This window comes from Tenacibaculum sp. XPcli2-G (assembly GCF_024124505.1).
Lineage (GTDB): Bacteria > Bacteroidota > Bacteroidia > Flavobacteriales > Flavobacteriaceae > Polaribacter > Polaribacter mesophilus.
In genome coordinates this window covers 1-677,678 of sequence record NZ_JAMXSH010000003.1, presented here as the reverse complement: position 1 = coordinate 677,678, position 677,678 = coordinate 1, and the positions used below count along the sequence as shown (strand labels likewise).

Annotated in this window: 613 protein-coding genes, 2 tRNA genes, 1 rRNA gene, 2 other RNA genes, 1 pseudogene and 3 riboswitches; of the genes and pseudogenes, 315 read left to right on the top strand and 304 right to left on the bottom strand. The window is 31.4% G+C overall.

Annotated elements, in window-relative coordinates; all coding sequences use genetic code 11:
• A 5S ribosomal RNA gene (rrf, locus tag NH341_RS10890) occupies positions 1 to 87 on the top strand; the annotation flags it as partial.
• Between the two features lie 309 nt (positions 88 to 396).
• Positions 397 to 1,680: an acetyl-CoA hydrolase/transferase family protein gene (locus NH341_RS10885; protein WP_253056850.1), complete on the top strand. Its 1,284-nt coding sequence runs from the start codon at positions 397 to 399 to the stop codon at positions 1,678 to 1,680.
• Positions 1,681 to 1,692: 12 nt separating this feature from the next.
• Here NH341_RS10885 and NH341_RS10880 read toward each other — a convergent pair whose 3' ends face one another.
• The gene (locus tag NH341_RS10880; RefSeq protein ID WP_159616678.1) at positions 1,693 to 2,436 is read right to left on the bottom strand and encodes a DUF542 domain-containing protein; all 744 of its coding nucleotides are present in this window, start codon (positions 2,434 to 2,436) and stop codon (positions 1,693 to 1,695) included.
• Positions 2,437 to 2,708: 272 nt separating this feature from the next.
• Here NH341_RS10880 and msrB (NH341_RS10875) point away from each other — a divergent pair, with 272 nt between their 5' ends.
• The 19 genes from msrB (NH341_RS10875) (at position 2,709) to cysM (ending at position 23,001) form a co-directional block, all read left to right on the top strand.
• Positions 2,709 to 3,155 carry a peptide-methionine (R)-S-oxide reductase MsrB gene (gene msrB, locus NH341_RS10875; protein WP_047789587.1) on the top strand — a complete coding sequence of 149 codons (447 nt, stop codon included), beginning with the start codon at positions 2,709 to 2,711 and terminating at the stop codon, positions 3,153 to 3,155.
• A 14-nt stretch (positions 3,156 to 3,169) separates the two neighbouring features.
• Positions 3,170 to 3,715 (top strand): peptide-methionine (S)-S-oxide reductase MsrA, encoded by a 546-nt coding sequence (gene msrA / locus NH341_RS10870; RefSeq protein WP_167713940.1) that lies wholly within the window; start codon positions 3,170 to 3,172, stop codon positions 3,713 to 3,715.
• A gap of 6 nt (positions 3,716 to 3,721) precedes the next feature.
• Positions 3,722 to 5,287: a YdiU family protein gene (locus NH341_RS10865; RefSeq protein WP_253056848.1), complete on the top strand. Its 1,566-nt coding sequence runs from the start codon at positions 3,722 to 3,724 to the stop codon at positions 5,285 to 5,287.
• Positions 5,288 to 5,471: 184 nt separating this feature from the next.
• A riboswitch (SAM riboswitch) is annotated at positions 5,472 to 5,585 on the top strand.
• A gap of 131 nt (positions 5,586 to 5,716) precedes the next feature.
• On the top strand, positions 5,717 to 7,009 hold the full coding sequence (locus tag NH341_RS10860; RefSeq protein ID WP_253056846.1) for an O-acetylhomoserine aminocarboxypropyltransferase/cysteine synthase family protein: 1,293 nt from the start codon (positions 5,717 to 5,719) through the stop codon (positions 7,007 to 7,009).
• 183 nt (positions 7,010 to 7,192) lie between these two features.
• On the top strand, positions 7,193 to 10,591 hold the full coding sequence (gene thrA / locus NH341_RS10855) for a bifunctional aspartate kinase/homoserine dehydrogenase I (RefSeq protein WP_253056844.1): 3,399 nt from the start codon (positions 7,193 to 7,195) through the stop codon (positions 10,589 to 10,591).
• Positions 10,592 to 10,936: 345 nt separating this feature from the next.
• The gene (locus NH341_RS10850; protein ID WP_239179377.1) at positions 10,937 to 12,103 is read left to right on the top strand and encodes an O-succinylhomoserine sulfhydrylase; all 1,167 of its coding nucleotides are present in this window, start codon (positions 10,937 to 10,939) and stop codon (positions 12,101 to 12,103) included.
• 23 nt (positions 12,104 to 12,126) lie between these two features.
• Positions 12,127 to 12,534, top strand: a complete 408-nt coding sequence (locus tag NH341_RS10845; RefSeq protein WP_047789518.1) for an Rrf2 family transcriptional regulator — start codon at positions 12,127 to 12,129, stop codon at positions 12,532 to 12,534.
• 117 nt (positions 12,535 to 12,651) lie between these two features.
• On the top strand, positions 12,652 to 12,906 hold the full coding sequence (locus NH341_RS10840) for a DUF2061 domain-containing protein (RefSeq protein ID WP_073182924.1): 255 nt from the start codon (positions 12,652 to 12,654) through the stop codon (positions 12,904 to 12,906).
• Between the two features lie 11 nt (positions 12,907 to 12,917).
• On the top strand, positions 12,918 to 13,526 hold the full coding sequence (locus tag NH341_RS10835; protein ID WP_159495372.1) for a phosphoadenosine phosphosulfate reductase family protein: 609 nt from the start codon (positions 12,918 to 12,920) through the stop codon (positions 13,524 to 13,526).
• A gap of 11 nt (positions 13,527 to 13,537) precedes the next feature.
• Positions 13,538 to 14,443, top strand: coding sequence for a sulfate adenylyltransferase subunit CysD (gene cysD, locus NH341_RS10830; protein ID WP_253056840.1), 906 nt, complete (start codon positions 13,538 to 13,540; stop codon positions 14,441 to 14,443).
• A gap of 123 nt (positions 14,444 to 14,566) precedes the next feature.
• On the top strand, positions 14,567 to 15,814 hold the full coding sequence (locus NH341_RS10825; RefSeq protein WP_253056838.1) for a sulfate adenylyltransferase subunit 1: 1,248 nt from the start codon (positions 14,567 to 14,569) through the stop codon (positions 15,812 to 15,814).
• A 12-nt stretch (positions 15,815 to 15,826) separates the two neighbouring features.
• Entirely contained in the window at positions 15,827 to 16,174 is a 348-nt protein-coding gene (locus NH341_RS10820; protein ID WP_253056836.1) for a 4Fe-4S dicluster domain-containing protein, read from the top strand.
• Between the two features lie 40 nt (positions 16,175 to 16,214).
• A complete protein-coding gene (locus NH341_RS10815; protein WP_253056834.1) occupies positions 16,215 to 18,317 on the top strand; it encodes a HEPN domain-containing protein in 2,103 nt (700 codons plus the stop codon).
• Between the two features lie 15 nt (positions 18,318 to 18,332).
• Positions 18,333 to 19,100, top strand: coding sequence for a uroporphyrinogen-III C-methyltransferase (gene cobA / locus NH341_RS10810; RefSeq protein ID WP_253056832.1), 768 nt, complete (start codon positions 18,333 to 18,335; stop codon positions 19,098 to 19,100).
• Positions 19,100 to 19,675, top strand: coding sequence for a bifunctional precorrin-2 dehydrogenase/sirohydrochlorin ferrochelatase (locus tag NH341_RS10805; RefSeq protein ID WP_239179381.1), 576 nt, complete (start codon positions 19,100 to 19,102; stop codon positions 19,673 to 19,675). The genes cobA and NH341_RS10805 overlap by 1 nt, the downstream gene beginning before the upstream one ends.
• A 126-nt stretch (positions 19,676 to 19,801) precedes the next feature.
• The gene (locus NH341_RS10800) at positions 19,802 to 20,857 is read left to right on the top strand and encodes an NAD(P)/FAD-dependent oxidoreductase (protein ID WP_253056830.1); all 1,056 of its coding nucleotides are present in this window, start codon (positions 19,802 to 19,804) and stop codon (positions 20,855 to 20,857) included.
• A 134-nt stretch (positions 20,858 to 20,991) separates the two neighbouring features.
• A complete protein-coding gene (locus NH341_RS10795) occupies positions 20,992 to 21,327 on the top strand; it encodes a 2Fe-2S iron-sulfur cluster-binding protein (RefSeq protein WP_073182911.1) in 336 nt (111 codons plus the stop codon).
• Positions 21,328 to 21,350: 23 nt separating this feature from the next.
• Positions 21,351 to 22,094, top strand: a complete 744-nt coding sequence (gene epsC, locus NH341_RS10790) for a serine O-acetyltransferase EpsC (protein WP_047789529.1) — start codon at positions 21,351 to 21,353, stop codon at positions 22,092 to 22,094.
• A 19-nt stretch (positions 22,095 to 22,113) separates the two neighbouring features.
• Positions 22,114 to 23,001 carry a cysteine synthase CysM gene (cysM, locus tag NH341_RS10785; RefSeq protein ID WP_159495371.1) on the top strand — a complete coding sequence of 296 codons (888 nt, stop codon included), beginning with the start codon at positions 22,114 to 22,116 and terminating at the stop codon, positions 22,999 to 23,001.
• A 532-nt stretch (positions 23,002 to 23,533) separates the two neighbouring features.
• Here the strand turns inward: cysM and NH341_RS10780 are convergent.
• The 6 genes from NH341_RS10780 to NH341_RS10755 all read right to left on the bottom strand — a co-directional run bounded on the left by NH341_RS10780 (position 23,534) and on the right by NH341_RS10755 (position 30,271).
• Complete coding sequence (locus tag NH341_RS10780; RefSeq protein ID WP_253056828.1) at positions 23,534 to 24,577, bottom strand: DKNYY domain-containing protein; 1,044 nt, start codon at positions 24,575 to 24,577, stop codon at positions 23,534 to 23,536.
• Between the two features lie 163 nt (positions 24,578 to 24,740).
• Positions 24,741 to 25,718, bottom strand: coding sequence for a hypothetical protein (locus NH341_RS10775; RefSeq protein WP_253056826.1), 978 nt, complete (start codon positions 25,716 to 25,718; stop codon positions 24,741 to 24,743).
• A 32-nt stretch (positions 25,719 to 25,750) separates the two neighbouring features.
• Positions 25,751 to 26,341, bottom strand: coding sequence for a hypothetical protein (locus tag NH341_RS10770; RefSeq protein WP_253056824.1), 591 nt, complete (start codon positions 26,339 to 26,341; stop codon positions 25,751 to 25,753).
• Positions 26,342 to 26,694: 353 nt separating this feature from the next.
• A complete protein-coding gene (locus tag NH341_RS10765) occupies positions 26,695 to 27,861 on the bottom strand; it encodes a hypothetical protein (protein ID WP_253056822.1) in 1,167 nt (388 codons plus the stop codon).
• 162 nt (positions 27,862 to 28,023) lie between these two features.
• The gene (locus NH341_RS10760; protein WP_253056820.1) at positions 28,024 to 28,716 is read right to left on the bottom strand and encodes an NAD(P)H-dependent oxidoreductase; all 693 of its coding nucleotides are present in this window, start codon (positions 28,714 to 28,716) and stop codon (positions 28,024 to 28,026) included.
• 709 nt (positions 28,717 to 29,425) lie between these two features.
• Complete coding sequence (locus tag NH341_RS10755; RefSeq protein WP_253056818.1) at positions 29,426 to 30,271, bottom strand: hypothetical protein; 846 nt, start codon at positions 30,269 to 30,271, stop codon at positions 29,426 to 29,428.
• Between the two features lie 250 nt (positions 30,272 to 30,521).
• A riboswitch (SAM riboswitch) is annotated at positions 30,522 to 30,626 on the top strand.
• 50 nt (positions 30,627 to 30,676) lie between these two features.
• Here NH341_RS10755 and NH341_RS10750 point away from each other — a divergent pair.
• The 21 genes from NH341_RS10750 to NH341_RS10650 all read left to right on the top strand — a co-directional run bounded on the left by NH341_RS10750 (position 30,677) and on the right by NH341_RS10650 (position 50,100).
• Positions 30,677 to 31,693 (top strand): homocysteine S-methyltransferase family protein, encoded by a 1,017-nt coding sequence (locus NH341_RS10750; RefSeq protein ID WP_253056816.1) that lies wholly within the window; start codon positions 30,677 to 30,679, stop codon positions 31,691 to 31,693.
• Between the two features lie 3 nt (positions 31,694 to 31,696).
• Positions 31,697 to 34,372, top strand: coding sequence for a methionine synthase (metH, locus tag NH341_RS10745; RefSeq protein ID WP_253056813.1), 2,676 nt, complete (start codon positions 31,697 to 31,699; stop codon positions 34,370 to 34,372).
• Positions 34,373 to 34,610: 238 nt separating this feature from the next.
• Positions 34,611 to 35,567, top strand: a complete 957-nt coding sequence (gene metF, locus NH341_RS10740) for a methylenetetrahydrofolate reductase [NAD(P)H] (RefSeq protein WP_159615788.1) — start codon at positions 34,611 to 34,613, stop codon at positions 35,565 to 35,567.
• A 522-nt stretch (positions 35,568 to 36,089) separates the two neighbouring features.
• Positions 36,090 to 36,296, top strand: coding sequence for a hypothetical protein (locus tag NH341_RS10735; RefSeq protein WP_159615786.1), 207 nt, complete (start codon positions 36,090 to 36,092; stop codon positions 36,294 to 36,296).
• Between the two features lie 10 nt (positions 36,297 to 36,306).
• Positions 36,307 to 36,540 (top strand): hypothetical protein, encoded by a 234-nt coding sequence (locus NH341_RS10730; RefSeq protein ID WP_099216602.1) that lies wholly within the window; start codon positions 36,307 to 36,309, stop codon positions 36,538 to 36,540.
• Complete coding sequence (yidD, locus tag NH341_RS10725) at positions 36,540 to 36,821, top strand: membrane protein insertion efficiency factor YidD (protein WP_125067307.1); 282 nt, start codon at positions 36,540 to 36,542, stop codon at positions 36,819 to 36,821. Before NH341_RS10730 ends, yidD begins: the two co-directional genes overlap by 1 nt.
• Positions 36,822 to 36,901: 80 nt before the next feature.
• Positions 36,902 to 37,459, top strand: coding sequence for an SH3 domain-containing protein (locus NH341_RS10720; protein WP_159615784.1), 558 nt, complete (start codon positions 36,902 to 36,904; stop codon positions 37,457 to 37,459).
• Positions 37,460 to 37,544: 85 nt separating this feature from the next.
• Positions 37,545 to 37,874 (top strand): YegP family protein, encoded by a 330-nt coding sequence (locus tag NH341_RS10715; protein WP_159615782.1) that lies wholly within the window; start codon positions 37,545 to 37,547, stop codon positions 37,872 to 37,874.
• Positions 37,875 to 37,977: 103 nt separating this feature from the next.
• Entirely contained in the window at positions 37,978 to 39,051 is a 1,074-nt protein-coding gene (locus tag NH341_RS10710; RefSeq protein WP_159615780.1) for a type I restriction endonuclease, read from the top strand.
• Positions 39,052 to 39,184: 133 nt separating this feature from the next.
• Complete coding sequence (locus NH341_RS10705; RefSeq protein ID WP_253056811.1) at positions 39,185 to 39,406, top strand: hypothetical protein; 222 nt, start codon at positions 39,185 to 39,187, stop codon at positions 39,404 to 39,406.
• Positions 39,407 to 39,413: 7 nt separating this feature from the next.
• Positions 39,414 to 40,172 (top strand): ion transporter, encoded by a 759-nt coding sequence (locus tag NH341_RS10700; protein ID WP_159615778.1) that lies wholly within the window; start codon positions 39,414 to 39,416, stop codon positions 40,170 to 40,172.
• On the top strand, positions 40,172 to 40,420 hold the full coding sequence (locus NH341_RS10695) for a DUF4236 domain-containing protein (RefSeq protein WP_253056809.1): 249 nt from the start codon (positions 40,172 to 40,174) through the stop codon (positions 40,418 to 40,420). Before NH341_RS10700 ends, NH341_RS10695 begins: the two co-directional genes overlap by 1 nt.
• A gap of 27 nt (positions 40,421 to 40,447) precedes the next feature.
• Complete coding sequence (locus NH341_RS10690) at positions 40,448 to 40,816, top strand: DUF6804 family protein (RefSeq protein ID WP_173361027.1); 369 nt, start codon at positions 40,448 to 40,450, stop codon at positions 40,814 to 40,816.
• A gap of 4 nt (positions 40,817 to 40,820) precedes the next feature.
• Entirely contained in the window at positions 40,821 to 41,216 is a 396-nt protein-coding gene (locus tag NH341_RS10685; RefSeq protein ID WP_159615772.1) for a hypothetical protein, read from the top strand.
• Positions 41,217 to 41,229: 13 nt separating this feature from the next.
• Positions 41,230 to 42,492: an ABC transporter permease gene (locus NH341_RS10680; RefSeq protein ID WP_253056807.1), complete on the top strand. Its 1,263-nt coding sequence runs from the start codon at positions 41,230 to 41,232 to the stop codon at positions 42,490 to 42,492.
• 6 nt (positions 42,493 to 42,498) lie between these two features.
• The gene (locus tag NH341_RS10675; RefSeq protein WP_159615768.1) at positions 42,499 to 43,413 is read left to right on the top strand and encodes a hypothetical protein; all 915 of its coding nucleotides are present in this window, start codon (positions 42,499 to 42,501) and stop codon (positions 43,411 to 43,413) included.
• Between the two features lie 3 nt (positions 43,414 to 43,416).
• A complete protein-coding gene (locus tag NH341_RS10670) occupies positions 43,417 to 43,887 on the top strand; it encodes a thermonuclease family protein (RefSeq protein ID WP_159615766.1) in 471 nt (156 codons plus the stop codon).
• 7 nt (positions 43,888 to 43,894) lie between these two features.
• On the top strand, positions 43,895 to 44,131 hold the full coding sequence (locus tag NH341_RS10665; protein ID WP_159615764.1) for a hypothetical protein: 237 nt from the start codon (positions 43,895 to 43,897) through the stop codon (positions 44,129 to 44,131).
• A gap of 93 nt (positions 44,132 to 44,224) precedes the next feature.
• Positions 44,225 to 46,081, top strand: coding sequence for a DNA topoisomerase IV subunit B (locus tag NH341_RS10660; RefSeq protein WP_047789051.1), 1,857 nt, complete (start codon positions 44,225 to 44,227; stop codon positions 46,079 to 46,081).
• 438 nt (positions 46,082 to 46,519) lie between these two features.
• Positions 46,520 to 49,234, top strand: coding sequence for a DNA gyrase/topoisomerase IV subunit A (locus NH341_RS10655; protein WP_073183683.1), 2,715 nt, complete (start codon positions 46,520 to 46,522; stop codon positions 49,232 to 49,234).
• Positions 49,234 to 50,100: a mechanosensitive ion channel family protein gene (locus NH341_RS10650; protein ID WP_073183681.1), complete on the top strand. Its 867-nt coding sequence runs from the start codon at positions 49,234 to 49,236 to the stop codon at positions 50,098 to 50,100. The genes NH341_RS10655 and NH341_RS10650 overlap by 1 nt, the downstream gene beginning before the upstream one ends.
• Positions 50,101 to 50,166: 66 nt before the next feature.
• Here NH341_RS10650 and NH341_RS10645 read toward each other — a convergent pair whose 3' ends face one another.
• Both NH341_RS10645 and NH341_RS10640 read right to left on the bottom strand, forming a co-directional pair.
• Entirely contained in the window at positions 50,167 to 50,472 is a 306-nt protein-coding gene (locus NH341_RS10645; protein ID WP_073183678.1) for a DUF6787 family protein, read from the bottom strand.
• An 85-nt stretch (positions 50,473 to 50,557) separates the two neighbouring features.
• The gene (locus NH341_RS10640) at positions 50,558 to 51,208 is read right to left on the bottom strand and encodes a DUF937 domain-containing protein (RefSeq protein ID WP_047789046.1); all 651 of its coding nucleotides are present in this window, start codon (positions 51,206 to 51,208) and stop codon (positions 50,558 to 50,560) included.
• 129 nt (positions 51,209 to 51,337) lie between these two features.
• Here NH341_RS10640 and NH341_RS10635 point away from each other — a divergent pair, with 129 nt between their 5' ends.
• Entirely contained in the window at positions 51,338 to 52,663 is a 1,326-nt protein-coding gene (locus NH341_RS10635; RefSeq protein WP_047789045.1) for a dicarboxylate/amino acid:cation symporter, read from the top strand.
• Between the two features lie 6 nt (positions 52,664 to 52,669).
• Positions 52,670 to 53,506: a sulfurtransferase gene (locus NH341_RS10630; RefSeq protein ID WP_253056805.1), complete on the top strand. Its 837-nt coding sequence runs from the start codon at positions 52,670 to 52,672 to the stop codon at positions 53,504 to 53,506.
• Between the two features lie 37 nt (positions 53,507 to 53,543).
• On the opposite strand, the gene NH341_RS10625 is transcribed toward NH341_RS10630, so the two are convergent.
• Genes NH341_RS10625 through NH341_RS10615 form a run of 3 tightly spaced genes read right to left on the bottom strand, consistent with a single transcriptional unit; the run spans position 53,544 to position 55,373 of the window.
• A complete protein-coding gene (locus NH341_RS10625) occupies positions 53,544 to 54,056 on the bottom strand; it encodes a hypothetical protein (protein WP_073183674.1) in 513 nt (170 codons plus the stop codon).
• Complete coding sequence (locus NH341_RS10620) at positions 54,046 to 54,759, bottom strand: DUF3307 domain-containing protein (RefSeq protein WP_253056803.1); 714 nt, start codon at positions 54,757 to 54,759, stop codon at positions 54,046 to 54,048. The genes NH341_RS10625 and NH341_RS10620 overlap by 11 nt, the downstream gene beginning before the upstream one ends.
• A complete protein-coding gene (locus NH341_RS10615) occupies positions 54,756 to 55,373 on the bottom strand; it encodes a SatD family protein (protein WP_253056802.1) in 618 nt (205 codons plus the stop codon). The genes NH341_RS10620 and NH341_RS10615 overlap by 4 nt, the downstream gene beginning before the upstream one ends.
• Positions 55,374 to 55,602: 229 nt before the next feature.
• Between NH341_RS10615 and NH341_RS10610 the strand changes: the two genes are divergently transcribed.
• The 4 genes from NH341_RS10610 (at position 55,603) to NH341_RS10595 (ending at position 60,814) form a co-directional block, all read left to right on the top strand.
• On the top strand, positions 55,603 to 57,933 hold the full coding sequence (locus NH341_RS10610) for an ATP-dependent helicase (RefSeq protein WP_253056800.1): 2,331 nt from the start codon (positions 55,603 to 55,605) through the stop codon (positions 57,931 to 57,933).
• A gap of 46 nt (positions 57,934 to 57,979) precedes the next feature.
• Entirely contained in the window at positions 57,980 to 58,612 is a 633-nt protein-coding gene (locus NH341_RS10605; protein WP_047789038.1) for a DUF4290 domain-containing protein, read from the top strand.
• The gene (gene murA / locus NH341_RS10600) at positions 58,613 to 59,926 is read left to right on the top strand and encodes a UDP-N-acetylglucosamine 1-carboxyvinyltransferase (RefSeq protein WP_047789037.1); all 1,314 of its coding nucleotides are present in this window, start codon (positions 58,613 to 58,615) and stop codon (positions 59,924 to 59,926) included.
• Between the two features lie 135 nt (positions 59,927 to 60,061).
• Positions 60,062 to 60,814 (top strand): DUF6503 family protein, encoded by a 753-nt coding sequence (locus NH341_RS10595; RefSeq protein ID WP_073183513.1) that lies wholly within the window; start codon positions 60,062 to 60,064, stop codon positions 60,812 to 60,814.
• A 62-nt stretch (positions 60,815 to 60,876) separates the two neighbouring features.
• On the opposite strand, the gene NH341_RS10590 is transcribed toward NH341_RS10595, so the two are convergent.
• Complete coding sequence (locus tag NH341_RS10590; RefSeq protein WP_239179435.1) at positions 60,877 to 61,068, bottom strand: hypothetical protein; 192 nt, start codon at positions 61,066 to 61,068, stop codon at positions 60,877 to 60,879.
• A gap of 194 nt (positions 61,069 to 61,262) precedes the next feature.
• Here NH341_RS10590 and NH341_RS10585 point away from each other — a divergent pair, with 194 nt between their 5' ends.
• From NH341_RS10585 to NH341_RS10545, 9 genes are all read left to right on the top strand, one after another.
• Entirely contained in the window at positions 61,263 to 61,838 is a 576-nt protein-coding gene (locus tag NH341_RS10585; protein WP_231128407.1) for a nucleotide exchange factor GrpE, read from the top strand.
• Positions 61,839 to 61,908: 70 nt separating this feature from the next.
• Positions 61,909 to 63,033 carry a molecular chaperone DnaJ gene (gene dnaJ / locus NH341_RS10580; RefSeq protein WP_073183511.1) on the top strand — a complete coding sequence of 375 codons (1,125 nt, stop codon included), beginning with the start codon at positions 61,909 to 61,911 and terminating at the stop codon, positions 63,031 to 63,033.
• A 187-nt stretch (positions 63,034 to 63,220) separates the two neighbouring features.
• Positions 63,221 to 63,530: RNase P RNA component class A (gene rnpB / locus NH341_RS10575), an RNA gene on the top strand.
• A gap of 289 nt (positions 63,531 to 63,819) precedes the next feature.
• Positions 63,820 to 66,597: a bifunctional aconitate hydratase 2/2-methylisocitrate dehydratase gene (locus NH341_RS10570; protein WP_253056798.1), complete on the top strand. Its 2,778-nt coding sequence runs from the start codon at positions 63,820 to 63,822 to the stop codon at positions 66,595 to 66,597.
• A 190-nt stretch (positions 66,598 to 66,787) separates the two neighbouring features.
• Positions 66,788 to 69,055 carry an aconitate hydratase gene (locus tag NH341_RS10565; RefSeq protein WP_159494872.1) on the top strand — a complete coding sequence of 756 codons (2,268 nt, stop codon included), beginning with the start codon at positions 66,788 to 66,790 and terminating at the stop codon, positions 69,053 to 69,055.
• A 104-nt stretch (positions 69,056 to 69,159) separates the two neighbouring features.
• A complete protein-coding gene (locus NH341_RS10560) occupies positions 69,160 to 69,831 on the top strand; it encodes a Crp/Fnr family transcriptional regulator (protein WP_047790590.1) in 672 nt (223 codons plus the stop codon).
• A 76-nt stretch (positions 69,832 to 69,907) separates the two neighbouring features.
• Positions 69,908 to 70,792 (top strand): anti-sigma factor, encoded by an 885-nt coding sequence (locus tag NH341_RS10555; protein ID WP_159615737.1) that lies wholly within the window; start codon positions 69,908 to 69,910, stop codon positions 70,790 to 70,792.
• A 75-nt stretch (positions 70,793 to 70,867) separates the two neighbouring features.
• Complete coding sequence (locus tag NH341_RS10550; protein WP_159615735.1) at positions 70,868 to 71,578, top strand: peptidoglycan DD-metalloendopeptidase family protein; 711 nt, start codon at positions 70,868 to 70,870, stop codon at positions 71,576 to 71,578.
• 61 nt (positions 71,579 to 71,639) lie between these two features.
• Positions 71,640 to 72,113 carry a DUF6495 family protein gene (locus NH341_RS10545; RefSeq protein WP_253056796.1) on the top strand — a complete coding sequence of 158 codons (474 nt, stop codon included), beginning with the start codon at positions 71,640 to 71,642 and terminating at the stop codon, positions 72,111 to 72,113.
• On the opposite strand, the gene NH341_RS10540 is transcribed toward NH341_RS10545, so the two are convergent.
• Positions 72,108 to 72,800 carry an NAD-dependent deacylase gene (locus NH341_RS10540; protein ID WP_173361019.1) on the bottom strand — a complete coding sequence of 231 codons (693 nt, stop codon included), beginning with the start codon at positions 72,798 to 72,800 and terminating at the stop codon, positions 72,108 to 72,110. The genes NH341_RS10545 and NH341_RS10540 overlap by 6 nt on opposite strands.
• 88 nt (positions 72,801 to 72,888) lie before the next feature.
• Between NH341_RS10540 and NH341_RS10535 the strand changes: the two genes are divergently transcribed.
• Positions 72,889 to 73,560 carry an RNA methyltransferase gene (locus tag NH341_RS10535; protein ID WP_253056794.1) on the top strand — a complete coding sequence of 224 codons (672 nt, stop codon included), beginning with the start codon at positions 72,889 to 72,891 and terminating at the stop codon, positions 73,558 to 73,560.
• Here the strand turns inward: NH341_RS10535 and NH341_RS10530 are convergent.
• Positions 73,553 to 75,880 carry a type IA DNA topoisomerase gene (locus NH341_RS10530; protein ID WP_253056792.1) on the bottom strand — a complete coding sequence of 776 codons (2,328 nt, stop codon included), beginning with the start codon at positions 75,878 to 75,880 and terminating at the stop codon, positions 73,553 to 73,555. The two genes, NH341_RS10535 and NH341_RS10530, sit on opposite strands and share 8 nt — an antisense overlap.
• A 146-nt stretch (positions 75,881 to 76,026) precedes the next feature.
• Here NH341_RS10530 and NH341_RS10525 point away from each other — a divergent pair, with 146 nt between their 5' ends.
• Positions 76,027 to 77,460, top strand: a complete 1,434-nt coding sequence (locus NH341_RS10525) for a hypothetical protein (RefSeq protein WP_159494866.1) — start codon at positions 76,027 to 76,029, stop codon at positions 77,458 to 77,460.
• A gap of 10 nt (positions 77,461 to 77,470) precedes the next feature.
• The gene (locus NH341_RS10520) at positions 77,471 to 78,433 is read left to right on the top strand and encodes a succinylglutamate desuccinylase/aspartoacylase family protein (RefSeq protein ID WP_159615727.1); all 963 of its coding nucleotides are present in this window, start codon (positions 77,471 to 77,473) and stop codon (positions 78,431 to 78,433) included.
• 167 nt (positions 78,434 to 78,600) lie between these two features.
• On the opposite strand, the gene NH341_RS10515 is transcribed toward NH341_RS10520, so the two are convergent.
• From NH341_RS10515 to NH341_RS10470, 10 genes are all read right to left on the bottom strand, one after another.
• Positions 78,601 to 79,416, bottom strand: coding sequence for a DUF4238 domain-containing protein (locus NH341_RS10515; RefSeq protein ID WP_253056790.1), 816 nt, complete (start codon positions 79,414 to 79,416; stop codon positions 78,601 to 78,603).
• Positions 79,417 to 79,591: 175 nt separating this feature from the next.
• A complete protein-coding gene (locus tag NH341_RS10510) occupies positions 79,592 to 80,146 on the bottom strand; it encodes a hypothetical protein (RefSeq protein ID WP_253056788.1) in 555 nt (184 codons plus the stop codon).
• A gap of 186 nt (positions 80,147 to 80,332) precedes the next feature.
• A complete protein-coding gene (locus tag NH341_RS10505) occupies positions 80,333 to 80,683 on the bottom strand; it encodes a hypothetical protein (protein WP_159616036.1) in 351 nt (116 codons plus the stop codon).
• 135 nt (positions 80,684 to 80,818) lie between these two features.
• Positions 80,819 to 81,310, bottom strand: coding sequence for a hypothetical protein (locus NH341_RS10500; RefSeq protein WP_253056786.1), 492 nt, complete (start codon positions 81,308 to 81,310; stop codon positions 80,819 to 80,821).
• On the bottom strand, positions 81,295 to 81,906 hold the full coding sequence (locus tag NH341_RS10495; RefSeq protein ID WP_253056784.1) for a hypothetical protein: 612 nt from the start codon (positions 81,904 to 81,906) through the stop codon (positions 81,295 to 81,297). Before NH341_RS10495 ends, NH341_RS10500 begins: the two co-directional genes overlap by 16 nt.
• Before the next feature lie 222 nt (positions 81,907 to 82,128).
• On the bottom strand, positions 82,129 to 82,770 hold the full coding sequence (locus tag NH341_RS10490; protein ID WP_253056782.1) for a hypothetical protein: 642 nt from the start codon (positions 82,768 to 82,770) through the stop codon (positions 82,129 to 82,131).
• Positions 82,771 to 83,200: 430 nt separating this feature from the next.
• On the bottom strand, positions 83,201 to 83,755 hold the full coding sequence (locus NH341_RS10485) for an NAD(P)H-dependent oxidoreductase (RefSeq protein WP_239179461.1): 555 nt from the start codon (positions 83,753 to 83,755) through the stop codon (positions 83,201 to 83,203).
• A gap of 3 nt (positions 83,756 to 83,758) precedes the next feature.
• Entirely contained in the window at positions 83,759 to 84,178 is a 420-nt protein-coding gene (locus tag NH341_RS10480; protein ID WP_253056780.1) for a MarR family winged helix-turn-helix transcriptional regulator, read from the bottom strand.
• Positions 84,179 to 84,266: 88 nt separating this feature from the next.
• Complete coding sequence (locus tag NH341_RS10475) at positions 84,267 to 84,917, bottom strand: class I SAM-dependent methyltransferase (protein ID WP_159616028.1); 651 nt, start codon at positions 84,915 to 84,917, stop codon at positions 84,267 to 84,269.
• A 124-nt stretch (positions 84,918 to 85,041) separates the two neighbouring features.
• Complete coding sequence (locus tag NH341_RS10470; protein WP_253056778.1) at positions 85,042 to 85,515, bottom strand: nucleoside deaminase; 474 nt, start codon at positions 85,513 to 85,515, stop codon at positions 85,042 to 85,044.
• 215 nt (positions 85,516 to 85,730) lie between these two features.
• Here NH341_RS10470 and NH341_RS10465 point away from each other — a divergent pair, with 215 nt between their 5' ends.
• A complete protein-coding gene (locus NH341_RS10465) occupies positions 85,731 to 87,236 on the top strand; it encodes a hypothetical protein (protein WP_253056776.1) in 1,506 nt (501 codons plus the stop codon).
• A gap of 289 nt (positions 87,237 to 87,525) precedes the next feature.
• On the opposite strand, the gene NH341_RS10460 is transcribed toward NH341_RS10465, so the two are convergent.
• Positions 87,526 to 88,662, bottom strand: a complete 1,137-nt coding sequence (locus NH341_RS10460) for an NAD(P)/FAD-dependent oxidoreductase (protein ID WP_253056774.1) — start codon at positions 88,660 to 88,662, stop codon at positions 87,526 to 87,528.
• Positions 88,663 to 88,670: 8 nt separating this feature from the next.
• The gene (locus NH341_RS10455) at positions 88,671 to 91,859 is read right to left on the bottom strand and encodes a LodA/GoxA family CTQ-dependent oxidase (protein WP_253056772.1); all 3,189 of its coding nucleotides are present in this window, start codon (positions 91,857 to 91,859) and stop codon (positions 88,671 to 88,673) included.
• Between the two features lie 407 nt (positions 91,860 to 92,266).
• On the opposite strand from NH341_RS10455, the gene NH341_RS10450 reads away from it, so the two are divergent.
• The gene (locus tag NH341_RS10450) at positions 92,267 to 92,515 is read left to right on the top strand and encodes a hypothetical protein (RefSeq protein WP_159616018.1); all 249 of its coding nucleotides are present in this window, start codon (positions 92,267 to 92,269) and stop codon (positions 92,513 to 92,515) included.
• Between the two features lie 225 nt (positions 92,516 to 92,740).
• Here NH341_RS10450 and NH341_RS10445 read toward each other — a convergent pair whose 3' ends face one another.
• Positions 92,741 to 93,622: a LysR family transcriptional regulator gene (locus NH341_RS10445; RefSeq protein WP_073183662.1), complete on the bottom strand. Its 882-nt coding sequence runs from the start codon at positions 93,620 to 93,622 to the stop codon at positions 92,741 to 92,743.
• Between the two features lie 150 nt (positions 93,623 to 93,772).
• Here NH341_RS10445 and NH341_RS10440 point away from each other — a divergent pair, with 150 nt between their 5' ends.
• Complete coding sequence (locus tag NH341_RS10440) at positions 93,773 to 94,501, top strand: SDR family oxidoreductase (protein WP_167713673.1); 729 nt, start codon at positions 93,773 to 93,775, stop codon at positions 94,499 to 94,501.
• Positions 94,502 to 94,613: 112 nt separating this feature from the next.
• Here NH341_RS10440 and fumC read toward each other — a convergent pair whose 3' ends face one another.
• Entirely contained in the window at positions 94,614 to 96,017 is a 1,404-nt protein-coding gene (fumC, locus tag NH341_RS10435) for a class II fumarate hydratase (RefSeq protein ID WP_047789033.1), read from the bottom strand.
• 145 nt (positions 96,018 to 96,162) lie between these two features.
• Between fumC and NH341_RS10430 the strand changes: the two genes are divergently transcribed.
• On the top strand, positions 96,163 to 96,339 hold the full coding sequence (locus tag NH341_RS10430) for a hypothetical protein (protein ID WP_164505156.1): 177 nt from the start codon (positions 96,163 to 96,165) through the stop codon (positions 96,337 to 96,339).
• 184 nt (positions 96,340 to 96,523) lie between these two features.
• Here NH341_RS10430 and NH341_RS10425 read toward each other — a convergent pair whose 3' ends face one another.
• From NH341_RS10425 to NH341_RS10400, 6 genes are all read right to left on the bottom strand, one after another.
• Positions 96,524 to 98,995, bottom strand: coding sequence for a TonB-dependent receptor domain-containing protein (locus NH341_RS10425; RefSeq protein ID WP_253056770.1), 2,472 nt, complete (start codon positions 98,993 to 98,995; stop codon positions 96,524 to 96,526).
• A gap of 78 nt (positions 98,996 to 99,073) precedes the next feature.
• Entirely contained in the window at positions 99,074 to 100,486 is a 1,413-nt protein-coding gene (locus NH341_RS10420; RefSeq protein ID WP_253056768.1) for a glycosyltransferase family 39 protein, read from the bottom strand.
• The gene (locus NH341_RS10415) at positions 100,467 to 101,249 is read right to left on the bottom strand and encodes a glycosyltransferase (RefSeq protein WP_159616002.1); all 783 of its coding nucleotides are present in this window, start codon (positions 101,247 to 101,249) and stop codon (positions 100,467 to 100,469) included. Before NH341_RS10415 ends, NH341_RS10420 begins: the two co-directional genes overlap by 20 nt.
• Positions 101,250 to 101,657: 408 nt before the next feature.
• Positions 101,658 to 102,686, bottom strand: coding sequence for an AraC family transcriptional regulator (locus NH341_RS10410; protein WP_159616000.1), 1,029 nt, complete (start codon positions 102,684 to 102,686; stop codon positions 101,658 to 101,660).
• A 120-nt stretch (positions 102,687 to 102,806) separates the two neighbouring features.
• Complete coding sequence (yidC, locus tag NH341_RS10405) at positions 102,807 to 104,678, bottom strand: membrane protein insertase YidC (RefSeq protein WP_159615998.1); 1,872 nt, start codon at positions 104,676 to 104,678, stop codon at positions 102,807 to 102,809.
• A gap of 195 nt (positions 104,679 to 104,873) precedes the next feature.
• On the bottom strand, positions 104,874 to 106,493 hold the full coding sequence (locus NH341_RS10400) for a CTP synthase (RefSeq protein WP_047789004.1): 1,620 nt from the start codon (positions 106,491 to 106,493) through the stop codon (positions 104,874 to 104,876).
• Positions 106,494 to 106,722: 229 nt separating this feature from the next.
• Between NH341_RS10400 and rpmH the strand changes: the two genes are divergently transcribed.
• The 3 genes from rpmH to NH341_RS10385 all read left to right on the top strand — a co-directional run bounded on the left by rpmH (position 106,723) and on the right by NH341_RS10385 (position 110,506).
• The gene (gene rpmH / locus NH341_RS10395) at positions 106,723 to 106,884 is read left to right on the top strand and encodes a 50S ribosomal protein L34 (RefSeq protein WP_028891113.1); all 162 of its coding nucleotides are present in this window, start codon (positions 106,723 to 106,725) and stop codon (positions 106,882 to 106,884) included.
• A gap of 103 nt (positions 106,885 to 106,987) precedes the next feature.
• Positions 106,988 to 109,840, top strand: a complete 2,853-nt coding sequence (gene carB, locus NH341_RS10390; RefSeq protein ID WP_159615996.1) for a carbamoyl-phosphate synthase large subunit — start codon at positions 106,988 to 106,990, stop codon at positions 109,838 to 109,840.
• Between the two features lie 144 nt (positions 109,841 to 109,984).
• Positions 109,985 to 110,506, top strand: a complete 522-nt coding sequence (locus tag NH341_RS10385) for a flavodoxin (protein ID WP_253056766.1) — start codon at positions 109,985 to 109,987, stop codon at positions 110,504 to 110,506.
• A gap of 22 nt (positions 110,507 to 110,528) precedes the next feature.
• On the opposite strand, the gene NH341_RS10380 is transcribed toward NH341_RS10385, so the two are convergent.
• Entirely contained in the window at positions 110,529 to 111,080 is a 552-nt protein-coding gene (locus NH341_RS10380; RefSeq protein ID WP_159615986.1) for an acyl-CoA thioesterase, read from the bottom strand.
• Positions 111,070 to 111,456: a 6-phosphogluconate dehydrogenase gene (locus NH341_RS10375; protein WP_159615984.1), complete on the bottom strand. Its 387-nt coding sequence runs from the start codon at positions 111,454 to 111,456 to the stop codon at positions 111,070 to 111,072. Before NH341_RS10375 ends, NH341_RS10380 begins: the two co-directional genes overlap by 11 nt.
• Positions 111,457 to 111,560: 104 nt before the next feature.
• On the opposite strand from NH341_RS10375, the gene NH341_RS10370 reads away from it, so the two are divergent.
• Positions 111,561 to 112,736, top strand: coding sequence for a GlmU family protein (locus NH341_RS10370; RefSeq protein WP_047788999.1), 1,176 nt, complete (start codon positions 111,561 to 111,563; stop codon positions 112,734 to 112,736).
• A 41-nt stretch (positions 112,737 to 112,777) separates the two neighbouring features.
• On the opposite strand, the gene NH341_RS10365 is transcribed toward NH341_RS10370, so the two are convergent.
• From NH341_RS10365 to NH341_RS10340, 6 genes are all read right to left on the bottom strand, one after another.
• Complete coding sequence (locus NH341_RS10365; protein ID WP_253056764.1) at positions 112,778 to 115,108, bottom strand: TonB-dependent siderophore receptor; 2,331 nt, start codon at positions 115,106 to 115,108, stop codon at positions 112,778 to 112,780.
• Positions 115,109 to 115,150: 42 nt separating this feature from the next.
• Positions 115,151 to 116,065 (bottom strand): FecR family protein, encoded by a 915-nt coding sequence (locus NH341_RS10360; RefSeq protein ID WP_239179484.1) that lies wholly within the window; start codon positions 116,063 to 116,065, stop codon positions 115,151 to 115,153.
• Positions 116,066 to 116,147: 82 nt separating this feature from the next.
• Positions 116,148 to 116,666 carry an RNA polymerase sigma factor gene (locus tag NH341_RS10355; RefSeq protein WP_073183625.1) on the bottom strand — a complete coding sequence of 173 codons (519 nt, stop codon included), beginning with the start codon at positions 116,664 to 116,666 and terminating at the stop codon, positions 116,148 to 116,150.
• A gap of 62 nt (positions 116,667 to 116,728) precedes the next feature.
• Positions 116,729 to 118,477 (bottom strand): M14 family metallopeptidase, encoded by a 1,749-nt coding sequence (locus NH341_RS10350; protein WP_370641940.1) that lies wholly within the window; start codon positions 118,475 to 118,477, stop codon positions 116,729 to 116,731.
• Positions 118,478 to 118,496: 19 nt separating this feature from the next.
• The gene (gene coaD / locus NH341_RS10345; RefSeq protein ID WP_047788995.1) at positions 118,497 to 118,949 is read right to left on the bottom strand and encodes a pantetheine-phosphate adenylyltransferase; all 453 of its coding nucleotides are present in this window, start codon (positions 118,947 to 118,949) and stop codon (positions 118,497 to 118,499) included.
• Complete coding sequence (locus NH341_RS10340; RefSeq protein ID WP_073183623.1) at positions 118,949 to 119,932, bottom strand: D-alanine--D-alanine ligase; 984 nt, start codon at positions 119,930 to 119,932, stop codon at positions 118,949 to 118,951. The genes coaD and NH341_RS10340 overlap by 1 nt, the downstream gene beginning before the upstream one ends.
• A gap of 154 nt (positions 119,933 to 120,086) precedes the next feature.
• Here NH341_RS10340 and NH341_RS10335 point away from each other — a divergent pair, with 154 nt between their 5' ends.
• Together NH341_RS10335 and NH341_RS10330 are read left to right on the top strand one after the other, a co-directional pair.
• Positions 120,087 to 120,668, top strand: a complete 582-nt coding sequence (locus NH341_RS10335) for a PASTA domain-containing protein (RefSeq protein WP_239179488.1) — start codon at positions 120,087 to 120,089, stop codon at positions 120,666 to 120,668.
• A gap of 17 nt (positions 120,669 to 120,685) precedes the next feature.
• Entirely contained in the window at positions 120,686 to 121,720 is a 1,035-nt protein-coding gene (locus tag NH341_RS10330) for an RluA family pseudouridine synthase (protein WP_239179490.1), read from the top strand.
• Positions 121,721 to 121,985: 265 nt separating this feature from the next.
• Here NH341_RS10330 and NH341_RS10325 read toward each other — a convergent pair whose 3' ends face one another.
• From NH341_RS10325 to NH341_RS10315, 3 genes are all read right to left on the bottom strand, one after another.
• Entirely contained in the window at positions 121,986 to 122,993 is a 1,008-nt protein-coding gene (locus tag NH341_RS10325; RefSeq protein ID WP_253056762.1) for a formimidoylglutamase, read from the bottom strand.
• Between the two features lie 124 nt (positions 122,994 to 123,117).
• Positions 123,118 to 124,350 carry an imidazolonepropionase gene (hutI, locus tag NH341_RS10320; RefSeq protein WP_253056760.1) on the bottom strand — a complete coding sequence of 411 codons (1,233 nt, stop codon included), beginning with the start codon at positions 124,348 to 124,350 and terminating at the stop codon, positions 123,118 to 123,120.
• A gap of 192 nt (positions 124,351 to 124,542) precedes the next feature.
• Positions 124,543 to 125,073: a ClbS/DfsB family four-helix bundle protein gene (locus tag NH341_RS10315; protein WP_239179496.1), complete on the bottom strand. Its 531-nt coding sequence runs from the start codon at positions 125,071 to 125,073 to the stop codon at positions 124,543 to 124,545.
• An 859-nt stretch (positions 125,074 to 125,932) separates the two neighbouring features.
• Here NH341_RS10315 and NH341_RS10310 point away from each other — a divergent pair.
• Entirely contained in the window at positions 125,933 to 126,112 is a 180-nt protein-coding gene (locus NH341_RS10310; protein WP_253056758.1) for a hypothetical protein, read from the top strand.
• An 87-nt stretch (positions 126,113 to 126,199) separates the two neighbouring features.
• On the opposite strand, the gene NH341_RS10305 is transcribed toward NH341_RS10310, so the two are convergent.
• From NH341_RS10305 to NH341_RS10295, 3 genes are all read right to left on the bottom strand, one after another.
• Positions 126,200 to 126,847, bottom strand: a complete 648-nt coding sequence (locus NH341_RS10305) for an HNH endonuclease signature motif containing protein (RefSeq protein ID WP_253056756.1) — start codon at positions 126,845 to 126,847, stop codon at positions 126,200 to 126,202.
• The gene (locus NH341_RS10300; RefSeq protein ID WP_253056754.1) at positions 126,840 to 128,066 is read right to left on the bottom strand and encodes an AAA family ATPase; all 1,227 of its coding nucleotides are present in this window, start codon (positions 128,064 to 128,066) and stop codon (positions 126,840 to 126,842) included. Before NH341_RS10300 ends, NH341_RS10305 begins: the two co-directional genes overlap by 8 nt.
• 301 nt (positions 128,067 to 128,367) lie before the next feature.
• On the bottom strand, positions 128,368 to 128,964 hold the full coding sequence (locus tag NH341_RS10295) for a Crp/Fnr family transcriptional regulator (RefSeq protein WP_253056752.1): 597 nt from the start codon (positions 128,962 to 128,964) through the stop codon (positions 128,368 to 128,370).
• A 71-nt stretch (positions 128,965 to 129,035) separates the two neighbouring features.
• Here NH341_RS10295 and NH341_RS10290 point away from each other — a divergent pair, with 71 nt between their 5' ends.
• Complete coding sequence (locus NH341_RS10290) at positions 129,036 to 129,446, top strand: group III truncated hemoglobin (RefSeq protein WP_159616760.1); 411 nt, start codon at positions 129,036 to 129,038, stop codon at positions 129,444 to 129,446.
• On the opposite strand, the gene NH341_RS10285 is transcribed toward NH341_RS10290, so the two are convergent.
• Positions 129,439 to 129,789: a hypothetical protein gene (locus tag NH341_RS10285; RefSeq protein WP_159616762.1), complete on the bottom strand. Its 351-nt coding sequence runs from the start codon at positions 129,787 to 129,789 to the stop codon at positions 129,439 to 129,441. The two genes, NH341_RS10290 and NH341_RS10285, sit on opposite strands and share 8 nt — an antisense overlap.
• A gap of 129 nt (positions 129,790 to 129,918) precedes the next feature.
• Here NH341_RS10285 and NH341_RS10280 point away from each other — a divergent pair, with 129 nt between their 5' ends.
• The 8 genes from NH341_RS10280 (at position 129,919) to NH341_RS10245 (ending at position 140,383) form a co-directional block, all read left to right on the top strand.
• Positions 129,919 to 131,937, top strand: a complete 2,019-nt coding sequence (locus NH341_RS10280) for a VWA domain-containing protein (protein WP_253056750.1) — start codon at positions 129,919 to 129,921, stop codon at positions 131,935 to 131,937.
• Positions 131,937 to 132,116, top strand: a complete 180-nt coding sequence (locus NH341_RS10275; protein WP_167714310.1) for a CPXCG motif-containing cysteine-rich protein — start codon at positions 131,937 to 131,939, stop codon at positions 132,114 to 132,116. Before NH341_RS10280 ends, NH341_RS10275 begins: the two co-directional genes overlap by 1 nt.
• 5 nt (positions 132,117 to 132,121) lie before the next feature.
• On the top strand, positions 132,122 to 132,520 hold the full coding sequence (locus NH341_RS10270) for an acyl-CoA thioesterase (protein WP_047790498.1): 399 nt from the start codon (positions 132,122 to 132,124) through the stop codon (positions 132,518 to 132,520).
• A gap of 33 nt (positions 132,521 to 132,553) precedes the next feature.
• Positions 132,554 to 132,892 (top strand): hypothetical protein, encoded by a 339-nt coding sequence (locus NH341_RS10265; protein ID WP_047790497.1) that lies wholly within the window; start codon positions 132,554 to 132,556, stop codon positions 132,890 to 132,892.
• 121 nt (positions 132,893 to 133,013) lie between these two features.
• Entirely contained in the window at positions 133,014 to 137,324 is a 4,311-nt protein-coding gene (locus tag NH341_RS10260) for a CusA/CzcA family heavy metal efflux RND transporter (protein WP_253056748.1), read from the top strand.
• A 10-nt stretch (positions 137,325 to 137,334) separates the two neighbouring features.
• A complete protein-coding gene (locus NH341_RS10255) occupies positions 137,335 to 138,528 on the top strand; it encodes an efflux RND transporter periplasmic adaptor subunit (RefSeq protein ID WP_253056746.1) in 1,194 nt (397 codons plus the stop codon).
• An 87-nt stretch (positions 138,529 to 138,615) separates the two neighbouring features.
• The gene (locus NH341_RS10250) at positions 138,616 to 139,518 is read left to right on the top strand and encodes a cation diffusion facilitator family transporter (RefSeq protein WP_253056744.1); all 903 of its coding nucleotides are present in this window, start codon (positions 138,616 to 138,618) and stop codon (positions 139,516 to 139,518) included.
• Positions 139,519 to 139,552: 34 nt separating this feature from the next.
• Positions 139,553 to 140,383 carry a prohibitin family protein gene (locus tag NH341_RS10245; protein WP_159616770.1) on the top strand — a complete coding sequence of 277 codons (831 nt, stop codon included), beginning with the start codon at positions 139,553 to 139,555 and terminating at the stop codon, positions 140,381 to 140,383.
• Between the two features lie 74 nt (positions 140,384 to 140,457).
• On the opposite strand, the gene NH341_RS10240 is transcribed toward NH341_RS10245, so the two are convergent.
• Together NH341_RS10240 and NH341_RS10235 are read right to left on the bottom strand one after the other, a co-directional pair.
• The gene (locus NH341_RS10240) at positions 140,458 to 142,248 is read right to left on the bottom strand and encodes a DEAD/DEAH box helicase (protein ID WP_073182902.1); all 1,791 of its coding nucleotides are present in this window, start codon (positions 142,246 to 142,248) and stop codon (positions 140,458 to 140,460) included.
• Between the two features lie 126 nt (positions 142,249 to 142,374).
• Entirely contained in the window at positions 142,375 to 143,727 is a 1,353-nt protein-coding gene (locus NH341_RS10235; RefSeq protein WP_073182900.1) for a hypothetical protein, read from the bottom strand.
• Between the two features lie 178 nt (positions 143,728 to 143,905).
• Here NH341_RS10235 and NH341_RS10230 point away from each other — a divergent pair, with 178 nt between their 5' ends.
• The gene (locus NH341_RS10230; RefSeq protein ID WP_047789534.1) at positions 143,906 to 145,528 is read left to right on the top strand and encodes an ABC-F family ATP-binding cassette domain-containing protein; all 1,623 of its coding nucleotides are present in this window, start codon (positions 143,906 to 143,908) and stop codon (positions 145,526 to 145,528) included.
• A 53-nt stretch (positions 145,529 to 145,581) separates the two neighbouring features.
• On the opposite strand, the gene NH341_RS10225 is transcribed toward NH341_RS10230, so the two are convergent.
• From NH341_RS10225 to NH341_RS10210, 4 genes are all read right to left on the bottom strand, one after another.
• Positions 145,582 to 145,860, bottom strand: coding sequence for an STAS domain-containing protein (locus NH341_RS10225; protein ID WP_047789535.1), 279 nt, complete (start codon positions 145,858 to 145,860; stop codon positions 145,582 to 145,584).
• 125 nt (positions 145,861 to 145,985) lie between these two features.
• Positions 145,986 to 146,540, bottom strand: a complete 555-nt coding sequence (locus NH341_RS10220; RefSeq protein WP_073182896.1) for an RsmD family RNA methyltransferase — start codon at positions 146,538 to 146,540, stop codon at positions 145,986 to 145,988.
• Complete coding sequence (locus NH341_RS10215; RefSeq protein WP_239179516.1) at positions 146,540 to 147,370, bottom strand: DUF3822 family protein; 831 nt, start codon at positions 147,368 to 147,370, stop codon at positions 146,540 to 146,542. Before NH341_RS10215 ends, NH341_RS10220 begins: the two co-directional genes overlap by 1 nt.
• The gene (locus NH341_RS10210) at positions 147,345 to 148,079 is read right to left on the bottom strand and encodes a hypothetical protein (protein WP_073182894.1); all 735 of its coding nucleotides are present in this window, start codon (positions 148,077 to 148,079) and stop codon (positions 147,345 to 147,347) included. The genes NH341_RS10215 and NH341_RS10210 overlap by 26 nt, the downstream gene beginning before the upstream one ends.
• A 102-nt stretch (positions 148,080 to 148,181) precedes the next feature.
• On the opposite strand from NH341_RS10210, the gene NH341_RS10205 reads away from it, so the two are divergent.
• Both NH341_RS10205 and NH341_RS10200 read left to right on the top strand, forming a co-directional pair.
• Positions 148,182 to 149,609, top strand: coding sequence for an ATP-dependent RecD-like DNA helicase (locus tag NH341_RS10205; RefSeq protein WP_167713926.1), 1,428 nt, complete (start codon positions 148,182 to 148,184; stop codon positions 149,607 to 149,609).
• 127 nt (positions 149,610 to 149,736) lie between these two features.
• Positions 149,737 to 152,238: a PIG-L family deacetylase gene (locus NH341_RS10200; protein WP_253056742.1), complete on the top strand. Its 2,502-nt coding sequence runs from the start codon at positions 149,737 to 149,739 to the stop codon at positions 152,236 to 152,238.
• Between the two features lie 56 nt (positions 152,239 to 152,294).
• Here NH341_RS10200 and NH341_RS10195 read toward each other — a convergent pair whose 3' ends face one another.
• From NH341_RS10195 to NH341_RS10175, 5 genes are all read right to left on the bottom strand, one after another.
• Positions 152,295 to 153,905: a class I SAM-dependent methyltransferase gene (locus NH341_RS10195; RefSeq protein ID WP_253056738.1), complete on the bottom strand. Its 1,611-nt coding sequence runs from the start codon at positions 153,903 to 153,905 to the stop codon at positions 152,295 to 152,297.
• A gap of 72 nt (positions 153,906 to 153,977) precedes the next feature.
• A complete protein-coding gene (locus NH341_RS10190; RefSeq protein ID WP_073182877.1) occupies positions 153,978 to 154,520 on the bottom strand; it encodes an NUDIX domain-containing protein in 543 nt (180 codons plus the stop codon).
• 57 nt (positions 154,521 to 154,577) lie between these two features.
• Positions 154,578 to 155,666 carry a M42 family metallopeptidase gene (locus NH341_RS10185; RefSeq protein ID WP_253056736.1) on the bottom strand — a complete coding sequence of 363 codons (1,089 nt, stop codon included), beginning with the start codon at positions 155,664 to 155,666 and terminating at the stop codon, positions 154,578 to 154,580.
• A 25-nt stretch (positions 155,667 to 155,691) separates the two neighbouring features.
• Entirely contained in the window at positions 155,692 to 156,528 is an 837-nt protein-coding gene (locus NH341_RS10180) for a 1-acyl-sn-glycerol-3-phosphate acyltransferase (RefSeq protein WP_047789545.1), read from the bottom strand.
• Between the two features lie 60 nt (positions 156,529 to 156,588).
• Complete coding sequence (locus tag NH341_RS10175; RefSeq protein WP_167713922.1) at positions 156,589 to 157,215, bottom strand: CoA pyrophosphatase; 627 nt, start codon at positions 157,213 to 157,215, stop codon at positions 156,589 to 156,591.
• Positions 157,216 to 157,318: 103 nt separating this feature from the next.
• Here NH341_RS10175 and NH341_RS10170 point away from each other — a divergent pair, with 103 nt between their 5' ends.
• Positions 157,319 to 157,612: a hypothetical protein gene (locus NH341_RS10170; RefSeq protein WP_073182871.1), complete on the top strand. Its 294-nt coding sequence runs from the start codon at positions 157,319 to 157,321 to the stop codon at positions 157,610 to 157,612.
• Positions 157,613 to 157,684: 72 nt separating this feature from the next.
• Here NH341_RS10170 and NH341_RS10165 read toward each other — a convergent pair whose 3' ends face one another.
• Positions 157,685 to 160,255: an endonuclease gene (locus NH341_RS10165; RefSeq protein WP_253056734.1), complete on the bottom strand. Its 2,571-nt coding sequence runs from the start codon at positions 160,253 to 160,255 to the stop codon at positions 157,685 to 157,687.
• Between the two features lie 174 nt (positions 160,256 to 160,429).
• Here NH341_RS10165 and pheT point away from each other — a divergent pair, with 174 nt between their 5' ends.
• From pheT to NH341_RS10150, 3 genes are all read left to right on the top strand, one after another.
• Positions 160,430 to 162,856, top strand: a complete 2,427-nt coding sequence (pheT, locus tag NH341_RS10160; protein WP_253056732.1) for a phenylalanine--tRNA ligase subunit beta — start codon at positions 160,430 to 160,432, stop codon at positions 162,854 to 162,856.
• A gap of 64 nt (positions 162,857 to 162,920) precedes the next feature.
• Positions 162,921 to 163,958: a quinone-dependent dihydroorotate dehydrogenase gene (locus NH341_RS10155; RefSeq protein WP_253056730.1), complete on the top strand. Its 1,038-nt coding sequence runs from the start codon at positions 162,921 to 162,923 to the stop codon at positions 163,956 to 163,958.
• 344 nt (positions 163,959 to 164,302) lie between these two features.
• A complete protein-coding gene (locus NH341_RS10150; RefSeq protein WP_073182862.1) occupies positions 164,303 to 164,917 on the top strand; it encodes a LysE family translocator in 615 nt (204 codons plus the stop codon).
• 17 nt (positions 164,918 to 164,934) lie between these two features.
• Here NH341_RS10150 and NH341_RS10145 read toward each other — a convergent pair whose 3' ends face one another.
• Positions 164,935 to 165,621: a M48 family metallopeptidase gene (locus NH341_RS10145; RefSeq protein WP_047789553.1), complete on the bottom strand. Its 687-nt coding sequence runs from the start codon at positions 165,619 to 165,621 to the stop codon at positions 164,935 to 164,937.
• A gap of 230 nt (positions 165,622 to 165,851) precedes the next feature.
• On the opposite strand from NH341_RS10145, the gene lon reads away from it, so the two are divergent.
• Positions 165,852 to 168,308: an endopeptidase La gene (gene lon / locus NH341_RS10140; RefSeq protein WP_159616710.1), complete on the top strand. Its 2,457-nt coding sequence runs from the start codon at positions 165,852 to 165,854 to the stop codon at positions 168,306 to 168,308.
• A gap of 99 nt (positions 168,309 to 168,407) precedes the next feature.
• Here the strand turns inward: lon and NH341_RS10135 are convergent, their stop codons facing one another.
• The 4 genes from NH341_RS10135 to NH341_RS10120 form a co-directional block, all read right to left on the bottom strand.
• Positions 168,408 to 168,587, bottom strand: a complete 180-nt coding sequence (locus tag NH341_RS10135) for a hypothetical protein (RefSeq protein WP_047789555.1) — start codon at positions 168,585 to 168,587, stop codon at positions 168,408 to 168,410.
• A gap of 21 nt (positions 168,588 to 168,608) precedes the next feature.
• Positions 168,609 to 168,788, bottom strand: a complete 180-nt coding sequence (locus NH341_RS10130; RefSeq protein WP_047789556.1) for a hypothetical protein — start codon at positions 168,786 to 168,788, stop codon at positions 168,609 to 168,611.
• 97 nt (positions 168,789 to 168,885) lie between these two features.
• Positions 168,886 to 169,068, bottom strand: a complete 183-nt coding sequence (locus tag NH341_RS10125; RefSeq protein WP_047789557.1) for a hypothetical protein — start codon at positions 169,066 to 169,068, stop codon at positions 168,886 to 168,888.
• A gap of 29 nt (positions 169,069 to 169,097) precedes the next feature.
• Positions 169,098 to 169,268 (bottom strand): hypothetical protein, encoded by a 171-nt coding sequence (locus NH341_RS10120; protein WP_159495251.1) that lies wholly within the window; start codon positions 169,266 to 169,268, stop codon positions 169,098 to 169,100.
• A 286-nt stretch (positions 169,269 to 169,554) separates the two neighbouring features.
• On the opposite strand from NH341_RS10120, the gene NH341_RS10115 reads away from it, so the two are divergent.
• Entirely contained in the window at positions 169,555 to 169,764 is a 210-nt protein-coding gene (locus tag NH341_RS10115) for a hypothetical protein (protein ID WP_073182855.1), read from the top strand.
• Positions 169,765 to 169,786: 22 nt separating this feature from the next.
• Here the strand turns inward: NH341_RS10115 and NH341_RS10110 are convergent, their stop codons facing one another.
• Entirely contained in the window at positions 169,787 to 171,490 is a 1,704-nt protein-coding gene (locus tag NH341_RS10110) for a helix-turn-helix domain-containing protein (protein ID WP_253056728.1), read from the bottom strand.
• 254 nt (positions 171,491 to 171,744) lie between these two features.
• Here NH341_RS10110 and NH341_RS10105 point away from each other — a divergent pair, with 254 nt between their 5' ends.
• A complete protein-coding gene (locus NH341_RS10105; protein ID WP_047789560.1) occupies positions 171,745 to 172,179 on the top strand; it encodes a hypothetical protein in 435 nt (144 codons plus the stop codon).
• A 66-nt stretch (positions 172,180 to 172,245) separates the two neighbouring features.
• Here NH341_RS10105 and NH341_RS10100 read toward each other — a convergent pair whose 3' ends face one another.
• From NH341_RS10100 to NH341_RS10075, 6 genes are all read right to left on the bottom strand, one after another.
• A complete protein-coding gene (locus NH341_RS10100) occupies positions 172,246 to 174,474 on the bottom strand; it encodes a M1 family metallopeptidase (RefSeq protein ID WP_253056726.1) in 2,229 nt (742 codons plus the stop codon).
• Between the two features lie 71 nt (positions 174,475 to 174,545).
• On the bottom strand, positions 174,546 to 175,037 hold the full coding sequence (locus NH341_RS10095; RefSeq protein WP_167713913.1) for a DUF6702 family protein: 492 nt from the start codon (positions 175,035 to 175,037) through the stop codon (positions 174,546 to 174,548).
• Positions 175,038 to 175,066: 29 nt separating this feature from the next.
• Entirely contained in the window at positions 175,067 to 175,864 is a 798-nt protein-coding gene (locus NH341_RS10090; RefSeq protein WP_239179551.1) for a carboxypeptidase-like regulatory domain-containing protein, read from the bottom strand.
• Positions 175,865 to 175,954: 90 nt separating this feature from the next.
• Positions 175,955 to 176,734: a carboxypeptidase-like regulatory domain-containing protein gene (locus NH341_RS10085; protein ID WP_253056724.1), complete on the bottom strand. Its 780-nt coding sequence runs from the start codon at positions 176,732 to 176,734 to the stop codon at positions 175,955 to 175,957.
• Positions 176,735 to 176,738: 4 nt separating this feature from the next.
• Positions 176,739 to 177,551: a carboxypeptidase-like regulatory domain-containing protein gene (locus tag NH341_RS10080; RefSeq protein ID WP_073182841.1), complete on the bottom strand. Its 813-nt coding sequence runs from the start codon at positions 177,549 to 177,551 to the stop codon at positions 176,739 to 176,741.
• A 4-nt stretch (positions 177,552 to 177,555) separates the two neighbouring features.
• Positions 177,556 to 178,332 carry a carboxypeptidase-like regulatory domain-containing protein gene (locus tag NH341_RS10075; protein WP_239179557.1) on the bottom strand — a complete coding sequence of 259 codons (777 nt, stop codon included), beginning with the start codon at positions 178,330 to 178,332 and terminating at the stop codon, positions 177,556 to 177,558.
• Positions 178,333 to 178,477: 145 nt separating this feature from the next.
• Here NH341_RS10075 and pepE point away from each other — a divergent pair, with 145 nt between their 5' ends.
• The 5 genes from pepE to NH341_RS10050 all read left to right on the top strand — a co-directional run bounded on the left by pepE (position 178,478) and on the right by NH341_RS10050 (position 183,664).
• Positions 178,478 to 179,185, top strand: a complete 708-nt coding sequence (pepE, locus tag NH341_RS10070) for a dipeptidase PepE (RefSeq protein WP_253056722.1) — start codon at positions 178,478 to 178,480, stop codon at positions 179,183 to 179,185.
• A gap of 423 nt (positions 179,186 to 179,608) precedes the next feature.
• Complete coding sequence (locus tag NH341_RS10065; protein ID WP_253056720.1) at positions 179,609 to 180,232, top strand: JAB domain-containing protein; 624 nt, start codon at positions 179,609 to 179,611, stop codon at positions 180,230 to 180,232.
• A gap of 301 nt (positions 180,233 to 180,533) precedes the next feature.
• Positions 180,534 to 182,543, top strand: coding sequence for a type VI secretion system tube protein TssD (gene tssD / locus NH341_RS10060; RefSeq protein WP_253056718.1), 2,010 nt, complete (start codon positions 180,534 to 180,536; stop codon positions 182,541 to 182,543).
• A 70-nt stretch (positions 182,544 to 182,613) separates the two neighbouring features.
• A complete protein-coding gene (locus NH341_RS10055) occupies positions 182,614 to 183,102 on the top strand; it encodes a hypothetical protein (protein WP_253056716.1) in 489 nt (162 codons plus the stop codon).
• 70 nt (positions 183,103 to 183,172) lie between these two features.
• Positions 183,173 to 183,664: a hypothetical protein gene (locus NH341_RS10050; protein ID WP_253056714.1), complete on the top strand. Its 492-nt coding sequence runs from the start codon at positions 183,173 to 183,175 to the stop codon at positions 183,662 to 183,664.
• Between the two features lie 194 nt (positions 183,665 to 183,858).
• On the opposite strand, the gene NH341_RS10045 is transcribed toward NH341_RS10050, so the two are convergent.
• From NH341_RS10045 to NH341_RS10020, 6 genes are all read right to left on the bottom strand, one after another.
• Positions 183,859 to 184,287 carry a hypothetical protein gene (locus NH341_RS10045; RefSeq protein ID WP_253056712.1) on the bottom strand — a complete coding sequence of 143 codons (429 nt, stop codon included), beginning with the start codon at positions 184,285 to 184,287 and terminating at the stop codon, positions 183,859 to 183,861.
• 235 nt (positions 184,288 to 184,522) lie between these two features.
• Complete coding sequence (folD, locus tag NH341_RS10040) at positions 184,523 to 185,407, bottom strand: bifunctional methylenetetrahydrofolate dehydrogenase/methenyltetrahydrofolate cyclohydrolase FolD (RefSeq protein ID WP_253056710.1); 885 nt, start codon at positions 185,405 to 185,407, stop codon at positions 184,523 to 184,525.
• 424 nt (positions 185,408 to 185,831) lie between these two features.
• Positions 185,832 to 187,160: a signal recognition particle protein gene (gene ffh / locus NH341_RS10035; RefSeq protein WP_073182820.1), complete on the bottom strand. Its 1,329-nt coding sequence runs from the start codon at positions 187,158 to 187,160 to the stop codon at positions 185,832 to 185,834.
• A gap of 171 nt (positions 187,161 to 187,331) precedes the next feature.
• The gene (locus NH341_RS10030) at positions 187,332 to 187,886 is read right to left on the bottom strand and encodes a DUF1572 family protein (protein ID WP_253056708.1); all 555 of its coding nucleotides are present in this window, start codon (positions 187,884 to 187,886) and stop codon (positions 187,332 to 187,334) included.
• Positions 187,887 to 188,000: 114 nt separating this feature from the next.
• On the bottom strand, positions 188,001 to 188,468 hold the full coding sequence (msrB, locus tag NH341_RS10025) for a peptide-methionine (R)-S-oxide reductase MsrB (RefSeq protein ID WP_047787846.1): 468 nt from the start codon (positions 188,466 to 188,468) through the stop codon (positions 188,001 to 188,003).
• Positions 188,465 to 189,337 carry an alpha/beta hydrolase gene (locus NH341_RS10020; protein ID WP_167713899.1) on the bottom strand — a complete coding sequence of 291 codons (873 nt, stop codon included), beginning with the start codon at positions 189,335 to 189,337 and terminating at the stop codon, positions 188,465 to 188,467. The genes msrB (NH341_RS10025) and NH341_RS10020 overlap by 4 nt, the downstream gene beginning before the upstream one ends.
• A gap of 132 nt (positions 189,338 to 189,469) precedes the next feature.
• Here NH341_RS10020 and NH341_RS10015 point away from each other — a divergent pair, with 132 nt between their 5' ends.
• Together NH341_RS10015 and NH341_RS10010 are read left to right on the top strand one after the other, a co-directional pair.
• A complete protein-coding gene (locus NH341_RS10015) occupies positions 189,470 to 190,279 on the top strand; it encodes a M48 family metallopeptidase (protein WP_167713898.1) in 810 nt (269 codons plus the stop codon).
• 67 nt (positions 190,280 to 190,346) lie between these two features.
• Positions 190,347 to 191,642 carry an MFS transporter gene (locus tag NH341_RS10010; protein WP_159495138.1) on the top strand — a complete coding sequence of 432 codons (1,296 nt, stop codon included), beginning with the start codon at positions 190,347 to 190,349 and terminating at the stop codon, positions 191,640 to 191,642.
• On the opposite strand, the gene NH341_RS10005 is transcribed toward NH341_RS10010, so the two are convergent.
• The 5 genes from NH341_RS10005 to NH341_RS09985 form a co-directional block, all read right to left on the bottom strand.
• Positions 191,643 to 193,265: an RluA family pseudouridine synthase gene (locus NH341_RS10005; protein ID WP_253056706.1), complete on the bottom strand. Its 1,623-nt coding sequence runs from the start codon at positions 193,263 to 193,265 to the stop codon at positions 191,643 to 191,645.
• Positions 193,266 to 193,306: 41 nt separating this feature from the next.
• Positions 193,307 to 195,079 (bottom strand): long-chain fatty acid--CoA ligase, encoded by a 1,773-nt coding sequence (locus NH341_RS10000; protein WP_047787841.1) that lies wholly within the window; start codon positions 195,077 to 195,079, stop codon positions 193,307 to 193,309.
• 72 nt (positions 195,080 to 195,151) lie between these two features.
• A complete protein-coding gene (locus tag NH341_RS09995; protein ID WP_253056704.1) occupies positions 195,152 to 196,924 on the bottom strand; it encodes a long-chain fatty acid--CoA ligase in 1,773 nt (590 codons plus the stop codon).
• Between the two features lie 66 nt (positions 196,925 to 196,990).
• Positions 196,991 to 197,692 (bottom strand): LytTR family DNA-binding domain-containing protein, encoded by a 702-nt coding sequence (locus NH341_RS09990; protein ID WP_159616698.1) that lies wholly within the window; start codon positions 197,690 to 197,692, stop codon positions 196,991 to 196,993.
• Positions 197,685 to 198,815 carry a sensor histidine kinase gene (locus tag NH341_RS09985; RefSeq protein WP_253056702.1) on the bottom strand — a complete coding sequence of 377 codons (1,131 nt, stop codon included), beginning with the start codon at positions 198,813 to 198,815 and terminating at the stop codon, positions 197,685 to 197,687. The genes NH341_RS09990 and NH341_RS09985 overlap by 8 nt, the downstream gene beginning before the upstream one ends.
• A gap of 207 nt (positions 198,816 to 199,022) precedes the next feature.
• Between NH341_RS09985 and NH341_RS09980 the strand changes: the two genes are divergently transcribed.
• The 3 genes from NH341_RS09980 to NH341_RS09970 all read left to right on the top strand — a co-directional run bounded on the left by NH341_RS09980 (position 199,023) and on the right by NH341_RS09970 (position 204,675).
• Positions 199,023 to 199,904, top strand: a complete 882-nt coding sequence (locus NH341_RS09980) for an ABC transporter ATP-binding protein (RefSeq protein WP_253056700.1) — start codon at positions 199,023 to 199,025, stop codon at positions 199,902 to 199,904.
• A 3-nt stretch (positions 199,905 to 199,907) separates the two neighbouring features.
• The gene (locus NH341_RS09975; protein WP_253056698.1) at positions 199,908 to 203,465 is read left to right on the top strand and encodes a M1 family aminopeptidase; all 3,558 of its coding nucleotides are present in this window, start codon (positions 199,908 to 199,910) and stop codon (positions 203,463 to 203,465) included.
• An 85-nt stretch (positions 203,466 to 203,550) separates the two neighbouring features.
• Positions 203,551 to 204,675: an alpha/beta hydrolase-fold protein gene (locus NH341_RS09970; RefSeq protein WP_167713891.1), complete on the top strand. Its 1,125-nt coding sequence runs from the start codon at positions 203,551 to 203,553 to the stop codon at positions 204,673 to 204,675.
• Between the two features lie 48 nt (positions 204,676 to 204,723).
• Here the strand turns inward: NH341_RS09970 and thrC are convergent, their stop codons facing one another.
• The 3 genes from thrC to thrA (NH341_RS09955) are packed head-to-tail and all read right to left on the bottom strand — an operon-like array spanning position 204,724 to position 209,430.
• The gene (gene thrC / locus NH341_RS09965) at positions 204,724 to 206,004 is read right to left on the bottom strand and encodes a threonine synthase (RefSeq protein ID WP_167714292.1); all 1,281 of its coding nucleotides are present in this window, start codon (positions 206,002 to 206,004) and stop codon (positions 204,724 to 204,726) included.
• 49 nt (positions 206,005 to 206,053) lie between these two features.
• Positions 206,054 to 206,983, bottom strand: a complete 930-nt coding sequence (locus NH341_RS09960) for a homoserine kinase (protein ID WP_253056696.1) — start codon at positions 206,981 to 206,983, stop codon at positions 206,054 to 206,056.
• Between the two features lie 2 nt (positions 206,984 to 206,985).
• The gene (gene thrA / locus NH341_RS09955; protein ID WP_253056694.1) at positions 206,986 to 209,430 is read right to left on the bottom strand and encodes a bifunctional aspartate kinase/homoserine dehydrogenase I; all 2,445 of its coding nucleotides are present in this window, start codon (positions 209,428 to 209,430) and stop codon (positions 206,986 to 206,988) included.
• A gap of 826 nt (positions 209,431 to 210,256) precedes the next feature.
• Here thrA (NH341_RS09955) and NH341_RS09950 point away from each other — a divergent pair.
• From NH341_RS09950 to NH341_RS09940, 3 genes are all read left to right on the top strand, one after another.
• Complete coding sequence (locus NH341_RS09950) at positions 210,257 to 210,742, top strand: hypothetical protein (RefSeq protein ID WP_159616227.1); 486 nt, start codon at positions 210,257 to 210,259, stop codon at positions 210,740 to 210,742.
• 194 nt (positions 210,743 to 210,936) lie between these two features.
• Entirely contained in the window at positions 210,937 to 211,587 is a 651-nt protein-coding gene (locus NH341_RS09945) for a hypothetical protein (RefSeq protein WP_159616225.1), read from the top strand.
• 209 nt (positions 211,588 to 211,796) lie between these two features.
• The gene (locus NH341_RS09940) at positions 211,797 to 212,135 is read left to right on the top strand and encodes a hypothetical protein (protein ID WP_253056692.1); all 339 of its coding nucleotides are present in this window, start codon (positions 211,797 to 211,799) and stop codon (positions 212,133 to 212,135) included.
• A gap of 77 nt (positions 212,136 to 212,212) precedes the next feature.
• Here NH341_RS09940 and NH341_RS09935 read toward each other — a convergent pair whose 3' ends face one another.
• Together NH341_RS09935 and NH341_RS09930 are read right to left on the bottom strand one after the other, a co-directional pair.
• Positions 212,213 to 213,391, bottom strand: a complete 1,179-nt coding sequence (locus tag NH341_RS09935; RefSeq protein WP_253056690.1) for an aminotransferase class III-fold pyridoxal phosphate-dependent enzyme — start codon at positions 213,389 to 213,391, stop codon at positions 212,213 to 212,215.
• Between the two features lie 5 nt (positions 213,392 to 213,396).
• Positions 213,397 to 215,037, bottom strand: a complete 1,641-nt coding sequence (locus NH341_RS09930; protein WP_159491214.1) for an OstA-like protein — start codon at positions 215,035 to 215,037, stop codon at positions 213,397 to 213,399.
• A 138-nt stretch (positions 215,038 to 215,175) separates the two neighbouring features.
• Here NH341_RS09930 and NH341_RS09925 point away from each other — a divergent pair, with 138 nt between their 5' ends.
• From NH341_RS09925 to NH341_RS09910, 4 genes are all read left to right on the top strand, one after another.
• Positions 215,176 to 216,606, top strand: coding sequence for an aspartate aminotransferase family protein (locus NH341_RS09925; RefSeq protein ID WP_159491212.1), 1,431 nt, complete (start codon positions 215,176 to 215,178; stop codon positions 216,604 to 216,606).
• Between the two features lie 139 nt (positions 216,607 to 216,745).
• Positions 216,746 to 218,200, top strand: coding sequence for a copper-containing nitrite reductase (gene nirK, locus NH341_RS09920; protein WP_159491209.1), 1,455 nt, complete (start codon positions 216,746 to 216,748; stop codon positions 218,198 to 218,200).
• Between the two features lie 29 nt (positions 218,201 to 218,229).
• On the top strand, positions 218,230 to 219,006 hold the full coding sequence (locus tag NH341_RS09915) for a formylglycine-generating enzyme family protein (RefSeq protein ID WP_159616216.1): 777 nt from the start codon (positions 218,230 to 218,232) through the stop codon (positions 219,004 to 219,006).
• Positions 219,003 to 219,722 carry an SCO family protein gene (locus NH341_RS09910; protein ID WP_253056688.1) on the top strand — a complete coding sequence of 240 codons (720 nt, stop codon included), beginning with the start codon at positions 219,003 to 219,005 and terminating at the stop codon, positions 219,720 to 219,722. Before NH341_RS09915 ends, NH341_RS09910 begins: the two co-directional genes overlap by 4 nt.
• A gap of 57 nt (positions 219,723 to 219,779) precedes the next feature.
• On the opposite strand, the gene NH341_RS09905 is transcribed toward NH341_RS09910, so the two are convergent.
• From NH341_RS09905 to NH341_RS09890, 4 genes are all read right to left on the bottom strand, one after another.
• Positions 219,780 to 220,313, bottom strand: coding sequence for a DUF1572 family protein (locus tag NH341_RS09905; RefSeq protein WP_253056687.1), 534 nt, complete (start codon positions 220,311 to 220,313; stop codon positions 219,780 to 219,782).
• Between the two features lie 33 nt (positions 220,314 to 220,346).
• Complete coding sequence (locus tag NH341_RS09900) at positions 220,347 to 221,618, bottom strand: adenylosuccinate synthase (protein WP_047788907.1); 1,272 nt, start codon at positions 221,616 to 221,618, stop codon at positions 220,347 to 220,349.
• Positions 221,619 to 221,643: 25 nt separating this feature from the next.
• The gene (locus NH341_RS09895) at positions 221,644 to 222,093 is read right to left on the bottom strand and encodes a Fur family transcriptional regulator (RefSeq protein WP_047788906.1); all 450 of its coding nucleotides are present in this window, start codon (positions 222,091 to 222,093) and stop codon (positions 221,644 to 221,646) included.
• 75 nt (positions 222,094 to 222,168) lie between these two features.
• Positions 222,169 to 224,385: a bifunctional (p)ppGpp synthetase/guanosine-3',5'-bis(diphosphate) 3'-pyrophosphohydrolase gene (locus tag NH341_RS09890; protein ID WP_047788905.1), complete on the bottom strand. Its 2,217-nt coding sequence runs from the start codon at positions 224,383 to 224,385 to the stop codon at positions 222,169 to 222,171.
• Between the two features lie 507 nt (positions 224,386 to 224,892).
• On the opposite strand from NH341_RS09890, the gene NH341_RS09885 reads away from it, so the two are divergent.
• From NH341_RS09885 to NH341_RS09875, 3 genes are all read left to right on the top strand, one after another.
• Complete coding sequence (locus NH341_RS09885) at positions 224,893 to 225,453, top strand: RNA polymerase sigma factor (RefSeq protein ID WP_253056684.1); 561 nt, start codon at positions 224,893 to 224,895, stop codon at positions 225,451 to 225,453.
• Positions 225,440 to 226,219: a hypothetical protein gene (locus tag NH341_RS09880; protein ID WP_253056682.1), complete on the top strand. Its 780-nt coding sequence runs from the start codon at positions 225,440 to 225,442 to the stop codon at positions 226,217 to 226,219. The genes NH341_RS09885 and NH341_RS09880 overlap by 14 nt, the downstream gene beginning before the upstream one ends.
• A 66-nt stretch (positions 226,220 to 226,285) precedes the next feature.
• Entirely contained in the window at positions 226,286 to 227,347 is a 1,062-nt protein-coding gene (locus NH341_RS09875; RefSeq protein ID WP_253056680.1) for a hypothetical protein, read from the top strand.
• A 25-nt stretch (positions 227,348 to 227,372) separates the two neighbouring features.
• Here the strand turns inward: NH341_RS09875 and NH341_RS09870 are convergent, their stop codons facing one another.
• Positions 227,373 to 228,269 carry a sterol desaturase family protein gene (locus tag NH341_RS09870; RefSeq protein WP_253056678.1) on the bottom strand — a complete coding sequence of 299 codons (897 nt, stop codon included), beginning with the start codon at positions 228,267 to 228,269 and terminating at the stop codon, positions 227,373 to 227,375.
• Positions 228,270 to 228,391: 122 nt separating this feature from the next.
• Here NH341_RS09870 and rpsF point away from each other — a divergent pair, with 122 nt between their 5' ends.
• From rpsF to NH341_RS09850, 4 genes are all read left to right on the top strand, one after another.
• Positions 228,392 to 228,733 carry a 30S ribosomal protein S6 gene (rpsF, locus tag NH341_RS09865; RefSeq protein WP_047788888.1) on the top strand — a complete coding sequence of 114 codons (342 nt, stop codon included), beginning with the start codon at positions 228,392 to 228,394 and terminating at the stop codon, positions 228,731 to 228,733.
• Between the two features lie 3 nt (positions 228,734 to 228,736).
• Entirely contained in the window at positions 228,737 to 229,033 is a 297-nt protein-coding gene (gene rpsR / locus NH341_RS09860; RefSeq protein WP_028892048.1) for a 30S ribosomal protein S18, read from the top strand.
• 15 nt (positions 229,034 to 229,048) lie between these two features.
• Positions 229,049 to 229,495 carry a 50S ribosomal protein L9 gene (rplI, locus tag NH341_RS09855; protein ID WP_047788887.1) on the top strand — a complete coding sequence of 149 codons (447 nt, stop codon included), beginning with the start codon at positions 229,049 to 229,051 and terminating at the stop codon, positions 229,493 to 229,495.
• Positions 229,496 to 229,601: 106 nt separating this feature from the next.
• Complete coding sequence (locus NH341_RS09850) at positions 229,602 to 232,799, top strand: carboxypeptidase regulatory-like domain-containing protein (protein WP_201285128.1); 3,198 nt, start codon at positions 229,602 to 229,604, stop codon at positions 232,797 to 232,799.
• A gap of 244 nt (positions 232,800 to 233,043) precedes the next feature.
• Here the strand turns inward: NH341_RS09850 and lysA are convergent, their stop codons facing one another.
• From lysA to NH341_RS09835, 3 genes are all read right to left on the bottom strand, one after another.
• On the bottom strand, positions 233,044 to 234,249 hold the full coding sequence (gene lysA / locus NH341_RS09845) for a diaminopimelate decarboxylase (RefSeq protein ID WP_253056676.1): 1,206 nt from the start codon (positions 234,247 to 234,249) through the stop codon (positions 233,044 to 233,046).
• Between the two features lie 281 nt (positions 234,250 to 234,530).
• On the bottom strand, positions 234,531 to 235,769 hold the full coding sequence (pepT, locus tag NH341_RS09840) for a peptidase T (RefSeq protein WP_253056674.1): 1,239 nt from the start codon (positions 235,767 to 235,769) through the stop codon (positions 234,531 to 234,533).
• 70 nt (positions 235,770 to 235,839) lie between these two features.
• Positions 235,840 to 236,913, bottom strand: coding sequence for a DUF3810 domain-containing protein (locus NH341_RS09835; protein WP_253056672.1), 1,074 nt, complete (start codon positions 236,911 to 236,913; stop codon positions 235,840 to 235,842).
• 127 nt (positions 236,914 to 237,040) lie between these two features.
• Here NH341_RS09835 and dnaB point away from each other — a divergent pair, with 127 nt between their 5' ends.
• The 6 genes from dnaB to bshA all read left to right on the top strand — a co-directional run bounded on the left by dnaB (position 237,041) and on the right by bshA (position 244,651).
• Positions 237,041 to 238,555 (top strand): replicative DNA helicase, encoded by a 1,515-nt coding sequence (dnaB, locus tag NH341_RS09830; RefSeq protein WP_159616194.1) that lies wholly within the window; start codon positions 237,041 to 237,043, stop codon positions 238,553 to 238,555.
• A 147-nt stretch (positions 238,556 to 238,702) separates the two neighbouring features.
• Positions 238,703 to 239,887, top strand: a complete 1,185-nt coding sequence (locus NH341_RS09825) for an asparagine synthetase B (RefSeq protein WP_159616198.1) — start codon at positions 238,703 to 238,705, stop codon at positions 239,885 to 239,887.
• 322 nt (positions 239,888 to 240,209) lie between these two features.
• Positions 240,210 to 241,253 carry a hypothetical protein gene (locus tag NH341_RS09820; protein WP_073184125.1) on the top strand — a complete coding sequence of 348 codons (1,044 nt, stop codon included), beginning with the start codon at positions 240,210 to 240,212 and terminating at the stop codon, positions 241,251 to 241,253.
• Positions 241,254 to 241,340: 87 nt separating this feature from the next.
• On the top strand, positions 241,341 to 242,252 hold the full coding sequence (locus NH341_RS09815) for a hypothetical protein (protein WP_253056670.1): 912 nt from the start codon (positions 241,341 to 241,343) through the stop codon (positions 242,250 to 242,252).
• A gap of 283 nt (positions 242,253 to 242,535) precedes the next feature.
• Positions 242,536 to 243,381, top strand: a complete 846-nt coding sequence (locus NH341_RS09810) for a transketolase (protein ID WP_253056668.1) — start codon at positions 242,536 to 242,538, stop codon at positions 243,379 to 243,381.
• A gap of 139 nt (positions 243,382 to 243,520) precedes the next feature.
• Positions 243,521 to 244,651 (top strand): N-acetyl-alpha-D-glucosaminyl L-malate synthase BshA, encoded by a 1,131-nt coding sequence (bshA, locus tag NH341_RS09805; protein ID WP_073184117.1) that lies wholly within the window; start codon positions 243,521 to 243,523, stop codon positions 244,649 to 244,651.
• 46 nt (positions 244,652 to 244,697) lie between these two features.
• On the opposite strand, the gene NH341_RS09800 is transcribed toward bshA, so the two are convergent.
• Positions 244,698 to 245,150, bottom strand: coding sequence for a PA2169 family four-helix-bundle protein (locus NH341_RS09800; RefSeq protein WP_047788877.1), 453 nt, complete (start codon positions 245,148 to 245,150; stop codon positions 244,698 to 244,700).
• 685 nt (positions 245,151 to 245,835) lie between these two features.
• Between NH341_RS09800 and NH341_RS09795 the strand changes: the two genes are divergently transcribed.
• Positions 245,836 to 246,642 (top strand): patatin-like phospholipase family protein, encoded by an 807-nt coding sequence (locus tag NH341_RS09795; RefSeq protein WP_053056662.1) that lies wholly within the window; start codon positions 245,836 to 245,838, stop codon positions 246,640 to 246,642.
• A 2-nt stretch (positions 246,643 to 246,644) separates the two neighbouring features.
• Here NH341_RS09795 and NH341_RS09790 read toward each other — a convergent pair whose 3' ends face one another.
• The gene (locus tag NH341_RS09790; RefSeq protein WP_047788876.1) at positions 246,645 to 247,289 is read right to left on the bottom strand and encodes an SOS response-associated peptidase family protein; all 645 of its coding nucleotides are present in this window, start codon (positions 247,287 to 247,289) and stop codon (positions 246,645 to 246,647) included.
• Between the two features lie 473 nt (positions 247,290 to 247,762).
• Here NH341_RS09790 and NH341_RS09785 point away from each other — a divergent pair, with 473 nt between their 5' ends.
• The 4 genes from NH341_RS09785 (at position 247,763) to NH341_RS09770 (ending at position 250,328) form a co-directional block, all read left to right on the top strand.
• The gene (locus tag NH341_RS09785; RefSeq protein WP_047788875.1) at positions 247,763 to 247,924 is read left to right on the top strand and encodes a DUF1328 family protein; all 162 of its coding nucleotides are present in this window, start codon (positions 247,763 to 247,765) and stop codon (positions 247,922 to 247,924) included.
• 254 nt (positions 247,925 to 248,178) lie between these two features.
• Complete coding sequence (locus NH341_RS09780) at positions 248,179 to 248,727, top strand: hypothetical protein (RefSeq protein WP_125064368.1); 549 nt, start codon at positions 248,179 to 248,181, stop codon at positions 248,725 to 248,727.
• Positions 248,728 to 248,884: 157 nt separating this feature from the next.
• Positions 248,885 to 249,388, top strand: coding sequence for a Dps family protein (locus tag NH341_RS09775; protein WP_047788873.1), 504 nt, complete (start codon positions 248,885 to 248,887; stop codon positions 249,386 to 249,388).
• A 52-nt stretch (positions 249,389 to 249,440) separates the two neighbouring features.
• Positions 249,441 to 250,328 carry a mechanosensitive ion channel family protein gene (locus NH341_RS09770; RefSeq protein ID WP_047788872.1) on the top strand — a complete coding sequence of 296 codons (888 nt, stop codon included), beginning with the start codon at positions 249,441 to 249,443 and terminating at the stop codon, positions 250,326 to 250,328.
• 29 nt (positions 250,329 to 250,357) lie between these two features.
• Here NH341_RS09770 and aroB read toward each other — a convergent pair whose 3' ends face one another.
• Positions 250,358 to 251,416, bottom strand: a complete 1,059-nt coding sequence (aroB, locus tag NH341_RS09765; RefSeq protein WP_253056666.1) for a 3-dehydroquinate synthase — start codon at positions 251,414 to 251,416, stop codon at positions 250,358 to 250,360.
• Positions 251,417 to 251,518: 102 nt separating this feature from the next.
• On the opposite strand from aroB, the gene NH341_RS09760 reads away from it, so the two are divergent.
• The 15 genes from NH341_RS09760 to NH341_RS09690 all read left to right on the top strand — a co-directional run bounded on the left by NH341_RS09760 (position 251,519) and on the right by NH341_RS09690 (position 266,260).
• A complete protein-coding gene (locus NH341_RS09760; RefSeq protein ID WP_047788870.1) occupies positions 251,519 to 252,685 on the top strand; it encodes a proline dehydrogenase family protein in 1,167 nt (388 codons plus the stop codon).
• Positions 252,685 to 252,993: an LETM1 domain-containing protein gene (locus NH341_RS09755; RefSeq protein ID WP_047788869.1), complete on the top strand. Its 309-nt coding sequence runs from the start codon at positions 252,685 to 252,687 to the stop codon at positions 252,991 to 252,993. Before NH341_RS09760 ends, NH341_RS09755 begins: the two co-directional genes overlap by 1 nt.
• A 200-nt stretch (positions 252,994 to 253,193) precedes the next feature.
• The gene (gene typA, locus NH341_RS09750) at positions 253,194 to 254,966 is read left to right on the top strand and encodes a translational GTPase TypA (RefSeq protein ID WP_073184109.1); all 1,773 of its coding nucleotides are present in this window, start codon (positions 253,194 to 253,196) and stop codon (positions 254,964 to 254,966) included.
• A 303-nt stretch (positions 254,967 to 255,269) separates the two neighbouring features.
• A complete protein-coding gene (gene hisG, locus NH341_RS09745) occupies positions 255,270 to 256,127 on the top strand; it encodes an ATP phosphoribosyltransferase (RefSeq protein ID WP_159491203.1) in 858 nt (285 codons plus the stop codon).
• Positions 256,128 to 256,177: 50 nt separating this feature from the next.
• Entirely contained in the window at positions 256,178 to 257,464 is a 1,287-nt protein-coding gene (gene hisD, locus NH341_RS09740; RefSeq protein ID WP_253056664.1) for a histidinol dehydrogenase, read from the top strand.
• Between the two features lie 64 nt (positions 257,465 to 257,528).
• Positions 257,529 to 258,593, top strand: a complete 1,065-nt coding sequence (gene hisC, locus NH341_RS09735; RefSeq protein WP_253056662.1) for a histidinol-phosphate transaminase — start codon at positions 257,529 to 257,531, stop codon at positions 258,591 to 258,593.
• Between the two features lie 14 nt (positions 258,594 to 258,607).
• The gene (hisB, locus tag NH341_RS09730; protein WP_253056660.1) at positions 258,608 to 259,741 is read left to right on the top strand and encodes a bifunctional histidinol-phosphatase/imidazoleglycerol-phosphate dehydratase HisB; all 1,134 of its coding nucleotides are present in this window, start codon (positions 258,608 to 258,610) and stop codon (positions 259,739 to 259,741) included.
• A gap of 84 nt (positions 259,742 to 259,825) precedes the next feature.
• Complete coding sequence (gene hisH / locus NH341_RS09725; protein ID WP_253056658.1) at positions 259,826 to 260,407, top strand: imidazole glycerol phosphate synthase subunit HisH; 582 nt, start codon at positions 259,826 to 259,828, stop codon at positions 260,405 to 260,407.
• A gap of 12 nt (positions 260,408 to 260,419) precedes the next feature.
• The gene (gene hisA, locus NH341_RS09720) at positions 260,420 to 261,136 is read left to right on the top strand and encodes a 1-(5-phosphoribosyl)-5-[(5-phosphoribosylamino)methylideneamino]imidazole-4-carboxamide isomerase (RefSeq protein WP_047788896.1); all 717 of its coding nucleotides are present in this window, start codon (positions 260,420 to 260,422) and stop codon (positions 261,134 to 261,136) included.
• A gap of 3 nt (positions 261,137 to 261,139) precedes the next feature.
• A complete protein-coding gene (gene hisF, locus NH341_RS09715; RefSeq protein WP_253056656.1) occupies positions 261,140 to 261,892 on the top strand; it encodes an imidazole glycerol phosphate synthase subunit HisF in 753 nt (250 codons plus the stop codon).
• Positions 261,889 to 262,473 carry a bifunctional phosphoribosyl-AMP cyclohydrolase/phosphoribosyl-ATP diphosphatase HisIE gene (gene hisIE / locus NH341_RS09710; RefSeq protein WP_253056654.1) on the top strand — a complete coding sequence of 195 codons (585 nt, stop codon included), beginning with the start codon at positions 261,889 to 261,891 and terminating at the stop codon, positions 262,471 to 262,473. The genes hisF and hisIE overlap by 4 nt, the downstream gene beginning before the upstream one ends.
• 260 nt (positions 262,474 to 262,733) lie before the next feature.
• Positions 262,734 to 263,888: an SAM-dependent methyltransferase gene (locus NH341_RS09705; RefSeq protein WP_047788893.1), complete on the top strand. Its 1,155-nt coding sequence runs from the start codon at positions 262,734 to 262,736 to the stop codon at positions 263,886 to 263,888.
• A 9-nt stretch (positions 263,889 to 263,897) separates the two neighbouring features.
• Positions 263,898 to 264,467: a Crp/Fnr family transcriptional regulator gene (locus NH341_RS09700; protein ID WP_159491189.1), complete on the top strand. Its 570-nt coding sequence runs from the start codon at positions 263,898 to 263,900 to the stop codon at positions 264,465 to 264,467.
• A gap of 77 nt (positions 264,468 to 264,544) precedes the next feature.
• Positions 264,545 to 265,219 (top strand): type 1 glutamine amidotransferase domain-containing protein, encoded by a 675-nt coding sequence (locus tag NH341_RS09695; protein WP_159491187.1) that lies wholly within the window; start codon positions 264,545 to 264,547, stop codon positions 265,217 to 265,219.
• A gap of 117 nt (positions 265,220 to 265,336) precedes the next feature.
• Positions 265,337 to 266,260 (top strand): EamA family transporter, encoded by a 924-nt coding sequence (locus tag NH341_RS09690; RefSeq protein WP_173360940.1) that lies wholly within the window; start codon positions 265,337 to 265,339, stop codon positions 266,258 to 266,260.
• 45 nt (positions 266,261 to 266,305) lie between these two features.
• On the opposite strand, the gene NH341_RS09685 is transcribed toward NH341_RS09690, so the two are convergent.
• From NH341_RS09685 to NH341_RS09635, 11 genes are read right to left on the bottom strand one after another with little or no spacing between them, the layout of a single operon-like run.
• Positions 266,306 to 266,701 (bottom strand): hypothetical protein, encoded by a 396-nt coding sequence (locus NH341_RS09685; RefSeq protein ID WP_173360939.1) that lies wholly within the window; start codon positions 266,699 to 266,701, stop codon positions 266,306 to 266,308.
• Between the two features lie 40 nt (positions 266,702 to 266,741).
• The gene (locus NH341_RS09680; RefSeq protein WP_239179626.1) at positions 266,742 to 267,563 is read right to left on the bottom strand and encodes a DUF1853 family protein; all 822 of its coding nucleotides are present in this window, start codon (positions 267,561 to 267,563) and stop codon (positions 266,742 to 266,744) included.
• Positions 267,564 to 267,570: 7 nt separating this feature from the next.
• On the bottom strand, positions 267,571 to 268,074 hold the full coding sequence (locus NH341_RS09675) for an OmpH family outer membrane protein (RefSeq protein WP_253056652.1): 504 nt from the start codon (positions 268,072 to 268,074) through the stop codon (positions 267,571 to 267,573).
• 58 nt (positions 268,075 to 268,132) lie between these two features.
• Positions 268,133 to 269,041 (bottom strand): tRNA (adenosine(37)-N6)-dimethylallyltransferase MiaA, encoded by a 909-nt coding sequence (gene miaA / locus NH341_RS09670; protein ID WP_253056650.1) that lies wholly within the window; start codon positions 269,039 to 269,041, stop codon positions 268,133 to 268,135.
• Complete coding sequence (locus tag NH341_RS09665; protein ID WP_082118625.1) at positions 269,042 to 269,857, bottom strand: ion transporter; 816 nt, start codon at positions 269,855 to 269,857, stop codon at positions 269,042 to 269,044.
• A 31-nt stretch (positions 269,858 to 269,888) separates the two neighbouring features.
• Positions 269,889 to 270,986, bottom strand: coding sequence for an exonuclease domain-containing protein (locus NH341_RS09660; RefSeq protein WP_073184103.1), 1,098 nt, complete (start codon positions 270,984 to 270,986; stop codon positions 269,889 to 269,891).
• Positions 270,987 to 271,019: 33 nt separating this feature from the next.
• Entirely contained in the window at positions 271,020 to 271,688 is a 669-nt protein-coding gene (locus NH341_RS09655) for a YggS family pyridoxal phosphate-dependent enzyme (protein WP_073184101.1), read from the bottom strand.
• Between the two features lie 24 nt (positions 271,689 to 271,712).
• On the bottom strand, positions 271,713 to 272,951 hold the full coding sequence (locus NH341_RS09650; protein ID WP_253056648.1) for a DUF1015 domain-containing protein: 1,239 nt from the start codon (positions 272,949 to 272,951) through the stop codon (positions 271,713 to 271,715).
• A 3-nt stretch (positions 272,952 to 272,954) separates the two neighbouring features.
• Positions 272,955 to 273,908 (bottom strand): D-2-hydroxyacid dehydrogenase, encoded by a 954-nt coding sequence (locus NH341_RS09645; RefSeq protein WP_159615578.1) that lies wholly within the window; start codon positions 273,906 to 273,908, stop codon positions 272,955 to 272,957.
• Positions 273,909 to 273,951: 43 nt separating this feature from the next.
• The gene (gene serC, locus NH341_RS09640; RefSeq protein WP_253056646.1) at positions 273,952 to 275,016 is read right to left on the bottom strand and encodes a 3-phosphoserine/phosphohydroxythreonine transaminase; all 1,065 of its coding nucleotides are present in this window, start codon (positions 275,014 to 275,016) and stop codon (positions 273,952 to 273,954) included.
• Between the two features lie 52 nt (positions 275,017 to 275,068).
• The gene (locus NH341_RS09635) at positions 275,069 to 276,130 is read right to left on the bottom strand and encodes an acyl-CoA reductase (protein ID WP_253056644.1); all 1,062 of its coding nucleotides are present in this window, start codon (positions 276,128 to 276,130) and stop codon (positions 275,069 to 275,071) included.
• Positions 276,131 to 276,201: 71 nt separating this feature from the next.
• Here NH341_RS09635 and NH341_RS09630 point away from each other — a divergent pair, with 71 nt between their 5' ends.
• Positions 276,202 to 276,552: a 4Fe-4S dicluster domain-containing protein gene (locus tag NH341_RS09630; protein WP_047788857.1), complete on the top strand. Its 351-nt coding sequence runs from the start codon at positions 276,202 to 276,204 to the stop codon at positions 276,550 to 276,552.
• A gap of 79 nt (positions 276,553 to 276,631) precedes the next feature.
• Here the strand turns inward: NH341_RS09630 and NH341_RS09625 are convergent, their stop codons facing one another.
• A complete protein-coding gene (locus tag NH341_RS09625) occupies positions 276,632 to 279,319 on the bottom strand; it encodes a TonB-dependent receptor (RefSeq protein ID WP_253056642.1) in 2,688 nt (895 codons plus the stop codon).
• 180 nt (positions 279,320 to 279,499) lie between these two features.
• On the opposite strand from NH341_RS09625, the gene ychF reads away from it, so the two are divergent.
• Together ychF and NH341_RS09615 are read left to right on the top strand one after the other, a co-directional pair.
• The gene (ychF, locus tag NH341_RS09620) at positions 279,500 to 280,591 is read left to right on the top strand and encodes a redox-regulated ATPase YchF (protein WP_073184091.1); all 1,092 of its coding nucleotides are present in this window, start codon (positions 279,500 to 279,502) and stop codon (positions 280,589 to 280,591) included.
• 84 nt (positions 280,592 to 280,675) lie between these two features.
• The gene (locus tag NH341_RS09615) at positions 280,676 to 281,350 is read left to right on the top strand and encodes a DUF2461 domain-containing protein (RefSeq protein ID WP_047788854.1); all 675 of its coding nucleotides are present in this window, start codon (positions 280,676 to 280,678) and stop codon (positions 281,348 to 281,350) included.
• Here the strand turns inward: NH341_RS09615 and NH341_RS09610 are convergent.
• Positions 281,347 to 282,684, bottom strand: coding sequence for an MATE family efflux transporter (locus tag NH341_RS09610; protein ID WP_073184089.1), 1,338 nt, complete (start codon positions 282,682 to 282,684; stop codon positions 281,347 to 281,349). The two genes, NH341_RS09615 and NH341_RS09610, sit on opposite strands and share 4 nt — an antisense overlap.
• 89 nt (positions 282,685 to 282,773) lie before the next feature.
• Between NH341_RS09610 and NH341_RS09605 the strand changes: the two genes are divergently transcribed.
• Genes NH341_RS09605 through NH341_RS09590 form a run of 4 tightly spaced genes read left to right on the top strand, consistent with a single transcriptional unit; the run spans position 282,774 to position 285,402 of the window.
• Positions 282,774 to 283,160 (top strand): thioesterase family protein, encoded by a 387-nt coding sequence (locus NH341_RS09605; protein WP_047788852.1) that lies wholly within the window; start codon positions 282,774 to 282,776, stop codon positions 283,158 to 283,160.
• A 35-nt stretch (positions 283,161 to 283,195) separates the two neighbouring features.
• Positions 283,196 to 284,314: a DEAD/DEAH box helicase gene (locus tag NH341_RS09600; RefSeq protein WP_253056640.1), complete on the top strand. Its 1,119-nt coding sequence runs from the start codon at positions 283,196 to 283,198 to the stop codon at positions 284,312 to 284,314.
• Complete coding sequence (locus NH341_RS09595) at positions 284,315 to 284,935, top strand: trimeric intracellular cation channel family protein (protein ID WP_047788850.1); 621 nt, start codon at positions 284,315 to 284,317, stop codon at positions 284,933 to 284,935.
• 5 nt (positions 284,936 to 284,940) lie between these two features.
• Positions 284,941 to 285,402, top strand: a complete 462-nt coding sequence (locus tag NH341_RS09590; protein WP_253056638.1) for a MaoC family dehydratase — start codon at positions 284,941 to 284,943, stop codon at positions 285,400 to 285,402.
• 53 nt (positions 285,403 to 285,455) lie between these two features.
• Here the strand turns inward: NH341_RS09590 and NH341_RS09585 are convergent, their stop codons facing one another.
• Both NH341_RS09585 and NH341_RS09580 read right to left on the bottom strand, forming a co-directional pair.
• Positions 285,456 to 285,887 (bottom strand): hypothetical protein, encoded by a 432-nt coding sequence (locus NH341_RS09585; protein WP_253056636.1) that lies wholly within the window; start codon positions 285,885 to 285,887, stop codon positions 285,456 to 285,458.
• Positions 285,888 to 286,195: 308 nt separating this feature from the next.
• Positions 286,196 to 287,407: an RsmB/NOP family class I SAM-dependent RNA methyltransferase gene (locus NH341_RS09580; protein WP_253056634.1), complete on the bottom strand. Its 1,212-nt coding sequence runs from the start codon at positions 287,405 to 287,407 to the stop codon at positions 286,196 to 286,198.
• 61 nt (positions 287,408 to 287,468) lie between these two features.
• On the opposite strand from NH341_RS09580, the gene recG reads away from it, so the two are divergent.
• On the top strand, positions 287,469 to 289,580 hold the full coding sequence (gene recG, locus NH341_RS09575; protein WP_253056632.1) for an ATP-dependent DNA helicase RecG: 2,112 nt from the start codon (positions 287,469 to 287,471) through the stop codon (positions 289,578 to 289,580).
• 12 nt (positions 289,581 to 289,592) lie between these two features.
• On the opposite strand, the gene nhaA is transcribed toward recG, so the two are convergent.
• From nhaA to NH341_RS09550, 5 genes are all read right to left on the bottom strand, one after another.
• Positions 289,593 to 290,900 (bottom strand): Na+/H+ antiporter NhaA, encoded by a 1,308-nt coding sequence (gene nhaA / locus NH341_RS09570; protein ID WP_231128414.1) that lies wholly within the window; start codon positions 290,898 to 290,900, stop codon positions 289,593 to 289,595.
• Positions 290,901 to 291,048: 148 nt separating this feature from the next.
• Entirely contained in the window at positions 291,049 to 292,572 is a 1,524-nt protein-coding gene (locus NH341_RS09565) for a hypothetical protein (RefSeq protein WP_253056630.1), read from the bottom strand.
• Positions 292,573 to 292,582: 10 nt separating this feature from the next.
• The gene (locus tag NH341_RS09560) at positions 292,583 to 293,221 is read right to left on the bottom strand and encodes a hypothetical protein (protein WP_253056628.1); all 639 of its coding nucleotides are present in this window, start codon (positions 293,219 to 293,221) and stop codon (positions 292,583 to 292,585) included.
• A 98-nt stretch (positions 293,222 to 293,319) separates the two neighbouring features.
• A complete protein-coding gene (gene fdhD / locus NH341_RS09555; protein ID WP_253056626.1) occupies positions 293,320 to 294,123 on the bottom strand; it encodes a formate dehydrogenase accessory sulfurtransferase FdhD in 804 nt (267 codons plus the stop codon).
• A 165-nt stretch (positions 294,124 to 294,288) separates the two neighbouring features.
• Positions 294,289 to 295,470: an RsmD family RNA methyltransferase gene (locus NH341_RS09550; protein ID WP_253056624.1), complete on the bottom strand. Its 1,182-nt coding sequence runs from the start codon at positions 295,468 to 295,470 to the stop codon at positions 294,289 to 294,291.
• Positions 295,471 to 295,604: 134 nt separating this feature from the next.
• On the opposite strand from NH341_RS09550, the gene NH341_RS09545 reads away from it, so the two are divergent.
• Entirely contained in the window at positions 295,605 to 296,453 is an 849-nt protein-coding gene (locus tag NH341_RS09545) for an outer membrane beta-barrel protein (RefSeq protein WP_047788841.1), read from the top strand.
• Positions 296,454 to 296,525: 72 nt separating this feature from the next.
• Here NH341_RS09545 and NH341_RS09540 read toward each other — a convergent pair whose 3' ends face one another.
• From NH341_RS09540 to NH341_RS09520, 5 genes are all read right to left on the bottom strand, one after another.
• On the bottom strand, positions 296,526 to 297,212 hold the full coding sequence (locus tag NH341_RS09540) for a hypothetical protein (protein WP_253056622.1): 687 nt from the start codon (positions 297,210 to 297,212) through the stop codon (positions 296,526 to 296,528).
• On the bottom strand, positions 297,196 to 298,119 hold the full coding sequence (locus NH341_RS09535; protein WP_253056620.1) for a RimK family alpha-L-glutamate ligase: 924 nt from the start codon (positions 298,117 to 298,119) through the stop codon (positions 297,196 to 297,198). The genes NH341_RS09540 and NH341_RS09535 overlap by 17 nt, the downstream gene beginning before the upstream one ends.
• Positions 298,120 to 298,417: 298 nt before the next feature.
• Complete coding sequence (locus NH341_RS09530) at positions 298,418 to 298,609, bottom strand: hypothetical protein (RefSeq protein WP_047788838.1); 192 nt, start codon at positions 298,607 to 298,609, stop codon at positions 298,418 to 298,420.
• 6 nt (positions 298,610 to 298,615) lie between these two features.
• A complete protein-coding gene (locus tag NH341_RS09525) occupies positions 298,616 to 298,990 on the bottom strand; it encodes a hypothetical protein (RefSeq protein ID WP_047788837.1) in 375 nt (124 codons plus the stop codon).
• A 38-nt stretch (positions 298,991 to 299,028) separates the two neighbouring features.
• Complete coding sequence (locus NH341_RS09520) at positions 299,029 to 299,355, bottom strand: roadblock/LC7 domain-containing protein (RefSeq protein ID WP_253056618.1); 327 nt, start codon at positions 299,353 to 299,355, stop codon at positions 299,029 to 299,031.
• A gap of 451 nt (positions 299,356 to 299,806) precedes the next feature.
• On the opposite strand from NH341_RS09520, the gene NH341_RS09515 reads away from it, so the two are divergent.
• Positions 299,807 to 300,463, top strand: a complete 657-nt coding sequence (locus tag NH341_RS09515; RefSeq protein ID WP_073184064.1) for a PAS domain-containing protein — start codon at positions 299,807 to 299,809, stop codon at positions 300,461 to 300,463.
• Positions 300,464 to 300,482: 19 nt separating this feature from the next.
• Here NH341_RS09515 and prmC read toward each other — a convergent pair whose 3' ends face one another.
• On the bottom strand, positions 300,483 to 301,331 hold the full coding sequence (gene prmC, locus NH341_RS09510) for a peptide chain release factor N(5)-glutamine methyltransferase (protein ID WP_073184062.1): 849 nt from the start codon (positions 301,329 to 301,331) through the stop codon (positions 300,483 to 300,485).
• Between the two features lies 1 nt (position 301,332).
• On the bottom strand, positions 301,333 to 301,824 hold the full coding sequence (locus NH341_RS09505) for a GNAT family N-acetyltransferase (protein WP_253056858.1): 492 nt from the start codon (positions 301,822 to 301,824) through the stop codon (positions 301,333 to 301,335).
• Between the two features lie 52 nt (positions 301,825 to 301,876).
• Here NH341_RS09505 and NH341_RS09500 point away from each other — a divergent pair, with 52 nt between their 5' ends.
• The 12 genes from NH341_RS09500 to NH341_RS09445 all read left to right on the top strand — a co-directional run bounded on the left by NH341_RS09500 (position 301,877) and on the right by NH341_RS09445 (position 314,383).
• On the top strand, positions 301,877 to 302,341 hold the full coding sequence (locus NH341_RS09500; RefSeq protein WP_159615544.1) for an LEA type 2 family protein: 465 nt from the start codon (positions 301,877 to 301,879) through the stop codon (positions 302,339 to 302,341).
• 1 nt (position 302,342) lies between these two features.
• Entirely contained in the window at positions 302,343 to 303,380 is a 1,038-nt protein-coding gene (gene ribD, locus NH341_RS09495) for a bifunctional diaminohydroxyphosphoribosylaminopyrimidine deaminase/5-amino-6-(5-phosphoribosylamino)uracil reductase RibD (RefSeq protein WP_239179928.1), read from the top strand.
• Positions 303,373 to 303,984 (top strand): HAD-IA family hydrolase, encoded by a 612-nt coding sequence (locus NH341_RS09490; RefSeq protein WP_253056616.1) that lies wholly within the window; start codon positions 303,373 to 303,375, stop codon positions 303,982 to 303,984. The genes ribD and NH341_RS09490 overlap by 8 nt, the downstream gene beginning before the upstream one ends.
• Positions 303,981 to 304,844: an EamA family transporter gene (locus NH341_RS09485; protein WP_253056614.1), complete on the top strand. Its 864-nt coding sequence runs from the start codon at positions 303,981 to 303,983 to the stop codon at positions 304,842 to 304,844. Before NH341_RS09490 ends, NH341_RS09485 begins: the two co-directional genes overlap by 4 nt.
• Complete coding sequence (locus tag NH341_RS09480; protein ID WP_156167005.1) at positions 304,844 to 305,461, top strand: YigZ family protein; 618 nt, start codon at positions 304,844 to 304,846, stop codon at positions 305,459 to 305,461. The genes NH341_RS09485 and NH341_RS09480 overlap by 1 nt, the downstream gene beginning before the upstream one ends.
• 33 nt (positions 305,462 to 305,494) lie before the next feature.
• The gene (locus NH341_RS09475; protein ID WP_253056612.1) at positions 305,495 to 306,835 is read left to right on the top strand and encodes a hypothetical protein; all 1,341 of its coding nucleotides are present in this window, start codon (positions 305,495 to 305,497) and stop codon (positions 306,833 to 306,835) included.
• Positions 306,836 to 307,022: 187 nt separating this feature from the next.
• The gene (gene rpsA / locus NH341_RS09470) at positions 307,023 to 308,792 is read left to right on the top strand and encodes a 30S ribosomal protein S1 (protein WP_047788829.1); all 1,770 of its coding nucleotides are present in this window, start codon (positions 307,023 to 307,025) and stop codon (positions 308,790 to 308,792) included.
• A 152-nt stretch (positions 308,793 to 308,944) separates the two neighbouring features.
• Positions 308,945 to 310,339: a phosphoglucosamine mutase gene (glmM, locus tag NH341_RS09465; protein WP_253056610.1), complete on the top strand. Its 1,395-nt coding sequence runs from the start codon at positions 308,945 to 308,947 to the stop codon at positions 310,337 to 310,339.
• Positions 310,340 to 310,370: 31 nt separating this feature from the next.
• Positions 310,371 to 311,189: a hypothetical protein gene (locus NH341_RS09460; protein ID WP_371875262.1), complete on the top strand. Its 819-nt coding sequence runs from the start codon at positions 310,371 to 310,373 to the stop codon at positions 311,187 to 311,189.
• A gap of 102 nt (positions 311,190 to 311,291) precedes the next feature.
• Complete coding sequence (locus NH341_RS09455) at positions 311,292 to 312,758, top strand: aminotransferase class V-fold PLP-dependent enzyme (protein WP_253056608.1); 1,467 nt, start codon at positions 311,292 to 311,294, stop codon at positions 312,756 to 312,758.
• A 7-nt stretch (positions 312,759 to 312,765) separates the two neighbouring features.
• Positions 312,766 to 313,821: a M14 family zinc carboxypeptidase gene (locus NH341_RS09450; protein ID WP_253056606.1), complete on the top strand. Its 1,056-nt coding sequence runs from the start codon at positions 312,766 to 312,768 to the stop codon at positions 313,819 to 313,821.
• 82 nt (positions 313,822 to 313,903) lie between these two features.
• Positions 313,904 to 314,383: an Lrp/AsnC family transcriptional regulator gene (locus NH341_RS09445; RefSeq protein WP_047788824.1), complete on the top strand. Its 480-nt coding sequence runs from the start codon at positions 313,904 to 313,906 to the stop codon at positions 314,381 to 314,383.
• A gap of 139 nt (positions 314,384 to 314,522) precedes the next feature.
• Here NH341_RS09445 and NH341_RS09440 read toward each other — a convergent pair whose 3' ends face one another.
• From NH341_RS09440 to NH341_RS09375, 14 genes are all read right to left on the bottom strand, one after another.
• Positions 314,523 to 315,218 (bottom strand): pseudouridine synthase, encoded by a 696-nt coding sequence (locus tag NH341_RS09440; protein WP_253056604.1) that lies wholly within the window; start codon positions 315,216 to 315,218, stop codon positions 314,523 to 314,525.
• Positions 315,219 to 315,222: 4 nt separating this feature from the next.
• Entirely contained in the window at positions 315,223 to 316,425 is a 1,203-nt protein-coding gene (locus NH341_RS09435; protein WP_167713837.1) for a multidrug effflux MFS transporter, read from the bottom strand.
• A gap of 549 nt (positions 316,426 to 316,974) precedes the next feature.
• Positions 316,975 to 317,907, bottom strand: a complete 933-nt coding sequence (locus NH341_RS09430; protein WP_239179672.1) for an AraC family transcriptional regulator — start codon at positions 317,905 to 317,907, stop codon at positions 316,975 to 316,977.
• Positions 317,908 to 317,946: 39 nt separating this feature from the next.
• A complete protein-coding gene (locus tag NH341_RS09425) occupies positions 317,947 to 319,059 on the bottom strand; it encodes an MBL fold metallo-hydrolase (RefSeq protein WP_073184181.1) in 1,113 nt (370 codons plus the stop codon).
• Between the two features lie 29 nt (positions 319,060 to 319,088).
• Positions 319,089 to 319,454, bottom strand: a complete 366-nt coding sequence (locus tag NH341_RS09420; RefSeq protein ID WP_159491053.1) for a hypothetical protein — start codon at positions 319,452 to 319,454, stop codon at positions 319,089 to 319,091.
• Positions 319,455 to 319,518: 64 nt separating this feature from the next.
• On the bottom strand, positions 319,519 to 320,460 hold the full coding sequence (locus NH341_RS09415; protein WP_159491055.1) for an alpha/beta hydrolase: 942 nt from the start codon (positions 320,458 to 320,460) through the stop codon (positions 319,519 to 319,521).
• 683 nt (positions 320,461 to 321,143) lie between these two features.
• On the bottom strand, positions 321,144 to 322,244 hold the full coding sequence (locus tag NH341_RS09410) for a slipin family protein (RefSeq protein WP_253056602.1): 1,101 nt from the start codon (positions 322,242 to 322,244) through the stop codon (positions 321,144 to 321,146).
• A gap of 798 nt (positions 322,245 to 323,042) precedes the next feature.
• Positions 323,043 to 323,558 (bottom strand): hypothetical protein, encoded by a 516-nt coding sequence (locus tag NH341_RS09405; protein WP_253056600.1) that lies wholly within the window; start codon positions 323,556 to 323,558, stop codon positions 323,043 to 323,045.
• A 1-nt stretch (position 323,559) separates the two neighbouring features.
• A complete protein-coding gene (gene prfH, locus NH341_RS09400) occupies positions 323,560 to 324,252 on the bottom strand; it encodes a peptide chain release factor H (RefSeq protein ID WP_253056598.1) in 693 nt (230 codons plus the stop codon).
• Positions 324,253 to 324,352: 100 nt separating this feature from the next.
• The gene (locus tag NH341_RS09395; RefSeq protein ID WP_253056596.1) at positions 324,353 to 325,744 is read right to left on the bottom strand and encodes an RtcB family protein; all 1,392 of its coding nucleotides are present in this window, start codon (positions 325,742 to 325,744) and stop codon (positions 324,353 to 324,355) included.
• A 709-nt stretch (positions 325,745 to 326,453) separates the two neighbouring features.
• Positions 326,454 to 326,750: a S26 family signal peptidase gene (locus NH341_RS09390; RefSeq protein WP_231128412.1), complete on the bottom strand. Its 297-nt coding sequence runs from the start codon at positions 326,748 to 326,750 to the stop codon at positions 326,454 to 326,456.
• Positions 326,751 to 326,895: 145 nt separating this feature from the next.
• Positions 326,896 to 327,180 carry a hypothetical protein gene (locus NH341_RS09385; RefSeq protein ID WP_253056594.1) on the bottom strand — a complete coding sequence of 95 codons (285 nt, stop codon included), beginning with the start codon at positions 327,178 to 327,180 and terminating at the stop codon, positions 326,896 to 326,898.
• A gap of 71 nt (positions 327,181 to 327,251) precedes the next feature.
• The gene (locus NH341_RS09380) at positions 327,252 to 327,542 is read right to left on the bottom strand and encodes a hypothetical protein (protein WP_253056592.1); all 291 of its coding nucleotides are present in this window, start codon (positions 327,540 to 327,542) and stop codon (positions 327,252 to 327,254) included.
• A gap of 28 nt (positions 327,543 to 327,570) precedes the next feature.
• Positions 327,571 to 328,026 carry an HAD family acid phosphatase gene (locus NH341_RS09375; protein WP_196781625.1) on the bottom strand — a complete coding sequence of 152 codons (456 nt, stop codon included), beginning with the start codon at positions 328,024 to 328,026 and terminating at the stop codon, positions 327,571 to 327,573.
• Positions 328,027 to 328,177: 151 nt separating this feature from the next.
• Here NH341_RS09375 and NH341_RS09370 point away from each other — a divergent pair, with 151 nt between their 5' ends.
• The 4 genes from NH341_RS09370 (at position 328,178) to NH341_RS09355 (ending at position 332,484) form a co-directional block, all read left to right on the top strand.
• Positions 328,178 to 329,197: a YafY family protein gene (locus NH341_RS09370; RefSeq protein WP_253056590.1), complete on the top strand. Its 1,020-nt coding sequence runs from the start codon at positions 328,178 to 328,180 to the stop codon at positions 329,195 to 329,197.
• A gap of 381 nt (positions 329,198 to 329,578) precedes the next feature.
• Positions 329,579 to 330,598 carry an AraC family transcriptional regulator gene (locus tag NH341_RS09365; protein ID WP_239179688.1) on the top strand — a complete coding sequence of 340 codons (1,020 nt, stop codon included), beginning with the start codon at positions 329,579 to 329,581 and terminating at the stop codon, positions 330,596 to 330,598.
• 126 nt (positions 330,599 to 330,724) lie between these two features.
• Positions 330,725 to 331,510, top strand: a complete 786-nt coding sequence (locus NH341_RS09360; RefSeq protein WP_159617113.1) for an SDR family oxidoreductase — start codon at positions 330,725 to 330,727, stop codon at positions 331,508 to 331,510.
• Positions 331,511 to 331,512: 2 nt separating this feature from the next.
• A complete protein-coding gene (locus NH341_RS09355) occupies positions 331,513 to 332,484 on the top strand; it encodes an NAD-dependent epimerase/dehydratase family protein (RefSeq protein WP_239179690.1) in 972 nt (323 codons plus the stop codon).
• Between the two features lie 60 nt (positions 332,485 to 332,544).
• Here the strand turns inward: NH341_RS09355 and NH341_RS09350 are convergent, their stop codons facing one another.
• From NH341_RS09350 to NH341_RS09315, 8 genes are all read right to left on the bottom strand, one after another.
• Positions 332,545 to 332,733 (bottom strand): hypothetical protein, encoded by a 189-nt coding sequence (locus NH341_RS09350; protein ID WP_047788794.1) that lies wholly within the window; start codon positions 332,731 to 332,733, stop codon positions 332,545 to 332,547.
• A 142-nt stretch (positions 332,734 to 332,875) separates the two neighbouring features.
• Entirely contained in the window at positions 332,876 to 332,944 is a 69-nt protein-coding gene (locus tag NH341_RS09345) for a hypothetical protein (RefSeq protein ID WP_253056854.1), read from the bottom strand.
• An 83-nt stretch (positions 332,945 to 333,027) separates the two neighbouring features.
• A complete protein-coding gene (locus NH341_RS09340; RefSeq protein WP_253056588.1) occupies positions 333,028 to 333,918 on the bottom strand; it encodes a pirin family protein in 891 nt (296 codons plus the stop codon).
• Between the two features lie 67 nt (positions 333,919 to 333,985).
• Positions 333,986 to 334,858, bottom strand: a complete 873-nt coding sequence (locus tag NH341_RS09335; RefSeq protein ID WP_047788796.1) for a pirin family protein — start codon at positions 334,856 to 334,858, stop codon at positions 333,986 to 333,988.
• Between the two features lie 19 nt (positions 334,859 to 334,877).
• The gene (locus tag NH341_RS09330; RefSeq protein WP_253056586.1) at positions 334,878 to 335,222 is read right to left on the bottom strand and encodes a hypothetical protein; all 345 of its coding nucleotides are present in this window, start codon (positions 335,220 to 335,222) and stop codon (positions 334,878 to 334,880) included.
• A gap of 212 nt (positions 335,223 to 335,434) precedes the next feature.
• Positions 335,435 to 336,034: a Crp/Fnr family transcriptional regulator gene (locus NH341_RS09325; protein WP_159491083.1), complete on the bottom strand. Its 600-nt coding sequence runs from the start codon at positions 336,032 to 336,034 to the stop codon at positions 335,435 to 335,437.
• Positions 336,035 to 336,081: 47 nt separating this feature from the next.
• Positions 336,082 to 336,636 (bottom strand): DUF4251 domain-containing protein, encoded by a 555-nt coding sequence (locus NH341_RS09320; RefSeq protein WP_253056584.1) that lies wholly within the window; start codon positions 336,634 to 336,636, stop codon positions 336,082 to 336,084.
• Between the two features lie 80 nt (positions 336,637 to 336,716).
• Complete coding sequence (locus NH341_RS09315) at positions 336,717 to 337,268, bottom strand: 1-acyl-sn-glycerol-3-phosphate acyltransferase (RefSeq protein WP_073184021.1); 552 nt, start codon at positions 337,266 to 337,268, stop codon at positions 336,717 to 336,719.
• Positions 337,269 to 337,373: 105 nt separating this feature from the next.
• Here NH341_RS09315 and rmuC point away from each other — a divergent pair, with 105 nt between their 5' ends.
• Positions 337,374 to 338,753: a DNA recombination protein RmuC gene (gene rmuC, locus NH341_RS09310; RefSeq protein ID WP_073184023.1), complete on the top strand. Its 1,380-nt coding sequence runs from the start codon at positions 337,374 to 337,376 to the stop codon at positions 338,751 to 338,753.
• Between the two features lie 55 nt (positions 338,754 to 338,808).
• Here the strand turns inward: rmuC and NH341_RS09305 are convergent, their stop codons facing one another.
• Positions 338,809 to 339,582: a LamG domain-containing protein gene (locus NH341_RS09305; protein WP_073184025.1), complete on the bottom strand. Its 774-nt coding sequence runs from the start codon at positions 339,580 to 339,582 to the stop codon at positions 338,809 to 338,811.
• Between the two features lie 176 nt (positions 339,583 to 339,758).
• Positions 339,759 to 341,033, bottom strand: a complete 1,275-nt coding sequence (glyA, locus tag NH341_RS09300) for a serine hydroxymethyltransferase (protein ID WP_047788803.1) — start codon at positions 341,031 to 341,033, stop codon at positions 339,759 to 339,761.
• Positions 341,034 to 341,204: 171 nt separating this feature from the next.
• Between glyA and fahA the strand changes: the two genes are divergently transcribed.
• Positions 341,205 to 342,482 carry a fumarylacetoacetase gene (gene fahA, locus NH341_RS09295; RefSeq protein WP_253056582.1) on the top strand — a complete coding sequence of 426 codons (1,278 nt, stop codon included), beginning with the start codon at positions 341,205 to 341,207 and terminating at the stop codon, positions 342,480 to 342,482.
• A 66-nt stretch (positions 342,483 to 342,548) separates the two neighbouring features.
• Here fahA and NH341_RS09290 read toward each other — a convergent pair whose 3' ends face one another.
• Positions 342,549 to 344,105, bottom strand: a complete 1,557-nt coding sequence (locus NH341_RS09290) for a DEAD/DEAH box helicase (protein WP_253056580.1) — start codon at positions 344,103 to 344,105, stop codon at positions 342,549 to 342,551.
• Between the two features lie 71 nt (positions 344,106 to 344,176).
• Positions 344,177 to 344,569 carry a bacillithiol system redox-active protein YtxJ gene (ytxJ, locus tag NH341_RS09285; protein WP_047788806.1) on the bottom strand — a complete coding sequence of 131 codons (393 nt, stop codon included), beginning with the start codon at positions 344,567 to 344,569 and terminating at the stop codon, positions 344,177 to 344,179.
• A 154-nt stretch (positions 344,570 to 344,723) separates the two neighbouring features.
• Here ytxJ and clpB point away from each other — a divergent pair, with 154 nt between their 5' ends.
• Entirely contained in the window at positions 344,724 to 347,327 is a 2,604-nt protein-coding gene (clpB, locus tag NH341_RS09280; protein ID WP_047788925.1) for an ATP-dependent chaperone ClpB, read from the top strand.
• A gap of 37 nt (positions 347,328 to 347,364) precedes the next feature.
• Here clpB and NH341_RS09275 read toward each other — a convergent pair whose 3' ends face one another.
• Together NH341_RS09275 and NH341_RS09270 are read right to left on the bottom strand one after the other, a co-directional pair.
• Positions 347,365 to 348,087: a DUF6503 family protein gene (locus tag NH341_RS09275; protein ID WP_167713831.1), complete on the bottom strand. Its 723-nt coding sequence runs from the start codon at positions 348,085 to 348,087 to the stop codon at positions 347,365 to 347,367.
• A gap of 133 nt (positions 348,088 to 348,220) precedes the next feature.
• Positions 348,221 to 348,856 carry an OmpW family protein gene (locus NH341_RS09270; protein ID WP_253056578.1) on the bottom strand — a complete coding sequence of 212 codons (636 nt, stop codon included), beginning with the start codon at positions 348,854 to 348,856 and terminating at the stop codon, positions 348,221 to 348,223.
• 122 nt (positions 348,857 to 348,978) lie between these two features.
• On the opposite strand from NH341_RS09270, the gene smpB reads away from it, so the two are divergent.
• From smpB to NH341_RS09245, 5 genes are all read left to right on the top strand, one after another.
• Positions 348,979 to 349,437, top strand: coding sequence for an SsrA-binding protein SmpB (gene smpB / locus NH341_RS09265; RefSeq protein ID WP_047788809.1), 459 nt, complete (start codon positions 348,979 to 348,981; stop codon positions 349,435 to 349,437).
• Positions 349,438 to 350,334 carry a UbiA family prenyltransferase gene (locus tag NH341_RS09260; protein WP_073184031.1) on the top strand — a complete coding sequence of 299 codons (897 nt, stop codon included), beginning with the start codon at positions 349,438 to 349,440 and terminating at the stop codon, positions 350,332 to 350,334.
• The gene (locus NH341_RS09255) at positions 350,321 to 350,902 is read left to right on the top strand and encodes a Maf-like protein (RefSeq protein WP_159614969.1); all 582 of its coding nucleotides are present in this window, start codon (positions 350,321 to 350,323) and stop codon (positions 350,900 to 350,902) included. The genes NH341_RS09260 and NH341_RS09255 overlap by 14 nt, the downstream gene beginning before the upstream one ends.
• Positions 350,903 to 350,956: 54 nt before the next feature.
• Positions 350,957 to 351,907, top strand: a complete 951-nt coding sequence (locus NH341_RS09250) for a transketolase family protein (protein WP_047788812.1) — start codon at positions 350,957 to 350,959, stop codon at positions 351,905 to 351,907.
• Positions 351,908 to 352,019: 112 nt separating this feature from the next.
• Entirely contained in the window at positions 352,020 to 352,649 is a 630-nt protein-coding gene (locus tag NH341_RS09245) for a porin family protein (protein ID WP_159614970.1), read from the top strand.
• A gap of 69 nt (positions 352,650 to 352,718) precedes the next feature.
• Here the strand turns inward: NH341_RS09245 and NH341_RS09240 are convergent, their stop codons facing one another.
• The gene (locus NH341_RS09240) at positions 352,719 to 353,615 is read right to left on the bottom strand and encodes an FKBP-type peptidyl-prolyl cis-trans isomerase (protein WP_253056576.1); all 897 of its coding nucleotides are present in this window, start codon (positions 353,613 to 353,615) and stop codon (positions 352,719 to 352,721) included.
• A 79-nt stretch (positions 353,616 to 353,694) separates the two neighbouring features.
• Between NH341_RS09240 and NH341_RS09235 the strand changes: the two genes are divergently transcribed.
• Together NH341_RS09235 and NH341_RS09230 are read left to right on the top strand one after the other, a co-directional pair.
• Positions 353,695 to 354,084, top strand: coding sequence for an RNA-binding S4 domain-containing protein (locus tag NH341_RS09235; protein ID WP_047788815.1), 390 nt, complete (start codon positions 353,695 to 353,697; stop codon positions 354,082 to 354,084).
• A 28-nt stretch (positions 354,085 to 354,112) separates the two neighbouring features.
• Positions 354,113 to 354,616 (top strand): phosphoribosyltransferase domain-containing protein, encoded by a 504-nt coding sequence (locus tag NH341_RS09230; protein WP_047788816.1) that lies wholly within the window; start codon positions 354,113 to 354,115, stop codon positions 354,614 to 354,616.
• Here NH341_RS09230 and NH341_RS09225 read toward each other — a convergent pair.
• Complete coding sequence (locus tag NH341_RS09225; protein WP_047788817.1) at positions 354,608 to 355,126, bottom strand: shikimate kinase; 519 nt, start codon at positions 355,124 to 355,126, stop codon at positions 354,608 to 354,610. The genes NH341_RS09230 and NH341_RS09225 overlap by 9 nt on opposite strands.
• Positions 355,127 to 355,233: 107 nt before the next feature.
• On the opposite strand from NH341_RS09225, the gene NH341_RS09220 reads away from it, so the two are divergent.
• Positions 355,234 to 355,306: transfer RNA gene (locus tag NH341_RS09220), tRNA-Lys, on the top strand.
• A gap of 37 nt (positions 355,307 to 355,343) precedes the next feature.
• Positions 355,344 to 355,426, top strand: a tRNA-Leu gene (locus tag NH341_RS09215).
• Positions 355,427 to 355,564: 138 nt separating this feature from the next.
• Here NH341_RS09215 and NH341_RS09210 read toward each other — a convergent pair.
• Positions 355,565 to 357,283, bottom strand: coding sequence for a thiol-activated cytolysin family protein (locus NH341_RS09210; RefSeq protein WP_159614973.1), 1,719 nt, complete (start codon positions 357,281 to 357,283; stop codon positions 355,565 to 355,567).
• 223 nt (positions 357,284 to 357,506) lie between these two features.
• Here NH341_RS09210 and NH341_RS09205 point away from each other — a divergent pair, with 223 nt between their 5' ends.
• The 4 genes from NH341_RS09205 (at position 357,507) to NH341_RS09190 (ending at position 364,691) form a co-directional block, all read left to right on the top strand.
• Positions 357,507 to 358,292, top strand: coding sequence for a carboxypeptidase-like regulatory domain-containing protein (locus NH341_RS09205; protein WP_159614974.1), 786 nt, complete (start codon positions 357,507 to 357,509; stop codon positions 358,290 to 358,292).
• A gap of 78 nt (positions 358,293 to 358,370) precedes the next feature.
• Entirely contained in the window at positions 358,371 to 359,852 is a 1,482-nt protein-coding gene (locus NH341_RS09200; protein WP_159614975.1) for a S41 family peptidase, read from the top strand.
• Positions 359,853 to 359,953: 101 nt separating this feature from the next.
• Positions 359,954 to 363,622 carry a phosphoribosylformylglycinamidine synthase gene (gene purL, locus NH341_RS09195; protein WP_159614976.1) on the top strand — a complete coding sequence of 1,223 codons (3,669 nt, stop codon included), beginning with the start codon at positions 359,954 to 359,956 and terminating at the stop codon, positions 363,620 to 363,622.
• A 643-nt stretch (positions 363,623 to 364,265) separates the two neighbouring features.
• Positions 364,266 to 364,691 (top strand): helix-turn-helix transcriptional regulator, encoded by a 426-nt coding sequence (locus NH341_RS09190; protein ID WP_159614977.1) that lies wholly within the window; start codon positions 364,266 to 364,268, stop codon positions 364,689 to 364,691.
• A 250-nt stretch (positions 364,692 to 364,941) separates the two neighbouring features.
• Here NH341_RS09190 and fabG read toward each other — a convergent pair whose 3' ends face one another.
• The 9 genes from fabG to NH341_RS09145 all read right to left on the bottom strand — a co-directional run bounded on the left by fabG (position 364,942) and on the right by NH341_RS09145 (position 375,905).
• Positions 364,942 to 365,688, bottom strand: coding sequence for a 3-oxoacyl-[acyl-carrier-protein] reductase (gene fabG / locus NH341_RS09185; protein ID WP_159614978.1), 747 nt, complete (start codon positions 365,686 to 365,688; stop codon positions 364,942 to 364,944).
• A 94-nt stretch (positions 365,689 to 365,782) separates the two neighbouring features.
• Positions 365,783 to 368,752 (bottom strand): pitrilysin family protein, encoded by a 2,970-nt coding sequence (locus tag NH341_RS09180; protein ID WP_253056574.1) that lies wholly within the window; start codon positions 368,750 to 368,752, stop codon positions 365,783 to 365,785.
• 116 nt (positions 368,753 to 368,868) lie between these two features.
• Positions 368,869 to 369,741, bottom strand: a complete 873-nt coding sequence (gene sucD, locus NH341_RS09175; protein ID WP_099214339.1) for a succinate--CoA ligase subunit alpha — start codon at positions 369,739 to 369,741, stop codon at positions 368,869 to 368,871.
• Positions 369,742 to 369,816: 75 nt separating this feature from the next.
• On the bottom strand, positions 369,817 to 370,737 hold the full coding sequence (locus NH341_RS09170) for a UDP-3-O-(3-hydroxymyristoyl)glucosamine N-acyltransferase (protein ID WP_159614980.1): 921 nt from the start codon (positions 370,735 to 370,737) through the stop codon (positions 369,817 to 369,819).
• Positions 370,738 to 370,782: 45 nt separating this feature from the next.
• Positions 370,783 to 371,349: an elongation factor P gene (efp, locus tag NH341_RS09165; RefSeq protein ID WP_047788759.1), complete on the bottom strand. Its 567-nt coding sequence runs from the start codon at positions 371,347 to 371,349 to the stop codon at positions 370,783 to 370,785.
• Positions 371,350 to 371,395: 46 nt separating this feature from the next.
• Positions 371,396 to 372,181 carry an acyl-ACP--UDP-N-acetylglucosamine O-acyltransferase gene (gene lpxA, locus NH341_RS09160; RefSeq protein ID WP_047788758.1) on the bottom strand — a complete coding sequence of 262 codons (786 nt, stop codon included), beginning with the start codon at positions 372,179 to 372,181 and terminating at the stop codon, positions 371,396 to 371,398.
• 1 nt (position 372,182) lies between these two features.
• Positions 372,183 to 373,574, bottom strand: a complete 1,392-nt coding sequence (locus NH341_RS09155) for a bifunctional UDP-3-O-[3-hydroxymyristoyl] N-acetylglucosamine deacetylase/3-hydroxyacyl-ACP dehydratase (RefSeq protein WP_253056572.1) — start codon at positions 373,572 to 373,574, stop codon at positions 372,183 to 372,185.
• Positions 373,567 to 374,607 (bottom strand): UDP-3-O-(3-hydroxymyristoyl)glucosamine N-acyltransferase, encoded by a 1,041-nt coding sequence (gene lpxD, locus NH341_RS09150; RefSeq protein ID WP_159614981.1) that lies wholly within the window; start codon positions 374,605 to 374,607, stop codon positions 373,567 to 373,569. Before lpxD ends, NH341_RS09155 begins: the two co-directional genes overlap by 8 nt.
• A gap of 65 nt (positions 374,608 to 374,672) precedes the next feature.
• Positions 374,673 to 375,905, bottom strand: coding sequence for an HD domain-containing protein (locus NH341_RS09145; RefSeq protein WP_253056570.1), 1,233 nt, complete (start codon positions 375,903 to 375,905; stop codon positions 374,673 to 374,675).
• 152 nt (positions 375,906 to 376,057) lie between these two features.
• Here NH341_RS09145 and NH341_RS09140 point away from each other — a divergent pair, with 152 nt between their 5' ends.
• Genes NH341_RS09140 through NH341_RS09125 form a run of 4 tightly spaced genes read left to right on the top strand, consistent with a single transcriptional unit; the run spans position 376,058 to position 379,682 of the window.
• Positions 376,058 to 377,605: a bifunctional response regulator/alkaline phosphatase family protein gene (locus NH341_RS09140; RefSeq protein ID WP_239179933.1), complete on the top strand. Its 1,548-nt coding sequence runs from the start codon at positions 376,058 to 376,060 to the stop codon at positions 377,603 to 377,605.
• A gap of 50 nt (positions 377,606 to 377,655) precedes the next feature.
• The gene (tsaE, locus tag NH341_RS09135; protein WP_047788754.1) at positions 377,656 to 378,069 is read left to right on the top strand and encodes a tRNA (adenosine(37)-N6)-threonylcarbamoyltransferase complex ATPase subunit type 1 TsaE; all 414 of its coding nucleotides are present in this window, start codon (positions 377,656 to 377,658) and stop codon (positions 378,067 to 378,069) included.
• A gap of 6 nt (positions 378,070 to 378,075) precedes the next feature.
• Complete coding sequence (locus NH341_RS09130) at positions 378,076 to 379,272, top strand: alanine dehydrogenase (RefSeq protein WP_047788753.1); 1,197 nt, start codon at positions 378,076 to 378,078, stop codon at positions 379,270 to 379,272.
• A 38-nt stretch (positions 379,273 to 379,310) separates the two neighbouring features.
• Positions 379,311 to 379,682: a DUF4258 domain-containing protein gene (locus tag NH341_RS09125; protein WP_167713798.1), complete on the top strand. Its 372-nt coding sequence runs from the start codon at positions 379,311 to 379,313 to the stop codon at positions 379,680 to 379,682.
• On the opposite strand, the gene NH341_RS09120 is transcribed toward NH341_RS09125, so the two are convergent.
• Genes NH341_RS09120 through NH341_RS09110 form a run of 3 tightly spaced genes read right to left on the bottom strand, consistent with a single transcriptional unit; the run spans position 379,679 to position 382,909 of the window.
• Positions 379,679 to 380,272 carry a YdeI family protein gene (locus NH341_RS09120; RefSeq protein ID WP_253056568.1) on the bottom strand — a complete coding sequence of 198 codons (594 nt, stop codon included), beginning with the start codon at positions 380,270 to 380,272 and terminating at the stop codon, positions 379,679 to 379,681. The two genes, NH341_RS09125 and NH341_RS09120, sit on opposite strands and share 4 nt — an antisense overlap.
• Positions 380,272 to 380,700 carry a VOC family protein gene (locus tag NH341_RS09115; protein WP_047788750.1) on the bottom strand — a complete coding sequence of 143 codons (429 nt, stop codon included), beginning with the start codon at positions 380,698 to 380,700 and terminating at the stop codon, positions 380,272 to 380,274. Before NH341_RS09115 ends, NH341_RS09120 begins: the two co-directional genes overlap by 1 nt.
• A 13-nt stretch (positions 380,701 to 380,713) precedes the next feature.
• The gene (locus tag NH341_RS09110) at positions 380,714 to 382,909 is read right to left on the bottom strand and encodes an ATP-dependent DNA helicase RecQ (RefSeq protein WP_253056566.1); all 2,196 of its coding nucleotides are present in this window, start codon (positions 382,907 to 382,909) and stop codon (positions 380,714 to 380,716) included.
• A gap of 146 nt (positions 382,910 to 383,055) precedes the next feature.
• Here NH341_RS09110 and NH341_RS09105 point away from each other — a divergent pair, with 146 nt between their 5' ends.
• The 4 genes and pseudogenes from NH341_RS09105 to lptB all read left to right on the top strand — a co-directional run.
• Positions 383,056 to 384,027 (top strand): SIS domain-containing protein, encoded by a 972-nt coding sequence (locus NH341_RS09105; protein WP_047788748.1) that lies wholly within the window; start codon positions 383,056 to 383,058, stop codon positions 384,025 to 384,027.
• A 1-nt stretch (position 384,028) separates the two neighbouring features.
• Positions 384,029 to 384,850 (top strand): twin-arginine translocase subunit TatC, encoded by an 822-nt coding sequence (gene tatC / locus NH341_RS09100; protein ID WP_047788747.1) that lies wholly within the window; start codon positions 384,029 to 384,031, stop codon positions 384,848 to 384,850.
• A complete protein-coding gene (locus NH341_RS09095) occupies positions 384,825 to 385,172 on the top strand; it encodes a carboxymuconolactone decarboxylase family protein (protein ID WP_239179827.1) in 348 nt (115 codons plus the stop codon). Before tatC ends, NH341_RS09095 begins: the two co-directional genes overlap by 26 nt.
• An 86-nt stretch (positions 385,173 to 385,258) precedes the next feature.
• Positions 385,259 to 385,993 (top strand): annotated as a pseudogene (gene lptB / locus NH341_RS09090) (LPS export ABC transporter ATP-binding protein); the annotation flags it as partial.
• A gap of 539 nt (positions 385,994 to 386,532) precedes the next feature.
• Here the strand turns inward: lptB and NH341_RS09085 are convergent.
• Positions 386,533 to 387,279 (bottom strand): CDP-alcohol phosphatidyltransferase family protein, encoded by a 747-nt coding sequence (locus tag NH341_RS09085; RefSeq protein WP_159614989.1) that lies wholly within the window; start codon positions 387,277 to 387,279, stop codon positions 386,533 to 386,535.
• 105 nt (positions 387,280 to 387,384) lie between these two features.
• On the opposite strand from NH341_RS09085, the gene NH341_RS09080 reads away from it, so the two are divergent.
• Both NH341_RS09080 and NH341_RS09075 read left to right on the top strand, forming a co-directional pair.
• Positions 387,385 to 388,362 carry a YheT family hydrolase gene (locus NH341_RS09080; RefSeq protein WP_253056564.1) on the top strand — a complete coding sequence of 326 codons (978 nt, stop codon included), beginning with the start codon at positions 387,385 to 387,387 and terminating at the stop codon, positions 388,360 to 388,362.
• 83 nt (positions 388,363 to 388,445) lie between these two features.
• On the top strand, positions 388,446 to 389,633 hold the full coding sequence (locus NH341_RS09075; RefSeq protein ID WP_253056562.1) for a DUF4105 domain-containing protein: 1,188 nt from the start codon (positions 388,446 to 388,448) through the stop codon (positions 389,631 to 389,633).
• Here the strand turns inward: NH341_RS09075 and aroQ are convergent.
• From aroQ to NH341_RS09060, 3 genes are all read right to left on the bottom strand, one after another.
• A complete protein-coding gene (gene aroQ, locus NH341_RS09070) occupies positions 389,610 to 390,026 on the bottom strand; it encodes a type II 3-dehydroquinate dehydratase (protein WP_159614985.1) in 417 nt (138 codons plus the stop codon). The genes NH341_RS09075 and aroQ overlap by 24 nt on opposite strands.
• 97 nt (positions 390,027 to 390,123) lie before the next feature.
• Positions 390,124 to 390,597, bottom strand: coding sequence for an outer membrane beta-barrel protein (locus tag NH341_RS09065; RefSeq protein WP_159614986.1), 474 nt, complete (start codon positions 390,595 to 390,597; stop codon positions 390,124 to 390,126).
• Positions 390,598 to 390,808: 211 nt separating this feature from the next.
• On the bottom strand, positions 390,809 to 391,330 hold the full coding sequence (locus tag NH341_RS09060; RefSeq protein ID WP_159614987.1) for a hypothetical protein: 522 nt from the start codon (positions 391,328 to 391,330) through the stop codon (positions 390,809 to 390,811).
• Positions 391,331 to 391,426: 96 nt separating this feature from the next.
• On the opposite strand from NH341_RS09060, the gene NH341_RS09055 reads away from it, so the two are divergent.
• The gene (locus NH341_RS09055) at positions 391,427 to 392,356 is read left to right on the top strand and encodes a site-specific tyrosine recombinase (protein ID WP_253056560.1); all 930 of its coding nucleotides are present in this window, start codon (positions 391,427 to 391,429) and stop codon (positions 392,354 to 392,356) included.
• A gap of 20 nt (positions 392,357 to 392,376) precedes the next feature.
• Here the strand turns inward: NH341_RS09055 and ffs are convergent.
• Positions 392,377 to 392,475, bottom strand: an RNA gene (gene ffs, locus NH341_RS09050) — signal recognition particle sRNA small type.
• Between the two features lie 176 nt (positions 392,476 to 392,651).
• On the opposite strand from ffs, the gene NH341_RS09045 reads away from it, so the two are divergent.
• The 4 genes from NH341_RS09045 to NH341_RS09030 all read left to right on the top strand — a co-directional run bounded on the left by NH341_RS09045 (position 392,652) and on the right by NH341_RS09030 (position 397,784).
• On the top strand, positions 392,652 to 393,179 hold the full coding sequence (locus NH341_RS09045) for a DUF4199 domain-containing protein (RefSeq protein ID WP_159614992.1): 528 nt from the start codon (positions 392,652 to 392,654) through the stop codon (positions 393,177 to 393,179).
• A gap of 79 nt (positions 393,180 to 393,258) precedes the next feature.
• Positions 393,259 to 394,215, top strand: coding sequence for a glycosyltransferase family 2 protein (locus NH341_RS09040; RefSeq protein ID WP_047788740.1), 957 nt, complete (start codon positions 393,259 to 393,261; stop codon positions 394,213 to 394,215).
• Between the two features lie 33 nt (positions 394,216 to 394,248).
• Entirely contained in the window at positions 394,249 to 395,958 is a 1,710-nt protein-coding gene (locus tag NH341_RS09035; protein WP_253056558.1) for a phospho-sugar mutase, read from the top strand.
• A complete protein-coding gene (locus NH341_RS09030; protein WP_253056556.1) occupies positions 395,958 to 397,784 on the top strand; it encodes an ABC transporter ATP-binding protein in 1,827 nt (608 codons plus the stop codon). Before NH341_RS09035 ends, NH341_RS09030 begins: the two co-directional genes overlap by 1 nt.
• Positions 397,785 to 397,815: 31 nt before the next feature.
• On the opposite strand, the gene NH341_RS09025 is transcribed toward NH341_RS09030, so the two are convergent.
• From NH341_RS09025 to NH341_RS09005, 5 genes are read right to left on the bottom strand one after another with little or no spacing between them, the layout of a single operon-like run.
• Positions 397,816 to 399,240: a CCA tRNA nucleotidyltransferase gene (locus tag NH341_RS09025; RefSeq protein WP_253056554.1), complete on the bottom strand. Its 1,425-nt coding sequence runs from the start codon at positions 399,238 to 399,240 to the stop codon at positions 397,816 to 397,818.
• A 5-nt stretch (positions 399,241 to 399,245) separates the two neighbouring features.
• Entirely contained in the window at positions 399,246 to 399,803 is a 558-nt protein-coding gene (locus NH341_RS09020) for an L-threonylcarbamoyladenylate synthase (RefSeq protein WP_253056552.1), read from the bottom strand.
• Between the two features lie 2 nt (positions 399,804 to 399,805).
• A complete protein-coding gene (gene glf, locus NH341_RS09015; RefSeq protein ID WP_253056550.1) occupies positions 399,806 to 400,912 on the bottom strand; it encodes a UDP-galactopyranose mutase in 1,107 nt (368 codons plus the stop codon).
• Positions 400,913 to 400,920: 8 nt separating this feature from the next.
• A complete protein-coding gene (locus tag NH341_RS09010; RefSeq protein ID WP_253056548.1) occupies positions 400,921 to 402,120 on the bottom strand; it encodes a glycosyltransferase family 4 protein in 1,200 nt (399 codons plus the stop codon).
• Between the two features lie 15 nt (positions 402,121 to 402,135).
• Positions 402,136 to 402,897 carry a glycosyltransferase family 32 protein gene (locus NH341_RS09005; protein WP_239179845.1) on the bottom strand — a complete coding sequence of 254 codons (762 nt, stop codon included), beginning with the start codon at positions 402,895 to 402,897 and terminating at the stop codon, positions 402,136 to 402,138.
• Positions 402,898 to 402,944: 47 nt separating this feature from the next.
• Between NH341_RS09005 and NH341_RS09000 the strand changes: the two genes are divergently transcribed.
• A complete protein-coding gene (locus NH341_RS09000) occupies positions 402,945 to 403,706 on the top strand; it encodes a glycosyltransferase family 2 protein (protein ID WP_125344924.1) in 762 nt (253 codons plus the stop codon).
• Between the two features lie 32 nt (positions 403,707 to 403,738).
• On the opposite strand, the gene NH341_RS08995 is transcribed toward NH341_RS09000, so the two are convergent.
• Positions 403,739 to 404,554, bottom strand: a complete 816-nt coding sequence (locus tag NH341_RS08995) for a 2,3,4,5-tetrahydropyridine-2,6-dicarboxylate N-succinyltransferase (protein WP_159614998.1) — start codon at positions 404,552 to 404,554, stop codon at positions 403,739 to 403,741.
• 119 nt (positions 404,555 to 404,673) lie between these two features.
• Between NH341_RS08995 and ruvX the strand changes: the two genes are divergently transcribed.
• The 9 genes from ruvX to NH341_RS08950 all read left to right on the top strand — a co-directional run bounded on the left by ruvX (position 404,674) and on the right by NH341_RS08950 (position 411,548).
• Entirely contained in the window at positions 404,674 to 405,084 is a 411-nt protein-coding gene (ruvX, locus tag NH341_RS08990) for a Holliday junction resolvase RuvX (RefSeq protein ID WP_159615000.1), read from the top strand.
• 54 nt (positions 405,085 to 405,138) lie between these two features.
• Positions 405,139 to 405,723 (top strand): peptide deformylase, encoded by a 585-nt coding sequence (def, locus tag NH341_RS08985; RefSeq protein WP_073183938.1) that lies wholly within the window; start codon positions 405,139 to 405,141, stop codon positions 405,721 to 405,723.
• A gap of 26 nt (positions 405,724 to 405,749) precedes the next feature.
• Complete coding sequence (locus NH341_RS08980; RefSeq protein WP_047788730.1) at positions 405,750 to 406,172, top strand: DUF5606 domain-containing protein; 423 nt, start codon at positions 405,750 to 405,752, stop codon at positions 406,170 to 406,172.
• Between the two features lie 3 nt (positions 406,173 to 406,175).
• Positions 406,176 to 406,955: a nucleoside triphosphate pyrophosphohydrolase gene (gene mazG, locus NH341_RS08975; protein ID WP_253056546.1), complete on the top strand. Its 780-nt coding sequence runs from the start codon at positions 406,176 to 406,178 to the stop codon at positions 406,953 to 406,955.
• Between the two features lie 493 nt (positions 406,956 to 407,448).
• Positions 407,449 to 408,183 carry a (S)-benzoin forming benzil reductase gene (locus NH341_RS08970; RefSeq protein WP_073183934.1) on the top strand — a complete coding sequence of 245 codons (735 nt, stop codon included), beginning with the start codon at positions 407,449 to 407,451 and terminating at the stop codon, positions 408,181 to 408,183.
• A 23-nt stretch (positions 408,184 to 408,206) separates the two neighbouring features.
• Positions 408,207 to 408,839: a hypothetical protein gene (locus tag NH341_RS08965; RefSeq protein ID WP_253056544.1), complete on the top strand. Its 633-nt coding sequence runs from the start codon at positions 408,207 to 408,209 to the stop codon at positions 408,837 to 408,839.
• 9 nt (positions 408,840 to 408,848) lie between these two features.
• Positions 408,849 to 409,442, top strand: coding sequence for a hypothetical protein (locus tag NH341_RS08960; RefSeq protein WP_073183930.1), 594 nt, complete (start codon positions 408,849 to 408,851; stop codon positions 409,440 to 409,442).
• Between the two features lie 137 nt (positions 409,443 to 409,579).
• Positions 409,580 to 410,005: a hypothetical protein gene (locus NH341_RS08955; RefSeq protein WP_253056542.1), complete on the top strand. Its 426-nt coding sequence runs from the start codon at positions 409,580 to 409,582 to the stop codon at positions 410,003 to 410,005.
• A gap of 145 nt (positions 410,006 to 410,150) precedes the next feature.
• Positions 410,151 to 411,548: a hypothetical protein gene (locus NH341_RS08950; protein ID WP_073183926.1), complete on the top strand. Its 1,398-nt coding sequence runs from the start codon at positions 410,151 to 410,153 to the stop codon at positions 411,546 to 411,548.
• Between the two features lie 100 nt (positions 411,549 to 411,648).
• On the opposite strand, the gene priA is transcribed toward NH341_RS08950, so the two are convergent.
• The 4 genes from priA to NH341_RS08930 all read right to left on the bottom strand — a co-directional run bounded on the left by priA (position 411,649) and on the right by NH341_RS08930 (position 415,696).
• Positions 411,649 to 414,093 (bottom strand): primosomal protein N', encoded by a 2,445-nt coding sequence (gene priA / locus NH341_RS08945; protein WP_253056540.1) that lies wholly within the window; start codon positions 414,091 to 414,093, stop codon positions 411,649 to 411,651.
• Positions 414,093 to 414,803 (bottom strand): hypothetical protein, encoded by a 711-nt coding sequence (locus NH341_RS08940; protein ID WP_253056538.1) that lies wholly within the window; start codon positions 414,801 to 414,803, stop codon positions 414,093 to 414,095. Before NH341_RS08940 ends, priA begins: the two co-directional genes overlap by 1 nt.
• Before the next feature lie 107 nt (positions 414,804 to 414,910).
• Positions 414,911 to 415,132 carry a VF530 family DNA-binding protein gene (locus NH341_RS08935; protein ID WP_173360259.1) on the bottom strand — a complete coding sequence of 74 codons (222 nt, stop codon included), beginning with the start codon at positions 415,130 to 415,132 and terminating at the stop codon, positions 414,911 to 414,913.
• An 18-nt stretch (positions 415,133 to 415,150) separates the two neighbouring features.
• Complete coding sequence (locus NH341_RS08930; RefSeq protein ID WP_047788723.1) at positions 415,151 to 415,696, bottom strand: TlpA disulfide reductase family protein; 546 nt, start codon at positions 415,694 to 415,696, stop codon at positions 415,151 to 415,153.
• 300 nt (positions 415,697 to 415,996) lie between these two features.
• Between NH341_RS08930 and gcvT the strand changes: the two genes are divergently transcribed.
• Entirely contained in the window at positions 415,997 to 417,079 is a 1,083-nt protein-coding gene (gene gcvT / locus NH341_RS08925; protein ID WP_253056536.1) for a glycine cleavage system aminomethyltransferase GcvT, read from the top strand.
• 260 nt (positions 417,080 to 417,339) lie between these two features.
• Here the strand turns inward: gcvT and NH341_RS08920 are convergent, their stop codons facing one another.
• The 4 genes from NH341_RS08920 to NH341_RS08905 are packed head-to-tail and all read right to left on the bottom strand — an operon-like array spanning position 417,340 to position 421,651.
• The gene (locus tag NH341_RS08920) at positions 417,340 to 418,446 is read right to left on the bottom strand and encodes an efflux RND transporter periplasmic adaptor subunit (protein WP_047788721.1); all 1,107 of its coding nucleotides are present in this window, start codon (positions 418,444 to 418,446) and stop codon (positions 417,340 to 417,342) included.
• A 21-nt stretch (positions 418,447 to 418,467) separates the two neighbouring features.
• Positions 418,468 to 419,712, bottom strand: coding sequence for an ABC transporter permease (locus NH341_RS08915; protein ID WP_253056534.1), 1,245 nt, complete (start codon positions 419,710 to 419,712; stop codon positions 418,468 to 418,470).
• Positions 419,713 to 419,714: 2 nt separating this feature from the next.
• Positions 419,715 to 420,944 carry an ABC transporter permease gene (locus NH341_RS08910; protein ID WP_167713780.1) on the bottom strand — a complete coding sequence of 410 codons (1,230 nt, stop codon included), beginning with the start codon at positions 420,942 to 420,944 and terminating at the stop codon, positions 419,715 to 419,717.
• Positions 420,945 to 420,946: 2 nt separating this feature from the next.
• Entirely contained in the window at positions 420,947 to 421,651 is a 705-nt protein-coding gene (locus tag NH341_RS08905; protein ID WP_073183911.1) for an ABC transporter ATP-binding protein, read from the bottom strand.
• 149 nt (positions 421,652 to 421,800) lie between these two features.
• Here NH341_RS08905 and NH341_RS08900 point away from each other — a divergent pair, with 149 nt between their 5' ends.
• Positions 421,801 to 422,214 (top strand): thiol-disulfide oxidoreductase DCC family protein, encoded by a 414-nt coding sequence (locus NH341_RS08900; RefSeq protein WP_073183909.1) that lies wholly within the window; start codon positions 421,801 to 421,803, stop codon positions 422,212 to 422,214.
• Positions 422,215 to 422,277: 63 nt separating this feature from the next.
• Here NH341_RS08900 and NH341_RS08895 read toward each other — a convergent pair whose 3' ends face one another.
• The 3 genes from NH341_RS08895 to NH341_RS08885 all read right to left on the bottom strand — a co-directional run bounded on the left by NH341_RS08895 (position 422,278) and on the right by NH341_RS08885 (position 426,423).
• Positions 422,278 to 423,363, bottom strand: coding sequence for a YncE family protein (locus tag NH341_RS08895; RefSeq protein ID WP_073183907.1), 1,086 nt, complete (start codon positions 423,361 to 423,363; stop codon positions 422,278 to 422,280).
• A gap of 4 nt (positions 423,364 to 423,367) precedes the next feature.
• Positions 423,368 to 425,248, bottom strand: a complete 1,881-nt coding sequence (locus NH341_RS08890) for a TonB-dependent siderophore receptor (RefSeq protein WP_073183904.1) — start codon at positions 425,246 to 425,248, stop codon at positions 423,368 to 423,370.
• A gap of 30 nt (positions 425,249 to 425,278) precedes the next feature.
• Positions 425,279 to 425,475, bottom strand: a riboswitch (cobalamin riboswitch).
• 9 nt (positions 425,476 to 425,484) lie between these two features.
• Positions 425,485 to 426,423: an ABC transporter substrate-binding protein gene (locus NH341_RS08885; protein WP_073183903.1), complete on the bottom strand. Its 939-nt coding sequence runs from the start codon at positions 426,421 to 426,423 to the stop codon at positions 425,485 to 425,487.
• Between the two features lie 101 nt (positions 426,424 to 426,524).
• Between NH341_RS08885 and NH341_RS08880 the strand changes: the two genes are divergently transcribed.
• The 5 genes from NH341_RS08880 to NH341_RS08860 are packed head-to-tail and all read left to right on the top strand — an operon-like array spanning position 426,525 to position 430,479.
• Positions 426,525 to 427,028 carry a bifunctional adenosylcobinamide kinase/adenosylcobinamide-phosphate guanylyltransferase gene (locus NH341_RS08880; RefSeq protein ID WP_047788714.1) on the top strand — a complete coding sequence of 168 codons (504 nt, stop codon included), beginning with the start codon at positions 426,525 to 426,527 and terminating at the stop codon, positions 427,026 to 427,028.
• Positions 427,029 to 427,031: 3 nt separating this feature from the next.
• The gene (gene cobT, locus NH341_RS08875; RefSeq protein WP_253056532.1) at positions 427,032 to 428,069 is read left to right on the top strand and encodes a nicotinate-nucleotide--dimethylbenzimidazole phosphoribosyltransferase; all 1,038 of its coding nucleotides are present in this window, start codon (positions 427,032 to 427,034) and stop codon (positions 428,067 to 428,069) included.
• A gap of 2 nt (positions 428,070 to 428,071) precedes the next feature.
• Positions 428,072 to 428,842 (top strand): adenosylcobinamide-GDP ribazoletransferase, encoded by a 771-nt coding sequence (locus tag NH341_RS08870; RefSeq protein ID WP_253056530.1) that lies wholly within the window; start codon positions 428,072 to 428,074, stop codon positions 428,840 to 428,842.
• Complete coding sequence (gene cobC / locus NH341_RS08865) at positions 428,827 to 429,354, top strand: alpha-ribazole phosphatase (RefSeq protein WP_253056528.1); 528 nt, start codon at positions 428,827 to 428,829, stop codon at positions 429,352 to 429,354. The genes NH341_RS08870 and cobC overlap by 16 nt, the downstream gene beginning before the upstream one ends.
• A gap of 12 nt (positions 429,355 to 429,366) precedes the next feature.
• The gene (locus NH341_RS08860) at positions 429,367 to 430,479 is read left to right on the top strand and encodes an ABC transporter substrate-binding protein (protein WP_253056526.1); all 1,113 of its coding nucleotides are present in this window, start codon (positions 429,367 to 429,369) and stop codon (positions 430,477 to 430,479) included.
• Between the two features lie 305 nt (positions 430,480 to 430,784).
• Here the strand turns inward: NH341_RS08860 and NH341_RS08855 are convergent, their stop codons facing one another.
• The 8 genes from NH341_RS08855 to NH341_RS08820 form a co-directional block, all read right to left on the bottom strand.
• Entirely contained in the window at positions 430,785 to 431,402 is a 618-nt protein-coding gene (locus NH341_RS08855) for an alpha-ketoglutarate-dependent dioxygenase AlkB (protein WP_253056524.1), read from the bottom strand.
• A 176-nt stretch (positions 431,403 to 431,578) separates the two neighbouring features.
• A complete protein-coding gene (locus NH341_RS08850; protein ID WP_159615017.1) occupies positions 431,579 to 432,775 on the bottom strand; it encodes a hypothetical protein in 1,197 nt (398 codons plus the stop codon).
• A gap of 84 nt (positions 432,776 to 432,859) precedes the next feature.
• Positions 432,860 to 435,307, bottom strand: a complete 2,448-nt coding sequence (locus NH341_RS08845; RefSeq protein ID WP_253056522.1) for a M1 family metallopeptidase — start codon at positions 435,305 to 435,307, stop codon at positions 432,860 to 432,862.
• A gap of 103 nt (positions 435,308 to 435,410) precedes the next feature.
• Complete coding sequence (locus NH341_RS08840) at positions 435,411 to 438,143, bottom strand: IPT/TIG domain-containing protein (protein WP_253056520.1); 2,733 nt, start codon at positions 438,141 to 438,143, stop codon at positions 435,411 to 435,413.
• 81 nt (positions 438,144 to 438,224) lie between these two features.
• Positions 438,225 to 438,776, bottom strand: coding sequence for a DUF4252 domain-containing protein (locus tag NH341_RS08835; RefSeq protein ID WP_253056518.1), 552 nt, complete (start codon positions 438,774 to 438,776; stop codon positions 438,225 to 438,227).
• A 57-nt stretch (positions 438,777 to 438,833) separates the two neighbouring features.
• Positions 438,834 to 439,349: a DUF4252 domain-containing protein gene (locus NH341_RS08830; RefSeq protein WP_047788704.1), complete on the bottom strand. Its 516-nt coding sequence runs from the start codon at positions 439,347 to 439,349 to the stop codon at positions 438,834 to 438,836.
• A gap of 40 nt (positions 439,350 to 439,389) precedes the next feature.
• Complete coding sequence (locus tag NH341_RS08825; RefSeq protein WP_253056516.1) at positions 439,390 to 439,860, bottom strand: hypothetical protein; 471 nt, start codon at positions 439,858 to 439,860, stop codon at positions 439,390 to 439,392.
• Positions 439,847 to 440,356 (bottom strand): RNA polymerase sigma factor, encoded by a 510-nt coding sequence (locus tag NH341_RS08820; protein ID WP_253056514.1) that lies wholly within the window; start codon positions 440,354 to 440,356, stop codon positions 439,847 to 439,849. Before NH341_RS08820 ends, NH341_RS08825 begins: the two co-directional genes overlap by 14 nt.
• Before the next feature lie 158 nt (positions 440,357 to 440,514).
• Here NH341_RS08820 and NH341_RS08815 point away from each other — a divergent pair, with 158 nt between their 5' ends.
• Positions 440,515 to 441,963 (top strand): S41 family peptidase, encoded by a 1,449-nt coding sequence (locus tag NH341_RS08815; RefSeq protein WP_253056512.1) that lies wholly within the window; start codon positions 440,515 to 440,517, stop codon positions 441,961 to 441,963.
• 162 nt (positions 441,964 to 442,125) lie between these two features.
• On the opposite strand, the gene NH341_RS08810 is transcribed toward NH341_RS08815, so the two are convergent.
• A complete protein-coding gene (locus NH341_RS08810; protein WP_253056510.1) occupies positions 442,126 to 443,019 on the bottom strand; it encodes a DUF72 domain-containing protein in 894 nt (297 codons plus the stop codon).
• Positions 443,016 to 443,975, bottom strand: coding sequence for a patatin family protein (locus NH341_RS08805; RefSeq protein ID WP_125344893.1), 960 nt, complete (start codon positions 443,973 to 443,975; stop codon positions 443,016 to 443,018). Before NH341_RS08805 ends, NH341_RS08810 begins: the two co-directional genes overlap by 4 nt.
• Before the next feature lie 150 nt (positions 443,976 to 444,125).
• Between NH341_RS08805 and NH341_RS08800 the strand changes: the two genes are divergently transcribed.
• From NH341_RS08800 to NH341_RS08715, 18 genes are all read left to right on the top strand, one after another.
• On the top strand, positions 444,126 to 445,172 hold the full coding sequence (locus tag NH341_RS08800) for an oxidoreductase (protein WP_253056508.1): 1,047 nt from the start codon (positions 444,126 to 444,128) through the stop codon (positions 445,170 to 445,172).
• 178 nt (positions 445,173 to 445,350) lie between these two features.
• Positions 445,351 to 448,296, top strand: a complete 2,946-nt coding sequence (locus tag NH341_RS08795) for an amidohydrolase family protein (RefSeq protein WP_253056506.1) — start codon at positions 445,351 to 445,353, stop codon at positions 448,294 to 448,296.
• Between the two features lie 66 nt (positions 448,297 to 448,362).
• Positions 448,363 to 449,661, top strand: a complete 1,299-nt coding sequence (locus tag NH341_RS08790) for an amidohydrolase family protein (protein ID WP_253056504.1) — start codon at positions 448,363 to 448,365, stop codon at positions 449,659 to 449,661.
• Positions 449,662 to 450,120: 459 nt separating this feature from the next.
• Positions 450,121 to 450,918 (top strand): RNA methyltransferase, encoded by a 798-nt coding sequence (locus NH341_RS08785; protein ID WP_253056502.1) that lies wholly within the window; start codon positions 450,121 to 450,123, stop codon positions 450,916 to 450,918.
• Positions 450,919 to 451,120: 202 nt separating this feature from the next.
• Entirely contained in the window at positions 451,121 to 452,542 is a 1,422-nt protein-coding gene (locus tag NH341_RS08780) for a hypothetical protein (protein ID WP_253056500.1), read from the top strand.
• Between the two features lie 773 nt (positions 452,543 to 453,315).
• Positions 453,316 to 454,332: a hypothetical protein gene (locus tag NH341_RS08775; protein WP_253056498.1), complete on the top strand. Its 1,017-nt coding sequence runs from the start codon at positions 453,316 to 453,318 to the stop codon at positions 454,330 to 454,332.
• Between the two features lie 81 nt (positions 454,333 to 454,413).
• The gene (locus NH341_RS08770; RefSeq protein WP_159616612.1) at positions 454,414 to 455,742 is read left to right on the top strand and encodes a hypothetical protein; all 1,329 of its coding nucleotides are present in this window, start codon (positions 454,414 to 454,416) and stop codon (positions 455,740 to 455,742) included.
• Positions 455,743 to 456,067: 325 nt separating this feature from the next.
• A complete protein-coding gene (locus NH341_RS08765) occupies positions 456,068 to 456,865 on the top strand; it encodes a hypothetical protein (protein ID WP_159616614.1) in 798 nt (265 codons plus the stop codon).
• Positions 456,866 to 456,959: 94 nt separating this feature from the next.
• Positions 456,960 to 457,820: a DUF3238 domain-containing protein gene (locus tag NH341_RS08760; protein ID WP_253056496.1), complete on the top strand. Its 861-nt coding sequence runs from the start codon at positions 456,960 to 456,962 to the stop codon at positions 457,818 to 457,820.
• A gap of 151 nt (positions 457,821 to 457,971) precedes the next feature.
• Positions 457,972 to 458,259 (top strand): YciI family protein, encoded by a 288-nt coding sequence (locus NH341_RS08755; RefSeq protein ID WP_253056494.1) that lies wholly within the window; start codon positions 457,972 to 457,974, stop codon positions 458,257 to 458,259.
• A gap of 359 nt (positions 458,260 to 458,618) precedes the next feature.
• Complete coding sequence (locus tag NH341_RS08750) at positions 458,619 to 459,857, top strand: erythromycin esterase family protein (protein ID WP_253056492.1); 1,239 nt, start codon at positions 458,619 to 458,621, stop codon at positions 459,855 to 459,857.
• A gap of 321 nt (positions 459,858 to 460,178) precedes the next feature.
• Positions 460,179 to 461,522, top strand: a complete 1,344-nt coding sequence (gene purB / locus NH341_RS08745) for an adenylosuccinate lyase (protein ID WP_253056490.1) — start codon at positions 460,179 to 460,181, stop codon at positions 461,520 to 461,522.
• A gap of 3 nt (positions 461,523 to 461,525) precedes the next feature.
• Complete coding sequence (locus NH341_RS08740) at positions 461,526 to 462,113, top strand: nucleoside monophosphate kinase (protein ID WP_047790580.1); 588 nt, start codon at positions 461,526 to 461,528, stop codon at positions 462,111 to 462,113.
• A complete protein-coding gene (locus tag NH341_RS08735; RefSeq protein ID WP_253056488.1) occupies positions 462,100 to 462,540 on the top strand; it encodes a hypothetical protein in 441 nt (146 codons plus the stop codon). The genes NH341_RS08740 and NH341_RS08735 overlap by 14 nt, the downstream gene beginning before the upstream one ends.
• Positions 462,541 to 462,543: 3 nt before the next feature.
• Positions 462,544 to 463,320, top strand: a complete 777-nt coding sequence (locus tag NH341_RS08730) for a TerC family protein (RefSeq protein ID WP_047790579.1) — start codon at positions 462,544 to 462,546, stop codon at positions 463,318 to 463,320.
• Between the two features lie 60 nt (positions 463,321 to 463,380).
• Positions 463,381 to 463,689, top strand: coding sequence for a hypothetical protein (locus tag NH341_RS08725; protein WP_073183522.1), 309 nt, complete (start codon positions 463,381 to 463,383; stop codon positions 463,687 to 463,689).
• Between the two features lie 44 nt (positions 463,690 to 463,733).
• Positions 463,734 to 466,136: a TonB-dependent receptor domain-containing protein gene (locus NH341_RS08720; RefSeq protein WP_253056486.1), complete on the top strand. Its 2,403-nt coding sequence runs from the start codon at positions 463,734 to 463,736 to the stop codon at positions 466,134 to 466,136.
• A 13-nt stretch (positions 466,137 to 466,149) separates the two neighbouring features.
• On the top strand, positions 466,150 to 466,719 hold the full coding sequence (locus NH341_RS08715; RefSeq protein WP_167713731.1) for a type 1 periplasmic binding fold superfamily protein: 570 nt from the start codon (positions 466,150 to 466,152) through the stop codon (positions 466,717 to 466,719).
• A 343-nt stretch (positions 466,720 to 467,062) separates the two neighbouring features.
• Here the strand turns inward: NH341_RS08715 and msrA (NH341_RS08710) are convergent, their stop codons facing one another.
• Entirely contained in the window at positions 467,063 to 467,719 is a 657-nt protein-coding gene (msrA, locus tag NH341_RS08710; RefSeq protein ID WP_253056484.1) for a peptide-methionine (S)-S-oxide reductase MsrA, read from the bottom strand.
• 144 nt (positions 467,720 to 467,863) lie between these two features.
• Between msrA (NH341_RS08710) and dnaX the strand changes: the two genes are divergently transcribed.
• A complete protein-coding gene (dnaX, locus tag NH341_RS08705; RefSeq protein WP_253056482.1) occupies positions 467,864 to 469,567 on the top strand; it encodes a DNA polymerase III subunit gamma/tau in 1,704 nt (567 codons plus the stop codon).
• On the opposite strand, the gene NH341_RS08700 is transcribed toward dnaX, so the two are convergent.
• The 3 genes from NH341_RS08700 to NH341_RS08690 all read right to left on the bottom strand — a co-directional run bounded on the left by NH341_RS08700 (position 469,556) and on the right by NH341_RS08690 (position 479,401).
• Positions 469,556 to 471,379 (bottom strand): sodium:proton antiporter, encoded by a 1,824-nt coding sequence (locus NH341_RS08700; protein ID WP_047790574.1) that lies wholly within the window; start codon positions 471,377 to 471,379, stop codon positions 469,556 to 469,558. The two genes, dnaX and NH341_RS08700, sit on opposite strands and share 12 nt — an antisense overlap.
• A gap of 58 nt (positions 471,380 to 471,437) precedes the next feature.
• Positions 471,438 to 473,792: a penicillin-binding protein 1C gene (gene pbpC, locus NH341_RS08695; RefSeq protein WP_253056480.1), complete on the bottom strand. Its 2,355-nt coding sequence runs from the start codon at positions 473,790 to 473,792 to the stop codon at positions 471,438 to 471,440.
• Positions 473,793 to 473,905: 113 nt separating this feature from the next.
• A complete protein-coding gene (locus NH341_RS08690; protein ID WP_253056478.1) occupies positions 473,906 to 479,401 on the bottom strand; it encodes an alpha-2-macroglobulin in 5,496 nt (1,831 codons plus the stop codon).
• A 258-nt stretch (positions 479,402 to 479,659) separates the two neighbouring features.
• Here NH341_RS08690 and NH341_RS08685 point away from each other — a divergent pair, with 258 nt between their 5' ends.
• The 3 genes from NH341_RS08685 (at position 479,660) to NH341_RS08675 (ending at position 481,273) form a co-directional block, all read left to right on the top strand.
• Positions 479,660 to 480,241 (top strand): tRNA-(ms[2]io[6]A)-hydroxylase, encoded by a 582-nt coding sequence (locus NH341_RS08685; RefSeq protein WP_073183535.1) that lies wholly within the window; start codon positions 479,660 to 479,662, stop codon positions 480,239 to 480,241.
• Entirely contained in the window at positions 480,241 to 480,678 is a 438-nt protein-coding gene (locus NH341_RS08680) for a DUF4268 domain-containing protein (protein ID WP_159616744.1), read from the top strand. The genes NH341_RS08685 and NH341_RS08680 overlap by 1 nt, the downstream gene beginning before the upstream one ends.
• Before the next feature lie 103 nt (positions 480,679 to 480,781).
• Entirely contained in the window at positions 480,782 to 481,273 is a 492-nt protein-coding gene (locus NH341_RS08675; RefSeq protein ID WP_253056476.1) for a CAP domain-containing protein, read from the top strand.
• A 55-nt stretch (positions 481,274 to 481,328) separates the two neighbouring features.
• Here NH341_RS08675 and NH341_RS08670 read toward each other — a convergent pair whose 3' ends face one another.
• The 4 genes from NH341_RS08670 to NH341_RS08655 are packed head-to-tail and all read right to left on the bottom strand — an operon-like array spanning position 481,329 to position 492,195.
• The gene (locus NH341_RS08670; protein WP_253056474.1) at positions 481,329 to 483,218 is read right to left on the bottom strand and encodes an OmpA family protein; all 1,890 of its coding nucleotides are present in this window, start codon (positions 483,216 to 483,218) and stop codon (positions 481,329 to 481,331) included.
• A gap of 11 nt (positions 483,219 to 483,229) precedes the next feature.
• The gene (locus tag NH341_RS08665; RefSeq protein WP_159616748.1) at positions 483,230 to 484,171 is read right to left on the bottom strand and encodes a type IX secretion system membrane protein PorP/SprF; all 942 of its coding nucleotides are present in this window, start codon (positions 484,169 to 484,171) and stop codon (positions 483,230 to 483,232) included.
• Between the two features lie 10 nt (positions 484,172 to 484,181).
• Positions 484,182 to 491,675 carry a gliding motility-associated C-terminal domain-containing protein gene (locus NH341_RS08660; protein WP_253056472.1) on the bottom strand — a complete coding sequence of 2,498 codons (7,494 nt, stop codon included), beginning with the start codon at positions 491,673 to 491,675 and terminating at the stop codon, positions 484,182 to 484,184.
• 43 nt (positions 491,676 to 491,718) lie between these two features.
• Positions 491,719 to 492,195, bottom strand: a complete 477-nt coding sequence (locus NH341_RS08655; protein WP_047788936.1) for a hypothetical protein — start codon at positions 492,193 to 492,195, stop codon at positions 491,719 to 491,721.
• A 372-nt stretch (positions 492,196 to 492,567) separates the two neighbouring features.
• On the opposite strand from NH341_RS08655, the gene mnmE reads away from it, so the two are divergent.
• A complete protein-coding gene (gene mnmE / locus NH341_RS08650) occupies positions 492,568 to 493,962 on the top strand; it encodes a tRNA uridine-5-carboxymethylaminomethyl(34) synthesis GTPase MnmE (RefSeq protein ID WP_159617020.1) in 1,395 nt (464 codons plus the stop codon).
• A gap of 30 nt (positions 493,963 to 493,992) precedes the next feature.
• On the opposite strand, the gene NH341_RS08645 is transcribed toward mnmE, so the two are convergent.
• Positions 493,993 to 494,832 (bottom strand): AraC family transcriptional regulator, encoded by an 840-nt coding sequence (locus tag NH341_RS08645; RefSeq protein WP_047788938.1) that lies wholly within the window; start codon positions 494,830 to 494,832, stop codon positions 493,993 to 493,995.
• A 99-nt stretch (positions 494,833 to 494,931) separates the two neighbouring features.
• Here NH341_RS08645 and NH341_RS08640 point away from each other — a divergent pair, with 99 nt between their 5' ends.
• The 4 genes from NH341_RS08640 to NH341_RS08625 all read left to right on the top strand — a co-directional run bounded on the left by NH341_RS08640 (position 494,932) and on the right by NH341_RS08625 (position 498,247).
• On the top strand, positions 494,932 to 495,915 hold the full coding sequence (locus NH341_RS08640; protein WP_253056470.1) for a polysaccharide deacetylase family protein: 984 nt from the start codon (positions 494,932 to 494,934) through the stop codon (positions 495,913 to 495,915).
• 183 nt (positions 495,916 to 496,098) lie between these two features.
• Complete coding sequence (locus tag NH341_RS08635) at positions 496,099 to 496,611, top strand: GNAT family N-acetyltransferase (protein WP_047788939.1); 513 nt, start codon at positions 496,099 to 496,101, stop codon at positions 496,609 to 496,611.
• 13 nt (positions 496,612 to 496,624) lie between these two features.
• Positions 496,625 to 497,011 (top strand): hypothetical protein, encoded by a 387-nt coding sequence (locus NH341_RS08630; protein ID WP_239180396.1) that lies wholly within the window; start codon positions 496,625 to 496,627, stop codon positions 497,009 to 497,011.
• 99 nt (positions 497,012 to 497,110) lie between these two features.
• Positions 497,111 to 498,247 (top strand): alkene reductase, encoded by a 1,137-nt coding sequence (locus tag NH341_RS08625; protein ID WP_253056468.1) that lies wholly within the window; start codon positions 497,111 to 497,113, stop codon positions 498,245 to 498,247.
• A 111-nt stretch (positions 498,248 to 498,358) separates the two neighbouring features.
• Here NH341_RS08625 and NH341_RS08620 read toward each other — a convergent pair whose 3' ends face one another.
• The gene (locus tag NH341_RS08620; protein WP_239180400.1) at positions 498,359 to 498,826 is read right to left on the bottom strand and encodes an iron-sulfur cluster-binding domain-containing protein; all 468 of its coding nucleotides are present in this window, start codon (positions 498,824 to 498,826) and stop codon (positions 498,359 to 498,361) included.
• Between the two features lie 100 nt (positions 498,827 to 498,926).
• Between NH341_RS08620 and NH341_RS08615 the strand changes: the two genes are divergently transcribed.
• The 5 genes from NH341_RS08615 to NH341_RS08595 all read left to right on the top strand — a co-directional run bounded on the left by NH341_RS08615 (position 498,927) and on the right by NH341_RS08595 (position 502,453).
• On the top strand, positions 498,927 to 499,559 hold the full coding sequence (locus tag NH341_RS08615) for a hypothetical protein (RefSeq protein WP_253056466.1): 633 nt from the start codon (positions 498,927 to 498,929) through the stop codon (positions 499,557 to 499,559).
• 33 nt (positions 499,560 to 499,592) lie between these two features.
• A complete protein-coding gene (locus NH341_RS08610) occupies positions 499,593 to 500,390 on the top strand; it encodes a hypothetical protein (protein ID WP_253056464.1) in 798 nt (265 codons plus the stop codon).
• 24 nt (positions 500,391 to 500,414) lie between these two features.
• Positions 500,415 to 501,410 carry a metal-dependent hydrolase gene (locus NH341_RS08605; RefSeq protein ID WP_253056462.1) on the top strand — a complete coding sequence of 332 codons (996 nt, stop codon included), beginning with the start codon at positions 500,415 to 500,417 and terminating at the stop codon, positions 501,408 to 501,410.
• Between the two features lie 63 nt (positions 501,411 to 501,473).
• Complete coding sequence (locus tag NH341_RS08600) at positions 501,474 to 502,025, top strand: hypothetical protein (RefSeq protein WP_253056460.1); 552 nt, start codon at positions 501,474 to 501,476, stop codon at positions 502,023 to 502,025.
• A complete protein-coding gene (locus NH341_RS08595; protein ID WP_253056458.1) occupies positions 502,025 to 502,453 on the top strand; it encodes a hypothetical protein in 429 nt (142 codons plus the stop codon). Before NH341_RS08600 ends, NH341_RS08595 begins: the two co-directional genes overlap by 1 nt.
• Before the next feature lie 2 nt (positions 502,454 to 502,455).
• Here NH341_RS08595 and manA read toward each other — a convergent pair whose 3' ends face one another.
• Positions 502,456 to 503,682: a mannose-6-phosphate isomerase, class I gene (gene manA / locus NH341_RS08590; RefSeq protein WP_159491294.1), complete on the bottom strand. Its 1,227-nt coding sequence runs from the start codon at positions 503,680 to 503,682 to the stop codon at positions 502,456 to 502,458.
• A gap of 49 nt (positions 503,683 to 503,731) precedes the next feature.
• Complete coding sequence (locus NH341_RS08585) at positions 503,732 to 504,940, bottom strand: response regulator (protein WP_073183557.1); 1,209 nt, start codon at positions 504,938 to 504,940, stop codon at positions 503,732 to 503,734.
• Between the two features lie 180 nt (positions 504,941 to 505,120).
• Here NH341_RS08585 and NH341_RS08580 point away from each other — a divergent pair, with 180 nt between their 5' ends.
• Genes NH341_RS08580 through NH341_RS08570 form a run of 3 tightly spaced genes read left to right on the top strand, consistent with a single transcriptional unit; the run spans position 505,121 to position 510,935 of the window.
• Positions 505,121 to 508,210 (top strand): hypothetical protein, encoded by a 3,090-nt coding sequence (locus NH341_RS08580; RefSeq protein WP_253056456.1) that lies wholly within the window; start codon positions 505,121 to 505,123, stop codon positions 508,208 to 508,210.
• A gap of 2 nt (positions 508,211 to 508,212) precedes the next feature.
• The gene (locus NH341_RS08575; protein WP_047788958.1) at positions 508,213 to 509,424 is read left to right on the top strand and encodes an Ig-like domain-containing protein; all 1,212 of its coding nucleotides are present in this window, start codon (positions 508,213 to 508,215) and stop codon (positions 509,422 to 509,424) included.
• Complete coding sequence (locus NH341_RS08570; RefSeq protein WP_159616540.1) at positions 509,418 to 510,935, top strand: cellulase family glycosylhydrolase; 1,518 nt, start codon at positions 509,418 to 509,420, stop codon at positions 510,933 to 510,935. The genes NH341_RS08575 and NH341_RS08570 overlap by 7 nt, the downstream gene beginning before the upstream one ends.
• Here the strand turns inward: NH341_RS08570 and NH341_RS08565 are convergent.
• The 3 genes from NH341_RS08565 to NH341_RS08555 form a co-directional block, all read right to left on the bottom strand.
• Complete coding sequence (locus tag NH341_RS08565; protein WP_047788960.1) at positions 510,925 to 512,142, bottom strand: glycosyltransferase; 1,218 nt, start codon at positions 512,140 to 512,142, stop codon at positions 510,925 to 510,927. The genes NH341_RS08570 and NH341_RS08565 overlap by 11 nt on opposite strands.
• Positions 512,143 to 512,245: 103 nt before the next feature.
• On the bottom strand, positions 512,246 to 513,496 hold the full coding sequence (locus NH341_RS08560) for an oligosaccharide flippase family protein (protein ID WP_159491302.1): 1,251 nt from the start codon (positions 513,494 to 513,496) through the stop codon (positions 512,246 to 512,248).
• A gap of 19 nt (positions 513,497 to 513,515) precedes the next feature.
• Positions 513,516 to 513,794, bottom strand: a complete 279-nt coding sequence (locus NH341_RS08555) for an STAS domain-containing protein (RefSeq protein ID WP_159491304.1) — start codon at positions 513,792 to 513,794, stop codon at positions 513,516 to 513,518.
• A 140-nt stretch (positions 513,795 to 513,934) separates the two neighbouring features.
• Between NH341_RS08555 and NH341_RS08550 the strand changes: the two genes are divergently transcribed.
• Positions 513,935 to 516,007, top strand: coding sequence for a tetratricopeptide repeat protein (locus tag NH341_RS08550; RefSeq protein WP_159491306.1), 2,073 nt, complete (start codon positions 513,935 to 513,937; stop codon positions 516,005 to 516,007).
• Positions 516,008 to 516,011: 4 nt separating this feature from the next.
• On the opposite strand, the gene NH341_RS08545 is transcribed toward NH341_RS08550, so the two are convergent.
• The 6 genes from NH341_RS08545 to NH341_RS08520 form a co-directional block, all read right to left on the bottom strand.
• A complete protein-coding gene (locus NH341_RS08545; protein ID WP_253056454.1) occupies positions 516,012 to 518,606 on the bottom strand; it encodes a T9SS type A sorting domain-containing protein in 2,595 nt (864 codons plus the stop codon).
• Between the two features lie 114 nt (positions 518,607 to 518,720).
• A complete protein-coding gene (locus NH341_RS08540) occupies positions 518,721 to 519,428 on the bottom strand; it encodes a LytTR family DNA-binding domain-containing protein (RefSeq protein WP_073183565.1) in 708 nt (235 codons plus the stop codon).
• Between the two features lie 5 nt (positions 519,429 to 519,433).
• A complete protein-coding gene (locus NH341_RS08535) occupies positions 519,434 to 519,751 on the bottom strand; it encodes an Hpt domain-containing protein (RefSeq protein ID WP_047788966.1) in 318 nt (105 codons plus the stop codon).
• 231 nt (positions 519,752 to 519,982) lie between these two features.
• Positions 519,983 to 522,073, bottom strand: a complete 2,091-nt coding sequence (locus tag NH341_RS08530; protein ID WP_253056452.1) for a PAS domain S-box protein — start codon at positions 522,071 to 522,073, stop codon at positions 519,983 to 519,985.
• The gene (locus tag NH341_RS08525) at positions 522,073 to 522,612 is read right to left on the bottom strand and encodes a heme NO-binding domain-containing protein (protein WP_047788968.1); all 540 of its coding nucleotides are present in this window, start codon (positions 522,610 to 522,612) and stop codon (positions 522,073 to 522,075) included. The genes NH341_RS08530 and NH341_RS08525 overlap by 1 nt, the downstream gene beginning before the upstream one ends.
• Complete coding sequence (locus NH341_RS08520) at positions 522,612 to 523,022, bottom strand: response regulator (RefSeq protein WP_047788969.1); 411 nt, start codon at positions 523,020 to 523,022, stop codon at positions 522,612 to 522,614. Before NH341_RS08520 ends, NH341_RS08525 begins: the two co-directional genes overlap by 1 nt.
• Positions 523,023 to 523,280: 258 nt before the next feature.
• On the opposite strand from NH341_RS08520, the gene NH341_RS08515 reads away from it, so the two are divergent.
• Genes NH341_RS08515 through NH341_RS08505 form a run of 3 tightly spaced genes read left to right on the top strand, consistent with a single transcriptional unit; the run spans position 523,281 to position 526,408 of the window.
• Positions 523,281 to 525,629 (top strand): FdhF/YdeP family oxidoreductase, encoded by a 2,349-nt coding sequence (locus NH341_RS08515; RefSeq protein WP_253056450.1) that lies wholly within the window; start codon positions 523,281 to 523,283, stop codon positions 525,627 to 525,629.
• Positions 525,630 to 525,676: 47 nt separating this feature from the next.
• Positions 525,677 to 526,036: a hypothetical protein gene (locus tag NH341_RS08510; RefSeq protein WP_159616430.1), complete on the top strand. Its 360-nt coding sequence runs from the start codon at positions 525,677 to 525,679 to the stop codon at positions 526,034 to 526,036.
• Positions 526,037 to 526,042: 6 nt separating this feature from the next.
• Positions 526,043 to 526,408 (top strand): YchJ family protein, encoded by a 366-nt coding sequence (locus tag NH341_RS08505; protein ID WP_159491314.1) that lies wholly within the window; start codon positions 526,043 to 526,045, stop codon positions 526,406 to 526,408.
• A gap of 115 nt (positions 526,409 to 526,523) precedes the next feature.
• Here the strand turns inward: NH341_RS08505 and ilvA are convergent, their stop codons facing one another.
• The 6 genes from ilvA to NH341_RS08475 all read right to left on the bottom strand — a co-directional run bounded on the left by ilvA (position 526,524) and on the right by NH341_RS08475 (position 534,322).
• Positions 526,524 to 527,789, bottom strand: a complete 1,266-nt coding sequence (gene ilvA / locus NH341_RS08500) for a threonine ammonia-lyase IlvA (protein ID WP_253056448.1) — start codon at positions 527,787 to 527,789, stop codon at positions 526,524 to 526,526.
• A 4-nt stretch (positions 527,790 to 527,793) separates the two neighbouring features.
• Entirely contained in the window at positions 527,794 to 529,296 is a 1,503-nt protein-coding gene (gene ilvC, locus NH341_RS08495) for a ketol-acid reductoisomerase (protein WP_253056446.1), read from the bottom strand.
• Between the two features lie 25 nt (positions 529,297 to 529,321).
• Entirely contained in the window at positions 529,322 to 529,849 is a 528-nt protein-coding gene (ilvN, locus tag NH341_RS08490) for an acetolactate synthase small subunit (RefSeq protein ID WP_253056444.1), read from the bottom strand.
• 6 nt (positions 529,850 to 529,855) lie between these two features.
• A complete protein-coding gene (ilvB, locus tag NH341_RS08485) occupies positions 529,856 to 531,589 on the bottom strand; it encodes a biosynthetic-type acetolactate synthase large subunit (RefSeq protein ID WP_253056442.1) in 1,734 nt (577 codons plus the stop codon).
• A gap of 167 nt (positions 531,590 to 531,756) precedes the next feature.
• The gene (gene ilvD, locus NH341_RS08480) at positions 531,757 to 533,433 is read right to left on the bottom strand and encodes a dihydroxy-acid dehydratase (protein WP_253056440.1); all 1,677 of its coding nucleotides are present in this window, start codon (positions 533,431 to 533,433) and stop codon (positions 531,757 to 531,759) included.
• Position 533,434: 1 nt separating this feature from the next.
• Entirely contained in the window at positions 533,435 to 534,322 is an 888-nt protein-coding gene (locus NH341_RS08475) for a branched-chain amino acid transaminase (RefSeq protein ID WP_253056438.1), read from the bottom strand.
• Positions 534,323 to 535,224: 902 nt separating this feature from the next.
• On the opposite strand from NH341_RS08475, the gene NH341_RS08470 reads away from it, so the two are divergent.
• From NH341_RS08470 to argH, 9 genes are all read left to right on the top strand, one after another.
• Positions 535,225 to 535,836: a GNAT family N-acetyltransferase gene (locus NH341_RS08470; protein WP_253056436.1), complete on the top strand. Its 612-nt coding sequence runs from the start codon at positions 535,225 to 535,227 to the stop codon at positions 535,834 to 535,836.
• Positions 535,833 to 537,011 carry an argininosuccinate synthase gene (gene argG / locus NH341_RS08465; RefSeq protein ID WP_253056434.1) on the top strand — a complete coding sequence of 393 codons (1,179 nt, stop codon included), beginning with the start codon at positions 535,833 to 535,835 and terminating at the stop codon, positions 537,009 to 537,011. Before NH341_RS08470 ends, argG begins: the two co-directional genes overlap by 4 nt.
• Positions 537,012 to 537,150: 139 nt before the next feature.
• Entirely contained in the window at positions 537,151 to 538,128 is a 978-nt protein-coding gene (gene argC / locus NH341_RS08460) for an N-acetyl-gamma-glutamyl-phosphate reductase (RefSeq protein ID WP_253056432.1), read from the top strand.
• A gap of 91 nt (positions 538,129 to 538,219) precedes the next feature.
• Positions 538,220 to 539,017 carry a pyrroline-5-carboxylate reductase gene (proC, locus tag NH341_RS08455; protein WP_253056430.1) on the top strand — a complete coding sequence of 266 codons (798 nt, stop codon included), beginning with the start codon at positions 538,220 to 538,222 and terminating at the stop codon, positions 539,015 to 539,017.
• On the top strand, positions 539,017 to 540,144 hold the full coding sequence (locus NH341_RS08450; protein WP_253056428.1) for an aspartate aminotransferase family protein: 1,128 nt from the start codon (positions 539,017 to 539,019) through the stop codon (positions 540,142 to 540,144). The genes proC and NH341_RS08450 overlap by 1 nt, the downstream gene beginning before the upstream one ends.
• The gene (locus NH341_RS08445; protein ID WP_253056426.1) at positions 540,141 to 541,079 is read left to right on the top strand and encodes an acetylornithine carbamoyltransferase; all 939 of its coding nucleotides are present in this window, start codon (positions 540,141 to 540,143) and stop codon (positions 541,077 to 541,079) included. The genes NH341_RS08450 and NH341_RS08445 overlap by 4 nt, the downstream gene beginning before the upstream one ends.
• Before the next feature lie 318 nt (positions 541,080 to 541,397).
• On the top strand, positions 541,398 to 542,177 hold the full coding sequence (gene argB / locus NH341_RS08440) for an acetylglutamate kinase (protein ID WP_253056424.1): 780 nt from the start codon (positions 541,398 to 541,400) through the stop codon (positions 542,175 to 542,177).
• Positions 542,174 to 543,247, top strand: a complete 1,074-nt coding sequence (locus tag NH341_RS08435) for a M20 family metallo-hydrolase (RefSeq protein ID WP_173360345.1) — start codon at positions 542,174 to 542,176, stop codon at positions 543,245 to 543,247. The genes argB and NH341_RS08435 overlap by 4 nt, the downstream gene beginning before the upstream one ends.
• Before the next feature lie 364 nt (positions 543,248 to 543,611).
• A complete protein-coding gene (gene argH, locus NH341_RS08430; RefSeq protein ID WP_173360346.1) occupies positions 543,612 to 544,883 on the top strand; it encodes an argininosuccinate lyase in 1,272 nt (423 codons plus the stop codon).
• Positions 544,884 to 545,494: 611 nt separating this feature from the next.
• Here argH and NH341_RS08425 read toward each other — a convergent pair.
• Complete coding sequence (locus NH341_RS08425; RefSeq protein ID WP_173360347.1) at positions 545,495 to 547,510, bottom strand: hypothetical protein; 2,016 nt, start codon at positions 547,508 to 547,510, stop codon at positions 545,495 to 545,497.
• Positions 547,511 to 547,739: 229 nt separating this feature from the next.
• On the opposite strand from NH341_RS08425, the gene NH341_RS08420 reads away from it, so the two are divergent.
• Both NH341_RS08420 and NH341_RS08415 read left to right on the top strand, forming a co-directional pair.
• Complete coding sequence (locus tag NH341_RS08420) at positions 547,740 to 549,131, top strand: hypothetical protein (protein WP_173360348.1); 1,392 nt, start codon at positions 547,740 to 547,742, stop codon at positions 549,129 to 549,131.
• A 237-nt stretch (positions 549,132 to 549,368) separates the two neighbouring features.
• Positions 549,369 to 550,190, top strand: coding sequence for a DNA-binding domain-containing protein (locus NH341_RS08415; protein ID WP_253056422.1), 822 nt, complete (start codon positions 549,369 to 549,371; stop codon positions 550,188 to 550,190).
• A 699-nt stretch (positions 550,191 to 550,889) separates the two neighbouring features.
• Here NH341_RS08415 and NH341_RS08410 read toward each other — a convergent pair.
• The 9 genes from NH341_RS08410 to tssD (NH341_RS08370) form a co-directional block, all read right to left on the bottom strand.
• Positions 550,890 to 551,318: a hypothetical protein gene (locus tag NH341_RS08410; RefSeq protein ID WP_159491420.1), complete on the bottom strand. Its 429-nt coding sequence runs from the start codon at positions 551,316 to 551,318 to the stop codon at positions 550,890 to 550,892.
• Between the two features lie 106 nt (positions 551,319 to 551,424).
• Positions 551,425 to 551,757 carry a carboxypeptidase-like regulatory domain-containing protein gene (locus NH341_RS08405; protein WP_253056420.1) on the bottom strand — a complete coding sequence of 111 codons (333 nt, stop codon included), beginning with the start codon at positions 551,755 to 551,757 and terminating at the stop codon, positions 551,425 to 551,427.
• A gap of 29 nt (positions 551,758 to 551,786) precedes the next feature.
• Positions 551,787 to 552,170 carry a hypothetical protein gene (locus NH341_RS08400; RefSeq protein ID WP_159491424.1) on the bottom strand — a complete coding sequence of 128 codons (384 nt, stop codon included), beginning with the start codon at positions 552,168 to 552,170 and terminating at the stop codon, positions 551,787 to 551,789.
• Position 552,171: 1 nt separating this feature from the next.
• A complete protein-coding gene (locus tag NH341_RS08395) occupies positions 552,172 to 552,504 on the bottom strand; it encodes a hypothetical protein (RefSeq protein ID WP_173360357.1) in 333 nt (110 codons plus the stop codon).
• A 29-nt stretch (positions 552,505 to 552,533) separates the two neighbouring features.
• Positions 552,534 to 552,893, bottom strand: a complete 360-nt coding sequence (locus NH341_RS08390) for a hypothetical protein (protein WP_253056418.1) — start codon at positions 552,891 to 552,893, stop codon at positions 552,534 to 552,536.
• A gap of 3 nt (positions 552,894 to 552,896) precedes the next feature.
• Positions 552,897 to 553,253 carry a hypothetical protein gene (locus tag NH341_RS08385; protein ID WP_047789062.1) on the bottom strand — a complete coding sequence of 119 codons (357 nt, stop codon included), beginning with the start codon at positions 553,251 to 553,253 and terminating at the stop codon, positions 552,897 to 552,899.
• Between the two features lie 61 nt (positions 553,254 to 553,314).
• Entirely contained in the window at positions 553,315 to 553,701 is a 387-nt protein-coding gene (locus NH341_RS08380; RefSeq protein WP_253056416.1) for a hypothetical protein, read from the bottom strand.
• Positions 553,701 to 554,840 (bottom strand): hypothetical protein, encoded by a 1,140-nt coding sequence (locus NH341_RS08375; RefSeq protein ID WP_253056414.1) that lies wholly within the window; start codon positions 554,838 to 554,840, stop codon positions 553,701 to 553,703. Before NH341_RS08375 ends, NH341_RS08380 begins: the two co-directional genes overlap by 1 nt.
• Before the next feature lies 1 nt (position 554,841).
• A complete protein-coding gene (gene tssD, locus NH341_RS08370; RefSeq protein WP_253056412.1) occupies positions 554,842 to 555,327 on the bottom strand; it encodes a type VI secretion system tube protein TssD in 486 nt (161 codons plus the stop codon).
• A 637-nt stretch (positions 555,328 to 555,964) separates the two neighbouring features.
• Here tssD (NH341_RS08370) and NH341_RS08365 point away from each other — a divergent pair.
• The 4 genes from NH341_RS08365 to NH341_RS08350 all read left to right on the top strand — a co-directional run bounded on the left by NH341_RS08365 (position 555,965) and on the right by NH341_RS08350 (position 557,970).
• A complete protein-coding gene (locus NH341_RS08365) occupies positions 555,965 to 556,528 on the top strand; it encodes a Crp/Fnr family transcriptional regulator (RefSeq protein ID WP_253056410.1) in 564 nt (187 codons plus the stop codon).
• A gap of 118 nt (positions 556,529 to 556,646) precedes the next feature.
• Positions 556,647 to 556,841, top strand: a complete 195-nt coding sequence (locus tag NH341_RS08360) for a 4-oxalocrotonate tautomerase family protein (RefSeq protein WP_073183706.1) — start codon at positions 556,647 to 556,649, stop codon at positions 556,839 to 556,841.
• 5 nt (positions 556,842 to 556,846) lie between these two features.
• The gene (locus tag NH341_RS08355; protein WP_253056408.1) at positions 556,847 to 557,590 is read left to right on the top strand and encodes an SDR family NAD(P)-dependent oxidoreductase; all 744 of its coding nucleotides are present in this window, start codon (positions 556,847 to 556,849) and stop codon (positions 557,588 to 557,590) included.
• Between the two features lie 11 nt (positions 557,591 to 557,601).
• Complete coding sequence (locus NH341_RS08350) at positions 557,602 to 557,970, top strand: nuclear transport factor 2 family protein (protein WP_159611574.1); 369 nt, start codon at positions 557,602 to 557,604, stop codon at positions 557,968 to 557,970.
• Positions 557,971 to 558,090: 120 nt separating this feature from the next.
• Here NH341_RS08350 and NH341_RS08345 read toward each other — a convergent pair whose 3' ends face one another.
• The 3 genes from NH341_RS08345 to NH341_RS08335 are packed head-to-tail and all read right to left on the bottom strand — an operon-like array spanning position 558,091 to position 560,714.
• Complete coding sequence (locus NH341_RS08345; protein WP_173360364.1) at positions 558,091 to 558,756, bottom strand: response regulator transcription factor; 666 nt, start codon at positions 558,754 to 558,756, stop codon at positions 558,091 to 558,093.
• Between the two features lie 2 nt (positions 558,757 to 558,758).
• The gene (locus NH341_RS08340) at positions 558,759 to 560,501 is read right to left on the bottom strand and encodes a hypothetical protein (RefSeq protein WP_253056406.1); all 1,743 of its coding nucleotides are present in this window, start codon (positions 560,499 to 560,501) and stop codon (positions 558,759 to 558,761) included.
• Between the two features lie 36 nt (positions 560,502 to 560,537).
• Positions 560,538 to 560,714 (bottom strand): hypothetical protein, encoded by a 177-nt coding sequence (locus NH341_RS08335; protein ID WP_159611578.1) that lies wholly within the window; start codon positions 560,712 to 560,714, stop codon positions 560,538 to 560,540.
• Between the two features lie 371 nt (positions 560,715 to 561,085).
• On the opposite strand from NH341_RS08335, the gene NH341_RS08330 reads away from it, so the two are divergent.
• Complete coding sequence (locus tag NH341_RS08330; RefSeq protein WP_159611580.1) at positions 561,086 to 561,865, top strand: hypothetical protein; 780 nt, start codon at positions 561,086 to 561,088, stop codon at positions 561,863 to 561,865.
• Positions 561,866 to 561,932: 67 nt separating this feature from the next.
• Here the strand turns inward: NH341_RS08330 and guaB are convergent, their stop codons facing one another.
• A complete protein-coding gene (gene guaB, locus NH341_RS08325) occupies positions 561,933 to 563,408 on the bottom strand; it encodes an IMP dehydrogenase (RefSeq protein ID WP_073182936.1) in 1,476 nt (491 codons plus the stop codon).
• 247 nt (positions 563,409 to 563,655) lie between these two features.
• Between guaB and NH341_RS08320 the strand changes: the two genes are divergently transcribed.
• The 3 genes from NH341_RS08320 (at position 563,656) to NH341_RS08310 (ending at position 565,394) form a co-directional block, all read left to right on the top strand.
• Positions 563,656 to 564,411: a hypothetical protein gene (locus NH341_RS08320; protein WP_073182939.1), complete on the top strand. Its 756-nt coding sequence runs from the start codon at positions 563,656 to 563,658 to the stop codon at positions 564,409 to 564,411.
• 120 nt (positions 564,412 to 564,531) lie between these two features.
• Positions 564,532 to 565,119, top strand: a complete 588-nt coding sequence (locus NH341_RS08315) for a hypothetical protein (protein WP_253056404.1) — start codon at positions 564,532 to 564,534, stop codon at positions 565,117 to 565,119.
• A 5-nt stretch (positions 565,120 to 565,124) separates the two neighbouring features.
• Positions 565,125 to 565,394: a hypothetical protein gene (locus NH341_RS08310; RefSeq protein WP_047789511.1), complete on the top strand. Its 270-nt coding sequence runs from the start codon at positions 565,125 to 565,127 to the stop codon at positions 565,392 to 565,394.
• Here the strand turns inward: NH341_RS08310 and NH341_RS08305 are convergent, their stop codons facing one another.
• From NH341_RS08305 to NH341_RS08260, 10 genes are all read right to left on the bottom strand, one after another.
• Positions 565,395 to 566,138, bottom strand: coding sequence for a LytTR family DNA-binding domain-containing protein (locus NH341_RS08305; RefSeq protein ID WP_253056402.1), 744 nt, complete (start codon positions 566,136 to 566,138; stop codon positions 565,395 to 565,397).
• Between the two features lie 3 nt (positions 566,139 to 566,141).
• Complete coding sequence (locus NH341_RS08300; RefSeq protein WP_253056400.1) at positions 566,142 to 567,863, bottom strand: HAMP domain-containing sensor histidine kinase; 1,722 nt, start codon at positions 567,861 to 567,863, stop codon at positions 566,142 to 566,144.
• Positions 567,850 to 568,341, bottom strand: coding sequence for a hypothetical protein (locus NH341_RS08295; protein WP_253056398.1), 492 nt, complete (start codon positions 568,339 to 568,341; stop codon positions 567,850 to 567,852). Before NH341_RS08295 ends, NH341_RS08300 begins: the two co-directional genes overlap by 14 nt.
• Before the next feature lie 243 nt (positions 568,342 to 568,584).
• Complete coding sequence (locus NH341_RS08290; protein WP_253056396.1) at positions 568,585 to 571,077, bottom strand: TonB-dependent receptor domain-containing protein; 2,493 nt, start codon at positions 571,075 to 571,077, stop codon at positions 568,585 to 568,587.
• A complete protein-coding gene (locus NH341_RS08285; RefSeq protein ID WP_253056394.1) occupies positions 571,052 to 572,419 on the bottom strand; it encodes an HTTM domain-containing protein in 1,368 nt (455 codons plus the stop codon). The genes NH341_RS08290 and NH341_RS08285 overlap by 26 nt, the downstream gene beginning before the upstream one ends.
• Positions 572,412 to 573,512, bottom strand: coding sequence for an imelysin family protein (locus NH341_RS08280; RefSeq protein WP_159611595.1), 1,101 nt, complete (start codon positions 573,510 to 573,512; stop codon positions 572,412 to 572,414). Before NH341_RS08280 ends, NH341_RS08285 begins: the two co-directional genes overlap by 8 nt.
• Positions 573,513 to 573,617: 105 nt before the next feature.
• Entirely contained in the window at positions 573,618 to 574,799 is a 1,182-nt protein-coding gene (locus tag NH341_RS08275; RefSeq protein ID WP_253056392.1) for a DUF4856 domain-containing protein, read from the bottom strand.
• A 133-nt stretch (positions 574,800 to 574,932) separates the two neighbouring features.
• Positions 574,933 to 576,492, bottom strand: a complete 1,560-nt coding sequence (locus NH341_RS08270) for a bifunctional UDP-sugar hydrolase/5'-nucleotidase (protein WP_253056390.1) — start codon at positions 576,490 to 576,492, stop codon at positions 574,933 to 574,935.
• A gap of 37 nt (positions 576,493 to 576,529) precedes the next feature.
• Positions 576,530 to 577,336 (bottom strand): hypothetical protein, encoded by an 807-nt coding sequence (locus tag NH341_RS08265; protein WP_047789503.1) that lies wholly within the window; start codon positions 577,334 to 577,336, stop codon positions 576,530 to 576,532.
• Between the two features lie 4 nt (positions 577,337 to 577,340).
• Positions 577,341 to 578,198, bottom strand: coding sequence for a hydroxymethylglutaryl-CoA lyase (locus tag NH341_RS08260; RefSeq protein WP_047789502.1), 858 nt, complete (start codon positions 578,196 to 578,198; stop codon positions 577,341 to 577,343).
• Positions 578,199 to 578,397: 199 nt separating this feature from the next.
• Between NH341_RS08260 and NH341_RS08255 the strand changes: the two genes are divergently transcribed.
• The 4 genes from NH341_RS08255 to NH341_RS08240 are packed head-to-tail and all read left to right on the top strand — an operon-like array spanning position 578,398 to position 581,292.
• Positions 578,398 to 578,964 (top strand): RNA polymerase sigma factor, encoded by a 567-nt coding sequence (locus tag NH341_RS08255; RefSeq protein WP_231128417.1) that lies wholly within the window; start codon positions 578,398 to 578,400, stop codon positions 578,962 to 578,964.
• A complete protein-coding gene (locus NH341_RS08250) occupies positions 578,954 to 579,484 on the top strand; it encodes a hypothetical protein (RefSeq protein ID WP_239180496.1) in 531 nt (176 codons plus the stop codon). Before NH341_RS08255 ends, NH341_RS08250 begins: the two co-directional genes overlap by 11 nt.
• Positions 579,471 to 580,541, top strand: coding sequence for a hypothetical protein (locus NH341_RS08245; protein ID WP_253056388.1), 1,071 nt, complete (start codon positions 579,471 to 579,473; stop codon positions 580,539 to 580,541). Before NH341_RS08250 ends, NH341_RS08245 begins: the two co-directional genes overlap by 14 nt.
• Before the next feature lie 22 nt (positions 580,542 to 580,563).
• On the top strand, positions 580,564 to 581,292 hold the full coding sequence (locus NH341_RS08240) for a head GIN domain-containing protein (RefSeq protein WP_253056386.1): 729 nt from the start codon (positions 580,564 to 580,566) through the stop codon (positions 581,290 to 581,292).
• A gap of 70 nt (positions 581,293 to 581,362) precedes the next feature.
• On the opposite strand, the gene NH341_RS08235 is transcribed toward NH341_RS08240, so the two are convergent.
• Positions 581,363 to 584,002, bottom strand: coding sequence for a valine--tRNA ligase (locus NH341_RS08235; RefSeq protein WP_253056384.1), 2,640 nt, complete (start codon positions 584,000 to 584,002; stop codon positions 581,363 to 581,365).
• A gap of 187 nt (positions 584,003 to 584,189) precedes the next feature.
• On the opposite strand from NH341_RS08235, the gene NH341_RS08230 reads away from it, so the two are divergent.
• Positions 584,190 to 584,594, top strand: a complete 405-nt coding sequence (locus NH341_RS08230; RefSeq protein WP_047789497.1) for a DUF1573 domain-containing protein — start codon at positions 584,190 to 584,192, stop codon at positions 584,592 to 584,594.
• Positions 584,595 to 584,639: 45 nt separating this feature from the next.
• On the opposite strand, the gene NH341_RS08225 is transcribed toward NH341_RS08230, so the two are convergent.
• The gene (locus tag NH341_RS08225) at positions 584,640 to 585,980 is read right to left on the bottom strand and encodes an aspartyl protease family protein (RefSeq protein WP_047789496.1); all 1,341 of its coding nucleotides are present in this window, start codon (positions 585,978 to 585,980) and stop codon (positions 584,640 to 584,642) included.
• Positions 585,981 to 586,138: 158 nt separating this feature from the next.
• Between NH341_RS08225 and NH341_RS08220 the strand changes: the two genes are divergently transcribed.
• The 6 genes from NH341_RS08220 to lipA all read left to right on the top strand — a co-directional run bounded on the left by NH341_RS08220 (position 586,139) and on the right by lipA (position 591,768).
• On the top strand, positions 586,139 to 587,329 hold the full coding sequence (locus NH341_RS08220) for a pyridoxal phosphate-dependent aminotransferase (RefSeq protein ID WP_253056382.1): 1,191 nt from the start codon (positions 586,139 to 586,141) through the stop codon (positions 587,327 to 587,329).
• Positions 587,330 to 588,340, top strand: a complete 1,011-nt coding sequence (gene murB, locus NH341_RS08215; RefSeq protein ID WP_253056380.1) for a UDP-N-acetylmuramate dehydrogenase — start codon at positions 587,330 to 587,332, stop codon at positions 588,338 to 588,340.
• A 114-nt stretch (positions 588,341 to 588,454) separates the two neighbouring features.
• Entirely contained in the window at positions 588,455 to 588,661 is a 207-nt protein-coding gene (locus NH341_RS08210) for a hypothetical protein (protein ID WP_047789493.1), read from the top strand.
• A 236-nt stretch (positions 588,662 to 588,897) separates the two neighbouring features.
• Entirely contained in the window at positions 588,898 to 589,461 is a 564-nt protein-coding gene (locus tag NH341_RS08205; RefSeq protein WP_082118657.1) for an RNA polymerase sigma factor, read from the top strand.
• Positions 589,462 to 589,630: 169 nt separating this feature from the next.
• Entirely contained in the window at positions 589,631 to 590,860 is a 1,230-nt protein-coding gene (locus NH341_RS08200; RefSeq protein ID WP_073182973.1) for an Nramp family divalent metal transporter, read from the top strand.
• Between the two features lie 38 nt (positions 590,861 to 590,898).
• Positions 590,899 to 591,768 (top strand): lipoyl synthase, encoded by an 870-nt coding sequence (gene lipA, locus NH341_RS08195; protein ID WP_253056378.1) that lies wholly within the window; start codon positions 590,899 to 590,901, stop codon positions 591,766 to 591,768.
• A gap of 240 nt (positions 591,769 to 592,008) precedes the next feature.
• On the opposite strand, the gene NH341_RS08190 is transcribed toward lipA, so the two are convergent.
• On the bottom strand, positions 592,009 to 593,367 hold the full coding sequence (locus NH341_RS08190; protein ID WP_073182975.1) for a pyridoxal-phosphate dependent enzyme: 1,359 nt from the start codon (positions 593,365 to 593,367) through the stop codon (positions 592,009 to 592,011).
• Positions 593,368 to 593,389: 22 nt separating this feature from the next.
• The gene (locus NH341_RS08185; RefSeq protein ID WP_159490911.1) at positions 593,390 to 594,625 is read right to left on the bottom strand and encodes an FtsX-like permease family protein; all 1,236 of its coding nucleotides are present in this window, start codon (positions 594,623 to 594,625) and stop codon (positions 593,390 to 593,392) included.
• A 135-nt stretch (positions 594,626 to 594,760) separates the two neighbouring features.
• Here NH341_RS08185 and NH341_RS08180 point away from each other — a divergent pair, with 135 nt between their 5' ends.
• The 3 genes from NH341_RS08180 (at position 594,761) to NH341_RS08170 (ending at position 597,939) form a co-directional block, all read left to right on the top strand.
• Entirely contained in the window at positions 594,761 to 596,017 is a 1,257-nt protein-coding gene (locus tag NH341_RS08180) for an exo-beta-N-acetylmuramidase NamZ domain-containing protein (protein ID WP_253056376.1), read from the top strand.
• 100 nt (positions 596,018 to 596,117) lie between these two features.
• Positions 596,118 to 596,783 carry a hypothetical protein gene (locus NH341_RS08175; protein ID WP_253056374.1) on the top strand — a complete coding sequence of 222 codons (666 nt, stop codon included), beginning with the start codon at positions 596,118 to 596,120 and terminating at the stop codon, positions 596,781 to 596,783.
• A gap of 406 nt (positions 596,784 to 597,189) precedes the next feature.
• Positions 597,190 to 597,939 carry a VCBS repeat-containing protein gene (locus NH341_RS08170; RefSeq protein ID WP_047789485.1) on the top strand — a complete coding sequence of 250 codons (750 nt, stop codon included), beginning with the start codon at positions 597,190 to 597,192 and terminating at the stop codon, positions 597,937 to 597,939.
• A 7-nt stretch (positions 597,940 to 597,946) separates the two neighbouring features.
• Here NH341_RS08170 and NH341_RS08165 read toward each other — a convergent pair whose 3' ends face one another.
• Both NH341_RS08165 and NH341_RS08160 read right to left on the bottom strand, forming a co-directional pair.
• Entirely contained in the window at positions 597,947 to 598,942 is a 996-nt protein-coding gene (locus NH341_RS08165) for a PLP-dependent cysteine synthase family protein (RefSeq protein WP_047789484.1), read from the bottom strand.
• 114 nt (positions 598,943 to 599,056) lie between these two features.
• Positions 599,057 to 601,153 carry a S9 family peptidase gene (locus NH341_RS08160; protein WP_253056372.1) on the bottom strand — a complete coding sequence of 699 codons (2,097 nt, stop codon included), beginning with the start codon at positions 601,151 to 601,153 and terminating at the stop codon, positions 599,057 to 599,059.
• A 138-nt stretch (positions 601,154 to 601,291) separates the two neighbouring features.
• Here NH341_RS08160 and NH341_RS08155 point away from each other — a divergent pair, with 138 nt between their 5' ends.
• The 3 genes from NH341_RS08155 to NH341_RS08145 are packed head-to-tail and all read left to right on the top strand — an operon-like array spanning position 601,292 to position 602,255.
• Positions 601,292 to 601,615: a YbaB/EbfC family nucleoid-associated protein gene (locus tag NH341_RS08155; RefSeq protein WP_047789483.1), complete on the top strand. Its 324-nt coding sequence runs from the start codon at positions 601,292 to 601,294 to the stop codon at positions 601,613 to 601,615.
• Positions 601,616 to 601,621: 6 nt separating this feature from the next.
• Complete coding sequence (locus NH341_RS08150; protein WP_231128418.1) at positions 601,622 to 601,915, top strand: DUF2752 domain-containing protein; 294 nt, start codon at positions 601,622 to 601,624, stop codon at positions 601,913 to 601,915.
• 13 nt (positions 601,916 to 601,928) lie between these two features.
• Positions 601,929 to 602,255, top strand: coding sequence for a CCC motif membrane protein (locus NH341_RS08145; protein ID WP_253056370.1), 327 nt, complete (start codon positions 601,929 to 601,931; stop codon positions 602,253 to 602,255).
• Positions 602,256 to 602,304: 49 nt separating this feature from the next.
• Here NH341_RS08145 and NH341_RS08140 read toward each other — a convergent pair whose 3' ends face one another.
• Genes NH341_RS08140 through NH341_RS08110 form a run of 7 tightly spaced genes read right to left on the bottom strand, consistent with a single transcriptional unit; the run spans position 602,305 to position 608,946 of the window.
• Positions 602,305 to 603,636, bottom strand: coding sequence for a DUF58 domain-containing protein (locus NH341_RS08140; RefSeq protein ID WP_253056852.1), 1,332 nt, complete (start codon positions 603,634 to 603,636; stop codon positions 602,305 to 602,307).
• 2 nt (positions 603,637 to 603,638) lie between these two features.
• A complete protein-coding gene (locus tag NH341_RS08135) occupies positions 603,639 to 604,643 on the bottom strand; it encodes a MoxR family ATPase (RefSeq protein WP_253056368.1) in 1,005 nt (334 codons plus the stop codon).
• A 1-nt stretch (position 604,644) separates the two neighbouring features.
• Positions 604,645 to 605,163: a hypothetical protein gene (locus NH341_RS08130; RefSeq protein ID WP_253056366.1), complete on the bottom strand. Its 519-nt coding sequence runs from the start codon at positions 605,161 to 605,163 to the stop codon at positions 604,645 to 604,647.
• Positions 605,164 to 605,172: 9 nt separating this feature from the next.
• The gene (locus NH341_RS08125; RefSeq protein WP_253056364.1) at positions 605,173 to 606,396 is read right to left on the bottom strand and encodes a DUF4350 domain-containing protein; all 1,224 of its coding nucleotides are present in this window, start codon (positions 606,394 to 606,396) and stop codon (positions 605,173 to 605,175) included.
• Between the two features lies 1 nt (position 606,397).
• Positions 606,398 to 607,132 (bottom strand): DUF4129 domain-containing protein, encoded by a 735-nt coding sequence (locus NH341_RS08120; RefSeq protein ID WP_253056362.1) that lies wholly within the window; start codon positions 607,130 to 607,132, stop codon positions 606,398 to 606,400.
• 4 nt (positions 607,133 to 607,136) lie between these two features.
• A complete protein-coding gene (locus tag NH341_RS08115) occupies positions 607,137 to 607,988 on the bottom strand; it encodes a hypothetical protein (protein ID WP_253056360.1) in 852 nt (283 codons plus the stop codon).
• Positions 607,981 to 608,946 carry a stage II sporulation protein M gene (locus NH341_RS08110; protein WP_253056358.1) on the bottom strand — a complete coding sequence of 322 codons (966 nt, stop codon included), beginning with the start codon at positions 608,944 to 608,946 and terminating at the stop codon, positions 607,981 to 607,983. The genes NH341_RS08115 and NH341_RS08110 overlap by 8 nt, the downstream gene beginning before the upstream one ends.
• Before the next feature lie 119 nt (positions 608,947 to 609,065).
• Between NH341_RS08110 and NH341_RS08105 the strand changes: the two genes are divergently transcribed.
• The gene (locus NH341_RS08105) at positions 609,066 to 609,782 is read left to right on the top strand and encodes an RDD family protein (protein ID WP_047789476.1); all 717 of its coding nucleotides are present in this window, start codon (positions 609,066 to 609,068) and stop codon (positions 609,780 to 609,782) included.
• 291 nt (positions 609,783 to 610,073) lie between these two features.
• On the opposite strand, the gene NH341_RS08100 is transcribed toward NH341_RS08105, so the two are convergent.
• Together NH341_RS08100 and NH341_RS08095 are read right to left on the bottom strand one after the other, a co-directional pair.
• Entirely contained in the window at positions 610,074 to 612,440 is a 2,367-nt protein-coding gene (locus NH341_RS08100) for an outer membrane beta-barrel protein (RefSeq protein WP_253056356.1), read from the bottom strand.
• A gap of 376 nt (positions 612,441 to 612,816) precedes the next feature.
• Positions 612,817 to 613,128: a hypothetical protein gene (locus tag NH341_RS08095; RefSeq protein WP_073183005.1), complete on the bottom strand. Its 312-nt coding sequence runs from the start codon at positions 613,126 to 613,128 to the stop codon at positions 612,817 to 612,819.
• A gap of 205 nt (positions 613,129 to 613,333) precedes the next feature.
• Here NH341_RS08095 and NH341_RS08090 point away from each other — a divergent pair, with 205 nt between their 5' ends.
• On the top strand, positions 613,334 to 613,942 hold the full coding sequence (locus NH341_RS08090; RefSeq protein WP_253056354.1) for a methyltransferase domain-containing protein: 609 nt from the start codon (positions 613,334 to 613,336) through the stop codon (positions 613,940 to 613,942).
• A 24-nt stretch (positions 613,943 to 613,966) separates the two neighbouring features.
• On the opposite strand, the gene NH341_RS08085 is transcribed toward NH341_RS08090, so the two are convergent.
• The 9 genes from NH341_RS08085 to NH341_RS08045 form a co-directional block, all read right to left on the bottom strand.
• The gene (locus NH341_RS08085; RefSeq protein ID WP_253056352.1) at positions 613,967 to 615,334 is read right to left on the bottom strand and encodes an MATE family efflux transporter; all 1,368 of its coding nucleotides are present in this window, start codon (positions 615,332 to 615,334) and stop codon (positions 613,967 to 613,969) included.
• Between the two features lie 15 nt (positions 615,335 to 615,349).
• Positions 615,350 to 616,771, bottom strand: coding sequence for a DUF3526 domain-containing protein (locus NH341_RS08080; RefSeq protein WP_253056350.1), 1,422 nt, complete (start codon positions 616,769 to 616,771; stop codon positions 615,350 to 615,352).
• A complete protein-coding gene (locus tag NH341_RS08075) occupies positions 616,768 to 618,198 on the bottom strand; it encodes a DUF3526 domain-containing protein (protein WP_253056348.1) in 1,431 nt (476 codons plus the stop codon). The genes NH341_RS08080 and NH341_RS08075 overlap by 4 nt, the downstream gene beginning before the upstream one ends.
• A gap of 43 nt (positions 618,199 to 618,241) precedes the next feature.
• Positions 618,242 to 618,943, bottom strand: coding sequence for an ABC transporter ATP-binding protein (locus tag NH341_RS08070; protein WP_253056346.1), 702 nt, complete (start codon positions 618,941 to 618,943; stop codon positions 618,242 to 618,244).
• An 8-nt stretch (positions 618,944 to 618,951) separates the two neighbouring features.
• Positions 618,952 to 620,169, bottom strand: a complete 1,218-nt coding sequence (locus tag NH341_RS08065) for a DUF4374 domain-containing protein (RefSeq protein ID WP_253056344.1) — start codon at positions 620,167 to 620,169, stop codon at positions 618,952 to 618,954.
• Positions 620,170 to 620,191: 22 nt separating this feature from the next.
• Positions 620,192 to 622,480, bottom strand: a complete 2,289-nt coding sequence (locus tag NH341_RS08060) for a TonB-dependent receptor (RefSeq protein WP_253056342.1) — start codon at positions 622,478 to 622,480, stop codon at positions 620,192 to 620,194.
• Between the two features lie 101 nt (positions 622,481 to 622,581).
• Complete coding sequence (locus NH341_RS08055; protein WP_253056340.1) at positions 622,582 to 623,496, bottom strand: hypothetical protein; 915 nt, start codon at positions 623,494 to 623,496, stop codon at positions 622,582 to 622,584.
• A 2-nt stretch (positions 623,497 to 623,498) separates the two neighbouring features.
• Entirely contained in the window at positions 623,499 to 623,981 is a 483-nt protein-coding gene (locus NH341_RS08050; RefSeq protein ID WP_173359700.1) for a hypothetical protein, read from the bottom strand.
• A gap of 731 nt (positions 623,982 to 624,712) precedes the next feature.
• Positions 624,713 to 625,060 (bottom strand): hypothetical protein, encoded by a 348-nt coding sequence (locus NH341_RS08045; RefSeq protein WP_156167047.1) that lies wholly within the window; start codon positions 625,058 to 625,060, stop codon positions 624,713 to 624,715.
• 248 nt (positions 625,061 to 625,308) lie between these two features.
• Here NH341_RS08045 and NH341_RS08040 point away from each other — a divergent pair, with 248 nt between their 5' ends.
• Complete coding sequence (locus NH341_RS08040; protein WP_253056338.1) at positions 625,309 to 628,284, top strand: ATP-binding protein; 2,976 nt, start codon at positions 625,309 to 625,311, stop codon at positions 628,282 to 628,284.
• 275 nt (positions 628,285 to 628,559) lie between these two features.
• Here NH341_RS08040 and rocD read toward each other — a convergent pair whose 3' ends face one another.
• Positions 628,560 to 629,804: an ornithine--oxo-acid transaminase gene (rocD, locus tag NH341_RS08035; RefSeq protein ID WP_173360039.1), complete on the bottom strand. Its 1,245-nt coding sequence runs from the start codon at positions 629,802 to 629,804 to the stop codon at positions 628,560 to 628,562.
• Positions 629,805 to 630,052: 248 nt separating this feature from the next.
• Between rocD and NH341_RS08030 the strand changes: the two genes are divergently transcribed.
• From NH341_RS08030 to NH341_RS07980, 11 genes are all read left to right on the top strand, one after another.
• Complete coding sequence (locus NH341_RS08030) at positions 630,053 to 630,529, top strand: lipocalin family protein (RefSeq protein WP_047789007.1); 477 nt, start codon at positions 630,053 to 630,055, stop codon at positions 630,527 to 630,529.
• A gap of 13 nt (positions 630,530 to 630,542) precedes the next feature.
• Positions 630,543 to 631,238, top strand: a complete 696-nt coding sequence (locus tag NH341_RS08025; RefSeq protein ID WP_047789008.1) for an OmpA family protein — start codon at positions 630,543 to 630,545, stop codon at positions 631,236 to 631,238.
• Positions 631,239 to 631,352: 114 nt separating this feature from the next.
• Positions 631,353 to 632,804, top strand: a complete 1,452-nt coding sequence (rlmD, locus tag NH341_RS08020; RefSeq protein ID WP_253056336.1) for a 23S rRNA (uracil(1939)-C(5))-methyltransferase RlmD — start codon at positions 631,353 to 631,355, stop codon at positions 632,802 to 632,804.
• Between the two features lie 7 nt (positions 632,805 to 632,811).
• Positions 632,812 to 633,288 carry a DUF6452 family protein gene (locus NH341_RS08015; protein WP_253056334.1) on the top strand — a complete coding sequence of 159 codons (477 nt, stop codon included), beginning with the start codon at positions 632,812 to 632,814 and terminating at the stop codon, positions 633,286 to 633,288.
• A complete protein-coding gene (locus tag NH341_RS08010) occupies positions 633,269 to 633,994 on the top strand; it encodes a DUF6048 family protein (RefSeq protein WP_253056332.1) in 726 nt (241 codons plus the stop codon). Before NH341_RS08015 ends, NH341_RS08010 begins: the two co-directional genes overlap by 20 nt.
• Positions 633,995 to 634,054: 60 nt before the next feature.
• Positions 634,055 to 635,002 carry an isopenicillin N synthase family oxygenase gene (locus NH341_RS08005; RefSeq protein ID WP_073183641.1) on the top strand — a complete coding sequence of 316 codons (948 nt, stop codon included), beginning with the start codon at positions 634,055 to 634,057 and terminating at the stop codon, positions 635,000 to 635,002.
• A gap of 5 nt (positions 635,003 to 635,007) precedes the next feature.
• Positions 635,008 to 635,331 (top strand): translation initiation factor, encoded by a 324-nt coding sequence (locus NH341_RS08000; RefSeq protein ID WP_159611658.1) that lies wholly within the window; start codon positions 635,008 to 635,010, stop codon positions 635,329 to 635,331.
• A 147-nt stretch (positions 635,332 to 635,478) separates the two neighbouring features.
• The gene (locus NH341_RS07995) at positions 635,479 to 636,423 is read left to right on the top strand and encodes a DUF1835 domain-containing protein (protein ID WP_253056330.1); all 945 of its coding nucleotides are present in this window, start codon (positions 635,479 to 635,481) and stop codon (positions 636,421 to 636,423) included.
• Complete coding sequence (locus NH341_RS07990; RefSeq protein ID WP_239180551.1) at positions 636,424 to 637,293, top strand: nucleoside phosphorylase; 870 nt, start codon at positions 636,424 to 636,426, stop codon at positions 637,291 to 637,293.
• Positions 637,294 to 638,154 (top strand): substrate-binding domain-containing protein, encoded by an 861-nt coding sequence (locus NH341_RS07985; protein ID WP_167713678.1) that lies wholly within the window; start codon positions 637,294 to 637,296, stop codon positions 638,152 to 638,154.
• Between the two features lie 18 nt (positions 638,155 to 638,172).
• Positions 638,173 to 638,346 (top strand): hypothetical protein, encoded by a 174-nt coding sequence (locus tag NH341_RS07980; protein WP_156167015.1) that lies wholly within the window; start codon positions 638,173 to 638,175, stop codon positions 638,344 to 638,346.
• A 274-nt stretch (positions 638,347 to 638,620) separates the two neighbouring features.
• Here NH341_RS07980 and NH341_RS07975 read toward each other — a convergent pair whose 3' ends face one another.
• Positions 638,621 to 639,262: a protein-L-isoaspartate(D-aspartate) O-methyltransferase gene (locus tag NH341_RS07975; RefSeq protein ID WP_253056328.1), complete on the bottom strand. Its 642-nt coding sequence runs from the start codon at positions 639,260 to 639,262 to the stop codon at positions 638,621 to 638,623.
• Between the two features lie 131 nt (positions 639,263 to 639,393).
• Between NH341_RS07975 and NH341_RS07970 the strand changes: the two genes are divergently transcribed.
• Positions 639,394 to 640,353 carry a Gfo/Idh/MocA family protein gene (locus NH341_RS07970; protein ID WP_159611666.1) on the top strand — a complete coding sequence of 320 codons (960 nt, stop codon included), beginning with the start codon at positions 639,394 to 639,396 and terminating at the stop codon, positions 640,351 to 640,353.
• Between the two features lie 150 nt (positions 640,354 to 640,503).
• Entirely contained in the window at positions 640,504 to 641,391 is an 888-nt protein-coding gene (locus tag NH341_RS07965) for a 3-hydroxybutyryl-CoA dehydrogenase (protein WP_047789019.1), read from the top strand.
• Between the two features lie 51 nt (positions 641,392 to 641,442).
• On the opposite strand, the gene NH341_RS07960 is transcribed toward NH341_RS07965, so the two are convergent.
• Positions 641,443 to 642,309, bottom strand: a complete 867-nt coding sequence (locus NH341_RS07960) for an MBL fold metallo-hydrolase (protein WP_159611668.1) — start codon at positions 642,307 to 642,309, stop codon at positions 641,443 to 641,445.
• 132 nt (positions 642,310 to 642,441) lie between these two features.
• Between NH341_RS07960 and NH341_RS07955 the strand changes: the two genes are divergently transcribed.
• On the top strand, positions 642,442 to 642,786 hold the full coding sequence (locus NH341_RS07955) for a helix-turn-helix domain-containing protein (protein ID WP_159611670.1): 345 nt from the start codon (positions 642,442 to 642,444) through the stop codon (positions 642,784 to 642,786).
• 143 nt (positions 642,787 to 642,929) lie between these two features.
• Here the strand turns inward: NH341_RS07955 and NH341_RS07950 are convergent, their stop codons facing one another.
• From NH341_RS07950 to NH341_RS07925, 6 genes are all read right to left on the bottom strand, one after another.
• Positions 642,930 to 643,457 carry a YgcG family protein gene (locus NH341_RS07950; RefSeq protein WP_159611672.1) on the bottom strand — a complete coding sequence of 176 codons (528 nt, stop codon included), beginning with the start codon at positions 643,455 to 643,457 and terminating at the stop codon, positions 642,930 to 642,932.
• A 10-nt stretch (positions 643,458 to 643,467) separates the two neighbouring features.
• On the bottom strand, positions 643,468 to 643,914 hold the full coding sequence (locus tag NH341_RS07945) for a DUF4440 domain-containing protein (protein WP_253056326.1): 447 nt from the start codon (positions 643,912 to 643,914) through the stop codon (positions 643,468 to 643,470).
• 1 nt (position 643,915) lies between these two features.
• Entirely contained in the window at positions 643,916 to 644,869 is a 954-nt protein-coding gene (locus tag NH341_RS07940; RefSeq protein WP_073183653.1) for a MoxR family ATPase, read from the bottom strand.
• Positions 644,870 to 644,969: 100 nt separating this feature from the next.
• Positions 644,970 to 646,346, bottom strand: coding sequence for a peptidylprolyl isomerase (locus tag NH341_RS07935; RefSeq protein ID WP_239180557.1), 1,377 nt, complete (start codon positions 646,344 to 646,346; stop codon positions 644,970 to 644,972).
• Positions 646,309 to 647,166, bottom strand: a complete 858-nt coding sequence (locus NH341_RS07930) for a hypothetical protein (RefSeq protein WP_047789025.1) — start codon at positions 647,164 to 647,166, stop codon at positions 646,309 to 646,311. The genes NH341_RS07935 and NH341_RS07930 overlap by 38 nt, the downstream gene beginning before the upstream one ends.
• A gap of 246 nt (positions 647,167 to 647,412) precedes the next feature.
• Positions 647,413 to 647,694, bottom strand: coding sequence for a DUF493 family protein (locus NH341_RS07925; protein WP_047789026.1), 282 nt, complete (start codon positions 647,692 to 647,694; stop codon positions 647,413 to 647,415).
• Between the two features lie 114 nt (positions 647,695 to 647,808).
• Here NH341_RS07925 and NH341_RS07920 point away from each other — a divergent pair, with 114 nt between their 5' ends.
• The 5 genes from NH341_RS07920 (at position 647,809) to NH341_RS07900 (ending at position 652,524) form a co-directional block, all read left to right on the top strand.
• Positions 647,809 to 648,351 carry an AAA family ATPase gene (locus tag NH341_RS07920; RefSeq protein WP_047789027.1) on the top strand — a complete coding sequence of 181 codons (543 nt, stop codon included), beginning with the start codon at positions 647,809 to 647,811 and terminating at the stop codon, positions 648,349 to 648,351.
• Positions 648,344 to 650,230 (top strand): ATP-dependent DNA helicase RecQ, encoded by a 1,887-nt coding sequence (locus NH341_RS07915; RefSeq protein WP_253056324.1) that lies wholly within the window; start codon positions 648,344 to 648,346, stop codon positions 650,228 to 650,230. The genes NH341_RS07920 and NH341_RS07915 overlap by 8 nt, the downstream gene beginning before the upstream one ends.
• Entirely contained in the window at positions 650,231 to 651,175 is a 945-nt protein-coding gene (gene fmt / locus NH341_RS07910) for a methionyl-tRNA formyltransferase (RefSeq protein ID WP_201284799.1), read from the top strand.
• Positions 651,176 to 651,361: 186 nt separating this feature from the next.
• Positions 651,362 to 651,634, top strand: coding sequence for an HU family DNA-binding protein (locus NH341_RS07905; RefSeq protein WP_047789030.1), 273 nt, complete (start codon positions 651,362 to 651,364; stop codon positions 651,632 to 651,634).
• A gap of 119 nt (positions 651,635 to 651,753) precedes the next feature.
• On the top strand, positions 651,754 to 652,524 hold the full coding sequence (locus NH341_RS07900) for a pentapeptide repeat-containing protein (protein WP_047789031.1): 771 nt from the start codon (positions 651,754 to 651,756) through the stop codon (positions 652,522 to 652,524).
• 87 nt (positions 652,525 to 652,611) lie between these two features.
• Here the strand turns inward: NH341_RS07900 and NH341_RS07895 are convergent, their stop codons facing one another.
• A complete protein-coding gene (locus NH341_RS07895) occupies positions 652,612 to 653,793 on the bottom strand; it encodes a class I SAM-dependent RNA methyltransferase (protein WP_047790156.1) in 1,182 nt (393 codons plus the stop codon).
• A gap of 113 nt (positions 653,794 to 653,906) precedes the next feature.
• Between NH341_RS07895 and NH341_RS07890 the strand changes: the two genes are divergently transcribed.
• Together NH341_RS07890 and NH341_RS07885 are read left to right on the top strand one after the other, a co-directional pair.
• Positions 653,907 to 654,632, top strand: a complete 726-nt coding sequence (locus NH341_RS07890; protein WP_239180565.1) for a bifunctional 2-polyprenyl-6-hydroxyphenol methylase/3-demethylubiquinol 3-O-methyltransferase UbiG — start codon at positions 653,907 to 653,909, stop codon at positions 654,630 to 654,632.
• Positions 654,629 to 655,318 carry a ZIP family metal transporter gene (locus tag NH341_RS07885; protein ID WP_173360054.1) on the top strand — a complete coding sequence of 230 codons (690 nt, stop codon included), beginning with the start codon at positions 654,629 to 654,631 and terminating at the stop codon, positions 655,316 to 655,318. The genes NH341_RS07890 and NH341_RS07885 overlap by 4 nt, the downstream gene beginning before the upstream one ends.
• Here NH341_RS07885 and NH341_RS07880 read toward each other — a convergent pair.
• The 4 genes from NH341_RS07880 to NH341_RS07865 form a co-directional block, all read right to left on the bottom strand.
• A complete protein-coding gene (locus tag NH341_RS07880; protein ID WP_159611680.1) occupies positions 655,286 to 655,654 on the bottom strand; it encodes a cupin domain-containing protein in 369 nt (122 codons plus the stop codon). The genes NH341_RS07885 and NH341_RS07880 overlap by 33 nt on opposite strands.
• 14 nt (positions 655,655 to 655,668) lie before the next feature.
• On the bottom strand, positions 655,669 to 656,208 hold the full coding sequence (locus NH341_RS07875) for a hypothetical protein (protein ID WP_253056322.1): 540 nt from the start codon (positions 656,206 to 656,208) through the stop codon (positions 655,669 to 655,671).
• 65 nt (positions 656,209 to 656,273) lie between these two features.
• Positions 656,274 to 656,834 (bottom strand): hypothetical protein, encoded by a 561-nt coding sequence (locus NH341_RS07870; RefSeq protein WP_047789409.1) that lies wholly within the window; start codon positions 656,832 to 656,834, stop codon positions 656,274 to 656,276.
• 41 nt (positions 656,835 to 656,875) lie between these two features.
• Complete coding sequence (locus NH341_RS07865) at positions 656,876 to 658,396, bottom strand: helicase HerA-like domain-containing protein (RefSeq protein ID WP_253056320.1); 1,521 nt, start codon at positions 658,394 to 658,396, stop codon at positions 656,876 to 656,878.
• Positions 658,397 to 658,482: 86 nt separating this feature from the next.
• On the opposite strand from NH341_RS07865, the gene NH341_RS07860 reads away from it, so the two are divergent.
• Positions 658,483 to 659,115, top strand: coding sequence for a 7-carboxy-7-deazaguanine synthase QueE (locus tag NH341_RS07860; RefSeq protein WP_167713981.1), 633 nt, complete (start codon positions 658,483 to 658,485; stop codon positions 659,113 to 659,115).
• 50 nt (positions 659,116 to 659,165) lie between these two features.
• On the opposite strand, the gene NH341_RS07855 is transcribed toward NH341_RS07860, so the two are convergent.
• The 12 genes from NH341_RS07855 to NH341_RS07800 form a co-directional block, all read right to left on the bottom strand.
• A complete protein-coding gene (locus NH341_RS07855) occupies positions 659,166 to 660,038 on the bottom strand; it encodes a cation diffusion facilitator family transporter (RefSeq protein WP_253056318.1) in 873 nt (290 codons plus the stop codon).
• A 151-nt stretch (positions 660,039 to 660,189) separates the two neighbouring features.
• Positions 660,190 to 661,641 (bottom strand): TolC family protein, encoded by a 1,452-nt coding sequence (locus tag NH341_RS07850; protein ID WP_167713983.1) that lies wholly within the window; start codon positions 661,639 to 661,641, stop codon positions 660,190 to 660,192.
• The gene (locus NH341_RS07845) at positions 661,631 to 664,879 is read right to left on the bottom strand and encodes an efflux RND transporter permease subunit (protein WP_159490827.1); all 3,249 of its coding nucleotides are present in this window, start codon (positions 664,877 to 664,879) and stop codon (positions 661,631 to 661,633) included. Before NH341_RS07845 ends, NH341_RS07850 begins: the two co-directional genes overlap by 11 nt.
• Before the next feature lie 24 nt (positions 664,880 to 664,903).
• Positions 664,904 to 665,986, bottom strand: a complete 1,083-nt coding sequence (locus NH341_RS07840) for an efflux RND transporter periplasmic adaptor subunit (RefSeq protein WP_159490825.1) — start codon at positions 665,984 to 665,986, stop codon at positions 664,904 to 664,906.
• Between the two features lie 142 nt (positions 665,987 to 666,128).
• Positions 666,129 to 666,554 carry a hypothetical protein gene (locus tag NH341_RS07835; protein WP_073183066.1) on the bottom strand — a complete coding sequence of 142 codons (426 nt, stop codon included), beginning with the start codon at positions 666,552 to 666,554 and terminating at the stop codon, positions 666,129 to 666,131.
• Positions 666,555 to 666,676: 122 nt separating this feature from the next.
• Positions 666,677 to 667,630, bottom strand: a complete 954-nt coding sequence (locus NH341_RS07830) for an acetyl-CoA carboxylase carboxyltransferase subunit alpha (protein WP_047789401.1) — start codon at positions 667,628 to 667,630, stop codon at positions 666,677 to 666,679.
• Between the two features lie 106 nt (positions 667,631 to 667,736).
• The gene (locus NH341_RS07825) at positions 667,737 to 668,636 is read right to left on the bottom strand and encodes a DMT family transporter (RefSeq protein ID WP_253056316.1); all 900 of its coding nucleotides are present in this window, start codon (positions 668,634 to 668,636) and stop codon (positions 667,737 to 667,739) included.
• Positions 668,623 to 669,708: an LptF/LptG family permease gene (locus tag NH341_RS07820; protein ID WP_047789399.1), complete on the bottom strand. Its 1,086-nt coding sequence runs from the start codon at positions 669,706 to 669,708 to the stop codon at positions 668,623 to 668,625. The genes NH341_RS07825 and NH341_RS07820 overlap by 14 nt, the downstream gene beginning before the upstream one ends.
• A 1-nt stretch (position 669,709) precedes the next feature.
• Positions 669,710 to 670,840, bottom strand: coding sequence for a tRNA guanosine(34) transglycosylase Tgt (gene tgt / locus NH341_RS07815; RefSeq protein WP_253056314.1), 1,131 nt, complete (start codon positions 670,838 to 670,840; stop codon positions 669,710 to 669,712).
• A 70-nt stretch (positions 670,841 to 670,910) separates the two neighbouring features.
• On the bottom strand, positions 670,911 to 671,747 hold the full coding sequence (rluF, locus tag NH341_RS07810; RefSeq protein ID WP_159611692.1) for a 23S rRNA pseudouridine(2604) synthase RluF: 837 nt from the start codon (positions 671,745 to 671,747) through the stop codon (positions 670,911 to 670,913).
• A 129-nt stretch (positions 671,748 to 671,876) separates the two neighbouring features.
• Positions 671,877 to 672,824 carry a type IX secretion system membrane protein PorP/SprF gene (locus tag NH341_RS07805; protein ID WP_073183073.1) on the bottom strand — a complete coding sequence of 316 codons (948 nt, stop codon included), beginning with the start codon at positions 672,822 to 672,824 and terminating at the stop codon, positions 671,877 to 671,879.
• 6 nt (positions 672,825 to 672,830) lie between these two features.
• On the bottom strand, positions 672,831 to 677,678 hold a 4,848-nt coding region (locus NH341_RS07800), incomplete at its 5' end, for a T9SS type B sorting domain-containing protein (RefSeq protein WP_253056311.1).

Here is a 677,678-nt window from a genome sequence, read left to right as displayed (position 1 = left end):
CTCACCTCTTACCATTCCGAACAGAGAAGTTAAGCCCATTAGCGCCGATGGTACTGCCAATGGTGGGAGAGTAGGTCGTTGCCTTTCTTTATCAAACCTCAATCTTTTAAAGATTGAGGTTTTTTTTGATCTTATTTTTAGGATTGCTGTATCTCGTAGTTTTTAATCCTTTCCTTGTTACTTTCAATCTTGATACAGATCCTCAAAAACAACCGTATTTTAATGTTTAATATTCAACAGGAAATAGTTATACAGATGGGCTTTAGAATAACTATGAAATTAAGCCCTAGAAAAACTATAAAATATACTTTTGTCTAAAAATAAGTCTATGTATGATTTTTATCATTTATTTAAATAAGGTTTATGGGGAAATTTGCAGAGTAAAACTTTAGAATAATGAGAAAAGAGATTTGTATTGTTACGGCTGCAGAAGCTGTAAGTATTGTAAAATCAAATGATAAAATTTTCTTCCAAGGAGCAGCAATGACTCCTAATTTATTAATTGATAGCTTGTGTAATAGATATCATGAGTTAGATGATATAGAGATTATTCAAATCCACACACATGGTAAGGCAAAGTATTTAGAAGAACCATATTGTAAATCCTTTAAACTAGTTAGCTGTTTTGTAGGTGATAATGTAAGAAAAGGAGTAAATACTAATAATGGAGATTATATTCCTATTTTTTTAAGCGAAATTCATTGGTTATTCCGCCGAAATATTTACTCATTGGATGTAGCTTTTATTCAAGTTTCTCCACCAGATAAACATGGCTATTGTTCGTTGGGGACTTCAGTTGATATTACATTACCAGCTATTCAAACAGCAAAAACAGTTATAGCTCAAATTAACCCTAATGTACCTAGAACTCATGGGGATGGAATTATTCATATGAGTAATATAGATTATGCTGTAGAGGTTGATGTTCCAATACATACTTCTGAAATAGGAATACCTTCAGAAATAGAAAAAAAAATTGGACAAAATATAGCTGAACTAATAGAGGATGGTGCAACATTACAAATGGGAATAGGTAATATACCAAATGCTGTATTACATAACTTAAAAAATCATCAACGATTAGGAATTCATACAGAAATGTTTTCTGATGGAGTACTACCATTAATAGAAAGAGGTGTAATTACTGGTGAAGAAAAAGAGATTAAAACAGGAAAGATAGTTACTTGTTTTGCCGTAGGTTCACAAAAGTTATACGATTTTATAGATGATAATCCTCTAGTACATTTTAAAGAGGCCGGTTATACAAATGATACTTTTATCATAAAGAAAAATCCTAAAGTAACAGCTATAAACAGTGCTATTGAAATAGATTTAACAGGACAAGTTTGTGCTGATACTATTGGGCAATACCAATATTCTGGAGTTGGTGGTCAAATGGATTTTATTAGAGGAGCTTCATTATCAAAAGGAGGAAAAGCCATTATAGCAATGCCTTCTGTTACCACAAAAGGAATTTCAAAAATTACTCCATTTTTAAAAGAAGGAGCAAGTGTAACTACGACCAGAGCTCATGTACATTATGTTGCTACGGAATATGGAGTGGTTAATTTGTTTGGAAAAAGTTTAAAAGAAAGGGCAAAAGCACTAATTTCTATAGCGCATCCTAATTTTATAGAAGAGTTAGAAAAAGAAGCTTTTAATCGATTTAAAAAGCTATAAAAAAGGGAGTGTTTAAACACTCCTCCTTTTTTTATAATAATTTGTTTTTTTTTCTAATTCTAGTGCTTTTCTATGCAGTATGTTGTGTTCTAAATGTATATGATGATATAAATCTTGTTCAAACTCTTCAAGTTTAATGTAAAGATCTTTATACGTATTAGAGACACTTTCTGGAATAGAGTAGTTATCTGTTAGTTTAGCTATTTCTCTAAAAAGATTATTAATTTCTTCATGTTCATATTCTAACATTTTTATAGGAGTATGTATCGTGATGAATGAAGGAATACTTATTTTTTTGTGTCTTTTGTCAGCTGCTATTAACTGTTTTATATAAGGGAAAAGTATTTGCTCTTCTTTTTGAAGGTGAGATAGAACTTCAGAAGAAGCTTTTCTAAATAGTTTATTAATTTTTAATAGTTCAGGATGTGTATTACCATAGGTTTTTATAACTTCATTTATATATTGAGAAATTATAGGTAAACTTTCTTTTACATAAGAATGATGTACATTTTCAATATAAAGGGTTAAAAAGTTTAAACTCCAAGTTTTATAATCTTGAAGTACATCACTAACGCTTTCAACATTTTCCAATTCACTTTTTAATGTATTTAAGTTTATTTTATTCTTTTGGCAGACTTTGTTTATTGTTATATTTCCTTTGCAGCAAAAATCAATTCCATATTTCTTAAAAATAGGAGCTGTTTTTATATTCTCTATTACATAATCAGCGACTGTTCTATTATCTAAGACATTCATTATTTTTTTATTTTAGTAAATACTGATAAAAGCTTGTAATTTGTAATTATTTTAACTTAAATTATGTTATAAGTAATAGGTATAGTGGTTTTTATTACAAATTAATAGGTAAAAGATGATTTAAAACATGATATAAATCATCCTTGAAAAAATTATTTAATTATCTTTTAAATTATGATTAAAGTTTTAGAGAGAATCATAGCTTTGTAAGTAACAAAGAAAAGAAACTACTAATAAGTTAAATAAAACGAAAGAGCAGGATGAGCGACAAAATTTTAACTTGGAAAGACGTAATTAATTTTGCAGTTAATGGTAATCCAACACCTGATAAAAGAGTGGAAAAAACAGCAACAGAATGGCAAGAACTTTTAACTACTGAACAGTTTAGAGTTACCAGACAAAAAGGAACAGAAAGACCAAATTCAGGAGCATTGTGTAGTGTTTATGATGCTGGTAAGTATAAATGTGTATGTTGTGGTACACCTTTGTTCGATTCAACGATTAAATTTAGTTCAGGTACCGGTTGGCCCAGTTTTACACAACCTATCAAAGAGAATGCTATTCAATATGAAAAAGATACTACCTTTGGTATGGTTCGCGTAGAAGTGATGTGTAATACTTGTGATGCGCATTTGGGGCATGTATTCCCTGACGGACCAGAACCTAGCGGATTACGTTATTGCATTAACTCAGCATCAATGATTTTAGATACTGAATAAAAGAAAGTATATAAATGACAAATAATAAATTAGAACTAATTACCGTTGGTGGCGGTTGCTTTTGGTGCGTAGAAGCTATTTTAAATCAAATAAAAGGAGTAGAAGAAGTAGTATCTGGTTACATGGGCGGTACTGTACCAGGAACACCAACCTATAGAGAAATTTGTTCAGGTTTAACAGGACACGCAGAAGTAGTACAAGCAACATTTAATCCTGAAATTATAAGTTATGAAGAGTTGTTGGTAATGTTTATGACAAGTCATGACCCAACAACTTTAAATAGGCAAGGAGCTGATGTAGGAACACAATACCGTTCAGTAATTTTTTATCAGAATGAAGAGCAACAACAAACTGCTGAAAAAGTAGTAGAAAAATTATCTCCGCATTATGAAGATGAAATTGTAACAGAAATAACTCCATTAACTACATTTCATGCTGCGGAAGAGTATCATCAAAATTATTATGAAAACAACAAAGAACAAATGTATTGTGCTGCAGTAATTTCACCCAAGCTATCTAAACTTAGAAAAATGTACGCAAACAAACTAAAAGAACAATAGAACGTGTTGAAATTCAATATACAAAATACCTTTACTAAAGAATTACCAGCAGACCCAATTCAAGAAAATACTCGAAGACAGGTTACAGAAGCTTGTTTTTCGTATGTAACACCTAAAAAAACATCCAATCCAAAAATGATTCATGTTTCGGATGAAATGGCAAATGAGTTAGGACTTTCAGAAATAGCAATAGCTTCAGAAGAATTTAAGAATGTTTTTACAGGGAATGATGTATATAAAAACACACAACCGTATGCGATGTGCTACGGAGGTCATCAATTTGGACATTGGGCAGGACAATTAGGAGACGGTAGAGCAATTAATTTATTTGAAGTTTTTCATGATAACAAAAGATGGGCTTTACAGCTAAAAGGAGCAGGAGAGACACAATATTCGAGAAATGCAGATGGATTAGCAGTGTTACGTTCCTCTATTCGTGAGTATTTGTGTAGTGAAGCTATGTATCATTTGGGTGTGCCTACAACAAGAGCTCTGTCTTTAGCTTTGTCGGGAGATGAAGTATTAAGAGATGTAATGTACGACGGAAACGCTGCGTATGAAAAAGGAGCCATTGTATGTAGAATATCCGAGTCTTTTTTACGTTTTGGTAGTTACCAAATATTTCCTGCCAGAGGAGATGTAAAAACATTAAAAACATTAGTTGATTATACCATTAAACATCATTATTCTCATTTAGGTGAACCTTCAAAAGAAACGTATGTTTCCTTTTTTAAAGAGGTAGCAGAGCGTAGTTTAGAAATGGTTATTCACTGGCAACGTGTAGGTTTTGTACATGGAGTAATGAATACCGATAATATGTCGATTTTAGGTTTAACTATTGATTATGGACCTTATGGATGGTTAGAAGGTTATGACCACGGATGGACACCAAATACAACGGATAATACACATAAACGTTACCGATATGGTTCGCAACCAGAGGTGGTTTTATGGAATTTATATCAGTTGGCAAATGCTCTATATCCTTTAATTGAAGAAGCAGAACCTTTAGAAGCAGTTTTGGAAAATTACCAAGAGCGATTTCCTGAAAAGTACATGCAAATGATGCGAGAAAAATTAGGACTTTTTTCTTCGCAAGAATCAGATGGAACGTTAGTTTCAAACCTTGAAGAAGTACTTCAAAAAATAGAAACAGACATGACTATTTTTTTTCGATTGTTGTCAAGCATTTCAAAAGATGATAGCATAGAGGAGGCAATCAAAAAAATAGAAAAAGCATTTTATACGCCTTCAGAAGTTGTAGACGAAATAAAAAAATCTTGGGAGAACTGGTTCGAAAGTTATATAGATAGATTACAAAACGAAACTGTTTCAGATGAAGACAGAAAAGAAAAAATGAATGCTATAAACCCGAAATATGTACTCAGAAATTATATGGCACAATTAGCCATTGATGATGCAAATAAAAATGACTTTGTATTGTTAAATGAGTTATATTTACTGCTCAAAAATCCTTACGATGAGCAACCAAAATATGAAAAATGGTTCGCAAAACGACCAGAATGGGCTCGAAATAAAGTAGGATGTTCTATGTTATCTTGTAGTTCTTAAGATAAAAATTTATATAAATTTTTTATTTAAATAAAACATTATAAAACACAGGTTTTGAATTGTTTAGGTTTTTGTTTTAAAAATAATTCAAAACACTTTTTAAAATAAAAATCAAAATAAATTTGGAAAATCCATTTTTATAATTGAATATTTGTGCTCGTAAAAGTTCAAACACTTATTGACGATGTTATCAAGAAAGGTGGAGGGATTAGACCCTATGAAACCTTAGCAACCCTTTGTGCAAACAAAGAAGGTGCTAAATTCTACCAGAGTGTAAAAACTCGTGGATAGATAACCCAAAGAAGTTTCTTTAATATCTACAAGAATCTTCTTATAATTTCTTAATAACATTTTTCTAGTAAGCAACATCTAAAAGTAGATGTGTTTTGGCTTTTGGTTTAATTTTTTATTAACTCAAAAACAAGAAAAATGAGTACACAAAAATTCGCAACAAACGCGTTGCACGCAGGTCACGATGTAACACAAAACGGAGGAACAAGAGCAGTTCCTATTTATCAAACTACTTCGTATGTTTTTAATGATGCAGAACATGCAGCAAATCTATTTTCGTTAAAAGAATTGGGATTTATTTACACCCGATTAAACAATCCCACCAATCAAATTTTGCAGGATCGTTTAGCTGCTTTAGAAGGTGGTATAGGAGCTGTAGTTTTTGCTTCGGGAACAGCAGCTATTTCGACTGGATTGTTAACTTTATTAAAAGCAGGAGACCATATCGTAGCTTCGAGTAGTTTGTACGGAGGAACCTACAATTTATTAAATATCACTTTACCAAGATTGGGTATTACTACTACGTTTGTAGATGCTTCAAACCCTGATAATTTTTCGGCAGCAGTACAAGAGAATACTAGAGCCTTTTTTGTAGAATCTCTAGGGAATCCGAAGTTAGATGTATTGGATTTAAAAGCTATATCAGCGCATGCGAAAGAAGCAGAAGTTCCTTTCATTGTGGATAATACCGTAGCAACACCTGCTTTATTAAATCCGATAGAACACGGAGCTAACATTGTAATTCACTCCTTAACAAAATACATTGGAGGACAAGGAAACTCGTTAGGAGGAGCCATTATTGATGCAGGAACTTTTAATTGGGCAAATGGGAAATTCCCTGAATTTACAGAACCTTCAGCAGGATATCACGGATTGGTATATCACGAAACTTTAGGTGCAGCATCGTACACGTTTAAACTAATTTTAGAAGGATTACGTGATTTTGGAGGAGCTTTGAGTCCTACCAATGCTTTTAATATCATTCAAGGATTGGAAACCTTAGAAGTACGAATTCAAAAGCATAGTGAAAATGCATTGAAACTAGCAAAGTGGTTGCAAGAGCAAGATGAAGTTGCTTGGGTAAATTATCCAGGGTTGGAAGACAACAAGTACAAAAACTTAGCAGATGAATACTTACCAAAAGGTCAAAGTGGATTGGTAACTTTTGGAGTAAAAGGAGGTTACGAAGCTGCTAAAACCATTGCTGACAATACCAAACTCTTTTCATTACTAGCCAATATTGGAGATACCAAATCTTTAATTATTCATCCAGCAAGTACCACACACCAACAATTGAGTGATGAAGCTCAAGAAAGTACAGGAGTTACTAAAGACTTAATCCGTTTATCAGTTGGTTTGGAAAATATTGAAGATTTAAAAACCGATTTACAAGAAGCATTTGCTCAAATTCCTAAAGAAGTATTGGTTTAAAACAACTTGCGTTAGGGATTAACTCATAATAGGTTATTTACTTATTGGTTTCGTTGAATGCTTCGCATTTGCGGTGGCATCCTTTTGTTGTCAGTTCGAGTTTGCGAAGCAAGTATCGAGAACTAACAAAAGATATAACGGAAAGCCCGACCCTTTAAGGGAACGCCCATAAAGACATCAATAATGAAAAGTGATTTGCAGCATATTAATATTCTTAGTTATACTACATTAAGCGGTACACAATTCGATACAATTCCGTTAAGCTATCAAGTTTTTGGAAAAGCATTGAGTACCGCTCCTGTGGTACTTATTAACCACGCACTCACAGGAAATAGCAATGTTGCAGGAAGCCAAGGTTGGTGGCAAGATTTAATAGGAGAAGCCAAGGTTATAGATACTAATGAATATACCATTTTGTGCTTTAACATTCCAGGAAATGGTTATGATAATTTCTTAATAGATGATTACAAAAGTTTCGTAGCACGTGATATTGCAAACATTTTTCTACAAGGGCTAGAACAACTCAACATAACACAATTATTTGCGTTGATAGGAGGATCTTTAGGAGGTGGAATAGCATGGGAAATGGCTGTGTTGAATCCGAAAATTACCGAGCATTTAATTCCTGTAGCAACCGATTGGAAATCGACCGATTGGTTGATAGCGAATTGTCAAATACAAGAGCAATTTTTAATCAATTCTAGTAATCCTGTGCACGATGCACGTATGCATGCAATGTTATGTTACAGAACGCCAGAGTCGTTTAAAAAACGTTTTCAACGCTCAAAAAATGAAGAGTTACAGATTTTTAATGTAGAAAGCTGGCTGCTACATCACGGAAAAAAATTACAAGAACGCTATCAGTTAGCATCCTATAAATTGATGAATCAGTTATTAAAAACCATCGATGTAACAAAAGGAAGAGAAGAGCTAGATGTATTAGAGAGAATCGAGGCAGACATCCATATTGTAGGCGTAGATTCCGATTTGTTTTTTACTGCGGAAGAAAACAGAGAAACACATAAACAACTGGCATCTGCCCATGCGAATGTAACCTATAATGAAATTAATTCAGATCATGGGCATGACGCTTTCTTAATAGAATACAAGCAATTAGAAAAAATTATTGAACCTATATTCAATCAAAAATCAACAAATAAAAGAATGAAAATTTTAAAGTTTGGCGGAAAATCTTTGTCGAATGAAGGGATACAAAATGTAGTGTCTATCATAGAACAGAAAATTAATAATGGAGAGAAGATAGCAGTGGTAGTATCTGCAAGAGGAAATGCTACAGATGAACTGGAAGAACTCTTAGAAAGAGCTGCTAAAAATGAAGCTTTTAAAGAACAATTAGAAGCGTTTCGATATGAGCAAACAAAATTAACTCCGTTGGTAGATTTTTCTACGGAATTTAATCGCTTAGAAAAGTTGTTTGAGGGAGTTAGTTTGTTAGGAGATTATAGCCAAAAGATAAAAGATGAAGTGTTAGCTCAAGGTGAGTTATTATCGATAAAAACGGTAACCGACTTGTTGCAACAAAAAGGAATCAATGCACTAGCTACGGATTCAAGAGCGTTGTTAAAAACGGATGAAACAGTAGGAAAAGGACAATCAATAATTGAGGTGTCTAAAGAAAATGTGTTAAATCATTTTAAGCAGTACAACGGAACAACTGTGAATGTGGTAGCGGGGTTTATAGCTTCAAACTTAAAAAACGAAACTACTACGTTGGGTAGAAACGGAAGTAATTACACAGCCTCGTTGTTAGCGAACTATCTAGATGCTGAAGAGTTGCAAAACTATACGCATGTTGATGGAATCTTCACGGCAAATCCTGATTTGGTGGCAGATGCTAAGAAGATAGAAGTATTGTCATTTTCCGAAGCAAATGAATTGGCAAACTTCGGAGCGAATATTTTACATGCCAAAACAATTATTCCGTTGTTAGAGAAGAACATCAATCTTCGAATTTTAAACACCTTCAATCCTAATGATAATGGTACATTGATTACAGCAAAATCAACTTTAAAAGGCATTAAATCCTTATCGGTTTTAGACAAGGTTGCTTTAATCAATTTTGAAGGAAGAGGTTTGTTAGGTAAAGTAGGCGTGGATGCACGTATTTTTAAAGCATTGAGCAATCACGGAATTAGTGTGAGTATCATTTCACAAGGTTCATCAGAAAGAGGTATTGGTTTGGTGGTTGATAAAAACAATGCAGCTGCAGCTGTAAAAGCCTTAGAACAAGAGTTTGAAAACGATATACAAACAAAAGATGTCAACCAGATTTCGATTCAAGATGAAGTATCAGTAATTTCAATTATTGGTCAGGATTTAAGCGAGTTTCATCAGCCATACAACGCTTTAATTAAGAACCAAATAGTTCCCTTGTTATTCAACAATACCATTACAGGTAAAAATGTAAGCTTGGTAGTGAAGAAAGAGCAATTACACAAGGCGTTGAATGTGATTCACGGTCAAGTATTTGGAGTTGCTAAAAAGATAAACATAGCTGTTTTTGGTAAAGGATTAGTTGGAGGAACCTTGATTGAACAAATTCTAGAGAACTCAAAATCAATTTTAGAAAGACGTAAAATTCACCTGAACATTTTTGCGATTGCTAATTCTAAAAAAGTATTATTAGAGAAAAATGGAGTTGGAGCTAATTGGTCGAATGAGCTTGAAAAAGCAATAGAAGATAAGCATACAGTTGATACTGTTATCGATTATGCTAAAGAACACCACTTAGAAAATCTAATTGCGGTAGATAATACAGCAAGCGTAGACTTTATAGAAAATTACATTCCGTTAGTCGATGCTGGGTTTGACTTAGTCTCTTCTAACAAAATAGCGAATACTGTTTCGTACGATTTTTATAAAGAGTTACGAAAAACTTTAGATAAAAATAAGAAGAGTTACCTGTATGAAACCAATGTTGGCGCAGGTTTACCATTGATTGATACGATTAAATTATTGCACGATTCAGGAGAGAATATAACCAGAATTCGAGGAGTGTTCTCAGGATCATTAAGTTATTTATTCAATAAATTTTCTTCGGAAGAAGTAACATTTTCAACGGTGTTACAAGAAGCCATTGATAAAGGGTTTACAGAACCGGATCCGCGTGAAGATTTATGTGGAAATGATGTTGCTAGAAAACTATTGATTTTGGCACGTGAATTAGATTTAGAAAACGAATTTGAGGATATTCAGATAGAAAACTTGATTCCAGAGGAGTTTAGAGAAATATCTTCTGATGAGTTTTTAGGAAACTTAGAAAAACTAGATGCTACATTTCAACAGCAAAAAGAAGCACAAGAAGAGAAACACGTACTGAGATATATCGGAGATTTACATGGAGACTTACAACAAACAAAAGGAGAGTTAGATGTAAAATTAGTATCTGTACCAGAAAATTCACCTTTAGGAAGTCTAAAAGGTTCAGATGCCATATTTGAAATCTACACAGAATCGTATGGAGAACAACCCATAGTAATACAAGGAGCAGGAGCAGGATCAAAAGTTACTGCAAGAGGCGTATTTGGAGACATTTTACGATTAGCAAAGAATAATAATTAGATAGACTGGAGAATAAAGTAATGAGAATAGAGAGAAGAGAAAAAAGAATCAAGAACAAATAAAATAGAGATAAGATTTACTAAATCCTTTGTCAGTTCGAGTGATTTTTATGGAGTGTTAACGAAGTAAAAATTGTATCGAGAACTATTAGAATACTTCTCGATACAAAATTATTTTTATTTCATTTCAATAATTTTACTCGAAGTGACATCAGAAAAAAGGAATAGAAAACTTAAAAACAAGAACCAAGAAAATAGAGCAGAGAGAAAAGATATAAGAGCTAAGCCCCATAAATCTTGATTCTTTTACCTAGAAGCAAAGCGGTCAAACATCTAAAAAAATAACATGAGCAAAAATTTTGAAACACAAGCCATACGAACACAAACAGAACGTACACAATTTTCTGAGCATTCTACACCCTTATACCTAACCTCAAGTTTTGTATTTGACGATGCTGAAGATATGAGAGCGTCGTTTGCTGAAGAAAAGCAACGAAACTTATATAGCCGATTTTCAAACCCGAATACTACAGAGTTTGTCGACAAAATAGTGGCTATGGAAGGTGCCGAGGCAGGATATGCGTTTGCAACCGGTATGGCAGCCGTGTTTTCAACTTTTGGCACCCTGTTAAATGCGGGGGATCATATAGTATCGTGTCGCTCTGTTTTTGGGTCAACTCATAGTTTGTTTACAAAGTATTTACCTAAATGGAATATAGAAACGAGTTATTTTAAAATTAATGAGGTAGATAGGATTGAAAGTTTAATTCAGCCGAATACAAAAATATTGTATGCTGAAACTCCAACAAATCCAGCAGTTGATATTTTAGATTTAGAGTTGTTAGGAAGTATTGCAAAGAAGCACAATTTATTGTTAGTGATAGATAATTGTTTTGCAACTCCGTACTTACAGAATCCTATCAAATTTGGAGCAGATTTGGTAATTCATTCAGCAACAAAATTAATAGATGGTCAAGGACGTGTTTTAGGAGGTGTTGTGGTGGGAAAAGAGGAACTGATAAGAGAAATTTATTTGTTTTCAAGAAACACTGGACCTGCAATGTCGCCATTCAATGCTTGGGTGCTGTCTAAGAGTTTAGAAACTTTATCGATACGAGTGGAAAAACATTGCGAGAATGCGTTGAAGGTGGCGCAGTTTTTAGAAGAGCACCCGAAGGTGAACTTGGTAAAGTATCCATTTTTAAAGTCGCATCCACAGCATGAAATTGCAAAAAAGCAAATGCGATTGGGAGGGAACATTGTCGCTTTTGAAGTAAAAGGAGGTATTGAAGCTGGACGCAACTTTTTAAATAGTATAAAAGTATGCTCATTATCAGCAAATTTAGGAGACACACGAACGATTGTAACACATCCAGCATCAACCACTCACAGTAAGTTAAGTGAAGAGGATCGATTAGAAGTAGGAATAACAGATGGATTGGTACGATGCTCGGTAGGACTAGAAAATGTAGAGGATATAATTAACGATTTAAATCAAGCATTAAATAATTAAGAAGTAAAGCATATATTTGTGATATGCTTTCTAAGAAAACAAAATACGGAATTAAGGCGCTTACTTTTATTGCAAAACAAGAAAAGGGCACTATGGTACAAATAGCTACCATTTCAGAAAACGAAAATATTTCACACAAGTTTTTAGAAAGCATATTACTTACCTTACGAAAATCAGGGATTTTAGGAGCAAAAAAAGGAAAGGGTGGAGGCTATTATTTGCTAAAGCCTGCGAGCGAAATTAAAATGACTGATGTTATTAGAACACTAGAAGGACCTATTGCTATGGTACCCTGTGTTAGTTTGAATTATTATGAAAAATGTGATGACTGTCCAGATGAAGAAGCATGCTCAGTACACAAATTAATGATTCAAGTAAGAGATAATACGCTACAAGTACTTCGTAATAACACACTTGCAGATTTAGTGTAGTATTAACAAATTGTAAAATTCAAATATTTTTTTGATTTCCCCTTGGAAAATTAAAAAGCATCTGTATATTTGTCGACTTAAAACCTAGTATTCCGATAGGGTAATGGTATTTTAAAAATGATTGTAGAACAAGTAGTAGAAAATAAAGCTAATTATAAAGAAGATAAGCTTTCTGAAAAGCCACTAAGAAGCATTATAAAATCAATAAGTTGGAGAGTTGTTGGTACCATAGATACAATATTAATATCATGGGTAATTACAGGACAAGTAAAAACAGCTTTTTCAATTGGAGCTGTAGAATTAGTAACAAAAATGCTATTGTATTTTTTTCACGAAAGAGTTTGGAACAGTATTAAATGGGGCAAAAAATGAGTATAGAAACAATGAATTTAGAAGCAGTAAACGCAGAGTTAAAAAACAAATCTCCAAAAGAGATTATTGTTTGGGCATTACTACAAGCAAATAAAGCCGTAGTAACTACAAACTTTCGTCCCTATGAAGGAGCCATTTTACACGCAGTAGCATCAGTAAAAAACAGTATAGATGTTATTTGGTGTGATACAGGATATAATACTCCACAAACCTATAAACATGCTGAAGAGTTAATTGAAAAATTACAATTAAACATTCAGTTGTATGTACCTAAACAAACGGTAGCACACAGAAACATCACTTTAGGATTACCAACAGTTGATGACCCAAAACATGCGGTATTTACTGAGCAAGTGAAGTTAGAGCCTTTTAAAAGAGCGATGGAAGAACATAAGCCAGATGTTTGGTTTACGAACTTAAGAAAAGGACAAACAGCTTTTAGAGATAGTATTGATATTGTTTCAAGAAGTAAAGATGGAATATTAAAAGTGAGTCCGTTTTACCATTGGTCAGATGAGAAGTTAGATGCTTATTTAGAAGAGCATCAATTACCTAACGAGTTTAAGTACTTCGATCCCACAAAAGTAGAAAGTAACAGAGAATGTGGTTTACATATTTAAAGAACATGATTATGAATACAGAAACGATACAAGTAGGAGCTTTAGAAAGTGAAGCCATATATATATTAAGAGAAGTAGTCGCGCAATTTGAAAAACCGGTGTTATTGTTTTCGGGGGGCAAAGATAGCATAACACTGGTGCGACTTGCTCAAAAAGCATTTTATCCAGCAAAAATTCCATTCCCTTTATTGCATATCGATACAGGACATAATTTTCCTGAAACGATTGAATTTAGAGATCGTTTGGTAGAAGAATTAGGTGTTGAGTTAATCGTAAGAGAAGTACAAGACAACATTGATGCTGGTAAAGTAAAAGAAGAAACAGGAAAGTACGCTAGCCGAAACATGTTACAGACCGAAACGTTATTAGATGCCATTGAAGAATTTGGTTTCGACGCATGTATCGGTGGAGCGCGTAGAGATGAAGAAAAAGCGAGAGCTAAAGAGCGTATTTTTTCAGTACGAGATGATTTTGGACAATGGGATGAAAAGAATCAACGTCCAGAATTATTCGACATGCTAAATGGAAGAATTGATTTAGGTCAAAATGTACGTGTTTTTCCAATTTCTAACTGGACAGAGTTAGATGTATGGTCGTATATACAACAAGAACAAATTGAAATTCCATCCATCTATTTCGCTCATAAAAGAGCCACTTTTATTAGAGATGGGTTAATTTGGTCTGCAAACGATGAAGTTGTGTATAGAGAAGAGGAAGAAGAAGTAAAAGAGCGTATGGTTCGTTTTAGAACAGTAGGAGATATGAGTTGTACGGCAGCAGTTTTATCAGATGCAATAGACATTGATACAGTAGTAGACGAAATTAGAGAATCAACTATATCAGAAAGAGGAGCAAGAATAGACGATAAACGCTCAGAAGCAGCAATGGAGAAACGTAAACAACAAGGATATTTTTAAAAAAAGTTTTTTGCTATTAGCTCTTGGCTGTTAGCAATATGAAAATTAATAACAATATAAAACTAGGCAAGTGCTAAAGGCTAAAAGCTAATGGCCAATTGCCAATCGCCAACAACATAAAATATGAACGTAGTAAAAATAGCAACAGCAGGAAGTGTAGATGACGGAAAGAGTACACTAATCGGGCGAATTTTATACGATACAAAATCATTAACCCAAGATAAATTAGAAGCGATAGAAGAAAAAAGTAAACAACGTGGGTTTGATTACTTAGATTTTTCTTTAGCCACTGACGGATTAGTAGCAGAACGTGAACAAGGAATTACTATTGATGTAGCTCACATATATTTCTCAACACCAAAAACAAGCTTTATCATAGCCGACACTCCAGGTCATATTGAGTATACCAGAAACATGGTTACTGGAGCATCAAATTCTCAAGCCTCTATCATTTTGGTAGATGCCAGAAATGGAGTGGTAGAACAAACCTATCGTCACTTTTTTATCAATAATTTATTGAGAGTAAAAGATGTGATAGTAGCTGTAAACAAAATGGATTTGGTTGACTTTTCAGAAGAAAAATTTAACCAGATTAAAGGTGAGATAGAATATTTAGCAAAGAAGAGTGACTATCAAAATCAAAATATCACATTCATACCTCTTTCAGCTTTGAAAGGAGATAATGTTGTGAAGTCTTCAGAAAACACCCCTTGGTATAAAGGAGAAACATTACTGAATTACCTTGAAAACTTGGGGTCTGAAGATACGCAAGAAGTATCAAAAGCACGTTTCCCAGTGCAAACAGTTATTCGACCTAAAACGGATGAGTATCATGATTTTAGAGGATATGCTGGGAAATTGTATGGAGATGATTTAGCAGTAGGAGATAGTATAACGGTATTACCATCAGCAACAAAATCTACTATAAAAAGCATTCGATTTTTTGATAAAGAATATGCAAGAGCAAAAAGAGGAAGCTCTGTAAACATCACTTTAGAAGATGATGTAAATGTAAGTAGAGGTGATATGTTGGTTAAAACAGGAGAAGAACCTTCTGTGGTAAAACAATTAGAAGCTACTATTTGTTGGATGGATAAAGCACCATTACAAGCTTCTCAAAAATATTACATCAAGCATGGTGTAAATGATGCGCAAGCAAAAATAACGGAGTTAAAAACAATTGTTCGTACTGATTTTTCTGGAGTAGAAGAAGCGCCTGCCAAATTATCATTAAACGAAATTGGAGAAGTGAGTTTAAAAGTAAGTAAACCATTGTTTGTTGATTCATATGAGGAAAACAAAGCTAACGGAGCCTTTATAATCATCAATCCAAAAACCAATACCACATCAGGAGTTGGTTTTATCAAGTAAATAATAAAAGTTATGGCAATAATCATTACAGATGAGTGCATTAACTGTGGGGCTTGTGAACCAGAATGCCCAAATACAGCCATTTATGAAGGAGCGAGTGACTGGAAATATAGCGAAGGAACGTCATTACAAGGAAATGTAACCTTATTAGATGGAGCTTCTGTAAATGCAGACGAGGAGAATGAGTCAGTATCAGACGAGTACTATTTTATAGTGCCTGATAAATGTACTGAGTGTAAAGGATTTCATGAAGAACCACAATGTGCAGCAGTATGTCCAGTAGATTGTTGTGTGCCAGATGATGCACATGTAGAAACAGAAGAACAATTGTTAGCAAAGCAAAAGTTCTTACATAACTAATAACAACGCTTTTATAAGCAAACAACTATTAAAAAAACACATGCAAAGTTTTAGATCAGAAATAGAAAACCCTTTAGTAGAAAAGGATATCCTAGAGTTAGAACGTAAAATACGTTTGTTTAACGAAGGAAAAATAGATGAAGAACGTTTTAGAAGCTTACGTCTAGCCAGAGGAATTTACGGGCAACGTCAGTTTGGGGTACAAATGATTCGTATAAAATTACCGTATGGTAAAGTTACGAGTGAACAGTTGCATAGAATAGCGGATGTTTCTGACGAATATTCTCGTGGTCGTTTACACATTACGACACGTCAAGATATTCAAATTCACCACGTAAGTTTAGACAGAACCCCTGAATTATGGGCACAGTTAGAGAAAGACGATATTACGTTACGTGAAGCATGTGGTAATGCAGTACGTAATGTTACAGCTTCAGAAACTGCGGGAATCGATCCGAAAGAACCGTTTGATGTAACACCGTATGCACATGCAACCTTTCAATTTTTCTTGCGTAATCCAATCTGTCAAGAAATGGGAAGAAAATTCAAAATGTCTTTCTCTGCAACAGAAGAAGATACCGCGTTGAGTTTTATTCACGATTTAGGATTCATTGCAAAAACGAAAACAGTTGACGGTAAAGAAGTAAAAGGATTCAAGGTATTATTGGCAGGAGGATTAGGGTCACAACCACGTCATGCCGATGTAATTTATGAGTTTTTAGAAGCAGATTTATTGATACCAACTATTGAAGGAGTGTTACGTGTGTTCGACCGTTACGGAGAACGTGCTAAAAGAGCCAAAGCTCGTTTAAAATTCTTAGTGAAAGATTTAGGTGTTGATGCTTTCTTAGAACTGGTTGCAGCTGAAAGAAATGCATTAGCATATAAAACGTACCCGATAAATACTACCGACTTTGAACAAGACATTGTTTTTGAAACCAACGAAGTTCCATCTGTAGTAATTGAAGATAAAGAAGCGTATCAAAACTGGAAAACAACGAATGTTTTCAAGCAAAAGCAAGAGGGGTTATACGCGATAGGTATTAAAGTACATTTAGGAGATTTTTATACCGATAAAGCACGTTTGTTAGCTGATTTAATCAAGAAATATGGGGCAAATGAGTTGCGTTTTACGTTACGTCAAAATATTTTGATTCGTCACGTAAGAGAGGAGTTTTTACCATTTTTCTATGCGGAACTACAAAAGTTAGGTTTTGCAGACGAAGGATATAATAGTTTGAATGATATTACTGCATGTCCGGGAACCGACACATGTAATTTAGGTATTGCAAGTAGTACAGGAATTGCAGCAGAGTTAGAACGTGTGTTAAAAGCTGAATATCCACAGTATGTAAATAACAAAGATATTACCATTAAAATTAGTGGGTGTATGAATGCTTGTGGACAACACAACATGGCGCACATTGGTTTTCAAGGAATGTCTATAAAAGTAGGAAAGTTATTAGCACCAGCTTTACAAGTATTAGTTGGAGGAGGAGTTTTAGGAGAAGGAAATGGTCGTTTTGCTGATAAGTTGATAAAAATACCAAGTAAAAGAGGACCAGAATCTTTACGAATCTTATTAAACAACTTTGAAAGCCATAAACAACCCAATGAAGACTTCTTAAGCTATTACGATAGACAAGGAAAAACATATTTCTATGAGCTTTTAAAAGAGTTATCAGACACCACCAATTTAACGGAAGATGATTTTATTGATTGGGGTCACGATAAAAATTATGTAAAAGCCATAGGGGTAGGGGAATGTGCAGGAGTTGTAATTGATTTAGTAGCAACCTTACTTTTTGAAAGTGAAGAAAAGATAGAAAATGCTTCACAAGCCTTGAATAATCAACAATGGTCAGATAGTATTTACCACGCTTATGCAGCTATGGTAAACACTGCTAAAGCCTTGTTAACTGCAGAAGGAGCAAAAACCAATACACAAGCAGGAATCATTACCAATTTTGATGAATTGTTTGTAGCAACAAATAAAATAGAATTATCAAGTTCATTCTCAGAATTGATTTATCAAATTAATAAGAATGAACCTACGGAAGCTTTTGCAAAAGGATATTTAGAAAGTGCAACAGCATTTTATAAAACAGTAGATGTTTATAGAAAGGCAGCCGTAGAAAGTTAAAAAAAGGAGAGTCCAATGAAAAATCAACCGAAATTAACCGTAGTAGGTGCAGGACCAGGAGATGCTGATTTAATTACCTTAAAAGCCATCAAAGCATTAGAACAAGCAGATGTAGTATTGTACGATGCATTGGTGAATAATGAACTGTTAGGATATGTGAATCCGAATACAGAATTAATTTTTGTGGGAAAACGAAGAGGGTGCTACCGTTATCAACAAGAACAAATCAATGAGTTGATTGTCGCGAGCGGATTCTCTCACGGACATGTAGTACGTTTAAAAGGAGGTGATCCTTTCATTTTTGGTAGAGGGGCAGAAGAAATGGAGTATGCTGCAAAACACGGATTAGAGGTTGCTGTAGTGCCAGGTATTTCTTCATCCTTAGCAGTACCAGCGTATCAGAATATTCCGTTGACAAAAAGAGGAAATTCAGAAAGCTTTTGGGTAATTACAGGGACCACTAAACAGCACCAATTGTCAAACGATGTTGCTTTAGCTGCAAAATCAAATGCAACGGTTGTTATTTTAATGGGAATGGGGAAACTCTCAGAAATCATTCAGCTTTTTAAGCAAGAAGGAAAGAACGAGTTACCAGTAGCCATTATTCAAAACGGAACAACTCCTGAAGAAAAAATAGGAATCGGTACTGTAGATACGATAGAAGAAGTAGTGGCTAAAAACAACTTGAGTAATCCTGCTATTATTCTGTTAGGAGATGTGGTAAATCACAGACAGCAATTACTACAAATACAACAAGAAGTAGCTTTAAAAGAGGTGGTATAATGGAAGAAAGAAATAATCTATATCCAATCTTTTTAAAGACTAAAGAATTGGAAGTGCTAATTATAGGTGGAGGGTTCGTAGCAGAGGAAAAACTACGATTTTTATTAAAATCGAGTCCAGATGCTAAGGTAACTATGGTAGCTTCTTTTTTTAGAGAAGAAACTGTTGAAGTAGCTCAAAAAGGTGAGGTGAATATGATAATAGATAGCTATAACGACACGTATTTACAAGGAAAACATTTGGTGATTGCAACCACTGATGTTCCTGAAGTAAATATACAAGTGTATAAAGATTGTAGGAGCCAAAATAAATTGGTGAATGTAGCAGACAATCCACCATGTTGTGATTTTTATATGGGCGGAATTGTTACCAAAGGAAACGTAAAAGTAGCTATTTCAACCAATGGAAAATCGCCAACAACTGCTAAAAGATTGCGTCAGTTTTTTGAAGAAGTAATTCCAGAAGACATCAATCAATTAGTACAAAACTTAAATAGTTATAGAAAAACCATCAAAGGAAACTTTGAACAAAAAGTAGAAACATTAAATAAGCTAACTGAGAGTTTGGTAAAGTAATCTTTCGCCCAAGTTTATCTTGAGGGAAGTCGAAAAGCTCAAGACAGGCTAAAATGAAGAAATCTATAAATTTATAAAATAGAGAGAGGTCACTGAGCGTAGTCGAAGTGACAAAATAAAGAGAACATGATACAAACAGATATATTAATTATTGGAGCGGGTCCAACAGGACTATTCACTGTTTTTGAAGCAGGGTTATTAAAATTACGTTGTCATTTAATTGACGCCTTACCACAACCAGGAGGGCAGTGTTCAGAAATTTATCCAAAGAAACCTATTTACGATATTCCAGCATATCCAGAGATCTTAGCAGGAGATTTAACTAAGAACTTGATGGAACAAATCAAGCAATTTGAACCAGGGTTTACCTTAGGTGAGCGTGCTGATACTATTGAAAAGCAAGATGACGGAACGTTTATCGTAACTACCAATAAAGGAACAAAACACCAAGCACCTGTGGTAGCTATTGCAGGAGGACTGGGAAGTTTTGAACCTCGTAAACCACCGATTCCTAACATTGCTGATTTTGAAGAAAAGGGAGTGGAGTATATGATTAAAGAACCAGAACTGTATCGTGATAAAGATGTGGTAATCGCTGGAGGAGGAGACTCTGCTTTAGATTGGTCTATTTTCTTAACAGATGTAGCAAAATCGGTAACCTTAATTCACCGAAGAAATGAGTTTAGAGGAGCGTTAGACTCTGTAGAAAAAGTTCAAGAGTTAAAGAATTTAGGAAAGATAAACTTAATTACACCTGCAGAGGTAAAAGTAGTATTAGGAGAAAATCATGTAACAGGTGTTGTAGTAGAAGAAAAAGGGAAAGAACCTTATATGATAGATACCGATCATTTTATCCCATTATTTGGATTGGCGCCAAAGTTAGGTCCTATTGCCAACTGGGGATTAGAAATTGAGAAGAACGCTATTAAAGTAAACAATGCGCTAGATTACCAAACCAATGTAGAAGGTATCTATGCCATTGGAGATGTGAATACCTATCCAGGAAAGCTAAAATTGATTTTGTGTGGATTCCACGAAGCAACACTCATGTGTCAAAGTGCTTATAAACGTATATATCCAGATAAAAAATATGTGATGAAATATACCACTGTTGGTGGTGTAGACGGTTTTGATGGAACAAGAAAAGAAGCGCCAAAAGCGGTAGTAAAAGCAATTGAATAATTGGGGATTAGGATGAAAGTAGTTAGGAGTTTAGCGAATAAGTTTGTTGTAATTACAAATTTTTAGTAAGCCCCTTCACCAGCAAAACTAAAATAGCCTACCTAACTACTGATTCCTATAATAAATTGTTACTGATGGATAATCAAGATATTAATATAAAAATAACAGATCGAGAAGGTGTAATGCACGAGGTAGTTGCTCCGACAGATATGGCAATGAATTTAATGGAGGTGGTTCGTTCTTATGAACTTGCTCCAGAAGGAACTATTGGAATCTGTGGAGGAATGGCGATGTGTGCCTCGTGTCAATGTTATGTAAAATCAAATCATGAATTGCCAGAAATGAATGATGATGAAGATGCAATGTTAGCAGAAGCATTTCATGTAGAAGAAAATAGCCGATTAGGATGCCAGATTCAAATAACACTTGAATTAGAAGGATTAGAGGTTGAGTTAGCTCCTGAAAGTTAGTTATTTTTGTAAAAAAAGAATAAATGCAATTTAAACAATACGATTTATCATTAAAAGATGATGTAGCAAATTTTACAAAACAATTATTTTACGCATTGTTTAATGATGTATGTCAAGAAAAAGCAAATCATTTAAAAGAAAAGTTTAAAAAAATTTTAAACGGGTTGGCTATTAAAAATGCTTCGGAAACATGGGCTGCATACCAACAAACATTTTGTGGAATACGAGAAAAGTTAGATTTAGATGCCAAGGCATTTGAAAAGACTGACCCAGCCTGTAAAAGCTTAGGTGAAGTGTATCTAGCCTATCCAGGGTTTCATGCGATTGCTGTATATCGTTTGAGTCATGAATTGTACAAAATGAAAATACCGATTTTACCAAGAATGATGAGTGAATATGCGCATGGATTAACAGGAACAGATATCCATCCAGGAGCAACCATTGGCGATTCGTTTTTTATAGATCATGCAACAGGAATTGTAATTGGAGAAACTACCATTATTAAAGAAAACGTAAAAATATATCAAGGAGTTACCCTAGGAGGAATTCAAGTTAAAAAAGAATTAGCTTCTACAAAAAGGCACCCAACCATTGAAAATAATGTAACCATTTATGCCAACGCAACTATCTTAGGAGGCGATGTAGTGATAGGAAGAGATAGTATAATTGGTGCTAATGTTTGCGTAACCACCTCTGTACCCGAAGGATCTATTGTAACCTATGAGTCAGAAAATAAAATAACCACTAGAAAATCCTACGTTAAATGATGTAGGTACCAAATTAACCATGAAAACTAAAACAATTATAGATAGTATAGGAAATACGCCACTCATAGAAGTTTCAAACATTCTTCAAAAAGAAGGCGTAAAACTATTATTAAAACTAGAGGGAAATAACCCTGGCGGAAGCGTAAAAGATAGAGCAGCTTTTAATATGATTGCTGAAGCTATTAAAAGGAAAAATATCCGTCCAGGAGATTATTTAGTAGAAGCAACTAGTGGAAATACAGGAATAGCGTTAGCGCTCATGGCAAAAGTGTTAGGAGTAAACATGGTATTGGTGATGCCTGAGAACTCTACAGAAGAACGTGTGAAGACTATGCGTGCATACGGAGCTGAGGTTATTTTAACGGATGCAGAAAGAGGTATTGAAGGTTCTAGAGATGTCGCCTTAGAGTTACGCTATAAAAAAGGCTATTTTATGCTGAATCAGTTTGAAAACACCGATAACTGGAAAGCACACTATAAAACTACAGGTCCAGAAATTTGGAACGACACCGAAGGAGAAGTAACTCATTTTGTTTCAGCGATGGGAACTACAGGAACCATTATGGGAGTTTCTACCTATTTAAAAGAACAAAATCCAGAGGTGCAAATTGTAGGAGCACAACCTAAAGACGGAGCTAGAATACCAGGAATTCGTAAGTGGTCGCCAGAATACCAACCAAAATTCTTTAATAAAAGTAAGGTAGATCAAGTGGTAGAGTTAGATGAAAATGATGCTAAAAACATGACTAGAAAGTTAGCACAAGAAGAAGGTGTTTTTGCAGGAATGAGTAGTGGAGGAGCAGTACATGCAGCTTTAGAAATAGCTAAAACGATTGATAAGGGTGTGATCGTTGCAGTTATTTGCGACAGAGGAGACCGCTATTTATCTTCTGATTTGTTTCAATAGACTGTCTTTACTTATTTTATAATACAAAAATTCCCGTCTAAGCGGGGATTTTTAAATTTAAGCAGCTGTTAATTTAATATATAAACTCTTGTTTTTTACTTTCTAAATTACTTTTAATTCATTGTTAGCAACAGGTATTTTTATTCGCACATTTATATTGTCTAACTAATTTAAATAAGGAATAAAACTGTTGAGGGTACTTTATTGTATTGATATAAGCATAATTTTAGCAATTTTTTATTCTTTTTAAGTAAGCGCTGTACAATACAAAATAAAAAACCGTACAAAAAATGTATGCTTTTACTACACAATAATATCCCAATTCTATTACATATAATAGGTGAACGACGTATAATAATTAATTAGTATTAAGCTTCATACAGTAGTGTATGAAATCATCCGATACTACTGTATGATGTTATGATACAGTGGCATATATTTATAGTACCACTAAAAAAAATTAACACCTCAAAGCTTGCCTTAGTAATTAAGAGCTTTTACTTATAAATACTTTGTGAGCTTATTAGTAGGTTTAATTGTTTTCTACAATTTGGTCTCCTCGATAAGTATGATTTTTATCCTTATACAGTAAAGAATGTTTTTTATTTACTGGTCCAAAAGTAGCCACATCAGCACCTTTTAATAGTTTTCCATAAACAAATACATGGTTTTTATCTTTTGAATAAAAAGAGGTTTTAAATATACTGAACGTATTTGGGTCAGCTTTTTCAATTATATCTCCGTGATAGAATACGTAGTTTTTATCTTTAGAATACGGGAATTGAATTATTTCAAAAGAAGAAGCATCAGCATTCTCAATTTTTACTCCATCATAAACGACCTTATTGTCAAATAATAGAAACTTATCTTTTAAAACAGTTAAATTGTTGATGTTTTGGTAAGGTATCGATATTAGAGAGTCTACCATTTTACCATTTTGATACTCTTGGAAATCATAAATATTGTTTTTATCAGCAATATATCTATTGTTGACTTTTTTAGTTGTGGCTGGATCTATTGTAGAAGTTAGTAACTTATAGCTTTTTAATGAGTATACGTTATTTTTATCTTTAACAAAGTTACTATTTATAATTGTAAATGAATTATAATCTAAATTTACAGGCTGATAGTTGTAAAAATAAAATTTGTCGTCTTTAGACCAATCATTATCAATTTTTTGGAATGTGTTTGGATTAGCTTTAGCTATTTTCCACAAGTGCTTTTTTCCTTGACTTTCCTCTTGAATATCTTGGGGTAAATAGTTTACAGCTAAATATACATGGTCTTTATCAAAACAGATGTAATTGTCTTTGTGGACATAAAAGGTAGAAACATCTACTTCATTATCTATAATATGAGTTTTAAAATAGAGGTGATTTTTGTCTTTTCCAAAATCTCTTCCTAAGACCTTGAAGCTCTCAACATCTGCATTTATTTTAGTGTTACCCAATTCAAACCAATTTCCCATAGGAGAATAACAGATGTTACTTTTTGATTTTGAATAGTAATAGGAATCTGAAATAGATTTATCTACAGGATCTGCAAAAGGACTACAAGCTTGAGAGATAATTGCCATTATAAATAAGAATGCCTTTAGAAGAGGAGAATGTTTAGCTCGTGTAATTTTTTTAATTATAAAATTCAAAATAAGTATAATTATGATTGTTGGTATATAAGGGTAGTTTGTAATTAAGTTCATTAAATAACTATATAATTAGTGTTTGTAACTTAAATAACTTTTATTTTTCGTAATAGTTGTATCCAATAAGTTTAATAAGTTTTTGTATTCTTTTTTTATCTGTAATTTTATGTAAAATAAAAACATATTCGTCTGATTGAGTATCTATAAACCCTAATTGAAGATTATTTTGTCTTAAAGGTTTATCGAAATCCTCAAAAACGTTATCAAAAGAAACAGATGCATTTTTTTTGTAATTATTAGGACTGGGTAAGTCAATAGATAAGTTAAAATTATCTTTTAATGTTGATTTTAAAAACCATTCTAAATCTTTAATATCAGCTTTCCAGTCTAATCTTATAATAAACGAAATATCATCCTCTTCTAAAAGGTCTATTAAATAGTTAAGTGTTGTAAAATATTCACTGTCATTATCATAGTTTTTAAGGTTTTTTATATGATTTAAAACGCATTCTTTTTTGTTTAAAACACATATTTCAGTCAGTTCTTTGTATGCTTCTCGCTGAATACTATTTATAGATGGACGCTCTTTTTTTGTGTTTACTTTTTTGTTTGAGTTTTTTTCTCTTTTTAAATTTTCTTCTAGGAGTTTAATGAGTTCTGAGAAAGTAGCTTCTATTTTAGTTATAAATCTTAAATCAGACACAGGTTTATGCATATCTGGAATATGAAACCATTTTATATCTTCACCACCATTGCATTTTCTTATTTCAATTTGGTTTTCAATTCTAAGAATAAAATAAAACTCTGTAGGGAAGTTATAATCTTCATAGTCATAAAATATAATTGAATTTGGAATATAAACTTTACGTTTACTTGAATCATATTCAATATCGTCTGTATATAAAAGTAACGTTTTAAAAATCTCTTTCTTTGAATTAGTAAACTCAATTTTTTTTGGAAAGTTTTTTTCAATAATTGTATTTTCAAATATGTATTTGAAAGAATTAATATTAAGAGTAGCTGATTTAAACGGTTTTCCGTATAGTTTTTTCTTATCGTAATATATTCTTGCCATATTTTTTATTTTGTAAAACAAAAAAGGGTTGTTTAGTTTTCCAAACTAATAGTTTGTTCTATTGCGTACGTATATGAAATTTTACTATTTGTTATTAATTTGGGGTTTATCAATCCACCTTCTTCACTACTAATTCTAATTTTTAAATAATCTGCAATTGTTAAAGAATCTTCATAAAACAATTTTGGTACTTTATAGTTTCCTTTTTTAGTATTTATAGTATGATGAATTGTTGATTTTGCATATCTTCCACCTGAATGCATGTTTGTTTTATCTTTTTGATGTACTAGTTTCCATAACTCTACGTTTGCTAATGTATTATTAGTTTTCCAGTTTAGTACGAAGTCTTCATCTAGAGATATATTTTTAGGGAAATTGAATTTTGATGTTATTTTACTTGGCTTTATATAAGCTATTGGATATTTAGCACTGTCAGGTAAAATTATTTCAAAGTAATAAGATTCTCTTCGTACCAAATCATCTGTTAGATAAACAGGATATTTATCATAATAATTTCCAGTTCTAATAAACAATTTTAAAGGTTGTCCGTTTAATAGAACCTTTATGTTTTCATTAATAATTCTCTTCTCACCGTTAGATATATAAACATTAATTTTATTCAATGATGTTTTTTTAATACCATCCTCAATCAATATTTTAACTTGTATATTTGAAATGTTATTAGCTTCTATTTCTGAAAGTGTAATTGTATTGCAGCCTTGAAAAAGTAATAAAAGAAATATTATGTTGTAGTATCTCATTATAATTAAAAGAAGCTTGTTTTTAAAATAAGAAAAAGAAGTTAATAATAACAATTTTATCCTCTTTTATTATTAGCTAAGGTAAAATAAAAAAGGGTGCTAAATACATATATTAAATATATGCTTAAGAGTTTTATTTATTAATCAAATTAAAGATAGGAGAGGCTTACTAAAAACTTGTAAAAAGGTGGTATAGGTAACAATCATTTCTAATTTTAATATTTTTCAATGAGTTTTTTCACTCTTACATTAAAGTTTTCTTTATTAATTCCAATCAGCTGATTAATAGTTTTTAAGTAGTTTTCCAACTTGTTTTTCCGCCCTGCATTAATTAATTTTAAAATAGCTTTATTTCCTTTTTTTATTTCAATTTCTTTAGCTATAACTCCAGAAATTGTTGAGCGTACAGAACTTTCAGGAGCTATATTTGTAAAAATCTTTTTATTGCTTTTAAAAAGCTTATAAAGGCTTATGCTTGGGTTTTTAGAAAGATATTTTTTTAATTCAACTACCAATCGTTTATGCGTAATCATTTCTCCTTTTTTGTCAGTGTAATATGCATTGCCCCATAAATATGCAAAACCTTCTTCGGTTATCCAATTTCGATTGCTACGCTTGTTTATTTTACCTGAATAATAATGGAATATATCGTGTGAAAAGTCTTCATTATTCATTATTGCAAAAATTGTTTTTGAATCTACGCCATAACCGTCTCTGTATTTTCCGTTAGAGAAAAGGGAATAACCATAACCTAAGAGTTCTGAAATTTCTTGAAAATTTTCAGTCATATAAAAATCAAACTTCTCTGGTAGTACCCCTAATTTATTTGCAATTTCAGAGTTTTTTTTATTAAATATCTTAGCTCTATCTGTATTAATAAAATTTCTGAAGTGATAAGTAATATTACCAAAAGTTTGTGTTTTCCAGTATCGAGTTAAATAATCAAGTGGAATTGAAAAAGTAAATTTATCATTATCTTTTGTTGCAATTAAATTAACAATATATAAGAGAATTGTTTCAGAATTAGGCTTCTGATAGTTATATGAAATTGAGATGAAATATTTATTTTTATCGGATAAGGGATAAATATTTATTAGTTTTTTGTCTTTATACTTCAAAGCCAAACTATCTTTTCGTATTTCATAATCTACTAGTTTTTGGAGTTGTGAAGAGGTTAGTTTTTTTCTTTTGGGTGTTAATAAATTTTCGTTTACTTTACCTTTTGTTAACTCAAAAAAAAAGGATTCTAAACTTTTATTAAAACTTTGCTTTGTAATGGAGTCCATAGGATTAAATAAAAACTTAGGAATTATTACAGTTTCTTGTGCAAAAACCAAAGTATAACAGAAAAAGAAAATTAAGTTTAGAATTTTTTTCAGCATTTTGTCTAATTTATTTGAAGTATAAAAACATTTATAGGTAGATTTTTAGCAATTTTATTTTATCTAGCTAATATAAACAAAATAAAAAACCGTGGAACGTGCACGGTTATAATATTTTATGAAATATAAAAAAAGATAAATGAATTTATCCTCCTCTTAGTTTTAATAAAAGCTAAATAAAAGAGCAGATTTAAGAAAATGTTTTGCAGATTGTGCTTTATGCTGTTTATATTCTATAAAAAGACTTTCTATAGGTTTTCTGACTTTATATGTATTTTGAGAATAATCCTCGTCAGAACGATAACCAACAGGAGCAACTACAGCAGCATTTAAACCTAACTTATCCAAGTCTAATATTTTGTTATAAGCTTCGGCGTCAAAACCCTCCATAGGACAAGCATCTATTTTAAGTTCAGAGCAAGCATTTAGCAAATTCCCCAAAGCAATGTAAACTTGGTTAGAAGTCCACTTATTCTTTTCAACCAAAGTTCTGCTCGTAACGTCAGACTTAATAAAATCTGCATACTCTTTAAAATTAGAAATGTCTACTTGTTCTATTTCAGATTTTAAAGAAAAATAAGCATCTATATGGTCATTGGTAACCTTTGTATAATTGCAAAAAACAAATAAATGCGAAGCATCAGTAATTTGACTCTGTCCGTAAGAAACAGCTTTTAACTGTTCTTTTATTGCACTGTCTTCTATAATCAAAACGGTATACAATTGCAGACCATAAGAAGAAGGAGCTAATTGAATCGCTCTTTTTAAAAGTTCTATATGCTGTGCTGAAACCTTTTTAGAAGCATCAAATTTTTTAGTGGCATATCTCCACTCAAGATTGTCTATTAAAGTCATACTATAATTGTTTAAGAATATGACAAAAATAGAAGAGGAGTAGCTACAACACCTTTACATATGTTGATTAAACAATTTTTAACGTATTTTTTCCTTCCCAAGGGAGTTGGATTGAAAATACAAGTAAACGGAACCGTCAGCGCGTCACGCTGAACCTTCCAAAGAACAAATAAACTAAGTTTTGAATGTAAACAAACAATTTTCTATTAAAAAGGTGAAAAAAAATTAATTTTTTAGTAAGAGACTTTTTATTAGGTATTTAGTAGCTTTAATGTAAGTTGCTAAAAATGATTACATGAAAACTCTCTATACCTTAATTGGAGTAGCATATCTTCTGTTCGTAGTGGTGACGTCGTACATGATTTTAGTCGAGCCACTCATAAAGGCATGTAAAAAAGTGAGAAATAAAAATAATATGTTATTACAAGTGTTTTTTCTTTGATAGGAATTACATTAAAAGGGTAACCATAGCAACAAATAAGACAAAAGAGCTATTATTTAAGTATTTAGCATAAGGTTTTAAACGAGCAGAGAATGTGTTTGTATTCTAACATCACTTTTCATAGTTGTTAAAAGAATGGTAAATGATTTAACAATGAATACAAAAGTCTTAGTTAGATGAATCTTTGGCATACATATTGAAAAACTCTAAGAAAATTATTTTATTAAGAGAACAATTTCAGGGCAAATTAGGTTTTGTTGTGTATAGTTATTTTTCAGTTCCTTCTAATTTCTTTTGTAATTCAGAATTTATTTTCTCGTCAACTATTGCTACAAGTTTTTCTTTCTCAAAATTGTACTTTTTCAGAATTATTGGTTCATTGTAGCTTTCAAAAGCTCCATTTTTGTTTTTATCTATTCCAAATTCAATAATTAAGTTTTTACTCTTATTTATGAATTTATAGTTATAAACATCCATTCCTTCAATTCCAATTTTTCGAATCTTATTTTCTTTAATTGAATAAATATAAAGAGAGGTTAAGTCTCTCAAATTTATCACACCATCTTTGAAAGTGTCCTTATCAGAAGCTTTAAGTAGAATAAGTATTTCTTTGTTAAAATATTCAGATTTGATCTCGTTAAAATTAATTCGTTTTTTAAATAATTTCTTATTTATTGAATTAGGCTCGTCAAAAACGATTATGTTATTGTATTCTCCATAATATTCTCTAGAATATCTTTCATCTCTCTTTTCTTTTACACTAAAATCGGAACCTGAATCTGAATAAGCATTTAAAAGTCCATTTAATCCAATATCTTCTTTTTCGTTTAAAGTTTTGTGAGAAACTGGAATTATATATTGTGAATTTAAAGTGTCAATTAAAATTGGAGTTTCGTATGAGATAACTTGTTCTCTTTTATTTTCTTTTTGAAGTTTTTCAATTTTTTCCTTTGATAAAATTCCAGTTTCAGGTTCTTCATAATTATATCTCCTATGTTCCTGAATAACTATAGATATAAATGAAACTAATGCAATAATTAAAAATATTCCCGCAATTATTCCTAAAATGGCTAGTAACTTTTGATTATAATTCTTTATCTTTTCAATTTTCATAGAGTTGATTTATAATTTTACACACAACTTGTTAAGAGAACAAAAACTACTTTTATCAGGAGTATTGAAGGTGATAAACGGAAGTTTCAGCAATTTTATTCTTCTTGTTTCAAGTATCCAAGATAAAACAAAATTATGTTGCACCCTAGTAGTGAAAGCAGTCTTTTTCATTTAGTTATTTAATTATGAAAATAAAAATTGGGTAAATAAAAAATAATACTATAACTTTGCCCCGTTCATTAACGTATTGATGTTATCAAGAAAGGTGGAGGGAATAGACCCTTTGAAACCTTAGCAACCCTTTGTGCAAACAAAGAAGGTGCTACATTCTACTGCTTCGGCAGAGAGATAACGAAAAGAATTTTACTTCCTCTTTTCCTGATAACATTACACTAAATATCAGGAATGTCAAACATTTATCAAGAAATACAAAAACGAATCCTCGTGCTCGATGGCGCTATGGGAACCATGCTTCAAGAATATAAATTTACTGAAGAAGATTTTCGTGGAGAACGTTTTAAAGACTACCCAACACCGTTGCAAGGAAACAACGATTTATTGTCCATTACACAACCTGAAGCTGTAAAAGAAGTACATAGAAAATACTTTGCGGCAGGAGCAGACATTGTAGAAACCAACACCTTTTCAGGTACTACCATTGCCATGGCAGATTACCAAATGGAAGATTTGGTATACGAGTTAAATTATGAGTCTGCTAAAATAGCCAAAGAAGTAGCCGATGAATTCACAGCGAAAGAACCACACAAACCTCGTTTTGTAGCGGGATCTATCGGACCTACAAATCGTACGGCAAGTATGTCTCCTGATGTAAACGATCCGGGATACAGAGCAGTGACTTTCGACGAATTGCGTATTGCTTACAAACAACAAGTAGAAGCCTTGTTAGATGGTGGTTCCGATATTTTATTGGTAGAAACCGTATTCGATACCCTAAATGCGAAAGCCGCTTTATTTGCCATTGAAGAGGTAAAAGCAGAACGTAATATAGAAGTACCTATCATGGTTTCCGGGACCATTACCGATGCTTCAGGAAGAACGTTGTCGGGACAAACAGCCGAGGCGTTTTTAATTTCCATCTCTCATATTCCGTTACTATCTGTAGGATTCAACTGTGCTTTAGGTGCTAATTTATTACAACCACACTTAGAAGCAATTGCGTCTAAAACGGAATTTGCGATTTCTGCACATCCAAATGCAGGATTACCCAATGCCTTTGGAGAATATGATGAAACTCCAGAAGAAACAGCGGAGCAAATAGAAGAATATTTAAAGAAAAATTTAATCAACATTATAGGAGGATGCTGTGGTACCACGCCAAAACATATTTCAGCTATCGCAGCAATAGCAGCGAAATACAAACCACGAAAAGCTGAATTTGTTGCAGCAGGACAAAATAGTTAGTAGATGAGTGAGGAAAGAAGATACATGAAATTATCGGGGTTAGAACCGTTAATTATAACACCCGAAAGTAATTTTATCAATGTAGGGGAGCGCACAAACGTAGCAGGATCACGTAAATTTCTTCGATTGATAAAAGAAGAAAAGTTTGATGAAGCGTTGGCAATTGCTCGTCATCAGGTAGATGGAGGAGCACAAATCATCGACATTAATATGGATGATGGTTTAATTGAAGGGAAAGAAGCGATGGTACGTTTCTTAAACTTAATAGCTTCTGAACCTGATATTGCCAGAGTTCCTATTATGATTGACAGTTCTAAATGGGAAATCATTGAAGCTGGATTGCAGGTTGTGCAAGGAAAATCGGTTGTAAATTCCATTTCTTTAAAAGAAGGAGAAGAAAAGTTTATTTGGGAAGCTACGCAAATTAAACGATATGGAGCCGCAGTAATTATCATGGCTTTTGATGAAGTAGGACAAGCAGATACTTACGAACGAAGAATTGAAATTGCAGAGCGTTCGTATAATATATTAACCGAGATTGTCGGTTTTCCGCCAGAAGATATCATTTTCGATTTAAATATTTTTCCAGTGGCAACTGGAATGGAAGAACATCGAAAAAATGCGTTGGATTTTATTGAAGCTACCCGATGGGTACGTGAAAATTTACCGCATGTAAGTGTGAGTGGTGGAGTAAGTAACGTATCATTTTCTTTTAGAGGAAACAATGTGGTACGTGAAGCTATGCATTCGGTATTCTTATACTATGCTATCAAAGCAGGGATGAATATGGGAATTGTGAATCCGACCATGTTAGAAGTCTACGATGATATTCCGAAGGATTTATTAGAACATATTGAAGATGTTGTTTTAGATAGAAGAGACGATGCTACAGAACGTTTATTAGAATTTGCTGAAACGGTAAAAGGAACTAAAAAAGAAAGCAGTGAGCAAGTTTTAGAATGGAGAAGTTTACCACTACAAGACCGTATTACACATTCTTTAGTAAAAGGAATAGATGCTTTTATAGAAGAAGATGCTGAAGAAGCACGTTTGAGTGTAGCAAAACCACTACATGTAATTGAGGGACATTTAATGACGGGAATGAATGTAGTAGGAGACTTGTTTGGTGCTGGAAAAATGTTTTTACCACAAGTAGTAAAATCTGCCCGAGTAATGAAGAAAGCCGTAGCCTATTTGAATCCGTTTATTGAAGCAGAGAAAAGCGAGGAACAACAAGCTATCGGAAAGATATTGATGGCAACGGTAAAAGGAGATGTGCATGATATTGGTAAGAACATTGTATCCGTAGTATTAGGTTGTAACAATTACGAGATTGTCGATTTAGGGGTGATGGTTCCACCAGAAAAAATCATAGAAACTGCTAAAAAGGAGAAGGTGGACGCTATTGGTTTAAGCGGATTGATAACACCTTCGTTGGATGAAATGGTGTATTTAGCCAAAGAAATGGAACGTCAAAATTTGGAAATTCCTTTATTGATTGGTGGAGCAACAACCTCGAAAGCACATACCGCTGTAAAAATCGATACGCAGTATAAAAATGCAGTGGTACACGTAAACGATGCGTCAAGAGCAGTAACGGTAGTAGGAGATTTATTGAATAAAGAAACCTCAAACGAGTATGTTGCCAAGTTGAAGAAAGATTACGAAGAGTTTCGAGATAAATTCTTAAAACGAGGAAAACAGAAGCACTACATACCAATTGAGGAAGCTAGAGAGCGAAAATTCAGAATAGATTGGGAGACTACTAACATTACTAAACCAAAAGAATTAGGAGTACAAAAGCTAGAGCAAGTAAGTTTAAAAGATTTGGTACCATATTTTGATTGGAGTCCGTTTTTCCGCTCATGGGATTTACATGGAAAGTTTCCTGATATTTTAGAAGATGAAGTAGTAGGAGTAGAGGCAACCAATTTGTTTGCAGACGCTCAAAAGATGCTGCAACAAATCATAGAAAAACAAGCATTAAAGCCCAAAGCTATTTTTGGTTTGTTTGAGGCAAACTCTATTAACGACGACGATATTTCAGTTCAAAAGAAAGGAAAAGAAGTCGCAGTATTTAGAACCTTACGTCAGCAATTAAAAAAACGTGAAGGAAAACCAAGTTTTGCTTTAGCAGATTTTATTGGGCCCAAAGAAACAGATAAAACGGATTATATAGGAGCTTTCTGTACCGCCATTTTTGGCGCTGATGAATTGGCATTACAATACAAAGACAATCACGACGATTACAATGCAATTATGGCACAAGCCATTGCTGATCGTTTTGCAGAAGCTTTTGCAGAATATTTGCATCATAGAGTAAGAACGAAACACTGGGGCTATGCATCCGAAGAAAACTTAACGAATGATGAGTTGATAAAAGAAGCGTACAAAGGAATTCGTCCTGCACCTGGATATCCTGCATGCCCAGATCATTTAGAAAAAGAAACAATTTGGCAGCTTTTACAGGTAGAAGAGAACATAGGAGTAAGTTTAACAGAAAGTTTAGCCATGTGGCCAGCAGCAGCAGTTTCAGGATATTATTTTGCCAATGAAGAAGCTAGGTACTTCGGGTTAGGTAAAATAACAGACGATCAAGTAAGAGATTTTGCAGAACGAAAAAACATCGCCTTAGAAAAAGCTAGAAAATGGTTACATCCAAACATATCAGACAATTAATAATAACTTTAAAATAAACAAACAAAAGAGCGTATTTAATTAACAATAAGTTTTAAGTTAGGTAAACTAAAAACTATAAAACAGTAGTAATATTGCCATATAAAAAATCAATAAAATTAGACAAATGAAAAAGTATAATTTAGAGATTCGATTTGCAATACAGCTACTGGTAATGGCAGTCGTATCGTTGTTGGCAGCTTCATTGGTATAGTTAAATACGCCTTTATAAGATATACTTATGAAGGTAATAGAACACTTAGAAAAAGCAAATGGTACCTCGTTGTTTTCGTTTGAAATACTTCCACCGTTAAAGGGAGATACAATCGAGTCAATATTCAAAAATATTAATCCGTTAATGGAGTTCAATCCGCCATTTATAGACGTAACCTATCATCGTGAGGAATACGTATATAAAGAGTTAGGAGACGGACTCTTAAAAAAGCAAGTAGTAAAAAAACGTCCAGGTACAGTAGGTATTTGTGCGGCGATTCAAAATAAATACCAAGTAGATGCTATTCCGCATATTTTATGTGGAGGATTTACCAAAGAAGACACTGAAAACTTCTTAATTGATCTCGATTTTTTAGGAATTGATAACGTAGTTGCATTACGTGGTGATGCAGTAAAAAGCGAAACTTATTTTAAACCTGAAAAAGACGGACATGCATACGCAAGTGAGTTAGTTACACAAATAGAGAACTTAAATAAAGGAAGATACTTGGATGATGATTTGCAAAACTCATCAAAAACCGATTTCTGTATTGGAGTAGCTGGATATCCTGAAAAACATATGGAAGCACCAAGTTTAGATTCTGATATTCACTTTTTAAAGAAGAAAATTAAAAACGGAGCAAATTATGTGATAACACAAATGTTTTTTGATAATCAAAAGTATTTTGAGTTTGTAAAAAAATGTAGAGAAGAGGGAATTATGGTTCCTATTATTCCGGGATTAAAACCAATCTCAACCAAAAAGCAATTGAATTTAATTCCGCATCGTTTTAAAGTTGACTTACCAGATGCTTTGGTAAAAGAAGTTGTGAATTGTAAGAGTAACGCAGAGGTACGACAAGTAGGAGTAGAGTGGTGCATTGCTCAAAGTAAGGAATTACAACAAAAAGGAGTGCCTATTTTACATTATTATTCAATGGGAAAATCAACCAACATTCAAGAAATAGCAAAAGCTGTTTTTTAAAACAGAAAATAATCAATAAAAAAATGTTAGTCATATCATTGAACATCCTATACCCATTAAAAACCATAATAAAAAGAGTTTATAACATAGAAAGTACGAGCTATATGCTCGTACTTTCTATGTTATAAAATTTTGTTTGAAACATCAAACACTATTGTTGCCAGTCACATAACAGTAGTGTTTGGTGTTAAATAACAGTACTGTTATTACTTAAGAAACAGTAAGACTAAATGTAGAATCACCTACCATAATATCCTTTAAAAAGTGTTTAGAGTTTTCTGTAACCTGCGTTTTAACCCTAACACGATAATTACCAGCAGTAAGGGTAGGAGCTTGACCAATAATCTTCTTATTACCCTTTTAAAAAGTTAAGAAAATCAATATAACCTCTAACAAAGTTCTAATTATGAAAGCTATTTTTATATAGCTCTAACATAATAGTAAACCCTACGGATTTCCGTAGGGTTTTGTGTTTTTATCAAGGTAGGTTTGCAATGATATTAACCAAAAAAAATATAGAAAATGCCAAAATATTATGTAAATAATACAGCACAACCAAATGGAGATCATGAAGTACATAAAGAAGGATGTAATTGTTTGCCTTTTGTTCTTTCCAAAAAAGACTTAGGCTATCATTCTTCTTGCCATTCAGCAGTTTTAAAAGCAAAAGAATATTATGCAAAAGCTGATGGCTGTAAACATTGTAGTGAAGAGTGTCACAAAAGCTAATTTATAAATTATGGAATATAAAGTAATACCCTTTACACCGTCTATTGATAGAAATAAAGGAAACTCAGCAAAAGTAGCACAACAATTAGAAGCTATTATTAGTAATTACAACGATCAAGGTTGGCGATATGTTCGATTAGAAAGTGTAGAAACTCATGTTCTCCCTGATTCAGGTTGTTTTGGAATAGGTTCTCAACCAGGATATACAGCATACAGGCAAATGATTGTTTTTAGTAAAGAATAATGAAACATTTGTTACTTCTTTCTATAAAGGCGTATTGGAAGTTTAAACCAAAGAATAAGCCAGCACGCTGTATATTTAGAAAATCCTGTTCACATTACGTATATGAAGAAACAAAAAGAAAAGGACTGTTAGCAGGAGCAAAAGCATTAAAATATCGGTTTAAAAACTGTACTTATGGTTATGAACTGTATTTAAACCCGATTAGTAAGAAAAAACAGATGCTGCTAAAGAATGGAGAAGTGTTAGAAGAAGAGGAAATAGCAAAACGATTATTATATTGATTAAACCCTACGGATTTCCGTAGGGTTTTCTGTTTTATAGAAATTAGATTTGATATAATAAACTTAATCCCTTCAATATTATGAATCAGAAATATGAAAAAGTATTACTAATTACATCATTATTAATAGTAATAGTTGCTACGGTAGTTGTAACGAAGAAAAACAATTCTAAAGAAAATTTATATAACAAAGCTTTAGTAGGCTGTTATGTTCCACCTAAAGCTAGGTGTACAGGTTCTGTTAACTGTAGAGCATGTAAAAACTGTAAGTATTGTAAATATTGTAACAGTGGAGGTTCTTGCGGTGTTTGCGGAAAGAGAAGTAGCACAAAAAGTTATACCAACTCTTATAAAAGCTACTCAAAGAAGCCACAAACCAAACAAACTATTTTTGACGGACGTAAAAACAATAGTACATTGTTAAAAGAAGAACCATATTATTTAAAAACATTATTGGTAAACAAAAACCTTTTAAATTTAAGAAGTGGCCCAAGTACTTCTTATTATGTAATTCAACAATTAAACTTTGGAGAAAAACTAACCATATTAGCCACTCAAGCAAAATGGATTAAAGTAAAAGTACAAAGAACAAAAGTAACAGGGTTTGTTCATGTGAGTGGTGTACTATTGATGGAATAAAAGAAAGCTTAGCTGTGGGTTTCCGTAAAGTTTTCTGTATTAGAAAGTATAGTTTTGATGTAATACTAATTAAAAAACATATAAAATGGGAAACCCAAAATTTGAAATCAAAAAGAGAAAGGATAATGAATTCATGTTTAACCTGAAAGCAGGAAATGGAGAAATTATTTTAACCAGTGAAGGCTACGCTAGTAAACAAGGATGTAAAAGCGGTATAAGTTCTGTAAAAACGAATGCACCTGATGATGATAACTATGAAAGAAAAGTAGCTTCAAATGAGCAATACTACTTTACACTAAAAGCGCAAAATGGAGAAGTTATAGGTAAAAGCGAAATGTACACGACCACTTCAGCAAAAGATAAAGGAATTGAATCAGTTAAAAAAAATGCACCAATAGTCTCTGTAGAAGAGTAACTATAAACAAAACAAAAAAGAGTATTTAGAAACCTTACGAAAATCCGTAAGGTTTTGTTTTTGAGCATGTTTAGCTTTGGGGTATATAACCAAAACTTAAAGAATGGAACTAGCCAGCAAACTAAAAGAACTCTCACAGAAGATTACAACATTAAAGGAGCAAATAGAAACAGAAGAAGCTACAAAAACAGCATTTGTATTACCTTTTATAGATTTATTAGGATATGATATTTTTAATCCAACAGAGGTAATACCCGAGTTTACAGCTGATATAGGGTTGAAAAAAGGAGAAAAAGTAGATTATGCTATAATTGAAAATAAAGTTCCTATTTTAATAATAGAGTGTAAACATTGGAAAGAAGATTTAAACACGCACAATTCACAGTTATTTAGATATTTTCATGCATCAAAATCACGATTTGCACTTCTAACTAATGGTATAGAATATAAGTTTTTTACTGATTTAGAAGAAACAAACAAAATGGATGAAAAACCATTTTTAGAGTTTGATATAACCAAACTAAAAGAGCCTGTAATTAATGAAGTTGTTAAATTTCATAAAACAAAGTTTGATGTGAATCAAATAGTTAATAATGCAAGCTCTTTAAAGTATTCAAAAGAAATAAAGAAGATATTTAATAGTCAATTAATTGAACCAGAAAACGATTTTGTTCGGTTCTTTTCTTCAAGAGTTTATTCAGGAAGACAAACAGAAAGAGTGTTAGAGCAGTTTAAAGAATTAGTGTCAAAATCTATTAATCAATTAATAAGTGAAAAAGTAAATGAAAGACTGCATAATGCTTTAAATAAAGAAGAAGAAAAGTTGGTAGAAGAAAGTATAGAGCACGAAGAAAAAAATGAAAAAATAGTAACTACAGAAGAAGAAATGGAAGCCTATAGGATTGTGGTGGCAATACTAAGAAAAAAAATACCTATAGAAAGAATTGCTATTAGAGACACACAGTCTTATTTCGGCGTTTTATTAGATGATAACAATCGTAAACCATTATGTAGGTTTCATTTTAATGGAAAAACCAAATATTTGGGGGTATTTGATGCTAATAAAAAAGAGATAAGGGAAAAAATAGCAACAATTGATGATATCTATAAGTTTGATTCTAAGCTTTTAGAAACGATTAATTACTATGAAGAGTTTTTGAAAGAAAAAATTAGCTAAAAAATACTCCAATAACCTTTGTAGAAGAGTAGCTATAAACAAAACAAAAAGAGTATTTAGAAGCCTTACGGAAATCCGTAAGGTTTTGTTTTTGAGTAGGTTTAGCTTTGGGGTATAACTAAACTAAAACATAATGATAAAAAGATTACAAATTGTAGGTCTCTTTTTTATTTCAGTACTATTAACAGAATGTTCTACTGATGCGGATGGAATAGAAGAGCTAGAAACAAAAACAGAATGGAAGTGTGGGGTTCATAATGGAAAGCAATTATGGACAGGACCCAAAGGAGGATGCTATTATAAGAATAGCAATGGAAATAAAACATATGTAGACAGATCAGAATGTAATTGTTAAATGAGCTATGAGTACGAGAGCATTAAAAGTATTCAATTACAACCTGTTTTTATCAAGGTTTATTTATGGTTTAATCATTATAAATATAATCTGTTTAGTACTAGAGTCTTTTAAAACTTTAAGAGTTAACTATACACAGTTTTTTCAGTTTATAGAAGGATTCTCTATTCTGGTTTTTTCAATAGAATTTATAACAAGAATTGTAATTGCAGAAAAGCAAGATAATAAAGGGTGGAGTTCTTACGTTTTTTCTGGTTACGGGATTTTAGACTTACTGTCAATATTACCCTTTTACTTACCACTAATTTTTCCGTTTGATTTACGAGTATTAAGAGTATTGAGGCTGTTAAGGTTAGTGCGAATATTTAAACTAGGTAGGTATTCAAAATCCTTTAAAACGATTAATTTAATACTAAAAGAAACCAAGCCAGAACTTTTAATAACAGCCTTTATAGCATTAATATTAGTAATGCTCTCATCTACTTTAATCTTTTACGCAGAAAACGAAGCACAGCCCGATAAGTTTTCAAGTATTATAGAAGCCTTTTGGTGGTCGTTAGGAACGCTTACCACTGTAGGAGTAACTGATATGTATCCTGTAACTCCCTTAGGAAAATTCTTTAGCGCTTTAATAGGAGTTATAGGAATTGGCTTTGTGGCATTGCCTACAGGAATTATAAGTTCAGCTTTAATAGATAAAGTAAAAGAAGAAAAGAGTAATTGTAGTAACTGCCCTAATTGTGGGGTAAGAATAGATAAGAACTAATGGGATTTCAATTTTACAGACGAATAAAATTAGGAAAAGGTTTTGGACTGAATATTAGTAAATCGGGCATTTCTCCAAGCTTACGAACTAAAATAGGAGCAGTAAGTTCCAAAGGATATTCTATAAGAACGGGTATAAAAGGGTTGCAGTATAGAAAAAGACACTCTAAAAAAGAAGGAATAGGCTGCCTAGGAATTGTCTTTGCTATAGTTAGTGTTTTTGTAGTACTGTTAATAAAAAGAAAGTAAATATACTCGTAGTTAAACTATAATCAAATGAAAGTAGGAATACAAAAAACAGTAAATATTATTTGTGCCATAGCATTGTTTTTAGCAGTAACAGCACTACCAATAGAATATTACAATGTTTTAAGAATAATTGTTTTTATAGGAGGCTTATTGGTAGTTTTTAATCAGAGAATAAAGAAGCATTGGAGGTTATTATTTATACCAATAGCATTATTATTTAACCCCATATTTCCCATCTATTTTTATGTAAAATCATATTGGGTTTTTTTAGATGTTCTCTGCGGAATCTTATTTCTACTGCTCATATTTTATGGGTATAGCTCAAGCATAAAAAAACAACGAACAATAAAAAAACAAGTGTCTAAAAATAAAGACATGTATAACGTTAAACATTAAAAAAATGAATGAAATAACTACCGAACTTAAAAGTCACTTTTTAAGATTATATGAAATGGCTTTTGTTGACAATGATTTTGATGTGTTAGAAACACAAATGCTATACAAATTTGCAGAAGAGAGAAATATATCTAAACAAGAGTTAGATAATATTTTACTATCAAGCCAACAAGAAAGCTTAGTACCCGAAAGCTTAGAGCTTAAAGTTGAGTACTTATATGATTTAGCAGTAATGATTTGGGCAGATGGAAAAGTAACAGAAGATGAAATGATAACTCTAAAAAAGTATTGTTTAAAGTTCGGGTTTTTAGAAGAAAACCTAGAAGAATTGACTAGTTTTTTGATAGAAAATGCAAAAAAGCATATACCTAAAACAACATTGTTAAAACAATTAACCTAATCAACTAACACATATGGAAGCTTTAAAAACAATATTTACTATTAGGGAGAAAGACCCTGTAGAAGAAATAGTAGTAAAGGAAGAAACAAAAGAGATAAAACTAACTTTTTTCGAAAGTGGTTACGGATCATCTAAACAAGCCTCAGGAAATCACAAAGTGTTCAGAGCTTGTCTGAATAATGTGTACATGGACTATAAAAGAAAATGTGCAGAAGATAGAGAGTTACAAGAAAAATTAAAAGAGCCTCATACGCAAGAAAAAGGAAGAGAAGGTATAGAACTTAAAAAAAGGCAAACAGCCAAAGCAATCTTAGAAGAAAGTATAAAAACTGATGAAGAAAAAATAGAAGAATGCAAACATCAAATAGTTGAAGTTAGAGAGAATCCAGAGAAGTATGTAGAAGAAGTAGATAAAAAAACAAAAGCCCAATTTTATTTGGGGCTAATAGTGCTTATTCCAATAACATTCTACCTATTAGTTTTTTACATATCAGTCTCATATTCAGCTTTTTTTAAAGACTTTGAAAATAGCGAGTTATCAGCAGCTATTTTTGACGGGAAATCATTTTCTAAAGCCTTAGAACATGGAGTTTTAGAAGCGGTTTTTGTAGCTACCATACCATTTGCTTTTATGGGTTTAGGGTATTTAATACATATGTTTCAAAAACATAAAAACTGGCTATCTTATGTAAAAATAGGAGCACTATTTATCATCACTTTTATCTTCGATGCTATACTAGCGTATCAGATAGAAATGAAGATTTATGATTATAATAAAACACCAGATTCACCAGAGTTCGATTTGTCAATAGCCTTTAGTAAAGTAGAGTTTTGGGGAATCATCTTTGCAGGATTTGTAGTATATATAATTTGGGGGTTGGTGTTTGATTTTATTATGAAAGAATATGAAAACATTGATAAAATCAAAGCCTTTATAAGAAGTAAAAGAGAAACGATTGTTAACCTACAAAAATCAATAGCTGAAGCCATAGAAAAATTAAACGGTGTAAAAGAAGAAATATCAGGAATAGAAGCAAGAATAGCCAATTTACAGAGAACAATTGATGGCTTTGTATTCCCTAATAAACGTTACTTAACCTACCACGCAGAATATGTAAAAGGATGGTATTTAGCAATTACAGACAATTTTTTAGATTTAAAACGAAGAGATGAATTGCTTTCTAAATGTGATGAAGTAGAAAAAGAACATCTAACGAAATATGATTTAACAGATGAAAACACGGAAGGAATAATTTATAAATCTCAACTAAAATAACGAAAAATGAAAGCATATAAACTTATAATAGTAATTCTATGTATTATACTTACATACTCTTGTTCAAATAAAAAAGAAAAAGACCCAGTAGCAGAAGTATCAAAAGAAATAAGTAGTACAAGTAAAAAAAAGAGCAAAGAAAATTTAAATATTAGTATCGTATTAGATTTATCAGATAGAATAAATCCAAAGAAGTATCCAGAACCTTCAATGGAGTTTTATCAAAGAGATTTAGGTTACATCGAATCCGTCGCGAAGACTTTTGAAAATCATATTAGAGGGAAGAGAACAAATAAAATTAATGATAAAATACAGTTGTTTGTTGAACCAGCACCATTAGATAGCGAGTTAAACGATAAGATAGCTACACTCAAAACACGGTTTGATAAAAACAATGCAACCAAAGACGAAATTCTGAAAACCTCAAAGAAGTATACAGAAATATGTAATAATATTTATGAAACTGCAATTACAGACGATACCTATGTGGGGTCAGATATACGAGGCTTCTTTAAAAATAAGATCCAAGATTATTGTGTAGAAGAGGGGTATAAGAATGTGGTGGTAGTTTTAACAGATGGGTATGTGTACCATAAAGATAACATAACAAAAGAGCAAAACAGAACATCGTATTTAACCCCAAAAACAATAAAGAATTTCAAATTAAATACAAGTAACTGGAAAGAAAAACTCCAAACAAAAGATTATGGCTTTTTACCATTAAATCAAAATTTAGAAAATGTTGAAGTATTAGTTTTAGGAGTAAATCCGAACAAAAAAAATCCCTATGAAGAAGACGTTATAAAAGAGTATTGGAAAAAATGGTTAACAGAAATGAAAGTAAAGAAGTTTCAAATAAAAAGAGCAGATTTACCCATCCATATAAATGATGTTGTTAGTGATTTTATTCTTACCAAGTAAACTATGTACCTAAAAACAATACTATTATTTTTATTAATAACATTAATAGGAGCAAAAGTACCGAAAGAATTTAGTGCAAGAGTAATTGGGGTAGTAGACGGAGATACCGTAAAGGTGTTATATCAAAACAAACCAATACATATAAGGCTAGAACATATTGATTGTCCAGAAAAAGGACAGCCATACAGTACCAAAGCAAAACAATTCGTGTCCAACAAAATATTTGGAAAAACAGTTAAAGTAGTGAACAAAGGGAAGTGGCATTGGAATCGTTTAATCGCCGAAATATATTTTGACAACCATCAAAACATTAATAAGAGCCTAGTTAAAAAAGGGTTGGCAATGCACTTTAAAAAATATTCAAAAAGTAAAGAATATGACCTGTTAGAAAACAAAGCAAAACAACTTAAAATAGGTATGTGGTCATTACCCAATGTAACTACACCTTGGCAATATAGAAAACAACCAAACTAAATAACAAATGAAAAAAGTCATAATAATGCTACTATCAGTAGGTGTGTTAGTGGCATTTCAAAAAGTAGAAGACAAAAAAGTGTATATCTGTAGTAGTGTAGCAAGCACAAAGTATCACTTTAAAAAAAATTGTAGAGGATTATCTCAATGTAAAACAACGATAAAAGAAAGCACAGAGAAAAAAGTGAGGAGATATGGGAGAATGCTCTGTAAATGGGAGAAGAAAGCATTAAAAAAGAAATAAAAACAAACTCTGTTAATAACTATATTAACAGAGTTTTTTATTTTTTCTGGCGAAATACTATTTTAGCACAGACTTCAATTCACACAATTTTTTATGACGCAAGAAACACAATATACCGAAGACAATATACGCTCGCTCGATTGGAAGGAACATATTCGTATGCGACCAGGGATGTATATTGGTAAACTGGGAGACGGATCATCTCCAGACGACGGAATTTACATTTTGGTTAAAGAGGTTTTAGACAACTCTATTGACGAATTTGTCATGGGAGGAGGTAAAACCATAGAAGTTTCTGTACAAGGGAATAAAGTAATTGTGCGAGATTACGGACGTGGTATTCCGCTAGGAAAAGTAGTGGACGTGGTTTCGAAGATGAACACAGGAGGAAAGTACGACTCCAAAGCCTTTAAAAAATCAGTTGGATTAAATGGAGTTGGTACGAAAGCAGTAAATGCGTTATCAACCTATTTTAGGGTAGAGTCTAACCGTGACGGTAAATCAGCTTCAGCAGAGTTTGAGAAAGGAAACTTAACCAATCAAGAATTATTAGATGAAACATCACGCCGTAGAGGTACTAAAGTAACCTTTATAGCTGATGAAACCATCTTTAAAAATTACAAGTATCGTCCTGAATATATTTCTAAACTATTAAAAAACTATGTGTACCTAAACCCAGGGTTAACCATTGTTTTTAACGGAGAAAAGTTTTATTCAGAAAACGGGTTAAAAGATTTATTGGAAGACAACAACAATAAAGAAGATATGTTGTATCCTATAATTCATTTACGAGGCAGTGATATTGAAGTAGCAATTACACACAGTAGAACACAATATTCGGAAGAATACCATTCGTTTGTAAACGGACAAAATACTACACAAGGAGGAACGCACTTAAACGCATTTAGAGAAGCAGTAGTAAAAACAGTTCGAGAGTTTTTTGGAAAGAATTTTGATGCTTCTGATGTACGTAAATCAATTATCGGTGCTATTTCTATTAAGGTAATGGAACCAGTTTTTGAAAGTCAAACAAAAACAAAATTAGGTTCTACAGAAATGGGAGGAGACTTGCCAACCGTTAGAACGTATATTAATGATTTTATAAAAACACAGTTAGATAATTACTTACATAAGAATACGGAAGTAGCCGACAAACTTCAAAAGAAGATATTACAGGCAGAAAAAGAACGTAAAGAACTATCAGGAATACGAAAATTAGCTCGTGAACGCGCCAAAAAAGCAAGTTTACACAACAAGAAGCTACGTGATTGCCGTATACATTTTGGAGACACTAAAAAAGATGGATATTTAGATACTACCTTGTTTATTACGGAGGGAGATTCGGCAAGTGGTTCGATTACCAAATCGCGTAATGTAAACACACAAGCGGTATTCAGTTTAAAAGGAAAACCCCTAAACTCGTATGGATTGTCTAAAAAGATAGTGTACGAGAATGAGGAATTTAACCTATTACAAGCAGCCTTAAATATAGAAGACGGACTGGAAGACTTACGTTATAACAATATTGTAATTGCTACCGATGCCGATGTTGATGGTATGCACATTCGCTTGTTATTAATAACCTTTTTCTTACAATTCTTTCCAGAAGTAATTAAAGAAGGACATTTGTATATTTTAGAAACACCGTTATTTAGAGTACGAAACAAAAAAGAAACCATTTATTGTTATTCAGAAGAAGAAAAGCAAGATGCGATAAACAAACTAAGAGGAAAACCAGAAATAACTCGATTTAAGGGGTTAGGGGAGATTTCTCCTAACGAATTTGTCCATTTTATTGGAGATGATATTCGTTTAGACCCAGTAATGTTAGACAAAGAAATGTCGATAGAACAAATGTTAGAATTCTATATGGGTAAAAATACTCCAGACAGACAAAAGTTTATTATTAACAACTTAAAGGTTGAGTTAGATTTAGTAGAAGAAAATTAATATGAAAGAATTAAAGAAAGTAATTATAATAGTATCATTGATAATGATTATTGCGTGTGCTTTAATGATTTATTTTGGTAGATCATCAAGTCAAAATTCATATATAGAAACATTATTAATGTTAATTATGACTTTAATATTGGGTGTATCTATTAAAACGACAAAGAATAAAAACATCAGATAAATAAATTAGCTTGTAGTAATTAAAGTACAAGAAAAATAATGGATAGAAATAGAAGAGCTAGAATATATTTATTAATAGCATTTTCAATTTTTGTTGTCAATACATTTAACGTTGACTTTAGCAATTTAAACTGGGAAGCAAATAAGTCGTCTTATGTTAATATGATAGCAGCAGTCTTAGTTTGTATCGCTATTTTTTTACTAATTAAGAAGAGATAAAATTACCCCTAAACATAAACGTTTAAACATTCATACATGAGTGAAGAAAACAATAAGTACGAACATGACGAAGAACTAAATAAACCTGTTGAAAGTACAGAAACCATTACCAAGGTAACAGGTATGTACAAAGAATGGTTTTTAGACTATGCTTCATATGTAATTTTAGAACGTGCAGTGCCATCAATGGAAGATGGGTTTAAACCCGTGCAACGTCGTATTATGCATTCAATGAAAGACTTAGATGATGGACGCTATAATAAAGTAGCAAACATTGTAGGTCACACAATGCAGTATCACCCTCACGGAGATGCATCAATTGCCGATGCCATGGTACAAATGGGGCAAAAGGAGTTGCTAATCGATATGCAAGGTAACTGGGGTAACATTTTAACAGGAGACCGTGCAGCGGCTTCTCGTTATATTGAAGCACGTTTGTCTAAATTTGCACTAGATGTTGTTTTCAATGCCAAAACTACTGAATGGCAAGCCTCGTATGACGGACGTAAAAAAGAACCTGTAAACTTACCTGTAAAGTTTCCGTTACTATTAGCTCAAGGAGCAGAAGGTATTGCTGTAGGATTATCAACCAAAATATTACCGCATAACTTTAACGAGTTAATAGATGCCTCTGTAAAATACTTGAAAGGAAGAAGTTTTACGATTGTACCCGACTTTTTAACAGGTGGAATAGCAGATGTTACCAATTATAACGATGGTAAAAGAGGAGGAAAGGTAAGAGTGCGCGCAAAAATATCGGCACTTGATAAAAAAACGTTAGTAATTACTGAAGTACCTTTTGGCACTACCACATCATCATTAATTGATAGCATTTTAAAAGCGAACGATAAAGGTAAAATTAAGATCAAACGTATTGAAGATAATACCGCGGCTAATGTTGAAATTTTAGTGCATTTACCAGCTAATGTATCGCCAGATAAAACAATTGATGCCTTATACGCTTTTACCAGTTGTGAAAATTCAATTTCTCCACTGTGTTGTATTATTGAGGATAATAAGCCTGTGTTTATTGGAGTAACAGAAGTTCTAAAAAAATCAACAGACTTTACAGTAGAGTTACTTAAACGTGAATTAGAAATTCAATTACATGAATTAGAAGAGCAATGGCATTTTGCTTCTTTAGAACGTATTTTTATTGAGAATAGAATTTACCGTGATATTGAAGAAGTAGAAACTTGGGAAGGAGTAATTGAAGCAATTGACCTAGGGTTAAAACCGCATACTAAGCATTTAAAAAGAGAAGTAACCGAAGAAGATATTGTTCGTTTAACAGAAATAAGAATTAAGAAAATCTCTAAATTCGATATTGACAAAGCAAAACAATTTATTGAAAGTTTAGAAGAGAAAATAGCTGAGGTTAAACATCATTTAGATAATTTAATTGATTTTGCAATAGACTATTTTAAAGAGTTAAAAGCAAAATACGGAAAAGGAAAAGAGCGTAAAACAGAAATCCGCATTTTTGATGATATCGTAGCTACCAAAGTAGTTATGCGTAACTCAAAACTTTATGTAAATAGAGAAGAAGGATTTATAGGAACATCGCTACGAAAAGACGAGTACGTTACCGATTGTGCAGATATTGATGATGTTATAGTGTTTAGAGAAGATGGTTCAATGGTAGTGACGAAAGTAGATTCTAAAACCTTTGTAGGAAAAGGAATTATTCATGTTGCAATATTCAAGAAAAAAGATAAACGTACAGTTTACAACATGATATATCGTGATGGAGCGAAAGGACCTTCATATATGAAGCGTTTTAACGTTACATCAGTTACTCGTGATAAAGAGTACAACTTAGCCAACGGAGATTCAAAATCAAAAGTATTATACTTTACAGCTAACTCTAATGGAGAAGCTGAGGTAGTAACTATTTTACTTAGAGCAGTAGGAAGTGTTAAAAAATTAAAATGGGATATTGATTTTGCAGATTTAGCCATAAAAGGACGTAGTGTTAGAGGAAACTTAGTAACCAAGTACTCAATTAAAAAAGTAGAGTTTAAAGAAGCAGGAGTTTCAACTTTAAAACCTAGAAAAATTTGGTTTGACGATACAGTACAACGTTTAAATGTTGATGGGAGAGGAGAGTTGTTAGGTGAGTTTAAAGCAGAAGATAAAATATTAATAGCAACTCAATCAGGAAAAATCAAAGCAGTATCACCAGATTTAGCGATGCATTTTGAAAATGATATGATTGTATTAGAAAAATGGAAGCCTAATAAGCCAATTTCAGCAATTTATTTTGACGGGGTTAAAGAACGTTATTTTGTAAAACGATTCTTAGTTGAAACACCAGATAAAGAAGAACTTTTTATATCAGAAGATGAAAAATCGAAGTTAGAAATCATAGCTACAGATTATCGTCCTATGGCAGAGGTAATTTTCTCAAAAAGGAGCCTAGAAAAAATAGAAGTGAACTTTGAAGACTTTATAGCAATTAAAGGAATTAAAGCTCAAGGAAATCAATTAACAACAGATAAAATAAGAACAGTAAACTTATTAGAGTCATTACCTTACGAAGAACCAGAAGAGGAAAAAGTAGAGGATATTGAGGTAACTGATGAAGAAGAAATTAAAGAAGAAGCATTACCTTTGAATGTAGAAGATACTACGCCTAAAGATAAAACGTTTGTAGAGTCTAAAGAAGATAAAGCAAAAAAAGCATTAGAAAGAGCACTTCAAAAGAAGAAAAAAGATAAAGACGACGAAAGTCAAACAGCATTATTTTAATGGATAAGTTTTTACCATATCGTTTTAACCTAGATACCTTTTTTGGAGCATTAGGGTATATTATAGTCGTATTCTTAGTGTCTTGGGGTATTTCTAGGTTGGTAAGAGCGATTATTTGGCAACTTATTAAAAGCAAGAAAGAAGATCGTTTTGGTAGAACAAGTATTCAATTTTTACGTAATTCAGTATCGTTTGTAATTGGACTTTTAAGTGTCATTTATGTAATTATGGCGGTGCCTGCTTTTAGAAGTAAAGCGACTTTAATTTTTTCTGGAGCTGGTATTTTAGCCGCTATTATAGGTTTTGCTGCACAAGCAGCACTATCTAACTTAATAGCAGGAGCTTTCATAGTTATATTCCGCCCCTTTAGAGTGGGAGACTATATTAAACTGGATGAAACTAGAGTTGGTATTGTTGAAGACATAACGTTGAGACATACTGTAATAAATAACTTTGAGAATAAGCGGTTAATTATACCCAATTCGGTAATTAGTACAGATTCTATTTTAAATCATACCATAGAAGACTCTCATGTATTAAGTTTTAACAATTTTAAAATAGGATTAAAAGCAGATATTGATTTAGCAAGAAAAATTATACAAGAAGAAGCTGTTAAGTTACCAACTGTTATTGATTATCGTACACCAGACCAGGTGATTAGTGATGTGCATCAGGTAGATGTTCGTGTTATTGATATATATCCAGACCATATTCATATGCGTGCTTATGTATGGTTAAACGAACCGTTTCAAGAATTTAAAACTAAATGTGCTTTAAAAGAAGCTGTTCATAAACGCTTTCTATTAGAAGGTGTACATTTACCAATACCAATCAATATAAATGAGATAATTAAAAGAGTAAACTAAAAAAATATTCTTTATGGGAGGAGGTGAGTAGTTTGTATATTTTTATAGGTAGTATAAAAAGAATTTTTACCCCTTAAAAATAAATCCTAGTCCTAACCTACTTAAAAACTTCTTTTCAAATTCCCAAAAAAACTTAAATTGTCCAAATAACCAACCAATTAAGGGTAATGTTGTTTGGTAAATAGGAAAAACTAGTAGAATTCTTAAAGGATAATATAACCAAGGATTTAAGGTTTCAGGAGATAACCCTAGCAAATTTGTAATAGGTTTAGCAACCCAAGCTGCAAATGATCCATTTATAGCAAAAACTATAAAAATAGCAGTTAAAGCCCAATTGCTTTTTATACCCCAACGATGTTTAAGTTTTTCCATAAGTACTAATATGCTGCAAAAATAACCAAAAGAAAAGGGGGAAACAAATGTTTCCCCGTTCATTATAAATTATAGCAAAATAAAATTATTTTTTTCCAAACACACCACCTAAAAGTCCTCCTAAAAGTCCTCCTGATTTTTGTTGATTATTACCAGCGTTACCTAAAATCATTCCAGCTACATCATCAACAATACTACCATCTCCATCAGCATCAAGTATCTGTTCTAAGAAGCTTTGTTCTTTTTGAGTAGAGTTACCGCCTAGTAAACCACCTAGAAGTCCACTTAAATCACTTGAATTATTTACATTTTCTTGACGAGACTGCTTACCAAGTAACCCCATTAAAATAGGAGCAGCAGTTTTCAAAATATCAGCAACAGCACCAGTATCCATTCCTGCTTTTTGACCAATAACTTGTTCAACTCCTTGCTGTTTATTTCCTAAAACATGACCTAAAATTTTACCACCGTCTTGTAAAACATCAGAATTTACACCACCATTAAATAAATCACCTAAATTATCTAAGATTCCACCATCATGCTTATTTAATGCGTTCTTTAAACTTTCAGCACCTTGAGGAGTGGCAGCATTTCGTTGCATTGCTTTCATTAAAACAGGTAATGCCATTGTTAGTACACTACTAGTTTTATTAGTGTCTTGCCCAGTTGATCCGGCAACACCAGATATAATTGTTTTTCCTATATCGCTATTTAATAAATCTAAAATTCCCGTCATTTTGTTATTTTAATAAAATTAGTACTCAGTTTATAATAATTGGACACAAGATACGAACTGAAGGTCACTTTTTTTAAATATTTCTTTATACCTTACGGCCAGTTAAAAAATAATAGATTTATAGATTATATGAAGAGACTTGCACTACACTGGCAAATTTTAATAGGAATGATTTTAGGTGTCTTATTTGGGTTAGTGATGACCTTTACAGACAATGGAGCATCATTTGTATCGGACTGGATAAAGCCTTTTGGAACAATTTTCGTAAAATTATTAAAACTAATAGCAGTACCGTTAATTATTGCTTCTCTAGTAAAAGGAATTTCTGATTTAAAAGATATTTCAAAATTTAAAAACATTGGTATACGTACCATATTAATTTATATAGGTACTACGGTAATAGCAATAACAGTAGGGTTAGTATTGGTAAATGTTGTACAGCCTGGAGAAGGAATTTCAGAAGATACAATAGCTAAATTAACAGCAGATTACGCAAACAGTGAAGGGGTACAAGCTAAAATAGTAGAAGCGAGTAAACAAAAAGAAAGTGGTCCACTTAAGTTTTTGGAAGATATGGTTCCAGATAATGCTATACAAGCAATGAGTAATAATAAAGCAATGTTACAAGTAATTTTCTTTACTATTATTTTAGGAATATCAATGTTATTAATAGGAGAAAAAAAGGCTACACCATTAAAAAACTTTTTTGATTCGTTAAATGAAGTTGTGTTAAAAATGGTTGATTTAATCATGTTAACAGCACCTTTTGCGGTATTTGCATTATTAGCAAATGTTGTGGTTACTTCTAATGATCCTGATTTATTGTTGGCATTATTAAAATATGGAGCGACAGTTATTGGAGGTTTATTATTAATGGTAGCACTTTATATGGTTTTAATAAGTGTATTTACCAAAAAGAATCCATTATGGTTTTTAAAACAAATAAGCCCAGCACAATTATTAGCGTTTTCAACAAGTTCTAGTGCAGCAACATTACCAGTTACGATGGAACGAGTAGAAGAACATATTGGAGTAGATAAAGAAGTATCAAGTTTTGTATTGCCAGTAGGAGCTACTATTAATATGGACGGTACTAGTTTATATCAAGCAGTAGCAGCAGTATTTATATCACAAGCTTTAGGTTTCGATTTAACATTTGTTGATCAACTCACAATTATTTTAACGGCTTTATTAGCCTCAATAGGTTCAGCAGCTGTGCCAGGAGCAGGAATGGTAATGTTAGTAATCGTATTAGAATCAGTTGGTTTTCCAGCAGATAAATTAGCCATAGGTTTGGCATTAATTTTTGCAGTTGATAGACCTTTAGATATGTGTAGAACAGTTATTAATGTAACGGGTGACGCCACAGTATCAACTTTAGTAGCGAAGTCTGTAGGGAAGTTAGGAAAGCCACACCCACATGAATGGGATGAGCATTATGATGAAGTAAAATAAAGTAATATGCTTACAGTAAAATCACCTATAGTTTCTGTTGATTGGTTGCACGATAATTTAAGTGCAGATAACTTAATAGTTCTAGATGCAACTATTCAGAAAGTAGGAGTCAAAACAGATGATAAAAAAGAAAAACAGCAGATTAAAGATGCTGTTTTCTTTGATTTAAAGAGTGTCTTTTTAGATGTTGAAGCAGAATATCCTAACACAATTCCGTCAGAAAAATATTTTGAAACTGAGGCTCAAAAATTAGGGATATATAATGATAGCTGTGTTGTTGTTTATGATGATTTAGGCGTATACTCATCTCCTAGAGTTTGGTGGTTGTTTAAAGTGTTTGGTTTTGAAAATGTCGCAGTTTTAAACGGAGGTTTACCTGCTTGGAAAGACGCTGGTTATACAGTTGAGTCTAAAAAAGAAAGAGAATTCTTAAGAGGGAACTTCAAAGCTAATCTTAATAAGGGTAAAATAAGTGTTACAGAGGAAATATTAAAAGCTTCTCTTGATAATAAAGTTATATTAGACGCTCGTTCAAAAGGAAGGTTTTATGCTACAGAGCCAGAACCAAGAAAAGATTTAAGAGGAGGTCATATTCCAAATTCTAAAAGCTTACCTTATGCAGAATTGCAATTAAATGGTAAGATGAAATCGAAAGAAGAGCTTCAGAAAATATTTTCAGATATGAATCCGAATAAAGAAGAAATGATTTTTTCTTGTGGATCAGGAATTACAGCATGTATACTTGCTTTAGGAGCTGAAGAGGCAGGAAAAACTAATTATAGTGTATACGACGGTTCTTGGACAGAATGGGCAAGTAGGTTAGATTTGCCTGTTGAAAAATAATAGAAATAAAAAAACCTCTAATTAGAGGCTTTTTTTATTATATCAACTTCTTTACTTCTTGTTTTAAAAAGGAGATTGCAGTATTAGCGGGACTTTCCTGTTGCGAGTAGTCAATTAATACATTTTCACGTAAATCTTTAGCAGTTTCAGAACTTTCTGCTGTGTTTCGAAGTTTAGCTATAATAGCTAATTTAGCTGCTAAAACAGCTTTCCAACTATCATCAGAAATGTATAATTGCTGTACTAAATTATGTTCAAACTCTTGTTCTATATTACCAATTAAAAGTTGGAGGTAGTTATCAGTATCATCTCCTATAGGATTTACTCTTAACAGTAATTTTGATGGGTTGATACGCTCACAAAATAACAACATACGTTCATAAGCTTGTAGCTTTGTGGGTAAACTTTCACGCTTTTTTTCAACTAAAGCATTGAATGTTTTTTCTTTATTGTCTTGTTCAATAAAGCGGCCTAAAATTAAGTAAGCTACGCCGCCAGTTACTAGTGCTGGTAGGGCATAAGCAAGCCCTTCAATAATTTTATCTTCCATAATGCGAATATACGAGTCCTGTTAAAATTGCCAATCCAAAACTTAGTAAAGTTCCAATCAGTACATATTCAGTAAGTTTTCTGTCTTTTGATGCTGTTAAATCTCCAAATCTAAATATAGATTTTGCCGCGAGTAAAAATCCAACACCTGCCCATTGGTTAATCGCGATAAAAACAAAAATTAATATACGTTCTAAAAAACCAATATACTTACCTGCATTGGCTAACGATTGTTCTGTTGATTTATTACCTTTTTCTGGATTCCATTTAGAAATTAATGTATTTATGATAATTGATGAAGTATAAGTGACAAAAATTAAACAAGTAAAAAGTAATAAATTTTGTTGAGTTAAAATAGCATTTATGCTAATTTTAAAAGGAGCATATATATATGTGGCTAAAACCAAAAAGAATATATGTAAAACCTGATCTAAAAAGAAGAATAAACGTTTGTTCTTCTTTCTTTGAAAATATAGTTTTCCAAGATCTACTAAATAATGAGAAATAATTACCAGTAAAAATACATTCCAATACATAGGGTTAAACTGCAGGAATAAAAGTAATAATAAAGCATGAACACCTATATGAGCATAAAGTTTGCTAGATTTTATTTTCTTTTTCTCCTTATCTTTTACCCAATTTTTAGGTTGAAATACAAAATCCCCCAATAAGTGAGCAACGAGTAGTTTTAAAAACAGTATCATAGTTTAGTTAGTTTCTGATTCATAAGTTTTCTATAACGTTTTTCTAGTTTCATAATTTCATCAAACCCAGAACGTTTTCTTCGTTCACTAGCGCTACTTTCTGAAATAGCTAGTTTTTTAGCGATAATTTTTTGAGTAGACTCAGGGTTTTGTAGAGACATATTCACAAAAGCAGCTGAGTTGGTTGTCCAATTATCCATTATTAACAAACTTAAGCTTATAGAAACTTCAAACTCGTCGTTAATATCTTCCCAAGGAGTTTTCAAAGCTAAATTTTGCTTTTTAAGTAAATAATCAAAAGCATACCCAGAATTTATAAAAGCTTCACCGTTGGCTTCGGTAATTTTTTCTGTATCAAAATTTTTATTACCGATACCAATGGCTAAACGAATGTCTAAATCTTTTATTTTTTTAATAGTAGATTTTAGCTTAAAAGTAAAAAGAAGAGCTTCTGCAATATTTTCAATTTCAATTTGAAAACTATCTCCTCGAAAAAGCTCCCATGTTTTTGGTGTTTTCCCGATAGTATTGAAGGATTCTTTCAGTACAGGAAGCCATGTTTCAGCAGAAACACCTCTAGAGTTTATAATATCACCAGTAATTACACTTGTCATGTATTCAATTTTTAGTAAAAATAGCTTTTCAAATTGAAAACCCCAAATAATTCGGGTTTTAAAACGAATATTTTAAAATAAGGGTTATAAGACGAATTTCTGTTAATTCGGATTTTAGCTTGAATTTATAGGGTTAAAAATTAGTGAATAAAAAAAAGGATAGAATCTTTAAAAAACCTAAAAGATTGGTTAATTTTCCATTTTTAAAATACTTTCAATTTAATTTCCATTGAATACTTATTTAGAGCAACTTAACGAACCACAGAGAGCAGCTGTTTTACAAAAAGACGGCCCAATGATAATTATAGCAGGAGCAGGATCGGGTAAAACGAGAGTGCTGACTTATAAAATTGCTTATTTAATGGAGCAAGGTGTAGATGCTTTTAACATTTTGTCGTTAACATTTACCAACAAGGCTGCTCGTGAAATGAAAGATCGTATTGGTAAAGTAGTGGGGTATAGTGAAGCTAAAAACCTTTGGATGGGAACATTTCACTCAGTTTTTGCACGTATCTTACGTTCAGAGGCTGATCGATTAGGTTATCCGTCAAACTTCACCATTTACGATACACAAGATTCAGTTCGATTGATAACGACGATTATCAAAGAAATGAATTTAGATAAAGATCGATACAAACCAAAACAAATTTTAAGCAGAATATCGTCTTTTAAAAACAGCTTAATTACGGTTAGAGCGTATTTTAATAACTCTGATTTACAACAAGCCGATTTAGAAGCGAGTAGACCGAGAACAGGTGATATCTATAAAGAATATGTAGATAGATGTTTTAAGTCAGGAGCGATGGATTTTGACGATTTATTATTGCGTACCAATGAATTATTAGCACGTTTTCCAGATGTGTTGGCAAAGTATCAAGATCGTTTCCGATATATTTTGGTAGATGAGTACCAAGATACCAACCATTCGCAATATTTAATTGTACGTGCGTTGGCTGATCGTTTTCAGAATATTTGTGTGGTAGGAGATGATTCGCAAAGTATTTATGGATTCCGTGGAGCGAATATTCAAAATATCTTGAACTTCCAGAAGGATTACCCAGATGTAAAAACATTCAAGTTAGAACAAAATTACCGTTCAACAAGTAACATCGTACGCGCTGCGAATAGTGTAATTGATAAGAATAAAACGAAGCTAGATAAAGAAATTTGGACAGCTAACGATGCAGGAGATAGTGTGAAGGTAATGCGTACAATTTCTGATGGAGAAGAAGGGCGTTTTGTGGCGCAATCTATTTGGGAAAACCAAATGAATCATCAGTTAACAAGTGATCAATTTGCAATTTTATATCGTACCAACGCACAATCAAGAGCTATAGAAGATGCATTGCGTAAAAAAGATATTAAATATAAAATTTACGGAGGTATTTCATTCTACCAACGTAAAGAAATTAAAGATTTACTATCGTATTTACGAATTTTAATCAATCCGAATGATGAGGAAGCATTAAAACGTATTATTAACTACCCAGCAAGGGGGATTGGAGCTACAACGTTAGATAAATTAACAATTGCAGCGAATCATTACAAAAAATCGATGTTTGATATTTTAAAAAATATCAGTACAGTAGATATTAATATAAACTCTGGAACCAAAACAAAGTTGCAGAATTTTGTAAACATGATTCAGCGTTTTCAAATTGAAGCGCAAACAAAAAATGCTTTTGAAATTGCTGATTTGGTGGTAAAGCAAACTCAGCTAGTAAAAGATTTACAAAAAGATGGAACTCCAGAAGGCGTTAATAAGGTTGAAAACGTTCAAGAACTTTTAAACGGAATAAAAGACTTTATTACCGATAAAATAGAAACAGGAGAAGACGCATCATTAACTTCATTTTTAGAAGACGTCGCACTAGCCACTGATTTTGATTCCGATAAACAAGATGAAGAACCTAGAGTTTCGTTAATGACAATTCACTTATCCAAAGGGTTAGAGTTTCCTTACGTGTACATTGTAGGTTTAGAAGAAAGTTTATTCCCTTCAGCAATGAGTATGAATACTCGCAGTGAGTTAGAAGAAGAACGTCGTTTGTTTTACGTAGCGTTAACAAGAGCTGAAAAAGGAGCTTATTTAACTTATGCACAAACACGTTATCGTTGGGGTAAATTAACTGATGGTGAGCCAAGTAGGTTTTTAGAAGAAATAGATGAGCAATATTTAGAGTATTTAACGCCAAAAGTACCTGAACCATCAGTAAATAGGTTTATTGATGCTAGTTTATTTGAAGACGATTCACCAAAGAAAATACGTTTTCAAAAACCAATTCAAAAGAAAAGAAAAGAGTTCTTAGCGAAGAAGGAAAAAACAAATATGGTTCCTCCAAAAAGTAAAATGAAGAAGGTTTCAGAAATGAGCCCAAAAATGAATTTGTTTGATGGAGAAATCACAGTAGGAAACGTAGTAGAACATAACCGTTTTGGTACTGGAAAAGTAGTAGCTTTAGAAGGGAAAGGACCCAATAAAAAAGCAGAAATAGAGTTTAGTACCGTAGGTAAAAAGAAATTATTGTTACAATTTGCAAAATTGAAAGTAATCGGGTAGTTAATTCATAATAATTACCTATTTTGCATAGATAAAATATAGAGAAATGACGTTTGATTTAGAATACAATTCGAAAAGATCCAAATTAATTATCCCAGAATATGGGAGGCATATACAAAAGCTAGTGAATCATTGTATCGCTTTAGAAGATAAAGAAGAACGAAATACAATGGCTAAAGCTATTATTGATGTAATGGGTAATTTACAGCCTCACTTACGCGATGTGCCTGATTTTAAGCATAAACTTTGGGATCAGTTACATATAATGGCAGATTTTCAGTTAGATGTTGATTCTCCTTACGAAACACCTTCAAAGGAAGAGTTACAAGAATCTCCTGAGCGATTGCCATATCCAAAATCAGCATCAAAGTATCGTTTTTATGGTACAAATATTCAAACCATGATTGATGTAGCATTAACATGGGAAGAAGGAGAAATGAAAGAAGCTTTGGTATTCACCATTGCTAATCATATGAAAAAATGCTATTTAAACTGGAACAAAGACACAGTTGAAGATAGTGTTATTTTCGATCATTTATATGAGCTGTCTGAAGGAAAAATAGATATTCGAGATATTGATGAGGACTTAACAGATAGCAAAAGCCTGTTAAGAAAACGTAGCGGACAAGGACAGCACAAATCAAAAGGAAAAACAAATACTAAATACAGAAAAAAGTAAATGGCATCATTTAAAATAGAAGGAGGTCACAAATTAAAAGGAACAATAACACCACAAGGAGCAAAAAATGAAGCATTACAGGTAATATGTGCGGTGTTGTTAACGTCAGAAAAAGTAATTATAAACAATGTTCCTGATATTATTGATGTTAATAAACTGATTTTTATTTTAGGAGAATTAGGAGTTAAAATAGAAAAATTATCTAAAAACTCATATAGTTTTCAAGCAGACGATATCAATTTAAAATATCTAGAGTCACCAGAATTTAAAAGAGATGGAAGCTCTTTAAGAGGGTCTATTATGATTGTTGGTCCGTTATTGGCTCGTTTTGGAAAAGGATATATTCCTCGACCAGGAGGTGATAAAATAGGACGTCGTCGTCTAGATACTCACTTTGAAGGATTCATCAATTTAGGAGCAAAATTCCGATATAATCGTGAAGAATATTTCTACGGTGTAGAAACAGAAACAGGATTAGTAGGAGCAGAGATGTTGCTAGATGAAGCTTCGGTAACTGGTACAGCAAATATTATTATGGCAGCAGTATTAGCCAAAGGAACCACAACAATATATAACGCAGCTTGTGAGCCTTACATTCAGCAATTATCAAAAATGCTGAACTCAATGGGAGCAAAAATTACTGGAGTAGGATCTAATTTACTCACTATTGAAGGAGTGGAAACTCTAAAAGGCTGTGAACATACTATATTGCCAGATATGATTGAGATTGGTAGTTGGATAGGTATGGCTGCTATGACACGTTCGGAATTGACAATTAAGGATGTAAGTTGGGATGATTTAGGACAAATTCCTAATGTATTTAGAAAACTTGGAATTCAATTAGAAAGAAAGGGAGACGATATTTACATACCAGAGCAAGAAAGCTACGAAATTCAAAGTTATATTGACGGGTCAGTATTAACTGTAGCAGATGCACCATGGCCTGGGTTTACACCAGATTTATTGAGTATTGTATTGGTAGTTGCCACACAAGCAAAAGGAACCGTACTAATTCACCAAAAAATGTTTGAAAGTCGTTTGTTCTTTGTAGATAAGCTGATTGATATGGGAGCAAAAGTAATTTTATGTGATCCTCATAGAGCTACAGTAATAGGTCATGACTTTAAATCGCAGTTGAAGGCAACAAAAATGACCTCTCCAGATATCCGTGCAGGTATCTCATTATTAATAGCAGCACTTTCAGCAAAAGGGACAAGTATTATTAATAATATTGAACAGATAGATAGAGGTTACGAAGATATCGAAGCACGTTTAAAATCTATCGGAGCAAAGATTGAACGAATTGATAGCTAGTAAAAAAGTAACAAGAAATAAATATAAATCCCAAATCAATTAACTTGGGATTTTTTTATGACGAAAAAAATTAAAGCACAGTGTAATTAAAAGAAACTTGTTTCGACTAAGCCGCTTTAACTTAAATGAATCATTATGAAAAAAAGAATAACACTTGTTATTTTACTATTACAAACAATAATTTTTGTAGCTCAAGAGAAAGACTTTACGTCTTCAATAGAAAAAGCGCATCATAAAAAAGCTTTTATGAATCAAAAGTATTTAAAGTATGATATAGACATAACTTTTGGTGGAAAAAATCGCTTAACAGGAACAATAACACAAGAACCAGGTGGAGGTAAAATAAAGATAGAGAAAAATAATGGAGAAATAATACTTTTTGACGGAAAAGAAGTGTATTCAGTTGGAATAAAAGAGAAAGATTTAGCAGCAGCAAGGTTTGATATTTTTACATGGTCTTATTTTTTAGGGTTACCTTATAAACTAAACGACGATGGAACTATTTGGTCTAATTTTGAAGAAAATAAATGGGGAACTAAAAACTTTGATACAGGTAAACTAACCTTTGCTTCTGGAACAGGTGATGCACCAGACGACTGGTATGTAATTTATAAAAATCCTAGTACAAACTTTTTAGAAGGAGCGGCGTATATTGTTACTTTTGGTAAAGGAAAGGAAAAAGCAGAAAAAGAACCGCATGCTATTAAGTATAACAATATCGAATTAGTTAATTCAATTCCTTTTGCAACTAATTGGACTTTTCATATGTGGTCATTAAAAAACGGATATGAAGAAGAGATAGGAGAGGTTAAGTTATCAAACATAAAGTTTATTGAAGAAGCAGAATTTGTTATACCTACAAAGGCTAAATTAGTTAAACCTTTATAAAGTTATAAACTTATAATGAAGTAAAAAGCTGTTATTTTTAAAATAACAGCTTTTTTATTTCTCTACATTTCTTCATTACAAGTGTACTCTTGTGTACAAGCAAAATATTGATGACAATAAATAGGACCTGTAACGCTTCCTGAGCAGTCACATCCACATTTATTAAGATCAATAGCAGCACCACCTGTTAAGTTCTTTTGTTGGTTCTTTGAAAGAACGGTAACTCCTGAAATGTTTAAAAAATTCTGTTTCATAATGAGGGACTTTTTATGTTATAAATTAATTAATAAAAATTTTTTAAATATATAGTTTTGAAATCTTTGAACAAAATATAAATATGTTTTTTGAACTTTATACTGTGATTTTCTTTGAGAAGTTATGTTGCAATGTCATTATGACACATTTCTTTTATTGGCAATATTATTGTTAATCAAAAAGTGTTAAATACATGAAACGATTTACAATGAGTAAAGATCAATATACAAAAGAAGACGAAATTAACGACGCTATTAAAAATGGCGACTTAGGAGAGAATCAAGAAGAAACTCAAGAAAATAAAGAGGTTGAAGCTAAAGAAGAGCCAACGGCAGAAGAATTAATTCAAGCAGAGAAAGATAAATATCTGCGATTATTTGCAGAGTTTGAAAACTATAAAAAACGTACTTCAAAAGAACGTATTGAACTTTTTAAAACTGCAAGTCAAGAATTAATGACAGCTTTACTGCCAATTATGGATGATTTTGATAGAGGTTTGGCAGAAATTAAAAAAACAGAAGACTCTGAGTTATTAAAAGGTATGGAACTTATTAATAATAAGTTTAAAAACACCTTAACTCAAAAAGGGTTAACTGAAATAGAAGTAAAACCAGGAGATGATTTTGATGCAGAAGTTCATGATGCAATAACACAAATACCAGCACCTTCAGATGAATTAAAAGGAAAAATTATAGATTGTGTGGAGAAAGGATATAAGCTAGGAGATAAAATTATTCGTCACCCTAAAGTAGTAATGGGGCAAGCGTAAAACAATCATCATTAATACAACTATTGGTCACTAACGATACTTACTTACTAATAGTTGAACATTGAAAGTTATGGCAAAACAAGATTATTACGAAATATTAGGATTATCAAAATCAGCATCAAAAGCTGAAATTAAAAAGGCATATCGTAAGATGGCTATTAAATACCATCCAGATAAAAACCCTGATGATAAAGAAGCTGAAGAAAAATTCAAACTAGCCGCAGAAGCTTATGAGGTGTTAAGTGACGACAACAAAAAAGCTCGTTACGATCAGTACGGTCATGCTGCTTTTGAAGGAGGTCATGGAGGCTTCGGTGGTGGAGGTATGAATATGGATGATATATTTAGCCAATTTGGAGATATTTTCGGAGGAGCATTCGGAGGAGGTTTCGGTGGTTTTGGTGGTGGAGGTCACCGTCAAGCACGAGTTAAAGGTAGTAACTTACGTATCCGTGTAAAGTTAACACTAGAAGAAATTGCCAAAGGTGTAGAAAAGAAGGTAAAAGTTCGTAGAAAAGTTCAAGCAGACGGAGTAACCTATAAAACATGTTCAACATGTAATGGTAGCGGACAACAAATGCGTGTTACCAATACTATTTTAGGTAGAATGCAAACAGCTACTACTTGTAGTACCTGTCATGGAGCAGGAGAGATGCTAGATAAAAAACCAAGTGGAGCAGATGCACAAGGAATGGTAGTAAAAGAAGAAACCGTTTCTATCAATATTCCAGAGGGTGTTACAGAAGGTGTACAATTAAAAGTAGGAGGTAAAGGAAATGAAGCTCCAGGTAAAAACTCAATTCCAGGAGATTTATTAGTGTTAATTGAAGAAGTACCACACGAAAATTTAAAGCGTGAAGGTAGTAATATTCACTACGATTTATATATTAATTTTTCAGAAGCAGTTTTAGGAGTATCAAAAGAAATAGAAACTGTTACAGGAAAAGTAAAGATTAAGATAGAACCAGGAACGCAATCAGGTAAGATTTTACGTTTAAAAGGAAAAGGATTACCAAGTATTGAGCGTTATGGTAATGGAGATTTCTTAATTCATATAAATGTATGGACTCCGCAAGAACTAACGAAAGATCAACGTAAGTTTTTTGAGGAAATGCAAGAAGATGAGAACTTTAGCCCAAACCCTCAGAAATCAGACAAATCTTTCTTTGAAAAGGTTAAAGACATGTTTTCTTAAAAAAATCATAAAAAAGATAATTTTTTTAAATAAAATTTTTTTTAAACGAAAAACAGTTATATATTTGCAGTGTCTAGGAGACGTTCTAGACACTTTTTCTTTTTCATAGCAATTTTCCCACTCAATTCTTTTGAGTGGGTTTTTTTATGAATAGAGGTGTGAACTTTTATTTGATAATAACAATATAATAGCAGACCTATCTTATCGACTTATATGAATATAAGTAGGAAAGTCTGGACACCATAGAGTAGCATAGCGGATAACATCCGTCCGGTGTAAACCGAGGACAAGTGCAACAGAAAGAATGTACAGGTAATGCTGTAGTGAAACCAGGTAAACTCTATGCGGTGCAATGCCATGTACATTAGAGCTTGAGCGCTACTCGCGCGATTCTAAGGGGTAGGCAGATTGATTCTGAGAGTAATTTCAGAACTAGATAAATGATAAGAACCTTATTTTTTAAGGGACAGAATCCAGCTTATGGGTCTGCTTTTTTCCTATTTAGAATCATTATAGCATTTTTTTTAATACACTTAAAAATAGTGAATTATCAATTTGATAATTATTAGGTGTTTTTACATTTGTTTTTTTGATATATTTTTAAAAATAGGTCTTTCTAATTAAATTAATTTGCTTTTTTGACTGTTTTGTTGTTTATTTTTAAAATTGAGGTTAAAATATTACTTTTGCTAAGCAAAAATTAACAGGATAAAGCTGTAAAAGAACGGTTTTAATACGTAATAACTTTTACTATTTCCTTCTAAATATTTAAAAACAAAACTTTTTATGAACACATACTCAGATTACCTAAAGGAGATTGAAGTAAGAAAAGGTCAAGGTCTTCACCCTAAACCTATCGATGGAAGTGAATTGTTAACTGAAATCATCTCACAAATTAAAGATGTAAACAATCCTCACAGAAAAGACTCTCTTAATTTCTTTATCTATAATGTTTTACCAGGTACAACAAGTGCTGCAGGTGTAAAAGCAAACTTTTTAAAAGAAATTATTCTAGGTGAATCTGTAGTAGAAGAGATAACTCCTGCTTTTGCTTTTGAACAATTAGGACACATGAAAGGTGGTCCATCTGTTGAAGTGTTATTAGATTTAGCACTTGGAAATAATGCTGATATTGCCGTTGAAGCAGCGAAAGTATTAAAAACTCAAGTTTTCTTATATGAAGCAGATACAGAAAGATTAGAAAAAGCATATAAAGATGGCAATGTAATAGCTAAAGAATTAATAGAAAGCTATGCTAAGGCAGAATTCTTTACTAAGTTACCAGAAGTAGAAGAAGAAATAAAAGTAGTAACTTTTGTTGCAGGTGTAGGTGATATTTCTACCGATTTATTATCTCCTGGAGCAGACGCTCACTCTAGATCTGATCGTGAGTTACACGGACAATCTATTTTTGAGCATGATAAAGAAATGCAACAGCAATTATTAGTATTAAAAGAACAACACCCAGATAAGCGTGTAATGTTGATTGCTGAGAAAGGAACTATGGGAGTTGGATCTTCTCGTATGTCTGGAGTAAATAATGTGGCATTATGGACAGGTGTTCCTTCTTCTCCATACGTACCATTTATCAATATTGCGCCAGTAATTGCCGGTACTAATGGTATAGCACCTATTTTCTTAACCACAGTTGGAGTAACCGGAGGAATTGGAATCGATTTAAAAAACTGGGTAAAACAAAAAGATGAAAACGGTAATACAGTTGTAGATAAAGATGGAGAACCAATTTTAAAAGAGATGTATTCTGTTAAAACTGGAACTGTTTTAACAATCAATACAAAAGAGAAAAAATTATATAACGGAGATCAAGAGTTAAAAGATATTTCTACAGCTTTAACTCCTCAAAAGATGGAGTTTATTAAGGCTGGAGGATCTTATGCTGTAGTTTTCGGTAAAAAATTACAAACTTTTGCCTGTAAAGCTTTAGGTATTGATATTCCTCAAGTATATGCAGCATCAAAAGAAATCTCTATTGAAAACCAAGGTTTAACAGCTGTTGAGAAAATTTTCAATAAAAATGCTGTTGGAACTACACCAGGTAAGACATTACATGCAGGTTCTAACGTTCGTGTAGAAGTAAACATTGTAGGGTCTCAAGATACTACAGGTTTAATGACGTCTCAAGAATTAGAGATGATGGCAGCTACGGTAATTTCACCAATTGTAGATGCTGGTTACCAATCGGGGTGTCACACAGCTTCTGTTTGGGATGATAAGTCAAAAGCGAATATTCCTCGTTTAATGAAATTTATGAACGACTTCGGTTTAATTACTGGGCGTGATCCAAAAGGTCAATATCATGCAATGACAGATGTAATTCATAAAGTATTAAATGATATTACTGTTGATGATTGGGATATTATTATTGGTGGAGATTCTCACACTCGTATGTCTAAAGGAGTTGCTTTTGGTGCCGATTCAGGTACAGTAGCATTGGCTTTAGCAACAGGAGAGGCAACTATGCCAATTCCAGAGTCAGTTAAAGTAACCTTTAAAGGAAATATGAGAAGCTTCATGGATTTCCGTGACGTGGTACACGCTACGCAACAACAAATGTTAAAGCAATTTGATGGCGAAAACGTATTCCAAGGGCGTGTTATTGAGGTACACATTGGTACCTTAACTTCAGATCAAGCCTTTACATTTACAGACTGGACTGCTGAGATGAAGGCAAAAGCTTCTATCTGTATTTCAGAAGAAGAAACGTTAATTGAATCTTTAGAAATTGCAAGAGATCGTATCCAAATCATGATTGATAAAGGTATGGATAACGAAAAGCAAATGTTACAAGGTTTAGTTGATAAAGCCAATAACAGAATTCAAGAGCTTAAAACTGGTACAAAACCAGCTTTAAAACCAGATGCTGATGCGAATTATTACGCAGAAGTAGTTATTGATTTAGATGAAATTGCTGAACCAATGATTGCAGACCCTGATGTAAATAATGAAGATGTTTCTAAACGTTACACACATGATACTATTCGTCCATTATCTTTTTATGGAGGAACTAAAAAAGTAGATTTAGGTTTCGTAGGATCTTGTATGGTACACAAAGGAGATATGAAAATTTTAGCTCAAATGTTAAAAAATATTGAATCTCAACAAGGAGAAGTAAAATTTAACGCTCCGTTAGTAGTAGCACCTCCAACCTATAACATTGTTGATGAATTAAAAGCAGAGGGCGATTGGGAAGTGTTACAGAAGTACTCAGGTTTTGAATTTGATGATAATGCTCCAAAAGGCTTAGCACGTACAAAGTATGAAAACATGCTATATTTAGAGCGCCCAGGTTGTAACTTATGTATGGGTAACCAAGAAAAAGCAGAACCAGGAGATACGGTAATGGCAACATCTACACGTTTATTCCAAGGAAGAGTTGTAAAAGATTCAGGAGAGAAAAAAGGAGAATCACTATTATCTTCAACACCAGTTGTTGTTTTGTCTACTATCTTAGGAAGAACTCCAACTATGGAAGAGTACGAAAAAGCAGTTGATGGTATTGTTTTAACTAAGTTTAAGCCATCTCAAAAGCAGTTAGTAGTATAATTTATTTATTAAATAAAGTAACTAAAAGCTCAAGTATAATACTTGAGCTTTTTTTATACTGTTAACTACATATAAAATTAGAAAATCTATTATAGATAATAACTATTTAAACTCATTATAATTATATAGTAGCTTCATTTCTATACTATTTTTTTTTGGTAAATTCGTAGGATAACAAAAATTAATAAATATGGCTTTTGATATAGAAATGATAAAAGAGGTATACAGTAAAGTAGTAGAACGAGTAGATACTGCAAGAAAAATTACTGGAAAACCCTTAACATTAGCAGAGAAAATTTTATACACACATCTTTGGGATGGAACACCAACGAAAGCTTTCGAAAGAGGAAAGGATTATGTTGATTTTGCTCCAGATCGTATCGCTTGTCAAGATGCAACAGCACAAATGGCATTGTTACAGTTTATGCAAGCAGGAAAAGATAAAGTAGCTGTACCAACAACGGTGCATTGCGATCATTTAATTCAGGCAAAAGTAGGTGCTTCAACAGATTTGCAAACAGCATTAAATAACTCAAATGAAGTTTTTAATTTTTTAGAGTCAGTTTCTAATAAATATGGAATTGGTTTTTGGAAGCCAGGAGCGGGTATTATTCACCAAGTAGTCTTGGAAAACTATGCTTTTCCGGGAGGAATGATGATTGGTACAGATTCTCATACGGTAAATGCAGGAGGTTTAGGAATGGTAGCTATTGGTGTTGGAGGTGCAGATGCTGTAGATGTTATGGCAGGAATGCCTTGGGAATTAAAGTTTCCTAAGTTGATAGGTGTGAAGTTAACAGGTAAATTATCTGGATGGACAGCACCAAAAGATGTTATTTTAAAAGTTGCAGAAATTTTAACAGTTAAAGGAGGAACAGGTGCTATTGTAGAGTATTTTGGACCTGGTGCAACAGCAATGTCGTGTACAGGAAAAGGAACTATTTGTAATATGGGGGCAGAAATTGGAGCAACAACCTCTACTTTTGGTTACGATGAATCTATGGAGCGTTATTTACGAGCAACAGATAGAAGTGATGTAGCAGATGCAGCAAATGAAATAAAAGAATACTTAACGGCAGATGCTGAAGTATATGCAAACCCTGAACAATATTTTGACCAGGTAATTGAAATTAATCTATCAGAATTAGGCCCATTATTAAACGGACCTTTTACGCCAGATTTATCTACTCCAGTAGGAAAGGAAATGACAGAGAAAGCTCAAGCAAACGATTGGCCATTGCAGGTAGAATGGGGATTGATAGGTTCTTGTACAAACTCTTCTTATGAAGATCTATCGCGTGCGGCTTCTATTGCACAACAAGCAATAGATAAAGGATTGAAAACAAAAGCAGAGTTTGGTATAAACCCAGGGTCTGAGCAAGTACGTTATACTGCTGAAAGAGATGGTATCTTACAAGTTTTTGAAAACTTAGATGCAAAAATATTTACTAACGCGTGCGGACCATGTATTGGTCAGTGGGGACGTTATGAAGATCCTAAGAATGCTCCTAAAAATTCTATTGTGCATTCATTTAATAGAAACTTTGCAAAACGTGCCGATGGTAATCCAAATACACATGCCTTTGTTGCTTCTCCAGAATTAACTGCAGCCATTGCTATTGCAGGTCGTTTAGATTTTAATCCATTAACAGATAAGTTAATTAATGAAGATGGAGAAGAAGTGATGTTAGACGAACCTACAGGTTGGGAATTACCACCAAAAGGATTTGAAGTTGACGATAATGGATATTTAGCTCCAGAAGAAGATGGTAGTGATGTTGAAGTTGTAGTAGATCCAAATTCTGAACGATTAGAATTGTTAACTCCATTTACACCAATTGGAGATGAAATAAAAGGAGCTAAATTATTAATTAAAGCTCACGGTAAATGTACTACAGATCATATTTCTATGGCAGGACCATGGTTACGTTATCGTGGTCATTTAGATAACATTTCTAATAACTGTTTAATAGGGGCTGTAAATGCCTTTAATAAGCAAACTAACTTTGTAAAAAGTCAGTTAACAGGTGAATATGATGCAGTACCAAAAACACAAAGAGCGTATAAAGCGAAAGGAATTCCAACTATAGTTGTAGGTGATCATAATTATGGAGAAGGATCTTCTCGTGAGCATGCAGCTATGGAGCCTCGTCATTTAGGTGTAGTAGCAGTTTTAGTAAAGTCTTTTGCTCGTATTCATGAAACAAATCTAAAAAAACAAGGAATGTTAGGGTTAACATTTGACAACGAAAATGACTATGATTTAATTCAGGAAGATGACACGTTCAACTTTTTAGATTTAAACGAGTTTGCTCCAGACAAACCATTAACAATAGAAGTTGTTCATGCAGACGGTTCAAAAGATATTATTATTACAAACCATACATATAATAAAGGGCAAATAGAGTGGTTTAAAGAAGGTTCAGCTTTAAACTTAATAAAAAAGCAAAACGCTTAAAAGGCTACTCGCAAAATAAAGGTAAAAAAAGCTCTGGAAAACTCCAGAGCTTTTTTGTAATGTATTTTTAGCTTTTTCGACTTAAAATTTAAAAAGTAAAAACTATGAGTGCACTTTGGTATTTTGAAGATGTTAACTTATTTAAAATATTATGCCCACATAAATATCCTGCCTATAAAGAAACACATACTTTAAGTCTTTATAAAAAGAAAGACTATATCTATTTTGAAGAAGATGTCGCAAATAAAATTTATTTAATAGATAAAGGAAAGGTTAAACTAGGTTATTATACAGAAGAAGGAGAAGAAGTAATTAAGGCTATTTTAACCAAAGGAGAAATATTTGGAGAAAAAGCTATTTTGGGTATTGAAAAACGAAATGAATTTGCTCAATCTATAGATAATACAACAGAAATTTGTCCAGTATCACGAGAAACTATGTATTCTTTGATGAGAGATAATATACCTGTAAGTTTTAAGATTTATAAATTTATTGGTTTGAGAATAAAAAAGTTAGAAAGAAGGCTTCAGTTATTATTATTTAAAGACACACGTACTCGCTTATTAGAGTTTTTTAAAGAGTTGTGTGAAGAATATGGACATGAATGTGAAAAAACTGGAGATCAAGTAATAGAACACCCATATACACAAAAAGATATAGCAACACTTATAGGTACTTCAAGGCCAACTTTAAACACCTTAATGAACGAGTTAAAAGAAGAAAAAATTATTAATTTTAATAGAAAGGAGATACGACTACTAAAAAAAATAGCGTAAGTGTAAGCTAGCTAACATTTTATTAGAAAAACTGCAAGTAACTTTGTTTTTGTATAAACTCAAAATTACAAAAACAATGAAAAAAATACTTTTAACAATAGCAGCAGTAAGTACGTTAACTTTTGTTGCCTGTAATGATGATGACGATAATACACCAAAAACATCAAACTTAAGTTTAAATGTTAATGGTCTAGAGAATTTAGGAACTGATTATGTGTATGAAGGTTGGATAATTGTAGGAGGAGCTCCTGTATCAACAGGAACTTTTAATGTAAATGATTCAGGAGAGTTGTCTGAAAGCTCTTTTGTAGTTGATTCTGACATGCTATCAGCAGCAACTACATTTGTTTTAACCATTGAACCAGCAAACGACCCAGATCCAGCACCAGCAAATACTAAAGTGCTAGCAGGAGATTTTTCAGGAAATTCAGCAGGAATATCATCTACAGGAATTGTAGGAGACTTTTCAACTTCAACAGGTAAATACATTTTAGCTACCCCAACTGATGGAATGATGAATAATGAAAGAAGTGGTATTTGGTTTTTAGACTTAACAGGAGGGAGTCCTGCAACAGGACTTTCTTTACCAACTTTACCTGAGGGCTGGAAATATGAAGGTTGGGTAGTTATTAATGGTACGCCAATTAGTACAGGAACTTTTACAGATGTAGCAATGGCAGATGATAATGCAACAACAACACCATTTAAAGGTAATGAAAATAATGGACCAGGATACCCGGGAGAAGATTTTATACAAAATGCTCCAGATGGATTTATTTTTCCAACAGATTTAAGAGGAACAACAGCTGTTATTTCTGTTGAACCCTATCCAGATAACAGTCCAGCTCCATTTACATTAAAACCTTTAGCACATGGAGTACCAGCAGATGCAGAAGATCATGTAACATTTGATATGGAAGCAGGGCCTGTTAGAGAAATTAGCGGAACTGTAACACGATAGAATAATTTGTGTAATTTACATATGTAAGAGTAATCAATTATCTTTGATTACTCTTTTTTATATATAAAACTATTTATGACAGATTTTTTTAAGAATATATCTCAAAAACCATTGCATGTAATTAATGCTAACATATCTTTTAATGAGTACATTCCAATTTCAATAGCTGCATCTAACAAAGAGTTAACTTTTGACGTTTCTTCATCAAAAGAATGGGAAGCATATTTAGAAAACTACTTTTTTAAACATAAAAAAACAGTTGCTTTTGGAGGATATTTAGAAGTAAGAGATATTTATAATAGAAGTGAACATTTTAATAAATTATCAGAAGAAAATCAACGAAATATTCATTTGGGAATTGATTTGTGGTGTGATGCAGGTACAGATATTTTAGCAGTATTAGATGGAGAAATTCATAGTTTTAAAAACAATGTAAACTATGGAGATTATGGACCAACAATTATAATCAAACATTCAATAGAAGGAAATGAATTTTATTCATTGTATGGTCATTTATCCTTAGAATCTTTAAAAGACATATCAGTAGGTAAAAAAGTTAAACAAGGAGAGAAAATTGGAACTTTAGGAGATAGTTCTGTAAATGGAGATTATGCTCCGCATTTACACTTTCAGTTAATAATAGATATTGAAGATTATTATGGAGATTACCCAGGAGTGTCTTCAAAAAAAACGTTGGATTTTTACAAGCAAAATTGCCCTAATCCTAATTTATTATTAAAATTGCCCCATGAAACCCTCATAGATAGATTAAGCAAAACAATATAATCGCCCTAAGTAAAGAGAATGAATAAAAGTTAGGGTCAGTTAATTATTAAAATTTGAATTTTTGAAATATAGACAACTTACAAAGGAGCAGTTTGAAGGACTACACGAAGAGTTCGCACGTTTTTTAGCATCACAAAACATTGATAAAAAAGAATGGGATGAATTAAAAAAAGAGAAACCACATGTGGCAGAAGATGAAATGAATGTATTTAGCGATGTTGTTTGGGATGATGTATTAACCAAAACAGAGTACTTAGAACATTTTTCTCCAAATTTAGTAAACCTATTTAAATGCGAAGAAAAAGAAATGCATCGCATTGTGATAAAAACTGATAAAGAGATTAATGTTTTAGAACAAGAAGGGTTTGAGTGGTTACTAAAAAATCCAAATGATGAAGCAATTGAGTTTTTAAGAGGCTCAAAAGCATATCAAGAAGAAAGAAATGCTGAAATTTTTGACTTAATTGAGAAAGGAAGTACTATTTCTAAAGGAGAACTGTACGAGTATTTTGATCGATTAACATCAAATTCATAAAGCCTTATTAAGTATTGTAATTAACTTATCAGTACCAGAACTAGCAACGTCTTCAATAATAGTTAAGTTATTGAAGGCGTTTTTATTTACAGCAGGTTTAGGATCTATAAAATAAATTGGTGTGTTATGCTGTACATAATTAACCAAACTAGCAGCAGGATATACTTGCATAGAAGTCCCTATAATTACTAAAATATCAGCTTGTAAAGTAATTTCAGCAGCTTTTTCCAATAATGGAACATCTTCACCAAACCAAACAATATGTGGGCGTAATTGAGCTTCTTCTTCACAAACATCTCCTAAAGCAATATCCTTTTTCCAAGGATATACTAAGTTTTCATTTTGGGTACTACGTACTTTTAATAGTTCACCGTGTAAGTGAATCACATTAGAACTACCTGCCCGTTCGTGTAAATCATCTACGTTTTGCGTAATAATATCAACTTCAAAATTATTTTCTAAAGAAACTAGATTATGATGTGCTTTATTAGGAGAAACTTCTAAAAGTTGCCTTCTACGCTGGTTATAAAAATCTAACACTAACTCAGGGTTAGCACGAAACCCTTCAGGTGAAGCCACCTCATAAATATCATGTCCTTCCCATAAACCATCAGCATCCCTGAAAGTTTTAATACCGCTTTCAGCACTAATACCAGCACCTGTTAATACAACCAATCGTTTTTTCATAAATATAAATTTTGTTGCAAGTTTAAGAAAATAAATACTGGGCTATCGCTCTGCGCTTAAAAATAGGAAAAATTACTATGTTTGTTGTATGATTGATGAAGGATTATTAGCCTATTTAGAAGGCTACATTACTGAGAAAAGAAAAGAAACCTTTTATAAGGTTTTAAATGAACGCACACGTCATTTCGCGGTAGTGTTAGAAGATATTTACCAACCACACAATGCCAGTGCGGTGGTGAGAAGTTGCGATATTTTTGGAGTACAAGATGTGTATGCAATTGAAAATAAGTTTACGAACAAGGTTTCAAGACATGTAGCAAAAGGAAGCCAGAAATGGTTAGATATTCATCGGTATAAAGAAGATGGAGACAATACCAAAGCCTGTTTAGAAGATTTACGAGCAAAAGGATACCAAATTATAGGAACCACTCCACATACTGATTCGTGTATTTTACCCGATTTTGATGTGACAAAAAAATCTGCATTTGTTTTTGGTGCTGAAAAAGATGGAATTTCAGATTATATCAAACAAGAAGCGGATGGGTTTTTAAAAATACCAATGGTAGGTTTTACCGAGAGTTTAAATATATCGGTAGCAGCAGCTATTACTTTACAAGATGTAACTACACGTTTGAAAAGAACAGACATACATTGGCAACTTTCAGAAGAAGAAAAGAAGGTACTGTACTTTAAATGGATAAAAAACACGATTAAAAATCCAGAGAAACTGATAGAGTACTACTATAAAGAACTTACTTAGAAGTCAAAAATTTATATACTAATTCTTTGGTTAACGGTTGTCCGTTAGCCATTTTTTTGATGTTTTCAAAAGTAAACACAAAGTCACAACCATTTTTATACTCAGAACATCCATAGGCAGACTTACCTTTTAAAACAGTTCCTTTATTACATTTAGGGCAGGTTATTTTTTCACTGTCATTACGAGGAGTTTGTGACGAAGTAATCTCTTCTTTTGTAGTAATTCCTTTTTTTGGTTCAAATTTTAAATTGAAGTTATCATCAAAACGAACCAAACCTTCAACTTTTTTATCTTCTTGTTTGAAGCCTTTTAAATTGGTAGTACAACCTTTGTCAAGCAAACGAATTAGTTGGTTTTCGGATATTTTTTTATCCATAAATTCAAAAGCCAGTGTAAAATCACAACCATTTTTATAAGCAGAACAGCCATAAGCAGCACTTCCTTTTAATAATTGACCTTTTTTACATTTTGGACATTCTTTACCAACAACGGTTTTCTTTTTTGAAGTCGTTTTTTTAGGAGGTTGCTTTGTTTTTTGAGCTTCGTAAGAAATTCGTTTGGTTTTAGAACTCGAACGAACTTCATAGACCAAATCGTCTACCATTTTTTTCATTTGATTGATAAACGTAGCAGCATGGTATTCACCACGTTCAATTTCTTTCAGACGTTTTTCCCATAGTCCTGTTAATTCGGCAGATTTTAAAAGTTCGTTATCAATTAAATCAATCAAATCGATACCAGTTTGGGTAGGAATAATTAACTTTTTTTGGCGTTCAATATATTTTCTTCTAAATAACGTTTCAATAATACTCGCACGTGTAGATGGTCGTCCAATACCATTTTCTTTCATCAATTCACGCATTTCATCATCATCTACTTGCTTACCAGCAGTTTCCATGGCACGTAACAAGCTCGCTTCGGTATAATTACGAGGTGGTTTGGTTTCTTTTTCTAAAAAAGAAGGTTCGTGCGGACCTTTTTCTCCTTTTTCAAAAGTTGGAAGCACATCTTTCTCTTCTGTTTTTTTAGAATCGTTTCCATATTCAAAAACAGCTCGCCAACCTTTGGTAAGTATTTCTTTTCCTGAAGTTCTAAAAGGCACTTTATCAGCTTCACCTTTAACTTCGGTTTTTGAAATATCGCTATCAGGATAAAACACGGCAATAAATCGTTTTACAATAATATCATATACCTGTTGTTGGTTGTATTGCAGATTGATTTCTACTCCTGTAGGAATAATGGCATGGTGATCGGTAACTTTCTTATCGTTAAAAACTTTACTCGATTTACGTATTTTTTTTCCTAATAAAGGTTGTGTTAACGAAGCATATTGTTTTAGTCCTTTTAAAATATTTGGAACCTTAGGATAAATATCATTCGGTAAAAAAGTAGTATCCACTCTAGGGTATGTAACTACTTTCATTTCGTATAATTTCTGAACAATTTTTAAGGTTTCATCTGCTGAAAACCCAAATTTGTTGTTGCAGTATACCTGTAAACCTGTTAAGTCAAAAAGTTTAGGTGCGTATTCTTTTCCTTTTTTCTTAGTAACCGAGGTTATTTCAAAATCACTTTCTTTTACTTTATCAGCGAAAGCTTGCCCTTCTTCTTTTTTAAGAAAACGACCTTCTTCACAACTAAATAAGGTTTCACGATATTGCGTTTGTAACTCCCAATAAGGTTCAGGTTTAAAGTTTTGAATTTCTTTATAACGATCTACTAACATAGCTAGGGTAGGAGTTTGTACCCTACCAATAGATAACACTTGTTTGTAACCGCCAAATTTTACAGTGTACAACCGGGTAGCATTTAAGCCTAATAGCCAATCACCAATAGCACGAGAAAATCCCGCATAATATAAATTATTATAATCGTCGTTGTCTTTTAGGTTTTCAAACCCTTCTTTAATTGCTTCTTCCGTTAGAGAAGAAATCCATAACCGTTGAATTTTACCTTTGTAATTTGCTTGATTGATAACCCATCGTTGAATGAGTTCTCCTTCTTGCCCAGCATCCCCGCAGTTGATAACCACATCGGCTTTTTCAAATAAAGACTTAACAATTTTGAACTGTTTCTGAATACCACTATCATTAGTAACTTTCGTTTCAAAATGCTCAGGAAGCATCGGTAGGTTATTTAAATCCCAGCTTTTCCAGTGCGGTTTGTAGTCTTTAGGCTCTAAAAGTGTGCATAAATGACCAAATGTATACGTAACTGCATAGCCGTTCCCTTCGAAATATCCATCTCGTTTGGTACTGGCTCCTAAGATATTAGCAATCTCACGGGCTACACTAGGTTTTTCGGCGATACAAACTTTCATGAAAGTAATTTAGAGGGTCGAAATTACTAAATTATTTATGAATGTAGAATCTTATTTTTTATAATACTTAATATTTAAAATAGTTGGTATATTTAAAAAATAAAAAAATTGTTTTTAGCTATTTTTAAAAACAAAAATAAAAAAGAATGAAAATAACAGAACTTATAAAACCTAATACATTTAATAACGAGAACCATTGGTATCCTAAGGTGCTGAATGCTACAATTCATCCAATGGTAAACTTTTTTTTAAACCTTGATAAAGAACGAATTATTGCTAGGTATTGTCACTTACATCCAAAAGTAAATGCAGAAAAACTTAGAGAAATTTTATCGTATGAATGTAAGTACTTTTTATGGGGAGGAGCAGATTTGATTAACTCAACATCGGCAGATGGAGATAAAAATATGGTTATTATAGAGAATAACTCATGCCCATCAGGTCAAAAATCAATGCCTTTGTTAGATGATAATAAAGAAGACGGAGTATATCGCTTGTTAATTGAAAGAACGTTTAAACCTATCTTAGAGAAAAAGCGAAAACTTGTTAAAGATGGTAGATTAGCGGTATTTTATGATAAAAATTATATGGAAACATCAGGTTATGCAGCTGTTATAGCTGATGTTTTTAAAGAAGATGTTTTTCTTGTACCTTATTATTCAAATAAAGATAACGATCATATAAAAATAGAAAATGAAATTTTTTATCTAAAACAAGAAGAAGAATGGATTCCGTTACGAGGTATTTTTAGATATGTAACTCAAAAACCATGGAATAGATTCCCAATTAATAGTAAAACAAAGATTTTAAACCCTATTATTACTTGTTTGGCTGGAGGAAGAAATAAAATGGTAGCTGCCAAAGCATATGATATTTACAACACAGAATTAGAAGAATATGGAATGAAAATAAATATTCCAGATACTATTTGGGATGTTAGCAAGAATGAAATTCCGCTGTGGGTAAAAAAAATGGGAGGGCAAGCAGTTATAAAAATACCTTATAGTAATGCAGGACAAGGAGTTTTTACGATTGTTAACGAACAAGAACTAGAAGAGTTTATGAAGTTAGAAATCGAATATGAACGTTTTATTGTACAAAGTTTAATAGGGAATTACAATTGGAGCTCAGTAAGCACAAAAGGCAAATATTATCATGTTGGTACAATGCCAAATGCTAAAGGAGAAACGTTTGTGTCAGACATTCGTATGATGATTAGTAGTACAAAAGATGGAATAAAACCATTGTGTATGTACTCGAGAAGGGCATTGCTACCGTTGGAAAACGACTTAGAAAGTAGTAAAGATTCTTGGCAAATGTTAGGAACTAACTTATCAGTTAAGTTAGGTGAAAATGAATGGACTTCAGACACTAATCGTTTGTTAATTATGGACAGAAGAGATTATAATAAACTAGGTTTAGGTATAGACGATTTAATAGAAACTTTTATACAAACTGTACTTTCTACCATTGCTATCGACAAAATGTGTATTAGTTTAATAAACTCGAATAAAAAGTTTAAAAAGAAACTATTTACTTCATTAAACAACGATAGTACGCTGTTAAACGAATTATATTAAAAGTATGAGTATGGGACACCAGATTGAATATATTACCGAGTTTGATGTGAATCAAACATCTAAAAATTCTATTAAAAATTATTGGTTAAAGGTTACTTCTAACGCAATGGGAATTCCCACGTGTATTCCTGTCATGGTAGCTAGAGGAAAAGAAGATGGTATTGTATTAGGGCTTACAGCAGCAGTTCATGGAAATGAATTAAACGGAATATCAGTTATCCAGCGATTGTTTAAAGATTTAGATACAGAAAATTTAAAAGGAACAATTGTAGGAATTCCAGTGGTTAATGTGCCTTCATTTGTTCGAGGGACAAGAGTTTTTAGCGATGGAGTTGATATTAACAGAATTATGCCAGGAAAAGATAATGGAAATACAAGTGAAGTATATGCCAATCGTTTTTTGAATTTGGTAATAAAGAAGTTTGATTATTTGTTAGACCTCCATACAGCTAGTTTTGGTAGAGTGAATTCATTTTATATTAGAAGTGATATGAACAATAAAGTCACCAAAAAATTAGCCTTATTACAAGATGCTGAAATTATAGTACATACACCACCATCAGACGGTACTTTACGAGGAGCTGCAGAAGAGTTAGGAATCCCATCTATTACTATTGAAGTGGGTAACCCAAATAGTTTTCAAAAGAAAATAATTAAAAGTGGAGTAGCAGGAGTGCACAATGTATTGGCATATTTAGGAATTACGGATGATGAATATGAAACCTCTAAGAGAAATACAGTAGTTTGTAAAAAATCGTATTGGTTATATACCCAAGAAGGAGGGCTACTTACAGTACATGTTGATTTACGAGATATTGTAGAAGAAGGAGACCATATTGCTACACTACGAGATGTGTTTGGTAATAGAATTAAGAAATATTATGCTCCAGAAAGAGGTGTTGTAGTAGGAAAGAGTGTAAACCCCGTAAATCAATCAGGGGGACGTATTATTCATTTAGGGATTATAAAATAACTATCAAAAAGGCTGTTTCTTAACTAAAATATATTTTTTGATAAGAAGCTGAATAAGTTTTTATATTTAATCAAATCAATTTTTTTATTCAAGTTAATATTTGGTATTAACCTGTTCTTTTGTTTTTAATGGTGAAATTTTTTAATAAACTATAATCTAATTAATATTTAAAAGATAATATTATTACCAGCATTTTTCATAATTATTTGTTGTAACTTCCAACTAAGTTGATCATTTACTAAATGAATACTGTTTGTCTTCAAGTTTTGTAATTTATTTCTTTTAAGGTTAGAATTTTCAAAATATAAGTAAGCGAGGTATGTGCGGTTTATAGGAAAGTAGATTTCACTTTTTTCTGTAATAATTTCATTTTTTATAACAACAGGACTATCGCTAGTAAACCAAGGTGCGTCATCTGTAGATTTAAGAAATATAATTTTACAACTTTCAATCTTTCTTACTAGATATTCAGCAGAAAAAAGTAACGTGTAACTTATTATATCATCAACTGGAAGGTTAGCTACATCTCTGTAAAACTTTGTAGCTTCTATATCTTTTAAGCTATTTGTATGATGAGCACAAATTTGTTTTAAAAAGTTTGTTTTGTTATTGGAATTTAAATTAAAATGCATCATTGAATGCCAGTTATTACTTTTTATAGTGAAGTAGGAAATTATTTGAACTAATTTAGTAAAGGAGTTGTTACGTAAGGTTTGGTAATTATCTAAATCTGAAATTATGTTCAAATATATTGGTTCAATATTATAAATTAATTGTTTAAATAGTTGCTCAACTCTAGAAGTATTATTTTCAAAAAAGTAAATACTATTCTCACTTAAAAAATTATCAATACTTTTTTTTAGAATAAATTTTTCTCCAACTTTTAGAACTGAAATGTTAGGTTTATTATTGAACAAGTATTCAAACTGTTTTAGATATATTTTTAATACATTGAATTGGTTTTGATCTTTTTGAGGCGTCATAAATACTTAATTATTGCTTTTATATGTAATTTTTTATCAATTTTAGTTTTTATAATGTTGTTTTAACAAAGTCTTTTCGTCAATAATCATTCACATTACAAGGTTTGTAGTCTAAGTAATATATCTTTTGAAATATTTTATTAATTGCGCTCTTTTTCTTACAATTATTTATAAGTTACTTGTATGATTGGGGAGAATTGCTAATTAAATTATAAATTACCTTACTTAAGTTTTTATTTTGAGTAGTAATTGTATAAAAACTATTTACATTTATGATGGCTGTATTAATAAGTTCATTAGTTTTCTTCTCTTTAAATTTTAGATTTAAATTATAATTTTGTTTGCTTTTTTTTATTAAATGCTCGTCAAAACTTTTAAAATTTAATAAAGAGATTGAACAAATAAGATCGTAATTATTTTTAGAAGATGTTTGTTTAGGAATTAAACTTAAATCAGATTTAAATGGTTTCTTAGAAAATAACTCATAATTAAAGTCAACCTTTACTTTTGAATTTTTAAACCTTTTCACTAAATTTTCTTTTAAATCAAGGTAAAAATTAATTAGATGGGTATCGCCTTCAAAAATAAAAAGAATAGAATTTTGAGAAGTTAAATCTGACATTATTTTATATTCAATTAAAGAAACACCAGGCTTAAAGTTTTCTTTTTTTTGGCTAAAAATATTTAGGTTTACAAGAAAAAAAAGAAATAATAAGGCAATTTTTTTCATACAATATTTATTAAACTTGTTATTAATTTGATAAAAAAACAGTTAGCTATGAGGTAAATATACATTTAATTGATTGGATTTATACAATAATAATAGACGACATAAAACTAACGCAATAGAATAAGATATTTTTAAGTAACATAGTCTATATACGTCATTAAAATTAGCAGATAGCATTACTATTATTTATTCTCTAAAAAATAAATAAATATTATTTTGGTTTATAGGCTTCCAGTTTTTTGCATGGAAACTATTTTCTTTCCAGTAAATTATAAGATTTATATGGTCTATTTTTATAGAATCCTTTGTTTGTGTTAATAGGTTTAAAGTGTCTTTATTTTGAGTAATTCCATTCATTTTAAAATGCCCATTTATTTTAGAAATAAAATCACTTAATTCTTCTATCCTTTTAATTTCAACCTGTTCACTATCAGCTTTAGTAAGTTTATCCCACTTGTTTTCTAATTGCTTTTTTGAATTACAACTTAATAAACTTAAAGAGAAGAATGCAATTAGTAATGTATTTGTTATTCTCATTTTATACCTTTTCTTTTATCTTCTCGCTAATTTTTTTAGTCTTAAATATAACGGCCTCGGTTATGAATAGTGTCTAACTTTTTGGGTGCAGTTCAAAATCCGCGAGGATTTTCAGAAGTAGGCGAGAACAAACAATTACTTATAACCATTGTTAGCAGCAGTTTTTTTGTTTATAATTATATCATCTTCAATCTTTAACAAAGTAAGAATAATTATTTTGAGTATTAAATAATAATCACTTTTATGTTTGTCCTCAGATTGAGTGTTTGTTCCGTGCGAATACTTATTTCTTAAATCGTAACCATTTGTATATATCTTTTGGTTTAGATAGAAATTAAGATATTTTACTTCTTCTTTAGAAAATAAAGTGGTTTCGTTGAACAACATTTTTTTCTCAATTAACAGGTCAATTTCGTCTCTTACAAATTTTGGATAATGCCAATAACTTAGTAATTCGTTTCTATGAATTTCTCTAATGATGTATATAAAAGTGATTTTATCTATTTCTACATTTTTTTCATTATTGATTTTTAGATAACCATCTTCAACTAAAGTTTGAATTGTATCTTTTTGGTAGTTTGCAAAATCTTCAATGTTTACTGTTTCCTGTGTTAGTAAATCAAACAAATTAGTGTGTTTTGTTCCAAAAGTTTCTGTGTAATACATATGACTTTGATCTGAAAAAATATGTGTTTGAGTTTTAAAATTAATTTGTCATTAGAATAAAGATACTTTTGGGTATTTTGACTGGTAATTTGACTAAACCCTATTGGTTTTGAGCTTACTTGAAGAAGCTCTATATTGATAGTGCCATCATCAGCTAAATTTTTATACTGTTTTAATAAAAAGTCAAAATCAGGTAAAAGGGTACGAATTTTGTCTAATTCAGGTGAGTCTGAAACTCTAATTTGAAATATTAAATTATTAGGCTCAAGTAGTTCGTTTATGTGTGCGATAAATGAATTAATTACTTGTTCAATTCCACTATTTTTTCTTTTCAGATAATTTTCAATTAGATGTAATTGTATAATAGAGAGCATTTCTTTTCTAGTAAAAACTTCTCCGACTTCATACTCGTTTTTGGATTTTAAGCCTATTACACGCTCCATAACGTCTAATTCACTTGTCTTACTGACTAAATAGATTAATGAGGTTTCATCTGTGTAATTAAACAGGTAGCTAAACACTTTAAATAAATTTACTTGGTTTTCAATTCCATCCAAATATTTTTCGCTGTAAGTGGCTTCTATTAATCCATTTTCATTTTTGAATATTACAGGTTCGTTTTGGTCTTTACTAAGTTCACCTTGTACTTTTATATTCCAAGTATGTCCTTTATCTATTATTTCATTGTTTTGTTCTTCAGCCTTTTTTTTTGCTTTGTATTTGGTTTTGTCTGAAAGCTTTAATTCATTTGAATCTTTTGACTTCTGTGCTAGTCTTACTTAATTCAAGTTGGAATCTTCACGGTCTAAGTAAGTACTTATAATTTCTTCTTTATCTGATAAACTTAGGCTTTTTGGGAAATAGAATCTTGGTGAATTTCTGTCACTTTTCTTTTCTTCAAATTGAGACAATAAAACTTCAGCGGAATTTTTATAATTCATCAAAAAATCTCGTATTACTTTATTGAATTTCTGAACTATATTCTTTTGTGGTAGAATGTAATTTATTTGAGATGAAAAATTTTTAAGAATATCACTAAATGTTGAATGAGATACATTTTTATAAATACTTAGCTTATTAACTAACTCCCAAAAGTTACTTTTATATTGATATTCTAATTCGTTTATTATTTCCTCAATGTTTAGGTCGTTAATTTTTTGGAATCTTTTTTTTAGTGAGGACCAATTTTCCTCTACGATTTGATTATACTTTTCTCGGTCAGATTTACTCCATTTAGGCAAAAATAGGTCGTTGTCAAAATGTAATTTAACATTGTAGAACTCAAGTAAGTCATTCAATGTCAAATTTTTCTCAGAATTGAAATTGTTTAATAATTTTTCTGCTTTAACAAGGTTATGACTTGTTGCCATATTCTCTTTTGAGTAAAATACTATTCTATTTATTTCGTTTCTTGAACTCAATTTTTTTGTCAAATTGCTGCTAACTTATTCATATCCATAATAAAATCACTAATACAGCCTTAAATAGTAGAATAATTAGAGGGTATAGCAATTTTTACTTCTCCAAATATAAAAAAAGGAAGATAAAAAAGTGTAACTTTTTATTGGGACGACACCCCAAGCCTAATCCGAACGACACCCGAAGCCTAAGAGGAGTGCTACTCCCTCGGTAAGGGGAACGATGCTCCCCGCCTAAGGGGAGTAACTTAAAACAACAAAAAAGATAAAAATAGGTGCGTGTGTAGAAAAATGTTTGTTAGGTGTTGTGAGATATAAAGAGACTATAAAAAAATGAATGCTGTTTAGATAAATGTAAACAGCATTTTGGAGGTGGATTAAATATACATTTAATTCTTTGATTTCATACAAAAAACAATTTTTTTCAAAGTAGTTATAAAACAATTTTTTCAAGAATCTTTTCAGTATTAATATTACTCTTATCAAGTCCACCATAAATATTAAAAGAAATAAGTTTCATACCACAAAAATTAATAATTTGTTGTTTAAAAGTTTTTTTAATCCTACTATTTGCGCCAGTAATTTTATAAATAAAAGAAGGAGCACCGGTTGTAGTATAAACACTTACTTCTTTATTAGATAGTAATCCAACAGGTTTTGAGTTTACATATTTAAAAGCAAATCCTTTAGATAAATTCCATTCAATAAAGTTTTTAAGAATTGAAGGCATACCTCCCCACCAATAAGGAAAAATAAAAATAAGTCGATCAGAATTTTTAATTTTATCTTGATAATATTTCATTTCCTTAGTAATAGGAACATTGTTGGCATTATTAAATGAAAAAAAAGGTTGTTGATTCTTATCCCTATATAAATCAATTATATCAATATTATGTTTTTTTTCATAAGCTTGCTTTAATATTCTTTCAGCCATAGCAAAAGAGAAGCTCTCTTTTTTAGGATGTGCAACGATAAGTAAAATATTCATATTTTAAATTAGGTTTTTTATTATTCTTAATAAGTAATTGTTTAATTCATTTATTTCTTCCTCAGTAAAGTCATTTAGAGCTTTATCTAAAATACTTGAAGCTATATTGTTAGATTTTTCTTTTATATTGATTCCTTCATTTGATATAGAAATTATAGAGTTTCTTTTATCTTCTAAAGAAGTAGTTTTTGTAATTAATTTTAATTTTAATAAACCTTTAATAAGGCTATTAATACTAGATTTATTTTTTAAAGTAATGTCACACAATTCTTTTTGATTTTTTGAATCTGTACTTAAAATTTGTAGTATAATCCATTGTTCAGATGTAATAAACAAGTCTTCTTCAGATAAAGAATTTGTAAGGCTTTTATTTAATAAACGTGATGTATTACCTATAAGTTTTCCTGTTGTAAATTTTTGCATGATGCAAATCTATAAATAAATGGTTTGAATTCAAACTATTTATTCATAGATAATAAATAGCCATTACTTTACTTAGTATGTAATAGTGTTATTCTTTCTTTAATTTGGTTAAGGTATAGGTTCGTTCTACAGAATCACCTGTTTTACTTGTAACTTGTTCAATTTTATGGATAAGCTCGTCAATTTTTAAGTAAGAAGCACTAACAAGTGTTTCCATTTCTTTTGTACCAAAAAGCTGAAACTTATCACCCACAAAAGGTAAGCTTTTCATAAACTCTTTATTAGCATAGGTTAAAATACAAATACCACTGGGTTTTAAAACGCGTTCAATTTCAGTTATTAGTTTTTGGGGATTAGACCAAAAGTAAACTGTATTTACACTCATAACACGATTAAAAGAATTGTTTTTAAACGGAATTGTTTCTCCGTCATATAAAGAAAATTCAGCTTGTGTAGCTGTATTAATAGCTTTAGCCTCTTTGTGCATTGTCTTAGAAATCTCTAACCCAAAGTAATTTATATTGTTAGCTGTGGCTAATAACTTTTGTAAATGTCCGCAATTGCCATGACCAAGCTCTAAAACTGAGTTATTGTCTTCTAACTCTAAAGAATCAATAGTATTTAAAGTCATGTTAATATTAGTCTCGTTCATGTTTTTTCCAACTTCAACGCCTAATTTTCCTTCAGGACAACTTAATTGTATTTCTAATTCCTTAATTTCTTCTTGTGTTAATTGCATAGCTTTTTTTAGTTGAGTTTAATACTGGTGTGAAATTATCAAAAATAAACTATACGCCAAAGAAGTAGAAGTATATTAAGATACTAAAAAAATCCCTTTGTAGCTTTTACAAAGGGATTTTATTCTAATATTCAATCTTATCTTCTTTCTCAGACCATTTCTGAAAAGGTTCTAAAGCAATATCGCGTCCTATTTGCTCAAACGGAATACTTCTCTTTTCGTATGGTAACGGAATTTCTTTATAAATAAACTCATCATCAAAACCAATGTTAGCAGCATCTTGTTGATTACTACCGTAAAAAACTTTATCAGGACGAGCCCAGTAAATAGCACCTAAGCACATAGGGCAAGGTTCACAAGAGGTATACACCACGCAACCATCTAACTGAAAAGAACCTATATTTTTACAAGCATCACGAATAGCAATTACTTCTGCGTGAGCTGTTGGGTCATTGGTAGAGGTAACTTTATTGTTTCCACGGCCTATAATTTCTCCATCTTTTACTACAATGCACCCAAAAGGACCTCCTTCATTGTTCTGCATTCCTTTTAAAGCTGCTTTTACAGCTTCACTCATATATTCTTCGTGTGTATTCATTGTTTAATTTTTTTAAAAAAAGGATTACAAAACTAAGTCTTTTCTTTGGCTCAATTTAATAAATAAAATATTTTTTTAAGTATAAGGTATAAATATTACTTACACTTGGTATCAAAAAAAAGCTCTTTATAACTGTAATTTAATAGTTTATGGCATCTTTTTAACAAACAAGAATAAAACTACCTAATTTGTAATTATTATTAAAAAATTAAACAATGAAATTAACAGCCAAACTTATTTTAAATGCAATGCTTGTAATGGGTGTTGTGTTTTTGAATTCTTGTAAAAAGAAGAAAAAAGAAAATGATGTTTTAGAACCAATAGCCAAAATGGCTTATAACCAAACAGCCAAAGATAGTTTATGTGAAAGTAATTGGTTTCCTCATACACAAACTCCACCTCCTGCAGAAGGAAAAGGAAGTCCGTTTGATGTATCGAGTACAACCAATGCAATTTTTCACCAATGGTCTTGGCAAAAGTTTTTATGGCTTACAAAACCAACTGAAGAAGTTGTGTTATTGCCTATTATAACACGAGGTGAACCTACACCAATAAAATTAAAGGTAAAAATACCTCTATTTTTAAACCCAAAAGAAATGCATCAAGTAACGGCTCATATGCAAGATGTAAAGCAAAAAGAAGGAGCTGCTTTGGTTTTAGTAGATACTGCTCAGGCAGGATCGGAGGGAACGTTAAAAACAAACCCTGCGTATAACAAAGAAGGGGTTTCAGAAACAGTATTTTACTCAATTCACGTAAGCCCTACCATGAAAGAATCATCAAGAAAGTATAGAGATTCTATAGTTAGCGGAACTTTAAGTGGAAATAACCAAGCATCTTTTCCAGTAGGCTCTTTAGAGTTAAAAGTATCATGGACGCCAGTAACTGCTATTGCTGAAGAAGAAATAGGTAATTATTATACTACAGTAGCGGCTTTAAGTAGAGATGGAGAAACATATACGAATACTGAGGTAGCTTTATTAGGAATGCATGTTGTAGGTATTGTAGAGAATCATCCAGAATTTATTTGGGCTACGTTTGAACATGACGATTTAGCGCCAAACTATAACTGGAAAGATAATAAGGCATCTTCATCTACCAATAAATTATTATTTGCTGAAGGAACTACTACAGGAATTGACGGTATTGTGTGGAGTAATGGTAGTGCAAAGTTACCGTATAAGGCGTACGATTTATTTAAGTATGGAGTTCCAAGAGATAGCGTAGGAAACTTTATGAAGACAAGTCAAGAAGAACCTGTAAACTTTGATAATATAGACAACCTTAATACTTGTGTAAAAGAAAACTTAACTGATGTATGGAAAAACTATTTTTATAATGGTTCTCTATGGATTGATACTGATGGAATGACGCCTGAACAGCAAACCGCTAAAATAAATAGTTTAGGAGGAAATATAGGAAACGCAACACCAGATAGTACTTCGGTAGCAAGAGGATCAGTAAACTGTGCTAATGTTACCATGGAAACATACACACAAACTTTTAAAAGTAGTTTAAAAGATATTGAAGCAGACAATTTAGCAAACTGCTTTAGTTGTCATAACGCGGTAAACTTTTCAACTAATAATAAATCACCATTGTATATAAGTCACGTGTTTAACGCCTACTTATTAAGAGGAGAAGGAAAAACATTTAATGAAGTTGAAGCTATTAAAGCGAAGCAAGAAGTAGAAGACTTTATGAAAAACAGCTTAAAGTAAAGTTTTTAAGATTGACTTTACAGAAGCCTCTCTAGTTTGTTTCATTACTAGGGAGGTTTTATTTTTGTTAGTTGTTAGTTGTTAGTTGTTAGTTGTTAGTTGTTAGTTGTTAGTTGTTAGTTGTTAGTTGTTAGTTGTTAGTTGTTAGTTGTTAGTTGTTAGTATGTTTTACCTAGAAAATAACGATTGGAAACCAAAAGGTGTAGGGGAGCTAAAAACAAACAGTTAAATCTTTGTTCTAACAGCGAAGTGGGCTTTTTTCTTAGTTCTAAAATTAGAAAATTAACAGTTAATAACTACTGCGTCTTTTCCAAAAAGTAGCCTCTTTCCACCTTGTTTCAGTACTGTAGAAAAAGTTTTTATGCTTTAGATAATGATTCCAAACTTGTTGTAGTTGATTTTCATACAATCTATTGAAGTGTTCCTCTTTAGTGGAGTTCAAGTCCTTAATAAAATCATGGTTAATAAGTAGCTTTTGAAGCTGCATAGCATTCGCCATAGCATTAAACATACCTTGAGAAGAAAGTGGGTCAAAACTCATAGCAGCGTCGCCTAAAGCAATCCATTGTTTACCTATTACTTGTTCTAAACGAGTAGAATTGGCACTTACCGTACCATGGAAGTTAACAGTAGTTTCGTTACCGTCAATTAAAGGCTGAATGAGTTTGTGTTGTTTGGCAAAGGATAAAAATGTATTTACATGCTTAAAGGTGTTTCTATCTACTAAATCAGCATCCGTTTGAAAGGCGATGACCCTTTTGTTATCGGGAACTACAGCACTATACCACCAACCTAATTCATCAGCAGCAATGGTGCTCATGACATTTTCTTGAGTATTGGGTAAGCTTATCCAGCAAGATATTAACTTATCATACGATGTACGTTGAATACCTAAGCTTTTGGTGAAATGCGATTGCCTACCAGTGGCGTCAATTACGAATTTTGCCTGAATAGTATGTGTGGTTCTGTTTTTTAAATCATCAGACTTTGTGGTAACTTCCCAGTAATTATTTTCATAAGAGCTATTAGAAAGACGTGTTCCCCAAATACAGTCAACACCTCTTTCAATAGCAACCTTTCTTAGGTAAATTTCAAACTCTTTTCTATCCAAGCTTCTAGAGAAGCCATCGGGGTTTCTTAAATGATCGACAATTTGAAGTTGATTGCTTCCCCAATAGGATTGCATTCCTAAATTATTACGAAATATGGTTTGTTTTACAGCATCCGATTCATTTTCTAGTAAATCTAACTCTTTTAAAATTCGTTGTGCAGCAGGCGCTAGCGATTCTCCAATTCTATCAACAGGTTCAAGTTGTTTATCTACTATGGTAACATTATAATAATTAACTAAAGAAATGGCGGCAATGCAACCTGCAATGCCACCACCTATAATTAGTATGTCAGTAGTACTAGTATATTCTTTCAATTCGTATATTATTTAGGAATATATCTTGAAAAACGTGTCATCTTCTCAGGAATACCAACTTCCACTCTTTTAGGAGCTGCTTCTTGATGTGAATCAGACTGTTTCATATGATGTAACTTAGCAGCAATTAAATGTATGGTTTTAATAACATTGGGTGTTGCTTTAAAGTCTTTTGCTAGTTCATCTTCCGTTAAGCTTAATAAACTACGCTGAGCATCTTCCAATACAAATTGCTCGTTTAATAAATTATCGTGTGATAGTTTTTCTACGGCTGTATCTATTGTATTTTGAAGTCCTTTCTTTAACGCATGTTTAGCAGTTAAAACACTTTGTAATTCTTTTATGGTAGCTTTTAATAATGTTGCCTCTTGTTCTGGAGTAGGAGTAATCCCCACCTGCATTTCTTCAGGGAAATTAGGATCATGCTGAACTCCTGGACGCTTTTGAACCACGGCTAATTTATCAAAATACTTAATCATGCAATTAATTTGATTCGTATAGGTTGGTGCTTGACCATCTAAGGGAAGATTATCTAGCCAATCGGAACGGAAATTAAAGGCTTGAATACGGGTTTCTTCAGATAAATTCGAATCCATTGTTTCTTTATAACGTTCTTCATTCAAAACATTGTTAGGTACTCTAGCAGGCCAAAATGTAGGTAAATATGGGTCGTATTCACTTGTATATCCGTCTCTACAACTTGCCGTATCTGTTTGCCAAGGAATTGCCATCCAACGCGTAATTCCCCCAGCTACTTGTCCGCCTAAAATAGGCCCTTTTGCCAATGGTAATATATCGTTATTCATCATCGGACCATAATACGTGGTATTAACAGGTGGCGTTTTAGGTGCATGTTTAATTCTAAAAGGAGCCATATACATTCCAGACGAACGCATAGGCCACGTCATTTCACAACCAGGATGAAAAGCATCAGCTAAACAAAACTCCATAGCTGCTTTAGTTAACATATCTGGTTGTTCTGAAACAGGAAGCTCGTCTATCGTAGGTGGTTTAGGTACGTGCGGACATCCAGTCATATCAACATAATCAGCATCAAAATCACCTTGTACCCATTGGTCTAAAAATTCTAATTGTAAGTCTGATAAGGTAGCATGTTGTCGAACTGAACCCGTAGAAGGAATACTGATTGCATCACCATACAACCAAGGCCATAACTGTGGAGCTTCAGCTCCCGACACATCAAAACGACGGAAGTTGTTAGAAATCGTTCTTCGCATTTCCATATAGGCAGGCGACGGATTTCCTAATCGTTTAATCCATTCGTTTGTGGTGTAATCAAACTGACCTCCAAAACCAAAAGCTCCTGCAAAACCAGCATTTACCCATTGTAAATCGGTCATACGCTGGAAGATTGGTAAAATATCCTTGGTAAACGAAGGTTTTACAGGACGTACCAACATTTTAGATTTTACAGCAACGTCGCGCATTAAATCCCACATCGTACGTACCGATTTTTGCATTGGTGCATAATCTGGCGGAGCACAAATAACCCACGCAGGGTCTACTTTTAATTTTGTTCCTTCGTATTCTACTTCCGCAGTAACAGGACCGTCCGAAATATCATCGTGCCAACCTTCGTTATTGGCAAAAGTAATAGCGATATCTCCGTTGATGTTTTCCGATTTTCCATGTCCTCCTAACATGATTAGACGTCCTTTTTCATCCGTACGCATTTCACCTAAGTATACTTTTTTTGAAAGAAATTCCCCTTCAAAGAAAGGACCTTCGGTAACATTGGTTCCAGTAATAGATTTTGCGCCACCATCAATTAATAAAGAGTTACGGTCTTTTACATCAATATTACGTAACATAGAAGGAGGCATATCAGCAGCTTCAGGAATATCTAAGGCAATGTTAAATTGATACCAAGATGATTTTTGATTGGCTAAATGACTATGCCAGGTAATTTTTGCATTTTCAGCCGTTAATTCCTTTACCGCTTTTCCTGCAGCATTGAATCCGTAGATTCTAAATTGTGCTGCTTGTCTTTTTAAGGCGCCAGTTTTATCTCTGTATGCATAGGGATCGGTTTGTGGTTCAGGATTGTCAACCAACGGACCGATAAAGTATTCGTTTTCACTATTTCCTACACGCATCACGCCAATAGGAGGGTAGATACCTGCTTTTACGATACAGTCACTATTTTCATCGGTGTTACCTTCAAACTGTGGATTGATTTCTTTGGGTTCTTGTAATTGCTGTCCGTTGGCTTGATGACGTGCTTCGGCACTTGCCGCATATACTACTTTTCTTGCTTGCGCAATAGAACCTAAAGGCTCATGTTGAGGTAAAGTTCTCCAAATATTGAAGGCTAAATTGCTTCCAAATTCGGCTTGTCCAATACTAGCTACATCTTGTTGAGGCAAGTGTAATTTAGCAATGCAGATATACGGACTTTCTTCTGTACTCCAAACTACCTGAGCATCATCTAATGGCATGGTAGCATCGTTGGTACGCAATTGTATTTCGAAACGGAAGGTCGCTTCTTTGGTTAACAACCGTTGTTGTAAATCGATACCTAAGTAATTGTTATCGTTAAAAGGAGTTCCTTTATAAGTGTCTTCAGGAACTAAACGATATTTTACAATTTGTGAATCACCTAATTTAAAAGGAAGAATTGCCCAATAGCTAGCACTTAGTACACTAGCTTCTTCTTTGGTCATTGCTTTTAAAATACTAGCTAATTCAGGATGTTTTGCTATGTATGAATCGTAATCACGGTCAATAACACCAGCAGTGGTAAAGCTACACATTTGTTGTGCATCACGTGCAAAAAAACGGTCGATGTTTTGAAAGATAAAATCGGAATTGGTACCGTCTCCTAATAGTTTAGGACCTTCCACACCAAAGAGTTTTAAACCGACTCCTAAGGTAGAATGTAAATCGGGAGAAGTTGGTCCAGTATCACTTGAAAAGCGAACAGTACATTCGTAAGTATCACCAGCAAAAATTCCGATTTTGAATTGTTCTTCGATGTCTTTGTTTACCACAAAACGACCGTAAGCGATACCGTGTTGTTTTCTAAATACAGCTCTCTCGGCAGGTTGTTGTCCGTTTTCAATACGGGTTTTTTGCCCCATTTCTACAAACATTTCTTTTAAACGTTGTGTAACTTGGGTAATGTCTCCATCGCAGTTCCAGCATGATGAAGATTGATTTTGTGAGGGGTTTGTCATTTTTTGGTTAGTTTTAGTTTGACATTATATACCTTTAAAAATAAGGAATATAAGTTAGAGTTGGTTTTAAGAAACTCTTAAGCGTTAGGTTTTCGAGTATTAGTTGTTGATATTTAGATTTGAGAGGATACTCGTAAAACTCACTGATGTTAGTGACAATAGTAGTTGAATACTTTTTATAGATATAAATAGTAGAAATTCTCTATAGAATTAACGTATATCTTTTGTAGTACTATTTGTTATTCGTATCTTCAACCTTTGAAAAAGCAAAAGTAATCCTTACTACATTCCTTTTATTTTTTTAATTGAGCTAAGAGTACATAACGCATAGGTATAAAAGTGTATTATAGTGGTTTATGTGTTTGAAAATAAAAAAAGTAACTACTAAAAATCTAAAATAAATAATTATGATAAAGACAGAGAAGAACAGTAAAGGGGTAATAGGTATTACCCAACAAGCAAGTTTAATAGATAAGAATATTGGTTCGTATAAAGAGCATTTTATAAATGAACATTTTGGGTACACCGTAAAATTATCTAACGGAGTAATTTGTATACCAAGAAAAATCGCTGAAGATTATGAGGTACAAAAAGGAATTGTTACTAATGAAAGAATAAAAGAAATAGCTAAAACCTATACATATCAAGAGATATAATTTATTTTAAAAGTTCGTTAAATAGAAAACCATAACATTTTGTTGTGGTTTTCTATTTTTTAAGCTTATTTTAATGATTATTTTGTTAGTTAATCATCGCTCAAAATTAAAAACTAAAGTATCATTTAAAAAGTAAAGTATTCTATGTATGCTTTTACTTTATAATGTAGAAAATTGTTAGTTTATAAATAAAACTTATAGAGTAATGGTTTGAGAGAAAAAGAATCACGGTTTAAAATAATACCCGAAATTGTTAAATTTATTTGCCTTAAGTTTGTTTTTTGAAAAATAATTAATGGTTTTTGCTATAGCAGGGTTTTGTAAGCTGTGCCTAGAGTAAGCTAAACCTACTTCTCTATAATAACGAGGGCCTTTATACGGCCTAGTTTCAAAACCATACCAACCATCAATAAAATACTCAGGTAAAAAAGTTAAACCTAAACCCGCCATTAATAAAGTTAAAGTTTCAGTTTTTGTACTACAATTACCTACAGTATTAATAGTTTTATTAGCAAAATTTAGGATAGAAATACATTGTTTATGAGCTTCACAAGGAGGACAATGAATGAAGTTTTCATCTTTTAAATCTGCTACCAAATCAATTTCGTTTTTAGCTAATAATTTGTGTCCATTGGGAATACATAATAAATAATCTTCTTGCCATAGTGGTAAAAACAAATCTTCTTCTTTCTTCCATTCTTTAACTAATAAATTAATCTCATTATTTTCATTACAATGATTTACTGTCCAAAATACATTACTATTTAATTCATTAACCTTTTTTATAAATTGTAGTTTGTATTCTTGTGGTAAACTATCTGCAATACCAATTTTAACCTCATTTTTAAACGCACTTTTTGTAAATATGTTAGGTAAATCATTTAATTCATTTAAAATTCTTTTAGCTATGGGGTATAGGTAGTGTGCTTCGTTTGTAGGCTCGACACCTCGTTGATGTCTTTTAAATAAAGTACAATTCATTTTACTCTCAAATAATTTTATTCCGTTAGAAATATTAGGTTGAGAAACAAAACATTTATTGGCCGCACGTGTAAGGTTTTTTTCTTCATATACAGCAATAAAAAACTTTAATAAACGCTCTTCCATTATAATTATAAATTATGATTAAGATACAAAAATAGTATTTTGAGTAGTTTTTTTTGAAATGTACCTTTGTAAAAGCTAATAAAATAGTTAACTAGTAGTAAAGTTGAATTTAAATTAGTATAAAAAATAATTATAACAAAGGAATGATTTATGGAAGATAAAAAATTAGTAGTTATTACTGGAGCTAGTTCTGGTTTTGGGTTAGAAATGGCTAAAATGTTTGCAGAAGACGGATACCCTCTTTTATTATTAGCAAGAAGGGTAGAAAAGATGGAGGCTTTAAATTTACCTCATACCTTGTGTAAAAAAGTTGATGTAACTGATAAAACGGGATTAGAAAAAGCAATAAGAGCGGCTGAAGCTGTTTATGGAGAAACTGATTTATTGATAAATAATGCAGGGGTTATGTTATTAGGATCCATTGAAACACAAAATGCCAATGAATGGCAAAAAATGTTAGATGTTAATGTAATGGGAGTGATGCATGGTATGCAAACGGTAATACCAAGTATGAAGGCTCGTAAAGGTGGAACTATAATAAATTTGTCATCTATGGCAGGCTATCAAGCTTTTGAAAATCATGCAGCATATTGTGCTAGTAAGTTTGGTGTTCGTGGGTTAACACAAACAGCGAGATTAGAGTTATCTCCCTTTAACGTGCGAGTAATAACAATTGAACCTGGTGCGGTTAAAACAGAATTGCTCGAGCATACTACGGATGATACAATAATTAAAGGATATAATGAGTGGAAAGAGAGTGTAGGAGCTGTTAATATTACTGCTAAAGATGTTGCTAAGACTATAAAGTTTGCATATGAGTTACCACAATCTGTGTTGTTAAGAGAAATTGTTATTTGTGATACTATGCAAGATGCTTAGTCTTTTCTTTTAGGGTAACATTATTTTAGAATGAGATAATACAATATAATATGCAATAAAAAAACCACAACATTTTGTTGTGGTTTTTTTATATCTATGGTAAGTAAAGCTTTTATGATTTTAAGCTACCTGTCATATCTTCTGGTTTTACCCATTCGTCATACTGTTCTGGAGTTACGTATCCTAAACGTACTGCTTCTTCTTTTAAAGTAGTTCCGTTTGCGTGTGCTGTATTTGCAATCTCAGCAGCTTTGTAATATCCAATTTTAGTATTTAATGCCGTAACTAACATTAATGAGTTATTTAATAACTCAGTGATTCTTGTTTGGTTTGGTTCAATACCAGCAGCACAGTTTACATCAAACGATACACAAGCATCCCCAATTAATTGAGCCGATTGTAATACGTTAGCTGCCATCATAGGTTTAAAAACGTTTAATTCGTAGTGACCTTGAGTACCACCAACAGTTACCGCAACATCGTTACCCATTACTTGTGCACAAACCATAGTCATAGCTTCTGCCTGAGTTGGGTTTACTTTTCCTGGCATAATAGAAGATCCTGGTTCATTTGCAGGAATAATGATTTCTCCAATTCCTGAACGAGGTCCGGAAGCCATTAAACGAATATCATTTGCTATTTTATTTAATGAAACGGCTAATTGTTTTAGCGCTCCGTGAGTTTCAACTAATGCGTCATGAGCAGCTAAAGCTTCAAATTTATTTTCAGCAGTTATAAATGGTAATCCTGTAAACTCAGCAATGTATTTAGCAACTAACACATCGTAACCAGCAGGTGTATTTAATCCAGTTCCTACCGCTGTTCCACCCAACGCTAATTGTGCTAAATGTGCTAAGGTGTTTTTTAAAGCGTTTAACCCGAAGTTTAATTGAGCAACATATCCAGAAAACTCTTGACCTAAGGTTAGGGGAGTAGCATCCATTAAATGTGTACGCCCAATTTTCACCACATCTTTAAAAGCTTCAGCTTTTGTTTGTAAAGTATCACGCAATTGTTCAACACCAGGAATGGTTACTTCTACAATTTTTTTGTAGGCAGCAATGTGCATTCCAGTAGGAAAGGTATCGTTAGAAGATTGCGATTTGTTTACATCGTCGTTTGGTTGGATGGTTTTTTCACCTTCACCAATTACATTCCCAGCGATTTCGTGAGCACGGTTAGCAATAACTTCGTTTACATTCATGTTAGATTGTGTACCAGAACCTGTTTGCCAGATTACTAATGGGAATTGGTCGTCGTGCTTTCCAGCTAATATTTCATCACATACTTGTGCAATCAAATCACGTTTTTCAGTAGCTAATACACCTAACTCAGCGTTAGTGAAAGCAGCTGCTTTTTTTAAGTATGCAAATCCATATACAACTTCTAATGGCATAGAGGCAGCAGGACCAATTTTAAAATTGTTACGAGAACGCTCGGTTTGTGCTCCCCAATATTTATCAGCAGGAACTTCTACTTGTCCCATTGTATCTTTCTCAATTCTATATTTTGTCATTTGGAATGATTTAAAATGCTTAAAATTAATGATGTTCAAAATTACAAATTCTAATAGTTTTTAATAGTGATTTTTATCAGATTTTATTGGAGGAAAAGAAAAATAGTTATAATTTTGTGGCATAACAATTATTAATAAGAAACAAATGTTAGATTTTTCAGAATTTTCAGGATTGGTATTATTCATGTTTATTTTTACAGCTGGGTTTTGGTTGTTAATTTTCTTATTAACATTTGTAGTTCCTTATTGGATTGGTGGAACTATCTGGGAAAACATGAAGTTGAAAAGAGAAGCTAAAAAAGCTGCTGAAGAGGGTAAGTAAGCTTTTAATATGATATAATAAAAATGCTCGCAATTTTGCGAGCATTTTTTATTTATAAAGTTTTTACGATTTTAACTAAGTTGTTATAAAATCCAACTTAGTTAAAAATAACATAGAGAGTTAAAAATTTATAATAAAAAAATAGGAAGTGTTTTTAACTTCCTATTCTTCGTCTTGATTTAGTTTAGCCCCCAAAATCTTCGCCACCACCGTCAAATTCACGTTCTGGACGCTCTCTTTTTTTCTTTTGGTTAAAGCGATAGGTAAAGCTTAATGTTATTTGACGCTCACGCCATTGGAAAGAACCGTCGTTAATAGTGTTAAGTAATCCCTCATCATCATATAGAAAAGTAGTGCTTTCTCGCTTACGAGTGTTAAATAAATCGCTCACATTTAATACCAATGAAGCTTTTTCTTTAAACAAGTCTTTACTCAGGGCAAGGTTAGCAGAAAACATTCCTTTTCTATTATCTTGAGCTGTTGCTTGTGCTCCACGATACATTAAGCGTGTTTGCCATTGTAGTTTCCAAGGTAAGGTAATCCTTGAGTTAAAACGTGCAAACCAGCTACTTTCATTTACCTCGTCTAAAGGGGTTGTTACTTGGTCTCCATTAGCAGCGGTATATACGTATGTAAAAGCATCTGTATTAAATTTAAAGTAATTAAATGAAGCTGATAATCGTACCTTTTTAGTAGGATTATAGTTAGTTGTAAATTCAAACCCATAACGACTTTCATTGTTAAGGTTCACTGGTTGTCTAACTGTTACGTTAGTTGTTTCTCCTTCTATAACTCTTTGTTCTAAAATAGATACACCTTGCATAATATCGGTAGAGTATTGATAATATAAAGAAGCTCCTAAGTTTAGCTTACTTATACGTGTGTTATAGCCAAAGTCTACAGAATTAGTAAAGGTAGGATCTAAGTCAGGGTTTCCTCTAAATACATTGGTTGCAGAACTTCTGGTTTCAAATGGGTTTAGAAACCAATGACGTGGTCTACGTAACCTTCTACTATACCCTAATGAAATGTTATCACTATCATTGATTTCATACCCTAGGTTTACTGTTGGAAACCACTCTGTATAATTCTTTTCTTTAAACTGGTCGGTTGTAAACACTGTTAAATCAATATCAGTAACTTCTGCTCTTAAACCTAACAGGTATGAAAACTTATCAATTTTACTTCCAAACTGAGTATAGAACGCATAAATATTTTGTTTGAATTCAATTGCATTTGAAGGATCGTTCGGTAATGGATTTCCAAGGGCATCACGTACTCTAAAATCTGAATTTAAATCTTGTAAGGTGACTTTGTGTCCAGTTTCAAACTGACTTTTTTCTCCAATAGGTAGTACATAATCTATTTGAAAAAGGCGATCTTTAGAGGTTGTTGTTTGTCTATTTCGTTCAGAAAGGTTTCTGTCAACAAAAATATCGGCAGGCTCAAATTCATCACTTTCACCGTATTGTAAATCTATAATTAGTTTTTGTCCTTTATCATCAATATTATTTGTATAGTTTAAAGAGTATTGTATATCTGTATTTTCTTCTTTCTCGTTTTCTATTCTTACCTGTTCTTTCGTTATAACTCTATTACTATCAAAAAAAGTGGTGTTGTTGGTAGCCACATCATCGTCTTTAGAATCTCTATAAAAGAAAGTTCCGGTAATAGAACTTTTATCATTAATGTAGTATTCTAACCCTAAGGATCCGTTATAGTTATTACTCTTTCTATCAAAAACTCTATCTTCATCTCTATAACTAGTAATATCACCATCTTTGTTGAAGTTTGTGAAAAAACTATTAGAGTTACCAGGTCCGTTTCTGTAGGAATAAGCTAGGTTTGAAAAGAGATTAAACTTTTTTGTTCTATAATTGAGATTTGGAGAAATACTTACCATATCAGGATTTCCTAAAGTTAGGTTTACAGAGCCATTAAAACCTGTGATTTTTCCTTTCCTAAGAATAATATTTAAAATACCAGCTGTACCTTCAGCGTCGTAACGAGCAGAAGGAGAAGTGATAACTTCTACTTTTTCAATAGCGTCTGCAGGTAAATTTCTAAGAGCGTCTGTTCCTGTTAAGCCTACTAAAGCAGAAGGTTTACCGTCTATTAAAATACGAACATTTTCGTTACCGCGTAGACTAATGGCTCCTTCTGCGTCTACATTAACAGAAGGGACGTTATCTAAAACATCAGATGCATTTCCTCCTTTTACAGTCATATCTTTACCAACGTTGTATATTTTTTTATCTAAACGTATTTCTACTGTCGATTTTTCTGCTATTATTTCAATTTCATCTAATGTCTCGGCGTCTTCGGATAGTAATATATTTCCTAAGTTTTTATTTTGATTTAAATCATGATTTCCTAAACTTTTAGTTTTGAACCCTATAAATTCAACTTTTATATTGTACGTGCCAGATGAAGCATCGATTGAGAAGTTTCCGTTAACGTCTGTAACACCTCCAATAACTTGGTTTGTGTTGGTGTTTGTTAATACTAAAGTTGCATATTCTAAAGGTTGCTTAGAGTTTGTTTCTAAGACCTTACCCGTTAAAGTAATTTTAGAAGCAATACCTTTTGTAGTACGCTGAGCAACAGCTGTAAAACTAATAAGTAAAATAAAAAGTAGTGTAAGTTTTTTCATCATGTTAATTTATAAAGCTTGTTTGACAACAAATCTGCCTAAAAGTTTAATGGAGGTTAGTTAAAAGAATGTTAAATAGAATTATCTTATTTTCCTAAAGTATCCATAAATGCTTTTTTTATGATTTTTATCAAGTAGTTGTAGTTTTTTTTGTGTAGATAGAGATAGTTTTTTAAACTCTTTGTTGCTTATTATGAGTCTAAAAGAATTGGTATTAAAGGTTGTTTTCTCAAGTAACTTTTCGGTTGAAATACTTTTTATTTTTCCTTCTGAATAAAATTGACTAGAGTAGCTTTTTTCTTTAAAATGAAAGGTTTTATTGCCTACTAGTACATTGTTTTCTATTAAATATTTATCTGTAGGAGCAAAGTACCTTGTGTATTTTAAAATGCTAGCAGGAATGATTAAGATTAGTGATGTAATGGGAATAATTAATGCTAATTTTAAAAGTAGCTTTTTTTTCTTAAAGGTATGAAACCAATGAGTAATTAAAAGAGCTATTGGAACCATTGTAGGTAGAATATAAGGATGTATAAGACTTTTAGAAAAAGTAAAAAAGAGGGGAGTCCAAAATAACCAAAGAGTTAAAAAACAGACCCACTTATTTTGAAAGAGTATTTTGCGATTTTTCCATAGTTTGTACAATGTTATTTGAATCCATTTAAGAGCAAAGAATAATAAGAAAACCCATATAACTCCTATAGGTTGTGATTTTGGAAATCCATATTTATCTCCTGACCAACTTGAATCAAAAAAACGTTTAAAGTGCTCGCCGATAATAAAGTAATTTATAAAACCAGGAGAATTTATTTCAGCTAATATATACCAAGGTAGTGCAATAGCTAAAATAAGTAGTACCCCAGTTGTCAAATGAACTCTCTGTAGAAAGATTCTTGTTTTTTTATAAATAAGAATCCAAATAAAAATTGGAGGAATCGTAAGAATTAAAACGATAGGTCCTTTAGCTAATAAACCAAAGCCAAGACCAATAAATAAAAGGTATTTCCAATACCATTGTGCTTTATTTTGCATCGCTTCCCAAAAACTAAGCATAGTTAAAGTTATACAAAAAGCCAAAGCTGTATCAGTAGAAACAACACCAGCATGTAGTAAAAATTCTGGTGTAGTGAGTAATATAAATCCTGGAAGAAAAAAAGGATGTTGTACTCTTTTCGCATATTTACCTACTAAAAAAATCATAGCTATAGTTAATAGTAAATAAGGAAATCTGGCTGTAAATTCATTTACACCAAAAATATTAAAACTCAGAGCTGATAACCATGTAGATAGGGGAGGTTTTGCCCAAAAAGGGATTCCATAATCTATTTGGGGAGTAATCCAATTACCTGTTTCTGCCATAATACGGGCAATTTCAGCATAGCGTGCTTCCGTTTTATCCATTAATGGAAGTACAGAGTTAAGGTATCCTCTTAAAATTAATACCCCTATAACGGCATACCTAAAAAAAATGTGTTTATTTAAGTATTGTTTCATGTTGTATAACAAGTTGTTTGCGATTATTTTTATAAGTTTTACCAATGTTTCGTAAATCAATCCAGAGTTTAAAGAAGTAGCTTAATGGAATTTTTGAACTATCAGTATCATGCCAAGATTGTAAAGGAATTTCTTTAGCAAGAAGCTTTAATTGATTTCTTTCATAAATAGTTATTAATCGATGGAATAATTCGACGTCGAATAACCAACGAGAAATAAATTTATCTTGGAAAAGAAGAAAGCTTAGTGATTGTTTAAAGACTTTGCAACCGCACTGTGTATCGTATACTTTTAATTGGAGTTGTTTAGAGATAAGGGTAGCAATAGTTCTACCAATTAAAAAACGATATAATTTTCTTTGAATGGTGCTGTCTAATTTTGCAATACGAGATCCAAAAGCAAAATAAGTTGTTTCAGAAATGTTTTTACTAATATGAACACACTCTTCTAATGAGGTTGATAAATCAGCATCTAAATAAGCAATCTTTTCAGTATGAAATTTATTTACACATTGTAAAACACCAGTTCTAATAGCTTCTGCCTTTCCTAAGTTTTTAGGTTGATTCATTAAAAATACTTGAGAAGGAGTATAACTTTTGATTTTTTCTAAAACTTGATTTGTAGTGTCTGTAGAACCGTCGTTGACAAAGTATATAAGAACATTCTTGTGGTTTTGTAGGAAATTTGTATAAGAATTGACCTTAAGTCGTTTGGCTTCATTGTAACAGGGAATTACAATAACTAAATTAAAATTTGTATTCATGTTTAATAATTTAAGTAATAATGTTACATAGATTTAGATTTTTAGAAATATGATTTTTATCCTCAAAAATTTATATAGTAGCTATTACTTTATTGACACCTTTAAAGGATTTAATATCCCGAAGTATGCTTAGAAAATTAAGAGCTTTTTATCATGAGAGATTTGTAAACTCGCTTGTAGGTAGTTTACTAAAAATGAATTTTGGTTCAAAAGTATATAGAGAAACTATTGTTTGAAAATAGTATAAGTACAGAATACGTTTTATAGACGTATTTCGTGTTTTTTTAGACGTTAAGCTGTTTGTTTTTATTGTCTTATGTTCTTATTCTTAAAAAGAAAAAATCGTTCAAAATAAGCTTTATGAACGATTGTAAACTTTGTTTGTTCTTTTAAAGTAGGAGAATTATCTTAGTTAGAAGTTTGTATGTTTAATAGTTTTTTGTATTGACTGGGAGTTATACCTTTTAGTTTTTTGAAAATAGTATTAAAAGATGATTTTGAACTAAACCCAACTTCATAAGCAATTGCTAAAAGTGTATAGTTTTTATATGAATCTTTTTTTAGACAAGTTATAAATTCTTCTACACGATTTTTATTCAAAAAATCTTGAAATCCAGTTTTCATATGAATGTTTAAAACTTCAGAAATTTGCTGTCTTGGAACTCCTAATTCTTTAGCTACTTCATCAACTGTTATTTTTTGATATTTAAACCATTTTTCTTCTACAATTAAACGGTGTAAAGCAGCTTTTAAATGTGTTATAGAAGTATTATTTAGATTAGTAGACTTATAACTATTACTTTGATGTTTTGGCAGTATTGATTTTGGAGTAATAATTAACTTGTATAGTACAAAATAAAACAAAAATATAATAATGAGTATTGTACCATAACTATCTAAGAAGTAAGGAGCGTCATGAGATTTGGTAAGTAGAAAGTTAAATTCACTTATTATAAAGATAAAACTAAAGGGGATAATAAAAAAAAGGAGCCATTTTTCTTTATTATTTTTTATAATGTCATATATAGTATAAATAAGGATCCCTATAAAAATAAATTCTATAACCTCTTCAAGAATTATGAAGATTAAGTTGTTAGAAAGAGCAGAAAATTCTTCAGAAAAATGAATAAGAATGTTTAATAAATATGGGGTAAAAAATAAAAAAACTTTTTTGTCAACTTTCTTTTTGTCTGATTTATGATAATGAACAAATAAGAAGAAAGTTGTAATAATAAGAGGCTCATGAAAGAAAAACCAATTAGAGTTTTCAGTAAACAAATTATAATTATCATCACCAATTGTAAATAGAAGTGCCGAAACAACAAAACTAAATAACAACCAAAAATTAACTTTGTTGTATTCTTTTTTTCTTTGAAATAAAATAAAAAGTAAAAACATTCCTTGTAATAAAGCTGCTATCTGAATGGTTTTAAGCATTTGTATTCTTTAGTATTTGTAATATTTATAAAAGCCAAATTAGTAATAATATTTTTTGTTCTATACATAAAAAATCCCAAAACAATATGTTTTGGGATTTTTTTATAAGGTTAAGTGTCTCTATTTTTTATTTTTAGCCCGTTGCTGTGCAGCTTGTTGTTCTTGAGCTTGTTTCATGGCGGCATCTAAACGCTCACGGAATTTACTCTTTTTAACAGGTTTCTTTTTGTTCTCTTCAATTTTAGCATGAATCTTAGCTTCATCAATAACATAGTTCTTAATAACAAACATGATTATGATGGTTAATAAGTTTGAGATAAAGTAGTATAAACTTAATCCACTAGCATAGTTATTAAAGAAGAATAACATCATAATAGGAGAGAAGTAAATCATCCATTTCATCATCTTACTCATGTCAGGCATTCCTTCTTGAGTAGGAGCTTGCATATTAGCTTGCTGGCTTTGATTCATTTTCATGTAAAAGAAAATGGCTACAGAAGCTAAAATTGGAAATAAACTTACGTGGTCTCCATAGAAAGGAATTTTAAATGGTAATTTAAAAATAGTATCATATGAAGATAAGTCATTAGCCCATAAGAAACCTTCTTGTCTAAAATCAATATTGGTAGGGAAAAACTTGAATAAAGCAAAGAACACAGGCATTTGCATTAATGCGGGTATACAACCAGACATCATGCTCACTCCTGCTTTTCGCTGTACAGCCATAATTTCTTGCTGACGCTTCATAGCGTTTTCTTTCCCAGGATACTTTTTGTTGATTTCTTCCATTTCTGGACGAATCACTTTCATTTTAGCACTTGATAGGTACGATTTGTATAATACAGGAGACATTATAATACGTACTACGATTGTCATTAAAATGATAATTAATCCGTAGTTACCAATAAATCCTTTTAACATATTAAATACAGGGTAGAATATAGTACGGTTTAAGAAACCAAAAATTCCCCAACCTAAATCAGCAATTTCGTCTAAGCTAGTCCCTTTATAAGATTTTAATAAATTATAATCTGTAGGCCCGTAAAACCATTGCATATTATAATTTAATTCTCCATTTGTTAAAGCTAATGGAGTTTTTAATCCGTAAGTTTTAGTGTACACACTATCTTTATCTTCACCTGCAAAATCAACAGATTTCAAAGTGGCATTACTAAACGGTGTATCAGATGTTAAAATAGAAGAAAAGAAGTGTTGTTTATAAGCAACCCAATCAATATCACTCACAACATCATCATCGTTCATTTGTAAGTAATCTACTTCATCGTCGGCTTTATAATAGTAGTAAGAGTACATGTTTTCGGTTTTCAAACTCTTTTCGTGTCTAAAACCTTTTAAACTCCAATCTAAATTTATTTCTTGAGAACTATTAATTGTATTACTCAACCCTTGTGAACGAACGGCAAAACCTACACGGTAATCACCTTTTTTCATTTCGTAGCGGTATTCTAAAAACTTAGATTCAGAAACCTTTAACTTCATAGAAAGTACTTGCGTATCTCCATTTTTGGTTAGAGTAGGAGTAAATAGTAAATCTTTAGTATTTAAAATTCGGTTATCAGTAGTTCCGAAGTTGATATTGAAAGAAGCATTATTATCTTTAACCAAGTATAGAGGTAAAGAATCGTATGTTTTGTAGTTTTTAACTAAAGCTTCGATGATTTGCCCCCCTTTGTTATCAATAGTTAACTTAACAACGTCATTTTCTAATGTTGTGTTTCCTTTTTGGCTTTTTGAAGCTCCGTATGCAAAAGCACCAAACTTATTTCGTAAAGCAATTTGCTGTAACGAGTCGTTTACAATTACATTATCAGTTAAATTGTTTTCAGTGTTAGTAGCATTAGTAGTTTGCTCTGTCTGGGTAGTAGCTTCAGGAGTTTCTTCTGGCTTTTGAGTATTCATCCACCAAAGCATAATTCCTCCTAATAAAAGCATTCCTATGAAGGAATTTAAATCAAATTTTTTTTGTTCCATTGATATATGTTAAAATGTCAACTTGTCATTTAAAGTTTTTCTTAAAAGCTGAAAAACCCGACAAAGGTAGTAAAACCCTATAGTTTTTTTGAGGTTTTACGGTGAATAATTTTGTTAGTAATGGTAGTTCAAACAGTATTCCAATTTTTATAAACAATAAAAAATCCTGTAAACTTAATTACAGGATTTTAAAATTTATTTCTTTGATTGTTTTAAAGCCGCTTTAATAAAGCTAACAAACAATGGATGCGGATTCAACACCGTACTCTTGTATTCTGGGTGATATTGAACTCCAACAAACCAAGGGTGAGAGTCAATCTCAACAATTTCTACTAACCCTGTTTTAGGGTTAACACCTGCTGTTTTCATACCAGCATTTTCTAATCGTTCTTTGTAGTCGTTATTGTATTCGTATCTATGACGATGGCGCTCACTAATTAATTCTTCTTTGTAAGCTTGAAAAACCTTAGAATCTTGTGTTAATTGACAGTCCCAAGCTCCTAAACGCATAGTACCACCTTTTTCAGTAACATCTTTTTGCTCTTCCATTAAATTAATTACTGGGTGTGCTACATCAGGATTCATTTCTGTGGAGTTAGCGTCTTTTAAATTTAACACGTTACGAGCAAACTCAATAACAGCCATTTGCATACCTAAACAAATCCCTAAGAAAGGTATATTGTTTTCACGTACATATTGTACTGCTGCTATTTTACCTTCAATTCCTCTATCACCAAATCCAGGAGCAACTAGTACACCGTTTAAACCTTCTAGTTGTTTAGCAGCGTTTTCAGGTGTTAACTCTTCAGAATGAATCCAACGAACGTTAACCTTTGTTTTATTAGTAGTTGCAGCTCCTGCATGAATAAACGCTTCTGTAATTGATTTATACGAATCGTGTAATTCAACATATTTTCCAACCAAACCAATTTCAATACTAGAGGTAGGGTTTTTATGACGCTCTAAAAACTTATTCCAAGTTTTTAAGTTAGGCTGTTTACGTGTAGATAGGTTTAATTTATCTAAAACAACATAATCTAACCCTTCTTTAAACATAAGGTTAGGAACATCGTAGATAGTTTCAGCATCTAATGACTGTATTACATTTTGTTTTTTAACATTACAAAATAATGCTAATTTGCGTTTAATATCATCAGAAATTTCGTGTTCCGAACGGCATACTAATATGTCAGGACTCACACCACTTTGCATTAATGTTTTTACAGAATGTTGTGTAGGTTTTGTTTTTAATTCACCAGCGGCTGCTAAGTAAGGTACTAGGGTTAGGTGTATAACAATTGCATTATCTTCTCCTAAATCCCATTGTAATTGACGAACAGCTTCTATATATGGTAAAGATTCAATATCACCAACCGTTCCTCCAATTTCAGTTATAACAATATCATAATCGCCAGTATTTCCTAAAATTTGAACTCTGCTTTTAATTTCATCAGTAATATGAGGAATAACCTGAACGGTTTTTCCTAAAAACTCTCCCTTACGCTCTTTGTCTATTACAGATTGATATATTCTACCTGTAGTTACATTGTTAGCTTGTGAAGTAGGAATGTTTAAGTAACGTTCGTAGTGTCCTAAATCTAAGTCGGTTTCAGCTCCATCATCAGTTACATAACATTCTCCATGTTCGTATGGGTTTAATGTTCCTGGATCTATATTAATATATGGATCTAACTTCTGAATGGTTACAGAGTATCCTCTTTCTTGTAATAATTTGGCTAGAGAAGCGGCAATAATTCCTTTCCCTAGTGATGAAGTTACGCCTCCGGTTACAAAAACGTATTTTGTGTTGTTCATGGTACTGTTAGGTTTGCGCAAAAGTAAGAAGTCTGGCAATTAGAACAAATAAAAAAGATAAAAAACGTGCAGAAAAATTATGTATGTTTGTCAAACAAACTTTTTTTGAAAAAAAATAAAATAAGGGTTTGTCAGACTGAAAAACTGTTGTATATTTGCCCACGCTTTTAGCAGACGGAATTTCACAAAAGCAAAACATTTTTAAAGAAGATATTTAAGATATACTGTAATGAGTAAAAGAACGTACCAACCATCGAAAAGAAAAAGAAGAAACAAACACGGTTTCCGCGAAAGAATGGCTTCTGCTAATGGACGTAAAGTATTAGCTAGAAGAAGAGCAAAAGGAAGAAAAAAGTTGTCTGTTTCATCTGAATCTAGACCAAAGAAATAATGATTAACTATTGTTAATATTTTAAAGGCGTTACTATTAAGTATCGCCTTTTTTTATAACCAAACAATTTTTATTTTTACAACACAACACAACACAGACTAAAATGCCTAAAAGACAAGACCTTAAATCGATTTTAATTATTGGATCAGGACCAATTGTTATTGGTCAAGCATGTGAATTTGATTATTCAGGATCTCAAGCGTTAAGATCTTTGAGAGAAGATGGAATTGAAACCATCTTAATTAATTCTAACCCTGCAACAATTATGACAGATCCTTCGATGGCTGACCATGTATACTTGTTGCCACTTAACACAAAGTCTATTGTTCAAATTTTAAAAGAACACCCACAAATTGATGCTGTTCTACCAACAATGGGAGGGCAAACAGCACTAAACCTTTGTATTGAAGCTGATGAAAAAGGAATTTGGGAAGATTTTGATGTTGAAATTATAGGAGTAGATATTGACGCTATTAATATTACAGAGGATAGAGATAAGTTTCGCTTATTAATGGAAGAAATAGGTGTGCCTATGGCTCCTCAAGCTACTGCAACATCATTCTTAAAAGGAAAAGAAATAGCACAAGAATTCGGATTTCCATTATGTATTAGAGCGTCGTTTACTCTAGGAGGAGCGGGAGCATCTATCGTATATGATGAGAAAGAGTTTGAAGAATCATTATCTAGAGGATTAGAAATTTCTCCGATTCACGAAGTAATGATTGATAAAGCAATGATGGGATGGAAAGAATACGAGTTAGAATTATTACGTGATGATAATGATAATGTTGTAATTATCTGTTCTATTGAAAACATGGATCCAATGGGAATCCACACAGGAGATTCTATTACAGTAGCTCCAGCCATGACGTTATCGGACAAAACGTTCCAAAAAATGCGTGACATGGCAATTAAAATGATGCGCTCTATTGGTGAGTTTGCAGGAGGATGTAACGTTCAGTTTGCGGTTTCACCAGATGAGAAAGAAGATATTATTGCAATTGAGATTAATCCACGTGTATCTCGTTCATCAGCATTAGCATCAAAAGCAACTGGATACCCAATTGCAAAGATTGCTGCTAAATTAGCAACAGGTTATACATTAGATGAGTTAGATAACCAAATTACTAAGTCTACTTCAGCTTTATTTGAACCAACATTAGACTATGTAATTGTAAAAATACCTCGTTGGAACTTTGATAAGTTTGAAGGTTCTGATAGAACTTTAGGTTTACAAATGAAAGCGGTTGGTGAAGTAATGGGGATCGGACGTTCGTTCCAAGAAGCATTACACAAAGCAACGCAATCGTTAGAAATTAAACGTAACGGAATTGGAGCTGATGGTAAAAGTTATACAGATTATAACCAAATTAAAGACAAGTTAAAATATGCTTCTTGGGATCGTGTATTTGCTATCTATGACGCTATTCAAATAGGAATGCCGCTGAGTAAAATCCATGAAATCACTAAGATTGATATGTGGTATTTACGTCAATATGAAGAGTTGTATATGTTAGAAAAAGAAATTTCTACCTATACTATTGATACCCTTGACAGAGAGCTTTTACTAGAAGCTAAACAAAAAGGATATGGAGATCGTCAAATCGCTCACATGTTAGGATGTTTAGAAAGTGAAGTGTATAAAAAGCGTGAAGAATTAAAAATAAAGCGTGTATACAAGTTGGTAGATACTTGTGCTGCAGAGTTTAAAGCACAAACTCCTTACTATTATTCAACATTTGAAAGTGAAATTGAAACTGCTAAAGGTGAAGTTTCTGTGTCAAATGAAAGTGTGGTGTCCGATAAGAAAAAAGTAATAGTATTAGGTTCTGGACCAAACAGAATAGGTCAGGGAATCGAGTTTGATTACTGTTGTGTTCATGGGGTTTATGCTGCAAAAGAATGTGGTTACGAAACCATAATGATTAACTGTAATCCTGAAACTGTTTCTACTGATTTTGATACGGCAGATAAATTATACTTTGAGCCAGTTTTTTGGGAACATATCTACGATATAATCAAGCATGAAAAGCCAGAAGGAGTTATTGTTCAATTAGGTGGACAAACAGCTTTAAAGTTAGCAGAGAAACTAGAGCGTTACGGGATTCCAATTTTAGGAACAAGCTATAAAGCATTAGATTTAGCTGAAGATAGAGGAAGTTTTTCAACTTTATTAAAAGAAAATAACATTCCTTATCCAGAATTTGGAGTTGCAGAAAATGCAGATGAAGCTTTAGCTTTAGCTGACGAGTTAGACTTTCCAATTTTAGTACGTCCATCATATGTACTTGGAGGGCAAGGAATGAAGATAGTGATTAATAAAGAAGAGTTATTAGAGCATGTAGTAGATTTATTACGAAAAATTCCTAATAACAAATTATTATTAGATCATTACTTAGAAGGAGCAATTGAAGCAGAAGCAGATGCGATTTGTGATGGTGAAAATGTATATATCATAGGAATTATGGAGCATATTGAGCCTTGTGGAATTCACTCAGGAGATTCAAATGCAACTTTACCAGCGTTCAACTTAGGGGAATTAGTATTAGAGCAAATTAGAGAGTACACTAAAACAATTGCTTTAGCACTTGATACTGTTGGGTTGATTAACATTCAGTTTGCGATTAAAGATGATAAAGTATATATTATTGAAGCAAATCCACGTGCTTCTCGTACAGTTCCATTTATAGCAAAAGCTTATAAAGAACCTTATGTAAACTATGCTACAAAGGTAATGTTAGGAGAGAAGAAAGTAACTGATTTTGAATTCAATCCTCAGTTAGAAGGTTTTGCAATTAAACAACCAGTATTCTCTTTTAACAAGTTCCCAAATGTAAATAAGAACTTAGGACCTGAGATGAAATCAACAGGAGAAAGTATTTTATTTATAGATTCGCTTAGAGATGATGCCTTTTACGATTTATATGCAAGACGTAAAATGTATTTAAGTAAATAAAAGCATTTTAGAATAATAATATAGAAAATCCGAAGTAAATATGCTTCGGATTTTTATATTTTATATAGGACAATATTAAACTTATTTACTTTCTAAGTATAATTTCTTACTGTATATTTGTTATTTAAAACAAATCTAAATAAAATGAACAGAATAGGATTAATTTATGGTTCTGATACAGGAATGACTGAAGAAATTGTAAGTTCAATAGTTGATGATTGGCAGGCATCTGAAATAGAAGTTATTGAAGTTTCTAACATGAAGAAGGAAGATTATAATCGGTTTGATAAATTTATTTTAGGTTTATCAACTTGGTACGATGGCGATTTACAAAGCGATTGGGAGACCTATTATGAAAATGAGTTTCAAACTATTGATTTTACAGGAAAGAAAGTGGCTATTTTTGGATTAGGAGATCAATATGGTTATGGTGAATATTTTATTGATGGTGTAGGAATTTTAGCTAAAAATGTGGTTAAAAATGGAGGCGAACTTATTGGAAAATGGTCGTGCAAGGAGTATGATTTTGAAGAGTCAAAAGCTCAAATAGAAGAAGATAAAGACTGTTTTTATGGTTTAGCTCTTGACGAGGATAATGAACCTGAAAAAACACCAGATAGATTAGCGAATTGGCTTAATCAAATAGAAAAAGAGTTTGACTTGTAAGCTTTCTTTTTGTGTTTAAATTTTATTTTAAATCAATCTTAACATTATAATTTTTTAATTCTTCAATGTAGTTTTGAGCAGTAAAATTATTATTATCAAATTTTTCTTGTCTATTTTTTTTCATTTTAATTCTATGGATGGCTTCTAAAAATCGACGCATTTCATTGTCATCATTAATAATAATTCCTGGTACTTCAGCATTATCACCATTGTCTTTTTTTGCTACCATTGTAAAATAAGAAGAATTACAATGTTTGGTCTTTCCAGTTTGTATATTTTGTGCTTCTACGCGTATACCAACTACCATCGAAGTTTTACCTACATAGTTAATAGACGCTTTCATGGTAACTAATTCGCCTACTTCAATAGGGTTTATAAAGTTAACGGTATCTACAGATGCTGTTACGCAATAGGTACCTGAATGTTTAGAGGCGCATGCAAAAGCAATCTGATCCATTAGCTTTAAAATATATCCACCGTGAATTTTGCCACTAAAATTGGCGTGAGAAGGAAGCATTAATTCAGAAATAGTAATGCGAGTATCTTCTATGTTTCTGTAAATATTATTGATCATTATCTTTTTTTATTCCTCTAAAGTGAGGAGATTGTTCTTCTTCAACATGGGTTATAAAATACTTTGTGTCACCTAACCAAAAGAAAGTTCCAAAACGTTCTTTGTAAGTAACTTTTACATAACGACCTTGATATTCTTGAAGTTTTTTTATGACTTCCTTTTGATTGTCCTCTACAGAAAAGGCAAAAATTTGCGCTCCAGAAATACCTTGGCTAATTTCACCCTCCCATGTTTTTACTACCACACCTTTGTAGCTAATTTTAATAAGTTCACCAGAGCGAACCCCTTCACTATAAGGAACAAAATAAATAAAAGCATAGTATAGTGCTGCTATAAGAGCAATACCAATTAAAATTAATCCTAAAATTTTTTTCATAGTAAGATATTGAAGAATGTATAATAACAAAAGTAAGGTTTATATTTTGACTTGTAAAATGAATTGAAAGTGGTAAGTTTGTGTTGCTTCAAAAAATGATTAATATGAACTATATTTTATTTGATGGTGATGTACGTACAGCTCTACTACCATTTACATATACACGACCAGTAGCTGATATTAGAGTAGGTATTTTAACTATTAGAGAAAAGTGGGAAAAATATTTAGGCTTAACAACAACTACCGTAACAGAGGAGTATTTAGAGGAAAAATATCCTATGGTTGAAATGGAAGAAAATGTATTATTAAATGCCTCTTTCTTGCCAACTAAACCTTTGGTTGAAATGGTTAAAAACCTACAAAACAATCAAGCTATTTTTAAAGGTGAAGATGTTATTGCTTTTTATACGACAGATACTCAGGAAGAAGTAGATTTTTCTTCTTATGAACATATAGAGTTTGAAGATGATATAATTCAAATAAAAAATACTTGGGATATTTTTTCGTTAAATGACAAAGCAATTAGAGCTGACTTTGATTTAATAACTGAAGGTAGAAAATCGGAACCAATTCCAGAAACTGTTAATTGTGTTAATAGAAACGATATTTTTGTTGAGAAAGGAGCTAAACTAACTTTTGCAACGTTAAACGCTTCAACTGGACCAATTTATATTGGTAAAAAAGCTGAAATAATGGAAGGTGTAGTTGTACGAGGTGCTTTAGCTATGTGTGAAAACTCAGTATTAAAATTGGGAGCTAAAATTTATGGAGCTACTACTTTAGGACCTTATTGTAAAGTAGGAGGAGAGGTGAACAATTCAGTACTATTTGGGTATTCAAATAAAGGACACGATGGATTTTTAGGAAACTCAGTATTAGGAGAATGGTGTAATATTGGAGCTGATAGTAATAATTCTAACCTTAAAAATAATTATGCAGAAGTTAAGTTGTGGAATTATGAAACAGGACGTTTCGCTAAAACTGGATTACAATTCTGTGGTTTGATGATGGGAGATCATTCAAAATGTGGAATTAACACAATGTTTAATACAGGAACAGTTGTTGGTGTTTCTGCGAATATTTTTGGAAGTGGATTTCCAAGAAATTTTGTTCCTTCATTTAGTTGGGGAGGAGCATCAGGTTTTACTGAATACAAAACAAATAAAGTCTTTGAAGTTGCAGATGTGGTAATGAAAAGACGAGGTATTGAGTTTGATGAGAGAGAAAAACAAATTCTAGAACACGTTTTTGAAGAAACAAAACAATACAGAAATTATTAAACCAAAAGGAAGGACTTTACAAAATGTAAAGTCTTTTTTTATTAAAAATTAACTCTAAAAACAAAGTTAGGTGTAATTCCTAGAGATATTTTGTTAACCTCTTTTAACTTATATTCAATTTCATTATCAGAATTTCTAATTGGAATAGCATTATAAGTTCTACTTAAAATATTTTTGTTATTAAAAAGATTAAGTAAAGAGAAGCCCAATTTACCTTTCCAGTTTTTAGAAAAATTAAAAGAATACGTCATAGATGCATCCAATCTAGTATAATTAGGAAGTCGAAGCCCATTTATATTGTCTGAATCTATAATAATACGAGGAATTCCTTCATCATCTGTATAAAATCTTTTAACGGCAGTATAGGGATTTCCTGTTCTAAATATCCATCCAAGAGAGAACTCATAGCTGTTTAATTTGTAAGCATGAGACCAAGAAAGATAATTAGTTATATCATGATTTGCAGGAAAAAACTTATTTTCTAAGTCTAAAAATTTAAATTTATTTTTTGTATATGAATAATTAACCCAAGTTCTATAATTATTAAATTTTTTATTTATAAGTAAATCAATACCATGTATTTTACCTTTACCATTAGAAAAGTCATTGGTTTGGTCGTTATAACCACTTGTTTGAGACGTCATACCACTAACTTTTTTATAGTAAGGTTCAATATCAATTTTCCAATTATTTTTATTAAAAAGTATTCCCGCTGAAACCTGTAAGCTTTTTTGTAGAGGAATATTATCATCATTTACTTGAGCCCATATCTGATTTTCTAAATCAAAACCTAATCTGGAAGTTTGAAACTCTATAATTTGACTCAATGTTTGGTGTTTTTGTTCAAAAGAAGCTTTAAAACTTAAGCTTGATGTAAGTTTTTTCTCCAAATATAATCTAGGTTCAAAAACAAATTTATCGATTTTTGAAAAGTAATTCAATCGTATGCCAGAATTTATATTCCAGTTATTGTTATCATATATATATTCCGTAAAAATTGAATGTGTATTGTTTGTAACTTTATCTTTTTGTATCGAAGAGTTCCTATTTCCTTCTAAGTCTATGAGATATTTTAATTCGTAAGCAGCTTTCGTAGATGTAAAATCATAACCCCAAAATAAATCTGTTTTATCGTTAAAAGAATAATTCATATTGTAGGAAAGCCCAAAATCAGTTAAAGAATTATTTTTAGTTGATAATAAAATTAAATAATCATCTATATAGTTATAGTTTCCTTTATATTTTAATTTAAAGTTAGAAAAATAACTTTTTATATTATGAGTCTTTTTTTCCGAAGATTGTTTATTCCAATTTACACTTACACCTGTATTATGGATATCTAACTCATCATTATATTTGTCTTTATACCTAGGAATTACAAAATTGTTAAGCATTTGATTATTTGTGTATAAGAAACTAATGTTTAAAGATTCGTCTTTACTAGGGGTGTATATAAATTTTGTGGTATAATCTGAAAAATTAAATTTATTATCTCTACTAAATTTAATGTTTTTATCTATTATTTGACTTTCTTGATTATCATCAAATGTTTGAAAAACACGCATAGACAATTTATCAAAGGTGAAAGTTTTTAAAACATCAGAAAAAGACCTTCTTGCAGAAATAGAAAAAGCAGTTTTTTTTGAAAAAGGAATAGTAAGAAGTGCATCAGCATGCGTCATGTTCAATCCGAAACTTCCAGTTATTTTGTACGGTATTTTATTTGTAGTTTTAATATCTATTACACCAGATACTCTATTACCATACCTAGCTCCTGTACCGCTTTTAGAAAGATTAATCTCTTTCGTAGTATAAGGGTTAAATGCTGAAATCATTCCAAAGAAATGACCAGAATAGTACATTTTTATACCGTCCCATAAAACTAAGTTTTGATTGGGAGTTCCACCCCTTATATATATTCCTGCAGCTGTTTCATTAGGACTTTGAACACCAGGAATAATTTTTAAACTTTCTAGTATATCTGGTTCAGTTAAACCAGGTAAAACACCTAATTGTTTTGGAATAATAGATATAGTTCCATTTCTTTTTTTATTAATACCAGAAGTAATATAATTAGTTACAAGAACTTCTTTTAAAAGATTATATTCATTTGATTTAAATGTTGAATTTATTGTTATATAATAATACCGCTCATTAATTTTATTAAAAATTAATGATGTTTGACGTTGAATTTCATTGATAAGATAAACAAGTTCACATTTCTTTTTTTTAAAAGAAATATTTTTATCATTAATGACTTCTGTACTAAAAGAAAATTTTACTTTAAAAAGAGCTTCTGTTTCTTTTAAAACGTTTAATAAAGGAGCATCAATAAAAGAAATGTCTACCTTTTCCTGAGAAAAAATAGACATAGTTAAGCATAAAAAAAGTATACTTAATTTTATCTTCATTTATTAATACGTCAATATAACTGAACTATTTTCTGCTAATTTATAAGAAATTTTCATAGGAGCAAAAACAGTTTGTAACGCTACATCAACATTTTTATGTGTAAAAGTACCTGTAAAACGTTTAGAAGTGTCAACGTTAGAAGTATCGAACTTTAACTTAAATTGATTTTCTAAAGCTTTTATAACTTGATGTAAAGGAGTATTATTAAAAGAGCTTTCTCCTTCTATCCAAGAGGGAACAGAGCCTACAAATTCCCAATTTTCACCAGAGTTATTATAATTTCTATAAGCTTTCCCTTTAGTTAGTATAATTTCTTCTTTACTTTTTGACGTAACTTTAACTTTACCTTCGTAACATTCAATTTCAAAATAATTTTTTGATGTATTTACTGTAAACTTTGTTCCTAGTACAGTTACATTACCTTCATTAGATTTTACAGTAAAAGACTTTCCTTTTTCGACTTCAAAATAAGCTTTTCCTGTCAAAAAAAGCTCTCTTTTATTATTCCAATTTTGTTTATCATAGCTAATTTCAGACTTAGGTGATAAATATGCTATAGAATTATCAGGTAATGTAATAGTTAATTGCTCTCCGTATTTTGTAGAAAAATCAACAGTATTATTATTAAAGTACAAGAAGCTAATTAATAATATAACAGAAGCAACCGCCCCATACATCCATTTAGGAACTAATTGCACTACTTTTTTATTAGCTTTAGATTGTTTGATGTCTGTTTTGAGTTTATTAAAAGCCTCTTCCTTATCATAAAAAGGTGTTTTTAAATTTTGAGAAGCATCATCAATAGCTTTAAATTGATGATAAACATCTGTTTTTTGAAACTCTTTTAATTCTTCCGCTGTTAGCTCATTGGCTATCCATCTTGCTAAAAAGGTTTCTTCTTTATAATTTATATTCATTTTCTAATCTATTCGTGCTATTTGTATTAAAAACAAGTAAAAGATTAATTACCCTACCTAATTAATACAAATATTACTTTTGTTACACTTTACCTATTTGTTCTTTTAAAGTAAGTAATGCTTTACTCATTCTTTTTTCTACAGCTTTTACAGAAACCCCAACAATATCTGCAATTTCAACATACTTTTTCTTATCTATTCTACTAAGCAAAAAAACTTCTCGTTGTTTTTCAGGCAAGTTGGCTATTGCTTTTTTAAGCTTAGTATGAAATTCTTCTTCTTCTAAAATAAAATGAGGAGTTTCATTAGTTTTACCAGAAGAAACATTTTTCTTTTGATGTTCCAAAACAACTTTTTTGTGAGCAACATCGTTTAAAAAATGATTGTTGGCTACTGTATATAGATAAGATTTAGCTTTTTCGAAAACAACTTTAGCACAATTATTCCATAGTTTTATATACGCTTCTTGTACGATATCTTCAGCTTGCTGGAGGTCACCGCATTTGTAATATATATAATTTCTCAATGTTTGCGAATGTTGGTTAAAAACTTCTTCAAAATTTTTTTGCTCACAAACAGATTTTAATGGGTCTTTATTCATTTAAATCAAGTTCCTAATCGGTGACAAATGTATGAAAATGTAACTAAGAGGTTAAAAAATTATCAATATAACTTATAAATTGGTAATTTCTTATGAGCTTTTTCATAATGAGGTGTTTTTTTATAAACCCAATATAATTGTGTTTGCGCATTTTTTGCAAAATCTTCTTCTGTTTTTACTTTTTGAAGAAACTCTTGTTTTAATGAGGGATTGTTATTTAAAAACTCTTCAGCAATATCTTCAAAAACGTAAGAAGAGTATCCCTCTTTTTGTTGTAAAATAGTATCAAAGAAATTCCAGTTGAAGAAAGAATCAATAGCTTCAGCTTCCAAGGTCTCTATTATATAACGTATTCCTGTTTGGTTTGTAGGAATATAAATATCTCCATTATTAAATTTAACTTGCAGACCTCTTGTTTGGGTAACTTCAGTATTGTAGTGTAAATAATGACCTTCGTATGCCGTTTTTCGAGTTTCAAATTCTTTGATGTGCTGAACTTCTACAGTTAATAAGGTGTCTTTTTCAAAACGAGTAAATTCAATTTTATTATTTTCTAATCGTTCTACAACGTCATGCCAACCTTGTTCTAATATATAGGCCTTGGGTATGGCGATTTCTTTGGTAGGAACAAAGTAGTTATAATAAGAAACTTTTTTATTGTAAGGTTTTGTTCTATCATAAAACAAACGTTTTCCATTGGTAACTTTACTGTCTATAAAAGTTCCTTCGTATCCTTTAAAATGAAGAGCAGTAGGATTATTCTTATCAACTGTAAATAGAATAGGATATGTTTTTTTGTTTATTATTTCTTCAACAGCATTTTTTCGTAAATCTTTTATTTTGTTACTGTTTTCTTTAGAAAAATCTAAAGCAGAAAACAACAATTCATAGGTTTGTTCTACTCTAATTTTATACGGTTTCAACATATGAGTTTCAACCATTAATCCTAAGGTATTGAAGAGGGTAGTGTACCCAGTAGAATATCTAGGTGAATCGAAAAACTGTGACCAACCACTTTCTGGAGTTGTTCCCCAAACATTTACATAAGGAGTAATAATAATTCCTTTCTCAGCCAAAGAATGTTCTATTTCAGGACGCATTTTTGTTTCAATAAACTCACCTAAATTTCCTCCCAATTTATTGTGTTGTGTAAATAGATGTGTAATTGCGTACTGATAATCTGCTCCATTACTTACATGATTATCTATAAAAACATCTGGATTTACAGTGTGAAAAATCTCAGCAAATGTAGCGGCATTTTTAGTATCTTGTTTAATAAAATCACGATTTAAGTCGTAGTTACGAGCATTTCCTCTAAAACCGTATTCTTTTGGACCATTTTGATTGGCTCTTGTGTGTGAGTTTCTGTTTAGGGAGCCACCAATATTGTATATGGGAATAACACAAATTAAAGATTTTTTGTACTTGTTTTTTAAAGAATCATTTTGAACGATGTCTCGTAATAATAGCATCGAAGCATCTATTCCGTCAGATTCCCCTGGATGAATACCGTTATTGATTAAAATTCTATTTTTTGAAGAATTTTTAAGTTCTTCAATATTGGTTTTTCCATCAGTATTAAAAGCAACTAAATGTAAAGGTTTTCCAATATCTGTAGTGCCTATTTCAAACAATGAAATTTCAGGGTAAGTGTTAGCCAACTCTTCATAAAAAGAAATAACCTCTTTATAAGTAGGAGTCTCCGTTCCGTTTGATGTTTCAAACAGGGTGGTGAATTCGATGTTTTTTTTTGTAGGTTTTTGTTTACAAGCGGTAACTAATATTAGGAGTAATACAAATAGTTTTTTCAAAAGAATAGTTTTAAAAAGTTTAAATTCTAACTGCATCTGGAACCAAGCCTGTGTAGTCTCCATCGTTTCTGATAACATCTCTTACAATAGATGAAGAAATATAGCTTTTACCTGAAGAGGTTAGTAAAAACACAGTTTCAATTTCAGAAAGTTTTCTATTAGTATGTGCGATGGCTTTTTCAAACTCAAAATCGGCAGGATTACGTAAACCTCTTAAAATAAATTGAGCGTCTTGTTCTTTACAAAAGTTTACAGTAAGTCCACTATAAGTAAGTACTTTTATTTTTGGCTCATGCTTAAAAGTTTCTTCAATAAAACGTTGACGCTCCTCTAGAGAAAACATATATTTTTTATCGGCATTCACCCCAATTGCAATAATTAATTCATCAAAAAGGGTAACACCACGTTCAATAATATCTAAGTGTCCTAAAGTAATTGGATCGAAAGATCCAGGAAAAATTGCTCTTTTCATTATATCTTGTCATTTAAAGCCATTTCAATAGCGTTTCCAAATAATTCAGTTAAAGAAATACCCGCATGATTGGCTTGCTGTGGTAAAATACTTGCTTCTGTTAATCCAGGAACAGTATTCATTTCTATAAAATGTGGTTCATCGTTAACTAAAATATATTCAGAGCGAGAAAAACCACGCATATTTAAAATTTCATACACACGTTTGGCTACTTCTTTAACTCTCTTTCTTTGAGAATCAATTAAACGTGCAGGAGTGATTTCTTGAGATTGACCTTCATATTTAGCTTTATAATCGAAGAAATCATTTTCAGAAACAATTTCTGTTATTGGAAGTACTTTTGTTTCTCCTTTGTATTGAATTACTCCAACAGAAACCTCAGTTCCATCTAAAAAGCTTTCAATTAATATTTCAGTATCTTCTTCGTATGCTTTTTCTATAGCAGGAATTAATTCTTCTTTAGTATACACTTTAGATATGCCAAAACTAGAACCTGCTCCGTTTGGTTTTACAAAGCAAGGAAGTCCTACTTTTTTAATAAAAGCATCACAATCAATCTCATCACCTTTGTTTAGATATATAGAAACAGCTGTTGCTATTCCGTATTGTTTCACTACACTTAAGGTATCACGCTTATTAAAGGTTAAAGCCATTTGGTAGAATGGGGCAGAGGTGTGTTTTAAACCAATAAGATCAAAGTAAGCTAAGATAATTCCGTTTTCTCCTGGTGTACCATGAATAGCGTTAAAAACACAATCAAATGTAATTTTTTGACCTTTAATTTCAATTGAAAAATCTTCTTTATTTATTGGATATTCTTCTTCGTTATCATCAACATACACCCATTTATTTTCTAAAATATGAACTTTGTACGCGTTATATTTTTCTGTATTAATATGTTTGTAAACTACATTACCACTTTTTAGAGAAATTCCTACTTCAGAGGAATAGCCTCCCATAATAATAGCGATGTTTTTTTTCACTTCAAATGTATTTCAATTACTGTTTTTATCATTGTTTATCTAAAATCCAATCGTTGGATTATACAAACTTACCAAAAAAACTCGTTTAAGACATGTTGAATTTAAAATAGTAATATTTTTACTGTAAATTTGTGCGATCTTACAAAAAAATGATATGAGTAATTTAACAGGAAAATCTGGAGGTTTATTTGAATTTATTAAAAGTAAATCTTTTTTAAAAAATATAATTATAGCAGTTGTTTCAATACTAGTTTTTGTATTTGTTCTACAATGGTGGTTAGGAGTTACAACAAACCATAATCAAAAAATACAAGTACCTGACCTACATAAAATGTCGTTAGCTGATGTTGAGCAAAAATTAAGTGAATTAAATTTAGATTTTGTGGTAATTGACAGTGCAAGTTATAATCCAGATTATCCTAAGAAGTCAGTTATTGAGCAAGATCCGGAAGCAGGTGATTTTGTAAAAGAAAAGCGTAAAATATATTTAACCTTAAATCCGTCAAAGTATAGAGATGTAGAAGTGCCTAATTTAAATGGACGTACCAGACGTCAGGCAACAACACACCTACGTTCAATAGGGTTTAAAGTAGGAACTAAAGTTACTTGGGTACACGATATAGGAAAAGATGTGGTTCGTGGATTAAAGTATAACGGACAAAAAATTGAACCGGGAACTAAATTACCAAAACAAACAACCATCGACTTGATTTTAGGGGATGGTAACGGATACTAATTTTTATAAATTGATTGATGCAGGAAGATAACACTCCAGAGATAGAAAATGATGATTTATACGAGCACCATAGGTTTGTAGCAACAGATGGTCAAGTACCATTGCGAGTAGATAAGTTTTTAATGAATTTTATTGAAAATGCTACTCGAAATAAAATACAGCAAGCAGCTAAAGCAGGTAATGTTTTAGTTAATGATGTGGCAGTAAAGTCTAACTATAAGGTAAAACCAAAAGATGTAGTTAGAGTGGTGCTAACTTATCCTCCTCACGAAAACTTATTAGTAGCAGAAGATATTCCTATTGATATAGTATATGAAGATGATGAAGTGATAGTGGTAAACAAGCCAGCAGGAATGGTAGTTCACCCAGGTCATGGAAATTACTCTGGAACATTAGTGAACGGACTAATTCATCACATAGAAAACTTACCCACCAACTCTAACGAGCGACCAGGTTTAGTACATCGTATTGATAAAGATACAAGCGGATTATTGGTAGTTGCAAAAACAGAATACGCAATGGCACATTTGTCTAAGCAGTTTTTTGACCGTACTACAGAACGGTTGTATTATGCTTTAGTTTGGGGAAATATTGAAGAGGATGAAGGAACTATTGAAGGAAATATAGGACGTAGTTTTAAAAATCGCTTACAAATGGATGTCTTTCTTGATGGTGAGCATGGTAAGCATGCTGTTACTCATTATAAAGTACTTGAAAGACTTACGTATGTAACCTTGGTACAATGTAAGTTAGAAACGGGTAGAACGCATCAAATTAGAGCTCACTTTAAACACATTGGACATACACTTTTTAACGATGAACGTTATGGTGGGAATGCTATTTTAAAGGGAACTACGTTTACTAAATACAAACAATTTGTAGATAATTGCTTTAAAGTGTTGCCAAGACAAGCTTTGCATGCAAAAACTCTAGGTTTTACACATCCAACAACAGGAGAGTTTTTACAATTTAACTCTGAAGTACCAGAAGATATTACCGCTTGTTTAGAAAAATGGCGAACTTATTCAGAACATTCAAAATTAGAAGAATAAAGAGGAGTGTAGTTAAAAACTTTATAACGAACTCTATTATAATTTGTTTCTTTTGAAAACTTAAAAGCCTATTTAAATTACTAAAACAAGTTCATACAAAAAGGAAGTAACCTTACATTACCAAGTATAAATAAATGTATTGGTTTACAAAGAGTATAAAACTTACTTGTTTTTTACCTCAGAACTTCTTTAAACAAGAAAGACCACACCTAAAGTTAAACGGTGTGGTTCTATTTTTTACTAAAAAAATTAACTGTAGTATTAATTAATTACTCTTAGCCTTAATAAAATCAGAAATTAAGTAGCTAATGTATTTTCCTACTTGTCCGTTAGCTATTTCATCTTTAACAACTGTTGGGGCTCCCTCACAAATATGTAAATAAGAAGCGTTTTGTAGCGTTCCAAAATAATGTGTAAATCTACGAGCTTGTTGTGGAGTAAATCCACTAGGTGTCATAGCACTACTTGGAAAATGCTGCACACAATCCAAATCAATTTCAATTCCGAAAGGAGCATTTTTTATAAAACTTTCAGCACGTTGTAATTCGCCTTTAAAAGAAGTAGTATGATACACTTCTAACTCTTCAAACGTATTATACTCTAAGTTTAAACTATCATGAATCATTTCAAACACATATTGAGGCGTGTAGTTTTCATGCAACCCAAACATAAAGTAATGGTTGATAAAGCCTTCTTGTAAGGCGTACGAAAATCCGTTACCACTATGACGTTCTTCTAAACGACGTAAGTCGGTATGCGCATCTAAGTTAATCACATTTACAGGTTGATTTTTCCCTTCAGAAAGCCCTTTAATATTTCCGTAAGCATTGTTGTGTCCACCACCAATGATAATAGGAGTTTTACCACTCTCAACAATTATTTTAATAAGCTTAGAAAGCTCTTTATCTATTGCTTTTACTAATAAATCACCTTTTTCTCTGTCAGAAACATCAAAACTATATACATCGTCCAAACAATCTAAATATCCTAACACAAGGATGTCGTTTCCATTAATAAATTGATTTTGCTGGGTGTTTAAAAACGACTTTAAAGCAGGAATAAAAGCAGTATGTGCGCCACCATTTCCACCATTCATACGAACACCAATATCTTCTGGAACTCCTAGAATAACAAAAGAAGCAGAGGAATTTTTAAGTTCTGATTGTAGTTCTTTTTTAGAGTCGATAACCGCAACGCACTCACCTAATTTTGTTTCGCCTTCACGTGGCGCAACAAACTCTTGTATGTCTTTTTCGTTGAATATTGTTAGCATATTGTATTGTCTTTTTAGAAAACGTCATTTTGAACTGAAGTGTAACGAAAGGAGAAATCTCAAGAATGTTCGTAACTCACCTTAATGAGATTATACGTTATTACTCGGAATGACAGTGTGCAATTTAAACCTCTTTTCCGTTGATAAATACAGCGTCGATTAAGTTACTTCCGAAGGAATACGGTAAAAATCCATACGAAGGAATTTCTTTTGTTAGGATTAAATTCGCCTTTTTTCCCTTGGTAATACTTCCAACCTCGTTTGATAAATTCATCGCATACGCTCCGTTAATAGTTGCTGCATTAATAGCCTCTTCTGGTGTCATTTTCATTTTAATACAAGCTGTTGCTACCACAAAATTCATATTTCCTGATGGTGTAGATCCTGGGTTGTAATCGGTAGCTAAGGCTAACGGCAACCCTGCATTTATAATATCACGAGCAGGGGTGTATGGAATACTTAAAAAGTACGAACAAGAAGGTAAGGCAACAGGCATGGTTTGCGTTCCTTTCAACGCTTCAATATCTTCTGTGTTCATTACTTCTAAATGATCTACTGACAAGGCATTGTGTTTTATGCTCACTTGAACCCCGCCAATAGTTGTAAACTGGTTTACGTGTACTTTTGGTGTTAATCCGTATTGTTGCGCAGCAGTTAAAATTCTGTCGGTATCTTCTACTGAGAAGTATCCCGTTTCGCAGAAAGCATCTACAAAATCCGCTAGATTTTCCTCAGCAACTTTAGGTAACATTTCTTCAATAATTACATTGATATATCCTTCTCTGTTGTTTTTGTATTCAGTAGGGAAGGCGTGTGCCCCTAAAAAAGTAGCTTTTACAGGAATGTTATAATTCTCTCGTAGCTTTTTTATAACACGTAGCATTTTTAACTCAGCATCTACGGTTAAACCATAACCAGATTTTATTTCAACAGCACCAGTACCTAAAGCAATTACTTCTTCTAAGCGTTTTGCTGATTGTTGGTATAGCTCTTCTTCTGAAGTTTCTTGTAATTTCTTAGCCGAATTTACAATACCACCACCACGATTGGCAATTTCTTCATAACTCAAACCATTAATTCTATCTACAAACTCTTGTTCACGATTGCCTGCATATACAATGTGTGTATGAGAATCGCACCAAGTAGGCAACATCATTTTACCAGTACAATCCACCGTTTTATCAGCAGAAATAGGAGCTTTTTTCATGCTACCATAGTCGGTAATAATACCATTTTCAACCAATAAAAAAGCATTTTTTATGGTAGGCAAAATACTCATGGCAGCTCCAGATACTTTTTTAGTACTTGTTTCTCTTATTTGTATTAATTCTTTAATGTTTATGAATAAAGTTGTCATGTTGAATGCTTAAATTTATTAGACAAACTTACGGTAAAAACTACAATGTATGGTATGTTTTTAGGGCTGATATGTGTTTTACTTCTTTTTTTAAGTTGTTAATTTGTATTTATGAGTAAATGATAAGTAAGTGCTTCGTTTAGAGTGTTCTTTAAAAAGTATTTTTAGTAAACGCATTAGTTTTTACCTTAATTATTTGTTGTACGTTCGTATTTTTTCTTCATTCTGTTTTTTCCACTTTCGAACTCTGCTTCTTGCGTTTTTGTATGGTGATGAAGTGTTTAATTGTATCATTTTTCCTTTAGTCCACTTTTCGTACCAAGGCTTTTCATACAAATCCGCGTTGTCATTCGTTTTAATTAGCTCTAATATTTTTCCTACATTTCTGTCCAATTCGGTTAGAAGTGTTTTGTAATCAAAATTTTCGTAATCAGAATAAAATTTTTGAGCAAGTTTCCCTAATTCATTCCACTTAAATCCTGTTTCTGGAAATTCCACAATTTGTCCTTTATCTTTTCGGTGATTCCATTTCAGGACGAGTTCAGACCAACCAACAAGATAAGCAACCAAATCTGACACACTCATTTTAGTTTCTTTTGCATGTCCTTCGAGTTCTTTTTCTTTGGTCAGTTCCGTTGGAATACTTTCTAAGTCCTTTTTCAGTTTGGAATAGTTATTCTCAATTTCAAAAATCAATTCTTCTTTATTTTTTGGAACTGCCATTTCTTTGTTTTTTGTTCATATGAAGCATAACGAACTCTGATATGAATAACATGGTTTAATACTTAACTTTTCAGTTTTTGCATCCACCTTTTTTTATACGTTTTCAAATGTATTAAAACTAATACGTTATTTAAAGTAAAGTTATTAATGAGTAATCGGTATTTGTTAATTAATTATGTAACTCCAATAAACTTACTACAATATGTATATAAAATATTACGGAGTTTTATAAATCTATCAATTTTATTATTTATGACACACCTTATTGGATAGTCACCATAAGTGAGCTTCGCTGAGTTTTCCTCAACGCAACGAAACCATAAGCGAGCTTCGCTGAGCTTTTCTCAACACAACGGAACAATCAGCGCCCCATACCGTGGTGTTAACGGAGCATGCCGTAGTATCAGCGACCCATGCCGTGATGTTAACGGAACATGCCGTAATATCAGCGACCCATGCCGTGATGTTAACGGAGCGTGCCGTAGTATCAGCGACCTGTGCCGCGGTGTCAACGGAGGATGCCGTGATATAAGCGACCCATGCCGTAGTATCAGCGACCCGTGCCGTGGTGTTAACGGAGCGTGCCGTGACATCAGCGACCCATACCGTGGTGTTAACGGAGCATGCCGTAGTATCAGCGACCCATGCCGTGATGTTAACGGAACATGCCGTAGTATCAGCGACATATGCCGTGATGTTAACGGAGGATGCCGTAATATCAGCGACCCGTGCCGTGATATCAGCGACCCATGCCGTTATGTTAACGGAGCATGCCTTAGTATCAGCGACCCATGCCGTGATGTTAACGGAGCATGCCGTAGTATCAGCGACCCATGCCGTGGTGTTAACGGAGCATGCCGTGATATCAGCGACCCGTGCCGTGGTGTCAACGGAGCATGCCGTAGTATCAGCGACCCGTGCCGTGGTGTTAACGGAGTATGCTGTGATTTCAGCGACCCATGCCGTAATATTAGCGAGCTTTCCTTACAGTTATGTAAATACAATAAGGTGTGTAGAGAACTTTATAACCGAATTGTAGCTAAGGGTAAGAATAAAAAGTGATTTACCGTATGAAATGAACTATAAAACTTGTTTTTTAACTCAGTTCTTTGTTGGACATAGTATTTTATATTCCAAGCTGATTTACAAATGATCTAGCCATAAAACTATATTGTTTATCACTTGCAATTTCTTTTTCAATTTCCCTTCTTAATGAATTCTTGAGAGTAGGATTTTTACACATATTATAATCATCGATAAGACCTCTAATCGTCTTCAACCTTTCACCTCTCATTTCAAGTAATTCAGGTCGATTTATGTCAAAATCAATTTCTGTTAATTTTGCTCTGTCATTACCAGCATTAGCCCAAATGAAAGTTCCACAGCAATAGAAAAAACCTTCTGGATTATCAACATACGGATTAATGTATGGGGTCATCGCATCATATTCAGCGCCTTTATTCATATTACAGGTTGGGCATGCTAATCCAAGATTATCAAACTCAAAAGTTAGTTCGGGGAACTTATTCTTAGCTTTAGGTTTAATATGCTCAATGTGTTCGAATGTGATATGTTTTACTTTGCTTTCGCAATACATACACTTATTCTTAGTTTCAGTTCTTAATGCATCTTTAACTTTAGAGTTATTATAGTTATTTTCAAGTGACTTTGGAACCTTTTCATTATTTGCGATGTGATTTAACACTTGTCTTGTCCATGCGGTTTTATTATTAGCAAGAACATCTGGTTCATCTCCTTTTGTAAGTTTAATCATTTCTCTTGCTAATTGATTGTTTGATTGCAACTGGCATTAGTTCTTCTAAACCAACTTGTTTTAATTCATTTCTCAAGTTATCAAAGATATTTTCTGTTAAATCAACTTTAGAATATTTTTCTACAACCTCATTTAGGTAATTTTCAACCCAAATCGGCATTGTAAATGAAACACCTAAAACTTCGTTAAGAACTTCATTAGCATTTCTAGCCTTATTAATTAAATCTAATTTTTCATTTACTACCCTTCCGTCAACATATCGAAATGCATGAACAAATGATTCTTTCACAGAACCAACAACGAGCGGACTATGTGTAGATACAATAAATTGCACATTAGGAAATGCAGAAATTAAGTCTGGCAAGATACTCCTTTGCATAGATGCGTGAAGATGATTTTCAATTTCATCTATCAAAACAGTAATCGTATTTGATTTCAGTCTTTCTTGAGTATAAATTTGCCATGCAAGGTCAATTATTGAACTTAAACCACCTGAAACAGCATCTAGGATAAAATCACCACTTTCCGTAACTAAGACAATTTCGTAATTTCTTATAGTCAAACTTTTAAAACCTATATTCTGGGGCATTATTTTGGAAAGAACCTTTTCAAATCCCCGAAAATTTTCTTTCAATTCTGAATCAGCTTCAATAAATTCATTTCCACTGCCTCCAATCGCCCAATTTAGAAGGGTTTCCTTTATAAAGTAGTTACTTGACTGACCTCCACCGTGCTCATACCTTTCTCTGTAACTGTTAAATAACAATTGATATGCTTGTTGTCTTGTTCGTTTTTGTGTTGGAATATTTGAAACCTGTCGATAATTATAAGTAGGTCTATGTGACGGAATACTCAATCCCTGAACAGGCTGTTGATTTTTAAGTTGAACATGGTATTGTGCATTATTTCCATTTTGTGGTAATACTAAATTTGATAATGAATCATTTGAATAAATAATTTTACCAATTGAGTTATCAGGCGTTTCAATTGGCTTCTTAAATAATCTTGTGAAAAATTTAAAGACGCCGGTTTCCTTGTCTTTTGCAGGAGTAGCTAATTCACGATAATTCCACCCAAAATGTCTTGAAAGGATATTTAAGATAGTAGTTTTTCCACTTCCATTAGCACCAGTCAAAATAGTCAATTGTGGATGGAAGTCTATTTCAATTTTTTGAAACATCTTCCAATCGTTAATTTCTAGTTTTTTAAAGTTATTCATATATGTACTTCGGTTTTTCTGATATTATGCCCAACTCGTTATATGTCAAACTTCAGTTGTTTTATCCCAACAAAAGCATGGGGTAACATAAAGTTTAGCAATTTTTATATGTTTTCAAATATATTAAAACCAGTAGGTTACCTAAAACAAAGTTATTAACGAGTTGCTGTTATTTATTAACTAATTATACAATTCCAGCGAACTTACTACAAGAGATGTACAAATTCTTACGGAATTCCATAAACCTATTAATTTTATGATTTGTAACACACTTTATTGAATGGTTTCTTTAAAGAAGGCTTTAGCGATATACCTTTCGTTTGCTAATTTTTACGTCTCCCTTTTTTTCTAAAGATTTTATGACCCGAATAACCGTTTCTACGCGTAAACCTAAAATATCAGCTATTTGTTGACGTGTATAGGCTACTTTAAACGAGTACTTTCCTTCAACTTTGTATACATCGTCTTTTAAATAATCAATAAAGCGGAGTACTCTGTGTGCAGGCTCTTGACTCGATATTTCAGAAGCAATAATAGCTTTATAGTACAAACGTTTTGCTAAACTCTGGGTGATTTTTAAGTGAATTTCAGGATTATCTTGCAGTAATTTAAACAGGTTACTTTTAGATAAAGCTAGAACCGTACTATCAGAAATTGTCACCGCATTGGCAGGATATTTTACATCAATAAATAAAGGTGGTTCACCAAAACTTTGGTTTTTATAAAACACTCCCTGAATAAATTCTTTACCATCATCATTAAAATTATTCATTTTAACCACTCCGCTTATTATTTGATAGTAATAATGTGCAGTTTGTTTTTCAGAAAAAATAATTTCGTCTTTTTGAAAACGTTTCGTTTCAGCGGTATATTTTAATAAGAGTTCTTCTGGAATCATTATGATTTAAGTCATAAATTGCAATAGCATAAAGATATACTTTTGTAGCGTATTTCAACAACGATTTGTAAATGGATAAAAGAGACATAGAAAATAGGGAAGATGTGTATAAGTTAGTATCAACCTTTTATAATGATAAAATTAGAAAGGATGATTTTATAGGGCCTATATTTTTGAAAACAATACCAGAAGAAACCTGGGAACCTCATTTACAAAAACTCACTGATTTTTGGGAAACGAATTTATTTTTTGTTAGAAAGTTTAAAGGAAACCCGATGAAAGCACATAAAGATGTAGATAGAGATTTTGAATATTCTATTTATCAGGAACACTTTGGACGCTGGTTGCAATTGTGGTTTGAAACGGTTGATGAACTTTTTGACGGAACCAAAGCACATGAAGCTAAAGAAAGAGCAAGAAACATAGCTTCTATGCTCTTTTTTAGAATGTTTGAAGCTAAGCCGAAGCCTACAACTACGTAGCAAGTAGGTAAAAAATCAACGAAATATTACCAAGTATATTAATAATAAATGCCCATGCAATTATTTTAAAAGGTTGTTGGCTTATGGCGGTAGCATTAGCGCCCATAGCCGTTACACAAGCAAAAATTAGGGCAAATAAATTAACCTCGCCATTTACGGCTAAAGCAGCTGTAATGGAAGAAATCATAGAGCCTACAGTAATTAATATAATAGATACACCAATGCTATTTCGTTCTCCTTCAGCAATTTTTTTATTGATGTAAGCCGTAATTCCCATACTATTTGTTTTTTGAAGTGTTTTTTGAAGTGTTTTTTCAGTGGTTACGTTTTCAGTAGTTACCATACATATTAGTTTTTGATAAAAATATATAACTGATAACTAGTTTTTTATGATTCAGATCATAAATGAAAAAGAAGAAAAGGTCTTTTTATTTGTTAGATATTTTTATCTTCACATACTAAAATAAGCTGAGTGGAGTCAATAACTATAATTTACATTGTATTAGCCGTATTAATAAGCGTAGCCATTGCTTTTTTTCAATATTTCTATAAGGTAAAAAAGACTCCGAAAGTACATATCTTACTTTTTAGCTTAAAAGCACTAAGTCTTTTTTTAATTGGGTTACTACTCATTAATCCGAAGATAACAACTCTTGAAACAGAGAACATACAACCGGTGTTATCTGTATTGGTAGATAATTCACTATCTACTCAGTTTTTTAAAGAAGAAAAAAAGGTTCAAGAATTAGTATCAAAAGTAGAAAGCAACGAAGAACTTCAAGATAAATTTAACGTACAGTATTTTTCGTTCGGGAATGATATTAAGGTGTTGGATAGTTTATCTTTTGCTGAAGCACAAACCAATATTTCAAAAGCAATTGATGCTGTTAATGAGTTGAATAAAGATAAAAATGCAGCTACTATTTTAATAACCGATGGAAATCAAACACAAGGGAATGACTACGAGTTTTCATCAACAAAGTATAAAGTATTTCCTATAGTTATTGGTGATACCATTAAGTATCAAGACATTCAAATTTCACAGTTAAATGTGAATAAGTATAGCTATGTAAAGAACAAGTTTCCTGTAGAGGCGTTGTTGTATTATGAAGGAAAAGAAACAGTGAATACTACTTTTTCAATCGTAAAAAACGGAAGCAGAGTTTTTTCAAAAAGAGTACGATTTTCGCCAGAAAACCCTGTGCAAACTGTTACCGCTAATTTAGTATCTAATACCAAAGGAGTATACTATTACACAGCATCGATAAGTAGTATAGCGAATGAAAAAAACACGAAAAACAATTATAAAAGCTTTTCAGTAGAAGTTTTAGATGAGCAAACCAAAGTTTTACTATTAAGTTCTTTTTTACATCCAGATTTAGGAGCACTAAAAAAAGCGATTGAGAGCAATAAACAACGCAAAGTAGACATTGCTTTGATACAAGATAGAAATATAGATTTAGACGCATATCAGTTTTTTGTTTTGTATCAGCCTAACAGTTATTTTAAAGCAACTTTAGAAAAAATACCATCTAACTTTTTACTGGTTTCAGGAACTAAAACAGATTGGAACTTTTTGAATAGTCAAGGTTTGGGAGTTCAAAAAAGAGCCATTAATCAAAAAGAAGAATATACCGCTATTTACAATCCAGATTTTCTAACTTTTTATCAAGAAGATATAGGCTTTGGTCAATTTCCACCGCTAAAAGACAAGTTTGGAGAAGTACAGCTTAAAAAAGAATCTCAAAGCTTGTTGTATCAGAAGTATGCAGGGGTAGAAACCACACAACCGTTATTATCAACCTTTGAAGAGAATGATAAAAAGTACGCAGTACTATTTGGTGAGGGTATTTGGAAATGGAGAGCAGCCAGTTATTTAAAAGAGAAAAACTTTGAAAGCTTTGATACGTTTGTAGGAAATTTGGTTCAGTATTTAGCATCCACTAAAAAGAGGAAACGTTTAGAGGTAAAAGCGCAACGTTTGTATGCAGCTAATGAACCTATAACTATAAGTGCATTTTATGTTGATAAAAACTATCAGTTTGATAGCAGAGCATCTTTAGAGCTCACAGTAACTAATTTAGAAACAAAAGCTAAAAAGAGTATTCCGTTTTCGTTATTTAACAACTCATATCAAGTTGCTGTTGAAGGATTAGCCTCAGGAGAATATTCATATACCGTAACTGTAAAGAATCAAAATATAAGTAGCTCAGGTAGGTTTAAAATTGAAGATTATCAGATAGAAGAGCAGTTTACCAATGCTAATTTTAAAAAATTAGAACAGCTAGCGTTAAAAACAAACGGAGCAATTGCTTATGTAGATAAAGTTGAAGAATTATTAAAAAAGATACAAGAAGATGCATCTTTTTATACCACTCAAAAGTCTATTACCAAAAAACAAAGTTTAGTTGATTGGAAATGGTTGTTATTATTGATTATAGTTTTATTGTCAATAGAGTGGTTTGTTAGAAAATACTATGGTAAAATATGATGTATGAGCATTTTTTTCAATGTCCGCATTGTTGGGAAGAAATTTCCATGTTACTGGACGCTAGTACGTCTGAAACCTATGTAGAAGATTGCGAGGTATGTTGTAATCCTATACAAATAACGTTTACCTTTGTAAATAACGATTTAATAGCTTTTGAAGCTAAAAATATAGAACAATAAATACAATGAGATTTCACACACGTAAATGGGTAAAACCAGAAGATTTAAATCCTAACGGAACACTTTTCGGAGGACGATTATTACAATGGATTGATGAAGAAGTAGCGTTATATGCTATTATTCAGTTAGAAATTCCAAAAACAGTAACCAAGTTTATGTCTGAAATAAATTTTGTTAGTTCAGCAAAGCAAGGAGACATTGTTGAAATAGGAATTGATGTAGTAAAGTTTGGAACAACATCTATTACCTTAAGCTGTGAGGTTCGTAACAAAATAACTCGAAAAACAATTATCGCAATTGATAAAATTGTTATGGTAAGTTTAGATGAAGAAGGAAGCCCTTTTGCGCATGGTAAAACAAAAATTGAATACGTTAAAGACAGATTGGACAAAGAAGGTTCATAAAATTTTATAATTTTGTAACTCTAAACTAGATTAGTGAAAAAAAGCATCATCATATTATTAACTTTACTGTTAATTGTGCCTCCTTTAGAAGCACATGTAGATGCTATTGTTTTTGAAAGCGAAACTGAGGTTCATGTTGAAAGTTTTAATACTTTGCATCAAGATGAACATCATGAAAATGATACAGAAGAAGAAAAAAACAAAGAACACCACCATCATTGTAACGTAATTACAATTACAGCAGATTTTATTCCGACTGACTATAGTTATAATATTCCTATTTTCTTAGAAGTAAGAAACCGTATTAACTTCTATAGAAACACCTATTATAATTCATACTTATCGGCTATTTTCCAGCCACCAAAGTTTTAATTCTATTTTACTATTACTAACAGTAGTAGCTCTTGTGTAAACAAGAACTACAAACTGTTGTACCGATTATTTAATAATAACCGGTAGAAATTATGTTACACTAGAATTAAATCAATACAAAATGTTAGATAACATTATCAAATTTTCAATTAAAAATAAATTGATTATTGGAGCATTGGTTGTGGCATTAATAGGCTGGGGAATTTACTCTCTAAAACAATTACCTATTGATGCTGTACCAGATATTACCAATAATCAGGTGCAAATAATAACATCAGCACCTTCACAATCAGCCCAAGATATAGAACGTTTAGTGACGTTTCCTATAGAAATTACCATGTCAAACATTCCAGATATCGAAGAAATTCGTTCTTTCTCTCGATTTGGATTAAGTGTCGTTACAATCGTTTTTAAAGAAAGTACCGATATTTATTGGGCGCGTCAACAAATTAGTGAACGGTTGATAGAAGCCAAAAATCAAATTCCTGATGGAGTAGGAACACCAGAAATGGCACCAGTGACCACAGGATTGGGTGAAATTTATCAATATACGTTATATACCAAAGAAGGATACGAAAAACAATACGATGCAATGGAGTTACGCTCTATTCAAGATTGGATTGTTCGTCGCCAACTCTTAGGAATTGAAGGAGTAGCTGATGTAAGTAGCTTTGGAGGCTTTTTAAAGCAATATGAAGTAGCTATTGAACCAGAACGCTTACAATCGTTAAATGTTAGTATAAACGAGGTTTTTGAGGCATTATCTAAGAACAATCAAAATACAGGAGGAGCATATATTGATAAAAACCCGAAAGCGTACTTTATTCGAAGTGAAGGGTTGATAAAAACTCCAGAAGACATTCAGAATATTGTCATAAAAAACAATATAAACGGAACACCTATACTGATGAAAGATATAGGGAAAGTTCAGTTAGGGCATGCGGTACGATATGGCGCAATGACAAGAAATACTGACGGAGAAGTGGTAGGTGCTATTGTTATGATGTTAAAAGGAGCCAATTCTTCAAAAGTGATTGAGAATGTAAAAGAAAGAATAGCACAAATAGAAAAAAGTTTGCCAGAAGGAGTTGCCATAAAACCCTTTTTAGATAGAACTAAATTAGTAGACAAAGCCATAAAAACGGTATCAACCAACCTTATTGAAGGGGCTTTAATTGTCATTTTTATTTTGGTGTTGCTGTTAGGAAACTTACGAGCAGGTTTAATTGTAGCGTCGGTTATTCCGTTAGCAATGTTGTTTGCCATTAGTTTAATGAAAGTGTTCGGTGTTTCTGGAAACTTAATGAGTTTAGGAGCAATTGACTTTGGTATTATTGTAGACGGTTCTGTAATTATTGTAGAAGCAACACTACATCACTTAGGGTTAAAAAAATCAGGAACGCAATTAACCCAAAATCAAATGGATGATGAAGTGTATGAGTCGGCTTCAAAAATAAGAACAAGTGCGGCTTTTGGAGAAATCATTATCCTTATTGTGTACTTACCAATTCTTGCCTTGGTAGGTATTGAAGGAAAAATGTTTAAACCAATGGCATTAACCGTAAGTTTTGCAATTTTAGGAGCCTTTTTACTATCGCTTACTTATGTACCTATGATGAGTTCGTTGTTTTTAAAGAAAACAATCAATAACAAGAAGAATATTTCAGATAAAATTATAACAGCGATACAAAATGTATACACCCCAATACTCAACTTTGTGTTAACTCATAAAATAAAAGTAGTAATAGGCTCAGTAGCTATTTTTATACTCAGTTTAGTCACTTTTTCTAAAATGGGATCAGAGTTTATTCCTTCTTTGGATGAAGGAGATTTGGCAGTACAAACTACTGTATCAACAGGAAGTTCGCTGTCGTATACTATTGATGTTTCCAACCAAGCATCAGCGCTGTTAATAAAGGAGTTTCCAGACGAAATAGAGCAAATAGTTAGTAGAATAGGTTCTTCTGAAATTCCTACAGACCCAATGCCAATAGAGGCTTCAGACATCATTATTATTTTAAAAGAAAAAGAGGAATGGACAAAAGCTAGCACCAAGAATGAACTGACAGAAAAAATGCAACAATTGTTGGATGAAAACATGCTAGGTGTTTCTTTTGGATTTCAACAGCCTATTCAAATGAGATTTAATGAGTTGATGACAGGTGCTAGGCAAGATGTTGTACTTAAGATTTATGGTGAAGATCTAGACAAATTGGTAAAATATGCCAATCAATTAAGTAGAATTATTCCAGATGTAGAAGGAGCAGAAGATGTGTATGTTGAAAAAATGACGGGATTACAGCAAATTGTAATTGAGTATAACAGAAGTCAGTTAGCCTATTATGGACTCAACATTGAAGACGTAAATACTACCGTAAATGCAGCTTTTGCAGGTCAAAGTGCAGGATCAGTATATGAAGGTGAAAAACGTTATGACTTGGTAGTGCGTTTAGCAAAAAATAGAAGAGCTAGTATTGAAGATATTCGTAAGCTATACATTACAACTGCAACGGGGGCACAAATTCCGTTAACAGCTGTAGCATCTGTGGACTTTAAAACGGGACCAAATCAAATTCAAAGAGATGATGCTAAACGTAGAATAACAGTTGGTTTTAATGTAAGAGGACGCGATGTAGCTAGTATAGTTAAAGAACTAAAAGGTAAAGTCTCAGATAAGATAGCATTCGACCCAGGGTACTATATTACCTATGGCGGAACGTTTAAAAACTTAGAAGAAGCTCGTGCCAGATTAGGCGTTGCAGTACCAGTAGCGCTATTACTCATCTTTTTGTTATTGTATTTTACGTTTAAATCTATTAAACAAAGTGTATTGATATTTACTGCCATACCGATGTCTGCTATTGGTGGAATTTTTGCGTTGTGGTTACGTGGAATGCCTTTTTCAATTTCAGCAGGAGTAGGTTTTATAGCCTTATTTGGTGTAGCAGTGCTAAACGGAATTGTTTTAATTGCTGAGTTTAATCGTTTAAAAGCAGCTGGAATATCAGACCTTACAGAGATTGTAAAAAAAGGGACATCTGTACGTTTGCGTCCTGTTATTATGACCGCAGCTGTGGCTTCATTAGGGTTTTTACCTATGGCATTATCATCCTCAGCAGGAGCAGAGGTACAAAAGCCTTTAGCTACCGTAGTAATTGGAGGATTGGTGTCTGCAACTTTACTAACCTTACTTATTTTACCTGTGTTGTATATGCTTTTTGAAAAGAAAGTAAACTTAAAAGCGAAAAAGAGTATAGTAACTGTAGTAGTATTTGCAATTGGAGTTTTTGGAGTTCAAGCACAAGAAGTGCCCCAAAAGTTAACAGAACAACAAGTTATTGATTTGGCGTTGCAAAAATCGGTATTGATGAAAAAATCAACCTTAGCTATTGAAAAATCCAAAGCTGGAATTGGTAAAGCAATAGAATTGAATCCGACAACAGTTCAATACCAAGATGTTGGTGTAGCCAATGGCATAGCGGAAAAAGAATGGTCTGTAAATCAAAACTTTGGATCTATTTTAACGCATATTCAAAAAAAGAAGCTGGCTAAAGAGAAAAATACTTTAGCAACGATTAATAATAATATAACAAAGAAAGAAACAGTAAGAAAGGCTAGAAGTTTATACCAACAGTGGAACTATTTATATGGATTGTTATCGCTAATGGAAGAGCAACAGCTTAGTACCAATCAAATAAAAGAAATAGCTGGTAAGTTGCATGCATCTGGAGAAATAGGAGGATTAGAAAATGATTTAACCTCTTTACAATCGTTAGGAGTACAGTCACAAAAAAACAAAACATATAAGGATTTCATTCAAGTAGAAAATGAACTAAAGCAATTATTACAAATTGATTATTTGATACAACCGTTTGAAAAACTACCTCAAAAAAAGGACTTTTTAATTCAAAAAGATTCGTTGTCAAAAGACTTTATCAAAAGTTTAGAGCAACAAAATAAGGTAGCGGCTAAAGATGTGTCTGTAGCAAAATCAATATATTTTCCTGCATTAACAGCTGGTGTAATTAATAGAAAAACAGGAAATGAGAACAGTTATACAGGTTTTAATGTAGGAGTAAATATTCCACTTTCTTTTTGGTCTAATAATGCAAAAATTAAAGAGCAAAAAATTATACAAGAAGAAATAGTTTATGAGAATAATAACAAAGCTATGGTAATTCAGAATAATTATAAAAGCTTACAAGAACAGCTTATTTATTTAAATGAAGAGTTGGTAAGTATTCATTCAACAGTTACACAAGCGCAAAAGTTTATAAAAAAACTAGCATTAGCTTATAAGGTAGGAGAGATTGATGCATATCAATATAACCAGAGTTTTACCGCTTATTTTCAAGTAATGCAAAACTATTTATCACTGGTTAATAATTTTAACCAAACTGTAATAGCCTACGAGTTTTATATAAAAGAATAAAAATATAGACATGAAAAAATTAGTAATAATATTAGTAACTATCATTATTGTTGTTAGTTGTAACTCAACAAAAGAAGATCATTCTGATCACGATCATGCAACAGCAGAAAAAACAACACAAAATGTAACGAACGATGAAGATCATAATGAAAATGGAATTCATTTAACCCAACAACAAATTGTAACAGCCAAAATAGAGACAGCTACAATCGAAAAGAGAAAGATTAGAGAAAAAGTAGCAGTAACCGGAACAATAGAGGTGCCACCACAAAGCAAAGCCACTATATATGCGCCTTTAGAAGCGTTTGTTTATAAAACAGATTTGTTGCCTGGTGATAAGGTGAAAAAAGGACAAACAGTAGCGGTATTACAGCACCCTAACTTTATAGAGCTACAGTACGCGTATCTTGAAGCGATAAATAAGTTAAAAGTAGCTAAGGCAGATTATGAAAGAAAGAAAATGTTGTTAGAAAATGATATTACCTCAAAAAAATCATTTCAAATAGCAGAAGGAAGTTATCGATCTGCAAAAAGTTTAGCGAATAGCTATGTAGCACAATTAAAAATGGCAGGATTATCACCTACTACAGTTGCAGCTAATGGGATTCAGCAATATGTGTATGTAAAGGCTCCAATCTCTGGTTATGTTGTAGAGAACAATTTGAATAAAGGAATGTTTTTAGCAGCTAATTCAGAGATGATGGAAATAATAGATAATGATCATATGCATGCAGAATTAAATGTTTTTGGAACTGATATAACAAAAATAAAGAAGGGAGATGAGTTCGAATTTCAGCCTTCCGGAATAAATCTTACTTATGAAGGATATATAAAATTAATAAGCCAAAAAGTAGATGAACAAACAAAAACAGTAAATGTGCATGGACATTTTGAAGACGAGCAAAATCGATTAAAAGCAGGAATGTTTATCAATGCTCAGATTTTGTTAGGAGGAGATGAAGTATACGCTGTTCCTGAAGAAGCAGTCATAGAAAATGAAGGAGAACATTTTGTTTTTGTTAAAAAATCAGCAGATGAATTTATACCTGTTGAGGTAACTGTTGGAGGTTCGGATAATGGATTTGTAGCAATAAAAACAATTCAAGAAGATAATTATAACGTAACTATTGTAACTAAAGGAGCACACTTTTTAAAAGGAAAGTTATTACAAATGGCAGGCGGAATGGAAGGTCATGCTCATTAACAAAACAACAAGCGATTATTTGATCCATAATCGCTTGTTTAGTTGTAATGCATCTTTTTTATACATTTAAAGTCAATTTATAAAAACATGGGACACAACCATCACCATCATTCACATGGAAACTCTACAGGGAATATAGCTGTAGCTTTTTTTCTTAATCTTGCTTTTACAATTATTGAATTTATTGGAGGCTTCTACACCAATAGTTTGGCTATTATGTCAGATGCACTGCATGATTTAGGCGATAGCTTAAGTTTAGGGCTATCTTGGTATTTTCAAAAAAAATCGACAAAAAAGGCAAACAAGAAGTATTCTTACGGGTATAAACGATTTTCTCTTTTAGGTGCTATTATCAATTCGATAGTATTAGTAATAGGCTCAGTATTTATTATTAAAGAAGCAATTCCTCGAGTTATCAATCCAGAAAACGCAGATGCCAAAGGTATGATGTGGTTAGCTGTTTTAGGAATTATAGTTAATGGAGCAGCTGTATTAAAATTAAAAAAAGGAACTTCAATTAATGAACGAGTAGTTTCATTACATTTATTAGAAGATGTGTTAGGCTGGGGAGTAGTATTGATTGCAAGTATTGTAATGCAGTTTTGGAATATACCAGTATTAGATCCTGTTTTATCTATTGCTATTGCTGGTTTTGTACTGTATAATGTGTATAAAAATATTAAGGAGAGTCTTAGAATCATATTACAAGGAACTCCCGAGAATATTTCTGTAGAAGAAATTCAACAAAGAATAGTTTCTATGAAAGATGTAGAGGGTATTCATGACTGTCATTTATGGACTATGGATGGAGAGTATAATGTATTTACAGCTCATTTAGTACTAAAAGACAAAGAGATCTCTTGGGAAAAATGGTATAAAATGAAGCAAGAAATTAAACAGGTTTTGCATGATGATTTTCATTTTGAACATATTACTCTTGAACTTGAATTTACATCACAAGAATGCGATTATGAAAACTGTGGTTCATAAATTTAATTGTACATTTGAGTAAAACATATAAAAAATGACAAGAAATCAAGTAGAGTTAAAGTTTCCGAAATTTGGATTGTTAATTCCTATAGCCATAGTTTTAATAATTTTTGTAGCAAAATCTACGGTAACAATCAATTCAGGAGAGGCAGGAGTATTGTATAAAACGTTTGGAGGAGGAGTTGTAACAGATGAGCCACCATTAGGAGAAGGTTTTCATGTAGTTGCTCCATGGAATAAGGTGCATGTATATGAAGTAAGACAGCAAGAGCTTTTTGAAAAAATGAAAGTGTTGTCATCTAACGGATTAGAAATTCAAATAGATGCATCCGCTTGGTACCAACCAGTTTATAAAGATTTAGGAAACTTACATCAAACACTAGGTGAAAATTATTTACAACGTGTAATTCAACCAGCAATTCGTTCAGCAGCTCGTAGTGTAGTTGGTCGTTATACACCAGAACAGTTATATTCTAGTAAAAGAGATGCTATTCAAGATGAAATATTTATAGAGACAAAAAAAATATTAGAAAAACAGTATGTTCAGTTAAATGAAATCTTAGTTAGAGATGTAACCTTGCCATCAACTATTAAAGAAGCAATTGAACGAAAATTAAAACAAGAGCAAGAGTCTTTAGAATATGAGTTTAGACTAGTAACAGCTCAAAAAGAAGCAGAAAAGCAAATTATTGAAGCAAAAGGTAAAGCTGACGCCAATAGAATTTTAAGTGCATCGTTAACTGATAAAATTTTACAAGATAAAGGTATTGAAGCTACAAACAGGTTAGCTAATTCTACTAACAGCAAAGTTGTTATTATTGGTTCTGGTAAAAGTGGAATGCCAATTATTTTAGGGAATCAATAAATTTTATTTTGAATCTCATAATAAAAAAAGCAACTCATTTGAGCTGCTTTTTTTACTTATAATAAGTTTTCGTGTTAATCTCTTCTACGTTTTCTACCAAAACCTGCAGCAGGTTTGTTATCATTTCTTCTTGAGGAGTTGTTTTCGTTACGTCTTCTACCAAAACTTTTTCTGCTATCAGTAGGCTTATCACTTCTACGTTTTTTACCATTGAATCCGCCACCACTTCTACGTGATTTTCTTCCACCACCACTACGATCGTTTTTAGTAATTTCGATATTCACTGATCGCCCATTAAAATCTGGATCATTTGCTGCAAAGGCATCTAAAGTTTCTTTTTCGAAGTTTTTATCGATTTCAAAGAAAGAAAAAGTATCTAATATATCTATAGCTCCAATTTCAATTTTATCACCAATGTTCTGATCGTTGATTAAACCAATTAACTTGGCTGGGTTTAAACGATCTTTTCTTCCTAAATTGATGAAGAAACGGGTCATGTTTTCACTAGAAGAACGTCCTCTTGAATTTTCTCTTGAAGATAAGTTGTTTAAATCAGGAGCATTTTCGTAGTAAGATAAGAAGGTGTTAAACTCTAAAGAAACAAACTTTTGAATTAACTCTTCACGACTTAAATCTTCTAATTTTTCGTAAATACTTGGTAAAAAACCTTCAATTTGTTCTGTGTTTACCTCAGTATTATGAACTTTATCAATTAAATGAAATAATTGGTTTTGACATATTTCCTTGCCAGATGGAATAGGAGTGTGAACGAATTGTTTTTTTATAATACGTTCAATAGGACGTAACCTGCCTTGTTCTTTTTTGCTTACTAAAGCAATAGAAACTCCCTTGTTACCGGCTCTACCAGTTCTACCACTACGGTGATTGTAGTTTTCAATTTGATCTGGTAATTTATGATTAATAACGTGTGTTAAGTTGTTAACATCCAATCCACGAGCAGCAACATCAGTAGCTACTAATATTTGAATGTTCTTTTTACGAAACTTCTCCATTACAGAGTCACGTTGAGCTTGTGATAAATCACCATGTAAAGAATCAGCATTATAACCATCTCTAATAAGATTATTAGCTACTTCTTGTGTTTCTCTACGTGTTCTACAGAAAACAATTCCGTAAATATCAGGGTTTAAATCAGCTACTCTTTTTAAAGCAGGGTAACGAGTTTTTTCGTTTACTAAATAATACTCATGACTAACGTTATCAGAACCTTGGTTTTTTTGTCCTGATGTAACTTCTACAGGGTTAGTCATGTAGTTTTTTGCAATATCTTCTACTTCTCTAGGAAAAGTTGCAGAAAACAATAATGTTTGTTTGGTGTTTGGTGTAGCTTCTAAAACTTGGTCTAGTTCATCTTTAAAGCCCATGTTAAGCATTTCATCAGCTTCGTCAAGTACTAACCATTGTACATTACCAAGCTTTAAAGCTCTTCTTTTAATTAAGTCTACAGTTCTACCAGGAGTACCTACAACTATTTGAACACCTTTTTTAAGTTTTCTTATTTGCTCTTCAATATTAGCTCCACCATAAACAGTAGCTACTTTTAAGTTAGGTAAATACTTTGAAAAGTCTTCAATGTTTTTTCCTATTTGTACTGCTAGTTCACGAGTAGGAGATAAGATGATTGCTTGTGTGTGTGTGCTTGTTTGATCAGCAAGTTCAATAATAGGCAAACTAAAGGCAGCAGTTTTACCTGTACCTGTTTGTGCAAATGCTTTTAAATCTTCTGTAGAAGAAATTATTTGTGGAATTGCTTTTTCTTGAATTACTGTTGGCTTTTCATAACCTAAATCGGTTAATGCCTTATTGATAGGTTCTTGTAAACCTAAATCTAAAAATGTTGACATACTGTGTTTTTAGAGAACCCACAGATGCCCCTCCGCGAATTCTATAATTAATATTAATTAAATCGTTTTAGCACGATTTTTTTTGGACGGTGCAAAAGTACACTAAATAAAATGAATAGAGGCTAACTATTTTGTTTTTTGTAAGTTGCTTATTTCTAGATTTATATCTTTAGCAGATAAGCTAGTATAACCATTTTGAATAATTCCGTTTTTATCAACTAAAATCATACGAGGAAATTTACTGGTGGTAAAATCACATACGGCACTTTCGCTAGGTATGGTGTATTGATATTTTACATCTACGTTTTTTGTAAATCTTTTAGAAGAGTCGCACAAATTAACAAGAACAAAATTAATATCAGGATTTTTTTTAACTAAATAATTGAAACGAGAAGAAACCCAATCATCTGATGCATACTCGTAGTTTTTTAATAAAACAACAGTGTTTTTATTTTTAGAAATGTTAGAAAACTCTTTTAACTCTCCGTCTGCTGCAATTAGTTTGAAAGGAGGTAATTTCTCTCCTTTATTTAGAACTTTTAAATCATTAATCAAACGCTGAACATTTTTTTTATGCTCGTTGTTGGTGTTTAACTTAAAAAAAGTAAAAAATGCTTCACTTTTAACTTCGCTACTAGGCTCTTCGTAAAAATTACGAATAACAGCATTGTACAACATTTTATTTTTAACCGTCTCGAGAGTTACATTTTCGTTAATGGCATGCAAAAGATTTTGTGTGAATTTATCAGTTTTCACTCCGTTACTTTTCTGATAAGCATCATTATTAATTTTTTCCATCACGAATCTGTAGTAAGGTCCATAAAACATCAAAGAGTCTTTATTAGGAGCCTTTTCGCGGTAACTGTAATAAGAACTACTAAAATTTTGAATGTTATTATTTAAATTTTTAATAGCATATTGTTCTAATCTAGTATATAAAGGGAAGTTTAAAGATATATCAAAAACATCTAAAAAACCAGAAACATCATTACTGTTAGTTTTATAGTTTTCAAGAATAATCTTTTTATCTGATTTCATTGAATCTATCTTAGCCAAAAATTCATTTTTAGGTAAAGAAAGATATGCGAAGGTATTTTTAAAATCTTGCTCATATTGTAAAAAGGACTCTAACAAGAGATTATTACGTTCAGCATTTATACCGCTAAAAACTAATGATTCATCAAAGTCCCATGTATTCAGTCTAATTAACAAACTATCAGAAGGTTGCATGTATACATATTGAAGCTCATTACCATGATGAAAGATGTATAAACCTTCTTTAAATTTCTTATAGCTACCTAGGAACGTATTGTTTTTGCTAAGAGGTATAGTGTCGTTAAAATCGTAATTGTCTGATAATACAACAAAATCACATTTAGGATTGATAATTTTACCTCCAAAATAGGTAGGCTTATCCTTATCAGACTTATTACATCCAATAAACACAATTAATATAAGAGGTATAAAATACTTAATCATAATTCAAATTATCCTAAATATTAAAGTTCAAAAATAGATAACTCTTTAATATTAGGCTGTTAATTCGTTGTTAAAAACGAATTAAAACGAGCCAAAAGTAAGATGTTAAAAACTTTAATGCAAATTCTTTTATAGTCTTTAGTTTTTATATTTTTGCACGGAATTTAAAAAAATATACATGTTATCAGTTTCTAATTTATCAGTTCAGTTTGGAAAACGTGTTTTGTTTGATGAAGTAAACACAAAGTTTACTCAAGGAAATTGCTACGGAATTATCGGAGCAAATGGAGCGGGAAAATCTACATTTTTAAAGATTTTATCAGGAAAACAAGAACCAACTTCAGGGCAAGTTCATTTAGAACCAGGAAAGAGAATGTCTGTATTAACACAAGATCATTATGCTTTTGATGAGTATACTGCCTTAGAAGCTGTGTTAATGGGAAACAAAGAACTGCACAAAATAAAATCAGAAATAGATGCATTATATGCTGATTATTCTGACGAAAATGCAGAAAAAATTGGTGAGTTGCAAGTTCGTTTTGAAGAAATGGACGGTTGGAATGCCGATGCTTCTGCTGCAAGTTTACTGTCAAATTTGGGTATTAAAGAAGAAGATCATTACACATTATTATCAGAATTAGACTCTAAGAAAAAAGTACGTGTATTATTGGCACAAGCGTTATTTGGGAATCCTGATGTATTAATCATGGATGAGCCTACAAACGATTTGGATTTTGAAACTATTTCTTGGTTAGAAAATTTCTTAGCAAATTATGATAACACAGTAATTGTAGTATCTCATGACCGTCACTTTTTAGATGCTGTTTGTACGCATATTTCTGATATAGACTTTGGAAAAATTAATCATTATTCAGGAAATTATACTTTCTGGTACGAGTCTTCTCAATTAGCAGCTAAACAAAGAGCTCAACAAAATAAAAAGGCAGAAGATAAAAAGAAAGAATTAGAAGAGTTTATTCGTCGTTTTTCTGCAAACGTGGCTAAATCTAAACAAGCAACTTCACGTAAGAAAATGATTGAGAAACTAAATGTTGATGAAATTAAACCTTCTTCACGTCGTTATCCTGCAATTATTTTTGAAAGAGATAGAGAAGCGGGAGACCAGATTTTAAATATTGAAGGTTTATCAAAAAAGGATGCAGAAGGAGAGTTATTGTTTTCAAATGTTGATATTAATTTGAATAGAGGAGATAAAGTTGCTGTTATTTCTAAAAACTCTAAAGCAACTACAGCTTTTTATCAAGTAATTTCAGGTAATGAAGAAGCAGATTCAGGTAAATATAGTTGGGGTGTAACAACTACTCAATCGTATTTACCAGCAGATAACTCTGCTTATTTTCAAAATGGAGAGTTAAATTTAGTAGATTGGTTACGTCAATACGCACAAACTGAAGAGGAGAGAGAGGAAGTTTTTTTAAGAGGTTTCTTAGGAAAAATGATTTTCTCAGGAGAAGAGGCTTTAAAGAAAAGTAATGTATTATCTGGAGGAGAGAAAGTACGTTGTATGCTATCTCGTATGATGATGACAAGAGCTAATATTTTAATGCTAGATGAACCAACAAATCACCTAGATTTAGAGTCTATTCAAGCGTTGAATAATTCATTAATAAACTTCAAGGGAACTGTATTGTTTACTACACATGACCATGAGTTTGCACAAACAGTAGCTAATAGAATAATAGAGATTACACCTAAAGGGATTATTGATAAGTATGCTACTTTCGATGAATATTTAGAGGACTCTAAAGTAAAAGAATTAAGAGAGAAAATGTATTCTTAAATTATTAATTAAAAAAAACAGCCATAATATCATATAAAATTATGGCTGTTTTTTTATGCCACATTTCTGTAATATAATTCATCCATAATATCTTTTGAGCCTTTGCCACAAAAAAGCAAATTCTTTTTATTTTTTAAAGAAAACTGATAAGCTTCTACAATTGAGTTAACCCCTAGAGTATCAATATTAGTAACATTACTAATATCTATGCTAATGTCTTTATATTTTTTTATAAAAGAATAAATCATTACTTCAAAAAGCTGAACGTTGGTAAGAGTTAAGTCACCTGATATCTTTAAATAATTTTTAGAGCTTTTAATTTTAAATTCCATAATACATAGTTTTAAATTTATATTATAAAATTATAACTTGCTTTTAAAATAAATAGCTTATTTCGTTGGAATTCAGTTTTCTATAGTTGATTAGGTTGTTTTAATAGATAAATTAGTTATAAGTATTACTCTTGGTTATCATTAACTATTTCAAAGAAGCTAAAAACGTTACCACCATAGCGTTTTTCATAGTTATAATAGGGATGTTGAGATAAATCTGTATGTTTTGAGTGTTCAATTATCAAAAGCCCATCATTATTTAACAAGTTGCGATCAAAAACTATGTCAGCTATTTTTAAAAATTGTTTTTCTTCAAAGTCATATGGAGGGTCAGCAAAAATTACATCTACTTTAAGGGGCGTTTTTTCTAAAAACTTATATACATCACTTTTATAGCTGTTAATAGACATGTTTAAATCCTTAGCTGTCTGATTAATGAATTTTATACAAGCATAATGAGCGTCAACAGCATTAATGGTTTCAGTACCTCGAGAAGCAAATTCGTAACTTATGTTTCCTGTTCCAGCAAATAAATCTAGTACAGAAATGTTTTCAAAATAATAGAAGTTATTTAAAATATTAAATAAAGACTCTTTTGCCATATCTGTTGTGGGTCTTACAGGCAGGTTTTTAGGAGCTGTAATTCTTTTACTTTTATATTTTCCAGAAATAATTCGCATTAGGCTATGAGTATAAAATTAGAGTGATTCGAAAAGTCTTTACTATCGGCAAAAAAACTATTAATTGGATTAATAAAGTGAATATTTCGAATGTATGAATAAGTAATAGAATATATATCTGATTCTTTCTCAATATCACCGATAAATGTCAATTGGAAAGAATTTGGATCCATTTGTAATTGTTCAGCAGTGAAAAGAATGTAATATATAAAATCTTCTTTTGTATTGTATAAAAATGAATTATAAAATAATAGTTTGCCTTCTTTACAAACAACGATATCTAAATAAGAAGAAGAAACATATACAAAGAATTGATCTTCAGAATCATTCTCAGAATAGTTTAGTAGTTTATCTATTAAAACCGTTGAATGATGTTTGTATTCAAATTCCCCAAAATTTTGAAAAAGGTAGTTGTTGATATTTACATAAGGTATATAAACTGTATTAGCAGCTATTACAGTATGTAAATCGTAGGTTATAAAATCTGTTTTTAATGTTTTTACGTTATAATTTAAATATGGAACTAAATTATTTCTGTCAAAAAGCTTGTTAGGAACTAACGTAGCTAAATTGTTTTGATGAATGGCAAAAACAGCTGTAAAGTCTTGTTGTAAATCTTTGTCAGTATCAAAAACACGGATAATTTTATCTAGTAATAGTTCTGGAGAAGCAATAGAGTCAGAAAATGTATACTTGGTAAAAAGAAGAGTTTCTTTTGTTTCTGAGTTTGATATACAAAAAGAAAATCCATCCAAACTAAATTGGATGGATAAACTTTTATACTGCGCATTAGCGCTAATTTTTTTACTCTTTTTTTGCAATTGCGTCACCTTTATCGTAATAAGGAGGCCAGTTACCACCTACAGTTACTTCAGTTAAAGAACCAACAGAAACAAACTCACCTTTAATTTGATCTGTCTCAATGGCTTCTAATTCTTGCTTTATTAAAGAAGGATTCATTCCTTTTAAGATAGGTTTCTTAGAAACCTTCGCCTCAAAAACTGGAACTTCTAAGCCAGCAACTTTTTCAACTCTACCTGTAGCTAATTCAAATTTTTCTTCTGTACCAGGAACATCAAACATAGTAGCATACTCTTTACCTTCAAAGTATTTTAAAACAGGCTCGTACCCTACAGTATCAATAACTTTAACAGATATATCTTTAGTAATACCACCACCTAACTCAACAGTTTTTTCAACGTTTTTAGTTTCTGTAATAGCTAATTGACCATTTTTAATAAAGGCAAGCAAAGTATCTTTATTGTTAGTATATGTTCCGTAAACTTCTTTATATTTTACTTCAGCGTCTCGAATCAACTTTAAATTCTTAATAACCTTAGCATAACGTACTCTCTTGTCTTTGTTAAAATTAATAGGTTCCATAACACCATTATAAATTTTATATACTAAAAAGACAGTTGCTCCTAATAATAATATAGAGACTAACCATCTCATTTTTAGAGGAACAAACTTAACAACAAGTAATGCTAAAAGAACTGCAACTACAACAGCTGCTAAAATCATTAATAATAAATTCATTTTTTTAATTTTTAATGTATGATATTCGCAAATCTACAATTTTTTTTCAATGATGAAAATAATTATTTAGAAATAGACTTATCTTTGAATATTATTTGATATATGATACAAACTGCTCCGAAATTTTATAAAGAAATACTACAAAAATTCCCGTATTCGCCTACAGAAAAACAAAATGAGTTACTAGATGTCTTAACAGATTTTATTTTTTCAGATGATAATCGCGCTTTATTTTTATTAAAAGGGTATGCAGGAACAGGTAAAACAACAATAATAAGTACCGTTGTACATAATTTATGGAAAATAGGACAAAAAGCAGTTTTACTAGCGCCAACAGGTCGTGCAGCGAAAGTAATTTCAGGATATTCCAACCGACAGGCATTTACGATTCATAAAAAAATATACTTTCCTAAAAAGCAAAGTAGTGGAGCTGTAAATTTTGTAATGCAACCTAATAAGCATACTGATACTCTTTTCATTGTAGATGAAGCTTCTATGATTTCTGATGAAAAGCAGAACGCGAAATTATTTGAAAATGGTTCTTTATTGGATGATTTAATCTCATATGTATACTCAGGAAAAAATTGTAAAATTATTTTTATTGGAGATACGGCACAGTTACCACCTGTAAAGTTAACTATGAGTCCAGCTTTAGAAGCTGACAAACTTTCGTTTGAGTTTAATAAAGAAGTTACAGAAATTGAGTTAGACGAAGTGGTTAGACAAGAAGAAGGCTCAGGGATTTTGGCTAATGCAACCGATTTACGTTTGTTAATTCAGAATGATTCAATACATTTTCAATTTGATTTAAATTATCCCGACATTATTCGTCTACAAGATGGTTATGATATTCAAGATGCTATAACAATGGCTTATGATGGAGATATAGGAGTGGAAGATACTGCTATTATTGTACGTTCAAATAAGAGAGCTAATCAATACAATCAACAGATTAGAACTAAAATTCGTGGACAAGAAAATGAAATTTCTACAGGAGATTACGTGATGGTAGTGAAAAATAATTACTACTGGTTAAAAGACTCTTCTTCGGCAGGATTTATAGCAAATGGAGATATTTGTGAAGTTATGCGTATCAATTCAATTAAAGAATTATACGGCTTTAAGTTTGCAGAAGTTGAAGTTCGCATGATTGATTATCCTGATATGAAACCTTTTGAAACAGTGTTGTTGTTAGATACTCTTACAAGTGAAAGTCCGTCATTAACGTATGAAGAATCTAACCGATTATATGAAGCTGTAAAAGAAGATTTTGCACATGAAAAATCAAAGTACAAGCAATTTATGGGTGTTAAGAAAAATAAGTATTTCAATGCGCTTCAGGTAAAGTTCTCTTACGCAATGACCTGTCATAAATCTCAAGGAGGTCAATGGAAAACAGTTTTTATAGAACAACCATACTTGCCAGATGGAGCTTCGGTTGAATATTTACGTTGGTTATATACGGCTGTTACCCGTGCACAAGAAAAATTGTATTTAATAGGTTTTAAAGATGAGTATTTTTTAGATTAAAAAAATACTTGTCATTTTTTCTTTGGAGAAATAGTTATTGTCTACAATGGAAATGTTAGCATTTTGTTAATGTGCTTCATACTTTAGTTAAAAAAGTTACATTTGTGTGGTATTCAAACTATTAAAAATGCACAAAAAAGTACTTTTATTACTATCTTTTTTATTGATTTCACTAACAATAAGCGCACAAAAACCACAAAAACTTACTTCAAATCAGATTTACGAGAAAGTTCAAAAATTAAACTTTTTAGGCTCTGCATTATACATCGCTGCGCATCCAGATGATGAAAATACTCGTTTGATAGCATATTTATCTAATCATGAAAAAGCTAGAACAGGGTATTTATCACTAACCCGTGGAGATGGAGGACAAAATTTAATAGGTCCTGAAATGCGTGAACTTTTGGGAGTTATTCGTACTCAAGAGCTGTTAGCTGCAAGAAATGTAGATGGAGGAGAACAACGTTTTTCTAGAGCTAATGATTTTGGATATTCAAAACACCCTGATGAAACGTTAAAAATTTGGGATAAAGATAAAGTTTTAGCCGATGTAGTTTGGGCAATTCGTACTTTCAAACCCGATGTGATTATCAATCGTTTTAATCATAGAACACCAGGAACAACGCATGGCCACCATACTTCATCAGCGATGTTAAGTGTTGAAGCTTTTGATTTAGCTAATGATAAATCAAAATACCCTGAGCAACTAAAGTATACAGATACATGGAGGCCTAATAGGTTGTTTTTCAATACATCTTGGTGGTTTTACGGAAGTGAAGAAGCTTTTGAAAAAGCAGACAAAAGTAATATGTTAAGCTTTGATATAGGAACGTACTACCCTTTAAAAGGATTGTCTAATAATGAAGTAGCAGCAATAGCAAGCAGTCAACATTTATGCCAAGGGTTTGGAAGGTTAACCACTAGAGGAAGTCAAACAGAATATGTAGAGTTTTTAAAAGGAGAATTTCCTAAAGACAAAAAAGATATTTTTTCAGGAATAAATACAACATGGAATAGAGTAGAAGGCGGAGGAGAAATAGGAGATATTTTATATGATATTGAACAAAATTTTGATTTTGTAAATCCATCAAAACATCTACCAGACCTATTGGAAGCCTATAAGAAGGTAAGACAACTAAAAGATTCACATTGGAGAGCTATTAAAACTAAAGAATTGAATGAAATTATCAAAGCTTGTGCAGGTTTATATCTAGAAGCCTCGGCAGAAAGTTCTAGTTCAATTCCAAGCAGTACAATTAATGTAAATTTTGAAGCACTAAATAGAAGTTTCATTTCTATGGAGTTGTCATCAATTACTATCCTTCCTGAAGGGAAAAACATCAAAAAAGAATTGGATTTAGCACCCAATAGTAAACAAAACTTTAAAAGTAAAATCAATATCGCTAAAGATGTTTCTTACTCTTCGCCATATTGGTTAGCTACTCAGTGGGATTTGGGAATGTACAAAGTAAACGATCAAAAATTAATAGGTAATCCAGAGTCTTTAAGGCCAATTCAAATTCAATACAATATTATAATTGAAGACCAACCAATTGCATTTACAATTCCAGTGGTACATAGATACGCTAAAAGAGATAAAGGAGAAATTTATGAACCTTTTGAGGTGTTACCGAAAGTAACAACAAAGCTATTGAATAAGGTACTTGTTTTTTCTTCAGAAAAATCTCAAAAAGTAACTGTAGAAGTTCGTTCTGGAGCGAAAAATACAAATGGAATAGTTACTCTAAAAGCACCAAAAGGGTGGAAAGTTACTCCAAACGAAGCAAAATTTTCTATAGACCAAAAGGGAGATATTCAGTTGATTGACTTTATGGTTACTCCAACACAAAATGAATCAGAAGGAGTTTTAAAAGCTATAGCAAAAGTTGAAGGTAAAAGTTATGATAAAGAATTGATAGAAATTAATTATAGTCATATTCCTAAACAGTCAGTATTATTACCATCACAAGCAAAAGTTGTACGTATGGATATAAAAAAGAACGGTACAAGAATAGGGTATATACAAGGTTCAGGAGATGCTATTCCAGAAAGTTTACAACAAATTGGCTACGAGGTAACAGAATTGAATGTAAATGAGATTAATGGAAATTTAGAGCAATTTGACGCAATTGTTGTTGGTATTAGGGCATATAACACTATAAAAGAATTGCAGTTTAAGCAAAAATACTTGTTAGAATATGTAAAAAATGGTGGAAATTTAATAGTGCAATACAACACGAATAGAGGGATAGATGTACAAGCGCCGTATGAATTACAATTATCACGTGATAGAGTAACAGACGAACATTCTAAAGTAACCTTGTTAGCTAAAGAACATTCTATTTTAAATTACCCAAACAAAATTACTGAAGCTGATTTTGAAGGTTGGGTACAAGAACGAGGCTTATATTTTCCTAACAAATGGAGTAAAGAATACACTTCGATATTATCTATGTATGATAAAGGGGAGTCAGTAAAAAAAGGAAGTTTGTTAGTTGCTAAATATGGTAAAGGAAACTATATCTATACAGGGTTAAGCTTCTTTAGAGAGCTTCCAGCAGGAGTTTCAGGAGCTTATAAGTTATTTGCAAACTTATTATCGGTAAAAGAAAATACCGTGGAGAAATAGAATATTGAAAAGAGTCATATAAATTATAGAAAAGCGAGGTTTAAACCCCCGCTTTTCTATTTAAAAAGATTTATAGAAACCGTTGCTAATTCCGAGTTTGGAAATTTTCTAAACGTGTTTTTATCATAAGTCAACCCAATAGCTTCCATAGCATTCATGTATTCATCAAGATCAATAATGTATTGATCAGAATAACCATGTGTAGCATCGTAGGCAGTAGCCGCTGTTTTTCCTAAGTTTTTAGCAACCAATTCAGGTTTTGATGTGTGTAATTCAATTAGCAATAAGCCAAATTTACTAATAAACGGTTTCCACTTGGTAAAATGCTGTTTTAAAGATTCTACTACCAAGTTGTTATTCAAACGTTTTCCTCTGTAAGCATAAGCTCCAGTTGAATTGGTAATAGTTGAATTATCATTAGGAGCAGGCTCTTGCCAAATTCTGTTGTGATCTAAAAAGGTACGAACGTTTAATAAATCAGAAAGGTTAATTCCGTATTTATCTTGTAAATCTTCTGATAACGCTTTCGGATTTCCAATATCTCCCCAAATCACTTTAGCCCAAATATCTGCTTGTACTAGGTTTTTTCGAGTGATTTTTAATGCAGCTTCGTTATAATCGACACCAATAAGTAATAGAGGATAATCCTCTAACATAGTACCTCTTTTAGTCTGATGTTCAATTACATTAAATAAATGTTTTAAAAATGCACCATTACCACAGCCAACATCTAAAATACCTTTAGGTTGTTCGTTGATAGGTTTATTAAATAGGTTAATAATAATCTCATCGATTACTTTAAAGTAGGTAGAATGCGCGCCACCACTTCCCCAAACATTCATTTCTCTATCTACATGAATTTCGTCATTTCCAATTTCTGAAGTTCTAAAAATATCAGGATTTCCGAAAATAAGTTTGTCTAGTTTTCTGAGTGTAGGAATGTACGATACGGTAACTCCATAAGCACTTGCTCTTCGAGCAAAAAACAAGCCTTCATCAGTAAACTCATAAGAGTCTTTAGTCTTGAAAAACCAACCTAGATTGGTTAATAAATCAAGTAGCCGACTAAAATTATCAGCGTCTTTATGAAACTCATCAGCACTGAATTTTGTTTGCATAAAGTATTTATGAAACATACCGCTCATACCTAATAAAACTGTTGTTGGACCAACAATAATACCTTCGATATGTGTAAGGATCTGAGCTAGAGCTTCTTTTTCTTCAGAAGTTGATGGAGTTTTAATTCCGAAGTTGTTTGTAAAGTTTTTATAAAGCTTTTCAAGCTTCTCATAAGGTTCAATTTCAAATTTTCGAGCGCTATAATTTTCTGAAAATTTCAACAATAAAAAAGCTTCTTTATATAAGTGAAAATAAGAAAAAGCTATAGCTGAAGCTTCATTGATTTCGAATTGAACAGTGTTATGTGTATTATCTACATGTTGTGTTAACCAGCCTTGAGAACACAATGTTCTTAAAGCCACATTTAAATAACCGTCATTAGCGTTAAATTCGGAAGTAATTTCATTTAAACTAACAGATTTCTTCTTTAATAAGTAGTTAGTAATTCCTTTTTCATGTAAAGTGTAAGCTGCTGGACAAGTAACAATTCCGTCTAAGTGACGAAACAACCTACTCCTTAACGCAGACTTTTCTTGTTTTGATAGCATAGTTTGATAGTTTTCATTCTAAATATAACTAATTGATTTTAAAATTAAAACTAAATTATTAAAGCTAAAAAATTAAGTTAAAATATTTAAAATATGTTTGTGAACAAAAGAATAATAGTCTTGATATTGAGGAAGTAATAAGTTTTCGTAGTTTTTTGTATGCAGTATTGTTTCTAAGCTAAATAGCTTTAAGTCTGCTACTTCCTCTTCTTGAAGTTTTAATTCTTGGACAGAAACTGTTAATTCAGCAATAAATACATGATGAAATTCATTATCAATAATTCCATTCGAGTGATTTACCATGTGTTTTCGAGTACCTATTTTATGTAAGTTTTCAGGAAGAATATCAAAACCTATTTCTTCTTTAACCTCTCTAACAGCAGCAATTTTAATGTTTTCACCGGCAGCTATGTGACCAGCAACTGAAATATCCCATAAACCAGGAAAAACTTTTTTAGTTAGTGCTCTTTTTTGAAGTAGTATTTGTTTATTAGAAGTGTACAACCAAACATGGATAGTAGGGTGAAAGTAGCCATGTTTATGAGCCTCAGATTTTAAACAAGTTTTTCCTGTATAGTTTCCATTTTCATCGACAATATCTATAAGTTCATCCATAAAAAGCTGGTAAAAAAAACGTCATTACTTATTTGTAATGACGTTTGATTATCTATATTATTTGAAATAAGAGAAATTTTCTCCGTCTTCAATTTTTAATAAACTTTCGTAAATCATTTTAATTACGTTCTCAACATCTTCACGGTGTACCATTTCAACGGTAGTGTGCATATAACGTAATGGTAAAGAGATTAAAGCAGAAGCAACTCCACCATTGCTGTATGCAAATGCATCGGTGTCAGTTCCTGTAGCTCTTGATAGGGCAGAGCGTTGGAAAGGAATTTTGTTAGCTTCGGCAGTATCAATAATTAAATCTCTTAATTTTTGTTGTACAGCAGGAGCATAAGCTACTACAGGACCTTTACCTAACTCTAAATGACCTTCTTTTTTCTTGTCGATCATAGGAGTTGTAGTATCATGTGTTACATCGGTAACAATAGCTACGTTAGGTTTTATGGTTTCAGTAATCATTTGTGCACCACGTAAACCAATTTCTTCTTGAACTGAGTTTGTAATGTATAATCCGAAAGGTAATTTTTTCTTGTTTTCGTGTAACAAACGAGCAACTTCAGCAATCATAAACCCACCCATACGGTTGTCTAAAGCACGACAAACAAATTTGTTCTCATTTAAAATATGAAACTCATCTGGATAGGTAATAACACAACCAACATGTACACCTAATTTTTCAACTTCTTCTTTAGTGCTACAACCACAATCAATAAAAATATTGTCTGGTTTTGGAGCTTCTTCTTTGGCTTTATTACGTGTATGGATTGCTGGCCATCCGAAAACACCTTTTACAATTCCGTTTTTAGTATGAATGTTTACAATTTTACTAGGAGCTATTTGATGATCACTCCCTCCATTACGAATTACATAAATTAATCCGTCATCAGAAATATAGTTTACATACCAAGAAATTTCATCAGCATGTCCTTCAATAACTACTTTATATTTAGCATCAGGATTTATAACTCCTACAGCAGAACCATAAGTGTCGGTAATAAACTCATCAACATAAGGTTTTAAATAGTCCATCCATATTTTTTGCCCTTCCCACTCGTATCCAGTTGGAGCAGCATTATTTAAATATTTTTCTAAAAAGTCAATAGACTTTTTATTTAAAATAGATTTATCAGCCATAACTTAAACGTTAATTTTAATGTTATTAATCTTTCTTTTCTTTTTCTTTAGGTTTATCAGCTCCCCAAAAACGTCTCTTTTCAATAAACTCTTCTTGTTCTTGAAGTTGTTTAGGTGTTAACACCTTTAAAAAAGATGGGTGTTGCTCTATAGCATACTCAATTTTTTCAACAATGCTAGCCACATCTTCATTTTCGTAATCAATTTCTAAAGGTTCTTTAATAACCATAGATTGTAGCACGTTACGTTTTTTTATCATCAATCCTTTTTTGTCAAAAGAACGTCTAAATCCGTCAATTACTATAGGAACTACAATAGGCTTGTAGGTTTTAATGATATGGGCTGTACCACGACGAATAGGCTTAAAAGGGGTAGTTGTACCTTGCGGAAAGGTAATTACCCAACCATCGTCTAAAGCTTTACCTATATTAGAAATGTCAGACATTTTTACTTGTCTGTTTACATCTTTTCCTGCGCTTCTCCAAGTTCTTTCAACAGAAACAGAACCTACATAAGCAAAAATTTTAGGAAGTAAACCAGAACGCATGGTTTCACCTGCAGCAACATAATAAATATTTAGTTTAGGTTTCCATAAATACCCTACGTTTCTAATATTATCGTCTCTACCTTTTAAAGCGGCATTAAATACGTGAAACATAGCTGCTACATCGGCAAAATACGTTTGGTGATTGGAGATAAATAGTACTTTTTGGTCGGGGAGACTTCTTAAAACATCCATTCCCTCTATTTGCAGGTCATTAAACTTACGGTAGCGTCCGTGAGAAATAACTCCGAGAACTTGTATTAAAAATCTTTTAATGAACAATATATGTCCAAAAGGATTCCTTTTAAATAAAGGCATTTTTATAATCTGGTTTTATTAGTGTAAATGCTAAATTACAAAAGAAAACCATAAAAAAAACTATTTAAATAAATCTTTAATTTCTGAAAGCATCATGGCAGTTGCACCCCATACAATGTAATCGTTTAATTTAAAGCATGGTACCTCAATATTTTTCATGTATGAGGTTTCCATTTCTACTGAAGTCAAGTTTGAATCGTCTAATAAATCAGCTAATAAAACTTCAATAATTTCTGCAACTTCTTCGTTTGGAGTGAAATGAGGTGTTTTTTCTGAAACACCTATAAATGGAGCTACTAAAAAGTTACTAGGAGGAATATATGCGTCTGAAGTTTGTCGTATTATTTCAATAGATTTATAGTGTATACCAACTTCTTCAAAAGTTTCCCGTAAAGCAGTTGTTTGTAGGCTACTATCCTCTTTGTCAAATTTCCCACCAGGAAAGCTAATTTGAGATGAATGCGCTCCATTATAACTCGCTCTTTCAGTAAGTAAAAAGCGTGTTTGGTTATCATTGTCAGGGTAAAATAACGCTAAAACAGCTGCTTTTCTTGGATTTTTGCTTAGTATTAATTCTTCTGAAAACCGTGTTCTTAATTTTGGAGCTAACTTAAATTGAGAAGTTAAACCACCTAGTTGCTTTTGCTGCAATCTTTCTATTTGATTGATAAAATCAGAAAAAGTCATTCGTTTTTAGTATTTTAGAACAAACTTATCAATTTACAAGATAAAAGTTATAAGTTTTGGCTTGAATTTTGATTTGTTAGGTGTGGAATTAATTTAATACTAAATGAATAAAGAAAAAAAGTACCAAAAACTAGCATTAAGTTTGTTGTTTGACGCTATAGGGTATGTATCTTATTTAATACCTGGGCTTGGAGAGTTGTCAGATATTGTTTGGGCACCAGCATCAGCGTATATAATGACAAAAATGTATAAAGGAAATAAAGGTAAAGTAGCAGGAGCCATTGCTTTTATTGAAGAAGCGATGCCTGGGTTAGATGTTGTGCCAACATTTACTCTTATGTGGTTATATACTTATGTTTTTTCTTCAAAGGAAACAAAAACTACGATTGAAGTTTAGTCTTTTAAGTCGAATAAAAAAATAAAGAGCTTCCAATTTTGGAAGCTCTTCTTAGTATTCTATAACTATAAACTATTTCTTGATGATTTTTTTTGTAAATGATTTTTGACCATCGTTTACTTCAAGAATATAAATTCCGTTATGTAGACTTGAAACATCAAGACTTTTATGAGTAACTTTTCCTGCTAAAACTTGTTGTCCTGCTAAATTTGTTATTTTAAAAGTAGCATCTCTGTCATCAGCTAAATTAATTTTTATGAAGTCTACACTAGGGTTTGGTGAAACACTAGCATCAAAAATGGAAGCTTCATTGCCCAACTTTCCATCGATAGTGATGTTGTTGTATCCTAAACCTTTAGAGCTACTACCTATGTTAACAGTATAATCTTCAACTTCACCATAAGAAAAAGTCTCACAAGCTGATGGAGCTGCATTCCATTTCATTGATACACGCATTCTTGTAGTACCTGCTAAAGCAGAGGTAGGAACAGAAAAATTATAGGATAAATTACCAGAGCTAGATGAAGAACCACTAACAACTTCTTCAGAAGATTCAAAAGTTCCATTTTTATTAAAATCAATCCAAACTTTCCAGTATTCTGTGTATGAAGAACTAGCAAATCCAGCGCTTACTACAATAGTATTACTTCCGTAAGGTAAGTTTCCAGTTAAAGAAGTAAAGTCAGCATATCCACCGTTGGCACCAGTAGCGTTTGAAATTCCACCAATAACAACATTGTCAATCCATTCATAATTTACATTATTCCCTTTAGTACTACAATAAGAAATTGTGTTTGCTAGAGTTGTTATGTTTACCGTATTACTTGAAGAAGAAATATTGTTTGCAGCATCTTTGGCTTTTACAGAAAAAGTATAGCTTGTAGAGGCTGTTAATTTACTTACAGAATAACTTGTAGTAGTAACAGTGGCTATTTTTGAACTTCCTTGATATATGTCATATTCTGTAACACCAATATTGTCAGTTGAAGCAGTCCAGCTTAAATTAACAGAAGTTTGTGTAATATTTGAAGCAGCAACATTGGTTGGCGCAGATGGAGCAGTTGTGTCTGGGGTAGAAGTTCCTCCATCAATGTTGTGGTTTCCCAAGCCGCTAAATGTATCTTTTGCTAATATATTCCATTCAGAAGCTGTATATGTACTGTTAGGAGATGTAACAGAAGATTTTCTTTGCATTGTTTTGTCTTGTGCAAAAGTTGAAGAGCTATTAGGATTTCCAATCAAATCGATAAGAGTATTTCCTTTGAATAAACCAACAGCATCGTTTCCATTAAAAGAAATTACACCAGTATCTGTTCTGTCAGCTTTATTTAATATTGTACTAGAAGCACTGCTATTAGCTATGACATACACATCACCATTTGTTAATTGACCACTTAAAGTTAACGTATTGGTCCACCCACCACCGTTGGCAGCTTTCTTTAATGAATACCCTGATAAGTTTACACTGGCTCCAGTGAAATTAGCAATTTCAATAGCTTTATTATTTGAAGAACCCTCTACATACTCAGAAATTAATAAATCCGCAGCTGTTCCATTTCCTCCACCTGAACTTGTGTTAGTTGTAATAGAAACAGAATTACTAGAAGTAGATTGATTACCTGCAGCATCTTTAGCTTTTACAGAAAAAGTATAATTAGTTGCTGCTGTTAAACCTGTAACGCTATACGAAGTTGTTGTAACGGTAGCAATTTTCGTAGTTCCATTGTATACATCATATCCTGAAACACCAACATTATCAGTAGAAGCTGACCAAGTTAAATCAACTGTAGTTTCTGTAATATTTGAAGCAGCTAAATTAGATGGAGCAGTAGGAGCTTGTGTGTCTGATACACTACCACCTCCAAATAAATCTTCAGCTTGAGGTCCTCCCCAAATTTTAGTAGCAAATGCAGGGTTGTCAATAAACGGATTACGATTTCCTTGAATTCCTTCTAAAATAGGGTTACGTTGCTTTTCAAAGTCTGATACAGGGTCATCCACATTCCATTGAATAAATAAAGCAAGCATGTTAGAGTCAGAAGCCATCGTAGCTCCTGTACCAACACCCGTAGGTAAACATTGGTTACCGTAACGTAAATACATATACATCATCATACGAGCAACATCACCTTTCCATTCGTCTCCAGGATACCAACCTCCAGAAACACTACCAGCATTACCAGAACTATTTACAAATTTTTTACTACCTCTTTGAGAGTTGAAAGAAATATCAGAAGGTCTTAAATGATGTGCATCTGCACCAGGACCAGAAGTTCCTAAATTAGGACTTCCTAATGATTTAGGGTATACATGTTCTCTGTTCCATTGTGTACCAGCACTACCACCATTAGCATCTTTACTTCTAGTTCTATCGGTTACATAATTACCGTCAGTATCACTATACCCATAAATTAATAAAACCTTACTAGCGTCGTTAGGATCTAAATCAGTTTGTTTAAGTGCATTCCACACACCAGGTGTGTATGACAGGTTTGTTGTATGTGTATTAATAATTTTAGTAGCGAGCTCATTTTTTAATGCTGAACCAGATAAATTCAAATTAACATCGTTGTAATATGAAGGAATTTGTGAAAAAACAGCTAATGAAGCTATTAAAAAGAAGAAGAGTAGTTTGTGTTTCATAATATTTTATTGAAAAAAGTTAAATTTTTGTTAACCTCCTGCAAATCAATAAAAAATATAATTTTTTGATGTTATCAAAAGGTTAATAATCAATAGTATATCTTTTGTAGGTAACTAGTTTATAGTTTTTCCTTTATTTTGCGTAAATTTGCACGCTAAAATTAGAGATTGATTATGAAGATATCATACAATTGGTTACAACAATTTTTACAGACAGACTGGGAGGCAGAGAAAACAGGTGAGTTATTAACTGATTTAGGTCTTGAAGTTGAAGGAATAGAAACTGTAGAGAGTATTAAAGGAAGCCTAAAAGGGGTAGTTGTAGGAGAAGTTTTAACTTGTGAAAAGCACGCTAATGCAGATAAGTTAAAGGTTACTACTGTTGATTTAGGAAATGGTACCCCTGTACAAATTGTATGTGGAGCACCAAATGTCGCGGCAGGACAAAAAGTTCCTGTGGCTACTGTTGGTACCATGTTGTATGATGAAAAAGGAGAAGGCTTTAAAATTAAAAAAGGAAAGATAAGAGGAGAAGAGAGTCACGGAATGATTTGTGCCGAAGACGAATTAGGTTTAGGACAAAGTCATGATGGTATTATGGTGTTAGACGAGAATTTAGCTCCGGGTACTCCTTGTTCAGAGGTTTTTAACATTGAGACAGACTATGTTTTTGAAATTGGGTTAACACCAAACCGAGCAGATGCCATGAGTCATTACGGTGTTGCACGCGATTTAAGAGCTGGATTAATTCAGCAAGGAACTAATATTGAGTTAATATCTCCTTCTGTTTCTGATTTTCATGTTGATGAGCGTACTCATAAAATTGATATTGAAATAGAAGATAAAGATTTAGCACCTCGCTATTGTGGTATAACCATTACTGATGTTGAAGTAAAAGAATCACCAGAATGGATTCAAAACAGATTAAAAGCAATTGGGTTAACTCCAAAAAATAATATTGTAGATATTACTAACTATGTATTGCATGAGTTAGGACAACCACTACACGCTTTTGATGCTTCTAAAATTAGAGGAGGCAAAGTAGTAGTGAAAACTTTAGAAGAAGGTACTAAGTTTACTACGTTAGATGATGTAGAAAGAGAGTTGTCATCTGAGGATATTATGATTTGTGATGCAGATGATAATCCATTATGTATTGGAGGTGTATTTGGAGGAGCACAATCAGGAGTTACAGAGCATACAACTTCTATTTTCTTAGAAAGTGCTTATTTTAACCCTGTGTCTGTTCGTAAAACAGCAAAACGTCACGGGTTAAATACAGACGCTTCTTTCCGTTTTGAAAGAGGTATTGACATCAACACAACAAAATATGCTTTAAAACGTGCTGCTTTATTAATTGAAGAATATGCAGGAGGAAAAATGTCTTCTGATATTTTAGATTTTTATCCTGTAAAGGTGGAAGATTTTGAAGTGTTTTTATCGTTTGAAAATGCGTATAAATTAATAGGTCAAGAAATACCTAAGGAAACGATTAAAAAGATTTTAGCTTCATTAGATATTAAAATTAATAGTGTTACTGAAGCTGGTTTAGGATTGGTAGTACCATCGTATCGTGTAGATGTACAACGTGAAGCAGATATTATAGAGGAAATCTTACGTGTTTATGGATATAATAATGTAGAGTTTTCTCATAAATTAAATACGTCTATTTCTTTTGATAGTGATAAAGAAGTTAAAATAGAGAATATTGTTGCTGACCAGTTAACATCGTTAGGGTTTAATGAAACCATGGCAAATTCGTTAACAAAGGCAGATTATATTGAATTGTCTGAGAACTTAAATGCTGATTTTAACGTTGAAATGTTGAATCCGTTAAGTAACGACTTAAAAGTAATGCGTCAATCGTTACTATTTAGTGGTTTAGAATCTGTAGCGTACAATATTAACAGAAAGAACAATTCATTAAAGTTTTACGAGTTTGGTAAGACGTATCATAAATATGAAAGCGGATACCAAGAAGATAAGCATTTAACATTATTTGTTACTGGTAATAGAACACAAGATAGCTGGAAGGTAGCTACACAGACATCAGATTTCTTTTATGTTAAAGGGATTGTAACAGCTTTATTAAGTCGTTTAGGAATTGATAAATTAAAAACCACTCCAACAAAATCAGATGTGTTTTCTGAAGGAATTACGTTAAGTTTAGGAAAAACTAAGTTAGTAGAGTTAGGAGTTGTTAAAAGAGTGATTTTAAAAGAGTTTTCAATAAAACAAGAGGTATTGTTTGCAGACTTTAACTGGCAGAATATTTTAGAATTAGTAGGCAAGAAAAAAATAAAAGTAGCCGATTTACCTAAGTTTCCAGCTGTAAAGCGTGATTTAGCCTTGTTATTGGATAATAAAGTTGAGTTCAAAGAAATTTATAACTTAGCATTTCAATCAGAAAGAAAACTTTTAAAAGAAGTGGATTTATTTGATGTGTATGAAGGAGACAAATTACCAGAAGGTAAAAAGTCGTATGCAGTAAGTTTTGTATTACAAGATGAAAACAAAACATTAGCAGATAAGCAAATAGATAAAATAATGCAGAAACTACAGCAAACATTCGAAAAGAATTTAGATGCTGTATTACGATAATTCAGAAGCTCCATTTTTGGAGCTTTTTTTATATTTAACAAAGAACAATACTTAAAATAAACTAATGTATAAATTACTGATTCGCCCAATTTTTTTCCTTTTTGATCCTGAAAAGATTCACCACTTTACATTTTCACTCGTAAAGTTTCTATCTAAAATACCAGGAATGTCTTCTATTTTTAGAGGAATGTATCAAGTAAACGATAAAAAGTTAGAACGTAATTTATTCGGATTAACGTTTAAAAACCCTGTAGGGTTAGCAGCAGGATTTGATAAAAATGCAGTGCTGTATAATGAGTTGGCTAATTTTGGTTTTGGTTTTGTTGAAATTGGTACGGTTACACCAAAAGGTCAAGAAGGAAACCCGAAAAAACGTTTATTCCGTTTAAAAGATGATAAAGGAATTATCAACCGAATGGGTTTTAATAATGAAGGTTTAGAAGCAGCGATTGAGCAATTAAAAAAGAACAAAGGAAAAATAATTATTGGAGGAAACATTGGTAAGAACACGAATACAGCCCCTGAAAATTATACGGAAGACTATGTAGCGTGTTTTAAAGGGTTACACCCGTATGTAGATTATTTTGTATTGAATGTAAGCTGCCCGAATGTATCTAGCCATGCAAAATTAGAAGATGCTGATTATTTAAAGGAATTGATTACTGAAGTTCAAAAATTGAATAATGCTAAAGTAACACAAAAACCAATTCTATTAAAGATTGCTCCCGACTTAAACAATCAACAATTAGATGAGATTATTGAATTGGTTGCTGAAACTAAAATTGATGGAGTTATAGCATCAAATACATCGGTAAATAGAGATAATTTAAAAGCTTCTAAAGAACGTTTACAAGAAATAGGTAATGGAGGTCTAAGCGGACAACCGGTTAAAGATAGAAGCACAAGAGTAATTAAGTATCTAACGGATAACTCTAATAAAGCGTTTCCAATTATTGGAGTAGGAGGTATCCATTCTGAAAAAGATGCTTTAGAAAAGCTAAAAGCAGGTGCTGATTTGGTACAAATTTATACAGGTTTTATTTACGAAGGACCTAGTTTGGTAAAAAGAATCAATAAGGCTATTTTAGCTGAGAAGAAATAGTATTATTGTTGTTACAACTTTGGTGAATGAAGAGATTTTTATTATCCTACAAAATAGTATTGTTTCTTATTTTTTTATTTCTTGCTCAATATTTAATATTAAAAGGAGAGTTTGAAATCTATCGCTTTTCAGATAATAAGTATTTATATGAAAATGGAAAGCAATTTTCGAAAGGATTAGTTTATATAGGACTTATTCTATCCGCTTTGTTTCCATTAATAGTATGGTTTCAGAGAAAAAAAGATTTTAAAAAAAACATAGTTTGGGTAATCATAGGTTTTTTTCCCGCTCTATATTACATTTTACTTTTTATATTATCTTATTCAATCTAATTAAGTAAAAAAATGCTAGAAACCCTCATATCTTTTGTATTTGCTACGGCTACTTTAGCTATTTCACCAGGTCCTGATAATATTTTTGTCTTAACACAAAGTATTGTTAATGGAAGAAAATATGGATTAGCTACGGTTGCTGGTTTAATGACAGGATGTATAATTCATACAACTTTGGTGGCTTTTGGAGTATCGGAAATCATCAAACAGAATCCGAATTTATTTTTTATCATCAAGCTATTTGGAGCAGGATATTTACTGTATTTAGCCTATCAGGTGTATAAAAGTGATGCTAAAATTGCCTTTTCAACAGAGAATGTTCAGAAAAAATCAACATTACAGTTATTCAAAACAGGTTTTTGGATGAATGTATTAAACCCGAAGGTTACAATTTTCTTTTTGGCATTCTTCCCACAGTTTTTGTTTTCTGACAGCTTGTCAAACGTACTCCAATTTTATGTATTAGGAGGATTATTCATTCTAACATCTTTTTTAATATTTTCTTCCATTGCTATTTTGGCAGGAAAAATTTCTAATTACATTAAACAGCACAAAAAGGTGGGAATATATTTAAAATGGGCGCAAATTGTAGTTTTTATAGGTATAGCGATGTTAATTTTACTTTAAAAAACTTTCAAGATTATTTATTCCTCTTTCTTTAAAGTAAGTTTTTCTAAAGCACGTTTAGAACTTCTATTTTCAGGGTTAATGGTTAAAGCTTTTTTATAGTATTCAATAGCGTTCGCTGTATCTTTCATTCTGGTATAAGCATCAGCGGTACTATCATAAGTATTTGAACTGTTAGGATACAATTCAATATTAATTTTAAAAACATTAAGGGCATTTTCAAACTCATCTTTTCTAAGGTATTGATATCCTAACCTATTTATATTTCGTTCTCTGATTACAGGATTTAAACTGTCTTTTTCTTTTATAGCTTTGTAACCTTTTAAAGCAGCTTCAAAGTTACCTTCTGCTAAATGTTCGCTGGGAGTTTTTTCTCCTTTTTTTAGTTTTTTAAAGACATACTTTTCACCTTCATGCTCACGCTTTTCAGCTAACCCTATCATATTCTTAGAAGTATTAAAAATTAGTTTTTCATTTAACTCTCTAACGTAAAAAGAAGAATCATTCACTTTTAAAGGTTCTAAGTTTTGATTACGCCATTTTATAAGTAATTTATTGTCATTATTAAAAGTAACTTCTATAATTTCATCAGCATTAAAATAATAGCGTCCTGCTGCTTTTTCAATAAACTCAGAAGAGTTTGTTTTTGAGGTACAGTTAATTAGTAATAAAAGTAATGATAGAGTTAAAATGTTAAATTTCATTTTTGGTTAGTTTTATGTTGAAATAAGATGTTAGTAAGACGATTTAGAACCAAATAAGTTACAAATTAAATTATTTATAGCTTTCGTTGGCATAAGAATTGAAATATAGATAACGAGATAGATAAGAGTTTAAGTTTATTCTTTTGTTTATCAGTAGATTAAGGTTTTTAAAAAGTGGTTTTTTTTCAATAAAAGAGTGATAAGTGCCACTATGACAGAATAAATAAGATATGAGTAAATCAAAAATATTACATTTAGACAATTTGTCGCTTCAAGATGTTTTTAATGAGGATTCAGAGTTAATTCCATTATTAACACCAGAAGATGAAGAGTTAATAAATCAAGAAAGTATTCCTGAAGAATTACCAATTCTTCCTCTACGTAATACAGTGTTATTTCCAGGAGTTGTAATTCCAATTACGGCAGGTAGAGATAAGTCTATTCAGTTAATTAAAGATGCCAACAAGGGAGATAAAGTTGTAGGTGTTGTAGCACAAAAAGATAGTGAAGTTGAAGATCCAGGAATTGATGATATTTATCAAACAGGTGTAGTGGCACAAATTTTACGTGTATTAAAAATGCCTGATGGTAATACAACTGTAATTATCCAAGGTAAAAAGCGTTTTGAAATAGAGGAAATTACGCAAGAAGCCCCTTACTTAAAAGCAAGAGTAAAAGAAGCTGTAGATGAGCGAGAAATTGATGATCAAAAAGAGTTTGATGCAATTATCGATTCGATTAAAGACTTAGCATTAGAGGTAATTAAAGAAAACCCTATGCTACCTTCAGAAGCATCTTTTGCTATAAAAAATATTCAATCCAATTCATTTTTGGTGAATTTTATTTCGTCAAACATGGAATTAAGTGTATCGCAAAAGCAGGTATTACTTGAGAAAGACAATTTAAAAGAACGTGCATTATTAACGTTAAAGAATTTAGATAAAGAGCTTCAAAAGTTACAATTACGTAACGATATTCAATCTAAAACACGTTCTGACTTAGATAAACAACAACGTGAATACTATTTAAATCAACAATTAAAAACCATTCAAGATGAATTAGGTGGTGTTTCTCACGAGCAAGAGCTAGATGAAATGCGTACTAAGGCTAAGTCTAAAAAATGGAATAAAGAGGTTGGAGAAACTTTTGAGAAAGAGTTAGGGCGTTTAAGACGTATGAACCCTCAAATGGCAGAATATGGTGTACAGCGTAACTACTTAGAGTTAATGTTAGAGTTACCTTGGGGCGAGTATTCAAAAGATAAATTTGATTTAAAAAGAGCTCAAAAAATTTTAGATAGAGATCATTTTGGGTTAGAGAAAGTTAAAGAGCGTATTTTAGAGCATTTAGCGGTTTTAAAATTACGTGGTGATATGAAATCGCCAATTATTTGTTTATACGGACCTCCAGGAGTAGGTAAAACATCGTTAGGTAAATCGGTAGCTGAAGCATTAGGACGCAAGTACGTACGTATGTCTTTAGGAGGTTTACGTGATGAAGCTGAAATTAGAGGACACCGTAAAACCTATATTGGAGCAATGCCTGGTCGTTTAATCCAAAATATTAAAAAGGCAGGAACTTCAAATCCTGTATTTGTGTTAGATGAAATAGATAAGTTAAGTCAAAGTCATCAAGGAGATCCTTCTTCAGCGATGTTAGAAGTATTAGACCCAGAACAAAACACAGCTTTTTATGATAATTATTTAGAAGTAGGATATGATCTTTCTAAAGTATTATTTATAGCAACAGCTAATAACATTAATCAAATTCCATGGGCATTACGTGATCGTATGGAAATTATTAACGTAACAGGGTATACTATTGAAGAAAAGGTAGAAATTGCTAAAAAATACTTGTTCCCAAAGCAATTAAAAGAGCACGGATTATCAAAAGAACATTTAACAGTAGGTAAAAAGCAGATAGAGAAAATAGTTGAAGGATATACTAGAGAGTCTGGAGTCCGTGGTTTAGAAAAACAAGTAGCAAAAGTAGTTCGCTTTGCCGCAAAGTCTATTGCGATGGAAGAGGAGTACAATGTTGTTTTGACAAATGAAGATATAGAAACTATTTTAGGACCTGCACGTTTAGAACGTGATAAGTACGAGAATAACGATGTTGCAGGTGTTGTTACTGGGTTAGCTTGGACAAGTGTTGGAGGAGATATTTTATTTATAGAATCTATTATTTCTAAAGGAAAAGGAAATCTTTCAATAACAGGTAACTTAGGTACTGTAATGAAAGAGTCTTCAACAATAGCAATGAAATATATAAAATCTAATGCTGAGGAATTTGGAATTAATCCTGAAGTATTAGATAAGTATGATGTACACATTCACGTGCCTGAAGGAGCTACCCCTAAAGACGGTCCAAGTGCAGGTATCACGATGTTAACTTCTTTAGTTTCTGTATTTACACAGCGTAAGGTGAAAAATAAATTAGCCATGACTGGAGAGATTACGCTACGCGGAAAGGTACTTCCAGTTGGTGGAATTAAAGAAAAAATATTAGCAGCAAAACGAGCAAATATTAAAGAAATTATTTTGTGTGCTGATAATAAAAAGGATATAGAAGAAATAAAAGAGAGCTACTTAAAAGGGTTAACATTTCATTATGTAACCGACATGAGTGAGGTAATTGATATAGCACTTACCAAGCAAAAAGTTAAGAATGCTAAGAAGCTTTTATAATATTAGAAAAACTAAACAAACAGCCAATATAGTTCTATTGGCTGTTTTTTAAGTAGAGTTTTACTTAAGAAACTTCGTGAATATACATTGCTTTGTTACTTAAAAGTTAGGTTCACGGTCATAGTGTTTATCATATACACACCAACATATAATATAAGGCTCTTTTCCTCTACATGTCCATACTCCATCTCCAGGACATTTTATAGGTGTACCTCCTAAAATTTGTTTTTGCGCTGTTTTATTGATAACAGTACCTAAGTTTGAAATTTTTGTTTTCATAATTATATTTTTAATTAATTACTAATAGTTAGGTTCAAGAAAATTCTTCTTATCATATTCACACCAACACATAATATAAGGCTCTTTTCCTCTACATTTCAATACTCCATCTCCAGGACATTTTGCAGGTGTACCTCCTAAAATTTGTTTTTGCGCTGTTTTATTAATAACAGTACCTAAATTTAAAATTTTTGTTTTCATAATTATTAATTTGTTATTGAGTTAAGTACTTGTTTTAAATTGTAAAACATAAGTAATTGCTGTAAAGTTTTTAACTATATTAAATTGTTCGCAATGGTTATATCGTCTCCTTCAGAAGATGCAAATCATCTACAAATTTTAGCTTACAATAACAATAAACTTCTCTTGGAACACAATAATAAAAAAAACCTATAGGACAGATTACTTCGGTACCTCCATTAATTTGTTTTTGTGCTGTTTTATTAATAACAGTACCTAAATTTAAAATTTTTGCTTTCATGATTAATTAGTTTTGGTTATTGATAATTTTTAGTGGTCAAAGTCTACAGGTAATTCTTCAACATATTCTGGTTCACACCAACATCTTATCCAATTACATTTTAAATAAGTTCCTCTAGGGCAAACAATTTGTCCACCATTAATAGTTCTTTGTTCTGATTTATTCAGAACGTTTCCTAATTTAGAAATTGATTTTAACATGATTAATTAATTCGAGTTATCCCTACTCTATTAAATGCTTTTCGGGGGACGCATTAAAACAAGCTTGATTTTTAACAAATATTAAACATTGTTAGCTACAAAAGAAGTGAAAACAGGTACTATTTATGAAAACAGGAGGTACTATTTAAAAATAATGACATTGTTATTTTTATTGTAAGATGTTGTTTTGTAGTGTTTTGTGTGTTTTGTTTTTTGGTGAGTTTGATAAAAACAAAAACAATAGATTAAAAAATTAACTTTACATATAACTTAAAAATTAAAACTTATGAAATGTTTATCTATTGAGATGTTAGCAAAGTATAAATTAACACTAGAGGAAAAAACAAAGATTTTAGCAGGAGATCCAGTTAAGGCGAATTATGAAAAAATAGATTTTGGCGGACCAGATACAGATGGAGAAGAAGACTGTTTTGTTTTACCACCAAGTGCAGAAAAAGATAAATGCTACGATCGTAAAAATAATTTTAAGGTTTAAAATAATTACAAAAAACATTACATTATAACTCCTTATTAATTTTCTCTATAAATTGATAAGGAGTTATACCTATATATTTTTTAAAAATTCGAGTAAAAGACTTCGCATTTTTATATCCAGCAATTTCTCCAATAGCTTGTGTTGTATAAGACCTCACTTTCTTATCATTACTCAATATTCCAATAATGTAATTAATACGTAACTCATTCGTATAATCATTAAAGCTCATTTTTTTATAATCTTTAATGATTTTTGATAGGTAAGTAGTATTGGTTCCTATTTTTTTAGCTGCATTATATAAATTATACTCTTCTTTTAAAAAGTATTTCTTTTCCTCTATTTTTAATAAGCCGCTAATAATTTGTTGATGTTGTTCGTCTTTTATTTTTAATGGATTAGGTAAAGAAAAGGGCTTTTCAGTTAGGTCTTCTTTTTTTGAAATTTTATTTAATAGTTCACTTAACTTTTTCTTTGTTTTCTTTTTTTCTTTAGCGTTTTTAAATACTAAAAAAGAGATAACTATTACTGTAGATATTAATCCTATAACTATAATTTCATAATAAAAATTCTTTTTGTTACTATCCTCTTTTAACTTTTTAATTTTTTTATCAAAATCAACTTTAATTGCTTCTTTAAACTGTTTTTTATCTCTTAATGAAACTTTTGAATGATTATTTACATATGTGTTTAAATAATAATTTGCAGAGTCTACTTTATTTTGATAAGTATAAATTTGTGAAAGGTATCCATTCATTTTTATATAATTATCATCTAAAATGGTGTCTTTTTTTATTTTAAGAGCAGTTAAAAAGTTATGTTTAGCCTTTTCGAATTTATTTAAATTATAATAGTTTAGACCATTGTTGTAGTATCCTTTGTATAAATAAGACTGTGACTTGCTTTTTTCGAATAACGCTAAACTTTTTTCAAGAAAAGAACTAGCTTTAGAGTATTCTTTTTTTAAAGTATAAATAGTCCCTTTTCCATAATAAACTTTGCCGGTATAATAGCTATTAAGATTAAACTCTTTTGTTTTTAGTATCAAATTATAGTAATGTAAAGAAGAGTCTGCATACTGCTGTTTTTCTCTGTTTTTTTTATATAAAGTAGCGTAAATAGCAGCAACATTAAACATTCTTTTATATTTGCTACTATAATACTTGTTTGAAAGGGATTCTTTATTAGCTTCTATAAGGTCAAGAGTTTCTTTTGCTTTATTAAGAGCTTTATCAAGCTCTCCCATGTCTTGATAAATAAGTGCAATGTTCCCTTTTATTTTAATAATTCGCTCAATATCTTTGGCTAACAAAGCGTAATTTTCGGCTGTAATATAATTTTGTAAAGCTGGTTTAATTAACTTTCTTCTTTTATTAGAGTTGCCTAAGAGAATATGAATATCAAATAGTAAAGGAAAATTTTTATTTACTCTTACTATTTTAGGAAGATATTTATTAATACTATCTTTAAAAGAAGTGTTTATAGATTGTTTTTCTCTTACTTTTAAATATTCTATTGCAGCATATCCAAAAGTTTTATAAGCAGTATTATTACTTAGTAGAAGCTTGTTCATATAGTATAAAGAACTATCAACACCAATTTCTTTATTTAAATAGAACTTTTTTTTAATTTTTATCAAGTCACTTTCGTTATACTTCTCTATTTCTTGAGAAAAAGAAAGAGTACAATTAAAAATTACTAAGAAGAGAAATAAAATTTGCTTTAACATAATTTTTTTGAAGAGTTAGAGGAAAATTAATAGTAGTTGCAAAATAAAAATAATTTAACAAGAAAGCTATTTCTTCTATTCTATTTTTGATTTACAATAAGTTAGTTTATTTCTAAAAAAAATGTTATAAGAACATAATAAGATAATATGTAAATAAAAAGAGAAAATACTTTTTATAAATAAAAAGCGTTGTTGTTTTAGTTATATTTAAAAAATTTTTAAAAAGTAATATAAAACTTAAACCCTTAAATTTCATGAAAAAACTTTTTTTATTAGCAGGTCTTTTATTTTCTGTAGCCTCGTATTCTCAGATTGAATTTATTGAAACTACTAAAACAGAAATAGTAGGAAAAATAGAGTACGTTTATTTAGAGAAAATAGGAGATAAAGCTTACAACTTTTACTATAAGAATATAAATGATCCTATTCATGAATATGTTCATTTTTCATTTAAAAACTTAGATAATGATGTAGAAAAATTACATCAAATAATTGTAAAAGGCTTTGAAGAAAACCCTAGAGATCCTTATAAAATTAAAGCAAATGGAGATGTAATCTGGTTAAAATATACTAAAGTTGATGGAGTAGTAATGTTACAAATTCAACAGTATGTAAGTAGAGATCCAGATATTATGACAGTTTCTAAGTTACTTACATATGAAGAAGTAAATAAGTTATTTAGCAAATAGTTAAAATAACAGCAATAAAAAAGCAGCCCATAGGCTGCTTTTTTGTTAGGTTTAAATAAAACTATATTAGTTTTTAGCTTTCTTTTTAAAAGCATCAAACTTATTTGTTGTTTGTTTAGGCCAACTGTTATTTGAAGTATCAATATCGGCAGTTTCTAAATCAGGATCTACAACAATACTTTTAATTTCTTGAGTAGATGTAAATACTCTTTTTACTTTATGCTCATTTTTTTTCCAAATTTGAGCAGGGAAAGTTTGGCGTTTTTTAGAACCATCTGCATACGTTAATTCCACAATAATAGGCATTACTAAACCACCTGGTTTTTCAAACTCAACTTGATAAATATAATTAGGTATATTTTTTAAATTAGCTTTCTTGTCTGAAGGTAAGCTATTAATATATGCTTCTATTTCAGATTTATCAGCATCTTCTTTTTTAGTAGTTAAGTAAACTAACTTACCTAATTGCGCAAAATAAGAAGGATATTGCTGTTGTAACTTCTTACTTTCTTCATTTGGCTTATTGGTTAAATATAAAGGCTTAACCTCTTTAATTCCAATATCAGTATAATCAGTGGTGTAGAACCAACCTCTCCAAAACCAGTCTAAGTCCATACCAGAAGCATCCTCCATTGTTCTAAAGAAATCGGCAGGGGTAGGGTGCTTAAACATCCATCTTTTAGAGTATGTTCTAAAAGCATAGTCAAATAACTCAGGTCCCATAATTGTTTGACGCAACATGTATAAACCAGCAGCTGGTTTTGTGTAAGCATTAGGTCCGAAATTATGTACATAATCACCTTGAGACATGATAGGGCTTAACCTATCTTGATCTAAACTCATGTAACGAACAATATCTTTAGGTAAGTTACCAGTGTTAAAGTTTGGATCGTAGTCTAATTCAGCTAAAATTTCAACAAATGAATTTAAGCCTTCATCCATCCAAGTCCACTGACGTTCGTCAGAGTTCACAATCATAGGGAAGAAGTTATGACCAACTTCATGAGTAATTACTCCAATCATTCCGTTTTTAACTCTATCAGAATAGGTTCCATCAGGATTTGGGCGTCCGTAGTTAAAACAAATCATAGGATACTCCATTCCTTGACGCTTAGCGTGTACTGATACTGCTTTAGAATATGGATAGTCAAAAGTCATTTTAGAATACTCTTCTAATGTATTAGCAACAACACGAGTAGAGTGCTCTTCCCATAGCGGATTTCCTTCTTTTGGGTATAAAGATAATGCCATAACGGTTTTACCATTAATATCTACAGCCATAGCATCCCAAATATATTTTCTTGATGAAGCAAAAGCAAAATCACGTACTTTATTTGCCTTAAAGTGCCAAGTTTTAGTTTTAGTAGTTCCTTGCTTTTCGTTTTCTTCAGCTTCTTTTTGAGTAACAATAAACACTGGGTCTTTAAAAGATTTTCTAGCTTTTTCAAGACGTTTACGTTGTTCTCTACTTAATACCTCTTTTTCGTTTTGTAGTTCACCAGTAGCCTCTAAAATATGATCGGCAGGAACAGTAATTTTTACATCGTAATCACCAAATTCTAAAGCCCATTCACTACGCCCCCAAAATTGCATGTTTTGCCATCCTTCAACATTGTTGTACACACATAATCTTGGGAAAAATTGAGCAATAGTATAGTTTTTATTTCCGTCAGGAAAAGATTCAAAACCAGAACGACCACCGTCTTCAACAGAGTTGTTAATTAAGTAGTTCCACTTAATTTTGAATTTAAAAATCTCACCAGGAGCCAATGGCTTAGGCAAGTTAATACGCATCATTGTGCGATTAATAGTATGAGATAAATCTCTACCATCAGCATATTTTACGGCTTCAATATTAAAACCAAATGCTTTTGGTTTATCCATATTGTCACTCACAAATTTATCAGGAGTTTGAAAACTTCTTGCTGCATTAGATTCTGCCAAGGGAGATTTAGAATCTGGAGCTCGCATATTTTGATCTAACTGTAACCATAAATACTCTAAATGATCTTTAGAGTTGTTGTGGTAAGTAATATCTTCATCTCCGTACAATCTATCTGTAGCTTCATCTAAGCGTAAGTTCATTACATAATCAACTTTTTGTTGTGTGTATGCATGACCAGGTGCTCCTGATGCTGTACGTTGATCGTTAGGAGTAGCTAATACATCTTTTAATTGTCGAAATTTGTTTTGGTCGGTATGACCTTGTTGACGTTCTTTTTTAGGTGCTTCTTGGGCAAATAAAGAAGCTGATACAAAGAGCGCTGAAAATAATAGCGTAGAATATTTTCTCATTATATGCTTGTTAGTTTTTGAATAAATAAGCGGAAAGTTAATGAAATCTTATTACTAAAAAAGAAGCTTTATTAAAAATTTAACAAACCTTTATCATTATTGCTTGATAAAAACAAACTTTTGCGCTCCTTTTTAACAGTTGCTTTAATAAGGTTTTGTTGATCAGGGAAGTGGTCTATTAAAATATTGTTTTCTATTTTTATTGATTTTGGTAATGAAACATTTTCTATCTCTAAATAAAAGTAAACAATATTACCATCGTATTCCTTACCTATAAACTTGTAGTTTTTTTCTTCATTGTTAATAATAACTTTAAAATGAGTTTTTAAGTATTTGTAATAGTATTCATTAATAGACGGTAATTCGTTTTTAGTGGCAATTTGTAGGTTGGTATTGTAATCTTTATTTATAGCGAGCTCAATATCATCCATAAAAACATTCATAATCATTTGTACGCTTTGAGTATCTTCTCTGTATTCAATTTCAGTTAACGCAACATAGTATTTATGCAGGGTGAATGATAGTAAGGGAAGGACTAATAAGAGAACAAAAAGTTTTTTCATGGTTAATAAAGGTCAATTATTGCGCCAAATTAATCTTTTCCAATAAGTTTGAGGTATCCTGTATGTTCTTTTCTAAATATTTTAATAACTTTTAACACTTCACGGTTTTGATATAGTTTTTCTATTCCTAACGGATTACAATATTCTAAAAAGTGATAATATTTATCAACCGGAATTTTAAGTTCAACAAAAAAGAAGTCTTCTCCTAATTCATTAAGTAATTTAGCAGGCATATTTTCTTTAAAAGCTAATTCTTTACGAAGTTTTATTAGTTTTTCTGAGTTTTTTACAGGAAACGTGTTGGTAGTACCCATTCCTTCAAAAGCTTTTGTAGGGTCAATATTTACCACATTAGGTTTTACGTGTTTACTTATATAATCGTCTGAATGGTAATTACTGTAATTAACATTTGAAAAGTCGGTAGCTTTACTTGCTATTTCTAAGTTTTTATCACGCTTTACCTTTCTAAGGTCTTTGGCAAGTTCACCTGATAATTCGTTGTTTCTTAGTAAAACTTCATCTAGTTCATAATCTTGTTTTTCAAGAGTAGTTCTTTTTCTGTAGGTATTAAAGTCGGCTTTGGTTAGTTTTTCATAAATGGTTTTATAACCTATACTACTATATCTAATAGAATCTGTAGGTCTAGCAAAAAGTCTGTATTCTCCATTTTCGTTAGAAAACGTGGCTTGGTTTGTTGAAAAGTTAACAATATGAGCATTTTCTAGCACACCATTTTCATCATAAACAATTCCAAAAAGTGTTTTTCGTTCTTCTTGAGAGAATACGAATTGTGATAAAAATAACAAGGCTATTAGAACTTTCTTCATGGTACTTTATTAGGTTAGATTAGTATACACCTAAAGGTACGAAATATTTTAAGAAAGCGTAACCAATAACAACGAAATAGGGAAGAGGTTTTAATTGTATTTTTTAGGGTTAAGTTTTTTAAATTCGTCTGATTTCTTTTGCAAAAATGTAATCATTGCTACTTCATTATTTAAATAAAGAGTATTGAAGTCATCGGAAGATTCAGCAAAATAAATAAACCTGTCAATATCTTCTTTTAGTATGTTTAGTTCGTGTTGAATGAGTATGTGGTAATTACTACGTATGTTTTCTATTCTTTTTTCTTTGTCTTCAATAGCCTTAAGTTTTTTTAATTTTTTTAATCTTCCAGACATCCAATTTAACAATAGGTCTACAGGTATTATTCCTCCATAACTTGTTGTAGCAGTATGTAGCCTTCTTTCAGCAGGGGTAAGTATTCTAGAACCGGCAAAGGGTAGGTTTAATGTTTCAGCATTTATTACTTTTTCAGATTTTATATGTTTTGAATCAGAAGAAATATACCCAAGTAAATTATGCTTTTTTACTTCAACTTCATCTAGCTCAATAGGTACTTTTTTTAGTAGGATATTATTTTCTTGTATTCCGAAGTGATTGACATCTACTACAAAGTTTTTAGTTTCATAGCCCACAAACGAAATTTGTAAAGTATCATTTATTTTGGCTAAAATCCTAAACTCACCATTATTATTAGTAAAAGTTCCCTGTTTAGTGTTAAGGTTTATTACATGTGCGTTAGGAACAGCACTTACTTCATCTTGTATTATAGCATAAAAGAATTTTCTACTTTCTTGTGCTGTAGCTTTTATTATAAAAAACAGACAAATAATTGAAGGGAGTATATTTTTCATGTGTTTAGTTACTAATCACTTTTAAATAGCTCTTACTTTCTTGTTGTAAGATAGCAATGACTTTTAAAAGTTGTTGTTCTTTATATAATTTTTCTATTTCTAGGGGATTGCAATATTCTAAAAAATGAAGATACTTGTCTTTAGGTATGTTAAGCTCTTTAAAAAAGAAGGACTCTCCAAATGCTGAGAGGAGCATTTTAGGAAAATTCTCTTTAAACTGTATTGTTTTTCGGGTTCTTTTTAGTTGTTCAGAATAATTATCTTTCCCTAAACTAATTGCGCCTCCAACACCAGCAAATTTAGCAGTAGGGTCAGTTACTTTTCTCATATTAGGAACCCCCATTTTATCAATCTCATCAATAGGCATAATAATAGGGTCTTGAAAATTAATCATAGAAAAATCAATAGCTTTTTTAGCTTTTTCCATACCAATATCTTTAGGTGTTTGTTTAGTATCTATAGCAAGTGAACCTATTAAGTTGTGTTTTTTTACTTCCACTTCATCCAATTCAAAAGGAACTTTAACTAGGGTAATTTTATTTTCTTGTATTCCAAAATGAATATGGGTAAGCTTAATTTTTTGGGTTTCGTATCCTACAAAAGATATTTGTAAAGTATCGTTAGGTTTTGCTAAAATTCTAAATTTACCAAAGTCGGTACTAAATGTACCTTGTTGGGTATTTAGGTTGATAATATGAGCGTTGGGTATAGCACCAAGTTCATCATTTAAAGTTCCGTAAACGAATTTTCGTTTTTGTTGAGCCGTAGCTCCTAAAGTAATTAGTAGTAAAAGTGTGATGGGTAGTTGTTTAATCATGCAATTATTTTTTGGTAACTCTTATATTTTCATTTTCTAGTAGGTAAGGGGATGATTTACTATTTTCAATTAAAACAGCCGTAAGTTCTAATACTTTGTCTTTATTATACAGGTTTATAATTCCTTTAGAAATACAGGCTTGTAAAAACTGATTGATGTTTTCTTTCTTTATTTTTAGTTGACGTATAAAAAAGCCATCTGTAAAGTGTTTTCTAATTTTTTCAATATTTCTATCTTCAACAGTAATCTTTTTTAATTGTTTTTTTCGTTTGTTTGTTCCGTTAAGTGCATTTATAAGTCCCGTTACACTAATAGCTAAGCCCGATTCTACCTTTACTGTTTTTTCATCTTTTGGTTGTATAACATTGGCATAAGGTAGTTTTAAGGTTTTAGCATTTACAACAGGGGCGTTGTTAAGAATGTCGGGATCAATTTCTAAAATACTTCTTTGCTTTTCAAGCACAACCTCATCTAACATGTGCGTTTTACTATCAACAAAAATTACAATGTTTTTAGCTTTAATATGCTCTTTGGTAAGGGTAACCTCTTTATACTCTAAGTTAAGATGAGAAATAAGTAAAACGTTGTTTTCAGAAGCTAAAATTTCAAAACGTCCGTTTTCATTAGAAACAGCACCAAGCGTTAGTTTTTTATTAATAATATGTACATCTTGGGTAGCAATACTATCTATAAACACAGTACCCGTAATAATTTTAGGAGTGTTTTGAGCAGTTATAGCACAGGTAGTTATGGTAAAAAGAACAAGTAACAATTTTCTCATATCACAAATAAACTACCTACTTGTCTTAAAAATGTTTTAAGGACATGGTAAATTTTTGTTAATTTGAAGTATATAAAGCATAATTAAAGATTGATTTTGAGGAGTTAAAACTCATATTAATTAAACTTAAATAGATAGTAAACAAATGAAAAAACTACTTATAGCAAGCACATCTACCGTTCATGGTAGTGGATACCTAGCATATATTTTACCAACCTTAACTAACTTTTTTAAAGAAGCCTCTACCATATTATTTATACCGTATGCACGTGCAAGCGGAAAAACCTACGATGAATATACCTCTGTAGCTCGTAAGGCTTTTGCTAGTATTGATAAAAAAGTTGTAGGTATCCATGAGTTTGATAATCCGAAGGAAGCTGTTCAGCAAGCGGAGGCTATTTTTACAGGAGGAGGTAATACGTTTGAATTGGTAAATCAACTATATAAAAACGATATACTTTCCGATTTAACTACAGCGGTTGAAAACGGAACTCCGTATTTAGGTACCAGTGCAGGAAGTAATATTTGTGGAGTATCGATGATGAATACGAACGATATGCCTATTGTGTATCCACCAAGTTTTAAAACCTTAGGGTTTATTCCGTTTAATATCAACGCACATTATTTAGACCCAAATCCAGATTCTACGCACATGGGTGAAACGCGTGAAACACGCATTAAAGAATATCATGTATTTAATGAAACACCAGTGCTAGGGTTACGTGAAGGTAGCTGGCTAGAGGTTAACGGAGATTCAATTATATTACGAGGAATTTACACCGCACGTTTATTTAAACAAGGAAAGGAAGCTGAGGAGTTAGCCACAAATACAGAGGTTAGCCAGTATTTTTAACCCCTTAAAAGAAATACTTTATAGTTAAAAAAGAGTTTTTATAAGCTATTTTTATTGTTACTATGGCTTACTATAAGAAAACAACCATTTAAAGCCTGATAAGTTAAGAAACGAACTTGTTGGGCTTATATTTATTATTAAGACTTTTCCATTAGGCACCAAATGTCACTTCTACTAAGCACTAAATATCTTTCGTATTAGGTACGAAAAGACATTTCCATTATACATATCAAGCTTAATAGTACTTTATAAATAGAAATTTAAATAAACAGATTACTTCGCCATGGTCTCCTTATAATTCAGGTTTAATAGGTAACAAATGTTGTTTTAAGCTATAAAAAATGAGAGAATAACGTATGCTAAAAAAACTACTTTCTATAAAAACTATATAGGCTATCTTTGAAAAAATCCTATTTTTACGATATGGACATAAAATTGACAGAACAAGAGAAGATAAAAATCTTAAATTCCGATGATATCTACGGAATAATGCAAAAAATATTACTTCGTGAAAGTAAGATAGACCAAAACCGTGAACACTTTTGGGTAATTGGTTTAGCTAACAACAACCGTATTCTTTTTATTGAGTTAATAAGCTTAGGTACTATTAATGCTACTTTGGTAGAACCCATGGAAGTTTTTAGTCTTGCATTGCAAAAAAGAGCTGTAAAAATAATATTATGTCATAATCACCCAAGTGGTGAGTTAACTCCGTCAGAAAATGACAAAAACCTAACAGATAGGTTAATACAAGTAGGTATTATAGTAAATACACATGTAATAGATCATTTAATTATTTCTGATAAAAGTTATTTGAGTTTTGCTGATGTTGGTCTTTTACAAGAGTTAGCAAAAAGTACCAAATATGTTCCTAAGTATGTACTGGAACAGCGTCTTAAAAAAGAGGCTTCAGAAATAGCTGAAAAGAATAAAGCAATTGAAATTGCCAAAGCTTTTAAAAGAAGTGGTCTTGATAATGAGTTAATCGCTAAAAACACAGGTCTTACCATTGAAGAGGTAAAAAAACTACGAGTGAAAAGGTCATAAAATAAATTTCTAATTATAAGGCAACAAAATTAACTTGTTAATACCCTTATTTTTCCTGATAAAACTACTCAAGTACTCAAAAATTGAATTAAGGAAGTAAAAAGATAAGTACTACTTAGTAACTTGTTAAGTACACAGTGTTATTTATGTATGTACAAGTTTCGTACAAAAATGATTAGTTACCCTTAAAATACAATGTGTTATAGTAAATAGTTTAAAAATCAAAAAATGCTTGCTTATTTTTTTATAATGTTTTTATATATTTAGGGTAAAAAATTGTTAACCCTTCAAAAATATATCTATGAACATAAAAGCGAAGCTCTTTGTATGTGGAGAGGAGCGAGAATTAATCTCTACCAGTTTAAATTACATTCGACTTACTGACTGGAACGGCAAACCTACATCAGCCCTAATGGGAGGTGCTTTTACCGTTACTTTTAAACCAGAAATGTACGATGATACCTTTATTGAATGGATCATAGCGGATAGAAAAGACAATAAAAAAATACGTCACCCTTTTAATCTTTATCTATTAAGAGATGGTAAAGTAGTTTTTTATGAAGATGATTTTGATGGAGTAGAGCTATTCCAATACAATTTTCAAGACGGTGTACTTATAAACTACCATGAGGTTTTTGATAATCAAAAAGGTATGCAGGTTACGTTAACCATATCGCCTGCAATGCAAGATTATCGTTTTTTTAATAATAGTACCGATTGGCGTAGAAAAAGTAGAACTCGTTATATAAAACCTTGGCAAGAGAGTTTTATACCGCCTATAGAAGATACTCCTTATAAGGCACAGGAAGACACAACACCTCGAGTTATAAAAGTAAACTGGATTAATAAGAGTAATGAAGTAGTAAATAGTAGTCATTATGAAGAAAACTTAGGTCTTGAAATAGGTTTGAATAATCCTAATGGAGGAAAGGTAAAAATTAGTATTGCAAAAAAAGACAATACTAGTTTTGATAATAATACTAAAGAAATAGTATTGGAAGAATATGTTACAGGTAACAAAGTAGCTATAACCGACTTTAAAATAAAGAAAGAGTGGGAAGATTTTAAAAATGTAGAGATAGATGAACTGGTTGCTACTGCTACTTATTTTGACAGTACTAAGGAAAGCACTTCTTTAGAAATTATAGCACCGCCTAAAGTAATTGTAGATTTTAGACCTAGTAAAAATTATAGTGGGGAATACGGTTTTGATTATATAAGACATAAAAAAGAGAAAGATGATTATATTACTTATGAAGACATTGTAGGACCTAATCAGTACAATGATTTTAAACTAAAAAAACGAGTGAAAAAGTTTAAAAAAGACCCTCTTAAATATAAAAAACTAAAAGATAATGAGTATAAAACGCTTACATTTCCTTGGTATAAAGATAGTGCAGGGAAAGAAATTGAGTACATACAAAGTTGGTTAATTCTATACCCACAACAAACCGTAACATTAAGTTTGCAGTTAGAAACGATAAATAACCCTAAGAAGTTAGATATTTGTTTAGAATACGATACCGAATTATTTAAGTTAAGTACAGATACTATACCAGCTCAAAGTAAAAAGAAAAAAAGATTAGACGACTTTTTAACCGTTGAATGTTTAAAAGAGTTTAGTACCAATCAAACCATTAAGGTAATGTATGGTAACCAACAATTAGGGCAACTAAACATTTTAGCCAATGCTAAAAGTAAACGTAAAAAGTTAGATGTTGTTTTTGTGGAGGTTGAAACTACTCTAGTAAAAGGGAATAATTATAAAGGTAATTCTACAGGAAAAAAAGCATTTTTAACCAAATACTTCCAACAATCCTTAATAAAACCGACCATTGTCTTTGAGTCATTAGACCTAAAAACTGACAAAGTATTTAATAAAAAAGTTGACCCAAAAAGCAAGGGATATATAGACAATAGAACAGGTTTGCATGATTATCTAAATAGTAAGATGGATACTAAATACAACAACTATTTAAAAATATATTTTATTGGTGATGAATGCCCTTCATTTGATCCAAAAACAAAGCTGAAAATAGGTAGAATAAACGGACAAGCCAAAGATATTAATTCAGATGCTGTAGTGCTGTTTAAAGGACATAACTCTGCTACCACAGCACATGAAGCCTTACATGCTTTAGGGCTATATCATACTTTTTCTTCAAAAGCAAACTATACGTATAAAAAAGGTGAAACCTATAATATTATGGATTATTCGCACCAATCAAAATATGGTAGTAAAAAACGAATATTAACATGGTTTTGGCAATGGAAAAAATTGTGGAATAATTCACTTGTAAAACCCGAATAAGATGAAACAATTATTTTTAATTATTGTATTAACATTGTTTACCTCGTGTAACGCTCAAAAAATAACAACTATGAAAAAATTTGATATAGAAAGTTTCAATAAACATAAAGACTCAATTCGTAATGAATACAACCGTATCTTAGATGATGGAACCACTATAAGGCAATGGGAATCAACTAATGAATATATAGAAATCACAAAATCTAAAAACTCTTATTTTGAAGAATCTAGAAGTTTTTATAAAAATGGAAATTTAAAAATGTATGTAGAAAGGTTTCCTAATCAGTTTCTAAAATATTTAATTGAGTATAATGAAAATGGTAAAATAATAGAAGAAACCGATTACGATAAAGATTTTGACTATACTTGGGAAGATTTATTAAAATTATTAAAAAAACGTAAGGTTGATATACTAGGAAGATATACAACTATAAGAAAAGAAGAAGGAAATTGGCGTTTTTCGTATGTTGAAGGGATTTATATTTATGATGTTATTATAGATGGTAAAACAGGTAAAATACTTCAAGATGCTAAAAATGAATTTGAAGAAGGCTCGTAGTAGGAAGTTGTTTATTCTTTATATGGGACTTATTGTTGTTACAGCTTGTAATACTCAAAAAACAACAATTATGAAAAAAATTGATATAGAAAAGTTTAACAAAAATAAAAACTCTTTGAATAGACATATTGATACTCTAGACAACGGAACCATTATTGAACAAACTGAATATGTAGATGAATATACAGAAACTATAAAAATAAAAGGCGATTATATTGAAAAATATAGAAGGTATTATAAGAGTGGAGTAATTAGCCTTGAAGGTGAGTATTTTGAAAATGACTTCCAAAAAGGCATATGGAAAGAGTACGACGAGAAAGGTAATTTGATAAAAGAAACCAATTATGACAAAGGTTACAATTATACATGGGAAGATTTATTAAAGTTGCTTAAGGAACGTGAGGTAAACGTAAAAGACACGAATAATACAACGATTAGAAAGGATGATGGAGAATGGTGGATTTATTATGTGAAAGGACTTTATATTTATAATATTCGTATTAATGGAGAAACAGGAAAAATCACATTGGATGATAAAGATATTTTTGAAGAAGGCTCGTAAAGTTAAAAACTATTAAGAACTTATTTTATTGAATGGTAAAAGCCAGCTCTTGATAAAAATGGGAACAAAACAAACATAACAAAAATAAGGAGCAGTTATCGTTAATAGTATTTGTTTTATTAAGGGTTTCAGCAATTAAGTTAGTTAATAAGATAACACTAGCAATAAATTATACAGTGTTGTAGTACGTTTTATTATTTACTCTTTTCTTTAAATATAAAATTCTCTATTTTATTATTACTATATTTTTTATTTCCAATCACTTTACCATTTTCTATTTTCAAAACTAAGCCCTCTAAGAATTTATATTCTATTTCTTCTGGTTTACTATAAATTTTAATAATAGAATACTGTGTTAGCTCCCATTTATATTTTAGTTTTGAAGTAATATACTCTGAACCGCAACTAGAAATATCTTTTTCGGTTATTAGTACTTGTTCTTTGGAGAAGTTTAATATTAAATACTTTTGTACTCCAGCACAAGGGTTTGGTTCGGGAGTTTCCTCACATACGTAACCAATATTTGATACATATTCTTTGTTGGTTAATATGTCAGTTTTATTTTGAGCGTTTACATTCATAAATAAGTTAATAAATAGTAAAAATAGTATAAGTCTTTTCATTATAATTTCTATTTAGTTGGATTGAATGTATTACAACTCTTTTGTATAAACAATTTCAGTATTTTTAAACAATAAAAAAGATAGTATAAACGTACTTTTTGCAATTTTTTAATGTTAGCTAATATAGCAAAAAAAGGTAATTAAATAGTAGAGTAAGAGGAATGTATAAATTGTTTTCTATAAAAAAAGACTGCCTTTAAAAGCAGTCTTTTCAATTATATATAAAGTTGTTTTATTACGCTTTTTCTTGTCTACGTTCACAAGCTAATAAAGTGTTTTTTAATAGCATAGCAATCGTCATAGGACCTACACCACCTGGTACAGGTGTAATGTGCGATGCTTTTTCTGCTACTTCGTTAAAAGCAACATCACCTACTAATCTAAATCCTCTTTTCTTAGAAGGGTCAGCAACACGAGTAATTCCTACATCAATAATTACTACATCGTCTTTTACCATATCACCTTTTAAAAATTCAGGAATACCAATAGCAGCTATAATAATATCGGCTCTTTTAGTCACCTCTTTTAAGTCTTTGGTTCTACTATGCGTAAGGGTAACCGTTGCATTTCCTACTTTTCTTTTTTGAGACAGTAAAATACTCATTGGGCTTCCTACAATATGACTACGACCAATAACTACAACATCTTTACCAGAGGTTTCAATGTTGTAACGGTCTAACAATTCTAAAATTCCGAAAGGAGTGGCAGAAATATACGTAGGTAAATTTAAGGCTAACTTACCAACATTCATAGGGTGGAAACCGTCTACGTCTTTATCAGGGTTTACAGCCATTAATACCTTTTGTTCGTCAATATGGTCGGGTAGGGGTAATTGTACTATAAAACCATCAATATCATTATCTATATTTAAAATAGCAATTTCGTTTAATAGTTCTTCTTCAGTAGTTTCTTCAGGAAGACGAAGTAAAGTAGATTCAAAACCTACACGTTCGCATGCCTTTACTTTTGCGTTTACATAGGTTAAACTAGCTCCGTCATTACCTACGATAACCGCTGCTAAATGCGGTGTTTTTTTATCGTTTGCTTTTAACGCTGCTACTTCTAAAGCAATTTCTTCTTTAATGTCTGCTGATGTCTTTTTACCGTCTAGTAAAATCATAGTCTTGTTAAGTTTTCAGTATACAGTCTTCAGTATACAGTTGTTGTGTTGTAATTGTTGTGTTGTTATATTCTAAATTCATCAGGATTTTTAATCATATAATTGATTAATTTCCCAACTTCTTTGCTTTTGTTTTTAATAGTAATATTTTAAAAGTTACTTCAGTAGAAGTATTATTTTTTAATCATAAATTAAGTTCAAATACTATATGTCAGTTCGAGTATCAACCAGAGGGAGATGTATCGAGAACCAGTTCCAAATGTCTCGATACAATTTATCTTCCTTTTAGTCAGAAAAATCACTCGACATGACATAGAAAGAACTTAATAGTTTTAAAACTCATAAATACAGCTTACTGAATACTGTTTACTTTGGTACTGTAAACTAAATAAAAAAAGACAGGCAGAAGCCTATCTTTTTTATATTATCTCATGCCTTTCATCATTTGCATCATTTTTCTTCCGCCACCACCTTGCATCATCTTCATCATTTTGCTCATTTGGTCGAATTGCTTCATCAACTGGTTAACTTCTTGTACCGAAGTTCCGGATCCTTTTGCAATTCGTTTTTTACGACTCGCATTTATAACAGAAGGCGTACTTCTTTCTTCAGGAGTCATAGAGTGTATAATAGCTTCAATTCCTTTAAAAGCATCGTCGTCAATATCAACATCTTTTAAGGCCTTACCAGCACCAGGAATCATACCTACTAAGTCTTTCATGCTACCCATCTTTTTGATTTGATTGATTTGATTTAAGAAATCATCAAAACCAAACTGATTTTTAGCAATCTTCTTTTGTAATTTTCTAGCTTCTTCTTCATCGTATTGTTCTTGGGCACGCTCTACTAACGAAACAACGTCTCCCATTCCTAAAATACGATCAGCCATACGACTAGGGTGGAATACATCAATTGCATCCATTTTTTCACCCGTACCTATAAATTTAATAGGCTTGTCTACTACCGATTTAATAGATAAAGCAGCTCCACCACGAGTATCACCATCTAACTTAGTTAAAACAACTCCGTCAAAATTTAATACATCGTTAAAGGCTTTGGCAGTATTTACAGCATCTTGCCCTGTCATAGAGTCTACCACAAATAAGGTTTCTTGTGGACTTACAGCTTTGTGGATGTTAGAAATCTCCGTCATCATTTCTTCATCAACAGCTAAACGACCCGCGGTATCGATAATCACCACGTTTTTACCGTTTGCTTTTGCATGCTTAATCGCATTTTGAGAAATTTCTACAGGATTTTGATTTCCTTCCTCAGCATATACTTCAACACCTATCTGCTCTCCAACAACACGTAACTGGTTAATTGCGGCAGGACGATATACATCACATCCTACTAATAAAACTTGTTTAGTTTTCTTAGTTTTAAGATAGTTAGCCAGCTTACCAGAAAAGGTTGTTTTACCCGAACCTTGTAAACCAGACATTAAAATTACAGTAGGTGAACCACCTAAGTTAATACCAACGGTATCACCACCCATTAATTCGGTTAATTCATCCTTAACTAATTTTACCATTAGTTGCCCAGGGTTTAACGTTGTTAATACGTCTTGACCTAAGGCTTTTTCTTTTACTGTTTTGGTAAAATTCTTAGCTATTTTAAAGTTAACATCGGCATCTAATAAAGCTCTACGAACTTCTTTTAAAGTTTCTGCAACGTTAACTTCGGTAATTTTTCCGTGTCCTTTCAGCGTATGTAACGCCTTATCTAACTTTTCGCTTAAATTATTAAACATGTATCGGCTTCATTTTTTAGAGGCACAAATTTAGTTATTAGTTGTTAGTTTTTAGCAATTTGTTAGTAGATTTTTTCTGCATTATTGTATAAAAGTGTCCGATTTTTAATAATTAGTAAGAGTAGTAGTCACTTTTTTTAGTTTTTGTATTGGTAACAAGAGGAGTAAATACTATAAATCATCCGTAAAATGTTTGCGACTTTTCTCTTGACTAAATTTTTGTTGATTGAAGTTTTTAGAAGCATTTTTAGGAATGGATAGCGATACCCATTTTTCGTTTTGTAGCATTTTGCCTAAAAATACAATTTGCCCAATGTGATACGGATAATGGCAAATTTGACGGTTTATTGCTTCGGTTACTGTATGCCCTTGGTTTCTTATGTAGATGATTTTTTCTAAATCAGTTTCTTCTAAAGAGTTAATAGTGTTTAAAAAACAATCCCAACCTTTTTCCCAATAGGCAATCATTTCTTCTTTGGTTGTAAAAGTATTTATAAACTCGTCATCTCTATTTCTCCACGATTTTTCTCCATCTTCAGTAAAAAAGTTAGTCCAACGAGATAACATATTACCCGCAATATGCTTTGCAATTACCGCAATAGAGTTGCTTTCTTGATTGTATTGGTAAAATAGTTCTTCTTGTGTAAGTTGAGTAAAAGTTTTATCGCCTAAATTTTTATAATAGGTTATTTGTTTTTTTACACTTTCTAAATAAGAGTTTTGCATGGCATAATTTTTTAGTATACTACCTCGGGGCAAGCTCACGAGGCATTTATAGGGAAAAAGTTCTTGGCTGTGCCAATAAAAAAGAATGGTTAAAACCAGCCTTAATTTACAATTTTATTTATTAGGAATGAACTCTAAAGCAACTCCATTAATGCAGTGACGTTTACCTGTAGTTTTTTTAGGTCCATCATTAAAAGAGTGTCCTAAATGTCCGCCACAAGTATTACATTTTAATTCTGTTCGAGCATACCCTACTTTATAATCTGTATCAAGCTCTACATTTCCTTTAATAGCTCTATCAAAAGAAGGCCAACCACTACCTGAATCGTATTTGTTTTCAGATTTATATAGTGGGGTTTTACAGGCTGCACATACATAGGTTCCTTCTTTCTTGTTAAAGTTTAAAGGACTTGAGTTTGGACGTTCTGTACCCGCTTCTCTAAGTACATAGTACTGTTTTGGAGTTAATAACTTTTTCCACTCACTGTTGGTTTTGTTTACCGCGTACTTTTTCTTGTTTTGAGCGTTTACAGTAGTACTAACTGTTATTGCTAAAAGGAATAAAACAACTAATTTTCTCATGGTTCTTTACTTATAAAATCAACAATTTTGGAAGCAACTTTTGAGTTACGAAGAATTCTGGTGTGTCCTAAGCCTTCCGTAATTAAAAGTTTTCCATTCTGTAAGTTTTGACGTATTGCTATTGCACAACTTACATCAACATCGCCATCAAATGAATCATGAACAACTAAAGTAGGTATTTTTACATCTTTAGCTTTTACGCTAGAGGAGTGTATATCAATATCTCGTTGCCATTTTTTATCAAATAAGCGTTTCATTTTATGAGCTATAACTGGTTTTACTTGTAAGTTTTTAGTAAAGTTTAAAATAACATCTGATATTTTATCAGCAGCACCAACAGTAACCAATTTGTTTACAGCAAAATTTTCTGAAAGAGCGTTATACAAGCATACACCGCCAAACGAGTGCCCTATAGCAGCATCAAAAGGTCCAAATTGTTTGTTGAGTTCAGTAATGGTTTCTAAGAACTCTGGCATTTCGGTAGTTTTTCCTGTAGACTTTCCATGCGCAGGTCCGTCAAAAGAAATAACCATATAGCCTTTTTCCAAGAGTTTGTCAGCAATCATATATAATTGGGTGCTTCTTCCTGCCCAACCATGTACCCATAATACTTTTTTAGTTGAGTAACCATATGATAGTACTTGAATGTCTTTTGAGATGGATGGCACATTTATTGTTTTCTTTTGAGCACTCTCTAACATTACTTTTTCTCTCTTAGGAATAGGAAAGTTAACAGGAGTTGTAAAAAGCCTTGTACCAAATTTAGCTGCTTTGTTAGTAGATATAAACTGTAAAGTCTTAGCTGAAAGTATGACAGGTTTAGGAATTTTTATACTTGGTAAAGCTGTTTTTGAATGCGTAAAATTCATGAATTAGTTTTTAAGATAAAGATAGAATTTGTAGCTTTAAAGACATAATATATTATCAAGTTTGTGACAAATAAGTTAATTTCGTGTCATAAAAGATACAACCAAGAACATAGAATTTTAAACTATTAAACAATGAAAAAAATTATAGCCCTAACATTTTTAGCTGCTTTTTTAGTAGCGTGTAGTACTGTGCCAATTACGGGAAGAAAAAGATTAAACTTTGTAAACGATGCTCAAATCTTACCTGCAAGTTTTGCACAATACAAAGGGTTTTTAGAAGAAAATAAATTATCTACAAATACAAAACAAACAAATCAAATAAAACGAGTAGGGAAAAATATTTCAGCAGCAGTAGATCGTTTTATGAGAGCTAATGGAATGACTACAGAAGCAAATGCTTATGAATGGGAATTTAATTTAGTAGAAGATAAAACAGTTAACGCTTGGTGTTTACCTGGTGGAAAAGTGGTGTTTTATACAGGAATTATGCCTATTTGTGCTAATGAAGATGGGGTTGCTGCTGTGATGGGGCACGAGGTTGCTCATGCATTTGCAAAACACGGACAAGAACGTATGTCTACAGGTCAATTACAACAATTAGGAGGAGTTGCTCTAGCCTTAGGTACTCAAAATAGCAAAAATGCTGAAATGTGGAATATGGCGTATGGTTTAGGAACTCAAGTAGGAGTAATGTTACCATTTAGTAGGGAACATGAAACCGAAGCAGATAAGTTAGGGTTAGTTTTTATGATTATGGCAGGATATGAAGGAGAAGAAGCTGCTGAAGTATGGGTACGAATGAGTGAACGCTCAGGCGGAGGAGCTCCTCCAGAGTTTATGAGTACACACCCATCTAATCAAACTCGTATTCAGACTTTAAGAAACTTTTTACCAGAGGCTAAAAAGTTAGCAGCAAAATACAACGTGTCTGCGAGTAAATAAGATTGATAAATTATAGTATATTGCAAACCGTTCATGTTATATGAGCGGTTTTTTTATTAGAATTTATATGTATAAAATAGGAGATAAGAAGCTAATTAACGGATGGGCATTTTACGATTGGGCCAACTCAGTATATTCATTGGTAATTAGCACAGCTGTTTTTCCGTTGTATTACAGCGGAGTAACAGAAGGTAAAATTGTAAGCTTTTTAGGAATGGACTGGGAGCATCCAGATAGTTTATATAGTTATGCATTGTCTTTTTCGTTTTTAGTAGTGGCTTTTATTTCTCCAATATTATCGGGTATTGCAGATTATACAGGAAGTAAGAAAAAGTTTATGAAGTTTTTCTGTACTCTAGGAGCATTATCGGTAATGAGTTTGTACTTTTTTGATGGAATTGATACTGTATGGATAGGTATTTTATTTACTGTTTTAGCAAGTATTGGCTTTTGGGCAAGTTTGGTGTTTTATAATGCTTATTTACCCGAAGTAGCCCATCCTGAACAACAAGATAGAGCCAGTGCCAAAGGTTTTGTATATGGTTATGTAGGTTCTGTAATTTTATTACTCATCAATTTGGCGATGATTATGTTCCCAGAAACTCTAGGAATTAGTGCAGGAATGGCATCTAGAATTTCTTTTGTCATGGTAGGTTTATGGTGGTTAGGCTTTGCTCAAATAACCTTTAAACGATTACCTGGTAATGTGTATAATAAAAAGCCTGAAAAAGATTATATATGGAAAGGGTACAAAGAGTTACAAATAGTGATAAAAGAAGTATTAAACTATCCAACGTTAAAACGTTTTTTAATTTCTTTCTTTTTGTTAAGTATTAGTGTACAAACTATTATTTTAATGGCTGCTATTTTTGGTTCTTCAGAATTAGGCTTGTCGTCTACAAGTTTAATAATTACCATTTTATTAGTACAAATAGTAGCAATTTTAGGAGCGATTTTATTTTCAAGGTTTTCAGAAAAATGGGGGAATATAACAGCTTTAAAAGTAACTATTGTAGTATGGATGTTAGTTTGTTTTTGTGCTTTCATGTTAGATAAATCTCAAGAAAATGTAGCTATTTACTTTTATGGACTAGGTGGTTTACTGGGATTGGTACAAGGGGCTATTCAAACCTTAACACGTTCTACGTATTCAAAATTATTGCCAGAAACAGAAGATCATGCTACGTATTTTAGTTTTTATGATGTTACTGAAAAAATAGCCATTGTTTTAGGAACTGCTGTATATGGAACACTAAATTGGATTACAGGTTCTATGCAATGGAGTGTGTTGTGTTTAGCTATTTTCTTTTTGGCCTCATTTATCATTTTAAGCACACTAAAAAAGACAAAATACGTAGAATAACTAAAAAGGAACTGGAGAGGTAAAACTGACTTGTTTTTTTGAAGTAGGGTGTACAAATGTGATTTTTTCGGCATGTAAATACAATCTATCTGCTTTGTTTCCGTATAAATCATCACCTACAATAGGAGTGTTTAGTCCCAAATTATGTGCAGCATGCACACGTAATTGATGCGTGCGTCCAGTTATAGGATAAAAGTATACTTTTGTTTTGTTGTTTAGAACTTCAACTTTTTCCCAAGTAGTCAATGCTTCTTTTCCGTGTTGGTAACACACAAGTTGTTTAGGGCGATCGTTTAAATCTACTCTAATGGGTAACTCAATTTTTCCTTTATCTTCTTTTAAAATACCATCTAATAAAGCCACATAGCGTTTTTGTATAGTTTTATGAACAAATTGTGCTTGTAAAGCTTTATAAGTTTCTTCATTTTTAGCAACTAAGAGAATTCCAGAAGTTGACATGTCTAACCGATGTACTACTAACGGACCTGTTGCTTTTGGATATAATTTTTGAATACGACTGAACACAGAGTCTTTTATTTCTTTTCCAGCTACCGATAATAATTCATGTGGTTTGTTGATGACTAACAAATCTGAATCTTCATAAATAATTGTAATTTCTTTTTCTTCCTTTAATAGAGTAACTAACGGATTTTCTTCTACAGTCATTCCTCGTAACATATGCGTTAGAATAGGCTTGCATTTACCAGTGCACGCAGGATAAAAATATTGATGTTTTCTTATGGAAGTTTTTAAAGGTTTTCCCCACCAAAATTCAGCCATACAAATAGGTTTTAATTGGTGATTGTATGCATATTGAAGTAATTTAGGAGCGCAACAATCACCAGCACCAGCAGGAATGTTTTGGGTGGAGTCTGTAAAAACATCTAATAAGTTTTTAGTTTCTCCTCGATAGTTAAGAAAAGCATATTTTTTAAATATTTCTTGTTGCGCCCAAGCTGAAAGGTTTGTGCGCTGTTGTTTTAACTCCTGAGCTTGATGTTGCTTTACGTGATACGCTTTTTTTAATGCTGCTATTTTATCGTTTAAATACACTTCGTATTCACGTAAATAAAACTCCTCATTAATGTTTAACTGATTGTTTTGTTGCCCTAGTTTTTTTCTAAGCTTTCTCCGTTGTTTGATTCTTGATTGTTCTTCAGTTAGAAGTTTTTTGTGCAGTTGTTGTGTTTTTTGATATGCTTTTTTTGCTTCAATAAAACTAGAGGAGCTTTCTAGATTTTCTATTTTATGGGTTAACTCATTAAGTTGTTCTTCTGTTGTAAGGTAGAATTCATTTTTATCTAAAACATCAAAAACAGGCGGAACAAAATGTTTGTGTTGTGTGCTTTCAGCAAGTTTACCAGAGAATGCAGCTAAATAGCCTAAGGTTCCATTTTGATCTTGCACAACTAAGACTCCAAACATTTTTCCAAGCGAGTTGGTATCCTCAGGATTTTTAATTCCAAAGTTGTGCGAAAAATCAGTTTGATTTGTTAAATATTCTTGTAATTCTTTAGCAGCTATTTGTGCTAGAGTATGAGGTGAATAATTATAAGGATAATCGAACTTTTTAGGTAATTCAATAGTAGAAACATCCGAAGAAAAAGAAATAATTTTGGTCATAATAAAAAGAAAAAGTGTTGCTTTCACAACACTTTAAACGATTAATCTCTATAAATTTTATCGTATAAGTCTTTATACATTTCTTTGATAATGTTTCGTTTCATTTTCATGGTAGGAGTAAGCTGTCCTCCGTCAATAGACCATTCTTCTTCGGTTAACTCAAACTTTTTAATAGTTTCCCATTTACCAAACTTAGTATTGGCGTAATCTACTTCTTCTTGAATACGCTCTATTACTTTAGGGTTATTTACCAAGTCTTTATTATCTCCAACAGTTATATTGTGCCTAATTGCCCATTCACGAACAAATTCAAAATTTGGTTGAATAAATGCAGCAGCCATTTTTTCACCTTCACCAATAACCATTACTTGCTCAATAAAGCGAGATTGTTTTAATTGACCTTCTAGTAATGGTGGAATAATGTATTTACCACCTGAGGTTTTAAACATTTCTTTGGTACGTCCAGTTATTTTTAAGAAACCATCTTCACATAATTCACCTTTATCACCTGTATGGAAGTATCCGTTTTGTAAAGCTTCAGCAGTTTTTTCAGGATCTTTATAATATCCTTGCATTACATTTGGTCCTTTTACTAAAATTTCTCCATTATCGGCTATTTTAACCTCAACACCATCAATTAATCGACCTACAGTTCCTAATTTAAAACCTCCATTACGCATATCGTTTACAGCAATTACAGGTGAAGTTTCGGTAAGACCATAACCTTCCATTACCGGCATTCCAGCAGCTGTAAATACTCTAGTTAAACGTGGTTGTAACGCGGCAGAACCTGAAACCATTATTTTTAATTCTCCACCTAAAGCAGCTTGCCATTTAGAGAAAATAAGTTTTCTAGCAATATTTAGTTTTTTTTCATACCACCATCCGTTAGCTCCATAAGGTTCGTATTGTAAACCTAACTCAATAGCCCAAAAGAACAATTTCTTTTTAATTCCTGTTAAGTCGGCTCCTTTGGCATAAATTTTATCATAAATTTTTTCATACAATCTAGGAACCGCGGTCATTACATGCGGTTTAACCTCTTGAGCATTTTCACTCAATTTATCAATAGCTTCAGCAAAATAAATAGAGATACCACAGTATTGATATAGGTATAGAAGCATACGTTCAAAAATATGGCACACAGGTAAGAAACTCAATGCACGACCTTGTCCATATACTAATGGTACTCTTTTCTCACTACTTAAAACATTTGACACAATGTTCTTATGACTAAGCATAACGCCTTTAGGGCGTCCAGTAGTACCAGAAGTATAAATTAGGGTTGCTAAATCGTTAGTTGTAATAACATTTTTACGTTCTTCAACTTCATTTTGATTACTTTCGTCTTCTCCTAATTTTAAAACCTCTTTCCAGCTTTTTTCGTCAGTTATATCGTCAAAAGTAAATATTTCTTTAAGTTGAGTATTTGCTTTTATTTGGTTTAGTTTTTCTAGAATAGTTTCATCAGAAACGAAGCAATAAGTAGCTTCTGAGTGATTTAAAATATATTCGTAGTCTTCTTTAGAGATAGTTGGATAGATAGGAACGTTTTGAGCTCCTGTTTGTAATATTCCAATATCACAAACATTCCATTCAGTTCTATTATTTGTTGAAATTACAGCAATTTTATCATTAGGTTGTACTCCTAATCGTAACAAACCTCTACTTATAGCATTGGCTTGTTTAATATATTCATTGGTTGAAATAGATTGCCATTTACCGTTGTATTTTGTGGTAAATGTGTTATCTAAATTATAGTTTTCTTGTTGATAATAAGGAAAATCAAAAAGACGTGTAATTTCAATCGACATATGTTCAAATTTTTGGGCTCTGCAAAGTATGAAAAATACCCCGATTGCACAAGTTGTAGTTTACTGGTTGATTTATTGAGGATTATATATTTTTTGATACAAACTATTGTATTTTTCTAAGATTATTTTTCGTCTCATTTTTAATGTCGGAGTTAAATGACCCGAATTGATAGACCATTCATCAGGAGTAATTTCAAAGCGTTTTATTTGTTCCCACTTCCCAAATTTTTCATTGTAAATATCAATCTCTTTTTGAATTCGTTTGAGTAGTTTCTCATCTGTAGTAATATCTGCAATTGTATGGTGGTGTCTTTTTGACCATTCTTGAACAAATTCAGTAGCAATTTGAATTAATGCAGCCGGCATTTTTTCACCTTCACCAATTACCATAACTTGCTCTATAAAACGTGACTTCTTCAACTCACTTTCTAAGATAGCAGGAGCGATGTATTTACCACCTGAAGTTTTGAAGATTTCTTTTTTTCGATCCGTAATTTTTAAAAATCCGTCATTGTCTAGTTCTCCAATGTCTCCTGTATGGAAATAGCCATTTATAATGGATTCGTTAGTTTTTTCTGAATCTTTATAGTAGCCCATCATCACATTAGGTCCCTTCACTAAGATTTCCCCATCCTCAGCTATTTTTACAGTTACATTTTCAATTACCTTCCCAACAGTTCCTATTTTAAACCCGTTGTTTCGCATATCGGTAACAGAAATTGCAGGAGAGGTTTCGGTAAGTCCGTAGCCTTCAAAAACAGGAATGCCTGCCGCAGTAAAGATTCTTACAAGCCTAGCTTGGGTTGGAGCGCTACCTGCTAGCATAAATTCTAACTGTCCTCCTAAAGCTTCTTTCCATTTAGAAAAAATAAGTTTTCGTGCTATAGAAAGCTTGAATTCGTACCACCAACCGTTTGCTTTATAGGGTTGATATTGTTCACCTAATTGTAATGCCCAAAAGAACAATCTTTTTTTTAGACCAGATAAGTTACTGCCTTTATCTACAATTTTATCGAAAACTTTTTCTAATAAACGAGGTACTACAGCCATAAAATGAGGTTGAATTTCCCGTAAATTATCTCCAACTTTACCAATACTCTCAGCAAAATGAATTTCAAAGCCCATATATTGACAGTAATAAGAGGCTGCACGCTCAAAAATGTGACAAATGGGAAGGTAACTTATCACTTTTTTTTGATTGTCTTGTAGATTAAGTCTTTTTCCAACAGCAAAAACGTTGCTAACAATGTTATTATGTGAGAGCATAACCCCTTTTGGAGTTCCAGTAGTGCCTGAAGTATAGATAATAGTAGCTAAATCAGATGGATTTATAGACTCTTTTAATTCGTTTACTTTTGTTTGAAGAGCTGTTTCGTTACCAAGACTTAAGAAAGAACTCCACCCATAATCTACATCTAATTCTTCAAAAGTGAATACTTTTTTGAGCTGTGTTTGTTCTTGAATTTTGATTACTTTTTGATAGAGTTCATCATCAGAAACAAAACAATACACACTATCAGAATGGTTTAAGATATAAGCGTAATCTTTTTCTGAAAAAGTAGGATATAAGGGAATATTTACTGCACCAATTTGCAAAACTCCAATATCTAACAAATGCCATTTTGGTTGATTTACAGAAGTAATTACAGCAATTTTATCTCCTGGTTTTACTCCAAGATTCAATAAAGCTTTACTTATGATGTTAGTATCTTCAATATATTTTTTAGTAGAAATACTTTTCCATTCATTATTTTCTTTAGAAACTAAGCAATCTTGTTGTGGGTAGTTTTCTAGTTGGTGATATGGGAAATCAAAAAGACGTGTAACTTTTGAAGATATATGCATGTAAATGATTTTGGTGATGCATAAATCTATGAAAATAAAAGAGATAAAAGAAAAATAAAATAGATGTTAGTTGTAAAGTTTACTAACTAGGCTTTTATAGGTTTGACCAATAGGAACCTTATGCTCATGAATTATAATACGATTCCCTTCTATAAACTTTATTTTATCTACAGCAACAATAAATGATTTATGTACTCTTAGGAAATTGTTTTCATCTAAGATAGTTTCATAATGAGAAATCTTTTCGTGGCTTATAATCATTTCATCTATTAAAAATAGTTTAGTATAATTTCCGTAAGCTTCTATAAATAACAAATCATTTAAATCAACTTGATGGTGTTTTTTATCTCCTTTGATAAAAATACGAGTATTGATTTGACTTGTCTGTATACTTTCTTTGTTGATTGTTTTGATAGGTAAAGTGTCTGATACTTTATTAACAGCTTTTACCAAACGATCAAAACTAAAAGGTTTTAAAAGATAGTCTACAACATTTAGTTCAAACCCCTCAAGAGCGTATTCTTTGTATGCAGTGGTAATAATGGTTTTAGGTGGATTTGACAGCGTCTTTAAAAAATCTAAACCTTTTAACTTGGGCATGTTTATATCTAAAAACATAAAATCAACAGTATGTTCATTTAAAAATTGCATAGCCTCCATAGCATTATAGCAACTTTTTACTAATTGAACATGAGGGAGCATGCTACAAAATTCTGTTATAATTTCATGAGCTAAAGGCTCATCATCAATAATTATATAGTTAAGCATGCTTTGGTGTTTTTAACTGTGTTTTATAGATATTATTTGTGGAACTAATACTTAGTTCATGTTGTTGTTTGTATAGCAAAGATAATCTTCGTTTTAGATTTTGTAATCCAATACCTTTAGAATTATTGAGTTCACTAGGATCAAAATTGTTTTCTATGTCAAAGTAAATAAAATGAGCATCTTCATATAAATTTATATGAATAAAAGCATTTTCTGCAAGTGTTTCTATACCGTGTTTAAAGGCATTTTCAAGTAAAATAATATATAATAAGGGAGGAATGTTTAAAGAGGTATCGATGTCGTGATTAAAAGTAATTTCTACAGACTTTTTATATCGGATTTTATGTAGTTCGATGTAATTATTTAGGTATTCTATTTCTTCTGAAATTTTTACTGTTTCTTTTTCTCCATCGTAAATGGTATAGCGCATCATGTCAGATAATTTTAAAATAACTTCTGGTGCTTGAGGAGAATTTTTTACTGTAAGTGCGTACAAGTTATTTAATGTGTTGAAGAAAAAATGCGGGTTTATTTGAGTTTTTAATAGTGATAATTCAGTTTTAGATTTTTCTTTTTTTAACTCTTGTACCCATTTCCATTGTTCAAAAATCCAAAGAAAAAAGAAAATAGGAATAGGTAAGAAAAAAATATAGAAAGGAGTTTCTTGTTTTACTTTTAAATAAGCTTCTAAATCACCAGAAAATAATCTGAGATAAAAAAAGTATAAGAGCAATGGAGTGTATAGAAGGGCTATGAATTTCCAATATTTTTTAATGAAGTTAGGCACTAAAAAATAAGCTAATCCGCACCAAAATATTATTAATAAAATGAATGTGATTGGGTTATCTGGAAGCTTCATAAAAGAATCAATTAACACCGTAATAAACAACAGTAGAAAAAGTGAAAGAATACCCATTATCGTTTTCTTTTTTCTTTTTAAATACTCATAATTATGTATGGGTAAGGCAACAATTAGCGCCCAAAAAAGAGTGATGACGATAACTTCAGCGGGTTGATCATTTGGGATGTTTAGAAAATTGACATAATCTAATAAAATGAACAACGGAATTATAATTAGAAGCCCAATAAAAAAGGCTTTGTATTTCTTTAAAAAATCAATCATACTTCAAAATTACTGATGTAAAACTGTTTTCACAATTATATTGACAAACACTATTGTTTTTTAGATGAACAAGTAGCTTTTTTAGTTGAATTTTAGTTAGTACTTAAATAAGTGTTATGTGTGTTAAAAATAAGCTGATATATCATTTTTAATTTATCAGAAAGGTAAGGTAGTGGAGATTTGCTGAAAACAAATACCTAACCACATATGAATACATTAACAATTAGAAACCTTACAAAAATATATCCTAACGGAGTTAAAGCATTAAACGGAATTAACTTAAAAATTTCGAACGGAATGTTTGGCTTGTTAGGTGCCAATGGAGCAGGTAAATCTTCTTTAATGCGTACTATCGCTTCTTTACAAGAGCCTTCTTCAGGAGAGCTTGTGTTTAACGACTGTAATATTATTAATAAGCCAGAAGAAATACGAAAATACTTAGGGTATTTACCTCAGGAATTTGGTGTATATCCTAAAATATCAGCTGAAAGATTGTTAGATCATTTAGCCATTCTGAAAGGTATTACTAATAACTCAGCGCGAAAAGAGCAAGTAACTTCTTTATTACAGCAAGTAAACCTCTATCAACACAGAAAAAAAGCGGTACATACATTTTCAGGAGGTATGCGGCAACGTTTTGGAATTGCGCAAGCTTTGTTGGCAAACCCTCAAATAATTATTGTAGATGAGCCTACGGCAGGTTTAGATCCAGAAGAAAGCAATCGTTTTTTAAATCTTTTAAGTGAAATAGGAGAGAATGTGATAGTCATCTTATCTACTCACATAGTAGAAGATGTTAGAAACCTATGCACTAAAATGGCAATATTATCTGAAGGACAAATTATATCTCAAGGAAACCCAAAAGAGCTGGTAGAGAGTATTCAAAACAATATTTGGACAAAAATTATAGCTAAAAGTGATATTGAACACTATAGAAAGACATATGATATAATTTCAACCAAATTAGTATCAGGCGAAACACAAATAAGGGTTTTCTCTGAAGTTACTTTATCAAATGGATTTGAAAGAATTACTCCAAACTTAGAGGATTACTATTTCACTACGTTGTTTCACCATAAAAAAGCCTAGTCTATGTTTAAGAAATTATTACAATTTGAAACGTATTATCAATTAAAACAACGAGCCTTTCCAATATTTTCAATATTATTTTTAGGATTAGGCTATTTTACAGGAAGTCAAGGTTATGCGCCTACTGGAGTAAACTTTAATGCTGTTTATCAAGTTTATTTTCATACAGGTCTTTTTACTTTAGGAAGTGTTTTTATTATTATGTTTTTTACGGTAACTGCTACCATAAGAGACAAACAGCATCATATGGAGGGCTTAATTTATAGCTCTTCAATAACAAAACAGCATTATTTTTGGAGTCGATTTTTAGGAGCATTTATATTTAGTGTTTTGGCTTTTTCTCCTTTTATAGTCGGCTATATATTAGGAAACTACTTTTCTGGTTTAGATGTAGAAAGGTTAGGAACTTTTAGTTTACTTAATTATATACAGCCTTGGTTTTATATAGTACTACCTAATATTTTTATATGTACTTCTTTAATATTCTCTGTGAGTATATTTACTAAAAATAGCATTGCAACTTACGCAAGTGCAGTATGCATTTATATGTTATATTTTGTAAGTTCTATTTTTTTAAATTCACCCTTATTAGCCCAATCTGTTCCTGCATCACCAGAAATGATGTCGGTAGCCGCAATAGCAGATTCTTTTGGAATAGCAGCTTTTTTTGAGCAAACTCAGTATTGGACAGCTCATCAGAAAAATACGCAGTTACTTTCTTTTTCAGGATTGTTTTTCTGGAATAGAATACTTTGGATAGCTTTTTCTCTTGGAATTTTGTTCCTTACCTATAAAAGGTTTTCTTTTAGAAAAATTACGAAGAAAGTAAAGAAACAAAAAACATTAAAAAACAATATAAAACAGCTAACTCCCTATAAAGCAATAGAAGGAACATATAATTTTACAGCACAAATAAAAGGGCTTTTGTCATTAGTCCGTTTAGAGTTAAATAGTGTGTTTAAAAGCTTACCTTTTTTAGTAATTGTAGCTATGTGGTTACTAATTGTTTTTTCTGAGTTGTATGCAAATTTTGTTGAAGGGCGTGAATACGGAGTAAGTGTATATCCATTTACAAATCAACTAATAGAACTCATTACAAATCCGTTAACCCTTTTCGGTCTTTTATTACTAATTTTTTATGGTTCAGAAATAGTATGGAGAGAACATAGCGTAAATTTTAATTTAATTATTGGGGCAACTCCAACTAAAAACTGGGTGTTTTTTGCTGCTAAGTTTATCAGTTTATCATTATTACCCATATTATTAATTGCTTTAGGAATATTTATGTGTATTACTTTTCAAGTTAGTTTAGGTTTTGAAAGTATAAACATTGGTATGTATGCTTCTGTATTTTATTATTATGGTTTACAGCTTATCATATACGCTATGCTAGCCGTGTTTATAAATAGTATAGCTAAAAGTAAGTATGTAGGAATGGGAGCTTTTGGTTTGTTAGTTATAATAAGTATGAAAGCTAATCTTTTAGGTCTAGAACACCCTTTAACAAGTATTGGTTTTATGCCTAGAGTAGCCTTGGGAGATATGGCTATGTATAATAGCAATACTACACAGTTTAATCATTTAGGGTTGTATTGGCTAGGGATAGGAGTCTTATTTGTTTTAATAGCTTTTAAAGTTTGGAATAGAGGAATGGTAAAAGGGTTTTCATATAAAATAAAGCAACTAAAGCAAGGTTACAACTTAACAGAGAGGATATTACTTTTAAGCTTTTCTTTGTTAGTTATTGGAGCAGGAAGCTTAGTGTTTTACAATACCAATTTTCTTTCAGATTATCATACGAATGATGATAACTTAAATCTTAGTGAAGATTACGAACGTAAGTATAAACATTATCAAACGTTAGAAAAGCTATATCCAGTTTCTCAAAAAACAGAAGTAGCTATTTTTCCGAAGAAAAGAAAGTATACTGTCAAGGCAAATTATGTGTTAAAAAATAAAAGTAATGAAGCAGTATCCAAATTATTAATAACTGAACGAATACCTATAAAACAAATTCATTTAGAAAGAGCTCGTTTATCAACAAAAGATACTACACATGGAGCCTATGTGTTTGAATTTAAAGAGAAACTCCAACCCAAAGATTCTGTAGTTTATACTTTTGTTATAGAAAAAGAACTAAAAGGATATGAAGAAGACAAAAGTATTGTTAACAATGGTACCTATATAACTTTTAGAAATTTTGAGCCTATTATAGGATATGCTTCTGGATTTGAAATTTTGGATAAAACAGAACGTAAAAAAAGAGGATTACCAGAAAGAGATGAGGATGATAACTCAGATGTGCATATAGCCTTAGAAGATATTAAAATTGAAAAAGTACGTTTTGAAACAGTTGTTTCTACAAATAAAGACCAAATAGCCATAAGCTCAGGAGATTTAATTAAAACTTGGTCAGAAAAAGATAGAAACTATTACCACTACAAATCAAAAGGAAAAATATTACCTATGGTAGCCTATTTTTCTGCAAATTATACAACTAAAAAAGCAATATATAATGGAATCTCTATAGAACAATATTACAACGCTAGTCACGATTTTAATATTGATGAAATAGAGAAAAGTACAAAAGAAACCTTAGCATATTGTCAAGAAAATTTTGGAACGTATAATTTTAAACATGTTCGAATCGCAGAAGTTCCTTCACATTGGGGATTTGGTGGATTTGCACATCCAGGGGTTATTAGTATGACAGAAGATCGTTTATACTTGTCAGATGTTCGTGATGAAAACACCTTTAATTTAGTCGCTAAAAGAACAATTCATGAAGTAGCACATCAATGGTGGGGGCATACGTTAATAGCTAAGCCAGTAGCGGGTGGTTCTTTATTAGTAGAAGGATTAGCGAAATATACAGAAGCCGTAGTGTTAGAAAAGATGTACGGAAAAGGTGTTTTATATGAGTTAGCTGAAGATGCACGCAGGAGATATTTTTTAGGAAGAGCGTTTGGTGAAAACATTGAACCTCCAATTTATAAAGTACAAGAAGAAGGTTATATTTCTTATGGTAAAGCTTATACCGTATTAATGGCATTAAGAGATTTGATAGGAGAGAAGCAAGTTAATGACATAGTAAAAACCATTACACACCGACATCGATTTGAAAGTTCTCCTAAAGCACATACTATAGAATTACTTGAAGAAATATATAAGATTACTCCCGAAGAATATCACCCATTGGTAAAAGATTGGTTTAAAAAGGTAATAACTTACGATATAGCTGTAGAAAAAAGTTCGTATAAGGAGTTGCCGGATGGAACCTATGAAGTTATCGCCACCATAAAAGCAAAACGGTTTGAAACAATGGAAAACGGAGATATTAAAGAAATTGGGATTAATGAGCCTATCAAAATAGGAATCTTTACAACCCATCCTTTACAAGTAAAAGATAATAGTACTGTGTTGTATTATGAGTCTAAACAAATCAACCGAGAACTCATAGAAGTTTCGTTCATAGTAAATGAAAAACCTAGTTATATTGCTATAGATCCTTACGGAACAAGAAATGATGAAAATTTAGTAGATAATGTGATAGAACTTTAATTTTAGTTAAAGTATTTATAAAAAAACTCAAATGTTAATTATATGGCAATCATATTTTTACATTTGAGTTTAAACTTTTTATCAAATGACTAAACATATTACGCTATTACTCACTTTATTTTGGTCCCTCTATTTATTTTCTCAAACACCAGAAAGAAAGGTAACAATAGGAACTAATTATACTATTAAATCAACTATTTTAAATCAAGATAGAGAGATTCAGGTTTATTTACCCGATAGTTATACTACTTCAAAAGAAGCATATCCTGTTTTGTACATTTTAGATGGTCAGTGGTTTTTTACCAATGGTGTAGCTATTCAGAAATCATTGAGAACACCTGGAGCAATTCCAGAAATGATTGTTGTAGGAATAAAAAATGAAAATCCTTTAAGAAGAACATTATTTAATAGAGAGAGACAAAAGTTCACTTCTTTTTTAAAAGACGAAGTAATCAAATTTATAGATGATAAATTTAGAACTACGAACGAACGTGTTATTTATGGTTGGGAGGCTGCTGCATATTATATAAGTAAACTTATTTTAGAGGAAAACGATTTATTTAAAGGAGCAATTATAACGGATGGAGGCTATGCTTCTGAAAAGCTAGTTGAAAATTTTAAATCAGATAGTGATGTGTATTTATACATGGCTAATTCTAAAAGAGATATATATTATATTGAATCTACAGAAGAGTTTAATAAAATATTAAAAAAGCACAATCCTAAAAATTTACTTTGGAAGTATGAGTTGTTTAATGATGAGGTACATGAAACAATGCCTCATTTAGCTATGTACAAGGGAATCATGTATTATTATCACAACTACGATTCATTGGTGTTTGAAAGTATTGATGCCTATGAAAAAGCAGGAGGAATCCCTTATCTAAAATCTTATTTCAAAGAAAGAGCTAAACGTTTTGGTGGTGACGGAAAAATAGATAATAGTACAAAAAATGCATTGATTTGGTTAGCATGGAAACGTGATAACTTTAAATACTTTAGTTTTTTTATGGAAGAATTTAAAGACGTTTTAGAAACCAATAGATATAAAAGCGCATACTGGCAAAACAGGCTGGGGCAGTTTTATTTAAAGTATAAGGATTATAAAAATGCCAGTAAGTATTTTGAAAGAGGTATAAAAGATTATCCAAACTCTCAATTTGACGAAGTTATGAAAGAAGGCTTACAAGAAGCAAAGGGCAAATTGTAAATGAACCTTATAAAATTTAAAATGCCTCACTTTTGAGGCATTTTTGTGTTAAGCATTTAAAAAATCTTTCAATTCTTGATAGGAACTAATTTGTATAGCTTCTTTTTGTTTGTCTATTACAGATGCTATTTGTGGTGGAATTTCAACAGTTACATTTAAAACTTCTTCCACAACATCTAAAAATTTTACGGGATGTGCTGTTTCTAAGAAAATTCCATACTCGTTTTGTAATCCGTATTTTTTCAAACCTAAATATCCAACAGCTCCGTGTGGATCTGTAATATAGGTTGAGGTTTTATAGATGTTTTTCATAGCTTCACGAGTTTCATCATCAGAAAAAGAAAAAGAAGAAAATGCAGCTTTTAAAAGCGCTAAATCGTTATTAAATAATTCTTGTATCCTGATAAAATTACTTGGATTCCCAACATCCATGGCATTAGAAATGGTCGCTTTAGATGGTTTAGGTTGATATTCACCACTAGCCAAATAATTAGGAACAGTATCATTTACATTGGTCGAAGCCACAAAATGTTTAATGGGTAACCCTAGTTTTTGCGCCATAATTCCTGCGCAAATATTTCCAAAATTTCCACTAGGTACCGAAAAAACTATTTCTTTATGCTTTTTATAAACTTGTTTATAGGCAAAGAAAAAGTAAAACATTTGGGGTAACCAACGAGCAATATTAATAGAGTTTGCTGAGGTTAACGTACGGTTGATTTCAGCATCTAAAAAAGCAGTTTTAACCATATCTTGACAATCATCAAAAACACCATCAACCTCTAAAGCAGTAATGTTTTGTCCTAAAGTAGTCAATTGCTTCTCTTGAATATCACTTACTTTTCCGCTAGGGTAGAGGATGACCACATCTACACCTTTAACTCCTAAAAAACCATTAGCAACAGCACCTCCAGTATCGCCTGAAGTAGCTACCAATACGGTTACTTGTTGATTTTTATCGCGATTAAAGTACCCCAAGCAACGAGCCATAAAACGAGCTCCCACATCCTTAAAAGCCATGGTAGGTCCGTGAAATAATTCTAGTGTACCGATATTTTCTTCAATAGATACCACAGGAAACTCAAAGTTGATAGTTTCTTTAATGATTTTTTGTAAAATGCCTTGCGGAATTTCATCACCTACAAATTGTTTAATGGCTTCATACGCAATTTCTTCATTAGAATACTCATCAATGTTTTCAATAAATTCTTTAGGTAATGGAGTTATGTTTTCAGGGAAATACAATCCTCTATCTGGAGCTAATCCGTTTACTACAGCTTTTTCAAAGCTAACGTTAGGTGATGTATGATTGAGACTATAATAGTTCATAATTTCGTGTTTGTTTTTCACTTCGACTACGCTTAGTGAACATTTAATATTAGTTAGTTTCTAAAATTTTAATTCCTTCTGTGTTGATTTTTGAAAGAATCATGTTAAAATCAATTTGTTTGCCTTGATACGTGTTTTGAATGGTTTTATAAACGTTTTCGGCAGTTGCATCCCCTTTACATAAAGTGAAAATTGTAGGGCCAGAACCTGAAATTCCTGCTCCTAAAGCTCCTGCTTTAATTGCTTGTTGCTTCACTTCATCAAAATGAGGAATCAGATGTTTACGAGCAGGTTCAACAATGATATCTGTTAAAGAGTCTGCGATTAATTGATAATCGTTGGTATGCAATCCACTAATCAATCCGCCAACATTCGCCCATTGTGTAACCGCATCTTTTAAAGAAACTTCTTTCGGTAATACCTCTCTAGCGTCTTTGGTTTTTACTTCAACTTGAGGATGGATAGCCACCACTCTTAAATCAGCAGGTACAGGAATCTTTACAATACTCAAAGGTTTGTAACTACGTACTAATGTAAAACCACCATAAATAGCGGCAGAAACATTATCAGCTATCGGAGTTCCGCAAGTGGCTTCTTCTCCTAGCATAGCAAACTGAGTCAATTCAAGAGGAGAGAAGCTATTTCCTAATAACTGATTTACACCAAATGCAGCTCCCGCAGCACTGGCAGCACTACTTCCTAAACCACTTCCAGGAGTATATCCTTTGTGAATGGTGATGTCGATACCAAAATCAACTGGATGCTTTTCTAACATCGCTAGCGCAACCACTCCCGCAGCATTTATTTGTGGGTCAGATGGTAAATCAGCTCCAGTTATTTTTGTGATTTTAACACCTTTGGTAATTGTTTTGGTAAAAGTCATCGTATCACCAACCGTTTCGAGCGCTAAGCCTAAAGCATCAAATCCGCAGGAAACATTGGCAACGGTTGCTGGTGAAAATATTTTTAAATAGTTCATTTTTATATATTATTTCCAATTCGTATGACATCAGCAAAAATTCCAGAAGCAGTTACTTCAGCACCTGCACCGGCTCCTTTTATTTGTAAGGGATTTACAGGATATCTATCTGTAAAAAACAATACGATATTGTCGCTACCTTCTAAATTGTAAAAAGGATGATCAAACGGAATGTGTTGTAAGCCAACACTTGCTTTTCCATCATTGAATTCAGCAACATATTTTAAACGACAATTTTTATCGGCAGCTTCTTTATATACTTGTTGAAAATGGCTTTCAAACTCGGTTAAAGAAGCATAAAAATCATCATTATTAGTAGTTTTTAAACTCTTTTCAGGTAAAAAAGCATTGTTTTCAATATCTGAAAGTTCTAGTTCATAACCACTTTCACGCGCAAGAATTAATATTTTTCTGGCTACATCAACACCACTCAAATCAATTTTAGGATCCGGTTCGGTGTATCCTTGTTCTTGTGCTTGTTGTACGACATCCTGAAAAGAAATACTTTCATTAAAATTATTGAAAACAAAGTTTAAAGAGCCCGATAACACTGCTTGTATTTTATGCACTCGATCACCAGAAGCAATTAAGTTTTTAAGCGTATCAATAATAGGTAAACCAGCACCCACATTGGTTTCAAATAAAAATGGTGCATTGTATTTTCGTGAAATGTGTTTTAACTTTTTATAATTGTTGAGTTCAGAAGCACAGGCTATTTTATTGCACGTAACTACCCCTATATTGTTGGTTAAACAGTGTTCATATACTTCAGAAACTTTTTGATTGGCTGTATTGTCAATAAAAACTGAATTACGAAGGTTCAACGCTTTTGTTCTTTGGAAAAAAAGCTCTAAAGAACTTTTTTCTCCGTTTTGTAATTGCTCTTTCCATGATTTTAAGCTGATACCACCTTCATCAAAAACCATTTGTTTAGAATTGGAAATCCCTACAACACGTACATTCAGTTTTAACTGTTCTTTTAAGTATTTTTTCTGCTGATGAATTTGTGCTAAAAAGCGTTCCCCAACATTTCCTACACCCGTAACAAACAAGTTTAATTGCTTTATATTCTCTTCAAAGAACTGTTCGTGCAGGGTATTCAATGCTTTTTTGGCATCTGAACTATTGATAACAGCAGAAATATTTTTTTCCGAAGCACCTTGTGCAATAGCACGAATATTTACGTTGTTTTTGCCTAGAGAACTGAACATTTGTCCGCTCAAACCTTGGTGATTTCTCATTTTATCACCTACTAAAGCAATAATTGCCAACCCTTGTTCTATACTAATCGGGTCTATTTTATGACGCTCTATTTCAAAAGCGAAAGCTTCGTTAATTTTTAAGGCTGCTTTTTCGGCGTCTTCATCATAAATCCCCACACAAATAGAGTGTTCAGAAGAAGCTTGCGTAATTAATACCACATTGATATTATGTGTCGATAATGTTTCGAATAAGCGTTTAGAAATGCCAGAAACACCTACCATGCCACTTCCTTCTAAGGTTAATAGCGTAATATTTTCGATATGAGAAATTCCTTTTACAGGTTTTCCGTTTTCGGTAATTTTAGAAATGAGTGTTCCTACATTTTCAGGTTCAAAAGTGTTTTTTATACGGATAGGAATTTCCTTTTCCAACACCGGTTGAATGGTAGGAGGGTAGATAACCTTTGCCCCGAAATGTGACAATTCCATGGCTTCTTGATACGAAATATGTGGAATAGGAAATGCCTGCTTTACCATATGCGGGTTTGCAGTGTACATTCCACTAACATCTGTCCATATTTGCAATTCATTAGCATTTACAGCAGCCGCATAAATAGCTGCAGAATAATCGGAACCTCCACGTCCTAAAGTAGTTGATTTCCCTTCTTTTGTACGAGCTATAAATCCAGGTAACAAAGTTACTTGGTGCTTATTATTAGCAAAATACTCCTTGCAATTGGTATTAGTTACTTGAAAATCAACTTGTGCTTTATCAAAGGCGTTGGAAGTGATGATTAACTCTCTACTGTCTTTATATACCACATCTAGTTGCTTACTAGCTATGCTTGCAATAATGTATGAAGATAATAACTCACCAAAACCACTAATGGTAGCTAAAGTCTTGGGTGTAATTTCGTTTAGTAACAAACAACCTTCTAACAAGGTTTTTAACTGCTTAAAAAGCGATGTTATGTATGTTTTGACTTCTTCTTGCTGATTATCAGGAACTAATTTTTCAATTACTTCAAAATGCAATTGCTCAACTTCTTGGTAGTTTTCAAGATAATTAGCATTGTTTTGAGCAGCTTGTTCTGCCGATGCAATGAGTTTATTTGTTGTTTTACCAAAAGCAGAAACCACTACAATAAGTGGACTGTTTATAGAGGCATTGGCAATAATTTCTACTACTTTTTCTATGTTTTGAGGGTTGGCTACTGAGGAACCACCAAATTTTAAAACGTTCATTTTAAAATGAATAATAAATTAAAAATAAGATTTTTTAAGCATTTATCTGTTTTCAAGTCTTTTGAAAAAATAAATATATACGGAGATAATATGTAGAAAAATAACCCCTAAAGGGTTGTAATAATAATTGTAGTTGTTGTGCCAACAAAAGAAGCCGTAGTTACAGCTGGAATAGAAATGATATGTCTTTTGTTGTTAAACATCAAGTCAAATGTATAAATTATGTGCTAAAAAACAAGAAAAGTTGTTGTTTTTTGTAAAAAAAAAAAATTGGATAGTACACATAACACAATCTTTTTGCTAAAAAAATAAGAAGAATTACATCAGTTACCTGTGCCGTAGTGTTTTCGGAGCATGCCGTGATATCAGCGACCCGTGCCGTGGTGTCTTCGGAGTATGCCGTAATATCAGCGACCCATGCCGTGGTGTCTTCGGAGCACGCCGTAATATCAGCGACCTGTGCCGCGGTGTCTTCGGAACATGCCGTGATAGTAGCGACCATGCCGTGGTGTCTTCGGAGCATGCCGTGGTATTAGCGACCCATGCCGTAGTGTCTTCGGAGCATGCCGTAATATCAGCGACTCAATAAGGGGGAGTATTCAATAAAGTGTGTCCATTTGTTTAAAGTTGCTTCTATTAATGAGAAAGGGAAGACAACCCGATTAGGCTTCGTTTGTAGTCCCGATAAAAAAATGCCCTTTTTTATCTTATTTCTTTATATTTGAAAGTGTTAATAAAATTGCTAAAAGTTCCGAACACCCTACCGTAAAAGGAATATATAAGTAATTTTATTACGTATATAAACTAGTTACCATTAATTAAAATCATGAAAAACATAACAATTTTATTATTAATCTTAATTCTATCATCTTGTACAAAAACTATTAAATGTGATGGAATTTTAGAAAAAAGTGCCTTAAAGAAAGAACTTATTAAAAACCAAGTTTCTCAAAAAAAATTCTATGAAATTCTTGGGTACAAAACTCCGGAAAAAATGCTTAAATCATTTTTTTATAGGCATGCTAGATTAGATTCAATAAAAACTATTAATTCAATTGATGATAATAAATGCTCTTGTAAAGCTATTCTTAAAATTGAATTTAATGAAAAAATAAAAGAGGAATTAATATTGAATACAACTTATAATCCTTTAATAGAAAAATATATTGCCGCTATGAAAAATGATTATGAATTAAAGTATGAAATTAACAAAACAAATAAAAACTCTTACAGCGTAAACCTTATTAAAGGTCATGACCAGTTATCATCTAGTACAGCAATGTATAGTAGACTACATGTGAAAAACCCATAAAATATTATATGTGGATTTGGTATAAACAAACTAATGGCAACAATATATAACCGCAATTACGACGGATTCGACTACGTCCGAATCCACTCGGAATTGCTAATGTCTGTTCCAAACCGAAAAACACAATCTTTAATCCCGTAACTGACGGTTATACGAGAGCGTTGCTACACATTTGAAAAAACATTGCGCTAATAATGAACAAAATGACTTATAAACCAGATGTAAGAATTAGTAATCCTATTTATTTATTAAGGCAAGCAGAAGAATTAATTAAAATCGGAGAATCTAACCAAAATACTTCGTCGTTGATTTATGCCTCATTAGAATGCAGAATTGCACTTGAACTAATGGACTTAAATTTTCTTCTACATTCTGTAAAGCCAGATGAAAGAGAAAAAATCATAGAAGACTCTAAACCAAAGAATGGAATTGACCGAGTAAATACAAAAGTGGGTAGCTTAAAATTTAAGTATCAACATTTTTTGCAAGCAATTTGTGAGATTTTGGATATCGACAATGAATTTTATGATTATAAAAAGTCGAAAAAATTACAACACGAATTAAGTACTTATATACACTCATATTACTTAATAGACGTAGAGATAAAATATCAATCGGCATATATGCAAAAATGCTTAGAATTGATTTTGGAAGTTATAAGTTTTGTTAAGTCTTCAATGCCTTATAAAGATGGAACCTACACAATGTTGGGAATGGAAATCTCATCAATGCCTGAAGAAGATAAAGTGATATTGGAGGAGTGGAAAACTTCAACAAAAATGACCTATGAAGAATTAAAAGAAAAGTTAAGTTTAAATCACAATAAACGGAAACAAAACGAATAAAAAACATATGGCAACACCGTATAAAATTAATTGCTAGTGCAAGCTTATTTACGAAAATCCTCGCGGATTTTCTATTCGGTTTGTATTTGCTAAATTAGGTGCTTAAAACACGCAACTAATCTTATACAAACACGTTGTGTGTAATTTGAGGAATGAGACAAACGATAACCAAAAGTGATAAAAATTTAAGAATTCTAAACAAGTTAATTGTGAACGGATTCTATAATGGATATATCGGAACTGAAAAGTTTGAATTAATGCGGAATCGTTTCCCGAACAATCACAGACTAATCGGAATTGTGAATGACTTAGGGAATTATGATTTGAAATTTGACTTTAAGTCACCAATAAATATTTTAGCGAAAGTTTTACTCGGACTCGGAATTCTGATTTCAATAATTTCGTTGATTAAAGAAAATTGGATTTTGCCGATTGTGTTTGTTGTTTTCGGACTGATTATGTTTGCGGATTTCAAATTAAAAGAGAAAAAAGAAATAAATCTTTTCATGGATAAACTATTGGAATTCCACAAAACGGAATTTGACTAAAATAAAAAACCACACACAACACCGTATATGAAAAATTACTAACTTAAGATGTATAACTGTAATTAGACATATTTTAACTACAACTTATCCAATTCACTCAATATAAGATCACACCCTTTTTTTAGTTCTTCATCAGAAATGGTGAGTGGAGGGGTAATACGGATCGCTCTTCCTTCAAAAAGTAACCAGAATAAAATTAGCCCTTTGTCTAAACAGTTTAAAATTACTTGCGAGGCAGCTTCAGGAGTATCTACTAATAAGGCAAGCATCAATCCTTTTCCTCTAATTTCTTTAACCGCGGAATGATTTTTAAAAGCATCGCGAATAATTTTTTCTTTTCGTAAGGCTTCTTCCATTAAGTTAGAGGAAGTGATTTCTTGTACGGTAGCTAAACCAGCACTTGCAATAACAGGATGCCCTCCAAACGTAGTAATATGTCCTAATTTTGGGTGCTCTTTTAAACAGTTCATTACTTCAAAAGAAGCAATAAAAGCGCCGATTGGCATTCCGCCACCTAAACCTTTCCCCGTGATGATAATATCTGGAGTAACATTGTAGTTTTCAAAACCCCAAAAGGTTCCTGTACGTCCAATTCCAGATTGGATTTCATCCAAAATTAACAAGGCACCAACTTCATCACAACGTTGTTTTACTTTTACTAAGTAATCATTTTTAGGTTCGATAAATCCTGCACCTCCTTGAATGGTTTCTAGGATAACACCAGCTGTTTTAGACGTTATTTTTTCTAGATCTATTTCGTTGTTGTATTCAATAAACTTACTTCCTGGAATTAATGGACGAAATGCACGATTTTGTTGTTCAGCACCGCAAACACTCATAGCACCTTGTGTATTTCCATGATACGCATTTTTAGCGGCAACAATTTCACTTCTACCCGTAAAACGTTTGGCTAACTTTAAAGCACCTTCGGTAGCTTCGGTACCAGAATTTACCAGATAAATAGATGATAGGCTAGGAGGTAAGGTAGCTGCTAAAGCTTTGCACAATTCTAATTGTGGTTTTTGAATAAATTCTCCATACACCATTACATGTGTATACTGCTCTAATTGATTTTTTATAGCTTCATTTACCTTAGGGTGGTTATGTCCTAAACTATTTGCAGAAACTCCTGCAACAAAATCTAACATCGCTTTTCCGTTGCTATCATAAATATAACTTCCTTTGGCATGTGAAATTTCAATAGCTAAAGGATGTGGGGTTGTTTGTCCTTGGTATTTAAAAAAATCGTCTTTCACAGAAATTATTTTAATTTTTTAAGATTAAGCTTTTTTTGTTCTTTCTTATTTTTTGAAGTTTCTTCGATAAACATTTCCTTAGCTTCTTTTACAACATCAGGTTGTTTTTTTCTTTTTGATGGAACGGTAGAAGTAGCGTCTTTTATAAAAATATCTTCCACAGTTAAGGGTTGTTCATCTCCTCGCCATAAAAAGCCTTTGAATTTTTTTTCGTCAGAAGGGAATTCAGAAGGAGGAAAAGTTTTTCCTTCAGATTTTTTAAAGTATTTAGTTTGTATTATTTCTCCATCTTCTAAAATAAACTCAATATCACTTGCTATTTCTTTGGTAATTGTTTCTAATTCTTGTGTTTTTTCGTTGTTACTGTAGTATAAAGACTCTGCATTACCCTTAACTAACATTGTTCTTAATTCTCCTTTTTCAAACTTACCATAAATATTTCTTCCTTTAATTTGATTAAAGTTTTCTGTATGAACGGAGTCTTGTTGAATCATAAAACCATTTTGTAATACTTTTAAAGAGTCAAGTTTATTTGTTTCTTTATTAGATACTAACTGAATGCTGTCTCCTGTAATTTGACTTTTATTAGACCATAATATGGGATTTTTAAACATTCTGGTTAATCCCGTTTCTTGACTACTGTGAATAGAGTCGCATTTTCCTTGTAAATCGGACTTGAATATTTTTACATTGTTAAAAATTCTAGCAATACGTTTTTCTGGTTTACCGGTAAGTAAAATTTTATCGCCCGCAACATGCATAGAGTCTTTTTCAAATACAGAAATAGCAACAGCTCTATCAATTATAAATAAAGAATCTTTGAGTTCGTATAATTCAGCATAATTTCCTTTTGCTACCATATTTTGAACGGTATCAACTACTTTTATATTGTTGGTTGCAGAAGCAAAACCGTTACGTTTATCATAGTACAAACTATCGGCAGAAACGGTTCGTTCTTTTAAAAATAATTTTGCACGTTTTACAAAGTATGAAACATCGGTATTCGTATCGTAAAAACCTCTTTCAGAATATACTTTAGTGCTATCTTTTAAATTAGTAATGGTACTTGGCCCGTATAAATAAGCTAAGTTAGTATTGGTATAATAATCTAAATGGTTAGACTCTAAATGATTTTCAGAGTTTACAACTGTTACTTTTGTTTTAGCAGTAAACTTTTTTTCTCTTAATAGATAAGTTCCTTTTACACTTTTTAGAGTGTTTTTTGTATCACGGATAGTTCCTCCGTTTGGGTAGTATAATACTTGGTTGATTCTGTCAAAATGAAGCGTATCAGTTTTTAGCGTCATTTCTTTATCGTTTATTTCTACATTTCCCCAAGATTTCGCCTTTTTAGTGTTTCCGTTATAGGTAGCAAAATCACTGTATTGAATAATACTATCTCCTTGTTCAATAATTACTTCACCTATAGCTTTAAATAAGTTTTTGTCTTTGTAAAGAAGTGCTCTTTTACAGTCTAGGGTAGCACCTTCGTGTGACATTTTTACTTTTCCTATCAATATGGTAGCTCCAGGGTACTTACTTTCATCAGCAGTACTTAATTCGGTAGAAAGTATTTTGATTTTTTTGGTTTGAGAAAAACTTACAACAGAAAATAATATAAAAGTTAGTAGAAATAGTTTTTTCAAAATAATACGATTTAATGCACAAAAATAATGAAAAGAATATGCCAAAATCTTAATAAAGAAATAAAATTATCAAGATAAATAAAAGGTTGTCATTTGGTAAATGGTTAATTTTGTAGCAAATTAAAAAATTATAAAGATATGAGCGCTCATTTTGATTTATCAAAAGAAGAGATGAAGTCTTACGGATATAAAATTGTAGATATAATTGCAGAACATTGGGCTACTTTAGAGCAAAAAAAGCCTGTTGCTAGTGCTTCTAGAAAAGAAATGGATAGTATTTTCTTACAAGAAGCACCAAATGAAGGAATGTCTGCTGAAAAGGTACTAGATTTTGTAATGGATAATGTAATACCAAACAGTACAGTTATTTCTCACCCTAAAGCATATTCATTTGTACCTGGACCTAGTAACTTTATTAGCACTATGGCTGATAGTTTAGCTACTGGATTCAATATTTTTTCTGGTGGATGGATGGTTTCTCCAGCTGCAGCTGAGTTAGAAATTGTAACAATGAACTGGTTACTAAAAATGTATAATTTCCCTGTTGAAAAAGGAGGAGGAATTTTTACCAGTGGTGGTTCTATGGCAAACTTAACAGCTTTGGTTACAGCGAGACGTTTAAAGTGTGGTGATGATTTTTCTAAAGCGGTGATTTATTTGTCTGATCAGGCACACTCTTCAAATATTAAAGCAATTCGTGTTTTAGGGTTTAAAAAAGAGCAAATTCGAATTTTACCAACAGATTTAGAGTTTAGAATTAGTATTAACAAATTAAAAAATGCTATAGCAAAAGACCGACTAGAAGGGTTGCAACCATTTTGTTACATCGCTTCTGCGGGAACCACCAACACAGGTACTGTAGATCCTTTAAATGAAATAGCTGACATTTGTGAAGAGGAAGATTTATGGTTCCATATTGATGGAGCTTATGGTGGAGCCGCTATTTTAGCTGAAAAAGGAGCAAAAGCTTTACGAGGAATTGAAAGAGCTGACTCTCTTACTGTAGATCCGCATAAGTGGTTTTACCAACCTTATGAAATTGGTTGCTTATTAGTAAAAGATGCTTCTTGGTTAAGTGGTACTTTTAGTGAAAAACCAGAATATTTACGCGATATTGAAGGAAATGAATCTGAGATTAACTTTTACGATTACGGAATTCAGTTAACAAGACGTTTTAGAGCTTTAAAATTTTATATGTCTATTAAAACATATGGATTAGATGCTTTTAAAGAAGCTGTTACTTACAACATCCAATTAGCTGATGATGTAGAAAAGATGCTGCGTAAAAGTAGAAATTGGGAAATTATTTCACCAGCTACCTTGGCAGTAATTAATTTTAGATATAATCCTATTGGATTAAACTTATCAGAAAAAGAAATTGATGAATTAAATCAGAAAATTTCTCAAAAGATAATGGAATCAAGAGAAGCGTTTTTAGTAACTACAATATTAAATAAGCAAGTAGTGCTTAGAATGTGTCTGATAAACCCAAAAACAACTATGGATGATGTGAAAGAAACCTTGGAGTTGTGTCATCAATTTGGTAAAGAAATTTTAAAAGAAAAATAGATTAAAAGGAGCTCTAAGCTCCTTTTTTTGTTTTTATGATAAAAATCATATTTCAAAAGCTTTTCTCTTAGTAGCTTTGTTTGTATAAAAGATAAAAAAGTCTTTTATAAGATTATTAATAACTACATCAATAGAAGAGATGAAACAAGTGAAAACAATTTCAATGGTTTTAGCAGCTATGTTTTTAATGGCAAGTTGTAAAAATGAAAAATCTGAAAGTATTGCAATGAAAAGTGCTTCAGATATAGCAGTTAAAGGAACGATAGAAGCAGAATTAACAGCTCCGCCTTATGTTCCGGCACCTGTTGGTAATAGATCAGCTAAGAAGTTACTGGTAAATATGGAAATTCTTGAAAAAGAAGGAACTATGACAGATGGTGTAGAATATGTGTACTGGACGTTTGGTGGTTCTGTTCCAGGTAGCTTTATAAGAACTAGAGTAGGAGATGAAGTAGAATTTACCTTATCTAATCACCCAGATAATAGATTACCTCATAATATCGATTTGCATGCCGTAACTGGACCTGGAGGAGGTGCTACTTCTTCATTTGTAGCGCCTGGTCATGAAAAAACATTCTCATTTAAAACATTAAATCCTGGATTATATGTATATCACTGTGCTACTGCACCTGTAGGAATGCATATTGCAAACGGAATGTATGGATTAATTTTAGTAGAGCCTGAAGGAGGTTTACCAAAAGTAGATAAGGAATACTACATTATGCAAGGAGATTTCTATACAAAAGGGGAAAACGGAGAACCTGGTTTACAACCTTTTGATATGAGAAAAGCAGTAGACGAAGATGCAGATTATGTAGTGTTTAACGGAAGTGTAGGAGCTTTAACAGGAGATAATGCAATTACCGCTAATGTTGGTGAAACAGTACGTTTATTCGTAGGTAACGGAGGTCCTAACTTAACATCATCTTTCCATGTTATTGGTGAAATTTTTGACAATGTTCATGTTGAAGGCGGTTCTGTGATTAATAAAGATGTACAAACAACTTCTATTCCGGCAGGAGGAGCAGCAATAGTTGACTTCAAAGTAGATGTTCCGGGTACTTTTATTTTAGTAGATCATGCTATTTTTAGAGCGTTTAACAAAGGTGCTTTAGGAATGTTAAAGGTAAAGGGAGAAGAAAGCAAAAAGATTTATTCAGGAGTAAAACAAGAAGGTATTTATAACCCTGAAGGAGGTACTATTCAAGAAATGCCAAATGGTAAAGAAGATAAAGCTGTAGCTTCCAAGCAAGAAAAATCATTAGCACAAAAAATAGCAGATGGTAAACAGATTTATACGAAAACGTGTTTTGCTTGTCACCAAGCTAATGGTGAAGGAATTCCAAATGCATTTCCTCCTTTAGCCAAATCAGATTATTTAAATGCTGATGTAAAGAGAGCTATAGATATTATTTTACATGGTAAAACAGGAGAAATTACAGTAAACGGTCAAAAATATAATAGTGTAATGACCAAGCAAGCGTTGAACGATCAAGAAGTAGCAGATGTACTAACCTATGTTTACAATTCTTGGGGAAATAATAAAACCAACGTTAGTGTAAATACTGTAATGGAAGTAAAAAGTACTCACTAAAATTGTAGTTAAACTCTAAATTATAAGAAATGAAAACTATTTTAAGATTGACAATTTGTATATTTTTCTTAGGCATTTCCAATATGAATTGTCAATCTAAAATGGTTCCTATTAAAGGTGGTAGTTATATTCCTTTGTATGGAAGAGATTCAGCAAGAGTAACGATTCAAGATTTTTTAATGGATGTGTATCCTGTAACTAATGAAGATTTTTTACAGTTTGTAAAAGAAAACCCAAAGTGGAGAAAATCTAAAGTAATTAAACTTTTTGCAGATAAAAGTTACCTGATTAATTGGAAAAATGATACAGAAATAGGGGAGAAGGTTAACTTAAAATCACCTGTAACCAATGTTTCATGGTTTGCAGCAAAATGTTACTGTGAAAAGCAAGGAAAACGATTACCTACTGTAGATGAATGGGAATATGTGGGAATGGCAAATCAAAAACTATCAGATGCAAGAACTTTAAAAACGTATAATGAATACATTTTAAGTTGGTATGAAAAGCCAAGAACATTTAATAATATTATAGGGTCAACATTTAAAAACTATTGGGGAGTGTATGATATGCATGGATTGGTTTGGGAATGGACCTCTGATTTTAATTCAGTATTAGTATCAGGAGAATCTAGAAAAGACGTTGACAATGATAGTAATTTGTTTTGTGGTAGTGCAGCAGTAGGATCAACAGATTTAATGAATTATGCAGCTTTTATGCGTTATGCTACCCGTGGAAGTTTAAAAGCTAAATACACAATGAGAAACTTAGGTTTTAGATGTGTAAAAGATAAAAATATAGCACAATGAAAGTAGTAAAATATATAACGATACTTCTTTTTTCAATTACGTTATTAAGTTCTTGTAAAAAAGAAAAAAGCAACACAAATTTAGCAACTGTATATGAATGTCCGATGTTTTGTGAGGAAGATAAAACATATACAGAAGAAGGAAGTTGTCCGGTTTGTAAAATGGATTTAACACAGAAAGATAAAAAAGAGCCTAAAGAGTTAGTTTTAGCTACTGATATTTCTGAAAGTTCTATATTTAATTTAACATCAGAATGGAAAACCGAAGAGAATAAAACGATTCATTTAGAAGATTTAAGAGGAAAAACTTTGGTAATGGTTATGATTTATACTACGTGTAAAGCTGCTTGCCCTAGATTGGTTGCTGATATGCGTAATATTGAAGCTAAAATACCTAAAGTATATAATGAAGACTTACAATACGTTTTAATTAGTATTGACCCTAAAAATGATACCCCAGAACGATTAAAAGCTTTTGCGAAAGAAAACTTTATGGATGATGAGCATTGGACTTTTTTACAAGGTACAGAAGAATCTGTTAGAGAGTTTGCCAATGTACTAGCTGTGAAATACAAACAAATTTCTCCATTAGATTTTTCACACTCAAATATCATCAGTGTATTTAATCCGGAAGGGGAGTTAGTGCACCAACAAGAAGGTTTAGGTGTAGATAATAAAGAAACTATAGCGAGTATTTTGGAAACAGTAAAAAATTAGTTGCCATAAACATGTTTCCTATTAAAAACGTCTTTTAAATTTTTAAAAGACGTTTTTTTATGAGTTGTTTTTTTCAAATTGAGCTTGTATAAACTCTTTAGATTTTCCTTTGGCAATAGAAGCTGTTTGCCATTTATCATTTAAAATCATTTTACCTACATAAGCTATTTGACCAATGTGATATGGAAAATGAGCTATTTGCCTCGTAATACTTTCAATTAACTTAACTTGTTTATTTCTGATAAGAATAGGTTGATTGAAGTTTTCCTCATTTAATGAATCTAAAGCAGCAAAAAGACAGTTCCAACCCTTTTCCCATTGAGAAATCAATTCTTTTTTTGATAAATCATGAGTTTCAAACTCAGCATCTCTATCTCTCCATTCTTTTTCTCCATCAGAAGTAAAAAAGTCCGTCCAACGCGACAACATATTTTCAGATACATGAACAATAATAGCAGCAATGCTGTTACTTTCTTCATTGTATTTCCAGTGTATGTCTTTTTCTTCTAATTGAGCAATCGTTTTATCAGCAACTTCTTTATACGATTTAAACTGGGTAGTGATATTCTCTAAGTATTCTTTTACCATCATAAAAAAGGAGCTCAATTGAGCTCCTCTAAATTTTTATCTATTAATTGTTTGTTTCCTATCAGGTCCTACTGAAACTATTTTTACAGGTACACCCGTTTCTTTTTCAATAAACGCGATGTAGTCTAATAAGTTTTGAGGTAAATCATCGGCAGAAGTCATTTTTGTTAAATCATCTTCCCAACCTTTGAATTCTGTATAGTTAACACTTACATTTTCTGGTTCAATATTATAAGGTAAGTGAGAAATTTCTTCTCCTTTATAGTTGTATGAAGTACAAACTTTTAAGGTATCGAAACCAGATAATACATCACCTTTCATCATCATTAATTGCGTAACACCGTTTACATCAACAGCATATTTTAAAGCAACTAAATCTAACCATCCACAACGACGAGCACGTCCAGTTGTAGCTCCAAATTCATGACCAACTTTCGCCATAGTAGCTCCATCTTCATCAAATAATTCAGTAGGGAAAGGTCCAGAGCCTACACGAGTAGTGTATGCTTTAAAAATACCGAAAACCTCACCAATTCTATTAGGAGCAACTCCTAAACCAGTACAAGCACCAGCAGCAGTGGTGTTTGAAGAGGTTACGAAAGGATATGTTCCAAAATCAATATCTAATAATGACCCTTGAGCTCCTTCAGCTAAAATAGTTTTTCCTTCTTTAATAGCGTTGTTTAAAAACTCTTCAGAATCAATAAACTGTAATGTTTTTAATTTTTCAATTCCTCTAGAAAATTCAGCTTCTAACTCGTCTAAATCGTAATCGATTTGAACATCAAAGTATGCTAACATACTTAAATGCTTTTCAGTTAAAGCTCTATATTTCTCTTTCCAGTTATCTAATTCTAAATCACCAACACGCATTCCGTTTCTACCAGTTTTGTCCATATAAGTAGGTCCAATTCCTTTTAAAGTAGAACCGATTTTTGCTTTTCCTTTTGAAGTTTCAGAAGCTGCGTCTAATAATCGGTGAGTAGGTAAAATTAAATGTGCTTTACGAGAAATTAATAATTTAGATGTATAATCAATATTATGCTTATCTAAGTTTTCTAATTCTTTTTTAAAGATAACAGGGTCAATAACCACTCCGTTACCTACTACATTTAAAGCTGTTTTATGAAAAATTCCTGAAGGAATGGTGTGTAATACATGTTTGTTTCCATCAAAAATTAGTGTGTGACCAGCATTTGGACCTCCTTGAAAACGCGCGATTATATCGTAGTTTTTTGTTAAAACGTCTACAATCTTACCTTTTCCTTCATCTCCCCATTGTAGTCCGAGTAATAAATCTACTGCCATTTAGTGTGTTGTTAAGTGTTGTGTTTTATTTGTTGTTTCTTTTTGTTCCGTAGAAATAAAGTGAATGGTTGTGAATGTCTATATCGAAAACATCTTCAATTGTTTTTTTAATGATTTGAATTCTTGGGTCACAAAACTCTTTTACTTCACCACTATCTGTAAGTATTACGTGGTCGTGATTTTTATCGAAGTAACTTTTTTCGTAACGAGCCATTGATTGACCTTCAAACTGATGTTTACGAACCAAACCACAGTCTAGCAACAAATCCATCGTATTATAAAGAGTAGCTCTACTAACACGATAGTTTTTGTTTTTCATTTTAATGTATAGAGATTCAATATCAAAATGTTCTTCAGCGTCATAAATTTCTTGCAAAATAGCATAGCGTTCTGGTGTTTTACGATGCTTGTTCTCTTCTAAAAAAGAAGTGAATACTTTTTTTACAATTTCTTGATTTTCGGCTGAATTACTCATTTATTTTTTAAATTTTACGAAAGGACAAATTTACGTTTATTTCTTGATAAAAAACAAGGATGTTAAAAACGAAATTTACAAAGTATTAACACGTTCAACTTTTTGAACGCCTTCTACTTGTTTCATGTTGTTAATTAATTTATCGAGTTGTGTCTTATTTTTTACACTTAATGATAGTTTTCCGTCAAATACACCATTATCTCCAGATATATTAATACTATGTATAAATACATCCATACTATTGGAAATTATCTTAGTAATATTATTTACTATTCCTTTATTGTCAATTCCCGAAAGGTGTAAAATGGCTGTAAATTCTTGCTTGGTGGAATCAATCCACTTTGCAGGCATAATTCTGTAAGCATAGTTTGATTGTAATGAAATAGCATTTGGGCAATCGTTTTTGTGCACTTTAATACCTTCATTAATAGTTACAAAACCAAAAACTTTATCACCAGGAATTGGAGAGCAGCATTTAGCCAAAGTATAATCTAATGTTTGTTCTTCTTTACCAAAAACAAGTGCATCGTATTTGTTTGTAACTTCTTCTTTTTCGGATATTTCTTTTGATGGAGAACGCCTAAATGTACTTTTAATAAAGCCCATGAAGCGATTACTTCTCTGAGCAACAAAGTCTTTAAGTTGTGTGTTATCTATGGCTCCATTACCAACTCGATAGAATAAATCGAAGCTAGTTTTTAGCCCAAAATAACTTGCTAATTCATGAATAACCTTTTCACTAGAATTGATTTTTAAATGACGAAGTTTTCGTTGTAAAATAGCTTTTCCCTCTTCTGCTATTTTCTTTTCTTCTGCTTTTAAAGCTGATTTAATTTTAGCTCGTGCTCTTGCAGTAATAACAAAATCTAACCAGCGTACATTCGGTTTATTGTTAGAAGCGGTAAGTACTTCTACTTGATCTCCACTTTTTAATTCGTGACTTAACGGAACTAATTTTCCATTTACTTTAGCTCCACGACATTTTAATCCAACATCGGTATGTACAGAAAAGGCAAAATCTAATGCAGAAGCTCCTTTTGGAAGTGATTTTAAATCTCCTTTAGGAGTAAATACATAAATTTCTTTAGCATAAAGATTAAGTTTAAAATCTTCGACAAAATCTACAGCATCTAAACTTTGATTTTCTAAACTTTCTTTTAAACGATTTAACCATCCTTCTAAACCATTTTCTTTAACTGCTCCTTGTTTATATTTAAAGTGGGCTGCATAACCTTTTTCGGCTATTTCATCCATTCTTTCAGAACGGATTTGAACTTCTACCCATTTAGCTTGGGGACCAATTACAGTTATATGCAATGCTTCGTATCCAGTTGATTTTGGCTGAGAAATCCAATCTCTTAATCTGGCAGGATTTGGTTTAAAAAAGTCTGTAACGATAGAGTATATTTTCCAAGCATCAAACTTTTCATCGTCAGAAGTTGGTTTGTATATAATACGAATAGCAAATTTGTCGTACACTTCATCAAAAGTTACGTTTTGTTTACGCATTTTTCTACGGATAGAAAAAATAGATTTAAAACGTCCCTTTATTTCATAAGTAAATCCTTCTTTGTTTAAAGCTTCTTTTAAAACACTAGTAAAACTATCAATATATCTTTGTTGATCTTCTTTACTTTCTTTTATCTTGTTAGCAATATCTCTATATACATCAGGTTCTGTGTATTTTAAGCCAAGATCTTCAAGTTCAGTTTTAATATTATAAAGTCCTAAACGATGTGCAAGAGGAGCATAAATATATAAGGTTTCAGAGGCTATCTTTACCTGTTTATGAGGCGGCATAGAATCCATAGTTTGCATATTATGTAACCTATCAGCAATTTTAATAAGTATTACCCTAACGTCATCATGTAATGTGAGTAACATTTTTCTAAAATTCTCTGCTTGGATAGAGTAGTCTTGCTCTTGTTTTAAGTTTGATATTTTAGTTAATCCGCTTACAATACGAGCAATGTTTTCTCCAAATAAGCGCTCCATATCATCCAAAGTATAATGCGTGTCCTCAACAACATCATGTAGTAGAGCAGCAGCAATAGATGTTGCACCTAAACCAATTTCATCTGCAACTATTTTTGCTACAGCTATAGGGTGATAAATATAAGGTTCTCCTGATTTTCTACGTTGTTCAGAATGTGCTTCTACAGCAATATCAAAAGCTTTACGTATCAGTTTTTTATCGTCTTCTGATAATGTTTGATATGTACCTTTTAACAAATTTTTATATCTACTGGCTATTTCTTTATTTTCTTCTTCTATCGTCACATTATAACTCATACAATAAAACTCTTTTACTTAACTGGATTAAAATAAAAATAATATAAAGAATTATATTGAGCAAGTTTTATATACAAATGTTTTATATGAGCTCGTTACTTTTATATAAATTATAAAAACGAAAGAAATAATGATAATTTACTGGTTAAAAAAATAACGACTAACCAAGTAGTCATAGAGGTGTCTGATGGTTTTTCTAATAGCTTTCTTTTTCAAACCCTTATGATAATAATCTGGAAAGAGGCGGAGCAGATGTTAACATATAATAGACAGACATGACCTAAAAATATTTAGGGTTTTTCCTGTAAAAACATATAGATTTATAACATAACTTTATACTTTATTTAAAATTAAGTAACTACATAACAAGTCCCCCCGAAATATCATTATAAGATGATATTTGACCTCCGGTTAATAAAGTTCGGAGGTTTTTTTATTCTTCGGGCAACCTTTTTTCAAATCAGGTAGTCTTTATATTTGTAAGGCTACAAAAAAGTAACTATTGATTTGAAAATTATTTCATTACATAATAAAGAAGCATCACTTATAAAACAAGTAAAAAGACAAAGTAGAGAAGCTCAGCAACAAATATTTGAGCAGTATTCTCCAAAAATGTTAGGAGTTTGTAGACAGTATGTTAAAGATTTACATCATGCGGAAGATTTAATGCTACAAGGTTTTTTTAAAGTTTTTACGAATATTGAAAAATTTAAAGGAGAGGGAAGTTTTGAAGGTTGGATTCGTAGAATTATGGTAAATACTAGTATTAGTTATTTACGAAAAAAGAATCCAGTTCAAGTATCAGATGAAGACTTTGTTTTTAATGATGCTGCAACGGAAAGCCTTGAAAACACATCGACAGAAGATATACAAAAGTTAATAGATGAGTTACCTGAAGGGTATAAGTTAGTTTTTAACTTATATGCTATTGAAGGATATAAGCATTCAGAAATAGCAGAAAAATTACAAATTTCTGAAAGTACCTCTAAGTCACAATTATTTAAAGCTCGTAAATATTTACAAGCTAGTTACGAGAAAATTAATCAAGTAAGAAATGTCAAGCAATAATATTGATAAACATATAGCAGAAAAGCTAAAGAACAGAGAGCTTAAGCCATCCAACTCAGCATGGGAAAGGTTAGAGACTCGTTTAGATAATCAGGAGGCAACAAAGAAAAGAAACTGGTTTTTATATATAGGTTATGCAGCTGGTTTAGCTTTATTAATAAGCTTTGTAGCTCTCTACTTTACAGGTTCAGATTCAAAAACGCTAATAGAAGAAGTTATAGTTAATACCTCAATAGATACACTAAAAATTAATAATAAAGGTATAGAGAAATTTATTAAGAACACAGATGAAGCTGTGGTGGAGTTAGAAGAAAATAAGCAAGAGAAACAGATAAGAAAGAAGAAAAAGATTACAGTAATTAGGAGTTCTACCTTAAGAGAAGAAGAAAAAGTCTTTAAAAACATCCAAAATCAAGAATTATCAAGAGAAGAGGAGGTAGTAGTAAAGATGGATAAACCAATAGTAACAAAAAAGAAAGAATTTAATTCAAGAGTTAAAGTAAATAGTGATGATTTATTATTTTCAGTAACACATACTCCAAATGAAGTTAAAGAATATTATGCAAAACATAAGTTGAAAAGAGAAGATGTGTTAAAAGCTATTGAAGATGAATTAAAAGAATCAAACTTAAAAATAGATCCTAGCATCATTTTAGCAGAAGTTGAAAGAACGATTGATGATGAAGAGTTTAAGGGAGACTTTATGCAAAAACTAAAATCAAGAATATCCGACATTGCGGTAGCGATTGTTGATAGAAATAAATAAAGCGTTTATTAATTATCGATAATTAACCATTCAAAATTATTATCAGTTTAATTTAAAATTACAGAAATGAAAAGAATACTATTATTAGTGTTGTTTGTAACGACTATTGCCCAATCTCAAGAAAAAGTATTTGAAAAAGAAGTAAAGAAAATATCAATGAGCATTGATAGTATTACTAAGCAGCAAAAAGACTCTTTAAAGATGAGAGTAAAAGAGATTAACACAAAATTAGAAAAGAATACAATATCGTTTGATGAAGCAACAGCATTAAAAAAAGAAGCAGCGGCTTATCACGCAGCTCAAATAGAGAAAAAAGTTAGTTTTGAAGAACAAAAACTACAACAACTTGTCCAAGACAAAATTGATGGTAAAATATTTAGTAGTGAAGAAAATTCAACCGAAAGTACTTTTAGTATAGCAGGAACTAAGTTTAAATTAGATTTTTCTAAAGAAGACATAGAAAAAGAAAAGAAAAGAAGAAAAAAAAGAACTACAACACAGTTTGTTTTTGCCTTAGGTGTAAATAATGCATTAACAAATAACAAGTTAAGTTCCTTAGACGATTCAGACTATAAATTTTGGCAATCACATTTTTACGAGTTAGGTTTTACTTGGAAAACACGTTTGTCAAAAGAACCTTCAAAAGCATATTTTAAATATGGTTTCTCTTTTCTATGGAATAATTTAAGAGCTAAAAACAATCAATATCATATTGTAAATGGAAATGAAACAAACTTAAGTATTCATCCAGAGCAACTTTCAGAAAGTAGGTTACGACATGTACAAATGACATTTCCAATGCACTTAGAGTTTGATTTTTCAAAAAACAAAAAATATTCTGATGGAGAAATTGTAGATAGAACACATCAAAGCTTTCAGATAGGAGTAGGTGGTTTCTTGGGTTTTAAACTAGGAACTCGTCAATATTTAGAGTATAAAAATGCACAAGGAGTTACAGTTGAAGAAGTTCAGAAGAATAATTTTAATATGAATAAATATAACTATGGGTTAAGTGCTTATGTTGCTTACCAAGGAATTGGATTATATGCTAAATATGACTTAAATCCACTATTTAAAAATACTGACACTAGGAATATCTCATTAGGTCTTCGATTTGATATTAATTAATTTGATTAATAAAAAAAGGAGAAGTTTAAACTTCTCTTTTTTTATTTTCTTCCCATTCTTTACGTAAATCCATTGAAAGTTTTCCAGTACCATCATGTTTCCAACCAGGAGGTTTAAAAAGATATAGAAACCTTTTACCAAATGTAGTTTTACTGGTAAAAACATCGGTAAACATATTATACCATTCAATAAAAGCTACTTTAATAGGATTGTAAGTGTTTATATTGCTAACCAAACCATATACTGGTTTTTCTACTTCAGGTTCAAAAGTGCCAAAAAGCTTATCCCAAATAATAAAAATCCCAGCATGGTTTCTATCTAGATATTGAGGGTTGGTTGCATGATGAACTCTATGATGACTTGGAGTGTTAAAAACAGCTTCAAACCACTTAGGCATTTTGTTAATAAGTTCGGTATGAATCCAGTATTGATATAACAAACTAATACTCATTTGGGGCACGATCATTAGTGGATGAAAACCTATAATTGCTAACGGTGCCCAAAATATAAACGTATAAAAGCTTCCTGACCAAGTTTGACGTAAAGCAGTACTTAAATTGTATTTTGTAGAAGAATGATGCACCACATGGCTAGCCCAAAATAATCTACTTTCGTGTGCAATCCTATGATTCCAGTAATAGGCAAAATCTTCAGCAAATAACAAAATCAACCAGGCCCACCAAGTAAAAGGAATAGTAAACAGGCGATATTGATATAGAAATAAAAAAACTCCGAATATTAACCCTTTTGTAAACAGCCCTATAAAAACATTACCTAATCCCGTAGTAATAGATGTAGCTGCGTCTTTAAATTCATAGTCTTCTAATTTTACTTTAACAGTTAATATTACCTCTATAAAAACTGTTAAAACAAAAAAAGGAATAGCGTAATGGACTAGATTAGGTATTTCAGGGGTTTGCATAAAAAAGAGTGTTTAGTTACAAACTTACACAAAATCATTAAATTATTTAAGTAGTAAAATTTGTTTATGGCTTAAAAAGCAGTATATTTGCAGGCTTAAAATAAATTTTAAACAATTTAATTATGAATCATTACGAAACTGTTTTCATTTTGAATCCCGTTTTATCTGAAACTCAGATAAAGGAAACAGTAAAGAAGTTTGAGGACTATTTACTTTCTAAAGGTGCAGAAATGATTTCTAAAGAAGATTGGGGCTTAAAAAAATTAGCGTATCCAATCGAAAAGAAAAAAAGTGGATTTTACCACTTATTTGAGTACAAGGTAGCAGGTGAAGCAATTGCTCCGTTTGAATTAGAGTTTAGACGTGACGATAGCGTTATGCGTTATTTAACTGTAAAGTTAGACAAGCATGCTGCAGCTTGGGCTGAAAAGAGAAGAAACCGTGTTAAATCTGCAAAAAAGTAAGAAATGGCATCTATAGAACAACAAGCAAAAGGAAATAAGCAAGGGGAAGTACGTTATTTAACTCCGCTTGATATTGAAACTAAAAAAGAAGCTAAATACTGTCGTTTCAAGAAAAACGGTATCAAGTACATCGATTACAAAGATGCAGACTTCTTAATGTATTTAGTAAACGAGCAAGGTAAAATCTTACCAAGACGTTTAACAGGAACATCATTAAAATATCAACGTAAAGTGGCTCAAGCTATTAAAAGAGCTCGTCACTTAGCTTTAATGCCTTACGTTGGAGATATGTTAAAATAATAAAGAAGTAGAAATATGGAATTGATATTAAAACAAGACGTAGAAAACTTAGGTTTTAAAGACGATGTTGTAACCGTTAAGAATGGTTACGGACGTAACTACCTAATACCTCAAGGATATGCAATTTTAGCTACTTCTTCAGCTAAAAAAGTATTAGCAGAAAACTTAAAGCAACGTGCTTTTAAAGAGGCTAAATTAATAGAAGATGCTAATAAAGTAGCAGAAACTATTAAAGGTTATGAAATCAAAATAGCTTCTAAAGTAGGTTCGGGAGATAAATTATTTGGTTCGGTAAATAACATTGATGTTGCTGCAGCTTTAGCTAAGGCTGGTACTGAAGTAGATAAGAAATTTATCAAAGTTACTGGAGGTAACGTAAAAAGATTAGGAAAATACAACGCTGCTGTACGTTTACACAGAACTGTTGTAGCTGACATCGTATTTGAAGTAGTTGCTGAATAGTAACTAAATTGTTAAATACATGTTAATAAAGTATAAATCCGCTCTGTCGAGCGGATTTTTTTTATGCTTAAATTTGGGTTATAACATAAACAAAATCAGAACTATTATGAAGAAATTAATAATTTTTTCTTTTGTTTTTTTGAGTTTATCCATCTATTCCCAGGTAACCACATCAAAAATAAAAGGAACTGTAACAGACAACCAGGGTGAACCTTTGTTTGGTGCTAATATTGTTGTTTTACACGAGCCAACAGGTACCATATCTGGAGCTGTAGCTCAAGACAACGGAAGATATACCATACCTAACTTAAGAGTAGGAGGACCTTATAAAGTAACATTTAGTTATATTGGGTTTCAATCACAAGAAGTAACCAATATCTACTTAACTTTAGGTAAGACAACCAATATAGATGGTGTTTTGTCTGAGGATGGTGAACAATTAGAAGAAGTAGTTATATCAACAACCAGAAGTAAAGTTTTTAATAATGACAGAACAGGAGCACAAACTAGTGTAAGTGCTGTTCAGCTAAAAACCTTACCAACCATTTCACGTTCCGCTGCAGATTTTACTCGTTTAGAACCAACTGCAAGTGGAAACTCTTTTGGAGGGAGAAACGACCAGTTCAACAATTTTTCTTTAGACGGATCTATTTTCAATAACCCTTTTGGTTTAGATTCACCAACACCAGGAGGTCAAACAGGTTCGCAGCCAATTTCGTTAGATGCAATTGAACAAATTTCGGTTTCTACTGCACCATACGATGTAACTTTGTCTGGGTTTACAGGAGCTTCGGTTGATGCCGTAACCAAAAGTGGTACAAACGAATTTACAGGTACAGTTTATGGGTTTTATCGAAACCAAGACATGACTGGAGGCAAAATTAAAGGTCAAGAAGTTGTAAAACCTAAGTTAAGTCAAAGCCAATACGGAGCCAGCTTAGGAGGTCCAATTATTAAGGATAAATTATTCTTTTTTGCAAATTTTGAAAAAGATGATAGAGAAGATTTAGGAACAGCAGGTTGGATACCAAACACAGGTAGTGGAGCTGTTAATGAATCAAGAGTACTAGAATCGGATATGATAGCTGTTCGTGATGCTTTAGCAGCCTTAGGGTATGATACAGGAGCTTATGAGGGGTTCACTTATGGTTCGGAATCTACTAAAGGAATTTTTAAATTAGATTGGAATATTAATGATAAAAATAGATTAGCGTTAATTTATAATTTCTTAAGAGCTTCAAAAGAAACACCAGCACATCCAACAGCTCTAGGTATTAGAGGACCAAGTTTTTCTACATTACAATTTGAAAATTCTGGGTATGAAATTAATAATAACTTAAATTCATTTCAGTTAGAATTAAACTCTAATTTATCAGAAACAACTACTAACAAGTTACAAATAGGTTATACACATTTTGATGACTTTAGAAATCCGTTATCTGCACCAGCACCGGTAATTACCATACAAGATGGTAATGGTAGTAATTATATTATAGCAGGTCATGAACCGTTTTCTATCAATAACAAGTTAGACCAACGAGTTTTTCAGTTAACAAATAATATGAACTTTTATAAGGGAGATCATACGTATACCGTTGGTTTTTCATTTGAACAATTTGAGTTTGAAAACTCATTTAATTTAACAAATTATGAATCTTTCAATTTTGGAATTTTCCCATATTATGGATTATTTAACCCATACCCAGATGTAGCAACTTTTTTATCAGCTGCACAACCAGGTGGAGTAGTGGAGCAGTATTTAGCAGCTACTCAAAATGCTTACAATTCATTTAATGCTAATGGAGATGGTAATGACGGTGGTTGGAAACTATCTGAGTTAAATGTAGGTCAACTAGCTTTTTATGTGCAAGATGAGTGGGAAATGAATGACAATTTTAAGTTAACTTATGGAGTTCGTTTTGATAAGCCGCTGTATTTCAATACATCTAGTTTAATTCAGAAGTTTATAGATACTGATAATGGAGCAACCAGAGATAATTCTGTACTGTACTACAACCCAAATACAGGAGAAGAACAACAGTTACTTTCAACTAAAATGCCTACAAATCAATGGTTAATTTCACCAAGAGTTGGTTTTAACTGGGACGTAAAAGGAAATAATACAATGCAACTTCGTGGAGGTTCAGGGGTTTTTACTGGACGTTTACCTTTTGTATGGATTGGAAATCAAGTAAGTGGAGCTGATGATGGTTTCTTCCAATTGGTTGATCCAGATTTTAAATTTCCTCAAGTATGGAGAACAAACTTAGGTTTAGACTGGAAATTTGAAAATGGAATTATAGCTACTACAGATATTTCTTATACAAAAGATATTAATGGTGCCCATGTACAAAACTGGGGGCTAAGAGAGCCTACTACTACTTTAAATACACCATTTGATAATAGAGAAATATACAACGGAAATGATAAAGGAAATAATGCTTATGTGTTTACCAATTCTGACAAAGGTCGTGTATGGAATGCTTCTTTAAAGCTTCAAAAAACTTTTGATAACGGATTATATACAAGTGTTGCATATAATTACTTAAATGCTAAAGATGTAAACTCTATTGAGGCAGAAATTACTGGAGATGCTTTTGCTTTTAATCCAGTGGTAGGAAATGCTAATAATGATGTTTTATCATATTCTAAATATGGAGATACACATAGAATTATTGGTGTAGCGTCTAAGAAGTTTACTTATGGAGGAGATAAGTTTGCTACTACTATTTCTACATTTTTTGAGTATGCCCAAGGAGGAAGGTTTAATTATACTTATGGAGGAGACATTAATAATGATGGGTCTGCTGTAAATGATTTATTATATGTTCCGACTAGTTCAGAGCTTAATCAAATGCAATTTAGTGATCCAGCTCATGCAACAGCCTTTGAAAGTTATATACAACAAGATGATTATTTAAATGAAAGAAGAGGGCAGTATGTAGAGCGTTATGGAGCTTTAGCACCATGGAGAGGCAAATGGGATTTAAAAATATTACAAGACTTTAATTTTAACGTTTCTGAAGAAAAACAAAATACAATACAATTAAGTCTTGATATCTTAAATGTAGGAAATTTACTAAATTCTGACTGGGGAGTAGTGCAACAACCAAATAACGTACAACCTTTAGGTGTAAGGTTTCCTGATGTAAATCCAGCTAACACCAATCCATCTAATTATGTGCCAGATTATTCTAAAGAACCTACTTATACATTTAGTACCAATCAGGAACAGACATTTGGATTCGATTCTAGTTTACTTTCTCGTTGGCAAATGCAAATAGGTTTACGTTATATATTTTAATAAAAAATAACATAAAAAAATAATAATACCACTCATTTTTTGAGTGGTATTTGTTTTTTAGTTAAAATTATTTGTAATAAAGGGTGCTTTTCCTGTGAAAAATTTGAAATAAATAAGTGATATTTGTAGATGTAAATAAAGATAGGGGACTTTAATTACAACGTTTTAAAATATAGTCTTTGAGGGGTTGATTATATTTTAAAAAAACTCTGGTCTTATTAAGACCAGAGTTTTTAAGTGTTTATTATAATGTAATGTTTTCTTGATTTTTAATAATATCTTCCATAGTTTCCCGCTTCCTAATCAAATAATCTTTTCCTTTGTAAATCATAACTTCTGCAGGTCTAAATCTTGAATTATAATTAGAAGCCATAGAGAAACAATAAGCACCTGCATTATGGAAACATAATATATCGTCTTCAGATATTTCATTGATTCTTCTATTAGATCCAAAGGTGTCATTTTCACAAATATATCCAACAATACTATAAAAACGCTCTCTTCCTTTAGGATTAGATAAGTTTTCTATATAGTGATAAGAGTTGTAAAACATAGGACGAATTAAGTGATTTAAACCACTATCAATACCTGCAAAAACAGTTGAAGTTGTTTGTTTAATAACATTTACTTTTGCTAAAAAATATCCAGCTTCACTAACTAAAAACTTTCCAGGCTCAAACATTAAGGTAACTTCCTTTCCGTAGTTTTTACAAAATTCATTAAATCGGTTAGATAGCTTTTTACCTAGTTCATTTATATCAGTTGAAATATCGTCTTTTTTGTAAGGAACCTTAAATCCACTACCAAAATCAATAAAATCAATATCTTTAAATTGTTTTGCCGTATCAAATAAAATTTCGGTAGCTCTTAAAAAAGTATCAATATCTAAAATATCAGAACCAGTATGCATATGTATTCCATTAATGTGCATTCCAGTATTTTCAACAACTCTTTTTATATGAGGTACTTGATGAATTGAAATTCCAAACTTAGAATCAATATGTCCTACTGATATTTTGCTATTACCACCAGCCATTACATGCGGATTGATACGAATACAAACAGGGGTTTTAGGATGCTTTTGCCCAAATAATTCTAAAATTGATAAGTTATCAATATTAATTTGAACACCTAATTTAGCAACTTCTTCTATTTCTTGTAGAGAAACTCCGTTAGGCGTATATATAATTTCATGAGGCTCAAACCCTGCTAATAAACCAAGTTTAACCTCTTGAATAGAAACCGTATCTAAACCACTGTTAAGCTTATTAAAAACCTTTAAAATATTAATGTTTGATAATGCTTTAACAGCGTAATTAATTTTTACATTTTTAACTTTAGAAAAAGCAGATGTTATTTTTTTATACTGAGATATAATTTTTTCAGTGTCGTAAACATACAAAGGTGATTGATATTTGTCAGCTAGCTTTAAAAGGTCTTGTCTATTCATTTACTTTAATATTTACAGGCAAAAGTATAGAGGTGAATGATTACAAAAAATAAAATGAAAGAAATTCACAAATTTGTGTTTTTTTGTGAAATTAGGGGTTTTACGTCTAGGCAAAAGGGTATTTTCCTATAATATAATCTTTTAAAAAGAATCATATTTGCCATGAAATAAAATTAAGGGGATTTATTTCAAACAGAATGATATTTTTTAAGGGGTAAAAATATCATAAAAAAACTCTAGCGAAAGCTAGAGTTTTTGATTTTATAAAAGATAGTATAAGATTACTTAAATTTTACCGCAACTTTTTGTGCAATTCCAACAATTACTTCACTAGCTTTTACTATACTTTCAGCAGGAACATATTCATAACGTCCATGGAAGTTATGTCCGCCAGCAAAAATGTTAGGACATGGTAACCCTTTATATGATAATTGAGAACCATCAGTACCACCACGAATAGGCTTAATTAATGGAGTAATTCCCATATCTTTCATCACCTCTTCAGCAATATCAACAATGTGCATTACAGGAGTAACTTTTTCTTTCATGTTAAAATATTGATCTTTAATTTCAACAGAAACTAATTTTTGTCCACGCTTAGCGTTTAAAACTTCAGCCAAATCAAGCATTGCTTTTTTACGGTTGCTGAATTGATCCATATCATGATCTCTAATAATATAGCTCAATGTTGTTTGCTCAACTTTACCCTCCATATGATGTAAGTGGAAGAAACCTTCATAACCTGTTGTTTTTTCAGGAACTTCATCTTCAGGCAATGCATTGATAAATTCACTAGCAATAAGCATTGAGTTAATCATTTTACCTTTTGCATACCCAGGATGTACAATTTTACCTTGAATAGTAACTGTAGCGCTAGCAGCATTAAAGTTTTCGTATTCTAACTCACCAATTTGACTTCCATCCATGGTGTAAGCCCACTCAGCTCCAAATTTCTCAACATCAAACATATGAGCACCTTTACCAACTTCTTCATCAGGAGTAAAGCAAATACGAATTTTACCATGTTTAATTTCTGGGTGTTGAATTAAGTATTCCATTGCAGAAACAATTTCAGTAACCCCAGCTTTATCATCAGCACCTAATAATGTAGTACCGTCAGTAGTAATAATAGTTTGACCTTTATATTGTAATAAATCTTCAAAATAATCAGGAGATAAAACGATATTCTCTTCTTTGTTTAATAAGATATCTTTTCCGTCGTAATTCTCATGAATTTGAGGTTTTACATTAGCTCCAGTAAAATCTGGACTTGTATCAATATGAGCAACAAACCCAATAGTAGGTACTTCATAATCTAAATTACTAGGTAAAGTTGCCATTAAATAACAATTTTCATCTAATTCAACATCTGCCATTCCTATTTCCTTTAGTTCTTTTTCAAGAACTTTAGCTAAATTCCATTGTTTTTCAGTACTAGGAAATGCTGGGTTATTAGGATCACTTTCAGTATCAATAGTTACATACTTTACAAATCGGTCGATTATATGTTGTTTGTTCATCGTAGTATTTTTAAAGCATCAAAAATAGCCATTTCAAATGTATTTTGTCAATTGAAATAGGATGAAATTTTTAAGAACTTTTCTTTTTAAAATAGGCAATCAATAAATCGACAACATAACTATATGATTGAATCCCTTTTGATTGATTATTAGCTTTGAGGTAAGAGTTGTACCCTTTCTTTAAATAAGGTTCAATAGGGTTTTTAAACTGTTTCCAATGTAAATAAGTAGCCTTGTAGTCTTTATAAACACCTTTGTTTACTGTCTTAGCAATTTCTTTACCTAATGCTTTATCTCTTTTGTAAACTTGACCAATACAATAGTTATAAGCCATACGGTATCCAGAGTACTTAAAATACAAGTCTTTATTAGCTATGGAGGCTAAAAAACTCACAAAATTGGCATCATTTTCAGCTGCCCAACCAATTTGATGCGCCATTTCATGACAGGTGGTTGCTGGATAACCCGTTTTAGGAATCATATTATTTACTTGTGCTTCTCCTGTTATTGGATTTAAATACCCTGATGTTCCATTGTATGATTGAAATAAACTAACTAATGAGCTTTTAATCGAGGAAGTTTGATAAGTAAGTTGGGGATATGTTTTCGAAAGTTCCTGAAACCCGTTAGGAGCTAACTTATAAATTTCTCTTTGAGAATATGGAACCATTACAGGGATTGAATCATTTTTTGTTATTTGTAAATGGACTTTGTTTAGCTCTGTTATAATCTGTTTAGTTGTTGAAATTAGTTCTTCAGTAGTGTAGGAGGATTGTTTTAGCTCAAGATTTTTAGCTAACGGCTCTCTAAAATAATTTAATCCCCAAAAAGCATAAAAACAAAAATAAATAATAGATAAAATTGCAATAAATTTTACTAACTTAGGAAGGAAGTTTTGAAACCTTTTTTTAATTAAAAAATAGATAGATTTTAATAAAAGATACAATAAAACAAAACCAATTATATCCCCAACAGAAAAAGGAATCCAACCTAGAATAATTCGAAAGAATTGTGAAATATACGGGTAAATTCCATTACTATAATAAAATTCAATCCACTGTGGTTTTTGGCTTATAAAAAGCACAAAAATTACTTGAATAGGCAGAAATAAAGCAACAAAAAAATATTTTTTTAGGTTATGCATGCTACCAAAAATAAGAAAGTTGTAACGTTATCAACAAGTTAATAACAGTTTATTTACAAAAAATGTGCATAAAGAAAATTGAATAATATCTCTACTAATATCATCTTAAAAATTTACTTTTGCTATTATGGAAAGAACCCAATCTCTCAAAGGAACAAAAATAGATAAAGCTAGAATTATAAGCTTAGAAAAAGGAAAGTTACCACCGCAGGCTTTAGAGTTAGAAGAGGCTGTTTTGGGGGCTATGATGATTGATAAAAAAGGGATTGATGAAGTAATTGATATTTTGCATCCTGATGCTTTTTATGATAAAAGGCACCAAGAAATTTATGCTGCTATTTACGAGCTTTTCCAAAACTCAGAACCAATTGATTTACTTTCTGTATCTAATCAATTAAAGAAAAATGGAAAGTTAGATTTAGCAGGAGGAGATTTTTACTTAATTGGGTTAACTCAAAAAGTAGCCTCATCTGCACATATTGAATTTCACTCTAGAATTATTCTAGAAAAGTTTATTCAACGTAAACTAATTACCATTTCTTCAGAAATTATTGAAAATGCATATGATGAAACTGTTGATGTTTTTGATTTGTTAGATGATGCCGAAGGAAAATTATTTGAAGTAACGCAAGGAAACCTTAAAAAAGGAGCTGAAAGAGCTGACTCTTTAGTTCAGCAATCGATTAATAAGATTCAAGAAATTTCAACCAAAGAAGGAATGAGTGGTTTGGCTACAGGATTTACCAAACTAGATGCATTAACCTCGGGTTGGCAACCTACCGATTTAATCATTATTGCAGCACGTCCTGGTATGGGTAAAACGGCTTTCGTAATATCGATGGCGAAAAATATGGCAATCGATTTCGGACATCCAGTAGCATTATTCTCGCTGGAGATGTCCTCGGTACAGTTAATTACTCGTATGATTTCTTCAGAAACAGGGTTGACTTCTGAAAAATTACGTAAAGGAAACTTAGAACCTCATGAATGGGAGCAATTGAATGTAAAAGTAAAAAAGCTTTCAGATGCCCCTATTTTTATTGATGATACACCTGCATTATCCATTTTTGATTTACGTGCAAAAGCACGTCGTTTAGTATCACAACACGGAGTTAAAATCTTAATTATTGATTACTTACAGTTAATGACAGCAGGTGGAGCAGGAGGTAACCGTGAACAAGAAATTTCGACGATTTCGCGTAACTTAAAAGCACTAGGTAAAGAATTGAATGTACCTGTAATTGCACTTTCTCAGTTATCGCGTGCGGTTGAAACGCGTGGAGGAAGTAAACGTCCGTTACTATCCGATCTTCGTGAATCTGGAGCAATTGAGCAGGATGCCGATATTGTATCGTTTATTTATCGTCCTGAATACTATGGAATGACAGAGTGGGATGACGACGATCACTCACCGTGTGAAGGACAAGGAGAATTTATTGTAGCAAAACACCGTAATGGTGGATTGGATAATATCCGTTTGAAATTTACAGGACACTTAGCAAAATTCTCAGATTTAGAAGAAGGCTTTAGTAGTGAATTCCAATCAAGCATGAACTCAGGATTTAACGATGAAGTAGCATCTAGTAATTTTACTTCACCTGAAGACGCTTTTGGTCCAAGTGACGATGATGTTCCGTTTTAATCTTTAAATAAAACTTAAAATATAACTGAATACACAATTGCTTAAAAGTAATTGTGTATTTTAGTTTTTAATATGAAACAATTTCTTTACATACTAACATTTTTCCTTTTTTCAAACTCACTATGGGCATCCTTTATTTATGTACCTATGAGTAACGAAAATCAAAAGAATCATTTAAAAGCATATGGTATTGTGTATTATGCTTTGCAAAATGGTTTGAAAGCTAAATGGTTATTAAATTATGATGGAGGTGCTTTTTTAATTGAAAATAATGAAGCGGTAGAAAAAGAATGTAAAATACGAGGTGTTTCCTATCAAATAATTTCAGATGCTAAATCAGCATTAATCTTAGAAGAAATTTCTTCGCCTTCTAAAAATCAAGAAGCAGTTACGTTGGAAAAAGCACCTAAAATAGCAGTATATTCTCCAAAAGATAAAATGCCTTGGGATGATGCCGTAACTATGGTACTGACGTATGCCGAAATTCCTTTTGATGTAGTATATGATGAAGAAGTATTAAATGATAAACTATTGTTGTACGAATGGTTACACTTACACCATGAAGATTTTACAGGACAATATGGACGTTTTTATGGAGCTTTTAGAACAGCGCCTTGGTACATTCAACAAAAGAAAGATGCAGAAGCCTTAGCCAAGAAACTAGGATACAATAAAGTGTCAGAAGAAAAAGGAGCTGTAGCCAAGAAAATACGTGATTATGTAGTAAGTGGTGGATTTATGTTTGCGATGTGTTCTGCGACCGATAGTTTTGATATTGCGCTGGCTGCTGATGGCGTAGATATTTGTGAAGGAATGTTTGATGGAGATGCCTCAGAACCTAATTATCAATCAAAAATAAATTTTAATAAAACCTTTGCTTTTAAAGATTTTGAATTGATTCGTAATCCTACTACATATGAGTTTTCTTCAATAGATATGACTCGTAAACGAAGAATAAGAAAAGAAGTAGATTACTTTGTTTTAAAAGAGTTTTCTGCAAAATGGGATCAAGTACCGACCATGTTAACCCAAAATCACACCATGTTAGTGAAAGGTTTTATGGGACAAACAACATCGTTTGATCCTAATACTATAAAATCTACAGTTATTGTTTTAGGAGGAAATAAAACCAATGGAGAAGGACGCTATATTCACGGAACTAAAGGAAAAGGAATGTTTACCTTTTACGGAGGCCACGATCCTGAAGATTATCAGCATAGAGTAGGAGATCCTAAAACAGAATTAGATTTACACCCAACCTCACCAGGATATCGTTTAATATTAAACAATGTATTATTTCCTGCCGCTAAAAAGAAAAAACAGAAAACATAACTGATATATGTAATTATCTGTTTTTTAGTGTGTTATGTTGTTTTTTTTAGTTAAGCCTTGTACCTATTTAATACTGCTTAATGTATTGATAAACAACGTTTAAGGTTTTTTTAAAGTGATTCGTTTGTTATTTATATAATTTAGTAAGAGTAAAATCAAAACTCGTTTTGTAATGTATTGAATGGTTTGTGATTAGCGCGCAACTTCATGTTTCATTCTTTAGTTTAATAGTTTGATCACCTGTTAAATAGTTTTGGTTTTTAGGCGTATACTGAAAAGCCTAAATAGAGTAGGTAAAAACTAAACTTAAAACTAAATTATCATGGCAACAAAACTTACAGAACCATCTAATGGTGTCGTAAAAGAACAAGTTGGAGCAAATATGGAAACTCCAACTAACGGAATGTATAATACCCTTTGTCAATCATTAAACTTAAGTGACAAAAGCTTTCAAATGATACAAGGTGTATTACCAGTTCAAAGTTCAGCGTCAGAACTATATAATTATTTTGATGGTGTTCCCCCAAAATCTGTAGGAGTATTGTATGAAGGTAACCCTTTAAATACTTTAAGCGGTAATTACGCTACAATGCTAAGTAAAACAGAAGATACAGGTACATTCTTGTATAAAATAGCAATGAGTAATTATACAAACTCTAACAATTGGATTGGAGGCAACATGGGAACTAACCCTATATACATTCCAGCCTTTGAAGAGTTAAAATTACAAGTTGAAAAAGGTTCTTCAGCAACAATTCATTTTGATTCTCAAACGTCTAATGATGATATTCAAAACTCATGGGCACAAAGCAACGGTTCTTCAGGAGTTGGTTTCTGGGGAAAGAAGTCTAATAGTGTTTCAAAGTCATTAAATGAAAAAGCTTCTGCAAGTAGAATTACTGTAGATATGGATTTTAATAAGTATGCTTTCCTAGCTGTTAGAGCAGGAGGATGGTTTTTCTCTGGTTATTTTACAGATATGTACCAAAATCCTGATCAATTTCAAAATCAAGATGATTGGAATAATTTATTTGGTCCATCTGGTTCTTTACAAAGAGTAACCAACCAAGCTTTACTTGTTTCTGGTTACACAATTACTGTAAAATCTTGGGCAACTTATAGTCAATCTGATTTTGAAGAAATTCAAAAAAGTACAGAGACCAATGTATGGCCATTCTATACATCAGGATCATCATCAAAAGCTACATCTAGCTATAAATTTAATGATGATAAAACGATTTCTGTAACAATTACATCTGCGCCAGGAGATTTACAAATTTTTGGTATGGGAGTAATTCCAACAGATAGAGCTGTAACAGGTGGTAGTACAAACCATGTTTTAAAAGCACCTTCAAGATTAATTTAATCTTATAGTTAAGAGAGCACATGATTTTCATGTGCTCTACTTAACCTTTTACATAAATTTATTATAATTAACTTAAAATAATGAATAATGAAGTCCCCCAAGAGTTTTAATTATTTAGTATTAAATGAACTGGCAGAGTTATTTAACGCACAATTAAGTAATTTTACATTCTATGCATTTTTACCAAATTTACCCACAAACGAAGCTGATTTTTCAGTTTTAATAGATACTATTCCAGTAGGAACAGAGTTTTTTGATAGCGCCCTTCCACTAAATTATTTTAGTAAGGTGTATGGGAGAATTTTAAATGCTCAAATAAACCAACCTTTAGCGATTCAAATAGGATTGAATGATTATAATAACGCAACAAACTGGATAGTCCCATATACAATACCAAAGTATACACCTAGTTTAAATACTTTTAAAGGAGCAATAGGAAACTCTTCACAGTCAAAAATTATTGTAAAATCAAACGAACAAGTTATACGCATTCCTGTTTACCCAGAATTTCCTGTTTTAGTTGTAAATACCTCGTTAGATAATTTTACCAATGAAGTGGCAAAATCAGTTGTAACTGTAACCATAGCTTTTAGTGAATCTACTACACAGAAAATTAACTTTGGAAATTGGTTTTCATCTGCTGCTTTTTTATACGCATATCAGACTCCAAGCAATTGGGATGACTCTGTAATATCTTGGGATGAAGTTTTTAACCCCAAAACAGGAATATTAAAAAACATTAACTCATATATATCTGCTGTTTCAGATATGACAATAAAAATTCATATTTCTGGAACATATACAGAAGAAACAGTAAGCTTATTAACATCTATTCCAGAACAAGTAATATTCCCTTTTTATCAGCAAATAAATGGAGCTATAACAGAGTACACTTTAGGAATTGACAAAAGCTTAACAATAACGTTAAAAGTTCCTAAAAATAACGAATACTATCTTTTTGGAGTTCAATATCAAAATGTAGAAGAATTGTTAACTTAATACTTAAAGATTAAGAAGGACTTATGGTCTTTTACCGTTACTAGAATCTAAAAGTATCAAAAAAACATGGTTTTCTTGTTTTTTGTAATTGTTAGTTTATCAAATAAATAAGTTTTTTAAATCACGTAAATAAAGAGTTCAATAACGATTCATTTAGAACGGGAAAATTAAACGAAAAAGAAAACTTAATTTAGATGAACCCTTTTTCTTTTTACTTAAATAAAAAAGTAATTGCTCATTTTTACATAATCAATTACATTTGTGGGTATAAAACAAAACAATAATGCCAACAACACAACAATTACAAGATTTTACACAACAAGTTCGTAGAGATATTGTACGAATGGTACATGCTGTAAATTCAGGTCATCCAGGAGGTTCTTTAGGGTGTGCTGAATTTTTAACCTGTTTGTATCAGGAAATTATGGATTATTCTACCGATTTTTCTATGGACGGTAAAAATGAAGATTTATTTTTCTTGTCAAACGGACATATTTCACCAGTATATTACAGTGTACTAGCTCACAGTGGGTTTTTCCCTGTAGCTGAGTTGGCAACCTTTAGAAAGTTAGACTCTCGTTTGCAAGGTCACCCAACTACGCACGAAAATTTACCAGGTATTCGTATTGCTTCAGGTTCTTTAGGACAAGGTATGAGTGTTGCTATTGGTACTGCTGAAGCAAAAAAGTTAAATGGAGATGATAAAATTGTATATTCATTACATGGTGATGGAGAGTTACAAGAAGGTCAGATTTGGGAAGCAGCTATGTATGCTTCTGCTAAAAAGGTTGATAACTTAATTTCTACCGTAGATGTAAATGAAAAGCAAATTGATGGATCTACTGATGAAGTTTTAGCCATGGGAAGCTTAAAAGCTAAATTTGAAGCTTTTGGTTGGGATGTTGTAGAAATTGCAGAAGGAAATAATGTAGAAGCTATTTTAGCAGGAATGGCAGAAGCAAAATCACGTACAGGAAACGGAAAGCCAGTTTGTGTATTATTACGTACTGAAATGGGGAATGGAGTTGATTTTATGATGCATACCCACGCGTGGCATGGTAAAGCACCTAATGATGAACAGTTAGAGGTTGCTTTAGCTCAAAACCCAGAAACTTTAGGAGATTACTAAAATAAAGAGTAGTTAAATATTTTAAGCGCCATTACAACTTTGTAATGGCGTTTTTATTTTATGAAAAACTTTACAAAAAGAAGTAAGTAAAACCGTAAATTTACGTCTGTAATCATATAAAATAACCAAATAGATACAGATGAAAATAGGAATTGTATGTTATCCTACCTTTGGAGGAAGTGGAGTAGTAGCAACCGAATTAGGAATGGCATTAGCAGATAAGGGTCACGAGGTACATTTTATAACGTACAATCAGCCTGTTCGATTAGATTTCTTTTCTCATCGTTTGCATTTCCACGAAGTTGTTTTAGAAGAGTACCCTTTATTTCAATATCAACCTTATGAATTAGCTTTATCAAGTAAAATGGTGGAAGTAGTTCAAAAATATGAACTTGAAGTGTTACACGTACATTATGCTATTCCGCATGCCTATGCTGCTTACATGGCAAAAAAAATGCTTGAAGATAAAGGAATTGACATAAAAGTAGTAACAACATTGCATGGTACAGATATTACTTTGGTAGGAAGCCATCCAACCTACAAAACCGCAGTAGAATTTAGTATAAATAAATCAGATGAAGTTACCGCAGTGTCTAAAAGTTTAAAGGAAGATACTCTTAGGTTATTTAATATTGATAAAGATATTAAAGTGGTGTACAATTTTATTGATGGAGAAAAATATGATAGAGCTCATGAGGGAGAGTGTAAAAGAGAAGCGCTAGCTAAACCGGAGGAAAAAATCCTAACACATATAAGTAACTTTAGGCCTGTAAAGCGTACTGATGATGTAATTCGAATTTTTAATAGGGTTCAAGAAGAAGTTCCATCAAAATTATTAATGGTTGGTGATGGCCCTGAGCGTTTAAAAGCTGAGAACTTAGCTAAAGAGTTAGAAATCGAAGACAAAGTGCTTTTTATGGGGAATAGTACAGAAGTAGCAAAAATATTATGTTATACCGATGTGTTTTTATTACCATCTGAAACGGAAAGCTTCGGGTTAGCAGCTTTAGAAGCCATGGCTGCAAGCACAGTAGTTATATCCACAAATACAGGAGGTTTGCCAGAAGTTAATATTCATGGTGTAACAGGCTTTTTAAGTAAATTAGGTGATATTGAAGGTATGGCTAATAATGCTATTAATATTTTAAAAGATGATAAAGCTTTGAATGAGTTTAAAGAAAATGCAAAAGAACATATTAAGCTATTTTCACTAAATAATATTCTCCCAGCTTATGAGAGACTTTATAAAAAATGTTCAGTAGAAGCATAAAAAAAGGAGAGTTATCAACTCTCCTTTTTTTAATTAAAAACTATCACTATTTAATTTTTTCTAGTTCTTTTACTAATATAGCATCATTTAATATAATGTCTCTTTGAGATTTTAATAAATTAGTTGTAGAGTTTGGTAAATGTTCTTCAGAGTTAATTACTTCATTATATTCTTCAAGTGAAGCTTTTTCACCTCTTAAAGCCTCTTCTAATATAGCTTCTTCACTTTCATTTGAGAAAAAAGCTTTGGTATTCATCCAAGCCCTGTGTGCTGTTCCTGTTAAACTACCTCCTTTTTCAGGAGATTGACCAAAAGATTTTATTTCTGATTTTAACTGTTTACCAAACATTTCACGTTCATTGGCTTTACGAACAAAAAGATTTGTTAATGTTTCACTATTTACATTTTCTGCAGCTGTTTTATACCCTTTTGCAGCATCATAATTTTTTTCTAATAATCCGTTTAACTTATTTGATACTTCTTCTGTGTAACTATACATATATTTTAAGTTTTTTAAATTAATGAGTAATTTTTTATTGATGTTTACCCAAATACCATCAAGTTAGAACACCGCCCTCTTTTTTGAGAAAAAGAACCAATTAAAATAATGGTACTAATTCCTAAGCTTACATAAGTATTGTTATTATTTTGAGAGTTAAACTCAAAAATGTTAAATAATATGTAATCTAAAGTGTTAAGATTTTTTATAAAAATCCTAGCTTATTAATATGATATCAGTAAGAATAAACAGTGTTTATCATTATTCTATTCATAATATTTTAAGTCATAAATGTGTAAATAAAAACGCTTAATATTTTTATGACTAATTAATTACATTACAAAATTAATATTTACTTGAAATGCTGTTTAGCTCATATCTTTTCTTTTTTTGCTCATATACAAAACTCTTGTTAAAATCAAATGTTTGTAGAAAAGATAGAATACATTAAGCAAAAAAATGTAATTTTATATCATTAAAAGAATGTGTTATTGGTATAGCGTCTTAAACATATTAGAAATAGTTTAGCAAGGACAAAAAGATTATAGATATTATGATTAGCTTGATGAAAAGAAGTAGAAAATAAGTTTTAAGTATTGATAGCAGTTTTGTAGAAAAAATTAAAATTATCCAAAATAAAATTTTAAAAAAAATAGATAAGTAAAACTAAAAAAGAGCTAAAAAAATGATTAAAGAAAAATATAAATGTTCTTTTGAAAAAATAAAAAACCTGGACACAAAAGTGCCTATAAATTTAGTATTAAGTGGAGGAGCCGAAAAAGGTGTAGCTCATATTGCTTTATTAGAAAAGTTAGAAGAGTTAAATATTAAAATTAATTCAATTTCAGCTTGTAGCGCTGGTTCATTGGTAGGAGCAATGTATGCTTCTGGAATGAAACCAAAAGAAATATTAAACTTTTTTAAAAATACTGAAATATTTCAGTTTTCTTGGATAACAATTGCTAAACCAGGAATTTTTAATTCATCCAATTATGCAAGATTAATTGACGATAAAATAAAACCAACCTTTGAAGATCTAGAAATACCTTTAATAGTTTCTACAACTAATTTAAATAAAGGAACTACAGAGTACTTTAATGAAGGAAGTTTACTAAAACCTGTTTTAGCATCATGTGCATTACCAGGTTTATTCAATCCTGTAAAAATTGGAGATGCACTTTATTCTGATGGTGGAATTATAGATAACTTTCCTACAACTCCCTTTAAACAGTCAGAATATCCAATAGTGGGAAGTTATGTAGTATATCCTTCTGAAAAAACAAGTGAGGAACTAAATACCACTTTGAAAGTTCTAGCACATACATCTAAACTTTTAATGCTATCATCTGAAGAATATAAGTTTTTTGAAACTTATGCTACTATTTGTTTTCCTTTAGGTGAGTTTAGCGGTTTTAGCACTAAAGAAGTAGATTCAATATATGAAACAGCAAAAAAGTACATAGATAAAAAACTAGAAGAAAGAATAAATTAATTTCAAACATTTTCTTTTTTAGAAGCTATTCTCTGTACCTTTAAATTTGTAATGTAAGGTGTACTCATAAGGTAATTTATATCTATAATTTCTGATTTTTTATTTAACCACATATTTTTAAAAATTTCAGGAATTTGTATGGGCATTACCTGATAAAGATTATTAAAGTCATTAAGTTTTCCAATTAGTTTGGTGTTAATAACTGAACATGTATAAAAGCCATCGTTGGTAATGTTATATAAACCCGCTAAATAAAAGGGTTCTTGATTGTCTTTTTCTACTAAATAATTCTCTACAACTCCATTAATAACTTTATGAATATAAAAACCAGTTACGATAAATAAACACCTTCGTAAATAAAGAGCTTCTTTAAAAAGTATATTATTTTTAATATCTTCCTTATTTATATGTAGTGTTTGTTTTATATGTTGAAACTTATTCCAATTATCTCCATAATTTTGAGGAAGTAGCCCCCAAATGGCTTGCATAATTTGATTAGGATTTTCCATATTAATTATACAAACTGTTTGTTCTTTTAAACCATTAATTTTTCTTTTAGGTTTATGTAAATAAGGATACTTAAAAGGGAGTTTTGTAAAGGTTTCAATACGTTCTATACTTGCTATGTTTGATAGCTTATAAATCATAAAGCTACTGTTGATTATTAAAAATAAAAATGAGAGTAATACCTATTAATAAACAAGAAAGTATAATATAAAAGGCTATTCTAGTTATTTTATTGTTTTGAAAAATATAATTTTTATGCTTAGAGTCAGGATTCTCTTTAATTATTTTAAAATCTTCATTACTTTTTTTCATACTTATTAATTATTTATATTTTGTTTGTTGCAAAACTATATTGTTAAAAGAGTCAATCTTTGTTCTTTAGAAATAGATATTGACTCATTTCATATTAAGTTAAGCGTAACAATTAACAAGAGATTATATTTTAGTTTGTTAACTAATAAAGTTAGTTTGAAGTCTGTTAAATTTAATGAGTATATTTTTTATATGAGTTAAGAACAAAACTAAATGAGTAAATGTAAAACAAGCTATCTAGTTAATTTTGTAACTGTACAAAAGATGTACTTTATAAACACTAATTTAAAATTTTAATAATATGTTACGTTGGACAGTCACTTTTATAATAATAGCAATCATAGCCGGTATTTTAGGATTTGGAGGAATAGCAGGAGCAGCTGCAGGGTTTGCTAAAATAGCATTCTTTATTTTTATAATTTTATTTATTATATCCTTATTTACAGGTAAAAGAAAAGTCTAAAAAAATAAAGAATAGAGTATTAAAAAGCGTGAGTTTTCACGCTTTTTTTATTTATTAATAAGTTTTATTTATTAAGTGAGCAAAAAACAAAATTAAATGAGCAAAACACGTAAGTAAACCTACGTTAATTTTGTAACAGATATTACAAATCGTTGTTTCATAGCGAAAATGTATAGGAATATATAAAATATATTTCAGGTGTTAAAAAGTACACATCTCAAATAAAGTTACTTGTAATTTTAAAATAGATTAAAATGAAAAAAATAATAATGGGATTATTGCTTACAGGAAGTATTACCTCTTTAAACGCGCAAACGGAAGTAATAAAAACGACTGAAGTAAAAAAAGCAAAAAAGATTAATGAAAAAGGTTTGATTTATGATACAAAAGTAAAAGTAGTAACAAAAAAAGAAAAACAAACTAAGTTTAATCCCAATCAAAAGAATAAACTTAATCAAGATGTAGTAGAGTCTCCAATCACAGTAGATAAAACCATTATGGTAGATAATGATTCTGATATTTTTTATGACTCAAAAGCAAAAGTAAAATATTTTAAGTATAAAGGTAATAAGTATGACTTTTTAATTGATCAAAATAATTTACTAATCACATATAAGCTTAATAATGAAGATATAACATCAGCAAGAGCTATAAAATCTATTAATAATAACTTTTATGTAGTAGAAGGTAAGGATTTTAATGGCGTAGGTTATTTTAATAAATATGGTGATTTTATTATTGAATATAAAAATCAAGAATCTAATAACTTGGAACAAGCCATTTTTGAAACCTTTAAAATGTAATTTATAAAACTAGTAAGTGATAATTTCATCCTTTTTTTATCACTAAAAGGTTAAAATGAAATGAGCAAAGATTCGTATTAAATAAGCAAACTTAGGCTTAAGTTCTTAAGTAGTTTTGTAACATAATTAATTATTAACAAAAAACACACACAGTAAAATGAATTATTTAAACATACAAACAGAAAAAGTATTACCAGTAGCAAAAGAATTAAACCAATTATTGGCTGAATATCACATATACTATCAAAAGTTAAGAAATTTTCATTGGAATATTGTGGGGAAAAACTTTTTTGAACTACATGAAAAATTTGAAGAAATGTATAGTGATGCTAGAGTTAAAATAGATGAGATCGCAGAACGTATTTTAACTTTACAGTATCATCCAATTAGTAGATATAGTAAGTATTTAAAAATAGCAAATATATCAGAAGAAAGTCCTTTTCAAACAGATAGTGATATGATTTATATTTTATTAGATGATCATAAAACATTATTAAAGCAAATGGCAAATGTGATAAAAAAAGCGGAAGAAGCAGAAGATGAGGGAACGATAGATTTAATGGGAGGATATATTGCTTCTTTAGAAAAAACAAGTTGGATGTTGAACGCTTGGAGCAAAAGTACCGTAGAGCAATTAAATGAGGATATTGTATTGTCATAAAATTATTGTTGAATTTATCTAATAACTAAAAACAAAAACTACTTTCTCCTACATGAATTTTAGCAGCACCATAGCCAAATTAAAAGAATCTGTTCAATTATACTGGAATGAGTTTATAAACCAAATTCCAAAAATAATTATAGCTATTCTTATAGTGGCTGTAGGTATTATTATTGCTAATCTTATATCAAATTTTTTTAGAAAAACAATTTCTAAGAAAACAAATGATCCTTTAATGACTAATTTTTTAGCCAAAACAATAAAAATTAGTTTCAGTATTTTGGTAATTATGCTTGCTTTAAAGATAGCAGGTTTAGGAGGCATTGCTGCTGGATTGTTAACTGCAGCTGGAGCCTCAGCTATAATTTTTGGATTTGCTTTTAAAGATGTAGGAGAGAATTTTATCTCAGGAGTAATATTATCCTTTAATCGCCCTTTCGATGTTAATGATACAGTAATGATTGGAGATATTTTTGGTAAAGTAAAAATGATGGAATTTAGATTTACCAAATTAAAAACATTCGATGGAAGAGATGTATACATTCCCAATAGTGACATTGTAAAGAAAGCTGTATATAACTATACTGAAGATGGTTTTTACCGTTCAGACTTTGTGGTTGGGATTGATTATGATGATGACATAGATACAGCAAAAAAAGTAATCATAAATGCGGTAGTTAATACTTTAGGAGTTATTGATACAGATGAACATCAATGTTTTGTTACGGTAGACGGTTTAGGAGTAAGTACTGTAAATTTAAAAGTTATTTTTTGGACCAAAACTAAAGAATACAAACGAGGCGCACTCGAAGTTAAAAGTGATGTAATTAAAAACGTAAAAAACGTGATAATAAAAAACGGGCTAAACATGCCTGCAGATATTACAGAAATAAAACTATACGGTTCACAAGACAGTATTCCAATTACAGTAACAAAATAAAAAAAGCAACTTACGGGGTTGCTTTTTTTTTATGAATTATAATAACTAAGACTCTCCCTAATTAAACCATCAGAAGCTTTACTGTTTATTTTAAAATCTTCATAATCGTTAAGAAGCACAAAGTTAATTTCTCCTCCTATATTCTTTTTATCATGTTTCATCAATTCAAGAATAGGCTGAAAGTCTTCTTCTACTAATGCTACTTTACCATAAATTTTAATAATAGCATCTTTTATTTCAGAGACTTTATCTTCAGGAAAATCTAATACTTTTGATGATAAGTAAGCTTCACAAACCATTCCAATGGCAATAGCTTCACCATGTGTTAGAGCTTCCTTTTTCGGGTTCTCTAAAAAATAAGACTCTACACCATGCCCAATAGTATGTCCCCAGTTTAAAACCTTACGAATACCTTGTTCTTTAGGATCTTCCAAAACAACTTCATTCTTAATTTCTATAGAACGATGAATCAAATCAACAATATTAAGTTTATCGTTATCTTTAATTTCGTTAAATAACTTGATATCGTGGGTCATTCCATACTTAATAATTTCCGCAGTACCAGAACGAATTTCTCTGGGAGTTACGGTGTGTAAGTATTCAGGATCAATAATAATTAACTCTGGATTAGCAAATACACCAATCTGGTTTTTTAATACACCTAAATCAACACCTGTTTTTCCGCCAACAGAAGCATCTACCATGCTTAATAAGGTTGTAGGAATATTCACAAAATCAATTCCACGTTTAAATGTAGATGCAACAAAACCACCTAAATCAGTAATCACACCACCACCTAAGGTAATTAATAAGCTTTTTCTATCAGCTCCTAATTCAGTCATTACATTCCAAACTCCCATACAAGTTTCTATGTTTTTATGAACTTCACCAGCATCAATTTGAATGACTTCAATAGGTTTATCTGTAGCAAATAACTGAATGAATCGAGGATAGCAACAATCTAAAGTGTTGTCATCCACTAAAATAAAAACTGAAGAATAGTTTCTTTCAGAAACTAAATAGGTTAATTCATTATAGCCTTTTTCTTCAAAATGAATAGGGTATGTTGCTGCATTAATTGTGGTCATAATAACAAAAAAATATAAGGCGAAATTAAATAGAAAAAATTAAAATATATCAGTCTACTCAATTATATTTGTCTCAATAAATAAAGAAATAATATTACCTCGATAATGAGACTTTTTGATAATACAGAAACTGCTTTTAAATTAAAATCTGACTCAGAGTTAGAACGTGCATATTTTTTGTTTAAAATGATTCAGAGCCAACCAATGGTTCGAATAGGTACAGCGGTAACAAACTTTGCTTTAAAAGCACACTTACCAGTTGAAGGATTAATCCGTTCAACAGTTTTTGATCATTTTTGTGGAGGAGTAAGTGAAGATGATTGCTTACCTAATATCGAAAAAATGTACGAACAAGGTAATGTACACAGTGTTTTAGATTATTCAGTAGAAGGGAAGGAAGATGAAGCCCAGTTTGATGATGCTTTAAAAATGACGTTGAAAACAATCAATTTTGCTGAAGAAAAGCAATCTATTCCTTATGCAGTTTTTAAACCTACAGGTTTCGGACGTTTCGCTTTATATCAAAAATTAACTGAAGGAAAAGAGTTTACTTCAGAAGAAAAAGTAGAGTGGGATAGAGTTGTAGAGCGTTTTCATACCGTGTGTAAGGCTGCAAAAGAAAAAGATGTTCCATTACTAATTGATGCAGAAGAAAGCTGGATGCAAGATGCTGCAGATGATTTAATTGAGGAGTTAATGGAAATTTACAATAAAGAAAAAGCCATTGTTTTTAATACGCTACAAATGTATCGTCATGATCGTATGGAATATCTACGAAAGCTACACCAAAGAGCTCACCAAAAGGGATATCATATTGGAATGAAAGTTGTTCGTGGAGCTTATATGGAAAAAGAGCGTGAAAGAGCTAAAGAAAATGGTTACGAGTCTCCTATCTGTGTGGACAAACAAGCAACAGATGACAATTATAATGAAGCAGTTCGGTATATGATGGACCATAAAAATATGGCAATTTTTGCAGGAACTCACAATGAAGAAAGTTCATATTTATTAATGGATTTAGCTAAAGAACATAATATTGCTAAAGATGATAAACGTATGTGGTTTGGTCAATTATATGGTATGAGTGATCATATTAGTTTCAATTTAGCCAAAGAAGGATATAATGTAGCGAAGTATGTTCCATTTGGACCTGTTCGTGATGTGATGCCATACCTAATTCGAAGAGCAGAAGAAAACACTTCAGTAGCTGGGCAAACTTCCAGAGAATTGAATTTACTTAAAACTGAAAAAGCACGTAGAAAGCTTTAATGAATACAGTTGATGAAATAAAAGAAGCTATCTATAAAAATAAAAAAAGATTAGCAAAAGAGCTTCAAGAAAGCAGAGAGCTTATATTTCTTGTTAGAAAATCACTAACAACTTCATTAACAGACGAAGAAAAGGCAAAAGTAAAAGAACAAACACTTGATATTTGTAAAGCAATTCCTGCCTTTACAGTGTTTATGCTACCAGGAGGAGCATTACTTTTGCCTTTACTTATAAAATTAATTCCTGATATTTTACCTAGTGCTTTTAGAGAAGATGATGAAGAGCTAGAAAATAGAAAGTTAAAATAGCACAAAAATTATCTATTACTCCCTTTTTAGGCATTAATTAAAGCTACAAAATTCCTTTAAATGAAAGTAGAAATAGTAGTATATTGTTATAAAAAAGTACTTTTTGTAAAGCTTTAAATAAAATATTACGAATTCATAAATAAAATTTCGTTAATCGTAAACAATAAAACACTACTTTTGCAGCTTCAAAATAAGCACGAATGCAATCAATAAGAAACATTGCTATTATAGCACACGTTGACCACGGTAAGACAACCTTGGTAGACAAAATTATAGATCAAGCCAAAATTTTAGATGAACGTAAAGAGCGTACTGATTTATTATTAGATAATAACGACTTAGAACGTGAACGTGGTATTACCATTTTATCTAAAAATGTATCCGTAAACTACAAAGGGGTGAAGATTAATGTAATTGATACTCCTGGTCACGCCGATTTTGGTGGAGAAGTAGAACGTGTACTAAAAATGGCAGATGGAGTTTTATTATTGGTTGATGCTTTTGAAGGACCAATGCCTCAAACACGTTTCGTATTAGGAAAAGCTATTGAATTAGGGTTAACTCCTATTGTAGTAGTAAACAAAGTAGATAAAGAAAACTGTACACCAGACTTAGTACATGAAAAAGTATTTGATTTAATGTTTGCTTTAGAAGCAAATGAAGATCAATTAGACTTTACAACTATTTACGGTTCAGCCAAAAATGGATGGATGAGTACAGATTGGCAAAAACCAACAGAAGATATTGTTCCTTTGTTAGATGCTGTTTTAGAAACAATTCCAGAAGCACCATATCGTGAAGGATCTCCTCAAATGCAAATTACATCGTTAGATTATTCTTCATTTAAAGGAAGAATAGCTATTGGACGTGTTTACCGTGGAGATTTAGAAAAGAACAAAGACTACATGCTTTGTAAAGCAGATGGAAGTACGAAAAAAGTCCGTATTAAAGAATTACACGTTTTTGAAGGAATGGGTAAGGCTGAAGCAGAAAAAGTTCGTAGTGGAGATATTTGTGCAGTAACAGGTTTAGATGATTTTGAAATTGGTGATACGATTGCCGATGTAGATAATCCAGAAGCTTTACCAAGAATTGAAGTAGATCAACCTACTATGAGTATGTTATTTACTATTAACAACTCTCCATTCTTTGGTAAAGAAGGTAAGTTTGTAACGTCTCGTCACTTACGTGATCGCTTATTTAAAGAGATGGAGAAAAACTTAGCGTTACGTGTTGATGAAACAGATACAGAGGATAAGTTTAACGTTTTCGGACGTGGAGTATTACACTTATCAGTATTAATTGAAACGATGCGTCGTGAAGGATACGAATTACAAGTAGGTCGTCCTCAAGTAATTTTAAAAGAGATTGACGGAGTTAAGTGTGAACCATACGAAACATTATCAATTGATGTTCCTGAAGATGTAGCTTCTAAAGCAATTAACTTAGTTTCTTTACGTAAAGGAGACTTATTAGTAATGGAGCCAAAAGGAGATTTACAACATTTAGAATTTACCATTCCATCAAGAGGATTAATTGGTTTACGTAATAAAATATTAACAGCAACAGCTGGTCAAGCAATTATAAACCACCGATTCAGCGAATATGGACCTTATAAAGGAGAGTTTGCAGAAGAGTTAAAAGGTGCTATTGTTTCTTCTGAAACAGGAAAAGCAACTGCTTATGCAATTGACCGTTTACAAGATAGAGGACGTTTCTTTATTGATCCAAACCAAGAGATTTACAAAGGTCAGGTGGTAGGTGAAAATGCCAAGGCAGATGATATGGCAGTTAACCTAATTAAAGGAAAGAAGTTAACTAACGTACGTGCTTCAGGTTCAGATGACGGCGTGAAAATTGCTCCAAAAATTGATTTCTCATTAGAAGAATGTATGGAGTATATTAGACCAGATGAGTATTTAGAAGTTACCCCAGAAAGTTTACGTATGCGAAAAATTAACTTTGTAAAGTAATATTACACGCTTAGATAAAACCAAAAACCACCTGAATTACAGGTGGTTTTATTTTTTTTGAAAAAATACTTGCATAATTCAATTTTTATTTCAAATATTTGTAACAACAAAAACGAAGAAATGAATTTTATTCAATTACATCATCATCATTTTCATACTTGCACTCAGGCGAGCTGAAAATGTATTGAATAAAATCAAGATATATTTTAAACCCGTTTGAGTAAATCAAACGGGTTTTTATTTTCAACAAGGCGCCACGAAAATACTTCCCAAAAGATTTGCTCAAACCCATTCAAAACTAAAATGAGTAAATTAAAAATAGCCATACAAAAATCAGGAAGACTCAACCAAGATTCCTTACAAATTTTAAAAGATTGTGGAGTTTCTATTGATAACGGTAAAGATCAATTAAAAGCTTCTGCAAACAATTTTCCTTTAGAGGTTTTTTATCTAAGAAATGGTGATATTCCGCAATATTTAAAAGATGGAGTTGTAGATATAGCCATCATTGGCGAGAATTTATTAATAGAAAAAGGAGAGGAGATTCAATTTATAGAAAAATTAGGTTTTTCAAAATGTAAAGTATCCTTAGCAATTCCTAAAAATGAGAAATATACAGGAATAAACTATTTTCAGAATAAAAAAATAGCAACCTCATACCCGAATACAGTTTTAAAATTTCTAGAAAAAGAGAACATAAAATCACAATTACATATTATTAATGGTTCAGTAGAAATAGCTCCAAATATTGGATTAGCCGATGGTATTTGTGATATTGTTTCTAGTGGTTCAACTTTATTTAAAAACAATTTAAAGGAGGTAGAAGTTTTATTAAAATCAGAAGCAGTATTAGCGGTTTCTCCTCAAATAAAAGAGCAACAACAAGTAATACTTAACAAGTTACAGTTTAGAATTCAATCAGTATTAAAAGCAAGACAATCAAGGTATGTGCTATTAAACGCTCCGAATGAAAAATTAGAAACAATTATTAATATTTTACCAGGAATGCGTAGTCCAACGGTACTTCCTTTAGCTGAAGAAGGGTGGAGTTCTGTGCACTCTGTATTGAATAAAAATCAATTTTGGGAAATTATAGACGAATTAAAAAGTAATGGAGCAGAAGGTATTTTGGTGTGTCCAATAGAAAAAATGGTTGTTTAATAACAGAAAAGTAGCCAATAATTATAGCTAAAAACAATAAAAAGAAACAGATGAAAATTATAAAAAATCCAGGGAAAAAAACTTGGGAGTCACTGTGTAAAAGAGTTACTTTAAGTGAAAACAGTTTACAGGAAACAGTACAAACAATATTAAATGATGTAAAGCTTAATAAAGATAGAGCTTTAAAAAAATATACACAGTTATTTGATGGAGTGTTGCTAACCGAGTTAGAAGTTTCTAAAAAAGAGTTAGAAGAAGCACAAAACTTAGTTTCAGAAGAATTAAAATTAGCCATACAATTAGCAAAAAATAATATTGAAGCTTTTCACAACACACAAAAAGAAACACCTAAAAAAATAACAACAACAAAAGGAGTAACTTGTTGGAGAAAAAGTGTAGCAGTAGAAAAAGTAGGCTTGTATATTCCTGGGGGCTCTGCACCATTATTTTCTACTATTTTAATGTTAGGAGTACCAGCAAAAATAGCGGGTTGTAAAGAAATAGTATTGTGTACTCCAACGAATAAAGAAGGTAAGATTAACCCAGCTATTCTATACACTGCTTCTTTGGTAGGAGTAACTAAAATTTTTAAAGTTGGAGGAGCTCAGGCTATTGGAGCGATGGCGTACGGAACAAAAACCATTCCTCAAGTATATAAAATATTAGGACCAGGGAATCAGTTTGTGACTAAAGCCAAAGAATTGGTACAACAACAAGGGGTAGCTATTGATATGCCTGCAGGCCCTAGTGAAGTACTTGTAATTGCAGATAAAACATCAAACCCTGTTTTTGTAGCTTCCGATTTATTATCACAAGCAGAACACGGAGCAGATAGTCAAGCTATTTTAGCCACTACTTCTGAAAAAATTGCTCAAAATGTTATAACAGAACTAAACAAACAAATAGAAGAATTACCTAGAAAAGAATTAGCTAAAAAAGCAATAGGGAATAGTTTTGCAGTTGTTTTAAATTCTTCTGAAGAATGTATTCAGTTTAGTAATGAATATGCTCCAGAGCACTTAATTATAGCATCAGAAAAAGCTTCTGAATATATCGAAGGAATTGTAAATGCTGGTTCAGTATTCTTAGGAAATTACAGTTGTGAAAGTGCAGGTGATTATGCTAGTGGCACCAATCACACCTTGCCAACTAACGGTTATGCAAAAAACTATAGCGGAGTTTCGTTAGACAGTTTTGTAAAGAAAATTACTTTTCAAGAAGTAACTAAAGAAGGAATTGAAAATATAGGTGAAGCCATAGAATTAATGGCAGAAGCAGAAGGCTTACAAGCGCACAAAAATGCCATTACAGTTAGATTAAAAGAGTTAAATGGCTAAGCGTCATTTCGAATGAATATGAGAAATCTTAACCTTATTGAGTAACACCTCAAAATAGTTAACAATGAAAAAAATAAACTTAAACAAGATAGTACGCACAAACATTCAGCAATTAAAAGCTTATTCTTCTGCTAGAGATGAATTTAAAGGTGTTGCTGAAGTGTATTTAGACGCTAATGAGAATCCGTTTGGTACTTTGAATCGCTATCCAGATCCGCAACAAATAGCAATTAAAAAACGATTGTCTGAGATTAAAGATGTAAATGAGAATCAAATTTTTATAGGAAATGGAAGTGATGAAGTAATCGATTTAGCATTTAGAATATTTTGTAATCCGGGGAAAGACAAAGCCTTAACTTTTACACCTTCTTATGGAATGTATAATGTTTCTGCTGCCATTAATGATGTTGAATTGATAGAATTACCATTAACTGAAGATTTTCAGATTGATATAAATAGTTTGGAAACGTATTTAGATGATGAGGATTTAAAGTTGATTTTTATTTGTTCTCCTAACAATCCGACAGGAAACTGCTTTAAAGATGAAACAATTGAGTTTATTCTTAGTAAATTTAAAGGAATTGTAATTATTGATGAAGCTTATATTGATTTTAGCACTGAAGAGTCTTTTATAAATCAATTAAAAAATTATCAAAATCTAATTATAAGTCAAACCTTTAGTAAAGCATGGGGATTGGCAGGTGTTAGAGTAGGAGCAGCCTATGCTAGTAAAGAAATCATTGATATATACAACAAGGTGAAGCCTCCTTATAATATCAGTGCTTTAAATCAAGAAGCTGTACTTAATAAGCTAGATAACTTAGCACAGTTTGAGATTGAGAAAAATATCATTCTCAATGAAAAGGAAAAACTAGAAAAACAGCTACAAGAAATTGAATTGGTAAAAAAGATATATCCTTCTGAAGCTAATTTTATACTAATTGAAGTTACAAACGCTAATGAATTGTATAACTCATTAGTAGCTCAAAAAATTATAACTAGAAACAGGAATAATTTAGTAAATAATTGCATACGAATTACGGTAGGAAGCGAGAAAGAAAACAAGAAATTAATGACTGCATTAAAGGAATTGAGTGTTACACCTGATGAAGTTGAAAATTCATTTTAAATTTTAAAAAAACGATGAAAAAAATATTATTTATAGATAGAGATGGTACCTTAATTAAAGAACCAGCAGATGAACAAACAGATTCGTTTGAGAAATTACAATTCTATCCAAAGGTTTTTCAAGGATTGAGTAAAATAGCCAAAGAGCTTGACTTTGAATTAGTGTTAGTTACTAATCAAGACGGATTAGGAACAGAAGCATATCCAGAAAATACGTTTTGGCCAGTACATAACTTTGTGATGAACACCTTAAAAGAAGAAGGTATTGAGTTCGTAGAAGAAATCATTGACAGAACCTTTGCCAAAGACAACCAACCTACAAGAAAACCAAACACAGGCTTATTAACAAAATATTTCTCTAAAGAATATGATTTGAAAAACTCTTTTGTGATTGGTGACCGTTTAACCGATATAGAACTTGCTAAAAACTTGGGAGCTCAAGGAATTTACATAAATGATGAAACAAATTTAGGAACTGATGAAATTACTGTAAAAAGAGAGGAACTAGATGATTTTATAGTTTTAGAGAGTAACGATTGGAACACTATTTATGAGTTTTTAAAATTAGAAGAACGTTCAGCAACTATTGAACGTAATACAAATGAAACTCAAATTAAAATTGATTTGAATTTAGATGGAACGGGAAAAAGTACAATAAATACTGGTATTGCTTTTTTCGATCACATGTTAGATCAAATAGCGCGTCACGGTCAAATGGATTTAAACATCCAAGTAACAGGTGATTTAGACGTAGATGAACACCACACCATTGAAGATACTGCAATTGCTTTAGGAGAAGTATTTTATAAAGCATTGGGAAATAAACTAGGAATTGAACGTTACGGGTTTTGTTTACCAATGGATGATTGCTTAGCTCAAATAGCCATTGACTTTGGTGGAAGAAACTGGTTAGTTTGGGAGGCAGATTTTAAACGAGAAATGATAGGGAAAATGCCTACGGAAATGTTTTATCACTTCTTTAAGTCGTTTACCGATGGTGCTAAGTGTAATTTGAATATCAAAGCAGAAGGAACAAACGAACATCATAAAATAGAAGCCATTTTTAAAGCCTTTGCTAAGGCTATAAAAGTAGCAGTAAAAAGAGATGTAGATAAGATGATTTTACCATCAACAAAAGGAGTTTTATAACAATGAACAATAATCAATTATCGGTAGACAATAGTTAAAGAGAATAATAGGTAACTGATGATTGATAAATGATAATTGAAAAATATGATAGCTATTATAAAATATAATGCTGGAAATATACGATCGGTACAAAATGCACTAACTCGCTTGGGGTACGAAAGTATTATAACTGATAATCCAGAAGAAATACAATTGGCAGATAAAGTAATATTTCCTGGGGTTGGAGAAGCAAGTTCAGCAATGCAATACTTAAAAGAAAGAAATCTTGATGAGTTAATTGTTTCCCTAAAACAACCTGTACTAGGAATTTGTCTAGGATTACAGTTAATGTGCACATACTCAGAAGAAGGAGATACCGAATGTTTGGGCATTTTTGATGCGTGCACAAAACAATTTCCACCAAAAGAAAAAGTCCCACATATGGGATGGAATAACTTTTTTGAATTAAAATCATCTAAACTGTTTAAAAACATAGCTTTAGAAGACGATGTATACTATGTTCACGGATATTATGCAGAAGTATCTAAAAACACACTGGCAATCTGCGATTATATTCTTCCGTTTAGTACCGTTATGCAGCAAGATAATTTTTATGCGATGCAATTTCATCCAGAAAAATCAGCTGATGTTGGAGAGCAGTTATTGAAGAATTTTTTAGAGTTATAAAAAGAAATTAAAATGAGAATTATACCCGCAATAGATATTATAGAAGGAAAATGCGTCCGCTTGACTAAGGGCGATTATGATACCAAAAAAATATATAATGAAAGTCCGTTAGAAGTAGCAAAAGAATTTGAGGCAAACGGAATAGAATACTTACATGTTGTTGATTTAGATGGCGCAAAATCTAGTCGAATTATAAACCACAAAGTATTAGAGCAAATAGCAACGAAAACGAATTTAAAAATTGATTTTGGAGGAGGTCTAAAGTCAGATGAAGATGCTCGAACTGCATTTGAAAGTGGTGCAAACCAAATAACAGGAGGAAGCATAGCGGTAAAAAATCCAGATACATTTATTGGATGGCTTACTAAATACGGAAAGGATAAAATAATTTTGGGAGCTGATTGTAAAGATAGAAAAATAGCGACTAATGGTTGGTTACAAACCTCAGAAGTTGATGTTGTTGAATTTATAAGTGAATATCAAGAAATAGGTATTTTAAACACAATTTGTACCGATGTAGCTAAAGACGGGATGTTACAAGGAGCTTCTTTAGATTTATATTTAGAAATTTTGAGTAAAACTTCAGTCAACTTAATAGCGAGTGGAGGAGTAGCCTGTATCAATGACTTACATCGATTAAAAGAAATTGGTTGTGAAGGAGCCATTGTAGGAAAAGCCATTTATGAAGGAAATATAAGTTTAAAAGAATTACAAGAATTTATAAGTTAAAACATGTTAAAGAAAAGAATTATTCCATGTTTGGATATAAAAAATGGAAGAACGGTTAAAGGGGTCAATTTTATAGATATTAAAGATGCTGGAGATCCAGTAGAATTAGCAAAACAATATGTAAAACAAGGAGCGGATGAATTAGTATTTTTAGATATTACAGCTACTTTAGAAAATAGAAAAACCTTAGTTACATTAGTAAAAACAATTGCACGAGAGATTAATATTCCTTTTACTGTTGGTGGAGGTATTAGTACTGTTGAAGATGCAGTGGCGTTAATACAAGCTGGAGCAGATAAAGTAAGCATCAATTCTTCCGCAGTAAAAAATCCACAATTAATTACGGATTTAAAAAATCGGTTTGGGAGTCAGTTTGTAGTTGTAGCTATTGATACGAAAAATGTAAATGGGGAATGGAAAGTGTTCACCAAAGGAGGTACTTTTGAAACCGAATTAGAAACTTTGAGTTGGGCTACAAGGGTTGAAAAATTAGGCGCTGGTGAAATTCTATTAACTTCTATGAATAGTGATGGTACTAAAAACGGATTTGACATTGAAGTAACCAATGCAGTGAGTAAAGCTGTTAATATTCCTGTGATTGCTTCTGGTGGTGCTGGAAAAGTAGAGCACTTTATTGAAGTCTTTACCAAAACCCAAGCTAGTGCAGGATTAGCTGCTAGTATCTTTCACTTTGGTGAAATACCAGTACCCGTACTAAAAAACGAATTAAAAAAACAAAACATAGCTATACGATGAATATAGATTTTTCAAAAGGAAACGGGTTAGTTCCTGTTGTTATTCAAAACAATACTACTTTGCAGGTGTTAATGCTGGGTTATATGAATAAAGAAGCCTTTATCAAAACACAAAAAGAAGGAAAAGTTACTTTTTATAGCCGAAGTAAAAATAGACTTTGGACAAAAGGTGAAGAATCAGGAAATTTTTTATGGGTAAAAGATATTCAAATAGATTGTGATAATGATACTTTATTGATTAAAGTAACTCCAGAAGGACCAACCTGTCATAAAGGAACAACTTCTTGTTTTGGAGAAGAAACCTCTAAAGGCTTTTTATATTCGCTAGAAAATACTATTTCTGACAGAATAGATAATGATGTTGAAACTTCTTACACAAATAAACTTTTTAAAAAAGGCATTAATAAAGTAGCTCAAAAAGTAGGAGAGGAGGCAGTAGAAGTAGTTATTGAAGCAAAAGATAATAATGATGAGTTATTTAAAAATGAAGCAGCTGATTTACTATATCATTATTTAATTTTATTAAAGGCTAAAGGTTTTAAGCTAACAGATATTGAAAGTGTTTTGAAAAATAGAAATTAATAAAGTTAGTTAACATGTTACAACCTCCTTTATAGAAAGTTTATAAAGTCAACTATTAGGGAAGGTTATGTGCTAATATTAATTATAAAACTTATAATTATTCTTTTTAAAGTTAAGTAAGAAGAAAGATGTAGATAATAAATTATTAACTTTTAGATATTTAATACAGTTTAATTTTCTTAAAGACGATTTGAATAAAAAATGTTAAGGATGATAAGAAATATGAGAAATATTAATAATCGATTGTCTATTTTTACGGTATGAAAGAAGACTTACACCAACTGTTTACAGAGTTTCAAAATAGTATACAAAAAAACGATTTTGTAAAATTGACTTTAAGTAAACCAATTCGTAAAAGTGATGACTTGTCGAATGTATACGTTCGTCAAATAACGCTAAAAGGAGACGTGTGTTTTCAGTTTTTATATCGATATAAAACAAACGACCAAGCAAAAAATTATTCATTTGAAGAGAGTATAGAAGAATTAACTCTTTTACTTTCAGAAAAGTTTAGAGCGGCGACATTATTTACGTTGGAAAATGATTTATTAGTCTTTCTTTCTAAGAAGAAGAAAGTAAGCTATAAAACTACACAACCTAGTTTTAAAAATAAGTTACCGGAAACCCATGACAAACCCAAAGAGAAAAGAGCCAAAAACAGCGAGTATTTATATCATTTGGGAATAACTGATAAAGAGGGAAAGGTAATCCCCAAAATGGCGGATAAATACCGTCAAATTAATAAGTATTTAGAAATTATAGAAGCGCAAATACAATCGGTTAAGTTACCTAATCATATCAATATTGTTGACATGGGGTCAGGAAAGGGGTATTTAACCTTTGCTTTATATGATTATTTGGTAAATCAAAAAGGGTATACAGCTAGTGTTACAGGTATTGAATTGCGTGAAAGTTTGGTAAATTATTGTAATAATATTGCTAAAAAATGTGGGTTCAAAGGTTTATTATTTGTAGCACAACCTATTCAGGAGTATGACAATGATAAAATAGATATTTTAATAGCTTTACATGCTTGTGATACAGCTACAGATGATGCTATATACAAAGGGTTGGTTTCTAAAGCAGAGTTAATCATTTGTGCACCGTGTTGTCATAAACAAATCCGTCAGCAAGTAAAAGGAAAAGAGCAGGAGAGTCCTTTGTTAAAATATGGTATTTTTAAAGAACGTCAGTTTGAAATGGTTACTGACACCATACGCGCTTTAATTTTAGAGAAGAATAATTATACTACAAAAGTTTTTGAATTTATAAGCAACGAACATACACGTAAAAATGTAATGCTGATAGGTGCTAAATCATCTAAAAAGGTAGATGAAAAACGTATTGAAGCTAAAATTTCAGAATTAAAAGGAGCTTATCAAATAGAACAACACTATTTAGAGGGCTTACTATAACTTTTTATAATGAGTACATCTGTTAGTAATGTGTTTAAAGATCTTCAGTTAGAAAGTGAAGAATTAAAGGTAGTTGAGGATATTTTTTCAGAAGTAACTTATAAAAAAGGTGATACGATATTACATACTAACGAGAAAGTATACTATCAATATTATGTAATAAAAGGTTGTTTACGAACTTTTTTCATGGATGCTAAAGGAAAAGAGCATACCATACAATTTGCAATTCACGATTGGTGGATTAGTGATTATATAGGTTACTTTTCTGAATCAGAATCGATACTTGCCATTGAATGTATTACCGATGCTATTGTATTAAAAGTAGCCAAGAATGATTTAGATAATATTTATGAAAAAGTTCCTAAAATAGAACATTTTTTTAGAAAAAAGTTAGAGCGTTCAACAGTGCGATTTCAAAAAAGAATCTTAAATAATTTGGTGTTATCAGCTAAAGAGAGGTATCATTTGTTTTTACAAACCTATCCAAACATAGAGCAACAAATTAAAAACTATCATTTAGCATCTTATTTAGGAATAACAACCGAAAGTTTAAGTAGAATACGAAAAGATACATTATAAGCCTCTTTATTACCATACATCAATTTTTTTTTAACTTTCATGTTCTAATTTTGGAGTAACTTAAAAATATAAATAACATGAAAAAAGTAGTATTTGTACTAACTAGTCATGAAGAGCTAGGAAATACAGGAGAAAAAACAGGTTTTTGGATTGAAGAATTTGCAGCGCCTTATTATCTATTAAAAGATAAAGGAGTGGAAGTGACTCTAGCATCTCCAAAAGGAGGACAACCACCAATTGACCCTAAAAGTAATGAACCAGATTTTCAAACACCAGCAACACTTCGTTTTAATAAAGATGAAGAACTTCAAAATGTCATAGCGAACACTACAAAGTTAAGTGATATTAGTGAGGCTGATTATGATGCTATTTTTTATCCAGGAGGACATGGACCTTTATGGGATTTAGCTGAAGATAAACATTCTATAGCTTTAATAGAAGCTTTTTATACAAACGATAAGCCAGTTGGTGCTGTTTGTCATGCGCCTATAGTATTAAAAGAAGCACAAGTAAATGGAGAGCCTTTAGTTAAAAATAAAAAAGTAACTGGTTTTTCTAATACAGAAGAAGAGATAATGCAATTAACTTCAATTGTGCCATTTTTAGTAGAAGATGAGCTAAAAAACAAAGGCGGAATTTATAGTAAAGCAGGAGATTGGCAAGAATATGTTATTGAAGACGGAAATTTAATTACAGGACAAAACCCAGCTTCATCAGAGTTAGTAGCTGAAAAATTACTAGCAAAATTATAATTATTGTAAGAGATAATATTAAAATAAAAATCGGGTAAAAATATTTTTACCCGATTTTTATTTTTTAGGTATAAGTAAAAAGGTTTTATTGTACATTTAACGCCTAAGAATAAAAAAATGAAAGAATCTAAACCACTAATTATAGCGGCTTTTATTGCTATTTATGTCATTTGGGGATCCACTTATTTATTGAATAAAATTGTTGTTACAGAAGTATCTCCGTTATTATTAGCGGCCATTCGTTTTTCTATATCGGGAGCATTAATTATGTTAATAGCTAAGTTTTTAAAAGTACCTATTACAGTAACCAAAAAGCAACTTTTAAACTCTGCGATAGCAGGCTTCCTTTTTTTAGTATATGGAAATGGAATGTTTGTTTGGGCATTAAAGTTTGTTGATAGCGGTTTTGGAGCGTTATTAGCGGCAACACAGCCATTATTTGTATTATTACTACTACGTTTAATTGATGGAAAAAAGATGCAACGACAATCAATTATAGGAGTAGTTTTAGGGATTATAGGAATGTATTTATTGGTTAGTCAAAATGAAATAACAACTTCAAAAGATATGCTAATAGGAATTTTTATGATTTTTTCTTGTGTTTTAAGTTGGAGTTATGGTAGTGTATTTGTTTCTAAAGCCAAACTTCCTAAAAACTTTTTTGTAAGTACAGGTTACCAAATGCTTTTTGCAGGTGGCTTACTTTTTACTGCATCTTTATTATTAGGTGAAAACTGGTCTTCTCCCTTGGATTGGTCTTTTAAAGCGCAAGGAGCTATGTTTTTATTAATAGTTTTTGGAAGTATTGTAGCTTTTACATCTTTTAACTACTTGTTAAAAATTGTTCCTACAGAAAAAGTATCAACATCAGCGTATGTAAATCCTGTCGTAGCCTTGTTTTTAGGATGGTATTTTTTAGATGAAACCTTAACAACACAATCGGTAATAGCGTCTATTGTATTATTATCAGGAGTTTATTTTATTACATCAAGAAAACGAATATCAAAACTTAAAGTAACTTCTAAACCACAAGAAGTATAAACTTCCATTAACAGGAGTATTTTAGTAGTGTTTTAAGCATAGTAATTATATTCCTTTACCTGATAAATACATAACTAGTTCTCCTGTATCATGTCTTATTATTACGATAGTTTTTCTTGTGCCAACTTTAGTTGGTGTAAATACTAGATTGAAATAAGTACCTTTTCTGCTAATACTTGTTCCTATGGACAATCCTTCAATCCTAAAATCTTTAGGATTATCTCCTTTAAGAAGTATTTCAGTTATCCTTGTATCTACATCACATACATTTGAAAGTTTAAATTCTGACTTTTTACTTGTGTGTATTTTAGATTCTAGTTGAAAATAGTCGAGAGAAACTTCATTAGCTTCAACACAAGTAATGGGCTCATCACCCTTAAAACAAGAAGAAAAAAAAGTTATGATGAAAAGTAGTAAGAGAAATATATTTGAATTTTTCATGATTTTTTAGCAGCAAATTTAATAAGTAATTTGAAATACACTAATTATTCCACCAAACTATAAAAAACTTAAAAAGTTCGCCGTTTGGTTTCTTTAGCCAACAAAGAGGAGTATTTTCTTCATTTAAAAATTGTTGAAGTTTATTTTGAAAGGTTTCAAAAGTTAACCAGTCAATATTTGAATGTGGATTTACTAACCAGTTATGTTTATTAGGAATATAGAATTTACAATCTGAGAATTGTGGTAATTCTTTCGGGTAAATATAAAAACCATAGATACACTCATTATTTAGCTGTTTGATTTTTTTTCCGAAATCCTTTAGAGGAACAAACAATTGTGCTTTAAAATATACTTGTTGTATTATTTCATCTATAACCAACTTTAATTTATCTAAATAAGTTTTAGTATGATTAGAATAGAGTAGTGGTAATTGTTTTTCTTGAAGTTTTGTTAGCTTTTGAATAAGAGAATCGCGTCGATTTGGGCCAATCCAATGTTCAATTTCAGAGTTTCCAACAGAAACATCATATAAGTAGAACTTATATATAATTTCTAAATGAATTGATTCTTTATCCTTTAACAATAAACAATCTAACTCTCCTACAGTAATTTTTTTATTTTGAATTTGAATGTTCTCAGCAAGGATTGATACAGAACTATTTTGATTTAATTCAAATGAAACAAAACGTTCAACCAATTTACCCAAACGTAGTTTTTGTTTGATTTCTTCATTAAACGAGATTGTTTTAATTTTTAATATGGAGAATTGTTCTAAATTAAAAACACCTTTTCCATGCCATAGAAAAGGTGTTTTTAAAAATCCTTCATATTGTAATTGTAAGTCTTTTTGTTTTAGGGACATAAAAGATTTACTCTTTAATTCCTAGTTTATCTAATACCAATTTAGTGATATCAAAACGTTCATCGATATAACCAAATTCGTTTCCAGTAGTAGTTAAAATATGTGTATAACCATTAGTTTTTGCTACTTCAGCTATTACTTCGCTTAGTTTTTTATATAGTGGTCTTAAACTCTGCTCTCTTTGCACTTGCATCATAGCTGATCCATTCTGACGAAATTTACCCATTTCTTGTTCAAGAGTTCTTAATTCTTGAATTCTAGTTTTCTTATCATCATCGGTCATTAGTTTTTCTTCTGCTTTAAAAGAATCAACTTTTGTCTTATATTCTGTAGCTTTTATTTGAAAACTAGAGTCTAGTTTTTTACCATAATTTTCTACTCGTTGTAAGACCCCTTTCATTTGAGGCATTTTACTAATGACTAATTCGCTATCTACCGTTCCTACTTTGGTTTGTGCATTTGAAAATCCTATAAAAAATAAAGTTAGTATAAAAGTGATTTTTAGTTTCATGTATTTCTGTTTTTTGACAAATATAAAAAAGTGATTTTTTTAGTGCTCTTAAAAAGCGTTAAAGTTTATTTTCAATAGTTTTTATGATATTTTGAAGATCTTCTTGGAAATCAAACCATAAAATGTTTGAATCTTTACGAAACCATGTTCCTTGTCGTTTGGCAAACCTTCTTGAGTTCTTCTTAATTTCCTCAATAGCAAATTCTTTAGCAAAGTTACCTTCAAAATATTCGAATAACTCTCTGTATCCTACTGTTTGCAATGCGTTTAGGTTTTTATAAGGATGTAGTTTTTTAGCTTCTTCTATCAAACCTTTTTCAATCATAATAGCTACACGACGATTAATACGATCATACATAATTTCTCTATCGGCTGTCAATCCAATTTTTATAGATTGAAAATTACGAGGTGCTTTAGGTTTATTTTTAAAAGAACTGTATGTTTCTCCAGTTCCTATACAAATCTCTAAAGAACGGATTAATCGATGTGGATTGTCAATAGCAATCGTATTGTAAGCTTCAATATCAAGTTTTTTTAATCTTTTTTGAAGATGTTCTATACCTTTGTTTTCTAACTCAGTAGTTAAATCTATTCTTATTTGTGAGTCTACATCAGGAAAATAATCTAATCCTTTTAAAACAGCATCTACATACAAACCACTTCCACCTACCATTATTTGAATAGGGTTTTTAGTAAATAGTTCGTTTAGAGTTTTTAATGCATCTTTTTCAAACTGTCCTACTGAATAATTTTCAAAAACACTTCTGTTTTGAATAAAATGATGTGGAGCAGCATCCAGTTCTTCGGGGTCAGGAACCGCTGTTCCTATAGTCATTTCTTTATAAAACTGACGAGAGTCACACGAAATAATTTCACAATTAAAGTGCTGAGCTAGTTTAATGCTTAGTGCTGTTTTACCAATAGCAGTTGCACCAACAATCGTAATTAATGTGTTTTTTTGAGACATTTAGTTCAGTTTTGTTCCGCAATGATAACAAAATTCTGCATCATCTTTATGTCCTTCATAGGAGCAATTTGGGCAAGATTGAGTGTTTAGGTGTACCTTTTTTTTAGTCATTTCGGAACTTACAATTCCTGTAGGTATCGCAATAATAGCATAACCAATAATTACTGTAATACTTGCAATAAATTGTCCTAAAGCGGTTTGCGGAGCAATATCTCCATAACCAACGGTTGTAAGTGTTACTATTGACCAATAAATGCTTCTAGGAATACTTGTAAAGCCGTTTTCAGCCCCTTCAATAAAATACATTACGGAACCTAAAATGATACAGATAATCAACACAAAATAAAGAAAGACTCCAATTTTAGCTTTACTAGCATTTAAAGCTTTTATTAATTGATTTGACTCTCCAATATACCTAGAGACTTTTAAAATCCTAAAAACTCTTAATAGGCGTAATGCTCTCAAAGCTATTAAACTACTATGTGTACCTACAAAAAAGAACGTTAGGTACATAGGAATAGTAGAAAGTAAATCTATAATACCATAAAAGCTAAAAATGTATTTTGTTGGCTTGTTTATTGAAATAATTCTTAGGATATACTCAATGGAAAAAAAAATAGTAATAATCCATTCTGAAATATATAGGAAATTATGATGTTTGTTATCAAAACTTTCAATACTTTCAAGCATAACCAGTACAATACTTGCTAAGATTGCAAATAACAAGATGATGTCAAATAATCGTCCTGCAGGAGTATCTGCTTCATAGATTACTTCATGTAATTTTTCTCTCCAATTAAGTTTTTTACTATCCAAAAGATTAGGTTTTTGAATGCTTTATAGCATATTATAAATTATTTTCAACTTGTAATCGTACTATTTTAGAGACTTTATTTTTTAGTAAGTAGTTTTTAATGATGGTTTTTGCTAACTCTTTGTATTCAATAGGAGTAAGCATTGATTTTAGAATAGATAACTGGTTTTCCTGAAAAGCAAGATTGGTATATGTATATCCTATAACTTCGTTTTTTTCGATTAAAATTACGGCGTGTTCTTCTGGAATTCTGCCTTTATCAACAATAAGCATATTATCGTGATTAAAGTTTTTATCTGTAATTTTTCTTTTTCTAATGATATTGTACTTAGGTTTTAGCTTTTCAAGTTCTAAATGATATTTTAAACGGGTAAAAAGCATATTCCCAGTTTCTTCATAAGAAACTTTACTAACTCTTTTTATTACTTTTAATGCTTTTCTAGTTTCTTTTAAAAAGAGTTTATTAGTTTCTTGCTTTATATTTTTACCTCTCCCTACAAAAATGATTGTTCCTTCGTGGTTATGAACATAAAAAAGACCTTCTTTTTCAGGTAAACTATCTAATATTCTTTGAATATGAAACTTTTCATGTCTGTTGTCAAAATACTTTATAGATTGTTGAATAATACCTTTTTCAACATCTTTATCTATTAATAGTTTAAATAATTGTACCGTAGCTAATGCGTCACCTGTTGCTCTGTGACGATCAGACATAGGAATTCCTAAAAACTTACAGAGTTTTCCTAGACTATGAGATGGTGACTCTGGAATTAGTTTTTTGCTTAAACTAACTGTACATAGTGTATTTCGTTTGTATTTATAACCTAACCTGTCAAATTCGGTACGAAGAATACGATAATCAAAATTAGCATTATGAGCCACAATAAAACAATCTTGAGTTATTTCAACAATTCTTTTCGCTATTTCATAAAACTTGGGCGCATTTCGTAGCATTTTATTATTAATACCAGTAAGTTTTACAACAAATTCCTGAATTTCCCTTTCTGGATTAACTAAGCTAATGAATTGATCTACAATTTGATGTCCATCATATTTATAGATGGCAATTTCTGTAATCCCTTCTTCGTTATATTTCCCTCCAGTAGTTTCAATGTCTAAAATAGCGTACAAATCTCTCCCTTTTTTAAGCTAGTTTATGTAAATCTAAGCAATATAATTTCTAACTCCAAAAATTGAGCTTCCTATTCGTACCATTGTACTACCATTTTTTATGGCTAATTCATAATCTCCACTCATTCCCATAGATAATGTTTGTAAATTAGGATAGTTTTCTTTATTTCCATTAAAGAAATTAGCTAATGAAGAAAATTCTTCTTGTAATTGTTTTTGGTTATCTGTAAACGTAGCCATTCCCATTAAACCAACAATTTTTATATTTTCAAGCTCTTTTAACTCATCTGACGCTAAAATAGCTTCAATATCTTCAAAAGGTAACCCAAATTTAGTATCTTCTTTAGCAATTCGTGCTTGTAACAAACAATTAATAACTCTATTATGTTTTTTAGCCTGTTTGTTTATTTCTTTCAGTGTTTTAAAACTATCTACACCATGAATTAAATCAACAAAATGAGCCATATACTTTACCTTATTACGTTGTAAATGACCAATCATATGCCATTTTATGTCCTTAGGCAATTCATCATACTTAGCTACCATTTCTTGTATTTTATTCTCACCAAATATTCGCTGACCAGCATCGTAAGCTTCTTGTAAATCTGCAATAGGTTTGGTTTTAGAAACAGCAACTAACGTTACATTTTCTGGTAGTGTTGATTTTATTTTTTGAAGATTTTCTTTAATTCCTGTAATCATAATAATTGTTTATCTGACTTTATACTAAAACTCGTAAATAGTTAAAGCACTTCTTAACTTAGGTTCTATGTAGGTTGTTTTCGGTGGCATCATTAAGCCAGCATCAACAATAGTTTTTAGTTCTTGAATATTGGTAGGTAGCATTCCAAAAGAAACTTTAAACTCACCACTGTCAACCTTTGTTTTTAATTCTAACCCGTCAGATTTGTCTTGAGAATATACAATTTTAGAAGCGTTTCTAATATCCTCAATTCCTAAAATAGGTTCTAATACGGTTGTATATAAAATATAAGCATCTAATTCACTTAAACAGTCAGTAAATTCATAAGCTGATTTACGTAAATACAAAGCATAAAATTCACCATTTAAATACATGCTAAAATGGTGTTTTTCTTTAGGTTTATATAATTCCTGTCCACGATTCTCAATTCTAAAATGAGTATCTAATTCTATTAAAAGCTCCTCTGGAGTTAACCCGTTTAAATCTCTTATAAATCTATTGAATTCATAAATTTTTACCTGACTTTCAGGTAATAGGTAACTCATGAAAAAATTATAGTCTTCTTTACCTGTATGTTTTGGATTATTCTCTGCTAAATTTTGTGCCAATAAACATGAAGATGTTGAACGATGATGTCCATCAGCAATATATAGGGTGTTAACTTCTTTAAAAGCTTTGGCTATTTGCTCTACATCTTTCTCTTCGTTTATTACCCATAAAAAATGTAAATCCCTATCAGATGTAGAAAACTCGTATTCGGCTCTTTCTTCCTGATATTTTTTTATAATAACATTAATTACATCATTGTCAGGGTAGGTGAGTAGTACTGGTTCTGCATTAAAACCTGTATTTTTTAAGTAGTTTTCAAATAGTAACTCACGTTCTTTTAAAGTGTCTTCGTGCTTTTTTATTACTTCATTATGATAATCTTCTACAGAGGTTGCTGCGATTATTCCACAGAAATTATCATTTGGAGTTATTTTTTGATATATGTAATAAGCAGGAGTTTCATCTTGCTTAAAAACTTCATTTTCTTTGAATTCTAAGTAACGATTGTGTACCAATTTAAAGCGTTGTTCTCCAGTTACATCTTGTTTATGGTATTTATATCCAGGATTAATTACATGCAAAAAACTGTATGGATTAAAATCGAGTTTAGCTCCAATTTCCGCAGGAGTATAAATTTCATACGATTTAGAAGATACTAAAGCAACTTTATCTCTGGTGGCTCTAACAGCTTTAAAAGGTTTTACAATTGCCATAGATTATTCACTTAGTAATTCGATGATTTTGTTAGCAAGTTCAATTCCAGCTCTATCTTGTGCTTCAACAGTTGAAGCACCAATATGAGGTGTCATCGATATTTCAGGGTTCATTAATAGTTGAATTTCAGGTCTTGGTTGGCTTTCAAAAACGTCTAATCCTGCATATTTAACCTTTCCACTATCAATAGCATTAACTAAATCAACTTCATTTAGAATACCTCCATGAGAAGTGTTTATAATTCCTACACCATTTTTCATTTTGTCAAACAAAGATGTTTCTATAACATATCCCTCTTGAGCAGGAAGATGTAGTGTAATAAAGTCTGATTTTGATAATAGGTTATCTATACTTTCCGTTTCAATAAAGAAGTCTACTGATTGACCATCGAAAAAAGGAATTGTGATAGTTGCATTGTCTATTTCTACATCAGTTGCTATCACTTCCATACCTAAAGCTAGTGCAGTTTTTGCAACTTCTTGTCCTACAGTATCAAACCCAATAATACCTAATGTTTTACCTCTTAGCTCAGTTCCTTGCGAGTATTGCTTTTTTAAGGCGTTAAAGCGCATATCTCCTTCTAAAGGCATTTCACGGTTTGACTGGTGTAAAAAACGAACCATTCCAAATAAATGCGCAAATACTAGTTCTGCAATTGAAGTAGCTGAAGCATCTTCACTATTCACAATATGAACTCCATTATCAATAGCATAATCAACATCAATGTTGTCCATTTCGGTTCCTAAGCAAGCAATAAGTTTAATGCTTGGGCAAGCATCAATTAACTCTTGTCGCACTTGTGTAGTATTACCTACTGTAATAGCATCAATAGCATGATCGTTTATGTAATTTTCTAATTGCTCTTGTGCAACTTTAGTGTTTATTACTTCAAAGCCTTTGTCTTCTAAAGCTTGTATTCCGCTAGCGGAAATTCCATCATTCACTAATATCTTCATCGTTCTTTATATTAAAATGTCATTGTGAAAAATGACGTTGTATCTAACTTATTCTTTCTAGTTCTTGCATTACATCTACTAAAGCCTGTACACTGTATAAAGGTAAAGCGTTGTACATACTTGCACGATAACCACCAACACTTCTATGGCCGCTTAATCCATTAATATTGGCTTCTTGCCACATTTTATCAAACTTAGCTTGCAAGTTTTTATCAGCTAAGGTAAAAGTAGCATTCATATGACTTCGGTCTTCTATAGCAGCGACTCCATTAAATAAAGGGTTTCTATCTATTTCATTATACAACAGTGCTGATTTTTTCTCATTCACTTTTTCAATGAACTCGATACCCCCTAAATCTTTTAACCACTCTAGTGTTAACATTGAAGTATATACTGCAAATACAGGTGGTGTATTAAACATACTTTCTTTGTCAAGAAATACTTGGTAATTTAACATTGAAGGAATTTGGCGCTCAACTTTACCTAATATATCTTCTTTTACAATCACTAAAGTTGTACCTGCTGGTCCCATATTTTTTTGAGCTCCTGCGTAAATCAAATCAAATTTTGAAAAATCCAGTTGACGAGAAAAAATATCAGAACTCATATCACATATCATTGGAACAGAAGTCTTAGGAAAACTCTTCATTTGTGTTCCATAAATGGTATTATTACTTGTGCAATGAAAATAGTCTACATCTGTAGGAATTTCATATGTTTTGGGAATGTAACTGAAGTTCTTATCTTTTGAGGAAGCTACTTCTACTAATTCGCCAAATAATTTAGCTTCTTTAATTGCTTTATCACTCCAAGTCCCTGTATTTAGGTAAGCTGCTTTTTTATTTAGTAAGTTATATGCAACCATTAAAAACTGCATACTGGCTCCACCTTGCAAAAACAATGCTTTGTAGCCTTTATTTTCAAGACCTAATAATTCTAATGCTAAGCTTCTCGCTTTTTCAATTACATCTACAAAGGGTTGACTTCTGTGTGAAATTTCGATTAAAGAAAGATTGTCATTATTAAAGTCAATGACTGCTTCTGATGCTTTTTTTAGCACTTCTTCAGGTAAAATACAAGGCCCTGCACTAAAGTTATGTTTTTTCATTTGTGTTGTTGTGTTTTGCTACACAAAGGTGCAAATTTATATAGAGACTCTTTTAAATTTTAGCTAAAAATTCTAGTGTGTTTACACCGTCAGCATAGTCCCATAACTTTGGGTGTTGTGTCTGTCCGAATGCTATTTCATTTTCAATAAAATTATTGGCCACTATACACTGAATTTGCTCTCTGTCTTCCCACAATTTAATTTTTAAATCATCTGCATTATCATAGTACTCATAAAAAACAGAAGCGATAGGAGAGGCGTAGCTTTCATCTTCTTTAATCATTAAAAACCCATTTTCTAAAATATCAAACTCACTCATTAAATACACTGCCTTATTGTAATCGTAATTATTAGCGTATTTAACATTGTTAATGATTTCATGTTGTTGATACATTCCATTGAAAAAAGCGTCGAAATTATAGTCTTTAGGAACAAATACTTTTGAAACAGAACGACAACCTAATCCGAAATAACGAAAAACATCTTCGCTTAAATTTTGCAGTTGTTCTTCCGATTCATTTCCTGTTAAAACCGCAACAGAATTTCTGTTTTTTCTTATAATGCTAGGTTTATCTTTAAAGTAATATTCAAAATAACGTGCTGTATTATTACTACCAGTAGCTATTACCGCATCAAACCCTGTTAGTTTTTCTTCAGTAAACGTGATTTTTCCTTTTAATTCAGGATCAATATATTCTAAATATTTTGCTAAAAAAGGCAATAAATGTTTATCGTTAGAGGATTGTTTAACTAATACCGAGTGCCCAGAAATTAGAACTGATAAAAAGTCATGAAAGCCTACTAGCGGAATGTTTCCAGCCATGATAACAGCGACTAATTTAGGTTCGTTGTTACCTAAGTTTTCGTTAGCAATCCACTGAGTTAAGTTTTCAGAAGTGAGTGCTTTTGCCCAATTTTCTATAGAGAATAATATGTTTTCTCTGGTAAACCAGGTGTTATTTTCTCCTGCTATTTTTAATTGATGCTTAAATCCATCAAAAAACAATTCGTTATGTTCTATATGTTCTTTTTTCTCTATTTTTTCTTGAGAAAATTGACTTAAAAATTCTCCTAGTTTATGAAAAGCGTTAATTCTACTTTTTATACTATCCATTTATTTTGGTTCTAAATTAAATTGGAACTATTTTTGCAAATGCAAAGTTACAAAACTGAAAGAGATTAATTATGGCAATTATAATAACTGATGAATGTATAAACTGTGGGGCTTGCGAACCTGAATGTCCTAATACAGCAATTTACGAAGGTGCAGATGACTGGAAATATGCTGACGGTACTGATTTAACAGGAAATATTGTTTTACCAAACGGTAAATCTGCCAATGCGGATGAAGATCAAGAGCCAATTTCGGATGAAATTTATTACATTGTTGTAGATAAATGTACAGAATGTAAAGGTTTTCATGAGGAACCACAATGTGCTGCTGTTTGTCCTGTTGATTGTTGTGTTCCTGATGAAGATAATGTAGAAACAGAAGAAGAGTTATTAGCTAAACAACGTTTTATGCATAACGATTAATAAGCTCCAAATTTTTGGAGATATGAAATAAAAAAATCCTGAGAATATTCTCAGGATTTTTTGTTTTATGAAAAACCTATTAAAGTTTAAATCCTAGTCTAGTAAAAAAGTAAGCACCGTCTGATCCCATTTGAACAGAATCTGCTAACCCACCTTGATCAGTCCATCCATCAAACTGTGGAGTAGGGTACACGTTAAAAATGTTATTTCCTCCAATCGTAAAGGTAATTTTATCTGTAAAAGCATAGCTTAGACTTAAATCGGTAGTAATTTTACTTTTATAAACATCAGTAGCCACAGGGTATAAGGCATCAGCTTCTGCTTGGGTTGTTGCTGGTGTGTCTACCCATTGAAAATCTTGCAACTGAACTTCGCTAAATTTAGTAAAGTTTAAAGCAATATCTAGTTTTTTATAGCCGTATCCAAGGTTTAAACCGAATTTGTGATCTGGAGCTGCCGCTTTTAAATAAGCTTCAGAAAAAGGACTAAAGAAAGTAAATCTGTTTAAGTTTCCGTTCTTAATCTTTTCAATTTTAGTATCGTTAAAGTTTCCTACCAATCCTACATCTATTCTATGATCTTCAAAAGACTTTTTATAGTTTAAAACAATATCTAATCCTTGCGTTTTTGTATCAACACCGTTAGCAAAGAACTGTGCTGCATCAACGCCTAAATTCAATCCAGAAGCATCAAAGTTATCTGTTAAAATAATGCGATCATCAACAGTAATAGAATATGCATCAATGGTAGCTGTAAATCCACCAATTTTATAAGTAAACCCTAAACTAGCATTGAATGCTGTCTCTTCTTTTAATTGTTCTATTCCGAAAGCTCTAGTTACAGTACTGTTATTTGCAGATAATAATGATGGTAAAGATTCCCCATTAACAATATTGGTAAATTTTAAATTATAATATAATTGAGCTAAAGATGGTGCTCTGAAACCTGAGGAAATAGAGCCTCTCAAGGTTAAGTTATCACTTGCTTTAAATCTTGAAGCTAACTTAAAGTTAAATGTACTACCAAAATCACTGTAATCTTCATAACGAACAGCTGCGCCTACTAAGAATTTTTCTGTAAAGTTAAATTCAGAATCAAAATAGATACCTACATTACTTCTTGAACGGTCAACTTCATTGTCAGGTCCATATCCAGGGAACCCTTGAGAACCTCCAGGTAATTCATCTCCATTACTATCAACAGCTACTGGTTGAACAGCAGGATTTTCCATTAATACTCCGTTATCATCATATAATCCATAAGAAGCTTCTTCACCAGCAAAAATGATAAAGTTTTCTGTTCTATACTCTAAACCGAAAGCAAGGTTAACTCCACTCATTAAATCTTCTAAGTACTTACTAAAATCTAATCCAGTAGTATTTTGTGATAAACTATGACCTCCTGCATTAAAATCGGTAGGTGAAGCATCTTTTAAAGAAGCGTTGTTTGAATCTTTTATAAAATAATGAAACTTGTTTTCTCCATACGTATTATTAAAGTCAATCTCCCAACCATTTTCTAATTTATGTTTAATTCCTGCCGATACAGATATATCAGTGATATTTGAAGTAATTCTAGGAGTAAATCCATTAGGGTGTATGCTAGGAACACTTCTATTATCGCCTTCATCAAAACTATCTCTTGAAAAAGCATACGCATCAGTATCTCTATAATTTCTACCACCAAAAGCATATGCTTCGGTATTGTCATTTATAGGTAAACTAGCATTTACCATAAAATTGAATCCATCTATAGCAGCGCTACCATATCCTTTTCGCCAAGAAAAACCAGGTCTCAACGTCCTTTCTTTTGACAACAATTCGGTAGTAAAGTTTACAAAACCTCCTTTATCATTCAATTTAGCTCCGTAATTTAAATCTAGTTTAAAAGTTCCACCATCAAAACTTTTGTCTTCTCCATCTAATCTGTTTTTTCCTTCAACATTGTATAAAGTTTCTCCTGTAGCTTCTGCCCATCCACTTCCTATGGCTGTGCTATAAACTCCATAACCAATACTTCCTGAAACACCGTCGGTATTATCTTTTAAAACAATATTAATAACTCCTGCAATAGCGTCAGAACCATACTGAGCAGACGCTCCATCTCTTAGAACTTCAATTCTTTTAATCGCAGCAGCAGGAATTGCATTTAAATCGGTTCCTGAATTTCCGCGTCCACGTGTTCCAAAAATATTAACTAAAGATGATTGATGACGTCTTTTACCGTTGATAAGTATCAAAGTTTGGTCTGGACCTAAACCTCTTAAGGAAGCAGGTACGATATGGTCGGCACCATCTGACCCTGATTGCTTAGTAGCATTAAATGACGGAGCTGCATACTGTAATATATCATTTACTTCTACTTTACCATTTTTAGTTGCTAAATCTCCTACATCAATTATATCAACAGGTACTGGTGTGTCAATAGCTGTTCTTTTAGGGTTTCTAGACCCTACGATAACAACTTCATCTAATTCTAAACCTTCTTTTAAAACAATATTAAAATTAGTTTTTCCATTAATAGAAATTTCTTGTGTTTCAAAACCTGAAAAACTAACTATTAAAGTTCCATCTGTATTAACATTAAGTGAAAACTCGCCGTTAAAATCTGTAGATGTACCATTAGAGGTTCCTTTTTCTACAATGTTAGCTCCTGGCAAAGGTTCATTATTTATATCTTTTACTGTTCCTCTAATTAATGTTTGAGCATTTAACAAGTAAAGTCCACCAAAAAATAGGTAAATAATAAGAAGGGTACGTTTTTTCATGTGAAAGTATTTTTTAAGTTAATTTCTTAAAAATAGTAAAAAATCAACCTAAGTCTTAAAAAAATGTTAAAACCATAAATTAAAGAGCTATAAACTAACTTAAATGAATCTTAAATAATTAGAAAATTTAGAAAGCAAAGCACTATATTTGCACTCGCAAAATTTCAATAAAACAATAGAATGAAAGCTGGAATTGTAGGATTACCAAACGTAGGGAAATCAACCTTATTTAACTGTTTATCTAACGCAAAAGCGCAGAGTGCAAACTTTCCGTTTTGTACCATTGAACCTAATTTAGGAGTAGTAAACGTGCCAGATACTCGTTTAGAAAAGCTAGAAGAATTAGTAAATCCTGAAAGAGTTTTACCTGCAACTGTAGAAATTGTAGATATTGCTGGTTTGGTAAAAGGAGCTAGTAAAGGAGAAGGTTTAGGTAACCAGTTCTTAGCAAACATTCGTGAAACAGATGCTATTTTACACGTATTGCGTTGTTTTGATAACGATAATATAGTACACGTAGATGGTTCTGTTGACCCTATAAGAGATAAGGAAACTATCGATATTGAACTTCAGTTAAAAGATTTAGAGACCGTTCAAAAACGTTTGGAGCGTGTAAAAAGAACAGCTAAAACAGGTAATAAGGAGGCACAAGTAGAATTAGAAATTCTATTAAAGGTTGAAGAAACATTATTAGAAGGAAAATCTGTTCGCTCTATTGAATTTACAGAAAAAGAAGAGGAATTTGTAAAACCATTACAGTTCATTACTGCAAAACCAGTTTTATATGTGTGTAATGTTGATGAAGGTTCTGCTGTTTCAGGAAATGCTTATGTTGATAAGGTAAAAGAAGCTGTAGCACACGAAAATGCTGAAGTTATTGTATTGGCTGTAGGTACGGAAGCAGATATTACAGAGTTGGATGATTACGAAGAGCGTCAGATGTTCTTAGCTGATATAGGATTAGAAGAAGCAGGAGTTTCTCGCTTAGTTCGTTCGGCTTATAAGTTATTAAACTTACAAACTTATTTCACTGCAGGTGTAAAAGAGGTAAGAGCTTGGACAATTCCTGTAGGTGCTACTGCACCTCAAGCGGCAGGAGTTATTCACACTGATTTTGAAAAGGGGTTTATCCGCGCTGAGACTATTAGTTATGATGATTATGTATCATTTGGTAGTGAAGCTAAAGTGAAAGAAGCAGGTAAAATGAGAGTAGAAGGAAAGGAGTATATCGTTAAAGATGGTGATATTATGCACTTTAGATTTAACGTATAATCTTTTTGAAGAATAAAGTCTAAACTCCACTAAAATCTAGTGGAGTTTTTTTGTACCTTAGAAATTCTAAATCGCTTATTTACTATGCAAATAGAAAAACAAACATTTCAATTTTTAAAAGACTTAAAAGAAAACAACAATCGCGAATGGTTTACAGAACACAAACCTCGATTCACAGAAGCTCAAAATAACGCAAAAGCTGTATACAAAACCATTCAAGATAATTTAAACAAGCATGATGAGATAGATAAGTTTAAGTTATTTAGAATTTACAGAGATGTGCGTTTTTCAAAAGATAAAACACCGTATAAAACACATTTTGGAGGTTCTTTTCATAGAAAGAAACCAGCATTAAGGGGAGGGTATTATTTACATATTTCCCCAGGCGATAGTTTTGTTGCTGGCGGATTCTGGGAGCCTAATAAAGAAGATCTTTTACGTATTCGAAAGGAATTTGAAGTAGATGCTTCTGAAATTAGAGAAATTTTAAAAGAAAAGAATTACGTACAACATTTTGGAGGTAAATTAGAAGGAGATGAGCTTAAAACAGCTCCTAAAGGATTTGATAAGCAACATCCAGATATCGATTTGATTCGCAAAAAAGGATATATAGCTATTCAACGTTTTACAGACAAAGAAGTATTAGCTCCCGATTTTCTAACAAAAGTAGATGACTCTTTTAAAGCACTTCGTCCTTTTTTTAATTATATGAGTGACGTATTAACTACGAATTTAAACGGAGAGAGTATTTTAGATTAATTTAGGTGTAATCTCACTTCTCTTTTCAAATAAGCATAAGTAAGCACAGTGGATAAAACATCTGCAATAGGAAAAGACATCCATACACCATTTACGCCATAAAATTTAGGAAGTAAATACACTAAAGGAATTAAAAAGAACCCTTGTTTTAAAAGTGTTAATAATAGTGCAGGCAACGCTTTACCTGCTGCTTGAAAGTATGCTGATCCAATTAATTGAGTGGTTATTACAGGTGTTGCCAAAAAAGCTACTATTAATGCATCTGGAGTAAGTTTTAATAGTTTTTCGTCTTCTGTAAAAACACCAACTAATTCAGTTGGAAATAGCATTATCAGAATAAAAATTAAAACAGCTATTCCCGTACCAAAAAGGATAGATTTATTTATAGTTTCCTTTACTCTTTCTGTATTATTGGCTCCATAATTATATCCTGCAATAGGTAAAAAACCTTGCGTAACTCCTAAAACAGGAAATAAAGCAAATAACATAACCCTATTAATAATACCATAGACTGCAATTGAAATTTCACCTCCATACTTAAAAAGAGAATAGTTTAAGACTATAGTTAATATACTTATTGTTCCTTGCCTTACTATAGTTACTCCTCCTAAAGACACAATCTCTTTTACAATAGAAAAATTCAATTTAAAATACTTCGGAATAATTTTTAATTCAGTCTTTTTTGAAATAAAAAACCAAAGAATAAATACTCCACTAACAGCATACGAAATAGAGGTAGCCAAACCTGCGCCGTACATTCCTAAATTCATAAACTTAATGAAAATAATATCTAAAAAAATATTAGCAATTGCAGGGAAGAGCATGGTAAGCATCGCATAATTAGGTTTCCCTACAGCTCTAACAACGGGGTTTCCCATCATAGCAAAAGCCAAAAACGGAACACCCCAAACAATTACATCAAAATATTCAGTAGCAGGAGTTATAATATCTCCATTAGCCCCAAAAAGTTGTAAAATAGGAATACTAAAAAATGTTCCTAAAAGAACAAATAAAACAGATAATACAATAGTTAATGAAATTTGATTTCCAAAAACTTCAAAGGCTTTATCTTCTTTATTAGCTCCTAAGGCTCTAGAAATTATAGAACTTCCTCCAATTCCAACTCCCATACCAATAGAAGAAATTAAAAAAGCAATAGGTAATACCACGGTAATTGCAGCAATAGCGAGTACGCCAATCCATCTTCCTACAAAAATGGTATCAACAATCATATTAATCGACATTACTAAAATTCCAATAGAAGCAGGGATAGCTTGTTTTAAAATAAGTTGACTAATACTTTTTGTACCTAGGTCGTTGGCGATTGTATTCATGCTGACTAAATTAACGCGAATTATCCATCAAAAATAAAAACAAGGTTAGATTTAAGTAATAATTAACATCAATCCTGTAAGTTTGTCTTATGAATTTATTTGAACAAAAGCATATCGTAACTTCAGAAGAAATAGACGAATACAACCATGTAAACAATGTAGTGTATGTACAATGGATGCAAAACATTTCAGATGCTCATTGGAAAGAGCTTTCTAAAAATGTTGAAAACATCGACTATGTTTGGTTTGTTATTAGACATGAAGTTGATTATAAAAATCAAGCCGTATTAGGAGATGAAGTTACGCTTAGGACTTGGGTTGGAAAAACAGAAGGGATAAGATCCATACGTCATTTTGAAATGTATAGAGGAGAAACTTTGTTAGTAAAATCTCAAACTACATTTTGTTTGTTAGATGCTAACACAAAAAAGCCTAAAAGAATTACGAAAGAGGTAACAAACTTATTGTTACCGTAAAAGAAACAATATCTTTGCACTTATAAATTTATAGAATGACAACATTTACCGCATTAGGAGTACGAAAAGAATATGTTAAGGGATTGAAAGAGTTAGGAATAACAACTCCTACTGAAGTACAACAAGAAACTATACCTTATTTACTTGAAAATAATTCAGATTTTATAGGATTAGCACAAACAGGTACAGGGAAAACTGCTGCTTATGGCTTGCCTATTTTACATAAAATAGATGCTTCAAAAGACAATATACAAGCGTTAATTTTATCACCTACAAGAGAATTGGTACAACAGATAAAGAAACAACTATTTAAATTTACGAAATATGTAGATGATAAAATTTTTGTAGAAGCAGTGTATGGTGGAGAAAAAATAGAGCGCCAAATCAACAATTTAAAAAGAACCACGCATATTATTGTAGCAACTCCAGGACGTTTGATTGATTTAATAGAAAGGGGTGATGTAGATTTAAAAAATATCAAAACCTTAGTACTTGATGAGGCAGATGAAATGCTTAGTATGGGGTTTAAATTAGAATTAAATCGTATTTTAAAATATACTTCTGGTACTCGTAAAACATGGTTGTTTTCGGCAACAATGCCAGATGAAATTCGAAGCATTGTAAAAAAATACATGAATGCTTCAGCAAAACAAGTTGAAGTAAACAAAAATGTATTGGTGAATGCCAACATTACACATCAGTTTGTAACAACTACGATCCCTGAAAAAACCGATGTTATTATTAAGTTTTTGGAAAAAAGACATGCTGAAAGAGGAATCATTTTCTCAAGAACCAAAGCAGGAGCTCAAAAACTAACGAAAGAATTACAAGAAGATGGGTTTTCGGTAGAAGCTCTTGAAGGGGACATGCAACAAAAAGAACGTGATAAGGTAATGCGTGCTTTTAAAAATGGAAACCTACAAGTATTGGTGTCAACAGATGTTTCAGCCAGAGGAATTGATGTTCAAAACTTAGCTTTTGTTATTCATCATCAATTACCAGAACAACTAGAGTACTATACACACCGAAGTGGTAGAACTGCTAGAGCAGGGAAAAGAGGAGTTTCTTTAGCTTTAATTCTTCAAAATGAAAGAAGTCGTTTAGCTGAAGTAGAAAGAACATTACAAATACAATTCTCTGAAATATCAATATAAATGGATGTAATTTACGCCATAGACATTGCTGGAACTTTTGCCTTTGCTATTAGTGGAGCATTAGTTGCTATTAGAAAAAAGTTTGATGTTTTTGGAGTCATTATCATAGCTTTTGTGACTGCCGTTGGAGGTGGAATGACTAGAGATGTACTTATTAATGCACATCCTATAAACTGGATTGGAGATATTAACTATATCTGGACAATATTAATAGCTGTTGCTGCAACTTTTTTATTTCGAAGTAAAATAGCACCGTTAAGAAGAACAATGTTTTTGTTTGATACTATTGGTATAAGTGTGTTTACGTTATTAGGTGTTCAAAAAGGAATAAATTTTAATTTACATCCATTTGTAGCCTTAGTTATGGGAATGTCTTCCGCAGTAATGGGAGGAGTGATTAGAGATGTACTTACAAATGAAATTCCGTTAATTTTTCATAGAGAAATATATGCATCAGCCTGTTTAGCAGGAGGTATTGTATACCTACTTTTATATCCTTTAAACATCAATGAAGATGTACTTTTTGTTATTTCTGCAGGAATAATTATTCTTGTAAGAACAATTGCTGTACAGTATAAATTGGAGCTTCCTCGAATAAAAAAAGATGTATTTGGTAAATAAAGGATATGAAAAAATTAGTTTTTGAAAATTTAAAAGAACTTTCTAATATAGAAGGAAAACAGTTACCGGTAGGAGAGTGGTATACTGTAACTCAACAAATGATTAATGATTTTGCCAATGCTACATTAGATAAACAGTGGATTCACATCGATGAAGAAAAAGCTGCTAAATATTCTCCAACAAAAACAACGATAGCGCACGGATTCATGTCTGTTTCTATGTTGTCGGAACTAATTTCTAAACAATTTGAAGTAAAAAGTGTAATTATGGGGTTAAACTACGGATTAAATAAAGTTCGTTTTCCAAACCCTGTGCCTGTAAATAGTGAATTACGTTTAATTAGTTCCGTTAAACTAATAGAAGACTTTCAAAACGGTAAAAAGTTAACTTTTGATTGTACGATAGAAATAAAGGGGCAGGAAAAACCAGCCTGTGTTGCCGAATTTATTTTTGTTCTATTTGAATAAAAAAAGCTGCCTTAAGAAAGACAGCTTTTAAAGTTTTATATTTCTTAGTATTATTATGACAACCAGCCTTTCGCTATTGTCTTTTTTGAATACATTAATAAAAACACACCTATAACAATTACCATTATAGGCATTATAATGCTTCCAGGTCCGTATACTTCAGCTGCTCTACTCATAAATAAGTTATACGACATTTGAACTACAATAGCTATTAGTGAAATTAAAAACATAGGTCTTGCTAACTTTTTTCTCATTAATAAAAAAGCACTACCAAGTAATCCTCCAAAAACGGCTATAGCAAAAGCAGCGGTAACCCAAGTAGGAACATTTTCATATAAAGCCCTTTCTGCTTCAGGTAAAGCAGCTCTGACTTCATCTGTCATGTAAGCTTGACCAATATAAGACATAACACCTAGTCCATTCCAAACTAAGGCTGCAATACCAATAATCCAAAAAAGTGTGGCGGGTTTGTTTGAATCTGTCATAAAACATAGTTTTTTAGTTAGTTATTGTTAAATGTAGTTATAAATAACTCAAAATCCAAAACAGACTGTAAATCAAAGAGTAGTGCACAAGTAAAAAAAGAAAGTGATTAGCTTGTAAGTAGAAGGCTTTCATAAAATAATGTTAAAGACTAGTAATTAGTGTAACAACACTAGAAAATAGTCGTCACATAAACATATAATTACTTAACAAGTAATGTTTAGTGATTAGTTAGTTTTTAATAGTTGATTGAAAGGAAAGGCTCGAGATATTATCCCGAGCCTTTTTTAATATATTTTATTTTTACAGTTTACTTTCTTTCTAGTAAGGCCATATAAAATCCGTCGTAACCAGATTTATGCGATAGTACTTTTTCGTCTTTTATAAATTTAAAATCTTTTCCTGCATCAGAAGCTAAAAAGAACTCAACTTGTTGTTGGTTTTCTGAGGGTAATACTGAGCAAGTGGCATATACCATTTTCCCACCTGGCTTTACCATTTTAGAGTATTGTTGTAATACTTCTTGTTGTGTACCACGAATTTTATCTAAAAACTCAGGTTGTAATTTCCACTTACTGTCAGGGTTTCTTCTAATTACTCCCAAACCAGAACATGGAGCATCAATTAATACCCTATCAGCTTTTCCTTGTAACTTCTTAATTACTTTTGTAGAATCAATTACACGAGTATCAATATTGTGAACCCCGTTTCTTCTAGCACGTACTTTTAGCTTTTTCAATTTACTCTCGTAAATATCCATAGCTATAACTTGCCCTTTATTTTTCATTAAAGAAGCTAAGTGTAACGTTTTACCACCAGCACCAGCACAAGTGTCAACAACCTTCATGCCTGGTTCTACATCTAAATAAGCAGCTACTAATTGAGAAGAAGCGTCTTGCACTTCAAAAAAGCCTTTTTTAAAGGCCTCTGTTTTAAAAACATTAGCTCTTTCTACTAATTTTAAAGCATCATCATATCCTTTAATAAATTCAGTGTCAATTCCTTCAGAAGCTAACTGTTTTTGTAAATGAGCTTTGGTTGTATTTAAAGTGTTTGTACGTAAAATAACCTCTGCTTGTTTGTTTAAAGTAGCTATTTCTTTGGTCCAAACCTCTTCACCTAATTCTTGTACACCAATTTCATCAATCCAGTCAGGAATAGACTCTCTAAACTTTCTTATTTTCAATAATTCATCAAATTTTCCTTTAATACGTCTAGTAGGAGTAGGTTCAATTTGATTCCAATCTGGTAACTGAATTCCTTTTAGTACACACCAAACAGCGAATAATCGCCATAAATCAGGACGAGAATACGGTGCTTTTACATTTGCTATTTCTGCATATAATCGTTTCCAACGAACCACATCATAAATAGTTTCAGCAACAAACTTTCTATCACGTGCTCCCCAGCGTTTATCTCTCTTTAAAGCTTTTTCAACAGCTTTGTCTGCATACACATCTTCATTAAAAATATCGCGTAAGCTATCAATAACCGCGAAAACTAAATTTCTATGTAATCTCATTTGATGAATTTAAGAGTGCAAAGATAGTTGATTTTAATGGCTTTTTGTATTTTCGTTCTTAATGAATTTAAACCACCCCGTAACATATATAAAAGGAATTAGTGTTGCCAGAGCAGAGTTACTATTTACCGAGTTAGGTATTAAAACTTGTAATGATTTATTACATCTTTTTCCGTTTAGATATATTGATAAAACACAGTTTTATACGATTAATCAGTTGCAACAAAACTCTGCTGAAGTACAAATAGTAGGTAAGATTACGGGCGTAAAAACCGTAAAGCAAAAAAGAGGAAGTAGGTTAGTGGCTATTTTTTCAGATGCTACAGGTACTATGGAGTTAGTTTGGTTTAAAGGTGTAAAATGGATTAAAGATAGTTTAAAAGTAAACGTTCCGTACGTTATTTATGGGAAATTAAACTGGTATAATGGTATTCCTAATATGCCACACCCAGAAATGGAGACAGTAAAAGAATACAAAAGCAAGCTACAAATGGCTATGCAACCGGTATATCCTTCTACTGAAAAATTAAGCACGAAAGGAATAAGTAACAAGGTTATGCGTACGATGATTCAAAACTTGTTTCAACAAGCTTATAATGAAATAGAAGAAACTTTTCCGGCTTATTTTATTGAAGAACATCAATTCTTAGGTAAAAAAGAATCGTTATTAAATATTCACTTTCCTAAGAATCAAGAATTATTAACCAAAGCGCAATATCGATTGAAGTTTGAAGAATTATTCTTTATTCAGTTACAATTACTACAGAAAAAACTCATACGAAAATCAAAACTAAAAGGATTTGTTTTTGAACAGGTAGGAGAGGAGTTTACCAATTTTTACAACAATCATTTACCTTTTGACTTAACGGGAGCTCAAAAACGAGTATTGAAAGAAATTCGTAAAGATGTAGGCTCTGGAGCACATATGAATCGATTATTACAAGGTGATGTAGGTTCTGGGAAAACGATTGTAGCATTATTAACTATGTTGTTAGCCATTGATAATAGCTATCAAGCCACAATTATGGCACCGACAGAGATACTTGCAACACAGCACTATAATGGGATAATAGAATTATTAGAGAAAACCGATATTAAAGTTGAATTATTAACAGGATCTACCAAAACAAAAAAACGTAGAGAAATTCATGAAAGCTTACTAGATGGTTCTTTGCATATTTTGATTGGCACTCACGCTATTTTAGAAGAAAAAGTACAGTTTAAAAATCTCGGGATTGCTATTATTGATGAGCAACATCGTTTTGGAGTAGCACAGAGAAGAAAGTTGTGGGAAAAAAGTTCATCTGATGGAAGAGCTATTCCTCCTCATATTTTGGTGATGACTGCGACACCTATACCAAGAACATTAGCAATGTCGGTTTATGGTGATTTGGATATTTCTGTGATTGATGAATTGCCACCTGGTCGTAAAGAAATTAAAACTGTACATCGCTATGATAGTAATCGTTTGGGGGTTTTTAAGTTTTTGAAAGATGAAATTGCTAAAGGGAGACAAGCTTATGTGGTATATCCTTTAATCCAAGAATCTGAAGCGATGGATTACAAAGACTTAATGGATGGATATGAAAGTATTTCTAGAGAATTTCCTTCTCCTAAATATCAAATTAGTATTGTTCATGGTCAAATGAAACCTGCTGATAAAGACTATGAAATGGAACGTTTCGCAAAAGGAGATACGCAAATTATGGTAGCAACTACGGTTATTGAAGTAGGAGTGAACGTACCAAATGCTTCAGTAATGGTTATAGAGAGTGCTGAACGTTTTGGATTAAGTCAGTTACATCAATTGCGAGGTAGAGTAGGACGTGGAGCTGAACAGAGTTACTGTATTTTATTATCGAGTTACAAATTATCTTCTGACGGAAAAACTCGATTACAAACTATGGTAGAAACTACAGATGGATTTAAAATTGCTGAAGTAGATTTAAAACTTCGTGGTCCGGGAAATATTATGGGAACACAGCAAAGTGGAGTGTTAAACCTTAAAATAGCAGATGTTGTTAAAGATAGTCCAATATTACATGTAGCACGTAAAGCTGCCATAAATTTACTTCATGAAGATCCTAATTTATCAGAAATAAAAAATTCCAGCTTGCTGAAAGCTTATGAAAAGCTTAGAAAAACAAGTGGAATTTGGAGTAATATAAGTTAGAATTAAGCACTATTAACTAGTACTTAATTCTTCTTTTTTGTTTTGATCGTTTTTATCAACATCACTTTCACTTTTATTGTATCTTAATATTAGGTATCCTATTATAGCAGATACAAGAGAACCTAGTAATACACCAATTTTAGCAGACCCTAGGAACTCTGGACTTTTAGCAAAAGCCAAACTAGCAATAAATATAGCCATAGTGAACCCAATTCCTGCTAAAAACGATACACCTATAATATGTCTATTATTTATATCTTTAGGAACCTCTATTATTTTAAGTTTTTTAACGGTAGTAATTATTGTAGTAATTCCAATACTATTTCCAAGAACTAAACATAGAGCGATGTTTATTATTAAGGAGGTGTCTAAGTTAGCATCACCATCTATTAAAACTCCTGCATTAGCTAAAGCAAAAATAGGGATAATTGCATATGCAACGATATCATGTAGTTTATGCTCTAACAATTGTAAAGGTGACTGATAATCTTCTATCCAATGATCTAAACTATCTATTTCTGCAACTTGTTCTTTCGATAATATAGGTTTAGAAGAAACTTTAGCCCCTTTGATATTATCCATTATTTGTGATAAGTGTGCTATAAACTCAGGAGTATGTACTTTTTGTCTAATAGGCACAGCAAAAGCCATTAATATACCTGCAACTGTTGGGTGTATACCTGCTTTAAGGAATAAAACCCAAATTACAGTACCAAACAAGAAAGTTATATATTTTGAGTAAAAACCTCTGTAAGCTATAAAATATAAAAAGGCTAACAAAGCTAACGCTATAGATATTAAAGTTATATTTATACTAGCACTATAAAATAAGGCAATAACTAAAACAGCTCCTATATCATCTACAATGGCAAAAGCTGTTAGGAATACTTTTAAACTAAGAGGTACTCTTTTACCTAGAGTATTTAATACCGCTAAAGAAAAAGCTATGTCTGTTGCCATAGGTACCCCCCAACCATGTGCTGTATCAGCACTTTTATTTAAGAAAACAAAAAATAAAATAGGAAACAACATTCCACCAAGAGCACCGAAGAGAGGAAAAGCTAATTTTTTGGTAGAATTTAACTCTCCAATTAAAAATTCTCGTTTAATTTCTAACCCTATTAAAAAGAAAAATACAGCCATTAATCCGTCATTAATCCAAAGAATTAAAGGTTTATACAATTCAAAATGTTCTGATTTAAAACCAATTTTGTATTCCCATAAAGCATTGTAACTATCTTTAAAAGGAGAATTTGCTAAAATAAGAGCAAGTAAAGTAGCTCCTAAGAGTAAAATACCACTTGCACTTTCAGTTTTCATGAAATTTTGGAGTGGAGATATAATTCTTTTTTTTATCATGTTTATGTATATAGATTGTTACTTACTTTTTTAGTAAAAAGTAAGGTTATTAATTTTTTTGTTTCAGAAAGCGAAGATAATTCATCAAACTTTAACGAAAAGTTAAATTTTAAAACTTTTTAACACTTAAGAAGGAGAAATTATATGAAATACCTAAATTTAGTTGGGTGCTACTTAAACTTCCACCTTTAGCTTTTACATAACCTGCTCCTAATCTTAAATTTAACTTATTGGTAAGTTTTTGATTAACTCCAATACTAGGTTTAATAATTAACCCTTGTCCTGTGCTTATACCACCACCACCAGCTGCACCTCCTAGAATCTGTGCAAAAAATGTTGTTCTTTCTTTAAAAAAGCTATTAGTTTGCACTCCTAACCCTACTATACCTTCTGCATAAGCGCCAGCATTACCAAAATTAGCAAAAGAAGTTTGACCAGCAGCATATAAATATTTATTTAAGAAAAAATTTAACTGTAATGATATTTGATGCATGTTTTCATTATGTCCTTCATCTCTTGCTGCATTAACATATAAGTCTTGTTTAATAATAGCATCAAAACCTTTAAATTTTCCTCTTGAAAATTCTCTTTCGTCTGATAAAATTCCATCTCTATCTACATAGTATTTTAATCCTAGACCAAAAGTAGAAGAAACAAAATGAGAGTCGGGACTCATCATATATCCTTTATTGATTGAGGCATATACATTATCGAATAGTTTTTGTTCTAAAGAGATATCTGGATAAATTAAAAAACCGCCTTTAGTATCTACTCCACCACCACCACCGGCTCCTAATCCTAATTTAGCTAAAATATTTGTACGGTTTCTATTCATTGATAAATGATATCCGCCACCCAAAAATACATCCATATACCCAGCTTTTATTCCATGATATGCGCCATCAGCTTTAACAAAAAAGAAAAAATTATCTGTAAAATAAGAGTTTAATTCAAATCCTGCTAAACGTATTGTATTTCCTTCATAAGAACCTTTGGTTACCTTAGCGTTATTTAGGTGAACTAATAATGAAATTCGATTACTAAAGATATTCCAAGAACTTTGTCTTAAATTTTCTATGGAAAAACTACTTTCTCTATTTTTAAAACTTGTTGTTTCAAAAGAAAGAGGTACTTGTATTGCTACATTAAACTGGCTGCTATTTATGGTGCCACCATCAAAAAAATCAACATAACTGTATCCTGCAGTTGCAGAAAAGTGTTTAAAATCATATCCTAAATTAAGATGAGGAAGTATAAAAGCTCCTCCACCATCAGGGGCAGATGCACCACCACCACCACCAAAGTGAATTCCAGCATCAATAAAAAAGTTATCGGTTATTTTTTGTTGGATTCCAGCATTTACACCTAAAGTAAAAAAGCCTCCTCTAATACCTCCAATAGCACCATATAAACCAACTCCAGCATAACTCCAATCATTTAGTTTTAGATTGTAGTGAAGCCCTGTATAGTCCATATTTTGTTCTCCTTCAGGCATTTTAATTGATAAGAAATCAATTTGACCAAAACCAAACTGTGTTTTTCTTTCAGGAGTGGTATTTGTTTGCGCGTAAAAAAAATGAACACTCATTAGTAAACTTACTACGAGTGCTCTTTTAAAAATAATTTTAAGCATTAAATTTTATTTAATTATGTATTTTTTGACGTTCACCGTTTATGTATGAAGCTACAAAAGCATCATTAAATCCTATTTTAATTAATTCTTTTTGTAAATCTTTAGCTTCATCTAAGGTAGTATATAAACCTAAAGAGTATTTAAAATAGCCATCATTAGTTGTAACTGTTGAAGGAATAACTTCTGAAGACAATAAAGGGCATTTGTTTTCAGAAAGCACTCCTATTTGTACAGAATAAATAGTTTTTCCATTTATGTTTTCTGTCACTTCGTTTGTAATAGTTTCAGTGTTTATATTTGATGATATGTCATTAATGTTATCTGAAGACTCTTCATTATTTCTAGCAGCTCTAGCTTGCGCTCTATTTATGCTGTCTAAAACTCTATAAGCTTCTTTCTTTTTTATAGACTCAACGTCTAAGTTGTTAATAGCGCTATCACCACCATTTACATAAAAATAATATGCTGCCCCTAAAGCAAGACCTAAAAGCAAACCTAAAAAAATAGGCAGAGTTTTAGAACTCTTTTTTAAAGCAGCCAATTCTTCTTGTGTACTGCTTAATTCACTTTCTGCTTCTTCTCTTTTTAATTTAGCATTATCTAAGTCTTCTTGTATTAACTTAAACTTTTCTTCTTCTATAAAAGGCATAATATGGGTTGATTAATAATTATTAAAAGCACTAAAATACAAATCTTTTTTCATTCATAAGTTTTAAAGAGTATAATAGAGCTTCTAATTGATAACTTCTATAACTCGTGAGGGGTAGAATAAACAGTCATTTTATTATTTCTACTAAAACCAATAAGGAAAATTCCAAATTCTTTTGCAAAATCTACAGCTAAAGAAGAACAAGCAGAAACTGCTATTATTATTGGTATTTTAGCTAAAAAAGCTTTAGAAACTATTTCATAAGAAACTCTTCCGCTAACTAACATATAATTAGCTTCTTTTAGCTTGTTTTTATTGATTAAATCACCAACACATTTATCTACGGCATTATGGCGACCAATATCTTCTTTTATAGTTAATAATTTTTTATTGGTGTTAAAAATAGCACAAGCATGACTACCTCCTGTAGATCTGAATAAAAATTGCTTCTTGTTCATTTCCAGAAACATAAAATGGATTTCTTCAACTAAATCTTTAATATTCTTGGCAGAGTTTCTTTTTAAAGACTTTCCTTTAATTTTTAAATCTTTTAATTCCTTTTTTCCACAAATTCCGCATGAAGAAACTGATAAAAGAGTACGTTTATTTAAATATCCTTTTCCTAATTTATTTTTTAAAATTTCCAAGTTTATAACTGTAGAAAAGTCCTTCTCTGTTTTTATTATGTTTATTTTAACTCCCTCTTTATTTTTGTAGATGTCTTCAGCATATAATAAGCCTCTTACTAATTCTTCATCGTTTCCAGGAGTTCTCATAACTACTGTGTATGGCTCTTTGTTAATGTTTATTTGTAATGGAGCTTCTATTACAAGAGTGTCATCAAATTTTTCTAAAGAATCAATAGAAAGTTTAATAGATTGGTAGCTTTGTGTCTGTTTCATGATGATAGCAAATGTATGTAAAAAAGTAAGTAAAAAGAAAAGCCCTGACATTAAGAATCAAGGCTTTTGGTATGTTTTATCGCCCCTAAACAATAAAACATACCTTTTGATAGGGGCTTTCTATCAATTAAATAAACGATAAATTACGAATAATAGTATTGGATACTAACCATTTTTAGTGCAGTCAATAACTATAAGTTCATTGTTTAGGTTTGTGGTAAAAAATAAATAAGTATTTCCACCGTCTTTTAATTTTGTTTCTTTTCTAATTTGAGCTACAGTTTTTGGGAAATTACGTGTTGTAATGTTTGCCTTAGATTCTGTTATTTGTTTCTTTATTCTTTTTTTATTGTAAGTAAATACATTGTTGATGTTAAAGATTCTTCCGGGGAAATCTTCAACTAAATTTTCTGAAGTATAAAGATGAGAATGTTGATGTAGTTTACCTATTTTTTGTTGATTTGCTACTTCGTTAAATCCTCCTGATTTTAAAATAGCGGCATTAGGTTCGTAAAGATATTTTAACGGTAGAGAATATTCAGGTTTTATTTTGTTTTTTAAACTGAAATTAAAAATTTGATAATTGTTTTTCAGTATGTTACATGTTTTTATTTCAATAGGTGCTTTAATGTCTTTTTTTAATAAAAAAAGTAACTCTTTTACCTCATTATTAACTGCTATAACATGAATTTCTTTTACAAATTTCAATTCATTTATAGTTGATGTAATGTCTAAAATTGGTGAGTTTTTAATAAGAATTGTGTTCGACTTTTCAAATAAAAAATCTAAATTTTCAGGTATATTTGGTATACAATCACTCAATAAAAAAACTTTTCCTTTTTTTTCGTTTCTTCGAGAAGGATCAATGTAAATACAATCGAATTTTTCAGAAGTATTTTCTAGATATTTTAATCCGTTTGTAGCTATAGTTTCAATGTTAGACACTTTCATTTGCTTATAATTGTATGAAACAATTTTTGAAAGTTTTTCATTTAGCTCGCAATGTATAACATTTTTAAATTGTTTTGAAAAAGCATAACAATCAACACCAAAGCCTCCAGTAATATCTATTATTGACTCTCCGTTAATTAATTTAGACTTGTACTCAGCTGTTATTTCAGAAGAAGTTTGTTCAATACTTAGTTTAGGAGGATAATAGATGTTTTTTGTTTGAAACCAAGTAGGTAGTTTTTTTTCAGATTTTTGTTTCGCAATGATTTGGTTGGCTAATTCTTGAATAGAGATTTTTTCAAAAGGGCTTCCTTTAAAAATTAATTGCTCTATATTGGATGTTAGGTTATGGTTAATATAATCCTGAACCTCAGTATTTAAAATGTTTTTATTCAAAAAAGAAGTGTTTTTTTAAATGCTTTTTACTACAATAATACTAATAATTTAACAGTTATAAAGTTTTGTTAATCCTATATTTTCATTAGGTTTGTTTACTTAATTATCAATTTAAAGTTAACAAATAATTTATTATGAAAAAAAGTATTTTAATGCTTGCTATGATTTTAGCAACAATGAGTGTAAGTGCTCAGTTTTATGTTTCTGCAGCAGGAGGGTATTCAATTTCTAGTGCTGGTGTACGTTTTGGTACTGAAACTACTGCAGCTGGAGTAGAGAACACTTACGGTAGTTATGGTGAAGGACTACATACTCAATTAAGAGGAGGGTATTTTTTTAACGACACTTTTGGTGTTGAAGTTGGTGTTGGATACTTAAATGGAGCAGATCAAACTTCTCTTTTAGTTGATTTACCTACACAAGCTCAATATATAAACATTGAAGCTAGAGGTAAAGCTTATGGGGCATCTGCTTCGTTAGTTTATAAATTTACTAATAATATCTATGGACGTTTTGGGGCCTTGATTAAGGTAGGAGGAAAAACTGAATCTGATGGGAAAATAAGAATGGCATTGTCTCAAACAGAAATGCTTAATGTAGATTATACTCAAGATTACAAGGGCCGTTTGCCATTAGGTTTTATAGGTGCTGTTGGATATAAGTATGACTTAAGTGATAAAGTATCTCTTTTTGCAGAATTAGAATACATGGGAATTAGTGTTACTAGAGATACTTCAGAAATTACTGAATTTTCAGCAAATGTTAATGGAGAAGCAAGATCTATAGAGCAAGTAAAAGCTATTTTTGCTAATCACCCTAATGCTCAGTACAATCCTTTAGCTGCTGTATTTAACAAAAATATAGAGTATGTTGATGAGTTACCTTTTGGTGCAAATCCAGCTGGAGAAAAGCAATTATCTCAAAAAGTTCCTTATTCTTCTTTTGGGATTAATATTGGTGCTACTTTCTATTTCGGAAAATAATTCCTGTATTATATAAAATAAAAAGAGCAGCAAAATTGCTGCTCTTTTTATTGTTTGTAAGTTTCAATAATGTTAATTATATGCTTTTACATCTCCCATATCTAGAGTACCAACTGGCATTTCATGTTTTGTTGGTAGTATTGCTCCAGATTCAGTTGTGACCCAATCACTCCATGTGGCTTCCATTCCGCCTGTTGGGATTATAGAAACCCACATTTTATAACTGGTAGGCCTGCCGTTTTCGTCTAAAATCCATAGATAAGAATCTCCCGGAGTTGATCCTCCCGTGGTATAAGTAATCAATAAAGCGTCTTTACCTTCATATTGTACAATTCTTCGCTCAATTCCGTTTTCAAATACTTTATAAGGAGCTACTAACCAAAAACTATCATTGTTAAAGTAGTCTATTGCTTTTTGAAGTATTTCATTGTTCTTAACTTCTTTTTCATTTACTAAAACAACACTTTTTTCGGGGCTTTTTGTATGCAAGATTACTTTATTGGTATCCCACGATACTTCAACAATATTTTCTTGTTTGTCCCATTTATAAAAATGCTTTCCTCTAAAACTCCATTCAATAAAACGAGTATCTTTATAAGCTTCATAATTCAATGCTTCAAGCATTTTAGTGGCTAAAGCATCTGCTTTAGGTCCTTGTTTGCCTGTAGGAAGGCTTTCGTTGTTTTTAAAGTAAAAAACAGCTAATATAATAGCTCCAATTAGCAATAATATACCTAATGTTTTAAATAACTTCTTCATTTCTGTTTGTTAATGTTAATTGTTTAATTCCTTTAGCTAATTCATCTGCTGCTGCAGGGTTATTTCTAAACCAAAGTTCAGGCTCAATTAGCTCTAATTCAGCAATAGCTAATTTACCATTATTATCAGTAAAAACATCAACACGTGCATAAATAGGAGGTTCTATACAAGCTTTAACAGCATTTTCAGCAAATATAATTTCTTCTTTAGTAGGAGTGTAGTTATGAACTGAACCTCCGAAATCGTCTTGTACCCTGAAATCTCCTGGTTTTGCTATTTTTAAAATAGCATGTGTAAATTTACCGTTCATGACCATTAATGAAATTTCTCCTTTTTCAACTATATTATACTGAAAAGGTTGAATAATCATAGCTTCTTCTATAATTAACGAAGAGAAAATCTTTTCATATTCGTTTATATTTTCTAAATTGATTTTGTAAGTGTGTCTCGCAGCACCAGAAACACAAGGTTTCAAAACAAAATCTTTTAAATCATACTTTAGAGAAAGTTCTTTTAATGTAGACTGTGTTCCTTTTTCAATAAAATAGGATTCACAAATATGAACTCCGTTTTGTTGTAAGTCTTGTAAATAATGTTTATCAATATTCCAACGAATAATTTTTTCTGAATTTAATAGTATTGTTTGTTTACTTACAGTATTTAACCATTTTGAAAATTCAGGAAATCGATCAAAATAATCCCAAGTGGTTCTAAACAAAACATACTTTGTTGTAGACCAATCAAAAGTAGCATCATCCCATGAGAGACGAGCTACTTTTAAGCCTTGATTTTCAAGGGCTATTTTGACATAATTGTCTTCGTCTAATACATTTTGTGTATAGCTGTCAATATTTTGGGGGTTTACATATCTCTTATCAGTGAGAATAATAACATCGTATTTTTTCATAGATGCAATGTAGTGGTATTTTTAAAGTTGTAAAATGCTTATTTATACATTTTATAATATTTTATTACGTTATTTGGTGCTTTTACATCTTAATTCATAAGATAAAAAAGTTGTTTTTTTGTAGAGATACTTATAGAGAGTAGCTTTAGAAGAGAGGGGATGTAGTATTTACTATACTTATTAAATCTAGGTACTTGGTGAGTATATTAACAGAGGTAAATAGTTTAGAAGTTATAATAATAGAGATAATCTTGTTATTATTAATGTTTAAAAACAAAAAAAGCGCTTAAAGCGCTTTTTAAAACATATCTTTTACTAAATCGTTCATACTATCATATTCTTTGAATAAAAATCCAAAAAAGTCACTGCCTTTTTTCTTGTCAGATTTTAACTCTCCTTCAGAAAACCTATATTTTCTAAATTCTTTTATTTTTTTGTTAAGCTGTTTTTTTAAAGACTTATCAATAAGTAAATGATTTACGTTTTTCATAACTTTTTATAAAGCGTTATTTAGGTCTACTTTGTATTTATTTAATAAAGCTTTAGTTATTCCTAAGTTAGCGTCTTTAGAGTCTACAGCCAAATAAACAAAATAAGCACCACTAGGAGCAATGTTAATAATATGTATTTGACTAGATAAGGTTATGGTAATATCTTGAATTTCTTCATTTAAACCTAAAGCTTCAATAGCTTTTAATTTAGCTTTTACTACTTCTAAATTATAAGCTGAAGCTAAATTTGGGTCAAAGCTCTCATCTTTTGTAAATGAATCATAAGCTTCACCAGAACTAACATCGGTAACAGATACAGCAACAAACCCAGGAACATTACTTTTTAGGTTTTCGATAAAATCATTTAAAATTTCTTTCATTGTAAAAATGGTTGTTATAATAATTAATTAAAAAGTATTTATTGAAGGGCTATTTTTTTTAAGGTCAATTTAATCATAGCTAGTTTAGAAACATCATTAGTCAAAAGGCAAATAGTATGATTATCATATTTGTTGATAATAATAAGTCCGTCGTTTGATGTTAAAACTAATTGATTGAGACTTTTAGAGTTAAGAGTGTCTTGGAAAAATTCATCAGCCATGGTAAGAATAACATTAGCCATAGCTGCAATATTGTTTTCTTTAGAGATATTATAAAAATCAACCACGTGTCCTTCAGAGTCAAAAACAATTCCTTTATCTGCCTCTGATTCTTTTATTAACGTTTGTAAGTTTGCTTTCTCCATTTAAGTTTTTATAACTATTTTTTTGTTTTCCGTGTCTCTTCACTATACCTAAGACACTAATATTTTAAAAGGGTCACAAAAATAACATGTTATTTTCGTTTTTTTTTTTTTAAATTTTTTTTATGATTTTTTTAACAATTTTATAAGCGTAGAAAACAATTAGTTAACCAAAAACAAGTGTTAAGAGATGAATTGCTTTTTTTTAATAAAAAAATAATAAAATAATAACACTATAAAATAATAACACTTTTTAAAGTATGATATTTATCATATTTATAAAAAAAGATGCTTTTTATGTTTGTATCAAGCTGTGTTAAGGTTATCTGTGAAATTATTAAGATTACTTCTTTTCATAGTTGTGTATTTTTTTGATGCTCCCCCGCAATCTGTATAGTATTAAAACTTAAAAACAACGATTTATACCTTACAAACTCAAAAATCAATTAATAATATGACAACTAATAATTATCAAAAAAAATGGGATTCTCAAACAGGGGAGGGTCAAAAAAGAAAACCAAAATTACCAAAACCAGTACCTATTGATACTGAAATTAAATTAAATGATAATGCTATACTTTTAAGTATAACTGATACTAGAGGTGTTATTGAATATTGTAATGAAGATTTTGTAAATTCATGCGGATACGAAGTTCATGAGTTAGCAGGGTCGGGACATAACATTGTTAGACACCCAGATATGCCAAAAATTATATTTAAGCTAATGTGGCAAAGGCTAAAAGAAAAAAAGAATATGGTAGCCTTTGTTAAGAATTTAGCTAAATCAGGAAGGTATTATTGGGTTATGACAGACTTTATTGTTAAAGAAAATGAAAAAGGAGAAGTAACTCATTATAAAGGTATAAGAAAGGCTGCACCTAAAAAGGCTATAAATGAAATAACCCCCTTATACAAAAAGCTTTTAGAAATAGAAGGATTGAAAGATGTTGAGGCTTCTGAAAAGTTCTTAACTGGTTTTTTGGATGCAAAAAATACAGATTATGATACGTATGTAGAATATTTAATATCTGATTATAACGATTTAAATATGTTTATAAAAGATAATACAAAAAAAGGTTCGTTTTTTAAAAGATTTTTTGGTGTAAGTTAAACTCAATGAATAAGGGAAGTTATAAACTAGCTTTAATCATTCTATTATTACCAAATAAATCTTTTCTAAGTTCAACTTTAGTAAAACCTTTATCTTTTAACATTTCAACAGTCTCTTTACTTAGATATTGATTAATTTCAAAAAAAAGTAGTCCGGTTTTAGTTAAATTATTTTTAGCTAAATCGGCTATTTTTTTATAGAAAAGCAATGGATTGTCATTTTCTACAAACAAGGCTAAGTGTGGTTCGTTTTCTAGTACATTTTTTTTTATTTCATTTTTTTCTAATTCACGTACATAAGGAGGATTAGAAATAATAATATCAAACTTATTACTCAATTTCTTAGTTTTTAAAATGTCTTGATGTATGAATGATACTTCAACTTTATTTAAGATTGCATTTTTCTCTGCTACTTTTAAAGCTTCTTCAGAAATATCAATAGCGCTTACACTTGTTTTAGATACGTGCTTTTTTAAACTGATAGGAATACAGCCTGTTCCTGTTCCAATATCAAGAATAGACAAGAGTTCTTGTTTTTTATTTATTTCTTGAATAACCCATTCAACTAACTCTTCGGTTTCAGGACGTGGAATTAACGTGTTTTCATTCACCATAAAAGGAAATCCATAAAACTCTGTTTTACCTAATATATATTGAATAGGTTCTTCTTTTTTTAGTCGAAGTAGGGCTTCATTTAATAATGTTTTCTTGTTTGAAGGAATTTCAAAATTAGGTCGTAACGTGAGATCTATACGTTGTAAGTTTAAATATTCATCTATTAAAAAAAAGAAAAAAGTATCAATCTCCGTTTGTGGATAAACTGAAATCAATTGCTCAGAAAAGTATGTTTTATATTGTTTTAGTAGCATTTTATAAATCTTTTAGCATCCAAATATTACAAGAATAATGGCCTGTTTTTCCTAGTGGTTCTTCTAAATCTATAAAGCCATTTTTTCTATATAGTAATGTTGTAGTTTTCATATATGGCAAAGTTTCTAAATAACACTGTTTAAAACCTGCTTTTTTAGCTTTATTTAAACAGAAACCTATTAATTTACTACCAATACCTTTTCCTCTCGCTATTGGTAAGAAATACATTTTTTGAAGTTCACAAATACTCCCCTCAAAATTATCTAATTGAGCAAAACCAGCTCCTCCTACAACAACACCATTATGTTCTACAACAAAATATCCAGCCTTTTCTTTTTGGTAGGTCTCATACATTTCATCAGTAACCTTATCTTCATAAGCGGTTCCTACTTTTGGAGCTCCAAGCTCGATTAATACATCTCTGATAACCTTAGCTATTTGGGCATTATCTTGTGGTTTAATTTCTCTAATAATAAAATCAGATGGTGTCATAGGAATATAGTACTTTTGCAAGAGCAAAGTACCCAAAAAAACACGAGTTTTCATGAAGAAATTCATTTATTTTTTACCTTTTTTATTGCTAATTATTAGTTGTTCGGTAAAACAAAAACCGATTTTTTTAAAAGTTGATGATATAAAACTTTTATCCGTTTCTACAGACACGATTAGAGTTGGTGCCAATGCTTATTTTGAAAACCCTAACGATATAGGTGGTAAAATAGCTACTGATGAAATTAAAGTATTAATTGATGAAGTAGAAGTAGCACAGGTTTCTTCTGAAGAGTTTAAAGTTCCAGCTCGTAAAGAATTTTATATTCCACTAAAAGTGGTAATTCCTTCAAAACGAGTGTTTGAAAATAATAAAAACGGAATTTTAGGAGGTGTTTTAAACTCTTTAATAAACCAGCGTTTGAAAATTCATTTTAAAGGAGATTTAAAATATAAAGTTTTAGGTTTTTCACATGTATACCCTATTGATAAAGTAGAAAATATAGAAATTAAGTTCTAGTATTATGAATCATGAAGTCTACATATTACGCTGCTTAGAATTAGCTAAAAAAGGGATAGGAACTACAAGACCAAATCCATCCGTTGGAGCTGTAATCGTGCATAATAACAAAATAATAGGAGAGGGGTTTACATCTCCTTATGGAGGTCCTCATGCAGAAGTAAATGCTATAAACGCTGTTCAAAATCAAGAGTTACTCAAAGAAGCCACCATTTATGTTACGTTAGAACCATGTTCTCATCATGGAAAAACACCTCCTTGTGCAGATTTAATAATAGAGAAAGGAATACCTAACATTGTTATAGGATGTGTAGATACAAATAGTTTAGTAGCGGGTAAAGGTATAGAGCGACTTAAAAAAGCTGGTAGAAATGTAATTGTAGGTGTTTGTCAGAAAGATTGCATAGAACATCACAGACGTTTTTTTACCGTTCAAAATAAAAAACGTCCTTACATTATTTTAAAATGGGCTGAAACGAAAGACGGATTCATAGCTCCATTAAAAAAAGATGAGCAAAAACCAGTATGGATTTCCAACCAATATTCTCAACAGTTAGTCCATAAATGGCGTAGTGAAGAGCATGCTATTTTAGTTGGAACGAATACGGTAGTTGCAGACAATCCGTCACTGACAGCTCGTAATTGGAAAGGAAATAACCCTATAAGAATTGTTATTGATAAAAACTTACGAATTCCGTCAGAAGTAACTGTTTTTGATGGAAACGTACAAACAATAATTATAACAGAAGAAAAGAAAGAGGAAAATCAACATGTCATTTACGAACAAATCGATTTTTCTTTTCAAGTGGCGGAACAAATTTGTGAAGTGTTGCACAAACACCAAATACAGTCAGTGATAATTGAAGGTGGTGCTAAAACATTACAAACATTTATCGATGCAAATTTATGGGATGAAGCTAGAGTTTTTATTGGAGATGTAGTTTTTGGAGAAGGGGTGAAGCACCCAGTTTTTAGCACTAAGCTATCTTCTGAAGAAAAAATAGATAACGATATTTTAAGAATATATAGGAATGATTAAAAACATCATTTTTGATTTTGGTGATGTATTCATCAATTTAGACAAAGAAGCAACATATAAAGAATTAGCAAAATTAGGAGTTACTGAAATTTCTGACGAAATGATGCAACAATATTATCAGTATGAAATGGGATTGATATCTACTGATGAATTTGTGTCCTTTTTTCATGATAAATTCAATATTTCAAAAGAAGATTTAATCCGTTCGTGGAATGCTATTTTACGAGATTTTCCTAAACATCGTTTAGATTTCATAAAAGAACTTGCAGCAAGCAAACAATACCGATTGTTCCTACTAAGTAATACAAATGACTTGCACATTTCTTGGATTCAAAAAGATTGGGGAGAAGAGTTGTATGACGAGTTTAAAGGTTGTTTTGAACAGTTTTATTTATCGCACGAAGTTAATTTCAGGAAACCAAATACGGATATTTTTGAGTTTGTGTTACAAGAGAATAGTTTACAAGCTTCTGAAACCTTTTTTATAGATGATACCAAAGATAATACAGATACTGCACAACAATTAGGAATTCATGTGTGGAATAATTGTCCAAAAACAGAGGATGTAGTAGACTTACTAAAACGAAAAGAGTTTATAGCGTGATATACTTAATTTTTAGCATTCTTATCTCTAGTTTACTATTTGTTATTTTTAAACTTTTTGATGTTTGTAAGGTAAACACATTGCAAGCAATTGTTTTAAACTATGCTGTAGCATTATCTTTTGGTTTTGTTCATACAGAAGTTTCTATATCTGTCTCCGAAATACCAGGTCAACCTTGGTTTTTAGGGGCTTTTGTTTTAGGTTTTTTATTTATAGCTGTATTTAACGTAATGGGAATTACTGCTCAAAAAAACGGGCTCTCAGTAGCTTCAGTAGCAGGGAAAATGTCAGTAGTAATCCCTGTAGTAATTGGAATCTTTTTATATAATGAGAGTATAGGTTTAGTTAAAGTTGTAGGAATAATTTTAGCATTAATAGCAGTATATTTATCCTCAGCAAAAAGCGATACTTCACCTGTTAAATTTAAGAACTTATTGTTTCCTCTATTACTTTTTTTAGGTTCTGGAAGTATTGACACCTTATTAAAATATACGGAAACTACGTATGTTCCTAAAGAAGCCGTACCAATGTTTTTGTCAACTATTTTTGGATGTGCTTTGCTTTTTGGTTTTTTCTTCTTAATCGCTCAATTACTAAGTAAAAAAGGGAGTTTTGAATGGAAAACAGTACTTGGAGGTATCGCTTTAGGAGTTCCAAATTATTATTCCATGGAATTTCTGTTAAAAGCATTACAAACAAAAGGACTTGAAAGCTCTACAGTTTTTACCATAAATAATGTATCTATAGTAATTTTAACTACGGTATTTGCTCTTACATTTTTTAAAGAAAAATTGATCAAAAAGAATTGGATTGGTATTGGGCTTGCCATAATTAGTATTTTATTAGTAGTTTCGGCATAATGAATGAAGAAATAAAAGACACTTACAAAACGATTACAAAACCTTCTGAAGAAACCTTATTCAAAGACCGAAACAGTAAGTTTTTCGGGTACGCTTTTCCTGTTTTTTCAGAAGAAGATATTAAAGAACGTTTAGAAGAACTCCGTAAACAACATCATACTGCACGTCATCATTGTTATGCGTGGCAATTGGGAACAGAAAAGATTCGTTTTCGTGCTAATGATGATGGGGAGCCGAGTAATTCAGCAGGGCAACCAATTTATGGACAAATACAATCTTTTGATGTAACCAATATTTTAATTGTTTCTGTACGTTATTTTGGAGGAACCAAACTTGGAGTAGGAGGATTAATTAACGCCTATCGAACTTCAGCGCAATTAGCTTTAGAAGCCTCTGAAATTATTGAGAAAACCATAGATATTCATTATAAGTTAAAGTTCGGGTACGATATGATGAATAAAGTACAACGTATTATCAAAGAACGAAACCTAGATATTATTAATCAAAAATTAGAATTAGACTGCGAGTATACCATTTCAGTACGTAAAAAAGAAGCTGAAAGTATTTTTGAAGTTTTTAATAATTTATTTAAGGTGGAGATTAAATTAGTAGATTAAACACTAATAAAGGCTTTGAAAAAAATGAAGTTAATGAGAAAAAATATTATCATCCTCTTTTTAATGGTTTTACCCATTAAGAGCATAAAAGCTCAAAACTTTTTGTATAATACTGAACAGTTTGGTATACGAGGATCTATGTTAGGAGGTGCTATAACTGCTGGAGCAGATGATGAAAGTATGACTTTTTATAACCCTGCAGGAATACACAAAGTTCCTTCTCAAGTAAGTATATCTCTATTTCAGCCTGTAATTCGTAGCTTTGGTTTTAATAGCTTTTGGGGAGCAAGGGAAAGCAGCGAAATAAATACTAATTATGGGCTAAAACCTTCTCTTATATCTTTTAAATTTAATTTAAAAAATATTGAATTAGCATTTATTAAAATAAGTAAAAGCGAGTTAACAGATTTTTTTAATGCAAAAAGAGAAACCACAAACAGCAACCTTTTAAATACACAATACTTTGAATATGAATATAAAGGCGAAGATGATTGGTTTGGAGTCGGAACAAGTTTAAAATTAACACCAAATATTTACCTAGGTATTAGTCAGTTTCTAAGTATTTCTAACTTTGAATATAGAAATAAAGTATTTTTAGAAGAACTAAATACAGCTAATAACACTTCTAATAGCTACTTTAACTCTGAACAAACTAGCAGTTATGATAACACAGGTTTTATAACTAAAATAGGTTTTTTATACGATACTAATAAACACGACTTTGGTTTTACAATAACTACTCCAAAGTATTTGAGAATTTTAAAAGATGGATATTATACAGGAGAATTAACCAGAATAGATAGTGACCATAGTTTAGGCAGGCAAATTGTAGATAATGATATATCTCCAGAGATACGAACTCCTTGGGAGTTTTCTATCGGATATAGTTTTCTAGTAAATAAAAATAGTAAATTATGGTTAAGTACCAGTTATCACACTGGAATATCTGATTATAAAGTCGCAAATATAAAATCCGGAAACTCTGCTTTTTCCTGGGTCAATGGTAATAAATCAGTTATTAACTTTGGAGTAGGGTATTCACATCAAATAAGTCCAACATTAGAATTATCAGGAGGTTTTAGAACAAATAATTTAGCCTACGAAAACAAAAAGGTTTCATTAACAAAATTGAGAAACACTATTTTAGATGGAAATCAGATACACTTTGTAATTGGAACTAAATTTAAATTCAAAAGACACGACGTGCTTTTAGGGTTAGACTGGGGAACTATTTATGATACTCCAAACAAAACTAGCTTTGAATATTTACAAGATATTGCTGAATTATCTCCAAACTTGAATGGGTTGACCAAACAAAATATAACTATTCTATTAACATATAGGTTTATTATAGATGAACTAATAAAGCTATAATATATCTTAACTTACTTAAGCTCAAAACATTTTAGGTTACTTCAATAATTATTCGTAAATTTGCAGGCCTTTTTACGAGTACAGATTTAAAAAGGATAGAAAATAACATTTATTAAGTTTAATTTCTCTTGGCGTTAGTATCGTTAAAAATCTGGTTAACAAAAAGATACAAATATTTATTTCAGACATGTCTGAAGAAACAAAAAACACAGCAGAAGCTGTAAACCCAGCAGAATTTTTAGCAACCTTTAACTGGCACAAATACGAAGAAGGTATTGATGAAGTTGATGAGTCTAAATTAAAAGAATTTGAAAAAGCCTTAGAAGGTACTGTAGGGTTCGTAAACGAGCGCGATGTTATCGAAGGTGAAGTAGTACGTATTACTGATCGTGATGCTATTATCGACATTAACTCTAAATCTGAAGGTGTAATTTCGTTAAACGAATTCCGTTACAACCCAAATTTAGCTGTTGGAGACAAAGTAGAAGTATTAGTTGACAAAAGAGAAGACTCTTCAGGTCAATTAGTATTATCTCACAAAAAAGCACGTGTAATCAAAGCTTGGGATCGTGTTAACAATGCACACGAAACTGGTGAAATCGTTAATGGTTTTGTTAAGTGTAGAACTCGTGGAGGTATGATCGTTGATGTATTTGGTATTGAAGCATTCTTACCAGGTTCTCAAATTGATGTGAAGCCTATCCGTGACTACGATCAATATGTAGAAAAAACTATGGAATTCAAAGTTGTGAAAATCAACCACGAATTTAAAAACGTAGTAGTATCTCATAAAGCATTAATCGAAGCTGATTTAGAAGATCAAAAACGTGAAATTATCGGTCAATTAGAAAAAGGACAAGTACTAGAAGGTGTTGTTAAAAACATTACTTCTTATGGTGTATTTGTTGACTTAGGAGGTGTTGACGGATTAATTCATATTACTGATTTATCTTGGTCTCGTATCAACCACCCGAACGAAGTTGTTGAGTTAGATCAAAAATTAAACGTTGTAATCTTAGACTTTGATGATAACAAGTCAAGAATTCAATTAGGATTAAAACAATTATCTGCTCACCCATGGGAAGCTTTAAATGCTGACTTAAAAGTTGGTGATAAAGTAAAAGGTAAAGTAGTTGTTTTAGCTGATTATGGTGCATTTGTAGAGGTTGAAGAAGGAGTAGAAGGATTAATCCACGTATCTGAAATGTCATGGTCAACTCACTTACGTTCTGCACAAGATTTCGTAAAAGTTGGTGATGAAGTAGAAGCTCAAATCTTAACATTAGACCGCGAAGAGCGTAAAATGTCTTTAGGTATGAAGCAATTACACCCAGATCCATGGACAGATATTACTACTAAATACCCAGTAGGTTCTAAACACACTGGTACTGTACGTAACTACACTAACTTTGGTGTATTCGTAGAGTTAGAAGAAGGTATTGATGGATTAGTATATATATCTGATTTATCTTGGACTAAGAAAATTAAGCACCCATCAGATTTCGTAACTGTAGGTGATCAATTAGAAGTTCAAGTATTAGAATTAGACGTAGAGAACCGTAAATTAAACTTAGGTCACAAGCAAACTCAAGATAACCCTTGGGATGCTCATGAATCTACTTATACAATCGGATCTATCCACGAAGGTACTATCAAAGAGAAAAATGATAAAGGTGCAACTGTAGTATTTGCTGATGGTGTTGAAGCTTTCGCTCCAACTCGTTTCTTAGAAAAAGAAGACGGAGGTAAATTAGCTAAAGGTGATGAAACTAAGTTCCAAGTAACTGAGTTTAGTAAAGAATACCGTAGAATTGTTGTTTCTCATACTTCTATCTTTAGAGAAGAAGAACAAAAGAACATCAAAGCTGCTGCAGCTAAAGCTCAAGAAGTAGAAAAAACTACTTTAGGAGATATCGGTGGATTAGCTGAATTAAAGAAGAAAATGGAAGGAAAATAATCCGAACAATTTCTTAAATGTATAAACCGTTAAGCTGTAAAGTTTAACGGTTTTTTTAGTTCCTTATGTAACAAATGTTACAGTTAAAGCTTACTCTTTTTAAAGGATACTTTCTTAAATAGCTTTATATTTGCTCATCAATTAAAATTAATATGACACTTATTAAATCGATATCAGGTATTAGAGGTACCATAGGCGGAAATACAGGTGACAACTTAACACCTATAGATGCTGTAAAATTTGCAGCAGCTTACGGTACGTTTATAAAAAAGAAAAACTCCGAAAAAGAAAAAATTACCATTGTAATAGGTAGAGATGCCCGTATTTCGGGTAAAATGATAAGTAACTTAGTCGCAAATACACTAGTCGGTTTAGGAATTGATGTAATCGATTTAGGTTTATCTACAACACCAACTGTTGAAGTTGCTGTCCCTTTAGAAAAGGCAGATGGAGGTATTATCTTAACTGCTTCACACAATCCAAAACAATGGAATGCTTTAAAATTATTGAATGAAAAAGGAGAGTTTTTAAATGGTGAAGATGGAGCAGACATTTTAAAGATTGCTGAAAATGATACAACAATTGAGTTTGCTGAAGTTGACGATTTAGGAGCGTATAGAAAAAAGAAGAACTACATAAAGAAGCATATTAAAGAAGTTTTAAAACTAGATTTAGTAGATAAGAAAGCCATCAAAAAAGCGAAATTTAAAGTTGTTGTTGATGGTGTAAACTCTACTGGAGGTATTGCTATTCCTGCTTTACTAAAAGAATTAGGAGTAAAATGTGTAGAATTATATTGTGAACCCAACGGACATTTTCCACACAATCCAGAACCTTTGAAAGAACACTTAACGGATATTTCTGAATTAGTAGTCAAGGAAAAAGCAGATTTAGGTATTGTAGTTGATCCTGATGTAGACCGTTTAGCGCTAATTTCTGAAGATGGTTCTATGTTTGGAGAAGAATACACTTTAGTAGCTTGTGCCGATTATATTTTAGGTCAATTAGGAGGTGGTAACACTGTTTCTAACCTATCATCCTCAAGAGCTTTACGAGATGTTACTGAAAAACATGGAGGAACATACACGGCAAGCGCAGTAGGAGAGGTGAACGTAGTACAAATGATGAAGGATACCAATACTGTAATTGGAGGAGAAGGTAACGGAGGAATTATCTATCCAGAATCTCATTATGGACGTGATTCGTTGGTAGGAGTTGCGTTATTCTTATCACATTTGGCTCATAAAAAAATATCTTGTAAAGCCTTAAGAGATTCATATCCTAGCTACTTTATGAGCAAAAATAAAATCCAGTTAACACCACAAATTGATGTTGATAAGATTTTAGAAGCCATGGCTAACAATTACAAAAATGAAGATGTAAACACTATTGATGGTGTAAAAATTGATTTTGCTAACGAGTGGGTACACCTACGTAAGTCGAATACCGAGCCAATCATCAGAATTTATACAGAAAGTACTAGCCAAGACAATGCAGATGCTTTAGCCAAAAGATTTATCACTGAAATACAACAAATAATACAATAGTTCTTTGAAATTAAAAATAGTAAGTTTATTAATGCTGATGGTTTCAGCATCAATAATGGCGCAGGAGAAAAACGAAGAAATCGTTCAAAAGAAAAAAGTAACTAACAAAGGAAAATTCTTCGTTTATTGGGGATGGAACTGGGCTAGTTATTCTAATTCAGATATTCGTTTTAAAGGAGCTAATTACGATTTTACATTACAAAATGTAAAAGCTCAAGATAGACAGACTAAGTTTTCATTTAATGATTATTTTAATCCAGGGAGAGTAACGATCCCTCAAACAAATTATAGAATAGGATATTTCTTTAAAGAAAACTATACTATTTCTATTGGAGTAGATCATATGAAATATGTAATGATGGCTGATCAAGATGTAAAAATTAATGGAAATATTAATATAGGAAACGCGAAGTATGATGGAACATATAATAACGAAACTATCAATTTAGCAGCAGATTTTTTACGTTTTGAACACACTGACGGTTTAAATTATGTAAATGTAGAAGTAAAACGTTTTGATGATGTGAGTCACTGGTTTGGTTTAAACTTAGAAAACTTACAAATTAATTTAACAGAAGGAGTGGGGCTTGGTATTTTATACCCAAGAACCAACACAACCCTTTTAGGCATGGAGCGTCACGATGATTTTCATTTATCAGGATACGGAGCTTCTATTGGAGGTGGTTTAAATATAACATTCTTAAAACACTTTTTTGTACAAGCGGATTTAAAAGGAGGTTATATTTATATGCCAGATGTTAGAACAACTAAAAGCCCTATAGATACAGCATCACAAAGTTTTTACTTTTTTGAAAATACCATTTTACTAGGAGGTAAATTTAGACTTTAATAACAAAGTATTATAAATACGTTAATATTATAACTATTTTAGGCAAACAAATAATATACTGCTAATTTTACGCTACCTAACAAACAACTAGAGATTTCAACTATGGATTTAGAACAGTATTTTGATAAGTTTAGAAAAAATATTGTAGGTATAGATCAGACTTTTCAAACACCTTACGGTGAAAAGAAAATGATTTATACAGATTGGACTGCAAGTGGAAGATTATATCGACCTATAGAAGAACAACTTTTAAATAAATTTGGACCTTTTGTAGCCAATACTCATACAGAAACTTCTACATCAGGAGCTGCTATGACTTTAGCCTATCACGAAGCACGAAATATTATTAAACGCCACGTAAACGCTTCTTCCAATGATGTTTTAATTACGGAAGGTTCTGGTATGACGGGAGTAGTGAATAAATTTCAACGTATTTTAGGACTAAAAATAAATGAAAATTTAAAAGAAAACACACAGGTTCCAGATGAAAAAAGACCTATTGTCTTTGTAAGTCATATGGAGCATCACTCAAACCAAACATCTTGGATTGAAACTATAGCAGATGTAGAGGTTGTTCCTTGTAATGATGAAGGTTTAGTGTGTTTAGATAAGTTTGAAGAAACTATAAAAAAATACTTAGATAGACCTATTAAAATAGCCTCTATAGTAGCAGGATCAAATGTAACAGGAATAAAAACAGACTATCATAAAGTAGCTTCATTAATTCATAAATATGGAGGTTTGTGCTTTGTTGATTTTGCCTGTTCTGCACCTTATGTAGATATAAATATGCATCCAGAAAAAGAAGATGAATATTTAGATGCTATTTTCTTTTCTCCACATAAGTTTTTAGGAGGTCCAGGAAGTTCTGGGGTGTTGATTTTTAATAAAAAACTGTATAAAAATATGGTTCCTGATAATCCTGGAGGAGGAACGGTTAGTTATACAAATCCTTGGGGGCAACATGATTATTTTGATGATGTAGAAACGCGTGAAGATGGAGGGACACCAGCTTTTTTACAAACTATAAAAATAGCTTTATGTATTCAAGTAAAAGATCAAATGGGTACTGATAAAATAAAGGAACGTGAAGATGAAATCAACCCAATTATCTTTAACTGTTTAGAAAATTTGGAAGGAGTTAAAATATTAGCTCCAGATCATAAAGATCGTTTGAGTGTTTTTTCTTTCTACTTTGAAAAATATCACTTTAACCTTGTTGTAAAATTACTAAACGACCGATTTGGAATTCAAACTAGAGGTGGATGTTCGTGTGCAGGAACTTATGGACATTTCTTATTAAATGTAGACCAAATAAGATCAAATGAAATAAAAGGTCAAATATTAGAAGGTTGTAATACAGAAAAACCAGGTTGGGTACGTTTATCAGTACATCCAACAATTACAAATGAAGAAGTACAATTTATTTGTGAATCGTTACAAACGTTAGCCGAAAATATTGAAGAATGGTCTAAAGACTATGAGTACGACATTGCTAAAAATGATTATGTACATAAAACCATTGAACCAATTGAAAAACAACTGGTAACTGATTGGTTTTCGTTATAATTATGATATGACACACTTAAAAAGCTCTTTTTTAGAAGATAATTATTCAAAAATTAAAGAAGACTCTATATCTGGAAGGTGGATAACACTAACAGATATCGAGCCTTTATATTTAAGCTTACAAAACTCAGAAATTCAAACAAAAATTATTGGAGAGTCTGAAGAAGGAAGGGCCATTTATAAATTAAAATTGGGAAAAGGCAAAAAAAGAATTCTTATTTGGAGTCAAATGCACGGTAACGAAAGTACTGGAACCAAAGCTGTATTCGATTTTTTAAACTTCTTACAACGCTTTCCTACTCACCAAATAACAAAATCTATTATAGATAATTGTAGTATTACCATTGTTCCTATGCTAAATCCAGATGGAGCACAAGCATATACACGTGTTAATGCTAACAATGTAGACTTAAACAGAGATGCTGTTGAGTTAGAAGCCAAAGAAAGTAAACTTTTACGTAGTGTTTTAGAAGAGGTAAATCCTCAATTTTGCTTCAATTTACATGATCAAAGAACTATTTTTGGTGTTGAAGGAACTAAAAACCCAGCAACAATATCGTTTTTGGCCCCTTCAGAAGAAGAAAAAAGAACAATTACAGAAGGGAGAAAAGAAACAATGAATGTAATTGTTGCTATGAATGATTTGTTACAAGAAATCATACCCAATCATGTTGGTCGTTATACAGATGAATTTTACCCTACAGCAACAGGAGACAATTTTCAAAAGTTAGGACATAATACAATACTAATTGAAGCAGGACATTTTGCAGGTGATTACGAAAGGGAAGAGGTTAGAAAATTCAATTTTTATGCGCTTTTACAGGGGATTTATCATATTTCTTTAACAAATAATTTTAAAGAGTTTAAAAAATATTTAGCTATCCCTAACAATATCAAGAACTTCTACGATGTGATTTATCGATCAAAAAATAATGAAAAAGATGTTGCATATCAGTATGTAGAAACTATAGAAAATGATAAATTTGCACTCGTTTTAACAAAGGAAAAAGAAGGTAACTTATCTATGTATTTAGCTTACAAAGAATTCATAAAAAACAGTTAAAAATTCTACTTTCTTTAAATAAAACTTATTTTTTTTAGAAAAAAACCATATTTTAGCAATATTACTTGAAGAAAACAAAAAAATGAAGAAGTTCATACTAGATGAAATCGATCATCAAATTTTAGACATTTTAATTGAAAATGCTCGTACACCATTTACAGACATTGCAAAAAAGCTGTTAGTATCTGCAGGTACTATACATGTACGCGTAAAAAAAATGGAAGACGAAGGAATTATTCAAGGATCTACTTTAACCTTGAATTATGAAAAAATGGGGTATTCATTTATTGCTCACGTTGGAATTTTTTTAGAGAAGACATCTATGACACAACATGTTTTAGACAATTTAAGATTGATTCCTAATGTAACTGTAGCCTACGTAACTGCAGGAAAATATAATATTTTCTGTAAAGTACGTGCTAAAAACACTAACGATGCAAAAGACATTATTTACAGAATAGATGATATTCATGGCGTTAATAGAACTGAAACAATGATTGCTCTTGAAGAAAGCATCAATGATAAAAAGCGTTTAATGCACGCAATTTTTAAAGATATTTAAAAAAACTATTTTTAAAAAAGTTAAAAGGGTAGCATAATTATGCTACCCTTTTTTATTGTTTTCAATAAATTAACTGTTTCTATTCAAATAAAAACAGTATTTAATTTATAAAAAAGAGTAGAGTATAAGGAGACTGTTATTATAAACTCCAATTAAACTTTTCATAAACTACATACCAATCTTTAGGGAAATCAGCTTTAATTAATAATTTTTTATTCGAATATGGATGAATGAACTCTAAAGAATAAGCGTGTAAAAAAAGGTTTTCACAATCAAAATTATCAATAAACATTGTATTGTGATTTTTATCACCGTATTTAGGATCTCCAATTATAGGATGACTAATTTTGTTCATATGGATTCGTAACTGGTGTAATCTACCTGTTTTAGGGGCTAACTTTACCAAACTATACCTAGATGTGTCATAAGGTTTTACAGGAATATTTACTGTAACCGTTTTTATAGTACTTAAATGTGTTTCTGCATCTTTATGCACGTTGGCGTCTCTTCCTTTTACTGGAGAATCTATAATTTTAGTTTCAGGAGCATGACCTCTAACAACTCCATAATACGTTTTTTGTATTTCATTATTAGTAAACAGTTCTTGAAACTTAGCTACAAACTTTGTTTCCTTAGAAAGTAATATAATTCCAGACGTTTTTCTATCAAGACGATGAATTGGATACATTTTTTGATTGAATTGCTGTTGAATTATTTGTAACAAAGAATCTTCATCAGCAACATTTCTAGAATGATGCGCGTGATGTACAACAACATTATTAGGTTTTGATACGCACAACACATATTCATCTTCATAAATAACATCTAGCTTCATTATACTATTCGTTTACTGGTTTTAATTTGGTGAAGTTTAAAAGGAGTAAAGATAACGCACCACATATAAAAAAACCTATAAAAAGTGGGAGAGTAGTGGTTTCAACATATTTTCCTATAAATGTAGCAATTGGTACTGCCATAATGGTAGATACAAATCCGTTAATTGCAGCTCCAATTCCAGCAATATGTCCAACAGGTTGCATTGCTAATGCTCGAAGATTTCCAAATAAAAATCCGATAGAGAAAAACTGTAGTGCAAAGAAGATTAATAATACTACAATACTTGGATTTTCCTTTTGATAAAATAATGTTATATAAATAATGGGAACAATTGAAAACATAATTAAAAAGAATGAAACGAGTTTATGCATTCCAAACTTCATAACAAATGAACCATTTAAAAAGGTAGCAAAACCAACAGAAATGGCTAAACCAGCAAAAATATATGGAAATTCGTCTACCAATAAATATTGCTCTTGAAAAATTTGCTGTGAAGCACTTAAATATACCATAAATGACCCTGTAATAAAACCAGATATAAGTGTAAAAATTACAGCTTGTTTATATTTTATAAATTCTTTAGAACCATCTAAAAATAAACGAAATGCAAACTTAATTCTGTTTTCTTCTTGAAGAGTTTCTGGTTGGCGCTTCCATAACCAAAACATTACTAAAACACCAAATATTAGTTGACTATAAAATATAGATTTCCATCCGTAAGCATCCAACATTAACTTACCAATAGCAGGAGCTACAACAGGAACTAAAATAAAAATCACCACAATAAACGACATAATTTTAGCCATGTAGTTTCCACTAAAACTATCTCTAACCATGGCAATACTAATTGTTCTAGGAGCAGAGAGTCCTATTCCTTGTAAGACTCTTCCTAAAACCATCATTTCTATGTTTGTAGCACTAACACAAATAAAGCTTGCAATAACAAAAAGTATAAAACCACCATAAATAACAGGCTTTCTTCCTAAACTATCAGAAATTGGCCCAGAAATTAATTGCCCAAAGCCTAGTCCTAAAAAAATCATTGTTACTAATAATTGACTATCGTGTGATCCTTGTTGAACTCGAATACTAATACCTATTTGTTCTAAAGCTGGGAGTAATGCATCTATTGATAAAGCTACTAATGACATTAGAGAAGCCATTAAAGCAATGAATTCTAATTTCGATTGATTATTTTTTTGCATTATGCAAAAATACTGCCTTTATTTTAGTTAGAAGTATGGATAAAAGTTAAAAAAAGGCTGCTTTTTTAACAGCCTTAAACAAACAATACTATAAACTATATATGTCTAATAAAAAAGACGCTGCCAAGAATAAAATGTAGTGAAACAAAAAAATGTAATAAAGTGAAGGGGCTTTTTATTCAGAACAGCGTCATATACTATATACATCTTACAATTTATGAAACAGTTATAATTAAAATAACCCTACTTTTTTGTTAAAAAAATATTATAGATATTATTAATAATTAAATAAAGAGTAAACAAGGGTGAATTATATTTACCCTTGTTTATAAAAAACTAAGCCACAACATCGAAAGATACTTATACAGCTTCAGACTTATAATAAAAATCTACATGACTAAATTCATCAAATGCTAATGTTATGTTATTATTGGTAAATTTTGCTATAAATTGGGTAGAGCAAGGGGTAGTAGATGCATTTGTACTATATTATATTACTAAACTTGGTTGTACAATTTTATCTGCATATGCCTTTCCAATAATTAAAATCTAATTCAAAGAAGAATACTTTTTTATATATTCTTTTGGGCTCATTCCTACCTTTTTTTTAAAAACTCTAGTGAAATATTGAGGATATTCAAACCCCAGTTTATATGCCGTTTCAGATATTGAAAAATTTGGATTCAACAATAAACTTTTAGCTTCATCAACTAAAAATAAATTGATTTGGTCTACAGCTGTCTTTCCTGTCTCAGCTTTTATAGTGTCACTCATATAACGATGACTTACATTTAATTGTGTAGCCATCCAATCTAAAGTAGGGATTCCCTCTTCAGCAAATAAGTTTTGTTCAAAATAGGTGTTTAATATATCTTTAAATTTGGTAATTAAAATCTTGTTATCATCAGTTCTATTTAAAAACTGTCTTTTGTAAAATCTATCAGCATACTTTAATAAAGTTTCTAATTGAGAAATAATGATTTCTTTGCTAAACTCATCATGATTATTATAATATTCGGCTTTAATACTCTTGAAAATATTTTTTACTATCTCTTCTTCTTTAGGTGATAGATGAAGTGCTTCGTTTACATTGTAATTAAAGAAATTATAGGTCTTGATTTTTTCATAAATATCAAGGCTTTGTATATAATTTTTATGAAATGCTATATGATAACTCTCTGAACTAAACACCAAATCTTTAAATATTAAAGTTTGGTTTGGCGCTGTAAACAACATTGTTCCTTTAGTACAATCATATTTAGTACGTCCATAAGAGAGTTCCCCTGAAATAATGTTCTTTAGGCTGATACCATAAAACTGGCAATTTATTTCTACAGGTTCGTCAAAAGCATAAGCTTCACAACTCTCATATTCATCTTCTTCTAATTCAGTATGGATAATACTAAATAAAGGATTTTCAGGCATTTTTAAACTAAAATGGTCGTGGAATTCTGTTATGGAATTGAAGTTAAGACTTGACATTTTCATGATTTCTGTACTTTGTAAATCTACGATTTATTATTAATATTCATTCCACCAGCTGGAATCACTGTTTTCGATATTATTTATGGTAAATGTTTGGCCAATTCTTGGTGCTACCAAAGGTATGTTTAGTTCATTTGCTTTTTTAGTAACACGTTCAATTGGGTCTGTCCAAGAGTGTAATGCCAGTTTAAAACCTGCCCAATGAATTGGCATTATTTTTTTTGCTTGTAAATCTACGCCTGCTTGCGCAGTTTGCTCTGGAAGCATATGTATGTCTTGCCATTGCTCATCGTACTGTCCGCATTCTAGCATTGCAAAATCGAATGGTCCATATTTGTTGCCGATTTCTGTAAAGTGTTCACCATAACCACTATCTCCACTAAAAAAGATGTTATCAGTTGGTGTTTTGATTATCCATGAACTCCATAAAGTACTCTGATGATTATTCATTTTTCTACCAGAGAAATGTTGAGATGGTGTACAGATAAACTGCAAACCTTTATATGTTGTTTCTCCCCACCAATCAAGTTCCGTAATTTTTTCTTCGGAAATTCCCCAAGCTTTTAAATGCACTCCAACGGCTAGTGGAACAAAATAGTGTTCTACTTTTGATTTTAGCTTTTCAATACTTTCATAATCTAAATGATCGTAATGGTCGTGGGAAATGACTACAGCATCTATTTTAGGTAATTTCTCAATTTCTAGAGGTATCTCTTTATTAAAACGATTTTCACCTAAAAAGTTCATTGGTGCAGCTACTTTACCAAACATTGGGTCAATTAGAATGTTTTTTCCTTGTGTTTGCATTAAGAAAGCCGAATGCCCATACCAAATGAAGCGTGTGTCACCTTTATAATCAGCAACATTTATCGAATCTATTTTTTGAACGTGTAAGTCTTGCTTTGGTCTTCCGTTTTTAACTTTGGTAGTAAAGAATTTCCAAGATAATTTTACCATATCATTAAACCCTAAATTTTGCGGAACGTTTGCATCCTTATTACGGAATTTGCCATTTTCGTATTGTTTAGAACTAGTATAAGATTGGTAATCTTTTTTTGTGACGTCGCCACCGAAAGAAGGATAAAATTTGACAATCAAAACGTAAGCAACTATCAAAATACCAATAAGTGATAAGAGGGTAATCAACATTTTTTTTATAATTTTTTGTATACTATTTTTCATAGACTTTTGGGAATAAGCTCTAAAGTAGACGCTTCATGTTTTTTTGTGTCAAATGTCAATCGCATTACTGGATAAATCAATCCTAATAATTTTAGATATGCTTTATTTACTTTAGGGTTTATTTCTTCTAAATCCGTGGGAATAACACCATCAATATCTACAACTGTGTTACCAGTTTTCATAGCACCTTCAGGATGCTCTAAAAAAGCATGATACCAGCTTCGTTTTCCGAACTTATACTGACGTACAAAAAAACGTCCTTCAATTGCGACGATAGTGATATCAATAAAACGATGATTACCACATTTAATTTGATGTACTTTCTGTCCTTTCACTAGTGTTTCTAGTTCTTGTATTTTCATATTGAAAAGCTTAAGACGTTATTAATCGATTAGGAGTTTAATACTTGTAAAAATTCTATCTAAATTATTTATTAAAAAATTCTGCTACAGCATCTGTTGATGCTTTTACAGCTTCAGGCTTATAATAAAAATCTACATGAGTAAACTCATCAAATGCTAATGTTGTGTTATCATTAGTAAGTTTTGCTATAAATTGGGTAGAGCAGGGGGCAGTAGATGCATTGGTACTATATATTACTAAACTTGGTTGTACAATTTTATCTGCATAAGCCTCTCCAATAGAAATTAAAGACTGCATGGCTTGGTCTGCAATATGTATGTTTGAAGCATTTTTAACAGTTCCAGGGCCTTTTTCACCGTTTTTTCCATAGTAATTATACGTTTCTTCTGCCATTACTGGGTAAGTGGCAGTAGTAACAAACTCTTCTTTAGTCATTTCATCATCTAATCCAAATGGAGCATAATAATCAGGTTCTCCAGTTTCGTACTGTTTTTGCATAGAGTCATTAGCAGCTGCAATCATAGGATCTGTAACTTCTCTACCTAACCATTGAAAACCATCTGCTGCCATCATACCAGAAACCATTGCTATTTTCTTAATTCTATGGTCTGTAACTGCTGCTGATGCAATGATAGAACCACCCTGACAAACACCTAGTCCTTCAATCTCTTCTATAAAAGGAAGTGTACCGAGATAAGATACTGCATCCCAAGTATTTTCTATTAATCTAAACATGTATCTAGATTTTTTATATTCTCCTGGTAATGCTGGAGAATCTCCCATTCCTAAATAATCAAATCCCAAAAAAACAAACCCTCTTTTTGCCATTTCTGGTCCATAGGTTGCCATAATCTGTCCTTTAACTTGTGGAAACGGACTAGCACTTACTATGGCTTTGTACTTCTTGTTTGAATCAAATCCTTTAGGTAGGTAAAGATCTCCTGCTAATTCTACTCCAAATGACGTGAATGTCACACTATTTTTTCCTGCTTTTAAATTGTTCATCGTTTTTATTTTTTAGTCGATATTGTGTTATCTGTTATACTTTTTTGCTCTAGATTCTGCTTATAGCAACTGTACAGCTATAGAATTAATTACAATGCAAATTTATAGCCGTATTATCCTACAATACTTATACATTTTGGTATCAGACTTACACATTTTGGTTAAAACAATTTATTGCAAGAAGAAATTTCTCAAGGTATTAATGGTTAAATAATTTAATTTCTATTTTACATAATATTAATTATAATACATTTTGAATTATGTAAATAGAATGACGAAGTGTTTTTTATTTAATTGTAGATATGTTTTATAGTATCTACAAATTTGTTACAGTCATTTTACGACACTGTAATTTTATTCATATCCACATGTAGATAACCTGTAACAATCTTTTTTATAAGTGTTTAATATTCGTTGAAGTTTCTGAAACATATAAACATTCCGTTTGTCTGAAATATGTAAAATTAAGAAAATATTTGTTACGACTATAAACTTGTTGAAATCCACAGCTTATTTGTCTAAACTTTTTGAATTATATTTTTAAATATTATGTTAAATATAATTCTTATATCTTCGTCTAAAAACTATTTAAAAGTAAAAGAATTTAGAAGTTAGGTTTTAGATATAAACAAATTATATGTTTTTTATACCTAACTTCTAAAATTCTAATTTTGTCAATGTAATTATTTATTAGCTACAAATATTTCTTTTAACTGTTTAATTACATTTCCGTTTCCAGTTACTGTAATTTCTCCAATTTTATCAGCTATTTTTTCTACATACTCCATTTCTTTTAACTTAAACAACATTTCGTTGTCTTCCATTAATTTAGCAGTATTTAATAAGCTTCTTGTTGAGGCTGTTTCTTCTCTTCTGGTAATAATATTAGCTTGGGCTTTCTTTTGTGCTACTAATACCTGATTCATGATTTCTTTCATTTCTCCTGGTAAAATAACATCTCTAATTCCGCAACCTTGAATTACTACACCTAATTTTTCAGCATTCGATTTGGTTTCTTCAAAAACAGCTGTAGAAACATCTTCTTTATTTGCTAATAATTCATCTAATGTGTAGTGCCCTACATATTTTCTTAATGCCAATTGCATGTTTACATACAATTGTTTTTCATAGTCTTTGTTAGCCAATAACGCTTTTTCAATAGCAATTACTTTGTATTGCGTATAAAAGTTAACTCTAACATTTGCTTTGTCTTTAGTTAACAATTCCTGACCTGCAATTTCTAATTGTAATTGCCTGGTGTCTACTTTCGCTATTTTAATAGTTGTTTCATTTTTCCAAAACCTATACGTCCCTCCTACCAATGTTTTTTGATAGGTATCATTCACTAACAACACAGCTTTTTCATAGACAGCAACTTCAAAAGTTCTAACATATTTGCTTACTTCATAATTACTAAATAAAGATGCATCAACTTTTTCAGTAATCTCAATCTTGCTTATATCTATTCTTTGAAAGGTTCTAGTAATAAATCCTTTCCAGAAAGCGTGTCTTCCTGCATTTAAAACTCTTTTAAAGTTGTTGTTTTCATACATAAAAACTAACTCGTTGTCTTGTACTTCAACAACTTCTAACATTGCTGCTAAAGTTGCGTCTTGCAACAATACCTCTAAAGCTACTGATGTATCAAAATCTTTTGTTAAATCATATACTGCCACTGTTTGATTAAATCCTAACCAATGTGTCCCCCCTTTAATTACCTTTATGTAATCTCCTTTTTTAAATACTAATCCTACTTTTCCTTGATTAATTGTTATTCTTTTCATAATCTTTTTGTTTTTAATTGTTTATACGTTGTTTTCTCACCATGGAGAAATTTGTTTGTTTTTGTAAAAAGTACTGAATGTTAATGCTTATAAGCCCACGGAAATAATAAGATTGCATAGCTTTTGTATTGTTGTTTACTACATGGGTTATACTAATTGATACTATAACTGACATACTAAAACTCAATACATTGTTTATGTAATGGTTATTATTTCAAAGTACGTTTATAAGTGTTTATTTAAAAACTCATTAAACATTCAACACTTTTGGTTCATCAGTTTTACAAGGTGATGAGCTTCCTGATGACTTTTCTCAAGTCGTGAAGTCGGACTCGAACCGACATGCCGTTAGGCTTACCATAATTACTAGAACCGAAATCTAGCGCGTCTACCATTCCGCCATATCCTTTCGGATAGTGGGATTCGAACCCACACGAATTTTCTCTATTGCTTTAACCGGACTTAGCTACATAACTTTCGTTATGGCAGGATTCGAACCTGCGTACATAGAGTGCGATTATTTTTTGGTGAATAATCAAAACCTTCAAGACTAGTTGCATATACAATTCTAATACAAATACTGTAAGAGTGTATACAATGGTGCTATACAGAAACACGCAAAAAGACTTGCTTGATATTTTTATTTATAATATGTAAATGAACTTTTATAACTACCTCATTATACCCTTTGTTATAATGAGGCTTTTCATAGCAATTTTTATCTCACAGCAAACATCTTTTTCATAATTACACTGCAAATATTACACTGTATTGCGCAATGTTTTTGCGTACTAAAAATTATTTTTGATTTTTCTTAATTTTTTTCTTCTTTTTCTTAGGAAGTTTATCCTCTACACGTTCTATATGTTCTCTTACAGTTCGCATATAGTCACTATTATACGTGTGTTTCTTAGCAAGTTTTAAAGTTTGTAATGATTTTTTATACGCTTCTTTCTGTTCATATAATTGGGCTTTACCAGTATATAAAATAGCTTTATCGGAACCTTTTACGGTTAATACGAAATCAATGAATCGTTCAGCTTCTTCATAGTCTTCATTCCATAATAACACATTAATATAATGTGGATATATGTTAAAAGCATACATATTTTCTGCTAAAGCCTCTTTGTAATACAGTTTTGCTTTTTCAAAATCACCTAAGTGCTCAGCGTAAATGCGTCCCATTAAGCACAACGCGACTACATTTTTTTCTTCATACGCCAAAGCATATGTTAATGCCTCCATGGTTTCTTCTAATTCATATGGAAAAGCATCTAATGCTTTAAATATGTAATTGTTTGCTAATGTTTTCATCTTATTCTAATTGTTTACGCAAATCGCTTTTTAATTGATTACGCGTTGTTTTAAATCTTTTTTTGTTGTTTTTAACTTTAAAGTCAGTTCCTACAAATACTTTTACTGGATTTCCTCTTTCTAAATCTAAATGGTTCTCCCATTCTTGTTTTATGGTGTTTTGTAATTGATGCACATTATGATTTGCTATCAAGGTTTTTAAGCGTTGTATAGCTATCTTTTTATTTTGATGCTGTGAACGACTTTCTGAAACCAATACTTGAATTCCTGTTGTGCTATGTTTAGCTCTAACAGCCGAACTTACTTTGTTTACATGTTGTCCACCAGGTCCAGAACTTCTAATTGCCTGAAACTCGATGTCTTTTTCTTTTATGGTTAACTCATTATTATATTCTAATTCAAAACAACCTATAAACCAATTTTTACGTTTATGGTATTTTCTAAAGGTTGATTTTCCTATCCATTGAATAGTGCCCAACCAATCTTTTAAAAACAAAGACAGGTTATTTCCTTTGAGTTGAACACTTACTGATTGTATGGTGCCATTCTCTATTCCATTTTCTTTATGAAGAATGTCATACGTTATCTTATGTTCTACCACAGCTTTTATAAATGCTTTTAACACTTTTGCTACTACCCAGCAGCATTCCGAAGGTCCACGACCCGCTGTAAATTGTATTATTTTTATGTTCATTTTAATTTTCTATTCCTGTCATTAAGAGTGGAGCAAAGCAATCTGTCTATCGGTAAACAGATCGCTTCAGTTGTTATCTCTTTCAGAATGACGATTCTTTTTATTTATCCATTCGTACAATTTTCGGTGTAAAAGTCCCTAATACTTCAACTAACTCTTGTTGATTAGCCATTACTTTTTTGATATTTTTATACGCCATAGGTGCTTCATCTACTCCACCACCAATAAGCGTAACTTCATTCATTTTTAACTGATGTTTCATATCACTTTTAGTAAATTTTTCTTTACACTTCCTTCTTGAATGTTTTCTTCCTGCTCCGTGTGATGCCGATTGTAAACTCTCTTGGTTTCCTAAACCTCTAACAATGTATCCTGGTGCGGTCATAGACCCCGGAATTATACCCAATGCTCCTTTATTAGCGGGTGTTGCTCCTTTTCTATGTACAATACGCTCAATTCCGTTTACTTGTTCTTTCCACGCAAAATTGTGATGATTCTCAATCATTGCTAAAGGTTTTACACCTAGTATTTTCGCTATTCGTTTGTGAATATTATCATGACATGCTTTGGCATAATCACCTGCTAAATTCATTGCTAACCAATATTCTTGTCCGTCGTGCGTATCTAAATCTAACCATGCTAAATGTTGTACATTTTTAGGCAACGGACATTGTTTACTGGCTAAGTAGGTATAGTGTTTTGCAATGTTTGCTCCCAATCCACGTGATCCGCTATGCGTTAACAATCCCACATACTCTCCTACAGGCACATTAAATTCATTGTGTTCATCTGTTATAGTTACCATTCCGAACTCCACAAAGTGATTTCCACCTCCAGAAGTTCCTAATTGATTATATGCTTTTACTTTTAACCGTTTTAGTAAGGGGATGTCTTGGAACTCATTCCGTTCAAAAATTTCATGGTCTTGTTTTTTATCATGTGTTTCATACATTCCAAACTTGGTATGTTCCTTCAAGATATTTTCTAATTGATGTTGCTTTCCTTTTAAATAAGAAGCTTTCATCGGAAAAATACTCAATGCCATTCTACAGCCAATATCTACTCCTACCCCATACGGAATTACTGCATTTTCAGTAGCAAGCACGCCACCTATGGGTAATCCGTACCCTGAATGTGCATCAGGCATTAAAGCTCCTTGTACCGCAATTGGTAATTTTAAAGCATCGTACAACTGAAACTTAGCTTGCTCATCAATTTCATTTTCTCCATAAATAGAAAACGGAGCTCTTGTATTTCGTAATTCATGCATTTTAATTTCAACAGGCTTGGTTAAACCTTCAGCAACTTTACCCCAAATAGCATTTCCTTGATATTTTTCTGGATAAAGCAATACATTTTTTGCTTCTTCTAAAATGCGTTCTTTCTTTTCTTTTTTTCTATATCGGTTAATTTGCCCTAAGGCAATATTTATACTATTGTTTTTTGGAAAGCCTAATTTGATTAGATCTTTTCCTTTTAGTTTATTTCCCATGTTGAGACATTATAATGTTGGGCACCAATTTTCTAATTAGTGCTTTGTATCAATATTTTTCTCTTTGCTTCGGAAATTGAAAACTATGCGGAAATGTGTAGCATAAAAAAATCCGAAACGTTATTGAGGCTTCGGATTTTTCATATATAAGTTGTTGTTATTTCTATGTATGAAGAAAATCACGAAGCGTGTGTACAAAAGAACCTGGTTCTTTTACTGTACTTATGTTTAATTGATATTTGAACATGCTTACTTCGTTTTTAAAAATTATTATTTTGTTGTTGAGTATGTTTATACTTGAACTGCGCTCTGTATAAAAATTACTGGTGCAAAGATGTGAGCCTTTTTTGAATTACACAAGTTTAAAATGATTTTATTTTACTAAAAATCAAACACTTATACTAAAATAAAGATATAAGTATCCTATCCGAATTTCTTCAGACTAGTAACCTGTTGGTTGTAAGCTATGTAGCATTTTACATGTAACTTTCAAAGACTTGAAGTTTTTTATAAAAAAAAAGCGTCCAAATTATATAATTTGGACGCTTTTAGTGATTTTATACTACAATAACCTTATTGATAACTCCATAAAAATCGCTTTTGAGCGTCCGATATGTGTATTAATTGCATTAGCATAGGTTAAAATTTCGTTTAATTAATTTATAAAATATGGAGAACCTTCATTCTCTTTTTTTCTTTATTAAAATGCCTATGGCATTGGTAATATCTCTACTACTATTCCATATACATTCTTAGTCCACCCGTTTATTCTTCCATGATTGTTTCCTATTTGCAAACCTCTTTTATTGTTTTTTCCTTTTACAAGGTGCGTAAAACAGTTTCCACGAACTTTGCAATACACAATATCGCCAACCTTACAATTTTCCCAGTTTATTGGTTTTAGTTTTACAGGTTGTTTAGATTTTAAAATAGGCAACATAGAGTTACCTGGCTCTTTTGAAATAATGGTTTCTCCATTATTTAATTTTTGAATTTTCCAATTCATTAGTATCATATTTTATAAATTATGTAAAACACTATTGCCTTACATATCTCATAAAATTACCAAGCCATTTCAATGAACTGCTGCAAATATGATATTTTTAGTTGATTTTACCTATTAGATTGATTTTAAATTAAGTATTACTAGTTTAACCTACTCCTAAAGCTTGTTTAAATAAATCGATACTCTTTCTTATTAAACTTTTGTTTTCATCTAGTTTTACTTCTTTTATAACATTATTTTGTTTTAATACCTTATCATCACTTTTTACTTCTATTTCGCAATTTAAAAATCCATACCAATCTTCATTTTCTTTGAATGAATTAAATTTTGAAATGACTTTTTCTGAAAATAATTTTGCTCTATCTATTACCTGCTCATTTGTTAATGAATAATAATAGAAACCATCCCCTAAAATATTGTCATTTAACATATAAAATTCAAATAATATATCATATTGATATTCAGTTTGTGAATTTAAACCTGATAATGAATTAATTGCACTTAAAACAACCTGTTTTTATTAGACCTTGATAGTGTCAAACATAAAGAATACACTTCTAAACTTAATAGTTCTTTCTCAGAGCTGTTATCTTTTATAAGGTTTAATAACCTTCTTCTATAATCATTAGATTTATAATTAATATTTATAAAGTCAAATAGTAAATCTTTACTATTGAATTCGTTATTTTCTACCAGTTTGTATAAAAAGCTTTCAAAAACTTCTATGTCAATTTTATCTACCAAAAGCTGATATGCCTTTTGTTTTAACTTTTGAGTTATTTTTCTTTCCATTATTTTTTAATTAATTGTTCTTGATTTTTTAAAAATCACCATAAAACACTTGTAAACAAGGAAGTTTTAATTCCTTTCTCCATAAATCAACAACTTGATTTCTATCATCTAAAACAAATTCAATAAAGTACTTATGCTCTATTTTTCTTTTAAATAGTTCTTCTTTAATAATAGCATCTTTTCTATTATCTCTTGATTTACGCATCCATAAATTATCATAAGCTATTTCATGTTTTTTTAACCAAGATGCTGTTTCTAATTGATATTTAGCTTCTCTACCTGATAAAAGAAGTATTTTATATCCTAATTGTTGGTAATTCTTTACTAAATTAACGATAGGCACATTAGGTAAATCTTGTTCACATCTACTACCATCAAAAGGACTTCTGTTATGTATTAAAGATAAAGTTCCGTCTAAATCACAAATAATAGCTTTTGGTAAAGCTTCATCTTGATTTCTATATTCATTTTTTAGTTTTTTCATTTTTCTGTATTTTAAATATTTTTTATGTTCATGGCAACTTCCCCACTTAAACGATCTCTTTTTCTTAATCACACTGCAAATATTTAGCTGTATTACGCAATCTTTTTGCGTACTAAAAAAGAATTTATCATTTTTACTAAAAAATTATAAAATGGCTTCTAACAAAAATGCACTAATTCGATATAAAACAATTGATCAATGCCTCCGAAACACCATGCGTACTTGGACTTTGAATGATTTAATTGATGCTTGTTCGGATGCTTTGTATGAATACGAAGGAAAAGATATTTATGTAAGTAAAAGAACGATTCAGTTAGATATTCAAATGATGCGTAGTGATAAATTAGGGTATAATGCTCCAATTGAAGTCTATCAACGAAAATATTACCGTTATGCTGAAGAGGGGTATTCCATTATGAATATTCCTGTGACTGAAAACGATGTAAAGGTGATGAATGATGCCATTCAAGTATTACGTCAGTTTAAAGACTTTTCTTTATTCAAAGAAATGGACGGAGTGCTACAACGTTTAGAAGATTCGGTATATTCTTCTCAAAAACACAATAGAGCTATTATTCATTTAGATAAAAACGAACAGCTAAAAGGCTTGTCATTTATAGATCCTTTATACAATGCCATACAGCAAAAAAAAGTATTAAAAGTAAATTATCAGTCGTTTAAAGCAGAAAAAGCCAGTACAATAACCTTGCACCCACAATTATTAAAGGAGTTTAATAATAGATGGTTTTTATTAGCACTCGTAAAGGGTAAAGAAACAACCTTAGCTTTGGATCGTATAAATTCTGTAATGGAAGTTGAAAACACAACATATATAGATAAAGCAATTAATGGTGATGTTTATTATAAAGATGTTGTTGGTGTCACAGTTTCAAATACGAGACCACAACGTATTGCTTTTTGGGTAGATAAAGCAAATACTCCTTATGTACTCACGAAACCTTTTCATAAATCTCAACGATTGATAAAATATACAGATGACGGGGCTATCTTTAATATTTTAGTTATTCCTAATTATGAATTAGAGCGTTTAATTTTGGGCTTTGGTGATAGTATAGAAGTGTTAAAACCTGAAAAACTTAGAAAAAAAATGATTCAGAAACTAGAAAACTCTCTAAACAGATACGCTATTAAAAAGCAGACACAACTGTAGCTTTATTCTTTAGTACAAAAAAGTGAACTTTTAATCCGAATATATTATTTAGTGTTTTTAATTATCAGAAGGACAACTATTTGGCAAATGGCAGCACCAATTGGTAATAGGATCTGTATTAAATTTAGATTTGGTAAATACATATATTGCCGCAGAGAAAAACTTAACAATTTTATTCCCTTTTCCTGAGGAATTATTACCAACTAAAAAAGTCTAAGTAATACTACGGTTAATTAATAAAAAACTTAAGTGTTAGACCCTATTAAATTAGAGATAAGAACTTATATTTGTGAAAAACAAAATTAATTGCTTATCTATTTTATTCAAATACTTGTTTTTTCTTCATTAATACTACTTTCTTTTATCATGCTTTCAAACCCATTGAGAGTAAATAAAAAAGCTAATATTTGGTTTGGGATAACTTTATTTTTATGGTCTAGTTTTTGGTTAGAAGAAATTGTTTTGCTAACAAAGGCAGAACCTTTTGGTCTTTTTCTAAACTTAGTAATTTCATTTATACAATTTTTCACCCCTATACTACTATATATCAGTGTTTTGTTTTTTTCTAATCCTAATTATAGTTTTACGTTTAAAGACAGCACGGTATTTATTATACCAATAGTTTATTTAATTGCAATTATTTATGATTACATCTCGATTATTAATTATCAGTTTTTATTAGTAACATTAATACTTGTTAATGCGATTATATTTACTACAAAATCGTTTTTAAGACTTCGTATTCATCAGCGAAAAATAACTTTGTTTTCATCTAATACTGATGAAATTAATTTGAAATGGTTAGAAAATATTATTCTTGTAATTATGGTTCTAGTTTTAATTATAAGTGTTTTTAACCTTGTTTATATTGGACTACCCTTAAACCTATACCTAAACATTATTACGTTAGGTGTTGTCTTGTTTATGACTTACAACTCCTTAAAACAAAAAGAAATTTTTCCGACTAACCAAAAACACCGTGAAGATATTATTGCTATTGAGAATGATGATGATGAAATTGATACTAATAAACGAAAAATTATTAAAGACAAAGAGCTTGTTATATTAAAAGCTAAATTAAATGCTTTGATGAAAACTAAACATTTGTATTTAGATAACAACATTAATTTGGCTTCTTTAGCGGAAGAAATGCAAATAACATCGCACCAATTATCATATGTTATTAATAATGGATTTAATCAAAATTTCTATCAGTTTATCAATAGTTATCGTATAGAAAAAGCTAAAAAATTATTAATGGATAAATCTTCTGAAAAACTATCTATATTAGGTATTGCATTTGAGTCTGGTTTTAGTTCTAAAACTGCTTTTAATACTACATTTAAAAAGCTTACAAATCAAACACCTTCGGAATTTAAAAAACAAAGTTCTAGTTTATAATACAGAACAATACGAGTATTTAAATCATTGATTGACAATAGTTTGAATTCTTGTTCTCATTTATAAACAAGGGCATTTTAAATCATCTCTTGTTCTAATTTTGTTTACATATTTAAAAAAAGACAAATGAAAGAATATACAGATAATACGTTTGCAGTTATTACAGGAGCAAGTCAAGGGTTAGGAAAAGCTTTTGCATTAGAATTGGCCAAAAGAAAACACAATCTCATTTTAATTAGTCTTCCTAAACAAAATTTAAATAAACTGGCTAACCTAATTGAAACATACTACAATGTTAAAGTAGCCTATTATGAAACTGATTTTTCTTCAGATGCTAACCTTAAATCATTAACTAGTTATTTAAAGGAAAAATACGCTATTAATATTCTAATTAATAATGCTGGTACTGGTGGAACAAAAAAAATAGAAGACGTTTCTCTTAATTATATTAATAATATAATTCAAGTCAATATAAAAGCAATAACAATACTTACACATCAATTACTTCCTAATTTAAAAGAGCAAAAAAAATCATATATTTTAAATGTATCAAGCATTGCTGCTTTTTCCCCTCTAGGTTATAAAACAGTTTATCCTGCTTCAAAAGCTTTTGTTCACTCATTTTCATTAGGTCTTTCAGAAGAGCTAAAAAACACTAATATTTCTGTTAGTGTTATAAACCCTGGAGCTATGAAAACAAATCCAGAAATTACTGCAAGAATAAAAAAACAAGGCTTTTTAGGTAAATTAACCTTGTTAGATCCAAAAAAGGTTGCTAAGTATTCAATAAAAAAAATGTTTAAACGAAAAGCTTTTATAGTTATAAACCCAATGAGTTGGTTTATTTCTATTCTTTTACCTAATTGGATAAAAATACCTATGATGACAAGTATAATAAAAAGAGAAGCTTAAAAATGAAACGAATTTTTATTACAGGAGTTAATGGTTTATTAGGTACTAATTTATGTCATGAACTTTTACAACAAGGTTATTTTGTTATTGGTCTTACCAGAAAAAAACAAAACTATAAAGGAAAAGAACATAAACACTTAAAATTAATTGAAGGTGATTTATTTATAGACTTTACTTCTTTATTAAATAATGTAGATGTAGTAATACATGCTGCTGCTACAACTAGTCAAAATTTATTGAGGTATTCTGATTATAAGAAAATAAACTGTAATACTACTATACAACTATACAATGCTGCTATAATATGTAATGTTAAACGTTTTATTTTTGTTAGTACTGCCAATACTTTAGGGTATGGCTCTTTTCAAAAACCGGGAGCTGAAAATAATAAAATGAGTAAACTTTTTAAACAATCATATTATGCGAAAAGTAAATTTGAAGCTGAGAAGTACTTGTTAAAAAATAACCATAAGATAAAAACAGCTATCGTAAATCCTACTTTTATGTTAGGAGCTTACGATACTAAACCTAGTTCGGGGAAAATAATATACATGGGATGGAAAAAGAAAGTAATATTTTATCCTCCAGGAGGAAAAAACTTTGTACATGTAAAAGATGTTGCTAATGGCATTATAAAAGTACTAACTACAAATTCTTTTGGAGAGAAGTATTTACTAGCAAACGAGAACCTTAGTTATAAAGATTTTTTTAATAAACTTAACAAAGTAACTAATCAATTACCTTTGATGGTTCAAATCCCTAAGTTTATACTTATTATGATAGGTTATTTTGGAGATGTTCTCCGAAGTATGGGTATAAAAACTTCTTTAAGTTTAACGAATATGCGTACTTTATGTATAAACAACTTTTTTTCTAATACTAAGTCAGTAAGAGATTTAAAGATTGAATATCTACCCATTAATAAGGCTATAGATGATGCTATTCTCTATTTTTCCAAAATCAAAAACAATTAACAAAAAAGGCTTTAGTTTATAAACTAAAGCCTTTTTCTTATATCCTATATTAAACAATTTTTAACAAATATAGTCCATAGTGGTAGGTCTGTAACAACATACCTTTACTCCATCTTGATAAATAAAAGAACCATCTCCTCCACATTCTTTAGGAAAAGGAAAAGGTACTGCATTTCCTCCTTTAATGTTCTTTAAGGTTGTTTTTGTTAACTCTTGTGATCCTTTTACGTTTAAAATTACTTTTTTCATTATAAAGTATTTTGGGGGTTATAAATATTATTTTGTTTTCCGAAAATAACCTTTAAAAAAGAGTTTACTATAAAAAAAACCATATTTTTAGTAAGGAAAAACCATATTTTTTTTGAATTACTTTTCCATAAGAACTTCTAACTTATATAAATACGGGAGCTAATAGTCCTTTAAATGTAGTATCTTCTGGAGCTTTAATTTCTACTGCCATAATGGTAATTAGAATAGCTAAAACACCATCGTTAAATGCTTCTTAATCTACCTGTTTTCATATGTTTTTTGTTTATTACACTATTAACTCCTCCCAAAACGTCTTTGTTCTGGTAAGAGGATTCGTTCAGTCTCGTTTTGTACAGAAGGAAACTTATTATTTTTCCAGTTTTCTTTAGCTTGCTCTATCAATTCTTTATTAGAAGCCACAAAATTCCACTCTATAAAGCGTTCTTCTGGAAATGGCTCTCCTCCAAAAATATAAACAGTAGAATTTGCTGTAATTTCAAAAGAACACAAGGTACTGTCTTTTGCTACTAATAATTTTTTGGACTCATAAGTATGTCCATCACTAATAATACTTCCTTCTAGAATATACAAAGCACTCTCACCAAACAAATGTTCTCCTATAGTAACCGTTTTCGTTATTTCAGATTTAATTTCTATAAAAAACAACGGACTATACACTGGAACAGGAGATTGCTTTCCAAACGCTTTTCCTGCGATGAGCTTAAACTGTACTCCATCGTCTTCCCAACTAGGAATCTCATTCGCAGAAACATGTGCAAAAGAAGGTTCACATTGCTCCTCTTCTATCGGTAAAGCTACCCATATTTGCAAACCATGAAGCCTTTTAGTTGAATTTCTTAATCGTTCAGGAGTTCTTTCAGTATGTACTACGCCTTTTCCTGCTGTCATCCAATTTACAGCTCCTGGAGTTATTTCTATTTCGGTTTCTATACTATCACGGTGTACTATAGCTCCTTCAAACAAAAAAGTAAGAGTTGATATACCTATGTGAGGATGCATATCAACATCTAAATTATCATTTTCGGTAAGTTTTACTGGTCCCATATGGTCGATAAAAATAAAAGGACCTACCATTCGTTTTTGCCGAAATGGCAACAAGCGACCTACTAGAAAATTACCAATATTTGCTGCTCGCTCTTCAATTATTAGTTTCGTGTTAGACATTTTATATACCTAAGGGTTTAATAAAAAGAGCAACTCTAAATCAAAGAGTTGCCTTTTAAAGTTATTGTTAATCTTCTAAATAACCAAACTTTCCAGTATTGAAGTCTTGAAATGCTTCTATTAACTCTTGTTTAGTATTCATTACAAACGGACCGTGTGCCGCAATAGGTTCGTTTAAAGGCTCTCCGCTTAATACTAAAATTATAGCATCTTCTAAAGCCTCTAAAGTAAAAGTATCTCCGTCATTTTTGAATAATGCAAAGTAATCCTCTAAAATATTGTTTGATTCATTCACTTTAACACTACCTTCAACTGATAAAATAGCAGTAGTGTAGTTTTTAGGGAAGGTTAACTGTGTTTTTACTCCTTTCTTCAACTTTACATTAAACATATTAACTGGCGAAAATGTAAATGCAGGTCCTTTATTTCCTTTATACTCTCCTGCAATTACCTCTATTTCTCCTCCTCCATCTGCTAAAGGTATTTTAGCCATTTCTGCATTAGCAATTGCTTGATATTTTGGCGAACTCATTTTATCCTTAGCCGGTAAATTTACCCATAATTGTACCATTTGAAACTCTCCTCCTGTTTTACTCCATTCGGTTTCATGAAACTCTTTGTGTAAAACTCCTGAAGCCGCTGTCATCCATTGTACGTCTCCTTCACCTATAATTCCACCTCCACCTGCACTATCACCATGCTCAACACGTCCTTTATAGGCAATCGTTACGGTTTCAAAACCTCTGTGCGGATGTACTCCCACTCCTTTTGGTTTATCTGTTGGAGGAAAATTATATTTTGAATTATAATCTAACATAATAAATGGATCCATACGTTGCATCGTTGAGCTTCCTGGGATAAAATTATGAACTCTAAATCCATCTCCAACAAAATGTGGAGTTCCAGGTTTTACTATCTTTTCTATACTTCTTGTTTTCATTTTAACTTCCTTTCTTTAATTAATTTAAACTAGCGGCTAATTCCATTTCAAATGAATTATCCAAATAATTACGTTGTATTTCTGGTTTATTTTTAGACCAATACCCTTGTTTAACGCTTTCTGAAAGCGCTGTTTCATCTTTGTATTCAACAATAATTGCTTCAGGAAATAATACTGTAATAATCTTTTGCAGTTTGGTTTTTTCTATCTCTTTAGTGTCTTTAGAAATAGCTAAAACCTTATATGTTTGTTGGTGTAGTTTTTCAATGGCTGTTTCGACATCAGGAACAGTTGAAACTTGCCAATTCAAAATTTTAGGCTTTGTTTTATTTTTTGTTACAACTAATGTTTTTAAATGTCTCATAATAAATCCTTTTTTACCCATTAAATGGGATTAATTATTCGATGATTAACATCGAAATTAATTGAGTTTACTTTTTTGAAATATTAAGTGAGTTAACCTCCACTTTTATTTCATTGTAAAATTACGGCAACAAAAAAAGGTATGCATTGACCTATGGTAAGAACGAATTACGATTATCTAACAACCGTAAATCAACAATCATAACTCGTACCTTAATTATTTGGTTTGAAGTTTTCTTCAGCAAGTGATTTACGAACACGACTCAAGCTTTCTGGAGTTATTCCTAAGTAAGAAGCAATCATCCATTGCGGAACTCGTAACATAATATCTGGATACATCTTTACAAAATCTAAATAACGTCTTTTTGCTGAAGCTCCAAGTAGTTGACTAATACGTTTGTATAATTGACGAATATGTTTTTGTAACAAATGCTCATTTTTTCTTCTAAAATCAGTATTTATTTCTGATACTTTATTAATAAAGCCTTCATCTAACATTACAACGTGTGTATCTTCAACAGCATCAATATAATAAGTAGACGGTTCTTGAAAGTATACACTACCTCTATCGCTCACAATCCAATTCTCAGTAGCAAACTGTAAAATATTTTCTTTTCCCTCTTCATTTAGGGCATATAAACGTAACAAACCTTTTTCTACAAAAAAGAAATGTGAACACACATCTCCTTCTTTTAATAAAAAATCACTTTTAGAAACGTTTTTTAAAGAAATAAACGATTGTATTTGAAGGTAATCATCTTCTGATAATCCTCCTTTTTCAATAAGATACTTTTTAAAGTTAGGTAGCTCCATACATTGTTGTAATAAGCTACTAAAAATACAGTATTATATACAATATTCTACTTTTCTTCTGAAGTTTTAAGTACTTTACCTCTATATCTAATTGAGTTTTTCTGCGTACTATTTACATAGATAGTACTCGATAAGCTAGGATATACTCTAACTATAACATTATAGTTTTCAGTTGATGTATTTTTATCCTTTATTTTAAAACTAATTTTGTAACTATTCTCTTTATCTTCTGATACAACTAAATCTTCAGGAGTTCCTTCAAATTCAATTCCAATATCTGTACTTCCATAAGAACCTCCCATTTGTCGCTCTCCAAAATATGGTAAATAGGCTGCAACAGTATCTTTTTTCATTTTGAAAAAATTACTATTTCCTACTAAATTAATGTTTCCTGCGTTACTTCCTATAGGTAACAAACCTGCATTAGCTATTTGTGCCATTGCATTTGTAACCATTGGTTCAGCCCACTCTGATTCTATTTCAAAAGTTTTATTTTCTATAAGAGCGTTTAAGTTATCTATTTCTGACTGAGTTATGTTTTTAGAAGATGCACAACTAAGTAGTAAAAAAATCATACTAATAAAAAAAACAAATCTTTTCATACTTTACTGTTTTTAAACCTTCTACAAGATACTTAAATATCGTAAAACTTTCAAGAAAACAAGACTATTTAACGTTTGTTTTACTCTTTATTAGGTACAGAGAACAGATCCGGTTTTGCTCCTTTAATATCTCTATAAAAATCATAAAAATGATTCATATCAGCGTTCATATCATCTGTTAAGTAATAAGGAGGAGCTATAATAATTTGCTTATTTTCAAAATCGAAAGCAAACATTACCACAGGAATATTAGCACCTTTAGCAATATAATAAAATCCCGTTTTCCATGAGGTTACTTTAGCACGAGTTCCTTCTGGAGATAACGCTAGACGAAATTCATCATGCTGATTAAATACAGACACAATTGCATCTACTTTATTAGTGCTTTTGCTCCTATCAACAGGAGCCCCTCCTAATGCTCTAAAAATAAAACCAAAAGGGGGTTTAAATAACGAAGCCTTACCTATAAAGTTAATTTTTACGCCAATAGTGTTTCTAGCCAAAATAGCAATCGGAAAGTCTTTCCAACTGGTATGTGGAGCTCCAATAACAACGTATTTTTTTAAATTTCTTGGAAAATCTCCAACTACCTTCCAGCCTAAAACTTTGTGAAATATAAATTTAGATATCATTTACTAGGTATAAAGGTCAATGATACGGTTTTCCCTACAAAAATCAAATAATTTTAACCTATCTTGTCCTATATTTGTTCACTTAATAACCTTTTATTTATTCTAATGAATACCACTCTCTTACTTATTTTAACTGCTACTAGCACCTTACTAATTGGATTTGTTATTGGAAACTTACTCTCTAAATTGAAGTTTAAACAACAAACTTCTGACTTAGAAAAAGAGATTGTAACCCTACAAAATCATCAAGCTAATTTTGATATTCAGAAAAAAGAAAAGGAAGAGTCATTTTCTCAGCAAAAGGAAGACTTTTTAAATAGATTAAACGAAAAAACTAAAGAAAATAGTGAATTACGTCGTGAAAAAGAGTTTACTGCTCTTGAATTGGCTAGAAAAAATGAAGAGTTGAAAAATTTACAATTAAAACTTCAAGAGAATAAAGAAGAAGTAGAAAAGTTACAGGATAAGTTTACCAAAGAGTTTGAAAATTTAGCGAACAAAATTCTAGATGAGAAATCGAATAAATTTACTGAGCAGAACAAGAAAAATATTAAGGATATTTTAAATCCACTTCAAGAAAAAATCCAAACTTTTGAAAAGAAGGTTGAAGACACTCAAAAAGAAAGTATTTCAATGCATTCTGCTTTAAAAGAGCAATTGTTAGGGTTAAAAGAGTTAAATGCTCAAATGAGCAAGGAAACATTAAACTTAACTAAAGCTTTAAAAGGTGATAGCAAAACCCAAGGAAATTGGGGAGAATTAGTATTAGAACGTGTTTTAGAAAAATCTGGCTTAGAAAAAGACAGAGAATACTTTGTGCAACAATCTTTTACCAATGATGAGGGTAAACGTATCATGCCCGATGTCGTAATTCACTTACCTGATAACAAAAAAATGGTGGTTGATTCTAAAGTATCTTTAACTGCTTATGAACAGTATGTAAATAGTGAAGACGATATTGTAAAAGAGCGTTTTGCAAAAGAACATGTTAACTCATTAAAGCGACATGTTGAGCAGCTTTCAGAAAAAAAGTATGAGGATATTTATAAAATAGAGTCTCCTGATTTTGTACTACTGTTTGTACCAATAGAACCAGCTTTTGCTGTAGCTTTAAATGAAGACAATACTTTATATAATAAAGCTTTTGAAAGAAATATTGTTATTGTTACTCCAACTACTTTATTAGCTACCTTACGTACTATTGATACCATGTGGAATAATGAAAAGCAACAACGTAATGCTTTAGAGATTGCACGACAAGCAGGTGCTTTATACGATAAATTTCATGGGCTGTTAGCTGATTTGGTTAATATTGGAAAGAAAATAGACGGTACTAAAGCCGATTATGCTGCAGCTATGAATAAGTTGGTAGAGGGGCGTGGAAACTTAATTACAAGTGTAGAAAAATTAAAGAAAATGGGAGCGAAAGCTAAAAAAGCACTTCCTGAAAAAATTCTCGAACGAGCTCAAGATAATGACGAATAAAAATAGGTACTCTGGTAAGAGCACCTATTTTTTTACCTTTAATTTTTTACTGTTTTTATTGATTTTTCAAAATACCTATTTCCTGAGATGTAAGAGCTTTCTTTAATAAGATTAATTCGTCTATTGAGCCTATAAAGTTGTTAAGACCAGAAATAACACATGGTGAGTGTCCTACTTTAAACTTAGCAGTATTATCTATGCTCACAATTCCATCAGGAAGACTCCATGGAGTACTTACTTTTTCTTTTCCATTTATATAAATAGTCGTTTTTCTAGTAGAATTATCTTTCACGATAACTACATGAGTCCATTTAGTTGGGCTCACATTTTCTAAATCAGCTGTTGCAGAACCATTTAAATCTGTCATAACGTTGTCTGATCTCATTTCAACAGTTAATTCATTCGAACCTTTTTTATACGCTACTTGAATAAAGTCTCCTTTTCTACAGGCTTCTCTTTTAGATAAAATAGTAAAAGTAGCATCATGTAAGTTTGTAGGAACCTTGAACCAAAAACTCATAGAAAAGGATTCATTTTTAAAAGGAATAGCAGCAGGAAAACTAATTTCTGCTGAAGTTGTTGTGCTTTTATAAGCACTAGAGTTGTTTCCTTTTCTGTCTTGAATAGCATCAAAGTCTTTTACAATCCCATCATACGAGTTTTTGTTATCATTTGCTGAACCATTGAAAGGGTAATAAGCTATTAGATTGTTGTCTTTTAATAAATTTTCAAAAGGAGTAACTTCTTTTACAGGTAAATTTTCTTCATCTTTTGAACAAGCCCCAATAAGTAAGCTTACACACACTAAAACTGTGTAAATTTTTTTCATTTTTTTATTGTTTAAAATTAACTATATCGAATATAGTTTTACGACCTATAAAAAAACGAAATGGCTTTATGAGCAGTATAAAAAACTTTATAAAGAGTAAAAACAAAACCTGGGTTAGGTATATAAAAAAAGGTTGTCTTTCAAGACAACCTTCTTTTTATAAGGATATTGTTATATTACATAATAAACAAGCGTCTGTTATGCATTAAATCATATACCTTCTCTCCTACTGTTTCTAGTACTTCTTCGTTCTCAGCATTCATTAATGCTTCGTCTATTAAATCAACAATTACCTGCATATCTTCTTCTTTCAAACCACGTGTAGTAACTGCAGCAGTACCAACACGAATACCAGAAGTAACAAATGGTGATTCTGTATCAAAAGGAACCATATTTTTGTTTACAGTTATTTCTGCTTTTCCTAAAGCTTCTTCAGCAGCTTTACCTGTAATCTTTTTGTTACGTAAATCAATTAACATACAATGGTTGTCTGTACCTCCAGAAATAATTTCATATCCTTTCTCTACAAAAGCTTTGGCCATTGCTTGTGCGTTTTCTTTTACTTGAATTTGATATTCCAAGAACTCATCTGTTAAAGCTTCACCAAAAGCAACTGCTTTTGCTGCAATAACATGTTCTAATGGTCCACCTTGGTTTCCTGGGAATACCGCAGAGTTAATCAATGTAGACATTTTCTTTAATTTTCCTGATTTTAATTTTAATCCGAACGGATTTTCAAAATCTTTTCCAATCATAATCATTCCTCCACGAGGTCCACGTAATGTTTTATGAGTTGTTGTAGTAACTATATGACAGTGTGGTAGTGGATCAGATAAAATACCCTTTGCTATTAATCCTGCTGGATGTGAAATATCAGCCATTAAAATAGCTCCAACACTATCAGCAACTTCTCTAAACTTTTTAAAATCAATATCACGAGAATACGCTGAAGCTCCAGCAATGATTAACTTAGGTTTGTGCTCTTTTGCTTGTTGTTCTAAATGATCATAATCGATATATCCAGTTTCTTTTACCACTCCGTAGAACACAGGATTGTATAATTTTCCTGAAAAATTAACTGGTGAACCGTGTGTTAAATGACCTCCATGAGATAAGTCAAAACCTAAAATAGTATCTCCTGGTTGTAAACAAGCTGCAAAGACCGCAGTATTTGCCTGACTTCCAGAGTGTGGCTGTACATTTACATACTCAGCTCCAAATAATTCTTTAGCTCTATCAATCGCAATTTGCTCAACGATATCTACCACTTCACACCCTCCGTAATAACGTTTACCTGGGTATCCTTCAGCATATTTATTTGTTAAAACTGATCCTTGAGCTTCCATTACTTGGTCACTCACAAAATTTTCAGAAGCAATCAATTCTAAACCATTTAATTGTCGTTCTTTTTCCTCTTGAATTAAATCAAATATTTGATGATCTTTTTGCATGTTGTTTGTTTTGTTGCGTAAAGTAGCCAAATGTACTAAAATTTATGTATCCTTTTTTAAGGATTTTTAAAGAAGTTTACGCTAAAATACTTTCACATTTTTTTTACTCATCTTTTTGGGGTAAATTGAAAAAAATATGTAGGTTTGATGAAAATATAACAAAAACGATAAATGGAAATAACTGCTAATAACCCGAATAGAAAATCTTGGTTAACTGTAGCTGAAAACTCAGATTTTCCTATTCAAAATATACCTTTTGGGGTTTTTTTAACTAAAGATGATATCATAACAATTGGTACAAGAATTGGTGATTATGCGATTGATTTAGGTGCTTTACATCAATTAGGATATTTTGATGGAATTCCTTTAACAGATGATATCTTCTTACAAGACACCTTAAATGATTTTATTGCAGACGGACGTAAAACATGGCGTTTAGTTCGTAATAGGATTGCTGATATTTTTGATGTAAAAAACAGTAAGCTAAGAGATAATGCTGAGCACAAAGACAAAATAATCTTTAGAATGGATGAAGTAGAAATGCAACTTCCTGTCGCTGTAGGAGATTATACCGATTTTTATGCTAGTAAAGAACATGCAACGAATGTAGGGAGCTTATTTAGAGATCCTGAAAATGCCTTACTTCCAAACTGGTTACAAATTCCTATTGGCTATCACGGAAGAAGTTCTTCTATCGTGCCATCTGGTACTCCAATTCGTCGTCCTATAGGGCAACAGCGTCCTAATGAAGGAGAAACTACACCTAATTTTGGACCTTCTAAATTATTAGATTTTGAATTAGAAATGGCTTTTATTACTACAGTTGCTAACGACTTAGGAGATAGAATACCTATTGAAGAAGCAGAAGATTATATCTTCGGACTGGTATTGTTTAACGACTGGTCTGCTCGTGACATTCAAGCTTGGGAATATGTTCCATTAGGACCTTTCTTAGGAAAGAATTTTGCTTCAACAATTTCTCCTTGGATTGTAACCTTAGATGCACTAGAGCCTTTTAGAGTAGATAATCCTAAACAAGTATATGAACCTTTACCTTATTTAAAGAAAGAAGGAAAAGATAGTTACGATATTAATTTACAAATGGCTATTCAACCAGAAGGTAAAGAAGAAACTGTAGTGTGTAATTCTAACTTTAAATACATGTATTGGACTATGGTACAACAATTAACACATCATACAGTAAATGGGTGTCCTGTAAATGCAGGTGATATGATGGGTAGTGGTACTATTTCTGGTCCTACTCTAGATAGCTTTGGTTCAATGTTAGAATTAACTTGGAGAGGTAAGAACCCTGTTAAATTAAACGACGGTAGCGAACGTAAATTTATAAATGATAACGATACTGTTATTATGCGTGGTTATTGTAAAAATGAAAAAATTCGTATTGGTTTTGGTGAATGCTCAGGTAAAATTTTACCAGCTAAGTAAATACTTATCATTACTAATAATATAAGCATAAAAAAATCCAGTTCAAAAGAACTGGATTTTTTATTTTTATTCATCTTCAGGTGGTGGATGTCCATGAATTTGCTCATATACTTCATCAAAATTATTTCGTAAATAACTATTTAATTTTTTACGATAGTCATCTTGTAACCAATCAATGAAATTATGAGTACTCTTTGAGATACATTTTGAGTATCTAAAAATTCTGTCATCAATATCTCCTCCCAACATTTTTGCTAATATCAATGCATCAAAAACATCTTCACTATTTTCAACACAGATTTTTGCATGATGTTCTATTGATTTTTCCAGTACTCTTTTTGAAGACTCTCCTCCTTGAATAGTGTCTCTGTATACTTTTTTAACATCAAAATAAAGGTCTTCAGAATTAGCAAACTCTGCTTTAACATCTGCTGGTAACTCATATTTAAAGTCACTTTCTATTTCTTCATCAGATAATAAATTGTCTAGATAGAAATTAGGTGCCCTAAACATTTTTTGCCAATCTAAATCGGCACCCCAAGGTCCAAAACGATGGAAGTTGTTTCCTAAATCAATTACATTAAATTCTGATTTCCCAGGTAAAATACGAGAACCACGACCAATCATTTGGTAATATAATGTTAACGATTTCGTTGCTCTATTAAGAATAATTGATTGTACAGAAGGTTCATCAAACCCTGTTGTTAAGATACTTACCGAAGTAATTATAGCATTAGGTGTTTTATGAAACCATTTTAAGATAAAATCACGTTCCTTCTTAGTGTTAGTGTTATCTAAATGTGCAATTGGGTACCCAGCTCTTTTAAACGTATCATATACATGCAACGATGTATTAATACCATTGTTAAAAATTAAGGTTTTTGTTCCTTTAGCCCGTTCTTCATAAGCTTGTAAAAGCTTTGAAAGCATATCTGTATTTGTATATAAATCTTCAGATGATTTTACAGTATAATCACCATTAGCCCCTACTTCTAACGAAGTTAAACCTACATTATAAGAATAAATATTGGCTTTTGCCAAATATTCATTTTGAATTAAAGCCCCAATACTCTCCCCATCAATAAGCTCATCATAATTATCCTTCATAGGAAGCTTAATATTTGAACTTAAAGGAGTTGCAGTTACACCCAGTATAAAAGACTTATCAAAGAACTTAAATAGTTTAGTAAAAGAATTGTAATGTGCCTCATCAATAATTACTAAACCTACATCTGAAATATCTAACATATCGTCATTCAAACGATTGTTTAACGTTTCAACCATAGCTACAAAGCAATCAAACTCATTTTGATCGTCTAAACTTGCTTTACTATCTATAATTTTATTTACAACACCAAACTCTTTAAGCATTTTTGCTGTTTGTTTACACAGCTCTATTCGGTGTGTCATAATCAATACTTTCTTTTGATAATGTTTTAAGTATTGACGTGTAATTTCAGAGAAAATAACGGTCTTTCCTCCTCCTGTAGGTAGTTGATAAAGTAAATGGTAATTTTCGGGGGCATTCTCAAAACTTTTGAAAATTTTGTGCAATGCTTCTTTTTGATAATCGTATAGATTTTTTCCTTTCTTTGGTTGTGAAGTTGCTGTTTCGTTACTCAAATCTCTATTAATTTTGAAATACGCAAAAATACGAGGTATTTAAGGAAATCCCATTAAAAATGGCATCTTTTTTAGATTTTTTTCAAATCAATACGAGCAATATCGTAATGAGAAGCATGCGAAATTACTTCTCCATTTTTAACTACCAACAACTGAGGAGATTGATGTAAAACCTGAAATGTATACCCTATTTCATTAGAAACATCTCTATAGCTAAGTAAGTCAAGATAATACACTTTAAAATCTTTTAATTCCTCATCAAAACTGTTTACAAAACGTTTAATTACCATACTACTAATTCCACACCTTGTTGAGTGTTTAAAAATAGCAATTGGTTGTTTATTCGATAATTCTTTTATTTCCTTTATTTGCTCTACCGATGTTAATGGAGTCCAGTTAATAAATGACTCTTTTCCTTCTTCATTTTTGTCTTTTCTTCCAAAAATAGTGTTTAATACTCCCATTAAGTTCTTATTTTAATAACATTATTGTTCTTAATTATCATCCTACCAGTCAAAAAGTCATAAAAAATTTATTTTTAAAGACAAAATGTCTCTTGTTTTAAAAAAAAATCAATTGGTATTGAATTTGACTTTTATAGAGAAAAATAAAAACGATATGAATTTTAACAATTATACAATAAAATCACAAGAAACCATACAACAAGCGCAACAATTAGCGCAAAGTTATGGTAACAACCTTATAGAAAATGAACACATCTTCAAAGCTTTATTTTTAGTCGACGAAAATGTACTTCCTTTCATTTTAAAGAAACTCAATATAAATGTAACTGTTATACAACAAATATTAGATAAGCAATTAGAAAGTTTTTCTAAAGTTACTGGTGCTGACTTAATGCTTTCTCGTGAAGCTAATAAAACATTAAATGAAGCATCTATTATTGCTAAGAAAATGAACGATGAATATGTTTCTATTGAGCATTTAATTTTAGCTATTTTTAAATCTAAAAGTCAAATAGCACAAGTTTTAAAAGATCAAGGTGTTTCAGAAAAAAGTTTAAAAGCAGCAATTGAAGAATTACGCAAAGGAAATCGTGTGACCTCACAAAGTGCCGAAGAAACTTATAATTCTTTAAATAAATATGCTAAAAACTTAAATCAGTTAGCACAAGACGGAAAATTAGATCCTGTAATTGGTCGTGATGAAGAAATTAGACGTTTATTACAAATTTTATCACGTAGAACTAAAAACAACCCAATTCTAGTTGGGGAGCCTGGTACAGGTAAAACTGCAATAGCTGAAGGTTTAGCACACAGAATCATTCGTGGTGACGTTCCTGAAAACCTTAAAGAAAAACAAATTTTTTCTTTAGACATGGGAGCACTAATTGCTGGAGCTAAATATAAAGGTGAATTTGAAGAACGTTTAAAATCTGTAGTAAAAGAAGTAACAAAGTCTGAAGGAGACATCGTATTATTTATTGATGAAATTCACACTTTAGTAGGTGCTGGTGGTGGTCAAGGTGCAATGGATGCTGCTAATATTTTAAAACCTGCTTTAGCACGTGGAGAATTAAGAGCTATTGGAGCTACTACTCTAGATGAATATCAAAAATACTTTGAAAAAGACAAAGCTTTAGAACGTCGTTTTCAAAAAGTGATGGTAGATGAACCAGATACAGAAAGTGCTATTTCTATTTTACGTGGTATTAAAGATAAATATGAAACACACCATAAGGTTCGAATAAAAGACGAAGCCATTATTGGAGCCGTAGAATTATCCCAACGTTATATTACCAATCGTTTTTTACCAGATAAAGCGATTGACTTAATGGATGAAGCTGCTTCTAAATTACGTATGGAAATCAATTCTAAACCAGAAGAATTAGATGTACTAGATCGTAAAATAATGCAGTTAGAAATTGAAATTGAAGCCATTAAACGTGAAAACGATGAAACTAAGTTAAAATCTTTAAATGCCGATTTAGCTAATTTAAAGGAAGAGCGTAATGAAATCAATGCCAAGTGGCAATCTGAAAAAAGTGTTGTAGATACTATTCAGAACTTAAAAACTGATATAGAAAACTATAAACACGAAGCTGAAAAAGCTGAGCGCAATGGTGATTATGGTAAAGTAGCTGAATTACGTTATGGTAAAATTAAAGAAGCACAAGAAGAGCTAGATAAACAACAAGATATTTTAGCAAATCAACAAGGAAACTCTTTAATTAAAGAAGAAGTAACCTATGATGATATTGCTGAAGTTGTAGCTAAATGGACCGGAGTTCCTGTTACTAAAATGTTACAATCTGAGCGTGAGAAGTTGTTAAAACTAGAAGATGAACTACATAAACGTGTTGTTGGTCAAGAAGAAGCTATTGAAGCAGTTTCTGATGCTGTACGCCGTTCTAGGTCAGGATTACAGAACCCTGACAAACCTATTGGTTCTTTCTTGTTCCTGGGAACAACTGGAGTCGGTAAAACTGAGTTAGCCAAAGCTCTTGCTGAATATTTATTTGATGATGAAAATGCCATGACACGTATTGATATGAGTGAATATCAAGAACGACATTCAGTAAGCAGATTGGTTGGTGCACCTCCTGGGTATGTTGGATATGATGAAGGCGGACAACTAACTGAAGCTGTTAGAAGAAAACCGTATTCAGTTGTATTATTAGATGAGATTGAAAAAGCACATCCTGATACTTTTAATATTTTATTACAAGTACTAGATGAAGGTAGGTTAACGGATAATAAAGGACGTATTGCTGATTTTAAAAATACCATAATTATTATGACCTCCAATATGGGCAGCCACATTATTCAAGAGAAATTTGATAATATGAAGGGAGACATTGATACTACTATAGATTTAGCTAAAACAGAAGTTTTAGGTTTATTAAAACAATCTGTAAGACCTGAATTTTTGAATAGAATTGACGATATTATCATGTTCACTCCATTATCAGAGAATAATATTAAAGAAATTGTAAAACTACAATTGAATAATGTTAAAAAGATGATTGCGCAACAAAACATTATTTTTGACGCTACAGATGAGGCTATCAATTACTTAGCTACAAAGGGATACCAACCAGAGTTTGGCGCGCGTCCTGTAAAACGTGTTATTCAAAAAGAAGTTTTAAATCAGTTATCTAAAGAAATTTTATCTGGACAAGTAACTACTGATAGTATTATTTTACTAGATGCTTTTGATGATGAGCTGGTATTTAGAAATCAATCGGATTTAGTTAATAACTAATTTTAAATAAAAAAAGGGAGTTAAAAACTCCCTTTTTTTAATTTACTACAATATTATTTAGTACGATTTCAGAAACTTTTTTTAGTTTACCTTCTTCATAAAGTTTATCAATGATATAAAAGTCAATACCATCTTCTAAAGGTTTATAGTTGTTATAATCAACAAAACGAATTCCGTTTATTATTTTTTCCTCTTTTATATCTCTAAAGCGTACTCCTCCTCCATTTGTATGATATTTATACGCTAAATAATCTAGTTGAAAATTATCTTTAGCAAACCAATATATAAATACATCATCAAAATCATCTCCTCCTCCTTCTTCTGTAAATGTTATTCTAATTTTATAATACTCTTTTCCTTTAACTTTAACTGATTCTAATAGCTTTTTTTGAACAGCTTTATCATTCAATCCAAAAGGTAAAACTGAAAAATAGTGAACTGAGTTTACAGAGTTTCTATAACGATTTTCATCTTTTTCCGTTAGCTCAACTAAGCTATCATTTACAAAACGCTCAAAATTGTCATTTGACAACACATCTTTTATTCTTACCGAGTCATTTTTTATAGTTCTAACTAATTTAAAAGCACCGTTATTTCTGACTGCTTTATAATTATTTTTTCTGAAATCAAAGGAAATTGTAGCATCTCCAATTTCGTTCAACCTAGAGTATGCTATTGACTTATCAATTATTTCTTGGGCAGTAAATTTTGGTTTACAAGAAACTATTGATAAAAATAATAAAATGTATAAATATCTCATAAAATGTTGTTTATTTTAGTCATTATAATCATAAACAAATTTACAAGTATTCATTAATTTTACTTGTTAAGTTTAACATAAAAAAAAGAGCTACAATTAAGTAGCTCTATAAAAGGAATTAAAATTTATTGGTTTAAAACCTCATACCTACTCCAAAACCAATAAGTAACGGGTTTATATCTACTTCTGCTGGTACTGTCGCTACACCTGCATTTACAGAAACATCTGTACTTAGTCCTATATATTTTGCATCTACGTTTAAAAACCAAGTATCGTCTAAATCGTAATCAAAACCTAACTGAAGTGCATACCCAAAACTATTTTCATAATCTACATCAACCACAGCTCCTGGATTAGTATCGTAAAAAACAGTATAGTTAACACCTGCCCCAACATAAGGTTTAAAATCACTTATATTAAAATGGTATTGTAGCGTTAATGTTGGAGGTAATAACCAAACATCACCTAAATTAACATTTCCCAAGGCTGTGTTTACTGCTTTTACATCGTGATTAGTTGTTCCTAAAATTAATTCAGCTGCTATATTTTGAGTAAAATAGTAAGTAAAGTCTAATTCTGGAATAAAATTTTTACCTATTTCAACATCTCCTCCAATAGTACCAATTGTTGCAGATTCATTTGGTAAAACACTTACCCATCTAAAACGAGCTTGCCATTTTTTAAAATCATTTGTCTTAGCATTTTCTTGAGCATTTACATTACTAAAAAACAATGTTCCTAATACAATACTTAATATAATTTTTTTCATGATTATAAGTTTTAATTTTGAGCAAAATTACACTCCACACTTCCCTAAAAACATGACTTAAATCATAGCTTAATAATTTTATTTAACAACTTAAAATTATAGTTATATTTGTGTTTTATTTTATGCAAAAAAAAATTAACATACAGAATAAAAAGGCTCGTTTTGAATACGAGATACTTGATAAATACACAGCAGGAATTCAGCTCACAGGTACTGAAATAAAATCAATACGACAAAGCAAAGCTCGAATTACTGAGAGCTTTTGCGAGTTTAACGATAAAGGAGAGCTTTTTGTTGTAAATATGTACATCGAAGAGTATGCCTTTGGGCATCATTACAACCATAATCCCAAAAGTGAGCGCCGTTTACTACTTAATAAACGTGAATTAAAAAAACTTGAAAAGGAAGTTGAAGCTAAAGGTAATACAATTGTTCCTTTGCGTTTATTCATTAACGAAAGTGGTTGGGCTAAATTAGATATTGCTCTAGCTAAAGGAAAGAAAACCCATGATAAAAGACAAAATATTAAAGATCGTGATAATAAACGTGATTTAGCCAGAATAAAAAAGGCTTTTAACTAAATGAATGATACTTTCTTAAATATCATACAATGGAAAAAAATTATATATTTTATTTTTATTTTATTTCTATTTAAGTATTCTTTTTTATATGGTTATGGTTTTGAAACAACTCTCTCTTTTTTTGATCTTGGTTTACTATCTATTTCAAGTGCTTTCTTATTAGCTTCTGGTTACTTAACTAGCTTTTTTTTTAGAAACAAACAAAAAAAAACCAGACTCCCTTTAAATAAGATAAAAAAAGTATCTATTTTATTAATGATATTTGGAATTTTAGTAGGCTTAATTGTATCACTAAAGGTAAATAAAATATGGTATGGTCTTATTTTTATAATTTGTCCAATAGTTGTACACCTATATTCAAAAAACAATATCCAGAAAACCTTTTTTAGTAACATTGTTACTTCTTTTTTAAAACCTTTTGCCTTACTTATGCTTTGGTGGTTTGATTTCCCATTAAACTTATCTATAGAACAATGGGAATTATTTTATAACCTCCAGTTGATAACCATAGGTTACGTAATTATTTCTTTTCTTAGCAATATGGTCATAGAAATAATTATTGATATTATTAACGTAAACCATGACAATATAAATAAACAAAATACCCTACCTGTTTTACTTGGTAGAAAAAGGGCTAAAGATATTGCCTTGATGCTTTCGTTTATAGCTTGTTTATTTGTGTTTTCTGTTGCTGTTGCCTTTTTAAAAAATAAATTTATTTTTTCAACTATTATGCTGCTAGGAATACTCCCTGAACTATATTTTATATATAAACTAATGTTAGCTTCAGAAAGCAAAGACTATAATAATTTATTAAAAATAAGCTATATAAGTTTTTTTCTTGCTCTTTTAAGTGTTCCTACTATATCTTATTATATTAAATATGTTATCAACTAAATTATCACAGTATTCTATTATTCTTGCCTCAAGCTCTCCGAGAAGACAAGAACTTATTAAAAGCTTAAATATTCCTTTTACTGTTAAAATCAAAGATATAGAAGAAATTTATCCTGAGGAATTGCAGCAAACAGAAATAACTGACTTTTTGGCTGATTTAAAAGCTATTCCTTTTAAAAAAGATTTAAAAGAAAATGAGTTATTAATAACATCAGACACCATTGTATGGATAAATAATGAAGCCTTAGGAAAACCTAAAAATTACAATGAGGCGTTCCAAATGCTTAAAAAACTATCTAACACTACACATAAAGTTATTACCTCTATATGTATTACTAACAAATCATTTCAAAAAACTGTAAATGACACCACTATAGTCAGTTTTAAAGAACTTTTAGACGATGAAATTGATTACTATATAAAAACGTACCAACCGTTTGATAAAGCGGGAGCCTATGGTATTCAAGAATGGATTGGTAAAATAGGAATAACAAAAATTGAAGGAAGTTATTTTAATGTTATGGGGTTTCCTGTTCATAAACTTTACAAAGAATTATCAAAATTGTAGCTTTACATCTATATAAAAGATTATTTTTGATGCGTATTTACACAACACAAACTGATGAAAAAATATACTTATACTGAAAAAAAAGATACCCGTTCTGGGTTTGGTGATGGTTTAACAGAATTAGGACAGAGAAACCCTAATGTTGTAGCTTTATGTGCTGATTTAACAGGTTCATTAAAAATGAATGAATTTGCTGAAAATCACCCTGAGCGTTTTTATCAAGTAGGAATTGCCGAGGCTAATATGATTGGAATTGCTGCTGGATTAACTATTGGAGGAAAAATTCCTTTTACAGGTACATTCGCAAACTTTTCAACTGGTAGAGTTTATGATCAAATTCGTCAATCAGTTGCTTATTCTGATAAAAATGTAAAAATTTGTGCTTCTCACGCTGGGTTAACTTTAGGTGAAGACGGAGCGACACACCAAATTTTAGAAGACATTGGATTAATGAAAATGTTACCAGGTATGACTGTTATAAATACTTGTGATTACAGCCAAACTAAAGCTGCGACTTTAGCTATTGCAGAACATGAGGGACCTGTGTATTTACGTTTTGGGCGTCCAAAAGTACCAGTATTTATGACCGATCAACCTTTTGAAATAGGAAAAGCAATTCAACTTACTGAAGGTAATGATGTTACTATTGTTGCTACAGGTCACTTAGTGTGGGAAGCTTTACAAGCTGCTGAACAATTAGAAGTTAAAGGTATTTCTGCTGAAGTAATAAACATTCATACTATTAAGCCATTAGATGAAGAAGCTATCTTAAAATCTGTTGCTAAAACAGGCTGTATAGTTACTGCTGAAGAGCATAACAAATATGGAGGCTTAGGAGAAAGTGTAGCACGTTGTTTAGCTACCAACGCCCCTACTCCACAAGAGTTTGTTGCTGTAAACGATAGTTTTGGTGAATCTGCTACTCCAGATCAGTTAATGAAAAAATATGGTTTAAATGACGAAGCTATAGTAAAAGCAGTTGAAAAAGTTATTTCTAGAAAATAAAAAACATAAACAACTAAACAATAAATACATCACTTTTAAGGTTTAAAGTGATGTATTTTTTTATATAAAAGTAAATATTTAACTCAATTATAATAGTGTAAATTAAAAACAAATGAAAAAAGCAATTTTTATCTTATGTCTTCTAATTGGAGGCTCACAGTTAGCACAAAGCCAAATACAAGGAGGTATTAAAGGAGGTATTAACTACAATTCTGACTCTTTTTCTGATGTAAAAAATGATGTCTTTGATGGGGCCAAAAGTAAAACAGGTTTTCATGCTGGTGCTTGGTTACGTATAAAATTACCAGCTACTGGTTTATATATTAGACCTGAATTGGTATATACACAATTGAATAATAATGTTGTTTATTATCCAGAAGGAAAATCAAACAACTCAACAAATAACCAGAATGTCTCTTATGAAATTCAAAAAATAGATATTCCTGTTTTATTAGGTTTAAACTTTTTAAAAGTAGGACATGTTTTTGCTGGACCATCTTTTCAATATATTTTAGACTCTGATTTTAACTTTAAAGATCTTAAACAAGTAAATTCTGACGGTTTTTCAGTTGGTTTACAGTTAGGAGCTGGTGTTGAACTTGGTAAGTTGGGATTAGATGTACGTTGGGAAAGAGCTTTGTCTGATACTGAGTCTAAATTTGTAGATAATAATATTAGTGAAAATGTAAATTTTGATACTCGTATAAACCAAATTATTATAGGTTTATCATATAGGTTCTAACTTTTAAATTTTAAACATAAAAAAAACCGAAGTCTAAGACTTCGGTTTTTTTTATTTTACTTTTTTACCTTAAAAAATATCCCTGTTTAGATAATCTGGTATCGTAAGCTTATTTGGATCACTAAAATCGTTAGCTGGGTTTCCATCTCCATTTTTATCCTCGTCTTTTGATAAAACTCCATCTCCATCATCATCTGTATCTAAGTAATTAGGAATATTATCTCCATCAGTATCATCATTTCTAGGGTTTCCATCTCCATCTAAATCTTCTAATATAGAAGGTACTCCATCTCTATCATGATCTGTATCTTCTACAAAGTCGAATAAATCAATATAAAAGATTAACTGAGAATTGGCAGGTATTCCTCCATTTACCGAATTTCTATAAGCTAAGCCTGAAGGAACAATCAAAATTCCTTTTCCAAATTTATCATAAGAAATAGGCTCTCCTTGGCTAGATGTGTTAATGCCTGCTTTAAAGTTTGGAATTCCTAAAGTCCACCCTCTAATAGGCGTAGGAGCATCGAACTGACTTCCTGATAATGTCAAATTCCACCAAATTGGAGTAGTTCCTGTTTGACTTAACTCTAGTTGATCTACTTTAGTTGTATACCATACTTGATAGTTAGTTAGAACAGAGTCTAACTCTGTAGGGTTACCTTTCGGAGATTGTCCTTCTTCTATGACTAAATGATATAAATCATATTCAATATTGTTTTCTGTATGTGTCTTTTTTATTAACCTACTATCTTCTGACAATGGTGTTTTACCAGCAATTATAGGTTTTATAGAATCTATTGTATCATCAAAATAATAATTCTTTAAAAATTTTGCTATCGAATCTTTATCTTTCAAAGCTTGAGCTTCATGGTCAAAATTGTCAACTAAAGAGTTGCTATCACTTCCACAAGCATACAAAAGAGTACCTATAATGGCTGTATAAAATACATGTTTAAATTTTATCATTTAATTCTGAAATTTTAACGCGCAATTTACCATTTTTATACCTTTGTAAAAAATGAAACGATAAAAATTAACTTTTTATATGAGAATTGACAAATATTTGTGGTGTATTCGCTTGTTTAAAACCCGTAGTATTGCCACAGATGCTTGTAAAAAAGGGCATGTTAAAATAGAAGGCACTAACCTAAAGCCATCAAAAGAAATATTTGGTAACGAAGAAATAACTATTCGAAAAAATCAAATTAATTACAAAATAAAGGTGTTAGATATTCCACCCAATCGAGTTGGAGCTAAATTGGTTGATTTATATAGAAAAGACATAACCCCTAAAGAAGAGTTTGAAAAAACTGAGTTATTAAAATACGCTAAAGATTATTATCGTAAAAAAGGAACAGGGCGCCCTACCAAAAAAGATCGTCGTGATATTGATGATTATTATGAAGATTCTAATAAAAATGATGTTAATTTGTAAACCAAAACTAAGTTAAAGTTAACTAACTATGACAGCCGTAAATAATATCATTTTAAATAATACTCAAGTTGAACAAAAAATTCGTCGAATTGCTTTTCAAATTTACGAAAGCAATAGCGACGAAAAAGAAATTATTATAGCTGGTATTGCTGATAATGGATATTTTTTAGCAGAAAAAATTTCGACTATTTTAAGTGACATCTCTCCTTTATCAATAACTTTATGCAAAGTTTCTATCGATAAAAAAAATCCTATCAGTCCAATTACTACTTCTATTAAGAGTGAAGAATATCAAAATAAAGCATTAGTTTTAGTAGATGATGTTTTAAATTCAGGAACAACTTTAATATATGGTGTAAAGCATTTTTTAGAAGTTCCTTTAAAAAGATTTAAAACAGCTGTATTAGTTAATAGAAATCATAAAAAGTATCCTGTAAAAGCTGATTTTAAAGGAATTTCTTTATCAACTTCTATTAAAGAACATGTAGTTGTAGAGTTTAAGGTTAATGAAACAATTGCTTACTTAACTTAGTAATTTTTCTAACTCCTCTACTGTTTCATGTATGCTTTTATTATCAACTATTAATTTATATGTTGCTTTATTATAAAAGTAGCTTCTTTCAAACAAGTGCTTAGCAACAAACTCTGACAACTCGTCTTTGTTTAGGCGAGCTACCAGTGGGCGTTTACTTTTTTCGTTCGTTAGCCTATCTACAATGGTAGTGATATTTGTTTTTAAATATACAGATTTCACATCATTAACACTTAATAATACATCCATATTCCCTGCATAACAAGGAGTACCGCCTCCTAAAGATAAAATAAATTTGTTTTGTTTCTCTAAAAGTTCTTTTAGGTATACGTGTTCTTGTTTCCTAAAATAGATTTCTCCATTATTTTCAAAAATCTCAGAAACTGTTTTACCTTCCTTTTCCTCTATATATTCATCTAAATCTATAAACGGAATTTGCATTTTTTCGGCTAAAACTCGTCCAACAGTCGATTTTCCGCTCGCCATATACCCTAATAATACAATTTTCATAATCTAGTAATTAAGCAGTTACAAATATGAGTAAAAAATATTACAAAAAAGCTTTTTTGATTCAAAGAACAGTTGTATATTTGCAACCGCTTTCACAAAGAAGCAATGACCGGGTAGCTCAGTTGGTAGAGCATCTCCCTTTTAAGGAGAGGGTCCTGGGTTCGAGCCCCAGCCCGGTCACAAAAAGTTAAGCACATGCTTAACTTTTTTAGTTTATGCACGTATGGCGGAATTGGTAGACGCGCAGGCTTGAGGGGCTTGTTTCCAACGGAAGTGCAGGTTCGACTCCTGTTACGTGCACAATAAAAAAAGCACTATACATTTTGTATAGTGCTTTTTTTATTTTTTCTGTAGAATTTAAAACATCATAAAAACCGAATACAAATTAAAACAAGGAGACTAATCAGCCTCCTTGCACTTAAATCATAGATAAATTATTTAATTTAATATATATGTGTTATAGTCTAAATAACAAGTATCATCTTGAACTATGGTTCTTACACCGTTCCATGTTTGATTATGAAAACCATCTCCTACTGTATAATTATCTACATACGGATTGTGTCTTGTATAATCCTCCCATTTCTTTGAACTAAGATTATATTCATACTCATTATAAGCCTTTACTCCATCTCTATAAACATAACATCCAGAGTCACATTCACCTACTACAGAAACTATTCTAAAGCGCTCACCTGCTTTAGCTTTTACCATAAAGTCAATTACTTTTCCATCGGCTACACTTCTTTTTTGTCCAAATTTATAATAGTCTAAACCTACATGTTCTTCAATTCCGTATCCCCAGTAAATTTTCTTTCCTGCTAAATACCAAGATCCTAATTCTTGATCATATTTTTCTACATAAAACCTACCAAAAAGCTCAGCTCCACTAGTTCCATGATCACTTCCATATAATGCTACATTAGTTGGATCTACTCTTATTTTATCATAATACACTAAATCACATTCTTTGATAGTATACTCTAAATTTGAACTTACTTTGAAAGGTCTATTATCATATGTATAATTCACTTTATATGAGATAGGATATCCTGGATTATCAACTGACACCTCTGCTCCTTCTTTTAAAAAATCAACAACTCTATCTAAATTATTAGCCATAGCAGCTAAAGATGATGCTATTCCTGAAGTTGCATTTCCTCCTAACTGCTTTACTTTAACAGTCGATTCACTGAAAATAGATTTATATCTTGCTTCTATTTCTGCATTCACTTTTGTTCCTACTGCTTTATATGCAAAGTTCAATGCTGCTTCTACTTCCTTAGCACTACTACTAGATTCATAAATTAACGTATATAGTTTACCATAAGTTACTGACTCTATATACGAAGACGGATTTTGTTGATCTTCACTTACCTCTAAATAATCAGTAACATAAGGTTTTAACCTATCTGGAGAAACATTACTGTTAAACCAACCATTCTTTCCAATAATTCCTTCTTTAGGAGACACTGAAGCCGTGAAAAAACGTTGCTTTAAAGTAACTGCATATCTTGTTTTTTGGCTAGAAAAGTCAAGCCCAAAACTACCAGATACTTTTACGCTTGGTCCAGAGTACCCTGCATTTAAAGAAAGTTGAAATTGTTTTTCATCATGAATTCTTTGAATACTAATATCAAAGCTAGCAGGAAAATTAGCTTCACTTTTATAGTATGCATTTAAAATAGAATTCAAATTGTCTTGTACTTTTCCTGGTGTTGGCGCTTCAATTATTCTTGAAGTAGAAGCAGATGTTCCCGATAACACGTTAACTCTTACCTCTACTGGATTCCTGTCTTCTCCTGAAATAGGTATAGATACTGGAGCTCCTTCTTGTATAGATCTTGCTGCTACTAAATTACCTGGCCATAATAAAGAACTATTAGCATCTAAAATAAAGAAGTCTGAATCTGTTTGAGTAAACGATATTTCTTTATCAACACAGTTTTCTTCCATAGCCACTCTTTCGGCTTTGGATGACTTATTATCATGTAGTTCTTTAATATTTAAATTATGAATACCATCAGGAATATCTGACGTTATAAATTGAGCTATTTGCTCTGTGCTAGAGTTTATTTCTGAGTTATGTAATAAATCTTCTTTTTGACATGAAATAATTGAAAAAAGGGTTAATCCAAGTATTTTTAGATTTTTCATTTATTTATTTTTTAAATTTAACATTGTACTAATTAAGACCTCGAGGAGTTATTAAACATCTTTAAATATGTTTTCCCTACTTTTTTATCTATTTTTTTTAGTTTTAACTACCAAACAACATCATATACTTATATATTTAACAAACAAACCCCCTGTATTTAAGTAATAATTAATTTCACATATTATTAACGAGTGTAAAGCCTATTATTCTTATTTTCGCCTTATGCAAAAACAATTATTCTTCCTAATAGCAATAGTATTTAGTATATCATCTATTCAGGCACAAGACAAATTAAAAGGGCAAATAATAGATTCAGAATCTAAAAAACCTTTAAGTGCAGCTCATATTTTAAACCTTAATAGCGTAGTAGGTACCATTACTAATGAAAATGGACTCTTTGATCTTGTTGCTCAAGCAAATGATACTGTGTTGGTTTCTTATTTAGGCTATGCTTCTATTAAGCTAAAAGTTACTAATGATCTTTTAAAAGGAAATGAAGTTGTTATATCTTTAGAGGAAAAGCCTGAAGAGGTAAAAGAAGTTGTAATTAAGTCAACTGAACTAATTGGTGTTTTAGAGGTAGATATAAAACAAGTTCCAAAAGATCGTTTTACTAGAATACATATCAATGGATTGCCACAAACGTATGAAGTTGGAAGGCCTCAAAAAATTTCCTCTCCTATTGCTAAACTCTTAAATCCGGTTGATTTGGTATATAACCTATTCGGAAGCAAACCTAAACAGCTTAAAAAATTAAAGAAGCTTAAAAAAGAAGACGATTTGCGTAAAATGTTAGCTGGTAAATTTGATCGTGAAGTTATGATGGAATATCTTGAAATGGATAGGGCAGAGTTAAATAAGCTATTATCTGACTGTAACTATTCTGAATACTTTATAAAAAAAGCCAGTGATCTACAATTAATTGAAGCTGTTTTAAATTGTTACGAAAACTATAAAACAGTAAAAAAAGGTAAAATAGAAAGAAACAGAATACCTGATAAAAATTAATTTTTTTGTAAAAAAATAGGGTAAGTGATATTTTATATGTTATATTGTTTATAAATTAATATATAATTACTTTAAATAATGAAAAAAATCATATTACTATCCTTTATGTTTACAATTCTTTTAAGTTGTAGTAAAGATGATAAACTAGCTGAACCAGTAGATGAAGTTAAACTAAACAATAAAGTAAATAATTTTGTATGGAAAGCCATGAACTCATGGTACAATTGGCAAGAAGATATTCCTAATTTAGCAGATAGTAAAGATGATAATATAAATGAGTATTATACTTACTTAAACTCATACGGTACTCCAAACGATTTATTTAAAAGCTTACTGTATAAATATCAAAAAGTAGATAAGTTTTCTTGGTTTATTGAAGACTATATTGAACAAGAAAAGGCTTTTCAAGGCACCAGTACTAGTTTTGGCTTTAGACCTACGTCCATAAAAATTAATGATACCAATATTATCTTATTAGTAACTAAAGTATCTGATAATTCACCAGCTTCAGAAAAAGGATTAAAAAGAGGTGATATTATAATTGGTATAGATGGTCAAAAATTTACTACAACCAACTTCGATGCACTTATAAAAAATTACTATAATGAAACTGCCGAATTTATTTTAGGTGAAAATGATGGAGTTACTGAAAAATCAAAAATAACTTTAACTAAAAGAGAAGTTAATGATAATGCTATACAGCTAGCTAAAGTTTTTAATAATATAAATGGTAAAAAAGTAGGTTACTTAGTTTACAATGGGTTTAGGTCTTCTTACGATAAAGAACTTAATAATGCTTTTGCTAATTTTAAAGCAGAAGGAATACAAGAATTAATATTAGATTTTAGATACAATGGAGGTGGCTCTGTATTAACTTGTGGATACTTAGCCAGTATGATTTACGGTGAAGGAGCTGCTGAGCAAGATGTTTTTGCTAAAACTATTTATAACAAAAAACATACTGACAGAAGCTTTATATTACCTTTTTTAAATGGTATTTTTCAGTATGACTCTGATGGAAGTTATTTAGAAGGTCAAGATATTCCTTTAAATAGACTCACAGGGCTTTCTAAAATTTATGTTATAACTTCAAGTAATACAGCTTCTGCTAGTGAAATGATAATAAATGGCTTAAGACCTTATATTGATGTGGTTACTGTTGGTAAAACTACCTATGGTAAAAATGTTGGATCTATTACGTTATACGATTCTCCAACTACAGATTACACCGATAAAAGCAAAGCTAATACTACTCACAAAATGGCTATGCAGCCTATTACTTTCCAAATATTTAACAAGTTAAATCAAAGTGATTATGTTAACGGTTTTGCTGCAGATATAGATATTAATGAATTTGCCAGTTGGGATAATTTTTTACCATTTGGAAATGAAAACGAAATTTTATTAAAAACTGTTTTAGATAACATAAAAGGTATAGCTTCAAAAACTCAAAAACCTTCCAATATACAGGTGATAGATAATTTACAAAAAAATCGTTTTGAACAAGAAATGTATTATGAAAGTGATTTTTTAAAAAATATTAATCATCTTAATCTTTAAACGAAAAAAGCAGCAAAATTTTGCTGCTTTTTTTATGCTTTTATTTCATCCAAAAGAATTAAATTTACACCTTTCAAAAACATACACAAACACAACTAACAATGATTCATTTCTTTGGAAACGTAAACAGCAAGGTTTTTGCTGTTCAAACAACAGAAGAATTAACATCTGAAACAATTTCGAAGTTAACTTGGTTATTTGGCAACCAACCGAAAATAAACGCGGCGTCTCTTGACGCCTTTTTTGTTGGCCCTAGAGCAGCTATGATTACTCCTTGGAGTACTAACGCCGTTGAAATTACTCAAAATATGGGAATTTCTGGAATTATCAGAATTGAAGAATTTGATGCAGTAGCTAATGATTTTTCTGACTTCGACCCAATGATTTCTCAAAAATTTGATGGATTAAACCAAGAAACTTTTACCATTGATATTCAACCTGAACCAATTTTAGAAATTGATGATATTGCTGCTTACAATGAGCAAGAAGGGTTGGCTTTAAGTGGTGAAGAAATTTCTTATTTAGAAGAAGTAGCAACTAAAATTGGAAGAAGGTTAACAGATTCTGAAGTATTTGGATTTTCTCAAGTAAATTCAGAACACTGCCGTCATAAAATTTTCAACGGTACTTTTGTTATTGATGGTGAAGAAATGCCAACTTCTTTATTCAAGTTAATTAAAGAAACCTCTAAGCAAAACCCTAACGATATTGTATCTGCTTATAAAGACAATGTTGCTTTTGTTAAAGGTCCAAAAGTAGAGCAATTTGCTCCTAAAAGCGCAGATAAACCAGATTTTTACGAAACAAAAGAATTTGAATCTGTTATTTCATTAAAAGCTGAAACACACAACTTCCCTACTACTGTTGAGCCTTTCAATGGTGCTGCAACAGGTTCAGGAGGTGAAATTCGTGATAGATTAGCTGGAGGAAAAGGATCGTTGCCATTAGCAGGAACAGCTGTTTATATGACTTCTTACTCTCGTTTAGAAGAAAATCGTCCTTGGGAAAAAGGAATGGACGAACGTAAGTGGTTATACCAAACTCCTATGGATATTTTAATCAAAGCTTCTAACGGAGCTTCTGATTTCGGTAATAAATTTGGTCAGCCATTAATCTGTGGTTCTGTTCTTACTTTTGAACATGAAGAAGATGCTCGCAAACTTGGTTTCGATAAAGTAATTATGCAAGCAGGTGGTATCGGATATGGTAAAAAAGAACAAGCATTAAAAGATACTCCACAAGAAGGAGATAAAATAGTAATTTTAGGTGGTGAAAATTACCGTATTGGTATGGGAGGAGCTGCGGTTTCTTCTGCTGATACTGGAGAGTTTTCAACAGGAATTGAGTTAAACGCAATTCAGCGTTCAAATCCTGAAATGCAAAAACGTGCTGCCAATGCGGTTCGTGGTATGGTAGAAAGTGATGAAAATTTTATCGTTTCTATTCACGATCACGGAGCTGGTGGACACTTAAACTGTTTATCAGAATTAGTAGAAGATACTGGTGGAAAAATCGACTTAGATAAACTACCTGTTGGGGATCCTACCCTATCTGATAAAGAGATTATCGGTAACGAATCTCAAGAACGTATGGGATTAGTAATTGCTGAGAAGCATATCGACACCCTTAATAAGATTGCTGAACGTGAGCGTTCACCAATGTACACTGTTGGTGATGTTACTGGTGACCACCGTTTTACTTTTGAATCTAAAACCAATGGAAACAAACCAATGGATTTAGCTTTAGAAGATATGTTTGGTAGTTCTCCTAAAACGATTATGACTGATAATACAGTTGATCGTAATTATGCTGATGTTGACTATTCTAAAGAAAACTTCACTAACTACTTAGAACAAGTTTTACAATTAGAAGCTGTTGCTTGTAAAGATTGGTTGACGAATAAAGTTGACCGTTGTGTTGGAGGAAAAGTAGCGAAGCAACAATGTGTTGGTTCTTTACAAATCCCGCTAAACAATGTTGGGGTAATGGCATTAGATTATAAAGGTAAAGAAGGAGTTGCTACTACAATTGGGCACTCTCCTATTTCTGGGTTGATTGATCCAGAAGCAGGAAGCAAAAACTCAATTGCTGAAGCATTAACGAATATTGTATGGGCTCCTTTAAAAGACGGTTTGCAATCGGTTTCATTATCAGCAAACTGGATGTGGCCTTGTAAAAATGAAGGTGAAGATGCTCGCTTATACAAAGCTGTGAAGGCTATTTCGGATTTTTCAATCGATTTAGGAATCAATGTTCCAACAGGAAAAGATTCTTTATCAATGAAACAAAAATATCCTAATGAAGAAGTAATTTCTCCAGGAACTGTTGTTATTTCAGCTGCGGCTAACTGTAATGATATTACTAAAGTAGTAGAACCTGTTTTACAACCAAACAAAGGAGATATCTATTACATCAATTTATCGCAAGATGATTTTAAATTAGGAGGAAGTTCATTTGCACAGATAGTAAATAAGTTAGGAAACTCTGCTCCTACAATTACTAATAATGAGTTCTTTAAATCAGCATTTAATGTTTTACAAAATTTAATTAAAGAAGGAAAAATCGTTGCTGGTCACGATGTTGCATCTGGAGGATTGATTACTACTTTATTAGAATTGTGTTTTGCAGATGTAAATGTAGGTGCAAACTTAGATTTATCTGCTTTAAATGAAGCTGATAGTATCAAGTTGTTATTTGCTGAAAATTCAGGAATTGTTTTGCAAGCAACCGACGCTTCTATAGAACAAACTTTAGCTGATAATAACATTGAATTTTTTAAAATTGGTTCGGTAACTGAGTCTGATCGTTTAAATATTAAAAATGGATCAGATGTATTTGCTTTATCAATTGCTGGATTAAGAGATACTTGGTACAAGACTTCTTATTTATTAGATCAAAAACAAACAGCTAATGATTTAGCTAAAGATCGTTTTGATAATTATAAGAACCAACCTTTACAATATACGTTCCCAACGCATTTTACTGGAAAACTTACTGATACTGTGGGTACTGTAACTAACAGACCTAAAGCTGCTATTATTCGTGAAAAGGGTTCAAACTCGGAACGTGAAATGGCAAATGCTATGTATTTAGCTGGTTTTGATGTGAAGGATGTTCACATGACTGATTTAATTTCTGGTCGTGAAACTTTAGAAGATATTCAATTTATTGGAGCTGTTGGAGGTTTTTCTAATTCAGATGTTTTGGGTTCTGCTAAAGGATGGGCTGGAGCATTTTTATATAATGAAAAAGCGAACACTGCTTTGAAAAACTTCTTTAACAGAGAAGATACACTTTCTGTTGGTATTTGTAACGGGTGTCAATTGTTTATGGAGTTAGAATTAATCAATCCAGAACATAACGAACATGGTAAGATGTTACACAACGATTCTAAAAAGCACGAAAGTTCATTTACATCTGTAAAAGTTCAGGAAAATAATTCAGTAATGTTATCTAGTTTGGCTGGAACAGAATTAGGAGTTTGGATTTCTCACGGAGAAGGAAAATTCAATTTACCTGAAACTGAAGATAATTATAATATTGTTGCTAAGTATGGATATGAAGGATATCCTAACAATCCAAACGGTTCAGATTATAACACAGCAATGCTATGTGATAAGACTGGTCGTCATTTAGTAACTATGCCACATATTGAACGTTCTACTTTCCAATGGAACTGGGCTAACTATCCACAAGACAGAAAAGATGAAGTTTCACCTTGGTTAGAAGCTTTTGTTAATGCAAGAAAATGGATAGAGAATAAAAAATAAGTAGAATACTACATTCTCAACTACAAAAAGCACTCTGTAAACAGGGTGCTTTCTTTTTTTACAAAAGTAAACATAAAAACACATGATTTACATTTGTTAACTATTGATTTATGGTAACATTTGTAATATTCTTCTTATTTAACTTCTATTCTAAGTACATAATAAATTTATATAAGCACTTTGAAAGGATATGATTAAACTCATAAGTAATTGAAAGTAATTATTGAAGTACTATAAAGGTTATAGCCTTATTTATATTTATTTAAACTATTACTTCTGAAGAGTCATTATTATTAACCTTAAAGTTGCTTATTTGATGTTTAAGTCTGTTAAATAAGGATAAATGTTTATTTAAGCACATTATATTTATTAAAAAAGAGAGGTTTTTACATTTATAAACTCAATAAAATAAACAATTAACTTAATCACAAATGTAAATAGAGATATTTAGCAAAAGAATAAATTCTCTCTATATAAAAACTTAAAGACTTGTTTATTAGTTAATTACGTATTGTTTATTAAAGTATCCAATCACATTGTTTTGAATTATTTCGAAGAAATTTTAAATTTTTATTGTTTACAGTTATGAAATATCATATATTTACAATCGTAAACAACCTCTAGCATTTACATTAGTAAACAAATGATTGAAAGATTAAAACAGATATTAGACTATTACAATTTATCAGCGTCAAGCTTTGCTGATAAAATTGATGTTCCAAGATCTAGCATTTCTCACCTATTATCAGGAAGAAATAAACCGAGCTTAGATTTTATTATAAAAGTTGAAACGGCTTTTGATGAAGTTAACCTAAATTGGTTAGTATACGGTAAAGGTAGTTTTCCTCCAAATGTAAAAAATCAAGAGAAAGAGATAAATATAGAGAAAAATGAAGCTCCTTCTCTGTTTACTGAAAATATAGTATTTGACCAAGAATCCGAAAAAAAATCAAATACGCAATTCTCAGAGAGTACTATGAAACCAAAAGAATCAGCCGCTTTTAGAGAAATCAAAAATATTTTAGTTCTATACGATGATGGAACCTTTGAAGATTACAAAAAAAAATGATCGCATAAATGATTCCCTTATAATCCCAAAAGAATTTAATGAGTTGTAAAATTCAAACACTCTTAGTACTTGTTTTCGCTACATGCTGTTTCAATTTTATAAATCATTAATAACTAAACTCTCTCTTAAAACTTATTTCTCCTTAAGTTGAGTTTGTTAATTTGTCCCCCAAATGCAATCCCTCTTAATTCAAAAAAGCCTGTATTAAAAATAATACAGGCTTTTTTGAATTTTATAAGTAAGTCAAATTTTATGTCAACATTCCTCCGTCAACTGATAATGTTTGACCAGTAATATATGAACTCATATCTGATGCTAAAAACACACAGGCATTTGCAATATCTTCTGGAGTTCCTCCTCTTTTTAAAGGAATTTCGTTTCTCCAACCTTCAACTACTTTTTCATCTAATTTTGCAGTCATTTCAGTTTCAATAAAACCTGGAGCAACAACATTACTACGAATATTACGAGAACCTAACTCTAAAGCTACTGATTTTGAAAATCCTAAAATTCCTGCTTTTGAAGCTGCATAATTTGCTTGACCTGCATTTCCTTTTAATCCAACTACAGAACTCATATTAATAATTGATCCTGCACGTTGCTTCATCATCGGACGAATCACTGCTTTGGTTAAATTGAAAACTGATTTTAAATTTACTTCGATTACTTTATCAAAATCCTCTTCAGAAATACGCATTAATAAATTATCTTTTGTAATACCTGCGTTGTTTACTAATATATCAATAGTTCCGAATTCTGCTAAAACATTTTTTGTCAACTCTTGAGCTGCATCAAACTCTGCCGCATTAGATTGATATCCTTTAGCGTTTACCCCTAATTCTTTCAATTCATTTTCTAAAGCAGTTGCTGCCTCAACAGAAGAGTTATAAGTAAATGCAACATTACACCCTTGGTTTGCAAACTCTAATGCAATTCCTCTACCAATTCCTCTAGTAGCTCCTGTAATAATTGCTGTTTTATTTTCTAAAAGTTTCATTTATTAGTTGTTTTAATAGGGTCAAATATAAAAAGAAAATCCTGCTAAAGATTATTTTTTAGCAGGATTTTATATTGATATAAACTTTAATAAATTAAGATTTTATCTTCTTTTCGTTTACATAATTAAATAAATAATCTACATCTAGTTCTTTTATTTTACCTAATTTTTGTAACGACTTAACATCTAAATCTTTTTTATTACCAATCACCATTACGTTGTAAGATTCTCCTTTTACATTTTTATCAAAAAATGCTTTTAAATCTTGCATTTCCATATTTTTAATGGTGTTGTACATTTCTTCTCTATTGTCATTATCAATACCTAACTTTTTTAATCTTTCGTAAGACCAAAAAATGTTTGATTTTGTAATTCTTTGAGCTGCTAACTTCTTAAGTGTAGCTTCTTTAGCTGCATTGAATTGCTTTTCTGCTTCTGGCATGTTATTCATTAAATCCATCATAGCATCTACCGCTTGCTCTAACTTATTTGCCTGAGTACCAACATACGCCATTACATAGTTAGGATCTTCTTTTTTACTAGCATTACTATACGATGCAAATGCTGAATATGCTAACGATTTAGATTCACGTATTTCTTGGAAAACGATTGATGATAATCCACTACCAAAATAGGTGTTGAATAATGTTGAAGCTGCTAAGTTTTCTGGTTTGAATGGTTCTCCTTTAGCTAAAAATAGCATTTCAGTTTGTACCATGTCATAATCAGTATAAAAAACATTTCCACCAGTTTCAGTTTCAGCATATTCTTTAGCAGCAGGATAATCTTTTAACTCTCCTAAAATTTTATGATGATTGTTTAATGCAGCCACAGCATCATCTACATCTTTACCATAATAGAAAATACGTTGCTTGTAATTTTTCATTCCTTTTACAATGTTTACAAGTTCTTCAGGGTCGATAGCTTTTAACTCATCAATTTGCATGATATTTCTTAAACGAGAATTTTCTCCATATTTTCCGTAGCTATATAAACCATTCCAAAGGATATTTTCTTTTTGAGTTTTACCATCTTGACGACCTTTGTAGATTTTCTCAACATACTTATCATACGCATCTTGATCAGCTTTAGCGTTTTCCCATAAATGCTCTAACAATTCTAAACCTTTTGGTAAATTTTCTTTCAATCCACGTAAGCCTACGTAAGTTTTATCATCTTGGGCGCTTACATAATAATCTACTCCTAACTTGTAAAACTCTTTTTTAATTTCTTCAGCAGAATATTTATCTGTTCCTATATACTCTAAGTATCCAGCAGCAAGACTTAATTTTTTATCATTATCTCTACCCATATCAAAAATGATGTTCAAGTCAAATAAGTCATTCTTTTCATTTAAAACATAAGAAACTTTAATATCATTTGCCATTTTAGTTTCTTTTATAGCTGTTTTATAATCGATGAACTTTGGTTGTAAAGGAGCTGATTCAATTTTATTGAACTCCTTTAAAAACTCTGAACTTTTATCTCTATTTAAGTTAACTGGAGTAATTCCTGGGTTTTGAACTTTTACAACATTTTTATCTTCCCCTTTACGTTTATAAGTTACAACATAATTATTCTGATAAAATTTGTTAGCAAAATCTACTAATTCTTGCTTAGAAACCTTTTTTAAATCATCTAAAAATTTCACCTTATCAGACCAATTTTCATGATGAATAAATGCATTAAAATAAGCGCTAGCTAAAGCTGTATTATTCTCATACTGACGAGTTTGACTTAATTTTAAATCATTTACAACAGCGTCAATCATCCAATCTTCAAACTCTCCTTTCTTTAATTTTTCAATTTGCTCTAATATTAAGTCTTTAACTTCATCTAAAGTTTGTCCTGATTTAGGGTTTCCTATAAAAGAATGGTAACCATAATCATTTAAAAATGTTGGAGAACAACTTGCTCTTTGTACTACTTGCTTTTGATTTAAATTTAAATCTAATAAACCTGCATTACCATTAGCCATAATCATATCACAAAGTGTAACAAACTTTTCTTCTTCAGTGTTTACTCCTTTTGATCTATAAGCAATAGATATTGATTCTGCAGTAGGGCCAAAAACTTCTTTAATAATTGGTTGAGTAATTGGCTCTTCTTTTGGTAATGTTGGGTGAACTAATTCTTTCTTCTCCATTTTACCAAAAGTTTCACTTACTTTTTTAATAGTAGCATCAAAATCTAAATCCCCTACTAATACCACAGCCATATTATTTGGCACATAATACTTATCGAAATAATTATGAATATCAATCATTGAAGGATTTTTCAAGTGTTGACCTGTACCAATTGTAGTTTGCTGACCGTAAGGATGATTAGGAAATAAACCGTCTAACATTGCTGCATAACGCTTTCTAAAATCGTTATCTTGACCTCTGTTAAACTCTTCAAATACAGCTTCTAATTCTGTATGGAATAATCGCAATACTAAAGTACTAAAACGTTCTGCTTCTAAGTCTAACCATTTATTTAATTCGTTTGCAGGTATCTTGTTTTTATAAACAGTCTCTTCAAACCAAGTATGTGCGTTAGTTCCTGTTGCTCCTAAAGATGCAGTCATTTTATCATATTCATTTGCCACAGAATAGTTTGATGCTTCTAAAGAAACCTTATCAATTTCTTGGTAAATTGCTTTCTTTTTTTCTACATCTTCTTCTGTTCTATGTTGTTCATATAAACTAGAAATCTTATCTAAATATTCTTTTTCCTTCTCCCAATCTACTGTACCAATTTTATGAGTTCCTTTAAACACCATATGCTCTAAATAGTGCGCTAAACCTGTAGATTCTTTTGGATCGTAATTTGAACCTGCTCTTACTGCAATGTAGGTTTGAATTTTAGGTTCATCAGTATTTTTACTTAAATATACTTTAAGACCATTGTCTAAAGTATATAAGCGTAAACCTGTGGGGTCGTTAGTAACAGTTTCGTAATTAAAACCGTTGACATCCTGTTTTTGCTCTGTCTTTACCTCTTTTTCTGAAGTAGTCGTTTGCTTACACCCAATAGCAGTAATAAGCAACATGCTAATAAATAGCAACTTAATTGTTTTCATTAATATTTAGTTTTGATTAAATTAAAAAGTCCGTTGAATTTACAAATTCAACGGACTTTAAAATAATTTGTGGTTAAATTTTAACAAAAAATGTTAAAAACTTATTATTTTTAAAGTTATGCTAAAACCTTAGCTACCATTTCTCCAATTTTAGCAGGAGACTCTACAACGTGTACTCCATTTTCTGCTAAAATTTTCATTTTTGCTTGCGCTGTATCATCAGCACCACCAACAATAGCACCTGCATGTCCCATTGTTCTACCAGCTGGAGCAGTTTGACCTGCAATAAAACCAACAACTGGTTTACGATTTCCATCAGCCTTAATCCATCGAGCAGCTTCCGCTTCTAAATTACCTCCAATTTCACCAATCATTACAATTGCTTCAGTTTCATCATCATTCATTAATAACTCAACGGCTTCTTTAGTAGTAGTTCCAATAATTGGATCTCCACCAATACCAATAGCTGTAGTAATTCCGTAACCCTGTTTTACAACTTGATCAGCAGCTTCATACGTTAAAGTTCCTGATTTAGAAACAATACCTACTTTACCTTTTTTGAAGATAAATCCTGGCATAATTCCTACTTTAGCTTCTTCTGGAGTAATTACTCCTGGACAGTTAGGTCCTACTAAAGTACAATCTAATTGATCAATGTAAGCTTTTACTTTTACCATGTCAGCAGTAGGAATTCCTTCGGTAATACAAATAATTACTTTAATTCCTGCTTCAGCAGCTTCCATAATAGCATCAGCAGCAAATGCTGGTGGTACAAAAATAATAGAGGTATCAGCTCCTGCTTTTTGTACAGCCTCATCAACTGTATTAAAAACTGGCTTTCCTAAATGCTCTTGACCTCCTTTACCTGGTGTTACACCTCCAACTACGTTTGTTCCGTAATCGATCATTTGGCCAGCGTGGAAAGTTCCTTCGCTACCTGTAAAACCTTGAACTATAATTTTTGAATCTTTATTTACTAAAACACTCATTGGTTTGCTTTTTATTATTTTTTTTAAGACAGACAAAAATAACTTTTTAATTGTGTTTTCACAATTAATTTTACGTTACTTTTTTTGTTTATTAGTTTCGTTTTTTAAATAAATTACTTCACGCATTTTTTGACGGTATTCTTTTTGTGGTGTACCAAAATAGATTCCCTTTTTTAAAGATTTCATCACACCTGTTTGCGCCATTAAAACGGTTCCTTTTTCTATAGTTAAGCCACTAACAATTCCCACTTGTCCCCAAATAGTTACTTCATCTTCAATAACAGTACATCCTGCAATACCTGTTTGAGCTGCTATTAAACACTTTTTACCTATTACTGTATCATGACCTATATGAACTTGATTATCTATTTTTGATCCAGCACCTATTAAAGTATCTCCGGTTACACCTCTATCAATTGTACAAGAAGCTCCTAAATCTACATTATCTTCAAGTACTACTCTACCTCCAGAAATTAGTTTATCAAAACCTTCTGGTCTGTTTTTATAATAGAATGCATCTGCTCCTAAAACTGTATTGGCATGGATTGTTACATTATCTCCTATTATACAGTTATTGTTAATTGACACATTTGCATGTATTAAACAATTTTTTCCAATTTTTACGTTTTCTCCTATGAAAACGTTTGGTTGTATAACAGTTTTTTCTCCTATAATAGCAGATTCAGCAATACTACTTTTTGAAGCTATAAAAGGGTTGAAATATTTTGTTATTTTATTAAAATCTCTAAAAGGATCTTCAGAGATTAATAATGTTTTACCTTCAGGGCAATCTACTTTTTTATTTATTAGTATTGTTGTAGCAGCTGAATTTAATGCTTTATCGTAGTATTTTGGATGATCTACGAAGACTATATCTCCTTTTTCTACTACATGAATTTCATTAATTCCTGTTATAGGAAAACTATTTTTTCCTATAAACTTTACATTTAGTAAAGTAGCAATCTGCTCTAAGGTTTGAGGCTGTTTAAATTTCATCTTTAAAAAGAAATTCCCGCCAAAGCGGGAATAATAATAGTATATTTATTCTTTGATACGCTCTGTGTAAGCTCCTTTTTCTGTATCTATTTTTATTTTGTCTCCTTCATTAATAAATAAAGGAACATTAATTCTTGCTCCAGTTTCAACGGTTGCTGGTTTAGTTGCATTTGTTGCAGTATTACCTTTTACACCTGGTTCAGTATGAGTTACCTCTAAAATAACATGAGAAGGCATTTCTACTGATAACGGCATTCCATCTTCAGTATTAATCAAAACAGTAACAACTTCTCCTTCTTTCATTAAATCTGGAGCATCTAATACTGATTTTTGAAGTGTAATTTGGTTATAATCTTCCGTATTCATGAAGTGATATAAATCTCCTTCAGGGTATAAATACTGAAACTTATGTGTTTCTACACGAACGTCATCAATTTTATGTCCTGCAGAAAAGGTATTATCAATTACTTTTCCGGAGGTAACGCTTTTAAGTTTCGTACGAACAAAAGCAGGTCCTTTTCCTGGCTTTACATGTAAAAACTCAATAATTTTGAATATGTCGTGATTATACTTTATACATAAACCTTTTTTAATATCTGATGTTGATGCCATTTATTTTGATCTTTATAGTATTGCTCTTTAAGTGCAATTTTAATAATTAATTTGCTTTAAAATATCCTTTCATGATTCCACGATGCGAATCTTTGATAAACTGAATAATCTCATCTCTTTCTGAAGTTGCTTCCATTTCAGCCTCTATAATATCTATAGCCTGAGTATTATTATAATTTTTTTGAAACAATATACGGTAAACGTCTTGAATTTCTCTTATTTTTTCAGTGCTAAATCCTCTTCTTCTTAATCCTACAGAATTGATCCCCACATATGATAAAGGTTCTCTTGCTGCTTTTACATAAGGAGGAACATCTTTACGTACCAAGGATCCACCTGTTACAAAGGCATGATTACCTACAGAAGCAAATTGATGTACTGCCACCATACCTGCTAACACTACATTATCACCAACAGTTACGTGTCCTGCTAATGTTGAATTATTTGAAAAGATACAATTATCTCCCACTTTACAATCGTGCGCAATATGACAGTAAGCCATTATTAAACAGTTATCACCAATAACTGTTCTCATTCTATCAAGTGTTCCTCTATTAATGGTTACACACTCTCTTATGGTTACATTATCTCCTATTTCTACAGTCGTATCCTCATCATTATACTTTAAATCTTGAGGGATTGCTGAAATTACAGCTCCTGGAAAAATTCGACAATTTTTACCGATGCGTGCACCTTCCATGATAGTTACATTAGAACCTATCCATGTTCCTGATCCAATTTCTACATTTGCATGAATCGTAGTAAAAGGTTCAATAACTACATTTCTAGCTATTTTTGCTTGAGGGTGTACGTACGCAAGTGGTTGATTCATATTATTTTACTTTTGAAATTTGTGCCATAAGCTCTGCTTCACACACCAATTTTCCATTAGCGTATGCATAAGCTTGCATATGAGCAATACCTCTTCTTATTGGAGTTATTAATTCACTTTTAAATATTAATGTATCTCCTGGTAATACTTTTTGCTTGAATTTAACATTATCCATTTTCATGAAGTATGTTAAATAGTTTTCTGGGTCAGGAACTGTATTTAATACTAAAACTCCTCCACATTGTGCCATAGCCTCCACTTGAAGAACTCCTGGCATAACTGGTGCTCCAGGGAAATGTCCAACAAAAAAATTTTCATTCATTGTTACATTTTTCATACCTACCACATGCTTGTCTGATAATTCAATAATTCTATCAATCAATAAAAATGGTGGTCTGTGAGGTAAAATATCCATTATTTTATGGATATCCATTAATGGTGGTTGGTTTAAATCATAGGAAGGAACATTGTTTCTTTTTTCCTTTTTTATGATTTTAGCTAATTTCTTAGCAAAAGCAGTGTTTACAGAATGCCCTGGCTTGTTTGCTATTACTTTTCCTTTAATTCTAACACCTGCTAAAGCTAAATCACCAATAACATCTAACAGCTTATGACGTGCAGCTTCATTAGCCCAATGTAATGTTAAGTTGTCTAAAACTCCGTTAGGCTTTACTGTTATGTTGTCTTTTTTAAAGGCTTTTTTTAACTTTTCCATTGTACTGTCAGACAACTCTTTGTCGACATAGACAATAGCGTTATTCAAATCTCCACCTTTGATTAAATCATTTTCTAACAACATTTCAATTTCGTGTAAGAAACTAAATGTTCTTGCTGCTGAAATTTCTTCTTTAAAGTCTGAAATCGTATTTAATGTTGCATTTTGAGTTCCTAATATTTTAGTCCCAAAATCTACCATAGTAGTTACTTGGTACTCATCTGATGGCATTAAAATAATTTCACTTCCAGTTACTTCATCTTTGTATGAAATAATTTCTTTTACTACATACTCCTCTATTTCAGCTTCTTGTTCAACAATTCCTGCTTTTTCTAGAGCTTCAATAAAGAACTTAGAAGATCCATCCATAATTGGAGGTTCAGAAGCATTAATCTCTATCAATAAATTATCAATATCTAATCCAACTGCTGCAGCTAAAACGTGTTCAGATGTTTGTATTTGAACGCCATTTTTTTCAAGGTTTGTTCCTCTTTGTGTATTTGTTACATAATCAGCTTTTGCTTCTATCACGGGTTCCCCTTCTAAATCTACTCGCTTAAAAGCAAATCCATGATTTTCTGGAGCTGGTTTAAAAACCATTGTAACTTCATTACCAGTGTGCAATCCAACACCTGATAATGTAACTTCGTTTTGTATTGTTTTTTGTTTCTTACTCATTTTTTATTTTTTGAGCATTCAACTCTTTTTCTATTTTATGTATTGTAGTTGCTAATTTTGGTAAGTTTTTAAAGTGTACATATGACTTACTGTAGTCTGAATATCCAAATGCTGGAGAACCTTGTACTACTTCTTCATCTTTTAAACTTTTTCCTATCCCTGATTGGGCTTGGATCTTCACATTATTTCCAATAGTGATATGACCAACAATACCTACTTGACCTCCAATCATACAGTTTTCTCCTATTTTAGTTGATCCTGCAATCCCTGTTTGAGAAGCTATCACGGTATTTTTACCAATCTCTACATTATGAGCTATCTGAATTTGGTTATCTAATTTTACTCCTTTTCTAATTATTGTAGATCCAAGAGTAGCTCTATCAATAGTTGAATTAGACCCCACGTCTACATTATCTTCTATAATAACGTTTCCTATTTGTGGAATTGCTTTATATTCTCCATTTTCATCTGGTGCAAATCCAAAACCATCTGCTCCAATAACTGTTCCTGAATGTATCTTACAATTATCACCTACAACGGTTTCAGAGTAAATTTTTACTCCTGCAAAAACAACTGTATTATCGCCAATAGTAACATTATCGCCTATATAAGAATTAGGATAAATTTTAACATTATTACCTAAAACCACATTTTCTCCAACATAAGCATAAGCTCCAATGTACTCGTTATCTCCAATAGTAGCTGATTCAGCAATAAAATGAGGATTTTCTCTTCCTTGCTTATTATTCTTTACCTCATTGTAAAACTCCAGAAGTTTTGAAAATGCTTTATACGCATCTTCTACTTTAATCAAAGTAGTTTCTATTTCCTTTTCAGGAATAAAACTTTTATTTACAATAGCTACCGATGCTTTGGTTGTATATATATATGAGTTATATTTTGGGTTTGATAAAAAGGTTAAAGAACCTTGCTTGCCTTCTTCTATCTTAGAAAGTGTGGATACTTCAGCTCCTGGATTTCCATCAATCTCTCCTTCTAAAATATCGGCTATTTGTTTTGCTGTAAATTTCATTATCTGCAAAAGTAATTATTTTTGTTCAAATACTTCTTGATTAGAGTTTGTTTCTAAGTATTCACCTACTTTATTTTCTTAGGATAGCAGAGGTAAAATTTTACTACAGGTTTTGTTAATGCTTTAAGATTTAGCTGATCAGAAGCTTTTGCTATGTCTTTTAACTTCCCTTTTTTTGTATAAATTTTAATTGGTTTCTTTGTATTGTATGCTTGATGTTTTATTTCATTTGAAAAAACAAAATATTCGAGCTCTTGTTCACTTAAGTCTACAAGTTTTCTGAGCTTTCTACGCCTCTTTTCAATATACTCCTCAGTAAATGGTTTTTCCTGAATTTCAATCTTTAACAAACTTCTGTCTATAATTTTTGTTGCTAATGTAGATAATATAAAGTCTTCATGATTCTTCCATTCTTTTATTGCTGATAAAACATCATAATCGTCTAACTCTGAAAATATTTCTAATGTTGTATTTGAGAAATTTTCTTTATTTATCGGATTATACAAGAAATACTTGAGTGCTCTACTAGAAGGTAACTCTACTCCTTTTGTTGCTAACTCCTTTGCTCTCTTTAATATGCTTACCAAAAGGTTTTCAGCCACTAAACCTGTTTTATGTAGATAAACTTGCCAATACATTAGGCGTCGCGCAATAACAAATTTTTCTACCGAATAAATTCCTTTTTGTTCAATAACCAATTCATTATCCACCACATTCATCATTGCTATTAAACGATCTGATGAAATATTTCCTTCTGCTACTCCAGTAAAAAAACTATCTCTTTTTAAATAATCCAATCTGTCAATATCTAATTGACTTGATATTAATTGGTATAAAAACTTACGTGGGTGTTTCCCTTCAAATACTTGAATAGCTAAACTTAACTTCCCATCAAACTCATCATTCAAGACTTTCATAAATTTTAATGAAATTTCTTCGTGAGTTATTCCATTCACAATGCTATGCTCTAAGGCATGTGAGTATGCTCCATGACCTATATCATGTAACAAAATAGCTATATACAAAGCATTTGCTTCTTCTTCTGAAATTTCAACGTTCTTCATTCGCAATACATGTACAGCTTTTTGCATTAAATGCATGCAGCCTATTGCGTGATGAAAACGTGTATGATTCGCTCCAGGATATACTAAGTTTGATAAGCCCATTTGTGTTACTCTACGTAGCCTTTGAAAATATGGGTGCTCAATAATATCAAATATTAGAGAACTTGGTATGGAGATAAATCCATAAATAGGATCGTTAATTATCTTTAATTTGTTGGTTTTTGATTTCTTCAAAATATATAAATCCTTGAATTTTAAACAAAAAAATCATAATTTATCTACAAAACCAAATTAACCAGCGTTTAATTAACGTATTTTTAGCTTTTAAAAACACAACAAAACAGCTTTTAGGCGTTATTTAGGTAGTAAATAAATTGAAAATTATGATGAGAAACATACATATTCTTTGGGTAGATGATGAAATAGATTTATTAAAACCACATATACTTTTTTTAGAAAAAAAAGATTACAAAGTTACAACCTGCACCAATGGTACAGACGCTATTGACTTGGTTAGTGAAAATAATTTTGATATTGTTTTTTTAGATGAAAACATGCCAGGTATTACTGGATTAGAAGCACTTTCAGAAATCAAACAGAAGAATACAAACCTTCCTATTGTTATGATTACTAAAAGTGAAGAAGAGTATCTTATGGAAGAAGCTATTGGTTCAAAAATTGCTGATTACTTAATCAAGCCAGTAAACCCAAATCAAATACTATTGAGTTTAAAAAAGAATTTAGATCACTCTCGCTTAGTTTCAGAAAAAACAACATCAAGTTACCAACAAGAATTTAGAAAAATTTCGATGGATTTAGCTATGGTTAATTCTTATGAGGAATGGGCTGAACTTTATAAAAAATTAGTTCATTGGGAACTTGAGCTAGAAAACATCAACGACACGGGGATGTTAGAGATTTTAGAATCTCAGAAATCTGAAGCCAACTCACAATTTTTTAAGTTCATTAAAAAGCATTACCAACATTGGTTAACAGGAGATGATAAACCCACATTTTCGCACACTTTATTTAAAGATTATATAGTCCCTAATTTATCCAAAAGCCAAGGAGTTTTATGGGTAGTGATTGATAACCTCCGTTATGACCAATACAGAGTTTTAGAACCTTTTATTAATAATTATTTCAAGAAAGAAGAAGAACATTCTTATTATAGTATATTACCTACAGCTACTCAATATGCACGTAATGCTATATTTTCTGGATTAATGCCTTCTGAAATGGAAAAAAGACATCCAGACTATTGGAAAAACGATATTGATGAAGGGGGTAAAAATTTATTTGAGGCTAATTTTTTAGATGAACAAATAAAACGTTTGGGTCTAAATATTACACATGAATATTACAAAATAGTTTCTTTAAAAAGTGGGAAGGACTTAGCTGACAGCTACAATGGAACACGACAAAATGATCTTACTACTGTAGTTTATAACTTTGTTGATATGCTTTCGCATGCCAAAACTGAAATGGAAGTTATTAAAGAACTTGCTGGTGATGATAAAGCGTATCGTTCTTTAACAGTGAGCTGGTTTAAAAACTCGCCTCTTTATGAGATTATTCAAAAAGCACAAAAATTAGGACAAAAGTTAATAATTACAACCGATCATGGTACTATAAATTGTAAACATCCTACCAAAGTTATTGGTGATAAAAACATCAGTTCTAACTTACGATATAAAACTGGTAGAAGTTTGAGCTATGAAGATAAAGATGTATATGCGGTTAAAAACCCAAAAGATATTTTCTTACCCTCAATAGCTATTAATAGCCCTTTTATATTTACAAAAGAAGATTTGTTTTTTGCTTATCCAAACAATTATAATCACTTTGTAAAGTATTATAAAAATACTTATCAACATGGAGGAGTTTCACTCGAAGAAATGATTATTCCTTGTGCTGTTTATAATCCAAAATAGTGAAAAAGTAAATTTTATTAACAAACATTACTTCATTATTTTTGCTACTTATGAACAGAAATTATTCACTTAGCGAGTTGACAGCTGTAGCTAAAGAAATCATTGCTACTTCCCAACATAAAATATTACTTTTTTATGGAGAAATGGGAGTTGGTAAAACGACATTAATTAAAGAAATATGTAAAGTTTTGGGTGTAGAAGACATTGCCCATTCTCCTACTTTTTCTTTGGTCAACGAGTATAAAACAAACTCAAACGAAACAGTATATCATTTTGATTTTTACCGTATTGAATACGAAGAAGAAGCTTATGATATGGGGGTTGAAGACTATTTATACAGCAATAACTGGTGTTTAGTTGAATGGCCTGAAAATGTTAAAAATTTACTACCTTTAGATACTGTTTCAATATCAATTAGCTTGCTAGAAAACGGGCAACGAAACATTCAATTAAAAACTAACTAAATTTAGATGGGTTCTATTTCACCTTTTACCAAAGAGCAGTTAATGCCACAAACCGAAATGCTTGAAATTAAAAAGCAGAAAGGAGATTTATTTATAGGGTTACCAAAAGAAACTCATTTTGAAGAAAAAAGAATTAGTTTATCTCCTGATGCTGTTGCTGCATTAGTAGCTCACGGACATAGAATTGTAATTGAAACTGGTGCTGGTGAAGGAGCTAATTATAGTGACCAAGAATATTCTGATGCTGGTGCAAAAATATCCTACGATATCAAAGAAGCTTTTGCTTGTAATATTGTACTAAAAGTAGAACCACCGTCTTTAGAAGAAATTCAGATGTTAAACCCTCAAACGGTTTTAATTTCTGCTCTACAATTAAAAACACAAAACAAAAAATACTTTGAAGCTCTTGCTAAAAAAAGAGTAACAGCAATTGCTTTTGACTATATTAAAGATGAACACGGTGTATTTCCTATAGTAAAATCACTAAGTGAAATTGCCGGAATTGCCTCTATGCACATTGCAGCTGAGCTTATGACTGCTTCTAATGGAGGAAATGGTTTATTACTAGGAAATATAGGAGGAGTTCCTCCAACTGATGTAGTTATTTTAGGTGCAGGAACTGTTGGAGAATTTGCAGCCAAAACAGCAATTGGACTGGGTGCAAGAGTTAAAGTTTTTGACAACTCAATAACAAAACTTCGCAATTTACAATCATGTGTACAAGCACCTATTTATACGTCAACAATTCAGCCTAAAACCCTACAAAAAGCTTTAATGCGCTGTGATGTAGCTATAGGAGCTATTAGAGGAAAAGACCGCTCTCCTGTGGTTGTTACTGAAGAAATGATTGAACAAATGAAAGATGGTGCTGTTATTGTTGATGTTAGCATTGATAGAGGTGGCTGTTTTGAAACTTCTCAAGTTACCACACATAGTAAACCTACTTTTTCTAACCATGGGGTAATACATTATTGTGTGCCTAATATTCCTTCTAGATATTCTAGAACAGCTTCTGTATCTATTAGTAATATTTTCACTCCTTACCTCCTAGAAATAGCTGAAGAAGGAGGTTTTGAAAATGCGGCTCGCTTTGATAAAAGTTTACGTAATGGCATGTATTTTTACCATGGAATCTTAACTAATAAAACTGTAGCTGACTGGTTTGACCTTCCTTATAGAGATATTAATTTATTGATTTTATAGTTCAATTTTACTTACTTTTGCACTTCAATTTTTAAATTATGCAGTGGTTAAAACGTGTTGGTTATTATTTAATAGGGATTGCCTTAGGTAGTTTAGTCGTTCTTTTTATTTGGAAAGGTAAAGATGTTTCTTTCGATTATGGAATGGATGCTCGTACTTTAAAGACTATTAGAATAAAAAAGCGTTTGTTTTCTGATAACGCTCAGCAAATATTAGCTACTTCAAAGATTGATACTACTACCATTTTTACTATTTTAAATAATGGAGATGTAGATTTTGGAAAAAGTAAACCTCGTTTAAAACCTTGTGCAGAGTACTTTATAACTGGAAAAGATAGCTTAAGTCACATTGACTTATATGTTATACGTTGTGATTCAACTGCTACAATTGATAAGATTACAATTAACTAACAATTTCTATACTTATCATACAGTCCTATACCTTTTAGTATCATCGGAATTATTTTTTCAAGCCGTTTTTCTTTGGTCGCTACTCTTTTTGCTTCAGAAATATAATTGATAAACTCTCTTTGCTTACTCAAAGTAAACTCGTTAAAAGTTTCCTTTAACCTATCGTTTTTATCCAATTCTAACTGTAATTCTTTAGGGATAATTATGGGTTTAGTATTCTTTTTCGCTTTTAATTCTCTTCCTTCTTCAGAGTTTTTAATAGCTTCTAATACATATTGTTTAATAAGTATGGTATCAATCTCACCCAATTCATTAAATCGCCATTGACGCATTGCTTGTGTTTTTCCTTCTTGAACATTTACTAATACTTTTTCTTTATCAACTAAAAAACTCCCCTGAAAAAACCATAATCCACAATAGTTTTTAAAAGCAGATAATCCTACTATATTTTTTCCTTTATGCACATAAACAGGTGCTCCCCATTTAATAGTTTCTTCAACAGGAAGATCAATAAAAACAGAACGCAAGAGATTTAACTCTTGCGTCCAATTATTTTTATCTAATATATATTGTGTTACTTTAGGGTTCATTACGCTATTTGTTCTTCTAAAGACACCATCCAATTTACACCATACTTATCTTTTAACATTCCAAACTTACCTCCCCAAAAAGCTTCTTCAAAAGGCATCATAACAAAAGCCCCGTCAGAAGAAAGTCCATTAAAAATAGCAACTGCTTCATCTTCGTCTTCAGTATTTATACTTACTGCAAAGTTATTTCCTTTTGTAAACGCTTCTTTTTCATTTAAAAAATCAGACCCCATAATAGAGAAACCTCCTGCTTCTACAGTACAATGCATTGTTAATTCCATTGCTTCTTCAGGAATGTTTTTACAAACTTCTTCTGGAGCATCTTTAAATTGCATCAACATTGTCATTTCACCACCTAAAACATCCGCATAAAAAGTCATTGCTTCTTTGCAGTTTCCGTTAAAATGTAAGTAAGTACTTGCTTGCATATTGTTAAGTTTTTTAGTTAGCTATTTCACTGGTAAATTTAATACGCATTAATCGTAATTCATCATCATCATAATCTCCATCAAACTCATCCAAGGCTTCTTGAATTTTATCTGTCTCAGCTTCCATAAAATAATCATGAATTTCTTCCTGCTGATCCTCATCAAGTAAGTCATCTACTGCATAATCAATATTAAGTTTAGTTCCCGAAAACACAATAGCTTCCATCTCCTTTATTAATTCAGACATTTCTAAACCTTTAGACTTAGCAATATCTTCTAAAGGCAATTTTCTATCTGTATTTTGAATGATGTATAACTTTAATCCAGAATTAACTCCAGTACTTTTAACTATTAAATCATCAGGACGCATAATATCGTTGTCTTCCACATATTTTGAAATAAGCGCAACGAAATCTTTACCATATTTTTTAGCTTTCCCCTCACCAACACCATGAACCTTTGCAAGTTCATCTAATGTTACAGGGTATTTTAATGCCATATCATCTAAAGATGGGTCTTGAAAAACCGCAAAAGGAGGAACTCCTAAACGTTTTCCTACTTTCTTTCTTAAATCTTTTAGCATTATTACCAATTTATCATCTACTCCTCCTGCTGATTTTTCATTGGTTATAATAGTCCCATCATCTGCTGTTTTATAAACGTGATTTTCTGTCATCATAAATGATGATGGATTTTTTATAAACTCTTTACCTTCTTTTGTTAATTTTAGAACTCCATACTGTTCTATTTCTTTCTTGATTAAATCTGCAACTAGAACTTGACGAATTAAAGCCATCCAGTAATGATTATCTTTAGCTTTACCAATACCAAAAAAAGATTGATCGTTTGTTTTATGAGATTTTAACAATGCATTTTCTTTACCAATAATTGTGTTTACAATTTCTTTTGGTTTATACATTTCACTAGTATCTCTAATAACAGATAATAAAGTTACTACTTCATCTTTAGCTTCGTGCTTCTTCTTAGGATTTCGCATATTATCATCCATATCAGCGCCTTCTCCATTTACTTCATCAAATTCTTCTCCAAAATAATGCAGTAAATACTTACGTCTGTTCATTGATGTTTCAGCGTACCCTACAACTTCTTGTAATAGAGCATGTCCAACTTCTTGTTCGGCAACAGGCTTGTTCGCCATAAACTTCTCAAGCTTTTCGATATCCTTGTACGAATAAAAAGTTAAACAATAACCTTCTCCTCCATCACGTCCTGCTCTACCAGTTTCTTGATAATAACTCTCTAAACTTTTAGGAATGTCGTGGTGTATTACAAAACGAACATCTGGTTTGTCAATTCCCATACCAAAAGCAATCGTAGCTACTACAACATCACAATCTTCCATTAAGAACATGTCTTGATGCTTTACACGTGTTTTTGCGTCTAAACCTGCATGGTAAGGAACAGCATTAATTCCGTTAACTTGTAAAATTTGCGCTATTTCTTCCACTTTTTTACGACTCAAACAGTAAATAATACCTGATTTTCCTAGTCGTTGTTTTATAAAGCGAATAATGTCTTTTTCTACATCTTTAGTCTTAGGTCTAACTTCGTAGAATAAATTTGATCTGTTGAAAGATGCTTTAAACACATTTGCATCTGACATTCCAAGAGTTTTAAGAATGTCTTCTTGTACTTTCTCTGTTGCAGTTGCAGTTAAACCAATAATTGGTACATTATCAATCTGTTTAATAATATTTCTCAGATTTCTATACTCAGGTCTAAAGTCATGTCCCCATTCAGATATACAGTGCGCTTCATCAATAGCTACAAATGATATTTTTTGTCTTCTTAAAAACTCAGCGTACTCTTCTTTAATTAAAGATTCAGGAGCTACGTACAATAACTTGGTAATTCCCGATTCAATATCTGATTTTACTTGTGCAATCTCCGATTTGTTCAACGAAGAATTTAACACATGGGCTATTCCATGATTTTCAGAAATACCCCTAATGGCATCTACTTGGTTTTTCATTAAAGCAATTAATGGCGATACCACAATTGCTGTACCTTCCTTCATTAAGGCAGGTAATTGATAACATAGCGACTTACCACCCCCAGTTGGCATAATAACAAATGTGTTTTTATTCTCTAACACACTGTTAACTACATCTTCTTGTAGCCCTTTAAACTGGTTAAATCCGAAGATTTTTTTTAATGATCCATATAAATCCGTCTGCTCTTTATTCATCTTCTAATATCAAAAATTAAAAACGAGAACTAATTTACAAAAATTCCCAACAATACATAACGTAAACTTTCTTTTTATTAAAAAAGATTTTCTTCTCAAATTATTCCTATTTTTACACTTTAAAATATATTTAAAACTTTTTTAACTTGAAAGACGCAAACGCTATTCTCTCAACCGCAAAAGAAACTATCCTTTTAGAAAGTAATGCTATTGCTAATTTAGCAAATTTATTAAATAGCTCGTTTACGGACGCTGTTAATTTTATATTTAATTCAAAAGGTCGTGTTATTGTAACTGGTATTGGAAAAAGTGCCAATATTGCAACTAAAATGGTCGCTACTTTTAACTCAACAGGTACACCTGCTGTTTTTATGCACGCTGCTGATGCTATACATGGTGATTTAGGTAACGTACAGGATAACGATGTAGTTATTTGTATTTCTAAAAGTGGAAATACTCCTGAGATAAAAGTCTTAGTACCTTTAATTAAAAACTATAACAACAAAATTATCGCTATAACAGGGAATCCTGACTCTTTCTTAGGAAAAAATGCTGACTTCCTTTTAAATTCTTTTGTTGAAAAAGAAGCTTGTCCTAATAACTTAGCTCCAACAACTAGCACAACAGCTCAGTTAGTTTTAGGAGATGCTTTAGCTGTATGCTTATTAGAATTAAGAGGTTTTTCAAGTAGTGATTTTGCAAAATATCATCCTGGAGGTGCTTTAGGCAAGCGGTTATACTTAAGAGTTTCTGACCTTATTAAAAATAACGAATTACCTAAGGTAAAAAGTATCGACAAAGTTACCCAAGTAATTGTAGAAATTTCTGAAAAACGTCTAGGTGTGACTGCTGTTGTTGATACTAATAATAAAATTACAGGAATTATTACTGATGGAGATATTCGTAGAATGTTAAGTAAAACGACAAAGATAGATGAACTTACCGCTGCTGATATTATGAGTACATCACCAAAAACAATTGATGCAGATGCTATGGCTGTTGAAGCTCTAGACACGTTAGAAAACAATAATATCACTCAAATTTTAGTTACTGACATTAATAACAATTATGTAGGTGTAGTTCACTTACACGATTTAATTAAAGAAGGAATATTTTAAGATGGCAGAAAAAGAAATGTCTTTTTTAGACCATCTTGAAGAGCTAAGATGGCATTTAGTAAGAAGTTTTGTAGCTATTTTTATTGTTGCAATTGTAATTTTTGCAAACATTAATTTTGTTTTTAACGAGATACTTTTAGCTCATCTAAAACCCGATTTTGCAACCTATCAATTCTTTTGTAAAGTATTTTCTTCTATTGGAATTGACAGTAGCTTTTGTACAATAAAATTCAAACAAACACTACAAGCTTTAAATCCTACTCAACAATTAATGACAGGGATTTGGTCTTCTCTAATTTTAGGTTTTGTAGTTGCTTTTCCTTATATTTTATGGGAATTTTGGCGATTTATAGCTCCTGGTTTACACGAAAGTGAAAAGAAAAAATCAAAAGGATTTATTTTTACTTCTTCTTTTCTATTCTTTCTAGGTATTTTGTTTAGCTATTATGTTATTTTACCTATGTCTGTATACTTCTTTTATAATTTTGAAATATCAGACGCTATACAAAATAATTTTAAATTAGAAGCCTATATTGGTCTTATTACTAACACATTATTAGGCGTAGCTATATTTTTTGAACTTCCTGTAGTTATTTTCTTTCTTTCTAAGATAGGATTGATTACACCAGATTTTTTAAGAAAATATCGTAAGCACGCCTTAGTAGTAGTGTTGGTATTATCTGCAATTATTACACCTCCAGATGTGGCTAGCCAAATAATAGTATCAGTTCCTATTATGATCTTATATGAGATGAGTATATATGTATCAAAATTTGTCATAAAAAAACAACAAAAAAATGTCACAAAAAATCCAAGAGTTTAACGACTATCGTGCTAAAATGAACGAAAAGATTTTAGCTTCAGACAATAAAGTAATCAAACGTATTTTTAATTTAGATACTAACGCATACACAGAAGGACATCTTCCCGTAAAAACAAAAGAACTTTTAGGCTTAGTAGCTTCTGCTGTATTACGTTGTGATGACTGTATTGCTTACCATTTAGAAACAGCATATAAAAATGGTGTAACAAAAGAGGAAATGATGGAAACCATGAGCATTGCTACATTAGTAGGCGGTACTATTGTTATTCCTCATTTAAGAAGAGCTGTAGAGTTTTGGGAAGCTTTAGAAAACGAAGCTTAATTTATGTATAAATTGATTTAAGAAGTTTTTAAGAAACAGTTTTGTTACTTTTATTCTTTAATCAATTCTATTTTCAACAAAAATAAATGAAGTTAAGAGCAGACAACATACAAAAGGTATACGGTAGTAGAAAAGTAGTTAAAGGAATTTCTTTAGAGGTTGAGCAAGGTGAAATTATTGGATTATTAGGTCCTAACGGAGCTGGTAAAACAACCTCTTTTTATATGATAGTAGGAATGATTAAACCTAATGATGGTCATATTTTTTTAGATGATGAAGAAATTACTACCGATGCTATGTACAAACGTTCTCAAAAAGGAATTGGTTATTTAGCACAAGAAGCTTCTGTTTTTAGAAAACTTTCAGTAGAAGATAATATTATGTCAGTTCTTGAATTTACTGATAGAACTAAAGCTGAAAGAAAACAACGCTTAGAAGAACTAATTGATGAATTTAGTTTAGGACATGTACGTAAAAACCGTGGTGATTTGTTATCTGGTGGCGAGCGTCGTAGAACAGAAATAGCACGTTGTTTAGCTTCTGACCCTAAATTCATTTTATTAGATGAGCCTTTTGCTGGTGTAGATCCTATTGCGGTGGAAGATATTCAAGGAATTGTAGCACAGCTGAAAAATAAAAATATTGGTATTTTAATTACCGATCATGATGTACAAGCAACATTGGCAATCACAGATAGAACTTACTTAATGTATAATGGAGGTATTTTAAAAGAAGGAACTCCTGAAGAACTGGCTGAAGACGAAACTGTTCGTAGAGTATATCTTGGAAAGGATTTTGAGCTTAAAAAGAAGAAGTTTGATAATCAAGCTGTAACACAAAATCATTTTATAATTAAAAACGCAAAAGAAGAAGATATCTTCTCTTCTTTCTCAGAAGCATACCGCACTCATAATTTAAAAGAAGGTTTTAAACTATATAGAAAAAAAGGAAATGTTAATTCATTTCTTGTAGTACTTGCCGATAACATGAGCTTTGTTGATTTCTGTAATCTTTCTATTGATATAAAAGGCTTAGAGGTGAAAGGAAACATTAAAGTTTCTGATCATGGCTATAAAAAAATAGCTAATTATAATGATTGGTGCAACTTTGAAATAAACGCTGATAAAATTATATTAACCAATAGAAATAACGAAAGCTGGGATGTGTATAAAAAAGGAGAGTTTTCAAAAAACAAACTTATAAGTAAAGTCTTTGTTGAAGATAAAATATCTTTAGACAATTACCATTTTATAAGTAATATTTTTAAAACTTAAAAAGACACCTAAAACAACTTTCAAAAACAAAAAAGCACGTTGATTTATAACGTGCTTTTTTGTTTTATTTAAAAGGGTAACTAATTCTATTTTAAAGAAAGCTTTTTGTCTGAATTATTTACTATAGATAGTATTACATAAGAAAGAATAATCATTGGAATTGCTACTATTTTTAGCGTTACAATTAATATAACTGACAAAGCTAAAAACACATACTTAATCACATTATCTTTAAAATAAAAGTTCTTAAATTTCAGAGAAAATAAAGGAATTTCAGCATTCATTAGATACGTAAATAATATTGTAATTAACATCAAAAAATATTGATTTTCAATAAAACCTATTAAAAACGATTCTTTATCAAATTGAGCTATTAATGGCAATGAAATCACAAATAAACTCATTGCTGGTGTCGGCACACCTATAAAACTATCAGATTGACGCTCATCAATATTAAACTTCGCTAAACGATATCCAGCTCCCAGTGTTAACAATAATCCTAAATATGGTAAGTTACTACCTGTTGCTCCGTATTCATCAACTCCAAAATATCCAACAGCATCTATGTCTAAAGCATTCACCAACATTTGCATCATTACAATTCCCGGTACTACCCCACTCGTTACCATATCTGCTAAACTATCTAACTGCTTTCCTAATTCACCCTGTACCTTTAACATACGAGCGGCAAATCCATCAAAAAAATCAAAAAGTATCCCTAGCATTACCAAAATTGCTGTAGCAAAAAAATCACCTTTTATAGCAAAAATAGTAGCAATAGTACCACATAACAGGTTTCCTAAAGTTAATAAATTAGGGATATATTTTTTAATATTCATAGTATTCATAATTTACAGCTAAAATAAGAAATCATTCAATGGTTTTTACATTTTAGCTATTTTTTGTCATCTTTGTTTAAAAAGCTATAAAATAGTATTATGCCAATCATTTCAGATACATTTTCTCCTAGTTTACCTTTTAAAAGTGCTCATTTCAACACTGTTTACCGACCTTTATTCATGAAAGACACTATTGAATATAACCGAAAAAGAGTCACAACCTGGGATGCTGATTTTATTGATTTAGATTTTTCCATAGTAGAATCTAAATCACTTGTGTTATTAATTCACGGACTAGAAGGAAGTTCTCAATCAAACTATATGATCAGAACATCTAATCATTTAAACAATATTGGTTTCGATACAGTTTGCATGAACTTAAGAGGTTGTAGCGGAGAAGATAATTTACTTTTAGAAACTTACCATAGTGGAAAAACTGATGATGTTGAGTTTATTATTAAACATTTAAACAGCAATTATAATTACGAAAATATTATAATTATTGGTTTTAGCTTAGGAGGTAACCTAACACTGAAGTTTTTAGGAGAGTATAACAATATTCCTTCCGAAATAAAAGGAGGAATAGCTGTATCTGTCCCTGTGGATTTAACATCATCTCAAGCCGAATTAAACAAACTAAAAAACAAAATTTACCTAAATGAGTTTTTACGTACCATGAAGTTGAAACTGTTACAAAAAGCCGAAAAGTTTCCTGATTTTCAGCTTAATAAAGAACTTTTATTCAAAGCAAATAAATTTAGACATTTAGAAAAACAATATACAGTTCCTGTTTTTGGGTTTAAAAGCTCAGAGGATTATTGGGAAAAAGCAAGCGCAAAACCTTTCATCCCCGAAATAAAAGTACCTACATTACTCATAAATGCTTTAGATGATAGTTTTTTATCAAAAGAGTGTTACCCAATAAAAGAAGCTAAAAACATGAAAAACTTTTATTTATCCACACCAAATTATGGTGGACATGTTGGCTTTATATCTTCTTTTTCTAATACAGAAAACAGGTGGCTAGAACAACGGATTTCAAAGTTTATTCATGAAACTCTTGGAATTAAACCTTAAACAATAACCTAAAAAATCCTCAGTTATATTAATCAGATTTATGATATTTGTATAAACACCAACAATAACCCTCTCAGGTCCTTATGATGATAAAAAAACATGTATTTCTTTTACTTTGTTTAGTAGTTATTAACCTAGGTTTTTCTCAAAGAGTTAATACTTTAGGTTTATCTAAGTTTTCTCAAATCAGTATCATTACTTCCGGCCCTGGAGAAGCTTTATATGAGAAATTTGGACACACAGCTATTCGCGTGAAAGATCCTGTTTTACAATTAGATTTACTCTACAACTATGGTATTTTTGATTTTGACGACCCTAACTTTTATGTAAACTTTACTAAAGGATATATGAAATATAAATTAGCTCGTTATCCGTTTCATTTATCCTTAAAAAGTGCTCAACAAGACAAGCGTTGGGTTAAAGAGCAAATTTTAAATTTAACACAGCAACAAAGAAATGAGTTCTTTCATTTTTTAGAAACAAATGTTCTACCTGAAAATGCAAGCTATTTTTACGATCCTTTTTTTGATAACTGCGCTACTAGACCTCGTGATATAATTCAAAAAATCACAAATGATAATTTAGTTTTTAAGGATGATTTTGTTACTAAAAAACAATCTCTAAGACAATTAATGAACAAAGAAATCAATCCGAACACTTGGGGTAGTTTAGGAATTAATATTGCATTGGGAAGTAAATTAGATAAAATTGCAACACCTTTAGAATATTTATATCTGCCCGATTATGTTTTTGAAGCTTTAAAAGCATCTAGGGTAATTAAAGGTGAAAAAGAAGAAAACTTAGTACAAAAAACTAATATTTTGCTCGATTTTAAAGAGAAAGAATCAAAAAGTGATGCTCTTAGTCCGTTTTTAATTATTTTATTATTCTCTCTACTGGGATTATTTATTACTTATAAAGACATTAAAAACTCTAAAAGAAGTAAATGGCTTGATTTTGTTTTATTTTTCACCACAGGAACTTTAGGATTGTTAATTGTGTTCTTATGGTTCTTTACCAATCACTCCACAGCTCCAAATAACTTTAACTTTTTATGGGCGTTTGCTCCAAATCTTATCATAGCTTTTTTCTTGTTAAAAAATGAGCCGCCTCTTTGGATTTACAAATACTGTCTAGTTCTATTATTTTTTTTAATAATTATACCAATTGTATGGTTAACTAAAGTACAGTTATATACTTACCCTACGATTCCTTTATTTGTATTGTTAGGAATACGTTATTGGTATTTACAACAAACTTTGAAGTGCTAATTCATACCCTTTCAAGCCAAAACCAAAAATAACTCCTTTTGCATTCGGAGCTATATAACTTACATGACGAAACTCTTCTCTGGCATGTATATTAGATATATGTACTTCAACTACAGGTGTTTCAATACCTTTTACAGCGTCGCCAATACCAACAGAAGTATGGGTGTACGCTGCTGCATTTAGAATAATACCATTATAATCAAAACCAACTTCATGCAGTTTATCTATTATTTCTCCTTCAATATTCGACTGAAAATATTCTAACTGAATATCTACATATTTATTTTTTAATTCTTTCAAATAGTCCTCAAAAGTGCTTGCTCCATAAATAGTTGGTTCACGCTTCCCTAATAAATTCAAATTAGGCCCATTAATTATGATTACTTTTTTCATTCTTAATATTTTCTAAAGTAAAAATACTCTTTTTAACTTTTAAGCATAAAAAAAGGAAGCAAATTTGCTTCCTTTTTTCTTATTGTAAAGTTTATTACTATAAAGAGAAAGAATAAGTTCCTCCAATACCTACAGTAGAAGCAGTACCTCCATCTAAAGAAACACCAGTGTAATCTACATGTAAATTAATTTTTTCAGTTACTTGGTAACCTACCATTGGTCTGTAGTAAAAACCACTTTCCGTATTTCCTGAAGGTCTTACACCAATACCATACCCTAAATCAGCTCCTACTGAAAATTTATCAGCAAAGCTATAACGAGCTGCAGCAGCTACTGGTAAAAAAGCATAATCAGCTCCTTCTTGTTGAAAATGTAAATAAGACACAGATGGACCTACCTTAAATTTCTCATCAACTTTAAATAGATAATTAGCTTCAATTGCTCCAGTAACGTTAGCATTTTCAGAGTCACCTACAGGTAAACCGATAGTACCACCAACGTTTAATTCTGTTTCTTGTGCATTAACAGCTAAACCGAAAGCCATCATAGCAACTACTAAAAATTTTTTCATAATTTTTGTTTTATAAGTTTTGTTTTGAGCCGGCAAATATACATTTAATTAAGAATCTAGTTGCTCTTTTTTTTAATAAAAAAGAGGCTAAAATAGCCCCTCTTACTTAAAGCACTAAAAACAAAAAAGTTAACTAAAAAAAATATTCTTTTAGCATAAAAAAAGGGAGTACAATTACCCCCTTTTCATTAATATATTCTATAAGTTTTATTTAGAAATGTAAAGCAAACCCTACATTAAATTGGAATGTGTTAATATCTTCTGTATCACCTAAACCTAAGTTATATCTTAAACCTGGTTCTATACTTACCATATCTCCTAAGAAAATAGCATAACCTGCTTGAAATCCTAAATATGATGCATCATAAGTATCATAAGAAGCTCCTGAATAATCAATTTGTACTGGAATCATACTAGAAATGTAATATTTTGCTCCGATTTTGTAAGAAAAAGCATCGTCATTACCTCTATCATTATACCCTAATCCTAATTTAATTGCTAAATCATCCATAATGAAATAACCTGCTTCAGCTCCAATTCCCCATACAGTTTCTGACCCAGCTGGTGTATCAATAGATGATAACTGAAATCCTGTAGCAGCTCCGTGAGCAGCTCCAAATCCTGTGTTACCTTCTACTAACCACTTCCCTTTTGCTGTTTGTCCATTAGCTTCTTGAGCATTAGCTGTAAAACTAGCAGCTACCATAGCAATTACTAATAATAATTTTTTCATAATTTTTAAATTTATAATTTTAAGTTTGTGCTGCAAAAATAATTTTATTTTTATTTTTAACAATGTCTTTTTCTAAAAAAAACACCTCTTTTTATAATGAACTGGAAACAAGCTATATCTGATTATACTAACTTTTTAAAAATCGAAAGAGGGCTTTCAAAAAACTCTATAGACAGCTATCAAAGGGATGTAAATAAGCTATTTTTATTTTTAGATAATCTAGAAAACTCTCCTTCCCCAATTTATATAGCTGCAGGTACTATTCAGCAATTCATCTATGAAACTAGTAAAAGTATCAATGCTCGTAGTCAAGCTAGATTAATTTCAGGTTTACGTAGCTTTTTTGATTTTTTGGTATTTGAAGATTATCGAGAAGACAACCCTACTGATTTAGTAGAAAGCCCTAACATTATTAAAAAATTACCAGATACTTTAGAAAAAGAAGATATAGATAAATTAATAGCTGCCATCGATTTAAGTCATCCACAAGGAGAACGCAACAAGACTATTATTGAAACTATTTATAGTTGTGGTCTTCGTGTGAGTGAATTGATTAATTTACAATTATCCGATTTATTCTTCGACGAAGGATATATACGCATACTAGGAAAAGGAAATAAATATCGTTTTGTTCCAATACACATTACAACAATTCATAGACTTAGTTTTTATATTAATGAAATCAGGTCTCAAATTACTCCAAAAAAAGAAGATGAAGACACTGTTTTCTTAAATAGAAGAGGAAAACGTTTAACTAGACAAATGATTTTTATAATTCTAAAAGAGTTAGCCCAAAAAATCAATCTTCAAAAAAGTATTGGTCCACATACATTAAGGCATTCTTTTGCCACCTATTTACTTAAGAATGGAGCTGATTTACGTGTTATTCAACAATTATTAGGACATGAAAGTATTACAACTACAGAGATTTATGTGCATTTAGATACTAGTTTTCTTAAAAAAGTAGTAGAAGATCATCACCCTAGAAGTGATAAGAAAATGAAAAACGAAGAGGAGGAGGAATAAACGAAACTATAGGGTACAAAAAAAGGCAAGCTACCTACATCACACCGCTACGACCTAATACCCTTGCTGCGTTCCCGCCCTGGGGGATTCAAAGGGAGCTGGTTGTGTAGGACTTGCCGATGCAAATTTACAACCATTTTTTCGTAAAAAACAACAAAATTTCAATAAAAAAACTGTAACATTTCTAAGTTTTTGAATACTAATAGTTTGTTGTTGTTATTTTTTGCTTTTACCAGTATTAAATAAACGTAACATTAAAAAAGAATATATTTGTATCACTAACTAAAATCACACAATGGAAAATCAAACAAACAGCAAAAACATCATTTTAAACTATGGATTAATTTACGGAGGAGCTATAGTTTTAACCAACCTTATAATTTACGCTTTGGGTATGACCTTCGATACTGTGGGAGGAATAATTAATATAATTGTGTTAGCTGCATGTATTATTGCTCTTCCTATTTTAGCTATTAAAAAATTTAAAAAAGATAATAATTCTTTGTTAACTTGGGGGCAAGCTTTAAAAATAGGTGTAGGTGTTGTTGCCATTGGCGCTTTAATAAGTATTATCTATAGTCATATTTTCACTGGCCTTATTGAACCAGATTTCTATAACCAATTAAACGAATTCCAAACTCAAAAATTACTAGACGCCGGTTTAACAGACGAGCAAGTTGATACTCAATTAACTATGCAATCTAAGTTTCAAGGAACTCTTATTGGAGACGCTTTAGGGTTTTTATTTTATATTTTTCTTGGCTTTGTAGTATCTGCTATTGCCGGTGCTATCATGAAAAAAACAGAAGAAGATCAATATTAAAAATAGTTTAAAGTAGTAAAAGTTTTACATAAAAGTAATACTTCGTAACTTTACCTTTTTTTAACATCGAATAAAATATATGGATATATCGGTAGTAATACCACTTCTTAACGAAGAAGAATCTTTACCAGAATTATATGATTGGATTGCAAAAGTTATGCAATCCAATCAATTTTTATATGAACTTATCTTTATTGACGATGGTAGTACTGATAATTCATGGAAAATAATACATGAGTTATCGCAACAACACCAAGAAGTAAAAGGCTTACGATTCCAGAAGAATTATGGGAAATCCCAAGCCTTAGACGCTGGTTTTAGCTTAGTACAAGGGCGCGTTGTAATTACCATGGATGCCGATTTACAAGACAGTCCGGATGAAATTCCTGAACTATACCGTTTAATCACTGAAGATAATTTTGATTTAATTTCTGGATGGAAGAGAAAACGCTATGACAATGTAGTCACTAAAAATATTCCATCTAAGCTATTCAATTGGGCAGCACGTAAAACATCAGGGTTAAAATTACATGATTTTAACTGCGGACTAAAAGCTTATAAAAATGAAGTAGTGAAAGCTGTAAAAGTAAGTGGTGAAATGCACAGATACATTCCTGTGCTAGCTAAAAATGAAGGATTCAACCGTATTGATGAAAAGATAGTACAGCATCAAGCTAGAAAATATGGAGAGACAAAATTTGGTATGGATCGCTTTGTAAATGGATTTTTAGACTTAATTACCATTTCATTTTTATCTAAATTTGGAAAACGTCCTATGCACTTTTTTGGCTTGTGGGGAACGTTAATGTTCATCTTTGGTTTCCTTTCAGCCTTTTATATTGGAGCGATGAAAATTTACCATCTCTCTACAGGTACCAAAACAATACTTGTTACCAGTAACCCTTGGTTTTACATTGCCTTAACCTCTATGGTTTTAGGTACACTTTTATTTTTAGCAGGCTTTTTAGGCGAGCTGATTATAAAGAGTAATCCGCAACAAAAACATTATACAATCAAAGAAAAACTGAACTTTTAAACCCGTATCTTTGTATGTTTTTAAATTTTACACATGAAAGAGATTTTAAACAACGCTAAACAATGGTTATCTGATACATTCGACTCAGAAACACAACAAGAAATTCAGCAATTAATCAGCTCTAGTGCTGAGGATTTAGCTGATCGCTTTTATAAAAACCTAGAATTCGGAACGGGTGGAATGCGTGGAGTTGTAGGTGCAGGTACTAACCGAATTAATAAATATACCTTAGGAAAGGCTACTCAAGGGTTAAGTAATTACTTACATAAAACATACCCTAATAAAGCGTTAAAAGTAGCTATCGGTTATGATTGCCGTCATGATAGTGAATGGTTAGCAAAGGTGGTTGCTAATGTGTTATCAGCAAATAACATTCAAGTATTTTTATTTGAAGATATGCGTCCAACCCCAGAATTGTCTTTCGCTGTAAATTACTTAGGGTGTGATGCTGGAATTGTTTTAACAGCTTCTCATAACCCACCAGAATATAACGGATATAAAGTATATTGGAATGATGGCGGACAAATAGTACCTCCACAAGATACAGAAATCATTAATGAAGTAAATTCGTTAGCTTTTTCTGAAATCAATTTCAATACGAAAGAAGAATTAATTACTTCTATAGGAAGTGAAATAGATGAAGCTTTTTGGAAAGCTTCCTTAGCCAATGGTACTTTTGATATAAAAGGACGTGAAGATTTAAAAATTGTATTTACTTCGTTACACGGAACTTCAATCAAATTAATTCCTGAAGTTTTAAAACGTGCGGGATATACACAGGTTCATATTGTTGAAGAACAAGCCATTCCTGATGGTGATTTTTCTACGGTTGAATCTCCAAATCCTGAAGAACCAGCAGCTCTTAAAATGGCCGTAGATTTGGCTAATAAAATTGACGCCGATATTGTTTTAGGAACTGATCCAGATTCAGATAGAATTGGAATAGCAGTAAGAGATATAGAAGGAAACATGACCTTGTTAAACGGAAATCAAACCATGAGTATGATGACCGATTTCTTAATCAACGATTGGAAAAAACAAGGAAAACTAAACGGAAAGCAATTTGTAGGTTCTACGATAGTTTCTACTAATTTGGTCAATGAAATTGCCGATTCTTATGGAGTTGAAACTAAAGTTGGTTTAACAGGTTTCAAATGGATTGCTAAAATGATCAAAGATTACCCAGAGCTTAATTTTATTGGTGGTGGCGAAGAGAGTTTTGGCTATATGGTAGGTGATTTTGTTCGCGATAAAGATGCAGTTACCTCTGCCCTACTTGCTTGTGAAATTGCAGCTAATGCAAAAGCTAATAATAGTTCTTTTTATAAAGAATTATTAAACTTATACACACGTCATCATTTATACAAAGAACATTTGATTTCTTTAGTAAAAAAAGGAATGGACGGTGCGCAACAAATCAAACAAATGATGATTGATTTACGCAACAATCCATTAACTGAAATAGATGGTACTAAAGTTGAATATTTGTATGATTATCAATCTTCAATAAGAAAAAACTTACTAACTGGTGAAGAAACTGTAATTGATATTCCTAAATCAAATGTATTAATCTATCAAACCCAAGACGGAACTAAAATTGCCGCTCGCCCAAGTGGTACTGAACCAAAGATTAAATTCTACTTTAGCGTTAACAGTAAATTAAATGATATTTCCAATGCTAAGGCTGTAGAAGAAGAGCTAGACACCAAAATACAACGAATTATAAAAGAATTAAACCTATAATGGACTACTTTAAAAAGATTATTAAATATGCTATTCCATATAAAAAGTATGGCTATTTAAATGTATTATTTAATATCTTATATGCTCTTTTTTCTACACTTTCTTTCTTGGTATTAATGCCTATGTTAGAGGTTATTTTTAAACCAAATACTATTAAAGTAACTGAAAAACCAGTTTTTGAAAGTATTACAAAAATAATTGACTATTTTAAGGCTAATGTTTCTTATTATGTATATGAAATTGCTGGTGACGATAAATCAAAAACATTAATGGTTGTTGTAGGTTTAGTTATAACTACGTTCTTTTTTAAGAATATTTTTAACTACTTAGCTATGTATTTCATTACTTTTTTAAGAAATGGTGTTTTAAAAGATATTCGAAATGATTTATATAGAAAGACTATAGAATTACCTATCTCCTATTTTTCTGAAAAAAGAAAAGGTGACACCATGGCTAGAATAGGGACCGATGTATTGGAAATCCAGCATTCATTTTTATCTATCTTGGAAATGTTGGTAAGAGAGCCTTTAACTATTATTTTCACCATTACTGCAATGATAGCTATTAGCTTTAAACTTACTCTTTTTGTGTTTGTTTTTATTCCTATTTCCGGATATGTTATTTCTCTAATTGGTAAAAGCTTAAAGCGAAAATCAGATAGTGTACAAAAAGAACAGGGATATTTCTTATCGCTTTTAGAAGAAACTTTAGGAGGATTAAAAGTAATTAAAGGCTTCACTGCTGAAAAAGAATTTCAACAGAAATTTGAAAAATCAACCAATCGTTTTTACCATTTTTCTAATACTCTACTTAATAGAACAAATTTAGCAAGTCCAGCTAGTGAGTTTTTAGGAATTGGTGTTATCGCTGTATTACTTTGGTATGGAGGTATATTAGTTTTAGAAGAAGGTACGTTACAAGGAGAAGACTTCATTGCTTATATGGGGTTAGCTTATAATATTTTAACACCTGCTAAAGCTATTTCTAAAGCTAGCTACGGAGTTAAAAAAGGAAACGCTGCTGCTGAACGTATCTTAGAAGTTTTAGAAACTAGCAATCCTTTAAAAGATATTCATAATGCTGTTGATAAGAAGACTTTTGATACTAAAATTGTAATAGAAAACATTTCTTTTAAATACGAAAATGAATATGTTTTAAAAGATTTCTCCTTAACTATTCCTAAAGGAAAAATGATTGCTTTAGTAGGGCAATCAGGAAGTGGTAAATCAACCATTGCTAATTTATTAACTCGTTTTTATGATGTAAATAAAGGTACCATTCTACTTGATGGAATAGATATAAGAAACCTTAAAAAACAGTCATTAAGACAACTAGAGGGCCTAGTTACACAAGACTCTATTTTATTTAACGATACTGTAAAAAACAACATTACTTTAGGAGTTGAAGGTAAAAGCAACGAAGAAATTATTGAAGCTGCTAAAATAGCCAATGCACACGAGTTTATTAAAGATTTACCAAATGGTTATGACACCAATATTGGAGATAGTGGAAATAAATTGTCTGGAGGGCAAAAGCAACGTTTAAGTATTGCGCGTGCTGTACTTAAAAATCCTCCGATCATGATTTTAGATGAAGCAACATCGGCTTTAGATACAGAATCAGAAAAATTAGTACAAGATGCTTTAGAAAAAATGATGCAAAATAGAACTTCAGTTGTAATTGCACATCGTTTATCTACCATTCAAAAAGCAGATATGATTGTAGTAATGAAAAAAGGTAAAATTGTAGAACAGGGAACTCATGAAGAATTAATATCTAAAAGCGGAACATATAAAAAACTTGTAGAAATGCAGTCTTTAGGATAATAAAAAAAGAGAAGCTAATGCTTCTCTTTTTTTATTGATTTGTTTTTAATCCTAACTGTACTCCTTTTTCCAACATAAACTGGTAAGAAGCCTCGTGTTCATTAGGTATTTTGCCATCTAAAATGGCTTCTTTAATCGCTTCTTTTATCTGACCTATTTCTCTACAAGGCTGCAAATTGAAAGCTTCCATTATTTCTTCTCCAGTAATTGGAGGTTGAAAGTTACGCACTCTATCACGTTCTTCAACTTCTTTAATTTTTTGACGAACAATCTCAAAATTCTTGTGATAACGTTTAAATTTCTTTGGGTTTTTCGTTGTAATATCTGCTTCGCATAAGGTCATTAAAGACTCTACATCATCTCCTGCATCGAAAATTAAACGACGTACAGCAGAGTCTGTCACTTCACTCGCTAAAACAATCGGACGAGAGCTCAACATCACCATCTTTTGAACAAATTTCATCTTATTGTTCAATGGCATTTTTAAACGTTTAAATAACTTGTATACCATCTTCGATCCCACAAATTCATGAGAGTGGAACGTCCAACCTATTTTTTTGTGATAACGTTTCGTTGGCGCTTTACCTATGTCGTGCAACAATGCTGCCCAACGAAGCCAAACATCCTCCGTATTCTCAGCAATATTATCAACTACTTCTAAGGTGTGGTAAAAATTATCTTTGTGCTTTTGTCCCTCTACCTCTTCTACCCCTTTTAAAGCAGTTAATTCAGGAATAATTCGATCTAATAAGCCTGTTTTTTCAAGTAACAAGAATCCAGTTGATGGCACTGGAGCTTCCAGTATTTTATTCAGTTCAACTACAATACGCTCACGAGTAATAATATCAATTCTCGAAGCATTTTTTGTTATTGCATTTAATGATCGTTCTTTTATTTCAAAGTTCAATTGGGCAGCAAAACGAATGGCACGCATCATACGTAGTGGATCGTCAGAATAGGTAATATCTGGATCTAAGGGAGTTTTAATTATTTTAGCTTCCAAATCAGCCATTCCTCCGAAAGGATCAAGTAACAATCCGAAATCATCTTCATTTAAACTTAATGCTAAAGCATTAATTGTAAAATCTCTCCTATTTTGATCGTCTTCTAAGGTTCCTTCAGAAACTTTAGGGTTTCTACTTTCTTCCGAATATGATTCTTTTCTAGCCCCAACAAATTCTATTTCAATATCTTGAAAACGCAACATAGCTGTTCCGTAAGTCTTAAATACTTGAACCTTTGGTTTATTGGGTAGTAATTCAGCTACTTTTTGTGCTAAATCTATTCCACTTCCAACTGCAACCACATCAACATCTTTGGCTGTACCACGTTGTAAGATAAAGTCACGTACAAAGCCACCAATTACATAACTCTCTAGTTGTAGTTCTATAGCGGCTTGGGATATATATTGAAATATTTCTGCAGAAATTGCTTCCTTAAAATATTGTTTTTGCATACAAATTATTCTCTAATCACAATAACATCGTCTCCTTCAATTTTTAAAATCGTTGAAGATTTTTTTGCTATTTTCTCTTGATGCAAATCTACCACATAATCTACATTCTTTAAAATTGCTTCGCTTATTTCTGAAAATGATTTTGGAGTGGGCTCTCCACTTACGTTTGCAGAAGTAGAAACAATAGGTTTTCCAAACTCTTTAATTAGCTGAATACAAAACTCATCCTTTGGAATACGAATAGCAATTGTATTGTCTACAGCAATAGTGTTAGCTGCTAATCCTTTTGGGTTATTGTAAATAATAGTAGTAGGTTTTACTGATGTCTTTAAAATTTCCAAAGCTTTTTCAGGAATATTACCTACATGATTTTGCAACATTTCAATAGAGTCTACCAAAATAATTAGACTCTTCGATTCTTCTCTATTTTTTAATTGATAGATTTTCTTAACAGCTTCTTGGTTAGTTGCATCACAACCCAATCCCCAAACTGTATCAGTTGGATAAAGTATAGAACCTTCCTTTTTTAAAAAGGAAATCGCATTTATAACAATTTCAATCACTTCTATAAAAACTCTTTCTTTACCCTTTTTAACGATGCTGCTATTACTTGATGCATATCATAGTATTTATACTCTGCTAATCTACCTCCAAAGATCACATTATTCTTTGACTCAGAAAGTTTTTTATACTTCTTATACAATGCTGAATTTGCTTCATCATTTACTGGATAATATGCTTCCTTTTCTCTATTCCAATTTTCTGGGTATTCTCTTGTTATAATTGTGTTCTTTTGAGTTCCAAACTCAAAATGTTTATGTTCTATTATACGAGTAAACTTATAATCAAGGTCATTGTAATTAACTACAGCATTTCCTTGATAATTATCTTCTTCTAATTCTTCATGTTCAAAACGTAATGACCTATACTCTAACTCTCCAAATTCATAATTAAAATACTCATCAATCTTTCCTGTAAATACAATTTTAGTAGCTAATTGCTCAAACTTCTCCCTTTCTTTAAAAAAATCTACATTTAGCTTAACTTCTATATCTTTAAGAAGTGCTTCTATTATAACATTATAACCTCCAATAGGTATTCCTTGATACCTATCTTTAAAATAATTATTATCGTAAGTATAACGCACCGGTAACCTCTTTATAATAAACGCAGGAAGTTCAGTCGCTTTTCTTCCCCATTGTTTTTCTGTATATTCTTTTATCAAAGTTTCATATACATCTTTTCCTATTAAAGATAAAGCCTGTTCTTCTAAGTTTTTGGGTTTCTTTACTCCATATTTTTCAATCTGCTCATTTATTATACTTTTAGCCTCTTTAGGTGTTATAACCCCCCATAGTTGATTAAATGTATTCATATTAAAGGGCAAATTGTATAGTTTTCCTTTTGATATACTTACAGGAGAGTTTGTATAGTTATTAAATTCAGCAAATTGATTTACATAATCCCAAATTTCTTTATCGTTTGTATGAAATATGTGTGCTCCATATTTATGAATATTTATTCCTTTATTTTCTTCACAGTAAACATTACCTCCTTTATGAGTTCTCTTATCTATAACTAAACATTTTTTCCCTTTTTTAGCTGCTTCATAGGCAAAGGTACTTCCGTATAAACCAGCTCCTACTATAAGGTAATCGTACTTTTTGTTCATATTTTTAATTATTTCAAAGTTTCTATCATACTTAAATAATTGACTGCAAAGTTTTTGTTATCAAAATATTTTTTAAAAATTCCTTTATTCTGATTGTTTATCTCAGACTTATTCTCATATATAAATTCAAATGTCTTTAGCATATCATCTAAAGTATTGTTGTAATAAAAAAGACCTCCTGTTTCACTTTCGGGTAATCTTTTGAAATATTTATTCCCTCCAGTTGTACTCAACAAGCTTGTGGTTCCAATTGACAAAACTTCTAGTAAAGCTAAATCAAAATAAGTTTCTTTATTTGGTAAAATATATAAATCCGCTGCAGATACAATAGAATGAGGATCATTAGTCCACCCTACTTCAATCCATCTTTCATGCTTTAATCCTCTTAAAGGTTCTTCCGTCCCCGCTATTAAAAAATAAATGTTCGGATACTTCTTTAAAACCTCTTTTCCAAATCTTTTTAAAACATCAAAACCTTTTACTTCATTATGTCTTCCAAAATAAGTTATTACAAAAGAACCTTTTGGGATATTATACTCTCTAAAAACGTCTTCTTTTGTTCTTTTTATATTTGCTTCTGAACAACAAGTTAAAAATTCTACTACTTTATTTTTTCTTTGAATGTTTTTATAATCACTCCAAGAATTAAAATAAGGTTCTTGAGCTTCAATACATGGAAAAATTACATAATCGGTATTGGAAAAAGCAAATTCATCAATCTTTCTTAACACTTCTCTCTCATCCTCTTTTAAAGAAAAACCATACAGTAAGTCTTCTATAATCTCAATATGAGTAGCTTTGGGCGAGTGAGAAGTTAATAATACCTTTCCTTTAAAATCCTTAAGAATTTCTTTTGCTTTATAATAAGAATATGTAGTATGAAAATGTATGTGACTATACTCATTTAACCTAATCCCTTCAGGTAATTCAATAGGAGTAGTATGAAATTTTATTGTTTTCTTTATTTTTCTATTGGCTTCAAAGTTATTACCAAAAAAAAACTTAAAAATGTTTTTACGAAAGACATTTTTATAAAAATAAGTAAACTTAGTAGTTCTAACTTTTTTAATTCTGGGGTCTTTGTTATTTAAAAAAGTAATATTTTGAATTTTATTGGATTCAACTGACTTTTTTAAATTAAAGAGATAAGTAGACGGTCCTCCTTGCCTAGCTTTTAACGGAAAATCATTCCAAATTAGTATTTTCATATTTACTCTTTTATTTTAAAGCTTATTGTTAATAAAATAAAATCTTTCTTTATTAATGTTAAAGCTTATTTTATTTTTTATAATTAATGGAGTTTTTTGTAGCTTTCTACCTAGACTATCAAGAATATATTTTATCCCTTTTTTCTTATTCCCCCATGAATCCTGCCACCAATGAATACAAATAGTTTCTTCATCAATACAATCTTGAGTAAACTTTTCTGTAATGTAAAATGGATAAAAATACCTCTTATCTAAAACTAATACTTTATTTATAGTTTGGGTCTTATATTCTGCCAACCCATAACCTAAAAGTACTTTAGTTAAAATAGGAGGGCCACCCATCCCATTAAACTTAAGTCGTTGTTTTTTTTCAGTCTCTTTTATACAATCTAAAATAAAATTATCTCCTTTTTTTGCTCCAATAATACCAGCCGCTACAGGAAATGGTGAAGATTCCATATCCGTTTGAAACCCTGTAAAAGCTTCTTCTGTGTGTAACTCATCAAATCTTTTTAAGATTTCTATATCGGTATCCAAATAAATCCCCCCTTCTTTATACAAAGCATACAAACGAACATAATCAGTAATAAAAGACCATTTTTTTTGTTTATAAAGCAACCTTAAAAACGGCAGTTTATCAAAAGGTGTATTGGTTTCATCCCACTTCTTTATGGTATAATCAGGTAGTTTTTCCTCCCATGAAGCAATACATTTTTTTATTGTTTCATTGTACTCCCCTTTTCCATACCAACAGAAATGTATAATTTTTGGAATCATTTAATAATTGTATTTTTGACCGCACAAATCTACAATAATATTTACACATGAATATAAGTGGTCTCGTAATTACTTTTAATGAAGAAGCAAACATTAAAGATTGTATTATTTCTTTAAACAGCGTATGTGATGAAGTAATTATAATTGATTCTTTTAGTTCTGATAAAACTGTTGAAATAGCAGAGTCTATGGGAGCTAAAGTTTATTTACAAAAGTTTTTAGGAGATGGACCTCAAAGAGTACATGGGCTTCAATTTTGTAAGAATGATTGGATTCTAAACTTAGATGCTGATGAACGCCTTGATGAAGATAGCTTTGAATTTATTAAGAGCGGAAAGTATTTAAATGAACCTTACGATGCTTATAATTTTAGACGTAAAAACTTTTTAAAAGATCAACCTATTGATTTTGCCGGATGGTACCCATCGTACACTTGTAGGTTTTTTAACAAACAAACTGCTAAACCTGCAACCACCAAAGTTCATCAAAGCATACAAGCCACCAATTTAAAAACAACCAAACTTCATTTATTGCACTATGGTTGGAAGGATTTTCATCAAATTATAGGAAAATATAACTTATATACTACTTGGCAATCGGAAGAATATTTTGAACAAAACAAAAAAGTAAACTTCTTTACCCCTATAGGGCATGGACTGTGGTCTTTTTTACGCTGCTATATCCTTAAAAAAGGTATTTTTCACGGATTAGACGGAATAACATTTTCTATGATGCAAGCCTTTTTTTCTTATATGAAATATGCAAAACTTAGAAAATTATATGAAAACAATAAAAAAGGGAAGATTTAAAACCTTCCCTTTTTTATACTATTTATGTTTTCTTAAACCGCCACATCATACTCTCTAAGAGCATCATTTAACGAAGTCTTTTTATTTGTACTCTCTTTACGTTTACCAATAATTAAAGCACAAGGAACTTGATATTCACCTGCAGCAAACTTCTTTGTGTAACTTCCAGGAATTACTACAGAACGTGCTGGTACTACTCCTTTCATTTCAACTGGTTCATCACCTGTTACATCAATAATTTTAGTACTCATTGTTAATACTACATTCGCACCTAAAACAGCCTCCTTCTCTACTCTAACTCCCTCAACAACAATACAACGAGAACCGATAAAAGCTCCGTCTTCAATAATTACTGGTGCTGCTTGTAAAGGCTCTAAAACCCCTCCAATTCCTACTCCACCAGATAAGTGTACGTTTTTACCAATTTGTGCACAAGAACCTACAGTTGCCCAAGTATCTACCATAGTTCCTTCATCAACATACGCTCCTATATTCACATAACTAGGCATTAAAATAGTTCCTGCTGAAATATAGGCTCCGTGACGAGCTACTGCATTTGGTACTACACGAATTCCTTTTGCTTCATAACCTCTTTTTAATGGAATTTTATCGTGATACTCAAAAATACCTGCCTCTAACGTTTCCATTTTTTGAATTGGGAAATATAACACTACAGCTTTCTTTACCCATTCGTTTACCTGCCATCCATTATCCGTTGGTTCAGCAACACGTAAATCTCCTGCATCTAATAAATCTACTACTTTTCTAATAGCATTAATCGTAGTTTCTTCTTGTAATAACTCGCGGTTATCCCACGCTTTTTCTATAATTGATTGTAATTCTGTCATTTTTCTAAAATATTTTCAGCAAAAATAAAATTGCTTTCCATAATATACTGCGAAGATACATTTTTTAAACAGATATTTCTTCCTTGTTTAATTTAGCTACCTTTGCAAAAACTTATAGAATGGGCAGAATAGTAGCCATAGATTTTGGAAAAAAAAGAACAGGAATTGCGGTAACCGATGAGCTTCAAATTATTGCCTCAGGATTAACAACTGTGGATACCTCTAAACTTATTCCGTTTTTAAAAGATTACACACAAAAAGAAAATGTTGAACTTTTTTTAGTAGGAAAACCAAAGCAGATGGATAATTCTGATAGTGAAAGTGAAGTTCTTATTCTTCCTTTTCTCGAAAAACTTGAAAAAGCTATTCCTTCTATACCTATAAAACGTGTAGATGAGCGTTTTACCTCTAAAATGGCTTTTCAAACTATGATTGATAGCGGTTTGAAGAAAAAACAACGTCAAAACAAAGCTTTGGTAGACGAAATAAGTGCGACAATCATCTTACAGTCGTATTTATATAACAAATAATTTTCTACCCAAAGCATTCTTTGTATTTTTGCGTTCCTAAAAATTAAAAAGTAAATGATTTTACCCATTGTAGCATACGGAGATCCCGTTTTACGTAAAGTAGGAAAAGAAATCGATAAAGACTATCCGCAGTTAGACAAATTAATTGCCGATATGAGAGAAACTATGTACAATGCTAACGGACTTGGTTTAGCAGCTCCTCAAATAGGAAAAGACATCCGTTTGTTTGTTATTGATGCCTCTCCTTTTGCAGAAGATGACGATTTAAGTGAAGAGGAAAAAGAAGTTTTCAAAAACTTTAATCGCGTATTTATCAATGCTAAAATCATTAAAGAAGAAGGTGAGGAATGGGCTTTTAACGAAGGGTGTTTAAGTATACCTACTGTTAATGAAGATGTTTTTCGCCAAGAAAAAGTTACTATTGAATACCAAGATGAAAATTTTGAAAAACACACAGAAACGTTAAGCGGATTACCTGCACGTGTTTTTCAACATGAATACGATCATATTGAAGGAGTTTTGTTTACCGACAAACTTTCTTCACTAAAGAAACGATTAATTAAAAAGAAATTAGACAATATTTCTAAGGGGAAAGTAAACGCTGGATATCGCATGCGTTTTCCTAATGCTAAGAGATAATAGTTATACACTAAAAACATTAAGACATGGAATTTAACAAAATTATAGCTGTAACAGGTAAGCCAGGTTTGTATGAGATTTTATCACAAACTAAAACAGGAGTTATCGTAAAATCTATTGTTGACGGTAAACGTTTTCCTATTACTGCAACTCATAACGTAAGCTTATTAGAAAACATTGCTATTTATACGTACGAAGAAGAAGTGCCTTTAGCGCAAGTATTTAAAAATATTGCTGATAAAGAAGATGGTAAAGATGCAATTTCTCACAAAGAAAGTGCTAATAAATTAACGGAGTACTTCGGAGAAGTTTTACCTGGGTTTGATGAAGAACGTGTATACGCTTCAAACATTAAAAAAGTAATTCAGTGGTACAACATTTTAGCAAAAGCTGAATTTGATTTTAGTACGTTAACTGAAGCTGAAGAAACAACTACAGAAGAAGCTTAAATCGTGAATACTCGTAAGCAACAGTTAGCAGCCTTTAATCGTTTGTTAGACATCATGGACGATCTTCGTGAGAAGTGCCCATGGGATAAAAAACAAACCTTACAAAGTCTGCGTCATTTAACTATTGAAGAAACTTACGAATTAGCAGATGCTATTTTAGACAACGATTTACAAGAAATAAAAAAAGAATTAGGCGATGTGCTTTTGCACATCGTCTTTTATGCTAAAATAGGTAGCGAAAAACAAGCTTTCGATATTGCTGATGTTGCCAACGCCATCTCAGACAAACTTATCGACCGTCATCCACATATTTATGGTGATGTGGTTGTTGAAAACGAAGAAGATGTTAAGAAAAACTGGGAAAAACTCAAACTAAAAGAAGGGAATAAATCCGTTTTAGAAGGCGTTCCTAAAAGTTTACCTGCAGTAGTAAAAGCCAATCGTATTCAAGATAAGGTTGCAGGTGTTGGTTTTGATTGGGAAGAACCACATCAAGTGTGGGAAAAGGTTCAAGAAGAGCTTTCTGAGTTGAACGACGAAATCAAAAGCAACAATCAAGAGAAAATAGAAAAAGAGTTTGGAGACGTGTTGTTCTCCATGATTAACTACGCTCGTTTTATTGGGGTAAACCCTGAAAATGCACTGGAAAAAACCAATAAAAAATTCATCAATCGCTTTCAGTTTTTAGAAGAAGCTGCCAAAAAAGAGGGTAAACAACTTTCTGACATGCCCCTTGCTGAAATGGATGTCCATTGGGAAAATTCTAAGGAATTTTTCAAATAGTCATAATTGAAAAAATTCGAAAGAATTCTTCAAATAATCATAATTGGGAATAAAAACATTTTTAGTAGGCACTAAATACCACTTCTATTAGGCACTAAATGTCTTTTCCACTATGCACGAAAAGGCTTTTCCACTATACATATCAAGTTTAATAGTACTTTAGCTCGTTTCGAGTTAAGTTTAGGTTCAATGACCTCCCTACTATGATATTTCCTGTCATTCCGAACGCGAGAGAGGAATCTCAGCCAATGAAGTTCCAAGTACTCTTTGGAGTCACAAACAATCAACTATAAGATTTCGCAGTTGTACCTCCTTCGAAAGGACAACTAACAACCCAACCGTCATTGCGAGTGAGAACGAAGCAATCTTTGTATCCACTAAAAGATAGCCACGTCGTTATCACTCCTCGCTATAACGTTACTCGTCATTGCGACCGAAGGGAGAAATCTCACAATTTAGAGTACAACTACTAATATTTCCTTATTTTTACTCTATGAACATTATCATCATCACCGGAGGAAGTAAAGGAATCGGTAAAGCCTTAGCCGAAAAATATGCACAAGAAAATTACAGAGTATACTCACTATCCAGAAGCATTGTCGATTTGGAAAATGTGGTACAGCTTTCTGTAGATTTATCTGATACCAAAGCCACGCATAACACATTTAAAATGTTATTAGACGAAATTCAGAAATTGGAAGTTTCATCGATTACCTTGATGAATAATGCCGGAAGACTCGGTACCATAGCGAACCTAGAAAACATTCCTTCGGAAGATATTGCCAAAAGCATTCATTTGAATACCACTACTCCACTTATTTTATCCAGTTTGTTTATTGAAGCGACACAACAGTTGATGTGTAAAAAGCAGATTATTAGTATTTCATCTGGAGCAGCCGTAAAACCTTATGAAGGTTGGAGTATTTACTGTACGTCTAAAGCTGCGATTGATATGATGACCAAAACCATTGCTGCGGAACAAAACGAGCTTGAACATGGTGTAAAGTGTAATGCTATTTACCCTGGTGTGGTAGATACCAATATGCAAACTGATATTAGAAGTACCAATGAAAAAGATTTTAAAAACGTACAACGTTTTATCGATTTAAAAGAAAACGACCAGTTGTACACTCCTGAGTACGTTGCTGAAACCATTTTTACCATAGACACCCAAAACAAACTACAAAATGGGGATATTGTGGATATTCGGAATTTTGATAATGATTAGTTTCAATACTTAATTGAATAAATATGAAAAAGAATTTACTTATACTTTTTAGCACTATTTGTCTTTTTAGCTGTCAGAATTATGAAAGCGAAAAATATATTGAGAATGAGAATATAGCTATTAATGATCTTATCCTTGAAATGATAAAATTCGATGAAATAGTAAAACTTAATAATTGGGAGGATAAACAATTAAAACTTTATATTTTTTCTAAACTGGATACAAATACAGCTAATTCTGTTAAACCTAATGGATATGATACTGGAGCAAATGGAATTAGTTATTCTAAAGAGAAAATAAAGGAAAATAAAGAGAGGTTTGAAAATGAATTAGAAAAATTTGAGAAAGAAGAACGTTTATTTTACGACTTGAAAAAAGGAAAGATAAAAGAGCGAAACTTAGATTACAATTTCTCGAATGAAAAAATTGCCTTTGAATACATTAATCCTCAAAACATAAAAGACTTTAACCCCAAAAAAAATGAGTATGGTTACTTGGGCGTTTCAAGAATTATATTTAATTGGAATTACACTGTTGGTTATTTACATTACACCTTTTTTTGTGGAGATTTATGTGCTTGGAACGACAATATTAAAATAGAAAAGATAAATGGGAAGTGGAAGATAGTCGAACGCTATTCTGGAGGAATTTCTTAAAAATGAAATATGAAAAAGAAAATAAAATTGCTAACAATTAGTCTTCTAGCGTTTATAACTATAGGACATTCACAATCAAACGATACAATAAGAGGGAAAATTATTTCTTCTATCACTCGCAAAAAACCAGTAGGAGAAATAGTTATCTCTGAAAAAGGTAGTACTGATTTTATTAAAGCAGATAGCTTAGGCTATTTTAAATTTATAACCAAAAACAAAAAATCTGAATATCATTTAGTTATAATTGCAGGAGATTATGATGTTCAAGAATTTGTCTTTAAATCTAAATGGTTAAACTATAAAAGACCTAAACATATAGTTGTTAATGCTAAATGTAGACTGAATAAAGAGAAAGCCTCATCAGATTGGAAAGCTGGGAAAGCTAAGCTTTATTTAATGAGTGGAATTACCCCCATAGCTACTACTAAAAAAGATAAAAGATTTGAAAGAAAATATGGGCTTAAATATTACGATTTTGGTTGTGAAGCAAGACTACCTGAATGCTTAATTGATTACAATACAAGGGTTTTTAAAAATTTAGATTTAACATTTGGAAGGAAATGGAGAAAGAATGTAAGGAAAGAGGTTATTGGGTATCAATAACCATCCTTAACATAGACACCCAAAACAAACTACAAAATGGGGATATTGTGGATATTCGTGAGTTTTAAAAAGTATTTTACCAACAAAGACACAACAGGTATAATTATTAGGTGCATCTATAAAATGAAAAATACATATTGAAAAAAGAAATCAAATTAACTCCAATTTTAACACTTATCATACTAGCCATACTTTTTTCATTTATTTATGGTCTTAGAGCTTACCAAAAAAACAAACTGAATAAAGGAGCATTTATAACTTATGCTACAATTGAAAAACTTAAAGAAAATACGAGAAAAGGAAAATCAGGGAGGACAGATATAGTATATTTTTATTTTATAAAAAATGATAGTGTAATTCACAAGCTCAAACAAATACCTCCTAAAAGTATAAAGAAAGAAAAATTAAAGCTTAATGAAACATTTAAAATTCGTGTCGCCAAATCAGACTATAATGTTTTTGAAATTGATTTTGATGAAAGAATAGATACAGTTATTAGAAAACAAGACTACAAAATACAGGTATATAATACATTTACACATCATAACATAATTGAACAATAAGTTTTCTTTAGAGAATTAGTTTGATTCTTAACCTAAATTCCAATACCTTTCGCTAACGTTGAATATAACTCATTGAATGGATTTATATTCTCAAGCGAGTTATTGGCAGTTTTAAAACAAACTCCCTAGAATAATAAATTCTTATATGAAAAAAATCTTTTTAGTACTGACTATCATTTTATCATCAATTCAACTTCAAGCACAGGAGAAAGCCCCGATGATTACAGGAAAAGTAAACATTTCAATAAAAGAAGGAACATTTGAGTGTGATGTAACTTTAAGTGATATTCCTCATTTAAAAGATTATTTTATCAGACTTAATTCAGGAATGAATGTACTTCATTTTAGAAGTAAAGAACCTAATGACTTTTTGATTTATGCAAACAAATCCTGGTCAGACTCAACTTCTACAGGAGAGTCTTTAGCATATTATTTTGCTGGTAATGACGGGAAATTTCTACCCAAATCTTTACAAATAAAATATGTTGGTAAATTTCCGGTAGTGAATGATACTATTGAAAATTACAGCAGAAAAGATTGGAAGGGAAATATTGCTTTTAATCATAATTCTTTAAGAACTGACGGAGTTCAATCGGCTTGGTACCCTGTTCTTTATGATATAAAAAAAGATAAAGCTTTTGAAAAATTGAGATACGACATTAAAATTGTTTGTGAAGATTGCAATACAATTTATGTAAACGGAAGTTTACCTGTTAAAAAGCAGTCGACTCATTTTAAAAGTGAAATTCCACAAGAGTTAACACTTTTCTGTGGTAAATATGAATATTCCAATATTGATGAAACTTATATTTTGAATTCCGATTTTACCAACGAACAAATAAACGAATTTAGTTCTGTTATTAACGATTACAAGAAATTTTATGAATCCAAACTCAATATTCCGTATGAGCTAGCAACGGTTTTTGTAAATACTACACCAACGTCAATAAAAGACGGCTGGATGTTTGTATCATATCCAACAATTATGAGCATTGGTTGGCAAAATGGATTAGAGAAGGTTATAGAACCAGAATATCAAAATTTTTACCGTCCATTTATCGCTCACGAATTAGGTCATTTTTATTTCGGTACATATAAAGTATTTAATTCCGAACTCGGGGATATGATGAGTGAAGGTTTTGCAGAATATTTAGCTTTACAGCTAACTAAAAATAATATCGGAAAAGATGTTTATGAAGAAATGATAAATAAAAAGATTGAAAATTTACAAGAATTTAAAAAAGAAGCTATCCCTTTTAGCAAAATAAAATCACAATCAGAGTATTTAAACAGGCAGTTATACGTTTATAATTATGCACCGCTTATTTTTCTTGCTATCGAAAAAGAAATTGGAGAGAAGAAAATGTGGCAATGGTTAAATACTATTTTAAAAACTAAAACCACTTATACAAATTATGACTTTTTAACTACCACACTAAAATCAACAATTAATAACGACCAACTATATGAAAATATTAAATATTTGTATTTTGAAAGCAAGCAATCAATTGATAATGCCGAAAATAAAATTGTGGAAAAATAAAAACTGTCACTAGCAAGGGTTTAGCAAAATGGAGGGGTTTCGTCTAAATTGAAACTTTCAGTTTCGTAATCCGCAAAAGCCCCAGACGTTAGCAAACCTCTTAATAAGCATCCACATCCACAATAAAACGGATGGGTCTAAAATCTTTGACGGCTTCAAAAGTATTTTTAATTTTTTGTAACTGCTCTTTGGTTTTTCCTAACGATTGTTTTGGCGGTATTTTAATTACTAAATTCTTAATGTACTGGTTTCGAATACGAGAAACCGCAGGCGCTGTGGGGCCTAATACATTTTCATGAAACACATTTTGTAAAGCTTTTGCTAACCAGTTAATACCGTTATCAACACGTGTGTAATCTTTGTGTTTTAAGGTAATTTTTATCAAACGATAGTACGGCGGATAATGAAACTGCCAACGATCTTGCAACTGCTCTTTATACATTTCTGTATAGTTGTTAGTAGATACCTGCTGTAAAATTTGATGATACGGATTGTAGGTTTGTATGGCTACATTTCCTTGCTTTTTAGTACGTCCTGCCCTACCCGATACTTGTACCATTAACTGAAAGGCACGTTCATGTGCTCTAAAATCAGGGAAATTGAGCATCGAATCCGCATTTAAGATTCCTACCAGCGATACATTTTCAAAATCCAATCCTTTGGAAAGCATTTGTGTTCCTACCAAAATATCTATTTCTTGGGCTTCAAAAGCACCAATAATCTTTTGGTAACCATATTTACCGCGCGTGGTATCCAAATCCATTCGACCAATAGTATGATTCGGAAATAGCTCTTTTAACTCGAGTTCTATTTGCTCCGTTCCAAAACCTTTGGTGTCTAAGGTAGCACTTCCACAAGCACCACAACTGTTCGGCATTGCACGTTGATAATGACAATAATGACATTTTAACTCCTTACGGAATTTATGATAGGTTAAACTCACATCACAATTCGGACACTGAGGAGACACCCCACAAGTAGTACACTCTACCACAGGCGAAAACCCACGTCGGTTTTGAAATAAAATAACCTGTTCTTTTTCGTCTAAAGCTTCGGTAATCATTTTTAATAAACGATCCGAAAAATGACCGTTCATTTCCTTTTTTCGATGCTTTTCTTTAATGTCTATCAATTCAATTTTTGGCAATTGAATGTTTCCAAAACGACGCGTTAATTCTATAAATCCGTATTTGTTTTGCTTAGCATTAAAATAACTCTCTATTGATGGTGTTGCAGAACCTAACAATACTTTTGCTTGGTGCAAATGACCTAATACTACCGAAGCATCGCGTGCGTTGTAACGTGGTGACGGTTCAAATTGCTTGTACGACGTTTCGTGTTCTTCATCCACTACAATTAATCCTAAGTTTGAAAATGGTAAAAACAACGAAGAACGCGCTCCTAAAATAACCTGCGCTTTCGGTTTGTTTTCTAACACGTTATTCCACACCTCTACCCGTTCGTTCATCGAATATTTAGAGTGGAATACCGAAATAAAGTTTCCAAAATAATTTTGTAAACGGGTGATGATTTGGGTTGTTAAAGCGATTTCTGGTAGTAAAAACAATACCTGTTTTCCTTCAGCAATCACTTCTTTAATTAGTTTTACATAAATTTCTGTCTTACCTGAGCCTGTAACCCCGTGTAATAAACTTACCTGTTGTGTTTCAAAAGAAGTTTTTATTTGATTGAAGGCTTCTTGTTGAAACTCATTCAATTCTTTTATCTGATTCGTTTCTCCTTGATAGTTAATTCGATCGGTTTGAATATGATAAAATTCAAAAATATCTTTCTCTACCAAGGCTTTTAAAACTGCGGAAGAAGCTCCCGATTGTTCTTCTAAATCTTTTGCTTTTATTGGCTTTTTAGCCGCCGCTAATTGAAAATACGTCAATACAGCTTCTCGTTGCTTTTTCGCTCTTGAAAGTTCTTCTAAAAGCGTTTGTAAGCCTTCATTTGAGTTATAGTTGTTATGTAACCGAACATACTTAACCAGTTTAGGTTTGTATGTTTCGTAAATTTCTTCTTTAATGTAAATCGCACTCTTCTCTATTAACCCATTAATGATAGGAAGTACGGTTTTCTTTCCTAAAATATCAGCAACTTGATGAATGGTTAACTGTGAATGATGTTGTAAGGCTTCAAAAATTAAAAACTCTTCATCAGTTAGTATGGCTTCCTCTTCAAAGTTTTCATTTTTATAGATGATGGTTTCACTTTCTAACAGAAAAGCGGATGGTAAAGCTGCTCTATACACATCTCCTAACGAACACATATAATAGCTCGAAATCCATTGCCAATGTTTTAACTGTTGTTCCGTTATAATAGGCGTATCATCTAATATTTGATGAATGTCTTTGGCTTCGTATACTTCGGGTGCATTTTGGTGAATGTTAAACACCAATGCGGTATATATCTTACTTTTTCCGAAAGAAACCGCTACACGCATTCCTTTTTTTAAGAAAGAAGCTTCTGCTTCGGTTACCGTATAGGTAAACGTTTTTTGCAACGGAATGGGTAATATGACGTCGATGAAATATGGCATTATTCTACTATTTCTAATGGAGCTGGTGGTGGGGGTGAATTGTAAAAATTAGTACGATTCCCATTTTCATCTATAAACGGAAAAGCTTTTTCTAATATGATCTGTAATGGATATTTTTTCTTAAGAGAATCTGTATTTTTCTTATTAAAACCAGTAATAAAATTATAATATGATGTTGAAATAGTATCCATTTTATTTTTTAAACTTTCTTTAGAACTATCTATGCTTTCTGAAAATTCTAAAAACAGCAAACTTTTATGTGGACTATCAGCAAATTCAGGATTTTCTCTATTATTAAAAAACTGTTTCTCCAACATCTTTTCTAAGCTAACTGTATTAAAATTATATTTTATTCGGTTATGATAAAACAAACTATCTATAGAAGAATCAATATATAATATATTTTTAAATTTAATTAATCCACAAGCTGCATTACCACAAACAATAATTTTTCTAATTGAAAAAGGAATATCATTTTTAGATGTTTTTATAAAATATCTTATTTTCTTTTTATAATAGTTCTTACAAAAAACTGAGGTTAGTGACTCAAAGTTCTTCACCGTATCTAAATCAAAAACAAAAGTTGAGTCTGTATTTTTCTGTGTAGGAAAAACATCTTTCATAGTTAAGGCTTGTTCCTTTACTGTTTTGGAACAAGAAATAATTAGCAGAAATAAAACAGGAAGTATGTAAAAAGTGGTTTTCTTCATCTAATATCAAAACTACACAAAAATGAGTAGACTATAAATACTAAGTTTGTGTATTTAACCTTTAGCTTGTATGGTATTTTATACTAAACTCTATAGGGTTGTTTGATTTAATTACTTATCATTTCTAAGTACAACCTTTCTACTTTAGCTCTCGCCCAAGGTGTTGTTCTTAAAAATTTTAAACTAGAGGTATAGGTTGGATTCTTTTTAAAGGCATTTATATTCAACATCTCTCCCATTTCTTCCCAACCATATTCCAAGTATAATTCTTCTAACATGGTGGCTAGTTTTATTCCGTGAAGCGGATTGTTTGGTTGTTCTTGACTCATGCTACAAAGGTAAATATTCTATTGTAGTAATTCGTCTAACAAAATTCTAAATTTATCACTATTCCAATCGGCAGGTCCTTTTTTATCTACGACAATAGTTCCGTTTTTATCAATTATAAACGTCGCAGGAATTGAATTGCTTACCAGTTGACCTGGTACTTTTGATAAAATGTTATACGTTGGTAAATCATACCCTTTGTCTTTATAAAAAGCCTCAATAGTCGTCCAGTCTTCGTTACTCACAAATACAAATTCAACCTTGTCTTTATAATCGTCATATAACTTTTGAATACTTGGCATTTCGGCAATACAAGGTGGACACCAAGTTGCCCAAAAATTTACAAAAACTACTTTATTCTTAGTTTCATTAAAATCTATATTCGAAGTATTTAAGCCTTTAAGATTCCAATTGTAGTCGTTTAACATTTCTCTTTTTTCTTCAGTAATAGTTGAAGGAGAAAACGAAACTAACCTAATAAAATAAATTTTAGTTGGTGGGTATAATAATAGGCCAATTATTATAACAAATGCAATGTTTAAGATTGTTTTTTTGTTCAGCTTCATTAAGTTTATCCTTTGATTCAGGTTGTCGTTTCAAACGTTAAGAAATTACAACAACTTTTTCTTTTAATTTTTCATCAAATCTAATATTCTTAGCTAAAACAAAGAAAATATTAACAAACATTTGGGTAATATACTCTTACATATTACTCAGATTCAACTGTATTGTTTGCTAATTTTTCAATACTTTAGCATCACTTTTTTAAACAAACAATACACAATAATAAAACCAACATGAATAAAATAATGTTTACTTATTATTTTATTCGTTAAAAGGTTACAAAAACAATAAAAAACAAACACATGAAAAATACAGCTTTATCACATGTACATGAGGCTTTGGGAGCAAAAATGGTTCCTTTTGCAGGTTATAATATGCCTGTACAATACGAAGGAGTAACTGCTGAACACGAAACTGTTAGAAAAGGAGTTGGTGTTTTTGATGTAAGTCATATGGGAGAGTTCTTTTTAAAAGGAGAAAACGCTTTGGCTTTAATTCAAAAAATATCTTCTAACGACGCTTCTAAATTAGTTCCTGGAAAAGCACAGTACAGCTGTATGCCGAATGCTGATGGAGGAATTGTAGATGATTTAATTATTTACATGATTGCTGAAAATGAGTATATGTTGGTAGTAAACGCTTCTAATATTGAAAAAGATTGGAACTGGATTTCTCAACACAACGATTTGAATGTTGAAATGGAAAATCGTTCTGAAGATTGGTCGTTATTGGCTATTCAAGGTCCTAAAGCTGCAGAAGCAATGCAATCGTTAACTTCAGTTGATTTATCGAATATTAAATTCTATACTTTTAAAATCACTGATTTTGCTGGAATTCCGAATGTAGTAGTTTCTGCTACTGGATATACTGGTTCTGGTGGATTTGAAGTATATGTAAAAAATGAAGATGTTGAACAACTTTGGAACAAGGTTTTTGAAGCTGGTAAAGATTGGGGAATTAAGCCTATTGGTTTGGCTGCTCGTGATACTTTACGTTTAGAAATGGGATATTGTTTATATGGTAACGATATTGACGATACGACCTCTCCTTTAGAAGCTGGCTTAGGATGGATTACTAAGTTTACGAAAGACTTTGTAAATGCTGAAGCTTTAAAAGCTCAAAAAGAAGCGGGTGTTACTCGTAAATTAGTTGCATTTGAATTAACTGAGCGTGGTGTTCCTCGTCATGATTACGAAATTGTTGATACCGATGGAAACAATATTGGTCGTGTTACTTCAGGAACGATGAGTCCGTCGTTAGGAAAAGGAATTGGATTAGGATATGTTACTATTGAAAACTCTAAAGTTGATAGTGATATTTTTATCCAAGTTCGTAAAAAACAAATTCCTGCTAAAGTAGTGAAGTTACCTTTTTATAAAGGTTAATAATATTTCTTAAAAAAAAAGCAGCTTTTAAAAGCTGCTTTTACCCCTTAAAGAATAATTTAATTTTCCCCAAAAAATTAAATTAAATGCTCATTTTTACTTTGAGCACTTCAAATATCTAGAACAAAAAAGCCTTTTTAGTTTTAACTTCCTTAAATGACGCCTTTTTAGATATGAGTGTGTTATTTTATTCCTTAAAAGTAAAAAAGCAGCTCCTAAAAGAACTGCTTTAACACTGTAAATCAATAATTTAAACATTATTAATCTTTTTTCTCATCGTCTTTTGATGCTTTGTTCCAGATTTTAATTTCATCAGAAGCAGTAACTCCTTCTAAAACTTCAATATTTACTCCGTCTGAAACTCCTAGTTTTAACTCACGCTTTTCAAACTCCTCATCTCCCTTTTTTATTTCTACATAAGGCTCTTCTGTTTTCTTATCAAAACGTAATAACGATTCTTTAATAGATAAAACACTATCTTTTTTCTCTAATACTATATCTGCATTCGCACTGTATCCTGCTCTTACAAAATAATTATCATCAAGTTTTACATCTGCTTTAATTTTAAACTGTACAGCTCCGTTTTCTTCTGTTCCTTTTGGTGCTATAAAGTTTAATATTGCTGGAAATTTTTTATTTTCAATGGCTCCTAATGAAACTTCAATGTTTGATCCTTTTACTAATTTTCCTACTTCTGATTCATCTACTTTACCTTCAAAAATCATTTTCTCCATATCAGCTATTGTTGCTATGGTTGTACCTTCATTAAAGTTATTTGATTGAATAACTTGATATCCTTTTTTTACAGGAATTTCTACAACCATACCAGAGGTTGTCGCTCTAATATTTGTATTAGCTCCGGCAGAACCTACAGATCCTTTCTTAATTATTTGATAATCGTTTTGAGCATTTCTTAAGTCATTTTTTGCTTGATTGTATGATAATTGCGATGCTTCAAAATCTTGACTAGAAATTACGCCTTTGTCGAATAAGTTTTTATTTCTATCATATTGCGTTTTTGCATTGTTTAGTCTAATTTGTATAGAGTTAATCATTCCTCTGGCACTTTGTAACGATTGTTCGTTAGGTACTACTCTTACCGTTGCTAACAAATCACCTGCTTTCACTATTGCTCCTTCTTCAACAACTATTTTATCTATAATTCCTGCTATTTGAGGTTTTATTTCAACTTCTTCTAAAGGAACAACTTTTCCTGTAGCTACTGCTTTTTTAACAATTGTAGTTCTGAATGGTTTCTCTGTTTCATAGGTTACCACACTTTTTTGATTTTTCTTTCCTAACCAAATTAGGATGACTACAAATAATAGTGCTACTATTCCTAAGATAATTTTTGCTCTTTTGCTCATGATTAATTGATTATTTCTTTTTTATTCTTCTCTTAATGCTTCGATTGGTTTTACTACTGTTGCCATATATGCTGGTATTAATCCTATTAAAGTTCCTAAAATTACTAGGATTGAAAAGGCTAGCATTACTATGGGTATATTTACGGTTGGATTTACTAATGTTGGATCGTCTCCTCCTCCTACTAAAAGATCTAATAGGAATAGAACAAGTCCTCCAAAAATAATTCCTAGCATTCCTGCCACAGTGGTTAAAAACACTGACTCTAATACTATTTGTCTTTTAATACTTATTGGAGTTGCTCCTAAAGCTCGTCTAATTCCAATTTCTTTCGTACGCTCTTTTACGGTAATTAATAAAATGTTACCAATGGCAAAAACTCCTGCTATTAAGGTTGCAATCCCAACAAACCATGTTAAAAACTGCATTCCTGTTAAAAAGCCCATTAATTTATCTATTTGGTCTCCTAAATTTACACTTCCAAAAGCTCTTTTATCTTCTGGGTGTACTTTATGCAAGTTTTTTAAGGTTAATAGAATATCTTTTTCCATCTGCTTGATATCTACTCCTTCATTAGCTGTAATCATCATCCAGTCTACCTTATTTGAAGTGTTGTATACTTTTTGGAAGGTAGTAAATGGAATGTAAGCTGTATCTCCGTCAATATCTATAGTGTTTGATGGTTTATAAACTCCTACAACCTTATAGTTTACGTTGCTAATCTTCACATACTGTCCAATAGGCATTTCCTTTTTATCAAACAGTTGTTTGTACATATCTTCAGAAATAACACAAACTTTTGAATTGTTCTTTATGTCATTTTGGTTTAGAAACCTTCCATAGATTAAATCTTTCTTTTGTACACGATCTAAAACTGGATAATCCCCACTTACCTGAAAATCACCTGATTTAAAATCTTTAACAACAGTACCGTTAGTTTGATTTCTAGGTGCTAATAACTTTATTTCATTACTATATTCTTTTTCAAGAACTTCAATATCTTTAAATGTTAAATCAAATCTTCTTCCTTTTTGAAACCCTTTAAAAGGCATGTCTGTTCTCTGTGTCCATAAAAAAACACTGTTGGTAGCAAAATCTCCAAAAATTCTTTTAAAGTTATTTTCCATACCACGAGCAGCTCCTAATAAGACTACTAATATGAAAATTCCCCATAGTACCCCTACAATGGTAATACCTGTTCTTAATTTATTTTTACGAATACTTCCGTAAATTTCTTGCCAAGTGTCTGAATCAAATAAAAACTTCATAATTAGTCTGCTCTTAGTGCTACAATTGGTTTAATTTGTGCTGCCTTTTTTGCTGGTAAATACCCTGCAATTAATCCTGATAAGATTAAAATAATGGTAGCTCCTATTACAATTCCCGGACTTACACTTGGGTCTTTTATAAAGTATTTTTCTAAACTATCTCCAATAGCACTTAAAATATAGGTTCCTAAACTTAAACCTAAGTACCCTGCTATGGTTGTTATTAAAATAGACTCTTGAATTACCATACCAATAATTGATGCAGGTTTTGCTCCTAAAGCCTTACGAATTCCGAATTCTTTTGTACGTTCTTTAATAACAAAAATCATAATATTACTAATACCAATAATTCCTGCTATTAAAGTTCCAGAGCCTACAAATATGACAATAAAGTACAATGCAAACATAAATTGGTTGATTCCTTTGTTTGCTTCTGCCATATTTCTTACGGATAAAGCACTTTGGTCATCAGGGTGAATGTCTAACTTTTTACGTAAATCTCTTTCTAGTCGATTACCAAACGTAATAGCCTGATCTAAATTTAAATCTGGATTATACCCTATATTAATTTGACTGATATAATCGTTATTTCCGTATAGTTTTTGTGCTGTTGTTACAGGCATGTAGGTTAATCGTTCTTCATTATCTCCTCCTTTATCTGAAAATATTCCGACCACTTTATATGAAATACCATCAACATTTACTCTTTTTCCTAAAGCTGGTTTTTCTCCAAATAAATCTTGTTTAACAAGACGACCAATAATAATAACCTTTGCATTATTTTTTAAATCTAACTCGTTAATATACCTTCCTTCATCAATAATTGTTTTTTCTAAAAATTGATGATCTGGATGTACAGCTCGTAATTGATAATTATTTTGATTGTTCTTATAAGTTATATTTACACTCTTGTATATTCTTGCTGTTAAATGTTGAATCTTGTTTTCATATTCATCTTTAACATAATCAAAATCCTTATTTTTTAGCTGAATTCTTCTTCCTGTTTGTAACCCTTTGTATGGCTTAGAGGTTTTCCACACTCTTACAAACATAGCATTGGTTGCATCGTCTACAAAAGCTGTTTTAAACTGATTTTGTAATCCAGATACAATTCCAAATAATAGTGTAAACAATAAAATTGCAAAAGCTACCGTAAATCCTGATAAAACCGAACGCAGCTTATTTTTACCAATACTTTGAAATATTTCTCTCCAGCGATCTAAATCAAACATAATTAAATTGCTTTTGCTTTATTCGTTGCTGTTTTTGTTAACTCATCGCTAATAATAACACCATCTTTTAACCGAACAACTCTATTAGTTTGTTCTGCTACTTCTTCTTCGTGTGTAATTACAAAAACAGTCATACCTTCATCGTTAATTTCTTTTAATAAATCCATTACCGAATCGGTTGTTGTAGAATCTAACGCTCCTGTTGGTTCATCTGCTAATACAACTTTTGGCTTGGTAGCTAAAGCTCTTGCAATTGCTACACGTTGCTTTTGACCTCCAGAAAGTTCATTTGGTAAGTGATTAGCCCATTCTTTTAACCCTACTTTTTCAAGATATTCTAAGGCTATTTCTAATCGTTCTTTTCTGCCAACTCCTTTATAGTATAATGGTAATGCTACATTTTCTAAAGCTGTTTTATAAGAAATCAAATTGAATGACTGAAAAACGAATCCTAAAAACTTATTACGTAATACTGCAGCTTTCTTTTCATTTAAGTTTTCTATCAACTGTCCGTTTAAGTAATAGTTTCCTTCATCATGTGTATCTAATAAACCTACAATATTTAATAAGGTAGATTTCCCCGATCCTGAAGACCCCATAATTGATACAAATTCGCCTTCTTTTATATGTAAATCTAATCCTTTTAAAACATGAAGTGAGTCTTTTCCTATAGGATAAGATTTGTGAAGATTTTCTATTCGAATCATAGTGTTAGTTAATTTTTAAGTAAAAAATAAATACTAATTCTTCTAATCTACTAATAAATTATTGTTAAATCATTATTTACTTTCTTACAAGACGCTTAATTTTGATTTATGTTACAAGTTAACACTTAATTTTTTGAAAAAAATTAAATATGAACAATTTACCTAGTAATAAAAAAGTGATTTTATTTGATGGTGTCTGTAATTTTTGCAACGATAGTGTGCTAAAAGTTATAAAATATGATGTTAAAAATCAGTTTGTTTTTACTTCTCTTCAATCGGATATAGGAAAAGAAATAACACAATATTTAGGGATAGACACTTCCAAGGTTGATTCTATTATTTTATACGAGCCAAATGTTGCTTATGATATTAAATCTACAGCTGCGCTAAAAATTATGAATGCTTTTGGTGGAGTTTGGAAATTAACGCAATTTTTTTTGATATTTCCAGAGAGTTTTAGAAACTTAGTATACGATTACATTGCTAAAAATCGCTATAAATGGTTTGGTAAAAAAAATGCCTGTATGGTTCCTTCTAAAGAAATACAAGAAAAGTTTTTATAAAAAACAAGCTCACCAAATTGGTGAGCTTATTCATAGCAATATTTCCCTTTTCTAGGGGACGACTTAATTAAAATAAATTTTTGAAGCTCCTACTCCTACTTCTGTTGAATATATTTTATTCTTAGTATTAATATCATACACCATTAACTCACTTACTTCTTGAAATTCATATTCAGCAACAAATAATTGATTATCTCTTACATTCATTCCATAAATAACTCCTACATCAATACCTTGTTCAGCTAACTCATTTGCTGTCTCTTTAATACCGTAAACTTTATCTGTATTTCCTTGATAATAATATATTTTGTTATTAGAATATGCTAAATATGTAGCCCTTTTATTTTCAGGAAAAGCTAATTCTTTGATTATTGTATTATCAGTTGTATTAATAATAGAAATTGAAGAAGGAGTATTTTTAGTAGCTTTATAGTATGGAGCTGGTCCATATTCTAAAGGTTTACCTTCAGACAAAACAATTAAATTACCTGTAGCATCAAAAGCCATATCATCAGGATTATCTTTTACTGTTATTGTTGATACTACATTATTATTATTTAAATCTACTACAGAAACAATGTTGTTTGATGACCAACCTCCTTTATGTGAGATATATAATTTATTACCTTTATTTACAATTTGCTCTACACCATTAGCTAGTGAAATTGTATTCTCTTCAATAGTATTAGTTTCAATATCTATAATAGCTACATAATCATCATTCTCATTTGCACCATCACCCCAGTTTGTAACATATCCTTTTCCATTTACAATAGTCATATATCTTGGATTGTTTAACCCTGTTGTAATTTGTCCCTTCTTTTTAAAAGTATATCTATCTGCAATTACAATCATATTAGCATCATTTAAAATGATATAAGCATCTGTTTCAGAAAAAGCTATTGATTGAATTAATCCTGCTAACAATGCTCCATTTTTACCTGCATAAATAAAATTTTGTGACTCAGATAACTCATTATTCACGTAAGAAATAAATCCATCTTTATTTCCATAAAGTCCTTCTCCACTTACAATAACTCCATTATCGTATTTGTCTCTAATTACTTCAACTATTTTATCTTCACTAGAACAAGAGATAAGTACTATACTTATTAAAAAAAGTTGTAAAAGTAGTTTTGTTATTTTCATTGGTTTAAAATTTATAATTTAAATTGATATTAAAATTTGTTCCTGGCATAGGACGCAAATTTGAGAAATAATACACTTCATTAAATATATTATTAAGCATGAATCCTATCGTTGGAAGTTTTGATTGTTCTCTAGATAACTTAAAGGTTACTCCTAAGTTTTGAACATTTACCGATTTTACAGAATAAGTTTTTGAGTTTGTTGGGTTTGTATATACACTACTTTGATATAAACTTTGTATAAAAATTTTCATCCTTTTATAATCATATCCCACATTAAAATTTAATAAATGCTTTGGTGCAAATGGTAATACTTTTCTTGTTTCTATATTTTCCGCTAACGTAAACGTATAATTGGAAGAGAAGTCAACTATATGTTCTCCTATCTCTTTCTTAAAACTCACATAAGTTTCAATTCCTTTATTAACCACATCACCTACATTTCTTGGTCTCCACAAATTGCTGCCACCTGTTGGTAACCAAAGAATTTTATCATTAATATGGATATAAAATAATGTAGATGTTATATTTATATTTTCATTTTTAAGAGAAGCTCCCAATTCCCCTTGTTTTGAATTTTCTGGTATTAAGTTTAAATTTCCTACTACAGGCCAATACATTTCATTATAAGTAGGTACTCGATAATTTGTTGAAAAATTGGCTAGGATGTTTAATTGATTAGCTAATCTATATTCTCCTCCTACGAATAAAGACAGAGGCACATTAAAATCTGAATTAATTTCTTTTCTAACTTGTAAATTCGTTATTAATTTTTCAGTAGGTTGATATTTAACACTTCCTACAAAAGCAACTGAATTTCTTATTTCAGTACCTATATCAGAACTACTGCCGTTTATATTTTCATAAATAGTTTTGTAATTAAACGACAAAACATTAGATGGTCTATAAGTTAAAGAGTGGTTTATAAATACATTTTTTGACTTTCCAAATTCAAAATTTTCAACATCCTTATTCCTATAATAACTATACTTTTGTGTTAGATAGGCTAAGTTTAACTCCTGTTTAAACTGTGACGAAAACGCATACTTCCATTGTAATAAATTTCGTTCATTGAAATCTTCATTTCGTTCGCTACTCGCAGATGGATTTGGGAAACCGTTGGAAAAAAAACGATTTCCATAGTAAGCGGTCGAATAAAACGATAAAGTATTTGTAGGAGTAAACTTATAACCTATGACAAAATTAATTCCGTAGTTTTTGTAATTACCATTTTCATTAGTTAGTAGGTTTCCATAATCATCTTTATACCGCTCATCAATATATGTGTAATCATTATCGGAATAATTAAACGTAGAAGCTAATTTTATACTCCACTTATCTGTTCCTACTGAGCTTTTAAAAAAATTAGACGTTGTATTGTAACTTCCGTAAGAAGTAAATAATTGAAATTTTTGATGCTCTTTAAACAACAATTCATCTTTCAAGTGTACCGTACCACCAATGGCACCAGAACCATATTCAGCACTATTTCCTCCACTTTGAACAATGATATTATCATTCAAACTTGCAGATAATGAATTAAAATCTGTTTGTCCGCTTCCTACAGCATTTATAGGTATTCCATTCCATAACACCAATGTATTTGAAGCCGATGTTCCTCTAAAACGAGCGGTACTCACACCTCCATTTCCATAATCTCTAAAAGCTATTGGACTATTATATCGTAGAAGGTTTGTTAAGTTGATAGGGTTTTTTGTTTGTTCTTTTATCCCAATCTTTAATTCTTTTGTAGCAATGCGTTTTTTTTCTACATTTCTCTTCCCGTTAACTATTACCTCTTTTAATTTGTTAATAGCTATTGTATCTTTTTGAGAAAAAAGATTAATCGTAAAAAACAGTATAAATATTATTGTTATTTTCTTCATTATACATTAAACTTTTATCCCGAAAGTTTTAATTAAATTATAATAATTGGCAGGTCTCCTGGCTTGCGTCTTGTAACATACCTTCCCATTAAAAAAACAGTGGTTTGAGTATTTGTTACAAGCTTAATAGCTTACAGTTGCGGGAACAGCTTCGGTTTTACACCGAATTCCCTTTTAATTCTCTTTAATAAGATGATTAAAGAAAAACCAAAAATCACGGCAAATGTATAGTATTCTTATAAATTAGCAACCATCAAATCATGATAATTTGCGAATTTTGTTTGTAAGTTTTCTGGAAGGGTATAATACGCTGGATGAATCATTTTTGCCAAACATTCAATTCCTTCCACCAAAGTACCAGCAGAAGATTGTGTAAACATGGCAAAGTCGGCAATATACACTTGTTTATTTTTTACCGCTCTCAAAGAGGTCCACTCTTCTCTTTCTTCTAAAAATTTCATATCTTCAAGAGTTCTATCAATTCCGTATCCGCAAGGAGCGATAATCAATACCTCTGGATTGTATTTTACAATTTTATCCCAAGAAATTACAATACTATCTCCTGATGGATGCGATAACAAATCAATTCCTCCAGCATAGCCTATTTGATGAGGAATCCAGTGCCCGCAGTTAAACAACGGGTCTATCCACTCTAATAACATCACACTTTTCGATTGGATTCTATGTTCACGTTGCACATCTACAATATCATAAATACGTTTTTTCAATCCACTCACATATACCTCTCCTACCGCTTCCTGCTTCATCGCTTTTGCAATGGTTAACGCATTCTCAAAAACGTCTTCTAAAGAATTGGGAGTAATTGATATTAATTCTGGAACTTTAGGTAATTTATAAGCTGATTTTGCCACAGATTCTGTATCTATCTGGCAAACATCACATACATCTTGTGTAAAAACAATGTCGGGTGCGATACTTTCCAAAACAGGTTCATCAACATAGTACAACGTCTTTCCTTCTGCCTTGGTTTTAGAAAAAATAGCCGTTATTTCTTTACTCGTTAACACTTTTCCTTCCAACTTATATCGAACAGCTACTTCTTTTTCTTGTAAAGCTACTTCTGGACACTCAAAAGTAATTCCGTTTAAATAGTTCTGTAAGCCCATGTCATAAATCATTTGGGTTACTGCTGGCATAAAAGAAGATACTGTCATAATTCGTGGTTTTAGTTCAGCAAAAATAAACAGTTCTCTATTTTAATTTGTTTTTTATTAAAAATCTTTCCAATCTTTGTGTCAATATAAAATACGATTTCATGATATATTATATCTCAGGAGGTGAACGTTCTGGTAAAAGTAGCTATGCTCAAAAGCTAGCCGAATCTTTATCTGACACCCCTATTTACCTAGCCACCTCTCGTATTTGGGATGAAGATTTCAAACAACGAGTTGACAGACATATTTCTGATAGAGATGAACGTTGGACCACTGTTGAAGAAGAAAAATGGTTAAGTAACGTAATTTCTGAAAAACAAACTGTCGTTGTTGATTGTGTTACACTATGGTTAACGAACTTCTTTGTAGACACAAAATATGATATTGAAAAGGCGTTAGAAATTGCCAAAGAAGAAATCAATAAATTGGTTGGAATAGACGCCAATATTATCATAATTTCTAATGAAATTGGTATGGGATTACATGCCAATTCCGAATCTGGAAGAAAATTTACACAACTACAAGGCTGGACAAATCAACACATAGCTAAACTAGCTGATAAAGCTACTTTTATGGTATCTGGACTTCCTTTAACTTTAAAATAACACATGACAACAACAATAACTCCTCTATCAAAAGATTTACAGAACGAACTTCAAGAAGAAATCAACTTCAAAACCAAACCTATTGGTGCTTTAGGAAGTTTAGAAAAAATCGCCATGCAAATTGGTTTAATTCAAAATACCACTACACCTGTACTCTCAAAACCTACTATTATGGTTTTTGCTGGAGATCATGGAATTGCTACCACAGGAAAAGTGAGTCCGTACCCACAAGAAGTTACACAACAAATGGTATTTAACTTTTTGCAAGGAGGTGCTGCTATTAATGTGTTTTGTAAACAGAATAACATTCATTTAAATATTGTAGATGCTGGTGTGAATGCTGATTTTGAAACACATCCACAGCTTACCAATGCCAAAATAGCAAAGGGAACACAAGATTATAGTACTACCAAAGCTATGACTTCAAAACAATGCCAAGAAGCTTTAGAAAAAGGAAGACAATTGGTAAGAAAGGTGTATAGTGAAGGTTGCAATGTTATTGGTTTTGGTGAAATGGGTATTAGCAATACGTCATCTGCGGCTTTGTTAATGAGTTATTTTACCAATACACCTATTGAAAACTGTGTAGGTAGAGGAACTGGAGTTGATGATAAAGGACTACAAACAAAAATCGACATATTATGTGAAGTCTATAAGTTACACGCCGATTCTATTTCAACACCTATGGAAGCCTTAACTGCTTTTGGCGGATTTGAAATTGTAATGATGTGTGGAGCCATGTTAGAAGCTGCTTCTTTAAAAATGACTTTACTTATTGATGGTTTTATTGTTACTGCTGCCCTATTGGCCGCTCATGCTATGGAATCTGATATTTTAGACTATTGTATTTTCTGTCATAATTCAGGAGAACAAGGACATCAAAAAATGTTAGAATTTTTAAATGCTGAACCACTTTTAAACTTAGGTTTACGTTTAGGTGAAGGCACAGGTTGTGCGGTTGCATTTCCTATTATTCAATCGAGTGTAAACTTTTTAAACGAAATGGCTACTTTTAAAAGTGCCAATGTTAGCGAAGCCTAGTTATGATAAAAAGACAAATCCATTATTTTTTAACTGCTGTATTGTTTTTTACACGAATTCCGTGTCCTAAATGGGTAGATCATTCTCCTGAAATACTCAACAAAAGCAGTCGCTATTTTTCTTTAGTAGGAATTGTAGTCGGAAGCATTGCAGCATTAGCCTATTTTGCTTTTTCTTATATTTTTCCTACGGATATTGCTATTGTAATTAGTATGATTAGTTCTATTTGGATTACAGGAGCTTTTCATGAAGATGGATTTGCCGATGTTTGTGATGGTTTTGGCGGCGGATGGACCAAAGAAAAGATTTTAACCATTATGAAAGATTCCAGACTCGGAACTTTCGGAGTAAGCGGTTTGGTCTTTATCCTAGCTATAAAGTTTTTAGCTCTATATCATTTACAAAACCTATCCATTGATTTAATTTTAGTAATTATCTCAGGACATAGTATTAGCCGATTTATCGCTACGGTTTTATTGTATACACATGACTATGTAAGAGATATTGACAGTTCTAAAATAAAGCCAACCACCAAACAAATGAGTAGTAAATCGCTACTCATATCAGCTATTTTCGGAATAGTGTCTTTGTTTTTCTTTCAAAAACCAATGGTGTTTTTAGTATTACTTCCTTTATTACTTACCTATTTATATATGGGGCACTTTTTTAAAAAATGGATTGGAGGTCAAACAGGAGATTGTGCGGGTGCTTTGCAACAAGTAGCTGAAATTGTTTTTTATCTAAGCCTGCTCGCCTTATGGAAGTTATTTTAGTACGACACACAACGCCTGATATTTCCAAAGGTATATGTTATGGTCAGGCAGATATAGGGGTTGCGACTACTTTTGAGGAAGAAGCGAGCGATATTCTAAAAAAAGTTCCTGTCAACGACGCTGATGTAAGGTATTATAGCAGTCCCTTACAACGTTGTAAGCTTTTAGCTGAAAAACTTTCAGCTAACGTAATTTTTGACAACCGATTGAAAGAACTTGATTTTGGTGATTGGGAGCTACAAAAATGGAACGATATTGATAAAAAAGAACTCGATATTTGGATGAACGATTTTGTGAAAACGCCTGCTAAAAACGGAGAATCTTACATCGATTTACACAATAGAACTACCAATTTTTTAACCGAATTAACAACCAAAAATCATCAAAAAGTTGTGCTAGTTACCCATGCGGGAGTAATGAGAAGCCTTTGGGCTTATATGAATAAAATTCCGTTGGAAAAATCATTTGAATTAAAACTAAATTACGGAGATACACTAACCTTCCACCTATAAAAATAGAGTACTATGAAACGTTATTTATTTATTCTTTCCTTATTTGTGTTCTTTACACAATGTAAACAAGAAACTAAAAAAACTACTGAAAAGAAAGCTGTACAAAGTACCGTAAAATACGCTAAGGGATTTGATATAATTTCTGAAAACGGAGTGAAAAAATTAGTGATTAAAAAGGCTTTTCAAAGCTCGCACGAATATTTTTCTTACACACTTACTAATAAAACCAACCTTTCTAAAAAAGAAATAAAAGTTCCTATTGAAAAAATGGTGGTTACCAGTACTACACATATTCCGATGTTAGAACTTTTGAATGCTGAAAATACTATTGTTGGTTTTCCGCATACCAAATATGTTTCTTCAAAAAGAACAAGAAATAGAATTGACGAAGGTAAGATTGTTGAATTAGGCTTGGAACAAGATATGAATACAGAAAAGTTGATTGATATTGAGCCTGAATTGGTTGTTGGTTTTGCACTTCATCCAAATACGAAACTATACCAAAACATCAAAAAAACAGGGATTCCTGTGATTTTTAATGGAGATTGGCTGGAAGAAACTCCGTTAGGAAGAGCAGAATGGATTAAGTTTTTTGGGGCTTTATACGGAAAAGAAAAGGAAGCAAACAGTATTTTCAACAACATAGAAAAGGAATACCTTAAAGCGAAAGAAATTGCTAAAAACAGCGATAAACAGCCAACCATTTTATCTGGAAGTATGTTTAAAGATGTTTGGAATGTTCCTGCGGGTGAAAGCTTTATTGCCACGTTTTACAACGATGCAAACTTAAATTACTTATGGAAAGACACGAAAGGAACAGGTAGCTTACCTCTAAGTTTTGAAAGTGTATTGGAAAAAGCACAACACGCTGATTTTTGGTTTAACTGTGGCTTGTATGCTACCAAAGAACAGTTAACTACCGCAAACATTCATTACAAAGAATTTGATGCCTTTACAAATAACAAGATATTTTCTATTGGGCATAACAAAGGTGAAACTGGTGGTTTAATTTACTTTGAACTCTCTCCTGTACGCCCAGATTTGGTATTGAAAGATTTGATAAAAATTACGCACCCTAATTTGTTGCCAGAATACGAATTGACTTTTTATAAGGAAGTGGAGTAATGTAATTATGAAAAAAATAAAATTCTTATACGAAAAATATTATTGGCAGTTTTGGTATCTAATAGGACTAATTCCTGCATCCTTTTGGCTAACACCTAGATCATTCGATAAAGTCGGTTATATCTTAACATTTATAACCTTTTTCATAATAGCTATTCCTTTTGCCCTAGTTATATGGACTGTAAATGTATTTTTTCAGTTTATGATTTCCTTACTTTATTCAGGAATAAAGGAGAAAAATGTTAAATTAATTTTTACAGCTATATTTATTCTTATTGCTATTTTATACTTTATTTTAGGTATCATTAACTTGTAAGCTTAACAATCGTTCTAAACGTTAAGTTCACCCGTGGTCGGTGGACTTTTTTTGTAGGCGGTAATCGGTGTAGCCAATGGGTTTGGATTTCGTCCTTCATTACCAATAACGAACCGTGTTCTAATACTTTGTACACCGTTTCTTTGGTCTGTTTGTGTTTAAAACCAAAGCGTCTTTCTGCTCCAAAGCTCAGCGAAGCAATCGCTCCGTTCTTTTTTAAATCTTTTTCCCCATCACTATGCCACGCCATTCCTTCTGAACCATCGTGGTATAAATTCAACAAACAAGAGTTGTAGGTTTCACCTGTTTTCTTTTCAACCAATTCTTTTAACGCTAACAATTCTCTCGTAAACGGTAACGCTGTTTTGGTAATGTTCGAATACGAATATTCAAAAGGTTGCTCTGCATACCAAGCTACTTTTCGTTTGGTTACCATGCGTTTTCCAAAAATAATAGCTTCGTCATTGCGCCATTCAATGGAATTTAATAAAGCTTCGTAATAATGGTCTGCTAGTTCCTTAGATAAAACTATTCCGTAGTAGTTTACTGTTCCATCTTTCGGAAGTAAGTTTTTAGGTGCATCGTCAAATTGTGAGAATAAGTCCATCGTTGTAAAAATACGACTAAATAATAAACGTCATAGCGAGGAGGTTATTGAGTCTTTCGACTTCGCTCAAGATAAACTGAAAGATCGAAATAAGCGACGTGGCTATCTCATCATTTCAAAAAGATTCCTTCATCCCGCTCCGAAGTTTCGGAAACGGGATTTGGAATGACGATGTCTTAATTTCTAAACTTATTTCGTGTGATAATATGTTTGAGTTTCTGTTTTAAGTCGGTTCCTGTATCGTATACCATTTGTTCGTTAGAAGGAAACGCTACCGAAGTTTCATCGAGTAAATCTATAAACGATTTATCCAAAGCTCTTCTGTCTCCATCATAATCAGCATAAATATGTTCAAAAATAAACTCACTTTGTATAGGAAAACGATGTAATAACTGATTTGTTCTATTGTCAATATATTTTACAACACCTGTAACTTTACTACTCTTAAATTGTGTAAACTTATAAAAGTTACAACGTATTCTTTTAAACTTATCTACTTTTATTTTGTTTCCTAAACTGTCTTTTACATAGTTTCCGTTATTATCTCTTAAATACTTAAAACCATCTTTTATACGTCGTTCTTTAATAACTTCTTTTTCGTGTACTTGTTCAGGAGAAATTAAAATATCTGTAAAATCTAACTCTAAATCAAAATCATAACGAATATTTCTATCCTTTTTAGCGTGATATTGTGTCCATAAATCATTCAATCCATACGTATCAATCGCTAATAAATCTCTTTCTAATCTTTTTGGAATTATTTGATCTGTTCTATTTCTAACAGAAACATGTACATAATCAATTCCTTTAGCATGTGCTTCTTCTATTAAGTTTCTTGTATCTCTATAATTAGGACTAATATTGTCCAAGTGTCTTAATTCATCAAAAGCTCTTCTATAGTTAATTTTATTTCTATATCCTTCATTTAGCAAGGCTACACCATTTTCGTACAAGTAACCAGCATAGTTTTCTTTTGCCGCAAGAATTTCATCAGTATAATTAACAAGTTTAAACTTGGCATTTCTACCAGAAGATAAAATTCGTAATGGCAATAATGGTTTTATTCGCTCTTGTCTGTTGTTAAGACGTTGATACAATGTATAAATTGTTTCAAAGTTTTCAGGGTTTTGCTCTTTTTCTAAAAAAGAAATTCTATCTAAATCTCTATCTGTTGCTTTTCTAAAAGCTTCCTGAAGCATTAGCACATGTGGTTGATTCTTTTCTTTGGTTTTATTCTTAGCTAATTTTTCAATAGATAATGAAATTGCCTTGTCATAATTACCAGTATTAAGGGCTTTCTCAGTAGTTTTTACACTACTACAAGATGCCAATACTAGTACCGATAAAATAAGTAGTAAAGTAGTTTTTCTCATAAAGTTTAAGTTTCGCAAGAAAATTCAATTATTGTGCCAAAACTAAGTATTCTTTTTAACTTAAACTTTATGATTTTATACTATTTATTCAAGTAGCTTCGCCATAGCTATTTGAATAACTTTAAGATGCTTTTCTTTATTTGATGGCTTGTTAGTTTTTTGCATTTGAGCCATTTGACGTAACAAGTTAACTCCTACCTGATCAAAGTTATATTGTTTGTATTGAAGTCCTTTTGCTACAATATCGTCTGATAGGTTTTGAATAGCCTCTGTATTATTACTTTTTCCAATCTTATCAAATGCTTTTTTATACAATGATTGAATTTTCTTGTTCGGACTTAAAAACATTCCAGACATTACATTACTTGCAATGAAACTTAACTCTTCATCATCGTTTTCTTCTAAATAAATACGTGTTAATGGTGTTGCAATAATCTTTTTTACTGCTAAAGGCAATGTTTTTGATTTTTGAATGGCTAACTGCTTATCGATATAATACATTCCTACCAACGACTTTCCTAATACAGAATATGATTTACTTTCTAGCCCTTTTTCAAACACCGGTTTTAATGCCGGGTCTGTTAACTTTCCTAACGTTTCAATTGCCGCTGCTTGTACCAACGTTTTTGGATCGTTTTGAGCGATTTTCATAATTTGATCAATCACATTCTTTTTTGAATATTTATTGATTAAATTAATGTTCTCCAAGGCTAAAATCCTAATCTTATAAAAATCGTTATTCAGAGCGTCTGCAACGGCATTAAACGCTTTTTTATCATCTTGATGTTTTGCTACTTCTAACAAAGCTTCTCTTTTATGCACGTAGTTTTGAGCATATTTTAATTGATGAATATAATCGCTCAATACTTTATTTTCGTTAATATCGCACAACAATACCCCGTCTGCATTTACTTGAATTAAATCTGGATGGTTTGTAAAAGGAAAGGTAAATGACGCATCTCTACCCTCAACAAATACATTGTGTCTTGTCCTTTTACTTCCTTCGAAAACATCAATAGCAAACGGAAATTTAAATTCATTAAGTTGAGATTGAATAATATTTACGGTTACTGTTTTTCTTAGTTTATTAAAGTCATAAGAAATAGATAACTTCGGGTGTCCGCTGTTAAAATACCACTGATTGAAAAACCAGTTTAAATCTTTACCACTTACTTTTTCAAAAGCTAAACGTAATTGATGCGCTTCTCCTGTTCCATACTTATTATCTGTTAAATACGTATTTAATCCTTCGTAAAAAGCTTCGTCATCTAAATAGTTACGTAACATGTGCAAAATAGCCCCTCCTTTGTTATAGCTAACTGCATCAAACATATCCTCTTTATCATCGTAATAAAAACGAACTAAATGTTTATCAAAGTTTTGTCCGCTTTTATAACCTTCAATATCTTCAAACAAATGCGCGTCTGCCTCATCTTTTCCATATTTATGTTCTAACCATAAATACTCACTATAATTAGCAAAACTCTCGTTTACAGTTAAGTTACTCCAACTTTCAGTAGTTACTAAATCACCAAACCAATGATGAAAAGCTTCGTGTGCAATTGTGTTTTCTTGTACGTTTTCATCAATTAATTGCCCTGGTGTTTGATACGCTCTTTCCCCGTGAATTACTGCTGTGGTATTCTCCATTGCACCACTTACATAATCGCGCCCTACAATTTGCGCATATTTATTCCATGGATATTCTATTCCTGTAATTTTTGAAAAGAACGCTAACATTTCAGGTGTATTTCCAAAAATATCTTTTGCATACGGAGCATACTCCTTCTCTACATAATAATCTACAGGAATATCTTTGTATTTATCTTTAATAACCTCGTACTCTCCTACTCCCATAAAAAACAGATATGGGGCATGCTTTTGAGTAAAATTCCAATAATCGGTACGAGTTCCATCAGCATTGGTAGTTTGCTTTTCTAATTTCCCGTTAGAAAGCGTTACATACTTTTTCGGAACAGTAATATAAATTTCTTGTGATGTCTTTTGGTTTGGAGCATCTATTGTTGGAAACCAACAACTACTTGCTTCTGTTTCGCCTTGAGTCCAAATTTGAGTTGGTTTGTTTTTATCAAAACCTGTTGGATTGATAAAGTACAACCCTTTTGCAGATGTAATAGCAGCACTTCCTTTTTGTTTTACCCTTTCTGGTCGCGCCGTATACTTGATATATAGTGTAAACTCTTCGTTTCGCTTATAGGTACGAGGTAAGTTGATAATTAACTCATAGTCGTCATAATTATACTCTAGTGGTTGATTATTCATTGTTACTTTATGAATAATCATTGCTTTAGCATCTAAGGTAACCTTATCCGTTTCATAAAAATGAGGTGTTAAGGTTACCCATTCTTCCCCATTCATTTCTTTTTCTTGAAAGTTAAAATCTACTTTTAACTTCGTATGAACTAAATTATGAACTTTATCTCTTTCTGCTCTATAAACTTTATTTGATTGGGAAAATAAGCTTGCTGTAAAGAAAACAACAATAAAAACAAGGAGTTTGTTAAATTTCATATGTTTTTGTTTAGAGTTCAAAAATATGAAATTCTATTGGGAGGCTTGTTAATGAGCCGTTAAAAAGAAAAAGCCACCAGATAATCTGATGGCTCTTATATACTTAATATAAATCTTTATTTATATAATATTTATTTAAGGTTTTATTATCATAGCCATATAAGTCTTTTCCTAAACCTATATAAAAGACTCCATCTTTAATATGTATAGAATTATCAAAGCCTTTAATTAGCATGGGGGTTTTTTCTTTCCAATTATTTTCTATAAAATCATATTCATATATTCTATGTTCTTTACCTCCATCTGTTAAACCTCCTATATAATAAAGTTTATCATTATAGTACTTTAAAGCTACATTTTGATATGTACCAAAATGATTCCTTGGTCTTCCTATATAATTAAATTGTTTTGTTATGATATCAAAATAGAATACTTGTCCTTGCCAAGGATTAACAAAAATTTTATTGTCTCCGTAAGTTACTGTTTCATAATTGTAAGTGTTAAATTTTTCTCTATAAATTTTTTCTTTTGTTTTTACATTATATTCATATAACTTACTATAATCCATACCGTAAAGTATATCTCCTATTAAGATTCCTTTATTAACAAGTATGTCATTTTTTTGACTAGTCCAACTTTTATTTATTATATCATATTTATAAATATATTCATTAAGAGGTAATATTAATTCAGCATCTGTAACTGTCAACACCCTTTCTTCTCCCATAAAAGTTGAAAAAGGAGGTGGATTGTTATCAATCATATCCCATTTTTCAGAACTGTGATTAAATTTAAAGACTCCTAAATAATTAATAAAATACCAATCTTTAAAATTTGATCCAGAAATACAAGTTCCTAAAAGGTTAATATTATCAAGCGTATTATTGATCAGGTTATGCGGCTCAACTCCTTTTAAGGTTGCTATATCAAATTTTTGATCTCCTACAGATCCTGTAATTTTTATATCACCTTCTAGTTTTCTGTAATAAGGAAATTTAAACTCAGATTTTGTAGGGCTACTCGATATATTTTCACAATTTTCTCCATTTGCTTTAATGGACAATCTTTCAATATTATCTCCATATACGATATAATTATCTTTTCTTGTAGCTTCATTTTTACTAACTGAATGTACTTCTGATTTCTCTATTTCATATTCTACTTCATTTGACTTTTGTCCACCAACCTCTACGTATAATCTATGTGTACCAGGAGTTGTATTAATTCCTAATCTAAATTTAATTTCGGTATTCTTTACTGTATATGAAGAATTATTAGGGTTTGTAACTAGCTCTCCATCTATATAAATTTTATTAATTCTGCCATATCCGAAGTCGTTTCCTTTAATAGTAACGTTATCTGCGTACATGTAAACTTTTTTATCTAATGAGTTAATTTGAGGTGGATAAATTTGTATCATAGAAGAGTCATATCCAAATTGATTTTCTAGTTCCACTTTTAATTTACCCTCTTCTTCCATAACAAAACTTGGGTAATATGTATTTAAATGTAACCACTCGTTTAAGGATATCTTTATAGCACCATCATCATCTATTTGATAGTTATTTCCATACTTTACAGGGGTATTTCCTATTTTTAAATTATTTCTATCAATAAAAGCATCTGTTTTAATAACAACTTCATCTGTAAAGTGATATTTTGGTTTGCCAAACTCTAAAATTTTTGGAGCTCTCATTTTTACTGTAGCTACATCTACAAAACCATTAATCTCAATTTTTAACTCTGGATTGGAGGTATAAAAATATCTGTTTACTAATATTTTGATTTCTTCTTTATTGTAACTTAATAAAGTTTGATTTGATCCTCCTATAGTTACTCTTGGAATTTCATTTCCTTGTTTAAAATAATTTCCTTTAATCGTAACTATATCAAAAAAACCTATTGTTTCAGGGATAGTAGAAATAATATATGGACTAGTAGTTTGATAAAAACTTTTCTTCTCTGTAATTCTATCTAAAACTTTTAACTTTAAATCTACTTTCCCTTTTGATAAACCCTTTGGTACTATAACCAATAAAGTATCTTTATAATCAGTATACTTAATTTCTGTTTTAATATTATCTAACCATAACTCTGATATAGAATGGTGTAAATTTTTACCATAAAGTTTTAATACTTCTCCTACATACCTTTCTTTAGACTCAATAGAATCTAATATAGGGGCGTTTATTGTATATATGTCTTTTATGTTTTTGGTTATTGCACAAGTTCTTACTCCTAAACTTAGGTTAGAAGTTTTTAAATATGGAGGGATAACAACTTTCATTATGGAGTCTGAGACTGAAAAAGGTCTATATCCTCCTCCATTGAAATAAATTAGATTACGAAATTCAGAATCACAAAAATTTTTACCTTTTACTGTTAAAGTATCGTAAATAAAACCATTCTTAGGATAGATACTATCAATAACTATAGGTGTTGTAAAATTGCTTATAAATTCTAATGTATCACTAGTAATAATCTTATCTTTAAACTTTACAAAAGAAAAGGTTTTATAAATTGAGTCTTTTAATAACTTCTCTGTTATAGACGCATCAAAAAAACTTGACTGTAATCCTGTGTATTCTTTCTCATAGAATTCTTTTTTAGATTTTCTAAACCATTTTATTCCATAAGAAACAATGTTATCATAGCTAGTATTGTGAAACTCTAGTTCTGTCTTTGTACTTACTCCATTTATTGTATTATCGACAATATTGTAAGAACTAATTTTTACCTCATCAACTAAAGACTCTTCATTTTCTTCAGTGTCACACGATAATATACAAAACGTAATTAATGGCACTAAAAATAACTTTAAAGTAATATTTTTCATATAATTTTTTTGAAAATTTGCCAAATATATAAAAAAGCCACCAGGTAATCTGGTGGCTTTTTATATTCTTACTATTAATTTTTATTCTGTTTCTAATGATTTATCATCGAAAATCATTTTAAATTGCTTTAAATCTAAATTCCCTGCATCCATCTTAGCTTTTTGCATCATTTCCATAATCTTTCCAACATTCATGTTTTCTCCTAAAATTCGTGCAACTCCCACTCCCATTTCTTTTCCGTAACCAAAAGCTACGATTTCGTCAATAGCATCAGCATCTCCTGTGTAGTAAATTGCTGCATTCGCTCCATCTTTTTTGAATTTCATTAATTCTTTATAACTAGATTTTTTAAAGATAGCTTTCAGCTTTTCTTTTTCCGCCTCATAACTAGCTTCATCTAATTTCTTATAAGGAACTCCTGTAATATTTATTTTCTTTATGCTTTCATACGCTTCTTTATCTTGTTCAGATGCCTTATCCATACTTAACTGTAATACACTAGCGGGTACATCAAACGTAATAAAGCCTTCCTTTTCTTGGCTTTCTACCAAATAGCTTTGTAAAGATTCTGTTTTACAAGAAACTGTTACAAACGCTACTAGTAACATTGAGTATATAAATAGTTTTTTCATTGTTGTTAGTTTTTGATTAAAAGCAGCGTTAATTTGTTAACGCTGCCTTATTTGTTTTTATTTGTTCTTCTTTCCGTCTTTAGAAAACGTCTCTGCTAATTTTGACATTTTGTTGATGTCGATATTACCAGTTAACGAAACTATTACAGATTCTGGTGAGTTACCATTAGAATTTTTGTCTTTTACAAACATTAATACTTCGCTTACAAAGTCTTTGTTTTTTGTAGACTTTACATAGATTTTAACACGAGAATCTTTGTCTTTTACACGCATTAACTCTATTAAATTACTTTTTTTAATGGCAGACTTTACCATGCTTTCCATTTCAGCAGACACTTTTGCGCTTTCAGTTGAAAATACTTTTAATTCTTGTAAGTCTTGAATCATTTTAAAAACCTCCATTGCTTCATTATCTTCTGACTCTACTTTGAATTTAGATAAAATCTCAAAAGCATCTTTATTTACTACCACTGATGATACCTCATCTAGGTCTTCTAATTTATCGAACATTGATTGTCCGAAACTAACATTAGCTATAAATACGAATGCGAATAATAATATTACTTTTTTCATGATTTTCTTGGTTTATAAGTACTTGGTTTTACTTTCTTAATTAATTTACTGTGTTTATTACTTTGTTTACTGTTTCTTCGTAGGCTCCTAATTGTTCAATAGCATCATTTCCTTTTTTTAGGTTGTTTGAAACTGCATATAATGCATCGTTTCCTTTGTTTAGATTGACTGAAACTAGCTGCAACGCTTCTTTAATTTGTGCAAACTGTTTACGTTGTTGATACTTTTTGTACTCTTCATTACCCATGAATACACTAAATAGTAAGACTACTGACGCTGCTACTGATAACCATTTCCAGTTCTTCTTAGTTTTCTCAGGTTTTAACTGAATGGTTTTCGTAAAGGTTTCGTCTTTACTTTGTTTAAAATAGCTAAACATCATACTATATTCTTGCAAATGCGGTGCCACGTTGTTTGAGGTAAAATACTCTTGTAACGTTTGCTCTTCTTGCAATGTTGTTTCTGCGTCTAGGTATTTATCTAATAACTTCTCTATGTTAGCTAACTCCATAGTTGTGTTGTTTTATTAATTCTTGTCTTATTGCTTTTCTAGCTCTTGATAATGCTACTCTTACAGCTGTCGGTTTCATATCAACCATTTTACATATTTCATCAAAATCATATTGTTCAATATCTCTTAATTGTATGATTATTTTTTGCTGCTCTGGTAACTTCTCTATAAGCTCATGTACTCGGTTTACACTGTCTTTATGTTCTACTCTCTTTTCTAGAGGAGTGTCTTTCTCTTTATAGTTACTATGAACCAATGTTAAATTACTAGCTTGTTTAGACTTTAATCTGTCATAACAGTAATTCTTCGTCATGGTCATAGCAAATGCCTCTACATTTTTATAATTAGAGAGCTTCTCTCTATTTCTCCACAATTTAAAGTACAGCTCTTGTGTAGCGTCCTCAGCTTCTTCAGTAGAAACCAATAATCTTTTCGCTAAACGAAAGACTTTGTCTTTAAATGGTAATACAACTTTTAAAAAGTCCGATTGGTTCATGGTTTGGTTAATTAGTTTTGTAAGCCTATTAAAACAATTGCGTCTTATTTAACAGGTTTACATATCTACGACGACGCAGTTTCAAGTTTGTTACATCAATAATAAAAAAAATAATATTATTCAGTAAATTGCGTTGTTGTTACAACTAATATACTCTTATGAAATTATTAAAAGCATCCCTAATCATCTTTTTTTCAATACTACTTGTTTCATGTAGTGAAAAAGACGATGCACCCAAAAATATTGAAGTCCAAAATTTCGTTTGGAAAGGTTTAAACGCTTACTACTTATGGCAAGACTTAGTCCCTGACTTAGCTGACAGACGTTTTAATAACGATAATGAACTGTATAGTTATTTATCAGGATATGACGATCCTACTAATTTATTTTACAGTTTATTGTACATGCCTAATGAATACCCTAAAGATCCTAACAGAACCTATTCATGGATTGTAGACGATTATATTGCATTAGAAGAATCTTTTGCGGGAATACGTCTTACAAGTGGGATGAAATTAGAAGGAGCTGACTATGCTGATGGTTCTGGAGGCTATTATATATATGTATACGATGTTGTTACTGGTTCTAATGCCGATGCACAAGGAGTTACTCGTGGAATGATTATTACTGAGATTAACGGAACAACTATAACCAGAAGCAACGTAAATGATTTATTAGATAATGATACATTCACTATTCATTTAGCTGATTATAATGGAGGAAATCCTGTTAGTAACGGAACAACTATTACAGTTACCAAATCTCAAGTAACAGAAAATCCGATAAAAGTTACCAATGTAATTACTAGTGGTAGCCATACCATTGGGTATTTAATGTACAATCAATTCTCTAGAAACTTTGATGGAGAGTTAAATGCTGAATTTGCTAAGTTTCAATCAGCAGGTCTTACCGACTTAATCATCGACTTACGTTATAACGGTGGTGGTTCTGTACAAACAGCTACTTATTTAGGAAGTATGATTACCGGACAGTTTACTGGTGATTTGTTTGCGAAACAAGTATGGAATCATAAAGTGATGGAGGTAACAAACCCAGATTTATTAATCAATAACTTTACTAATCAGATTTTAAATAAAGACCAACAAGGAAATGTAGTATTAGATGAAGCTATTAATAGCTTAAACCTAAATACTATTTACTTTATAGTTTCTGATGATTCTGCCTCTGCATCCGAATTAGTTATCAATGCACTAAAGCCTTATATTGATGTAAAGTTAGTAGGAACTCAAACTTACGGAAAGCATGTTGGTTCTATTACCTTATACGATTCTGACGATTATACTCGTAATGGCGATAACTTAAAGAGTCATACGTGGGCAATGCAACCTATTGTATTAGAAATTCAAAATAAAGATGGTGAAAATGCTCCTGAAGGGTTTATTCCTGAGGTTATCATTGATGAAGATCCAGGTAACTTAGGTATTTTAGGAGACCCTAACGAACCTTTATTACAAAGAACCATTCAATACATTACTACAGGAGCAAAAGGAGTACCTACCATGAAAAAAGGAGTTCAATTTTCTCCATCATGGAATTCAAATATGATGCGCCCTGATTATAACAATATGTATGTGGAGTTAAAATAAAGAACAAAACGATATAAAATAAAATCCAGCTTACTCAGCTGGATTTTTTAATACTATTTATTCAATAACCTACCATCTTATTACACACGACACTAGCATACGGTACCATTAGACACCATTGTCTTGTGATTAAAGACAGTACTGTCTGAAGTTTAAGACAAATTACAACAAACTCATTTGTTGGTTATTCTCTTCATTAGGAATCTTTAAATCAACTCCTAATTCCTTATTTAGCTTTTTTATAAAGTAGGCTGCCAACAATGGTGATTCTACTTCTAAATTTTGATGGATAAAAAAGTGAATATTCTCTAATCCTAAATCATTCCATTCTTTTAAGCGAACTACCCAATCATCCAAACGTGTATAATCTGATGGGTGATTTGCTCCAACATAACGAACAAAAGCCTCGTTATTCGTTAAACGCATATGCATCATATCTCTTCTACCTGCTGTATCTACTAACACATTGGCTATGTTATGTTCTTCAAACAGCTGTGTAAACTCTTCAAACACCGTTGTGTCTTCAAACCAATCCGGATGGCGTACTTCTATAGCCAATGGTATACCTTTAGGCCAACTTACTACAAAGTTTTGTAATCTATCAAAGTTTTTATTTCCAAAATTAGCATGTAACTGTAAAAAGATGGTACCTAACTTCTCTTGCAAATGTGAAGCATTGTCTAAATACACATTTACCGCATCTTGTACACCCTGTAAACGCTTCCAATGGCTTATCTCCTGCCCTAGTTTGGGAAAGAATTTAAAGTTCTCAGGAGTTTTAGCTTTCCACTTTTCAAACTGTTCTGCAGGAAACTGTCGGTAAAAAGTAGCATTAAGTTCTATAGAGTTAAATTGTTTCGAATAATACTCCAATTCATCTTTAGTTCCTCTCGGATAAAATCCTTTCAAATCTGCTTTATTCCATTTTGCACAGCCCACATACACATTAGGTTTACCACTCTTTTCATAAGAGTTTAATAGCTCTATTGTTTTAGGGTGTGTTTCAGGTAATGTAAAATCTATTAACTCTGGTTGTGCTACTTTTCCAAACTTCATACTTCACTATTTTCTATTCCTTCCTCTATTTCTTGATTATCTACCATCTCTGGTCTAAACTCTGTCATTCTATCATCATTCAGCTTTTTCGCATACTTATAGCCCGATTTCCACCATTTCTTCATTTTCTCTTTATCAAAAACTAACGAATTGGTTGTTAATACCGTTGGCGTATAGTATAAATTCAGCTTTACATTATGTTGTTTTGCAGAAAGCTTTCCTATGGTAATATTATGTCGCTCAACATTCTCCAACATAAAATCAAAGGTATCCATCATCAGCGAAAAAGGGTTCTTAGCAGGCAATCTGTTCATTTGTGTTACTTCTGTTGCTAAAATAATGGCATCCACCTCCGTTGCTCCTCTTGCTATGGCTTCTCGTATAGGTATTAAACTTCCAAAACCACCGTCAGCATACTGACAATGATCTTTTTCTAGTAAACTCATAAAAGGTACATAATTGCACGAACCCCAAATCCAATCGCAAAAATCTTCATATTCACATTCTAAGATAGATTTGTACTCAATTTGATTCGCGGTTAAATTGGATACTGTTACTACAACCTCTTTATTCAGCCTTCTAATTTCGTCGTACATTTCTTTAGTAACACTTTTACTTATAAGCTTTCGTAAGTTTTTACTCTCACCAAAAGTTTTACGACCATTTAAAAAGTTCCAAATCGTGTTTCTATGTCGTATAGAAACCACCTTTTCTCCATGTACCGATTTTACTCTGAATGGGCTGTTACTAAAAATAGCTTTTTGATCTACCGATGTATATATTTCTTTTAATTCATCAATCATACCCAAAGCCAAATGCGAAACCATCAAACTACCTGTTGATGTTCCTAAAAGCATGTCGTAATCTTTATTTTTATTTTTCATCAGGTATTGTGCAACACCGCCTGCAAAGGCTCCTTTACTTCCTCCTCCTGAAATTACTAAGGCTTTTTTCATTGATTTAAGTTTGGTTTTCCTATTTTTAGTTCTGTAAAAATATCAAAAATATGGAACCAACATAGGTAAAGTAAACTTTCTCTACATATTTACTAATTAATTTAAATTTCTAAGGTTACTTGCTCCATTTAAAACAACTAAAACAAACACATGAAACGATTATCATTCCTTTTCTTACTCTCTTTAACAATACTATCTTGTAAGCAAGAAAAGAAAGCCCCAAGAACTTTTGAAACTATTAAAATTACCGAGTTTAAACAAGATAGTACCAGTATTAGAGCTATACTAGCTATTAGTAACGATGAGTTAATTTTTGCAGGCTCTAAAGGAGATATTACAACAACAAAAAATGGTGGTAGAACATGGCAAACACAAAGTTTAAAGTATAACGATACTATTATACCGCACTTTAGAAGCATTGCTAAAAATGGTGAAAATATATTTGCCTTATCGGTAGCAAACCCAGCCTTACTATATAAAGGATATGAAAACAAATATGAATTGGTATATAAGGAAGAACACGAAAAGGTTTTTTACGACTGTATGCAATTCTTTGCCGATAGAAAACATGGTATTGCCGTTGGTGATCCTACAGAAGATTGTCCGTCTATTATTCTTACCTCAGACGGAGGAAATACGTGGACAAAACTACCTTGCTCACAGCTGCCTACTTTTGAAGAAGGAGAAGCCTTCTTTGCTGCTAGTAACACCAATATTGCTATTGTAAACAATACTGTTTGGATAGGTTCTGGAGGAACCAAAGCACGTATTTTAAAATCTACCGATTTTGGAAACACTTGGGAGATTTTTGACACCCCAATTGTACAAGGTAACGGACCACAAGGAATTTACTCTATTGATTTTTATGATGAAAACCATGGAATTGCTATTGGAGGAAACTACTCAAAACCGGAAGACAATAACGCTAATAAAGCAATTACTACCGATGGTGGTAAAACATGGACACTCGTAGCTAATAATACCAATCCTAATTACAAAAGCTGCGTACAGTATGTACCTAACACGAACGGAGAAGAAGTTTTTGCTGTTGGAAAAACCGGAATATCATTTTCTAACGATGGTGGACATACTTGGAAACAAATAAGCAAGGAAAGCTACTATGCTATTCAGTTTATTGATAGTAATACAGCCTGGTTATCTGGTCATGAAAAGATTGGAAAACTAGTTCTTAACTAAACTATCTTAGGGCAATTAAACAAAGAACTATAAGAAAACCCATTTTAAGTCTATTAGGCAAGCCTTGGTGGATTAAATTCTTGGCTATCACCCTGTGATTAATTCTTAATGTTTTGTTAAAAGGAATTGTTTTCCTCTTTAACTATCTATTTTTATAAGCTAATCAACTCAATATTAAATGAAAAAAATACTATTCTTACTCTTATCCCTGTGTATTAGTAGCTCTTTTGCACAAGAGTACTTTCCTACCAACACAGGAGTAAAGTCATCCAAAAACAGCGTGTATGCATTTACCAATGCTACTATTTATGTTACACCTACCCAAGTAATAAAAAAAGGAACACTACTTATTAAAGACGGAAAAGTTGTTGCTGTAGGTAAATCCGTTAACATACCTAACGAAGCACAAGTAATTAACCTAGACGGAAAGTCTATGTATCCTTCGTTTGTAGATGCCTATTCAACCTTTGGTATCGCAAAACCTAAACGTGAAAGTGGTCGTGGTAAAAGACCACAATACGATGCTGGTAGAAAAGGATATTACTGGAACGACCATATTCGTCCTGATGTAGATGCTGCTGCTGAGTTTAACTTTGATACTAAAAAAGCTAAAGAATTATTGTCTTTAGGTTTCGGTGCTGTTAATACACACCTAGAAGACGGTATTATGCAAGGTAACGGAGTTTTAGTTGCTTTAAACCCTAATAGTTCTGATGCTTACAGAATATTAGACAAACAATCAGGAAACTACTTATCGTTTTCTAAAAGTGCTAAATCACGTCAAAGCTACCCTACTTCACGTATGGGAGCCATGGCATTATTACGTCAAACATATTTAGACGCTGACTGGTATGCTAAAGGAAATGCAAAAAATACCGATTTAGCTTTAGAAGCTCTAAACAGTAAAAAAGAGTTACCTCAAATATTTAATGCAGGTGGATATTTAGATAATATGCGTGCTGATAAAATTGGTGACGAATTTGGAATTCAATATACCATTGTAGGTGGCGGTAACGAATATGAAAGAATCAATGATATTAAAGCAACCAATGCTACGTACATTATTCCTATTAATTTTAGAAAGGCATACGATGTATCAAACCCTTTCTTAGCAAATAAAATTGCGTTAAGTGATATGCGCTCTTGGAATCAAGAACCAGCAAACCCTTCAATTTTAGCAAAAAACAAGGTTCCTTTTGCATTAACTACATATAAGTTAAAAGAGGCAAAAGAATTTAGTAGTAACCTACAAAAAGCAATTACTTACGGATTAGATAAGACTACAGCTTTAGAAGCATTAACTACAGTACCTGCCAAGATTTTAAAGAATGATAAAATAGGAAATTTGAAAGCTGGTAGTTATGCTAACTTCTTAATTACTTCTGGTGATATTTTTGACAAACAAACTACTTTATATGAAAACTGGGTACAGGGTGATAAAAACACCATTAACTCAATGGATATTAAAGATATTACAGGTAAGTACACGTTAACAGTTAACGGAAAATCGTACGATATGACCATTACTGGTAAAGGAGCTAAACAAACAGCTGCTTTAAAAAGTGGAGATAAAAAGGTAAACAGTAAATCATCTTTTAGCAACGACTGGTTACATATAACTCTTAAAGATGGTGACAACTACACTCGCTTAACAGCATTAGTACAAAACAAACAACAAATTACGGGTACAGCTACCGACAACGATGGAAATGAAAGTACTTGGAATGCTACTTATACTGGAAAAGCTGACGCTAAAAAGAAAGGCGACAAGAAAAAAGAGACTACTCCTGAAGTAGTAGCTGTCTCATACCCAAATATCGGATTAGGAAACCCAACTGCTCCACAAAAAGAAACTATTTTAATTAAAAATGCTACGGTTTGGACTTCTGAAAACAACGAAGTACTAAACAATACCGATGTATTAATTAAAGATGGTAAAATAGCCAAAATAGGCACCAACTTATCTTCAAGAGGTGCAAAAGTTATTGACGGAACTGGTAAGTATGTAACCGCTGGTATTATTGATGAGCATTCACATATTGCTACTTCAGCAGTAAACGAATCAGGACATAACTCAACAGCTGAGGTTACTATTGAAGACGTTATCAACCCTAACGATGTAAATATTTACAGAAACATTGCGGGTGGTGTTACTTCTATTCAGGTATTACACGGTTCTGCGAATCCAATTGGTGGACGCTCAGCAATTATCAAACTAAAATGGGGAGAGAATGCTGACGGAATGTTATACAACAACACACCTAAGTTTATCAAGTTCGCTTTAGGTGAAAACGTAAAACAATCTAACTGGGGAGATTTAAATACCATTCGTTTCCCTCAAACACGTATGGGAGTTGAACAAGTATATATTGACTACTTCCAAAGAGCGAAAGAATACGATGCTAAAAAGAAAAGCGGACAGCCATATCGTAAGGATATTGAGTTAGAAACCTTAGCAGAAATTATTAATAAAGAACGTTTTATTTCTTGTCACTCTTACGTACAATCAGAAATTAATATGTTAATGAAAGTTGCAGAACAATTCAACTTTAACATTAATACGTTTACCCACATTTTAGAAGGATACAAACTAGCAGATAAAATGAAAGAACACGGAGTTGGCGGTTCTACTTTTGCTGACTGGTGGGCATATAAATACGAGGTTAACGACGCTATACCATACAACGCTGCTATTATGCACAACCAAGGAGTTACCGTTGCTATTAATTCTGATGATGCAGAAATGTCTCGTAGATTGAACCAAGAAGCCGCTAAACTAATTAAATACGGAGGTTTAAGCGAACAAGAAGCTTGGGCTACAGTTACTATCAATCCTGCAAAACTATTACACTTAAACGACCGTACAGGTAGTATTAAAGAAGGTAAAGATGCTGATGTTGTAGTATGGAGCGGAAATCCACTTTCAGTATATTCTAAAGCAGAAAAAACAATTATTGACGGAGCTGTTTATTTTGATATTGAAAAAGACTTAGAAAAGCGTAAAGCTATTAAAGCAGAACGTGCTAAGCTAATCAATATGATGTTACAAGAGAAGATTAAAGGAGGTAAAACACAAGCTCCTAAAAAGAAAACTCAGAAATTATTTCACTGTGACACAGAGTAATCCTCACAGAGAAATTTAGTAAGATTAACTACTAAGTATAAACTAATAGTAACAAAAATATAAAACGTGAAAATTAAATATATATATAACATAGTATGCTTCTTATTTATAGGAAGTATAATAGCGCAACAAACACCAGCACCCAAGCAAACTGAAGCTTATAGTATTGAAGGTGCTACAGCACATTTAGGAAACGGAGAAGTAATTGAAAACTCCTTAATCATGTTTTCTAACGGTAAAATAGCCCATGTAGGAAATGCTAATAGCAGAATTGCTCGTATGGGAACTGTTATTAATGCCAAAGGAAAACACGTATACCCAGGATTCATTGCGGCAAACACCTCTTTAGGTTTAGCTGAAATTGATGCTGTACGTGCAACAAGAGACTTTGATGAGGTAGGTTCAATGCTACCACACATCCGTAGTATTATTGCCTATAATGCAGAAAGTAAAGTAGTAGAAACCATGCGTCCTAACGGAGTATTAATGGCACAAATTGCTCCACGTGGTGGTGTTATTTCAGGAACCTCTTCGGTAGTACAATTAGATGCTTGGAACTGGGAAGATGCTACTATTAAAACTGATGACGGCGTTCACATGAACTGGCCTCAAGTATTCTCGAGAGGTCGTTGGTGGATGGGTGAAGATCCAGGATTAAAGCCTAACAAAAACTATCAAAAAAGCATTGATAAGCTTACAAAATTTTTCGCCAATGCAAAAAGCTACCTAGCAGGTAACAAAACACCTAAAAACTTACCATACGAAGCTTTACAAGGCGTTTTAAACGGTACACAAAAAATGTTTGTACACGTATCAGGAGAAAAAGGAATTACTGATGCTGTAAATGTATGTAAAGAATTAGGAGTTAAAAATATCGTGATTGTTCGCGGACAAGAGGCTGAAAAAGTTGCTGACTTATTAAAAGCTAACAATGTACCTGTTATTTTAGAACGTGCTCACCGTTTGCCTAATGGTGAAGATGCAGATTATGACAGACCTTTTAGAGTTGCTAAGATATTAACCGATGCAGGTATTTTAGTTGGTTTAGGTATGGAAGGAGATATGGAACGTATGAGTACACGTAACTTGCCTTTTTATGCAGGAACTTACGCTGCTTACGGGTTAGGTAAAGAAAAAGCCTTACAATTAATTACTCAAAACAATGCTAAAATTTTAGGTATTGACAACAACGTAGGAACCTTAGAAATTGGTAAAGACGCTACCCTATTTATTTCTGAAGGTGATGCTTTAGATATGCGTACCAATATTTTAAAAGATGCTTTTATCCAAGGAAGAAAAATTAGCCTAGAATCGCATCAAACAAAATTATGGAAGCGTTATGCTAATAAGTATAAAAATCAATAGAATGTCTTTCTAAACTAAGAGATAGCCACGTCATTATCATTCCTCGCTATGACAACAATTTTAACGTCATTCCGAGGAAGTATAACGAAGGAATCTCTTCAATTTAATAAACTATTAAACATCATTCCGTAAAAGAATGATGTTTTTTTATGCACGAATAATAGGTATGCGCTACTGTATGGTAACTTCATACACCACTGTATTATAACACCATACAGTAGTGTCGGGTGACTTCATACACTACTGTATGAAGCTTAATACAAACTAGTATACCCCATATTTTGGTTTTGTTTGAAGGTTCAAACAGTAGCATCTAGTGTTAAACAACAGTGGTGTTTGGTGTTGGGCAACAGTACTGTTGTTTGCCTAACAACAGCTATAGCTAGTAATTATTCTTTTAGCAAGATGGTATTTTATTATAAAACAGAATAGTACTTTTGTATTTAGATATAATAGCAGATGAAACAGATTAGTAGTACACAAAACGCCTATATAAAAGAGCTTTTAAAGCTTCAAGAGAAATCTAGAGAACGCAAGAAGAAAGGATTGTTTTTAGTAGAAGGACAACGTGAAATTTCGTTAGTTGTTAAAGGAGGTTATGAAATAGATACCCTGCTGTTTGTTGCTGATATGTTTACCGAAGAAAGTGTAAACAAAATTCTAAATAAGGCTGCTAATTGTATAGAAATAACAAAAGAGGTATACCAAAAGCTTGCCTATCGTGATACTACCGAGGGTATTATTGCTGTAGTAAAAGCTAAAAACTTCGATTTAGACACTATTGAATTCAACACCACTACCCCACTCGTATTAGTTATGGAAGGTATTGAAAAACCAGGAAACATTGGTGCTATGCTTCGTACCGCTGATGCTGCTAATGTGGATGCTGTTTTTATCGCCAACCCTAAAACGGATTTATTCAATCCTAATATCATACGTTCTAGTGTGGGTTGTGTGTTTACCAATCAGATAGCTACAGGTACTTCTGAAGACATTATAGCGTACTTACAAGAGCATAACATTAATATTTACAGTGCTACCCTACAAAATTCAAACGAATACCATAAAAACGACTATACTAAGGCTACTGCTTTGGTAGTGGGTACTGAAGCTACAGGATTAACGCAAGTTTGGCGAGACAAAGCTACTCAGAATATCAACATCCCAATGCAAGGAGAAATTGATTCCATGAATGTATCGGTTGCTGCAGCTATCTTAACTTTTGAAGCCAAACGACAACGTAATTTTATACAGTAAGCTTACTTATCAATATTGAAAACATCATTTTAACCGTACATTTTTGTACGGTTTTTTATTTTGTTTTATCTTGGCTACCGCTAATAAAAAAAGAATAAAATTGCTATAGAATTCCGTTTATCATCTTTAATACTCCGGATAAAAGTAGTTTTAGTTCTCTTATAACGAGTTGCCAGTAATGCCTGAAAAACTTTGCTAACATATGAAAATGCCGAAATTTGAAACTGACTTACTGTTCTGTCTAGAAAAACCGCTACCGAAAATCTATGTTGAAAAATTTCTGATTGAAGAACTAGACGAAAAGAATTCGATTGAAATAACCGTTCAGGAAACCGAAAAACCCGAAAAAAATTATCGGACTGATTGGATTACAGGTTCATCAATGATGAATTTACATATAAGCAATAAGTTTATAGAAAACCATTACAGTACCAATTCCTTCTCAATAAACGATTTCCAAAATAAGTTTTTAGAGTTTATTAAACCACTTACTAAGTTTCCAAAATTAGGAGATTTAACTAGCGAATACGAAAGCACTAGACCATTCACTGTTTTTTCAACATTTTACAAAACAAAAGATAAGTATGTTCTAAATTTCCTTTTTGATGTTAATGTTAATGGAAATGAAAATGAGTACTGGAAAGCATTAGAGGAAGTTTTTAAAACAATTAAGCTCTACAATGAAGATGGTGAAAATCAACTAAAAAAAGCGGTTAAAGAATCATACTCACCAAATAAAAAAATTAAATATTTAATTTTCAAAAACGACAAATGGTTTGTTATAAATCCACTATTAGAAGTTGGTAAGGAAATCAATGATAAATATCGAGAGAAAAAAGATTTTAGAATAAAAAAGCCACATATCATACTAAACAGAGATGATTTTAATAAATACTTCGTTTTTGATGCTAATTGGATTTTAGTCTTTGACAATTTGGAAACATTAATGATACAACCAAATGACGTTTCTCTTTATTCTAATATTTCAGATACTAATCTTAAAAAAGCACAAGAGTTTTATAAAGAAACAATATTACCAAGACACAAAATTTGGTATGGCTCGCATCCAGATTTAGATAAACAAACTCAATATTATAATTATTTTGAACTAATAATTACCTCATTAATTTTTGCATATACTGCGCTTGAAGCTTTTGCGAATATCTGTATTCCTAATAATTATGAATATCTAATTGAGAAAAGCGGAATAAAAACTATTTACTCTAAAGAAGCTATTGAAAGAAAATATTCACTTAGAGAAAAATTTAAAGTAATACTTAAAGACATAATAAATACATCTGATCCAACAAAAGAAAGTTGGTGGAATGACTTTATTAAATTAGAAGATTTAAGAAACGAAATAATTCATACTAAACAATCAAAATCGGAAGACCGATATTCACAATTACTAGGAAAAGATATATTTCCACTTATAGAAACCCACAAAAAAATCATCAAGTTTTATGGGAAATTTATTGAAACAAACAAAAAAGAATTATTAGAAGAATATCCATATAACTTTGATTATGATGACTTTTTACCTGGTCTAATGACAGACAAGAATTATGACAAAAGCTATAAAAGTATTCATAATATTAATTTCGGTAAAGACGAAATAAAATAAGCACTACTGGCAACAACGTGTATAATTAATTACTTGGTTATATCCTACTTACGGAAATCCTCGCGGATTTTCAGTTTAATGTGTACCTGTAAAAATAAGTCTTAAACCACACAGCTACTCTTAGCCATAACCATTGTATACAATTAGACAAAATGAAAATTAGAAAACCAGAAATATTATTTAAACTATTATGGGTTGGATTGACTTTGTTTACAATCTATATTTTTGGTTGGTTAACCTTTATTTATTTGACTTTTGGAAATATTGAAACCAATCAATACAGCTCTTGGAATTTACTTATACCGAATATATTGACAATTGGGCTGCTTATATTCTACGCAAAAGAAATATTAATTGGATATAAACCAACATCAACAGCTCGGAATCTGAAATCATTACTAATATTCTCAACTCTCATAATAACTCTGACTATAATTCAAATCCCACAATTTAAATTATTATTTGATTTTCCTAAATCAGAGTCTTGGCAAATAATTTTATCATTGATTATAGTTTTGACCTCATATGTCGGAATTATTACGAATAGAATATTAAAAATTAAAGAACTAAAAAACAACCGCATATAACAAAACACACACAATCACTGAGAGGTTCATCATTACTTATCTTTCAAAGTCAAAAACATCATTTCAACCATACATTTTTGTACGGTTTTTTATTTTGTTTTATCTTGGCTAAGCTTAACAAAAAGAACAGTAAAGTATCCTAACACCTACAAAATTGTTTGCATAAATAAGCTATAAGACGTTAAAATGAACAAAACATTAAATCTTCAGAAAAAACTAATAATCTTTGGTTTCCCTATGTTAATTATAGGATTGATGGTTATGGTTTCAAAATCAACAGTTTTTGACAAACACCCGGTGAGCCTATCAACTGGAATTACATTTGATTTATTATTGACAGTTCCTTTAATCTACTTTTTACTGATTAGGAAAACGAATATTCCAAAGACTACAATAGTCCCTTTTTTGATTATTGGAATGGTAGTTTGTTCTGTAATACTTCCTGCACAAAATCAACATTATCTTAATCTTTTTAAGACTTGGGTGTTTCCTATAGTTGAACTTTCAATAGTATCTTATGTAATTTACAATGTAAGCAAAGCTATAAAGCGGTATAGGCTAAATAAACATGAAGAAATTGACTTTTTCACAGCTTTAAAAAATACTTGCTATGAAATACTTCCAAAAAGATTAGTTATTCCTGTTGTAACCGAAATAGCTGTTTTTTACTATGGTTTTATTAATTGGAAAAGAAGAAAGTTGAATAAAAATGAGTTCACTTATCATAAAGATAGTGGAACAGTTGCTCTGTTAATTGTCATAATTTTTATTATTGCTATAGAAACTATTGTTTTACATGTTCTTCTTCAGAAATGGAATGTTACAGTTGCCTGGGGTTTAACTTTTTTAAGCATTTATTCTGGAATTCAGCTTCTTGGTTTTCTAAAATCTATATACAAAAGACCTATATCAATCAAAAATGAAAAACTATTTCTTCGATATGGAATTATGAACGAAACAATTATTGATTTAAAAGATATCGAGAGCGTCGAAATTTCGTCAAAGGATATAGAGTTAAATAAAGAAACACGAAAATTATCATTTTTAGGTGAATTGGAAAGTCATAATGTAATTATCAGATTAAAAGAAGAAAACGAATTGACTGGACTGTATGGAATTAAACGTAAGTACAAGAATTTAGCATTGCACGTTGATAAGAAAAATGAATTTAAAAATCAAATAAATAATGCTTTACAACATTAATCATAAATAATGAGAATAATAATATTTCTTACTTTACTTTTTCTAACTCAATTCAGCCTTGGACAGGCAAGCCGAAAAGAAATGGCTGAATCGAAAATCTATGTTCAAGCAACATACTTTAACCAAAAGAGTGATTTTATCGGACTTCAAGTAAGAACAGACTTAAAAGACACATTGATAGAAAACAGACATTTCATAAAATTCAAAACGGAAGATTTTGTTAACTATCCCAACATTGAAAAAACCGAAATTTATTTCGAGTCCTTTGAAAATGGTAATTATAAACTTCTCAATAGAAATCTTAAAACAGTTCATAATATTGACTACAATGAAACGAAAGAACAAACAGCCACACTTTTTGGAGAACAAGTAAAAACCTCACTTGAATATATTGACACAAGAAGTAGTTACCCTAGAGACAGTCTCATAGCGACTGAAAAAACACCAAGAAAATATTATAGAACTAACAATTCAGATATTTATGCTGTAATTATTCCTGACTTGAAAACATTAGCAGTTTCGAGTAATGGACAGTTTTATACAAAACAGCTTTTCGGAGATAACTACAATGATATATCAAAAGGTATAAAAAATAACTTTAAGGCGAATAACCGATTTGACATACAATCAGGAGACGAAATACAATTATTTTATCGTAGAAAATGGTATAATGACTCAACAGGTATAGCTGAATACCAAGACAAGCAGTTTAAAAATGTTAAACACATTGGAGATACAATAATTGATGGGAATAAGTTTTTAAGAATGGAAATTGAAGGCTACAATTATCTTAGTGGTTCAAAAGATGGTCCAGAAGAATTTTTAATACAAGTTACCGACAGTGGTTACTATTACGGTAATCAGTTCGTCCAATTTAAAGAATACTCAACAGAGCTCAAACTTATTGAGCAAAATGGACAAAAAGGATTTTTTCTTCAAGGTGTAAGTAAGGACACAATAAGTGGATTTACCTATGAAAAAATTGTTCAAGCCAGACCTAGCCCTTATCGATATTTTATTCTTCCTTTTTTCCCAATCTCATTTGTGGAGTTTGGTAACGTACAAGGAATAATCACCTATTCAAAAATTAAGGGAATTAAAAAAGGAACAAAACGAGAAAGAACTTATATAACAGACAAAAATAACATTAGAGACATTTACAGTATTTCGGACAAGAAAGTTGCATTAGAAATCTACTTTTTAGACAAACTCGATATTGAGATTGAAATCAAAGACTATAAAAATAATGAAGTAATCGGTTCTTTAAAATCTAAGTCTAAAAAAGGAATAAACTCATTCATGATAAAGACAGTAAAGTTAGAAAAAGGAAAATCATACAGTGTCCAAATAAACTATCTAGGAGACAGTAATTCGGGTAGTTTCTCAAACAGATTTAAATCAAAATATTAAAAAAATAAGATACATAATATTAGCTACTGTGAAAAGTACTAGTTCCGTTTCTTAAAGTTATTATTTCTTTTTTTAATTATCTCATATCAACAATTAAACAACGCATAACTTACTTCACATTCTATTTGGTTCATAGCTCACTTGTGAAAAATAAAAAAACTACTTTAAATCGTACATTTTTGCGTGGTTTTTTATTTTGTTTTATCTTGGCTACCATTGAATAAGAAGAATAAAATTGCTACAACTTTCATTTTATCTATCAAAAATAGAATTCTGCTAACAGTTTTATTCTCATTTAACTTTAGTCATTAGACAGCTAAACAAAATGAAAAGATTAAGAAATACAGCGATATATTATATCATTTTTGGAGCTTTACTAGCTACTAGTTTTTTCTTTTTTAAACTATGGTCCATTTCAATATTAGGGTTATTACTTCTACTAGTCTATCTAGGCTTACGGTTTGGTTTTAAAAAGGAAGAGATAAAAAATAATTTAACAAAACAGCAACTCATTTTATGGGATGCTTTTTTAATCCTTTTTCCTTTTATATATGTTATTGTTTTTAGCTGGTATGTATGGAGACCTTACAACCAAGCTATTGTTTTACCTAAAAACTATGAAGGTATTGTAGCTATACAATATAATAAACCTGACGGGCAACCAAAAAAGTGGACTGGTGGTTTTTTAGGCATAGGTGCTTCTCGACTAATTAAAGTAGATAGCACCGGTATGGCTAAATCGCAATTTACATATCATAACAATGCTGTACCTTTTCTTGGTGCACATCAACATAGTTCTCCCAAAGGATTAAAAATTTATTATGAAGATGATTTAAATAATGAAATAATCAAAGATGCTAATGGAGTAAGTTTCACTTATGAAAATAAAGATGAAAATAAACCAAGTATTTACTTTATAGAATATAGATTTACATATAAACCAACAGTAATATTTGTTATCACAAAAAAAGAAAACTACCATTATTACTTTATGAATGAAAAGGAAAAAGAAAAATGGAGAAAAGCTAAACAAAAAAAATCAAATTATTATATAGATGAACTTCCACATAGGTTAAAACAAACCTTTAAGAATAGTAGCAGTTTATATAACATTTACAATTAATTTCATATGACAGTTTCCACAGTTGTTAGCTAATAAAAAAACATTCCATCTTCATAAGTTAAAGTACCCCTAGAAGAAATACAAATCAATAAATATGAACCCTATATCAATAAAATTTCAAGCATTTATCCCTAAGTCATTAGGAAAACCGTTATTAAGTTATTTTCAAAACTCAGAACATTTTAACTCTTTAACCAATAAAGAAGAGTTTATTAGAAAAATTAGAAATATAGATGCCAAAGGTTTTACTTGGCTTCCAGAACCAGGAAATAGTTTTAGCCATAAATATTTTGCAACCGATAAGGTAGAAATGCACCACCATCATAGCGAACATTCAACACGTTTAGCAATACAAATGGAAATAAATCCTGCTAAAATTGGCAATATGACTAGAATGGATGGAATTATTAAACACGACAAACATAAATTTAAATATGGAGGACTGAATAGTCAACATTCGGGTTTAAGTCACCAAGTATGTGCCTATATAAAAAAAGTTCCTGAATTGGTAGATACAGGAAGTGTATTTATTGAAACTGGGCATCATTATGTAGGTGTTTGTAGTGATACTATTTCTCATGATCGTTCTGATGAACTCCCTTTAAATATAGATATACAAAATTCGTTATCAGGCATGTATTTTCATGAATCAGGAACAGTTTTAAAAAATGATACCACTACCATAAAGGTATCAGCTTCTGCTGGCTATCCTTATGCTGAACCTTGGTCTCCAAATATTGATTTTGAGTTAGAATTTATATTCTATAAAAATTTAGCAAATAAATCGCTTAGTATAAGCGTAAAAGGTTTTCACGACAGTTTCCCTGCCTATGAATTGATTGTAAATCGTAACGTTGCATACTCTCACAACTCTTCTCATTATGGGCATACAGGACCTGGTTTTACAAATTTAAACACAAGAAAGTATTTTAATTTCAATAATTGTAGTCTGTAAGTTATTAGACTTTTAGCATAATTTAGAATAGACCATTCAATGATATTGATTTTTTTATAGGTATTAATCCTAGTAACTATTTATAAGCCAAAACCACTATGATTCATACCCAAACAAACGTAAAAAACTATAACTGAATAAAAAACTTTAAATGTTTATTATTAATCTGACTTATAAAACAGAACTAAAAAAAATTGACCACTTTCTTGACGAGCATATTGAATTTCTAAATGAGCAATATGAATTAGGGATTTTTATAGCTTCTGGACGAAAAATACCAAGAACAGATGGAGTAATATTATCGATTGTCAAATCTAAATCTGAATTGGAAAAGATTATAGAAGTAGACTCTTTCAAGATAAATGAATTAGCAGACTATAAACTGACTGAATTTGTACCGAGTAAAACTTGTAAAGAATTGAAGTTCTTAATGGAATAAAAGAATACGAACAATTGTATATAGCCACAATTATTGCAGGTTCATAGCTCAACTATTAAAATTGAAACATCTTTTTAACCGTACATTTTTGTACGTTTTTTTATTTTGTTTTATCTTGCTAACGCTTAATAAAGAAAGTAAAAATTGCTAAAAACTTCCTTTTTCATTTCCTAAACAAGAAAGCTTAGAAATAAAAATAAAGAACAGTAAAGTACTCTTATGCCTCCTTTTTAGTTGTATAACGATGTATTTTATGTTTATGTAAACAATAAAACGTTAAAAAAACTATGTATTTAAGACCTTATATTTCTGTCATTACATTTTTTATATTATTTCACTCATACTCTCAAAATCATAAAGTGGTAAACTGGATTAATGAAAATGCAATTAAAATTGAAGATGCAAATCCTGATACTAACATTACGATATTCAACAATAGCATTCCGAAAAAATTTGCAAATGCCAAATTATTCGGCTTTGGAGAAGCTACTCATCAAGGAAAAGAATTTTTCAATATAAAGGCAAAATTCTTCAAATATTTGGTTAAAAACCAAGATGTAAATGTGTTTATTATGGAAGATTCATATACCTCAGAAGCAGGAATCAACGAATGGATAAGCGGAGGAAAAGGAAACGCAGAAACTATTGCGAAAAATTTTAGTGTTGGATTTTGGTATTGTCAAGAAGTGGTCGATTTATTAGAATGGATGAGAAATTATAACCTTAATAAACCGCAAGAAGAGCAAATTCGTTTTTATGGTATGGATATTCAAAATGTAAAAAATGTAAACAGAGAAATACGAGCTTTGTTCAAAAAATTTGAAATCCCTGTGAGTGAAGAACTTCTTTTAGAGGTAGACAAGTGTGTAGAAAAAAAAATCATGTACAATAAACCAACTGATTGGGCGGATATTCAAATACCAAAACTAAATAAAATTAAAAGCCTTTTACTGAGTTTTAAGAGCAAAATAAAAAATCAGGAGAATATCGAAGAAGTTATTTCTGGAATAAGAGTCTTAGATTATCTCACTAAATACACATATTACGTACAAAATAATCATAGTCAAGATAGAGATTTGAAAATGTTTGAAAATGTTAAATGGATAGTAGAAAATAAATCTAATAACGGTAAAGCTTTTATATGGGCTCATAATAGCCATATTAATAATAAACAGGGTGGTGGAAATTATAATAGAAGAAATATTTTTAATTTAGGCAGGCATTTAAAAGAATATTATAAAAACGATTATTATAGTGTAGGGTTTGACTTTGGTACAGGTACACAAGCTGGTTATTTTTCTAGTAAAGATGAAAAACTCAGTTGGAAAAAAGTTGAAATAAAAGAACCTTTTGCTAAAACTTATGCTGAGACACTTAATTTGGCAAAGGACGAAATTTACTTTATTGATATGTCAATAGCTTTAGATGGTAATTCATCTAATTTCTTCAAAAAGAAAAGCAAACAAATAGATGTAGGCGGTGGAGGTTTCAAACCTAAAAAAAATAATTTATACAAAAAAAAGTTTTCAGAAATGTACGATGGATTAATCTTTGTAAAAAACATTTCACTTCCAACTTATAATCTGATTACTAACTAAACGTTTTACAACAAAGAACTGAGGTAAAAAACAAGTTAACTTATTACACACCGCTATTAAAGCTAGTTTTTTACCCTTACCTATAGCTACTATTCTATCATAGAGCTCTCTACGCTCTTTAGAAACTATTCAATAAAGTGTGTTGTTAATTATAAAAAACAATAGATTTATGGATATGAAAGACAATAAATTTGATTCCAAGAGTTTTAAAGCCCAAGCAATAAAAGAAACTCAACTTTAAGTACTAAAATTCCTTTAATTAAACTCTAAAAAAAAGGGAAGTATTTTCTATTTTTGTGCCTTTCAACACAACAACAAAACATGAACTTAACAGAATTAAACGCCATCTCTCCTATTGATGGCAGATACCGTAACAAAGTAGCAAGCTTAGCGAACTATTTTTCAGAAGAAGCTTTAATAAAATATCGTGTAAAGGTAGAAATTGAATATTTCATTGCTTTATGTGAAATTCCATTACCTCAGTTAGCCGATTTCAACAAAGATTTATATGCTGATTTACGTAAAATTTATGAAGACTTTTCTGCTGAAGATGCGCTAAAAATCAAAGAAATTGAAAGCGTTACCAATCACGATGTAAAAGCTGTTGAATACTTTATTAAAGAAAAGTTTGACAAGCTAAGCTTGAATAAGTATAAGGAGTTTATCCACTTCGGATTAACGTCTCAAGATATTAACAATACCGCTATTCCATTATCTATTAAAGATGCAATGGATGAAGTATACTATCCAACTTTAGATACCTTAGTTTGCAAATTAGCTGATTTATCTGAAGAATGGGAAAATGTACCAATGTTAGCAAGAACTCACGGGCAACCGGCCTCTCCTACTCGTTTAGGAAAAGAGTTTTTTGTATTTGTAGAGCGTATTAACAATCAGGTTATTCACATACAACATACACCACACGCCGCGAAGTTTGGTGGAGCTACGGGTAATTACAATGCACACAAAGTAGCCTATCCAGATATCGACTGGAAAAACTTCGGAACTCATTTCGTTGAGGAGGTTTTAGGATTGCACCACTCCTTCCCTACTACGCAAATTGAGCACTACGACCACATGGCAGCTTTATACGACGGATTGAAACGTGTAAATACGATTTTAATTGATTTAGATCGTGATGTTTGGACCTACGTTTCTAACGACTACTTCAAACAAAAGATTAAAAAAGGTGAAGTTGGTTCATCGGCAATGCCACATAAAGTAAATCCGATTGATTTTGAAAACTCTGAAGGAAACTTAGGGATTGCAAACGCTATTTTTGAGCATTTATCTGCTAAGTTACCAGTTTCAAGATTACAACGTGATTTAACTGACAGTACGGTATTACGTAACGTTGGAGTTCCTTTTGGGCATACGGTAATCGGTTTTTCTTCTACGTTAAAAGGATTGAACAAGTTATTATTAAACGAGGCTAAGTTTGCAGAAGATTTAGAAAATAACTGGGCAGTAGTTGCTGAGGCTATTCAAACTATTTTACGTCGTGAAGCCTATCCTAATCCATACGAAGCTTTAAAAGGATTAACTCGTACGAACGAAAAAATAAACAAAGATTCTATCGCTAACTTCATTGATACTTTAGAAGTTTCTGATGCGATTAAGAATGAATTAAAACAAATTACACCATCTAATTACACAGGTATATAACCTATGAATATTATAATTTTTGGGCCTCCTTTAGCTGGTAAAGGAACCCAATCTAAAAAAATAATAAATGATTTTAACTTAACACATCTTTCTACCGGGGATGTGTTAAGAAAAGAAAAAGCTAAAAAAAGTGTTTTAGGCTTAGAAGCTGAAGAATACAGTAGTAAAGGTCTACTTGCTCCAGACGATTTAGTTATGGAAATAGTAGAGAAATTTTACACCAATCAAAATGATAAAAACAATTTTCTTTTTGATGGCTACCCTAGAAATATTGAACAAGCTAAACATTTAATCAATTTTTTAGAAAAGGATAAAAATGCTATAGATTTAGTTATTTATTTAAAAGTTCCTAAAGATGTTTTGTTGGAAAGAGCTAAAATAAGAGCTATTGAAGAGGACAGAAAAGATGATGCAGATCAGAACACAGTTTTAACTAGAATTGATGAATTTGTTAATCTTACTACACAGGCTATTAATTTCATCAAAGAAAAAGGAGTAACAACTATTGAGGTAGATGGTAATCAATCTGTAGAAGAAATTTATAAAATAATTTATCAAAAACTAAATAATCCAGAAAGTGAAAAAAGCTAACTTTTTATTCCTATTTAAAGCATTTCTGTTTTCTTACATGTTAATAGTAACATCATGTTCTCCAAAGAAAAAAGGAGATCCAACACGTTTTGTTCATGGAACCTTTGAAATTCCTGCTGGTGACAATTATGGAAAAACAACTATTGTAAGAAAAGATAGTTTGCAAATTGAAGAGTACACCAAAAAAGTAAGTATTTCTACAGATAGTTTGGTTACCGAAAAGGAGATAAAACACATAGATACACTCTACATCAAATGGAAAAATAATTTTGCATACACTTTGCGAATGAAAAATCCTAAAACTGATTTAGATAAAGATCCTATATTTGTTCAAATAACTAAAGTAACCGATAGCTCTTATAATTTTACAGCTCGTATTGGCTACTCTAACTTTAAACAAAAAGGAACTGTATATAAAGTGCAATAAACTATGGAAATTTTCTTACAAGCAGATACTTGGATAGCTTTACTAACTCTTACTTTTTTAGAAGTAGTACTAGGGATTGATAACATTATATTTATCTCTATCGCCTCCAACAAACTCCCTGAAAATCAACAAAAAAAAGCTGCTAGAATAGGCCTCCTTTTAGCGATGATTTTTAGAATTCTTCTTTTATTAGGAGTTTCTTATTTAATAAGTATGAAAGACCCTATTTGGAATATTGACTTATCTTGGTTAAAGGTAGGTGTTACAGGGCAAAGTTTAATTTTATTTGCAGGAGGTGTATTTCTCTTATACAAAAGTACTAGCGAAATTCACCATAAAGTGGAAGGAAAAGGAGATGAAGATGCTACAAACACCTCTAAAAAGAAGAAAACATTACTAAATGTTATTACTCAAATAGTACTAATTGATATTGTTTTTTCTTTTGACTCAGTTTTAACTGCTGTGGGTATGACCAACGGTATTCAAGGAGCGCTAATAATTATGATTATTGCCGTAATTGTCTCAATATTAATCATGCTAATATTCGCTACTCCTATAAGTAATTTTGTAAACAAGCACCCTACTATTCAAATGCTAGCCTTGTCTTTTTTAATTTTAATTGGGTTTATGTTAATCACTGAAGGAGCACACTTATCTAACATGATTGTTTTTGGGCAATCTGTAGGTGCAATTCCAAAAGGATATTTATATTTTGCAATAACATTTTCTTTATTAGTTGAAATGCTTAATATGAAAATGCGAGGTAACTCAAAAAAATAAAAAAAAGTTAAAAACCCTGTTTGTACAAAAACAAACAGGGTTTTTTATACATTTGCACTAATGTTAATATTTAAAAAACATATAGTTTCCCTAAGTATAATTGTATTACTTATACCTTCAGTTATACAATTAGTTCATGCTTTTGAAAAACACGAACATACTATATGTATATCTAAAAATGATAAACATTTTCATAAAGGAGAAATAGATTGTTCTACTCTTCATTATCAGTTTCAAGTATTTTCTGAAGAAATACTTCCTATTTTTGATGTAATTCCTAGAACTTTTTTTAAGTTAACATCTTTTCTAGGTGAAATTACATCTTCTTTCTATATTATAAAAAAACTCTCTAGAGCACCTCCTTTTTAAGTTTTATAAAAATTAAAACTTAAATAATAATATAAAATCTTTACATGAAATCAAATTGTATCATTTTGATGCTTATGCTTGTATTTTTTTCAACAGCATATGGTCAAAAATGTGAATATACATTTTCTGGTTTAGTTGAAGACTTTCACGATAAATCTCCTATTGTAGGAGCTACGGTATACATTAAAAATCAAAATAAATATGCTGTTACTAATATTGAAGGAAAGTTTACAATTAAAAATGTATGTTCTGGTAAAATTATAGTTGAAGTATCACATGTAGCTTGTGAGTCACAAACTATTGAACGTAACATTTCTAAAAACACTTATTTAGTTATTGATTTAGAACATCATGAAGAAGAACTAAATGAAGTAAATATAAAAGGTATTACGGGCTTAAAAACTAAAACAGCACAAGAAACAGTGTTAAAATCAAATGTTTTAGAAAAAAATAGTGACGCTACTTTAGGAGATGCCCTTAAAAATATTTCTGGTGTCTCATCTATTAATACAGGGAATAGCATAGTTAAACCTGTAATTAATGGGTTACATGGTAGTAGAGTTTTGGTGTCTTTTAACGATGTTAGATTACAAGATCAAGAATGGGGTGTAGAGCATGCTCCGAATATTGATATTAATGCTGCTAACTCAATTTCTGTAATTAAAGGAGCAAATGCTTTACAATACGGAGGTGACGCTATTGGTGGTGTAGTTATACTTAATCCAAAAAATAATATTCTTAAAGACACTTTATTTGGAAAAACAATTGTATCACAACAAACCAGTGGTCGTTTGTTTTCGGTAGCAACCAATGTAAATAAAAACTACGAAACAGGTTGGTATGTAAACGGACAAGCATCATATAAAAGATCGGGTGATTTTGATGCTGCAAACTATAAACTTACTAATACAGGTATTAACTCAAAAGCATTAACTGTTAATACTGGTTTTCATAAATTTGAAAAAGGTTTTGATTTATTTTATAGTTACTTAGATAATCAAGTTGGTATCTTAAGTGCTTCTCATTTTGGTAATATTACCGATTTAGTAAATGCAATAAATAGTAGACAACCACTTATTATTGATGATTTTAGCTATACTATTAATAATCCAAGACAAGAAGTAACTCATCAAATTTTTAAAACTAAATTTTATAAACGTTTTAAAGCTTTTGGTAAGCTATCGTTGCAATATGATTATCAAGTGAATCATAGATTAGAATTTGATAAACGAATTGGTGATAGAAAAAACTTACAAGCAGTAGACTTAAAACTTAAAACTCATAGTTTTAAATCTGATTTGTATTTAGATTCAAATACAGACCAAATTTATAAATTTGGTATAAGTGGTTTGTATCAATCAAATTTTTCAGATCCAATAACCAAAGTTAGACGATTAATACCCGATTATGATAAATATGCTTTTGGAGCCTATGTTATTTCTAATTTAACGTTTGACAAACTGTATATAACAACAGGTGTTAGATATGATTTTAACCATATTGATGCTAAAAAATTCTATCAAAAATCTAGGTGGGATAATTTAAATTATCAAAATGATTTTGGTAATATAGTAATCAACCCAAATGTATCTGGTTCTCAACTACTAACAAATCCAACATTTACTTATCATAATATGTCAGCTTCTGCAGGTATTACCTATAATGCAAATGATCATAATTCTTTTATATTTAACTATGGTTTAGCAAACAGAGCTCCAAATCCATCAGAACTATTTAGCGATGGATTACACCACTCTGCTGCTAGAATAGAATTAGGAGATTTACGCATTAAAACAGAAACTTCTAATAGGTTATCTGCCTCTTACAAGTACACTAATAAAAAGGTTAACCTGAATTTAGAAGCTTTTTACAATCATATTAAAGATTTTATCTACATAGAACCAAGTGGGCAAGAAACTACTAATAGAGGTACTTTTCCTGTTTGGTCTTATAAACAAGTTAACGCACAGTTATTTGGTATTGATGCCAGCACTCAATACAACATTAATAATAATTTTGTGTTAACAAACAAAAGTTCATTTTTAAGAGGTACTGATGTATCTAACGACAGACCGTTAATAGATATTCCTCCTTTTAAAACAGTAACTTCGCTAGCTTTTAAAAAAGAAAACTGGCAAAATTTTTATGCTTCTATCGAAAGCGAATACAACGCAAAACAAAACAAGTATCCTAATAATAACTTTAATGCCTTTATTCCTACATTAAATCAAAATGTACTTGTTGATATTAGCACACCTCCAGCAGCATATCATTTATTAAACTTTTCTTCAGGATTTGATTTTAAATTAAATAAAACAAAAGTTAACATTAATTTATATGTAGACAATATTTTAAACAAATCTTATCGAAATTATTTAAATAGATTACGATATTTTGCTGATGACTTAGGAAGAAATTTTAAAGTTCAACTAAAAATTAATTATTAAAAAACATTTAAAAATGAAAAATATTAAATTATTAGCCATATTATTTACTTCTGCATTAGCAATTACTTCTTGTTCTAGTGATGATAACCCAGTACCAGTTAACGAAGAAGAAGTTATTACTACAGTAACTGTTAAATTAACCCCACAAGGAGGTGGTGATACCGTTACATTGCAAAGTAAAGATTTAGATGGTGATGGCCCTAAGGCTCCAGAGGTTACAAAAGGTACTTTATTAGCTGCTAACACAACATATAATGGAGAAATTACCTTATTAAATGAATTAGAGGATCCAGCTGAAAACATTACTAAAGAAGTTGCTGAAGAAGCAGACGAACACCAGTTCTTTTATAATGTAACAGGCGATATTGCTAGTACTTTTACTTACGCTGGTGATAATGATACTAATGGAAACCCTGTAGGTATTAATTTTACAGTTACAACAGGTGCAGCTGGAACTGGAAATTATGTTTTTATCTTAAGACACGAGCCAAATAAAGGAGCTTCTGGAGTAAAAGAAGGAGATATTACCAACGCTGGTGGAGAAACAGATGTACAAGTTTCATTTGACGTAAAAATACAATAATTATAACAATCCATATTATAAAAGCCTCTTAGTAACTATGCTGCTAAGAGGCTTTATATTTAAACCAACTTTTACTTGATAAAGTTTTTAATACTTTTCTTTTTTAGCAAACTTGGATATTTGCGTTTGAACCAGTTTAGTTGAGAAATTGAAAACTACTTTTTCCGTATTGGAATACACTACTACCTATTCTATAGGTTCTACACAACCAGTTACATTCACCAGAAAATTTACTCCTAAAAGTATTTTTATAGAAATAACCTTTACTCTATAAAAAATAACTCCCCAGTAACGCTGTTGTTGGGGAGCTTTTATATAAACAAACTTTAACTTAATAAAGTTTTTAATGCTTTTCCTTTTTAAGCAATTCCGGAAACTTGCGTTTAAACCGGTTTAGTCGAGGAATTGATACTTTTTGCACATAAGGGTTTTCTGGGTGCAAACGCTCATAGTTTTGATGATACTCTTCCGCAGGGTAAAACTTCTCCATCTTTTTAACCTCCGTAACTATTTTCCCATGATACACATCTTTATTCAATTTTTTAATAGTATTTTCTATGAACTGCTTTTCTTCTTGTGTTTTATAGAAAGCTATTGAACGATACTGTGAACCATAATCAGGGTGTTGCCCGTTTTTAGTGGTTGGATCGTGTGAACCAAAAAACACCGTTACTAATGTTTGAAAACTAACTTTTTTCGGATTATAATATACAGCTACAGATTCAGCATGTCCTGTTCTACCTGTTCCTATTGTTTTATAGGTTGGATTTTTAGTATGTCCTCCTGCATATCCTGATACAGCTTCCTCTACTCCATTTACACTTTCAAAAATTGCTTCCACACACCAAAAACAACCACTTGCAAAGTAAGCTACTTGTGTTTCTGAGCTTGTTTCTACTGACACCTCTTTTAGTTTTTCTTCTTTTTTTTGTGAGAAACTTAATAACGTTACCGCTAAAACAACAACAGTAAATACTGTTACTCCCTTGAATATCTTCATATAATTCTTATTATTTATATGTTAGTTGGTCGTACAAAGAATACAATTTTTACAATTGTTTACAACTTTAATATTTCCTTAAGAATTTTGTTTGCGTGTTGCCACTGTGTTTTCTATTTTTGTTCAAGTAAACAGTATATTTTAATGGAACATTTTATAGTATCGGCACGTAAATATCGTCCTCAAAATTTTGAAGATGTGGTAGGGCAACAAGCTATTACCAATACGTTAGAAAATGCTATACAAAACAACCATTTAGCTCAAGCTTTATTGTTTACAGGACCTCGTGGAGTTGGTAAAACATCGTGTGCTCGTATCTTGGCTAAACGTATTAACCAAGAAGATGCAACTACTGATGATGAAGATTTTGCTTTTAATATTTTTGAATTAGATGCGGCTTCTAACAACTCGGTTGATGATATTCGTAATTTAACAGATCAAGTTCGTATTCCGCCTCAAACAGGAAAGTACAAGGTTTATATTATTGATGAGGTGCACATGCTTTCTCAAGCCGCTTTTAATGCTTTTTTAAAAACGTTAGAAGAACCGCCTGCACATGCTATTTTTATTTTAGCAACTACTGAAAAACATAAAATTATACCAACGATATTATCTCGTTGTCAAATTTTTGATTTTAAACGCATTGGTGTTTTAGATGCTAAAGAGTATTTAAAAACGATTTGTGCTAAAGAAAACATTACTGCTGAAGATGATGCATTACATGTAATTGCTCAAAAAGCTGACGGTGCAATGCGGGACGCCCTTTCTATTTTTGATAGAGTTGTAAGCTTCTCTGGAAACAATTTAACTCGCGAAGCTGTTACTAAAAACTTAAATGTGTTAGACTACGATGTGTATTTTAACATTACCGATTTATTACTTCAGAATAAAATTCCAGAAGTCTTAATGGCATTTAACGATGTATTGGGAAAAGGTTTTGAGGGACATCATTTTATAAACGGTTTGGCTTCTCACTTTAGAGATTTGTTAGTTGCAAAAGACCAAGCTACCATAGCTTTATTAGAGGTTGGTGATAATACTAAGAAAAAATATTTAGAGCAAGCTTCTAAAGCCAGTATGCAATTTTTACTCCCTGCTATAGACAAGGCTAATGATTGCGACTTGAAATATCGAGGAAGTAAAAACCAACGCTTATTGGTAGAACTTACTTTAATGCAAATTGCCTCTATCACTTTTGATGGAGCAAAAAAAAAATCTAGCAACTACATAATTCCTGCTACTTTTTTTACCGCTTTATCTCCTTCTGTCAAAAAAACTGAGGTAAAGCCTATTGTTACAAAAACTCCTAAAAAAATGGAATCAGTACAAGTAACTAGTACTGAAACAAAAGAAAGAACTCCCACTAAACCAGTTTTAAAGAACATTAAACGACGTACTTCTGCTTTATCTTTAAAAAGCTTACAGCAAAAGAAAGAAGTAAAAAGTACTATTGATACAGAGGAAAACTTCGATAATCATCCAAGAACTCCTTTTACTCAAGATGAGTTAAAAGATGCTTGGAAAAAATATTATTTCCAATTACAAGGTTTTGGAGAACGAAGTATCGCTGCTATTTTAGCTTCTGGTGAGCCCAAGTTACAAGAAGATTTAACGATTATTTTTTCGTTACCTAATGACTTAATGAAGTCGCAACTTGAAAAAGGAAAACCTAAATTATTACGTTTTTTACGAGAAAAATTAAATAACTACGGTATCCAAATTAATGTTATTGTTAATGAAACTGTAGAAAAAAAGTTTGCCTATACTCCTCAAGAGAAGTACGACAAACTAAAAGAAAAAAATCCATTAATTGAAAAATTAAAGAGTACTTTTGGCTTAGATGTTTAAATTCTTACCTACGTAAACTAACTTCCAATCTTCTATTTTCTTTACTTTTTTCTCAAATTCTGAGATTAATAGAATTTCATTCTTTTGACTCTTAACGAAAATTGGAATCGATTTTTGATCTCTGTTAATTTCTTCAATTTTCTTCTTATAATCATCAATAGAATTAACTACTGTTTCGTGAATTTCAGGGAATTCTCTTACAGCTTCCATTAAATTAATATAATCATCTTCTATTGTAAATAAATGATCTTCGTCTTCGTAATCTTTTGTAATAACTTCCTGTGAAGTTGCTAAACGATAAGCTCCTTGCTCTCCAAAAATAGAGGAGAAATTAGAAATTACAAATTTGTTAATTGAATCACTTCCTGTCATTGCTATTAAATATCCTACATCATTAAGTTCAATATTGTCTGTAAGTTGATCATCATAAATATTTACTTCAATTGATTCTAATCCTTCTTCTTTGGCCTTTTCAACATTTTCAATATTAGAATCAATCAACACCACTCTTCTTTGGTTTTGTTTTAAATACTTAGCAATCATTCTAGCTAAATCTGAAGCTCCAACAATCATTATTGCATTTGAACGCTTTAAAAATACACCAACTAATTTAGCAAATAACCTTGCTGTAGTAGCGTTTAACAAAACAGTTCCTAACACCACCATAAATACTAAAGGTGTAATATATTCTGCTCCTTCAATTCCTTGCTTTAACAGCTTGCTTCCAAATAACGAAGCAATACCTGCTGCAACAATACCTCTTGGCCCTACCCAACTAATAAATAGTTTTTCGTTAGTTTTTAAATTAGATTTTGAGGTACTTAAAAATACTGCTAACGGACGTATCACAAACACAATTAAAGCAAATAGAAGCAATGTTTTCCACTCATATAATAGTGTTAGCTCTTTATAATCAATATTTGCTGATAATAAAATAAATAGAATAGAGATTAACAAGACACTTAATGATTCTTTAAAGTACAGTATCTCTTTTAAGTTCTTTAATTTACTATTACCAAGTACCATTCCCATAACCACAACAGCTAATAATCCTGATTCATGAGCAAATAATTCAGATTCTACAAATACTAATAAAACAGTGGATAAGGAAACTACATTTAATAAATAATGTGGCACCCATTTTTTATTAATTACAAAGATTAAAGCATGGGCAAAAGTGAAACCGAAAGTGGTTCCAAAAAGGATAATCTTTAAGAATTCTAATAAGGCTGTTCCAGTAAATCCAGCACCTCCACCTACACTTATAAATTCAAAAACAAGTACAGCTACTAATGCTCCAATAGGGTCTATTAGTATTCCTTCCCATTTTAAAACTGCTGAGACATCTTTTTTAAGCGGTATGTTTCTAAGAATTGGTGTTATTACTGTAGGTCCAGTAACAATTATTAATCCAGAAAATAAGAATGACAACTCCCAACTTAATCCAAATACATAATGAGCAATTATAGCTCCTCCAAAAAAGGTAACTGCAGATCCTAATGTGATTAATTTGGTGATAACAGGACCTATATTTTTTATTTCTCCGCGTCGTAAGGTTAAACCTCCTTCAAAAAGAATAATACTAATTGATAATGACACAAAATAGTACAGTCCTTCGCCGGGGAATAACCCTTTTTCACCATCCCAAATAGGTTCTATCCATTTACTTCCATCATCATTAAAAAATTCTGCTGCAATAGGTCCAACAAGCAATCCTATTAAAATTAAAGGTAAAATTGCTGGAATTTTAAACCTCCAAGCTACCCATTGAGCTAAAATTCCAAGTATAATTATCCCTGCTAGTTCTAACATATTTTATATTTAAAAAAACTAAAAATACAGTTTTTAATTAAACCGTATTTATATTTATTTAATTTTTTAATTCAATAATCCTTTTCAGCTCATTCCCAAAATCATCTATAACTGTTATTGTATGAACTCCTTTTTTTGGCATAACAGCTTGTTCATGATACTGTTCTGTTATTCCAATAAATTGTTTATTTAAATACCAATATACTTTTGCCTCTGCATTGGCGTGTGTTAGCTTTAAAATTATAGGATTTAACTTATTATCCTCTCCTCGTGTTAACGATATTTTTGATGTGAGCTTAGCAGGAAAAACAAAATCCATTGTATTACTTTCCAACTGGTTACAATCTGATCTATACTTTGGAAGTGACCTGTAATCTGCATTATTCTGCTGATAATAATAAGCCATTAGAGGGGGTAATACAAACCATGGTTTTGTTACCATGTTTGAAATTGATTCACAATTTGAGTTTACTCTATATTTTTCAGATATATCTACCGTTATTTCTTGATGATAAGGACATGATTTAGCCTTCATTGCACTTTTTTGAACTCTTTTGGTTACTACTGAAGGACAAATTGTTTTGGCTAAAAACCCACTTTTCTCACAAATAGCAGCTTCTATTAAATCTTCATAAGGTTCTAAAAACCAGTTAGATTTCGGTAACACATCAAAAACATTAAACATTAATGGAGCTGCACTTCCAACTCCTGTTAAGTCTGGACGTCCTTCTCCATCAGAATTTCCTATCCACACCCCTACTACATATTTTGGGGTAACTCCAACTGCCCAAGCATCTTTATTTCCAAAACTTGTCCCTGTTTTCCATGCTATTTTTTGAGACGAATCATAATACTTCCAAGCTTGATCTGTATAAGGTCTATTTACCTCTATTAAAGTGTTTAGTGTTAAAAATGTAGCTCCAGCATCTAAAGTTATATAGTCTTCTTGAACTTTACCAAAATCTGGAGTTCCTTCTGACAAAAAACTAGGTTCTATGAACTCATTTTGGTAATACTTATGTTTTAGTTCTTCATAGTGATTTACAATTCCTGCGTATCCTGCAAAGGTTTTACATAAATCCCATAAACTAGCTTCTGCTCCTCCTAAAATCAAGGATAGTCCATAATAATCTGCTGATTTATTAATATCGCTAATGTGATATGCTTTTAAATCTTCTCTAAATTTTTCCAATCCGTATCGCTGTAACATGCGTACTGAAGGAATGTTCAGTGAACGTGTTAATGCTTCGTTCGCAGGAACTGCTCCATCAAAAGTTAGATTGAAGTTTTTTGGTGAATATCCTGCTATTTCTGTTGGTACATCTGCGACTAATTGACTAGGTAGTAAATCTCCCGATTGTAGCATTTGCGCATATAAAAAAGGCTTTAAAGTACTTCCTGTACTTCTTGGAGCGATGATATTGTTCACATCTTTTTGATGTGCTTTATCGGTTGGAGAATTCCCTACATAAGACAGTACTTTTCTTGTTTTAACATCTAACACCAATACCGCCATATTGTAGACTTCATTTTGTTTTTGACGGAAATAATGCTGCTTTACTAAATTATTTACTTGCCTTTGCAAATGAATATCAATAGAACTTTTTACACGTTGTCCTCTATACTGTTTAGTTACTTCTTGTACAAAATGTGGTGCTACTGTAGGTAACGGATATGGTTTTTGTGGTAACTCTTCTTCAATTGCTAAATCATATGTTATTTGATCTATTATTCCTTCTTCATGTAATTTTTGTAATAACCTATTTCTTTTATTTTTTAGCTTTTGTTGATTTTTTCCCGGATAAATCAATGAAGGAGCATTGGGTAATACAGCTAGAGTTGCTGTTTCTGCCCATGACAATTGATGTGGTTTTAAACCAAAATAACGCCACGAAGCCATTTCTAATCCAACAACATTTCCTCCATAAGGAGCATGAGATGCATAGAGGTTTAGAATTTCTTTTTTTGAGTGACGAAATTCTAATCGAGTGGCTAGTATTAATTCTTGTAGCTTTTCAAAATATGAGCGTTCTTTATTCTTTCTTGATAAGCGAATTACTTGCTGCGTTAGTGTACTTCCACCTCTTACCACTCTTTTTGCTTTGATGTTTTCTACCATTGCTTTTCCTATTGAAATAGGATTAAACCCGAAATGCTTATAGAAGTAAGCATCTTCAAATTGTAAAATACAATGTTCAAATTTTCTAGGCACAGAGTCTAACTCAGGAAATCTCCACTGACCATCGCTGGCTATTACAGCTCCTAATAATTCGTTGTTTTTTGCAGTAACAACTGTTGATGTAGGTGTCTCAAATAATTTTTTAGGTAGGCTGAAATAATAAGCAATCACCACAAAAACTGTGATGATTGCTTTGATTTTATTTTGTTGTATCCATTTGAAAATTGTTTGCATAAATTATTTTATGTGTCAAATTTCTCCTAAAAAATATCCCTCGTACCCTCTTTTAAAATTTAACAAATAACAAACAATCACTACAAAAACCGTAATGATTGTTTAGAAACTATTTACTTAATTACCTTAATCCACTGTCCCTTAGTACGAGCTATATAATCGTTGTCATACATTGCTTCTACTTGTACTCCTGGTAAATAATATTCACCTAAATACGAAGCATTCACTAATACTCTAAATGTTTTGGTTTCGTACTTCTTCAAGGTAAAGTAGTTACTGATACTTGCATCTCGTATATCTGTATAATCTACTTTTGAAGATGTTGTATTGTTTCCAAAATCAGTAAAACGTGTATTTACAATTTCCCATCCTGAAGGAATGTATTGCGTTAATGCTACATTTTCAATGGTTTCACTTGTTGGATTTTTCACTGTAACTTCTGCTACAAAATTGGTTCCTTGTGACAAGTTATCTGGAGTAATACGAGCTCCATCTTTTGTTTTGTATGTAATAGTGGTTTCTAAATTCTTTTGGAATACTTTTTCTTCACCTACTGGTAAAATTCCTTTGTTTAGTATACGTACATATAAAACTCCGTTGTTTTTGTTAGTTATTTTTAATGAATTTTCTTTTTGAATAGCTATTAAATCTTTTGCTAACAGCGATTTTGAAGTACTTGCTTCTCCTGACGCCTTATTTAAAATATAACTTGTATTAATTCCGTCACTACCGCCATTTTTTAGAGCATATTGGCTCATTGCCAACAAACTATAGGCTGTAGTTTGTGTACTCATCCAACGCTCGCTTGATAGGTTTTCAGCAATTTCTTTTGCTAATTTTATTGATTTAGTTTCGTCATCCAACAGCATATAGGTTTCTAAAGACATTGCTTTGTTTCTAGTTTCAGAACCATAGTTTGAATAATATCGTTTTGTATAGGTATAACCGGTTATTCCTTTTAAAATAGATTTTGCTATAGCCTTTTTACCTATTAAAGCATACGCGCTTGCTAATCTCATTTTTGCTTCATCTGAAACTCCCATTGATTCGCGTAAACGGTTCATTGATGCTAAATCAGGACTATTTGCTAAACTTAACGTGTATAACCTATATGCTTGTGATAAAGAATTATTGTAATAACGTGAGTTATTTCTCCAATTACGTGCTTGTTGCTTTTGATATCCTATCCATTTTGATTTGAAACCAATAGGTAGTACATACCCTTTCTTCTCAGCCGCTATCATAAAATGACCTGCATAAGACGTTCCCCAACTATCTGCGGTACTATTTCCTTGCCAGTATGACAACCCTCCATTAGATAATTGGAAATCTGATAAACGTTGAATTGCTGCTTTTATATTTCTTTCTGTTGAAGCTATCTTTTCTTTTGATAACTCAAATAATTCGGGTAAAAACAACTGTGGAAAAGCACCTGAAGTTGTTTGTTCTACACATCCATGCGGATAACGAATTAAGTATCCCAAACGCTTGGTAAAGTTCATTGGTGGTAAGGTTGATAATTCTAACGTAGCTCCGTTCGTTCCTTTAGTACCAAAACTTGTAAAGTTAATCTCCCCTACTTCATTAGATTTCAATACGACATCTTTTACTTCAGTAGTTACTGGATTTGGGTTTAACACATCTATTTCTACTTCGTAAGATGCTTTTTCTCTTCCTGAACTTGCGTCTATTTTTACTTTACCAATTCCTTTAAAATCATTTACTTTTAGGGTAAAATACGCCATTTTTTCATCTGGCTGACTAAATGAAACGGTTTGTGTTTTATCTCCTACAATAGTATATGCTTCGTTTGGTTGTACTGTAACTTTTACATTTTTAATGTTTGGTTTCATTGCAAAAACAGTAACTGGTAAGGTAACGGTTTCTTGTGGTGTTATTTTACGAGGCAATGATGCTAAAATCATTACTGGTTTTCGTACAAAAGCTGTTTTTTCATCGCTACCGTACGCATCTTTTTTAGTATCAGTAGCCACCACCATAGCTCGAACAGATCCTACATATTTAGGTATTTTTATTTTATGTTCCTTACTGTCTCCTTTTTCTAAATCGAAAGGGCCTAAATACGTAACCATTGGTTTGAATCGATTCGCTTTTCGGTTTTTACTTCCTGCCTCTGCTTCATCTCCTCCAATACTTAATATTTGATTTACTTTTCCACCGTAAGCACCAATAACGTCATCAAAAATATCCCAAGTTTTTACACCAAGAGATTGGCGTGCATAGAACACTCCCCATGGATTTGGTGTTTTAAAACGTGTTAAATCTAACAAACCTTCATCTACCAGTGCAATGGTATAGGTCATCGCCCTACCTTTTTCTTCTTTTACGCGAATGGTAGCTGTTGATTCTGGTCGTAACTCGTCTGCTAACTGAATTTTTGGTTCTAATTTCGTTGCAGGGTTATGTACCAACATTGGTATTGAACCGTACATACGAATTGGTAAATCGTTTACTGTTTGACTATGTTTTTGTAACAATGAAATATTTACAAATACATTTGGTGTATAACTCGCTTTTACTGGGAAACTAAACGATGTTTGTTGTGCTTGTGTTGGTACCCAGAAATGATCTAATACTTCTGTTCCGTTTTCTATGGTAATAAACGCTTTTCCTCCTTCAGAAGACGGAAACTTCACAGTTGCTTTTTCATCTACTTCATACGATTCTTTATCGGTTGTAAATATTAGCATCGTAGCGTTACTTTTATCTTGATTTCCTTTTTTCTTAGCATACCAAGAAGGCCAATCAAAATAAACCACATTTGAGGTAACATGCTTACTTTTTGAGTCTTTTACTTTTATTAAATAACGTCCCCAATCATTTTCGTCAACCTTTAATTTAAAAGTCCCTTTACCGCTTGCATTTGTTGTTACTTTTAATTTCTTATAAGGTTCATGATAACGTGTACCATCATAACTAGACAATCCATTATCAGAAGTACTCCACCACCAACGCCATGATAATTTATATACATTTACTTCTAAAGTATTTGCTATTCCTACCCCTTCTTCGTTTACTGAAGCTACATTAAATGTATAGTTTTCATCTGTAAATAAATAGTTTTTAGATTGTGGTTCTTCAGCATCTTGTAATCCAGCGTACGAAGTATATGGTGACACTTTGTTAGAAAATACATCGGTACTAAAGTCTCCTCCATTTTCATATACTTTTGTAATAAAACTCGCTCTTAACATTCCTGGAGCTTTACTATCTAATTTAGGTTTTACCGAGAATTTAGTAGTTCCATCATTACTCAAACTTCCTTTTAGCACTTTAAACTCTTCTGTTCCAAATCGACGAGTTACATCATCAAAGTTATAGTTTTTGAATTTTGAAAACTCAGTATTGGTTTGTGAGAATTTCCCGTTGATATCTAACTTTAATCCTCTTGCTATTGCTCCATGTAACCATTTTACTTCTACATTTCCTGTAATAGTTGAATTTGCTTTGATGAACTCTGCATCTGTAGCTAGTTTTATCTTTAATCGATTCGGTTTTATGGTTTCAATCTTTAATGTTTTATTGAAAACAGCTCCACCAACACTTACACGTAACTTCCAATTACCAGTAATAGCTTCTGGGTTTGTTATAGGAGCGTATTTGTATACATTGTTTGATTTTTTTGAAAGTACTTTTCTATCGATTATTTTTCCTTGCGGATTTATTAATTCAAATTTTATTGGGTGCTCCTCTGGAATTGGATTCGCATTATCGTTTAAAACAAAAGTTAAAAACAATTGATCTCCTGGTCTCCAAACTCCTCGTTCTCCATAAATATACCCTTTAATTCCTTCTTGTAATTTCACTCCAGAAACATCAAACTTACTCATTGAAAGTGCATCACCGTCTTTCAATTTCACATAAGTTGTATTGTTGTTTTTAGTAACTACTGCAAAAAAGGCATTAGTAACATCAGAAAAAGAAACTACTCCTTCTTTATTAGTTGTTGCTGAAGCTACTTCTTGCTTTTGTAAATTATATAAAGTTACTTTTGCTCCTTCTATAGCATCTGTGGTAAGTATATCTGTTACTGCTACTAACGTTTTATTATTATTTCCTTTTTTAATTATAACTCCAATATTAGTAGCTAAAATATTTGTACTAATATCTTTGTTATAATAGTATGACGTTGTGCAAGGATCCTCTCTATCTCTCCAATTATAATCGTAGTAATAATCGTCATAGTAATTAGGGTTGTCATAGCTTTTGGTATCTATCTCCTTTTTTCCGAAAACGATGGTTTTCGTTGAAACACCTTCTGCACATTTATAATTTGAATAGTCTTTATTAAATGAAAACTCGACTCTATACATCGCTCCGTTTTCCACTTTTATTATTTCTGCTAAATCAATAGCAAAAGCATTTTCTTTACTTAGATCTAATCCTTGATTACCAAGTTTTACTGTGTATTTAGCTACAGGACGCCCTACATAACGTAAATTTCCTTGATTACTTAAACTATTATTTTGTAAAAACTGTAATACATTTTCCTTATATACTTTGTAAATTGTAGCATCAACCGCTTTTAAGTTAACTGCACTAAAATTTATTTTTAGGTTATTAGAGTTTGGAAGTATTGATCCACTCTTTATAAACTTTACCGCAGGCTTTAATTCTTCAAAATAAACCGTTTTAATTGTGTTTTCTTTTAAAGTATAACCATCCACACTCTTAATTCCTTTGAAAATCTCTAAATCAACTTTTTGTGTAAATGGTGATTTTGGATATACTGTTACTTTGTTACTATTTATCTTGTATGTAAAAGCTCTTTTTTGAGTATTTAAAAACTGAATAAGTCCTTTTAAATTTTGTGATTTTTGTAATGGGTCTGAGAAGCTTATTTCAATATGTTGTTTATCTATATCAATAACTTCAACATTTAATATCTTAAAGTTGTTTTTTCCTGTTATGGTAACTTCTCTACTTCCTTTGGACTCTGACTGAATTGGTGTTCCAGTCCACTCTACCTTTAATTGTTTGTCTTCCTCATAGCGTTCTATACTGTCTATCTTAAAGTAAACTTTAGAACTTACTTTACCTACAGTACTAAACTTTATAGCTTTTTCTTTCCCGTTATATGTAGCTCTAATTAAAGATGGAATTTTTTCCGTTTCTATAATATCACTAGCAATTAACTCTCCTTCTACTGCATATAGTTTTTTATTATGAACACTTGGAGCTTGTAAAGAAACGTTGAATAATAATTCTTTAGTTTTTACTTTAACAGTAAAGTTCTCTAAATCTTCCTCTATATCTTCATATAATTTAGATAAATGAAGTGTTATTAAATATTCTTGATTGCTTTTTAGTTTTTCAGCTGGAACAAAAACTAACTCATTATCATTTAAAACTACTTCTCCTTTTATAGCTGGTTTTGTAGTAATAACTTCAGTGGCATCAAAGTTTATCGTGACTTTATTTTTTAATACAAATTTTAAGTTAGGGTTTACCGATATTAGCTTATCTGGAAAAACACTAATATATTCACCAAATTCATTTACATTACTTTCTGTAGTAACTGTTTTTTTACACGAATTAGCTGTAATCATTAAAAAGACTAATGCTAAAGCGCCAATAATTTTTCCCATTTTTTTTTGTAACTGTAATTTCATTTCCTTAGAAGTTTTCTGTCTTTCTCTATTTTATCTAAAACTACTGAAAAATATTTTTAAAATATTACCCTATTTAGAATTTGTAGCAATCTATTTAGTATTCGTAATTCGGATCAATATTTTTTAAAGCAATTTTCTTAAGAGATTTTTTCAGCAACAAATTTACCATTTTTAGAGTATTTATAATACAATTAGCACTTATATTTTTTACTTTTACAACCTCAATTACACATTATGCTTGGATTACAATTTGACACAGAAACTTCATGGGTTGAAGTTGCTAAAAACGGATTAGAACAACTATTAACAGATCATGCTTTTGCTGAACAAAAAGCTGCTTCAAATGCTGTGTCAATTATTATCAATTACTCTGAAGAAACTGAACTTGTTAAAGATATGAGTGATATTGCTATTGAAGAAATGGAACATTTTAGGATGGTACATAACATAATGATAGAGCGAGATATGGTTTTAGGACAGGCTACTAAAAACGATTATGCTTTAAAATTGCAAAAATTTTTCCCTCATACAGGTAATAGAACTGAAGCGCTAATTCACAGACTTTTAGTTGCTGCTCTAATAGAAGCACGTAGCTGTGAACGTTTTAAGGTTTTTGCTGATAATATGGAAGATGAACAATTATCTAAATTTTATTTGGATTTAATGGTTTCTGAAGCAAATCATTACACCTTATTTTTAGGGTATGCTCGTAAGTATATGGATCGTGAAATCGTTGATAAAAAATGGGAAGATTTATTGGCTTTCGAAGCCGAAATGATGCGAGAAAGAGGTAAAACTGCAAAAGTTCACGGATAGTGTTTAGTAAAGAAGAATCTGCCCGATTGCGTAAAGAATTTTGGACTAGTTTTGGAAAATCTTTTCCAAGAAAATGGTTGTTATACAATACCAAAATAAAGGGATTTGCTTTTAAATTTCAAGCGGATAGAAAAAACGCTTCAGTTTGTTTAGATTTCGAACATCCAGAAGATGTAGCCAATGAATTACTTTACGATCAACTTCTTTCTTTGAAGAAAATATTGGAAACAGAATATTTACCTGAAGTTATATTTGATGATAATTTTGAGTTAAACAATCACAAAATTATTCGTAGAATTTATATCCCTTTTGATAAAAAATTTAGTGTTCACAATAAAGATACTTGGAGAGATTGTTATGAGTTTTTTGTAGAGACTATGACACAGTTTGAACTGTTTTTTTATGAATATGAAGACTTTATAAAACAGGCTATCTAATCATACAAAAATACGTTTAAGCATAAAAAGAAACTTGTTTTAAATTGTATTTTGTACTATTTTTGGACTTTTAAAATAATTTAACCCCTAACCCCTATTAAAAATGAATAACTTCCCCTTTAAGTTATTGGTACTATGTTGTGCCTTAGTTTTCTTTTCTTGTTCTTCAAATGAAAATGAATTAATTGACTCTCCTTCTGATTCTACCGTTAGCATAGAAGAAAAATCAATAGAAAATGAAATTCTTGATCTTATTAATGATTATAGATTAAGCAAAGGCTTATCTACTTTAAAAAAACTTGAAGCTATAAAATCTCAAACATATAATCATACTATGTATATGATAAAGAAAAAAGAGCTTTCTCACGATTTTTTTCATGATCGTAAAAATTATTTAGTTGAAAATACAAATGCTATTAAGGTTGCTGAAAATGTAGCTTATGGATATTCTACTGCTGAATCTGTTGTTAATGGATGGATTAAAAGCGAGGGACATCGAAAAAATATTGAAGGTGATTTTACCCATTTTGAAGTGACTGCCGAAAAAAACACTGGTGGTACATGGTACTATACCAATATTTTTGTAAAAAAATAACAACAATACTTGATAAGACCTCTATTTTTAAAATAAATAGAGGTCTTAGATATTATTATTTTTTATAATCATTAACAATTATAAATTTTGAACGTCTGTTTTCTTGATGCTCTTCATCTGAACAAGGTACACCATTAGAACATTTGTTCACCAACTGCTTTTCTCCATAACCAATAGCACTTTCTATCCTGTTGGTAGCTATACCTCTTGAAAAAATATAATCTCTGGTAGATTTAGCTCTTCTATCTGATAAAATCTCATTGTATTTATCACTACCCCTACTATCTGTATGAGCTTCAATTTTAATAATCATTTTTGGATGATTCTTCATTACTCGTACAATATGCTCTAGTTCATAAGCTGCATCTGGTCGTATATTCCATTTATCAAAATCGAAAAATATAGGATCTATCACTATTTCGTTTCCTATAATTAATGGTGTTAAATATAAATCACGCTCTATTTCTATACCTCTTACATCTGTCGTTTCAATATTATTAATGAAGTCATCTTTATAATCTAGTTTTGTTCCTCTTAAAGAAAATTTCTTCTCACATTCAACTTCAAAAACGTAAGTGGCATCTTCTTGAGTTACGAACCTTTTTACAACTTTTCCTTTAAAGTCTATAAGCTCTACTAAAGTGTTAGGTAAAATTTCTTTTGTTCTTTTATCAAAAGTTCTCCCTTTAATATATTGTTTACACTTTAAGGTTTTAAACTTATATAAATCATCCTGTCCTTTTCCTCCTGGTCGGTTAGAAGAAAAGTACCCTGTTTTTGCATCTTCATTATAAAAGAAAGCAAAATCATCATATCCACTATTAAATGGAGCTCCTATATTTATAACTTCTGACGAGTTATTTTTTAGTAAATCAGATTTAAAAATATCTAATAATCCTAAATTTGCATAACCATCCGAAGAGAAATATAAGGTATAATCTTTAGCTACAAAAGGAAACATTTCTCTTCCTTTTGTATTTATTTTATCTCCTAAGTTTATTGGTGCTCCATACTCTCCATTAGCTAAAATAGCTACTTTATAAATATCCGTTAACCCATAACTATCTGGTCTATCAGATACAAAATATAATGTTTTATCATCCGGACTCAATGCTGGATGTCCACTAGAATACATTTTATCATTAAACGGTAACTCTTCAATATTATCCCATTGCCCATTAACCAACGTAGCTTTGAATATTTTTAAATGTGATGTACCTTTTTTACTATACTCTAGTTTTTTCTTTTCGTTTAAATTATTTCTTGTAAAATATAACGTTTTCCCGTCTTTAGTTATTGCTACACTCGATTCATGAAAACCCGTATTAATTTTAGAAGATACAATAGGAATAACACTTGCTATACTATTTTCATCTTTTTTATTTTTAATAATTTTGGCTTGATATAAGTCTAAATACGGTTGGTTATTCCATTCATAAATTTCACCATCTTTTTTTCTTGTCGAAGCAAAATATAGTTTTTGTCCATGTACATACGTTCCAAACTCTGAGTTTTTAGTATTAATTTCTAAGTTTGCTACTACTACAGAGTCTTTATTAAGTGTTTTTAATTTATTATAGTCAACATTTTTTACTTTTAACGCTTTGTCAGATAGCTTTTGAAGCCATTTATCTGCTTTGTCATACTCTCCTATACTTCTAAGTGACTGTACATACTTATATATAGCATCATCAGTTAAGTTTTCTTTTCTATTTGAAGCAACTCCATACCAATAAGCAGCTTGTTTAGAGTTTGAGTTATTATAATAACAATCTGCCAACCTTGTTATCATATCCACCCCATCATCTCCTTCGTTTATGGCTTTTTTATAAAATTCAGCTGCTTTTACATACGCATATTCTTTATAAAATTTATTTGCTATTTTTCTTTGAGAAAATGCAAAGCTTGATAAAAAAAGTAGTATCAGTGTAATTTTTGTCTTCATAACTATCCTTTTTAAAAATATCTAGGAGATTTCGTTCTATATGACTTAGGAAATAACTCAAACATTAATAATATTTCATGTGTACCATTTGAGTATTGATTAATGTCTGATAATGGATGCTCGTACGCGTAACCTATTCGGAACTGACGAGAAACTTGAAAATCTACTAAAGCCCCTAAAGCTCCTGTGTTTTCATTGATTCTATAAGAACCTCCTAACCAAAATTTTTCATTGAATAAGAAGTTTGCTGTTATGTCATATGATACTGGTGCTCCATTCGTTGCTTTAATTAACGTCGCTGGCTTAAACTTTACATTATCACTCAAATCAAAAACATATCCTCCTGTTAAATAATAACTTACTCTGTCTATAATTCCGTAATTAATTCCATTAACAACCAAATCATTATGATCTATATTTAATAATCTTGGAGCTGAAAACCCCACATACCATTTATTTGTATGTAATAATAAACCGCTCCCAAAATTAGGTTCCCATCTATTTTGAATCCCTGAAATTCCTGGATCTGATCCTTCAGTTGCTATTAAGGCATCATCTATATTGTATTGAGTAAATCCTGCTTTAAGTCCAAAGGCTAATTTTATATCCTCATTAAGCTGAATCGTATATGAGAAATCTCCATATAAATAGGTGAAATTTTCATAGCCTAATTGATCATTTATAAATGATAATCCTAATCCTATTTTATCATTTCTAAGTGGAGTGTGAATAGATAGGGTTTGTGTTTCTGGTGCTCTATCTAATCCTGCCCACTGACTTCTATGCAGTCCAACAATACTCAGTACTTCTCTACTTCCTGCATATGCAGGGTTGATAGAAATTGTATTATACATATATTGAGTAAACTGTGGTAGCTGTTGTGATTGAACTGTTAAAACTGTTGCAAAAAACAGTACAATAGTTGCTTTTAATAGCTTGTAATTTTGGTTCATAGCTATAATATTATTTAGTTCCTAAGTAAATTGCTCCTGTAAATGGTTTTAACCCACTATTTTCTAATATTACAATGTAGTAATATGTACCGGCCGGTAATCTTTCTGCTGATCCAAACGTTGCTCCATCTGAAGTTCCGTTCCAATTATTTACATAATTTTTAGATTCAAAAACTCTAGCTCCCCAACGGTTAAATATTTTTACATTGGCTATAAATCCACAGGATTCAGCTCCTGTAACTTCGAAAAACTCATTCCATGAATCTCCATTAGGAGTTACTGCTTTTGAAATTACCACATCTTCTTGCCCACATGGTAATACTAAACAGTCATCGTTTATATTAATCGTAACTTCTGTTACTGTTAAACAACTACTATTTGATGATGTATATGTAAACACATAATCTCCTAAACTTACCCCTGACGGATCAAAACTTCCATCATTAGATATTGTAACGCTTCCTTGAGTCACTTCCCAAGTTCCGTTTTCACTTTGATTTGCCAAATAATCATTTAAGTTAATTTCGCCATCGTCAATACACCTTGAATCCGCTATTTCAGTTACAGATGTTTTTACAGTTACTGTAATATACTGTATAAAGTCTGCTACATTTCCACAGTCATCTGTAACTGTCCATGTTCTTGTAATTGTATAATCGCTATCACTTCCATCAAACGTACTTGTTTCCTCAAAGTCAGTTTGTGTTACATTTGAAGAACAATTGTCTGTAAATTCTAAAGTTGGAACATCAGGAACAGTATCACATTCTACTATAATGTCTTCTAATGTTGATACCAATTGTGGTGCTTCATTATCTTCAATAGTTATTACTTGAGTATGAGAAGCTTCATTACCCGCACAATCTTCTACTGCCCATGTTCTTGTAACTGTATACTCTGATGCACATATATTGTCTTGTCCTGAAAATTCTTCTGAGTAATTCACAGTTACAGAAGCATCACAATTATCGGTTGCTGTTAAAATTACTACAGTTGGAATTGTATCACAACTTACTGTTACATCTGCTGGTAATTCCTCTACAAATTCGGGTGCTTGTGTATCTTCAACAGTTACTACTTGAGTATGCGAAGTTTCATTACCCGCACAATCTTCTACTGTCCATGTTCTTGTAACTGTATATTCTGATGCACATGCATCATCTTGTCCTGAAAATTCTTCTGAGTAATTCACAGTTACAGAAGCATCACAATTATCGGTTGCTGTTAAAATTACTGCAGTTGGAATTGTATCACAACTTACTATTGCATCTGCTGGTAATTCCTCTACAAACTCTGGAGCCGTAGTATCTTCAACTGTTACTACTTGAGTGTGTGATGTACTATTACCTGCACAATCTTGAACTGCCCAAGTTCTTGTAATCGTATATTCTGATGCACATATATCGTCTTGTCCTGAAAATTCTTCTGAGTAATTCACAGTTACAGAAGTATCACAGTTATCTGTTGCGGTTAATACCGCTGCTGCTGGAATTGTATCACAACTTACTGTTGCATCTGCTGGTAATTCCTCTACAAATTCGGGTGCTACTGTGTCTTCTACTGCGATTACTTGGATATGAGTAGTCGTGTTTCCTGAACAATCTAATACTGTCCATTTTCTTGTAATCAAATATTCTGATCCACAAGCATCGTCATCTCCACTGGTTACTTCACTTGGAATTACTGTCACAGAAACATCACAGTTATCGGTTGCTGTTAAGGTTTCCATTACTGGAATATTATCACAACTTACTGTAATTTCTGCCGCTGGTAAAGTCTCTACAAATTCTGGCGCTACTGTATCTTCTACAGTAATTACCTGAATGTGGGTAGTCGTGTTTCCTGAACAATCTGATACTGTCCATTTTCTTGTAATCAAATATTCTGATCCACAAGCATCATCATCTCCACTGGTTACTTCGCTTGGAATTACCGTTACTGATGCATCACAATTATCTGTCGCTGTTAAAGTTTCCATCACTGGAATGTTATCACAACTTACAGTGATTTCTGCTGCTGGTAAAGTCTCTACAAATTCTGGTGCTACTGTGTCTTCTACAGTAATTACCTGAATATGTGTTGTAGTGTTTCCTGAACAATCTGATACGGTCCACTTTCTTGTAATCAAGTATTCTGATCCACAAGCATCGTCATCTCCACTGGTTACTTCACTTGGAATTACTGTCACAGAAGCATCACAATTATCGGTCGCTGTTAAGGTTTCCATTGCTGGAATGTTATCACAACTTACCGTAATTTCTGCCGCTGGTAAAGTCTCTACAAACTCTGGCGCTGTAGTATCTTCTACTGTAATTACCTGAATATGTGTTGTTGTGTTTCCTGAACAATCTGATACGGTCCACTTTCTTGTAATCAAGTATTCTGACCCACAAGCATCGTCATCTCCACTGGTTACTTCACTTGGAATTACTGTCACAGAAGCATCACAATTATCGGTTGCTGTTAAGGTTTCCATTACTGGAATGTTATCACAACTTACGGTGATTTCTGCCGCTGGTAAAGTCTCTACAAATTCTGGTGCTACTGTGTCTTCTATAGTGAACTTAGCTGAAGTTGTATTTACAGTGTTTCCACAAGCATCTTTTGCTGTAAAAACCACCTCTACTTCTCCTGTAAAACTACAGGTGTATGTTAAAGCTGTATAATTATTACTCCATGTTACAATACTACAATCATCTGTCGCTGTCGCTCCTCCATTAGTTGCTAACCAATTATTTAACTCTGTTATGTTTCCTGCTCCATCACACTCTACAGTTTTATCTGATGGCTGCTGAGTTATTGTGGGTGCTGTTTCATCTTTAATTAAATATCCTGCTGTTGTAGTACTAAAGTTTCCACAAGCATCTGTTGCTGTAAAAGTTACTGTGATATAACTTCCATCACATTTTACAGAGGTATCATTCCCATAATTATTGGTCCATGTTACAGTACTACAGTTATCGGTTGCTGTAGCTCCTGCATTACTATTCAACCAATCTTGTAACGTAGTTTCTGTATCTCCTACTCCACATTCTATGTCTATATTATTTTTGTTTGTTTCGTCTATAATTGGTGCAGTATTGTCTTTAACTGTTATTGTTTGAACTTTTTCAGTTGTATTCCCGCAGTTATCAGTAAGACTCCATGTACGAGTAACTATTACTTCTCCTTCACAGGTTCCTGCCGATTCTACATCACTATAACTAGCGTCTAAAGTTGTATCACAATTGTCCGATTCATTGGTAACATCTCCAGTGATTCCAATACTAGCATCATAAGTACAATTATCATCTTTGTAAATTGTAATATCTACTGGTACTGTAAAATCTGGTTTGGTAATATCCGTTACCGTGATGGTTTGGGTATGACTTACGGTGTTACCACAATTATCGGTTGATTCCCATTGACGTACGATTTCTCCACAGCCGTCTACTACTGTATTGCTTACTTCGGTAAAGATTACATCTACTACACTATCACAATTATCGGTTGCAGTGATGGTTGGTACTGCTGGTATAGCTTCACAGTCGACACTTACATCGGCTGGTGTTGCTGATAATACGGGTGCTGTAGTATCGGTTACTGTAATGGTTTGTGTATGACTTACCGTGTTGCCACAGTTGTCGGTTGATTCCCACTGACGTACAATTTCTCCACAGCCGTCTACTACCGTATTGCTTACCTCAGTAAAGACTACATCTACTACGCTATGGCAGTTATCGGTTGCGGTAATGGTTGGTACTGCTGGTATAGCTTCACAGTCCACACTTACATCGGCTGGTGTTGCTGATAATACAGGCGCAGTGGTATCGGTTACCGTGATGGTTTGTGTATGACTTACCGTGTTGCCACATTTGTCGGTTGATTCCCATTGACGTACAATCTCTCCACAGCCATCTACTACTGTATTGTTTACTTCGGTAAAGATTACATCTACTACACTATCACAATTATCGGTTGCGGTAATAGTTGATACTACTGGTATGGCTTCACAGTCGACACTTACATCGGCTGGTGTTGCTGATAATACAGGTGCTGTAGTATCGGTTACTGTGATGGTTTGTGTATGACTTACGGTGTTACCACAGTTGTCGGTTGATTCCCATTGACGTACAATCTCTCCACAGCCGTCTACTACCGTATTGCTTACTTCGGTAAAGACTACGTCTACTACGCTATCACAATTATCGGTTACGGTAATAGTTGGTACTACTGGTATGGCTTCACAGTCGACACTTACATCGGCTGGTGTTGCTGATAATACAGGTGCTGTAGTATCGGTTACTGTGATGGTTTGTGTATGACTTACGGTGTTACCACAGTTGTCGGTTGATTCCCATTGACGTACAATCTCTCCACAGCCGTCTACTACTGTATTGCTTACTTCGGTAAAGACTACGTCTACTACGCTATCGCAATTATCGGTTACGGTAATAGTTGGTACTACTGGTATGGCTTCACAGTCGACACTTACATCGGCTGGTGTTGCTGATAATACAGGTGCTGTAGTATCGGTTACTGTGATGGTTTGTGTATGACTTACGGTGTTACCACAGTTGTCGGTTGATTCCCATTGACGTACAATCTCTCCACAGCCGTCTACTACTGTATTGCTTACTTCGGTAAAGACTACGTCTACTACGCTATCGCAATTATCGGTTGCAGTGATAGTTGGTACTGATGGTATGGCTTCACAGTCGACACTTACATCGGCTGGTGTTGCTGATAATACAGGCGCAGTGGTATCGGTTACCGTGATGGTTTGTGTATGACTTACCGTGTTGCCACAATTGTCGGTTGATTCCCATTGACGTACAATCTCTCCACAGCCGTCTACTACTGTATTGCTTACTTCTGTGAATACTACATCTACTACGCTATCGCAGTTATCGGTTGCAGTGATAGTTGGTACTGATGGTATGGCTTCACAGTCGACACTTACATCGGCTGGTGTTGCTGATAATACAGGCGCAGTGGTATCGGTTACCGTGATGGTTTGTGTATGACTTACCGTGTTGCCACAATTGTCGGTTGATTCCCATTGACGTACAATCTCTCCACAGCCGTCTACTACTGTATTGCTTACTTCTGTGAATACTACATCTACTACGCTATCGCAGTTATCGGTTGCAGTGATAGTTGGTACTGCTGGTATGGCTTCACAGTCGACACTTACATCGGCTGGTCTTGCTGATAATACAGGTGCAGTGGTATCGGTTACCGTGATGGTTTGGGTATGACTTACCGTGTTACCACAGTTGTCGATTGATTCCCATTGACGTACAATTTCTCCACAGCCGTCTACTACCGTATTGCTTACTTCTGTGAATACTACATCTACTACGCTATCGCAGTTATCGGTTGCGGTAATAGTTGGTACTGTTGGTATGGCTTCACAGTCGACACTTACATCGGCTGGTGCTGCTGATAATACAGGCGCAATGGTATCGGTTACCGTAATGGTTTGTGTATGACTTACCGTGTTACCACAGTTGTCGGTTGATTCCCATTGACGTACAATTTCTCCACAGCCGTCTACTACTGTATTGCTTACTTCTGTGAATACTACATCTACTACGCTATCACAGTTATCGATTGCAGTGATAGTTGGTACTGATGGGATTGCTTCACAGTCGACACTTACATCGGCTGGTGCTGCTGATAAAACGGGTGCTGAAGTATCAGTTACCGTAATGGTTTGGGTAAATTGTCCACTTGTTCTTCCACAACTATCTGTAAATGTCCAAATATTAGTATATGTTCCTATAACAGGACAATTAGTTGTTGAAGCCTCAAAACTTCCAGGTATTTTGGTTATTGTTAAATCACAACTTGCTTCTGGGGTAAGTAATTGCGCCGTAGCTAGGGCAGCACTATCTTCACAAGACACTGTTCTATCTAATGAATCGACTGTAGTTGTCCAATTAGCCTCGTCAGGTTGGTTAATACTTATCTCATTAGGTAAATTATCTCCTATACCACAAGAATCAACTGATTTAGAACTTAAAGTTGTTTGTGTACTATTATTTTCTTCTCCTGCATAAGTTGCTATTAATTGCATTTGAAATTTATCGGAACACATTTCTTCTAGAAAATAACACTGTTCTTTTACTTTCACCTGAAAACTTAAACTATATGGTGTACCTCCAACATCTGTAATTCCATCAATAGCATCAAAGGTTAATAATCTAGTTGTTGTATTATAGCTATAAGTAACCCCAAAAGGTAACCCTATTATTGGTTCTATTAAATCTACTTCTTGAGGTATTGTTGTTTCTATTGTTAAGTCTTTTACATTGTCATTACCATTGTTTTCTATATTGACTGAAAAACTAACAGTGTCTTCTACACTACTAGTATTTGTTGAGCTTGATAATATTAATGGCGCTAAATCTGGTTTCCAAACATCTACAGACAATCCTATTAAAAAGAGTCCGTATGTTTCTTGGTTTGATGTTAATCTTATTGTCGCAGAAGTTTGATTGTTAGCTATTATACTATTTCCTGGATTACTAAGAGCAAATACATCTGCATCAAATCCTAAAGTATTAGTACTAGCTGGATTTCTATCTATAAAGTTACTTCCATTTTTAGCTATTCTACTATTAAAAAAATTACTTGAATTCCTTAAACTATATGATAAATCTACCCAATTGTTACTAGTATTTTTTATTTGCAACCTGTCTCCTGATAAATCTCTATCTCCTTCTAAGGCACCTATTACTACATCTACATCTACATCTCCTGTTGGTACTGTTTGAAAACCACTAAATCCAATTTCAAAATTATTAACACTACTTGTAACATGTGCGTAACCATCAAAAAGCGATATATTTTTTGCTGGTAAAGTAGGGCTTTCATATACAAATACTATTTGCCAACCTCCAGAAGTTCCTGTATTTCCTCCACCATGTGAAGTCAAACTTCCTTCCTTTGCCCTAACATTAGCTACTTGATAAGTTCCATAGGGTGTTGCCAAAGCTTTTACTTCACTTGTGATATCCTTAAAACAAATGTATGGATCATTAACAAAGTGACCTATCTCGTCTCTTCCTCTATAAATAACATCATCAGCAGTTATAGTTGTATAACCTAAACTTCCTGGTAATTGCAATTTTACTTTATTATAATCCCAATTGGGTTCATCTGAAGAATTGTCTTCCTCTTTATCAGCTGCTGCCCAGTATAAATATGCTTTCTTTATACTTAAACAACTAACTGTTGGCTCTGGGTTAGATAAGTTTGCGCTACTTGAATTGAATGTACTTGCATCACTATCTATATCAACAAAAACGTTATTACTAAAGTCATGGTTTCCGTCGCTTCCTATATAGCTCGTTGTTTTATTTCTTGATAAAACATTATTTGCTATTAATGTTACATTTCCTTTAACTGCTTCTGAAAATCTAGGTTGGAATCCTTTTTTTATTTGGGCTTCTAATTTTCCGCCAGCAACGAGAAAAACCACTATAAAAAATAAAGTAAAACTAGTAATTTTTTTCATGTCCTCTAAGTTTTTCTAATAACAACAATCTTATGCTAATCGTCTAATTGTCATTACTCTGATTTGGTATATATGTTTTTATATTAATCTTGCTAGAGGGAGCTTTTTTCTGTAATGACACTTGCTCTTGAAGGTCATTTACCAGGAGTTCTATACAATTCCAACTTCCTAATTTGATATTGTATGGTTTAGTTATTTTTAAATAAAGTATTTTACTTCTTTTAGGTAGTACTTTTAATGCTTTTATAAGAGGTTTCTTTTTTTCATCTAATAATGAATACTCTAATATCGTTTCTATTTTTTCTTGATTTTTGCACGGTACATTGTTTATGGAAAAACGATATTCTTTTTCTACTATGCTATTATTGCTAATCTTTAGTTTATGCACATGCACTCTTTCATAATCTGGTTTATCACTATAGGAAACTACCGATAACTCTGTTAAATTTTGTGAACAAAGACTTAAACCGCTACCTAAAAAGAATAAATACAGTAGTTTTTGAATAATATTTTTTCTCATATTATTTGTTTTATAATTATTATACTACATATACAAGCAATAAAAGTTGTATATCTAACTTTAAAAGTGGGGGTAACTGTAATTTTGGGGGCAGGGTAATTAAGAGGTACGCATTTCAGAGTATTATATAAGTATAACACATAAAGAATGTACAATAAGATTTTTCGAGGAAGCCAATACTAAATGGAATAGTATTATTTTTGAGGGATTAACGTTTTTTAAGTTCTAAAAAACAGTTATACCAAAAGTAGCATTTATTTTTAGGTTTAAAAAATGAAAAGTTAAAAAAGGGGTTTTTCCCCATACTTGTTTAGTAAAAATATGTTGTTGATATTTTATAATACTTCTTACTAAATTAGGTAATTTTGCGATATGATACAAAACGATACAATTATTGCTTTAGCAACACCAGCAGGGGTTGGTGCTATTGCTATTATTAGACTTTCTGGAGAAAATTCTATAAAAATTGTAGATTCATTTTTCTCTTCTGTAAAGAAAAATAAATCATTATTAAATCAAAAATCTCATACCTTACATTTAGGTCATATTGTGAATAATGGAGTTGTTATTGATCAAGTTTTAGTATCTATTTTTAAAAATCCGCACTCATATACAGGTGAAGATGTAGTAGAAATTTCGTGTCATGGTTCTAGTTTTATTCAACAAGAAATCATTCAACTTTTCTTACAAAATGGTTGTAGAATGGCTGATAACGGTGAGTTTACAATGCGAGCCTTTTTAAATGGTAAAATGGATTTATCGCAAGCGGAAGCTGTGGCTGATGTGATTGCTTCAAACTCTGCTGCTTCTCATCAAATGGCAATTCAGCAAATGCGTGGAGGAATTACCAATGAACTAAAAGAATTAAGAGGACAACTACTTGATTTTGCAGCTTTAATTGAGTTAGAACTCGATTTTTCTGGTGAAGACGTAGAGTTTGCTGATAGAACCAAGTTTAAAGAATTAGTAGCTAAAATATCGGCAGTTTTAAAACGTTTAATAGATTCTTTTGCCTTTGGGAATGCTATGAAAAATGGAATACCTGTAGCTATTATTGGTGAACCAAATGTTGGAAAGTCTACTCTATTAAATGCTTTGCTTAATGAAGAAAAGGCTATCGTATCTGATATTGCTGGTACAACTCGTGATGCTATTGAAGATGAATTAATTATTGATGGTGTTGTTTTTCGTTTTATCGATACCGCTGGAATTAGAGAAACTGAAGATGTTGTTGAAAACATCGGTATCAAAAAAGCATATGAAAAAGCAGAAAACGCACAATTAATTATATTTTTAATTGACTCCAATAAGTATATACATTCTAAAGACTTATTCTTAGAGGAAATTGAAACTATACACCAACGTTTTCCAAATAAACGTTTATTAGTTATAGCTAATAAAATAGACACCTTATCATGCCATGACTCCTATATTCTACAATCTGAGATTGAAAACTTAATTTTACTTTCTGCAAAACAAAATATTGGAGTTGACGAGTTAAAACAAGAACTTATTTCGTTAGTCAATACTGGAGCTTTAAGTAATAATGAAACCATTGTTACTAACTCTCGTCATTTTGAAGCATTAACTTTAGCTTTGGAAAGTATCAATTCTGTTAAAAATGGTATTGAGTTAGATATTTCTTCTGATTTATTTGCTATAGATATTCGAGAATGCTTACGTCATTTAGGAAATATTACAGGTGAATACGATGTAGATAAAGATATTTTAGGACACATTTTTGGAAATTTCTGTATCGGGAAGTAAGAAACGAAACTCTTCAACAAAATATTGAATTTAAATATATTCGCTCGGATTTTTACCCGTGTACTTTTTAAATGTTTTATTAAAATGACTTGAGTCTGTAAAACCTGTTTTCTCAGCAATTTCACCTATGCTTAGACTACTTTGTTTTAACAAGCTTTCTGCCATTTTTATTTTGGTTTCCATTATATAACGCTGTAAGGATATACCTGTATGTTTCTTTACAAAAATACCAACATAGTTTGGTGACAAATGAAACGTTTCTGCAATAACATCAACCTTTATAAGTTCTTTATTTTGTACATTTTGTCGTATATACGTCAATATTAAATCTACCTTATTCTTATCGTAAACATGTCCACTATTTTTTAATGTAGACTTTAAGTTTCTCGACAATATAATTAACAAAGCTCCAAACAATTCAGATAATACATTACGACTGTAAGTTAACGGACTATGCAATTCACTTTTTATTAAATGATAAAGTCTAAAGAGTTGCTCTTTATCTGTTTCGCAACTAATTACACTTTTAGCAACAATATTCTGATGAAAAATTACTGCCTCTAAACTCTTTCTCCAATAAGTGCTGGTAGAAAATGTAGCCTTTTCTAAAAACATCTGTTCTGTAAATTTTAGCACCCCAAACCTTGTTGGCTCTCCAATAATAAACTCATGTTCATCCTTTGGAGTTAAAAAAAACAAATCTCCCTCTTTATAATCAATAACACTTTCATTTAAAACATGTTTTCCGCTTCCTTTTAAAACAAAAGTTAACTCAAAAAAATGGTGCTTATGTCTTGGATAGCCCCACTCCTTCTCTGCTTCAAACTCAAATACATCTAAATTCTTGGTAATATAAAAACGTTGCGTCATCAGAATGTTTTTATACAAATATACAATGTATTAATACAACAATATGGCTTAAAATAGCTATTAATTTTGCAGTCACAACAGTTAATTAAACAATATAAAATGAAAAATAATAGCATTATAGCACTAGTTATCATAGTGGTAAGCCTAACATTAAATGCCTGTAAAAAAGAGCAAAAGAATACAAGTAAAACAGGTTCTACTTTGACAAAAAATGTGGCAAAAAAAAGCTATTGGCCTAACGGAGCACAATTAGTCATTTCTTTTTCAATGCAGTTTGAAACAGGAGGACAACCTGAAGGAGCTGAAAGTCCTTTTTCAGGAAACCCATTACCTAAAGGAAATCCTGATTTGCCTGCTGAAAGCTGGTTTCGTTATGGAGCTAGAGAAGGAATGTGGCGGATGATGGATTTATGGGATAAACACAATATAAAAGTAACCTCTCATGTAGTAGGTGAAGCTGCAATAAAATATCCTGAAATCGCTAAGGCTATGGCCAACAAAGGACACGAAATAGCTGCTCACGGAATTGCTTGGGACAATCAGTGGAATTTAAGTTACGAAGAAGAACTTGCCTTTGTTAAAAAAGGAATTGACACAGTAGAAGCAATTACAGGAAAAAGAGGACGTGGATGCAATGCCAATTGGTTACGTAGAAGTCCCAACACTCTTAAGGTTTTACAAAAACTTGACTTTTTATATCATATTGATGATGTAAGTCGTGATGAGCCTTTCATTACTAAAGTAAGAGCTAAAAACTTTGTTGTAATGCCTTATACGTTGCGTAACAATGACATTGTAAATATTACAGGTAAAAACTGGTCACCAGATCAATTCTTATTCCAACTAAAAACAGAATTCAATCAGCTTTATAAAGAAGGTTCCTCTAAAAGAAGAATGATGAGTGTGAGTTTACACGATAGAATTGGAGGTACTCCAGCAATAATTAATGTTGTAAATCAATTTATTGAATATGCAAAACAACATGAAGGTGTAGTATTTATGCGTAAAGATGATATTGCTAAAATGGTAATAAACGATCCTAATACACCAATTGATAACGCCGAAATAAAATTTAACAAATAAGAGTATCAACATGAAACATGCAATCTATTTATACCTTGTATTTAGTACACTAACAATTATTAATGCGCAAAACTAATTACCTTTTCAATTAGAAAAAGATTGGAGTTAAAAGGGTTAAAGAACCCTGAAAGCATAGTGCTCGATAAAACAAACCAAGTAACATTCCGTAAATAATCAAAATAAATGAGTTCACAATATCAAACTGAGAGGTTAATCATACGACCGACAAATACTGAAGATACCGACTTTATTTTCAACTTATTTAATACTCCTAAATGGATTGAAAACATTGGAGATAGAAACATAACTTCTACTACTCATGCAAAGCAATATATTGAAACAATTATGCTTGAGCAACTCAAGCAATTAGGATACTCTAGCTATACTGTAATTAGACAATCTGATAATGAAAAAATAGGAACTGTGGGACTTTATGATCGTGAAGGAGTTGATGGAATTGATTTTGGCTTTGCTTTTTTACCTCAATTTGAAGGTAAAGGATATGCCTTTGAAAGTGCTTCAAAAATAAAAGAAGTAGCTATAAATGATTTCAGAATTCAAAACCTAGTGGCAATTACACGTCCTAGTAATACTGGCTCTCAAAAGTTACTCAATAAATTAGGTTTCAGCTTTAAAAAAGACATCATTCTTCCTAAGCATGAGTTTAAAGAATGGTTATTATATACTATAAATTAATAATTAAACTCTTATGAAAGTAGAAACCATAAACACCGCTGGAAATTGGTCTGTACATTGGACAGAATCCTTAAAAAAAGCCATTCAATTAGGAGTTAATAGTCATAAAATTGGACAACAATTATTATTAGAAAATAAACGTGTTAAAATATGGCATATTGAATTGGAACCCGGAAAAAGTCTTCCGTTTCATAAACATGATAAACCTTATTTTTATGTTTGTCATACAAGGGGTAACTCTCGTTCTTATTTTTCTAATGGTTCTATAATTGAAACATCCTATAAACCTAATGATATTAAGTACTTTAATAACTTAAGCACTAAAAACTACTTTATACATAATCTAGAAAACATAGGTACTACCACCCTACATTTTACAACTGTAGAGTTTGCGGAATAAGACAATGTATTTTCACAAGTAAAACATGAAATTATACAACAAAAACATCTTCAAACCGTAGTAAATTTGTACTATTAAACAATTAAAACTTTGTAAATCATGGCTTTTAAAAAGTTGTATCAACCCTATAATAAAAATGGCTTGACATTAAAAAATAGATTTTTAATGGCTCCCATGACACGTTCTAGAAGCTCACAGCCTGGTGATATTCCTAATGAACTAATGGCTGAATATTACGGACAGAGAGCTTCTGCAGGAATAATTATATCTGAAGCTACTCAAGTTTCATTACAAGGAAAAGGCTACGCTAAAACACCTGGAATTTACACACAAGAACAAATTGAAGGTTGGAAATTAATTACTGACGAAGTCCATAAAAAAGGAAGTAAAATATTTTTACAACTATGGCATGTTGGTCGCGTATCTAGTTCTAAAGTAAACGGATTACAACCTATTGCTCCTTCTAAAAAAATTGCCAAAGACACCAATGTTTATATTTTTGATGGAGCTCCCAATGGTGATGCTACTTTTGTACCTGTAGAAGAACCTAGAGCAATGACAAAATCAGACATTAATCAAGTAATTGAAGAATTTAAAACGGGGGCAAAAAATGCTATTGAAGCAGGTTTTGATGGTGTTGAAATTCACGGAGCCAATGGATATTTGATAGACCAATTTTTAAGAAGTAATTCTAACCAACGAACTGACGAATATGGGAGAACTAAAGATAATAGAGTTCGATTACTAACCGAAATCACTCAAGCAGTTGCTCAGGAAATAGGTAATGAAAAAACCGGAGTTCGCCTCTCCCCTTTTATTAGTTTTAAAGACATGAATGATCCTGAAATATTAGACACTATAATGATTGCTACTCAAGAACTTGAAAATATTGGAATTACCTATTTACATTTATGTGAAGCAGATTGGGATGATGCTCCTGAAATTCCTAATAATTTTAGAGGGAACCTACGTAAAACATTTAGCAAAACTATTATTGCTACAGGAAATAAAACACCTGAACAAGGAGAAGATTTACTAGAAAAAGAGCTGGTTGATTTAATTGGGTTTGGACGTAATTTTTTAACGAACCCCGATTATCCGATAAGAGTAAAACTAAATGCTCCATTAAACAAAATTACTAATACTCATACGTTATTTGGTGGTGGGGATGCTAGAGGATATACAGATTATCCTTTTTTGAAACAAGGAAGCATGGATACTATTGAAGAAAAATAAAGCCTGAAGCTACCGACTCCCTAGCCTGGAGTTGGGGCTTACCCAAAACTTTATAAGTAGTAATTATACATAATACTTTGTTTTCTATTTGTTCGAAACTATTGTATAAAATTATTCAAAAACAATTTCTATATCTTGTGTTAAGGGAAGACTTTGACAACTTAAAATATATCCTTCTTTAACATCTTCTTCAGATAAAGTAAGATTCTTTTTCATAAAAACTTCTCCTTTGTTCAATTTACACATACAGCTAGAACATACTCCTCCTTCACATGAATATGGAGGATTATAATTATTATCTAACATAGCGCGTAATATAGTTTTACCCTTTGGAATATGTATGTTTATTTCTTCTCCATCTAAACTAGCAGTTAAATGAGCATTATCGATGACTTCTGTAGTTTCTTCTAATCTTCCTCCTCCAAAGCTTTCAATAAGAATTCGAGTATCTGGAACATCCATACTCTGTAATACTTTTTGAGTATTTTCTATCATAGTACCAGGCCCACAGATAAAATATTCTGCATTCTGCGCATAGGGAGAAATTATATTACTTTGTGTATCTGGAAGTAGATTCATTTTTTTCAAATTTACAACGGTTAACTACGCTTATAAAACAGATTACTTTCTACTTATACTTGTTTATACTTTTACAAGCAATTAAATTAAAAAACAAAAGATGGGATTATACATTACTAGCGGAGCACTTGCTAGCTTTAAAGAAATGGATGAAGAAGCTTTTAAACATTATTCTTCAGTATTTAAAGATGTTAACAAACTACTAGAATTAAATGGGCTTACACCTTACGAAGAACCAACCGAATTAGAAGGTGGTTCTTTAGAACTTGGTGGGTTTTCTTACGATTTTATTCATCACTTAAGGCGTTTTTATGCTTATTGTGCCGAATATGAAGATTGGACTCCTATTCCATTTAGCCCTAACAGTAAGCCTAGTGAAGATTCTATTATAGATGATCATGCATCAGACCTTACTTGTCATCTTATATGTCATTCAGATTGTACAGGTTTTTATGTTCCTGTAGATTTTATCGATATTGTTTTTGATAATGATGAAATTCCTATTGATGGTGCAATGATTGGTTCGTCATACACTCTATTTAAGGAATTAAAATTTATAGCAAATAAGCTTAATATTCAACTAGATGAAGACGATACTATTGTAAATATTGAAGCTGTAAATAAATCAATAAACGCAGAAGAAAATTTTTGGAAAGAAAAACTAGTTTGGTGTGAGTTGTTCAAAGCTGCAAAACATAGTATTCACAACAAAGCAGCTATAGTTTTTCATTAAAAACATCAACAATTAATAAAACACATCTCATAAATGGAAAGAGAGATAATAATACAGTTACAAGAAAAAAAATATCAATCTTTAGGTAAACTTACCACAAGTAAAATTATTGATCTTTTTATTGAAAGCGAAAACGAAGCTTTACTCCATAAATTTCAAGGTCAATTTTATCCGTATCGTCATTATGATATTAATGCAACACTAACAAAAGCTTTAAAAGGAATAGACAAGCAAAAAATTATTGATGCTTATTTTCACGCCTCTAGATTAGGTATTATTACAAAAGTAAAAGAAAACAATTACCCTCTTTTCTTAAAAGGAATTGAAAAAACACTATCGTCTCTTGGTGAGGGATATAATATTAATGTTTTAAGACCTAGTACGGTATATATACTCTTTGGAGTGAACTCACTAAATGATATAGAAAACCTGTACAATACAAAGTATAGCGAGTTTTTAGAAAACTTAAAATTTGTTATCAAGGTGAACTCATATACTAGCTATCCTAGTTTACGAAAAAAACTAAAAGCATCTCTTTTTTTAGAGAATGAAATACTCTTAAAAAGAGCTCAAAAAATAACGCCTTTTTTTAATGAGTTCAATTTTGAAACATCGGGAGCTTTAGTATTACTATTAACAGACTCTTCAATAAAATCGAAGCAAGTTCTTTTAGAGTGTCATAAAAGAGAGTTATCTAGAGAAACTGTTTGGGTTCTTGGTAGTTTTTATAAAGATTTTAAAACTTCCGAAGCAAACAAGTTACTTCTTAACGATTTATATAATAAATATCCTACAAAATGGATTAACGAATATTATAACACTATTTACTAACCGTTTTATAAGTATTTTTGCCTAATGGATTCACTCACACAAATTGTTCTTGGGGCAGCTGTTGGAGAAGCTGTATTAGGTAAAAAAGTAGGAAACAAAGCAATGCTTTATGGTGCCATCGCTGGTACTATTCCAGACTTAGATGTTTATGTTGGTAAGCTTTTTGACACTGTTACTGCTCTAGAAATACACAGAGGTTTTACACATTCTGTATTTTTTGCAATTGTTTTCGGGTGGATTTTTGGTTGGCTTATCTCTTTATATGAAAAAAATGCCTCCACTAAAGAATGGGCTCTACTTATGTTTTGGGGATTTATAACACATCCAATTCTAGACGCACATACCACTTGGGGAACTCAACTTTTTTGGCCACTCGATTTGCGGTTAGCTTTTAAAAATATATTTGTTATTGACCCTTTATACACATTACCTTTCTTAGTATTTCTACTAATGGCAATGTTCCAACGTAAAGGGACAGCTAAAAGAACAAAGTATAACAATTTAGGACTAATTATTAGTAGTTCTTACATGGCAATTACCCTTGTTATTAAAGGAATCACTTACTCTAAATTTTCACATGCTTTAAAAGAACAAGGGATTTCTTATAAAGAAATAGAAACCAAACCTACGCCTTTTAACACCATTTTATGGTCTGCAAATGTTGAAACAGATGATGCTTATCTAATAGGTTATTATTCTTTTTTTGATACTAAACCAATTGAATTTTATTCCTACCCTAAAAATCATCATTTATTAGACGATTATAAAAATAATGTTTCTATAAAACGACTTATTAAAATTACCAAAGGTTGGTATACAATTTCAGAAAAGAATAATTTAATTTATTTAAATGATTTACGTTTTGGATTATTAAGCGTAGCTCCTAATTTTCAGCAGTTTGCTTTTAGTTTTCAAATAACAAAAAAGCAAAATAAAATAGTTATAAACGAAGTGCCTAGAAATCGTGAAAAAGCTAAACAATTATTAACAGGTCTTTGGGTTAGAATTCAAGGAAATTAATTGATAAATCATAGTTTATACCGTAAATTTGCCATTATATTATAATTGCAGAATAACTCTGGTTTGAGACAAAAATATTTTCACTTTTTTTCTATCATTTTTTTAGTTCTTACTCAATTTGCATTTATTACTGCATTATTGTTTGAGCATAAAAATACTTTTACAATACTATCGTTAACAACACTTATTACTACACTTATAATTTATAGTTACATAAAGTTTTTTAAAATTAAAAGAGTAGATTTTGAGCCATTCTATGTAATAATTTTTGTTATAATTGGAGCTATACTTACAAGTTACTTACATCTTTTCACTAAATTAAATTCTGTTTTTGCAGCAACACTTATTGGTACAGTTGCTTCTTTTTTACCTGATTTAAATAAAAAGTCGAAGGTTTTACAAAATATTCCCAATGCTATGTATTGTGGTTGTTTTGTAGGAATGTCACAAAAAAACGTTGCTATTGATTATAGCCTTATAATTATTGCAGGTATCATAGCGGGTACTTTTTTTATACTCTCTAAAAACCTTTTTAATGGAGTTGGTGGTAAACTGGGTACTCTTGCCTTTGGTAGTGTAGTTATTTCATCGTTATTTCTTTTAATTCTTTCATAGTGCTTACCACCATATCAATATATTTAACAAGCATACTTGGGGCTTTTTTAACGTTTTTAGTAAGTACAAAATACAAACAGGGTCCTGTAAGAGCTTCTGCCCTACTCACTCTTTTTATTGCTAGTACATGTTCTCTTTTTTCTGAGTTATTTTCTGAAGATATAGCCAATCAAATTCCTTGGGTATTTTTTGGTGCTTCTTTTGTTGGTATGACCTCTAGTAAACTTACTCGTAACTATACTTCAATTATTTTTGCAGGAATTGTTTTTGGATTTATCTATACGGTTAGTCCTACTTTTTTTAATGGTTATGGAGGCGCATTAGGTACAGCCGCTTGTATTTCTATATTAGTTGTTATTGGAATGAACAATCTTATCCGACTTTTAAAAGCTTCAAAAAAGAAAAAAGGCTTATTGAAAAAACTTTAATTTTAATAAGGTACTTTTGCCTTGTAAATTGTTGCTTTCTTTTTAGAAGTTATTTTATAAATACTTCCTGCTTTTAAGAGGGCTGATTGTCCCTTTTTTAAATTTAAAACAGATTTTGTTTCTACTATTTCTATCTCTCCATCAATGACTATTAAAATTTCTACTGATCTAGATTTTGCCTTGTATACTTGACTTTCTGCAATATTAATTTTACTCAATTCAAAATCTTTTGCTTCTGTCTCATACACTCTTTCTAAATTATCTTTTTTCAAACAACCATACAAAACTTCTGGATTTGTTTCTTCAAAAACAATATTCTTCAATAGCTCAGCAACATCTACATGTTTTTTTGTTAAACCTCCTCTTAAAACATTATCTGAATTAGCCATTAATTCTATATTTTGACCTTCTAAATAAGCATGGGGTACTCCCTCTTTTTGGAAAACAGCTTCTCCTTTATTTAATTTCATTATGTTAAAAAAGTATATAGAAAAAATTCCTCTATCTAGTTTTTTATTATTTGTAGATTCATCAACAACTTTTGCTGCCCAAAAGTCAGGACTATTTTTATCTAATTTTTTGTTCTTATATAATGGAGTAATTCTATCTATTAAAGGTTTTAATATTTCATATACTTCTTCATTTGATTTTTCCATCACATTTTTATATAAGCCAAAATATCCTTCTTCTTTAAATATATTAACTAACTTTTTAAATTCTGGTGTTTCTTCTAATCTTGTTATTAATTTACTTTTGGGTAAGAAACCGTGTAATAACCAAAATTCACTCAAAGCAACCATAATTTCCGGCTTGTGATTATCATCTTTATAGTTTCTGTAAGGTGCTGTTAATGGGATTCCTAAAATATTTTCTTCCTTAAATCCTTTTTCTGCATTTTTTTTTGAAGGATGAACCTGAATTGACAATGTCTTTTTTACATCTAACACTTTAAATAAAAAAGGTAATCTTCCGTATTTTCTTGCTACTCTTTTACCTAAACATTTTTTTAAGTTTCTTTTTAAAAAATTATCTAAAGTTTGATTTCCAACAGATGTTTTTATTATAGATGGGGCTTTTCTGTGTGCTCCTAACCAGTACTCTGCTATTTTTTTTCCGTCGTTTTTTCTTTTTAACAACTTTGTGATATAATTATCACCTCCCCAATCATAATTTTGAATCTGCCCTGTAAGCGCTAATAAATTAAATGTTTGTGTAGCTTCATTAATCATATCTTAATATTTTAATAGTTACTTGCTAAATCTTTTTATTTATACTTGCTTAGTTATTCAAGGTTATTGAAAATTCTTCCATTTTCATTTTACCAATTAGCGTTGAGTCTTTCTTTTTTTTTACTCTGTAATTCCATGCTATTTGACCTAATTGACCTATTATTTTTATAGAATCTTTCATAGAAAGCTTAGACCCGTCTGCATGTATCCATCTTTTTAAAGGTTTTTCACACATCATTTCTCTTGCTTTTTCAATTTTAAAATGCTTTTTAATTCTTAAAAAAATCTCTACATCAAATAACCATTTTGTAATAAACTTTTCTTTAAATGCGATATCAATTACATCTCTATGAAAAATTTTAGCTCCACATTGTGTATCTTTAAAATCCATTGATAATATTTTTCTTATAATAAAATTAATGGTAAGACTAATTATTTTTCTAGCAGATTCTTTTGTTATATTAGCCCCCATTCTAGTAATTCTTGATCCGCTAACTATTTTAAAGTTAGATTTTTCAATTGTAGAAACTAAGTCATCAAAATCTAACAAGTCTGTAGATAAGTCTGCATCTAAAAAACCTATATAATCTAAATCTTTAAAGTTTGCCATGTGTAGCATTCCTTGTCTAACAGCCTCTGCTTTACCTCCATTTTTTTCGCAATTGTATATTGTTATAAAATCTTCTCTTCCATTTCTCAAATTATTTAGCACGTCTAAAGTTTTATCTGTACTTCCATCATTTACAAAACATAAGTGATACCCTGAATTCTCGTCAATAAAACTGGTAAACTCTTTACTTAGTAATCTTTTCTCCTCATTGTAACAAGGTATTACTACCCCAACACATCTTTCTTTAATGATAAGATTATTTTGTTTTTCTATACTTACTATATTTTCAGGAGCCCCTATTAGCCTTTTCACTCTAACACAAATTTCATTTAAGCTTAATGGCTTTTTCATGTAATCATCAATTCCTAAATCAAAACCTTTAGTTATCATTTTATCATCTGTATTTCCTGATAATACAATTACTGATGTAGACGGTTTTTTAGAGTTTCTTATATAATCTATAACCTCCATACCCGATATTGTTGGCATATTCATGTCTACTATAACTAAGTCTGGTTGAAATGAATCATACAATTTCATACCTTCAAAAGCATTCGTTTCAGTTTTTACATCATAACCTAACTCTAACAATCTCTTCTTTAGGGGGATTAATATTAGCTTTTGATCATCTATAGCTAGTATTTTCATAATTAAATTTTTAACAGTTATTTGATCCAAAAATAGCTATGTATCTTTTTTTTAATGACTTACAACACTTAAAGGGATGTTTTCTTTAGACGAATGGTAGTTTACTTTAGTTAAACAAAAAATATTATATCTTTAAATCGTTTATATTTACAATAACAAAAGCTAACTATATAAATTTCAATGAGAAAGGAATCAAACAAACTTTTAATATTAGCGCTTCTTTTGGGTATAGCTTTTCATGGTTCTTTTATCTTTTTTACCTTAGAAAACACATATGATGCTCTAATACATTTGTTTTTTGCAGAGCATTATGCAAGTAATTGGTTTGAGCCTTGGAACTACAAATGGTATACTGGATTTACGGTAATGAGCTACCCACCTCTGGTACATCAATCAATTGCTGCTTTGTCGTATATAGGAGGGTTAAAATTTGGGCTTTTTACTGTAGCTATAATAGGCGTTATACTTTTTATTTCTGGTGCATATCGTTTTTCTCTACTTATAACTGCTAATAAAAAAATAGCTGGTTATGCAGCAATTACAGCTGCTCTTTCTTCTTCTTTTTTAGAAACACTACATATTTTTGGACAATTACCCAGTATTATTGGTGTTTCTGTTTTAATGCATGCTTTACCCGAGATTTATTTGTGGTTAAAAACAAAAAAATATAAATATTTACTTACATCTCTTTCTTTAATTTCAGTTACTGTAACCTCGCATCATGTTACTCCTATTTTTGGAATGGTATTTTTTATTTTACCTTTAATAGGAATGGTTATTATGGATGTTTGTTTTGATGAAGTTAAATCGTATAAGAAAATTACATTTAAATTATTCTTAGTTAAATTTAAATCTCAGTTTAAGTATAATATCCTTTTTATAATTTTAGCTCTAGTAATCATAGTAGGGTGCTTACTACCTTACTGGATTAACTCTAAAAAAAATCCTATTACACAAATTCCAATACCACATGGTTCTAGAGATAATTTTCTAGAAGTTACATCTTCTGGTTTGGTTTTTTTTATGATTCCTTGGGGAATACTTTTAGTTTTTCTTCCTTATTTTTTTTATAGATATTTTAGTAAGCGTTTTTTATTTATTGGTATTTCTTTTACTATGCTTTTTATTTTAGGAACAGGAGGTACTACCCCAGTTCCTTTAAAACTTTTGGGCGAAAATGCTTTTAATATTTTAACCTTAGATAGGTTTACCCTATGGGCTTCTATTATGGCAATACCACTTTTTGGAGAAATAACCTATCACTTTATACATGGTGATTTAAAAAACGTTATTCATAAAAAATTAGGAAGAATTTACCACCGTTTACTTGCAGGATTAATAGCCTCTTTATTTTTATTTACCATTATTTTCACAATGAGTCTTGGCTATTTTAGACCATCACAGCCTCAAAAAATAAAAATGTTGCCTATTATTAACTTTCTAAACCAAGATCAACACGACCAATGGCGTTATCTTACACTTGGTTTTGGAGATCAAATGGCATGGTTATCTGCTCAAACAAACGCTATGACTGTAGATGGAAATTATCATTCTGCAAGACGTTTACCAGAACTTACAACAAGGCCTATAGAACGACTTGAAAATTCAAAATTCAAAGGTATTGCCGGTATTGGATCGCTTCAACAATTTTTAACAACTCCAGAAAAGTATAATTTAAAATATATTTTTTCTAATGATAAATTTTATGATCCCATCTTATATTTCTGTGGTTGGCAAAGATTATCTCCTTTAGAAAACGGTATAATAGTTTGGGAAAAATTAAACATTCCACCTCTCTCTTCTATTTTACCAAAAGAAGATGTAGCTATATGGCAAAAATTACTTTGGGGAACAGTTCCTTTTCTAACTGTTATTTTCGCTTTACTTTTAAATGTCAAGAGTTTATTTAACAAGCACATAAAAATGAGAAAGAATACTTACGTGCTATGTATTGAAGCCTATAAAAATTACTCTGGATTTACAAAAAAAGTATTACCCTTTGCTCATATATGGTTACTGTTTTTAACTGTTGTTTCTTTTTTTGGTATGTATAAATTTTATCTTGAAAACAATACACAGCAATCGCCCGAAAACCTTGTAATATCTTATTATGATGCTTTAGATTTTAAACAATTTGAAAAAGCTTACAACCTTATTAATCCAAAAAGTAATATTTCAATAGCACAATATATGTTAGAAGTCTCTGTTACTGATGGTTTATTAAGCTCTTATGCTAAACTAGACGCTTTAAATACTGTTGTTACTAAAAAAACAGATAGCTTAGCTACTATAACTGTGCATACAAAATGGATTACACCTTTAGAAAAAATTAATAAAACAGATTATAAAACGGCTATTAAACTAAACGGTAAATGGTTTTTACAACCTGATGTAATTGATTTTGATTTACCTCCTGATCAACTTTACTCAAATAATAAAACAGGATATTTTAATCAAGGAAGAAAAAGAATTACAACTGAACAAACTCACCATGAAGATGTTTTAAAACAACCTGTTTTAGAAATCGTTACAGCTAAGCTCGTGAAATTTGATAATCATTATGCTATTATTGGTGAAATACAAAACATAGATAATGTACCTGCAGATGTTGTTATTAAAGGTACTTTATATAATGATTCGAATAAAAAATTAGCTACTTATAATGCAAAATATCATATAAAACATAAACTAATGCCTAAAGAGATTAGTTCTTTTAGGATTAATTTTGAAGGTATAGCCTGGTCCAAAACACTTGATTCCATACCAAAAACATTTAATCCTGATGAGTTTACACCTATTGAGTTTGAAGAGCAACCTACTAAATTCAATTTACAAGCAGCTGGAAATGTTTCTAATTCTGATTTATATAAAGACCTTGCCTTAAGTGAGCTTATTATAGAAGAAAAAAATATAAAAGGAACATTGTTTAACATTGGAATTCAAGAGATTACCGTACCTCAATTAATCATTACATACTATAATAAAGATAAAAAAATAGCTTGGGTAGATCATTTATTTATTAAAAGTGGCATTAGACAACAACGCAAAAAACATTTTAATTATAAATTGTTAGAAGATAAAAAAATCATATTTATTAATGATGATATGCAAAATTGTTTTGTTAATGGACTTCCCAACGAAGAAATCTCTAACAAATTGATTCCAAATAGGGTTAAAAATCACGCTTTTTCAGAATTGCAAAAAATTTCACACCCTAAATATAAATATGTAAAAATTGAAATGAATAACTTTATAGGAAATCCAAAGTAACGATGTTTAAAAAGAAGTTTTTTTTTAGTATCACATGCTTATTTATTAGTTGTGTAAACGCACAATACAATGAAAGTAATAATACAACTTTAAAGTTATTATCCACAAAAAAAGAGTTTTTAGCAGGAACTTTAATTCAACTAAAGTTTAATACTCATAAATCTACAAAATACAAACTATATTGCGCTAATAGTTATGGTAGCACTATAATTACCCCCTCTAAAAAAGATTCTTTAATCTTTGATATTCCAATGTTTTTAAGCAAAAAAAAAGGTATCATTAACTGGTCACTCATTAATACTGAAAAAGTACTTTCTGGTAAGATTACTATAATTGCACAAAATAAACCTACATTTATAGAAACCTACTTAGGTCCCCCTAGTATAGAAGCAGGTGGAAAAGATTATGCAATGATTGTTACCATACCAACAGATATATTGGACAATCCTCTAAAAAAAAACACCCCTATTACAATAAATCAACAATTTTTAACAGATACCCAAAAAGAAAAAGTATTTACTAAAAACTTAATCGCATACAAAAACATATACTCTCCTACAAAAAGCGGTAGAGTTTTAATTTCTTCAAACTGTTTTAAATTACACTCTAAGGAATATGATATTAATATAATGCCTGCAATTCCTGTTAATTTTAACGTTTTTGCTAAAAGACATCACAAGTATGCAGATGGAAATCAAATTACAACCTTATATACATCACAATTAAAAGACACTAATGATAATATTATAAGTGATGGTAGTTTTGTAGATTTTTTTATTACTAATAGTAAAGGAAATGTATTGAAAACATCAGGTACTACTATCAACGGTATTGCTACTGCAAAAATAGTTCATCCAGATTATGAAGATCAATGGTCTGTAAAAGCTTATGTTATTGGAATTGCTGAAAGTGATAGGATAATATTAGATTATAAAAAGGCTATTAAAAATTATATAGTTTCTTTTACTGAAAAGAATCGAACTATTAGTATAGGACCATTACAAAGTTTTATGGGGCAAATGATACCTGATGGATTAAAGGTTAAAGTTTCACTATACCAAAACAACATCTTGATACAAGAATTCATCAAAGAAACACAAAATGGTTATGTATATTTTAACTTAAACCCTAATATTTTACCAAAAGGGATATATAAAATAACTACTGACGCTGCTGGTATTTACAAAGAATTTAAAAACATAGAACTATGGTAGGTATAGATAAAAACATAATGCGTTCATCTTTAATAATATTTTACATTATTATTATTTCTATGCTCCTTTTTTTAATTAGCTCTTTATACAGTTACCTTAACACAGGTGCTGATAGAAGTAAAATATTACACACCGAATTAAAAGATATTCGTAATTACATACCTAAAATAACCTGGGTAAAAGATGGAAATGAAGGTAGAATTATGGATACACAAACCTTAACTGAAATTGAAAAAGATTATTTAGATGGTTGGTATGTTAAACATATTGCTTATAAATCTAATCTTACTACAGGTATAAACGATTATTACACTAAAAATGCTCGTAAAAATATACAGAATATCATTAAATATAACGATTCACTAAACATTACAATAGACGCTACAACTCTAAAGCATAATCCTGATATTGTTTTTTTTAGTGAAGACGGACAATTAGCTGTTTTAGAAGATAAAAATGTTTTAGAGTATAAAAGAATCATTAAAAATAAATATAATATTTATGAAACTACAGAGTTTTCAAACTATAAAGCTATTTTGTTACTTGAAGATGGTTTTTGGCGTATAAGACATTTAGTTAAAGAAGGTTCATCTTCTTTTCAAGAAGATTTAAAGAAAACAAATCTAGAATATACTAATATTAAAGGTATTAATTATTACCCTCAAGCTACTCCATGGAGCATGTTTGGTGATAATTTTGAATTAAAAATTATTGAAGAAGACTTTAATATTATAAAAAGAGCAAATTTAAATACTATTAGGATATTTGTTCCTTATGACGATTTCGGGAAGGAAAATGTGGATGAAAACAAATTAAAAAAACTCAATTTACTATTAAATTTAGCTCATAAAAAAGGAATAAAGGTAATTGTTACTCTGTTTGATTTTTATGGAAATTACGATGTGCTAGATTGGACTTTTACCTTCAAACATGCCGAGAAAATTGTTTCAAAATTTAAAAACCATAATGCCATTTTAGCATGGGATTTAAAAAATGAACCTAATTTGGATTTTAAATCCAGAGGGAAAGAAAACGTTATTCCTTGGTTAGAGCATTTATTATATTTGGTTAAATCCATTGATACAAAACACCCTGTAACTATTGGCTGGTCAAACACTGAAAGTGCTCACCTTTTAAGTGATAAATTAGATTTTATTTCTTTCCATTATTATGATAATTTAGAAATGTTTGAGAAAAAGTATAAAAAGTTAAAATCTAATTTGCCTAACAAACCCATTGTTTTAGGAGAGTTTGGTATGTCTTCATATAGTGGTATATGGAATTTTTTTGAGGGGTCTGAAAAAAAACAAGCTGAATATTTTAAAAACATGCAGCATATTTTAACAACAAACAATATTCCTTTTCTTTCTTGGACTTTATACGATTTTAGTAAAATACCAAAGGGCGTTGTAGGTAAACGCCCTTGGAGAGTAAACCCACAAAAAAAATTCGGGTTTATTAAAAATAATGGGGAAAAGAAACCTTCTTTTAAATATATTTCTAAACAGTAGAATTGGTTACTAAGTTTTTTGATGTTATTTTTTTTGTTTCTATAATTTTAGAAAACTCTTCAAGATATAAACTTGCTATTCTTTCCATAGGATATTTTGTTGCCGCCTTATAATTTGTTTTACCTAATTCTACCCTATAATTTTCATCTATTACGATTGCTTCTATTGCTTTAGCTAAACTTGTTACACTTTCTGGTTCGAAGAATTCACCTTTATAACCTTCATCTTTTACAAGCAATGCTAAATCTCCTAAATTAGGCATTACAACTGCTTTTCCATAACTTCCAGCTTGATGTAAAACTCCAGAACTGCCTGTTGTAGAGGTATAAGGAAAAACTACTACAGCACTTTCTTTAAATAAATTTTCTACTTCATTTTCTTCTACATATCCTGTGAAAACAATCTGAGATACATTTTTATATTTTTCCTTTACTCCTTCTAAATACCCTTTTACATTCGGATTATCAGTACCAGCTATAACTATTTCTAAATTCAATCCTGTTGTACTTCTCACTACTTCAACTGCTTCAATCATAGCCTCTACTTTTTTGTAAGTTCCAAATTTTCCAAAAGTCATTATTTTCATGGGACCTTTTGGCAACTCGTAACATGGTTTTTTTGGAATTTCAAATGTACCATGAGGTATTAACTTTACATTCTTAACTTTATATTTTTCTTTTAAAATCACTGCATATTTTTCAATAGTTACAGCTACAGTATCTGATTGTAAAATTAACCTTGTTAAACAAGTACCAATAAAGTTATAAGTTTTTTGTAAAAGCTTATTAGAAGTAAAACCTGCGCTCTTTAAATCTACCTGCTCTAAAATATTATGTAACAAAGTTATTGTTGGTATTTTTTTTAGTTTACAAACCAGTGGTAAAGTTAAGCCTAAAGCTGCAGGAATTTTCTTGTCTCCAAACTTCATAAATTGTAGGTTAAATAATATAGCATCTGGCTTTACTTGATTAATAGCTTTAGTTACTGTTATAATATTAAATAAACTATTAAATTTCCAACATTCTTTTACTGTTACTTTGCAGCCATTTTCAATAAAACTAACATCTTTTATTTCTTTGGTTGTATCTGTTAACAATATAAGCTCCGTTACTTCTTGTTTTTGTCTAAAGTTTTTAACTAAATGATATGCATATTCATTTAACGTTACTTTACTTGGTGGATATGCTGTTACAATTGCTAGTCTCATGGTTAGTATTGTTTAATTTACATTTCAAAGATCCTACAAAACAACAAGTTAAGCCCTTTTTTTAGTTGAAATACAGATATCTGTAGTTTAATGGTATTAATGTTTAGATGTTGTTGGTTTTTTTAGTATCTCTTAAAAGAAAATAACTTAATTGTAAACTTAATAATAGTGTCATTGCTAAAATTTGCATATTTACCACTTGACCTAATGTGTTATGATACAATACTATAAAGATAATTTGTAGTAACCCAAAAATACCAGATGCTACGACTGGTATGTATTTATCTAAAGATAGATAATAGTATGCAAAAACGTTAGATATTGCAAAAACTCCCGTAGCAAGTGCGTACTTCCATAATAAAGGAGCTATAGCTATATAATCTTTCCCAAATAATATTAATACAACTTCTTTAGGAAAAAGAGAGCATACAGCAACTAATACCACAATTAGCAATGAAATATAACCTACATTTTTTAATAAAATTGAACGTGTGGGTTTGCCTTCCTTTTTTAATTGTACTACTTTTGGTAACAATAACATTACAAACATCCACGTTACAAAATAAACCACCCTACCTATTAAAGCTAGTGAAGCATATAAACCTGCATCATAAGTCTCAAAATAATGTTTTACCAATAAAATATCACTATTGTTAATAATTATTTGAGTAAGCTCATAAAAAACAGTAATTAAAAAAAAGCTACGTATCATTTTTCTTTGAGATACACTTAATTTAATTTCTTTTATTGGTTTTATCTTTTGAATCTTGAAAGGTATTAACCCAAATAAAAAAGAGCAAAAAATACCTATTGCAATAAGTATTGATGAATCTATTTCTAAAAAATATAATAATATTAGTGTAAACACCAGTCTACTTATCATTTCTAATTGATAAGTAACTGCTAAAGCTCCAAATTTTTTTTTACCCTGAAAAAAACCTCTATTAATACTCATTAAAAAGTATAATGGAACCCCTACTCCAAAAATAACGAACATATTAGATGTTGTTGTTTTAAAAAAAAGTTGTAAGTCTTTAGAATAATAAACTATTGCTATACCTAAAACAACTCCAGATATGACAGCTATTCTATTCATCTTATAAATAAACGACTTAAGAATTTTTTGCTCAAATATCACAGAAAATTTTGCTGTAACTAATTGAAAAGTCATAGCGACAAAAGAAAACACTAATAAAAAAGTTATCATAATTGCTGCATCAGCAAACTTTTCTGGCCCAAGAATTCTACCTAGTAATAGGTTATAAATATAATTTCCTCCATTTACTAAAAGAGCACTTATCATAAATAAATGCTCTGAGTTAATTCTATAATTATTTTTTGTTATTGCTATCATACTGATTGCTATTTTGTTGTTAAGCTACTTGTGAAGAATAAAAATGATCATAAACTTCTTTGCATCCATACCCTACTACAGAGAACATTTTATGCTGTTTTAATGCAATTGCCATTAATGTTTTAATAGCATTCAAGCCTGTTACTCCAATCTCATTTACGTTATCAATGTTAATTACAACATTTTTACACTTTTCTATACAGTACTCAAAATGAATTATGAAAGATCTAACTGTTGTACTGTTAATTTTTCCGTTTAAATAAAAAGTTCCGTTGTTTTCTGAAATTTGTAAAGCCATGATTTAAAGTTTTTATAGGTTATTAACACTACAAATATCTCCTTAATATCCTCAAAAAAAACAGTTTATCGACGAAAAACAATTTACTTTCGATGAAAGATTAAATACTAATGCTTAACTTGCATTAACAAAAAAATAATATGAAACTTAAATATATTGCCCCTCTAATATTTTTTTTTATTAGTCTACATAGCCTTGCTCAAGACATGCAACAAGGTTACACATATTTAGAGACAGGTAAATACGATAAAGCTCTTGCATTTTTTAAAGAAATTCTTAAAACATACCCAAACAATAAAACTGCAAACTTATGTTATGGAAGAGCCGTTGGATTAAACGGAAATCCAACAAAAGCTGTTTTATTATTTGAAAATTTATTAAAAAAATTTCCTAATGATTTTGAAATTAAGATAAATTATGCAGAATCATTATTATGGGATAACAATTATACCTTTGCTAAAAAATATTATGAACAATTATTAAGAGAAGCTCCAAAAAACTTTACAGTACTTTTAGGTTATGCCAACACCTTATCAAACTTAAAAAAATACAAAGAAGCATTAATATACATTAACAAAGCATTAATCATTTCCCCAAAAAATAATAATGCTTTATTATCTAAAAAATACATTCATTTAGGTTATGCTAATTTCTTAAAAAATAACCATAAATACACTATTGCTGAAAACTACTTAAAGAAAAACTTACATTTTTTTCCTAATGATAAAGAAACATTACTCAATTTAGCAGAACTATACCTTATTTCCAAACAATTAAAAAAAGCTGAAGAAACATACCTCGCTATTGGTAGTAATCCCCAAAATTATTTAATTTCTTTAAATGGTTTATCACTCACAAATCATTTAAATTTTAAAGAAAAGGAGTCCTTAAAAATTAGTGAAAAAGCTATTAAAAATATACATATAACTACCGATGCTAAAACTATAAATCAAACAAAAGAAAGATATATACAAGCTTTGATTTGGAATCAAAAGTATAGTTTGGCTGAAAAAGAAATAAATAAACTGTTAGCTACAAAAGAAACTCCAGAAAACTGGATGCTTTCTTTAAGGGCTACCTTAAATATTTATAAGAGTGATTTTAAAAAAAGTCTTACTGACTATAATACTATTTTAAAAAAAGACACTGCTTCTTTTGACGGTAATCTTGGTAAGGCTAACACATTAAAAGCTCTTGGTTATTATAAAAAAGCTTACAATAGTGCATACAGAACTCTACAGATATATAACAACCAAAAAGATGCCTTAAATTTTATAAATAGTTTAAATAAAACCTTTACTCCTTTTACAGAAACTAAAGTATTATACTCTTTTGATAATGGTAATAATAACGCTTATTCTTTTTTAACCAACGTTGAGTTTCCAGTAAATACTAAACTTAAATTTTCAGCTAATTATACCTACAGAACAACTAATAATTCTGATACCGAAGATGAGGCTACTTCCAATAACCTTTTACTAGGAGCTTCTTATCAACTTAAAAACAACATTACTCTCAATGGTAGTATTGGAATAACTTCTTCTACCACAAAAGTAAATTCTTACAAACAGTTACTTACAGATGTAAGCTTACACATAAAACCTTTTAAACTTCAAAATTTAAGTTTTGCTTATAAAAGAGAAGTTCAAAATTTTAATGCTGCTTTGATAGCAAGAGAAATTGTTCAAAATAATTTTGTTGTTAATTATAACTTAAATACTAACTTTAATTTGGGATGGTTTACACAATATTATTACACTTCACAAAATGATAATAATAAAAGAGATTTACTTTTTACATCTTTATACTACAATGTATTAAAGAGACCTTATTTAAAGATAGGTCTTAATTATCAATATATTTCTTTTAAAAATCAAGTTCCAATACTGTATTTTAGTCCAGAAGAGTTTAACGCTTCTGAGCTCTTCTTAAACATAATTAAAAATGAAAATGATACTAAAACACATAAATGGTTTTATGAATTAACAGCAGCTGTAGGTTATCAATTTATTGAAAATAACGAAAAACAAAGTACTTACCGTCTTCAAGGTAAAATAGGTTATAAGTTAAATAGAAGAAGTTTTTTGAACGTTTTTGGAAATCAAAGTAATATTGCATCTACTACAGCTGCTGGTTTTGTTTTTTCTGAGGTTGGAATTCGTTTTAAATGGTATTTATTCAAAAAACCTCTTTTTAACAGTCAATTATTTTAATTTTTTATTCTACTAATAATTTAACTGTTTTATACTTTTGTTTTGTTCCTATTATTTTACATAAATATATTCCTGTTTTAAGATCTCCTTTTATAAAAGAAACTATATTCTCTCCTATTTTTGCCTCAAAAGTTATAGTTTTTACTATCCTACCCATTGAGTTATATATATTAATATTAACCAATTCTTCATACTTTGAGTTAAAATAAATTTTAGATACTGTTTTTACAGGATTAGGTACTACTTTAACTTGATTAGTTTGTAAGTTAAAGTTTGACACCTCTAATTTACTATTTTTAGAAAAATAAACATCTTGTAAATTCATTTCTTTAACTACCATACTGCCATCATCTGAAGTCATTGTAAATGTTATTGTAGTTATATCGTTTAATAGTAGTTCTTCTCCATTTTTTGACTTAAATTCTGAAAAAGGAATTTTAAACTCATTTAACTCATCAGTCAATAATATTGTTGTTTTAAATTGATTTTCCCATGATGTTATACTTTTTTTCAATAAAACTATTTCTACATTACCATTACCTCTTGCTTTAAAGTTAAAACTATTGTAGTCAGATAAATCTACAGCGCTAAAACGTGGAGTTAATGCTCTATATGCAGCAAAATAACTTTCTGTTGTTGCCTTTAAGTATATATTCCTCTCTATAGGGAAATCATCTTCACTAAATTTATTTTTATTTTGAAATACGTTATAATCTACTATGGTTGTGTTTTCTTGTGAGTCATCAACCCCCCAAGGACCATCAGACATAAATAAATCATCTGGAGTAGAAATACCATCACCTATTCTAAAACCTATATCAAATAAATTTCCTGTTGGTACTTTTATATTTGTAATATAATTTTCTTCTAAATTTAATGGTTGACTTGCTTTATTAAAAACATCTGTTTCCGTTCTTCTAAACCCTGAGTCAAAAGTTACTTTATCACTCTTATTTGTATTAATTATTTCTAGATCAAGTATTCCATTAACATATTTACCTTTTCTAACAAAAACTGTTGGTGCAGACGATAAATAATAAGCTGAAATTGGTTTTACTACTTCTAATAAATTAATTACTTCATCAGCAAGAAGATATAAATCATCTAACGAGTTTGACCATATTTGAAAATTATAAAAAGTAATATCTTTTTCATATTTATCTAAATTCCAATGGCTTTCTATAGAAAAATGGGTTTCATTATTTGTTGCTTTAGCTGATAAGCTTAACACAAACTCAACTGTATTATCAGCATTTCTTATTAGTGATTTTATAAACTGTTTTCCTTTAATTTCAATTGTTGATACTGAAACTAACTCTGCCCCTAGTAAACGATCACAAATATATTTTGAATGTTCATAAACTCCATTTTCGGTTTTCATTGCTAATATAGAAGCTACAGGAACATCGTTTTTCATATAATCTACTGAATAAATTTCTGTAGCATTTGTAATAGCCAACAGGTCTATTGGTGTTGATTCTATTACATTATCTTCCTTTATTACTTCTAAAGGGATGAAACTTTCTAACATAATTTCTCCTTTTGACCTCTTGCTATACTTTGCTGACTTTTTTAATTTTCTTGCACTTGCTCTATTAAATTTATAATTTACCTTGGTTCTATTGTAGTTCCTCTTATTAATTAATTCAGATAATCTTCCATTACTTTCCAATCCTCCTTCATTACCTCCAGATGTAGGAGCTAACATTACTCCACATACTCCAAAACCTGAACATGACGGATCTTGACAATCTACTAATCCATCTCCATCATCATCAATCCCATTATCACATATTTCTTGTGGCACTGGTGCAGTTGGGCATCTAGCACCATCGTTACTAGCACTTGATGGTCCAAAAGCAAATAAATTTGACTCAATATCGGTAGGCAGCTTTATATCTTGTACATTTTGAATTACGTAAATTGTTCCTGTTTGATTTGCTGATACATAAAAACGCCCTGATAAATCAAAATATACTGCTCCATAAGTGTAATTTAGCCCTGAAAGAATTGGTACTACTCCTAGTGCTTCAACTTCATAAGTTCTTGGATTTATTCTGTATAAAATATTTGTTTTCTTTTCTACTGCGTATAAATTTCCATCTACCGCATTGAAAGCCCAATCGTGAATGTTGATATTTTGAGATAATGTTTCGGTTTCTAGGTGTTTTTCATATGTTGGCGAGTTAGGGTTTAAATCTATTTTGTAAAAAGTAGTTCCTCCTCCTTTTAAAAAATATACTCCCTCTGAGCTAATATCACCCACATACCTATTATTTGTTGGTAATTCATTTACATATAAAGTTGTTGTTGAAAAATCTTTTCCAATACGAACAATAGTTTTTTCTGGACTAGTTAAAGACCCCCAAATATATCCATCAGTTGGATTATAGGCTGCTGCATTTATGTTTCCTTGGGTAATATCTTCTTTAACTAAATAAGAATTTCCTGATGCTAAATCAATAGAATAAACATCGTTATACTGAAATAAATATGCATCGTACACACAATTAAAAGGCTCCTGTGCTATGCTTGAAAAAGAAAGTAATATTATTTTAATGTATAATATTTTTTTTAATAGTATAGTTTTGTTTTTCATAATATTTTGTGTTTGATATATCACAAAACTATGACTATTAACACTTTAAAAAGTTTACAACACGTTGTATTAGTTATTAGTATAGACGAAATGCATTTTTATTTAGATGGAATGCTACAGTAAATCTAAACGCTTCATTAACTCAGGTCTTTTTGATCTACTTACAGGAACAACATCTTTTTTTATTAAAACACTATTATCTTCTATATCTATAATTTTTTTTAAGTTAATTATATAAGAACGATGTACTTTTAAAAACAATGTATCAGGCAACTTTTCTTCTATTTTTTTTAGTGTGGAGTGTACTATATAATTTTTTTCTTCTGTTTTTATATTTATATAATCTCCTTTAGCCTCTACTAAATATATTGAAGGTAAATCTATTTTAATAAGGCGCCTATCTATATTTATATAAAAATCATTTTTTACTTCAGTAGGTGAAGCTATTTTTTCTAATGGTTTTTCTATATTTTTCTTATGAGCTTTTTCTACTGATTTTTTCAAACGGTTAACATCCAATGGTTTCAATAGATAATCAATTATACATTCATACTCAAAAGCTTCAATTGCAAACTTAGGGTCAGATGTTGTAAGAATAACTAGGGGTGGTGATTTTAGGGTTTTTACAAAATCTAAACCAGTAAAATCAGGCATGTGAATATCTAAAAAAACAAGATCTACCTTGTGCCCTTCATTTAGAAATTTAATTGCTTGTAAAGCATTAGAAAACTCTCCTAATACATTTATAGTACTTATATCATCACACAAAGTTTTGATAATAGTTCTTGCTAACTTTTCATCATCAATAATAATACAATTCATAAAATTTAAATGGTTTTCAAATAATTTGTTATTATAACTAATATTTTTTCGAACTCATCAACTTTATCAATCTTATTATCTCTTAAATTATGTTCAAATTCATTAGCTAATTCATAACTTTTTTCAAGACCTAAAATACTAATTTTATGTTTAATTCTATGAACATTATCTTCTAATTTTTTACAATCTCTCTCCTCTAAGCTCTCGTAATAATCATTTTTTTCTTCTGGAAATTCAGTCTTTATTATATCTATCAATGTATTTTTTATTGACTCATCTCCTCTTGCTAACTCATTAACATAGTTTAAATTCGGGGTTTCCATACTTATTATTTTGGGGGCTTCTACTTTTTATAAAATCTAAAATAATAATTTTATATGAAAACTCATATTAATTTTCGTTTTATCGCAATACAAAAACCTGATTTAAAAACATATACATATATTTAAGTTAGCTACATCAGAGCAAGCTTATGAAGTATTTATAAAAAAAGTTCTTAATTTTCGACGCAAACATCGTAGTATTTATCCTAGTTGCACTTAATGTAATATTTTTTATTTTTTTATGGTAAAGTAAAACGTTGTACCGATACCTAATTCACTTTCTAACCACAGTGTTCCTCCATACAACTGTACTATTTTCTTTACAATAGAAAGTCCGATACCTGTTGACTCTTTACTTTCTTTTAAAGAATGAAATATTTTAAAAATACGATCATGGTATTTTTTTTCAATTCCAATTCCGTTATCTTGTACTGAAAACTGATAAAATGAAGGTTTTTCTGTAAAGCTTATGTTTATTACTCCTTTTTCTTTATCTGAAAATTTAATTGCATTACTTATTAAATTTTGAAAAAGTTGCTGGTATTTAATAGAGTCTCCTTTTACAGTAGGTAACTCTTCTAGGACATTTATAAAAATGTTTTCAGGTATATATAGTGTTTGAATTAAGTTATTTATGATTATATTTAAATCTACTTCTTCTTTTTCTCTTACCTCTGAGCCTGCGCTAGAATACTCTAGAATACTAGAAATTAAATTCTCCATTGTTTCTAAAGTGTCTCCTATCAAATTAAAGTTTTGAAGTGTAGTATCATCTAATTTACCCTCATTATCTGTTTTTATCCAAGAAACTAAAGCATCAATACTTCTTAATGGAGATTTTAAATCATGAGAAACAACATGTGCGTATTCATTTAGCTCATTATTACTTTTCTCTAATTGTTTTAAAAGTTGTAAATTTTCTTTTTCAGCTTTTTTTCTCTCTCTTAAGTTTATAGCACTCTTTAATTGCATAGATACAAGACTTGCTATATTTTCTAATGTATGTAAGTTTTCTTCTCTGTAATAATTTTTTTCTTCGTGTTCAGAATCAATAACACCTATCACCTTACCTTCACTAATTATAGGAACTGCTATCTCAGAATATCTAACCTTTTCACCAACAACGTATCTATCATCTAAAGAAGTATCGTTTATAATTTCGCCTTTTCCTGTTTTTGCAACACTTCCAATAATACCTTCTCCAATTGATAAAACATCTTTAATTATCTCTCCTCTATCTAGTCCAAAACTATATGAAGCAATCTGTTCTAATGTGTTATTATCATTGTTTAACAAATATATTACACAGTCTTGAGAGTCTAAATATTCAGCTATTTTTTGAGTTACTTCCCAGGCTATTTCATAAATATCATCTTTTCCTAAAATAGATTTAGCCAATTCATTAATCATATCAATAATTAATGCTCTTTCTCTTTGTAATGTTATATCCTCTATGATAGCAACTTGAAATTTTGTTTGTCCTAGAGCATCATTTACAGAGTTTACATTAACTCTAGCCCATAAAATAGAACCATCTTTTCTTTTATATCGTTTATCTATCACATAATTATCTATTTCGTTTCTTTCCATCTTACCTAAATGGTTCATAGACAACGAAACATCATCTTTAAAAGACACTTCTTTAATAGTTAATCCTGCAAACTCCTCTTTAGAATACCCTAAAAGTTCTTCTATAACTTTATTCGTTCTTATAACTTTACCGTCTTTAGCTAATGCTATTCCTAAAGATGAATTTTCAACAATTATATCTAACTCTCTCTTCTGCTCTTCAATTAACTCTGTTGCTCTCTTACTTTCTGAAATGTTTCTAATAATTCCTTGTGCAGCTATTTTTTCATTCTTTTTATTATAAATTATACTGGCATTAATTTGAACCCATTTTACCTTTTTATCCTTACTAATAATTCTGGAAGTGTAGTTTGAAAAAGTACCTGTTTCGTACAGTTTACCAAACGACTCAAAAGCATATACTGTGTCTTCAGGATGTAGTAAAGATTTTACATTTAAATCTTCTTTTGATATATCATAGCCAAAAAGTTCTTTAGCAGCATCGTTCATTGTTAAGACATTCCCCTCTAGATCCATAACTAGGTAAGAGTCGTTAATATTTTCAAAAACTCCTTTTAGTTGTGAAGACTTCTCATTTAATAATTCCTCTAACTTTTCGTTTGTTTTTTTTAGTTTTTCAGAAATTAAAAATAATTCTCTAGATTTATCTTCTAATATTTTTTCAGCTATTTTTCTTGCTGCCTTTTCTCTTTTTAAAGCTCTTTTTAATATCTCTATTTCATTTTGACTCATTAATTTTTATTGATAATAAATTTAACTTCTGTTCCGTCTTCTTTAATCTTTTCTAATATTATTGTTGCACTACTATTAAAATGTTCAAATGTTTTATTCATTAAACCTAATCCGAAATGATGCATTGCTCTATTGGACTTATAAATCATTACTAATGATGTGTCTGTTCTACTTTCAACTATAAAAGTGGGTAATTCTGCATCTGGATAAATTTTTCTCACCTCTACATGAATATGATTTTCTATTGAAGAAAGCATTTCTATGGGGTCATTAAAAGACTCTAAAAGTCCAGAATAACTTTCTTTCAAAACACTAAAAAAATGTTCCGCATAAATAAGTAACAAGTCATCTATAGAAACACCTGTATTCGAGCTTAGGTTTTCAAGTAATTGTAACATTTCAGAAAAACTATAGGTTCCTATAGAAGTATATATCCCATCAGATTCTAACTCTGATTGGGATATAATTTTATCTACCATTTCTAAACCAAATTTTTCTTCTACTAAATCTAAAAACTCTGTAAAAACAATTCCTTTCATTAATTATTTTTTAATTCATTAATAGCCCAATACGACAATGTTATATCTATTTTCGTAATATAATCTTCATACTTTAAAGGCTTTAAAATGTACCCTGAAATACCTATTTTATAACACTCTACAATGTCTTTTTTATTATTAGACGTTGTTAATACAATAACTGGTATGTGCCTAAAATCTTCATTTTTTTTAATTATTGACAAGAACTCAATACCACTTATTTTCGGCATATTCAAATCAAGCAAAATTATATCAGGATCAAATCCTTCATTTAACTTTTCCAGTGCTACATCAGCTGTCTTAGCCTCTATTATTTTATGCTTTAGCTTAAGTAATGAAACTGTCCTATCCATTTTCATTACTTCAATAGTATTATCTTCTATTAAAAGGACATTAAGATTTTTCTTCATTTTGTTTTCTGATATATTTATTAACTATACCAATATTAATGCAAATTCTTAACACTCCATCTAAAAATAGACTACTTATACCTAACTATCGATGAATGAACAAAAAGTATCGATGAACATTTTGAACAATTTTCATACAATATATAAAAAAAATAATACTGTTACAAATTAAGCATTTCTCTTTAGTCTTTTTTTGTTAGTTTTATAAAGACTTATAATGAAACGCTTTTTATTCATAACAACAGTCTATTTATAATTATGGAAAATCAAAATAAAAAAGACAAAAGCAAACAACCTTCTGCAGAACCTCCTTATAAACTATTAAGTTTAAGAACTGGTGCTCCGAAAGATTGGGCTGCGGGTATTCCTGGAGTTACTAACGCTATAAAAAGTTTAATTAAAGATAAAACTCTAACGCGAGGAGGAAAAGCTTTATTTAAAATGAATCAGTTTAATGGTTTTGACTGTCCTAGTTGTGGCTGGCCTGATCCAGATGATGAACGATCACCTATTGCTGAATATTGCGAAAACGGAGTTAAAGCTTTAGCAGAAGAAGCTACTAATAAAAAAATTACTGCTTCCTTCTTTAAACAAAACTCTATTGAAGAATTAACCAACTTGAGTGACTATGAAATAGGTGGTTTAGGGCGACTTTCTGAACCAATGTACTTGCCTAAAAATGGTACACATTATGAACCTATTAGCTGGGACAATGCTTTTGCTAAAATTGCTGAGCACTTAAATAAATTAGAATCTCCAAATAATGCTGCTTTTTATACTTCTGGAAGAACAAGTAACGAAGCTTCTTTTGTATATCAACTTTTTGTACGTGAATTTGGAACAAATAACTTTCCTGATTGTTCCAATATGTGTCACGAAACCTCTGGTTTCACCCTTGCCTCAGTTACAGGGATAGGAAAAGGAACAGCCACTTTAAAAGACTTCTACGATACTGATATCATTATGATTATTGGTCAAAATCCAGGAACGAATTCTCCACGAATGTTAAGCGCTTTAGAAAAAGGGAAAAAGAATGGAGCTAAAATTATTGCTGTTAATCCTCTTCCCGAAGCTGGTTTAATGGGCTTCCGAGATCCTCAAAAAATAAGTGGTATTTTAGGAAAAGGTATCCAACTTGCCGATTTACACCTTCCCGTTAAAATTAATGGAGATTTAGCACTGCTAAAAGCTATCGAACGCTTACTATTTCATTTTGAAAAAGAAACCCCAGGTAAAGTTTTCGATCAAGAATTTATCAAAAATAAAACAGTTGGTTATAACGATTTAATTAAGCAAATTGAAAATTATGACGTAGATGAATTAGCAAGTACATCTGGTGTTCTAAAAAAAGATATTCAAAAAGCTGCTGAAATGTTAGCTTATAAAAACCGAATTATCATTTGTTGGGGAATGGGGCTTACGCAACAACCTAACGGGGTTGATATTTTAAAAGAAGTTCTGAACCTCTTATTTTTAAAAGGAAGTATTGGTAAACCCGGAGCGGGTTCTTGTCCTGTAAGAGGTCATAGTAATGTACAAGGAAACAGAACAATGTTAATTAATAATCATCCTTCCCAAAAACAATTAGATAAACTTAACGAAGTTTTTGGTTTTAACCCGCCAAGAGAGAACGGTTACGATGTAGTTGATACTATAAAAGCAATGAATGAAGGAAAAGTTAAAGTACACTTTAGTATGGGAGGTAATTTCTTGTCTGCTACTCCTGACACCACCTATACTGCAAACGGATTAAGACAACTAGACTTATCTGTTTCTGTTTCTACTAAACTTAATAGAACCCATTTAATTCATGGAAAAGAAGCTTTAATTTTGCCTACTATTTCTAAAAGTGAAATTGATATGATTAATGGTGAGCATCAGTATACAAGTGCTGAAAATGCCATGGGAATCGTAGAGTGGTCTAAAGGAGTATTAAAACCAATATCTGACAAACTTATCAACGAAACTCATATTGTTTGCCGTATTGCAAAAGCTACTTTAGGAAGTAAAAGTGTGGTTGATTGGAATCGTTATATGAATAGTTATGATGCTGTGAGAGATGATATTGAAAAATGTATTCCAGGTTTTGACAATTATAATGTTCGTGTAAAACAAAAAGGCGGATTTTACTTACCTAATGCGGCTCGTGAAGGACGGTTTAAAACTAAAGAGTTTGGAGATCGTGTTCCATTTTCTATAACCACATTGCCTAAAAACACATTGGCTGATGATGAGTATTTAATGGCTACGGTAAGAACTCATGATCAGTTCAATACTACTATTTATGGATTAGATGATCGTTATCGCGGAGTTTATAATGAGCGTCGTGTAATTTTTATGAATAAAAAAGATATTGAAAAAGCAGGATTTAATGCAGGTGATAAAGTAGACTTGTACAATTATGATGACAATACAGAGCGTATTGCTCCACTATTTATTATTGTTGAATATCCTATTCCTGAAAAAAACACGGTTACTTATTTCCCGGAAACTAATGTTTTAGTGTCAATTCACAATACTGTTAAAGGTAGTAATATGCCTGCCTCAAAGCATGTAAAAATTAAAATAAAAAAACACAATACTGCTCTTATTAACCAAAAAAAGTAGTCACTTATCATAAACTATCTTAATTTTGCTTAATTATTGAACATTAAATGACAATAGAAGATTTAGTAGGAACTTATGATATTATAGGCAGTAATCAAGATGAAAGTGATAACACCTACAAAGGCACACTCTCTTTAACTCTTGATAAAGACAACAGAATTATTGCCAAATGGCTTATTAACAAGCAACAAGAACAATTTGGTACCGGTTTCTTTAAAAAAAACATTTTAGTTATTAACTTTAACTACAGAGGCGATGATAACACTATATATAAAGGAGTCGCTGTGTACTCTTGCCTTTCTAAAAATATCTTAGATGGATTTTGGTCTGAAAAACACGGAAATCCCTTATTTCTAGGAGAAGAACGCTGTTTTAGAATACAAGAACAGCCCGAGTTAATCAATTAAATAAATATGCAGTGTCCATGTAACCCTAATAAAAAATACAGTGATTGCTGTCAAAAAGCACATCAAAATATTCATTCAGCTACCTCAGCTGAAGCTCTAATGCGTTCAAGATATAGTGCTTTTGTTTTAGCAGATATTAATTACCTACAAAAAAGTCACCACAGCAGCACCAGACCTTCTAAGCGAGAAAAGAAAGATATTTTAGCTTGGACAAAAGCTGTTAATTGGATAAAACTAGAAGTGCTACGTACAACAGAAACTACAGTTGAATTCAAAGCTTTTTTTATGGAAAATAGTAGTATCGATGTGATTCACGAAAACTCTATTTTTTGTAAAGAAAATGACCATTGGGTATATCTTGGTCAAAAATAAGACTGTCAAAAACGTCATTTCAACCAAAGGGAGAAATCTTTTGTTTGTTACTCGTTTTTGAGAGATTACTCCTCGTCCCTCGTTCGAAATGACACCTTAGACAGCTTTATCTATTTTACACCAAGAATTCAAATAAATTAGGTTTATCATTCAGGTATTCGCCAAAAAAATTTCGCTGTTTCATCCTATGAATTAACGGTTGTAAATCCTCTTTTTTCTCTAATTCTATACCAACAACAGCAGGACCATTTTCTCTGTTGGTTTTCTTAGAATATTCAAAAAAAGTAATATCGTCATTCTCTCCCAATACCTCAGCTACAAATTCTTTTAAAGCCCCAGCACGTTGTGGAAAACGAACAATAAAATAATGCTTCAATTTACTGTATAACAATGCACGTTCTTTTATTTCGGCGGTACGAGTAATATCATTGTTACTCCCACTAATAACACACACTACATTTTTACCTTTCAATTCTTCTTTGTAAAAATCAAGTGCACTTATAGTCAAAGCCCCAGCAGGCTCAACTACTATTGCCTCTTTATTATACATTTCTAAAATGGTCTGACATACTTTCCCTTCAGGAACAGTAATCATATTCGATAAGTTGTCTCTACAAATTTTATAGGTCAACGCTCCTACTTGTTGTACTGCTGCACCATCAACAAACTTATCGATGTTTTCTAACACAACATTTTTGTTTGCTTCTAACGATTTTTTCATAGAAGGTGCTCCTGCTGGCTCTACTCCTATAATTTTTGTTTTTGGAGATAATAACTTAAAAACACTTGATAAACCAGAAGCCAATCCACCTCCTCCAACAGGTACAAAAACATAGTCTATTGGTTGTTCAAATTGTTCTAAAACTTCTAAACCAACTGTGGCTTGCCCTTCAATAATTTTTTCATCATCAAATGGATGTACAAATGTCTTTTGCAAACTATCACATAAAAGTTTTGCAGCCTTGTAAGCATCATCAAATGTATCTCCTATCAATCGAATATCCACAAAATCACCACCGAACATTTTTACCTGCTCTACCTTTTGTTTAGGTGTTGGTGCAGGCATATAAATAGTTCCATAGATTTCTTTTTTTCTACATGCTAAGGCTACTCCCTGTGCATGATTTCCTGCACTAGCACACACAATTCCATTAGTTAGTTCCTCTTCTGTTAATGAACTTATCTTATTATAAGCTCCTCTAATTTTATAGGAACGGACCTGTTGTAAATCTTCTCTTTTTAATAAAATAGTAGCATTGAATTGCTGGGATAAATTAAAATTTTCTTGCAAAGGTGTAACTGCTACGACTTCTTGTAAAGTCGTAGCAGCTTGTTGTATTGCAGATAATTTAGGAAAATAGGTTTCTTTTTGAACTTCCATACGATTATGCTAAAACGGGTTCTTCTTTGCTTACATTGGTTTTTATTACCTTCATAGCCGTCATTGCTTCACGCAATTCTGCTCCTACTTTTTCAATAGGATGATTACGAATTGCTCTATTCACTTTAATTAATTCTAGATTATATACTTCGTTGGTAGCACTGTACTCTTTTCCAATAACATCAGTATTTATCGATTTCATAAAATCAATCAATATTGGTTTTGCTGCATGGTCAAATAAGTAGCATCCGTATTCAGCAGTATCAGAAATAATACGGTTCATTTCAAACAACTTCTTACGTGCTACCGTATTGGCTATTAATGGTAATTCGTGTAACGATTCATAGTATGCTGATGCCGAAATAATTCCTGATTTCACCATCGTTTCAAAAGCTAACTCAACTCCAGCTTTAACAAAAGCAACTAATAAAGTTCCTTTATCAAAATAGGCTTGTTCTGAGATTTCTTCAGAAGTAGCTGCTGTTTTCTCAAATTGCGTTTCTCCAGTAGCTGCTCTCCATGTTAATAGATTTACATCATCTTTTGCCCAATCTTCCATCATGGTTTTTGAAAAATGTCCTGACATGATATCATCCATGTGTTTATTAAACAACGGAGCTAACACTTCTTTCAATTCTTCAGAAAGTTGGTAAGCTTTAATTTTTGCAGGATTTGATAAACGATCCATCATATTGGTAATCCCTCCGTGCTTTAATGCTTCTGTAATCGTTTCCCATCCGTATTGAATTAACTTAGAAGCGTACGCTGGCTCTACTCCTTCTTCAACCATTTTATTAAAAGACAAAATTGATCCTGTTTGTAACACTCCACACAAGATGGTTTGTTCACCCATTAAGTCTGATTTTACCTCAGCAACAAACGATGATTCTAACACTCCTGCTTTATGCCCACCTGTTGCATATGCATAGGCTTTTGCTTGTGCTAATCCTTTATTCTCAGGATCATTTTCTGGATGCACTGCAATTAATGTTGGTACTCCAAACCCTCTCAAGTATTCCTCTCTAACTTCTGTTCCGGGGCACTTTGGCGCTACCATAATTACGGTCAAATCTTTACGTACTTGCATACCTTCTTCAACAATATTAAATCCGTGAGAATATGATAACGTCGCCCCTGACTTCATTAATGGCATTACTGCATTTACTACCTGTGTATGCTGTTTATCAGGTGTTAAATTACATACCAAATCAGCAATAGGAATTAATTCTTCGTATGTTCCTACTTCAAAACCGTGTTCGGTTGCGTTTTTGAATGACTGACGTTGCTCTTTAATAGCTGCTTCACGTAATGCATATGAAATATCTAACCCTGAATCGCGCATATTTAACCCTTGATTCAATCCTTGTGCTCCACATCCTACAATTACCACTTTTTTATCTTCCAATGCAGCCGTTCCTTCTGAAAATTCTTCAGCATTCATGAATCTACATTTTCCTAACTGTTCTAACTGCTCTCTTAATGATAATTGGTTGAAATAATTTTCCATTTCTTGTTGTATTTGTGTTGTTTGTTTATTGTTGTATTAATTGTAATAGTTGCGATACTGCCATTTCTTCTTTAGTAACCGCAATTCTTCCTGAACGAACAAATTGCTTTATGCCATGTTTATCTAATATATGATAGAGTTCTTCTACTTCTTCTTTACGTCCTGATTTTTCCAAAACAAAAAAGCTTTTATTTACATTAATGACTCTTGATTTACTTTGGTTGATAATAGTTTGAATTTCATCATTATCCGTTAACAAATCGGTACTTAGTTTGAATAAACACGATTCTTGATAAATCGTTTCTTCATCGGTATGATAAAAAGCTTTGATTACCTCTACTTGCTTTTCTATTTGACCAATTATTTTTTTCATTTGTTCCTCAGTAATCTTAACCAAAAGTGTAATTCTCGACACACTTTTAATTTCTGAAGAAGAGCTGTTGATACTCTCAATATTGATATGTCTTCGTTGAAATATTGCTGATATTCTATTTAACAACCCTACGTTATTTTCAGTATATATTGAAATTGTATAAGTGTTTTTTGTACTCATATTTTCTTATTTTAATCGAACATCAGATACTGACGCTCCTGTTGGAATCATTGGAAATACATTGTCTTCCTTTTCTACACAAACCTCAAGGAAATAGGCTTCTTTAGATTGTATCATTTCTTGGACAGCATTCGCCAAATCTTCTCTTTTAGTCACTCTGTTAGCTGCCATATGATACCCTTTAGCAATTGCTATAAAATCAGGATTTGTCATTACTGTAGAAGCATATCTCTTGTCAAAAAATAACTGTTGCCACTGGCGTACCATTCCTAAAAACTCATTGTTAAGCACTACAATTTTAACCGCTGCTTTGGTTTGTAAAATAGTTCCGAGTTCTTGTATGGTCATTTGGTAACCTCCATCACCAATAACAGCAACTACCTCACGCTCTGGGGTTCCCATTTTTGCTCCAATTGCCGCAGGTAAAGCAAAACCCATAGTTCCTAATCCACCTGATGTAATATTACTTTTCGTTTGATTGAATTCCGCATAACGACTTGCAATCATTTGATGTTGTCCAACATCAGTAACTACAATGGCTTTTCCTTCAGAGGCTTCATTTATTTGCTTAATAACCTCTCCCATTGTTAAACCTTCTTTCGTTGGAAACAAATCATTTTTTATCACGTTATCAAACTCTACAGCATCAAGGTTTCTAAATTCTTGTAACCATTCTTTGTGTGAGTTTTCTTCTAAAAGAGAAAGTGCTACCGTTAAGGTTTCTTTTACATTTCCTAAAACAGCTACGTCTGTCTTTACATTTTTGTCAACTTCCGCAGGATCTATTTCAAAATGCACCACTTTAGCTTGTTTCGCATAACGGCTTAAATCCCCAGTAACACGATCGTCAAAGCGCATTCCAACAGCTATTAACACATCACATTCGTTGGTCAATTTATTCGGACTGTAATTACCATGCATTCCTACCATTCCAACATGTAAAGGGTGTTTGGTTGGTAAAGCCGATAAGCCTAACAACGTACTTGCCGATGGAATTCCTGCTTTCTCTATAAAAGCTTTGAATTCTTCTTCTGCTTCTCCTAGTATTACTCCTTGTCCCCAAACTACAAATGGTCTTTCCGCATTGTTAATCAACTCAACGGCTGCTTCAACGCTTTGCATATTCATATTCGGAACAGGTTGATAACTTCGTACCGATGTGCACTTTTTGTATTCAAAATCAAACTCTTCAAATTGTGCATTTTTAGTAATGTCAATTAAAACTGGGCCAGGTCTTCCTGAACGGGCGATGTAAAATGCTTTTGCCATTACTTCGGGGATCTCACTTGCTTTGGTTATCTGATAATTCCACTTCGTTACTGGAGTTGAAATACCTACGATATCTGTTTCTTGAAAAGCATCAGACCCTAATAAGTGTGCTCCTACTTGTCCTGTAATACATACCATTGGTGTAGAATCTATCTGCGCATCGGCAATACCAGTAATTAAGTTCGTTGCACCTGGACCCGATGTTGCCATGGCTACACCAACCTTACCTGTAGCTCTCGCATAACCTTGTGCCGCATGAGTAGCCCCTTGCTCGTGACGTGTTAATACATGGTGTAATTTATCTTGATATTTATACAGTTCATCATATACAGGCATGATAGCTCCTCCTGGATACCCATACAATAAATCGACTCCTTCTGCTAATAAACATCTTACTACAGCTTCTGCACCTGTAATGGTTACTTTTTGTGTGATTTCTTGTTCTGTTTGTTGTTTCGTTTTTGTTTCCATAAACTCAGCTTTATGCTTTTAGCTTTTAGCTATATGCTTAGTTATTTTTATTAAATTTTTAGTGCTACTATATGTAGTCTTGAATCTTAATTCTCTCGTCTTTATCTAAAAATCAAACACCTTTAGGCAAGCCTCAAGAAATTTATCTTCTGGCTATCGCCCTGCGATTAAAATTCGTCGGTTACACATCCGTTAGATGCTGATGCTACTGTTCTTGCATATTTATATAGCACTCCCCTTTTCACTTTTAAAGGTGGAGCTATCCATTCTTGTTTTCTTTTAGTTAACTCTTCTTCTGAAACTTCTAGATTAATCGTATTCGTTTCTGCATTGATGGTTATGGTATCTCCATCTTTTACTAAAGCGATTACACCACCTTCTTGTGCTTCTGGCGTGATATGCCCTACTACAAATCCGTGAGTTCCTCCTGAGAAACGACCATCTGTAATTAGAGCAACATCTTTACCTAACCCTACTCCCATAATAGCGGCTGTTGGCTTTAGCATTTCTGGCATTCCTGGTCCTCCTTTAGGTCCTTCATAACGAATTACGACTACATCTCCTTTTTCAACTTTTCCATCTCGTATCCCATCATTTGCTGCGTATTCGCCTTCAAAAACTTTTGCTTTTCCAGAGAAATACAATCCTTCCTTTCCTGTTATTTTCGCTACTGAACCTTCTTTAGCTAAATTTCCGTAGAGCATTCGTAAATGCCCTGTAGCTTTGATAGGAGTTTCTAATGGTTTTACCACATCTTGCCCTTCCGTTAAACTTGGAACTGTTGCTAAATTTTCTGCTAGTGTTTTTCCTGTTACGGTTAAACAATCTCCATGTAATAACCCTTTTTCTAGTAAATACTTTAAAACTGCCGGTGTACCACCTACTTTATGCACATCCTCCATTAAATATTTTCCGCTAGGTTTTAAATCGGCTAGGAATGGCGTTTCATCAGAAATACGTTGAAAATCTTCCAAAGTAAATTGCACATCTGCTGCTTTTGCTATGGCTAAAAAGTGTAATACTGCATTGGTAGAACCTCCCATAACCGTTACCAACCGCACTGCATTTTCTAACGATTTTTTAGTAACGATGTCTGATGGTTTGATGTCTTTTTCTAGTAATACGCGTAGTGCTTCTCCTGCCTTAATACTTTCTTGCTCTTTGTTATCACTAATTGCAGGATTGGATGAATTGTAAGGCAAACTCATACCCAAGGCTTCAATTGCTGATGCCATAGTATTTGCGGTGTACATTCCTCCACAAGCTCCTGCTCCTGGACATGCCTTCTCAATCACATTTTGATATTCTTTTTGAGTAATGGTTCCTGCAACTTTCTCTCCCCAAGCTTCAAAAGCGGATACCACATCTAACTTTTTTCCTTCATGACATCCTGAGGCAATGGTTCCTCCATATACTAAAACTGATGGACGATTTAAACGCAACATTGCCATTAAGGCTCCTGGCATGTTCTTATCACACCCCACTACAGTTACCAATCCGTCATATGACATCGCTTGCACTACCGTTTCCATAGAATCGGCAATGACATCACGAGATGGTAGAGAATAGCGCATCCCTGGGGTTCCCATAGAAATTCCATCAGAAACACCTATGGTATTAAATATCAACCCTACTAAATCGGCATTTTCGGTTCCTTCTTTCACCAATTTTGCTAAATCGTTTAGGTGCATATTACACGGATTTCCTTCATATCCTGTACTTGCAATTCCTACCAAGGGTTTTTCTAAGTCTGATTTCGACAACCCTATGGCATGCAACATAGCTTGTGCTGCTGGTTGTGTGTCGTCTTGCGTTACTTGTTTACTAAATTTGTTTAGTTCCATGTTAGCTTGCTTTTCGTTTTTGACGTAAGCCTAACACTTCGTCTTTATATACTTTCATTAGTTTGTGCCCGTGTGATTTTTCCCACGCTAATGGAAATTGATAGTCATCTAACGACTGTAAACCAACTACTTCAGCTGCTGTTCCTGTAAAAAAACAAGCATCAGCATTTTTTAATTCTTCTAAAGTGAAATACTTTTCTTCTACAGAAATTCCTTCTTCTTTACATAAATCGATAACTGTAGCACGGGTAATTCCTGCCATAATGTGACCTCTTGGTGGCGTGTATAACTTCCCATCTTTCTGCATAAAAACATTTGCTCCAGAACATTCAGCTACATTGCCGTTCATATCTAATAACAATGCTTCATCATAACCGTTATTTTTTGCTTCGTTAGTTGATAATATTGAATTTGTATAGTGTCCTGTTACTTTAGCTTCTACAAAACATGACTTCGGATTCGGACGCTGAAACGACGATGTTTTAACACGTAGTAATTTATCTCCCATATACTTGCCCCACTCCCAACATTGTATTACTAAGTTCGTCTCTTTAGAAGTTAACAAACTCATATCTGATCCTGTAGTGACTAACGGACGGATGTATGCGTCTTTTAAACCATTACGTTCCAATAATTCATAAGTAATTTGCGTTAGTTGTTCTTCAGAATAATCCAATTGAATATTCATGACTTCTGCTCCATACTTAAGCCTTTTGTAATGCTCATATGACTTAAAAATTTTAGTTCCTTCGTTGGTATTGTATGCTCTTATACCTTCGAAAACCCCATTTCCATAGTGTAAACTTTGACTATACAAGTTAGCGCTTGCGTCTACGGCTTTGATAAACTCTCCGTTGTAATAGATTACTGTTTCTTCGTTGTAATACATTTTTTCAGTTGTTTTGCTGTTCAAAATTATTTTTCGCTTTTTAATTTACTTTCTTGTTTTGTAAGGCTTTGATGATTTTCACTGACTCCAAAAAACAAGCAAAAAACTCAAAACCAAGCACTTAAAACCAAATCATTATGATATTCACGGAATAAAAAAAGCCTGTATCAAGAGTTAGATACAGGCTTCCTTATAGGCAATAACTATCTGTATCAACTCGGTGGAGAGCTAATAATGACAATAATAATTACCACGATGTTAAAAATTTGATTCATGTTTTTTGCAACTAAAAAAGGCTTCCTAAATTTAGGAAGCCTTCTTGATTAATTTATATGTTAAATATTAAATACCGCTTCCCTATTCTTGTGAAATAATCACAATGACAATAATAATAGAAATGATATTTAATATTTGTTTTTTCATCTGATATCACAAATATTTGAAATTATTTTTTAGTTATCCTAATATTTTTTTGTTTTTTTTATTTCTCCCCTTAAAAACACACCTCCTAACCCACTGTTTTACTTAACATTATAAAAGTTTTTATTTTTTATTTAGCATTTATCAAAATTTATTTTATAGATTTGTGCCGTTATGCAAACAAATAAAATATACAACTATATACCCAGTTTTTTAGTGCGGTCTTTCAACCGACGCTAGTCTTCCTTTTGTCCTAAACTGAGTATTGTATAATTTTATTTTCATTCTTTTGATTTCTATAATCTACATTTTTATATCGTTATTAACTCTTGTTATTGTTTTCAATAACATTACTGTTGTACGACCTATTTTTATCCGACGTCGCCCGTAAGGGTATTACTTCATTTTGGGAACCTAGGTGTGTCCAGTTCTTCTTTCAAACTAAGGATTATTAACAAAAAATATAATTAAAATCAATTTCAATGAGAGTTGTTATTGCTGATCAATCGCATAGTAAGTATGCCGAAATTATTTGTCAAACTATTGACGAAGCTGCTCTGGTTAGAGGCACAGGAATTGCCAAAAGAAAACCAGAATACATCATTACAAAGCTAGAAAATGGTAACGCTGTTATTGCCTTAGATGGCGATCAATTTGCTGGCTTTTGTTATATCGAAGCCTGGAGTCATGGCAAATTTGTAGCGAATTCTGGGTTGATTGTTCACCCAAACTATAGAGGTATCGGTTTAGCCAAACAAATAAAAAAAGTAGTTTTTGAGCATTCTAAAGCTAAATTTCCTAATGCCAAAATATTTAGTATCACAACTGGTTTGGCAGTTATGAAACTCAATAGCGAACTAGGTTATAAACCTGTTACTTTTTCTGAACTTACAGAAGATCAATCTTTTTGGAATGGATGTCAGACCTGTAAAAATTACGACGTGCTACAACGTACTCAACAAAAAATGTGTTTGTGTACTGGTATGTTATACGATCCGAACAAAAAAACTCAGAACATAAAAGTAAAAGAGAAAGTCTTTCAAAGGCTAAAAAGAATCAAGGAAACCATCTTCCTAAAAAAAGACAAAAAATGAAAAAATTAGTAATTGCTTATAGTGGCGGATTAGATACTTCGTACTGTGCGGTAAGCTTATCAAAACAAGGATATAAAGTTCATGCTGTTAGCGTAAACACTGGCGGGTTTTCTTCCGAAGAAATTAAACAAATTGAACACAACGCCTACACGATGGGTGTTGCTACCTATAAAAACATTAATGCCATAACTGATTATTACAGTAAAGTAATTAAGTACTTAATTTTTGGTAACGTGTTAAAAAACAATACGTATCCACTTTCTGTAAGTGCCGAAAGAATTATACAAGCCATAGAAATAGTAAACTATGCTAAAAGTATTGGTGCTAGCTTTATTGCGCATGGTAGTACAGGTGCTGGAAACGATCAGGTGAGGTTTGATATGATTTTTCAAACTATTGCTCCTGAAATTGAAATCATCACACCTATAAGAGATTTACAACTTTCAAGACAGGAAGAAATTGAGTATTTAAAAAGTAACGGAATCGATTTGTCATGGGAAAAAGCTAAATATTCTGTCAACAAAGGTTTATGGGGAACCAGTGTGGGAGGTGAAGAAACTTTAACTTCAGAACATCCGTTACCAGAACACGCCTACCCTTCTCAAGTAACAAAAATAGTACCTGAACAAGTAAAGCTTTCTTTTGTAAAGGGTGAGTTAGTGGCCATTAATGATGACGAAAAAGCTCCTGTGCAAAATATTGAACAATTGAATGCCTTAGCTTCTAAATTCGGAATTGGTAGAGATATTCACGTGGGCGATACTATTGTAGGAATTAAAGGAAGAGTTGGTTTTGAAGCTGCTGCAGCGTTAATTACTATTAAAGCACATCACTTACTAGAGAAACACACCTTAACCAAGTGGCAATTACAACACAAAGAGTATTTAGCTAGCTTTTACGGGATGCACTTACATGAAGGTCAGTATTTAGATCCTGTAATGAGAGATATGGAAGCTTTTTTTGAGAACAGTCAGTCAAAAGTTACGGGTGATGTTTTTGTGACGCTAAAACCATATCACTTTACCTTAGATGGAATTGATTCTCCACATGATTTAATGAATGCCAAATTTGGTAGTTACGGTGAAATAAACAAAGGATGGACTGCTGAAGATGCGAAAGGTTTTATCAAAATCTTAGGAAATCAGAATAAAATATACCAACAAGTTAATCAGTAGACAGTAAACAGTGAGTGATTAACAATAAACAGATTGCCACGCTTCGCTCGCAATGACAAAAACATCATCATGAGGAGTGATAACGACGTGATGATCTCATGAATGAAAACTCATTCTACTATTTAAAACAACAAACAATATGATACAAGTAGGAATCATCGGAGGTGCTGGTTATACAGCAGGAGAGTTAATTAGGCTTTTATTACAACATCCAAAAGCGACTATTAATTTTGTGTATAGCACTTCTAATGCCGGTAATAAAATAGCGAATGTCCATCAGGATTTGGTGGGGAGTACTGATTTAACATTCACCAATAAAATCAATGCTTCAGTAGATGTGCTGTTTTTATGCTTAGGGCATGGAAATTCTAAACAGTTTTTAGAAACACATACCTTTTCAAATCATACAAAAATTATTGATTTAGGGAACGATTTTAGACTAGAAGCAGATAGTACCTTTCAAGGAAAAGAGTTTGTGTATGGTTTACCTGAGTTTCAAAAAGAAGCAATACAAAACACTTCTTATATTGCCAATCCAGGTTGTTTTGCTACGGCTATTCAATTAGGATTACTTCCATTAGCTGACACTGGTTTATTACAGAATGATTTACATATCAATGCAGTTACAGGTGCAACAGGTGCAGGAACTTCACTATCAGCAACTACTCATTTTACATGGAGAGATAATAATTTTTCATACTATAAACCTTTTACACATCAGCATTTAGGAGAAATCAATCAGACCTTGCATACGCTTCAATCTAGTTTTGAATCAGAGGTATTGTTTCTTCCTAACAGAGGAGATTTTTCCAGAGGTATTCACGCAACGTTATACACAGATTTTGAAGGAAGTTTAGAAGAAGCTCAACAACTGTATTCAGACTACTATAAAGGTGCTGTTTTTACACACATAGCTGATAATGAACTACACTTAAAACAGGTAGTAAACACTAATAAGTGTTTAATTCATTTGCATAAACACGGAGATAAGCTCCTCATAACAAGCATTATTGATAATTTATTAAAAGGAGCTTCTGGGCAAGCAGTCCAGAATATGAACTTACTATTTGGTTTTCAAGAGAATACAGGATTACAATTAAAAGCCAACTATTTTTAACCCTCACAGAAGGGTTAAGTAAACCAAAATGAATGTCTTAATACAAGAAGTGAATAATACAAAACACTTTATCTAAACTAAACTTTCTCAAATGAAAATAGCAATTATAGGAACAGGTAACTTAGGAAAATCGATCGCTAAAGGATTGATACAAAACAATTCGTTTTCTCAACTTTTCTTAACCAAGAGAAACATTGAAGAACTCAATGAATTTAAAGAGGTACCCAACGTTTTCATTAGTTCTAATAACAAGGAAGCAATCACAGCATCTGATGTGCTAATTTTTGCAGTACAACCAACACATTTAGAAACTCTTTTAAAAGAAACTGATTCTCTGTTATCAGATAATCATATAGTAATTTCTACAGTTGCTGGTTTTTCTATTGAAAAAATGGAAATGCTTATTGGTTCAGATACTACTATTATCAGAACCATGCCTAATACTGCTATTGCCGTTGGAAAATCGATGACTTGTCTTAGTGGTAATACTCAAAAGAAGGAAGATTTAGAAATAGCTACAACTATTTTTAATCAACTAGGAACTTCAATGATTATTCCTGAAGATCAAATGCAAGCAGCCACTGTAATATGTGCTAGTGGAATTGCTTTTTGGATGCGCTTAATACGGGCAACTACACAAGCCGCTATTCAGTTAGGTTTCGATGCAAAAGAAGCACAAGAACTTGCGATGTATACCAGCGAAGGTGCTGCGAACCTACTCATAGCTACCCAAAATCATCCTGAAGAAGAAATCGATAAAGTTACCACCCCAAAAGGCTGTACCATCGAAGGTTTGAATGAAATGGAACACAAAGGTTTAAGTGCTGCTTTAATACAGGGAATGGTTGCTTCATTCAACAAAATTAACACCATAAAAAAAGAAAACTAATGAGTTTATTTAACGTATATCCTCTATTTGATATCACCCCAGTAACCGCCAACGATGTATATGTATACGACGATAAAGGCACAGAGTATTTAGATTTATATGGCGGACATGCCGTAATTTCAATCGGGCACTCACACCCTACCTATGTAAAAAACATTAGTGAGCAAGTAAGCAAACTAGGCTTTTATAGCAACGCGATTCAGAATCCGTTGCAAGTAGAATTAGCATTACAACTAAAAAACATATCTGGCTGTAAAGATTATCAACTATTCTTATGCAATTCGGGAGCTGAAGCCAATGAAAATGCCTTAAAACTAGCTTCTTTTCATACAGATAAGCAAAAGGTAATTGCCTTTAAGAATTCATTTCACGGACGTACTTCTGCAGCCGTAGCAGCAACCGATAATCCTAAGATTGTAGCGCCTATCAATGCGCAGCAAGAAGTTATCTTTTTAGAGTTTGAAGATTTAGCAGGTGTTGAAAAAGCCTTACAAAACAATGATGTTTGTGCCATTATTATTGAAACCATTCAAGGTATTGGTGGATTAGACGAAGCATCAACTACTTTTTACCAAGGATTAGAAAACCTATGTAAACAATACAACACGTTATTAATTGCTGATGAAATTCAGTGCGGATTTGGTAGAACGGGTGATTTCTTTGCTTTTCAAAAACACGACATTACTCCGCATATCATTTCTATGGCAAAGGGAATGGGGAACGGATTTCCTGTTGGCGGAATTTTAATTCATCCAAGTATTGAAGCTTCTTATGGGTTATTAGGGACTACCTTTGGTGGTAATCACTTAGCTTGTGCAGCTTCCTTAGCTGTTCTTGAAACCATCCAAAAAGAACAATTGATGGAAAATGCACAGCAAATTGCTGCGTATTTTATGGAACAAGCAGCTTCTATTCCGCAGATAACAACTGTAAAAGGAAGAGGTCTCATGTTAGGTTTGGAATTCGTTTTTCCTATTGCTGACCTAAGAAAGAACCTAATATTCAAGCATCATATTTTCACAGGGAGCGCTAAGAATCCGAACTTATTAAGAATCCTTCCACCATTAACCATTCAAAAGCAACATATCGATGTGTTTTTCGAGGCTTTAAAAAAGGAACTGTCATGAAAAAATACACCAGCCTAAACGACATTGAAAACCTTTCAGATACCATTCAAAAGGCAATTCAATTAAAAGAAAATCCCTATCAGTTTACTGATTTAGGACAACATAAAACCTTAGTCATGATTTTTTTCAATGCTAGTTTACGTACAAGGTTAAGCACCGAAAAAGCGGCTAAAAACTTAGGTATGGAGGTAAGCGTGTTAAATATTACCAATGCTTGGAATATGGAATTTGAAGACGGTACTGTGATGAATTTAAGTACTTCAGAGCATATTAAAGAAGCTACCATGGTAATTTCTCAGTATGCAGATATGATTGCAGTAAGAGCTTTTCCGACGTTGAAAGACAAAGAAAAAGACACCTCTGAAATTGTACTCAACAGTTTTGTAAAATATGCTACGGTTCCTGTTATCAATATGGAAAGCGCTACTGACCATCCGTTACAAGCTTTGGCAGATGCAATTACGATTACGGAAACTAAAAAAACTGATAAACCTAAAGTTGTGTTGTCTTGGGCTCCACACCCCAAAGCATTACCACATTCGGTTGCCAATGCTTTTGTTCACCTCATGCACAAAATGGATGTAGAGTTTGTTATAACGCATCCCGAAGGGTACGAGTTAGATTCTGAAATCACACAACACTTTCCTATCGAATACGATCAAGAGAAAGCTTTTGAAAATGCCGACTTTATCTATGCTAAAAACTGGAGTTCTTTTAATGAATATGGTAAAATACTAAATGAAGACCCCAACTGGATGATTACTCAGGAAAAAATAGGTGCTGCTAAATTTATGCACTGCTTACCTATTAGAAGAAATGTGGTAGCAGAAGATGCGGTTTTAGATGGTGACAATTCTCTTGTGATTGAACAAGCCAACAACAGAACCTTTGCTGCACAGATAGTACTAAAAGAGATTTTAATTCATTTAAGCTGAATTTAAATTTTGACTTGTCAGTTCGAGTGTCGACCGCAGGGAGATGTATCGAGAACTACTTGAAAACGTCTCGATACAATTTTTCTTCCTTTCAGTACGAAAAATAACTCGACGTGACATTTAATGAAAAGAGAATTAAAATATGAAAACTGTCTGTAAAAAAAAATAATGAATGAAAAAGCGGAAGTGCTAAGCGTAGCTTTAAGCATGAAGCTTTGAAAATGAGTGGTGCGTAGCAATTTTCTCTTTACTGACTTGATTTTTTGGTTCGTTTTTTATCAAGAAAAAATGAACAATAAATTAAACTTAAAACTAAAAATGAAAACTATAAAGATTGTAAAAATAGGTGGAAACATCATTAATGATGAGAAAGCCTTACATAGTTTCTTAGCTGATTTCGCTCAACTAAAAGGTCCGAAAGTATTAGTTCATGGTGGAGGTAAACTAGCTTCTGAATTGGCTAAACAGTTGAATATTCCTGTGATGATGATTGATGGCAGACGTGTAACCGATACGCAAACTTTAGATTTGATTACTATGGTATATGCAGGTAAAATCAACAAGCAAATTGTTGCGCAGTTACAAGCGCATAACACCAACGCTATAGGTTTTACAGGAGCGGACGGAAATACTATTGTATCAACCAAACGTCCTGCAGAACCTATAGATTACGGATTTGCAGGCGACGTTGTTACCGTAAACCCGCAAGTACTAACCATATTAATTAATAACGAAGTAACGCCTGTGTTTTGTGCGATTACGCACGATGCTAACGGACAGTTATTAAACACAAATGCAGATACCATAGCCTCAGAAATTGCTATAGGTCTCTCTGCTCATTTTAGTACAGAACTATATTACTGTTTTGAAAAATCAGGAGTGCTAAGTGATGTAACCGATGACAACTCTATTATCGAACAAATCACTTCAGAATCCTACGCGCAATTAAAAGCTGACGGAGTCATATTTGAAGGAATGCTTCCTAAACTAGATAACTGCTTTCACGCCCTAAAAAACAACGTTCAAAAAGTACACATAGGCAATACAGCTATGGTATTTAACTCAAAAAACAAACACACCTCATTACAACTATCATGATACAAAGACTTACCACAAAAGCCATCAATCTGTTAAAAAACCTAATAGAAACACCATCTTTTTCTTCGGAAGAAGATGCTACTGCCCTACTGCTAGAAAACTGGTTTAAAGAGTATGATATTCCATACACTAGAACTCAGAACAATGTGTGGTCGGTAAACAAACATTTTGATGCTAACAAACCTACGCTGTTACTCAACTCGCATCACGATACGGTAAAACCTAATAACGGCTATACCAAAGATCCTTTTAAAGCGATTGTGGAAGAAGGAAAACTCTATGGTTTGGGAAGTAACGATGCGGGAGGCTGTTTGGTATCATTACTAGCAACCTATACCTATTTCTATCAAAAAGAAAACTTAGCGTATAATTTGGTATTTGCAGGAACTGCCGAAGAAGAAAGCAGCGGTCCTAACGGTTTAAACGGATTACTAAAAACCTTACCTAACATTGATGTAGCCATCGTAGGAGAACCTACTTTAATGAATTTAGCTATTGCTGAAAAAGGTCTAGTCGTTTTTGACGCTGAGGTAAGCGGAACCCCTAGTCATGCAGCACATCCGAACCATGATAATGCTATTTACAACACCATTGAAGTATTGCAGTGGTTTAAAAATATTGAGTTTGAAAAAACTTCTGAAATCTTGGGAGACGTAAAACTCACGGTAACACAAATCAATGCAGGAAAACAACACAACGCTGTTCCTTCCGAAGTAAAATTAGTGGTCGATGTTCGTGTAAACGATAAATACACCAATCAAGAAGTTAGCGACTATTTACAGCAAAATGCGCCTTGTAACATACAACCAAGAAGTTTGAATTTGAATTCATCATCAATACCAAAAGAACACCCTTTGGTGCAAGCAGGTATTACTTTAGGAAGAAAAACCTATGGTTCTCCTACCCTATCTGACCAAGCAGTGTTGAGCTGTCCGTCATTAAAATTAGGACCTGGAGACAGCACACGTTCACACACCGCTGATGAGTTTATTTATCTTCAAGAGATTGAGGAAGGAATTGAGTTGTATGTTAAGCTTTTAGAGAACGTATTAAAAGGAGTTAAGAATTAGCTACTGTACACATGTCAGTTCGAGTGATTTTTATTGAGTGATAGCGAAGTAAAAATTGTATCGAGAACTATTCGAAAACTTCTCGGTACAAAATTATTTTTATTTCATTTCAATAATTTTACTCGAAGTGACATTATAAATAACAAATAAAAAACATAGAAAAGAGATACAAGACCTCTTTTTCTAAAGCAAATCGTCATTCCGACCAGAGGGAGGAATCTCATTAAAAAGAGTAACTCATAAGTTTGAGACCTCTCACATACGTTCGAGGTGACAAACAAACAATGAGAATTTTGTTAGTTATAGTGTTTAACACTCAATACTAACTTCTCAATACTCAGTACTAATTAAAAAACATAAAAACATGAAACTTTGGGACAAAGGATTATCCATAGATAAAAAAATAGAACATTTCACTGTTGGAAACGATAGAGAAATAGACATACACATTGCACCGTACGACTTGCAAGCATCATTAGCACATGCAAAAATGCTGGCTTCCATCGGTATTATTACTTCGGAAGAATTAGCACAAGTAACTGCTGGAATTACTACGCTACAACAACAAGTGGCAGAAGGTACTTTTATAATAGATGCTCAATTTGAAGATGTACATTCTAAAATTGAGTTTGAATTAACCAACATGTGCAGTGAAGTTGGTAAGAAAATTCATACCGCACGTTCAAGAAATGATCAGGTTTTAGTAGCGTTACAATTGTACTATAAAGACAACCTGCAATCGATTTCAGATAAAACTAAAACACTTTTCAATACGTTATTAGAGTTGGCAGAAGAACATAAAACCAAGTTATTACCTGGGTACACCCACTTACAAGTGGCAATGCCTTCTTCTTTCGGATTATGGTTTTCTGCGTATGCTGAATTGCTAATTGACGATTTACACATGGTTAATGCAGCGCTAAAAACAGTAGATCAAAATCCGTTAGGTTCTGCTGCAGGATATGGAAGTTCTTTCCCAATCGATAGAGAATTCACCACAAAAGAACTAGGGTTTGAAACCTTAAAATACAATGTGGTGGCAGCTCAAATGAGTAGAGGAAAAAGTGAGCGTACCCTTACCATGGCGTTGGGTAGTGTGAGTAATACACTAGCTCGTTTTGCGATGGATATCTGCCTGTATATGAGTCAGAATTTTGATTTTATCTCTTTCCCAGATGAATTGACTACAGGTAGTAGCATTATGCCGCATAAAAAGAATCCTGATGTGTTTGAATTGATTAGAGGAAAGTGCAATAAAATCCAAGCGTTGTATACCGAAACTTTGTTAATCACCAACAATTTACCAAGTGGATATCATAGAGATTATCAGTTATTAAAAGAAAATATCATCAATGCTTTTGAGGAGCTAAAAGATGTGTTAGATATTTTTGACTATGCTATTCAGCAAATTATTGTAAAAGATATTGACTTACAGGATGAGAAATACAAATATCTATTTACAGTAGACAATATGAATACCTTGGTTGAAAACGGTATGAGTTTTAGAGAAGCTTATCAAAAAATTGGTGGCGAAGTTATTAACGGTACATATACACCCGATACTTCTAAAAAACATACGCATGTGGGTAGTATTGATAATTTATGTTTGGATAAAATACGTGAGAAGCTTGGTTAGTGGTAGATACTAAAAAAAAGTCGTCATTACGAGGAGGATACGACGAAGTAATCTGTTTGTTGAGAACTCTAAACCTAGAGATTGCTTCGCTTTAGCCTGTCTTGTGCGACAGTCGAAAGGCTCGCAATGACGTAAACCTATACAATAGTATACTGTCATTACGAACGAGGTACGAGGAGGAATCTGTTTAATTTAAGCCTAGAACATTCTTAACAGTTCCTAACATACAATTATAAGATTTCTCCCGCTGGTCGAAATGACAAACCCATTGTCATTACGAGGAGGATACGACGAAGTAATCTGTTTGTTGAGAGTTCAGAGTATAAAGATTCAGCTACGCTGAACCTTACGGTTTCTCCCGCTGGTCGAAATGACGCTTGTGAATCTATATTCTAACAGCGAAGCGGTCTTGTTTCTTTGTTCTAAGTTATCTGTCATTCCGAACGAGGCACGAGGAGGAATCTTATTAAAAGGTGTAACTCATTGCCTTGAGACCTCTCACATAGGTTCGAGGTGACACAATGAAATTAGAATTTTGTTAGATTTTAATAGAACTCATAAAACTGTTATATAAAAAGAGGTTATTCTTAACAAATAACCTCTTTTTTACTTTATTTCTTTACTGTTCTTGAGCCTATGGAGAACTTATATCCAAATTGAAACTGGTAAAAAGCCTCATCGCTTTCACTTCCTTTGTAATTGTAGGTTACTAATCTTGCAAAAATAGCTTGATTTGGGTTTTTGTTAGGGTGATAAAACACCTCTGCTTGATTCTTTAATACAGGTACTTTAAAGTCTAAATCTATTGTGCTAGACCCGTTATAGCTTTTATAATCAAACCAGTGAAGTCCTAATTTGTAATTGAAACCGAAGTTGTTAAATCGTTTTGATGATAAGCTTATTCCTCCTCCATAACTCAATGCTTTTAAGTTTTCTACTCCTTGGGTATCGTTTTGAACTCTCGTTAGATTATAGTCTATCGTACCAAAAAAGTTCATTTTCATAGGATAGTTTTTTTGATACACTTCAAAGAAGTTTACTTCTCCACCTACGGTTAAAAAGCGTTTTTCTACCAAGTCTAACGTATTTCCTATTACACCACCTGTTGCGGTAACTAAACCTTTGTCTTCTTCAAACTTAGCATAGTGTACATAAGGTGTAATTGATTTTAAAAATTCGTATTGCATTGAAGAACTAAAGATTTGCCTTGAAAAAGGAAATACATAAAACTTTGCGCTTCCTTCTAACTGCACCAATCCGTTGTCAGACTCTCCAAAGAGTGCTAAAAAGTCGGTATAAGCACGTAGCTCTACTATTTTATCTAAGTAAGTATCTTGTTTTATTTGATAGGTTGCTGGGGCTGTTAAGTTGGTTTTGTTTCCATCAATATCTTCTTTAGGCAGTTCCAACGTTAAGTCATGAGGGATGTAGTTGTTTCCTATTTTATACTTATACATTAGTACATCACTTAAACGAATACGAAGGTTTTCAAACTCTTTTTCATCAACATTGGTTGTTGGTTGTTTTTGTGAGTAAAAAAGGAAGTTTTCAGATGCCCAATACCCATATCGTAAAAAGCTTACCCCTACATAGTTTTCAAACAATAGTAAACTTCCCTTATATTCTACCAATACCTGAATATCAGCTAAGCTACCATCGCGTATTTCAATATCTATCTTTTTAAACTTGTATTTCTTTAATGGCAATCGTACAGGGTCACTTTTATTTATAGTGTCATTACTACTTTTCTTTTTATAAAAACAAAACTCTTGCCCATCTTTAGGTATGGTAATGTCTCCAAAATAGGCTTCTTGATTTACTTGCTTTAATACCTGATTAAATATCTTTTTCTGTTTTGTATCCTTTCCGTTTATATCTTCGCTTATAATTACATTCTCATTAAAATAGCTGTAGGTTACGGGTTCATTTTCTTCTCCTTTAAAAAGAATTGCTAATACAGAAGGTTTTTCTTCTTTGTACCATTCTTTTATATTTTCTAAAGTCACTGAAGGGCAATCTATTTTATACGCTTCAAGTTTAGAGTACGTTTCTCCTAACGAATTTATAATATTATTTCTCTCTTCTTTTAAGACACCTAACTTTGTAAAAGTTTCACTAGTTATTACTTTTTTAACTTCGTTTATCTCCTTTTCTTTTGCTTCTTTAGCTTTCTCATAATCTTCAAATGTTTTAATTAACTTTTTTATTTCAGATTCACAATCTTTCTTTTTTTCCTCCTTCTTTTCCTCCTTTTCCTTCTTTTTCTCTATTTCTTTAACCTCTTCTAACTCAAGAGGTTTTTTATGAGGAAACCATTCCTTAATAGAATCTATAGGAATACTGGTACACACATCTTTAAAACTTGTAAACTTATTATAAATTTTATGTAGTGCTTTTTGATATTTTCTTCTTTCTTCAATTAATTTATTAAGTTCTTCTACTGTTTCTTCATTTATAACCTTTTTTACTAGACTAGTTTCTTCTTTATTATCTTCTATAAAGTCTAAATGATTCTCATAAGCTTTGTTAAGCTTTTTAATTTCAAATTCACAGTTAATAGTTTGTGTTTGTCCGTTAATGCATAGCACATAAAAAAAGAGTGCTAAGCAAGTGCTTAGGGTTTTCATAATTTTTAGTTAGTTTGGTTAGTTATTTTTTTGTGCACATACAGTTACAACAGTCTTTAAAACCAGCAGCAAAACACTAGTTAAAACCCTATATAACTGCATATTAACAATTTAAAAGTAGTAAAATATCATTAGTAATAACAACTATTGTGTTATTAAATGGTAATTATATGTGTAATAATGTATGTTTTGCGGATAACCGCAATTTGGGTTGCGGAAAACCGTAGAAATGAGTGGAATATGGTTCTTATATTTACTTATAATAAAGGTTACTTATAATAAAGGCATGGAGCTAGATACAATTAAAAACATTAGAGAAGAAAGAGATAATATTCGAGAACAAATAAAAAACCTAGACTTAAAAGAATATGATAATATTAGGTATGGCAACGAAGAAGAATATACTTTAAAACTCTTAATTACTGAAATTGAATCTTTATTGACGGATATTTCCACTCTTACTAAACATCCTTCTAAGTTTATTAAAATATCAACTTATAATGAACGCGAACGAATTTTTTCTTATCTAGAAGAAATAGCCTATGACATAAGCTTACCTAGTCGATATATTATTGTATTTGAAGAATTAAAAGCTCTCCTTAGGAGTTACAATATCAGAAACTCTTCTGAAAGACTAAGAGAGTTTGAAAAGGAAATTGAAGAAGTAAAGGAAATTAAAACCCAACTTCAACAAGTATTAATAGAGTCTAAAGAGCTAAAGGAAAATATAAACACTAATAACCTATCAATTGAAGAAAAGCTAATAAAAAGTAATGACAGATTACAAGAAATTAAGGAAGAGTTAGATCAATTATTAATTCATAAAGATGAATTAATCAAAGAATCAGAAAGACTTGAAAAAATAAATCAAGAATTAGACTCAATAAAAGACGAGGCTACTGAAAACTTAGATAAAATAGCCGAGTCCCTTAATGAAAGTAAGTCTAATGAAAAATTAATTACTTCTTTTGGTGATAAGGTTATAGAAAGAGAATCAAGACTTGATACTCTTGAGCAAAGAACACAAAAATACTACGCTAAACTTGATGAATATGAAGAAGAAAGAAAAGTTGTTTTGAAAAAAGCTGTTCAACTAATCAACTCTTCTAAAAAAGCTCTTAATTATACTACAGCAGAAGGTATAAGTGCTTCTTTTCAAAGCCAATACGAAAAAGCTGATAATAAATGGATCTTTGGAAGTTGGGTTTTTGGTGCAGCTATATGTTTAGTCCTAACAGTTATTTTAGGTATATGGGTATTAGAAGCTTCTTCAGGAAATATTAATATTTTAATTGGTAGAATTTCTCTTTTACCATTACCCATAATTGGTACAGTTTTTTGTGCCAATCAGTATACTAAACAAAAAAATATAATCGAAGATTATGCATATAAAATGGTATTATCAAAAGCAATTGTTGGATTCTCTGAACAATTAAAGAAAAACGGAACTGATGATAATAAAGAATATGTACATTATATTAAAACAGCTCTTGAAGAAATTCATAAGGATCCTTTAAGGAAAAGGGAAAGTAGAAGGTCTACTAATAACTCTAAAGAATCAAGCTTAAATGAGTTAGTAGAAGTCGCTGAAAAAATAATTAAAATAACTAAACTAGATTAAAAGAACTTCATTGCGCGGATTCCACATCCGTGTTTTCTATTTACATACTATCTAAAACGTTAAAAAACTCATAAAGTCAGAGAGTTAAAACGAAAAACAACTACTTTAGTATCAGCTATAAAAATTGTTTGTAAAAAGTAAATTGCTATCCCTTATTACTATTATATCACATTCAATTTTACAACATCTTTACGAAGTTAATGCTATAAAGGTACGCTTGTACCTGACTGTTTGGTGATGAATAACACCAAGGTTAGTAAATGGTTTTGCATGTATTGGTTATTGCTCCAGTATGCTAGCTGTTACTACCCAAAAAAGGATTCAAAAGGAAAAGTAAATAATTTAAAAATCAATATGATGAAGTACTATTTAATTGAAAACAAGTTAACCGATGAAACCAACTACTCAGCACGCATATTAACAGAGCGTACTATTAATCAAGACGAGTTGATTGATAAAATGTTGAGTAAACGTAACCTAGTAAGTAAAACCGATATTGTAGCGGTGCTTAACTCTTACTATGAAGAGATTATCGAGTCGATAGAAGACGGCGATAATATTAACCTCCCCTTACTAAATATTGGGTATTCTATTTCTGGGGTTTTTGATACTGAGGAAGATGGTTTTAATCCTGATACTCATAAACTACACGTAAACCTCAACAGCGGAAAGTTAATCAACGAAATTAAGGACGATATTCCGCTACAAAAAGTAACTGCTCCTATTACCAACACAGTTATTAATAATTTAAAAGATATTACCACAGCAACTACGAATACTACCTTATCTGCCAACGGATTGTTTGAGCTGAATGGTTTGCGTTTAAAAGTTGCTGGTGACTTACCTGAGGTTGGCTTGTATTTTGTTGCCGAAGATGGTACCGAAACTAAGGTATCTTATTTAGCTCAAAACAGCTATAAGAAGATTATTGGTCAAGCTCCTGCTCTTGCTGCGGGTAATTACCGTGTTAGAATTAAAACGCAGGCTACTTCTAAATTAGATCGCTTCTTAAAAGAACTTAAGGTATCTGAATCTACATTTAGCCTTACTGTATCGTAACACACGACACTACTGTCCGTTGACATCAGACAGTACTATCCTGTGACTTCAGACAGTAGTGTCTGAAGGTTAAGACAAAAACTATATTTTATAATCTGTACGAGCTCTATGCTCGTACTTTTTTATGTTATATACTCTTTTTGCTATGGTTTTTAATGGGTATGAGGTGTTTACTAGTATAACTAACAAAATTCTCAATGTTTTATATGGTGTTTTATCGTTCTTCGTTATGATGGTTATTTTAGAGCCAAGAGAATAGACCGCTTCGCTGTTAGAGTAAAGACTTATTTATAGGTCTTTGTTCTATATTCTTTTTATCATCTAGTGTCACTTCGAGTAAAATTATTGAAATGAAATAAAAATAATTTTGTATCGAGAAGTTTTATAATAGTTCTCGATACTATTTTTACTTCGTTATCACTCAATAAAAATCACTCGAACTGACAGTGATTACAATAAAAGAATAAGGGTAACTCTTTTGAGTGAGATTTAGCTACGCTGAACCTTACGGTTTCTCACTACCGTTCGGAATGACGGTTTGCTGTTTGTTAACGTCATTGCGAGCCTTTCGATTTAAGTTTATCTTTAGCGAAGTCGAAAGGCTCAAGACAGGCTAAAGCGAAGTAATCTCTATGTTTTGAGTTCTAAATAAACAGATTACCTCGTCGTATCCTCCTCGTAATGAGGATAAAAAGAAACTTATTTTAGCTTATTTAAATACACCTTTGTACTTGGCATTTCAGCTACATTTATGGTGTCTGGAATATAGCCTTCTGCCTGAAGTACTACCAAGCCTTCTCTAAACTCATATAGATTTACAGTTCCATCAATATCTGATATAATTGTATCTGTTGGTTCTCTTAGATTAATTACTTTAACCTTTTTTATAGGGGTTTCCGTAGTATTTAAAACTTGTATATTCCAAATCCCCATAAAATGCCTTCGTTGGTGATAATCTTCGCTAGAGTTCCATAAATATATAATTGTTATAAAGAATGTAAAAACTGATACAATAGTAAAAGAGAGGTAAATAAGTACTTTTAAATATAGCTTTTGTTTTCTAAATCGAGAACTAAGAATTAATATTAAAGAACCTAGTGCAAATAGTATGAGGAAAATTTTTACCATGTTTTATTTATTAGAACCTAACTTTAGTCTTCTAAAGGAAGTATTGCTTTCTTCTTCACAGAATAGTAATAAAGCAATGAAAAATATGAATAGGGGTTTTCTCATTTTATTCTTTTCTCTTCATAAATAAAGTGTCTGACTTTTTAGTTATAAAGATTGTTTTATCACCCCCTCTAAACTCTATATAAGGGCTTATTCTATCTATTTCAAATCCTTCTTTTTTAAAAATTAAATTTGCTATAAATGAATCTCTATCTAGTTTAAAATATCCTTCTTTATTTGTGTATGTGGAATTTGACAACACTGCTTCTTCATAAACTTTTACATTATCTATTGGCTTTTTATTTTCATCAAATACATAACCGTGATAACAATCACATAGCTCTTGTTTGCAAGAAACTGTTAAAAGTAATAGTGTTAGTAATAATACGTTTTTCATTTTAGCTGCATAACATCTGTAGAATACGTTTACTTTTCTAGTGGTTTTAGGAAAATTGAGTCGAATCTTATAGTGTCTTTTGTAAAACCATACCTACCTCTTCTCTCAATACTTCTTTTTTCATATCCTTTTTTTATTAAACTAAACTTAAAAAAGCCCATAGGAGCTTCACCTCCTATGGCCATTTTATCGTAGTAAGTTTTCATTTTTAAAAAGAAACTCCCGTTTACATCACTACTGGTTTCAGTAGAATAATCTTTTTTTACTGAATCCCAAGTTACTACATCAACACTATCTATTCTTTGTAATGTTTCAGAGTTATATATATAACCCATGATAGGAGGTCTACTAACTCTTTTTACAAAACAGCTTGTTAATGTTACTATTATAAATATGAATGCTACTTTTTTCATTTTATTCTTTCCTCTTCATAAATAAAGTGTCTTTTCTATGAACGAATAACGATTTATCTCCTCTTCTGTTCGCTGTATAAGGAGAAATAGTATCTGAGATATAACCTTCTTTAACAAAAATTAATTCACTAATAAAATCTGCTTTTCTATTTAGATAAAAATAGCCATCACTTTTAGAATAGGTATGCTGTGAATAAGATGAGCTTTCTATTATTTTTACTTTATTTATTGGCTCTTTGTTTTCATCTAATACATAGCCGTGGTAACAATCACATAGTTCTTGTTTGCAAGAAACTGTTAAAAGTAATAATGTTAGTAATAATACGTTTTTCATTTTAGCTACATAACATGCCTAGAACACACTTACTTTTCAAGTGGTTTTAGGAAGATTGAATCATACAATATTGCCTCTTCTCCAAAACTCCCTCTTGTTCCTTTTTCTATTTTGATACTCTTGTATTTTGGATGTTTTAATTCCATTGAATAAGATAAAGGAACATGCCCGCCTTCAAAATTAAACATCACTCTTTTCTTTACTCTCTGTATGGTAAACTTTCCTTGGTTATTGGACTTTATATGTTCATCATCAATCTGTATTAATACACCTTTAATTGGTTTGTATGTTAAAGAATCGTATAGTGTTCCTTTAATTTCTGGTCTTTCTATTCTTGACGAACAAGAATTCAAAATAAGTGCTATTAATAGTAAGTAACAAAGCCTCATTTTTTAGTTTCTAATAGGTAATGCTATTTGAGGTCTTCTATGTTTACTATTTTTTGATATTAAATAGATAGTATCTCCAAATGGCTGTTCTTTTATAAATTCATTTTGTCTATCGAATGTACTTAAACTAAATCTTCGATAATCTTCTTTTTCAAAGAGAAGGTATTTTATTGTAGCACTCTTTTTTACCTCAAAATATCCTTCTTTATTACTAAGAACAAAATCTGTAGAATCTTTATAATAAACTTTCACTTTATTTAAAGGAGTTTCTTTATCAAAGTCATAAACATAACCGTGATACTTTGTTGAACAAGATTGAGTTATTACAATCAGCAAAATTATTAAAAACAGCTTTCTCATTTCAATTTTAATTTAGTTAACCAAAGTAAACTTAGCACATCTTTTTCTAAAACTCTTCTTTTTATTTGTTTAACGGTTTTAGGTATATTTTTCCTAGTTTAACGACATCTAATTTTCTATTATCTTTATTATAACTTTTTAAGTCTATCGTATGGCAACTATAGTACTTTGATTTAAAATATAGTTTAAAAGAAATATTTTTACGATTAACAACATATGTCTTATAACTTTTAACTGTCATTCCATCCACGTAAAAAGAGCCGTCGTTTTTTGTTTTTATAGGCTCAAAAAAATTAATAGCTAAAGAATCAGTTTGTATAACTACTCCTTTAATTGGTTTATTATTAGTTATATCATAAACTCCCCCCTTAAAAGAATCAATAAAAACATAATCTGTTTTGCATGATACAAGTGCTAATAAAAATACTATATATGTATAATGTTTCATTACTTTAGTTTTAATTTAGTTAACCATAATAAACCTAATACATCTTTTACAGAAGCAACAGTTCTTGTTTTATCGTAATAATTATCATAATACTTCATTAAATCTATTTCTCCTTTTTTGGGTAAAGGTATATTTTTATCTTCTTGGGTTAATATCGTTGAACTCCCTTTATGGCTTTTAGAATATCTATGCCCCCCATATTTTAATAAAATCTCATGACCAACTTCATGAGCAGAAGTCATTTTAAAGTCTTCTTCATCACCATTTTCATAATACCAGCCTTTATTTTTATATAAACTTCTATTTTTACTTAGAGATTTCCATTCATCATAAAATAAGTACCCAACATTATAAAATAGTATCCTTGATAATTCCCAATTTCTAGACCTTCCTGCCTCTTTGTTAGTTAAAAATGTTATTTCAGGAGCTTTAGCTCCATTTTCAAAAATTAAAGAGTTTACATAAAGTTCATAAAACTCTCCATTAATATTTACTCCTTTCCCTATATTATTACTGTGTCTACTCCAGTACTTATTTATCCCTTCTAATGCCATTTTTTTCAGTTCTTCAAAGCTCTTTGTTCTATTCTTAATAGGAGACTTACCATAATAAGATAACGCTTCTTGTGGTATTTTATCCCATGGACATACTTTTTTTGAAGTTCTCATACCTGGGTTAAGATGATCTCTGTGAATAACCTCTTTACACTCTACCCCTCTTACTCCTCCATCTTTTAAGTTAACACGTAATGTAACATCTATTCTTTTAGAGTTTTTATCAACCTTTACATCAACCCATTTAACCTCATCGTAACGCATACTAAAATCTAACTTTTTTCTGCTGTAGTTATTTGAGTTATCTACGCCAATAGTATACAGGTTTAAATTTTCGTATTGTGTTAGTTTAGCAGTGTCTAAAATTCCTCCGCTATCAAACCCATCCCATTTCCAAATGTGCTCTCCTTGTTTTAGTTTGTTAGCATCAGTTATTTTTTCTTCATAAATAACCGAGCTTCCATCTCTAATTTGTAGCGTTAGTTCTTTGGCATTATTATCGGCTATTTGGTAAGTAAATTGTACAAAGCCTCTTTCACTATTTCCACTGTAATCAGCTATTCCTAGGGGGACAAAACTTGGCATATTACGATAATTTTGGGGTTACACTAAAGTTTGTACCGTCACTAGAAACGGTACTACCATTATTAGTTACTTCTTTTTGTGCTCCAGAAAGTGTTTTTCTCCAATACGTAGAATATTCTAGTGAAGAGTTGGGCATTTTTACTCCTGCACACGTAATAATTAATCGGTCTTTTATAGGCTGATCGTTTGTATTAGAAAATACTGTTTCGTATTTCTTTAGGTAACAATCAAAAAAAGTCATTGTTTTAGAGCCTCCTTTTAAATATGGGTAGTATATTTTTAACTCTAATTGGTCTATAGCATTTTCTTTACAAGCCCATTCTTCAAAATCAGTATTACTACCTGATTCTATTTCTAATTCTAAACCTTCAAAGTTAGCGGAGCTTGTGGGTTGTTCTGAAATGTTTATGTTTCTATTAAAACCAAAGTTATAGGTTAGTACTTCTATCTCTCTGTTATTAAACAACAGCATAGTTCTATATTTCATAGCATCTTTTTTAGTTATATTTTTTTCTTGTTGAAGTAATCTTTAGCAATTTCAACGTATCAAACCTACAATTTTTCTATTTAAAAAGCTAGCATATTTATTATTAAATCTCTTTGTACTAAGCAAATACGGATCGTGTACTTTGTTTGTACTTAATAAGTACTTCTACTAACTTTGTTTAGGGTTAAACACTATGAAAGAATGCTTAGTTGTTAGCGTATGGATTTTGAATAATGAGATAACTACGTCGCTATTGCTACTCGTTATGGCGGTTGTTTTTTAGAGCCAAGAGAAATCAAGACAGCAGTGATGGATGTAAGATAAAAAGCTGTTTGAGCGATAGCGAGTTCTTTTTATCAGTGGAGGATGTCGTAGTATTTTCTCACGATTTTATTGTAAGTCTTGATTTTTGTTTCTTTTTATCAAGAAAAAGAATACCACAATAATCTTTGAGGAAAAACTTCTCTTTATAACGTTGTTATGAGACAAACGTGTAGTTTTTATGTTTGGGACTCTAAATAAATAGATTACTTCGTCATACCTTCCTCGGAATGATGGTTTGTAAAAGTATTTTTACTTATACTACTTACTTTACAGCTATATTTGCATATAGTAAAAAGAAAATAGTACCGTCTTAATGACACATCCTTTACGACAACATATTGAAGAAATTATACCTCTTACTGATGAGGAATTCGCCTATATTCTAAGTTTTTTTCAGCCTATTACTAAACGTAAACATCAATATTTACTGCAAGAGGGCGAAACTGCCAATAAAGAATATTGGGTGGTTAAAGGTTGTGTAAAGAGCTATTTTATTGAAGATAACGGTAAAGAGCATATTCTTCAATTTGCTATGGAAAATTGGTGGATTACCGATTATGAATCATTTGTAAAGCAACTACCTTCTAAAACAGCAATTGATTGTATTGAAGATTGCGAACTACTATACATTACTTACGAAAACCGTGATAAACTAACTGCCTCTTTGCACAAAATGGAACGTTTTTGGGCTAAAAAGAGTAAAATGGGCAGAATAGCTCTTCAAAAAAGAATTGTATCGCTCTTACAAAATTCTGCAAAAGAACGATATGATCAGTTGTTAGAACAATACCCTACCCTTTTTCAACGGGTTCCTAAAAAAATGATTGCTGCTTATTTAGGGGTTTCTAGAGAAACTCTTAGCAGGCTTAATTCTTAGTTTTTAATATTTCTTATTGTTTGCATGTGACATACATCACTTTAAAGGTGTGACATAGCTCCTGTCTAAAGTTGTACGTCCACTGCAACTTTGTAGCATAATTTTAAAACATATTATTATGCCTTTTGTAAACATTAAAGTTACCGACGAACAGGTAACCCAAGAACAAAAACGTCAACTTATTGAAGGAACAACGCAGCTTTTAGTTGATGTACTCCAAAAAAATCCTGCAACTACCCATATTGTTATTGAAGAAGTTCCTATGGGTAATTGGGGGCACGATGGTAAACAATATTTAGGAACTAAAAAATAAGACTCATGAAAAACAAAACTGCAATTATTACAGGAGCTTCAACAGGTATTGGTAAAGAAATTGCTAAACTTTTCATAGAAAAAGGATGCAATGTAGTAATGAATGCTTCTAATGAAGAAAACCTACAAAAAGCTTATAAAGAGTTAGGTAGTCCGTTAAACGCTGTGCTTCTTGTTGGAGACATTAGTAAACAAGAAACAAGTAAACAATTAGTAGCCTTAGCTTTAGAAAAATTCAGCAGTATAGATGTACTAATTAACAATGCAGGAATCTTTGCTCCTAAACCTTTTTTAGAGGTTGAAGAAAGCGATTTAGAGTTGTACTGGAATGTGAATTTAAAAGGAACTTATTTTGCCTCTCAAGCTGTTATTCCGAGTATGGTAGCACAAAAAAATGGAGCTATTATAAATATAGGAACTGTTTTAGTAGATCATGCCATAGCTGGTTTCCCTGCTACTGCTCCTTTAATGAGCAAAGGTGCAATTCATGCCTTAACCAGACAACTCGCTGCTGAGTTTGGTAATGATAATATTAAAGTAAATACTATTGCTCCAGGTATTATTAGAAGTCCGCTACAAAGCAAAATAGGTATTGAAGACGCTGATAGTTTAGCTGGGTTACACTTGTTAAACCGTATTGGTGAGGTAACTGATATTGCTGAAGCTGCTTACTATTTAGCTTTTTCAAATTTTGTTACAGGTGAAACTATGAATGTGGCTGGTGGTCACACCGTTGGTCATGCCATTTAAAACTAAAAAAGATGTATAAAGAGAATATAACAGCAATAGAACTTTTAGTAACGAACTACTTTGAGGGTATTTTTTATGGAGATACTCAAAAACTTCAATCATGCTTTCATAACAATACTCCTATTTATGGAGATATTAAAGGCGCTGACTATTTTAAAAGTTCTGAAAATTATATTGAAGGGGTTGCTAACAGGCAAAGTCCAAATGATTTAAAAGAAACTTTTAACATGAAAATTGTAGGAGTTGATATTTTAGGGAAAGTTGCCATGGCAAAGTTACATGTACCTATGTTGGGTTATAATTACTATGACTATTTATCTCTAAACAAAATAGAGAATGAATGGAAAATTGTAGCTAAGGTTTTTACGCATGTAGAATAACCTTATAAACAAAAGCGGTTTGGATGTTTATCTAAACCGCTTTGTTTTTATTACTATCAGACTAAATCGTTTTTCTCTTTTGAATGAGATTCCTTCTACCGTTCAGAATAATGGTTTATTTTAGATAAGTCCAAAATCTTTGGTGATGGCAATCAATTGTGTAGGGTTATTGGCGTTAAAGTTTTCTTTTAATAGCTTTAAGCGCTTTTCTACCGAACTAACACTACTGGGCTTTATATCTTTGTTTTTTAATGCTTCGCTAATTTCTTTTTGATCTAGGCCTTCTGCTAAATGTTTTAATAAAAACACATCATAGTCTGTTACTTCAAAGGCTTCCTTATCGCGTAGCGCATGTGCTAATTGTGGAGTGATAAAAAACTCACCGTTAAATACACTTTGTACTGCTTTTTTTAGCTCTCTTTGTCCGTGATTAGACTTCCATACATACGCATTCACTGCTAACTCATTACATAGTTGCTGAATTCTGTATGGTTTATCTTCTACAGAAAATACTACTGTTTTTAAAGTTGGCTGTAGTTTTTTTGCCTCGGCTATAAGTGCTTCACCTGATTCTAATCGTTGTTCATGTATGTTGTCTTTAAATGATAAATCGCTTACCAATAAATCAAACGGCTCATTGTCTAACCATGCTTTTTTTAGCTTTAAAAAAGCCTCGTCGCAATATTGTGCATATTCAACATTAGGAATTTGCATGTTTTCTAAGGCTACTTTTATTCCGCTTGACATAAAATCAGCATCTTCTGCTATCAATACTTTTTTGAACATAACTACTTTTTAAATTGAAACTTTGCTTGAAATCCTTTTTCTTGCTTTGATTCAAAAGTAATAAACCCTCCTACTGATTTAATACGGATTTCCATATTTTGCAAACCATTTTTTACAGAGAGATTTTCTACACCTATTCCATTGTCTTGATACGCTATCGATAATTTGTTTTTTTCTACTGAAAAAGTGATAAGCACCAACGTTGCTTCGCTGTATTTTTTCATGTTTACCAAGAGCTCTTGTAAGGCTCTATACACTACTATTTGTTTTTCTTTAGCTAACTGGTTTATGTTTGCTTCTTGTAATCCTTTATGGATTACTTTACAACGATCGTTCGTAAAATCTAAAAACAGTTGCTTTAAGAAATTCTCAAAGTGCTCTCCTGTGAGTACAGGACTGTTTTCGTGAGAAATATCTCTGGTTTGTGCGTATATTTTCTCTACTCTCGTGAGCAACCTTTCATCTGTTATTGAAGTATTTTGTAGTGTATTCATTACCGCGTATACATCGTTTGCCAATTCATCGTGTATTTTTTTTGCTAAGCGGGTTTCTGTGTTGTAGACTTCTATAGCTTTTTCTTTTTTATTTTTTTCTCTTTTGTAAAAGAAATAGACTATTGAGAATAGAATGGTAAGAATAACTGTAAAAATCCAGAGTTGTTTTTGCGATTTTTGTTGTTCTAAACTAAGAGTTGACTCTGCTAACTGCGCTCTAGCTTCAAGTTTTTGTTTTTTTTCTTCTTCATAGTTATATATATAGGATACAAACTTATTTCTTAATTTTCTTTTTGATACAGTAATACTGTCTTGTAGTTTTATTCTTTCTAAAGCTAGTTTCTGGAGTTTTGTTTGTTTTGATGACAATAAAATCTTATCTATACCTAAAATGATATACTTTGGCATTTCATATTTTGAAGCTAAATCATACATTAAGTATGCATATTTTTGAGCTTTGTCGGGTCTATTCATTTTTTCATAATAAACATATAAATAAAAATAGTTACTCGCCAATGCTCTAAAATCTTTAGTTTGTTTTTTAAGCTTTTGCGTTTTTAAAAAATCATCATCATTTACTTCATCTCCATTTAATAATCTAGCATAATTATAATTATCAAGTGCTTTTGCTTTTAAGTTAAGTCCGATGCTATCATCTGTATAAGGCTCTAACAACAACAGTAAATTTTCATACATTTTTATAGCTGATTTATACTCTTTTAAAGAAATATAATTGTTTGCTATATTACTTTCGTAACGATACTTTTTTATTGAGTCTTTTGCAAATTCTATTGCCTTAGTATACCAATAAATAGCGTTTTTATAATTTTCTTTTGAATTTGCGTTAATTCCTAATGTGTTGTATAAAGACGTGGTTAAAGAATATTTACCTTTATTGTTACCTAAATACTTGAGAGCCTTTATAGCTGTAGAATCACTTTTAAAGAACAGTTCTATTTCAGATTCTATTTTTGCTAAACTGAATAGTTTTTCTGCTATTTTTATGCTATCTCCCAATGCTTCATACTCTTTTTTTGAAGCATCAAAATATTTATAAGCACTATCTATATTATTATCCTTTTTATAATAATATCCTAATTGATAGTATTTTTTTGCTAATTTTTCTTTTTCTAGATTTAATATCTCTTGTTTGATATTTAATATTTTCTCTTTTAATTCTTTTTCTTGACTATTACCTAAAATACTACTAAATAATAAATAAAATAGGAGAACTACTTTTTTTGTTTTCATTCTCCTAAATTATTAAATTAACTTATAATAAAATAATTAATCTTCTGGTTCTGGATCTGGATCATGATCGTTTCCTCCGCTATTTCCCCCTCCTGTATCACTTATTGTTGTCTCTGTAGAGTTTGTTTGCGATACTACAGTTGTTAAATTTGTATTTAATGTATATAGTCCATTGCCTATTAAAAATGTTATAATAAATAAAACCTTGTTCATTTTGTTACTTTTAAAAATTGATAATATTTATCCTGTCCAAGCACTTTGCTTAGCTACAGTTACACCATGTTGGGTGTAGAATTTTTAAAAGAGTCGCGCGCCTCTTTCGCGGGAAGTAGAGATGAACATCGGTATTATTAAGTAGCTTCCCCCCTAAGAAATTCTACCGATATTTCATCTTTTAATTAGAACCAATCAATTTGTTTTCTTTTTTATCTCTCGATTAATTCTGGTACAAACATAGAGCTAGTTTCAAATGAGATTGTGGAAAATGGATGGAAAAGAAGTTGGAAAAGATTTTCTCATTTTACGGGTTTCCTTTTCCTTGTTTTTTCCATCCTTTTTAACTTTGGAAAAACCAATCAACTACCATGGAAAATGATTTAAGGACTACACTAAACGACATTGACTTTATTTTTTGTTTTAAACATTTCTTTAAGTGTTTATCTGCTAAAAAAAACAAAAAAGAACCTCTAAAAGAGTTATTTACTGAATTATTAGAAGGATTAATGAAAGACGAAGCTGTTGAAAATAAGACTACTAATGGCTGTTTTACCTATTTTGTAAATGAATACCTAGGCAATGATGCTCCAAGACCTAAATATCAAATAAATAGAAGAACTCTTTCCAATTATTACAAAAAATATGTAAATAATATTGAGAATGATGCTGGAGAACCAAAAATTGAATTAAAGGATTTAATAGCTAAATATTTAGGATATAAAAACTATGCAGATTTTTTAGGCTCTACGAAAAAGAAAAAGATTTGCCTTATTTGTATTGCTAAGTATAAAAAGTCTATCGTTTTTACTCTAATTCCTATGTTAGCTATTCCTATATTTTTATATATTAATTACGAAACTAGTAATTGTATTATATGGAAAAAAGATCATTATGAAAAGGCATCATGCACAAATGAAAAAGCTATTAAAAACACTTTATACCATATAGATATTGACCGCTTTAAAAAAGTAACACTTACTAAGGATATGGAGTTTTTTACAAACGGTAAGGAAAATTTTTGGTATGGAAGTAATAAAGATGGTAAACGAGAGTTTTTTACAGCTAGAGGCATTCACCCTGAAACTTTGAAGGAATTAGCCCCCATAACAAGAACTATTCTGAAAGATGAAGGCTTATTAAATGAATAAAAAAAGCTGTTAATATTTAAATTAACAGCTTTTACCTTTACCTTAATTAAGGTAATAATACCTTTTTTTATCGTCTACTATAGTTAGGTGCTTCTTTAGTAATAGCAACATCGTGTGGGTGACTTTCGTTAATTCCACTTGCAGTAATACGGATAAATTTCCCTGTATTTTTTAAAGTTTCAATGTCTTTTGCTCCACAGTATCCCATACCTGCGCGTAACCCACCTACAAACTGGTGAATGCTTTCTTGTAATTCACCTTTGTAAGCAACACGTCCTACAATTCCTTCTGGAACTAACTTTTTAATATCGTCTTCTACATCTTGGAAGTAACGGTCTTTTGACCCTTGTTTCATGGCTTCAACAGATCCCATTCCACGATACGATTTGAATTTTCTTCCTTCGTAAATAATGGTTTCTCCTGGAGATTCTTTAGTTCCTGCTAATAATGATCCTAACATTACACAATCTGCTCCTGCTGCAACCGCTTTTGGAATATCACCTGTATAACGAATACCACCATCAGCAATTACAGGAACTCCACTTCCTTTAATAGCCGCTGCTACTTCTAATACTGCTGAAAATTGTGGGAATCCTACACCTGCAACTACACGAGTTGTACAAATAGATCCTGGTCCTATTCCTACTTTTACTGCATCTGCTCCAGCTTCTACTAAATATTTAGCTGCTTCTGGTGTTGCAATGTTCCCTACAACAACATCTAATTCAGGGAATTTAGCTTTTACTTCTTTTAATACAGAGACCACTCCTTTGGTGTGTCCATGAGCTGTATCAATAATCACAGCATCTACCCCTGCATTTACTAAGGCTTCTGCTCTATCAACTGCATCATGCGTTACACCTAATGCTGCAGCTACACGTAAACGTCCATATGAGTCTTTATTAGCTATTGGTTTTTGTGTAAGCTTTGTAATATCTCTAAAAGTAATTAATCCTACTAGCTTATCATCGTCATTAACAACAGGTAACTTTTCTATTTTGTTTTCTTGTAAGATAACTTCAGCATCTTTTAAAGAAGTTCCTTCTGCAACAGTTACTAAGTTTTCAGAGGTCATAACTTCAACAATAGGACGCTCGTTATTTTTTTCGAAACGCAAATCACGATTCGTTACAATTCCTACTAATTTTCCTGCTTCATCAACAATTGGAATACCTCCAATTTTATGCTCACGCATTGCTTGTTTAGCATCTAAAACGATTGCACTTAACGACAAAGTAATCGGATCGATTATCATTCCGCTTTCTGCGCGTTTTACTTTACGAACTTCTTGAGCTTGTTGCTCAATTGTCATATTTTTATGTAACACTCCTATTCCTCCTTCTCTTGCAATAGCAATTGCCATAGCAGATTCAGTTACCGTATCCATAGCTGCAGATACTATTGGAACATTGATTGTTATGTTTCTTGTAAATTTTGTTTGGATTGAAACTTCTCTTGGAAGTACTTCTGAGTAGGCAGGAACTAATAAAACGTCGTCGTACGTTAATCCTTCTCCTAATATTTTAGCTTGATGAGCTTGCATATGCAATCAATTTAGTGTGTTGTTAATTAATTGCATGCAAATATACTACAAATAATGCAAAAATTACCTTTAATTTTAAGTTAAGTAAATCGCTTTATATTTTATCTTTTGTTTATTGCTTTACCCTTCTATCAATAACGCTAATAATCAACTTTTATACGCTCAAGGTTTCTCTGCTCATTCTTTTCTATATCATTCTTAATTTTAGTATGTGTTTACCCTATTCCTATTCATAAACCTACAACTAATGGAGAACAGTACCCCCATAAAAGATACCAAGAAAGTAGTTAACACTACCGATGTTTATCCTAAGGTATTTAAAGAATTAATTACTGAAATTAACAACATGCTATCGTATGCTATTTACAATGGGATTACTATTAATACAGAAGTCAATTCTCTCATTGAAAGTAAGGGTTTAAACGACTTGATAAATGCGCATAATATTCTTGTTAAAAACATTGCTCCTGCAACGCCAAAATCGATAGAATACACTAAAGCACTGCGTGAAGAAGGACAAAACAAATCGATTTTTAGCAAGCTTCCTGTGGTAAGGAACCTTATTTTTTTAGCTCTTTTCTTTTTGGTTTTATTTATTATTACTGCACTTTCTCCTGATGTAAATAATAACTCATTAGATAAAGGTTTAATGAATAACTCTGGATTACCACTCCTTTTAAACCTCTCCTACTTAGCATCTGTTGCTGGTTTAGGAGTTATTTTTTATTTATTGAAAAGAGTTAGCGATTCTATTAGAGAATCAACCATGGTTTCTGAAGAGTCTATTTCTTATTTAGCACAGATAGTACTTGGTATTATTGCTGGACTAATTATGTCGGAAATTATTTCATTTTACACTAAAAGCCCTGAAGACATCAACCTTTTTAATAAAGGTGTTTTAGCACTGATTGGTGGGTTTTCTTCAGAAGCTATTTTTAGCATATTACAAGGCATTATAGATAGGGTTAAATCTATTTTTATTGTACCTAAACCCAATAAATAACTATTACTAAAAATAAAAGAGGTTGCACTGTTAAGTGATTATAATAGAGCTTACAACATACTAACCAAACTTAGCTCAATACTGTAGTAACCTCTTTTTTATTATAAACTAACTATACTTATGAAATACTTTTATGCATCTGTTTTTTCTTTTTTTCTTTTTTCCTGCGCCAGTATTCCAAGCTCTACTGTAACACTTACTAAAGAAGTTATTAAAGAAGCTGATAATATGCATCAACTAAATGTAGCTTTAGTCAACAAACTTTTTGATGAGCGAAAAGAAAAAATCAATTTATTTATTGAAAATAAGTACACCCCTACGCTATTAAAAAAGTTTGAAAGTTTATTACCAGATTCTTTAGATTATAAAAAAGAACTACCTAATATTCTAAATAGTATTGTTCCTATTATTAATCATAAAAAAGATTCGCTTCAAAGTGTATTAGATTTACAAAGACAAGATATTTTAAACCAACTAAACTCTAATTATAGCGATTATAGTAAAGCTACTACTTCGCTTCAAAACTTAATTAACTCTGCTGTAAACATAAAAACTACAGAAAGTGACGCTTTGTCGGCAATAGATCAACTTACAGGTGATAAAATTAATATAAAAAAGGTTGAAAACACCATTAATCAGAGTATTGATAAAACTGGAAGTGCCCTAAATAAATTGGTAACCATTGAAAAAGTAATTTCTGAAAAATAAAGATTATGAATTCTATAGACTGGAACAATATAGCTAAAGAAGCTGCTTCACAAACTGATGCTGAGTTTAACAAACAATTGGCTAGTTTAACTAATTTGAAACTTAGTGAAGTGGATGCTTTTATTAAGGAAAGTAAAATTACCAATGCAAACGCCATAAAAACACTTAAACTTATTGATGATGCTACTATTAGTAATAATGAAAAAGCCAAAGCTATTTCTAATATTGAAAATGGCTTTGGCTTTGTTATAAGTTTAGTTTCTAAAGTGGTATAACTACCTAAAAATTGTATTGTCTTTTATAAATGCTGTTTTGTAACGCTCACTAAAGAGTATTTTTTCATCATTATCTAAGACAATAAGATTATCTTCAAAGTAAATTTCTTTGATTTTCTTTACGTTAACTAAGTAATTTCTATGTACTTGTCTAAAATCTGGATTAGATAGCATGTCTTTTAGCTTGGTTAATGACAACTTTATAAGGTAACTTCCTGAGTCGCAAATTATGCTGCAGTATTTTTCCTTTACTTCTACATAATTAATAGCAGCTACATCTACTTTAACCACGCTTCTTTTCTTCTTTATAAATAAAAAAGACGGACTTATTACACCATTGTTTGATGCTAAACTAATACTGTTGTTTTGTTGATAACACGACTCAATTGCCAATTCTAAAGAAAATAACAATTCTAGTTTGTTATATGGCTTTAAAAGATATACTAACGGATTGGTTAGTTTTGCTTCATCAAAAATTTCTCTTCCTTGCATACTTGTTAGGAATAAAAACGGTACATTAATTCCTTCTTTATTCAAACGGTGTGCTAACGAAATTCCGTCTGGTCTTCCGTTTATCATGATGTCTAAAATAATAACATCAAAAAAGCGGCTTCTAATTAACTTTTCTGCTTCTACCGCATTTTTTGCTAATGATACTTCGTAGTCATTATCTTCTAAAAAAGAAGAAAGTTCTAAAGCTTCTTCTTCTAAGTCTTCTAGCAATAGTAATTGTAGTTTTTTCATAATTTATGCGCTTGCGTTGGGTAACAAAATCCGTATAGTTGTCCCCACTTCCAACTCACTATCTATGAGTAATTTTCCATTATTCTTTTTAATAAGTGTTTGACATAGTAACATACCTAGCCCTACGCCCTCAGATCTGTTAATTTTGTCAATACTTAAGTCTTCTAATCCTTTAATTTTTGCTAGTTTTTCTTCTGAAATTCCAAAACCTGTATCTTTAATCTCAATAGTACTAAATTCTTCAGAGTCATTATAGGTTTTTATTGCTATTTCACCGTTTTCTCCTGTGTATTTTAGTGCATTATCTAACAAATTTCTCAATACTATTTTTAAGGATTCCTTATCTGCCTTTACCAAAATAGTAGCTTCTAACTTTGTAGTTAGTGCTATGTTTTTAGCTTCTGCAATTTCTTCAAAGTTATAAACAGCCTGTTCTACCAACGGTTTTAAAGGATATTCTTCTGCTTTAAACGATAACTGGTTGTTTTGTTCTAACGACCAATGCAATACATTGTTTAATAAATGACTTGTACTTTCTGTTAATGCAATAGCATTGTTGGTAGTTTCACTTACCGCGTCGTATTCTTTATTTTTTAATTGTCGTTTTAGCTTTTCGTGCTGTCGTTTAATTGTATTAATTGGCGAACGTAAATCGTGAGACACTACAGAAAATAAATAGTCTTTCGTTTTGTTAACTACGTTTAACTCCTCTTTTTGCTGGGTTATAAATCTATTTTTACTTCTTAACTCTCTATAAAAATAACCTAAAAACCCGAGAAAAACTAATAAACCCGAAGCTCCAATTACTAAACTCTTTTGCACTACTGCTTGACGCTTTAATTGTTCATCTTGTAAAGCTATTTCTTGTTGCTTTTGAGCTACGGCTAATTGTTTGTCTTTTTCTGTAAGCTCCCAAATTTTATCACGGTTCCAAATAGAATCTTTCCAATTACCATATTCCGTATAATACTCTATACTTTTTTGGTAGTTTTTTCTATTCTTCTCAACAACCGCCATATTTCTCGTAGAATTTTGCTTCAATTCTAAATCAGAAAAACTTTTTGCTAAATCATACGCCTCTTTAAATAATGGAATCGCTTCATCATCTAAATACTGGTTATAATAGACATTTGCTAAGTCCATTTTAGTCCTTATAACAGCAGCCGTATCTTTTTGTTCAATCAAAGAAAGTTCTTTAGTAAAATATTCTTTTGCCTTTTTATATTCTTTTTTATGAACATAACTTAGTCCTAGATTATGAAAAGATGCCTTTTTTAATTTATCAACAGAACTACTATCTGTTAATTGAATCCATTTATTATAATGAAATATTGACTTATCATAATCCTTTAAACTGAGATATACTCTACCTAGTTTTTGTTGTGTTAAACTTTCATACTTAGGGCTTTTGACCAGTAAAATACTTTTTAAAGCTTTTTTATAAAGTCCTTTTTCAATAGCACTAACCCCTTGTATATAATTTAAAATATCTTCATGCTCTAGATAAGTTGTATTCAATAAAGCTTTTGACGAAAAAGCATAACAAGAATCATATTTTTTCTTTTTATAAAAAGAAAAAGCTTTAGAAAACAATTCATTTCCAGAGACATTTGATATACTATCTCCATCTTTATAAAGATCGTATAAATCATTTGTTTTTTCTACTTGAGAAAAACAAGTAGAAAAAACAAAAATAAAAATATAGAAAAATTTATTGCCCTCCATTAGCAGGCGTAGTTACAGTTCCTCTATCTGTTACTGGGTCATCATTTTCACTACGTACTAAAATCATATCTACAGAAGGAGTTCCTTCATCTAATTTATAGGCAAACTGTACATAATATAAATCGTATTGGCTTGCTACTTCATCGCAATTAAACTCTACTCTAAAATCTCTACAACTTATTGTATCATATCCACCGTCTTTGTTTAAGATTTGCGTTGGTGTAACTCCGTAGTAATTTAAGTATACTTCGTTTCCTTGTAGTTGTAATCCACTTGTATTATCTACTGGATTTAATGTGTTGTCTGGTAAGTAAGCTAAAACCGTTACGGTATTAGGAGTTGCACTGTTTCCTGATTCATCTCTAGACATGTTTACTAAAGGACCTGTAGGTACATTATCAACACTAATATTTGTATCAAATTTTCTAAAGTACTTTAACTCTAATGTAACTCCGTTAACGTTTACTGGGTTTCCCATGTTTTTATAATTTTAATTTGGTTATTGGCTAAATTTACAATTATAAAAAGAAAAGAAAAAATAGTTTGTTACTATTTTATAGAGGTTATAGAGAAATTTGTCTTTTGTGAAATTTCTCATATTCCTATTGGGAAAGTAAATATTATTTACAGTAAGAGAAAACCGTTATAAACACAATGAAACTATGTGCTAATACCATGTAACTAACTAAAAAAGGGAGAAAACTAAATATCTCCCTTTATTTTAAATTTTGAACTGTAATGTTACATACCAATTTCTTGGAGACGATGGTATAATACCTGGTCCTGGGTATCCTGTTGCCCTACGTGTAAAGTATTTTTCATCTAATAGGTTGTTTACTCCTGTTTCTAGCTTCCATTTTTTATACGAATATGAAAAAGAAGCATCTACAATTGTATATGCTGGTATAGGACCTATTGTACCGTAACTAGGATGTGTGCTATCTACTGTTGCATGTGTAGCATCTGTTTGTTGCTCAGACAAATGCGTTAACTGTAAGCTACTTAAAAAGTTTTTATATCCAAACTTCACTCCTGTTTTTAAGTTTAGGTTCGGTATAAACTCTACTTGATTTCCTATTACTGATTTTTCTAATGAATCTGTATATTCTGATTGTGTTAACGCTAGGTTTACATAGGTATTTAGCACGTAGTTTGGTGACAATTTAAATGCATTTGCCAAACTAACATCTGTAAAACCTTCAAAACCATAAATAAAAGCGTCTCCTACATTAGTTCTTAACCTATCTCCTGCATCGGGTCCGCTACTTACCCAAAAAATTCCGATTCTCTTGTTATAAAACAATCCAAATCCGCTTAGATCGTAGGTTACTATGTTTTTAATTTTTCCTCTTATTCCAATATCTGCTGTGCCTCCTTCTTCATCATCTATGTTTTCATCTACTTTAAAAGTAGGACTTACCGTACGGATGTCATTAAAGGTTACTGAACGGTAGTTTTGAGAAGCATTTGCATAAATTTCTAACTTTGTTGATGGTTTATAACTTGCTCCAATACCAAATAAAGCAAAGCTTCTTTCTTTTGTTCTATCGTCTCTAAACGTATTAATTCCGTTAGGTAACGGCACTCCGTTTTGTAGATCTTCATTATTCCACAATACTGTTTTATAATCTCCGTTACTTCCTGTTTTTATGTATTCTAATCTAAATCCAGGAGTTATTGAAAATTTATCTGATAGTTTAAAAATATGTTCTCCAAATAATGCTACGTTCGTATTGGGAAATTTAAAATTAGATGAGGCATAGGCATCTACATCTGCAAATGTAAAGTTTGCATCTACACCATTAGATCCTGCTCCTTGTTCTTCTGAATTATTTGCTTTGTAATATTTTACACCTAGTAAATAAGTATTCTTTTGCCCTCTAAAATCATAGTTTGATAAAAAGCGAATTTCTGTTCCCCAGTTTTTATATTGTCCGTTAATTAAATCTCTCGTAGCATAATTTCCATCTGCGAAAGGCTCATCTACATACGTTATAGGACTTACATTACTTGATTTATAATTTCCTCTAAACCCTATGGCTTTTCTCGAAGCATTTAACCCAAATAAGTTAACACTTAGGCGTGTGTCTTCTGTAAAATTATGGTCTAGTTTTACCGTCCACAAATTCCAGTTTACACGAAACCAATTTCTTGATCTGTTACTTTGAAAAGGATCTTCATTAAACATTTTATCATTTAACCCTCCTGCTTGTTTAGCTAAATAATTTAAATATGTTGCTTCTACTGTTAAAGTTGTTTTTTCTGATAGTTTATGATCTACATGACCATAAATATTTATTGAATTAAATTCTGAATTTGGTCTAAAACCATCTCCTCGTTTATAATTTATGTAACCGTAATAACCTGTTTTATCAACTGTACCTCCAACACTGTTAAAAGAATTGAAAAGACCGAAAGATCCTGTAGATTGTCTTGTTATGAACTCAAATTCTTTACTCTTATTAGGTTCATTAAATTTAAAATTTAATAAGCCTCCAAATTGTGTTCCATATTGTAATGATGCAGCTCCTCTAACAATTTGTATTTCTTGTAAGGCTTCTGCTGGTGGTGTGTAATAACTTTCTGGATACCCTAATACATCTGCACTAATGTCGTAACCGTTTTGTCGTGTATTAAAGTTTGATGTTCTGTTAGGATCCAAGCCTCTACCTCCAATATTTAACTGTAATCCTGCATCATCATTTTCGTAAATATTGAGTCCAACTACTTGACTGTATATTTGGCGTGCGTTATTCGCTGCCTTGTTTCCTACTGTTTGGTCTAATAAAACTACCTCTGTTTTTTTTCCTTCGTAAATGGCAGTTCCTTCTACTGCTTTTAATCTTTTTAAACTAAACACTTTTCTTAGTCTTTGATTGATAATTACTTCTGATAATTCTTCATCTAACTTTAAAAGTGTTATGTTTTCTACAATATTTTTATTTGTAATAGTTAGTGCATGTTCTTTTATTTCGAAATTATAAGAAAAGAATACCAATGAATAGTTTCCTGATTGCAATGGTTTGGTTTTATAATTTCCTTGAGCATCTGATATTGCTAACTTTCCGCCTGAAGCATCAAAAACTTCAACATTATTAATAGGGTTCCCTATTTCATCAATTATTTTTCCTGAAATGGTATATTGTGCTACTACTGTTTGCACAGCTAAAAATAAGGTAAAAATGATGCTACAGGCCTTTAATTTTGATTTCATGATTAAATGGTATAATCCAATTTTTATGTTTAAAACTTTCTTTTTGTTGATATAAATCTACTTTTGGATCTATAAATTGTGTGCTAAGTCGACCGTTTAATGTTACATAACTATCTACATACACTTTAGGGTTTTTCATTCCTTTTTTCTTGTAGGTGTCTCCTAAAAAATGAGCAAATTCAAGTATAAAATCTGATTGAAAACTCATTTGTTTTTCTTGTAATGTTGTTAAATAATCGCTATTATCAATATATACTTGCTTTTTTGTTTCTTCATCAATTATTTTAAACTCTGCATAGCCTGCTTTTTCTGTTAACATGACACGCCAAGAAAAACGGTATCCTTCTTCAGTCCAAAATAATTCTCCAGGGTACAACAAATATCTAAAAGGAATAATTATTTGCAGTACAAAAAATAGTATTAAAAATTTTCTTGTTAATGTTAGTTTTTGAGTAGTTACTAAGGTTTTTCCTTGATCGAAATAATCCTTAGAAATTCTAAATATGGCTGCTATGGTATTTAGTATTTTATGATGTAGCTTTGGATTGAAAAATATAATGGTTGAGACAATCATTATATAAGGGAACATTCCTATTGAAAATAATATTCTTGTAAATACATGAAATATAATTACTGCAATAAACGCTATTGTGCGTGTTCGTTTATTTAATAATAAGAAAGGTATTGTTAAATCGTATATAGCTCCTGCCCAACTCATAGCAAAGTGAAACCATGTTTTAGCCATTAAAAAACCTACTAACGGTAAATTGTTTTGTACGGGTAACCATATATTTAATGGTGATGCTCTAAACAACCAATCAGAATTTAGTTTTGCTAATCCTGCATAAAAATATACAATACCTAATAGTAACTTTATAGCATCTATAGTCCAATTAGGTATTTTTTGATAGGCTATTTTCTCGTTTTGTTTTGCATCTACAGAAAAATAAGCATTTGCTGGTAAAAAAATTAGAATAAATGCTACTAAACTTACAAAGTAATAATGGTTTAAATAATAGCTTTTATCCATTAATTCTATGTAGGTAAAGCTTAAAAAAAAAGTAATTGCTGCTGCTCTATATTTATAACCTAACATTATAAATAGTGCAGCTATTGCACAAATTAAAAATAATAAATAAGTGTAGTTACCTAATGGTTTTATATACTCAAATCCGTAGTATGAAAAGAAAAAATTCGGCTTTATGTACTGTTCCTCTATCCATCCGTTTAGCCAAAAACGTAGTATGCTACAAAACATCATAAAACCAAAAAAAATACGAAATACTGCAAGTGGAGCAGCTTCCGTATTTTTTTTGAAATATTTTTGTAATGTATTAATCATTATCAGCGTCGCTCGAAGTATTTTTAATACTCATAGCACTCATCATATCTGGTTTAAAGTTCTTTAATACTGTTTGCATAGCCTCATAAGTATTTAAAAACACGTTTTTGTCATTTTGAATTTGATCTGTAAAATCATCTTTTAATAAACTTGCCTTATCTTCTAAATTTGTAAAGTTTGTGTTTATTAAATCTGCTAAATCTTTTCTTTTTAGAAATTCAAGATATTGCTGTAAACTTTTACCGTTATTTCCATTATAACCTATTCCTTTATAAAAGTTTTTTGTTGCTGTTAATGCGGTTATAAATAATTCTTTAGAAATGTCTTTTTTATAAAATCCTTCAACCAAGGTTACATCTGGTATACCTGTTCTTGCTCCTGATGGATTGGCTATTTTAGGGTCTCTTAATTGTTTTTCAAAAAAAGCTACAACATAAAAGTTTACTAATTTATCTACACTACTTGATATTGAATATCCATCATTTTCAATAAAAGTTTGCTTGTAACCTCCGTTCCAATCATCCTTAACTTCTTTAGATAAATTATAAACTCTGTTACTTACATCTTTTAAGTATTGTTTATACTTAGCTGCATTTTCTGCTGTTGTGTAAAAAGTTACAGTTTCCTCATCAGTCCCTTTCCCGTTAAGTAAATAGTCTAAAGCAGGAAAACCTTGTACACTTATTAAATTAGGTGATTCTAGGTTATAAGTCCCTGACTTAGCATAATCATCTAATTGAGTAGCGTTAGTTGGTATTGTGTTCATATAACCAACCATGTTTATCTCTTGAGCCTTACCTACTTGATATAAAGAAACTTTTTGCCAAGTTACGTAAGCATTTTTCCAAGCAGTTCTTGCTTCAACTAAATTAGCTGTGCTTGCTGTTGTTGTAAATTTATTTATTGCTTCGTTTAATAATTGTGTTTTCTCTACAAAATCATTGTATCCTGGAATAATCATTTGATCAGCCCAAAAAGTCAACATCTCTTTTCTATTAAAATCATCTGGGTTTGATGTACTAGGATTATCGCTACTACTTGAGCTACATGCAACGATTAAAGAAAGTACACATATGTATACGATTTTTTTCATTTTGTCTTAATTAATTTTTTATTAATCTAAATAAACACGCAAAAATAAAAAAAAATAGCCATGTAACTATACATGGCTATTTTAATTTATCTTAATTTAATGGTTTTAATCGTTTAAACTAACTACATCTTCTGTTGAGAATCCAAAATAGGTTCCTAATCTAGATGCAATTTGGTCTAATTGATCGTCTGTAATAGACCATAAACCATTATCAGCTTCTAACATTGCGATAGTTCCTGCTATTTGGTTTTTTTCAACTTGTTCTCCATTAATTTCAACAAACCTTAAAGATTGTAAAAAACCGTATGCTTCTGATAATGCATGTAAACTATTTGCATCTTTAGCTCCTTTTCCTTTTAATAGGTAATGTGCAGCCATAACCCCTATTACTTTAGATACTGATGCTCTAATAGTTTCAGCTTGCTTGCTTGCTAATTCATAATCATTAGCATCTACTGCTGCTCTTCCTAATTTGAATGCATTATAAACATCATCAAAAATTCCTTTAAACTTACTATCATTATCAACACTTTTAATATATGAGTTTAGGAAGCCTTTTCTGTCGTCTAAAGAATTAACTGGTTTTGCAGGATCTTCTTCTAAACCAAATAAATACCCATAAGCTTCATCCCAACCATGTTGTAAAGCTGTATAATTTTTGGTATCATCTCCTTTGTATGGTTTTCCTGCTTCATGATCTGCTTTATTATCATCAATAAATTTTTGAGAAACATACTTGTTTATCATTTGATCTGCAATCACAGAACCTATTAATGTTTTAGCTACTGCTTGATTATACTCAACTCCTTTAGCACTTACATGAACTGTTCTACTACCTGTAGTTAATTTTCCTGCTGTACCAGCAGCAGCATCTGTATTCCAATTAGCATATACCTCTGTTGCATGATCTTTAATCCATCCATCCATTTTTAGTCTTAACTCATCTGTTTCAACAGCATCTACGTTAGAGTTTGTAGCTGAAGCCACTGTACCTCTAAGTTTTTTTCCTGAAGTGTTTAATGATGCATCTTCAAACCCTGTACCATCTTTAAACATTTCTTCTAACTGAGCCTGAGTTTTAACGTTATCTCCAAGTGCATCCTTTAACTCTTTAGCCATTTTTAAACGTGCTACTTGTCCTGAAAAACTAACGTTAGATTTATTATCTTTTCCATTAAAAGCGTAGGTAGCTGGAGCTTCCACTGGTGGTTTTACATCATTATCGTCTGAACAAGATGTAAATACTAGAGCTGATATAGCTAACATTGAAAGAAATACTCTTTTCATTTTATTTAGATTAAGTTTTAATTAAATTTACTGGCAAATTTATGTAAGAAATTTATTTTACCAAATCTTATTAAGACTTATTTTAAATAATTTTTAACATATTTTACTTAGTCACACATGAAATAAAATTAATCTATTTATTTTTTTCAAAAAGGTTTACAACGGCTTTACGGATATCATAAGCCATTTCATCTTTTTTTGGTTTATAAATATGTATTACATCTTTACTTTTATTTGAAAGTATAGGTATATCAAGACCTCTTAATAAATAATCTGAAAAAGCAACTGTATAGGTTTTATCTTCTTGAAGTTTACCATTTTTAAACACCCATTCTCCTTTTTCTTTCTTAGCATTAAATCGTTGTAAGTAGGCACCTGTTCCTGAAGCAGCTTCTCCAAAGTCCAACACTTCTTTTAATAGACTTCCTTTGATTTCCACTTTTAAAACTTCACCTCCATAAGGCAAAACTCTGAAAATATCAACGGCATTTATATCTCCTGATAGTACATCATCTATCCTAACAGAACCTCCGTTTACTAATGCACAGTCAACTTCGTTATTGTATGCTAAACTCATAGACTCAGCTATAATCTTACCCATATTTGTTTGAACACTTCTAATAGTACTTTCTCTTGCATCAAGAGGTTCTTTAGCTGTATATATAACTTCATAAGGATTAGAAACTACTTCTTGAATTTTACTTTGTAAAACAACCTGCCATTTATCAACTACAGCTTTTACTTTTTTATTTGAAATTATCGAATCGTTAATCTCTTTTAACTCTGACTTAAATTGAGTTTTCTTAGTTGCTGGATCATATTCAAATCTATGAATATAGACCGTTTTAGCATTTGCATCTGCTTTGGTAATTACTACCTCTCCTACTTTATCGTAACTATTGGTATGCTCATGTCCACCCATTATTAAAGGCATATTAGGTAATATTTTTGCTATTTCTTTGTCTTGAGTTAGCGAAGCATGGGTTAACCCAATAACTATATCAACATTATCTTTAATCTCATTATATGCCTGCTTTATTTCTTCGTACATATCTCCATAATATACATAACTCTTAGGGTTGGAAGGTATACAAACACTTATAAAACCTACCTTTAATTTTGTACCATCTGGATTTACAAATTCTTTTATATAAAAATCTTTTAAACTATGTTTTTCTCCATCAATTATTTTATGAAAATACGAGTGTTTACCATCTATGTTATGCAAAACATTAGCAGAAATCCATTCAAATTTACTCTCGTTTAATCTCGCTTGTAAGTGTGTGTAACTTAAATCGAATTCATGATTACCAAAAGCAACTAAATCAAAATTCATAGCATTCATAACTTCTACCATTTGTTTTCCTCTTACTCGTTCTCCATTATACTTCATTGTTCCAAGCAAAGAAGGTGATAAAAAATCTCCTGCCAACACTAACATTGTTTGTTCATTTTCTTTAAGTAAGTCTTGGTGTACGGTTTCCACCCGTGCCATTCCGCCATATTTATCTCCTTGTATTGGCGCTATTTCATAAACATCATTTAACTGAAGTATTGTAAAGTACGTTTTATCGGCATCTTTTGTAAACTGATATTTGTTTGTAGAAGCATTAGCTGTTTTTTTATTTAAATTACAACTAACTATAAACAATAAGATTATGGGAAATACTATAAGAATTCTAACTTGTTTCATTTGATTTTACTTTGATAAAGAAATCAAATTTACAAATTTAGTGAAGATATTGACGTGTGTTTTGCCTAATCATTTTTCTGTATTCTACCAATTCAGGGAATTGATAAAAGAAATTTATTTTTTTATGTGCTATAGTTCTAGGCTTCTTTATTTTAGGCCTTAACACAAAAGCTGTCCAGCTTTCTACAATGTCTTCTTCTGGACTTTCTGCTGCATAGTCTGTAAGAAATTCTGTTCTGTTATTTAAATATAAATCATATAGTTTTTCTACACAATTTGCCTCTGTATAACAGTATTTTCGTTGAATAACATCCCAACGGTTTAAAAGGGCTCCTTTCCAAAAAATATTAACAAACCTGTTAATATAACTATCTTTATAAGCCTCTCCCTCATGAGTTAAATATAACTCTCCTTCTTCTTGCTTTCTTTTATTCGTTGGCCTTATTTGAGTTCTATTAAGTGTTAACAAATGTCCAAACTCATGAACTAAGGTATAAACAGACTCGTGTAATCTTCTTTTATCTTTAGTTTCAAAGTTTACATCTCTAATATCAATTTCTAATTGCCATTTATCATTTTTTGAACTCAAAGCTACTAAAGCACCTGTTTTTTCATCAACCCCATCTGTCATTAAAACAATACGCTTTATATATTTTTGAGTGAGCTCTTTTGGAAAAATTCTATTAAACTCACTCCAATAATAAGAAGCTAATTCATCACTTACAGAATGATTTTTAATTATTTTATTGCCTTTCACGTCCCATACTCCTATTCTTTCACTATCAACAGATTGAGAAAAAGCTGAAATAAAGAAAAAAAGAAAAACAATATTTAATTTCATCATTTTTTTAAAAAACTTCTAGGGCTTTATTATATGCACTTTCAAAACTCATTGGTTTTATATTAGTTATTACTTTATTTGATGTAAAGTAAGATAACAATTTCTCCGTAGGCATATTACCTGTTAAATCATCTTTAGCCATTGGACACCCCCCATACCCTTTAATAGCTCCATCAAAACGTCGACAACCTGCCTTAAATGCACTATCAACTTTTTCGTGCCACTTAATTGGTGTAGTATGTAAATGAGCTCCAAATTCTATTTGAGGGTAACTTGGTATTAGATTTGAGAATAAATAATCTATATCTTCAGGTGTTGAGCTTCCAATTGTATCTGACAAAGATAATATTTTAACACCAAACGACGAAAGTTTTTCGGTCCATTCTCCAACTATCTCAACACTCCAAGGATCTCCATACGGATTTCCAAATCCCATTGACAAATAAGCTACGACCTCTTTATTTGTTCGATTAGCAATGGCTAATACCTCTTTTAGGGTATCTATAGATTGATCAATTGTTTTGTGCGTGTTCCGCATTTGAAAGTTTTCTGATATTGAAAAAGGGTATCCTAAATAATCTATTTCTTCAAATTGTGAAGCATCATTTGCTCCTCGAACATTTGCTACAATTGCTAAAAGTTTACTTGTAGTAGTAGATAAATCTAACATCGATAAAACTTCAGCTGTATCTCTCATTTGCGGAATTGCCTTTGGTGATACAAAACTTCCAAAATCAATAGTGTCAAACCCTACTTTTAACAGTGAATTAATATACTTAGCCTTTGCCTCTGTAGGAATAAAATGACTTTTAATTCCTTGCATTGCGTCCCTTGGACATTCAATAATTTTAACACTATTCACCATTGTGTCAAATATACATATTTTGATTCATTTTTTCACTTGTCTTAATCTTCCGATCCCTAACAAAAAACAAAACACACAACACTTTAATTATCAACAAAATATCAATATAAAATTTAAAACTATAAAAAATATTTTACTTTTATTGATATAAACTGTCACAATTTTAAAGTTAAATTGTCTCTAGTGTAGAATGATTTTATTGGAGTCTCAACATACACATATTAACCAACTAATCGAACGCTGTAAAAAGAACGATAATGCTGCTCAGATGCAGGTTTATCAAAACTATTACAAAGCTATGTATAATACGTCATATCGTATCTTAAAAGACGAGTTTGAGGCAGAAGATTTAATCCAAGAAGCATTTTTAACTGCTTTCATGAAGTTAGATAGCTTTAAAGGTGAGGTTACTTTTGGTGCATGGTTAAAAAGAATTGTGATTAATAAAAGTTTAACCCAATTAAAGAAAGTTACTCGATATGATGAAGTACGAATGGATGTGATTCCTAGCTACGAAGTAGAAGATATTGAGATAGACTATAGTTCTTTAGAAGTTAAAAGAGTTATAAGCTGTTTGCAAAGTTTAAAGGATAATTACAGAATTGTATTGACCTTGAACCTTGTTGAAGGTTATGATTATGATGAAATCGCTCAGATATTAAATTACACCAATGAAAATGTGCGAACAACAGTATCTAGAGCAAAAAAGAAATTAAAACAAGTATTAGCAGCTAATACTAATAAAACACAAGTATATGGAGGATAAACTACATCAGTTTTTTAAAGAAAATGATTTTGATGTTTTCGAGCCTCATCAAGGACATTTAAATCGATTTCAACGAAAACTAGAATCGCCAAAACGAGCTAAAAGACCATCTTATTTTTGGATGAGCATAGCAGCTTCAATCGTATTATTTTTAGGATTTTATCTTGGTAGTTATCAACAAAAAAACACCTATGACTTAGCTGATATTTCGCCCAAAATGGCAGAGGCTCAAAACTTTTTTGTTACAACTATAAATCAAGAATTAAAGGAAGTTGAACAATATAGGAATTTAGAAACCGAAATAGTTATTGAAGATTCTTTAAATGAAATTGAAGAGCTAGAAGACCAATACAAAACGCTCGTAAAAGAACTATCTAAAAAAGATAACAAACATCAAATCATCAGAGAAATGATACAAAATTATCAACAACGATTAGATGTATTAGAAAAACTTCTTTTACGATTAGAATTACAACAAAACCCCGCAAAATTAGAAATATTAGAAGATGAAATTATATAAAATACTTTTCCTACTGTTATTCATTCCTACTCTTTTAGTAGCTAATGATAAAAATCACGAAAAAAGCAAAAACATACGTAAAACATTTTCGGTTAACAAAAACGCAACCTTATACATTAACAATAAATATGGTAATATAAATGTAGCTACTTGGAACGAAAACAGAATAGAAATTAATGTCAAAATAACCGTTAAGGGCAATGACTTATCTAACGTTGAACGTAAGTTAAAAGCAATTAATGTTCAATTTGAAGCTACACCTAGTTTAATAGAAGCCAGAACCATTATTGAAAAAACAAAATCAAGCTGGTCTTGGTGGGGTAATAATAACACCAACTACAAAATTAACTACTTTGTTAAAATGCCAATCACCAACAATGCTGATTTAAATAATAAATACGGAAACATTGAGCTAGATAAATTAGAAGGTAAGTCTAATATTAATTGTGATTATGGTAAAATACAAATTGATCAATTATTAAATGGAACTAATAACATTAATTTAGATTATTGTGGTACTTCTGAAATTAACTTTATGAAATCAGGAAACTTAAGTGTTGACTACTCTAAGTTAGCTATTATAAAATCAGAGAACTTAAAAGTAAGTGCCGATTATTCTACCATGAAAATAGGTACTGTAACCGATATTGATTTTAATAGTGATTATGGAAGTATTTCTATAGATGATGCCTCAAACGTTAATGGTAATTCTGATTATGCTAGCATAAAAATAGGTGCTATTAGAAAAAACTTAAAAATTAATACTGATTACGGTAGTGTTAGAGTTAGAAATATTAAAAAAGGCTTTGAAAGTATTGTTATTGATGGAAGTTATGCTGGAATTAAACTTGGCACGAATAGTAATAACAACTTTACTTTTACTGTTGATTTAGGTTATGCTGGATTTGGATATCCTGAAAACTATGTAAACATGTTTAAAAGCATTAATAAATCATCTAAAAAATACTACGAGGGAACTTTTGGTAAAGGAAATTCTAATTCTACCATTACCATAAAATCTAAATACGGAGGTGTTTCTTTAAAATTAAATGATTAACCAACTTACAAATTATATTACAATGAAGAAATTAGCAATCTTATTATTATCTCTTTTTTTTAGCTTTCAAACACAAGCACAAAGCTGGTGGAATTCAAAAAAAATTAAAGGAAACGGAAACGTTACTACAGAAATTAGAAAAATCGGTTCTTTTGACAAAGTAAACATTGGAGGCTCATTTGATGTTTATTTAATTAACGGAACCGAAGGTAAAGTAACCTTAGAAGGAGAAGAAAATATTTTAAAGTATATTGAAACTGAAGTTAAAAACGGAAAATTAAATATACACTTTAAAGAAAACACCAATATTAAAGCTACAAAAAAGCTAACAGTAACTATTCCTTTTGAAAAAATTGAAGCCGTAGCTTTAGGAGGATCAGGAAATATAATTGCAAAAAAACGTATTAAGGCTGATGTAATTTCTTTTGGTTTAGGAGGTTCCGGAAATATTATAGCCAGTGTAGACGCTAATACTGTTAAAACTTCTATTGGCGGTTCTGGAAACATTAAACTAAAAGGAAAAAGTGACTACTTAAAATGTTCTATTGGTGGGTCAGGAAATATAAAAGCATACGATTTAAAAACAAGTTCTTTAAAAGCTAGTATTGCTGGCTCTGGTGATGTATCAGTAACCGTTAACAATAAGATTAAAGCTACAATAGTAGGGTCTGGAAGTATATATTATAAAGGAAACCCTTCAGACATAGATAAGACTTCTTTAGGCTCTGGAAATGTTATTGATAGAAATTAAAGTATCTTACTATATAAAAAGTCCGCTGTAAGTTTACAGCGGAGTTTTTTATTCCTTTGAGTTTATTTTCTTACTGTAACGAAGCTAAACTAGCTTTGATCGTTTCAATTTTAGCTAAGGTATCTGACTCTTTTTTGCGCTCTAAAGCTATTACTTGCTCTGGTGCATTGCTTACAAATCGCTCGTTTGACAACTTCTTTTGAATTCCTGTTAAGAAACCTTCAGCTCTTTTTAACTCTGCATTTAGCTTAGTTATTTCTGCTTCTACATCGATTGTATCCAATGAAATTGGCACAAAATATTCATTTGATTTTACACGGAAAGATGCTGCGCCTTCTACCTTATCGGTAACATAATTTATATCTGAAGCATTTGTTAGCTTTTGAATTACTGCATCAAACTTTTTAGTAAAATTTTCATTATTCACCACTGATAGCTCGATAGCATCTTTAAACGAAATATTTTTATTTTTTCTAATTGTTCTAATTCCTGAAACAACCCCTGTAGCAAATTCAAAATTCGTTATCAATTCTTCATTTGTTTCTCCTACTGTTGGATATTTAGCTATAATTAATGCATCTTCAGGAGTTCTTTCTGTAATGTGTTGCCAAATTTCCTCTGTTAAGAAAGGCATAAATGGATGTAATACTTTTAAATTATTCTCTAATACTTCTATTACAGCTTTGTATGTTTTTGCATCGATTGGTTGTTGGTATCCTGGCTTTACAATTTCTAATAACCATGATGAAAAATCATCAGTAATTAACTTGTAAATTGCCATTAAAGCATCTGATAAACGATACTTACTAAAGTGATCTTCTATTTCTAACAACACTTTATTAAACTTAGCCTCATACCAAGCTAATCCTATTTTAGCCGTTTCTGGTTGCGCTAAACTTTCGTCTATTTCCCACCCTTTAATTAAACGGAAGGTATTCCAAATTTTATTAGCAAATCCTTTTCCTTGTTGGCATAAATCTTCATCAAATAATAAATCGTTTCCAGCCGCTGCACTTAATAATAACCCTACACGAACTCCGTCAGCTCCAAAATCTTCAATTAACTTTAAAGCATCTGGTGAGTTCCCTAAGGATTTACTCATTTTTCTACGTTGCTTATCACGTACTAACCCTGTTAGGTATACGTTTTCAAACGGACGTTCATCTTTGTATTCATACCCAGCAATAATCATACGTGCCACCCAGAAAAATAAAATATCTGGTCCAGTTACTAAATCATTGGTTGGATAGTAGTACTTTATTTCTTCATTTTCTGGATTACGAATTCCATCGAAAACCGACATTGGCCATAACCAAGAAGAGAACCAAGTATCTAGCGCATCTGGATCTTGTTTTAAATCTGACGCAGACAACGAAGAATTACCTGTTTTTTCTTGAGCTAATTTTACTGCATCTTCAATATTTTCAGCTACTACAAAATCTTCCTTTCCATCTCCAAAATAGAAAGCAGGAATTTGTTGTCCCCACCATAATTGACGAGAAATATTCCAATCACGGATGTTTTCCATCCAGTGGCGGTATGTATTTTCAAACTTTTTAGGGAATAACTTTACTTCTCTATCTTCTCCTAATACAGCTTCAATAGCTGGCTTTACCAACTCTTCCATTTTTAAGAACCATTGATCCGATAATCTTGGTTCAATTACCGCTTTCGTTCTTTCTGAAGTCCCAACTTTATTAGTATGAACTTCTGTTTTAATTAAGTAACCTTTCTCCTCTAATTCTTTAGATATTTCCTTTCTAACAACAAAACGGTCTTTTCCTTCATAATGTAATCCAAAAGAATTTAAGGTAGCGTCTTCATTAAAAATATCGATTACTTCTAAGTTATGCTTATCTCCTAAGGTTTTATCATTTTCGTCATGTGCAGGTGTTACTTTTAAACACCCTGTACCAAACTCAACATCTACATATTCGTCTTCAATAATTGGAATTTCTCTATTACATAAAGGAACAATTGCTTTTTTACCTTTTAAATGCGTAAAACGCTCATCGTTTGGGTTGATACAAATAGCTGTATCTCCTAGAATAGTTTCTGGACGTGTAGTTGCAATAGTTACTTTTTCATCAGAACCTACTATATCGTACTGTAAGTAATATAAATTACCTTGACGTTCTTCGTAGATAACTTCTTCGTCAGAAAGTGTAGTTTTTGCTTCTGGATCCCAATTCACCATACGATATCCACGGTAAATTAAGCCTTTATTATATAGGTCCACAAATACCTTAATTACTGATTCTGACAATGCAGGATCCATGGTAAATGCAGTACGTTCCCAATCACAAGAAGCTCCTAACTTTTTTAATTGATCTAAAATAATCCCTCCATACTCATTTTTCCATTCCCAAGCATGTGCTAAAAATTCTTCACGAGTTAAATCATTTTTATCAATACCTTGTTCTTTTAATTTCGCTACTACTTTTGCTTCAGTAGCAATTGAGGCGTGGTCAGTACCTGGAACCCAACACGCATTTTTTCCTTGTAAACGAGCACGACGAATTAACACATCTTGAATTGTATTGTTTAACATATGCCCCATATGTAATACTCCTGTAACGTTTGGTGGCGGTATAACAATTGTATAGGGTTCGCGTTCATCTACTTCTGAATGAAAGTAATTGTGTTTCATCCAGTAATCGTACCATTTTCCTTCTACTTCTTTGGAATTATATTTTGATGGAATATTCATATGTTATGTGTATCTTTATGGTTAATAATTTAACATTTTTTAACCTTTGGCATTGTTTTTGAAATTCGATTAGCAAAAATACAACTATCTATGAGGTACAGAAAATTAGAGGTTGTTTTTTTAGAACTTAAAGAAATAATACTAAATTTGTAGCGGTTAATACCCTAAAAAATTAATTTTTAACATTATGAGAACAATTTTATCATTTATCGCTGTTTGCTTTATTACCTTAACAGTAAGCGCTCAAGAATTTAAATTTGAAACTGAAACTATTGACTATGGAAAAATAGCTTATGGGTCTGAAGGAAAACGCGTATTTGAATTTACAAACGTAGGTGAAGCTCCTATTATAATTAAGGATATCGTATCTCCTTGTGGATGTACAGTACCTACTAAACCTGAAGAACCAATTATGCCTGGTAAAAAAGGACAAATTGAAGTTTCTTACGATACAAAAAGATTAGGTGGTTTTTCTAAAACTTTAACTGTTATTTCAAATGCTAAAAACAAAAGAAAAAGAGTTAAAATTAAAGGATTCATTGTAAAGGATGCAACTCCTGCCAAAGAGAAAAGTACGGTAAGCGATAGCTAAAAACTTATTATACATAAAAAAAGCTCAACAAATGTTGAGCTTTTTTTATATTCTTTGTTCTAGCTTAAACATAAACCTTAGCCTAACACCTGCTCTTTCTGCTTCTATCTTTATTTTCTTACCTGGTTTTGTATGAAACATATCTATAATCTCATTTAAATGATATTCATGTGCCGCCTTTCCATTAATTCTCTTTATTACATCTCCAATTTGAAGACCTGCTTTAAAAGCTGGTGAATTTTCTACTACTTTATCTATTTTATACTTAGGCTTAAAACGATAAAAATATGTACTTACTAAAGAAATTACATTACTTTTTTGTGTTTGATTATTTGAACCATAAGCATCTTCAAACTTAGTCGCTCCTTTTTCTTTTATTAACTCTTGCCCATCATATATTATATGTAGACCACTCATATTATAATAAAAGCCTCTATTTAATGAAGCGTTCTTTTTCAGTATTACTCTTTTATTCGGGTAATCAAGCCATACCTTAAAACGTTTTAAAATTCCTCCGCCAATACTACCATTCCTTTCTTTAAATTGTCTGGCATTAAAGGTTGATGAAGAATCTAAAAAAGATACTGTTGGTTCACTTATTTTAAACTTTCCTATAGAAATTTTCTGAAGCCTACTTCTATTTCCATAGATAGTACCACTAAACCCCTCTCCTATTATATCTTTAAAAAACTTCTTAGGTGTTTTCAACTCTTTTTTTGTTCCCTCAAACAACCAAACTGCGTCACTACCTCCTGTATCAATTAATAATTTTACTGGTAACATTGTTGTTTTCAAAGTATCAACTTGCACATTTACATCTATGTAAGGTTTATTTCTATAAAATTGTAAAGGAAAACTTTCACATCTATTACATACATTCAGTTTATAAGTTTTAGGGTTGTAAAAATCAATCCTCTTGCTAGCATAATTAATTTTGACTATAACATCTTTTAATAAATCATACCCTATAATACCGTGAATGGTTGTTCCCATTTTAGCAGAAATATCAAAAGCATCTTTCAAAATAACATATAACCCTTGATTAGAACTAGCTATGTTTTTAATTCTAAAATTATTACCTCTAGAAAATAATGCTTCTACTGGAGCTCCACTCCCTAACCCCCTTATAAACACTTTTTTTACATTATTTAAACCAATACTATCTTTAGAAGTTAGATTAAATAAAATTGTCTTATTTACCCCTGTATCCAAAATAAATGATAGTTTGTGTCCATTAATTTCCAATGGAATAACGACTAAATTGTTAATTAACTGAAACTTTATCGATTGTTTATCAATCTCTTTACCTAAAAACTGAAAGTTTTGTTGAGTAAAAGCTGAAGTACTTAAAAAAAGTATAAAAAAGTATAGTAATAATCTATTCAAAAGAACTTATTTTATAGTTATATACTTAAATATACAACCTTCATTTTAGAAATTCTGGTTTTTATGATTTTTTTAACCGATTTTTTCATCGTAAACATTCTAATACTCTCAAATATATTTTGCAAATTTGCCTTTCAAACAACTAATTTAATTTAAAAATGCCATCAATTTCTAGTAAAGGATACGCAATGCCTCAATCACCAATTCGTAAATTGGTTCCTTTTGCTGAGGCTGCTAAAAAAAATGGAACAAAAGTTTATCATTTAAATATTGGTCAACCTGATATTAAAACACCACAAGTTGCTTTAGACGCAGTAAAAAACAATAGTATTGAAGTATTATCATATGCTAGATCTGAAGGTTCAGAAGAATACAGGACTAAGCTTGCTAATTACTATGCTAAAAATGACATTCATGTAACGGCTAATAATATCATAGCTACTACAGGAGGTTCAGAGGCTTTATTATTTACTATTGGTAGTATTACCGATCCAGGAGATGAAATTATTATACCTGAACCTTTTTATGCTAACTATAATGGTTTCTCTACAGCTTCAGGTGTAAAAGTAGTTCCTGTTATTTCTAAAATTGAAAATAACTTTGCTTTACCTGCTATTGAAGATTTTGAGAAGTTAATTACTCCAAAAACTAAAGCAATTTTAATTTGTAACCCTGGGAATCCAACTGGATATTTATACAGCAAAGAAGAAATTGAAAAGCTAAAACAAATTGTGTTAAAACATGATTTATTTTTAATTGCTGATGAAGTATATCGTGAGTTTACCTATGATGGTGAAAAGCATAACTCGGTAATGGCTTTAGAAGGATTAGAACAAAATGCTATTATGATTGATTCTGTATCGAAACGTTACAGTATGTGTGGTGCAAGAATTGGTTGTATTGTTTCTAAAAATGAAGAATTTATTGGAACAGCTATTAAATTTGCTCAAGCACGTCTAAGCCCACCAACCTATGCCTTAATTGCCAGTGAAGCTGCTTTAGATACTCCTCAAAGTTATTTTGATGAAGTTATTGAAGAGTATGAGGATCGTAGAAATACCTTGATTTCTGAGTTGCAAAAAATTGAAGGAGTAAAAGTTGCCAATCCTAAAGGTGCTTTTTACTGTGTTGCTGAATTACCAGTAAAAGATACAGATGACTTTGCTCAATGGATTTTAGAAAAATTCAGCGATAATAATGAAACGGTAATGGTAGCTCCTGCAAGTGGATTCTATTCTACCGAAGGTGAAGGAAAAAATCAGGTGCGTATTGCCTATGTTTTAAACAAAGCCGATTTAAAACGTTCAGTTGAGATATTAAAAATCGCCTTAGAAAAATATAATAGTTAATTGAATATTCAAGAAAACATATCTTTAAAAGAGTACAACACGTTTGGTATTGATGTAAATGCCAAACGTTTTGTTTCTATTACTTCTGTATACCAACTACAACAGCTTTTAAAAGAAGAAAAAAATCTTTTTTTAATTTCTGGTGGTAGTAACATGTTACTTACCAAAGATATTGAAAACCTAGTTGTACATATTGATATTAAAGGAATTTCTATTGATAGAGAAAACCCTAACAATATTCACCTAACAGTAAATGCTGGTGAAAACTGGCATGAATTTGTGTTGTGGTGCGTTTCTCAAAACTATGGTGGACTGGAAAACTTATCTCTAATCCCTGGAAATGTAGGTACTTGTCCTATCCAAAACATTGGAGCCTATGGAGTTGAAGTAAAAGATACTATCACAAAAGTAGAAGCTGTTGAAATAAAAACAGGAAAATTAGTTTCTTTTTCTGCGGAAGAATGTCAGTTTGGATACCGTAATTCCATCTTTAAAAAAGAAGCCAAAGGTAAATATGTGTTAACTTCAGTAAGTTTTCAACTCACTAAAAACAATCACAAACTTAATACTTCCTACGGAGCTATTGAGTCTGAGTTAGCTTCAAAAGATATTACAAATCCAACTATAAAAGATATTTCTGATGCTGTAATCGCCATACGTCAATCAAAATTACCCGATCCAAAAGAAATAGGAAACAGTGGTAGTTTCTTTAAAAATCCAGTAATTTCAAGAGAACATTTTGAAAAACTTCAGAAAAAGTATCCTAATACTCCTAGTTATGTTATTTCTGATACTGAAATTAAAGTACCAGCTGGTTGGTTAATTGAACAAAGTGGATTTAAAGGAAAGCGTTTTGGCGACTATGGAGTCCACGAAAAGCAAGCCTTAGTCTTAGTAAATTACGGAAATGCAAAGGGAAATGAAATTTATGAATTAGCACAAAATATTCAACACACTATCAAAGAAAAGTTTAATATTAACCTAGAAATAGAGGTAAACATTATTTTATAAAATTACAATTAATTCTAACATTTTAGCCATACTTCAATTTCATTAGTATAAATTTATTTAATTTCATACAAAAAAATATGAAGTTCGTATCTTTGCAGTACAAAACAATACATCATGAAATTAATTTTTGTTACCATAGGATTATTAGCGTTAGCATTTGCTGGAATTGCCATTAAAATTTGGGCAAAAAAAGACGGAGAGTTTGCTGGTACTTGTGCTAGCCAAAACCCGATGTTAAATGAGAGTGGTGAAGCTTGTGGATTTTGTGGTAAAACTCCAGACCAGTTTGATACTTGTAGTGAACCTCAACATAATAATTAAACAAGTACCAATTAACTAATCTTTTTTAGAATTTATCACTTTACCCTTCTCTCTTACAGCAGCTACTATTTTGCAAAAGAAAGTAAAAAAATCTATGTTTAGATGTTATATCGTTCAAGATATTACTCTTCCATAACTAGAGTTACTTAGTTTTTTATAGCTGGTATACTTGGTATTTACCGAATATCGCTATAAATTAGTATATTTATATCAAATCAAATTTTGAAACCCAAGCATTGGACATAAATCAGGAAAAAGTATTTCACCACATTCAACAAGCTAAAAAAGGAAATCAAATATCTTTTAATTATTTATTAGATACTTTCTGGGGGAGCGTGTATGCTTTTCAGCTTAAAAAAACTAAAAATGATAACGATGCTGAAGATATTACTATTCAAACTTTTTCCAAAGCTTTTGACAGAATTGAAACTTTTGATGAAAACTATCAGTTTAAAACTTGGTTGATTACAATTTCTAAAAACGTTTATATAGATTCTCTTCGAAAGAAAAAATCTACCATATATACACAAACAACTGAAGAACAAGAAAAAGAAGTGTATGCTGTTGTTGATGACGCTCCTTCTCCTGAAGACAAAATTATTACTGAACAAAACTTAGCGAAACTTCTAAAAGACATTAAAAAATTAAAACCAAAATATCAAGATGTCATCAACCTTCGGTATTTTCAAGAATTAAGTTATAAAGAAATTTCTGAGCAAATTGGGGAACCGATAAATAATGTAAAAGTAAAATTATTACGTGCAAAAAAATTATTAGCTGAAATAATAAAGAAATCATAAATTGCAAAACCATAAAAATCAAAACTTTATGATTTTACAGTTTAATGCAATAAGAAAATATCTACATAAAAAAGAATTTCAACCAAAAAGAGAAGAAAAAAAGCATCTGAAAACTTTGTTTGAAAAGTTAAAAGATGGTGACTATTTAAACTTTTAAGCTCTCTTTTTCATGAAAAAATCTCTCTTAAACCTATTAGGCCCTGGACTATTATTTGCTGGTGCTGCCATAGGTGTTTCCCATTTAGTACAATCAACTAGAGCTGGTGCCGATTTTGGCTTTGGTTTACTATGGGCTTTACTCCTAGTACACATTATCAAATATCCTTTTTTTCAATTTGGCCCTCGATATGCTACAGCAACAGGCGAAACGCTTTTAGATGGTTATAAAAAACTTGGTAAAGGAGTTTTAATCAGCTATTTCATATTAAATATTGCAACTATGTTTACCATTCAAGCTGCAGTAACTATTGTTACAGCCAGTTTAGCTTCTAATATTTTTGGTATTTCACTTGATTTAGTAGCATGGTCTGTATTAATTATGTTCATCAGTATTGTTTTACTAGGCATAGGGAAATACAAATTTTTAGATAACTTAATGAAGTATATTATTGCTATTTTAACCATTAGCACTATAATAGCCGTAAACATTGCCCTATTTAAAACTGACAAGGGTTTTAGCTTTCAACAAATAATACCTAGCGGAACAGCTCAAGTAACCTTTTTAATTGCTTTCTTAGGATGGATGCCCGCTCCGTTGGATATTTCTATTTGGCATTCTTTATGGTCGGTAGAAAAAGACAAAACTACTTTTGTAAAAATAAAGCCTAAACAAGCCATTTTTGATTTTAATGTTGGCTATATTGGAGCCTTATTTTTAGGAGTTTGTTTTGTTATGTTAGGTGCTTTAGTTATGCATCAATCAGGAGAATCATTCTCTAGTAAAGGAACTATTTTTGCTTCTCAACTAATCAATTTATACACAAAAAACTTAGGAGAATTTTCTTCTGTATTTATTGGTATTGCAGCTTTTACAACTATGTTTAGTACTACTATTACAACATTAGATGCTTCACCAAGAGCTATGGAAAAATCTTCTTTTTTACTTTTTCCGAGAACAACAAGAACAATAAAATTAGGCTACTGGTTTTGGTTACTACTGTTAACGCTTGGAACCTCTGTTATTTTATATTGTTTTTTAAGTGATATGGTATTTCTTGTACGAATAGCCACAGTTTTATCTTTTTTAACAGCTCCGTTTTATGCTATTCTCAACTATATCTTAATTACTGGTAAGCATACGCCAAAAAAGTACAGACCAAATATTGGTTTACGCATTTTGAGTCTTATAGGTATTGTTTTTTTGTTCGGATTTAGTATTTGGTTTTTACTTAGTTTATAAATCTTTTCTTCGTAAATTTGCAGTTCAATTTTTATGGAATGGCAAACGAAACTGTAGCAACACCAGAAAGAACGAAAAAACCAAAATGGTTACGTGTAAAATTACCTGTAGGAAAAAAATACACGGAACTAAGAGGACTTGTTGATAAATATAAATTAAACACTATTTGTACCAGTGGAAGCTGTCCAAACATGGGTGAATGTTGGGGAGAAGGTACTGCTACCTTTATGATTTTAGGTAACATCTGTACACGTTCATGTGGGTTTTGTGGTGTTAAAACTGGACGTCCAGACACCGTTGAATGGGATGAACCTGAAAAAGTAGCTCGTTCTATTAAATTAATGAATATTAAACATGCGGTAATTACCTCTGTTGACCGTGATGATTTAAAAGATGGAGGTTCTATTATTTGGTCTGAAACAGTACAGGCTATTCGTAGAGCTAATCCGAATACTACTTTAGAAACTCTTATTCCTGATTTTCAAGGAAACGAAAAATTAATAGACCGTATTATTGAAGTAGCTCCTGAAGTTGTTTCTCACAATATGGAAACGGTACGTCGCTTAACTCGTGAAGTTCGTATTCAAGCAAAATATGATCGTAGCTTGGGGGTTTTAAAATACCTAAAAGAAAACGGAATGCGTACTAAATCTGGAATTATGCTTGGTTTAGGCGAAACAGAAGATGAAATAATACAAACCATGAAAGACTTACGTAATGTTGGATTGGATGTTATTACTATCGGTCAATATTTACAACCTAGTAAAAAACACTTACCTGTTAAGGAATTTATAACACCAGAACAATTCAAAAAATACGAAACATTAGGGTTAGAAATGGGCTTTATGTATGTAGAAAGTGGTGCCTTAGTACGTTCATCGTATAAAGCACACAAACACGCTAGCTAACCTTAAATTAAAATATCCTTAACTTTTTAACGGTTTAACGTTAAAAAAATGTCAAATAATTAAAAATTAAATAAAGTACCGCTTTTTATTTATAATTTTGGCACAGATATTGGAAACAACAATACCGTAAGCAAGTAACATTGTTTTCATTGTGTAAATTATTTGAATTAGTTGATTAACAAAGAAGCCCGCTCAAATTGAGTGGGCTTCCTGTTTTTATTCTCTTTAGAGATGCTAATTTTAAATAGCTCTAATTATATCATATTTTGTAATGATGTGGTGTTTTCCATTTTCTAAATCAACTAAAACTGCTTGATTTTCTTTGTTAATTAACTTAGATACCTCATCAATAGAAGCTGATTTTTTAACTGTAGGATATGTTCTTCCCATTACATCTTTAATAGGCTTTTCTGCTATATTTTTATCTTCTAAATAACTATATAATAATGCTGATTCATCTACTGAACCTACAAACCCATTTACATCTCTTACAGGAATCTGTGATATTTTAAATGCACGCATTCTTTCGATAGCATGCGATACTAATTCTTCTGTTTGAACAGTTACTAATGGTTTATCTATATGATCTTTAATTAAATCTTCAGCTGTAGTAATTTCTTCATCTAAGAATCCTCTATCACGCATCCAATCGTCATTAAACATTTTTCCTACATAACGGCTTCCATGATCGTGAAACAACACTACCACTACATCATCAGGTTTAAACTCGTCTTTTAACTGTAATAATCCTTTAATAGCTGAACCTGCTGAATTCCCTACAAAAATCCCTTCTTCCTTAGCTATTTTGCGTGTGTAAATAGCAGCATCTTTGTCAGTTACTTTTGTAAATCCATCAATTAAAGAAAAATCAACATTTTTAGGTAAAATATCTTCCCCAATTCCTTCCGTAATATATGGATAGATTTCATTTTCATCAAAGATACCAGTTTCGTGATATTTTTTAAATACGGAACCGTATGTATCTACTCCCCAAATTTTAATATTTGGATTCTTTTCTTTTAAAAACTTAGCAGTCCCTGAAACCGTTCCTCCTGTTCCTACTCCAACAACAAAATGTGTGATTTTACCATCGGTCTGTTCCCAAATTTCTGGTCCTGTTTGTTCATAATGTGCTTGTGCGTTTGACGGATTATCATATTGATTCACATACCAAGAGTTTGGAGTTTCCTCCCCTAAACGCTTAGATACAGAATAATATGAACGAGGATCATCTGGTTCTACATTCGTAGGGCAAACAACTACCTCTGCTCCTACAGCACGCAGAATATCCATTTTTTCTTTTGATTGCTTATCTGAAATTACAAAAATACATTTGTACCCTTTTACAATAGCTGCTAATGCTAATCCCATTCCTGTATTTCCTGAAGTACCTTCTATAATGGTACCTCCTGGCTTTAAACGACCATCTGCTTCAGCATCTTCTATCATTTTAAGTGCCATACGGTCTTTTACAGAGTTTCCTGGATTAAACGTTTCTACTTTAGCTAATACTAAAGCATCTACTTCTTTTGTTACTGAGTTTAATTGAACTAAAGGTGTGTTACCAATAGTTTCTAATATATTTTTTGCGTACTTCATATCTTATTAATGTTATGCAAAACTAAGCAAATCGAATGGATTTTGAAGGGCGAATTTTTGTAATGATATATGAAGGTACTATCAACATTAAAAAGCAAAGTATTAGCGTACCTATGTTTAACAATAAAATTGCCAAGAAATTAATATCTACAGGCATTGTTGATACATAATAAGTTTCAGGATCTAGACTTATTAACTTCGTATATTTTTGAATTAAAAGTATACTAAGCCCAATAAGGTTTCCCCAGAACAATCCTTTTAAAATTAAGTAAGAAGCATTGTATAAAAATATTTTTCGGATACTCCAATTTACACTTCCCAATGCTTTTAAAATTCCAACCATTTGTACACGTTCTAGAATAAGAACCAACAATGCTGTTACCATGTTTATTCCAGCAACCAACACCATGATTCCAATAATAAACCATACGTTATTATCTAATAGTTTTAACCACTCAAAAATAGCAGGATAATTATTTACAATGGTAATACTATTTAAGGTTGCTCCAATACTTGTATACACTTCATCTCCTTTTTCTTTAAGCATATCATAATCATCAATCAACACTTCAAAGCCTCCTATTTCATTGTCTTTCCAACGATTAATTTTTTGAACCTCTCTTAAGTCTCCCAACAACATAATCTTATCAAACTGTTCAAAACCTGTATTGTATATTCCCACAATAATTGGCTTTCTTGATTTAAATTTCAAACTACTGTTTTCTGCTCCAAACCATGTTTGAATGGTATCGTTTAGTTTAAAATGCAATCGGTTTGCAATAGATTGAGAAATTAGAATTTCTCGGTTTCTATCTTGGGTAAAATCTGGTAAACGACCCTCAACTAAACACTCATTAAAAAAAGTAAAATCGTAATCAGCCGAAACTCCTTTAAAAATAATTCCTTCAAAATCAGTAGGAGTTCTAATTATCCCTCCAACATTAGCAAAAGGTTGTACTTTTTTTATGCCGTCAATGTTTTTAAACTCTGGATAAAACTCTTGGTTAATATCAATCGGTACTGTTGAAACATCTGAATTGTTATTATCGTAATTTACAATTTGAATATGCCCTTTAAAGCCTGTCATTTTATCGCGCACCTTATTCTGAAACCCAGAGGTAATCGACACTGCAATTAACATAATAGCTACACCAAGAGCAATGGCAATGGTTGCAATGGTAATAATTGGTGATGAAATACTGCTTTTATACTGTTTTCCAGCAATGATTCGTTTTGCTATAAATAATTCGAAGTTCAAATGTTTTCTTTTTTACAAACCAAAAGTAACTAATTCTTATGTAAAGAAAGAGAAGAATACCTAGGTTTTAATTCTTTAACTTTTATTATTCTTAAAAAATAGAAATCTGTACCTTTATGTTTTAATTTTTTATAGATGAAGCTTACTTTTAATTACGTTTTTTTACTTTTTTTAGTATTCAGTTTTCAATTTTCTTCTTGTGCACAACAACAAAAAAAATCAACTACTAAAGAAGAGCCAATACAAGAACAGCCAAAAACAATTAAAACGGGTGCTGATAGAACTACAGCTTACCTTCCTCTTTTAAAGAATAAAAATATTGCCATAGTTGCAAATCAAACTTCCGTATTGCAAGTGTTACAACGAGCTGAAGTTGCCCCCAACATTATGGGGTCTGAAATGGTACAACATCACTTAGTAGATTATTTACATAATTACGATAGAATTAACGTTCAAAAAGTATTTGCTCCTGAGCATGGTTTTAGAGGAAAAGCTGATGCTGGTGAAGCCATAGCTGATGGAAAAGATGTAAAAACAGGGATTCCAATTATTTCGTTGTACGGAAAAAACAAGAAACCTTCGCCTGAACAATTAAACGGAATTGATGTTGTTATTTTTGATATTCAAGATGTAGGCGCACGTTTTTACACCTATATCTCTACGTTACATTATGTGATGGAAGCTTGTGCCGAGGCAAATATTCCTGTAATTTTATTAGATAGACCAAACCCAAACGGACATTATATTGACGGACTTATTTTAGAACCTGAACACAAAAGTTTTGTAGGCATGCACCCTGTTCCTGTAGTTTACGGAATGACAATTGGTGAATACGGTAAAATGATTAATGGTGAAAAGTGGTTAGCAAATGGTATTCAGTGTAACTTAACCGTAATTCCGCTAGAAAATTACACACATCAATCAACATATAGTTTACCGATAAAACCATCGCCTAATTTACCGAACGATGTTTCAATAAACTTATACCCTAGTTTATGTTTTTTTGAAGGAACCAATGTATCTGCTGGAAGAGGAACAGATAAACAATTTCAAATTTATGGTTCACCACATTTAGAAAAAACTGATTTTAGTTTTACACCACAACCCAATGAAGGTGCAAAACATCCAAAACATAAAGAAAAAATGTGTTTTGGGGAAGATTTAAGCACTTCTGAACGTTTAGTTAACCTAAATCTTAGTTGGTTAGTGAAAGCCTATAAGCAGTCTCCTAAAAAAGATTTTTTTAATACTTTTTTTACCAAACTAGCAGGTACTACCAAACTACAAGAACAAATTGAACAAGGGCTTTCTGAAGAAGAAATTAAAGCAAGTTGGCAACAAGGGTTAAATGACTTTAAAAAGATACGTGAGCAATATTTGTTGTATGAATAGTTCTATTTGATTTTTAACACTTAAAAAACTAATTTTATTTTTAATGAATATAATTCGTTAAAACAGAATTATATCATTAATCATGTTGGACGCCATATCAATGAATAAAATCAAAAACATTATTATAAAAGGACTTCTTAAAGAGGTTCAAATAGCTGAAAGATCATTAAAATTAAATGAAAAAATATCTAAATCCTACAGTAATATAGAAAGTCAAAATAAAAAAGATATTGCTTATATTATTTATAATTTAACTTATACAGAAATGGTTTTAGCTCTATCTCGTTTGTATGACGAACCAAGTAAAAAATACCCAACTCGTTGTTTAAAAAGTTTATATAAAATAACTAAAGAACAAAATCTATCAGAAGAACTATCTAAATTTCGCTCAGAATCAGAATTAAATCTTTACAAATTTGGTTTCTATCCAGAGTTGATAAAACTACTTAAAAGTGACTCAAATAGAAAATTCATAAAACATTCAACTAACTTTTTTGAAGCAGAAGAAATTAACCCCCCTTTGGTAGGGAATATTCAAAAACTAAAAACTATTCGCGATAAATTGCTTGCTCATAATGAAGATATTGAGATTGACACTTCAGTACCTTACAAAATGGCATATGAACTGATAGACCATGCGAAAAAGGTTTTATCTTTCTTCTCACTAACGTACACAGGAATAACTTTATTTATAGGTAACAAATTTGTTACTGATATTCATAGTAATAAGTGGGAAAAAATGTTCGAAAAATTCATAGATAAATAAAATACTTAACACCAGCTATAGTTAAGCGTAGAGATAGTTTGATTAACCAAAGTGAAACTACATATTTAAAGTTATATCAGAAAATAATAAATCAATAAGAAGTTCTACTCTTTAATGTTAGATAATAAAAACCTGTCTCTAGTTCTATTTTCTACTTTACCTTATATCCCTCTCATAAACACCGAATACTTATATTCAATTCTCCAGTTTGCTAAATTGTCAATTATAGGAAAACTCTCTTCCTAAAGACTAAACAACAAGTTAAGGGTTTCATGAAAATCCTTATCTTTTCATACAGTTATTAGAATAAATTTTTAACAAAGTCAATCTACATACAGTAAACTCTAAAGTAAAAAAACTTCTTATCTTTATAATCTCAAATAAAACTATTGTAAATTGCTGCGCTTTGAAAAAATTTTACTTCACTATATTTCTCTTAATTAGCAGCTTTTCGTTTGCTCAATTTCCTTTTGAAAAACTTCCTTCTACAGAATATAAAGAATATAAGAACTGGAAGCTTTACGATTGGTTAGACACAAAAAATACGATACATCACACACTTACTATTGACTCTTTTTTTGATAATAAAAAGAGCTTAACAGTTCAATTAACCTCTTTACTTACTTATTTCGAAAACACTTCAACGATTCGCTTATTTCGTAATAAAAAAGAAATCTGCAAATTTCCAGAAAGCATGTTATTTTCAACAATAAATACAGGTCACGATCCTATTTACGTTGGAGATATAAATGGTGATGGTCTGGAAGACATAAAAATGATAATTCCGTATATGGGTAATGGTATTTCAGCAATGAATGTTAGAGTAATATACTTATTTCAAACACAAGACTCTACCTTCCATAAGATTTCTTTTACTGATAAAATGGATACTATTCGACCAGAATACGATTTTGATGGAGACGGAAACCATGAAATTATTACAATGACCTTAACAAATTATAGCAATCATAATTATTGGACATTTAATATTTTCGAATACAAAGAAGGTGAATTAAAAAACGTTAATAATAAAGCTAATTATCCTATTATGGTACAATTTCTTAACAAAAAGAACTATACAATTACCAATAAAATTAAAAGAGAAGAAATGAAAAAATTCTCTTTTAATCTTCCTAAGGACTACAAGAGCAAGTAAGAACTACCTATAAAAACCCCTGCTCTTTCATCCAGTTATTAGAATAAATCTTATTCATATAACGAGAACCGTGATCTGGTAAAATTACGACTACTACACTATTTTCATCAAAAAAACCATTGTCTGCGTATTGTTGTGTAGCTTGTAAGGCTGCTCCTGAAGTATACCCTGCAAAAATACCTTCTGCTTTTACTAATTCTCTAGCTTTTAAAGCCGCCTCTTTATCTGATACTTTTTCGTACACATCTACCACATCAAAATCAGTAGAAGTAGGAATTAAGTTTTTACCTAAACCTTCTATTTTATAGGGACTAATTTCATTTGAATCAAACTCACCTGTTTCATGATACTTTTTAATCACTGAACCCATCGCATCGACTCCTAAAATTTGAATATCAGGATTTTGTTCTTTTAAATAACGTGCTGTTCCAGAAATCGTTCCTCCTGTCCCGCTTGCTGCAACTACGTGAGTTACTTTTCCGTCGGTTTGTTCCCAAATTTCTGGTCCCGTACTCTTATAATGTGCTTCAATATTTAGTTCATTAAAATACTGATTGATATAAATAGACCCTGGATTTTCTCTATGCAATCTTTTAGCTACTTCGTAATACGAACGAGGATCGTCAGGAGTAACATTTGCAGGACAAACATGTACTTCTGCTCCCATAGACTTTAACATGTCTATTTTGTCTTGAGAAGACTTATCACTCACTGCCAAAATACATCTATATCCTTTTACAATACTAATCATTGCCAATGAAAACCCTGTGTTACCAGATGTTGTTTCAACAATAATATCTCCTTCTTTTACGATTCCTTTTTGTTCTGCTGTTTCTATGATATGCAATGCAATTCTATCTTTAGCAGAGTGACCTGGATTAAAAGCTTCAACTTTTGCATAGTAAGTACCCGGTAAATCTTGGGTAATTCGATGCAGTTGAATCATGGGAGTTTGACCTACTAAATCTATTATTGAATTGGTAATACCTTGATGTCTCTTCATTATAGTTTGTAAATAAGAAAAAGTGTCATTACGAAAAACGGACACGAAAAATCTGTTGAGATTGTTCGTTGCTTTCGCAATGACACTTACACTCAATCGAGCGCAAAAATATAATTATTTTTTTAACTTACCTTCTAACATTAAAAAGAACGTATATTCTTCTGCTGTTTCTTTTAAAGCATCGAACCTTCCTGAGGCTCCTCCATGACCTGCTTCCATATTAGTATGTAAGAACAACATGTTGTTATCTGTTTTTAATTCACGTAGTTTCGCTACCCATTTTGCTGGCTCCCAGTACTGTACTTGGCTATCATGTAAACCTGTAGTTACTAACATATTTGGATATGCTTTTGCTTCAACTTGATCGTATGGAGAATACGACTTAATATAATCGTAATATTCTTTATTATTCGGGTTCCCCCATTCGTCATATTCACCTGTAGTTAATGGAATACTATCATCTAGCATGGTAGAAATTACATCAACAAAAGGCACCGCAGCTATGATTCCGTTATATAGCTCAGGATTCATATTTACAATAGCTCCCATTAATAAACCTCCTGCAGAACCTCCCATAGCATATAAATGCTCTGGAGATGTATAACCGTTATCAATTAAATATTTAGAACAATCAATAAAATCGGTAAATGTATTTTTCTTGTTCAACATTTTACCATCTTCATACCACTCACGTCCTAAATACTGACTTCCTCTAATATGCGCTAAAGCATATACAAATCCACGATCTAATAAACTTAAACGTGTTGTTGAAAACCCATCATTAATTGTATATCCGTAAGAACCGTACGCATATTGTAAGATTGGTGTGTTTTTATCAAGCTTCGTATCTTTATGGTGTACAATTGATAACGCTACTTTTTTACCATCACGAGCAGGTACCCATATACGCTTGCTTACATAATTATTTTTATCAAACTTTCCTCCTAAAACTTCTTGCTCTTTTTTAACTTCTTTTGATCTGTCTTTCATATTGAAATCAATCACAGAACTTGGAGTTGTCATTGAATTATATGAGTAACGAATTACCTCTGTATCGAATTCAGGGTTACCATATACTCCTGCTGAATAAGTTTCTTCTTCAAAAGGTAAGTAGTAGTCTTCAGTTCCATCCCATCGTTTAATACGGATTTTATTCAATCCTTCGTTTCTTTCTTCTAAAACTAAATAGTCTTTAAAAATTGAAAAATCTTCAAATAAGGTATCTTCTCTATGTGGAATTACATCTACCCAGTTTTCTTTCCCAGGCTTATCTACAGGAGTTTTCATCAACTTAAAATTGGTTGCTCCGTCCTTATTGGTTTTAATATAAAAATGATCTCCGTAGTGTGCTACTTCATATTCTAAATCACGCTCACGAGGTTGAATTATTTGTAATTCTCCATCAGGATTATTAGCATCTAATACATGGTATTCTGTTGAAACTGTACTATACGAACCTATTATGATATAATCCTTAGATTTTGATTTGGTGACAAAAGCTCCGAACGTATCGTCTTTTTCTTCATACACTAATTCATCTAAAGATGCATCAGAACCCAACGTATGTTTGTAAATCTTTGAAGAACGTAACGTTACAGGATCTTTTTTAGCATAAAACAACGTTTTATTATCATTTGCCCATACAGAACCTCCAGTGGTATTTTCAATAATATCTTTATAGACTTTACCAGTTTCTAAATTTTTAATTCTAATAAAATATTGACGACGACTAACTGTGTCTGTAGCAAAAGCTGTCATTTTATTATCTGGTGACACATTTAACCCTCCTAGCTGGAAATAATCATATCCTTTTGCTTCATTATTCACATTGAACATGATTTCCTCTTCTGCTTCTAAAGTTTCTTTTTTACGGCTATAAATAGGATATTGCTGTCCTTTTTCATAACGAGTTATGTAAAAGTATCCATCTTTTTTGTATGGTACTGACTCATCATCTTCTTTTATGCGCCCTTTCATTTCTTGAAATAACGCTTCTTGAAACTCTTTAGTTTCTTTTGTCATTTCTTCATAATAAGCGTTCTCTGCATTTAAGTAATCATATACTTTTTGAGTTTGTTCGTCTTTAACTTCTGCATTTTTTTGAGTATCAGTTAAACGCATCCAAAAATAATCATCAGTACGTATATCTCCGTGTTTCTCTAACTTAGTTGGTTGCTTTTCAGCAACTGGGGCTTTGATATCTTTATTCATTTCTTGTTTTTTGCAAGAACCAAAAATAAGACTAAAAAACAAAGCCGGTAGCATTATTTTTTTCATTTTTTAAGTTGGTTTATATTTCTTGTGAAAATACTATTTTTGTTGGAAAATAAATCATAAAAACTGTACAATATGTTCGGAGATATTTCTGGAATGATGGGTAAACTAAAAGAAGCTCAACAAAAAGTAGAAGAAACAAAAAAACGATTAGATACCGTTTTAATTGATGAAGCAATTGCTGGAGGAAATGTAAAAGTTACCGTAACCGCTAATCGTGAAGTTAAAGCTATTACAGTAGATGAGTCTTTGTTAGATGATAAAGAAGAATTGGAAGACTATTTAATCTTAGCGCTAAACAAAGCATTAAAACGTGCTGGTGAAATTAACGAACAGGAATTAGCTGTTGCTGCTAAAAGCGGAATGCCTAATATTCCTGGAATGGATATGTTCAAATAATAAGTTATGCCTGTACAATTAGAAGATTATATGTTGCCTTGCTTAAACAAAAAATTCTTTGGAGTTGACTGTTTAGGTTGTGGTATACAGCGTGCTTTGAGCTTAATTTCACAAGGAGAGTTCGTTGCTGCTTTTAAAATGTACCCTGCTATATATACCTTACTACTTTTAGCTTTTGTTGTAGGCATTAACTTCTTCTATAAAGTAAAATATGCTCAAAAAATAATCAGTATATTGGCTATTATTAACATAATTATTATAGTGAGTAGTTATGTTATAAAAATGAATCAATTAATTTAAACTTTAGAAAACTATGGAAAAACAAAAACTACCAAATTCTACAGGTGTTTTAGTATTAGGAATCATTTCAATTTTAGGGTGCTGCTGTTATGGCTTTATTGGGTTAATTCTTGGTGTTGTTGCTTTAGTTTTAGCTAAAAAGGCTACAACTTTATATAATGAAAACCCAGATGAATATGATGGAATCAATAATGTTAAAATTGGTAAGATTTTGGCTATTATTGGTGTTATTTTAAGTTCATTATATATAATTACTATGGTAGGAATGATTTTATTCTTTGGTTGGGATGCACTACAAGACCCTGAATTATTAAGAGAACAGTTTGAAAATATGCAATAACTGCATGACTCATATATTATATAAAAAAAGCGACCATTTGGTCGCTTTTTTATATCATTCCTTTTGCTTTAAACTCCAGATATTTGTTAATTACATTAACCGATAAATGTTGTGGTTTGGTTAAAATAGCATGTACTGCGTTTTTCTCTAGCTCTTTTATCATCAAACGTTTTTCGTAAGCATATTTCTCGGCAATTGTTTTATGATACACACTTTGTAAGTCTTCTGCTTTTTCAGTAATCAACGTATCTAACTCCGTATTTTCAAAAAAAACAGTCACTAGCAAGTGTTTTTTAGCTATTGCTTTTAAATATGGTAATTGCCTTTTTAACGCCGATATATGCTCAAAATTGGTATATAAAATTAACAAGCTACGTTGATTTATTTTTCTTTTAATATTCGCGTATAGCAACGCAAAATTAGCATCTGAAAAATTGGTTGTAATATTATACAACTCTTCGTTAATGACCGATAAGTTTGTTTTTTTGTTACTGGCAGCTACTATTTTTTCTACTTTTTTAGAAAACGTCAGCATCCCTGCTTTATCGTTTTTTAATAAGGCTATATTTGAAAAAGCTAAGGTTGAATTAATTGCATAGTCTAATAACTTCAACCCTTCAAAAGGCATTTTCATGACACGTCCTAAATCGATAATAGAATATATGGGTTGTGATTTTTCATCTTGATATTGATTCACCATCAACTCTGCTCTTTTAGCAGTTGCTTTCCAGTTTATAGTACGTACATCGTCACCAGGAATGTAGTTTTTAATCTGTTCAAACTCCATCGTATGCCCTATTCGTCGTATTTTCTTCATACCAAACTCCGTTAAGTTATTGTGCATCGCCAAAAACTCGTACTTTTTCATTTGTATATATGACGGATATACTTTCACACTTTCTTCCGCAGCAAAGGAATAACGTTTAGAAAACATTTGTAAAAAAGAAGACACGAATATATTTACTTTCCCAAATTTGTATTCCCCTCTTTCAACTGGTCTAACACTATAGGTATAGGTTGATTTCTCACCAGGCTTCAAAGACATTGCATGTTCGAAATCTCTTTTTTGAAATTGTACTGGCAATTCATCAATCAATGAAATAAAAACTTGAAACGGATAATTATTTTCAAGCGTAATGGCTATTTCATTATCATCTGAATTTGATAGTTTTTCTGATGTAATTCTTTTCGCTAAAAATCCATTTTTAAATCGGTATAAGATAAACACATCAACACATATCGTTATTACAAATAACCACACAAGCATCCATGTTACTGAATAAAGCGCAGGAATCCAAAACGAGACTAAAAATAATGCCGAAATAACGCTTATATAGATAAAAAAGCGATTGTGTACGTATAACGATTTAAAGAATTGAATCACTATCTTGGAACTTCTACAGATTGTACAATCATTTCAATCACCTTATCGGCTGTCATTCCTTCCATTTCACGTTCAGGAGTTAACATAATTCTATGGCGTAATACAGGGTAAATGCTCTTCTTTACATCTTCAGGAATCACAAAATCACGTCCATTGATTGCTGCAAATGCTTTAGACGCCATTAATACTGCAATACTTGCTCTTGGTGAACCTCCTAAATACAAATGTGCATTGTTACGTGTATTGGAAATAAGTTGTGCTATGTATTTAATTATTTTTTCCTCTACCAATACTTCAAAAACCTTGCTTCTGTATTCTAATAACTCAGCTTCTGTTAACACAGCTTCCACTTTCGTTTGCGGTAACGCTCCTTTGCGATCGTTATGAGCAGTGATTATCTGTATTTCTTCCTCTAAATTCGGATACCCAACATTTATTTTAAATAAGAAACGGTCTAATTGCGCTTCTGGTAAAGCATAGGTTCCCTCCTGCTCTATTGGGTTTTGAGTTGCTAATACCATAAAGGGTGGATTCATTTCATAACGCTCACCATCCATTGTAATTTGTTTTTCCTCCATCACCTCAAACAATGCTGCTTGCGTTTTAGCTGGTGCTCTGTTAATTTCATCAATCAACACAATGTTAGAGAAAATCGGGCCTTTTTTAAACTCGAAATCAGATGTTTTCATGTTTAAAACCGAAGTTCCTAATACATCCGAAGGCATTAAATCAGGCGTAAACTGAATTCGGCTGAAATCGGTTGCAATTGTTTTAGCTAACAATTTTGCTGTTACCGTTTTGGCTACTCCAGGAACACCTTCAATCAATACGTGTCCGTCAGCCAGTAAAGAAACCAACAGTAACTCCATAAACTCCTCTTGACCTACAATTACTTTCCCTAGTTGCTCTTTTATTTTTACAACCGCTTCTTTTAACTTTGACAAATCTATTCTACTTGAAAATAGCTCGTTCGTGTTTTCTGTTGGATTGTTTTCTGTATTCATCCTATTTATTTTTAACTCCTTTTTTAATATTATCAATTATAATTCTTTCCATTTTCTCTTTAGTTTTTGTTATTTTAATTGTTTTATCACATCTTGGGCATTCACCATATGGATTAATTGAAAAATCATATAACTTTAAAGGAGTTTCACATTCTTTACAAAGAGGTTCTAAATTAACAATTATATAAGATTTCTCAAAAACACTCCATTTCCATTCCCACCTCCAAGTAGTATCGTTAATTATATCTTCCTTATAGTCTAAAAATACAGGAGAGTCTTTAGTTTCTGATAGTTTAATTTCAAAAACTATTCTTTTAAATATTAAAAAAAGAATGACGACTATTAATATTTGCCAAATTGTGACTTGGTACATAAATATACTATCCCAAATCCAATTTATAACCCTCCATAATGTTGATAAAAAGGGCTTAGATTTTATCAAATCATAAATAGCTGTCATGAAAACTCCTAATATAGCTCCCCACAACGCTCCATACCTTGCTATTTTTTTCTCTTCCATGTCCTTATTTTACATTTTAAAATCTTCAATAGCTTTATTTAAGGCTACTAAATCTTCTTCGGTTATACTTGATTTTGTTTGTATTTGCTGTATCTTTTTAAATAAAGCAACTACTTTTTCTTCTGAATTACCACTTCTGTTAGCAAGGTTTTTATAAAAACGTTCGTCTAGGTTTAAAGTTGATAATCGGTATTTTATTCTGATATACTCTAAAAAATAGTTGATTTTATGTTCAGCTATATTTTTATGATCTGATTTTTCGTAATACATATTGGCTATGGTACGTGTAAAAGCCAGTGTTTGATTTTTTAACGGTGTAATAACAGGAATTAATCGCTGATTACGCTTTCCTTTAAAAATAATAAAGAACAACACCCCTATCAATCCTATATAATATGCCCATTTTAACGATTGGGTTGATAAAATATAATGCATGGGAGAGGTTATTCTACTTTTTCCTGTCTTATAATAGGTATCCCATAAAATGGTATTGTTACTATTAGAACCCACCTCTGCTTCTTTATTACCCGGGTTATTTAGATATGATAACACATTCGCTACGTACTCATAATTATTATCTAATAGCATGTTATAATTCGTAAATGCCTGCGGGAACGTATGCAAATAAAAATTACCTTCTCCGTGTTTAACTTTGATAAAATTCGGCTTTTTACTGATGATGGAATCGTTTTCATTTCGTATTACCAACTCGCCTAAAATAGTTGTATTGAGCGTATCAACTTCAGAAAAATACAGCTTTGAAAAATCTCTATCAAAATGATATTCTTTTCCACCAAAAATAGGGTTACTCATTTTTTGATAGGCTTTTTCCTCAAACGCTGAAGTTGTTAAATAACTTGTCTTTGTTTGCAACGTATCTAAATATATTCCATTGGTTGCTATGAACACATCATTTCCTCTATCTGCAAACTCTAAAAGCTCATTCAACTCATCTTTGTCAAAATTCACTTTATTATCAAGAAAAAAATAGGTTCCGTTATTCTTATCGTCTTTTAAGTACACATACGGATTTTGGTAGATATCTTTTACTTCACTTTTTGGAAATAAACTTGGCATTTCTTTATGCAATACATATGTACCATATGGAATTTTATGTTTTGCAGCATAACTTGGATACCAATTGATTTCTTTAGGCTTTACAGATTCAACATAAAAAATACCGAGCACTATAAGCACCAACAGACCAATGTATATTTTAAGTTTTTTATCCAAATTAGTAAATTTTAGCTAGTGTGTTTTTAAAGTTGTTCTCCGCTTGTGTAAATTTTTCTTTATCTATAGAAAACTCACCATACCACACATAATCGTACAAATAAGTTAACTCTTTAAATTCTGTATACAGTTGTTTTTTAGATGATAACTCTTTTATATAATCTTCGTTTGTTTTTTCTTGTTGCCAAGAAATAAACTCTTTATCTGACAGTTTTTTTAACAGCAACAAATAATAATAACGTACTGCTAGTTGATAATTTCCTTCTGAAATTGCTTCTTGAATTAACTTTGGTAAGTCTTTATCTTTTATCAATTCTTCTTCTTCCGATAAATGCACAATAGGTTTAGCCTTTTTACCATCAATAATATTGCGTGCATTTACTTTTAAAAAGAATTTAATAATGAAGAAAAGTACGAGTCCTGCTATTACGTATGGTAAAACCTTTAAAACAACACGTAAAAATCCTACTGCTGGTGTAATATCATCAAAAATATAAGAGAGAATTTTTATGACGGTTCGTTTTAACCAGTCCCATATTTTTTCTAAAATAGTAGGTTCTCTTTTTTCTACAATGTATATAAATTCATCTTTTTGTTTGTACCCCTCTATTTTTTGAGTATCAAACTTTTTTTGTTCTATAATAGTATCATCATACTGCACCTCTATTTTTTCTTCTTGAGAAAAAACAGTGATTGAACAAATAAAAAACGCTATGTAAAAAAGAAACTGCTTCAAAAGATTACTGTCCTATACTATCAATTCTTTCAATAGTTCCTGTAAGATTTTTTCTTTCATTAATATCGAAATATAAAAGCACATTCGTTATCAAGGTTATTGAATAAAATAGTAGCTGGCCTGCTATTGATATAACATTTAAAATCAAATAAATAGGATCACCAAAAAATCCAAAAACTTGCGCTGGGTCATCACTTCCTGAACCTATCCCCATGCTTATTAATTGATATATAGTTGCTGGTATTTGAAAAACATATCCTAAAATACTTACTAAAATAGACACAACGAAAATCACCCCAAAAGTTTCCCAAAAATATCCGCTTATAAAATTAAAACATTTTCCTACTGCTCCAGAAGCTGTTTCATTCTCAAATACTAAAATTGAAGCTCCTAAAGATAATGCTGGCCAAGTATAAAACACAGGTAATACACATAGCATTGCACTTGCAAATAATAGTAACCCAGCTAAAATACCAAATCCTGTAAACGACCAAAACTTAGCTTTTGTATTATTTATAACATCTTCTTGTCTAACTACTCCTTTATTATCTATATATGATTTAATATAATACATACCTGCCAAGTTTATAAAAACAATGGCTACTAAATAAGCAATCATCATAATAAACACCGCTCCCACCATTCCTGCAACTTCACTTGTATCTTGGCTCATTATTGAAGAAATAGACATCATGTAGTAAATCATAGAAGCAACCGCTATAACAATAGGTATTGATGCTACTTTTAAAATGGTTAAAAAGAACTGTTTCCCTTCTAATCGTATAAACTTAAAGGCATCTGAAATAATACTTCCTAAATCTCTTTCTTTTTTAAACTCTACGTATTCTTTATGCATGGGTTTGTTGATTTTTATAAACTTTAATTGGGTATATGACGTAATAAAATATAATGAGTGCTAATGAGGTAGCAATTATTAAGATTGCTAACCAATCGGGCATTTCTGTATGACGGGTTACAAAACCTTCTAAAAATCCTGCAACTATAAAAAACGGAATGGTACTTACCATTATTTTTAATCCATCTTTCATGCTTCTTTTAAATGATTCTAGTCGTGAATAGGTTTTTGGAAATAGTAATCCGTTACCTAATACCAATCCGGCACATCCTGCAATAACAATTACTGATATTTCTATGGTTCCGTGAATCCAAATGGTTCTTGACGATTCCCAAAACAACCCTTTATCGTAAAAAAAATATAAGAACGAACCTAACATTATTCCGTTTTGCATCATAATGTATAAGGTCCCTACCGAAAATAACATTCCTAATACAAAGGCATACATGGCTACTTTTATATTATTTACAGTAATTCCAATAAACATGTCTACTTCATTAGCTTTTTTATATACAGCCATTGGATCTCCGTTTTCAATATTCTCCAGAGTCATGTTTACATAACCATCTCCTAAAATCAAACGGACAAAATCAATATCGGTTGCGGCTGAAAAAGCACCACAAATAGAAAAAAAAGCAAATACTAAAAACGCAATCAGTAATTGTTTTTGATGACTATAAAACATTAAAGGAAATTCCGTTTTAAAAAAACTAACAAACCTGTTTTTGCTTTCTTTTTTAGTTTTATAAATTTTTTGATGTGCTGCAGATGCTATTGAATTCAAGTATATCACCGTATTTCCGTTAGGATAAAACGTTTTGGCATAACTCAAATCGTCAGTTAACTCCACATATAAATCAGATAGTTTATCTGGTGAAATAACTTTCTTGTTATACAGCACATCTTCAAAAAGTTGCCACTTTTCTTTATTTTTATTTACAAAAGCAGCTTCTCTCATGTGTTTAAAAAATTAAAGCATGTTTGTTGAGAAGTTTCTCTAATCATAGAATATTTTTATCTTCGCTAAACTAAAAAAAGTTGCATAAATATCAACAAAAAAAAGTGAAAAACTAGTTCATGGATAATTTTCAAATAGAAACAGCTCAAAACATTGCTATCAGTCAAAATGTAGCTCATGTTACCACTCGCATTGGTTCATATTTAATTGATGCGTTATTTATTGTTGGATATTACATTATCATTGCTATTATAATAGGCATGTTAGATATTCCTATGAGTATGGAATATATGAGTCTCTTTGTTCTATTAGGACTTCCTGTATTCTTTTATAGTTTACTTTTTGAGGTTTTAATGAACGGGCAAACTCCTGGCAAATACTTTAACCAAATAAGAGTGGTTAAATTAGATGGTTCTAAGCCTACTTTTGGAAGTTATTTAATTAGATGGTTACTACGTTTTGTTGATTTCACTTTAGCTAGTGGTTCTGTTGCTGTACTTACCATTTTATTAAACGGAAAAGGGCAACGTTTAGGAGATATTGCTGCAGGAACTACTGTAATATCTGAAAAGAAAAGAATTACGTTAAAAGATACTATTGCAAGCGATGTAGTTGATAACTATACACCTACCTATTCACAGGTAACGCTATTGAGTGATAATGATATTCACACTATCACAAGAGTATATAAAGATGCTATGAAGAAAAGAAATCATAAAGTAATTTTGAAACTATACACAAAAGTTATTGAGTTAACAGGAATTACTACCGAGCAAAAGCCTGCTAAATTTATAGATACTGTGATTAAAGATTATCATTATTACGCGAGGCAGTAATTTTTCAATACTCAGAAATATATGAAAACAGAAAACAAAAAAGGCGTTAAGGAATTTTTGAAAGAGATTATAACTCCAATATTAATAGTTATCATCTTTGTCTACATTATGTTTAAAATTTTTGTTTGGAAATAAAGGTTATTTCTGGACTTAAAATGTGTTTTTAATACCATACCCTTTAATTTACTGAAAACAAACACCGTGATAAAAAACAAAGAACGACGCTCTAAAAAGATGACATTCTTTGTTTTTTTATGGAATTCTATCTCGTAATTTAATTCTTGAAAAAAATCATAACCTTTTCTGTTCTTCTGTTTTTTTTCTATTTTCCTTTACTAAGTTTCCTCCTAAGTGATAAAGTAAAGTTATACCAAACCTTCTTGAATCTGGTTTGTTGTTATAGTAATAATCTACAATATCACTTTGAGAATAGGCTTCATAATGGTTGGTGTTAAATACATCACTTATAGTCAGTTGCGCTACTAATTTTTTATTTAGAAATGTTTTTTTAATACCGAAATCTACATAACCTGTTGCTTTTGTACTGTACAAACCAAGTAACTCCGATGAAAACCAGTGTGCAGAAAGATTCATTTTATAGTCTTTTGGCAAGGAAATATCTTGTTGTAATGTAAATGTTGTAGCCCACTTTGATAGTTGTTTTTCTCCTGAAACTTGTGAAATAGGGTAAGTAGTATAACTTATGTCTGAAAAGAAAAGTAAGTTCCAAAACGAATATAATTTAAATGGGGTTGATACTGTAAAATCAAAACGTTCACGATTACCAAAATTATCACTTTGACTTTTTATAGTAGTACCATTATCATCTACTAAAAGCCTTCGATTTATAAAATTATCACTTTGGTTATACATTGCAGAAAAAACATATTTATTTTTTAAGCTATATGTAAACGAATATACCCAAGCTAATTCAGGTGTTAAATTAGGGTTTCCTGAATAATAGAAGTACTGATCTCTATACCATCGTACTGGATTTAAATCGGTGTAAGATGGACGATTGATACGTCTATTAAGCGAAAAATCTATTTTATTGTCTTTATCTAAAATTTGTCCAATTGAAAAAGAGGGAAACAACTTGGTATATTGCCATTGATTTGTTTCATTTTCTTTTACTGTATATCCTTCTGCTCTGGTATATTCTACACGAAGTCCGGCATCTATTGTTGTTTTATTTATTTCTTTTGATCCTGTTATATATGCTGCTGCAATCTGTTCATTATATTTATAATGATTACTTAATGCTGGTACTTTTTCATAAACACCCTCTTCTAATGATTCAAATTCATATTGATTGTCGTTTTTAACCTTAGCATATTTAACCCCTGTTTTAATAGCATACTTCTTAAAAGGCAAATTAGCATCAATTTGTGCAGAAAAAATATCTACACTTCCTGGTTGGTGTGACTTGAGTACGTTAGTATCTAATTTATTTTGATTTGCATCATAATTGTCTGTTATCAGTATTCCATCTGAATAATTTCTATAGGATGTATAATTAGCATCTGCTGTTAATTTTTTTCCAAGAGAATCTATAACAAACACATAATGCACACTCCCTGCATCGTAATGATAAGGTTCAATTATTTTATTATCGGTTAATGTATAGGATTGTAGTTCTTTAAAATTATTGAATTTATTAACTTCTGAATAATTTTGTTTTTTAAAGTCATCAAAGTAGCCATGATAATTAATGCTTAAACTATGTTTAGGTAAAAATTGCCATTCTGCTCCAAATCGCCAAGTATAATATTTTATTTTATAATTACTTTCGTTTTTTCGACTAAGCCACAGAGATTCTCCGTTTTCATTGATGGTATTTCCACTCTTGTTTTTGGTAAATCTATGAGGTGTATTATAATCAAAAGAACCATATAAATTCACTTTTTTTGTACGTAAACTTGCCGAAATATTTTCATTTGTCATCCAGTATTTTCCTTTTGAAATGGTTGTTCGTAAATTGACTGCATAACCTTTTTTGAGTTTTTTTTCGAGAACAATATTAATTATACCTGTATTACCTGCTGCATCAAACTCGGCTGTTGGTGATGTTATCAATTCTATCTTTTTAAGGTCTTCAGCACTCATTCCTTTTAATAAATTTGACAATTGACCTCCAGATAAATAGGTCATTTTACCATCTATCATAATATTTACCCCAGACGCCCCTCTAAATAAAATAGCATCGTTTTGCGCTACATTTATCCCTGGTAATTTTTTTAACATATCAAGAGCGGATTGCCCTGTTGTAAGAGTAGATTTTTTTAGGTTAAATGTTAATTTTCCTTTACTAGCCTCAATAAGCGGTTTTTTAAAATTAACCACTACTTCGTCTAACGCATTAGTATCTTCTTTTAAGGTTATGTTTATCTTTTCTTCATCAGTTACTTTTTTTTCTCTCGTAATCATTCCTACAAAAGAAAATACCAAAACAGATCCTCTTGTAGTTTTTATTGAATATTTCCCATCTAAATTGGTTACTGTTCCTTTATTACTTCCTTTTATAAAAACAGTTGTACCTGGTAATACTTGATTTGTAACATCACTAACGATTCCTTTTACTTCAACCTCCTGTGAAAAAACAAGCCATGGGGAAAGAATTAAAAAGTAATGTACAAGTATTTTGATATAATTTTTCATTATTTAATTTATTTTTTAGTTAGATAGATTTATCTACCTGTAATCATTCTGCTTATTTAATTTCTGTTTTTACACAGATACCTAAATATTAAGTATTACTTAAGAATGAATTATTTTGGTTTTATAAGTTCTAGAAGTTTTTCATTACAATTAGTTGCATAAAATGTTCTTCAACTCCTTTTAAAAAAAGTTGCGATTATTTTCAAAAAATTGAATGTAGAAATGTTTTTTCTTAACACAGAGCTTTATGCTCTAAATATTTAGATACATTTTATTAATCCAAAGTTTTTAACTTTTGATTACGCTATCATTAAAAGAAACTAGAATAACTTATAAAAAACCACGATGATATTTTGCTTTGTTTTTCTCTAAAAAATTATAATAAGAAAGGAGGAGGAGGTCTGGAGATAAACTGATACAAAGCAAAGTTACTTGTAGCAATAAACTTGTAATTTTTAATAATTGATTTTTGAACTATAATTTCAAACCTATCAATAATTAAATTTTGAAAATTAGGAGTAAGTGCAGGAGTTAAATCATGTGTTATACTATGGTCACACATAGTACAATGTACTGCATGATCCATATCATCCGTATGCATCAATACATGAATTCCTGTCATTTTCACTGATAGAAAAAGTACAAGGAATAAATAGGTTACACTATTCTTTAACCAATCTTTTTTCATTACTTACAAACCTACTAAAATTAACTTAAAAAAGGTGTTAATTTCACACTTGATTTCACCCAAAAACAAATACCTCAATCAAGTTAAACACATAATAATAAACCTTTTACTCTTATAAAAGTTAAAATATAATAGAATGTCTTATTTTTTAATTTAAACAGTGTAATACTTCATTATATTTGTTTATCTCAGAAAAAAATATAGAATGTGGAAAGAGCATTATAATAAAATTAAAAAAGAAAAACATCCCCCAGCTTATACACTACGTAAAGCTTTAGATTTTATAGCCTCCCAAGATAATATAACAGAAAAAACAGCTATAGACTTGGGTTGTGGTAATGGTGTAGATACATTTGCTTTGCTAGAAAATGGTTTTTCTGTAGTTGCCATAGACAGTAATCCTAACTCATTGCTTCACCTACAACAAAATTTAGCTCCTGAACATTCAAAATTATTAAAATTTAATAACGTTTCTTTTGAGAATATAAAAGAGTTTCCTTTAGCTTATTTGGTTAATGCTTCTTTTTCACTTCCTTTTTGTCATCCTAATCAATTTGACAATCTATGGTCGAATATCATTAAATGTATATCTCCTGGAGGAATTTTTTGCGGACATTTTTTTGGACCACAAGATTCCTGGAGCTCTAACTCTGATATGACTTTTCACAATATACAAGATGTAAAAAACTTATTTGATCAGTTTGAGATTCTTTATTTTAATGAAATCTCTAAAAAAGGAAAAACATTATCTGGAAAAGAAAAAGTTTGGCATGTTTTTCATATTGTGGCAAAAAAGAAACACCTTATAAAATAATAAACTAACTCATTTATACCTACCCTATATTATTCCCTTGGATATTTGCTTAAGTGTTTTTCTAGATACAATATATAAAACCAAAGCGTATAATATATTTTCTAAAGCTAAACTGTAATATATCCCCTCTATTCCAAAGTATTTAGTTAAAAGTAATACTACCGGAACAAACAACAATAATTGTCTTCCAATAGGTAACAACGTTGCTAATTTTGCTTCTCCTATAGCTTGAAAAAGAACTATGCTACTAGAAGATATTGGAATAACTAATAAAATACTTAGCAACATTCGTACATTAAAAATTTCTGTATCATTAAGTTCTACATTAGGTAATATAACATTAACCATTGCCTCAGGAAAAATTAGTATCGGAATTAATAGTCCTGCACCAAGAACAACCCCTGCTAACCTGTATACCCTTACTCCTTTTAAACACCTAGACGGCTTGTTAGCACCGTAATTAATTCCTATAATCGGCTGCATAGATTGGTAAAGTCCTAAAAGCGGGATAGCTAAAAAAGTAAACAATCTAAAAACAGCATTAAAAAAAGCCATAGCCTCTACTGTTCCATAGAAAACCACTAACCTGAAAAGTAAAAACTGCCTAAACAAATTAGATAGTTGCATTGTAAATGCTGAAAAACCAATGCTTAAAACATTTTTAAGTATTTTATACTCCAACCTTATTCGAAAAGCCCCTGTTTTAAATGTTGCTCTTCCACGGATAAAGTATAAAGATGTTAACAAGCTATAAATAAACATTGCTATAATACTACTCCATGCAGCACCTGCTACTCCCATCTGCAAAACACCAATAAATATAGGGGTTAGTAAAATGTTTAAAACTACTGAAGCTATTGTGAATTGCATTGCCACTTTTATGTTTCCTTCTGCCCGTATTAAACTATTAGCTGATAGACCATAAATACTGAATAATGCTCCCAAAACATATACTTTAAAATATTCTAAAGCATAGGTAAATAATTCTCCTGAAATTCCTATTATTGAGACTATTTCATGAGAAAAAATAATTCCAAAAACAGTTACTAAAGTTGCCCCTATGAGAGATAAGGCTATCATGTTTGGAATTATTTTCTTTTGAACTTCAATTTGTTTGGCGCCTATAGCTCTGCTAAGAACAGATGCAGAGCCTGCGGCTATAAAAACAGTAATACTTGTAACAACTAGCATTAAGGGAAATAACATTGAAACCCCTGTAAAAGCTTTTATCCCTATAAAATAGCTTGTATAAAATATATCTACAAGCCCGTTTATAGATATAACCATCATACCTAAAATACTTGGAACAGATAGTTTTAACATAAGACCCCAAAGGCTATCATTAATAAAATCAAGCTTTTGTTTTGTGTTATTCTTTATTTCGGAACTCATATTTGCACCACTCTTTTAAGAAGTTATTTTTTTAAAAAAGACCAGTGATGTACCAAAAATTATAAAGGTTATAAGTATTACTTCTAATAAACTTTTTCCTATTCTTTGACTTTTAGTATAATCAGCATTCAACTTAAACTTAGGCAACCTTTTATAATCTTTTATTGTTATTTGCTTACCTAAAAACAATTTATTAAAATAAAAATTGGTAATATCTCTATGAAAAAGTTCAATTGATTGATAAAAGGATTGAAAAATTTCAGAATCTGTTTCAACTATTTCATTAAACATTCCTTGAGCGTTTACTGCTGGATTTGCCCATCGAAATTTAGAAACCCATTCTTGTCTTAACTTAATTTGTTTAAAATACTCCTGTACTTCTTCTCTGTGATGATTATCATTAAGCGCAGTAAAAGATGCATAAGCCTTGGCCATTGTATTTACATCTATTAAAGATTTTGCTCCTTTTAAATCATCTCGGTAATCTAAATACTCAACAACTACAGCTTTAGCTTCTTCTATGTTCTCTTCATTTTCAAGACTTCTTCTTCTAGTTATATCTGCTAATGAAGTATTGTCTATCGGATGTACAATATTTGCATATACATTTAATACTGCTGGGAAAACTATTAAAAAAAGTAACCATAAACCAGCAGCAGTAATGGCTGTTAATGAAGAATTCTTTTTCAAGCTTATTAAAAGAAACATTAAGGCAAACCAAAAGCTGAAATAACACAAGACTGCTAATAACCATAAACAAGCACTTAAAACACTTACTTTTTCAGCAATCGTAAAAGCTATTATAGACAAAAGGACTCCTAACCCTAAAACTAAAACATAATAAAAAGCAATTCTAATTAAGAGAATTTTTCTTAGTCCTATAGATTGTAACCTTAATAAGGGTAACATTCCATTTTCCTTCTCCTCTGCATATAATCCATAAGTAAAAGTTATGATAAGCAATGGAAACAAATAAACAAAAACAAACGATAGGTCTAAATTTCCAACATAGAGTTTAAGTGGGTTTGCTAGTTCATTTTCAAACAATTGATAATATAAACTCATTCCCGTTAACTTATAGTAATAAGGTTCTATATCTCTTTGTCCTAAAGACATGTGTGCTAAACCATGAGGAGGTAAAATTGCATGATATCCATGTCGATACCATGCATAGGCTGACTTAGAAGCTATGTCAAATAATTGTTTATCTTTTAACGAAGTATGATTGGCATAAAAACTCTCTTTATACTGTTCAAATTCTTTCTTTTCAATATGTTTAACATTCTCAATTATTTTACGCTGCTCCGTTATTTTTGAATGCCCGTAATAAACAGCATAAATACCCAATAAAAATACGATGGTAAGCAAAATTATTTGAAACGTATTTCTAACAATTGAAATACCTTCACGCCTCCATAATAATATCGTTAATTTCATATCAATTTATTTTTGTGAGAAGAAGGTATTAGTAAGAACATTATTAAAACCCAAAAAATTAATGACATTAATTCTATTCTGTAATTTTTAAAGGTTTTCATTACACTAGGTGTACGATATTCTAGCCCAGAAACCGTTTCCCATAAATTTCTTCCTGCTTTGTATTCATAAAACTCGCCATAACGTGAATTTACAGCCATATCATAATTCATTTTTCTCATTAGTTTAAGACGGTATGCTTTTGTTTTTTCTTGAAAATCATTAAAACTATACCCGTCTGTTGCAGCAAAAGCCATTGAAAAATTTCTTACTGAAATGTACGGTGCAACAAACCCAATTATACTTCCTATTCTATTTTGATATTCAAACCTTCTGTTAAGAAGAGAATCATGAACTTTTTGTACTTTATAAGCATATTCTTCTCCCTCTTGCATTCGTATTGCTTCAAAATTTAGTGGTAATTGATGTAAAGAATCTACTCCATATTTTTTTAAGTACTGTTCCTTTAATTTAACAAGTCTCTCTTCTTTAGAGCCATCCATAGGCAAACCCTTATCTATATCCTTTTTAATTTTTTCTTTATATGCTTTAAGAGATGGTAAAGGATATAAACTCTCTCCTATATTAGCCGAAGTTTTTGGAATAATAATACCAGTTGTAATCCAAAACATTAATAAAGTTAGAAGAGAGTTTCGTGCATTTGAAGACTTAAAAGAAACCCAAACAGAAAAGTTTGTAAAAACAAATAAGTATCCAACGTAAAGAAAAAAGAGAAATAAAACTCGTAAACCTACATCTTGCACTACTAAACTATTATCTTCAATTATTCCCACAATATAAAGTCCTGTAAAAAACAATATTAATATGAGTAGAACTATTAAAAAATAAGCCAAAACTTTACCTAAATAAATGGATCTCATTGAAACTCCTTGCCCTATTAATAGCTTCAAGGTTCCTGTTTCTTTTTCTTTACTAAAAGTTTGAAAAGTGATGAATATAATAAGAAGTGGTAATAATAACTGAAGAACCAAAGCCGCACTCAATTCTCCAAAACGAGCCATATTACCATATCCTTGTACAGGTCTAAACATAAACTCATGTGCATAATGTGCTTCTAAATAAACGGAGGTTCCTGTATACGTATCCAATCCAAAATCAAAAAGACTTAAAAGCGTTTTAGGCTTAAAAACATATGTCCCGTAATGAGCCGCAATATGCGGATGCTTATTTCCTTGTTCTAACCACTCAGCTCTTCTTTCTTTTTGAGCCTTTTTCACCATATCCATTTCCTGTTTATAAGCTATATGTCCAGCATAAAGTGAAAACCCTAAGAGGAACAAAATAATAGGAAACAAAATTTTTAAAGCATTTTGCCTTGCTATATTGGTAAGTTCTTTTTTAGCTATTAAAAATACTTGATGTATCATCTTTTTACATTTTTATTTTTTAGATGTAATAACTTATTACATACTATTCATGCATGTGTTTTAAGTACTTTTGCTCTAAATCATGAAAAGAAACTTGATTTGATTCCATCTTTTCAACCAAAATTCCCTCTTTCATAATACCAATATGCGTTCCTGTATCTTTAGCTCTAAAAAGATCGTGTGTTGCCATTAAAGTGGCTACTTTTTGTTGCTTCATGTTAAGTAGAAGCTCAGAAAACTCATTACTTGCTTTAGGGTCTAATCCAGATGTAGGCTCATCTAAAAGTAATACCTTGGCTCCTTTAGCTCTCGCTAAAGCAATCCCTACTTTTTGTCTCATTCCTTTAGAATAACTACGAACTCTTTTCTTAATAAAATCTTTTTGTAAACCTGATTGTATTAATAAGTTTTCTAATGCTTCTTTTTCTATATCCACACCTTGTAGACCGCAGAAAAATTGAAGATTCTCCAGTCCTGTCATATATTGATACAACTGGAGATTCTCAGGAATATAAGACAACCATTTTTTTGTTTCTTGTGGGTTCTTTGTTACATCCAAACCATTAACAAAAGCACTACCAGATGTAGGCTCTATAAAATTTAAAAACAAATTAATAGTTGTTGATTTTCCCGCACCGTTAGCACCGAGCAAGCAAAAAATATCTCCTGCTTTAATATTTAAATTTAAACTATTCAAGGCGGTAAAATCACCATATTTTTTTGTGAGGTCTTGTGCTTTTAACATAGTGTATTCTATTCGTTATTAAAATCTTCAAGACCTGATATGTAACCACCTGTAGACGTAAACATTTTACTAGATGTATTTGAACTGGTGTCAAAACTAAACACAGCATTTTCATCATTCGTTGCTGTTGTAAATAATAATTTTTGGTCTTTATAAGGAAGAATAATCATACTACGAGATCCATATGTGGTAGGAAGTCCTGGTACAGCCCCTAAACTCGACTTTTTTTGAACATCAATCTCAAAATATTTGAATTGCGGTTGCCCAGTTTTATACTCATAAAAATCACTTACCTCCTCTACTCTTGCTGTAAAGCTTCTTCCATTAGGTGCATGATAAATTCCATAACATACATTTCCTGTTGCTTCTTGCATATTCATAAAATAATCTGGGTCAAAAGAAGTTTCTCCATTAGGTATTTTTAGCAAACCACTAGGGCTACTTCCACTACTCATTGTAGTTCCTAAACCTTGTACATAAATATCTCCATTAGTTGTTTTAACCATTCCTGCATTTGCTGCATGTCCGCCAAACACCATTCCTGTTCTTTTATCCGAAATTATTTTTTCTACCTTTTTCTCTTTTAAATCAATTACCGCTACATACGCCCAATCGTTTACTGGAGCAAAATTTTTCTCATAATGTACTCCCATAAACAACTTTCCGTCACGTTCAATCATATCTGTATAATACGTACGTGTAGCTTCAGGAAATTTTTCTTTAATTAATGTTAAAGCTACTTCGTCTGTAATACGCATCGTAGTTGGATTGAAAATAATAAGTTTTGAAATCCCCCCTGCTACTGAAGCATACGCTACCTCCTTACTTTCAAAATAAAGGGCAGAAAAAGTATTTGCCCCAGGAACAACAATACGTTGATCTTCGACTGCATTTCCTTCTTCATTAAATGAATATTTTGCAAGGGTTGCAGGTGCGCCAAAAGGCAATGCATACAACTCTTTATTATAAGAAACGGTTCTTGTATTTCCTGTTAATTCTAAAGCCTTGTCATTTCCTATCGTTGAAAATTCTAAACTTGATTTTCCTTGAATATAAGAGGTCTGATTAGGAAATGCTCCACTTACTGTTGTAATCCCAAAATTAATAATTACTGGATCGGTTCCAACTGGTGAATTATCATCACTACTACACCCTATGAATGTAAAAACTAATACAAATGTGTAAAGTGATACTAAACTTATTTTTTTTAAGAATTGTGTTTTCATTTTTATTTATTGATGTTTATTTTTAATTTATAAATGTTCTAAGTGTTATATAAAATGCTCTTCCAGGACGTTGTACACTAAAGTTATCGAATACTTTTTCGTTAAATATATTGGTTGCTTCAGCAGTAACCGTCCATCTATTTTCTGGGTGAGAAAGAGTAATACCTAAATTTTGAGTAAATTGAGATGGAATGGTGTTTTTTAAATCTTTATTACCATCTACAGCCCAAAACAGATAAAATTCATTTACGTAGTTTGCAGACCACCATGCTGAAATATTATTTTTTGTGTGTAAGAAATTTTCTTTGTGGTAGCGTACTTCTGCATTTCCAAAAAAATAAGGAATGTTAGGTAGTCTTGCATTAAAATAACGATTATCCACAGCCCCAGTAATATTTTTCGGTGAACGGTTTCGTAAATCTTGATAGGTAGCATTTGCTTTTACATCAAGAAAATCAACCGGACGATAGCGCAGCTCCATATCAACCCCAAGCGTACGTGATTTTAGTAAATTTTGATATTGGGAATAAAACTGTGAGGTTCGTAACCAGATAACATTGTTTGTTCCTCGGTAAAAAAGATTCGTATCCCAATTAACTTTCTTTGTTTTTAACTGGAAACCTAAATTAAAATTATGGCTTTGTTCTGGTTCTAAAAATGGATTGGATTTTATTAGGGTAAAATCTCCAAAAAGCTCTACTTCATCAGGAAGTCTCGTAGCATACTCGTAAGAAGACTTTACTAAAAAAGATTTTGTAAGATGGTAACGAAGCGATTGTAAAAATCCAAAATTAGATGTTTCTTGCTGGTTAGGAACAAAGTCAAGGTTTTTTATTTCATACCCATCTGCATCTAACCAAAAATGTTTTGCCGCTGTATAACTAGTTAAACTTTTTGAAAAACGGTGTTCATAAGCAATTCCTAAAGCGTTTTTAAAAAGCTGGGTTGGATTCTTAAAAAAATCTTCTCCATAAAACTCAGCCGCAATTGGGTCTTCTCCTACTCTTCTAAACCAAGATGAAAAAAGATTCAACGTAAACTTTCCTTTTTCCCAAGGATAGTAGTTTAAATTAACTCGATTTAAAACATTTTGAGAGGTTAATTTTAAAGAATTTCGTGAAGCAGAAATTTCTCCACCATCTGTCCGTTTACGATATATTTTACCATCCCAAGTATAGGCATTTAGGGTAGTATCAATAAAATGTCCTCTGGTACGGTTATAAGCACTATACCATTTCATGTTCATTTTCTTTAAAATATTCTTTTTTTCATATTCTAAAGAAGTTCCAACTGTTGATTCACTATAAGTGGCTTCTCCATAAGGTTGAGCCATAATAGCATTGTGCTGTATATCATCGTCAAGTCCTGAATAACGCGCACTAAGAACCAATCGATCTGCATACTTTTTATCTAAAACTCCTACATAAACGTTTAAAAGATGGTTAGAAAATTTATCATGAAACCGTTTAACTCTAGCAGGTCTAGGGTTTCCTTGTTCGTTTGGTATTTCAACATCAACTTTATAGCTATTGTCAGAGTGATTAAAAAATGAATTCACCCCAAACATCCATTGATTGTCTGAACTCATCAATTGCGCATTTACGCTCATTTTATGGCTATTAAACGATCCTGCTGAATAGGAAACATCTAAATAGTCTGAATATAATTTTCTAGGAATTATATTAACCGCTCCTCCAAGCGCATCTGCTCCTAAATCTACAGGTACTACTCCCTTATAAACCTCAATTTGTTCTATTAAGTTTGAAGGTAATACGTTTAACCCTAATCCAGCTCCAAAATATGATAAAGGAATTCCATCTAGAAAAAAGGGTACCGATTTTCCAGTCATCCCATTTACATAGATTTTTGCATCGCTACCAAAGCCTCCTGTTTGTCGTACATTTACCCCTGAAATTTGTTTTACAATATCACTTGTATTAATGTTCCTCTCTCGAAACTTTTCCATTTGTAAAACTGATACGTTAGCTGTACTCTCTTTTAATCTTTGAGCTGTTGATTTTCCTTCAAGAGTTACCTCATTTAGCTGATTTTGCTCAGGCTTTAACTGAATAGTAAGTTTTATATTCGTTTTTTCACCTGAAGCATCTATTGTCTGGTAATTTGTTTTAAAACCTACATAAGATATTTTTAAGCTATATTTTCCTTTCGGAATCTTTTTAAATATAAACTTTCCATCTTCATTGGTTACTGTACTTTTATTAAGTTCTTGTATTTGGAGATGAGACTGAAATAAAGGAATCCCTAAATTGTCAGTTACTACTCCTGAAATTTTTACTGTTTGCGAATACAAAAAACTACTTGTTAATAGGCTAAAAAATAATATGCATATAATTTTTATGCTTCCTAATTTTTCAAAGTATAACATCTCTGATTTAAAATAATTTTTAGTCATTATAACCTTACTTGCTTTATCAGCCCTTCAGCTTCCATTTCTTTAAATATCTCTAATTCTTTTTTTGACAGGCTATTTTTAGTGAGTAATCCATCCGCTTTATCCCATAATTCTTTTGCTTCTGACGTAAGAGAAAAAGCTTCATCTGTATCTTTTTTCATGAGATAATTAAGTTCTGGTGATTTACTAACTAATAGTATTTCGTGATTCTTTATTAAGTGTATGGGGTTCTCTTCTAATAATGGCACTATTTCTCGTTCTTCATTGTAGAGTAAAAAAGTATTTCCTGTTGAAATTGAAAGTGATTTTGTTTCATTAGGTCTCATTTCAAAAGCTTCCATTTCTGTTTTCATACAACCTTCAGAGTTGATAAAACACCTTACTATTTTTACTGGAGTTTTTTCTTCTGAATGATTGTAAACCATTGCTATTTTTTCTTCTTTTTTTACATTAATTAGCGAAACTTTTTCTACCCAAAAATGATCGTCTAAGTGAGTTTTTGAGTACTTTATATTTCCATTATTATGTACCTCAGATATGAGAGTATATTTTCCTAAAGGAGCATTATCGGGTATATTATATGTAAAATAATAATGGCGACCCGCCTGTATGTTTGTAAGAATTTCTACAAGTTTTTCACGTTTACAAGCTCCTTCTAAATATGAAGCCAACACTAAAAGCGGAGTGTTTTTGTTTAAATATTTTAATTTTTGTGGTACTACTTCCTTGTTTTCATTTTCTTCTGGAAAAGCAACAACATGATTTTCAAAAAGCATTGTTATATTGCCATTAGGATCTTTTACTCCTATTTTTACCAATGGACATAAGTGTTTATCTTTTAAGTGTGCTGTATTAAAATTCCAATGAATGGTAACAGTGGTACCTTGAATGGTTCTTTTGGGAAAAATGCTCATTCTTATTTTTTCAATTTCTTAATATTTTCTTTGCTGTATTTTTGAGGGTATACTTTAAACCATTTTATCATGGTTTCTTCACCTAAATAATCGTAGGTTATAGACAACAAAAATTCCAATTTCTTGAGGTACTCTTCTTTTGCTTCATCTGGTGCAATCCTCATAGCCTCTATTCTTTCATCTTTTTCTTTTTTAGTTGCAGGAAGATGATGAAAGTAAGGGGTGTTTAAGTATTCTTTACTAAACTTATGGTAAAGTGGTGTAAACAGTATAAGATTATGCCACATTTCATCTATAATTAATAAATCATCTGGAATGAAGACTCCTGGAATTTGACTTATATACAAAAACTTCAACGTTTCCATTAATATATCTTCAGCTTCAGTTTCTGTAACATCATACATATCTAAAAACCTAGATATTACATTTTCATCACTAAAAGTTAGGAGTTTATGTAATTGTTCTTCTGTAACTTTTCCTTCCATTATATTTAACTGTTTTTACTTTTTAAAAAGCGGTAGGAATTTATCCTACCGCTATAAATTTGCAGACTATAAAGTGTTAACACAGTGCCCACAATTACTACAATGTGTAGTTCCAGCTGCTTGCTTAGACTTATCAGCTAAAATTTCTGAAATCATTAATTCTTTGGTTTTCATAATTAAAAATTTTAAAGTTTGGCCTACTCTATTCAATAAGGTTTTCAGCATTCCCTTTGTTGCAACTTCTTTAATATTATGGTACATAAATCCAATAGAATTCCTAGGCTTTTCAAAATGAGACTTAGTCTTTTGAAAAACTGAAAGATTTCTGTAAAGATTCTTTTGAAATTTAAATTTTAGTAATAACCTATGCTCTAGTATATTTAGGTACTTTTCTTACTTCTTATATTATATCTAATGCCTATAACTGTTTAAAACCCTTAAAAACACGTAAAGACATCTAAGCTGCTATAATATATTTTAGATAAGATAATCCTGCATCTAAATATACTACGAGCTATTCCTTTAAACAATAAAGAAAATAGGTTATTAAAATAAAAACAAAGTGGTGGTAAGAGCTTTTAAGCTGGTATTTTCTCTTCTTTAAAACTGAGACATCACAACAACGTATCTCAGATTCATTACAAGTACTATTTAAGCCAATATTCTATAACTGCTCAAATACTTGAATAAAAAAACATTAATTAGAAAGATTGAATGTAAAATAAAAACTCTTACACTAAAAAAGGTGGAGGTCTAGAAAAAAGTTGCTCCGCAGTAATAGTACCTGAAATAATAAAATTATAATCTTTAATTACTTCCCTCAAAACAATATATTCATTGCTTTCTATTGAAAAGTCTAAAGTATCAGGAGTAACTAACGGAGTTAAATCACTTGCAACTGCATGATCACATATCGTACAGTGTGATGTATGGTCTTTATCGTCTGTATGAGATAGCACGTGCAACCCACCTACTTTCATTGATAGAAACAGGACAAGAAATAAATATGCAATGCTATTTTTTAAACGATTACTTTCCATTTGGTTACGAATATAATAAATTAAATTATATAAACACATTTTTTTTACTACTTAAATTTTATTACAAACTCTCGTAGTTAAACTAGCTATATTTATGGAAAACTATGCATAGTGTAAAGCAACATCTTAACAATAATTTTTAATTTACTGAAAACAAACCCACTATACTCTCTCTTATTTTTTCGTTAATAAAAAGCTAACAAAAACTATTTTTTCACACGTTGAATATAGTATTTTCGCACCCTTTCTTACAGAAAAAATCACATTTCAAGGGTACGAGAACAACTATGAACGACGAAAAAAACTGGTTACAATATTATAAAAACAGCTTATCTGATAGTGAAAACTTAGCTATTGACATTAGTAAAATAAAAAACCTTTTTCATCAAAAATCTTCTGATTTAAGTAACGCACTCATCAACTCTAAACAAGCAAGTCAACTGCTAGATGTTGAAGAACGTAGAATTAATCGGTTAAAAGGAATTACTAAAAAAGACAACTCTAAGTGGCATAAGGTAGAAGAAACTAAAATATTAATAGCGCCTTTTCATTTAGTATATCAAACCGACAACACTAAATTCAAACAGCGCACCATTCATCCTTTTTGGATTAGTGCTATTGTAAATCGTTCAGGACAATTATCTGCTCCAAAAGATGGCTTTCCTTTAATTGTTCGTAACTATCTAACACCTATGGCAGATGTTAAGAATGATTTTATCTTCTCTTCTATCGACACCATTTTAGATGCTAAAGACCTAGATGCTCCCGATTTTGAAAACAGCGAAGAGCCTATACCTTGGGATGAATACTGGAACTATATTAACGAAGTATTTTCTGCCATAACTTATAGCAACTTATACCGTTATCAAGTAGAACGCTATACCACACAATATGAGCTTACTTATTTCGCATTAAGTTCTAAAATTTCTACCGCAAAAAGTATTCTATTTCTGTACGAAAATCTACTTAAAAATACGGATGAGTTACCTGTACTCTCTAAAATCATCAATCCATATACTAGAGAACGACAAGAAGCCATTACCGATAACGGATTTTTAGTGTATAACCATTTGCATTTAGGACAAATGTCGAATAAGTTCCCACTTTCGGTTAGTCAGCGAAAAACATTACTATCGTATTTAGTAGCCGAAGAAAATGCAGTTACCGCTGTAAACGGACCTCCAGGAACTGGAAAAACTACCCTATTACAAAGTTTAGTGGCTACCGAGTTTGTAAAAGCCGCTATTAATGGTGAAGAAGCTCCTATAATTTTAGCCTGCTCAAACAACAACCAAGCAGTAACGAATATTATTGATAGTTTTATCAATTCTGAAAGTACTATGGGAGAATTAGCCAATCGTTGGATTCCTGATTTTAACGGATATGCAACCTACCTCCCATCCAGTTCAAAAAGTGATAAAAAACTGGCTAACATTAATTACTTAAAAGGGAATTTATTTGGTCATGAAGGAACACTTTGTAATCTGGAAAATGAAAAATATATCTCTGAAGCAGAATATTATTTTTTAACAAACTACTGTCAGTATTTCAATACCCAAGCAAATTCACTTGACGATGTATGTAACCATCTACAAGAAGAAATTATAGGTATTCAAAATATTTTAGCTGATGGTGTTGACTTCTCTAGAAACTATATAAATGCTGTAAACTACATCAACAGCATACTTGTACACGAAGAAGATTTTGTTCAAAAAAGTACGTTTAAAATCTCCAAACTACAAGAATGGAGAACTGTTTTAAACGATTTAAAAACAGCTACAAAAGACACTGATTTTATTGATAAAGTAAAACACTATTTTATTGATGAAGCTCAGTTTGAATCAAGAAATGCTGAACACATTTTTAAAGCTAACGCTGAAACATTGTTGAATGCTAAAAAAGCAGCAGCATATATAAAAGAATGTACAAACAATGTAAATCTGCTACTGCAATCACATTTAAGCCTAAAAAATTGGAAGTATGAAAATAACATCAAAGGATTTCCTTTTGTTTCAGAAGAACAAATGTGGGCGTATGAATATGAAAAGATAAACTCTAACGATACAACACAGCGTTTCTTTTATGATGAATTAGATATTGATTTACGCCATAAAGCATTCTTATTAGCAACCCATTATTGGGAGGCTCGCTGGTTACTAGAAACCAGAGAAATGTTAGAGGAAAACACCGAAAAAGGAACAGGAGAATATGCTATTAAAGCAAAATGGAAACGAAGAGCTATGCTTACCCCTTGTTTTGTAGCTACTTTTTACACAGCTCCAAGTCACTTTTTATACAGTCAATTTCAAGGAGAAAACGAAAACGGAAAACCTATTTTTGAATACTTACCACTATATAACTTTTTAGATTTGTTAATTATTGATGAAGCTGGTCAGGTTACTCCAGAAGTAAGCATCCCTGTATTTTCATTAACTCAAAAAGCCTTTGTAGTAGGTGATTTACAACAAATTGAACCTATTTGGTCTATCCCTAAAAAAATTGACCAAGGAAACTTAACAAGTCTTGATATTATTGAAAATCAAAATGACACACATTTAGATGAGTTAGGTTTTTTAGCGTCTAGCGGAAGTATTATGAAAATGGCTCAAAATGCTTGCGAATTTGAAACACCATTACCCGCTAAAAAAGAACAAGGATTGGTTTTATTGGAACATAGACGATGTAATGATGAAATTATTAGTTTTTGTAACGAATTGGCCTACGATGGTATTTTAAAACCTATGAAAGGAAAGGCGAAAGAAAATCAAGCATTTCCATCAATGATGGCATATCATATAGAAGGAGTTAGCGAACGCAAATACAACAGTCGTCAAAACATTAGCGAAGTAAAAGCTATTATTTCTTGGTTACAACAAAACAAAGAAACCATTCAAGAAGCATACGATGTAGACGCTATTGAAAGTGTTTTAGGAATTATCACCCCTTTTGCTAGTCAGAAAGGAGAATTATCAAAAGCCTTAACCGATGCGGGTTATAAAGTAAGCGACATTAAATTAGGTACTGTACACGCATTACAAGGTGCAGAACGAAACATTATCTTGTTCAGCTCCGTATATTCTAATGACGACGAAGGAACCTTGTTTTTTGAAAAAGACAACAAGCCTAACATGCTAAATGTAGCGGTTTCTAGAGCCAAAGAAAGCTTTATTCTTTTTGGAGACACTCGAATTTTTGATGAAACCAAAAACACGCCTTCAGGAATTTTAAAAAGACACTTAAACATTTATGAAATGGCTAACTAATTATGTTTTTGTACACCAAAAAAAATCATAACTAAAAAAGTGTACAACACTTGTACACTAAAAAATTTGATAAAAAAAATAGTGTACAGCACTTGTACACCAAAAAAATTATCAACTTAAAAAGTGTACAGAAAAACACCTAACTTGCTATTAAACATTTTTAATAACATTTAGAAAAATGTTAGTTTTATATTTAAGTAATTAAAAACTAACAAATAACAACAAAAAAAGGAACGATTAAATCGTTCCTTTTTTTAATATACAATACTGTAAGCTTATTTTTTAAACTCAGTAATAGTCTTCTTAATAATATTAATACAGTCTCTTAATTGCTCTTCATTCATTACTAATGGTGGTGCAAAACGAATAATGTTTCCATGCGTTGGTTTTGCTAATAATCCGTTATCGCGTAACTTCATACAAATATCCCAAGCAGTTGAGCTATCTTCAGTATCGTTAATTACAACAGCATTTAATAACCCTTTACCACGTACTAACGTTACTAACTCGTTTTCTTTAGCAAACTCAGCTAACTCTTCTCTGAAGATTTTACCTAAACGCTCAGCATTCTCAGCTAATTTTTCTTCTTTAACTACTTCTAAAGCCGCTATAGCTACTGCTGCTGCAACTGGATTTCCTCCAAAAGTAGAACCGTGGTTTCCAGGTCTAATAACATTCATAATGCTATCATTTGCTAATACTGCAGATACTGGATATGCTCCTCCACTTAATGCTTTACCTAAAATTAAAATATCTGGCTGTACATTTTCGTGGTTCACTGCTAATAACTGACCTGTACGCGCAATACCTGTTTGTACTTCATCTGCAATAAATAATACATTATGCTTTTCACATAACGCTTTCGCTGCTGCTAAATACCCTTCAGAAGGTACGTATACTCCAGCCTCTCCTTGAATAGGTTCGGCCATAAAACCAGCAATGTTATCGTTGTTTTCTAACGCTTCTTCTAAAGCTTGTAAGTTATCGTACTCTATTTTTATAAACCCATTAGTAAATGGCCCAAAATTCTTACGTGCTACTGGATCATTTGAAAAAGAAATAATGGTAGTTGTTCTTCCGTGGAAGTTATTTTTACAAACAATAATTTGCGCTTCGTTTTCATTAATTCCTTTTACTTCATACGCCCATTTTCTACAGATTTTTAAAGCAGTTTCAACAGCTTCTGCACCAGTATTCATTGGTAATAATTTATCAAAACCAAAGTATTCAGTTGCAAACTTTTCGTACTTTCCTAACATATCGTTATAAAAAGCACGAGATGTTAATGTTAATGTTTGCGCTTGGTTTACCATTGCCCCTACAATTTTTGGGTGACAGTGTCCTTGGTTTACTGCGGAATAAGCCGATAAAAAATCATAATATTTTTTTCCTTCAACATCCCATACATATACTCCTTCTCCTTTACTCAATACTACTGGTAATGGATGGTAGTTATGTGCTCCGTATTTGTTTTCTAAGTCAATCGCTTGTTGCGAAGTTAATTGGTCTAAAACAGCCATTTTTCTTAATTTTTTAAAATTTATAAAATAACCATTCCTTATCTACCTTTATCCTTTCGAAAAAGAAGTTTCGAAAATTCAGCGTGGGAAAGAAATCATCCCTAGCTACAAAATTATTAAATTTAAGTGACTTTCTTAGATTTTATAGGGTCTAAAAATATAGACTACTTAACTTTTTATTATTTACAATAAAACAACAGTTAATTAGTTTTTTTATCTTTAAGAGAATTTAACTAAATATCATTTTTATGAAAAAAATCTTTTTTTTACTACTGCTTTCTATAGTTACAATCGGCTGTAAATCTACATCTGTAACTAACACAAAACTTGACAACAAAACTGAACGAATGTTAAAGGGTAACTGGACCATTACTGCTGTAAGTTTTCCGGGTTCAAATTATTTAAAAGTAAACTCATTTAATTTAGAAGATTCTAACTGTTTTATTGGTAGTGATTGGAGTTTTATCTCTAACAATAATAAAGGACAAATGAATTTAAATAATCCAAGTACAAATTGTAAAAACTTTAGTTCTCCAATTACTTGGTATGTTAATAAAGATGGTAATTTTGTTTTAAAAATTATAAATAACCACAAAGCAAAAGAAGTAAACCAAGGATATATATTAAATATAAATAATGTTACTGAAACTAGCTTCGATTTAATAGACAAAGTAAACGTTGCTGGCCAAGTAAAAAACATTACCTATTCATTTCAAAGACAATAATTAATAAAACATTATGAAAAAATCAATAATTTATAGTTTATCAATTTTATTTTTAGCTAGTACAGTTTTTACCTCATGTAAATCTATTCAAAATGCTAACAACACTCAAAAAGGAGCTGCTATTGGTACAGCCGCTGGTGCTGTGATAGGTGCTGTAATAGGTAATAATGTAGGAAGTAAAAACAACTCAGAACTTGGAGCTATTTTAGGTGGCGTTGTAGGTGGTGTTGCCGGTGGTGTAATTGGTAATCAAATGGATAAACAAGCTCGTGAGATTGAAGAAGCTTTACCTGGTGCTGAAGTTGAAAGAGTTGGTGAAGGTATTAAACTTACCTTAGGAGAAAACGCCGTTCGTTTTGCTACTAACAAAGCTACTTTAACAACTACTGCTAAAGCTAACTTAGATAAATTAGTCCCTGTTTTTAAAGATTATGGAGATACTAATATTGTAATTTATGGTTATACAGATAGTACAGGTAGGGTTGAATACAACCAAACGCTTTCAGAAAAAAGAGCTAACTCTGTAAAAAGTTACCTAGCTAGTAAGGGATTAAAAAACAGTCGTTTTGAAACTAAAGGACTTGGTGTTAAAGATCCTATAGCAACAAACGATACTGCTGAAGGAAGAAGTAAAAACAGACGTGTAGAGTTTGCGATTGTTGCAAATGAACAAATGATAAAAGAAGCAAAACAAGAAGCCCGTCAATAAAAAAATAACTTTTACAAACTATACCTAAAAAGACTGCTCTACAATGAGTGGTCTTTTTTTTATCTTCAAACCATATCTTTTCCTAATTTTGCACACCATAAATCATAGTATAGAATGCCAAGAAGAGAACGAAATAAGTTTGTAAAAAGAGGACAAGTCATTGAAATTTTAATTGAAGATTATGCCTTCGGCGGAAAAGGAATTGGAAGAATACGTTCAGAAGAAGGTGTTTTTGTTGTTTTTGTTCCTAACACTTTACCAGGACAGTTAGTAAAAGCACGTGTAGACAAATCAAAGAAAAAGTATGCAGAGTGTAAATTGATTGATGTTTTAAAACATTCTGATGACGAAGTGACTATTCCTTATCAAGATATTCCTGGAGCACCTTACATTCAATTGCCTATAGATTTACAACACAAATACAAGCAAGAAAGTACGTTATCTTTATTTAAGCGTATTGGTAAAGTTGAAAATATTGAAGATTTATTTGATGAATTTATCGCTTCCCCTAATGTATTCCACTATAGAAATAAAATGGAATATGGTTTTTCTGCCATTGGTTACGACCGTGAAAACAAAACCGATGTAGATGAATTTACCTTAGGTTTTAAACGTCGCGGTGTTTGGTGGATGGGTGATAACCTTGAAAAAGATTCTGGTTTATTTGACAAACAAGTAGAAGACAACATCAAAAACATTAGAGAATACTGTAAAAAAACTGGTCTAGCGCCTTGGCACGGACCTAAAAAAGAAGGTTTCTTTAGGTATTTTGTGGTAAGAAAATCATACAAAACCAACGAATTGTTATTCAACTTAGTAACCACTTCTCACGATTTACCTAAATTTGATTTAAAAGAATTTGCTAACTATTTAGTAGAGTTATTTGGCGATAGAGTGGCTGGTTTATTACATACTATTAATGACGAAACTGGCGATAGAACTATTGCTACCTCAGGAAGTGTAAAATTAGTATATGGAAAAGATAAAATTGTTGAAGAGTTATTAGGTTTAAATTTTGAAATTAGCATGAAAAGCTTTTTTCAAACCAACCCTAAATCTGCCGAAAAACTATATACCAAAGTAGTTGATTATGCGTTAGAAAACAAAGATGCAATTGACAATACCGTAGTGATGGATTTATTCTGTGGAACAGGAACTATTGGACAAATTATTGCTTCAAAGTCGAATAACACTAAAATTGTTGGTGTAGATATTGTAGCCTCTGCTATTGAAGATGCTAAGAAAAATGCAGAACGTAACAATATTGAAGGTTTGCAATTTTATGCAGCTGATGTAGGAAAGTTCTTAAACGAACACCCACAATATAAAAATAAGATAAGAACCATTATTTTAGATCCAGCTCGTGCGGGTATTGCACCAAAAACACTTAAGAAAATCATAAACTTAAATGCAGATAGAATGGTTTATGTATCTTGTAACCCAGCAACACAAGCTCGTGATACGGAGGAATTGATGAAAAACGGATATCAATTAAAAAAGATTAGTTTAGTAGATCAATTTCCACATACATCACACATAGAAACGGTAGTTCTATTTGAAAAATAAACATTATATGAAAAAATACATTGCTCTATTCATATTTATAGCAGGTTTAACGGCCTGTGAAAAAGATGATTTCTGTACACAAAACCCAGTAACCCCTAATTTAGTGCTTCGTTTTTACGATATGGATAATACGAATGATTTAAAAAATGTAGAACGTTTATCTGTAATTGCAGAAGGAAAAACTGATAGCCTTTTTACCGATAGAACAGTAGACAGTATTGCTATTCCATTAGACGGTACATCACAAAAAACAGTCTATACATTAAAAATGAATGATGTAGATGGCAATATAGCTAATAACCAAACGGCTACACTTACCATTGAGTATAATCCTGAAAATGACTTTGTGTCTCGCTCATGTGGTTTCAGAATTATTTATGAAAATGTAACTTTAAGTAATACAGGTTGGATAAACAGTTTATCAACTACAGAAATTCCATTAATCGATAATCAAGCTAGCGCCCATGTACAAGTATTTCATTAGTCTATGTTTCGTTTTTGTATTTGTCAACGGATACTCACAAATAAATACATCTAAAGAAGAAACCAAAGAAAAAAAAGATACCGTTACATATAAAACAGGGTATGGTTTACGTATTGGGTTAGACATTAGCAAACCTAGTCTTTCCATTATTGATAAAAGTTATATCGGACTTGAATTAGTAGGTGATTATAGAGTATCAAAAAAATGGTACATCGCTACTGAATTAGGTTTTGAAGATGAGACCACCTATGAAGATTTTTCTTCTTCTAGTTCAAAAGGAAGTTATATTAGACTTGGAGCAAATTACAACGCCTACGAGAATTGGTTAGACATGAATAACGAAATTTATGTTGGTATGCGTTATGGTTTTGCCATATTTGATCATACCTTAAATAGCTACCAACCTAATGTTTCTTCGGGTACTGAAAATCTACCTCCTTATTTTCCATCAACCCCTGTTACAACACCTATGTCTGACGACGGACTTACCGCTCATTGGACTGAATTACAACTAGGTATAAAAGCAGAAACTTTTAAAAACTTGTTTATTGGTTTTAGCTTTTCATATAAAATTATGTTAAGTGTTGACGATCAAAAAGGCTTTAAAACGCTATATACACCAGGTTTTAATCGTGTTTTTGAAAGCAGTACAGGCTTCGGATTCAACTATACAATATCATACTTAATCCCTTTTGTTAATAAATAAATTATCAGCATACGCTTGATTTCACTAACTTTACTGCCTGAATAATAAAACTTATTAACAATGAATAAAATTCCAAGCGTAAACTTAGCAGATTTTTTATCGGACGATGCTGAAAGAAAACAAAAATTCATCAATGAAATTGGTGACGCTTATGAGAATATAGGATTTGTAGCATTAAAAGGACACTTTTTAGACGATGAATTAGTAGATAACTTATATGCTGAAATCAAGAAGTTTTTTGATTTACCTACAGATGTAAAAGAAAAATATGAAATTCCAGGTATTGGTGGTCAAAGAGGGTATGTTTCATTTGGTAAAGAAAGTGCTAAAGGAAAGAAAGAAGGAGATTTAAAAGAGTTTTGGCACTTTGGTCAGTATGTTGATGCAGATTCAAAATACGCAAAAGAATACCCAGAAAATGTTGAAGTTGAAGAATTACCTGAATTTAACAAAGTGGGTAAAGAAGCTTACCAAATGTTAGAAAAAACAGCTAAATACGTTTTACGTTCATTAGCCTTACATTTAGGTTTAGAAGAAACGTATTTTGACAACTACATCAAAAACGGAAATAGCATTTTGCGTCCAATACACTACCCTCCTATTACTACAGAACCTAAAGGAGCTGTAAGAGCTGCTGCTCATGGTGACATTAACTTAATCACTTTATTAATGGGAGCTCAAGGAAAAGGATTACAAGTTCAAAACCATAAAGGTGAATGGATTGATGCTATAGCAGAAGATGACGAGTTAATGATTAATGTAGGTGATATGTTATCACGCCATAGTAACAACAAGTTAAAATCAACAATTCACCGTGTAACTAACCCTCCTAAAGAATTATGGGGAACATCACGTTATTCAATTCCATTTTTCATGCATCCTGTTTCTGATATGAAATTAGATGTTTTAGAAAACTGTATTGATGAAAACAATCCAAAGCAGTTTGAAGATATTACTGCTGGTGAGTTTTTAGATGAACGTTTACGCGAATTAGGATTGAAAAAATAAATCTAATGGATTTACAAGATCAATTAAAAAATTTATTCCCAGATCATCAGTTTGAGGAAAAACTTGAAGAAAAAAAACCTGACGTCTGGTTACAAGATGAACCCATTCTTTGTAAGTATGAAAAACGTAAAGGGAAACCAGTTACTATAATAGACGGTTATAATGGGGCTACCCAAGACTTTAAAAAATTAGCAAAAGAAATCAAAACCAAACTAAGTGTTGGTGGTAGTTTTAAAGATGATACAATTATCATTCAAGGTGATTATAGAGATACTATAATGCAACTTTTAAAAGATAAAGGATTCAACGTAAAACGCGTTGGTGGATAAGTAAAAAATGTCGAAGATTTGATTCTTCGACATTTTTTTTATATTTACAACTTTTGTAAAGTGTTAAATACCAACCAGTAAATAATAACGTATAAAATAAATCGTTTATTTTACATAAATAAAGAAATCAACCAATTCCCTAAAATTATGAAACATTCTTTATTACACATAACCAATGGAGACGTTACAACTCAAAGACTTCAAGAACTAAATATTGAAGGTGATATTATTACGTGGCGTGAAATGTTATGTGAAGGAAAAACATCAGTAGACGTAGGTAGTGAAGACTTCTGGAAAACACGTTTTGACTTTTTAAAAACTACTTATAAAATTACTAAGAAGAAGTTTATAGATTATACCCTTAAAGAATACCGAAACCTATGTAATCAAAAACAACAAGATGAGATTGTTTTATGGTTTGAATACGATTTATTTTGTCAAGTAAATATGTTAGCAGTAATAAGCTGGCTAAAAAGATACCGTAAAAATCACAAAATATCTTTAGTTACAAGTGGTAAAATAGATAACTCTAAAAAGTTATATGGTTTAGGAGAATTATCTGACGACCAATTAATAGAACACTTTAATAATAAAATAGAGCTTTCTCAAGATGATATAGAATATGCTGACTATATATGGCAACTATATTGCTCAGATAGTCCCTTACCTCTTGAAAATGCACATAAATTTAATCCAAAATCACCTTTTGTATATCTAGAAAACGCTATAAAAGCACATTTACTTCGCTTTCCTTCAATTGAAAATGGATTAAATTATATAGAAAATAATATTTTAAAGGTTGCTAACGAGCATACATTTGCAAACCAAGATAAACTTCTTAGAAATCTTTTAACTCATCAAGAAAACTATGGGTTTGGTGATATTCAATACGTTAACAAACTTGAAAGCCTTAAAAAGCTATTTACCACTTTTGATCCTGTAAAACTTAGTAAAACAGGTAAGAAAGTATTGCAAAACCAAACAAACTATTATGCTAAAATTCGTTCTGATTTTTCGTATCTTGGTGGCGCAAAAAAATACAGCTATCTCTACGTAAACTCTACTGATAAGCTGTTAAAAATAACATCGTAAATGAGTATACAACATTCTGAGCTCATCTTAAATCCAGATGGTAGTATTTACCATTTGAATTTAAGACCTGAACATATTGCTACCGATATCATTTTTGTTGGAGACCAATATCGTGTCGACAAAGTCACCAAACACTTTGATACTATAGAATTTAGCACACAAAAAAGAGAATTTAAAACCACTACTGGTACCTATAAAGGAAAAAGAATTTCTGTAATTTCTACAGGAATAGGCCCTGATAATATTGATATTGTTTTAAACGAGTTAGACGCCTTAGTTAATATCGACTTAAACTCACGTAAACCTAAAGAAAAACATACACAATTAAACATTACAAGAATTGGAACTTCTGGTTCTTTACATGCTGATATTCCTGTTGACAGCTTTTTATTAAGCTCTCATGGATTGGATTTAAACGGAATGTTACAATCGTATCAAGTGGATGAAATCTCACATCCAGATATAGAAGAAGCTTTCATAAAACATACCAATTGGAGTGCAAAAAAATCATATCCGTTAATCATTTCTAACGGAAAACCCTTAGAAGATAAATTAATATCTAACAAAGTATATAAAGGAATTACAGCTACTGCTGGTGGTTTTTATGGTCCTCAAGGACGTGTTTTACGCTTACCTTTGCAAGACCCCGATTTAAATAAGAAGATTGATAGTTTTAACTATAATAACAATCGAATTACCAACCTTGAAATGGAAACATCAGCCATTTATGGGTTGGCTAAACTACTAGGTCATAATGCAGCATCAATGAATGCTATTATTGCTAACAGAGCCAACGGAACATTTAGTAAAGATCCGTATAAAGTAGTAAATGATTTGATTGCATATACCCTAGATAAATTAGTTGAATAAATGCTGAAATTAAAAATAGGTGGTGTTCCTGAACATTTTAATTACCCATGGTACATTACATTAAAAAATAAAGAATACACCAAAGAAGGAATCAACTTACGCTGGAAAGATTATCCTGGAGGTACTGGAGCTATGACGAAAGCTTTACGCTCTGGTGAAGTTGACATTGCCCTGGTGCTTACTGAAGGAATTATTAAAGATATTATTAATGGAAATCCTTCAAAAATTACACAAACTTTTGTAAAAAGTCCACTTGTTTGGGGAATTCATGTTGCTGCGAACTCAAAATTCAAAACCATTAATGACTTAGAGAATGCTACAGTAGCTATTAGCCGATTTGGTTCAGGTTCTCAACTTATGGCAATTGTAAATGCCCATAACAATGGTTGGGATGTTAATAAACTACAATTTAAAGTAGTTGGAGATTTACAAGGAGGAATAGACGCTTTAACTAATGGAGAAGCCGATTATTTTATGTGGGAGCACTTTACCACAAAACCATTGGTTGATAACGGTACTTTTAGGCGAGTTGGTAACTGCCCTACCCCATGGCCTTGTTTTGTAATTGCTGTTCGTGATGAAATCTTAGAAAATAATTTTGAAGAAGTAAAAAAAGTACACAATATCATTAACGCTTGTACTAAAGACTTTAAAGACTTCGATAATATTGATAAAGTTCTTTCCAATAGGTATGAACAACAAATAGATGATATTCAGGAATGGTTATCTATTACTGAATGGAATGACGGCGAAGCTATTTCCGAAAATTTAATTACGGACATACAAAATAAAATGGTGGAGTTCAACGTTATTGAAAAGAAGGAAAATTCTGGTGACTTAATCAGAAATATGTATATTTGATTTTTATAAAACGGAATAATGATGAAAAAAGTAGTATTTATTGCAATTTGTACTGTTAGTTTATTAGGTTTTTCTTCTTGCGGAAGTACTAGTCCTTGTGGATTAGCAAAAACTAATCAAAACAAACAAAAACAACATCAACAACAAGAGATAGTAGTTGCAGATGCAACTGAAATAGCAATCGCTGAATAAGTTGATGTTTCTTTATTCAAATTCAATAAATCCGCTTTTTTAGGCGGATTTTTTTATTTTGATTTTTCTCATAACAAAAAATCCTTTTCTATTTTAGAAAAGGATTTGAGCTTATCTTATATGTGTTAGTTTTTTACTTTGCTATAATTTCTCCTAACAGAGCACCCTTTTCAAAGGCAAACACCATTACTAATAACAACATAACTGCTACACATGTAATAACGTAATATTTTGTTTCATTCTCTTTTTTCATAATATAATTTAGTTTTAATGATTAATTTTTCTTTTTTAACATTGGCACAAACCTAAAATCACCTAACTCATGCTTTTCAAATTCTTTTGGTGATTTCCTTATAAAAAGTGTCATTACTTGCTCTTGATCCCCCACAGGAATCAACAACCTACCTCCTACTTTAATTTGCGCCAATAATGCTTTAGGCACATACGGTGCTCCAGCTGTAACAATAATTTTGTCAAAAGGAGCTTCTTCTGGTAATCCTTTGTAACCATCACCAAAAATAAACCTTTTTGGCTTATATCCAAGTCTTGGCAAAAACATTGAAGTTTTTTTAAATAACTCATGTTGTCTTTCTATTGAATACACCACAGCATTCAATTCTAATAATACTGCCGTTTGGTATCCAGATCCAGTTCCTATTTCTAATACTTTTTCTTCTGGTTTTACTTCTAATACTTGTGATTGAAACGCTACTGTATAAGGCTGAGAAATTGTTTGTTCAGCAGCAATAGGAAAAGCTTTGTCTTGATACGCATGCGCTTCAAAACTACTATCCATAAACAAATGTCTTGGAATTTTTCTGATAGCTTTTAATACTCTCTCGTCATTAATTCCTTTTGCTTCTAAAACGTTTGCTAATTGATTTCTAAGTCCTTGGTGTTTGGTTGTATCTCTCACTAATTATAAAATTTCAGGAGGATAAAAGTAGTAATAAATCTGTATAAAAGTGTATCTTTGTTTGCGTTGATTTTTTGTAGAAATCATTTCTTTTTCAACAAACCAATCAAATAACTAATAATCTTTCACTTATGTTAAAAGCTGGAGTTTTAGGCGCAGGTCACTTAGGAAAAATCCATTTGCGTTTGTTACAACAATCAGAAAAATATGAATTAGTAGGGTTTTATGACCCTTTTACAGAAAACGCACAAAAAGTAGCTGATGAATTTGGCTATAAATTATTCGATTCAGTAGAAGCATTAATTGATGCTGTTGAAGTAGTCGATATCGTTACTCCAACACTTTCTCATTTTGATTGTGCTAAACAAGCTATTGAGAAAGGAAAACATATTTTTATTGAAAAGCCTATTACAAATACAGTGTTAGAAGCTGAAGCTATAAGAACTTTAGCTAGCCAGCATCATGTTCGTGGTCAAGTTGGACATGTAGAGCGTTTTAATCCTGCTTTTATGGCTGTAAAAGATTTGATTGACACACCAATGTTTATTGAAACACATCGCTTAGCTGAATTTAACCCTAGAGGAACAGATGTGCCTGTAGTTTTAGATTTAATGATTCATGATATTGATATTATTTTATCGGTTGTAAACTCAAAAGTAAAAAGTGTGCATGCAAGTGGTGTATCAGTAATTTCAGAAACTCCTGATATTGCTAATGCTCGTATTGAATTTGAAAATGGTTGTGTTGCGAACCTAACAGCAAGTAGAATTTCGATGAAAAACATGCGTAAGAGCCGTTTTTTCCAAAGAGACGCATACATTTCAGTAAACTTCTTAGAAAAGCAATCAGAAGTTGTTAGAATGAAAGACGTACCAGAAAAACCTGATGAGTTTGCTATGATTTTGCAGAATGCTGAAGGTGTTAAAAAGCAAATTTATTACGATAATCCTGAAGTAGTAGCTAACAACGCTATTTTAGATGAATTAGAATCGTTTGCAGATGCTATTCACAATAATACTACGCCTATTGTTTCGTTACGTCAAGGTACTGAAGCTTTACGTGTAGCACATCAGATTATAGACTGTTTTTAGAATAAAGTAAATAAGTAACAATCGCGTTAGGGATTGCAGTGAAAATCCTTTTTTGTTATTCTGAGTAAAGCGAAGAATACACCAAAAAAGATTGTAGCGGAAAGCCCGCCCCATAGGGGAACGCCCATATAAATACCAAAACACAACAACATGAAAAATATCGCCGTAATTGGAGCAGGAACAATGGGAAATGGAATTGCGCATACGTTTGCTCAATTTGGATACAATGTTCAACTTATCGACATTTCGCAAGCTGCCTTAGATAGAGGTTTAGCAACCATTACTAAAAACTTAGATAGAATGGTAGCGAAAGAAAAAATTACTGAAGACGATAAAAATAATACCTTAAACAATATTACTACCTACACTTCTATTAAAGAAGGGGTGCAAAATACTAGTTTAGTTGTTGAGGCTGCTACTGAAAATATTGACTTAAAACTTAAGATCTTTAAAGATTTAGATGAAGCTTGTGCTGAGGATACTATTTTAGCTACCAACACTTCATCAATCTCAATTACTCAAATTGCAGCAGCTACCAATAGACCTGAAAAAGTAATTGGAATGCACTTTATGAATCCTGTGCCAATTATGAAATTGGTTGAAATTATTAGAGGATACAACACTTCTGATGAAGTAATGGACTTTACAGTTGATTTAACTAAGAAAATAAATAAAGTTCCTGTTGAAGTAAATGATTACCCAGGTTTTGTTGCCAATCGTATTTTAATGCCAATGATTAACGAAAGTATTGAAACGTTATACAACGGTGTTGCTGGTGTTGCTGAAATTGATACCGTAATGAAATTAGGAATGGCACATCCAATGGGACCATTACAATTAGCCGATTTTATTGGGTTAGATGTTTGTTTATCTATCTTAAACGTAATGTATGATGGATTTAAAAACCCTAAGTATGCTCCATGTCCGTTATTAGTAAACATGGTTGCAGCTGGTAAATTAGGGGTGAAATCTGGTGAAGGTTTTTATGATTATTCAGAAAGTAGAAAAGCAGAGAAAGTTGCGAAGATGTTTTCTTAAAAACTAAGAAAATTATAAAACAAAAAGAAGCCTTTTGGGCTTCTTTTTGTTTTATAATTGTAATACTTCACCTTCATTAGGGATTACAATTTTATCTTGAATAGATTTTTCTTGCTCTTTTAAAAATAAGCGAAGCTCCTCTTTCGTTAATCCACAATGGTTTATTGCGTCCATATGAATTGCTATTAAAATAGCCTTCGTATTCTCAACAGCTGTCCTTAGTAATTCTTCTTTACTTAACGTCATATGTTTACCTGATTCTAAAACAGGGTTTGGCTTGCTAAAAGTACACTCCCCTGTATTTGCAATAATATGAGTAGGTTTTTCAATTTTCAAAGCATTCTTTAAAAGACTATCTAAAACGGCGTCTCCTGTAATAAATATTGTATCTTCTTTAAATGTTAAAGAAAAAGAAGATGATTCGCCAAAAGGCATTGCTCCTGTTGCTCCTTCATGATGATGTGCTTCGTAGCGTTTTATCGATACTCCAGACCAATTTACAACCTGCTCTATGCTTTGTAAGTTTGTAAATCCTTTTGATTTTAATTTTTCTACATCAAAAGGTTGGCAAAAAATAAGTATGTTTTTAGGAAGTAATTTTTCAGCATCAGCATCAAAATGATCTGGATGGTAATGCGTTATCAAAACAGCATCGGCTTGTTCTATAATTTTATTTTTAGGTATCGGTAAATCATTCATCGGAATACGTTTGTCATTAGAAAAAGGAATTGGGTCTTGTGTTCCCTTATCTGACAAAACAGGGTCTATTAATATTTTTTTTGAATTCACTTCTAAAAGTACAGTAGCTTGTCGTATATATTGCAATTTTGTTACTGTCTCTTTTATAGCATTATTCGTTGTTTTACATGCGCTAATTACAGTTAAGACTACTATTAGCAGTTGATTTAATTTCTTCATTTTTTTATATGTTTTTCTTATTTAACTACGAAACTAAAGCACTTTTTTACAGGAAACAATACGTTACATTTTTGTACCTTACGCACCTTTTGGTTAGTTTTTTTAGTACCAAAAAGATAGAATTGAAAAAAAATGAAAAAATTTTCACCTGATTATTGCCCTTTAACTTATGCTACAAAAGTTGTATGTGGAAAATGGAAGTTATTCATCATTTCTAGACTTGTTGAAAAACCACTTAGGTATGGACAAATCAAGACTGCATGTGAAACAATCTCAGAAAAGATGTTAACTAGCCAATTAAAAGAGTTAGAAGCTGATGGAATTATTAGCAGAAAAATATATGCTGAAGTTCCACCTAGAGTTGAATATTCTCTTACTCCATTTGGCAATGATTTAGTCAATGCTTTAGCCCCATTACATGCTTGGGGAATTGATTACATGGAGCATAAGAAAATTCCTTTTCCTAAATATAACTGAAAAGATGATTACCCCATCATAGTAAACTAAAGACTAGTTTCCTAAATTATAAGTTTATCTAATAGCTTTTTACGATTATTCTGAAAATAGAAAAGCTGAGAAAGTAGTGAAAATACTTTCAGAAGCTTTTTTTAGCTAATACTTTACCATTGTTTTATTAAACTACCGATTCCTTTTTCAATTCCTCTATAGTAGTTTTCGTTTTTAAACTCAGGAACAATTACACTACCTATTACCTTTTTGCAAATTTCATCGGTAAGCGTTTCTTCTGTTCCTAACCCTGTAGATATTCGTATTTCTCTTTTTAATTTATTGATAACAATTGTTAAGCCATTATTCTTGTCTTTTCTCCCTACTCCCCAATCATTAGCCAACGCTAAAGAATAATCTTCAATATTATCATACGGTTGATAACTACTTACAGTAACAACTGCTATAACATTTGTTGATTCTTTTTCATAATCATCAATTAGTTTTTCCAATTTTTGCTCTTCATCATTTGTGAACATATCTTCATAATCATTCACATAACCTATCGGAGAAGGAAACTTACTCTCTACAACTTCTTTTGACTTATTAAAAAAGACTACTTCCTTTTCATTTTCTGTACTTTTACATGAGAATACTACAATTATTAGAAGTAGTATTACTATAACTTTTTCCTTTTTCATCTCTCTTTATTTAACACGAAGTATCCGCTATGATTTTCCACTCATCTTGTATCTTCTTAAAAATAATCATAAAAACGCCGTTAGCGTCTCCTATTGTTCTTTTTAAATGATATTCCCCCATAACTGAATAAGCTCCTTCAGTAATTTTAGAAATGTCATTAATCTTAAAAGTTAATGTTCCTGAGTGTTTTTTTGTTGGATACCCTTTTTTATAATTATCTAAGGTTTTTTGCCATCCAAAAGTAACTCCATTTCGTCCGTAAAACTTTAATGAATCACTCTTCCAATACCCTTGCATAAAACCTTCTAAATCGTGATTTGACCAAGCTTCTTCTTGTGCCTTCATCACCGATAAAATCTCTTGTTTTTCTGTTTCTTCTGAAACGGTTTTGGCTGCTTCTTGCTTACATGAAGCAAATAATATCACTAAAAAAACAATACTTAAAAACTTTTTCATTTTAAAATAGAGAGTTTATAATATATTTTATAGTCACTCCTTCTGCCTCTGCTTTATAATTCTTCACAATTCTATGTGATAAGATAGGAATTGCTACCGCTTGAACATCTTCAATGTCTGGAGAATATTTTCCATGTACCGCTGCGTGTGCTTTGGCTGCCAAAATTAAGTTTTGTGAAGCTCTTGGTCCTGCTCCCCAATCAATGTACTTTTTAATTAATTCAGTAGCTTTATCTGAATTAGGACGTGTTTTACCCACCAAACCAACAGCATACTCAACTACATTATCTGCTACAGGAATTTTACGTATTAACTTTTGGACTTCAATAATTTCTTCTGAAGAAAAAATAGCGTTGACTGTTTGTTCAGCTATTGATGTCGTATTTTTTACCACTTGTACCTCTTCTTCAAAGCTTGGATACTCTAAGTTAATTGAAAACATAAAACGGTCTAACTGAGCTTCAGGTAACGGATACGTTCCTTCTTGCTCAATAGGGTTTTGTGTAGCTAATACAAAAAATGGTAGCTCTAACTTATAATGATGTCCTGCTACAGTTACCGACTTTTCTTGCATAGCCTCTAGTAAAGCTGCTTGTGTTTTAGGTGGTGTACGGTTTATTTCATCTGCTAAAATAATGTTTGAGAAAATTGGTCCTTTTATAAATTTAAAATGACGTGTTTCGTCTAAAATTTCACTTCCTAAAATATCAGAAGGCATTAAATCTGGAGTAAACTGAATTCTATTAAAATTCAACCCTAATGCGCTAGAAATTGTATTTACTAATAAGGTTTTTGCCAATCCTGGTACTCCAATTAACAACGAATGTCCTCCACAAAAAATTGAAAGTAATGTATAGTTTACAGCTTCTTGCTGACCTATTATAACCTTACCTATTTCTTGTTGTAGTTGACTATATTTTTCTACAAGTGTGTTTACTGCTGTTACGTCAGACATAAATCAAAATTTTTCTTTGTTCAATAAATTTAATTACAAACTTTTATAAAATGAAATTCCCGCTCTCGCGGGAATGACAATATACTAAATTTATTATTTCTTATTTGTTTTCTTTCTTCCAATCTTTCTTGAAAGTACACTTCTTATAATCGTTACTTAATTTTAGGTAAGTTTCTTGGATTTTATCCTTGGTCCATTTTGTAATTTCTTCTTCTTTTTTCTTAGCAAGAGCAAATTCTTGCATTCTTACATAGTCATCTACTAAATCAGCTTTATGTGTATCTGTTTTATCTTTTAATAAAATTACTTTATACATTTTTTCTCCTTCTCGTGTTTCATCATAAAAAATATCAGACAAATCACCTTTTTTCAACTCACTAATTCTTGCGAATAGCTCAGGCGGCATTCTCGTTAACTCAAAAGTTGGTTCTTGAGTATAAGGATTCATTATAATACCTGCACTATTTTTTGTTTCTTCATCCTCAGAATATTTCTTTACAGCTTCTTCAAAAGTTATTTTCTCTTCTTTTATATCAGCTACTATCTTTTCTATTTGTTCTTTAGTTTCATTTAATTTTTCATCAGAAACTTCAGGTTGCATTAAAATATGAGATACTTCTCGTTGATTACCTTTAATTTTATGCAGTTGAAGTATATGGTATCCGAAGGCTGATTTAATAGGCTCTGAGATTTGATTTACATCCAATGAAAATGCTGTTTCTTTAAACTCTTTAATAAATGGACTATCTTTTGTAATTACATATTTCCCACCATTTTGAGCTACTCCTGGATCTTCTGAGTTAATAATTGCTTTCAACTTAAAACTTGCACCGTTTTCTATTTCTTTTTTTATTTCTTTTAATTTGTTTATTACACGCTCTTTCTCTTCTTCTGTTGGTTCTGCTTTAACTACTAATTGTTGCAATTGAACTTCAGCTGGTATTTCAGGAAGCTCTCCCTTATCTTGTAATCCTTTAAAATAGATGCGAATTTCTTCTGGAGTTACGTCAATATTTTCAGTGATCTTTTGCTGTTCTTTTTCTATTAGTAAATTCTCTCTTTGAACTCTACCTAGTTCTTTCTTTAAATCTTCAACATCATTAAAACCATAAGCTTCAACCACTTTTTCTTCACTTCCATATTCTTGTGTAAAAAAAGCAATACTTCTATCTACTCTACTATCAATTTCAGATTGAGATACTGTTACACTATCAATAATTGCATGATGAGCTAATAGTTTTTGTTGCATTAATTCTTCTAACATTTCACAGTCAGATATCTTTACTTTTCCTTCACTTCTTAACTCTACTTCTTGCTTAAACTTATCTATATCAGAATCTAAAACAATGTTTTTACCTACCACCACAGCAACACCATCTACTTTTGTTCCTTGTGCATTAACTGTTGTTAAGCCTGCTAAAAACAACGTAAATACTATACTAATATTCTTTAAAGTTCTTGTTTTCAATTGCATCATTTATCAGCGTTTTTTCAATATCTCGTATTAATTCTAATTTTCTTTTATGTAAAATAATCTGTTTTATTCTAGCGCTTACATAGCTCAGTGGAGCCGTAGCGTTTTGTGGTAACATATTTTTTACAGCGACCAAATATACTCCTAAACTATCTTCTTTTTGTATGAATTTTGATATTTTTAACAAGTTTTCTTTCGTTTCGTTACGAAAAGGCGGAATTTTTTTCTTTAAATATTCAAAAGTTACCCAAGTTGAATCTTGTAATCGATATGATTTAAAATTTAATAAATGTCTTTCTAAATCTTCTTTATCCTCTTCTTTTTCTGACTTAAACTGCTTTATTGTTTCTTTTTTATCCAGATAATCTTTACCAAAATGTACATATTCAAATTGTACAAGTTCTTCACTTACTTTAAAATTCTCTTTATTTTCCTCATAATACAACTCTATTTCTTCCTCAGTAACAACCGTATCTAATTGTTGTTTTATCAAACGTTCTTTATAGCCGTTAATGTATAAACTCTTTTTATAATCGTTAACTAAGTTTTGTATTTCTTCACTGTTTACTTCTGAGATATTCTCTTCTGCTTTAATGTACAATAATTCTTGTTTAGCCCAAGAATTAATCAAACCTTTTACTATAACTAAACTATCTTTGGGTGAAAGATTTTTTGGCAATAAACCAGCAATATCTTTTTTGTATAGATGTTTATTATAAACAGTAGCAATTGGTCTTTCACTCGTAACCCTTTTAGTTTTTAAACTAACAAGATCACATGAAACGATTATAAATAATGTTGTTAAAAAAATATATTTTCTCACTTTGTATTATTGGTTAAACGTATTCTTAAATTTTATTAATCCCCTTTTCTTACTCTAACCATATAGTTGTTTCATAGCTTTTTTATCATTCTTTTCCTTACTAGAAATAATTACTTATCTTTTTTATTGCATCAAGTTCTTTGCCATACTTTTAGCTTAGTAAAAGATTTTTAGCCATAATTTTTCTTTTTTTAAAAGAAAAACTACATCCAAAAATGAAAGTGTAAAACTTTTTTTGTTATAAATTTACAAAGAAATAATACCTTTTATTGCCTCTGCTTTTTTATAATACGAAATAACTTCGTTTGAACTCTTTACTGTAATATGTATTGATACACTTACGTATTTTCCTGTTTTAGATTTTTTTGTATTGATAACTGCTCCAGCATTATTAAATAAGTCTTGTACTTCTTTCTCCTGACTACCGTCAGTAGGAACAATAAATTTATATAAATACTTAGCTGGAAACGTTGTGGTATCTTCTAATTGTGATTTTAATTTTGCGTAAAAAGCTTCTCTATCTTGCATAACTCAGAAATTACTATTTTATAAAAACTCATCAAAAATTTAAAGCATGTAGTGATGATGCACAAAATTACACTATTTATTATATTTATAACTTGAAACTTTTATTTTTGCCCCATGCAACAAAAAATAGTTTTAATAGGTGGTCCTGGTACAGGTAAATCCTCTATTTTAAGAGAATTTATTAGACGTGGATATGAATGTATGCCAGAGATTTCAAGAGAGGTTACACTTAAAGCTCAAAAAGATGGTATTGATCAACTTTTTTTAGAGCAACCTTTATTATTTAGCCAACTATTATTAGAAGGAAGAGAGCAACAGTACTTAGAAGCTCACCAAAGTGATGCTGAGATTATCTTTTTTGATAGAGGGATTCCTGATGTACACGCTTATATGAATTATTTAGGTTCTGACTACCCAGATGTTTTTATTAAAAAAAGCAATAAATATTTATACAATAAAGTATTTATGTGCGCTCCTTGGGAGGCTATTTATAAATCTGACAACGAACGTTATGAAACCTTCGAGCAATCAGTGAAAATAGATACCTTTTTAAAAGAAGCTTACGAGGAAGTAGGCTATAATATTATTGATGTTCCTTTTGGTTCGGTACAAGAGCGCTGTGATTTTATTTTACATTCGTTAAAACACGATGTATGATAAATCGCTACAAATATTAAAACATTATTGGGGCTATACTTCTTTTAGAAAACCTCAACAAGAAATAATTACTGAAGTTTTAACAGGAAACAATGTTGTTGCTTTACTTCCTACAGGAGGTGGAAAGTCTATTTGTTTTCAAGTACCCGCATTGGTTAAGGAAGGAGTTTGTATAGTAGTTTCTCCCTTAGTTGCCTTAATGCAAGATCAAGTTGCTAATCTTATTGATAAAGGCATAAAAGCTACTTTAATATCTTCTGGAAGCTCACAAGACGATATTATTACACTTTTTGATAATATTCGGTTTGGAAATACTAAGTTTTTATACATTTCACCTGAACGGTTGCAATCTCGTTTTATTCAAGAAAAAATAAAGCAACTAAATGTAAACTTAATAGCTATTGATGAAGCACATTGTATATCTGAATGGGGGCACGATTTCCGTCCTTCTTATCAAGAGATTACTGTTTTAAAAGAGTTACTACCAACAATCCCTATAATTGCTTTAACAGCTACGGCAACTCAAAAAGTAATTTCAGATATTGTTTCTTCTCTTGAATTAGAAAAACCTACCGTTTTCAAAAAATCTTTTTTTAGAGAGAATTTAGCCTATCAAATTTTTAAAACTGAAGACAAGCTTGGTAAGCTCAATCAGATTTTTACTAAAACAAAAGCTCCTTCAATTATATATGTAAATACTCGTAGTAAAACGAAAGAAATTAGTAGTTACTTAAATGCTAATGGATTTAAAAGTTCTTTTTACCATGGAGGTCTTTCTCCTGTAGAAAAAAAGTTAGCTTTTGATAATTGGATGACAGAGAAAACTCCAATTATAGTTGCTACCAATGCTTTTGGTATGGGAATAGACAAACCCAACGTTCGAGTTGTTATTCATCTTAACCTACCTTTTTCTATTGAAAACTACATTCAAGAAGCGGGTCGTGGTGGACGTGATGGAGTAAAGTCTTTTTCTGTAGTATTAACTAACGATAGTGATATTTCTTTAAGTAGTGAATTATTTGAAAAATCATTACCAACCATTGATGAAATAAAAACTATTCACCAAAAACTATATCAACATTTTCAAATTGCAAAAGGTGAATTAATCGAAACTGCTTTCGATTTTAATTTTTTAGCTTTTTGTAATAAGTATAATTTCATCCCCAATAAAACATTCAATGCTCTTCAAATACTCAATAATAATGGCATTATTGAATTAAATCATAGCTTCCAACAAAAATCTACAGTTCAGTTTTTAGCCTCAAGCAAACAAGTTATATCACATACAAATCAAAACTCTCAAATTAAAAATTTTGTCCAACAAATTTTACGTATGTATGGTGGCATTTTTGAAAACCTTATAAAAATTGATGAATTTTACATTGCTAAAAAGCTAGGTACTACCTCTTGGTTCGTAATCAATACTTTAGAAAAGTTAGCTCAAAAAGAATTAATAGCTTATACAAAAGCTACTAACAATTCGGAACTTTTCTTTTTACACCCTAGAGAAGATGATAAAACCATCAACCGAATTTCTCTAAACATTAAACAATACATTAAACAGAAAAAACAAAAAAATAGAGACTTACTTCAGTTTGTAGAAAACAATTCGGTTTGTAGAAGCGTACAACTTCTTTCCTATTTTGGTGAACACAGCTCTCAAAGTTGTGGAATCTGTGATGTTTGTTTGCAAAGAAAAAACAAAACTAGTATAAGCCAAAAAGATATTCTTTCTAACTTACAAAAAGAAAAAACCTATACAGTTACTGAAATCTGCTCGCTATTAAATGAAAAAGAAACGAACATTTTAATACTTTTGCGAGAGCTTCTTTCCGAAGAAAAAATACACACAAAAAACAATAAATACTTTTTAAAATAAATGAGAGATTTACGCATCGTTTTTATGGGAACTCCTGATTTTGCTGCTACCATTTTACAGCATTTAGTGGAGAATGATTATAATGTAGTAGGAGTTATTACTGCTCCAGATAAACCTGCTGGTAGAGGTCGTAAGCTTAATCAATCTGCTGTAAAAAAATATGCACTTTCTCAAAACTTGCCTATTCTTCAACCCAAAAACTTAAAGAACGAAGAATTCCAAGAAGATTTAAAAAAGTGGGATGCTAACTTACAAGTAGTTGTTGCTTTTAGAATGTTACCTAAATCCGTTTGGGCACTACCAGAATATGGTACTTTTAATTTACATGCTTCACTATTACCAGAATATCGTGGTGCTGCACCTATTAATTGGGCAATTATAAATGGCGAAACGAAAACAGGTGTTACTACTTTCTTTATTGATGATAAAATTGATACAGGAGAAATCATATTACAAAGTGAGGTAACTATTAAAGAAAATGAAATTGTTGGTAAGTTACACGACAGATTAATGCACTTAGGAGCTAAACTAGTTGCTGAAACTTTAGATTTAATTGCTAAAGGAGATGTTACAACTACTAAACAACCTGAATTAGAAGAAAAGTCTGCTCCAAAATTATATCCTCATAACTGTAAGATAGATTGGTCTAACTCTTTAAATGATATTTATAATCATATTCGCGGATTAAATCCATATCCTGCTGCTTGGACTACTATTGTAAATGGAGATGATGAACTTTCTGCTAAAATATACGGAGTTAGTAAAGATCCTACTTCTCATAATCTTGAGGTTGGTGCTATCGTTACCACTAAAAAGGAGTTAAAAATTGCTGTTACAGATGGTTACTTAAATATTTATCAAATTAAAATTTCTGGTAAAAAGTTAATGGATGTTCAGAGTTTATTAAACGGTTTTCAATTCGAAAAAGACGCAAAAGTTCTCTAGCCCTTTATCCATGGGGTTTTAGCGTTTTTAACAAAAAAAGATGAGTGGTTATTAACAATTTAAGGTAACTTATTAACAAAAGAGTATTTTTTTCAAGTCAAATCTTGCACAATCTCGCGTTCCGTCTATATTTGTTGAGCTATTGAAGCAAAAAAATATTAATTAATTTTAAAATCTATTTAAATTATGAACAAATCAGATTTAATCGATGCGATGGCTGCTGATGCAGGAATTTCTAAAGCTGCCGCTAAAGCTGCATTAGATTCTTTAACTACTAACGTAACTAATACTTTAAAGAAAGGTGATAAAGTTGCTTTAGTTGGATGGGGAACTTGGTCTGTTTCTAAGAGAGCTGCTAGAACTGGTAGAAACCCTCAAACAGGAAAAGAAATAAAAATTGCTGCTAAAAACGTAGTTAAATTTAAAGCTGGTGCTGGTTTAAGTGACTCAGTAAACTAATATCCTCTTTTAAGAAAATATACTAACAGTATTTAGGCAACTAAATACTGTTTTTTTTTAAGTGTCACAAAAACCAAAAGTTAGTTGTCTTTTATATAGAACTTAAAAAACCATTAAAAATGAAAATTATAGTTACTATTACAGGACTTTTACTTTGCTTTTCAACTGCTTTTGCTCAAAAAGTTATAAATGCATCTGATATTATGAGAGATGTTAAAAACGGAAAAGCAATAGAAATTTCTAACACTACTATTAAAGGTACATTAGACTTTACTTTTATGAATGAAGCGTTACCTAAATTACCTAAAAGAAAAAGTTGGTGGAATAATGGAGGATCTAACACCGTTGAAAAACAAATTACAAATAAAGTTTCTTTTGTAAATTGTGTTTTTGATGATGATGTTTTAGCCTACATTCCTCATGAGAAAAGTGGATATACTTTTGTTGCTAATTTTGAAGATATTGTTGTATTTAAAGATTGTACTTTTGAACAAAAAGCGATGTTTAAATATTCAGATTTTGAGAGAAACACAAACTTTTCTAACACTAAATTTAAAGGTGACTCAACATTTAAGTACGCAAAATTTGATAGAGATATTACTTTCGAAAACACCTCTTTTGAGGAACCAGCTACATTTAAGTATGCAGATTTTAACCGTTTTGTAAGCTTTAAAAACTCTGTTTTCAATGAAAGTGCTATTTTTAAATATACCGAATTTAAAGATGGTGTATCATTTAGAAATGTAAAGTTTGAAGAAGACTTAAATATTAAATACACAAAAGTATCAGGAGAGTTTGATATTACTGGAATGGAAGTAGCTTTTGATATAGACTCTAAATACACTAAAATAAACGGAAAAAGTTTTAATAAGTATTTAATGAAAAGATAAGGTTTATACTCTCCTCTCATAATAAAAGGAGTTAAAATATACTTACGCTAAAAACAAAAACTCCGCCTTTCAGCGGAGTTTTTATTTTTATTCTTCTTCATCGTTAAATGAAGAATTCTTCTTTGCTTTTTTACTACCTTCATACAGTTCATACTTTACAAAACGGCAATCTAAATCTGCATTTTTAAGCGGTATTCTTTTCGACGTTCGTAACCCTACAAACTTTAGCGCTTGAATATCCGACGTAATTAACCACGCAGTTGAATTTGGATAGTTATTCTTTAAGGTGTCTCCTATTTTTCTGTAAAATTCTTCTACATCAATATTTAAACGCTCTCCATAAGGCGGATTGAACAAAATTGTAGTTTTACCAAATACTTCTTTCTTAGAATTGAAAAAGTTTACGTGATGTACTCCTATAAACTCATCCAAATTAGCATTGATAATATTTTGCTGCGCTTTTCTAACTGCAGATGGAGCCTTATCAAATCCCATAATTTTAAAATGAGAACTTCGTATTTTCTTTAATAACGAATCTTGAATAACAAAGTATAAATCTTCATCATAATCCTTCCAGTTTTCAAAAGCAAAATGCTTTCGGTTGATATTTGCAGGTATTTGATTCGCAATCATTGCAGCTTCAATCAAAATAGTTCCTGAACCACACATCGGGTCGATAAAATTCTCTTCCCCTTTATATCCTGAAAGTAAAATTAATCCTGCTGCCAATACCTCATTAATCGGAGCAATATTCGTAGCACTTCGGTATCCACGTTTGTGTAACGACTCACCTGAAGAATCCAACGAAATAGTTAGCCATTCTTTATGAATGTGCACGTGAACTTTTACATCTGGGTATTTTAAATCTACATTCGGACGCTTTTTATACTTATGCATAAAATAATCGGCAATAGCATCCTTCGATTTTAAGCTAATATAATGTGAATTTGAAGTAAAGTTCTTTGAATTTACTACCGAACCTATCGCAAACGTTCCATCAACATCCAAAAAACGTTCCCATTTTACACGTTGAATTGCTTCGTATAAATCTTCTTCATCAAAAATTTTACTGCGTTTAATTGGTTTTAAAATACGAATAGCAGTACGTAAAGCTATATTTGCTTTGTACATAAAACCTTTATCACCTCTAAAAGTAACACTCCTTACTCCTTCTTTCACTTCCATTGCTCCTAGTTGACGTAACTCATCTGCCAAAACACCTTCTAAACCTGCCATGGTTATGGCGGTCATTTTAAAATCTTTTTCCATGTAACTGTAAAATTTCATTGCAAAAGTACAGCTAATTTTGGGTTGTTATGAATCTTTTCTACTTTGAATGTAAAAAACGTAAGTTTTGCGTATTTTTGCAGACCTTTATAATTATGAATACAACAGATTGGTTTACTTCGTGGTTTAACACACCATACTATCATATTTTATACAAGCATAGAAACGATGCCGATGCACAGTTTTTTATGCGTAATATCACTTCTTTCTTACAACTACCTAAGTTAAGTCGTATTGCTGATTTACCCTGTGGAAAAGGACGTCATGCAGTATACTTAAACTCGTTAGGATATGACGTTGTGGGTGGTGATTTAAGTAAAAATAGTATTAAACATGCCAAACAGTTTGAGAATGACACGCTTCATTTTGAAGTTTGGGATATGCGAGAGCCTATTGAAAGTAAATATGATGCTATATTTAATCTCTTTACTAGTTTTGGTTATTTTGAAGATGATAACGAAGACATTGCTGTTTTAAAAAGTATTAAAAACGGATTAAAAGAAAACGGTGTATTTGTCTTGGACTTCTTAAATGTTGAAAAAGTAAAAAATACACTTATAAAAGAAGAAATAAAAACTATTGATGGTATTGAGTTTAATATTAAAAAAGAAATTAAAGACGGATTTATATTAAAACATATTTCTTTTACAGCTGAAGGAAAATCACACTCGTATACAGAGCGTGTAAAATTTTTAACTTTAGAAAAACTACAATCATATTTTAGTAGTGTCAATTTACAAATAACACATGTTTTTGGCGATTACAGTCTTAATGAGTTTAATTCACAATCTTCTGATCGCTTAATTATTGTTGCTAAATGAGTTACTTTTTACTAATTGTCTCTGTTTTAGTAGGTGTTTTATTCGTTTTTACACTAAAACCTAGTAATACCTTCGTTCGCTTATTATTAGCATTTAGTGGCGCTTATTTACTTTCAGTAACTATCTTACATTTATTGCCAGAAGTATATCTCTACACTAATAACACAAGATTAGTTGGTATTTTAATTTTAGTGGGAATCATCATTCAATCGGTATTAGAGTCTTTTTCTAAAGGTGCTGAACACGGACATATACATTTACATTCTGACTCGTCTAAGTTTCCTTGGTTATTATTTATTAGTTTGTGTGTACACGCTTTTTCAGAAGGATTACCTATTCATCATGCAGATGACAACTTATTATGGGCTATTGTTGTACACAAAATTCCTATTGCAATAGTTTTAACTACCTTCTTATTACATGCTAAGTATTCTAAAAAAACAGTCTTTTTATTTTTAACCTTATTTGCATTAATGAGTCCCTTAGGTATTTTAGTATCTAACAACGTTCTTTTAGTAAAACAATACCATACAGAAATTACAGCTTTAATAGTTGGAGTGTTTTTACATATTTCAACCATCATTCTTTTTGAAAGCACGGAAAACCATAAATTCAACTACCAAAAGTTTGCTGCTATTATTTTAGGAATATTGTTAACTATCTTCTCTATGCACCAACCCCATTGAGAAAGCAGGTAAACAAACTGCTAAATACTCACAGGGTTCTGTAAATGGGTTAGAATATTGAACACGTGTCTTTTTTTCAATTTTAATCGATTGTCCTGCTTCTAACACCACAATTTCACCATCAATATTGAATTGCTTTTTTCCTTTGATTATATAAGTATATTCTTCAAATTCTGGTGCTTGAAAAGGCTCACTCCAGCCTGGAGGTGCTATCATGTGTGCTATACTTACTTTTGAATTTCCATCAGTAGCATTTCCAAAATGCTCTTCAATTAATTTTCCATCAGTCGTTGGTACTACAAACGGGCTTTTTTGAATCTTATATTTTTTACTCATAATGTATTTTTTACCTATTCCTTTTCAGCTTCCCAAATTGGAGCAAGATTTCTTTTAGCGTCTTTAAACTTATCAGGCATGTTTTTAAAAGGAGTAACAACAAAAGTAAAGCTGTCGTCTGCACTAAATCGCCAATAATTTCCTTTTAATGCTCCATCTTCTGTTTCAACATTCCAATCAGGGATATTAATTAAAGAGAATTCTTTAGCTTCTTTATTAAAATCTAAAGCAAAATCTCTTAATACATTTTCAGAAGGATACTTCAGTATAATTTTTGCGTTTAAATCCCCTTTATCAGTAACATAAAAAGTACATGATTTTGATGGATAGGTTTCTATTTCTTTTCTCCAATTTCTTGCTATCACCTTTTCTAGCTCTGTACTAACTTGCATACTATCTGCTTCATTCGCTATAAGTGCAAATATGTTTTCTTGAACTATGGTTATTGTTTGCTTATTTGGGTTTATGGTAACGGTTGTTTTCTCCGCTCCTATCCTACTGTTTTCTCCAAAGAAAACTCCCAATACAAAAAATGCTATTTTTATTACTTCCATCTTTTAAAAATTACATAGCTGTTATTAATTAAAAAGCCGAAACATATGTTTCGGCTTCAAATATTTTAGTTAAACCAAATAGTAAATGATTTAATTTTGGCTAAATCTGGAATTTGTTCTTTGGTTACTTTTTGAGTACTAAATTCTTTTAAACCTAAATCTTCATTATCAATCGTTATTGTTGCGTTTAAATCATCAATAAATAAGGTTGCTGATGAAAATGATGACTCTACTTTACTTACCTTAGTATTTGCATTAATTTCTTGAAAAGTAGATTTTATATTTACTCCTGATTTTGTTTTAAAACGATCATCAAAAATCTCAATACTCTTAATTGTTGACGTAGAGTCTAATTGTTCTTTTGGAGTAATTGTTAGTAAATGCTTTCCTCCTTTTTCATATACTAAATACTTATCATCTTCTTGAAAAAGATTATTTCCTTTAGCCCCTTCACTTAATACTTTAACTACTGAGTCTTGCTTAAATACGTTTTCTATTTCGTTAACAGTTGTTTTCGTTGTTAACTTTCCTACTTTTCCTTTAGCAATATCAAATTTGCTATTACCACACTGGATAAATAGTACTGATATTACTGCGATAACTAAAGGTTTCATAAATGTTCTCATTTGTCTTCTTTTATATTTAAAACGTCTATTTCTTGTATTTCTTATTTTATTACTTTTTTCAAAATTCCAAAGGCTGCTCTTATAAAGGTAGCACTGGTTAATACCTTTACTATTGGGTTCATACGTGTGCTTCTACTACGTGTTGAAGATTTTCTTCTTGTTTTTTCTTCCTCCTCTTTGCGTGCTTCTTCAGTTTTTTCTTTGTTGACTTTTTCTATCTTCTCGTTTAGCATTTCGTAAGCACTCTCCCTATCAATAGTATCGTTGTATTTCGGGATTAATCTTGAATTATCTAAAACTTGTTTAATTTCCTTATCTGTTAATACATCCATTCTACTCATAGGTGCACGTAACATGGTTCGTGCCAATGGTGTTGGAATTCCTTTTTCATTTAATACAGAAATCAACGCCTCTCCTATTCCCAACTGTGTTAATACCTCTTTAGTATCGTAATATTCAGAATCTGGATAGTTTTCTGCAGCTAATTTAATTGCTTTTCTATCTTTTGCTGTAAAGGCACGTAAGGCATGTTGAATCTTCATTCCTAACTGTGCTAATACGTCTTCTGGAACATCTTTTGGATTTTGTGTTACGAAGTATAATCCTATTCCTTTAGATCGAATTAATTTTACGATGCTTTCTATTTGACTCAACAACGCTTTTGAAGCTTCATCAAATACTAAATGGGCTTCATCTATAAAAATCACCAATTCTGGTCGACCACTATCTCCTTGTTCTGGAAAAGTTTCATATACCTCAGCTAGTAACTGTAGCATAAAGGTTGAAAACAGTTTTGGTCTATCTTGAATATCTGTTAAACGTAGTACAGAAATAACACCACGTCCGTTTTCATCAATACGAGTTAAATCGTCAACATCAAATGATTTTTCTCCGAAGAATAAATCACCTCCTTGTTGCTCAATTTCAACAATTTTTCTAAGAATAGCCCCAGTACTTGCGGTAGAAATTCGTCCGTATTCTTTTTTAATCTCTTCTTTTCCTTCATTGGTTATGTATTGAAGGATTTTCTTGAAATCTTTTAAGTCTAATAACGGTAATTGGTTATCATCACAATATTTAAAAATAATCGCTACAATTCCAGATTGTGTCTCCGTCAAATCTAAAATACGTGATAATAAAACAGGTCCAAATTCAGAAACTGTAGCACGTAAACGAACTCCATTTTGTTCTGAAATAGATAAAATTTCTATTGGAAATTTTGTTGGAGTAAATGGTATTCCGATTTTTTCGTGGCGTTCATCAATCTTAGCATGCCCAGGACTTGGTTGTGCTAATCCACTTAAGTCTCCTTTTACATCCATTAACAATACAGGTATTCCTTTTTCTGACATGTTTTCTGCCAGCACTTGCAAGGTTTTTGTTTTTCCTGTTCCTGTTGCTCCAGCTATTAATCCGTGACGATTTAATGTTTTTAAAGGAATATTTACATGAGCGTTTGTTACAGTTTCTTCTCCTAACATTCCTGCTCCTAGCGTAATAAACTCTCCTTTTGTTGTATAGCCTTCTTTGATGTAATTGAAAAACTCTTCGGTTTTACTCATTATTTATGACCTTTTTTGTGATAAAAACACGTAAAAGTAACAAAAATCATTCATTAATTTTTAATGTTGCCTATCTTTGCACCCTTATGTTGAAAAAAGAAGTACAAGAGTTAATTAATACAGGAGAAATGCTTCCGTTAATGGAAGAGTTTTACACGATTCAGGGAGAAGGAGCACACACTGGTACTGCTGCTTATTTTATTCGTATTGGCGGTTGCGATGTAGGTTGCCATTGGTGTGATGTAAAAGAAAGCTGGGATGCTAATTTACATCCGCCTACAAAAACGGATATTATTGTTGAAAATGCAAAGAAATATGCCGAAACTGTGGTAATTACAGGTGGAGAGCCTTTAATGTGGAGTTTAGACTATATTACAGGGCAACTTCAAGAAAAAGGTATTAAAACACATATTGAAACTTCTGGAGCGTATGACTTTTCTGGGGTTTGGGATTGGTTTTGTTTATCGCCTAAAAAAACAAAATTACCTTTAGAACGTGCTTATCAAGAAGCAGATGAGTTGAAAATGATTATTCATAATAAAAATGATTTTCAGTTTGCTGAGGAACAGGCTGCTAAAGTTGGTAAAAAATGTAAATTATTTTTACAACCTGAATGGAGTAAAAAGGAAAAAATGACTCCTCTAATTATTGATTATGTGATGGAGCATCCTCAATGGAAAATTTCCTTACAAACACACAAGTATTTAAATATACCATAAACAAAAAAAGCAACCATACTTCGACTACGCTCAGTAAAAAGGTTGCTTTTTTAATATTCATTAGGTTCTATATGAATTAAAACATGCTCCAAGTCTGGGAGTTTTTCTCTTAAATAGTCTTTTAATTTATGAGCAATATCGTGTCCTTCTTTTACTGTAATAGTACTATCTACAATCGCATGTAAATCTACATGATATTTCATTCCTGCTTTACGAACAAAGCATTTTTCTGTTCCTAAAACACCTGTCACTTCCATAGATTTTTCTCTTATTTCTTCTATTAAATCATCATATACATGTTCATCCATTATTTCACCCAGTGCTGGTCTAAAAATTAGGTAACTATTGTATAAAATAAAGAACGAAGCCAATAAAGCTGCCCAATCATCAGCAGTTTCATAACCTTCTTTAAAAATAAGTGCTATTGAAATCCCTATGAATGCCATTACAGAAGTAATTGCATCACTTCTATGATGCCACGCATCTGCTTTTAAAGAAGAACTATTAGTTTCTTTACTCTTTCTGATAACCACTTGAAAGGATATTTCTTTCCAAATAATAATTGCCCCTAAAACGAGTAACGTCCATGTTTTAGGAGTTTTGTGTGGAGTTTGGATATTCTGTATACTTTCATAGGCAATAATTGTAGCCGAAGTTACCAAAAAAGCAACTACTACAAAGGTGATTAAAGGTTCTATTTTTCCGTGTCCGTATGGGTGATTTTTATCTGCAGGTCTTTTCGCATATTTCAACCCTAACAACACTAAAAGAGAAGAAAAAATATCGGTAGTAGATTCAATTGCATCTGCTATTAACGCGTATGAGTTTCCAAAAATACCTGCTAGTCCTTTTATAATTGCTAAACTAGTATTGCTTAGAATACTAAAATAGGTGGTTTTTATAGCTAACTCTTCTTTACTCATTGAATTATGATATTACAATCTCTTTTTATGAGGTTGTACGAAGGTACTTGAAAAGTATTGAAAAAAAAAGACTCGCCAATTAGCGAGTCTCTTGGATAGTTTATAAAACTACCACTTTAACAACAATTAATAGTTAATAACGAATGAAAAATTAGTTCCAGCCTCCTCCTAAGGCTTTATATACTTTTACATTTGCTAATAATTGATCTCTTTTCGTTTCTATGATTTCAATTTTAGACTCTAATGCTTCTCTTTGTGTTAACAACACTTCTGTATATTCTGCTCTTGCTGATTTAAACAAACGAACTGAAAGATCTATAGATTCATTTAACGCTTCTACTTGTTGCTTTTTTAAATCGTAACTATTTTTCAAGTTGTCAATTTTTGAAAGCTCATTGGCTACTTCTAAATACGCATTTAAAATAGCTCTTTCGTATTCATAAACAGCTTGTAATTGTTTATTATTGGCTGTTTTATAAGCTGCTTTTATCGCATTTCTATTGATTAAAGGTCCTACAATATCTCCTGCTAAAGAATAGACTAACGATTCTGGTGTTGATGTTAAAAACTTAGGTTTAAATGCTTGTAACCCCACTCCTGCTTTAATTCCTATTGATGGATAAAAATTAGCTCGTGCTATTTTGGTATTCAATTTAGCTGCTGCTAACTCGTATTCAGCTCTCCTTAAATCGGGTCTGTTTTGTAACAGTTGTGATGGAATTCCTGCTTTTACTCCTTCAATAGGTTTGTCTATAAAATTATCTGAGTTTCTTTCTATAGGTTGTGGGTACCTTCCTACTAAAAAGTTAATTTTATTTTCGGTTTCTACAATCTCTTGTTGAAGTTCGTATAGGTGACTTTGGTTTTTAAGTACACTCGCTTCAAACCTACGTACTGCTAATTCTGTTGTTCTTGCGGCTTGCTTTTGAAGCTTTACCATTTGCAATGCATTTTTTTGAATCTCTAAGTTTTGTGAAACCATAGATAATTCATTATCTAATGCTACTAATTCGTAATATGAATTTGCAATTTCTGAAACCAAATTAGTTACCATAAAGTTTTTTCCTTCAACACTAGCTAAGTATTCTAATACTGCTGCTTTCTTCTCATTTCGTAACTTCTTCCATACATCTAGCTCCCAAGAAGCTGAAAGTCCTATTGAAAAATCAGTTAATGGTTCAGGAAATTTTTCACCTTCGCGGATATCTAAATTTTCTTCTACAGCACCATTTCTAGTATACTTCCCAACCTTTTCTAATTCAGCTCCTGCATACATATTTACAAACGGTAAATACTCACCTTTTTTTGCTTTGATGTTATTTTTTGAAATAGCTACTTGTTGTAACATTATGTTCAACTCTTGGTTCTTTGATAAAGCTGTATCTATCAGAGAAATTAAATGTGAATCTGAAAAAAAGTCACGCCATTTAATAGTAGCTGTACTTAATGAGTCTGCTGGTTGATTCTTAAAATTCTCTGGTACTTCTTTGTTCTCCTCTCTTAATACTTGATTTGGCACGCAAGAGCACAAAATTAAGAGGACAAGCACACTTAAAAAGTGTGCTTTTTTTATTACAAATGAACTTCTTCGTTTAGTTTTCATTGTTTTCTCTTTTAATTATTTTCTTTAGAAGTTTTTTAAGCTCTGTTATTTTAACTTTTGTTTTACTTCCTTCAACTTCATTTATTCTTATAAATTCTTCAGAAACTGGTTCATTAGCTTCGTCTTTAATTAAGCTTCTTCCATCACTCATTTTAGCAAATATGTAATAGAGACCTGGTATAATTAAAACTCCGAAAATGGTTCCTATTAACATTCCTCCTAAAGCTGACCCACCAATAGTTCTGTTTCCAATAGCTCCTGCTCCGTGAGCTATAACTAACGGTATTAATCCTGCTATAAATGCAAATGAAGTCATTAAAATTGGCCTGAATCGTTCTTTAGCTCCTTCAATAGCTGCTTCAAAAATTGTAGCTCCCTGGCTTCGTTTTAGTACTGCAAATTCTACAATTAACACTGCATTTTTACCTAATAAACCAACCAGCATTATTATTCCGATTTGTGCATATACATCATTCGCTAGGCCCATTAGTTTTAAGAGTGTGAATGACCCGTACACTCCTACTGGAAGTGAGAAAATCACTGCTAATGGCAGTATAAAACTTTCGTATTGTGCTGCTAACACAAAGTATACAAAGGCTAATACAATGATAAAAATATACACCGATTCATTACCTCTTTGTGCTTCATCATAGGTAAGTCCTTCCCAAGCAACATCATACCCTCTTGGTAATTCTTTTGCTGCTACTTCTTTAATTGCGTTAATAGCATCTCCACTTGTGTATCCTGATGCTGGTAACCCTCTAATAGCTGCTGAATTATATAAATTGTATCGTGTTATCTCATTAGGTCCTAGTTTTTTTTCTAAACTCATGAACGCTGAATAAGGCACCATTTTTCCTTCCTCATTTTTAACATATAGCTTTTCTAAATCTGAAGGGATTCTCCTGTATTCTGGCGCTGCTTGTGTATACACTTTAAAAAATCTACCAAAACGAATAAAACCTTGTTCATAGGTACTACCTATTAAAATGTTTAGGTTTTCCATGGCTTTACCAATGGTTACTCCTTTTTGCATCGCTTTTTTATTGTCGATTTTTAATTCGTACTGCGGATAGTTTGCAGAATAAAAAGTAAATAAACCTGTAAGCTCTTTTCGTTTTGATAACGATTCCATGAATTTGTTATTGATACGTTCAAATTCATGGTAGTCTGTTGAGTTTGTTTTATCTAATAAACGCATTGAGAATCCTCCTGAAGATCCAAAACCTGGTACTGCTGGTGGTTCAAAATATTCTATAACCGCCCCTAAATCTTTGGTTTCTTCTTCTAATTCTTCCATGATTTCGTGAACTGAATGATGACGTTCTGACCATGGTTTTAAGTTAATTAAACAGGTACCTGCATTGGACCCTCTACCTTCGGTCATAATTTCATATCCTGCTAAAGATGAAACGGATTCTACTCCTTCAGTTTCTTCACAAATCTGTTGTAGTTTTCTTGCTACTTCGTTTGTACGTTCTAAAGTAGCACCTGGTGGTGTTTGAATAATAGCATAAATCATTCCTTGATCTTCACTAGGAATAAAACCTGCTGGTAATGTTTTATTGGTAATAAATATTCCTGCACAGAAAGCTAGTAATACTCCAAAGGTTAACATTCTTCTTGCTACGATTCTGTTTAACACTTTTACATATCTTCCTGTAAGTTTTTCAAACCCTTTGTTAAACCAATCAATAAATTTATCTATTATTGATTTTTTTCTTTCTTTTCCGTGGTTATTCTTCAACATTATTGCACACAATACTGGTGTTAATGTTAATGCTACCACTGCTGAAATAATGATAGAACCCGCCATTGTTATAGAGAATTGTCTGTAGAAAACTCCTACGGGCCCTGTCATAAATGAAATTGGCACAAATACAGAGACCATAACCAATGTAATTGCTAAAATAGCTCCCCCTATTTCTCCTAATGCTGCCTTAGATGCTTGGTAAGGTGTAAGATGTTCCTTCTCCATTTTTAAATGGACTGCTTCTACCACTACAATAGCATCATCTACCACAATACCAATGGCTAATACTAATGCAAACAAGGTAATTAAGTTTATTGAAAGCCCAAAAAGTTGCATTACAAAGAACGCTCCAATCAAAGATACTGGTACTGCTATAATTGGAATTAAGGTTGATCGTAAATCTCCTAAGAAGAGAAACACCACAATTGCCACTAAAATAAAGGCATCTCTAAGTGTATGTATTACTTGTTCTATTGAGGCATCTAAAAAGTTAGAAACGTCATAACTAATTTTAAAATCAATCCCTGGTGGTAGATCTTCTTTTAATTCTTTTAGTTTTTCTTTTACCGATGCTATTACATCACTACCATTACTTCCAAAAGTTTGTTTCAAAACAATAGATGCTGATGGATGCCCATCTAAGTTTGAGTAAATATCGAAGAATTCACTCCCTAATTTTACTTCGGCAACATCTTTTAACTTTAAAATTTCTCCTTCTTCATTTGCTCGAATAATAATGTCTTTATACTGATCTGGTTCGTTATACCTGTTTTGATAGGTAAGTACGTATTCTAGTGATTGTGATTTGATTCCTGAACTTCTTCCTAATCTTCCGGGTCTTGCCAAAATACTTTGGTCTTCCATCGCTTCTAAAATTTCTTCTGCAGAAATATTATAGGCTCTCATTCGGTCGGGTTTTAACCAAACTCTCATCGCATATTTTCTACTTCCTAAAATTTTAGCACTGGCGATACCGTTGATTCGTTGAATTTCTGGTATCATTTTGGTATATGCATAGTTGTATAGGAACTTTTCATCGTTATTTTTTTCTTTACTAAAAAGGTTCACATACATTAACATACTTGGTTGTACTGGAGTAATAATTACTCCTTCTCGCTGTACTAATTCAGGTAATAAAGGCATTACTTGATCTACCCTTGTTTTTACCCTTACTACTGCTTGGTTGGGATCTGTACCGGGTTCAAAAATTACACGTAAGGTTCCTTCTCCTGCACTTGTAGCATCAGAAGCGATATAACGCATTCCTTGTACTCCATTGATTGCTGTTTCTAGAGGAATTAGTGTTGAGTTTACCAATACATCTGCACTTGAACCTGGGTATGCTATAAATATGTTTACCGTGGTTGGTGCTATTTGTGGAAACTGTGATATTGGGAGTTGTTTTATTGATAACAACCCCGTAAAAACAACTATTATCGAAATAACAATTGCTAGTACTGGTCTTTTTATAAATTGACTAAACATGTTTTGTTGAATTTTAGTTTTTGATTACTCTGCATATAAGTCTAAACTAGACATTACAGCATTTGGCTCTTTAAACTCAACATGTATCTTTTGTTGATCTTTTACCATACGGATTCCTTCTAACAATATTTTATCGTTTTCTGTAAGTCCTTTTTCTACTATAAATAAGTGTGGTAATTCTGCTTCTACAGTAATTTCTCGTTGTTTTACTGTATTGTTTTTATCTACTACAAAAACATATTTTTTATCTAATACTTCAAAAGTGGCTTTTTGTGGAATTATTAAGGCTCCTTCGTATGGAACTTCCATTAAAATACTTCCTGTTTCTCCGTGTCTTAAAATTCCATCTGGATTTGGGAAAGTTGCTCTAAAGGCAATGTTTCCTGTTTCATTGTTAAACTCTCCTTCAATCGTTTCTACTATTCCTTTTTGATTGAATGGTTTGTTATTTGCCATTAAAAGTGTTACTTCTTTTTTCTTGTCTTTATCTTGACTCATTATATAGTCTAGATATTCTGTTTCTGGCACATTAAAATATACCCACATTTTACTGTTGTCTGATAGTGTTGTTAGGAGTTCTCCTTCATCTAACAAACTTCCTTTTCTAACGTGTAGGTGATCCATTATACCATTAAACGGAGCCTTAATACTTGTAAAACCCAAGTGTGTTTGGGCTAGCATTACTTCAGCTTTTGCTTTTTCGTAATTTGCTTTTGCTAAGGCTAATTCGTTTTTAGAAACTACGTTTCCATCTGCTAATAATTCCGTGTTTTTATATTCAATTTCAGCAGCTTTTGCTTCTGCTTTTGCTTTTTGTAAATCTGCCTTATAAACATTTGCTGATATTTGAAACATGTTTTGTCCTTTTTTTACATGCTGTCCTTCATCAACAAATACTTTCTTTAAATATCCTTTTTCAAGCGCCCTCAATTCTATGTGCTGAATGGCATGTATTTGACTTACATAATCTTTGGTTATTGATGTATCTTTTTTAATGGGATTGGTTACAAGGAACTTTGTTTCTGGGTGTTTAGATTCCTTTTTTGATTCGCAGCTAATGTTTATTAATAGCGCAAATAGACTCATGAAAATGAAGTTTTTTTTCATTTTTTGTATGTATTTGTAAAGTTAGAGTGAGTGTGTAACCATTGAATACCAATGGTTATTCTAAAAATTTAATTAAATTTTTATGTGGGGTATATAAAGTAAGCTAAATAAAAGCTTTAGGTTTACTTTACCGAAGAGGGTATCAAATTATAAAAACTTGAAATTTAATATGCAATTTTAAAATAGCACTATAAGTGTACTCTTTAAAGCGTTGTGCTTTTTCTTTTACTACACAAAACTGGCACTCAAAAAACTGCGCATGTAAAATGGCTGATAAGTAACTTCCGAATTTTGACAAACTTTCATCTACTTCATTTTCGTCTTGGGTTTTGTCTTCAATTTCACTAATTTCGAAATAACTCTCCCTTTCAGAATCTTGATATTTTTCGCTAAAAACGTAATTACTGATGTGTTGAGTAATAAATTGTGGCTCTTCTTTTACGTTTACAGATTTAAAAGTAGCCACTGAGGTAGTTGTATCAAAAGTCTTTTGGTCTGCATATGATGTAGACCATCCTTTTAATAAAAGTATTAATAAAAATAGATATTTATTAAATGTATTACTCATTTCAATCGGCAAAATTATAGATATATATTCATTTAACAAATAATTCGTATTGTAAAATATTTATAAAACAAAAAAACTCGCCGATTGGCGAGTTTTAATAGTATGTTTTTTAGGATATAAAGCTATTCTTTATAAACTCCCATATTTTCGTATTTCTCCATACGCTGAGCTATCAACTCTTTATCTTTAAGCTTATTAAGTTCTTCGTACGCTTTTATAATTTGTTCTTTAACAGCTTTAAAAGTTCCTTCACGGTCAGAGTGTGCACCTCCTAAAGGTTCTTTTATGATATCATCAACTATTTTTAGTTTCATACCATCTTCTGCCGTTAATTTTAATGCTTCTGCTGCTTTTTCTTTTTCTGACCAACTACGCCATAAAATAGAAGAACAGTTTTCAGGTGAGATAACTGAATACCAAGAGTTTTCTAACATATATACTCTATCTCCTACTCCTATTCCTAAAGCTCCCCCTGAAGCTCCTTCTCCTATAATTATGGTAATAATAGGAGTTTTTAAACGAGTCATCTCAAATATATTACGAGCAATTGCTTCTCCTTGTCCACGTTCTTCAGCTTCTAATCCTGGGTAAGCACCTGGAGTATCTACTAAAGTTACTACTGGTATTCCAAATTTTTCAGCCATGCGCATTAAACGTAATGCTTTACGGTATCCTTCTGGGTTTGCCATACCAAAGTTACGATATTGACGTGTTTTGGTATTGTATCCTTTTTGCTGACCTATGAACATAAAAGATTGGTCTCCAATCTTACCTAGTCCACCAATCATAGCTTTATCATCTTTTACACTACGGTCACCGTGTAATTCCATAAATGTATCTCCACAAAGTGCTTTGATATAATCTAAGGTATAAGGACGATTTGGATGACGAGATAACTGTACGCGTTGCCATGCCGTTAAATTCTTATATATATCTTTCTTAGCTTTTTCTAATTTTTTTTCAATCTTCTGACATGTAGCTGTAACGTCTACATCACTTTCTTTTCCTATATCAAAACATTTTGCCAACTGATCTTCTAGCTCTTTTATTGGCATTTCAAAATCTAAATATTCCATTGTATTCTTGTATATAGTTTGATTTTCTAATTTACTAGTTAGTTGTTTGTAAAGGCAAACATACTAAAAAATTGTACAGTTTACCTTCATCACTTTTCTTAAAATATTATTTTTTTATAATTTTCTTTTTTATGGAAGAAACATTTTTGAGTACTCCATTTAATAATACTACTATTAAAACAATACAAGCCCCGTAATAAAACTCTGGATTCATTTGTTCTTTTTCTCCAAATATTAATAATGCTAAAATAATAGCGTATATAGGTTCTAAATTAATCGTGAGCATTACTGTATAAGGTGTTAAATACCTCATTACTTGCACTGAAGCTATAAAAGCATAGGCTGTACAAATACTACTTAAAATGAATAAATATATCCAGTCACTTGTTTGTAATTGAAAAAACTCTATTGAAAATTTTTGTGTAAATAATAAATATATAGTTACTCCTAAAACTCCAAATAATAACTGATAAAATGAAATAGTATTTGCTTCGTGTTTTTTTATAAACAAACCGTTTAGTACTGAAAATAATGCGGAAAGAAATGCTGAAATTAATGCATAAATAATACCTAGTGTATACTGACTTTCAAAATTAAAAATAATGTACAATCCCATTATTACTAACAAGCCTAATACTATTTCTATTGTTTTTATTCTTCTTTTAAAAAAGAAAGGTTCTATAAATGAGGCAAAAAAAGCTCCAGTACTCATCATTACTAAAGCTACAGATACATTTGATACTTTTATTGCTTTGAAAAATGTTATCCAGTGTACTGCTATAATTACTCCTGAAATGGCAAACTTAATTAATGCTTTTTTTTCTACTTTAAATGACTTCTTCCTTATTAAAAAATATAAAGCAATAAAACCTACTGCTAACAACATTCTAAACCAAACTAAAGGTGCTGCATCAATTGATATTAATGCGCCTAAAATAGCTGTAAACCCCCAAATAAATACGATTAAATGTAAGAGTAAGTAATTCTTTAATTTATCTCCTTGCATTGAAATATAAATAAACAGCGTATAAACCAAATACCACATTAGGTCCCCAAACATTTAACAATGCATTTGCTCCTGCTACAGCTCCTAATACTTCTGCTACTTTTAAAAAGAATACATAAATAAACATAACGCTTATACCTATTGCTAAATTAACTCCTATACCTCCTCTAGTTTTCCTATGTGCTAGTCCTACCGCAATTAACGTTAATATGTAGCTCGCAATTGGTAAACTTGTTCTCTTATATAGTTCTACTAAATAAGCATTTAAGTTTTTTATTCCTCTTTTTCTAGACACTTCAATAAACTTAATCAACTCTGGTGAGTTCATTTCTTGTGCCATTATATTTTTATAATTAAAATCTTCTGGTGTAAATGTAAATGTAGTATCTAAACTTTTCCCCGAAAAGATACTATCTCTTTCTTTAAAAATTTTTCGTTCTTTCCAGTTATATAATTTAAACGTACTATCTTTTTCCTTCCAATTAATATTATCAGCTATAAGTTTCTTTTTTAATTTAATACCGTCATATAAATCTATTGAAAAATTATAGCCTGAATTTCTTTTTAAATCAAAACTTTGAATGTATACATAAGTACTATCATTCAATTGTAAGCTAAACTCTCGGATGGAATTATCTGCATACTTTTTTTTCTTTAAATACTTCTTTTCAAAAGCTTTTCGTGTTTTACTACTTGAGGGTACAAAAAAATGGTTCATTGAGAGTGCTATTGCACAAACTATAGTTGCTCCTATAAAATATGGAAATAAAAAACGTGTGAATGATACTTGTGAGCTATTGATTGCTACAATTTCTGTGTTACTTGCCAGCTTAGAAGTAAATAGTATAACTGCTATAAACAATGCTAATGGCATAAATGTATTAGCATAGTAAATAATAAAGTTTTTATAGTAATCGTTAACTATTTCAAACAATGTTAAATTTTCTTCTCGTAAAAACTTATCAACTTTTTCTGCAATATCAATAGCTACCGCAATAGGTATTAAAATAAGTAATGTAAACAGAAAAGTTACTAAGTAACGTTTTAATATGTACCAATCTAGTATTTTCAAATTACAAACGTTTATCCATTTGTTTTACCATTTTGTCTTTCCATTCAGTAAAATCTCCTGCTATTATGTGTTTACGTGCTTCACGAACTAACCATAAATAAAACCCTAGGTTATGAATAGAAGCTATCTGCTTTCCTAACATTTCTCTTGCAGCAAATAAGTGACGTAAATAGGCTTTAGAATACATGGTATCTACCCAAGTAATGCCCATTTCATCAATTGGAGAAAAATCGTTTTCCCACTTTTTATTTTTAATATTTATGCTACCATGTGCTGTAAATAACATTCCGTTACGTGCATTACGAGTTGGCATTACGCAATCGAACATATCAACTCCTAACGCTATGTTTTCTAAAATATTAATTGGTGTACCAACTCCCATTAAATAACGTGGTTTGTCTTCTGGTAAAATTTCAGTAACCACTTCTGTCATTGCATACATTTCTTCAGCAGGTTCTCCTACTGATAATCCTCCTATCGCATTTCCTTCTGCTCCTGAGTTTGCTATATACTGTGCTGATTGCTTACGTAAATCTTTGTATGTACTTCCTTGTACAATTGGAAATAAAGACTGACTATATCCATATTTTGGAGGCGTGTTCTCAAAGTGTTTTATACAACGATCTAACCAACGGTGAGTCATGTGCATAGATCGTTTTGCATAGTTATAATCACAAGGGTATGGCGTACACTCATCAAAAGCCATAATTATATCTGCTCCAATGGTACGCTGTGTTTCCATTACATTTTCTGGTGTAAAAAAATGTGTAGAGCCGTCAATATGACTTTTAAACTTTACTCCTTCTTCATTTATCTTCCTTCTTCCTGACAAAGAGTATACTTGATATCCTCCACTATCAGTTAAAATATTACGATCCCAATTCATGAACTTATGTAAGCCTCCTGCAGCTTCTAAAGTTTCTAATTTTGGACGTAAGTATAAATGATATGTATTTCCTAAAATAATATCAGGATTGATTTCGTCTTTTAATTCTGATTGATGTACTCCTTTAACCGTAGCTACTGTACCTACAGGCATGAATATTGGAGTTTCTATGGTTCCATGATCAGTAGTAATAACGCCTGCGCGTGCTTTACTTTTTGGATCGGTTATTTTTAAGTCAAATTGCATAAGTGGCAAAGATACACATGTAAGTTGAATGTTTAAAAGTAGATAGTTAAAAGTTTCTTATTACTAATTTTTAACTTTTTCTTCTTCTTCCAAACTTGGATTTAAAACTTGCTTCCTTCTTTGGTTGTTTGTTATTTTGAGGAGAGGCTTTTTGATTCTTTTTTTCTGCTTCTTCGTATGTTTTTGACGAACCTGCTACGAGTTTATTAATTTCATCCATTTCTTTAGATGATAATTCACGCCACTCTCCTACTTTTAAACTTCCTAAAGTTACGTTCATAATACGTGTGCGTTTTAATTTCTTTACATCATATCCTAAGTATTCACACATACGTCTTATTTGACGATTTAAGCCTTGTACTAAAATTATTTTAAATGTGGTATCATTTATACGTTCTACCTTGCATTTCTTTGTTACAGTTCCTAAAATAGGAATTCCATTACTCATTCTTTTTATAAAGCGCTCATCAAAAGGTTTGTTTACCGTAACAATGTATTCTTTTTCGTGGTTATTCCCTGCTCGTAATATTTTGTTTACAATATCTCCATCATTGGTTAAAAAAATTAATCCTTCTGAAGGTTTATCTAAGCGACCAATAGGAAATAGTCGTTGTGGATGCCCCACAAATTTCACGATATTTTTACGTTCTTTACTATCAGTAGTACAAACAATGCCTTTAGGTTTGTTTAATGCTATATGTATCGTTTTGGGTTTTGCTTTTAATGGTTTTCCATCAATTTTTACCACATCTCCTTCATGAACTCTGTTTCCTAACTGGGTAGGTTTCCCATTTATCGTTACTCTTCCCTCAGTTATAAATCGTTCTGCTTCACGACGTGAACAAATACCTGTACTACTAATGTACTTGTTAAGATTTATTGATGTATCGTTATTATTATTTTCCATGTAATCAAAAAAAGACAGTCTCAAAAGTACTAAATATTGTCATTTCACGAATTAAGAGAATCAGATTTCTCGACTTCGCTCGAAATGACATACTTTCGAGACTGTCTTGTATGTTTTAGATTTTATCTTTTAAAACATGATCATTTTTTGTGTACAACGTGCTAAACTTGGTCTTCTTTCATAATCAAACCCAAGTGTAATCATGTGTGTTCCGTAATTATAATCTTGTGTTTTATTCATATTGATACTAAAACCATACGACATATAAAGATTATTTTTCTTTAAACCAAGTAATGGTGCAATAGCATTTGGTTGAAAAAACTGGTCATTTAAGAACGTATAACTTAAACCAGCCCAAACATATCCATCTCTAATTCCTCTTCTTGCTTTAATATTCATATCTGTTCTAGAGCGTTTATCGGCTTCTCTATACTCTACTAGCATTGATGGCTCTAACTCAAAGTTTCTGCTTAATTTCGTAAAGGTGTAAGATGTAAAAAGCACATACTTTCTTAGTACTTCTGGTTCACCGGTTTGAAAATCCTCTATCTCTTTATTTAAGATGTTCATAATGTTTGCACTAATACTAAATCGTTCGTAACGATATAACAAACCTACATCAAAGTTTGAATTGTTTAAAGTTCTGTTTGATACTGTTTGCCCTGAGTTATTTTCTGATGTATCAATACCAAATTGCGTAAAGCTATAACTTAAAGCAAACGATAGAAAACTATCATGAAAGTCACTTAATGTTAAGTGACTTGCAAATGACAATTTTGCTCCTTTTTGAGTGGTATACCCGTTTTTATCATTAAATAACGTGATTCCTCCACCAAAAGTATCTGCGATACGTGCTTCAACTGTTAATGATTGTGTATCGGGTGCGTCTTTAACTCCAATCCACTGGCTTACTCCATTTAATCTAACCTGTAAACCTGTTCCTATACCTGCATAGGTTGGGGAAATTAAAAATGGATTGTCTGCCAAATGACTTACATATTGGGGTAATTCTACTTCTTGTGCAGCAAGTTTTACACTACTAAATACTACACTTAAAATTATTACTATTTTTCTCATTTCTTTTTATCTATATAGTGTAAAGTGTCCCATTATTTTCTTCTCTTGACCTGATAACTCTTTAAAGTAAATAGTATACCAATAATCTCCTGATGGTAATGGTGTACCTTCATAAGTACCATCCCATCCTTCTACAGAACCTTTAAACTCGGCAATGTTACGTGCATATCTGTCGTAAATAAACACTTGAATATCATGATATTCTTCTACTTCACGAGGGTACCAATAATCATTTGTTCCATCTCCGTCTGGAGTAAATAAGTTTGGAACGAAAATAGTAATATACTCTCCTCTTATAGTTACTGTTTCCTCACAGCCTCTAGCATCTCTTACCGTAATAGTGTAATCTTTTGTTTGTAAGATTAAGAACTCATTATCTGATCCAAAATCACCTCCATCTACACTATACTCATAAGGTGGTAATCCAAAATCTGCATTGGCTATTAAAGTATTCTTAACCGAATCATCAATATCTAAGGTTAATGCTTGAATATCTTCAATACTAATTGGACTACTAGTAGAACTTTCAGAACATGAAGTTATTGTATGTGTTGCTGTAACATAGTATCCTATTCCTGCTGGTACATCAATAAATTCTCCTGTATTATTTGTTACTACAGGGTTTCCTATTCCGTCATATAATGTGTAAGACATATTAGCTCTATATGCTTCATCAACTATTGCTTTAATAATATTTCCTACCTCACAGGTATATGCAAAATCAACTGTTAATTGTAAATCTACTGGTTCAGCCGTAGTTACTCTAATTGGGTCTGCAACATTACAACCTGCTTCATCTCTTACTGTAATGTAGTAAGATGTACCTGCTTGGATGTTTTCTGCTGCTCCTAACACAATTGTATTCGTTGTATATGGTGTAGGTTGTTCTATATTATTAATACTTACGTAGTAAGGTTGTGTTCCTCCTTGTACATCTAACTCTATTGTTGGAGTTGCATTATTAATACAAGTTTGTTCTGTAACTCCTACCAATGTTGCTGTAAATTGTTGTGGTTGATCAATAACTACATCAATAGTATCAATACATCCAACCTTATCTTTAACAGTAATGGTATACGTACCTGCTGTTAAGTTTCTGAACACATTATCGGTAACAAATTTATTTGTTGGGTCTGTACTAATATTGTATTCATATCCTGTTAAGTTTCCTCCTGAGGCTAATACTGTAATAGTACCATCATTTCCTCCAAAACAACTTACATCTGTATGGTTTTCAGCAACTACTAAAGGTTCTGGTTCTACAATAGGATGTGGTGCAGTATCTTCTGTACATACTTCTCCAAATCTATTAGTACTTCTTACTCTAATTTTATATGTACCAACATCTAAACCTCCAAAAGTATTTGATGTTGTCCATGTTCCATCAATCGGATTATTACTACCATCTAACAGTTGGTATTCGTAATTACCGAAACCGCCTGCTACAGTTGCTGATAACACTCCATTAGCATCTCCATTACAGGTAACAAATCCTGAATCAACTACTAAAGTTGGTACTAAAGGTTCGTATGCATTGACTGTTACTACAACTGTATCTTCACAATTATTATCATCACGTACATAGAATGTTTGAGAACCTGAACTTACGTTTATAAACGTATTGTTAGGAACAAAATTCACTCCATCGCTACTATATTCATAATTGCCTGTGCCTCCTATTGCACTCACTACTACGGTTGCATAACGGTTATTACAAGTTATATCTGCAGTGATATTTGCCGAAGCTTCTACTTCTGAAGGATCAATTATATCCACCTGCTCTGTATACGTACAGCTATATTTATTATCTCTAACAGTTACTGTGTAATTAGTACCCGCTGGTAAATTGCTAAATGTATTTGATAACTGTTCTACTTGCGTTACTCCGTCAGGATAGGTTAAAATATAACTATAACTTACAGTTGCATCTTGTGTTTGACCTCCTGTTACATTAGTTACTTGAATGGTTGCCGTTCTTTCTCCTTCACATAAGTTTGGAGTAACAGTTACATCTGCTGCCATATTTGTAGTTGGCTGTAATGTAAATGTAAATGTTTCTTCACACCCTGTAACATCTCTAACTGTTGCTGTATAATTACCTGCTATTAACCCAGTAATTCTTCTATTACTATCAAAATTTTGAACTGGTGTAGCTGGTGCTGCATCATTTACTAATTGATACTCATACGGTGCCCAACCTCCTTGAGCTTCTAACAAGATTTCTCCAGAATCAGTAACATTACAATTAATATACGTTGGTGTACCTGTTAATGCTAATGCGTTTGCTGGTTCTTCAATTATAAAGTTTGCACTTTGTGCTTTACAGAATGGTGTATTCGTCATACTTACAACCACATAATATTCACCTGCTACTAAATTAGTAGTAATTGTTTCTGGAGTACCTCCTGTACCATTTCCTAATGTAATAGCAGTTGGGTTACCTACTTCAAATACTTCGTAAGTATAAACATCTGTATATGGTGTAGCTGCACTAAAATCTATTGTTGCACTTCCTGTACCACCAAAACAAGCTCTTTGAACATTACTTACTAATATATCAAAGGTAGGTTCTGGTTCTACCGTGTGATATACTTCTAAAGTACATCCTGTTGCTGCATTGTACATCTCAATTGTGTAATCATCAACCGGTACGTTATTAAATACTGCTGCATCTGCATCTGATACCACATTTAATGTTCGTGTATAAGGAGTAGCTCCTGTTCCTGTTATTGTATACTGAATATTTGGTAATGCTGGCACTACTTTTACAGTGATATTCTCTCCTGTATTACAGTCTGTATCTTTAATTACTCTGATATCTGCTGCTGTCATTGGAGTAAATGGAGCTATCCTTACTACTCTAGATACAAAACAATCTGTATTTTCATCATATACTTTTACTGTATAATCTCCTCCAGCTAAATTAGTTGATATATATGTAAAGTTACTATCGTCTTGTAATACATCACCTGTTGCATTATCTTCAAACACAACTCGAACATAGTTTCCTGTTCCTCCTATAATCGCTGCCTTATCAACTGTAATTATAGCATTGTTTGTTGTATTAGTTCCTGCCGTACAAGCAAACTGTGTTACAGTAATGGCGTTTGAAATATCAATAATATCATTTTGATTAATACTTACAGTTACATCTGTTGTACATCCATTTACTCCGGTAGCTGTAACTATATAGTCATCTTCTGGTAAGTTCGCAAATACCGTATCACTTCCTGTTAAAACAGCATTATATGTTCCTGATACATTATTAATCTCATAACTTAATGGTAAAATACCATTATCTACTGGTGAAACTGTAACTTCTCCTGTTGATGTTCCAAAACAAATATCTGTTACTGTAGCTACTGCCGTGAAATTAGGAGTTTCAGCATCTTCAATTTCAATAGTTTTAACTACTGAACATTCTGGTGTTGCTCCTGTATCGTAAACTGTTACGGTATATACTCCTGCTACCGTAGGATTTAGCGTTAATGTTGTACCTGCTAAATTCGTTCTTCCTACTGCTATACTTGGCCCTGTAACTTCATAAGCATAACTACTAGAACCTGAAGTTACTTCTAATGCTACAGTTGCTGCCATTGGTGCATTACATGTTAACTTCTTAGTCTCTGTTAATGTAAATACTAAATCTGGTGTTATTGTAACATTCGTTGGGGTACCTTCTGTACATCCATTAGAATCTACTACATTTACTGTATAAGCATCTGCTGCTAAATTGGTAAATGTATAATTTGCAGCATTCAGTATTTGCGTTTCTACTACTCCACTTCCGTTAGATAATGTATAAGTATATGTACCTGTACCTCCTGTTGCTGTTACTGATATACTTCCTCCTATTGAAGAATCGCATGAATTGTCATTCTCAGTTACTGTAAATGTTACCTCTGCTGGATTTGCTATAATTACTTGATCAGTTGACTCACAATATAATCCTGTAGCACCATTTTTATCTCGTACTACTACTGTATAATCTCCTGCTGGTAAGTTCGTAAAGATATTGTTTGAACTAAACGTGTTACCTGCATAAGCAACTCCTGGGGTAGCTGTTTCTTCTAATTGGTACACATAATCTCCCCAACCTCCTGATCCGGTGGCTGTAATAGTAGCATCTGAACCATTGTAACAGCTTACTACTGGATTAGTAACTCCTGTTACTGATAATGAATCTGCTGGTTCTGAAATGGTAAAGTTTGCACTTTGTGCTTCACAGAATGGACTGTTAGTTCCCATATCTATTCGTACATAGTACTCTCCTGCTACCAATCCTGTGATTGTTTCTGGTGTACCTGCTATTCCTGTTCCTGTTACTGTCGTTGCTGTACCTGTAGTAGCATCGTAAACAATATAACTATAACCACTTGTGTATGGTGGTGTACTTGGTACAAAACTTAATACAGCACTTCCATTATTATCTCCTTTACAATCTACATCATCTATATTGGTAATTAAAATATCAAAGGTAGGTTCTGCTTCTACTGTGTGATATTCTGTATATATACAATTGGTATCTCTATTTTCTAACTCTACTCTATAAGTTCCTGTTGCTAATAATGTCGTAAAATCTCCATCTGTATTAGTTCGAGTTTCTAAAAGAGCATTCGTATCATCATATAATCTAAATTCGAAATTTGCTAATGTTCCTCCTGTATTTATAGTATAGATAGCTTCTATATCTTCTCCTTCATTACAATCAATAGTTCTTTGTGGGGTAATTGTTACACCTGTAATTGCTACATAAGCATCAATAGTAGTGTTTTCTACTCCTGAACATCCTTTATCGTCGTAAACAGTAATTTGTACTGGACCCCCTGAGGTATTCGTTGTACTAAAACTTGT

What these genes read in the sequence shown, in the direction of transcription:
- NH341_RS07970 (WP_159611666.1), top strand. Translation starts at nt 639,394, where the DNA reads ATGTTAAAAGCTGGAGTTTTAGGCGCAGGTCACTTAGGAAAAATCCAT.
- NH341_RS10295 (WP_253056752.1), bottom strand. Translation starts at nt 128,964, where the DNA reads ATGATTCCAGAAGAACTCTTATTAAAATATACCGCTGAAACGAAACGT.
- NH341_RS08040 (WP_253056338.1), top strand. Translation starts at nt 625,309, where the DNA reads ATGAACGACGAAAAAAACTGGTTACAATATTATAAAAACAGCTTATCT.
- NH341_RS07830 (WP_047789401.1), bottom strand. Translation starts at nt 667,630, where the DNA reads ATGGAATATTTAGATTTTGAAATGCCAATAAAAGAGCTAGAAGATCAG.
- NH341_RS07870 (WP_047789409.1), bottom strand. Translation starts at nt 656,834, where the DNA reads ATGAGAACATTTATGAAACCTTTAGTTATCGCAGTAATATCAGTACTA.
- NH341_RS09200 (WP_159614975.1), top strand. Translation starts at nt 358,371, where the DNA reads ATGAAAAAAATCATATTACTATCCTTTATGTTTACAATTCTTTTAAGT.
- NH341_RS10110 (WP_253056728.1), bottom strand. Translation starts at nt 171,490, where the DNA reads ATGTTAAAGCAAATTTTATTTCTCTTCTTAGTAATTTTTAATTGTACT.
- NH341_RS09080 (WP_253056564.1), top strand. Translation starts at nt 387,385, where the DNA reads ATGCCAATCATTTCAGATACATTTTCTCCTAGTTTACCTTTTAAAAGT.
- aroB (WP_253056666.1), bottom strand. Translation starts at nt 251,416, where the DNA reads ATGACCACAATTAATGCAGCAACATACCCTATTCATTTTGAAGAAAAA.
- NH341_RS10410 (WP_159616000.1), bottom strand. Translation starts at nt 102,686, where the DNA reads ATGCTTAAAACCATTCAGATAGCAGCTTTATTACAAGGAATGTTTTTA.
- hisF (WP_253056656.1), top strand. Translation starts at nt 261,140, where the DNA reads ATGTTAAAGAAAAGAATTATTCCATGTTTGGATATAAAAAATGGAAGA.
- NH341_RS09630 (WP_047788857.1), top strand. Translation starts at nt 276,202, where the DNA reads ATGGCAATTATAATAACTGATGAATGTATAAACTGTGGGGCTTGCGAA.
- glyA (WP_047788803.1), bottom strand. Translation starts at nt 341,033, where the DNA reads ATGCAAAAAGATCATCAAATATTTGATTTAATTCAAGAGGAAAAAGAA.
- dnaJ (WP_073183511.1), top strand. Translation starts at nt 61,909, where the DNA reads ATGGCAAAACAAGATTATTACGAAATATTAGGATTATCAAAATCAGCA.
- NH341_RS10065 (WP_253056720.1), top strand. Translation starts at nt 179,609, where the DNA reads ATGGACATAAAATTGACAGAACAAGAGAAGATAAAAATCTTAAATTCC.
- NH341_RS08655 (WP_047788936.1), bottom strand. Translation starts at nt 492,195, where the DNA reads ATGAGAAAAAATATTATTCAAAAACTACTGTATTTATTCTTTTTAGGT.
- NH341_RS10185 (WP_253056736.1), bottom strand. Translation starts at nt 155,666, where the DNA reads ATGGCTGATAAATCTATTTTAAATAAAAAGTCTATTGACTTTTTAGAA.
- NH341_RS09520 (WP_253056618.1), bottom strand. Translation starts at nt 299,355, where the DNA reads ATGGAGAAAGCAAACTTACAAACGTTAATAAAAGAATCAGAGGCAGAT.
- NH341_RS10760 (WP_253056820.1), bottom strand. Translation starts at nt 28,716, where the DNA reads ATGACTTTAATAGACAATCTTGAGTGGAGATATGCCACTAAAAAATTT.
- NH341_RS09125 (WP_167713798.1), top strand. Translation starts at nt 379,311, where the DNA reads ATGCAGTGGTTAAAACGTGTTGGTTATTATTTAATAGGGATTGCCTTA.
- NH341_RS08110 (WP_253056358.1), bottom strand. Translation starts at nt 608,946, where the DNA reads ATGAGAGAAGCTGCTTTTGTAAATAAAAATAAAGAAAAGTGGCAACTT.
- NH341_RS09605 (WP_047788852.1), top strand. Translation starts at nt 282,774, where the DNA reads ATGAATTTATTTGAACAAAAGCATATCGTAACTTCAGAAGAAATAGAC.
- NH341_RS08950 (WP_073183926.1), top strand. Translation starts at nt 410,151, where the DNA reads ATGAAAAAAATCTTTTTAGTACTGACTATCATTTTATCATCAATTCAA.
- lysA (WP_253056676.1), bottom strand. Translation starts at nt 234,249, where the DNA reads ATGAATAGACAAGACCTTTTAAAGCTAGCTGACAAATATCAATCACCT.
- NH341_RS08045 (WP_156167047.1), bottom strand. Translation starts at nt 625,060, where the DNA reads ATGTGTTTATATAATTTAATTTATTATATTCGTAACCAAATGGAAAGT.
- NH341_RS09455 (WP_253056608.1), top strand. Translation starts at nt 311,292, where the DNA reads ATGGATTTAGAACAGTATTTTGATAAGTTTAGAAAAAATATTGTAGGT.
- rluF (WP_159611692.1), bottom strand. Translation starts at nt 671,747, where the DNA reads ATGGAAAATAATAATAACGATACATCAATAAATCTTAACAAGTACATT.
- NH341_RS10475 (WP_159616028.1), bottom strand. Translation starts at nt 84,917, where the DNA reads ATGCAATTAACACAAGAAGAAATTAAGGAATTAGAAATACAATTAAGT.
- NH341_RS08895 (WP_073183907.1), bottom strand. Translation starts at nt 423,363, where the DNA reads ATGAAAATAACAAAACTACTTTTACAACTTTTTTTAATAAGTATAGTA.
- NH341_RS07925 (WP_047789026.1), bottom strand. Translation starts at nt 647,694, where the DNA reads ATGCAAGATAGAGAAGCTTTTTACGCAAAATTAAAATCACAATTAGAA.
- NH341_RS09900 (WP_047788907.1), bottom strand. Translation starts at nt 221,618, where the DNA reads ATGGCAGTAGATTTATTACTCGGACTACAATGGGGAGATGAAGGAAAA.
- NH341_RS10150 (WP_073182862.1), top strand. Translation starts at nt 164,303, where the DNA reads ATGCTAGAAACCCTCATATCTTTTGTATTTGCTACGGCTACTTTAGCT.
- NH341_RS10145 (WP_047789553.1), bottom strand. Translation starts at nt 165,621, where the DNA reads ATGAAATTTAACATTTTAACTCTATCATTACTTTTATTACTAATTAAC.
- NH341_RS08610 (WP_253056464.1), top strand. Translation starts at nt 499,593, where the DNA reads ATGGAAAGAGAGATAATAATACAGTTACAAGAAAAAAAATATCAATCT.
- NH341_RS08860 (WP_253056526.1), top strand. Translation starts at nt 429,367, where the DNA reads ATGAAACGTTATTTATTTATTCTTTCCTTATTTGTGTTCTTTACACAA.
- NH341_RS08240 (WP_253056386.1), top strand. Translation starts at nt 580,564, where the DNA reads ATGAAGAAATTAGCAATCTTATTATTATCTCTTTTTTTTAGCTTTCAA.
- NH341_RS09695 (WP_159491187.1), top strand. Translation starts at nt 264,545, where the DNA reads ATGAAAAAAGTAGTATTTGTACTAACTAGTCATGAAGAGCTAGGAAAT.
- NH341_RS10120 (WP_159495251.1), bottom strand. Translation starts at nt 169,268, where the DNA reads ATGTTAAAATCAATTTCTAAATTAGGAAACGTTCTGAATAAATCAGAA.
- NH341_RS09870 (WP_253056678.1), bottom strand. Translation starts at nt 228,269, where the DNA reads ATGCAAACCCCTGAAATACCTAATCTAGTCCATTACGCTATTCCTTTT.
- NH341_RS08615 (WP_253056466.1), top strand. Translation starts at nt 498,927, where the DNA reads ATGGGATTATACATTACTAGCGGAGCACTTGCTAGCTTTAAAGAAATG.
- NH341_RS08095 (WP_073183005.1), bottom strand. Translation starts at nt 613,128, where the DNA reads ATGAAAAAAGATTGGTTAAAGAATAGTGTAACCTATTTATTCCTTGTA.
- NH341_RS08375 (WP_253056414.1), bottom strand. Translation starts at nt 554,840, where the DNA reads ATGCCAAGTTTTGTCCCCCTAGGAATAGCTGATTACAGTGGAAATAGT.
- NH341_RS10090 (WP_239179551.1), bottom strand. Translation starts at nt 175,864, where the DNA reads ATGAAGAAAGTTCTAATAGCCTTGTTATTTTTATCACAATTCGTATTC.
- NH341_RS08165 (WP_047789484.1), bottom strand. Translation starts at nt 598,942, where the DNA reads ATGAAGAGACATCAAGGTATTACCAATTCAATAATAGATTTAGTAGGT.
- NH341_RS10585 (WP_231128407.1), top strand. Translation starts at nt 61,263, where the DNA reads ATGAAACGATTTACAATGAGTAAAGATCAATATACAAAAGAAGACGAA.
- NH341_RS09880 (WP_253056682.1), top strand. Translation starts at nt 225,440, where the DNA reads ATGTCAAGCAATAATATTGATAAACATATAGCAGAAAAGCTAAAGAAC.
- NH341_RS10650 (WP_073183681.1), top strand. Translation starts at nt 49,234, where the DNA reads ATGGATAAGTTTTTACCATATCGTTTTAACCTAGATACCTTTTTTGGA.
- NH341_RS08005 (WP_073183641.1), top strand. Translation starts at nt 634,055, where the DNA reads ATGAATAAAATTCCAAGCGTAAACTTAGCAGATTTTTTATCGGACGAT.
- NH341_RS08905 (WP_073183911.1), bottom strand. Translation starts at nt 421,651, where the DNA reads ATGATTCGAATAGAAAATCTTCACAAATCTTATCCTATAGGAAAAGAC.
- NH341_RS08525 (WP_047788968.1), bottom strand. Translation starts at nt 522,612, where the DNA reads ATGAAAGGAATTGTTTTTACAGAGTTTTTAGATTTAGTAGAAGAAAAA.
- NH341_RS10420 (WP_253056768.1), bottom strand. Translation starts at nt 100,486, where the DNA reads ATGAAACAATACTTAAATAAACACATTTTTTTTAGGTATGCCGTTATA.
- hisIE (WP_253056654.1), top strand. Translation starts at nt 261,889, where the DNA reads ATGAATATAGATTTTTCAAAAGGAAACGGGTTAGTTCCTGTTGTTATT.
- nhaA (WP_231128414.1), bottom strand. Translation starts at nt 290,900, where the DNA reads ATGAAAACTGAAAGTGCAAGTGGTATTTTACTCTTAGGAGCTACTTTA.
- NH341_RS09325 (WP_159491083.1), bottom strand. Translation starts at nt 336,034, where the DNA reads ATGGAGCTACCTAACTTTAAAAAGTATCTTATTGAAAAAGGAGGATTA.
- NH341_RS10385 (WP_253056766.1), top strand. Translation starts at nt 109,985, where the DNA reads ATGAACAGAATAGGATTAATTTATGGTTCTGATACAGGAATGACTGAA.
- NH341_RS08770 (WP_159616612.1), top strand. Translation starts at nt 454,414, where the DNA reads ATGGCTGAATCGAAAATCTATGTTCAAGCAACATACTTTAACCAAAAG.
- NH341_RS07960 (WP_159611668.1), bottom strand. Translation starts at nt 642,309, where the DNA reads ATGAAGAAATTAAATCAACTGCTAATAGTAGTCTTAACTGTAATTAGC.
- NH341_RS10540 (WP_173361019.1), bottom strand. Translation starts at nt 72,800, where the DNA reads ATGAAAAAACGATTGGTTGTATTAACAGGTGCTGGTATTAGTGCTGAA.
- NH341_RS10010 (WP_159495138.1), top strand. Translation starts at nt 190,347, where the DNA reads ATGTATAAAATAGGAGATAAGAAGCTAATTAACGGATGGGCATTTTAC.
- NH341_RS09000 (WP_125344924.1), top strand. Translation starts at nt 402,945, where the DNA reads ATGAATATAAGTGGTCTCGTAATTACTTTTAATGAAGAAGCAAACATT.
- metH (WP_253056813.1), top strand. Translation starts at nt 31,697, where the DNA reads ATGAGTGAGGAAAGAAGATACATGAAATTATCGGGGTTAGAACCGTTA.
- NH341_RS08995 (WP_159614998.1), bottom strand. Translation starts at nt 404,554, where the DNA reads ATGACAGAATTACAATCAATTATAGAAAAAGCGTGGGATAACCGCGAG.
- NH341_RS08635 (WP_047788939.1), top strand. Translation starts at nt 496,099, where the DNA reads ATGAGTTCACAATATCAAACTGAGAGGTTAATCATACGACCGACAAAT.
- NH341_RS10270 (WP_047790498.1), top strand. Translation starts at nt 132,122, where the DNA reads ATGAGATTTCACACACGTAAATGGGTAAAACCAGAAGATTTAAATCCT.
- NH341_RS10455 (WP_253056772.1), bottom strand. Translation starts at nt 91,859, where the DNA reads ATGACAAACCCCTCACAAAATCAATCTTCATCATGCTGGAACTGCGAT.
- NH341_RS08065 (WP_253056344.1), bottom strand. Translation starts at nt 620,169, where the DNA reads ATGAAAACACAATTCTTAAAAAAAATAAGTTTAGTATCACTTTACACA.
- NH341_RS08220 (WP_253056382.1), top strand. Translation starts at nt 586,139, where the DNA reads ATGCCATCAATTTCTAGTAAAGGATACGCAATGCCTCAATCACCAATT.
- NH341_RS09850 (WP_201285128.1), top strand. Translation starts at nt 229,602, where the DNA reads ATGAAGAAATTAATAATTTTTTCTTTTGTTTTTTTGAGTTTATCCATC.
- NH341_RS08090 (WP_253056354.1), top strand. Translation starts at nt 613,334, where the DNA reads ATGTGGAAAGAGCATTATAATAAAATTAAAAAAGAAAAACATCCCCCA.
- dnaB (WP_159616194.1), top strand. Translation starts at nt 237,041, where the DNA reads ATGGAAAGAACCCAATCTCTCAAAGGAACAAAAATAGATAAAGCTAGA.
- NH341_RS10670 (WP_159615766.1), top strand. Translation starts at nt 43,417, where the DNA reads ATGTACCTAAAAACAATACTATTATTTTTATTAATAACATTAATAGGA.
- NH341_RS10845 (WP_047789518.1), top strand. Translation starts at nt 12,127, where the DNA reads ATGCTTTCTAAGAAAACAAAATACGGAATTAAGGCGCTTACTTTTATT.
- nirK (WP_159491209.1), top strand. Translation starts at nt 216,746, where the DNA reads ATGAAACAAGTGAAAACAATTTCAATGGTTTTAGCAGCTATGTTTTTA.
- NH341_RS08085 (WP_253056352.1), bottom strand. Translation starts at nt 615,334, where the DNA reads ATGAGTTCCGAAATAAAGAATAACACAAAACAAAAGCTTGATTTTATT.
- rpsF (WP_047788888.1), top strand. Translation starts at nt 228,392, where the DNA reads ATGAATCATTACGAAACTGTTTTCATTTTGAATCCCGTTTTATCTGAA.
- NH341_RS08780 (WP_253056500.1), top strand. Translation starts at nt 451,121, where the DNA reads ATGAAAATGCCGAAATTTGAAACTGACTTACTGTTCTGTCTAGAAAAA.
- NH341_RS08740 (WP_047790580.1), top strand. Translation starts at nt 461,526, where the DNA reads ATGAATATTATAATTTTTGGGCCTCCTTTAGCTGGTAAAGGAACCCAA.
- NH341_RS09960 (WP_253056696.1), bottom strand. Translation starts at nt 206,983, where the DNA reads ATGAACTATTTAAAAATATTTTCACCAGCAACCGTTGCCAATGTTTCC.
- pbpC (WP_253056480.1), bottom strand. Translation starts at nt 473,792, where the DNA reads ATGCAAACAATTTTCAAATGGATACAACAAAATAAAATCAAAGCAATC.
- NH341_RS09240 (WP_253056576.1), bottom strand. Translation starts at nt 353,615, where the DNA reads ATGATAAAATTTAAACATGTATTTTATACAGCCATTATAGGTACTCTT.
- NH341_RS08115 (WP_253056360.1), bottom strand. Translation starts at nt 607,988, where the DNA reads ATGCATAAAGAATACGTAGAGTTTAAAAAAGAAAGAGATTTAGGAAGT.
- aroQ (WP_159614985.1), bottom strand. Translation starts at nt 390,026, where the DNA reads ATGAAAAAAGTAATCATAATTAATGGGCCTAATTTGAATTTATTAGGG.
- NH341_RS10235 (WP_073182900.1), bottom strand. Translation starts at nt 143,727, where the DNA reads ATGATTAAGTATTTTATACCTCTTATATTAATTGTGTTTATTGGATGT.
- NH341_RS10415 (WP_159616002.1), bottom strand. Translation starts at nt 101,249, where the DNA reads ATGAATACAAATTTTAATTTAGTTATTGTAATTCCCTGTTACAATGAA.
- NH341_RS09675 (WP_253056652.1), bottom strand. Translation starts at nt 268,074, where the DNA reads ATGAAACTAAAAATCACTTTTATACTAACTTTATTTTTTATAGGATTT.
- rlmD (WP_253056336.1), top strand. Translation starts at nt 631,353, where the DNA reads ATGCCAAGAAGAGAACGAAATAAGTTTGTAAAAAGAGGACAAGTCATT.
- rplI (WP_047788887.1), top strand. Translation starts at nt 229,049, where the DNA reads ATGGAATTGATATTAAAACAAGACGTAGAAAACTTAGGTTTTAAAGAC.
- NH341_RS10045 (WP_253056712.1), bottom strand. Translation starts at nt 184,287, where the DNA reads ATGAAAAGACTTATACTATTTTTACTATTTATTAACTTATTTATGAAT.
- NH341_RS09065 (WP_159614986.1), bottom strand. Translation starts at nt 390,597, where the DNA reads ATGAAAAAATTTTTAGTAGTTGCTATGATGGCTTTCGGTTTAGCTGTT.
- NH341_RS08800 (WP_253056508.1), top strand. Translation starts at nt 444,126, where the DNA reads ATGAAACGATTATCATTCCTTTTCTTACTCTCTTTAACAATACTATCT.
- NH341_RS08250 (WP_239180496.1), top strand. Translation starts at nt 578,954, where the DNA reads ATGGAGGATAAACTACATCAGTTTTTTAAAGAAAATGATTTTGATGTT.
- NH341_RS08640 (WP_253056470.1), top strand. Translation starts at nt 494,932, where the DNA reads ATGAAAAATAATAGCATTATAGCACTAGTTATCATAGTGGTAAGCCTA.
- cobC (WP_253056528.1), top strand. Translation starts at nt 428,827, where the DNA reads ATGGAAGTTATTTTAGTACGACACACAACGCCTGATATTTCCAAAGGT.
- NH341_RS09260 (WP_073184031.1), top strand. Translation starts at nt 349,438, where the DNA reads ATGAATGATACTTTCTTAAATATCATACAATGGAAAAAAATTATATAT.
- NH341_RS08720 (WP_253056486.1), top strand. Translation starts at nt 463,734, where the DNA reads ATGAAATCAAATTGTATCATTTTGATGCTTATGCTTGTATTTTTTTCA.
- NH341_RS10655 (WP_073183683.1), top strand. Translation starts at nt 46,520, where the DNA reads ATGAGTGAAGAAAACAATAAGTACGAACATGACGAAGAACTAAATAAA.
- smpB (WP_047788809.1), top strand. Translation starts at nt 348,979, where the DNA reads ATGCAAAAAAAAATTAACATACAGAATAAAAAGGCTCGTTTTGAATAC.
- NH341_RS10005 (WP_253056706.1), bottom strand. Translation starts at nt 193,265, where the DNA reads ATGACCAAAATTATTTCTTTTTCTTCGGATGTTTCTACTATTGAATTA.
- NH341_RS09565 (WP_253056630.1), bottom strand. Translation starts at nt 292,572, where the DNA reads ATGCTTAAAATTATTTTTAAAAGAGCACTCGTAGTAAGTTTACTAATG.
- NH341_RS08920 (WP_047788721.1), bottom strand. Translation starts at nt 418,446, where the DNA reads ATGAGCAAAAGAGCAAAAATTATCTTAGGAATAGTAGCACTATTATTT.
- NH341_RS10305 (WP_253056756.1), bottom strand. Translation starts at nt 126,847, where the DNA reads ATGATTAAACTTACAAAAGGAGATGAACCAGATGTTCTTGCTAATAAT.
- NH341_RS09245 (WP_159614970.1), top strand. Translation starts at nt 352,020, where the DNA reads ATGAAAAAAGCAATTTTTATCTTATGTCTTCTAATTGGAGGCTCACAG.
- NH341_RS09490 (WP_253056616.1), top strand. Translation starts at nt 303,373, where the DNA reads ATGATTAAAAACATCATTTTTGATTTTGGTGATGTATTCATCAATTTA.
- efp (WP_047788759.1), bottom strand. Translation starts at nt 371,349, where the DNA reads ATGGCATCAACATCAGATATTAAAAAAGGTTTATGTATAAAGTATAAT.
- NH341_RS08415 (WP_253056422.1), top strand. Translation starts at nt 549,369, where the DNA reads ATGAATAACACCAAGGTTAGTAAATGGTTTTGCATGTATTGGTTATTG.
- NH341_RS10660 (WP_047789051.1), top strand. Translation starts at nt 44,225, where the DNA reads ATGACGCAAGAAACACAATATACCGAAGACAATATACGCTCGCTCGAT.
- ffh (WP_073182820.1), bottom strand. Translation starts at nt 187,160, where the DNA reads ATGTTTAATAATTTAAGCGAAAAGTTAGATAAGGCGTTACATACGCTG.
- NH341_RS09595 (WP_047788850.1), top strand. Translation starts at nt 284,315, where the DNA reads ATGGATGTAATTTACGCCATAGACATTGCTGGAACTTTTGCCTTTGCT.
- NH341_RS09155 (WP_253056572.1), bottom strand. Translation starts at nt 373,574, where the DNA reads ATGAGTAAGAAACAAAAAACAATACAAAACGAAGTTACATTATCAGGT.
- NH341_RS08805 (WP_125344893.1), bottom strand. Translation starts at nt 443,975, where the DNA reads ATGAAAAAAGCCTTAGTAATTTCAGGAGGAGGAAGTAAAGGAGCCTTT.
- ilvB (WP_253056442.1), bottom strand. Translation starts at nt 531,589, where the DNA reads ATGGAAACAAAAACGAAACAACAAACAGAACAAGAAATCACACAAAAA.
- NH341_RS07915 (WP_253056324.1), top strand. Translation starts at nt 648,344, where the DNA reads ATGTATGATAAATCGCTACAAATATTAAAACATTATTGGGGCTATACT.
- pepE (WP_253056722.1), top strand. Translation starts at nt 178,478, where the DNA reads ATGAAAAAACTACTTATAGCAAGCACATCTACCGTTCATGGTAGTGGA.
- NH341_RS10470 (WP_253056778.1), bottom strand. Translation starts at nt 85,515, where the DNA reads ATGAATACACACGAAGAATATATGAGTGAAGCTGTAAAAGCAGCTTTA.
- NH341_RS08555 (WP_159491304.1), bottom strand. Translation starts at nt 513,794, where the DNA reads ATGGCTTTACAAATTTCAGAAAACAACGGAACTTTTTATTTAAACGGA.
- NH341_RS08305 (WP_253056402.1), bottom strand. Translation starts at nt 566,138, where the DNA reads ATGAAAAAACTACAATTACTATTGCTAGAAGACTTAGAAGAAGAAGCT.
- NH341_RS08260 (WP_047789502.1), bottom strand. Translation starts at nt 578,198, where the DNA reads ATGGTGAATAGTGTTAAAATTATTGAATGTCCAAGGGACGCAATGCAA.
- proC (WP_253056430.1), top strand. Translation starts at nt 538,220, where the DNA reads ATGAAAATAGCAATTATAGGAACAGGTAACTTAGGAAAATCGATCGCT.
- NH341_RS09340 (WP_253056588.1), bottom strand. Translation starts at nt 333,918, where the DNA reads ATGTCTAACACGAAACTAATAATTGAAGAGCGAGCAGCAAATATTGGT.
- NH341_RS08235 (WP_253056384.1), bottom strand. Translation starts at nt 584,002, where the DNA reads ATGAATATTCCATCAAAATATAATTCCAAAGAAGTAGAAGGAAAATGG.
- NH341_RS08380 (WP_253056416.1), bottom strand. Translation starts at nt 553,701, where the DNA reads ATGAAACATTATACATATATAGTATTTTTATTAGCACTTGTATCATGC.
- NH341_RS08290 (WP_253056396.1), bottom strand. Translation starts at nt 571,077, where the DNA reads ATGAAATCAAAATTAAAGGCCTGTAGCATCATTTTTACCTTATTTTTA.
- NH341_RS08320 (WP_073182939.1), top strand. Translation starts at nt 563,656, where the DNA reads ATGGAGAACAGTACCCCCATAAAAGATACCAAGAAAGTAGTTAACACT.
- NH341_RS09645 (WP_159615578.1), bottom strand. Translation starts at nt 273,908, where the DNA reads ATGAAGATATTAGTGAATGATGGAATTTCCGCTAGCGGAATACAAGCT.
- guaB (WP_073182936.1), bottom strand. Translation starts at nt 563,408, where the DNA reads ATGCAAGCTCATCAAGCTAAAATATTAGGAGAAGGATTAACGTACGAC.
- rpmH (WP_028891113.1), top strand. Translation starts at nt 106,723, where the DNA reads ATGAGTAAAAGAACGTACCAACCATCGAAAAGAAAAAGAAGAAACAAA.
- NH341_RS10635 (WP_047789045.1), top strand. Translation starts at nt 51,338, where the DNA reads ATGAAGAGACTTGCACTACACTGGCAAATTTTAATAGGAATGATTTTA.
- NH341_RS08910 (WP_167713780.1), bottom strand. Translation starts at nt 420,944, where the DNA reads ATGTTTGATTTAGATCGCTGGAGAGAAATATTTCAAAGTATTGGTAAA.
- NH341_RS09985 (WP_253056702.1), bottom strand. Translation starts at nt 198,815, where the DNA reads ATGATTGATTTTTTAAAGAAATACAAAGCCTTTTTTATTGGGCTTCTA.
- NH341_RS09390 (WP_231128412.1), bottom strand. Translation starts at nt 326,750, where the DNA reads ATGAATTGGAAAATTCAAAAATTAAATAATGGAGAAACCATTATTTCA.
- NH341_RS10175 (WP_167713922.1), bottom strand. Translation starts at nt 157,215, where the DNA reads ATGACTTTTTCTGATTTTATCAATCAAATAGAAAGATTGCAGCAAAAG.
- NH341_RS09875 (WP_253056680.1), top strand. Translation starts at nt 226,286, where the DNA reads ATGAAAAGAATACTATTATTAGTGTTGTTTGTAACGACTATTGCCCAA.
- NH341_RS09890 (WP_047788905.1), bottom strand. Translation starts at nt 224,385, where the DNA reads ATGAGTTATAATGTGACGATAGAAGAAGAAAATAAAGAAATAGCCAGT.
- NH341_RS10800 (WP_253056830.1), top strand. Translation starts at nt 19,802, where the DNA reads ATGATACAAACAGATATATTAATTATTGGAGCGGGTCCAACAGGACTA.
- lipA (WP_253056378.1), top strand. Translation starts at nt 590,899, where the DNA reads ATGGCAAACGAAACTGTAGCAACACCAGAAAGAACGAAAAAACCAAAA.
- NH341_RS10885 (WP_253056850.1), top strand. Translation starts at nt 397, where the DNA reads ATGAGAAAAGAGATTTGTATTGTTACGGCTGCAGAAGCTGTAAGTATT.
- NH341_RS08300 (WP_253056400.1), bottom strand. Translation starts at nt 567,863, where the DNA reads ATGGAGGGCAATAAATTTTTCTATATTTTTATTTTTGTTTTTTCTACT.
- NH341_RS09980 (WP_253056700.1), top strand. Translation starts at nt 199,023, where the DNA reads ATGAATACATTAACAATTAGAAACCTTACAAAAATATATCCTAACGGA.
- NH341_RS08510 (WP_159616430.1), top strand. Translation starts at nt 525,677, where the DNA reads ATGACAATAGAAGATTTAGTAGGAACTTATGATATTATAGGCAGTAAT.
- NH341_RS07935 (WP_239180557.1), bottom strand. Translation starts at nt 646,346, where the DNA reads ATGATGCAATTGAAAACAAGAACTTTAAAGAATATTAGTATAGTATTT.
- NH341_RS09975 (WP_253056698.1), top strand. Translation starts at nt 199,908, where the DNA reads ATGTTTAAGAAATTATTACAATTTGAAACGTATTATCAATTAAAACAA.
- NH341_RS09795 (WP_053056662.1), top strand. Translation starts at nt 245,836, where the DNA reads ATGATTAAAGAAAAATATAAATGTTCTTTTGAAAAAATAAAAAACCTG.
- NH341_RS09945 (WP_159616225.1), top strand. Translation starts at nt 210,937, where the DNA reads ATGAACAAAATGACTTATAAACCAGATGTAAGAATTAGTAATCCTATT.
- NH341_RS10805 (WP_239179381.1), top strand. Translation starts at nt 19,100, where the DNA reads ATGGAAGAAAGAAATAATCTATATCCAATCTTTTTAAAGACTAAAGAA.
- serC (WP_253056646.1), bottom strand. Translation starts at nt 275,016, where the DNA reads ATGAAAAAACATAACTTTAGTGCAGGGCCTTGTATTTTACCTGAAGAA.
- NH341_RS09770 (WP_047788872.1), top strand. Translation starts at nt 249,441, where the DNA reads ATGAATTTTAGCAGCACCATAGCCAAATTAAAAGAATCTGTTCAATTA.
- cobA (WP_253056832.1), top strand. Translation starts at nt 18,333, where the DNA reads ATGAAAAATCAACCGAAATTAACCGTAGTAGGTGCAGGACCAGGAGAT.
- ilvC (WP_253056446.1), bottom strand. Translation starts at nt 529,296, where the DNA reads ATGGAAAATTATTTCAACCAATTATCATTAAGAGAGCAGTTAGAACAG.
- NH341_RS10690 (WP_173361027.1), top strand. Translation starts at nt 40,448, where the DNA reads ATGAAAGTAGGAATACAAAAAACAGTAAATATTATTTGTGCCATAGCA.
- tgt (WP_253056314.1), bottom strand. Translation starts at nt 670,840, where the DNA reads ATGCAATTTGACTTAAAAATAACCGATCCAAAAAGTAAAGCACGCGCA.
- NH341_RS08340 (WP_253056406.1), bottom strand. Translation starts at nt 560,501, where the DNA reads ATGAAAACAAAAAAAGTAGTTCTCCTATTTTATTTATTATTTAGTAGT.
- argB (WP_253056424.1), top strand. Translation starts at nt 541,398, where the DNA reads ATGAAAACTATAAAGATTGTAAAAATAGGTGGAAACATCATTAATGAT.
- NH341_RS09025 (WP_253056554.1), bottom strand. Translation starts at nt 399,240, where the DNA reads ATGCAAAAACAATATTTTAAGGAAGCAATTTCTGCAGAAATATTTCAA.
- NH341_RS08075 (WP_253056348.1), bottom strand. Translation starts at nt 618,198, where the DNA reads ATGATACATCAAGTATTTTTAATAGCTAAAAAAGAACTTACCAATATA.
- NH341_RS09445 (WP_047788824.1), top strand. Translation starts at nt 313,904, where the DNA reads ATGAAGAAGTTCATACTAGATGAAATCGATCATCAAATTTTAGACATT.
- NH341_RS10115 (WP_073182855.1), top strand. Translation starts at nt 169,555, where the DNA reads ATGAAATGTTTATCTATTGAGATGTTAGCAAAGTATAAATTAACACTA.
- NH341_RS08365 (WP_253056410.1), top strand. Translation starts at nt 555,965, where the DNA reads ATGACACATCCTTTACGACAACATATTGAAGAAATTATACCTCTTACT.
- def (WP_073183938.1), top strand. Translation starts at nt 405,139, where the DNA reads ATGATTTTACCCATTGTAGCATACGGAGATCCCGTTTTACGTAAAGTA.
- NH341_RS10155 (WP_253056730.1), top strand. Translation starts at nt 162,921, where the DNA reads ATGTATAAATTACTGATTCGCCCAATTTTTTTCCTTTTTGATCCTGAA.
- NH341_RS10665 (WP_159615764.1), top strand. Translation starts at nt 43,895, where the DNA reads ATGAAAAAAGTCATAATAATGCTACTATCAGTAGGTGTGTTAGTGGCA.
- NH341_RS10430 (WP_164505156.1), top strand. Translation starts at nt 96,163, where the DNA reads ATGTTAGATTTTTCAGAATTTTCAGGATTGGTATTATTCATGTTTATT.
- pheT (WP_253056732.1), top strand. Translation starts at nt 160,430, where the DNA reads ATGAAGATATCATACAATTGGTTACAACAATTTTTACAGACAGACTGG.
- NH341_RS08935 (WP_173360259.1), bottom strand. Translation starts at nt 415,132, where the DNA reads ATGAGTCAAGAACAACCAAACAATCCGCTTCACGGAATAAAACTAGCC.
- NH341_RS08670 (WP_253056474.1), bottom strand. Translation starts at nt 483,218, where the DNA reads ATGAAGACAAAAATTACACTGATACTACTTTTTTTATCAAGCTTTGCA.
- NH341_RS08130 (WP_253056366.1), bottom strand. Translation starts at nt 605,163, where the DNA reads ATGGAAGAGAAAAAAATAGCAAGGTATGGAGCGTTGTGGGGAGCTATA.
- NH341_RS10860 (WP_253056846.1), top strand. Translation starts at nt 5,717, where the DNA reads ATGAGTACACAAAAATTCGCAACAAACGCGTTGCACGCAGGTCACGAT.
- NH341_RS07805 (WP_073183073.1), bottom strand. Translation starts at nt 672,824, where the DNA reads ATGAGAAAAATAGTAATAATTTTAAGTGTAGTATTTAGTAGTGTAAAA.
- NH341_RS09705 (WP_047788893.1), top strand. Translation starts at nt 262,734, where the DNA reads ATGAAAGAAGACTTACACCAACTGTTTACAGAGTTTCAAAATAGTATA.
- NH341_RS08940 (WP_253056538.1), bottom strand. Translation starts at nt 414,803, where the DNA reads ATGAAGAAAACCACTTTTTACATACTTCCTGTTTTATTTCTGCTAATT.
- NH341_RS10570 (WP_253056798.1), top strand. Translation starts at nt 63,820, where the DNA reads ATGAACACATACTCAGATTACCTAAAGGAGATTGAAGTAAGAAAAGGT.
- NH341_RS09235 (WP_047788815.1), top strand. Translation starts at nt 353,695, where the DNA reads ATGAGAATTGACAAATATTTGTGGTGTATTCGCTTGTTTAAAACCCGT.
- NH341_RS08825 (WP_253056516.1), bottom strand. Translation starts at nt 439,860, where the DNA reads ATGGAGTTAGCTAACATAGAGAAGTTATTAGATAAATACCTAGACGCA.
- glmM (WP_253056610.1), top strand. Translation starts at nt 308,945, where the DNA reads ATGACACTTATTAAATCGATATCAGGTATTAGAGGTACCATAGGCGGA.
- NH341_RS09440 (WP_253056604.1), bottom strand. Translation starts at nt 315,218, where the DNA reads ATGAAGCTAGATGTTATTTATGAAGATGAATATGTGTTGTGCGTATCA.
- NH341_RS09600 (WP_253056640.1), top strand. Translation starts at nt 283,196, where the DNA reads ATGACAACATTTACCGCATTAGGAGTACGAAAAGAATATGTTAAGGGA.
- NH341_RS10695 (WP_253056809.1), top strand. Translation starts at nt 40,172, where the DNA reads ATGGGATTTCAATTTTACAGACGAATAAAATTAGGAAAAGGTTTTGGA.
- NH341_RS10720 (WP_159615784.1), top strand. Translation starts at nt 36,902, where the DNA reads ATGAATCAGAAATATGAAAAAGTATTACTAATTACATCATTATTAATA.
- NH341_RS10290 (WP_159616760.1), top strand. Translation starts at nt 129,036, where the DNA reads ATGGATAAAAGAGACATAGAAAATAGGGAAGATGTGTATAAGTTAGTA.
- NH341_RS08515 (WP_253056450.1), top strand. Translation starts at nt 523,281, where the DNA reads ATGGAAAATCAAAATAAAAAAGACAAAAGCAAACAACCTTCTGCAGAA.
- NH341_RS09315 (WP_073184021.1), bottom strand. Translation starts at nt 337,268, where the DNA reads ATGATATCTAAATTTATATTTCACAAAGTTTTAGGCTGGAAGGTAGTT.
- NH341_RS07855 (WP_253056318.1), bottom strand. Translation starts at nt 660,038, where the DNA reads ATGAGTAAAGAAGAGTTAGCTATAAAAACCACCTATTTTAGTATTCTA.
- NH341_RS09140 (WP_239179933.1), top strand. Translation starts at nt 376,058, where the DNA reads ATGAGAAACATACATATTCTTTGGGTAGATGATGAAATAGATTTATTA.
- NH341_RS08175 (WP_253056374.1), top strand. Translation starts at nt 596,118, where the DNA reads ATGAATAAAATCAAAAACATTATTATAAAAGGACTTCTTAAAGAGGTT.
- NH341_RS10530 (WP_253056792.1), bottom strand. Translation starts at nt 75,880, where the DNA reads ATGAAAGTTTGTATCGCCGAAAAACCTAGTGTAGCCCGTGAGATTGCT.
- NH341_RS08625 (WP_253056468.1), top strand. Translation starts at nt 497,111, where the DNA reads ATGGCTTTTAAAAAGTTGTATCAACCCTATAATAAAAATGGCTTGACA.
- NH341_RS09255 (WP_159614969.1), top strand. Translation starts at nt 350,321, where the DNA reads ATGTTATCAACTAAATTATCACAGTATTCTATTATTCTTGCCTCAAGC.
- NH341_RS09180 (WP_253056574.1), bottom strand. Translation starts at nt 368,752, where the DNA reads ATGAAAACAATTAAGTTGCTATTTATTAGCATGTTGCTTATTACTGCT.
- NH341_RS07920 (WP_047789027.1), top strand. Translation starts at nt 647,809, where the DNA reads ATGCAACAAAAAATAGTTTTAATAGGTGGTCCTGGTACAGGTAAATCC.
- NH341_RS08570 (WP_159616540.1), top strand. Translation starts at nt 509,418, where the DNA reads ATGGTAGGTATAGATAAAAACATAATGCGTTCATCTTTAATAATATTT.
- carB (WP_159615996.1), top strand. Translation starts at nt 106,988, where the DNA reads ATGCCTAAAAGACAAGACCTTAAATCGATTTTAATTATTGGATCAGGA.
- NH341_RS07950 (WP_159611672.1), bottom strand. Translation starts at nt 643,457, where the DNA reads ATGAAAAAGGAAAAAGTTATAGTAATACTACTTCTAATAATTGTAGTA.
- NH341_RS08585 (WP_073183557.1), bottom strand. Translation starts at nt 504,940, where the DNA reads ATGAAAATACTAGCTATAGATGATCAAAAGCTAATATTAATCCCCCTA.
- NH341_RS08155 (WP_047789483.1), top strand. Translation starts at nt 601,292, where the DNA reads ATGTTCGGAGATATTTCTGGAATGATGGGTAAACTAAAAGAAGCTCAA.
- NH341_RS09010 (WP_253056548.1), bottom strand. Translation starts at nt 402,120, where the DNA reads ATGAAAATACTAATTTGGAATGATTTTCCGTTAAAAGCTAGGCAAGGA.
- NH341_RS09360 (WP_159617113.1), top strand. Translation starts at nt 330,725, where the DNA reads ATGAAAGAATATACAGATAATACGTTTGCAGTTATTACAGGAGCAAGT.
- NH341_RS08980 (WP_047788730.1), top strand. Translation starts at nt 405,750, where the DNA reads ATGGAATTTAACAAAATTATAGCTGTAACAGGTAAGCCAGGTTTGTAT.
- NH341_RS08765 (WP_159616614.1), top strand. Translation starts at nt 456,068, where the DNA reads ATGAAAAGATTAAGAAATACAGCGATATATTATATCATTTTTGGAGCT.
- NH341_RS09820 (WP_073184125.1), top strand. Translation starts at nt 240,210, where the DNA reads ATGGCAACAAAACTTACAGAACCATCTAATGGTGTCGTAAAAGAACAA.
- NH341_RS09810 (WP_253056668.1), top strand. Translation starts at nt 242,536, where the DNA reads ATGCCAACAACACAACAATTACAAGATTTTACACAACAAGTTCGTAGA.
- NH341_RS10750 (WP_253056816.1), top strand. Translation starts at nt 30,677, where the DNA reads ATGTCAAACATTTATCAAGAAATACAAAAACGAATCCTCGTGCTCGAT.
- NH341_RS09330 (WP_253056586.1), bottom strand. Translation starts at nt 335,222, where the DNA reads ATGAGACATTTAAAAACATTAGTTGTAACAAAAAATAAAACAAAGCCT.
- NH341_RS09995 (WP_253056704.1), bottom strand. Translation starts at nt 196,924, where the DNA reads ATGCATATATCTTCAAAAGTTACACGTCTTTTTGATTTCCCATATCAC.
- NH341_RS07940 (WP_073183653.1), bottom strand. Translation starts at nt 644,869, where the DNA reads ATGTCTGACGTAACAGCAGTAAACACACTTGTAGAAAAATATAGTCAA.
- NH341_RS08810 (WP_253056510.1), bottom strand. Translation starts at nt 443,019, where the DNA reads ATGAAGTTTGGAAAAGTAGCACAACCAGAGTTAATAGATTTTACATTA.
- NH341_RS09120 (WP_253056568.1), bottom strand. Translation starts at nt 380,272, where the DNA reads ATGAACCCTAAAGTAACACAATATATATTAGATAAAAATAATTGGACG.
- NH341_RS08560 (WP_159491302.1), bottom strand. Translation starts at nt 513,496, where the DNA reads ATGATAGCAATAACAAAAAATAATTATAGAATTAACTCAGAGCATTTA.
- prmC (WP_073184062.1), bottom strand. Translation starts at nt 301,331, where the DNA reads ATGCTACTAAAACAATATAAAACATACTTTTCTGAGCAATTGATTTCA.
- NH341_RS10030 (WP_253056708.1), bottom strand. Translation starts at nt 187,886, where the DNA reads ATGCAAAACTCTTATTTAGAAAGTGTAAAAAAACAAATAACCTATTAT.
- NH341_RS09500 (WP_159615544.1), top strand. Translation starts at nt 301,877, where the DNA reads ATGAAGAAATTCATTTATTTTTTACCTTTTTTATTGCTAATTATTAGT.
- NH341_RS09190 (WP_159614977.1), top strand. Translation starts at nt 364,266, where the DNA reads ATGATTGAAAGATTAAAACAGATATTAGACTATTACAATTTATCAGCG.
- NH341_RS10370 (WP_047788999.1), top strand. Translation starts at nt 111,561, where the DNA reads ATGAACTATATTTTATTTGATGGTGATGTACGTACAGCTCTACTACCA.
- NH341_RS08890 (WP_073183904.1), bottom strand. Translation starts at nt 425,248, where the DNA reads ATGAAGAAAATAACAATAATATTTATACTGTTTTTTACGATTAATCTT.
- NH341_RS07865 (WP_253056320.1), bottom strand. Translation starts at nt 658,396, where the DNA reads ATGAGTAAAACCGAAGAGTTTTTCAATTACATCAAAGAAGGCTATACA.
- NH341_RS09910 (WP_253056688.1), top strand. Translation starts at nt 219,003, where the DNA reads ATGAAAGTAGTAAAATATATAACGATACTTCTTTTTTCAATTACGTTA.
- NH341_RS08530 (WP_253056452.1), bottom strand. Translation starts at nt 522,073, where the DNA reads ATGAGTCAAAATGAAATAGAGATATTAAAAAGAGCTTTAAAAAGAGAA.
- NH341_RS09990 (WP_159616698.1), bottom strand. Translation starts at nt 197,692, where the DNA reads ATGCTTAACTATATAATTATTGATGATGAGCCTTTAGCTCATGAAATT.
- NH341_RS10380 (WP_159615986.1), bottom strand. Translation starts at nt 111,080, where the DNA reads ATGATCAATAATATTTACAGAAACATAGAAGATACTCGCATTACTATT.
- ilvD (WP_253056440.1), bottom strand. Translation starts at nt 533,433, where the DNA reads ATGGAACTAAACAAATTTAGTAAACAAGTAACGCAAGACGACACACAA.
- NH341_RS09055 (WP_253056560.1), top strand. Translation starts at nt 391,427, where the DNA reads ATGAACTGGAAACAAGCTATATCTGATTATACTAACTTTTTAAAAATC.
- NH341_RS08000 (WP_159611658.1), top strand. Translation starts at nt 635,008, where the DNA reads ATGGATTTACAAGATCAATTAAAAAATTTATTCCCAGATCATCAGTTT.
- NH341_RS09800 (WP_047788877.1), bottom strand. Translation starts at nt 245,150, where the DNA reads ATGTATAGTTACACAGAAGAAGTATCAAATAAGTTAAACGGATTATTA.
- NH341_RS08355 (WP_253056408.1), top strand. Translation starts at nt 556,847, where the DNA reads ATGAAAAACAAAACTGCAATTATTACAGGAGCTTCAACAGGTATTGGT.
- NH341_RS10085 (WP_253056724.1), bottom strand. Translation starts at nt 176,734, where the DNA reads ATGAAAAATATACTCCCTTCAATTATTTGTCTGTTTTTTATAATAAAA.
- hisH (WP_253056658.1), top strand. Translation starts at nt 259,826, where the DNA reads ATGATAGCTATTATAAAATATAATGCTGGAAATATACGATCGGTACAA.
- NH341_RS08010 (WP_253056332.1), top strand. Translation starts at nt 633,269, where the DNA reads ATGTACAAGTATTTCATTAGTCTATGTTTCGTTTTTGTATTTGTCAAC.
- NH341_RS09825 (WP_159616198.1), top strand. Translation starts at nt 238,703, where the DNA reads ATGAGTAACGAAAATCAAAAGAATCATTTAAAAGCATATGGTATTGTG.
- NH341_RS08030 (WP_047789007.1), top strand. Translation starts at nt 630,053, where the DNA reads ATGAAAAAAATCTTTTTTTTACTACTGCTTTCTATAGTTACAATCGGC.
- NH341_RS08660 (WP_253056472.1), bottom strand. Translation starts at nt 491,675, where the DNA reads ATGAAAAAAATTACTAGTTTTACTTTATTTTTTATAGTGGTTTTTCTC.
- thrC (WP_167714292.1), bottom strand. Translation starts at nt 206,004, where the DNA reads ATGAACTATTATAGTCTCAATCATACATCACCTAACGTTAGCTTTGAA.
- NH341_RS07905 (WP_047789030.1), top strand. Translation starts at nt 651,362, where the DNA reads ATGAACAAATCAGATTTAATCGATGCGATGGCTGCTGATGCAGGAATT.
- NH341_RS08845 (WP_253056522.1), bottom strand. Translation starts at nt 435,307, where the DNA reads ATGAAATTTAACAAACTCCTTGTTTTTATTGTTGTTTTCTTTACAGCA.
- NH341_RS10250 (WP_253056744.1), top strand. Translation starts at nt 138,616, where the DNA reads ATGGGACACAACCATCACCATCATTCACATGGAAACTCTACAGGGAAT.
- NH341_RS07885 (WP_173360054.1), top strand. Translation starts at nt 654,629, where the DNA reads ATGAGTTACTTTTTACTAATTGTCTCTGTTTTAGTAGGTGTTTTATTC.
- priA (WP_253056540.1), bottom strand. Translation starts at nt 414,093, where the DNA reads ATGCCATATTTCATCGACGTCATATTACCCATTCCGTTGCAAAAAACG.
- NH341_RS10375 (WP_159615984.1), bottom strand. Translation starts at nt 111,456, where the DNA reads ATGAAAAAAATTTTAGGATTAATTTTAATTGGTATTGCTCTTATAGCA.
- NH341_RS09405 (WP_253056600.1), bottom strand. Translation starts at nt 323,558, where the DNA reads ATGAAAACATTAGCAAACAATTACATATTTAAAGCATTAGATGCTTTT.
- NH341_RS09895 (WP_047788906.1), bottom strand. Translation starts at nt 222,093, where the DNA reads ATGAGTAATTCAGCCGAAAATCAAGAAATTGTAAAAAAAGTATTCACT.
- NH341_RS08400 (WP_159491424.1), bottom strand. Translation starts at nt 552,170, where the DNA reads ATGAAAAAAGTAGCATTCATATTTATAATAGTAACATTAACAAGCTGT.
- NH341_RS10355 (WP_073183625.1), bottom strand. Translation starts at nt 116,666, where the DNA reads ATGAATAAAGACCCATTAAAATCTGTTTGTGAGCAAAAAAATTTTGAA.
- NH341_RS10625 (WP_073183674.1), bottom strand. Translation starts at nt 54,056, where the DNA reads ATGGAAGATAAAATTATTGAAGGGCTTGCTTATGCCCTACCAGCACTA.
- NH341_RS08145 (WP_253056370.1), top strand. Translation starts at nt 601,929, where the DNA reads ATGGAAAAACAAAAACTACCAAATTCTACAGGTGTTTTAGTATTAGGA.
- NH341_RS08150 (WP_231128418.1), top strand. Translation starts at nt 601,622, where the DNA reads ATGCCTGTACAATTAGAAGATTATATGTTGCCTTGCTTAAACAAAAAA.
- NH341_RS08330 (WP_159611580.1), top strand. Translation starts at nt 561,086, where the DNA reads ATGGAAAATGATTTAAGGACTACACTAAACGACATTGACTTTATTTTT.
- NH341_RS07955 (WP_159611670.1), top strand. Translation starts at nt 642,442, where the DNA reads ATGAAAAAATTTTCACCTGATTATTGCCCTTTAACTTATGCTACAAAA.
- typA (WP_073184109.1), top strand. Translation starts at nt 253,194, where the DNA reads ATGCAATCAATAAGAAACATTGCTATTATAGCACACGTTGACCACGGT.
- NH341_RS09435 (WP_167713837.1), bottom strand. Translation starts at nt 316,425, where the DNA reads ATGCAAAAAAATAATCAATCGAAATTAGAATTCATTGCTTTAATGGCT.
- NH341_RS08080 (WP_253056350.1), bottom strand. Translation starts at nt 616,771, where the DNA reads ATGAAATTAACGATATTATTATGGAGGCGTGAAGGTATTTCAATTGTT.
- NH341_RS10880 (WP_159616678.1), bottom strand. Translation starts at nt 2,436, where the DNA reads ATGAATGTCTTAGATAATAGAACAGTCGCTGATTATGTAATAGAGAAT.
- NH341_RS09680 (WP_239179626.1), bottom strand. Translation starts at nt 267,563, where the DNA reads ATGTCCCTAAAACAAAAAGACTTACAATTACAATATGAAGGATTTTTA.
- miaA (WP_253056650.1), bottom strand. Translation starts at nt 269,041, where the DNA reads ATGTCTCAAAAAAACACATTAATTACGATTGTTGGTGCAACTGCTATT.
- NH341_RS09230 (WP_047788816.1), top strand. Translation starts at nt 354,113, where the DNA reads ATGACAGCCGTAAATAATATCATTTTAAATAATACTCAAGTTGAACAA.
- NH341_RS07835 (WP_073183066.1), bottom strand. Translation starts at nt 666,554, where the DNA reads ATGAGTAATACATTTAATAAATATCTATTTTTATTAATACTTTTATTA.
- NH341_RS08385 (WP_047789062.1), bottom strand. Translation starts at nt 553,253, where the DNA reads ATGAGAAAGCTGTTTTTAATAATTTTGCTGATTGTAATAACTCAATCT.
- thrA (WP_253056694.1), bottom strand. Translation starts at nt 209,430, where the DNA reads ATGAACGTTTTAAAATTTGGTGGTTCCTCAGTAGCCAACCCTCAAAAC.
- NH341_RS08445 (WP_253056426.1), top strand. Translation starts at nt 540,141, where the DNA reads ATGAAAAAATACACCAGCCTAAACGACATTGAAAACCTTTCAGATACC.
- NH341_RS10765 (WP_253056822.1), bottom strand. Translation starts at nt 27,861, where the DNA reads ATGCTGAAAAAAATTCTAAACTTAATTTTCTTTTTCTGTTATACTTTG.
- NH341_RS09170 (WP_159614980.1), bottom strand. Translation starts at nt 370,737, where the DNA reads ATGAAATTTAAACAGCCTCAAACCTTAGAGCAGATTGCTACTTTACTA.
- NH341_RS10680 (WP_253056807.1), top strand. Translation starts at nt 41,230, where the DNA reads ATGGAAGCTTTAAAAACAATATTTACTATTAGGGAGAAAGACCCTGTA.
- NH341_RS10325 (WP_253056762.1), bottom strand. Translation starts at nt 122,993, where the DNA reads ATGCTAACAATATTCAACGAAAAAGACATACAAGAGTTTGTTGCGCCA.
- argC (WP_253056432.1), top strand. Translation starts at nt 537,151, where the DNA reads ATGATACAAGTAGGAATCATCGGAGGTGCTGGTTATACAGCAGGAGAG.
- thrA (WP_253056844.1), top strand. Translation starts at nt 7,193, where the DNA reads ATGAAAAGTGATTTGCAGCATATTAATATTCTTAGTTATACTACATTA.
- NH341_RS09370 (WP_253056590.1), top strand. Translation starts at nt 328,178, where the DNA reads ATGGCTTCTAACAAAAATGCACTAATTCGATATAAAACAATTGATCAA.
- NH341_RS08795 (WP_253056506.1), top strand. Translation starts at nt 445,351, where the DNA reads ATGAAAAAAATACTATTCTTACTCTTATCCCTGTGTATTAGTAGCTCT.
- NH341_RS08190 (WP_073182975.1), bottom strand. Translation starts at nt 593,367, where the DNA reads ATGAAGTACGCAAAAAATATATTAGAAACTATTGGTAACACACCTTTA.
- NH341_RS10480 (WP_253056780.1), bottom strand. Translation starts at nt 84,178, where the DNA reads ATGCAAAAATTTACAACAGGAAAACTTATAGGTAATACATCACGTTTA.
- NH341_RS08545 (WP_253056454.1), bottom strand. Translation starts at nt 518,606, where the DNA reads ATGAAAAACAAAACTATACTATTAAAAAAAATATTATACATTAAAATA.
- ilvA (WP_253056448.1), bottom strand. Translation starts at nt 527,789, where the DNA reads ATGGAAGTTCAAAAAGAAACCTATTTTCCTAAATTATCTGCAATACAA.
- NH341_RS07990 (WP_239180551.1), top strand. Translation starts at nt 636,424, where the DNA reads ATGAGTATACAACATTCTGAGCTCATCTTAAATCCAGATGGTAGTATT.
- NH341_RS10730 (WP_099216602.1), top strand. Translation starts at nt 36,307, where the DNA reads ATGGAATATAAAGTAATACCCTTTACACCGTCTATTGATAGAAATAAA.
- NH341_RS07980 (WP_156167015.1), top strand. Translation starts at nt 638,173, where the DNA reads ATGATGAAAAAAGTAGTATTTATTGCAATTTGTACTGTTAGTTTATTA.
- NH341_RS09320 (WP_253056584.1), bottom strand. Translation starts at nt 336,636, where the DNA reads ATGAAAAGATTTGTTTTTTTTATTAGTATGATTTTTTTACTACTTAGT.
- NH341_RS08755 (WP_253056494.1), top strand. Translation starts at nt 457,972, where the DNA reads ATGTTTATTATTAATCTGACTTATAAAACAGAACTAAAAAAAATTGAC.
- NH341_RS10105 (WP_047789560.1), top strand. Translation starts at nt 171,745, where the DNA reads ATGAAAAAACTTTTTTTATTAGCAGGTCTTTTATTTTCTGTAGCCTCG.
- NH341_RS09775 (WP_047788873.1), top strand. Translation starts at nt 248,885, where the DNA reads ATGAATTATTTAAACATACAAACAGAAAAAGTATTACCAGTAGCAAAA.
- argH (WP_173360346.1), top strand. Translation starts at nt 543,612, where the DNA reads ATGAAACTTTGGGACAAAGGATTATCCATAGATAAAAAAATAGAACAT.
- NH341_RS10020 (WP_167713899.1), bottom strand. Translation starts at nt 189,337, where the DNA reads ATGAATTTTACGCATTCAAAAACAGCTTTACCAAGTATAAAAATTCCT.
- NH341_RS08315 (WP_253056404.1), top strand. Translation starts at nt 564,532, where the DNA reads ATGAAATACTTTTATGCATCTGTTTTTTCTTTTTTTCTTTTTTCCTGC.
- NH341_RS10780 (WP_253056828.1), bottom strand. Translation starts at nt 24,577, where the DNA reads ATGGCAATTATCTCTCAAGCTTGTAGTCCTTTTGCAGATCCTGTAGAT.
- NH341_RS08880 (WP_047788714.1), top strand. Translation starts at nt 426,525, where the DNA reads ATGATATATTATATCTCAGGAGGTGAACGTTCTGGTAAAAGTAGCTAT.
- NH341_RS09625 (WP_253056642.1), bottom strand. Translation starts at nt 279,319, where the DNA reads ATGAAAAAACGTACCCTTCTTATTATTTACCTATTTTTTGGTGGACTT.
- NH341_RS08830 (WP_047788704.1), bottom strand. Translation starts at nt 439,349, where the DNA reads ATGAAAAAAGTAATATTATTATTCGCATTCGTATTTATAGCTAATGTT.
- NH341_RS10200 (WP_253056742.1), top strand. Translation starts at nt 149,737, where the DNA reads ATGCACAAAAAAGTACTTTTATTACTATCTTTTTTATTGATTTCACTA.
- NH341_RS09130 (WP_047788753.1), top strand. Translation starts at nt 378,076, where the DNA reads ATGGGTTCTATTTCACCTTTTACCAAAGAGCAGTTAATGCCACAAACC.
- NH341_RS10245 (WP_159616770.1), top strand. Translation starts at nt 139,553, where the DNA reads ATGACAAGAAATCAAGTAGAGTTAAAGTTTCCGAAATTTGGATTGTTA.
- NH341_RS10505 (WP_159616036.1), bottom strand. Translation starts at nt 80,683, where the DNA reads ATGAGAATAACAAATACATTACTAATTGCATTCTTCTCTTTAAGTTTA.
- NH341_RS10240 (WP_073182902.1), bottom strand. Translation starts at nt 142,248, where the DNA reads ATGTCAACATTTTTAGATTTAGGTTTACAAGAACCTATCAATAAGGCA.
- NH341_RS10700 (WP_159615778.1), top strand. Translation starts at nt 39,414, where the DNA reads ATGAGTACGAGAGCATTAAAAGTATTCAATTACAACCTGTTTTTATCA.
- sucD (WP_099214339.1), bottom strand. Translation starts at nt 369,741, where the DNA reads ATGAGTGTTTTAGTAAATAAAGATTCAAAAATTATAGTTCAAGGTTTT.
- NH341_RS08620 (WP_239180400.1), bottom strand. Translation starts at nt 498,826, where the DNA reads ATGAATCTACTTCCAGATACACAAAGTAATATAATTTCTCCCTATGCG.
- NH341_RS08520 (WP_047788969.1), bottom strand. Translation starts at nt 523,022, where the DNA reads ATGAAGAAAAATCTTAATGTCCTTTTAATAGAAGATAATACTATTGAA.
- gcvT (WP_253056536.1), top strand. Translation starts at nt 415,997, where the DNA reads ATGAAAAATACAGCTTTATCACATGTACATGAGGCTTTGGGAGCAAAA.
- NH341_RS08050 (WP_173359700.1), bottom strand. Translation starts at nt 623,981, where the DNA reads ATGGAAGGAAAAGTTACAGAAGAACAATTACATAAACTCCTAACTTTT.
- fabG (WP_159614978.1), bottom strand. Translation starts at nt 365,688, where the DNA reads ATGAAACTTTTAGAAAATAAAACAGCAATTATTACAGGAGCTACTAGA.
- NH341_RS09205 (WP_159614974.1), top strand. Translation starts at nt 357,507, where the DNA reads ATGCAAAAACAATTATTCTTCCTAATAGCAATAGTATTTAGTATATCA.
- NH341_RS09335 (WP_047788796.1), bottom strand. Translation starts at nt 334,858, where the DNA reads ATGAAAACAAGAAGTATAGAAAAGATAGTAAAACCTGGAACTCCACAT.
- NH341_RS09305 (WP_073184025.1), bottom strand. Translation starts at nt 339,582, where the DNA reads ATGAAAAAAATTTACACAGTTTTAGTGTGTGTAAGCTTACTTATTGGG.
- NH341_RS09585 (WP_253056636.1), bottom strand. Translation starts at nt 285,887, where the DNA reads ATGACAGATTCAAACAAACCCGCCACACTTTTTTGGATTATTGGTATT.
- NH341_RS10225 (WP_047789535.1), bottom strand. Translation starts at nt 145,860, where the DNA reads ATGGAATTTAAAATTAAAAGCTCTAAAAATTATTTAAAGATATCAGGT.
- NH341_RS09380 (WP_253056592.1), bottom strand. Translation starts at nt 327,542, where the DNA reads ATGGAAAGAAAAATAACTCAAAAGTTAAAACAAAAGGCATATCAGCTT.
- NH341_RS09515 (WP_073184064.1), top strand. Translation starts at nt 299,807, where the DNA reads ATGACAACTAATAATTATCAAAAAAAATGGGATTCTCAAACAGGGGAG.
- ychF (WP_073184091.1), top strand. Translation starts at nt 279,500, where the DNA reads ATGAAAGCTGGAATTGTAGGATTACCAAACGTAGGGAAATCAACCTTA.
- NH341_RS08775 (WP_253056498.1), top strand. Translation starts at nt 453,316, where the DNA reads ATGAACAAAACATTAAATCTTCAGAAAAAACTAATAATCTTTGGTTTC.
- prfH (WP_253056598.1), bottom strand. Translation starts at nt 324,252, where the DNA reads ATGAACATAAAAATAATACAATTTACAGCGGGTCGTGGACCTTCGGAA.
- NH341_RS10360 (WP_239179484.1), bottom strand. Translation starts at nt 116,065, where the DNA reads ATGAATATAAATTATAAAGAAGAAACCTTTTTAGCAAGATGGATAGCC.
- NH341_RS09430 (WP_239179672.1), bottom strand. Translation starts at nt 317,907, where the DNA reads ATGTCAAGTCTTAACTTCAATTCCATAACAGAATTCCACGACCATTTT.
- NH341_RS10825 (WP_253056838.1), top strand. Translation starts at nt 14,567, where the DNA reads ATGAACGTAGTAAAAATAGCAACAGCAGGAAGTGTAGATGACGGAAAG.
- hisD (WP_253056664.1), top strand. Translation starts at nt 256,178, where the DNA reads ATGAAAATTATAAAAAATCCAGGGAAAAAAACTTGGGAGTCACTGTGT.
- NH341_RS10685 (WP_159615772.1), top strand. Translation starts at nt 40,821, where the DNA reads ATGAATGAAATAACTACCGAACTTAAAAGTCACTTTTTAAGATTATAT.
- NH341_RS09480 (WP_156167005.1), top strand. Translation starts at nt 304,844, where the DNA reads ATGAATGAAGAAATAAAAGACACTTACAAAACGATTACAAAACCTTCT.
- NH341_RS10425 (WP_253056770.1), bottom strand. Translation starts at nt 98,995, where the DNA reads ATGATGAAAAAACTTACACTACTTTTTATTTTACTTATTAGTTTTACA.
- NH341_RS10130 (WP_047789556.1), bottom strand. Translation starts at nt 168,788, where the DNA reads ATGAAAACAAAAATTTTAAATTTAGGTACTGTTATTAATAAAACAGCG.
- NH341_RS09610 (WP_073184089.1), bottom strand. Translation starts at nt 282,684, where the DNA reads ATGAATACAATCGCCAACGACCTAGGTACAAAAAGTATTAGTCAACTT.
- NH341_RS10125 (WP_047789557.1), bottom strand. Translation starts at nt 169,068, where the DNA reads ATGAAAGCAAAAATTTTAAATTTAGGTACTGTTATTAATAAAACAGCA.
- NH341_RS09790 (WP_047788876.1), bottom strand. Translation starts at nt 247,289, where the DNA reads ATGATTTATAAGCTATCAAACATAGCAAGTATAGAACGTATTGAAACC.
- NH341_RS09425 (WP_073184181.1), bottom strand. Translation starts at nt 319,059, where the DNA reads ATGTTGATTACCCTCTTATCACTTATTGGTATTTTGATAGTTGCTTAC.
- NH341_RS08025 (WP_047789008.1), top strand. Translation starts at nt 630,543, where the DNA reads ATGAAAAAATCAATAATTTATAGTTTATCAATTTTATTTTTAGCTAGT.
- NH341_RS07845 (WP_159490827.1), bottom strand. Translation starts at nt 664,879, where the DNA reads ATGTTTAGTCAATTTATAAAAAGACCAGTACTAGCAATTGTTATTTCG.
- NH341_RS10555 (WP_159615737.1), top strand. Translation starts at nt 69,908, where the DNA reads ATGAAAAAAATACTTTTAACAATAGCAGCAGTAAGTACGTTAACTTTT.
- NH341_RS09535 (WP_253056620.1), bottom strand. Translation starts at nt 298,119, where the DNA reads ATGAAAAAATACGATGTTATTATTCTCACTGATAAGAGATATGTAAAC.
- NH341_RS08360 (WP_073183706.1), top strand. Translation starts at nt 556,647, where the DNA reads ATGCCTTTTGTAAACATTAAAGTTACCGACGAACAGGTAACCCAAGAA.
- mnmE (WP_159617020.1), top strand. Translation starts at nt 492,568, where the DNA reads ATGATACAAAACGATACAATTATTGCTTTAGCAACACCAGCAGGGGTT.
- NH341_RS09905 (WP_253056687.1), bottom strand. Translation starts at nt 220,313, where the DNA reads ATGATGGTAAAAGAATACTTAGAGAATATCACTACCCAGTTTAAATCG.
- hisC (WP_253056662.1), top strand. Translation starts at nt 257,529, where the DNA reads ATGAAAAAAATAAACTTAAACAAGATAGTACGCACAAACATTCAGCAA.
- NH341_RS09915 (WP_159616216.1), top strand. Translation starts at nt 218,230, where the DNA reads ATGAAAACTATTTTAAGATTGACAATTTGTATATTTTTCTTAGGCATT.
- pepT (WP_253056674.1), bottom strand. Translation starts at nt 235,769, where the DNA reads ATGAACAAACAACATATAATCGACCGATTTGTAAAGTATGTAACTATT.
- ruvX (WP_159615000.1), top strand. Translation starts at nt 404,674, where the DNA reads ATGGGCAGAATAGTAGCCATAGATTTTGGAAAAAAAAGAACAGGAATT.
- NH341_RS10260 (WP_253056748.1), top strand. Translation starts at nt 133,014, where the DNA reads ATGTTAGATAACATTATCAAATTTTCAATTAAAAATAAATTGATTATT.
- tsaE (WP_047788754.1), top strand. Translation starts at nt 377,656, where the DNA reads ATGAACAGAAATTATTCACTTAGCGAGTTGACAGCTGTAGCTAAAGAA.
- NH341_RS08280 (WP_159611595.1), bottom strand. Translation starts at nt 573,512, where the DNA reads ATGAAAAAAATCGTATACATATGTGTACTTTCTTTAATCGTTGCATGT.
- NH341_RS10055 (WP_253056716.1), top strand. Translation starts at nt 182,614, where the DNA reads ATGAAAAAATTTGATATAGAAAGTTTCAATAAACATAAAGACTCAATT.
- NH341_RS08310 (WP_047789511.1), top strand. Translation starts at nt 565,125, where the DNA reads ATGAATTCTATAGACTGGAACAATATAGCTAAAGAAGCTGCTTCACAA.
- lpxD (WP_159614981.1), bottom strand. Translation starts at nt 374,607, where the DNA reads ATGAAATTTACAGCAAAACAAATAGCCGATATTTTAGAAGGAGAGATT.
- ytxJ (WP_047788806.1), bottom strand. Translation starts at nt 344,569, where the DNA reads ATGGGAGTATTAAACACTATTTTTGGAAGAAAAGACAAAAATGAAGAA.
- recG (WP_253056632.1), top strand. Translation starts at nt 287,469, where the DNA reads ATGAATTTAAACCACCCCGTAACATATATAAAAGGAATTAGTGTTGCC.
- NH341_RS10300 (WP_253056754.1), bottom strand. Translation starts at nt 128,066, where the DNA reads ATGAATAACTTTAAAAAACTAGAAATTAACGATTGGAAGATGTTTCAA.
- NH341_RS08270 (WP_253056390.1), bottom strand. Translation starts at nt 576,492, where the DNA reads ATGAAACAAGTTAGAATTCTTATAGTATTTCCCATAATCTTATTGTTT.
- NH341_RS09475 (WP_253056612.1), top strand. Translation starts at nt 305,495, where the DNA reads ATGAGAAAAAATATTATCATCCTCTTTTTAATGGTTTTACCCATTAAG.
- NH341_RS09110 (WP_253056566.1), bottom strand. Translation starts at nt 382,909, where the DNA reads ATGAATAAAGAGCAGACGGATTTATATGGATCATTAAAAAAAATCTTC.
- NH341_RS09780 (WP_125064368.1), top strand. Translation starts at nt 248,179, where the DNA reads ATGAAAAAAATAATAATGGGATTATTGCTTACAGGAAGTATTACCTCT.
- murA (WP_047789037.1), top strand. Translation starts at nt 58,613, where the DNA reads ATGGCATCATTTAAAATAGAAGGAGGTCACAAATTAAAAGGAACAATA.
- NH341_RS07895 (WP_047790156.1), bottom strand. Translation starts at nt 653,793, where the DNA reads ATGGAAAAAGATTTTAAAATGACCGCCATAACCATGGCAGGTTTAGAA.
- NH341_RS10705 (WP_253056811.1), top strand. Translation starts at nt 39,185, where the DNA reads ATGATAAAAAGATTACAAATTGTAGGTCTCTTTTTTATTTCAGTACTA.
- bshA (WP_073184117.1), top strand. Translation starts at nt 243,521, where the DNA reads ATGAAAATAGGAATTGTATGTTATCCTACCTTTGGAGGAAGTGGAGTA.
- hisB (WP_253056660.1), top strand. Translation starts at nt 258,608, where the DNA reads ATGAAAAAAATATTATTTATAGATAGAGATGGTACCTTAATTAAAGAA.
- NH341_RS10550 (WP_159615735.1), top strand. Translation starts at nt 70,868, where the DNA reads ATGACAGATTTTTTTAAGAATATATCTCAAAAACCATTGCATGTAATT.
- rpsR (WP_028892048.1), top strand. Translation starts at nt 228,737, where the DNA reads ATGGCATCTATAGAACAACAAGCAAAAGGAAATAAGCAAGGGGAAGTA.
- NH341_RS08160 (WP_253056372.1), bottom strand. Translation starts at nt 601,153, where the DNA reads ATGAATAAAGATATCAAAGCCCCAGTTGCTGAAAAGCAACCAACTAAG.
- NH341_RS10285 (WP_159616762.1), bottom strand. Translation starts at nt 129,789, where the DNA reads ATGGTAACTACTGAAAACGTAACCACTGAAAAAACACTTCAAAAAACA.
- NH341_RS10715 (WP_159615782.1), top strand. Translation starts at nt 37,545, where the DNA reads ATGGGAAACCCAAAATTTGAAATCAAAAAGAGAAAGGATAATGAATTC.
- NH341_RS09685 (WP_173360939.1), bottom strand. Translation starts at nt 266,701, where the DNA reads ATGAAAAATTCAAATATATTTCTCTTACTACTTTTCATCATAACTTTT.
- NH341_RS10620 (WP_253056803.1), bottom strand. Translation starts at nt 54,759, where the DNA reads ATGATACTGTTTTTAAAACTACTCGTTGCTCACTTATTGGGGGATTTT.
- NH341_RS08105 (WP_047789476.1), top strand. Translation starts at nt 609,066, where the DNA reads ATGGATAATTTTCAAATAGAAACAGCTCAAAACATTGCTATCAGTCAA.
- NH341_RS08815 (WP_253056512.1), top strand. Translation starts at nt 440,515, where the DNA reads ATGAAATTATTAAAAGCATCCCTAATCATCTTTTTTTCAATACTACTT.
- NH341_RS10565 (WP_159494872.1), top strand. Translation starts at nt 66,788, where the DNA reads ATGGCTTTTGATATAGAAATGATAAAAGAGGTATACAGTAAAGTAGTA.
- NH341_RS08135 (WP_253056368.1), bottom strand. Translation starts at nt 604,643, where the DNA reads ATGAATACAGAAAACAATCCAACAGAAAACACGAACGAGCTATTTTCA.
- NH341_RS08960 (WP_073183930.1), top strand. Translation starts at nt 408,849, where the DNA reads ATGAAAAAGAAAATAAAATTGCTAACAATTAGTCTTCTAGCGTTTATA.
- NH341_RS09415 (WP_159491055.1), bottom strand. Translation starts at nt 320,460, where the DNA reads ATGAACAATTTAAAAGCAGGAAAAAATAGTGTGACATTCACGTCATTT.
- NH341_RS10440 (WP_167713673.1), top strand. Translation starts at nt 93,773, where the DNA reads ATGGAAGATAAAAAATTAGTAGTTATTACTGGAGCTAGTTCTGGTTTT.
- fdhD (WP_253056626.1), bottom strand. Translation starts at nt 294,123, where the DNA reads ATGAAACAGACACAAAGCTACCAATCTATTAAACTTTCTATTGATTCT.
- NH341_RS08420 (WP_173360348.1), top strand. Translation starts at nt 547,740, where the DNA reads ATGAGTGGAATATGGTTCTTATATTTACTTATAATAAAGGTTACTTAT.
- NH341_RS07850 (WP_167713983.1), bottom strand. Translation starts at nt 661,641, where the DNA reads ATGAAAACTAAACGAAGAAGTTCATTTGTAATAAAAAAAGCACACTTT.
- NH341_RS10000 (WP_047787841.1), bottom strand. Translation starts at nt 195,079, where the DNA reads ATGTCGATTGAAATTACACGTCTTTTTGATTTTCCTTATTATCAACAA.
- NH341_RS08645 (WP_047788938.1), bottom strand. Translation starts at nt 494,832, where the DNA reads ATGACGCAACGTTTTTATATTACCAAGAATTTAGATGTATTTGAGTTT.
- NH341_RS10735 (WP_159615786.1), top strand. Translation starts at nt 36,090, where the DNA reads ATGCCAAAATATTATGTAAATAATACAGCACAACCAAATGGAGATCAT.
- NH341_RS09450 (WP_253056606.1), top strand. Translation starts at nt 312,766, where the DNA reads ATGACACACTTAAAAAGCTCTTTTTTAGAAGATAATTATTCAAAAATT.
- coaD (WP_047788995.1), bottom strand. Translation starts at nt 118,949, where the DNA reads ATGAAAAGAGCAATTTTTCCTGGATCTTTCGATCCAATTACTTTAGGA.
- NH341_RS10640 (WP_047789046.1), bottom strand. Translation starts at nt 51,208, where the DNA reads ATGACGGGAATTTTAGATTTATTAAATAGCGATATAGGAAAAACAATT.
- glf (WP_253056550.1), bottom strand. Translation starts at nt 400,912, where the DNA reads ATGAACAAAAAGTACGATTACCTTATAGTAGGAGCTGGTTTATACGGA.
- hisG (WP_159491203.1), top strand. Translation starts at nt 255,270, where the DNA reads ATGAGTAAATTAAAAATAGCCATACAAAAATCAGGAAGACTCAACCAA.
- NH341_RS08210 (WP_047789493.1), top strand. Translation starts at nt 588,455, where the DNA reads ATGAAATTAATTTTTGTTACCATAGGATTATTAGCGTTAGCATTTGCT.
- NH341_RS09005 (WP_239179845.1), bottom strand. Translation starts at nt 402,897, where the DNA reads ATGATTCCAAAAATTATACATTTCTGTTGGTATGGAAAAGGGGAGTAC.
- NH341_RS08055 (WP_253056340.1), bottom strand. Translation starts at nt 623,496, where the DNA reads ATGAGCATTTTTCCCAAAAGAACCATTCAAGGTACCACTGTTACCATT.
- NH341_RS10015 (WP_167713898.1), top strand. Translation starts at nt 189,470, where the DNA reads ATGAAAAAAATTATAGCCCTAACATTTTTAGCTGCTTTTTTAGTAGCG.
- NH341_RS09970 (WP_167713891.1), top strand. Translation starts at nt 203,551, where the DNA reads ATGACTAAACATATTACGCTATTACTCACTTTATTTTGGTCCCTCTAT.
- NH341_RS09505 (WP_253056858.1), bottom strand. Translation starts at nt 301,824, where the DNA reads ATGACACCATCTGATTTTATTATTAGAGAAATTAAACCACAAGATAAT.
- NH341_RS10075 (WP_239179557.1), bottom strand. Translation starts at nt 178,332, where the DNA reads ATGAGAAAATTGTTACTTGTTCTTTTTACCATAACTACCTGTGCTATA.
- NH341_RS07875 (WP_253056322.1), bottom strand. Translation starts at nt 656,208, where the DNA reads ATGGAAGTAATAAAAATAGCATTTTTTGTATTGGGAGTTTTCTTTGGA.
- NH341_RS10465 (WP_253056776.1), top strand. Translation starts at nt 85,731, where the DNA reads ATGAAATTAACAGCCAAACTTATTTTAAATGCAATGCTTGTAATGGGT.
- NH341_RS09460 (WP_371875262.1), top strand. Translation starts at nt 310,371, where the DNA reads ATGCTGATGGTTTCAGCATCAATAATGGCGCAGGAGAAAAACGAAGAA.
- NH341_RS09355 (WP_239179690.1), top strand. Translation starts at nt 331,513, where the DNA reads ATGAAACGAATTTTTATTACAGGAGTTAATGGTTTATTAGGTACTAAT.
- NH341_RS10710 (WP_159615780.1), top strand. Translation starts at nt 37,978, where the DNA reads ATGGAACTAGCCAGCAAACTAAAAGAACTCTCACAGAAGATTACAACA.
- yidC (WP_159615998.1), bottom strand. Translation starts at nt 104,678, where the DNA reads ATGGAACAAAAAAAATTTGATTTAAATTCCTTCATAGGAATGCTTTTA.
- NH341_RS08395 (WP_173360357.1), bottom strand. Translation starts at nt 552,504, where the DNA reads ATGAAAAACGTATTATTACTAACATTATTACTTTTAACAGTTTCTTGC.
- NH341_RS10135 (WP_047789555.1), bottom strand. Translation starts at nt 168,587, where the DNA reads ATGAAAACAAAAATTTCAAACTTAGGTACTGTTATCAATAAAACAGCG.
- NH341_RS08685 (WP_073183535.1), top strand. Translation starts at nt 479,660, where the DNA reads ATGCTTGGATTACAATTTGACACAGAAACTTCATGGGTTGAAGTTGCT.
- NH341_RS07890 (WP_239180565.1), top strand. Translation starts at nt 653,907, where the DNA reads ATGAATACAACAGATTGGTTTACTTCGTGGTTTAACACACCATACTAT.
- NH341_RS08900 (WP_073183909.1), top strand. Translation starts at nt 421,801, where the DNA reads ATGAACAATTTACCTAGTAATAAAAAAGTGATTTTATTTGATGGTGTC.
- NH341_RS09545 (WP_047788841.1), top strand. Translation starts at nt 295,605, where the DNA reads ATGAAAAAAAGTATTTTAATGCTTGCTATGATTTTAGCAACAATGAGT.
- NH341_RS08450 (WP_253056428.1), top strand. Translation starts at nt 539,017, where the DNA reads ATGAGTTTATTTAACGTATATCCTCTATTTGATATCACCCCAGTAACC.
- NH341_RS10230 (WP_047789534.1), top strand. Translation starts at nt 143,906, where the DNA reads ATGTTATCAGTTTCTAATTTATCAGTTCAGTTTGGAAAACGTGTTTTG.
- NH341_RS08505 (WP_159491314.1), top strand. Translation starts at nt 526,043, where the DNA reads ATGCAGTGTCCATGTAACCCTAATAAAAAATACAGTGATTGCTGTCAA.
- NH341_RS09590 (WP_253056638.1), top strand. Translation starts at nt 284,941, where the DNA reads ATGAAAAAATTAGTTTTTGAAAATTTAAAAGAACTTTCTAATATAGAA.
- NH341_RS10220 (WP_073182896.1), bottom strand. Translation starts at nt 146,540, where the DNA reads ATGCGAATTATTTCTGGAAAATATAAAAGTAAAAGAATTACAGCTCCT.
- NH341_RS09095 (WP_239179827.1), top strand. Translation starts at nt 384,825, where the DNA reads ATGTCACAAAAAATCCAAGAGTTTAACGACTATCGTGCTAAAATGAAC.
- NH341_RS10815 (WP_253056834.1), top strand. Translation starts at nt 16,215, where the DNA reads ATGCAAAGTTTTAGATCAGAAATAGAAAACCCTTTAGTAGAAAAGGAT.
- NH341_RS08785 (WP_253056502.1), top strand. Translation starts at nt 450,121, where the DNA reads ATGAAACAGATTAGTAGTACACAAAACGCCTATATAAAAGAGCTTTTA.
- NH341_RS08725 (WP_073183522.1), top strand. Translation starts at nt 463,381, where the DNA reads ATGTTAATATTTAAAAAACATATAGTTTCCCTAAGTATAATTGTATTA.
- NH341_RS08580 (WP_253056456.1), top strand. Translation starts at nt 505,121, where the DNA reads ATGAGAAAGGAATCAAACAAACTTTTAATATTAGCGCTTCTTTTGGGT.
- NH341_RS09815 (WP_253056670.1), top strand. Translation starts at nt 241,341, where the DNA reads ATGAAGTCCCCCAAGAGTTTTAATTATTTAGTATTAAATGAACTGGCA.
- NH341_RS10850 (WP_239179377.1), top strand. Translation starts at nt 10,937, where the DNA reads ATGAGCAAAAATTTTGAAACACAAGCCATACGAACACAAACAGAACGT.
- NH341_RS08840 (WP_253056520.1), bottom strand. Translation starts at nt 438,143, where the DNA reads ATGAAAAATATTACTTTAAAGTTATTTTTAGTGCCATTAATTACGTTT.
- folD (WP_253056710.1), bottom strand. Translation starts at nt 185,407, where the DNA reads ATGATTTTACTAGACGGTAAAAAGACATCAGCAGACATTAAAGAAGAA.
- NH341_RS09115 (WP_047788750.1), bottom strand. Translation starts at nt 380,700, where the DNA reads ATGCAAGCAAGTACTTACTTACATTTTAACGGAAACTGCAAAGAAGCA.
- NH341_RS09060 (WP_159614987.1), bottom strand. Translation starts at nt 391,330, where the DNA reads ATGAAAAAATTATTATTAGTAATTGCTATGGTAGCTGCTAGTTTTACA.
- NH341_RS10330 (WP_239179490.1), top strand. Translation starts at nt 120,686, where the DNA reads ATGCAGGAAGATAACACTCCAGAGATAGAAAATGATGATTTATACGAG.
- dnaX (WP_253056482.1), top strand. Translation starts at nt 467,864, where the DNA reads ATGGAACATTTTATAGTATCGGCACGTAAATATCGTCCTCAAAATTTT.
- tssD (WP_253056718.1), top strand. Translation starts at nt 180,534, where the DNA reads ATGAACATAAAAGCGAAGCTCTTTGTATGTGGAGAGGAGCGAGAATTA.
- NH341_RS08015 (WP_253056334.1), top strand. Translation starts at nt 632,812, where the DNA reads ATGAAAAAATACATTGCTCTATTCATATTTATAGCAGGTTTAACGGCC.
- NH341_RS07965 (WP_047789019.1), top strand. Translation starts at nt 640,504, where the DNA reads ATGAAAAATATCGCCGTAATTGGAGCAGGAACAATGGGAAATGGAATT.
- NH341_RS08345 (WP_173360364.1), bottom strand. Translation starts at nt 558,756, where the DNA reads ATGTTCAAAAAAGTATTGATAGCAGAAGATGCTGATTTTATGTCAAGC.
- NH341_RS08965 (WP_253056544.1), top strand. Translation starts at nt 408,207, where the DNA reads ATGAAAAAGAATTTACTTATACTTTTTAGCACTATTTGTCTTTTTAGC.
- NH341_RS08435 (WP_173360345.1), top strand. Translation starts at nt 542,174, where the DNA reads ATGATACAAAGACTTACCACAAAAGCCATCAATCTGTTAAAAAACCTA.
- NH341_RS10520 (WP_159615727.1), top strand. Translation starts at nt 77,471, where the DNA reads ATGGGACACCAGATTGAATATATTACCGAGTTTGATGTGAATCAAACA.
- hisA (WP_047788896.1), top strand. Translation starts at nt 260,420, where the DNA reads ATGAGAATTATACCCGCAATAGATATTATAGAAGGAAAATGCGTCCGC.
- NH341_RS08700 (WP_047790574.1), bottom strand. Translation starts at nt 471,379, where the DNA reads ATGTTAGAACTAGCAGGGATAATTATACTTGGAATTTTAGCTCAATGG.
- NH341_RS08915 (WP_253056534.1), bottom strand. Translation starts at nt 419,712, where the DNA reads ATGAAGTTTTTATTTGATTCAGACACTTGGCAAGAAATTTACGGAAGT.
- NH341_RS10525 (WP_159494866.1), top strand. Translation starts at nt 76,027, where the DNA reads ATGAAAATAACAGAACTTATAAAACCTAATACATTTAATAACGAGAAC.
- NH341_RS08760 (WP_253056496.1), top strand. Translation starts at nt 456,960, where the DNA reads ATGAACCCTATATCAATAAAATTTCAAGCATTTATCCCTAAGTCATTA.
- NH341_RS08565 (WP_047788960.1), bottom strand. Translation starts at nt 512,142, where the DNA reads ATGAGACTAGCAATTGTAACAGCATATCCACCAAGTAAAGTAACGTTA.
- NH341_RS08470 (WP_253056436.1), top strand. Translation starts at nt 535,225, where the DNA reads ATGAGAGTTGTTATTGCTGATCAATCGCATAGTAAGTATGCCGAAATT.
- NH341_RS10645 (WP_073183678.1), bottom strand. Translation starts at nt 50,472, where the DNA reads ATGGAAAAACTTAAACATCGTTGGGGTATAAAAAGCAATTGGGCTTTA.
- NH341_RS09525 (WP_047788837.1), bottom strand. Translation starts at nt 298,990, where the DNA reads ATGAAAGAAATTTTAAATGATTTTATCGAAAACCTAAAAAGTAATGTT.
- NH341_RS08100 (WP_253056356.1), bottom strand. Translation starts at nt 612,440, where the DNA reads ATGAAAAATTATATCAAAATACTTGTACATTACTTTTTAATTCTTTCC.
- tatC (WP_047788747.1), top strand. Translation starts at nt 384,029, where the DNA reads ATGGCAGAAAAAGAAATGTCTTTTTTAGACCATCTTGAAGAGCTAAGA.
- NH341_RS08405 (WP_253056420.1), bottom strand. Translation starts at nt 551,757, where the DNA reads ATGAAAAACGTATTATTACTAACACTATTACTTTTAACAGTTTCTTGC.
- NH341_RS09755 (WP_047788869.1), top strand. Translation starts at nt 252,685, where the DNA reads ATGAATACAGTTGATGAAATAAAAGAAGCTATCTATAAAAATAAAAAA.
- NH341_RS10335 (WP_239179488.1), top strand. Translation starts at nt 120,087, where the DNA reads ATGAGTAATTTAACAGGAAAATCTGGAGGTTTATTTGAATTTATTAAA.
- NH341_RS10210 (WP_073182894.1), bottom strand. Translation starts at nt 148,079, where the DNA reads ATGAATTTATTATTAATGATTTTAGCAGCTGTTGTAGTTGCAGTTCTT.
- NH341_RS08605 (WP_253056462.1), top strand. Translation starts at nt 500,415, where the DNA reads ATGGATTCACTCACACAAATTGTTCTTGGGGCAGCTGTTGGAGAAGCT.
- NH341_RS10170 (WP_073182871.1), top strand. Translation starts at nt 157,319, where the DNA reads ATGAATAAAGAAAAAAAGTACCAAAAACTAGCATTAAGTTTGTTGTTT.
- hutI (WP_253056760.1), bottom strand. Translation starts at nt 124,350, where the DNA reads ATGACAACTTTATTCATAAACATTAAAGAATTAATACAAATAAGAGAA.
- yidD (WP_125067307.1), top strand. Translation starts at nt 36,540, where the DNA reads ATGAAACATTTGTTACTTCTTTCTATAAAGGCGTATTGGAAGTTTAAA.
- NH341_RS10400 (WP_047789004.1), bottom strand. Translation starts at nt 106,493, where the DNA reads ATGAACAACACAAAATACGTTTTTGTAACCGGAGGCGTAACTTCATCA.
- NH341_RS08820 (WP_253056514.1), bottom strand. Translation starts at nt 440,356, where the DNA reads ATGAACCAATCGGACTTTTTAAAAGTTGTATTACCATTTAAAGACAAA.
- NH341_RS09655 (WP_073184101.1), bottom strand. Translation starts at nt 271,688, where the DNA reads ATGATTACAGGAATTAAAGAAAATCTTCAAAAAATAAAATCAACACTA.
- NH341_RS08275 (WP_253056392.1), bottom strand. Translation starts at nt 574,799, where the DNA reads ATGAAAAGAGTATTTCTTTCAATGTTAGCTATATCAGCTCTAGTATTT.
- NH341_RS09615 (WP_047788854.1), top strand. Translation starts at nt 280,676, where the DNA reads ATGCAAATAGAAAAACAAACATTTCAATTTTTAAAAGACTTAAAAGAA.
- NH341_RS10450 (WP_159616018.1), top strand. Translation starts at nt 92,267, where the DNA reads ATGATAAAGACAGAGAAGAACAGTAAAGGGGTAATAGGTATTACCCAA.
- NH341_RS10315 (WP_239179496.1), bottom strand. Translation starts at nt 125,073, where the DNA reads ATGGCAGTTCCAAAAAATAAAGAAGAATTGATTTTTGAAATTGAGAAT.
- NH341_RS08855 (WP_253056524.1), bottom strand. Translation starts at nt 431,402, where the DNA reads ATGGACTTATTCTCACAATTTGACGATGCACCTAAAAACTTACTTCCG.
- cysD (WP_253056840.1), top strand. Translation starts at nt 13,538, where the DNA reads ATGAATACAGAAACGATACAAGTAGGAGCTTTAGAAAGTGAAGCCATA.
- NH341_RS07860 (WP_167713981.1), top strand. Translation starts at nt 658,483, where the DNA reads ATGTTGAAAAAAGAAGTACAAGAGTTAATTAATACAGGAGAAATGCTT.
- NH341_RS10080 (WP_073182841.1), bottom strand. Translation starts at nt 177,551, where the DNA reads ATGATTAAACAACTACCCATCACACTTTTACTACTAATTACTTTAGGA.
- NH341_RS09225 (WP_047788817.1), bottom strand. Translation starts at nt 355,126, where the DNA reads ATGAAAATTGTATTATTAGGGTATATGGCGAGCGGAAAATCGACTGTT.
- msrA (WP_167713940.1), top strand. Translation starts at nt 3,170, where the DNA reads ATGACAAATAATAAATTAGAACTAATTACCGTTGGTGGCGGTTGCTTT.
- NH341_RS08230 (WP_047789497.1), top strand. Translation starts at nt 584,190, where the DNA reads ATGAGAACAATTTTATCATTTATCGCTGTTTGCTTTATTACCTTAACA.
- NH341_RS10195 (WP_253056738.1), bottom strand. Translation starts at nt 153,905, where the DNA reads ATGCTATCAAAACAAGAAAAGTCTGCGTTAAGGAGTAGGTTGTTTCGT.
- NH341_RS08200 (WP_073182973.1), top strand. Translation starts at nt 589,631, where the DNA reads ATGAAAAAATCTCTCTTAAACCTATTAGGCCCTGGACTATTATTTGCT.
- NH341_RS09635 (WP_253056644.1), bottom strand. Translation starts at nt 276,130, where the DNA reads ATGGATAGTATAAAAAGTAGAATTAACGCTTTTCATAAACTAGGAGAA.
- NH341_RS10165 (WP_253056734.1), bottom strand. Translation starts at nt 160,255, where the DNA reads ATGAAACACAAACTACTCTTCTTCTTTTTAATAGCTTCATTAGCTGTT.
- NH341_RS08475 (WP_253056438.1), bottom strand. Translation starts at nt 534,322, where the DNA reads ATGTATTACAACGAAGAAACAGTAATCTATTACAACGGAGAGTTTATC.
- msrA (WP_253056484.1), bottom strand. Translation starts at nt 467,719, where the DNA reads ATGAAGATATTCAAGGGAGTAACAGTATTTACTGTTGTTGTTTTAGCG.
- NH341_RS08070 (WP_253056346.1), bottom strand. Translation starts at nt 618,943, where the DNA reads ATGTTAAAAGCACAAGACCTCACAAAAAAATATGGTGATTTTACCGCC.
- NH341_RS10795 (WP_073182911.1), top strand. Translation starts at nt 20,992, where the DNA reads ATGGATAATCAAGATATTAATATAAAAATAACAGATCGAGAAGGTGTA.
- argG (WP_253056434.1), top strand. Translation starts at nt 535,833, where the DNA reads ATGAAAAAATTAGTAATTGCTTATAGTGGCGGATTAGATACTTCGTAC.
- NH341_RS10835 (WP_159495372.1), top strand. Translation starts at nt 12,918, where the DNA reads ATGAATTTAGAAGCAGTAAACGCAGAGTTAAAAAACAAATCTCCAAAA.
- manA (WP_159491294.1), bottom strand. Translation starts at nt 503,682, where the DNA reads ATGATTAATGAAGCTACACAAACATTTAATTTATTAGCGCTTACAGGG.
- fumC (WP_047789033.1), bottom strand. Translation starts at nt 96,017, where the DNA reads ATGACAAAATATAGAATTGAGAAAGATACAATGGGACAAGTAGAAGTT.
- NH341_RS09925 (WP_159491212.1), top strand. Translation starts at nt 215,176, where the DNA reads ATGAGCGCTCATTTTGATTTATCAAAAGAAGAGATGAAGTCTTACGGA.
- NH341_RS10840 (WP_073182924.1), top strand. Translation starts at nt 12,652, where the DNA reads ATGATTGTAGAACAAGTAGTAGAAAATAAAGCTAATTATAAAGAAGAT.
- NH341_RS08550 (WP_159491306.1), top strand. Translation starts at nt 513,935, where the DNA reads ATGAAACTTAAATATATTGCCCCTCTAATATTTTTTTTTATTAGTCTA.
- NH341_RS10595 (WP_073183513.1), top strand. Translation starts at nt 60,062, where the DNA reads ATGAAAAAAAGAATAACACTTGTTATTTTACTATTACAAACAATAATT.
- NH341_RS09420 (WP_159491053.1), bottom strand. Translation starts at nt 319,454, where the DNA reads ATGAAAATACAAGAACTAGAAACACTAGTGAAAGGACAGAAAGTACAT.
- NH341_RS08630 (WP_239180396.1), top strand. Translation starts at nt 496,625, where the DNA reads ATGAAAGTAGAAACCATAAACACCGCTGGAAATTGGTCTGTACATTGG.
- NH341_RS10255 (WP_253056746.1), top strand. Translation starts at nt 137,335, where the DNA reads ATGAAAAAATTAGTAATAATATTAGTAACTATCATTATTGTTGTTAGT.
- NH341_RS08540 (WP_073183565.1), bottom strand. Translation starts at nt 519,428, where the DNA reads ATGAATTGTATTATTATTGATGATGAAAAGTTAGCAAGAACTATTATC.
- NH341_RS08675 (WP_253056476.1), top strand. Translation starts at nt 480,782, where the DNA reads ATGAATAACTTCCCCTTTAAGTTATTGGTACTATGTTGTGCCTTAGTT.
- ilvN (WP_253056444.1), bottom strand. Translation starts at nt 529,849, where the DNA reads ATGAGTACAAAAAACACTTATACAATTTCAATATATACTGAAAATAAC.
- cysM (WP_159495371.1), top strand. Translation starts at nt 22,114, where the DNA reads ATGAAAACTAAAACAATTATAGATAGTATAGGAAATACGCCACTCATA.
- NH341_RS08665 (WP_159616748.1), bottom strand. Translation starts at nt 484,171, where the DNA reads ATGAACCAAAATTACAAGCTATTAAAAGCAACTATTGTACTGTTTTTT.
- NH341_RS10515 (WP_253056790.1), bottom strand. Translation starts at nt 79,416, where the DNA reads ATGACGCCTCAAAAAGATCAAAACCAATTCAATGTATTAAAAATATAT.
- NH341_RS09375 (WP_196781625.1), bottom strand. Translation starts at nt 328,026, where the DNA reads ATGAAAAAACTAAAAAATGAATATAGAAATCAAGATGAAGCTTTACCA.
- NH341_RS08930 (WP_047788723.1), bottom strand. Translation starts at nt 415,696, where the DNA reads ATGAAGCTGAACAAAAAAACAATCTTAAACATTGCATTTGTTATAATA.
- fahA (WP_253056582.1), top strand. Translation starts at nt 341,205, where the DNA reads ATGGAAATAACTGCTAATAACCCGAATAGAAAATCTTGGTTAACTGTA.
- NH341_RS08835 (WP_253056518.1), bottom strand. Translation starts at nt 438,776, where the DNA reads ATGAAAAAACTATTTATATACTCAATGTTACTAGTAGCGTTTGTAACA.
- NH341_RS10050 (WP_253056714.1), top strand. Translation starts at nt 183,173, where the DNA reads ATGAAAAAAATTGATATAGAAAAGTTTAACAAAAATAAAAACTCTTTG.
- NH341_RS08870 (WP_253056530.1), top strand. Translation starts at nt 428,072, where the DNA reads ATGATAAAAAGACAAATCCATTATTTTTTAACTGCTGTATTGTTTTTT.
- NH341_RS10190 (WP_073182877.1), bottom strand. Translation starts at nt 154,520, where the DNA reads ATGGATGAACTTATAGATATTGTCGATGAAAATGGAAACTATACAGGA.
- NH341_RS07995 (WP_253056330.1), top strand. Translation starts at nt 635,479, where the DNA reads ATGAAACATTCTTTATTACACATAACCAATGGAGACGTTACAACTCAA.
- NH341_RS07985 (WP_167713678.1), top strand. Translation starts at nt 637,294, where the DNA reads ATGCTGAAATTAAAAATAGGTGGTGTTCCTGAACATTTTAATTACCCA.
- NH341_RS09700 (WP_159491189.1), top strand. Translation starts at nt 263,898, where the DNA reads ATGAGTACATCTGTTAGTAATGTGTTTAAAGATCTTCAGTTAGAAAGT.
- NH341_RS09270 (WP_253056578.1), bottom strand. Translation starts at nt 348,856, where the DNA reads ATGAAAAAAATTATATTAAGTATTGTATTAGGAACATTGTTTTTTAGT.
- cobT (WP_253056532.1), top strand. Translation starts at nt 427,032, where the DNA reads ATGACAACAACAATAACTCCTCTATCAAAAGATTTACAGAACGAACTT.
- NH341_RS07840 (WP_159490825.1), bottom strand. Translation starts at nt 665,986, where the DNA reads ATGAAAAAAAACTTCATTTTCATGAGTCTATTTGCGCTATTAATAAAC.
- NH341_RS08535 (WP_047788966.1), bottom strand. Translation starts at nt 519,751, where the DNA reads ATGGAAACCCCGAATTTAAACTATGTTAATGAGTTAGCAAGAGGAGAT.
- NH341_RS09650 (WP_253056648.1), bottom strand. Translation starts at nt 272,951, where the DNA reads ATGGCAATTGTAAAACCTTTTAAAGCTGTTAGAGCCACCAGAGATAAA.
- lon (WP_159616710.1), top strand. Translation starts at nt 165,852, where the DNA reads ATGAGTAAATCAAAAATATTACATTTAGACAATTTGTCGCTTCAAGAT.
- NH341_RS08425 (WP_173360347.1), bottom strand. Translation starts at nt 547,510, where the DNA reads ATGAAAACCCTAAGCACTTGCTTAGCACTCTTTTTTTATGTGCTATGC.
- NH341_RS08295 (WP_253056398.1), bottom strand. Translation starts at nt 568,341, where the DNA reads ATGGGAAACCCAGTAAACGTTAACGGAGTTACATTAGAGTTAAAGTAC.
- NH341_RS10535 (WP_253056794.1), top strand. Translation starts at nt 72,889, where the DNA reads ATGATTGATGAAGGATTATTAGCCTATTTAGAAGGCTACATTACTGAG.
- NH341_RS08180 (WP_253056376.1), top strand. Translation starts at nt 594,761, where the DNA reads ATGAAGCTTACTTTTAATTACGTTTTTTTACTTTTTTTAGTATTCAGT.
- NH341_RS09410 (WP_253056602.1), bottom strand. Translation starts at nt 322,244, where the DNA reads ATGAAAAGAATAACAATTAATCAAGGAAAAGTAGGATTAGTATTTAAA.
- NH341_RS08715 (WP_167713731.1), top strand. Translation starts at nt 466,150, where the DNA reads ATGAAAAATATTAAATTATTAGCCATATTATTTACTTCTGCATTAGCA.
- NH341_RS09530 (WP_047788838.1), bottom strand. Translation starts at nt 298,609, where the DNA reads ATGAAAAACGTAAATCATTTACTTATTGATAAGTCTTTAAAAAAACAG.
- NH341_RS10275 (WP_167714310.1), top strand. Translation starts at nt 131,937, where the DNA reads ATGTATGAGCATTTTTTTCAATGTCCGCATTGTTGGGAAGAAATTTCC.
- NH341_RS09835 (WP_253056672.1), bottom strand. Translation starts at nt 236,913, where the DNA reads ATGCATAACCTAAAAAAATATTTTTTTGTTGCTTTATTTCTGCCTATT.
- NH341_RS10590 (WP_239179435.1), bottom strand. Translation starts at nt 61,068, where the DNA reads ATGAAACAGAATTTTTTAAACATTTCAGGAGTTACCGTTCTTTCAAAG.
- purL (WP_159614976.1), top strand. Translation starts at nt 359,954, where the DNA reads ATGATTCATTTCTTTGGAAACGTAAACAGCAAGGTTTTTGCTGTTCAA.
- tssD (WP_253056412.1), bottom strand. Translation starts at nt 555,327, where the DNA reads ATGAAATATAGAACTATGCTGTTGTTTAATAACAGAGAGATAGAAGTA.
- NH341_RS08245 (WP_253056388.1), top strand. Translation starts at nt 579,471, where the DNA reads ATGAAATTATATAAAATACTTTTCCTACTGTTATTCATTCCTACTCTT.
- NH341_RS09560 (WP_253056628.1), bottom strand. Translation starts at nt 293,221, where the DNA reads ATGCCTTTTATAGAAGAAGAAAAGTTTAAGTTAATACAAGAAGACTTA.
- NH341_RS09040 (WP_047788740.1), top strand. Translation starts at nt 393,259, where the DNA reads ATGGATATATCGGTAGTAATACCACTTCTTAACGAAGAAGAATCTTTA.
- NH341_RS09950 (WP_159616227.1), top strand. Translation starts at nt 210,257, where the DNA reads ATGAAAAACATAACAATTTTATTATTAATCTTAATTCTATCATCTTGT.
- msrB (WP_047787846.1), bottom strand. Translation starts at nt 188,468, where the DNA reads ATGAGAAAATTAGTTGTTTTATTCCTTTTAGCAATAACAGTTAGTACT.
- purB (WP_253056490.1), top strand. Translation starts at nt 460,179, where the DNA reads ATGAACTTAACAGAATTAAACGCCATCTCTCCTATTGATGGCAGATAC.
- NH341_RS10675 (WP_159615768.1), top strand. Translation starts at nt 42,499, where the DNA reads ATGAAAGCATATAAACTTATAATAGTAATTCTATGTATTATACTTACA.
- NH341_RS10560 (WP_047790590.1), top strand. Translation starts at nt 69,160, where the DNA reads ATGAGTGCACTTTGGTATTTTGAAGATGTTAACTTATTTAAAATATTA.
- NH341_RS09395 (WP_253056596.1), bottom strand. Translation starts at nt 325,744, where the DNA reads ATGGGAAATAAACTAAAAGGAAAAGATCTAATCAAATTAGGCTTTCCA.
- NH341_RS10755 (WP_253056818.1), bottom strand. Translation starts at nt 30,271, where the DNA reads ATGAAAATTGAAAAGATAAAGAATTATAATCAAAAGTTACTAGCCATT.
- NH341_RS10365 (WP_253056764.1), bottom strand. Translation starts at nt 115,108, where the DNA reads ATGTCTATTTTTTCTCAGGAAAAGGTAGACATTTCTTTTATTGATGCT.
- NH341_RS10180 (WP_047789545.1), bottom strand. Translation starts at nt 156,528, where the DNA reads ATGCCTTTATTTAAAAGGAATCCTTTTGGACATATATTGTTCATTAAA.
- rpsA (WP_047788829.1), top strand. Translation starts at nt 307,023, where the DNA reads ATGTCTGAAGAAACAAAAAACACAGCAGAAGCTGTAAACCCAGCAGAA.
- NH341_RS07825 (WP_253056316.1), bottom strand. Translation starts at nt 668,636, where the DNA reads ATGCAAGGAGATAAATTAAAGAATTACTTACTCTTACATTTAATCGTA.
- lpxA (WP_047788758.1), bottom strand. Translation starts at nt 372,181, where the DNA reads ATGAATCAACCACTTGCGTACGTACACCCTCAAGCAAAAATAGCTAGA.
- NH341_RS10445 (WP_073183662.1), bottom strand. Translation starts at nt 93,622, where the DNA reads ATGGAAGAGCGTTTATTAAAGTTTTTTATTGCTGTATATGAAGAAAAA.
- NH341_RS08410 (WP_159491420.1), bottom strand. Translation starts at nt 551,318, where the DNA reads ATGGTAAAAATTTTCCTCATACTATTTGCACTAGGTTCTTTAATATTA.
- rmuC (WP_073184023.1), top strand. Translation starts at nt 337,374, where the DNA reads ATGAATACCACTCTCTTACTTATTTTAACTGCTACTAGCACCTTACTA.
- NH341_RS09690 (WP_173360940.1), top strand. Translation starts at nt 265,337, where the DNA reads ATGAAAGAATCTAAACCACTAATTATAGCGGCTTTTATTGCTATTTAT.
- NH341_RS08335 (WP_159611578.1), bottom strand. Translation starts at nt 560,714, where the DNA reads ATGAACAAGGTTTTATTTATTATAACATTTTTAATAGGCAATGGACTA.
- NH341_RS10615 (WP_253056802.1), bottom strand. Translation starts at nt 55,373, where the DNA reads ATGACAAGTGTAATTACTGGTGATATTATAAACTCTAGAGGTGTTTCT.
- NH341_RS10605 (WP_047789038.1), top strand. Translation starts at nt 57,980, where the DNA reads ATGACGTTTGATTTAGAATACAATTCGAAAAGATCCAAATTAATTATC.
- NH341_RS07900 (WP_047789031.1), top strand. Translation starts at nt 651,754, where the DNA reads ATGAAAATTATAGTTACTATTACAGGACTTTTACTTTGCTTTTCAACT.
- NH341_RS10485 (WP_239179461.1), bottom strand. Translation starts at nt 83,755, where the DNA reads ATGAATATTTTACTTATCGTTGCACATCCTAAAAAAGAGAGCTTCTCT.
- NH341_RS10630 (WP_253056805.1), top strand. Translation starts at nt 52,670, where the DNA reads ATGCTTACAGTAAAATCACCTATAGTTTCTGTTGATTGGTTGCACGAT.
- NH341_RS10100 (WP_253056726.1), bottom strand. Translation starts at nt 174,474, where the DNA reads ATGAGAAAATATTCTACGCTATTATTTTCAGCGCTCTTTGTATCAGCT.
- NH341_RS10095 (WP_167713913.1), bottom strand. Translation starts at nt 175,037, where the DNA reads ATGAAAAAACTTTTTGTTCTCTTATTAGTCCTTCCCTTACTATCATTC.
- NH341_RS08265 (WP_047789503.1), bottom strand. Translation starts at nt 577,336, where the DNA reads ATGATGAAATTAAATATTGTTTTTCTTTTTTTCTTTATTTCAGCTTTT.
- NH341_RS09045 (WP_159614992.1), top strand. Translation starts at nt 392,652, where the DNA reads ATGGAAAATCAAACAAACAGCAAAAACATCATTTTAAACTATGGATTA.
- NH341_RS08285 (WP_253056394.1), bottom strand. Translation starts at nt 572,419, where the DNA reads ATGATTAATACATTACAAAAATATTTCAAAAAAAATACGGAAGCTGCT.
- NH341_RS10820 (WP_253056836.1), top strand. Translation starts at nt 15,827, where the DNA reads ATGGCAATAATCATTACAGATGAGTGCATTAACTGTGGGGCTTGTGAA.
- NH341_RS09385 (WP_253056594.1), bottom strand. Translation starts at nt 327,180, where the DNA reads ATGTTAAATGACAATATTTTAGGGGATGGTTTCTATTATTATTCATTA.
- NH341_RS08390 (WP_253056418.1), bottom strand. Translation starts at nt 552,893, where the DNA reads ATGAGGCTTTGTTACTTACTATTAATAGCACTTATTTTGAATTCTTGT.
- NH341_RS10205 (WP_167713926.1), top strand. Translation starts at nt 148,182, where the DNA reads ATGATACAAACTGCTCCGAAATTTTATAAAGAAATACTACAAAAATTC.
- NH341_RS09785 (WP_047788875.1), top strand. Translation starts at nt 247,763, where the DNA reads ATGTTACGTTGGACAGTCACTTTTATAATAATAGCAATCATAGCCGGT.
- NH341_RS09540 (WP_253056622.1), bottom strand. Translation starts at nt 297,212, where the DNA reads ATGAAGAAGTTATTTAAAACATTAGGTATATTATTGCTAATTGGAGCT.
- NH341_RS08970 (WP_073183934.1), top strand. Translation starts at nt 407,449, where the DNA reads ATGAACATTATCATCATCACCGGAGGAAGTAAAGGAATCGGTAAAGCC.
- NH341_RS09035 (WP_253056558.1), top strand. Translation starts at nt 394,249, where the DNA reads ATGAAAGAGATTTTAAACAACGCTAAACAATGGTTATCTGATACATTC.
- NH341_RS09210 (WP_159614973.1), bottom strand. Translation starts at nt 357,283, where the DNA reads ATGAAAAATCTAAAAATACTTGGATTAACCCTTTTTTCAATTATTTCA.
- metF (WP_159615788.1), top strand. Translation starts at nt 34,611, where the DNA reads ATGAAGGTAATAGAACACTTAGAAAAAGCAAATGGTACCTCGTTGTTT.
- fmt (WP_201284799.1), top strand. Translation starts at nt 650,231, where the DNA reads ATGAGAGATTTACGCATCGTTTTTATGGGAACTCCTGATTTTGCTGCT.
- NH341_RS09275 (WP_167713831.1), bottom strand. Translation starts at nt 348,087, where the DNA reads ATGAGATATTTATACATTTTATTATTTTTATCAATAGTTTCTTGTAAA.
- NH341_RS09075 (WP_253056562.1), top strand. Translation starts at nt 388,446, where the DNA reads ATGATGATAAAAAAACATGTATTTCTTTTACTTTGTTTAGTAGTTATT.
- NH341_RS07945 (WP_253056326.1), bottom strand. Translation starts at nt 643,914, where the DNA reads ATGAAAAAGTTTTTAAGTATTGTTTTTTTAGTGATATTATTTGCTTCA.
- NH341_RS08690 (WP_253056478.1), bottom strand. Translation starts at nt 479,401, where the DNA reads ATGGGAAAAATTATTGGCGCTTTAGCATTAGTCTTTTTAATGATTACA.
- clpB (WP_047788925.1), top strand. Translation starts at nt 344,724, where the DNA reads ATGAATTTTAACAATTATACAATAAAATCACAAGAAACCATACAACAA.
- NH341_RS08575 (WP_047788958.1), top strand. Translation starts at nt 508,213, where the DNA reads ATGTTTAAAAAGAAGTTTTTTTTTAGTATCACATGCTTATTTATTAGT.
- epsC (WP_047789529.1), top strand. Translation starts at nt 21,351, where the DNA reads ATGCAATTTAAACAATACGATTTATCATTAAAAGATGATGTAGCAAAT.
- NH341_RS09030 (WP_253056556.1), top strand. Translation starts at nt 395,958, where the DNA reads ATGGACTACTTTAAAAAGATTATTAAATATGCTATTCCATATAAAAAG.
- NH341_RS09580 (WP_253056634.1), bottom strand. Translation starts at nt 287,407, where the DNA reads ATGAGATTACATAGAAATTTAGTTTTCGCGGTTATTGATAGCTTACGC.
- NH341_RS09350 (WP_047788794.1), bottom strand. Translation starts at nt 332,733, where the DNA reads ATGAAAAAAGTAATTTTAAACGTAAAAGGATCACAAGAGTTAACAAAA.
- NH341_RS08850 (WP_159615017.1), bottom strand. Translation starts at nt 432,775, where the DNA reads ATGAGAAAAACTACTTTACTACTTATTTTATCGGTACTAGTATTGGCA.
- NH341_RS07880 (WP_159611680.1), bottom strand. Translation starts at nt 655,654, where the DNA reads ATGAGTAAAAAATATAAGATTCAAAAAAGCCCGTTTGTAGTACCAACG.
- NH341_RS10775 (WP_253056826.1), bottom strand. Translation starts at nt 25,718, where the DNA reads ATGGCAAGAATATATTACGATAAGAAAAAACTATACGGAAAACCGTTT.
- NH341_RS09250 (WP_047788812.1), top strand. Translation starts at nt 350,957, where the DNA reads ATGAAAAAATATACTTATACTGAAAAAAAAGATACCCGTTCTGGGTTT.
- rocD (WP_173360039.1), bottom strand. Translation starts at nt 629,804, where the DNA reads ATGGCTGTTTTAGACCAATTAACTTCGCAACAAGCGATTGACTTAGAA.
- NH341_RS10510 (WP_253056788.1), bottom strand. Translation starts at nt 80,146, where the DNA reads ATGAAAAAAATTGCCTTATTATTTCTTTTTTTTCTTGTAAACCTAAAT.
- NH341_RS08885 (WP_073183903.1), bottom strand. Translation starts at nt 426,423, where the DNA reads ATGACAGTATCTTCTTTTATGCCAGCAGTAACCCAAATGATTTATGAC.
- NH341_RS08350 (WP_159611574.1), top strand. Translation starts at nt 557,602, where the DNA reads ATGTATAAAGAGAATATAACAGCAATAGAACTTTTAGTAACGAACTAC.
- NH341_RS08730 (WP_047790579.1), top strand. Translation starts at nt 462,544, where the DNA reads ATGGAAATTTTCTTACAAGCAGATACTTGGATAGCTTTACTAACTCTT.